The organism is Nonomuraea jabiensis (assembly GCF_014204795.1).
Lineage (GTDB): Bacteria > Actinomycetota > Actinomycetes > Streptosporangiales > Streptosporangiaceae > Nonomuraea > Nonomuraea jabiensis.
The window spans coordinates 4,585,008-5,277,500 of the sequence record NZ_JACHMB010000001.1; the positions used below are offsets into that span (position 1 = coordinate 4,585,008).

Here is a 692,493-nt window from a genome sequence, read left to right on the forward strand (position 1 = left end):
GTGGTGCCGAGCGACGCCGTCGTGACCGCGGTGGCCTCGGTGGTCCCCGCGGAGCTGGTGCAGAAGGCGCTCCTGCTGGGGGTGTTCGCGCTGGGCTGCGCGGGGGCGGGGCTGCTGGTCCCGTCGGCCGCGCTGGGGCCGCGGCTGGTCGCGGGGGCGTTCTACGTGTGGAACCCGTACGTCGCCGAGCGGCTGCTCATGGGGCAGTGGGCGCTGCTGCTGGGGTACGCCGGGCTGCCGTGGGTGGTGCGGGCGGCGTGCGCGGGCCGCCGCGGGGCCCCGGCGATGGTGCCGGCGATGGTGCCGGCCGCGGTGGGCGGGTTCGCCGCGATGGCCGTCACCGCGATCACCGTCCTCCCCGCCGCCTGGTACGCCCCGGGCAGGAGGGTTCTGCCGGCCGCGGGCGTCGTCCTGGCGTTCAGCCTGCCCTGGCTGGTGCCCGCGCTGGCCCGGCCGGAGGCGCTGAACGGGGACGGCGTGGGCGTGGACGCGTTCGCCGCCCGGGCGGACGGCCCCTTCGGCACGGTGGTGGGCCTGCTGTCGCTCGGCGGGATCTGGAACGCCGGCGCGGTGCCCGCCGGGTACGACGCCCCGGTGGCCGCCCTGGCCAGGCTGGTGCTGGTGCTCGCCGGGATCGCGGCGGTGGCGCGCGCCCGGGACCTGCCCGGCCGCGCGGGGCTCGCCGTGGCGGCCGCCGCCGGGTTCGCGATCGCCTGCCTCGGCGTCACCGCCGCCGGCCGGACGGCGCTCAGGCGGCTGGTGGAGCTGTGGGGCGGCTTCGGGGTGCTGCGTGACGCGCAGCAGTTCGTGGCGCCGCTCGCCCTGCTGGTCGCCGTGGGGCTCGGCCTGCTCGCCGCGCGGGCCGCCGCCGAGGGCGGGCGCCTGATGCCGTACGGGGTGTCGCTCCTGGTGCTGGCGCCGGTCGCGGTGCTGCCGACGCTGGCCTGGGGGGCGTTCGGCCGGCTGGAGGCGGTGGAATATCCGCGAAGCTGGTACGAGGCCAGAGCGGCGATCCTGGCGGACGGGGCGCCGGGGGACGTCCTGGTGCTACCGTTCGAGTCCTATCGCAGGTTCCCGTGGAACGGCGGGCGGGCGGTGCTCGACCCGGCCCAGCGCTTCTTCGCCGCGCCGGGGCGCGAGGTGGTGGCCAACGACTCCGTGCGGGTCGGCAGCATGGTCGTCGCGGCCGAGGACCGCCGGGTGCGCGAGGTGGAACGCGTACTAGATGGATCTTCACCGGACCTGGCCGCGGCGGGCTTCCGGTACGTCGTGGTGGACGCGGGGACGGTCGAGGAGCGTGCCCGGTTCGACCGGTGGACCCAGGGGGCCCGCCTGGTGGTCGATCGGCCTGAGCTGCGGTTGTACAGATTTCAAGCGCTTGCCGACCCCATTTGATCGGCGACTTTGTGAAAATTCAGTCTAGCTACTAGCGAGTAAGGAGAATTGGTTCTAAGTTGGGTGCGCCCGGGTCATTGCCGCCTCAAAGGAGGGATTCCCGGTGATAAAGATCCTCTTAGCAGCGATCATTGGCGTCGCCCTGGCCGCACTGGTGGCGACCGTCACGACCGTGTCACTGACCGGTGCCACGGCGACACCGGTCAACCAGCCGCTCTACAACTACGGCGACCGGTAACACGTGCCATGCCGCCCTCCCGTCGAGGGAACGAGAGGACGAGCCGACCGACACTGCTTGAGATCATCGTTCCCGCGTACAACGAGGAACGGCGACTTCCTGGGGGGCTCCTGCAGCTGTGCGCGAAGCTTGCCCGCCTTCCGTTCCCGACAGCTGTCATCGTCGTGGACAACGCCAGCACCGACCGCACCGCGGAGATCGTGAGAACCTGGCCGCAGGAGCCGGTGCCGGTACACCTCGCGCAGTGCCCCACGCCCGGCAAGGGCGCGGCGGTGCGCGCCGGCCTGCTGGAGACCACCGCGCCGTTCGTGGGCTTCTGTGACGCCGACATGGCCACCGACCTGCGGGCCGTCGAGCGCGCCTTCGGGCTGCTGCTCTCCGGCGAGCGCATCGTCATCGGCTCGCGCGCGCATCCCCTGGCCGAGGTGGAGCACCGGCACAGCCCGATCCGCGAGCTGGGCGCGTTCGGATTCCGCGCGCTGGCCAGAGTGCTCGTGCCCGGGGTGAGCGACACCCAGTGCGGGTTCAAGTTCTTCGACGGGCTGCTCGCCCGCGAGATGGCGGCCCGGCTGCGGACCGACGGCTTCGCCTTCGACGTCGAGCTGCTCGCGCGCTGCGTCGCGGACGGCGCCTCGGTCCTGGAGATCCCGGTGACATGGCATGACATGCCCGGCTCGCGGTTCTCCCCGGCCCGGCACAGCCTGGGCATCGTGCTGGAGCTCTGCCGGATCTGGGCGCAGCTGCGCGCGGAGTCGCGCGGCGCGGTCAGGGTGAAGCAGCCGCTGGACTCCCTCGGATATCCGTGAACATCGCCATCGTCAACTGGCGCGACCCGTGGCATCCCGCCGCGGGGGGCGCCGAGGTCTACGCCTGGGAGCTGGCCCGGCGCTTCGCGGCCGGCGGGGACCGGGTGTGGTTCGTCACGGCCCGCGCCCCCGGGCAGGCCCGTGCGGAGAGCGTCGAAGGGGTGCGGCTGGTCCGCATGGGCGGGTCGTTCACCGTCTACCCCCTGGTGCTGCTCTGGATGCTGGTCCGGCGCAACCGCTTCGACGTCGTCCTCGACTGCCAGAACGGCATCCCGTTCTTCACGCCGCTGGTCGTGTCGCGGCGCACCAGGGTGTTGTGCGTGGTGCACCACGTGCACGACCGGCAGTTCGACGTGCACCTGGCGTGGTGGCTGGCCGCGCTCGGCCGCTTCCTGGAGGGGCCGGTGTCGCGGTGGGCGTACCGGGGGCGCGAGTGCGTGGCCGTCTCGCCGTCCACCGTGCGTGCCATGCGGGAGCGGCTCGGCTGGCGCGGGCCCATCCACCTCGTCCCGAACGGGGTGCCCGGCCGGCTGCGCGCGCCGCGCGCGAGCGCCGCGCCGAGCCGGCGGCCGCGGCTGGTGTGCGTCGGCAGGCTCGTCGCGCACAAGCGGGTGGAGCTGCTGCTGGAGGCCGTGCCCGAGCTCAGGAAGCGCTGGCCGGACCTGGTCGTGGACGTCGTCGGCAGGGGGCCGGAGGAGGCGCGGCTGCGCGCCGCGGCGCCCGAGGGCGTCGTCCTGCACGGCTACCTGACCGAGGAGGACAAGGAGCGGCTGGTCTCCGCCGCCTGGCTGCAGGTCAACACCTCGCAGGGCGAGGGGTGGGGGCTGTGCGTGCTGGAGGCGGCCGCGTTGGGGGTGCCGACGGTGGCGTACGACGTGGACGGGCTGCGCGACGCGGTGCGGCCCGGCGAGACCGGCTGGCTGCTGCCCGAGGGCGGGGACCTGGCCAAGGGCCTCACTGCGGCCATCGACGAGCTTACGGCGGCCCCCGACACCTATAGCGTGAAATGTCGGGAATGGGCGGCTCAGTTCTCCTGGGACCGCAGCGCCGCGCGGCTCTCCGCCCTCATCCGCCGTCCCCCCGACGCCCCCGCCGCACCTGCCGTTCTTGAGTGGGAGGAATGGTGACCGAGCGGGCCAGGCATCGGCTCTGGCTGGCGATCTGCTGCCTCGGCTTCGCCGTGCTGGCGTTCACCACCAAGCCCGGCAGCATCATCTCCGACACCAAGCTCGACCTCGCGCTCAACCCGATCGGCTGGCTGCAGCGCGTCGCCCACCTGTGGGACCTGCAGCACTTCGGGCAGCTCCAGAACCAGGCCGCCGGCTACGTGTTCCCGATGGGGCCGTTCTTCGCGCTCGGCGAGCTGGCCGGGCTGGACGCCTGGGTGATCCAGCGGCTCTGGCTGACGGCGCTGCTCTGCCTGGCCTTCCTCGGCGTGGAGCGGCTGGCCAGGCAGCTCGGCATCGGCGGGCCCGGCACCGCGATCGCCGCGGCCCTGGCGTACGCGCTGGCGCCGCGCACGCTGTCGATCCTCGGCGAGATCTCGATCGAGTGGCTGCCCGCGGCGATGCTGCCGTGGATCCTCATCCCGCTGCTCACCGCCGCGGAGACGGGCCAGCGCGCCCGCGGCGCGATCCGGTCCGGGCTGGCCGTGGCGCTGTGCGGCGGCGTGAACGCGGTGGCGGTGCTGGCCGTGCTGGTCGCCCCCGTCGTCTACATCCTCACCCGGCCGCGCCCGGTGCCCCGCTGGCGGCTGCTGGCCTGGTGGACCGGCACCGTGTCGGTGGCCACGCTGTTCTGGTGGCTGCCGCTGCTCCTGGTGGGCCGCTACGCGTTCTCCTTCCTGCCGTACACCGAGACCGCCTCCACCACCACGCAGGTCACCTCCCTGACGAACGTGCTGCGCGGCGCCTCCGACTGGGTGCGCTACCTGACCGTCAACGGCGTCGCCACGCAGCCGCCCGGGTACGAGATCGCCACCTCGGCCGCCATGGTCGTGGTCACGGGCCTGCTCGCCGCGCTCGGCCTGGGCGGGCTGGCCCGGCGTGACCTGCCCGCCAAGGGGTTCGTCGTCACCCTGTTCCTGATCGGTACGGCGGCGCTGGTCGCCGGGCACATGAGCGCGCTGGAGCCGGTCGTCGCCGAGCCCGTGCGCTGGCTGCTCGACGGGCCGCTCGCGCCGCTGCGCAACCTGCGCAAGTTCGATCCCCTGGTCCGGCTGCCGCTGGCGCTCGGCCTGGCCCACCTGCTGGCCCACGTGACGGCCCGGGCGCGGCTGCCAATCAGGTCGGTGGCCGTGGCGGCGCTCGCCGCGCTGGTGCTGCCGGTCTTCAACCAGGGCCTGGCCCCGCCCGGCGACTTCAAGGAGGTGCCGCTCTACTGGCGGCAGGCCGCGACGTGGCTCAACCAGAACGCCGGCGACGACGGGGTGCTCGTCGTGCCCGGCGCCAAGTTCGGCGAGTACCTGTGGGGCCGGCCCATGGACGACCCCCTGCAGCCGCTGTCCGCCGTCCGCTGGACCGCCCGGCAGGTCACGGCGGCCGGCTCCGTGGGCATGACCAGGCTGCTCGACGTCATCGACCAGCGGCTCACCGCGGGCCACGGCTCGGCGGGGCTGACCGAGGTGCTGCGCAGGATGGGCGTGCACTACCTGCTCGTCAGGAACGACCTGATGCGGGCCAACCTGCAGGGAGCCTGGCCGTCACGCGTCTACGAGGCGCTGCGCGAGTCGCCCGGCATCACCAGGGTCACCTCGTTCGGCGGCGAGGTGGGCGATACCGCCACCGACGACGCCATCGACTCGGTGGACTGGCCCTTCCCGGCGCTGGAGCTGTACGAGGTGTCGGAGAGCACCGACATGGTCACCGTGGAGCCCGCCGCGGACGCGCTGGAGGTGCGCGGCGGCCCCGACTCGCTGCTGACGATGGGCGACCTCGGCCTGCTCGGCGACGGCCCGGCGCTGGTGAACGGCGACGGGGCCGACTCCGGCCTGCCCACCGTGGTCAGCGACGGGCTGCGGCTGCGCGAGCGGCAGTTCGGCGAGATCAGGTCCAACTGGTCGCCCACCCTGACCGCCGACCGGCGCGACGACTTCACCGGCGTCAAGGAGCTCGACCTGCTGGAGGACGGCTGGCTGGAGGAGACGGCCACCGCCGAGTACGACGGCATCGCCGACGTCACGGCCTCCTCCTCGGTCGCCGACGCGGACGCCGTGCCCGGCCTCAGCACCCCCGGCCGCGGCCCCTGGGCCGCGCTGGACGGCGACCTGGACACCGGCTGGGAGAGCGGCGGCTGGAAGCGGCCGGAGAACGAATGGCTCCGGATCGACCTGCGCCAGTCCCGGGAGATCCCCCGGCTGCGGGTGACCTTCACCAACAACCTGCTGATCAGCCAGTCGGTCCGCAAGGTGGCCGTGGAGACCGAGAACGGCCGGCTGGTGCAGGACGTCGCCAGGACCAACGACGCCCAGACGCTCGGCGTCCCCGCCGGGCCGACGAGCTGGGTGCGGATCAGGGTGCTGGGCACGTACAACGCGGAGTGGAGCTTCGTGCAGCGGGTCGGCATCACCGAGATCGCGATCCCGGGGGTCCTGCCCGGCCGCAGCATCAGGATGCCGGGCCGGGACGGGGACGTCTTCGTCATGGACCGCGGGCTGGACGAGCGGCCGCGCTGCATGCGCAACTGGGCCCGCTGGGTGTGCAACCCGCTGCTGGTCAGGTCGGGGGAGGAGGGCGCCGGGTTCGACCGGACGTTCACCTCGGAGTCCGGCCGGAAGACCACCCTGCGGGGCTCGGCGGTGCTGCGGGACGTGGCGCTCGTCGACCGGTTCACCCGGCTGAGCGGCGACCTGACCACGGTGACCGGGTCATCGGCGATGAGCAAGGACGCGGTGATCGCGCCGAGGTCGGCGTTCGACGCCGACTCCGCCACCACGTGGGTGCCCTCGCCGGAGGACGCCGCGCCGACGCTCACGCTGGGCTGGAAGGGCAAGCGGACCGTCTCCCAGATCCAGGTCGCCCGCCCCGGCGGCGACCGGCAGGCGCTCGACGTGGTCGTGACCGGCGCCAAGGGCGAGGTCCGCGGCGGCCGGGTGGACGCCGCCGGGACGCTGCGGTTCAAACCCCTCACCACGACGCGGCTGAAGCTGCGCTTCTACCCGGCCTCGCGCCGGCTCCAGGTCACCGAGCTGGTGATCCCCGGCGTCAGCCCGGCGAGCCGGCCGGCCGGGCCGCAGTTCCGGCTGGCCTGCGGGCTGGGCCCGACCCTCCAGGTGAACGGCGCGGCCGTGCGGACCAGGGTCACCGGCGTCTACGCCGACCTGCTGGAGGGGCGGCCCGTGCAGATCACCGCGTGCGGCCGGGTCACCCTGCGGGCGGGGGACAACCGGGTGCGGGCGGCCGGCTGGGAGCCGTTCGCCGTGGAGAACCTCGCGATCGGCGCGTTCCCGGCCCGCCGCAAGGCCGTGGAGAGCTCCGCCGCCCGCGGCGCCTGGTCCTCCGTCGAGCGCGAGGTACGGGTGAGCGCGCCGGAGGACTCCTTCCTCGTGGTCAACGAGAACTTCAACGCCGGCTGGCGGGCGGAGCTGGACGGCCGGCAGCTGCGCCCGATCCGGATCGACGGGTGGAAGCAGGGCTGGCAGCTGCCCGCGGGCACCGCGGGGACGGTGCGGCTGACGTACGAGCCCGATCAGCCCTACCGGCTCGCGCTCGGGCTGGGCCTGGCCGGGATCGCGCTGCTCGCGCTCCTCTCCCTGGTGCTGCACGGCCCCCGCCCCGAGCACGTCAAGGAGACCGCCGCCGCGGCCGAGTCGCGGCTGTCGCGCTGGCGCGTGCCCTACGTCGTGGTGCTGGGCCTGGCGTTCGGCGGCTGGGTGGCGAACTGGCCCGGCATGCTCCTGGCGCTGGCCGCCGTCGTGGCCACCCTCTGGCTGCGCGTACGCCGGCCGCACACGCACTGGGTGGCGGCCGGCCTGTCCGGCGCGGCGACGCTGGCGCTGGCCGCCGGGGTGTTCCTGCGCAACCGGGGCGTCGACGTCGATCCGCTGCTCGACCAGGTGCCGCAGCTCCTGTCGTGCGCGGCGATGGGGTCGCTGTTCGGCCAGCTCGTCACGGCGCCGGAGCCGACACCGGAGCCTGAGGTTCCGGCCGAGCAGGAGGTGCTGACCGCCACCGGCGGCTGAGCCGCAGCGCGTTCTCCTCGACGAGGTGGTAGCTCACGGCGCTCACCAGCAGCGAGCCGACGAGCGTGGGCACCGCCACGCCCACGAAGTCGCCGCTGAACACCCGCTTGCCGGTGATCTTGTAGAAGAGCGTGATCACCGGCGCGTGCCACAGGAAGAAGCTGTACGAGATGCGCCCCAGATAGGCTGCCACGGGGTTGCCCAGCAGCCGGTGCGGCAGCGTGTCGCGCCGGGAGGCCAGCGCGAACGGGGCCACCAGCAGCACCGCCACCGACGTCTCCAGGACCATCCGCCACAGCGACTGCGACAGGCTGGGCAGGGTGAGGGTGCGCGGCCCGGCCAGTTCCGTGCTCAGCACCGCGAACGCCAGCAGCGCCAGCACCAGGAGCTGCGGCGCCAGCGCGTCCACCACCTCGCGCCGCTTGATCCACACCGACAGCACGGCCATCGCCATGCCGGCGGCGAAGAAGATCAGGTGGTTCGGCAGCCACAGCGCCAGCTCCGGCTGGTCGAGCACGTGCGAGACGACCACGCCGGCCAGCGAGATCACCGGGAGCACCGCGATGCCGCCGAGCAGCCGCAGGGGCCGGTTGCCGCCGCGCGCCCACCGGTGCAGGAGCCAGGCGAGCCCCGGCAGGACCAGGTAGAAGGCCATCTCGATGGGCATCGTCCACATCTGGTAGAGCCCGTCGGGCGCCCGCCCCTGCTCGAAGTAGTTCTGCAGCAGGAACAGCCACTTGAGCCAGCCTGTCCAGTCGAGCTGCCCCCAGGCCCAGAGCGCCACCGCCGTGACCAGCCAGTAGGCGGGCAGCACGCGCATCGCCCGCCGCCACAGGTAGCGGCCCACCCGCGGCGACGGCGCGTCCTCCAGCACCGCACGGGCCCACGGCCGGTAGAGCAGCAGCCCGGACAGCAGGAAGAAGATCGGCACGGCGATGCCGAGCCGGGACGTCATCCAGGCGAACATGCCCTCCTGGTAGATCATCCCGGTGTTGCCGCCCACGTGCAGGACCCAGACGCCGAGCGCGGCCAGGGCGCGGATGCCGTCGAGCGCGGCGTCCCGCCCGGTGGCGGGGCCTTCCGCGGCGGCGGTCACCCGAGTTTCCTGAGTACCAGGACGAGGTTCCACGTGACGAACTCCCGGACGACGGGGACCTTGACCAGCGGACGGCACCACCACGGCAGGTAGCGCGGGAAGGCGTCGACGAGCTCGACGTCCCGCGCGGACCTCGCCCAGCGCAGGCCGTGCGCGACGGAGACGGGGAAGAGCGAGCGCCCGTAGCGGTTCTTGGGCTGCCTGCCGTGTACCCGCGCGTAGCGGCGGGCGGCGCGCTCGCCGCCCAGATAGTGCCAGGGCGAGGTCTCGTGCCCGCCCCACGGGGAGAGCCAGTTCGTGTACGCGAGGAAGATCAGCCCGCCCTCGCGGGTGACCCGGGCCATCTCGTCCGCCATCCGCCACGGGTCCGGAACGTGCTCCAGCACGTTGGACGAGAAGCACACGTCGACCGACCCGTCGGCGAGCGGCAGCTCCAGGGCGCTGCCCAGCACGCCGGTGCCCGGCGCGCCCTGGCCGGTCAGCTCTCCGGCGTCGACGTCCACGCACACGCACCGGGCGCCGGCCCGCCTGAAGGCGTCGGCGAAGTACCCGGGGCCGCCGCCCACGTCGAGCACGGTGGCGCCGGCCAGGGACACGCGGTCCAGGAGCTGGGCGGCGGTGTCGGCGGCGAGGGTGGTGTAGTAGGCGTCCGGCTTGGCCTGCTCTGTCCTGAACGCGCGGAACAGCCGGATGGACCTGGCCAGATCGGCACGCATGCCCGCGACTCCGTCCCGTCGAGAAGACACCCAGAATAGAACGCGTTCCGATGCCTGGGTACCGGCAATCGGCGGATGACGTCAAGAGAGAGTCGGGTAACCGGCGGAACGTTGCCGTCCGTAGAACATGTTCCGATTTGTTACCCCGATGTGGCTGTGAAGACGTCTCGCCAGATGCTACTTTCCAGTAACGATCATGTTACGTACATCACACGCGCGACTTGATGTCGGGGGGCGGTGCGCTGAGTATGTAACCGGTTCTCGCACCTTCGACGCCAGGAGGATCTTGAATGCAGCGCACACCTGTACTCGTTCTCGTCGCCGTTGGTGCGTTTCTGGTGGTCCTCGCGGGAATGGTCAGATTCTGGGCGGCGGACAGGATCATCTCCGCGCCCGCGGGCCAGTACAGCACCGTCGAACTCGAGGCCCCATCGGCCCAGTACTTCTCCGTCGCCGACGGCAAGGTGCTGACCGCGAACCTCAGGATGCTGGTCACCACCCGCGGCGACGTCTCGCAGGCCACCGACTCGCGCGTCGTCTGGGACGAGTTCACCGTGGTGGACGACGTCACCAACAACAAGCCGCAGATCAACATCTCCGAGCGGCGCAGCGCCTTCGACCGGCACACCGGAGTGGGCATCAACTGCTGCGGGGTGAGCGTCAACAAGGAGCCCGTGACCCTGGAGGGGCAGATCTACCTGTTCCCCTTCGGCGTGGAGAAGAAGACCTACAAGTACTTCAACCAGACGGCCAAGCACGCCTTCGACGCGACGTTCGTCGGCGAGGACACCGTGGACGGGCTGCCCGTCTACAAGTTCCAGCTGAAGGTGCCGCCGACCAAGATCGCGACGCTGAGCGCCCCCGCCTCGATGATGGGCATGACCGGGACCGGTGACGTCCAGGTCGACCGCTGGTACGAGGGCGTGGACACCTTGTGGGTCGAGCCCACCAGCGGCGCGCCGGTCAAGCAGGAAGTGAGCAGGAACGAGACGCTCAAGAGCCAGGACGGGGTCGAGCGGGCCAAGGCCCTGGTCGCCACCGCCTCGTTCACCCCGAAGACCGTCTCCAACCTGGTGGCCACGGCCAGGGACGCCAAGAACCAGATCACCCTGGTGAAGACCACGATCCCCATCACGTTGCTGGCGGCGGGGCTGCTCGCGTTCGCGGTCGCGCTGGCGTTCGCCCGCCGCCGCGAGCCGCGCCCCGTCGTCAAGGAGCCGGTCGACGCGTAACGGCGTGGAACAGGTTGCAGTTCGGCCCGGCGTGCGCGAGCAGCCGGGCTGAACTGGTGACTAGAGCAAAGGTTCTAGGGTAGAACGCGTTGCAGTTCGCTGGATCCGCGGCTTATCGTCGGCTCATGCGGACACGTGTCACGGACATGTTCGGAATCGAGCTCCCGATCTTCGCCTTCAGCCACTGCCGAGACGTGGTCGCGGCCGTGAGCCGCGCCGGCGGCATGGGTGTGCTCGGCGCGCTCTACTTCACACCCGAGGAGCTCGAGACCGAGCTCAAGTGGATCGACGACCACGTGGACGGCAAGCCGTACGGCGTGGACGTCGTCATGCCCGCCTCCTACGAGGGCGCCGACTTCGCGCCCGAGGAACTGGTGGGCCGCCTGCAGGCGATGATCCCCGACGGCCACCGGGGGTTCGTCGAGAACCTCCTGGCCAAGCACGGGGTCCCGCCGCTGTCGTCGGACGCCGACCCCGGCAAGGTGCTGCTCGGCTGGACGGATGCCACCGCGCGTCCCCAGGTCGAGACGGCCCTGCGGCACCCCATCGCGCTGCTGGCCAACGCGCTCGGCCCGCCGCCCGCCGACGTGGTGGACCTCGCCCACGCGCACGGGGTCAAGGTCGCCGCCCTGGCCTCCACGCCCCGGCACGCGCTCAAGCAGGTGGAGGTCGGCGTGGACGTCGTGGTCGCCCAGGGCACCGAGGCCGGCGGTCACACCGGCGAGATCTCCACCATGGTGCTGATCCCGCAGGTGGTGGACGCGGTGGACGTGCCCGTCCTGGCCGCCGGCGGCATCGGCAACGGCCGCCAGATGGCGGCGGGGATGGCGCTGGGCGCCGAGGGCGTCTGGACCGGCTCGCTCTGGCTCACGGTCGAGGAGGCCGACACCCCCGAGATGGCCAAGCGCCGGATCCTGGAGGCCACCTCCCGCGACACGGTCCGCTCGCGCAGCTGGACCGGCAAGCCCGCGCGGCTGCTCAAGAACGCCTGGACGGAGGCGTGGGAGTCGGAGGAGTCGCCCGGCACGCTGCCGATGCCCCTGCAGTTCATGCTGGTGTCGGACGCCCTGCGGCGCATCGGCCGCTCCGACGTGTCGGACCTGGCCACCTTCCCGGCCGGCCAGGTCATCGGCATCACCAACCAGGTCCGCTCGACCAAGGACGTCATGTTCGCCCTGGTGGAGGAGTACGGCGAGGCGCTCGAACGCCTGGAGCGCCTCACCGGGGACTAGCGGGCGTGGTAGGTCGGGGGGCGCTTCTCGCGGAAGGCCCGGGTGCCTTCCTTGGCGTCCTCCGACCCGATCACCGGCCAGCCGATCTCGTCCGACACCTTCAGCGCCTCCGGCTCCGGCATGCCCAGGGTGTCCCGGTACGTACGCAGGATCGCCTGCACGGAGAGCGGCCCCGAGGCGGCGACGTCCTCGGCCAGCTCCCGGGCCGAGGCCAGCGCCTGGCCGTCGGGCACCACGCGGTTGACCAGCCCCATGGACAGCGCCTCCGCCGCCGTGACCGGGCGGCCGGTCAGGAGCAGGTCCATGGCGTGGCAGTACGGGATCTGCCGGGGCAGGCGTACGGCGCTGCCGCCCATGGGGAAGAGCGCGCGCTTGGCCTCGAACAGTCCCAGCGTGGCCGACTCCGCTACCACCCGCAGGTCCGTCCCCACCAGCAGCTCCGTGCCGCCCGCCACCGCGTAGCCCTCGACCGCGCTGATGATCGGCTTGGTGGGCAGGTCCTCCCTGAGCAGGCCCTTCCAGTGGAAGTTGGGGATCTGCGCGGCCCTGGCCTGGACCTCCGGGTCCGTGGACGGCTGGCCCATGGCCTTGAGGTCGGCCCCGGCGCAGAACGTGCCCTCCGCGCCCGTCAGGATCGCCACCCTGATCCCGGCCTCGGCCGACGCGTACGCCCATGCCGAGGCCAGGCCGATCAGCATGTCCGAGGAGAGCGCGTTGCGCGCCTCCGGCCGGTTCATGGTGACGATCAGGACATGGCCGTCTCGTTCGATCCGGCAGTGGGGAGTGCTGATCGGCAGGAGCTCCACGTACGCCTCCGAAGTGTCTAATCAAGCGCTTGCTACGAACTTCGGCCCCAGGATACGCTCCCAGCAGCAAACGAGAACAGGTTCCTGTTTTGCTCGGGCCGCGAGGGAGCGCCGTCGTCTGGAGGAGCGGCGGGAGCGGAGCGACCAGAGCGGGGGAAGGCGACGGCATCGAGGGCGACCGAGCCCGCTTCACGGAGTGAAGCCATGAGAAGGAGTGCGGATGGGCACGCTCGGTTTCTGGAGGCTCGCGCAGGCGGATCCCGAGTGGATCGCGGCGGTGGACCCCGACGGCACGGAGCATCGAGCGGGCGATCTGCTCGCCCGGGCCAACCGCCTCGTCCACGGCTTACGCGGGCTCGGGCTCCAGCCCGGCGACGGCATCTGCGGCCTGGTGCCGAACGGCGCGGACGGGCTCGTGCTGTATCTCGCCGCCATGCAGGCCGGCTGGTACTACACCCCGGTCAACTGGCATCTGACCGGCCCCGAGATCGCGTACATCGTCTCCGACAGCGAGGCCAAGGCGTTCTTCGTGCACCCCCGCTACCTCAAGGAGGGCGCCAGGGCGGCCGAGGCCATCGAGCCGCACCGCCGCTTCCTCCTCGGAGAGGACGAGACCGACGGCTTCCGCCGGGCGAGCGAGCTGACCGACGGGCAGCCGGACACCGCGCCCGAGGACCGCACCGCGGGCGCCACCATGCACTACACCTCGGGCACGACCGGCAAGCCCAAAGGCGTCAGGCGCCGGCTGAACGGCCTCGATCCGGACGACTCCGCAGAGCTCATGACGTTCCTGCTCGGACTGTTCGGCATCACCCCGGGCCGCCCCAACGCCCACCTGATCACCTCCCCGAACTACCACACCGCGGTGACCCAGTTCGGGGGCACCGCGCTGCACATGGGACACACGCTCGTCTACATGGACAAGTGGGACGCCGAGGAGATGCTCCGGCTCTGCGAGCGCCACGGCGTCACGAACTCCCACCTCGTCCCGACCCACTTCAAGCGGCTGCTCGCGCTGCCGGAGGAGACCCGGACCAGGTACGACCTGTCCTCGCTCAGGTGGATGATCCACGCCGCCGCCCCCTGTCCGGTCCCGGTCAAGTGGGCGATGCTCGAGTGGTGGGGCGACTGCGTGTACGAGTACTACGCGGCCACCGAGGGCGGCGGCACCCTGGCCACGCCCGAGGACTGGAAGGCGCACCCGGGCACGGTCGGCAAGGCCTGGCCCATCAGCGAGCTGCTGATCGCGGACGACCAGGGCGAGCCCGTGCCGACCGGCACCGCCGGGACGATCTACATGAAGATGATGGGCGTCCCGTTCGAGTACAAGGGCGACCCCGCCAAGACCGCCGCGAACCGGCTCAAGGAGTACTTCACCGTCGGGGACATCGGATACCTGGACGAGGACGGTTTCCTCTACCTCTGCGACCGCAAGGCCGACATGATCATCTCCGGCGGGGCGAACATCTACCCGGCCGAGATCGAGAACGAGCTCATGATCCACCCGAAGGTGGCGGACGTGGCCGTGTTCGGCATCCCGGACGAGGAGTGGGGCGAGCAGATCAAGGCCGTGGTCGAGCCCGCGCCGGGCGTCGAACCCGGCCCCGAGCTGGCCCGCGAGCTGCTGGCCTCGCTGGAGGGCCGCCTGTCCAGGATGAAGTGGCCCAAGAGCGTCGACTTCATCGCCGAGATGCCCCGAGAGCCCAACGGCAAGCTGCTCAAACGCAAGCTCCGCGCCCCGTACTGGGAGGGACGAGACCGTGCCATCTGATCCGCTGGTCGCCCAGCACGTCCTGGAGTTCCCGGGCGGCTACACGAGAACGACAGGCCCCGTGATCGGCCGGTTCCTGAGCGAGTTGCGCGGCCGGCGCATCGTCGGGGTGCGGACGAACGAGGGCAAGGTGCTCGTGCCGCCCCTGGAGTACGACCCCGCGACCGGCGAGCCGGTCACCGCCGAGTACGTCGAGGTCGGCCCGGCCGGCACGGTCACCACCTGGGCGTGGGTGGACGAGCCGCTCGAAGGCCACCCGCTCGACCGCCCCTTCGCCTGGGCACTGATCAAGCTGGACGGCGCCGACACCGCGCTGCTCCACGCCGTGGACGCGGGCAACGCCAAGGCGCTGGCCGTGGGAGCGCGCGTCTGGCCGGTCTGGAGCGAAAGGCCCACCGGCCACATCCGCGACATCTCCCATTTCGCTCCCGAGGTCACGAAGATCGTCTCCAGCGTGCGCGCCGAATACCGCCTGCAGGCGGGCGGCGCGCTCCGCGTCTTCCTGGAGGGCATCCGGCGCGGCGTCTTCCTCGGCGGGCGGTGCGAGAGCTGCGACAAGGTGTACGTGCCCTACCGGGCGTCCTGCCCCGAATGCGGAAGCGGCATCGCGGAGACGCTCGAACTGCCCGACACCGGCACGATCACCACGTTCGCCATCAACAACCTGCCCGATCCCCGGGCCCCGCAGGTGCCGTTCGTGTCGGCGTACATCCTGCTCGACAACGCCGACATCCCCATGATCGCGCTCATCGGGGACGTACCCGCTCACGAGGTGCGCCAGGGCATGCGGGTCAAGGCGGTCTGGGTGCCGGAGAGCGAGCGTACGGCGTCAATGTCGAACATCCGCTGGTTCGCCCCCACCGGCGAGCCCGACGTGGAGCTGTCATGAGAGATGTCGCGATCGTCGCGTTCGCCCAGACCCGGCACACCGACCACGACGCCGGGCAGACCGAGCCCGAGCTGATCCTGCCCGTGATCGACGAGGTCAAGGAGCGCACCGGGCTCAAGAGGTTCGGCTTCACCTGCTCCGGTAGCTGCGACTACCTCGCGGGTGCCCCGTTCTCGTTCGTGTCGGCCCTCGACGCGCTGGGCGCCTGGCCGCCCATCTCGGAGAGCCACGTGGAGATGGACGGCGCCTGGGCCCTGTACGAGGCGTGGGTCCGGCTCCAGCACGGCGACATCGACTCGGCCCTGGTCTACGGGTTCGGCAAGTCGTCGCTCGGCGACCTGAACACGATCATGACGATCCAGCTCGACCCGTACTATCTGGCGCCGCTCGGCCTCGACCTGCTCTCCTACGCCGCGCTCCAGGCCGGCGCGGTCGGCGCGGACCGCAAGGAGCTCGACGAGATCGTCCGCAGGAGCCGGGCGGACGGGCGGGCCAACCCGTACGCGCTCGATCTGCCCGATCCGGACGGCGAGGACTTCGCGGTGCAACCGCTCAAGAAGACGGACGTGCCGCCCATCACGGACGGCGCGGCGGCCATCGTGCTCGCGGCCGGCGACCTGGCCGGGGAGCTGTGCCCGAACCCCGCCTACATCAGGGGCATCGCCCACCGCATCGAGCCCCACTACCTGGGCATGCGCGATCTGTCCATCTCGGCCTCCGCGGCCGACGCCGCCCGGGCGGCGGGGGTCGGCAAGGGGCCCGTCGAAGTGGCCGAGCTGCACGCCCAGTTCCCGCACGAGGAGATCATCCTGCGCCGCGCGCTGGAGCTGCCCGGCGAGACCGTGATCAACCCGTCCGGCGGCCCGCTGGCCGCCAACCCCGTCATGGCCACGGGCCTCATCCGCATCGGCGAGGCCGCGCGGCGCATCCTCGACGGCGACGCGAGCCGCACCGTCGGACACGCCGCGGGCGGGCCCTGCCTGCAGCACAACCTCGTCACCGTATTGGAGGCGTGACATGGGCAACCGCTGTGCGGTCATCGGCGTCGGGCAGACGCACTACACGACCAAGCGCAGGGACGTGTCGATCGCCGGGCTGGTGCGCGAGGCGGCGCTGCGGGCGCTGCAGGACGCCGGGCTGTCGTTCAAGGACATCGACGCCGTGGTCATCGGCAAGGCGCCGGACCTGTTCGAGGGCGTGATGATGCCGGAGTCGTACCTGGCGGACGCCCTCGGCGCGGCGGGCAAGCCGATGATGCGGGTGCACACGGCGGGCAGCGTGGGCGGCTCCACGGCGCTGGTCGGCGCCAGCCTCATCCAGGGCGGCGTGCACGACCGGGTGCTCGTGGTGGCGTTCGAGAAGCAGTCGGAGTCGAACGCCACCTGGGCGCTGTCCACGCACCTGCCGTTCAACGCGTCGCTGGTCGTGGGGGCGGGCGGCTACTTCGCGCCGCACATCCGCGAGTACATGCGCAGATCGGGCGCACCCGATCACATCGGGACACTCGTGGCGGTCAAGGACCGGCTCAACGCGCTCAAGAACCCGTACGCGCACCTCAAGATCCCCGGCATCGACCAGAAGATGGTCGAGTCCACGCCGATGTTGTGGGAGCCGATCCGCTACCTGGAGACCTGCCCGTCCAGCGACGGCGCCTGCGCGATGGTGCTGTCGTCCGAGTCGAAGGTCACCGGCACCCCGGCCTGGGTGCACGGCACCGCCATGCGCTCCGAGCCGATCTTCCGCGCCGGGCGCGACACGGTCAGCCCGCAGGCGGGCAAGGACTGCGCGGCCGACGTCTACCGCCAGGCCGGCATCACCGACCCGCGACGGCAGATCGACGTGGCCGAGACGTACGTGCCGTTCTCCTGGTACGAGCCGATGTGGCTGGAGAACCTGGGGTTCGCGGCGGACGGGGAGGGATGGAAGCTCACCGAGTCGGGCGCGACGGCGCTCGACGGCGACACCCCGTGGAACGCCTCGGGCGGGGTGCTGTCGAGCAACCCGATCGGGGCGTCGGGACTGATCAGGTTCGCCGAGGCCGCGCTGCAGGTGCGCGGGATGGCGGGCGAGCACCAGGTGGACGGCGCCCGCACGGCGCTCGGCCACGCCTATGGCGGGGGAGCCCAGTTCTTCGCGATGTGGATCGTCGGACGGGAGAGACCCTGATGGAGTTCAACCACGCTGACCTGTTCGAAGGGCTCGCGGACGCGATCGGGGACAGGACCGCCGTCGTGTGCGGCGCGGACCGGCGCACCTACGCCGAGCTGGACGCCGAGGCGAACCGGCTCGCCCACTACCTCATGGACCTGGGCATCCAGCCCGGCCAGCACGTCGGCCTCCACCTCTACAACGGCATCGAGTACGTGGCCGGCCTGCTGGCCGCGCTGAAGATCCGGGCCGTGCCGATCAACGTCAACTACCGCTATGTCGAGTCCGAGCTGCTCTACCTCTACCGCGACGCCGACCTGCGGGCGCTGGTCTACGACGTGGAGTTCGACGCGCGGGTGGCCGCCGTGGCGGACCGGGCGCCGCTGCTGGAGCACCTGATCTCGGTGGGCGGGCCGTCGGCGATCGGCGCGGCGGTGCCGTACGAGACCGCGCTGGAGCGCGGCCGGCCGGAACGCGGCTTCCCGGCGCGCTCGGGCAACGACGTCTACATCATCTACACCGGCGGCACCACGGGCATGCCCAAGGGCGCGATGTGGCGCGTCGAGGACCTGTTCATGGCCTTCGGCGGCGGCAACCCGTACGGCGAGCCGCGCGCCACCCCGCGCGAGGTGATCGACGAGGCCGTCAAGGCCGGCCCGCTGGTCATGATGGCCGCGGCGCCGCTGATGCACGGGGCCGCGCAGATGGCCACGTTCATCGCCTGGTGGATGGGCGCGACCATGGTGTACGTGCGCAAGTTCGACGCCGAGGACGTGTGGCGGGCGGTCGAGCGCGAGCGCGTGGTCACCATGAACATCACCGGCGACGCCATGGCCAGGCCCCTGGCCGAGGCGCTGGAGAAGGGGCGTTACGACGTCTCGTCGCTGTTCGTGATCAGCTCGACCGGGGCGATCCTGTCGGGCGCGGTACGCGACCGGCTCCAGAAGGCACTGCCGAACATCGGGATCCTGGACAACTTCGGCTCCACCGAGTCCGGCTTCACCGCCTCCGGCGTGGCCGGATCCTCGCCGGAGAAGGGCCTGCGCTACCAGCCGAACTCCACGCTCAAGCTGGCCGTCCTCGACGAGCGGCACCGGCCCGTCGAGCCCGGCTCCGGCCAGCTCGGGACCGTGGCCAGGGCCGGGCGGGTGGCGTTCGGCTACTACAACGACCCCGACAAGACGGCCCGCACGTTCGTCACCGACGCGGAGGGCACCCGCTGGCTGCTGACCGGCGACCTGGCGACCGTGGACACCGACGGGACCGTGAACGTGTTCGGCCGCGGCTCGCAGTGCATCAACACCGGCGGGGAGAAGGTGTTCCCCGAGGAGGTCGAGGCGGTGCTCAAGGGGCATCCGTCGGTGTTCGACGCGGTGGTGACCGGGGTGCCGGACCAGCGGTGGGGGAGCAGGGTCGCGGCCGTGGTGGAGCCGCGGCCGGGCGTGGAGGTCACGGGCGAGGAGCTGGACGCGCACTGCAGGACGCTGCTGTCGGGGTACAAGGTGCCTCGTACGTACGCGTTCGTGGAGCAGATGGTGCGCTCACCGGCGGGCAAGGCCGACTACCGGTGGGCCCGCGAGACGGTCCAGGCAAGCGACGCCCGCAGCTCCTCCTAGAGCCGCCGCAGCTCCACTTCGATCGCCCTAGAGCTGCCGCAGCTTCGCCTCGATCGCCTCGATCGTCTTAGAGCTGCTGCAGCTCCGCTTCGATCGCCGCCGTCTCGTCGCGCCTGCCCGCCTTCTCCAGCAGCTTCAGCCTGCCCCGCAGCACGTCGCGGAGCAGGTCGGCGACGCCGTCGTGGGCCGTAAGGTCCCGCAGCAGCCCCGCGGAGACCCGCAGCGCCGCGTCGGCGGCGTCGTCCCTGCCCAGCTCCTGCTGGCACAGGCCGAGCCGGGCGTGCGCCACGGCCCGGGACAGCTCGTCCCGGGTCACCTGCGTGGCGCGGTGGAAGACGAGCCCCGCCTCCAGCGCCCGGCCCGCCTCCATGAGTGCGTCGCCCAGCATGAGCATCGCCCTGGACAGCAGCTCGCGCTGCGCCGGATTCCCCTGGCCGACGCGCTGCTCCACGGCGCTCCCCGACCCGAACCGCTCCAGCGCCGCCACCGCCTCCCGCAGCGGCTGGATCGCCTCGGCGGCCAGGTCCCGCATCCTGAGCGCGGAGGCCAGCGTGAGGCAGGCGCCCGCCCGGCTGGTGTGCAGCGCCTGCGCGTTCATGCCGGTGGTCAGCAGCTCGTCGTAGATGCCGATGGCCTCCCTGGCCCTGGCCTCGGCCTCGGTCCCCTCGTCCAGCCCGAGCAGGGGCAGCAGCTCGGAGCTCTGCGCCAGGGAGTCGGCGAGCACGGCCCGGTACGTGAGTTCGTCCGGCGACCGCCTGGCCCACGGGATCAGCTCCTCGACGAGCGCGTTCGCCTCGGCGAGCTCGCCGCGCATCATGTGGCAGCGGACGAGCCGCTGGGTGGCCAGGGCGTGCTTGAGCGTGCCCGGTGGCTGTCCGGCGGCGGCGATCCCGGCGTACTCGGCGGCCTCCTCCGGCCGCCCGGCGGCCAGCAGATCGTCGGCGATCACCGCAGCAGTCTCGGCCGCCTCCCGCTGCACCGACAGGTCCGTGTAGAGCCGCAACGCCTCCATGAGGTCGGCCAGCGCCTCCTGCTGCCTGCCGGACGCCCGCAGCGCCTGCCCGCGCACCTGGATCGCCTGAGCCCGCACGCGACGCAGCTCCGGCCCGGCTTCCGGGGCCCGGTCCAGCTCGGCCAGGGACCAGGTGACCGCCTCCAGGGCGGCCTGGGGACGTTCGAGCATGGCCAGGGCGGCGCCGAGCCGGGTGTACGTGACGGCGGCCACGGCCGGGTCGTCCAGCTCGTCGCAGAGGTCGGCGGCCCGCTCGCAGTGCGCCAGCGCCTCCACGGGGCGGCCCTGTTCGAGCAGGACGACGGCGTAGCGGTTGAGGACGTCCGCCAGCACGCCGCCCGGCTCCCCGGCCAGGAGATAGACGGCCTGCTCCAGAACGGCGGGCTCGGCCTGGCCATGCCGGGCGAGCCCGGCCAGCGCCAGGCCGAGCCGTCCGCGGTGCTCGCCGGAAAGGGCAGCCAGCCCTCGGTAGACCCGAACAACCAGCTCCGCACCCAGCTCCGCACCCAGCACCGCCGCGTCTTCCCGCGCTGCGACTTCCTGCCCGGCGTCTTCCGGCGCAGTGCCTTCCTGCGCGGCGCCTTCCCACCCCGCGACTTCCCGCGCCGTGTCCTCCTTCGCTGTGCCTTCCCTCCCCGCTGCGCCGAGCCGCGTCAGGCAGCGCCCGTACCGGTCGTGCACCTCGGCACCGTCACGGCTGCTCAGCGGCACCTCCCGCTCCAGCGCGTCCGTGAACGACGCGAGCGACGCAAGCAGCTCGGACGGGTCGCCCGGGAAGCCGGAGATCTCCTCGATGAGCGTTCGGAGCACATCCGTCCCGGGAAGCGGCCGCGTGTCGAGCATCCGGCGGTAGAGAGGGATGCCCGCGGCCGGTCCTTCCTCCTCGACCCGCATCCTGGCCAGCCGCGCGAGGGCCCGCAGGTGCACGCCGCCCAGCTCCGGCGGTGGGTCGGCCATCAGCTCGATGCCCTGAGCCAGCTTCGGCCCGGCCGCACCGGTTTCGTGCAGCTCGGCCAGGCACAGGCCGGCGAGCTCCAGGCAGGCGGCGGTGATCAGCCGGTCGCCCGCCGCGTCCGCCGACGGCAGGAGGTCGAGAGCCCGGGTGGTCGATCGGAGCGCGCCTTCGACGTCCTGCCCGGCGAACCGGACGCCGCCCTGCATGCACAGCGCCCCGGCGAGGGCGGACGCGGCCGCGAGCCCTTCCGACACGAGCCCGTCGTACAGCTCAACCAGCCGATCGACAGCCGCCTCCGCACCGGCCCGGGACAGCGCAGCCGCCTCCGCACCGGCCCGGGACAGCGCAGCCGCCTCCGCGCCGGCCCGGGACAGCGCGGCCGTCTCCAGGATCAGCAGCTCGGCCAGCTCCGTACGGAACACGACGCTCGTCTCGGCCATCGGCTCGTAGGACTCGATGGCGGTGCGCAGGTGCGGCCTGGCCTCCTCGACCCGCCCCAGCCCCACGAGCGCCCTGCCGAGCGCCGCCGCCACCATCCCCACGGCGATCGCGTGCGGCCGCTCCGGCCCGGGCTCGCGCTGCGGTGCGTCCGGTACGGGGTGGCGGCGCAGCAGCTCGGCGGCCTGCGTCGCGAGCACGAGCCCATCCCTGGCCCGCCCCGCGTCCGTCCAGGCCCGGGCGAGCACGGCCTGCGCGGAGATGTAGGCATGGATCTCCGGCGTGCCGCCCGCCTCGGCGGCCTGCCGGCACTCCACCAGCCGCCGCTCCGCGCTGACCACGGCCTCCTCCGGCCGCGAGGTAACCAGCTCCAACAACCACGGCAGCCTGCCCGCGCGGCCAGCCGCCGGCTCCGGCAGCGCGCCCGCACGTTCGGCCGTCGCCTCCGGCAGCCATGGCCGGAGACCTATGCGGCCCGTCTCCGGCGCCGGCCGCCGCGCCCGTGCTCGCGCCTCGGACGCGTGCTGCGCGGGGGAGCCGTCCTCGGTCGTCAGGTCCTCGGGGCTCAGCCGGTCGTACAGCTCGGCGGCGAGCTCCAGCTGCGCCGGGCCGTCGGCGCGCCGCCCGAGCTCGTCCAGGCAGAGGCCGAGCAGCCGCCTGGCCCGCGCCTCCGTGGCCGGGCGGCGGCCGGCCGCCACGCTCATGGCCTCCTGCAACGGCCCCAGCGCCGCCTCGGGCCGGTCGTCGACCAGCAGCAGCTCGCCCAGCTCCAGCAGCTGCCCGGTCAGGGCGTGACAGTACTCGTCGGGCTCCAGGGCGACCAGGGCGCGCAGGTTGCGTACGGCTTCGGCGGCGGACCGCGCGGCGGCGTCCAGGTCGTCCAGCCGGGCATGGAGCCCGGCCAGCAGCCCGGCGGCGTCGGCGAGCATGGACCGCAGGCCGGGCTCCTGGGCGGCGAGGCCGCGCAGCCGTACAACGGCCTCCGAGGCGGGGACGACCGCGTCGGCCGGCCTGCCCTGCCCTTCGAGCCAGGCGGCCAGGAGGTGGAGGTGGTGGGCCAGGTCGCTGTTCGTGGGGGCCACGCCCTTGACGGCCGCGGTGGCGGCGGCGGTGAGGCAGGCGGCCAGCTCGGGCAACGCGCCGCCATCCGCCTCCTCGAACGGCACCAGCGGCCCAGGCACCGGCACCGCCGTACCGGGCACCGGCACCGCAGTACCGGGCGGGGGCGCCACGGTGGGGACGGAGAGCACGCCGTGAGGCGGTGCGACGGTTGGGGCGGCGAACGCGCCGTGAGGTGGTGCGACGGGCGGGAGGGGGAGGGCGCCGTGAGGTGGTGCGACGGGCGGGAGGGGGAGGGCGCCGTGAGGTGGTGCGACGGGCGGGAGGGGGAGGGCGCCGTGGGGTGGCGCGGTGGTCGGGGCGGGGAGTGCGCCGTGAGGTGATGTGACAGACGGGGCGGCCTGCAACCTCAGCGGTGGCGTGTCGCCCGGTTGGAAGCCGCCTCCCGGTTGCGGCGGAAGGGGTGGCTGGTGGCGCACACCCGGTTGGGGCGGTTCGGGGCGCAGGCCTGGCTGTGTGGTCGGGGCGGGGCCGGGCCATGAGGTGACGGGCGGCGCCGGTTGGGGGATGGCGGGTGGGCGCGGGGTTGCGGAGGCGAGGGCCGCCAGGTGGGCCGCAGCGCCGGGGTCGCCGCCCGCCGCCTCGAACGCCGCCACGGCCTCGTCCAGCCGCCCGAGCTCCAGCAGCGCGCACGCGACATTGTGGTGTGCCCGCGCCGCCTCCGCCGCGTACCCCGGGTCCTCCTCGGCCAGGATGCGGAACCTGGCCGCCGCCTCCTGCGCGGGCTTGAGCGCCGAACCGGCCTCGCCTGCCAGCAGCAGGCACGCCCCCAGGCTGAACAGCGCCTCCGCCCGCCCGGCCGCCGCCTCGTACGGGGGAGCGGCCGCGTAGATCTCGACGGCCTCCGCCGCCGCCACGACCGCCTCGCCGGCCCGCCCGACGGCCACGAGCCGCCCGGACAGCCAGGACAACCCCTCGGCCAGCGCGATCCGGTCGCCGCTCGCCCGGCGGTGCCGTACGGCCAGCTCGCCGAGGGTGACGTGCAACGCCCGCAGTCCCAGCGCCGCGCCCCGCCCGCTCTCCAGCAGGCCGGACGCGGCCTCGGCGAGGTCACGGTCGGCGGGGAACAGCGTGAGCGCGGTGTTGAGCAGGTCCCCGAGCCGGGTGGCGGGGTTCGCGGCGGCCTCGGTGACCATCGCGCCGATCCTGGCCTCGACCAGGGAGCGCAGCGCCGACCCGACCCGTGCCCGGTCGGCGGACAGGCGCAGGACGTGCAGCAGGTGGACGAGGTGGTGGACCGTGCGGCCCTCGTGATCGTGGAGGGCGAGTACGAGCTCGTCCAGGCCCTCCGTCTCGGCCAGGAGCTCCTCGGCCACCAGATCCGGGCCCAGCTCGCCGCTCGGGAAGACGGCGCCCAGCCAGCGGGCCGCGTTCGTGGTGTGCCCGTGGAGGCCGGTCCCGCCCCGCAGCCCGGGTACGGCGGTCAGCAGGCCCGGCAGCTCGGCCGGCGTCGGCGCCGTGAGCGTGAGCACCGCCACGGCCTGGCGCGCCGTCACGTCGTCCACGCGTTCGTGCTCGGCGGGCCAGACCCGCGCCCACTGGTCGCTCTCCCGCGCCAGGAACCGGTGGAGCAGGCCGCCGCCGTGCGGCCGCATCGGCTGCGGGCGTACGTCGGTGTCGCGGGCGTGCGCGGGCGGTTCGCCGTCGCGGGAGGGTGCGGGGCGCTCGTCGTCGCACAGCCGGAGCAGGGCCGCCAGGTGGACGTGGAGCGGGAGGCCGTACTCCGGCTCGTCGAGGCGCGGCGGGGCGGGCAGCGCGGCCCGGCTGGGGGCGAACGCCTTCATGGCGGCGAGCGCGTGGTCCGTGCGCTCCGCCAGGGTGAGCGGGTGGGCGTTGAGCTGGACCGTCGTGGAGGTGAGCCGTCTCAGCCAGCCGCCGGACGCCGTGTCGAGCCGCCGCCACCAGTCCGCCTCGCCGAGCTCGCGGGCCAGCAGCAGGAGCCGTACGCGAGGGTTGCGCCCGTGCTTGGCCAGGCGCCGTACCAGCTCGCCCACGAGGGGAGGGGACGGGTCAGGATGGTCCACCACGAGCAGGGTCGGGCGTAACGCCTCCAGGGTGCGGCTGGTCAGCGGGCCGGCGGCGGAGTCCAGCGGCAGGAATCCGGTGTCCCATCCGGCCTCGGCCAGCTCCACGCAGAGCTCGCCCGCCAGCCTCGTCTTGCCCGTGCCGCTCCGGCCGGTCAGCACCGCGATCGACAGGGCGGCCGGTTCGGCGGCCCAGGCCCGCAGGTCCGCCAGCTGCTCGTCCCTTCCCAGGAACGGCACCACCGCGTGCCGCGCCATCAGCAGCGTCCAGTCCGAGCAGTCCTGGGGCAGCCTCTCGCGGGCGGGGGTCAGGAGGTCGGCGAGGATCACCGAGGGGTCGTCCTCCGCCACGGTCTCCAGCCGGCCGGGCACCACGCCCGCCAGCTCGCAGAACCGTTCGTCGCTCAGCAGGGCGGTCGCGGGCACCGCGTCCAGGTGATGCGGCCCGATCCCGGGTGGCGCGGTGTCGGGCGAGGCGGCGGTGACCACGCCGATGATCTGCCCGGCCGGTTCGGCGAGCAGGACGGCGCCCGCCAGGCCGCGCGTGAGCAAGCCGGGCGGCGACTCGGGCTCCGGGCTCAGCATGCTGACCGCCAGGACCTTCGACACCGCGCCGGTGGGAGCGTCGACCAGGCCCGTCACGGTCTCCGCATCCCGGACCCCGGCCCGCCGCCCCAGCCACGGGAACCCTCTGGCCACGCAGCGCACCCTGAAGCCCGATGCCGCGCCGGAGGAGGCGGCCACCCTGGCCCAGCGGACGTGTTCGATGCCGGGGACGCCGGCCCAGGGCGCTCCGGCGACCCGCAGGAGCACCGCGCCCGCCCCGCCGCGTCCGCGCCACACCTGCTCGGCCTCGGCCCAGTGGCCCGAATCGGCCGCGCGTACCTGGCACGGCAGGCCGGGGGCCACCACCAGGCCGGAGGTCAGCACCAGATCGGCACCGATCGCATAGCCGGAGCCGGTCACGCCGACGAGGTCGTCGTGACCCGAGTAGACCTCGACGACCCGTTCGAGCCCGAGGCGATGCGGTGGCGTGTCCATGAGGTCCGCCTCTTAGCTACGTCCCGACGTGCCGTCCCCTTGATCTGATCTCACTATCGCACTCTGAGCCAGAAATTTCCTGGCTTGTCAGGCCTTCTCGGTTGTGAGCCAGGCCGCCAGCCCAAGATAGACGAGCCCGCTGCCCACGTTCATGCGGCGGCGCGCACGGGCGGACGTGCGCAGCCGGCCCGCCAGCGCCGACGAGAGCATCGCGTACGCGCCGTCGGACGCCATCCCCAGCAGCAGCCACAGCATCCCGAACAGCAGGATCTGCGGGCCGACGGGCCCCGCGTCCGGGTCGGTGAACAGCGGCAGGAACGTCAGGAAGAACAGGGCCGTCTTGGGGTTGAGCACGTTCACCACGAAGCCCTCCCAGAACAGCCGCCGCTTCGACTGCACCCGCAGCTCCAGCGCCTGCTCGCCCTCTTCGCGCTGCATCAGCTTGCGTACGCCGAGCCAGAGCAGGTAGGCCACGCCCACATACTTCACGATGGTGAACGCCGTGGCGGAGGCCGCCAGCAGCGCGCTGAGGCCCAGCGCCGCCGCCGCGATGTGGACGAGCGAGCCCGTGTGCACGCCGAGCACCGAGACCACGCCCGCGGCCCGGCCCTGGGAGACGCTCCGGGTGACGATGTAGAGGACCGCCGGTCCGGGGACCACGAGCAGGACGAGAGTCGCCGCGCAGAAGGCCGCGAGAGTCGAAATTTCCGGCATGGGGTCATCGTAGAGGCGGCGTCAAAAGACTTTCCCGCAGCGCCGCCAGCAACGCCTCCGTGGCCGGCGGGTGGGGCGGCTCGCCGTAGACGGCGGCGTACACGTGCCGGGTCGAGCCGGGCACCTCGGCCACCTGTACGTCCGGGTTGCGGTGGGCCCGCAGCGCCAGCCCCGGCAGCATGGTCAGGCCCAGCCCGGCCGCCACCAGGGCCTGCACGGCCACGATGTCGTCGCTGGTGAACGAGATCTGCGGGGTGAACCCTGCCTTGTCGCAGATGTCCAGCAAATGGCTCCTGCACCGGTCGCATCCCGCGATCCAGGCCGAGCCCGCGTGGTCGGCCAGCTCGCCCGCCGGCCCCCTGGCCACCAGGTAACTGGGGTCGTCGAGGAGGTGGACCATGCGGATGTCGTTGTCCTCGGGCGCGGTGTCGTCGTACCGGAAGATCACGGCCACGTCCACCCGCCCGGACCGCAGCAGCCTGAGCGCCTCCGGCGGCTCGATCTCGGTGAGCTGCAGGCGCAGCCCGGGGTGGGCGGCCGACAGCAGCCCCGCCGCCTTCGGGATGAACGTGCCCAGCGCCGAGGGGAACGCGGCCAGCCGTACGCGCCCCGAACGCAGCCCCACGTGCGCGGCGAGCTCCTCGGCGGTGGCGTCGAGGCGGCCGATGATCTCGGCGGCCCGCTCGGCGAGCAGCCGGCCCGCCTCCGTGAGCCTGACGCCGCGCCCGACGCGCTGGACGAGCCGGGCCCCGGTCTCCGCCTCCAGCCGGGCCAGGTGGTGGCTGACCGAGGGCTGTGAGTAGTGGAGCTCCTTGGCGGCCGCGGTCAGCGAGCCCTTGCGGGCGACCGCGACGAGAACGCGAAGGCGCACGACATCCAGCATTCATCGATCGTATCTATGAATAGGCCAGAGAACTTCTGTTGGACCTATCGGTCGAGGTGTAGCACCGTAGAAGGGGAAGGATGACTGCCTGCTTTCCCTAGGGGGACACCATGAATATGGCCGCCACCACCGCCGCGAGGCCCGGGCTGGACGCGCTCGTGACTGGCGTCTCCGCGATCGTGGCCCGGCGGCTCGGGCTCGCCAGGACCGCGTTCGCCGTCGCGGACGTGCTGCGCAGCCGACTTCCCGGGCTCGACATCCTCACGCCCCGCGAGCGCGAGGGCTCGCCCGACGGCTACGTGTCCCGCCCGCTCCACTGCGAGGAGGACTTCTCCATCGTGAGCGTCGTGTGGCGTCCCGGCCAGGAGACGCAGATCCACGACCACGTGTCGTGGTGCGCGTTCGGCATCATCAGCGGGATCGAGCACGAGACCCTCTACCGCGACATGGGCGATCATCTGGTCGAGATCGGGCGGGCCGACAACCGGCCCGGCGAGGTGAGCGGGTTCGCGCCGCCCGGCGACATCCACAAGGTCCGCAACACCAGCGGCGAGGTGGGGCTGTCGATCCACGTGTACGGCGCCAACGTGGCCCGGCTCGGCAGCAGCGTGCGCCGCCTCTACGACCTGCCGGTGAGGTAACCCTCCAGGCGGTCGGCCAGCTCCTTCGGCCGGGCCAGCATGGGGGCGTGACCGCCGTCGATCTCGTCGGGCGTGATGCCGAGCCGGTCGCGGACGACCCCGCGCATGAAATCGGGCGTGAAGAACCGGTCGTCGCGGCACAGCAGGAACCGCGTCGGCACGTCGGGCCACGCCTCCAGCGGCCACGGCTCTCCCATGGCCTTGCCCGCGTGGTTCCGTGACCTGGTCAGCAGTTCCTCGGCCACGTCCTTGGGCACGTCGTGCAGGAACAGGCCGATCGGGTCGGACATGTCCTTCGAGCCGAACCCCGTGTTGCCCCACCAGCCGGACGGCGGCTCGCCGGGGGCTGGGATCATGGCCGTGACCAGCACCAGGAGGTCGGCCGGCGTGCGGGCGCAGACGAGCGGCCCGACGAAGCCGCCCCACGAGTGCGCCACGACGACCAGGTCACGCCGGCCCCCGACCGCCGCCACCACCGCGTCGGCGTAGTCGAGCAGGCCGGCGGACTCGTCCTCGACCGGCAGGCTCACCGCCACGGCGTCGTGCCCGCGGTCGCGCAGCTCGGGCTCCAGCAGATGCCAGTCCCACGCGGACCCGCCGCCGCCGTGGATCAGTGCGAACGTCGCCATGCCCCTCACCATACCCGTCGATACGAAAATTTATTTGCGCAAATTTTCTTTCGCTTCTATGGTGGTTCCATGGCCACCGAGGAGAACCGTCGCATCAAGGACCTCGACACGCTCAAGGCGTTGGCGCATCCGCTGCGCATGAAGCTCTACCGCGCGCTCAAGGTGGCGGACGCGGCGACCGCCTCCCAGCTCGCCGACCAGGTCGACGAGGCCGTCTCCCTGGTCAGCTACCACCTGCGCAAGCTGGCCACGCACGGCCTCATCGAGGAGGCGCCGGCGCGCGGCGACGCGCGCGAGCGCTGGTGGCAGCCGGCCGACGAGAGCATCAGCACCCGGGACGAGGACTTCCGTGACGCGCCGGAGCGCGCCGCCGTCCACTCCGCGGTGTCGCGCATGCACGTCCGCCAGCAGAACGAGATGTACGAGAGCTTCCTCGACACCCAGTCGGCCTGGCCCGGCGACTGGCGCAACGCGGCCTACAGCTCCGAGTTCCTGCTCTCGCTGACCGCCGAGGAGCTGCGCCGGTTGGGCGACGAGATCAACGAGGTCGTCACGAAGTGGCGGGTGCACGGGAAGGCCGCTCGCGAGGCGGGCGACGTCGAAGGCCGCGAGAACGTGGCCGTGCACACGTACGGCTTCCCGTTCCGGACCTGAGTGAGGAGAGTGCGATGTATCCGGATTTATATCTATACGTGGAGCAGGCGCGAGCCCGCGAGCTGAGAGCCGACGCGCGGCGGCACGCCCGCGCAGGCCAGGTGCGGGCCGAGACGCGGCGGCGAGCCCAGGTGGGCGAGCCGGGGGCCGGACTGGAGCGCCGCCACGCGGGCGGTTCGGTGGTCCGGGCGCTGGAGGTGCGGCTGGGGTGGGTGCTGGTGGAGGCGGGGCTGCGGCTGGTGCACCGGTATCACTGATCCAGGCCGAGCTGGTGGCGCATGGCCACCGAGTCCCTGATGGCCCAGTGCTCGACGATCCTGCCGTCCCTGACGCGGATCATGTCCATTCCCCGCACCTCGTACCGGCGCCCCGAGGCGGTGTGCGTGCCGCGGCTGAGGTAGACGTTGGTCGACAGGTCATCGGTGGAGATGTTCTGCTCCACTGTGACGGACATGTCATGAAAGCCCGTCCCGCCGGACAGGGCCCGCTTCCACTTCTCCCTCCATGCCGCCAGGCCGTGGTGGTCGCCGTCCGAGCCGCCCCGGTGGTCGATCACGCCGGGGTCGACGAGCGCCAGCCCCTCGTCGATCCGCCCGGCCCCGTAGAGCTCGATGATGCGCCGATGCACTTCGCCAGCCGTCGCTGCCATGCCTGCCTCCCGGTTAAATGGGGAACTCCCCGTTTAGTTGGCGTGACTAGACTAGATGGGGAGTTCCCCACTTAGCAAGGAGACGGATGGGATCGCGTCCTCGCCGGGCGGATGCGCAGCGCAACTACGACCGGCTGCTGGCCGCGGCCGCGCAGGTCTTCGCCGAACGCGGCACCGACGCGCCGCTCGACGACGTGGCCCGCCGGGCCGGGGTCGGCAACGCCACCATGTACCGGCATTTCCCCACCCGTACGGATCTGCTGGTCGCCGTCTACGCGGACGAGGTCGCCCAGCTGTGCGCCCGCGGCCAGACCCTGTCGGCCGCCGGGTCGCCGGCGCAGGCGCTGCACGAATGGCTGCGGCTCTTCATGGACCACATCGCCTCCAAGCGAGACCTGGCCCTGGCGGTCACCGGCGACAGCGGCGCCACCGCTCTGGTGGCGCAGTGGCACGCGTCCATGCTCGCCACGGCCTCGGGCCTGCTGGACGAGGCCAAGCGGGCGGGCGCCGTACGGGCGGATCTCGACGTACGCGACCTGCTGACCCTGGTCAGAGGCATCGCCCTGACCGCCGCCGACCGCACTCAGGCCGACCGCCTCCTGAGGCTGATCGACCGCTGAACCCGGCGCCCCCGATACGCCGGAACGATCCTTTTACTCGGCGGCGGCCGCCTGGGCGTCCTTCAGCTTCCGCATGGCCACCTTCGCCGCGCGCTTGCTCAGACCCGGGTCGAACGTCCCGAAGAAGCCGTCGCTCACCAGCAGCATGACGCTGTTCCCGGCACCGATGAGCACGACGTCCGCCGCGAAACTCGGCTTGGAGTTGAGGGCGGGGATCGTCTTGCGGTGCCTGATGCCGTAGGTCCAGGAGCCGAACTTGCCGATGGAGAGCTTGGTGGTGCCGGCCTTGGAGGAGCCGGAGTTCGCCTTGACCCCGGCGCAGTCCCGGACCATGACCTTGCCCGCGGACTCCCAGCGGGTCAGCTGCGCGGGAGTCCCGCTGATCAGGAACTGCTTGACGCCGGACGGCTTGCCCTCCTCGTCGATGAAGGCCGCCGCCTTGCTCCTGACGAGGGGCTTCAGCGCCTTGATGGCGCTGCGGCACTTCGGCGTGTGCGCGGCCTCGGAGTCCAGCGCCTCCCGGTAGCGCTTCTCGTTCTCGGTGTACTCCTCGCCCAGGTCACTGGGCGTGAGCAGGGCTTCGCTCAGCTGGTCCGGGGTCAGCGGCTTGGCGGGGGCGGCGGCCACGGCGGGAGCCGTGGCGGCCAGCAGGAAGGAGGCGGCGAGGCCGCCTAAGATCGCGGAACGCATGGAACGGATCTTAGGGGTCGCACGGGGCGAGCCCGCGCGACCCGTCCTTACACGCCGAGCGCGGAGGGCAGGCTGAGCTCGTGGAGGAACAGGGCCTCCGTCGTCGCCACCCGCCGCAGCTCCTCCAGGTCCACCCGCTCGTTGGGCGCGTGGATGGCCGCGTCCTCGTCCTCCGCCCCGAACAGCAGGATCTCCGCCGCCGGGAACTGCTTCAGCAGCGTGTTGACCAGCGGGATGGAGCCTCCGGCGCCGACGTCCCTGGGCGGGCGGCCGAAGGCGCGCTCCATGGCCCGGTTGAGGGCGGCGCGGGCCTTGCCGCCCGAGTCCGCCTGGAAGCCCGAGCCCACCGTCAGGTCCGTGAACGACAGCTCGACGCCCCACGGCGCCACCTTGCGCAGGAACTCGACCACGGCGTTCACCGTCGCCTTCGGGTCGCCCGCCGGGGGGACGCGGACGGTCACGCGGGCCCGCGCGGCGGGCTGGACCGCGTTCACCGCGCCCGAGACCGTCGGCACGTCCAGGCCCGTCACCGTGATCGCGTACGACGCCCAGAGCCGGTCGGCCAGCGAGCCCGAGCCCACCAGCGAGACGCCGTCGAGGACGCCGGCGGTCTTCCTGAACTCCTCCTCCGACGGCCCCTGCCCGAGGAAGGTGCCGCGGGGCAGGCCGGGCACGCGGATGTCGCCGTTGTCGTCGTGCAGCGAGGTCAGCATGCGCATGAGGGCCGCCAGCGCGTCGGGGGCCGCGCCGCCGAACGAGCCGCTGTGCAGCGGCTCCCGCAGCGTGCGCGCCTCGATGGTGAACGCCGCCATGCCGCGCAGGGAGGTCGTGACCGCCGGGTCGCCGATCCGCGGGTTGCCGGTGTCGGCCACCACGATGGCGTCGGCCCGCAGCAGGCCGGGGTTGCGCTCGACGAACGCCTCCAGGCGCTCGCCCGCGTACTCCTCCTGGCCCTCGATGATGACCTTGATGCCCACGGGGAAGCGGCCCTGGAAGGCGCGCAGGGCGGTGATGTGGGAGAGGATGCCGGACTTGTCGTCCGCGCAGCCCCGCCCGTACAGCTTGCCGTCGATCAGGGTCGGCTCGAACGGCGGGGTGCGCCAGGCGGCCGGGTCGCCCGCGGGCTGCACGTCGTAGTGCGCGTACAGCAGGACCGTGGGCATGCCGGGCGGCGCGGGGGCCTCGCCGAAGATCGCCGGGAAGCTGCCCTCGACCGGCACCTGCTGGACACGCGGCAGGCCCACGGAGCGCAGCAGCTCCTCCGTCATCGCGGCGGCGGCGAAGACCGGCTCCTCCGGGTGCCCGGGGAAGGCCACGGACGGTATGGCGGCCAGCCGTCGCAGCTCCTCGACGGCCTGGGGCATCGCGGCGGCGACGGCGCTCTCAATCTGTTCAGGAGTCACGGAAGGGTCCCCCGGGGGTCGTTATCAGAAGGTTCTGGCTGGTCTCGACATGTTGGTCTCATTGGATCACACAACGTTCCACGTGCGAGAACGCCGTGGGGACAGGCATGACCCGCGCGCCAATCTACATGCGGATTTCGTCGCCGTTACATAGGCGTTCTGCGGATACCGATTTTCTTGCATATTGCTACGACCGATTCGCTTGGCAAATCCGCAGGTGAGCATGCAGACTGTGGGGAGTTGAGACACGAGGGAAGATAACCATGACGCAGCCGGAAAACGACGTCCTGAAGGCCGCGCAGGACAACCTGTGGTTGCACTTCACCAGGCACAGCGCCTATCAGCAGTCCGAGATCCCGACCATCGTGCGCGGTGAGGGATCCTACGTCTACGACATCCACGGCAAGCGCTACCTCGACGGTCTGGCCGGGCTCTTCGTGGTCCAGGTCGGCCACGGCCGCCAGGAACTGGCCGAGGCCGCCGCCAAGCAGGCTCAGGAGCTGGCGTTCTTCCCGCTGTGGTCCTACGCCCACCCGAAGGCCGCCGAGCTGGCCCAGCGGCTGGCCGCGTACACGCCCGGCGAGCTCAACCGCGTCTTCTTCACCACCGGCGGCGGCGAGGCGGTCGAGACCGCCTGGAAGCTGGCCAAGCAGTACTACAAGCTCATCGGCAAGCCGCTCAAGCACAAGGTCATCAGCCGCCAGATCGCCTACCACGGCACCCCGCAGGGCGCGCTGTCGATCACCGGCATCCCCGCGTTCAAGCAGATGTTCGAGCCGCTGGTGCCCGGCTCGGTCCGGGTCCCCAACACCAACCACTACCGCGCCGACGAGATCACCGGCGTCAAGGGCATGACGCCCGAGGAGTACGGCTTCTGGGCGGCCGAGCGCGTGGCCCGCGCCATCGAGATGGAGGGCCCCGACACCGTCGCCGCCGTCTTCGCCGAGCCCGTGCAGAACGCCGGCGGCTGCTTCCCGCCCCCTCCCGGCTACTTCCAGCGCCTGCGCGAGATCTGCGACGAGTACGACGTGCTGCTCGTCTCCGACGAGGTCATCTGCGCCTTCGGCCGGCTCGGCACGATGTTCGGCGGCCAGAAGTTCGACTACGTGCCCGACATCATCACCTGCGCCAAGGGCATGACCAGCGGCTACTCGCCCATCGGCGCCATGATCGCGCACGAGCGGCTGTTCGAGCCGTTCAAGGGCGGCGACGCCATGTTCGCCCACGGTTACACCTTCGGCGGCCACCCGGTCTCCTCGGCCGTCGCGCTGGCCAACCTCGACATCTTCGAGCGCGAGGACCTGCTCGGCCACGTCACCAGGAACGAGCCGCTGTTCAAGGAGACCCTCGACGGCCTGCGCGACCTGCCGATCGTCGGCGACGTGCGCGGCTCGGGCTACTTCTGGGGCATCGAGCTGGTCAAGGACAAGGCCACCAAGGAGACGTTCACCGCCGACGAGTCGGAGCGGCTGCTGCGCGGCTTCCTGTCCAAGGCGCTGTTCGACGCGGGCCTCTACTGCCGCGCCGACGACCGCGGCGACCCTGTCATCCAGCTTGCGCCGCCGCTGATCGCGGGACCCGAGGAGTTCGCCGAGATCGGGTCTATTCTCCGCGGCGTGCTCACCGAGGCGTGGTCGCGCCTGTAACACCCCTCAGTCCGGTACGACGGCGTGCCGGTTCGCGAAAGGATCAACCATGAAGATCGGCGTTCCTGCCGAGGTCAAGAACCACGAATATCGCGTTGCCGCCACGCCCGCCGGAGTTCACGAGCTGGTGCGCAACGGTCACGACGTCCTGGTCCAGCGGGGTGCGGGCCTGGGCTCGCACATCACGGACGAGGAATACCTCTCGGCGGGGGCGAAGATCCTCGACAGTGCCGACGCCGTATGGGGCGAGGCGGACATGGTGCTCAAGGTCAAGGAGCCCATCGCCGAGGAGTACCACCGGCTGCGTGAGGGGCTCGTGCTCTTCACGTACCTGCACCTGGCCGCCTCGCGGCCCTGCACGGACGCGCTGCTGAGCGCCAGGACGACCGGCATCGCGTACGAGACCGTCCAGGTGGGCAACGCGCTGCCGCTGCTCGCCCCGATGTCCGAGGTCGCCGGCCGCCTCGCGCCGCAGGTGGGCGCCTACAACCTGATGCGCTTCAACGGTGGCCGCGGCATCCTGCCGGGCGGCGTGCCGGGCGTGGCCCCGGCCAAGGTGGTCGTGATCGGCGGCGGCGTCTCCGGCCTCAACGCCGCGCAGATCGCCGTCGGCATGGGCGCCGACGTCACCGTGCTCGACACCAACATCGACCGCCTGCGCTTCATCGACGCCATCTACCAGGGCCGGCTCAAGACGCTGGTCTCGACGTCGTACGCGATCGAGCAGGAGGTCCTGCAGGCCGACCTGGTCATCGGCGCGGTGCTGATCCCCGGCGCCAAGGCCCCGACGCTGGTCTCCAACGACCTGGTCTCGCGCATGAAGCCGGGCTCCGTGCTCGTCGACATCGCCATCGACCAGGGCGGCTGCTTCGAGGACTCGCGCCCGACCACGCACGCCGAGCCGACGTACAAGGTGCACGAGTCGGTCTTCTACTGCGTGGCCAACATGCCGGGCTCCGTGGCCAACACCTCCACGTACGCCCTGACGAACGCGACCCTCCCGTACGCGGTCAAGCTGGCCAACCTGGGCTGGCGCGAGGCGCTCAGGACCGACGCCGGCCTCGCGGGCGGGCTCAACACGCACGACGGCCGGCTCACCAACGGGCCGGTGGCCGAGGCGCTCGGCCTGCCGTTCACCCCGGTGTCCGAACTGGTGTGACGAGGAGCGCCCGGGCGTGCGCGATCAGCGCACGCCCAGGCGCTTGCGCAGGTCGCGGGCCGTGGCCAGCACGTGCTCGATCTCGCCGCGGCTCGGCCACGGAGCGCTCCCGGGGCGCAGCAGCGTGCCGCGCACCGACGCCAGGTGCTCGATCGCGCTCGGATGCAGGCCGCTGCGCGCCACCAGCCACCCGATCACGTCGGAGTGATCGTGCAGCGGCCGGGTCACCAGATCCCACGTGCCGAGCACCTCGGTCAGGTCGCCCACGTCCAGCCCGGCGCCGCCCCTGCGGCCGGTGGCCGCCGCGGCCAGCTCGGCCCTGGCGGCCAGCTCCGGCTCGGCGTGCCGTCCCCACGCGGGCGGCGGCGGATCGGACAGCCACTCCTGCGCCTCGCCCAGCTCCCCGGCCACCGACAGCAGCCCGCCCAGCTCGACGGCGGCCCCGCGGTGCCCGGCCAGCGCCGCCTGCCTGAACCAGTGCTGCCCGCCCGCCAGGTCGCCGAACTCGGCGATCAGCAGCAGGCCGTAGTTGAAGGCCGCCTCGGCGTCCCCGCCGGCCGCCGCCCGGCCGAACCAGTGGCCGGCCGCCGCGCAGTCCCTCAGCTCGACGCAGACGAACCCGGCCATCCGCTGGTCGTAGCCGCGCCCGGCACCGGCGGCCTGCTCGAACCAGGCGCGGGCGGTACGCAGGTCGCCCATGGACAGCGCGATCTCGCCGAGCTGGGAGGCGGCGCCCGGGTGCTCGCTCCTGGCGGCCAGCCGGTAGTAGGCCTCCGCGCCCTCGGGGTCGCGGCTGGCGTGCAGGTAGAGGCCCATGCAGTACGCCGAGTCCGGGTGGCCGCCCCTGGCCGCGCACTCCCACCAGCGCACGGTCTCCTCGTCGTCACCCGTCGCGTAGGCCAGGAAGCCCAGGTCGTGGGCCGAGGCCAGGTCGCCTTCCGCGGCCGCCGTGCGGTGCCACTCGCGGGCCGCCGCCAGCTCGCCCGCGTCCTCGCACATCAGCGCCAGCCTGCGGGCCGCGGTGCTGGAGCCGCCGTGGGCCGCGACCTCGTACCAGCGCCGGGCCCTGTCGGGGTCTCCGCGCTGCTCCAGCAGGAGCGTCGCCAGGTTGCTGGCGGCCTCGGCGTCGCCGGCGCCGGCCGCGAGCTCGTACCAGCTGACGGCATCCACCAGGCTGCCGTGCATCTCGTGCCAGACGCCCAGGTTGTACGCGCTGTCCAGGTTGCCGGCTTCGGCCGCCCGCTCCCACCAGTGCTTGGCGGCCGCGCGGTCGCCGTGCTGGGCGTAGAGCTTGCCGAGCCGGTGCGCGGCCTGCGCGTCGCCGGCCCCCGCGGCGGCCAGCAGCTCGGGCTCGTCTCCCACGCGCGGCGCCGGTACGGCCGGCGCCGCGACCTCTCCTTGCCAGGCCATGGCGACCAGGGTGGCACGTGATCGCGTGATTGCGGACCGTAATCGCCGACCTGGCGTCACGAGAAGTCGATGAAGCCCGCGTACATGCCCATCCCGCACACGTACCGCAGCGAGCCCTTCGGCTGCGGCGGCAGGCGTACGGTGGCCGGCAGCGCGACGTCGCGCCCGCCGATCGTGACCGTGCCGGTGCACCCCCGGTCGACCAGCTTGAACACCACCTCGACCGGCGCTCCGGCGCGGGCCGCCACGACGGCCGGCCGGTAGCCCTCGCGGGTCGCCCAGACCGTCACGATCTGCTCGCCGGAGCCCGGCGCGGCGGGCGAGGGCCTGGACGCGGCCGGCGGGGTGCCGCCGATCCAGCCGCCCAGGGTGAGCCCGGCGCCGGCGGTCCAGAGCCCGGCGGCGATGGCCACGACCCCGGCGAGCCGGGCCAGCCGGGTGCGGGAGACGCGCCGCAGCACGTACCCGAGGAGCGCGAACGCCGGAGCGGTGCCGAGCACGAACCCCGCCATGGCCGCCGCCCCCGCCACCGGGGAGCCGCTGGAGATCGCGATCATCTCCATGCCGAGGGTCACGCCGCAGGGCACCAGGATGGTGGCCGCGCCCAGCAGCGGCGCCTTGTAGCGGGAAGGGGCGCCGGCCTCGGGCGCCGCCGCGCAGTGACCGCGCCGCATCAGCCGGACGGCGAAGACGATCACCGTGAGGCCGGCCGCGACGAGCAGCACCGCGCGGGCCGCGGGCGGGAGGCTGACGGCCGAGCCGAGCAGCCCGAGCAGCGCTCCGGCCGTGGTGTACGAGGCCAGCCGCCCCGCCAGGAACCAGCCGACCAGCGCGGGATCGCGCCCGTGGCAGTGATCGACCAGGCCCATGAGCAGGCCGCCCTGGGCCGCGGTGCACGAGGCCGTCCCCGCCACCAGCCCGGCGGCGACTCCGCCGGCCAGCAGGGTGACGGCGCTCAGTGGACGAGCGCCAGACTGTCCAGAGACCCGCTCTTGGCGGCCTCGACGATCGAGCCGAACTGGTCGAGGCTCATCTCCACGCGCTGCCCGAAGTCGTCGGTGATGACCACCTGGCGCTCGACGGGCGCCGTTTCGTCCACGAACAGCTCGGGGCACCCACAGTTGCACTGGCCGCAGAACTTGGCGACGGATCGCATACCTGTCCCCGCTCTCTATGTATCCGGTACACGAACCGTAACGCCGGCCCCTGAATGCGGCCAGTGACAGTAATTGCACCCTTAGTGATGTTTAGGATGACCAGCCCTTGAGAACAGACACCTTTTCGAAGTACTCGTCCTCGCTCATCTCGCCGCGGGCGTACCGATCGGCGAGGATCCGCTCCGCCTCGGCGGTGGGTGACGCGGGAGCCGCGGCGTGCGCGTGGCGCGGCCCCCACCAGCCCTTGCGCCGGGCCGTGATGACCAGCGCGACGATGGCGACCCAGAACAGGCTCCAGAAGAACGGGATGATCGGCCAGAAGCTGTGCATGTCTCCTCCTTGACGTGGTGCTTTCAGCGTGCCGGTCGGAGGGGCGCGGCGAATCGCACGTCAGGCCCTGTTCGGAGTCAGCCCGGGGGAGTGTTCACGCGGGTCGCCCGTACGCCTGTGGGGGTAGCGCGCCGGTGCGTTTGACCGTCCGCAGGACGGGGGCGGTCTCCAACGTCTGGACGGCGTCCAGGGCGCTCACCCGTTCGGTGAGGTAGCGGTACAGGTCGGCGTTGTCGCGGCAGATGGCGGTGGCGAGGAGGTTCGTCGGACCGGTGGTGACGCTGGCGAAGGAGATCTCGGGGTGGCCCGCCAGGGTCCCGGCCACGTGGAGCAGCTCGGAGGGGCGCACGGTCATCCACAGCCGGGCCTCGGCGCGGTAGCCGAGCAGCCTGGGGGAGTAGTCGAGCTGGATGGTGAGCGCGCCGGACTCGCGCAACCGGTGCAGCCGGCGCTTGGCCGTGGCCTCCGACCAGCCGGTGGCCCGGGCCAGTTCCGCGTACCCGGCCCGGCCGTCCCTGGCCAGCACGTCCACGAGGCGGTGGTCCTTCTCCTGCAGGACGACGCCGTCCGATCCGGTACGCGGCTCGGGGCGCAGCCGGTCGGCCTGCTCCTCGGTGAGCCAGGCCAGCCCCTGCCAGCCGTCGGGCAGGGAGATGCCGTGCAGGAGCGAATGCGCGGTCATGGCCAGGACGCGGCCGGTCCGGGGCAGCTTCTCCAGCAGGACCGTGTCGGGCGACTGGGCGAAGCAGGAGATCTCGGTGCCGCCGGACAGCAGGTGCACCCAGTACGTGTCGGACCTTCTGGCCAGGGCCTCGGCGATGGCGGTGCCCGCGTCGGGCGTGCAGCGTACGCGGATGGTCCACGGCGTGTAGCCGAGGAGCGCGCCGTCGAGGCCGCCCACCACCCTGATCACGCCTGCCGCCGTGAGCCTGCGGTAGCGGCGGGCGACGGTCTGCTCGGAGACGCCGAGCACGTCGGCGATCCTGGCGAAGGGGGCGCGGCCGTCGAGCTGGAGCGCGTGCACCAGACCGCGGTCCACATCGTCGAGTTCGGCGGATTCCATCCGATCAGGCTAGTGCTCTGGAGGAAAACCACGGAATATCGCGAAAAATTGGGGTAGCTGCGGCCCGGGAGCCAACCTTGGACCCATGATTCTCGTAACAGGAGCCACCGGAAACGTCGGCCGCCAGGTCGTCCACCAGCTCGTCGAGGCGGGCCACCCCGTACGCGCCATGACCCGTGACCCCTCCCGGGCGGCCCTGCCGGAGGCCGTCGAGGTGGTCAAGGGCGACCACGAGACCATCGAGCAGTGCCTGGACGGCGTCGAGTCCGTCTTCCTCATCTGGCCCTTCCACACCGCGGACCTCGCCCCCGCCGTGGTCGGCGCGATCAGGCGGCACGCCCGCCGCGTCGTCCTGCTCTCCTCGGGAGCGGTACGCGACCAGCCCGACTCGTCCGTCGGCCTTTCGCATGGCGAGCTCGAACAGCGCGTCGAGCAGTCGGGCCTGGCCTGGACGATGCTCTGGCCCAGCACGTTCGCCGCGAACGCGTTCTGGTGGCGCGACCAGATCCGCGCGGGAGACGTGGTGCGCGGCGCGTTCGGCGCGGTGCCGATGGCGATGCTGCACGAGCGCGACATCGCCGCCGTGGCCGTACGGGCGCTGACCACGGACGGCCACGACGGGGCCCGTTACGCGCTGACGGGGCCGCAGGTGCTGACCCAGGTCGAGCAGGTGCGGATCCTCGGCGACGCGCTCGGGCGCCCGCTGCGCTGGCAGGAGCTCAGCCGGGAGGAGGAGCGGCGGCGGCTGCTGGCCGACGACTCCTTCCCCGACTCGTTCGTGGACCTGCTGCTCGACGGGTACGCCAAGATGCTCGACGGCCCGCCGCCTGCCCTGACGAACACGGTCGAGGAGGTGACGGGCCGGCCCGCGCGGTCCTTCGCCGAATGGGCGAAGGACCACGTGAGCGACTTCTAGGGCGCCACCACCAGCGCGCTGCCGCCGCCGCGGCGGGCGGGCTCGGCGACGGCCTGGACCCGGCCCCGGCCGACGAACTCCAGCGCCGTCGCCGCCCCGATCTCCGGGTTGAGCGCGAAGCTGTGCCCCTTGGCCTCCAGCTCGGCCCGGTACTTGTCCAGGAACGCCTGCTCGGCCTGGGTCTGCGCGGTGTTGCGCTGGGTGGCGCGCGGCGCGGCGAGCGCGTCCGGCAGGCTCATCCCGAACTCGTACCGGTTGACCAGGATCTGCAGCACGGTCGTGATGATGGTCGAGCCGCCCGGCGAGCCGACCGCCAGCACCGGCCTGCCGTGCTCGAACACCAGCGTCGGCGACATCGACGAGCGGGGACGCTTGCCGGGGCCGGGCAGGTTCGGGTCGCCGGGCGCCGGGCCGAACGTGAAGTCGGTCAGCTCGTTGTTGAGCAGCACGCCGCGTCCGGGCACCACGATGCCGTTGCCGCCGGTGGACTCGATGGTCAGGTTGTAGGCGATCACGTTGCCCCAGCGGTCGGCGACGACGAGATGGGTGGTCTCGGGGCCTTCGTCCGCGACGGGGGTGGCGGTGCCGGTGGGCTGGGCGCAGGGCTCGTACGAGCCGTCCGGGCTGCCCGGGGCCGCCGGGTGGGCCGTCGCCCGGTCGCCGATCAGGCAGGCCCGCTCCTTGGCGAAGCCGTCGGACAGCAGCTCCTTGAGGGGCACGCCGGGGATGTCGCCGACGTACTTGCCGCGGTCGGCGAAGGCCAGCCGGGACGCCTCCAGGTATTCGTGCAGGCCGACCTGGGGAAGGGCCTCAAGGACGTTGAGGGCCTCGCCGACGGTGGAGCCGCCGGAGGACGGGGGCGCCATGCCGTACACGTCCTTGCCCTTGTAGGAGATCTTGGTGGGCTCGCGCAGGAGCGCGCGGTAGGCGCGCAGGTCGGACAGCTCCATCAGGCCCGGCCGGACGTTGCGGGTGCTGCCGGGGGTGACCGGTGGCTGCTTGACGGTGGCCACGATCTCCTGGCCGAGCCGGCCGCCGTACAGCCAGCCGGGGCCGCGCCTGCCGAGCTCGCGGTACGTGGCCGCCAGCTCGGGGTTCCTGAACACCGAGCCGACGGGCGGCGGGGCGCCGTTGGGGAGGTAGAGCTTGGCCGTGGAGGTGATGTCCTTGAACCGGGCCGCGTTGTCGGCGGTCTGCTGGTGGAAGGTCTGGTCGACGACGAAGCCCTTGGAGGCCACGTCGATGGCGGGCTGGAGGGCCTCCTTGAGGGAGATCGTGCCGAACTTGCGCAGGGCCAGGTCCCAGTTCGCGACCGTGCCGGGGATGCCCGCCGACAGGCCGCTGGTGACGCCCTCCTCGAACGGGATGCCCTCTAACGTGGTCGAGGTCATGGCCTGCGGGGCGGTCTCACGGCCGTCGATCGTGAACACCTTGCGCTGCCTGGCGTCGTAGTACACCATGAAGCCGCCGCCGGCCAGGCCCGCGGAGTACGGCTCCGTGACGCCCAGCACCGCGCCCGCCGCGACGGCGGCGTCGACGGCGTTGCCTCCCCTCCTGAGCACGGCGATGGCGGCCTTGCTGGCGTCGAGGTCGACGGTGGCGACGGCGCCGCCGTACCCCTCCGCGACCGGGACCTTCTGCTGGTTCTGCTGGGGCCCGGCCAGCGCGGGCGGGGCCGACACGAGCGTGATGAGGACTGCTGCTGCTGCGGGGACGATCACTCGACGCATGGTCCTTACGATGGCCCACGTACGCCCGTGGCGGTAGGGCCCCCTCACACGCTGGGATGATGCGCAGGTCAGAGCACTGACCTAGCGTAGGGGTCGTGCGAGGGAAGTTCGGATTCGATCCTTATCTCGCCCTCATCGTGGCGGCCGCCCAGTTCGTCGTCGCGAAGGGGGCGTCCTGGGGGCAGCGGTTCTTCAGGGAGCCGCTCGACCCGTACGCCTACGGGCTGCTGCTGGTCGGGCCGCTGGCGATCCTGCTGCACCGCCGGTTCCCGCTGCTCACGACCGCCGCCGCGCTCGGCGCCTGCGACCTCTACCTGGCGGGCGGGTACGCCTACGGCCCCAGCTTCATCAGCCCCGCGATCCTGCTGTTCCTGCTGGTCACGCGGGGCAGGAGGGCGATGGCCTGGTTCATGGCGGGGATGACGGTGCTGTCGTTCCTCAGCTACGCCTGGCTGATCGGCAACCGCGACCTCTTCCACAGCGTGTGGATCCTCACGTTCATCATGCTGCTCATGGTCGTGGCCGAGCTGGTCAGGATCGTCAGGGAGCGGCGGGCCGAGCGTGAGCGCGTCGCCGAGGAGGAGGCCCGGCGGCAGGCCAGCGAGGAGCGGCTGACCATGGCGCAGGAGCTGCACGACGTGCTCGCGCACAACATCTCGCTCATCCACGTGCAGGCGTCCACCGCGCTGCACCTCATCGACGACAACCCCGACCATGCCAAGACCGCTCTGGCCACCATCAAGACGGCGTCCAAGGAGGTTCTGGGCGAGATGCGCTCGGTCCTGAACGTCCTTCGCGAAGGGGCGCCCCGTTCCCCCACGGCCGGGCTCGACCGCCTCGACGACCTGATCGAGCGTTCGGGCATGGACGTGACGCTCAAGCGCGCCGGCTCGCGGCCGCTGCCGCCGCAGGTGGAGCGGGCCGCGTACCGGATCGTGCAGGAGTCGCTGACCAACGCGGCCAGGTACGCGCCCGGCTCGTCGGTGAGCGTGCGCCTGGAGTACGGCGAGCGCGAGCTGGCCATCCACGTCTCGGACACCGGCGCGACGGCCGCCCCCGTGCTGTCCGAGGCGGGCAGCGGCAACGGCATCCCCGGCATGCGCGAGCGGGCCTCCGCGCTGGGCGGCACGCTGGTCGCCGGGCCGTCCGGCACGGGGTTCCAGGTCGAGGCCCGGCTGCCACTACCCGAGGAGACCTCATGATCAAGGTGCTGCTGGCCGACGACCAGGCGCTGGTCCGGGCGGGCTTCAAGGCGCTGCTCGACGCCCAGCCGGACATGACCGTGGTGGCCGAGGCCGCCGACGGCGCCGAGGCGGTCCGGCTGGCGGGCAAGCACCAGCCGGACGTGGTGCTGATGGACATCCGCATGCCCGGCACCGACGGCCTGACCGCCACCCGGCAGATGCCGCCGGGGCCGCACATCATCATCCTGACCACGTTCGAGCTGGACGAGTACGTCTTCGAGGCGCTGCGCGGCGGGGCCAGCGGCTTCCTGGTCAAGGACACCGAGCCGGCCGAGCTGATCCAGGCGGTCCGGGTGGTGGCGGCGGGGGAGGCGCTGCTGTCGCCGAGCGTGACGCGCCGCCTGATCGCCGAGTACGCCTCCCGGGCCAAGGAGCCGGTCGCCGCCGACGGGCTCGACCAGCTCACCGAGCGCGAACGCGAGGTGCTCGCCCTGGTCGGGACCGGCATGACGAACGACGAGATCGCGGCCAAGCTGTTCATGTCACCGGCGACGGCCAAGACGCACGTGAGCCGGGCCATGATGAAGCTGCACGCCCGCGACCGCGCCCAGCTCGTCGTGATCGCCTACGAGTCGGGCCTGGTCAAGCCGGGCTGGCTGTGAGGTTGAACCACTCCCTGGCCGCCTCCGCGAGCCCGTCGGTGCCCGCCCAGGCGACGTAGCCGTCGGGGCGGATCAGCAGCGCGTCGGCGGGCGGGTCGTCGGCGCGGGTCCTGACCACGTCGATCCAGTCGTCGTCGAGCGTCGCGCCGCCGCCCAGGTCGAGCAGCACGGGCCGGCCCTCGCGCATGAGCTCGGCCACCCGCCGCCCGCCGGCCAGCGCCAGGTCGGGGACGAACCGGCCCACCAGCGGGTGCGCCTCCGGGCCGTACCGTCCCGCCAGCGGGTGCGCCGGGCCGTACCGGACGCCGGAGTCGTGCAGCAGCCCGGCCACGTGCCGCAGCGGCTCCTCGAAGGCGAACACCTCGGTGAGCAGCTCCCGCAGCGCCGCACCGTCCTCGCCCTCCAGCCGGTCGAGCACCGCCTGTGCCCGCGTCTGCATGAGGGCGCGCTCGGCGACCGGCCGCCGTTCGGACTCGTACGTGTCCAGGAGCCCCTCGGAGGCCCGCCCCCGGAGCGCGGCGGCCAGCTTCCAGCCGAGGTTGGCCGCGTCCGTCATGCCGACGTTGAGCGCCGAGCCGCCCGCGGGGAACAGGTGCGCGGCGTCCCCGGCCAGGAACACCCTCCCCGCCCGGTACCGCTCGGCCAGCCGCGCCTGCGCCACCGTGCTGGAAAGCCAGAGGGGCTCCCCCAAGGGCAGGTCCCGGCCCAGCACGCGGCGCACGGCCGCCCGGAAGTCCTCCGGTGTCACGGGACCGTCGCCGGGAGCCCCCTTCTCGCGCACGCCGGCGATCAGCACGCCGTGCTGGAGCGAGGTGAGCAGCAGGCGGCCGTTCGGGGTGCGGTTCCAGCCCGGCGCCAGGCCGTCGGTCTCCAGCGCCTCGAAGATGCCCGTGTCCGCGCCGGTCGCGAAGTGCCCGAGCCGCAGCACCTCGTCGTCGGTCGTGCCGGGGAAGCCGATCCCGGCCTCCCGGCGCACGCCGCTGCGGCCGCCGTCGCAGCCCACCACGTAGCGGGCCCGCATCCGCCTGCGGTCGCCGAGCTCCAGCGTCACCCCCTCCTCGTCCTGGGCCAGCGAGAGCACCTCGCAGCCCCGCCTGATCTCGGCTCCGAGCTCCTCGGCGCGCTCGGCGAGCAGTCGCTCCATCCGGGGCTGCTGGATCATCAGCAGCCGTAACGGCAGGTCGGCCAGCCCCGCGAAGCGCAGCGGCACCGAGCCGAACGGGAACCCGGGCGGCCGCCCGGCGAACGGGCTGCCGGCGCTGAAGCGCTCCAGCAGGCCGCGGTGGTCGAGCAGGTCGACGATCTGCCCGCCCAGGCCGTTGGCCCTGGGCAGCTCGCTCGGCTCCGGTCTCTTGTCCAGCACGATCGGGCGGACTCCCGCCAGGGCCAGCTCGCACGCGAGCATGAGCCCCACGGGTCCCGCTCCCACGATCAACACGTCATCCATGCCTGTCAGGCTAGATTGACAAACGGAGGGCTGTCAATCTAGCCTGACAGGGTGGACGTAACAGAGCTCTCCGAACGGATCAGGTCGAACGACCCGGCCTTGGGCCTGCGGGCGGTGGGCGCGCTGCACCGGCTGGCCGAGCAGGTCGAGGCGGTGTCGGTGGCGCTGGCCAGGGAGCAGGGCTGGACCTGGGAGCAGATCGGCGACGCGCTCGGCATGTCACGGCAGTCGGTGCACGCCAAATACGGGAAGTGAGGGGTTGGCGATGTTCGGTTTTGAGAAGAGCCGCTTCGGCGTGATCGTCAAGGCCGCGTTCGACGAGGCCAGGCAGCGGGGCGACCGGCGGGTGGGCACCGAGCACCTGCTGCTCGGGGTCCTGCACGACGCGGACCTCGCCGACGCCGTAGGTTTGGACGTGGCGGGCGCGCGGGCGGCGCTCGACGAGCTCGACCGGGCGGCGCTGCGCATGCTCGGCCTGGAGGTCGGCGACCTGCCGCGGACGCCGCGCAAGCACCCGCCGGTGCCCGGCACCGCGCTCACGTCGAGCGCCCGCGCCACCATCAACCAGGCCATCAAGGCCACGACGATGAAGACCAGGTCGGCCGAGGCGCCCCGGCAGCTGGTGCTCGCCCTGCTGGCGCAGGGGCGGCCCGATCCGGTCGCGGGGCTGATCGACCACCTCGGCATCGACCGCGTGGCGGTACGCGGCCGCTGCGCGTGATGCCGAGCGCATGACGAAATTTGGTTGAACGTCCGGCCGGGCCGCTGACAAGGTCGAAGAATGAGCCGAACGTACGACGACCTCGTCCGGGAGGCCGCCACGGCCTCCGTGGACGGCTGGGACTTCTCCTGGCTCGACGGCCGGGCCAGCGAGGAGCGGCCCTCCTGGGGGTACGCCAGGCTGCTCGGCGAGCGGATGGCCGGGGCCGGGGCCGCGCTCGACCTCCAGACCGGCGGGGGCGAGATCCTGGCCGGCGTGCCCGAGCTGCCGCCGGTGACCGTGGCCACCGAGTCGTGGCCGCCGAACCTCAAGCTGGCGGCCTCCCGGCTGCGCCCGCGCGGTGCGTGGGTCGTGGCCGACGACGACGAGCCGCGCCTGCCGTTCCGGGACGGCGCCTTCGACCTGGTCACCAGCCGCCATCCGGTGGAGACCTGGTGGGAGGAGATCGCCCGCGTGCTGCGCCCCGGCGGCGCCTACTTCTCGCAGCAGGTCGGGCCGTGGAGCGTCGCGGAGCTGACGCACTACTTCCTGGGCCCGCACGACGGCTCGTCCCGCGACCCGGACCGGGCCAGGGCGGCGGCCGAGTCGGCCGGGCTGGAGGTCGTGGACCTGCGGTTCGAGCGGCTGCGGATGGAGTTCCGCGACGTGGGGGCGGTGATCTACTTCCTGCGGAAGGTGATCTGGATCGTGCCGGGCTTCTCGGTCGAGCGGTACGCGGACCGGCTGCGCGAGCTGCACGACCGGATCGAGGCGGAGGGTCCGTTCGTGGCGCATTCCTCCAGGTTCCTCATCGAGGCGAGGAAACCCGGTGGCCCGGCTGCGTGACGTGGTGGTGGACTGCCGCCACCCGGCGTCCCTGGCCAGGTTCTGGGCGGCGGCGCTCGACGGCTACGCCGTGGCGCCGTACGACGAGGCCGAGCTGACGCGGCTGCGCGGCGAGGGCGTCGAGGACCCCGAGGACGACCCCACGGTGCTGGTCGAGGGCGGGCCGCCGCGGCTGTGGTTCCAGCACGTGCCCGAGCGCAAGCTCGTCAAGAACCGGCTCCACCTCGACCTGTGCGCCGACGACCTCGACGCCGAGATCGGCCGGCTGGTGGCGCTGGGCGCCACGGTGCTGAACACGTACGACGACTGGGTGACGCTCGCCGACCCCGAGGGCAACGAATTCTGCCTGTTCCCTCAGTAGATGAGCTCGTACGCGCTGGGTTTGACCCTTCTGGTGCGCGCCCAGTACTCGAAGGTGAAGCCCGGCCAGATCGTCCGGTTCACGCCGTGCTCGTCCAGATACCACGAGTCGCAGCCGCCCGCGTTCCAGACGAGGGGGTCGAGCCGTTCGCGCAGGCGGCGGGCGAACTCCCGCTGCGCGCCCGGCTTGACGTCCACCGCCCTGGCCTGCGTCCTCGACAGCAGGCGCAGGCAGTCGATGACGTAGCGGACCTGCGACTCGATCATGAACACGACCGAGTTGTGCCCGAGGCCCGTGTTGGGGCCGAGCAGGAAGAACAGGTTCGGGAAGCCGGAGGTGGCGATGCCGTAGTAGGTCTCGATGCCGTCCTGCCAGGCGTCCTGGAGCTTGCGTCCGCCCTTGCCCACGATGTGCTGCTCCTGCAGCGCGTCCACGACCTTGAAGCCGGTGCCGTAGACGATCGCGTCGACCTCGTGCTCGGCGCCGGAGGAGTCCACGATCGAGCGCGGCCTGATCTCGGTGATGCCGTCGGTCACCAGCTCGACGTTGTCCCTGGTGAGGGCGGGATAGTAGTCGCTGGAGATGAGGATGCGCTTGCAGCCGATCAGGTAATCGGGCGTGAGCCTGCGGCGCAGGTCCGGGTCGGGGACCTGGGCTCGGAGATGCCTGAGTGCCAGCTTCTCGTGGGCCTTCATCAGGCGCGGGTCGACGGTGAAGCCGAGCGCCCGCGTCTCCAGGGTCCAGTAGATGGCGTTGCGCATGGTCCTGGCCAGGCCGGGCAGGCCGAGGATCCGGCGGGCGGTGGGGGTGATGGCGAAGTCCGGTTTGGGGTGGATCCACGGGGGAGTGCGCTGGAAGATCGTCAGGTGGCTCGCGGCGGGGGCGATCTGCGGGACGAACTGGATGGCGGAGGCGCCGGTGCCAATGACGGCGACGCGCTTGCCGGTCAGGTCGATCGAGTGGTCCCATTCGGCGGAGTGGAAGGCGGGGCCGGTGAAGGACTCGCGCCCCGAAATTTCGGGAAATTTCGGGATATGTAGGGCGCCGATGGCCGACACGACGGCGTTCACCCGCAACGTCGCCCCGTCGTCCGTGGTGACCGACCAGCCGCGCCTTTCGTCGTCGTACTCAAGGGCGACGACGCGCTTGCCGTACCGGATGTGCGGGGTCACGCCGTACTTGTCGGCGCACGAGCGCATGTAGTCCCAGATCTCCTCCTGCGGGGAGAACAGGCGGGACCAGCCCGGGTTCAGCTCGTACGAGTAGGAGTACATGTGCGAGGGGACGTCGCACGCGCACCCGGGGTAGGTGTTGTCCCGCCAGGTGCCGCCCAGGTCGGCGGCCTTCTCCAGGATGACGAAGTCGTGGTACCCCGCCTCTTTGAGCTTGATGGCCATGCCGATCCCGGCGAACCCGGACCCGATGATCGCTAACCCTGGCATGTGACCTCCCCGGGCGGCGCTTATTGGACGCTGAATCCAATGTAATGACTTTGTCGCACCGAGGTCCAGCGCCGTCCCCGCCGGGACGGCGCCGCTCCTGTCGCCGGACGGAGCAGGTCACCTACCCTGGCGGGCGGCCTTGCCACCGGCGCCGAAGAAGAAGATGGCCGCGGCCAGACCCAGCACGGCGACGAGCGCGTCGGCGACCAGCGTGAGGGTGGGCAGGGTGATGAACGGGCTCACCGCCTTGAACAGGACCGAGACGATGACGATGATGGTGGCGAAGATCCGGACGGCGCCGCCGCCGCGCAGCGCCAGCCAGGCGAGCAGGACGAGCACGAGCGACCAGAAGATCGTGCTGTAGGCGAGCCCGGAGTAGATCATCTGGAGGCTCTCGAACCGGTCGCTCTGGACGTCGACCTCGTCGGGGCTTATGGGGGCGGAGCCCATGTTCGAGTTCGCGGCGATCTGCTCTTTGATCGCGTCCGTGCCGGAGACGATGATTCCGATGGCGCTGATCACGTTGAGCGTCGCGGTGGCGATGGCCGCGTACACCGCCCGGGTTAAGTTCGCCGGCCTCTGGGGGGCGCCGGCGGTGCGCGGGTCTTCGAAGTGGGCGCGTGCCTGGGGTTCGTACATGGACATGCGGATCTCTTTTCTGAACGTTGTGCGTATCGACGACGCGGTGATTCGCCGACGCCGCGATCGTCAATGCCGCGTGCCTTTCTCGCGGCCCTGAGAGGTATAGCAGATTCGCCCGGACTGTGCGGGCGATGACGTAATTCCGGAGCCGCCCACGATGGCAATCCCCGCCTTTCAGTCCGGCTGGGGAAAGTGGCTTTCCAGGCGATGATCCCATCGCTCACCTGCGGCGGAAGGCGTGTGGAAGAAAAACGGAAGAGTGGCGCTCTAATGTCCTGCGACATCAGCCGGGCTCATGTCGCCGACCGCGAAAAAAGGCTCAAGGCGATTGATGTGCGTAATGGCGCGCAATAAATTCTCCCTGGCCGGCGCCGGCCTCATGAATTGATGCCTCGTATCGCACGCGACAGCATTGGCCGGTGCGTGTGGTGACCGCGTGGAGAGAGTCGAGGAAGCGTTCGACGGCGCCGGTCGCAGTGGCCTGGCCGGCGGATGGCCTCGCGGGGCCGGGCGCGCCGGGGAAGGCGGCCAGGGCGGGCGGCGAGGCGGGCGGACCTAGACCTGGGGTGACCTGTGCGGCAGGTAGGAGAAATTCACTGCCGAAGGCTGGCACGTCGTTGGGCCGGCCCAAGGGATGATTGCGTGAACGGCGAGAACCCGCCACGGCCCCCGCGGCGGGTCGATCAGATCTGGGGCTACTTCAGCAGGAGGAAGGCGGCGACGCCGACGATCACGATCGCGACGACGACCGCGATGATCGGCACGAGGGGGGACTTCTTGGGGGCGGCGGCGGCTTCCTGCTCGCGACGCTGCGCGAAAGCCTTGAACTGCTGGGTGCTGCCCGAAGGGTCGATATGCTGGTCAGACATGGCCAGCAGCCTAGCGCGAGCGCCTGTGTCGTTTGCACTGTTTGTTGGTATCCATAGGCATGGGCTGATTAGGGGACCACCCCACCCGGCGGATAGCTTTGAAGCATGTTGAGGACCCTGCTCTCGCCCCGTCTCATGGGGTTGCACCTGCTCACGATCGGGGTCCTCGTCGCGTTCATCCTGCTCGGGCGCTGGCAGCTCGGCGTTTTCCAGGATTCGGGCAAGCCGCACTCCGCCACCGATCCCGGCCCCGTCGCGGTCGGCACGCTCGCCCAGGTGGGCCCGCAGCTGAGCGGTGAGGCCGTGGGCCGCAGGGTCACGGCGGAGGGCGTCTACGAGGCCGGCCGCCAGCTCCTGGTCGCCGACCGGCAGGCCGACGTCGACGCCCCCGGCGGCAACGTCTCGCGCGACCGGGGCTACTGGGTGCTCACGCCGCTCCGGCTCGACGACGGCACGTTGATGCCCGTGGTGCGGGGCTGGACGGCCAAGGCGGACGACCCGGCGGTCTCGGCGGTGCCGCAGGGCAAGGTCACGGTGGCCGGGCGGCTGCGGCCGCAGCAGGGCACCGACAGCGTGCAGCGGCGTGCGGAGGGTCTGCCCGCCGGTCAGGTGCAGACGGTGTCCACGGGCGAGCTGGTCAACCTGTGGAGCGGCCAGCAGGTACGCACCGGTTTCGTCGTGGCGCAGCCGCCGTCCGGCTCGCTGGCGCAGGTCAAGGTCGAGCCGCCGGTGGTCGGTGGCACGCTGACCTGGCGTAACCTGGCATATGCCGCCAACTGGTGGATCTTCGCGGGATTCGCCGTATTCATGTGGTTCCACTTCGTACGCGATGCCGTACGAACCGATCGGGATCGTGCCAAGTCCCCTGAGATGGCTCTGGAAGGTTAATCGTGGAATCGGCTCTGAAGCCCTTCCGGGTGCTCGCGTACGTGGTCGGCTGCATGCTGCTCGTGCTCTGCGTGGCCATGGTGGTGCGTTACGGCTTCGGTGACCCGACGCTGTCGAAGGTCATCGCGCCCATCCACGGCGGGCTCTACATGCTCTACCTGGTCGCGGTCATGAACCTGGGCATGAAGGCGCGCTGGACGTGGCAGTACATGCTCGGCGTCATGGTCGGGGGCACGGTGCCGTTCCTGTCGTTCTACATCGAGCGCCGGGTGACTCAGCGCGTGCAGACGGAGCAGGCGGCGGCGACGGCGGACGCCTGAGCCCGCGGGGACGCCCGGGTCCCAGAGCCCGCGGCGGAGGCCGCCTCCCGGCCCCCGCCGCGCGGGGGTTCAGCGGCCGATGCCGCGCCTGCGGGCCCTCTTGAGCCGCTCGCGCTGCGACGGGTCGAGCATCAGGTAGCCGACCACAGGGGCGGCGATCACGCCGAGTACGACCAGCAGGGTGACCCATCCGGTCCCGAAAACGATCAGCGAGAGCAGAACCGCGGCGCCGGCGCCAATGGCGTACTTCTGGATTGGCGACATACTCAACTTCCTCCGCTTCCGAACACGGAGCGCGTGCCCCGCCTCTCCTACATTCTGCGTCGCCCGTCCAACGAGTGAGTCATCGCTTTGGTTCCAATCGCGATGTATCTCAATGGGTGCTCCGTACCGACTGGAGGTCGCGGCGGAGCTCGTCCGGAGTGGGACGTTCCAACGGATTACCTGACAAAAGCCGAAACAGTACGGGGGCCAGCGCCCCCGCTCTGGTCAGCGGCGCGCCGGGCGAGGGCGGCACGCCCTCGACGGCGGTGAAGAGCGTGGCGCCCAGGGACCACAGGTCGGCGGCCAGGGTGGCGGAGGCCTCCGGGGCCGTGTAGGCCGGGAGCGTTCCCGACCTCAGCAGCGGGGTCAGGTGGGCCCGGCCCCGGTCGTCGATGAGGACGTTGCCGGGCTGGATCCCGCCGTGGAACGCCTCCCGGGCCTGGAGCTGCTCGATCAGGGCGAGCCCCATCGCGGCCACCACGGGGATCGGCAGCGGCCCGAACAGCCCGATGATCACGTCCAGCGGGCGGCTCACGGCCAGGAGCTCCAGGGTCTCGCGGATCACGTCCGTCGCCGGGGGCCCGGCCGGGTGGAGCATGGCCCTGATCAGCGTCCTGAGCGGGTCCGCGCCCTGCGCGGGCACCTGGCCGGGCGGGCGGCCCTCCACCGCGAAGTGCAGCGTGGCGGCCAGGGCCCACAGGTCCGCTGAAGGAAGCATGCTGAGGCTCGGGAAGCCGAAACCGGTGAGCACCGCCCGGCCTGTCGGGGTGAGCAGGACGTTGCCGGGCTCCACGCGCCCGTGCACGATCCCGGCCTCGTGCGCCGTCGTCAGGGCGGACAGGACGCAGACGCCGACCCTGGCCGCCTGCGCGACCGGCAGCGGGCCGCGGGCGCGTACGGTCTGCTCCAGCGACGCTCCCGACACGAACTCCATGACCAGCCACGGCGTCTGGTCCTCGATCACCACGTCGAGCACCCGCACGATCGAGGCGTGCCGGAGCCCGGCGGCGCGGTGGGCCTCCTGCAGGGCGGCGTCGCGCAGCTCGGCCGGGACCCGCAGCTCCCTGACCGTGACATCGCGGTGCTCCGACTCGTCGAAGGCCAGCCGGACGGAGCCCGCGGCCAGGGGATTCAGCAGCCGGTAGCGACCGGCCAGCTTCCGGCTCTCACCCATGTCGAGGTGCACGATAGCGCAAGGGTGTCACGTCGCGTCACTGGCCAGCCAGGCCTCATGTGCCTCGTACAGTCTGCGCCAGAGCTTCTCCTTCTCCGGGCCGCTCACGTCGGTGAGCGGGAGCAGGAAGATGTCGGCCAGCGCCGCGTAGTAGTCGCGGGCGTTGTCCAGGGTGACCGAGAGCGTCCGGCCGCCGATGCGCTTCAGCAGGAGCCCGCGCAGGCTGTCCACGCCGTACGCGTCCCGCCGCTGGACGGTGGCGATGCGCACGAACCCGGACGTCGGCGACGTCGTCAAATGCCGGTGCATATCGACGAACGCCGACATGTCCGTCGGGGCCGGGCCGAAGTCCATGCCCTCGAACGAGCCGCTCGGATCGTGCTCGAACCGCCAGCCGCCCGGCGCGACCTCCGACGGGCGCAGGACGTACGTGAAGGGCCCCTGCTCGTAGGTGCCCTCGACCAGCGGCAGCGGCTCGTGGAAGCCGTCCCCGAGACCGAGGTCGACCAGCCACCCACCGCCCGGATTGTCGTGCGACGGCAGGCCGCGCACGGTGAGCACCAGGTGGTTGGCGGTGATCCCGGGCTCGTCGCCGCGGTTCTGGACCCCGCCGACGTGCCTGGTCACGTCGTACCCCAGCGACCTGATCAGCTCGGAGAACGCGCCGTTGAGGTGGTAGCAGTAGCCGCCGCGCCCCCCGATGATGCGCTCGGCGGACTCGACGGGATCGACGGTGGTGGGGCGATCGAGCCAGATCTCCAGCGCCTCGTACGTGACCTTCTCGAGGTGCGCGGCGTGGAGCGCCCGCAGGTTCTCTGCGCTGGTGGGGGCGTTGAGGAGGCTGGGCAGGCCGATGCGGCGGAGGTATCCGGCTGTGTTCACCAGCCAAGTCTGCACTGTATGTGCACAAATTTAGGAGTGTCGTCTGCACAGCGCGCTCCTAGGCTTTCGTACGTGGCAGAGCAGCGACGCATCCTCGTGGTCGAGGACGATCAGACGATCGCGCTGGCCGTACGGAACCGGCTGGCCGCCGAGGGCTTCGACGTCAGGGTGGCCGGCGACGGGCAGGACGCCCTGATCCAGTACGGCAAGGCGGAACCGGACCTGGTGATCCTCGACCGGCTGCTGCCGGGGCTCGACGGGTTGGAGGTGTGCCGCCGCATGCAGGCGGCCAGGCCGGTGCCCGTGCTCATGCTGACCGCGCTCGGCGAGGAGACCGACGTCCTGGTCGGGCTCGGCGTGGGGGCGGACGACTACCTGGCCAAGCCGTTCAGCATGCGCGAGCTCGTGGCCAGGATCCACGCGCTGCTGCGCAGGGTCGAGCGGGCGGCCCAGCTCGCGGCCGAGGACACCGTGATCAGGGTCGGCGAGGTGGAGATCGACACCGCGGCCCGCCGGGTGTTCGTCGGGGGCGCGGAGGCGCAGCTCACCAGGACGGAGTTCGACCTGCTGCGCCGGTTGGCGGAGCGCCCGGGGCAGGTGTTCGAGCGCGACCGGCTGCTGTCGGACGTGTGGGGCTTCTCGGAGGCGGCGGCGACCAGGACCGTCGACAGCCACGTCCGGGCGCTGCGCCGCAAACTGGGCTCCGACGTGGTGCGCACGGTGCACGGCGTCGGCTACGCCCTGGTGCGACGATGAGGCCGCTCGACTTCCTCGGCCGCATCAAGGTCAAGCTCGGCATCGTGATCGTGCTGGCCGTGGGGACCGCGTTCGTGGTGAACGAGGTCGGGATCAACTCCGGCCTGTCCCGCGAATTACGCATCGCGGTCGCCGTGGTCCTGGCGTTGATCATGGTGCAGCTGCTCGCCATGGGGATGACCAAGCCGCTGCGCCAGATGGCCAGCGCCGCCCAGACGATCGCCAAGGGCCTGTACGGACTGCGCGTGACCGCCACGTCGCGTGACGAGGTCGGGGAGCTGGCCAGGGCGTTCAACGCGATGGCCGCCGACCTCGGCGAGGTGGACCGGCAGCGGCGCGAGCTCATCGCGAACGTCAGCCACGAGCTCCGCACTCCCATCACCGGCCTGCGCGCGGTCCTGGAGAACGTCGTGGACGGCGTCTCCGCCCCCGACCCCGTCACCATGCGGACCGCCCTCGCCCAGACCGAGCGCCTCGGCCGCCTCGTGGCCCAGCTCCTGGACCTGTCGCGGCTGGACTCGGGCGTACGCCTGATCGAGCCCGAGGCCATCGAACTGGCGCCGCTGGTCGAACAGGCGGTGCGCGAGGGGGCGCTGGCCCGCGACGACGTCGTGATCCGGGCGTCGGTCCCCGCCGGCCTGGTGGTGCGCGCCGACCCCGACCTGCTGGCGCAGGTCCTGGCGAACCTCCTGGACAACGCGGTACGGCACAGCCCCTCGGACGGGGTCGTGACCGTGACCGTCGGGGCGGAGCGGGCCGGGGTGCGGCTGGCCGTCGCCGACCAGGGGCCGGGGATCCCGGTGGCGGCCAGGGGGCGCGTGTTCGAGCGCTTCTCCCGGCTCGACGCCGGGCGGGCGGCCGACTCCGGGGGTGCCGGGCTGGGGCTGGCCATCGTGAAGGAGATCGTCGAGCTGCACGGGGGCTCCATTCGCATCGACGACTGTGCGGGATGTCGCATGGTGGTCGATTTACCAGGGAGGACGACGATGGGGGATGTGCCGCTGGAGGGCGGCGAGCGGGGGACGGGGAGCGAGCAGCTGCCGGAGGCCATGGAGGTCGCGGCCTCGACGACGGCTGGTTCCGAGACCCGCGATCGCGTCGCAGAGGGGGAGCTGGTGGCTACGGCCTCGGCCGGTGACGGCCCCGAGACGGCCGGCCCCGCTGCCGGTCCGGCGGTCTCGGCGGTCCCGGCGATGGCTGGACCCGCTGCCGGTCCGGGGGTCCCAGTGATGGGCGGTGCGCCTGCCGGTGCCGCGGGGGGACGTGTCGCTGCCGATGACGGCGCCGCCGACGCTGGGGCCGTGGTGGCGGGGGGAACGTCGCGTGACGCCATCGTGGTGGCGGGGACGGCGGCCGACGCGGCCGGGGGCGGTGCGGCTTCCGGCGAAGTTTCCCGTGACGCCGCCGGACTCGCCGCGCTCGCAGCCCTGGCCACGGTCGGCACGCCCGGCCGCGACGCCGCCGAGAACGAGAAGGCGGGCGCCGTCGTCGCCCCTGGAGTCGCGGCAGGCGTGGGATGGCCCCTCACCGCTGGCGTGGGTGCGTCCGGTGGTGGCGTTGTCGCGGGGGGCGGTGGGCGGGGTGCTGGGGTGCCGGCGGGTCCGTCGCCGGGTAGCGCGTTCGTCAGGGTGATCGGGGGCGCGGTCGTCGGGGTGCTGGTCGGGTTCCTGGCCGGCCTGTTCGCCGCCGTGCTCGTCAGCCTGACCGTCAGCGACGGGATGGCCCTCGTCACGCTCGTCATGTGCACCGCCCTCATGGGCGCGGTGGGCGCGGGGATGGGGGCCGGGTCCGGACGCCGGGCGGCCGTGGCGGCCTACCAGTCGGCGCAGGTCGCGGCGTACGAGTCGGCGGCCCAGGCGGCGGGGCTCACGGCCACGGGGCAGACGGCGGGGATCACGTCCGCGGGGCAGACGGCGGGGAACACGGCCGCGGCCCAGGCGGCGGGGACCACAGCCGCGGGGCACGCGGGCGGAAACACGGCGGCGGGGCAGGCGGCGGGGATCACGACCGCGGGGAACACGGCGGTGGGGAGTCCGCAGGGGACGGCGCCGTACCGGAATCAGGGAGGGCCGCCACCCTACGTGCCACCGCCCCTCTTCCCCAGGCCCGAGCTGCCCGACTCGCCCCGCTGGCTGCTGCCCGCGGCCGCCGGGGCCGGGGTGTTCGCGGCGGTGGCGTTGCCCGAGGCGCAGGTCGGGCTGGGGATCGTGCTGGTCGCCGTGGTCCTGGGCGCGGCCGCGCTGCCCGCCGTGGTGCGGCGGATGACGCCGTGGACGGTGGCGTTCGGGCTGACGGCGTACTTCCTGATCTCGATGGCGGCGGTGCGCGACGCCGACTGGCTGGTCGGGATCCTGCTCGTGGCGGGGGCCGGTCTGGGCGCGCTGGCCGTGTCGGGAGCCGGGGCCGGGTGGCTCGGCGTGGTCAGGGGCGGCGTGTCCGTGCTGCTGGCGCTCGGCCCGGTGCCGTGGTTCCTGGCCCAGCCGCTGAAGAAGCTGTCCGCCAGGCGGCGCGTCATGCCGATGCTGGCCGCGCTGGGCATCACGGCGGTGCTGCTGCTGGTGTTCGGGCTGCTGTTCGCCTCGGCGGACGCGGTGTTCGCCTCCTTCCTGGAACGGCTGACGACCGCGCCGGACTGGGCGGAGTCGGCGCCGCAGCGGATCTTCCTGTTCGCGCTGTTCGCCGTGCTGCTGGCCGCCGTGGTGCTGGTCGCGCTCAGGCCGGTGGTCGACCCCGTGGGGCCGGAGACGAAGTTCAGTGTGAGCAGGAGTGTCTGGATCGTGCCGCTGACAGCGGTGAACCTGCTGTTCGCCTCGTTCGTGGCGGTGCAGATCACGGCGCTGTTCGGCGGCAACACCTGGGTGCTGAAGACGGCCGGGCTCACCTACGCCGAGTACGCCAGGCAGGGGTTCTTCCAGCTCGTGGTGGTCAGCGTGTTCGTGCTGGGCATCGTGGCGGTGGCCAGCGGGCTGCTCAAGGTCGAGCGGCGCGAACGCTGGCTGCTGGCCGTGCTGCTCGGCGTGCTGTGCGGGCTGACCATGGTGGTGCTGGCCTCCGCCCTGCACCGCATGAACCTCTACACCGAGGCGTACGGCCTGTCCCGGCTGCGCCTGTCCGTGCAGGCCACGGTGTGGTGGCTGGGCACGCTGTTCGCGCTGGTGCTGCTGGCGGGGGCGGCTCGGTTCCTGGGCCGCGGCTCCGGCTGGCTGCCGCGTACGGTCGTGCTGGTCACCGGGCTGGGCCTGGGCGCGTTCGCCATCGTGAACCCCGATCTCCAGGTCGCCCACACGCAGGTCGAGGTGCGCGGCGTGAGCAAGCTGGACTCCGACTACCTGGGCGATCTCGGCGCGGAAGCCGTACCGGCCCTGGACAAGCTGCCGGAGCCGCAGCGCAGCTGCGTGCTGGCCGACGTGGTCGCGGCCAACGGCCTGTCCCGCCCCGACCCCTGGAACGGCTGGAACCTCGACCGGGCCCGGGCCCGCGCCGTGCTGGCCGCCCGGCCGATCGACAAGTCCGTGCAATGCCCTCCGGCGTATTCGCGCGGCTCTGATTGAATCTTGGGGTGAGGTTCGACGTAGTCATCAGCGGCGGCCGGGTGCTCGACGGGACGGGCGCCCCGCCGTACCGGGCGGACGTCGCGGTCTCGGGCGGCAGGATCGCGGCGATCGGGAGGCTGGGCGGCGCCGAGGCGGAGGCCGTGATCGACGCGACGGGGCGGTTCGTCGCGCCCGGGTTCGTCGACTGTCACGCTCACGGCGACGCGGCCGTGTTCGACCCGGCGGTCCAGCGGGCGGCGCTCCGGCAGGGGGTGACCACGTTCGTGCTGGGGCAGGACGGCCTGTCCTTCGCCCCCGGCTCGGCCGCCACCGTCGCCTACGCCTCCCGCTACTTCGCCGCCGTCAACGGCCCGCTCGCCGTCAACGGCCGGCCCACCGCCGACGGGCAGCTCGCCGTCAACGGCCCGCTCGCCGATGGGCCGCTGCCGCTGACCGTCGGGGAGCTGCTCGGCGGCTACGACCGCGCCGTGGCGCTGAACACCGCGTACCTCCTCCCGCACGGCACCATCCGCTACGACGTCATGGGGCCCTCGCCCGAGCCGCCCTCCCGCGACCACCTGGCCGCCATGCTGCGGCACGTCGAGCGGGGCCTGTCGGAGGGGGCGGTGGGCCTGTCGACCGGCCTCGAATACCTCCCCGGCCGCTACGCCACCGCCGAGGAGCTGGCCGCCCTGTGCGCCCCGCTCGGCGGCCTCCCGTACGTCACCCACATGCGCGCGTACGGCACTCAGGCCGGCGTGGGCATGACCGAGGTCATGGAGATCGCCGAGCGCTCCGGCGCCGCCGTGCACGTCTCCCACCTGCACGGCCCCGCCGACGTGCTGCTCCCGCTGGTGGAAGAGGCGCTCGGCAAGGGCGTGGACCTCACCTTCGACACCTACCCCTACCTGCGCGGCAACACGATCCTGGCCATGGTCGTGCTGCCCGGCTCCGTGCCGGGCGCCGAGACCGACCGGGCGCTGGAGATGATCGCGTCCGACGAGCTGGACGGCTGGTGGCCGACGCTCGACGCCGTCTGGCCGCGGCTGACCGTCTCCCACGCCCCGGGGATGGAGTGGGCCGAGGGCCTGACCATCGTGGCGGCGGCCGAACGGGACGGCTCGGCGCCCGCCGAGTTCTGCCGCCGTCTCCTGACGGAGACGCGGCTGGAGGCGGGCGTCGTGTCCGCCCGCCCCGACGAGGGCCCGGAAGGGGAGGAGTCGGTACGCAGGATGCTCCGCCACCCCTCGCACACCGGTGGCTCCGACGGGATCTATGTGGGCGGCCATCCGCATCCGCGGGGGTTCGGGGCGTTCGCCAGGTTCCTCGGCCGGCACGTGCGGGAGCTGGCCGACTGGACCTGGGAGCAGGCCGTCGTGCACCTGGCCTCCCACCCGGCCAGGCGCTTCGGGCTGACGGACCGGGGGCTGGTGCGGAGCGGGTTCGCGGCCGACGTGGTGGTGTTCGACCCGGCGGCGGTGGGCGACCGGGCGACCTACGAGAATCCGCGCACGCTCGCGGCCGGGGTCGACGACGTGCTCGTGTCGGGGGTACGCGTGCTGGCCGGGGGAGAGCTGACCGGCGCCACTCCGGGGCGCGCGCTCCGTCCATGATTGCGGCAAAGGTCTGAGATAGGGTCGGACGCGGATGAAAGGGGCGTTGTGCTCGGGCAGCAGGTCTTCGCGGGTGGACTCGAACTCCCCCTCATGGTCGTGCACCGGGACGCGCTGGAGCACAACATCGAGACGATGGCGGCCTTCGTCCGCGATCACGGCATGGAGCTGGCGCCGCACGCCAAGACGCACATGTCCGCTGAGATCGCCGCGCTTCAGCTCGAAGCGGGCGCCTGGGGGCTCAGCGTCGCGACGCCGCGCCAGGCGCGGGTGGTCCGCGGGTTCGGGGTGGGCCGGATCCTGGTGGCCAACCAGGTCGTGGACCCGGCGGGGCTCGACTGGGCCGCGGGCGAGCTGGAGCGGGATCCCGCGTTCGAGCTGCTGAGCTTCGTGGACTCCGAGGCCGGGGTGGACATTCTCGCTCGGCATGCCGCGTCCCGGCCGTTCCGGGTGCTGGTGGAGCTGGGGCACGAAGGCGGACGAGCCGGGTGCCGGTCCCTGGACCAGCTGCTGAGCCTGGTGTCGTACGTGCAGGAGGTGCCCCACGTCGAGCTGGCCGGGGTCGCCGGCTACGAGGGCGCGTTGAAGACCGCCGACGATGTCCGGAAATATCTGGACTTGCTGCAGGAGGCCGTCGAGTACGTCCGCCTCAAGAACCCGATCCTGACCGTGGGCGGCAGCCAGTGGTTCGACGTGATCGGACGCGAGCTCGTCACCACCCAGGCCAGGATCCTGCTGCGCAGCGGCGCGTACGTCACCCACGACGACGGCTACTACCGCGAGCGCACCCCGTTCAACCGCATCGACGGGGAGCTGCGCCCGGCGCTGGAGGTCTGGGCGCACGTGCTGTCCACGCCCGAGCCCGGGGTGGCGGTCGTGGGCATGGGCAAGCGCGACGCGCCCTACGACGAGGGGCTGCCCGTCCCGCGGCGCGACGGCGTCACGATCGTGAAGATGCAGGACCAGCAGACGGTCGTGCACGCCGACGGGCTCAAGCCCGGTGACCTGCTGGCCTTCGGCATCTCCCATCCCTGCACCGCGTTCGACAAGTGGCGCGTGCTGCCCCTGGTGGACCAGGACTACCGTGTCGTTGGCCAGATAACCACCAATTTCTAGGGAGACGCGGTGAAAAAGGAGCTCAGGACCACCGAAGGCGCCGCCCCGATCGGCGCCTACTCTCAGGGTCTCGTGGTCGGTGACTTCGTCTACACCTCCGGCATGGGGCCGCTCGACCCGCAGACCGGTGAGATCGTCGGCGACGACGTGGCCACCCAGACGCACCAGGTCATGCGCAACCTCGGCGCCATCCTGGCCGCCCACGGCCTCGGCTTCGACGACGTGATCAAGTCCACGGTCCACCTGCAGCACCTCGAACGCGACTTCGCCGCCTACAACGAGGTCTACAAGTCCTATTTCAGCCAGCCGTTCCCCGTGCGCACCACCGTAGGATCGCAGCTGCTGGGCATCCTGGTGGAGATCGACTTCGTCGCTCACAAGAGCGCTTAAGGTCTGCTTGTGGACAGTTCGGTGTACGTCTTCGTCGAGGACCTGCGCGGCGAGGGCGTCGAGCGGGTGCTCGACAGGATCAGCGCGTACGGCGTGGGCGGCATCACCGTCGGCGCCGTCCACCACGCCTCCCGCGACGTGACCCCGCACGGGCTGTCCCGGCTGACCATCCGCCACGACGGGGCGCACTTCCCCCCGCCGTCCGATCTGTTCGCCGGGCTCCGCCTTTCTCCCGTGCCCGGCTATCTGAACGCCCTCGACGGGCTTCGCGAGGCCTGTGCGAAGCGGTCCATGAAGCTCCACGGATGGACGGTCTTCCTGCGCAACGCCACGCTCGGCACGAAACATCCGGACGTGACCGTACGCGACTGCTTCGGCGACCGCGGCTCGCTCACCGACCTGTGCCCCGCCCACCCCGACGTGCGCGAATACGCCGTCGCGCTGGCCAGGGCGGTGGCCAGGCAGGGGGTCGACAGCGTGGTGGCGGAGTCGCTGCACTTCAGGCCGCTCAAGCCGCAGCGCTCGTTCGTGCCGCTGGGGCCGATGGACGCGTACCTGTTCGGGCTCTGCTTCTGCGACTACTGCATGCGCCGCGCCACCGACCTGGGCGTGAACGCCGAGGTGGCGCGTGACGAGTGCGCCAGGATCGTGGGCGGCGTGTTCGACGGGGACCCGCCCGCGCAGGGGGAGGTGACCCGGGCCGCGCTCACCGCGTACGCGGGGCCCGAGGTCGTGGCCTACGCGCGGGCGCGGTCCGAGACGGTCACCACGCTGGTGTCCGAGGTGGCCTCGGCGGTGGCCGACGAGGACTCCAAGCTGGTGTTCATCGACTCGACCGGCGCGGTCAAGGGCTACACGGACGGGCTGCCCACGCCCGGGCTCGCGGCCCACGACGCCTGGCAGCTCGGGGTGGACCTGGTGGCGCTGGGTGACCTCGTCCCGGCCTTCGGGGTGCTCGCGTACGCGCGGGACGCGGCCCGCGTGGCCGACGACGTGGGCGCCTACCTGCGGTCCGTGGGCAAGGACCGGGAGGTGCGGGCGGTGCTGCGGCCCGGCTACCCGGACAGCGACTCGACGGACCGCCTGGTGGCCAAGGCTCGCGGCGCGAAGGCGGCGGGCGCGCTCGCGGTGGACTTCTACGCGTACGGGCTGGTGCCCCACCCGGTGCTGGACCGCATCCCAGCCGCCCTGTCAGAAGCGTTGTAGCCCGTCGAGCAGAGCCGAGACCGCCGCGGCAGGGAAGTCGTCGGCGACGGGCAGGCCCCGGAAGACCGCCCGCATCCACACGGCCCCGGCCAGCAGATCGACGATCAGCATAGGGTCCACCGACTCCTTGAGCTCGCCCCGCCGTACCGCACGCTCGAAGATCTCCCGCTCCCGCGCGAAGCGGTCGGCGAAGAAGCGGCGGGCGTCCAGCTCGGGATGGCGGACTGCGGCGGCCAGCGCGGCGACGGCGATGTCGCTGGACGGCGGCTCGGTGAGCAGCCGCCGTACCCCCTCGACCAGCGCGACCAGGTCACCGCGCAGGCTTCCCGTGTCCGGCGCCTCGAACCCCAGCGCGTCGGCCTCCACCAGCGCCGCCCCCAGCAGCGCGGCCTTGGACGGCCACCAGCGGTAGATCGTCGTCTTGTTGACGCCGGAGTGCTCGGCGACCCCCTCGACGGTCAGCCCGTCGTAGCCCTTCTCCGCCACCAGCCGCAACGTCGCATCGAAGATCTCCTGCTGTTTCCTCGGGGCCATGGGGTCATTTTCTCCCGGCGAACGCCGTGACCACTCCCAGTCCCAGGTAGACGAAGCCGCTGACGTACCGCAGGGTCCTGGCCCGGGCGGCGAGCCGGGTGCCGAGGGCGCCGGCGGTGCACGCGTACACGACGTCGGAGATCAGCCCCAGGAGCAGCAGCGTCAGGCCGAACAGCACCACCTGGAGCGCGGGCGAGCCCGCCTCCGGGCGCACGAACTGCGGCAGGAACGCCAGGAAGAACAGCGCCACCTTGGGGTTCAGCACGTTGACCAGCACGCCTTCGAGGAAGACCTTGCGCAGCGGCTGGGGCGGCGGCGCCACGCCCTCCGTCTCCTTGCCGGTGAACGCGCGGATGCCGAGATAGACGAGGTACGCGACGCCGGCCCACTTGACGACCGCGAACAGCGTCGCCGACTGCGAGATCACGTACGACAGGCCCGCGGCGGCGGCCGTGATGTGCACGCACGTGCCGGCCTCCACGCCGAACGCGCTGGCCAGGCCCGCCGCCCTGCCCTGGGCCAGTCCCCTGGCGGTGATGTAGAGGTGGTTCGGGCCGGGGATGAGCACCAGGGCGAGCGAGGCCGTGACGAAGAGGGCGAAAGTCGATGGCTGAATCACGAAACAGCAGCGTAAAATGCCTTTGGTATGAAGAAGAGGGCCAATCTTGCTTGAGTTTCCTGGACCAATAAGTTGTCGGCGCAGCGTGGCATAGTTTCTGGCGTGAACGGTCTTCTCGTCGGGCGCTCTGCAGAGTTGTCCGGACTTGTGCAAGTGCTGCAGTCGGCAGCCGAGGGCACGGCCGGGGTGGCGCTCGTCGGCGGAGACGCGGGCATCGGCAAGACCCGGCTGATCTCCGAGCTGGTGTCCGAGGCCCGCGAGCGCGGTTTCCACGTGCTGGTCGGCCAGTGCGCCGAGCTGGGCGACGCCCTGCCCTACCTGCCGCTGGCCGACGCGCTGCGCGGCGCGGAGCCGGCCGTGCGCGAGGCCGCCGCCGCCCATCCCATGCTGGGCCAGCTGCTGCCGGGCATGGAGAGCGCCCCGTCGGCGGGGCTCACGCAGCAGCGGCTGTTCGGCTCGCTGCTGGGGCTGCTGGCCGACGTGCAGCCGGTGCTGTTCGTGATCGAGGACCTGCACTGGGCCGACCGGTCCACCCGCGACCTGCTGGTCTTCCTCAGCCGCATGGTGCAGACCGAGCGGGTCTGCGTGGTCGGCACCTACCGCACCGACGACCTTCACCGCCGCCACCCGCTCCGGTCCGTGCTGGCCGAGCTGCGGCGGCTGCCCACGGTCATGGGCGTCGAGCTGGGGCCGCTGGGCTCCGGCGACATGTCCGACTATGTCGCCACTTTGGGGGAGGTGGGCGCTCAGGAGCTCGGCCTCATCGTGACCCGCGCCGACGGCAACCCGTTCTACGCCGAGGAGCTGTTCGCGGCGATGGCCGAGGGCGACAGCCTGCCCGACGGGCTGGCCAGCCTGCTGATGTCCAGGGTCGAGCTGCTGTCGGAGGCCGGGCAGCGGGTGCTGCGGGCCGCCGCCGTGGCGGGCCGGCGGGTGGAGGACGAGCTGCTGCGGGAGGTGTCGGGGCTGCCGCTGGCGGAGTTCGAGGAGGCGGTCAGGGAGATCGTCTCGCGCGGGCTGCTCAGGGTCGACGGCTACGGCTACACCTTCCGCCACGCCCTGCTGCAGGAGGCGGTCTACACCGATCTGCTGCCCGGAGAGCGCACACGGCTGCACGCCGCCTTCGCCAAGCTGCTGACCTCGCCCGCCGAGCTGGCCCACCACCACCTCGCCAGTCACGACCTGGCCGGGGCGCTGGCGGCCTCCGCCGAGGCGGGGCGCCTGGCCGAGCGGCTCGGGGCGCCCGCCGAGGCGCACAGCCACTACGACCAGGTGCTCGGCCTGTGGGACCGGGTCGAGGGCGCGGCGGAGCTGGCCGGGGAGAGCCGGTTCGCGCTGGCGCTCCGCAGCGCCGTGTCGGCGGCCGACAGCGGCGACAACCATCGCGCGGTCACCCAGCTCAAGGCCCTGCCGCCGACGTCGGAGGTCAGCGAACGCCTGGCCTACTACCTCTACGAAGCCGACGACCAGCCGGCCGCCATCGCGGCGGCGGAACGCGCGGTGGAGAGCGCCGAGGATCAGGCCGCGCTCGCCCGCGCCCTGGCCACGCATGCCCGCACCCTGCTGTGGAGCCCCCGCCACCGCGACATCGAGGCCCTGACCGCGCGGGCGCTGGAGACCGCGCGCGCGTCCGGCGCCAGGGACGCCGAGGTGGGCGCCCTGCTCACGCTGGCCGTCTACGTGGAGCACCAGGGCGACGTGGCCAGGGCCCACGAGCTGGTCGAGACGGCCTCCGCCGAGGGGTCCGGCGACCTGGCGATGGACCTGCGCGCCCACTTCCAGCACGCCCGCATCCACTACGAGCAGGGCCTGCTGGCCAAGGCCGCCGAGGTGGCCGACGCCGGCGTCCGCATGGCGTCCGAGACCGGGCTCAAGTGGAGCACGTACGGCACCGACCTGCGCTTCCTGCGGTTCATGATCCACTACGTGGCCGGCGAGTGGGACGAGGCCGAGGCGGTCGCGTCCGGCTTCGGGGCCCGGGTGGGCACGCTGCCGGAGGCGACGCTGTCGTCGTTCGCGCTGTTCATCGAGGTGGCGCGGGATCTGCCCGGGGTCGAGGCGCGGCTGAGCTGGGTGCGGCCGTTCTGGTACGACGAGCTGCCCGCGTACATGTCGCGCGGACTGGCCGCCGAGCACGCGCTCTGGCACGGCGACCCCGCGACGGCCCTCGACCACGTCCGGGCGCTCCTGGCGCCGATGGCCGACGGCTACGCCTGGGTGCTGCGGGTGGTCGCCATCGGGCTGTGGGCGCTGGCCGAGCTCGGCACCACCGAGGGGGCCGACGAGCTGTACGCCCGCGCCCGCCTGTCCGTCGACTCCGGTCCCACCGGCGAGCCCGGTCACCTGGGGCCCGAGGGGCTGGCCTGGGCGGCGCGGGTGGAGGCCGAGTGGCATCGCGTGCACGGGCGGCTCGATGTGGAGCTGTGGCGCCGGGTCGTGGAGGCGTTCGACTTCGGGTTCGTCTACGAGGTGGCGCGGGCCCGCTGGCGGCTGGCCGAGGCGCTGCTGGCGGCCGGCGAGCGGGAGGAGGCGCAGGCGGAGTGGGCCCTGGCGCTGGAGACGGCGGAGCGGCTGCGGGCCAGGCCGCTGGCCAACGCGCTGCTGGAGTTCGGGCGGCGGGCCCGGTTCGGGCCTGCCGGCGGGCCCGGTGGCAGGCACGGCGGCGGGCCCAGTGGCAGGCACGGTGGCAGGAACGGTGGCGGACACGGTGGCGGACACGGTGGCGGACACGGCGGCGGCCAGGGCGACGGCGGGCTGACGGCCCGCGAGGCGGAGGTGCTGCGGCTGGTCGCCGAGGGCCTGACCAACCGGGAGATCGCGGAACGGCTGTTCATCGCGCAGAAGACGGTCAGCGTGCACGTGTCCAACATCCTGGGGAAGTTGGAGGTCTCCACCCGCACGCAGGCGGCCGCGGCCGGACGGCGGCTGGGGCTGCTGGCGTAGCGCGCGGTCAGGTGGGCGGGGCGAGGGTGACGGCGTCGAAGGTGTGCAGCGCGGTCAGGTGGGGCCGGGTGAGGGTGACGGCGTCGAGGGCGTGCAGCGCGCCGAGCTCGTCGGCGGTCATCCAGACGTTGCTGATGCGGCCGTCCGTGATGGTGAGGATGTCCATGACGCGCAGGTCCAGCAGGCGGCCCGTGGGCGGGAGCAGCCCGGCCGAGGTCGCCAGCGGGCCGACCTGCTTGCCGCGCATCCTGAACGCCACCGCCACCTTGTCGCCCGTCTCGACGAGGTCGAGCACCTCGCGCTCGGGATCCTCGAAGGTGGCCTGCATGGCCCGGGCCCTGGCGACCAGGTCGGAGGCCGTGAGCAGGGCGCCGTTGACCCGTACGGGGTCGGTGTAATACACCCGGAACGCCGCCTCCACCTCGCCTGCCGGAGGCAGCGGGCTGGTCCACAGGCGGAGGAGACCGTCGACGTCGAATGCCATGCCGCCAGTGTGCGCCTCGCCGGCCGTCTCAGCCAGGGCGGGTGAGGTGGTCGATGAGGAGGTCGATCCTGAGCTCCTGGTGCTCGGCCGGGATCCGCCGGTCGTGGGCCAGGGTGGCCAGGCCGTGCAGGGCGGCCCACACCACCTCGGCGAAGACGCCGGGATGGTGCTCGCCGGCCACCGGCTCCAGCGCGAGCACGAACTCGCCGAACGCCGCCCGCAGCTCCTGCGGCGTCTCGTCGGTGGCGAAGGGGATGGCCACAGGCATGACGAACATGGCCTCGTACAGGGCGCGGCGGGTGCGGGCGAAGTCGAGGTAGGCCGTCGCCACCCGGCGCAGCACCGCCTGGGGGTCGCCGCCCGCCGTCCGCGCTGCCCGGAGCTCGTCCGCCAGCTCCACGAACCCCTCGATCGCCACCTCCCGGACGATGGCGTCCTTGCCCTTGAAGTGGCTGTAGAGCACCGGCTGGCTGTATTCGACCCGCTCCGACAGGCGCCGGGTCGTCACGGCCTCCCAGCCCTCGGACTCGGCCAGCTCGCGGGCGGCGGTGATGATCAGCTGGTGGCGCTGCGCGCGTTCGCGTGCTCGGCGGGCGGCTATCGACATACGTCCACGCTAGCATGACTAGCAGTTCTAGCGTTGATCCGTCAGCTGGTGATGGTCAGGTCGCGGAAGAGGAAGTAGCTCGCGATGTCGCTCTGCAGGTACTGGTGGTAGTAGGTGGCCATGGGCTTGGCGGCCTTGTCCGCGGTGAGGACCGTGATGACCACGTACTTCTTGGACGCGCCCGAGCGCATCTTGCCGTAGACGTAACTCTTGTGCGTCCTGTCCGTGTGCCACTTGACCGCGTCCGAGGTGAGCGACGCCAGGCGCGTGGCCGCCGTCTTCGCGGCGCCTTCGCTGGGGAAGGAGAGCACGAGCTGGACCGCCTTGATGTGCCCGCCGTACGCCGAGTACGCGAGCTGGACGGCCCGCAGGCAGTGGTTCTTGGCCAGCACGCCCTGGCCGTCCACCGGGTCGCAGCTGTCGTACGTCCACCCGGCCACCTTCTTGGCCTGGAGCTTCACGTCTCCCAGCTTGAAGTCCCAGTCCTCGAACTCGTCGTCGGTGAGCGGCGAGCCGGGATCCACCCGCTTCGAGGTGGCGGACTTGGTGTCGCTGGGGGCCGGGGTGGGCTGGGCGGGCTCGGAGGCGGGCGGGTCCGACGGGGTGGTCGATGGCGGGTCGGACTGCGGTGCCGTCGTGGTCGTGGGGACCGGGTCGGCGGTCGGCAGGGCGACGGGCGAGTTCTGGGCGGAGTCGCGCATGTAGAGGAACGCGACGACCCCGCCGCCGATCAGGAGGACCGAGAACAGGCCCACGACCAGGCCGATGACCAGGGCGTTGGCGCTCTTCCGCGGTGCAGCCGGGGCCGGCGGCGGCCCTGGGAGGGGGCCTGGGGCCGGGAGCAGCAGCGTCCCTTGGGGGCCGGTCTGGTTGCCGTACGGCGGCGCGCCCGATCCCGGCGGCTGCCCCTGCCCGGCCCCGTAGCCACCTTGCCCGGAGGCCGGGCCGTATCCGGGCTGCGGGGCTCCTTGCCCGGAGGCCGGGCCGTATCCGGGTGAAGGGACTCCCTGCCCAGCGGGTGGCCCGTATCCGGGTGGAGGGGCTCCCTGCGCAGGAGGTGGCCCGTATCCGGGCTGCGGGGCTCCTTGCCCGGAGGCCGGGCCGTATCCGGACGCGGGAGGACTCTGCCCAGGGGGTGGGCCGTATCCGGGTGGAGCGGGGTGTCCGGGTTGGCCGTATCCCGGTTGGCCCTGACCGTAGCCGGGCTGCGGAGGGCCGGCTTGGCCGGGTGGCGGGCCGTAGTGCTGCGGGCCGTACCCCTGCGGCGCTCCTTGCGCGCCCCACGGGCCTTCCGGCTGGGGCTGGGGCGGGGGAGGCTGCGGAGGGTATGCCATTGGTCCATTGTGGGGTAGCCGATCCCCATCTACCCCAGTCACCCCCCAAATCTCACGAGGCTGTACGCGCCTCTTCGCACACCTGGCGGCGGTACTTCCCGGGCGCCAGCCCGTACTGTCGCTTGAACGCGTTCCCGAACGCGAACTCCGACCCGTACCCGACCCGCTGCGCCACCTCCCCCACCGAGACGTCGGACTCGCGCAGGATGCGGGCCGCCGTGGCCAGGCGCCACCACGTGAGGTACGCCAGCGGCGGCTGCCCGACGAGGGAGGTGAAGCGGCGGGCGAAGCCGGCGCGCGAGAGCCCGGCGTGGGCGCCGAGCGACTCGACCGTCCAGCGGTGGGCGGGGGCGCGGTGGATGGCGTCCAGCGCGCGGCCGATGGCCGGGTCGGCCAGCGCGGCGGCCCAGCCCGACTCCCTGCACGCCTCGGACTCCAGGTCGAACCAGGCCCGCAGGATGTAGAGCTGGAGAACGTCGAGCAGGGACGTGACCACGGTGTCGGCGCCCGGCCGGGGGTTGTCGATCTCGCCGGCGAGCAGCTCGACGGCGGCCCGGAGCTCGGGGTGGTGGCCGAGCGTCGTCGGCAGGTGGATCACGTCGGGCAGCGCGTTCAGGATCGGGTGGGTCCTGGTGGGGTCGAGGTGGTAGCCGCAGCAGAGGGTGACCGTCTCGGCCCCGTCGCCGCCCTCGACGGTCGAGGCGAACAGCTCGGAGTCCAGGTACGGATTGCAGACCGGTGCGGCGAGCGGCGTACCGGGACTGTCGGCCAGGCCGTACCCGTCGCCGTGCGGGAAGAAGACCACGTCGCCTACGCTCAGCGGCATGGGGTCGCCGCCGGGCGGGATGAGCCAGCAGGACCCGCGCAGCACCATCTGGAAACCGGCGGACCCCGGCGCCTTCGGGAACTCCCTGCCCCAGGGGGCCCGCCAGGAGATGCGCACGGAGGTCGGGCGGCCGGTACGCATGAGGGCGACGACGTCGCTCAGCACATCCATGTCACCAGTCTAAGCCCAGAGACTCTGACGTATAAAAAGTAGCTTTTGAAGCATTGGATATCTCAAGATCGGCTCCTAGTGTGGGTCAGGCAATTCTTGACTCCCTGAGAGGACCGATTGACATGATCAAGGTTGGCATCATCGTGGGCAGCGTCCGTCCCGGCCGCAACGGCGAGGCGGTCGCGCAGTGGGTCCACGACCTGGCGGTCAAGCGCGGCGACGCCGAGTACGAGCTGGTGGACCTGAAGGACTACACCCTGGGCAACCTGGACGAGCCGCAGCACCCCGCCGCGGGGAACTACACGCACGAGCACACCAAGCAGTGGGGGGCGAAGATCGCATCCTTCGACGCGTTCGTCTTCGTGACGCCCGAGTACAACCACTCGATCCCGGGCTCGCTGAAGAACGCCGTCGACTTCCTGTACGCGGAGTGGACCAACAAGGCGGCCGGTTTCGTGGGTTACGGCGTGGGCGGCGCGGTCCAGGCCGTCGGGCACCTGCGCGACGTCCTGTCCAATGTCGGCGTGGCCACGGTGCAGCAGCAGGTCGCGCTCTCGGTCTTCACGGACTTCGAGAACATGACCACGTTCAAGCCCGCCGCCGTTCACGAGGACAAGCTCGGCGTCCTGCTCGACCAGGTCCTCGCCTGGGGAGGCGCCCTCCGCCCGCTGCGCGCGGCCTGACTGCGAACACGCGAGCCGGCCGGCTGCCGTCGGCGCTCGGCCCGTCGGTGCGGTGGTACGGCTGCGGCCCGGCGACCTCACCGACCACCGACGGGCCGAGCGCGGGGCCGGGGCGGGCACCCTGGCACACGCGGTTCAAGCGCACCCGGTTGGTGTCGCGGGATGGCGGGAGCGGCCGTCCGTGGGGGAGCGGGCGAGGACGCGTCCGGTTGGTGCCGTAGTGAGGCGGCGGGGGAACGCGGCCACCTGGCGGTGGAGGGGTGGCAGATCTTGGGGGCGTGCCGGGGGAACGGCTGATCGGGGGTGGAATGGCGGGACGGTCGGGTGGCGCAATCCGACCGTTATCCCTATTTCCCTATCGGATTGCTAGGTTGTGCTTGTCGGAGGCCGATTGAGGACCGCCGGGAGGCACAAGTGGGACCCACACGGCGCCGGGCCGACCATGCCCGGCAGGTGGCCGACCTGCTGCGCAGGCAGATCGTCCACGGGCATTTCCCGCGCGGCCAGTTGCCGCTGGAGGCGGCGCTGGCGCGCGAGTTCGGCGCCTCGCGCAACACCGTGCGCGAGGCGCTCGGGCTGCTGCGCGAGGAGGGCCTGGTCGAGCGGTGTCCGGGCGTGGGCACCACGGTGGCCAGGGAGAAGTACCCGCACGGCCTGCACCGGCTGCTCGGCCTGGCCGAGACCCTGCACGAGCACGGCGAGGTCACCAACCAGGTCAGGACCATGACCCTGATGGAGCCGCCCAGGGCGGTCAGCCACCGGCTCAACCTGCCCGCCGGCGAGCAGGTCGTCTACCTCGAACGGCTGCGCCGCCTCAACGGCCTGCCGCTCTCGCTGGACCTGACGTACCTGGTGCGGGACGTCGGAGAGCCGCTGTTCGACGCCGACCTGGAGCACAACGACATCTTCGTGCTGCTGGAGAGCATCACGGGCCAGCCGCTCGGCACGGCCGACCTCACCCTGGAGGCGGTCAACGCCGACGCGCACACCGCGGCCGTGCTCGACGCGCCGCCCGGCGCCGCGCTGCTCATGGTCGAACGGCTCACCCACCTGGCCGACAGCCGACCGGTCGACCTGGAGTTCATCCGCTTCAGGGGCGACCGGCTGACCATGCGCGGGCACCTGAACCGCGCCGCGGGCAAGGAGTGACGATGGCCCTGATCAACCAGCGGGTCGAGGTCCCCGTGACCATCGACGAGGCGCTCTGCATCGACGGCTGCACGCTCTGCGTCGAGGCGTGCCCGCTGGACTCGCTCGCGATCAGCGACGAGACCGGCAAGGCGTACATGCACGTGGACGAGTGCTGGTACTGCGGCCCCTGCGCCGCGCGGTGCCCCGTGGACGCGGTCACCATCAACATCCCCTACCTGCTGCGATGAGGGAGAGCACGATGCGCAAGGCCCTGGCGGCCGTCGCGCTGCTGGCGGCGGCCGGGTGCTCGGTCACCGGCGCGGCGGGCGGCGAAGGCAAGACGAAGATCGTCATCGGCTACCAGTCGAAGACCATCAACACGGTGACGGCGGGCACGCTGCTGCGCTCGCTCGGCTACCTGGAGAAGCGGCTCGGCGGCAAGTACTCCGTCGAGTGGCAGGACTACGACACCGGCGCCCCCATCACCGCGAAGATGGTGGCCGGGAAGATCGACATCGGCTCGATGGGCGACTACCCGCTGCTGATCAACGCCTCCCGCACCCAGGGGATCCCGGCCGCCCGTACGGAGCTGGTCTCGATCACCGGCTACAACCTGCGCGGCGGGCTCAACATGGTCGTCGTCCCGCCCGGCTCCGCGGCGAAGACCCTCGCGGACCTGAAGGGCGCGAAGATCTCCGCCAGCCTGGGCTCGGCCGGGCACGGCACGCTGGTCCAGGCCCTGGAGAAGGCCGGGGTCACGGGTGTCGAGGTGGTCAACCACCAGCCCGCGGTGGGCGCCTCCCAGCTCGAGTCGGGCGGGGTGCAGGCGTACGCGCAGTTCGTGGCCTGGCCGGGGCTGCTGGTCTTCCAGCACAAGGGGCGGCTGGTCTACGACGGCTCCGCGCTGGACGTGCCCACGTTCCACGGTGTGGTGGTGCGTCAGGCGTACGCGAAGGAGCACCCCGAGGTCGTGGACGCCTTCCTCAAGGCGCAGATCGACGCCACCCGCTATCTGCACGAGCACCCGCTGGAGGCCGCCGAGTCGGTGGCCGGGACCACGGGCCTGCCGGCCGAGGTGGTCTACCTCTACAACGGCCCCGGCGGCATCTCGACGTTCGACGTCACGTTGAAGCCGCAGCTCAAGGCGGCGCACGAGCACGACGTGCCGTTCCTCAAGCGCATCGGCACCGACTTCGCCGGGGTGGACGTCTCCTCCTTCGTCAACGACGCCTACCTGCGCAAGGCGTACGGGCCCGCGTACGACAAGGACCTGGCCTCCACCGCGAACCCCGCCAGGATCACCGGCACCGACCCCGTCTGCGGCGGCCAGGTCACCGACCCGGGGACGGCGTCCGAGCTGTGGGCGGCCGGGGCGGCGACGACGCGGCCCGCGGCCACGCCCACCTGCCTGCTGCGCCAGATCGCCAAGGCCGGTACGGCGGTGCGCGCCGCGTACGTGCCCGACACGACCACGGGCACCCGGTGGTTCGCCGACGGCTCGGTCTGGCTCCGGGACCCGGCGGCTCCCGAACGGTCGCGGTTCCTGCCGTTCACCACGCAGGACGGCGCCGACGCCTACCGGAAGGCGCACCCCGGGACCGAGCCCGTCTCCTACGAGGCCGCGCTGAAGGCGGCCGGGCGGGGCGGCGACGCATGACGAGCGCCGAGGTACTCCCGCGCGAGACGACCGGCTCCGGGAGAGCGCGGAAGGTCGCCGCGCCGCCCCGAGCCGGCAAGGGGCGGTGGGCCGTCAGGGCGGCGTCCGTGGCGGCGGCGGCCGGGCTGTGGCAGCTGCTCACCGTGACCGACGCCCGGCTGTGGCTCAGGTTCGACCGGTTGCCGACGCTCGACGAGATCGCCCGCGAGGCGGCCAGGCAGCTCGCCACCCAGGTCTACCTGCTCGACCTGCTCCAGAGCCTGATCCGGATCCTCACCGGCTTCGGCCTGGCCACGGTGGCGGGCATCGGGGTGGGCGTGCTCGTGGGCAGGTCGGGCCGCACGCGTGACGTGCTGCTGCCGCTGCTGGAAGCCGTCCGCCCGATCCCGGCCATCGCGCTGGTGCCGGTGGCGATCCTGCTGTTCCCGACGGACGAGCAGGGCATCGTGTTCATCACGTTCGTGGCGGCGTTCTTCCCGATCATGGTGAGCACGCGCCACGCCGTGCGGGCGCTGCCGACGCTCTGGGAGGACGCGGTCAGGACGCTCGGGGGCGGGCGCTGCCACGTGCTCCGGTACGTCGTGCTGCCCGGGATCCTGCCGGGCGTGTTCGGCGGGCTGTCGGTCGGCATGGGCGTGTCGTGGATCTGCGTGATCTCGGCCGAGATGATCTCCGGCGAGTTCGGGATCGGCTACCGGACCTGGCAGTCGTACACGCTCGTGGACTACCCCGCGGTGATCGTCGGGATGATCACCATCGGCCTGCTCGGCTGGCTCACCTCGGCCGTGGTCGAGCTGGTCGGCCGCCGGATCACCCGCTGGCTGCCCCGGGCGGAAGGGAGCGGGCGATGACGGCGGGGCTGGGGTTCGCCCTCGACGGGCTGTCCCTCGGCTACGGCGGCGGCCTGGTGCTGCGCGAGGTCGATCTGGAGATCGTGCCGGGCGAGGTGCTGGTCGTCGTCGGGGCCTCGGGCTCCGGCAAGTCCACGCTGCTGCGGGCGCTGGCCGGGCTGCTGCCGCCGTACCAGGGGCGGATCCTCGCGGACGGCGCCGAGGTCGCGGGCACCTCGGGAGAGCGCGCGATGGTCTTCCAGGACGACGGCCTGCTGCCGTGGCGGACGGTCCGGCGCAACGTCGAGCTCCCGTTGAAGATCCGGGGAGTGGCGCGGCGCGAGCGCGCGGCGCAGGCGCGCGAGTGGATCGAGCGCGTGGGCCTCGCGGGGGCGCAGGACAAGCTGCCCCGCGAGCTGTCCGGCGGCATGCGGCAGCGCGTCCAGCTCGCCCGCGCGCTCGCGGGGGCGCCCAGGGCCGTGCTGATGGACGAGCCGTTCGGCGCGCTGGACGCCCAGACCCGGGCGCAGATGCAGCGCTTGCTGCTCGACGTGCTGCGCGGCACCCGGGCCACCGTGATCTTCGTGACCCACGACGTGGACGAGGCGCTGCTGCTGGCCGACCGCGTGGTGGTGCTGGGCGGCCAGGACGTCCGCTCGGTGCTCGGCGTGGCCGGCGGCGACCGCGACGAACTGCGCGCCAGGATCCTGAAGGAGTTGTAGATGGAGATCCCCCCGATCGAGGACCGCCTGAGCCTGGAGTGCGAGGTGCTCGTCGTCGGCGGCGGCACCGCGGGCACGATGGCCGCGATCACCGCCGCCGAGCGCGGCGCCGACGTCCTGCTGCTGGAGAAGGCGCACGTACGGCACAGCGGCGCGCTGGCCATGGGCATGGACGGCGTCAACAACGCCGTCATCCCCGGCAAGGCCACCCCCGAGGACTACGTCGCCGAGATCACCAGGGCCAATGACGGCGTCGTCAACCAGAAGACGATCTACCAGACCGCCACGAGGGGCCACGCGATGGTCCGGCGCCTGGAGCGGTACGGCGTGAAGTTCGAGAAGGACGAGTACGGCGAGTACGCGGTGCGCAGGGTGCACCGCTCGGGCAGCTACGTCCTGCCGATGCCCGAGGGCAAGGACGTCAAGAAGGTCCTCTACCGGGTGCTGCGCCGCCGCGACATCAGGGAACGGGTCCGCATCGAGAACCGCGTCATGCCGGTCAGGGTTCTCACCTCGAACGGCCGGGCGGTCGGGGTCGCCGGGTTCGACACCAGGTCGGGGCGGTTCGTCACGGTGCGGGCCGGCGCCGTGATCCTGGCCACCGGCGCCAGCGGGCGGCTCGGGCTGCCGGCCAGCGGCTACCTCTACGGCACCTACGAGAACCCCACCAACGCCGGCGACGGCCACGCCATGGCCTATCACGCGGGCGCCGAGCTCAGCGGCATCGAGTGTTTCCAGATCAACCCGCTCATCAAGGACTACAACGGCCCGGCCTGCGCGTACGTGGCCAACCCGTTCGGCGGCTACCAGGTCAACAACCGGGGGGAGCGGTTCGTCGACTCCGACTACTGGTCGGGCCAGATGATGTCCGAGGTCGCCGCCGAGATCGCCTCGGCCCGCGGGCCGATCTACCTCAAGCTCACCCACCTGCCCGAGGAGACGATCTCCGCGGTGGAGGGCATCCTGCACACCACCGAGCGCCCCACCCGCGGCACCTTCCACGCCGGGCGCGGCCACGACTACCGCACCCACGACGTGGAGATGCACATCTCCGAGATCGGCCTGTGCGGCGGCCACTCCGCCTCGGGGGTCTGGGTGGACGAGCACGGCGCCACCACCGTGCCGGGCCTGTACGCGGCCGGCGACCTGGCCTGCGTGCCGCACAACTACATGATCGGCGCGTTCGTCTTCGGCGACCTGGCCGGGGCGCACGCGGCCGAGCACCACGTCCGGCCGGAGGCCCTGCCCGAGGACCAGATCGCGGAGGCGCACGCGCTGGTCTACCGCCCGCTGGCCAACCCCGACGGGCCGCCGCAGCAGCAGGTGGAGTACAAGCTGCGCCGCTTCGTCAACGACTACGTGGCCCCGCCGAAGACGGCCGCCAAGCTGGACATCGCGCTGGAGTCGTTCGAGCGGATGCGCGAGGAGATCGCGGCGATGGGCGCGCGCACCCCGCACGAGCTGATGCGCTGCGTGGAGGTCACGTTCATCCGCGACTGCGCCGAGATGGCCGCCCGGTCCTCGCTCACCCGTACCGAGAGCCGGTGGGGCCTCTACCACGAGCGCGCCGACCTGCCCGGCCGCGACGACGGCACGTGGCTGTACCACCTGAACCTCCGCAAGCGGGCCGACGGCGCGATGGAGTTCGTCAAGCGGCCGGTGGAGCCGTACCTGGTGCCCGTGCCGGAGTTCGAGCCGGTCGCGGGCGAGCCGGTGCTGCTGGGCGCGCAGTCGGCGGCCACCGTGCGGCGCGCGGACGGCGCGCGGAAGGAGCGGGCGGCCGTGGGGCGCTCGCCCCGGATCCTGGAGCTGCACCGGCTGGCCGAGGAGCAGCCCGACGTGCGGCGGCTCGCCCCCTACCTCGCCGACCCCGACCCCAAGGTGCGGCGGGCCGCCATCGCCACGCTCACCGAGACCGTCCCCGAGGGGGCGGGGGAGGCGCTGGTCGCCGCGCTCGGGGACGGCCACGGCACCGTGCGGCGGGCCGCGGCGACCGGGCTGAGGGAGCTGGTCGAAGTGCTGCCGGCCACCCCTTCGCTGGGCGCGGCCCTGGCGGGGTGCCTGACCGGCGCGGACGCGGTCGTCCGGGCCACCGCGCTCGACGTGCTGCGCGCGCTGCGGCTCGGCGACCGGGAGGCGTTCGCGGCGGGGATCGGCGACCCCGACCGCCGGGTGCGCATCGAGGCGATCCGCGGGCTGGTCTCGCTCGACGAGGCCGGCCTGGTGGCCACGGCCGCCGCCGACCCGTCCCGCGAGGTGCGCGTATGGGTGGCGAAGGGTCTCGGCCTCATCGGCAGATCGACAGAGTCGCTGGCGGCGCTCGCGGACGACGCCGACCCGCTGGTCAGGGCCGCCGCGCTGGAGGCGTCCGGCGCCGCGGGCGTCCCGCTGGAGTCGCGGGCCGTCAAGGGGCTGGCGGACCCCGACTGGCAGGTACGCGTGGGCGCGGCCCGCTGCCTGGCCGCCGCCGACCCGGCCACGGCGATCGAACCGCTGGTCGCGGCCCTCTCGGACGCCAACCAGGACGTGCGCAAGGCCGCCGTGCTCGCCCTCGCCCCCTGGGCGACCGCCTCCGAGGTGGCCGCCGGGCTGCGCACCGTCATCGACGATCCGGATGCCGACGTACGGGCCTACGCCCGCCGGGCGATCGAGAAGAGCTAGCCCCGTTTTCCGCATGTGAGGTTGTTTGAAGATCGCTGGGTTGCTGTGGTGATCGTTGTCGCGGTATGACCTGGCTGGTGAGACAGCGCGCGGAGTGGGGTCGGGCCAGTGTCGAGAAGATACTGGGAGCGTTACCGGTGGTGGCAGGGTTCTGCTCCCGGCTGCGGATCCGGGAGCTGGTGGATGCGGCCTGCCCCGTACGCGATACCGCAGAGCTGACTCATGGCCAGGTGATCGAGGTGCTGGTGGCCAACCGGCTGACCTCGCCCGCTCCGCTGGTGCACGTCCAGGCATGGGCCAGGCAGTGGGCGGTGGGTGAGGCGTTCGGCGTCGAGCCCGAGTTGCTGAACGATGACCGGATCGGGCGTGCTCTGGATGCCATCGCCCCGCATCTGGATCAGCTCGTCGGATCGGTCGGGCTGGCCGCGATCGAGGCGTTCGGTATCGACGTGACCCGCTTGCACTGGGACATGACCTCGATCTCGCTGCACGGCGACTACGACGATGCCGAGTCCGGCTTCGCACGACCCAGGTTCGGTCATCCCAAGGACCGGCGGCCGGATCTGAAGCAGATCCAAAGCGGGATCGCCGTCAGCTCCGACGGCGCGATCCCGGTCTTTCACCGTGCCTACGACGGCGCCGCAGGGGAAGTGGCCCAGGTCATCGGCGCTATGCAGGCCCTGCAACGGCTGGCCGGCCCGCAGCAGGTCCTCATGGTCGGCGATTCCAAGCTGATCTCTTACGCCAACCTGGCCGCGATGATCGCCGATGAGGTGGGTTTCATCGCCCCCGCCTCCAAGATGTTCATCAGCGCCCAGACGCTGGCCGGCCTCGATCTGGCCACGGCCCGGCCGGTGGATTACATCGCCGCCCGCGACGCCGGCAAGAGCGCCGACCGGCGCGGCGTCTGGCACGTGCACGAAGACACCATGACGCTGGCCGGGCCGCGCAAGAACGACCCGGTGCTGAGGCTGCGGCGCATCTTCGTGCATTCCTCGGCCCGCGCCCAGGCGGCCGCCAGCGCCCGGGCCAAGAAGCTGGATCGGGCTCGCGAAGATCTGGTCCGGCTGGAACGCGGCCTGGGCAGCCGCCACTATCCCGACGAGCAGGCGGTCACCGACCGGATCACCGCGATCGGCCGCGCCCGCCGGGTGAGCGCCTACCTGACCGCTGAGACCGGCACCGACCGGCTCACCGGCAAGCCCACCCTCGCCTGGCACTTCGACGCCCACGCCCTGGACGCTGAAGCCGCCACCGACGGCTGGTACGCCTTGCTGACCAACCTCGACCCACGTCAGGCCGATACCGAACAAGTGCTGCGCCACTACAAAGGCCAGGAAGCCGTCGAGCGCCGCTACCAGGCGTTCAAAGGCCCGCTGGCCGTCACCAACCTGTACCTCAAGAACAACCGCCGCATCAACGCGCTGATCACCGTCATCTGCCTGGCCCTGCTCATCTTCTGCCTGATCGAACGCCAAGTCCGCCTCGCACTGGCCGCCCGCGGAGCGACCAAGGTCGACGGGTTGTACGCCGGCAGGCCCGCCGTTCCCACCGGCAAGCTCGTCCTGGACGCGCTGACTGGCATCCGGCTGATCCCGGGCATCGGGCAGTCACCCCCGACCATCCCGCAACCCACCGATCTTCAACTCCATCTCCTGGACCTCCTCGACATCGATCCACGAGACCTCCGCTGAAGATCGCTCACATGCGGAAACGGGGCTAGCCGGAGGCGGGGTCCTTGGCCGCCGTGGTGACGACGTCAGCGAGCGTGACCTCGGTCAGCAGGGCGTGCTCGTGCTCGCGCATCGCCGTCCAGATGTCGGTGAGCGGGCCGGCCACGCCGGGAAAGCGCTCGATCTCGTCCTCGATCCCCTCCGTCACGCGGATGACGTCGGCGAGGGTGATCTCCTCGGCCGGCCGGGCCAGCCAGTAGCCTCCGTCAGGTCCCCGCTGGCTGCGCACGAGCCCGGCCCGGCGCAACTGCAGCAGGATGTTGTCACAGAACCGGCGCGGGATGTCCTGGCTGGCGGCGATCTTCTCGGCGGGCAGCGGGCCAGGTGGCGCCGCCGCGAGGGCGACGGCGGCGCGCAGGGCATAGTGGGTGCGGGCAGAGATCCTCATCAGGCCGTGGTCGTGCTCAGGGCGAGGGAGCGGGCGGCCGGGCTGGGCCACACGTGGATGACCTGGTCCGGACGCAGGTTCAGGCGCTCGGCGGTGCTCCGGGTGACCTGGGCCCAGGCCTCCTGGCCGTCGATGAGCAGCTCCACGCGCACCTCGAAGCCGAGCCGGACGATACGGGTGACCGTGGCAGGGATGCTGCCGTCCTCCGGGGTGGTGCCGATCTCGATGTCGTGCGGGCGCACCAGGTGGCCGTCCAGCTCGGTGACCGGGCCGAGGAAGCGCATCACGAACGGGTCGGCCGGGTTGTCGTAGACCTCCGTGGGGCTGCCGATCTGCTTCACCTGCCCGTCGGCCAGCACGACGATGGTGTCGGCGACCTCGATCGCCTCCTCCTGGTCGTGGGTGACGAACACGGTGGTGACGTGCACCTCGTCGTGCAGGCGGCGCAGCCACGTCCGCAGCTCCTTGCGTACCTGGGCGTCCAGGGCGCCGAAGGGCTCGTCGAGCAGCAGGACCTGCGGCTCGACCGCCAGCGCGCGAGCCAGCGCCATGCGCTGGCGCTGGCCGCCGGAGAGCTGGGCGGGGTAGCGGTCGGCGAAGTTCTCCAGGTGGACCAGCTCCAGCAGCTCCATCACGCGCTTGCGGATCTCGTCCTTGGGTCGTTTGCGGATCTCCAGGCCGAAGGCGACGTTCTTGAACACGCTCATGTGCTTGAACGCCGCGTAGTGCTGGAAGACGAAGCCGACATTGCGCCGCTGGGGCGACAGCCTGGTGGCGTCCACGCCGGAGATGAGCACGGTGCCCGTGTCAGGGGTCTCCAGCCCGGCGATGACGCGCAGCAGCGTCGACTTGCCGCCGCCGCTGGGGCCGAGCAGCGCGGTCAGGGATCCGGCGGCCACGTCGATGGAGACGTCGCTCAGCACCGGCGTTCCCCCGAACGCCTTGTTGACGCCGCTTACTTGGATGGCCATGAGGTTCAGCCCTTCGGGCGCAGGATCTTGGTGAGCAGGAGGGTGACGACCGCCACCAGCGCGAGCGCGGTCGCGGCGGCGAAGGCGGAGGCTTCGTCGAAGTTCTGGAAGCGTTCCTCCACGAACAGGGTCAGCGTCTGGGTCTTCTCGACCAGGCGGCCGGAGACGACGGCGACCGCGCCGTACTCGCCCAGCGCCCGGGCCAGGCAGAGCACGACCCCGTAGGCGAGGGCCCAGCGGATCCCGGGGATGGTGATGCGGCGGAAGGTCTGCCAAGGGCCGGCGCCGAGCGTGCGGGCCGCCTGCTCCTGCTCGTCTCCGAGCTCCTCCAGGACGGGGATCACCTCCCGGATGACCAGGGGCAGGGAGATGAAGACGGCCGCCATGACCATGCCGGGGATGGAGAAGATGACCTGGACGCCGAGGTTCTCCAGCCATCCGCCCACCGGGGCGAAGCGGCCGTAGACCAGGATCAGCGCCAGGCCCACCACGACCGGGGAGACGGCCATGGGCAGGTCGATGAGGGCGTTCAGCAGGCGCTTGCCGGGGAAGTCGTGCCGTACCAGGAGAATCGCCGTGCCGACCCCGAAGACGGTGTTGGCCAGCACGGCCCAGAACGCGACGATCAGGGTGACGCGGAACGCCGACTGGGCCTGGGGCGTGGTGAGCGCCTCCAGCACCGGGCCGAGACCGTTCTCGAAGGTGCGCCAGCCGATGAGCACGACCGGCAGCACGAGCAGGAACAGCAGGTAGACGAGAGCGAGCGCGCGGAGTCCGTATTTAGCCACGGCGGCTGCCCCATCGCTGCAGCAGGTCCAGCAGGACCAGCGTCACCAGGGCGACGACGAGCAGGACCGTGGAGACCGCCGCCGCGCCGATCGGGTTGTCGGTTTCGATCTGACCGAAGATTTGCACCGAGGCCACCTGGGTCTTGAACGGGAGGTTTCCCGAGATCAGCACGACGGAGCCGATCTCGGCCATCGATCGGGAGAACGCCAGCGCGGTGCCCGACAGCATGGCCGGCACCAGGTTGGGCAGGATGACGCGCCGGAAGATCTGCGCCGTGCTCGCGCCGAGCGAGGCCGCGGCCTGCTCCATGTCCCTGTCGAGCTCCAGCAGGACCGGCTGGACCGTGCGCACCACGAACGGGAGGGTGACGAACAGCAGCGCCAGCACCACGCCGGCGCGGCTGTAGGCCAGGTCGACGCCGAGCGGGCTCTGCGGGCCGTACAGCGCCAGCAGCACCAGCCCGGCCACGATGGTGGGCAGCGCGAACGGCAGGTCGATGAGCGTGTCGACCACGGCCTTGCCGGGGAAGCGGTCCCGCACCAGCACCCAGGCGATGACCGTGCCCATGACCAGGTTGATCACGGCCACGATCGCCGAGGCGCCGATCGTCAGCGAGAGTGCCGCCCAGGCGTCCGGCGTGGTGACCGCGTCCCAGAAGTAGGCGATCCCCCGCTCCTGAGAGCGCAGCACCACGGCGGCCAGGGGGATCAGCACGATCAGGCTCAGGTACAGGACGGCCGCGCCCAGCCCGAGCGCAGTGCCCCGCTTCTGGCTGAGCGCCGCCCTGGAGACGACAGTCTGTGTGGACACGTGGTCCCTACTTCTCGATCGAGACCCCGAGCTTGCGCTCGACGTCTGCCATGACGCTGCCCTTGGGGTCGAAGAACTCGGTGGTCACCTTCGGCCAGCCACCGAGGTCGGCGATGGTGAACAGCGCGGGCGGAGCCGGGAAGGAGACGCCTTGTACGCCCTTGACCACCGGCCGGTAGCCGTTGTCAGCGAAGATCTTCTGCGCGTCCGTGGTGTAGAGGAACTTCAGGAACGCCTTGGCCTCGTTCGGGTGGGCCGAGTTCTTGGTCACCGCGACCGGGTTCTCGATCAGGATCGTGGAGTCCGGGACCGTGTAGTCCAGCGGCTGGTTGTTCTGCTGGGCGAAGATCGCCTCGTTCTCGTAGGCGAGGATGGCGTCGCCCTTGCCGCTGGAGAAGGTCTGCAGCGACTTGCGGGCGCTGTCGTCCTGCACCGGGACGTTCGCGAACAGGGCGTTGAGGTAGTCCACGCCGGCCTGCTTGTCGGCGCCCTTGTTCGACTTGGCGCCGTAGCCGGCCATGACGTTCCAGCGGGCGCCGCCCGAGGTGAACGGGTTGGGGGTGATGACCTCGACGCCCGGCTTGGTCAGGTCGTCCCAGGTCTTGAGGTTCTTCGGGTTGCCCTTGCGGGTGGCGATGACCACGACCGAGTCGGTGATCATGCCCTTGTTCTCGCCGGCGCTCCAGTCCTCGGCGACCAGGCCCTTCTTGACCAGGCGGGTCATGTCCGGCTCGAGGGAGAACGCGACGATGTCGGCCTTCAGGCCGGCCTCCACGGCCCGGCTCTGGTCGCCCGACGCCCCGAAGGACTTGGTGAAGGTGACGTTCTTGCCCTCCGGCGTGGCCTGGAAGGCCTTGATGATCTTCTCGTAGGCCGCCTGTGGCGTCGAGTACGCCACCAGCGACAGCTGTACCTGACCGCCCGACCCGCCGTCGGCCCCGCCGCCCCCGCACGCGGCGAGAGTGGCGATCGACGCCATGACCGTAGTCGTCGCCAGAAGCCTGCGCACGTTCACCGATTCTCCTCATTCCCTACTTAACAAGTCGATATATGGATGTTAGAGCGGGCAGGTTCTCTTGGCAAGGGCGTGACCCTGGCTATTCCCGTCTTTGTAGGTAGGTTATAGTGGCTTTAGAGCCACTCGCCTCCGTTCATGAAGGGCAGATCCATGTCATCCTCCAGACTGCGCACCACAGCCGTGGCGGGCACCGCGATGCTCGCCGTCGTGGGGCTTCTCGGCGCCTGTGGCGGTGGCGGAGCTGCCCAGTCGGCCAGCAGCGGCGGGCAGCCGGTCTACGGCGGCACGCTCACCTACCTCGAACACCAGCCCCCGACCTGCCTCTACCTGCCGGCGGCCGGGTTCTATCCCAACGGCGGCATCCTCAACCAGATCACCGACAAGCTCACCTGGCAGAACCCGAAGACGCTCCAGATCGAGCCGTGGATCGCCACCAAGTGGGAGGTCAACCAGGACGCCACCGAGTACACCTTCCACCTGCGCGACGGCGTGACGTTCAGCGACGGCAGCCCGCTGGACGCCTCCGCCGTCGCGGCCAACTTCGACGTGTACGGCCTCGGCGACGAGAAGCTCAAGCTGCCCGTCGCCGAGTTCGTCAACAACTACGAGCGCAGCGAGGTCGTCGACCCGCTGACCGTGCGCTTCCACTTCGACAAGCCGTCGCCCGGCTTCCTCCAGGGCACCTCGGTCATCGGCGCCGGGCTGGTGTCCAAGAAGACGATCTCGCTGCCGTACGAGCAGCAGTGCCAGCTCAAGAACATCGTCGGCTCCGGCCCCTTCACGCTGAAGAACCAGGTCGTCGACAAGGAGGTGGACCTGGTCGCGCGCAAGGACTACAACTGGGCGCCGCCGTCGTCGAAGCACCAGGGCCGCGCGTACCTGGACGAGATCAAGATCATCGTGACGCCCGAGGACAACGTGCGCGTCGGCGCCCTCACCTCCGGCCAGGCCGACTTCGTCAGGTACGTCCAGGCGTACGACGAGAAGACCGTCAAGGACGCGGGCTTCCAGATCTACGCCGAGCCCACGCGAGGCGTCAACAACGGCCTCTACCTGCGGCCGCGCAACAGCATCCTGAAGGACGTCAAGGTCCGCAAGGCCCTGCAGGCCGGCACGAACGCCAAGGAGGTCGTCGACACCCTCTTCACCGGCAGCTACCCGCTGGCCACCTCGGTGCTCAGCCACCTGGCGCAGGGCTATGTGGACCTGTCGAAAGACCTCGCCTACGACCCCGACAAGGCCAACCGGCTCCTCGACGAGGCGGGCTGGGCCAGGGGCGCCGACGGCGTCCGGGCCAAGGGCGGCGTGCCGCTGCAACTCGGCGTGTTCGTCTCCGGCCCGCAGCCGCTGTCGAAGCAGACGCTCGAACTCGTCGGCCAGCAGTGGGCCAAGCTCGGCGTGAAGCTGGAGATCCGCCCCGCCGACGCGGGCACCCAGGCCGTGGACATCAAGAACGCCGAGAAGACCGCCATCCAGCACGGCATGGTCGGCCGCGCCGACCAGGACGTGATCAAGAGCCACTTCCACAGCAAGAACCGCGACGTCATCCTGTCCGACGACACCGAGCTGGACAAGCTGCTGGAGGAGGAGTCGGCCGAGCCCGACGTCGCCAAGCGCAACGCCAAGGTCGCCGAGATCCAGCGGTACGTGCTCGACCAGGGCTACGCGATCCCGCTCTTCGAGGAGCCGCAGGTCTACGGCGGGGCGCCCTACGTCCAGGGGGTGGCCTTCGAGGCGGTCGCCAGGCCGTGGTTCTACTCGGTGTGGAAGTCGCAGCAGTGACCAGGTACCTGCTCGGCCGGGTCGGGCAGGCGGCGCTCGTGCTCTGGATCGCCTTCACGGCGAGCTACGTGCTGCTGCAGCTGCTGCCCGGCGACTCGATCCTGATCAAGTTCCAGAACCCCGAGCTGGGCCTGTCGCCGCAGCAGATCGCCGAGATCCGGGCCTACTACGGCGCCGGCGACCCGCCGCTCCTCGACTACCTGAACACCCTGCTCGGCTTCCTGCGCGGCTCGTTCGGCTACTCGATCGACACCGGCACGCCGGTCGTCGAGCGGCTGGGCGAGGCGCTGCCGGAGACGGCGAAGCTGGCCTCGGCCGCGTTCGTGCTGGCGGTGCTGATCGCCGTGCTGATCGCGTTCGCGGCCGGCTACAGCAGGACCTCCTGGATCAGGAACGCGCTGCTGTCGGTGCCGTCGGTGTTCGTGTCGGTCCCGGCGTTCTGGCTGGGCATCCTGCTCATCCAGGTGTTCTCGTTCCGGCTCAAGCTGGTGCCCGTCATCGGCGGCGGGCCGGTGCAGCAGCTCGTCCTGCCGGTGCTCACGCTGGCCGTGCCCATCTCCGCGCCGATCGCCCAGGTGCTGGCGCGCAGCATGGACCAGGTCTCCACGCAGGCGTTCGTGCCCGTGGTGGCGGCCAAGGGCGCCTCGCGGTGGTGGATCCTGTGGCGGCACGTGGCCCGCAACGCCGTGCTGCCGACCCTGACCGTGGCGGGACTGACGCTGGGCGAGCTGATCGCCGGGTCGGTCGTGACCGAGACCGTCTTCGGGCGCGGCGGCATCGGGCGGCTGACCGAGCAGGCCGTCAACGCGCAGGACACGCCGGTGATGCTGGCCGTCGTGGTGCTCGCGGCGACCGTGTTCGTGCTGGTCAACCTGGTGGTGGACGTGCTGTTCCCGGTGCTCGACCCGCGGCTGAAGGCGGCCTCGTGAGGCGCCGGGGCGGGCTGGTGCTCGCGTGGGCGGTGATCGGCCTGGCCCTGTTCTGGGCCGTGGTGCCGGGCCTGTTCACCGGGTACGACCCGATCGCGGGCGTCCCGGCGGAGAAGCTGCAGGCGCCGAGCGCGTACCACCTGTTCGGCACCGACGCGGTCGGGCGCGACCTGTTCGCGCGGGTGGTGCACGGGTCCGTGCACTCGCTGTCGGGCGCGTTCGTGGCCGTGGCGGTGGGCCTGGTGCTGGGCACGCTGCTCGGGCTGCTGGCCGGATCCGTCGGCGGGGTGCCGGACGAGGCCGTCATGCGGATCGTGGACGTGCTGCTGTCGGTGCCCGGCCTGCTCCTCGCCCTGACCGTGATCATCCTGCTCGGGCCCGGCACCGTGAACGTGGCCATCGCGGTCGGCGTGGGCTCGGTCGCGGCCTTCGCCAGGCTGTCGCGCTCGGAGGTGGTCCGGGTGCGGCGCACCGACTACGTGGAGGCCGCGTTCGGCAGCGGCGGCCGGTTCCCGGCCGTGCTGTGGCGGCACATACTGCCCAACTCGCTCGGCCCGGTCATCGCGCTCGCGGCGCTGCAGTTCGGGATGGCCATCCTGGCCATCTCGACGCTCGGCTTCCTCGGGTACGGCGCCGAGCCGCCCACGCCCGAGTGGGGCCTGCTCATCTCCGAGGGGCGCAACTACCTGGCGACGTCATGGTGGCTGACCACGCTCCCGGGCGCCGTCGTGGTCGCTGTGGTGCTCGCCGCCGGCCGCATCAGCCGTTCGATCGGGAGGCACGAGTGAGCCTGCTGGAGGTCCGCGACCTGGCCGTCTCCTACGACGGCAGGCGCGCGGTCGAGGGCGTCTCCTTCACCGTGGAGCCCGGCGAGGTCGTCGCCGTCGTGGGCGAGTCGGGGTCGGGCAAGTCCACCACCGCGCACGCCGTCATCGGCCTGCTCCCCTCGAACGGCGCCGTGGACGCGGGCCGGATCCTGCTGGGCGACGCCGACCTGGCGTCCTGGTCGTCCAAGCGCATGGAGTCGGTACGCGGCGCGCAGATCGGCCTGATCCCCCAGGACCCGTCCAGCTCGCTGGACCCGGTCAAGACCGTCGGAGCGCAGATCGCCGAGGTGCTGCGCATCCACAAGCGCGGCGACCGGCGGGCGATCCGCAGCCGGGTCGTCGACCTGCTGGCCCGCGTCGGCCTGCCGGACCCCGAGGCGCGGGCCCGCCAGTACCCGCACGAGCTGTCCGGCGGCATGCGCCAGCGCGTGCTCATCGCCATCGCGATCGCGCTCGAACCCCGCCTGATCATCGCCGACGAGCCCACCAGCGCCCTGGACGTCACCGTGCAGCGGCGCATCCTGGACCTCATCGACGACCTGCGCGCGGAGTCCGGCACCGCGCTGCTGCTGGTGACCCACGACCTGGGCGTGGCCGCCGCCCGCTCCGACCGGCTGGTGGTCATGAAGGGCGGCCGGATCGAGGAGCAGGGCCGGACGGCGGAGGTGCTGGCGTCCCCGGCGGCCGACTACACCAAGCGCCTGCTGAACGACGCCCCGTCGCTGTCGGCCTCCCCGTTCCGCGACCCCCCTCCCGGGAGCGAGCCCGCGATCGTGGTGCGCGACCTGGTCAAGGAGTTCAAGGGGTTCAGGGCGGTGGACGGGGTCTCGTTCGAGGTGGCCCGCGGCACCACGCACGCGCTCGTGGGCGAGTCCGGCTCGGGCAAGACGACCACGGCCCGGATGGTGGTGCGGTTCGCCGAGCCCACCTCGGGAACGGTGACCATCGCCGGGGCAGGGGAGGGCCGGGGGTTCCGCCGGCACGTGCAGCTCGTCCATCAGAACCCGTACGGTTCGCTGGATCCCCGCCAGCCGATCGGTGACATCGTGGAGGAGCCGTTGCGCAACTTCCGGCTGGGGGACCGGGCCGAGCGGCGCGCCCGCGTGCTCGACCTGCTGGACCGGGTCGCGCTGCCGCGGGACGTGCTCACCCGCAGGCCGCGCGAGCTGTCCGGCGGGCAGCGGCAGCGGGTGGCCATCGCCCGCGCGCTGGCGGCCGGGCCCGAGGTCGTCGTGCTCGACGAGGCCGTCTCCGCCCTCGACGTCACCGTGCAGGCGCAGATCCTCGACCTGCTCGAACAGCTCCAGCGCGACCTGGGGCTGACCTACCTCTTCATCTCGCACGACCTGGCGGTGGTGCGGCAGATCTCGCACACCGTCTCCGTCATGAACAAGGGAACAATCGTGGAATCAGGAACGACCCGGCGGGTCTTCACCGACCCCCGGCACGAATACACCCGCGAGCTCCTGGCCGCCATCCCGGAGCCCGCGATATGAGGCTCGGCTTCTTCACCCGGCTGCTGGACGACGTGCCCGCGGGCGAGCGCTACCGGCTGGCCGCCCAGCAGATCGCCCACGCGGAGGCGTACGGGTTCGACACGGCCTGGGTCGCCCAGCACCACTTCGACGGCGCGGAGGGCGGCCTGCCCGCGCCGCTGGTGTTCCTCGCCCACGTGGCCGCCCGGACCAGCCGCATCAGGCTCGGCACCGGGATCATCACGCTCCCGCTGGAGCAGCCGGTGCGGGTGGCCGAGGACACCGCCGTGCTCGACCTGCTCACCGGCGGGCGGCTGGAGGTCGGCGTGGGCAGCGGCGGGACGCCCGCGTCTTTCAAGCCGTTCGGGCATGACAGCGCGCAGCGCTCGGCCGTCTACGCCGAGCACCTGGCGGTGCTGCTCAACGCCTGGTCCGGGGGCGACCTCGGCGGCGGCAACCGGCTCTACCCGCCCGCGCCGAGGCTGCTGGAGGCGGTCTGGCAGGCGACGTTCTCGGTCGGCGGCGGCGTACGCGCCGGGCAGGCCGGCCACGGGCTCATGCTCTCGCGCACGCAGCCCCGCCCGGCCGACGACCCGCAGGCCACGCTGGCCCAGATCCAGCGGCCCATCGTGGACGCCTACCTCGAACACCTGCCGGCCGGCGCGGCCCCGAGGATCATGGCCTCCAGGACCGCGTTCGTGGCCGACAGCCGGGCCGAGGCGCTGCGCTACGCCGAGCTCGGGCTCGGGCGGGGGCGGCTGCCGTTCGAGCTGCCGGACAGCGACCTCGACCGGCGCATCGCCGCGTTCGACGTGCACGTGGGCACGCCGCAGGACGTCATCGAGAGCCTCAAGGCCGACCCGACCCTCGAACGCGTCACCGACCTGGTCCTCCAGGTGCACTCGGTGGATCCACCGCACCCGCTCATCCTCCGCTCGATCGAGCTGCTGGCGACCGAGGTCGCGCCCGCGCTCGGCTGGGTTCCTTCCACAGAATTGAGCTCCACATGATCGCTGACGTCATCGACCACCTGGCGGGCATCCAGCCCGGCTCGCCGCTCGACCGGCTGCGCGCCCGCCGGCCCGCCGCCCGCGAGCACGCCCAGCGCAGCTACGACGCGCTGTTCACCCCCGAGACGGAGGAGGAGATCACGCTCGTCGAGCGGGACGCGGTCGCCGCCTTCGTGGCCGGGCTGCACGACGACCCCGGCATCGCCCGCTTCTACGCCGACCGGCTGGCCGAGCTCGCGCCCGGGCTGCTCGCGGCGGTCGAGTCGGAGGTGGCGGCCGGGGCCACGACCGGGCCGTACGGGGTCTACCCGGGCGAGGGCCCGCTGTCGGTGGAGAGCGACGAGGGGCTGCGCTACCGGGTACGGCGCCCGGGCGACCTCGGCGTACGGCTCGCCGCCGCGTTCGAGCACGCCCACCTGCTCGTGTTCCGCCCCAGGGAGGCCGGCCGGGAGTCCCTGGACGCGCTGGCCAGGGCCGGCTGGAGCACCACGGGCGTCGTGACGCTGTCGCAGCTCGTCGCCTTCCTCACTTTCCAGATCCGCGTGGTGGCCGGGCTGCGTCACCTGCAGAACGGAGCCACCTCATGACCCGGCTGGCGTTCACGCGGGACCAGCTCGGGTGGGAGCCCTGGCTGGCGCCCCTGGAGACGGACGAGCTGACCGACGAGCACTACGAGGCGCTGGTCGACAAGGCCCGCGCGAAGTCGCCGTACTTCCTGCTCCTGGCCAGGGACCCGGCGATCCTGCAGGCCAGGACGAGGACCGACAACGACATCTTCTACAACGCCGACGGCGGGCTGCCGCGGGCCGAGCGGGAGCTGGCCGCGACGGCGACCTCGCGCCGCAACGGGTGCGTGTTCTGCGCCTCGGTGCACGCCCGCTTCGCCGCCCACTACTCCAAGCGGGCCGACGACGTGCAGCGGCTGCTCGACGAGGGGGTCGGCGCGCCCCAGGACGGGGAGTGGCAGGCCATCATCGACGCCTCGGTGGCGCTGGCCGCCACCCCGGCCGAGTTCGGCGCGAACCACGTCGAGGCGCTGCGCGCCGCCGGGCTCGACGACCTGGCGATCAGCGACGTCATCCACGCGGCCGCGTTCTTCAACTGGGCCAACCGCCTCATGCTCTCGCTCGGCGAGCCCGTCGAGGAGCCGGCGTCATGACGGCCGAGCTCGACCACCTCGTCTACGCGGTGCCCGACCTGGCCGCGGGTGTCATCGCGTTCGCCGAGACGACCGGGGTGACCCCGGTGGCGGGCGGCAGCCACCCCGGCGGAACCGCCAACTACCTGGTCGGCCTGGGGTCGGCCGCGTACCTGGAGATCATCGGCCCGGACCCGGCGGTGCCGGGCGCGCGTCCGCGAGCGTTCGGCCTGCAGACCCTCGCCGCGCCCCGGCTCGCCGGGTGGGCGGTGCGGCCCGACGACATCGACGAGACGGTACGGCGGGCCCGCGCGCTGGGCGTCGACCCCGGCGAGGTCCAGCCGCTCTCGCGCCGCACGCCCGCGGGCACGCTGCTGGAGTGGCGCCTGACGAGGTGGGCCGACCCGGCGGCGATCAACCCGGTGCCGTTCCTCATCGACTGGGGCCGGACGGCGCACCCGGCCACCTCCGGGCTGCCGCAGCTCCGCCTGGCCTCCTTCACCGCCACCCACCCCGACCCCGACGCGTTGCGCCGCCGGCTGGCCGCGATCGACGCGGAGCTGGAGGTCTCGAAGGGGCCGGAAGCGGCGTTGCGGGCGGTGCTGGACACCCCCCGCGGCTCGGTGGCCCTGAGCTGACGACCGCCCGTGCCCGTCCCCGCGCGGACGGGCACGGGCGGCCGGGCACGGGCGTCCCGCGGCTCAGGGCGCCTTGTACTCGGCGGCCTTGCCGCAGTAGCTGATCCCGACCGGGGTGATGCTGAACCGGCACACCTGCACGACCACGCGGTCGATGGCCGCGGCCCCCGCCGGGTCGGACAGCGCGAGGGCGATCGCGAACTGGCTGTCGTCCGCCTTGACCGCCTCGGAGTCGACCAGGGTGGTGCCCTTGTAGGCGGAGAAGGTGGCCTGCGAATACATCTTGTCCGGGGCGCACGACGAGATCGGCGCGTCGTCGGCCAGGAAGCCGTCCACCCTGACGACGGGCTCGTCGGCCCATTCCAGGGTCCCCTCCGTGACCCCGCGCAGGCACCGGTCCCCGGAGTCGGCGTGGAAGGGGACCGCGGCCTGGGCCGCGAGCGCGGGTTGAGCCGTCAGCAGGCCGGCGGCGAGCACCGCCCCTGACGCGAGCCGAGCACGTAATCGCATGGCGTCGACCTTTCGGGTGATGGATGATCGTTGAGCCGGGTCACGCGCCCACGAGGGTGACCAGGACGCGCGAGGGGTCGTTCCCGGTGAGGGGGACGGCGAAGACCGCCGTCCGCTCGCGGGCCCCGAAGACGACGAACCGCAGGCCGTCCTCGTCCCAGGTGTCCTGGACGTCGGAGGTGATCTGCGCGGACGCCGAGCAGTACGCGGGGCTGCGGTAGAGCAGGTGCAGCGAGGCGCCCAGCGGGACGTGCTCCGACGGCGGCACGGCGAGCGGGCCGCGCAGCCGTACGCGTAGCTGCCGCAAGGGGGTCAGCCAGTAGCGGTCCAGCTCCGCCGAAAGGGCCATCAGGGCCACGGCCTCGGCCAGGCCGAGCGCCACCAGCGGCGGGCCCGCCTCCGCCAGGACGGCCAGCAGGCTCGCGGCCAGCAGGAGCCCGGCGCGGGCGAAGGCCCGCACGTCCACCGGCTTGGAGTGGGCGCCGAGGCAGCCGCACGACGCGGTGGGCGCGGCCACGTACGAATAGGTGAGGTACGCCAGGAACCCGGCGGAGAGCAGCGCGGCGACCGCACCCTCCCATGGCGAGACGGGCGGCAGCAGCAGGACGGCGGCCACCGCGAGCTCGGCCACTCCGACGATTCGGAGCGCCGGGACCGCGCGCGCCGCGCCGACCAGCCGGGCCAGGGCGGTCTGCCCCGCCTGTACCCGCATCCGCCGGCTGAACAGCTTCATCAGGCCTGCCCAGGCGAGGAACAGGGCGATCACGTACGGCTGCGTCGCGGCGATCCCGTTCATGCTCAGGCTCCTTGGCTAGTGCGGGGAGAAGACGGTGGCGATGTCGACCTCGTTGGTGTCAGGCCGCCAGGCGCCGAGGACCTGCACGTGCTGGGCGACCCTCAGCATCGACAGGTCCGAGGTGGCCGGCGACTCGGAGTGGATCGCGACCGACTTGCCGGCCACGACGTGGCACAGCACCTCTTTGCCGTTGTGGTCGAGGTGGATGGTCTTGTCGGTGATGTTCTTGATGTGGCCCTTGATGTTGACGATGTTGAGCCAGACCGACTCGGCGGCGAGGGTGCCGTCCGGCATCCGCACGCCGCGGGCGTACAGGCCGTCGCCGGGCTTGGCCGCGTCGAACGCCACGGGGCCGAGCTTCCACAGGCTCGTGCCGTCCACGACCTTGATGTTGTGGATGACCATGTTCGAGCCGAGGACGAGCAGCGTGTTGTCCTTGATCGAACGGATCCGGCCCTCGGCGAAGTTGGGGTCGGGAGCGCCCGGATCGACGTCGAGCGCGGTGTTGGCGAAGGCCGCCTCCGGGCCGAGCGAGCCCATCGCGCTCGCGGCCACGACCGTGGCGCCGCCGCCGAGCAGGGCGGACTTGAGCATGTCTCTTCTGCTGGTCATCGTCGCCCCCTCACGCCGCGTCGATCGAGCAGGGCCGCAGGCCGGTGGAGAGGCTGGCGATCCTGCTGTACGCCGCCGGCGTGAGGTCGATGATCCGGTCGGTGGCGCAGGTCGAGCCGCAGCAGCTGCGCTCGCCGCAGAACAGGTCGGTCTGCGGGCCGCAGTCGGCGATGGAGGTGACGACGCTGACGCCGCTGCACAGGTTGGTGGTGCGGTGCTGGAAACCGCAGGTCCGGCGGGAGAGGTTGAAGCCGCAGGTGTCGGGGTGGGTGATGGCCCAGCAGGCGTCGGAGGTGTTGGGCCAGGCGTGCTGGAGGCTGCCGGAGTTGCAGGTGCCACAGGCGCCCTTGCCTGTGGTGCTGCACGGGCCCCAGGCTGTGCCGCAGCAGAACCAGGAGACCTCTCCTTGGACGGCGGCGTATAAGTCGATGGGGGTCTCGGGGGGCTGGGTGCGCGCCATGCGCGTCCTCCTCGGGTGAGCTCTGGATGGTCTCGGTGGGGGGTCCTGAAACTTTCCGACTCGATCTATGAGTACCATGTAAGGATTTTTCGTCAATGCCCCTATTTTTCGGCCTTTATCGGGTCATGGGATCGTCCCATGATCTACTGAGGGCATGACGACGACAGGCGTGGCTCAGGTGGACGGAATCCGGTTGCACTACACGCGGGCCGGCGACGGGCCCTTGGTGGTGCTGCTGCACGGCTGGCCGCAGACCAGCCACTGCTGGCGGCACATCGTCGGGCCGCTGGCGGCCGAGTTCACAGTGGTGGCCCCCGACCTGCGGGGATACGGGCTGAGCGACAAGCCGGCCGGCGGCTACGACAAGCGGCGGATGGCCGCGGACATGGCCGAACTGGTGGACGCGCTCGGGTTCGAGCGGGCCGCGGTCGTCGGGCACGATCGCGGCGCGCGGGTCGCCCACCGCTGGGGGCTCGACCGTCCCGACCAGGTCGGCAAGGTCGCGGTGCTGGACATCGTCCCCACGCGCGAGATGTTCCGCCGCCTGGACGCGTCCGTGGCCGCGGGCTACTGGCACTGGCTCTTCCATCTCCAGCCCGACCTGCCCGAACGCCTGGTGGGGCACGACGTCCGGGGCTATCTGGAGTACTTCTTCGAGCGCTGGACGTACAACCGGCACGGACTGCCCGCGGAGGCGGTCGACTTCTACGTCCAGGCGTTCGGCCGCCCGGGGGCCCTGCGCGCCGGGTTCGACGACTACCGGGCGCACGAGCGCGACCTCGCGCTCGACGACGAGGACGCCGCCGCGGGGCGTCGCCTGACCATGCCCGTGCTGGCCCTGTGGGGGTCGGTGGGGCTGCCCGCGCGGTTGCCGTCGGAAGAGATCTGGCGGGAGTACGCCGACGACGTCACCGCCGCCGAGATCCCCGAGTGCGGGCACTTCATCGCCGAGGAGCGTCCGGAGGTCCTGCTCGCTCACCTGCGGGAGTTCCTGCGCCGCTGACCGGGACGCGCCTGCGCCGATAGATCGCTACCGCACCGGGGTTAGCAGTACGTGACCATCAAGACACTCTACGGATTGTGTCAGCCTGACTACGTTCAGTGGTGAATGCCTCACGGACATCTGCTGTCACAGGCGAGCGATTGCGAGGGAAAATGTCGACGGAGCCTCGGTTGAGCCTGGACACCCGGGCCGCGCGCAACCTGGCCACCACCACCAAGACGCGCCCGCAGATGCAGGCCATCACCTCCCGCTGGCTCCTGCGCAGGCTGCCGTGGGTGGACGTGCGCGGCGGCACCTATCGGGTCAACCGCCGGCTGACGCACCACATCGGGCGCGGGCGGGTGAGCGTGGTGCTCAACGGGGCCGACGACGTGCTCATCGTCCCGCAGACGCTCCAGGAGCTGCCCCTGCTGCGCGGGTTCGACGACCTCGACGCGCTGGCGGCGATCGCCTCGACGTTCGCGCCGCGCGAGTTCCAGGCGGGGGAGGTCATCGCCGAGGCCGGCACCCCGGTCACCGACACGTACGTGATCGCCCACGGCCGGCTCGAACGGCTGGCCACCGGCGCGTACGGCGACGCGCAGCTCCTCGGCGTCATCACCGACGGCGCGCACCTGGGCGACGACGCGCTCGTGCAGGAGAGCCCGCGGTGGCCGTTCACGGTCCGGGCGGCCACCTCCGGCACGATCCTGGTGGCGCCGCGCCACGAGATCCAGCAGCTGCTCGGCGACACCCCCGCCCTGCGCGAGCACGTCGTCCGCTACCTGGAGGAGACCCGCAAGCCGGTCAACCGCCGCGGCGAGGCGGCCGTCGCGCTCGCCTCGGGACACGTGGGCGAGCCGGTCATCGACGGCACGTTCGTCGACTACGACATCCGGCCCCGCGAGTACGAGCTGAGCGTCACGCAGACCATCCTGCGGGTCCACACCCGCGTGGCCGACCTCTTCAACGACCCCATGAGCCAGCTCGAACAGCAGCTGCGCCTGACCGTCCACGAGATCCGCGAGCGCCAGGAGTGGGAGCTGGTCAACAACCGCGAGTTCGGCCTGCTGCACAACACCGACTACGACCAGCGGATCAGCACCTGGTCGGGCCCGCCGACCCCCGACGACATGGACGACCTGATCAGCATGCGCCGCAAGACCAAGATGCTGCTCGCCCACCCCAAGGCGATCGCCGCGTTCTTCAGGGAGTGCAACAAGCGGGGGCTGGTGCCGGGCAGCGCCGACGTGGACGGCCACGAGATCCCGGCCTGGCGCGGCATCCCGATCTTCCCCTGCGGCAAGATCCCGATCTCCGGGCACCAGACCACCTCCATCCTGGCCCTGCGCACGGGGGAGGAGGACCAGGGGGTCGTCGGCCTCTACCAGACCGGCCTCCCGGAGGAGCACGAGCCGGGGCTCAACGCCCGCTTCATGGGCATCAACTCCCAGGCCGTGATGTCGTACCTGGTCAGCGCCTACTACTCGGCGGCGATCCTGGTGCCCGACGCCATCGGCATCCTCGAGAACGTCGACGTCTCGGCGCCGCGTTCCTGACCGCTCCACTCCGGCTCGACTCCAGGAAGGGGCGCGTCATGCCCGAGATCGCAGCAGGTCCCACTGGTCTGGGCACCTCCGCGCTGCGCTTCCCGCTCTTCGACCGCCATCCCGTGCCACGACCCGACGAGAGGGACGGGCACGAGCCGCCCAGGCCCGCTCCGATGGATCCCGCGCAGGCGGCGCGCGGCGCCGCCTACCGCCACAGTCTCGCCCCGCTGCCCTACCGGGAACGGCAGTGGGGCGACGGGTCCTACCCGCCGCTCTACTGCCCCGAGCTCGTCAGGAACGACCAGGAGCTGGGCGACGAGGTGGACCGGCGGCTCATGGCGTGGGCGGAGCGGATCGGCCTGCACGAGGGGCGCATGGAGGAGTTCGGCGCGACCGGCTACGGGCGGCTGGCCATGCTCACCCACCCCGACGCCGACGACCCCGACCTGCTGCTGATCGCGGCGCAGACGAACGCCGCCTGGTGGGCGGCCGACGACTACTACGCCGACGAGACCGAGCTGGGCGCCACCCCGACGGAGCTGCCGCCGCGGCTCGCCCTCGTGACCTCGGCCATGGACCCGCCGCCGCCCGCCGGCGACTACACGCGCCAGCTCGAGGAGGCAATCGAGGCCGACCCCGTCCTGGTCTCCCTGAGGTCGTCCGTCAGCCACATCACCCGCCACGCCACCCCGTCGCAGGTCATGCGGATCTGCAACATCACCTCCCAGATGTACGTGAGCTGGGCCGCCTACGCCGCCTGGCGCTACCTGGAGACGCCGCCGCCCGTGTGGCGCTACCTCGCGGCCCGGCAGCACGACAGCTTCTACACCTCCATGACGCTCATCGACATCGTGGGCGGCTACGAACTGCCCGCCAATCTCTTCGCCGACAGGAGGTTCCACACCGCGCTCATGCAGGCGGGCACCGCCAGCGTCCTCGTCAACGACCTGCACTCCGTCGCCAAGGAGGCGGCCGACGAGCTCCCCGACTCCAACGTGATCCTGCTGATCGCCGCCGAGGAGGGCTGCCCCATCCGCGAGGCGACCGAGCGCGCCGTGTCCATGCACAACGACTTCGTCAGAGGTTTCGAGGACAGCCGGCGCGCGCTCGACGCCGTACCGTCCGTCGAGCTGAAGCGGTTCCTGCGCGGGGCGCAGGGCTGGATGGCCGGCTGCGTCGAATGGCACGACACCACCAGCCGCTACAAGTCCTAGAGAAAGGAGCATTGCCGATGACGGCCAGTCCCGTACTCAGCACCTACTACCAGCACTCCGTCGCCGACTACTGGAACACCGAGAAGAACCCGGTCAACCTCCGCCTGGGTGAGGTCGACGGGATCTACCACCACCACTATGGCATCGGCGAGGTGGACTGGTCGGTCCTTGAAGGCCCGGAGGACACCCGCGAGAAACGCATCATCGAGGAGCTCCACCGGCTCGAGCACGCGCAGGCCGACCTCCTCATCGGCCAGCTCGGCGCCCTGCGGCCCGAGCACCGGGTCATGGACGCCGGCTGCGGCCGCGGCGGCTCCAGCCTCCTGGTCAACCTCAGGTACGGCTGCCAGGTCGACGGCGTGTCCATTTCCGAGTCCCAGGTGGCCTTCGCCAACGAGCAGGCGGCCAAGCGCGGTGTGTCCGACAAGGTGCGCTTCCATTTCCGCAACATGCTCGACACCGGCTTCGAGCCTGGATCGTTCCAGGCGATCTGGAACAACGAGAGCACGATGTACGTCGAGCTGTCGCTGCTGTTCGCCGCGCACGCCCGCCTCCTGGCCCGCGGCGGCCGGTACGTGTGCATCACCGGCTGCTACAACGACGCCTACGGCCTGCCCTCGCGTGCCGTCAGCCAGATCAACGCCCACTACATCTGCGACATCCACCCCCGCAGCACCTACTTCAAGGAGATGGCGGCCAACCGCCTCGTCCCCATCGACGTCATCGACCTGACCGCCGCGACCATCCCCTATTGGGAGCTGCGCGCCAAGACCCACCTCGCGACGGGGATCGAGCAGGCGTTCCTCGAGGCGTACAAGGACGGCAGCTTCCAGTACCTGCTCATCGCCGCCGACCGCATCTGACGGTTCCGTTCAACAAATCCAGCGCCTGGTCCGTCTGAGGGGAGACGGATCACGGAAAGGCGATGGTAAGTGGAAGACGACCCCCGGTTCGCGGAGTTCGTCGCCGAACGCGCCAACGCGCTGCTGCGCTACGGCTACGCCCTGAGCGGCAATCCGCACGACGCGGCGGACCTGACGCAGGAGGCGCTGGTCAGGCTGCACCGGGCGTGGGCGCGCGTGCGCAGGAAGGAGGACCCGGAGCGCTACACCAAGGCGATCATGGCCAGGCTGCACATCAGCGCCTGGCGACGCCGTCGCCGCGAGCAGCTCACCTGGGCCCTCCCGGAGACGCCGATCGAGGACGTGCTGCCCTCCGACGCCGACCAGGAGCTCTGGCAGGCGCTCGAAGGGCTGCCACGCAAGCAGCGCGCCGTCCTCGTCCTGCGCTTCTACGAGCAGCTCCACGACTCGGAGATCGCCGGCGTCCTCGGCATCTCCCAGGGGACCGTGCGCAGCCACGCGTCGCTCGGCCTGGCCAAGCTCCGTTCCGCGATCGCCCACCGTACGCCCGCGAGGAGGAGCGCCCCATGAGCACGGATCTGGAAGACGACCTGAGCCGGGTGCTCGCTCGCGCCGCCGAGGGGGCGCCGCAGGCCCCGCCCGGCTTCCCCGGCCGGATCGCGGCCCGCTCCCGCCGCCGCGGGACGCGGGCGCGGGCGCTGGTGGCGGCGCTCGCCATGGTGGTCGCCGGTGTGACGGTACGCGGCACCGTCGGGGCGGAGCCGGCGCCGGCCAAGCTGCCCGAACCCGTCGAGACGGTCTGGCCCGACGCGGTCTGGAAGATCCCGCGGCAGCTCCCTGACCTCCCGGAGTTCCGTCCGGTGAGCTTCATCGACGACCGCACGGTGCTCCTGTGGACGGAAAGGACCGACGCCATCCACGCCTACGATCTCGGCACCGGCCGGACCCGGAAGATCGCGGACGTCCCCTCCGCGTACGCCTTCACGGTCGGCGCGGGCCGGATCGTCTGGCAGACGGTCGACAGGAACGAGCGGACGCGGTTCTGGTCGGTGCCGATCTCCGGCGGGAAGCCCGCCGCCATCCACACCGTCGGCACGGTCAAGGGACGCGGCGAGAAGCTGACCGTGGCCGGCGACCGGGTGGCGTTCTCACTCGTCGAAGGCGGAGTCTTCACGTTCCCTTTGAGGGGCGGGCGCGTGACCCCCGTCGCGGGTGCGGAACGGCACCACATCCTGCGCTGGCCGTGGGTGGCGGCCCCGGGCGAGTACACGCAGGACCGCGAGCCCAGCTTCCGGGAGCTGCTCGACGCCGAGACCGGCCGGGCGAGCACGGCGGTCGTCCGGCCGGGGGAGAGGTACGTCCGGTGCGGCGTGACGACGTGCGTCGGCCTGAGGCCCGACGACACGCGCTTCTACCGGCTGCGCGACGGCTCGCGCGAACGCGATCTGCCCGTCTCCCCGGTGCTCGGGCTGGGCGACGACCGGTTCATGGCCGTTGACCCGCCCGGTTCCGCCGGCGGTCCGGCGCTGCTCGATCTGGCCACCGGCAAGCAGGGCGAGCTGGGCCTGCCATCGAGCGACGAGGGCCGCATGATCGGGGTCGAGCCGGGGATCCTTGATGGCGGCCTGGTGTCCTATGCGCTCAATGACCAGTACGTGCTCATCGACCTCGCCAGGATCCGATGAGCTCCCGGCTCGGGCCCCTCGCGGCTACTTCCCGTCGGCTCCGGGAAGGATCAGCGTGTCCATGCGCCCGGAGGCATAGTCGGCCACGTGCCGGGCCTTCCCGGTTTCGATGTCGACCGCGTAGGTGCCGGCCTTCTTGCCCTCGCTGAGGATCAGGACCTCGGACGGGCTCTGCCAGACGGAGGCGTCATGGAAGCCGCCGTCCTTCGGCAGGCCGCGGATCGGCACCTTCCGTACGATCCGCCCGGTCTTGGCGTCGAGGACGGTGAGCAGCTGCCTGCTGTTCCTGTAGTCCTTGTGGTCGGTCGCGACCAGCGTGCGGCCGTCCGGAGCGATCTCGCTGAAGCCGATGAACGCGCCGTCGAAGTGCACCCGCTTGCCTCCGCCGGTGACGGGCATCAGCCACATGTCGGTCCTGGCGTAGCGGACCAGCTCGGCGACGCCGCCCTTGATGCTGATGACCTCGAACTTGTCGGGGATCGGCACCGTCTTGCCGGTGCGCACGTCGATCAGCAGCCCGGTGTCCTTCTTGCTCCCCACGCGTGGATCGAAGCCCACGTACCGGCCGTCGTCCGAGACGACGAGCTGGCTGCCGATCTGGATCTGCTCCTCCTTCACCTTGAAGGGGGAGGTCGTCACGGCGCCGGTCACCAGGTCGCGGACCACGTGGGCCTGGGCCTCGCGGCTGTAGTAGGCGAGCATGCGCCCGTCCCGGCTGATCGCGATGGGGACGCGCTCGCCCTTGCGGGTGTTGACCAGCGCCTGCGGCACCCGGTACGTCGTGCCGGCGCGGGTGACCACCCGCCACTCCTGGACGCGGCAGTTGATGACCTGCTGGTCCGCGGACACGTCGCAGGGCGTCTTGTACCCGTACTGGACCGCCCCCACCTTGCCGTCGGGCAGGTCGGCCACCGTGTCCGTACTTTGCGGGGCGGCCGGGTAGGCCCTGCGGGGCCAGACCACCGTCGCGACCGCCGCCGACGCCACCAGCGCCGCGACCGTCGCGACGGTGGTCGCCGCCATCGTGGCGCGCCGCCTGCGCCGGTGACCGGCGATGGCCGCGTCGGCCAGGCTCACCAGCGGTGCCTCCTCCGCGAGACCGCTCAGCGCCTCGCGCAGCCTGGTCATCGAACTACCTCCTGCAGGTACGGGTCCGCCAGCTCGGGCGCGAGCGCGCGCAGGCGGGCCAGGGCATGATGGGTCTGGCTCTTGACGTTGCCGATCGAGCAGCCGAGCGCTTCGGCCGTCTGCGCCTCGGTGAGGTCCTCCCAGTAGCGCAGCACGATCACTGCCCGCTGCTTGCGGGTCAGCTTGGCCAGCGCCTGGCGCAGGATGATCCGGTCGAGCGTGGCGTTGTCATAGGAGGCGGCCCGCTCAGGTGGCGCGGCGCTCAGCACCTCGGGCCGGGGACGGCGCCGCCAGGCCAGGTACTGGTTGACCAGGGCCTTACGCGTGTATGCCTCGGGATTGCCCTCCTTGGCCAGCTTGGGCCAGTGCTTCACGATCTTGGTCAAGACGCTCTGCAACAGGTCCTCGGCGAGGTGGGCGTCCCCCACGAGCAGGTACGCGGTCCGCATCAGTGCTTGCTGGCGGGCAAGCACGAACTCGCGGAAGCCGTCGTGATGATCCAATGTGCTCTCCTCTCGCCTCTAACCAATGCGGCCAGGGGACGAAAGGTTGCACATCCGTCTCTGCTTTCACATGGTGAGGGGGCCCCGCTCTGGGGCCCCCTCGTATCTGACAAACGCGTTTACGCGGGTGCGTAGACGCGGTGGACGAACTCGGCGAGCTTGTTGTCCGGCAGCTCCTTCGCCAGATCGGCCTCGGAGACCATGCCCACGATCCGGTGGTTCTCGATCACGGGCAGCCGCTTGATCTGGTGCTGCTCCATCTTCTGCAGCGCCTCTTCGACGCTGCTGCGGGCCTCCACCCAGACCAGCCCGTGGGCGAGCTCGCTCGCCGTGGTCTGGTCGATGTCCTTGCCCTCGGCGCAGCACTTGATCACGATGTCGCGGTCAGTGATGATCCCTTTGAGCCGGTCGTCGTCCCCGCAGATCGGCAACGCGCCGACTGACAGATCACGCATCATCTGCGCGGCCGTGCGGAGGCTGTCGTGTTCGCCGACGCACTGCGCTCCGCGGTGCATCACGTCCTGGACTGTCTTTCCGACTCCCGATGTGCCCATTTCTACCTCCTCCGAGAGGGGTCGAAGGAATCTTCACTGTGAGCCCTACCCCGCCTGCGGGAGATCGCACGAGGTTTGGCGAAGGCCCTGGGCGGTATGCTCCCATCAGGGGACATATGAAAAAGATCGCCGCTGTCGCAGGACTCGTGGTCATGGCCACGTCCGGCGTTACCGCCGCCTTCGGAGACGGTACCGCCCAGCACGAAGTGAGTCAGCAGCAGTACGACACCCTCATCTCCCAATGCCGCTATGCCGACCAGGGCAAGGCGAAGTGCCGTGAGGCGGTCAAGGAGATGTACCGCATCGGCAAATACGACAAGACGCTCGACTGTCGCACGTATTCCGGCGTGACCGTATGCGGCACGCTCAAGCTCAGTAAGGCCGAACGCCAGTGCGTTCGCGAGTCCGTCTCCGCGGGGCTGACGTACCGCCGCGCCGAGGTGGAGTGTTACGCCTTCACCTGAGGAGCCAATCCCATGATCATCGTCGGCGTTGACGGTTCGAGGACCGGGCTGGACGCCGCCGGCTGGGCCGCCACGGAGGCGGCGCTGAGACAGGTGCCGCTTACCGTGGCGCACGCCGTTCCGAAGTGGGTGTGCGAGGAGGCCGACGGCCACTACGCCGAGGTCGGCCGGTGGCTGCGCGAGAGCGCGAAATCGGTGCTGATCTCCGCGCGGGACCGCGCCCTGCGGGAGCGGCCGGAGCTCACGGTGGAGACCGTCCTGCTGCCGGGCGACCCCCGCTCCGCCCTGGTCAAGATCTCGGAGAACGCCGAGCTGCTGGTCGCCGGCAGCCGGGGCGTCGGCGGCGTGCGCGGGCTGCTGGTGGGATCCGTCGCGTACGGCGTCGCCGCGCACGCCGTCACGGACGTCGTCCTGGTACGCGCCCGTCCCCCGACCCCGCGCGGCGAGATCGTGGTGGGGGTCGACGGCTCCCCCGGGGGCGTGCGGGCGCTCGGCTTCGCGTTCGCCGAGGCCGAATTGCGCGGTACGAAGCTGCGCGCCGTACACGCGTGGGCCTGGCCGCATCCGAGCGGGTTCGAGCCAGCCGACCGCGACAGCGAGCTGGACCGGTCGCGCGAGCTGAACGAGCTCCTGGCGGGGCACCGGGAGCGGCATCCGGGGGTGGAGGTGGTGCCGGAGATCGTGCACGGCCACCCCGTCGAGGTGCTGCGGGAGGCGGCGGCCGAGGCGGACCTGCTGGTGCTGGGCACGCACGGGCGCAGCCAGCTCGCCGGGATGCTCATGGGCTCCATCAGCCAGGCCATGCTCCACCACGCCCCCTGCCCGCTCGCCGTGATCCGCCGGGACCGAGCCTGAAGTCGTGGTCCGCCGGGACCGGGCCTGAAGTCGTGATCCGCGGGGCCGGGCCTGAGTCGTGATCCGCCGGGAGCGGGCCTGAAAGTTACACGCCGACCCCGGCGTTCGCGCAGGTCGCGGCCTCGCGCGCGGCTCGCCGCCTTCCCGCCGTACCGGCGCCGTCCTTACGATCTGCGCAGGCTACGACGGGAGAGCAGACGATGCGCAGGACCAGCACCTTGCTGGCGGCGATGCTGGCGTTCGCCGCGGCGGTGTTATTCGCGACGACCACGCAGGCCAGCGGTGCCGCCGCCACCCGGATCATGCCCCTGGGCGACTCGATCACCGGCTCCCCAGGCTGCTGGCGGGCCCTGCTCTGGAACCGGCTCCAGAGCACCGGCCACACCAACATCGACTTCGTCGGCACCCTCCCGCCGCAGGGCTGCGGCGTCTCGTACGACGGCGACAACGAGGGCCACGGCGGCTACCTGGCCACCAACATCGCCAGCCAGAACCAGCTGCCCGGCTGGCTCTCCGCGACCAAACCCGACATCGTGCTCATGCACCTCGGCACGAACGACGTGTGGAGCAACATCGCGCCGGCGACGATCCTCAGCGCGTTCACCACGCTCGTGAACCAGATGCGGGCCAGCAACCCCAACATGAAGATCCTCGTCGCGAAGATCATCCCCATGAACCCGTCCACCTGCGCCGACTGCGGCCAGCGCGCCGTGAACTTCAACAACGCCATCCCCGCCTGGGCGGCCGCGACCACCACGCAGCAGTCGCCGATCACGGTGGTGGACCAGTGGACGGGGTTCAGCACGAGCACGGACACCTACGACGGCGTGCACCCGAACTCGGCCGGCGACCAGAAGATGTCCGACAAGTGGTACCCGCCCCTGGTGACTGCCCTGTCGGGGATCACCCCCACCGCGACGCCCACCGTCACTCCCACCGTCACTCCCACCGTCACTCCCACTGTCACTCCCACCGTCACTCCCACTGTCACTCCCACCACGGGCGGCGGCTGCACGGCGACGTACAAGAACACCAACCAGTGGCAGGACGGCTTCCAGGGCGAGGTCACCGTCAAGAACACCGGCGCTTCGGCCATGAGCGCGTGGACGGTGCAGTGGACGTTCGCGAACGGGCAGCGGATCACCCAGCTCTGGAACGGCACGCTGAGCGCGAACGGCTCCGCGATGACCGTGCGCAACGTGGCCTGGAACGGCTCGCTCGCGCCGGGGGCCTCGACCACGTTCGGCTTCACCGCCTCGTGGAGCGGCACGAACACCGCCCCCACGCCCACCTGCACCTAGTACTCCAGTGACACTTCGGGATCTTGAGGGGTCGGGGTCACATGGCGACGGCCACAGCGTAGACCCTGATGGCTCCTGGAACACGTCGGCGGGGCCTGGTGAGTCACCACCGGATCCCGGCCGAGGTGCCCGGCCCGGCGGCCGGGCACCGGTCGTCGGGTCACTTGACGATGATCTGATGGGTGGCCTGGGCCGGTCCGGTCCCGCCGTCCCCCGCATAGCTCGCGAGGTAGCTGTACCTGCCGGCGTTGGCGGGCGTGTCGGTGAACGTGTACGTGCCGTCGGCGTTCACCCTCACCGGCGGGAGCTTGACGGTCTTACCGCTGGTGCCCTTGACGTACAGGGTGCGCTGCACGGTGAGCGTGGACCCCGGAGAGGGCGGCCTGTCGCCCGCCGTCAGGACGCCGCTCAGCTCCACGGCCGTGCCGGCGACGCCGGACTGCGGCCCTGTCAGGGTGAGCGTGGCTTCACGCTTGACCGTCACGGTGACGGAGGCGCTGCTGCGGCGGTGGCCGTCGTCGCCGTCCCAGAACACCCAGTAGATCACCTCGCCGATGTACGGCGGCAGCTCGAAGACGGGCGTGTCCTGGAAGGTGAACGTGCCGTCCTGCCGCGTCGTCACGCCGGTGATCGGCAGTTTCGTCCAGCCGGGCAGGTACTGGATCACCGTGAGCGGCTTGAGCCCGAGCGCCTCGCCGTCGGCGCGGGTGAGCCGCCCCTCGACAGTGATCGGCGAGCCGGCGTACGCGTCCGCGGGGGCCGTCACCGCGAGCTTGGTGGCCGGTAGCGCGACGCCCGTCACCCGCCACAGCAGCAGCCGGTCCGTGGAGCTGCGCAGCAGTGCGAAGACGTCCGTGCCGGAGAACGCGACGCCGTCCGGGAGCAGTTCGGCGTCCGGCTGGTCGGCCGCGAACAGCTCCGCGCCCGTCGCCGCGTCGTAGAGGGTGAGGTCGGTGCTGCCCCACTGGCGTCCGGCCGCGACGTACGCGCCGTCCGAGCCGAGCGCCACGGCGGACGGGTACCCGTCCCAGCCGTCGCCGTAGGTGCCGGTCGCCGCCAGGGTCCTGGTGTCGTACCTGGTGAAGTGACCGGGGGTGTCGGCCGCGCTGAACAGGGTGCCGCCGTCGGAGCTCAGGGTGAGGTCGCGCAGGGAGTCGATGCGCCACTTCTCGCCGTCGATCGTGCCGCGCAGCGCGGGGGCGCCGTCGCCGAGATCGTAGACCAGTATGTCGGCGTGGTGCAGGGCGGTCTGGCCGATCACGAGCGTGTCGCCGGCGGCCGCGAGCACGGGAGGCCGCAGGTGCTCGCCCCCGACCGCCACGGGCGCCGGGGCGCTCGCGCTGAGATCCAGGCCGACGACGCCGCCGGGGCCGTTGTCGCATCCGTGCCCCACCCACAACCGCTCGCCCAGCAACGCCAGGGTGGACGGGCAGGGGTGGGCCGACAGATCGATCCGGCGGGTGACGGCCAGGCTCGCGGTGTCGATCTCGGCGACCTCGTTCGAGCCGGTGAGAGCCGCGTACAGGCGGGTGCCGTCCGCGTTCACGGCCAGCTCTCGGACGCCGGGGAGGCCGGTGACGACACCGCCGGTGAGGTTTCCGTCAGTGCCGGCCACGATGATGCGGTCGCCGGCGGGAACGAACACCCGGCCGCCGCCGACGGCCAGGTCGGCGGTGTAGGAGTCGGTGACCCCGAGGTCGGTGGTGGTGCCGGCCGCCGAGGCGGCGGGGGCCGTGACGGTGAGCAGGCCGGTGATCAGGCCGGCGGCGCCGCAGTAAGCGGCTAATCGGCGAACCAGGGATGGGGGCACGAGAGCCTCCTGCCGGGATGGGAACATGTGTTCTAGTAACGTCTCATGGGTGCTCCCACGTCAAGATCATTCGATCGCGCGACGCCAAACCGTGATCAAGCACTCTCCGGGGTTCGAGACCGGGACGATTGTCGGTGCCCGCCGACATGGTCGTCGCCATGGCGATTCCCCTCACGTGAGTCCGCGCCGTCCGCGGCCACGAGCCGGCGCTGGACGGGATGACCCTGCGCTGCAGGAAGACCGGCGGCCAGCTGCTGGCGTCCGTGCCCAGGGCCGTGCGGTCCAGCCCGGTCGGTGAGCAGTTCGCGGCGCTGCTTGAGCATCTGGACGGGCACGAAAAGGAGTGCCGCGCCACCGTGGAGTCATGGATGCTGAACGGCCTGCCGGTGCCTGCCGGGCTCCTCGCCGGGGTGTGGCCCGACCCCTGGTGGCGGGCCTGCCTGCGGCACCTGGTGGTTCCGCGTGGAGGGGCGGGCCGGGCTGCTGGAGGAGGTGTCCGAGGACGGGCTGGTGAGCGTCAGGACGGCGGACGGTCGGCGGTTCAGGGGGCACCAGGCCCTCGGCCCGGCGAGCGGCGGGTCGGCCCGGACGGCCACAGGTTCCACGACGGCCGGGACTTCTGGTGGCACACCGGCACAACGACTGGGAGCCGCAGGGGCACCGCGTCGACCTGGCGACGGGGGAGCTCGCCGAGGAAGGGCTGCCGGAGTTCTTCGACCCGTCTCTGCTGGGCCAGGGCCGCCAGGAATACCCTGAGCTGGCAGTTCTCGACCCGGCCGCACGTCCTCGCGCACGGCGTCGGCGTCCCACCCGGCTACTGTCCGGCCAGCCCCTGCATGCTCGGCCAGGGTCCAGCAGTTCTTACGGTCGAGGTCGGCCAGCGGACCGCGCACGTACGCGGTCGCGGCCCGGCGGGGCTCGACGCGGCCGAACCGGCCGCCGATCCGGGTCATCAGCTCGTTGCAGGCGACCATCCAGCCATGAGGATCTACGCTGTGGCTCGCGGCCACCGCACGATCTTTTGTTGTCTTCACCAACCACGAATGATCACGCGGTGGCCGTCGCCATGTGACCTCGACCCCTCAAGATCCCGAAGTGTCACTGGAGTACTAGTTGAGGATGATGGAGGCCACTCTGGGCTCGGCCAGCCGCACGTAGTCGCCGGTGGCCAGCGCGACGGACCGGTCGAGCCTGGCGGCGTTGAAATACAGCTCGGGCTGGTCGAGCAGCGTCGGGTCCGCGACCAGCTCCAGCCGGGGGTCGTAGCTGAACGGCAGCACGGTCCCGCTCATGCTGCCGGCCAGCTCCTCGGCCTTGTCCTTGGCGGCGAAGGCCACGTACGTGCCGTCCAGCAGCGACTTGACCGCCTGCAGGTCGAGCCGGGCGTTACCGGGCACGACGGCCAGCACGTGCCGGGTCTGCTTCTTGCCGATCTTGACCATCACGACCAGGCACTTGGCGGCCTGCGCGACATCGTGCCCGCGCAGGGCGCTGACCTGGTCGGTGCGCCCCTCCGGCGCGTGCTCGATCACCCGGTAGCGGGCGCCGGCGGCGTCCATGTCGGCGATCAGCCGCTCGTACAGCTCACCAGCCACTGCTCAACAACTCCTTCGCCGCGGCGATCCGGTCCTCGTCGCGCTGATAGAACACCCACTGCTTGATCTTCTTGCCGCGGATCAGGCCCGCCTTGGCGAGCACCTTGAGGTGCTCGCCGCAGGTGGGCTGGCTCACGCCGAGCTTCTCGGCGATGAAGAGCGAGCAGACTCCGTCCCGTACGAGGTCGCCGTCGCGCTGCGGCGGGAAGTGGCGCTCGGGATCGCGCAGCCAATCGAGGATCAGCAGCCGCTTGTCATTGGCCAGCGCCTTGACCAGATCGACGTCCAGCACAAAGGAATTATGGCAATTAGCTAATTACCTGTCTAGTCGGCCGACTGGCCATGCCGCCTCCGCTCCGGCAGTCAGGACTGGGTGACGACGGGCGCCCCTTCGCTCGCCTGCACCAGCACGAACCCCTGCCCACTGAACGCCAGCTGCATGGCCTCCCCGCTGCCCCGCCCGATCAGCGCCCCCACCTTCACCGTCCGGTTGACGCCGACGTGCAGCCCCGTGCTCCAGCACACGGCGGACTGGCCGTCGGCGTACGTGGGCATGCGGGCGGCATCGAGCAGCACCGGCGTGCCGTGCGTGGTCACCGCCACCCACCCGGTCCCGGTGACCGTCGTGTTGAACAGCCCGCCCGCCGCGATCCCGGCCCCCTGCACGCGCTGGATGTCCCAGGTGAGCTGCGGCTGGAACGCCAGCAGGTTGCGCCCGTTCACGGTGATCCCCTCGTTCTCCAGGTAGAACAGGTGGATGTCGTCGGCGTTGTCGGCGAGGTAGAGCAGCCCTTCGCCGCGTACGCGCATGAGGGAGGCGCCCTCGCCCGTCACGGCCTTCTTGAACAGCTTGCCGAGCCCGCCACCCTCGTAGTCGAAGTCCATCTTCCCCTGGAAGGCGACCATGGAGCCCTGCTTGGCCAGAACCTCGTGCGGTAACTGCACGCGCAGCATCTTGCCGTTCTGGAGCGCGAAGCCGGGGGGCAGCTGCTGGGACTCGAGATTGCCGAAAATGGAGCTACGCACGGTTGGACCTTCCTAGGTTCAAGAGGGGACGCTACGGCCCACCGTACGCAAACTTTTCACAAAAGAAGCGACGGTCTAGAACTGCCCCCGGGCCTCCTCGACCCACCCCAGCACGGTTGCCGCTCCCTCGGCCTCGGCGATCTCCGCGGCCTCCTCCAGCACCGCCACCGCGTCCTCACGCCGCCCTTCCGCAGCAGCGATATAGGCCAGCCCCACCAGATTGGCCGCCACGCCGGTCATGAAGCCGATCTCCCTACGCAGCCGTACCGACTCCTCCAGCCGCTCGCGCGCCGCCGGCAGCCGTCCGGCCATGTGCTCGGCGATGCCCAGATGACGCAGGACGTACGAGAGCGTCAGCTTGTCACCGGTCCGCGTCGCCAGCTCATGGGCCCGCTCGAAAGCCGCCGCCGCGGGCGCCTCGTCCCCGCGGACGACCTGATGGAAGATCCCCACCCAGAGCAGCGCCTCACCCTCACCCCGGACATCCCCGACCGCCCGATAAAGCTCCGCCGCCCTCTCGAACAGCCCCAGCTCTTCGTCGCCCTGCCCGTCGCTCTGCCCATCGAGAAATCGGGCATGCAAGACCCGCCCCCGCGCCAACGCCAGATCAGCCTCCACGCCGTCCAGCTCGCGATCGGCGACCTCCAGCACGGCCACATCCCCGCCGAAAACGGCCCGGTCATAGAGCTCCCCGGCCCGCTCAAGCCGCCCGTCCACGCCCACCACTCCCATCATCGGATCCGGGGGAGCGAGGGCCTCGGGCCGCCCCTAACCCTTGCCGGCCGCCGTCGCCAGATCCCGTACGACCTGGATCAACTCGGCCGGATCGAACGGCTTGGTCAGATAAGCGTCGACCCCGATCCCCAACCCCCGCCGCTTATCATCGTCCTGCGCCCGCGCCGTGATCAACACCACCTTGATATGACTGGTGGCCTCCTCGGTCCGCAACCTCTGCGCCGTCGTCCACCCGTCCAGGCACGGCATCATCACGTCCAGCGTGATGACGTCCGGCATGACGTCGAGCACGCGATCAAGGCAGTCCTGCCCATCGGTGGCGGTCGCGACCTCGAACCCCTCCAGGTTCAGGTTGACCGCGATGAGCTGCCGGATGACCTCGTCATCGTCCACGACCAGTACTTTCCCAAGAACCTCGCCCACGGGCGCCAAGGTAACCTGTAGCGGGGTCGTCACGGGTGGTTTTCGCTGGATGTGTTCAAGGACCTTTATCGTGTGCCGAGTGGTGCCGGGATGCTGATAGCCTTATCACTCGTCGAGCCCCCTTAGCTCAGGGGATAGAGCACCGGCCTCCGGAGCCGGGTGCGCAGGTTCGAATCCTGCAGGGGGCACTCGAGATCTCCATCGAAAGATGGCAAGGACCTGCGGAAACGCAGGTCCTTCTGCGTTCCGGGGCGTGCCGCCCGCTGCCACCGGTGGCGAGCATGTGCCCAAGATCACGTATCGGAGGCGTGCCGATCTTGAGCGATTCCCAGAGCGGCTACCGCCGCTGAGGCGCTGAAGGCGCTTATCTCCGAAGATCTCGCCCTCGCATGATCCGGCGCCGGTACGTTCGTTCGGCTAGGACGCGCGTCAGGCTCGATCATGGTGACGGTCCAACGTACTTACTGCTCAGGGCCGACATCGTGGTGCCGGCCGATCGGTTCCCGCTGGTCTACAGCGGCAAGATGGGACGCGCCTCCGGCCCGGACAGCCATCGGTCGAGGAACATGCGTAACCTCGACTCGCCCAACATCCCTGTCTGGAAGCGGCGCACGGCATGTCATTCGTGTCGTCCGGTAGCTGGGCGCCTCGGCGGGGCTCAGGCGATGCCGTACTTCCGCCTGATCGCAGCGGCCTCGTCCTCGGATACCTCGCTCGGCGTGCGGCTCAACGTCTGACGCAGCTCGTCCATGATTGCTTGCCCGGAGGTGCGGGCTCGGGTGCTGTACTGGGTGAGCTGGGCGTCGAACTGCTTGGCGGTCGGCCCGGTCCAGACCTTGCCGGTGTGAAACATCCGGCAGGGCCGGTCGACGTCGGCGCCGACCTGCTCGATCATCGGGCCGATTGTGCGAATGGCCTGCTGGAGTGCCTCGTGCAGCGGATTGCGGACCATCGCGGCCATTCGGCTCAGCCCTTCGTCTTCTTCGGGGATGAAGTCACGTTGAGGATCAGCTTTGGCGCGACCAGCTTCATCAGGGCCACCACGTCGGCTGTGTTATCCCGTCCTTTGACGCCCCGCACCAGCTCGACGATCAGGAGGTCGTCCCCGCGCACGAGTGTCGCCGCGGCCTGGGTGTTGCCGGCGCTGCCGTCCTGACCGTAATAACCGATGGCGCCGGGAACGATCTCCGGTAGACGCCGAGCCCCCTGGCTGATCTGGAACTCGGCCTCTTTCTGAGACCCGCCGGGGGACAAGGTTATGTCCAGAACCTTCAGCTTGTTGCCGTTCGGTTGGTAGACGAAACACCCTCCGGAACCCAAGCCATCGTTCGCCGACATGTTGAAACGTCCCTTGACGATGGGATCATGCACGCCGGTCATCAACCGCACGGCGTCAAGCGGAACATAATCACAGATGTACGGTGGAGCTGCAACCGACGGGAGCAACGCTTTATTTACCGGGGCTTCTTCCGGTTGGCATGCGGTTAGCAGGGCAAGTGCGCTCAGCGCTGCGGCACACCATGCGAGACGTGATCTCATGACGGCTTGTACTCCGAGAACCCTCTTTCGAACCCCGCGTCCAAATCGCCGGCGATCTTCTCCCACGGATCCCCGGCGAGGCCGTCGTAGAGCCATCTTTGATAGGCCTGGAGCCGCGGGTGGATGTCACCCTGGTACGGAGCCATCTCATGCAGCGTCATCAACGAGTTCCCGTCGTCTTTCAAGAAGTTGTTGGATGACTTCCGAGGGTCTTCTCCCTTGCCCAGCCCTTCCAAGGAACTCCACGGATGTGTGGCGCTGGCAGACCCTGCCTTGCCGAACAGCTCGTGCTTGAGCATGGCGTCGACGGCCATTTGATCGAGCAGGAACTTCGCCTTCTCCTTCGCCGTGTTGGCGTCGTACGTCGCCTTGTTCATATTCTTTTCGGTCGTGACGGAGCCTTCGATCATGCTGTTCCACGAGCCCACCACTCCGGCTGTTATCGCCCAAGGGGCTGCCTGCGGAATCGCGAGCCCAGTGCTGACCACCGCCATGAATATCTGCATGTTCCGCTCCTGCGCCTCGTCCAATTCCTTGCCTTTCTGGATGGCGGCGAGCCCGCTTGCGTCGGTGATCAGCCCGAAGCCTGCTCCGGCTTCTTGCGCGTTGGCTTTCAGCGCTTTGCCGCCCGTGCCGTCTGCGGCCTGTGCGGCGCCGTAGTCCAGCAGTTTTCTCGACCAGGTGGTCTCGGCCGCCAGAACCGTGGCCAGGGCTTTTGGATCCTGCTTGAACGCGTCTTCCATGACCTTGCGCAGATCCTCTCTGCTGAACTGCGCGCCCCAGATCTGACCCTCTTTCGGCTGATAGACGCGGTCGGGTCCGTAGATTTTCGAATCACTGACATCGGCCATCTTGGCGGCGCGGTTGACGTCGTTGATGTAGGCGGCGAGGATGCGGGCCGTGGTGCCGGTGGTCGCGAAGGAAGGTCCTTCGGTGCCTGCCAGGACTCGCTGAGCCTCCCAGTGGATGAAGTCCCAGGCGATCGCGGCCGAGGTGAAGCCCGGCGATGGTTCCTGTGGTGAGCCGTCGCGGTCTCGGTAGGTCAGCGTCGCCGCCTCCAGCGCCTTCCCGAATGCCGCCCCGTCGTCGTACATGGGGCGTTCGGTCACATAGCGCTTCAGCACGCTGGGGTCGCCGGCGAAGAAATCCTGGGCCGCTTTCGGGTGGGTGGCCAGCGCCTTCATCACGCCGATCATCGGATCCTGCGGGATTCCTCCCGAGAGGTTGTCCTGCGCCGCCTTCCGGTCCAGAGCCTCCAGCGTCTTGGCCGTTGCCACCAGGAAGTCCCGGTTGAACGTGCCGTACGGGAGCAGCGTTGCGAGCGCGTGCTGATCCACCGGCACCCTGAGGTTCGTGAGCAGCTCTTTCCGCCATGACGTGCTCAGTCGCGAGCTGGCCGCGCCGAGCGCTTTACCCAGTGCCGCCTGCACACGCTGCTTCCTGGCGTCCTTCTGGTACACGAGCGCCGCCATGAGATGACGAAACCGCTCGGTCCCTAGCGCATACATCAGCGACGTGGCGAAATCTGCGTCACCCGCCGCTTCTCCAACTGGGCGACGGTTTTCTCGTCCACCTCGCTGGATGGGTCAAGCTCGCTCAACTTGGCCGCGGCCGCGTACACGTCGGCATCGCCAGAGGCGCCGTTGTACAGGACCTCGTCGAAGGGGCTCATTCCGCCAGGTGCCGCTGGGCCCCATTCTGTGCTCACGGCCTGGATCGTGTCGTTGCGGCGGCGTAATTCCGGACGGGTGGCACCGATCCAGTTGCCCAGTTCCCGCATTGCGGTCAACCGCGAGGTGTCCAAGTTGAGGTCCTGTAACGTGCGGCGGATCAGCGGTTCGTTCCTGCCGAGCGTGGCCTCCGCCCGCCCCAGGTCGCGTTCGAACTCGCCCATCAGCTTCGGGTCGATCCCCGAATATCCCCAGTCGGGCGGCTGCGCGACCACCGGCGGAGTCAAAGAGGGAGGCGCCGGGGTTGTGTCGGCGCGGGCCGGAGGATCTCCCGGAGGATGTACCCGCGGCTGTTCGGGAGACTGCTGGGGAACCGGCGAAGGCGTCGTCATGGCGGGTCTCCGGCATGCTCGACAACAGTCGGATCCTCCCACAACCCAAGACCCCTGGCGAAGGGCGCATAACGTAACAGCATGCTCATCCCCGGCTCCTGGAAACGCCCAGACAGCGGGATGTACGCAGAAGGCGCCCTACGGGTTCACCCTTGCCGACAATAGAGACGCCACCCACATGGGTCTGCCGGTCCAGGCTGAGGGCGTGCCGGCCGCTCGATGCGGCGCCGCCGAATAGTCGGAATAGTGTCCCTCTGGCCCTCCTCGGACAGTTCGAGCTACCGTAACGATCGCGCCTCGCCGAATGGAGGCCTCGCACTGGCGCTCCCAGAGGGCGGTTGGCGAGTTGACGTCCTTTCGTCGTTGGGGTTGGGTAAGTGGAGCTGGTCCGAGACTCGCTTTCGGGCTACGGGCGCGGCTGAGTGAACAATCCCGGCTCGGTCTCAACGAGGACGCCGCGACTGACCAGGCGTTTGACCGTGGAATGGATGTACTCGATGTTCTTCGACGCGATGGGCAGGTCCAGAGCTTCGCACGGGTCGCGGACGCCAGCTGCCAATCCGGTCTTCTCGCCGCCGCTTTATTTTTGTCATTATTGACGGCCGAGCATTAGTTTAGTGGAAATGGAATGACTGACCTCATAGAGCGTATCGAGGATACGATCAAAGTCGATGCTTATCAATTCATGCTCATGGATAACGATGGTTCGGCAAACAGGCCCGCGAGCGCGCTGGCCATAGAAGATCTCGGAGCGCAGCTGAAGAATCCAGATGTCTGGTTCGTCGCGACCGCCAACATAGCCATAGTCAAGAGCAATGTCGCAGACTGGCATGTTGCTGATGTGGCGCTCGAGCTATGGGACGGGCATCCGCCTGCCGATGACAAGGGCTGGATTAAAAGCGTCACTACTCAAATGTACTGCAGTTCAGGTCGCATGCTACTTGTCCAGACTCTTGGTCGCCCGTCCCGAAAATCTTTGAATCTGCGTGCGGCGGATAGAACGTGGTCGGTTCGATGCAGTCTGGGACCAGGGAAAGGTGAGCGTTATATCGAAGATGGCCCACCGCAAGGGCTGGAATCCTATCGGCTGCAGTTTTGGCCCTCACTCTAGCAGAGCCGCTGGGGAGCCCTGAAGGGAGCCTGCCTGCCGGGTAGATCGAACTTCCGGCAGGCGGGCTCTACTCCTAGTTGGTTGCTAGTTAATGTTCACTAGCTTGTCGTCGGAGTTGTAGAGACGGATGAAGAAGTCGTCCTCGTCCAAGATTCGGTCCACCATGTAGAAGCGCCCGAGCCCTCCGGTATCCCAATTGGCTCCCCACGCCAGGTTTTCCTGAGCGGGGATCAGGTCCACCGTTACGTTTGCCATGTTCGGATACGTACAGCATTGGTCGTCGGGCGGTGTTTTCTGCCATACCTCCCAGGAGCCTTCGTACGTGCTAGCGAAGGGGAACTCGTCGCACTGTACAACTGCGGGATTCCATGGCACGGGGTCGGCCCCACCCCATGAAGGGTAATTCTTATAGCCGCATATCCGCTGCGATCGCCATCTGTTTCTGTCTATACGGTTCTCGTCCCAGTAGAGGCGATGGATTCCGTTGTTTTTACTGAAGCCTGGGAACTGCTTTGGTGTTCCTAGCGGTACGCGTGTCTGCGGCGGCCACATTCTCACATCCGTCGTGGTTGTCTCCGGGATTGTGGTGTTCGGAGCGAGGAACGCCTTCGAGACATGAGCATAAGCGTTCGGGAACTGAGTCTGGCGAAGCTTAATAGATGGCACGAGATGAGCGAATATGCATCCCGATCTATACCATGTGATGTATTCGGCAGAGTCGCATCGGATCACCTGCTGAGCCGTTTTATTATTGTATTGGACGCCAGCAACATGCGGCGCTGTGAGAGTCAACTGTGTCACACAGGTGGCGATAACCTCCCTGTTGTTAGGGCCTGGGATCCAGCCTGTGTCGGGAGATTCGACCTTGAAGGTCACTTTTCGGCCCGCCCAGTATTCCACCGGCCCCGAGAACACGGCGGGATACTGCTCATTCACAACCTGCTTGCAGGCCGCGGGTGACGGGTCGGGTGTTATCTTCAGGCCAACCGTGAAGTTCTTATCCTTGAATGCAGTCCCTTCGACAGCGTCATTTACGCGTGGCATATAGACATCGAATTCTATTTCGCGGCTACCTTGGAACGTTCGACCGATGGTCACCAGCTCCGCTGCGGCGAGGTCTGTTGTCTCCCATTTCTTCTTGGCGTAGTCGTATACCTCAACAGCGAGCATCGGGATCTGCCGAGTGCACCAAGAGAAGTTGTTTTTGGTGTACCCTCGCGGGTTGATCGCCGGCTTGGTGCCACTCGCGGCCACATAGGCGCTGCGGACGGTATTAACACAGTCATTGTAATCAATACGATCGTACACGAAGTTGTTATTTGGCACCGCAGACAACTTGGTATTTTTTGTCGGCGAGGCCGCTTCTTGTGTACCCGTTGCACCATAAAGGGCTGCGATGTCGCTTGCATTCAGGGCCTTGGCATAGACCCAGACATCGTCGAGGGCGCCGCGCATGCTGGTGCCCAGTGTCATGGCGCTGTCGGTATTCCACGTGGGGAAACCGATCGACGCAGTTTTGATCGCAGTTCCGTTCAGGTACAGCGTTGCGGTCCTGCTTGTGGCGTCGTATACGCCGGCCAGGTGGAACCACTCGTCGGCAGGGGGTTCTACATCGGAGAACAACGTTTCGGTCGTTGCGTCCTGGGCATCCGCGCTTGTGAAAGCGAAGATCAGGCCTCGGTCCGGCGTATTGCCCAAGAGGAAGGGGGCCTGGTGGGCGCCCTTCTGTTCGACCACCCTATAAGTACCGTTCTTGTCGGCCCATCGCAGCCAGGCTGCGATGGTAAAGCTGCTATCCGTACGAATAACTGCCCCGGCGGTTCGAGCTAGCGGCTCCTCGCCGGACTGTGCGATCTTGATGGTGACGGATTGCCAGTCCGACCATTGAGAACTCGTGCTCCCGGCAACTGCGCGGGCGCGCCAGCGTACCTTCCACCCATCGGAGAGTTTGCCTGCCGGGATCGTCACACTGGCTTGAGCTCCGGAGACGAGCCCATCCACAGCTGCGGTCCAGATCTGCCCGCTTCCCTGCTCTGTAGCGGTAGGGTCGTGCTCGACCTCGTATTCAGCGCGGAGGTTGCCACCAGCGGTGTCGGTAACCTGAGCGAGAAATGCGGGCGTGAGGGTGGACGTCACGATCGTGCCGTCGATCAGCTGAGACGGGATAACTTGCAGGGCATGGACCTGCGGCTCAGGTTCCGGCGATGGCACGTTCACGGTAGCGAATTGCCATGCGGACCAAGCCGAGGTGGTTCCGGCGACGGCGTTGGCGGCACGGGCCCGCCAGCGGATCTTCCATCCGTTGGCAAGCTTGCCTGCGGGAACAGAGACCACAGCTTGTCCGCCTGAGGCCACAGCCGCAGAGGTCGCGGTCCATATCTGACCGGTGCCCTGTCCAGTCGCCGCGGGGTCGTGCTCAATTTCGAACTGGCCAGTCAAGTCGCCGTCTGCGGTGTCGGAGACGGTGGCGGCCAACTGTGGTGTGAGTGAGGTGGTCACGATCGTGCCGGACACGTCTTGTGCTGGTGTGATCATCGGCGCAGCGATCGCTGGCGCGGATGCGGGTCCGCTGGTTGTGATGGTTAGTGTGGGCGGCTGGTTAAAATCGGTGTCTTCCGAGGCTGTGAGGTAGCGCCAGTTGATCGCTGTGCTCTCGGTCGGCGACTGCACCACCAGACCGTGGTCGGCAGCTCCGGCAGCCCAGTCCTGGGCGATGCCAGTGACGTTCCACTCCAGAGGTTGGGCTCCGCCGGCGCAGGACATGTCGTAGCCGGCCTTGTTGATTGGCGCGTCCTCGGTGGTCGCGGTCGGCTTGTTCGACCAGTAGAGGTTGTTGACGTCCCAGGCGCCGGTTACCCGGCGGACCTGGAGGCCGTCACTGACCGACGCCCCGCAGGCTGAGCTGACGATGTTGTACAGCGACAGCTTTGCGTCGGTTACCGTCTGACCTTGCAGACTTCCAGTGGGGAAGCGCAGGTATGCGCGCATCTTCTGCCCCGTTTGCACACCCGTGACCATGGTCGAGCCGTCGGGGTACGCTGGCGAGTCCACCGTGTCGGTGCTGGCGAGCTGGACGTCCTCGCTACTCGTCGACGCCGCCAGAGGCTGCATCCGAACCGGGTAGGTGATGCCCGGGTCGGTCAGGAACTGATGGTCGGGCTTGAGCACCAGCTCGGTACGGCCACCCTTGGTGACCACGTCGGTGGCAACCTTGACGCTCTTGGCCAGAGGGCGACGCCCCTTGGCGCTGCCGTCCCACATGACCGGGTGCGGTGCTGAGGCAACGACCTTGTTGTCCTTGCTCTTGAGCAAAAGCCGTCCGGCCTTGCCTTTGGACAAGATCAGCCCGTCGTTGTCCACACCGATACGCAGCTCCAGCGGCGTGGACGGCCGCTGTCGCAGCACTACTTGATGCCGGAACCCAGTCGGCAGTACTGTCACCACGAGATCCGCGCCCTTGCCGGCCGCATCAGTGTAGGTGGCCACGTTCCCCTTAAGCGTCGGCTTAGGCAACGCAGTCGGCCACTGCAACACATATGTCCGTCCCCGGGGGGCGGTCATACGAACAAACGCACCCTCACCACCGTTGGATATCTCCACTGTGATGCCCGATGCGATCGCCTTAGGCTTTAACACCCCATCCACGTCGGCCAGGGCGGTGTCGATCGGAACCCACACATTATCCTGGCGGGTCTGCACGGGTCCGGAGGCAGTCTCTGTCTTGAACGTTTTTCCGTCCGGCTGAGCATAGGTGATGCTGGTCTCGGAGGTTTCGTCCACCACCTCCACCGGCTTGCCCAATTTCTCGGCTTCTGTGGCTGCGGCTGCACGAGCTTGTGCTGTCGAGGGGCTGGCCGAGCCCGGGTTCTCGGTGTTGGACAGAGCCATCCCGTTGTTCCCGGGAGTCCATGAGGCAGTGCTGCCTAGCGTCGCGTTGTTGCCTCCCCCTGAGGAGTCGGCCGCTACGCTACCTGTGCCTTCATCGAGACTCCAATGTCCCCTCACCGTTTCCTCGGTGGGGACTTCGACGGGCAATCGATCAGGATTCAGATCCCTTGCGATCTGATCGTCCGTGAGGCCCTCAGGTGGGGGCGGCATCGTGGCCGGATCAGACTCGGTGATGTCCTCCATGGCACGAGCGTCAGCGAGAGCCTTGTACCGGGTAACAGCTGTGGGTGCGAGGGGCTCGTCAGTGACGTTATTGCCCCTGTATTGCTCCAACAGTTCTGACGCGACGTCACCCTCGGGGAATTCAGGCATGCCGTCGTAGACGGTTTTCCGCGTCAGGGGCGGCCGCGGGGGTTCGAAGTCCACGGTGAGGATGGGCGGGTGGAGCTGGAACTTGCAGTCTTCCAGCGGCGTGGTCGTGCAGCCGCCGGCGTCCTCGGAGGTGTAGCGCCGCCAGTTGCGCAACTCGGATTCGTTGCCCGCGGTGAGCTGGATGCCGTAGTTGGTGGCGCCGTTGACCCACTCTTGGACGATCGTGTTGAGGGTGTGGGTCAGGTTCCAGGCATAGTTCATGGAGCCGGTGCAGTCTTCGCCGTAGGCGCCGTACTCGGTGTCCGCGCCCACGCTGGTGACGGACGGCTGACTGCTCCAGCGCAGCGTCGTCTCGTCCCAGGCGGAGGTGATCCGCCGCGCCGTGATGCCGGAGCCGACCGAGGTCCCGCACTCGTTGGACTGGTAGTTCCACAGGTGCAGGTCGGCGTTTTCCACCTTGCTGCCCGCGAACTCGGCGGGAATGGTGGGGAACTTGAGGTAGCCGCGCCAGCGCTTGGCGACGCTGCTAGCGTAGGACTTGCCGACCACGATCTGGGTCTGGGTGAAGGTATCCCAGCTTTCCTGGTAGTCAACGTCGTTGATCCAGGTGTCCATACCCCCTTTGCCCCACTGGCCGGTGTGGCCTTCGTACCAGTCTGACGCCGCAGCGGTCATGATTACTGGGTATGTCGTTGCTGGGTCGGCCAGGAACGCGGTGTCTGGCGTGAACACGAGGGTTTTGCCGTCCTCCGCGAGTGTGACGGCGGCCTTGCCGATCTTGCCCGCGTCGAGCGGGGCACCCGCGTCAGCGGCCTTGGCGTCCTGCAGCAGGGTCGGCCGCACCTCGGTAAGCGTCTTGCCGTCCTTGCCCACGATGGTGGGTCGGCCGGCGGCGTTCGTCTTGAACGACAGACCAGCGGGCAGGTCCACCGGTACCCGGAAGGAGACCGGGCCGGTGGGCCGTTCGGCGATGGTGATCTGCTGCCGGAAGCCGGTCGGGCTCGCGGTCACCACCAGGTCGCGGCCCTTGCCGTAGGCATTCGGGTAGGTGGCGGTGTTGCCCTTCAGCCGGGGCTCGGGCAGTGCCGACGGCGTGCTGATCTTCGCGGTGGCGTCGGTCGCCCGGCTCTTGAGCAGAGTGTTGTCCCCGCCAGCGGACAACACCAGGTCGCCGTGCGCGGCCTTGGGCTTGATGGCGCCGTCCGCCTCGACGAGGGTGGTGTCGATCGGCGTGAAGCCCTTGCCGTCTGCATTCTTGACCCGGTTCGGCTGGGTGCTGAGCTCCATCCGGACCGTCTTGCCGTCCGGGTTGGCGTAGAAGGTGGCGCTTTCCGAGCGCATCGACTCTATCTCGACGCGCCGGTTGTCCTTCTTGGCCTGAGCCAGCGCCTTGGCGGTCGGTGTGGTGGGGGCACTTGGCGGCGTCGTGGGGGTGGTGGTGGAGGGTGGCGTGGGGCCCTGAGCGGTCGCGGGTGCGCTCAACAGTGAGAGCGGCAGTGTCAGAGCCGCGATCAGGGCAGCACGGCGGCGCGTCCGGGCGGATAAGCCGGACGCTGTTGGCGATGTGTTCACCCGATCCTTTCGAACATATGTGGCAAAACGGAGTGATCATCACATATGCCGTAAATAAATGTAAAGATCCTTTTGGGTGACGGGAAGGGTGAGCTCCGTAAGCGCCAGACACCTGAACCAGGGCGCAGCTGCGATAGAGGGGGTGCAGCACGAGGTTGCGTGTTGCGAGTGAACTTGCAGAAGGAGGCCAGTCATGCGGGATGCGTAGTTCCTGTAAGCGTTCGAGATCAGTCCCGCCCCCGGAGGTGTGCTCGCAGGTCCCGCCTGCAGAGGTTGCCAAGCTCAGGGAAGACGCCCAAAGGCCCTGTTCCGTCCGGTGGAACAAGCAGGCAAGGGGAAGGCCGGACGGGTGAACGGAGTGCACCCTTCGATGAGGCCAGAGCATGGTCGTGGACCATGTGTGGACCGTCCATTGCCTTGATTGAGCGATGTCAATGCATAGTGCCTGGTCAAAGCATGTCTACGAGTAAACCCGCAACCCTCTCCGGAGCCGGGCGCGCGGGTTCGAATCCTGCAGGGGGCACTCGAGATCTCCATTGAAAGATGGCAAGGACCTGCGGAAACGCAGGTCCTTCTGTATTCCGGTTGTGTCACCCGCGGCCGCTGATGGCAGGCATGTGCCCATGATCACGTACCGATCATGGATCGTAGCCTTGTTTGCGCGCCAAGGTGTAGGCCGCCTGAGGGGGTATCGGCGCCTCCACTCTCTGCCATCGTGGCCCCAGCCGCGCCGCAGGGTGAGCAGTGCCAGTGGGAAGCATGCCTCAGCGTCGCCGTTAATGGACAGGCCGGGCGTGCGCCCATCTGGCCGTGGGTTTCGCGGGAGCACTGGATCGTCTCGCTGGCGCTGAGCCGCTCGGCGGGTGCGCGAACTCGGCACTCAGGGAGATTTGGAACGGAATCCGGTGTCAGCGGGGTCTCTCCTGGTCAGCTAGCCCAGCCTTTCCTTTCGGATGCGCGGGGGAAGACGATTCCGGCCTGCGGCGAAGGATGGGTGATCGTGACCGCCGACCGGAAGGCCGACCTTATGCCGGAGACAAGAGCGTGAGCGCCGAAGTGAGCGAACAAGTGACCGACGCCGAGCTCGTCGCCCGGTACCGGCGCGACCCCCACCTGTTCACCGCCGTCCACGACCGCTACTACCGCGACATCTACCTGTACGTCGCCGGCCGCCTGGACACGCAGATCGCCGAGGACCTCGCCGCCGAGACGTTCTTGCTGGCCTTCGACCGGCGCGACCGGTACGACCCGGAACGCGGAGACCTTCGGCCCTGGCTGTTCGGCATCGCCACTAATCTGATCGCCAGGCACCGCCGCAAGGAGACCCGCCACTACAAGGCGCTGGCCAAGCTGGGGCCCGAGCCCGTCGTGGAAGGCCACGAGGATCGGGTCGTCACTACTGTCGCCGCCGAGCGCATGCAGCCGTACCTGGCCAGGGCGCTCGCCGCCCTGTCCGGTGGCGAGCGCGACGTGCTGCTGCTCGTGGCCCTGGGCCAGCTCAGCTATGACGAAGTGGCTCAGGCGCTCGGCATCGCCGTCGGCACCGTGGGCTCCCGGCTCAGCCGGGCCCGCAGCAAGATCCTCGCCCTCGTTGACAAGGAGAACGCCCGTGGATGACGTGAACGCCGTCGCGAGCCTGCTGGCCAAGCCCGAACCGTCCGCCGAGGCGATCACCCGCAGCAGGGGACGTCTCCAGGACAGGATGACGCGGGGCCGTGCCCGCCGGCGCGGCGGTCGGCTCCTACCGGTGCTGGGCATGGCGGTCGCCTCCGCAGTGGCCGTCGCCGTGATCGTCACCAGCGTGTTTTCGCCCGCCGCCGCGCCGGTCTCGGGCAGGGACGTCCTGCTCATGGCAGCGGCCAGCGCCGAACACATCCCCCAGGGCACGGGGACCTATTGGCACATCACGCGTACGTGGCAGGGCCCGGACGGGCTCCAAGTGCAGGAGAGCTGGACCACCCGCGACGGCCACCGCTGGTCCAGGAACGAGCCGTACGCCACTGCCGGCTCCGTCGTCGAGGACCCGGCCCCGTTCAGGCTCATGGGCGCCGAGATCGGTTTCGAGGAGCTCGAAGGGCTTCCGGCGGATCCGGAGCAGCTGAAGGAGCGCATCGCAGGGCTTCCCCGGCGTGACAGCGCCATGCCCCTTGCCGACCGGCAAGGCGAGCTCGTCTCCCCGCTGATCACCTTGATCACGGAGCTGCCTACGCCCGCGCAGGTCCGTTCGGCGGCATTCGAGGCCCTCGCCGCGACGCCGGGGGTCAAGAACACCGGGCCGGTCGAGGGCGGGCAGGAGCTGCTGATCCCGCTCTCAGGGAGCATGGAGATCAGGATGGTCGTCGATCCCGAGGCCGCCCGGGTGGCGCGCGCCAACGTCTTGCTGACCGCCGAAGGGGGCTCGATGATAAGCAACTCGTATATCTCGGTGACCACCGAGTGGACGGACCAGCTGCCGCGGTGAAAACCCGTCGTAGCCGAGGCGGGCTCGGCCGCCGCCGACGCAGTGAGATAGCTCGTCTTCGGCGGCAGGTGGAGCCGTCAGCTCACGTCCTTTCTGACGACGCGCAGAACGCCGAGCCCGCCCGGGATGACGATCCAGGCCAGCACCACCGATGTGGCCAGGCGGGCCGCGGCTTCCCACGTCCAAGTTCCGCCCATGAGCGGGTTGGTCGTCGCGTTGAGGTCCAGCCATGCGGCTAGACGAGTAAGTCCTAAGTAGCTGCGGTACGGAGTGCGTACATAACGAAGGGTGTTGACGATCGGTTTGTGACAACAGACCTCAACACCCTTCTCACCGCACTGTACGTCAGCATCGACGACTGGCTCGGACATCAGCCACGACTGGGACGCAAGCCGAAACTCACCGACGCCGAACTGCTCACCCTGGCCGTCGCCCAGGTCCTGCTCGGCATCCACTCCGAGGCGCGCTGGCTGCGCTACGTCCCCAAGCACCTGCCCGGCGCCTTCCCCTACCTGCCCGGCCAGTCCGGCTACAACAAACGCCTGCACAAGGCCCTGCCGCTGCTCAAACGGGCCATCCGGGCGCTGGCATCCGACACCGACCTGTGGAGCGATGCGGTGTGGGTGGCCGACTCCACTCCGATCGAATGCGGCCGCTCCCGCCCCACCACCCAACGCTCGAACCTGGCCGGCTGGGCCGGCTACGGCTACTGCCGCTCCCACTCCCGCTACTTCTGGGGCCTGCGCCTGCACCTCATCTGCACCCCCGCCGGACTACCCATCACCTGGGCCCTGGCCACCCCCAACATCGACGAACGCCAGGTGTTGATGGCCATCTGCGAGCACGACCCGCACCTGCTCGCCGACCGGCCCGGCCTGCTCATCGTCGCTGACAAGGGCTACATCTCCGCCGAACTGGACACCTTCCTGGCCGAGCGCGGCGTGCGGCTGCTGCGCCCGTCCTACCGCAACCGCACCCCTCGCCCCGGCGAAGAGCTGCTCAAGCCGATCCGCCAGCTGATTGAGTCCGTCAACGACACGCTCAAGGGCCAGCTCGACCTGGAACTGCACGGCGGACGCACCGTCACCGGGGTCGGCGCCCGCATCGCCCAGCGCATCCTGGCCCTGACCGCCGCCATCTGGCACAACCGAGCCACCGGCCAGCCCATCACCCGATCCCTGATCGCCTACGACCACTGACCCGACTTAGGACTTACTCGTCTAGGGTCTCGCCCGTCTCGCCGAGTTGTGCGACGAAGCTCCACAGCGCCGTACCGGCCAGGCAGATCACGATGGCCGCGGGAGCGTTCAGGAGCAGCAGGCCCATTGCCAGGCCCTGCGCGGTCATCAGCACCATCACCGTGATCCATCCGAGGACGGTTTGCAGAGCGACGTTCCAGGATGCCTCCACGCCCCGTACGGCCGCTGCGACGGCTGTCGCCGGTACCGCCGCCGCCAGTGCGAACAGGCACGCCACCACGGCGGTGGCCAGTGCTGGGAGGCACTTGGCGGCCAGCACCCGCGCCCGGCGCGGTTCCAGCGCGAACGTCGTCAGCACCGTACGGCCGTGCCGGGCTCCAGGTCGGGGGTCATGTCAAGCTCCTGCTGGTGTCGGAGGTCAGGTCGAGTTCGTGCTGGCGTCGGGGTCCAGGTCGGGGGTCAGGTCGAGCTCCTGCCGGCGTTGGAGGTCAGATCGAGGAAGGTGCGTTCGAGGCCGTGGCCTCGTACATGCGGACGCTCACTCCCTCACCGGCGTCTGGTCCAGCAGGCGCTGGGCCAGGCGTCGGACGGCGGTTCGCAGGTCCAGTGGCGACAGGATCGTGAAGGGGAAGCCGAGTCCGGCGAGCATGGTGGCCATGCCGTCGAGGGACTCGGCGCGCGTCCGCAGGAGGACTCCGTCTTGTGTTTCGGTGAGTGTGGCCACCGAGGGCGGGATGCGGCGGGCCGCCTCGGCCAGGGGAACGTGCAGGGTGACCTCGACGATGTGTGCATACGGTACCTGGGCCAGCGATGCGGTGACCTGCCGTACAGGGTCGGACTCCTCGGGGATCTCATAGGTGGCCGTCCCTGGGGCGACGGAGGAGATCCGGTCGACGCGGAAGGTGCGGATCTCGCCGGAGTGGTGGTCGTGGCCGGTCACGTACCAGCGGCCGGAGTGGAAGACCAGGCCGTGGCCGTCCAGTTCGCGTTCGGTCTGGGAGCCTTTCCAGGAGTTGTAGTGCAGTGTGACCCGGCGGCGGTCGCGGATCGCGGCGGCCAGGGTCAGCACGGCCCGGCTCGCGGGCGTCGGCGCCGCGCGTTCGGCGAGAGTGAAGTCCAGGGTCTCCTCCAGTGCGCCGACCTGTTCTCGCAGCGTGGCCGGCAGTACCCGGCGGATCTTGGCCAGGGCGGCTTCGGTGGCTTCGGCGGCGAGGCCCAGGCGGCGTCCGGCGAGCAGGCCGAGAACCACGGCGGTGGCCTCGTCGTCGGTGAGCATCAGCGGTGGCAGCTTGTAGCCGGGCATCAGCTGGTAGCCGCCGTAGCGGCCGCGTTCGGCGGCGACCGGGATGCCCAGTTCGGCGAGCCGGGCGGCGTAGCGCCGGACGGTCCGCTCGTCCACACCGAGCCGCTGCGCCAGGTCGCGGCCGCCCAGCCTGTGGTGCGCCTGGAGAAGTTCGAGCATCGCCAGCATCCGGGTCGCCGGATATGACACAGGTCACCTCCTTAATCCGGGCGGATTCTGTCCGATATCGGCTTTAGCGTAGTGACATCGGCTCACTGGAAGGACGATGAGATGGCGAACTACGTGCTGGTTCCTGGTTTCTGGCTCGGTGCCTGGGCTTGGGACCAGGTGGTGGAGAGGCTGCGTGCCGCCGGACACCAGGTGCGGGCGGTCACTCTGACGGGGCTGGCGGAGCGGGCGGGGGAGCTGTCGCCGGAGGTCGGCGTGGAGACCCATGTCGCCGACATCCTCGCGGCGATGGACGGATGGGAGGAGGTTGTCCTGGTCGGGCACAGCGGGGCGAACGTCCCGGTGACCGCGGTCGCCGACCGGCATCCCGAGCGGCTCAGCCGGGTCGTCTACGTGGACACCGCGCCGCTGCCGTCGGGTGTGGCGGTGATCGACTTCAATGACGAGGACACCCAGAAGGCCTGGCGCGCTCAGGTCGGGGACGGTCATGCGCTCGACGTGCCCGCCTTCGAGCCGGGGGAGGGGCAGTTCGCGGGCCTGACCGAGGAGCATTGCGCGCAGATCCGCGCGAAGACGACGCCGCACCCGTGGGGGGCGGTCACCCAGTCGGTTCAGCGGCCGCAGCAGATCCCGGCGACGCCGAAGACCATGGTCGCCTCGACGATGCCGGTGGCGCTGATCCGCGAGCTGATCGCTTCGGGGAACCCGGCTTTCGCCGCGCTCGGCACCCCCGAATGGACCTTTGTCGAGCTGCCGACCGGCCACTGGCCGATGTTCTCGCGACCGGCGGATCTCGCCGCGTTGCTCTGACGACGGTAGAGCCGTCAGCTCACATCCTTCCTGACGACGCGCAGAATCCCGAGCCCGCCGGGGATGACGATCCAGGCCAGCACCGATGTGGCCAGGTGGGCGGCGGCTTCCCATGTCCACGCTCCGGCCATGAGCGGGCCGGTCGTCGTGTTGAGGTCTAGCCACGCGGCCAGGGTCTCGCCTGCCCCACCGAGTTGTGCGACGAAGCTCCACAGCGCCGTGCCGGCCAGGCAGATCACGATGGCCGCCCGGCGGTCGCACGGGGCCCGGGGGGGCGGCTGGGGTTGGTGGGGCTGGCGGAACGGACGCGGATGGCCGGCGGCACGCTCACACACGCCTTACGAGATGGGCGTTTTGTCCTGGACGCCCGGTTGCCGTGGGAGGCTTGAACCCGTGATCAGAGTGGTGATGGTGGACGACGACCCGATGGTGCGCACGGGGCTGCGCCTCATCCTGGGCGGCGAGCCCGATCTCGACCTGGTCGGCGAGGCCGGGGACGGCAAGCAGGCCATGGACGTGATCCGCGACCTGCGGCCCGACGTCGTGCTGATGGACATCCGCATGCCGGAGCAGGACGGCCTTGTCACCACCGAACTGCTCCTCAGCCGGCCGGCGCCGCCCCGGATCCTGGTACTGACGACGTTCGACGCCGACGACCTCGTGCTGCGCGCCCTGCGGCTCGGCGCGCACGGCTTCCTGCTGAAGGACGCGCCGCCGCCGAAGATGATCGAGGCCGTGCGGGCCGTGGCGCGCGGCGAGCCGGTGCTGTCGCCGAGCGTGGCGCGCCAGGTCATCGCGGCCGCCACCGGCGGCCGCGAGCCGCGCCGGCCGGGGGCGCTGGCGGAGCTGGCCGTGCTCACCGAGCGCGAGCGGGAGGTCGCGATCGAGGTGGCCAGGGGCGGCTCGAACGCCGAGATCGCCGCGAGCCTGTCGGTCAGCGTGGCGACCGTGAAGGCCAACATCACCCGCATCTTCGCCAAACTGGGCACCGACAACCGGGTCCACGTCGCCATGAAGGTCCGCGACGCCGGCCTCCTCTGACGTACGTGCGGCGCGACACGATGGCCAGAACGGGCCCGCGAACGGGACGGTCCGGCCGGTGCGCGGGTCGGTGGCGGCGCGACACGATGGCCGAGGCGGGCCTCCTCACTCGATGATCGCGGTGACCTCGGCCTCGATGAGAATGCCGGGTTCGAAGAGGACGTCGACCCCGATCAGCGCGAGCGGCGGCGTGGCGAGGTCGAACTCGCGGGCCGCCTGTTCGATTCCCGCGTTGAAGGCGTCGTACATCTCTCGCTTCCAGCCGGCGGCGTACCACGTGAAGCGGACGACGTCGTGGAACGTCGCTCCCGCCGCGTCGAGCGCCTTGGCGACGTTGCGGTAGACCTGGGCGACCTGTCCGGTGAGGTCGCCCGGTGCCACGAGCTCGCCGTTCTCGTCCCAGGCGACCTGTCCCGCGATGTGGACCTGCCTGCTGCCCGTCGCCACCGCGACGTGGTGGTAGATCGGGACTCGGACATGCTTGTCAGGGTTGATGAGCGAGACAGCCATGAGATTTCCCATCGAATACGTCGGGCAAGCCCGTAGTCTCTTGCGGTTACTGGGAAACCATAGGAGAGTGTTCGCTGACGTGGAAGAACGAACTTTTCAGTGACTGGGGAACCAGATGGTGACCAAGCAGTTCATGGGCTCCTCCGACGAAGCGGACCTGAGGCGCGCGGACTCCCTGGCGCGGGAGATCTTCTCGGATGTCGCCAACAAGTGGGCGTTGCTGATCATCGAGGCGCTCGGTGAGCGCACCCTGCGTTTCAGCGAGCTGCGGGACGAGGTCGAGGGCATCAGCCACAAGATGCTCACCCAGAACCTGCGCATGCTGGAGCGCAACGGCCTGGCCGAGCGGAAGGTGCACCCCACCGTGCCGCCACGGGTGGAGTACACCCTCACCGAGCCGGGCCAGGCCCTGCGGGCGACGGTCGACTTGATCTGCGGCTGGACCCACCAGTACTTCGGCCACATCGAGGCGGCCCGCCGCGGCTTCGACGCCTGACCTCAAAGCGCGAGACGGTGATCAGGACGACGGGCCGAGCACGAGTGTGGGGGAGACGTAATGTTCCCCTGGAGTGCGGTCGTCGGCGAGAACGTTCGCGGCGGCGAGTTGTCCCAGGGACCGGAGTTCGAGGTCAATTGTCGTCAGCCGCCGGACCCCTTGGTCGACGATGATTCCCTCCCAGTTGTCCACTCCGACAACTGCCAGATCTTGAGGTACGCGTAGCCCTTTGGCCTCGCAGACATCGAGTACGCCACGGGCGATGTGGTCATTACCGCAGAACACCGCGTCGACCTCCGCGCCGGATTCGAGCAATTCCTGCATGGCTTTGACCCCCGACCCCTCGGTCCAGGAGCCATGGCGCGTCGGAGCGGCAGGGCGGAGCCCGGCCTCCTTCAGCGCCGTGAGCATGCCGCGCTCCCGCAGGCGTACGGCGATACTCGACGGATCGCCGGTGAGATGGGCAATACGGGTGCGGCCGCGTTCGATCAAATGGCGGGTGGCGAGAGCTCCCGCACCCTCGTTGTCCGGCAGGTAGACGACGTCTTCGGGGTGGTCGGAGGCCGCGAAGGCGTACGTCACCGGCACCGTGAAATGGTGCGTGACCGACGGTGAACGGCGCTCGTGCCCGTCCCCGATGACGATGAGTCCATCAATTTGGCGGGCCTGGAACTGGCGGATGCTTTCGGTTATCTCGCGATGAACGAGAACGTCTTCGTCGAAGACGAGGGCGGCTTGCTGGAGCCTCCCGAGTTGCAGGACCGCGCCTATCACCACAGGTCCGGAAAACGTACTCGCGGCGCGGTGGGTGAGTACGCCGACCGTGCGGCTGCGGCCCAGCGCGAAGGAGCGCGCGAGCGCATTTGGCCTGAAGTCGAGGCGTTCGGCGACGGCGAGCACCCGGGCCCGCGTCGCCTCGGAAATCCGGTCCGTTCCGTTGAGCACTTTCGAGGCAGTCGAGAGTGAAACTCCTGCAATCGCAGCGACATCACTCAGCCGAACACTGCCCTTGCGGTTGGACGGCACCGGCCGATTGTACCGAAGGCGCGTCAATGACCCGCTCCGGCTGGCGGCGGGGCGAGGCCGGGCGGCGTCCCGCCGGCGCCCGAACGTGCGCGTCGTCCGGAAATTGCGCCTTGACAGTGACCTTGGCCGCCGCTCACACTGCGGCCAGTGCGAAATCGGTTTCGCAACCCTGGCCATGTCGTCGTCCAGCGAGGAGAGCGAGCATGTCGATGGGCCCCACCCCCGCCCGCCGATTGACAAGGAGTCCATTACGCCGAGCGATCGTCGCGCTCGCCGTCGCGGTTACGGCGCTGGTCTCACCGGCCACACCGGCCCAGGCCGCACCGGGTGACGTCGTACTCGGAGACTTCGAGAACGGCGTCACCCCCTGGTTCACGGCGACCGGCGGCGGCGCGAGCGTGTCGCTGACCGTGACCTCGGACGCGCCGGCGAGCGGCAGCGGCGCCGCCCGTCTCCAGGTGAACGCGCCCGCCGGGACCGCGGAGCTGGTGCGCGGCGTCCCCTCGATCGACGCTCGCTCGCTGACGTTCGCCCTGCGCAGCACCCAGCTGAAGGGCATCGTCGTCCGGATGGTCGACGGCACCGGGCAGGCGCACCAGCAGACCCGCCCGCTCACTCCCGGATCGCAGTGGCAGACCGTCACCGTGAGTGATTTCGCCCCGGCCGGTCAGGCGGAGTACATCCACTGGGGCGGCGCGAACGACGGTGTCTGGCACGGGCCGCTCAAGCAAATGTCGCTCCTGGTCGACGCGTTCCGCGTCGTCAACGGCCCGACCGCGACGATCGACGTGGACGACGTGACCGTGCAGGGCCCCGCGCCCGATCTCGCGATCGCTCCGACGGCGACCGGCAACGCGTTCACCACCGGGCAGGAGGTGTCGTTCGGCATCCGCACCGCGGCGAAGTCCGTGGAGTGGACCGTACGCGACATCGACAACGCCGTGGTGACCTCCGGCGCGAAGGAGGCCTCGGAGCTGGGGGGCACGCTGACGCTCGGCAAGCTGCCGACCGGCTGGTACGCGGTCGACCTCGTGGCGGTGCAGCCTGACGGCCGCCGCGTCGCGGGCGGCACCGACGTGTCGGTGCTCCCCGCGTCCGACGCCCGCGAGGAGCGCATCGGCGTCGCGACGCACTACGGGCAGGCCTGGTCCGCTGACACGATCCCGCTCATCGCCGCCGCGGGAGCCGGCTTCGCCCGGGACGAGGCGTACTGGGCCGAGGCGGAGAAGGTCAAGGGCACGATCGACTTCCCCGCGAAGGTGGACGCGTACACCGCCGCGCTGTCGAGGAACAACCTCGAATTCTTCGACATCCTCGCGTACGGCAACAGGCTCTACCACGAAGGCGAGGCGCCGGCCACGCAGGCCGGGCGTGACGCGTTCGCGAACTACGCCGACGTCTCGGTCGCCACGTTCGGGACGGACGACACCTTCTACGAGGTGTGGAACGAGTGGAATCTGCGCGACCGGACCGGGCCCGCCGGCGCGACCGCGGCGAACTACGCGGCGCTGCTGGCAACGACCGCCGACCGGGTCCGCGCGGCCCATCCCGGCGCGAAGCTGGCCGGCCCGGCACTGGCCCCGATGGACGAATGGTCCAAATGGGTGGACGACTTCATCGCCGCCGGCGGCCTCGACGACCTCGACGCGTTCACCACGCACCCTTACGACTTCGGCGCCGAGCCGGAGAAGTTCATGGACCACGTGGCGGTGATCCGCGCGAAACTCGACGCCGCGGGGCACCGCGACATGCCGATCTGGCTCAGCGAGCACGGATGGCACACCTCCGACACGCCGCTCGGGGCCGACGAGAAGGCGCAGGCCCGCAATCTGTCCCGTGCGCAGCTGCTGGCCCTCGGCAAGGGGATCGGCAAGTACACCGTCTACGACTTCAAGGACGACGGCACCGACCCGAAGAATCCCGAGCACCGCTTCGGCATCATCCGCAACGAGAACGACCCCCGAGGCGCGTACACCCCGAAGCCGGCCTTCGTCGCGCAGGGCATCCTGACGCGCCAGACCGACGACCGCCAGGTCCGGCAGGTGCTGGCCCTCGGCAGCGGCCGCTACGGCGTGGAGTTCGGCGCCCGCCCCGGCGAGCCCGCCGCCACGCGCATGCAGGCCCTGTGGGCGCTGAAGCCGGAGACCTGGAGCATCAAGGCGGCCGGCGAGGTCAAGGTCACCGACCTCTACGGCGCCGAGGTGACCCTGCGGCCGGACGCCGACGGCCGGGTCCACGTCGCCGTCGGCAAGGACCCGGTGTATCTCACCGGAGAAGTGGGAGAGGTGTCCGCGCAGTCGCCGTACTCCCTCACGGTCGATCAGGCCATCGAGGGTCTCGCGCCCGCGGCGAAGTGGACGGTCACCGCGGGGGACCGGGCGCTGGAGGTGTCCCTGCGGACCGGCTCCGGCACGACGTCGGCACAGGTGCCGGCGGGTGCGACCCGGTCGGTCACCGTCACGCTGCCGTCGGCGGGCGTGGGTACGCGCACCTGGACCGCCGAGGTCCGCGAAGGCGATCGCACGATCGGCCTGCTCGCGGCGACCGCCGAGGTGGTGGCTCGTCTCGGGCTCACCGGTACGCACGCGCTCAACGCCACCGGGGCCGACCTGCTGCGGCTCACCCTCGTGAACCGTGGCGCGGAACCTGTCGAACTCGACGGGATCGACTGGACCGTGGGCTCGTCGAGCGGCCGGGTTCTGCCCGGCACCACTGTCGCGGGCAAGGGCAGCGTCTCCGCCGACGTGCCGCTGTCCGAGCTCGGCGCCTGGTCGGCCACCGCCACCGGTGACGCGACCGCCACCGCGCGCGGGACCCTCGTCGACGCGGATCCGGTCGACGTGCCGTTCCGCCCGGTGCAGGTGGACGGCAAGGCCGACGATGCCGTAACGGTCCTTCCGGCGCGGACGCTCGGCGCGGCCGAGCAGGTGATCAGCGGCTGGGCCGGCGATGAGGACCACAGCGGCCGCCTCTGGCTCACCCACGACACCGGGCGCCTGTACCTGACCGCCGTGATCACCGACAACGCGCACGCCCAGCCCGCGCGGGCCACGAGCATCTGGCAGGGCGACAGCGTGCAGCTCGGTACGACGCCGGGATGGCCCGGCGAAGGCGCCGTACCCGTCAGCGAGATCGGCACGGCGCTCACCGGCGCCGGCCCGGTGGATCTCGCGCGCTGGTTGCCCGCGAACGCCACGACCGACGGGCTCGCGTCGGCGGTGACGCGTGACGAAGCCGCGAAGACGACCACGTACGAGCTGTCCGTCCCGTTCGGCGCGATCGGAGTGGACCCCGCCGACGGGATCTTCTCGGCGACCGTCGCCGTCAACGAGAACGACGGCACCGGCCGGCGCGGATGGAGCACGTGGGGCAAGGGCGTGGCGGAGTCGAAGGACCCCGCGAAGTTCCGGCCGTTGCGCCTGCTGGCAGCCCCCGCGGGCAACGTCAGGGTGACGGCCACGGCGCTGTCGTCCTGCTTGTCGTCCCCGCCGCGCCTCACCGTCGCCGCGGTGAACCAGGAGAAGGTGCCGGTCGACCTCCGCCTCGTGACCCCGATCGGCGAGAAGGCGTTCACGGGGGTCGCTCCGGGCCGCGCGGTCCTGCACACGTTCTCCGGCACGGGCAAGGAGCTCGCCGCAGGAACCGCGGTGGTTTCCGCGTCGTACCTGGGCGCCGGCGGGAACTTCGCCTATCAGGACCGCGAGCTCGACTACAGGCGGGTCACGTGCCGCAGGTGAAGGCCTGACCGGACAGCCGGTCCGGGTTCGCCCCAGAAAGGCGAACCCGGACCGGCGCGCGCCCGGAAAACCGCGAATCCAGTGGCCGATGCGTAATAACGCGGTGATTGACACGTTCCGCGATCTTATGGTCTGCTACGAAAGCGGTTTCGCAAACTGATTTCGCTGAGATCTTTAGGACTGCTCTTGACTGATTCCGCCCCGCCCGTGAAGCCCGCTCGCGTGCTGGTCACAGGTGCGGATGGCACCATCGGCCGGCCGGTTGTGCAGGCACTGCTGAGTGCGGGCAGCTCCGTGACGGCACTCTCGGCCGCCTGGTCAGGGCCGTCGCCGGCGGACCGGGTGTTCACCGGTGACGCCGCTGATGAGACTCTGGTCCGGCAGGCGCTCGAGGACGCCGACGCCGTCGTGCACCTCGCCGCCATACCGCACCCCGGCCTGGGAACCGCACGCGAGGTGTTCGTGGGCAACACCTCGGCCACCTTCACCGTGCTGAACGTCGCCGGCGAGGTCGGCGTGCGCCGCGCCGTCATCGCGAGCTCGATCAACGCGTTCGGCGTGCCCTTCAACCGGCACGATCTCACTCCCGCCTACTACCCGCTCGACGAGCTGTCGCCGGTCGCGCATGACGACGCGTACTCGCTGTCCAAGTGGGTCGATGAGCAGACCGGCGCCTGGGCGTACAGCCGCTGGGGGATCACGGTGGTGGCGCTGCGCTTCCCTCTGGTGAGAGATCTGCCCGAGCTGCGGGAGTTCGCCGCGCGATTGGGCCGGAACCCGGGCGAGCAGGCGCGTCTGGCCCGGGAAGGATGGGCGTACCTGGCCATGGCGGACGCGGTGGACGCGGTGCTGCGTGGGCTGACGCGCCCGATCTCCGGGATGCACACCTTGCTCCTGGCCGCGGAGGACACCCTCGTGGAGGAGCCGACAGACCTCCTGCTCGACCGCTTCGCCCCCACGAGCGAGCGCCGCCGCGACTTCCCGGGCCGTACCGCCCCGATCGACACCTCCGCCGCCCGCCGCGTCCTGGGATGGGTGCCGCGGCACCGGCTCGGCGACCCCAGCGGCCCGATCAGCACGACCTTCCAGGAGACGCCGGCATGAACGACGACACGACGGCATTCGCGCAGCCGTGGGACGCGCCCGACGACGTGCGCATCACCGGCGTCCGCGCGATCGCCACCGCCCCTGAAGGCATCCCGCTGCTGGTGGTGAAGGTGACCACCAGCGACGACGGTCTTTACGGGCTCGGCTGCGCCACGTACACGCAGCGGTGGCGGGCGGTCGCCTCGTACGTCGAGGATCACCTCGCCAGGCTCGTCATCGGGCGGTACCCCGGTGACATCGAAGACCTGGTGCGGCTGGCCCGCTTCTCCGGCTATTGGCGTGAGGGGCCGGTGGGCAACAACGCGATCTCCGGGCTCGACCAGGCCCTGTGGGACATCGCCGGCAAGCGAGCCGGAAGACCCGTTCACGAGCTGCTGGGAGGCAAGGTACGCGCCGCCGCCGACACGTACCTGCACGCGGGCGGGGCGTCGATCGAGGAGACCCTCGACCAGGCCGAGCGCCTGCGCGAAGCCGGGCTGCGGCACATCCGGCTCCAGGTCGGCCAGCCGGGTCGTGGCACCTACGGTGCTCCTCCGACGGCCGAGATCACCGAGGCGTCCGCGCCGTACCCGGGCGGATGGCGCGTGTCGGAGTACCTCAAGCGCACGCCGGAGCTGTTCGCCGCCGCCCGTGAGCGCCTCGGCGAGGAGATCGAGCTGCTCCACGACGTGCACTCCCGGCTGAGCCCGAAGCAGGCGATCGTGCTCGCCCGCGCGCTCGAGCCCTACCGGCTCTTCTTCCTCGAGGACGTCATAGCCCCCGAGCATTGGGATCGGCTGCCGGAGGTGCGCGCCGCCTCGCCCGTACCGATCGCGGTCGGCGAGCTGACCACCTCGGTGACGGATGCCGCACGCCTGGTCCTCGGGGGCGGCGTGGACTTCATCCGCTCACATGTGTCGGACCTCGGCGGGCTGACGGCCGCGCGCAAGATCGCCGCGGCCGCGGAGCTCGTCGGCGTCCGCACGGCCTGGCACGCTCCAGGCGACACCTCGCCGATCGGCGCCGCCGCCAACGTCGCGCTCGACGTGACGAGCCCGGCCTTCGGCATTCAGGAAGGGCACGTGTACGGCGAACCCGTGCACGACGTGTTCCCGGGTACATTGCGCATCGAGAACGGCTGGTTACGTCCGAACGAAGCTCCCGGCTGGGGCATCGATCTCGACGAGTCCGCCGCCGCCCGCCACCCCGCAGGGCTGGCGGGACACGATGCCTGGGCCGCCCGCGTCCGAGGCCTGGACGGAGGACTCATCGCCCCCTGACCCGCAGCACCGCGACAACACCAGCACAAAGTACTGAGGAGACCCATGCCCCCCACCCATGTCCGGAAGTTTGCTGCCGCCCTCAGTGCCAGTGCTGCAGCGTTCGCTCTCACTACGGGCTGTGCCGCCGAGAGCCCGTCGAAGCCCGGCTCCGTTTCCATCACCGTCGCCGGCCAGCCCACCCAGGAAAACCCCGATCAGCTCAAGGCGTTCAAGCGCAAGATCGCCGACTTCACCAAGGCCAACCCCGGCATCACGGTCACCGGGGACGAGTCCGTGTTCGACGTGAACACCTTCCAGGCGCTGGTCGCGGGCGGAAAACTGCCCACGGTGTCCTACGTGCCCTTCACGGAGATGCAGGGGGTCATCGCCCGGCAACAGGCCGCGGACCTCACCGGCTACGTCGGCGCGGACGCCACCGTCAGGCGGGTCAACCCGTCGATCCTGAAGGTCGCCACGAGCCCGGACAGCCGTATCTACGGCGTTCCCGTCCAGGCCTACAGCATGGGGCTGCTGTACAACCGCGCCCTGTTCACCAAGGCCGGGCTCGACCCCGACGCGCCGCCGAAGACATGGGACGAGGTGCGGGCCGCCGCCAAGGCCATCCATGCCAAGACCGGCGTGCAGGGCTTCGGCGCCATGACGAAGGACAACACCGGAGGCTGGGTGCTCACGACCATGAGCTACGCCTTCGGGAGCAAGATCCAGTCGGATGACGGCAAGCAGGCCAACGTCAACAACGCCGCCACTCGCAGCGCGCTCGAGTTCTACCGCGCCCTGCGCTGGGAGGACGACACCTTCGGGTCGGACTTCCTCATCGGGTACAAGGACATCACGAACGCCCTGGCCAGCGGCAAGGTCGGCATGATCGTGCAGGGCGCGGACACGTACACCCCGGTCGTCCAGTCCCTCGGGATGAAGCCGGACGACTTCGGCCTCGCCCCGCTGCCGCAGGCGCCCGGGGGCCTCGGCACTCTGGGCGGCGGCTCCGTGGCCATCATCAATCCGCGGGCCACCGCGGAGGAGATCAAGGCCGCGCTCAAGTGGATCGACTTCGCCGAGTTCAACAAGTACAACAACGAGCAGGCGGCCGTCACGGGCGCCAAGGCCGCCGCCGCCGACAAGCTGCCGGTGGGCGCGCCGGTGCTCCCGCTCTTCGACCAGGCCACCACCGACCGGTATCTGACCTGGGTGAAGGATTACGTCAACGTGCCGCGCGAGCACTTCGCGGCGTACTTCGACTCGGCCAAGACCCTGCCGCTCGTGCCCGAGCCGGCGGCGAAGGCGCAGGAGACGTACGGAATCCTCGACAACGTCGTGCAAGCGGTGTTGACCCGACGGGACGCCGACATCACCGCCCTGCTCGACGACGCTCAGAAGAAGGTCCAGTCCGCGATCGACGCGGGCTGAACCGTCGCCTTCCGTCGCGCCGGCCGCTCTCCGGCCGGTGCGACGGGGCCGACAGTGCAGAAAGGCGCCTCCGGAACGATGACGGACGCAACCATCCCTCCAACGACCGAGCGTTCGCGCGGTGTCGTGCGCTGGGTCCGCCGCGGCGGACTCTCGACATTGATCTTCTTTCTCCCCCTTCTCGCGTCATTCGGGCTGTTCTCCTGGTGGCCGGTGCTCCGCTCCCTGCTGCTCAGCCTGCAGCGCACGAACTTCCTCACCTCCGAGTGGGTCGGGCTCGACAACTTCGCCCGCGTTCTGCAGGACCCTCTCCTGCTGACGGCGACCTGGAACACCCTGTGGTTCTCGATCCTGGCCTTCGTGATCGGGTTCCCGGTCCCGGTGATCCTGGCGGTGTTCATCGGCGAGTTGCGGCGCGCGCGGAGAATCGCGTCCGCCCTCGTCTACCTGCCGGTGATCTTCCCGCCGGTCGTCGCCGTGCTGCTGTGGAAGGCGTTCTTCGACCCCAGCCCGCAGGGGGTGTTCAACACCGTCCTGGGCTGGTTCGGGCTCGGCCCTGTCCCGTGGCTGAACAACGGTGACATGGCCATGCCGTCGATCGTGCTGCAGGCGACATGGGCGTCGTTCGGCACCGCCACGATCATCTATCTGGCGACGCTGATGAGCATCCAGACCGAGTTGTACGACGCCGCCGAGGCCGACGGATCAGGAGTGGCGCGCCGGTTCTGGCACATCACGCTGCCCCAGATGCGCGGCGTCCTGCTGGTGATGTTCCTTCTCCAGGTCATCGGCACGTTCCAGGTCTTCACCGAGCCGTACATCATGACGAACGGCGGGCCGGAGAACCGGACCGTCACGATCCTGATGCTCATCTACCGTTACGCCTTCATCTCCGGCGACTACGGCCGAGCCACCGCGTTGAGCGTTCTGCTGGCGATCGTCCTGTCGGCCCTGTCCGCCGTGTACCTCTGGGCGACCAGACGCTGGAGTGCCTCATGACCACCGAAACCGGCACGTCCGAACGTGGCATCCTCTCGTTCCTCGACCGTCGCAGACCCGTCGTGCGCGTCTCGGTCGCGGCGATCGGCACGCTCGTCATCGGCGGCCTCGTGATCCTCTGCGCCGGCCCGCTCTTCTGGCTCTTCAAGGCCGCCACGTCGACCACCACCGAGACGCTGTCGGCGCCGTTCTCCCTGTGGCCCAGCGGCATCCACTGGGACTCGTTCGTCCAGGTGTGGACCCGCGTCGACTTCGGCAGATATTTCTGGAACACGCTCGCGCTCATGGCCGGGTCGCTGTTCCTGGGGCTCCTCGTCGCGACGACCGGCGGCTACGGCCTGGCGGTTCTGAGGCCGAAGTACGCCAAGGCCGTGTTCGCGGCGCTCCTCGCCACCCTGTTCATCCCCGGCGTGATCTCCCTTGTCGCGCTCTACCTGACGGTCATCGACCTCCCGCTCGTCCATGTCAGCCTGCTGGGCTCGATGTGGGCGGTGTGGCTCCCGTCCTCGGCCAACGCCGTCAACGTGCTGCTCATGCAGCGATTCTTCGCCAACATCCCCAGGGAGCTCTTCAACGCGGCCCGCATCGACGGCGCAGGACCTTTCCGGATGTTCTTCTCCATCGTCCTGCCGATGTCCCGCCCGATTCTCGGCGTCGTCAGCCTCCTCACGCTCGTCGGCTCCTACAAGGAGTTCCTCTGGCCGCTGCTCGTCCTGCCGAACCCGCAGGACCAGCCGATCTCGGTCGCGCTGCCGCGGTTGCAGAGCTCGATCGACTTCTCGCAGTTCATGGCCGCGCTCTTCATCTCGGTCATCATCCCCGTCGGTCTCTTCCTCGTGCTCCAGCGCCAGTTCCTGCAGGCGGCAGGCAACGCCGGCGCGCTCAAGGGCTGAGCCGGCGCCGTCGTCCGCACCCGTTCCAAGGACCCCGATGCCCCACTTCGACCTGCCCATCGACCAGCTCCGCGCCTACCGGCCAGAGGTCCGGGTCCCCGCCGGCTTCGACACCTTCTGGCGGCAGACGCTCGCCGACGCCCGGAAGGCGGGCGGAGATCCCCGCTTCACCCCGGCCGAGACGCCGCTCGTCGGGTGCCACGTCCTCGACGTGCGTTTCCCGGGCTTCGCCGGCGACCCGATCGCCGGCTGGCTGCTCCTGCCACCCGGCGATGGCCCCCACCCCGCCGTCGTGCAGTTCCTGGGTTACGGGGCGGGCCGCGGGCTGCCGCACGAGTACCTTCCGTGGGTGGCCGCCGGATACGCGTGCTTCGTGATGGACTCGCGCGGCCAGGGCTCCACGTGGGGGGTCGGCGGGGCCACCCCGGACCCGCACGGGTCCGGACCGGCGGCGAACGGTGTCATGACCCGCGGCATCGAGGATCCCGAGACGTACTACTACCGGCGGCTGTTCACCGACGCCGTCCGCGCGGTCGACGCGGTGCGCCGGCACCCGTCCGTCGACGCCGCCCGCGTGGCGGTGTCCGGCGGGAGCCAGGGAGGCGGCATCGCGCTCGCCGCCGCGGGGTTGTCGGAGGACCTCATGGCCGTCTTCGTCGACGTGCCGTTCCTGTGCCATTTCGAGCGTGCCGTCGGCCTGACCGATCGCGAGCCGTACGCGGAGATCACGCGCTATCTCTCCGTGCACCGCGAGAGCGCCGAGCGGGTGTTCGACACGCTCTCGTATTTCGACGGCGTGAACCTGGCGGCTCTGGCCACCGCTCCCGCCCTGTTCTCGGTCGCGCTCATGGATCAGACCTGCCCGCCGTCCACCGTCTTCGCCGCGTTCAACGCCTACGCGGGCCCCAAGGAGATCACTGTGTACGCGTTCAACGGCCACGAAGGCGGAGCCGCCGCCCAATGGCCGCGGCAGGTCGCCCTCCTCGCAGGGGCGGCACGGGCATGAGCGTACGTTTCGGGGTCAACTACCTGCCGCGGGAGAACTGGTGGTACGCCTGGGCGGAAGACGACGACGACGCGTTCGCGGAGGATCTCCACCAGATCGCCTCGCTCGGGTTCGACCACGTGCGCGTGCAGTGCCTGTGGCCGCTCTTCCAGCCCAACCCGTCCTGGGTGTCGCCACGCGCGCTCCGCCGCCTCGTCCGCCTGCTCGATCGTGCCGCGGAGAGCGGGCTCGACGTCTGCGTGACCGTGCTGGACGGCTGGCTGAGCGGCTTCGACTTCCGGCCGTCCTGGTTGAAGGACGCCGATCCCTTCACCGACGCCGCGGCCGTCAGCGCCGCCGAACTGCTCGTCGGCGCCGTCTCGCGAGCGGTCGAAGGTCACCCGGCGCTCTGGTGCGTCGACGTCGCGAACGAGCCCAACGTCCTCATGCGTCACCTCAAGCCGGGTGAAGGCGAGGCGTGGGCCGAGAGGATGCTCCGCGCCGCGCGTGCGGCCCGCGTGCCGGTCACCGTGGGAGTCGACCATGTGCCGTGGATGAGCGATGACGCTCCGATCGGGCGGGCGTTCGTGGCCGGCGCGTGCGACCTCGTCCCGGTGCACGCGTGGCCGTACTTCACCGGCGCCCTCGCCCGGGTCGGGGAGGAGCGGGCCTGGGCCATCCCCGACTATCTCGCGCAGGTCGCCCGCGCGACTCCTGGCGCCGCGGGCAAGCCGGTGTGGATCCAGGAGCTCGGGGTCTCACCGCTCTGGCTCACGGACGCGGCCGTGGAGGACTTCGCCGAGCGGATGCTGCGGCGTGCCGCCGCGGTCCCCGGACTGGGCGCCGTCACCTGGTGGGCGTCCCACGACATCAGCCGCCGCTTCACCGGCTTCGACGAGCTCGAGTACGGCCTGGGTCTCATAGACGCCGAGGGGCGGGTGAAACCGATCGGATCGCGGGTGGCCGAGGTGGTCGCGGAGCTGCGTGACCGGCCGAGCGGGCAGGCGGCAGCCGAGTCGACGATCGTCCTGCCCGCCGGACGGGCACCGGACCTCGACTTCGCCGAAGACTGGTTCGCGCGCATGGAGACGACCACCGGGCCCGCGATCGTTCATGAAAGGGGTATGCGATGAGCGCGCGTACGCTCCACACGGACCTGCTGGTCGTCGGAGGCGGGCTCGGGGGCGTCGCCGCCGCGTTGACGGCGGCACGCCTCGGCATCCGGGTGGTGCTCGCCGAGCGGTCGGACTGGCTCGGCGGCCAGCTGACCACGCAGGCGGTTCCGCCGGACGAGCACCGGTGGATCGAGACCGAGCTCGGATCGTCCTCCTATCGCGAGCTCCGCGAGCTCATCCGCGCCCATTATCGCCGCCTCTATCCGCTGACGCCGGACGCGGCCGCGGACCCGCGGCTGAATCCGGGCCGAGGCAACGTCTCGCGGTTGTGCCACGAACCGCGAGTGGGCGCGCTGGCGATCGAGGAACTGCTGTCTCCGCACCTCGCCTCGGGGGCGATCACGGTGCTGCGGGAACACCACGTGGTGAACGTGGACCGCCGCGACCGGCAGATCGCCGGGGTACGGCTGCGCAGCCGGGAAGGCGACCTCGTCGAGGTGACCGCCCGCCTCGTGGCCGACGCCACCGAGGAAGGCGACCTCCTCGAGCAGGCCGGAATGCTCTTCACGATCGGGGCGGAGTCGCGCGACGACACCGGCGAACTCCACGCGCCACCGGAGCCGGATCCACGGGATCAGCAGGCGGTCACCTGGTGCGTGGCGCTTGAATATCGCCAGGGCGAAGACCACACCATCGACAGGCCCGGCGACTACGAGCACTGGCGCGACACGGTCGATCCCCGATGGCCCGGCCCGCAGCTGTCCTGGAAGGACATCGTGCCCGATACGGGTCAGGTGCGGTGGCGGCCGCTGTTCGCCCACTCGCCCGAGCAGGCCGTCCACACCGGCGCCGACGACCTGTGGCACTACCGTCGGATCCTGTCGCGGCAGAACCTCGACCCGGGCTTTCCCGGGGGCGAGATCACGCTGGTGAACTGGCCGCAGATCGACTACTGGGAGCGCCCGCTGCTCGGCGTGAGTCCGGAGGAGCGCGAGCGGGCGCTGGCGGAGGCGCGATCCCTCACCCGCAGCTTCGTCTACTGGATGCAGACCGAGGCCCCTCGCCACGACGGCGGCACCGGCTATCCCGAGCTGCGTCCCAGGGGCGACGTCATGGGCACCTCGGAGGGTTTGGCGAAGGAAGTGTACATTCGCGAGTCACGCCGGATCCGTCCCCTGTTCCGGGTGACCGAGGCGCACATCGGGGTGGAGATGCGGGGGGTCGGCGAGGGAAGCGCCCTTTTCCACGACAGCGTCGGCATCGGCCACTACCGCATCGACCTGCATCCCAGCACCTCCGGCAGGGGCTATGTCGACATCGACTGCTTCCCGTTCCAGATTCCGCTCGGAGCTCTCATCCCGGTCGACGCCGACAACCTCGTCGCCGCCAACAAGAACATCGGCACCACCCATGTCGCCAACGGCGCGTACAGGCTGCATCCGGTCGAATGGTCCATCGGCGAGGCGGTCGGCGCTCTGGCGGCCCAGGTCGCCGAGACGGCACAGACCCCGGCGCAACTCCGGGCCGATCCGGCGAGCCTGCGCCGCCTGCAGCGACGGCTTCGTGATGAGCTCGGCGTCACGCTCGAGTGGCCCGATGACATCCGCACCGGCCGATCCGCGAACTGAGCGACCCGGCGATGGGTTTCCCATGAGCGCCGGCCGTTTCTCACCCGGATTCCGGTGGGCTCCAGGCGATGATCTGGCCTCTCTCGGTGATGCGTTTGCGCAGCTGTTCGGGGTCGATGTCCTGAACGGCGACCTGGTTCCGGATCGACAACGTCGCCGCGACGGCGGCCGACTCCGCGAGAACGCAGAAGACCGGTTCCATGCGGGTGGCCGCGTACGCGATGTGCGTCGCCGACAGGCAGACGGGCACGAGCAGGTTCGCGCAGTCGCTCTTGTGCGGCGTGATGACCCGATAGGGAACGGGGTACGGCCGGCCCGTGCCCATGTGCCCGCCGATGAACATGTCCCCCTCGGTCGCCACCCCGAGCCGCCCTGTTCCGGGATCGCGGCGAGCGATGCGCCGGGCGGGGTACACGTCCACGCCGAAGAGGGCGAGCCCGATGGCATCGGCGGGATCGGTCTGGTTCAGTACATCCGCGTGGGTGAGGGTGTACCGGCCCTTGAGCCGCCGGGACACGCGTACATAGAGCTGGTGCGGCCAGCCGCCGGTCTCCGGGAAGACGCCGGCGTCCAGGCCGTACGCGGCCGTCTCCCGCCGGAACTCCTCGGGCACGTCCGGGTGGGTCGAGAGGAAGTGGTGCAGGCCGCGGAGATAGTCGATGTGGTGGCGCCAGATCCGCGACCGGACGTTCCAGTCGCCGTCCTGGTAGTCGCGGCTCACGCCGACGGGCGCATTCGTGACAAGGGAGGCGCGCTGGTAGTTGTACTCACCGGAGTTGAGCCATCCGGGAAACACGGCTCGGAGCCTGTCCAGTTGGTCGGCGGTGCTCGTGCTCACGGACTTGATGTGCTCGACGTAGCGGCGGACCAGCTCGAAGGTGTCAGGTGAGTAGTCGTCCGGCGCGGTGATCTCAGCTTTGTGACGCGTGTCCGCCGTCAGATAGAAACGGAAATTGTATGCCTGGGTGTAGCCGTCCGCCGAGCCGATCGGCAGTCCGTGGTCCTCGTCGATGAACGGGATGAGCCCGCTGGTCGTGTCGCCCGGGATGACATAGGGGTCGATCGGCGTCCAGTTCGTGATGTGACCGACGCCGGCCGGTGCCTCGCCGAATTCCTGGCGTGATTCGCGTCCGGTTCGATAAGGAACCTCCGCGAGAGCCATCAGGTCGCCTTCGTAAGAAGCGTCGATGAAAATCGACGCCGATATGCTCAAAGGCTCTCCGGATTCGGATTCCGGTGGGGGCACTCCCCATTTGTCCGGCGGTGAAGGCTCAAGCTGGATGGTGTCGATACGGTCGCCGTTTCGCGTCACCGAGCGGACGCGGTGCTCGAAGATCACCTTGATGCCGGCCTCGGCCAGCCACTCGTGGAACCTGCGCACGATGTCCGGGGGGTGGTTCCCGAAGTGGAAGACGACGTCGTTCGTCAGTCCGCCCACCGCCTCGGGAAGGGGGCAGTCCTGCAGCGGTTTGATTCCCGCGCCCAGCATTCCGCCGAGCCGGCGGCCTGGCTCGACGAGTATTACGGAGTTGCCTTCCTGGTGTGCCGTGATGGCGGCGACACAGCCTGCGGGCGTTCCTCCGTACACACAGATATCGGCCCTCGATGTCATCGATTCCGTCCTGTCCGGGATTTGTTCCTCATATTTTTTCGGGCTGGGCAGGACCGCGGAATGGCGATTTTGGTGGAGATCATGCACTTTTTGGATGGGTACCTTCTGGCGCCCCGGCGCCCGCAGTTCAGCCTCCGCTCCGACACGTACGAGGGGTGGTGCATGCTGCTGCCGAGGAGCGGGACGTTCTCCTACGAAGTCGAGGATGTGGCGGCGCGGGGAACCAGAGCGGTGGGTGCGGCCGGACTCCGTGGCGAGGCGTGTTTCGGCGATGTCGTCATCAGCCCGCCGGGCGGCACGCTGCGGCGGCAGATGAAAACGCCGACGTCGTTCTTCTTCGCGCGGTTCCTGACCGCCCTGGAGCCGCCGATCGGCTGCAGCCGATTGCGCGACGTCGACCGCCTGGGCGCTGATCTCGCCCTTCTCGAATCCGCGCAGTCCGCTTCCGATGAAGGTCGTCAAAGGCTGGATGCGGAGATGGTCGCGGCCCATGTGGTCGACGACGTACTCATCACCATGCTGTGGGAGCGGACGCGGGAAGACGTGCGTGAGGACGTCCTGGTGCGCAGGGCAGTCGCCGCCATCCTGGAGTCCTTCACCTCGCCGGATCTTTCACTCGGCGAGCTCGCGAGAACGCTGGGCGTCAGTTCTTCGCTGCTCTCGCGGCGCTTCCGGGATGTTCGAGGTGTCACGCCGGTCCAATACCTTCGTGGCGTCAGGTTGCGGAAGGCGCGGGAGCTGTTGACCGGGACGGACTTCACCCTGCAGACCATCGCCGAACAGTGCGGATATCGCAGCGCGTTCTACCTCAGCCGGGTCTTCAAGGCCGGCACTGGGCAGTCGCCTTCTGAATATCGGGCGGGGAGTCGCGTTTGAGCCGTCAGGGGGTGGGTCTGAAGCGTGAGTGCTGCGCCAGGACCCAGTCAGTGGCGATGTCGGTTTCCGTGATGCGTCCGATCAGCGCCAGGGCCGAGCTGATGCTCTCCGGATCCTCCACGGGATCGTCGAGGACGTCGTCATCGCTGATCTGGAAGCGCAGCCCGTCCATCAGGTGATCGAGCGCGTGCGGATCGTCGCCGGACCGTTTTTAGTTCTCGGGCGAGAGCGGGTCGAAGGAGACGACCGTGCGCCCGTCGCGGGCGTAATCGAAGTAGGCGTTGTAGTTGATGTCCATGGAGAGGCCGAGGGCCTGACGGCCGCCTTCGGAGACGGAGCGGGGGAACTCGCCGGGGCAGTGCGCCGGCACGATGCCGATCCAGCCGTTGACCTCGGCCACCCAGCGGGACTGGTCGTCGATGGCGTGGTCGAGGATCTCGCTCAGATGGCACGGGGTTCGGGTGGCGAGGTCCAGGTGGAAGGTGCGGGCGAGGGAGTCGAGGTCCGCGCCCTTGATCCACATGGCGCTGAATCCGAGCGCCCACAGGCTCATGTCGCCATCGAGCCCCTCGGTGAAGATGGTCGAGACCAGAAGGTCGTGCAGGTAGGTCGGTGACTGCATGGCCAGCCTCAACCCTGGGGCGGGGACAGGCGCGCGAGCTGCCGGTCGTGCAGGCGGGTCAGGAGCAGGAGGGACGTGACGGCGCCGATGAGGGCGCAGGCCATGTCCCACTGGGTGTCCCACTGGTCGCCCTGGACGGCGAGGAAGGCGTCGGCCGCCTCCCCGGCCGCGAGCGCCGCCCACCACTCCAGCAGCTCGAAGAAGGCGCTGAAGGCCAGGCAGACGCAGACGGTCAGCGGGGCCAGCCACGCGCTGCCGCGCAGGGGAGAGGTCCGCACCAGCACCTCACGGACCAGGATCGCAGGCACGAACCCCTGCACCAGATGGCCGACGCGGTCATAAGGGTTGCGCGACAGCGCCAGCACGTCCTGCAGCCAGTGCCCGAACGGAACCCGCGCATAGGTGTAGTGACCCCCGACGATCAGAACCAGCGCGTGTACGGCCAGCAGGCAGCACAGCAGCGTGGTGAGCGGGAAGCGCCGCCAGAGCACCACCAGGAGCGGCAGACCGCCGATCACCCAGAAGGTCTCCAGGAGCCAGGTGAGCCGGTCATAGGGGCGCAGACCCGACACGACCAGAGCCAGGAGCACCACGGCGGCCAGGACCATGGGCAGCCGCCGGGCGGCGGAAGCGGGAGTCATGCGATCAGCCTCGAAAGCGGTGGGGGGTGAGGTTCGGCCGCCCGAGGTCCGGATCCGTGGAACAGGCGTCCTCGTGGACATCCGTCGTGCGCCCACAGACTATCCAGGCGGCACCGGCGTTCAGTACATCTTCGTGGTGGTGCGCTGGACGGCGCCGGGGGTCAGGCGGACGTGGTTGGCGGTGACCCGGTGGCCGCGGGTGTCGGTGACCCGTACGGAGAAGGGGCCCTGGCCCGCGCCGGACTCGGCGACCCAGTAGTTGTAGTCGGCCCTGGCCAGCTTGCGCCACGCGCCGCCGGCGGTCTTCACCTCGACCGAGGCGAGCGGGTTGCCGTGGTCGATGACCAGCAGGGCCAGCCACCACTGCGACGACCCCTCCTTGACGCGGAAGGAGAGCGGTCTGCTGAGCTTCGGGTTGGCGGCCGGTCTGTAGGTGACCCCGACCATGCCCCTGCCGGGGGCCGCGACGCGGGCGAAGGCCTTGCGGCTGAGGTCGATGTGCCCGGCGGGGCACTCCGGGCACTGGTCGACGACCTTGACCTGCACGGAGCCCCTTGGCCCGGTGACGGTCAGGTAGCCGCCGCAGGCGCCCGCGGCGCGGTACTCGCGGCGGGAGAGCGCGACGTAGAGGCCGCCGGCGGGAGGCGACGGATAGGAGCAGTTGCCGCCCCCGGACCGGAGTTCGTAGAAGGTCGCCTTACCGCTGGTCGCCGCGGTGCTCTTCCCGCTCCGGTCGGGTTCGGCCAGGGCGGAGGCAGGCAGGAGCGAGGTCGCGGCGAGCGCGGCGGCGAGAACGGCCGGTAAGGGTCGCATTCAGGTGTTCCTCTCATATGTGATGGATGCGACAGTAGCGAAATCGGTATATCTCAGTACGGTAAAGCGGCAGATCTTCCGTGATATGTCCGGGAAATAGCCGGTTATTGCCCTGGATGTTGGGGCAGCGCCAATCGACACTCGCGTCATGAAATCGATGACGAAAGCACTGCTCGCCGGATCGGCGCTGGCCTGCCTGACGGTGGCGGGCACGACGGGCACGACGGGCACGGCGTACGCGGCCACCGGACGGCTGACGTTGTTCAGCGGGACCGCCGGCGTCAGCTTCATCTACGAGACCTGCCAGCCGCCCCGGGATCACCCGGTAGAGCTGTACCTGGCCGACACGTTCGACAACCAGCCGGCTCCCGGCTGCCAGGTCGTGCTCACCAGCCGTACGGGGGCGAGCCAGGTGCTCTGCGTAGGGCGCGGAAGCCTGCCGCCCGAGCTCCGCCAGGTGCTTCGCGTCCGGATCCAGCCGGGCACGGCCCCGCCGTGCGCCTACGGGCCGGCCGCGGGCAGCTGATGCGAATCGGCTGATGCCAGGTGGGCGCTGATGCTCTCGATGTCCACCCCGGTCTCCTCGGTCCGGTCGATGCCGAGGGCCGACAGGATGGTCAGGGCCTCGGCCCAGTGGCGCCGGGCGCGGTCGGGCCGGCCGAGCGCGGCGTGGGCGTGGGCGAGGCCGTCGTGGGCGCGGGCCTGGTCGCTCGGCTGGCGCAGGTCCGAGGCCAGGAGCAGCGCCTGGCGGTGGCAGTCGAGCGCCTGGTCGGCCTCGCCGAGGGCGTGCTGCAGCCGGCCCATGCCGTGCAGGGCCTCGAACTGCCAGTTGCTGTTGCCGATCTCGCAGGCCAGGCGGAGGGCCTGCTCGTAGCAGTCGTACGCCTCCGCGTACCGCCCCTGGAAGCGGTGCAGGTGGCCCAGGCCGTTGAGGCTGTCGAGCTCGCCGAGCCGGTGCCCGGTGCCGCGGGCCAGGCCCAGGGCCCGCGTGAAGTAGTCGGTGGCCGGGCCGTGCGCGTCCTGCCCGAGGTGGATGAAGCCGATGCCGAGCAGCGCCCGTAACTCGCCGGTGCGGTGGCCGATCGAGCGGGCGAGGACGAGCGCCCGCGCCAGCTCGTCGGCGCTGCGCTCGTACCACCCCATGATCCGGTGGACGTTGCCGGCGGCGATCAACGCGTCCAGCTCACCCGTACGGTGACCGATCGCGCGGGCGATGTCCAGCGCCTGCGCGAAGTGCTCGGCGGCCCGCGCGTACTCTCCCTGGAAGCCGCGGACCATGCCGATGCCGTTCAGCGCCCGTAACTCGCCCGCCCGATGGCCGATGGCGCAGGCGATGGCCAGCGCGCGGGAGGAGTCCTCCAGAGCCGCTTCGTACCGGCACTGCATCTGACGGATCTCGCCGAGCCCGAGAAGGGCCTCCAGCTCGCCCGTACGGTATTCGGCGGCCCTGGCCGCCGACAGCGCCCGCTCCAGGAGCGTCTCGGCCTCGGCATAGCGGCCGCGGGTGCGCAGGCACCGGTGCAGGGTGGCCGACAGGTGCCGGACGTGTTCGGAGAAGCCGTGCTCGGCGGCCAGCTGCGCGAGGCTGAGCAGGTTGGACAGCTCGGCCTCGAGCCACGCGGCGGCGTCGGCCACCGCGGGCGGCGCCACCTCGCCCGGCGCCAGACGCGGCCGCATGTCCGCCTCGTAGGGATAGAGCAGGTCCATCGCCGCCGAGGCCGCGCGGCTGTAGTGGTTCAGCAGCCGCGCCGACGCGGCGCGCCGGTCGGGCTCGGGCTCCTCGTCGGCGGCCCGTTCGGCGGCGTGTGACCTGATCAGGTCGTGGAACCGGTAGCGGCCGGGGACCGGCTCCTGCAGCAGGTGAACCTCCAGCAGCCGGTCCAGCAGCGTCGAGGCCCGCTTGGCGGTGGTGGCCAGCAGCGCGGCGGCCGCGTCGGGCGCGAGGTCCACGCCGGGGTGCAGCCCCAGCAGCCGGTACGCCCGCCGCTCGGCGGCGGTGAGCTCCTGGTAGGACAGGTCGAGCGCGGCGGTGACGCTGTGCTGCCCGGCCCGCAGCTCGCTCAGCAGGTGCTGGTGCTCCTCCAGCCGCTGCAGCAGATGCCGCACGCTCCAGGCCGGATGGGCCTTCAGCCGGGCCGCGGCCAGGCGGATGGCCAGCGGCAACAGCCCGCACCGCCGTACGACCGCGGCCAGCACCTCCCGCGGCACGTCCGCGACCCGCTCCTCGCCGGCGGTGCGGGTGAACAGGGCGATCGCGTCCGCGAGCGGCAGCACGTCGACCGACACCGTACGCGCGTCGTCCAGCCCCACCAGCCGCCGCCGGCTCGTCACCAGCACCAGGCAGCCGCCCGCCCCCGGCAGCAGCGGCCGCACCTGGGCCTCGTCGGCGGCGTTGTCCAGGACGATCAGCATCTTCCGGTCGGCCAGCACGCTGCGATAGAGCGCGGCCCGGTCGTCGAGGTGCTGCGGAATCGACTCCCCGGGCACGCCCAGCACCCCCAGCACGCGGGCGAGCGCGTCGGCCGGGTCCGCCGCGGCCATGCCCCGCGTGTAGCCGTGCAGGTCGACGAACAGATCACCGTCGGGAAAGCGAGGAGCGAGCCGGTGGGCGGCGTGCACGGCCAGCGCGGTCTTGCCCACCCCCGCCATGCCGTCGATGGCGGTGACCACCACCGTGGCCGCGTCACCGACGTGGTCGAGAGCGGCCAGCTCCCGTGCCCGGCCGACGAACGCCGCCGCGTCGGCGGGCAGCTGCCGCGGTGTCGGCCGCGCGCTCTCCTGCAGGCCGTTCGCGGCGCGGGTCAGCACGGACACCTCCGCGGCGTTCAGGCCCAGCGCCTCGGCCAGCGACCGCACCGACGCGCTGCGCGGCCGCCGCAGCTCGTCGGCCTCCAACCGGCGGACGGTACGGACGTTGAGCCCCGCCCGCGCCGCCACCTGCTCCTGAGTCAGCAGCGCCCGCTCACGCCAGCTCCGTAACAACTCGCCCAGGCCCGCGCCCACCGGACGCCCGTCGCCTGCTCCTGACGGCATGAACCCATCTCCCCGTGGTCAGCTGTCCGGATCACGAATGAGCCTATGCCATTCTCCACCGGCCCGCTGGCCCCGGCGCAGGCGCTACAGGAGGTTGTCGCGGGCGTAGGCGGCGGCCTCCGTGCGGTTGCGGACGCCGATCTTGGCGAACGCGTTGTTGATGTGCGTCTTGACCGTCGTCTCCGCGATGAAGAGCGCCGAGCCGATCTCCGCGTTGCTCAGACCTCCGGCGACGAGCCTCAGCACCTCGACCTCCCGTACGGTCAGCCCGTCGGGACACGCCGAGACCGGCGGCGGCGCGGCGCGGGACAGCGCGTCCACCAGCCGGCGGGACACCGCGGCCGAGAACGTCGACTGCCCGGCGGCGGCCGAGCGCAGGGCGGCGGCGATCTCCGCGCGCCCGGCGTCCTTGGTGAGGTAGCCGCAGGCCCCGGCCAGCAGGGCGGAGTCCACGGACCGGTCGTCGTCGTACGTCGTCAGCACCACGACGGCCACCTCCGGATGCGCGCGGGAGATCCGCCGCGTGGCCTCGACGCCGTCCATCACGGGCATGCGCAGGTCCATGAGCACGACGTCGGGGCGCAGCTCGGCCACCAGGCGCAGGGCCTGTTCGCCGTCCCCGGCGTCGCCCACCACCTCCACGTCGTCGACCAGGTCCAGCAGCGCCACCAGGCCCTCGCGCATGAGCTGCTGGTCGTCCACGACCAGGACCTTCATTCCGGCACCTCCGCGCGTACCTCCCACAGGCCGCCCGACGGTCCCGCGCTCAGGGTCCCGCCCGCGAGCGCCAGCCGCTCGCGCATGCCCTGCAGCCCGTGGCCGGACGACGCGCCCGCGCCCGCGTACGGATTGCGCACCACCAGCCGGACGGCGCCCTCACCGTAGCCGATCTCGACCGTGACCGGCTCGCCCGGCGCGTGCTTGGCGGCGTTGGTCAGCGCCTCGCGTGCCGTGCGCAGCAGGCAGACCTCCGCCGCCGGGGTGATCGGCCGCCGCGTGCCGGTCGTACGCAGCTCGGCCGGCACCTCGTGGTCCCTGCGGTGCTCGGTGACCAGCAGGCTCAGCGCGTCGGGCAGCGGCGGCACGTCCTCGCGCAGCGCCGCCACCGCCGAGCGGGCCTCGACCAGCCCTTCCCTGGCCAGCGCCCGCGCTCTGCGGACGCGTGCCACCGCCCCCTCCACGTCGCCCCGCTCGGTGAGCATGACCTCGGCGACCTCCAGCTGCACCCCCAGGGCGCCGAGGGAGTGCGCGAGCACGTCGTGGAGCTCCCTGGCGATGCGGGTCCGCTCGTCGAGCGCCATGGCCCTGGCCCGGTCGTGCTGGGCCTGCCGGTACTGGCGCCGCTGCAGCGCGAAGAGCACGGTGAGCATCACGACCGTCCCGCGGACCACCATCGCCGATCGCGGCTGCTCCCACCACAGCAGGCTGCCGATCATGAGCACCAGGTCGGTCACGGTGACCGCGGCGATCGCCGCCATGCTCGGCGTCATGTGCGCCGCGAACAGCAGCAACATCGCGAACACGAACACCGTGGGCGCCGGCTCGGCCGACCCCGACACCGCCGCCGCGACCGCGGAACCCGCGGCCAGCGCGGCCACGGCCACGCGCGGGAACCGGCCGTCGAGCAGGACGAAGGCCAGCCAGCACGCCATCGAGACGCCGAGCGCGGACCACAGCAGCGCGGGGACGCGATCGGGCTCGGCGGCCACCAGCGACCAGGCGAGGACCAGGCTCAGCAGCAGCCTGACCAGGCGGCCGGTCTCGGGGTCGTCGGCCGCCAGGAGCCGTACGGCCCGCCCCCACACCTCCCGCATCGCCTAGCGCGAGTCCTTCAAGGTCAGAATCATGTCCACCAAGATAAGCCGGAAGGCCACGAATCCGACGACCACCAGCAGCGCCACGACCACGATCGCGAGCAGGAACTTGCCGTTCATCTTTCCCCCGTTGGCGTCCAGGAGCCGGTGCAGCAGTTCGAGCCAGAGGCTGCCCGGCCGTCCAGAGTGCTTGTCCATACCCGGGACGGTAGGGACGGGGCGGGGTGGAGCGGCACCTCCGAAGGGTGGAGAGCGGGGTGGAGGCGCTCTGCCATGATGGGCCGATGCCCCCACGGACTGCTTACCACGGCGCGCTCGGAGACCAGTTCGCCGAGCACGCCACCACGAGCCCGTACAACGCCTACGTCGACCGGCCGGCGATGCTGGAGCTCGCCGGTGACGTCGCCGGAGCGAGGGTGCTCGACGTCGGGTGCGGAGCCGGGCACTACGCGGCCGAGCTGCTGGCCCGCGGGGCCGAGGTGGTCGGCGTCGACGGCAGCGCCACGCTGCTGGGCCACGCGCGGGCGCGGGTGGGCGAGCGGGCCGAGCTCCTGCTGCACGACCTGGAGGAGCCGCTGGGCTTCGCCGATGACGGGTCGTTCGACGGGGCCGTGTGCGCGCTGGTGTTTCCCCACGTCACCCGTCGCGCGCAGTTGCTGGGCGAGCTGCGCCGGGTGCTGCGGCCCGGGGGGTGGCTCGTGGTCTCGACCGGCCATCCGACCGCCGACTGGCAGCACTTCGGGGGCTCGTACCATGCCGATGACTGGGTCGAGCTGCCCGTGGGCGACGGCCCGTTCTCCATCCGCTTCCAGCGGATGTCGCTGGAGGTCTTCCTGGGGGAGCTGCTGGCCGCCGGGTTCGTCCTGGAGCGGGTCGTCGAGCCGCGCCCGGTGTCCGCCCTGCGGGAGATCGACGAGGCCGCCTACGACAAGCTGAACGAGCGGCCGTCCTTCCTCGCCGTCAGGCTCGTACGCCCCTGACCGCGGCCTCGCCGTCCTGAGGGGTCCGCCACAGGCCGGCCGCTGTCCCGGCGGAGCCGGCCGTGAGCAGGGCCGCGCCGAGCAGCGCCACCGGGCCGAGGTCCACGCCGGTGACCAGGAGGAGCGCGGCCTTCACCACACCCAGCCCGATGAGGAGGAAACGCAGCCATCGCGTGCTCATCATGGGGTCTTGGTCGCGGTCAGACGGTTGCGGGGGCGAGCCTGCGCGACGGGGTGAGCCGGTTGCGGACCCATGAGGCGGCGGCCGCGGCCGGCCAGAACCGGCTCGCCAGGTTGCGCGCGGCGATCCCGGCGCGGGTGGCGGGGACCATCATGGCCGCGGCCGTCGCGACGTTCCCCTGGCGCGGGTCCACCAGGGTGCGGTGCCCGGCCTCGTACCGGGCGAAGGCCGACTGCGGGTCGGCGGGGGTGGCGGCCAGTTCCTCGGCGAGGGTGTAGGCGCCGGCCATGGCCAGGGTGGAGCCGTCGCCGAACAGCGACACCGACGAGGCGGCGTCGCCCAGCAGCGCGACGCGCCCCTTGGCCCAGGAGCCGAGGCGCACCTGGCTGACGGAGTCGAACCAGAGGTCGTCGGCGGCGCGGACCTGGTCCAGCAGCTCGGGCACGCGCCATCCGTCGCCGGCGTAGGCGTCGGTCAGGATCCGCTTGTGCTGCGCGAGGTCGCGGTGGTTGAAGCCTCGCACCTCCGGGTGGCGGAAGATGAAGGCCGCCAGCGCGCGGCCGTGGACGGGGTGGACGGAGGCCAGCCGGCCGGGGGCGTTGTGCAGGACGACGTCCTGCTGGTTGTCGGCCGGGCCGTCGAGCTGCATCGTCGCGACGTAGAGGCCCATGTGGCGGACGAACTCGGACTCGGGGCCGAAGGCCAGCCGCCGGGTCGTCGAGTGGAGCCCGTCGGCCCCGATGACGAGGTCGAACCGGCGCGGCGCGGCCTTGTCGAAGGTGACGTCCACGCCGTCGCCGTCCTGGCTCAGCGCGGTCATCGTGTCGCCGAACAGGACCTCGGCCGAGTCGCGGCTCGCCTCGTACAGGATCGCCGCCAGGTCGGTACGCGTCACCTCCACCTCCCGGCTGCCGGACGCCTGCTGCAGCGCCCGCATGTTGACCCGCCCGACCTGGCGGCCGGAGGCGTTGACGAAGCTCATCGCCGTCACCTGGGTGGCCGCCTCGCGCAGCCGCGGCATCACGCCCATGCGGTCGGCCACGGTCACGGCGGGGCCGCGTACGTCCACGGGGTTGCCGCTGGAGCGCAGGCCCGCGGCGCGTTCGACGACGGTGGGCCGGAAGCCGTGCCGCGCCAGCCAGTACGCCAGCGTGGTGCCGCCGATGCCGGCTCCGGAGATCAGGACTGTCGGGTTGGCCTTCATGACTCACTCCTCGGGTTGCCGTGGTTTCGACGTGACCATATGACGAAATTCGAAAGTTAGTCAATCGATAGTTAGTGAGTTGACCAGATTTCGTATTTGGTCATATGGTCTGCGGGTGAGCGCCGAACGACTCCGGGACCCGCGGCAGCGCGCCGAACGGGCCGCGCGCATCCTCGACGTGGCGGCGGACCTGCTGCTGCGCCACGGCTACCGGCGGGTGACCATCGACGACGTGGCCGCCGGGGCCGGCATCGGCAAGGGGACCGTCTACCTGCACTGGAAGACCCGGGAGCAGCTGTTCGGCGCGGTTTTCGCGCGTGAGGTGCTCCGGGCGATGGACGAGCTGCGCCAGGCGCTCCGGGAGGATCCGGGGGCATGCCTGCTGCACCGGTTCGCGCGTGCCTACTTCCTGGCCATCGCTGACCGGCCGCTGCTGCTCAGCTTCCTCCTGGCCGACCCCGACCTGGTCGGCAAGCTGACCAGCTCCCCTGACCCTGCCCGCGACGAGCGGCACGGCACCATGGCCCGCGACTATCTGGGGCTGCTCGCCGAGCACGGGCTGCTCCGCGACGACATGAGCGTCGACGAGCTCGGGTACGCCTACCAGGCGACGTTCGAGGGGTTCCTGCGGGCCGGGGGTGCCTCGGACGGGCGGGAGCAGCGGGCGGACCTGCTCGCGCGTACCGTGCGGCGGGCGTTCGAGACCGAGTCGGCGGTCCCCGAGGCCACGTTGCGGGACGTTGCCGCGGCCGTGGTGGCCCTGCTCAGCGACCTGATCGACGCCGACCGCGCCGAGTCCGGCATCCCCGAGGGGTAGACCGCCAGCACGCCGGTCACGGAGATCTCAGTCCTGGCGCGGCCGAGTGCCTGGAGCGTGGTCCGGCCGGGTGCCTGGAGCCTGGCGCGGCTGAGCGCCTCAAGCCTGGTCGGGCCCAGTGCCTGGCGCGGCCCGGTGCCGGGGGCCTGGCGCGGCCGAGTGCCTCAAGCCTGGTCGGGCCCAGTGCCTGGCGCGGCCGAGTGCCTCAAGCATGGTGCGGCCCGGGGTCTGAGGTGACGCCGAGTTGGTCGAAGGCCGCGCCGACGCTCGGCCACAGCGCCGCCGGGTCGCCCGCCGCGACCTCGTGCCCAGCCTGGAAGCAGGCCAGCGCCACCTGCGAGGCCAGCGCGGCGGTCTCCGCCGGGGCGCCCTGCTGCCGCAGGAGCTCGCCGGCCAGCTCGACGAGGCGTCGTTCGGCCACGGTCAGCGGCTTCTGGCTGATGAACGCCCTGGCCTATCCGGAGGTTCTCGGCAAGGCGTACGCGGAGATGGCCGGGCAGGTCGCGGCGGGTGAGCTGCGCGTGGTCCGCGGCGGCGACTATCCGATGTCGGACGTACGGCGCGCGCACGCCGACCTGCGTGGCCGCCGGACCGTCAGCAAGCTCGTCCTCGGCCCGGCAAGATAGAACCGATCGGTTCGATCTCTGTTAGGATCCGGACTTGTGGCGACATTTGTCTTGATCCCCGGTATGTGTCATGGCGGCTGGTGCTTCGACGAGCTCGCCGCGCAGTTGCGGAGCCGGGGGCATCGCGCGTACGCGCTGACCCTGACCGGCATCGCCGAGCGCGCCCACCTGCTGACCGGCGGGGTGAACCTCGACACGCACATCCAGGACGTGACCGGCGTCCTGGATGCCGAGAACATCACCGAAGCGATCCTCGTCGGCCACAGCTACGGCGGGATGGTGATCACCGGGGCCGCCGACCGCGCGCCCGGGCGGGTGCGCGACCTGGTCTACCTCGACGCCGTCGTGCCCGGCCACGGGGACTCCTGCTGGAGCCTCGTCACCGAGCAGGAGCGGCGCTGGTACGTGGACGTGGTGGACAGCGGTTACGCGACCCGGCCCATGCCGTTCTTCGACCCGCGCGCCACGGCCCATCCGATCGCCTCGCTGCTCCAGCCGCTCCGGCTCACCGGAGACCTCGCGCACGTGCGCCGCAGGGAGTACGTGTACGCGGCGGCGTGGGAGGGGGAGTCGCCGTTCACGCCCGTCTACGAGCGGCTGCGCCGCGACCCCTCGTGGACGACGCACGCGGTGGCCAGTGCGCACAACCTCATGCGCGACGCGCCGCGGGACCTGCTGGAGATCCTGCTCGACGTCGCCTAGCACGGCCACCGGGCGGCTACCGAACGGCCACCAGGCGGCCATCGGGCGGACGGCGGACGACCGGCGCGGCCATCGGGCGGCCGGCGGGCGGACGGCGGACGGACGGCGGACGGACGGCGGACGGACGGCGGACGGACGGCGGACGGACGGCGTGGCCTCGCCGAACGTGCGAGCACCGAGCATCCCGGTCAGCAGGTGAGCCTCCGCGCGACCGGCGCTCCCTCAGGGAGTCGAGGTCAGGGAGTCCACGAAGCGTGACATTCCGGCCAGCCACCGGTCGGGGTCCTCGGCCTTGCGGTGGACGAAGTCGGCCACCTCCGGGTGCGGGAAGATGTGGAAGCGCTCGGCTTCGAGGCCCTCGACGACCGCGGCGGCCACGTCCGGCGGATCGAGGATGGTGCCCGAGGCGGCCACGGCCCTCGCAGTCAGATGTTCCTCCTCCAGGCCCTGCTCCAGCATGCCGGTACGCACGCCCTGCGGGCACAGGACGCTGACCTTGATGCCCCGCGAGGCGTAGTGGATGGCCACCCACTCGGCGAACGCGATCGCGGCCGCCTTCGTCACCGCGTACGGGGCGTCGCCGGGGCAGCTGATCAGGCCCGCGGCGGAGCAGGTGTTCAGCAGGTAGCCGCCGCCTCGGGCGACCATGGAGGGTATGACGGCCCGGGCGGCGTACACGTGGGCCAGCACGTTCACCGCGTACAGCCGGCTCCACTCCTGGTCGGGGGCGTCCAGGCCGTGGCCGCCGATGATGCCGGCGTTGGAGCAGAACAGGTCGACCGGCCCGAACGGGGTCTCGGCCAGGGCGGCCACCTCCGGCTCCGAGGACACGTCGACGCGTACCGCGGTGGCGCGCTCACCGATCTCCTTGGCCACCGCGACCGCCCCGGCCTCGTCGAGGTCCGCGACGACGACTCCGGCCGCCCCTTCGGCGGCGAACCTGAGTGCCATCGCCCTCCCGATCCCGGCGGCCGCACCAGTGACGACGACGACCTTGTCCCGTACCCGCATCTGCACTCCTTCCGATCCCGAGCGCGTCCGCCCGCCCCGGGCCGGCACCATCTGGGGGGCGACTTCTCGCCCGCCTGGCCGATCCCTGCTGAAGCCCTCGCAGGTCCCCGCAGGCAGAAGCGGTGAACCCACCCTGAACGCCTCCCGTCGGGAACCCCCGCCCGAGAAGGGGCGGTATGGGCGGCGAACCTCATTAAGTAGAACGAGATTCTACTGCGGCCCAGCGTGATCAGATGAGAGGTTTCTCATCTGGGCTTCAGCGTGGTCTCCTCGAAGGGCGTCAAGGTCAAGGTCATGAAGCATCGGGGAACGTTGGTCCTGTTCGCCTTGGCCGCGGCGATGGCGGGGTTCATGTCGGTGGGGCTGGTGCGCGCGGCCGGCAGCGAGCCCGATCTGGGCGAGGCCGTCGTGGTGTCACACACGCCCGCGCCGGGCGAGGCCGGCACGTCGGCACCCGCGGGGAGCGGCGCCCCAGGGCCGGGCTTGAGCCCGCCGACCCCGGGCCCCACCCCTGGTGCGAATCCGGAGCTCACCCCCGGCGTGAAACAGTCCACCCCGGGCACGGCGCCACCGCCCGGCACGGACGCGGCGGCACAGCCCGCCGCTGACGCCGGGTCCCGGCCTGCCCCTGATCCCAGGGCCCGGCCCGCCGCCGACACCGGATCCCGGCCTGCCGCCGATGCCGGGTCCTGGCCGGCCGCCGATGCCGGCTCCCGGCCTGCCCCTGATGTCGGATCCCGGCCTGCCGTGAATGCCGGATCCCGGCCCGCTGCCGGTGCGAGGCCCCAGCCCACCGCAGGCGTGAAACCGAGGCCCACCGCGAGCGCCAAGCCGAAGGCCGGCACGAGCACCGGCCCGCGCCCCGCCGGCGGCGCCGGGTCGCGCGACGGCGACGAGTCCGCGGCGCGCGGGACCGTCGTGCGGCCCGCCCCGCCCCAGACCAGGGCCGAGCCGGTCAGGCCGCCGGCGCCGAGACCGGGTGGCGGTGACGATGACGACGGTGGCGGTGGCGGTGGCGGTGGGGACGACGATGACGCCGACGACTGACCGGGTGATCGAATGCGGGTGAGCGCCCGTGCCCGGATCGTGGGCTGGATGCTCGCCGTCGTCGGCCTCGCCCTCGCGGTCTCGATCTTCGCGACCTGGACCATCCTGCTGGCCCGTCTCGACGACCGTACGAACCTGGAGCTCAGCAACGAGGCGGAGAAGCTGCGCCGGTACGCCGCGACCGCGCGCGACCCGCGGACCGGCCGCACGGTCAGCGACGTGGGCGAGCTGCTCACGGGATACCTGGCGCTCAACGCGCCCGACAGATGGGAGACGTTCTTCAGCATCGTCGACGGCAAGGCGCACAAGATCACCGCGATCCCGCCACCCGTACGCCTCGACATCGACGACACGCTGGTCGCGCGGCTGGCCACGGCCACCACGCCCGGCGGCGGCGAGATCGAGAGCCCGAAAGGAACGGTCCATTATGCGGTGATCCCGGTGACGGTGAAGGCCGACCCCCGCCCGGGCCACTTCGTCGTGGCGATCCTCTACGATCGCCACCGCGACGAGATCGTGGACGCGATGCGGGTCCTCGGGCTGTCCGCGCTGGCGGCGCTGGGGTTAGCGGGGGCGGCCGGGTGGTTCGTGGCGGGGCGGGTGCTGGCGCCGGTCCGGCTGATCGGCCAGACGGCCGAGCAGATCAGCGACTCCACCGACCTCACGCGCAGGCTCGACGTGCCGGGCGACGACGACGTGGCCGCGCTGGCCGCGACGTTCAACCACATGCTCGACCGGCTGGAGAACGCCTTCGTCGTGCAGCGGCACTTCATGGACGACGCCGGCCACGAGCTGCGCACGCCGATCACCGTCATCCGCGGCCACCTGGAGCTCATGGGCGACGATCCGCGCGAGCGCGCGGAGACGCTCGCCCTGGTCACCGACGAGCTCGACCGGATGAACCGCATCGTCGAAGACCTCCTCACCCTCGCCCGGGCGGAGCAGCCGGGCTTTCTCGACATACACGACGTCGAGGTGGCCGACCTCACGGTCAGCGTCGTCGCCAAGGCCCGCGCGCTCGGCACCCGGCGCTGGCGGGTCGACGAGGTGGCCGAGGCCCGCGTGCCCGCCGACCGCCAGCGGCTCACGCAGGCGCTCATGCAGCTCGTGGCCAACGCCGTCCGCCACACCACCGACGACGACCTGATCGCCGTCGGCTCCGCCGTCCGCGACGGGTGGGTCGAGCTCTGGGTACGCGACAGCGGCCCCGGGGTGGCGCCCGCGGAGCGCGAGCGGATCTTCGGACGGTTCGTGCGCGGCGCGGGCCGCGCCGTGAACTACGAAGGCGCCGGTCTGGGCCTGGCCATCGTCAGATCGATCGCCGAGGCCCACGGCGGCAACGTCAAGGTGACGGAGGCCCAGGGCGGCGGAGCCCGTTTCGTCATGTCCATCCCGCTGTGGGAGCTCTGGAGACTCGGATGAACCGGATACTGATCGCCGAGGACGAGGCCAGGATCGCGTCGTTCGTGGAGAAGGGGCTGCGGGCCAACGGCTTCGTGACCGCCGTGGTGGCGGACGGGGTGGCGGCGTACGACCTGGCCGGCGCGGGCGGGTTCGACCTGCTCATTCTGGACATCGGGCTGCCGTTGAGCGACGGGTTCACGGTGTTGCGGAGGTTGCGGCAGTCCAGGGTGACCCTGCCGGTGATCATCCTGACCGCCCGCGACAGCGTGAGCGACACCGTGGCGGGGCTCGAGGGCGGCGCGGACGACTACATCGCCAAGCCCTTCGCCTTCGAGGAGCTCCTGGCCAGGGTGCGGCTGCGGCTGCGCCTGCGCGCCGACCGCGCGCCGGAGGTGACCGTGCTGCGGGTGTCGGATCTGTCGCTGGACCTGCGTACGCGACGGGCATACGTCGGGGCTCGGGCGGTGGACCTGTCGACCAGGGAGTTCGCGCTGGCGGAGATCTTCTGCCGGCACCCCGACCAGGTCCTGACGCGCGAGCAGCTCCTCAGCCACGTGTGGGGCTTCGACTTCGACCCCGGCTCCAACGTGGTGGACGTCTACGTACGCTACCTGCGCCGCAAGATCGGCGCCGACCGCATCGAGACCGTCCGCGGCACCGGCTACCGCATGAGAGCCGCCTAATCATCACCTCACCCTCGCCTCACCCCGCCCCGGCAAGCTGTTCTCAGCAGCACCGACGGAGGGAGCGCCGTGACAGCCGGACTGGTAATGGATCTCGCGTCGATCATCGCCCTGGCCTACGGCCTCTACTACCGGCGACATCACCGGCGCGACCTGCTCTTCGCCTATGTGGCACTCAACGTGGGCATCTTCGCGGTGGTCTCGCTCCTGCTCGTCCAGCGCGTCGACGTCGCCGTCGGCTTCGGCCTGTTCGGCGTGCTGTCGATCATCCGCCTCCGGTCCAGCGAGATCACCCAGCAGGAGATCGCCTACTACTTCATCGCCATCGTGCTGGGCCTGGTCAACGGCATCGCGGGGCCGCTGACCGCCCTCCTGCTGGACGGCGTCCTGCTGGCGGTGATGTACGCCGCCGACCACCCGGCCCTGCTCGGCCGCACCCGCCACCAGGTCATCACCCTGGACGTCGTCCACTCCGACCCGGATCTGCTCCGGGTCGACCTGGAGAGCCGCCTGCGGGCACACGTCCTCCACTGCGTGGTCACCCAGATCGACTACGTCCGCGACACCACGGTGGTCGACGTCCGCTACGTGGCCCCTCCCCAACGGGCCGGCGTCCGCTGAGCCCCGTGAGCCGGAGTCATGCAGAAGGTGGTGGAGGTGCGGTGATGGGTGAGCTGGACGCGGACGTGCTGCTGGCCGGGGTCGCGGCCGGGGTGGCGCCGATCGGGCTCGAGGACGTGCCGGAGCTGATGAGCCGGGTCGATCGCAAATACATCGTGACGGCCGCCACCATGGCGGCACTCGCGGCCGAGCTGGGGGACCGGCTGGCCGTGCTGCGCATCGGGGCAAGACGCCAGTTCCGCTACACGTCGACCTACTTCGACACGCCTGACCTGCTCACCTTCCACCAGCACCGGCAGGACCGGCGGCGCAGGTTCAAGCTTCGCACCCGCACCTACCTGGACGGGGGCGGCCGGTGGCTGGAGCTCAAGCTCAACGGCGCCCGGGGCAGCACCGACAAGCACCGCATCCCGTACGACGACGCGCCGAGCCGGACGCTCACCCGGGAGGCGTTCGACTTCGTGCGCGACACCCTTCTCACCGAGCTGCACCTCGTCGCCCCGGAGACGCTGGGGCCGGTGCTGTCCACCGACTACAGGCGGGTGACCTTCATCGACCCCTCGGGCGCGGCCAGGCTCACCTGCGACACGGGCCTGCTCTGCCACGACGGGCGCTCCAGCGCATCGGCGCGCCGCGACCTGGTGCTGCTGGAGTCGAAGTCCGACGGGGGGAAGGCGCTGGTGGACAAGGTCCTGCGTGGGCTGGGGGTGCGGCCGGTCACCGTGAGCAAGTACTGCCTGGCGGTCGCGGCGCTCCGGCACCTGCCCGCCAACCGCTGGCATCCGGTGCTGCGGCGCTATCTCCTCCACCGTCCCGAATCGGGCGCCCAACGCCTGGTGTCGAGGGGCTCGGCAGGGTGCTGGGGCCAGGCGGGCGCGCGGGGAGGCCGGTGGACGACGCCTCGGGGGGCGCATGCCGGGGGGAGGAACGGCGGCCTTGGTATCGGCATTCTGGGATGATTCGGCGTCCGGGCGGCGCCATCGGTGAATTGACGCCCTCGGTGGTGGGGCGTCGGGTGCGGCGTCCTCGGTGGTGCGGGGTCGGGGTGCGGCGTGCTCGGCGGTGCCGCGTCGGGGGTAGCGCCCTCGGTGGTGCGGTGTTCGGGGTGGCGTCCTTGGTGGTGCGGTGTTCGGGTTCGCTTTGGTGGAGGGGGGAGGCGCTGGTCGGGAGCCGGTTTGCTGTTCGGGTCGCGCTGGCGGGAGCACGGGTGATCGTTGTGGCTCCCGCCGTTGTGACAGCGGCTCATCGAGAGTGGCGCGCGTTACGGGGTCCAGGCCGGGTCTCGGCCGATGATGCCGAGGAGCCGGTCGAACTGCGGGGCGCTGTCCGGCACTTCTACCGGTGGGCCGAAGGCGCCGCGCTGCCGGCCCATCTCCACCATCTGGTCGGTGAAGTGGAGCGCCCGCGAGACCGCCTCAGCGTCCGGCTCGTAGTCCTGGCCGGTGGCTCTGGCCAGGTCCCAGCCGTGTACGACCATGTCGACGAGGTACATGTGGGCCAGCGTCGTCATCGGGAGGCCCATGGCGGGGCTGGTGCCCTCCCACGCCTCGGGGCGCGCCCAGACGGCCAGCGTGCGCTTCGCCCGCTCGGGGAAGTCGCCCGCGTACGGTCCCTGCTCGATCCGCTCCCCCTGGCGGCCCAGCGACTCGAACAGGTCCGCCACCCACTCGAGGTGGTTGATCAGGTCCTTGACGTCGAACTTTTCGCAGGGCGTCGAGCACCCGAGCTGCTCCGGCCGCACCGCGCGGACCAGTCCCGCGGTCCGTTCGGTGGCATGCGTCATCAGCGGCATCATGTCGTCCATGGCAGCAATGATGCCTCGCCCGCCCCAGGCAAGGCTTGTAGAAACGCGACAGCGCGGCTGGGTCAACCCGTACGCGGGCCTCGACGCCTTCGATTTCTTCAGACAGGCGCCATCTGCGGAAATCGCGGCGTTCGTGGAGCATTTCTGGGTTGTCACGTGGACCGGCCTCGCCGAGCCGTACGAGCAGCGCATCGTCTCGCACCCCACCGTGAACATGACGATCACCGAGGACTTCCACCGGTTCGCCGGGGTGATCAGGGGCGGGTTCTCGTACACGATGCGGGGCAGCGGCCGCGTGCTCGGCACGCGCTTCCGCCCGGGCGGCTTCCGGCCGTTCCTCGGCGGTCCGGTGTCGCAGTTGACCGACCGTTTCGTGGAGATCGGCGAGATGTACGGCGCGGCGGGCGCCTCCCTGGTCGAGCAGGTGCTGGCCGAGCCCGATGCCCGGGCCGCCATCGGGCTCGTCGAGAGGTTCCTGGCGAGTCTGGGGCCGGAGCGGGATCCGCTGGCCGAAGAGGTCGCGGCGCTGGTGGCGATGGCCGAGAACGAGGTCTCCGTGACCAGGGTCGATGAGCTGGCCGCCAGATCGGGCAGGTCGGTGCGCTCGCTGCAGCGGCTGTTCCGGGACTATGTCGGCATCGGCCCCAAGTGGGTGATCCGCCGCTTCCGGCTGCACGAGGCGGCGGAGCGGGTCTACGAGGGGCTCGACCTCGCGACGCTGGCCGTCGAACTCGGCTATACGGACCAGGCGCACTTGACCCGCGACTTCACCGCCGCGGTCGGAATGCCACCCGCGGCCTACGCCCGCCTCAGAGGATAGAAGCCATTAGTCGATGAGATGATTTGCCGGGGTTCGAGTGGATTTCTGGTAATTGCGGGTTTCTGTGCGTTCGAGCGTTTCGGATAGCAGCCGCCGTACCGTTTCCTCGAGCGAGCTGTGCTGATCGATGATGGTTTCGTAGCCGCCGGGCAGCAGGTCCCGCTCGATGTACCACTCGCGCATCATGTCCGGGCCGAACTCGGCGCTCTGCGGGCGGGTGGCGTGGCGGCGGAGCGTTTCCTCGAAGGGGACGTCGAGGTAGAAGAAGCGGCTGCGGCCGGGGAAGTCCTCGCGCAGCGCCTGGAGCATGGGGGCGTACCTGCAGGCCGTGAGGATGCCCTCCAGGATGACGTGGTGGCCGTGGTCGAGCGCGTAGCGGGTGACGGTGTCGATGAGGCCGATGTTGACGCCGTCCGGCACGTCGAGTTCGCGCAGGATGTCGCGGCGCAGCACGTCCTGGCCCACCACCGCGAGGCCGCGCTTGCCGTACGCCTTGCGGAGGGCTCGGGCGACGCTCGTCTTTCCCGAGCCGGAGTTGCCGCGCAGGACGATCAGTTGGGTGAGCATCGCGGCCAGCGTAGCCGCTGCTCGCGGGTTCGTGCCGCGAATCTGCTGGGTACGGTCGTCATATGCTTGAGCGCATTCACGAGATATCGGGAGTCTTGCTAAGTGCGGACGGATATCTTGACGATTTCTGGCCGAATTTCCGGAACATTGATGACGTGTTCTGGAAACTCCAGCGCATTCAGCGTTTCGAGGCCGGGGAGCCGAGCTGGCTGGCGATGATGGACGGCGACTGGGAACGCTCGCTCAAGCTGGTCGACGACACGGGTGACGAGGGCCGGAGCAGGGCCTACCCCTGCCGGCGGATCCGGATCGTCGAGCAACCCGTCACGCCGTACCTGCAATGGGAGATGCACGTGCTGGCGCTGCGGGTGGAGGTGGCCGAGCAGGTGCGGGTGCTCGACGCGGGGGAGGTGTCCGACCTCGAGATCGACCGCCGCCTGCCGGAGCTCGTCGTGCTGGGCTCGTCCGTCATGTACGAGGTGACGTACGACGCCTGCGGGACCCACAGCGGCGCGCGGCGGATCGACGACCCTGATGTGATCGCGGCGTGCCGGGGCGAGCTCGACAAGCTGTTCGCGGCCGGGGAGGACTTCCGGGCCTATTACGAGCGGGAGATCGTGCCGATGCCGGCTCCCCGGGTGACGACCGTCTGAAGCCGTAACACCGGCGGCGGTGTCACAGGGGGAGGCCGCCGGTGGCGGAGCTGGTGGAGCCGGTGGCCCGGTAGGCGGCGATGGTGCGTTCGGCGATGCGCATCTGGTGGATCTCGTCGGCGCCGTCGGCGAAGCGGGCCCAGCGGGCGTGCTGGAACATGCCGGCCAGCGGCGTGTCCGTCGAGTAGCCGAGCGCCCCGTGCACCTGGATCGCCCGGTCCACGATTCGGTTGAGGCTGCCCGCCACGAAGTGCTTGGCCATGGAGACCTCCGTACGGAAGTCCTCACCCTTGTCGATCTTGGATGCGGCGTGCAGGACCATCAGCTTGCACTGGTACAGCTCCATGACCGAGTCGGCGATCATCCACTGGATGCCCTGCTTCTCGGCCAGCAGCGAGCCGTGGCTGTAACGGTTGAGCGCGCGGTCGACCATCATGTCCAGGGCCGTCTCCGCCTGCGAGATCCAGCGCATGCAGTGGGCGAGCCGGGCCGGGCCCAGGCGGTACTGGCCGAGGCGGTGGCCGTTGCCGCGACCTCCCAGGATCTGGCTGTCGGGCACGCGGAGATCGGTGATGACGATCTCGCTGTGACCCGTGGAGCCGTGCATCGTCTCGACCTCGCGTACGTCGTTCCAGCCCGGGTCGGGAAGGTCGACGAGGAAGGCGGTGTTGGCGCCGCGCGAGCCCTCCGGCACGTCCGGCTCCGTCCGCGCGATGAGGATCGCGAAGTTGGCCCGGCGCGCGTTGGAGATGAACCATTTGTGGCCGTTGATCAGCCACTCGTCCCCGTCCCGGACGGCCGTGGTGCGGATCAGGGTCGGGTCGGAGCCCGCCACCTCCGGCTCCGTCATGGCGAAGCAGGACATCTGCGTGCCCGCCAGCAGCGGCCGCAGGTACTTCTCCTTCTGCTCGTCCGTCGCCCAGTGCAGGAGGGTGTGCATGTTGCCCTCGTCCGGGGCCATGCAGTTGAGCACCCACGGCCCGACGCGGGTCTTGGCCGCCTCCGACTGCACCATGGCCAGCTCGACGTGGCCCAGCCCCATGCCGCCCCACTCCTTCGGCATGTGGGGCAGCCACAGCCCCTCGGCCTTGGCCTGGGAGCGGAGCCGGAAGATCGTACGGAGGTAGGCGTCCCGGTCGGACTCCTTCACCTCCTCCACGGCGGGAATGACGGTCCCCTGGATGAAGGCGCGGACCCGCTTGCGGATCTCCTCGTGCTCGGGAGCGAGGGTGAAGTCGATGGCCATACCCGCCACCGTGTCACGGCCGGCGGAGCGGCGTGAAGGCCCAGGACATGCGCGGCTCCACGGCCCAGTGGAAGAGCCTGCGCACCGGCGGCGTGCAGAGCAGGGTGGCGGCGGCCACGCCGAGCAGGATCGACAGCGGCACGCCCAGCTCGAACCGCTCGGCGACCTTGACCACGAATCCGTGGAGCAGGTACGCGTACATGGTGGCCGAGCCCAGTCCGCTGAACCACGTGTGCCGCGCCGGGGTCACCGCGAGAAACGCCGCCACCAGCACCGCCCCGGCCAGCAGCAGCCCCAGCCGCACGGCCGTGCCGGTGAGGTCGTCCACGTGCAGCGCCGAGTTGGGCAGCCGCCATCGGATCCACTCCGTCGGCACCTGCTCGTGCACGAGCAGCGCCGCCGCCAGCCCCAGCCCCAGCGTCAGGAAGCCGGCCAGCCGCATGTACGGCCTGCGCAGCCACGCGAAGTGCTCCGGCTTGAGCATCAGCCCGAGCACGTAGAACGGCAGCAGCGCGAACGTCCGGTTCATGGCCAGCTCGCCGGGCAGCGCGCTCATCCCGGTCAGCAACGACAGCACGACCGCGATCGCCAGCGGCCACCTGAGCTGCTGCCACACCGGCGTCGACAGCCGCCACAGGAACAACGACAGCAGGAACCAGGTCAGGTAGTACGGATCCAGCAGGCTCAGCTCGAACTTCCCGTACAGGATCAGACGCGGCAACGAGTACGCCACCTCGAAGATCAGGTACGGCACCGCCAGCGTGGAGATGAGCTTGCGCGCCTTCCCCGCCGAGAACGTGAACCGGCGCGACAGATAGCCGCTCAACACGATGAACAGCGGCATGTGGAAGACGTAGACGTAGAAGTAGAGCGCGTGGGCGATGGGGTGGTCCCGCTGGTCCTCGATGAGGTGACCGCACACCACGAGCAGGATCGCCAGGTATTTGGCGTTGTCGAAGAACGGGTCCCTGGCGGTCACGGACCGGCTGTCAACGGTGGCGGGAACAGTCACAGGCCCTCCTCCGTCGGACCTGTGACTGCAGCAGTGCTGTGTTCATGGGTTCGTTCGCTGCGCTCACTCACAGACCCCGCACCCTAGCCACCGAACGCGTAACCGCCAGGAAACGCCGAGTGAGGGCTTACCGAAGGGCCGGTGTCGCTTCGCGTACCGTGTCCGCCAGCGCGGACGCGGCGGCGGCGTCGAGCCTGCCGTCCACCACCGCCGTCACGACCCGCCTGGTCAGCGTGTCCTCGACGACGAGCGGCCGGTCCCAGGCCAGCGCCTGCCCGACCCCCGGATAGTGCTCGACGCGCACGAACCACGGGTCGCCGTCCGACTGCACGAAGACGAGCGTCCAGTCCCGCCCCTCCGGCGTGGTGCCGGCCAGGGCGACCCAGGGGTCGCGGCTGCCGTGCACGGCCTCCTCGTCCCCGGGGAGCGCGATCCGGCCGGTGGAGGTGCCGGGGGCGCGCCAGAAGAAGCCGCCGTACCCCGCGCCCACCCGCCCCTTGGTGGCCGAGCTGCGGACCTCCAGCGGCGCGCCGGTGAGGTTGGTGAGCGTGAACGCGAAGTCCAGCGCCCAGAAGTCCCCGAACGGCCGGGCCGTCACGGTCCGCTCCTCGCGCGCCACCAGCCGCCCGCCGGGCCCCACCCACTCCAGGTGCTCGACGAAGCCGGAGTCGTCCAGCCGGGAGAACGACAGGTGCCGCTGCATGCCGTGATCGTCCAGCCAGGCGGGCCCCTGGTCCTTGACGTACGTGCGGCCGCCCCAGAAGTTCGCCCCGCCCAGGTCGGAGATGGCCACCCCGACCCCGAGGTGGTGCACGTGGTCCTCGGGACGCACCTCGGTGACCTCGACGCCGCCCAGCGTCCGCACCCCGTGGAGGTAGGGGCGCGGGGAGTCGGTGGCCGGCAGGTCGGGCCGCAGCTCGTACGAGGCCACCGCCTGCCCGGCGGCCAGCAGCTCCACCCGGGTCCAGGGGACGTCCAGCTCCGAGTAGAGCGACAGCGTCTCGGCGCTGCGGGCCGTCAGGTCGGCGACACCTGGCAGGAACCGGTGCGTGACCTCGCCCGAGGCGGCGTCCCGCTCGACGTCCTGGTAGCGCTCCGGGATCGGCAGCGGCTCGGGAGCCAGCCGCACCGCGTCCAGCACCTGCGTGAACGCCTCCGTGGCCGACAGCGGCACCATCAGCTCGGCGCCCGTGCGGACATGGTCGATGAGGTTCTCCAGCAGGTCGGTGCGCTCGTACACGGTCGTCGTGACCGTGCCGTCCGGCAGCTCGACCTTGAGCTGGTCCTGCGTGTAGACCAGCGTGGCGCGGCCCGCGTCGCCGTGCACGACCAGGTACGGCTCGCTCCGGCCGGTCGCGCAGAGCGTCACCGCGATCGTGATGACGAAGCCGTCGTCGAAGCGGATCCGCAGGCAGGACGTGTCGTCCGACTCGATCGGATGGGCGTGGTAGAGCTCGGTCTCGATGCCCGCGACGGGGCCGTCCACCAGGGCGAGGGCGGTCGCGACGGCGTGCGCGAACGGGTTGGTCAGCGCGCCGTCCACCACGTCCACGCCGTTGAGCCGGCGCCTGCCCGACCAGGCCGACCGGGTGAAGTAGGTCGAGGGCCGCTCCCAGGCGCCCGCGCCGCCGATGCCGCGCACGCGCCCGATGGTGCCGTCGGCGATCAGCGAGCGCAGCGCGGGGACCGCCGCCGAGCCCAGCGACTGGAAGCCGACCTGGCAGGCCAGCCCCGTCTCCGCCACCGCCGCGGCGATCCGGGCGTGCGCGGCCGGGCTCGCCGCGGGCGGCTTCTCCAGCAGCACGTGGGATCCCGCGTGCAGGGCCGTCACCGCGAGGTCGGCGTGCGTGTGGATCGGCGTGCAGACGACCGTGATCTCCGCGCCGGTCTTGGCGAGGAGCTCGCCCAGGTCGGGCGACTGCAGCGGCGAGCCGAAGTCCACCTCGACGGGCACCACGTCGCAGATCCCGGCCAGCTCGATCAGCCCCTGGCCGGCCAGCCTGCGCAGATTGCCCAGATGGTGGCGCCCATGACCGTGCGCACCGGCGAGTACCACCTTCATCGCGACCACCTCAGTCCGAGCCCCGCGTGCGCGCCCGCCCGCAGGACCCCGTCGGAAATCTGCACCGGGTACGGCTCCGCCAGCAGCCCGAGGGCCGCGAAAGAGGCGTCCTCCACGTCCTCCGCCATGACCGGCAGCGGCAGGGCCAGCGCGAGCTGCCCGGACACCTCGCTCAGCAGGTGCGGATAGACCGGCACGTCGTACGTCCTGGCCAGCTCCGCGATCCGCAGGAACGGCGTGATCCCGCCGACCCGCACCACGTTCGGCTGGACGACGTCGCACGCCCCGGCCGCGAGCAGGTCACGGAAGCCGTAGGTGGTGTAGACGTTCTCCCCGACCGCCACCGGCACGTCGATGGAGCGCCGCAGCTCCACGTGCGCGGCCACGTCGTCGGCGGGCAGCGGCTCCTCGATCCAGTGCAGCCCGAACTCCCGCAACGCGGATATAGCCCGCCTGGCCCGGTGCAGGTCCCACCGCTGGTTGGCGTCGATCATCAGCAGCCGGTCGGGCCCGATCACGTCGCGGACGGCGGCCACCCTGGCCACGTCCTCCGCCAGGTCGGGCCGCCCCACCTTGATCTTGACGCCCCGGTACCCGGCGGCCACCCAGCGCCGCGCCTGCTCCACCAGCTCCTCCAGCGGGTAGTGCAGGTTGACGCCGCTGCCGTAGACCGGGACCTCCTCGCGCCGCCGGCCCAGCACGTCGGCCAGGCCGCTGTCGCCGCAGCGCAGGTCCCACAGCGCCAGGTCGATCCCGGCCAGCGCGATCGTGGTGATCCCGCCCGGACCCGCCTCGCGCAGGTGCCGCCACAGCCGGTCCCACACCACCTCGGGGTGCGCGGGCAGCCCGATCAGCGCCTCGCGCAGGTCGTGGTCGAGCAGCGCCTGTACGGCGTGCGCCCCGATCTGCGGCGTCCACGAGAACCCGGTGCCGGTCCGCCCGTCCTTCAGCGTGATCTCGCACACGACCACGTGGTTGGCCGGCACGTCCGCGCCCCAGGGCCGCGGCAGCGGCGCCGTCCGCAGCGAGGTACGCAGGTCGGCGATCGTCATGACGCGGCCAGCTCCAGCCCCGTCTTGATCAGCGCCTCCAGCTCCTCCAGGTGATCGTCGGTCACGTCCACCAGCGGCGGGCGGACGGCGCCCACGTCCAGGCCGCGCAGCCGTACCCCGGCCTTGACCAGGGCGACCGGGTAGCCGGGCACCTTGCCGCGCAGCCGTACGAGCGGGGCGTAGAACCCGGTGAGCAGCCGCTCGTCACCGTTCAGATAGGCCAGCGCGATCTCCGGCGCGAACGCGAACACCGCGCTGGAGTACAGCTCCACGCCGATGCCCCGGTAGGCGGGCATGGTCAGCTCGGCCGTCGGCAGCCCGTTGAAGAACAGGAAGTCCGGGTACGCCTCCCGCACCGCCAGCACGGTCCGCTGCATCCGGTCGATGTCGCCGACGCCGTCCTTGAGCCCGATCACCCCGGGGATCCCGGCCAGCTCCACCACGGCCTCCGGCTCCAGCACCACGGAGCCCCGCTGGTAGACGATCACCGGCAGCTCCGCGGCCACCGCCGCCACGTAGGCGGCGAAGCCGTGCCCGGGCCCCTGAGCCAGGTACGGCGGCATGAGCAGCAGCCCGTCGGCGCCCGCCTCGCGGGCGGCCCGCGCCTGGTTCAGCGCCGTGCCGAGCGGGCCGCCCGCGCCCGCGAACACCGGCACCCGCCCGCCCACGACCTCGGCCGCCACCCGCACCGCCCGCGCGTGCTCGGACTCCGACAGCGCGGAGAACTCGCCGGTGCCGCACGCCACGAACACGCCGCCGGGACCGTGCTCCATGCCCTGCCGGATGTGCTCGGCCAGCACCTCCTCGGCGAGCCGGCCGTCGGCGTCGAAGGGGGTCACGGGGAAGAACAGCACACCGCTCAGGTTCATACAGCTTCCTTCAGTTCGGTGCGCCAGCTCCGCTTGGGCTGCCAGCCGAGCAGGCGCTCTGCCTTGGTGATCGAGAAGGCGGGGGTGGTGCCGGTGAGACCGGCGGCGAACGGCTCGGTGCCGGGGACGACCTGGGGCAGCAGGTCGGCGAGCGGCTTGCGGGCCAGCGCGTCCGCGGCCCCGGCGAAGAACACCTCGCCGTTGGGCAGCTCGGGCAGCGCCTCGGCCAGCACCGCGATCATGTCGGCGCAGTCGCGGGCGTCGATGTAGTTGAACAGCGAGACCCCGCCGATCTCCGGCCGGTCGAGGCGTTCGCGCACCGTGTGGCCCGACTGGGTGGGCGCGCCGGCCCACTCCTCGGGCGGGATGACGAAACACGGCCTGATCGCGGCCATCCTGGCCGTCCCGGCCAGCGCGAATGCCTTCATGGTCTGCTCGGCCACGACCTTGGACAGGTTGTACGCGTTCCACGGGCGCACCGGGTGGTCCTCGTCGATCGGCAGGTACGCGGGCGCCCAGCCGCCGGGGGCGCCGTACCCGATCACGGTGGGGCTGCTGGCCACCACGACGCCGCGCACGCCGAGCGCGACGGACGCCTCGCAGACGTTGAACGCGAGCTGGGTGTTGACCTTGAAGATCACCGATTCCGGGAGGCTGAACGGGGTCGCGATCGCGGCCAAATGGATCACGGTCTCGGGCCGGAACCTGGCGATGACCTCGAAGGTCTCGCCCGTGTCCGTGAGGTCGGCCGGTAAGGCGACCGCGGCCTCGGACGGCGTGCCGGGCGTTCTGTCGACGCCGATGACCTCGTGCCCGGCCGCCGCGAGCGTGGTGACCACGCTCCGGCCGAGGCGTCCTGCGCTTCCGGTGACGAGGACTCTGCTCACCGTGGGGGCTCCTTCAAGACTGCAAACAGTTGCACTAAACCTTTGTGTCCTCGGGGCGAGGTCGTCAAGAGGCGATTTCGACCCCCGCACTGGAGCAGGGGTTTCCTGAGGCAGCGGGGCGGCAAGCGCTTTCATGGTACTCAGGGTTTCTGCAAGCGGTTGCGTTAGGGTGGGCGACTGTGACAGTGACGATTCGTGATGTGGCCCGGGCTTCCGGTGTGCATGTATCGACCGTGTCGCGGACGTTCTCCGCGCCGCACATGGTGAACGCGGCCACCCGTACCAGGGTGCTCACGGTGGCCGAGGAGCTGGGATACCGCCCCAACCGGGCGGCCAGGGCGCTCACGACCGGCCGCACCCACAACCTCGGCCTGATCGTGGCCGACATCGCCAATCCGTTCTTCCCTCCGCTGATCAAGGCGGCCCACTCGGCGGCCAGGCAGCGCGACTACCACCTGTTCGTGGCCGACACCGACGAGGAGGCGGCCACCGAGGAGGAGCTGGTGCAGGCGTTCTCCAAGCAGGTGGACGGCCTGGTGCTGTGCAGCCCGCGCTCGTCCAACAAGGCGCTGGAGCGGCTGGCCGCGCGGGTGCCGTTCGTGGTGATCAACCGGCGGCTGCGCGGCGCCGCCACGGTGCTGATGGACGTCGGCCACGGGGCCAGGCTGGCGGTCGAGCACCTGACCGGGCTCGGCCACCGCCGCGTGGCGCTGGTGGCGGGCCCGGCCGGCTCGTGGACCAGCGCGGAGATCCGTACGGCCGCCGAGCAGGTGGAGGGCGTCGAACTGGTCGTCATCGGCCCCAACGCGCCCACCGAGCGGGGCGGGCTCGCCGCCGCGCGGCGGGTGCGGGACTCCGGCGCGACCGGCGTGCTCGCCTACAACGACCTGGTGGCGATCGGGCTCATCGAAGGGCTCGGTGACCTGGGGCTGGGCGTGCCGCGGGACGTCAGCGTGATCGGGATCGACGACATCGTCTCCGGACGGCTGAACCGCCCCAGGCTCACCACTGTCGCCATGCCCACCGCCGCGGCCGGCCGGCTCGCCGTGGATCTGCTCATCCAGGAGGTCACGGCCACCACGTCGCTGGAGACGCGCCTGGTCATCAGGGACTCCACCGCGCCGCCACGATAGCGAGCCTGCTGCAAACGGTTGTACTAACTGAGCAGCCAATTCATCTGACTTCTCCGGCAGGCAGGCCATCTAGCTGGGGAAACACGGTAACGATATATCGGTAACGGCTATGTAACGTCTGCAAAGGGTTGACGTAACTTTCCCGCCAGCTATAGGAAAGCGCTATCCATTCACATCTCGCCGGAAGGTCCGTGAATGACGAATGAGTTCCGTCATGGCTGACGCGGTGGCGGTGAAGACCCGAGCCCCGCGCGAACCGGCCACGCAGGCCGGCGGAGGCGGGCCCCGCTCCCTGCGTGCCCGTCGCGAGGCCAGGGCCGCCTACCTGTTCCTGGCGCCCTGGTTCGTCGGCCTGGTTGTCATCACGGTCGGCCCGATCGTCGCCTCGCTCTACCTGTCCTTCACCGACTACAGCCTCCTCAAGGAGGCCAAGTGGGTCGGGCTGGACAACTACATCAAGATGTTCACTGAGGACGAGAGGTTCCTCGCCTCGCTGAAGGTGACCACGATCTACGTGGTCGTCTCGGTCCCGCTGCAGCTGGCCTTCGCACTGGCGCTGGCCCTGGTGCTCGACCGGGGACTGCGCGGGCTGTCGTTCTACCGCTCGATCTTCTACCTGCCCTCGCTGCTGGGCGGCAGCGTCGCCATCGCGATCCTGTGGCGCAAGGTCTTCGGCGCCGACGGCCTGGTCAACGCGGTGCTGGCGATCTTCGGCATCCAGGGGCCCGGCTGGGTCGGCGACCCCGACACGGCGCTGGGCACGCTGATCCTCCTGCACGTGTGGACGTTCGGCGCCCCGATGATCATCTTCCTCGCCGGGTTGCGCCAGATCCCCGGCAGCTACTACGAGGCGGCGGCGGTGGACGGGGCCGGGACCCTGCGCCAGTTCCGCTCGATCACGCTGCCGCTGCTGACGCCGATCATCTTCTTCAACCTCGTGCTCGAGGTGATCAAGTCGTTCCAGTCGTTCACGCAGGCGTTCATCGTCAGCAACGGCAAGGGCGGCCCGGCCGACTCCACCCTCTTCTACACGCTCTACCTCTACCTGAAGGGGTTCAAGAGCTACGACATGGGCTACGCCGCGGCGATGGCGTGGGTCCTGCTGGTCATCATCGCCGCCCTGACCGGAGTGAACTTCCTCGCGTCTAAGTATTGGGTCTTCTATGGCGACACCAAGTAGGCCGGTCCCGGTGCTGTTCCGCCCCTTCAGGGGCGGGCCGGTGGTCAAGCACATCCTGCTGATCGGCTTCGGCCTGGTCATGCTCTATCCGCTGCTCTGGATGATCTCCAGCTCGCTCAAGCCGGAGGAGCTGATCTTCCGCGAGCCGGGGCTGTGGCCCAGCCAGGTCACGTTCGAGAACTACACCGCGGGCTGGACGGCGCTGAAGCACCCCTTCGGCTACTACCTGTGGAACTCCGCGGTCGTCACCGCGCTGTCGGTGGTGGCCAACCTGGTGGCCTGCTCGCTGGCGGCCTACGCCTTCGCCCGGCTGAACTTCCCGCTGAAGAAGCTCTGGTTCGCCATCATGCTGGGCACGATCATGCTGCCGCACCACGTCGTGATCGTGCCGCAGTACATCATGTTCTCGAAGCTCGACCTGATCAACACGATCTGGCCGCTGGTGATGCCCAAGGTGCTGGCGACGGACGCGTTCTTCATCTTCCTCATGGTGCAGTTCATCCGTACGCTGCCGAGGGAGCTGGACGAGGCGGCCGAGATCGACGGAGCGGGCTATTGGCGCATCTTCATCAGGGTGGTCATGCCGCTCTGCCTGCCCGCGCTGGCCACGACCGCGATCTTCACGTTCATCTGGACGTGGAACGACTTCCTCAGCCAGCTCCTTTACCTCAACAACCCGGACAACTTCACTGTCCCGGTCGCGCTGCGCACGTTCCTGGACGCCAGCAGCGACTCGCAATGGGGACCCATGTTCGCCATGTCGATCATCGCGCTCGGTCCCATCTTCGGCTTCTTCCTGGCCGGACAGAAGTACCTGATCCGTGGCGTGGCCACGACGGGACTGAAGTAGTCCCATCCACCCCCCAACAAGAAGAAACCCCCTAGGAGGTAGAGCCGTGAGCTCTGGCAAAAAGGTGTGGTCGGCGGCATTGCTCGCCACCGCGATGCTGGCGGTCACCGCGGCCTGCGGCAGCGGCAGCGGCGGCGAAAGCGCCGATGGCAAGATCAAGCTGCGCTTCTCCTACTGGGGTAGCGCCGCGCGGCAGCAGATGACCGAAGAGGCGATCAAGAAGTTCGAGGCCAAGAACCCGAACATCGACGTCGAGGGCGAGTTCTCCGACTTCGCGGCGTACTACGAGTCGCTGTCCACGAAGGTGGCGGCCAGCGACGCGCCCGACGTCATCACCCTCGAGATCCGCGGCCTGCGCGAGTACGCCGACCGCGGCACGCTGGCCGACCTGGCCAGCTCGGTCAACACCGGCGACATCGACCCCAAGGTGCTGGCCACCGGCGCCATCGACGGCAAGCAGTTCGCCATCCCCACCGGCGTCAACGCCTTCTCCCTGGTCGTCAGCCCGACCGAGCTGGAGGCCGCGGGGCAGAAGCTCCCCGACGACACCAAGTGGACGTGGGACGACTACGTCAACCTGGCGTCGAAGATCAGCGAGAAGAGCGGCGGGAAGATCTACGGCACGCAGCAGAGCTTCAACCCGGCCTACCTCCAGATCTTCGCCGCGCAGAAGGGCGAGCCCTTCTACAACGGCAACAAGATTGGCGTCTCGCCCGAGACGATCAAGGAATGGTGGACCACCCACCAGAACCTGATCAAGACCAAGGGCTCGCCCGACGCCGCCAAGACCGCCGAGATCGGCGCCCAGAGCGTGGACCAGTCGCTGCTGGCCACCGGCACCGGCGCGATGGGCATGTGGTGGAGCAACCAGCTCGGCGGCATCGCCAAGAAGTCCGGCAAGGACGTGGACCTGCTCCGGATGCCGAAGCTGCCGGGCGCCACGACCGGCGGCATGTTCCTGCAGCCGGCGATGTTCTACACCGCCTCGTCGAAGTCCGAGCACGCGGCCGAGGCCGCCAAGTTCATCGACTTCATGATCAACGACCCGGAGGTGGGCGGGATCATCCTCAGCGACCGCGGCCTGCCGGCCAGCTCCAAGGTGCTGGCGGCGGTCAAGGACAAGCTGCCCCCCACGGACAAGAAGGTGCTGGACTTCCTCGACAAGGTCAAGGGTGAGCTGGCGGACCCGCCGGCCGCTCCGCCGAAGGGCGCCAGCGCCATGGAAGACATCCTCACGCGCTACTCCGAGGAGGTCCTTTTCGGCAAGATGACCCCCGACGACGCCGCGCAGAAGTTCATCACCGAGGCCAACGCCTCGATCGCAGGCTAAGGAGAGACATGAAGTACGCGTTCGTCGGGCTCGGGCACCGCGCGCAGATGTACGTCGACGCGCTGCTCGGGGAGTGGCGCGACGCCGGCACCATCGTCGCCCTGTGCGACACGAACCGGACCCGCATGGACTACTACGCCGAGCGGATCGGTCACGAGGTGCCGCGTTTCGCGCCCGATGAGTTCGACAAGGTGCTCGAGCTCGCCGACGCGGTCATCGTCACCACCGTCGACGCCACCCACGCCACGTACGTGTGCGCGGCGCTCGACGCCGGGCGCGACGTCATCGTGGAGAAGCCGCTGACCATCGACGCCGAGGGCTGCGCGGCCATCGCCGAGGCGGCCGAGCGCAGCAGCGGCAAGCTGATCGTCACCTTCAACTACCGCTACTCGCCGCGCAACTCGGCCGTGCGCCGCCTCCTGCAGGAGGGCGCGATCGGCCGGGTGACGTCCGTGCACTTCGAGTGGACGCTCGACACCATCCACGGCGCCGACTACTTCCGCCGCTGGCACCGCGAGCGGGCCAACTCGGGCGGGCTGCTCGTCCACAAGTCCACCCACCACTTCGACCTGGTCAACTGGTGGCTGGCGGCCGCCCCGCAGAGCGTCTTCGCCCAGGCCGACCTGCGCTTCTACGGCTCGGACAACGCCCGCGAGCGCGGCGTGACCGACCGTCCGGTGCGGGGCCAGGGCGCCCCGGGTCTCGGTACGGACCCGTTCATCCTGGACATCTCCAAGGACCCCCGGCTCAAGCGGCTCTACCTGGACGCCGAGCACGAGGACGGCTACCTCCGCGACCAGGACGTCTTCGGCGACGGGATCACCATCGACGACACCATGTCGGTGATGGTCCGCTACACCAACGGCGCCGTGCTCACCTACGCCCTGAACGCCTACGCGCCCGCCGAGGGCTACCGGGTGGCGTTCAACGGCACCGGCGGGCGGCTGGAGCTGGAGGTCGTCGAGCGGGCGTGGACGCCGCCGCACGCGGCCATCGACCCGAGCGCCGCCTCCAAGAAGCACAAGGCCGACTCCTGGGAGAGGCTCACCCTGCACCGCCACTGGAGCGAGGCGGAGGAGGTGCCGATCGAGAGCGGCGCCGGCGGGCACGGCGGCGGCGACCGGCTGCTGCTGAACGACGTCTTCCGCGGCCCCGGCGACGACCCGCTGGCCCGGCAGGCCGGCTACCGCGACGGCATCCGCAGCGTGCTGACCGGCCACGCGGCCAACGTGTCGGCCGCTACCGGCGAGCCGGTGCACCTGGTGGACGACGGCACGCGTGTTCGCTGAGCTGGCCGGGGTCGCCGCCGCGCAGCTCGGGCCGTACCCGTCTCTGCCGGGGCCCGAGCTGCGGCAGGCTGCGCGGGCCGCGATGGGGGTGCTCGACCTGACCGCCGGTGACGTGCGGGTCGAGCGCTCGTGGACGGACGGCGACCTCGCCGGGGAGGAGCTCTCCTGGTCGGTGGGGTTCGGGCCGCGCACCCGCGCGTTCCTCCTGCGCCCCCGGGACGCGGCCGGGCCGCTGCCCGGGGTGGTGGCGCTGCACTGCCACGGCGGGATGAAGTGGGTGGGCAAGGAGAAGATCGCCGACGGTCCCGCCGCGCCTTCCCCCGAGGTGCGGCAGGTCAGGGAGCTCCTGTACGGCGGTCGCGCGTACGCGAACGAGCTGGCCCGGCGCGGGTTCGTGGTGCTGGCGCCCGACGTGCTCACCTGGGGCAGCCGCCGTTTCCCGCTCGGCGTCGACGAGCCCGGCCCTTACGACGCGGCGGCCAGGGATCACGAGCACGTGGTGGCCAAGTACTGTGCCGCGCTCGGCACGTCCTTCGCGGGCGTGGTGGCGGGCGAGGACCTGGCCGCGGCGGCGTATCTGCGGTCGAGGCCCGACGTGAGCGCCGTCGGCTGCGTCGGGCTCTCCGGAGGCGGCCTGCGGGCCGCGCTGCTCGGCGCGTTCGACCCCGGCATGCGGGCCGTCGTGGTCGCCGCGATGGTCTCGTCCTACCGCGACATGATCGACGGGTACGTCGAGAAGCACACGTGGCTGCTCTGGCCGCCGGGGCTGCCGCGCCTGGGCGACTGGCCCGACCTGGTGGCCGCCCGCGCGCCCGAGCCACTCATGGTCCAGTACGCCCTGCGCGACCGGCTGTTCCCCGAGCCGGGTATGCGCCGGGCGCACACCATGATCGAGGAACGTTACCGCGAAGCTCCTGACGCCTACGAGGCGGTGTGGGCAGACGTGCCCCACAGCTTCGACGTGACCAGGCAGGAGCAGGCCTTCGACTGGCTGGCTCAGCGGTTGAAGGCCTAGGAGACTGCCGCCGCCCGGGACCTGCCCCCGGGCGGCGGCGCTCCTGAACGGAAGCTAGTTGCCCGACTTCCAGGTGGCGATGAGCTTGTCGTAGTCGAGCGTCTCCGGCTTGCCCCGCTCGTCGGCCAGTTTCGGCGCGGGCGCGCCCGGCTGGTCGAGCCAGTACTGGGCGGGCCGCTCCGGGTTCAGCTTCGGCGCGCAGTTGCCGCCGTAGCCGCGCCGCTCCAGCCGGGCCAGGATCTCGTCCTGCTGCTTGGCCAGGTTGTCCATCGACTGCTGGGCGGTCGTCTCACCGGTCACCGCGGTGGCCACGTTCTGCCACCAGAGCTGGGCGAGCTTGGGATAGTCGGGGACGTTCGTCCCGGTCGGGGTCCACTGCTTGCGGGCCGGCGAGGCGTAGAACTCGATGAGCCCGCCGTACTTCTTGGAGTTGTCGGAGAAGAAGTCGCTGCGGATGTCGGAGTCGCGGATGAACGTCAGGCCCTTGATCGACTTCTTCAGCGACACCGACTTCGAGGTGACGAACTGCGCGTACAGCCAGGCCGCGGCCCGGCGGTCCTGCGGGGTGTTCCTGAGCAGCGTCCACGAGCCGGCGTCCTGGTAGCCGAGCTTGTTGCCCTGCTTCCAGTAGGCGCCGTGCGGGCTCGGCGCGATGCGCCACTTGGGCGTGCCGTCGCTGTTGACGACCGGCAGGCCCGGCTTGGTCATGTCGGCGGTGAACGAGGTGTACCAGAAGATCTGCTGGGCGATGTTGCCCTGCGCCGGGACCGGGCCCGCCTCGCTGAAGTTCATGCCCGCGGCCTCCCGGGGCGCGTACTTCTTCAGCCAGTCCACGTACTTGGTGAGCGCGTAGACCGCCGCGGGGCCGTTGACGTCGCCGCCACGGGTGACCGACGAGCCGACCGGGCGGCAGTTCTCGACTCTGATGCCCCATTCGTCCACCGGCAGGCCGTTGGGGATGCCGGGGTCGCCGTTGCCCGCCATGGACAGCCAGGCGTCGGTGAAGCGCCAGCCCAGCGACGGGTCCTTCCGGCCGTAGTCCATGTGGCCGTAGACCTTCTTGCCGTCGATGGTCCCGTTGCCGTTGACCTTGTTGGTGAAGAAGTCGGCGATGTCCTCGTAGGCCGCCCAGTTGACCGGGACGCCCAGGTCGTAGCCGTACGCGGCCTTGAACTGCTTCTTGATCTCCGGGTCGGTGAACCAGTCGTAGCGGAACCAGTACAGGTTCGCGAACTGCTGGTCGGGGAGCTGGTAGATCTTCTTGTCCGGGCCGGTGGTGAAGCTGATGCCGATGAAGTCGTCCAGGTCGAGCGTGGGCGAGGTGACGTTCTTGCCCTCGCCCGCCATGTAGTCGGACAGCGGGAAGACGTAGTCGCCGCGCGAGTGGGTGCCGATGAGGTCGGAGTCGTTGACGTACGCGTCGTAGATGTTCTGGTTGCCCTGGATCTGGGTTTGCAGCTTCTCGATGACGTCACCCTCCTGGATCAGATCGTGCTTGATCTTGATCCCGGTGATCTCGGTGAACGCCTTGGCCAGCGTCTGCGACTCGTACTCGTGGGTGGTGATCGTCTCGGAGACCACGTTGATCTGCATGCCCCGGTACGGCGCCGCGGCCTTGATGAACCAGTCCATCTCCGCCAGCTGCTGGTCCTTGGACAGGGTGCTCGGCGTGAACTCCTCCGTCACCCACCGCTGCGCCGCGGCCTTGCCGTCGGACTCCTTGAAATCGCTCGTGGGCTTGTTCGCGCCCTGCGTGCAGCCGGCCACTACCAGGACGAGCGCGGCCAGACCTACCGCCGCGGACCTGCCTGCCCGATGCCTCATCGCTCGGCTCCTCCTCTGTTAGCCCCATATCCCGATCACGACCGCCACCAGCAGCGCGCAACCGAGTGCGAGCCACATGGACAGGTCGGTGACAGCCATCCAGCCGGCCAGCACGACGGCCGCGCTGATCAGGCCGATGTAGAGCCGGTCGCTACGGTCGGTCTCGATGCGCAGGAAGCCGCGCCTGGCCACGGGAGGGGAGATGCGGGCCCAGACCGCCATGACGACCAGCAGCAGGGCGAGCCCGGCGAACACCAGGGCCGTGGGGACGGTCCAGACCATCCACTCCAGCATCCCTAGACCCTCCCCATGGTGAATCCCTTGGCTATGTAGTTGCGGACGAACCAGATGACGATCGCGCCGGGGACGATGGTGAGCACGCCCGCCGCCGCCAGCAGGCCCCAGTCCACGCCTGCCGCGCTCACCGTCCGCGTCATCGTGGCGGCGATCGGTTTGGCGTTCACCGAGGTGATCGTCCTGGCGATCAGCAGCTCGACCCAGCTGAACATGAAGCAGAAGAACAGCGTCACGCCGATCGCGGACCGGATCATCGGCAGGAATATCCGGACGAAGAAACGCGGCAGCGAATAGCCGTCGATCGCCGCGGTCTCGTCTATTTCCCGGGGAATTCCCGACATGAAGCCCTCGAGTATCCACACGGCGAGCGGCACGTTGAAGAGCATGTGCGCGATGGCGACGCCGAGGTGCGTGTCGAAGAGCCCGACGCTCTGGTAAATCTGGAAGAACGGCAGCAGGAACACCGCCGGCGGCGCCATGCGGTTCGTCAGGAGCCAGAAGAACAGGTGCTTGTCCCCGGCGAAACGGAACCGCGAGAACGCGTACGCCGCCGGCAGCGCCACGACGAGCGACATCACCGCGTTCAGCGAGGTGTAGATGATGGAGTTCAGATAGCTCGAATACCAGGAGGAGTCGGCGAAGAAAGTGGCGTAGTTGTCGAACGTCACGCGCTGCGGGACGAGCGAGAAACTGCCGAGGATGTCCTCGTTCGGCCGGATCGACATGCCGAACATCCACAGCAGCGGCAGCATCAGCGTGGCCACGTACAGCCAGAAGACCGTCCGTGCCCAGGGCAGTCGCCGTTCGGTGCGCCTGGCCATCGGGTCACCTCCCCGACCTGGTCAGCACGGTGAAGAAGACGTAGCAGAGGATCTGCACGATCAGGAAGTAGAGCAGCGAGAACGCGCCCGCCGGGCCCAGGTCGAACTGCCCGACCGCGATCTTCGACAGCAGGATGCTGAGGAACGAGGTGGCGTTCCCCGGGCCGCCGCCCGTCACCACGAACGGCTCGGTGTAGATCATGAAGCTGTCCATGAACCTGAGCAGGATCGCGATCGTCAGCACCCCGCGCAGCCTGGGCAGCTGGATGTGCCGGAACGTGGCCCACGCCGACGCGGCGTCGATCTGCGCGGCCTGGAAGTACGGCTCCGGGATCGAGCGCAGGCCCGCGTAGGCCAGCAGCGCCACCAGCGGCGTCCAGTGCCAGATGTCCATGACCAGGACCGTGATCCAGGCGTCCGTGGAGTCCAGCGTGTAGTTGAAGTTGATCCCGAGGACGTTGTTGATCGTCCAGCCGCCCAGCCCGATGTCGCCGCGGGCGAAGATCTGCCAGATCGTGCCCACCACGTTCCACGGGATGAGCAGCGGCAGCGCGACCAGCACCAGCGCCACCGACACCCAGACGCCGCGGCGCGGCATCACCACCGCGAGCGCGACCCCGAGCGGGATCTCCAGCAGCAGCACCTGCGCCGAGAACAGCAGGGTCCGCACGAACGCCGAGCGCACCTCCGGGTCGCGCGAGATCTCGCGGAACCAGTCCAGGCCCACGAAGATCCGGTCATTGGGGTTGAAGACGTCCTGCACGGAGAAGTTGACCACGGTCATCAGCGGGATCACGGCGGTGAACGCCACCGACACGACCACCGGCAGCACCAGCCACCAGGCCCGGTTGTCCTTCCGCTTCAGGTCCGCGGCCCGCGGCTCCTCCTGGACCTCGCTCACGCCGTACCCCTTCCGTTCAAGGGCGCGAGGGAGCCGCACCTGACCTCGTCCCGGAACAGGAACGTCCGGTCCGCGGGGAAGTGGAGGAACTCGACCGCGCCGGGCCGGCAGGGCGAGCCCGCCCCGGTCCTGGCGATCACCGGGTGCTCGCCGACCCGGGCGTGGACCAGGTCGTACGCGCCCATCCGGTCGATCCCGGTCACCGTGGCCGCCACGCCCGGCGACCGGCCCGCGCCGGTGATCTCGACGAACTCGGGGCGCACCCCGATCCTGACCGGCCCCGGCGGCAGCTCGCCGGCGACCAGGCCGGCGACCAGGCCGACGTCCGCCTGGCCGACGCGTACGACGTCGCCGACGATCTCGGCCGGGAGCATGTTCATGCCGGGCGAGCCGATGAAGTGCCCCACGAACTCGTGCGCCGGCGACAGGAACAGCTCGGCCGGCTCGCCCGCCTGCACGATCGCCCCGTCGTTGAGCACCACGACCTCGTCGGCGAACGTCAGCGCCTCCGTCTGGTCGTGCGTCACGTAGACGAGCGTGTGGCCGGTGTCGCGGTGGATCTCCTTGAGCTTGCTGCGCAGCGTCCACTTCAGCGCCGGGTCGACCACGGTGAGCGGTTCGTCCAGCAGCACCGCCGCCACCTGGGAGCGCACCAGGCCGCGGCCCAGGCTGACGATCTGCTGGCGGCCCGCGTCCAGGCGGCGCGACCTGCGGCCGAGCAGCTGGTCGAGGCCGAGGAGCCGGGAGACCTGGCGGACCCGCTCGTCGATCTCCTTCTTCGGATATTTCCGGTTCCGGAGGGGGAAGGCGAGGTTGTCGTAGACCGACATCTCCTCGTACAGGACCGGGAACTGGAAGACCTGCGCGATGTTGCGGCCCGAGGTGGGCACGTCGGTGACGTCGCGGTCGTCGAAGAAGATGCGGCCCACCGTGGGGGTGAGCAGGCCGGAGATGATGTTCAGGAGTGTGGTCTTGCCGCAGCCGCTCGGGCCGAGCAGCGCGTACGCCCTGGCGCTCTGCCAGGTCCAGGTCATCGGCTTGAGCGCCCACGTCTGGCCGCCGTCGTAGCTGTGGCCCACGCCTTCCAGGCGGATGTCAGCCATGCAGGTCGACCTCCGCGGCGCTGGTGGCGAGCAGGCGGCCGCCGTCCTCGTCGAAGACGAAGACGTGGGCCGGGTCCACGTACGCGACCGCGGGCTCGCCGGGCGTGAACAGCCGGGTGCCCGGCAGGTGCGCGACCAGGTGGACGTTGTCCCGCAGGAGCAGGTGTACGAACGTGGCGCTGCCGGTCACCTCGGCCAGCCTGATCTCGGCGGGCAGCTCCAGCGCCCCTGGGCCGGCGCGCTCGATGCTCACCTGGTGGGGGCGGATGCCGAGCATGACCTCCCGGCCCGAGGCGTGCGCGCGGGGCGCGGGGAACGAGGTGCCCAGGACCTCGATCCGGCCGTCGCGTACGACGCCGGGCAGCAGGTTGAGCGGGGGGTCGCTGAGCGTGGCGGCCACGGCCAGCGTCGGCGGGTGCGCGTACATCTCGGCCACGTCGCCGACGTGCTGGATCCTGCCCTCGCCCAGGACCACGGTCGGGGCGGCGAACGTCAGCGCCTCGTTCGGGTCGGCCGTGGAGTAGAGGACCACGCCGGGGGAGTCGGCGAACATGGTCTTCAGGTCGGCGCGTAACTGCTCGCGGAGCTTGAAGTCCAGGTTGGCCAGGGGCTCGTCGAGCAGCAGCAGGTCCACGGGGCGGGCCAGCGCGCGGGCGATGGCGGTGCGCTGCTGCTGGCCGCCCGACAGCTCGGCGGGACGGCGGTCGAGCAGCCCCGCGATGCCCATGAGCTCGGCGACCTCGCGCACCCGGCGGTCGATCCCCGCGCCCCGGAACCTCGGGTCGAGGCGGAGGGGGGAGGCGATGTTCTCGCGGACGGTCAGGGACGGGTAATTGATGAATTGCTGATAGACGAAGGCGACCGAGCGTTTCCGCACCGAAATCGCGGTGACGTCTTTTCCGTCGACCACGACGCGGCCCGAATCCGGCGGTAACAGTCCGGCGGCGACGCGCATCAATGTCGTTTTTCCCGCGGTCATCGGGCCGACGAGGGTGGTCATTCCGTTGGATAATTCCAGGCGCACGTCGTCAAGCCAGGTCTCCCCGCGCTGCCTTACGAAGACGCCATCGAGAATCAGCGTCACTGTGCCGGTCCTCTCTGCTCGCCTCCATCTAACATGATCTGTAACTGTGTGCAAAGAGGGCATGTGGTGTGGCTGTGCAGAATGTGACGGCTGAGTAATCACGATTCGATGTCGGGGCAGCAGTGAACGGCCGGGCCTATCACCCCGGCGGCTTTTCCCCTGCTCATCGGCCGTTATTTGAAGATTTTCGTGACGAGTTCGTGGAGCCGCTCCCGCTCGTCGGCCGTCAGCGGTGCCAGCGTCTCCCGTTCCACGAGCTCCACCAGGGCCTGCCCTCGCTCCAGCGCGTCGCGGCCCGCGGGCGTCAGCGAGACCCGGTAGCGCCGCCGGTCGGCCGGGTCGCGGTCGCGTTCGGCCAGCCCCGCGCCGATCAGCTCGTCCATCAGGCGCACCATGTCGCTCGGATCGAGCCCCAGCCGGGCGCCGATCTCGCGCTGGGCGGCGGGCCCGGAGTCCGACAGCGCGGCCAGCACGGCGAACTGCCACAGGCTCAGCCCGGCCTCGTCCGCCAGCCGGGCCGCCACGGCGCGGCGGCTTCCCGCCCCGACCTTGTGCAGGACGAAGGTCGTGATCGCGAGCAGGGTGGGCGGCAGGTCCATGCCCCTTAGTGTAGGTTGTCACCAATAATTGGTAGTTACCCACTATTTCTCGCTGGAGGCCCCCGATGGACGCGCTCTACCCCCGCCTGCTGGTGCGTGACTTCCCGGTCAGCGCCGCCTTCTACCAGGCCGTGCTGCGCGAGCTGCTCGGCGTCGAGCCGGTGAAGGTGCTGCCCGGATACGCCAACTGGGACATCGAGGGGCAGGCTGGGCTGGTCCTGTTCAGCCGGGACCGGCTCGCGGCCGCCGTCGGCACCGCGGACCTGCCCCAGGCCGCTCAGGACACGGCTCAGGACACGGCTATGTTGGTCATGAAGGTGGACGACGTCGACGCGGCCGCCGACGTCCTGGCCCGCCACGGCGCCACGGTCGCCGCCCCGCCCCAGGACCGCCCCGACTGGGCGCCCACCCTGCGGACCGCGCACCTGCGCGACCCGGAGGGCAACCTCATCGAGCTCCAGTCGTACTGACGCAGGGCTTTCAGGGGAGGATCGAGTCCACGTAGCCGCCGTCCACCCGCACCGCGCCGCCCGTGGTCGCGGAGGCGAAGGACGAGCTGAGGTAGACGACCATGTTCGCGATCTCCTCGGGCTCGATCAGGCGCTGCAGCAGCGACTGCGGCCGGTGCTCCCGCATGAACGCCCGCTGCGCCTCCTCCCACGGCAGGTCCTTGTCCACGAGCTGGTAGACGAAGTCCTCCACGCCCCCGGTGTGCGTCGGCCCGGCGAGCACCGAGTTGACCGTCACCCCCGTGCCCGCCGCCGCCTTGGCGAAGCCCCGGGAGACGGCCAGCAGCGCGGTCTTCGTCATGCCGTAGTGGATCATCTCGACGGGGACGGCCACGGCGGAGTCGCTGGCGATGTACTGGACCCGGCCCCAGCCACGCTCGATCATGCCCGGCAGGTACGTACGGGTGAGCCGGACCGCGGCCAGCACGTTGACCTCGAAATAGCGCCGCCACTCGGCGTCGTCGATCTCGAGCGCGGGCCTGGCCCCGAAGATCCCCAGGTTGTTGACCAGGATGTCCACCCGCGGCAGCGCGTCCAGCACCGCCGCGCAGCCCTCGTCCGTGGTCACGTCGCCGGGCGCCTCGATCAGGTCGCCGACGCCGATCTGCTCCATCGCCATCGCGACGGAGTTGGCGGTGCGGCCGTTGATCCCGACGCGGGCCCCCGCCATCACCAGCCCTTCGGCGATGGCCGCCCCGATGCCCTGGGTCGAGCCGGTGACCAGCGCGGTCCTGCCGCTGAGATCGATGCGCACGATGTCATTGTCCGTGATCAGGTGCCGGAGGTCACGCCGGGACACGTGCACGGCGCGCCGGATGCGTAGGCTGGGAGTGGCGTGGAAGGGGCGTGGGTGCACCGGATCATCCTGTGGCTGGTCGTGGCGGTCGCCTTCGCGGTGAGTCTGGTCGTGCCCGGCGACTCCTCCAGGCAGGAGGAGTGCCAGTCCCGCGACACCCGGGTCGTCGCCCCGTACGCCGTCACCGGCTACTGGGTCATCCCGCGCGCCGATCCGTGCGTGACGCGGCGCATGGTCGAGGCCACCCACGCGATCGGCGGCGACACGCTCATCACGTTCGGGCCGAGGTTCAGCGCGCGTGAGGATCCCGCCTTCGCCGACTGCCTCGTGGACGGGCGGCCGTGCGCCGAGGTGCCCGGGGTCCGCCACGTCTACACGTACGTGACCAGCGAGGAGTTCGGGAAGGCGCTGCTGCGCTGCCCGGGGCTGGACCGGCGGATCGAGAGCCGGGGCCGGATCTTCTACCGGGTCTCGCTGGCCGGGTCCTGCGCGGACCCCGTCCGGGATCTCGTGCTCATCTCCACGGACGGCGACGGGCTCGGCAACCTGATGACCGAGGCGGCCGCGTACGGGATGACGGTGTTCCCCGGGCTGCCCGCCGCGCCCCAGCAGGAGGGCAAGCCATGGGAGCCCGACAGCGCGCACATCCCCGCGCTGAACGCCTTCACCGCGCGGGTGCTGGCCGACTACCGGGAGCGGTTCGGGAGGTCGGCGGCGTTCGGCGGGGTCTACCAGTCGTTCGAGCTGGCCATGCGGGGGCGGGGGCCGAAGGATCCGATCATCGAGCTGTACGCGGCCCAGCACGCGGTCGTCGCCGCGGCCCTGCCCGGGAAGAAGATCGTGGTCAGCCCGTACATCGACGCCCGGAGGGGGCGCGGGTTCCCGCCCGGTCAGGTGGAGAAGGGGCTGGCGGACATCGCCGCCACCCGGGCCGGGGCGCCCATGGCCGTCGCCGTGCAGGACGGGCGGGGGACGGGGAAGGTGCCGGTGTACGGGGTTCATGAGGGGGAGGCGCTCGTCGCACCGCGATTGGTGCCGGTGGTCGGGGAGGTGAGCAATGTGCGGGCGTACTACGGGTCCACGCGCGACTACATCGAGGCCGCGGCGCGGCGGGTGCCGTCCGGGGTGGAGCTGTGGGTGAACGTGGAGGGGTTCGAGCCGACGCCGGTGGAGGGGGAGTGCGGGCGGGTCGATCCGCTGCCGTTGCGCGGGCGTACCACGAAGAGCCGGATCGACGCGCAGGTGATGGCGGCGGGGACCCATGTCGGAAAAATCATCTCTTACGGGTGGGACCCGTTCTTCACCTGCCAGGCCCGCTACGACACGCCCTCGCTGGCCGACGACATCGTGAACGGCTGGCGCCAGCCGATCATCGTCGGCGCCACCCGCAAGGAGATGAACGGGCGGCCCGGCATCCTCGTCGAGGGCTACAACCTGCGCGGCGGCACGCTCCGCTTCGACCCGGAGGGGGTGGTGGTCAGGCAGGAGTGGTACGGGCGGGGGCGGCTGGAGTCGGCGTGGGCCCCGTACGTACCCACGGGCCCCTGGACCTCGATCACCGCCACGAACGAGACCGGCCACACCAGCACGACCGGCTACGCGATCCGTTAAGCCGGACATCCGTCAGGCGGGACATCCGTCGGGCGGTGCGACCGTCAGGTCAGTGCCGCCACAAGGATGTCCGCCAGCAGGGCGGCCTGGCTGCCGTCCTCGTCCAGGTCGGGATCGAGGATCGTCACCTCCAGGCCGGCGGCTCCCGGCAGCCGCACCAGGCCGCGGATCAGCTCGGTGAGCTGCGCGGCGTCGAGCCCGCCCGGGGTGGGGGAGTCCACGGCGGACAGCACGGACGGGTCGAGGACGTCGGCGTCCACGTGGATCCAGAACCCGTCGAGCTCGTCCCGCACCAGCACCTTGCTCGCGTCGTCGAGGGAGATGTCGGTGCCCGGGAGGTGCGCGATGCCGGTGTCCGCGATGTCCCGCAGGTCCTCCTCGTCCCGGACCCCGATCACGATCACGTCCTCGTCCCTGACGTACGGCCGCAGCCCGTCGATGTCCGTCAGGTAGTCGTCGCCGCGCCCGGTGATCAGCGCCAGGTCCTCCCCGGCCGCCGCCCCGACGTGCGGGCTGTTGCCCAGGTGCCGGAAATCGGCGTGCGCGTCCAGGTACGCCACCCCGTACCGCCCGCTCCTGCGCAGGGCGAGGGCGGGGCCGAGCATGATCGAGCAGTCCCCGCCGAGCAGCACCGGGAACCCTCCCGCCGCCCGGATGCCACTCACCTTGTCGGCGAGCCTGCGGGCGTAGGCGGCGATGGCGGGGCCGTTGCGCACGCCGCTCCCGGGCTCCCACGTGGCGACGTAACGGGGCGGGACCAGCGTCCCCGCGTCGGCGGCGCCGAGCCGCTGCACGAGGCCCGCGTTCCGCAGCGCCCAGGGGGCCTTGTAGCAGCCGGGGATGGTGTCGGGGGCAAGCGGGCGCAGGCCGAGATTGGACGGGGCGTCGAGGACCGTCAGATGCCTGTCAGGGGTTATTCTGTTCATAGTCGTGACGGTAACAGAGGGGGGATGGATGCGCCAGTTCGCTGAAACGGGTCTGGTGGCGCTGGATCTGGCCAACACGTGGGACGAGTACCTGGACGACCCGGAGCGCCTGCCCGACGCGGCGGCCCTGCACCGCTTCTGCCACGAACTGGACCTCCCGCCGGCCCCCGCCCCCACCGACGCTCCACCCCCACCCACGCAGCCAGGACCGCCGACGGGGGCGCGGCCGGAGCGGTCAGGGGAGGCCCAGCTGGCGGCGTCACCGGATGCGGGGCGGGCGGCGGGACCGGAGTCGCAACCAGTGGGAGAGCCGTTCGGAGGCGCGCCGAGCCAGGGCCCGGCGGGACCAGCGGGGGAGCCGTTCCGAGGCGCGCCGAGCGAGCATCCTGCGGGGCCAGAGGCGGGGCCAGCGGGGGAGCCGTTCGGAGGCGCGCCGAGCGAGGGCCTGGCGGGAACGGGCGGGCCGGGAGAGGGCCCGACGGAAACGGGCGGGCCGGACGCGGAGGACCTGCGAGCGGTGCGGGCGGTCCGGGAGCGGCTGCGCGCCGTTCTGTCCTGCGACCCTCCCTCTCGGACACGCGCCCTGGCACAGTGGGCGGACGAGCTGCCCCTCCGGGTGGTGGTGGAGGACTCGGACGGCGCACCACGACAGCGCCTCACCGCCCCGGAGGGAGCCGACCTCGCCGAACGGCTCGCCGTCCGATCCGTCGCCGAACTGCTCGACCTCGCCGCCTCGGGCGACTGGGAACGCCTGCGTCTCTGCGCGGCCGACCCCTGCCAGGACGCCTTCGTGGACCACAGCCGCCCGGGCAAGCGCCAGTTCTGCTCGACCCGCTGCGCCAACCGCGCCCACGCCGCCGCCTCCCGCGCCCGCCGCCGCTGACACTCCCCGCCACCGCGGCTGCCCCGCCCGACGCCGCTCCCTGCCACCGCGACTGCCCCGCCCGACGCCCTCCCCGCCACCGCGGCTGCCCGCTGCCCGATGTCCGCCGCTTCTGCACCGACGTGCCCGCGGTCGCCCGCGCTCCCCGCCGCTTCCCGTGGCATCCGGGCGGAGGGAATTGTCGGTCGGGGTCGATAACTTTCGATCATCCCCCCGACGATGGAGGTTGGTCGATGTATCGACAGGGCGACATCCTGATCATGCCCGTGCCGGAGGAGTCCGCCCCGCGCACGCTGCGGCCGGAGCCGCGGGACGCTCGCGGGCGGCTGGTTCTGGCCCATGGCGAGGCCACCGGACACTGCCATGCGATCCCCGGCCCCGGCACCCTCTCCGGCGGCTTCCTGCACCTGCCCGAAGGCGGGCGGCTCGTGCACGAGGAGCACGCCGCGATCTCGTTGCCCAAGGGCTGGTACAGGGTGATCAGGCAGCGTGAATACGTGCCCGGCTCCCACCGGGTGGTGGCCGACTGATGACGACCTTGACGTGGGAGCGGGTGGCCATGGCCACCGGGCCGGGCGAGGATCCGGAGACGGCCGTGCGGCAGGCGTACCGCGAGGCCGGGCTGGCCGAGCCCGAACACGTGCTCGTGCTGCCCTCGCCCGCGGCCGGGGCCGTCGCGGCGGCCTGGCTGACGGGCGGCGACGCGGTGCGCCGCGCCCTGGAGCAGGCCGGGCTGGGCGCACTGCCGGACCGTTCACCGAGCCACGGCGGCTCACCGACCGGGTCACCGCGCCATGGCGACTCACCGACCGGGTCACCGAGCGGGGACGGCTCACCGACCGGCTCGGCGAGCGGCAGCGGTTCCGAAGCTCAGGAGCCCGGTGACCGGGGCGTGCCAGAGCTGCGTCGGGCGGTGGGTGAGGCGCTCAGGTCATGGGAGTCGTACGGGGATCCCGGCCGGTCGGTGCGGGACGCGGTCCGTACGGTGCCCTGGGAGCGGGCCAGGACGGCGGCCTACGCCGAGCTGGGTCCCGTCGGCTGGGCGGCGTTGTGGGACGAGACCGGCGGGCGGCTCTGGCCGCAGGTCAACCGGCTGGTCAACGACATCCGCCGGGGCATCGCCGACCTCGGCGGCGATGCCGGTGAGGCGGTCAAGGTCGGCGAGGTCGGCAAGGTGGGTGAGGCCGGCAAGGTGGCCGAGGCCAGCGAGGCCAGCGAGGCCAGCGAGGTCGGTGAGGTCGGCGAGGTGCTGCGGCGCGCGACGCTCGATGCCGTGCTGGGCCAGCACGACGCCCCCTGGCTGTCGGCGTTCGACGGGCTCGACGGGCTCAAGCGGACGGCCGAGCGCACCGGCTGGTGGTGGCCGTTCGAGCGCTTGGCGATCGTCACGGAGCGGCCCGCCGAGCTGCACCTCGACGAGGTGGGGCGGTTGCATCGGGCGGTCGGTCCGGCTCTGGCCTACTCCGACGGGTTCGCGCTGCACGCCTGGCACGGCATGCCCGTCCCCGCCGGCTTCGGCGCCGCGATGCGCGAGCTGACCGTCGAGCGGATCCGCGAAGAGGAGAACGCCGAGCTGCGCCGGGCCATGCTGGAGCACTTCGGCCTCGACCGCTACCTGGCCGAGTCGGGGGCCAAGCCGGTGCACTCCGACGAGACGGGTGTCCTGTGGCGGGTGGACCTCTCCGACGACGAACCGCTGGTCATGGTGGAGGTCGTCAACTCCACGCCCGAGCCCGACGGCACCAGCCGCACCTACTTCCTGCGGGTGCCGCCGTGGGTGGAGCGGGCCCGGGAGGGGGTCGCGTGGACGTTCGGGGTCGCGGAGGAGGACTACCGGCCCGAGCGCGAGACCTGAGGTCAGGGCCAGACCGCGGGGATGCGTTCGAGGATGCCGCCGGTGAAGACGTCGTAGAGGCCGAGCGGCTCCAGATGCACGTAGCCGATGTGGCAGTCGCAGGCCGCGGCGGGGCAGGGCCGGGGTCGCAGCGCCGCGCGGTAGGAGCCGTCGTACAGGTTGCCCAGCACCTCCGGGATGAAGTGGCAGCGGCGCACGGTGCCGTCGCCGTTCACCGAGATCACGCTGTCTCCCGTCCGGCACGGCAGCCCGGCGCTCCGGTGCGGGAAGCGGCTGACGTGGAAGAGCGGGTCGATCGCCGACCACTCGGCCGCCTCCTCGTCGGTGTAGAGGCGGCCCTCCTCGGCGTTCACCCACAGGTACGTCCGCGCGGGCAGGTCTGACCGCAGCCGCCGCGCGTCCGGCAGGTGCGCGGGGTCGCCGACGATGCCGACGCTGTGGCGCACGGGCAGCGAGCGGACCTTGCCCAGGAAACGGTCGTACGCGACCTGCGTCGGGTGGTAGGTCACCCACAGCGCGGCCCGGTCCGACGCCTCGGAGAGCCAGTCGGTACGGCAGCTCAGGTTCGTCTGGATCGCGACCTTGGCGACGTTCGGCAGCCAGGAGAGCTCCACGAGGGCCCGGCGGTACCACGACCTGACCAGGCCCTCACCCCACGGCGTGAACAGCACCGACACCTCGAACGGCTGCTCGCCCACCCAGCCCGCGAACCGCTCCAGCGCCTCCCGGTCGGCCCGCAACTGCTCGGGGCTGTCGCGCCGCTTGGCGAACGGGCAGTAGGCGCAGTCGTAGTCGCAGCTCGCGAGGGGCCCGCGGTAGAGGATGGTCAGCATGCCGCGTACTCCTCCATGAGCCGCCTGACCTGGGGCGAGAAGAGGGCGGGCCCGATCGCGTCGGAGTACGCCAGCCCCTCCGCCGTCAGCCGGACCGTCGCCGGGTCCGCCAGCAGCCACTCGCCGAACTCGTCCAGGGCGAAGTCGGCCAGCACGTCGCCGCCGAACCGCTCCGCGTACAGCCGCCGCGAGAGCCCGTCGCCCTGCAGCAGTGACTGGATGAGGTGGCGCCGCTTGCGTTCCTCGAGCGACAGCGAGAAGCCCACGTTGGCCACGTCGAACTCGTCCTGCCGCACGTAGTCGTCGATGATCGAGCGCACGTGCCGCGCCCCCACGGCGTACTCGAAGGAGTAGTGGAGCTCGCTCGTGTACGAGCGCGCCCCGCACCCCAGCCCCACCATCCCGTCGGTCTGGCAGCAGTATCCGGTGGTCGAACCCGTGCCGGGCAGCCGGAACATCCGCATCGAAACCTGCTCGTACCCGGCGGCCAGCAGGTGGTCGCGGCCGGCCCAGTAGAGTTCGAGCCGCTGGTCGTCCCACGCCCGGCCCTGCTTGCCGAGCCCCGTCAGCGGCCGGACGTAGAGCGGGTACAGGTACAGCTCCTCGGGCCGCCACCCGAGCGCGGTGTCCAGCGAGTACAGCCACGACTCCGGCGTCTGCCCGTCGATGCCGTAGATCAGGTCGATGTTGAGCACCGGCACGCCCGAGGCCCTGATCGCGTTGAGGGCCGCGTCCACCTCGGCCCGCTTCTGCGGGCGTACGGCGGAGCGGGCCTCGGCGTCGACGAAGCTCTGCACGCCGATCGAGACGCGGGACGTGCCGCGCTCGGCCAGGACGGACAGGCGGTCGGGCGTGGCGGTGGCGGGGGAGGTCTCCACCGACAGCGGGATCCGGGCGAGATCCACCCCCATCGTGCGTTCGGTCAGGTCGAACAGCCGGGCCAGCTCGCGCGCGCTGAGGTACGTCGGCGTCCCGCCGCCGAACGCGGCCGTGGTGAACGCGGTCTCCTCCAGCGCGTCCCGCACCTGGACGGCCTGCCGCTCCAGGGCGTCGAGGTAGGCCGCGACCAGCTCCTCCGGGGCGCCGGTGCGGGTGAAGAGGTTGCAGAAGCCGCAGCGCATCTCGCAGAACGGGATGTGTACGTACAACGCGCCCGGCCGTTCCCCGGCCCACACGTCCTTGAGCCGCGGTCGCGGATGGAGCGGCCGGTAGGCGGTCTTGTGCGGATAGGCGTAGACGTAACCCTCATAAGGCCGCATTACTCTCCAGAACGAACTCGGTGTAGGGGACCGTCCAGACCACCTCGTGGCCGATCCGGTGGCCGACGTGGCCGTCCTCGCCGTACGCCGTGCCGTGGTCGGAACAGACGATCACCAGGCAGGGACGGCGGCGGCGCATCAGCGCGTAGAGGCGTGCGATGTGCCGGTCGACGTACCGCAGCGCCGCCGCGTGGCTCTCCAGCGAGTCGCCGGCGGCTCCCGGCAGGTAGAAGTGGTTCGGCTGGTGCAGGGCCGACACGTTGACGAACAGGAAGACCGGTTCGCGCCGGTCGGCCAGCACCTCCTCGGCGCGGTCGATCTGGCGCTCCAGCGACGACGGGTTCGTCACGCCGAACGCCGGCTCCCAGTGGCTCTCGGCGAACAGGCTCGGCAGTGCGGACCCGAGGGGGGTCAGCTTGTTGAAGAAGCCGACGCCGCCGACGCACACCGTGTGGTATCCGGCCCGTGCGAGCCCGGCGGGCAGGTCGGGCGCGTCGAACACCCACGTGCGGCTTCCGGTGGTCTCGCTGCCCGGGAACGTGGCCGCGAACAGCCGGGGATGCGGCCCCGGGGTCACCGGAGTGGGCAGGAACCCGGCGAACATGGCGGCGTGGGCGGCGTACGTGAAGCTGCCCGGGCTGTGCCGCCGCTCCCAGGACGCGCCGGGCGGCAGGAGGTTCGGCAGCGACCCGGCGGCTTCGAGCGCGACCGCGACGTCGTAGCGGAGGGTGTCGAGCGTGACGAGGAGGATGTCGTGGCTCCCCACGATCCCGTTCATGTCGAACGGCGGCTTGCCTGCGCTCACCACGCCCCCGCCAGGACCGCGCGTACCTGCTCGGCATAGGTGTCCCGCCCGTGCCCCGCGAGATCCCCCAGCCCCGGCAGCAGATCCCCGAACGCGTTCACCTCGGCCACCGCCACCGACCGCCAATCCGCCCCCACCATGACGTCCACCCCCGTGGTGAGGCTCCGCGGAAAGCAGGCCGCGGCCCGCGAGCACACCTCCAGCACCCGCTCCCACAGGTCCGGCCGCGACCGTACGGCGTCCAGATCGCCCCGCGACCCGCCGAGGTGCAGGTTCGTCATCGGGCTGCGGCCGGCCCGCAGCACCGCGTGCGTCGGGACCCCGGCCACGGTCACCACCCGCAGGTCGAACACCCTCCCGCCGGTGGACGCCTTCGGAAACCACCGCTCGACGTGCAGCCCGTCGCCGGCGAGGAAGTCGACGATCCGCCGCACGTCACCGTCGGAGGTGTAGGTGCGCACCCGCAGCGAGTTGCACAGCACCCCCTCGATCCAGGCCGCCGACGTGACGGCCCGCACCCGGTCGCCGTGCGCCTGGAACGCGATCACCCCGGACGCCGACGAGCCGTGCGCGGGCTTGACGAACACCCGGGACCAGCCCCGGCGCTCCATCTCCGCCCGCAGCCCGTCGTACGAACGGGCCTCGAACGCGGGCGGCACCGGCACCCCCGCCCCGGCCAGCACGGCGTGGCAGCGCCGCTTGTCGAACATCACCGAGATCTCCCCGACGTCGCCGAGCAGCCGCACACCCGGGATGGCGGCCACCCGCGACAGCCCCGCCGTGAACGCCTTGAACCAGGCCGCCCCGCCGCCGACCCGCGCGGGATCCCCGGGCCCGCGCAGCAGCTCGTCGGCCCCGGAGTCCTCGCCCGGCGAGTCCACGCGCACCGACGAACCCTCGGGCGCGCCGATCTCCCGCCCGGCCAGCACGTCCCGCCACGGGATCACGTACGGCTCCACCAGCCCGGCGGCCACCGCGGCGTCCCGGAACATCGTCACCCGCCGGTCCCCGGGCGTACCGACCACGGCGAACCGCACGTCACTCACTCCGTCACGGCCACGTAGCCCGTGTCCGGGCTGGACAGATCGACGTCGACGCCCGGCAGCGCCGCGGTCAGGCGGGCCCTCATCTCGGGGCCGATGGCGTGGTGAGAGAGGTCCAGCCGGCGCAGGTGGGTGAGCGGCTGGCCGCTGAGCAGCGCCTCCGCCCCGGCGTCGGTGAGCGTGCCCATCGCCAGGCTCAGCGTCTCGAGCCTGGCCACGATCGGCGCGGACGCCACGGCGGCGGCGAGCTCGTCCTGGATCTGGCTGTTCTGCAGCCCCAGGTGGCGCAGCCGGGGCAACCGCTCCCCGCCCAGGATCCCGGCGACGTCGCCGACCGTGGCGTCACCGCCGTACGTGTCGACCCCGAACCACATGTCGAGGTGCTCCAGCGCGGGCAGGTCGCACCCGCCGACCCCGCGAACCGCCTCTCCCGGCAGCCCTCCCGTCTCGAACCGCAGCACCTTCAGCGACTCGTGCCGCACCGGCGAGAACCGCAGGGAGGTGCCGCCGCGCACCTCCAGCCGCTCCAGCTTCGGGTACGCCTCCAGCAGCGGCGCGACGTCCGACTGCGTGATCCAGGAGATCTCGCACTCCTCCGGAGACATCGCGCCCAGGAAGAGCGAGCGCAGCTCGGGCAGCCGGCCGGCCTCGTCGGCCAGGCGGCGGACGATGTGACCGCTGTCGCCGTCGTAGGGCTCCTCCCAACTGCCGATCACGACGGCGGTGACCTGCGAGGTGTCGACGTGCTCGAAGAACCAGTCAAAGGACTCGGCGATGAGGTCGGGGAGGTTATCGTCGTAGGTGTGGGCGCTGAGCCGCCAGGCCGCGGACCCGGCCTCGGGCGGCTTCTCGTCGTCGCCCTGCCAGGGGACCTCGGCCACCGGCAGGCCGACGTAGCTCTGGTCGTAGGTCTCGTAGTGGCTGGGCTGCTCGTCGAACTCCCGCATCACTCGTCCACCGCCACGTAACGCCACGTCTCGCCGTCCTCTTCGTCCACGTCCGGCTCCTCGTTCTCGGACACGTCGACCTCCACCCCGGGCAGGGCCTCGGTCACCCGCCGCATCATCTCGTCGGACATGTAGTGGTGGTGCAGGTCGAGCACGCGCAGATGGGTCAGCGGCTGGCCGCTGAGCAGCGCCTCCGCCCCGGCGTCGGTGAGCACGCCCATCGACAGGCTCAGCGTCTCGAGCCTGGCCACGACCGGCGCGGACGCCACTGCGGCGGCGAGCTCGTCCTGGATCTCGCTGTCCTGCAGGCCCAGATGACGCAGCGCCGGCAGCCGCTCGCCCCTGAGGATGGGCTCGACGTCGGAGACGTTGCTGTCGCCGCCGTACTCCGGCACGCCCAGCCAGAGCTCCAGGTGCTCCAGCACGGGCAACTCGCTGGCGGCCACGGCGCGAACGGCTTCTCCCGGCAGCCCTCCGGTCTCGAACCGCAGCACTTTCAGCGCCTCGTGCCGCACCGGCCGCAGCCGCAGACCGGAGCCACCGCGCACCTCCAACCGCTCCAGCTTCGGGTACGCCTCCAGCAGCGGCGTGATGTCGGACTGCTGGATCCAGGAGATCTCGGACTCCTCCGACGAGATCGCGCCCAGGAAGAGCGAGCGCAGCTCGGGCAGCCGGCCGGCCTCGTCGGCCAGGCGGCGGACGATGGGGGCGCTGCTGTCGGTGTAGCAGTCTTCCCATGCGCCGATCACGATGGCCGTGACCTTCGCGGTGTCGACGTGCTCGAAGAACCGGTCGAAGCACTCGGCGATGCGGCCGCCGTCCCAGCTGCGCGCGCTGAGCCGCCACGCCACGGAACCGGCATCGGGCCACGGCCCGTCCCCGTCCATGGGCACCTCGGCCACGGGCAGGCCGGCGTAGGTCCCGTTGTAGCGGTTCCAGGGGCTCGGATAGTCGTCGTCGGTCACGGATGATCCTCGTGTCGGGGGGGCCTGACGCGTCCTGTCCTACCAGAACCTGCCGACACTTCCGCCCGAGCTATGGTGCGCCGTGACCCGATTTGATCGAGGAGCGTGCGTCGATGAACGGCAGGGAGCCCGACTGGGCGTACGTGGCCCGGTCTCTGGTCAAGGTCCTGGTCGTCACCGCGGCGCTGTACCTGGCCTTCATCGTGACTGACCGGGTTCTGTGGTTGATCGTCGGTTCCGGCGACGAGCGGACGGCCTTGGTGTACGGCACGGCCGCCCGTGTCGCGAACCCGGACAAGCGCCTGGTGGACGGTCACGGCGACGCCGGATGGCTGCTGAACACCACCTACACCCTGCAGGGCGAGCCGCGCCGGGCCGGTCCCAGCGAGGGCTGGAAGGAGTACGAGATCGTGCCGAGCCTGTTCGGCACCGTCCGGGCCCCCTCCCTCGACGGGCCGTCCGGCAGCCTGGGCGACGCAATCTCTTCCGTGCAGGCGGACACCGTCATCGACTCGGGAGATGTTCGGCAGGCCATCGACGATCTTCCCCAGACGCTCGACGCCGTCGCGGTCGTCTGGAACCGCGACATGACCGAGGACTACATTCGGGCAGACTTCGCCTATCAGTGCGAGACCGAGCCGGAGGCGGCGTTGGCGGGGTTACGCAGGTGGGTGGGGCAGCTTGATGAGGGGGACGACCTCAGCGCCTTCATGCTGGACTACGAATGGCTCGACAGGGCGGCCAAGGAGGGCCTCGTGTACGGGCTCGTCGTAGACCGCTGGAAACTCGCCGACCTACGCAAGCTCCTGGACGACCCGGAGGTGCGGACGGTCCGGCTCGCTGACGTCGCCTTCGACCTCGACGGGGACGAGTAGCGTGAAGCCGTACGTGCTTCGGCGCGCTGACCAGCCCGGCTATTCCCCCTCGGTCGTGTTGCCGAACGTCCACAAGGACGCCATGGGTAGTGCGCGGAGCCTCTCGCCGAAAGGCAGGACCTGTTCGCCGGTATAGAGGACGAACCCAGCGCGAAATCTTGCTCCGAGCCTGTCGGCCAGGTGGCGCAGTCCACGGAAGTCGTCGCCTCGGACGGTTTCGGCGGCCTTGATCTCAATGCCGATCACTTCGCCGGACGCGTGCTCCAGGACGACGTCCACCTCCACCTTGTCGCGGTCTCGGTAGTGGAACAGCTGAACGGGTTCGTTGGCCCAGGTGAGCTGACGCGCCACCTCGCCGATCGCGAAATTCTCAAGCAGTGGGCCGATGGGGGCGGTGACGTCTCTGGCGCGTTCGGGTGACATGCCGATGAGCCGGCCGCCGAGTCCGCTGTCTGTGACGAGCAGCTTGGGTGTGGAGATGGCGCGGCGAGTGAGATTCGATGACCAGGCCGGTATGCGTTTGATCACGAAGACCAGTTCCAGGAGGTCCAAATAGCGGGAGAGCGTCACCCGAGGGAGCCCCACGTCGCCGGCGATCGACTGGACCACCGCCAGTCCTCCCATCCGGGCCGCTATGACGCTGAGAAGCCTGCGCATTTCTGCTGGACGCTCGATGTCCGAGATCTGCCGGACGTCTCTGGTGATCAGATCGGTTATGTAGGAGTCGAAGAACCTGTTGCGCCTGCGTCCCGGGTCTCTCCGGACCGCCTCCGGGTAGCCGCCGCGCAGCGCCCTGTCCACGTAGTCAGGCTTACGGAGCGAGCAGGGACGCATGGAAACGTCGACGCCATGTGTGAAGACGTAATCCACGAATCCGTCCGGAGCGCTGTCGATCTCACCCTGGGACAGTGGCCACAACTCGATGGTCTCCGTCCTGCCGGGCAGGGCGTCCGGCAGATCGCGTAGGTCCAGTAGGCGTGCGGAACCGGTGAGGAGATAACGGCCTGCACGCGGATCCCGATCGACCTCGTGCTTGATCGGCAGGAGTAGTTGCGGGGCACGCTGGATCTCATCGATCAGCAGAAGCGCGTCGTGCCGGACAAAGGCGACGGGATCCTCTTCGGCTGCGGCCAGGATCGCGGGGTCATCCAGGTAGAGCTGGCGGGCGTCGTCCACCCGGCCGGCGATCAAACTCGCCAGCGTGCTCTTTCCCACTTGCCGAGCGCCATTGACGACGACCACCCGCGTGTCCGCCAGTGCTTCCAGCGTCATGGCTTGGGCGCGGCGAGAGAACAAAACTGGCTGTGTCACACTGACGCAGATTACAGCAGCTCAACCGCTCGTGTGGGCAGTTTGCCGCAGTCGGCGTGGGCGTTCTGCCGAGCATTACGTGGGCGTTCTGCCGAAGGATGTGTGGGCGCTTTGCCGAAGAGTGTCCCAGCGAAGTGTTCGGGTCACCCGCCCACTGCGGCCCTCAGAAAAGGCGAGGTCGGGGCGCTGTCGCCGGTTCCGGATGAGTCCAGGAGGTGCCTGCCGACCTACGCAAGCTCCTGGACGACCCGGAGGTGCAGACGGTCCGGCTCGCCGACGTCGCCTTCGACCTCGACGGGGATGAGTAGCGTGAAGGGGTACGCCCTGTGGCATGTTCCACCATGGCGCGATAGATAAAGCCGGAAACGAGGATTTAGGAGACGACGTCAAACTGCTGGATGTCTACTCGACGCCGGGTCGTGTCGAACAGCGCAACAGCGTGGCACGAAATCTCCCCGATTTCGAGATGAGCCTGCCTTCGGATCACCTGTGGACCCATGGCCAAGAAGCGTGGACTGCCTGCCAACGACGCCGCGATGAGCACTCGTGAAGAATCGCCCATGTCACCGATACTTCCGAGGAGCGGTTCATGCAGCAGTCGGTATGGCAAGCCCGCACGGCCACCCTGGGCGCGGTCGCGCTCGCATTCGTCGGTTCACTGGCCTTGACGGCTCCCACGGCCGAGGCGAGCGCGTCGTCCGGAACGGCGGCAGCGAAAACGGCCCAGGAGAGCGCACTGGCGATCTGCCCGGTAAAGGTCCTCAAGACCACCCAGCGCTGGTACCTGCAGGCCAACGGCACTTTCGCCTTCCACAATTACTTCCGGCAGGGCAGCCTGCTCAACATCTACCAGGGCGAGACCCGAAAGCACGGCAGCATCGTGGTCGTGAAGACGACGACGGTGGTGGGCGACTATCGCTTCTGGGTGAACCAGGCCCACATCGCCGGGACCGGCGGGTCCTGCCGCTCATAGCCGCTCTTCACCCGCCGAGGGAGCCGACCTACCGCCGTCATGGGCAGGGAGACGACGTTCCGCGTCCCAACCCCTGGCGTGTTCTATTCGCGCCTGCGCATATTGGCTGCCGGTATGAGCCCACTCACCACGGTGAGGCGTTGCAGGGCTGGATGCCGCGACTCGTGCCGGCCGCCAGTCGCTGCTCGCCTACCGTTACGTCGCCGATGCCACACTCAGTGAGGAATCACCTCGGCGCGCACACCGGAGATCATCGAACACTGCCGATGAGTCCATCGTGATCACCGTTCTCGCGGTGGCCGCGGCCGTCGCTGCGATCAGAAGATCGTACGCTGGTTGTCGGGCGCTGAGGGTGATCTGTGGGTCAGTGAGGTCAGGGCCCTTGGTGGAGGGTGGCGTACTCGGCGCGGGCCTGTTCGGCGGCGTCGGAGTAGCGCCGGGCCTTCTCGTGTTCTGCGAGGGCGCGGTAGACGCCGGCGAGGGAGGGGCTGTGGCCCTTGCGCTTGCCGGTGGGGATGATCAGATCCATCGGATCTTCTTGATGGGTTGGCCGGCCGCGCGGCGCCGCAGCACGGTAGATATCCGGCCACCAACCGCAGATGATCGCTGCGGGCCTGCTCCCGCCGACCGTACTCGGCAAGAACGTCAGGGTCCACGCTCAGCCGCTCGGCCAGATCGTCATCCATTGGAAATTCCCCGGGGACTGCAGCCAGGCCCCTCAGCCCAGGTCGGACATGTCGAGCACGAAGCGGTAGCGGACGTCGTTGCGCCGGAGGCGGTCGAGTGCCGTGTGCACCTGTGAGGAGGGGAGCACTTCGACGTCGGCGGCGATGCCGTTGTCGGCGCAGAACCGGAGCATCTCGGCTGTCGCGGGGCGGCCTCCGCTGCCCGCGGAGCCGAGCTTCTTGCGGCCCACGAGCAGGTCCATGGCCTCGACGGTGACCGGGCCCAGGTGTCCGAGGAGGCTGAGGGTGCCGTCCATCGCCACCAACCGCAGGTACGGGGCGAGGTCGTGGGGTGCGGAGATGGTGTCGATGACGACGTCGAAGGTGTCGCGTGCCGCGGCCATCTGCTGGGTGTCGGTGGAGGCGATGAGGTCGTGAGCGCCGAGCCGGCGGGCGTCCTCGTGCTTGTCCCGCGTGCGGCTGATGACGGTCGTGGCGGCGCCGAGCGCCACGGCCGTCTTGACGGCCAGGTGACCCAGGCCGCCGAGCCCGGCCACGGCGACGCGGCTGCCGGGGCCCACGCCGAGGGAGCGCAGGGGTTCCCAGACGGTGACGCCGGCGCACAGCAGCGGGGCGGCTGCGGCAGGGTCGAGACCGGAGGGGAGCGGGTAGGCAAATGCATCGCGTACGACGTACTCGCGGGAGTAGCCGCCCAGGGTGGTCGACCCGTCCTTCCGGTCGATGCCGCCGTAGGTCAGGGTCGGGAAGGAGTGGCAGAAATTCTCCTGTCCGGCTCGGCACATGGCGCACACGCCGCAGGAGTCGATGATGTTGCCCACCGCGACGCGGTCGCCGACCGAGAAGGCGGTCACCTCGGGGCCGGTCTCGGTCACGACGCCGGTGAGTTCGTGACCGGGCACCAGGGGCGCTTTCGCGTGCTGGCCGTAGTTTTGCAGGGCGTGCAGATCGGTGTGGCACACGCCGCAGTAGTCGACCTGTACCGCGATGTCATCTGGGCGCAGGTCACGGCGCTCCAGCGACGTGCGCCGCAACGCCATCGGGCCGGTCGCCTGCCATCCGGCGGTCGTTCGCACAGCTGAGCTCCTTAAACAGACTGTTCGGTCTATTGCAGACTAAGGGCGCCCGCGCACCAAAGCAAACCGACTGTTCTGTTTAGTAGGATGGACACATGCCGGAACATCCCCAGACCTCGCGAGGTGCCGCGACCTACCAGCGCATCCTGGACGCCGCCACCGAGGAGTTCGCTCGGCACGGCATCGCCGGGGCGCGCATCGAACGCATCGTGACGGCAGCGCGCACCAACAAGGCGCAGCTCTACGCCTACTTCGGCGACAAGGAACGACTCTTCGACGCGATCTTTCTCAGCTCGCTGGAGCGCATCACCGACGTCGTACCCATCGACGCCGACGACCTCGCGGACTGGGCCGTGCGCCTCTACGACGAATACCTGCGTCGCCCCGACCTCATCCGGCTGGCGACCTGGACCCGGCTGGAGCGCCGGCCTGCCGGGCACCTCGTCGAGACCCATCAGCACTACGACGACCGCAAGCTCACGGCCATCGCTAAGGCCCAGGCCGCCGGGCGGGTCCGCGCCGGTGACCCGTTCGACATCATGGCCATGGTCATCGCCATGTCCATGGCCTGGTCCCCGGTCAGCAACGTATATGCGGCGAGCAGTCAAGAGCCCAAGGACATACATGACCAGCGCCGCGCTCTGCTCCGCGACTGCGTCCGAAGGGCCACCGCGACCGGCGGCGGCGACGCATCCCCCTCATGACAGCGGTTCGTCGAGGACGTCGCGACCCTGGGTGCTAAGCTCACCGATCGCCTTGCCGGACGATGGTGCCCTGCTGGGCGTGGTGCAGATCGCAGAAACCGGCACCGCTCGGTCGGCAGCATCGACAGATCCAGCTGGTGGTGTCCATCCCGCGCAGATACCAACCTCCACGACCGCACCGAAACCAGTACGAACCGTAGTAGCAAAGATCGACAGGCGTCGCCCAGCCCGAATAACACCAGGTCAGCGTCTTCCATGTCTTCGCCGTGCTGGCGGAGTTCATTCGCGAACTCATCGTGGAAGGCACGCACGAGGGCCTGGCCGCCGCCCGCGCCCGCGGCCAGCGCCTGGGACGGCCGCCGGCGATGACTGCCGAGCAGATCCGGCACGCCCGCGACCTGCTCACCCGGCCGGAGAACACCGTCTCCTCGATCGCCCGGCTACTCGGCGTCAGCCGTTCCACGATCTACAAGTACGTTCCTGATCTCGCGACAGGCCGCGCCGCCGTCGAACCGCCGACGGCGCGAGCCGAACTGGAAGCGGAAGCTGATTTCGCAGTTCAGGCTCTGTTCGGCGGCTGGTGTCACGTTGGTTGACGGCACCCCGGCACGCCCATGCGCATCCCTTTCCCAGGGTTCGGAAGACGCGCACTGCCAGGACGAGCGTACGCCGCAGGGCCCGGCGGCCGGCTGGTCCCGTGGCACGCCAGCCGCACCGTGGTACGAGGCGTGGGAGCCACGGATCGCCGGCCGGGGTCGGCGTGGCGGCTAGCGGCTGATCCGGCGTGGGGCCGCCAGCGCGAGGAGCTTGTCCGGGTTGCGGATGGCGTAGAAGTGGGTGATCTTCCCGTCGACGACGTCGGCCAGGAACACCCCCTCCAGGTGCTCGCCGCTGTAGGCGGCGAGCGCGGGCGTGTGGTTGCAGTTCACGAGCTCGATCCGCAGGTCCGGCTGGAAGATGCCCAGCACGAGCGCGGCCACCTTCTCCGCGCCCACCACAGGCCGGCGTACCGCGATCACCTTGCCGCCACCGTCGGCGGTCCAGGTGACGTCCGGCGCGAGCAGCGACAGCAGCCCCTCCATGTCGCCGGTGGTCACCGCGGCCATGAACCGCTCGGTGACCCGCGCGGTCCTGGCGGAGCCCGCGGGTTGGAAGCGCCTGCGCCGCGCCCGCACGTGCTCACGGGCGCGGTGCGCCACCTGGCGCACCGTCACGACCGACTTGCCCACCGCCGGCGCGATCTCGTCGTAGTCGAAGCCGAACACCTCGCGCAGGACGAACACCGCGCGCTCATCGGGAGTGAGCGTTTCGAGCACCACCAGCATCGCCATCGACACCGACTCGGCGAGCACCAGGTCCGCCGACGCGTCGTGCTCGTCGAGCAGCAGCGGCTCCGGCAGCCACACGCCGACGTAGTCCTCGCGGCGGCGTGCGCCGGCCCGCAACGCGTTGAGCGCCTGACGGGTCACCAGCCGCGCCAGGTACGACTTGGTGTCACGGACCGTCGCCAAGTCCACCTCCGCCCACCGCAGATAGCTGTCCTGGAGCACGTCGTCGGATTCCGTCGCCGACCCGAGGATCTCGTAGACGATCGCGAACAGCAGCGGCCGCAGCAGGGTGAACCGTTCGGCATGCTCGTCGGTGCTCATACGGACGCCGCCATCCGCGCGGCCCGCGGCCCGCTCTTCTGCCAGACGACGGTACCCGGGCTCCGGGCCTCCAAGCCGATCCCCGTCACCGCCTTCTTGCAGAACTCCTCCTTGATCTCGGCGGCCTGCTGCCCGTCGATGCAGGTGTCCAGGGGGGTGTCGTCCGCGCGGGCGGGCTGCATCGTGGCGGCGTGCCGGCCCAGGCTGATGATAGATCCCTTGAAGGCCTGGTCGATCGCCGCCGGCGCGGTTCCCGCGATGCGGCTCAGCACGGTGTCGGCGGCCTGCACCCCGAGTGGTACGGCGGCCTGGCAACTCATCCGCAGCGGCCGGCCCGACGGCGAGGCGGCGTCACCCGCCGCGACGATGCGGTCGTCGTCGACGCTGAGGAGCGTCTCGTCGGTGAGGAGCCGGCCGAGCGCGTCGACGCGCAGCCCGCTGGCCGCCGCCAGGCCGGGCACGCCGAAGCCGGCCGTCCAGATGGTGAGGCCGCTCCGCCGTACCGTTGCGTCGGTGAGGACGACCGCGTCCTGCCGGACCTCGGCCACCGCGGTGCCCTCCAGCACGGTGACGCCGTGCTCGGACAGCCACGTCATGACGGATCGGCGGCCGGCCGTGCTGAGTGACGGAGCCAGGGCCGCGCCGCAGACCAGGGTGACCGTACGTCCTTGCTCGGCGAGTTCCGCCGCGGTCTCGATGCCGGTCAGCCCGCCGCCGACCACGGTGACTTCGGCATCGGCCGGCAGCTCCGCCAGCCTGGCGCGCAGCCGCTGGGCGGCCTCGAACTCGGCGAGGGAGTAGGTGAACTCGCCCGCGCCCGGCACCGAGGAGGGGGTGGCGCCGGTGCTGCCGACCGCGTAGATGACGTAGTCGTAGTCCAGCGCCCGGCCCGAGGCCAGCTCCACCGTGCGGGAGGCGGTGTCGATGCGGGTGGCGTCGTCGACCACCAGCCGGATGCCGTCGCCGAGCAGCGTGCCGTAGTCGACCGAGGCGTCGTAGCCGCCGGCCACGAACTGGTGCAGCCGGATCCGTTCGACGAACTTCGGGCGGGAGTTGACCAGGGTGATGTCGACGTCGGTGCGCAAACGGAGGTGGTTGGCCGCGACCGTTCCCGCGTAGCCGCCGCCAATGACCACGATCTTGTGAAGGGTGCCGTGTTCAGTCATGCCCTCAAGACACCGCGCGTCCATGCGGAGTGACACGACGTGGCGCACATCACACATGGATGGCTTTGCTGGTGACTAGCAGCAGCGTTTGCTGGTCGGTTCCGACAGCACTCGGGGGCTGGGTCAGCCTGGGACACCCATCACCTCTGTGACGGTGACATTCTCCGGGCCTTGACCCGCTGGTAGTGTCTGGCCGCCTTGGCCCGGTTGCCGCAGCCTTCCTTTGTGCACCAGCGGCGCAGATGACGGCGGTCAAGGAAGAGCCAGCCACAGTTGTCGGCCTGGCAGATGGACACCGACCGCAAATCGGGCGAGGCGAGCAGTTCGGCGCCCTGCCGGGCGATCGTCCACAGCACCAGGTCAGGAGAGCTCTGATCATCCCAGCCCCATGCCAGGTCGACGGTCAGCCGCAGATGACTCATCGCCGCTCGCAGGTGCGCATTGATCTTGTCCACGTCGCCGAGGTCAGGCGGATGCTCGTCGCGCGATCAGGAGCATGGAGGCTCGTCGCTCGGGGGAAGTGGCAGCAGGCAGGTCAGTATGGTGGTCAACGCTCGTTCGACAGTCTCGGCGTCGACCGCCTCGGGATCGGCGATGTGCTCGTTGACCAGGCCGTTGGTCAGACAGTGCAAGATGAGCGCGGCCTGGTCCAGATCGATGGTGGGGCGGACGCCGGTACGCTCAGCGACTTCGGCGATCGAGCGGGCGGCTCCTTCGCGCTGGGCCCGGCGCATCGGGGTGAGAACCTCCCTGGTCTGCTCGTCGCGGGCCGCGCGGGCCGCGAACTCCAGGCCGAGGTGCCCGTGGCCGCTGTCTTGCACGATGTGCCGGGTGACCAGCGACGCCACTCGGCCGATCACTGCGGGCAGGTCGTCGAGATCGCGGATCTCCTCCCGTACGGCGGCCAGTTCGGCCGCGGCGCCGTCGCCGAGGATGGCGCCGAACAGTTCCTGCTTGCCGCCGAAGTTCGAGTAGACGGCCCCCTTGGTGAAGCCGGCGCCTGCCGCGATGTCCTCGATGCGGGCGTCGGCGTAGCCGCGTTCGGCGAACACCCGCGCCGCCTCGGCCAGCAGCCGGCGGCGCACCTCCTCGCGCGGCAGGCGGCGGCTGGGGCTCCTCTGCTGATCGCCGTTCACGACACTCAGCATACCGAAAGTACTCAATACTTTCGGTATCGTGTGGCGTAACTTGATCACCTTTCGGTAGCGGAGGACCCTTTGACGACAGCGACAACGACGACGATGTCCAGACGAGGCGGTGGGCGCCAGAACTACATCGACTGGTTGCGCAACCTGGGCATCCTGTTCCTGTTCCCGTACCACACGGCGCGGGTGTTCAACGATGATGCCTCGTTCTACGTCAAGGGCGAGGTGAACACCTTCTCCACCGTGCTGGTGCAGCTGTCCTACTGGTTCATGCCGCTGCTGTTCCTCCTGGCCGGCTCGGCCAGCTTCCACGCGCTCAAACGCAGGTCGGCGGGTCGCTACGTCAGCGAGCGGGTGTCCAGGCTGCTGGTACCGCTGCTGTTCGGCATGCTGGTGGTGGTGCCGCCGCAGGCGTACTACGCCCTGCGGTTCCACCGCGGCTACGAGGGCTCCTACGCCGACTTTCTGTGGAGGTACTTCACCGACTTCTCTGACTGGTCGGAATACGCAGGCGGAATCTCGCCGGCGCACCTGTGGTTCATCCTGTTCCTCTTCCTCATCTCGGCCGCGCTCGTCCAGCCGATGCTGTTTCTGGCCAGGCGGGGATACACACCGAGGTGGTTGCGGCGGCCCCTGCCCGCCTTGCTGCCCGTCGCGCTGCTGACCGCGCTGTCGTACCTGCCTGAGGTGGGCGGGAAGAACATCTTCGTCTTCGCGGCCTACTTCATGCTGGGCTTCCTTATTGCCACCGACGACTCGATCATGGACATGGTCGAGCGGTGGCGGCCGCTGTTCCTGGCGCTGGCGGTATGCGGGGCCGCGGGGGTTCTTCTGCTCGGCGGCCAGGAGAGCTTGCCTGCCACGGCCGTGCGCGACCTTGCCTGCTGGACGGCGTTGCTGGCCATGCTTGGGTACGGCAGGCGGTACCTCAATGGCGGGTCGAAGGCGGTGGCGTACTGCAATGAGGCGGCCTTCCCCCTGTACGTCCTGCATCAGACTTTCCTGGTCGCCGCGGGCTTCTACGTTCTACGGCGCGACGACGCCGGGCCCCTGCCGTACGTGCTGATCATGACCGTGTCGTTCGCGCTGAGCCTGATCACCTACGAGATCGTGCGGCGGTGGGGCCTCACCAGATTCGTCCTCGGCCTCGGCCGCCGGAAGCCGTCGACCGTCGTCGGGTCCGGCTCAGCAGGCGGCGCGGCCCGCCCAAGCTAGATCGCGTTCCGCACACCTCCGGACCTCAGCCGTTCGCCAGCAGTGCTTGGCGGACGGCGGCCGGGCTAGCGTTCCCTCAGGCGGCGCGCAGTGCAGAAGCTTGCTTGCGCGTCCATGAGGGCGGCCTTGTCCTGGTGAGTCGCGGCAGGCCGAGAAGACGACGTTCCATGCCCCGACACATTGACCAGCAACTCGGCGACAGTGATCGACGCGATCGCCACATCATCGGCGTCTCCTATCATCCTGTCCACTGTCGCCTTGCCTCGCTCGGCGGCACAGTCGCGAAGCTTCGAGACGCTTCGGTGGCCGCCATCACCTTCATGGAATCAGATTCTGATCCAGCCGCACGCTCCAGTCAGCCATGGGTCCTCACAGATCGCGACTGTGAGCGCTGCCACCGTCGAGAACACCTCCGCTGAGATCGACGGGTCAGCAAGCGTGTCAGCCACGATCTGTCAGCTTCTCGGTCGTTTACGGCCGAGAAGCTGACATCGGATGAGCCCGGAAAGTTTCTAGAAGAAATCCGGGAGTCGTGTCGGATCGGGGCGGTGGTGTTCGTAGCAGGGGTGAGGCCGCCACACGGCGCGGCGCGACCAACGTCCCGCAAGGAGACACCATGACCGCCACGTACACCTTCGACATCTTCTCCACGCTCGACGGCTTCGCCAACCACAACGGCGACTGGGGCGGCTACTGGGGCAAGCAGGGCCCCGAATTCCTCGCCTATCGCGCCGCTGCCTACCGCGACCCGCTGCGCATGGTGCTCGGCGCCAAGACCTACTCGTCGAACGCGCCCTTCCTCAACGCGGACTTCGACCGCAGCCTGTTCGATGGGTGGATCACGCGGATGTTCGACTCCCCGGTCACGGTGCTCTCCAGCCGGCTGACCGAGCCGCTCGAGTGGCCGGACACGACCATAGAGTCCGGCGATCCCATCGAGGTGGTCACGCGCCTCAAGGCGGAATCCGAGGTGCCGCTGCGCTCCCACGGCAGCCTGACGCTCAACCGGGCGCTGCTGAACGCCGGCCTGATCGACACCATCGAGGTGACGATCTTCCCAGTGATCTCTGGAACGACCGGCGTGGACCGGATCTTCGACGGTGCGGACGACTTCGACCTCGAACTACTCGAGGCCCGGACCTTCGACGGCCACACGCAGGTACTGACCTATCGGCCGACCCGGCACAGTTGACCGGCGACGCGGTGTCGTTGAGCCATTCAGCGCTCGATCGTTGCGTGACCAGCCTTTGAGTTTCTCGGCGAACGCCGGTGACACCGGCAACACTGTGGAGCACGTAGGACATGCCCGCACCCTAGATCGGGCGGCGCCACACAATCATCACATTTCATGGGCGGACGTCGACCACCTCCAAAGGGTGGGCAACTCGCACTGAGTCACTGCGTTCAAGCTGTGAGGGCGTGCTTCTCCTGGCAGTGGGTTTGGCGAACGCGGTGTACCTTTGCGAGCAGGGCGGGTCCACGGTGCCCGGGCCAAGGAGCCGGACGTCCTGTTCACGTCCGTTTGGCCGAAGGTCCGAATCGGAAATGGCCAACCACACGCGCAGGCGGAGCCTGCGCCTTGATAGAGCCACCCGAGCGATAGCGAGGACCGCTCGGGGCGGGCTCCAGCAGGCCCACCAGGTAACAGGGCAAGGGGTGGGTGCTGCCGCGTAACCTACTGCTAGCCGAAGAGGGTGCGGCCCCAGTAGTCGCCGGCGTCGCGGACCCCCGGTGGGCAGGCGAACAGGCCGCTGGAGACGTGTTTGATGTACTCGTTCAGGGCGTCCTTCTTGGCCAGGTTCATCTGGACCGGGACGAACTGCTTGCGCGGATCGCGCTGGTAGGCGATGAAGAACAGGCCCGCGTCCAGGCGGCCGAGGCCGTCGGAGCCGTCCACGAAGTTGTAGCCGCGGCGCAGCAGGTGCGCGTTGCCGTTGGCGGTCGGGTGGGCGAGCCGTACGTGGGCGTCGGCCTTGATGTACGGCTGCCCGTCCGCCCCCTTGGCCGCGAAGTCCACCGGGTCGAACTCGGCCTTCTTGCCCAGCGGCGCCCCCTCGCCCTTGTCCCGGCCGAAGATCTGCTCCTGCTCCACGAGCGACGTGCGGTCCCAGGTCTCGATCGCCATCCGGATCTTCCTGGTCACCATGTAGGAGCCGCCCGCCATCCAGTCGCTGCCGTCCTGCGCGGAGGCCCACAGCTGGTCGCGGAGCAGGTCGGCGTCCTCCAGCTTGAGGTTGTTGGTTCCGTCCTTGAAGCCCATCAGGTTGCGGGGGGTCGCCTGGGAGCGGGACGTGGACGACGTACGGCCGAAACCGAGTTGCGACCAGCGTACGGAGACCTTGCCGAAGCCGATCCTGGCCAGGTTGCGGATGGCGTGCACGGCGACCTGGGGGTCGTGGGCGCACGCCTGCACGCAGATGTCCCCACCGGAAATTTCCGGAATGAGCTGCTCTCCCGGGAATTTCGGCAAGTCGGCGAGAGCCGCGGGCCGCTTGTCCGCAAGCCCGAAACGTTCGTCGAACAGCGACGCCCCGAACCCGATCGTCAGCGTCAGCCCCGACGCGGGCAGCCCCAGCGCCTCGCCCGTGTCGTCGGGCGGGGCCTCCGGCGCGCCGCCCACCGCCCCGTACGACCCCGCCTCCTTGCCCTGCGTGAGCCGCGCGGCCGCCGCCGTCCACTCCTGCAGCAGCTCGACCAGCTCGGCCCGGTTCTTCGTGATGACGTCGAATGCCACGAAGTGCAGCCGGTCCTGCGCCGGCGTGACGATGCCCGACTGGTGCTCCCCGTAGAAGGGGAACGGGTCGGAGGTCGAGGAGGCGTGCGCGACGGGCGGCTCCTCGAAGAGCGTGTTCGAGGCCACGACACCGGCCCCGACCACGGCGGCGCCCGCGGCCCCCAGCCCGAACAGCCCCCTGCGGCTCACCCGCTGGCTCATTGCCGGATCCTCCCGCTACTTGGTGATGGCCGGCGCGATCTTGCTGATCGGCTCGGCCAGCGCGTTGATCGCGTCCGACAAGGTCTTCAGCTCAGCCTTGGACAGCTCGTTGTGCAGCTTCCAGCCGTCGCCCTTCTGGTGCGCGTCGAGCGCCGCCTCGGCCGCGGCGAACTTCTCGTCCAGCGTCTTGACCAGGTCGGGAGCCCGATCCTCCAGCACCGGCCTGAGCGACTGCACGGCCGCCTTGGAGCCTTCGAGGTTCGCGTCGAAGTCCCACAGGTCGGTGTGCGACCAGATGTCCTCCTCGCCGGTGATCTTGCCGGTGGCCACCTCGTCGAGCAGTTCCTTGGCGCCGTTGGCCAGGTTCAGGGGGGTCAGCTGGGCGGCGTTCGACTTGCTCACGATCGTCTTGACGTCGGCGATCAGCTTGTCCGCGACGGGGCCGTCCTTGCTGATGTCCTTCTTGATCCACAGGTCCTTCTCGATCCTGTGGAAGCCGGTCCACTCCTCGCCGTCGGCCAGGTCCGCCTCGCGGGCGTCGATGGCCGGGTCGAGGTCGCCGAAGATCTCGGCCACCGGTTCGATGCGCTCCCAGTACGTACGCGAGACCGGGTACAGCTCCTTGGCCTTGTCGATCTTCCCGGCCTTGACCGCGTCCACGAACTCCTGCGTCTTGACCAGCAGCGTGTCGCTCTGCGACTTGATGTAGCGCTTGTAGCTGGCGACCGCGTCGGCGAGCTTGGCGTCCTCGGTGAGCGCCTTGTGCTCGCCGGTCACCTTGAACGCGTTGCGGATGCCCTTGCCGACCATGCCGGGCTTGCACACGGTCTCGTACGCGCCCGCCGGCAGCTCGGCGATGAGCTCTCTGGTCAGTCCGGGAACGATGTTCTCCACCTCGGCCATGACCCGGTCACCGGGGGCGTACACGTAGAACTCGGTCACCTTGGTGCCGCCGTTCGTGATCGTGAACGTCGTGGTACCGGCCGCGACCTCGGCGGCGCCGACCTTGCACTCGGTGTCGGACGCCGCCACGGTGATCTTGCCCGGCTGGGCCGGGGCGGAGCCGGAGGAGGCGGCGGGGGTGTTCCCCGAGCCGCAGGCGGCCAGCGTCGCCAGGGCGATCGCCCCGAAGGACAGGCGGATGGGGGTGCGCATGATGCTCCTGTTCAGGCCGCGGAGGAAGCGGGCGACGGCGTGGACTTCACCCGCGTGTTGCGCAGGAAGAAGAAGAGGGTGGGGACCAGGTAGCAGGCCCAGGCGATGACCTCGGCGACGCTGGGCTGGGGCGTGATGTTCAACATGCCCGACAGCAGGGTGCCGTACCAGGAGTCGGCGGGGATGACGCCGCTGATGTCGAAGGCGTACGCGCTCAGGCCGGGCAGGAGGTTGGCCTCCTGCAGGTCGTGCACGCCGTACTTGAAGATGCCCGCGGCCACGAGGATCAGCAGCAGCCCCGTCCAGGTGAAGAACTTGGTGAGGTTGATCTTCACGGCGCTGCGGTAGAGGCCCCAGCCGATGAGTACGGACGTGAGCAGCCCCAGGCTGATGCCGATGAGCGGCTCCGGCGTGGTGACGGCCCCCTGCACGGAGGCGAAGAACAGGATCGCCGTCTCCAGCCCCTCGCGGGCGACGGCGAGGAACGCCATCACGACCACCGCGATCGAGCCCAGCTCCAGGGCATCGGAGAGCTTGCCCCGCAGCTCGCCGGAGAGCGCGCGGGCCGCCCGCCGCATCCAGAAGATCATCCAGGTGACGAACACGACGGCGAGCAGCGAGGTGATCGCGTCGAACAGCTCCTGCCCCGTGTGCCCCAGGTGGGCGGCGGTGAACGTCAGGAGTGCCCCGAACCCCACGGACAGCGCGACGGCCGCGCCGACTCCCGTCCACACGTGCGGGAGCTTGTCCTTGCGGTCACTTTTGACCAGGAAAGCGACCAGGACTGAGACGACGAGTGCCGCCTCGAGACCTTCGCGCAGTCCGATGAGGTAACTGGCGAGCACCGTTACTCCCGTTTGCTGAGGTTTTGCTTGGCTTTCCCTGAGGAAAGGCTTACCTAAATTAGGGCAGGCGAAGCATACCTAGCGCAAGAGCCGGAAGCGACAGTGTGCGGCGAGTCACGTTCGCAGGTGGAAGGTGATCACCCCTTCGTCGCGCCCGCGGTGAGACCGCCGACCAGGTGACGTTCCGCGACGGCGTAGAACCCGAGCGCGGGCACCATGGCCAGGACGAGATAGGCCAGGATGCGGGCGGTGTCGGAGGCGTACTGGCCCTGGAACTGCTGGATGCCCAGCGGCAGCGTCCAGCTCGACTCCTCGTTGAAGACCACGAGCGGCAGCATGAAGTTGTTCCAGCTCCCCACGATGGCCAGCACCGAGACGGTGGCGATGGCGGGCCTGGCCATCGGCAGCAGGATCCGCCAGAAGAACCCGAACGGGCTGCAGCCGTCGATGATCGCCGCCTCCTCGATCTCGCCCGGGATGCCGCGGAAGAAGCCGCGCAGGATGATGATCGTCAGCGGCAGGCCGAAGGCCGCCTGCGTCAGGATCACGCCGAGCGGGTTGCCCAGCAGCCCGAACGTGCGCAGCAGCACGAAGATCGGCAGGATGGCCACCGCGAACGGGAACATCAGCCCGGCCGTGAACAGCGTGAAGAACAGCTCCCTGCCGCGGAAGGCGAACCTGGCGAAGACGAACCCCGCCAGCGCCGACACCCCGACGGTCAGCACGGTCGTCACGACCGCGATGAACGTGCTGTTCCACAGCTGCAGCCAGAACGAGCCGGAGCCGATCACGTCCGTGTAGTTCTCCGTGGCCCAGGTGTCGGGCAGCCCGAGCGGGTTGGTGGACAGCTCGCTGGTGGACTTGAAGCCGCCGATCAGCGCGTACACCACCGGGATGATGATGAACAGGCCGACGATCCACGCGATCAGATGCAGCGGCAGGGTGTTGCGCCGCGGCGAGGACTTCTTCCGGTGGATCATCGGCGCTCTCCCATCGAGGTGGTCGCGCCCTCCAGGTCGCGGCGCATCACGAACCGCTGGTAGGCGAGGGCGAAGACGAGGCTGAGCGCGAACATCACGACGCTGATCGCGCTGGCGTAGCCGACCTGGGAGCGCTTGAAGCCCCAGTCCATCATCGTGACGGCCATCGTCTCGGACGAGTGCGACGGCCCGCCCTGGGTGAGGATCCACACCAGGTCGAAGAGCTGGATCGTGTAGATGACGGACAGGAAGACGCTGATCCGGATCGTCGGCCCGAGCAGCGGCAGCGTGATGTGCCGGAACGTCTTCCAGCTCGTGGCGCCGTCGATCTGGGCGGCCTCGATGAGCTCGTTCGGGATGCTCTGCCGCCCCGCGAGATAGATCATCATGTGGAAGCCGAAATATTTCCACATCATCACCAGGAAGAGCGACGGCATCACGGTGTCGGGATCGGCCAGCCACTCCGAGTCGAGCCCGAACACCGACAGGACCTGGTTCGCCAGGCCCGACTCGGGCGAGAGGATCAGCGAGAACAGCACGCCGGTGATGACCTCGGAGAGCACGTACGGCGCGAAGAACACCACCCGGTACAGCGCCCGCCCGCGGATGCGCTGGTTCAGCAGCATCGCGATGGCCAGCGAGAACGGGAGCTGGACGCACACCGACAGCACCACGAGGACCAGCAGGTGCCACAGGTCCTGGCCGAAAATTTCGGTGCCGAAAAGCCGGGTGAAGTTGTCGAGCCCGATGAAGTTGGTCGGCAGGCCGCCGAAGCCGTTCCATCTGAACACGCTGGCGTAGAACGCCACGAGGATGGGTGCGACGACCAGCAGCAGGAAGAGGACCAGGGCGGGCAGCAGGAACAGGGCGATGGTCACCCAGCGGCCACGCCGCCTGGCGGCAGGGGCGGGGGCCGGACGCGTGACCGCCTCCGGCCCCTTGACGAGGGTCGTCATCCTTCGCTCTTGGCCACTTCGGTGATGGCCTTGCCGACTTCCTCCGGTGTCTTCGTACCGGCGATGAGCTCGGCCACGCTGTCGTTGACCTGCTGGCCGACGGCGGGCGGGTAGGCCTGGTCGAGGTAGAGCTGGTAGCCGCCGGCCGCGGCCAGCGCGGTCGCCACCTGCTTGAGGTTGGGGTCCTTGACCGCGTTCTCCTCGCCCTTGAGCACCGGCAGCACGCCGCCGGCCGCCACGGCCTTGGAGTGGTTGTCCATCTCGGTCATGAACTTCACGAACTGCACGGCCTCCGCGGGGGCGTCCGCGCCCACGGCCAGGCCGCCGCCACCGCCGAACGCGTCGGAGATCGAGCCCTTGCCGCCCTCGACCGCGGGGAAGGGGAAGAAGCCCAGGTCGTCGCCGAGGCCCTTGCCGGCGTCCTTCTGCACGGAAGGCGCCCACTGGCCCATCAGCTCCATGGCGGCCTTGCCGTTCGCCACCGTGGCCGCCTGGCCGTCCGGGGTGCCGTACCCCGCGCCGAGGAAGCCCTTCTGGAACGGCTGCAGGTCCGCCAGCGCCTTGACCTGCTGTCCGGCGGCGACGAAGTCGGGCTTGGTGAAGTCGTGGTCGACGGCCGCCTGCTTGAGCGCGTCGAGGCCGGCGATGCGCATGGCGAGGTAGGCCCAGTAGTAGTGGCCCGGCCACTTCTCCTTGCCGGCCAGGGCGATCGGGGTGACGCCCGCCGCCTTGAGCTTCTTGACGTCCTCGAGGAACGCCGACCACGTGGCGGGCGGCTGGGTGATGCCGGCCTTGGCGAAGAGTTTCTTGTTGTACCAGAAGCCGACCAGGCCGATGTCGGTCGGGAGCCCGTACGTCTTGCCGTCGATCTGGTACGCGCTCAGCGCGGCCGGCGTGAAGTTGGGCAGGACGTCGGCGACGTCGGAGGAGATGTCCTTGACCAGCCCGGCGTCGACCTGCTGCTTGAGCACGCCGCCGCCCCACGTGGCGAACAGGTCGGGGGCCTTGCCCGACTGCGTGATCGTGGTCAGCTTGGCCTTGTACGCGTCGTTCTCCAGAACCGTCGCCTTGATGGTGACGTTGGGATTCTTGGCCTCGAACTCCTTGGCCCGCTGCGCCCAGAGGGACTTGAGCGGCTCCGTGGTCGACAGGTGCCACCATTCAAGAGTGACCTTGGCGGCCGAGCCGCTCTGCTGAGGGGCCGTGCTGCCGCCCCCACCGCCCCCACCGCCGCAGCCGGTTATGAGCACTGCGGTCGCGATCAACACCAGACAGCGTTTCATCAGGGGTCCCTTTCCTCAGACTGGGCTCGGCCTGCCGTACGGACCCCTGCACGTGATTTGCGGGACTCAGCGTGACTCATGGGGCACGGTACGACACACCGTGCGAAAGTTTCGTTATCTCCCCGATAGTTTCGCCTTCTGGATCGTAGGTAAACGCTGCGTAAAGCGTCAACACCTTGAGTGGGAGCGATCCCAAACCGAAACTTTCGGATACACTCCCGAACGTGTCAGCGAAGCGGCGGGTGACGATCGCACTGATCGCGGAAGAGGCCGGGGTCTCCATTCCGACGGTGTCCAAGGTCATCAACGGACGTCCAGAGGTCGCTCCGGCGACCCGCCATCGAGTCGAACGACTCCTGCAGGAACACGGCTACCAGCGGCGCATCAGCCAGGACGACACCCCGGCCGGCCTGGTCGACCTGGTCTTCGCCGAGATCGAGTCGCCGTGGGCCATGGAGATCGTGCGCGGTGCGGAGGGGGCGGCCCACGAGGCCGGGGCCAGCGTGGTCATCTCCGTCCTGCACACCCATGCAGGACCGGGCCGCGACTGGCTCGAACGCCTGGCCGCCCGCCGTACCGACGGCGTGGTCATCGTCGCCTCGCGCCTGTCCACCGGCATCCAGGCCCAGCTCAGCGCGCGCTCGCTGCCGTTCGCGGTGGTCGACCCGGAGGGCGAGCCCGCCCCCGGCGTCGTCTCGGTCGGGGCCACCAACTGGAACGGCGGCCTGGCCGCCACCCGCCACCTGCTCGAACTCGGCCACCGGCGCATCGCCATGATCAGCGGCCCCACGGACATGCTGTGCAGCCAGGCCCGCGTGGACGGCTACCGTGCGGCCCTGGAGACGGCCGGGGTGCCGATCGAGCCCGAGCTGATCCGCCGCGGCACGTTCCTGGTGGAGTCCGGCCACGACGAGGGCCACGCGCTGCTCTCCCTGGACGCGCCCCCGACGGCGATCTTCGCCGGGAGCGACCTGATGGCCTTCGGCGTGTTCGAGGCGGCCCGCCAGCGCGGGCTCCGCGTCCCCGAGGACCTGAGCGTGGTGGGCTTCGACGACCTGCCCCTGTCCAAGTCGGCCTGGCCACCGTTGACCACGGTACGCCAGCCGCTGCAGGAGATGGCCGCCCTGGCCACCCGCACGGTGCTGGCCATGGGCCGCGGCGAGGTGCCGGAGACCAAGCGGGTCGAACTGGCAACAGAACTCATCGTCCGAGACAGCACAGCCCGATACGAGTAGGCCTCCGGGTAGGTGGGCCAGGCTCACCCACCCCTTGCCCATCTGGGTGCCGGGCCTGCTGGACCCCACCCCGAGGCCAAAGGTCTTCGCAGGGGGCGCTTCGCGCCGAAGGGCTCAGGCGCTTCTATTAAGGCGCCTTACGGCGCACCCCCCGCGCCTGCGGCGCCATCGCCCACCCCTGACCTGGTTACCGGTCTGGCCTGCTGGAGCCCGCCCCGAGCGGGCCTCGCTTCGCTCGGCCTCAGGGGGCGCGACTTGCTCAGCGCCTGGCGCTGCCGCAGACCGTCGCAGTATCCCGGAGCAAGAAGCGGTCGTACCGCTGGGCGCCAGCCCCATGCAGTATTCGGGTGGCCCTGGTTGATGATTTGGACGCTGCGGAGAGGTGACGCCCCATCCGCTGGCAGCATCCGGATGCGGTAAGCATGCCATCGGTGCAACGGGAGCCCCGCGAGTAACCTGCCTCGCCGTACTCTGCGTAGCGTGAAAGGCGTGTCATGAGCGCTCACCCCCTTCACAGCGGCATGACGACCTATGGCCGGGATGCTTGCTGATCCGTAGCTGTCAGCTGAAGTGTTTCGACGGTAGCCGCACTTACGGTGGCGATCCGCGAAGATCCATGACTCGCCGGAAGCGATCAAGTCGGAGCCTGTTCTGACGGCATTTACCTGGCGCCATCGCCCGGGCAGCGATCTTCGAGGTGCGTGGTACAGGCCCACGGAGCACCCCATAGGCTCTGCCTGTGCTCACCATCGCCTTCGACGTCGGAGAAACGATAGTCCGAGACGACCGTTATTGGGCCTCGTGGGCCGACTGGCTCGACGTCCCTCGCCACACCCTCTCTGCGCTGGTCGGCGCCGTTGTCGCCCAGGGCCGAGACAACGCCGACGCCCTCCGTCTGCTCCAGCCCGACATCGACCTTGACGCCGAGTACGCCGCCCGAGAGGCCGCTGGCCGTGGCGAGCGGATAGAGGAGGACGACCTCTATCCCGACGTTCGCCCAGCCCTCATCGCGCTACGCGCAGCGGGCCACCGCCTCGTGATCGCCGGGAACCAGACGGAGCGGGCCGCCGAGCTGCTGCGGGCGCTGCGTCTCCCGGTGGATGCGGTCGCCACGTCCGGCGAGTGGGGCGTCGCCAAGCCCGACCCTGGTTTCTTCGCCCGCCTGATCGAGTTCACCCAGGCCCCACCGGACCACATCGTGTACGTGGGCGACCACCCGGCCAACGACGTCGGCCCGGCCAAGGCGGCAGGCTTGCGCACCGCCCACATCCGCCGCGGGCCATGGGGCCACCTCTGGGCGGGCACGCCGGACGCCGCGGCGGCTGACTGGCAGATCTCCACGCTGACAGAGCTGGCGGCCATTGTCACTTAACCGTGGGTAGTCCTGTCACGAGGCCGCTACAGTCCGGAATGAAGCCTCGCACTGGAGCTCCCAATGCCTTCAGCCCCCCACGGCGGGATCGGCAAGCGCATCGCCTATCACCGAAGCGTTGCCCGCCTTACCCAGCAGCAACTGGCCGACGCGGCGACGATCCATATAGGCACCCTGCGGAAGATTGAGCGTGGGGCGCGCGGCGTCGGCGATGGGATCGTGGAAGCGATCGCGGCCGCGCTGGGCATCGCCCCGTCCCTGATCCTGGCCGACCGGGCGCAGGCCAGCTCCCGCATCCGGGCGGCGATCCCTGCCCTGTCGGCCGCCATCGCGGCTTACGATCTGCCCGACGACGGGCCCGTCCGGCCGCTCCCTCAGCTGCGCGATGCTGTTGGCGAGGCGGCGGCATGGAGGCTCGCCGCCCAGTACGTGCAGATCACTCGCAGCCTGCCGGATCTGCTGGCCGAGCTCTTTCGTGCCCTCCAGTCCGCGCCGGCTGACGAGCGGGCCGACATCGCAGCATTGGTCGCGTCCGCCTGCCGGTCAGCCGACGCCGTCGCCTACAAGTTCGGCGCCTACGACCTGTCCGCACGGCTCATCGAGCTCACGCGCTGGGCCGCGCCACAGGCGGGCGACCCTATACTCACCGCGGCGATCGCCTACGTCCGCACAGAGACGTTCTTTGCCGCCGACGCTCACCATCAGGGCCTGCGCGCGTTGGAACGGGCCCTCGATGCTGCTACGCACCCAGATACCGTGCCCAGCATCGCAGCCCGCGGCGCCCTTCACATGCGGGCGGCGGTCGTCGCGGGCCGCGCTGGCAACGTCGACGCAGCAGACACTCACCTTGCCGAGGCTCGGCGGCTGGGTGACCAAGTGCCGGAGGCGATCTATGCTGGGACGGCGTTCGGGCCGTCCTCGGTGCGGATCCATGAGGTGTCCGTGGCCGTGAGCCTCGGCAGTGAGCACGTTCACCGAGCCCTGAACGTGGCCAGGAAGTGGGCGCCACCGGCAGACCTCCCCGCCGAGCGACGGTCCGGGTTCTACATCGAGCTCGCCCGCGCACAACTATGGTCGGGCCTGCCCGATGACGCGTTCGAGTCGCTGAAGGACGCGCGGAAGATCGCTCCCCAGCACACGCGCGACCACAGATGGGTACGCGAGGACGCCGCCACTCTGCGCAGGCTGAAGCGCGCCGACGCCGAGAGCCTCACCAGCTTCGCAGAGTGGTGTCGCGCAACCTGATAGCAAGGTGACCCAAGCTGGGTCACTTACGCACGGGCAGGGATCCCAATATCTGACTGTCAAGACGACGGTCACAGACGGGGTCGCATCATGACGAAGCCAGCGCTACCGCTGGTCGCTGCGCCGATCATTGCGCCCGACACGATCAGAACGGCTTGCCTGCATGGCCTGACCTGCATCGATTGCGGCGCAGTCAACAAGCCCCTACGACCCGTGGGCAGCCTCTCGCACCAGGGTGTCTGAGGCCACGTCCCCCAATAGGAGGAACGTCACATGCGGCACGGACAGAGAAACGCGTGGAATCGGTGCGCCTGCTGCCCCGAGCCCCGTCAACCGGTCGGTCCCGACCCCGTCCGACCCTTGTCGGCGCCGGGAACCGCTGACGAACTCCGTGCGGCTTTGGCGCGCATGGGGATCTCCGCCGATGTCCACGAAGGGCGCGGCCTCGCGCTGGTGTCGGTGTGGACCGGGCTCGTGGTGTGGACGGACGGCCTCTGGTACCGATGGTGGACGGGGCGCCGCTCCCAGACGGGCCGCTGGCTCTACGCACATCATCCCGCGTTCGAGCCAGAGCGGGCCGCACGCAGGATCGCTGCTCGATACACCGAGCTCCGTGAAGCGCCGAGCAGCGTGGTCGCAGGTGTGTCGTGACGGTCGGCACAGGCTGCCTGAGTCCGCACGTACCCATGGCCCAACGTGGTCACGTCCGGCTCACGTGGCTGGAACCATTTGGTGCCTTGGATCGCGTCCGCGTCGTGGCGTGGACCTGCACATGCCGAGCCGTGTTCTACGAGCTACGCGAGGGCGGCGGTCAGACTCTTATCCGCCGTACCGTGCAGGCCGAAGCCGCAGACGTGGTTCACGAGACCCACCAGTGCTCCGTCGTTGAAGCTCGCGCGATCTGGACGGCACTGCTGTCAGGTCGGGCTCGGTAGCGGGCATGGTCGGGATCGCTCCAGATATCGTCCCGTCGCCGTGCCGTACCCTGCGGCCTTCCCATCCCACGGCCGCTATTCCCCCACCTCCAGGTGCAGGACCTTGGGAAGGCCGTACAGGCATCGGTCCCTCGCCATCCAGTTCGAGGCCGGGCACCGCAGGGCAGCGCTGGCGCCCGCTTTGTCGCGGCCATGAACAACGGTGACCCCCAGGCGATCGACCACGTCTACGAGGACGACGCCGGTCCTCGTCCCGGTGTCCGGCCCCCGTCGCCGCCCCCCGGGTCTCGCCGCCAACCAGCACCTGCAGAGCTTCGGGCTGCCGATCGAGGCGCGTCCGAGACACGTGTACGTGGCCGGTAACATCGCCCTGCTCATCGTGGACCGGTCGATGCGCGGCACGGCACGCGACGGCTCCGAGCTCGACATGAGCGGCACCGCCACCGACGTTGTCCGCCGCGGCCCCGACGGCCAGTGGCGCTACGTCATCGACAACCCCCACGGCACTGCCTGACCGGCTCAGCGGGCGAACTCGGCCGCATGGTTCCGCGCCCGTCGCCTGTCGGCGCGCGGGGCTACCGGTCACCTCCTCGACCGTGTCCATGTCGGCACCGGCTCTCCGACCGAAATGATCTCGTCGCCTCCGATGAGCACCGTAGTGTCCGGCACGGGCTGGTCGCGAAAGGGGGTGATCACCGCCATAGGCACTAAGGATTGGGCGCAGGGAATCTGTCGAACAACGACAAAAAGCGCATGGCACCATAACCATGGAGTTATCGAGGGGGCTGATCGCTCAAGGCCGTGACCAGCCGGGCGACCAGCACGCGCGTCTCCTCGAAGGAGGCCTCGCTCAGGGCGGGGCTGCCGAGGATCGAGCGCATCACCCCCATGCCGAGCAGGAGCGCGCCCACCATTTCGGCCCGCAGGGCGGGGTTCTCGCCGCCCATCCGCTCGGCGAAGCCGGGCAGGTAGCCCTCGCAGAGCTGCGTACGCAACTGGTCGCGGACGGCCGGGTGGCCCGCGGAGCGCAGCATCCCCAGAAGCGGGTGCTCGCCGGCGAACCGCTCGGCGAAGACGACTTCGCGCAGCAGCGTGTCGGTGATGTGGGGGAGCGGACGCGCCGGATCGTCCGTGAGGCCGGCCGGGATCTCCACGCGTACGGCCTCCTCGTGGAGTCGCTCCTTCGAGCCGAAGTAGCGGAAGACGAGCGCCGGGTCGACACCCACGTCGGCCGCGATTTCACGTACGCCCGTGCCGTCGTAGCCCTGGCGGGCGAAGCGCAGGCGTGCGGCGTCGAGCAACTTGGCGCGGGTGGCGGCTTTGTCGCGGCGTTTCGGCTGGTTCATGCAGGTCATCATAAGTCATCGATCGTTGACTTAGCAGGTCGCCGGCCCTAGCATTCTTGTCACCGATCGATGACTTGAGGGGGTTCGGAATGCGTACCTACGTGATCACCGGCGGCACCGACGGCATGGGCAAGGGCTTGGCGCTGCGTTTCCTGCGGCGCGGGGACCGCGTGATCGCCGTGGCCAGCGGGGAGGACAAGGGGCGTGCCTTACTCGCCGAGGCGCGCGGGCTCGGCGCCGAGGGCAGGGCCGTGTTCCTCCGGGCCGACCTGAGCACCGTCGCGGGGATGCGGCAGGTGGTCGAGGAGGTGGCGGCGACCGGCGAGGCCGTGGACGGGTTGGTGTTCGCGGCCCAGCGGTTCCGCCCCAAGCGCGAAGAGACGGCGGACGGGCTGGAATTCACGTTCGCGCTCGCCTACCTGAGCCGGTTCGTCATCGGCCACGGCCTGATGGAGCACCTGGAACGCGCGCAGGCGCCCGTCGTGATGAACATCGCCGGACCCGGTGGACTGCCGGGCCGGATCAACTGGGACGACCTCCAATGGCGCGAGGGTTACACGGGGATGCGCGCGGCGATGCAGTCCTCTCGCTGCAACGACCTGCTGGGAGCCGGTTTCCCGGCCCGCTACCCGGCCGCCCGTACGCGTTATGTCCTCTACAACCCCGGCTTCGTGAACACGAGCATGGCCGATCCGCTGCCGCAACCCAAGCGTGCCGTCGCCAAGGCGCTCGCCCGGTTCTTCGCGATGCCGGTCGGCAAGGCGATCGAGCCGATCGCCGCACTGCTGGACGCCGCGCCCGGACCCGCCGTCACCGCCTACCTGCGCGGCAAGCCGTTGCCGCTGACCGGCAAGGACTTCGACCCGGCCGCCGCGGCCCGCCTCGACCGCGTGACGACGGACCTGCTCGGACAGATCGCCGCGACTCGGTGACGCACGTGGCGGTTCCGCGGCAGGCGGCCGGTCGGTGACGCACGTGGCGGTCGCGCGGCAAGCGCTGGTCGGTGACGCACGTAGCGACCCCGCGGCAAGCGCCGGGAGCGAGTGGAACTCCACCAGCGCTCGCACCATCGGCGGGTCGCCCGCCCGCGCCGCCATGTGCAACGCCGCCGACCGGAGGTGCGCGCGCGAACGAGTGATGCCTTTTGTGATAGCTTCGGCGGCGCCGTGCATCGCTGCGAACTCGAGGAGGTGAGACCGATCAACGCTGTGACAGGTCGGGGCTCCCTCCCGTGCATGGTCTAGGGAGCGCCCGCACAAGGCCTCCCGAAAGGCTGAAACGCCATGCGCTTCAACCCCCGGACGTCGTCGGACGGCGTCACCGAACAGCTCTTCACCCTCGACGAGATCCCCGGCGTGCTGTGGACGCCGGAAGACGCCGCAGGCCCTCGTCCCCTGATCCTGATGGGACACGGCGGCGGGCAGCACAAGAAGGCGCCCGGCATCGTGGCCCGCGCGCACCACTTCGTCGCCGAGAGCGGGTTCGCGGTCGCCGCGATCGACGCGCCCAACCACGGCGAGCGGCCGAAGGGCGAGGAGTTCGCCCGGATCGTGACCGAGATGCGGGGCCGCGCGGCCGCCGGTGAGGACGCGACCGCGCTGGTCCTCGCCATGCACAGCCTCTTGGCCGGGCAGGCCGTCGCGGAGTGGCAGGCGGTCCTGACCGTGCTCCAGCAACTCGACCACGTCGGCGCGGGTCCGGTGGGTTATTGGGGCATGTCGATGGGCTGCGGGCTCGGTGTCCCGTTCGTCGCCGCGGAACCCCGGGTCGGCGCCGCGGTGCTGGGCCTGCTCGGGGCGACCACGCTGGCCGAGACCGCGGCGCGGATCACCGTGCCGGTGCAGTTCCTGCTCCAGTGGGACGACGAGTTGGTGCCGCGGGCCGAGGGGCTGGCGTTGTTCGACGCCTTCGCCTCGGCCGAGAAGACGCTGCACGCCAACCCCGGCAAGCACGGGGATCTGCCACGGTTCGAGATCGACAGCTCGCTGCGGTTCTTCGCCCGGCACCTGGGCTGACGGGCTGACACCCGTCCGCAGTCCTCGACGCGCAGGCGGGCCCCGGCCGGCTACGGGCTGGGGCTCGTCCTGGTGTCGGCCCGCTTCCTGCTCACCCGCCGGGCGGCGTCGGCAGCCTTCGACGAGAAGGCGCAGGTGCGGGTCGGGGGGTGGCCGTGTCGATCACGGGGTGACCGCCGCCGGGCTGCTCCGGCTCGACGCCGGCCGCAGGAAGAAGGCACCCCCGCGGAACAGGTGACAGTTCAGCGGAAGTCGTCCGCGTGGTCGGCGGCCCATTCGGCGAACGTGTGCGCCGGGCGGCCGGTCACCTTCTCCACCACGTTCGAGGTCGGCGCGGGTATGCCGTCGCGGGCCGCCCACTGCTTCATGATCACCTCGACGCCGACCGCCGGCACCGTCCGGCCCATCTCCTCCCGGGCCTGCGCCTCCGACACCACCTCGATGTCGATCGGACGCCCGATCGCCTCCCCGATGTGCTCGACCTGCCGCCGCAACGTGAGCGACTCCACCCCGTACACGGTGTAGGCCTGCCGCTCGTGCCCGGGCTCCGTCAACGCCGTCACCGCGAGCGCCGCCAGGTCCTTCTCGTGGACGGGAGCGGTCTCGGACTCCGGGTACGGCAGGCGCACCACGCCCCCGCTCCGGATCGTCGCCTGCCACCACCACCGCGTGTTCGTCGCGAACATCCCCGGCCGGATGAACGTCCAGTCCAGTCCCGAGCCCTCGACGGCAGTCTCGACGATCCGGTGCTGCACGGCGATCGGGTTGCGTTCGGAGCCCTCCATCACGATGGCCGCCGACGACAGCAGCACCACCTGCCGCACCTCGGCCGACCGGGCCGCCTCGACGAAGCCCTCGACACCGTCCGGTACGGCGTACACGAACACCTTCGTGGCGCCCTCCAGCGCGGCGGGCAACGTCTCGGGAAGCTCCAGATCGGCCGCCACGACCTCCGCGGAAGCGGGCAAGCCGCCCTTTTCCGGGTCCCTGCTCGTCACCCGCACCCGTTCGCCGGCCGCCAGCAGACCGGCGGCGACATGGCGCCCCACACTGCCCCGAGCCCCGAAAACCACCATCACCATTGCCGCGGAACCTCCTTAATTCTCGGCCTCGCCGAGAAGCCTGATCAGCTCACCGTGCAGGCGGCGGCGCACCTCGGGCGAGAGCGGATCGTCGCCGAAGATGTCCCGGACGAACTGCGGCATCGTGATCGGCGCGAACACCACCGCATAGGCGACCAGCAGCGCGAACGCCGGATCGACCCGCCCGGTGACCTCCCCGGCCTCCTGCCGCCCGCGCATCCGCTCCAGCGACTCGGCCATCCGGGCGCGTTGCGCCTGCGCGTACCGCTGTCCCTCCTCGGCGTCGGCGAACGGGCAGTCGCCCAGCGCCTGCCACACCACCAGCCGCGCCCATTCCGGGTCGTCGAGCGTGCGCTCCAGCTGGGCCGCGACCGACTCCGCGAACGAGGCGGACGCGGCGTCGAACGAGGCCTCCTCCGCCTGCCGGCGCCGCCGCAGCTCCTCCAGCAGCCCCTGCTTGCCGCCGAAGTAGTAGGAGATCAGCTGCTGGTTGACGCCGGCGCGGGCGGCGATCCCGGCGGTGCGCGCGCCGGAATATCCCTTCTCGCCGAACTCGCTCACGGCGGCCCGCAGGATCCGCTCCCGCGTCAGCTCCGCCGCCTTGCCGCGCTCCTCAGGGCGCGGCGCCCTCCGTGCCGCCATAGGAGAGAAGGTAGAGCATCAATCATTTGGTTGACAAGTGTCACTCAGATGATTGAGATTCCGCTTCACGGGGTCAGGCGGCGGGTCAACCAGGCGAGGGCGAGCGGGTAGCGGTACTCGATGCCGCCGTGGCCGGCGTCGAAGAGCTCGAAATAGACGTTCTCGTCCTTGACGCCCGCCGCCTCCAGCGCCCGCCGGAACGCCACCGCCCCGAAGTCCAGGAAGAACTCGTCCTTGTTCCCGGCGTCCACCCAGATCGCCCGCATCGACTGCAGGGCCTCGGCGTGCCGCGGGGCCATCAGCACGGGATCCCAGGACAGCCAGCGCTCCCACACCTCCGGCACGACGGCGCCCGTGTCGTCGAAGGGCACGCGTACGGTCCCGTCGGGGTCCGCGGAGTAGGCGGCCGAGTACGCGTACATCTCCAGCAGCTCCAGGTCCCCCTCCCGGGTCCCGGCCAGGCGGCCGCGGAAGTCGGCGAGGAAGGTGTCGTACGAGCCGTCGTACATGTCCCGCAGCCTGCGCGCCAGCTCGGGGAACGACCTGCGCGAGCACACCTCGAACAGCGCGTCACCGGCGTGCGTGGCCAGCGCGCCGAACACGTCCGGCGCCAGCATCGCGGTGACCATGGCCCCGTAGCCGCCGCTCGACTTGCCGGTGACCGCCCGGTGGTCGCGGTCGGCGATCGTGCGGTAGCGGGCGTCCACCCACGGTACGACCTCGTCCCGCAGGTAGGAGTGGTAGCGCCCGGTGCCGGGGGAGTCGAGGAACTGGCTGCCGCCGAGCGCGGTCCACGCGTCCACGTACACGACGATGGCGGGCAGGGCCTCCCCGGAGGCGAAGACGGCGTCCGCGAGCTCCGGGTACGGCTGGCGGAACGGAGCCCGGTTCAGCCACATGGCGACGTGACCGGTGTAGCCGAGCAGCACGTAGATCGAGGGGTAGCGACGGGCGGGATCGTCGTCGTACCCGGGCGGGACGTACACCATGATCGGGCGCTCGTGCGGGTCGCCCAGCGGGTTGCCGCGCAGCAGGGCGCTGTCGATGACGTCGTGGTCGAGACGGCCGGCCAGCTCGGCGGACCAGGGCAGCATGAACAATCCTCTCAGCCGACGGACGAGGTCACCGTGTCGATGCCCGTCTGCGTGACGGATCGACCGGAGACCAGGACGAGTGTGAGATTGCGCAGGTCGGCCAGGCGTACGAGCGGATCGCCCTTGACCGCGATCAGGTCGGCCCGCTTGCCCGCCTCCAGGCTGCCGGTCACCCCGCCCACCCCGCAGGCGTCGGCGGCGCGCACGGTGGCCATCTCGATGATCTCCGCGTGGCCGAACCCGGCCTCCGCGAACACCTCCAGGCCGCCGACGTACCCGTCCGTCTCGTTGGGGATGCCGCCGTTGGTGAACCCGGCGTCGGTGCCCGCGATGAGCCGGATCCCGGCCTCCCGCATGGCGGCCACGCCGCTCAGCCAGGCGTCGATCATCTCGGGCCCGTACGCCTCCCGCATCCGCCAGAACACCCCATGCACCGTCGGGCACACGTACGTGCCGCTCGCCGCCACGAGGTCGGCCAGCTCGGCGTCGTACTCGTGCCCCGACGGGCCGAAGAACGTGCAGTGCTCGACGGTCGTGACGCCCGCCTCGATGGAGCTGCGGATCGAGGCGTGCGCATGGGCGTGGGCGGCGACGCCCTTGCCGCGCGAGGCGGCCTCCTCCACGACGACCCTGAGCTGCTCGGTGCCGTACTGCGGGACCCAGCTCGGCGGCGCGCCCGGCGTCATCAGGCCGCCGGAGGCCATCACCTTCAGGCAGTCGGCGCCCGCCCGGAGGTTCTCCCTGGCGACGCGGCGGATGGCGGGCTCGTCGTCGGCCTCGCCGCCCATGTACCAGCAGTGGCCGCCGGTGATCGTGATGGGCCTGGTGGCGGCCACGATGTGCGGGCCGACGGCCAGGCCCTCCTCGATCGCGTCGCGCAGGGCCAGGTCGAGGAAGCCGCGCGCGCCCAGGTCGCGGGCGGTGGTGACGCCGGCGGAGACGAGCTTGCGCGCGTTCTCGGCCATGCGTAACAGCAGGTGGTGGTCGCTCTCGGAGCTGCGCCGCGTCACCGGGTCGACCTTCGCGTCGAACCCCAGGTGCACGTGCGCGTCGATCAGCCCGGGCAGCACCGTGTGGCCCGGCAGGTCGAGGACCTCGGCGGCCGCGCCCCCACTGCCGCGCGGCCCCACGGAGACGATCCGGCCGCCGTCGAGGAGGACCTCGCCGTCGGCGATCACCTCTCCGGGCCGGCCGGTGAGCACTCTGGCGGCGCGAATGATCCTCATACGGCCAGCCTGCCACGCGCCTTAAGGCGACGAGAAGGAGATCTGAAGCGCGCCCTGCGACCTTGGAGCCATCGAACGAACGAGAAAGGACACGACGATGACCCAGACCGCCGAGTACGAGATCAACTGCCTCTTCGACGCCCCCCGCGAGCAGGTGTGGGCCGCCTGGACCGAGCCGGAGCGCTTCGCGCGGTGGTTCGGGCCGCGGATGCTCAGCACGCCGGTCGGCCGGATCACCCTGGACACCCGCCCCGGCGGCGTCTGGCGGGCCACGCTGGTGGGCGAGGAGGGGTTCGAGGCGACGCTGGACGGCACCTACCGCGAGGTGACGGAGCCGGAGCGGCTGGTGTTCACCACGGGCGACCCGGACAACCCGGGCGACGGGCCGGCGTCGGTGGTCACGATCGACTTCACCGAGGTGGACGGCAAGACGGGGATGCGCTTCCACCAGTACGGCGTCAACACCGACTCCGCGCACGCCGAGCAGGCCAAGGCGGGCTGGATCGAGTTCTTCGACCGGCTGGCCGAGCACCTTGCCTAGCCCTCACAGCAGGTCGGCCGCCTCCTCGAGCTTGCGGGTGGCGCCCTCCCGGTACGCGGCCGCGAAGGCCTCCTCGCCGAGCGCCTGGCGTACCCTGGTCGCCGCCCGCTCGACGTCGGACCGTTCGGCCGCCCCCGCCGGGGTCTGGTTCCGCTCCCTGGCCGCGGCCGCCAGCCCCAGCAGCACGGCCGCCTTCTCGGTCGGCCCCGCGGCCGAGGCCGCGCCCTCCACGGCGAACGCCATCGTCCTGACGTCGCCCATCCTGCGGGCCGCGGCCAGCGCCTCCACGTGCAGCTCCATGGCCGCGGCCGGGTCCCCGCGCAGCTCCGTGAGGTAGCCCAGCTCGATCAGCGTGTCCGGCACGTACAAGGGGGGCTCGACGTCCGGGCCGCGCGGCACCCCTTCGAGCAGCCGGCGCAGGTGCGTCTCGGCCAGGTCGAGGTGCCCGGCCCGGCGGGCGGCGAAGGCGAGGCCCATCTCGCCCATGGTCACGCCCTCCAGGTAGCCCTGGCTCTGCGCCAGCTTCATGGCCCGCTCGCAGAACTCCATGGAGCGCTCGTAGTCGCCGGTCTGCATCGCGATCCAGCCCAGCCAGGCGATGCGCGTGGAGACCTCCGGCCACAGCCCCAGGTCCTCGGCCATCCGCAGCCCTTCGCCGAACAGCTGGGTGGCCCGCTCCGCGTCGGTCGCCATCTCGGCCAGCGACGCCAGCCAGGCGGTGGCCTGCAGCAGCCCCCACCGGTCGCCCAGCTCGGTGAACAGCCGGGCGCTCTCCTCGCCGGTCCGTTCGAGCGCCTCGATGTCCCGCGTCGTGAACGCGTCCCTGGCCTGCCTGGCCAGCGCCGCCGCGACGCCCCACCGGTCGCCGGTCTCCCTGAACGTGGGCAGCGCCCGGCCCACCAGCTCCTGCCCCGTTGGCATGTCCTTGACGTGCATGCTCACGAACAGCTCGGCCCTGGCCCGTTCGCCCGGGTCCTCCACCGCCGCCAGCACGGGCTTCCAGTCGACCTCCTCGCCCAGCATGAGCGCGAACCCGGCCTCCCAGGCCGCCGCCCTCGCCCGGACAGGGGAAGCGGCCCCGCTCGCGGAAAGGGCCGTCGCGAGCGACCGCCGGCCCTCGGCCAGCCGGCCGCGCAGGAACCAGTACCAGGCCAGCGCGTTCACCAGCCGGGCCGCGCTGTCGGCGTCCTTCCTGGCGACCGCCGTGTCGAGCGCCGCCCGCATGTTGGCGGCCTCCGCGTCCAGGCGCAGCAGCCAGTCCCGCTGGTCGTGCCCGTACAGCTCCGGCTCGGCCTGTACGGCCAGCGCCAGGTAGTGGCGCAGGTGGGCGAGGCGTACCCGGTCGAGCTCGCCCGCGTCGGACAGCTTGGCCCGGCAGTACTCCGACACCGACTCCAGCAGCCGGTACCGGACGCCCGCGGGGGTCTCGACCACGACCACGAGCGAGCGGTCGACCAGGCGGGCCAGCAGGTCGAGCACATCGAGTTCCGGGGCGTCGCAGACGGATTCGGCGGCCTCCAGCGTGCAGCCGTCGGCGTGCACCGCGAGGCGGCGCAGGACGCGGCGCTCGTCGTCGGACAGCAGATCCCAGCTCCAGTCGATCACCGCGGTGAGCGTCTGCTGGCGGGCCGGCGCGCCCCGCTGCCCCGAGGCCAGCAGCTTGAACCGGTCGTCCAGCCTGGACACCACGCCCTGGACGCCCAGCGCCCGCACCCGGGTCGCGGCCAGCTCCAGCGCCAGCGGGATGCCGTCGAGCCGCCGGCAGAGCTGCGCCACGGCCGCCGCGTTGCGCGCGTCGAGCGCGAAGCCGCGGGCGGAGGCCGCGGCCCTGGTCACGAACAGCCTGACCGCGTCCGAACGCGCCATGACCGCCGGATCGGCGCTGTCCGGCACGTCGAGCGGCGGCACGCTCCACAGCACCTCGCCGGCCACGGCCAGCGGCTCCCTGCTCGTGGCCAGGATCCGCAGGTCGGGGCAGGCCCGCAGGAGCGCCTCGGCCAGCTCGGCGACCTGCTCGACCACGTGCTCGCAGTTGTCCAGGACCAGCAGCATCCGCCTGGTCCTGAGCGCGGCGGCCAGCGGCCCCAGCGGGTCGGCGGCGGCCGCGTCCTCCCTGATGTCCAGCGCCGCCGTGACGGCCTCGACGGGGGAGCGGGACGCCTGGTCGAGCGCGACCAGCCAGGCCCCGTCGGCGAACCCGTCCACCAGCCGGTTCGCGGCCTCCAGCGCCAGCCGGGTCTTGCCCACCCCGCCGCTGCCGGTGAGCGTCACCAGCCGTTCGTCGCCCACCAGCGCGCACACCTCGGCCAGCGCCTCGTCCCGGCCGATGAGCTTGCTGACGGAGGCGGGCAGGTTCGTGACGGGGCGGTCGGCGGGCACGCTCAGGGCCGGGTCCTGCCCGAGTATCGCCTGGTGCAGGGCGACCAGCTCGGGTCCCGGGTCCAGGCCGAGCTCGTCGGCCAGCCGGTCCCGCAGCTCGCCGTACGAGGCCAGCGCCTCGCTCTGGCGTCCCGCGCGGTACAGGGCCCGCATGTGGACGGCGCGCAGGCGCTCCCTGAGCGGATGCCTGGCCACCAGGTCGCCCAGCTCGCCCACCAGCAGGCCGTGCTCGCCCAGCTCCAGCCGCGCCTCGGCGTGCTGCTCCAGCGCGGACAGCCGCTGCTCCTCCAGGCGCAGGATGGCCGACCTGGTGTACTCCTCGTCGGCGAAGTCGGCGTACGCGGGCCCCCGCCACAGCGCCAGCGCGTCGGCCAGCAGCCCCGCCCTGGTCCGCGGGCTGTCGCTGGCCTCCGCCTGGGCCAGCAGGCCGGCGAAGCGCGCCGCGTCCAGGGCGCCGTCCTCGTGGCGCAGCAGGTAGCCGGGGGCGCGGGAGACGACGAGGTTCTTGCCGCCGGGCTCGGCGTCCTCGAACGCCTTGCGCAGCTGCGAGACGCGCACCTGCAGCGCCCCGGCCGGATTGCCCGGCGGCTCGGCGCCCCACAGGTCGTCGACCAGCCGGTCCACGGACACGGGATGGCCCTCGTGGACGAGCAGGTCCACGAGCAGCGCCCGTACCTTGAGCCCGGGAACCGTGACGCTCTCGCCGGAGTCCGTCCACACGGCCAGCGGACCCAGCACCCCAAAACGCATGCACGTCACCTTATGCGCGGCCTTAAGCCCACGAAAAGAACATCGGAAGCCCCTTGCAGCACGGTGAAGACAACTGAAAGGGGAACGAGATGAACACCACCACCACTGAGGGCGCCCGCGCGGGTCGCCGGGAATGGACCGGGCTGGCCGTCCTGGCCTCCGTGGCCCTGCTGCTCTCGGTCGACGTCAGCGTGCTCTACCTGGCGCTTCCGCACCTCAGCGCCGACCTCGGGGCCGGCGCGCCGCAGCAGCTCTGGATCATGGACATCTACAGCTTCATGCTGGCCGGGTTCCTGGTCACGATGGGGACGCTGGGGGACCGGATCGGGCGGCGCCGGCTGCTGATGATCGGGGCGACGGCGTTCGGCGCGGCCTCGGTGGTGGCCGCGTACTCGGTGAGCGCCGAGATGCTGATCGTGGCCCGGGCGCTGCTCGGCATCGCCGGGGCGACGCTGATGCCGTCGTCGATGGCGCTGATCAGGAACATGTTCCAGGACGCCAAGCAGATGGGGACCGCGATCGGGCTCTGGTTCGGCTGCTTCATGCTGGGCATGGCGGCCGGGCCGATCGTGGGCGGGCTGCTGCTCGAGCACTTCTGGTGGGGCGCGGCCTTCCTGATGGGGGTGCCGTTCATGGTGGCGCTGCTGGTGGCCGGGCGGACGCTGCTGCCCGAGTACCGCGACCCGAACGCGGGCCGGCTCGACCTCGCCAGCGTCGCGCTGTCGCTCGCGACCATCCTGCCGGTCGTGTACGGGCTCAAGGAGATCGCCAGGGGCGGCTGGCACCCGGTGCCCGTGGCGGCGGTCGTGGCCGGGGCGGCGTTCGCCGTGGTGTTCGTACGGCGGCAGCGCCGGCTCGCCGACCCCCTGCTCGACCTGCGCCTGTTCGGCAACCGGGCCTTCGCGACCACGCTCGGGACCATGCTCCTCGGCGGCGTCGTGATGGCCGGCACGACGCTGATGACCACCCAGTACCTGCAGACCGTCGAGGCCATGTCCCCGCTGGAGGCGGGTCTCTGGCTCGTGCCACAGAACCTCGCCATGATCGTCGCCCTGGGGCTGGCCCCCGCCCTCGCCCGCCGCGTCGGCACCGCGTACGTGATGGCCGGCGGGTTCGCCGTGGGCGCGGTCGGGCTGTTCCTGCACACGCAGGTGCCGAGCGCCGGCGGCACCGGGCTGGTCGTGGCCGGGCTCGTCCTGGCCTCCGCGGGCATCGCGCTGCCGATGGGCGTGGGCAACGGCGTCATCATGACGGCCGCGCCCGCGGAGAAGGCCGGCTCCGCGGCCTCGCTGTCGGAGACGGGCGGCGAGTTCGGCGTCGCGGTGGGCGTGGCCGCGCTGGGCAGCCTCGGCAGCGCCGTCTACCGCGGGCAGCTCCCCGAGCACCTGCCGGTGGAGGCGGTCCGGGAGAGCATCACCGCCGCGGTGATCGCCGCCAAGGACCGGCCCGACCTGCTGGACCTGGCGCGGGCGGCGTTCACCACGGGGCTCAACACGGTGGCGGTGGTCAGCGCGATCACCTTCGTCGGCCTGGCCGCCCTCACCCTCGTGGTCCTCCGGCGCCACGCGGCATGACCCTCGCGCGCCGCGACTCACGCCGGACCGGCCCCCGAGGCCTGTCCGGCGTCATCGCGTTCCACGACCTCCCGGCGATGGGCGACCAGCAGCAGCACGGCCGGCACCACCGCGAGCACGAACGGCGACGGCTCGAACAGCGCGGCACCACCCAGCGCCCACACCCCTACCCCGATCCCGAGATAGGCCGGCGGCACCTGCCCCCGTCGCCCGAACCCCACCACCAGCGCCCCGATCAGCCCCAGCGGCACCGCGAAGCTCCCCCAGACCAGCCAGAACGCCCCCACGTCCGGCGCGAGCCGCGACAGGTCCTCCGGCCCCGGCGGGAAGAACCACATGCCCCCGCCGAACCAGCTCGGAATGTGCGCCGCACTCAGTGCGGCGGTGGCGACCAGGTGCACGCAGGCCAGGAACACCAGCATCCCGCCCGCTCGCCCGCCACGCCACCAAGCAGGCCATGATCTTCGCGGCCGTCATGCACGACCTGGAGCTGGAGACACCCCCCGACACCGGCTCCCTCACCGCCGACCTGGCCGCCCTCACCCACCTCATCGCCACCACCCTGAGCGCGCCGCCGCCCGGAGTCGTGCCGGGGCTGCTGGCGGACGTGCACGCGGACGAGGCGATGGCCGCCGCGTTCGCGGGCACGTTCGTCAGGGCCGAGCGCGAGTGCGTGACCGAGGTGCTGGACCGGGCTGTGGCGCGCCGCGAGCTGCCGTCCCGGCCGGATCCCGCGAGGGTCCACGCCATGCTCCTGGGGCCGATCTTCGCCTGGCTCTTCCTCCTGCTGGAAGACCCCTGCCGGCTGGACGCCCTGGCGGACACCCTGGCCGCCGACGTGGCCCGCCTCCTGACCGGCGACACCACCTGACGCCCGCCGCGCCTATGGGGCCGCATCCACCTCAGGCGGTCCGTCCCCCGGAGGACCGCACCGCCATCTCCGCGTTTCTGGGCACGTCCTGCGCCGTGCAAACTCGTGCACATTCGTTGCCCCTGGGAAACGCCCACCTCTAACATCGTGGCGACCGACGTCCCTCCGCCTTGCACGTGCAGATACGCCAAGTAGTCATCAGTCGCACTCGGTACTTGGGGAGCCGTGAATTAGCGCGTATGTGCGAGCTGCTTCCTTTTGGTCCCTCTCGGGAGGGGATTTTTCATCCTCGGAAGGAAAATCCATACATGCACATGCATTTGCACCTGCGCCACTGCAGATGAACCGCCATAATCTCGGGCAGCGATGCACGAGCGTCGCGTATGACCTCAGACCAACCTCTCGATCTTGATCCGTCGGACCGAAGTGAGAAGAAGTTGACCAGCACGCTGCGCATCGCGCTCTGCTTAGCCATCGACCTGCTCTTCTCGCTGGTGATCGCGCTCATCGCGCTCATCGTGGCGAGAGAGAACAGCGTCCCGATGGCCGGTGCTCTTGTATGGGGCGGCGGTACGTTCATCGCCACGGCCACACTGGTTACGTCGATCATGAACCATGCAGGTGCATTTGACCGGGGGCAGGAGGCTCCCTAGTGGCGGGTGGTCTCTTGATCTCGGTCTGCTTCGAATCCGGGCGCCTCTCGGGCAAGGTGCATGTCTCCGAGTCGCCCCTGGGCCCTGCACCCGAGGGACGAGACCGTTCGCCCGACGGCAGCCCAAGGTGATCCTCGGCTCAGCCGGAGCCCGCTGAGGCGGCTCTGGCTCGCAGCCGGACGGGCCTGCCGCCCGCGGTACCCCATCATGCCTTTCAGGGCCTCAGCTGGAAGGCGGGGCTTTCCTGGCCGAGCCGCGGTAGCGGTCGGCGTCGTAGCGGCGGTCGTTGTCGTCCAGTTTGGCCTGGGCCACCTCCACCAGGTCCACCCCCAGCACGTCGGCCAGCCGGATGAGGTAGAGGGTGACGTCCCCCAGCTCGGTACGTATCCGGGCGAGCGCCTCGGGATCCGGCTTCGCGGACTCCTCGGCCGTGAGCCACTGGAACTCCGCCACCAGCTCCCCGACCTCACCGGCCAGCGCCATCGTCAGGTTCTTGGGCGTGTGAAACTGCTCCCAGTCCCTGACCCTGGCGAACTCGCGCAGGCGTTCGGCGAGGCGTTCCAAGTCCGTCGTCACGTCGCACGACCCTACCCATCCCCGGCGGTATGTTGCTGCTCGTGAATGGGGTCGAGCTGTTCCTGTTGGGCCGGACGCTGATGAAGATCGGCGAGGAGGCCATGCCGACCGAGGGCATCGGTGAGCACTCCACGAGCGTGCGCACGGTTCTGATCGTGGTGAGCGACCTGCGCGGACATCCCGACACCACCGTGGGTGAGATCGCCGCGCGTACCGGGCTGCCGCAGAGTGCCGTGTCGGCGGCCATCGCGCGGCTGCGCTCCGTGGGCGCGGTGATCGCCGAGACGGATCCCGCGGACCGGCGGCGCACGATCATCCGGGAGGCGCCCGAGGTGTCCGAGCGGGTGACGCAGGTCAGGGACACCCCGATCGACGCCGCGCTGGGGGTGGCGCTGGGCACGGACGACCCGCGGCGCGTGGCGGAGACCGTGGCGCTCCTGGAGGAGCTGGCCGCCGCACTGATCCCGGGAGTAATCCATCAAACTTGATGTATCAAATTTGATGAATTAGCCTTGGGGGCATGAACGCAGACATCTTGCGCATGCCGGGCGTCGACCTCTACTACGAGGTGCGCGGCAGCGGTCCGCTCCTGCTGATCTCGCAGAGCGGCGAGGGTGACGCCGGCCGCACCGTTGACCTGGTCGATCGGCTGGTGGACGCGTACACGGTGATCACGTACGACCGGCGCGGGCTCAGCCGCAGCACGGTCCCCGGCACCGGCGTGAGCGTGCGCGAGCACGCCGACGACGTGCACCGGCTGCTGGCCCACCTCACCGACCAGCCCGTGATCATGCTGGGGCAGAGCCTGGGCGCCTCCATCGGGCTGCACCTGGCCGTCGAGCACCCCGAACAGCTCGGCCTGCTCATCGCGCACGAGCCCGTCTCGCCGTGGCTGCTGCCCGAGGCCGAACGGGCCGAGCATCGCAAGGAGCTGGCCGAGCTCCAGTCGCTCTACCGCGAAGGCGGCCTGCCCGCCGCGATCGGCCAGGTGAAGCGGGTGCTCGGCATCACCGAGGACGCCGAGACCGACCTGACCCCGCAGCCCATGACGCCGCAACGGCAGGCGAACTTCGACTTCTTCATCCGCCACGACTTCACCGCCGTCGTCGAGGACGAGCTCGACCTGAGCGGGTGCCGTACCCGCATCCTGCCCGCGGCCGGGCACACCACGCCGCACCACGTCTTCGACCGCCGGTGCGCGGTCGAGCTGGCGGGGCTGCTGGGCACCGAGCTGGTGGAGTTCCCGGGCGGGCACAACGGCAACACCAGCCACCCCCGGGCGTACGCGGCCCGGCTCCGCGAGGTCCTCCACAGCGTCGGCTGAACCAGTGGGTGTCACCCCGAACCTGTACGCTTCCGCGCGTGTCCGAATTATCGGTTCCTGGCTATGAGATCAAGGGCGTTCTCGGCCAGGGCGGCTTCGGTGTCGTCTACCTCGCCCTGCAGTCGGCCGTGGGCCGCGAGGTCGCGCTCAAGGTCGACAACCGGGTGCTGCTGTCCGACCGTGACCGGCGCCGGTTCCTGCGCGAGGTCACGGCCGCCGGGGCCCTGTCCGGCCACCCGCACGTCGTGGCCGTCTACGACGCGGGGCTGCTGCCCGACGGGCGGCCGTACATGGTGCTCGAGCTGTGCCCGGGCGGGTCGCTGTCCGGACGCAGGCTCTCGCCGGTCGAGGCGCGTGACGTGGGCGTACGGATCGCCGACGCGCTGGCCGCCGCGCACGCGCAGGGCGTGCTGCACCGGGACGTGAAGCCGGGCAACATCCTGGTCGACCGGTACGGCCAGGTGGCGCTGTCCGACTTCGGGCTGGCCACCATGCCCGCGTCGGGCCCCGAGGCGTCGGTGACGCGCGAGTCCCTGACGCCGTCGTACGCCCCGCCCGAGGCGTTCGAGCTGGCCGAGCCGACCCCGGCCGGTGACGTGTACGCGCTGGCCGCCACCGTCTACGCGCTGCTGAACGGCCGACCGCCGCGCTTCCCGGAGAGCGGCGTGCCGAACCTGGCGATGATCCTGGCCCTGCACCGCCTGCCCGTTCCGGACATTCCCGGCGTGCCGCCCCAGTTGACCGCCGTGCTGCGCCAGGCGCTGGCCAGCGACCCGCGCGAGCGCACGCCCACCGCGCAGGCGTTCCGCGACGCCCTCGCCGCCGTCCCGCTCGGGCCCGCTCCCGCCCCCACCGGCGGACGGCACGCCGCGCCGCTGACCCCCTCCCAGCCGATGATGCAGCAGCTGAGCCGGCCGGGGCCGCCGCCGATGATGGGCTCGCCGGTCACCGGCCCGCCGCCGGGCGGCCACGCGGACACCGTGCCACCCGCCCGGCGCGGCACGTCGCGGGCGCTGGTCTCGATCGCCGCCGCGCTGGCCCTGGTGATCTCGATAGGCGTCGGCGTGGTCGTCTACACGTACGTCACCAGGGATCCGGGCGGCACGCAGGCGTTGTCCCCCAGCGCCTCGGCCTCCGCGTCCACGGCTGAAGAGCCGGAGAAGACCGTGTTCAAGGGGCTGAAGACGTACACGGACAACTGCCCGGCGAGCAAGATACGCGGTGGTGAGGCGGCGTGCGTGCAGGAGTCGGAGTGCTGGGGCGGCCTGGTCATCATCTCGGGCGACACGAGGGCCAGGCGGGTCGGGTGCGAGGAACGGCACTCGTGGGAGACGTTCGCGGTCGTCCCGATCCCGTCGGACGCCGAGACGTACGTGCAGCAGGACCTCGCCAAGCACCCCACGATCAAGCGGATCTGCAGCCGGGCGGTGCTCCTGGCCAGCAGGGTCGGCACGGCCAGGAACATCGGCGCGGCCGGCTGGATGGCGGACGTGATGCCGCCGTCGCAGGCGCAGTTCGAGAACGGCACGCGCTTCCTGCGCTGCATCGGCAGCCTGACCGGTCAGGAGCCGCGCCGGTCCCACTTCCACCGAGGTGCCTGACGGCTGTTCGGGACGGCTAGGCTGCCCGAATGGACTTGAAGGATCGGGTACGCGAGCTGCGCGCCGAGGGCCGCTCCCCGAAGGAGATCGCCAAGGCGCTGAAAGTGTCGCCGTCCGTCGTGGCGCCGCTGGTGCGGGCCATCGCCGCGGAGGCCACCGCCGCCGAGCCCGAGGTGGTCGGGTGCTGGATCAACACCGGCTGGAGCGAGGGGCTCACCGTCGACCCGGCCCGCGGATGGGTGGACGAGGCCCCCGGCGCGGGCGTGGGCGGCCTGGTGTCCGTGCTGGTCGCGCGGCGGCACACCTGGGACAGGATGGCGGTGGCCGGCTACCTCGCTGACGTCTACTGCCTCGGGGCGAAGAACGCGATCGGCCCCGACGTGCTCGACGACCTCGAGCTGAGCCGCTTCCGCCAGTACTTCTTCGGCGAGTACGCGGGTTTCCAGGAGGCGCCGATCGAGCTGGCCCGGCACCTGGTGTTCGGGTCGGTCGACTACGCGCGCACGCTCGGGTTCGAGCCGCACGACGACTTCGCTCCGGCGGCCGACCTGCTGGGCAAGTGGGAGGGGGAGGCGGCGATCACGTTCGGCCGTGACGGCAGGCCCTTCTACGCGCAGGGGCCGGGCGACGACCCGGCGAAGGTGCTGCGGACGCTGCGGCGCACGCTCTCCGACGAGGACTTCGACTACGTCACCGCAGGCCGGTGACGCGCATCGTGATGTTGAGGCGGCCGGAGGCCAGGCCGGTGGCGGGATCGCCGGTGCCCGGATGGACCTTCGGCACGCCGTGGTAGGCGAAGCGCGACGGCCCGCCGAACACGAACAGGTCGCCTGAGGCGAGCTCGACATCCGTGTACGGGCGGCCGCGCGTCTCGGTGTTGCCGAAGCGGAACAGGCACCGGTCGCCGATGCTCAGCGACACCACCGGGGCGTCGGACTTCTCGTCCTTGTCCTGGTGCATGCCCATTTTGGCCTGGCCGTCGTAGAAGTTGATCAGAGCGGTGTCGGGTTCGTAGGTGTCGCTGGGGCGACCGTACGCGTCGGCCAGAGCGCGCCGCCCCAGCTCGCCGAGCCACGCGGGGAACTCGGCCACCTGCCGGCCGTTCACGTCGTGGGCGATGCGCGTGTACCGGTACGGCTGCCAGTGCCAGCCCACGCACACCGTCCGGACCGACATCACGCCGCCCCGGGGCAGCACGGTGTGCCGGATCGGCACGGGCCCCATGGCCCATGCGCGGCACGCCTCGACCAGGTGGCGCTGCTCGTCCAGCGTCAGCCAGCCGGGCACGTGTACCGCGCCCGGCGCGATCTCCCGCTTCACGCTGTCTCCCGGCCCTTCCATGCCTGGTACGCCTCCGGCAAGCACCTCGAACACGGCCGGTACCCGGCCGCCACCGCGTCACCGGCGTCCGCGAAGAAGACACGATGCCGGATATATCCCCCGCGAGCGATGGCGCGCCGTGCCGAGGGGCAGTCCAGCCGCCCGTACAGCCGAGCCCCCCGATGCCCGCCCAGCGTGCCGGGCACCGGACTCGAATACGCGCGGCCGTCGGCCCCCACCAGCGTGTACGTCATTTCGCGTCGTGGAAGACGAGCCCCAGCGTATGCCGCAGCCCCGACCGTACGGTGCTCACTCCGTGCCGCACGGGGGAGGCCGACCAGCCCCGCGAGGAGCGCACGGGCCGGTCGCGCGTGGTGAAGATCAGCCCGTGCCCCTGCGGCAACAGCGTCACCGTCCCCCGCGACTGGGCCCGCGGCCGCTGCTCCACCAGCAGGAACTCGCCGCCGGTGTAGTCCTCGCCCGGCCGGTCCAGCCCGATCACGACCTGCAACGGGAACACCAGGTCGCCGTAGAGGTCGCGGTGCAGCGCGTTCCAGTCGTCCTGCTTGTAGCGCAGCAGGATGGGCGTCGGCCTGGTCTGCCCCGCTCTGTGGCACATGTCCAGCCACTCGTCGAGGTCGTCCGGCCAGGGCGCCGGCTGGCCCAGCTTGGCCGCCCAGTCGCGGGCGATCGGCAGCAGCCGCGGGTAGAACTCCGCCCGCAACTTCTCCACCAGGGGCGGGAACGGCCGGCTGAAGTAGCGGTACTGCCCGGCGCCGAACCGGTGCCGCTCCATGTCGATCGTGGACCGGAACAGCCCGACCTCGTCGTACAGGCCGGCGATCTCCTCGCACTCCGCGGGGGTGAGCACCGGCGGCGTCAGCGCGCACCCGTACGAGTTGACCTCTTCCGTCAGTTTCGCCCAGTCCATCTTGACCTCCTCCGTCAGCTTCGCCGCGTTCATCCGACGGCGCTCCAGAGCTGCGGCTGCAGGGCGCCTTCGAGCGTGAGCAGCTCGTGCTTGCGCTCGATGCCGCCCGCGTACCCGGTCAGCGTGCCGTCGGCCCCGACGACGCGGTGGCAGGGACGGACGACGAGCAGCGGGTTCGCGCCGACGGCCGCGCCGACGGCACGGATCCGGTCACGTGGCGCGCCCACCCGCGCGGCGAGCGCGCCATAGGTCGTCGTGGTCCCGTACGGCAGCTCCGCCAAGGCCGCCCACACCCGCTCCTGGAACGGGGTGCCGCGGGTGGCGAGTGGCAGGTCGAACGAGATCCGCTCGCCCGCGAAGTACTCGGCGAACTGCCGCTCGACCTCTTCGAACGCGGCCGGCTCCCACCGCAGCCCAGCCCCTCCACGCACGTCGAACGACACGCGCGTCAGCGCGGAGCCGTCACCGACGAGCAGGATCTTGCCCAACGGGCTTTCGATGATGCTGTGGATGTCCATACCTTCTTCAACACCGCCGGGCCTTCAAAAGTCAGCGATTTTCGGACATCGCAGCCCCCTCCCCAACTCCGCACCCTCCCCAACCCGCACCCCGACCTCCTCCGCCGCCCCCGGCCTCCGATCACAGCAGTCCCCGTCCTCAGCCCCCAGCGCCCTCAGCCCCCAGCGCCCTCAGCCCCCAGCGCCCTCACCCCCAGGTCCCCAGCGCCTCCACCCCCCAGGTCCCCAGCGCCCGCGCCTCCGGCCGCAGCAGCCCCCGTCCTGTGCGCCCCCGCTCCCGGTCGCGGCAGTCCTCGCCCCGAGTGCCCCCTCCGCCGAAGGAGCGCGGCCTGCGCCCGGTGGACGATCAATCGATCACGGGCGTACGCTCGGTGACCATGGCCGAGTCGCGCGAACACACCTTCACCGGCACCACGGGCCTCAACACAATCCGCGTGTGGCCCCACAGCCGGCCGCGCTACGTGGCCATCCTGATCCACGGGTACGGCGAGCACATCGGCCGCTACGAGTACGTGGCGGACCGGCTCGTCCGCCACGGCGCCGCCGTCTACGGCCTCGACCACATGGGCCACGGCAAGTCGGCGGGCGACCGCGTGCACATCGCGGACTTCGAGGACGTGGTCACCGACGTCTACTCCGTCGAGGAGCAGGCCAGGGACGACCACCCCGGCGTCCCGGTCGTGGTGATCGGCCACTCGATGGGCGGCATGATCGCGGCCCGCTACGCCCAGCGCTACGGCGACGGCCTGGCGGCGCTCGTGCTGTCAGGCCCGGTGATCGGCGAATGGGCGATCGTCCCGATCCTCCTGGCCCACGAGGAGCCCCCGGACGTCCCGATCGACCCGGCGACCCTCTCCCGCGACCTCTCGGTGGGCGCCGCGTACGCCGCCGACCCGCTGGTGTGGCACGGCCCGTTCAAGCGCGCCACGCTGGAGGCGTTCGCCACGACGCTGGCCACGATCGCCAAGGGCGGCCGGCTCGGCCCCCTGCCCACGCTGTGGGTCCACGGGGCCGACGACGAACTCGTCCCGCTGAACGGGAGCCGTCCGGGGGTCGAGGCGATCAAGGGTACGAACCTGACCGAACGGATCTACGAGGGCGCCAGGCACGAGGTCTTCAACGAGATCAACAAGGACGAAGTGCTGGACGACGTGACGGCGTTCATCGACCGGGCTATTTGACTGGCAGCCATACGTACCCCGAGCCCCGCGTACGGGTGAGCTCGATCTTCCAGCACCCCCGCTTCGGGAACACGAACCCCGTGCCCCACTCCTCGCCGGGTTTATGCCAGTTCGACCCACCGTGCTCCTCGGGACCCCAGGCGAGCTTGGCAGGCGTACCGTCAGGAAGCGTCGCCTTCACCCGCAGCGGCCCCTCACCCGTCATCCGCCACACGATCTTGACCTCTTCGCCCCGCGCCAGCGGCGGACCCGCCGCGAACAGCAGCCCCCACAACTCCGCCCCCTGCCCCACCCCGCGCACCTCGGGAAACCCTCCGGTGAAGAACACCGAAGTCCCGCCACACGCAGCCCTGGTAGCCGTCGGACTCGGGCTTACGGCGCTCGGGCTTACCGGGCCGGGACTCGCGGAGCCGGCACCTTGGGAACTCGGGACGGCCGACCCCGCCACACCACCAGGAACCTCGGCCGAACACCCGGTGACCACCACCAGCGTCACCATCATCAACCACTTCATACAACCTGTACTCCCGGCGATACCAGGAGGTTCCGGCTAGGAAGCACCGAGCACCGGCAGCATGAGCCACGAACCATCCAGGAAGATCTCGAACCGCGTGGGCCGGGTCCGCACGGCCTGCCCCACCGGCTCACCAGTGCCGTGGTTACGTGCGAACCGAGGGAACGCCCCGCCCGCCACCTGCACCCGCAGCCGGTGCCCCCGCATGAACCGGTACCCCGTCGGATGCAGCTCGATCTCGGCCGCGACCACCCCCTCGCTTCCCGGGGGCAGCCGCAGGATCCCGTCCGTGACATTGCGGGAGACACCGGCCGCGTCGACGTCGCAGAGCCGTACGAAGAGATCGGCATGGCCGGTGTCGGTACGGACGCGCACGGTCGCGGAGACGGGGCCGACCAGGTCGAGATGGCGGGAGAGCGGCGCCCCGGTGTAGACGAGCACGTCGGGCCGGGCCTCGATGTCCCGGTTGTCGCGCTGCCTCGCCTCCTTCATGTCGAGCAGCGGCCCACCGACCGACCGCGTGGGACGAGCGGGATCGTACGTGAACGTACCGTGACCACGTCCCGGCCACCGCTCTCGTCGGTCGCTCCCGGGGCCACGTCGCCACCACCAACCTCCCCCCTCGCCCCGGTGAACCTCCCCAAATCGACGTCGGCCCCTTGCAACGCCACGAAGTCACGCAGTTGCGCGGGCAGGAACAGATCCCACCAGCCGGTGACCATGCTGATCGGAGCGGTCATCTTGGCCACCGCCGCACCGTTCTCGGTGTCGCTCCAGAACCCGTCTCCCGGCCCGGCATGCGAGGCCACCTCACGCAGGAACGGAACCGCCTTCCCGATCGCGGCCAGGTCGGACGTACCGATCGGCACGTGCGCCATGGCTCGCCGCAACCGGCGGGCCCGGCGCGGGTTGGGCAGCAAGCCGCCCAACCAGGCCTCCTCCTGGGTGCCGATCAGCGCGGACCAGGTCAGCAGGTTGTGCAGGGACAGCACCCCGCCTGGATAGAACGTCGTGGTGAACTCGCTAGCCGTAACCCCCAGGCACATCGCCTCCAGCGGCGGATCGAGGTACGGCCCGACCGCCCACTGCGTGTATCCCAGGTAGCTGGACCCCGCCGTCGCCAGCCGTCCGTCGCACCACGCCTGCTCGCGCAACCAGGCGGCCGTGGCCAGCCCGTCCTCCCTCTCCTGGTGGAAGGCCGCGAACCGCCCACCGGACCCGAACGTGCCGCGCACGTTCTGCACCACGACCTGCATGCCGCGCCTGGCCAGCAGGCGGCCGGTGCCCTTGACGTCGAGCTTGTGCTTGCCGTACGGAGTCCGTACGAGCACCACGGGCAGCGGTCCCGCACCGCGCGGCCGGTAGCGGTCGGCGAGCAGCACCACACCATCGGGCATCGGAACGCGCAGGTCGTGGGTGACCTCGATGTCGGGCGTCGTCGCCTCGGGCAATCCCAGGACACGGTCGAGCAGTCCGCTGAGCAGGCCCATGGCAGATCTCCCCTTCGGCTCCGGCCCTCAAGCGTACGCGGGGCCGATGATTTTTCCCCGGTACGCGGGTCTGCATGAGAGAGAGGAGGCGATATGTGCGATCAAGACAAGGCACTGGCGGCGGGGGTTGCGCTGCTGGAACGGGCGATCGACTACGCGCTGGGCAGCCTCCGAGTCATCACCCCGGCCGCCCTGTGCCGTCCCACTCCCTGCACGGGCTGGAACCTCCAGCACCTGCTCGACCACATGGCCGACTCACTCCAAACCCTGAACGACGCCGCCTCCGGCCACATCCCCCCGCCACCGAGGCAAACCCCCTTCATCCCCATCCCCACCCCAAGACCCCCATCACCACGCAACCCACCCACACCGATCGCCCAGAGCCAGACCATCCCCACACCGACCGACGGCAGCGGCGCCCCTCCCCGCCGCACCCTCCTCGGGCCAGTCGCCCCCTTATCCGGCGCTACAGCCAGCTCCCCACCCTGCTCCAGCACGCGCAGTTCGGCCGCATCGGCGTCGGATGGAGGGGACGGCGGCTCAGGTCTTTGCAGGTCGGCGGCACTCGCGTCCGGTGGTGTGGGTGGCCTGTCTTCGTGCTCCGATATCCACCGGTCAGCCGTATCGGCGCTCCTTCTCAGGGACCGTGCCACAGAGGTGCTGGGTGTGTGGGTGGGCGCGGTGAACCATCCCGGGATGGTCTCCATAGCCGATCGTCACCTGACCGCCCCCATGGTGGCCGCCGCGGGAGCGATCGAGATCGCCGTGCACGGCTGGGACGTGGCCAGAGCGTGCGGTGAGCAGCACCCGATCCCGGCCCTCATGGCCGAGGAACTGCTGGACCTGGCCCATCTTTTCGTCACGGACGTTGACCGGCCGCACAGGTTCGCCCAGCCGAGGACCGTGCCCTTGCGCAGCTCAGCCCAGGACTACCTGCTGGCCTATCTCGGCCGTGACCCGAATTGGCCAACAGCCTTCTGACCAGCTCAACAATCCCCACCTCAAAGACAGAACAATCCACCCCATCCAGCATTTCCCGCTCACACGCCGTACGATCACCCTGTACCGGAACTACGTCGGGGATACCGACCACGGAGCCCAGCACACGTCCGGCCGGTCGTCAGCGGGGCGGCGACACCTGGTCGCCGTGACCCGGCCGACCAACGTGGTGGCGACGACCGTTCTTCGTGCGGCCGTCGCCACCACCACGCCTCGCGATTCCTGCCCAACGTGAACGCACGCCTGAGGTTGCATCCGGGGCCGGGCGTCGGGCGTCAGGGGCAGGAAGCCGGGGCAGAAGCCGGGGGGATCAGGCGGCAGGGGTGGGGTGGGGCTTCAGGTGTCGTTCTGGAGGACTTCCAGGAGTGACTCGCCGTACTTTGCCAGCTTGTTTTCTCCGACCCCGTTGATCCTGCTCAGCTCCGACAGTGAGGACGGTCGGGTGGTGGCGATCTCTCTGAGGGTCGCGTCGTGGAAGATGACGTACGCGGGCACGCCCTGCTCCTTCGCGGTGGCGCCCCGCCACGATCGGAGCCGCTCGAAGAGTGGGGCTGCTTCGGCGGGGAGCTCGGCCGCCGCCTGGGCTTTCGATGAGGCGGCCACCTTGGCGCGGGTGGGGCGTAGGGTGTCGCGGCGCAGCAGCACCTCCCGCTGTCCTCGTAGCACCGAAGCGCTGTCGTCCGTCAGCACCAGCGCTCCGTAGTCGGACTCGACGGCCAGCAGGCCCTGCGCCAGCAGTTGCCGTGCCACCCCGTGCCACTCCGCGTTGCCCAGGTCGGCGCCCACTCCGAACACGGTGAGGGTCTCGTGGCCGTGTTGCAGCACCTTGGCGGTCTTCTTGCCGAGCAGGATGTCGACCACCTGCCCCACCCCGAACTTCTGCCGCCGCTCCCGCGCCAGCCGCAGCACCGTCGACAGCATCTTCTGGGCGGGGACGGTGCCGTCCCAGGACTCGGGCGGACTCTGGCAGGTGTCGCAGTTGCCGCATGGTTCGGCGCCCTTCTGGCCGAAGTAGTCGAGCAGCATCACCCGGCGGCACCCCACGGTCTCGCACAGCGCCAGCATGGAGTCGAGGTGGACCGCCTGGCGGCGGCGGTGGGCCTCGTCGCCTTCCATGGCCATCCGCCGGTGCTGGACGACGTCCTGGAGGCCGTACGCCATCCACACCGTGGCCGGGAGGCCGTCACGGCCCGCGCGCCCGGTCTCCTGGTAGTAGCCCTCGACCGACTTGGGCAGGTCGAGATGGGCGACGAAGCGTACGTCGGGCTTGTCGATGCCCATGCCGAACGCGATCGTGGCCACCACGATCAGCCCGTCTTCGCGCAGGAAGCGGGACTGGTGGGCGGCGCGGGTGCGGGCGTCGAGACCCGCGTGGTACGGCACGGCGGCGATGCCGTTGTCGACCAGGAACTCGGCGATCTTCTCGACCGAGGAGCGCGACAGGCAGTAGACGATGCCGGAATCGCCGGGGTGCTCGGTGCGCAGGAACTCCAGGAGCTGCCGTTTGGGCTCGCTCTTGGGCGTGATGCGGTAGTGGATGTTGGGCCGGTCGAAGCTGGCGACGAAGTGGCGGGCCTCGCTCAGGCCGAGCCTGGAGGAGATCTCGGCGTGCGTGGCCGGGGTGGCCGTGGCGGTCAGCGCGATGCGCGGCACGTCGGGCCAGCGCTCGTGCAGCGTGGACAGCTCGAGGTAGTCGGGCCGGAAGTCGTGACCCCACTGCGCCACACAGTGGGCCTCGTCGATGGCGAACACCGAGATCTCGCCCTTGGCCAGCAGGCGCAGCGTGGCGTCCAGGCGCAGGCGCTCGGGGGCGAGGTAGAGGAGGTCGAGCTCGCCGGCCAGGAACTCCGACTCGACCAGCTGCCGCTCGTCGAAGTCCTGCGTCGAGTTGAGGAACCCCGCGCGTACGCCGAGCGCCCGCAGCGCGTCGACCTGGTCCTGCATCAACGCGATCAGGGGTGAGATGACGACCCCCACGCCTCGGCGGACCAGGGCGGGGATCTGGTAGCAGAGTGATTTGCCGCCGCCGGTGGGCATGAGCACGAGCGCGTCGCCGCCGGCCACGACGTGTTCGATGATCTCCTGCTGCCCCGCCCTGAACGAGTCGTAGCCGAATACGCGGTGCAGAACGTCGGTGGGGGTATCCATGTGGCTACCTTACGTGTTCGCGGGTGAGCGTTTCGTGAGTTCCGCCGACGGCGATCGGGGGCTCCAACGCGCTCGGCTTCGCATCCTCAGTTTGCCCGACGGTGATCGGTCCGTAAGCCGCCCTTGTTCTATGCTCTCCGCTCTGCGCCGTTCGTGATCCGGCCCATGGTGAGGGCTGGGGCCCTCAAGGGTCTCATCGAGGGAGGAGGCGGCGGTCCTTCAAGGGGCCTTGAGGGGTCCTTCAAGGGGGTTGGTGGCGGGTCGCGGGATGGCCGCTGGGTGTGCCTTGGGCATGGTGAGGGGTTGGTGAAGTTCACGGGGTGGCCGCTGGCTGTGGCCTGGGCGTGGTGAGGTGGCGTGGGGTGAGGTCGCCAGTTGGGCATGGCTGCGCGCTGGGCGTGGCCGGGCTTGATGGCGGGCGCGGGTTGGCGTGGCGCGGTAGGTGATGGGGCGCGGCGTGGCCGCTGAGTTGGCGGGTGGGCATGGCCGGGCTTGACGGCGGGACACATCTGGCCGTGGTGAGGGTTGGTGTGGGGCGCGGAGGTGCGTGTGGCTTGGGCGTGGTGAGGCTGTGAGAGGGGCCGGGGGAGAGCGCTGGGGTGAAGGACGCGTGGTGGGTTAGGCGGCGGCGGGGGTGGGGTGGGCGTTGCGGTGGTAGGCGATCAGGGAGAGGGCGCCGAGGGCGCAGGCGGCCGCCACTGCTCCCATCACCGCCGGATACCCCGCGACCTGCGCGATCCCCGCCGCCAGCAGCGGTGCGACGGCCTTGGCGGCTGTGATGGGGAGCGCGAGTGCTCCGCTCAGGGACGCGTACGCTCCCGTGCCGTACCGGTCGGCCAGCAGCGCCGGGCGGGCGATCGTGCCCACGCCGAACCCCAGCCCGAACAGCACCACCCCCGCCACCGCCCCCGCCGTGCTCCTCCCGACCAGCGGCAGCAGTACGGCCGCCAGCCCCTGCACCCCGAACATCACCGCCGTGATCAACGCCACCGACCAGCGGCCCTGCAGGCCGGTGGTGACGAGCCGGCCGGTGACCGACAGCACCCCGAGCAGGCCCGCGACGCTGGCGGCGAAGACGGGGGCGTGGCCGAGGGCGATCAGGTACGTGACCAGCAGGACGCCCATGACCGACACCGCGCCGGTCTGGGTCAGGAAGGCCGCCGCCAGCAGCCAGAAGGGACGTTCGCGCAGGGCCGCCCCGACGACCTCGCGCCGGTTCACGTGCGGGGGCGCGGACCGGCTCCGTACGGCCAGGGCGTGCAACGGCACGGAGGTCAGGGCGTATCCGGCGGCCAGGATGACCAGGGCCTGGCGCCACCCGTACAGGTCCACGAGGAAGCCCGTCAGCGGCAGGAAGATGCTGGACGCGAAGCCTGCCACGACGGTCACCGCGAGTAACGCCCGCGCCCGCCGGGTCGCGTCGAACCAGGCCACGATCACGGCGAAGGCCGCCTCGTACAGCACCATCGCCGACGCCACGCCCAGCACCCCGCAGACCAGGTACAACTGCGCCACAGAGCGCACCTGCGACCACGCCAGCACCGCAAGCCCGCCCAGCACCGAGCCGAGGGTCATGAGCCCGCGCCCGCCGTGCCGGTCGAGCCAGCGGCCGATGAGCGGGGCCGCGACCCCGGACACCAGTACGGCCAGGGTGATCGCTCCGGTGAGCTGCGCGATCCCGGCGTGGAGGTCACGGGACATTGGCGGGATGAACACCGAGAAAGCGTAATAAAGCACGCCATATCCGGCGGTTTGCGTGATCGAGAGAGCGCCGATCATCCACATGGGGGACTTCGGCACGGTGGCGTCGATCACTCCAGGATCGTTCCCGTTCACCGGTCAGAAATACGGTGATAAATGTCACTTCGCCCAGTCAGGAATAGCGCAGCGTGAAAACGGAATAGCGTCGAGTCATGACCTTTTCCTATGTGGTGACCGGCGGCGGGCGTGGCATCGGAAAGGCCGTGGTCGAACGGCTCCTCGGCGAGAAGGACACCGTGGTGGCCGTCGAACGCGACCCCGACGCCCTCGCCTGGGCCGGCCCCCGAGTCATCCCGCTGATCGGCGACGCGGCCGACGAGGAGGTCGCCGCCTGGGCCGCCGACCTGGCCCAGGAGGCGGGCATTCTGCGCGGCTGGGTCAACAACGCCGCGGTGTTCCGCGACGCCTCCGTCCACACGTCCCCGATCGCCGAGGTCAGAGCGCTGATCGCGGCCAATCTGGACCTCGCCGTGGTGGGCTGCGCCACCGCCGTACGCCACTTCCTCGCAGCCGGTACGCCCGGCGCCATCGTCAACGTCACCTCCCACCAGGCCACCAGGGCGGTGCCCGGCAGCCTCCCCTACTCGACCGCCAAGGCCGCCACCGAGGGCCTGACCAGGGCCCTGGCCGTGGAGTACGGCAGGCACGGGATCAGGGTCAACGCCGTGGCCCCGGGCTCGGTGGCCACCGAACGGTACGAGGCGTTCCTGGAGTCGCAGACCCCGCAGGCGCGGCAGGCCGTCGAAGAGCAACTGGCCAGGCTGCATCCCCTCGGCCGGGTCGCGACCCCCGCCGAGGTGGCCTCCGTCGTGGCGCACCTCCTGTCGGACGAGGCGGCGTTCGTCAACGGCGCCACCATCCCCGTGGACGGGGGCCGTACGGTGCTGGGACTCGATCCGGAAGCGCGGGAATGAAAACCGTTGCCACTTGGTTGTGCAGGCCATGAAGAAGAACCTGCACCCCGCGTACGGCCCCGTCGTCTTCCGTGACCCGAGCGTCGGGTTCGCCTTCCTCACCCGCTCGACCCTCACCAGCGACAGGACGGTCGAGTGGGAGGACGGCAGGACCTACCCGGTCGTCGACGTGGACGTCTCGTCCGCCAGCCACCCCTTCTACACCGGCCGCGGCCGCATCCTCGACACCGCCGGCCGCGTCGAGCGCTTCAATCAGCGCTACGCGAACCGCCGCAAGTGACGGCCGGCCCCCGCGGGCACGAGTGTGCCCGCGGGGTGAGCCACGCTGGTCCGCCGGAGGGGGCATGCCTGCGCTACTGCTGGGTAAAAGGTGGTCACCGGCATCGGAGCAGTGGTGATGGCGATGAGTCTCTCTGGAAAGGAACGCCGCATTCTCGCTGAGATCGAGCAGGCCCTTGAGCGAGAGGACCCCGAGCTGGCCAGGCGCGTCGCGGCGATCAACAAGATCGAATCGGACGGGGACTTCCCCCGGGCGTACGGTGATCGCCTGCGCAGATGGGTGCTGGCACACGTCTGGATGATCTTCACGGCCGGCGCACTGGTGATCGTCCTGCTACTGCTCGCCGTACTGACCACCTGACAGTCAGCGCCGCCGGCGCAGTAGTGCCAGGTCGGTGGCCGCCACGACGGCCACCGCGGCGGCGATCGCCGCCTCCCAGCGCCACACCTCAGCCCCCGTGCTCGCGGCAAGCACCGCGAAGACCACCGCCGCCGCCATCCCCAGCACCAGCGCGACCAGGGACAGGATCCGCCGGGCGCGCAGCGGGCTGCGTGCGGTCAGTGGCTCCGTGCCCGCCCGGTTACGCAGCCACATGGTCCATCCCCTCTCCGAACGGTCAGGCGAGGCACCTCAGGGCCGCGACCACGCGCGGGTCGATCCCGTGCGAGGCGGGCAGCCGCCCCACCGTGGCCTCCACGAACTCGGGGTACGACAGCGAGGCCGTGACCCCTCCCACGGCGGCCCAGATCTCGTCGGCCGTCTGCTCCACCTGCACCTTGGCCTCCTGCTCGGCCAGCACGAACCGCCCCACCGCCACCCGCCACAGCGTCCGGTCGTCGGCCTCGGCGTCGGAGACGGGCGCGCCGACGTCGTCGGCGTGGGTGGCGTACTCGGAGTCGTAGTGGAAGGCCTGCCGGCCGCACGGGTAGGGCCCGGCCATGGTGTCGATCAGCCCGCCGGGGCCGAGCTCGCGCATGCGGCGGCGCGTCTCGCCGTTCTGGACCCGCCACTCCTCCAGCACTTCCGCCACGGGCAGGTTGCGCCGCTGCCGCACCGACCACTCGTTGAAGTCGTTGTAGCCGGACACGCCGGCCTTGGACAGCCGGGTCAGCAGGTCCTGCACGGTCCCGTCGAGGCAGGCGTGGTTGTACAGCTCCTCGCCCGCCAGGTGGCCCAGCACGTCGCGCACCGACCATCCCTCGCACCGCGACGGCCGCTGCCAGCCGGCCTCGTCGAGCCCGCTGAAGAACCGGTCGAGCCGGGCGGCCTCCGCGTCGAAGATGTCGAACGGGTTGAAGTCTTTGAGCAGCTCGTCGGCCATACTCCCGACGCTACCCGCTACGTGCCCGCTTTCACGGCCATCGAGCCGAGGGCGGACCTGACGCGTTCGTACTCGCCGGCGCAGGAAGGCACCCGCTCGGGCGGGACCCAGCCGCCCTGGGCGATCCGGTCGTATTTGCCGGGGTCCGAGCCGTACAGGAGACAGGAGAACGTGGCCGACTCCGGCGGCCCCGACAGGTGGTCGATGCCGGAGTGGTCCGCGAGCAGGTGGCGGGCCTCGGCGGCGGCCACCACGCGCTTGGGCGCGTCGGACGCGAGCGTCAGCGCCGCGAACTGATCGGCCTGCTCCTCGCTGTCGGCCAGGCCGTTCAGCGTGGTCAGGGCGTGGCCGAGCTGGTGGTGGAAGAGCACGGACAGCGCGCCGTCCATGCGCGCGGAGCCGGTACGGGCGTCGGTCTCCTCGGTCTCGGAGATGCCGTCCATCGCGCGGCGCACCTTGTCCACGAGCTGGTAGCAGATGGTGATCCGGCGCTCCTCGTGGTCCCAGGCGGCCTCCGCCGCGTCGCAGTCACGGACGACGACCTTGACCGGCGCGGGCAGCCGGATCCGGGTCCTGAGCGCGTCGCCGTCCTTGAGGAGCTTCCTGGCCTGCTCGGCGCGGGGCGAGCCCGGCTGCTCGTAGCGTACGGACAGGTCCGATGAAGGCGCCGTCCCCAGCGTGCTCGTCATGCTCAGGACGAGGGCGATGAGGGGATGCGGCATACGAGGCTCCTTCGGGGGTCGGTAGATCCACGCAATGCGACTGTCCATGCACGCAAAGCGTGATCCCTAAACCTGAGGACCCCCGAAAAGCCGGAAGGCCCGGCCCCTGGGAAGGGACCGGGCCTCCGTCTTATGGATTAACGACGCCACCAGCTGCCGTAGACCCGCACGGAGTCCGTGCGGCTCTTGGAGCCGTCGAGCTCGTCGTTGCCGTCGAACACGGCGCGGAAGGTGCCGCTCTTGTAGGCGCGGGTCTCGGCGTAGAACTTGCCGCCCCACTTGGTCTTGGCGGAGGCGACCCACTTCCAGCCGCTGGAGCCGTTGGCGCGGAAGTAGACGTTCACCTTCTCGCCGCGGACGCCCTCCCAGCCGTCGTCATCCACCTGGAGACGGCCGGAGAACTCGATCGTGCGACCCTTGCGGACCTTGTACGGGTCGGCGGAGAAGCGCGAGATACGAGTCTCGGACTTGCTCTTCTCGAGCTCGACCGAGAAGAACGCCGTGTCCGTCGCGATCTGCTTGCCGGCAGAGTCGAAGGCTACAGCGGTGGCCTGCCACTTGCCCTGCGGGTCGCCCTCGGTGAAGCCGACGGCGAAGCGCCAGCCCTCGAGGTCCTTGACGTCCTTGGCGCGGAGCGTGCGAGCGCCCTCGGGCGCCACGCTGAGCTCGACCTTCTTGACGTCGGAGCTGGCCCCGATGTCGAAGTACGCGGTCGTCTCGGAGCCGGGCTCCACCACGACCGGGTTAGGGTCGATGTCGCGGATCTTGAGCTGGGTGTCCACCTTGGTGGCCGCCGAAGCAGTGCTCGCGCCCGACATCAGCATGGCCCCGCCCACAAGGGCGGAAACGATACCAAGTGCGATCTTTCTCATGAGGGTGCTGATTCCTCTCCCCGTATTGACTTGGAGCCGGCTCGGGGTGGCCGACCCCTTTACTACTTTGAGCCATGAGAAGGGGAAAAGGTTGGCTAAAGTTACAGAAAATATTTGATCACATCGGCAACCAGGGCTTATGCGGGAAAAGTACTTGACCGGCTACAGTCTGGCGCATGACCGACGTCTACACGCTCGGCGAGCCCTTGGGGGTCGTCTCCAGCGGCCGGGTTCGCCACGAGAGCGAAGCCCGGCTGGACGTGTGCGGGCCCGAGTTCACCCTGGCGATCGCGCTGGCCAGGCTCGGGCACCGCAGCGCGTACCTGGGCAAGGTGGGCGATGACGAGCTGGGCGCGAGGGCGCTCACCGCGCTCAGGGGTGAGGGCGTGGACGTCTCGGACATGCGCGTGTCCGAGGGGTTGCGCACGGGGCTGATCCTCAGGGAGACCCGCGTCGGCCGCGCACAGAGAGTGACGCAGTACCGCGCGGGCTCGGCGGGCTCGCGGCTCACTCCGGGCAACGTGCCGATCGACCGGATCGGGGCGTCGAAGATGCTCCACGTGACCGGTCTGACGGCGGGCCTCGGCCGGGACGCGCTCGAGGCGGTGCGCACCGCCGTGAGCGCCGCGAAGAACGCCGAGGTGATGATCTCCTTCTCCGTCGACTACGTGCCCGAGCTGTGGCCGTCGGTACGCGAGGCCGAGGAGGTGCTGGGCGAGCTGGCCTGCGACTCCCACCTGCTCTTCCTCCGCCAGGACGAGCTCGACCTGGTCAAGCCCGCGCTCACGCCGGAGCGCGAGGTCGTGGTGGACCGCGGCGCCAAGGGCGCGAGCGTGCGCGCCGACCGGATGCGCTACGACGTGCCGGGCTGGCAGGTGCCCATCGTGGACACGGCGGGCGCGGGGGAGGCGTTCGCCGCCGGTTACATCAGCGCCGCGCTCGACGGCCTCACCCCCCAGGAACGCCTGCACCGCGGGGCGCTGTTGAGCGCCGCCGCGGTGACCAGCGTCAGCGACTGGCAGGGGCTGCCCACCAGGTCAGACCTCTAATTGGTGGTCAGGGTGAAGGTCGAGGTCGTGTTCCTGATGTTCTGGTAGTTGTTCGCGAACCTCAGGTTGTTGATCGTGGCCGACCCGACGGCCGGGCCCTGGCCGGGCTCGGGCATCTCGTTCACCCAGATGCCGAACCCGGACTTGGCGTCGAAGGCGTCGCCGCTCTTCTGCGCGCCGCTGATCGACACGTTCGTGAGGATCGTGTCCTTGACCGGGTTCAGGGGCGCGCTGCCGGAGTAGCCGGTCTGGAACATGATCCCGCTGTACGTCGGGTCCACGATGTCCAGGTTGTTGACGCGGATGCCCTGGAACACCTTGGAGGAGGAGAACAGCCACAGCGCCGGGAACGTCTGCTGCCCCCAGAAGTGCCCGCCGGCCCGGACCAGCGAGATGTTGTCGAACGTCGTGGGCGGGCTGGCGCCGAACCCGTTCATCGGGATCCCGAAGTCCAGCGAGCTGATCGTGACGCCCGGGTAGGTCAGCGTGTCCGCGACGTAGATGTTCCTGAACGTGTTGTCGTAGCCGCCGTACACGGCCACGCCCGCGGCCCGCCAGGTGAGCAGCGAGGTCAGGTTCTCGAAGACGTTGCCGGTCTGCTCGCCGGGGTTGTTGTCGGTGGCCGAGAACAGCGCGAAGCTGTCGTCGCCCGTGGCCCTGGCCTCGACGTTGGTGACGTGGTTGCCGGTGCTGCCGTTGGTCATGTTCAGGCCGTCGGCGAACAGGTCGCGGATCCGCGAGTTCTTGATCGTGATGTTGTCGGTGTTCGTGCCCCAGTAGAGGCAGATCTGGTGCTCGGCCCAGACGTTGTCGATCGTCATGTTCGCCACGTTCGAGAAGTCGAAGACCTTGCCGGGGCCGTCGATGCGCGAGGTGTAGTTGCCGAAGTAGGCGAAGTTCGCGAACGTCGAGCCGTTGGCCGAGGCTTCGGTGCGGAAGCCCACGTCGGTGTTGTCCTGCCCGGCGGGGGAGTAGAACCTGGTGAACCAGGGGCCCGCGCCGACGATCTTGACCGGCTTGCCGTACACCTGGAACTTGCCCGAGGTCTGGTAGTCGCCCTGCGGCAGGTAGACGCCGGTCAGGCCGGCGTCCATGCGGGCCTTGTCGAGCGCGTTCTGCACGTCCTGGTGGGTGAAACCGGTCGGTACGGCGTACTTCGCCGGGTCCGGGTTCGCGACCGGGGTCGCCTGCTCGAAGTCCACGAAGTCGATCGCGTACGTCTGGGTGTTGGCCGCGTCCTTCTGCAGCCTGATCGTGCTGCCCTTGGGCACGGTGGCGCCGAGGAGCACGTTCGCCTCGTCGTAAATGTGCCTGGGCGGTCCCGAGCCGGGGGAGTTGTTCGGGCTGGCCTCGGCGCCGTAGAGCCAGGCGTAGCGGGAGGTCAGGCTGATGGCCTTGAGGAACGAGCCGTTGACGTAGACGTTCAGGGTCGAGTTCAGGCCGCCGCCGCCCGCCGCGTCGGGCATGGAGAAGCGGGTGACCAGGGTGTTCGTGTCCGCCCTGGTGGTGAACTCGACGTACGCGCCGGTCTGGTTGAGCGTCACCGCGCGCCGCCCGGACGCCTCGCCGGCGATCGTGCCGATCTCCCTGCTCGGGCCCACGCGCGTGGCCCCGCCGCCGATCACGGCGTCCTCGGCCTCGTACGTGTCGTACGGCATGTTCGCGCCGCGGCCCACGAACAGCGGCAGCTCGCTGGTGTTGTTGGCGCGCTTGACGGGCAGCTCGTTGGGGTCGTCGGCGAGCACCGTCCTGACCGTGTACCTGCCGTTGGCCGCGGTCCACGTGCCCAGGCTCACCGGGCTCGTCGTCGCGCCCGCCGCGATGGCGCCGCCGGTCGAGCCGGTCAGGGTCTTGACGACGGTGCCGGAGGCGTTCGTGACGGTGAGCGTGATGCCGTGGGAGCCGCCGCTGGAGGCCACCGTGCCCTGGTTCTTGATCGCCACCGAGAACGTCACCGTGTTGCCGGCGGCCGGGTTGCCCGGCGTCCAGGCGACGGGGGAGGCGACCAGGTCGGCCGTGTCGACCGGCTTCACGGTCAGGGTGCCGGTGGCGGTGTTGTTGGCCTCGTTCAGCTCGACGACCTTGCCGTCCTCGTCCACCTTGGCGGACAGCTGGTAGGTCCCGGCGTCCCTGGCGCCGATGTTCGCGGACACGGTGGTCGACGCCCCCGCGGCCAGCGCGCCCACGTTCGCGCTGCCGACCTTGGTGGCGCCCGCGTAGAAGTTCACGGATGTCGCGGCGGCGGCCGCGGTGCCCGCGTTCCTGACCGTGGCCGACAGCGTGACCGCGTCGGTCTCGACCGGCGCGGCCGGGGACGAGGACAGGCCGCTCACGGTCAGGTCCGGATTGGCCGACGGGGTGCCGAAGATCTGGAACTCGGCCACCTGCCCGCCCGGCGCGCCCGAGTTGGCGGTGATCTGCAGCCGGACGTCGGCGGCCTTACCGGTTACGGGGATGGTGACGGAGTTGCCGGTGGCCGGGTCGAAGGTGTAGACGGCCTGCGCGACCAGGGTGCTGAAGGCGCTTGCGCTCTGCTCCCGGCCCAGCACCTGGATGGTCTGGGTCCGCCTGGCCCAGGCGGGGTCGGGGTTGAGCTTGAGCGTGATCGAGGTCAGGTCGGCGTTGGCGCCGAGCTGCACGGTCAGCGTGTTGGGGTAGGCCGCGCCCTCCCAGTACGTCTGGAGGTTGTCGTCGTTGGCGTTGGCGGCCACGTACGTGTGGGTGTGCGAGGACTCGGTGATCGCCTTGCCGAGGGCCAGGTTGGCGCCGCCCGGCGGGTTGTCCGGCGCGCTGCCCCACACCTCGAACTCGGAGAGCTGGCCCGCCGGCCAGCCGGTGTTCGCGGTGATCTGCAGCCGGACGTAGCGGGCGGTCGTGGCGGCGAAGGTGATCGTCGCGGCCGGGTTGAAGGTGTACGTCGCCGAGGCGGCGATCGTGCTGAAGGCGGAGCCGTTCGTGCTGCCCTGGACGGTCAGCGTCTGGGTACGGCTGGGCCAGCCGGACGGCAGCCTCAGCACGAGCCTGTTGACGCTCGCGCTGACGCCGAGGTCGACCTGGACCCATTGCGGGAAGGCGTTGTTGGCCGACTCCCAGTAGGTGGCCTGGTTGCCGTCGGTCACGTTGGGGGCGGCGTAGACGTCGGTGGAGCTGCTCGCGGTGGCGGTCCTGCCCGCCGCGAGGTTGGTGTCGGCCGCCGCGTGGGCGGGTGCGGCCAGGAATCCGAGGGCTAACGTAAGGGCGGCTAAGACTGCTCTCATGGGGGTGGCCCTTCCGGGTAAGACGGATGGCCGAACCATAGGATGCCGAACAGATGACCGCAATATTTCGACGAGATTTCGCAAAGCATTGACTGACAAGAATCATGGCGTGCGGCCTTCCCTCCCTGGTCAGGAACGTCGCGGGACTGGGGAGACGGCGGTCGCGGCGGTGCAAAGCCTGACGTAAGCCGTTGCAAGCGCTTGCGCTGAAGGCCGTATAGTTTGCGCATGACGCGACGACTCGCAGAGGTGGCCAAGAAAGTCGGAGTCAGCGAGGCGACGGTGAGCCGCGTGCTCAACGGCAAGCCCGGGGTCTCCGACGCGACCCGCGAGGCCGTGCTGACCGCTCTCGACGTGCTCGGCTACGAGCGCCCCACCCAGCTGCGCGGCGACCGCGCCCGGCTGGTCGGCCTCGTGCTCCCCGAGCTGCAGAACCCGATCTTCCCGGCCTTCGCGGAGGTGGTCGGCGGCGCGCTGGCCCAGCAGGGGTTCACCTCCGTGCTGTGCACCCGCACGGTCGGCGGCGTCTCCGAGGCCGACTACGTGGACCTGCTGCTCCAGCAGCAGGTCAGCGGGGTCGTCTTCGCCGGCGGGTTCTACGCCCAGGCCGACGCCGCGCACGGGCACTACGAGCTGCTGCACGAGCGCAAGCTGCCGACCGTGCTGGTGAACGCGGCCGTCCAGCACCTCGACTTCCCGCAGGTGTCGTGCGACGACGCGGTGGCCGCCGAGATGGCCCTGGCCCACCTGCGCGCGCTCGGCCACGAGCGGGTCGGCATGGTGCTCGGGCCGAAGGACCACATGCCGTCGCGGCGCAAGCTGGAGACCTTCCAGGCTCAGGGCGGGGATCCCGGGCTGGTCGAGCACACGATGTTCTCGCTGGAGGGCGGGCACGCGGCCGCCGCCCGGCTGGTCAGGCGCGGGGTGACCGGCGTGATCTGCGCCAGCGACCTGCTCGCGCTGGGCACGGTCCGGGCGGCCCGCCGGGCGGGGCTGGCCGTGCCGGGGGACATCTCGGTCATCGGCTTCGATGACTCCGCCCTGATGAACTGCACCGACCCCCCGCTGACCACGGTCCGCCAGCCGATCGACGCCATGGGCCGGGCCGCCGTGGACCTGCTGGTCGCGCAGATCGACAAGGCGGTGGTGCCGGCGGACGAGCTGCTGTTCGAGCCCGAGCTCGTGGTCCGCGCCTCCACCGCCCGCGCCCGCGCGGCGGCCCAGGACTGAGACCAGCCTCTTCCGTCTCCCCTTAAAGGGGCCTCGACCCGTGCGCTGGGCCAGGGCTGAGACCAGCCCCTTCCCTCTCCTCTCCAAGGGACCTCAGCCCGGGCGGTGGGTCAGGGCCGTCGCGACATCGGCTTAACCCAGTCGTTATCTTGCAATATCCAGTCGAAATATTGCGAACATCCGTCCCCGATCCTATGGTGTGGGCACCTCGCATCAGAAGGGTCAGACCATGCGGAGATCCACTGGGCTCTTGCTCGTATCCGTGCTCGGCCTCTCAGCCACAGCCTGCGGCTCCGGCAACCCCGCCACCCCGTCAGCCGGCGCGGGCGGCGCCAAGGCCGTGACGATCACGGTGGCCTGCCAGCCCGCCAAGTCCGCGCCGAAGGAGCGCCAGGCCTGGGACGACGACGTGGCCACGTTCATGAAGGCGCACCCGGGCGTGACGGTCAAGAGCACGGACCAGCAGCCCTGCTTCGACCCCAAGACGTTCGGCCCCAAGCTGGCCGGCGGCCAGATGGAGACCGTCTTCGTGGTCCCGGTGACGAACTACGACGACGTCATCAGCCAGGGCCAGGCGCTCGACATCACGCAGTACACCGGCACCATCAAGAACTGGAACGACCTGCGCCCCGACGTGCGCGAGCTGGTCACCAAGGACGGCAAGGTGTACGGCGTGCCGAACGTCCACTACGGCGTCGGCCTGGTCTACAACCGCGCCCTGTTCACCAAGGCCGGCCTCGACCCTGACACCCCGCCCAAGACGTGGGCCGAGGTGCGCGAGGCGGCCAAGAAGATCGCCGCGCTCGGCCCCGGCTACGTCGGCTACGGCGAGTACTCCGGCGGCAACACCGGCGGCTGGCACTTCACCCAGGCCATCTACGGCCGCGGCGGCAGCATCCTGACCCCCGACAACAAGAAGGCCGCGTTCAACTCGCCCGAGGGCAAGGCCGTGCTGCAGAACCTGCACGACATGCGCTGGGTCGACAACAGCATGGGCAACAAGCTCCTGGTCGGCTGGGAGTCGCTCATGATGGCCATGGGCAGCGGCAAGGTCGGCATGATGCTGGGCGCGCCCGACGTGGTCACCGACGTGGTCAACAAGTTCAAGGGCAACGTCGCCGACTACGGCATCACCGGCTTCCCCGAGGCCAAGGCGTCGCTGAGCGGCGGCGAAGCGTTCATGATCAACCCGAAGGCCACCCCCGAGGAGGCCAAGGCGGGCCTGGAGTGGATCGACTTCCGCTACAACACCGTCGGCAAGGGCCGCTTCGACTTCGCCCGCGGCAAGGCCATCGGCAACCCGGTCGGCGTGCCCGACAACGCCGTCTACGGCGACTCGGCGACGGGCAAGGCCATCCAGGCCGACCGCGAGAAGAACGCCTCGCTGCCGGTCACGAACTACGCGCCGTACGTGCAGGCCGCCGCGACGATCCCGCCGAAGGCCGAGCCGGTGCACGCGCAGGAGCTGTACGCCATCCTCGACGTGGTCATGTCGGGCGTGCTGAGCCGTAAGGACGCCAGTGTCGACCAGCTCCTGGCGGACGCCGAGACCAAGGCGAACTCCATGCTGGCGGCCAAGGGCTGACCTCGATGGGAATCTTGAGGCGCAACCTGACGGCCTACGGGTTCCTCTGCGCGGCCCTGTTCTGTTTCGCGGTGTTCGCCTGGTATCCGATGGTCAGGGAGTTCATTCTGAGCTTCCAGAAGACCGACCTGATCAACCCGCCCACCTGGGTGGGGCTGGACAACTTCAAGGCGGCGGTCCAGGACCCGGCCTTCGGCGAGGCCTGGCTGAACACCGTGGAGTTCACGCTGCTCGCGCTGCTGTGCGGCTACGCCGTGCCGTTCGTCGTCGCGCTCGTCCTCAACGAGCTGCGCCACGCCCGGGCCTACCTGCGGTTCGTCGTCTACCTGCCGGTCATGCTGCCGCCGATCGTGGCGGTGCTGCTGTTCCGGTGGTTCTACGATCCGGGGCCCGGGCTGTTCAACCAGGTCCTGGACTTCTTCCACCTGCCGCCGCTGGCCTGGCTGGACTCGTCGTCGACCGCCCTGATCTCCCTGGTCCTCGTCTCGACCTGGATGAACATGGGCAGCGCGACGCTGATCTACCTGGCGGCGCTGCAGAACATCCCGCCCGAGCTGTACGAGGCCGCCGAGCTCGACGGGGCCGGGATCTTCAAGCGGATCAGGCACGTCACGATCCCGCAGACCCGGCTGATCCTGCTGCTCATGCTGATGCTGCAGATCGTGGCGACCATGCAGGTGTTCATCGAGCCGTACATGCTGACCGGCGGCGGCCCGGAGAACGCGACCGTGAGCGTCGCGTACCTGATGTACCAGTTCGCGTTCTCGCAGATGAACTACGGCCAGGCGGGCGCGCTGGGCATGCTGCTCATGCTCGTGCTCCTCGTCTTCGCGGCCTTCCAGCTCAGGACGACCCGTGAGGACAAAGCATGATCGCCCGTGAGGGAGCGCCGTCGCCTGGACTGAGGAGCGGCGGGAGCGAAGCGACCAGAGTGACGAGGGAAGGCGACGGCTCCACGGCGACCGAGCCGCCTCCACGGAGTGGAGGCGACAAGCAGAGCGCGCGTACCACTACCGGACGGCGACGCGGTACGAAGAGAGCACCCAAGCCGATCCAGGTGCAGTTCCGCACGATCGTCTCGCCGCACCAGCTCAACAGCAGGTGGGGCCGGCGGATCTACTGGCTGGTCCTGATCGCCGTCGTCGTGGTCTTCACGCTGGCCTTCGTCTTCCCGCTCTACTGGATGATCACCGGCGCCATGAAGACGCCGGAGGAGATCGCCCAGATGCCGCCGTCGCTCGTCCCGGCCGACCCGACGCTGGAGGCGTTCTTCGAGGCGTGGGACCTGTTCGACATCGGCACGCTGCTGGCCAACACCGCGTACTACGCGCTGGGCGCGTGGCTGTTCTCCATGGCGGTGGACGTCACGGCGGCGTACGCGCTGTCGAAGCTGCGGCCGATGTTCGGCAACGTGATCCTCGGGGCGATGCTGGCCACGCTGATGATCCCGCCCATGGTCATCCTCATCCCGCTCTACGTCACGATCGTGGACCTGGGGCTGCTCAACAACGCCTGGGGCCTGTGGTTCCCGGCGGCGGCGAACGGCTTCAACATCTTCCTGCTCAAGCGGTTCTTCGACTCGATCCCGCGGGAGCTGATCGAGGCGGCGCAGATCGACGGCGCGGGCCCGCTGCGGGTGCTCTGGTCGGTCGTGCTGCCGGTCTCCAGGCCGATCCTGGGCGTGGTCTCCATCTTCACGATCGTCACCGCGTTCAAGGACTTCGTCCTGCCGCTGCTGGTCATGACCGACAGCGAGAAGATGACGATCAGCGTGGGCCTGTCGCAGACGGCGGGCGCGGTGACCCAGAACCAGATCATGGGCGGTCTGGTCATCGCGAGCATTCCCATGATCATCGTCTTCTTCGTCTTCCAACGACACATCATGGCGGGGCTCACCGCCGGAAGCATCAAGGGATAAGCGCATGTCGCAAACGTGGTGGCGGGGGGCCGCGATCTACCAGGTCTACCTGCGTAGCTTCGCCGACGGGAACGGTGACGGGATCGGCGATCTGGCCGGCCTGCGCTCCCGCCTGCCGTACCTGAAGGATCTCGGGATCGACGCCGTCTGGCTGAACCCGTGGTACCCGTCGCCGATGGCCGACGGGGGCTACGACGTGGCCGACTACCGCGACATCGAGCCGGTCTTCGGCACGCTGTCCGAGGCCGAGCGGTTCATCGAGGAGGCGCACGAGCTCGACATCAAGGTCATCATCGACGTGGTGCCGAACCACAGCTCCACGCAGAGCGCCTGGTTCAAGGAGGCTCTGGAGAACCCCGCGGCGCGGGACCGCTTCTGGTTCGCCGACGAGCCGCTGAACGACTGGCAGTCCATCTTCGGCGGCTCGGCCTGGACCCAGGTCCCCGACGGCCAGTGGTACCTGCACCTGTTCGCCCCGGAGCAGCCGGACTTCAACTGGACCAATCCCGAGGTCCACCAGGAGTTCGAGGACGTGCTGCGGTTCTGGTTCGACCGCGGTGTGGACGGCGTGCGCATCGACTCCGCCGCCCTGCTGATCAAGTCGGACACGAAGTACGAAGACCTCGACGAGGTCCACGACGTCTACCGCCGGTGGCGCGAGGTGGCCGACGAGTACGGCGAGCGCATCCTGATCGGGGAGGTCTGGCTCCCCGACCAGGAGCGTTTCGCGCGCTACCTGCGGCCCGACGAGCTCCACACGGCCTTCAACTTCGACTTCCTGTCCTGCCCGTGGGACCCGGCCGAGCTGCGCAGGGTCATCGACCTGACCCTCACCACCCACACGCCCATCGGCGCCCCGCCGACGTGGGTGCTGTCGAACCACGACGTGACGCGCCCGGTCACCCGGTACGGCCGGGCCGACACCACGTTCGCGCACGGGGGCCGCCTCCACGGCACCCCGTCCGACCTGGAGCTGGGCTACCGGCGGGCCAGGGCGGCGGCCCTGCTGGCCATGGCGCTCCCCGGCTCCGTGTACGTCTACCAGGGCGAGGAGCTGGGCCTGCCCGAGGTCGAGGATCTCGCCGACGAGCTCCGCCAGGACCCGATGTACGCCAGGTCCGGCGGCACGAACCCGGGCCGGGACGGCTGCCGCGTGCCGCTGCCGTGGTCGGGGGAGGAGCCCCCGTTCGGCTTCGGCGCGGGCACGCCGTGGTTGCCGCAGCCGGAGGGCTGGCGCAAGCTGACCGCCGAGGCCCAGCGTACGGACCTGGGCTCGATGCTCAACCTCTACCGGACGGCCCTGGGCCTGCGCCGCGACCTGCTGGGGGACGGCACGCTGACCTGGCTCCCGGCGGAGGGCGACGTCCTGGCCTTCACCAGGGACTCGGGCCTGACGAGCGTCACCAACCTGGGCCCCGGCCCGGTGCCGCTACCCGCGGGCCGGCTCCTCCTGGCCAGCGGCGCCCTGGAGGACGGCGCCCTGCCCTCCGACACCACGGCCTGGCTGGCGAGGGACTGACCGGAGCGCGACCAGCCCGGCGGCGGCCAGCGCGAGGCACAGCCACGCGAACCAGTCGCCGAACCGGGCGTACACGGTGGGCCCGGGGCCCGAGGGCACGTCGGCGAAGGCCATGACGAACGGCTTCCGCGTGCCCTCGGTGTCCCGCTCGGCCAGCACCCGGCCCCACGGGTCCGAGATCGTCGGGGTGCCCCACTGCGCCGCCCAGGCCACCGAGAGCCCGGTCTCCACCCCGCGCAGCAGCCCCATCCGGCTGTGCTGCCGCCCGTTGCCGAACTCGTCGGCGGCCGGCACCGCCATCAGGCGCGCCCCGGCGCGGGCGTAGTCGCGGATCGGCGCGGGGAAGTTGAGGTCCATGCAGTTGGCCAGGCCGACGTGGTCGCCCGCGAAGACGAGCTCGTCGCCGTGCCGGAACGGCTCCCCGGGCGCGAAGTGCCACTTCGCGTAGTAGACCGGCGCGGATCCGTCGGCCGGGAGGTCCACCGAGTAGTTGTACTTGGTCCGCGGGGTCGTGTGGACGACCCCGATCACCACGTCCACGTTCCGATCGCGGGCGACCTCGCGAAGCGGCGCGAGCGCCGGGCCCAGGCTCGCCTCGTCGGTGCCCAGCGTGCCCTCGGGCAGCACCACCGTGCCGGTGCCCGGGGGCAGCCCGGCGATCTCCTTCACATACTCCTGGACCAGTGCCTTTCCGCCGGGGCTCGCCGCGTCGGGCGCCCACTGGTAGCGGGTGGCCGACAGCACCGCCACCTGCCGCCAGGCGGTCGAGTCCGCGCCGGCCAGCCGCACGGCCCCGAAGACGAGCACGAGCAGGCACGCCGCCGCCCCCACCACGCCGGTACGCAGCCACGCCGCCGCGGCCGCCCCCGGCCACAGCATCGCCGCCAGGGTGGCCGGCGCCAGCATCACCACGTACTCCACGCCCCAGGCGCCGGTCACCGAGGCGATCTGGATCACGGCGGGCACGTCGGCCACCGAGGTGGCGAGGGGCCAGATGATGCCCGTCGGGTTGGCCAGCACGGTCAGGTACATGGACCCCACCCACAGGGCAGGCGGCGCGCAGGCGGCGAGCAGCAGCAGCCCGCGCCGGGCGAGCGCCCTGAAGAGGCAGACCGCCAGCCCGAACAGCAGCGAGCAGCCGACGATGATGCCGATCCCGATGGGCCGCGGCACCGACGGGGTGCGCAGGAAGAATTCGAGCTGGTTCGTCATTCCCAGCAGGAACGCCAGGAACGCGGCGAGGAACGTCGCCCGGCCGCTCGCCCGCGGCGCCAGGAGCAGCATCGGCAGCGGTGCGAGCCAGGTCAGCGCCGGGATCGGCGCGAAACCCGTACCGAAATAGAAAAGCACAGCGGATAAGAGCGGCGCGGCGATCCTGAGCAGCATGTTTACACCGTAAACAGGAAGGTATACGGCGTCAACATAAGCCGATCAGGTGGGGCACATGCACGTGACGAACATGTTCACCAGCGTCCGCACGGCCTCCCGCCGGTCGTCGCGCCGCCAGACGACGGCCAGCCTGCTCGGCGGCAGCCCCGCCACGGGCCGGCTGACCACGTCGTCGCGCCGGTAGAGCTCGGCGTTCCCGGCCGAGACCAGCACCACGGCCCGCCCGGACGCGACCAGCTCCAACGCCTCCTCGGCCGTCTCCGCCTCCGCCCCCACCACGGCGGGCGCCGGACGCTGGTCGTTGGCCAGCCAGAAGTCCCGCATGGGACCGGCGGAGACCGGCATCGCCACGAACGTCTCCCCGGCCAGGTCGGCGAGCGTGACCTCGGAGCGGGCGGCCAGCGGATGGGCGGCGGGCAGCGCGACCCAGCGCTCCTCCGTGCTGACCACCGTCCAGTCGTAGTCGTGGCCGGGCATGGGCAGCCACGCGACGGCCACGTCGACCTGGCCGTCGCCCAGTCCCACGGTGGGGTCGCTCCACGGCACCTGCCGGAAGCGCAGGCGCCAGCAGGGCAGCGCGCCCGAGATGGACGGCACGAGCCCGCGCCCGATCCGCGTCTGGAACCCGACGACCAGCGTCCGCTCCGCACGCGCGGCGGCCACCGCCCGCTGCGCTCCCTCCCACTGCTCGATGATCCGCCGGGCCTCGGGCAGCAGCGCCGCCCCCGCCGCCGTCAACGCCACGGTACGGCGGTCGCGCTCGAACAGCTTGGCCCGCAGCGACAGCTCCAGCTGCCTGATCTGCCTGCTCAGCGAGGGCTGCGAGATGAAGAGCCGCTCGGCCGCCGCCCGCGTGAAGCTCAGCTCTTCGGCGACCGCCACGAAATACCTGAGATCCCGAATGTGGGTATCCATAGCAAAAAGCTATAACAGCCGGTCTTGGACGGGCAGGGAAACCGGCCTCCACGATGGAGTGCATGAGAGATTTGTCAGGAAAGACGGCATTGGTTACCGGAGCTTCGCGGGGAATCGGGCGGGCCATCGCCGAGCGCCTGGCCGCCGACGGGGCCCGGGTGATCGTCCACTACGCCAGCAACGACGACCTGGCCAAGGAGACGGTGGCCGCAATCGAGGGCGCGGGCGGGCAGGCGTACGCGGTGAAGGCGGCCTTCGAGGACGGCGTGGACGCGCTGTTCGAGGGCATCCAGGGGGAGCGGCTGGACATCCTGGTCAACAACGCCGCCATCCTCGCCGGGGTGCTGGGCACGGTGAGCGAGGAGCAGTTCGACCGGGTCTTCGCCGTGAACGTGCGGGCGCCGTACTTCATCATCGAACGCGCCCTCCCGCTCCTGAACGACGGCGGCCGGATCATCAACATCTCCTCGGCCGTCGTCCGCATCGCCCTCCCGGACCTCGTCTACTCGATGACCAAGGGCGCCCTGGACACGCTGGGCTTCAGCCTGGCGCCCCTGCTCGGCGACCGGAACATCACCGTGAACACCGTCTCCCCGGGCGTCACGGAGACGGACATGAACGCCTGGCTCCGCGCGGACGACGGCACCGCCGAGCGCGCGGTCACCGAGGTGACCGCGCTGGGCCGCATCGGCCGCCCGCAGGACATCGCGGACGCCGTGGCGCTGCTCGCCAGCGAGGAGGCCCGGTGGATCACCGGGCACGTCCTGGACGTCACCGGCGGCTACTTCCTCGGCCCGCGCGGCGGCGTGGGGCAGGTCCCGGCAGAGGCGGTCTAGCGGGGCGGTCTAGCGGGGCGGTCTAGCGGGGCGGTCTAGCGGGGCGGTCTAGCGGGTGGCGCCGCTGGGGCGTTCCAGAGCAGCCCGGCGGGGGCGGCGAGCAGGTTGCCGGGATGCGCGTCCCCGTGGACGGCCTGCGCCGTGCGGCCGGCCAGCCGTTCGGCCAGGTCCGCGTGCGCGTCCCGCAGCCGCGCCAGCACGCCGGGCGGGACCTCTCCGTCGAGCAGCTCCAGCAGCCGCAGCGGCTCGTCGAGCACCGGCCCGAGATAGGGCAGCTCGCCGGGGAACCCCCGCATCGCCTCGTGCAGCTCGGCGAGCGCCCGCCCGGCGGTCATGAGCGCCGGGCACAGGTGGACCCGGAGGTTGAACGAGTCGTTGAGGACCACCGGATCCACGACCCGGATGCCGTGCTCCCCGGCCAGGCAGACGGCGGCCACGGCGGGGGTCATTCAGGCGGACTCCCTGATCACCAGCTCCGTGGGCATGATCAGCGGCTCGGCCGGCCCGCCCTCGAACAGCCCGAGGAGGAGCTGGACCATGGCCGTCGCCTGGTCGGCCACCGGGTGCCTGAGCGTCGTCAGCGGCGGCTCGGTGTATTTGGCCGCCTCGATGTCGTCGAAGCCCACCACGGCCACGTCGTCCGGCACCCGGCGCCCGGACTGCCGGAGCGACTGCAGGGCGCCGACGGCCATCAGGTCGTTGGCCACGAAGACGGCGTCCAGGCCGGGGTCGTCGCGCAGGAGCTGCCGCATCGCGACCGCGCCCGACTCCCGGGTGAAGTCGCCGATCGCCACGATCGACCTGAGGTCGGAGTCGCGCAGCACGTTGCGGTAGCCGGCCAGCCGGTCCTGGCCGCCGATCATGTCCTGCGGGCCCGCGATCGTGGCGATCCTGCGCCGTCCCGTCTCCACCAGGTGCCGCACCCCCATCTCCGCTCCGCCGACGTTGTCGTTGTCGACGTACGGGATGTCCACGGGGACGGCGGGCCGCCCGTAGGAGACCACGGGGACGCGCAGGCGCGACAGCGCGGCCGGCAGCGGGTCGGCGCCGTGCATGGAGATCAGCATGACCCCGTCGACGTGCCCGCCCGCGATGTAACGCTCCACCCGGGCGTGGCTCTTGGCGGAGGAGGCCAGCATGAGCACGACCTGTTTGTTCACCGCTTCGAGCGCCACGGACGCCGACCTGATCGCCGTGGAGAACATCGGGTCCTCGGAGAAGACCCGGGTGCCCGGCTCGCTGACGACCAGCGCGATCGAGTCGGTGCGCTGGGTGACCAGGCTGCGCGCGGCCGAGTTGGGCACGTAGCCCAGCTCGTCGATCGCGCGCTGCACGGCGTCGCGGATGTGGGGCGCCACCGTCGTCTGGCCGTTGACGACCCGGGAGGCGGTGGCGCGCGAGACCCCCGCCCGGGCGGCGACCGCCTCGAGCGTCGGGCGCCTCATGGATGCACCAAGTGGGAGAGCACGAAGAAAATCTACAGGCCGTTCCTGGCGATGACGTCTCTGTACCAGAGAGCGCTGTCCTTGAGGACCCTGGCCTGTGTCGCGTAGTCGACGTGCACGATGCCGAACCGGCGCCGGTAGCCCTCGGCCCACTCGAAGTTGTCGAGCAGCGACCAGACCAGATATCCGCGCAGGTCCGCGCCCGCCCCGATGGCCCGGTGCACCTCGCGCAGGTGGCCCTCCAGGTAGGCCACCCGCTCGTCGTCGTGCACGCGGCCGCCCTCCACGACGTCGTCGAAGGCCGCGCCGTTCTCCGTGACCATGAGGCCGACCTGCGGATAGTCCTGCGAGAGCCGTACGAGGAGCCGTGACAGGCCGTCCGGCACGATCGGCCAGCCCATCGCGGTCGTCGGCGCATCCGCCGCCGCGAACCGGACGCCCTCCGAGCCCGGCCACGCCGCGTCGGCCGGCAGCCCCGGGCCCGACTCGACCACGCACGGGTTGTAGTAGTTGACGCCGACCAGGTCGATCGGCGCGTTGATCAGCGCGAGGTCGCCGTCGAGGACATGGTCCGTCCCGCCGTTGCGCGCCGCCGCCTCCAGGACCTCCGCCGGGTACGTGCCGTGCACCGCCGGGTCGAGGAACTGCCTGGTCAGCAGCGCGTGGACGCGGTCCACGACGGCCGCGTCCGCCTCGCCGGCCACCGCCGAAGGGTCGTTGACCTGGGCGGGGGTGAGCACGGGGGAGGAGTTGACCACCAGCATGAGGCTGCGGGCGCCGGACGCGCGCAGCCGGCGCGCGGCCAGCCCGTGGCCGAGCAGCAGGTGGTGCGCCGAGCGCAGGGCGCCGGCCGGGTCGCGGCGGCCCGGCGCGTGCACGCCGTTGCCGTAGCCGAGGAAGGCCGACACCCACGGCTCGTTGAGCGTGGTCCAGTCGCCCACCCGGTCGCCGAGCCGGTCGTGGACGGCCTGGGCGTAGTCGGCAAACCGGTACGCCGTATCGCGATTTGTCCACCCACCACGGTCTTCGAGTGCTTGGGGAAGATCCCAGTGATAAAGGGTGACATAAGGCGAAATTTCGGCGGCGAGTAGTTCGTCCACGAGCCGGTCGTAGAACGCCAGCCCGCGCGGGTTGACCGGGCCCGCGCCGTCCGGCTGGACCCGCGGCCACGCGACCGAGAACCGGTAGGCCGCCAGCCGCAGCTCCCGCATCAGCCTGACGTCCTCGCGGTAGCGGTGGTAGTGGTCGCAGGCCACGTCGCCGGTGTCGCCGTCCACCACGTTCCCGGGGGTGTGGGAGAAGGTGTCCCAGATCGACTGGCCCCGCCCGTCCTCCTTGACCGCCCCCTCGATCTGGTACGAGGCCGTCGCGGCACCCCAGACGAACTCCTCGGGAAAGATCATCCCTTAACAGCTCCTTGCATGATTCCACCGATGATTTGCCTGCCGAACAGGGCGAAGACGGCCACGAGCGGGAGCGTGCCGATCGCCGTCCCGGCCAGCCCGAGCACGTAATCGTTGACGTAGCCGCTGGCCAGCGTGGACAGCGCCACCTGGACGGTCGGGTTGTCCGGGTTCAGCACGACCAGCGGCCAGAAGTAGTCGTTCCAGGCCGACATGAACGTCAGCATGCCGAGCACCGCCGCCGCCGGACGGGCGGCGGGCAGCACGACGTGCCAGAACAGCCCCCACGTCGAGCACCCGTCCACCCGGCCGGCCTCCAGCAGCTCGGTGGGCAGGGCCCGCGACAGGTACTGGGTCATGAAGAACACGCCGAACGCGTTGACCAGCGCCGGGACGATCAGCGCGTAGTTGGTGCCGGTCCACTCCAGCTTCACCATGAGCATGTAGAGCGGGATGATGCCGAGCTGCGCCGGGACCATCATGGTGGCCACGGTGATCACGAGCATGATGTTCCTGCCCCTGAACTTCAGCTTGGCGAAGGCGAACCCGGCCAGCGTCGAGAAGAACATCACCGCGATCGAGATCGACCCCGCCACGATGACGGAGTTGACCAGCGCGAGCCCGAAGGGGACGGTGTCGAAGACCCGGGAGACGTTGGCGAAGAAGTTGCCGCCGGGGATCAGCGGCGGCGGCACCTGGGCCAGCGCCGAGTTGTGCCGGGAGGCCACCACGACGCTGTAGTAGAGCGGGAAGGCCGAGAAGAAGGCCACGGCGGTCAGGGTCAGGTAACGCAGCCTCATATCAGGCCCCCTCTCACTCTGCGGGTGATCAGGAAGTTGACCAGCGCGACGATCACCACGGCCAGGAACATCAGCCAGGAGGCGGCCGAGGCGTAGCCGAAGTCGAACGTCGAGTTCGCGAAGCCCTGCTCGTAGACGAACAGCGCCAGGGTCTGGAACTGCCGGTCCGGCCCGCCGGTGGCGATGCCGCCCCCGCCGCCGCTGCTCTGCCCGAACAGCAGGGGCTCGGCGATGATCTGCATGGCGCCGATCGTCGAGACGATGACCACGAAGACGATCGTCGGCCGGATCATCGGGATCGTGATCCTGCGCAGCTGCGTGAAGCCGCTCGCGCCGTCGAGGGTGGCGGCCTCGTACAGCTCGCGCGGCACGGCCTGCATGGCGGCCAGGAAGATCAGCGCGTTGTAGCCGGTCCAGCGCCACATGATCATCACGGAGAGGGCGAGGTGCGAGGTCGCGGTGCCGGCCGCCCAGTCGATGCTGCCGACGCCGAACCACGAGAGCACCCAGTTGATCAGCCCGAAGTCCCGGCCGAAGAGCTGGCTGAAGATGACCACGACCGCCACCACGCTCGTGACGTTCGGCAGCAGAAGCGCGACCCGGAACAGCGTCTGGAACCGCAGCCGCCGGTTGAGCAGGTGCGCCAGCCAGATGGCCAGCAGGAGCTGCGGCACGGTCGAGAGCACGCCGATGGACAGGGTGTTGAACGTGGCGTTCCAGAAGTACCCGTCGCCCAGCAGCGTCGAGTAGTTGTCCAGCCCGATGAACGTCTGCGTCTCCGACAGCAGCGACCACTCGTGCAGGCTCACCCAGGCCGTGTAGACCAGCGGGAACAGCCCGAAGGCGCAGAAGAGCAGGAAGAACGGCGCCACGTAGGCGTACGGCGACACCCTCAGGTCGAGGGTGTGCCGCATGCCGCGCCTACGCCGTCGCGAGACCGCGAGGGGAAGAGTGCTCATTTGATCTTCTTGACGTCCTCGAGCACCTGGGTCCACGCCTCGTCAGGCGTCTGCTTGCCCTGCTCCACGCGGCCGAGGCCGTTGCCGATGGCCGTGCGCACGTCGGCCTCCTTGGGGCCGAGGTGCTGCGGCTTGAGCGCCTTGGCGGCGTCGGAGTAGATCTTGCCGATGGGGGCGTCGCCGAAGAACGGCTTGGTGAAGTTCTGGATCGACGGGTCGTCGTACAGGGCCGGGATCGACGGGAATGTCCCCTCCTCCTTGAACACCTTGGCCTGGTTGTCCTTCGAGGTCAGGAAGTCGATCAGCTCGGCCGCCTCCTTCGGGTGCTTGCTCTGCCTGGGCACCATGAGGTGGGAGCCGCCGCTGTTGCCGGAGCCGCCCGGGACGGTCGCGATGTCCCACTTGCCGGCCGAGTCCTTGGCCTGCTCCTGGATGAAGCCGGTCATCCAGGCCGGGCAGATGATCGTGGCGAACGAGCCCTTGGCGAAGCCGGTGTTCCACGGCGGCGTGAAGGCCGCCAGCTTGGCGGTCAGGCCCTCCTGGGTGAGCTGGTTGGACAGGTCCCAGGCCTTCTTCACGTCCGGGTTCGAGGCCACGATGATGTTGTCCTGGGCGTCGTACAGGCCGGTGGGCGCCTGGTTGACCATGGCGCGGAAGATCTCGCCGGGGGAGTCGACGAACTTGGCCCCCGCCACGTTCGCCCCGGCGAACTTCTTGCCGGTCGCGATGTACTGCTCCCACGTCGGCCAGAGCGCCGCCACCTCGCTCCGGTCTGTCGGCAGCCCGGCCTTTTTGAACAGGTCCTTGCGGTAGCACATGGCCAGCCCGCCCACGTCGGTGCCGAGGCCGAGCACCTGCGTGCCGTCCTTGCTGAGGCCCTGCTGCCACTTCCAGTCGAGGTAGTCGGGCTGCCGTTTGTCCAGCCCGTACTGCTTGAGATCGACGAACTTGCCCGGCTGGGCGGTGAACGTGCTGATGTAGCCGACCTCGACCGCCTCGATGTCGCCCGCGCCGGCGTTGGTGGCCAGCCGCTTGACGAGGTTGCTGTGGTGGTCGTTGAACTGCGTGACGTTCTCGACGATCTCGATGTCGGGGTGGGTCTTCTTGTACTCCTCGTAGAGCGGTTTGAAGCCGAAGTCGCCGAAGAGGCCGACGGTGAGCTTGATCTTCTCTCCCGGCTTGGCGCTCTCCGCGGCGGTGGTGCTCCCGCCGCCTCCCCCACCGCAGGCCGTCGCCAGGGCGAGCAGGGACGCGGTGATCAAGGGCATGGCGAATCGCCGGACGCGAGGGGTCATGGAACCCTCCATGGTCGGTGCTTGCGAGGTAAGTGAGAGAGCGCTCTCTCAAGAGATTCGCGGCGCTCACACCAGGCTGTCAACGGGGGTTAAATAACGATCCGGCCTAGCGAGAGAGCGCGTTCACGCGTTGAGCGCGCGGCCGGCCATGCGGGCGTACATGCGGCCGGGGCTGGGGGCCTCGGTGAGGAAGCCGGGCAGCACGGGCAACTCGACGGCGAACGGGTCGAGCCGCTCGTACAGCTCGTTGGCGTCGGCGGGCCGGTCGTCCGGCAGCTTCTCCAGCAGCTGCGACAGCAGCGCGCCGAGCTCGCGGGGCAGGCCGGGGATGGCCGGCGGGCGCTCCTTGACCTGCTTCTCGAAGACCATGTAGTCGGTGGGCCCGGTGAACAGCTGGCGCCCGGTCAGCATCTCGTGCAGCACGCAGCCGAGCGAGTAGAGGTCGCTGCGCGGCTCGGCGACGCCGTGCTGGATCTGCTCGGGAGCCATGTACGCCGGCGTGCCCAGGATCTGCCCGATCCTCGTGAACGTGGTGACGTCGGTGTCCCGCAGCATGGCCAGCCCGAAGTCGAGCACCTTCACGCTGCCGTCGGGGCAGAGCATGAGGTTCGTGGGCTTGAGGTCGCGGTGGCAGATCGCCAGGGCGTGGGCCGCCGACAACACGGCACACGCCTGGGCCGCGATCGCGGCGGCCCAGGCGACGGGCAGCGGGCCGTGCTCGCTGACCACGTCGGCCACCGTGACGCCCTCGATGAACTGCATCACCTGGTAGAGCCGCTGCTCGTGGGTGCCGAAGTCGTAGAGCACCGGCGCGCCGGGATGTTCGAGCCGGGCCAGGATGCGGGCCTCGCGGATGAACCTGCGCTCCAGCTCGTGATCGTGCCCGCTGGGCAGCCTGAGCAGCTTCACCGCCACCCGGCGGTCCAGGTGGCGGTCGTGGCCCGCGTACACGGCGCCCATGCCACCTTGCCCGAGAGGGAGGTCGTCGAGCACATAGCGGTCACCGATGACCATTCGCCCCTCCCCGCAGCCTTCCGGGAAAAAACTACACCGTCAGGCGAGGGAGTGCCGTCTGGTCAAGGGGTGAGGCCATGGGCGCCGGGGTGGAGGTGGCCGTCCGCCAGGCCGTCGAGGCCGAGCCTGATCAGCGCCTGTCCCAGCGTCGAGGTCTCGCGGATGGCGTCCTCGAGCACGGCGAGCTGCCGGAAGGCGTCGCCGTACGCCTTCTGCTCCTTCAGCGACAGGCGCGGCAGCCGGGTGCGGCGCACGTCGAATCTGCTGGAGCCGGTGGTCGCCCGGCCGCCGGCGGCCCGCAGGAAGCCCGCCAGGAAGTCGGGGTCGAGCCGGCGCGCGTCCACCCGGTAGAGCGTCAGATGGGGCCCCAGCACCGCCCCACCGTCGGCCATCACGCGCACGCTGGAGTAGGAGGCCACCACGTCGCCCGGGCGGATCGCGATCAGCCCCTGCTGCATGGTGGTGCCACCGGACGGCGGCGTGCCGTTGAGCACGTCGTCGGAGGTCAGCACGGGCACCTCGCCGCCGTCCGCGGCCATCTTGGGCGGGGCCTGCGACGTGGCCACCAGACCTTCCTTGATCAGGTCGCCCAGCGTGGTCGCGGGCTGGTCGAGCGGCTGCTCCAGGACCTTCAGGTCGGGCGGCGCCGAGGTGGCGGCCATGAAGCGGTCGCGGGCCTCGGCGTACGCCTTGCCGACGTCGTCGCGCCGCTGGTGGCGGGCCGGGGTCATGTCGACCTCGTCGGCCAGCAGGTCGATGATGCGCACGGTCTGGTCGGAACGGTCCTCCAGGTACGCCTCCCAGGCCGGCTCGACGATCGCCAGGTCGGCCGTGGCGTCGAGGATCAGCACCTCGGACGGCGGCCGCTCGCCCGGCGCGGGCCTGCGCAGCAGCCAGAGGTCCGATCCCGGCAGCGCGATCACGGCCCGCAGGGCGCCCGCGCGCAGCAGGTTGGCCCGGATGCGGCGGCCCGCCTTGCGGCTGGCGGCGGCCGGCGGCATGAGGATGGCGACCAGGCCGCGCGACTTGACGTGGGTGAGGCAGTGCTGCACCCAGGCCAGCTCCGGCTCGCCGCGCGGCGGCAGGCCGTACTCCCAGCGCGGGTCGCCGGTCAGCTCCTCGTAGCCCCAGGCCCGCTCGTTGAACGGCGGATCGCACACCACGGCGTCGGCCCGCTCGCCGGCGAACCCGTCGTGGCGCATCGAGTCACCGGACACGACCTCGGCGTCGATGCCGCGCAGCCGGAGCCTGGCGGCGGTGATGGCCGCCGAGGTCTCGCTGAGCTCCTGCCCGAGCATCCTGACCGCCCCCGGCTCCGCCTGGGCGTGCCGGTCGTGGGTGGGGGCGAGGAGCAGCGTGCCGACGCCGCAGGCCGGGTCGAGGATCGTCGAGCCGGTCGGCCGTACCAGCCTGACCATGAGCCCGGCCACGTCCTCGCGGGTCACCGAGAGCTGCCGCGAGTGCGCCTCCAGGTAGCGCTCGCAGAGGAACTCGTACGCCGTCAGCGCGCCGAGCTGCTCGGCCAGCTCCAGTACGAGCTCCGCCAGCTCCGGCTCCAGCCCGCCCTCGACGGGCGATCCGGGATCCGGGGCGGGGCGGGTCAGCAGGGCGCCGGCCTGGGCCACCAGCTCGCCCAGACGCAAATCTCCCGCTGCTTTCAGGCGTTGCCACACCCGATCTCCCAGGGAGACCTGGTAGGACTTCCCATAGCGACGTAGCCAGGACTCGACCTGCCGGAGCGAGAAGAGCGGCTGGTTGGCCGTGCCGCCGATGGGATCGGGGAAGTCGTCGTGGCGGCGGCGCCAGTTGCTCACCGCGGCACGCCCGACACCGGCGAGCCGGGCGATGTCCCCGGCGTTGACGGTCGGGTCGTGGCTCATGGTGCCCACAGTAGTTCACAAGAGTCTTCAGCGCATCTGCTTGTGAAGTCTTTCAACCAATGATTTACTGCTGGGTATGAAGCACAACATCCGCTATGCCGCCGGATCAGACGTGGGCCGCCGCAGGGAGCAGAACGAGGACTCCGGCTATGCGAGTGGCCGGCTGCTCGTTGTGGCCGACGGGATGGGTGGGCACGCGGCCGGCGAGCTGGCGAGCTCGGCGGCGATCGCCGTCATGCGCGAGCTGGATGCCACGCTTCCCGAGACGGGCTCGGACCTCGAGGCGGCCCTGGAGGGCGCCGTGCACGAGGCGGCACGCAGGCTGGTCGAGCTGGCCGACATCGACCCCGCGCGCAGGGGGATGGGGACCACGGTGACCGCCATGCTGTGGGACGGCTACCGGTTCGCCCTGGCTCATCTCGGTGACTCCCGCGGATATTTGCTTCGCGACGGTGCTCTCTACCAGATGACCAAGGATCACACACTTGTGCAGTCGATGGTGGACGAAGGGCGGATAACCGAGGACCAGGCCGCCGTGCACCCCCGGCGTTCGATGGTGCTGCGGGTGCTGGGCAGCGAGGGCAGGGCGGAGCCCGACATGGCGCTGCGCGAGGCCGAGCCTGATGACCGCTACCTCCTCTGCTCCGACGGCCTCACGACCGTACTCGGTCCCGAGGTTCTGCACGAGGTCCTGACCACGGTGGCAGACCCGGGCTCGGCCGTCCAGCGGCTCATCGATCTGGCCAACGAGGGCGGCTCGCCGGACAACGTGACCGTGATCGTGGCCGACGTGGTCGCGCCGGGCGCGGGCGAGGCGGCCGTCTATCGCGTGGGGGCCGGCGCTTAACAGGAGTGGTCACCAGTCTCAGCTGCCTCACCAGTCACAAAACCGAAATATTGGCTAATAGCACGACACTTTCCGAGTGATTCGCGCAATTTCCCGATGGCGCTACTACAGTCCATCGTGATTTATCGGTTTTCTGGGAGGAGTCACCCTGGACCCGATCGCGGACGAGCTGCTGAAGACGGTGCGGCAGGAACTCGGCTACAAGGAGAAAAACGGCCAGTTCACGAAGTTCGGCCAGTGGTATGCGGATCGCGTCCAAGACACCCAGTACCGCAACGGGCCGTGGTGTGACATGTTCATCGCCTGGGCCGCGGACAGAGCCGACCTCAGCCAATACGTGGGCGAGTTCGCCTGGACGCCCTCCCATGCCGCCTGGTTCATGAAACAGGGGGCATGGACGCAGAAGCCCGAGCCGGGTGCGCTCGTCTTCTTCGACTGGAAGGGCGGCAAGAGCTACAAGGGCATCGACCACGTGGGGATCGTGGAGAAGGTCAGCGGCAAGAAGATCCACACGATCGAGGCGAACGTGGACCGGATCTGGCTCAAGCGCAAGACGCGGGAGACGGACAAGGTCGTCGGCTATGGCATTCCGCGCCTGGTCAAGGCCAGCGCCGACAAGCTCGGGGAGATCCGCTCGACCGAGCGGCCCTTCGTGCCCTTGCCGCGCGTGGACAGCGGGCAGGGGTCGCCTCTGGACGTCCTGGGCACGCCGCCCGCGCTGCTGACCGCGATGGTGCTGATGACCGTCGTCCTCTCCCTCCGCGTCACCGGCCGCCGCCGCGGCACCCACCGCCGCCTCGCCTGGCCCTGGAACGCACCAACCACCGAGCAGGAAGCCACTCCTGCACCCGAACGGGTGACGATCCGCGCCAAGGCCCCGGAGAAGACCTCACATCCCCGTCCCGCGCCGCCCGCCCGCCCCGAAAGGACGCGCGTCCCGGCTGCCGCGGGCACCAGGCCCCCGACCTCGACGAGACGCAAGCCCTACGAGCCCGGCTAGCCCGCGTTCCGGCCCGCGAGGGGCTAGGCCGTGAGGTCGATGACCACCTTGACGTCGTGGCCGCGTTCGAAGGCGTCCAGGGCGCGCGACAGCGGGACCCGGCGCGTGATCAGCCGTTCGAGCCACCCGATGTCGGCCTTGACCAGCGCGTCGGCGGCGTCCCTGTAGTGCCGCAGGTTCGCGTTCACGGAGCCGAAGACCACGTCGTTCTCCAGGACGATGTCCCGGTTGATGAGCCCGGCGTCCACCCGGTGCGCGCGGCCTCCGGGTGAGAGCCCGGCCAGGCAGACGATCCCCGCGGCGGCCGTGCCGACCATGGCGTCGATGACGAGCGTCCCGGCCCCCGTGCACTCGATGATGACGTCGGGCCTGACCGTGGTGAGCTCCTTCAGCGACGTGCCGGAATGGTAGGTCCCGTCCAGGTTCTCCACGAGCCGCGACTTGAGCCCGGCGGGCGAGCGGTCGAGCACGTGCACCTCCAGCCCCCGCTGCCGCCCCATCAGCGCCGCCAGCAGCCCGATGGGCCCGGCCCCCGTGACCAGCAGCGTGTGGGGCTCGAACCAGGCCCGCGACCCGATCCGCTCGATCTGCTCCCACGCCTTGGCGACCACCGACGCGGGCTCGACCAGCATGCCGACGCTCTCCAGCGACGGATCCAGGCGCACGGCGTAGGCGCCCTCGACCGTCCAGCGTTCGGAGGCGTACCCGTCGATCTCCTTGATGCCCCGCTCGGTGTACTGGCCGTTGCGGCACATGTCGAACTCGCCCCGCCTGCAGGCTCCGCAGGGCACCGGGTCGGGCCGCCGGACCACTCCGACCACCAGGTCGCCGGGGGAGTACGCGGACCCTTCGGGCACCTCCAGCACCCGGCCCAGCGACTCGTGCCCGAGCACCATGCGCTCCTTGCCGGGCGGCGGCCAGCCGTACTCGGCGGTGATCAACTCCCTGTCGGTCCCGCAGACCCCCAGCGCCAGCCCCTGGACCAGCAGTTCGCCCGTGCCCGGGGCGGGATCAGGGACCTCTTCGACGGCCAGCGTCCCTTGCTTGCCCGGTGTGAACGTCAGTGCGCGCATGCGGTTCACCCCCTCGGGCCCCCTACCCGGATGCCGGGGAGAAATAGTAGGACGTCCAAGTACCAATTAATAGGACGTCCTAGTATCTTCGGAAGGGAGAGCCCTCACGAAGGAGTGAACAGGCGTGCACGTCCCGGTACACCCAGTCCGTTTCGTGACCGCCGCGGCCTTGTTCGACGGCCACGACGCGGCGATCAACATCATGCGGCGCATCCTCCAGTCGCAGGGGGCCGAGGTCATCCATCTCGGGCACAACCGCTCGGTGGACGAGATCGTCACGGCCGCCGTCCAGGAGGACGTCCAGGGCGTGGCGATCAGCTCGTACCAGGGCGGCCACGTGGAGTTCTTCACCTACCTCGTGGAGCTGCTGCGCGAGCGCGGGGCCGGGCACGTCAAGGTGTACGGCGGGGGCGGGGGCGTGATCGTCCCCGAGGAGATCGAGCTGCTGCACTCGCGCGGCGTCACCCGCATCTTCTCGCCCGAGGACGGCCAGCGGTACGGGCTGCCCGGGATGATCAACCGGCTCATCGAGGACTGCGACGTCGAGCTGGACGGCTGCCCGCCGGTCGAGGCCGTGGTCTCGGGCGACCAGGCGGCGCTGGCCCGCGCGATCACGCTCATCGAGTCGGGGCGCGCCCCGGAGGGGCTGGTCGAGGGCCTGAAGGCCGCCGCGACGGGGAGGAGCGCCCCCGTGCTCGGCATCACCGGTACGGGCGGCTCCGGCAAGTCCTCGCTCACCGACGAGCTGGTCCGCAGGTTCCGCGTGGACAACGACGACAAGCTACGCATCGCGGTCATCGCCATCGACCCCACCCGCCGGCGCGGCGGCGGCGCCCTGCTCGGCGACCGCATCAGGATGAACAGCCTGAGCCCCCAGACCTACTTCCGCTCCCTGGCCACCAGGGGCGCCGCCAACGAGGTGCCCGCCTGCCTCGACGAGGTGATCACCGCCTGCCGGGCCGCGGGCCACGACCTGGTGATCGTGGAGACGCCCGGCATCGGCCAGGGCGACGCCGGGATCGTCCCCCACGTGGACGTGCCGATCTACGTGATGACGCCCGAGTTCGGGGCGGCCTCGCAGCTCGAGAAGATCGACATGCTGGACTTCGCCGAGGCCGTGGTGATCAACAAGTACGAGCGGCGCGGCGCGGAGGACGCCCTGCGCGACGTGCGCCGCCAGCTCGTACGCAACCGCGAGGCGTTCGGCGCCAGGCCGGAGGACATGCCGGTCTTCGGCACCATCGCGGCCCGCTACAACGACGCCGGGGTCACGGCCCTCTACCAGCACCTCAAGCCCCTCCTGCTGGGCGAGCCGGGGCCGGGGCTGCTGCCGAAGGTGTCCGGGCGCACCTCGCGGGCGTCGGCCGCCATCGTGCCGCCGGCCCGGGTCCGCTACCTGGCCGACATCGCCGAGACCGTGCGCGCGTACCACGCCGAGACGCTCGCCCAGGCCGAGGTCGCCCGCCGCCGCCAGCAGCTGGCCGCCGTGCGCTCCCTCCTGGAGGACCCCCGCCTGGAGGAGCTGGAGGCGCAGGCGGAGCGGGAGCTGAGCGAGGAGAGCCGGGCCCTGCTGGATGCCTGGCCCGCCGTCAGGGAGCGCTACACCGCCGACGAGCTGGTGGTGAAGGTGCGCGACCGCGAGATCCACACCCCGCTCTGGCGCGAGACCCTGTCCGGCAACCGGATCCCGCGCGTGGCGCTGCCCCGCTACAGCGACCACGGCGACCTGCTGAGGTTCCTGCGCGGGGAGAACCTGCCCGGGTCGTTCCCCTTCACCGCCGGGGTGTTCCCGTTCAAGCGCGACGACGAGGACCCGACCAGGATGTTCGCCGGTGAGGGCGACCCGTTCCGCACCAACAGGCGCTTCAAGCTGCTGTCCGAGGGCCAGCCCGCGACCAGGCTGTCCACGGCGTTCGACTCGGTGACCCTCTACGGCCACGACCCGGACCTGAGGCCCGACATCTACGGCAAGGTGGGCACCTCGGGCGTGTCGATCGCGACGCTCGACGACATGAAGGTGCTCTACGACGGGTTCGACCTGGCGGCGCCGAACACGTCCGTGTCCATGACGATCAACGGCCCGGCGCCCACGATCCTGGCCTTCTACCTCAACACCGCCATCGACCAGGCCCTCGACCGCTTCCAGGCCGAGCAGGGGCGCCCGCCGTCGGCCGAGGAGGCCGCCGCCCTGCGCGCCCGTACGCTGGCCACGGTCAGGGGCACCGTGCAGGCCGACATCCTCAAGGAGGACCAGGGCCAGAACACCTGCATCTTCTCCACCGAGTTCTCGCTCCGGATGATGGCCGACATCCAGGAGTGGTTCATCAAGAACGGCGTGCGCAACTTCTACTCGGTCTCGATCTCCGGCTACCACATCGCCGAGGCCGGGGCCAACCCCATCAGCCAGCTCGCCTTCACGCTGGCCAACGGCTTCACGTACGTGGAGGCGTACCTGGCCAGGGGCATGAAGATCGACGACTTCGCCCCGAACCTGTCGTTCTTCTTCTCCAACGGCATGGACCCCGAGTACAGCGTGCTCGGGCGGGTGGCCCGCCGCATCTGGGCGGTGGCCATGAGGGAGCGCTACGGCGCCGGGGAGCGGTCGCAGAAGCTGAAGTACCACATCCAGACCTCGGGCCGGTCGCTGCACGCCCAGGAGATGAACTTCAACGACATCCGTACCACCCTCCAGGCCCTGATCGCCGTCTACGACAACTGCAACAGCCTGCACACCAACGCCTTCGACGAGGCGGTGACGACCCCGTCGGCCGACTCGGTGCGCAGGGCCATGGCCATCCAGCTCATCATCAACCGCGAGTGGGGCCTGGCCAGGAACGAGAACCCGCTGCAGGGCTCGTTCATCGTCGAGGAGCTGACGGACCTGGTGGAGGAGGCCGTGCTCGCCGAGTTCGAGCGGCTGTCCGACCGGGGCGGCGTGCTGGGCGCGATGGAGACCGGCTACCAGCGCGGCAAGATCCAGGACGAGTCCATGCTGTACGAGATGCGCAAGCACGACGGCTCGCTGCCGATCGTCGGGGTGAACACGTTCCGCAACGGCACGGAGGAGCCGCCGGCGCACAAGCTGGAGCTGGCCAGGGGCACCGAGGAGGAGAAGCGCTCGCAGCTCGACCGGCTGCGCGCCTTCCACGAGCGCAACCGCTCGGAGGCCCCGGCGCAGCTCGCCCGGCTGCGCGAGGTGGCGATGTCGGACGGGAACGCGTTCGAGGTGCTGATGGACGCGGCCCGCGTCTGCTCGCTCGGCCAGATCACGGAGGCGCTGTTCGAGGCGGGCGGCCAGTACCGCCGCAACGTCTGACCACGCGCGTGGGTGATGAGGGGGCTCGGGAGCCGCGCGGATAGGATCACGGATCGGGGAACATCGCTATCCAGGAGGCTTTCATGTCCGACGTCACTTTCAAGGGCACGCCCGTCACCGTGGGCGGCACCTTCCCGCAGCCCGGCGACAGCGCGCCCGCGTTCAAGCTGGTGGGCGGCGACCTGGCCGAGCACTCGCTGGAGGAGTACGGGCAGAAGACCAAGGTGCTCAACATCTTCCCGAGCCTCGACACCGGCGTCTGCGCGGCCTCGGTGCGGCGCTTCAACGAGGTGGCCGCCGAGCACCCCGAGGTGGCCGTGCTCTGCGTCTCCGCCGACCTGCCCTTCGCCCAGAAGCGGTTCTGCGGCGCCGAGGGGCTCGACAACGTGATCACGCTCTCGCTCATGCGGGGCCGCGAGTTCCTGACCGACTACGGCGTGGCGCAGGAGTCGGGTCCGCTGGCCGGGCTGGCCGCGCGCGCGGTGGTCGTGCTCGACGGTGACAACCGGGTGGTCTACTCCCAGCTGGTGCCGGAGATCACCCAGGAGCCCGACTACGACGCCGCGCTGGCGGCGCTCAAGTAGCGGTCCGGGGGTCCACACCGTGGACCCCCGGCCTCAGCCCCTCCTGGCCACGCCGCACAGGATCAGCGACGACTCGGGCCCGTCGACGAAGTCGATCATGTCGGCCTGGTCGGGCCGCCACTCCGGCAGCCACACGAGGCCCGGGTCGACCAGCTCGAACCCCTCGAACAGCGCCGCGATCCGTTCCCGGCTCCGGAACCTGATCGGGGCGTTGGTGCCCCGGTAGACCTCGGTGATCGCCTCCACGGCCGCGGCGCGGGCGTCGGTGGTGCCGTGGGACATGACCAGGCAACTGCCGGGGGCCATGGCGTCGCGCAGGCCCGCCACGATCTCCCGAGGGCGGTCGGAGTCGGCGACGTAGTGCATGATCGCCGTCAGCAGCACGCCGACCGGGCGGCTGAAGTCGATCGCCGCCATCACCTCGGGATTGCGCAGGATGCCCTCGGGCTTGCGCAGATCGCCCTCCACCGCCGTCGTGTCGCCCTGACCGGCCAGCAGCGCCCTGGCGTGCACCAGCACCACGGGATCCCGGTCCACGTAGACCACCCGGGCCCCCGGGGTGATCTTCCTGGCCACCTCGTGCACGTTGTCCGGGCCGGGCAGCCCCGTCCCGATGTCGAGGAACTGCGTGATGCCGGACTCGGCGAGGTACCGAACGGCACGCCCCAGGAACGCGCGATTCGCCCGGACCGCCGCCCGTAACTCCGGAGCCGCCTCGAGCAGCTTCTCCGCCGCCGCCCGGTCGGCAGGGAAGTGGTCCTTGCCACCCAGGAAGTAGTCGTAGAGCCGGGCGATGTTGGGAGTGTGCGGATCGAAGGCTGGCGACTCTCGTTCCAACCGTCATTCCCCCGATCAAGAGTTAACGATCTTCGACCTGGATTCTACGGATCTATACCGACATTCACCGCCGAATACCCGTCGATCTAGGCTGATGTTGTGGATGACACCGGCGTGCCCGTGAAGATCCCCGAGACCGTGCGGCGGATCGTGTCCCTGGTGCCGTCGCTGACCGAGTCGGTGGCGGCGACCGTGCCGGAGGCGCTGGTGGGGGCGACCGACTGGTGCTCGCACCCGGCCGACCTGGACGTGGCCAGGGTCAGGGGCACCAAGAACCCCGACCTCGACGCGATCAGGCGGCTCCGGCCTGACGTGGTCCTCGCCAACGCCGAGGAGAACCGCGCGCCCGACATCGAGGCCCTGCGCGAATCGGGCATCGCGGTCTGGGTGACGAAGATCGAGACGCTGGACCAGGCTTTCCGGTCGCTGGAGCGCATGTTCCGGGAGGCGTGCCGTACCGGACGTCCCGGGTGGCTGGACGCGGCGGAGGAGGCGTGGCGCGCGCCCGCGGAAGGGGCGCGGCGCACGGCCGTCGTCCCGATCTGGCGGCGGCCCTGGATGGTGGTGGGGCGCGACACGTTCACCGGGGACGTGCTCAGGCGCCTCGGCGTGGTCAACCTCTACGCCGGCCACGAGGAGCGCTATCCCAAGATCCCCCTGGCCGAGCTGGTCGAGCGGCGGCCCGACCTGGTGGTGCTGCCGGACGAGCCGTACGCGTTCTCGGAGACGGACGGCCCCGAGTGCTTCCCGGGGCTCGCCTGCGCGCTGGTCAGCGGGCGGCTGCTCACCTGGTACGGCCCCTCGCTCGTGGAGGCGCCCGCCCTGCTGCGGAGCGCCCTGGGCTGACCGGGCTCAGCGCGCCCGTACGCGTCCGGCGGCCAGGGCGGCGTCCACGGAGGCGGCGGAGAGCACGTGCTCCATGACGATCACCGCCATCCCCACGATCCCGGCCCGGTCCTCGAGCGAGGTGGGCACGATCTCCAGGTGCCTGGTCGTGTACGGCAGGCTGTGCCGATAGACGATCTCCCTGATCCCCGTCAGATAGTGCTCCCTGGTCTCCGCCATGTCCCCGGCCAGCACCAGCACGCCCGGATTGAGCAGGCTGACCGCGGTGGCCAGCACGAGGCCCAGCGTGCGCCCCGCCTCCTGGGTGCGGGCGATGGCCGCCGGATCGCCCGCCTGCACCAGGCGTACGACGTCGCGGCTGGACTCCTGGCCCAGGTCGGTGGCCAGGGCGTGGCCGCTGGCCAGCGAGGCCACGCAGCCGCGCGAGCCGCACGTGCAGACCCGGTCGTCGTGCTCGTTCAGCCGCACGTGCCCGATGTTCCCGGCGGCCTCCTCGACGCCCCGGTAGATCTGCCCGTCGATGATGATCCCGGTGCCGATCCCGGTCGACACCTTGATGAGGATGAGGGAGTCCGTGTCGCGCCACGACGACCACCACTCGCCCAGCGCCATCGCGTTGGCGTCGTTCTCGACCAGCACGGGCACGTCGTAGGTCTCCGCGATCGCCTCGCCCACCGGATAGCCGTCCCACCCGGGCATCAGGAACGACCTGATCATCCGCCCGGTGGTGTGGTCCACGGAGCCGGGCAGGTCGAGCCCGATGCCGTACACGTCGCTCGCCGGCCGCCCGGCCCGGTCGAGCAGCCGCTGGAACGCCTCCCGCACCCACGACAGGACCGCCTCGGGGCCGAGCTCGATGCGCATCTCGGCGCGCTCCTCGGCCAGGGTGCGGGCGGCCAGGTCGGTGAGCGCCACGCGGGCGTGGCTGGCGCCCAGGTCGGCCACCAGCATCAGGCGCCGGCCGGCGTCCACGTCGAGCACCGAGGGCGGTCGCCCGCCCCCGGAGGCCGCGACGCCGGACTCGTGGATGTATCCGGCGTCGATGAGCCGGTCGACCCGGTCGGTGATCGTCGACCGGGACAGGCCGGTGTACTCGATCAGTTCCTTGCGCGTACGGCAGGTGCCATGGCGGATGAGCTGGAGGATCTGCCCTGCCGTCAGCATGGTCTATCCCTTCTCCGCCCCTGCCGTGAGGCCCTCCGTCAGCAGTCGCTCACTGGCGAAGAACACGATCACGATGGGCAGTGTCAGCACCACCGAACCTGCCATCAGGACCGTCGTGGGAATCTCTATGCTCCCCGCCAGCTGCGAGAGGCCCAGGGACACCGTCCAGCTCTCCCGCTTCTCCACGAGGAAGAGCAGGGCGAACAGGAACTCGTTCCACGCGATCATGAACGCGTAGAGGCCGGTCGCCATCAGCGCGGGCTTGGAGAGGGGCAGCACCACGCGCCAGATGGTCGAAAGCCTCGTGCACCCGTCGATCGCGGCCGCTTCCTCCACGCTTTGCGGCACGGTCTCGAAGTAGTTGCGGAGCATGTATACCGTGACGGGCACGGTTTGCGCGATATACACGAGGATCAGTCCGAAAAGGGATCCGCGTAGCCCCAGCATCGTGAAGAGCACGAAGAGGGGGATGGCCAGCACGATCGCCGGAAACAGGTACACCGCCAGGAAGAGGAAGTGGACCTGCCGCCGGCCGAAGAAGCGCAGCCGCGCGACCGCGTACGCGCCCGGGATCGAGATCAGCAGCGTGACCGCCACCGAGGCGAGCGCCACGATCGCGCTGTTCCTCAGGAAGCTCAGGAAGCCCTGCCTGGTCAGCACGTCCACGTACGTGTCCAGGGTGAAGGCGCGCGGCCAGAGCGAGCCCGGCTCCAGGATCAGCTCCTGGATGTCGCGCACGGACAGCAGCACCATGTAGAGGAACGGGAACGCGGTCATCAGGAAGAGCACCCCGATGACCAGCGGCTTCAGCACCCGGAGGAGGGCCCGCTCGAACCTATCTCTGCTCACCTTCACCCCCGCCGAAGAACCGCAGGTAGATGGCCAGGAACACGACCAGGAAGACCGCCAGCACGATCGCCTGCGCGGCCGAGGCGCCGATGTCGTCGCGGGCGGTCAGGAAGTTGTAGACCCGCACGCTGACCACCTCGGTCCCGGCCCCGCCGCCGGTCAGCAGGTAGACGTCGTCGAACTTGGTGAACGTGAACACGAACCGCAGCACCGACAGCAGCGCGATGATCCGCCAGAGCTGCGGCATGATCACGTATCGGAACCGCTGGGTAGGCGTGGCCCCGTCCACGACCGCGGCCTCGTCCAGCTCCGCGGGCAGCGCCTGGAGCCTGGCCAGGATGAACAGGAACGCGAACGGGAAATACCGCCACGCCTCGAACGCGATCACCGTGAACAGCGCCACCGGCACCCGCACGCCCAGGAACTCGCCCCTGGCCTGGGTGAGGAACGCGATCGGCTCCTGGAGCCAGGTGTTGACGATGCCGTACTGGGGGTTGAGCATCGTCTCCCACAGGAACGCCACGGCCACGACCGGCGCCACGTACGGGATCAGGATCGAGGCCCTGACCAGGGTCCGCCCCCTGAACCTGTCACGCAGCGCCAGCGCCGCCACCAGCCCGATCGCGATCGACAGCACGGTCCCCGCGACGGTGTAGACGAGCGTGTTGACCAGGGACGACCAGAAGCCGGGCTCGGAGACCACGTAGGAGAAGTTCTCCAGCGTGTAGTGGCCGAAGATGCCGACCCGGCGGATGTTGATCAGCCGGGCGTCCTGGAACGCCAGCATGATCGCCCACAGCAGTGGCAGCACCACCACGACCAGCGTGATGACGAGCGTCGGCGAGATGAGCGCCAGCCCCGCCCGCCCTTCCCGCTGCCGCAGAGTGGGGGTCACTGGCGGATCCCGCGCTTGATGGTCTCCACGTCGGCCTTGGCCTGGGCGGCGGCGGCCTGCGGGGTCAGGGAGCCGTCCACGACCGAGCTGAGCGCCTTGGGCACCGGCAGCTCGCCCATGGTGGCGCCGACCAGCTTGCCCTGCCCCTGCGGGATCCCCCAGCGGGCGAAGGTGTCCGGGCTCTTGCGCAGGGCGTCCAGCACGTCGGCCGGGTAGATGTCGGCCAGCGGCTTCTTGGAGTCGACCCCGGCGGGCAGCTTGTTCCACTTGTCCTCGAAGCCCTTGCGGGTCGGGAACTTGCCCTCGGGCGCCATGCCGATCCAGCGCTCGTAGCCCTCGTTCATCATGTAGGCGACGAACTTCGCGGCGGGGTCCTTGGCGGCGTCACGGGTGATCGCCCAGGAGACGATCTCGCCGTACTGCGCGGGCGCGCTCCCGTCGGGCCCCTTCAGCGCCGTGACCACGCCGGTGTTCTTGGCCAGCCACTCGGGTTCGGCGCGGCACTCCTGGCAGCTCGGCAGCGCGTCCTTACGGAGCCCGGCCAGCTCGTCGAGGATGAACGACGACCAGATCGTCATGGCCGCCTTGCCGGAGAAGTAGGTGGCCCGGGTGGAGTCGACGTCCTGCTTGCCCTTGACCGAGTAGTCCTTGGCGAGCTTGCCGTAGAACTCGAACGCCTTTACGCACTGCGGCGAGTCAAGGGCGACATTTCCGGAATTGTCGACGAGCTGGCACCCGTTCGCCAGCGCGACGTGCTCGAAGCTCTGCGCGGTGAACGAGTCCTTCGGCGCGATCGCCAGCGTGATGCCCGCGACCCCGCCCGTGTTCAGCTTGGCGGCCGCCGCCTCCAGCCGCTCGTACGTGTCGGGCGGCTGCAGCCCGGCCTTGTCGAACAGATCCTTGCGGTAGAGGATCAGCTGCGCCCACCCGTCGCTCGGCACCGCGAGCAGCTTCCCGCCCGAGCTGTCGAGCTCCAGGGCCCGCGGCGAGAAGGAGTCCCGGCCGAGCTGGTCGACGACCTTGCCGGGGGTCTCGGTGTCGAGCAGGTCGTTGGCCTCCAGTTCGCGCACCGCCGCCAGCGGCAGCGCGCCGATCACGTCCGGCAGGTCGCCGGCCGCGGCGGCGGCCGTCACGGCCTGGCTGAACTGGTCCTCGGCCATGGCGACCAGCTTGACCTGGATCCCGGTCTTCTTGGTGAAGTCGGCGGCGATCTGGTTCTGTACGGCCATCCGGTCGTTGAGGTTCTCTTCGGTCCAGACGGTGATCTGGTTGCCGGCGGACGACTCGCCACCGTCGCCGCACGCCGCCAGTGAGGCGGCGGCCAGCAGGGCGACGGAGAGGACGGCGGTTACCTTCTTCGGCATGGCACGCTCCTCCGGTTCGGGGATATGCCGCCCTTACCCTCGTCATGACCTCGGCAACGTTCGGTAGCCGATAACGAGACCGGTCTGTACCCACTCCGTGCCTCCCCCGCCACAAGTGGATCTTTGCCGGAAAGATCTACTTTGGGGTATTTCGGTCATCCGGAGGTCACCGCACTAGCTAGAAAGCCCAGGTGTGCGACCTGGTCGGCGATGTCGGTAAGGTCACTTTCCGGAAGACACGCTGTGAGAAACCCCAATTTCACCAGCCGCCCCCGGCGGAAGTCGTAGACTTAAGAGTGTTACCAGCGCAACTATCGTATGCAAACAAGTACTAAAGCTTTGACTTTTGTTTGATCATTAAGCCTAAGTGTGGGGAATGCGCGTCATCACGTTCGAGCAGCCAGGCCGTGTCCGCGTCAGCCTGGAATCGCCAGCCGACCTCGCGCCGGGATCCGTACGAGTCCGTACGATCTACTCCGGCGTTTCGGCAGGCACGGAGCTCACCGCCTATCGCGGCACAAATCCATATCTCAACCGCCATTGGGACACCGAGCGCCGGCTCTTCGTCGATGGCCAGACGCACGCGTACCCGCTGAGCGGCTGGGGCTACCAGGAGGTCGGCGAGGTCGTCGAGGCCGCGCCCGACGTCGCCGACCCGCCGGTGGGCAGCATCGTGTGGGGCATCTGGGGCCACCGCGCCGAGGCGGTCGTGCCGGCCGAGAAGCTGGTGGGGCACGTGATGCCGCCCGGCGCCGACCCGCTGACCGGAGTGTTCGCCCGGGTCGGGGCCATCGCGCTCAACGCGGTGCACGCCTCCGACGTGCACCTCGGCGACCAGATCGCGATCTTCGGCCAGGGCGTCATCGGGCTGCTCGCCACCCGCCTGGCCGTGCTGAGCGGCGCCCGGGTGGTCGCGGCCGACGCCATCCCCGACCGGCTGGAGCTGGCCAGGAGGTTCGGCGCGGCCGAGGTGTTCGACGTGCGCTCCGGGTCGGTGGCCGAGTTCATGCGCAAGCGCATCGAGGGCGCCGACACCGTCATCGAGCTGAGCGGCACCCACCAGGGCCTGCACGAGGCCATCAGGACCGTGCGCAAGGGCGGCAGGGTCGTGGCGGCCGGCTTCTACCAGGGTGACGGCGTGGGGCTGCGGCTGGGCGAGGAGTTCCACCACAACCAGGTCCAGCTCGTCTCCTCCCAGATCGGCGGCGTGGCCTCGTGGCTGGCGCACCGGTGGGACGTCGAGCGGCTGCAGCGCACGTTCATGGCGCTCGTCCACGAGGGCCAGATCGAGGTCGGCGACCTGATCAGCCACGTGGTCCCCGTCGAGAGGGCCGCGGAGGCCTTCGACCTGATCGACAAGCACCAGTCCGAGGTGCTCCAGCTCGTCTTCACCTTCGAGGAGTGACAGTGAAGCTCGCCGTACAGGAGCAGCTTCTGCCCGGCCGCACGTTGCAGGAGAAGTTCGCGTTCGCGCTCGATGCCGGGTTCGACGCCATCGAGCTGCGCGGCAAGGGCGATTTCCACTTCGCGGGCCGCCTGACGGAGCTCAAGCGGGCGCGGGCCGACGGCGTGGTCATGCCGACGGTGTGCGTGGACATGCCGCACTTCATCGGCGACTTCGACCCGGCCAAGCGCAAGGACGCCATCCAGCAGCTCAGGTCGCAGCTCACGGTGATCGCCGAGCTGGGCGGCATCGGCGTCATGACGCCCGCCTCCTGGGGGCAGTTCTCGCTGCGGCTGCCGCCGTTCGAGCCGCCGCGCAGCGCGGAGCAGGACCGCGAGGTGCTGACCGAGGCGCTGGGCATCCTGGGCGAGCACGCGCAGCGCAACGGCGTGCTGATCATGCTCGAACCCCTCAACCGGTACGAGAACCACATGGTCAACACCCTGGCCGACGCCGTCTCCTACTGCTCGATGGACTCGATCAGGATCGTCGGCGACACGTACCACATGAACATCGAGGAGGACGACCCCTGCCGCTCGCTGGCCGAGGCCGCCCCCTACCTCGCGCACATGCAGATCAGCGAGTCCAACCGCAACCAGCCGGGCACCGGTCACATCGACTGGGGCGCGCAGCTGGCCACGCTCGACGCCGTCGGCTACGACGGCTACCTCGCCCTGGAATGCCGCCTTCGGGGCGAACCCGAGATCGTCCTCCCCCAGACCGCGGCCTTCGTCAGGAAATACCTATGATCCTTCGCGACGCTGTGCGCGTCCTGGTGGCCAACTGGGACGGCAGCTACACGGTCCCCTCCCGGCGCCTGTACCCGCACCAATGGAGCTGGGACTCCGCCTTCATCGCGATCGGCAACGCCCGGTGGTCGCCGCGACGGGCCAGGATCGAGCTGCTCTCCCTGTTCGGCGCGCAGTGGCGCGACGGCAGGGTGCCGCACATCGTCTTCAACCCCGCGGTGCCCGAAGGGGCCTACTTCCCCGGGCCCGAGTTCTGGCAGGCGTACGCGCCGGGAGGCTCCGCGACCTCCGGGATCGTCCAGCCGCCGGTCCACGCGCTGGCCGCGTGGAAGACGCACCTGGCCGAGCCCGACCCGGCGTTCCTGCGCCGGATCTACCCCCGGCTCGTGGCGCAGCAGGAGTTCCTGCGCGCGGCCAGGCGCTCCCCTGAGGGGCTGATCTCGATCGTGCACCCCTGGGAGTCGGGCATGGACAACAGCCCGGCCTGGGACCTGCCGCTGCGGGCCGTGCGGCCCGACACCGTGGGCTTCGTCCGCCGCGACCTCGCCACGGTCAGCGCCGACGAGCGGCCCACCGACCGCGACTACGAGCGTTACGTCTCCCTCGCCCGTGCCTACCGCGACTCCGCCTACCGCAGTCCGGGGGAGTTCCAGGTCGAGTGCCCCCTGTTCAACGCCGCGTACGGCGTGGCCGAGTCGACGCTGGCCCGGATCGCGCAGGTGTGCGGCCTCGACCCCGAGCCGCACGAGCGGGAGGCGGCCGCGATCACCGGCGCCATGGTCGAGCACCTCTTCGACGGCGGCCTCTTCCAGGCCCGCGACGTGCGCACGGGCCGGCTGCTCTGCTCCAGCAGCACTGCCGGGCTGACCCCGCTCATGCTCCCGCACCTGCCGGACGAGGTCGCCGAGGCGGTGATCGGCACCGCGCTCGACCGGTTCGCTTTCAAGGACGGGGCGCTGCCCAGCTACTCTCCCGCGGCGCTCGACTTCGACCCGGCCCGCTACTGGCGCGGCCCGAGCTGGATCAACCTCACCTGGCTCGTCTGGCAGGGGCTCAAGGACCGCCGCCCCGACCTGGCCGCCCTGGTCGCCGAAGGGATGGTCAACTCGGTCGCGCGATCGGGCTTCCGCGAGTACTTCGACCCCTTCACCCTGCACGGCCACGGCAGCCACGACTTCAGCTGGTCAGCCGCCCTCCTCCTCGACGTGGTCGCTGAGCACGGCCTGGACGGTCTGCCGGCGTCTGGCCGCGAGGTCGGACAGGAACTCGGGGGCCTCGGCGAAGCCGACGACGTCGGTGATCACGTGCTGGCGTAGCCGCCGTCCGTACCGCCTGAGCAGGGCGATCGTCTCGTGCGAGAGCCGCTCCCGGTCCCAGGAATGCGCCAGGCCGCGCGGCACCCGGCCGATCTGGGCGCAGCGCAGCGTCAGCCCGTTGTGGTGGAACTCCTCGCCCAGCCGCACCTCCTGCGCGCCCTGGGTGTAGAAGGCGAGGTCCACCAGCGTGCCCTGGGGGCGCAGCATCCTGAGCCCGAGGGCCAGCGCCCTGGTCTGGCCGCGGCACTGGAACACCACGTCGGCGCCCCGGTCGTCGCGGCCGTGCCGCCAGCGGCGCTTCAGGTCCACGGCGGGATCCTCGTCGGCGGCCAGGACGTTCGCGCCGAGCGCCGCGGCGATCGCCAGCCTGGCCGGGGTCTCGTCCACGACCACGACCTCGGCCGCGTCGCAGGCCATGGCGAAGCACGCCGTCAGCAGCCCCACCACGCCCGCTCCCACGACCGCGACCCGCCGCCCGCGCACGCCGTCACCGAGCCGCTGCACGGCCGGGCCGTACAGGTCGTGCGCGGCGTGCAGGAGGCCGTTGGCGCAGATCGGGCCCATGTGGGCGACGTAGACGCCGAGCATGGGGTCGAGGTCGTCCGGCAGCTCGACGAACCGGTCGGCCATCGGGTCCGCCACGTACGCCGTGCGATGTCCGTAACACATCGCCACCAGCGCACCCTCGCTCACGGCCCGTGTCCGCGTCTCGACCACCAGGCCGACCTGCATGTAGCCGATGCCGCGCACCGGGTAGGCGATCGACGGCGTGCCCTCGGAGAACAGCCCGAGCGCCGGGTCCCAGGTCGAGGACAGGTACGGGTTGGTGCCCTTGACGTAGGTCAGCTCGGTCCCGGCCGAGACCCCGCTGTGGGTGGTGGCCAGCATGAACCCACCCTCGGGGATGCCCGGCAACTTCTCCTCCACCAGGCGAACCTCACCCGGTGCCTCGATACTGAGCACAGTGCCCATGGCCTCACTCCGTTCGGCGGCTCGGTCGCTGGGGTCCGTCGCCTTCCCTCGTCGCTCTGGTCGCTGCGCTCCCGTCGCTCCTCAGTCCAGGCGACGGCGCTCTCTCGCTCTCATCAAGCACCACCGGCCTCCGTTCCGCCGCGGACTGTGCGAGGGCCAGCGCCAGGCGATGAGTGCGTAGCGCCTCCCCGTACGGTACGCGTACGTCGGCGTCCTTACCCTGCACCGCGTTGATGAACTCCCGGTCGACGCGCGTCTTCGCCCGGCCGTCGTCCTCGATCACGCGCTGGCCGTCCACCAGCAGCCGCGTCTCGCTGAGCTCCAGCGCCAGGCCGTCGGCGCACACCTCCAGGCCCACCCGGTGCTTCTGGGCCAGCAGGCAGGAGGTGGCCAGCAGCCCGGCCGCGCCGTCGGCGAAGCGCAGGACCGCCGCCGTGGCCCGATCCACCTCGCCGTCGCTGTGGTTGGCGGCGGGGACGGCGTGCACCATCGACACCTCGCCCACCAGGACGCGGGCGAGGTCCAGCACGTGGACCGCCTGCTCGACGATCTGGCCGCCCGACATGCTCGGGTTCAGCCACCAGGCGACCGGCGGCACCTTGTCCAGCCAGTGGCCCAGGGCGAGCCGTACGGGGCGCTCCGCGAGCAGGTCACGGGCGTGTCCGAGGATGTCGAGATAACGCCAGTGATGGCCGACCGCGGTCGGCAGCGATCTTCGCTCGATTTCGGACGCGATGATTTCTGCGGTTTGGAGGTCGAGCGAAAGGGGTTTTTCCACAAAAAACGGTAGATTACACGACAGAACATCATGTTCGGGGGTGCCGTGCGCGAAAGGAGGCACACAGACGTAAACAGCATCGAGACCGCCGGCGCTGAGTAGGTCGGCATGGTCACCATAGGCGGGGGCGCCGTGCCGGGAGGCCAGAGCCTCGGCCCTGTGGAGATCAATGTCGGCGATTCCCGCGATCGTGACATCTGGGAAGCCGGACAGTACATCTGCGTGGCGAGCGGCGACATTTCCGGCACCGATGATGCCGACGCGGGTCATTGGGGACACATTCCGGCATATGCCACATCTGATCGCCATCAAACAAAGAGGTTCAGAGGCGCATAGATCGGGCAGAAGTCGTGACCTCGTGAGATCGGGGCTTACTGCATGGAGAGAAACCTGCGCGCCTTGGCCAGAATCCAGGAATGGTACGGTCCGCACTCGAGCACGGCAGCCGAGTGGCCGGTCGACGCCCTGATGCTGGCCAAGGGATCCACCACGGTAAGTGTCATCCTACCTGCTCGTAACGAAGAAAGCACAGTGGGTGACATCGTCCGTGTGATCCGCCGTGACCTCGTCGAACGGGTTCCACTCGTAGACGAGATCCTCGTCGTCGACTCCAACTCGACCGACGCCACCGCCGAACGCGCCCGCGAGGCGGGCGCCCGCGTGGTGGCGCAGAACCAGGTGCTCTCCCACCTGCCGCCCTTGACGGGCAAGGGGGAGGCGCTGTGGAAGGGGCTGGCCGCCTCAAGGGGCGACATCGTCGTGTTCGTGGACGCCGACCTGCTCGACTTCGGCGCCCATTTCGTGTCCGGCCTGGTGGGGCCGCTGCTGGTGGACAGTGACATCAGCTTCGTCAAGGCGACCTACGAACGTCCGTTCACGGGCGAGGACGGCGTGGTTCGCCGCGCCGCGGGTGGCCGGGTGACCGAGCTGGTCGCCCGACCCTTGATCAACATGTTCTGGCCCGAGCTGGCCGGGTTCGCCCAGCCGCTCGGCGGCGAGTACGCGGCCAGGCGCGAGGTCCTGGAGCAGGTGCCGTTCGTCACCGAGTACGGCGTGGAGTTCGGCCTCCTCGTCGACCTGCTCCAGCTCGTCGGCCTGGACGCGATGGCCCAGGTGGACCTGGGCAGCCGTACGCACACGCACCAGTCGATGAGCGCGCTCGGCCGGATGGCCGGGCAGATCATGCTCACCGCCTGGTCCCGCCTGGAGCGCCAGGGGCGCGTACTGGCGGCTCAGCGGCCCGCGCACACGATGCTGCAGTTCGGCATCGACGGGGCGGACCTGGTGGACGTGGCCGTGGCGGAGCGACCTCCGCTCGCCTCCCTCGTACAAGAGGAGGATGTGGCATGAAAGTCCTGGTCAACGCGGGGCCGTGGCTCGCGGTCCCGCCCCCCGGCTACGGCGGGATCGAGAACGTCGTGGCCACGCTGGTGCCCGCGCTGCGCGAGCGCGGCGTGGAGGTCGTCCTGGCCTCCGTCGGGTCCAGCGCGCTGGAGGTGGACGAGCTGATCAGCGTGTACGACGACGGCCAGTTCACCGAGTTGCAGAAGCCGTACAACCAGGTCATGGGCATCGCGCACGCCCACCAGGCCAGGGTGGCGGCCGAGCTGCGCGCCCGCGACGACATCGACCTCGTCCACGACCACGTCGAGGTGGTCGGGCCGGCGGTCCTGTCGGCGTTCGGCGGGCCGCCCGTCCTGCACACCCTGCACTGGGACCTGCGCAAGCATCCCGCGTTCTACGGCGCCTTCCCGCCGTCGATCGCGGTCAACGGCGTCTCGGAGTCGCAGCTCGCCCGCGCCCCCGACGCCCTGCGGGCGGCCTCGCTCGGGGCCGTCTACCTGGCCAGCCCGCTCGCCGACCGCGACCTGCGGGTCGATCGCGGCGAGTACCTGATGGTCATGGGCCGGATCTGCGGGCTCAAGGGCCAGCACGTGGCGGCCAGGATCTGCCAGAAGCTGGGGCTCCCGCTGATCCTGGCGGGGCCGGTCAGCGGCCGGAACACCCCCGCCGAGCTGGACGAAGTGGTCCAGAACCCGTACCACCCGCTGCACAGCCATCCGGACGTCCGCTACCACCTCGACCAGGTGTCCCGTTACCTCGACGGGGACCTGGTCAGGTGGGTCGGCGCCGTGGGCGGCGAGGCCAGGGACCAGCTCTACGCCAAGGCCAAGGCCGCGCTCTTCCCCATCCAGTGGGACGAGCCCGGCGGCACGGCCGTCGTCGAGGCGCTCGCGCTCGGGGTGCCGCCGGTCGGGCTGCGCCGCGGCTGCCTGCCCGAGATCATCGACCACGGCCGCACCGGCTTCCTGGCCGACTCCGAGGAGGAGCTGGCGGAGTGGGTGCTGCGGGTGGACGAGATCGACCCGGAGGAGTGCCGCAGAGAGGCCCGCCGCCGGTTCTCGCCGTCCGTCATGGCGGAGCGCTACCTGGAGCTGTACGAGGCCGCCACGGCCCGCTGACCTCGTGCCGCCCTGAAGGGGCGCCCGAGCCGGATGGGGTGCCGGCTCGGGCGTCTCGGCGCGCCACGTGTCGGTCGCGGTGTCAGGCGAAGCCGCGGGGGAGCACGATGACCGGGCAGGGCGAGGCCCGCAGCGCCTTCATGGCCAGCTCGCCCAGGAACACCCGGTGCGGCTGCGCGTCCTCGCTGGCCGCGCAGACCAGCAGCTCGCCCGGCAGCCACTCCACATCCGCCAGCGCGGCGGCCACGTCGTGGCCCTCGGCCACCTCCGACTCCGCCTCGATCCCGGTGGTCTCCCAGGCCAGCCGCACGGCCAGGGCGAGATCGTCCCTGAGCTTGCCCGGATCGTCCGTGCGCAGGTCGAGGGTGATCAGCCGGAGCGGGATGCCCAGCGCCAGCGCCGCCTGCGCCATCCGTTCGACCGCCTCGTCGCACTGCGGCCGGTGCACGTACGCCAGCGTCAGGCGGCCGGGCCCGTCGACCGGGACGTACTGGGCGGGCACCAGCATGACCGCCTCGGACGACAGGTGGAGCAGGTGGTTGGAGGTGGCGCCGATGGTGATGCGGCCGTGCCGGCCGCCCTCGGCCGAGCCGACCACGATCAGGTCGGCCCTGATGCGGCTGGCCAGCACCGACAGCCCGCGTCCCGTGCCCCGGCTCTCGTACGTGAGGTAGCCGGCGGGGATCGAGCCCAGCTCCTCCGCCGCGTGCGCCAGGTTGGCCTGCGCCTCGACCGCCAGCCCGGGGCTGCCCGGCGGGTAGATCGTGGCGACCGTGAGCTCGCCGCCGGTGACCCGGGTGATCGCGGCGGCCAGGGCCAGGGCGTCGCGCCCGCCGGGGGCGTTCGTGTAGCCGACGATCACGTGCTCTCCGATCACGAATGCCCTCCTACCCGCTCTGAGCTGCGAATACGCGGCCTTGATCCGAACGTTGTAAACCATCGGAGGCGCAAAGAAGTGGACACCGTGGAGCATCGCCAGGGCCGGTTTGGAGCTGCGGCGCCCACTTCTTTCTTAGGACATTTCCTGACATTCGACCTAATGGTCGAGGCATTTGACGGCGGGAGTTCGTAAGGTCATGTCCATTGCCCATTCACGGATTGGACACACGTGTACCGCGACATCGTCGACTTCGCCCTGACCACGCCCGGGTGGCTGCACACCCTCGCCGAAGTCGGGACGGATGCCGGGTTATTCCTGTTCGTGGCGCTGTACGCGGCGGCCGCGCTGCGGGCGTGGCGGGCTCCGGCGCGCGACCTGGCACTGGTGATCGCGGGTCCGGCCGGGGTGGTGTTCGCGTACGTCGTCAGCGAGGTCGCCAAGATCATGATCAGGGAGGACCGGCCGTGCCGGGGCGGGATCACGACGATCTCCGCCTGCCCGCCCTCGGGCGACTGGTCCTTCCCCAGCAACCACTCCGTGATCGCGGCCGGGGCCGCCGCCACCCTCGTGCTCGCCTGGCGGGCGCTCGCGTGGGTGGTGCTGCCGCTGGCCGCGGTCATGGCATTCTCCCGCGTCTTCGTGGGCGTGCACTATCCGCACGACGTGGCCGCGGGGTTCCTGCTCGGCCTGGCGCTGGCGCCGCTGTTCGCGCTGCTCGTGGTGGGGGCGGTCACCCCCGCGGTACGGCTTGCGAGAACCCGTCTGTCGCCTCAATGAGCCGGTCGAGGATGCCCGGCTCGGTGAAGGCGTGCCCGGCGTCGTGGATCATGTGGAAGTCGGCCTCGGGCCAGGCCCTGTGCAGGTCCCAGGCGGTGGCCGCGGGCGTGCAGGCGTCGTAGCGGCCCTGCACGATCACGGCGGGGATGTGCCTGATCTTGTCGACGTCCCTGATGAGCTGCTCCGGCTCGAACCAGCCGCCGTGGTGGAAGTAGTGGTTCTCGATGCGGGCGAAGGAGACGGCCAGCTTGTCCTCGCCGAACGACGCGACGAGCTCCGGGTCGGGCAGCAGCGTGATCGCGCCCGCCTCCCACTGCGCCCACGCCTTGGCCGCCGCCAGCCTGGCCTCCCCGTCCTGCCCTTCGAGCCGCCTGCGGTAGGCGGCCATGAGATCCCCGCGCTCCTCGGCGGGGATGGGCGCCAGGAACGACTCCCACCGGTCGGGGAACAGGTAGCAGGCGCCGTCCTGGTAGAACCAGTGCAGCTCCTGGGGCCGCAGCGTGAAGATCCCCCGCAGGATCAGCTCGGTCGTGCGGTCGGGGTGGCGCTGCGCGTACGCCAGGGCCAGCGCGCTGCCCCACGAGCCGCCGAAGACCTGCCACCTGTCGATGCCGAGGTGCTCGCGCAGCTTCTCCATGTCGGCGACGAGGTGCCAGGTGGTGTTGGTGGCCAGGTCGGTGGCGGGGTCGCTGGCGTGGGGCAGGCTGCGGCCGCAGTTGCGCTGGTCGAACAGGACGATCCGGTAGCGCTCCGGGTCCCATTGGCGCCGGTGCTTGGCCGAGCACCCGGCGCCGGGGCCGCCGTGCAGCATGACGGCGGGTTTTCCCTCGGGATTGCCGCAGACCTCCCAGTGGATCTGGTTGCCGTCTCCCACGTCCAGCAGGCCAGAGTCGTAGGGTTCGATGGGCGGGTACAGCGTTCTCATGGTCTCCGATCCTGCCTCATCCGGCGACCCGTAGGGTGATCGCATGGAGCTGGTGACGATCGACGACATCCGGGCGGCGGCCGGGCGGATCAAGGGCGTGGCGGTGCGGACGCCGCTCGTGCGGATGGGCGAGGCGTGGGTGAAGCCCGAGAGCCTGCAGCCCGTCGGGGCGTTCAAGCTCCGGGGCGCGTACAACGCCGTGGCCTCGCTGCGGCCGGGCGGGGTGGTCACGCACTCGTCCGGCAACCACGGACAGGCCCTAGCCTTCGCGGCCAGGGAGTTCGGGGTGCCGTGCGTGGTCGTCGTGCCCGAGGGGACGCCCCGGGTGAAGACGGCGGCCATCGAGGGATGGGGCGCCCAGGTCGTCGTCGTGCCGCCCGAGCAGCGGGAGATCGTGGCCGGGAAGCTGGCGGCGGAGCGAGGGCTGACGCTGGTGCCGCCCTACGACCACCGGGCGGTGATCGCGGGGCAGGGCACCGTCGGGCTGGAGATCGTCGAGGACCTGCCCGACGTCGAGGTGGTGCTGGTGCCGGTGGGCGGCGGAGGGCTCGCGTCCGGGGTCGGCACGGCCGTCAAGGCGCTGCGGCCCGACGTCCGGGTGATCGGGGTGGAGCCGGAGCTGGCCGCCGACGCCGCCGAGAGCCTGGCCGCCGGCCACCCCGTGGAGTGGGGGACGGCCCGGACGTTCCGGACCATCGCCGACGGGCTGCGTACGGCGCTGTCCGACCTGACCTTCGCGCACATCAGCCGCCGGCTCGACGAGATCGTCACCGTGTCGGACGACGAGATCAGGGCCGCCATGGGGCACCTGGCGCGCTCGGCCCGGCTGGTGGCCGAGCCGAGCGGGGCGGTCACCACGGCGGCGCTGCTGTCCGGCCGGGTCGCGGCCGGGCGCACGGTGGTCGTGCTGTCCGGGGGGAACGTGGACCCCGAGCTGTTCAGGCAGGTGATCTAGGCCCACTCGTGGCGCGCCAGGAACGAGCGGTCGCCCGTGGCGTACTCGTTGAAGGCGGCCTGCACCTCCGCCAGCTCGGGCACCATGGTCCGGATCAGCGTGCCCTCCTTGTACTCCAGCTCGTAGCCGGGTGACACCTGCAGGAAGTGCCGCCCGAAGTTGACCAGGGCCACGAACGGGTTCTGCGCCGACAGCGTGGCGAGGACGTCGTGGACCAGGCCGAGGTCCGGGTCGTGGACGACCATGCCGTCGCCCGTGTGGAGCTGCATGCCCTCGTAGACCCCCAGGGGCGCCACGTTGTGCACCAGGTCGCGCTGAGGGTCGTAGCAGACCAGCCCGTGCGCCCGCGCGATCGTGAACACCTGTGCGGACGTCTCGTCCATCGTGTCCAGGTCCATCGTCACCAGCACGTGGCCCGGGTAGGTCGTGACCTCCCCGGGCAGCTCCTTGGCGACGTCGGGCGCCTCCCCCGTCACAGGGGAGTCCCGCTTGACCGCCAGATAGGTGGCGCGGGCCTGGTCCCTGCTGATGGGCACCGGCTCGTCCCACACCATCAACTCAACGCTCATCGGTCCATCTTGACGGACGGGCACCGTACTCGCGCGACATGGCACCCATGTGCCGGAAAGCCGTGCGGGACAAAGTTACGCGGGCTTCTCCGAATCCGGCACCAGCTCGACCGTGCAGGCGGCGCATCGCCGGGCCTCGGCGGGGATATCGGTGAGGCATTCGGGGCACTGCTTGGTCGTGGCCTCCTTGTGCCGGTCGAGCAGACCGACCAGCCGCGTCATCGGGGCCACGACCAGCCAGTACACGACAGCGGAGACCATCAGGAAGGTGACGAGGTGGTTGAGGAAGTCGCCGTACTTGAACCGGCTGCCATTGATGGTGAAGGAGTATTCGGCGAAGTTCGGCTGCCTGCCGCCGGTGACGGCGCCGATCAGCGGGGTGATCAGGTCGGCGACGAGCGCCTGCACCAGGCCGCTGAAGGTGGCGCCGACGATCACCGCAACGGCGAGTTCGACGATGTTGCCGCGGAGTAAGAACTTCTTGAAGCCACCCATGGCACCACCACGTAGCCAGGATCGGCCCCGGCAAACCATGCTTCGAGCCCTGGCACCGTTCAACTGGAATAACGACCTGGTGAGGGTGGGAAGGAACAAAGCGGCTTGTCCGGGTGAGCGGGGGAACGGAACATGGGGAGAGACCGCAAGGGAGCCTCGATGATCGAGATCTGGCCGGGAGACCCCTATCCGCTCGGGGCGACCTACGACGGCGCGGGCACGAACTTCTCGCTCTACACGGAGGTCGCGGACGCCGTCGAGCTGTGCCTGTTCGACGAGGACAACGTCGAGTCGAGGGTGCCGCTGACCGAGGTCGACGGGTTCATCTGGCACGGCTACCTGCCGGGGATCGGGCCGGGCCAGCGCTACGGCTACCGCGTCCACGGTCCGTACGAGCCGGCGCGCGGGCTGCGCTGCAACCCGGCCAAGCTGCTGCTCGACCCGTACGCCATGGCCATCGAGGGCGGCGTGACCTGGAACGAGGCGGTCTACGGCTACCGGTTCGGCCAGCCCGACACGCGCAACGACGCCGACTCGGCCCCGTACGTGCCGCGGTCCATCGTGATCAACCCGTTCTTCGGATGGGGGCACGACCGGCCGCCCGCGACGCCGTACCACGACACCGTGATCTACGAGGCCCACGTGCGGGGGCTGACGGTCAGCCACCCCAAGATCCCCAGGCACCTGCGCGGCACGTACGCGGCGCTCGGCCACCCCGAGATCCTCGACCACCTCACCAAGCTCGGCGTCACGGCGCTGGAGCTCATGCCGGTGCACCAGTTCGTCACCGACCACATCCTGGAGCAGCGCGGCCTGTCCAACTACTGGGGCTACAACTCGATCGGGTTCTTCGCGCCGCACAACCGCTACTCCAGCCAGGGGCAGCGCGGCGGGCAGGTGCTGGAGTTCAAGGCCATGGTCAGGGCGCTGCACGAGGCGGGCATCGAGGTCATCCTCGACGTCGTCTACAACCACACCGCCGAGGGCAACCACCTCGGGCCCACGCTGGGGCTCAAGGGGATCGACAATTTCAACTACTACCGCCTGGCCGACAACGACCCGCGCTACTACGTGGACACCACGGGCACGGGCAACAGCCTGCTCATGCGCTCGCCGCATGTCCTGCAGATGATCATGGACTCGCTGCGCTACTGGGTCATCGAGATGCACGTCGACGGGTTCCGCTTCGACCTCGCCTCGACGCTGGCCCGGGAGCTGCACGAGGTCGACCGGCTGAGCTCGTTCTTCGACCTGGTGCAGCAGGACCCGGTGCTGTCGCAGGTCAAGCTGATCGCCGAGCCGTGGGACGTGGGCCCGGGCGGCTACCAGGTCGGCAACTTCCCGTCGCGGTGGACGGAGTGGAACGGCCGCTACCGCGACACGATCCGCGACCTGTGGCGCGGGCAGCCGGCCACGCTGCCCGAGTTCGGGTCCAGGTTCACCGGGTCGAGCGACCTCTACCAGGACGACAGCCGCCGCCCCGCGGCCTCGATCAACTTCGTCACCTGCCACGACGGCTTCACCCTGCAGGACCTCGTCTCGTACAACGTCAAGCACAACGAGGCCAACAAGGAGGGCAACCGCGACGGCACCGACGACAACCGGTCCTGGAACTGCGGCGAGGAGGGGCCGGCGGGCGACGCCGTCGAGGCGCTGCGCGAGCAGCAGAAACGCAACTTCCTCACCACGCTCTTCCTGTCGCAGGGCGTGCCGATGCTCTCCCACGGCGACGAGCTCGGCCGCACGCAGAAGGGCAACAACAACGGCTACTGCCAGGACAACGAGCTGACCTGGGTCGACTGGTCCGACGTGCGGGAGAACTGGCTGCTGCTGGAGTTCACCCAGCGCCTGGCCGCGCTGCGGAAGCGGCATCCGGTCTTCCGCCGCAGGCGCTTCTTCTACGGCAAGCCGGTGCGCGGGCTCAACGACATCGCCTGGCTCACGCCGTCCGGGGAGGAGATGACGGACGGCGACTGGAACGTCGGATACGCCAAGTCGCTGGCCGTGTTCCTCAACGGCGACGCCATCACCGAGCCCGACCGGCGGGGCCGCCCGATCAGGGATGACTCGTTCCTGCTGCTGTTCAACGCGCACCACGACACCATCAAGTTCACGATCCCCAAGGACTACGGCGAGATGTGGCACACGGAGATCGACACCGCCATGCCGATCATGATCGACGCGCCGATGTGCCGCGGCGGAGAGGCCATCGAGGTGCCAGGACGGAGTGTGCGGGTGTTGCGCCGTGTCTAGGCCGGCCTCCACCTACCGGGTGCAGCTGACCCCCGACTTCGGCTTCGCCCAGGTGGCCGAGATCGCCGGCTACCTGCGCGACCTCGGCGTGAGCCACGTCTACCTGTCGCCGATCCTGCAGGCCACGCCGGAGTCGCGGCACGGCTACGACGTCACCGACCACTCCAGGATCAGGGAGGAGTTCGGCGGGGCGTCGGGGTTCAGGGAGATGGCGCAGCAGCTCGCCGCCCATGACCTGGGCATCGTGGTGGACATCGTGCCCAACCACATGAACACGGTCAACGCGCAGTTCTGGTCCGTGCTCAAGGACGGGCCCGCCTCGCCGTACGCGAGCTGGTTCGACATCGACTGGCAGGACGGGAAGGTCGCGCTGCCCGTGCTCGGCGACGACACCGAGCCGTACGTGCACGGCGACGTGGTGCGCTACCACGGGCACACCTACCCCTATCCCGGCCACTACCGGCTGGTCGACTGGCGCGAGGGGCCCGGCTACCGGCGCTTCTTCGACGTGTCCTCCTTAATCGGCCTGCGGGTGGAGGATCCGTCGGTGTTTTTCGCCACGCACGAGGTGATCTTCTGGCTGCTCGACGAGGGGCTGGTGGACGGGCTGCGGGTCGACCACCCCGACGGGCTGGCCGACCCGCGGGGCTACCTGGAACGGCTGCGCGCCAGGGCGGGCGAGACCTGGACCGTGGTCGAGAAGATCCTCATCGGGCCCGAGCGGCTGCCGAGCGACTGGCCCTGCGACGGCACCAGTGGCTACGACGTGCTCAACCGGGTGAACGGGCTCTTCGTCGATCCCGACGGCAAGGCTCCACTCGTCCAGCTTTTTGCCGACATGACCGGGCAACCTTCCGAGTACCGGCCCGTGATGGCGCAGTCCAAGCGCGAGGTGATCGACCTGTTCTTCGGCGCCGAGGTCGCCCGCCTGGCCAGGGCCGCCGCGCAGGACCCCGCCGCCGTGCGCGAGCTGCTCGCCGCGATGCCGGTCTACCGCGCCTACGTGGTGCCCGGCGAGCCGCCGCCGCCCGAGTCCGTCGAGATCGTCGAGCTGGCCGCCGAGGCGTGCTCGCCCGCCGTGCTGCCGCTGGCCCGCGAGGTCCTGTACGGCTCGGACGAGGCGATCGTACGGTTCCAGCAGGCGTGCGGGCCCGTCATGGCCAAGGGCGTGGAGGACACGGCGCTCTACCGGTGGTATCCGCTGGCGTGTCTCAACGAGGTGGGCGGGGAGCCGGACGCGTTCGGGGTGACGGTGGAGGACTTCCACGACTTCTGCGCCGAGCTGCGGCCGTACACGATGACCACGCTGTCCACGCACGACACGAAGCGGTCGGAGGACGTGCGGGCGCGGCTGTCGGTGCTGTCGGAGCTGCCCGAGGAGTGGGCCGCCGCGGTGGCGTCGTGGTCGGCCTCGGTGCGCTTCGATCCCCATCTGGACTATCTGGGCTGGCAGAACCTCATGGCGGCCTGGCCGATCTCGGTCGAGCGGTTCACGGAGTACCTGCTCAAGGCGGCTCGGGAGGCCAAGACCGCCATTTCCTGGATAAATCCGGATCCGTCCTATGAGCGTGGATTGCGGGAGTTCGCGGCGGCGGCGGTGCGGCAGCCGGTCGGCGAGTTCACCGCGCGGATCGAGCCCTATGCCATGTCCAACTCGCTCGGGGCCAAGCTCGTGCAGCTCATGATGCCGGGAGTGCCCGATGTGTACCAGGGCAACGAGACGACCGACTTCTCGCTGGTCGATCCGGACAACCGGCGGCCGGTGACGTACCCCCGCAAACCCGAGACCGCGTGGGACGCGGCCAAGCTGCTGGTGACGACGCAGGCGCTGCGGCTGCGCCGCCGTCTCGGGGGAGCGGCGCCGTACCGGCCGCTGTGGGCGGAGGGGCCGGCGGCGTCGCACGTGATCGCCTTCGCCCGCGGGGAACGGCCGCAGGCCGTCGCGGTCGCCACCCGGCTTCCCGTGCGCCTGGCCCGGTGCGGATGGGGCTCCACGTCCCTGACGCTCCCCGGCGGGACCTGGCGGGACCTGCTCACCGGCGGCCTGTACACGGGGCGGATCCCGCTCGCGCACCTGCTCGGTCAGTATCCGGTCTCACTGCTGGAGCGACATGATCTTTGAGGTCTGGGCACCGAGGGCCACGGCTGTCGAACTGCTCGCCGCGGGCGGGCTCCACGCGATGTCGCGCGGGGAGGGGGGCTGGTGGTCGGTCGAGGTGGCGGGGGCCTCGCACGGCACGCGGTACGCGTACCAGGTGGACGGCGGCGGGCCGTACCCGGACCCGCGGTCGCGGCGGCAGCCGGAGGGGATCTTCGGGCCGAGCGCCGTGTACGAGCACGCTCGCTTCACCTGGTCCGACCACGAGTGGAAGGGCCGCGACCTGCGCGGGGCGGTGATCTACGAGCTGCACGTGGGGACGTTCACGCCGGAGGGGACGTTCTCGGCGGCCATCGAGAAGCTGCCGCACCTGGTGGAGCTGTCGGTCGACTTCGTCGAGGTCATGCCGGTCGCGCCGGTGCCCGGGGGGCGGAACTGGGGTTATGACGGGGTGGATCTGTACGCCGTCAACGAGACGTACGGGGGGCCTGACGGGCTCAAGTCGTTCGTGGACGCGTGCCATCGGGCCGGGATCGGGGTCATCCTGGACGTCGTCTACAACCATCTCGGCCCGTCGGGGAACTTCCTGCACCCCTTCGCCCCCTATTTTTCCGGATTTAAGGGCAGTTATTGGGGCGATGCGGTCAATCTGGACGGGCCGGGCTCCGACGAGGTGCGGCGGTACTTCATCGGCAACGCGGTGCAGTGGCTGCGCGACTACCACATCGACGGGCTGCGGCTGGACGCCGTGCACGCGCTGCACGACCGCCGCGCCGAGCACCTGCTGGCGGAGCTGTCGGCGGAGGTGGACGCGCTGGCCTGCTCCCTCGGCCGCCCGCTGTCCCTGATCGCCGAGTCCGACCTGAACGACCCGCGCATGGTGCGCTCGCTCGACGCCGGCGGCCTGGGCATGACCGCCCAGTGGTGCGACGACATCCACCACGCCCTGCACTGCGCGGTGAGCGGGGAGTCCCACGGCTACTACGCCGACTTCGCCGCCCTGCCGGCGCTGGCCAAGGTGCTGACCTCGGGCGTGCTCCACGACGGCACCTACTCCTCCTTCCGCGACCGCGCCCACGGCCGTCCCTTCACGGGCGTACCCGGCCACCGGCTGGTCGCCTGCCTCCAGAACCACGACCAGATCGGCAACCGCCCCGGCGGCGACCGCCTGCCCCTCCCCGCACTCAAGCTGGGCGCGGGCCTCCTGCTGACCTCGCCGTTCACGCCCATGCTGTTCATGGGGGAGGAGTGGGGGGCGCGCTCGCCGTTCCTGTTCTTCTCCGACCACGTGGAGCCCGAGCTGCGGGAGAGCGAGGCGGCGCGCCGGGAGCGGGAGTTCGAGGGGTTCGGGTACGCCTGGGACGCGCCCGACCCGTCGGACGAGGACACGTTCCTGCGCTCGAAACTGGACTGGAGCGAGGTGAAGGAGGAGGAGAACTGGTCGCTGCTGTGCTGGTACCGCGACCTGATCGCCCTGCGCAAGGCGTTGCCCGAGCTGTCGGACCCGCGTATGGAGCGGGTCAGGGTGGAGGTGGATCCGCTGGGGAAGTGGCTGGTGATGTGGCGGGGGTCGCTGGCGGTGGCGGTGAACTTCGCCCAGGAGTCGGCCACGGTGCCGGTGCCCTCGGGGACGGTGCTGCTGGCCTCGGACGACCCGGTCATGGCGGACGGCGAGTCCCTGCGCCTCCCGGCCCAATCCATGGCCATCTGCAAGCCCCACCCATAGACGGGCGGTCCCCCTGTCGGGTCGGCCGAGTCGGGTATGGCGCGCGCCCACCCGACTCGGCCCGACACGGACCAACAGGTCAGGGATGACGACGCTTCTCGTAGTCGTCGATGACCTTGCCCAGCTTGGCGAGCTTCTCGGTGAACCAGACGTTCTCGGCGCCCGTCGGCGGCCGGTTGGAGTCCACGTACTGGTAGCCGAGGTTGGAGAACATGGTGACGATGTAGGTGCGGCCGCCCTTGCCGGGCAGGGCCTTCACGATGCCCGCGTCAGCGCCGGAGTTGTTCACCCAGCCGTTCTTGTGGGCGTACGTCACCTCGGCCGCGTCGTTGCACGGCCGTACGTCGTGGCCGTACGCGATGCCCTGGCCGGGGATGGTCACGGTGCCGTCGGCGCCGATCCAACGCGAGGGCGTGAGCTGCGGGATGCCCGGAGCGGGGTAGGCGGCGCCACACCAGTTGGTGGTCGACAGGGTGACGTTCATGCCCTGGTCGCCGAGCTTGCCCTTGAAGAACGCGCGGGAGGCGTCGCTGAGGACCGCGGCGGTGACGCCGGTGCCGTTGGGAGCCGTCCACAGGGTGCCCAGCCCGCCGTTGACCAGCATCAGCAGCTTGGCCGTGTCGAGCGAGCTCATGGTGACGGGGTTGCCCCAGCGTCCGCCGGTGTTCGGGTTGGTGTTCTTCAGTTGCAGGGTCTCCAGGCCCAGGTCCTGGAAGGTCTGGTTGAGGCCGTCGACCGCGCCGCGGTCGTGCAGCAGTTTGACCATGGCACAGGCGGCGTTGTTGGACGACCAGGTGAGCGCGGCGTCCAGGTAGCCGCGGATCGTGTTGCTGCTGCCCGGCCCGCACAGCGAGCTGATCGGCGCCACAGGCTCGTAGTTGTAGGTGTCGTCGAGCGAGATCTGGCCCTGGTCCACCAGGCGCAGCACCCCGAAGGCCACCATCAGCTTCAGCACCGACGCGGGGTACGGGCTCATGAAGTCGATGGAGGCGTTCTCGCGGCCCGGCACGATGTCGATGCTGCCCTGGCCGTGGTTGGCGTACCAGCCGGCGTCGTCCCACTGCCGCCAGCGGACGTCGGTGGTGTGCAGGTTGCGGTCGACCGGCACGACCTTCCCGTCCGGATACTGCGGGCTCATCAGCACGGTGCCCGAGGAGACGGGGCGGCCCAACCGGTTCAGCTCGATGACGGTCAGGTCGATCTGCGGCTGCTGCGAGATCGGCTCGGCCGCCGCGACGGCCGCGAGCAGGTCGGCCTTCTTCGGCGGCTTCCGCGCCTCCTTGTCGACGCTCTCCTGCCGCAGCGCGTTCAACTCAGCGGCGCCGGTCGGCGGATTGGTGTCCAGGACCTGCTCGAACTGTAACTGGTCAAGAGCCCGGCGCAACTGATGCGCCAGCACGCTCGCGGAGCCGTCCTCCGCCGCGGCGGCCGGAGGCGGCGCTACCAAACCGCCCAGCAGTACGGCTGCGGTGGCGAGCCCGGCGAGACCTCGACGTCGATTTCTGGATCTTGAGAGGTTCACCGCGCCACTCTAGCCAGCGAGCGAGCCGGCGGCGCGAAATATCCTGAACTACTTGATCTACGGACAGACGGGCAGCGGCCGTCGCGGCGTGCGGAGCTCAGGTGCTCCGGCCCCGGGGTGATGGCGTACGCGCCGCGCCCGCCGGCAGCCGTGGTCGGCCTCTAAGTGAGGCCGACGACGGTGGTGCCGCCGTTGTAGGCGACCACGACCGCGCCCGAGACCGGCAGCAGGTTCGGCGCCTGAGCCTGGTAGTAGCTGATCCGGCGGTAGCCCATGTCGAAGGAGATGCTCCTCGGCTGGGTCGTGCCCCAGCCGGCCACGCGGGTCTCGATGGTCACGGTGTCCACCTCGACCTTCGCCTGCGCCACGAGCAGGCCGTCCTTGAGCGGGAGGTGCCGTACCCGCCAGGGGTCGCCTCCCAGCGCCGGCAGCTCGGCCGTCTTCGGCTCGCCGCCGCCGTACCAGCGGTACTTCTCCCGCTCGCTCTCGTACGACTTGGTCAGGTATCCGTTGGCGGTGAACACCTGGAACACGTTCGCGGACGAGTCGGCGGGCCCCACGTCCTCCCCGTGCTCCTGAGCCAGGACCACCTCCTTGTTCACCATCCTGTCGCCGTCCCTGACGGTCAGCCACAGGGCGCTGCCGTCCTGCGCGCGTTCGGCATAGATGTCGGGTGTGCTGTAGGGCCACGGCCGCTCATAGCGCCACACCTCGTCCCCGTTCCGCGGGTCCAGGGCGATCACCGCGATGTTCTGGCCGCAGAACGCCGGCAGGGCGATCACGTCACGGAGGTTCACGTGCCAGGGCTCTGACCGGGTGGCCCGCCAGAAGTCGGTATGGCATCCCCTGGGCAGGCGATACGACCAGGCGGGCTCCTCGGCGTCCGGCAGGCCCCATCCGACCACCGTTCCGTCGTGGGCTGAGGCCGTGACGAAGCCGTACGAGGTCAAGGCGGCGGCCGGGCGGAAGCCGCGGGCCTGCTCGGAGAGGACCTCGCCGGTGTAGGCGTCCAGCAGCACCGTCCGGGCCCTGACCTCCTGCGCGTTCCTCACCCTGCTGAACTCCACCGCCACCATGCCGCCGTCCGGGGTGGCCAGGACCTCCACGGTGACCGCTCCAGGACGGCGGTAGTGCCAGCGTTCGCGGCCCGTGACGGAGTCCACCGCCACCACACCGTCCGACACGCGCACGACCACGTGCCCGCCCGCGGCCACCACCTGCCGGACGGGCTCGCCGCTCGGCGGGCTCCACTGCCAGGCGACCTTGCTCACCGAGACGGGACCGGGGTCCGGCATGGCAGACCCTGGACCCACCCCGGAGGGGCGTGGACCCACCCCGGAGGGGCGGGGGGTCGCTCCGGAGGGGCCCGGGGGCGCCGCGACGGGCGCCGCGACGGGCGCCGCGGCGGGCGCCGCGATGGTGGCCTCGACCGGCAGTGTCTCGGCGGCCAGCAGGCCGGCCTGCGCCGCGGCCGCCACGGTGAGCAGCCCCGCGCACAGGCTCGTCAGCGACCGGTTGGTCAGGCCGGGCGGGACCCTGCCCAGCAGGGCGAGCCCGGCCGCGGTGAACGTCATGCCGAGGCCGAACAGGACGTCACCGGGCTCGGGCAGCCCGCCCATGAAGCCGCGTTGCAGGCGGACCAGGCCGTACAGGGCGAACGGGCTCACGACCAGCATCGCCATGGCGACCCGCGCCCGTACGCTGTCCACCGCGTCCGAGACGGGACTCAGGCTCTCCTCGGGACGGGCGGCTCTGCGAGCGAGCCTGACCAGCGCGATCATCAGCATCAGCAGCAGCCCTGCCGCCAGGAGGAGCCCGGCGTTGGTCCCCATCGACGGCTTCTCGACCAACGACCAGCGCAGGGTGTGACCCCACCCGGCCGCCGCCACGCCGGCGATCACGAGCCCCGCGCCGAACCAACCCCAGCGCATGCCCGCCGCGCGGCGCTCCGGGAGTTGCCCCGAAGGGGTCTCGTCGCGATCAGTGTCGGGATGCGTCATGAAGCTCCCACCTCATTTGGCGGCGTCGCACTGCCGCTTCCGCCGCGGATCGGCGTCGCATGCGGGGATCCTGTCTCCGCCGCGGACGACCAGCCGCCGGTCGCCGAGCGGTTTGTCGAGATGGACGACCTGGTCTTGGGGAAGGGCCCGGTAGCTGTCGCGATCCGCGCACTTCCCGTCGAGGCGTCCACCGGCGTCACGCTCCGACTCCTCGAAGACGCCGACCACCACCTCACGGGCGTTCTCCTCGACCGCGTGGTCACTGCGGCGAGCGCACGGCGACACCGTGTAGATGACCGTCACCTTGCTGTCGTCGACGTTGCCGTAACGGTCGACGTAATCCCTGTAGCCGATGATGTGCCCAGAGAGCCGATCCGACTTGGGCTTCAGCCCGAGCTCGCGAACCTGGCCCCTCTTGACCCTCGAAGCGCGCTCCAGTGCCAGCACGTCGCAGGCTTTCACGCGCTCCGGGTCGGCCTCGCAGCTGGGGATCTCGGCGCCGTCCCAGGCGATGACCCGCCGGCCGTCGAGCGGTGCGTTGAGCGCGAGAGTGCTGATCCTGGGCACGGATGCGTCGGGCAGGTCGTCCACGCACCGGAGGTCCTCGACGATGCGCACCCTGATCTGGGTCTCTTTCTCGTCGAACATGTTCCGCTCGAGATGCGGGCACATCGAGACCTTGTAGATGATGCGCACGGACTCGGTTTCGCTGCCTTCGCTGTAGCCGATGATCTGGCCGGTGTGCTCGTCCGAGCCCGGTGCGACGCCGAGGTCCCGCGCGTCACCGCTCTTGATCAGCTTCGCGGTCTCCTGCTCGATCTTCGCCAGCTCCGCGGCATTCTTCTGCCGCCGCTCCTCGATCAGGCTCTGCAAGGGGTCGTACGTGACCGCGTCCCTGTACAGGAACATCCCGGCGGCCAGGACGACCAGCGCCGTGATCGACCACCAGCGCGCGGAGTCAAGGGGAAGCCGCCTCCAGACGAACACCCTCTGGCCCAGCTCGGGGTTGATCGCGGACATGATAAGGGCGACCACCAGGACGATGATGATCAGCCATAACAGAACCATGAAACCTACGCCTTGTCGAAGCCGCCGCCGAAAGCAGGGACTCTAGCGTCGGGCGCTGAAACGGCACTGAAACGGCAGGCAGACCCACCTGGCGACGCCACGCAGCCGATCCCACGCCGCCCTCTCCCCGCAGATGGCAGGGATCACCGTGGACCGGAGCCGATTGAACGGACCTCAGACCGCAGCGTTATCCACAGGGTCGAGCACAACCCCAGGCGTATCCCCAGAACCCCGCTCCACTCCGCCCAAGCCCCCTGCGATCGCCGATGATCCTGAGTGCCTCACCAACCCCAACAACGGGACACCTGAACCCTCAGCACCCCAACAGACAGACGCCTTAAAGCATCCCGACAGCCCGACCCCCGGAGCACCTCAACCCAACGCCTCCACCGACAGCACTTCAACACCTAAAGCACCGCCACCGCCGCAGCAGTCCACCGCCACAGCAGTCCACCGCCACAGCAGTCCACCGCAGCAGCAGTCCAGCACCGCAGCACTCCAGCACCGCAGCACTCCAGCACCGCAGCACTCCAGCACCGCAGCACTCCAGCACCGCAGCACTCCAGCACCTCACCACCGCAGCACCTCAGCACTGCAACATCCCGCCTCCACCCCCTGGTTTGCGCGGGCCCTAAAGACAACCCGGAGCGCATTCACCATGAAGATCATCCTTCCTTTGCCCGCCACGTTGACCACCCTCTTCATCGTGGCCACGGATCACCTGCCGTTCGACGTCGACTCGTTCGTGCCCTGGCGCATAGCCGGCCCGTACAGAAGAGCCGCGATCACCGCATCAGGCAGCGGCTCCCTGACGGTGACCCACCACCAGACCCCCTGGAAGCCAACCGCGACCAACCTCACAGACGAGGAAAGACGCCGCCTACGCCGCACCGGCCAACACCTGGTGGTGTCCACGACCGCACCCCCGCACAAGCTGCCGACCAGCATCCAGACGGCGAGAGCGACGGCCCGCGCCCTCGCGAGGGAGTGCGACGGCCTCCTGATCGACCCACTGACCGGCACTTCCATCCTCACCTGCGGAAGATGCGCGGGCGAACCCACGGACTTCCGCCTCACCGACGACTGGCTGTCCTGGGACGTCCAGGTTCACGACGCCGCGACCTGCCCGCCCTGGGACCCGTCCGACATGGGCGGGTGTGACTGCCTACGCGTCACATCCCGAGGCCTGCGCCGCTTCGCCCTCCCCGAGATCACTCTCGACGGCGCCGCCTGCGCCCACAACCTGTGCGCGACCAACCTCCTGCGCACAGTGGCCCACCGCCTGGTCACAGACCACCTGGCCTACGTAACCACTCACCCGGAGGCCACCGACCGCAAAATCGACGACTTCCTCCAGATAAGCCCCGCGGACCAGCCAGACGGCGGCCTCCCTTTCGGCGTCCAGCTAACGCCCTACGACGCGGACCAGGGCGACCTGGGCCGCACAGGCACCATTCGCCGCCTCAAGATCGGCCCACCACCAGGCGCCGGCCAGATCACCTGCCTGAAGGTCGGCCCGCCATCAGGCTTCCCCGGCTCCCTGAACGACTGGCTATGCGCCACCCAGAAGCCCGCCCACCCCCCACTCGCCTTGATCAACTGCCACACCACGACCCCACCCACCGCTACCTCCCCACCAGCCCCTTTCCCCCAAACACCCCTGCCCCCGCCCTACCCCCTGGCGCCAACCAGAGCCACGCAACCGACTCCCTCCACTGACCCGACCCCAACTACCGCCCTGACCGTGGCACCCACCCAGCCCCCGCGAGTGGAAGCCGAACGTGCAGCAGCCTGAGCCCGACGCTGAGCCCGAGCCTGAGCCCGAGCCTGAGTCCGACCCTGAGCCCGGCGCTGAGCCCGAGCCTGAGTCCGGCGCTGAGCCCGGCGCTGAGCCCGAGCCTGAGTCCGACGCTGAGCCCGAGCCTGAGTCCGACCCTGAGCCTCAGCGACCTCGGTGCGGCCCCTGGCGCGATCCCTGCGCGACTGCTCGGCTGAGCCCGGTACTCATGGCGGCAGATTCCTGGAGGTACTGGTTCTGGTGAACGGCTGCCTGCGGACGGTGGCGGGGGGCGGCGGCGGGCTGTGGCCGGGCGGCGGTCGAGCCGCGGTTGGGCTGTGGTGGGGGCGGCCGGTGGGCTGTGGTGCGGCTGTAGGTGGGGGGCGGGGCGGCGGTGGGCTGTGGCCCGGCGGCGGTCCGGTGCCGGTGGGCGGCGGTCCGGTGCCGGTGGGCGGCGGTGGGGGGATGGTTCGGGACCGGGGCGGTTCGGGACCGGGGTGGTTCGGACCGGGGTGGTTCGGGACCGGGGTGGTTCAGGACCGGGGTGGTTCGGGACCGGCTCCGGATGGTCGGTGGGTTTGTTAGCGGCTGAGAAGCTGGGTCATGATCTGATCGAGGGTGGCTGACGGGTTCGGGACTGGGCCGGGGGAGCGCCAGGCTACGTAGCCGTCCGGTCGGACCAGGACGGCGCCGCCCCCGCTGACGCCGTACCGCTCCCGGAAGTGCCCCTCCACGTCCTTCAGCTCCTCGTCCACCACCAACCGCGTGAGCTGGACGCCGAGGCGTTCCTTGACCAGACGTCCGGCGTCCATCCAGGCCTGGCCGCCCTGTCTGTCGGCCAGCAGTACGAAGCCGGAGCCGAAGAGGTCGATGGTCGAGATGCGCTGGCCTTCCCAGTCGAGCACCACGTGTGGGGCGCGGCTGCCGGGACGGCCGGTGGGTACGCGTGGGTTCTCCAGGATGGAGCCGTCGTCGCCGGGTTCGTCCAGGATGGCTGTGGAGTGGTAGCGGTATCCGATGAGGACGCTCATGAAGTCCTCGAGGGGCTCCGGGTAGCCGACGCGGTCCGTTGGAGGCATGCGTACGCCGAGGTTGGCGAGCTGGGCGTCGGCCGTCAGAGTGCCGATCGGGCGACGTTCGGCGTCGTACGTGTCGAGGAAGTCGGGCCCGGCCTGGCCTGTGACGACGAGCCAGAGCCGCCAGGCGAGGTCGCAGCCGTCCTGGAGCGCGGTGCTGCCGCCCTGCCCGCCGGTGGGCGGCATGGTGTGGGCCGCGTCCCCGGCGAAGAACACCCGGCCGGCGCGGTAGGTGTCGGCCACCACGTGCGCCAGGGCGAACGACGTTTTGTCCAGTAACTGAACCTCCAGGTCGGGTTGGTCGGCCGCGATGCGTACCAGCTCCCGGCAGCGCTCCTCGGTGAAGTCGGCTTCGCTCTGGCCATCGGCGTAGTTGACGCCCAGCACGTGCGCCCCGACGCCGGTGCCTGTCACGATCACGCCGGTGAAGGCGTCATTCTGCAGGTACCAGAGCGTGACCTCGCGTTCGCGGACCAGCCCGCTCAGGTCCGCGTCGAACATGATCGAGCACATCCGGCCCAGCTCGCCCTTGCCCGAGGTGGGGACGTTCAGGAGGCGGCGGAGCGGGCTCCGGTAGCCGTCCGCGGCCACCACGTAGTCGGCTCGTACGAGGCGGTCGCCGTCGGCGTCGCGGATCAGCGCGGTCACGCCGTCCTCGTCCTGTTCCAGCGAGACCAGCTCGGTGGAGAAGCGCAGGTCGGCGCCCAGCTCCTCGGCCGTGAACCGCAGCAGCCGCTCGACCGCGGCCTGGGGCGCCCCCACCTGCGCCGCCGGGGTGATGTCGGCCAGGAAGGCCATCTCCTCCTGCTCATCGTTGATGATCATGTGAGGGTTCGGGTCGGCCAGGCTCTTGGCGATCGCCATGCGCATGCTGTCCCCGATGCCTGCCCAGGTCTCGCGGAGCTCCTGCTCGATGCCGGGTACGGGACGCAGCAGCTCGATGGCTCGCGGGCCGACACCGAACGCCTTGGGCTGGATCGAGGTGCTCGGATGCTTCTCCACCAGCATGACGGGTACGTCGCGCCAGGCCAGGAGTGTCGCCGTGCTCAGGCCTGCGTACCCACCGCCCACCACCAGGACGGGCACCCGCTCTTGTTCCATGCTTGTCCACCTCCGGGAACGCGTAGTATCGCGTCTAGGGTCGAGGACACGATATGTCGCGTCCAAGGAGGCGGTCAAGACATATCGCGTTTGCGGCGGCGGGCCGCGGGCAGGTGGAATTGATCAGCGTCCGGTGGCTGTTCGTCGCATGCCTCAGTCCGTGCTCGCCGACCGCGGTCGCATGCCTCAGTCCGTGCTCGCCGACCGCGGTGGCTCTGGCCGTCTCCGTTCCTCATTGGTCGGATCGTGACGTTTCGGATGTTTCTCGACTGCGTTAATGATCTACATCCAAGCAGCGGCAAAGATCAGTGCCCTAAGGCCGGGTCTTGGAGGGCGCTGAGGCTCGGGTGGTGGGTGGCGGGCTGGTTGCCGGCAGGGAGCCGCCTCCGCTGGCGGGTGAACCCCTCACGATGATGGGCCCACTTGTCCTCATCCGTCTTTCAGGTGTTCTCGTCGTCCTTGGCGGTCAGGGGCGAGTTCTTCGCCCATTCGGCCCAGTCGGCGAGCGCCTGGTGGAGGCGGACACCTGCTTCGGCTGCGATCCGCAGCGACCGCGTCTGCGGCCCGTCGCCGAACTCGCCGCGGTCCTTCGCCTCCGCGTATGCGCGGTATCGAGCGGCCTCCCTGGCGAAGAACGCCGCCTCCTCGTCCAGGTGCCTGCGTAGCTCCGCGGGCTCCATCAGCCAGAAGAACGCCGAGCGCAGCAGCGACTGGATCCGCAGCGTGTGATCGACCTCGCCGGATGTCAGCCACTCCCGGACCGCTTCTAGCCCCTTGTCGTTGATCCGGTACGCCTTGCGCCGCCGCGGCCCCTCGCTCTCGATCTCGATGAGCCCCTCGTCGGCCAGTCGGTTGAGCTCGCCGTAGATCTTCGGTGGCTGAGTGGGCCACACCGAGCCGAGCATCTGCTCGAACCGGCGCGCCAGGTCGTAGCCGCTGGCCGGCCCCTCAGAGAGCAGGCCGAGCAGGCCATAGCGCAACGACATTCGTACTGTCCTCCGTTCCGCGTCCATCTCGGCAGAACCTCGGGGACCGGTGCAGTCTGCACATGTACCTAAGTACATGTTCCAAGGTATCTATGGAAGGCTCTGAAATGTCCCAGGCGGTTCTCATTACCGGCGCTTCGGGAGGCATCGGCCAGGCACTGGTCAAGGCCATCGCAGGCAAGGGCTACACCGTTTACGCCGGGGTGCGGGGCGAGGCGGAGGTGCTGGCGGGGATGCCGGGCGTGCGTACGGTGACGCTCGACGTGACCGATTCCGACAGCGTCGCCGCGGCTGCCGAGCAAGTCGGGCGCGACCTACGCGACCAGGGGTTACGCGCCGTGATCAACAACGCAGGAGTGATCGTCCAGGGGCCGCTCGAAATCGTGCCGCCCGCCGAGCTGCGCCGCCAGTTCGAGGTCAACACGTACGGGCCGGTCTTCGTCACGCAGGCGTTCCTGCCGCTCCTCAGGACGGGCGGCGGCCGAGTGATCAACATCAGCGCGGCGACGGCCAGGCAGCCCGTGCCGTTCCTGGCACCTCTGGCGGGCAGCAAGGCGGCCCTGGCCTCGATGTCCACCGCCCTGCGCATGGAGCTGGCGGCGTGGGACATCCCGGTCGTACTCATCGAGCCGGGCAGCACCGCGACCGCGATCTTCGACAAGGCCGCCACGGCGGCCGAGGCCGCGCTCGCCCTGGCCGACCCCGGGAGGGCCGCGCTCTACGCCGAGCACTTGGCCGCCGTCGCCAAGGCGACGGCCCGGCGACGCCACGCTTCCACCGAGCCCGTGGTCCGCACGGTGACCACCGCACTGGAGGCCCGCAAGCCCAAGCGCGTGTATGTGGTTCCCGGCGACGCGCGCCTGTTGGGCCTCCTCTCCCGCCTGCCCGCACCGCTCAGGGAGCGCCTGATCTCCGGCACCCTCGGCCTCACGGGCGTCCAGGCGGGCAAGTCCACCCCCTCGAACGGATCGTTGTCCACGACACGGGACCGTTCGCGGTAGCGGTGCAACTCTTCGGCGCAGACAGTCTGCGGTGCCGGGTCTCGTTCGAGTGGTCCGCATTCCGCAGCGCTGCGGAAAGGGGCCCGATGCGGTCGATGTCGGTCAGGCGTGGATCGTGGGTACGGAGCAGCACAACGTGTGCGGCGTGCGGAGACGATCTACCAGGGCACCGGTGACCGGGTACGCCGTCCGCATCGGCGATCGCCGGCGGGTTCGTACGGACTCAAGGTTCTGCGGCGGCGGCTATGCGGAGAGGTGTCGCTCCAGGGATTCGAGCTTGCTGGTCATCCCGTCGGTGACCCCCTGCCGGAGGTCGGCCTTGAGCACCAGGCTGACCCGGGGCGCGACCTCCGCCACCGCGTCCACCGCGCGCTTCACCACGTCCATGACCTCGTCCCACTCGCCCTCGATCGTGGTGAACATGGCGTCCGTCCGGTTGGGCAGGCCGCTGTCGCGGACCACCTTGACGGCGCGGGCGACGGGCTCGGCGACTCCTTCGCCGACGCCCAGCGGGGTGATGGAGAATGCGACGATCACTGCGTGCCTCCTTGCGGCGGGCCGGAGGCTTTCGATCTTAACGAAGCGAAAAGCCACGACGCCTCCCAGAACGCCGTGGCCACCGCCGTACTTCACTCACGCGTCACGCGTGGTCGTGCTCCTCTTCGTCCTCGTCCTCGCTGGGCCCCTCGGAGGGCTCCACCCCGAGGACGGCCTCGCGCGGCTCGATCTCGTTGATGTGGTCGACGAGCTGCAGCACGTGGTCGGGCTCGATGAGCCACTGCAGTGCCGAGGCGCCCGTCTCGTCGGAGCTGACCAGCTCGGCCTGCTCGGTGCGCTCCTCGGCGGTGAGGTCGGCGTCCGGGTGCCTGATCTCGGCCAGCGCCGCCGCCTGCAAAGCGTCCACGTCGAGCACCTCGACGGTCAGCTCGACCGTGAGGCGCAGGAACTTCGGTTCATCACTCATGGCGACGACTCTAGGGCAGCTTCCACTCCACAGGTGCCGCGCCTTGCTGTTCCAGCAGCTCATTGGCCCGGCTGAAGGGGCGCGAGCCGAAGAAGCCGCTGCGCGCGGAGAGGGGGGAGGGATGGGCGGACTCGATGCGGGGCACGTCGCCGAGCATCGGGGCCAGGTTGCGGGCGTCGCGGCCCCAGAGGATGGCGACCATCGGCTTGTTGCGCGCCACGAGGGCGTGGATGGCCTGCTCGGTGACCTGCTCCCAGCCCTTGCCCCGGTGGGAGGCGGGCTTGCCGGGCATCACGGTGAGGACCCTGTTGAGGAGCAGGACGCCCTGCTCGGCCCACGGCGTCAGGTCGCCGTTGGAAGGGCGGGGGAGGCCGAGGTCGGTCTCCATCTCCTTGTAGATGTTGACCAGGCTGCCGGGCAGCGGCCGCACGTCGGGCGCCACCGAGAACGACAGCCCGACCGGGTGGCCGGGCGTGGGGTAGGGGTCCTGGCCCACGATCAGCACCTTGACGTCGTCGAAGGGCTGGTTGAAGGCACGCAGCACGTGCGGGCCCGCGGGCAGGTACTGCCTGCCCTCGGCGATTTCCTTGCGCAGGAACTCGCCCATCAGGGAGATCTGCTCGGAGACGGGCTCGAGCGCGCGAGCCCATCCGGCTTCGACGACTTCGTTCAGTGGACGACCGGCCATGGCCGATGAGCCTATCCAGCTCTGGTTCGGCTTGCCGCCGAAACGTCGGGTCCAGCCGTACCAGAATGATCACAAGGTGCCCGCGCGGACCGCGCGGGCACCTTGATCACTTCACGGAGCCGGCCATCATGCCCTGGACGAAGTACCGCTGGAAGGCGAAGAACAGGACCAGCGGGATGATCAGTGACAGGAACGCGCCGGACGAGAGGATGTCCACGTTCGATCCGAACTGCCGCATCTGAGACTGCAGGGCCTTGGTCATCGGCTGGTTGTCGGTGTCGGCGAAGACCAGCGCGATGAGCATGTCGTTCCACACCCACAGGAACTGGAAGATGCCCAGCGAGGCGATGGCGGGCTTGCCCAGCGGGAACACCACCGACACGAAGATCTTCCACTCCGGCGCACCGTCCATCCGCGCCGCCTCCAGCAGCGAGGAGGGGATGCCGACGAAGAAGTTACGCAGCAGGAAGATGGCGAACGGCAGGCCGAACGCCGTGTGGAACAGCACCACGCCCGGGATCGAGCCGAAGATCCCGATGCCTCCGTAGAAGGACGCGACGGGGATCAGCGCGATCTGGATGGGCACGATCAGCAGCCCCACCACGACGAGGAACGCCCCGTCACGCCCCGGGAACTCCATCCACGCGAACGCGTAGGCGGCCATGGCCGCGATGCCGATCACCAGGACCGTGGTCGGCACCGTGATCAGCACGGTGTTCCAGAAGGACGCGGTGAAGCCGCTGGCCAGCAGGTCCCGGTAGTTCGCGAGGGTCAGCTCGGCAGGCTTGGTGAAGATCGTCCACCAGCCCTCGGAGTTGTTGACGTCCGTCGTGCGCATCGAGACGACCAGCAGGCCCAGCGTCGGCACCAGCCAGAACAGGCCCAGCACGATCATGACCACCTGGACGGCGCCGCCGCCGATCCGGTCCACGATCTTGCTCACTACGCCCCTGCGCGGCGCGCCCGTCTCCAGCCCCGGAGAGGCGGTAGCCGTGGCTGTCGTCATGATTCGTCCCTCCTGAACCGGCGGATGTTCATGATCATGAAGGGAAGAACCAGAATGAGCAGGAAGACGGCCAGCGCGCTGCCCAGACCCTGGTTGTTCCCGCCGCCGAACGACACGCGCCACATCTCCAGCGCGACCACGTTCGCCTGGGGCTGGACCGAGGCCGGCGCGATGATGAAGACCAGGTCGAACACCTTCAGCGTATTGATGATCATCGTCACGAAGACGACGAGCAGCACCGGCGACAGCAGCGGCACGGTGATCTTGCGGAACACCTGCCACTCCGTGGCGCCGTCGATGCGGGCCGCCTCCAGCGCGTCCCGCGGGATCGCCGCGAGCCCCGCCGCGATCAGCACCATGGCGAACCCGGCCCACACCCAGACGAACGCGCCGATGATCGCCGGGGTGATGAGTGTCGGGCCGAGCCAGCTCAGGCCTCCATAGGCGGCCTGGAAGTTCGACTGCGGGAGCCGTACGACATAGGAGCCGGCGGGCAGGCCCTCGAAGCGGAACGAGCCGTCGTCGGCCGTCGTGGCGGTCGCGGCGACCTTGCCGTTCTGCACCGCCTCGACGGTCATGCCCGGCAGGCCCTTCTCCGAGGCGTCCACCTCGCCGTTCTTGCCGCCGCCGCCCGGCGTGAAGTCGAACCACACGGTCCCCGACAGGCCGTCGCCGGCCGCGGGGGCCTTGGCGGCCTGGGCGTTGCTCGGCAGGGCGTTCGGCTTGACGCCCACGATCGGGATCAGCACCGGCTGGCCCGCCTGGGCGGGCTGCTTGGTGACGACCGCGCCGCCGTCGGCGGTGACCGGCGACTGGTCGCCCTCGCGCGGGCGCGCCTCCGGGTAGCCCTGCGAGGAGGAGAACGTGTCGTGCACGGTGGTGAGCACGGCGTTGGCCACGCCCTTGGCGGGGTCCTGCTCGTAGACGAGGCGGAAGATCACGCCCGCCGCCATCAGGGAGACCGCCATGGGCATGAACACGATCAGCTTGAACGCCGTCGACCACCTGATCCGCTCGGTCAGGACCGCGAAGATCAGGCCCAGCGTGGTCACCACGATCGGCGCGACGACAACCCAGATGAGGTTGTTGCGGATCGTGGTGAGCATGCCGGAGTCGGTGAAGATCGAGGCGTAGTTGCCCAGTCCCACGAATCCGGTGCCCGCCGAGTCGAACAGGCTCCGGAAGATGGAGTAGACGATCGGGTAGATCACCCAGATCCCCAGCAGCAGCGCCGCTGGGAGGAGGAAGGCGATGGCGACCGCCGGCGAGGGGCCGAGGCGTCTTTGCGTACGGGGGGTTTCAGCCGGTCCGGTGGAGGTCTCGTCCGCGGTGTCCGCGGACGAGACCTGCGGGCCGTCCAACCGTTCGGTCACGGCCTTACCTCTTTACTTCTTCCAGGCCTTCTTGGCCTCGGCTTCGAGTGTGGTCTGAGTGCCCTTGATGTCGCTCGGGTTGCGCAGGAAGTCCTGCAGCGCCTTCCACTCACCCTTGCCGTCGGTGCCGCCGAACGCGCTCGGCGCCAGGTCGGACATGTCGTAGCGGACGGCGTCGCCGGCCGAGACGATCGTCTGGCCGAGCTGCTTGGTCAGCTCGTCGGGGTAGTTGTCGGGGGAGACGTTCTTGTTGGGCGACAGGTAGCCGGGCAGCTTGGCCCAGATCTCGCCGCCCTCCTTGGAGGCCAGGAACTGCAGCAGCGCCATCGCGCCGGGGGAGTCCTTCATCGCGACCGCGACGTCGCCGCCCAGGACGACGGGAGCCGTGTCACCGACCTTGGGGAACGGGAAGTACTTGGCCTCCTCGCCCACCTTGGCCTTCGACTGCACCGCGGAGACGGCCACGAAGTCGGCCTCGATCACCATGGCGGCCTTCTTGTCGCCGTAGACCTTGGTCACGCAGCCGGGGAAGTCGGTCTGCAGGGCGCCGGCGTTGCCGTCGGCCACGAACTCCTTCTTGCCCGTGATCTGCGCGATCTTCTCCAGCGCGGTGGCCACGGTCGGGTCCGTCCACGGGATCTCGTGCTTGGAGAGCTTGTCGTAGTTCTCCGGCCCGGCGGTGGACAGGTAGACGTTCTCGAAGAGGTCGGTCAGCGTCCAGCCGGACGCGCCGCAGAACGAGAACGGCGCGGTGCCGGAGTCGGCGATGGTCTGCGCGTTCTTGACCAGTTCGTCCCAGGTGGTGGCCGGCTGCACGCCCGCGTCGTCGTACGCCTGCGCCCGGTACCAGACCAGCGACTTGTGCGCCGCCTTGATGAGCACGCCGTACACCTTGCCGCTGGCGGAGCCGAGCTCCTTCCAGTACGGGGTGTAGTTGGTGTCCACCTCCTTGACGACGTCGTCGGTCAGCGGGATGAGCGCGTTCTGGTCGGCGTACTGCTGCACCAGGCCCGGCTGCGGCAGGATCGCGACGTCCGGCGGGTTCTTGCCCTGGATGCGCGGGCCGAGGTAGGCGCCGGTGTCCTCACCGGTGGAGGCGTACGTGACCTTCGCCCCGGTCTTCTCGGTGAAGGCCTTGAGCACCTGCTCGAAGTTCTTCTGCTCGTCGCCGGTCCACTTGGCGGCGACCTCGAGCTTCACGCCCTCCAGCGGCTTGGCGCCGGCGGCGGGGGCCGACGCGGAGCCGGAGGCGTCGGTGGACGGCGAGGTGGTTGTCGGGGCGTTGCCGCAGGCGGCGACGGCTACCGCGAGCCCGGCCAGGATTGCTGCTGCTCTGGCGTTTCGCATGGCTGCCTCACTGGGTTCTGATGATCTCTTCGATTTCGGACTTCATGGAGACCGCGACGTCGTCCGCGGACTCGGTGGAGGGGTTGCCGAGCGCCTTGGCGACCGAACTGGCGATCACCAGGCTCAGCTGGTTGTAGTTGGCGCTCACCGGCCGTGTCTTGGCGGCGAGGATGCTCTCCTTGAGCACGGGCAGGTAGGGGAAGCGCTTGATCAGAGCGGGATCGTCGTAGAGCTCGGTCCACACGGGCGGGAAGGAGCCCTCGGTGAGGACGCGGCGCTCGTTCTCCAGACTCGTGAAGTAGCGGATGAACTCCTGCGCCGTGTGCTGATGCTTGGAGTACGCGCTGATGGCGAGGTTGGCGCCGCCCAGCGCGCTGGACCCGGGGCCGTTGAGCCCCGGCAGCCGGGTCACCCCCAGCTTGTCGCCCAGCTTCGCCCTGGCCGGGCCGTAGCCGTGCGGCCAGTTGCGGGCGAAAGCGAGCCGGCCCTCCTGGAAGGCCAGGCGGGTCTCCTCCTCCTTGTAGCTCAGCGACTCCTTGGGGATCCAGCCTTCGCGCAGGCCCTGGAGCAGGAAGTCGAGCGCGATGCGCGTCTTGGCCGGATCGAGGGTCACCTCGGTGCCGTCCTTGCTGACGATCTGCCCGCCGGCGGACTGCAGCGCCTCGGAGAAGTTGACGGTGAGCCCTTCATACGCCAGGAACTGCCCGGCATAGCCTCCAATATCGTGCTTTTTCGTGATCTGTCGTGATTGATCGCGAAGCTCGGCCCACGTCCGCGGCGGCTTCTTGACCAGGTCGGTCCGGTAGTAGAGCAACCCTGCGTTGCTCGTGTACGGGACGGCCCAGAGCTTGTTCTTGTAGACCGCCGTCTCCACGACAGGCGGCAGGAACCTGTCGAGCGGGAACAACCCGCGCTCCAGGGGGATGATCCAGCCGTTCTCCGCGAACTCGGCGGTCCACACCACGTCGAGCCCCAGTACGTCGTACCGGCTGCTCTTGGCCTGAAGGTTGGCCACCATCTGAGCGCGCTGCTCGTCGGCGGCCTCGGGCAGCTCCAGCAGCGTCACCTTCTCGGCCGGGTGGGCCTGGTTCCAGCGGTCCAGCAAGGGTTGCAGGTACGCCGTGGTGTCGCGACCGGTGGCGAAGGTGATGGGGCCTGTGCCGCCCGTCCCCGTCTCGCCGCCGCCCTCATTGCTCGCTGACGCGCAACCGGCCGCCGCCAGGAGGACGACCAGGGGGAGCGTGAGCGAGCGCACTCCGTTTCCTCCACGTTCAGAGTGAATTACATACGTGTTAGGTAGATGCATTCATGTTATGCACACCTGTAATCTGTAGGTCAACGGCTAGCTGAGTAACGCGTTCGTAACACGGCGGGGAGGTGGGGCGGTGCGGCTTCACCTGCTGGCGCTCCTGGCTAAAGAGCCGGCCCATGGGTACGAGCTCAAACAGGCGCTGGAGCAGACGTTCGGCAGTGCCTATCCGTCCCCCAACATCGGCCAGATCTACGTCACGCTCGGCAGGCTGGAGAAGGACGGCCTCATCCGGGCGGTGGACGTGGAGCAGTCCAACCGGCCCAACAAGAAGGTCTACTACCTCACCGCCAAGGGCCGGGACGTGCTCACCCTCTGGGTGGATGAGCCCACCGAGGGCCCCAGGGTGCGCGACGAGTTCTTCATGAAGCTCGTGCTGGCCCCGCTCACCGGCATCGCCGACCGGATGGCGCTGATCAATCGTCAGCGCCGCCACTACCTGTCGCTCATGGGTGATCTCAACGACCTCCTGGCCCGCACCGCGCCGACCGATCGGGTGGCCATACTCCTCATCGAGGGCGCCATGCTCCACCTGCAGGCGGACCTTGACTGGCTTGAGCGTTGCCAGGAGGATCTGGCATGAGCGCGGTTGTGAAAACGGTCAATCTGGTCAAAATCTACCAGGATGGCGCGGTGCCCGTGCCTGCCGTACGCGGCGTGGACCTGCAGGTCGAGCCGGGTGAGTTCGTCGCGATCATGGGTCCGTCCGGCTCCGGGAAGTCCACGCTCGTCCACATGCTGGGCGGGCTCGACACCAGGACGAGCGGCGAGATCTGGCTCGACGGCAAGCGCGTCGACACGCTCTCGGAGAGCGCCTGGGCGCTGCTGCGGCGCAAGAAGGTCGGGTTCGTCTTCCAGTTCTTCAACCTCGTCGCCAACATGACCGTGGGCGACAACGTCGAGCTGCCCGCGCTGCTGGCCGGGGCCTCGCCCAAGGTGGCCCGCGAGCGCAGGGAGAGCCTGCTCGGCGCGCTCAACCTCACCGACCGCGCCGACGCCTCGCCCGCCCAGCTCTCCGGGGGCGAGCAGCAGCGGGTGGCGCTGGCCAGGGCGCTGGCCAACCAGCCCAGCGTGCTGCTGGCCGACGAGCCCACCGGCAACCTCGACAGCCGCAACACCCGCGACGTGCTCCGCCTGCTCGGCGACGTCCACAAGAAGGGCCAGACGATCGTGATGGTCACCCACGACGCGCGTGTGGCGAGCCTGGCAGACCGGCTGGTGTCGCTGTTCGACGGGGAGATCGTGGACGACGGCCGCATCGCGCGCCGCCGCACCCGCACGGCCGGCGAGGTGATCGACCTCAGGTGAGCGAGCGAACAATCGGACACAGCAGTGCTGCACTCACAGGTCCGACGAAGGAGGACCTGTGAGTGCCACGCTGGCGGGGAGCCGGTGGATCAAGGCGGACCTGCGGGCCCGGAAGGGCCAGGCGGTGCTGACGGTGCTGACCGTGGCCGGGATCGTGGCCGCGCTGATCACCGCGGCGACCCTGCTGGAAGAGGGCACCAACCCGTGGCGCAGCCTGTTCGCCCAGACCGACGGCGCCCACGTCTGGCTCTACACCGACGACAGCCCCCAGGCCGACCTGAGCGGCATCGACGGCGTGACGCAGATCGCGGGCCCGTACCGCTCGGCGCCCGTGACCGTGGCGCAGGAGGGCAAGAAGGAGCCCGCGGCGCTGCGCGCGATGCCCGCCACACCGCCGCTGGTGGCGCACCCGGTGGTGGCCGAGGGCAGGTGGCTGGATCCGTCCCAGCCGGACGGCGTGGTGGTCGAGCGCTCGTTCGCGACCTCGCTGCGGCTCAGGATCGGCGCCCCCTTCACGATCATCGCGCTCAGCGGCAAGCGCCACACCCTGTACGTACGCGGCATCGCCGACTCCGCCGAGCAGGGCTTCTACCCGCAGTGGACGCCCGGCCTGGCCTACGTGCTGCCCGTCATGCTCGACCGCATCGAGCCCATGCTGGGCCGCAGCGAGTGGGTGACCGGGCTGCGCGTGGCCGACCCCGACGCCACGCAGGTCGTCTCGCAGCGCGTGGTCGTCATGCTGGAGGACAAGCTCCAGCGGGTCTACACCTGGCGCGAGGTCAGGGCCGCCATGGAGCTGGACAACCGGCTGCTGGGCACGCTGCTGGCGCTGTTCGGGGTGGTCGGGCTGGTGGCCGCCGCGCTCGCCCTGGCCAACGCGGCCGGCGGCCGGGTGCTGGCCCAGCTCCGCGACCTGGCCACGCTCAAGTCGATGGGCTTCACCAGGGGCCAGATCGCGCTGCTGCTCCTGGTCGAGCACGGCGCGCTGGGCCTGCTCGGCGTCGCGATCGGCGCCGTGGTGGGCTGGGGCGTGATGGCGGCGATGCTCGGCGCGACCTCCGTGGCGCCGATCCCCGTGCTGGCCATCGTCGCGGGCACGGCCCTGGTGGTGCTGGCCGCCGTGGGGCTGCCCGCGTGGCGCGGCGGCCGCACGCCGCCGATCCCCGCAGCGCCCGCCCTGCCGCCGCGCGGCCGCCTGTCCAGGCTGGCCCGGCTGGCCCTCCTCGTACGCCTCCCGCCCGCCCTCGTCCTCGGCACCAGGGACGCCTTCACCAGGCGCGTGCCGGCGTTCCTGACGGCGTTCGGCCTGGCCGTGCCGATGATGATGGTCACGATCGGGCTCGGCGTCTGGGCCACGCTCGACAACTTCGCCGACCACCCCGAGCAGGTCGGCCAGCACGCGAGCCTGTACGTCCGGCCGGGCAAGGCCGAGCCGGCCGAGGCCGAGCGCGTCGCCAAGCTGGACGAGGACGTCGAGACGGTCTATCCGGGCACCGACGTGGACGCCCTGGCGCCCGGCATGGCCCGTTCGGTCCGCGTGCGGGCCATCGGCAGCTCGACGGAGCCGTACCCGTTCCCGGTGGTCGAGGGGCGCATGTACGGCCGGCAGGGGGAGGCGGTGGCCGGGCAGGGCCTGCTCGACCTGCTGGGCATCAAGATCGGCGACCGGGTGCGGCTGACCGTGGGCGGCACGCCGCTGATCGTCAGGATCGTCGGCAGGACCGTCGAGCCCGACCTCGACGGCGAGGTGATCTCCGTGGGGCTCGACAGCCTGGCGGCCAAGGACTCGGTGCCGCCGGAGTTCTACGCGCTGGCCCTCAAGAAGGGCGCGGACCCCGCCGAGGTGCGCGGGCGGCTGCTGGCGGAGTCGGCCGAGAGCCTCGACGTGCAGGCGGCGGTCAACCCGGCGGACCGGTTGTCGATCATCCGGGTGGTGATCGTGGCCCTGATCGCCGTGCTGATGCTGATCGGCCTGGCCAACCTGCTCACCGCCAGCGCGCTGGGGCTGCGCGACCACGCGTTCGACCTGGCCGTGCTCAAGGCCATGGGGCTGACGCCGCGCCAGGTCATGGCCACGCTGGTGACGGGCACCGGGCTGCTGGTCGTGCTCGGCGTCGGCGCGGGCGCCGCGGCGGGCATGTCCGTGGTGACGGGGCTGATCGACCTGCAGGGCCACACGAGCGGCGTCGGCGCGGGCATCGGGCGCGCGCCCTCTGCCCTGACGCTGGCCGTCGCCGTCGTGGGCGCCGTGGGCACGGCCCTCGCGGTGGCGCTCATTCCCGCCCGCCGCGCGGCCCGTGCCCAGGTGCCGGTCACGTCGCGCTGAGAGCGGCCTTCTCCTTCTTCTTCAGCGCGAACCAGTAGAAGCCGTGCCCCGGCAGCGTCAGCAGGTACGGCAGCTCGCCGATCGGCGGGAACTCCACCCCGCCCCGCGCCTCGACCGGGACCATCCCCTCGAACCTGCGCAGGTCCAGCTCGACCGGCTGCGGGAACTTCGACAGGTTGTTCACGCAGAGCATGATGTCGTCGCGGTCCTCGCGGACGAAGGTCAGCACGCAGGGGTTCGAGGACCACATTTCCGTGTACGCCCCCACGCCGAACACCGGGTGGTTGCGCCGGATCTCCAGCATCTTGCGGGTGAAGTGGAGCAGCGAGCCCTCATGGCGCTGCTGGGCCTCCACGTTGACCGCCTGGTAGCCGTAGATCGGGTCCATGACCGCGGGCAGGTAGAGCCGCCCGGGGTCGGCCGAGGAGAACCCGGCGTTGCGGTCGGGGCTCCACTGCATCGGCGTGCGGACCGAGTCGCGGTCCTCCAGCCAGATGTTGTCGCCCATGCCGATCTCGTCGCCGTAGTACATGACCGGCGAACCCGGCAGGCTCAGCAGCAGGGCCGTGAACAGCTCGATCCGGTCCCTGTCGTTGTCGAGCAGCGGGGCCAGGCGCCGGCGGATGCCGAGGTAGGCCCGCATGCGCGGGTCCTTGGCGTACTCCTTGTGCATGTAGTCGCGCTCTTCCTCGCTCACCGTCTCGAGCGTGAGCTCGTCGTGGTTGCGGAGGAAGATGCCCCACTGCGCGTTGTCGGGCAGCTTGGGCGTGCGCGACATGATCTCGGAGATCGGCTCGCGGGTCTCCTTCTTGACCGCCATGTAGATGCGCGGCATGAGCGGGAAGTGGAAGGCCATGTGGCACTCGTCGCCCCCGGTGGTGGGGTCGCCGAAGTATTCGACCACGTCCTCGGGCCAGCCGTTGGCCTCGGCCAGCAGCACCCGGTCGGGGTAGAGGCGGTCCACCTCGGCCCTGATCTTCTTCAGGTACGCGTGCGTCTCCGGCAGTCCCGAGCACGCGGTGCCCTCACGCTCGAACAGGTACGGCACCGCGTCCAGCCGGAACCCGTCGATGCCGAGGTCCAGCCAGAACCGCAGCACCTCCAGCATGGCCTCCTGCACCGCCGGGTTGTCATAGTTGAGGTCCGGCTGGTGGTGGAAGAAGCGGTGCCAGTAGTACTGCTTGCGCACCGGGTCGTAGGTCCAGTTGGACTCCTCGGCGCCGATGAAGATGATCGGGGCGTCGGGATAGCCGCCCGGGTGGTCCGACCACACGTAGAAGTCGCCGTACGGACCCTCGGGGTCGTGCCGGGACGCCTGGAACCAGGGGTGGCGATCGCTGGTGTGGTTCATCACGAGGTCGGTGATGATCCGCAGGCCACGTTCGTGAGCCTTCTCGATCAGCTGCACGAAGTCTCCCAGGTCCCCAAAGTCCGGGAGGATCTTCATGTAGTCCGAGATGTCATATCCGCCGTCGCGCAGGGGCGACTCGTACAGCGGCAGCAACCACAGGCAGTCCACGCCGAGCCACTCGAGGTAGCCCAGCTTCTCGATGAGACCGCGAAGGTCGCCGGTGCCGTCGCCGTTGGAGTCCTTGAACCCCCGGACGAGGATCTCGTAGAACACCGCCCGCTTGTACCAGGCTGGATCCTCAGAGACGAACGCCTCGGAGATCGGCTCCGGCAATGGGGATGCGTTGATCATATGTCGCTCACAGGAAGAGATGTGGGCAGGACGAAGTCACCGGTTGCCCCGGCGTTGTTATCTGGTGACCGCGCCGCGTGGAGTCGTCATCCCTGCGAACTCCACTGCCCTAGAACGAGACCGGATTTGTGATCTGGTGCCCGTTTGTGCGGCGCTTACGGGCCGAACACTACCAGCCCGTTGGCTTTCCGGAACCCGCTTCTGCTGTGCAGGGGTTAATACCCGTGAGATCCGTACGTAATCGCCCTGTTACCGAGAGTTCACTAAAAAGGTGGCGCAAGGTCCGAGAGGTCGTTCTCGAAGTCGCTCAGCCACAGCCCGAAGAGCACCAACCCCCGCACCCAGAAACGATCGTTCCAGCCGTTGAACCTGGTCAAAGCGTCGGGACCGCCTGAGACCACCTCGTGCAGCTCGTCCGACAGCAGTCCCGGCACTCTCCTCACCACAGTCTCCAGCATGCGGTGCGAATAATTTCGGGCGGGGGCGGCCGTGGAACGCAGCGGCACCCTTTGGAGTGGCTGCTTGACCACATTCGTCGAGGGGAGTGCGGCCACCCGTGGATTGGCCGCGTGGAGCACTTCGCGGTAGAAACGGCCCTTGTCCTTGCGGGCCACGCCGACCGACAGCGCGGCGTCGAAGAAGCGCGGGTCGATGAACGGCGCCGCGAACGACGCCTCGGGCCCCACCAGGTTGACCGCGGAGCGCGCGATGCCGCGCACGGTCCTGGTGTGCAGCACCGACAGCGGCAGCTCGGCGCGGTGCCCGTGGAGCATGGAGGTGGCGGCCAGGAACTGCTCGCGCACGGTCTCCTCCATCCACTGCGCGGCGGCCTTGGACAGGAACGGCTGCGAGGGCGCCCCCAGCGACAGCGAGCCGAGCACGGCCGCCGAGCGTTCGGCCTGCGTCGTGGCCTCCAGCGCGGCCCCGCTGACCATGAAGTTCTTCAGCAGCGGCCCGCCGGCCAGGCCGTCGACCAGGATCCGGCCCGCCTTGTGCACCTCCTTGGCGAAGGGCGCGTACCAGGCGTGGTGCGGCGTCAGGTATTCGAGCCGGCGGGCCACCTCGACGGCGTCGTCGGGGTAGTCGGCGGCGTCCTGGGTGATCACCCGGTGGGGGATGCCCAGCTCCCTGGTGATCGACCTGGCGAACGCGATGTCGGTGTCGGTGCCGTCGTCAGGGCTGGTCGTCCACGACTCGACGTCCATCCCGCGGGCCTTGGCCACGCTGGCCAGCAGCCGCGAGTCGTAGCCGCCGCTGACCGGCACGAGCAGCTTGCGGCCCGCGTAGTCCTGGTAGACCTCGTCCAGCAGCTCGACGATCTCGCGCGGGCTGATCCACCGCTCGTACGGCTCCGAACGCAGCCAGCGCGGCAGCCTGCGCTCGGTCGCGAGCCGGCCGTGCCGCCACACCAGGGCGCTGGAGCCGGGCAGCCGCTTGACGTCCGCGTACGGCGTCGCCTCGCCCAGCGGGAACGTCACCTGCAGGATCGACGCCCACGCCGACCAGTCGATCTGGACGGGCACCAGGCTGAGCAGCGGCTTGATCTGCGACGAGAAGTAGACCGCCTCGCCGAGGCGGACGTAGTAGACGTCCACGAGGCCCAGGGCGCCCGTGTGGAGCGTGACACTGTCGCCGTCGCCGATCAGCCCGGGGGTCTCGTACGTCTCCGCGACCGTCATCCAGTCGTCGTCGCCCGACGGCTTGCGCTCGCCCCAGGAGAACGCGTACGCGGGCCCCCAGCGGTGGTAGGGCGGCAGCGGCGCCGAGCTGAACAGCGCCGCGTCGGCCGACTGGAGCGCGGGCAGGAGCCTCGGCCCCGCCGCCGTCAGCTTGCCGAGTACGGCGGGATCGATCCGGCCGAGAGCGCCGCAGACGTAGGGCCGCACGTTGAACTGCACCGGATCTCATCCCTTCGAGACGCTTCAGGCAAAAAGAGTATCCTTTGCCGGGCTGAGGGAGCGGAGGGTCAATTGTCGACGGAGCTTGAGAGCACTCGCCGGGCGTTGCGGGATGCTGTCGCGCAGGCCGAGCGCGCCGCCGAGCTGGCCAGGCTGCTGGACGCCGCCGAGGCCAAACTGGCCGCCGCCGAGCAGAGCGCCGCGGAGGCCAGATCGCTGGCCGAGCGGCTGAGCGAGGCCGAGGAGCGGCTGGAGGCCGAGCAGGCGGCCGCCGACAAACTGCGCAGGGAGCTGGCCGAGCAGCGCTTCCAGGCCGAGGTGGCCAACTGGAAGCTGTCCTCGATCAAGGTCGCCCGCTGGAACCGCCTCGGCGACGCGATCAAGAGCGGCAAGAGCAACCCGGTCCGGCTGGCCAAGGGGCTCAGGGGCGCGGCCAAGCCCGTCAAGCGGCCCGTCGCGCCCAAGCGCAAGCCCCCCACGGCCGCCAAGGCCAAGGACGAGCGCCCCGGGGCGGCGTTCCAGGCCACCAGCACGACCAGGACGCTCGGCGGCGCCTCCTTCAAGCTCAAGCCCTTCCGGGTGCCGACGGGACCCAACACCAGGCCGCACCTGACGGCCGCGGTCATCGCCGACCCGCACGCCGAGGCGCTGCTGCGGTACGAGTGGCGGCAGACGACCGGCTTCACGCCGCGCGACTTCGCCAGGGTGCTCCCGCTGGAGGTGCCCCACCTGCTGGTGGTCGAGTCGGTCGAGCACGGGCCGTGGGCCGAGGAGATCACCGGCGAGCCGGGCGAGGGGCTCAAGGCGCTGCTGGCCTGGTGCGCCGAGCGCGGCATCCGCACGGTCTTCTGGCACACGCGGGGCGACGTGGCCGCGTACGCGGCGGCGGCCGAGCTGTTCGAGCACCGGTTCACGACCGATCTCACGGTGGCCTGGCCGCGGCTGCAGTTCGGGGTGCAGCCGAGGGTGCACAACCCGCTGCCGCTCTCCGGCGGGCGCATCGACCGGGTCCTCACGCTGGACCAGCTCCTGCCCGGGCACCTGACGTACCCCGACGTGCTGACCTCCTACCGCTGGCCGGCCGCGGTGGACTGCCCGCCGGGCACGCCCCAGTGGCGGCTGGCCGAGCTCGCCGCCTGCGGCACGCCCATCGGCACCGAGGCCGACACGCGGCGGGCGCACGTGGCGCTGCGGCGGGCGTACCAGATGGGCACGATGACCGAGCGGATCGACGAGCTCCTCGACGCGATCGGCCTGCCCAGCGCCCGCGCCACGCTCAACACCTCGGTGCTGCTGCCGATCATGGACCCGTACCTGATGGAGCACGCGCTGGCGCAGGTCGCCAAGCAGTCGGGGGTCGACCAGCTCATCGTCATCGGGCCGCCGGAGTCGGAGCTGCGGGCCCGCGACGTGCTGCCGGACGTGGAGATCGTCTACCGCCGCCCGCACCCGGCGATGACCGAGGGCGCGATGCTCGACGCCGGCATCGACCTGTGCGAGGCCGACCTGGTCGCGGTCATGGACCCGCGCGACGTCTACGGCCCGCACTACCTGTCGGACCTGCGGCGGGCGTTCCTGTTCAGCACCGCCGACATCGTCGGCAAGGCGGCCTTCTACGCCCACCTCCGCAAGCCGCAGGCCACGCTGCTCAAGCAGCCCGAGGCCGAGTACACCTACCTCCCCGAGATCGCCGGGGCGACCCTCCTGGCCCGCCGCAACACCCTGCGCGAGATCGGCTTCGCGGACCTCACGGACGGATGGGACGAGGTGCTCATGCGGCAGTGCCGGACGGACGGGATCAAGGTGTTCTCGGCCGACCGGTTCGGCTACGTGCGGGTGCGCGACGAGGACCGCTGGCTGCTCGGGGCGGCCCACCTGGTCGAGTACGGCTCCGCCGAGCCGCACGCGCTCATCTGAGCCCCGGGGCTAGGGTTCGGCCATGACACCCGCGGAACTGGCCGACGTGCTGGGGGAGCCGCCGGCGCCCGAGGGGACGTGGGAGGACGAGGCCGTCTACGTCTCCGCCGCGGCGCTGCGCGGGAAGGTCCCCGCCGAGTCGCTCGCCGGGCGGGTGCGGGAGCTGGACGGGGTGTCCTCGGTGGAGGTCCGGCGGGACGGGTTCCTGCGGATCGTGGTCAGCGAGCCGGGGGAGCTGGTGACGCGCGTCGCGCCGCTCGACCTCCCGGAGCCCCCGTGGCCGGACTTCCCGCGGACCTGGGACAACCCCGGGTTCGTGGTGCGGTACGGCCACGTGCGGGCCCGCGCGGTGCTCCGGTGGGCGCGGGAGCTGGGGGTGCCGTCGGAGGGGTTCCGGGCGGAGCTGCTCGACGGCCCGTACGACCGGCGGGTGCTGCGGGTGCTGGCCGAGCTGCCCGGGCGGACGGTGAGCAGGCAGCCCGGGTGGGAGACGTACCTCGTACGGCTGGCCCTGGCCTATCACGACGCGCACGAGCACGCGCCCGCCGTCCCGGTCGGCGACGAGGCGCCGACGCCGGTGCACACGGCGCGGGTGCGGCTGGCCGAGGCCGTGACGGGTGTGCTTCCTGGGCCGGAACGGATGTAACGAGTCGCAAAATATCCGGCCAAACGGCGAAAAATCGTAAAAATATCCCTTGCTGGGCTTGATCGCGTCTCGATACGTGGGCAGAAGGTCATGGCTTGGTTGCGGTTCCGATAGCCTCGATCAGGTGAGTCGATTCGTCCATCCCGCCGGGGACCGGCACGCCGAGATGCTGCCCCACGAGCGCCCTCCACTGGCGCCCGCCGACCTCAACCGGATCAACCCGGCGATCTGGCCGCGAACGTCGACCCGGACCGATGGCACGCTCACTGTCGGCGGCGTCGACGTGCGCGAGCTGGCGCGCGAGCACGGCACGCCGCTCTACGTCCTCGACGAGGACGACGTGCGCTCGCGCATGCGCGACTACGCCACGGCCTTCGCCGGCTCCGAGGTCCACTACGCGGGCAAGGCGTTCCTGTGCAAGGAGATCGTGCGCTGGCTCCACGACGAGGGCCTCGGGCTCGACGTGGCCAGCGGCGGCGAGCTGGCGGTGGCCCTCAGCGTCGGGTTCCCGCCCGAGCGCATCACGATGCACGGCAACAACAAGTCCGTCGCCGAGCTGACCAGGGCGCTGGAGGTCGGGGTCGGCCACGTCGTGGTCGACTCCTACGAGGAGATCGCCAGGCTCGGCCACCTCGCCCAGGAGCTGGGCAAGCGGCCCAACGTGATGATCCGGGTGACCACCGGGGTCGAGGCGCACACGCACGAGTTCATCGCGACGGCGCACGACGACCAGAAGTTCGGGCTGTCGCTCAACACCGGGGCGGCCGCGGAGGCCGTACGCCGGATCCTCGCCCTGCCGCAGCTCGAGCTCGTCGGGCTCCACTCCCACATCGGCTCCCAGATCGTCGACACGGCCGGGTTCGAGGTGGCCGCCAGGCGCCTGACCGCGCTGCTCGTGCAGATCAAGGAAGAGCACGGCGTCGTGCTGCCCGAGCTCGACCTGGGCGGCGGCTACGGCATCGCCTACGTCGAGGGCGACGAGGCGCCCGACATCAAGGAGCTGGCCGACGGGCTGCGCGAGATCGTCACCAAGGTGTGCACGGACGCCGGCCTGCCCGTGCCCAGGCTGACCGTGGAGCCGGGGCGCACCATCGTCGGGCCCGGCGGCATCACCCTCTACTCGGTCGGCACCGTCAAGGACGTCGAGGGCCTGCGCACGTACGTGAGCATCGACGGCGGCATGAGCGACAACGTGCGCACCGCGCTCTACGGCGCCGAATACACCGCGGCGCTGGTCAGCCGCGAGAGCACCGCCGAGCCCATGCTCAGCCGCCTGGTCGGCAAGCACTGCGAGAGCGGCGACATCATCGTGCGCGACTTCCACCTGCCCGCCGACCTCGTCCCCGGCGACCTGATCGCGGTGGCGGCCACCGGCGCCTACTGCCGGTCGCTGGCCAGCAACTACAACTACCTGCCCAGGCCCGCCGTGGTCGCCGTCTCCGGCGGCAGGTCGCGCGTGATCGTGCAGGGCGAGACCGAGGACGACCTGTTGAGGGGGCAGCTGTGAAACCGCTGAAAGTGGCGCTGCTGGGCTGCGGCGTCGTCGGCTCGCAGGTCATCAGGCTCATGCACGAGCAGGCCGCCGACCTGGCCGCGCGCATCGGCGCCCCGCTGGAGCTGGCCGGGGTCGCCGTACGCCGGCTCGGCCGCAAGCGTGACGTCGAGGTGGATCCCGCGCTGCTCACCACCGACGCCGAGGCGCTGGTCACGCGCGACGACGTCGACATCGTCATCGAGGTCATCGGCGGCATCGAGCCCGCCCGCTCGCTGATCGTCGCGGCCCTGTCCAAGGGCAAGTCCGTGGTCACCGCCAACAAGGCGCTGCTGGCCGAGGACGGCGCCACCCTGCACGAGGCCGCCAGGCAGGGCAACGGCGACCTCTACTTCGAGGCCAGCGTGGCCGGCGCCATCCCGCTGCTGCGCCCGCTGCGCGAGTCGCTGGCGGGCGACCGCGTCAAGCGCGTGCTCGGCATCGTCAACGGCACCACCAACTACATCCTCGACAAGATGGACACCACGGGCGCGTCCTTCACCGACGCCCTGGAGGAGGCCCAGACGCTCGGCTACGCGGAGGCCGACCCGACGGCCGACGTCGAGGGCTTCGACGCCGCCGCCAAGGCCGCCATCCTGGCCGGGCTCGCCTTCCACAGCCGCGTCACGGCCGCCGACGTGCACCGCGAGGGCATCACCGAGATCACCGCCACCGACGTGGCCTCGGCCAAGGCCATGGGCTACGTCATCAAGCTGCTGGCCATCTGCGCCCGCTCCGAGGACGGCCGCTCGTTCGGGGTGCGGGTGCACCCCGCGATGATCCCGCGGTCGCATCCGCTGGCCGGGGTGCGGGAGGCGTACAACGCGGTGTTCGTGGAGGCGGAGTCGGCGGGGCAGCTGATGTTCTACGGCAAGGGGGCCGGCGGGGCGCCGACGGCCTCCGCGGTCCTCGGCGACCTGGTGGCCGTCGCCCGCAACCGCCTGGCGGGCACGCACGGGCCGGAGGAGTCGACGTACGCGGACCTGGCGGCCCATCCCATGGGCGACACGGTCACGCGCTGCCACGTGGCGCTCGACGTGGCCGACAAGCCGGGCGTGCTGGCGCGGGTGGCGGAGCTGTTCGCCAAGCACGACGTGTCGATCCAGACCGTACGCCAGGAGGGGCACGGCGACGACGCCCAGCTCGTCATCGTCACCCACCGCGCCACGGACGCCGCGCTGTCGGCGACCATGGAGGGGCTGCGCGAGCTGGACATCGTCCGCGCCGTGGCGAGCGTGATGCGCGTGGAGGGCGACGACTAGCCTTCGCGCGTGGGGGAGTCGTCGGGGAAGGCCAGGGCGCGGACCTTGCGGACGGCTCGCTTGAGGACCGTGCGGTTCTGGGCGCGGGCGAGGCGGACCGCCTCCCTGCGCCAGGTCTCGGCCTTCTCGCGCCAGCGCGCCGCGTCCCTGGCGTTCTTGCCCGCCTCCCGCCGCAGCTGCGCGAGCTCCGCGCGGAGGGCGGCGGTGCGCTTGCGGTAGAGGGCGATCTTCTTCTCGTGCTCGGCGGCGAGCCGGACGAGCTCCGGGACGGGCCTCTTGCGCGGCGGATAGACTGCCGGGCGGCGCTTGAAGCCCCAGCTCTGCCCGTCCAGCCACTCCAAGCCGAAGAGGGCGTCGATCAGGTCGTCCCACTCGTCGTCCGGGGCGGCCACCAGGGCGGCTCTGGACTGGGCGGCCGTGCGGTCCAGCCTGGCCATCGTGACGCCCTGCGCCGTCTCCTCCAGGGCCAGGCAGAGGGCGCCCAGGTCGTGCTGCTCCATGTGGTCCAGCAGGCGTTCCAGCGTGTCCTTCGACGGGACCCAGCCGGGCGGCACCGAGAGCCGGAACGGGGCCGTCCCCTCCAGAGGGCCGGTCAGGTGGACGCGGGGGTCGCCGGCGAAGTTGGCCTGGATGAGGCGCAGGTCGAGGTGCGGGTCGGCGAGCGGGGAGCGGCGTTCGGCGGTCAGGGATTCCCAGGGGCCGGGGACGGTGACCCTGACGTCCGGGATCGTGCCGGCCAGCAGGCCGTCCACCGTCGCCCGGACGTCCTCGTACGGGCCCGCCGGCACGGTCGCGTCCACGTACGGCACCAGCCACTGCCGCCCCGGGTCCGTGCGGAGGTAGCGGCGGTAGGGGACCCGGTCGGCGACGAAAGGGTCGTTGTAGCGCTTGAGCGCCTGGAAGTCGCGCATCGCCGTCGGCAGCCCGACGTGCCAGGCCCGCGACTCCGGGTCCGGGACGAACACCACGCCCGCCTGGGTGAGCCGGTAGCCCAGCTCGGTGTCCTCTGCCAGCACCAGGGACGTGTCCAGGCCGCCGATCGAGCGCAGGAGCTCGGCCGGGTACGACGCCGTGGCGCCCACGTGGATGCGGGTGGCCAGGGAGCTGGGGGCGCTACGCAGGCCGTCGTGGTCGCGGATGATCTGCTCGGCCCAGTCGTGGCGGTGCGGTGACAGGGGGAAGAGCTCGCCCTCCTCCTCCGACTCCAGCGCCTGGCGTACCCGCTCCTGCGTCGGGAGTTCGGTCGCGGCGGTGAAGTCGATCCAGCCCAGGACCACCACGTACGGGGCCAGGTGGTGCCAGCGCAGCTGGGCCTCCACGTGGCGCCGGTGCGGGACCATGTCGGCGTCCAGCACGAGGACGACCTCGCCGGTCGCGGCGTCCAGGCCCGCCTGGACGGCCCAGGCCCGGCCCCAGCCGCCCGGCGGGCTGGGGATCAGCTTGGTCCTGGCCGGGACGAGCTCCGGGAGGCGGATCGGGGTGGCGCTGCCGTCGTCCACCACGATGACGTCGAGCAGGTGATCGGGGTAGCTCTGGGCGGACAGGGCCGCCAGGGTGAGGTCCAGGGTCTCCTGGCGGTCGTGGGCCGGGATGACGACGGTGACGGTGAGCGTGGGCTCCCAGGCGCCCAGGGCGGGCGGCGCGAGCACGCCGAAGTCGTTGCGGCGGATGCGGGGGATGCCGGTCATGGCAGGGGGCTCCCGTCCAGGGCCATGAGGGCGTTCGGGCGGAAGCCGCGCCACTGCTGCCTGTTGCGCTGCAGGAACGTCCCGATCGGCTCCTGCCAGGTGTGGTTGGCCGCCGGGCCCCTGCGCAGGATGTAGCCGAGCCCGTGCGTACGGTAGATCTGGCCGCCCGCCGCCTGCAGGGCCTCCTGGAACTGGGTGTCCACCGAGCGCCGCAACGGCCGGAACCCGCCCACCGCCTGGAACGCCGAGCGCTCCACCAGGATCGTCCCACCGGCGACGAAGCTGGTGATCTGCTCGGTCACCTGCCTGCGGTGCACGGTGACGTCGATGGACGTCAGGTACACGAACTCCGGCACCGTGCCCACCACCTGGGCGCCCGAGTACGAATGCGCCAGCAGCAGGTCGGACAGGAAGTCGGGACCGTACCAGTCGTCGTCGTCCATCTTCAGCAGGAACGAGCCCGAGGCCCTGGCGGCGGCGTGGTTCAGCACCTCACCGAACACGTCCTGGCGATCGGCCTCGAACACCGTCAGCGGGCCCTGGAACGCCTCGATCGCCCTGGCCACGTCCGGGTGGCCCTTGGGGACGCCGTGCAGGGCGAGGATCACCTCCAGCTCGGCGCCGCGCTGGCGGGCCACCTGGTCGAGGGCGAACGACACCATGTCGGTGCGGCGCGTGGCCAGCAGGACCGAGGTGAGCGGCGGCGCGGGGGCGGGCGCGCCGAGCTGCTCCCACCTCGCGGCGACGCCGTGCGTGCGGAGCGCGGCGCGGCGCAGGCGGATGCTGTGCTCCTCGCGCCGCAGGTCGTCGGAGAGGTCCGGGCAGTGCTCGACGAGCTCGATGATCTCGGTGCCGAGCGCGCCCGCCCAGCGCGGCACGGCCTGCGCGCGCAGCGGCACCCCGGCGGCGGCCAGGCCGGTCAGCACGCGTACGGCGGCCAGGGGACCGCTGTGCGCGTGCCGCCAGTCCACCTCGACGCCGCGGATCTGGCGGAGCCTGGCCACGTCGGCGTCGGTGACCCCGCCGGACTCGGCGAACGACGTCACGACCTTGCCGTCCAGCACCACCGACCAGCGGCCGTCCCGTTCCGCCAGGCAGGCCATGCCGCGGGAGGGGGTGGTGACGAAACCCTGGGGGTTCACGAGGCGTTCGTCCACGGGCGGGACCATGGAGGGCTCGCCGAGCACGTCCGGATCGGCCAGCGGGGAGTCGGCCATGCCCGGCCTTCCCAGGTGCTCCCAGGACACCGCCCGCAGCGTCGGCCGCTCGATGGGCGTCTCGTCCCCGGCCCACTCCACGTTCTCCGCCTCGTCGTCGGCCGGTGCGGCATCCGGGACGGGGGAGGCGCCCTCCATCGACGGGTGGCCCAGGGTGCGCAGGACCACGTCGCTGCCCGGCGCGCCGACCCGCTCCGGCACCGGCCCCGTCACCTCGGCGGGGGTCGCGTTGGGGTCGCCGGGGCGCCAGTCGGCCGCTCCGACGCCCGCGATCGCCGCCGCCGGGGCCGCGATCACGTCGAGGCGGTGGCCCGCGAACGCCCGCGCCGTCGCGGTCACGGTACGGCCCGCGGGCGTGGCGGCGGAGAAGCGGGCGTCGACCACCCAGACCCGGTTCCTGGGCTGGTAGACCCGCAGATCCGTCAAGGACCGCCACCGGTGCGCGGGGGTGGGGGTGGGGACCGGCGCGGGGTGTGCGGCGGGCGTGTCGAGCACGGCCACGACCACCCGCTCGGCCTGCGGCAGCAGCTTGTGCAGCGTCGCGATCCTGCGCAGGTCGGCCGGTGTCCTGGCGAGCACGAGGACCTCGCCCACCTGCTCGGCCTCGGTGGGCGGCTCCAGCAGGTCCCGATCGAGGTCCACGGCCTGCCGGGCCTCCTGCGCCGCGGACTGGTGGCGGGTCGCCGCGGAGACCCCGGCAGTCGCGGGAGCGGTGTAGAGGGGGGCGACGTCGTCGATTCCGGCGAAGAAGACCCGCGCATCGGGCAGCTCCGCCAGCAGCTGACGGATCATCCGGCGCTCCGCAGGTGCCTGATCAGCGAGCTCAGCCCGCCACGCGCGGCGGACTCGTCGTCGGGCGGCGTGGCGGACAGCCGTTCGACCTCGGCCGCGAGCCGCTCCACCTCCGCCCGCAGCTCCTTGATCTCGCGCAGCCGCTCCCCGGCCAGCCCTCGCCATTTCGCGGGCTCGCCGGCCAGGGGCTCGGCCTCCTCCTCCGGCATGAACCCGAACTCGCGCCCGCTGACCCACTCCGACCCGAACATCTCGTCCACCAGGTCGTCGGCCCGGCCCTCGTGGAGCGCGGCGCGGGAGAAGGCGGCCGTGCGCTCCAGGCGGGCGGCCACGACCCCGGAGGCGTCCTCCGACAGCGCGACGCTGACCAGGCCGAGCAGGTCGCCGTCCGCGTGGCGTACCAGCCTGGAAAGCGTGTCGGCGCCCAGCGTCCACCCGGTGGGAAGGCGGAGCAGGAAGGGGGCGGGCGCGGCGGAGGCGGGTACGCTCTCCGCGAACACGACCCGGGGCTCGTACGCGTAGAGATTGTGCAGCAGGCGCAGGTCGAGGAGGGGGTCGTCGAGGCTGGAGCGGCGCTCGCCGGTCAGCTTGCCCCAGGGGCCGACGATGGTGACGGCCGCGTCGGCGAGGGTGCCCGCCAGGGCCGAGTCGACGCTCGCCCGCGTCTGCTCGTAGGTGGTCGCCGTCACGACGACCCGCACGTACGGCACCCGCCAGTGACGCCGGGGGTGGCTGCGCAGCCAGCGCAGGTCGGGGATGAGATCGCCCAGGTAGGACCAGTTGTGCCGGTGCACCTCCTTCTCCCGCAGCATCACGGTGGAGGCCCCGACGTGCCATGCCCTGGCCTGCGCGTCGGGGACGAACACCGCCCCCGCCTGCGCCAGCCGGTATCCGAGCTCGGTGTCCTCGGCCATGTTCAGGGAGGTGTCCACGCCGCCCGCCGCGCGCAGCAGATCGGCCCGTACGGACGTGGAGGCGCCCGTGTGCAGCAGGTACGCGCTCGCGCCCGCGTCCTTGAGCCACCTGGTCGACTCCAGGGTCTTCCTCGTGTACGCGGACTGGACGCCCTCCTCGCCCGGCTCCTCGACGAACCGGACGTCCCCGATCACCACCGCGTGGTCGATCAGGTGGTGCCAGCGCATGTGCGCCTCGATGTGGTCGTCCGCGAGGAGCATGTCGGAGTCGAGCCAGTGGATCACGTCGCCGGTGGCCGCGAGCTGGCCGGCCTGCCGGGCCGCGCCGCGTCCCCACCCGTCGGCCACGCGTACGACCCGCGCGCCCGCCACCTCCAGCGGCGGCCGGCTGCCGTCGTCCGCGACCACGATCTCGACCAGCTCGGCCGGGTACGTCTGCCGCGCCAGCGCCGGGACCGTGCGCTCCAGCGCCTCCGCGCAGTCGTAGGCCGGGATGACCACGGAGACCCGCAGCGAGGGCTCCCACGCCCCCAGCGCCGGCGGCCGCAGCGTCCCGTAGTCGTTGTGCCGGACCCGCGTCATACGGAGTCCCTGGCCAGCGCGCGAACCTCCGCGCGCAGCTCCTCCACCTCTCGCGCCCGCGCCATGGCGTTGACCCGGTCCTCTCCGAGCGAGGCCAGGATGGCGCCGAGGTCGTCGGCGCGCCGCGCGGCGGAGTCCTCGACGGCCTGCACCAGCAGGTCCAGCCTGGTCTCGATGTTCTTGAGCGCTGTGGTGGTCCTCGCCAGCTCGGCCTCGTACTTCTTGATCCGCAGATCGATGCGGTGCGCCTTGCCGTCGAGGCGGCGCACGATGAGCACGAGGAAGGCGAGGGCCGCCAGGGTGACCAGGAAGGCCACCGTGACCGCTGCCGCGCCGAAAGTGATCAGGCCGGCGGTGACGAGCAGGGCGAGCACACCGGCGGTGAGAGCTGCGAGGAGTGCGGCGGTCGCTGCCAGTCGGCGGGGCGAGAGCATCCGCGCATACCTTTCGTTTGGAACATCAGAGGCGTCGAGGACATCACTGGATTATTGACACCTTAATAAACACCGGCACCTACCGTGCCATAGCTTCCTGGAGGAAAACTGAGAATCGCCTCCACTCCACCTGCGGCGTAGGGCCTGCCGAATGTGGCGGACGCGTCTACCCGTCAGTAAAACGGGCGTAAGGTAGGCGCCGACCAAGTCCCAAGGAGGCCCATGTCCATCACCCCTTGTGGCTTCGCGCGTACGCCGGAGAAGGGGCTGGCCCGCCTGCACTGGGCGCACGACGGCTGGGCGGTGGAGGGCGGGCGACCCGACGTGCCCGCGCTGCGCCCGCTGCGCGGGCTGGAGATCGAGTGGCCCGCCGCCGAGGTGCCCTTGGAGGGGTTGCTGCGGCTGGCCGCCGCCGGGGTACCGCTGACCGCCGGCCGCGCCGTGCCCTGGGTGCCCGGCGACCTCGCCGCGCTGCTCACCGACCGCGACTGGCTCGGCCACGCGGCCGACGGGACCGCGCGCTCGCTGGCCGACCTGCGGCGGGAGGAGCACAGCGTACGGCTGCGCCGCCTGGCGCACCGGGTCTCCAGGTCCACGGTCAGCATTGTGATGTCCAGCAAGCGGCCCGCGATGGTGGGGTCGGCGCTGGCCCAGATGGGGCGGCAGCGGGACGTCGAGGCCGAGGTGCTGCTCGGGCTGCACGGGGTGAGCCTCGGGGAGGTGCGGGAGGCGGTCGAGTCGTGTTCGCTGCCCGTGAAATGGATCGAGGTCCCGCGCGACGTGCCGTTCGGAGAGGTGCTCAACCGGCTGGCGGCCCTGGCGCGCGGCGACTACCTGGTGAAATGGGACGACGACGACTGGTACGGGCCGCGTCACCTGGGAGATCTGCTCATGGCGCTGGCGTACTCGGGGGCCGACGTGGTGGGGACGACGGCCGAGTTCTTCTATCTGGAGCCGCTGCGGGCCACGGTGCGGCGGACGACTTTCGCGAGCGGGGCCGGGTATCCGAGCGAGGTGTGGGCGGATCATGTGGCCGGAGGGACGATCTTGATTTCCCGGGCGAAATTTCAAGAAATTGGGGGATTTCCTAGGCTGTCTCGGGCAGTTGATCGCGAGTTTCTCAAAGCAGCACAAAAGGCCGGTGCGCGCGTCTACCGTACCCACGGGCTGGGCTACGTCCTGCGACGGGGGCTCAGCGACGAGCACACCTGGCAGCTGCCCCTGGCCCACTTCCTCAAGGTGGCCGCCAACCAGTGGCGCGGCTTCCGCCCGAGCCTGCTGATGGAAGCCGCATGACCACGGATGTCGCCGGCGCGCCCAGGGTGCGCGGCAACGACTACCGGATCCTCCAGCCCCTCCCGGAGGACCTCACCCCGGAGCTCACGGTCAGCGTGGTCATCCCGGCCTACGGCGGGCAGGACAAGCTCGACCTGGTGCTCGCCGGGCTGGCCAGGCAGACGTACCCGGCGGAGCTGACCGAGGTCATCGTCGTCGACAACGGCAGCGCGCCCCCGCTGCGCCTGCCCGCCGTCCGCCCCGAGCGGACCCGTCTGATCGTCTGCGCGCAGCCGGGCCGGGCCAGCGCCCGCAACGCCGGGCTGGCCGAGGCGACCGGCGACGTGATCCACTGGCTCGACTCCGACGTGGTGCTCACCCCGGGCGCGATCGAGGCCCACATGCGCTGGCACCACGCCGCCCCCTACCTGGTCGTCACCGGCTACATCCGCTTCACCGAGGCCGAGGTGCCCCGCGAGCTCCCCGACGACCTGGAGAGGCACTTCGAACCCGCCGAGCCGCACGCCTGGATCGTCGATCTCGTCGAGCGCACCGACGGCCTCACCGACAACCCGCAGCGCCCGTTCAGCCTGCACGTCGGCGGCGCGACCTCGGTCAACGCCCGGCTGATCGAGGCCGCCGGGCCGATGGACGACGAGCTGATCCTGGGCCAGGACACCGAGATGGGCTACCGGCTCGGCCAGGCGGGCGCCGTCTTCGTGCCGGAGCCGTCGGCCCGCGCCTACCACCTCGGCCCCACCATGCGGATGCGCGGCAAACAGCCGATCGACCGGGTGAGCCACGCGTTCGTGGCCGACCGCATCCCGGCCTACCGGTGGCTGCGGGGGCATCCCGGGCGGCAGTGGAAGGTGCCGTACGTCACCGTGGTGGTGGACGGCACGGCGGGCTACGACTCGGTGCGGGCGACGGTGGACGCGCTGCTCGCGGGCACGTTACCCGACCTGTCCGTGCTCGTCCTCGGACCCTGGGACACCCTCGACCGCGACCGCCGCTCCCCCCTCAAGGACCCCCACCTCGACCTGGTGCTGGTCCAGGGCCACTATCGCCATGAAGGCCGGGTACGCCTGTCCGCCACGGAGTCCGTCGACCCGGCCGTGCCCTTCGTGCTGCGCCTGCCGCCCGGCTGGGTCCCCGGCGAGGACTCGCTCGCCCGCCTGCTCGACCTGGCCCGCGACGAGGGGCTCGGCCTGGTGAACGTGCTGCTCCACGAGTCGGCCCAGGGCGTCGTCGCGGCCCGCCTGGAACGCGCGTCCGCCTTCGCCCGGGCCCGCATCGTGATGGCGGCGGGGGAGGACCTGGACGACGCGGTGGACTCGGTGTCGGGCGTCACCTGGGTGGAGGCGGAGACGTACGGCTTCACGACCGAGGCGGCGGCGATCCTCGGGCGGCGGGGAGCGTACCGGGCCCGCCTGGAGGCGCAGGCCGAGGCGGCCCGGCTGGCCAAGGAGGCGGAGCGGCTGCGGGCGCAGGTGGCCAAGTGGCGGGACGAGGCGGGACGCTGGCGCAAGTCGACCGTGGAGCTGCGGCGCGAGGTCGGCACGCTGCGCCGCCAGCTTGCCGCCGCCGGCCGCGCCCAGCAGAGCCTGCGGGTCCTGGTCTCGACGACCATGAAACGCGCCCTGCGCAAACGCCTGCGCGGCTGACCCCACCCGCCCCTCCCGGCGAAGGGGGTCAGTTGGGGCGCAGGGCGGACTTGAGACGGCGCAGCAGCTTGTTCTCCGGCGGCGCCGTGTTGTCCGGCACGGGGACGGTCACCGGAGCGGCGGCGGCGGCCGGGGCCGGGGCGGAGATGGCGACCGGCTCGGGTCGCGCGGGAGCGGGCGCGGGCCAGTAGCGGTCCGGCGGCTCGTGGCGTACCCCGTGGGTGACGGCGATGAGGTCGTCCACGTCGGCGGTCCCCGGCTCGGCGAGCAGGACGGCGCGGCCGAGGGCGGAGGTGCGCTCCAGCCGGGCCGTGCGCCCGTCGGGCAGGTCGACGATCAGCACGCCGGCGAGATCCTTCTGCACCGACTCGATCATGCGCTCCAGCGTCGCCCGGTGCAGCGGCACGTCGACCGGGCCCCGGTAGCGGAACGGCGTGGGCGCGGGCGTGGGGGCGGCCTCGTCGATCAGGCGGACGCGTTCGTCGTGCGCGAACAGGTCACGCATCAGCCGCAGCTCGAAACACGGGTCCGACAGGACGGAACGGCGCCCGGAGGCCAGCCGCGACCACGGCCCCACCAGCGTCACCACCACGTCCTGCAGCTTGCCGTCCAGCGCCGCCGCCACCGCCTGCCGCACCACCGACTCGGAGGTGTCCGTGACGTCGAGCACGATCTCCACGTACGGCACCAGCCACCGCCGCCCCCGGTCCTTGCGCAGGTCCCTGCGCAGCGGGATCCGGTGCGCCAGGTACGGCTCCACGGCCCGCACGGCGCGTTCCCTGTCGCGGTGCTGCGCGGGCAGCCCCAGGTGCACGGCCTGCGCGTCCATGTCGGGGACGAACACCACGCCGTGCATGGCCAGCCGGTAGGAGAACTCGGTGTCCTCGCCCCGCGCCACGTTCGGGTCGAGCCCGCCCACGGCGTGGAAGATCTCCCGGGGCAGGGCGAAGGTCGGCCCCGTGCACACGTGGTACGGGTTGCGGCTCTTGCGCAGCCCGTCGGTCTTGGCGATCGTCACCTCGGTGGAGCTGGACACGGCCCCGGCCAGGTCGAACACCTCTCCCAGGTGCCCCGCCCGGAAGACCTGGGACGGCGTGACCGGCGGCGTGTCCACGAACTTCTTCATCCCGATCGTGACGAGATAGTCCGTCACGTGGTGCCAGCGGGCCAGGGCCTCGATGTGCTCGCGGCAGGCCACCATGTCGGCGTCGAGACGCTGGATGATCTCGCCGTCGGCGGCCTTCGCGCCGGTGTTGACGGCGTTGGAGATGCCCCAGCCGTCGCGCACCCGTACGACGCGGGTGTTGGCGGGGCGGATCTCGGGCAGCCGGATGGGAGGCTCGCTGCCGTCGTCGACGACGACGACCTCCATGAGATGGTCCGGGTACGTCTGCGCCGCCAGCGCCGCGAGTGTCAGGTCGAGCCGGTCCTGCCCGCCGTGAGCGGGTATCACCACGCTCACGGAAAGGGCGGGTGACCAGGTGCCGAGCTCCGGCACGGCGAGCGGTGAATAGTCGTTCTGCGTCAAAGCAGGACGCGCGTCCATGGTGGTGACCCCCTGGCCCGAGACCTTATCGGGAGATGCTGAGAATTTCCTGAATAGCGCCCCTGTCCAATGGATGTGTCCGGGGGATGGACGCGGATCCGCGCCGGGCTGCCGCACCCCGTACACTCTGTGCCCAACACCGCAGGTAGGGAGTCATCATGAGCAGGTCGTGGCGTGGCCTCATCGAGGAATACCGCGAGCGTCTTCCTGTCACTCCGAAGACGCCTGTCATCACGCTGCTCGAAGGCGGCACGCCGCTGGTCCCCGCGAACCGCCTGTCCGCGCTGACCGGGTGCGACGTCTACCTGAAGGTCGAGGGAGCCAACCCGACGGGCAGCTTCAAGGACCGCGGCATGACCATGGCCATCAGCAAGGCGGTCGAGGAGGGGGCCAAGGCGGTCATCTGCGCCTCCACCGGCAACACCTCGGCGTCGGCGGCGGCCTACGCCGTGCGCGCCGGGCTGACCTGCGCCGTGCTGGTGCCACGGGGGAAGATCGCCATGGGCAAGCTGGCCCAGGCGCTCGTGCACGGCGCCACGCTGCTGCAGGTCGAGGGGTCGTTCGACGACTGTCTCGAGATGACCCGCAAGCTGTCGTCCAGCTACCCGATCGCGCTGGTCAACTCGGTCAACCCGTTCCGGCTGCAGGGCCAGAAGACGGCGGCGTTCGAGATCGTCGACACGCTGGGTGACGCCCCGGACATCCACTGCATCCCGGTGGGCAACGCGGGCAACATCTCGGCGTACTGGATGGGCTACCAGGAGTACGCGGCCGACGGCGTGTCGGCCAAGCGGCCGCGCATGTTCGGCTTCCAGGCCAGCGGGGCGGCGCCGATCGTCCAGGGCGCGCCCGTGTCGCATCCGCACACGATCGCCACCGCCATCCGCATCGGCAACCCGGCCTCCTGGTCGCTGGCCACCGCGGCGCGCGACGAGTCGGGCGGCGTCATCCAGGCGGTGACCGACCGGCAGATCGCGGCGGCGTACAAGCTGCTGGCGCAGGAGGAGGGCGTGTTCGTGGAGCTGGCCTCGGCCGCCAGCGTCGCGGGGCTCCTGCAGGCCCACTCGCAGGGGCTCGTCGACCCGGGTCAGCGCATCGTCTGCACGGTCACCGGCAACGGGCTGAAGGACCCCGACTGGGCGATCTCGGGCGCGCCCGCGCCCGTCGTCATCCCGATCGACGTCCACGCCGCCGCGGCGGCGCTCAACCTCGCCTGACAGGGAGTTCATGTGCGGACCGTTGAGATTCGCGTGCCCGCCACCTCGGCGAACCTGGGTCCCGGGTTCGACGCGCTCGGGCTGGCGCTGAGCCTGTACGACGACGTCGAGGCCGCGCTCACCGACGAGGCCGGGGTTCGCGTCACCGTCGAGGGCGAGGGCGCGGGTGAGCTGGATCTCGGAGAGGGTCACCTGATCGTCAGGGCGATGCGGGTCACGTTCGACCGCATGGGGATCACGCAGCCCAGCGGGATCCGCCTGCACTGCCGTAACAGGATTCCGCACGCGCGCGGGCTGGGATCCTCCTCGGCCGCCCTTTGCGCGGGCATCCTGGCGGCCCGCGCTTTGGCTGAGGGCGAACAACTTTCCGAGCGCGGGCGATTTTCCGACGACGACGTTTTCGCGCTGGCCACGGAGATGGAGGGGCATCCCGACAACGTCGCCCCCTGCCTGGCCGGCGGGCTGACCGTGGCCTGGTACGACCACTCCGGGGCGCCGCATATGGTGAAAGTAGCTCCTGATGAGCGCATCCGCCCGGTCGTGGTCGTTCCTGCCACCCGGCTGGCCACGGAGACCGCGCGGGGGCTGCTGCCGAAGGACGTGCCCCACAAGGACGCATCGTTCAACGCAGGCAGGGCTGCGCTGCTGATCGCGGCGCTGACCCAGCGACCGGAGCCCGCGCTCCTGCTCGCCGCCACAGAAGATCGACTCCATCAGCATTACCGCGCGCCTGCGATGCGGGCCACCGCGAATCTGGTAGAACGTCTCCGTGCAGTGGGCGTGCCCGCGGTCGTTTCGGGAGCGGGTCCCACGGTTCTTGCGTTTTCGACATCGGATACGCAGGATTTGATCGCGCCAGAAGTGGGTAATGACTGGCACATCCAGCAAATGGACGTCGACCCGGTTGGTGCGAACGTTCAGTTCCCCGAGACACGCTGATGCCTCTTTAGACCTTCAGGGAATAGCCGTGTGCGCTGGTGATGTTAGGCTGATAGCCGCACCAGATGCCCCCTTGGTGGGTGCGTGCTTGTCAGCCACACATCGCTGCATCATGCTTCACGTCGCGAGGCGTGAGCAGCGCGGCTGTCTCCCCGGACTCCGTTGCCTCCGGTTGGCCCACACCCGGTTGGCTCGAAACGAGGCGGCGACGACGGGGATCTGCGCGTTCGAATCACATCGACATCTGGTTGGCGACAGCAACCTGGGGGGTGTCTGCCACGCGCCACGGCCCTGTGGCCGCTTGGACGAGCCCCTCCCCAAGAGTGGCGGCCGTCCACAGCGACAGCCGAAGATCGCAGAGTGCACCCCGACCCGGTCTGTCCCGCCGGATCGCAAGCACCTCCGGGACGCCCGGCAGAACGAAACCGGCGCCCGACCCCTGGGAAGGACCTTTTAGTTGAGCGACACCACCGAACTCCTCTCCGACGCATCAGGCGCTGAGCCGGCGTCCGGCGACACCCCCACCCGCGCACCGGCGAAGACCACCCGTGCGCGTCGCTCCGGCACCGGCCTGTCCGCCAAGGTGCTGCCCGAGCTGCAGAAGATGGCAGCTGAGCTGGGCATCAGCGGGACCGGGCGCATGCGGAAGAGCCAGCTCATCGCGGCCATCCAGGAGAAGCAGGGTGGCGGCTCCGGCGAGGGCGCACCTGCTCCCGCCCCGGTGGCCGAGGCGCCCGCCGTCGCCACGGCCGACGCGGTCGCGGCCGCCGAGCGGCCCACCCGTACGCGCAGGGAACGTTCCCGCGCCAAGACCGCCGAGGAGCCCGCGGCCCAGCCCGTCGCGCAGCCGGCGGAGCCCGTCGCCGCGGCCCCCGAGCCCGTCGCGGCCGCCGCGCCGGTCGAGCCGGTCGCGGAGCCGCAGGCCCAGGCCGTGGAGAGCGGCCAGAGCGAGACGCGCGCCGAGCGCGGCGAGAGCCGTCGCGAGCGCCGCAGCCGCGGTGAGCGCCGCGAGCGGGGCGACCGCTCCGGCGGCGACCGCGGTGAGGGCGGCCGCGCGGAGAGCAGCCGTGACGGCGGGCGCGACAGCAGCCGTGACAGCGGGCGCGACCTCGGTCGTGACGGCGGCCGCGACAGTGGCCGTGACAGCCGTGACAGCCGTGACAGCCGTGACAGCCGCGACAGCGGCCGTGACCTCGGTCGTGACGGTGGCCGTGACGGGGGTCGTGACGGGGGCCGCGGCGAGCAGCGCGAGCGCGCCGCCGACGCGGGCCGGAGCGACCAGCGCGGCGACCAGCGCGGCGGCGCCGGCGACGACGACGACCGCGGCGGGCGCGGGCGCCGGGGCCGCTTCAGGGAGCGCAACCGCGGCCGCGGCCGTGACCGCTTCGAGAGCGGCGAGCCCGTCATCGGCGACGACGACGTGCTCATCCCGATCGCCGGCATCCTCGACATCCTCGACAACTACGCGTTCGTCAGGACCAGCGGCTACCTGCCGGGCAGCAACGACGTCTACGTCTCGCTCGCCCAGATCCGCCGCAACGGCCTGCGCAAGGGCGACGTCATCACCGGCGCCGTCAGGCAGCCCCGCGACGGCGAGCGGCGCGAGAAGTTCAACGCCCTGGTCCGCCTCGACACCGTCAACGGCATGGACCCGGACCAGGCCCGCAACCGGCCTGACTTCAACAAGCTGACGCCGCTCTACCCGCAGGAGCGCCTGCGCCTGGAGACCGAGCCGAACATCCTCACCACGCGGATCATCGACCTCGTCTCGCCGATCGGCAAGGGCCAGCGCGGCCTCATCGTCTCGCCGCCCAAGGCCGGTAAGACGATGGTGCTGCAGTCCATCGCCAACGCGATCACCCGCAACAACCCCGAGTGCCACCTGATGGTCGTGCTCGTGGACGAGCGGCCCGAAGAGGTCACCGACATGCAGCGGTCGGTCAAGGGCGAGGTCATCCACTCGACCTTCGACCGTCCGGCCGAAGACCACACCACGGTCGCCGAGCTCGCCATCGAGCGGGCCAAGCGCCTGGTGGAGCTGGGCCACGACGTGGTCGTCCTGCTCGACTCGATCACCCGCCTCGGCCGCGCCTACAACCTGGCGGCCCCGGCGTCCGGGCGCATCCTGTCGGGTGGTGTCGACTCCACGGCGCTCTACCCGCCCAAGCGCTTCTTCGGCGCCGCCCGCAACATCGAGAACGGCGGCTCGCTGACGATCCTCGCCACGGCCCTGGTCGAGACCGGGTCCAAGATGGACGAGGTCATCTTCGAGGAGTTCAAGGGCACCGGCAACATGGAGCTCAAGCTCAACCGCTCCCTGGCCGACAAGCGCATCTTCCCCGCGGTGGACGTGGACGCGTCCGGCACGCGTAAGGAAGAGATCCTCATGGCCAAGGAAGAGCTCCAGATCGTCTGGAAGCTGCGCCGGGTGCTGCACGCGCTCGACATGCAGCAGGCGCTCGAGCTGCTCCTGGAGAAGATGAAGGAGACCAAGTCCAACGCGGAGTTCCTCCTGCAGGTCCAGAAGACCACGGTGAGCAACGACCGCGACTAGCGGCTCCTGGGAGAGGCGGCATGGGGTTTCCCCCGTGCCGCCTCTTTCCGTCTGTACGGGGGCCCGTGCGAGCGCGGGACGGGGGATAGCCCCACCCCGGCGACGGCCGCCTCCCGGATTCACGCCGGCGCGTTCCGAGTGCACTCTTGGGGCATGCCATCAGTCGCGTTGAAGGACCGCGTGCCGTTCGGGGCCAGGGGTCCGCTGGGGATCGTGGTCGACCCGATGACGTGGCGGGCGGCGCCGTACCTGCTGATCACGGGGGCGACCGGGATCGGCTGGTTCGTCGTGCTGTCCCTCGCCCTGCCCGCGTCGCTCACGCTGACCGTCGTCTGGGTCGGCGTGCCGCTGATGATGGCCACGGTGCTGATGTGGCGCGGCGGGGCGATGCTGGAGAGACGGCTGATGCACGCGGCGTTCGGGGTGAAGATCGCCGACCCGTACCAGAGCAGGCCGGAACGCGGGGTGGGCGCGCACCTGCGCTGGCTGCTGGGGGACGCGGCCACCTGGCAGGACCTCGGTTACCTGCTGATGCTGCTGCCGCTCGGCCTGGTCGAGACCGCCGTGTCGGTCGTGCTGTGGTTCACGGCGGTGACGCTGATCATCCAGCCCCTCCTGATGTCGCTGTGGGTGGCGGCGGGCGTCTACACGGAGCTGACCATCGACAGCTGGCCGGGCGCCCTCGTCGCCATGGTCTTCGGGACGCTGGTGTTCGTGCTCGCGGCGTACCTCGTACGCGGGATGGCCTGGCTGCACGGGACGCTGGCGACGGTGCTGCTCGGCGGCAGCCAGGAGGAGCGGCTGAGGGCCAGCAGGGCCAGGGGGATCGACGCGGCCGAGGCGGAGCGGCGCCGGATCGAGCGCGACCTGCACGACGGCGCGCAGCAGCGGCTGCTGTCGGTGGCGGTGGACCTGGGGCGGGCGCAGTCGAAGTTCGACAGCGAGCCCGAGGAGGCCAGGATGCTCATCGCGCAGGCCCATGCGGGCACCAAGGCCGCCATCGCCGAGTTGCGCAACCTGGCCAGGGGCATCCACCCGGCCATCCTGAGCGACCGTGGCCTGGACGCGGCGCTGTCGGGGCTGGCCGCGCGGGCGCCCGTCCGCGTGGACGTCTCCGTCGAACTGCGCGAGCGGCCGCCCGCCGCCGTCGAGAGCATCGCGTACTTCATCGTGGCCGAGAGCCTGACCAACATGGCCAAGCACTCCGGCGCCACCGAGGCGTCGGTGACAGTGCTCAGGGACCATCGAGGCGTGGTCGTGGACGTGTGGGACAACGGCATCGGCGGGGCCGTCGTCTGCCCGGGCGGCGGCCTGTCGGGGCTGGCCGACCGGGCGGCCACCATCGACGGCGTGCTCGTCCTGCACAGCCCCGTGGGCGGGCCCACTCTCGTGCGGGCGGAGCTGCCTTGCGAGTGGTAGGCGCGCGCCGCGGCCCGCGGTGGACAGCCGGACGCCGACCCCTGTAGTCATGTGGCCATGCGCGTGGTCATCGCCGAGGACTCCGTACTCCTGCGCGAGGGGCTCGCGCGCCTGCTCGCCGACGGCGGCATCGAGACCGTCGCGGCCGTCTCCGACGGGCCCGCGCTGGTGTCGGCCGTCCTGGAGCACGAGCCCGACCTGGCCATCGTCGACGTACGCATGCCGCCGACCCACACCGACGAGGGCCTGCGGGCGGCGCTGCAGGTGCGCGTGGCCAGGCCGGACTTCCCGATCCTGGTCCTGTCGCAGTACGTCGAGGAGCGCTATGCCGGCGACCTCATCGGCAGGGCCGTCGGCTACCTGCTGAAGGAGCGGGTGGCGGACGTGGCCGAGTTCCTGGAGACGGTGCGGCAGGTGGCGGCGGGCGGCACGGTCATCGATCCCGAGGTCGTCGTGCAGCTGCTGAGCCGCCAGCGCCGGGGCGCCCCGCTCGACTCGCTGTCCCCCCGCGAGCGCGAGGTGCTGGCCCTGATGGCCGAGGGCCGCTCCAACACCGCCATCGCCGCCCGGCTGGTCGTCACGGAAGGCGCGGTGGAGAAGCATATTTCCGGCATCTTCGCCAAGCTGGCCCTGGGGCCGGCGCCCGAGGATCATCGTCGTGTGCTGGCCGTACTCACCTATCTGGGCCGCTGACGGGAATGCGCGATGGCCTGGGATGGTTGGACGATCTGGCACACTGGTAGCTGACCATTTAGCGGTTCCGGTTCACGCCGTGCGTGAAGGCGACCCGGCGGCCGCACCCCGAAAGGACAGCGATGAAGCGCGACATCCACCCTGACTACAACGTGACGCAGGTGAGCTGCTCCTGCGGCAACACGTTCACCACCCGTAGCACCGCCAAGAACGGCGTCATCCACGCCGACGTCTGCTCTGCCTGCCACCCGTTCTACACCGGCAAGCAGAAGATCCTCGACACCGGCGGCCGGGTGGCCCGCTTCGAGAAGCGCTTCGGCAAGAAGGCCACGGGCAAGTAGCTTCACCGACGCCGGCCCGACGCACGCCCGTGCGCTGGGCCGGCGTTGCTGGTGTAAGCCCCACGACTAAGGACACACGGTGAACCTCGACGAGTTGCTCAAGGAGTATTCCGAGCTGGAGCTGCAGCTCGCCGATCCCGCCGTGCACGCCGACCAGAACAAGGCCCGCACCCTCGGCAGGCGTTACTCGCAGCTCACGCCGATCGTCACGACGTACCGCGAGCTCGACGCGGCGCGCGACGACCTGACCGCCGCCAAGGAGCTGGCCGGTGAGGACGAGGCGTTCGCGGCCGAGGCGGCCGAGCTGGAGGAGCGCATCCCCCAGCTCGAGGAGAAGCTCAGGCACCTGCTCATCCCGCGCGATCCCAACGATGACAAGGACATCATCATGGAGATCAAGGCGGGCGAGGGCGGCGAGGAGTCCGCGCTGTTCGCGGGCGACCTGCTGCGGATGTACCTGAGATACGCCGAGCGGCTCGGCTGGAAGACCGAGGTCATCGACAGCCAGCCCTCCGACCTGGGCGGCTACAAAGATGTCACCGTCGGCATCAAGGCCAAGGGCGACGAGGGCGTGTGGTCCAGGCTCAAGTACGAAGGCGGCGTCCACCGCGTGCAGCGGGTGCCCGTCACCGAGTCGCAGGGCCGCATCCACACCAGCGCCGCGGGCGTGCTCGTCTACCCCGAGGCCGAGGACGTCGACGTCCAGATCGACCCCAACGACCTGCGCATCGACGTCTACCGCTCCAGCGGCCCCGGCGGCCAGAGCGTCAACACCACCGACTCGGCGGTCCGCATCACCCACCTGCCCACCGGCGTGGTCGTCTCGTGCCAGAACGAGAAGAGCCAGCTCCAGAACAAGGAGTCGGCCCTGCGCATCCTGCGTGCCCGGCTGCTGGCCATCGCGCAGGAGGAGGCCGAGGCCGCCGCGCAGGCCGAGCGCAAGTCGCAGGTCCGCACGGTCGACCGCTCCGAGCGCGTACGCACCTACAACTTCCCGGAAAACCGCATCTCCGACCACCGGGTCGGCTTCAAGGCGTATAACCTCGACCAGGTTCTCGACGGTGAGCTCAACGCCGTCACCCAGGCCCTCATCGACGCCGAGATGGCGGAGAAGCTCGCACAACACTCATGACATTTCTGCTGGACGAGATCGCCCTCGCCACCGCCCGGCTGGCCGAGGCAGGTGTTCCCTCACCGCGCACCGACGCTGAGGAGATCGCGGCGTTCGTCCACGGCGTGCGCAGGAGCGAGCTCCACACGGTCAAGGACTCCGACTTCGACGCGCTTTTCTGGGAGGGCGTGGCCAGGCGCGAGGCCCGCGAGCCGCTGCAGCACATCACCGGCCACGCCTACTTCCGCTACCTCGAACTGTCGGTCGGGCCCGGCGTCTTCGTGCCCCGGCCCGAGACCGAGGTGGTGGCGGGCTGGGCCATCGAGACGCTGCGCGCCATGGACGTGACCGCCCCGCTCGTCGTCGATCTCGGCACCGGCTCGGGCGCGATCGCGCTGTCGATCGCCCAGGAGGTGGCCCTGGCCGAGGTCCACGCCGTGGAGGTCGACCCCGGGGCGTACACGTGGGCCAAGCGCAACATCTCCGAGCTCGGCCAGGGCCGCACCCACCTGCACCCCGAAGACCTGGCCGAGGCGCTGCCCGAGCTCAACGGCAAGGTCGACCTGGTCATCTCCAACCCGCCCTACATCCCGCCCGGCGCGATCCCACGCGACCCCGAGGTGCGCGACTACGATCCCACCAGGGCGCTGTACGGCTCCGGCGAGGACGGGCTGGGCGAGGTGCGGGCGGTCGAGCGCACGGCCCGCCGCCTGCTGCGGCCCGGCGGCTGGGTGGTCGTCGAGCACGCCGACCAGCAGGGCAGGGCGGTCTATCTGACGTTCCCCGAGGACAACGGCTGGCGCGACGTGCGCCTTCGCCAGGACCTCACCAGGAGGGACCGCTTCGTCACGGCCCGGCTGGGCCAGGACTAGGATCCATTCGAGCGAGGTGACAGGACCGATGGCCAGACGCTTTGACTGCTCCGACCTGGAGCAGCGGACCGTGGGCGTGATGGAGGCCGCCGCCGCGGTGCGGCGGGGCGAGCTCGTGGTGCTGCCGACCGACACCGTCTACGGCATCGGCGCCGACGCGTTCACGCCGGCGGCGGTCACGGCACTGCTCGACGCCAAGGGCCGGGGCCGCGAGATGCCGCCGCCCGTGCTCGTGGGCACCGTCAGAGCCGCCACAGCGCTCATAGACGACCTCGGACCGTACGGGCAGGACCTGATAGACGCCTTCTGGCCCGGGCCGCTCACGCTCGTCTGCAAGGCCAACAGGGCCCTTTCCTGGGACCTGGGGGAGACCAAGGGCACGGTGGCCGTGCGCATGCCGCTCCACCCGGTCGCGCTCGACCTGCTCAAGGAGACCGGCCCCATGGCCGTCTCCAGCGCCAACCGCTCCGGCGCCCCCGCCGCCACCACGGCGGAGGAGGCCCAGGAGCAGCTCGGCGACTCGGTCGAGGTCTACCTCGACGGCGGCAAGACCACCGACAACACGCCCTCCACCATCCTCGACCTCACTACCGCCGTGCCCCGGCTGCTGCGGCGCGGGGCCATCCCGGTGGAGAAGCTGCGGGGCATCATCGGTTACGTCGCCACCGAGGACTGACGTATACCGTCTGCTTATCCCGGCTGCGATCGCGCTCCGGCCGACATTACGGTGAGGCCCGGAGCGGCGATTACGTCCGGGAGTGGCCCATGGGCAAGTTCGACGGCATGGATCCCAAGCTGGTCCGTGACCTGCTGACCGAGGTGAAACACGCGGCCACGCAGATGCGTACGGTCGAGGACCAGGTCAGGGCCGCCATGCGCCGCGCCGGGCTGTCCACCCAGACCACCCACCGCCCGGCGCAGGTCGCGGAGGCCGTCGACGCGATGGTCAAGGACGTCAACGTGCGGCTCGGGGTGCTGGAGAAGCGGGAGGAACCGCCTCGGATGGGGGCGGGGGCTACTGAGGATGATGATCCCAAGCAGGTGCGGGGGGATCGGGACAAGTACGACAACCCACGGGCCGCCGAGCCACCGTCGAAGGACGACGACACGAAGCCGGACTCGGACGGGAAGACCGGGGCTGATGGGAAGTCGGATTCCGACGGCAAGACGGGCGCTGACGGGAAGTCGGATTCCGACGGTAAGTCGGACTCGGACGGCAAGACGGGTGGCGACGGGAAGACGGATTCGGACGGTAAGTCGGGCTCGGACGGTAAGTCGGACTCGGACGGCAAGACGGGCGCTGACGGCAAGACCGACTCGGACGGTAAGTCGGACTCGGACGGCAAGACGGGTGGCGACGGGAAGACGGATTCCGACGGGAAGACGGGCTCGGACGGTAAGTCGGACTCGGACGGGAAATCGGGCTCCGATGCCGACGGGAAGACCTGCGACGGTGACAAGGACACTGGGACCGGCCAGGACACCGGAGGCGATGGCAAGACCGGCGATCAGCCCGTCGACCAGCCCAAGGACGACGATGTGGGCAGCAGGCGCGATCGCGGTGCCGAGGCGGACGGCGGCGCGGTCAACACCCCGGCCAACGACCAACAGGACCCGACCAAGCCGCACATCGTCGAAGTAGACGGCGTAAAGGTCCTCCAGATCCCCATCGACCCGCCCACGGCCGAACAACTGGAAGACCTCCTCGAGAACACCGACAAGGTGCAACCGGCGGAAATGCCGAAGGTCCCCGCCGACAGCACCACCGCCGCGAACGTCAACGCCTGGGCGAACGACGGCAGCGACGTGGTCTCCGTCGACACCAACCCGCCCAGCCCGGACGCGCTGAAGACGGTGGTGGGCCATCATCGGGAGATCCCGCCGCTGGACATGCCGGGATTAGCGGACACTTCCGGCTACGACACCACCCCCACGGACGGCACCGCTCCCACGGACGGCAGCGCCCCCACGGACGGCAATGCTCCCACCGCAGGCGCGAACGACGCCTGCACGGACACCACACCCGGCGGCACCCCACGGGGCACGGACACCACACCCGGCGGTACGGACACCAGGCACGGCGGCACGGATACGACGCCTGGAGGCACGGACAACCGGCACGGCGGTTCGCACACCACGCCTGGAGGCACGGACACCACGCCGGGCGCCAAGGAAACGACTCCGGACCAGCCCTCCGGCGGCGACGCAGGCCAACGCACGGGCGGGGACCAGCCGACGGGTGACCGAGGGACCGGCGACCAGGGCCGAGGAACGGGGGAGCGAGGGACCGGCGACCAGGGCCGAGGAACGGGCGACCAGGGAACCTATGGCCAGGGGGGCCAGGGCGATCAGGGCTCCCGTGGTCAGGGTGGCCAAGGGGCGCCCGTTGCGATTCCGCCGACCAACCCCTCGGTCCAGGTGCAGATCGCGTACGGGACAGAAGCCGCCTACCCCGCCGGATCGGACATCAATGCCTGGGCGAACGACGGCAGTGACGTCGTCTCCGTGGACGCCTCCCCACCCAACCTGGACGCCCTCCGGACAGTCGTGGAGCACCACCGCGAGATCCAGCCCCTCGACATGCCCTCCGTAGAGGTTCCGCCCGGCGAGTACGGCAAGGGCGAGTGGGCGCCCAGGGACATCCGGCCCGATGGCCCGGCCGGCGACATCGACCCCGGTACGCCGGAAAGGAGCGCGTGATGTACGTCGACCCGCCGGCGCCCAGGCCCAGAGAGCGCGACGAGACCCCGCCCGCCGCCCCCTCAGGGCCCCTGGACAGCCCTCAGAGGGCCTGGGAGTTCAACCCCGACTACCAGCGCCTCGTGCTGGCCTGGAACACCGTCCTGCCCCAGCTGGAGACGCTCAGGACGGCACTGGACAAGGCGTACGGCCTGGCCAAGAGCCCTCAGACGTGGGACGCGCCGGTGGGGGAGCGCTATGTCGAGGACATCCGCGAATGGCGCACCAGGCTGGCCGTCTACCGCCACTCCGTGCTGACCGCCATCAGCGACGAGGCGGCGGACACGCCCAGGTGGATCCCCACGACGGCCAACGCGCCGCATGCGTTCCAGTAGCCCGGCTGAGGTCTCTTGAGGGAAGTTGCGGGGACCCTTTCAAAGCAGGGCGGCCCGAGGGCAGTGGGCCAAGGGGGCTGGTCAGCGAGCTAACGCAGCATGGCTGGTGTCGCGGGCTGATGGGGAGCTTTGGGACGGGTGCTGAAGGCGCGGCTGAGGTAGGGCTGGGGACAGAGGCCCGCGGAAGCCTGGGACATCGGGCGGCGGCGGGGGTGCTGGTGAGGGCGCGGGCTCCGGGTACGGGGTGAGGGAACGGCTTGAGCGGGCGGCTCGAGCGGGCGACCTGAGGGGGCGGCTTGAGCGGGCGGGCTGAGCGGGCGGGCCTGGGGGGGCGGTTAGAGCGGGCGGGCCTGAGGGGGCGGTTTGAGCGGGCGGCGTTGAGGGTGGTTTGTTGGGTTGGCGGTGGGGAGGCGCGTAAGGAGCTGGTTGGGGCGGGGTGGGGGCGTGGCTGGGAGAAACGGACATTAGGTCGTACAGTGGGGAAATGGGTGGGGAACCCTACTACGGTCCCGACTTCGGGTTGCTGCAGAGGCAGGACCCGGAGCTCGCACAGGTGCTGCTCGACGAACTCGAGCGGGTGCGCGGCGGGATCCAGCTGATCGCGAGTGAGAACTTCACCTCGCCCGCCGTCCTGGCCGCCCTCGGTTCCACCCTCACCAACAAGTACGCCGAGGGCTACCCCGGACGCCGCTACTACGGCGGTTGCGAGGTGGTGGACCGGGCCGAGCGGCTGGCGATCGAGCGGGCGCGCCAGCTGTTCGGGGCGGAGCACGCCAACGTGCAGCCCCACTCCGGCGCCTCCGCGAACCTGGCCGCCTACGCCGCCCTCCTGCAGCCCGGCGACACCATGCTGGCCATGGCGCTGCCGCACGGCGGCCATCTCACCCACGGCTCCAAGGTGAATTTCTCGGGAAGATGGTTCGACGTCGTGTCATACGGCGTGCGGCGCGACACCGAACTCATCGACTACGACGAGGTCCGGGATCTGGCCCTGCGGCATCAGCCGAAGCTCATCGTGTGCGGCGCCACGGCGTACCCCAGGCTCATCGACTTCTCGGTCTTCCGCGGCATCGCGGACGAGGTGGGCGCGTGGCTGATGGCCGACGTGGCGCACCCGATCGGGTTGATGGCCGGCGGCGCGATCCCGTCGGCGGTGCCGTACGCGGACGTCGTGACATTCACCACTCACAAGGCGCTGCGCGGGCCGCGCGGCGGGGCCATCCTGTGCACGGAGGAGCTGGCGGGGAAGATCGACCGGGCGGTGTTCCCGTTCATCCAGGGCGGGCCGTTGATGCACGTGGTGGCGGCCAAGGCGGTGGCGTTCGCGGAGGCGATGCGCCCGGAGTTCGCCGATTACACCAGGCAGGTGGTCGCGAACGCGCGGGCGCTGACGGAGGCGCTGGCCGGGCAGGGGATGCGGCCCGTGTCCGGCGGTACGGACACCCATCTGGCGCTGATCGACCTGCGGGATCTCAGCGTGTCGGGCGCCGAGGCCGAGCGCAGGTGCGCGGCGGCCGGCATCACGCTCAACCGCAACGTCATCCCGTACGATCCCGAGCCCCCGTCGATCACGTCGGGGATCCGCGTCGGCACGCCGTGCGTGACGACCCAGGGCATGGGGCCCCAGGAATTGAAGGAGGTCGGGACGTTGGTGACCCGGGCGGTGCGACATCCGGCCGGCGCTGGGGAGGTCCGGGAGAGAGTTTCGGCCCTTCTGGCCATCCATCAGCCATATCTCAGCGAATATTAAGCTGGTCTGTGTCGTTTTCCGGTCCCAGTGGGCCGGAGGATCCGGGAAACTAGGTCCGTGCGCGAATACCTGTTCATGGCGCTCATCGCCGCGGCGGTGACCTATCTGCTGGTCCCGCTGGTGCGCCGCTTCGCCATCCGCATCGGCGCCATGCCGGAGATTCGCGAGCGCGACGTGCACACCACGCCGACGCCCAGGCTGGGCGGCCTGGCGATGTACGGCGGCCTGGTGGTGGGGCTGCTGCTGGCCGGCCAGATGACCCACTCCGGCGACGCCCTGGCCGGTACGGGCGCCAATCCGGTGCCCGCGCTGATCATCGCGGGCGGGCTCATCACGTTCACCGGCTTCCTCGACGACTGGTGGGGCATGGACGCCCTCATCAAGCTCGCCGGCCAGATCGCGGCGGCCGGGGTGCTGGTCTTCTTCGACATGCGGCTGACCTCGATCCCGCTGCCGGAGAGCTGGGGCGGCTCGACCAGCCTCGACTACACGCTCAGCACGATCATCACCATCCTGGTCGTGGTCGTGACCATCAACGCGGTCAACTTCGTCGACGGGCTCGACGGCCTCGCCGCCGGGATCGTGTGCATCGCGGGCATGGCCACCTGGGCCTACTCGATCATCATCAGCCAGGACATCACCGGCAGCAACATCACCGCGACGGCCGCCATCGCCGCCGTCCTCATCGGCGCCTGCCTGGGCTTCCTGCCGCACAACTTCCACCCGGCGAAGATCTTCATGGGCGACACGGGCGCCATGCTGATCGGGCTCGTGCTCGCATCCTCCATCGTCACGGTTACGCCGGTGGACACCTCGGCCATCGTGGAGATGAACAAGTTCCCCGTGCTGCTGCCGCTGCTCGTCCCCGCGGCGGTGCTGGTGCTGCCGCTCATCGACCTGATCACCGCCGTCGTGCGGCGCACGTCGCAGGGCCTGTCGCCGTTCGCGCCCGACCGCGGTCACCTGCACCACCGGCTGATGGACATCGGCCACTCGCACCGGCGTTCGGTGCTCATCATGTACGCCTGGACGTTCCTGTTCTCGTTCGGCATCGTCGGCATGTCCCGGGTCGGCGTGCCCGTCCTGCTCTTCCCAGCGGTCATCGTGCTCGCCCTGGCCGTGCTGGTGCTGATGGCCCTGCCGCGCTGGCGGGGCAGGGGCGGGGCGCACGCGGCGTCACGCGACGACAGCCCCGACGACGACGGGCCGCCCACCGGGCCGATGCCGCCGATCCTGCCCGAAGATCCCCAGGTCAGGAGACAGGCGCCGCCGTCGGACGGCGCCCGCGCGAGCGCCGAGGGCAAACCGGTCATTCCCGCCTTTCCGAGCCGTTCTTGATCGCGAACTAGAAACGGCAGGTAAAAGCGGTCTTCCGTGAGCTTGTGATATCTTTCACGAGCAGGGACTCCAGACCTACCGGTTCTGGAGGTAGCAAACGCTCGCTTGATAACTTGTTGATGGAGCACCGATGCAGGCCAACGACGTGCGCGTACTCAAGAGCGCCGCGATTCCGACCTTCGCGGTTGGGGTGGTCGCCGTGGCTGTGTCGCTCCTGGCGGTTGGCGGCAAGGGAGCGCTGGGCGCCGCGATCGGCACTTTGCTCGTCGGGGTTTTCTTCAGCATCAGCGTGGTAGCGGTGTCCTATGCCGCTCGGGTCTCCCCCCAGATGATGGCGATCGCGGCGATGGTCAGCTACCTCGTCAAAGTCGTCGCCATCATGGTCGTGCTGGCCTCGTTCCGCGACACCACGGCCTGGAACACCCAGGCGTTCGCCTGGACCGTCGTGGTCTGCACCCTCGTCTGGACCGGCTTCGAAGTACGTGCCTTCATGAAGACCAAGCTCCTCTATGTCGACCCCGAAGCCGGGGTCCCCGGGAAGGGCGATTCATGACGGCAGGTAAAACGGGCGGGGTCCGATATGACTAGTCCTCTACTTGCCTGCTATCGTCAAGGCCGCGATGAGCGCACAGGAACGCCGACCCGAAGAGGACGGTCGCGACTTCGCCGACGCCATGTGGTCAGTCCCGAGCTACTTGATCGCCGGGATGGCTTTCTATGGAGGCGCCGGCTGGTTGCTGGACCGGTGGTTGGACATGTCCGCGTTCTTCCCCATAGGCATCGTCCTGGGGCTGGTGCTCGGTGGCTACCTGGCATACCGGAAGTTCGGTCGCTAGCCCGTACGGCAGTAGATCGCTTCGCTGAGGAAAACCCTTGTGATCCACACTACGACGTTGAAGGGAACGCCGCGTGATTGCGCTGACGGTCCTCGCTCCTCCTGAAGACCAGTTCCGGGCCCCATCGCCTGACGAGCTGTTCAACTCCTTTACCCCGATCATTCCCGGGGTCGACTGGTTCACCAAGCCGGTTCTCCTCGCCATCCTCAGCGCGATCCTGGTGATCGGCTTCTGCTGGGCGGGCTTCGCCAATCCCAAGGTCGTCCCCAAGGGTGTGCAGAACGTCGCCGAGTACGGCTACATGTTCGTCCGCGACCAGGTCGCCCGGCCCTTCCTGGGCAAGGACGCCGACCGGTGGATGGGCCTGCTGCTGACGCTGTTCTTCCTGGTCTTCATCTGGAACATCATGGGCGTCATCCCGGTGCTGCAGTTCCCGGTGGCCTCGCACATCGCCTTCCCGGCCGTCCTGGCGGGCTCGATCTACGTGCTCAAGGTCTACCTCGGCATGAAGCACCAGGGCCCGATCGGCTACTTCAAGAACATGATGTTCCCGCCGGGACTGCCCAAGCCGATCTACCTGCTGCTGTCGCCGATCGAGTTCCTGTCGAACCTGATCATCGCGCCGTTCACGCACGCGGTCCGACTCTTCGCGAACATGTTCGCCGGTCACATGCTGCTGGCGTTCTTCAGCATGGTCGGCTTCTGGTTCCTGTTCGAGAAGCTGACGCCGCTCGGCGCCGGGGTGGGCGTGATCGGCGTGGTCATGACCATCATCTTCACGGCCTTCGAGATGTTCATCCAGTTCCTGCAGGCGTTCCTCTTCGCGATGCTGGCCTCGATGTACATCGGCGGCTCCCTGCACGCAGAGCACTGAGATCCACGTACCGGAATATCCATGACCGGTGAGACTCCGCTTCACCGGCCGTCCAGTAAAGGAATACAGCAATGAGCGTTCTCGCTGAGGTCTCCGGCAACGTCACCGCCATCGGTTACGGTCTCGCCGCCATCGGCCCCGGCATCGGCGTCGGCATCATCTTCGGTCAGGGCGTGCAGGCCATCGCGCGCCAGCCCGAGGCTTACGGCCTGATCCGCCAGAACATGCTCCTCGGCTTCGTTCTCACCGAGGCCCTCGCCCTGCTCGGTCTGGTCGCGCCGTTCATCTTCCAGGCCCTCTAAGACCAGAAGAATTCCCTGACGAAAGGCTGCAACCATGACTAAGGCAGCTACGCTCCTCGCGGCGGAGGAAGGCGCTAACCCGCTCCTTCCGCACACTTTCGAGCTCGTCGTCGGTATCTTCTCGTTCCTCGTCGTCCTCGTCGTCGTCGGCAAGATCCTCGTCCCGCGCATCCAGAAGACGCTGGCCGAGCGGACCGACGCCATCGAGGGTGGCATCAAGAGGGCCGAGGAGGCCCAGGCCGAGGCGCAGGCCCTGCAGCAGCAGTACCGCGACCAGCTGGCCGAGGCCAGGCACGAGGCGGCCCGGCTGCGCGAGGAGGCTCGCGAGCAGGCCGCACAGATCAAGGCCGAGCTCCGTGAGGAGGCTCAGGCCGAGGCCCGCCGTCTCGTCGAGGCGGCGCACGCGCAGATCGAGGCCGACCGCCAGGCGGCCTTCTCCCAGCTCCGCACCGAGATCGGTCGCCTGTCGACCGAGCTGGCCGGCCGCATCGTCGGCGAGTCCCTGGAGGACGAGGTCCGCCAGAGCCGCATCGTCGACCGGTTCCTCGACGAGCTCGAGTCGACGCCGCAGGCGGTGCGCTAATGAGAGGTCTGAGCAGGACGTCGCTGGCAGAGGTCGAGGAGCGGTTCAACGCGGTCGCCGGTAGTGCCGACCTCGGTGCGCTCTCCGACGAGCTGTTCGCGATCGCCGATCTGCTCGACCGCGAACACGGCCTGCGCCGGGCGCTGTCCGACCCGGCCAGGCCCGGCGAGCAGAAGGCGGCCACCGTGCGCGCGCTGCTCGCGGGCAAGGTCAGCGAGGCCGCGATCGCCACGACCGAGGCCGCTGCCTCGGTCCGGTGGTCGCGGGGCGGTGACCTGGCCGACGCGATCGAGCGGCTCGGCGTCGTCGCCGCGGCCGCTGAGGCGGAGAGCCAGTCCAGGCTCGACGACGTGGAGGACGAGCTCTTCCGCTTCGGCCGCATCGTCGCCGCCAACCCCGACCTGCGCCGCGCGCTCGCCGACCAGGCCGCGCCGGAGGCGGGCAAGGAGCAGCTGCTCGGCGACCTGCTCGGCAGGAAGGTCGCGCCGACCAGCCTGCGCCTGCTCAAGCAGGTCGCAGTGCACCCGCGTGGGCGTAGCCTGGAGTCGGGCCTGGAGGAGTTCATCCAGCTCGTGGCCCAGCAGCGCCAGCGCCTCGTGGCGGTGGTACGTAGCGCGGTCGAGCTGACCGAGACGCAGAAGCAGCGCCTCACGGCGTGGTTGAGCGCCTCCTACGGCCGTGACGTGCACCTGAACGTCGAGGTGGACAAGCGAGTGCTCGGTGGGTTCTCGGTCCGCATCGGCGACGAGATCATCGACACCACCATTGTGGGACGAATCGAAGAAGTCCGCCGCCGGTTGGCCGGCTAGGCGAATAGGGAGACAGAGTAGAGATGGCGGAGCTTACGATCCGGCCGGACGAGATCCGGGACGCGCTTGAGCGCTTCGTCCAGGCGTACGAACCGGAAGGCGCCGCGCGCGAGGAGATCGGGACCGTCGTCGACGCCGGCGACGGCATTGCCCATGTCTCCGGCCTTCCCTCGGCGATGGCGAACGAACTGCTCGAGTTCGAGGACGGCACGCGCGGCCTGGCGCTTAACCTCGACACCCGCGAGATCGGTGTCGTTATCCTGGGCGACTTCAGCAAGATCGAGGAAGGCCAGACGGTCCGCCGGACGGGCGAGGTCCTGTCCGTGCCCGTCGGCGACAACTTCCTCGGCCGCGTGGTCGACCCCCTGGGCAACCCGCTCGACGGCAAGGGCGCCATCGAGGCCGAGGCCGTTCGCGCCCTCGAGCTTCAGGCCCCCACCGTCGTCCAGCGGCAGCCCGTCAAGGAGTCGCTGGCGACCGGCATCAAGGCGATCGACGCCATGACCGCGATCGGCCGTGGTCAGCGCCAGCTGATCATCGGTGACCGTGGCACCGGCAAGACCGCGATCGCCGTCGACACCATCCTCAACCAGCGCGAGAACTGGGCCTCCGGCGACCCCGCCAAGCAGGTCCGCTGCGTCTACGTCGCGGTCGGCCAGAAGGGCTCGACCATCGCGCAGGTGCGCGCCCGGCTGGAGGAGGCCGGCGCGATGGAGTACACCACCATCGTCGCCGCTCCGGCCTCCGACCCGGCCGGTTACAAGTACATCGCGCCCTACGCCGGCTCGGCGATCGGTCAGCACTGGATGTACCAGGGCAAGCACGTCCTGATCGTCTTCGACGACCTGACCAAGCAGGCGGACGCGTACCGCGCCGTCTCCCTGCTGCTGCGCCGCCCGCCGGGCCGTGAGGCCTTCCCCGGCGACGTCTTCTACCTCCACTCCCGTCTGCTGGAGCGCTGCGCCAAGCTCTCCGACGACATGGGCGGCGGCTCGATGACCGGTCTGCCGGTCATCGAGACCAAGGGCAACGACGTCTCGGCGTTCATCCCGACCAACGTCATCTCCATCACCGACGGCCAGGTCTTCCTCGAGACCGACCTGTTCAACGCCGGTGTGCGGCCCGCCATCAACGTCGGCGTCTCGGTGTCCCGAGTCGGTGGCTCCGCGCAGGCCAAGGCCATGCGCAAGGTCGCGGGCACGCTGCGTCTGTCGCTGTCGCAGTACCGTGACCTGGAGGCCTTCGCGGCCTTCGCCTCCGACCTGGACGCCGCGTCCAAGGCTCAGCTGGAGCGCGGTCAGCGGCTGGTCGAGCTGCTCAAGCAGCCCCAGTACAGCCCGTTCTCGCTGGAGCGCGAGGTGGCCTCGATCTGGGCGGGCACCACGGGCGAGCTGGACGACGTGCCGATCGAGGACGTCCGCCGCTTCGAGCAGGAGTTCCTGGACTACATCCAGTCCTCGCACAAGGGCATCTTCGACACCATCCGCGAGACCAGGGACCTGTCCGACGACACGGTGACCGCTCTGAAGGACGCTGTCACGGACTTCAAGAAGGGCTTCACCACCTCGTCGGGCGAGCTGCTGGTCAAGGACGAGCCGGTGGCGCCGCTGGGCGCCGAAGAGGTCGGCCAGGAGAAGATCAAGAAGGTCGTCCGTCCGGCGGAGAAGAAGTAGGACATGGGTGCCCAGCTAAGGCTGCTGCGGCGGCGGATCAGCTCGGTCAAGTCGACCGCGAAGATCACGCGTGCCCAGGAGCTCATCGCCTCCTCGCGGATCGTGAAGGCGCAGTTGCGGATGCAGGCGGCGCTGCCGTACGAGCGCGAGATCACTCGCGCCGTCACCGGCGTCGTCAGCAACGCGGCCAGCGTCGACCATCCGCTGACCGTGGCGAAGGAGAACCCCACCAAGGCGGGCGTCCTCATCGTCACCAGCGACAGCGGGTTCTGCGGCGGCTTCAACGCCAACGTGCTGCGCGAGGCCGAGGCCCTGCGCGGGCTCCTGGAGACGCGCGGTCTGACCGTGGTCCCGTTCGTCACCGGGCGCAAGGGTGTCACCTGGCACTCCTTCCGCGGCCGTGACATGGGCGGCGAGTGGGTCGGCTTCTCCAGGAACCCGGCCTACGCCGACGCCAAGGAGATCGCGCAGACGCTGATCGACTCGTTCAAGGACGAGAACGGGATCGACGAGATCCACATCGTCTCGACCGAGTTCGTCTCGATGCTGACCCAGAACGTCGTGGTCAAGCGCATTCTGCCGCTGGAGGTCGAGGAGACCGAGGCGACGGAGTCGACCGCGATCCCGCCGTACTTCGAATTCGAGCCGACCGCTGCCGACGTGCTGGAGTCGCTCCTGCCGCGTTACGTGGAGTCGCGCATCTTCACGGCGCTGCTGCAGTCCGCGGCCTCCGAGGAGGCCGCGCGGCGGCGCGCGATGAAGTCCGCGACAGACAACGCCAACGAGCTGATGCGGGTGCTCACCCAGCAGATGAACCAGGCTCGCCAGGCCGAGATCACCCAGGAAATCAGCGAGATCGTCGGTGGCGCCAACGCGCTCGCTGACGCCGCAGCGGGGAAAGAGTGAAATGACTGCAGAGGCTGTTGAAACTGTAGAGGCCGCGGCGGCCGGCACAGGCCGCGTGGCACGTGTCACCGGCGCCGTCGTCGACGTGGAGTTCCCCGTCGAGGCGATGCCCGAGATCTATAACGCTCTCAAGGTCGAGGTGACCCTCGGCGGGGAGACCAAGACCCTGACCCTGGAGGTCGCCCAGCACCTGGGTGACAACCTGGTCCGGACCATCTCGATGCAGCCCACCGACGGCCTGGTCCGCGGCCAGGCGGTCCAGGACACCGGCGCCCCGATCTCGGTGCCGGTCGGCGACGTCGTCAAGGGCCACGTGTGGAACGCGCTGGGCGAGACGCTCGACGTGCCGACCGCGTCGCTCAAGATCGAGGAGCGGTGGGGCATCCACCGCCCGTCGCCGGCGTTCGACCAGCTCGAGTCCCGTACCGAGCTGCTCGTCACCGGCATCAAGGTCATCGACCTGCTCACCCCGTACGTGCAGGGTGGGAAGATCGGTCTGTTCGGCGGCGCCGGCGTGGGCAAGACCGTTCTGATCCAGGAGATGATCCGCCGCGTCGCCCGTAACTTCGGCGGCACCTCGTGCTTCGCCGGTGTCGGCGAGCGCACCCGTGAGGGCAACGACCTCTGGCTGGAGATGGAGGAGGCGGACGTCCTCAAGGACACCGCGCTCGTCTTCGGTCAGATGGACGAGCCGCCGGGCACCCGTCTGCGGGTCGCCCTGTCGGCGCTGACCATGGCGGAGTACTTCCGCGACGTGCAGAAGCAGGACGTGCTGCTCTTCATCGACAACATCTTCCGCTTCACGCAGGCCGGTTCCGAGGTCTCCACGCTGCTCGGCCGTATGCCGTCCGCCGTGGGTTACCAGCCCACGCTGGCCGACGAGATGGGTGTGCTCCAGGAGCGCATCACCTCGACGCGCGGTCACTCGATCACCTCCATGCAGGCGATCTACGTGCCCGCGGACGACATCACCGACCCGGCCCCGCACAACGCGTTCGCGCACCTCGACGCGCAGACCGTTCTGTCGCGGCCGATCTCGGAGAAGGGCATCTACCCCGCGGTGGACCCGCTCGACTCCACCTCCCGGATCCTCGACCCGCAGATCGTGGGCGAGGAGCACTACCGGGTGGCCCAGGAGACCAAGCGGATCCTGCAGAAGTACCGCGAGCTCCAGGACATCATCGCGATTCTCGGTATCGACGAGCTGTCCGAGGAGGACAAGGTCACCGTCCAGCGGGCCCGCCGCATCGAGCGCTTCCTGTCGCACCCGATGTACGCGGCCGAGGCCTTCACCGGCCAGCCGGGCGAGACCGTCCCGCTGGACGAGACCATCGCCTCCTTCAAGGGCCTGTGCGCGGGTGAGTACGACCACCTGCCCGAGCAGGCGTTCTTCATGGTCGGCGGCATCGAGCAGGCCGTGGCCAAGGCCAAGGAACTCGAGCGTAGTTAATCGCCCTGCAGCGGGTCGTCTCCGGCGGCCCGCTGCACCTACGGTGGTGCTTTGGGGTATGAACGGGGCACCACCACCAGGTCGGAAAGGAGCCTACATAAGTGGCGAAGCTACGCGTAGGGGTTGTCTCACCCGAGCGTGAGATCTGGTCGGGCGAGGCCGACATGGTGATTGCCAAGACCGTGGACGGCGAGATCGGTATTATGCCGCAACACGCACCTGTGCTCGGCGTCCTCGTCGAGGGCGGCGTGCTTCGCGTCAAGCGGGAGGGCGAAGGCGACCTCGTGGCGGCCGTGCACGGCGGTTTCATCTCCGTGGCCGACGACGAGGTGTCGGTGCTCGCCGAGGTGGCCGAGCTCGGTTCCGAGGTCGACGTCGCGGCTGCCCGTGACGCTCTCGACCGGGCCCAGGCCTCGATCGAGGCCAACCAGGAAGACGCCGACGCGGCGATCGAGGCCAAGCGTGCCAGGGCCCGGCTCCGCGCGGCGGGCGAAGAGGTTTAACAGATCCAGGCTTTGGGGGCGGCATGGTTACGACGGTTCTGATTCTCGTATTGTTTGCCGCCCTCATCGTCCTGCGCGGGGTCACGCTGGCCCGTTCCAGGGGAAGTGTGCCCTGTCGGCTGCGGGTGGGCGACCGGGGCTGGCAGAGCGGGGTAGCCCGCTACGCCGACGGGGAGCTCCACTGGATCCCGCTCCTGGGTGTGCGACTGAGGCCGCGCCACGCGATCGCGAGGCGCGGCCTCGTCGTTTCCGCCCGTCGTGAGATCGACGGCGGGCTTTACGCGGTCGACTGCGGCGGCACCACGCGCGGGATCTCGCTCGCGATGAGCGCCGACGCGATGACGGGCTTCCTCGCGTGGCTGGAGTCCGCTCCGCCCAGCGCCTATCTGGACGTCGCCTAGCCCCTTCCACCGGAAGGGATCAGCGGGTGCCGCCGGGCTTCCAGAGGATCTCCTCGCCCGCGTGGGCGACCCGGCAGGCGATGAAGAGCAGGTCCGACAGGCGGTTGAGGTATTTCGCGGTCAGCGCGTTCATGTCGTCGTGCGCCTGCAGCGCCGCCCAGGTCGACCGCTCCGCCCTGCGGACGGTGACCCTGGCCACGTGCAGCGCGGCCGTCGCGGGGTCGCCGCCGGGCAGCACGAAGCTGCGCAGGGGCTTGAGGTCGGCGTTGAAGCGGTCACACTGCTCTTCCAGCCAGTCGACGTACGACTGCTCCACCCGCAGCGGCGGGAACTCCGGCTCCTCCACCACCGGCGTGGCCAGGTCCGCCCCCACGTCGAACAGCTCGTTCTGGACGCGGGCGAGCACCTCGACGAGGTCCGCGGGCAGCGTGCGGAACGAGAGCGCGAGCCCCAGGTGGGCGTTGGCCTCCTCCACGTCGGCGTAGGCGGCCAGCCGCGGATCGGTCTTGGACGCCCGGCTCATGTCGCTCAGCGCGGTGGTGCCGTCGTCGCCGGCCCGGGTGTAGATGCGGGAGAGAACGACCGGCTTGTCCTTGTCGGCGCGCGTCATGGCTTCGAGGGTACTGGCACCCCGGTTAATGACAAATGTCATCGGCGAGGGACGCAGGATCCATGTCGGGCCCGTGATTTCAGCGACTAGCAGGGCGAACGCCTCCAAAGCCACGATTTACCCATGACGAAGGAGATGACCTGATGCTCGAGATCAGCGAGCTGCGCAAGCGCTTCGCGGGCGGCTCCGAGGCCCCCGGCGGGAAGGTCGCCCTGGACGGCATCAGCTTCGCCGTACGGCCGGGCGAGATGTTCGGGTTCGTGGGCGCGAACGGCGCCGGCAAGACCACGACCATGCGGATCGTGATGGGCGTGCTCCAGGCCGACTCGGGCTCGGTCAGCTGGCAGGGCAGGCCGCTCGGCTCCGACGACCGGCGGCGCTTCGGCTACATGCCGGAGGAGCGGGGGCTCTACCAGAAGATGCGGGTCGCCGAGCAGATCGAGTATTTCGGCCGGCTGCACGGTCTGAGCGCGGCGGCCGCGAAGCGGGCCACCGACGACCTGCTGGAGCGGCTCGGGCTCACCGAGCGCAGGGGCGACGCGGTGCAGGCGCTCTCGCTGGGCAACCAGCAGCGCGTGCAGCTCGCGGTGGCGCTGGTGCACGACCCCGAGGTGCTGGTGCTGGACGAGCCGTTCTCGGGCCTCGACCCGATCGCGGTGGACGCGCTGGCCATGGCGCTGCAGGAGCGCTCCAGGGGCGGCGTGCCGGTGATCTTCTCCAGCCACCAGCTGGAGCTGGTCGAGCGGCTGTGCGACTCGGTGGGCATCGTCTCGGGCGGCCGCATGGTGGCCACCGGCACGGTCTCCGACCTGCGGGCGGCCGAAAGCGACACGCTGCGCGTGGTCGTACGCGACCCGGCCCCCGGCTGGGCGGACGGCCTGCCGGGCACGGTCACCGTGAACGGCGACAGGCACGTCCTGCACATCGCGGACGGCGACGACCAGGAGATCCTGCGCCGCGCGATGAAGGCGGGACACGTCGAGCACTTCGGGGTCCAGCAGCCGACCCTCACCGAGATCTTCAAGGAGGCCGTGGCGTGAACGAACTGATGCTGGTCGCCCGGCGGGAGATCACCACGCAGGTGCGGACCAAGGCGTTCGCGATCGGCCTGGTCATCACCGCCGTGCTGGTGGCCGCGGTGACCTTCGCACCCAAGATCCTCGGCGGACCGGACGAGTACACGCTCGGCACCGTCAACTCCCAGCAGCTGCCGCTGAAGGCCGCCGCGCCGGACGCGGAGATCGAGTGGCGCAGCTTCCCCGACGAGGCCACCGCCAAGCAGGCCGTGCTCGACGGGGACGTGGACGCGGTGCTGGTCGACGGGACCCGGGTGCTCACGGACGGCGAGATCGACAGCCAGCTCGGCGTGCTCCTGCAGAGCGTCAACCGCGAGGTGAAGCTGGGCGCCGCGGCCCTGTCGATCCCGCCGCTGAAGATGGAGTCGGTGGGCGCCGACACCCGCTACGAGGCCGCCCGCGCCGGGATCGCCGTGGTCCTCGTCCTCGTGCTCTTCATGCTGCTCATGGGTCAGGTCATGATGGTGGCCATGGGCGTGGTGGAGGAGAAGGGCAGCAGGATCGTGGAGATCCTGCTCTCCGCGATCCGGCCGTGGCAGCTGCTCGGCGGCAAGATCATCGGGCTGGGCGTGCTCGGCCTGATCAACCTGGTCACGATCCTGGCCGTCGGCCTGGCCGCGTCCGCGGCCTCCGGGATCGCCTCCGACTTCCCGCCCGGGCTCCCGGGGCTGGTGACGGGCGTGCTGGTGTGGTTCGTGCTCGGGTACGCCTTCTTCGCCACGCTGGCGGCCGCCCTCGCCTCGCTGGTCTCGCGCCAGGAGGAGGTGGGCAGCGTGATGACGCCGCTCACCATGGTCATCATGGTCACGTACTTCGTGGCCTTCTACGCCACCAATGACCCGACGGGCACGCTTTCCACGGTCCTGTCGTACGTGCCGCCGTTCTCCGCCATGATCATGCCGGTGCGGATGGCGGCGACCGAGGTGCCGATGTGGCAGGTCGGGCTGTCGATGGGGGCCATGGCGCTGGCCGTGCTCGCGGTCCTGAGCTTCGGCGCCAAGATCTACGAGCGCGCCGTGCTCCGGACGGGCGCCCGGCTCAAACTCGCCGACGTGCTGCGCGCCGGCTAGATGGACGCGATCACGCGGGCGCGGCGCCTCACCTGGAAAGTGCTCCTCTCGAACTTCGTCGCGGTGTGGCTGCTGGTCATCATGGCCTCGGTGGTCGCCTTCGGGGAGGGGAGGCTCCAGTGGTGGCGGGCCGCGCCCGCTCTGATCGCCCTGATCTGTTTCACCTGGCTCTGCCCGCGCATCATCAGCGCGGCGCTGGACCGCCGCTACCCCACCCGGGAGGTGGTGCTGGCGGGGGTCTTCGCGGTGGTCGCGGCGGTGCTGGGCGGGGGCGAGCCGTTCGGCTGGGGCTTCGTGCTCGTCTGCTGGCTGGGCCTGGCCACGCTCCAGGTCCCCAGGCGCACGGTCTACCTGCTGGCCGTCGGTACGTGGGCGGTGGGCGTCGGGATCGGCGTGCCGGCCGTGGCGCTCGGGGCGGCCATCTTGGGCTCGGACCTGACCGTCGGTCAGGCGCTGATCTTCTACATGATCACCTACGCTGTCTGGTGCGCGATCATGCCGCCGTCCAACCGGATGTGGATGTGGATCTGGTCGCTCGCCGTACAGGCGCACGAGGGCCGCGAGGCGCACACGCGGCTGGCGCTGGCCGAGGAGCGGCTGCGCTTCGCCAGGGACCTGCACGACCTGGTCGGCCACCAGCTGTCCGCCATCGCCGTCAAGACCGAGCTGGCCGTACGGCTGTCGGACGTGGACGACGGCGCCGCCAAGGCCGAGATGGCCGAGGTCAACGCGCTGACCAGGAAGGCGCTCAGGGAGCTGCGGCAGGCGGTGCGCGGCTACCGCGAGCTCGACCTGGCCGCCGAGCTCAACAGCGTGAAAGGCGTGCTCGAGGCGGCCGGGGTCCGCTGCGAGGTGCGCCTGCCCTACCGGGAGCTGCCCGAGGGAGTGGCGCCGGTGTTCGCCTACGCGGTCCGCGAGGCGGTGACCAACGTGCTCAAGCACAGCACCGCGACGTTCTGCGACATCTCGATCCGCTTCACCGCGCAGGAGGCGGAGCTGAGCGTCCGCAACGACGGGGTGCAGCGGCGGCGGGCCGCCGACCTCGGGAGCGGGCTGGCGGGCATGGGGGAGCGCCTGGCCGCCGTGGGCGGGAAGCTGAGCGCCCATCCGACGGAAGACGGAGAGTTCATCCTCAACGCGGTCGTGTCACTTCCGCTGGGTGGGTAGGGGAGAGGCACGGGTCTACTCTCGCTGAACGCTCCGCGTGGCGGAGGTGACCGTGAGTGATTGAGGAGGTGGCATGCGCGTCCGGGGCAATCCGAGTGCCCAGGTGGTGCGGATCGGCGCCAGGCTCGACGCCGGCACGTCGGCCGGCGTACGGGAGCGCCTGCATGAGGCTCTCGATTCTGGTGAAGGTGACCTGATCCTGGATCTCTCCCAGCTGGAGATGATCGACGCGACCGGCCTCGGAGTGCTGGTGGGCTCGCATCGGCGCGCGCTCAGCGTGCAGCGCCGCCTCGTTCTTCGGGGGGTGCCCCCGCGGATCATGCGGATTCTGGCGGTGACCCGGCTGAATCGGGTGCTGCACATGGAGGTTCCCGCGGCCGCGGTGGCCTGATGTGACATATCGAGAGCGGGCAACGATCAGCCGTTGCCCGCCCTTTTATTGAGTGTGACGAAATGACGATTCCGGGCCGTCCATTATGAATGGCCGGTGAATGGTCACGGGGTGCCGAGGCTGCGGATGAAGATGTGCACGGCCACGTCGGCGAGTTCGTCGATCGGCGGTTGCTCGTCCGAGTGCAGCCACTCGATGAGTAACTCTTGTAGCGCTCCAATTACTCCCAGTGCCACCAGCCGCCGATTCAGCCCCGCGGCCTGGGGGAAATCGGCCGATGCCTCCTCGACCAGCCGCGCGAACGCGTCCACCGCGCGTTGACGGGACAGTGTCAGGACATCTCCTGATCGGCGAACCTCAACATGCATGATGCGGGCCCGCCGCCAGTCCGCCGTGGTGAAGTCGATATAGGCGCGAATCCCCGCCTTGACTCGATCGTCAAGTGTCTTCGGCGCCTCCTGGACCGCTTTGGCCACCACGGCGAGGCTTTCTTCCACGCAGCGCTCGTGCAGCGCCTGGAGGAGTTCCTCGCGCCCACCGAAACATTCGTAGAAGGCGCGGTTGGAGATCCGCGCCTCCGAGCACAGCCTTTCGATGGTCGTCGCCGTGAACCCCGGCTTCGCGTATAGCGTGTAGGCGGCCGTCATCAGCCGCTCCCGTCTGTCTGCCAGCCTTTGCTCAGCCGACATTCCCCGGTAAGACCGGTTCACATTCCACCCGTCCAACATGATCGTGGCCCCCAGAGCACACAATTATGGACGGATGATCCGTTTTGGGAAAGGGTAAGAAGATTATCTTTTACGTCGCCCATGCAAGAAGGTCACGAGCCTGATCAGCCGCTCAAGCTCGGAGGGCCCTCGGGTGAACGACGTCAGGTTCATCCCCGGCATCGGGAAGCGCTGGCGGGAGATCGCTTTGGGCCTGGCGAACTCGCGGAGACCGTCGGCCCCGTGGATCCGTCCGAACCCCGAGTCTCCCACTCCGCCGAAGGGCAGCGCAGGCACTCCGGCGAACGAGATGACCGAGTTGATGGCGGTCATCCCGGTACGCATCCTGCGGGCCAGCTCCATCGCCCTGCGCGTGTTCCGGGAGAAAACCGTCCCACCCAGGCCGTACGCGGAGGCGTTGGCCAGCTCCAGGGCCTCCTGGGCGTCGCGGGTGCGGCGGACGGTGATCGTCGGGCCGAACGTCTCCTCGCGCACCGCGGGGGAGTCCTCCGGCACGTCCTCGACGATCACGGGCTCCACGTAGGGGGCGCGCACGGAGCCGGGGCCACCAGTCACGATTTTTCCGGACTTGGTGGCGTCGTCGATGTGGCGCTTGATGATGTCCACCTGGCCCGGCATCGTGATCGGGCCGTAGTCCTCGCCGGCCCTCACCTTTGTCACCCGGCCGGACAGCTCGCGCATGAAACTTTCATAGACGGCGTCGACGACGTAGACGCGTTCGACGCCCACGCAGGTCTGGCCGGCGTTGGACATCGCGCCCCACAGGCAGGCGTCGGCGGCCCTGGCGAGGTCGGCGTCGGCGTCCACGATGAACGCGTCCTTGCCGCCGCACTCGGCCACGATGGGCGTCAGGTTCTCGGCGCAGGCGGCCATGACCCGCTTGGCGGTGGCGGTCGAGCCGGTGAACGCCACCTTCCCGATGCGCGGATCGGCGGCCAGCGCCGCCCCGGTCTCGCCCAGCCCGGTCACGGCCTGGAACACGGGCTGTTCGGGCACCGACTCGGCGAACAGCTCGGCCAGCCGCACCCCGATGCCCGGGGTGAGCTCGCTGGGCTTGAACACCACGGCGTTGCCGGCGGCGAGGGCGTAGGCGATGGAGCCCATGGGGGTGAAGACCGGGTAGTTCCACGGGCCGATCACCCCGACCACGCCGAGAGGGAGGTATTCGAGCGTGGCGGCCAGGTTGAGGCCGACCATGCCGGTGCCGACCCGGCGGCGGCCCAGCACCTTGCGGGCGTGGCGGGCGGCCCAGTCGAGGTGGGTGATCGCCAGCACGATCTCCAGCGTCGCGTCGCCCACCGGCTTGCCCGTCTCCTCGTGCACGAGCCGGCTCAGCTCTCTCAGGTGCCGGGTGAGGACGGCCTTGTAGTCGAGCAGCCGCTGCCTGCGCGCGGGGTGGCCGAGCCCGCCCCACCAGGCCGCCGCCTCCGCCGCGCGGCCCACGGCCTCGCGCACGGCGTCGGGGCCCTGCCGGGGATGGGTGCCGACGACCTCGCCGGTCGCCGGGTTGAGCGAGTCGAACGTGAGCGTCGTCATGACGTCACGATAGTCCGGTAAGCCATCGCTTACTAGGGAACGGTGCCCCGGGCTCGCGGCGCTAGAAGAGGGTCGGATTCTCCGGCTCGATGCCGCGCAGCGCGTCGTAGTCGAGGGTGACGCAGTCGATGCCGCGGTCGGTGGCGAGCACGCGGGCCTGCGGCTTGATCTCCTGCGCCGCGAAGATGCCCCGCACGGGCGCCAGCAGCGGGTCGCGGTTGAGCAGCTCCAGATAGCGCGTGAGCTGCTCGACCCCGTCGATCTCTCCGCGCCGCTTGATCTCCACCGCCACGGTCGCCCCCAGGGCGTCCCGGCACAGGATGTCCACCGGCCCGATCGCCGTCATGTACTCGCGCCGGATCAGCGAGTAGCCGTCCCCCAGCGTCGTGATGTGCTCGGCGAGCAGCTCCTGCAGGTGGGCCTCCACGCCGTCCTTGATGAGCCCGGGATCGACGCCCAGCTCGTGGCTGGAGTCGTGGAGGATCTCCTCCATCGTCAGCACCAGCTTCTCGCCGGTCTTGCCGTGGGTGACGGTCCAGGTGCCGCCGTCCTCCTTGAGCTTGCACGGCGGGTTCATCCAGTTGAGCGGCTTGAAGGCGCGGTCGTCGGCGTGGATGCTCACGCTCCCGTCCGCCTTGATCAACAAGAGCCTGGGCGCCATGGGGAGGTGCGCCGTGAGCCGTCCGATGTAATCCACGCTGCATCGCGCGATGACCAGCCGCATGACGCCCCACCTTAGCGGCTCTGGAAAACTGGACGCATGGCGTTCGAACGGGTGGGAGTGGTCGGGCTCGGCACGATGGGAGCCGGGATCGCCGAGGTGTTCGCGCGGGCCGGCCTGCGCGTGATCGGCGTCGAGGCCGACGCCGAGGCGCTGGCCAGGGGGCGCGGGCATCTCGAGCGCTCCACCGGCAGGGCCGTCGACAAGGGCAGGCTGGCCCCCGGGCAGCGCGACGAGATCCTCGGCCGCATCACGCTGACCACCTCGCGCGAGGACCTGCGGGACGTCGATCTGGTCGTGGAGGCGATCCCCGAGATCCTCGACTACAAGATCGCGCTGTTCAAGGACCTCGACCGGATCTGCGAGCCCGGGACCGTCCTGGCCACCAACTCCTCCTCGCTGTCGGTCACCGCCATCGCCGCCGCCACCGGCCGCCCCGGGCAGGTCGTGGGGATGCACTTCTTCAACCCGGCGCCGGTGATGAAGCTGGTCGAGGTCGTGGGGACGGTGGTGACCGCGCCCGGCGTGGTGGCGGACATCGCGGCGCTGGCGGGCAGGCTGGGCAAGACGGCCGTGGCGGTGGGCGACCGGGCCGGGTTCGTGGTCAACCGGCTGCTCCTGCCCTACCTCAACCAGGCGGCCGGGCTCATGGAGCTGGGCGTGGCCGGGCGCGACGACATCGACGCCGCGATGAAGCTGGGCGTGGGGCTGCCGATGGGGCCGTTCACGCTGCTCGACCTGATCGGCCTCGACACCGCGTACGAGGTGATGGGGGTGCTGTTCGACGAGACGCGCGACCGGCGGCACGCGCCCGCGCCGCTGCTGCGCGAGCTGGTCACGGCCGGGCTGCTGGGCCGCAAGTCCGGCCGGGGCTTCTACGGCGACTCGCCGCGGGAGGAGCCGGCGAAGTCGAGGCTGGGCACGTTCGGCGTGGCCGGGGCCGGCGGCGACGGGCTGGCGGAGCGGCTGCGGGCGGCCGGGTTCAAGGAGTCCGAGGACCCCGACGTCGTGCTGCGCCTGGCCGACCGTCCCGTGATCGAGCACGCCGTACGCCTGCCCGACCCCGCCAGGATGGTCGGCGTGCACCTCGTCGGCGACCAGGTGGCCGAGCTCGCCTCCACGGTGCTGACCTCCGAGGAGGCCGCGAGCGCCGCCAGGGACCTGGTGAAGATCGCCGGGCTGACGCCGGTGCCGTGCAAGGACCGGGCGGGGTTCGTGGTCGACGCCCTGCTCTTCCCCTACCTCAACGACGCCGTGCGGATGCACGACTCCGGCTACGCCTCGATCGACGACATCGACGCGGCCATGCGCCTGGGCTGCGGCTATCCCGCCGGGCCGTTCGAGATGCTGGAGTCGCTGGGCCTGGCGAAGGTCCGCGACGGGCTGAGAGCCCTCTACGCCGAATACCGCGAGCCGGCCTTCGCGCCCGCCCCCCTGCTCGACCAGCTCGTCACCGCCGGCGTCACCCGATTCCCGCGTCCATGAGCCCCCGCCGCGCCCGCCGCAGGGAGTCCTCCCGTCCCTTCGGCTTCCCGACCGGGCTGGACAAGGTGGAGGAATGGCCCGACGGCGAGTGGAAGGTACGCATGCTCACCGGCGCCTCCTCGACCAAGGACTACCGATGTCCGGGCTGCGACCAGGAGATCCGCAGCGGCCAGTCGCACCTCGTCGCCTGGCCCAACTGGCCGGGAGGCGACGAGGAGCGCCGCCACTGGCACACCGCCTGCTGGCGCAAGAGACTCGACCGCGGCCCCGGCCGCAGCCGCTATTGAAGGGAACCCCCGAAGTGGAGATTCGCGCGGCCACCGTGCTGCCCGCCCGGCGCGAGCCGATCGAGCTGGAGACGGGCGACGGCCTGACCCTGGTCGGGGAGCTGGCCCTGCCCCTCGACCGTCCCCCCGTCGCGACGCTGGTGACGCTGCACCCGCTGCCCACCCACGGCGGGTTCATGGACAGCCACGTCTACAAGAAGGCCGCCAACCGGCTGCCCGCCCTCGCCGACCTGGCCGTGCTGCGCTTCAACACCCGGGGCACGTCCTCCGAGCGCGGCACCTCGGAGGGGACGTTCGACGGGGGAGAGGGCGAGCGGTTCGACGTGGCGGCGGCGCTGGAGTACGCCGAGTTCCACGACCTGCCCAAGGTGTGGGTGGTCGGCTGGTCGTTCGGCACGGAGCTGACGCTGAAGTGGGCGCACGACCCGCTGGTGGAGGGCGCGATCCTGCTCTCGCCCCCGCTGCACCGGGCCACCGACCACGATCTGGACGCCTGGGCGCGGTTCGGCCGGCCGCTGGTGGTGCTGGTGCCCGAGTTCGACGACTACCTGCGGCCCGACGAGGCCCGCGAGAGGTTCGCGCGGGTGCCGCAGGCCGAGGTGATCGGGGTGGAGGGGGCCAAGCACCTGTGGGTGGGGGAACCGTACGTCCGCATCGTGCTGGACGAGATCGTCAAGCGGGTCAACCCGGCCGCCTGGCCGCTGCCCACGGACGTCTGAGAGACATGACGGAAATTTCCGGACAAATCAGGTTTATGAAGGAAATTTGAGCAGAATGAGCAAAACTCTAGACCTCTCGTGTGGTCAGAGTGAAAATCCGATCGTCAACCGAAGATCGTGGAGACGCCGGGCGGGCGTGCCTTCCCGCGCGTAACCCCTGCTCACCCTGGGTGAGGACGTATGCGGGCAGTTCGTGGGTTGGTTACGGCGGCGTTAGCTATCACGATCTTGGCGGTGCCTGATCCCCTGCCCGCCGCAGCGGCGAAGACGGTGGCACCACCACCGCAGACCGTCCAACCGTCCGAGGACTCCGCGCTCGCCCTCGCCCGCAGCGCGGGCAAGCCGGTCGAGGTGGAGTCGCAGCGCAGCGAGACCCGCCAGGTCTGGGCCAAGCCCGACGGCACGTTCACCCTGGAGCAGTACGTCCGCCCCGTGCGCGTGCGCAAGGCCGACGGCTGGGTCCCCGTGGACACCACGCTCCGCCTGCGCCCGGACGGCGCGGTCGAGACGGTCGCCACGGCGGCCGACCTGACGTTCTCCGGCGGCGGCACCGGGCCGCTGGCCCGCCTGGCGCGCGGGGCCAAGACCCTGGAGCTGGGCTGGCAGGGCACGCTCCCCAAGCCCACGCTGAACGGCGACACCGCCACCTACCCCGAGGTCATGCCGGGCGTGGACCTGCAGGTCACCGCGGACGTGGACGGCTTCTCCCACGTGCTGGTGGTCAAGTCGCGGGCCGCCGCGGCGGGCCTCACCGAGCTCTCCTATCCTCTCTCGGTCAACGGCCTGTCGTTGAAGTCGGACAAGGCGGGCAACCTGGAGGCCGTGGACGAGGGCGGCGGCACGATCTTCATCGCGCCCACCCCGAAGATGTGGGACTCCCAGGGGATCACGAGCCCGCAGGCGCTCAAGGAGGGCCGCTCGCCGGAGGCGCGCGAGGCGACGATGGGCGTGGCGCTGTCGGGCAGGAAGCTGCTGCTGCGGCCGGACCGGAAGATGCTGGAGGACGAGAAGACCCGGTTCCCCGTCTACCTGGACCCGTACTTCTCGGCCGCCCGCGGCTCGTGGACGGCGGTCTGGAAGAACTGGCCCAGCTCCAACTACCTCAACTCCAGCGACGTCGCCCGCGTCGGCAAGATCAGCTCCACCCAGACGAACCGCTCGTTCTTCCAGATGGCCACCGGCGCCACCATCCACGGCAAGCAGATCATCAAGGCGACGCTGCGCACCTACGAGACGTGGTCGTACTCCTGCAGCGCCCGCAAGGTCGAGGCGTGGGGGACCGGCGCGATCAGCAAGAGCACCACCTGGAGCAACCAGCCGGCGAAGACCAGGTTGCTCTCCACGGTGAACGTGGCCAAGGGCTATGGCACGGGGTCCTGCGCGCCCGGCGGCGTCGAGTTCGACGTCACGTCGTGGGCCGCCGACGCCGCCGCCAAGAAGTGGAACAGCATGACCATCGGTCTCTATGCCACCAGCGAGACCGACCTGTACGCCTGGAAGAAGTTCAAGAACAACCCGGTCGCCGTCATCGAGTACAACTCGATCCCGTCCGACCCGGTGGCCGCCGACGCCTGGTCGGACCCGGGCGGTCCCTGCGTCTCCGGTGACGGGCGGCCGGTCATCAGCACGGCCAGTCCCAAGCTGTGGGCCAAGCTCAAGGACGCCGACAACTCGGTCAAGGGCCGTTTCGAGTGGTACAACGCCGCCGGGACGAAGACCGGCGAGTACGTCACCGCGACGGGTTCGTCCGGCTCCGCCTACTACGCGACGGTTCCGGTCAGCCTGTACGCGGACGGCGCGCTGATCCGCTGGCGGGTGCGGGCCGAGGACGGCAAGGCCACCAGCGCGTGGAGCCCCTGGTGCGAGGCCACGGTGGACGCCACCGCGCCCGGCAGGGAGCCGGTCGTGACCTCTCCCCAGTACGCCGAGGAGGGCTGGAACGACGGCGTCGGCCTGGCGGGCACCTTCAGATTCGAGCCCAACGGCGTCACGGACGTGGCCGCCTACGTCTACGGGCTGGACACCACGCCCAAGTCGGAGGTGGCGCCCGCCGCTGACGGCACGGCCACGATCGCGCTCACCCCGCGCCACGACGGCCCGAACGTCCTGTCGGTACGCAGCAAGGACCGCGCCGGCCAGCTCGGCCCGATCCGCACGTACGTCTTCAACGTCAACGGCGGCAAGGGCCCGGACGGCCACTGGGCCATGAACGAGGGCCAGGGCACCGTGACCGCCGACGCCGCGAACGCCCACCCGGCGACGCTGTACGGGGCCACGTGGACGACCGGGAAGACCGGCATGGGGCTGCGCCTGGCCAACACGTACGCGCAGACCTCCGGCCCCATCGCCGACACCAGCCGCAACTTCACCGTCACCGCCTGGGCCCGCCTGACCGGCAACGCGGCCACCGCCACCGTCGTCACCCAGGAAGGCACCAGGACCGGCGGCTTCGCGCTCCAGTACTCCAAGCCCGACGACCGCTGGGCCCTGATCCGCCCGGGCTCCGACGCCGACGGCGCCGCGACGGTCAAGGCCCTGTCGGCCGCCGCCCCCAGGCTGAACGAGTGGACCCACCTGGCCGGCGTCTACGACTCGGCCGCGGGCCAGATCTCCCTCTACGTCAACGGCAAGCTGGAGTCCACGGTCGCCGCCACCTCGCCGTGGAACGCCACCGGGCCGCTCACCATCGGCCGCGGCAAGGTCAACGGCGCCGCGGCGGAGTCCTGGCCGGGCGACGTGGACGAGGTCCGCGTCTACGGCCGGGCCATGTTCGCCGACGAGGTCGCCGACCTGGTCAACAGCGCCGCCGCGCTGGTCGGCCACTGGCAGCTGGACGAGGAGTCGGGCACGTCCGCCGCGGAGTCCTCCGGCCGCTCCACGGCCGCCACGCTGGGCGGGGGCGCCTCGTGGACGGCCGGCTGGCTGGACGGCGCGCTCGCGCTCGACGGCGTCAACGGCTACGCCCAGACCGCCGGCCCCGCCGTCGGCACCAGGTCGAGCTTCACCGTGGCCGCCTGGGTCCAGCTCGACTACCTGCCCACCGTCGACACCGCCGCCGTGGCCCAGCCGGGCAGCCGGGCGGCCGGGTTCCAGCTCGGCTTCGACAAGGAACAGCAGCGGTGGACCCTCGGCATGAGGGCCGCCGACACCGACACCGCCGCTCTCGTACGCACCCGCTCCGACGCCATCCCCAACCCGCTGGAGTGGACGCACGTCGCCGGCGTCTACGACGCGCTGGCCGGCGAGCTGCGCATCTACGTCAACGGCCAGCTCTCGACCACCACCATCACCTCCCACGCGAGCGCGTGGAACGCCACCGGCCCGCTGCAGCTGGGCCGCACCAAGACCGCGGGCGCCTTCACCGGCTACTGGCCAGGAGCCGTGGACGACGTCCGCACGTATGACGGCGTGCTGAGCGCCGAGCAGATCGCTCAGCTGGCCGCCCAGTAAATCCACCCACCCCAGTAAGTCCGATCTGCACCCCGACTGGGAGAGGTTCATGGACCTGCCGAGTGAGTTAGACCTGCCCGAATCCCGCTGGAATCGACCTAACGAACCCGACGAACCCGACTATCACGACCCTTACTGGAACCGTTTCGTCAAGCCCAAGCCCGAGTCTCCCTGGCCTCGCAGACTCGCGGGTGTGCTCACCATCGCCCTCGTCGTCCCCCTCACGTACGCCATGCCCGCGCAGGCCGCGCCCCGGCCGGCCCCCTCGGTGCAGAACGAGAAGCCGGTCAAGGGCAAGAGCGTCCCGGTCCTGCCCCCGCTGGCCGATCCCGTCGAGAAACAGGCGTGGAAGGCGCCACCAGGCGTGACCTGGCCCAAACCCCAGGCGGCGGAGCTGGGCGGCACCGGGGCGAGCACCCTGGCGGCGACCGGCTTCCCCGTGAAGCTGGCCCCGCAGAAGGGCGCCGCCGCCGCCAAGGCCGAGACCGCCGACCCCGTACGCGTCGAGCTCGTCGACTCCAAGCTGCTCGGCCTCGCGATGCGCGTATCGCCCGGCCAGGGAGCGAGCCTCAAGGCCGCGTCCGGCAAGAAGACCCGCCTGCAGATCGACTACTCGGGCTTCCGCTACGCCTACGGCGGCGACTACGGCGCCCGGCTCCGCGTGGTCAAGCTGGAGGAGTGCGCCCTGACCGAGGCGGACGGCTGCGCCGCCCCCCAGCCGGTCAAGAGCGAGAACGACCCGAAGGCGGGCACGCTGACCGCCGAGTTCGAGCCGGCCGGCCTGTACGCGGTCACGGCCGCCGCCTCGGGCCAGTCCGGCGACCACTCCGCCACCTCGCTCGCGCCGTCGGCGAGCTGGGGCGTCGGCCCCCAGACCGGTGACTTCAACTGGGACTACGACCTGCGCACCCCTCCCGCGCTGGGCGGCGACGAGCCGGAGCTGTCGATCGACTACTCCTCCCAGAGCGTGGACGGCCGCACCGCCTCCACCAACAACCAGGCCTCCTGGGTCGGTGAGGGCTTCGAGCTGAACCCCAGCGGCTACATCGAGCGCCGCTACAAGTCCTGCATGGTCGACGGCAAGAAGACCGGCGACCTGTGCTGGGACGGGGAGAACGTCACCCTGTCGCTCGGCAACTCGGCCGTCGAGCTGGTCAAGGACGCCACGTCCAAGCAGTGGCGGCCCAAGCGCGACGACGGCACCCGGATCGAGTACCTGACCGGGGCCACCAACGGCGACAACAACGGCGAGTACTGGCGGGTCACCGGCGCCGACGGCACCCAGTACACCTTCGGCCTGAACCGGCTGCCCGGCTGGGTCACCGGCAAGCCGGAGACGAAGTCGGTCCAGACGGTGCCGGTGTTCGGCAACAACAGCGGCGAGCCCTGCTACAACAGCACCCCGGCCAACGCCTGGTGCCAGCAGGCGTACCGGTGGAACCTCGACTACGCGGTGGACACCCACGGCAACGCCACCACCTACTGGTACGCGCAGGAGAAGAACTACTACGGCCGCAACATGAAGCCCGAGCTGGGCACCGTGTACGACCGCGCGGGCTACCTCACCCGCATCGACTACGGCTACCTGCAGAACGAGCTGTTCACCAAGGCTCCCGCCGCCCGCGTCGTCTTCGACGTGGCCGAGCGCTGCCTGCCCAGCGGCACCATTACCTGCGCCGCCGACCAGCTCAAGAAGGAGACCGCCAGCAGCTGGCCGGACGTCCCGTTCGACCAGATCTGCGACTCCGGCGTGAAGTGCACCGACCGCCTGGCGCCGACGTTCTTCACCCGTAAGCGCCTGGTCAAGGTCACCACGCAGATCGTCAACACCTCGGGCCAGTACACCCCGGTGGACTCCTGGACGCTGGCTCACCAGTTCCCCGCCTCGGGCGACGGCATGAGCCCGGCGCTGTGGCTGGCCTCGATCCAGCAGTCCGGTCACGTGGGCGGCACGATCACGCTGCCCAAGGTCACGTTCACCGGCGTCCAGCTGCCCAACCGGGTGGACGCCAACGAGGGCCGCGCCCCGCTGGTCAAGTGGCGCGTTCAGGCCGTGAACAACGAGTCCGGCGGTGAGCTGCGCGTCAACTACTCCGCGGCCGACTGCAAGCCCGGCGACGTGCCCACGGCGGACAAGAACGCCAGGCGCTGCTTCCCGCAGCGCTGGTCACCGCCGAACGAGGCCGAGGTGACCGACTGGTTCCACAAGTACGTGGTCACCCAGACGATGGAGGTGGACCGCGTCGGCGGCGCGCCCAACGTCGTCACCGACTACGAGTACCTCGACGGGACGGCCTGGCACTACGCCGAGAACGTCCTGGTCAAGCCCGAGCACCGTACGTGGTCCGAGTTCCGGGGCTACGGCCGGGTCCGGGTGCGCCAGGGCGACGGCCAGGACACCAAGCGCACGCTGACGGAGTTCCGCTACTTCCGCGGCATGCACGGTGACAAGCAGGCCGACGGCTCCAAGCGCAGCGCGCAGGTCACGGACTCCGAGGGCGTCAAGCTGGACGACCTCGACCAGTTCGCGGGCTTCGAGCGCGAGGAGATCGTCTACGACGGCGACGGCGGGGCCATCCTGAGCGCGACGCTCGAGGAGCCCTGGTCCGTCAAGACCGCCGAGTCCACGCAGAGCGGCGTCACCAAGGCCGCGTACGTGGTCGAGCCCAAGTCCATGGTCACCCGCACCGCGCTGGAGGGAGGCAAGTGGCGTCGTACCGGCGAGGAGCGCGAGTACGACACCAAGGGCCTGCTCCTCCAGGTGGAGGAGAAGGGCGACCTGGCCACGACCGACGACGACCAGTGCACCCGCTACACCTACGCCCGCAACGACACCAGCTGGATGCTCGACTACACGAGCCGGATCCAGAAGGTCGCCGCCGGCTGCGGCACCGCCGTGTCCAAGCTGGCCGCCGGTGAGATCATCTCCGACCAGAAGGTCCAGTACGACAACAAGGCGTACGGCCAGGCGCCGACCAAGGGTGACGTGACCACCGTCGAGAACACCGTCTCCGGGGACGGCGCGACGATCGTCGAGAGCACCCACACCTACGACGCCTACGGCCGCGAGACCAGCGAGACCGACGCGCTGGGCACCAAGTCCACCACCACCTACACCCCGACGGCGGGCGCGCCCCCGACCGAGATCAAGGAGACCAACCAGCTCGGCCACGTCGAGCGCACCCTGCTCGACCCGGCCTGGGGCGAGCCCATCGCCGAGATCGACGCGAACAACCGCCGCATCGACATGGAGTACGACGCGCTCGGCCGCCTGATCAAGGTCTGGCAGCCCGACCGGAGCAAGGCGGCCAACCAGTCGCCCAGCACCGAGTACTCCTACACGATGCGCACCGACGGTCCCAGCTTCGTCACCACGAAGACGCTGAACGCGGACGGCACCTACAGCGCGAGCCACGAGCTGTACGACGGCCTGATGCGCAAGCGCCAGACCCAGGAGCCCGCGCCCCGCGACGAGCAGACGCAGGACCCGGCGCTGCGTGACGGGCGCACGATCACCGACACCATCTACAACTCGCTCGGCGAGGCGGCCAAGTCGAACACCGGCTACTTCGCCACCGGGACGCCCTCCACCGACCTGTTCGGCGTGGCCGACGCGGACGTGCCCAACCAGGTCGTGGTGACCTTCGACGGCAGCGGTGACGCCAACGCGCAGATCCTCAAGGCGAAGGGCCAGGAGAAGTACCGGGTCAGCACCACGCAGCAGGGCGACCGGGTCCACATCACGCCGCCGCCCGGAGGCACCGCCACGACCCGCATCGGCGACGCCGATGACCGGCTCATCGAGTTGCGCCAGTACAAGGGCGCGACCCCGACCGGCGAGTACGAGTCCACCAAGTACACCTACGACCACGCCGGACGCCTGTCCACGGTGACCGACGCGGCGGGCAACGTGTGGCGCCACCACTACGACATGCGCGGCCGCGAGATCAAGATGGAGGACCCCGACAAGGGCGTCACCACGATGACGTACAACGACGCCGACGAGCTGGTCACCACGACCGACTCGCGCGGCAAGACGTTGTACTACGTCTACGACGCGCTGGGCCGCAAGAAGGAGCTGCGCGACGGCTCCGCGACCGGTCCGCTCCTCGCCGAGTGGCAGTACGACGCGCTGGCCAAGGGCCACATGAACGCCAGCATCCGCTACACGGGCGGGCAGGCGTACAAGGCCGAGATCAACGCCATCGACTCGGACTACCGCACGCTGCGCGAGACCGTCACCATCCCCGAGCGGGAGGGCAAGCTGGCGGGCTCCTACCAGCTCAACACCCGCTACACGGCCGACGACCAGGTCCAGTCCGTCAGCTTCCCGGCCGCGGGCGGCCTGGCGGAGGAGCAGGTCGTCTACACCTACGACGAGCTCAGCCAGCCGACCAAGGTCAGCGGCCTGTCGACGTACGTGACCGCGACCCGCTACTCCAAGCTGGGCGAGACCCTGCAGACGGAGCTGAGCACCGGGGGCAAGAAGACCTGGCTCACCTACACCCATGACGAGGCCACCCGCAGGATGTCCAGGCTGCAGGTGGACAGGGAGGGCGCCCCGGCGACCGACCTGGACCTCAACTACACCTACGACGCGGTCGGCAACATCACCAAGATCGCCGACAAGGGCGCGAGCGGCCAGGACACGCAGTGCTTCAAGTACGACCATCTGCGCCGGATGACCTCGGCGTGGACGGCCACCGACGACTGCGCCAGCGGCAGCCCGCAGTCCGACAAGATCGGCGGCGTGGCCCCGTACGCGGTCAGCTACGAGTACGACGCCACCGGCAACCGGCTCAAGGAGATCAAGCACGCCTGGGGCGGCGCGGGTGAGACCACCCGTACCTCCACCTACCCGGCGGCGGGCGGCAAGCAGCCGCACGCGCTGCAGACCGTCGGGTCGGACCTGTTCGAGTACGACGCTGCGGGCAACACCACCAGGCGCAAGGTCGGCAACTCCGACCAGAGCCTGGTCTGGGACGCCGAGGGCAACCTGGAGTCGGTGACGGAGGCGGGCAAGACGACGTCCTTCGTGTACAACGCGGAGGGCGACCGGCTGATCCGCAAGACGCCGACCGACTCCACGCTCTACATCGACGACATCGAGTTGCGGTTCGACTTCGCCAAGGACGCCGTCGAGCAGACCCGCTACTACACCATCGGCGGCGAGCCCATCGCGGTGCGCACGCCGGACAACCAGGTCTACTTCCTGATCAACGACCACCAGGGCACCGCTCAGGCGGCGGTGAACGCCGGCACCGGGGAGCTGGCCGTACGGAGGACGACTCCGTTCGGCGAGAACCGGGGATCGCCACCGGCGTTCTGGCCGGGGCAGCGCGGGTTCGTGGGAGGCACGCAGGACTCCACGACCGGGCTCGTCCACCTCGGCGCCCGCGAGTACGACCCCAAGAACGGGCGCTTCCTGTCGGTCGACCCCGTCATGGAGGAGCAGAACCCGCAGCAGCTCAACGCCTACGCCTACGCCAACAACAGCCCCGTCACCATGAGCGACCCCGACGGCCAGCTGTTCTGGTTCGTCGCGGCGGTCGTGGTGCGGGTCTCGGCGCAGATCATCGCCAGGAGGCTGGCGATGGCCGCCGCCAGGCGGGCCGCCATCGCGGCGGCGCGTGCGGCGGCCAGGCGGGCCGCCCTCGCGGCGGCGCGGCGCCGGGCACTGGCGGAGGCCAGGCGGAGAGCCGCGGCCGAGGCCAAGAAGCGGGCCCTGGAGGCGGCGCGGAAGAAGGCCGCGGCCGCGGCCAGGAAGAAACTCCAGGAACAGGCCAAGAAGAGGGCGGCCGAGCGGGCCAGGAAGGCGGCGACGGCACGGGCGCAGCGGCGGGCCGCGGCGGCGGCGAGAAGAGAGGCGAGGAGAAAGGCCGCCGAGGCGGCGGCGAAGCGCCGGGCCGCGGCGGCGGCCAGGACGCGCAACAGGCGGGCCGGCCGGGTCCCCAGCGGGATCCAGCGGGCACGGCAGCGTCCGGCGCAGCGGCCGACCAGCCACAGGGCGCAGCAGCGGCAGGCGCCGCCCAGAGACAGCCGGCAGCCGATGCAGCCACGGCCGAGTCAGATCTACCGCAACGACGGCTCGACTCAGCCGACGCAGTCCTACACCGTCTACCGAGACGGCCGGATGTATCCGGACGGACCGCCGCCCGCGGCCCGGCCCGGTGGCTCCGGCCAGGGTGAACGTCAGATCTTCAGGCCGGAGAAGATCGAGCCCGAGAACACGAGGACGGGCACGATCGCCGAAACCGGCTTCAAGGTCACCCAGTATCTCGACAAGAGCGGACTGGCCGACGCGCTCGACATCATCATCTGGGGCTTGGGAGGTTAGCCCCAACTGATCGGACACCGGCGCGGGACCCTCACGGGGTTCCGCGCCGGTGGCGTTTTCGGGCGAGATATCACTAGAATCTTGTTCGGTAATGACTCTAGGAGGCAGCGTGGGCGCGTTCGATCTCAGTGGGAAGCAGGCTCTGGTCACGGGGGCGTCGAAGGGGATCGGGCGGGGCATCGCGCTCGCCTACGCCGAGGCGGGGGCCGACGTGGCGCTCGTGTCCCGGTCGGCCGAGAGCCTGGCCGAGGTGGCCAAGGAGGTCGAGGCGCTGGGCAGGCGCGCGGTCGTCCTCCCCGCCGACCTCACCGACCGCGACGCCGCCGCGGGGGCCGTCACGGCGGCCATCGACGGGCTCGGGCACCTCGACATCGTGGTCAACAACGCGGGCGGGTCGAACTTCCTCGTCGAGTTCAAGGACCTGCGGCTGTCGGGGTGGGACAAGCTGATGCGGCTCAACCTCGACTCGGCCATGACCGTCTGCCACACCGTCGCGCCCCACCTGCTGGAGCGGGGTGGCGGCACGGTCATCAACGTGGCGTCGGTGGCGGCGCTCGGCGCGCCCTTCCTCGCCCCGTACGCCGCCGCCAAGGCCGGGCTGGTGGCGCTGACCAAGACGCTGGCCGTGGAGTGGGCGCAGGCGGGGGTGCGGGTCAACGCGCTGTGCCCCGGCTGGACGGCCACCGACCTCAACCGGAACCTCTGGGAGGACGAGACCTCCGGCGCCGCCACGGTCGCCACCGTGCCCATGCGACGCTGGGGGACGGTGGCGGAGATGGCCCAGCCGGCCGTGTTCCTGGCCAGCTCGGCTTCCGCGTACATGACGGGCCAGGTGCTGTTCGTGGACGGCGGCGCCACCGCCATCTAATTGTGTACGCGATTATTCGCCGGGCCAATGCCAGCTTTATAGCCGACATTGGCGAAATGCCGCCTTTATGGTGGACTTTTAGCGAAGCACTCTCGGTTTTCAGCACATATAGGCATACGACATTGAGTGCTTGCGGCCGTGAACCGGGCTACCGTGTGGTCCGTGCAGCTCTACACGAGATCGGCCGGAACCGGGCTCCCGGTTGTGCTGCTTCACGCGTTCCCGCTCTCGTCGGCCATGTGGCTGGCCCAGCGCGAAGGACTGGCCAAGGCCTGCAGGGTCGTCACCCCCGACCTGCGCGGCTTCGGCGGGTCCCGGCTGGGCGACGAGGAGCCCTCGCTCGACCTGATGGCCGACGACGTCGCCAGGCTGCTCGATGACGAGGGCATCGAGCGGGCGGTGGTCGGCGGGCTGTCGATGGGTGGCTACGTGACCATGGCGTTCTGCCGTCGGCACCCTGACCGGGTGCTCGGCGTGATCCTGGCCGACACCAAGGCCGGCGCCGACCCGCCCCCGGCGCGGGAGAACAGGGAGCGCATCGCGCGGGCCGTGCTCTCCGACGGCAGCGAGGTGCTGGTCAGCGAGGTGCTCCCGGCGCTCATCGGGCCGACCACCAAGGAGCGGCGGGCCATGGTGTTCGGGCGGGTCAAGGGGCTCGTGCAGTCGGCGCCGCCGGGCGCGGTCGCCTGGGCGCAACGGGCGATGGCCGCGCGGCCCGACTCCTTCGACACGCTGAGCGCGCTGAAGGTGCCGGTGCTGGTCGTGGTGGGGGAGGAGGACGAGCTGTCGCCACCCGCCGAGGCAGAGGCGATGGCGCGCGCCGTGCCCGACGGGCGACTGGAGATCATCCCGAAGGCCGGCCATCTGAGCGCGGTGGAGCAGCCCGAGGCCTTCAACGCGGCCGTCACCGAATTCCTCCGCACCGACCTGGCCACCCCCCACCCCTGACCCCCTCACCCGGCGGCCGGGTTGCCCGCCGCCGCCCTTCCCCGCCCAAGGACCGCGCCCTTCCTCCCGAGGAGACCTCAACCCTCCCTCTCCCAAGGGAACCTCAGCGCTCCCTTCCCCGAAGGGCCTCCCCAAGGGACCTCAGCCGTCCCTCTCCTCGGGGGACCTCAGCCCTCCCTCTCCCTCTCCCGAAGGACCTCAGCCGGAGTGAGGCGGGCGACGGGGGCGCGGTGGGCAACCGGGGCTCGACCCTCCTACGAGAGGCCCTCAGGCGTGGTCCTGGCGCGGCAGCACCACCTCGCGCACGATCAACGCGATGGCCGCCGCCACCGGAATGGCCAGCAGCGCCCCGACGATCCCCAGCAGCGCCCCGCCGAACAGCGCGGCGATCACCGTCACCGCCGGCGCCACGTCCACCGACCGCTTCATCACCCTCGGATAGATGAAGTAGTTCTCCACCTGCTGGTACACCACGAAGAAGACCGCGCACGCGATCCCCGCCGGCACCGACTGCAGCAGCGCGACCCCGGTCACGAGCACCGCGCCGATCGTGGCGCCCACCAGCGGGATCAGGTCCGTCAGCGCCACGACCAGGGCGAGCGCGAGCGCGTACTGCACCCCGGCGACCGACAGGAAGATCCACGTCAGGAAGCCCGCGATGACCGAGATGAGCACGTTGCCCGCCACGTACCCGCCGATGCCGGAGAGGATCTGCTCGCTGATCGCCCTCGTACGGGTCCTGCGGGAGGCCGGTACGAGCTTGAGCAGGTAGTCCTTGATCGTCTGCAGCGAGCCGAGGAAGTAGAGCATGAGCACCAGCAGCGTCACCGTGGTGTAGACGCCGTTCAGCACCACCAGCCCCGCGCCCATGATGCCGCTGGCCAGCGACGGCCCCAGCGTGCTCGTCACGAACGTCTTGAGCTGCGCCAGGATCTGGTATTCGGAGTCGAGCTGGTGCAGCGTCGGATTCTTGCCGAGCTCGGTGACGTACGTGGGCACCGCCGCCACGAACTCCGACAGCTGCTGGCTCACCGGCGGCACCACGGCCAGCCCGAACAGCGCGAACGCCACGATGACCCCGGCGAACACGATCGAGATCGCCCCCCGCCGGGCCAGGCCGCGGCGCTGCAGGGCCTCGACGGCCGGGTTGAGGCCGACGGCCAGGAACATCGCCACGACGACCAGGATGATCGTGCTCAACGAGGCGACGACCATCTGGGCGATCGCGATCGCCGTCAGCACCCCCAGCCCGCCGACCAGCCCGAACAGGAAGGGGCCGCGGGCGAGCGGCTTGCCGGGCAGCCCGTACGGCTGCGGGCCGCCGTCGCCCTCCTGGGCCCGGGCGGCTCTTCCCCCGGTCGTGGGCTCTGCGGACCCCGTGGGCTCTGCGGACTCCGTGGACTCTGCGGCCTGCGTGGGCTCCGGGGCGGCGGGTTCGACATTCGCGGACAAGGTGGCACTCCCGAGATTGTCGGCAAATAGCAAAGAGAGAGCCTAGCGACCATTGGATCGCCAGGCTCTCTCCAGCCTGCTCTTCAGCCCCCGTGTGCAGTCCCGACCTGTGGGCCGGTGGTTACTCCTGCCACCATTCGGCGTCGTCCTCGGACTTCTCGACCTTCGCCGCGGGCGTCGTGGCCGGGGCCTCGGCCGCGGGAGCGGCGAGCGCGGGCTTGGCCGGGGCCGCGGTGACCGCGGGCTCCGGCTCCATGCCGGGCAGGGCCGCGCCGCCGAGCAGCTGGCGCAGCTGGGCGAGGTGGCTGGTGATGCTGTCGCGCTGGCGGGTGAGCTCGTCGACCTGGCGCTGCATCGTCGTGCGGGTGCGCTCGGCCTCGTTCTTCGCCTCGGTGACGATCGTGTCGGCGCTCGACTTGGCCTCGGCGACGATCGTCTCGGCGCTCTTGCGGGCGTTGGCGACCAGCTGCTTGGCGTGCAGGTCGGCCTCGCGGCGGGTCTGCTCGGCCTGCTGGGTGGCCTTCGTGGCCCGCGACTCGGCCGTGGCCGCGCGCTGCTCGGCCTCGGCGACCATGCGCTGGGTGTTGGCCTGCGCGGTGGCGTGGCGCTCGGCCTCCTGGCGCTCGGCCTCCTCGCGGCGGGAGGCGAGCTGGATCTCGAACTCCGCCTCGTCCTGCGCCCGCTTGGCCTCCGACTCCTCCAGCACCCGCTGAGCCTGCGCGCGCATCTCGTCGGCCTGCCGCTTGGCGGTGGTCAGCACCTCGTCGCGCTCGCGCTTGGTCGAGGCCCGCAGCTGGGCGACCTCGCGCTCGGCGGTGGTGCGCAGCTTGGCGATCTCCCGCTCGGCGTCGGCCCGCTTCTCCGCCACCTCGTGGTCTGCGGTGGCCCGCAGCTTGGCGACCTCGCGCTCGGTGGTGTTGGTCAGCTCGTCGGCCTCGCGGCGGGCGGTCGAGCGGGTCTCCTCGGCGTCGCGGTCGGCGGCCGAGCGCATCTCGTCGCTCTCCCGCGTGGCCACGGCGCGCTTCTCGGCGGCCTCGGCCTCGGCGGCGGCCCGCAGGTCGGCGGCCTCGACCTTGGCCGCGGCCTTGATCTCGTTGGCCTCGGACCTGGCGGCCTGGACGAGCTCGGTGGCCTGCTCCTCGGCCAGGCGCAGCAGCTGCTCGATGCGGGCGCCGAGACCGGAGTAGGTGGGACGCTCCTGCTCCTGCAGCTGGCGCTGGGAGTCGGACAGATCGCGCTGCAGGCTCGCCAGCTGCTCGCGGGACTGCCGTAGCTCTTGGTCGAGCTGCTTCAGATGATCGTGGACCTGATGCCGGTCGTAACCGCGGAGCACCACGTCGAACTCGCGTGCGGGGGCGTCCTCGAAGAAATTGTTGAGCTGGGCGTCGATGTCGGACTGCATGGAGGCTCAATCCTGGGTTGTCGAGACGGCTACACGGGCCGGACGGGGGGTTCGGGGCATCCGATCCAGGAGCCTGTGCCTAAGGGCAGGCTCCATGTCCGGTGGAAGGTCAAGCGTACTCCGCTGGTGCCACCTGCGAAGCCCCGTCCAACTTTCTGCGTGACTAGTTACATATGAACGTTTTTTAACATTTGTCAGGGTCGTGTTTAGGGCCTGGCCGCCTGCACCAACTCCGTCAGCATTCCTCCCACGTCCTTGGGGTGCAGGAACGCGATCTCGGAGCCCATCGACCCGTGCCTGGGACGCTCGTCCAGGAGCCTCACGCCCTTCTCGTTGATCTTAGCCATCGCCTGGGCGACATCGGGAACCCCGAATGCCACATGGTGGACTCCCTCGCCCCGCTTAGCGAGGAATTTTCCCACAGGGGAGTCCTCAGAGAGAGGCTCCAGGAGCTGAATGTAGGAGCCCCCACCTTCGCCGTCGGCGATGTGCAGCATGGCCTCCTTCACGCCCTGCTCCTCGTTGACCTCCCTGGCGACCACCGTCAGCTCGAACGTCTCGGAGAAGAACGCGATCTTCTCCTCGATGTCCTTGCAGGCGATTCCGATGTGGTCGATCCGCATGAACATATGTGGCCCACCTCCATAGCGAGCGTCCGGCTACTCGTGGGTATGGTGTCAAAGAACCCGACGTGAGCGTAGGAGGCCCCTGTCATGTCCAGTTCCGTCATCGTGGCCGGAGCTCGCACGCCCATCGGCAAGCTCCTGGGATCCCTGTCCGGGCTGGCCGCCGTGGAGCTCGGGGGCATCGCCATCAAGGCCGCGCTGGAGCGTGCCAGGGTCGCGCCGGAGGCCGTCGAGTACGTCATCATGGGCCAGGTCCTGCAGGCCGGCGCGGGCCAGATCCCCTCCCGCCAGGCCGCCGTCAAGGCCGGCATCCCGATGACCGTCCCCTCCATCACCATCAACAAGGTCTGCCTGTCGGGTCTCGACGCCATCGCGCTGGCCGACCAGCTCATCCGCGCGGGCGAGTTCGACATCGTGGTGGCCGGCGGCATGGAGTCCATGACCAACGCCCCCCACCTCCTGCCGGGGCTGCGCAAGGGCGTCAAGTACGGCGGTTCGCAGGTCGTCGACTCGATGGCGCACGACGGCCTGTTCTGCGCGTTCGACCAGCGCGCGATGGGCGAGTCGACGGAGCACTACAACGCCCGGCTCGGCATCGGCCGCGAGGAGCAGGACGCGCTGTCGGCCCGCTCCCACCAGCTGGCCGCCGCCGCCATCAAGAACGGCCTCTTCGACGAGGAGATCGTCCCGGTGCAGATCCCGCAGCGCCGCGGCGAGCCGCTGATCGTCAAGGACGACGAGGGCGTGCGCGGCGACACCACCCCGGAGACCCTGGCCAAGCTCCGCCCGGCCTTCGCCGCCGACGGCACGATCACGGCCGGCTCGGCCTCGCAGATCTCGGACGGGGCCTGCGCCGTCGTGGTCATGTCGAAGTCGAAGGCCGAGGAGCTGGGCCTGGAGTGGCTGGCGGAGATCGGCCGGCACGGCAACGTCGCCGGCCCGGACGCGTCCCTGCAGTCCCAGCCGGCCAACGCCATCAAGCACGCGCTGTCGAAGCAGGGCGCGACGGCCGGCGACCTGGACCTGGTGGAGATCAACGAGGCTTTCGCCAGCGTGGTCCTGCAGTCGGCCAAGGAGCTGGGCGTGCCGCTGGACAAGGTCAACGTCAACGGGGGCGGCATCGCCCTGGGCCACCCGATCGGGGCCTCGGGCGCGCGGATCGTGCTGACGCTGGCGTACGAGCTGAAGCGCCGGGGCGGCGGCCTGGGCGCCGCCGGGCTCTGCGGCGGCGGCGGCCAGGGTGACGCCCTGATCATTTCGGTCCCCAAGCGGTAGAAGCCTCTCGCGGGCCCCGGGGAGAGCCCCGGGGCCCTTCTTGTGCTCGGTCATGTAAAGAATTCTAGACATCAAGTCCGGGATGTTTTACATTCGAGGCATGGCATCCGAAGAGAGACGCGCATGGATCATGGCCGTGGTCTCGGTCTGCGCGTACGGCACGTACGTCGCGATCATCCTCGGCCGGGCGGGCGGCACCTCCATCACGGAGGTGCCCTACGCGGCGGCGCTGCTGTGGAGCATCGGGGGTGCGATCGCGGCGACGATCGTCCTCGACATAGCGCTCTCGGCGGTCTTCCGCCGGGGCGCCGGGATGAAGGACCAGCGTGACCGCGAGATCTGGCGCTACGGCCACTTCACCGGCCAGTGGTGCCTCGTCCTGGGCGGGCTGGCGGCGTTGTGGATGGCCCTGGCCGAGGCCGACTACTTCTGGATCGCGAACGTGATCTACCTGGCGTTCGTGCTGTCGTCGGTGCTGGGGTCCGCGCTGAAGATCGTCGCCTACCGCCGGGGCCTGCCGGCATGGTGAAGTCCACCAAGGTCACGAACTCGATCCGGGCCCTGCGCTTCGCCCGCGGGGAGATGACGCAGGCGGAGCTGGCCGAACGGGTCGGCGTGACCAGGCAGACCATCATCGCCATCGAGCAGGGCCGCTACTCGCCCTCCTTGGAGATGGCGTTCCAGATCGCGCGGGTGTTCGGGGTCCCGCTCGATGACGTGTTCCAGTATCCAGAGGGAGAGTGACCATGAAGGCGATCGTTCAGGACGAGTACGGGCCCGCCGATGTCTTGAAATTTCGGGACATTGAGAAGCCCTCGCCCGGTGAGGCCGACGTGCTGTTACGCGTGCGCGCGGCCGGGCTCGACATGGGCGTCTGGCACATGATGACCGGCATCCCCTACCTGATGCGCCCGGCGATCGGGCTGCGCGCGCCCAAGAGCAGGCCCGGCACCGACGTCGCCGGGGTGGTCGAGGAGGTCGGCGCGGGCGTGACCCGGTTCCGGCCCGGCGACCGGGTGTTCGGCACGTGCGGCGGCGGGGCCTTCGCCGAGTACGCGTGCGCCCGCGAGGACCGGCTCCAGCCGATCCCCGGCGACCTCGCGTTCGAGCCGGCGGCGGCCGTCCCGACCTCGGCCATGACCGCCCTCCAGGCGCTGCGCGACCAGGCGCGGGTGCGGGCGGGGCAGCGGGTGCTGGTCATCGGCGCGGGCGGGGGAGTGGGGACGTACGCGGTGCAGCTCGCCAGGGCGTCCGGGGCGGAGGTCACGGGCGTGTGCAGCGCCGCCAAGGCGGACCTCGTACGGTCGATCGGCGCGGCCGAGGTCGTCGACTACGCGCGGGAGGACTTCGCTGACCAGGGGAGCCGTTACGACGTCATCATCGACACGGCGGGCAACCGCCCGCTGCGCCACCTGCGCCGGGCCCTCACACCCCGCGGAACGGTGGTCATCGTCGGGGGCGAGCGCGGCGGGCGGTGGCTGGCCGGCACCGACCGCCAGGTGCGGACCGTGCTGCTGGACCCGTTCGCCCGCCAGCGGCTCCGCGTGGTCTTCATGTCGTTCCGGGAGGCCGACCTGCGAGCGGTGGCCGAGCTCGTCGGCTCCGGCCAGGTCACGCCGGTCGTCGACCGGACGTACCCGCTCAGCGAGGTCCCCGAGGCCGTCCGCAGCCTGGAACGGGGCCAGGTGCGCGGCAAGGCCGTCATCACCGTCTGAGCCCCCCGGCCCGGACAGCGCGATGCCCCGGTCCGACCAGGAATGGACCGGGGCTCCGCGATGCGGGGACCCACCAGGATTCGGGTCCCTGACGTCGCCCCCTACGGGGGCTGTTCAGCCCGGCCGCGAGGGAGGGTGCGGCCGGGCTGCTTGTGGACGGTCATGAGGCGAGGAACTTGGCGAAGAGCGAGCGGTTGCGGCGCTCCGACCGCAGGCCCTTCTGCGCCTCGCGCACCCGCCGCTGCTCGGCCGCGGCGCGGCGGAGCTCGGAGGCGTGGTGCTGCATCACGGTGTACTCGAGTTCGGCGTTCATGGAAGCCCCTTTGTGGCTCGTGCTTCTTCCTGCACTCTTAAGACTCCTCCTAAGGCCCTCCCGGACACATCGGGCGGATGCCTTATCTCCGGACGTAAGGCCAGATAGGGAGGTACTTAGGCAGGCGCACCGGGCGACTAAGGCGCCCGTGAGCCATCCCTAGGGTTCGTCCGTGAACTTCACCGTGACCTTCGTGAAGCCGAGCGACTTCAGCAGGCCGGTCATCATGGCCTTGGTGTTGGCGTCCGCCCTGGCCCGCAGGTCGCTGGCCACCGCCGCCTCGGTGATCTTCTTCTCCGCCAGCAGGTAGAGCTCCCGCTGGTCCCCCGGCGACCCGGACAGGAAGTCCTGCACCCGGTCGAACAGCCCGCGCTGCTGCGCGAACACGTACGAGCGGCTGTTGTCCAGGTTGGGCTTTTCCAGCTGGGCGCGGGGCAGGCGCACGGTCGCCTGGGTGCGGTCCTGCGAGACCGTCACGGCGTCCCCGGCCAGGCCGGAGAAGTCCACGTACGCGTCCACCCCGCCCGCCCCCACGAACAGCGTGCGGGTGCCCTTGATCGCGTCGGGCAGGAAGTTGGCGTCCTTCTCCAGGTCCACGACCACCTGGAAGTTCCCGGTGGCGGCCTCGAAGCGGCTCAGGTCCTTGATGGACTGCAGGAGCACCGGCTGGCTGCGGTCGATGACCTGCTCGCCGAGCGGGTTGAGCCAGGTCCAGGCCAGGCGGCCGCCCACCACGAGCAGGACCGCCAGGACCAGGAACCCCGCCGCGTATCGCCACCTGCGGCGCCGCGCGGACGTCACCTCGCGCGGCGTCGTACGGGAAGTCGTCATGCGTGCATGACTACCCTTCGAGCGATCATCATTGCCAGCCGTTTGGTGACATCTTCCGATCCCGCCCCCGCCGGCCGCCTAGCTCAGCCCGGCCATGGACGTGCTCGGGGCCGCGTTCGGCGTGCCCTCGCCCTCCGGGTACACCGGGTAGACGTGGCTCGACTCCGGCGTCGGGCGGGCCGACGGCGCCACCTGCACCCGCGCCGCGCCCCCGCCGCCGAAGTACATGCTCGACAGCCCGCAGTTCTGGAAGTCGCTGTAGAACATCCGCAGCCACTCCCTGCGCTGGTGCTCGCTCAGCCACGAGAACCACGACGCCGCGTACTGGTGCTCGGGCAGCGGCCCGCCGGGCAGGGGCTCCCCGCGCAGCCACGCCATCACGATCTCCCGGTAACCGTCGGCGACCGTGCCGGGGCAGCGGGCGGCCAGGGACTCGATGTACTCGTACGCCGCCTCCTCCGCGAACCCCGCGGACAGGTCGGGCACGTGGATGGGCGCCAGGCCGTTCGAGGGCTTGAGCTCCTCCTCCAGCGGCCGCTGCTCCACCCGCGTGAACGCGGCGGGCGTCCCCGCCAGCCGGGAGGCGATCTGCGTGAACGCCGCCCCCAGCTCGGTCAGCCCCGCCCGCATCCCCGGGTGCACGCACACCGTGATCGGCCAGTCCTGGCAGCTGTAGGCGATGTCCACGGCCGCGGCCGGCTTCGGCTGGGCCAGCACCCGCGACACGCCCATCCCGGCCGCCAGCACGGACAGCAGCGCGCACGCCAGCACCAGCGCCTGCCTGGTCACCAGCGCCGCCCAGCCGAGCAGCAGCGCCGCCGTGATGCCGAGCAGCCAGATCGTCTGGTCGAAGAACGGCGCCCCGCTCAACCCCTGGAACAGGTCGTACGGCTCGCCGGTGCCGGGCGCCAGCTTGTCCGCCCAGCCCCGGTCGTCGGCCAGCCACGAGAACAATCCATAGCAGGCCAGCCCCGCCAGCGGCGGCGTGAACGCCTTGGGCACCACCCAGCCGGCCACCCAGCCGATCACCGAGTAGAGCGCCAGCCCCGCCATGCCCATGCCCAGGCCGGACAGGCTCAGCCGCCCCGACTGGTCGGTGAGCACCGTCTTGACCGCCAACACCAGCACCGTCGCACCGAACGACCCGAGCACCACCACCACGATCGCCAGCGGCGCCTTGAGCGCCCGCCACGTCGTCAGCGAGCGCCCGCGCAGCGCCCTGCGCTTGCGCAGCGCCACCCACGCCGCGAACGCGGCGGCCACCGGCCCGGTCATCCGCAACGAGCCGATGACCGCGGCCACGATGTTCTCCCACGCGTCCACGCCAGGTATCAGGACGTTCCACGCCGCCAGCAGCCCGAGTGCCAGGAGCACGGCCACCGTGACGGCCGCGCTCTGCTTCAGCTCCTCTCGTGAAACGCCCGCGTGCTCACGCACCCTTTTCCCCGTTGACCTTCATCAAGCACCCCCCGTGCCCCTCGGCAAGGCCGAAGCGAATGAGTCCGGCCTGTCCCCACAGGCCGATGGACTTGGCTTCTGCGTCACCATACGTAGGAGAACCATAACTGAGCGTGATGATTGACGTCCGGATTCTTGGTCAAGCGGGGAAGCCTGTCGCTCCAGGTCACCAGACGAACCGGGACGAGGGGCGCGCTACCGTATGCGCTGTGTCGCACCCGAAGCCGCTCAACCTGCCGTTCGACCCCATCGACCGGGCCGCGGAGAGCTGGCGTGCCCACTTCGGGCCCTCCTCCGCCATGGCCGCCGTGACCTCGATCATGAGAGCCCACCAGATCCTGCTGTCGCAGCTCGACTCGCTCCTGAAGCCCTACGACCTGACCTTCGCCCGGTACGAGGCGCTGGTCCTGCTGACGTTCAGCAAGACAGGCGCGCTCCCGCTGTCGAAGATCGGCGAACGGCTCATGGTCCACCCCACCAGCGTCACGAACACGGTGGACAGGCTGGAGAAGTCCGGGTTCGTCCGCCGGCTGCCCAACCCGCGGGACGGGCGCGGCGTGCTCGCCGAGATCACCAAGGCCGGCCGGGACGTCGTGGAGCGGGCCACCCGCGACCTGATGGGCGCCGAGTTCGGCCTGACCATGTACGCCGAGGACGAACTCGACCGGATGTTCACCCAGTTGCGCACCCTCCGGGTGGCGGCGGGCGACTTCCAACAGGGCGGCGGGTGACTGCGCCGCCCCGGTGATGCGGCAAGATGAGGAGCATGGCGGACTTCTCTAGGCCCGGGTCGCTCTACGGAGCGATTGACCTGGGCGCGCGCAAGCAGGCCCTCGAGGCGCAGGCCCGGCGTGAGGCGGCGGGTCCCCAGGCGGCCGCGTCGGCCTCGATCGTGGACGTGACCGAGGAGACGTTCACGACCGAGGTGATCGACCGCTCGATGACCATGCCCGTGGTCCTCGACCTGTGGTCGCCGCGGGCGCCGGGCAGCGCCCAGCTCAGCCCGGTGCTGGAGAAGGTCGTCGGCGATCTCGGCGGCCGGGCCGTGCTGGCCAAGGTCAACGTGGACGCCAGCCCGCAGATCGCCCAGGCGCTGCGCGTGCAGGCCGTGCCGACCGTGCTGGCCATCTTCCAGGGGCAGGCCGTCACCGGCTTCCAGCAGGTGCTGCCCGAGCAGGAGGTGCGCCGCTGGCTCGACGAGCTGATGGGCGCGGTCGAGCAGTTCTACCAGGCCAACCCCGACGCCCGGCCCCAGGCGGCGCCCGGCGAGCAGGAGGCGCCCGCGGGGCCGCCCGCCGACCCCGACCTGGTGGCCGCCGAGCAGGCCATCGACAGCGGTGACCTCGACGCGGCCGCGGCGGCGTACGAGCGGCTGCTGGCCCGCGCGCCGGGCAACGAGGACGCCAAGATGGGCCTGGCCGGCGTCAACCTCATCAAGCGCACCGAGAGCGCCGACCCCGCCGACGTCCAGCGGCGCCTGCAGGACCCCGCCGACATCGAGGCGCAGCTGCTCGCGGCCGACCTGGAGATGCTGTCCGGCTCGGTCGACGAGGCGTTCAGCCGCGTCATCGCCGTGGTCAAGCGCACCTCGGGAGACGAGCGCGACAAGGCCAGGCGCCACCTGCTCGGCCTGTTCGACGCGTTGCCGGCCGACGATCCGTCTTTGGCGAAAGCACGTAGAGCTTTGGCGAGCGCACTGTTCTAACCTGGGTGTATGCGGGTCGTCACGATATCCGCGACATACGGCACGGCCGGTAGCCAGATCGGCCCGGCCGTCGCCGAGCGCCTCGGCGTGCCCTTCGTCGACCGCGCCATTCCCAGCGCGGTCGCCCAGGAGCTGGGCTGCACGCTGGAGGAGGCGCTCGCCCACGACGACCGGGCCGAGCACGGCCTCGGGCGGCTGCTGTCGGGGGCGATGCGGCTGCCGACCGTCACGTTCGGCGGGGTCGACATGTACGTGCCCGGCGCGATGCCGCACGCGCCGGAGGAGTTCGTCCGCCGTACCGAGCGCATGCTCAAGGACATGGCCCGCGACCAGGGCGGGGTGTTCCTCGGCCGGGCGGGGGCCGTGGTGCTGGCCGACCATCCGGGGGCGCTCCACGTCCGGCTCGACGCCCCGCTCCAGCGCAGGGTCCGGCAGACGGCCACGCTGTCGGGGATGAGCGAGCGCGAGGCCCGCCGGCTCATCGAGGACAACGACCGCGCGCGGATGGCCTACGTACGGCACTTCTATCGGGCCGATCCGACGGATTCCTGTCAATATCATCTGGTCGTCGACAGCACCACAATCCCCGTTCCGACCTGCGTCGAGCTCATCGTCACAGCGGCCGAGGCACTGGATTGACCTGGCGCCCCCTATCATGGGGGAATTCTTGGTCAGTCCCGAAGGAGCGATTGACGTGGCGACCGTCCCGAGTGTGTCGTACTCCATCACCGTGCGTCTCGAGGTGCCGGCCGGCGGCAAGGCCGTCAGCCAGCTCACCCACGCCGTAGAGTCGGCCGGGGGCGTGGTCACGGCCCTCGACGTCACCAACGCGGGCCATGAGAAGCTCCGCATCGACGTGACCTGCGCGGCCAGGGACACCGACCACGCCCAGGCCATCGTCGACCAGCTCGAGGCGGTCGACGGCGTCGTCATCCACAAGGTGTCCGACCGCACGTTCCTCATGCATCTCGGCGGCAAGATCGAGATGAAGTCCAAGGTGCCGCTGCGCAACCGCGACGAGCTGTCCATGGCCTACACCCCGGGTGTGGCGCGCGTGTCGATGGCCATAGCGCGCAACAAGGAGGACGCCCGGCGCCTGACCATCAAGCGCAACACCGTGGCCGTCGTCACCGACGGCTCGGCCGTGCTGGGCCTGGGCAACATCGGCCCCGAGGCCGCGCTGCCGGTCATGGAGGGCAAGGCGGCGCTGTTCAAACGCTTCGCGGGCATCGACGCCTGGCCGATCTGCCTCGACACGCAGGACGTCGACGAGATCGTCCGCACGGTGCAGGTGATCGCGCCCGGGTTCGGCGGGATCAACCTGGAGGACATCGGCGCGCCGCGCTGCTTCGAGGTGGAGCGGCGGCTGCGCGAGCTGCTCGACATCCCCGTCTTCCACGACGACCAGCACGGCACGGCGATCTGCGTGCTCGCGGCGCTCACCAACGCGCTGCGGGTCGTCGACAAGGACATCGAGTCCGTCAAGATCACCATGGCGGGCGCGGGCGCGGCCGGCAACGCGGTGCTGCGCCTGCTGCTGGCCGCCGGGGCGCGCAACGTGATCGTCTGCGACTACCTGGGCGCCGTCCACCGCGGCCGCGACGACCTCGACGAGTCGCTGCAGTGGATCGCCGACCACACCAACGCCGAGGGCTACGCGGGCGACCTGCGAGGGGCGGTCAAGGACGCCGACGTCTTCGTCGGCGTCTCGGCGCCGGGCATCCTGACGGGTGACGACATCGCGACGATGGCCAAGGACGCGGTGGTGTTCGCGCTGGCCAACCCGGAGCCCGAGGTGTCGCCGGACGACGCCCGCGAGCACGCGGCCGTGGTGGCCACGGGGCGCTCCGACTACCCCAACCAGATCAACAACGTGCTGGCCTTCCCGGGCGTCTTCCGGGGGCTGCTGGACGCGCAGGCCAACGGGGTGACGCAGGAGATGCTGCTGGCCGCGGCCGGCGCCCTCGCGGCGGTCGTCACGCCGGAGGAGCTGGGGCCCAACTACATCATCCCCAGCGTCTTCCACCCCGACGTGGCGGGGGCCGTTGCGGCGGCGGTGCGCGAGTCGGCGGGCGGCCGTGCGCGAGGCTTCACCGAAGCATAAAAACCATCGGTTTTTACGGCGGAGCACGGGCGACGCCACCCGCCGCCGTGGTTGAGGGCCTCCAGGGAGACGCCCGCTGACCCGCACGTGGCCGGCCGCCGCTACGGCGATCCTTTGACCGGCTCCGTGGCACCCGCCCGTCCCGCCGTCCGTGCGGGCCCCCGGATCCGCTGCCGTTCGTGCCGCCACCCGCTCCACCGCCGTCCGCGTCGCCTGGCCTCCGCTGCACGGCTTACGGCCGGGTCCTACCCGCCCGTCCTGCCGTGCGCCCCTTCCGCAGCCCGTGTGCCCGTGCGGTGGTCGCGCTCGTCCGAGGGGGTGTTCGTTTGGAGGGGTGGGGTTAGGCGGGTTGGGTGGTTATGGCTGGGATGAGGTGGTAGCTCTCCTGGAAGACGAGGTTGTGGGCGTCGGCGGCGGCGATCGTGCGGAGCGTGTCGAGTTGGGCCTCGGCGTCCGCCGGGGCGAAGACATTCAGTGGCCAGTCCCCGACCGTGTTGCCCCGCAGGTGCGGGTGGTGGAAGTCGCAGCCGTAGTGGGCGACGATCGCGATCGGCTGGTTGTGGGTGGCGCGCTGTTCCGGCCAGGTCAGCGACCACATCGCGTTGAGCCCGCCCTCGCGCGACCGGGTGACCCCGCTGGCCACCACCTCGCCGGTGCCGAGCAGCAGGTCGGCGTTGAGCTCGTCGAGGGCTCTGCGTGCCACCGGGTCGAGCAGCTCGGCCGCCGTGGCGAAAACGTGTTCCTTGTCCTCCCGCGTGACGGCCCCTCCGTGGTCGCCGTCACGCAGGTCGCGGAAGTGCCTGAGCAGGGCTTCGTTCATCGGAGTGCACATGACTACCCCCTGCCCAGATCCTGGTCAGGTGAGCAGGGCGGCGATGCGGTCGCGTACGTCAGGCGTGTCCAGCCCGCGCACCGTCAGGGTCGTGCGGCGGCGTACGACGTCGTCCACCGTGGCCGCCCACTCGCGGTCGCGCGCGTAGACCGCCTGGGCCCAGATGTCGGGGCCGTCCGGGTGGATGCGCTCGCCGAGGGCCGGGTCCTCGCGGATGAGCCGGGCCAGGTCGAACGCGATCGAGCCGTAGTGCGTGGCCAGGTGCCTGGCCACCAGCGGATCCATGCGCGCGCCCGGGTCGCGGTCGGTCCACAGTCGCAGGGCCACCGCGTCGGGGCTGGCCAGGCCCGGCAGGGGCACGGCGGGCAGGATGTCGGCCAGGTCGTCGCCCAGGGGCCGGCCGGGCAGGTGGGCGAGCGTGTCGAGGACGTGCCTGCCGATGTGGCGGTAGGTGGTCCACTTGCCGCCCGCCACCGAGAGCATGCCGCCCGAGCCCCGGGTCACCACGGTCTCCCGCTTGGCGGCCGTCACCTGGCCGGGGCCGCCGGGCAGGACGCGCAGCCCGGCGAAGGCGTAGGTGATGTCCTCGCGACTGAGCTGGGCGTCGTGTACGGCGTGGCCGGCCTCGTCGAGGATCTGCGCGATGTCGGCCTCGGTGGCGCGCACCTCGCCCGGATCGCCCTCGTACGCCTCGTCCGTGGTGCCGAGCAGCAGGTGGTCCTCCCACGGGATGGCGAACGACACCCGGTACTTGTCGATCGGCGTGGTCAGCGCCGCCTTCCACGGTTCGTGGCGGCGCAGCACCAGGTGGGCGCCCTTGGACAGCCGGATGCTCGGCGCGGCGTCCGGGTCCTCCATGCGCCGCAGGTGGTCCACCCAGGGCCCGGTGGCGTTCAGGACGAGCCGGGCGGAGACCCCGAACTCGGCCCCGTCGAGCCGGTCGCGCAGGTCGGCCCCCGTGACCGTGCCGCCCGTCTTGCGCAGCCCGACGACCTCGGCGTGGTTGAGCACGACCGCGCCGGCATCCACGGCGGCCCGTACGGTCATGACGGCGACGCGGCTGTCGTTCATCTGGTGGTCGCCGTAGACGGCGGCGGCCCGCAGCCCCTCGGTACGCAGGGCGGGCACCTTGGCCAGCGCCTGGTGGGGCGTGATCACCTTGCCCATGCCGTCGCCGAACACCGACAGCGCCGAGTACAGGAACACCCCGGCGCCCAGCTTGGCCGCCCCGTGCGGCCCGCCCTTGTAGATCGGCACCAGGAACGTCAGCGGCTTGACCAGATGCGGCGCGATGTCGGCGGCCAGGGCGCGGCGCTCGCGGTGGTTCTCGGCGACCAGCCGGACGTTGCCGGTCTGCAGGTAACGCAGCCCCCCGTGGACCAGCTTGGAGGAGGCGCTGGAGGTCGCGCCGGCGAAGTCGCCGGCGTCGACCATCGCCACCCGCAGCCCGGCCTGCGCGGCCATCCAGGTCACGGAGGTGCCGAGGATGCCGCCGCCGATCACGAGCAGATCGTAGGCGGCGCGCGAGAGCTCCTCCCGGGTCTGCGCGCGGTCGGCGGCGGTCGTCGTCGTCATTGCCATACTCCCTACTATCGACCTACTGCTCGACCAGCTACTGCTCGACCCGGTTACTGCTCGACCCAGTCAAGGGTCCGGGCCACGGCCTTCTTCCAGTTGCGGTATTCGTGCTCGCGCGCGGCCTCGTCGATGGCCGGGCGCCACTCGGCGGCCTTGTGCCAGTTGGCGCGCAGGCTGTCGAGGTCGGGCCAGTAGCCGGTCGCCAGCCCGGCGGCGTAGGCGGCGCCCAGGGCGGTCGTCTCGGCCACCATGGGCCGGATCACGGGCACCGCGAGGACGTCGGCGAGGGTCTGCATGAGCAGGTTGTTCGCGGTCATGCCGCCGTCGGCGCGCAGCGTGGTCAGGTCGAGGCCGGAGTCGGCGTTCATCGCGTCGACCACCTCCCGGGTCTGCCACGCCGTGGCCTCCAGCACGGCCCGCGCGATGTGCCCCTTGGTGACGAACCCGGTCAGCCCCGCGATCACGCCCCGCGCGTCCGAGCGCCAGTGCGGCGCGAACAGCCCCGAGAAGGCCGGTACGAAGTAGCAGCCGCCGTTGTCGTCGACCGTCTTGGCCAGCGTCTCGATCTCGGCCGCGCTGGAGATCAGGCCCAGGTTGTCGCGCAGCCACTGCACCAGCGACCCGGTGACCGCGATCGCGCCCTCCAGCGCGTAGGTGGCCGGGCCCGCGCCGATCTGGTAGCCGACCGTGGTCAGCAGGCCGTGCTTGGAGACGACGGGCTCGTGGCCGGTGTTCATCAGCAGGAAGCTGCCGGAGCCGTAGGTGCTCTTGGTCTCGCCGGGCGCGAAGCACGTCTGGCCGAACAGCGCCGCCTGCTGGTCGCCGAGCGCCGAGGCGACGGGGACGCCCGCCACGGTGCGGCCGTAGACCTCGGCGGACGGGCGGATCTCCGGCAGCATCGCGCGGGGCACGCCCAGCGCGTCGAGCAGCTCGTCGTCCCAGGCCAGCGTGTGGATGTTCATCAGCATCGTACGGCTGGCGTTGGTCACGTCGGTGACGTGGCGGCCGGTGAGGTTCCACAGCAGCCAGCTGTCCATCGTGCCGAACAGCACCTCGCCGCGCTCGGCCCGCTCCCGCAGCCCATGGGCGTCCAGCAGCCAGCGGATCTTCGGCCCGGAGAAGTACGTCGTCAGCGGCAGCCCCGCCTTCTCCTTGAACAGCCCCTCGTGCTCGGCCAGCGCCCGGGTCAGCTGGTCGGTGCGGGTGTCCTGCCAGACGATCGCGGGGCAGACGGGGCGACCGGTCGCCCGCTCCCACAGCACGGTGGTCTCGCGCTGGTTGGTGATGCCCAGCGCGGCGATCTGGCCGTCCTCGATGCCGGCGCCGCTGACGGCCTCGGCCAGCACGCCCTGCACGGCCTGCCAGATCTCGGCCGCGTCGTGCTCGACCCAGCCGGGCTTGGGGAAGATCTGGCGGTGCTCGCGCTGGGCGACGGAGATGATGTTGCCGGCCTCGTCGAAGACGATGCAGCGGCTGGAGGTGGTGCCCTGATCGATGGCTGCGACGTATTGAGGTCGAGGCACGGGGTTCCTCGCTTGGTTCTGGTTCGGCAATGCCGAACGAATGCTATTTCGTGGCCTTAGGGATGTTCAAGTGAGCGGGTGATCGCGCGGGCGGCGTCCCGTACGTACGAGACGAACTCCATGTGCAGGGCGCCGTCGGGGGCCAGCCGCTCGACGGCGCCGCGGATGCCGATGGCGCCCACCGCCAGGCCGCGCGGGTCCTTGATGGGCGCGGCGATGGCCACCTCGCCCTCGGTGAGCTCCTCCGTCTCGGCGGCCCAGCCGCGCGTCCTGACCAGGTCGAGCTCCTTCTCCAGCGCCGCGGGGTCGACGATCGTGTTCTTCGTGTACGGCTGCAGCGGCGGCGCGGGCGGCTCGCCGTACGGGTCGTGGGCGAGCAGGACCTTGCCGAGCGCGCTGGCGTGGGTCGGCAGGTAGGTGCCCACCTGGAGGGTCTGCAGGCTGTCGTCGGGCCGGAACACGTGGTGGATCACCAGCACGTGGCCCTCGTGGAGGGTGCCGATCCAGGCGCTCTCCCTGCTGCGCCCCGCGAGGGCGTCGGCCCAGTTGATGGCGCGGGTGCGCAGCTCGTTGACGTCGAGATAGCTGCTGCCCAGATGGAGCAGCGTGGCGCCGAGCCGGTATTTCCCGCTCGCCGGGTCCTGCTCGACGAACCCGACGTGGACCAGCGTGCGCAGGATGCCGTGCAGCGTGCCCTTGGGCAGGCCCAGCGCCCTGGCCAGCTCGGCCACCCCGAGATGGCGCGGCCCCGAGGCGAGCAGCCTCAGGATCGCGGCCGCCCGCTCGACCGACTGAATCGTCTCTCCCACGGCTCGCACACTAGCGCAGATTTGTTCGGTATTGCCGAACGGCCGAAGAGATGGAACCGATCTTCGCATGGTTGCGTCCAGGAGGTGGGGGAAATGCGCCGTCAATCCTTAATGGGATGACAGTTCCGTTAAAATGGAACGTTGCGACAAGGAGACTAGATGGACCAACCTTCCCGTTCGGCGGGAACCGTGCGGCCAGGGGGCCGCACGGCGCGGGTGCGCGCGGCCGTCATGGAGGCCACCCAGGACGAGCTGGTCGAGCACGGCTTCCACGGCCTGACCATGGACCAGGTGGCGGCCAGGGCGGGCGTCGGCAAGACCACGGTCTACCGGCGCTGGGGGAGCAGGGCGGGCCTGGTCACCGATCTCATGACCGAGCTGGCCAACCAGTCCACTCCCCATGCCGACACGGGTGGCGTCGAGGCCGACCTGCGGGCCAACGCGCTGTCCGTCCTGGGGGCGATCAACGACGGGCGGCTCGGTGCCACGTTCCAGGCGGTGATCGCCGCCGCCACGAGCGACGAGCAGGCCGCCGGCGCGCTGCGCGCCTTCTACCTGCGCAGGATCGCGGAGTGGGCCAACGTCGTGGACCTGGCCGTCAAGCGGGGCGAGCTGCCCGCGGGCACCGACGGCGCGGAGGTGATCCGCGCCATCTCCGCCCCGCTCTACTACCGGCTGGTGGTCACCAGGGAGCCGGTGACCGAGAAGGACGCGGAGCGGTCCGTGGCGCGCACGCTGGCCGCCGCCAGGGCCGGCGCGTTCGTCGTGGAAGAGCTCTAGCTCACGGGGTCGAACGCGGCCAGATGGAGCCGTACCACCACAGGATGCCGCCCACCACGATCAGGCCGCCCGCCGTCGCCAGCTTGCCCATGAGGTCGGCGGGTGGGCCCGTGAAGGGCAGGTTGTCCAGGTGGTGGCCCCACGGGCAGTCGTTCTTGACGCGGGTGGAGTCGACGAGCGTGGTCCGCTGCGGGTCGCCCAGCGAGTACGCCTCCACGTCCGCGGTGCTGCCCTTGGCCACCGGCACCTGCCTGACGATCGTCTTGTGGGCCGGGATGGAGCCGTTCGCCACGCTCACCCCGTCGGCCTGGACGTCGAAGCGTGCGGGCTGCTGGGTCAGGTTGTGCAGGCTGACGTTCGCGCGCCCCGAGCGGCAGTGCACGTCGTCCACCGTCATCGTGAACGGGTCGCCGTGATCCTCGTGCCAGGGCCACGCCTGCGCGCTCTGGGGGAGGAACAGGACCGCGCACACCGGGAGTGCGGCCAGCATGAGACGTGTCCTGATATGCATGAGCTCCCCCCAACGAGTGATCTTTGCTACAGAAGGTGCCCAAGTGACCACGAAAAGTAACATCGGCACACTGGGGGAGCGCGAGCCTTCTGAACCCTTCATGATGGAGGTATGGCGGAAGCGATCTACGTCGGCGGGTTGTTGGTGGCGACGCCACTTCTCGACGACCCCAACTTCCGGCGTAGCGTCGTGCTGATCCTCGAACACGACCACGACGGCGGCACCCTGGGAGTGGTGCTCAACCGGCCGAGCGACATCTCCGTGACCCAGGTGCTGCCCGTGTGGGATCCCCTGGTGACCGGCCCCTCCGTGCTCTTCGAGGGCGGGCCCGTGCAGACGGACAGCGCGCTCGCGCTGGCGGCGGTCCCCAGCGGCGAGGAGCCGCTCGGCTGGCGCAGGCTGCATGCGGGCACCCCGGCCGTCTCCAGGCTGGGGACGGTGGATCTGGACGCGCCGCCCGAGATCCTGCAGGGGGAGATCGCGCAGATGCGGATCTTCGCGGGGTACGCGGGCTGGTCGTCGGGCCAGCTGGAGAGCGAGATCGCCGAAGGCGCCTGGTACGTGGTCGACTCGGAGGCCGGCGACACCTTCCACGCCGATCCCCGCGCGCTCTGGCGGCACGTGCTGCGGCGGCAGCCCGGCGAGCTGGCCTTCGTGGCGACCTGCCCGGACGACCCGACGATGAACTGACTAGCGGTCCCAGCCGGGCCGCAGCGAGCGCTCGGCCAGCTCGATGGTCTCCGCCATCCGCTGCGTGATCTCCGGCAGGCCGCTGTCGCGCCGCGGGCACTCGAAGCCGACGCGCAGGGTGCAGGCGGCGAACGCCACGATCAAGGGTGTGAGCAGGTCCTCGTCGGGGTCCACGCCCCTGCGCGTGGCGATCACCTCGATGAGGCGGCGCTCGGTCGCCGCGCCCCTGGCCACCGACATGCCCACCAGTCTCGGGTGGTCCTCCATGAGCCGCCGCAGCTTGAGGAACCTCGTCCTTTCCTCGGGCGTTGAACCCTCCAGGTCGCCCACGACCGCGCGCATGGCCTGCATGAGCGCCGTGAAGGGCGACTCATCCGCCGGGCGGGACGCCAGCGTCTCGAGCATGATCTCCTCGCCGTGGTCGTGGTGCCACAGCGCCAGGTGGTCCTTGCTGTTGAAGTAGCGGAAGAAGGTGCGCGGGGAGATTTCGACCGCCCCCGCGATCTGCTCGACCGTGGTCGACTCGTATCCTTGTTCGAGGAAAAGGTCGAGCGCGGCGTCGAGGATCGCCAGGCGCGTCTTCTCCTTCTTGCGTTCCCGTAGACCCACAGCCGTCACTCCCTCGAAACCTTTCTGTCACAGTGTGCCATAAGTCATAGGACGACGAATAAAACTCGTTTGTCATTAGTCAGCGACTGTCATAGATTACCTGAGGCTTACGAGATCTATGCCCCGGTGTGGGGCGGTTCGTGTACTTAGGGGGACTTCATGGCTCACGCGAAGGCGGTGGATGCGCCGTCATCGCACGGCCCGGTGAAAACGGGGACCGGCGGCAATCCTTGGCTCGTGCTGCTGGCGGTCAGCTTGGGCGTCATCATGGTCATGCTCGACGGCACGGTCGTCGGCATCGCCAACCCGTCGATCCAGGCCGACCTCAAGGCCTCGCTGTCCGACCTGCAGTGGGTGACCAGCGGTTACCTGCTGGCGCTGGCGGTGTTCCTGATCACCGCCGGCAAGCTCGGCGACCTGTTCGGGCACAAGCGGGTCTTCCTGATCGGCGTGGCCGGGTTCGCCATCTCCTCGGTGGGCATCGGACTCAGCGCCGAGCTGGCCGACATCATTCCCGGTCTTTCCCCCGTGGGCGCGCTGATCGCCCTGCGGGTGCTGCAGGGCCTGTTCGGCGCGTTGCTCCAGCCGGCCGCCCTGGCGCTGCTGCGTGGAGCGTTCCCGGGTGAGAAGCTCAACCAGGCCATGGGCGCCTGGGGTGCGATCATCGGCCTGTCCAGCGCCGCCGGCCCGATCGTGGGCGGCCTGCTGGTCGAGAACGCGAGCTGGGAGACGGTCTTCTTCATCAACGCCCCCGTCGGCCTCGCCGCCCTCGTCCTCGGCACCATCCTGATCAAGGACAACCGCGCGCAGACGATGGCGCGGATCGACTGGCTCGGCGTGCTGCTGCTGTCCGGCGCGATGTTCTCGCTCGTCTGGACGATCATCAAGGCTCCCGAGTGGGGCTGGGGCGACAGCACGACGCTGACCTTCGCGGGCCTGTTCGCGGTGCTGATCGGCGCGTTCATCTTCTGGCAGAGCAGGGCGAGCCAGCCGCTGGTGCCGCTGTCGCTGTTCAAGAACGCCTCGATCTCCATCGGCACCGTGCTGATGATGATGGTCGCGTTCGCCATGTTCGGCGCGATGTTCTTCCTCGGCTTCTTCTTCCAGGGCGTGCACGGCCTGTCCCCGCTGGAGGCCGGCCTGCGCATGCTGCCGATGAGCGCCGGCATGATCGTCGCCTCGCCGCTGGCGGGCATGGCGATCGGCCGGCTGGGGCCGAAGATCACGATGGCCGCCGGCCTGCTGATCACCGCCTTCTCCATGTTCCTCATGTCGCAGCTCAGCATCGACGCGTCGTTCATCGAGAGCGGCATCCCGTTCCTGCTGCTGGCCTTCGGCATGTCGCCGGTGTTCGTGGGCGCCACGGAGATCATCGTGGGCAACGCCCCGGTCAACCTGACCGGCGTCGCGGGTGGCGTGCAGCAGTCGGCCATGCAGGTCGGGGGCGCGCTCGGCACCGCGATCCTGGGCGCCGTGATGGCCGGTGAGATCTCCGACAAGCTGCCCGGCTACCTCGGCGCGGCGGCCCAGGCCATCCCGCCCGCCCAGCTGACGGGGCTGGAGAAGGCCGCCGCGTTCGGCACCGTCCCGCCCGGCGTGCCGCAGGAGATCGGCGCCGCCGTGCACAGCGCCTTCATGGACGGCATGCACGTGGCCTTCCTGGTCAGCACCGGCATCGCGGTGCTGACGGCCGTGCTGACGCTGTTCGTCAAGGCCGGCAGGAAGACCGAGGGCGCGCCCGTCCACATGGGCTGAGCCTGATTTCGGATACGGCCCCCGCCACGCGGTGGGGGTCGTATCGCTATATGGGGGACCTGGTCGCGCTCGGGCATAAACTCTGTGGGGTGAGCACCACGAAGATCCTCCCAGAGCAGGAGACCACGCCCCGGACGTCGCACGGCGACGGCGATCACGAGCGGTTCGCCCACTACGCGGACAAGCACAAGATCACGGAGAGCATGGTCACGGGCACGCCCATCCGGGCCCTGTGCGGCAAGGTCTGGGTGCCCAGCCGCGACCCGAAGAAATATCCGGTCTGCCCGGAGTGCAAGGAGATCTACGACGGCCTGCCCCCGGGTGGCGGCGACGGCGGAGACAACAAGCAGTGAGTGTTGCTGACCGGTAATCTCCCCAGGTCGAGCTACGGTCGGTAGCCAGACCGGCTCGATACGTAATGGGGGATTGCATGGTCCGGCGCGTGACCGCCGTCTCGTTGGCATGTCTGCTCGCGGTCGGGTTCACGCCGCCGCTGCGCACGGAGGCGGCGCAGGTGTCGCGCTGCGCGGGCCACGTCCCCCGCAGGACGGGGCCACGCTCCCCCAAGCCGGAAGACGTGGCCAAGGTCCTGGTCGAGCTGGGCAAGCGGCTGTCCGGCGTCACGACGCCCACCCAGGTCACCGTGCCCACGCGCGTGCACGTCATCACGCGGGGTGAACGCAAGGTGACCGACGAGGACGTCAAGGCCCAGATCGACGTGCTCAACTCCGCGTACGGCGGCACCTACGGCGGCGTCGACACCGGCGTGCGCTTCCGCCTGGACGGCATCTCGGTCACCGACAACGCCTTGTGGTTCAACGACCCCGTCGGCAACGAGCGGTTGATGAAGGTGGCGCTGCACCAGGGCGGCGCCGACACGCTCAACCTCTACATCGCCCAGCTCAGCGAGCAGATGCTGGGCTTCGCCAGCTATCCGTACTGGTATCACGAGGCGCCCAGGCTGGACGGCGTCGTGATCGACTGGCGCAGCCTGCCCGGTGGCGCGATGACCAACTACAATCGCGGCTTCACCGGCGTGCACGAGATCGGGCACTGGCTCGGCCTCTTCCACACCTTCGAGAACGGCTGCGAGCTGCCCGGCGACGGCATCGCCGACACCCCGATGGAGGCCCGGCCGACCGAGGCCTGCCCGGCGGACAAGGACAGCTGCGCGCAGCACCCCGGCATCGACCCGGCGCACAACTTCATGGACTACGCGCACGACAAGTGCATGTCGGAGTTCACCCCGGGCCAGGCGGAGCGCATGCACCAGATGTGGGCGGTGTACCGGAACACCACCCCATCAGCCTAGATTTCCGGCAATTACGATGTGTAGGTGACAGGTCCAAAGGCGCTCGACACTCCCTACCCATCCACCCGCATCCTCAGCCCCGAATACCGCACCGCGACAGTCGGCATCGTGCTGACGATCACCTTGGTCGCCTTCGAGGGCATGTCGGTCGGCGTCGTCATGCCGGCGGTGGCCCACGAGCTGAACGCCCTCGACCTGTACGGGATCAGCTTCTCGGCCTTCCTCATCGCCAGCCTCTTCGCGAACGTGGTGGCGGGCCTGTGGTCGGACCGCCGGGGCTACCAGCTGCCGTTCCTGTCGGGGGTGGTGCTGTTCGTGGCGGGGATGGCGCTGGCCGGGGCGGCGCACTCGGCGGGGCTGTTCCTCGTGGCGCGGGCCGTCCAGGGGCTGGGGGCGGGCGCTTCGATCGTGGCGCTGCTCGTGATGATCGCGCGGGTCTATCCCGAGGCGCTGCGGCCCAAGGTCTTCGCGGCCGTCTCCGCGGCCTGGGTGGTGCCCGCCATGGTGGGGCCGGCCGTGGCCGGGTTCGTGGCCGTGCAGTGGGGCTGGCGGTACGTCTTCTACGGGATCATCCCGCTGGTCGTGCCCGCGCTGGTGATGCTCGTGCCCGCGCTGCGCATGCCGACCTCGCCCCACGAGCCGTCGACCGGCCCGCGCTCCAGGCCGGTCGCGATGACGCTGGCCGCCACCGCCACGGCGGGCGGGGCCGGGGCGCTGCTGCAGGGCGTGGACCTCCTGCACGAACGCCCCGTGACCGGGGCCCTGGAGACCGTCGCGGGCCTGGCGTTCCTGGTCTACGGGCTGTACCGGCTGCTGCCTCCCAAGGCGCTGCGGTTCGCGCGCGGGCTGCCCACGACCGTGCTGATGCGGGGCCTGTTCTCGGCCGCCTTCTTCGGGGTGAACTCCTTCATCCCGCTGGCGCTGCAGGAGGTGAAGTCCTTCGACCTCAAGCTCGCGGGGATCGCGCTGACGACGGGGGCGCTGGGGTGGTCGGCGGGGTCGTTCCTGCAGAGCAGGCGGGAGGGGGAGGCGTACAAGCGGATCCGGCTGGGGGCCGGGTGCGTCACCGTCTCGATCCTGATCTGCGTGCTCTGCGTCGTACCCGGCGTGACGGGGTGGGTCGCGGTGCCCGCATGGATCGTGGCCGGGTTCGGGATGGGGTTCGGCATGACCACGGTCAGCGTCACCGCGCTGCGGCAGTCCCCGGTCAACGAGCAGGGGGCGAACTCCGCCGCCCTGTCGGTCACGGACATGCTCGGGTCCGCCCTGGCGATCGGGGTCGGCGGCGCGCTGGTCAACCTGATCGGGCACGCCCCGGACGAGATCGCCACCGGGTTCGTCGTGATCTCGTTCCTCATGGCCGCCATCGCCCTCGCCGCCACGCTGCTCGCCGGACGCACCCGCTGATTTCCGCCCCTCCTGTCACACCGATCACGGTTCTCCTGACCTTCGCCGCGCGGGGTGATAGGACAGCGGTCAGGGAGGTGCCATGGAGGATGACACCGAGGATGACCGCCGGGTCTGGCCGCCTCAGCCCGCTCCCAGGCATCGCCGTACTCCTCCGCGGTACGCGTGGGGCGCGCCCTACGCGGAGGAGCCGCGGCGGGGGCGCACGAGCCCTCTGGAGGCCGTGCCGGACGCCGACCCGGAGCCGGTACGGCGGCATGCCCGCTCCAGCGGCCTCGAACCGGTCCGCGGCGAGCCCGACCCGCTGGACCTCGAGCCCGAGGAGCCGTGGAACCCGCAGATCCGCAGGACCGCCGCCTACGGCGTGGATCGCGAGTTCGAGCCCTGGGAGTCGCTTCCCCCCTCCGCGCGCCTCTACGGCTCCCCGGCGGACCCCGGGCGGCGCACGGGCGTGTCCGGGCGGGCGCTGCGGCGGTGGGCGATAGGGTCGGTGGCCCTGCTGGCGGGCGTGGGCCTGGTGGCGGGGGCGACCGTCGTGGTGCTGCGGGTCACCGCGCCTTCGGCGGACAGCGGGCGGCTGAGCGACTCCCTGGCCAAGGTGTCGGTGGCGCTGCCGCAGGGGTGGAGCCAGCAGGCGGTGCCGCCCGTGACGGGCTTCACCTCCGTGGCCAGGGACGGCGGGGGCGGGCTCGTCATGGCCCGGCCGGTCCCCGGGGCCGTGGCGGACGCCAAGAAGGCCACGGCGGAGGCGGCGGAGCTCTACTCCCGGCTGCTGCTCAAAGGAGACCGGGTGACCGTCGTCGAGGACAAGGAGCTCCCTGGAGGCCACACCCGGGCGCTGCGGGCGGAATATCAGGATGTGGCCAACCGGCCGGCGTTCCTGAGAGTGACGCTGCTCACTCGCGGAGGCTCCGGCGTCATGCTCCTCGGGCTGCTCCAACCCGAGGAAACCGCACGCAGACAGGCCCTGGACACGGTCATGACGAAGATCCAATAAGCCACATAGCACGTGAGGAAGACCTTGGCCAGAATCCTCGGCTCACGGCACGTCTTGTCGGTCGGCCCGATTACTATCGGGTCACTGTGAGAGAGCGAAGCACACCAACCCCAGAGGTGATGCGGTGAGCACCTTCGCCGCGTCCCACCTTTCGCCTTCCTATCCCGACCGAGCCGCATGGGGCACCGCCCCCAAGCTCCGTGCGTGGCAGCAGGAGGCGTTCGACCTCTACTTCAGGCGCGAGCCGCGTGACTTCCTCACCGTGGCGACCCCGGGGGCGGGCAAGACGACCTACGCCCTGCGCATCGCCAGCGAGCTGATCGCCAACGGCGTGATCAGGTCGATCACGATCGTCACGCCCACCGAGCACCTCAAGCGGCAGTGGGCCGACGCCGCCGCGCGGGTCGGCATCGGCATCGACCCCGAGTTCAAGAACAGCCAGGGCACGACCTCGCGCGACTACACCGGGGTGGCGGTGACGTACGCGCAGGTCGCCATGCACCCCGCGCTGCACCGGGCGCGCACGGAGGCGCGCAAGACGCTGGTGATCTTCGACGAGATCCACCACGCGGGCGACGCCAAGTCCTGGGGCGACGGCGTGCGCGAGGCGTTCGAGCCCGCCACGCGCCGCCTCCAGCTCACCGGCACGCCGTTCAGGTCCGACGACAACCCGATCCCGTTCGTCGCCTACGAGGAGGACGGCGAGGGCCTCAAGCGCAGCGTCGCCGACTACTCCTACGGCTACGGCCCCGCGCTCGACGACGGCGTCGTGCGGCCGGTCATCTTCCTGGCCTACTCCGGCGAGATGAAGTGGCGCACCCGGGCGGGCGACGAGATCGCCGCGACGCTCGGCACGCCGCTCACCAAGGACCAGCTCTCGCAGGCGTGGCGGGCCGCGCTCGACCCGAAGGGCGACTGGATCCGCCAGGTCATGCAGGCCGCCGACCGGCGGCTCACCGAGGTGCGCAGGGGCGTGCCCGACGCGGGCGGCCTGGTCATCGCCACCGACCACGAGACGGCCCGGGCCTACGCCCGCCACCTGCGCAACATCACCGGCGAGGGGGCCACCGTGGTCCTCTCCGACGACCCCGGCGCGTCGAAGAAGATCAAGGAGTTCGCGGCCTCACCGGACCGCTGGCTGGTGGCCGTGCGCATGGTGTCGGAAGGCGTCGACATCCCCCGCCTGTGCGTGGGCGTCTACGCCACCTCCACCTCGACCCCGCTCTTCTTCGCCCAGGCCGTGGGCCGCTTCGTGCGTGCCCGCAAGCGCGGCGAGACCGCCTCGGTCTTCCTCCCCTCGGTGCCCACGCTCATGGGGCTGGCCAACGAGATGGAGGTCGAGCGCGACCACGTGCTCAACAAGCGGCCTCCCGAGGACGGGCTCGACGACAGCCTCCTGGAGCAGGCCAACCGCCAGAAGGACAATCCCGACGTCTTGGGCGACGAGCTCCCGTTCGAGACGATGGAGACGTCGGCCACGTTCGACCGGGTGCTGTTCGACGGCGGCGAGTTCGGCACGGGCGCGGAGGTCGGCTCGGCGGAGGAAGAGGACTTCCTCGGCCTGCCGGGGCTGCTGGAGCCCGACCAGGTGGCGACGCTGCTGCGCAAGCGGCAGTCCGACCAGCAGGCGGCCAGGCGTAAGCAGGCGGAGGAGCAGCCGCGCGAGACGCTGGCGCCGCACGAGCAGATCGCGGAGCTGCGGCGCGAGCTCAACGGCCTGGTGGGCGCCTGGAACCACCGCACGGGCCAGCCGCACGGGGTCATCCACTCGGAGCTGCGCCGCTCGTGCGGCGGGCCCCCGATCGCGCAGGCGACGGCGGAGCAGATCCAGGAGCGGATCGCCACCATCCGCCGCTGGGCCACCCAGCGCCGCTAGCCGGCGCGCTCAGCCGAGCTTCCTGACGAGGATGCGGCACAGCTCGGGCCGGAGCTCCAGCCCGCCGTTCGGGTGGTAGACGACGTCGGTGGTGGCCACCTCGCCGTGCGGCCATTCGGCGTAGCCGCGGCGCTGGTACAACCTCAGGGCGTCGGGGTTGTCCAGGCCCACGCCGAGGGCGACCTGGTCGTGGCCGTCGGCCAGGAGCCGCTCCTCGGCGGCCCAGAGCAGCGCGGTGCCGATGCCCCGGTTGCGCATCCAGGGCACGACCTCCAGGTGCGTGAGCAGCGCCACGCCCGGTAAGTGGGTGCGCAGCTCGGGCTCCTCCGCGGGCGCCAGCCACACGTAGACGTCGCCGACCGCCACCCCGCTCTCCCAGGCGACGAGCAGGATCCCGTGACCGGAGTCCTGCCGGTCGAGCCGGTCGGTGAAGTAGCCCTCCTGCCCGAGCGTGCCGACCATGGCAGGGAGGTCCGTATGGACGGCCTGGCGGATATCACGTGGCCCCACGGACGACAGATTCCCGGTTCGCCCTCTTATGAATCAAATGAGGTCCACTGGCGCAATTGTTGTGCACCAGGTCTGACCAGCCATTTCATGGCATCGGCCACGCTCGGCCCGAGGTGCGGGATCTTGGCGAAGTGGTCGGCCCACTGGTCGCGGTCCGCCGCCCACGCCTCCAGGTACCTGACGCAGAACTGCGGCGTGATGCGGTTGAGGCGGCCCAGCGCGGCCAGCAGGGACTCCTCCATGGCCCGGCGGTCCGCCGCGCCCGGCGGGAGCTCCCTGACGCGGCGCAGCACGTCCTTGACGAAGTCGCCGCGCCTGGCGAGGGCGCCCACCCAGTACGCCGGGTCGGCGGCGGCCTGCCAGCCCGTGCCCTCGCCCCCGTCCAGCAGCCAGTAGACGCCCTCGGCCAGCACGTCGCCGAGCTCCTGGTCCCGCGCGCGCACGGGACGGTCGAAGGGGTCGTACGGGCGCTGCTTGACCATTCCCGTGACCGCGAGCGGGCGCACCGACTTCTCGCCCAGCAGGTAGAACCAGTCCTCGTTGTAGATGTTCGGGAAGAACGAGGGGCTGCGGGTCGTCTCGACGGCCAGGGCGCCGCCGCCCACGAACGACTCCTGATGCCCGCCGGTCAGCCGGTGGGCGTGGCACACCACCGAGTTGTCCGGATAGCCGCCGATGTGCATCCCGACGGCGTCGTAGGAGTCGAGCAGGGCGGCCGCGTGCGCGACCTCCTCGTGCCCGCCGACCTCGATGTCGTCGTCCAGGAAGACGATGCGCCGCCAGCCCATCAGGCGGGCCAGGAGCAGCCCCGTGTTGCGCTTGGCGCTGAGATCGGTCGCGCGGGCGAACGGCGTGCCCCTCAGCAGGGCCGTCGTCGCGAAGTCCGGCAGGTTGAGGCGGGCCACGTTGCCGATGTCGACGGAGATGAACTGCAGGCCGGCCGGCATCAGGAGCAGGTCCGGCTTGCTCCACTTGCTGTGCAGGGTCACGAGGGGGCAGTCGAGGGCGATCGCCAGCCGGATCGCGTGGCTCAGCCAGACCGGATGCCTGATGGTCGGCACGATGATGGCGTCGACGCGGCCGGACTTCGCGACCCGCGGGTAGACCTCGATGAGATCCCGGTGGGAGCCGTGGTGGTGCTCCGATCCGGCCTCAGTCCCCACGAGAGGGCTCCGACCACTCATGCAGCCGGAACGTCTCCAAGGTCCAATCAGGCGTGACGACCACGCGGTCCCTGATCCTTACCCGCGTGAGAATGCTGTAGGCCGCGGCGGTGCCGAAACGGGCCCGCAGATAGACGGCGTTGCGGTCGCGGAATCGCTCGTCGGTCAGGGCCCGCACCGCACCGTAGACGCCTCTGCCGTACATCCCATTGCAAATGGTCAACGTGCGCTCGACATTGTCGGGATTGACGCCGCGGTAGAAGAACCCGACGTCCTCAAGGAGTTGCAGATTATCGCCGGACCCGGCGGTGACGGTGTAGTGCCGGCGCGTGTCGCCCCCCTCGATGACCTCGAAATACGGCCCCTTTTCCCCTTCCCAGTCGGGCACCTGCCGTACCGGGAGTTCGGCCTGCGCGAGCACCGCTCCGGTCACCGCGTTGTAGTCGACGCCGCCCAGGAGCACCACGTGCGTCGTCAGGTCGTCGGAACGCAGATCCTCGGTGGAGACCAGCTTCACCGGGCTGCGCGGATTCGCGGCCCGCAGATGGCCCCACAATTCGAAGAGCGAGTCGAGGTCGGAGTACTTGTACAGCTCGATGTAGTCGGGGCTCGACGGATCCGCGTACGGGATCCTGGCCCGGTCCTCCTCCGGCACCTGCGAGCAGATGACCGTGATCGGCTCCCCGTCGCGGAAGTGCCAGGGGCCGGCCTGGAGCGCGTCCCGCGCCGCCGGCTCGGCGTTCTCGCCCGACGCCTGGGACTTCAGCGCGGCCTGGCGCAGCCGTTCCAGCTCGGCGAGCAGGTGGCGATGGGCCTCCAGCTCGCCCGGTGTCAGGTCGGACACGGGGAGCACGCGTGCCGTCCCGTTGGAGATCGATCGCTTGGTCGCGAAGAACGCGGCGTACTTCTCCAGCCGGTGTAAGGGCGGGATCTTGCTCGCATGAGCCGACTCCCACGACGAGATCAGCGCGACGCTGACCTGGAACGCCTCGCGCAGCTGTGCCTGGGTGACGCGCCGGTCAGGCCAGTGGCTCTCGCGCAGCTCGCGCAATCGGCGCGCCAGCGCGGAATTGACGCCGCTCATGCCAGCCCCATTGGTGTGAACTTCAGTAATCTCTAGTGAACATCAACCTGGCGGCGGAATCGATGAAGAATCCGCAGCTAAGGCCTAACAGAACAGCCAACGTGCGCAAACGAGTGAGCACAAGAGCCACCAGTCTAACCATTCAGCTGTCACCGCCGTGTACGAATAGGGCGGTTCAGTCGGGGTAAACCTCTAATTGGAGAAGATTCACTGAAGTTAGCTGAATATGGGTGGAGGTGGTTCGTGGCGAGGGTCCGATGAGCCACACCCGGCAGGAGCGGCATCCCCACGCAGAAAGACCGCGGAACACCCCCGCGACGAGCCCAATCATCGGCGGAGGTGCCCGCGAGCGAGGTTTCTGTCAGAGCGCGTCTCCGCACCAGGGAAAACCTTCATGACCACACTAGTCCTCCACCTCTCGGTGGCAATACCAACATCAACCGATACCAGAGCCTTGACCCTCTTCCTCCTGACGACCTTGATCACACTGGCAGCGGCGGCCATCCGCTGGATGGTGCGGCGGACGAACGTCGTCCTGGTGATCAGCGGCACGGGGGTCCTGGTGATCGTCCTGTCCCTGCTGCTCGCCGCCTATGTGATCACCTTCGGGACAGCCTGAGCGAGCCGTCGCGCGCGGCGCTCCGCCCCCCGGCGCTGCGCGCGTGCCGGTCGCCTGTGACGATGGGTGACTCTGTGCGTTTGGCCACAGAGCGGTGCCCATCTGTTAGAAACTCGGCAAAGAGGCAACAACCACTCTTGGCTTGTCTCGGGATACGCAGAAGGACTTTGCCCATGTCGTCTGAGGTCACCAGAAAGCCGCTGCTGACCGTGACTTCCGGCCTCTCGCGAAACGCCGTCATCCTCAAGCTCGAGGGCGAACTCGACGTCAACGTCCTGCAGGTGCTGCGCGAGCACCTCGAGCCCGTCTGGGCCCTGCCCCCCAAACCCTTCCTGATCCTGGACCTGGGCGAGCTCTCGTTCTGCGACTCCATGGGGATGAACGAGCTCGTCGGCGTCATGCAGCGGTGCGAGTCGAGAGGGACCCGGCTGCTGCTCGGAGGGGTTCAGGGGGTCATGGCCAGAGTGCTGTCGATCACCGGGCTGCGGCACGCGTTCGAGGTCTTCGCCCGGCTCGACGACGCCCTGCGGCTCGCCGTGGCCAAGCCCTGACTACGTCTGGGGGATGCGCCGCCCGGTGCGGCCATCGGTCAGCACGTAATCCGGCTTCTCCCGCATGGGAAGCTTCAGCGCGGCCCGGCCGCTCTCGACCCGTACCGGCAGCGTGAACACGCGCTGGTGGTGGCTCGTGAGCGTGGCCGGGCGGGTGGCGACGCCGGGCCCCTCGTACAGCCACAGGCGCAGCCTGCGCCCCTCGGCCCGGACCACGACCTCGGCCGCGCCGCACTCCTGCGGCGCCGCCGCCCAGGTCAGCACGATCTCGTGGGCCACCTTCGCCGAACGGGGGACCGGGGCGCGCTCCTGGCAGGAGGCCACGACGTTGGCCACGATCGCCGGAGCGGCGGGGGCGGGCCGCTCTTCGGCGCCCATCGCGATCGTCCCGCCTTCGAGCAGCATCAGCGTCACGACCGCGGCGACCCGCTCGCCGGTGCTCCCCCGGACGAGCAGCCACAGGCAGAGAGGGCCGAGGACGAGCCAGGCCGCACCCAGGGAGATGGCCAGCATGTATCTACCTCCCGCGAAAAGGAGTTTGTGACTCTCCGTATTACTACGGCTCCGGAGGGGGTTCGTCCTCTTGGATATCACATCAACGAAGCGTTGCCTATCGCATACGCTTCGCGATCAATGGTGATGCCGGTCACCCCAGGACAGGCGCTCCCCGGAGGGTGGCGCCCGCGTCCTTCAGCTCCGCCAGCGCCACCTCCGTGGTCGTCGGGGCGACGCCGGCCGTCAGGTCCAGCAGCACCCGCACCGCCAGGCCGTGCTTGACCGCGTCGAGCGCCGTCGCGCGCACGCAGTGGTCCGTGGCGATGCCGACCACGTCCACCTCGTGCACCCCGCGCTGCCCGAGCCACTCGGCCAGCGGGACCCCGTCGCTCGACAGGCCCTCGAAACCGCTGTACGCGGCGGCGTAGGCGCCCTTGCTGAACACCTCCTCCACCTCCGACACGTCGAACGACGGGTGGAAGTCGGCTCCCGGGGTCCCGGCCACGCAGTGCGCCGGCCACCTGGAGACGTAGTCGGGCGATTCGGCGAAGTGGTCGCCGGGGGAGATGTGGTAGTCGCGGGTCGCCACCACGTGGTCATAGCCGTGTTCGGCCATGTGGCGAGTGATCGCCGCCGCCACCTCCGAGCCGCCGGCCACGGGCAGGCTGCCGCCCTCGCAGAAGTCGTTCTGCACATCGACGATGATCAGTGCGGTCCCCATATTCAGCACTCTAATAACAGGACCCGCCCTTCGACCCGTCGCCCCACTGCCGCGGGATGCGTCAGGCGAACTCCGTGGGGACGGCCGCGTACCCCCTGCCGAGGTGCAGGGCCTCCTGGGGGAGGCTGGCGACGGCGGCGGCGTGGCGCTCGCGGGCGGCGGACAGGGGCTCCCGGCCCACGACCTGCCCGTCGCGCACCAGCTCGTGCAGCAAGGGGATGCCGCCTTCCGGGGCCAGGCCGCCGGTGGTGATCAGCTCGGTCTCCACGTTGCCCGCGTCGTCCAGGATCCGGTACGCCTGCTTGCGGCCCCCGCGCGACGGCTTGCCCACCGAGCGCTTGGCCACGGCCTCCAGCTTGCCCGTGGCCGTCTCCCGCGCCACCAGCTTGTACACCAGGGCCGCCGTGGGCACGCCGGACCCGGTCACCAGGGACGTGCCCACGCCGTAACCGTCGACGGGGGCGGCGGCGAGCGCGGCGATGGCGTACTCGTCCAGGTCGGAGGTGACCAGGATGCGGGTGTCGAAGGCCCCGAGCGCGTCGAGCTGCTCGCGCACCTCCTGCGCGGCGGCGGCCAGGTCGCCGGAGTCGATGCGGACCGCGCCCAGCTCCGGCCCCGCCAGCTCCACGGCCGTGCGCACCGCCTCGGCCACGTCGTACGTGTCCACCAGCAGCGTCGTCTTGCGGCCGAGCGAGGCGATCTGGGCCTCGAACGCGTCCTTCTCCGAGTCGTGCAGCAACGTGAACGCGTGCGCCGCCGTGCCAGCCGTGGGCACGCCGTAGGCGTACCCGGCCATGAGGTTGGAGGTGGAGGCGAAACCGGCGATGTACGCGGCCCGGGCGGCGGCCACGGCGGCGCCCTCGTGGGTGCGGCGCGAGCCCATCTCGATGATCGGCCGCTTGCCCGCGGCGTTGGTCATGCGGGAGGCTGCCGAGGCGATGGCGCAGTCGTGGTTCAGGATCGACAGGGTGAGGGTCTCGAGCAGCACGGCCTCCGCGAAGGTGCCCTCGACGATCATGATGGGGGAGGCGGGGAAGTAGAGGTCGCCCTCGCGGTAACCGTAGACGTTCCCGGAAAACCGGTAATCGGCGAGAAACGCCAGAGTGTCGTCGTCGACGACGTGCCTCTCCCGCAAATAGGTGAGTTCTTCCTCACTGAAACGGAAGCGTTCTAGCTCGTCCAGGACACGTCCCGTACCGGCGACGACGCCGTAGCGCCTGCCACCCGGCAGATGTCTGGCGAACACCTCGAAAACGGCGCGCCTGTGCGCCGCCCCGCTCCGGAGCGCCGCCTGCAGCATCGTCAGCTCATAGTGATCTGTGAGCAACGCAGTGCTCATGGTCAATGTCACGACTCGAAGACTACGGCCCAGATAGGGCAGACTCGGGGATGTGGGTAGCACCGCTCCAATCGCCGTTGAGCGTCCGTCATCGGACGTCCGGCCCGATCTGCCATGGGTGACCATCGTCTGGAACGACCCGGTCAACCTCATGTCCTACGTGACCTATGTCTTCCAATCGGTCTTCGGCTACACGAGGGAGAAGGCCGAAAAACTCATGCTGGACGTACACCACAAGGGCAAGGCCGTCGTGTCCAGTGGCACGCGGGAAGAGATGGAACGCGATGTGCAGATTCTCCACTCCTACGGCCTGTGGGCGACGGTCCAGCCGGACTCGGTCAAGTGAGCGACATGAGGTCAGTAAGGCGGGACGAGTGACATCGGGGTTTTCGTCGGGCAAGGGCGGCGTCGTCGTCGCGGAGTTCGAGGCCGCGGAGGTCTCGCTCCTGCGGTCGCTGGTGTCGATGATGCTGGGCATCGTGGAGCCGGGGCGGACCAGCGACGACCCGCTGGAGCGGGCGCTGGGCATCGGCGGGGGAGAGGCGCCGACCGACCCGGTGCTGGCCAGGCTGTTCCCGTCGGCGTACGAGGACGAGAAGGATTCGGCGGAGTTCCGCCGCTACACCGAGGCCACCCTGCGCGACGGCAAGCGGGCCGACGCGCAGACCGTCTTCGACACCGCCAGGTCGGGCCGCGCGGAGCTGACGCCCGAGCAGGCCCAGGCCTGGCTGCGCTCGCTCAACGACGTGCGCCTGACGCTCGGCACCAAGCTCGACGTGACCGAGGAGGTCCACGACGAGATCGCCGTGATGTCCGAGGACGACCCTCGCTACCCGGCCTACCTCACCTACGACTGGCTGACCTACCTCCAGGACAGCCTGGTCCGGGCGCTCTGGTAGCTTCCGGGCATGCTGTCGATCTCGCAGGAACTGGTGGACAAGATCGTCGCCCATGCCCGTGCCGACCACCCCGACGAGGCGTGCGGAGTGATCGCGGGCAGGAACGGTGTCCCCGAGCGGTTCGTCCCGATGGAGAACGCCGAACGCTCGCCCACTTTCTACCGCTTCGACTCCATGGAGCAGCTGCGCGTCTGGCGTGAGATGGACGACCGCGACGAGGAGCCCGTCGTGATCTACCACTCCCACACGGCCACCGAGGCGTACCCGTCGCGCACCGACGTCTCCTACGCCTCCGAGCCGAACGCCCACTACGTCCTGGTCTCCACGCGGGACGAGGACGAGGTGGAGTTTCGCTCGTACCGGATCCTCGACGGAGTGATTACGGAGGAAGAGGTAAGGTTTCTCCCATGATGGCCAGGCCGGTGCAGAGCTTCCTCTTCGCGCATACGCCGGCTGTCGTTGTCTACGACTGTCCCGCGAGGAATCTGCCGCTCCACTGCCACTGAGCGTGACAGCAGGGCGGCCCGCGGAATCCGCGTACAGCCATCGGTGTTGCTGCCGATGGGACGACGACCTGATCTGAGGAGACTGAGCGCGATGGCCATCGAGGTTCGCATTCCGACCATCCTGCGTAATTACACCGGCGGCGCCAAGGCCGTCGACGCCGAGGGCGCCACCCTCGAAGAGCTGATCAGCAATCTGGAGTCGCGCCACCCCGGCATCAAGGAGCGCCTGGTCGACGCCGGCAGCCTGCGCCGCTTCGTCAACGTCTACCTGAACGACGAGGACGTGCGCTTCCTGGGCGGCCTGGGCACGCCGCTGTCCGACGGCGACACGGTGACCGTGCTGCCTGCCGTCGCCGGCGGGTGACATGCGGTTCGACTCGCTGATCGACTCGGTCGGCCGCACGCCCCTCGTGGGGCTGCCGAGGTTGTCGCCCTCCGCCGACGTGCGGATCTGGGCCAAGCTCGAAGACCGCAACCCGACCGGGTCGATCAAGGACAGGCCCGCCCTGTGGATGATCCAGGAGGCCGAGAAGGACGGCCGGCTCACGCCCGGCTGCACGATCCTGGAGCCCACCAGCGGCAACACGGGCATCTCGCTCGCCATGTCGGCCAAGCTCAAGGGCTACAAGCTGATCTGCGTGATGCCCGAGAATACCTCGGAGGAGCGCCGTCAGCTCCTGCGCATGTGGGGCGCGGAGATCATCTCCTCGCCCGCGGCGGGCGGCTCCAACGAGGCCGTGCGCGTGGCCAAGGAGCTGGCGGCCCAGAATCCCACCTGGGTGATGCTCTACCAGTACGGAAACCCGGCCAACTGGCGCTCGCACTACGAGACCACCGGCCCGGAGATCCTCGAGGACCTGCCCACCGTCACCCACTTCGTGGCCGGCCTCGGCACCACGGGCACGCTGATGGGCGTCGGGCGGTTCCTGCGCGAGCGGGTGCCGGGCGTGCAGATCGTCGCCGCCGAGCCGCGGTACGGCGAGCTGGTCTACGGGCTGCGCAACGTGGACGAGGGCTTCATCCCCGAGCTCTACGACGAGTCCGTGCTGACCACCCGCTTCTCCGTGGGCTCGGCCGACGCGCTGCGGCGCACGCGCGAGCTGCTGGCCTCCGAGGGCATCTTCGCCGGCGTCTCGACCGGCGCGGCGCTGCACGCGGCGCTGGGCGTGGCCACGAAGGCGGTCAAGGCGGGCGAGCGCGCCGACGTCGTGTTCGTGGTGGCCGACGGCGGCTGGAAATACCTGTCCACGGGCGCCTACGAGGGCACCCTGGAGGAGGCGGAAGACCGCCTCGAAGGCCAGCTCTGGGCCTGAGACAGCCTGAAACAGGCGGCCGGTCCACAACGGACCGGCCGCCTGTTCCGTTTCCGGCTCAGTTGAACAGCACCCGCAGCGAGAACGTCGCCTCGGTGTCGGTCTGCGTGCCGCTCATCCCGACGGCCCGCAGTACCTGGAGGTTGGCCTTGTCGTCGCCCTCCATGGACTTGAGGTACAGGCTCTCCACCTTGTCCAGGTCCACGAAGACGGCGTAGTTGGCGTCGTCCGCGTTGGGGATCGCCGTCTGGAACGTCTCCGAGTCGCCCAGCGTGCCCTCACCGGCCAGTTGCTTGGCGTACTCGTCCGTCGTCGCCACGGTGAAGACGCCGTCGCCGGCGACCTTGGCGATCTGCGGCGCGCCCTGACCCTGCGAGGTCAGCGCCTGCTGCACCTTGTCGACGATGGCCTGCGCCTTGGCCGGGTCGGTGGTGATGCGCACGCCGCCCTTGATCTGGTCGCCGCCCAGGCCCTGGCTGTCCACGGCGAGCGTGAAGTTCTTGCCGAAGATCGTGGCCAGGTCGCCGGGCAGCTGCAGCCCGAGCTGGCTCTGCGCCTGCTCCAGCATCTGCTTGACCTCGGCGCCGCCGCTCGCCGCGGCCTGCTTCTGGATCTGGTCCCACTGCTTGGTGACCATCTGGTCGAGGCCGGAGATGGACACGGCGGCCGCCGTGGTGGCGGGCAGCGTGCCCAGGTTGGCCTTGGGCAGGTCGCCCTCGGGGGTCATGCCCTTGGCGCCGCGCACGAGGCCGGCGAGCTCGACGTACGCGCTGTCGAAGCGCAGCGCGCCGGCGAACCTGGCGTCCTTGACCTGGTCGACGAGGGCGGCCTGCTCGGCCGGGACCTCCTTCTTGGCCACCTCCATGAGCCCGCCCATGTCGGCCCAGAACGACAGCACGCCCTGCTCGCCGACCGCGCTCATGTCGTCGTTGAACTCGGCGTTGTCGGCCAGGCTGCCCTCGGACTTCGCGAACTTGTCGGCCAGCGCCTGGGTCGAGCTCAGCAGCGCGTAGTCCTCGCGGAAGGCGATGCCGTACTTCTCGCCCTTCATCAGCTTGGCAATGCCGGCCTTGGCCTGCGCCTCGTCCTTGATCTGGACGGCCACCGCGAAGTCGGGCTCCTCCTTGCCCGACGGCACGGCGGCGAAGCCGACCCGGCTGCCCAGCCAGGGGTCGACGTCCTTGGCGAAGTCGACCTTGGAGTCGGAGTCGTTGATCGTGTCGAAGAGCGCCTTGCGCGGGTCCTCGCCGGTGAAGGAGTCCTTGGTGACCGTGAACTTCCTGGCGATCTGGAACAGCGCCAGCTTCTGGTTCGCGGCCGGGTCCAGGTCGAGCCGGGCGTAGGCGATCGAGTTGGCGGGCAGGACCTCGTTCGGCTGCGTGCCGCCGCCGCCGATGGCGTTCATGGCCCACACGGCGCCGCCGCCGAGCAGGATCACCGCGAGCGCGGCGGCCGCGGCGACGATCCAGGTCTTGCGGCCCTTCTTGGCCGGCTGCGCCGGGCCGAACCCCTCGGGTCCCTGCTGCTGCCAGCCGCCCTGGGCGTACTGGTCGTTCTGCCAACCCTGCTGCTGCTGTTCCTGCTGCCAGCCCTGGCCCTGCTGCTGCCAGCCCTGCTGCTCCTGCTGCCAGCCCTGCTGTGGTTGCTGCTGCTGCTGCCAGCCGCCCTGGGCCTGCTGCTGGCCCTGCTGCCAGTTCTGCTGCTGGCCGTAGGAGCCCTGCTGGCCGTAGCCGGCGTCATAGGCGGGCTGCTGCTGCCCGTACCCCTGCTGGGGGTTGTACGGCTGCTGCTGCCCGTAGGACGCCTGCTGGCCGTAACCCCCCTGCTGGTAGGGCTGCTGCGGCGGGTAAGGCTGTCCCGATGACTGAGGCATCGTCGGCGGGTTCTCCGGCTGCTGCCCCTGGTTCCAGTTGTACGCCGTGGTCCGGTCAGGATCCTGGCCGTAGGGGGGATTATTCGCAGACATCACTCAACTCACAATGTGGACTTTTGACCACAGAGAAGTTAGCTGATGTTGCTAGACGGGCGCTTGCAATGTGCTGAAGTGAGATTCAGACCCTGGTGAGCTCCTTTCTGAGCGCATTGATGTGGACCTCGCCGCTTCCGTAGTCGGCGACGCACGACCACGGCACGAACGTGCAGCCCACATAGACGAGGCGGGACAGCGAGCGGGAGAACCAGGACGCCCGGCCCTGGTTCTCCCGGGTGAGGCCGAGCAGCAGCGGCGCGCGGCGGCTGGAGACGACCAGCCCGTAGACGGTGTGGCTCTTCTGGAGTTCGCCCCTGTGCTTGATCACGCGGATGTCGACCACGTGGCCGACCCATATCCCGTCGGAGTCCCAAACGGACTGACCGAGGAGTTCGGTGACACTTGCCATGATCGAACTTTCTCAACCGGATCACGTTTTCGCAGGTAGGCACGCTGACGGGGGGATGTCATAGACTGTGCGGGCGCTAGAACATAATTCCGGAGTTGAGGCAGGCGCGGATGACCAAGTTCGACGAGGCGACCCAGGCGATCAGGATCGACGAGGGCACGTACGACGTGTGCCTCGACCCCGGATACGCGATCGGCGGCCCCCTCAACGGCGGCTACCTCATGGCCGTGATCCTGCGCGCGGCGGTGGACGCCTCGCCGTTCGAGCATCCGGTGAGCACGACGGCGCAGTTCCTGAAGGCGCCGGTCGCCGGTCCCGCGCAGGTCAGGATCGAGCCGCTCAAGGCGGGCAGGACGGCCGCGTTCGCCAGGGCCACGCTCGTGCAGGACGACGTGGCGCACATCGAGGGGCTGATCACGACGGCCACGTTGAACGAGGTCGAGCCGATTTATGCCGAAAAACCGGCATACGACATGCCCCGCATCGAGGACTGCGCCAAGCTCCCCGACCCCAAGCCCGAGTCGGGCATGAACCTCAACGCCCGGATGGAGCTGCTCTTCGACCCGCCCACGATCGGCTGGCTGAAGGGCGAGCCCTCCGGCAGGCCGGAGTCGCGGGCGTACTTCAGGATGGCCGAGCCGCAGGACCCGGACCCGTACGTGCTGGCGCTGGCCGTGGACGCGCTGCCGCCGGTGGTGTTCTCGGCGGGCGCGCGGGGCTGGGCGCCGACCGTGGACCTCACCTGGCACCTGCGGGCGCTGCCCGCCCCCGGCTGGCTCACGCTGCTCGGCAGCGGCCGGCTGGTCTCGGACGGCTGGTTCGACGAGGAGGTCGAGGTACGCGACTCCACGGGCCGCCTCGTGGCCCAGTCGCGCCAGCTCGCCCGGGTCGGACGCGGCTGACCGGCCCAGATGATCGGCCCAGATGATCGGCCCAGATGATCGGCCCAGATGATCGGCGCGGATGTGACCAAGACGACACCGCCGCACGCCCACGTGTCGTACCTGTGAGCATTCTTACGCAGAGTTGATCGTGCAGGTCGCCTACCCTCTAGAACGTGCCGGACGCGAGTATTGGGATCTTCGACAGCGGGGTCGGCGGCCTGACGGTCGCCCGCGCGATCATCGACCAGTTGCCCCATGAGTCCATTACGTACGTGGCCGACACGGCCCGCCAGCCGTACGGGCCCAAACGCATCGCGGAGGTCCGCGCCTACGCCCTGGAGGTGATGGACCACCTCGTCGAGCACGGCGTGAAGATGCTCGTGATCGCCTGCAACAGCGCCAGCGCCGCCGTGCTGCGCGACGCCCGCGAGCGTTACGACGTGCCGGTCGTCGAGGTGATCCAGCCCGCCACCAGGCGGGCGGTGCGCGCCACCCGTACGGGCAGGGTCGGCGTGATCGCCACCAGGGCCACGATCGAGTCCATGGCCTACCACGACGCCTTCACCGCGGCGCCCGACGTGCAGCTCACCGGCGTGGCCGCCCCACGCCTGGTGGAGTACGTCGAGCGCGGCGAGACGATGAGCGACGAGCTCATCGAGGTCCTGGGCGAGTACCTGGAGCCCATCAGGGCCGCCGGGTGCGACACCCTCATCCTGGGCTGCACCCACTACCCGCTGCTCACCGGCGCCATCTCCTATGTCGTCGGCGACGGTGTCACGCTGGTCTCCAGCGCCGAGGAGACGGCCAAGGACGTCTATCGGATCCTGCACGACCGCGATCTGGCGGCAGGAGGCGAGGCCACCCCCCGGCACCGCTTCCGCGCCACCGGCGACTCCCTGCTCTTCGCCCGGCTCGGGCGACGTTTCCTGGGGCCGGAGATCGACGCGGTCGAAGTCGCACCAGTGGGGGGTACTACCTCTAACGGCCACTCGGCCGCGCCGGTGTCGGGGCTGACGAGCGACGACACCGGGTTCCAGCGGCCGGGTCGCGACGCGGAGCGTCGCATCGGGAAGGAGCCCACATGAAGGTGACCATCGTCGGGTGTTCGGGCAGCTTCCCCGGACCCGACAGCCCCGCGTCCTGCTACCTCGTCGAGGCGGACGGGTTCAAGCTGCTGCTCGACCTCGGCAACGGGTCGCTCGGCGCGCTCCAACGCCACATCAGCCCGTACGACGTGGACGCGATCTGCCTGTCGCACCTGCATGCCGACCACTGTCTCGACCTGTGCTCCTACCACGTGGTCCGCACGTACGGGCCCGGCGCGCCGTACCCCACCCTGCCCGTCTACGCGCCGGCCGACGCGCCCGCCCGGCTGTCGGCCGCGTACGGGATGCCGGACGAACCGGGCCTGGAGACCGCGTTCGAGTTCGTGCCGCTGGCGCCGGGCTCGTTCGAGATCGGGCCGTTCACGCTGACCGCCGGGCTGGTCAACCACCCGGTCGAGGCGTACGGCTTCCGCGTGACCGGCGGCGGCCGGTGCGTGGCCTACTCCGGCGACACCGGCGAGTCGAGCGAGCTGGTGAAGCTCGCCACGGGCGCCGACCTGCTGCTGTGCGAGGCGTCGTTCGTGGAGGGCCCCGATCTGCCCGCCGACCTGCACCTGACCGGCCGCCAGGCGGCCCGGCACGCGGCCGAGGCCGGCGTCGGCCGGCTCGTGCTCACCCACCTCGTCCCGTGGAACGACCAGGCCACCGTGCTCGAAGAGGCGATGGGAGGCGGTTTCGACGGCCCGATCGAGCTGGCCCGCAGCGGCGCGGTCTACGACCTGGCCTGAGCCTGGGTGAAGTCCCGCATGCGGGGCAACGGGGAGAACAGCAGCGGCACGAACGTCAGCAGCCGTGCCCCCATGATCACCCACAGGGCCTCGCGCACCCCCATCTGCTGGGCGAGGATTCCGCCGAGCACCGCGCCCAGCGGCATGATGCCCCAGGTCATGAACCTCACCGACGCGTTGACCCGGCCGAGCAGGTGCTCGGGGGTCACGGTCTGGCGGTAGGTGATCTGGCCCACGTTCAACAATGTCGCGCTCCAAGTGAGCGCGATCGAAGTGACCGCGAAGCACACCACCCGCCAGTCGGCCTGCGTCATCGGCAGCAGCAGGCCGAAGGGCGAGCCCAGGGCGACCGCCAGCCAGGTCATCCGGGCGGTGCCGTACCGCCTGGACAGCCAGGAGCCGGTGAAGCCGCCGATCAGGCCGCCGATGCCGCCCGACATGAGCAGCAGGCCGATGGTGCCGGGGGGCAGCTTGACCACCTGGGCCAGGAACAGCACCGACAGGCCGAGCACGGCGCTGGTGCACAGGTTTCCGGCCACCGTCGAGATGGCTAACATGCGCAGCAGCCGGTCGCGCCACAGGTACGCCAGGCCCTCGCCGATGCCGCGCAGCAGCGGGGTGCGCTCGGTGACGGCGGGCGACTTGTCGGGGGCCTTGATCGTGCCCAGGAAGAACACCGAGGCGAGCGCGCCGAGCGCGGTGGCGAACAGCGTGCGCGGCGCCCCCAGCAGCTGCACCAGCGCGCCCCCCACGGCCGGGCCGGACAGGAACGAGCCCGACCGCACGATCTCCAGCTTGGAGTTGCCGTCGGTGAGCTGCCCGGTGCCGACCAGCTCCGGCAGGTACGTCTGGTCGGCCACGTCGTTGAAGACCTGGGCCACGCCGGCCAGCAGCGCGATGGCGAACATCAGGCCGATCGACAGCAGCCCCACCTCCGCGGCCAGCGGGATGCAGGCGAGCAGCAGGAACCTGGCCAGGTCGGAGACCAGCATCACGCGCCGCCGGCGCATCCGGTCGACCCACACCCCCGCGGGCAGGCCGATCAGCAGGAACGCCGCCATCTGCAGTGCTGACAGGACCCCGACCTCCACGGGACCGGCATTCAGCGCCAGCACGGCCGCCAGCGGGAGCGCAACACGGGAGATATTCGCGCCTAGTTCACTGGCAACGTGCGAACTGAGGAACCGGAGGAAGTCAGGGTTACGCAACACCCCCGTTGTCATTGCGTAAGGATCCATGTGGCGGACACATTTGGTCAAGAGTGTCGTGGCGCGGAGATAGGGTGATCTGCATGTCCCGACAGGATGGCCGCAACCCTGACCAGCTCCGTCCCATATCCATCACCAGGCGTTGGCTCGCCCACGCCGAGGGGTCGGTGCTGGTCGAATTCGGCAACACGCGGGTGCTGTGCGCGGCCTCGGTCCAGGACAGCGTGCCCCGGTGGCGAAGGGGCAGTGGCCAGGGGTGGGTTACGGCCGAATACGCCATGCTGCCCCGGGCGACCAATACTCGCAACGATCGCGAATCGGTCCGCGGCAAAATCGGCGGCCGGACCCACGAGATTTCCCGGCTGATCGGGCGTTCCCTGCGCGCTTGCGTCGATTACAAGGCGTTGGGGGAAAACTCCATCCTGCTCGACTGCGACGTGCTCGACGCCGACGGCGGCACCAGGACCGCCGCGATCACCGGTGCCTATGTCGCGCTCGCCGACGCGATCGCCTGGATGCGCGAGCGCCGGATGTGCCCGGGCGAGCCGCTGATCGGCTCGGTCGCGGCCGTGTCCGTCGGGGTGGTCGGCTCGGTGCCGATGCTCGACCTCTGCTACACCGAGGACGTGGCCGCCGAGACCGACATGAACGTCGTGATGACCGGCGAGGGCAGCTTCGTCGAGGTGCAGGGCACCGCCGAGGGCGCGCCCTTCGACCGCGCGGCGCTCGACCAGCTCCTCGACCTGGCGGTGGGCGGCTGCGAGGAGCTCACGCTGATCCAGCAGGAGGCCCTGGGCTCATGAGGATCGTGCTGGCCACCCGCAACGCGGGCAAGATCGCCGAGCTGCGCCGGATCCTGTCCGGGTTCGACATCGTCGGGCTCGAAGAGTTCCCCTCGATCGGCGAGATCGCCGAGACCGGCGTCACGTTCGAGGAGAACGCGCTGCTCAAGGCGCACGCCGTCGCTCAGGGGTCGGGGCTGCCCGCGGTGGCCGACGACTCGGGGCTCTGCGTCGACGTGCTGGGCGGCATGCCGGGTGTCTTCTCCGCCCGCTGGTCGGGGCGGCACGGCGACGACCAGGCCAACCTCGACCTGCTGCTCGCGCAGGTCTCCGACGTGCCCGCCGGCAAGCTGACCGCCCACTTCGCCTGCGCCGCGGCGCTGGCGCTGCCTTCGGGGGAGTCCCGGGTGGTGGAGGGCGCGCTCCAGGGCCACCTGATCTCCGCCCGCCGAGGGTCCAACGGGTTCGGCTACGACCCGATCTTCGTGCCCGACGGCGAGGAGCGCACGACGGCCGAGCTGTCGCCGGAGGAGAAGGACGCGATCAGCCACCGGGGCCGGGCCTTCCGGGCGCTGGCGCCCCTCGTGCGCGAGCTGCTCAGCTCGTAACCACCGTGTAAGAACCGCCCGGGGCCGGGCGGCGTAACGTCGAACCGTGCAGAGTAATTCGGTGGTGCCCGCCTGGGCGAGGGCCCTGATGGGGCTGGTGGCCGGGGGCGTGGCCCTCGGGATCGCGCAGCTCGTGGCCGCGTTCGCGGGGGCCAAGTCGTCGCCCGTGGTGGCGGTGGGCGACGCGGCGATCGATCTGACGCCCGCTCCGGTCAAGGATTTCGCGATCAGGGCGTTCGGCGAGAACGACAAGACGGTCCTCATCGCGGGTGTGCTGATCGTGGTGCTCGGGGGGATCGCGCCCCTCATCGGGACGCTGGCCGTCCGCAGGCTCGCCTACGGCTACGCCGGGCTGGCCGTTTTCGCGGCGATCGGGCTGGCGGCGGTGCTGACGCGGCCGGATGCCGGGATCCCGGACGTGCTGCCGACCGTGGTGGGGGTGGCGGCCGGCGCCTGGACGCTGGGATGGCTGGTACGGCGGGCAACAGCCATTCAACCCGCCAGCGCCACGCAACCCGCCAGCGCCAGGCAGCCCGGCAGCGGCACGGGGCCCGGCAGCGCCACGGAACCCCCCAGCGCCACCCAACCCCGCAGCGCCACCGAGTCCGGCGGTGCCGGTGAGGACGGCAACGGTGGGGGGCGCGACGGGGTGGAGCGGCCCGCGGTCATGCTGGCCGGGGCGGACCTGTGGACGTTCGACCGGCGGCGGCTGCTGACCGGAGCCGCCGGCGGGGCGGTGGTCGCGATCGGCGGCGCCGTGCTCGGGCAGGCGCTCGGCGGGCGGCGGGCCGTGGACGCCGCGCGGGTGAGGGTGGCGCTGCCCAGGCCCGCGACCCCCGCCAAACCCATTCCGGCAGGCGCGGACTTCCACATCAGAGGCTTGTCTCCATTTATTACGAATAACAGGGACTTCTATAGGGTCGACACGGCGCTGGTCGTCCCCCAGGTGGATCCCGACGCCTGGAAGCTGCGCATCCACGGCCTGGTCGACCGGCCGGTCGAGCTCACGTACCAGGAGCTTCTGGGCATGCCGCTCACCGAGGCCGACGTCACGCTCACCTGCGTCTCCAACGAGGTCGGCGGCGAGTACGTCGGCAACGCCCGCTGGCTCGGCGTCCGCATGGCCGAGGTGCTGCGCCGGGCCGGGCTGCGGTCCGGCGCCGACATGCTCCTGTCCACCTCGGCCGACGGCTTCACCTGCGGCACCCCGGTCGACGTGATCATGGACGGCCGCGACGCGCTGTTCGCGATCGCGATGAACGGCGAGGCCCTCCCCGTGGCCCACGGGTTCCCGGTGCGCCAGGTGGTGCCCGGTCTGTACGGGTACGTGTCGGCCACCAAGTGGGTCGTGGACATCAAGGTGACCAGGTTCGACCAGGACGAGGCGTACTGGACGCCGCGCGGCTGGGCGGCCAAGGGCCCCATCAAGACCCAGTCGCGGATCGACGTGCCCAAGTCGGGAGATTCGGTGAAGGCCGGACGGGCCACGATCGCCGGTGTGGCCTGGGCGCAGCACACCGGGGTGGACGCCGTGGAGGTCAGGGTCGATCAGGGGCAGTGGCGGCAGGCGAGGCTGGCCGAGGTGCCGGGGCCCGACACCTGGCGGCAGTGGTCGATCGACTGGGACGCCACGGCGGGACAGCACACGATCCAGGTGCGGGCGACCGACGCCGCCGGGCGTACCCAGACCGAGCAGGAGGCCCCGCCCGCGCCCGACGGCGCCACCGGCTGGCACACCATCACGGTGAACGTGACCTGAGTCCCGCTTGTCCCTGTTTCCGCAGGTACGGCCGGTGGTTCTGGCGGAGAATCTTGCCGACTTCCCCTCCCTGCCACGGCGACCCCTCTACGATCGGTCGTCGAGCATGACAGGAGGCAGGACGTGTTCCGCGAGCGCAAGCCGGGCGTCCGGTGGGTCCTTCCAGACGGACAGTACAACCCTGTGGTGGCGGAGGGGGTGCGGTGGCTCGACTACGAGCGCGCCGCCGGGCAGGACCCCCGGTCCGACCACGATCACCGGACGGGGGATCGCGAGCCTCGCTCCGGCCGCGATCAGCAGTCCGGTCCCGATGGGCGGACCGACCATGATCACCAGGCGGGGCACGATCGGCGGACCGCGCGTGATCGCCAGTCGGGACACGATCAATGGACCGACCATGATCTCCAGTCCGAGCGTCCCGACCTGGCCGACCTGGCCGACATGCCGGGTGACCTCCTCGACGCCGAGGAGGGCGACTGGTTCGAGCGGACGCGCCGGCCGTCCAGGCTCGCCGACTCCAGGCCGTACGGCGTGCCGGGCGGGCTCGCCCAGCCGGACCCGCAGGTGGAGCAGGACCTCGCCGAGGCGCTGCGGCCCGGCGACCGCTTCCCCGACCCGCGCGGCACCTGGGTGCGGCTGATCAACGGCGGCGGGCCCGCCGACGACCCGTTCCGGGCCTCCAACGCCGCCGACTGCGCGCTGGCCGTGCTGTCCACCTGGCACGGCGAGCCCGCCACGGCCGCGCCCCGATTCCCCGAGTACGACCGGATCGGCCGGCCCCTGCTGACCGGCGAGGAGGGAAGCCTGGCCAGGATCGAGCGGTGGGTCGGCCAGCGCTTCCAGTACGCGGGGCAGGGCCGGCACGCCTATCCGGCGATCGCGCGGCGGCTGCGCGACGCCGGGCACGGGGCCGCCGCCGTCATCGTGGTGCGCTGGCCCGGAGGCGGCTCCCACGCCTGGAACGCGGTCAACTACGACGGCGAGGTGATCTGGATCGACGCTCAGAGGGGGCACATGTCCGTCGAACCTGCCTACATGACGGTGACCGGGGTGTTCTGCGTGATACTCGACCGGCGGGGATGGCCCCGGTGAACCTCGACCAGGCCAGGGCGCTGGCCGAGGAGTACTTCAACGGCGTGCTGGCGCCCGGCGAGGCGGTGCCGGTGGGGGTGCACGGGTTCCGCGACGGATATGTGGCGTGGGTACGCGAGCTCGAACCCGACGACCCGGCCACGCTGCCGGAGACGATCGGGGGCGGGTGCATCGTGATCGACCGCGCCACGGGCGAGGTGGTGGCCCGGCCACTCCTCGACCCCGAGTCCGTCGCCGACCTCTGGCCCGGCCGCACGCCGCGCTGAGCCCGCCACCGGCCCCGCGCGACAGGGCTGGGCCATGAGGGCCGGGCGCCGCCTCCGCGTGGGGCGCCCGACCGCCTTCGCCGAGGTCAGCCGGCGGCGAGTGAGCCGACGATCGAGGCGCGTGCCGCGCGGCGGGCCGGGAGGACGGCGGCCAGCACGCCGGCCGCCCCGGACAGCAGCACGAACAGCGCGATCTGCCCGGTCGGCACCGACAGGACGGCCCCGTCCAGCATCGCCATCATCGCGGCCCAGCCGAAGATCCCGCCGAGCACCACCCCCACCAGCGCTCCGATCAGCCCCAGCACCAGCGCCTCGACGGACAGCATCCGGCGCAGCTGTGGCCGGGTCAGGCCGAGGGCGCGCAGCAGCGCCGACTCCCGGGTGCGCTCGTGGACCGACAGGGAGAGCGTGTTGGCGATGCCCAGGAGCGAGATCAGGATCGCCAGCCCCAGCAGCCCGGTGATGATCATGAGCAGCATGTCCAGCGTCTCGTCGAACTGGCCGCGTACCTCCGTCGAGCTCGACACCCGCACGGTCGGGTAGGCCGCGACGGCGGTGTCCACCACCTTGCGGGCCCGCTCGGGCGGCACGCCGTCCTTGATGTTGACCAGGACGCGGGAGTCGGGCAGGGCGCCGAAGTACGTGTCGAACGTCGCCTCCGCGACCATGACCGACGGCAGCGTCGACTGGGCCCCGTCGGTCAGCGCCACCACCTTCAGCGAGACGACCCCGGCCTTCTTGGTCTTCAGCGGAACCGAGTCGCCGAGCCGCACGCCCCGCTCCGTGGCCACGTTGTCGGCCACCGCCGCCTGCCCGGGGCCGAGGCCCTTCATGGATCCGGCGGTCACGGACGGGTCGATCGCCCCGCTGAACGTGCCGACCTCGAGCCGCCGGTCCGCGAACTCGGCCTCGGTGGTGCGTACCTGCGCCACCGAGGCCAGCTCCGGCCTGCCGCGCAGCTCCGTGGCCACGGACCTGGGGATGACCGCCTCGCGCTGCTGGCCGGCCAGCATGTAGTCGATCGGGAACTGGTCGTCCAGCTTGGCCGTCAGCGTCAGCCTGGTGGACGCGGTGACGACCGAGATCAGCGTCATGAGCGTCACGCCGATGGTCAGCGCGACCGTGGTGGTCGCGGCCCGCTTGGGGTTGCGGCCCGAGTTGTCCACCGCGAGCCGCCCCGGCACCCCGAAGAGCCTGCCGGGGATCCAGCCGACCAGCGTGCTCAGCGGCTTGATCAGCACCGGGCCCAGGATCAGCACGGCCAGGAACGTCAGCGCGCCCCCGGCCATGACGACGAAGAGCGAGACCTGCTGGCCGGGCGTGATCGCGAAGACGCCGACGGCCGTCGTGCCGAGGCCCGCCACCAGGAAGAGCGCGGCGAAGAGGCCACGTACGAGGCCCGCGCGGAACGTCTGCTCCTCGGTCTGGCTCCGCAGCGCCGCGATCGGCGCGACCCGGGTGGCCGACCTGGCGGGCAGCAGGGCCGCGCACACCGTGACCGCCAGGCCGACGGCCAGGCCGATGCCGATCGTGGCGGGGCTGAGGGTGACGGCCGTGTCGGTGGGCAGCGGGGCGTCGAACGCGGCCAGGACCATCAGCGTGAGCGAGGCCAGGCCGTACCCGATGACCAGGCCGAGCGCGGAGGCGATCAGCCCCACCACCGTGGACTCCAGCACGATCGAGCCGAACACCTGCCCGCGCGTGGCCCCGATGCACCGCAGCAGCGCCATCTCCCTGGTGCGCTGCGCGACGAGGATGTTGAAGGTGTTGTAGATGACCAGCGCGGCCACCATCATCGCCACGACGCCGAACATCAGCAGCCCCAGCGTGAACGTGCGGGTCTCCACCCCGGCCGCCCTGGCCAGGTCGTCGGCCAGCTCGGCGCCGGTCTTGACCACGTACGCGCCGCCCACGGCCGCCGCGACGGCCTGCTTCAGCCCGGGCGCCCGGCCCGCCACGTCGATCTCGCGGTAGCCCTCCGCGCCCGTCATCCACTGCGCGGTGGCGGTGGTGAAGCCGACCGCGCCGGTGTAGGAGAGCTCCTGGTCCACGCCGGGGTCGAGCAGTCCGACGAGCCTGAACTGGTGCTCGCGCTCTTTGGCGTCGAGGACCGTGATCGTGTCGCCGAGCTTGAAGCCCTGGGCCTCGGCGGTGTTCTCGTCGAGCACGGCGACCTGGTCGTCGGTGCCGGGGCCGGTGCCCGAGACGATGTCGGTGCGGTCGAGCGGCCCCTGGACGATGGACAGGGCCGTGGTGGGGGCGTTCCCGACGGTCTTGCCGTCCTTGCCGAGCACGGGCGCGGCGGCGCGGATCAGGCCCTGGGCCTCGGTGACGCCGTCCAGGGCGCGCACCTGTTCCAGGACGCGCTCCGGCAGCACGGCGCCGGGGCCCTTGGGCAGCACGGCCACGTCCACCTTGCCCGCGTCGGCCGTGACGCGCTGCGCGAACCCGGCCTGCACGGTGTCGTTCAGCACGAACGTGCCTGCGATGAACCCCACGCCCAGCGTGATCGCCAGCGAGGTGAGCAGCAGCCTGAGCTTGTGCGCGCGCAGCCCGGCCAGTGCCGTCTTCAGCACCTCCTCACGCCCTTTCCAGCCGCACGAGCGTGTCCAGGACGGACTGCGGCGTCGGCGCGCCGATCTCGGTGACCAGCTCGCCGTCGCGCAGGAACACCACGCGGTCGGCGTACGAGGCGGCGACCGGGTCGTGCGTGACCATGACGATGGTCTGGCCCAGCTCGCGTACGGAGGTGCGCAGGAAGGACAGGACCTCGGCGCCGCTGCGGGAGTCCAGGTTGCCCGTGGGCTCGTCGGCGAAGATCACCTGAGGCTTGCTGATCAGTGCCCTGGCCACGGCCACGCGCTGCTGCTGGCCGCCGGACAGCTCGCTCGGCCGGTGCCCGAGCCGGTCCTTGAGCCCGACGGTCTCGATCACCCGGTCGAACAGCTGCTGGTCCGCCTGGCGGGCGGCGATGTCCAGTGGCAGGCGGATGTTCTGCTCGGCGGTGAGCGTGGGCAGCAGGTTGAAGGCCTGGAAGACGAAGCCGATCCGCTCGCGGCGCAGCAGCGTGAGCTGCCGGTCGTTCAGCCCGGTCAGCTCCACGTCGCCGATGTGCACGGTGCCCGAGGTGGCGGCGTCGAGCCCGGCCAGGCAGTGCATCAGGGTGGACTTGCCGGAGCCCGACGGGCCCATGATGGCGGTGAAGGCCCCGGTGGCGAAGGACACGTTCACCGCGCGGAGGGCGTGCACCTGGGCGTCGCCTTCGCCGTACACCTTGGTCAGATCTCTGGCCACCACCGCGGGCGGTGCCTGGCGCCGGGTATCGGTGAGCGTCACTTTCACTCCTTGTCGCGGTTTTTCAACGTGAACCACGCTAGGAGTGGAAATTTCGGGATTGATGGGACCTGCGGATGGACTTCGTGTCGGACCTCAGATGACTCCCGTCAGACTTTCGGCCGATGCGACGGCACGATCAGCCCGGCCTCGTACGCGTACACCACGACCTGGGCCCGGTCCCGCAGCCCCAGCTTGGCCAGCACCCGCCCCAGGTGGGTCTTCACCGTCGCCTCCGCCACCTGCAGGCCGCCGGCGATCTCCATGTTGGACAGGCCGCGGGCCACCATGAGCAGCACCTCCCGCTCGCGCGGCGTCAGGTCGGCCGCCGCCACCGGCTCGTCCGTCGGGAGCTGCGCGGCGAACCTGTCCAGCATCCGCCGTAACGTGCTCGGCGACACCACCGAGTCGCCCGCGTGCACGATCTTGATCGCCTCGACCAGGTCGGCCGGCGGCACGTCCTTCAGCAGGAAACCGGCCGCGCCCGCCTTGACCGCGGCGAACGCGTACTCGTCGAGGTCGAACGTGGTCAGGATCAGCACCTTCGGGCCCTGGATGCGGCTGGTGGCCTCGACACCGTCCATGACCGGCATGCGCACGTCCATGAGCACGACGTCCACCTCGGTGGTCTCCAGCAGCTCCAGCGCCGCGGCGCCGTCGCCGGCCTCGGCCACCACCTCGATGTCCGGCTGGGCCGCGAGCACCATCCTGAACCCGGCGCGCAGCAACTCCTGATCGTCGACCAGCATCACGCGGATCACCCGGCCACCTCCTCTACGCCGCCTTGACCATGGGCAACCTGGCCAGCACCTCGAACCCGCCGCCCCGCAGGGGCTCCGCCGACACGGCGCCGCCGTACATGCCGACCCGTTCGCGCATGCCGATCAGGCCGTGACCGTCGGCGCTCCTGGGGGCCGCCGCTCCCCGGCCGTCGTCGGTCACGCGTACGACCAGCTCGGGGCCGCTGTAGTCGATCTCCACGAGCGCCCGGACGCCGGGACCGCCGTGCTTGAGAGCGTTCGTGAGGGCCTCCTGGACGATGCGGTAGACCGCGAGCTGCTGGCCCTCGGGCAGCTCGACGGGCGCGCCGCCGACCTGGAGCCGCGCGGGCACGGCCGAGCCGCGTACCAGGTCCTCCAGCTGGCCGAGCCCCGGCTGCGGCGTGTAGTCGGTGTCCGCCTGCTCGTCCTCGCGCAGGACGCCGACCAGCCTGCGCATCTCGGCGAGCGCGGCGCGGCCGGTCTTGGAGATGGCCCTGACGGCCTCGCGGGCCTGCTCGGGATCGGTGTCGAGAGCGTAGCCCGCGCCGTCGGCCTGCACCACCATCACGCTGACGTTGTGGGCCACGACGTCGTGCAGCTCCCTGGCGATCCTGGCGCGCTCGGCCGCGGCGGCCATCCTGGCCTGCTGGTCACGCTCGCGTTCGGCCCGTTCCGCGCGCTCTTCGAGCCCTTCCAGGTATCGCCGGCGGGTGCTGGCGTACAGGCCGGTCAGCCAGACCGTCACCGTGAAGATCGAGGCGCTGAAGAACATCCCCAAGGTGGGCGTTTCCCACCTGGACAGGGCCAGGAACACCCCCAGCTCCGTCACCAGGCCCGCGGCCAGACTCCAGCGGAACGAGCACCGGTACGCCACCGCCCAGAGTGCGACCAGCACGGCGAGGTTGGCGGGCAGCGGGTTGACGCCCGCCAACCACTGCCCGAAGCTGATCAGCGCGATCACGGCGAACGAGGCGACCGCGCGGTCGCGCCAGAGCAGCGGCCACAGCAGCGCGGCCGACAGGGCCACATATCCGGCCACGCCGAGGTACGGGCCGACGGTGGTCGCGGTCGGGGAGACGTTCGCGTACGGGACCACCAGGATCGCGCAGAGCGTGGCGAGCGGGGCGACCCGCAGGACGCCCGCCAGCTTCTCGTGGCGTCTCGACCACGCCCGCACCTTGCCGAACACACCCTCACGATATGTACCGCCGTGTGACCGTTGTTCCGCCTGTAGGTGGAAGTCCGTCTACGACCCAAGTCTTACGTGGCGGGGAACAGGCCGGGGTCTTACGCCGGGCTTACGGTGACTTGGGCATTCTTGTCTCTGGGAGCGCCCCTCTAGTGGGCGAGTAAAGGGAGATCGTGATGGCGGATCATGATCGCGACGCCGGGTCGCGCGGTGAAGAGGAAGCACCGCGCGACCCGACCCCTGGGGACGAGCCTGGAGAGCGGAGCAGGCTGAAGTACGGCGAGGCCCTTCCGGACCCCGGCTTCACGATGCCTCTCGCGCCGCCTCGGTCCCCTGACTCCTACCGCGAGTTCTTCCGGCAGAAGCAGGCCCAGGTCCTCGGCGCCGGCATCGTCGGCCTCCTGATCGGCGCCCTGCTGGGCGGCACCGCCGTGGCCGTGGTCAGCGGGTTCTCGCACGGGGACGAGGTGCACCGCGGGATGTACTGGCAGGAGCCGGACCCGATGCCCAGGCACTTCCAGATGCGTGAACGCCTCGACTCCGGCTGCGAGGAGGGCAAGGACGGCGGCGTCTGGTGCAGCTGGGTGGTGCCGAAGGCCCCACGCTCCGACGTCCCACCCGCCCCGATTCCCGTTCCCACCAGCAGCGGCTAGGTGTCCGATCGGCAAATGGTGATCGGTGAGCAGGGACGACATCGTTTTCTCGGAAGTGTCGGTCCCCAGCCGTAGTCTGCCTCCATGTCGAATGCCGATCCGACCCCCGAAGAGCTGGCCGGATTCGTGCGCCGGGCTCGGTCGATCACCGAGGTCCTGTCCTTGCTGGGGCTGAGAGACTCCGGCGGCCGACGGGCGAGCTTGAGCCGGAAAATAGCCGAACTCGGCATCGACACCAGCCATTTCCGGCGCAGGTCGCGAAGTAAATACACTCTCCAGGTCTTGACCGAGGCCGTTGCGGCGTCGACGAGTGTTTACGAAGTGCTCGATCGCCTCCAAATTCCACGTAGTGGTGGGGCGCATTCGCATATCAGCCGTCGGATCAGAGCCATGCGCATTGATGTGTCACATTTCAATCGCTTTCCCGGGCATCGGGAGAGCGCGCGGCCCGAGGCGTTCGAGCGCGACGCTCTCGAAGAGGCGGCCAAGGGTGCGAAGAGCATGCGGGAAATTCTGCGGCGCCTTGGCGTGGCTGAGAGCGGGAGATCCCGGGAGGAGGTTCGTCGTCAGCTCCGGTCTTTCGGCATCGCCGAACCCGCCGGCTTCCAGCGTCTCCGGCTGAACGAGAACGATGTCAGATCTGCGGCGAAAGAGTCCCGATCGGTGGCGTCGATGATGCGCCGACTTGGCCTGCCCGTCAGCGAAACGAATCGGCGGCGACTCCTTCGGCACATCGCACGCTATGGCATCGACACGGCCCACTTCGAACGCAAGATCACCAGTTCGGTGATGAGCAAGCCACGCAGAGACCCTGCCGCCGTTCTCGCGGAGCGCCCTTCTCGGACGAGCCGCACTCCGGGTGCGGTGCTGCGACGTGCTCTGGGCGAGATCGGCGTGCCCGCACGTTGCGTCATGTGCGGGACCGGAGATACCTGGCAAGGGAAACCACTGATCCTTGAAGTGGACCACATCAATGGCAATCCGCTGGACAATCGGCGAGAGAACCTGAGGCTGTTGTGCCCGAACTGCCACTCGCAGACGGCGACTTTTGCCGGGCGAAACAGAGGCCGATCAAATGCACAGGTGTGCGGGCGGGGGGACTCGAACCCCCACGGTGTCTCCACCAACAGGACCTAAACCTGCCGCGTATGCCATTTCGCCACGCCCGCGCAGCCCCCGCCAATGCGGGCCTGACACAGTTTAGCGCTCTCAGTGGGGAAGAGGAGCGCATGTGTAGACGGGTACGGGCCCTCCTGGAGGGCCCGCCGGGGTGGTCAGCTCAGGCCGAGCTTCTTCTTGAGCCCGGCCACGTGGCCCGTGGCCTTCACGTTGTAGAGCGCCTGCTCCACCTTTCCGTCCGCGTCGATGACGAACGTCGAGCGGATGACCCCCACGATCTCCTTGCCGTACAGCTTCTTCGGGCCGTACGCGCCGTAGGCCTGGTGCACGGTCAGGTCGGGGTCGGACAACAAGGGGAAGGTCAGGGCGTCACGTTCGGCGAATTTGGCAAGTTTTTCCGGTTTGTCCTTAGACACGCCGAGAACGACGAAACCCTCGGCCGTCAACTGGCCGAGGTTGTCGCGGAAGTCGCAGGCCTGCTTGGTGCAGCCGGGCGTCATCGCGGCAGGGTAGAAATAGAGGATCACCCGCTTGCCGCGGTAGGCGTCAAGTGAGACGGCCTCGCCGTCGGCGGCGGGTAGCGTGAACTCGGGCGCGGCGTCGCCGGGCGCGAGCTTGGTTTCGGTCAATGGGCCCTCCTGAGTTCCTTCCCGCCAACCTACCGGCCCGGCCGCCGTGCCGTACGGCGTGCCGACCTGACAGACTGATCAGCACCAAGAACGACGGAGCTCGCACGGCACGCGGAGCGGGCGCGGCCACGCGTGAGACCGAGAGGAGAGCCATGGCTGACACCGATCCGGACGAGCTGGAGCGGCGGATCGCGCGGACGCGCGCGGAGTTGGCGCAGACGGTCGACGCCATAGCCGACCGGGTGAGCCCCAAGCGGGTCGCCGAGCGCACGGTGTCCGACGTCAAGAGCAGGGCCACCCACTTCGTGGCGTCCGTGGGCGACGCGCTGGGGGTGACGCCGCGGCCGGTCGAAGCCGGCGAGCATCCCGATGAGATGTGGGAGGAGGAGCGGCCCGAGCTGGCGCCGGTGCTGATCGGGATCGGCGCGGTGCTGGTCGTGGGGGCGGCCATCGTGCTCTGGCGCCGCCGCAGGCGCCGCTGACCCTGCGAGGGCTCGCCGGGGCCGGTCAGAGGAAGGTCCGGCCCTCGCCCCGGTACGTGGGCACCGACTCCACCAGCGTGTCGCCGTCGACGAGGTGGAGCGCGTCGAAGCGCTCGCACATCTCGCCCGCCTTGGCGTGCCTGAACCACACCCGGTCCCCGATCCGCAGGTCCCCGGCCGCCTGGCCGAGCAGCGGGGTCTGCACCTCGCCCGCCCCCTCGTCCCGGGCGTAGCGCAGCCCGGCCGGCAGGTACGGCTGCGGCAGGCGGCTCGGGTCCGCCGTGCCCGAGGCCAGATAGCCGCCGCCGAGCACGGTCACGGTGTCCACGCCCGGGCGGCGCACCACCGGCAGGGCGAAGAGCGCGGCCGGACGCCCGGTGAAGCGGCGGTAGAAGTCGAACAGCCTCGGGTGGAAGAAGCCGGATCCGGCCGCCACCTCCGTGATGGCCTTCTCGCGTACGGTGCGCTCGACGGACCCGGTGCCGCCGCCGTTGACGAACTCCAGGTCGGTGATCTGGCGGACGGCGTTCACGATGCGGCCGCGCCTGACGATGAGGTCCCTGGCGGAGCGGGCCTGCATGAGGCGGAGGGCGCGGGTGTAGGCGGCGTTCGCGGGCGGGGCGTCGCCGAGCCCGGCGATCTGGGCCTCGTACGCCATCAGCCCGGCGACCCGGAACCCGGGGCGCTTGGCGACGGCGGCGGCCAGGTCGGCGGCCTCTTCCGGCTCGCGGATCGGCGAGCGGAGCACCCCAGCCCGAAATTTCCCGCCCAAGGCGATATATCCGGCGTCGATGTCGATGCAGGTCCGGATCTCGGCGCGGGGGCTCACCCCGGCCACGGCCGCCTCGGTGAAGTCCAGGTGGGCGGTCGAGTCGATGGTCACGGTGATGTGCCTGGCCGCGTTCTCGTCCCCGGCCAGCTCGGCCAGCGCGTGCCGGTCGGCCGTCGGATAGGCCACCAGGATGTCCGTGAACCCGTGGGAAGCCAGCCACAGGGCCTCGGGGAGCGTGAAGGCCATGATGCCCCGGAAGCCGTCCATGGCCAGGATGCGTTCGAGCACGGGACGGCTGCGGACCGACTTGCTGGCCACCCGGATCGGCTTGCCCGCCGCCCGCCGTACGAGGTCCGCCGCGTTGGCCCGCATGGCCGCCAGGTCGAGGATCGCGAACGGCGGCTCGAGGACCGCTGTGGCGCGGTCGTAGCGCTGGCGGTCGTCCATATGGGCAGCGTAACGGCATATCGGGCAAATGAATATGAGTGTTGTTCACCTTGTTGGCCGCCCCGTAATGTTCGGGCAAACGGGCGGCGGGGGCGCGGTTCCGGCCGCGCGGGAGCCGTGTACGTGTGTCGTTGTGATGACCACGCTTCAGCAGACAGTCCCCGGCGCCGCCGTCCCCGCGCGGCACACCGGGCTGCGCCGGGCGAGCAGGGCGCTCAGGCCGGCGCGAACCCTCCCTGGAGCCCTCGTCGCGCTCACGCTGGCCGCCGGGCTGGGGGCGACGGCGGCCGAGATCGTGTCAGGGCTGCTCGGCCACCGGCTCGGCTGGGTCCCCGTGAACAGGCTGGTCGAGCTCGCGGGCAGGACCACCTGGCCCGAGCTGGCCACCGCCGCCGTGGCCATGGTGGGCACGGGCACGCTGATGCTGCTGCTGGCGATCGTGCCCGGCCAGTCGATGCTGGTGCCGGTGGAGACGTCCGACCCGCGGATCGTCATCGGCATCACCCGCTCGGGCCTGCGCCGCACGCTCCGCGCGGCCGCCCAGCAGGTGCCGGGGGTGGACCGGGCCCGGGTACGGCTGCGCAAGAGCACCATCGAGGTCACGGTCATGACGGGGACGGAGAGCTCCGGCGCGATGCTCAGGCAGGTCGGCACGGCGGTGGGGGACCGCCTGGCGGGCGTGGGCACGCTGGGCACGGGCGAGGTCGTGGTCCGGCTGCGCAGAAAGGGGGCATGATGCCCGGACGCACCGATACGGTCCGGCCGCCCAGAAGGGCGGCGTGATGCCCGAACGTACGGACGCGCAACGGGCGGCCCCTCGGGGCAAGGGCCCCGCAATGCGGCAGTACGCGGGCAACCGCGTCGGCCTGGCCATCGTCGGCGGCACGCTGCTGGGCCTGGGCATGTACGCCTGGCTCCGCGGCCACGGCCGCTTCTTCGACCTGCCCGCCACCGCCAAGGTCCTCCCGGCCCAGACCCGCCGGGTGCTCGCCGACGAGCCCTGGCCCCTGTGGGTGCTGGCCCTGAGCTTCCTGCTCCTGTCGCTGGTCTCGCTCCGCTGGCTCCTGCTCAGCCTCGGCTGGGGCCGCCGCGGCGCCCGCAACGGCACGGGCACCGCGATGCTCTTCGTCGGGCTGAAGGGCGTGGAAGGGCTGGGCCGGTCGGCCGTACGGGTCACCGAGAACGGCCTGCGCGTCACCCTGACGTGCCCCTCCACCGCGGACGTGGGCGCGGTGGTGAGCAAACTGGACCACGACATCGTCGGCAGGATCCGCCGCGAGGTCAGCGACGACGACGCCGGCGCCGTCGTCCGCCTGCACGTCCGCCGCTGACCAGGCACATTCGAATTATCCGGAAATTCGGGCGGGAATTATCGGTGGCGCATAAAGCATTCGCCAATGATCTCCGGCCGCGTGTCAGACCGGGCGGCCGGTAATCGGCGGAGACTACCTTTCATTCTGTTGGTGCGGACGCACAAAAAACAGGAGATTCGCATGAACATAATGGGAAAGCTCGTCGCGGCTCTCGCCATTTCGGCCGGTACCGCCGTTGCCGGCGCCACCTCACCGGCCCTGGCCGACAACCCTCCACTCATAGACGTCATCGACGATGTCGTACCGAACGCGAGCGTGCTCTCGGACATACTCCCGAACGTGAGCGTGTCACCCTCGGTGCTGTGCATCCCCACGGCGCAGAACAGCAACAGCGCCCACGGCGACCGCAATCGGCTGGACAACAACCAGACCATCAACTGCACGCAGACCGCGCAGCAGACGTCGTCGCCGGCGAATGCGCTCAGAGATTACGAGAAAGTCATGGGGCCCTCTCAGACGCTCCCCATGGGTCTGTCGGCCGTCATCGTCGTCATGTGCCCCGCCGGCAAAGTGGCACTGGGCGGCGGTTATGCCATCACCGGCAACTTCCCGCCGAACACCAACATCGACGAGGTCATAGATGCTCCCACCCCCGCGAATGACGGCTGGCAACTGCAGTTCCTGACCACTGGCAGCACGCAATTCCAGGTTGTTCCGTTCGTTACCTGCGCCAGGCCGTCCTAGCCAGGTCAGCACTCGATCACGTTGACGGCCAGGCCGCCGCGCGAGGTCTCCTTGTACTTGTCCAGCATGTCCCGCCCGGTGTCCCGCATCGTCTTGATGGCACGATCCAGCGGCACGAAGTGGCGACCGTCGCCGCGCAGGGCGATCCGGGCGGCCGTGATGGCCTTGTTGGAGGCCACCGCGTTGCGCTCGATGCACGGGATCTGGACCAGGCCGCCGATCGGGTCGCAGGTCAGGCCCAGATTGTGTTCGATGCCGATCTCGGCCGCGTTCTCGACCTGCTCGGGCGTGCCCCCCAGGGCCTCCGTGAGCCCGGCCGAGGCCATCGAGCAGGCGGAGCCGACCTCGCCCTGGCAGCCCACCTCGGCGCCCGAGATCGAGGCGTTCTCCTTGAACAGCACGCCGATCGCGCCCGCCGTCAGCAGGAAGCGGACCACGCCCTCCTCGTCCGCGTGCGGGACGAAGCGGGTGTAATACGTCAGGACGGCCGGGATGATGCCGGCGGCGCCGTTCGTGGGCGCGGTGACGATGCGGCCCCCGGCGGCGTTCTCCTCGTTGACCGCCAGCGCGAACAGCGCGACCCAGTCCATGGCCTGCAGCGGGTCCTTCTCCGCCGGCTCCGACTGCAGGCGCCGGTGGAGCTGGTTGGCGCGGCGCTTGACCTTGAGGCCGCCGGGCAGGACGCCCTCCTTGGAGATGCCCCGGCGCACGCACTCCGACATGACCGCCCAGAGCCGCAGCAGGCCCGAGCGGATCTCCTCCTCGGTGCGGCCGAACGCCTTCTCGTTCTCCAGCATCAGCGCCGAGATCGACAGGCCCGTGTTGGAGCAGTGCTTGAGCAGCTCCTCACCCGTGGTGAAGGGGAAGGGCAGGACGGTGTCGTCCGGCTTGATGCGGTCGGCGCCCGTGGCCTTCTCGTCCACGACGAAGCCGCCGCCCACCGAGAAGTAGACCTTCTCCCTCAGCCGCTCGCCGTCGGCGTCGTACGCGGTGAAGCGCATGCCGTTCGGGTGCTCGGGCAGCGAGATCTTGCGTTCGAAGACGAGGTGCTCGCCCACGACGAAGCGGATCTCGTGCGTCCCGTAGAGCTTGACCGTGCCCGACTCGCGCATCTCGGCCAGGCGGCCGTCAATGGAGTCGACGTCGACCAGCTCGGGCTTCTCGCCGGACAGGCCGAGCAGGACCGCCTTGTCGCTGCCGTGGCCCTTGCCGGTCAGGCCGAGCGAGCCGTACAGGATGGCCTCGACCCGCGCGACCCGGGAGAGCAGGCCGTCGTCGTGCAGCCCGCGGGCGAACTTGTGCGCGGCCGCCATCGGGCCTCCCGTGTGGGAGCTCGACGGGCCGATGCCGATCTTGAAAAGGTCGAAGACGCTGATCGCCATTGATGTGGCGCCCTTCATGCTGGGGCCGGGGCCCGCGCGGGGCCCCGGCAAAAAGGTCAGGAATCGCCTGAGGTGAGCGCCTTGTACTCCTCGGCGGTGAGCACGTCCTCGGCGTCGCCCTCGACGCGCACCCGGAACATCCAACCGTCGCCGTACGGGTCACTGTTGACCAGGCTCGGGTCGTCGACCACGGCCTGGTTCACCTCGACGATCTCGCCCCCGACGGGGGTGTAGATGTCGCTCACCGACTTGGTCGACTCCACCTCGCCGACGGATTCGCCCGGCTCGACGGTCGAGCCGACGTCCGGGAGCTGCACGAAGACGACGTCACCAAGAGATTCGGCGGCGAAGGCCGTGACGCCGATGGTCACGGTCAGGCCGTCGTCGAGGCCGGCCACCCACTCGTGCTCCTTGGTGTAGCTCAGCTCGTCAGGGATGTTGCTCACTTGTTCCTCCTGTAGAAGGGCAGCTCAACCAGGTCCATAGGTTCATGGCTGCCCCGGATGTCCACGGCCAGGCCTGACTCGGCGCCGGTGTCCACGTAGGCCATCGCGATGGGCCTGCCCAGGCTCTGGGAGGGCGCACCGCTGGTGACCTCGCCGACGACGGCGCCGTCTTTGGTGACCGGGTAGCCGTGGCGCGGCACCCGGCGTCCCCGCGCGACCAGGCCGACGAGCCGGCGCCGGGGCGGGTCGTCCTTGACCGCCTCGAGCGCCGACCGGCCGACGAAGTCGCCCGGCTTGTCGAATTTCACCACTCTGCCCAGCCCCGCGTCGAACGGGGTCAGCTCGACGCTCAGCTCGTTGCCGTAGAGGGGCATGCCGGCCTCGAGCCTGAGGGTGTCGCGGCTGGACAGGCCGGCGGGCTTGAGGCCGTGCGGCTCGCCCGCCGCCATGAGCGCGTGCCAGAGCGGCACCGCGTCCTGGTTGGCGACGAACAGCTCGAACCCGTCCTCGCCGGTGTAGCCGGTGCGGGCGATCAGGGCCTGCCGCCCGTCGACCAGGTCGGGCAGGCCCGCGTAGTACTTGAGCCCGTCGAGGTCGGCGTCGGTGAGGGTGGCGAGGATCTCCTGGGATCGGGGTCCCTGAACGGCGATCAGCGCATACTGGTCCGACCGGTCCTCGACGAGCACGTCATACGCCTTCGACCGCTCAATCAGCTCTTTTGCCACTTTTTCGTAGTTCGAGGCGTTTGCCACGACCATGAACTCGTCGTCGTCGAGTCGGTAGACGATGAGGTCGTCGAGTACCCCGCCCCGCTCGTTGACGATCATGGTGTACCTGGCCCGCCCGGTCGCCAGCGCCGACAGATGGCCGACCAGCGCGTAGTCGAGCGCCTGCCCGGCCTGCGGTCCGGTCAGGAAGATCTCGCCCATGTGGGAGAGGTCGAACAGCCCGGCCGCCTGGCGAACGGCGTTGTGTTCCGCGGACTCGCTCCCGTATCGGAGCGGCATGAGCCACCCGGCGAAGTCGGTGAGCGTGGCGCCGAGGCTCTCGTGAACGTCTCGTAGCGGTGTTGGTCGGGACATTTGTCGCACCTCTGGACAGGGTTGGATGCCAGCATCCTCCCCCTCTGTCATCGATGCCTGAGAGCTTCGCCCGAGTTTTGCCGGACTTTCACCTTCGGCGAGGCCCCGCGGGCCTGCTTTCCAGAGGTCACCATAGGCCGCGCGGTCCTTTGCCTTGAGAGGTTTGCGGGGAGGGCTTGCTCCTTCAGGGACCCTGACCGGCTGTCAGGGTGCTCTCCCGCACGGTTTCGCCGGTGATGCCCGCCAGCCTAGTGCCGCGATGGGGTCGTTGTCGCGTTCTGCTCGCTCATGAACCACTCCGGGGGGTGGTGACGTCGTAAGGATATGAATCGGCGAACGGCGGCTTTCGGCCTGCTGACCACCCTGGCCCTGGCGGGCTGCGGCGCATCGGAGGCGGCGGGCACGGTGTCCCCGACCCGTTACGAGGCGAACGGGACGGTGCTCGAAGGCGGCGGGCACGGGCCGCAGCTGTGCATGATGGTCATGGAGTCGTCGCCACCCCAGTGCGGCGGTCCGGACGTCGCCGGCTGGGACTGGAACAAGGTGGACCACGAGTCGCAGGGCGGCGTGAAGTGGGGCGAGTACCGCGTCGTGGGCACCTGGGACGGCACCAGGCTGACGCTCACCGAGCCGCCGGGCGCCAAGGCGGCGGCCCCCGCCCACGAGGAGGACTTCACCAGCCCGTGCCCGGCGCCGGAGGGTGGCTGGCGGCCGGTCGATCCCGCCAAGGCCACGCAGCGGGCGCTGGAGGAGGCGATGGCGCGGGCCGGCACGGCCGAGGAGTTCGCGGGCGCCTGGCTGGACCAGAGCTACATGAAGGGGCTCCCCGCCGAGTCGCCGGAGGCCAACGACCCGCGGCGGCTGGTGCTCAACCTGAAGTTCACCGGCGACCTGTCCGGCCGCGAGGCGTGGATCCGTGAGGTGTGGGGCGGCGCGCTGTGCGTCAGCGGCGCGGCGCGCAGCCAGCGCGAGCTGGAGACGATCCAGCGGGAGGTCGAGGCCGAGCTGGGCGACCGTCTCGTCTCGGCCTCCTCCAGCGTGCGGGGCAACCAGGTGACCGCGCAGGTCTGGGTGGCCACCGACGAGCAGCGTCGCGACCTCGACGCCAGGCACGGTGCCGGAGCCGTGGTGCTGGACGGCGTGCTCAGACCAGTGGGATGAGAGCGGTCAGCAGGCTGACACGAGCGCCTCGAAGAGGGCGCCGTCCTCGGCCGCCTCGGGGTGCCACTGCACGGCCACGGCGAAGGGGGCCGAGTCCAGCTCGACCGCCTCGATCGTGCCGTCATCGGCGGTGGCGGTGACCTTGAGACCGGGCGCGAGCCGGTCGATGGCCTGGTGGTGGTAGTGGGGGACGGTCACGGGCTCGGTGCCCAGCGCCTTGGCCAGGCGGCTGCCGGGGACGGGCGTGACGGGCAGCGGGCCGAACCGGCCGGGGGCGGGGGAGTGGCCGGTGTGCCCCACGACGTCGGGGAGGTGCTGGTGGAGGCTGCCGCCGAGGGCGACGTTGAGCACCTGGAGGCCGCGGCAGATGCCGAGGTACGGCAGGCCGGCGTCGAGGGCCGCCGCCATCAGCCCAAACTCCGCCTCATCCCGAAATTTCCGGACGTAGCCGATTTGATCCCCCGGTTCCTGCCCGTACCGGGCCGGATCGACGTCCCCGCCACCGGCCAGGATCAGGCCGTCCAGCCGGCCGACGACCTGCGCGGGCTCGCCGGCCGGCGGCAGCACGATCGGCTGCCCGCCGGCGCGTACGACCTGCTCCACGTACATGTACGGCAGGAGCGCCACGGTCATGTCCCAGACCGTGAACTTCGCCGGCTCCACGTACGACGTGATGCCGATGACGGGACGCTGCACGATGACCCCCGAGAGACCGGACCAGAGCTAGAGCGGCGTGACGTAGGCGCCGGAGATGCCCCCGTCCACCAGGAACTCGCTACCCGTGATGAACGACGCGTCGTCGCTGGCCAGGAACGCCACCGCCGCGGCGATCTCCGACGCCTCGGCGAAGCGCCCGACGGGGATGTGCACCAGCCGCCGCTGCGCCCGCTCCGGGTCCTTGGCGAACAGCTCCTGCAGCAACGGCGTGTTCACCGGCCCGGGGCACAGCGCGTTCACCCTGATGCCCTCCCGGGCGAACTGCACGCCCAGCTCGCGCGACATCGCCAGCACGCCGCCCTTGGAGGCCGTGTACGAGATCTGCGAGGTCGCCGACCCCATGACGGCCACGAACGACGCGGTGTTGATGATCGAGCCCTTGCCCTGCCGCTGCATGTACGGGATGGCGTGCTTGCAGCAGAGGTAGACGCTGGTCAGGTTCACCTCCTGCACCCGGCGCCAGGCGTCGATGCCGGTCTCCAGGATCGAGTCGTCGTCGGGCGGCGAGATGCCCGCGTTGTTGAAGGCGATGTCCACGCTGCCGTAGGTGTCGAAGGCGGTCCGGAACATCCTGGCGACGTCGTCCTCGTCGGTGACGTCCGCCTTGACGAAGAGGCCGCCGACCTCGTTCGCGGCCTTGACGCCCGCCTCCTCGTCGACGTCCGCGCAGACGACCCTGGCGCCCTCCTCGGCGAACCTGCGGGCCGTGGCCAGCCCGATGCCGCTGCCCGCGCCGGTGATGACGGCCACCCGATCCTGCAAACGCTGCACTTTCACTCCCACGAGATGAAGACGTTCTTGGTCTCGGTGAACGCCGCCAGGGCGTCAGGGCCGAGCTCCCTGCCGAGACCGGACTGCTTGAAGCCGCCGAACGGGGTCCAGTAGCGGACCGACGAGTGCGAGTTGACCGAGAGCGCGCCCGACTCGACGGCCCTGGCCACGCGGAGCGCCCGCCCGACGTCGCGGGTCCAGATGGAGCCGCTCAGGCCGTACGGGGTGTCGTTCGCGACGCGTACGGCCTCCGCCTCGTCCTCGAAGCGCACCACGGACACGACGGGCCCGAAGATCTCCTCGGTGAAGGCCGGGTCGGTGGGCTCCGGCGTCAGCACGGTCGGCGGGAACCAGTAGCCCCTGCCTTCGGGGCAGGATCCCTGCAGGTAGGGGGTGCCCTGGACGAAGCCGCGCACCCGGTCGAGGTGTTCGGCGCTGATCAGCGGGCCCATCTCGGTGCCCTCGTCGAGCGGGTCGCCGACCTTGACGCCGCGCACGGCCGCCGCCAGGCGCTCCATGAACTCGTCGTACACCTCGGCCTGGACGAGCAGGCGGGAGCGGGCGCAGCAGTCCTGGCCCGAGTTGTCGAAGACCGCGTACGGCGCCGTCCTCGCCGCCTTGTCGAGATCCGCGTCGGCGAAGACGATGTTGGCGGACTTGCCGCCCAGCTCCAGCGTGACCCGCTTGACCTGCCGTGCCGCCTTGGCGGCGATCTCCTTGCCCACCTCGGTCGAGCCGGTGAACACGATCTTCGCCACGCCGGGATGCTCGACGAGCCGGGCCCCCGCGACCTCCCCTGCCCCAGGCAGCACCTGGAGCACCCCCTCGGGGAGGCCCGCGGCGAGGGCCAGCTCAGCCAGCCTCAGCGCGGTCAGCGGGGTCCATTCGGCCGGCTTGACGATCACCGTGTTGCCGGCGGCGAGCGCCGGGGCGACGCCCCAGGTCATGATCACCATGGGGAAGTTCCACGGCACGATGACGCCGACGACGCCCAGCGGCTCCTGGAACGTGAGGTCCACGCCGCCCGGCACCGGGATCTGCTTGCCGTGGTTGCGCTCGGGGGCACCGGCGTAGAAGTGCAGCACGTCGCGTACGTTGCCGGCCTCCCACCGGGCGTTGCCGATCGGGTGCCCGGCGTTGGCCAGCTCCAGCCGCGCCAGCTCCTCGCCGTGCTCGTCCACCAGGTCGGCGAACCTGCGCAGCAGCCGCGCCCGGTCCCCGGGCGACACCTCGCGCCAGGTCGCGTACGCGTGCCTGGCACGCTCCACCGCCCGGTCCACCTCGGCGGCGTCGGCCAGTTCGACGTCGGCGAGGACGTCCTCCGTCGCCGGATTAACGATCTTCATGTGCTTCTTTCACATCCGCTCGAAACCACGGAACAGCTCCCAATCCGTCACCGCCGCGTCGAACGCGGCCAGCTCCACGCGCGCGTTGTTCGCATAGTGCTCGACCACGTCCTCGCCGAACGTCTCGCGGGCCAGCTTCGACCCCTCGAACAGCGCCAGCGCGTCCCGCAGCGTGTGGGGCACGCTCTCGGCGCCGGAGTCGTAGGCGTTGCCCTCGAACGCGCTCTCCAGCGGCAGCTCGTTGTCGATGCCGTGCAGCCCGGCCGCGACCAGCGCGGCCACCGCGAGGTAGGGGTTGACGTCGCCGCCCGGCACCCGGTTCTCCACGCGCAGCGACGGCCCGTGGCCGACGAGCCGGAGCGAGCAGGTGCGGTTGTCCACGCCCCACTTGACGGCCGTGGGCGCGAAGCTGCCGGGGACGTAGCGCTTGTAGGAGTTGATGTTGGGGGCGTACAGGAGGGTGAGCTCGCGCAGGCAGGCGAGCTGCCCGGCGATGAAGTGGGCGCCGAGCGGGGAGAGCCCGTGGGGCCCGTCGCCCGCCATCACCGGATCCCCGTCGCCGCCGCGCAGCGAGATGTGGATGTGGCAGGAGTTGCCCTCGCGCTGGTTGGGCTTGGCCATGAAGGTGATCGACTTGCCCTCCTGGGCGGCGATCTCCTTCGCGCCGTTCTTGTAGATGACGTGGTGGTCGCAGGTCGTGAGCGCCTCGTCGTAGCGGAAGGCGATCTCGTGCTGGCCCAGGTTGCACTCGCCCTTGGCGGACTCGACGTACAGGCCGGCGCCTTCCATGTTCCGGCGGATCCGGCGCAGCAGCGGCTCGATGCGGGCGGTGCCGAGCAGCGAATAGTCCACGTTGTAGAGGTTGGACGGTGTCATGTCCCGGTAGCCGCGCTTCCAGGCGTCCTCGTAGCTGTCCTCGTAGACGCAGAACTCCAGCTCGGTGCCCACGTACGCGGTCAGCCCCCGCTCGGCGAGGCGGGCGAGCTGCCTGCGCAGGATCTGGCGGGGCGAGGCGGTCACGTCGCCGCCGCCCTCCCAGGCGAGGTCGGCCATCAGCATGGCCGTCCCCTCGTGCCACGGCACCCTGCGCAGGGTCGCGAGGTCCGGCTTCATCACGAAGTCGCCGTAGCCCCGCTCCCAGGACGACATCGCGTAGCCGCCGACGGTGTTCATGTCCACGTCGACGGCGAGCAGGTAGTTGCACCCCTCGGAGCCGTGGTGCAGCACCTCTTCGAGGAAATAGCGGGCGGACAGTCGCTTGCCCTGCAGCCTGCCCTGCATGTCGGCGATCGCGAGGAGCACGGTGTCGATGCGGCCGAGCGCCACCTCGTCGCGCAGCTCGCTGACGGAAAGGAATCCGGCGCTCGATCTCTCGCTCACGCTGTCCCCGCTCCGATCTGGCCAGAGGCGCTTTCCCGTTGATTGGGCTAGTCTTAGACCATTGATGTGTATGGCGGGATCCGTTGTCAAGACCTGAGGACACGTTGGACGAGTCGGCGCGGTTGATGACGGTGTTGCGCCCGGTGCGGGCCGGCAACGCCTTCGAGGAGACGGTGGAACGGCTGCTCCAGGCCATCAAGCTCGGCGTGGTCCCGCCCGGCGACAAGCTCCCGCCGGAGCGCGAGCTGGCCGTGCGGCTCGGCATCAGCCGGGTCACCCTGCGCGAGGCGATCCGCGCGCTGTCGGAGGCGGGCTACCTCGACGTGCGCAGGGGCCGGTACGGGGGCGCCTTCGTCACGTACGTTCCTCCCCAGCCGGACGCGGGCGACCTGCGGCAGGTCGTGGCGGAGATGGGCAGCGACGACCTGTCGGACGCGCTCACGTTCCGCCTGGCGGTGGAGTGCGGGGCGGCCCAGGTGCTGGCCGCCTCCCGCCTCGCGGAGGACAGGCGGCAGGTGCTCCTGCAGCGGCTGTCGGAGCTGAACGAGGCCCCGATCGAGGACTACCGCCGCCTCGACACGGCCTTCCACCTGTCGATCGCCGAGCTGACCGGCTCGACCCTGCTCGCCACGGCGTGCGCGGACGCCCGCTCGCGGGTGAGCGACCTGCTGAACGCGATCCCCATGCTCCAGGTCAACCTGGATCACGCCGCCGTCCAGCACCGGGCCATCGTGGACGCCATCCTGGCCGGCGACCCGGACGGGGCCCGCCGGGCGGTCACCGAGCACCTGGAGGGCACAGCAGCCCTTTTGCGGGCCTTCCTCGCTTGAAGGTCTAGAAGGTGCAGGGGCCCTCGTACCATCTCTTTCTAGAGTCATGGAGAACTGGTTCGCGCACAACATCGTCGCTACGGGACGGCTGCCGCTGTTCTGTTACTTCGTCACGCTCATCGTGGCGTTCATCGCCACGCGCATCAACGTCCGCCTGATCAGGGCGAAGGTCGGTTGGTTCCGCAACGTGAACGTGGGCGAGATGCACATCCACCACATCGTGTTCGGCGTGGTGCTGATGCTGGTCGGCGGGGTCAGCGGGCTCATCGTGTCCTCCGCCTCGCAGGTCGGCTACGCCGTCGCGGCCTCCATCTTCGGCATCGGGTCGGCGCTCGTGCTGGACGAGTTCGCGCTGATCCTGCACCTGCACGACGTGTACTGGGAGGAGGAGGGGCGCACCTCGGTGGACGCGGTCTTCATCGCGATCGCCGTCACGGGCCTGCTCCTCATCGGCCTGCGCCCCCTGACCTGGGACTACGGCACCCTGGTCAACCCCGGCGCGCTCATCGTGGCCAACCTGGCGCTCGCCGTCGTCACCCTGCTCAAGGGCAAGATCTGGACGGGGATGGCCGGCCTGTTCGTGCCGCCGATGCTGGTGGTGGGCGCGATACGGCTGGCCCGCCCCGGCTCCCCGTGGGCCCGCTGGTTCTTCGCCCAGCGCTCGCCGCGCAAGATGGCCAAGGCCATCCACCGGGAGGAGCGGTGGCGGCGGCCGGCGATCAGGGCCAAGATCGCCTTCCAGGAGTTCCTCTCAGGGCATCACGATCTCCCTTCCACGCGGCGCGACCGTTGGCATACTTGAGCCATGGCACTTCCTTCGATCTACGAAGGGCTCGAAGAGAAGGTCCCTGACTCTTTGGGTGACCTTCACGGCCCGGCCGACGGCGTGGTCGCCCTGCCGCCCCATCTGGCGTGGTCGGGGCTGACGAAATTCGACCTGTCCAATTTCAGGCTGCGCCTGTCGATGTACAAAATCGTGATCACCGCCGGTCAGCGAGCCGATTACGAGACGTACCTCAACGCCGATCATCTCGTCGCCGACTGGCCGTTGCTGCGGAAGGGGCTCGGGCGCGGTTACCGGCGCGCTTTGGAGCAGAAGCTCGCGTTGCCGCGCGAGATTCTCGCCTGATGTACTTCCCGCCCTTTCAGGAGCGGCTGCTCCATGCCGTCATGCCCGTCTGCGATCGCTACGGCCTGGTGCTCGCGGGTGGCTATGCGATCAAGGCACACGGCTTCACGGACCGGCCGAGCAAGGACCTCGACTTCGCCACAGCAGAGGAAACGCCGCTGCCTGACGTGGCCGACGGTGTTCTTGGAGCGTTCCAGAGAGCTGGACTCAACGCGTGGATCATCGAAGTCACGCCTCGGATGGGCCGCTTGATGATCGAGGACACGATCACCGGTGAGACCTGTGAATTCGACCTTCTACGCGAGGCGTTACAGGAACGGCCGATCATCTGCGGCATGTTGAAGGTGCTTGGCTTGGAAGACGCGATCGGACTCAAGATGCGAGCGCTGCACGAGCGCAGCTATGCGCGCGACATCATCGACATCGCCTCGGTGGGCCACCTGTACACCTTCCGCGCACTCGAACGCCTCGCCAAGGTGCACCACGACGAGTTCTCGCTTTATGAGCTGGCTTCGCGGCTGGAGGCCGTCGATTTCATAGACGACGAGGAGTTCGAGCGCTACGGCATCGGCGAGGCGCGGATCAAGGAGATCCGCTGCTTCGCGCTGGACTGGCTGGAGGACATCAAGCTGCGGCGGGCGGATGACGGGGACATCGACTACGACGACCCGGATTTGCCGGACATCGACTGATTCCCGGTGATCACCGGGGTGAGCAGCGGGCGCTTGGCGGTGCGGCCGGCGCCGGAGGACTGGCCGAGGAGGCGGCGGCCGATCCACGGGCCGGCGAAGGTGGCCAGCCAGCGCACCTCCGCCGACGCCGCGCGCCAGGCGCGCAGGGCGGGCAGCGGCGTCAGGGGTGTCGCCCAGGTGTCGTCGCTGCCGGGCAGGTCCAGGGCGTGGGCGACGGCGGCGGCGAAGCGGGCGTGCCCGGCCGGGCTCGCGTGCAGCCGGTCGGCGCTCCACATCCGGGCATCGGTGAAGTCGAGCGGGAACGTGTCCACCAGCGTGACCCCCGGGCGGGCGGCGGCCACGCGGACGCGGGCGTTGAACTCGATCAGCCTGGGCCGGAGCGGGCGGGCCATCGGCGCGATCCTGGCGATGTCGGGGAAGGTCATGGTCACCACGTGCACGCCCGCGGCGGTCAGGCGGACGATCATGTCCTCCACGATGCCCGCCACCCTGGCGGCGTCGAAGCCGGGGCGGATGATGTCGTTCATGCCCGCCATGACCGTGACCAGGTCGGGCCGGAGCGCCAGGGCGGCGGGCAGTTGCTCGGCCCGGATCTCGGCCGCCTGGCGGCCGCGGACCGCGAGGTTGGCGTAGAGCAGCTCCGGGTTGGCGGCGGCCAGGTGCTCGGCGAGGCGGTCGGCCCAGCCGCGGTGGCCGGTGACGTCGTCGCCGTCCCCGAGGCCCTCGGTCTGGCTGTCGCCGATGGCGACGTAACGCGCGTAGGTCATGGCTTCGTCCTCTCCGCGCGGGCCGCGCGTTCGGTCAGGGTCCGGGCGGTCTCCAGGCACCAGTCGCGCATCTCGCGCTCCAGGCGGCAGCCGGCCAGGCAGGACAGGTAGGGGCCGACGTGCTCGCCCCGGCGCAGGAACGTCTCCTCGTCCTGGTCGCCGCGCAGGCGCAGGAGGGTCTGCTCGAAGAAGGCGAGCTTGACCGCGGCCTCCTCGGCCCGCTCCCGGAGCTGCTCGATCACGGGCCCCGGGTCGACGTGGTCCACGGCGTGCACCTTGACGGCGAGGTCGTCGCGGAGGAGCAGGGGCTTGGGCGGGGTCGCGGCGAAGGCCGCCAGCTCGGCGGCGCCGGCCTCGGTGACCGTGAACACCCGCTTGTTGGGCCGGCCCGTCTGGACGACCTCCCGGCCCGCGATCAGCCCGTGGGCCTCCAGCTTGGTCAGCTCCGCGTAGAGCTGCTGGGGGGCGGCGTACCAGAAGTTGGAGACGCCGACGTCGAAGATCTTGGTGAGTTGGTAGCCGCTGTACTCGCCGCCGAGCAGGGCCGCCAGCACGGCGTGCCTCAGAGCCATGGATAGTCATGTCCATGAGTAGTCATGGACATGACTATAGAGGCGCGGGCGTACGGACGCTAGAGGGTGGCCACCGAGCGGAGGGCCAGGCCCGCGCCGAGCAGCACCACCATCGCGGCCGTGCCCACCGGGGCCAGGCCCGAGAGCCGGGCGGCCAGGCGGCGGCCCGCCGTGGCGCGCTGTTCCAGGCGGTCCACCAGCTTGACCAGCAGGAGGCCGGTGGCGGTGAGGGTGGCGGCCATGCCGATGCCGTACGCGGTCACCAGCGCCACGCCGAACCAGGTGCGGCCGAGCGCGATGGCGCCGAGGAGCACCACGAGGGCCGACGGGCTGGGGACGAGCCCGCCCGCGATGCCGAGACCCACCAGCCCTGCCCGCTTTGTCGCCTCCTCGCCGCCATGTCCGTGGCCATGCCCGTGCCCGTGGCCATGTCCGTGCCCGTGGCCGTGCCCGTGACCATGCCCGTGGCCGTGCAGGGAGGTGCCGCGGCGGGCGTTCAGGAGGAGGCGGAAGCCGATGACGGCGATCAGCGCGCCGCTGGCCACCCCCAGCCACGCCAGCACGGACTCGCCCGCCAGCGCCGTGAACGCGCTCAGCAGCAGCCCCACCACCAGCACCCCGACCGTGTGCGTGGCCGTCACCGTCGCGCCCACCACGAGCGCGTCGCGCGGGCGCCCGCGCCGCCCCGCCAGGTACGCGGCCATGATGGTCTTGCCGTGCCCGGGGATCAGCGCGTGCCCGGCGCCCAGCACCACCGCCAGCCCGACCGCCAGCAGCCCGAGCGGGAGCGTCAGCGAGTCGGCGCCGACCAGCCCGGCGAACGTCCGGTCCAGGGCGGCCAGCGCGTCCCCGACCGGCCCGCCGACGCCGATCCCGCCGGACCCGATCCCGCCGGACCCGGGGCCGCCGGGCGCGCCGGAGCCGCCCTGGCCGGGCAGGCCCGCGCCGGGCGCGACGGTCATCGTCGCGGTGCGCTGGTCGAGCGGATCGGCCAGCAGGTCCTCCGGGTAGGCGTGCAGCTCCTCGCTCGCGCTCACCGACGGCACCGACGAGCGGACCAGGCGCACCCCGTCGCCCACCGCCGTGATCTCCCGCCAGCCGATCCTGTCCTGCTCGAACCCGTCGGCGAACTCCACGGCCCCCGAGGCGCGCACTCCGGCCACGAGCCGGCAGGTCAGGCGGCTGGTCTGGAGGCCCCCTTGGCCGGGGGCGTAGGCGAAGGCGGAGCCGGCCACCCGCCACGGCACCGTCCTGCCCGCCACCGTGAGCCGCTGGGCGGCGGCCAGCGCGCCGCAGCGGCGGGCCGCGTACGAGGCGTCCACCTGCGGCTTGGCCTGCAGCGTGGGCAGCTCGGCGGCGTCCACGACGGCGAGGTTGCGCACGTCGGTGGGCGAGATCCGCAGCCCGTTGTAGTGGTTGACGGTGAAGTTGCCCAGCGGGTGCATCGCCACGGGCGCCGCCTTGGCCGCGGTGACCAGGACGACGCTCAGGCACAGCGACAGCACCAGGCCCGTCGCGACGGACAGCAGGCCGAGCCGGATGACTCTCATGAGAACCTCGCCAGTGCGGACAGTGTCGGGTCGAAGCCGGCGTCCACCTTGACGGACCGGCCCAGCGCCTGCTCGATCCTGGCGCGGTGATACTTCAGCAGCGGGTTCCGCCAGCCGGTCGCCGTGGCCTTCTTGGCGTACGGCAGCGCCTCGGCCGGCTTGCCCGCCTTGAACAGGGCCCAGGCGAGGGCGTCGGTGGCGACGAGGTTCGGGTTGCGGGCGTACTCGGCCCTGGCGTGCTCGACCGCCAGCGCCGGGTCCCCGTGGTCGGCCTCGAACTCGGCCCAGGTCAGGTCGTCACGCACGCCCGCCGCCTGGAACAGCCTGCGCTGCGCCTTCAGCAGGGTCCAGTCGGCGGGCCGGCCCGCCTTGATCTGGGTCTCGCCCTGCTCGATCAGGTATTGGGGGAGCGGGAGGCGTTCGACGACGCTCCGGTAGAGGTCGAGCGCCTCGCTCAGGCGGCCGCTCAGCGCGGCGGTCCTGGCCTGGCCCGCGAGCGCCGGGGTGTAGCCGGGGTGGGCCTGCAGGGCCTGGGCGTACCAGCCGGCCGCCGCGGCCAGGTCGCCGGAGTGGAGGGCCAGCTCGCCCAGGTAGTAGCGGGCGTAGGCGAGGTCGGCCGGCTGCCAGGCGTCGTTCTGCGCCATTTCGAGGTACTCGCGGGCCTTGGCCGTGTCGCCGCGCAGCTCGGCCGCGTACGAGGCGCGGGCGAAGGCCGCCACTCCCGGGCGCAGGCCCAGCATCTCGTCCACGGCCCGCTGCGCCCCGCGCAGGTCCCCGAGCTGCGTCCGCGCGTCGGCCAGCACGCCGTAGGCCGGGGCGCCGTACGGGTTGATGTCGATCGCGCGCTCGGCCAGCCGTACCGCCTCGGCGAACTCGTGGCGCCCGGCGGCCAGCGCCGCCTGGCCGGTGAGCACCGCGTCGTCCCCGGCCCTCAGCCTGGCGGCGGTGGCGATCGCGCCCTCCGCCTTCGTGTAGTACGACGGGTCGCCGGTGATCCTGGCCTGGTCGACGTACTGGGAGGCGAGCTGGGCCCAGCCGCGGTAGTCGCCCGGCAGGCGCTTGAGCCGATCCTGCAGCGTCTCGGTGGACGGCTGGTCCGCCACCGGCCCCGGCGCGGGCGCCGCCGGGAACGACAGGATCGTGAAGGTCATGGCCCCGATGAGGGCAAGCCCGGCGAAGATCACGAAGGCACGCATGTCCAAGGCTCCAGGGTGCTGGGGAGTCGGCCGGCCGGCCGTGACGGGGAGCACGGCCGGCCGGCCTCGTGTCGGCGGCAGACGGTGGGAGACGGGGTCTGCCGCCGGGGGGGCTGACCGGCCCGCTTGGAGAGGGAGCGGGCCGGTCGGGGAGTCAGCGCTGGTTCACCGCGACGTTGCTCGGCAGCGGGATGTACGGGAACGACTGGAGGATCGGCTTGTCGTTCCTGTCCACCTTGTCCGTCAGCCCGGGCACGAGCTTGCCGGTCACCGCGGCGCCGGCCACGGCCTGCAGCGCGATGTCCACGACATCGTCGGTGAGCCGGCGGCCGTTCGGGAACCCCTGCAGGTCACCGGCCAGCACGCCGAGGCGGTTCGGGTCCTTGGCGGGCGGGATCGCCATGTTCAGCCGCAGCATCTCGGCGGGGCGCAGCTTGCCGGCGTCCTTGTTGAGCACCTGCGAGTTCAGGTCCGCCTTGATCGGGCCGTTCTGCTTGGCGATGCCGGTCAGGAAGATCTCGACCAGGTCGTCGCGCGGGGTCGCGGGGGCCTTGATGCCGTAGATGGCCTCCAGCAGCCTGGCCACCTCGGGGTCGGTGACCCGCTTGACCAGCGGCGCCACGTCGGCGTCCCGCTCCGGGGGCAGGGCGTTGAAGGCGTCCTTGAGCCCGGCGGGCGAGACGACCTCGTTCACCAGCGGGTTGCACAGGCGCGAGACCTGCACGTACCTGCTGCCGTTGAACTTGTCGGTGGTCGAGCAGACGCCGATCACCGGGTTGCGCCTGACGTCGCCCCTGAGCGCCAGCTCGGAGGAGGGCACCTGGAGGGCCACGCTGTTCACGTTGTAGCCCCTGGTGGTGTCCTGGCCGACCTCGGACAGGTTGCCGCCGTAGAGCAGGTCGAACACGCGCAGGTCCAGGAAGAACGCCTCGTCCGCCTGGCCGGCGAACGTCTTGCCGCCGCCGGGCAGGCTCTTGATGGACTGGGCGCGCAGGGTGCCGTAGTCGGGCATCGAGGCCGGGCCGACGTTGCTCGGGGCGACGATGCCGTCGTGGACCAGCGTCCGGGTGCCGTGCGGAGTGATCTTCCTGAGCGTGTAGCGCTGGCGGAAGAACAGGTTCGGGTCGTCGAGCGAGGTGACGGGGCCGTTGTTGTAGAGGAACGTGGTGTTGCCGCGCTTGTCCTCGTTGCGGAACGTCCACTCGTACGTGATGTCGGGCCTGGCGTCGCCGTCGTTGTCGATCTTTATGTTGTAGCGGGACTTCGTGGCGAACGGGTAGAAGTTCGGGCCGCCGTGGGGCTCCTCGAACGGGATCCAGTTGGCCAGGAGGGTCACCGTGTCGGCCTTGTCGGGGCTCACGAACGCGTACACGTCCGTGTTGTCGTGCTGGGGGTCGCCCGCGATCATGGGAGCCTCGCGGTGCGAGGAAGCGATGCCGGAGTCGGTGCGGAGCACGGCCAACGACGACGCGGCGACAGCTGCGGCGAGGCCAAGTCCGACCAGAGCGCGCCGGTTGATCCGGAGCTCCATTTTCGGTCCTTTCGAAGGGCTGATCGTTTTGCTGCGAGGTTCCGGCCGGGTTCCTCGACGCCCTATTCGTCCGCCGGACGCTTCCGGATGTCGTCTCCTCCTCAAGAATGAGGGTCAACGAAAGTTGACATACTTAGGTCGTCAATTTAGGTTGACCCTGTCGAAGCGGTGCGGATCGCGCGGTCCCGTTCGTTGGAGCAAGTCGAGACATGTCGTGGAAGGAGATGTGGTGGTCAAGGAGTTGCTCTCCCATGTCCGCCCGCACCGGAAGACCCTGGTCCTGGGCGGGTTACTGGGCTTGATCGGCTCGGCGGCGGGTCTCGCCATGCCGTTGCTGGCCAAATACGTCGTGGACGCGTTCGGCAAGGCCGGCTCGATGGCCGGGCCGCTGCTGGGGTTGACCGCGGCGGTGCTGATCGGCGCGGTCGTGTCGGCCGCCGGCAGCTATCTGATGGAACGTACGGGCGAGGGCATCGTGCTCGGCGCCCGGCGCAAGCTCGTGGACCGGATGCTGCGGCTCAAGGTCGCCGACGTGGACCGGCTCAAGCCGGGCGACCTGCTGTCGCGGGTGACGGGTGACACGACCTTGCTGCGGGCCGTGCTGACCAACGGGATCGTCGAGTCCGTCAGCGCCACGTTCATGCTGGTCGGGGCGATCATCATGATGGCGACCATGGACGGCGTGCTGCTGCTGGTCACGCTGCTCGTGGTGGTGGTGATCGGCGGGCTCGTCGCGCTGATCATGCCGAGGATCCAGCGGGCGCAGACCCATGCCCAGGAGGCCGTGGGCGAGATGGGGGCCGTGCTGGACCGGGCGCTGCAGGCGTACCGGACCGTGAAGGCCAGCGGCGCGGAGGAGCGGGAGATCGCGGTGGTGGGCGACGCGGCGGTGCGCGCCCGCGACCGGGGGCTGCAGGTCGCCGGGTGGACGTCGCTCGCGGGAGTGGCGACGTGGATGGCGGTGCAGATCGCGTTCCTCGCCGTGCTGGCCGTCGGCGGGGCCAGGGTCGCGTCGGGCACGCTGGAGGTGTCGTCGCTGATCGCGTTCCTGCTGTACCTGTTCTACCTGGTGCCGCCGATCGGGCAGCTCGTCCAGGGCGGCGTCCAGCTCCAGCAGGGGCTGGCCGCGATGAAGCGGATCAAGGAGATCGAGGACCTGCCCGCCGAGCCGGTCAGCGCCGCCGTCGCGGGGACCGGCGAGCCGGTCGGGGTGACGTTCCAGGACGTGGTCTTCAAGTACGGCGACGACCGGCCGACCGTGCACGACGGGGTCACCTTCGAGGTGCCGCCCGGCGGGCTGACCGCGCTGGTGGGGCCGTCGGGGGCGGGCAAGTCGACGGTGTTCGCGCTGATCGAGCGCTTCTACGACCACCAGAAGGGGCTCATCACCGTCGGCGGGCGCGACATCCGCGACTGGCCGCTGGGCGAGCTGCGGGCCGCCCTCGGGTACGTCGAGCAGGACGCCCCCGTGCTGGCCGGCACCCTCCGGGAGAACCTGCTCTTCGCCGCCCGGGACGCCACCGAGGACGAGCTGCTCCGGGCCGTCGCCCGTACCAGGCTCGACGACCTGGTGGACAGGCTGCCCGAAGGGCTGGAGACGCCGGTCGGGCACCGCGGCGTGCTGCTGTCGGGCGGCGAGCGCCAGCGGGTCGCCATCGCCAGGGCGCTGCTGCGCAAGCCGAGGCTGCTGCTGCTCGACGAGGCCACCTCCCAGCTCGACGCGGTCAACGAGCTGCGGCTGCGCGAGGTCATCGCCGAGGTGGCCGCGGAGACGACCGTGCTGGTGATCGCCCACCGGCTGTCCACCGTCACGAACGCGGACCGGATCGTGGTCATGGAAGGGGGCGGCGTACGGGCGGTCGGGACGCACGAGTCGCTGGTCGGGGAGGACGAGCTCTACCGGGAGCTGGCCGCCACCCAGTTCCTCGTCGGCTGATCCATGCAGGCGCGAGCTCCGCTGCCTGCAACGGCCCGCTGCGACGCGGTCCCGTTGTACTCTGCGGGTGACATATGTGAATGTTTTCATTCAGGAGGGTCACGATGAGCCGCAGCGTGCGCGCGCCGCGAGGCACGACGATCACCGCCAAGGGGTGGCCGCAGGAGGCGGCGCTCCGCATGCTCCAGAACAACCTGGACCCGGAGGTCGCCGAGCACCCCGAGCAGCTGGTCGTCTACGGCGGCTCGGGCAAGGCCGCGCGTGACTGGGCGTCGTTCGACGCGCTGGTCAGGACGCTGACGACGCTCGAGGGCGACGAGACCCTCCTGGTCCAGTCGGGGCGCCCGGTGGGCGTGTTCCGCACCCATGAGTGGGCGCCCCGGGTGCTCATCGCCAACTCCAACCTCGTGCCCGACTGGGCCAACTGGGAGGAGTTCCGGCGGCTGGAGGCGGCCGGGCTCACCATGTACGGGCAGATGACCGCCGGGTCGTGGATCTACATCGGCACGCAGGGCATCCTGCAGGGGACGTACGAGACGTTCGCGGCCGTGGCCGCCAAGCGCTTCGGTGGGTCGCTGGCCGGGACGATCACGCTGACGGCCGGCCTAGGCGGGATGGGCGGCGCCCAGCCCCTGGCCGTCACCATGAACGGCGGCGTGGCGATCTGCGTCGACTGCGACCCGCGCTCGGTCACGCGGCGGATCGAGCACCGCTACCTCGACGTGGAGGCGTCGTCGCTGGACGAGGCGCTGCGGCTGGCGTACGCGGCGCGCGACGAGCGCCGCCCCCTTTCCATCGGGGTCGTCGCGAACGCCGCGGAGGCCGTGCCCGACCTGCTCGCCCGCGGGGCCGAGATCGACATCGTCACCGACCAGACCTCGGCGCACGACCCCCTGATGTACCTGCCGCTGGGGGTCGCCTTCGAGGACATGGCCTCGGAGCGGGACAAGGACCCCGCCGGCTTCACCGAGCGGGCCCGGACCTCGATGGCACGGCACGTGGAGGCGATGGTCGGGTTCAAGGACGCCGGGGCGGAGGTGTTCGACTACGGCAACTCCATCCGGGGCGAGGCGCAGCTCGCCGGGTACGGGCGGGCCTTCGACTTCCCTGGGTTCGTGCCCGCGTACATCAGGCCGCTGTTCTGCGAGGGCAAGGGCCCGTTCCGGTGGGCGGCCCTGAGCGGGGACCCCGCCGACATCGCCGCGACCGACCGGGCCATCCTGGAGCTCTTCCCCGAGAACGAGCCACTCGCCCGGTGGATCAGGAAGGCCGGGGAGAAGGTCCACTTCCAGGGGCTGCCCGCGCGGATCTGCTGGCTCGGGTACGGCGAGCGGAACGTCGCGGGGGAGCGCTTCAACGACATGGTGGCCTCGGGCGAGCTGCAGGCGCCCATCGTGATCGGGCGGGACCATCTCGACAGCGGCTCCGTGGCCTCGCCGTACCGCGAGACGGAGGCCATGGCGGACGGGTCGGACGCGATCGCGGACTGGCCGCTGCTGAACGCCATGCTCAACACGGCCTCGGGGGCCGCCTGGGTGTCCATCCACCACGGGGGCGGGGTCGGGATCGGGCGGTCCATCCACGCCGGCCAGGTGACGGTGGCCGACGGGACCGCGCTGGCGGGGGAGAAGCTGAACCGCGTGCTGACCAACGACCCTGGGACGGGGGTCATGCGGCATGTGGACGCGGGGTACGAGGAGGCCGCCGACGTGGCCGCGGCCCGCGGCGTCCGCATCCCGATGCGCGACTCCTGACCCACCGCCCGCGCGCCGGCCCGCCACCCCCGCCCACCGCGCCCCCCGGCCGGCCGCTGTGCGCGTTGCGCCGAGCTCCGCCGCACGCCGTCTCGCCGACCCGGCGCTTGGTTCCGGGGGTGCGCGGGAGTCGCCGGCTGGCCGCCGTGCGCGTTGCGCCGAGCTGCACCGTACGCCGTCTCGCCGATGCGGCGCTCGGTCGGTGGCCCGCACAGGCGATGCCGGTCCCCAGTGCGCGCGCACGTGCTGGCCGCCGTGCGTGTGGCGCTGGGTGGCGCTGTGCGAAGGGTGCCGTGCACGTGGTGCCGTGCGCGGGACGTCGTCGGTCGGCCGCCGTGGGCGTGGCGTCGTGCGCGGGGTGCAGTGCGTGGGGTGCTGTTCGACGCCTCGCCGGCCCCGCGCGGCCGGGGGGCGTTGGTGCAGCGTGGGGTGGGGGTTGTGGGGACTGTGGGATGAGAATGCGGGGCGGGAAGCGTTGGAGGTGGCGTGGCGGACGGATATCACGGTGGGCTGAGCGTGCTGCTGGATGGCCGGAGGCTGTCGCCCGTGCAGCGGAGGATCGCGCACTACCTCACCGAGCATCTCGATGAGGCGATCTTCCTGTCCAGCGTGGAGCTGGCCGAGCGGGCCGGGGTGAGCCAGCCGTCCGTGACCCGGTTCGCCATGGTGCTGGGGTTCGCCGGCTACCCCGAGCTGCGGCAGGCGTTGCGGCCGCTCGTGCTGGGCGGCGCGGAGGTGGCGCGGCCGCAGGAGAGCCTGCTGCGCGGCGCCATCGACTGCGAGATCCGCAACCTCGCGATCGTCAGGGAGCGGCTGCCGGCCTTCCCGCTCAAGGAACTCGGCGAGCAGCTGGCCGCCACCGAGCCGCTGCCCGTGGTGGGGCTGCGGGTCTCCTGCGGGCTGGCCACCACCTTCGCCTACTACGCCCGCCGCATCCACCCCGACGTGCGGCTGCTCACGCACGGCGGGTCGGAGCTGGTCGACGGGCTGCACGCGGCCCGCAGGGCGGGCGCGGAGTGGGTGGTGGCCGTGGTCCTGCCGAGGTATCCGGCGGAGGCCGTGCAGGCGCTGGAGTACGCGGAGAAGCTGGGGCTGCGCGTGGCGGCGATAACGGATAAGTCGGATTTCCCGGCGGAGGTCGTGCTGGACGCCCCCGTCGGCGACCGGCTCGTGTTCGACTCGCACGCCGCGCCGCTCGCCCTGGCCATGGCCCTGGTGGAGGCCATGGCCGACGCGGCGCCGCTGCGCACCCAGGCCCGGCTGGAGGAGTACGAGCGGATGACCGACGAGACCGGTACGTTCCTACCCGGCGATCCTGCGTAGCGAGCGCATCGACCAGACCGTGGTGAGCGCCGCCAGCACGATGAACACCGCGAACGCGATCGGGATCGACGAGTCCGACAACCGCCCGGCGAACAGCGCCCGCCCCGCTTCGACCGCGTGGTAGAGCGGGTTGATCGGGGCGAGCGTCTGCATCCAGCCGGGCGCGAACGAGATCGGGATGAACAGCCCGGCCAGCAGCATGACCGGCAGCATGAACAGGTTGAGCGTCTGCGACATGCCGTTCTCGTCGCGTACGGTCAGCGCCAGCCCCTGGGACAGCCCCGAGGCGAACAGCCCGGTGGCGGCCATGAGCAGCAGCACCAGCACCAGCTCGACGGCCCCGATGCGCACGCCCATCGCGATGGCCACGACGAGCACGAGGATCGCCTGGCACACCAGCACGATCATGTCCTTGGCCACCCGCCCGAGCACGATGGCCGGCCGCCAGGCGGGGCTGACGGCGTACCGTTCGAGCGAGCCGTTACGCAGGTCGGCGATCAGCCCGAACCCCGAGAACAGCGCCCCGAAGACCGCGATCATCATCATCGACGCCGGCGTGAACATCCGCAGCGCGTCCACCGTCGAGCCGCCCGGCGTCAGCGACTTCAGCAGCGGCGCGAACATGAGCAGGTACAGGACCGGCTGCATGATGCCGAACAGCGGCCAGATCGGGTTGCTGAACGCCTTCTTCAGCTCGTAGCCGGTGAACAGGGCGGTGTGGCGGATCATGAGGCGGCTCCGGTGTCGCGGAGGGAACGGCCGGTCTTGGCCAGGAAGACGTCGTCGAGCGTGGAACGGTCGAGCGCGATCGAGCTCAGCCCCAGCCCCTGCTCCTCAAGGACCCGCAGCAGCGCGGGCAGCGTGTGCTCGCCGTCGTCGACGTAGACGCGTAGCAGGTCCTCGTCGACGCGGGTCTCGCGGGCGTACGGCTTGAGCGTGTCCGCGGCCCGCTCAGGGTCGTCCACCCTGAGCGTGATCACGTCGCCGGAGACCTCCCGCTTGAGCTCCCCGGGCGTGCCCTCGGCCACGACCTCTCCGTGGTCGACGATCATGAGGCGGTCGCACAGCGCGTCGGCCTCGTCGAGGTAGTGGGTGCTGAGCAGCACGCTCGTGCCGGCCTCGCGCAGCTGCCTGATGCGGTCCCAGAGGTTGGCGCGGTTCTGCGGGTCGAGGCCGGTGGTGGGCTCGTCGAGGAAGAGCAGCGGCGGGTTGTGCACCAGCCCGATCGCGATGGCCACGCGCCGCTTCTGCCCGCCCGACAGGGTACGGCCGGGGCGGTCGGCCATCTCGGTCAGGTCGAAGCGCTCCAGCACCTCCGCGGTGGCCTGCTTCGGGTCGGCCACGGAGTGGATCTTGGCGGCCATCATGATCTGGGCCCTGGCGCTCGTGGTGTCCTCCACACCGCCGGCCTGGCTCACGTACCCGAGCTTGCGCCGGACGGCGGCGGGCTCCTTGAGCAGGTCGTGGCCCGCGATGGTGGCCCGGCCCGCGTCGGGGGCGATCAGCGTGGAGAGCATCCTGATCGTGGTGGTCTTGCCGGCCCCGTTGGGGCCGAGCACGCCGAAGATCTCGCCCTGCGCGACTTCGAGGTCCACCCCGCGGACGGCCTCCACGGTCTGCGTGCCCTTCCTGCTCCTGGTGGTGAACGTCTTCCGCAGGCCCTGCGCCTGGATGATCATTGGGGGGTCAGCTCCTTAGGGCAATTCGTCGGCCTCAACCCGTTCGATGCTTGGTGCCGAGGGCGTGTCCACGGATCTCGACGCTCAGTCTGAGCTGCTGCATCCTGCCATACAGCGCCTGCGGAATCTCCTGTTTTTCCAGCCGGTCCACGAACGTCAGCGCCACCAAATTTGAGTAGCTGTCAACATCAATAAGCTGACCTCCATGAACGAACGACCGACTGCGCTGGTCACAGGTGCTTCGCGCGGGATCGGCGCGGCTGTGGCCGAGGCGCTGGGCCCCACGCACCAGGTGATTCTCAACGGCCGCGACGAGGAGTCGCTGGCCGCCGTGGCGGCCGGGCTGCCCGACGCGCGGGTCTGGCCGGCGGAGCTGACGGCGCTCACGGAGGCGGACGTCGCCGGGATCGACCGGCTCGACGTGCTCGTCCACTCCGCCGGGATCAACCGGATGGGCCGGATCGCCGACCTGCCCGTGGCCGCGTGGCGCGAGACGCTGGAGGTGAACGTCGTCGCGGTCGCCGAGCTGACCCGGCTGCTGCTGCCCGCGCTGCGCACGGCCGAGGGACACGTGGTCTGCGTCAACTCGGGTTCGGGGCAGCGGGCCAACCCCGAGTGGGGCGCCTACGCGGCCAGCAAGTTCGCGCTGAAGGCGTTCGCTGATGCGCTGCGGCTGGAGGAGCCGCGGCTGCGGGTGACGACCGTCTACCCGGGCCGGACCGCCACCGACATGCAGCGCGAGCTGCGCCGCTACGAGGGCGGCGAGTTCGAGCCCGAGAAGTACCTCACGCCGCAGAGTGTGGCGCGGGCGGTGCTGGCCGCCGTCACCGCGGGCCCCGACGCCCACCTCACCGAGCTGACCCTCCGGCCCAGGGGAGGGCCTGTCAACTGAATGGATCCATTCACTACAGTGGGGCCATGCTTGAACCACTCGCGCACATAGGACGGGATCCGGCGACCGGAGGCTACGTCAGGGACGCCTGGTCGGCCGCTGACATGGAGCTACGCGAGTGGTTCGCGGGCGAGGCCGGGCGACGGGGGCTCGACCTGCGCGAAGACCGCAACGGCAACCTCTGGGCGTGGTGGGGCGACCCTTCCGGCCGCCCCGGCGTGGTGACCGGGAGCCACCTCGACTCCGTACGGCAGGGCGGCGCGTACGACGGTCCGCTCGGGGTCGTGTCGGCCTTCGCCGCCCTGGACCTGCTGAAGGAGCGCGGGATCACGCCCGCCAGGCCGGTCGGCGTGGTCTGCTTCACCGACGAGGAGGGCGCCAGGTTCGGGGTGCCGTGCATGGGGTCGAGGCTGCTCACGGGCGTGCTGGCGCCGGAGCGGGCCCTCGCGCTCACGGACGACTCCGGCGACACGCTGGCCGACGTCCTGACGAAGGCCGGGCGGGCGCCGTACGAGCTGGGGCGGGACGACGAGACGCTCGCCACGGTCGGCACGTTCGTGGAGCTCCACGTCGAGCAGGGGCAGGCGCTGGTCCACGAGGGACGGCCGGTGGGCGTGGCCGCGGCGATCTGGCCGCACGGACGCTGGCGCTTCGATTTCCACGGCCGGGCCGACCACGCGGGCACCACCCGGCTGGCCGACCGGGACGACCCGATGCTGCCGTTCGCCCGCATGGTGCTGGCCGCCCGCGCGGGCGCGGCGCGCCGCGACGTGGTGGCCACGGTCGGCAAGGTACGCGTCGCGCCGGGCAACGCCAACGCCATCCCCGGCCTGGTCTCGGCCTGGCTCGACGCCCGCGGGGCGGACGAGGCCGCCGTGCGCGCCCTCGTCGCCGAGCTGGCCGAGGAGGCGCCGGCCACGGTCCGGGAGGAGTCGTGGACGCCGGTCGTCGATTTCGCCGTGCCGCTCAGGGAACGCCTGGCCAGGGTCGCGGGAGGCGACACGCCCGCGCCCGTCCTGCCCACGGGGGCGGGCCACGACGCGGGGATCCTGGCCACGGCGGGCGTTCCGAGCGCGATGTTGTTCGTCAGGAACCCCACCGGCGTGTCCCATTCCCCCGACGAGCACGCCGAGCGGGCAGACTGCGAGGCGGGAGTCGTCGCACTCGCGGACGTGCTGGAGGACCTGTGCCGCTGACCTACTGGTGCGAGCAGGCCTGGCTGCCCGGCGGGGTCGCCGACGGCGTGCTCATCGAGGTCGAGGGCGAGAGGATCGCGAGCGTCGGGCAGGGCCCGCCGGGCACGGCCGAGCGCCTGCCGGGGATCACCGTTCCCGGCCTGGCCAACGCCCACTCCCACGCCTTCCACCGCGCGCTGCGCGGCACCGCCCAGGAGGGCAAGGGCGACTTCTGGACCTGGCGCGAGCGGATGTACGAGGTGGCGGCGGCGCTGGAACCCGACTCCTACCTGCAGCTGGCCAGGGCCGTCTACGCGGAGATGGCGCTGGCCGGGGTGACCTGCGTGGGCGAGTTCCACTACCTGCACCACGGGCCGGACGGCCGCCCGTACGACGACGCCAACGAGATGGGCCACGCCCTCGTCCGCGCGGCCCGCGAGGCGGGCCTGCGCATCGCGCTGCTCGACACCTGCTACCTGACCGGCGGCATCGGCGCCCCGCTCACCGGGGCGCAGCTGCGCTTCACCGACGGCGACGCCGAGCGCTGGGCGGTCAGGGCCGACGACCTGGCGGCGGCCTACGAGGGGCAGCCCGACGTGGAGATCGGCGCGGCCATCCACTCGGTGCGCGCGGTGCCGCCGGAGCAGATGCCGGTCGTGGCCGAGTTCTCCCACCGGCACGCGGGCCCCCTCCACATGCACGTGTCCGAGCAGCCGGCCGAGAACGCCGCCTGCGTGGAGATGTACGCGGCCACGCCGGTCCAGGTGCTGCACGAGCGGGGCGCCCTGGGGCCGCGTTCGACCGCCGTGCACGCCACCCACCTGACCGACGTGGACATCGAGCTGATCGCCCAGTCCCGCACGCACATCTGCATGTGCCCCACCACCGAACGCGACCTCGCCGACGGCATCGGCCCGGCCAGGGCGGCGGCCGACCGGGGCGCGCGGATCACGCTCGGCTCCGACAGCCACGCCGTGATCGACCTGTTCGAGGAGGCGCGCGGGGTCGAGCTGGACGAGCGGCTGCGCAGCGGCAAGCGCGGCAACTGGAGCGCCGCCGACCTGCTCGCCGCCGCGACCGTCGCGGGCCACGCCTCCCTCGGGTTCCCCGACGCGGGGCTGCTGTCGCCCGGCGCGTGGGCCGACCTGGTGTCGGTACGGCTCGACTCCGTACGGACGGCGGGCGCGAGCGGGCCGGAGGCCGTGGTGTTCGCGGCCACGGCGGCGGACGTGCACTCGGTGGTCTCCGGCGGCCGCCGCGTCGTCAAGGACGGGCGGCACCGGCTCGGCGACGCCGGATCCCTGCTGGCAGAGGCGATACGGAGGGTGCGATGAGCACGACGCTGATCGACGGGATCGGCTCGCTGTACACCGGCGACCCCGAGCGCGAGGAGATCCCCGATGCGGCGCTGGTCGTGGCCGACGGCCTGGTCGCCTGGGCCGGGCCCGCCGCCCAGGCCCCCGACGCCGACGAGCGGGTGGACGTCGAGGGCCGCGCCGTCATCCCCGGCTTCGTGGACAGCCACGCTCACCTGATCTTCGCCGGTGACCGGACGGCTGAGTTCCAGGCCCGCATGTCCGGCGAGCCGTACACCGGAGGCGGCATCCGGACCACGGTCGCCGCCACCCGGCAGGCCGGGGACGCCGAGCTGGCCGCCCACGCGCGTGCCCTGGTGGGCGAGATGCTCGCCCAGGGCACCACGACCGTCGAGATCAAGAGCGGTTACGGCCTGACCGTCGAGGACGAGCGGCGCTCGCTGGAGATCGCCGCCGGACTGACTGCTGAGACCACGTTCCTGGGGGCGCACGTCGTGCCCGCCGGCATGGACGCCGACTCCTACGTGCGGCTGGTCGCCGGGGAGATGCTCGACGCGTGCGCCCCGTACGCCAGGTGGGTCGACGTGTTCTGCGAGCGGGGGGCCTTCGACGGCGACCAGACGCGCGAGATCCTGGGCGCCGGGCTCAAGGCGGGGCTGGGGGTGCGGGTGCACGCCAACCAGCTCGGGGAGGGGCCGGGCGTGCGCATCGCCTGCGAGCTGGGCGCCGCCTCGGCCGACCACTGCACCCATCTGACGCCGGCCGACGTGGACGCGCTGGCCTCGTCGGACACGGTGGCGACGCTGCTGCCGGGGGCGGAGTTCTCGACGCGGTCGCCGTACCCGGACGCCCGGAGGCTGATCGACGCGGGGGCGACCGTGGCGCTGGCGACCGACTGCAACCCGGGGTCGTCGTTCACGTCGTCGATGGCGTTCTGCGTGGCGCTGGCCGTGCGTGAGATGCGGATGACGCCGCTGGAGGCCATCAGGGCGGCGACGTACGGCGGGGCGCGCGCGCTGCGCCGTACGGACGTAGGCTGGCTGCGGCCCGGAGCCCGCGCCGACCTCGTCGTGCTCGATGCCCCCTCCTACGTACACCTTGCTTACCGGCCCGGCGTCCCCCTCGTTCACCAGGTGTTTCGCGGCGGTCTCCTCCTTTAGGAGGACATCCAGAACCATCCCTGCGACGTACTGGTTTTGGGAATCTTTGCATTTGGCCGGACGTTGGCCGGGTATAGAACGCAGCTGCGGAACGAGGTGCCTGGGGATGGCAAGGCCTACGGGGAGTCGCACGCAGGAGCAGCACGTCGCCGAGCGCGATCTGCTGGGGACATACCTGGCTGAGATCGGCCGGGTCCCGCTGCTCACGGCGGAGGAAGAGGTGGAGCTCGCCAAGCGGATCGAGGCGGGTCTCTTCGCCGAGCAGCTGCTCGACAGCGGGGGCTCGGAGCCGCGGATCGGGGACGCGGCCGACGAGGAGCTGGAGCGCCTGGCCGTCTCCGGCCAGCGGGCGAAGGACGAGTTCATCCAGGCCAACCTGCGCCTGGTGGTGGCGGTGGCCAGGAAATACTCGGGGCGGGGGATGCCGCTGATCGACCTGGTGCAGGAAGGGAACCTGGGGCTGGTCAGGGCGGTGGAGAAGTTCGACTACCGGCGGGGGTACAAGTTCTCCACGTACGCGACGTGGTGGATCCGGCAGTCGGTGGGGCGCGCCATCCACGAGCAGGCCCGCCCGGTGCGCCTGCCCACGCACGCGGGGGAGCAGATGACGCGGCTCATGCGGGTGCGCCGCGACATGCTGGCGGAGTTCGACGCCGAGCCCACGGACGACGATCTCGCCGAGATCCTCGACCTGCCGATCGAGCGCGTACGCGAGCTGCGGCGCTGGGCCTCCGACCCGGTCTCGCTCCAGCTCGGAGTGGGCGACGAGGACGAGACGGAACTCGGCGACATGATCGCCGACGAGACGTGGGCCGATCCCGAGCAGCAGGCCATCGACATCCTGGAGCGCGAGCGGCTGGACCAGTGGCTGACGGGGCTCGAGGGCGACACCAGCGAGATGCTGCGGTGGCGGTACGGGCTGGTGGACGGGCGCGAGCACACGCTCACCGAGGTCGGGGAGCGCTACGGCATCGGCCGCGACCGCGCCCGCCGCATCGAACGCGACGCCCTGGCCCGCCTCCGCAAAATGGCCACCGCGGCCGCCTGACCGCGCCCACTTACGTCCGACCCTAGGCACTGCCTGGGGTTCGGGCGTTGTCGGGGTTGGGCGCTGTGATGGGCGCGGGTCTCCGCCGCACCACGTCCCGCCGACGCGGCGCTGCGGGGTGACGGGCGCGAGTGGTGTGGCGGGTCGTAGGACGCTCGGGTGTCGCGGCGGTGCGGGGGCGCGGCGGTGCGGCGTCCTAGGGTTGGAGGAGGCGGCGGAGGAATTCTTCGACGGCGGCCATCGCGGTGGTGGGGTCGCCGCCGCGGGCCACCATCAGGGCGCTCTCGTTGACGGCCGCCAGCAGCATGTGCGCGTGCAGGTCCAGGAACGCGGCCGGCACCGCCCCCGTCGCCCCCAGCGCCGCCTTCAGCATCCCGAACGAGTAGCGCTCCTCCATGGCCCGCCACCGCTCCCAACCCATGACGGCGGGCGCGTCGATGAGGACGATGCGCTGGATGACCGGGTCCCCGGCGAGTGAGATCCAGGCCAGCACGCCGGCGCGGAGGGCGGCCGCCGGGTCGGTGATGCCGCGGACGGCCTGCCGGATCTTGCCGCCGATGGCCGACTCCGTGGCCTCCAGCACCGCCTCGAAGAGGGCGTCCTTGCCGGCGTAGTGGTGGTACAGCGCCCCCCGGCTCAGCCCCGACTCCTGCAGCACCACCTCGATGGAGGTGTCGTCGTAGCCCCGGTCGGCGAACAGCCGCGTGGCGATCGACAGGACCCTGTCGCGGGTGGCCGCGCCGCGTTCCGCCTTGAGGTTCATGGATCCACCATAGACAAACCGACTATCAGTCGGTAATTTCATGAACCAACAGCAGACCGACAGTCGGTTTGTAATCCGCCCGAGGAGGGTCCCATGGAGGGCATCAGCTACGTCGACGTGGGGGAAGGGCCGGTCAGCCTGTTCGTGCACGGTGTCGGCACCAGCTCGTACCTGTGGCGCAACGTCATCGCCGCGTTCCGCGACGAGCGTCGCTGCGTGGCCATCGACCTGCCGCTGCACGGCGGCAGCGCCCCGCGCGACGACCTTTCGATCCCCGCGCTGGCCGAGGCCGTCGAGGAGCTGTGCGAGGGGCTCGGGCTCGCCGACGTGGATCTCGTCGCCAACGACACCGGCGGCGCCGTGGCCCAGGTCTTCGCCGTACGCCACCGCGAGCGCCTGCGTACGCTCACCCTCACCAACTGCGACGTGCACACCAACACCCCGCCCGAGGCGTTCAAGCCCACGGTCGACCTGGCCGCCAGGGGCGAGCTGGCCGCGCTCACCGCGCTCGTCCTGGACCGGCCGGAGCTCCTGGCCCAGACCGCGTACGGCGAGGGCTACGAGCGGATCGACGACCCGGCGGCGCTGGTGGAGGCGTACCTGCGGCCGGTCTTCGCCAAGCCCGGCGGCGGCCGGGCCTTCGAGCGCCTGCTGACCTCCATCGACGCCAAGGACCTGATCGCCATCGAGCCGCAGCTCACCGTGCTGACCGTGCCGACGCTCCTGGTCTGGGGCACGGGAGATGTGTTCTTCGACGTGAGCTGGGCCCGGTGGCTGCGGGACACGATCCCCGGCGTCAAGGAGATCGTCGAGATCGAGGGCGGGCGGCTGTTCTTCCCCGACGATCGGGCGGACGAGCTGGTGCCGCATCTGAGGCGGTTCTGGGCACAGCCGTAGGCTCGGGTCGCAGCCGTAAGATCGCCTCATGTACCTGGAGGCGCTGCGTCGCTACCCCGTCAAGTCGATGCTGGGGGAGGAGCTGACCGAGAGCGAGGTGACCGAGCGCGGGCTGGCCGGGGACCGGGTCCGGGCGGTGCTCGACGTCGCGACCGGCAAGATCGCCAGCGCCAAGAACCCCCGCCTCTGGCGCGGCCTGCTCACGGTCGAGGGCGCCGGAGCCCCCGGTGACGAGGAACTGTCGAGGCTGCTCGGGCGGGAGGTGCGGCTGATCGACGTGCCTCCGGAGGGCGCCGAGTTCGAGCGCTCGGTGCCGGAACGGGTGCTGGCCGAGGGCATCGAGGCGGAGGTCCCCCACACCGCCGGCACGCTCGGCGGCGCCTCACCCGCCGGGACGTTCTTCGACTTCGCCCCCATCCACCTCGTCACGACCTCGGCGATCGCGCGGATCGGCGCGCTCGGCCCGCGCGGCACCGTCGAGGCCCTCCGCTACCGGCCCAACCTGGTGATCGGCACGGAGGCGGAGGGATTCGTGGAGAACCACTGGGTGGGGCGTGAGCTGCGCATCGGTGACGAGGTGGTGCTGGCGGTGATCGTGGCCAGCCCGCGCTGCGCGGTGCCGACGCTCGAACACGGGAGCCTCGGGCGCGATGCCGACGCGCTGCGCACGGTGGCCAGGCACAACCGGGTACCGGTGTTCGACATGGGGCCGCAGCCCTGCGCGGGGGTGTACGCGCGAGTGGTGCGGCCCGGGAGGGTCAGGAAAGGCGACCGGGTACGCCTGGACGCGTAGCGCCGCCGACCCCGTGTGACCCCGTGACCTACGACGCCAGCGGCGTGAGGTACTTGTCCAGGTCGTCCAGGATCTTGCCGGCCGCCGTGACTCCGATGCCGGTCATCCAGATCTCGTCGTCCACGTTGTGCGCGTTGTTCGACTTGACCGCGCCGAGGTTCTTCCACAGCGGCCCGCCGGTGACCGTGGCCTGCGACTTGGCCGCCGCCTCCCCGTACGCGGTGTAGAAGATCGCGTCGCCGTCCGCCTGGGCGATGTTCTCCTGGCTCAGCTTGCCGAAGCGCTTGTCGGCCTGGCCGGCCAGCTTCTGCACCTCCGGCCGCTGGATGCCCGCGTCACCCACCACGATGCCGCTGAAGGACTCGGGCCCGTACATGCGGATCTCGGTGGGCATGAACCGCACGATGCTCACCTTCAGCTTCGAGAACTTCGCGCCCACCTCCTTGGCCCGCGTCTCGAAATCCGACAGCAGCTTCTGGGCCTGGTCCTTCTTGCCCAGCGCCTCGGCGTCGAGCAGGAAGTTGTCCTTCCAGGTGATGCCGACCTTCTCGGTGAACACGGTCGGCGCGATCTTGCTGAGCTTGTCGTAGAAGGCCGCCTGCCGGAACTTGCTGCCCAGGATGAGGTCCGGCTTGAGCGCCATGATGGCCTCGATGCTGGGGGCCTGGGTGGTGCCGACCGCCTTGGTGGCCGACAGGGCCGAGCCGAGGTAGGCGGGCCAGTTCTGGTTCTGGGACGCCTGCGCGGCGCCGACCGGGGCGAGGCCGAGCGAGACCATCGTGTCGAGCTTGTCCGTGTCGAGCACCACCACCCGCTTGGGGGTCATCGGCACCTTCGTCTCTCCCATCGCGTGCTTGACGGTCCGGGTCGGTCCTGCCTCCTGCGAGGACGTCGAGGTGCCGCAGGCGGCGAGGGCGAGGACGGGGAGCATGGCGGCGACGGCCAGGCGAAGACGCATCGGCATTCCTTGATCGAAGGTTAGGCAAACCTAAGTATCTCATGGCTGATATTGCTGAGCCGAAATGGGAGGTGTGAGAACACCGAAACGCGGCCGAAACACCAGTGTGGCGAGATTCACGAATGTGAAACACGCCTGGTCGAGTCATGAAACCCCGGACGAACACGCTGTGGCCACACGTCACATGTAAGGAGGGTCGCGTCGTGAAGATCGATAGCGGCACCACAGCCTGGATGCTCGCGGCCACCGCGCTGGTGTTGCTGATGACTCCGGGTCTCGCTTTCTTCTACGGGGGCATGACCAGGGCCAAGAGTGTCCTGAACATGATGATGATGTCGTTCGGCGCCATCATCACGGTGACCATCGCCTGGGTGCTGTTCGGGCACTCGCTGGCGTTCACCGACAACCCCAGCTCGGCGATCAACAACGTGGTCGGCGGCTTCGACGCACTCGGCCTGCAGAGTCTGGTGGACACGGCCACCAAGGACGACGGCACCGGCATGCCGAGCCTGGTCTTCTCCGCCTTCCAGCTGACCTTCGCCATCATCACCGTCGCGCTGATCAGTGGCGCGATCGCGGACCGGGCGAAGTTCGGGGCGTGGATCCTCTTCTCCATCCTCTGGGCGACGATCGTCTACTTCCCGATCGCCCACTGGGTGTGGGGCACCGGCTGGCTCAACACGATGGGCATCGAGGACTTCGCGGGCGGCACGGTCGTCCACATCAACGCCGGCGCCGCGGGCCTGGCCCTGTGTCTCGTGCTCGGCAAGCGCGCCGGCTGGCGCAAGGAGCCGATGCGGCCGCACAACCTGCCGTTCGTCCTGCTCGGCGCGGGCCTGCTGTGGTTCGGCTGGTTCGGCTTCAACGCCGGCTCCGAGCTGGCCGTCGACGGCACGGCCGGCCTGGCGTTCATGAACACCCAGATCGCCACCGCGGTCGCCGCGGGCGCCTGGCTCGTCGTGGAGAAGCTGCGCGACGGGCACGCCACCAGCCTCGGCGTCGCCTCCGGCGCGGTCGCCGGTCTGGTCGCCATCACCCCCGCCTGTGGTTTCGTGGACCCGTGGGCCGCGATGCTCATCGGCCTGCTCGCCGGTGTCCTGTGCGCGTACGCCGTCGGCCTGAAGTACAAGCTCGGCTTCGACGACTCCCTCGACGTGGTCGGCGTGCACCTGGTGGGTGGCGTCATCGGCGCCGTCTCGCTCGGCTTCCTGGCCGCGTACCCCTTCCTCGACCAGCAGAGCAAGGGTCTGTTCTACGGCGGCGGCTTCGGCCAGCTGGGCCTGCAGGTGCTCGGCCCGGTCGCGGTCGGCGGCTACTCCTTCGTCATCACCTGGGTTCTCGGGAAGATCATCGACAAGACGATGGGCTTCCGGATCTCCACCGAGGACGAGCGCACCGGTATCGACGTCACCGCGCACGCCGAGACGGGGTACGACCTCGGCACGGTCTACGCCTCCGGCGTGACCTCCCCCAACGGGCCCACCGCCCCGGCAGCTAAGAAGGTGGACGCATGAGGCTCATCACGGCGATCATCAAGCCTTTCAAGCTCGATGACGTGAAGGCCGCACTCGAACAGTTCGGCATCAAGGGCATGACGGTCAGCGAGGCGAGCGGCTACGGCCGCCAGCGCGGCCACACCGAGGTCTACCGCGGCGCCGAGTACCAGGTCGACCTGGTGCCGAAGGTCCGCCTGGAGGTCCTCGCCGAAGAGGATGACACCGAGGACGTGATCGACGTCATCGTCAAGGCGGCGCACACCGGCAAGATCGGCGACGGCAAGGTCTGGTCGGTCCCGGTGGACACCGTCGTCCGTGTTCGCACGGGAGAGCGGGGTCCTGAGGCCCTGTGACCCGGCGGGGCTCGGCCGAAACGACGGATCCACGGCGACGCCCGGACGACGGCGTCCGGGCGGAGCCCAGCAAGCGGCTCGGCAAGGGGGCAGAGCATTGAGGGGAGAGGCCCGTTCGTACGCCGCGGCCCGCAAGGAGCGGACCGCGGACACCGACCGCTGGCTCAAGGATCTCTTCCGCACGGCGAGCGACGGCGACCACGTCTCACTGGTCGCCGTCGGGAGCCTCGGGAGGGGCGAACTGGCACCAGGCAGCGACCTCGACCTGGTCCTGCTGCACAACGGCCGGCCCGACGTGGCCAGGATCGCGGACCGGATCTGGTATCCGGTCTGGGACTCCGCGGTCAACCTCGACCACTCCGTGCGGACGGTCGAGGAAGCGGTGAGCGTCGCCAGGCAGGACCTGAAGGCCGTGCTCGGCCTCATCCAGGCCCGGCACGTGGCCGGCGACGCCGAGCTGACCAGGAAGGCCAGGGAGGCGGTGCTGGCCGAGTGGCGGGCCGACTCCCGGCGCCGGCTCGGCGAGCTGCGTGACGCGGCCGACAAGCGGGCCCAGGTCAGCGGTGAGCTCGCCTTCCTGCTGGAACCCGATCTCAAGGACGGGCGCGGCGGGCTCCGTGACGTCCAGGCCATGCAGGCGGTGGCCGCCGCCTGGGTCGCCTCGGCGCCCGGGCCAAGGGCGCGCGAGGCGTACGAGTTCATCCTCGACGTGCGGCACGCGCTGCACGTCGTCACCGCCCGCGGCACCGACCGGCTGGTGCTGCAGGAGCAGGACGCCGTGGCGGGGGTGCTCGGCCTGCTCGACGCGGAGGCGCTCATGCGCAGGCTCGCCGAGGCGGGCCGTACCATCTCCCACGCCTTCGACGGCACCTGGCGCACCGTTGACAGGCTCCTGTCAGGCCCCGCTCCCCGAGGCCGCCGCCCGCTGGCGGACGGCGTGGTCGAGCACGCCGGCGAGGTGGTGCTCGCCAGAGGGGTCGACCCGCGCAAGGATCCCGTGCTGGTGCTGCGCGCCGCCGCCGCGGCGGCCGACTCCGGGCTGCCGCTCGCCCCCGCGACGGTGTCCGTGCTCGCAGCTCAGTCGCCTCCCATGCCGGTGCCGTGGCCGGAGGAGGCCCGCGACTCGCTGGTGTCGATCCTCGGCGCGGGCCGCGCCGCCGTGCCCGTGTGGGAGGAGCTCGACCAGGCGGGCATCCTTGTCAAGTTGCTTCCTGACTGGGAACGCGTACGCCACCGTCCCCAGCGCAACCCGATCCACCGCTTCACGGTGGACCGGCACCTGATCGAGGCCGCCGCGAACGCCGCCAGCCACACGCGCGAGGTCTCCCGTCCGGACCTCCTGCTGATCGGCGCGCTCCTGCACGACGTCGGCAAGGGCTGGCCCGGGGACCACTCGGCCACCGGCGAGGTCGTGGTCCGCGACATCGCCACCCGCATCGGCCTGCCCGCGCAGGACGTCGACACCCTCGCCACCGTCGTACGCCACCACCTGCTGCTGCCCGAGACGGCCACCCGCAGGGACCTCGACGACCCCGTCACGATCGAGAAGGTCGCCGCGACCGTGGGCACCCGGGAGGTCCTCGACCTGCTGGCCGCGCTCGCGGTCGCCGACGGCAACGCGACCGGGCCGGCCGCCTGGAACAGCTGGAAGGCCGGGCTCGTGGCCGACCTCGTGCGCCGGGTCAGGTCCGTGCTGGCCGGCTCGCCGCCGCCCAAGCCGCCGACCCTGTCGGCCGATCAGACCGCGCTCGCCCGGCACGGCGGCGGGGCCGTCCGCGTCAACGGGGGAGCCGTCACGGTCGTCGCCCCCGACCGGGTGGGGCTGCTCTGGAGCGCCGCCGGCGTGCTGTCCGCGCACCGGCTCATCGTGCGCTCCGCCTCGTCCGCCTCCGCGGGCTCCACCGCGGTGATCGAGTTCTCCGTCATCCCCGAGTACGGCTCCCCGCCGGACCCCGCGACGCTGGAGTCCGATCTCCGTCTCGTCCTTGCCGGCCGTCTTGACATCGAGCAGCGGCTGGCCCGCCGGGCGCGGGCCATGCGGCCGCCCCGCGTACCTGTGGCCCCACCTCGGGTGACACTGGTCGACGACGCTTCCGCGACCGCCACCGTGGTGGAAGTCAGGGCCCATGACAGGCCGGGACTTCTGTGGCGTATCGGACGGGCGTTCGGCGAGTGCGGTCTTGACGTGAGGGCCGCTCGCGTGGAGACTCTCGGCGCGGAGGCGGTGGACGTCTTCTATGTCGTGGATCGCGCCGGTCGCCCCCTCAGCGACGCCGTGCAGAGGGCGCAAGTCCGCGATCAGGTCCTGGCCGCACTGCGATAACCAACAGCACACGACTACCGGTCACATGTGTAACGATTGTGTCCGAAATGCCCGGTAAGTCAGAAGCTGCGGATACCTTGTGGACGGCTTGAAGGCCCGTCGGGGACGGGACGATTGAGGGGTAGCGGAAGCAGTGACGGGGAACTCCGACAGCGGCCCAGCCGTGAAGCGGGACCGCGCAAAGCGGCCGCTGCCACGCCTGGGCCTGAGAAACTGGCGCGTACGGTGGCGGCTCACCGCCCTGATCCTGGTGCCCACCATCGCCGGCGTCGTGCTCGGGGGAGCGCGAGTCGTCGGATCGGTCCAGAGCATCGGCGCCTACGACCGCACGGCGACCGGGGCGGAGCAGGCGGGCCATATCCGCGACCTCCTGCAGGCGATCGGGCTGGAGCGTGACACGGGCGGCTGGATCGGCGCCAACCGCGCCATGCGCAAGAAGCTCGCCCAGCCGCTCGCGCAGCGCAAGGCCGCGGTGGACGCGCTGGTCAAGACCGTCAGCGCCGACCTCGACACGATCGACGACTCGTACGGTCCCCGCATCGTCAAGGCCGCCCAGCAGGTGAGGTACGACCTGGGCCGGCTGCCGAGGATCCGCGCCGAGGGCCAGACCGCGACCATCCGGTACGACTTCCTCACCGACACCCTGCTCAAGCTGCACGACGAGCTGAGCCTGCTGTCCGACGACCCGCAGATCATCGGCCAGTTCCGCGCCCTGAGCGCGCTCGCCGCGGCCAAGGAGGAGATCTCCCGGCAGCGCGTCCAGCTGCTCCAGGCCTCCTACGACACCCAGCGCGTGGACGCCAAGGAGGTCGAGCAGTTCATCGCCTCCAACGCCCGCGAGCAGAGCGACATCTCCGAAGTCGGCGCGGAGGCCGGCGTCGAGGTCGGGCTCCAGCTGTCCAAGGCACTCACCTCCCAGCCCGAGTACGTCAACGTCCAGCTCACCAAGTCGCGCGCGGTCACGCTGGCCAGCGGCCGGGCGCCGGGCGCGCGGATCAGCGACAACCTGATCTCCGCCAACGGCAGCCGCGAGCAGTGGTTCAACGAGAACTCCGTCTCCATCGACGTGCTGCACGGCATCGAGAAGGAGCTGGCCGGGCAGGTGAGCCTGCGCAGCAAGGAGCTGCGCGAGTCGGAGATCCGCAACGCGATCGTCGCGGGGATCCTGATCCTGGCGCTGCTGCTGCTGGTCCTGCTGCTCACCGTGGCCATCGCCCGCTCCATGGTCACCCCGCTGCGCCGGCTGCGTACTGAGGCGCTGGAGGTGGCCGGCTTCCGGCTCCCCGACGTGGTGCACCGGCTGCGGGCCAGCGGCGACGCGTCCGTCGGCGAGGTACGGCCGATCGAGGTCGACGGCAACGACGAGATCGGCGAGGTCGCCAGGGCCTTCGACCAGGTGCACCAGCAGGCGGTGCGGCTGGCGGGCGAGGAGGCCGAGCTGCGCAGCAACATCAGCTCGATGTTCGTCAACCTCTCGCGCCGCACCCAGACGCTGGTCGAGCGGCAGATCTCGCTGATCGACGGCCTGGAGAAGGGCGAGCAGGACGGCGCCCGGCTGGCCGACCTGTTCAAGCTCGACCACCTGGCCACCCGCATGCGCCGCAACTCCGAGAACCTCCTGGTCCTGGCCGGCCACGAGGCCACCCGCCGGCGCAGCCAGCCGGCCAAGCTGGTCGACGTCGTACGCGCCGCGCTGTCGGAGGTCGAGGGCTACGAGCGCGTCCAGGTCAAGGTGCACCGGGCCACCTCCGTGCTCGGCAGCGCCGCGAACGACCTGGTCCACCTGGTCGCCGAGCTGGTCGAGAACGCCATCCAGTTCTCCCCGAGCAACTCCCAGGTCGTCGTCACCAGCAGCCTCATCGAGGGCGGCGGCGCGCTGCTGTCGGTGAGCGACACCGGCATCAGCATGACCGAGGAGGAGCTGGCCGAGGCCAACCGCCGCCTGGCCGAGCCGCCCGTTGTGGACGTGTCGGTCTCCCGGCGCATGGGCCTGTTCGTGGTCGGCCGCCTGGCGCTGCGCCACGGCATCCGGGTCCAGCTCAGGAAGGGCGAGGGCGCCGGTCTGATCGCGATGGTGCTGCTCCCGCCCACGCTGATCGTCGACGGCACGCAGCAGCAGCCGCTGCCGCAGCGACCCGCGTTCGGCGGCGGCACCGTGCCCACCCCGGCGAGCCCGCCCGTGCAGAACGGGACGTTCCGGTCGTTCGGCAGCTTCGACTCCTTCGACGGCGGCCGGCGCCCCGCCGGGCCCGCCCCCAGGCACGGTTTCCCGACTCCGGAGAGCACGCCGGGACCGCGCTCGTTCGACAGCTCGTTCGACAGCGGGCCGTACCACTCGGACCCCGGCAGGGCCGGCGTGAACGGATTCACCGCCGACACCGACGGCGGCTCCTACCGCAGGCAGACGCCCTCCCTCGACTCCGGCGTCTTTCCCTCGCTCCCCAGCGCGGGCTCCTACCCATCCGGAAATGGCGCGTTCCAGACGCCTCCGCCGCCCCCGTCGTACCCCACGAACGACGTGCGCAGGCCCGACCCGACGCCCTCGGTCGAGGTGTCGCCGATGGAGCCGGAGCAGGAGGAGTTCCTGCCGATCTTCGCGGCGGTGGAGTCCGCCTGGTTCCGCCGGCCGCCGGAGGAGGCGGCGCCGCAGGTGACCAGAGATGGTGAGGACAAGCCCTCGCAAGCCGTACCCTCTGGGGAGGAAGCGTGGCGAACGGCGGCCGACGCCGGTTGGCGCGCGGCGGCCGCTGCCGTCGAGCCCAGCCTCGGCGGCATCACCGCCGCCGGGCTACCGAAGCGCACCCCCAAGGCCAACCTGGTTCCCGGTACGGCGAACCAGCAGGCGCAGCCGCAGCAGCCGCAGCGGCCGGCTCCGATGCCGCCCGTGTCGGCGGATCGGATGCGCAGCCGGATGGCCAGCTACCAGCAGGGTGTGCGACGGGGCCGCCAGGAAGTACGTGGACAGGAGGAACAGAGTGAGTGAGCGTCCCGCCGGGGAGGATGCGTGACAACCCTTAGCCACGAGGCGAACAGATTCGACTGGCTGATCACCGACTTCGTGCGTAACACGCCCGGAGTCGCGCATGCCGTCGTCGTATCGGCCGACGGCCTGTGCCTGGCCGCCTCCGAAGGCTTCCCGCCGGACCGGGCCGACCAGCTCGCCGCGGTCTCCGCGGGCCTGCTGAGCCTGACCGTGGGAGCGTCCAGGGTGTTCGAGGGCGGCTCTGTGACGCAGACCGTCGTCGAGATGCAGCGCGGCCTGCTCATCGTCATGGCGATCAGCGACGGCTCCGTCCTGACCGTGCTGGCGGGCCCCGACTGTGACATGGGCCTGGTGGCGTACCAGATGACGCTGCTGGTGGACCGGGCCGGGCAGGCGCTCACGCCGGCCCTGCGGGCTGAGCTCCAGGCCGCCAGGACCCGGTGATGTGATGGAACTGATGGGAGAGGGCCGTGTACGGCGTTGACGGAGCCGGGGACGAAGAGCCCCTGTTCCGTCCTTACGCGGTGACGGGCGGCCGGTCCGAGCCGCGCTATCACCTCGCGATGGAGACGTTGATCTCGTCCATGTCGATCCCGGACGACGAGATGGCCATGCTCACCCCCGAGCAGGAGGCCATCATGCAGTTGTGCAGGTCGTTCCGGTCGGTTGCCGAGATCTCGGCCCTGCTCCGCGTCCCGCTGGGCGTGGCCAGGGTGCTCGTGGCGGACATGTCCGATGAAGGGCTCGTCCGCCTGCACCAGCCACGCCTCAGCCAGGGACAGCCAGACCTCAACATGCTCGAAAGGGTGCTCAGTGGACTACGCAGGCTCTAGCCCCGGGCTGACGTCGACGAAGATCGTCGTCGCCGGTGGGTTCGGCGTCGGTAAGACGACGTTCGTGGGGGCGGTGTCCGAGATCCTGCCGCTCACCACAGAAGCGGTGATGACGGACGCGTCCGCGGGCATCGACGACCTCGGTCTCACCCCCAACAAGCAGACCACCACGGTGGCCATGGACTTCGGCCGCCTCTCGCTCGACCGCGACCTGATCCTCTACCTGTTCGGTACGCCCGGGCAGCACCGGTTCTGGTTCATGTGGGACGACCTCGTACGCGGCGCCATCGGCGCGGTCGTGCTGCTCGACACCCGCCGGCTCGCCGACAGCTTCCCCGCCATCGACTACTTCGAAGAGGCGAAGCTGCCGTTCGTGATCGGCGTCAACGGCTGGGACGGGCAGTTCCCGCACGCCGAGCAGGAGGTCAGGGAGGCGCTCGCCCTGTCGCCGCACGTGCCGATCGTGCGTACCGACGCCCGCAACCGCGAGTCGGTCAAGGCGACGCTGATCTCGCTGGTGGAGCACGTCGTACGGCTGCGTGCCGCACCCGTGCGCTAGCTCCAGGGAACGCTCTCCAGCGCGTTGAGCACCGGCACCAGCTGCTGCTCCTCGTAGGCGAAGTGGGCCTCCATCTCGCCGGCGATGCGCTCCAGCGTCGCCGGCTCGGGGGCCTGCCGCAGCTCGGCGACCAGCCCGGCGATCACCGCGTGCTCGGCGCGCAGCCGGTCGAGCGGCTCCTTCAGCTCGGGGAAGAGCTTCTCCAGGTGCGGGAACGCCACCCGGTCCTCGCCGTTGTGGTGGAAGGTCATCGCGTCGCAGAAGGCCAGGCAGTGCGCCCGGAGATCGCCGGCGGGCGCCCCCTGGCGGACCTTGGCCAGCTCGCCCCTGAGGTGCTCGTGGATCCTGGCCAGCTCGTCCCCGAACGCCTCCAGCCGCTCGCGCTCCGGGTAGAGCGCGATGACCGGGATGACGCGCTCGGTGTTCTGCTGGTACGTGGCGAAGGCCGGATTGATCGCGGCCTGGCGGGCGTACAGGCGGTCGCGCTCCTCGCCTTCGAGCGGCACCGCGCGGGCCGCGAACCGGTCGGCTCCCAGCTCGACGATGACCCTCGGGTTGGCGAGCACGTTGTGGTACCAGGCCGGGTTGGCGGCGCCGCCCGCGTTGGAGGCGAACACCAGGACCCGCTCGCCGTCCCTCAGGTAGACGGCCGGGTTGGTGCGCCGCCGGCCCGTCCTGGCGCCCGTGGTGGTGAGCAGCACGAGGGGCGCGCCCTCGAACATGCCGCCCACCTTGCCGCCGTTCGCCCGGAACTCCTCGATCACCTGCTGATTGAAATCGGTCACGTCATATCCTTGGACGAGGCTTCGTATTTGCTTTGCAAGCAAAGCTAATTTAGACATCAAGGTGTTGGACATGTCAACAGACGGCTTGAGCGTGGACGACGGGATCAGGACGCTGCTGCTGCTGATGCCGCGGATGGTCGGGCGGGCCAAGCGGCTGGGAGTGCCCCCCGAGCTGCAGTCGTTGTCCCTGGCGCCCCGGCACCTGTCGCTGCTGGCCTACCTGCTGTTCGACGGGCCGATGACGGTGAACGAGCTGGCGGCCCGGCTGGAGGTGGCGCCCGCGACGGTCAGCCTGATGGTGGGGGACCTGAGCAGGAAGGGCGTCCTGGAGCGGCGCGAGGACGACGCGGACCGGCGCCGTACGATCGTGAGCATCGCGGACCGCCACCAGGAGTCGATCAACGAGTGGCTCGGCTACGGCGCCAAGGCCTGGCGCGAGGCCCTGGAGCCGCTCACGCCGGAGCAGCGGCGGATGTTCGTGGACACGCTGATGGCCTACGAAAAGGCCCTCTCGGGCTGAGCTGTCAGGCTGAGCGGCGGCTTATCAGGGCCTCGATGCCGTCGAGGACGCGCTGCAGGCCGAACTCGAAGGCGTGCTCCGGGCTGTAGGCGGCGTTGAGGGCCTCGCCCGCCGCCTGGCCGACGCGCGCGGCCGTGGGGTAGCGGGCGACGTCGGTGATCCGGCTGAGGAAGGGCGCGTGCGCGGCCCACCACTGCTCGTCGGTCATGCCCGTCAGGCTCTCGGCCTGCGCCGCCTCGACCGCGCCGCGCGCCGCCCCGTGCACGAACCCGGTGACCAGCGTGATCACCGAGTCCATCTCCAGGTCCGTCAGCCCGATGCCGTCCACGGCGCGCAGCTCGTAGTCGTACTTGGCCGTGACGTTGGGCCCGAGCACCGGGCGGCTGGCCGCCACCTGCAGCATCCACGGATGGCGCAGGTAGAGGGCCCAGTTCTCCCTGGCGATCTGCTCCAGCCGGCCCCGCCACCCGCCGGGCACGTCCTCCGGCCTGGCCGTCTCGCCGTAGACGGTGTCGAGCATGACGTCGAACAGCTCGGGCTTGCCCGGCACGTACGTGTAGAGCGACATCGTCCCGACGCCCAGCCGCTCGGCCACGCGGCGCATGGACAGCGCCTGCAGCCCCTCGGCATCGGCCACCTCGATGGCCGCGCGCACGATGCGGCCGACGCTCAGCTCGGGCTTGCCCTTGCGGCTGGCGCGCTCGCTGGTGCGCCAGAGCAGCGCCAGGCTGCGCGCGGGGTCGCCCTTTCCCGAGTACTCAACGGTCACATGCGTACGGTACACCGTACGGTTGCCGCCTTGAACCGTATGCTGTACGGTACGGCGTACGAAATCGAGGGAGGGGACACGCATGCCGGCGGTGCTCGCGCAGGACCTGCGCAAGAAGTACGGCGACAAGGCCGCGCTCGACGGGATCGACCTCGACGTGGGCCGGGGCACGGTCTGCGGCCTGCTCGGCCCCAACGGCGCGGGCAAGACCACGACCGTCCGCATCCTCACCACGCTCCTGCGCGCCTCGGGCGGCCGCGCGGAGGTGGCGGGGTTCGACGTGGCGACCCAGCCCCGGCAGGTACGCCGCAGCATCGGCCTGGTCGGCCAGCACGCCGCCGTGGACGAGATCCTGACCGGGCGGCAGAACCTGGAGCTGTTCGGCCGCCTCTACCACCTCGGCCCGGCGCAGGCCCGGGCCAGGGCGGACGAGCTGCTGGAGCGGTTCGGGCTGGACCACAAGGGGCCGGCCAAGGAGTATTCGGGCGGCATGCGGCGCAGGCTCGACCTGGCGGCCAGCCTGATCCTGGCGCCGCCCGTGCTGTTCCTCGACGAGCCGACGACGGGGCTGGACCCGCGCAGCCGCACGGAGATCTGGCGCGCGGTGCGCGACCTCGTCGCCGGCGGCACCACCGTGCTGCTGACCACGCAGTACCTGGAGGAGGCCGACCAGCTCGCGGACCGGATCGCGGTGATCGACGCCGGGCGGGTGGTGGCCGAGGGCACGCCGGACGAGCTCAAGTCCAAGCTCGGCGGCGACCGGCTCGACGTGGTGATCCACGACCCGGCGCGGCTCGACGAGGCCGCCGGGATCGTCGGCGGGGCGGCCTCGGGACCGGCCGAGGTCGACCGGGACACCCGGCACGTGAGCGCGCCGGTGAGCGACCGGGTGCGGGCGCTCACGGAGGCGCTCGCGGCCCTGGCGGCCGCCGGGATCGAGGCCGAGGACGTGGCGGTGCGCCGCCCCACGCTCGACGAAGTCTTCCTGAACCTCACCGACCGCCGAGGGGGCGCCGTATGAGATGGGCTCTGGCAGACGGCTGGACCGTCGCCCGCCGCGACCTGATCCACTGGGCGAACCAGCCGATGACGGTGGTGTTCGGGATCCTCTTCCCGGTGGTGATCACGTTGGCCTTCGGCTACCTGTTCGGCGGCGCGGTCAAGGTGCCCGCGGGGGCCGACTACTTCGCCTTCCTCATGCCCGGCATGTACGGCATGACGATGCTCTTCGGTCTCAGCGCCACGATGATCGCCGTCGCCACCGACGTCTCCAAGGGCGTCACCGACCGCTTCCGCTCGATGCCCATGGCGCCTTCGGCCGTGCTGATCGGCCGGGCCGTCGCCGACCTGCTCAACTCGGTCCTGATCCTGGCCGGGCTGCTGGTCTGCGGCCTGGCGGTGGGCTGGCGGCCGTCCTCCTTCCCGGGCGCGCTGGGCGCCGTGGGCCTGCTGCTCCTGCTGCGCTTCTCGCTGCTCTGGGCCGGCATGTACCTGGGGCTGCTGCTCAGGGACCCGGGCGGCGTGGTGGCGATCCAGGTGCTGGAGTTCCCGGTCGGCTTCCTGTCGAACGCCTTCGTCGCCCCCGACACGATGCCGGGCTGGCTGGGCGCGATCTCGGAGTGGAACCCGCTGTCGTCCACGGTGGCGGCGGCCAGGCAGCTCTTCGGGAACCCCGGCTGGGGCGGCGACTCCTGGGTGGCCCAGCACGCCGTCCTCATGGCGGTGCTCTGGCCGGTGGCGATCACCGCCGTCTTCTTCGTCCTGTCGGTACGCCTCTACCAGCGGCTCGACCGGTAGGCGTCACCTGACCTGGTGGGTGAGGAGGGCGATGGAGTGCTGGGCCGAGCGGATGCGCCGGGTCCGCTCCTCGTCCTCCCCGCCCAGCTCCAGCCCCTCCTCCGCGATCTCCCCGAACGCGGCGAAGGAGGCCAGCCGCTGCCGCACGACCTTCTCGAACGCGTCGTCCTCGATGCGGTAGTACGTGGTGCGCTCGCCCGGCCGGGTGTGGCGCCGGACGAGGCCGATGGAGGTCAGCAGGCGCAGGTTGGACGTCATGGACGCCCGGCTGGCCCCGATCGCGTCGGCGATCTCGCCGGCGGACTGCTCGGCGGGGGTGCAGATCAGCAGCCAGCCCAGCACGCGGCCGGTGATGGGCGCCAGGCCCCAGGCGTCGCCGCAGAAGGTCGCCACGCGCTCGACCCACTCGAGCGTCCGCTCGCGGTCGTCGGAAGGAGCCATGGGTTCAGCTTAGGCTGAAACGACTGTCACCCATGCCGCCCCTCGATCACCGGGCCTCAGCGCGGGATCCAGTCCTTCCACACGATCTTGTTGTCCCGCACCCACCGCTCGGCGGCCTGCTCGGCGCTCATCTTCTCGTTGATCATGTCGCTGGCCACGGAGTTCTGGTCGTCGTTGGTCCAGGTGAAGTTGCGGACCAGCTCGTACGCCTTGCCGCCGGTCTGCGCGAACTTCTTGCTGACGATCTTGTCGAGCAGGTACGGCGGGTAGTCGCAGGCGACCCGCTTGGCGTCGTCGTCGCAGCCCAGGGCGTAGGGCGGCAGCGCCACCTTGACCAGTTTGACCTTGGTGAACAGCCATTGCGGCTCGTAGAAATACATCAGCAGCGGTGTCCGATTCTTGGTGGCGAACTCGGCCGCTTTGATCAGCGCCTCCTCGCTGCCCGAGTAGACGACCTTGTAATTGAGTCCGAGGTTCTTGACGAGAGCCTCGTCATTCGTCACGAATGTCGGATCTCCGTCCAGAACCTGTCCGGCATTTCCGGTTTTTTCGGTCCGGAAAAGGTGCGCGTACTTATTGAGGTTTCGGTAGTCCGTAATGTCGGGATATTTCTTGACCATCCACTCGGGGACGTACCACCCGATGATGCCCTGGTTCCCCGTCAGCCCGGCCGACAGCGCGACCTTCTTCTGCTCGATGAACTTCTTTTTCAGGTCGTTGTGGCCCCAGTTCTCGACGATCACATCGACCTTGCCCTCCTCGAAATCCTCCCAGGAATCGCCCTCCTTCATGGTGCGCTTGCGCACCGAGTAACCCAGCTCGTGCTCGAGCAGGTACGCCAGCACGGCGGCCTGGGCCTCGTACCCGACCCAGCCGTGGATGTCGATGTTGACGACGCCCTTCGACCCCGTGGCGGAGCCAGGCTCCTCGCCGGAGCAGGCGGTCGTCAGCAGCAGGGCCGCGACCAGCGGCCCGACGAGCTTGTTCGTTCGCAACATGAGGTCTCCCGGTGACCGCGGCCCCGCTCGGGGCCGCGGTCAAGAGGGCGTCACTTGGGGATCCAGGCCTGCCACTTGGCGGTGTTGGCCTCGATCCACTTCTTGGCGGCCTGCTCGCCGGTCAGGCCGTTGTTGGTCATGTCGTTGGCGACCGCGTTCTGGTCCTCGTTGGTCCAGCTGAAGTTCTTGACCAGCTCGTACGCCTTGCCGCCGGTGTCCGCGAACTTCTTGCTGACGATCTTGTCGAGGTCCATCTCCGGGTAGTCGCACGCGACCTTCTTGGGGTCGGCGTCGCAGCCCTCGGTCCAGGCCGGCAGGTTGACGCGGACCAGGTCCACCTTGTCGAAGAGCCAGTGCGGCGTCCAGAAGTAGAACAGCAGTGCCTTCTGCTGCTCCTGCGCCTGCGTGGCGGACTTGAGCAGGGCCGCCTCGCTGCCGCCGGTGACGACCTTGTAGTTCAGCTTCAGGTTCTTGACCAGGGCCTCGTCGTTGGTGACGTAGCTGGGGTCACCGTCGAGGAGCTGGCCCTTGCCGCCGGACTCCGAGGTCTTGAACAGGGAGGCGTACTTGTTGAGGTTCTTGTAGTCGGTGATGTCCGGGTACTTGTCGGCCATCCACTTCGGCACGTACCAGCCGATGATGCCCTTGTTGCCGGTGGAGCCGGCCTCGACCGCGACCTTCTTCTCCTCGATGAACTTCTTCTTCAGGTCCGGGTGGCCCCAGTTCTCGATGATGACGTCGACGTCGCCGGTCTCGAAGCCCTCCCACGCGAGCTGCTCCTTGATCTCGGGCATCTCGACGTTGTAGTGGAGCTCGTTCTTCAGCAGGTACGCGACGACGTTCGCGCTGGCCTCGTAGCCCACCCACGGGTTGATCGCGATCTTCACGGTCCCGGTGGCGGCGCTCGATCCGGAGGCCGCCGGGGCGGCGGAGGAGCTGGGAGAGGTCTCGACCTTGGCCCCGCCGCAACCGACAGCGGCGAGCCCGAGGGCGAGGAGGCCTGCGAGCAGGCGAATCTTCATGTGGATTTCCTTCTTCGGGGGGAGGGGCGCCTGTCGGCGCCCTGCGTGATGCGGTCGAGCATGACGCCGAGCAGCACGGTCGCGATGCCGGCCACGAAGCCCATGCCGAAGTCCGGTCGCTGGGAGAATCCGACGACCACGTCGTAGCCGAGGGCCCCCGCCCCGACCAGACCGCCGACAACCACCATGGCCAGCGTCATCACGATGCCCTGGTTGGCCGCGAGCAGGATCGCCCGCCTGGCCATGGGCAGCTGCACCTTCCACAGGAGCTGGCCCGGGGTCGAGCCCGCCGAGGCGGCCGCCTCGACGACCGTGGCGGGCACGCCCTTGATGCCGTCCTCGACCAGCCGCACCACGGGCGGCACCGCGTAGATGACGGAGGCGAAGATCGCCGTGAACCGGGTGGTCTCGAACAGCGCCAGCGCCGGAAGCAGGTAGACGAACGCCGGCATGGTCTGCGCGGCGTCGAGTATGGGCCGCTGCACGGCCGAATACCGCGGCGAGCGGGCCGCGGCCACGCCGAGCACCAGGCCGGCGACCAGCGTGACGAACACCGCGACGACGACCGTGGTCAGCGTCTGCATGGTGTGCTCCCAGACGCCGAGCAGCGCGATGGCCAGCAGGCAGGCCAGGGCCGTCAGCGCCGGGCGTACCCCGCTCACCCGCCAGGCCACGGCCAGCACCGCCAGGGCGACCAGCCACCACGGGGCCGAGGTGAACAGCGCCTCCAGCGGGTTGAGCAGGACGCCGGTCGTGAGGTCCTTGATGGCCGTGGTCACCCCGTACCAGCTGGTCTCGGCCCAGCGGACGGCGTCGTTCACCTCGGCCACGAAGTTGACGGTGAGGCCGTCCGGCCAGGTCCTGGGCAGCGCGGGGATGAGCGCGATCCCGGCCACCGCCAGCACGCCGGCGGCGGCGAGATCGACCCGGCTCGTCCTCGTGTGCGGCTCGCGGTGGGCGATCGCCATCATGGTCCGGTCGAGCAGCACCGCCGTGATGACGATGGCCACGCCCGCCGGGAGCATGATGCCGACCTGCGCCCGCGACAGGCCGCGGATGATGTCGCCGCCCAGGCCGGGGGCGGAGATCAGGTTCGCGATGACGACCATGGACAGGGCCATCATGATCGTCTGGTTGACCGCCAGCGCCATCGTCGACCTGGCCAGCGGCAGGTAGACCTTGAACAGCGTCTGCCGGCGCGTGGCGCCCAGCGAGCTGGACGCCTCGACGGCCGTGGGGGAGACCTCGGAGATGGCCAGCGCGGTGATGCGGATGGCCGGCGGGATCGAGTAGATCATCGTCGCGATCGCCCCGGCCGGGGCGCCGATGTGGAAGAACAGCGCGAGCGGCGCCAGGTACGCGAACGTGGGCATGATCTGCATGACGTCCAGCACCGGCGTGATCACCCGCCGGACGCGGGCCGAGAGCCCGGCCCAGACGCCCAGCGGGATCCCGATCGCCAGCGACAGCAGCACCGAGACCGCGACCAGGGCCAGCGTGTCGACGCTCGACTGCCACAGCCCCAGGAGGCCGAACGCGCTCACGCCCGCCACCGCGGCCAGCCCGATCCGCCAGCCGCCCGCCAGCCAGGCCAGCGCGCCCATGACGCCGGTGATGCCGGGCCAGCCGAGCGCGTACAGGACGGACTGGAACAGGCCGTACAGCCAGCCCACGAAGAGCCGGATGTAGTTGAGGAAGTACAGGAAGAGCGGGTTGTCGTTGCGGTGGTCGTCGATCCACTCGCGCAGGTCGGTGACGGCCAGGAACTGCGGCGCCTCCTTGTCGTGCGGCAGCGTCGCCGTGCCGCGGAAGACCAGGTACGCCACCACGAACAGCACCGCCACCCCGGCGGGGGCCGCCCACTTCGGCAACCTCAGCCGCGAGGGCGTGCTGACCGCCGTGGTGCTCATGCCTGCACCGTGACGTCCGCGTCGGACAGGAAGGTCAGCAGGTCCACGCGGTCCACGACGCCCACGAGGTCGTCGCCGTCCACGACCCTGATGGGGCGGGAGGAGGCGGACGAGGCGCCGATGGCGTCCATGATCAGCGTGGTGGCCGGCAGGACGGGCCCGTCCAGCGGCTCGCCGGGCTCGGGCTCGCGGCAGATCCAGCGCAGCGTCAGCACGTGGCTCCTGGGCACGTCGCGTACGAAGTCGGCCACGTAGTCGTCGGCGGGCGCGCCCACCAGCTCCTCCGCGGTGCCGAGCTGCACGATCGAGCCCGCCCGCATGATCGCGATCCGCTCGCCCAGCTTCAGCGCCTCGGACAGGTCGTGCGTGATGAACACCATCGTCTTGCCGACTTCCCGGTGCAGGCGGATCACCTCGGCCTGCATGTCGCGCCTGATCAGCGGGTCGAGCGCGCTGAACGGCTCGTCGAACAGCATCACCTGCGGGTCCACGGCCAGCGCGCGGGCCAGCCCGACGCGCTGCTGCATGCCGCCGGAGAGCTGGTCGGGGTAGGCGTCGGCGTACCCGTCGAGGCCGACGAGGGAGAGGATCTCCGCGGCCCGCGCGTGCCTGGCCGCCTTGGCGGTGCCCTGGATCTCCAGCCCGTACGCCACGTTGTCGATCACCTTGCGGTGCGGCAGCAGGCCGAAGTGCTGGAAGACCATGCTGACCCGGTGGCGGCGGATCTCGCGGAGCCGGGCGGGGGAGGCACGGCCGATGTCCTCGCCGCCGATCCTGATCTCGCCGGCGCTGGGCTCGATCAGCCGGGTGAGGCAGCGTACGAGGGTGGACTTGCCGCTGCCGGACAGGCCCATGACCACGAAGACCTCGCCCGGACGCACCTCGAAGCTCACGTCCCTGACGGCGGCGGTGCAGCCGGTCTTCTCTCTCAGCGCGGCCTGGTCGAGATGCCTGTCCTCGCTGTCCAGGACTTTCTGCGCCCTGGATCCGAAGATCTTCCAAAGGCCCTCAACAGTGATGGCCGCGCTGTCGGGAGAATCCCCCACCCTCGCCTCCTTCTTTGACCGCCACAACATATGGGGCGATTAACGGAAATCACAACGCCGTGACACTCCAGAGACCTGCATGCTCCTGGGGTGTTATGAGGTTGGAACGTTCGAAAGCCCCACACCGGGACATTCAACTCTTTAAAGGCTTATTTCCCACTTTCCGATCATGAATCATGGAGCTCCAGGTTTTGGCACTTGAGTCACACGAGTCGCTTTTTGTAGCGTTATGTTCGGGTGGGCCAGACTGCTGTGGGATGTGTTCTAATTGGCCGGCACTTAGCTGATTTCCCCACGGGACACAGCCCCCTCAAATACGCCGATTCGGGCGAGGTGCGTTCGGTGACTACAGCGTTGGGTGAGAGGCAGGCCAGTAACGGCAACTGGCGGCTGAGCAATTGGCGCGTCCGCGCGCGCCTTGTCGCCCTCATCCTGATCCCGACGGCCGCCGCCGTCCTGCTCGGCGGCATCCAGGTGCTCGCCAGGACGTCCGCCGCCGGTGACTACGCGCGTACCAACCAGTTCGCCCGGCTCTCCGCCGAGCTGGGCGGGCTCACCCACCAGGTCGCGGCCGAGCGGGCCACGACCGCCTGGTACATCGCGCGCAACCGGCCGGCGGGCATGCTCTCCACGGTGCAGGCCCAGATGGACCAGTCCGACCTGGCCGTCAGGCAGGTCCGCGGCACCGCCGGGCAACTGCTGACCGAGGTCAGCGGCCGTAGCGCCGACCAGCTCGAGAACCTGCTCAGCCGCCTGGACGACCTGACCGCCCTGCGCAAGCAGGCGCTGGAGGCCAACCTGCTGCCGGGCCCCGCCGTCGAGCTCTACACGACCGTGATCGGCGACCTGCTCTCCGTCCACAACGAGCTGATCAAGGACAGCGTGGACGACGAGCTGTTCCGCCAGACCCGCATGCTGAACGCCCTGGCCAGGGCGAAGGAGAGCGTCTCCTACCAGCAGGCGCTGGTCACCGCGGTGCTCGTCGAGGGCGCGTTCGACGAGGACCAGCTCAAGCGCTTCCTCGGCGAGCAGTCCAAGGAGCTGAACGAGCGCAAGGCGTACTCGACCGAGGCCACCGCCGAGGAGCGCCGCTTCTTCGACGAGACCGTCAACGGCAGGTCCGCCGACCGCATGCTGTTCCTGCGCGAGCTGGTGCTGATCAGGAGCACGAAGGGGCTGCCGCTGCGCGGCCTCGACCTGAGCAAGCGCGACGACGCCAAGGAGTGGTTCGACGCGGCCAACGTGGTCGTCGACTCCATGCGCGAGGTGGAGGAGCGCCAGGCCCAGGGCATCGTGGCGCGCAGCGAGGCGCTCAGCGCGGACGAGCGGCAGCAGGCGTTCGTGACCGCGGGCGCCGTGCTCGCCCTGCTCGTGGCGGTCCTGCTGATCACCACCGGGGTGGCCAGGTCGCTCGTGCGCCCGCTGCGCCGCCTGCGCGGCGAGGCGCTGGAGATCGCGGGCCGGCGGCTGCCGGACTTCGTCCAGCACCTGCGCGAGTCCCGCGACGGTGCCGTCCAGGCCGAGGTCCCGCCCATCGGGATCTTCTCCAGGGACGAGGTCGGTGAGGTCGCCCGCGCGTTCGACGAGGTGCACCGCGAGGCCGTACGGCTGGCGGGCGACGAGGCCAAGCTGCGGGCGAACGTCAACGCCATGTTCGTCAACCTGTCCAGGCGCAGCCAGACGCTGGTCGAGCGGCAGCTCACGCTGATCGAGCGGCTGGAGCGCGGCGAGCGCGACGACAGCCGGCTCGGCGACCTGTTCAAGCTCGACCACCTGGCCACCCGCATGCGCCGCAACAGCGAGAACCTCCTGGTCCTGGCCGGCCAGGAGGCGGCGCGCAAGTGGAGCGAGCCGGTCGAGCTGATGGACATCGTGCGGGCCGCGCTCGGCGAGGTCGAGAGCTACGACCGGGTCAGCATCCAGGTCCAGTCGGACGTCGCCATCGCCGGCCAGGCCGTCACCGACGTGGTCCACCTGCTGGCCGAGCTGGTCGAGAACGCGGTCTCGTTCTCCTCGCGGGACACCAAGGTCATCATCTCCAGCAGCCGCATCGACACCGGCTCGCTGATGCTGTCGGTCACCGACCACGGCATCGGCATGAGCGCCGAGGAGCTGGCCGAGGCCAACTGGCGGCTGGCGAACCCGCCCGTCGTGGACGTGTCGGTGTCGCGGCGCATGGGCCTGTTCGTGGTCGGCCGGCTGGCGCTGCGGCACAGCATCCGCGTCCAGCTGCGCATGCAGGACATCGGCGGGCTGACCGCCATGGTGCTGATCCCGCCCGCGCTGCTCACGGCGGTGGCGGGCGCGGTGCCGGGCGCGGTGCCCGTGCCGGCGCGCATCCCGGTGCCCAGGCAGGCCCACCCGCCGACACCGGCCGCGCCCTTCCCGGGGCATCCCTCCTTCGGGACCCTGCCGCCCGCCGAGCACGTGGCCGGGCATCCGTCGCTGGACATGGTGCCCCCGGCGCCCGAGCCGTCGTCGTGGTTCAGCTCGTCGCAGGCGCACTCGGCCGAGCAACCACCGCCGGACCTGGCCGGGCCGGCGGACTCCTACCCGTCGTTCGCCACCCCGTCGGCGCCGTCCAAGGACGAGGAGTTCCTGCCCATCTACTCCGCCGTCGAGGAGAGCAGCTGGTTCACCAAGACCGCGCCCACGGCCGACCACCGGGACCCGGCCTGGACCTCACCCGCCGACCAGGGCTGGCAGGCGGCCGGCGCGGCCGCGGAACCGGCGCAGAACGGCATGACCAACTCCGGCCTGCCGAAGCGGACGCCGAGAGCGAATCTGGTGCCGGGCACCGCGAGTCCGAAGCCCCAGCCCGCCGCCGCTCCTCCGGTGTCGCCCGACCGGCTGCGCAACAGGCTGGCCAGCTACCAGCAGGGCGTGCGCAAGGGCCGCGCCGAGCTCGAGGAGGACTCATGAAGGAGCTCAGCCAGGCGGCCAGGGACATGAACTGGCTGGTCAGCAGCTTCGTCGACGAGGTCCCCGGCGTGGCGCACGCCGTGGTCGTGTCCGCCGACGGGCTGCCGATGGCGTACTCCAGGGGCTTTCCCAAAGACCGCGCCGACCAGCTGGCCGCGATCGCGGCCGGGCTCGTCAGCCTCACGCAGGGATCGGCGCGCGTGTTCGAGGGCGGAGGGGTCACCCAGACGCTCGTCGAGATGGACCGCGGCCTGCTGCTGGTCATGTCGATCAGCGACGGTTCCTGCCTGGCGGTGCTGGCCGCGCCGGACTGCGACATGGGCCTGGTGGCCTACCAGATGACGATCCTGGTCGAGCGCGCCGGGCAGGTGCTCACGCCTGCCGTGCGGGCGGAACTGTCGGCGGCGCGTCCGTGATGGACCCCGCCGGCGTCCCGGAGCACGGCCGGACAGACAGGGTGATGGGAGTGGACGTTGGCATCGTGGCACAACGATGAACCGGAGCCGGAGCGCAGCTCGCTCGTCCGGATGTACGCCGTCACCGGTGGCAGGACGACTCCTCGTACGGAGCTCGCCATGGAGGCCCTGGTATCGTCGGCCACCTCGGCCCGGCTCGGCATGACGTACACCCGTGAATACCGCGCGATCAGCGAGCTGTGCCGGCAGGTGCGCTCCGTGGCGGAGATCTCCGCGCTGCTGAGCGTTCCTCTCGGGGTGGCGAGGGTGCTGGTGGCCGACATGGAGGCGGACGGGCTGGTCAGGGTGTACCAGCCCCAGCTGGACGCGGGCCTCCCCGACAGGGGCCTGCTCGAAAGGGTATTGAGTGGACTTCGCAGGCTCTAGCCGGCTCACCTCCACGAAGATCGTCGTGGCGGGCGGGTTCGGCGTAGGGAAGACCACGTTCGTGGGCTCCGTGTCCGAGATCATGCCGCTGACCACGGAGGCGGTGATGACGGACGCGTCCGAGGGCATCGACGACCTCGGGCTCACGCCCGGCAAGAACACCACCACCGTGGCCATGGACTTCGGGCGGCTCTCGCTGGAGCACGACCTGATCCTCTATCTGTTCGGCACGCCGGGGCAGCACCGGTTCTGGTTCATGTGGGACGACCTCGTGCGCGGCGCCATCGGGGCCGTGGTGCTGGTGGACTCGCGGCGGCTGGCCGACAGCTTCCCCGCCATCGACTACTTCGAGGAGTCCGGCATGCCGTTCGTCATCGGGGTGAACGGCTGGGACGGGGTGTTCCCGCACAGCGAGAGCGAGGTGCGGGAGGCGCTCACGCTCTCCCCGCACATCCCGATCGTCCGCACCGACGCGCGGGCGCGGCCGGCGGTCAAGAACACCCTCATCACGCTCGTCGAGCACGCGCTCGCCGCGCGGGCTCATTGACCCCTACTGTGACTGATTACGGGGCCGCCCACCAATTCCCGGCGACCAGTTCGGCCACCAGCGTCTCGGTGAGCAGGGCGACGTCCGGGTCGTCGTCGTGCGCGTACCGGACGGCGGCCCTGGCGTCCTTGACCTCGGCGCCCACCGTGACCACCGTGGAGCCGCGCTCGCGCACCCAGTCCATGGCCTGCTCGGTGTAGCGGGAGCCGGGGTAGAGCAGCGCCCGGTAGTCGAGGGTCTTGGTGAGGTAGACGTCCACGTGTGACCAGTCGCCCGTCTCGCACGCGTCGGCGGGGCGGCGCGGGCCCTCGCGGAACATCAGCGCCGACTGCTCGGCCGACGACAGCCGCTCGGCGGGGGCGATGGTGTAGACGCCGCGGTCGCCGTCCAGCAGCTCCATGGTCATGGGGAGCCATGCGTCCCTCCTGTCCAGGAGGTCCGCCGTGGCCTCGGCGGCCCGCTCCAGCAGCTTCGGCAGGTCGCGGCCCGTCCCGGTGAGGTGGGCCTCCAGGGCCAGGAGCAGGGCCAGGGTGTGCTGGAACGTACGGCAGGCGACGCCGCCGCGCTCCTCGCCCGCGCGCATGTCGACCACCAGGTCGGCCCGCTCGGCGAGGGGCGAGCCCTGGGTGTTGGTGAGCGCCGCCAGGTAGGACGGGCCGCCCGTGTACCGTTCCACGGCGTCGAGGGTCTCCCGGCTCGAACCGGTGGCCGAGATCGGCACGACCAGGGTGTCCGCGGCGGCCGGGTAGGTGGCCTGCGCGGAGGCGTAGTCGGCGTAGGCGTCCACGCCCGCCCGGCGCAGGCGCAGCGCCGCCACGCCCGCGGCGTACCTGGAGCTGCCCATGCCGAGGAAGAGCACCCTGGTCAGGCCCGGGGGGAGCGCCGCGAACGGGTTCTCCTCCCTCAGGGCGGCGGCCAGGCCCCTGAGCGCCGCCGGCTTGGCCTCCAGGTCGGACAGGTAGAGCTCGGAATTCACGTGATGTTCTCCTCTTGGTACCAGGTGCGCAGGACGCCCATGGGGGCGTAGCGCCAGCGGGGCAGGTGGCGGGCGGCGTAGATGAGCTCGCGGCACTCCTGCTCCACCTCGAACGGACGGACCAGCCTCTCGTCGAGCAGGTCCGGCCGGTCCTTGCCGGCCAGGCGGTCCTTGTAGGCGGCCAGCAGCCCGGCGCGGGCCTGCGCCGCCCAGGCCGCCGCCGCGCCGGGGTCGGTGCCCCTCCGCTTGATCGCCACCTGGGCCACGTGCTCGATGCTCGTGGTGAGCTGGGCCACGTCCCTGGCGGCCGGCTGGCACGGGTCGGCGTCGGTGACGGTGGGGTTGCCGTCGAAGTCGATCACCGCGTAGCCGTCCCGCCATTTGAGGACCTGGCCCACGTGCAGGTCGCCGTGGATCCTGATGCGGGGGCCGGTGATCGGCGCCTGGAGGGCGGCCAGCTCGCGCCGGATCGCCGGGGCCCGCGTGGCCAGCCACGCGCCGTCCTCGCCGCCCGTGAGCGCGAGCGCCTCCGCGAGCGCGGCCTGCGCCCTGGCCGCCGGACCCGCGGCCCCGGGCTCCGGCGCGGGGGTGGGCAGCGTGGCGAGCGCGAGGTGCAGGTCGGCGGCGAGGCGGCCGAGCACGGGGGCGAAGTCCGTGGCGCCGGCCTCGGCCTCGTCGACGCACCACTCCCAGCCGTCGCGCGCCTGCGGAAGGTAGCCCGTGACCAGGGCCAGGAGCTGCTCGTTCCCCTCCACTTCGCGCGTCAGGGCCGCGTAAGGGGGCGCTGTGTCGTTGAACCCCGCCTCAACGAGGTGGGCGAAGACCTCTGGGGCGGGGTGGGGCAGGGGGACCGGTGGGGTGAGCCACTTGACGACGACCTTCTCGTCCACGACCACCGAGTAGTTCGTCTGGTCCACGTGCGGGCCGAACTCCCGCTCACCTGGGGCCCCAGTGTGGAGATCTCCAAGGCTGTACGAGAGGGTGGGCAGCGGGAGGAAGCGCCGCACCGCGAACGGCGGCGGCACCTCACCCTCCAGCAGCGGCAGGAGTGCGGCGCTGACGCCCCGGTCTCGGGCCGTGAGGGGCCTCTCACCGAGAGAGAGCAGCCGATCGGCTATTGAATCCCAATTCAACTCGTAGACCAAACTTCCAGGTAGCAATGTCATCAAAAGTCTTGCTCATGTTGATTTACCCTGCAACACTCCTGCTCTGGTCTGCTGTGTCCGGTAAGGTCGCGCGACCCCTCAAACTGCACAAATTTCAGAAGGAGTAGCGGCCGTGCCCCGTACCCGGTTCACCCGTCGTCTCCCGGCTGCCATCACGGCGGCCGGCCTCGCGCTCGCCGTCGCGGCGTGCGGCGGTGAGTCGTCGACCAGCTCAGAAGGCACGGCCCCGGCCGCGGCCGACCAGCTCAAGCCGAACGCGGACCTGTCGCAGCAGTCGCTCCAGATCACAGTCTGGGACGGTTACACGCCCAAGGAGCTGCCGGAGAAGGTCAAGGCGAAGCTCAAGGTCAAGGACATGAAGGTCGCCCTGCACGACACCAACGAGGTCGCGATGACCAAGCTCACCGCCCCCGGTGACAGCGGCATCGACGTGGCGTTCGTGTCGGGCCAGTACGCCCAGGCGCTCAACGCGGCGGGCCTGCTGGAGCCGATCCACCCCGAGCTGATCCCCAACCTGGCCAACCTCTACCCGGAGGCCACCCAGCTCTCCTACGACAAGGGCAACAAGTACTCGGTGCCCTACACCTGGGGCACGACCGGCATCTGCTACCGCTCCGACCTGGTGAAGTCCGAGCCGACGAGTTGGAACGATCTGCTCAAGCCCCCGGCGTGGGCCGACAAGAAGGTCACCATGATGACCACCGAGCGCTGGCTCGCGCTGCCCGCGCTCAAGGCGCTCGGCTACTCGGTCAACACCGACAAGGACGACGAGATCGCCAAGGTCAAGGAGCTCCTCCTCGCGCAGAAGCCCCACCTGCTCACCTACGACGACACCACGTTCGGCGACAAGCTGAAGTCCGGCGAGGCCGTCATGGTCGAGGCCTGGGACGGCTGGTGCCCGACCACGGACGCGAAGAACAACATCAAGTTCGTGGTGCCGAAGGAGGGCAGCGACCTCTGGGTGGACACCATGGTGATCATGAAGTCCTCCAAGAACAAGGAGGCCGCGCACGCCCTGATCAACTACATCCTCGACCCCGAGATCCACAGCTGGGCCGCCGAGAACATCAACTACAAGGTCCCGAACAAGGCCGCCATGGAGCGGGTGCGGGTCCCCAAGGGCTCGCTGCTCGACATCAAGCCCGCCGAGCTGCTCAACGGTGAGTCGATCATCGACCTGGGCCAGGCGTCGACCAAGTACACGCGTCTGTCGACCGAAATCACGGCACAGCAGTAAAAGTGAAGTCTGAGGTCAAGGCCCGGCCGGCGTCCAGGGGACGCCGGCTGGGCGCGTTCGTTTTCCTGTCACCCGGCGTCACCTATCTGATCGTGCTGCTGCTGGTGCCGCTCGCGCTGGTGCTCAGCAACACGGTGTTCCAGCGCGGCCGCTTCGGCGGCGTCGTCTACGAGTTCACCACCGAGAACTTCCAGCGCCTGGTCGACCCGCTCTACCTCGGCGTGGTGGGCACCTCGCTGAAGATCGCGACCCTGACGACGCTGATCGCGCTGCTCCTCGGCTACCCGACGGCCTACCTGATCGCCCAGCTGCCGCCGAAGTGGAAGACGGTCGCGCTGGTCGCCGTCGTGCTGCCGTTCTGGACGAACTTCATCATCCGCGTGTACGCCTGGATCATCCTGCTGAGCGGCCCCGGCGTGATCAACTCGCTGCTGGGCACGGACCTGGAGCTGCTCTACAAGCAGGGCACGATCGTCACCGGGCTGCTCTACTCGTACCTGCCGCTGATGGTGCTGCCGCTCTACTCCGCCATCGAGCGGCTCGACCCGCAGCTCCGGGAGGCCTCGGCCAACCTGGGGGCCTCGGCGTTCACCACCTTCAGGAAGGTCACGCTGCCGCTGACGGTCCCGGGCGTGATGACCGGGTGCCTGTTCGTGTTCGTGCCGAGCTTCGGCAACTTCGTCATCCCCGAGATCCTCGGCGGCAGCAAGTCGATCATGGTGGGCAACCTGATCCGCGACCAGTTCCTCAAGGCCCGCGACTGGCCGTTCGGCTCCACGCTCGCGCTGGCGCTCATCGCGGTGCTGATCGTGCTGCTCCTCGTGCAGGCCAGGGTGGCGCGCCGTGCGTAGGTCAAAGCTCCTGTACGTCCCGTTCTGGGCCACGTACGTCTTCCTCTACCTGCCTATCGTCGTGCTCGTCGTCATGTCGTTCAACTCCGGCAAGTCGGCGTACACGTACGAGGGCTTCAGCTTCAAGTGGTACGGCGAGCTGGCCCACGACGAGCGGGTCAGGGACGGCCTGGTCAACACGCTGATCGTGGCCACCGGCTCCACCGTGATCGCCACCGTGCTCGGGACGCTGCTGGCCGTCGGGCTGGCCCGGCACACCAGGTCCAAGACGCTGGACGCCGTCGCGCTCATGCCGGCGGTGCTGCCCGACCTGGTGCTCGCGATCGGCCTGCTGCTGTTCTACGGCCTGATCCAGCTCACGCTCGGCCTCTACTCGGTGATCCTCGCCCACGGCCTGTTCGCGATGGCGTTCGTGGCCGCGGTGGTGCGCACCAGGCTGACCAACTCCGACACCTCGCTGGAGGAGGCCTCGCGGGATCTGGGCGCGGGGCCGTTCACCACGTTCATGAAGATCACGCTTCCGCAGCTGACGCCGGGCATCGTGGCCGGCGCGCTGCTGGCGTTCACGCTGTCGCTGGACGAGTTCGTGATCGCGTTCTTCACGATCGGCAACAGCGACCAGACGCTGCCGATCGTGATCTATTCGATGATCCGTTTCGGGGTCACCCCGAAGATCAACGCGCTGGCCGCGATCCTGCTCCTCGTGAGCTTCACGGCGGTGATCGCCGGGCAGCGCATGACGAAGATCGGGGAGAGGGAGCCGAACCGGACACCTGGGGAACCACGCACGGACCTCAGGGTGCAAGGTGAGGCGGACTCGACCAATCAGGGGGAGAGACGTGCTCAGGATTGACGGGATCACCCGCAGCTTCGGGGAGGTCACGGCGCTCGACGACGTGTCGCTGGAGATCGGCCAGGGCGAGTTCTTCGCCCTGCTCGGCCCCTCGGGCTGCGGCAAGACCACGCTGCTGCGCATCATCGCCGGGTTCGAGACGCCCGACCGGGGCACGGTGACGCTGGACGGCGAGGACCTGCTGGCCAAGCAGCCGAACCGGCGGCCGATCAGCCTCATGTTCCAGTCGTACGCGCTGTTCCCCCACATGACCGTGGCCAAGAACGTGGCCTACGGCCTGGAGCGCGAGCGGCTGCCCCGCCAGGAGGTCAAGCAGCGCGTCGGCGAGGTGCTGGAGACCGTCGGGCTGTCGGCGCACGCGGACCGCAAGCCCGCCCAGCTCTCCGGCGGCCAGCGGCAGCGGGTCGCGCTGGCGCGTTCCATCGTCAAGCGGCCCCGCCTGCTGCTGCTCGACGAGCCGCTGTCGGCCCTGGACAAGAAGGTCCGCGCCGACATGCAGCTGGAGCTCAAGCGGCTGCAGCACGAGGTGGGCATCACGTTCGTGGTGGTCACGCACGACCAGGAGGAGGCCATGTCGCTGGCCGACCGCATCGCGGTCTTCGACAGCGGCAAGGTGCGGCAGGTGGACGAGCCGATCGCGCTCTACGAGCGGCCCCGCACGCCGTTCGTGGCCGACTTCGTCGGCGCCAACAACCTCTTCCACGGCACGGCCAGCGGCCTCGACGGCATCAAGACCGACGACTTCGGCATGCTGGCCGGCGTCCCACTCGAAGAGCTCGAGGCGGGCGCCAAGGCGCTGCTGGCGGTCCGGCCGGAGAACGTCGAGCTGGCCGGCGAGAGCGCCACCCGCGGCCTCAGGGGCAGCGTCCTGGACGTCAGCTTCTACGGGGGCGTCTCGCACATCTCCGTGGACGTGCCGGGCCACGTCAAGCCGGTGCTGGTCGCCGTGCAGGGCGCGAGCACGGTCAAGGCGGGCGAGAAGGTCAAGGTGCGCTGGAAGGCCGAGGACGCGGTCATCATGGCGGCCGACCGGTGAGCTCAGTGGGCCAGGTCGTTGCCCGTGGCAGCGCGGGCGTACGACAGGATCAGCTCGGCCGCCTCGGCCGGGCCGATCACCGGGTGCCTGGCCGTGATGCGGTAGCCGTAGGCGTCCTCCAGCGCCACCAGGTTGCGGGCGATCGTCAGCGAGTCGGCGCTCAGCCTGAACACCCCAAGCGCGGCGCCGGTGTCGAGGACCGCCTGGTACATCGAGACCTGGCGGTCGTAGAGGGAGGTGAGCAGCACGCCGTAGACCCGGTTGCGGCCCGCGGCGCCGCCCAGCTCGTTGAGCAGACGGACATCGGGGTCGAGCGGCCCGGTCGGCAGCCCGGACTTGATCGTGAGCACCAGCTTCTCGACCGGGTTGGTGAGGGTGGCGAGCTGCCGCACGCGCTGCTCGTAGAACCGCTCCATGCCCGCGTGCTGCGCCTCGACCAGCAGCTCGCTGAGGTCGGGGTAGTGGTAGAGCACCGCGCCGGAGGTCAGACCGGCCTCCTCGGCGACGTGCGAGAGCTGCACGCCGTCGATGCCGTGACGGATGATGGCCCTGCGCGCGGCCTCGATCAAGTCGATGCGCCGGTCACTACGGCTCTTACGCTGAGCCACCCCCACCGCCTTCACTCGTTTGGCTGCTGTTCAGTTAGCCGTGACCATAGTGCCCGTTACTTGACCTTCACGCTAGATGAGTTCTTGAATTCCTCTTCAAATTGATGAGTTTCCCCGGAGCCTCGATGTCTCTCACCATCCTGTTCATGCCTGAAAGCGCCTACGGACCCACCAACAACTCGATCGGCATCGGCGACATCCTCCGCCGCCGCGGCCACCGCGTCGTCTTCGCCGCGGAGGCGTCGTGGAAGGGCAAGCTCGAAGCGCTCGGCTTCGAGGAGGACCTCGTCGACCTCGCCCCGCCGCCCGAGGACACCGAGGAGGAGCAGGACCCGGGGCAGTTCTGGAAGGACTTCATCCGCGAGACCGCCCCCGAGTACCGCAAGAGCACCCTGGAGCAGCTCGACACCGTCACCAAGCCGATCTGGGAGTCGCTGATCGACGGCGTGAAGTACTGCGAGCCGCAGCTCAAGGCGATCATCGAGCGCGTGAACCCCGACGTGATCGTCGAGGACAACGTGATCACGTTCCCGGCGCTGCTCACCGCGGGCAAGAAGTTCGTCCGCATCGTCTCCTGCAACCCGCTGGAGGTGCGCGGCGAGAACGTCGCGCCGGTCTTCTCCGGCCTGCCGGCCGACGACCGCTCGGAGTGGGAGGCCTTCCGCGCCGAGTACGACCGCACCCACCGCGAGCTGTGGAGCGCCTTCAACGAGTGGTGCGTCGAGCAGGGCACCGAGCCGCTGCCCGACCTCGACTTCATCCACGAGGGCGACCTGAACCTCTACGTCTACCCCGAGATCCTCGACTACACCGACGCCCGCCCGCTCGGCGACTCCTGGCACCGCCTCGACTCCTCGGTCAGGGAGACGGACGAGGCGTTCACGCTGCCCTTCGAGCGCCGCGAGGGGGGCTCGCTGGTCTACTTCTCGCTCGGCTCGCTGGGCTCCTCCGACGTGGAGCTGATGCAGCGCGTCATCGACGTGCTGGCCACCACGCCGCACCAGTACATCGTCTCCAAGGGCCCGCTGCACGAGGAGATCAAGCTCGCCGACAACATGTGGGGCGCGGAGTTCCTCCCGCAGACCAAGATCATCCCGCTGTGTGACCTGGTCATCACGCACGGCGGCAACAACACGACCACGGAGGCGCTGCACTTCGGCAAGCCGATGATCCTGCTGCCGCTCTTCTGGGACCAGTACGACAACGCCCAGCGGGTGGACGAGCTGGGCTATGGTGTCAGGCTCTCCACCTACACCTTCACCGACGACGAACTGAAGGGGGCGGTCGAGCGGCTGCTCGGGGACACCGAGCTGCGCGCCCGGCTCGCCGCCGCGGGCGAGGAGATCAGGCGCCGCGACGGCCTGCGCAAGGCCGCCGACCTGATCGAGCAGCTCGGCCAGTAAGGACATGATTTTCCATGCGTGAACTGATCAACCCCGCCACCGGGCTGCCGTGCGCCGAGATTCCCGACACACCCGTGGAGGGCGTCGCGGCGGCCGTCGACCGGGCCCGCGCGGCCTTCGAGGAGTGGTCGCAGACCACCCCGGCCGACCGGGCACGGCTGCTGCTGCGGGTGGCCGACCTGGTGGAGGCCGACGCCGAGGAGCTGACCAGGCTCGAGGTGGAGGAGACGGGCAAGCCCGCGGCGGTGTTCAGGGACGGCGAGCTGCCGTTCGCCGCCGACAACCTGCGCTTCTTCGCCGGGGCCGCCCGTTCCCTCGAAGGCTCGGGCGCCGGTGTCTTCAGCCCCGGCTACACCTCGGTCCTGCTGCGCCGTCCCGTCGGGGTGGTGGGGTCGATCGCGCCGTGGAACTTCCCGTTCGTCATGGCCGTCTGGAAGGTCGGCCCGGCGGTGGCCGCGGGCAACGCCGTGGTGATCAAGCCGGCCCCCCAGACGCCGCGTACGACGCTGCGGCTGGCCGAGCTGTTCGCCAAGGCGGGCGCGCCCGACGGGCTCGTCCAGGTGGTCACCGGGGCCGCCGAGACCGGTCAGGCGCTGGTCACCCACCCGGGCGTGGACATGGTCAGCGTCACCGGCTCCACGGAGACGGGCCGGGCGGTCATGACCGGGGCCGCGGCCACGCTCAAGCGAGTGCACCTCGAGCTCGGCGGCAAGGCGCCCGCGCTGGTCTTCGAGGACGCCGACCTCGCGGAGATGGCCCGCGGGGTGGCGATGGGGGCGACGTACAACACAGGGCAGGACTGCACGGCCGCCACCCGGGTCTACGTCGCCCGCGAGGTGTACGCGGACGCGATCGAGGCACTGCGGGCAACTCTTGCCAAAATAACCGTCGGCGACCCCTGGGACCCGGCCACGGACATCGGCCCGCTGATCTCGGCCGCGCACCGTGACCGGGTGCACGGGTTCGTCTCCAGGGCCGGCGGGCGCGTGCTCCACGGCGGCGCCCCGGTCGAGGGCCCCGGATTCTTCTACCCGCCGACGCTCGTGACCGATGTCGCCCAGGACAGCGAGATCGTCCAAGGTGAACTTTTCGGACCCGTGCTCGTGGCGCTACCGTTCGACGGCGAGGACGAGGCGGTCAGACTGGCCAACGACACGCGGTACGGTCTGGCCTCGTCGGTGTGGTCGCGTGACGTCTCCAGGGCCATGCGCGTGTCACACCGGCTCGATGTGGGCGTGACCTGGGTGAACGACCACCTGCCCATCGCCAGCGAGGCGCCGCACGGCGGGGTGAAGGGCAGCGGCTTCGGCAAGGACATGAGCCAGGAGGCGGTGCAGGAGTACTCGGTGACGCGGCACCTGATGGTGAAGCACGCGGCACCGGTCGAGCGGGATTCGTTCCGGCCCGCCTAGAGACGCGTACGGCGATATGTTGCCCAAAGTGACCCTTTGGGCACGTGTGATGGGATATGTTCGGTTGGCCGATCTGGTACGGGTTGTGTTCCAATTACCCAGCCGGAACGAATCCCATGCGCCACACGCGTGTCTGATTTCTTTCGAGCACGTACCGGCGAGAGGTTGCGAGAGTCAGTGAGGACGAAAGACCCCAGGCACACGAGGTCAGGGGCGTACACAGGCGGACGTTTCCGGCTGGGGAACTGGCGTGTGCGCTCGAGGCTGGTCGCGCTGATCCTCATCCCCACGGTCGTGGGTGTGCTGCTCGCCGGCGTGCAGCTGGCCAACGCCATCGGCACCAGCGCCGAGTACCGCCGGCTCACCCAGGTGGCCGAGCTGGTGCAGCGCATCGGCGCGCTCAACCACGAGCTCGGCAAGGAACGCACGCTCACCGCGTGGTACGTCTCCGACCGCAGCAGAGGCCAGCGCCTCGTCCAGCTCAAGACGCAGCGGCAGGCCACGGACACGGCCAAGAAGCAGGTGCTGAGCGCCGCCAAGGCCATCGACGCCGCGCACTCCCTGCGTGTCATCGAGGGCGTCGACAACATGCGCCGGTGGCTCGACGGTCTCGACAGCCTCCGCGAGTCGATGGTCTCGAACGTGCCGCCGCGTGCCGCCATCAGCACGTACACCACCATGATCGGCATCTTCTCCGCGATCGAGGCCGACCTGGGCGACGGCGTCAACGACGACACCCTCCAGGGTGACGTGGCCGCGCTCGGCTCGCTGCAGCGGGTCAAGGAGGAGATCTCGCGCCAGCAGATCATCCTGATCGTGGCGCTCGTCCAGCGGAAGCTGGACAACGACGACCTGTCGGACTTCCTGGGCTCCTGGAACAGGCAGCAGGCCGAGCTGACCTCCTTCGAGCAGGAGGCCGACCCCAAGGACCTGGACGCGTACCGGAAGGGCGTCAAGGGCCTGCAGATCGACCTCGCCGACGCCATGCGCCAGCGCGCGCTCGCCCAGATGCGCGAGTACAACGAGATCCGCGACCTCGACGTCACCACCCGCCGCGACCTCGGCAACTGGTACGAGTCGACCACGCTGTCCGGCAACGCCATGCGCAAGGTCGAGGACGGCCTGGCCACCAGGATCGTGGCCAGGACCCGGGAGCTGAGCGACACCGAGCAGCGCAACGCGATCATCTCCGGTGCGGTGATCCTGGTCCTGCTGCTCCTCGTCCTGGTCTTCACCACCCGCGTGGCCGGTTCGCTGGTCCGCCCGCTGCGCCGGCTGCGCGCCGAGGCGCTCCAGGTCGCCACGACCCGGCTGCCCGAGACCGTCCGCGTGCTGCGCGAGTCCGGCGAGGGCGCGCAGGTGCCCGAGACGCCCTCGGTCGGCATCAACACCCGCGACGAGATCGGTGAGGTCGCGCAGGCGTTCGACGAGGTCCACCGCGAGGCGATCCGGCTGGCCGGCGACGAGGCCAAGCTGCGGGCGAACGTCAACGCCATGTTCGTCAACCTCTCCCGCCGCAGCCAGACGCTGGTCGAGCGGCAGCTGCAGCTCATCGAGGGCCTGGAGCAGGGCGAGGAGGACGAGCAGCGGCTCGCGAACCTGTTCCGCCTCGACCACCTGGCCACCCGCATGCGCCGCAACAGCGAGAACCTCCTGGTCCTCGCCGGCCAGGAGGCCGCGCGCAAGTGGAGCGAGCCGGTGCCGCTGGTCGACATCGCCCGCGCCTCGCTGTCCGAGGTCGAGAACTACGAGCGGGTCCAGATCCAGATCCCGTCCGGCACGCTGATCGTCGGCCCGGCCGTCACCGACGCCGTCCACCTGCTCGCCGAGCTCATCGAGAACGCGATCTCGTTCTCCCCCCGCGAGAGCAAGGTCCAGGTCACCAGTACCCCCGCCGAGGGCGGCGTGCTCGTGTCGATCAACGACCTGGGCATCGGCATGAACCAGGAGGAGCTCTCCGAGGCCAACTGGCGCCTGGCGAACCCGCCCGTCGTGGACGTGTCGGTGTCGCGGCGCATGGGCCTGTTCGTGGTCGGCCGCCTGGCCCTGCGCCACGGCATCCGCGTCCAGCTCAGCCCCCGGGAGACGGGCGGCCTGAGCGCGCTGGTCTTCATGCCGGACATGCTGATCAGCAACGGCCTGGGCGGGCCGCAGCAGGGCGGGCAGTACGAGGCGTTCACGGACTTCGACCCGAGCATGTTCGTGGAGCCCTCGCGGAACGGGGCCGCCTCCTACGGCGGGGCGCCCTCCGGCGACGGTCCCGAGCACGTGGTGGACACGCAGTGGCCGGGATCGCTGCCGGTGCCGGGGAGCGGCAACTGGGCTCCCTTCGGCGGCGACCAGCCGGCGCCGTTCAACGAGCAGCCCGCCGCGTACAACGAGCAGCCCGCCGCGTACAACGACCGGCCCGCCGGGGACCGCCCGTTCGGCGAGCAGCCCTTCGGGGACCAGCCTTTCGGTGAGCCGCAGCCCTTCGGCGAGCAGCCTTTCGGGGAGCGGCAGGCGCCCTACGCCGAGCAGCCGCAGAGCTCGCAGAACGGCGACCAGCCGCGCTGGCCGTCCTTCTCCGAGGAGCCCCCTCCGCCCGCGCAGCAGCCGTTCGGGGAGCAGCGCTGGCCGTCGTTCGCCGAGGAGACGCCGCCTCCCGCGCCGCAGCCCACGTCGTTCGCGGAGAACCGGTGGCCGTCCTTCGCGGAGCAGCCGCCGCCCCTGCAGGAGGAGGAGCCGCGCTGGCCGTCCTTCGCCACCGAGCCGCCGAAGCAGCCGCAGGAGGAGCCGCGCTGGTCGTCGTTCGCCGACCCGGTGCCGCGCAGGTCGCTGTTCGAGTCGGAGGACCGTCCGCAGCCGCAGTTCGGGGAGTCGTACCGCTCGCCGTTCGCGGACGACCCCAAGCCCGCCGACCCGTTCCAGCAGAACGGGCACTCCAACTACGACAGGTTCGGGCCCGGCGACTACTCCTCGCAGGACATGACCGGCCCGCTCCCCGTGGTGCGCAACTCGCCCATGGAGGAGCAGGGCGACGAGTTCCTGCCGATCTTCTCGTCGGTCGGGTCCGACTGGTTCCGCCGGCCGGACCCCGAGGTGCTGCAGCCGCACGAGCCCGCTCGCCACGAGGAGGAGCAGGAGACCACCGCCGTGCACCCGGCGGTGCCCGCCGACCCGGCCCCGGTCGCTCCCGCGCAGTCCCCGTCGGGGCTGCCGCGGCGCACGCCGGGCGCGTCGGGGGCGGGCGCGACGTGGTCCTCGCCCGCGGACTCCGGCTTCCAGGCCGCGCAGGCCGCCGCGCAGCCCGCGCAGGGCGGCACGACGTCCTCGGGCCTGCCACGTCGCGTGCCCAAGGCCAATCTGGTGCCCGGTACGGCCAGCCTCGCCGAGCCCCAGGCTTCGTCACCGGCACCGCAGATCTCACCCGAGCGGCTGCGCAGCCGGCTCTCCAGCTTCCAGCAGGGCGTCCGCCAGGGCCGAGCGTTCACCCGGGGCGAAGAGAATGAGGAGGACAAATGAGAGAAATGAGCCAGGGAGCGCGCGGCATCAGCTGGTTGATCACGGACTTCGTGAACAACGTGCCGGGCGTCGCCCACACGGTCGTGGTGTCGTCCGACGGTTTGCCGCTGGCCTTCTCCGAGGGTTTTCCCAAGGACCGGGCCGACCAGCTCGCCGCGGTGGCGTCCGGCGTCATCAGCCTCACCCAGGGTGCGGCGCGGGTCTTCGAGGGCGGTATGGTGACCCAGACCGTTATCGAGATGCAGCGTGGGCTCTTGATGATCATGTCCATCAGTGATGGGTCCTGTTTGGCGGTCCTGGCTGCTCCCGACTGTGACATGGGCCTGGTGGCTTACCAGATGACCCTGCTGGTCGAGCGGGCGGGCCAGGTGCTGACGCCGGCCGTACGCGCCGAGCTGCAAGCGGCCCGCCCCCGCTAGTGGGGCGGTGACAGGAGATCATGGTGTCAGGTCAGGGTTGGGCTGGTGATAGCACTCCGCCGCATCCGGCGGCTCCCCGTCCGCAGAAGCAGAGCTCCCTGGTACGGCCCTATGCCGTGACCGGGGGGCGCACCGCTCCACGGATGAAGTTCGCCATGGAGGCATTGGTGTCCTCCGTGACGTCGGAATACCAAGACATTTCCCTACTTAGTCCGGAGTATCAGGCGATTATTCAACTGACCCGGAACGTCCGGTCGGTTGCCGAGATCTCCGCCCTTTTACGCCAGCCCCTTGGCGTGGTCCGGGTGCTGATCGCCGACATGGCGTCCGAGGGCCTGATCCGCGTGCACCAGCCTGCGCTGGACGCCGGAAAGCCGGACCTCAACTTGCTCGAAAGGGTGCTCAGTGGACTTCGCAGGCTCTAGCCCCGGGCTGACCTCGACGAAGATCGTCGTGGCCGGGGGCTTCGGCGTGGGGAAGACGACGTTCGTGGGTGCGGTCTCGGAGATCCTGCCGCTCACCACCGAAGCGGTCATGACGGACGCCTCCGCGCACGTGGACGACGTCTCCCTCACGCCGAACAAGACCACCACGACCGTGGCCATGGACTTCGGCCGGGTCTCGCTCGATCGCGACCTGATCCTTTACCTGTTCGGCACGCCCGGACAGCACCGCTTCTGGTTCATGTGGGACGACCTGGTACGCGGCGCGATCGGCGCGGTCGTCCTCGTGGACACGCGCCGCCTGGCGGACAGCTTCCCCGCGATCGACTATTTCGAAGAGGCGAAGCTGCCGTTCGTGATCGGCATCAACGGCTGGGACGGGCAGTTCGCGCACGCGGAGGACGAACTCCGCGAGGCCCTGTCGATCGGCGGCCACATCCCGATCGTGCGCCTGGACGCCAGGCAGCGGGAGTCGGTGAAAGCCACCTTGATCACCCTGGTGGAACACGCCCTGACCCGCCACATGCACACCCCGGTGTAGGCGGACCGGCTCCACCATCTGGGTGGTGGGCCGCCTGACGCCCGCCCCGCACAAAGGCCTTCGCAATGGGGCGCTTCGCGCCGAAGGGCTCAGACGTTCTTGTTCTGGGCGCCTTCGGCGCACCCCACGCCTTCGGCGACTGGTGGCCCACCCCTTGACCTACGAGGCGGTGGGCCGCCTTCTGCCCACCCCGCCAACTGGATCCGGCAAGCTCCGTTGAGCGGTCGCGGTTGAAAACCCTACGGAACCCGGTTGGCGTGCTCAGGCCCTGGCGCGGCCCAGCATCCGCTCCGGAGAATCCAGCCAGATCCGCTGCCCCTCCTGCGTGATGGTCATGCCGAACCGCTCCCGGCCTGGCTCGCCCCAGGACACCCACTGTGCGTAAGCGTCGGTGATCTCATCCCACAGGGACCGATCGCCGAGCTGGTACGCGAGGTGATCGCCGTCCGGGTCGTGAACCGCCGCCGCCCAGTGGGCAGGGTCGGCAGGGTCGACCACGTACAGCACGAAACGGTCCCCCTCGTCGACCTCGCGGATGTGCAGCCCGGTGAGAGCCGACATGGCCAGCCCCGCCCCCGCCGGCGCGTGCGCGATCGTGCGCGGGTCTACCTGGGTCGTGGACCGACGGCCGCTGCCGTCGTCGTCGGCGACAGGGGATCCGTCCTGCGAGCGCATCATCATGTACGACGTGCACCCGGGGAACCGGCCGGCGGCGACCCCGCCGGGCATGACCACGAGCCGCACGGAGAGGTCGACGTCGAAGCCAGGCGAGAACGGCGCCACGATCACGCCGCCCGGCCGGGTCTGCTCGACCCACGCATACGGCACCGTGTGGACGGCACAGGTGACGTGGACCCGGTCGTACGGTGCTCCCTCGGCCCACCCGTCCGCCCCGTCACCGACGATCAGGCGCGGATGCACGCCGGCCGCGGCCAGCCTCTTCCCCGCTTGCTCGGCGACGGCCTGGTCGACCTCGATCGAGGTCACGATGCCGTGCTCGCCGACCAGGTGGGACAGCAGCGCGGCGGTCCAGCCCGTGCCCGTGCCGATCTCCAGCACCCGATCACCCGGCTCCGGATCGAGCAGGGTGAGCAGATCGACGACGGTCCCCGGGGCGGAGTTGGAGGAGGTGTAGCGCCCGTTCAACTCGCGGATGTCGGTTGCGCCGCCATCGAGCTGCGTCACGATGGCCTCAGGTCCGTACACGGTGGCCCACCAGGTGTCCGGGTCGTCGTGCCGGTCGATGAGGCGGGGGCCGCCTCCGGTGAGAACGACCCCGGTGGGGGGCACGAACCGATGCCGGGGCACGGCCCGCAGCGCCTTGCCGATGGCGCCGCTGACCGGGCGGCGCTCGCTGATGGCGTCGATCAGGCCATCAATGCGGGGGTCCAGGCCGAGGGTCACTTGCCGTCCTTCTTGTCCCCGTCACCGCTGCCACGCTTGCCCTGGCTTCCGTCTCCGTCGTTCTGGTTCTTCTTCTCCTTCGGGGGAGTGAACGGCTTCAGGCTGGGCTCCTCGCCCTTGTGCTTTCCCATGCCGGCCTCCTACGTCTAGACGAGTTGCTCATCGTGATCGTACGGCTACGATTCGAAGCGGGCAAGGGGGTGGTGTCGGTGTGCGCTGAGGCGGCGTCTCCCCGATCTCATCATGGAGGGCCGTCCAGTGATCGATGTTCACACGGGAACGACGGTGATCAAGCTTTCCAGCCCGACGAAGTCGTCGGTGTTGCGCGTGAAGAGCGGCAACCCTCGGCTGGAGGCGACTGCGGCGATCATGAGGTCCATTCGGCGAGGTCGCGGGTCACGCTTCGCCGCGAGCGTCAGCGCGACAAGGCTGCCGTAGCGGGCCGCCGCGTCGGCATCGAAGGGCAGAGGCTCGAAGTCGGCCACCGCAGCGCCCAGCTTCTCCATGCGCGCGGCTCGGGTGGCCTGATCCTTGGCCATGGCCACGCCTTGGTGAAGTTCGGCGATCGTGATGGCTGTGAGCTCGGGATAAGCCGGGAGATCAGCGGGAGAGATCTTGGCGAGATCGATGTAAACGCACGTGTCTATCACTCCGGCGCTGTGCCGCTCGGTCATTCGCGGCCCTGCCACGGGTCGTCCTCGATGCGGTCTTCGGAGCCGAAGAACTCGTCGGCCTCTCGACGCATCGCCGCGTAGTCCACGGCCGGAAATCTGCGATGCCTGGCGACGAGCTCTTCGGCGCTCATGCGCCGTCGGCGTGGAATCGGTCGCAACTCCGCGATCTCGACTCCGTTGCGGGTGATGTGAAAGACCTCGCCTGCCTCGACCTGGTCCATGACAGCGGCGGAGTTGTTGCGGAACTCCCGTTGGGTGATGGTCTTCATGATGCGTCTATCGTAGCCCGGCGTAGCCCCGGGTGCTACAGGCAGGCGGTCATGGCCGTCAGAGGGTCTTCACGGTGCCGCCGTCGATGACGTGGTCCGCGCCCGTGATGTTGCCCGCCACCTCCGACAGCAAAAACGCGATCAGCGCCGCCACCTCCCGCGGCTCGGTGATGCGGCCCGTGGTGATGCCGAACGCCGCCGGGATCCCCTCCAGGAACGCGGCGTGGTCCGCGCCCGCCAGGGCGGCCACCTTGCCGCCGAAGCCGTCCGGGTCGTCCCAGATCGCGGTACGGACGACGCCGGGCGAGACGGTGTTGACCCGGACGCCCCGGGGCCCGAACTCCTCGGCGAGGGACTTGCCGAGCGCGGCCAGGGCGGCCTTGGCGGCGCTGTAGGCGACGGGGCCGGCGGCGGGGAGCCGGGAGTTGATGGACGAGACGTTCACCACCGAGCCGCGCCGCTCGATCAGGCTGGGCAGGGCGGCCCTGGTGACGCGGACGGCGCTGAGCAGGTTGAGGTCGAAGATGGCGGCCCACTCCGCGTCGCCGGTGTCGAGGAAGCCGACCGGCTCCACGGCGTCTCCGGCGCCCACGTTGTTGACCAGCAGGTCGATGCCGCCCAGCTCGGCGAGGGCGGTGTCCATGAGGGTGGAGACCCCGCCGGAGGTGCTCAGGTCGGCCGCGACCGCGATGGCGCCCGACTTCTCCAGGTCGGGGGTGATGGTACGGGCGGCGCCGACCACCCGTACGCCCTCGTCGATCAGGGTCTGCACGGTGGCCAGGCCGGTGCCCCGGCTGGCACCGGTGACGACGGCGGTCTTGGAGTCGAGTCCGAGCTTCATGATCTCTCCATCTTTCTTGAACTCAAGGTACAAAATTAGGGTGCGGTAAACCCCGACAACGGGCGGGTAGGGTCAGAGGGAGTCGATGACCGCGTCGATCACCCTGGTGAGGCGGTCCGGGCCGTCGGCGACGCGCGCCAGCAGGCGCATGCCGACGACGGTGTTCAGCAGCAGGCTCCCGATCGCCCGGGCGTCCCGGTCGGCGGCGATCTCGCCCGTGCGCCGGCCCTCTTCGACCAGCGCGTGGAAGGCGTCCTCGGTGCGGTCGAGCATCCGCCGGACGAGCTGTGCCGCGCTCTCGTCCGACTGGCCGAGCTCGGCCGCGGTGTTCACGGCCATGCAGCCGCGCCGGTCGGGGTCGGCCAGGTCCATCTCGGACAGGCTGCGCAGTGCCCTGCGCAGCCTGTCCTTGACGGGGCCCGGCTCCTCCAGCATCTCGATCAGCGCCGCCGCCTGGCTGTCGCGGTAGCGGCTCAGCGCCGCCTCGAACAGCGCGTGCTTGCTGCCGAAGGTGTTGTAGAGGCTGCCCTTGCCGATGCCGAGCGCGTCCACCAGGTCCTGCGGCGTCGTGGACGCGTAGCCCTTGCGCCAGAACACCTGCATGGCCTGCTCGACGGCCACGTCCGGATCGAACTGCTTCGGCCTCCCCATGGCCACGACGCTAGCGGATTCTGGACCTGGAGGTCAAAATGGCATCTCCGGGGGCGCGCCGGTCGCCAGCCAGTGAGCGCGCCGCGTGATCGCGGCCGGCCAGCCGTCCGGCACCACGGTGAAGGCACCCGCCCGCACCGCCGCGAGGGCCTGCTCCGCGAGGTCCGCGGGGTCCTCGCCGTCGGGCGACATGCCGGTGCGGACCAGGGCCGGGCACAGCATCGTCACGCCGATCGGCGTGCCGGCCAGCGACAGCGCCGCCTGCTCCGCGACGGCGACGACGGCGTGCTTGGAGGCCGCATACGCGCCACCGGTGGGGAACGTGACGAGTCCCGCCAGCGAGGCCGTGATCAGGATGTGCGCCGGCCGGCCGGACGAGAGCAGCCGCGGGACGAACGCGCGCAGCCCGTTGACCACGCCGCCGACGTTCACCGCGAACACCCGGTCCCAGTCCTGCGGGCTCACCTCCCACGGCGCGCCCAGGTCCCGGCCGACGATGCCCGCGTTCAGGCAGACCAGATCGACGTCCGGGGCGGCGGCGGCCAGCGCGTCCATCTGTCCGGCGTCGGAGACGTCGGTCCGGACGGCCTCGGCGCCCAGCTCGGCCGCGGCCTCGGCGAGCGCCGCCTCGTTGACGTCGGCGAGCACGACCCGCGCCCCGTCGGAGCGGAGCCGGGCGGCCAGCGCCCTGCCGATCCCGCCGGCGGCGCCGGTGACGACGGCGTTGGTGATGTTCATGAAGCCGCTCCGAACATGGTCGATGCGTCCGCCGTGGCGGTGGGACTGCACACGACCGCGTCGAAGGCCTGGTGCAGCGGCGTGTCCACGGAGGCGCTCTGCGACCGGATGCGGTCCAGCGGCGGTCCCGAACGCAGGTCGGTCAGGGTGACGGCGCCGCCGAGCCCGGCGTCGACGAGGGCCGCTTCCACGCTCCCGGGAGCCGGGGCGTCGACGCCGACGACGTCGAGCGCGAATCCGACCGGAGAGCCCTCGGCGGGGACGATCATCTCCGGCACCTGGCCGGCGGTGTGGGTCAGCGCCACGGCGCGGTAGCGCGGACCGAGGTCACGTGCGAGGTAGTGGCCCATCGGCAGGGCGGCCAGGTGGCCGCCGAAGGTGACGGGGGTCTTCTGTATGTGGTTGTTGTGGGCCACCAGCACGACGCGCGCGCCGTCGCCGGCCCGCGCCAGGTGCCACCGTACGGCCGCGGCCATGTAGTGGTCGCGAGCCGACGTGTCGCCCGGCGAGCCCGCGCCGGAGAACAGGTCGTTCATCGCCCGGAGCATGTAGTCGGTGTGGCAGGCGGCCTCCAGGTGGCGGCGGGCCGTGTCGTAGCGGTGCTGGTCGCCGCGCGATACGTAGAGCGGTTCGAGCGCCCGCAGCCGCAGCGACAGCCGGGACAGGTCGGCCGTGAGGGAGTCCCGGAACGCCGGGTCGAGAGCGCCCCACGCGGGTGCCGACACGGCGGCCGAGCCGCCGGTGATCTCGCCGGCCGCGCGCAGGATGCCGGCCACGAAGTCGTCGAGGTCAGGGTCGACCTGCCGTAGGTACTCGGCGACCGGGTCGAGGTCCGGTCGCAGGGTGAGCGTGTTGGGCAGGTCGATCCCCACGATCCTGACGGGGCGCGGCCTGCTCCGGTTGTAGTGGCGCAACCAGCCCAGCAGTTCTCCGAACACGCCGCGGGTGAGGGGCCCGGCCAGGCGGGAGAGATCGGCCTCGTCGCCCTCGCCGGCGAGCCAGGCGTTGACTGCGGAGGCGTCCGCGGATCCGAGCTCGAACGCCACGTCGGTGAACCCGCAGCGTTCGAGGAGGAAGCGCAGCAGCCGTGCGCGGGCGAGGTTGAACTCGCGGACGAAATGGGCGCCCTCGCCGACGGCCACGACCTGGGCGTCGCCGACCACGCCGCGCAGCGGTTCGAGGTCGTCGAGGACGGGGTCGGCCGGATCGAGCGTGTTGAGGACAGTCGTGTGCCCTGACAGGGGACGGGAAGTCATGAAAATGCACTCGTTTCTCGGTGGATGCCGGGAGCCGGCGGTCAACGCGTCGAAGCACGCGGATCAGAGCGCTCGGCCGGACCCGTGCCGACGGGTCGCCGGAAGCGCTGCTGCGTCCGCTCACGGACGCGGATCAGAGAAACAAGGTGCCCGTAACCATGCGGCCGATCATAGCGGAGCGGAGGTACGCTCCGTCACCGCCGGTGCCGGTGCGTACGTTCGTACTCAACCTCTTGACCTTGTCAGAGGGGGTCGGTAATGATCAACCGCGACTCCCGCCGAAAGGTGCACACGTGCGATTCATCGCAGGCAAGACCGCGGCTTTAGCCGCCGTTCTGACAGCAGTCCTCGTCGTCCCCCAGCCCGCCTCAGCCGCCGCCCAGCTCATCGGGAACGGCACCTTCGACAGCTCCACCACCCCCTGGTCCGCGATCGGCCAGACGACCGTCGCGCTCGACGCCCAGCGGCTGCGGGTGGACGTGAAGGCCGTCGTCGCCAACCCCTGGGACGCCATGGTGGCCGCCCCCACCACCGCCGCCCTGAACCCGGGCAAGAGCTACACCCTCTCCTTCGACGCCTACTCCACCATCGCCTTCAAGGCCACCGCGACGGTGCAGTACAAGGCCACGCCCAGCAGCAACCAGTCGCTGGCGACGGGCGTGCAGCTCACCACGACGAGCAAGCGCTACAGCATCCCCTTCACGGCCGCGACCGCCACGGACACGGCGGCCGAGGTGACGTTCCAGCTCGGCGGGTCCGGCGGGACGCCCGTGGTGCGGTTCGACAACGTGTCGCTGATGGAGACGCAGACGACGCGGCCGACCGCCCTGTTCGTGTGGAACCAGTCCAACCCGGCCAAGTTCGTCACGGCCAATCCGAACGCGAGCCAGACTCCGGCGATCTCCGCGAACATCGCCAACAAGCCGATCTTCGAGTGGTTCGGCGGCTGGTTCAACGACATCACCCAGGCCGTGGACACCTACGTCGGCGCGGCACAGGCCCAGGACAAGCTGCCGATGCTGGTCGCGTACAACATCCCGAACCGGGACGCGTGCGCCGACCAGTCGGGCGGCGGCGCGGGTGACGCGGCCGGTTACCACACCTGGATCACCGAGTTCGCCAAGGCCATCGGCACCAGGCACGCGATCGTCGTGCTGGAGCCCGACGCGGTCGCCGCCGCCGGATGCGTGACCAAGATCGGCAAGAACCCCGAAGACCAGTACAAGATGCTGCTGGACGCCACGCAGGTGCTCAAGGCCCAGGCGCCCAACGCGTGGGTCTACCTGGACGCGGCCAACGCCACCTGGCTCAAGCCCGACGTCATCGCGCCGCTGCTGGTCAAGTCGGGCATCGCCAACACCCGCGGCTTCTCCGTGAACGTGTCGAACTACTTCTACACCGCCGACTCCGAGGCGTACGCCGTCGCGGTCAACGGTCAGCTGTCGGGCACCGTGGGCGCCAAGAAGTACGTGATCGACACCAGCCGTAACGGCAAGGGCCCCTACACGGACAGCACGCCCGAGGACAACTGGTGCAACCCGCCCGGGCGCAAGCTCGGCACGCCGCCGGTCAAGCAGTCGAGCGGCGCCGAGTACCTCTTCTGGGTCAAGGTGCCCGGTGACTCCGACGGCGTGTGCAACGCCTCCACCAAGCCGGCCGGGCAGTTCGACCCCGATCTGGCGGTTTCCCTGATCAACGGCTGATGCCGGTGGCCGGGCCTCTCGGCGAGGGGCCCGGCCGCTCTCTCAGACCCGCTGGAGCAGGAGCGTGACGAAGCCGAGCGCCTCCCGGTAGCCGTTGAGCCACAGCTCGCGGTGCTCCCGGGCGACGGCGAGGGCCTGGTCGCCGTCGGGGCCAGGGTTGGCGGCGGCCCAGCGGGCCAGGGTGCCGGTCCACGACCATTCGTACTCGTCCCACTCGGCGAGGGTGCTCACGTGGCCGTAGATGGCCAGCCAGCCCTCGGACTCGGCGGCGGCCACCGTGCCCGCCAGGTCGGGGTACGCGCCGAGGACCGCCACGACCTCGGGAGCCGGAGGCTTCTCCCAGAAGGCCTCTCCGACCAGCGCCAGCCCGCCCGGCCGGACGAACCTGGCGACCGCCTCCATGGTGCCCTTCAACCCCTGGAACGCGTGGGTCGAGCCCACGCAGAGCACCAGGTCGTACGGCTCCTGCGAGGAGAACTCGCCCGCGGGCATCTCGTGCAGCGCCAGCCGGTCGGACAGGCCACGGGCGGCCGCCGCCCGCTCCGCCGAGACCACGGCCTCGTGGGAGAGGTCCACGCCGTCGGCCGTCGCCGAGGGGAGGAGTTCGAGCGCGCGGAGCGACCATTCGCCATGGCCGCATCCCAGGTCGAGGATGCGGGCGCCCTCCGGCAAGGCCGCCCGGCGCAGCAACCGGTCGAGGTTGCCCGGCGTGATGGGCGTGGCGATCGGGTGGTCACGGTGGGCGATGGCGCTGATCAGTTCTCGTTCCATGCCGTTCAGTCTCGCGGCGCCCGCAACCGGTTTATGGGCCGTACCGGTCCAGGACGGCGCGTGCCGTGGCGGCCATGGCCTCGTCCACCATCTCGCCCTCGAACGTCACCGCGCCCGACCCGCCGGCCTGGGCCGCCTCCACCGCCGCGATCAGCCGGCCGTAGCGGGCCAGCTCGTCGGGGGAGGGGGAGAAGGCCGCGTTGATGACGGGGACGTGGGAGGGGTGGATGGCCATCATGCCCTCGTAGCCGAGCGAGCGGTTCTGCTCGGCGAAGGAGCGCAGCCCGTCCAGGTCGCCGACGCTCGTCCACAGGCCCGCGACCGGGTTGGGGATGCCGGCGGCGCGCACGTCGAGGAGCACGCGGGAGCGCAGGCCGAGGGTGCTCTCCGGGGTCCAGCGGTAGCCGACGGCGCGGGCGACGTCGCCGCCCGGCGCGGTGACGGCGCCGAGGTAGGCGATCCGGGAGGGGGCCGCCATGGCGACGTCGTACGCCGCGCGCAGCCCGGAGGCCGTCTCCAGCAGCGGCACCAGGGCGATGTGGCCCTCGGGCAGGCCGCGCTCGCGTTCGCACCAGGAGAGCAGCCGGTCGGCGAGGCGCACGTCCTCCGGGCCGCTCACCTTGGGCAGCACGACCCCGGTGAGCCGGTCGTGGGCGACGGCCCGCAGCTCCTCGGCCCCCGCCCAGCCGTTCAGCGGGTTGACGCGGACGAGCAGGGCCAGGTGGCCCGCGTAGCCGGCCACCGCCGCGGCCACGTCGCGGCGGGCCTGCGACTTGCCGCCGGCGGGGACCGCGTCCTCGAGGTCGAGGATGACCGCGTCGGCCCCCGCCGCCTCAGCCTTGGCGAGCCATTCCGTCCTGGTGCCGGGGACGAAGAGCAGGGAACGGAGCAGGGGGCGCTCAGATGACACCGTGCTGCTCCAGCTCCGCCAGCTCCTCCTCGGCGAGCCCCAGCCACTCGTGGTAGACGAGGTGGTTGTCCTGCCCGAGCGCGGGGCCGGTGCGCCAGACCTTCCCGGGCCGCCGGTGGAAGTGGGGGATCACGCCCTGCATGCGCACGGGGCCGAGGTCGGCGTCGTCGACGGTGATGATGTCGCCGCGCTCGGCGTAGACCGGGTCGGCGACGATGTCGGCGGCGGTGAACACGCGGGAGGCCACCACCTCGGCGCGGGCGAACTCCGCCAGGCACTCGTCCGTGGTCCGCGCGGCCACCCATTCCCGCAGGCCCTTGTCCAGGGTCTCCCGGCCCTCGTGCTGCTGCGCCGACGTGGCGTAGTCCTCCTCGGGCAGGCCGAGCAGGCGGGCCACGTTGCGTACCGAGCGGAGGGTCGCGGACGTCACGGTGATCCACTCGCCGTCGCCGGAGCGGTAGGTGTTGATCACCGCGGCGGGCGCGACGGCGAGCTGGTTGCCCGCCCGTTCGGGTACGGTGCCGAGCTGGTCGTACGTGATGATCTGCCACTCGATCAGCCGGTAGAGAGGCTCGAAGAGGGCCAGGTCGATCCACTCGCCGTCGAAGCCGGGGTCGTTCGCGCGGCGGTGGAGGGCGGCGAGCACGGCGTAGGCGCCCATCAGCCCCGTGACCGCGTCCCCGTGCGAGAACCCCGTGTGCACGGGCGGCCCGTCGGGGAACCCGGTCAGGTGCACCACCCCGCTCCTGGCCTCGCCCATCTTGCCGAAGCCGGGCTCGTTCGCCCGCGAGGACGTCGCCCCGAACCCGGAGATCTGCAGCAGGATCGCCTTCGGGTTGATCCGGTGCACGGCCTCCCAGTCCAGCTCCCAGTCGCGCAGCCGCCCGGCCCGCAGAGTGACGATCACGACGTCCGCCCAGGCGACCAGCCGGTGGGCGATCTCGCGTCCGGCGGCGTGGTGCAGGTCGAGGGTGACCGAGCGCTTGTTGCGGCCGGCGACCTTGAACCACAGGGGCACGCCGTCCCGTACCGGGCCCATCGCGCGGGCGGCGTCGCCGGCGCCGGGGGCCTCGACATGCACCACGTCCGCGCCCTGGTCGGCGAGCATGGAGCCGGCCATCGGCCCGGCCACCACGTGCGCGAACTCCACCACCTTCAGCCCGCGCAACTGCCCCTGGCCGCTCCCGCCCGTGTCCTGACCCGTGCCTGTCACCCGCGCTCCTTCGCCTCCCGATCGCGACTGCGGTCGTTTCATCCTGCCGAGGCGGTGAAATGCGTGTCCAGCACAAGAAAGCCATCATTCAATGCGCTTTGCGCATGAATTGCGGGGTGGCCTCAGTCGCGGTTCCAGGAGACGCCCGCGGGCAGGTCCCGCAGCTCGCGGCGGAACCCGTCCAGCAGGTCCAGGAACGCGCCCGTCGCCAGCGGCAGCGTGCGGCGGGCCCGGACCACGACGTCCAGCCGGCGGTCCACGACGGGCTCGGCGAGCGGCCGGTAGACCAGCCGTCCCGCCCCCATCAGCGGCAGCACCAGGGCGGGCATCGCCGAGACCCCCAGCCCGGCCGTCACCAGCCCGCCCACCGTCGCCACGCTGCCCGCCTCGGCCGCCAGCGTCGGGACCGCCCCGGCCTGCGCGAACGCCGCGTCCGTGAGCCGCCGCACGCTCGACTCCGGCCCGATCGCGAGGAACGGCTCCCGGGCCAGCTCCTCCCAGGTGATCTCCGGGAGCTCGGTGAGCGGGTGGTCCTCGGGCAGCACGGCGTGGAAGCGGTCCTTGATGAGCGGGCGGTGTTCGAGCTGCTCGGGGGCGGCGCCGACGGTGGAGATCGCGAAGTCGGCGTCCCCCGAGAGCACCCGGCCGAGCACCACCTGCTCCAGGCCGTCCATGATCCGCAACCCGGCCATCGGCCGCCGCAGCCGGAACTCGGAGATCACCCGGGGCAGCAGCACCGCGGCCACCGACGGCAGCGTGGCCACGGCCACCACCCCCGACTCGCCGAGCAGGTAGCGCTCCAGCTCCTTCATGCCCGACCGGTGCGCGGACACGATCTGCTCGGCGACCCGCAGCGTCTCCACCCCGGCCGCCGTCAGCTGCACGTTGCGGGTGTCGCGCTCCAGCAACTGGGCGCCGAGCAGCCGTTCCAGCTCGGCCACCGCGCGGCTGAGCGACGACTGCGACACGTGCATCTCGGCCGCCGCCGCCGTGAAGCTCGCCGCTCTGGCCACGGCGGCGTACGCGGCCAGCAGCCGCAGATTCGCCTCCATGGCGTGAGCATAGACCGAACTTTTGCGCAGAATGCATGGATAAATGTTGCTTTGATGCTGGACCTGCGATTTCCTCGCTCGGAAACTCTTCCGTAACACTCCGGCACGTCACCCCCCGCGAGCCGGGCGAGGAAGAAGGCGAACACCGATGCTGGCAGCCCTGGGATTCACCACGATCGTTCTGTTCCTGCTGCTCACCATGACCAAGCGCGTATCGGTCCTGATCGCGCTGGTGCTGATCCCGGTCCTGGCGGCGCTGGCCGGGGGCTTCGGCGGCGAGCTGGGGAAGATGATCCTCGACGGGCTGACCAAGGTCGCGCCGACCGGCATCATGATCGCGTTCGCGGTCCTGTACTTCAGCCTGATGATCGACGCCGGTCTCTTCGATCCGCTCATCCGCGGCATCCTGCGCCTGGCCAAGGGCGATCCGCTGCGCATCGCCGTCGGCACCGCCGTACTGACCATGTGCGTGGCCCTCGACGGCGACGGCGCCTCGACGTTCCTCATCACGGTCTCGGCGCTGCTGCCGGTCTACCGGCGGCTCGGCATGAGCCCGCTCGTCCTGTCGGGCGTCGTCTGCCTGGGCGCCGGCGTCATGAACCTCATCCCCTGGGGCGGGCCCACCGCCCGCGCGATGGCGGCGCTCAAGCTGGACAGCTCACAGGTGTTCACGCCGGTCCTGCCCGCGATGGCGGCGGGCATCGCGTGGGTGCTGGTGGCGTCGTACCTGATCGGGCTCAGGGAGCGCCGCCGCCTCGGCACGATCTCCGCCCCTGAGGTGGCCGAGGAGCAGCGGCTGGCCGGCGAGGGGCCCGGCACCCAGCGGGCGCCCGTCCACCCCGCTCTGACCGTCTTCAACCTGGTCCTCACGGTCGCCCTGCTGGTCGGGCTCGTGCTGCAGGTGATGCCGCTGCCGGTGCTGTTCGTGGTCGGGTTCGCGATCGCGCTGCTGGTCAACCACCCGACCTGGGAACGCCAGCAGGAGCTCCTGGAGAAGCACGGCAAGAGCGTCGTCCTGGTCACCACGATGATCTTCGCGGCCGGCGTGTTCACCGGCGTCCTCACCGGCACCAAGATGATCAGCAGCATGGCGTCGGCGTTCGTGAGCGTCATCCCCGACTCCCTCGGCGGGCACCTGCCCGTGCTCGTGGCCGTCACCGGCATGCCGCTCAGCCTGGTCTTCACCCCCGACGCCTACTACTTCGGCGTTCTGCCCGTGCTCGCCGAGACCGTCAGCGGCTTCGGCGGCGCTCCGGCCGAGGTGGCCAGGGCGGCCATCCTCGGCCAGATGACCACCGGTTTCCCGCTGAGCCCGCTCACCGCCTCGACGTTCATCCTGGTCGGGATGAGCGGCGTGCAACTGGGCGAGCACCAGCGCTTCATCTTCAAGTGGGCCTTCGCCACCACCCTCGTGATGACCGTGGTCGCGCTGCTCACGGGCGCGTTCTCCCTCTGACCCCCCGGAGAGTGACATGAGCTGGCGCGAGCTTGCCCTCATACCGGCGCTTGTGGCGCTGCCGCTGTCCCCGCCGCAGCCGGATCTCGACATCCACGTGCTCTCGAACCGCGCCGACCTGGTCTCGGGAGGTGACGCGCTGGTCAGGGTCACCGGCCCCGCCCGGGTACGGATCGAGCTCAACGGCGCCGACGTCACCTCCCGCTTCGCACCCGGACCGGACGGCGCCCTGACCGGGCTGGTCGACGGCCTCTCGCCCGGCGAGAACGTCCTGACCGCCCGCCCGCCGCGAGGACGGGCCGAGCGGCTGACCATCACCGACCACCCGTCCGGCGGACCGGTGTTCTCGGGGCCGCAGGTGCGGCCGTGGCAGTGCCAGACGGCCGAGAACGGCCTCGGCCCCGCCCTGAACGACCGGTGCGACGCCGCGCCGGTCCGCAGCGAGATCACCCTCGGCAACGGCGTCAAGGCCACCCTTGAACGCGGCACCGTCAACCGCGGGATCTACGACGTGCTCGTGCCGGCGAACTGGAACCACAAGCTGGTGTGGGTGTTCGGGGCGGGCACGGGCCAGCAGTACCGGCAGGGCGTCTCCCGCGGGCTGGCCATGCCGGAGGCGCAGGAGGCGGCCGCCAAGGGGTTCGCGGTGGCGTCGTCCACGATGACCGACAACTCCCTGCACAGCAACGACGTCACCTCCGCCGAGACCGTCATGATGGTCAAGGAGCACGTCGTCGAGACGTACGGCGAGATCCGCTACACCATCGGCCGCGGCGGCTCGGGCGGGGCGCTCCAGCAGTACCTCGTCGCCGACGCCTACCCGGGCCTGCTGGACGGCCTCCTGCCGACCCAGGACTGGCCGGACCAGATCGTCGGGGCCTACCGCGAGTTCGGCGACTGCGCCGCGCTGGTCCGCGCCATGGACGCCTCCCCGCTGTGGGCCGACCCCGGCGACCGGACCGCCGTCTTCGGGCACGGCGGCACCGGCGTCTGCGCCACCTCCGCGGGCCGCGCCCCCGACTACATGAAGCCCGACGACGGCACGTCCTGCGCGGGCGCGGCGAGCTACGACCCGGTACGCAACCCCGGCGGCGTCCGCTGCACCCTCCAGGACTTCATGGTCTCCATTTACGGCGCCCGCCCGCAGGGGTGCGCCGGCGTGCCGTGCGCCCGGCGGCCGTGGGACAACGTCGGCGTCCAGTACGGCCTGAACGCGCTGCGCGACGGCCGCATCAGCGCCGAACAGTTCGTCGACCTCAACCAGCGGGTCGGCGGCTTCGACATCGACATGACCTGGACCCCCTCGCGGAGCGAGGCCGACGCCGAAGCCGTCAGGATCGCGCACCGCACCGGACGCGTCGTCTTCGGCCGGGGGCTGGCCCAGGTGCCGATCCTCGTCGCCCGCGGCACCGACAACAACGACTACCACTACCCGTGGCGCAGCCTCGTGCTCCGCAACCGGCTCGACCGGGCCAACGGCCACCACCGCAACCAGGTGCTCTGGACGAACGGCAGCGACGGCTCGCCCCTGGACGTCATGGACCGCTGGCTCGCCGCCGTCGAGGCCGACCACCGGCCGATCCCGCTGCCCGCCAAGGTCGTACGCCACCGGCCGGCCGAGGCCGTGGACGCCTGCTGGATCTCCGGCGCCAAGGTCACCGACCAGGCCGCCTGCGACCAGGCGTACCCGCACAAGGCCGACACCCGGGTCGCGGCCGGCGAAGGGCCGACCAGCGACCTGCTGAAATGCCGCCTCAAGCCGCTGCGGCGGGGGGACTACGGCGGCGTCGCGTTCACGGGGGAGCAGTGGGCGCGGCTGCGCTCGGCCTTCCCCACGGGCGTGTGCGACTACTCCCGCCCCGGCGTCGGCCAGACGGACCCGGCCACGGGCCGCCTCCGCCCGCCGCAGCCCTGGCTGACCTTCACCACGGGCCCCGGCGGCACCCCCCTCGGCCCCCCTCCGTCCTCCCGCCCCCTCTAACCCTCCACTTCAGAGGACCGGAAGATGAACCCCCTCAAGATCATGGCCGCACTGTCCACTGCCCTGGGCCTGACCTGCGGCTCCGCTCTCCCCGCGGCCGCCGAACCGGCCCCGGAGGCCGCGACCGCCGCCAGGTCCCTCCCTGCCGACCCGTTCTTCGCCTACGACCGCCCCGCCGAGTACGGCGTCCACCGGGAACGCGTCACCGTACCCCTGCGCGACGGCAGCCACCTGGCCTGCGACCTGCACCGTCCCGCCGCCCCCGACGGCACCCCCGCCCCCGGCCGCTTCCCCGGCATCGTCTACGACTACAACGCCTACGACCAGCTCGGCCCCCAGGGCCAGGCCGCCGCGTACTTCGTCACCCGTGGCTACGTCGCGGCCGTGTGCAACGTCCGCGGCTCCGGCGACTCGCCCGGCTACCTCGACCCCTTCAGCGGCCAGGAGCAGCGCGACAATTACGACCTCATCGAGTGGCTGGCCGCCCAGCCCTGGTCCACCGGCAAGATCGGGCAGACGGGCGTCAGCTACGGCGGGCACTCGTCCCTCCTCGTCGCCGTCAACAAGCCACCCCACCTGGCCGCCATCATCCCCGTGGACGGCATCAGCGACTGGTACGAGAACACCATCTACCGGGGCGGCATCTACTCGGCCAGGATCCGCGACTGGCAGCGCTCCGTCGCCCCCGACACCCTCGTCACGTACGCCCAGCACCCCCTCTACGACGACTTCTGGCGCGAGCGCAGCGTCAAGTCCCGCTGGAAGAACCTCGACGTCCCCGTCCTGGAGATCGCCGGCTGGTACGACCGCTACCGCCAGGGCATGGTGGAGAACCTCCAGGCGCGCGGGCGCAACGTCTGGCTGGTGTCCGGCCCCTGGGTGCACGGCTGGCCGGCCGGGCAGCCCGCCGACATCGGCAACGGCGCCTACCTCGCCTGGTGGGACCGCTGGCTGGCCCGCCGCCCCGGCACCCCGCTGCCCGCCGCCAGGGTGACCTCGTACGAGGTGCCCGGCACGGGCTGGCAGCAGTTCGACAGCTGGCCGCCGGCGGGGACGCGGCCGGTGCGGCTCGGCCTCGGAGCCGGCGGCACCCTGGCCGCCGACCCCGGCAGGCCCGCCACCCGCACCTTCGAGGTCAACACCGAGCCGGCCGCGGGCGGGCCGGGACAGCGGCTGTCGTTCGCGACCGGGCCGCTCCAGCGCGACCTCGTCCTCGCGGGGGAAATCCAGGCCAGGGTACGGGCCTCGTTCACGGCGGCCGACGGCAACATCGCGGTCGTGGTGCAGGACCTCGCGCCCGACGGCACGGCCACCCGCATCACCCAGGGCTGGCTGAAGGCGAGCCACCGCTCCGGCCACGAGCGCGCCGTCCCGGTACGCCCCGGCAAGACGTACGACCTGGACATCCGCACCTGGCCCACGCACTACCGCGTCGCCGCCGGGCACAGCATCGCCGTGACGGTGTCCAGCGACGACTACCCGGAGATCGACTCGGACGCGCCGGCGGGCCGGGTGTCGGTGAGGCTCGGCCACGGCGGCTCGAACATCCGCCTGACCACCCTCTGACCTGTCGCCCGTCCTCGGCCGGGCTCACATGCGGGACAGCAGCTCGGTCTTCTTCGCCTGGAACTCCTCCTCGGAGAGCAGCCCGGCGTCCCGCAGGTCGCCCAGCTTGGCGATCAGCTCGGCCACCTCGGCACCCGACGGGGCCCGGCGCACCTCCGGGGCCGCCGGGGCCGGGATCGACGCGAGGACGGCGGCCGCGAAGGGCAGGGACTTGTGCGTCGCCCCCCAACCGAGCCCGAAGACGACAGAGGCCGGATCCTTGTTCGGATCGGGATCCGGCCGGCCCCCGCGAACCCTCAACCGGAGACAGCCGCTCGCCCCCTCCGGCGCGTGCCACTCGACGTTCTCCAGATCCGCGACCGAGAACCGCTGGTCACCCGCGGAGTATTTGGCGGTCGACGCCCCCGACCAGAACCACGTGAACGTGATGGCCTCGCCGTCGAACGTCGCCGCCCCGTCCCACCCCTTGAAGGAACGGGGCACCGAAGGCGCCTCGACCATGAACCTCGTCACGGGCCCGGACTCGCCGATGGCCGCCCGCAACTCATCCGCGTAATAGTCCGCGAGCGTCTCCCGCCCGGCCGGCAGCACGAGCCGGTAGGGATCGGCCGCCTCCCTGAGCTGCCCGGCCGCCGCGCTCATGACCGGATCGGCACCCCGCCTGGGCACCACGCGCAGCACCACGGTGCCCCTCCTACCGGCCGCCACCGTCACCTCGGCGATCGCCGCATGGGGGATGACGCGTTCACCGAGCTCGGAGACGAGTTTGGGGACCTTGGCGCCTTCGGGCCTTATCCGCAGCGCATCCGCCTCGAACACCCAAGCGCAACCCTGGCCCGCCAGGACATCATCCACGAAGCCAGGCTAGGCGATCCATCCAGAAATGTGGTCATCGTGGCCCCTTCCCGGGCCTCGAAGACGCCTTCTCAGCGGGCTCGGTCGTAGACCATGGCGATCTCGCCCAGTTCGCCGGTTTGCTGGTGGGTGAGCCTCCACTTCGAAGCCGGCAGGCCATCGTCGAACAGCCGCTGCCCGCCCCCGGCGATCTCGGGGAAGATCATGAGATACAGCCGGTCGAGCAGGTCCGCCGCCAGGAGCGGTTTGATGATGCTCGCGCTGCTGTTGACGAGAATGTCGCCCTCACCGGTGGCCTTGAGTTCGGTGACGACGTCGGCGGCGGGGGCGTTCACCACGCGGGTGCGTTCCCACGGGGCCTCGGTCAAGGTGGTGGACAGGACCACCTTTTCCGTGTTGACCAGCCACTTGGCGTATCCGCGATCACGTGGGTCGGCGTTGTCGTCCTCGGCGACCGAGGGCCAGTAGCCCATGAAACCCTCGGCGTTGAGCCGGCCGAGCAGCGCCGTCGTCGCGCTCTCCCAGATGCGGTTCATGTGGTTTCGCGCGACCTCGCTGGTCACGTAGGGGGCGAACGCGGCGAAATCGCCGGGTCCGCCGGGGCCGTTGTAACGCCCGTCGAGGGTGAGGCTCAGGTTCGCGGTCACCCTGCGGCCGGTCGAGTTCGTCATTTCGTGCTCCTCGCATTGGTGTCGTGCTCGGTGTTGTGCGTGCTCGCGGCGAGGGTCGCCGCGAGCTTGTCGAGGCTCTGGCCGAAGCCGATCTCGATGCCCGCGATGAAGTCCGCGGAGTCGACCGTGCTGTCGGTGACCTGGAAGTGGACGTCGAGTTCTGTGCCCGTGCCGGTGGGCCGGAGGTCCAGGCCGAGGTGGGCGGTGAAGGCGAGGCTGCCGTCGGCGAGCAGCGGGGAGAGCCGGTAGGCCAGGCGCTCGCCGGGGCGTACGTCCTCGACGACGCCCAGCGCGCGCCCGGCGACCAGGTCGGAGCCGTCGGCATCTTCGGCATCGCGGTACTCATGGACGATCCGCCCGCCCGGTCTCGCCTCGAAGACCAGCTCGGAGACGCGCAGGTCATCCGGCGTCCACCAGCGGGCGAGCAGGGAAGCCTCGGTCAGGTGGCGCCAGACCTCCTCCGGGCCCGCCGCCAGCGACCGGTGGAACCTGAACGAGCGGCCGTCGGCCCACCCCGGCTCCTTGGCGGCGAGCCGCTCGGCGTGGAGGCTGCGCTCGTAGCGGTCGTAGGTCTCGCGCGAGCCACCGGCCTGCTCCGCAGTGTCGGCCAGCCGAGCGAGCGCAGCCGCCAGTTCCCGCAGGGGCGCGGCCCGGAGCGCGTAAATGCGGCGCTGGCCGGAGCGCTGGGAGGTGACGACGCCGGCCCGCTCAAGGGCCTGCAGGTGCTTGGTCGTCTGCGGCTGGCGTGCCTCGGCGAGCTGAGCGAGAACACCGACCGGCCGCGGCCGCTCGGCCAGCAGACCCACGAGCCGCCAGCGGGCCGGATCGGCCAGTGCGGCGAGGATTGCGTCCATGCCGAGAAGTATTCGCTATAGAGAATATTCGTGTCAAGGAATATCTTTGGTGCTGATCGATGGCAGTCGGACATGGCCAGGGGTGGCGTGCGACCGTGAAGATGCGTCTGACCACGATCGGGTCAGGGGCTCACTGCCCCTTCTGGAGATCGGTGTTGGCGAGCAGGGTCAGGCTGGAGACCAGGTCGGCGACCTCGGCGGAGGCAAGCCGGTAGCGGATGATGCGTCCGAAACGGTGGGCGCTCACCAGCCCGGCCGAACGCAGTACGGCCAGATGATTGGACATGTTCGGCTGGGTGACGCCCATGCGGTCGGTCAGCTCGCCCACGGACGCCTCCGCCTCGGCGAGCGCCTGCAACACGGCGAGCCGGACCGTGCAGCCCAACGCACGCCCGATCGCGGAGAGCCGGTCGTTGCTATCCATCAGTGGTCGATGATACCTTCCCTGACATATCAGCGATTAGTGATGTATCGGTGTGGGGAGGGCGGATCGTGGTCAGGAACGCCGTCGTCACGGGTGCCGGCAAGGGCATCGGACTGGCCATCGTCACCGCGTTACGCCAGGAGGGGTACCAGGTCGTGGCAGGAGCGCGGACGATCAGCTCCGAGCTCGCGCGGCTCACCCCGTACGCCGTCCCCGTGAACCTCGCCACCCCTGACGGCCCCCGTCGCCTCATCGACACGGCCATGGCCGACCTCGGCGGCATCGACCTGCTGGTCAACAACGTCGCCGGCACCACCGGCCCCCACGTGGGCGGGTTCCTGTCCGTCACCGACGAGGACTGGCGGCACGCTCTCGACCTGACCCTGCTCAGCGCCGTACGAACCAGCCGGGCCGCACTGCCCAGCATCGTCGAACGCAACGGCCACATCATCAACATCGGCTCCGTCAACGCGCGACGCCCCGCGCCCCATCTGGTGGACATCGCCGCCGCCAAAGCGGCCCTGAGCAGCCTGGGCAAGGCCCTCGCCGAGGAGTTCGGCCCCCAAGGCGTGAGGGTCAACACCATCTCGCCCGGACCAGTGCGTACCGCGGTGTGGACCGAACCGGGCAGCACCGGGGACGCGCTCGCGACAAGAGCCGGCATCTCGCGCGAAGAGCTGCTCGACTCCCTGCCCGCCACCCTCGGGATGTCCACCGGGCGTATCACCGAACCGGAGGAGATCGCCGCCCTGGTCGTTTTCCTGGCCTCCGGGAAGGCGCCCAACATCAACGGCTCCGACCTCGTCATCGACGGCGGCCTGCGCAAAGAGTGGTAGGAAGCTGGTGATCCGGGTGGGTGTGGCCCGAAAATCCTGCCTTGGCCAGGCAGGCGGCAGCGGGACCCTGGCTGGGTCCGTGGTGGTGGGATGTCGGTCAGCTGTCAGAGGTGCCTGACGAGTGCCTTGCCGGCGTGGATCATGATCCGCTGCGGACCCTCGCGGAGATACCGCCACCGGCGACCCGCCGTTCGCTCAGGGGCGGGCACGAGGCGATCCGGGGCCGCCGGGCGATGATCATGTTGGCATCGACGCCCAGGCCGGCCGATAGGGTGATCCGGTGAGACTGACGCATTTCGGGCACGCCTGTGTGCGCGTCCAGGACGGCGATCGGGTGCTGGTGATCGATCCGGGCACCTTCTCCGACGCGGAGACGGCGCTGTCCGGAGCCACGGCCGTGCTCCTGTCCCACGAGCACCCCGACCACGTCGACGTTGAGGCTCTCAAGGCCGCCCGGGCAAGCAACCCCGCGCTGACCGTCCACACCCATGCGGCGCCGGCCGCCGAGCTCGGCGAGGGAGCGGTCGCGGTCGCCGCAGGCGAGACCTTCACCGCCGCCGGCTTCACCGTGAAGGCCGTGGGCGGCGTGCACGCCGAGGTCATCGACGGACTGCCCGGCTGCCCGAATCTCGGGTTCATCGTGAACGGCCTCTACCACCCGGGAGACTCCCTGTTCGTCCCCACGGACGAGGTCGACACCCTGCTGGTTCCGGCAGCCGGCCCCTGGGTGAAGATCGGCGAGGCCATCGCCTTCGTCCGAGACGTCCGGCCGGCCCGCGCGTTCCCGATCCACGACATCCAGCTCAGCAAGGTCGGCCTCCAGTACTTCGACGAGTGGCTTGAGGAGGAGACCGACTACGCCCGCATCCCGGTGGGCGATTCAGTCGATCTCTAGACCGACGCGCTGACCACCATTGGTCGGGGCAGGTGGTCCGGCGGCGCGTCAACGAGGGCGAGCGCCCCTGGAGCGCCTTGTGGTAACGCGGTTCAGGCGAGGAAGTCGAGCAGATACCGCGCTGTCTCGTCGGGTGCCTCCTCGGGGAGGAAGTGCCCGGACCTGATCGGGCCGCCGCGCACGTCGCGGGCCCACGTCTGCCAGACCTTGAGCGGTTCGTACCACTCGGCGACCGGTCCGGCCGCGCTCCACAGCGCGAGGGTCGGGCAGGTGATGCGCTGCTTGCCGCGGTCGGCCTGGTCATGCTCGTAGTCGAGCGTTGCGGCGGCGCGGTACTCCTCGCAGATGGCATGCACGGTGGCGGGATCGGCGAACTGCGCGGTGTAGGCGGCCCGCACCTCGGGCGGAAAGGCATCCGGCGTGTGCGACCAGGAGTCGAGCATGTGGTCCACGAGGAGGGAGGGCGCTGCCGCGATCAGCCGCTCGGGCAGCGGCTCCGGCGCCGCCAGGAAGGACCACACCCAGTAGCCGAGGGCGAAGTTCATGTCCGCGCGGTCGAAGACTTCCCCGGTGGGCACGATGTCGAGCACGGCCAGCCGGGTGACGGCCTCGGGGTGGTCGAGCGCCATCCGGTACGCGCAGCGCGCGCCACGATCGTGCCCCGCCACGGCGAACTGTTCGTACCCCAGTGCGCGCATGACCTCGACCTGGTCGCGGGCGATCGCGCGCATGCTGTAGGGGGCGTGGTCGGGCGCGCTCGGCGGCGTGCCGCTGGCGCCGAAGCCACGCAGGTCGGTGGCGATCACGGTGAAGCGCTCGGCCAGCCGCGGCGCCACCCGGTGCCACATGAGGTGCGTCTCGGGGATGCCGTGCAGCAGGAGGACGGGTGGCCCCGCCCCACCGCGGCGACCGTGAATGGTCGTATCGGACGTGGCGATGTCGAACTCGTCGAAATCTCCGAACCCTTCCAACACGCCGGTGAGTCTTCCACACGGGTACGACGATTCCGCACGACGAGGCTTCGGGGCGTTCTGTCCCGGCCGATCCGGATCGCCACCGGCACGCTGGTCGCAGAGCCCCATGAGCGAGACGGAGCGCGCGCGGTACCCGCCGGACGGACCCTTATGAGCGCGTCTGCCCATGACACTCGGAAGTCGGGACATCTGACGACGGCTACGACTCACCGAGCCGCCGACCCGGCTGGTACGGACCCGCCCCAAGCGCTCGGCGTAACCCTGGATACCCAGCGGCCCGGCGGCCGCGACCCGCGCCGCCCCCGCCGTGCTGACCGGACGGACGCCAGAGGCAGGTCGTCCGCCTCCTCGCCCAGGTCCTGACCAATGCCGAGATCGCCGACCGGCTCTTCCGGTCCGGTCCGCACGGTGGACAGCCAGGTGGCGGCGCTGGACAAGTTGAGCGGCCCGGGGGTGGCGGTCGCGGCGTGCACGTCGCCGTGGTCGTCGGCTGGCGGCGCAGTATCCTCGCGACCGGCGTCCCGGAAAATTCTTCAAAGAAATCCCGGAGGCGGTGTCGGATCGGGCCGGTGGTGTTCGTAGCAGGGGTGAGACGTCCACAAGGGGGCGGCACCGGGGTGAAGGAACCGCGATCATGGAGCTGACGACCCTGACTCAGGTCACGATCGATGGAGTGATGCGGGGAAACGGCGGCACGTCGGACGAGGACCGCCGAAACGGATCCGAGCGCGACGGATGGGCCCGGGGGAGGGGCGACAACGAGACCATGACGTTCATCAACCAGACCCGCGAGTCGACGCGAAGGGCGTGACGATCCAGGTCCACCGGCCGGCCGGGTGCCCGCAGCACGCGCCGGCCGAAGCACCTGACCGGCACACCACACACCGTCTTGACACCACAGGAGATGATCCTCAGATGCAGTACCTGCTTTCCGTGATCCACGACCAGGCCACCCTCTCCACCCCGGAAGAGGACGCTGCGATCGACGTGTTCAATGACCGGCTCCAGGCCGAGGGCAACTGGGTCTTCGCCGGTGGCCTCGCCTTCCCCGACACCGCCACCGTCATCGACAACCGGGGTGGGGCGTCGATGATCACCGACGGGCCCTTTGTGGAGTCCAAGGAGTACCTCGCCGGCTTCTGGATCATCGAGGCCCCCGACCTCGACGTGGCGCTCAAGCTGGCAGCCGAGGGGTCGAAGGCCTGCAATCGGAAGGTCGAGGTGCGGCCGTTCCTGTGAACAGGATCGACGTTCGCGAGGCGATCACCCAGGCGCACCATGAGGAATGGGCCCGGGTGGTCGCCTCCCTGACCAGGCGCTTCGGTGACCTCGACATCGCCGAGGAGGCGGCCGCCGAGGCGTTCGCGACCGCCGTCCAGCGGTGGCCGGCCGACGGCGTGCCCCCCAACCCGGGCGCCTGGCTGACCACCACCGCCAACCGCAAGGCCATCGACCGGATCCGGCGCGAGAACAAGCGGGACGACAAGCAGAAGGAGGCTCAGATGGTCTACGACGATGACCCGCCCGAGCCGGTTGGCGTCATCGAGGACGATCGGCTCCGGCTGATCTTCACCTGCTGCCACCCGGCGCTGGCGATGGAGACCCGCGTGGCGCTGACGCTGCGCATGGTCGCCGGCCTGACGATGCCCGAGATCGCCCGCGCCTTCCTGGTGGCCGAGAGCGCCATGGGGCAGCGGATCACCCGCGCGAAGGCCAAGATCAAGGCGGCGCGCATCCCCTATCGGGTGCCGTCCGCCGAGGATCTCCCGGGGCGCGTCTCCGGTGTCCTCGCCGTCCTCTACCTCGTCTTCAACGAGGGCTACCTGGCCACCGGCCCCGACACCGATCCCGTACGGCACGAGCTGACCGCCGAGGCGATCCGGCTCACCCGCCTGATCCGGGTCCTCCTGCCGGACGACGGTGAGGTGGCCGGCCTGCTGGCGCTGATGCTCCTGACCGAGGCCCGCCGCCCCGCCCGGGTCTCGGCTGGCGGCGAACTGGTCGCTCTCGACGAGCAGGACCGTGGGGCCTGGGACGCGGCGCTGATCGCCGAGGGCCACCGGCTGGTGCGCGAGCGCCTCGCCGCTGCCGCCGCCGGGGTGGCTCCGGGTCGCTACCAGATTCTCGCGGCGATCAACGCCGTGCACACCTCCGCCCGCGACATGCGCGACACCGACTGGTCACAGGTCCTCGCCCTCTACGACCAGCTCGTCCGCCTCGACCCCTCGCCCATCATCGCCCTCAACCGGGCCATCGCGGTCGCCGAGCTCGACGGCCCGGAGGTGGCACTGGCGGCCGTCGACCGCCTTGAGCCCAGGTTGGCCGGCTATCACGCCTACCACGCCACCCGCGCCGACCTGCTGCGCCGCCTGGGCTGCGGCCGGGAATCGCGCGCGGCCTACGACAAGGCCATCGACCTGGCGGGCAACACCGCCGAGACCGCCTCCCTGACCCGCCGCCGCGACCAACTGCGGTAGCACCCACGGACGCATCCCGCACGGGAGATCCGGCGGTGTTCCGCAAGGCGATCCCCAACCGGGCCAGCAGCCGCCCCAGGTCGGGGTGTTCCGCGAACTGCACCCCAAACTGCCCGGCGCTTTATGTGCCGCAGATGCGCCGAGGACGAGGTGTCCTTGGCCGTCCTGGCCACCGAGTACAGCGTCGGACGCTTCACCATTCACGGGCCAGAACCTTTAGGTAAAGGGAAGTCGCGCGTCCTGGATTGGCTGACAAGCCGCCCTGATCCAGACGGCAGGCGTGGGCATCAGCCGGCCCACCTCCTCGCCGGTCAACGGGTGGGCCCGATGCCGCGCGCACCGGGGGTCAGCGCTTACTGGCCTCCTGCTGGATTCGCTCGATCGACAGCCCGGTACAGGCCACCTTGGCGCCATTGAACACGGGGTACGCCCGGTCGAGGAGCTCCGGTCATGTACGTCGCTGAGGGATGCTCGGCTAACTAAGCCTTGCGTTTGCTTCGATTATTTCGGATACTGCGATTAGGAGGTGTCGTGATGGCCGATGTCCAAGCCAAGCGTGTTCAACCTGGGATCATCGACGCTGAGGTGGCTGGTCGCGCGGTGCGGAGGATCAAGGACTACCTCATGAGGTATCCCGACCAGACGACCATTCGCGTCGCAGGTGAGCATGGTGACGAGGGTCCACTGATCCTGCCTCGTGAGGCTGTGAGCCTGCTCGCCTTCATCCTCGCTCAGGCGGCCGAAGGGCGGGGAGTAACGGTCATCCCGTCTCATGCCGAACTGACGACGCAGCAAGCCGCAGACATGCTGAACGTCTCACGCCCTTATCTGATCAAGCTTCTTGAGACGGGGGAAATTCCCTTCCGATTGATCGGCAAGCACCGGCGCATCACGTATGAGGATCTTCAGGAGTACAAACGTCGTGATGATGTCAAGCGCCGTACGGCTGCCGATCAACTCGCCGCACTCGGCCAAGAGTTGGGTATCTGAAGCATGGCCTTCGTAGTTGTCTACGACGCGAACGTGCTCTACGGCAATACACTTCGCGACCTGCTCATTCGTCTCGCCATGACGGGGCGTATGCAGGCCAAATGGACCAATGGGATCCTCGACGAGATGCAGCGTAATCTTGCTGCCAACCGTCCCGACATCCCGGAAGAGAGGCTGAGCAAGCTTCGCCACCTCATGAACTCGGCCGTACGGGACTGCCTGGTCGAAGGATATGAGCCCTTGATAAAGGGCTGAAGCTTCCCGACACGGACGATCGACATGTACTCGCTGCGGCGATCAAGGCCGGGGCGCAGATCATCGTGACGTCGAACCTCAAGGACTTTCTGCAGAGGACTTGGCTGCATGGGATATTGAGGTCAAATCTCCCGATGACTTCGTGCTGGACCAAATCGACCTCGATGGAAGGGTCGTATGGGCCTGTGTGCAGCAGATCGCGGACTCGCGCGTCAGTCCGCCAGAAACGGTCGACGACGTGCTCGACGCATTGGAGACTGCTGGCCTCGTCGAGTCGGTTGCCGCGCTTCGAGCAGGATAGACGCCCCGCAAGAGGCAGAATTGACGATCAGCGTTAACGTATTTTCGGACACAGCCCCCCGGCCGATGTGAGGCGCGGCTGTACTCCATCAAGCTGTGAGTCCTGATTGTTCCGCTACGACGACTGCATTCGGGTCAACCGGCCCACACATGGTGAGCCGGCCGCTACGAGCCCCTGTTGGCCCGGCGCTGTCGCGTTGCGGCTGGCGGCGTTGGCGTCGGTGTTGGATTGGCTGAACGGTCAACAAGCAGTGCTGATCCAGGCGGCAGGGTGGGCTTCAGCAGGCCCACCACCTAGACGGGCAAGGGGTGGGCGCGATGGCGCCGAAGGCGCGTGGGGTTGCGCCGGAGGCGCCCCGGTGAAGACAGCCCGAGCGGAGCGAGGTCCTTTGGCTCGGGGTGGGTGTCAGCAGGCCCACCACCCAGATGGGCAACGGGTGGGGGAGCCGGGCCGACCTACACCGTGGCGTGGCTGCCGCGGACCAGGCGGCCGACCTCGGCGCGGAGGTGGACGAAGTCCGGGTGTTCGCGGGTCGTGATCTGGTCGCGCGGCGCGGGCAGCTCCACCTTGAGGTCGCCGACCACGTGGGCCGGGGCCTTGGACAGGACGACCACGCGGTCGCCCACGTAGACGCTCTCGTCGATGTCGTGCGTGATGAGCACGATCGTCATCTGGTGGTGGCCGCGTACCTTGAGGACGAGGTCCTCCAGGTCCTCGCGGGTCTGCGCGTCGACCGAGCCGAAGGGCTCGTCCATGAGCATCAGCGACGGACGGTAGGCCAGGGCCCGCGCGATCGCCACCCGCTGCTGCATGCCGCCCGACAGCTGGAACGGGTATTTGCGTTCCGCGCCCGCCAGGCCGACCGACTCCAGGGCCTCGTGGGCGGCCTCGCGGCGCTGGCGCTTGTCCATGTTCTTGCGGCGCAGCGGCAGCGCCACGTTGTCGACCACCGACATCCACGGGAACAGGGAGCGGCTGTAGTCCTGGAAGACCACGGCCAGGTTGTCCGGCGTCTGGCGTACGAGGTTGCCCTCGATCTTGATCTGCCCGCCCGTCGGCGTGATCAGCCCGGCGATCGACCGCAGCAGGGTCGACTTGCCCGCTCCGGAGGGGCCGACGATGCACAGCAGCTCACCCTCGGCGACGCTCAGGTTGAGGCCCTCGATCGCGTGGTGCGCATTGGGGGTACCGCCGCCGTAGACGTGGGAGAGGTTGTCTATCTCGAGCAATGGAATTCCTCAGGGGGCGAGACCATGGACAACACGGAGCCGGAAATACTCTATCCGAGCAGGAATCGGCATACTTGTAAACGGTGCGATCTTACTCTTACGTGCTGGAAAGTTGCTGGGCGGCGTGGTGCCAGGCCAGCACCCGGCGCTCGACCACCAGGAAGAGCTCGTTGAGGGCGTAGCCCAGCACTCCGAGCAGGACGATCCCGCCCCACATGGCGGGCAGGTCGAAGGTCTGGTACGCGGCCGTGAGCTGGAACCCGATGCCGTTCACGGTGCCCGGCAGCAGCTCGGAGAAGACCATGACGATCAAGGAGAGCGACAGCGCGAGCCGCAGCCCCGCGAACATCTTGGGCAGCGCCGACGGCAGGATCACCCGGAACAGCCGCTCGGCCCTGGACAGCCGGAACGCCCGGGCGGTCTGCAGGTGCAGCGGTTCGACCGAGCGGGCGCCGTCGGCGGTGTTGAGCAGCACCGGCCAGACGATGCTGAAGACGATGAACGTCAGCTGCATCCGCAGCCCGAACCCGAACACCACCACGAAGACCGTGACCAGCGCGGGCGGCGGGATGGCCCGCAGGAACTGCAGCACCCCGTCGAGATAGTCGTACGCCTGCGCGGACAGCCCCAGCGCGAGCCCGAGCACGAGCCCGGCCAGCGCGCCCCCCGCGAAGCCGGCGGCCATCCGGCCCAGGCTCGGCAGGATGTTGCCGATGGCGTCCTCGGTCAGGAACAGCGTGCCCGGCGGGCCCGAGAACCACATCGCGTGCATCCTGACCACGATCGTGCTGGGCGGCGGGAAGAACGTGCTGCCCGCCAGCCGCGTGGCGACCTCCCAGGCGAGGATCAGCCCGGCCAGCACCAGCGACCGGAACGCCGCCCCGCGCATGCCCCTGGTCCTCATGCCGTCTCTCCCAGGCGCGCGTGGTGCCAGCGGAACGCCCGCCGTTCGGCGGCCACCAGCACCGCGTTCACCAGCACCCCGAACAGCCCGACCCAGAACACCGCGGCCAGGATGTCGGTCATCCGTGCGGGTACGGCGATGCCGGCGAAGAAGATGAACACGCCGATGCCCTCGCCCCGCCCGGCCACGATCTCGGTGCTGACGATCAGGATGAGCGCCACCCCGGCGGCCAGCCGGAATCCGGTGGTGATGAAGGGCGCCGAGGACGGCAGCGACACGCGCAGCAGCACCGCCAGGGGCCCGAAGCCGTACGACCGCAGCGACTCCTTGGCGAGCGGGTCGACGCCGCGCAGGCCGTACATCGTGTTGTAGAGGATCGGCCACAACGAGGCGTAGACCGCGAGCGTGACGCGTACCTGCAGGCCCGTGCCGATCAGGAGGGACACCAGGGGGATCAGCGCCACCGACGGGATCGGCCGCAGGAACTCCACGACCGAGCGCGTGGCGGCGTCGACGATCGGGACGCTGCCGAGCAGCAGCCCGAGCGGCACCGCGATCACCGCCGCGAGGCCGAGGCCGACGGCCCAGGCGAGCAGGCTCGTCAGGGCGTGGTCGCGGAAGGCGGGGTCGGCCATCAGCGTCAGCGCCCGCCCGAGTATCGCCGTCGCGGGCGGCAGGGTCTCCGGGTCCACCAGCCCGGTCCGGCTGAGCAGTTCGATCAGGGCGGCGAAGGCGAGGGCTCCGCCCGCCCGGCGTGACCAGCGTGTCGCGGCGGACGCCGGGCGGGCGGGTGCCAGGGTCTGAACGCTCACCCGGACGTGGTCGGCGACATCAGCGACTTGACGTCGATCGCCTTCGTGAGCCACTTGGCCTCCAGCATCCAGTCGGCCACCCGCTGGAGGCGGACCGGGTTGTCGTTGCTGGAGAAGTACGGGAACGTGACGGTGGCCGCGGTGGCCGCGTCGATCTGGGTGAAGTTCGGCAGCACCTTGGCCACCACTTCGCGGTTGTTCTCCATGAGCTTGGCCGCGTTGTGGATGGCCCGCTGGAAGGCGGCCGCCGTCTTCGGGTTCTTGTCGTACCAGTCCTGCGTGCTGACGTAACCGGAGATCGGGAACTCGGCGGCGGGACCCGACGCCGGGTCGAGGATCTTGCGGGCGCCCATCGAGGACGTGGCCGCCGTGACCATGGGCTCGCCCAGGTACGCGGCGTCGATCTGGCCGCCCTTCCATGAGGGCATGATGTTCTGGAACGTCACCTGGACGTACTTGATCTTGGCCGGGTCGACGTTGTTGGCCTTGAGCACCTGCGTCAGCGCCAGTTCCTGGAAGTTGTGCAGGACGTTCACGTTGATCGTCTTGCCTTCGAGGTCCTTGGCGGTCTTGATGGGGGAGTTCGGCAGGGCCATGATGCTGAGCGAGTCGGGGGCCGCGCGAGAGCCCTCGGCCAGGATGCGCAGCTTCAGTGCCTGCTTGTCGTGCGCCTGGAACATTGACACGTAGTTGCCGAACATGGCGTCGATCTCGCCCTTGACCAGCATGGGGATGGCCTCCGGCGCGGCCTGGACCACTTGCGGGGTGACCTCCAGCCCTTCCTTCTCGAAGAGCTTCTGGTCGATGGCGACGTAGATGGCGGCACTGTCGATGGCGGGCAGGGTGGCGACCTTGATCTTCGTCTTCTCCAGGCCGCCGGCAGATGCGGACGGTGCCGCGCTGGGTGTCGTGGAGCCGCCCGTGCTGCACGCAACGGCGCCGAGTGTCAAAGCTAACCCGATGATGGCGGCCCTGGCGGGACGGCCAAGCCTCATGTCAGGGACTCCCTTCAGATGGAGCCAGGCGGGGGGACCGGGTGGCTTCTGCTCCCGGCGGCTGTGTGCCTGACGCACAACAACAGGGATAGACCGTAACACCAAATCTGTAGTCATTATCGCGAAAACGACGCCTGTGGTTGCAATGTCGGGTTGGCGTTCTATCGTGAAAATTTGATGAGCGGTAAGAGATCGGTGTTTGTCCGGTTTGTGAAAGGAGGGGATTGGCGGGACGACTGTTACTGATGGGGCCGGTCAGTCGAATACTCCACGAGTCCGAAGGAGGCTCGCTGGGCACCCTTCTGTTGCCTGTTTCACCAGTTAGAGGGCAGCCTTACCGATTCTGCCGAAATATTTGGACAATCGGGGATAAACGCCTCAATAGGGCACTAGTGGTGGTTGGCCCGCGCCAACTGCTGTGCTCAAATGACGCCTATCTAGACGTAGATATTGCCCCACGTGCATTTACCTGCATGGTCACCGAGAATTCCCCTCCAGGGGCGAGAGGTTGCGAAGGCAAGTGAGAACGCAGAGCGCTGAAGCTTCCGCCGACCGCGAGCCGCACGGGCATCAGAAGCGACGGTTGCCCAACCCTCCTTCACGCAGGTTCGGGCTGGGCAACTGGCACGTGCGATCGCGCCTTATCGCGCTGATCGTCGTCCCCACGGCGGTGGCCGTGGGTCTGGGCGGGCTGAACGTGTTCACCTCGCTCAGGGACGCCAACACCTATCAGACCCTCAGAGAGGTGGCCGAGCTGAGCGAGCAGCTCGGCGCCGTCACCCATGAGCTGTCCTTCGAACGCGACCAGACCGCCCTCTACATCGCCCAGGGCCGCCCGGGCAACCGCGAGGCCCAGCTCCGTACGACCTACAGCGGGGTGAACAACCTCATCGACGAGGCCAAGCGGCGGGCGCAGGCGCTCTCGGACACCCATTCCGACGCCGTACGGCCCGTGCTCCGGCGCCTGGACGAGATCCCGACGCTGCGGGAGACGGCCGTCAAGGGGAAGATCCAGCCCCTCCCGATGATCCAGAAGTACTCGCAGATCATCGCGGCCCTGCTGCAGTTCCACGACCAGGTCGGCCAGGTGGCGGTGGACGACGAGGTCTCGCACAGCGCCAGCGCGATGGCCGCCATCGCCCGCGGCAAGGAGCAGGCCTCCAAGCAGCGCGGCGTCCTGGCCAGCGCGCTGGACAAGAAGGGTTTCGACAGCGGCGAGCTCGACGCCCTCACCGACGCCAAGTCGCGTGAGGAGAGCGAGGAGACGCTGTTCGCGACCCTGGCCACTCTCGATCAGCTGGAGCTCTACCGCAACACGGTCGTGGGCAGGGACGTCGACCAGACCGACCTGTTCAGGCTGCGAGCCATGGCGCAGTCCGCCGAGGGCAAGGAGCTGAGCATCGGCGTACGGCCGGACAAGGACGTCGCCACCTGGTTCGAGGTCAGCACCGGCAAGATCGACGCGCTGCGCAGCGTGGAGAAGGACCTGTCCTCCTCCGTCATCCTGCGCGCCCGCGCCCTGGAGGAAGCCGCCAACCGCTCGGCCCTGATCTCCGGCGGCCTCATCCTGCTCCTGCTGGTCGTGGTCACCGCGATCATCTCGCTCATCGCGCGCTCGCTCATCAGGCCGCTGCGCAAGCTGCGCGGCGAGGCCCTCGACATCGCCGGGCACCGCCTGCCGGAGACCGTGCAGCAGCTGCGCGAGAGCGGCGAGGGCGCGGCCGGCCCCGTCATCCCCATCGGCGTGGACACCCACGACGAGATCGGCGAGGTCGCGCGGGCGTTCGACGAGGTGCACCGCGAGGCGGTCCGGCTGGCGGGTGAGGAGGCGCGCCTGCGGAGCAACGTCAACGCGATGTTCGTGAACCTGTCGCGCCGCAGCCAGACGCTGGTGGAGCGGCAGATCACCCTGATCGACGGCCTGGAGCAGGGCGAGCAGGACGAGCAGCGGCTCGGGAACCTGTTCAAGCTGGACCACCTGGCCACCCGCATGCGGCGCAACAGCGAGAACCTGCTGGTGCTGGCCGGCCAGGACCCGCCGCGCCGCTGGAGCCAGCCCGTCAAGCTGGTGGACGTGGCCCGTGCCTCCCTGTCGGAGGTGGAGAACTACGAGCGGGTCGTGCTCCAGGTCCCGGACGGTGTCTCGGTGGCCGGCCAGGCCGTCAACGACGTCATTCACCTGCTGGCCGAACTCGTCGAGAACGCCCTGTCGTTCTCCCCGCGCGAGACCAGGGTGACCGTCTCCGGCAGCCGGATCGACGGCGGCGGCGTCATGCTGTCGATCACCGACGCCGGCATCGGCATGACCCAGGAGGAGCTGGTCCAGGCCAACGACCGCCTCACGGACGCGCCCAGCGTGGACGTGTCGGTGTCGCGCCGCATGGGCCTGTTCGTGGTCGCGCGTCTGGCGCACCGGCACGGCATCCGGGTGCAGCTGCGCCCGCACGCCTCGGGCGGCCTGACCGCGATGGTGCTCATCCCGGAGAACATGCTCGGCTCCCAGGCCCCCAACTTCTCCGGCATGCCGTCCTTCTCGGGCAACCAGCCGCCCGCCCTCGCGGGCGCGGCGAGCGGCGGCGGCCCCGGCGACCAGCCGTACTCGGGGCCGCATCCCGCCCCGCCGGCCACGGACTGGCCGCAGCCCACGTACCAGATGGGCCCCGGCCAGATGGGGCCCGGCCACCCGTCCTTCCCGTCGCACCCGGAGATGAGCGGCAACTGGCCGCCGACGCAGCAGTGGCAGCCGGACGCGAACGCGTGGCCGTCGGAGCCGCGCATCGGCAGCGGCTACGACAGCTCCGACGTGTGGACCCCGCCCCGCAGCCCGTCCTGGAACGGCGACCGCGCACTGCCCAGAAGGCCCGTGCCCGAGCCCCCGCCGGGCGGCTGGGGCCGCGACACCATGCCGCCGCAGCGGCCGGGGTTCGACTTCCCCGAGACCGAGTCGGCCAACCCGGGCTCCATCCCGGCCGCCCCGCCCGCCTCGGCGGGAGACGACTACTTACCCATCTTCGCCGCGGTGGAGTCGGCCTGGTTCGGCCGCAACAACGGGGCGAGCTGGGGTTCGAGCAAGGCGGACGAGGGATGGAGCGCGGCGGAGGCAGTGGTGGAACCGGTACGTGACGGCCAGACGGCGGCGGGGCTGCCGAAGCGGGTGCCCAAGGCCAACCTGGTGCCCGGCTCGGCCGACACCTCGACCCCGAAGGGCGTGACACCGATGCCGTCGGTGTCACCGGACCGCATACGCAACCGGCTCTCGAGCTTCCAGCAGGGCTTCCGGGCGGCGCGTGACGACATCACCGAGGGCAGGGCGTTCCCCTCTGGCCCCAGGAACGATGACAGGGAGGAGGGAGCATGAGGGATCTGAGTCATGCGGCACGTGGTGTCGACTGGCTGATCACTGACTTCGTCAGCACGGTCCCGGGCGTCGCGCACGCGGTGGTCGTCTCTTCCGACGGGCTGCCGTTGGCGGCCTCGTCGGGGTTTCCGGCTGACCGGGCCGACCAGCTGGCCGCCATCGCGTCGGGCCTGGTGAGCCTGACGCAGGGTGCGGCCAGGGTGTTCGAGGGCGGTGCGGTCAACCAGACGATCGTGGAGATGCAGCGCGGGTTGATGCTGATCATGTCGATCAGTGACGGTTCGTGTCTGGCGGTGCTGGCGGCTCCGGACTGTGACATGGGTCTGGTGGCGTACCAGATGACGCTGATGGTTGATCGCGCCGGTCAGGTGCTGACCCCGGCTGTGCGCGCCGAGCTGCGCGCCAGCCAGACCAGGTGATGTAGGTGTCAGACCCGAGATGGAACAGCGGCGGTTGGGCGCCCCCGCCTGTGCCCCAGTCCCAGTCGCAGCTGAACCCCGACCCCGCGTCGCCCGTCCGTCCTTACGCCGTGACAGGTGGACGGACGGCGCCGCGGGTCAAGCTGGCGATGGAGGCCCTGGTGTCCTCGGCGACCGCCGAGCACCGGGAGTTCTCGCATATCACGCCGGAGTACCAGGCGATCAGCCAACTGTGCCGGCAGGTGCGGTCCGTGGCAGAGGTGTCGGCCCTGCTGCGGATCCCCCTCGGCGTGGTGCGCGTGCTGATCGCTGACATGGCTGCCGAAGGTCTCGTCCGCGTGCATCAGCCACAGCTGGACGAGGGCAGGCCGGACGTCAATCTGCTCGAAAGGGTGCTCAGTGGACTTCGCAGGCTCTAGCCCCGGTCTCACCTCGACGAAGATCGTGGTGGCTGGAGGTTTCGGGGTGGGGAAGACGACCTTCGTCGGCGCGGTGTCGGAGATCATGCCGTTGACCACGGAGGCCGTCATGACCGACGCCTCCGTGGGGATCGACGATCTGGGCATGACGCCGCTGAAGTCGACCACCACCGTCGCCATGGACTTCGGCCGGGTCTCCCTGGACCGTGACCTGATCCTCTACCTGTTCGGCACGCCCGGGCAGCACCGGTTCTGGTTCATGTGGGACGACCTGGTACGCGGCGCCATCGGCGCAGTCGTGCTCGTGGACACGCGCCGACTCTCCGACAGCTTCCCGGCGATCGACTACTTCGAGGAGGCGCAACTGCCGTTCGTGGTGGGCGTCAACGGGTGGGACGGTCAGTATCCGCACAGTGACGCCGAGGTGCGTGACGCGCTGACGCTGGCGCCGCACATCCCGTTGGTGCGGCTCGACGCCAGGTCCAAGGACTCGGTCAAGGCCGCGCTGATCAACCTGGTCGAACACGCGCTCTCGGTCCGCATGGCCGTACCGGGCTGGGGTGGTTAGCTCCACTTTCGAGCCGCTTGCGCCCGCGTGGGCGCGTTGACAGCCGCGGCACTCTCCTGATCACAATGGCTCCCGCCGAGCATCGCAGGAGCATCATGTCCCGTGGCCGCACCACATGAACGTGAGGAACCCGATCACCGGGCAGGCCGACAGGCCACTCGCCCCTGTCCCGCCCGACCGGCTCGCCGCCCTGGCGGCCGGTCTGCGCGAAAGGCAGCGGAGCTGGCAGGCCGCCGACCGCGGCGAGGTCCTCTCCGGGTTCGCCGCCGCGCTGGCCGCTGACGAGGACCTGCTCGCCGCGCTGGTGGCCGACACCGGCAGGGTGGGGGAGTCGGTCCTGGAGCGGCAGATCGTCGCCGGTCTCATCGACCGGTGGGTACGCCAGGCGCCCGCCCTCCTAGCACCCCCGCCCGAGACCCCCGCCTCCCTGCCCGGCGTCTTCGTCGGCGGCGACGTGGTGCCGTACGAGCTGGTCGGGGTGATCAGCCCGTGGAACTTCCCGCTGCTGCTGGGCCTCATCGACGCCGTGCCCGCGCTGGCCGCGGGATGCGCGGTGCTGGTCAAGCCGAGCGAGGTGACGCCCAGGTTCATCGAGCCGCTGATGCGGCTGGTCCCGGACGGGCTGCCGCTGGAGGTCGTCGAGGGCGACGGCGAGACCGGCGCGGCCCTGGTCGACCTGGTGGACGCCGTGGTCTTCACCGGCAGCGTGGAGACGGGACAGCTGGTCGCCGAGGCGGCCGCCCGCGCGTTCGTGCCCGCGTTCCTGGAGCTGGGCGGCAAGGACCCGGCGATCGTGCTGGCCGGAGCCGACCTGGAGCGGGCCGCGTCGGCCGTCCTGTGGGGCGGCACCGCCAACGCGGGGCAGTCGTGCCAGTCGATCGAGCGGGTCTACGTGGCCCGCGAGGTCCACGACGAGTTCCTGGCGCTGCTGGTGGACCGGGCCGCCAAGGTGGGGCTGACCTGCGAGGGCGGCCCGATCGGCCCGATCATCGGCCCGGGCCAGGAGGACGTCATCGCCGCGCACCTGGCCGACGCCGTCTTCAAGGGCGCGACCGTGCACACGGGCGGCGAGATCGAGCGGCACGGCGGCGGCCACTGGTGCCGCCCGACCGTGCTGTCCGGCGTCGACCACGGCATGCTGGTGATGACGGAGGAGACGTTCGGCCCGGTCCTGCCGGTCATGGCGGTGGAGGGGCCCGACGAGGCGGTCGCGATGGCCAACGACTCGGTCTACGGGCTGTCGGCCGCGGTCTTCGCCGCCACGGAGGAGCAGGCCATGGCCGTGGCGGCGCGGCTGAGGGCCGGCGCGATCAGCGTCAACGACGCCTCGCTGACCGCGCTCGTGCACGAGGGCGAGAAGCACTCCTTCCGCCTGTCGGGGCTCGGCGGCTCGCGGATGGGCGCCGCCTCCATCCGCCGGTTCGTACGCCGCCGCGCCTTCCTGGTCAACCGTTCCGACGCCGCCGACCCCTGGTGGCACACGACGAAGGAGTAGCCGCCGATGGGACTTCGCGCGGACATGCCGTTGCTGGCCCGCCACGAGGGCGAGTGGGAGGGCGAGTACCTCCACCTCGACCGGGAGGGAAACCCGATCGACCGGCACCGCGTCCAGATGACCTGCGCGATCCTGGACGACAGCGTCTACCACCAGACCAACCGCTACGTCTGGGACGACGGGCGCACCGAGGTGCACGAGTTCCCGGGCACGTACCTCGGCGGCGGGCGCTGCGGATTCGACACCGAGCGGATCAAGGGAGAGTTCCGGGAGCTGGACGGCAGCACCATCTACCTCAGCTGGCAGTACAAGGCCGAGGGCGAGGACCTGCGCCTCTACGAGATGATCGTGCTCAGCGAGGACGGCAAGTCCCGCAGCCGCGTCTGGCAGTGGATCAAGGACGGCGTGTGCGTGAAGCGCACCCTGATCAACGAGCGCCGCGTGGGCTGACTCAGCCTCGCGCCCCTCGGTGCCACGACAGCACCACGCGCTCGAACCCCACGAACGCGGCGTTGAGCACGATGCCCAGCAGCCCGAGCAGGACGATCCCCGCCCACATGGCCGGGATGTCGAACTGGCTCTGTGCCTCCAGCATCCGGTGCCCGACGCCCTCGGTGCTGCCCACCAGCTCGGAGATGATCATCATGATCAGGGCCAGCGACACGCTCAGCCGCAGCCCGGCGAAGATCTTGGGCGAGGCGCCGGGCAGGATGATCCGGGTCAGCCGCTGCCAGGGGCCGAGCCGGTAGACGACCCCGGTTTCGATGTACTGCCGGTCCACGTGGCGGGCGCCGTCCATGGAGTTGATCAGTACGGGCCAGACGACGCCGTACACGATCGCGGCCAGCTGCATCGGCGTGCCGATCTTGAACAGCGCCAGGAAGACCGGCACCAGCGTGGTGGGCGGCACCGAGCGGCCGAGGTGCAGCAGCGGCTCCACCAGGGCCGCCAGCCAGCGCGACCGGCCGAGCGCGACCCCGATCGCCATCCCGGCCACGCAGGCCACCGCCCAGCCCGCGAACAGCCTGGCCAGGCTGGGCAGCAGGTCGGCGACGGCCTCGTCGGTCAGGAACGCCCGCGTCCACGGCCCCGAGAACCACAGCTCGTGCAGCCTGGCCACGATCCGTGACGGCGGCGGGAAGTACGCGGCCTGCGCGGACCGCGTGGCCAGCTCCCAGCAGAGCACGGCGACGGGCAGCAGCCAGTACCACACGATCCTTTTCACGAGGCGTCCCCCGTCCGTTCGCGGTGCCAGCGGAACACGCGCCGTTCGGCGGCCGTGAACAGCAGGTTGGCGGCCAGCCCGATCAGCCCCGCCCACAGCGGCGCCGCCAGCATGCGGTCGAGCCGGTTCGCGCTGCCCGCCAGCGACAGGAACGCGCCGATCCCGCCCCCGCCCGGCGCCAGCAGCTCCGCGCTGACGGCCACGATCAGGGTGACCGACACCGCGATCCGCACGCCGGTCGCGATGAAGGGCGCCGCGCTCGGCAGGCTCACCCGCAGCGCCACGGCGACCGGCCCGAAGCCGAAGCTCCGCAGCGTGTCCTTGGCCAGCGGGTCGACGTCGGTCAGGCCGTACAGCGTGTTGATCAGCACCGGCCACGTGCAGGTGTAGACGACCAGCGCCGTCTTGGCGTCCTGGCTCTCGGTCCACAGGAACATCGCGATCGGGATCAGCGACACCGACGGGATCGGCCGCAGGAACTCCACCAGCGGCCGCACCGACCGCTCCACGAACGGGACCGTGCCCAGCAGCAGCCCCGCGGGCACGGCGACCGCGACCGCGATCACCAGCCCGCTCGCGCACGCGCCCAGCGTGGCCAGCACGTCGGCCCTGAACTGCGGCTCCAGCGGCAGCTCCGCCGCCGTGGCGAGCACGGACGACACGTACGGCCATCCGGCCGGAGCCAGCCCGAGCCGCCCGGCCAGCTCGACGAGGGCGATGAACGCGGCGATCCCGAGCGCCCCGAGCACCGCCCGCCCGATCCGGTGTTCGATCATCCGCTCACAGGCGCGAACAGCTGCGCCACGTCCACCTTGGCCTTGAGGTAGCCATAGCCGTGCAGCAGGTCGGCCAGCTTCTGGACGCTGGCCTTGTCGGCCTCCATCGAGAACTTGCCGAGCGTCATCGCCGCCGCCGCGTCCGCCGGGATCTGCGTGTACGTCGGCACCACCTCGTCGATCGCCTTCCGGTCGGAGCCCGCGATCTGCTGGGCCTTGGCCAGGGCGCGGTGGAAGGCGGCGGCCGTCTTCGGGTTCTTGGCCAGCCAGTCCTCCGTGACGCCCCACCCGTCGATCGGCACGCCGGCCGTCACGCCGTCGGTGGTGTCGATGATCTGCGTGGCGCCGCCCTTCTTCGCCGCCGTCAGGAACGGCTCGACCAGCCAGGCCGCGTCCACCTGGCCCGAGCCCAGCGCGGAGATCTGGTCGGCGAACTGCACCGGGACGTACTTGACGTCCTCGGGCTTGAGCCCGGCCTCCTGCAGGTGGGCGTTGGTCAGCGTCTGGCCGAGCGCCTTGAGCACGTTGACCGCGATGGTCTTGCCCTTGAGGTCGGCGGGCGCCTTGATGGGGGAGCCCTTGGCCACGACGACGCCGGCGACGTTGGGGGCGGCCTCCTGGCTGTGCTGGAAGAGCTTGAGCTTGGCGGCGCCCGAGTCGTTGATGGCCATCAGCGACACGTAGCTCGTGAGGAACGCGTCCATGCTGCCGTTGAGGATCTTCGGCATGACCGCCTGCGGCGCCTGGATGATCTCCGTCTTGACGGTCAGGCCCTCCTCCTTGAAGAAGCCGCGCTTCTCCGCGATGAACAGCGGCGCCGACGACGGGACCGGCACCACGCCGACCAGCAGCTGGGTCTTCTCCAGCCCACCCGCGGACGAGGTGCTGCTCGTGCCCGTCTGGCTCCCTCCTCCGCCGCCGCACGCGCTGATCGTCAGCGCCATCGCCATACCCGCGACTACGAACCTGGCCAGCTTCATCGCCAATGCCTTTCTCGGTCCTGAGAGTTCACGAATTACCGGTGGCCTGCCTGTGCCAGACGAGCATCCGGCGCTCGGCCAGCACGAACAGGGAGTTGACGCCGTAGCCGAGGACGCCCAGCAGGGCGATCGCCGCCCACACCCCGGCGCCGTCGAAGCTGCGCATGGCTGTCAGCAACTGGTAGCCGATGCCGTCCGTGCCGCCGACGAGCTCGGAGATCACCATGAGGATCAACGCCAGCGACAGGCTCAGCCGCAGCCCGGCGAAGATCTTGGGTGCGGCGGCCGGGAGGACGACCAGGGCCAGGCGCTGCGGCCTCGACAGGTTGAAGACCGTGGCCGTGTCGGTGTAGGTGGGATCGACGGACCTGACACCGTCGATCGTGTTGAGCAGCACCGGCCAGATCACTCCGAACACGATAGTGGCCAGCTGAGTGGTCAGTCCCGCCTTGAACAACACCAGGAACACCGGCAGCAGCAGGGGAGGCGGGATGGCCCGGCCGAACTCGATCAGCGGGTCCACGTAGTCGGTCGCCGAGCGCGAACGCCCGAGCAGCAGGCCCGCCACGATCCCGATCAGCGCGGCCAGCACCCAGCCGCCGAACATGCGGCCGAGGCTGGGCAGGATGTTCGCGATCGCGTCGTCTGTCAGGAACGCACAAGCGGGCGGGCCGGAGAACCACAGCTCGCGCATGCGCGCCGCGATCGTCGTGGGCGGCGGGAAGTCGGTGTCGCCGACCGCGCGTCCGGCGAGCTCCCAGACGGCCAGCACCACGGGGACCACCCAGAGCCGGGCGAGCGCCTTCACGAAACCGCCCCGGTCCGCGCGTGGTGCCAGCGGAACAGGCGGCGCTCGCCGGCGAGCAGCACCATGTTCGCGAGCACGCCGAAGAGACCGGCCCAGAACGTCGCCGCCATCATGAGGTCGGTCCGGTTGCCGTTGCCGGCCACGGTCACGTAGACGCCGATCCCGTTCACGCCGCCGGCGACCAGCTCGGCGCTGACGGCCAGGACCAGCGCGATCCCGGCGGCGATCCGGACGCCGGTCGCGACGAACGGGGCCGCGCTGGGCAGGCTCACCCTGACGAGCACGGCCGGCGGGCCGAAGCCGAAGCTGCGCAGGGACTCCTTGGCCAGCGGGTCCACCTCGCGCATGCCGTACAACGTGTTGATGAGGATCGGCCAGACGGACGCGTACACGATGACGGAGACCTTCATCAGCTCGTCCACCGGGACCAGCAGGATCGCGAGCGGGATGATGGCCACCGAGGGGATCGGGCGCATGAACTCGAGCACGGGCCTGATCGCCCGCTCCACCGGCGCCAGCGCGCCGAGCAGCACGCCCGCGGGCACGGCCACCGCGACGGCGGTCAGCAGGCCGAGCGCCCAGTTCGCGAGAGTGGCGCCCACCCCGGCCAGGAACTTGGCGTCGGCCGGGAGGCGCGCGGCTTCGTACAGGACTGTCGAGGGCGGCGGAAAGAGGAGGTCCTTCCCCAGGCCGAAGCGGATGACCAGCTCTCCGGCCAGGAGGAACGCCGCGGCGCCGGCGGCGCCGCGGAGCAGGCGGGCACCCGTCATCCGCCCGGGCTCGCCGCGATGAGCGACTTCACGTCGATCGGGCCGCTGATGTACTTGTACTCGAGCATGAGGTCGGCCACCTTCTGCAGCCGGTCCGCCTCCAGGGTGCTCGGGTAGGCGCCCAGGGTGATCGCCGCGGCGGTCTTGGCGTCGATCTTCGTGTACGTCGGCAGCGCCGCCTCGATCTCCTTGCGGTCACCGGAGGCGAGCTGCTGCGCCTTGGAGATCGCCCGCTGGAAGGCGGCCAGCGTCTTCGGGTTCTGCCGCACCCATGCGTCGGTGGCCATCCAGCCCGCGATGGGCAGGTCGGCGGTCCGGCCCGTCATGGTGTCGGCGATCGTGCGGAAGCCGAGCGCGTTCTTGTTGGCCGTGATGAACGGCTCGGTGATCCAGCCCGCGTCGCCCTGCCCCGCGGTGATCGCGTTGCCCATCTCCGGGAACGGCTTCTCGGCGAACTTGACGTCCGTCTCGCTGAGCCCGGCCGCCTTGAGCTGGGTCGTGACCGCCAGCGTGGCGATGTTCCTGAGGTTGTTGACCAGGACCGTCTTGCCCTTCAGGTCCGCGACCTGCTGGATCGGCGAGTCCTTCGGAACCATGATCTCGAAGGTGTTGGGGGCCGCCCGGTACATGTCGGCCACCAGCTTGATCTTCTTGCCCTGGCTGGCGGCCAGGATCGAGGACACGTAGTTGGTCTGCGTGATGTCCAGGGCGCCGCTCTCGATCTGCGGCAGCGCGGCGGCGCCGCCGGTGATCGTGACCGGCTCGACCGTCAGGCCCTCTTCCTTGAAGAAGCCCTTGGCCTGGGCGATGTAGAGCGCGACCGGGTCGGGGATCGGCAGCGCCCCGACCTTGATGGTGGCCTTCTCCAGGCCGTTGGGTCCCGTCGAGGCCGGGGACGCGCCGCCCCCGCCGCAGGCGGTGAGTGCGAGGACGGCGACGGAGCCGAGCGCGAGTACGTGACAGCGCAGAGTGCGTGCCATGGGGGGTCTCCTACGTGGATGTTGGGAGAGCGAGACACGTTACTTTGCGTGAGCGTACCCGAGGAATGATCGACTTTGCAGGCGCACGCGCTTTCAGGCGGGGCGGGACACGTAACGGCCCACCGGCCGGCCCACGATCTTGCCGGCGTCGAGCACGTGGTTGCCGCGGACGAACGTGTCGGTGACCTTGGCGGTCAGCTCGAACCCCTCGAACGGCGTGTACTCCTGCGTCGACTCCGAGTCCTGGGCGCGAACCGTCCAGGTCTGCCCGGGATCGACCAGGCAGATGTCGGCGTCGAAACCGGGGGCGATGGTGCCCTTGGTGCGCAGGCCGTAGCGCTTGGCGGGGTTCCACGAGGTCAGCGCGGCGATCCTGCCGTACGGCAGCCCCCTGCGGCGGCCCTCGGTGATCAGGCCCGGCAGCAGGTACTCGGCGCCGCCGAACCCGGCCTTGGCCACGAAGACGTTGTCGCTCGGTTCGCCGAACTTGAGCTCCTCGCGGCAGCAGGCGTGGTCGCTGACCACCCAGTCCACGGTGCCTTCGAGCACGTGTCCCCACAGCGCCTCGACGTCCTCGCGGGGCCTGATCGGCGGGTTGACCTTGGCCCCGATGCCGCTGGCCGTGTCGATGTCGGCGAGCAGGTGACCGATCGTGACCTCGCGGCGGAAGTCGATGTGGGGGAACGTCGCCGCCATGCGGACGGCGGCGTCCAGGGCCTTGGCGGAGGACAGGTGCAGCAGGTTGATGTTGGCCAGGCCCGTCTCGTGGGCGAGGTAGGAGGCGATGAAGACGGCCAGCCCCTCGGAGTGCGGCGGGCGCGAGGCGCTGTAGGCGGCCAGGCCGCTCAGGTCCCCGGCCTCCTCCACGAGCTTCGTGTACGCGGTCATGATCTCGGCCGTCTCGCAGTGCAGCGACAGCGAGATCTCGCCCGCCAGCTCGGGCAGCCGCTCCCTGGCCGCCTGCACGCCGCGCATCACGAACTCGAAGTGCGCGTAGTCGTAGCGCTCGCCCTCCGGCAGCATGAGGAACGCCCGCTGGTCGTCGGAACGACCGTGCAGCCCGTGCCCGCCGTAGAACATGAAGATCTTGAACGACGGCACCCCGAACCGCTCGACCAGGTCGGGCAGCTCGCCGATGTGCCCGCTCGACATGGGCGCCAGGTGGAAGCCGTAGTCGACGTAGGCCCGGCCCTCGGCCTGCTTGAGCACCTCGGGGAAGAACTCGGCGTAGGGGCCGCCCCTGTTGAGGTAGTACTGGCCGGTCCGCATGTAGGTGAGCGCCGTCGTCACGCCGCCCTGGGCGCTGGCCCGGCTCTCCGACTCGGTGTCCTCGGGCAGCGGGTTGTAGATGCCCCAGTGCTGGTGGGCGTCGACGACGCCGGGGAAGGCCAGCTTGCCGCCGCCGTCGATCACCTCACCGGCGGCGGACTGGCCGGGCTCCACCCGTACGATGCGGCCGTCCGCGATGGCGATGTCCGCCTCCACGGGGTCGTCGTGCTCGTGGGTGACAACCTTCACGTTCTTCAACAACAGGTCGGTCACAGCAGTGGTCTTTCCTAAGCGAGGCGGTAGGCGTGGCGGTGCCAGGAGAGCACGCGCCGCTCCACCGTGAGGAACAGTGAGTTGAATGCGAAGCCCAGCACGCCGAGCAGCACCACGTTGGCCCAGATGGCGGGCATGTCGGCGGCGCTGACGGCCATGTTGAGGAGATAGCCGAATCCCTCGGTGCTGGCCTTCAGCTCGGAGATGACCATGAGGATCAGCGCCAGGGAGACGCTCAGGCGCAGGCCCGCGAAGATCTTCGGTGCCGCGGCGGGCAGGATGATGCGCAGGAACCGCAGGTGGGCGGGCACGCCGAAGACGGCCGCGGTCTCGACCTTCAGCATGTCGAGGTTGCGCGCGCCGTCGATGGAGTTGAGCAGGATCGGCCAGACGATGCCGAACACGATGGTCGCGATCTGCACCTGCGGGCCGATCTGGAAGAGCACGAGGAAGATCGGCAGCATCACGGGAGGCGGCACGGCCCGGCCGAACTCGATCAGCGGCTCGACGATGTCGGCCAGCCAGGGGGTCCTGCCGATCGCCACGCCGAGGCCCACGCCCACGACCACGGCGATGGCCCACGACCCGACCACCCTGATCAGGCTGGGCAGGAAGTGGTGGACCGCCTCTTCGGTGAAGATGAAAGGCCCGGAGAACCACATCTCGTACATCCTGGACAGGATCAGGGTCGGTCCGGGAAGGAACGGAGTGGCGAGCGCCCCCGCGAGCAGTTCCCAGCCGACGAACATGACGGGGATCAGCCACAGGCGTTTGACCAGAGTGAGAATCATGTGTTCCGCCACCTGAACAGCCGTCGCTCGGCACGCGCGAGCAGGATGTTGACGACGAGCCCGATCACGCCGGCCCAGATCAGGACCGCGACGACGTCGATCAGCGCGTCCACGCCGATGCCGGTGCTCGCCTCGATGAGGAAGCCTCCGACGCCGACCGAACCGCCCACGATGTACTCCACGCTGATGGCCAGGATGAGCGTGATGGAGGCGGCCAGCCGGACGCCCGTCGCGATGAAGGGCGCCGCGCTCGGCAGGGCGACCCGCCAGATCACCGCGCCGGGGCCGAACCCGAAGGAGCGCAGCGTCTCCTTGCTCAGCGGGTCCACGTCACGCACGCCGTACATGGTGTTGATCAGGATCGGCCAGGAGGCGGCGAACACGATGAGCGCCACCTTGGCGTTGATCTCCGGCTGGAAGAAGAACAGCGCCAGCGGGATCAGCGCCACCGAGGGGATGGGCCGCAGGAACTCCACGAACACCCGGGTCATCTCCTCGACCACCGGGACCGTTCCCAGCAGCAGCCCGATGGGGACGGCGATCAGGACGGCCAGCGGCAGCCCGATGACCGCCGCCGTGAGGGTGCCCGCGATGTCCCCGAGGAATTCCGGGTCCACGGCCAGGGAGAACGTCCTGGCCAGGGTGTCCGCGGCCGGAGGCATCCACTTGAACAGGCCCGACATGCCGAGAAGCTGCCAGGCAAGCAGAAAACCCGCCACGCCGATGGCGTGGCGGGTGTATTTGGCCAGCTTGGCGCGGGCGAGCGGGTGCTGCCCGCGCCGCGCCGGGTTGATCGTGGTCATCATCCCTGAGGTGCTGTGTAGATCATCGAGCTGACGTCCATCTTCTGCTTGAGCATCTGGGCGTCGAACATGAGGTCCGCCACCCGCTGGATGCGCTGGGCGTTCAGCGAGGTCGGGTAGGCGCCGAGGTTGATCGTCGCGGCGGTCTCAGCCGGGATCTTGGTGAAGGTCGGCAGGACCTTGGTGACCGCGCTGCGGTCGGTGGCGGCGATCTGCTGCGCCTTGGCCATGGCCCGCTGGAAGGCGGCCAGGGTCTTGGGGTTGTTCTGCGTCCACTTCTCCGTGGCCGCCCAGCCGGTGATGGGCAGACCGTCGGTCGGGCCGGACATGGTGTCCAGCAGCATGGTGGCGCCGATCTCCTTCTTCGCCTGGCTGACGTACGGGTCCGTCATCCATACGGCGTCGACGCTGCCCTTGTCCAGCGAGGAGATCCATTCCGTCGTCGGGATCACGACGTAGGTGATGTCCTTGGTGGCGTCGAGACCGGCGATCTTGAAGTGCGGGCTCATCGTGAGCGTGCCCAGACCACCGACGATGTTGACGCCGATCTTCTTGCCCTTCAGGTCGGCGACCTGCTTGATCGGGGAGTCCTTCTTGACCATGATGCCGAAGGCCCCGGGCGCGCCCTGGTAGGAGTCCGCGATGTACTTGAACTTCTCGGAGCCCGACTGCTGGATGGTCAGGATGGTCGCGTAGCTGCCCAGCACGACGTCCATCTGGCCGTTGGAAAGCTTGGGAAGCACCGCCTGCGGAGCCTGAATGGGCTCCTGCTTGACGTTCAGGCCCTCTTCCTTGAAGAAGCCGCGCTCCATGGCGATGAACAGTGGCGCAGAGTCCGCACCCGGATACTGTCCGACCAACAGGTCGGTTTTCATGCCGCCGGCCGCAGAACTCGAGCTTTCTGGTTTGTCGCCAGAACTTGAACACCCGGTGATGACGAGGGTGCTCACAAGCCCAATCAGGGCACTACGCCCTAATGCACCGAACCGCATTACGCGTCTCCTTTGGAACCCATGGGGGTGGGGGTGTTGGTAACTGAGGGTGTCAGCGACGGTCGAACCCTAGCGCAGGCCGTAGTTCCGGATGCACCGGGAACTCCTAAAATTAACAAGATATATCACCATATGTAGCGATATATCCCTTTTGTCCGTTTATTATCTGGGACCCCGCTTGACTTGGAGGGCCTGTGGCAGGTGTTGTGATTTGCGTAAAATGTGCAGCTGTGTGTCGACCGTGATCTTTGCGCTATTGGCCGATCTCGTGTTGATGTGCTCCAATAAGCTCTCGCCCCAAGGGTGCGTCGGCGTCACACCGCAAACACCTGCATAACGTGATCTTCGTGCACCAGACCGTCAGAGGAGAGGTTGCGGAGGCAAGTGAAGAGTGTTGTCCCCTCTGTGGGCGGGGATCCGGGCTTAATAGAGGAAGCCCCCCGACACGCGTCTGGCGGACCGCAGCCGGCCGCGCCGGGCGTTGCGGGTGAAGCCGTGAAGGCTCGGACAGGATCGCGTTTCTCCCTGCGTAACTGGCGTGTGCGCTCCAAGCTGCTCGTCCTGGTCGTCATCCCGACCCTCGCCGCGCTCATTCTCGGTGGCCTGCGCGTCACCACGTCGATCGCGAGCGCCGGCGACTACGCACAGGTCAACGAGGTCGCCGTGCTGGCGAGCCGGCTGACCGCCCTCGCGCACGAGGTCGAGGTGGAGCGCGACTACACCGCGCGCTTCGTCGCCCTCGGACGCAAGGCCGGCCGGGACGAAGTGACCGATCAGTACGAGCCGGTCAACAAGCTCGTCACCGAGGTCAAGGGCAGCGTCGACGCGCTGGCGACCTCCGACAGCCCTCAGGCCCCCGAGGCCCTGCGCATCAAGAACCGTCTCAACGAGCTCGACACCGCGCGTAAGAACGCGATGGACTCCCAGCTCGACGTCAACTCCGTCATCGAGCTCTACGACCGGTTCATCACAGACCTCCTCTCCCTGAACGACACCATCGACCAAGGCGCGGTCGACAAGGAGCTCTCGGCGAGCGTCTCCGGCTTCGCCGCCCTCGCCCGGGCCAAGCAGTACGTCTCCACGCAGCGCGCGCTGCTCGTGGCGGCGCTGGCCACCAGGGAATTCGGCCGGGTCGAACTCGACGCCTTCATCGCCGCCCGCGCCCAGAAGAACAGCGAGCTGGCCACCTTCCGGGCGCAGGTCCCCCTTGAGCTGCGCCAGGCGTACGACGACACCGTCAGCGGCAAGGCCAACGACCGCGCGGAGATCCTGGCCTCCCGAGCCCTGTTCCTGCAGAGCCTGGGGCAACCACGGAACGTGTCGGACCCGAAGCTCGGGCTCACCCGTGACGGCAAGGACTGGTTCGCCGCCATCAGCGAGACCATCGACGGGATGCGCAAGGTCGAGCAGCGCGTGGCCGACTCGATCGTGCTCCGCAGCCGCACCCTGGAAGGGTCCGAGCAGCAGAGCGCCGTCATCGTGGCGGTCGGCATCCTGATCCTGCTCATCCTCGTGCTGCTGGTCACCGTCTTCATGGCGCGCTCGCTGAGCGGCCCCCTGCGCAGGCTGCGCAGGGAGGCGCTGTTCATCGCCGGTCGCCGCCTGCCGGACACCGTCCGCCAGCTCCGTGAGTCCGATTCGGTGGAGAACGTCGAGGTCCAGCCCATCGGCGTCGCCTCTCAGGACGAGATCGGTGAAGTCGCGCGGGCGTTCGACGAGATCCACCGCGAAGCGGTCCGGCTGGCGGGCGAGGAGGCCCGCCTGCGGAGCAACGTCAACGCGATGTTCGTGAACCTGTCGCGCCGCAGCCAGACGCTGGTGGAACGGCAGATCACCCTGATCGACGGCCTGGAGCAGGGCGAGCAGGACGAGCAGCGGCTCGGCAACCTGTTCAAGCTGGACCACCTGGCCACCCGCATGCGGCGTAACAGCGAGAACCTCCTGGTCCTCGCCGGCCAGGAACCGCCCCGCCGCTGGAGCAAGCCCGTCAAGCTGGTCGATGTCGCCCGCGCCTCGCTGTCGGAGGTCGAGAACTACGAGCGGGTCGTCCTCCAGGTGCCCGACGGCGTCGCCGTGGCCGGCCAGGCCGTCAACGACGTCATCCACCTGCTCGCCGAGCTGATCGAGAACGCCCTGTCGTTCTCGCCCCGCGAGACCAGGGTGACCGTCTCCGGCAGCCGGATCGACGGCGGCGGCGTCATGCTGTCGATCAGCGACTCCGGCATCGGCATGACCCCGGACGAGCTCACCATCGCCAACGACCGCCTCATGGACGCCCCCACCGTGGACGTGTCCGTGTCGCGCCGCATGGGCCTGTTCGTGGTCGCGCGTCTGGCGCACCGGCACGGCATCCGGGTGCAGCTGCGCCCCCACGGCACCGGCGGTCTGACCGCCATGGTCCTGATGCCGGAGGCGCTGCTCGGCTCGCAGTCCCCCGCCTACGCGACCCCCGGCGGCAACAGCATGGGGACGCTGGACTCGTTCGACGAGGGCTTCGGCGCCCGTACGGCCATGCCTGCCATGCCTCCCATGCAGCCCCCGATGCCTCCCGTGCCGCCGCCGCCCGCCCCGCAGTGGGGTCCGGGAGGCTACCAGCCGGGGCCGGGCCACCCGTCCTTCCCCTCACAGCCGTCCTTCTCGGCCCAGCCGAGCGTGGACGTGGGCTGGCCGTCCGACCCGCGCAGCAGCAGCGGCGGCTACGACACCTCTGACGTCTGGGTGCCGGCGCGCAACTCCAACAGCCGGCCGGGCGAATGGGGCCAGGACAACAACTCCCTGCCGAGACGGCCCTTCGGCGGCGACCAGATGGACATGGGCCAGCCGAAGTACGACTTCCCCGAGACGGAGGCGGCGGCCACCGGTCCCATCCCGGCCGTGAAGCCCGCCTCCTCGGGCGACGAATACCTGCCGATCTTCGCCTCGGTCGAGTCGGCGTGGTTCGAGCACGGCAACGAGGGCGCCGCCACCTGGGGCTCCGCCAAGGCCGACGCGGGCTGGAGCGCCGCGGAGGCGGTCGTCGAGCCGGTACGCGACGGCGCGACCGCCGCGGGGCTGCCCAAGCGGGTGCCCAAGGCCAACCTGGTGCCCGGCTCGGCCGACACCGTCTCGGCGCCCAAGGGCGTCGCTCCCATGCCGGCGGTCTCGCCGGAGCGGGTGCGCAGCCGCCTTTCGAGCTTCCAGCAGGGGTTCAGGGCGGCACGTGACGACATCAGCGAGGGCAGGACGTACCCCTCCGGTCCGAGAAGTGTTGAAAGCAGGGATGAGCGCGCATGAATGACTTGAGCCAGTCGGCACGTGGGGTGGACTGGTTAATCACCGATTTCGTCAGCACCGTTCCTGGCGTCGCGCACGCGGTGGTCGTCTCCTCTGACGGGCTGCCGCTCGCGGCCTCCGCGGGATTCCCGGCTGACCGGGCCGACCAGCTGGCCGCCATCGCGTCGGGCCTGGTGAGCCTGACGCAGGGCGCGGCCAGGGTGTTCGAAGGCGGGCCGGTCAACCAGACGATCGTGGAGATGCAGCGCGGCCTGATGCTGATCATGTCGATCAGCGACGGCTCGTGCTTGGCGGTGCTGGCGGCTCCGGACTGCGACATGGGTCTGGTGGCGTACCAGATGACGCTGATGGTTGATCGCGCCGGTCAGGTGCTGACCCCGGCTGTGCGCGCCGAGCTGCGCGCCAGCCAGACCAGGTGATGTAGGTGACAGACCCGAGATGGAACAGCGGCGGCTGGGACTCCCATAACAGCGGTGCGTGGGATTCCCAGAACAGTGGGAGCTGGCAGCCTCCCCCTCCTCCGCCGCCCAGCAACGACCCCGCCTCGCCGGTGCGGCCCTATGCCGTGACCGGCGGGCGTACCGCGCCCAAGGTCAAGCTGGCCATGGAGGCCCTGGTGTCCTCGGCGACCGCCGAGCACCGGGAGTTCTCGCACATCACCCCCGAATACAAGGCGATCAGCCAGCTGTGCCTGCAGGTCAGGTCGGTGGCTGAGGTCTCGGCGCTGCTGCGGATCCCGCTCGGTGTGGTGCGTGTTCTGATCGCGGATATGGCGGCAGAGGGCCTGGTTCGGGTGCATCAGCCGCAGCTGGAAGCGGGTAGGCCGGACGTCAACCTGCTGGAAAGGGTGCTCAGTGGACTTCGCAGGCTCTAGCCCCGGTTTGACCTCGACGAAGATCGTGGTCGCCGGTGGGTTCGGGGTGGGCAAGACGACCTTCGTCGGCGCGGTGTCGGAGATCATGCCGTTGACCACGGAGGCCGTCATGACCGACGCCTCCAAGGGCATCGACGATCTGGGCATGACGCCGCTGAAGTCGACCACCACCGTCGCCATGGACTTCGGTCGCGTCTCGCTCGATCGCGACCTGATCCTGTACCTGTTCGGCACGCCCGGACAGCACCGGTTCTGGTTCATGTGGGACGACCTCGTCCGCGGCGCCATCGGCGCGGTGGTGCTCGTGGACACGCGCCGCCTGGCGGACAGCTTCCCCGCGATCGACTACTTCGAAGAGGCGCAGCTGCCGTTCATCGTGGGGGTGAACGGCTGGGACGGCCAGTACGCCCACAGCGACGCCGAAGTGCGTGACGCCCTGACCCTGGCGCCGCACATCCCGATGGTGCGCCTCGACGCCCGCTCCAAGGACTCGGTCAAGGCCGCGCTGATCAACCTGGTCGAGCACGCGCTCTCAGTCCGCATGGCCGTGCCAGGCTGGAGCGGCTAGCGGAGCGGATAGGCTGGAGTCTTAGACGTTCATTCGCTTCGAGGACTGGCCAACCACGTGTTCGAGACGCTATCCGACCGGTTGACATCGGTCTTCTCCTCCCTCCGGTCCAAAGGCCGGCTGTCCGATGCCGACATCGACGCCACCACCCGCGAGATCCGCATCGCCCTGCTGGAGGCCGATGTCGCGCTCCCGGTGGTCAAGGCGTTCGTCGCCCAGGTCAAGGAGCGCGCCCGCGGGGCCGAGGTCTCCCAGGCGCTCAACCCGGCGCAGCAGGTCGTCAAGATCGTCAATGACGAGCTGATCGCGATCCTCGGCGGCGAGACGCGCAGGCTCCGCTTCGCCAAGACGCCGCCGACCGTGGTCATGCTGGCGGGTCTGCAGGGCGCCGGTAAGACCACCCTGGCCGGCAAGCTGGCCAGGTGGCTGCGCGAGCAGGGCCACACGCCCCTGCTGGTGGCCGCCGACCTGCAGCGCCCCAACGCCGTCCAGCAGCTCCAGGTCGTGGGCGAGCGCGCCGGGGTCGCGGTCTACGCCCCCGAGCCGGGCAACGGCACCGGCGACCCGATCGCGGTCGCCCGCACGTCGATCGACGAGGCCAAGCGCCTGCTGCACGACATCGTCATCATCGACACCGCCGGCCGCCTGGGCATCGACCAGGAGATGATGAAGCAGGCCGCCGACATCCGCGACGCGGTCTCGCCCGACGAGGTCCTGTTCGTGGTCGACGCCATGATCGGCCAGGACGCCGTCACGACGGCGCAGGCGTTCATGGAGGGCGTCGGCTTCGACGGGGTCGTGCTGACCAAGCTCGACGGCGACGCCCGCGGTGGCGCCGCCCTGTCGGTGCGGCACATCACGGGCCGGCCGATCATGTTCGCCTCCACGGGCGAGAAGCTCGAGGACTTCGACGCCTTCCACCCCGACCGGATGGCCTCCCGCATCCTCGACATGGGTGACATCCTCACCCTGATCGAGCAGGCCCAGAAGACGTTCGACGAGGAGCAGGCCGCCAAGATGGCGGGCAAGCTCACCTCGGGCGAAAACTTCACGCTCGAGGACTTCCTCGAGCAGATGATGATGGTCCAGAAGATGGGGCCCATCAAAAACCTGCTGGGCATGATGCCCGGCATGGGGCAGATGCGCGACCAGCTCAACTCCATCGACGACCGCGACCTCGACCGCATCGCCGCGATCATCCGCTCGATGACGCCCGGGGAGCGCCAGGACCCCAAGATCATCAACGGGTCGCGGCGGGCCCGCATCGCGGCCGGCTCCGGCGTCTCGGTCACCGCCGTCAGCAACCTCGTCACCCGCTTCTTCGAGGCGCAGAAGATGATGAAGCGGATGGCGGGCGGCATGGGCATCCCCGGCATGCCGGGTGGTCGCGGCAAGGCGGCCAAGGCGCAGAAGAAGGCCAAGAAGGGGCGGCGCGTCAGCGGCGACCCGCGCAAGGCGGCCCTCGGCAAGGCCTCCGCCGCCGAGGCTCCGGAGGCGGCCGAGCCCAAGGGCGGCGGGTTGCTGGGCAACCTCGGGGGCAAGCTGCCTCCGGGCGTGGAGCTGCCGCCGGGCTTCGACCCCTCCAAGTTCCGCCTGCCCGGCCAGAAGTAGCCCCCGCCGGGACCTCGCGTTCCCGGCGGCCCGGGTTTTCCGACTGGCCCGGGCTTGCGATCGGGCCGGGCTTTTCCGGTCGGCCCGCGCTCCGGCCTTCGGGCGGTGCCGCGCCGGGTTCTGGCAGTGGCGCCTGCCCGGCTCTCGGCGGCCTTCGCCTCTGCCGTCAGGGGGCCGCGCCGGGCGTCACCACGGCCGCGGCCTCCGCCTTCCCGCTGGTGGACTCCGGCCTTCCCGCTTGCTCGGCCCGCCGCCTTGAGCGCCTGCGCCCTCGAACGGCTGCCCGCACCGGCCGCACCGCCCTGCGGAGGCGCCACTCGAAAACCGGTCGCTCCCCAGTCGCGCGGCCGGAGATCATGCGCCGGCGGGATACCATGAGCGGGTCGCTCACCGTACATGCAGCCAGGTCGCAGCCGGTGCCGCACCTTCGGGAGCCGTTCGCGAGCGGCCGCGAGGCGGCGCGCCGTGACGGAACGTCGTTGGCAGTGCCGTCGATCTGGCACAATGGCATGTTGGAACATCGTGACCAGGCGGGTGCCCTCTCACCTCCCGCCGGACGCGCCTGTCCCTGGAGCGTCGTCCCGTCGTGCCCCACTCGGCGAGATGCCGTTCACCCACGCTCGAATGCAGGAGAGACCACACCCGTGGCAGTCAAGATCAAGCTCAAGCGGCTCGGCATGATCCGCAACGCTCAATACCGCATCGTCGTCGCCGACAGCCGCACCAAGCGTGACGGCCGGGCGATCGAGGAGATCGGCCTGTACCACCCGAAGGACAACCCTTCGCGCATCGAGGTCAACGCCGAGCGTGCGGCCTACTGGCTGGGGGTCGGCGCGCAGCCGACCGAGCCCGTCCTCAAGCTGCTCAAGCTCACCGGCGACTGGCAGAAGTTCAAGGGCGAGGCCGCCCCTGCGCCGCTGAAGGTCGCCGAGCCCGCGCCTGACCGTCACGCGCTCTACGAGGCCGCGGCCAAGGAGGCGCTGTCCGGTGGCGACACCGGCACGGCCGCCACCACGCCGAAGAAGGCCAAGAAGAAGGAAGAGGCCGAGGCCCCCGTCGAGACCCAGACCGAGGGCGAGGCCTGACGTGCTCGAGGAGGCTCTCGAGCACCTCGTGAAGGGCATCGTCGAACATCCAGACGATGTCCGGGTCCGCGCACGCCGCATTCGCAGCGGGCGCGTCCTGGAGGTCCGGGTGCACCCCGAGGACCTGGGCAAGGTCATCGGACGCGGCGGGCGCACCGCCAAGGCGCTGCGCACCGTTGTGAACGCCCTGGCCGACGGGAAGTACGTACGGGTCGACCTGCTCGACCTGCACGAAGCAGTCCGTTAGCGTCAGGTTTGCGCGCCCTCATCGGCTTTGCCGGCCGATGGGGGCGCTTGCGTTAGGAGTTCATGTTGCAGCTGGTCGTCGGCCGGATCGGCCGTCCGCACGGGGTGCGCGGTGAAGTGACCGTGGAGGTACGCACCGACGATCCCGAGCTGCGTTTCGCCGTGGGCACGTCCATCGCCACGGACCCCGCCGGCAGGGGGCCGCTCGTCGTCGCGGGCCGCCGCTGGCACAAGGGCTTCCTGCTGCTGACCTTCGAGGGGATCACCGACCGCGACGTGGCGGACGAGCTGCGGGGCACCATGCTGGTCATCGACTCGGCCGAGGTGGCGCCGTCCGACGACCCCGACGAGTTCCACGATTCCCAGCTCATCGGCCTGACGGTGGAGACCGCCGCGGGGGAGCCCGTGGGCGAGATCACCGACGTCCTCCACCACGGCCAGGACCTCCTGGTGGTACGCAGGGCCGGGGCGGACGAGGCGCTCATCCCGTTCGTCAAGGCGCTGGTGCCCGAGATCGACCTGGAAGGCGGTCGGCTGGTCGTCGACCCGCCAGAGGGCCTGCTGTGATGCGGCTCGACATCATCTCGATCTTCCCCGAGTACTTCGCGCCGCTCGACGTCTCGCTGATCGGCAAGGCCCGCGAGCGCGGCACGCTGGACGTACGCGTGCACCAGCTCCGTGACTGGACCCACGACGTCCACAAGACCGTGGACGACACCCCCTACGGCGGGGGGCCGGGCATGGTCATGAAGCCCGAGGTGTGGGGCGAGGCCATCGACGCCGTGGTCGGGGACGGCGCGCCGCGGCTGATCGTGCCGACGCCGAGCGGGCGGCCGTTCACCCAGGAGCTGGCGCAGGAGCTGGCGGGGGAGCCGTGGCTGCTGTTCGCGTGCGGGCGATACGAGGGCATCGACTCGCGGGTCATGGAGGAGTACGGCTCCCGGCTGCGGGTCGACGAGGTCGGCATCGGCGACTATGTGCTGGCCGGGGGCGAGGTGGCGGTGCTGGTCATGGTGGAGGCCATCGGGCGGCTGCTGCCCGGTGTCCTGGGCAATGCCCAGTCGGCCGTGGACGACTCCTTCGCGCCCGGATCCATGCAGAACCTGGTCGAGGGCCCCGTCTACACCAAGCCGCCTGTCTGGCGGGGGCATGAAGTGCCTGAGGTGCTGCTGTCCGGGCATCACGGAAAGATCGCCAGATGGCGGCGTGACCAGGCGCTGCGCCGTACCGTACGGAACAGGCCGGATCTGGCGGCGGCGCTCGACCCCGACACGCTGGACAAGCACGACAGGAAGCTCCTCGAGGAGCTGTCGTTTCGCGTCGAGCGCGAAGATATGGCAAACTGAGTCGATGCCAACCACCATTTGGTTGGTTCGTCATGCCCGGGCGTAGTGACCCCGGGCCAGGAGACAGCAAGCGCGTCCGCCACGAGCTTCGGCCGGGTGGACCTCCGCGTGCTCACGAGAACTTGAGGACAGCTCTCATGCACACGAAGATCCAGGAGCTCGAGAAGGCGACGCTGCGCAGCGACGTGCCGAGCTTCCGTCCCGGTGACACGCTCGAGGTACACGTACGAGTCGTCGAAGGAAACCGCTCCCGTATCCAGGTCTTCAAGGGCTTCGTGCTGCGCAGGCAGGGCAGCGGCGCCCGCGAGACCTTCACGGTCCGCAAGGTCAGCTACGGCGTCGGCGTCGAGCGCACCTTCCCCGTGCACAGCCCGGTCATCGAGAAGATCGTGCTCGTGACCCGCGGCGACGTGCGCCGGGCCAAGCTCTACTACATGCGCGACCTGCGCGGCAAGGCCGCCCGTATCCGCGAGAAGCGCGAGACGACGGCCGCCAAGTAGCCCGGTCTTTTCCGTGGCCCGCGCACTCGCGCGGGCCATTCGGCTTTACAGGGCCGTTTCCTTTATGTGGAGCGACTCGTGCATGGGTGTAACGTCGGTCGAGGCTTGTCGAGCCGAAGCATCATCTAGGCTCGTCAGCGATGACTAGCGAGAGCCAGGAGCACGGCGCGGCGCGCCGCCCTGTCGAGGACGAGGTGGACGTGGTCGCCGAAGAGACTCAGAAGCCAGCAAAAGGCGAGAAAAAGGAGAAGAAGGGGTCGTTCTGGAAAGAGCTGCCCGTTCTTGTCGTCGTAGCCTTGGTGCTGGCCCTGATCATCAAGACGTTTGTGGTCCAGGCCTTCTACATTCCGTCGGAGTCGATGGAGAACACCCTGTTGAAAAACGACAGGGTGCTGGTCAACAAGCTCGTCTACCACACGCGCGACATCGAGCGCGGCGACGTGGTGGTCTTCTCGGGAGTCGACTCCTGGGACGGTGAGTTCGAGATGGAGGAGCCGTCCAACCCGGTCGCGGCCTTCTTCCGCTGGGTCGGCACGGCGTTCGGCATCGTGCCCGGCGAGAGGGACTACATCAAGCGGGTCATCGGCGTCGGCGGCGACCACGTGAAGTGCTGCGACTCCAAGAACCGCATCACGGTCAACGGCACGCCCATCGACGAGGAGAGCTACCTCTATCCGGGCAACGTGCCGTCCGACAAGTTCTTCGACATCACGGTGCCGGAGGGGCGGCTGTGGGTGATGGGCGACCACCGGTCGGTCTCGCTCGACTCCCGATCCCACACCGGTGACCCGGGCGGCGGCTCCATTCCCGTGAGCCAGGTCATCGGCCGGGCCTTCGTGATCGTCTGGCCGTTCAACCGGGCGTCCTCGATCGACATTCCGGACACATTCTCGCAACCCGCACTTCAGGCGCTCGGTGGCTCCGTACCGCTGGTCGCCGGGTTCGGGCTGGCCGTACCCTTGGTCCTGGTCCGTCGCCGCTGGAGGGGGAAGAGGCGCTGATGGCCGTCACCAAGAAGGCGGAGGGTGTGGGGAAAGAGAAGAAGAAGGGCGGCTTCCGCGAGACGGTGCTGCTGCTGGTCCTGGGCGTGGGCATCGCGCTGCTGCTGCAGGCGTTCGTGGTCGGCTCGTTCTACATCCCGTCCATCTCGATGGAGAACACCCTGCTGGTCAACGACCGGGTGTTCGTCAACAAGCTGGCGGGCAAGCCCGAACGCGGCGACATCGTGGTCTTCAAGGGCTGGAGCAACGGCGAGGACACCATCAAGCGGGTCATCGGCGTCGGCGGCGACAAGGTGGTGTGCTGCGACGCCAAGAAGCGCATCACGGTCAACGGCACGCCGCTGGAGGAGACCTCCTACCTCTACCCCGGTGATTACGCTTCCAGCGATGAGTTCAACGTCACCGTGCCGTCCGGAAAGCTCTGGCTGATGGGCGACCACCGCAGCGCCTCGGCCGACTCGCGGGCCCACATGGACGAGGCCGGAGGCGGGTTCATCTCGGAGAACGACGTGATCGGCAAGGCCGTGGTGCGCTACTGGCCGCTGTCCCGGGGGTATCTCTTCTCCCGTCCTGACACTTTCGACAAGGTCAAATAGCGGTCGCTTTCGGTCGCGGTTCGCGGCGTTTGGGGCGTACGCTGCCTGTGTCATGACAGTTGCGTTCCGCCCTCGGCCAAGCGTCGTCCGGCGCGATTCCGGACTCTACGCCTACGAGCGGGCGCTCGCCCGCCGCGGCCTCACCCCCATCGCGGGCGTCGACGAGGCCGGCCGCGGCGCCTGCGCGGGGCCCCTCGTCGTCGCGGCCGTGATCCTGCGCAGGCAGATCGACGGCCTCGGCGACTCGAAGCTGCTGTCCCCGGCGGTGCGCGAACGTCTGTACGACCAGATCGTCCGCGTCGCCCACATCGGCATGGTGATCATCCCGCCGGGGGAGATCGACGCTAAAGGTCTTCACAAGTGCAACGTTTCAGGAATGCGGCGGGCTGTCGCACAGTTGCCTTGTGACCCGGAGTACATCCTGACGGACGGCTTCCCGGTGCCGGGCCTCCCGGCGCCGTCGCTGGCCGTGTGGAAGGGGGATCAGGTGGCCGCATGCGTGGCGGCGGCGTCGATCGTGGCCAAGGTGACGCGAGACCGTCTCATGGTCACGCTCGACGAGCGCTACCCGCAGTACGGTTTCGCCGAGCACAAGGGGTATGTCACACCAGGACACCGGCTGGCGCTGGAAACGCACGGGCCGTGTCCTGATCACCGATACTCCTTCGTCACGGTGGCGAGGGGGATGGGTGAAAATGAAATGGGGGCCGGGGTTGCCTGACCAGGCGAACCGGGGGACCGGTACGACAGGAGGACCGCGATGAGCGCAGAAGATCTCGAAAAGTACGAAACCGAGATGGAGCTGCAGCTTTACCGCGAATACCGGGATGTCGTCGGTTTGTTCACGTACGTGGTCGAGACTGAGCGTCGGTTCTATCTGACCAACTCGGTCGACCTCGACGTCCGTACCGCGGAGAACGGCGACGTCTTCTTCGATGTGAAGATGCAGGACGCCTGGGTGTGGGACATGTACCGGCCGGCGCGGTTCGTGAAGAACGTACGGGTGGTCACGTTCAAAGATGTGAACGTGGAAGAACTGGCCAAGGCGGACCTCGAGATGCCCAAGGAGGGGTTCTCGGGGTAACGGGGCTGGGGCTCCGTACGCTCCCTCAGCTTTGACCAGCCGCCGGCAGCACACCTCCGGCAGGCTCAGCCGGCACGCGCCCCCCAACACCACTACAGACACCCTCTGGCAGGCGCCACACGCGCTTCCCACCGGCGAAACCGCCACCATGCACCGCCACGGCGACTCGCCCCCGTACACCGCCCGACAGCCCCCACCGGCAGCGGCCGCGCAGGAGGCGGACGGCGGGGCCCGGACGTCGGCGTGTACGAAGTGGCGCCCCAGCACCGCATCCGGTCGGCCGTCACCGTGGACCGCATCCGGCCAGGACCGCACCGGGCCGCCATCGTGGGCCGCGCCGGGTGGCCGTGGACCACTCCCGGTCAGCCGTCACCGTGGACCGCATCCGGCCAGGACCGCACCGGGCCGCCATCGTGGGCCGCGCCGGGTGGCCGTGGACCACTCCCGGTCAGCCGTCACCGTGGACCACATCCGGCCAGGACCGCACCGGGCCGCCATCGTGGGCCGCGCCGGATGGCCGTGGACCACTCCCGGTCAGCCGTCACCGTGGATCGCGTCCGGTCGGCCGTCACCGTGGATCGCGTCCGGTCGGCCGTCACCATGGACCGCATCCGGCCAGCCGCCACCATGCGCTGTGCAGGGCGGCCAGGATCGCTTACCCACTCTCCTGAGCTCCCACCGCGCCTAACCGGTGCTGTGGCGCCCGGATGGCTCAGCGTGGCACACAGCCGCGGCAACCCCTCATGCCCGCAGGCCTGCCCACACCGCCCCATGGCACCGCGCCGAGCCGCGGCATCGTGCCCACAGCCGCGCAACCCACGCCCAGATGCGACCAACCGGCCGGAACGCCACACACCATAGTCCTCGGCACTACAAACCCTCACCCGCGAACCCGGGACCCACGGCCCCAGTCCGCCAGTCCCCAGGCCACTGGCTCCCGCCTGACCAGAGCTCCGTCCCAGACCGCCGGCCCCTGCTGACCCGAGCCCTGTCCCAGACCTGCGCTCGCGCTATCCACAACCGACCCCTGACCCGCCCCCACCATCCCCAGAACCCCGTTCGGCCCCACCCCCACCACCCCTCATCCACGAAAGTCGGTGCCCGGACCAGCACCGGACCGACGACGGAGGTGGCATATGGCCGCAAAACACGACCAAGACCTCGGCAAACAAGGCGAACAGGTAGCCGTGACCTACCTCGAAGCCGAGGGCATGAAGATAATCGCCCGCAACTGGCGCTGCCGCCACGGCGAGATCGACATCATCGCCGAAGAGGGTCCCACCCTGGTCGTCGTCGAGGTCAAAACCCGATCGGGCAGATCCCACGGCACAGCCCTGGAGTCCGTAAGCCCGGCCAAGCTGGCCAGGCTCAGGATGCTCGCGGCCAAGTGGCTGGCCGCACAGCCGCGCACGTTCCGCACCGTACGGGTGGACGTGATCGCCCTTGAGCGTTTCGCCGGTGACTTCGCCCTGAGCCACGTACGGGGGGCGATCTAGATGGCCGTGGCCCGCACGCGCAGCGTGGCCGTGATCGGAGTCACGGGCCGCACCGTCGAGGTCGAGGCCGACGTGGGCAACGGCCTGGCCGGCATCCACCTCATCGGCCTCCCCGACACGGCGCTCAGCGAGGCCCGAGACCGGGTCAGGTCCGCGATGGTCAACAGCACCTATCCCTGGCCCGACGCCCGCATCATCGTCAGCCTCTTCCCGGCCAGCCTCCCCAAGCGCGGCTCCCAGTTCGACCTTGCCATAGCCATGGCCATCCTGAGCGCCGCAGGCGTGATCCCGGCCGAGCGCATCGCGGAGCCGTTCTTCCTGGGCGAGCTCGGCCTCGACGGCCGCATCAGACCTGTACGCGGCGTGCTGCCCTCCATCATCGGCGCGGCCAAACACGGTGACGTCACAGTCGTCGTCCCCGCCGCGAACTCAGCCGAGGCCGCCCTGGTCCCCAACGTCAAAGTGATCCCGGTTTCGCACCTCCGCCAGCTCGTGGAGTGGCTGCGCAGGGGAGACGACGAGCCCGAGCCTCGGGTCGAGGAGTGCGCCGAGTTGCCCAAGTCCACCGACGGCCCGGCGGTAGATCTTGCGGACGTCGTGGGCCAGCCGGTCGCCCGACGGGCTCTGGAGGTGTGCGCGGCAGGCGGCCACAACCTCTGGATGCTCGGCCCGCCGGGCACCGGCAAGACCATGCTGGCCGAACGCCTCCCCACCCTCCTGCCGGACCTGGAGCTCGACCACGCCCTGGAGGTCACGGCCATCCACTCCGTCGCGGGCGCCCTGCCGCCGAACGCTCCCATGATGAGCAGACCCCCGTTCGTCAGCCCACACCACACGGCGACGTCCGCTGCGATCATCGGCGGAGGCAGCGCGATCGTACGCCCCGGAGCCGTCTCCCTCGCCCACAGAGGCGTCCTCTTCCTGGACGAGGCCCCCGAGTTCCCCCGCCACGTGCTCGACGCCCTCCGGCAGCCTCTGGAATCCGGCCGCGTGACGGTGTCGAGGTCCGCGGGCTCGGTCACGTTCCCAGCCAGGTTCATGCTCGTCCTGGCCGCCAACCCCTGCCCCTGCGCCCAGGCCGAGGACCAGAGCGAGACCTGCAAGTGCACCCCCACGATCAAGCGCCGTTACCTGGGCAGGCTCTCCGGCCCGCTCCTCGACCGCATAGACATGAAGGTCACCGTGGTCCGCTCATCCAGACGCGAACTCCTGGCCGACCGCCAGTTCGTAGAAACGAGCAAGACAGTGGCCGAACGCGTCCTCCTAGCCCGCGAACGCGCCGCAAAACGCCTGACCGGCACGCCCTGGCGCACGAACGCCGAAATCCCCTCATCCCTGCTCCACTCCGACTACCGCCCATCCAACGAGGCCATGAAACCCATGACGTCCTGCCTCGACTCCGGCACCCTCACCGCCCGTGGCCTGGACCGCGTCGTACGCGTCGCATGGACCCTCGCCGACCTCGCCGACAAGGACACCCCGGAGGAAGACGAAACAAACGCCGCCCTCAGCTTCTGGCTAGGAGTGAAGTCCTAACACCCACTCCGATGCACCCCACGCGTCACCCCGCCTCACGGGTCACCGCGCCTCACGCAGCACTGGGACTCACGCAGGTCCAGGACTCATGCAGCACCGGAACCCACCCAGCACCGCGATTTAGGAAGGCCCGGGATCTATGTAGCCCGGGATCTGTGTAGGTCCGGGGATCTATGCAGGACTGGGAGCTATGTAGCCCAGGATCTATGTACCCCCGGACCTATGCAGGACCGGGTCCTACGCAGGTCTGTGAACTGCGCAGCCCCGGGACCCATGCAGCACCCGAGCAGCACCGCGACCCACCCAGGACTGGGACCTGCTCAGGTACGCCGCGACCGCTCAGGCATGCCCCGACCTGCTCAGGCACCGCGACGTGCTCCCGCACCTTGACCTGCTCCTGCACTACGGCCGGTCCTCATCCGTTCAGCTCTCACCACCGTCCGCCCCCATCCCTTCAGGAGCCCTCATGTCCAGCTCAATCACGGAAGCTGACACACCCCTTACACCGCCACCAGCCGCTGACCCAGGCCTACCGCGGGCAGACGTTCGACCAAGCCCCCATCCGGACTACGGCATGTCCCACACGCCGGCCAAAACGGCCACGACCAGCACCCTTCCAGCGGCCGCCGCGACCGCTCCGGCCCCCAACACGGGCACCTCCACTGCCACTATCACCGGCACAAGCCCCGATACGGTCGGCGACGTGCGCACCACCGCTGTCGCCTGCACGAGCATCCCCACCTCTGCCGAAACGGGTGCCGCTCCCGCCATCAGCCCAGGCAACGGCACCGCCACACCCGCCTGCACAAGCCACGCCAGCGCTGGCACCACCACAGACACCGCCACCAGCATGAGCCAGAGCGTCGCCGTCGGCGCCAGCATCACCCCCATCGATCAACTGCGGGAAACGCCCGAGCCAACCGACACCACCCCAATGACCAGCACTACGCAGCGTGAGCCCGCACCCAAGCCCGAAAGTGAAACCACGCATCAGCCCAGGCCTCAGACTGGGGCCACCACCCAGACCACGTTCACAACCTCGCCCCGACCTTCGACCACGCCGTCACCCACGACCACTTCCTTGGCCACGGCTGCCACCTCGCCCACAATGGCCACCTCGCTCACAATGGCCACCTCGCTCACAATGGCCACCTCGCCCACGACGGCCACCGCCTCCACGACCGCCTCCCCCATGGTCGCCACCTCGGCCACGGCCAGTGCCCCTGCCACTACATCAACCTCGATCACGCCCTCGATCACGCCCTCGACCTCGGCCTCGACCTCGGCTCAGAGCGAAACTGAGGCCAGAGCCGCGCTCATGAGAGCGGCCGACGTGGGCGACCCCATCATGGGCCGTCTGGTGATGCAGTACGGGGCCATACGTGCAGTGGAGGCGATCCGCGCCCGCACCCTGCCGCCAGAGTTCGTAGCCCAGGAGATCAAGCGAGCTCAGGAAGCCCACCAGAATCGTCCCCCCGACCTCACCGCCCGTGTCAACGCCTGGCACGCCCGCCTGGCAGCGGCCAACCCAGCGGCAGACCTCGAAAACGGACAAGGATCCGGAGCCCGATTGGTCATCCCGGGCAGCCCGGAATGGCCCACCCAACTGGACCAGCTAGGCGCTGGCCGCCCTCTCGGTCTGTGGCTCCATGGCACAGCCGACTTGCGCTTTTCCTGCCTCAAATCAGTGGCGGTCGTAGGGGCACGAGCCGCCACGTCGTACGGCACCCACATCGCTGCCGAGTTCGGCGTCGGTCTCGGTGAGTCGGGCTGGACCGTCGTGTCAGGCGGCGCCCATGGTGTGGACGGCGCGGCTCACCGAGGCGCCTTGGCCGCCGACGCACCAACGGTGGTAGTCCTGGCCTGCGGTGTGGACATCTGCTACCCGGCGAGCCACGAAGTCCTGTTTGCCGCTGTTAGAGATCGGGGCGTCGTGGTCAGCGAATGCCCTCCCGGCGTCCACCCCACCCGAGCCCGCTTCCTCATCAGAAACCGCCTGATAGCCGCCCTGTCGAGGGGGACGGTAGTGGTAGAGGCAGCCCTACGCAGCGGCGCCCTCAACACAGCCGCCCACGCCCTGTCCCTCAACAGACACCTGGCGGCAGTCCCCGGCCCAGTTACCTCAGGCATGTCGGCCGGCTGCCACAAACTCCTCCGCGACCGCAAAGCCGTATGCGTAACCTCACCGGAGGAGATGATCGACCTGGTCGGCGTAATAGGCGACGACCTGGCCTCTCAATCCCGAGCTCCTGCAGTCCCCAGGGACAAACTCAACGAACCCACCCGAAAGGTCCTCGACGCGATCCCCACCCGAGGCGGCGCAGGTCCTGCGTCCATAGCGGTCGCCGCGGGACTAAGCCTGGACGCCACCTTGAGCGCCTTGGGCGGCCTAGCGGCCGCAGGCTACATAGAACGAACCACAAACGGCTGGCGTCTCCGCAAACAACTTGCCTCCTACCCCAAAGCCCCCGACTCCGCCGCCCTAGAACCCCCACCCTCCCCCGAGTCCGACGCATCCGACGACCCCCCGTTCCCAGACGACGACTTCCCCCACGGGCCCGAACAGCACGGTTGGCACTGAGGCACAAACAATCCACTTCTGAAGGCGACCGGACCGAACGACCCGATGTGATGGCTGCTACGCCCGAAAATCCCTGCCCGCTCAATGCACGGCCCTCAGGCTGGGAACAGCCCGCCAGGCCGCACAGCCACGTACAGACAGCCAGTCGTTAGATACGGGGATGACGTCCGACGCGACAAAGCCTTGGGAACCGGGCAACGGTTATCACGTGGGTAGCGGTCCGTCATGGTCGGCGGTCGGTGGGCGGCATGCGGGGATTGGCGGACGGTGGTTGGCGGTCGACGGTCGGTGGGCACGGTGGGCACGGTGGCGCGGTGGGCACGGTGGCGCGGTGGGCACGGTGGCGCGGTGGGCACGGTGGCGCGGTGGGCACGGTGGCGCGGTGGGCACGGTGGCGCGGTGGGCACGGTGGCGCGGTGGGCACGGTGGCGCGGTGGGCACGGTGGCGCGGTGGGCACGGTGGCGCGGTGGGCACGGTGGCGCGGTGGGCACGGTGGCGCGGTGGGCACGGTGGCGCGGTGGGCACGGTGGCGCGGTGGGCACGGTGGCGCGGTGGGCACGGTGGCGCGGTGGGCACGGTGGCGCGGTGGGCACGGTGGCGCGGTGGGCACGGTGGCGCGGTGGGCACGGTGGCGCGGTGGGCACGGTGGCGCGGTGGGCACGGTGGCGCGGTGGGCACGGTGGCGCGGTGGGCACGGTGGCGCGGTGGGCACGGTGGCGCGGTGGGCACGGTGGCGCGGTGGGCACGGTGGCGCGGTGGGCACGGTGGCGCGGTGGGCACGGTGGCGCGGTGGGCACGGTGGCGCGGTGGGCACGGTGGCGCGGTGGGCACGGTGGCGCGGTGGGCACGGTGGCGCGGTGGGCACGGTGGCGCGGTGGGCACGGTGGCGCGGTGGGCACGGTGGCGCGGTGGGCACGGTGGCGCGGTGGGCACGGTGGCGCGGTGGGCACGGTGGGCACGGTGGGCAGGCGGGTCGGCGGGCGGGCGTCGGTGGGGCGGTGGTGGGTGAGCGGTGGCGGTGGGCGGCGGTCGGTGGTCAGCGGCAGATGCTCGGTGAGCGGCGGTCGGCGGACGGCGGTCGACGCCCGATGGGCGGTGGGCGACGGTCGGTGGGCGATAGGCGGCAGGCTGGGGTGGCGGGCGGTGATGAGCGGGCGACGGTCGGTGGGCGACGATCGGTGGTCAGCGGAGACGTTCGGTGAGCGGCGGTCGGCGGGCGTGCGGGGACAGTTGTCTGACCTGCCAGGACTGTTTGGGACGAGGCGAGGGCGTCGGCTCGGGCGATGCCATAGGTCACCGCTCCTGAGATGTGGAGGCAGGCGAACATGCTCCCGTAAGCGTGCCTCCGCAGGGACGGAACCCCGCGCCCCTGGGCCGCCGCCGCGCCTTGCGCCCCGCGCGCCGTCTGTTCGAGAAGCGTGCGGGCGCTCCAGAGCCCGTGTTTATGCACCGCTCTCAGCCTTTGGCGCCACCCACCGCAGCGTGCTGTCAAGGGCGCAACCACAACCCCAAGACCGTGGGGCCCGTTGGTCGGCCTGACGTGCGGTGCTAAACAGAGACACTGTGAGAGGGGCAGCAATGGACCATGGCACCCGCGGCGAGCTCATCAGTCGGCTGGCCGAGGCGATCAGATCCGTCACGGCCGCGCACCCGCTGCGGGTCGCCATCGACGGGCCGCCCGCCGCCGGCAAGACCACGCTGGCCGACGAGCTCGCCGTCGTCCTGCGCGCGCAGGAACGCGACGTCATCCGCGCGACCATCGACGACTTCCTCTTCCCCCGTGCACAGCGCTACCGACGCGGCCAGTACTCGGCCGAAGGCTGCTACTTCGACGCCCACGACCACGCCTCGCTGTGCCGGGTCCTGCTCGATCCGCTGGGCCCCGGCGGAGACCGAAGGTTCCAGCACACGGTCTACGACAGAGACACCGACACCCCATCGTCCCCGCCGACCACGACCGCCCCCGCAGACGCCGTACTGCTCTTCGACGGCGTCTTCCTCCTACGCCCAGAACTTATCGATCGGTGGGACCTGCGCATCTTCGTGTCCGTCCCATTCGAGCAGACGGTAGATCGCGCCCGGGACCGAGGCACAGCGCTGGCCGGATCCACCGCGGACACCGCTGAAATCGAACGGTCCTGGCGCAACCGCTATATCCCCTCCCAACAGCTCTACTTCGCCACAGCCCGCCCAACGGATCACGCCGACATCATCGTGTACAACGATCAGCTCCAACGGCCAACTTGGGAAGTCCGACCACACTCATCGATACACAGGATTTGACAATTGCTCTGATGTGAGGGGCTTTGTCTGTGCTGGTCAGAGCATTGATCATGGGCTGCCACAAAGTCGGAGTCACCGATTGCAGATCCCCTTCGCGAACCACCGCTCCCGGGGCAGACTGATGTCTGCGGCCATCGCTCTGCTCTCCTTCGGTCTCGACTTAGGCCCTCGAAGGATCAAGCGATGGCCGTCACCATTTCCCAGCTTCTCGATCTTGAACTTTCCACCCACACTCGTCAGCGGTTGTCCGAGTTCGCTCGGTCTTATGACGCAATTCCATGATCATGTTGGGGTGGCACTGCGCCTGCTGTTGTCATGGCCGAAAGGGCCCAAGATGGGAATGAGCGGCCAGGCGATGTGACTCTCCTTCATAGTGGTGACCGGCTCAACGGGGAAGCCAACGGCCGAGGGTATCCATGCTGAAGCGGGGAGGCTCGGGACCGCTCCTCAACACGGCACCAACGAGAACCTGTAAGTGGGCCGACTTCGAACGGGTCCCCGAAGGGCCGTTAGCCGGGCGGGCCGACAATCTGCGGCGCCCAGTCGCGGGCTTGGCCTGAACCGGAAATCGGGCCCTGGATACCTCCGGGCTGGCGCAGCTGACGCGAATTCGCCTGAGGCGGGGCAAACCGGGTACTGGCTGACTTGGGGCGGGGACTGGCGCAGTTCGATTCCGTGGCGGGGAGAACTCAGGGCGCCAGTTTGAGGGCAGATGGGCCCAGGGCGTGGTCCTCCGAGATGGTGTCCAAGGCGTAGTCAAGCCAGGGTCTGATGGACTGGCATGCAGGGGTCCCAAGACGGTGGGAGGTCGTGCTGGCCTCGGATCCGGTGGGGTTCGGTGTGCTGCACGTCTCAAGGCGAATGGGTCAAGGCCTGGTTCTGGACTGAGAGGTGGGGTGATGTTCTGGCTTTGGTGGTTATGGGGTTTGTTCTGGGATGGGGTTGGGCTTGAGTGGTGGCAGTGAAGTTTTTTACTGCTTGCTGTGACATGACAGTCAGTGGGAGGGATCCGGAGATGGGGATTCTGGGATGAGTGAAGTTGTCGGTCGTGAAGAGGTGGTGGGGGAGTTCGGGCGGCATCTGCGGATTGAGCGGGATCTTTCGCAGCACACGGTGCGGGCCTATCTGGCTGACGTGAACTCCTTGCTTGATCATGTGGATGGGCGGCTGGAAGGCCTTGATATCGGGGTGCTTCGTGAGTGGCTGGCTGGGCAGTATCGGGCCGGCAAGGCTCGGGCCACGCTGGCGCGGCGGACCGCTTGCGTTCGTACCTTTACCGCCTACTGCTTCCGGCGCGGCTGGCTTGCGGCCGATCCGGGGTTGTTGCTGGGCAGCGCGAAGGCGGCTCGGCCGTTGCCCGCTGTTCTCGCTCAGGAGCAGGCGCAGGCCGTCCTGGAGGTGCCCTCGGCTGGGGAGCCCAAGGAACTTCGAGATCAAGCCCTTCTTGAGTTGCTGTACGCCACCGGTGTGCGGGTGAGTGAGTTGTGTGCGCTCGACGTCGACGATGTGGATCGGGAGCGGCACGTCATCCGGGTCCTGGGCAAAGGGCGTAAGGAACGGTCTGTGCCGTTTGGGCTGCCTGCTCTTCGGGCGGTGGACAGGTGGTGCATTCACGGGCGGCCGTTGTGGGTTCGGGCGCGGTCGGGGGCTGCGCTCTTCCTTGGGGTACGGGGTGGTCGCATCGATGCGGGGACCGTTCGGCGGGTCGTACATGCGCGGCTGGCTCAGGTGGACGGGGCTCCGGACATGGGGCCGCACGGGTTGCGGCACAGTGCGGCGACTCACTTGCTTGAGGGCGGTGCGGATCTACGGAGTGTTCAGGAACTGCTTGGGCATGCGTCGCTGAACACGACGCAGATCTATACGCATGTCTCGATCGAGCGACTGCGGGCGGCTTACCGTCAGGCGCATCCGAGGGCCTGATGCGCGATAGCGGTAAGCATGTGCGCGAGTACGTCGATGGTTGGCTGGGCGATGCCGGTGGCTGGGTGTGGCGCTGGATGATCTTCTAATTTCTGTGGTTCGCGGCTTTGCGGTGCCGGCCGGGCTTTGCGTTGGTGGTTGTGGGGCGGTTGGGCGTTGGGTGCTTCTCGCCACGGTGCCGGGTGTTGGTGGCCTCGTTCCCTCGCTCTTCTCCCGTGGTGGTGCGGTGCTGGCCCCTCCTTCGGGGGCGGTGGTCTGTTCGAGTACGTCTGTGGCTGCGCAGGGCTGTGACCAGGAGGCCTATCCCTAGCAGCGTGCCGAGGCCGAGCGCGGATGTCGTGGTGGTCGAGGCCGAGCGGGTCAGGAAGTCGAGAGTTGTGGTGGGGGAGTGTGCTTGGTGCCTCCCGCGTGAGGCGGCGGGAGTGAGGGAGTTGGCGGCTGCTAGGCGGTGGCGCTGGTTTGGCGTGTTGTTGTGACGGCCTGGCGATGAGGTGTTCGGGGGCAGGCTGTGGGTGGCGTGTGTGATCAAGGTGAGGGCGGGTGGGGTGGCGTTAAGGGCTTGTGGCGTTGCCTGTGGTGCGCGGCTGAGGGCGGGTACGGCGGCGTTAAGGGCCTGTGGGGTTGCCGGTGGTGCCGGGGTGAGGGTGGGTGGGTGGCGATCAGGGCCTTTGGGGTTGCCGGTGGTGCGGGGCTGAGGGCGGCTGGGGATCTTCGTGGCTGTGTGGTGGGCGGTCTGGTGATCTCTCCGACTGGTGGTTGGAGGGGGTGCTCGTGATCGTCGTCATCCCGTAGAGAGTGCTCATTCGCGGGCGGAAGCAGGTTCTCGCCTTCGTGCCAGAAGGGGAGGAGGCGGATAGTCGCCTGGCCCAGGAGCAGGAGGGGATCGAGGTAATGGGTGCCGCGTCGCAGGCCCCAGTGCAGGCACGATTCCCGACAGTGGTCTTCTGAGGTTTCTACGACGCCGAGCCTGGATCCCGGGGCGACGGGTTGGCCTCGCCGTACGGACGCTTTGACAGGGAGGTACGTCGTACGGAGGCCGCCCTCGTGCTCGACGGTGACCACACCTTTTCCGCCTACGGGGCCGGCGAAGCGGACTGTGCCGGAGCCCGCCGCCAGAACTGGGGTCGATGGAGGAGCGGCCAGGTCGATGCCGCGGTGTCCGGCAAGCCAGGGCTCGGGCGGTGGAGTGAAGCGGCGGAGTACGCGGGGATGTCCGTCCAGTGGCCAGCGCCATGTGGGCGGGGATGCTTTTGCCAGGGGAGTGGGGAGAAGCAGGATCGCGGCGGCAGCGAAGAGGAGTGTTGTCAGCGCGCTTTGGGCTGCCTTGAGGGCATGGCGAGGGCGGGGTGGTACGGCTTCTTGCCCGGGTGTGGGGGCTTGGGCAGTGGGGGGTGCTGCGGGTCCTTGGCTGGGCGTGGGGGTTTGGAGTGTGCGGGGCGGTGTGATTTCTTGCCCGGGGGTGAGGGCTTGAGCAGTGCTGGGTGACGTGGGTTTTTGGGTGGGTGCGGGGGGTTGGTGAGGGTGAAGTGGTGGGTCTTCTCGGGGCGGATTGAGGAGATCAGGGGCTGGAGGAGATGCGGAATTTTGGGCCGCTTTGGGGAACTGGTGGGCGGGCGGTGAGGGGGTGCCCTGTCTTGCGCTGCGGGGGTTAGGCGTTGTTTTGGGGCGGGGGGTTTTGTGGAAGCTGCCCAGGGGGTGGGCGCCGATGGGGTGGCGGGTGTCGGGATCTGTGGAGGGGGCGGGCGGCCCTTGGACTGTGAGGCGGAGTGTTGGTGCTGGTGGCTGGGTTGCTGGGGTGGGAGGGAGAGGGGGCATGCGGCGAGTTTGGTTGAGCGGGGGTGGGTGATTGGGAGGCGAACGGGATTCTGGGGATGGAGTGGGTGAGGAGTTTGTGGGCTGTGGATAACTGGTGGGATGGCGGCTTGGGGCGGGACGAAGAGTTGCGATGATGAGGCTGCCGGGTCTGGCCTGCGACCGCGACAGCCGGCGCCCGTGCCCGTGCCCGTGCCCGTGACAGCCGGCGCCCGTGCCCGTGCCCGTGCCCGTGCCCGCGACAGCTGGCGCCCGCGCCCGTGCCCGCGACAGCCGGCGAACTGCGACCGCCCGCGACTGCGACATCGGACTTGGTGTGGTGATCCGCCAGCGCAAGGAGCGCGACGCTCGCTGAGATGAGGGTGCAGGTCCGGCGGGAGTGGGCACGTGCGGGGTGGTTTTGGTCGGGGCGCGTGCATGGGAAAACGGCGGGGCTTGTGCCGGGGTGGCGGTTGTTGGGGGGATCGCATGTGGGGAATCGTTGCTGGATTGCGGAAGGAAATGTGCCGCATTGGCTCCTAGCGTGGCTAACACTCAAGCCGACAAGGAGCGTCAAATGGAGATTCGGCCGTTCACCATCGCTGTCCCTCAGCCCGACGTCGACGACCTGAAAGTTCGGTTGGCCCGGACTCGGTGGCCGGACGAGCTACCCGGGATCGGGTGGAGTCGCGGGGTGTCGCTGGAGTTTCTGAAGGAGCTGGTTGCGTATTGGGCCGGGAGTTATGACTGGCGCGCTGCGGAGGCGCGGCTCAACGAGTACCCGCAGTTCACCACTGAGATCGATGGGCAGCGGATCCACTTCTTGCACGTTCGATCCGGCAATCCCGATGCTTTGCCGCTGGTGCTCACCCACGGTTATCCCAGTGCGTTCGCCGAGTTCACCACGCTGATCGAGCACCTGCGGCAGGACTTTCATGTGGTGGTCCCGTCGCTGCCCGGCTTTGCCTTCTCGACGCCGGTGGGCGAGGCTGGCTGGGCGATGGGCCGTACCGCTCGGGCCTGGATAGAGCTGATGCGGCGGCTCGGCTACGCCCGATACGGCGTCCACGGCGGCGACATCGGCGCCGGCGTCTCCGGTGCGGTGGCCGGTCTTGATGGTGAGCATGTCGTGGGCGTTCATGCGGTGACCGATCCGAACACGGCGGCGGCCACGGCCACGTTCCTGCCCGGCATGGCCGACAGGCTCGACCCGGCGGATCCGGTCGACCAGCTGGCCCTGGAACGGATGGCCCAGTTCCGCGCCGACGGCTCCGGTTACCTGGCGATCCAGAACACGCGGCCCCAAACCATCGGCTATCTGCTCAATGACTCGCCCGCCGGGCAGCTCGGTTGGATCGCAGAGAGCTTCGAGCGGTGGACGGATCTGCCCTACGACCGGGAGCAGCTTCTCACGATCGCCAGCCTCTACTGGTTCACCGGTTCCGGTATCTCCGCTGCTCGTTTCCTGTACGAGCAGGCTCACTCCTCCGAGTGGGGAGCGCCGCCGGCCGTGCCGCAGGGTTTCGCGGTGTTCAGTGCTGATGCCACCGTCCGCAAGCTCATCAATCCGCCGGCAGAGGTCCACTGGACCGAGTATGGGCGGGGCGGACACTTCCCGGCCATGGAGGCACCGGAGATGCTGGCGGCGGATTTGCGGGTTTTCTTCGGGGGGTTGAAGTGATCGAACGGCTCTGGTTCGCCCGCTATGTATTGGGCTCGCGGTGAGGGGGAGGTGGTTTAGCGAGGAGTGTGGCGTTTGAGAGCGGTCAAGGAATTCATGGCGTGGGAGGGTGGCGGGGATGAGGCGCTGCTGGGTTTCGCTGGGTGGGTGGGGTGTCGGTTGCGGTGAGGGCGTAGAGGGGATGTCCAGATCCAGACGGCGCTCAGGGCTATGCCTGCTGCGCAAATGAGGATGACCGGGCGTAGGCCGATGAATTCGGCGAGGATGCCGCCGGTTATGCCGCCGAGGGCCAGGACACCTTGCACGGCGAAAGTCATGGTGGCGTTCACCCTGCCGCGGAGCTCTGGGGAGGTTTCGCGCAGGGTGATGGCGCCCATGCAGGTGGCGAACGCTACGACGATGCCGCCGGTGATCGTTCCGGTTAGGGCGAGCAGCGAGAGTTTCCACCAAAGGGGGCCGGTCAGCAGGCCTACGGCGAGGATTTCGATGGGGAAGAAGAGCACCGAGACGAGCAGGATGCGGTTCTCGCCGTAACGCTTGGACAGGCGGGCCGTGACCCAGGCGCCCAGTATGCCGCCGATGCCGCTCAGGGCGATGAGGGCGCCTATCAGGGGTTTGGGGATATTGAGCGTGTTGACCATGTAGAGCATGTAGATGGCCGTGTACGCCATGGCGAAGAAGTTGATCGTGACGCCTGCGCCCAGGAGAGCGCGGAGTGCGGGATGGGTGACGCTGGTTCGCAGGCCCTCCATGACGTCGTTCCACATGCCTCGGGACGTTGCCGGCTCGTTCTTCTCCGGGGTGCGGATGGCGCGGAGCAAGAGGGCTGAGGTCAGGAACGACAGTGCCTCCGCCAGAACGGCCAGCGGGGCTGTGAAGAGTTGAACCAGGAGACCGGCCAGGCTGGGGCCGCTGACCGACGCCACCGAGTAGGAGGCGTTCAGGCCGGCCATCGCCTCGGTTCGCTGGGAGGGGGCGGCGACTGCTGCCACGTAGGGGAAGTTCGCTGCTCTGAAGAGTACGCCGGCTGTGCCGATCACCAGGGCCACGGTGATCAGCCATGCGACGTTGAGGAGGCCGAGGAGCCAGGCCATGGGGACTGTGGCGGCGGCTGCGCACGAGACGAGTTCGCAGGCGATCATGAGGGGGCGGTGCCGGGTGAGCCGGTCCGCGATGGCGCCTGACTGGAGGCCGAACACGAGGGCGGGCACCGAGGCGGCGGCCGTCAGCAATCCCATCTGGGAGGGGGAGGCGGCCAGCAGGGTTACCGCGGTCAGGGGGATGGCCAGCTTGGACACCTCCGAGCCGGTGATGGAGATCGTCCGGGCGGCCCAGAGGAAGCGGTAGTCGCGCTGTTTTCTGAGGGGGATGGGTGTGGCTGAGCTGGCGTCATCGTGGCTGGGGTGGTCTGGGCGGGGGTGGGGGTCGTTGGGGGTGGCGTCAGGAGCTGCGTGGTTGGGGTGGCCCGGGCTGGGGTCGGGGTCGTCAGGGGCTGCGTGGTTGCGGTGGTCCGGGCTGGAGTTGGGGTCGTTGGAGGGGGCGTCAGGAGTCGCGTGGTTGGGGTCGCTCGAACCAGCGCTGGGGTCGTTGGAGGGGCCGTCCTGAGCCGGATGCTTGGGGCTGGGGGTGTGGCGTTGGGGGATGTGGCCCGCAGTGGAGGCGTGGCCGTGGTCGGGGACGCGGTTTTCGTCAGTGAGGTTGCGGTCAGGCATTCGATCCTCGGTCAATGGCGCTGCGGTCTCGGTCATTGGTCATGCGGCCTCGGACATGGCCGGCTGGAGGGGGACTGAGCTGATTGGAGTCAGGCTGGGCTGCTGGCCTCGTGGCTGGTGCTGGGAGGCGCGGTGGCAACGGCTTGGGCGGAGGCAACGGCTGGGTGGGTGGTTTGTTGGGGCCGGAGGTCGATCGCCGGGGGTGGGACTGGCTTGGGGCGGGTGTTGTGGGGTGGGGGCGGGCTGATGGACGCAGTGGTGGCCGTGAGCGGGTGTGGGGTGGCTGTGGCTTGGACTGGTTGACAAGCGTTCTGGGTGGTGCGGGGCGGGGGACGAGTTGTGAAGGGAAGCCTTCATAACTGTGAAGATAATCCTTCACAGTTATGAAGGCAATGCTTCATAGCTTGGGACGGGTAATCTTGGCGGCATGAGTGAGGGGCTCAGTGATCCCAGGGCGATGCGGGCGCTGGCCCACCCGGCGCGCCTGATGATCCTCAATCGGCTGGGTCTCGAGGGCAGTGCCACTGCCACTGAAGTGGCAGAGATCGCGGGGATCACGCCCAGTGCCGCGAGCTATCACCTGCGCATGCTGGCCAAGTACGGGTTCGTGGAGGACGCGCCCCCGCGTGGCGATGGCAGGGAGCGGCTGTGGAAGAGCGTGAACAAGCCGATCAGCGTCGGAGTCAAGCCTGGCGATCAGCCGGACGTACGGGATGCCAAAGTGACGCTGATGCTGGCGTTCCGCCGGGAGGCGCACGAAGAGGCGGATCGCGCGCTGGCTGCCATAGAAGCTGAGCCTGACGAATGGCGGGATGTCACCCGGTTCAACCGAATGCGGGTCAGGGTCGATCCGGAGGAGATGGCTCAGCTGAACGAGTCGATCGAGAAGCTGGTCGAGCCGTACCTCATTGCCAATCGCGACGACAAGGCCGCGCCGGTTGGGGCGAGGGTCGCCGAAGTGCAGCTGAACCTCTTCCCAGTCGCGAAGAGGCCGACGCCGGGGCTGCCTACCGAGGATCACGATGCGGCCGGGTGAGGTGGAACTGCGGGTGGGGTCTCCGGCGCGGGCAGACGGAGAGGCTGGCTGAGGTGGGGGTTGACGTGCGGGGTCGTCGTGCTGTGGTCCTCGGATGAGGTGCGGGTTCGGCCAGGCGGTTCGTGGTGTGAAGTGGGTTGCGTTGGCCGTGTTAGAGGAAGCGACTGGCGTTGGCGGGGGACATGTCAGGTGTTGATGGTGCTTGGTGCCTAGATGACTGAGTGATCACGTTGGGGGTGGGTGTGGGGGTAGAGAGCTGGATGTCTGATTGACGGTTGACGGTCAGGCTGGGCTGGTGTGGGAGGTAGACTTTTCGGGGCCTGTGACCACAGGCCGACTTCGCATGCCCCACTGCGGACCGCGCCATCGGTCCGGGCCATGTGCCCGGCTGGCGGGGTTTCGGGGCATCAGGGCGGCAGACGACGCGCTGCTGCGGCACAACCGAGAACCGCGCCCTTCGCAGGGCGCCAAGACCTGGAGGACCAGCACATGGCCCCCGTCGTCACCATGCGACAGCTGCTTGAGAGCGGCGTTCACTTCGGTCACCAGACCCGGCGCTGGAACCCGAAGATGAAGCGGTTCATCTTCACCGAGCGCAACGGCATCTACATCATCGACCTGCAGAAGTCGCTCTCGTACATCGACCGTGCGTACGACTTCGTCAAGGAGACCGTCGCCCACGGCGGCACCATCCTGTTCATCGGCACCAAGAAGCAGGCTCAGGAGGCCATCTCCGAGCAGGCTGCCCGGGTCGGGATGCCGTACGTCAACCAGCGCTGGCTGGGTGGCATGCTCACCAACTTCTCCACCGTGCACAAGAGGCTTCAGCGGCTGAAGGAGCTCGAGGAGCTCGACTTCGACAACGTCGCGGGCTCGGGGCTCACCAAGAAGGAGCTCCTCATGCGCCGTCGCGAGAAGGACAAGCTCGAGCGCACGCTCGGCGGTATCCGTGACATGGGCCGCGTGCCCAGCGCGGTGTGGGTCGTCGACACCAAGAAGGAGCACATCGCGATCAGCGAGGCCAAGAAGCTTGGCATCCCTGTGGTCGCGATCCTCGACACCAACTGCGACCCCGACGAGGTCGACTACCCGATCCCGGGCAACGACGACGCCATTCGCGCCGTCGGTCTGCTGACCAGGGTCGTGGCCGACGGTGTCGCGGCCGGTCTGATGGCTCGCTCCGGCGCCGCCCGCGGTGACGAGAAGCCCGCCGCCGCCGAGCCGCTGGCCGAGTGGGAGCGCGAGCTCATCGAGCAGGGCACCGGCGAGGCAGGGGCCGAGCCGCAGGCCGAGGCTGAGGCGCCCGCCCCCGCGGCTGAGGCTGCTCCTGAGGTCGCGCCTGAGGCCGCCGCCGAGGCCGCGCCTGAGGCGCCCGCCGCCGAGGCTGAGGCCGAGCCGCAGGCCTGACCTCAGGGCTCACGTACCCGGGGTTTCCCGGGTACGGGCCCGTCCCGGTCGGGTGGGTGAAAGTCCACCAGGCAGGGTGCGCGCCTTGTTCCGGCGAACGGAACGGCAGGACGAGGGATGTTCCTGGTCCTTGGTCCTGCCGTGATCGGGCAGGGAACGGGCCACGAAGACAGACAAGTGAACAGTTAAAGCGAGGGGTCGCGGCCTCGCCGGGTGAGTGATCGCCAGGCGAGGACGCTTCCCAGTCAGTCAGGCAAGGACCAAGAGCCGGGCTCAGGCTCGGGGCTGAGGTCTGGGCTGGGGTCTGGTTCTCGGGCTGAGGTCTGATTCCGGGGCTGAGGCGAGGTTCGGGTCGCGGGCCGGGGCCTGAGGTCTGGGTTGAGGGCTGAGGTTGTGAGCTGAGGCTGGGGCCTGAGGTCTGGGTTGAGGGCTGGGCTGGGAGCTGAGGTCTGGGTTGCGATCCAGGGTTGGGTCGCGGGCCGGGCCGGTGGTGAGCCGGGCCGTTCCGGGTGACCGGGCCGGGTTGGACCGGGTAGTTCAGCTGGCCGGGATGGTCGGCCGGGCCGGGGAGGGCGGGTGTCCGAGCCGGGCGCGGCAGGCTGGCCGGGTGGCGTTGGTGCTGGCCGGTGATGGTCCAGGATGGTAAGCCAGGGCGAGGCTGGGCAGTATGCCAGGCGAGCCGGGCCCCGAACGCAAGACAGATGCTGACGCAAGACAAAGGCTTCCGTACGGCAAGCGCCCGCCGTACGAACCAAGGGTGAGCAGGCGTGCCGTTGCCCACCTGATCCACGACGACGACGAAATCCCACAAGGAAAAGCAATGGCTTCCGTGAACATGGCCGATGTCAAGCGGCTTCGCGAAATCACCGCCGCCGGCATGATGGACTGCAAGAAGGCGCTCGAGGAGTCCGAGGGCGACTTCGACCGCGCTATCGAGCTCCTGCGCCTCAAGGGCGCCAAGGACGTGGGCAAGCGCGAGGCCCGCACCGCCTCCAACGGCCTGGTCGCGCTCAAGCAGGACGGCGACTCCGCCGCCGCGCTGCTCGAGCTCAACTGCGAGACCGACTTCGTGGCCAAGGGCGAGCGCTTCCAGGAGCTGGCCAACCAGGTTGTCGAGCACATCCTCGCGACCAAGCCCGCCGACGTGGCGGCGCTGCTCGAGTCGTCCTTCGGCGGCCAGACCGTCAAGGAGCACCTGGACACCGCCAACGCCGCGCTCGGTGAGAAGATCGAGATCCGCCGGTTCGCGGTGCTCGAGGGCGGCTACATCGGTGCTTACATGCACAAGACCGACCCGGCGCTGCCGCCGGCCGTCGGCGTGCTGATCCAGCTCGACAAGCCGAACGCCGAGGTCGCCAAGGACATCGCGCAGCACGCCGCCGCGATGGCCCCGCAGTACCTCAAGGCCGCCTCCGTCCCGGCCGACGTGGTCGAGAAGGAGCGCAAGCTCTTCGAGGAGATGACCCGCGAGGAGGGCAAGCCCGAGGCTGCCATCGCCAAGATCGTCGAGGGCCGCGTGAACGGCTGGTACAAGGACTTCACCCTCCTCCAGCAGGCCTTCGTCAAGGACAACAAGAAGAGCGTGGGCAAGTACGCCGAGGAGAACGGCGTCGAGGTCCAGGCCTTTGTCCGCTTCAAGGTCGGTCAGGCTTAGGCTTAGGCAAGCGACAGGCCAGGCAGGCCCGCCGATCAGGGCGGGCCGCCCGGCCAAGGCGAGAAACAAGCCGACAGCCTGAACTTGATTCACCGAACGAAGGAGGCCGCCGCCGTGCAGGACCACCGGGAGCCAGCCCACGAATCCACACGGACGGCGGCTTCCTCATCTCAAAATCCGCACAACCCGCTCCGATGGAAGCGGGTGATGCTGAAGTTGTCAGGAGAGGCGTTCGCCGGTGGCGAGCCGCTGGGCATCGACCCGGTGGTCGTCGATCATCTGGCCGATTCGATCGCCGAGGCCGTCAAGGAAGGCGTACAGGTCGCGGTCGTAGTAGGCGGCGGCAACATGTTCCGCGGCGCCGCCCTGTCGCAAGGAGGCATCGACCGCGCCAGAGCCGACTACATGGGCATGCTCGGCACGGTCATCAACTGCCTGGCCCTACAGGACTTCCTCGAGCGGCGGGGCGTCGAGACGCGCGTCCAGACCGCCATCACCATGCAGCAGGTGGCCGAGCCGTTCCTGCCGCGCCGCGCGATCAGGCACCTCGAGAAGGGGCGCGTGGTCATCTTCGGCGCGGGACTCGGCTCGCCGTACTTCTCCACCGACACCGCGGCGTCCCAGCGGGCCCTGGAGATCGGCGCGGAGGCGCTGCTCAAGGGAACGCAGGTGGACGGGATCTACGACTCCGATCCACGCAAAAATCCGGATGCGGTCAGGTTCGACCACCTTGACTACGGCGAGGTGCTGCTCCGCGACCTCGCGGTCATGGACGCCACCGCGATCAGCCTGTGCAAGGACAACGACCTGCCGATCGTGGTCTTCGACCTCATGGGCGAGGGCAACATCCTGCGAGCGGTACGCGGTGAGAAAATCGGCACGCTGGTGAGTCCCGCAGGCAAATGAGGGAGCGAGCCCGACACCGCCAGCTAGAAGACAGGGAGCCGCTGTGATCGACGAAACCCTCCTCGAAGCCGAGGAAAAAATGGACAAGGCCGTCACGGTCGCGAAGGAGGACTTCGCGACCATCCGTACGGGCCGCGTCACCCCCTCGATGTTCAACAAGATCAACGCCGAGTACTACGGCACGCCGACGCCGATCCAGCAGCTGGCGTCGTTCCATGTGCCGGAGGCACGCATGGTTCTCATCCAGCCTTTCGACAAGAGTTCGATGGGCGCCATCGAGAAGGCCATCCGCGACTCCGACCTCGGCGTCAACCCCACCGACGACGGCCAGGTGATCCGCGTGACGTTCCCGGAGCTCTCCGAGGAACGGCGCAAGGAGTACATCAAGGTCGCCAGGAACAAGGGCGAGCACGCCAAGGTGTCGGTGCGCAACATCCGCCGCTCCGCCAAGGAAGTCCTCGACAAGATGATCAAGGATGGCGAGGCGGGGGAGGACGAGGTCAGGCGGGCCGAGAAGGAGCTCGACGACCTCACCCAGAAGCACGTCGCGAAGATCGACGAGCTGCTCAAGCACAAGGAAGCCGAGCTGCTCGAAGTCTGAGCGGCACGCCGCACGCCGCACGGCGGACTGCGTTCGACGCGACACCGCAGGCAGCGGGTCGAGCCTACGGTGGTTGCCGTTGATGGGTCGCCGCAGGCAATGGTCCGCACCTTCGGCGGGTCGTCGCGGGTGGTGGTTCGTGCCTTCGGCGGGTTGTCCCAGGTGGCGGTTGGCGCCTTTGGCAGGTCGTCGTAGGTGGTGGTTCGTGCCTGCGGCAGGTCGTCGCAGGTAGCGGTTCGTGCCTACGGTGGGTCGTCGTGGGTAGCGGCTTGGGTCTACGGTGGTCGTGTTCGGCGGGCCGCCGCAGGCAGCGGGTCTTGAACGGCCCTCGCCCCGAGTGGCGGGGGCCGTGGCTCTTGGAGAAACTCTGTGGAAGAACGTACGGCTGACACCAGCTCGAGCGGCGGCGGCCGTACCGGAAGGAACCTGCCCGCCGCGATCGCGGTCGGTGTGGTGCTGGGCGCGCTGGTCATCGGCACGATCTACACGATCAAGGAGCTGTTCCTCCTGGTGGTCGCCGGTGCCGTGGGCGTCGGCGCGATGGAGCTGATCAAGGCCTTCGCCACCCGCGAGATCAAGGTGCCCGCCGTGCCGGTGCTCGCGGGCATCGTGGCGATGCAGGCGGGCGCGTACTGGGGCGGGCCGGTGTGGCTGCTGGCCACGTTCGCGGTGTTCGCGCTGGCGCTCCTGATCTGGCGCATGTTCAGCGACGGGACCGACGGTTACGTACGGGACGCGTCGGCCTCGGTGTTCATCCTGTTCTATCCCGCCATGCTCGCGGCGTTCGTGCCCATGCTGCTGCGTCTCCACGACGGCGACCACCGGGTGCTGATCTTCATCGCGGTGACCGTGGCCAGCGACATCGGCGGCTACGTCGCGGGCGTGCTGTTCGGCCGGCACAAGATGACGGCGATCAGCCCGAAGAAGACCTGGGAGGGGCTCGCCGGGTCGGTGATCGCCTGCACCGTGGTCGGGGCGTGGCTGGTGGTCTGGCTGATGCACGGCGCCATCTGGCAGGGCGCGCTGATCGGCGCGCTGGCGGCGCTGCTGGCCACCGTGGGCGACCTGATCGAGTCGATGATCAAGCGGGATCTCGGCATCAAGGACCTCGGCACGATCCTGCCCGGCCATGGCGGCCTGATGGACCGGCTCGACTCGCTGGTGACGACGCTGGTGCCGGTCTGGCTGCTGATGACGCTGTTCTTCTAGCTACCGCTGCTGCGCCTCCAGCGTCTCGCTGGTGACCGGTGAGAGCCAGAGCCACCGTACGGCCTCACCCCCGAACGCGAATCCCGACATGTCTGGCATGTGGGGTGCGTTGGCCAGCATCAGGACCCCCGAATACTGCGGCCCCAACGGGAACGTCGAAGGCTCGTGATACCACTTCGCCGTGTGCCCGTGGCCGAGCCACGTGACCGAGTGCCACGGATACTGCGACAGCCACACCAGCAGCAGCGCCGCGTCGCGCGGGTCCTCGCGGGTGGCCACGGCCAGCTCGATCCTGGCGTACGCGCCCGGCTTGTCGATCCACTGCTCGACCGTGGGCATGCGCTGGCAGCTCATCCCCACCGTGGACAGCACGGTGTAGGCGCGGCCCTGATGCGGCGGCCGTTCGGTGATGCCGACGGTCGGCAGCCGATCGCCGCTGGCGTCCCAATAGCGCCCCGCCGGACCGAGCGCCCCGTCCAGGTGGCCCATCACGAACTGCTGGAACGACGGCCACGACCCCTCGCTGTGCCGCCAGCCCCAGTAGGACCTGGCGTTGGAGATGCGGGGCTGCAGCCCTTCGAGCGCCTCCGACAGCGCCCACGCGAACGGCGACTCGCCCACCGCGTCGCGGGCGTAGCCGGGCATGCCCCTGCTCATGTCGGCCCAGCCCGGGATGACCGCCAGCAGCTCCTCGTCCTCGTACAGGGCGACTCCGTCCCCCTCCTCGAACCACAGCGCGGTCAGCTGCCCGAGCGGCCTGCGGCCGTCCGGGTGGAGGGTGTTGGCCCTGGGCATCAGCGGCGGCAGGCCGGCGTTGATGCGGGCCAGGTCGACCACCGCCGGGGCGGGGCGATGGTTGGCCAGCCAGACGGCGCCGTGCACGGTGCCCTCGGGCGAGCACAGGTAAGCTACCGAGGAGTCCTCGTCACGCTCGACCACGAGCGTCCGGCTGCCGTACGGGTTACCGGCGGCGAGAACGACCTCGGCGCCACCCTCGCCAGATGCCGACCGAAAAATCGCCATACGAGATGACTGTAGATCGGGTGGCAGCCACGATGCGAGCCGTACCGTAACCAGGAATGCCACCTCCGATCCGAACGTTCATTACCCTGATTGAAAGTCACTCAAAGCAAAGGCAGGAACGTGTCCCAGCCCCCAGGCCAGCTCACCTTCGTCGCGCCCCGGCGGGCCAAGCCCGCACGGCACCTGGCCGACCTGTCGATGGCCGACCGGCGGGCCGCGGTCACCGAGCTGGGCGAGAAGGCGTTCCGCGCCGACCAGCTCTCCCGCCACTACTTCGAGCGGCTCACCACCGACGTCGGCGCGATGACCGACCTGCCGGCGGCCTCCCGCGAGAAGCTGGCCGCGCTCCTGCCCGACCTGCTGACCTCGGTCAGGGAGCTGACCACCGACGGAGGCACCACGCGTAAGACGCTGTGGCGGCTGTTCGACGGGGCGCTGGTCGAGTCGGTGCTCATGCGCTATCCCGACCGGGTCACGATGTGCGTGTCCTCGCAGGCCGGCTGCGGCATGAACTGCCCCTTCTGCGCCACCGGCCAGGCCGGGCTCACGCGCAACATGTCCACCGCCGAGATCGTCGAGCAGGTGGTCGCCGGAGCTCGGGCGCTGGCGGCCGGCGAGGTGCCCGGCGGGCCCGGCCGGGTGAACAACGTCGTGTTCATGGGCATGGGAGAGCCGCTGGCCAACTACAAGCAGGTCATCGGGGCGGTGCGGCGGCTGGTGGAGCCCGCGCCGCACGGGCTGGGCATCTCGGCCCGGGGCATCACCGTCTCCACCGTCGGGCTGGTGCCCGCGATCGGCAAGCTCGCCGACGAGGGGCTGCCCGTCACGCTGGCGCTGTCGCTGCACGCGCCCGACGACGAGCTGCGTGACACGCTGGTGCCGATCAACACGCGGTGGAAGGTGGCCGAGGTCCTCGACGCGGCGTGGGCGTACGCGGCGAAGACCAAGCGGCGGGTCTCCATCGAGTACGCGCTGATCAAGGACGTCAACGACCAGGAGTGGCGGGCCGACCTGCTGGGCAAGCTGGTCCGGGGCAAGCTCGTACACGTCAACCTGATCCCGCTCAACCCGACCCCGGGCTCGAAGTGGACGGCTTCCCGGCCGGAGGACGAGCGGGCGTTCGTGCGGCGGCTGGAGTTCCACGGCGTGCCGGTGACGGTCCGTGACACGCGCGGCCGCGAGATCGACGGCGCCTGCGGCCAGCTCGCGGCCGCCGAATAACCCACCCGCCGAGAGTTCCCGGGCGGCGGCGTTCGAAGGGACGCGGCCGGCCTGGGGCGCGCAATGGCGCGGGCCGGCCCCGGGGCGGAGAACCGCAACGGCCGGTGGACGCTGCGGCGGGCCGGCCTGGGGTGTGGGACGGCGCCTGGGCTGGCGGGATGGCGCCTGGGGCGTGGGATCGCGCCTGGGGCGTGCGGGCGGCGGGCTAGTGGGGTGCGATCGAGCGGGCGGTGAAGCCCTCGATCAGGTCGGCGATCATGGCGGCGCCCCGGCTGTTCAAGTGGATGTTGTCCGTGGTGAGCTGGAGGCCGCGCCCCCTGGAGATGGCGTCCAGGCTGCGGCCGAGCAGGAAGTGCTGCATCGCGGCGGTCTGCGCCAGCCGCCCCTCCGCCCGGTAGCGGGTGCCGGGAGCCCGGCCCTGCTCCTCCAGGTAAGCCGTCATCCGCTCGTTGAGCGGCAGGTACGTGACCCCCTCGGCCGCCGCGACCCGCCGGACGATCTCGCTGTACTCGGCGGCCCGCCGCACCGGGACGGAGCCGAGCTCCTCGCCGATGACGGGCAGGGAGAGCATCGCCACGCGGGCCATCGTCTCGTCCTGGAGGCGGCGGGCGATGGTGGTGAGGTTGGCCGCGTAGGCCTCCGGGGTGGGGTCCGCGGAGAGCTTCCAGCGCTTGCGCAGGGCCTTGGCGAGCGTCCCGCTGAGCGTGGAGTTCGCGTCGTTCGTGCCGATCAGTACGGTCACCACGTCGGGGTCCTGGCCCACGACGTCGTCGAGCCGCTTGACCGTCTCCGACGACGGCTCGTAGTTGACCCCGGCGTTGATCACGGTCGCCTCGGGCAGCCGGGAGCGGAGCAGGGCCACGTAGTCGGCGCTCACCTGTGCGCGGGTGATGCTGTCACCCAGGCAGATCATTTTCACCGTCGTCTCCTCTAGGGTGAGTGAGTGCTCACTAACCTACCCTACGCCGGAGCCACACGTTCGCCCCCAGGCCGATCAGGCACCAGGCCAGGGAGATGGCGCCGAGTTCGGGGAGCTGGTCGAGGAGGTGACCCCCGTTCGCCGCCTTCATCCAGGCGATGAGTGGGACGGTGAGCCAGTGCAGGGGCGAGGAGCTGAGCAGCAGCATCGCCAGGAACCCGAGCAGCAGCCCCATGATCGAAAGTGCGGGGGAGCGGATGACCGCGCGGCTGGTGAGGGCGCCCAGCGCGGTGCCGGTGAGCGCGGCCAGCGCGTTCAGGACGAGGGCGCCGGCCAGCACGCCGCGCGACGGAGTCTGGCTCACGCCGAGCAGGAGCGCCGCCCCCATGCCGAGCGCCGCGAACGCCACGCAGGTCACGAAAGCCGCCATCAGCCCCGCCGCCACCTCCTTGCCCCGGCCGCCCACCTGGATCGCCGACAGCTCGCGCTGCTGGTCGGGCTCGGTGTCGAGGAGGCTCCTGGTGGCCCAGGCCAGGATGGGAATGATCAGCACGGCGCCGTCCGTGAGGGCCGCGGCCTCGCCACCGCGCGGCGCCCGGCTGCCGTAGAGGATCGCCAGCATGGCGAGGGCCAGGAGGAGCGCCTGGAACATGCGGTGCGAACGGATGTAGGCGGCCAGGCGGAACGTGGCCAGGGCGATCAACCGGACTCCTCGATCTCGCGGGCCAGATAACCCTCGCCGCGCATCCTGGCGAGGAAGTCGTGAACCTCGGACGCGGGCACCGTGACGGCCACGACCGTCCCCCTGTCCTCGACCGGTTCGAGGCCGGGGGCCGTCGTGCTCTCCTTGAGGCGGCCGTCCACCAGCGACCAATGGCGCATCGCGGGCAGGGAGCGCAGGCCGCCCTGGTGGTCGCTGACGATGACGATGCCGCCGCGCCCCGCCACCTCGCCGGTGATCGACGGGAGCGCTTCACGGGTGTCCACGTCGAGCCCGGCGAACGGCTCGTCCAGGATCAGCAGCCCCGGCTCCGCCATCAGCGCCTGGACGAGCCCGACCTTGTGCGCGCTGCCCTTCGACAGCTCGCCCAGGGAGACGGTGAGGAGGTGGCCCATGTTCAGGCGCTCGGCCCACGGCTCCCAGCGGGCGCCCCCGCGTACCCGGGACATGTGGCGCAGGTAGGCCGTGACCGTGAACGGCTGGGCGGTCGGGAAGCGGTCGGGAGCGAAGCCGACCACCTCGGGACGCTCGGCGATCGTGCCGGTCGTGGGCCGGGTGAGGCCCGCGAGGAGGCGGAGCAGAGTCGACTTGCCTGCCCCGTTCACGCCGGTCAGCTCGATCACGTCGCCGGGGGCGAGCTGGGCGTCGACGTCTTCGATGACGAAAGGTTCACGTCTTCGGTAGCGGAAAGAGACCTTGGACAGCCGCATGGTCCTGTCACGCTATATGTCGGGTCGCATCGCCGGCATAAAGAGCCTCACAGTGACTCCCCCGATCCCCGAAGGGAGCGGTTTCTCGCTAGGCCGCCTTCGCAGCGTTGCGAAGGGCAAGCCCTGCCCTCAATATGTTGATCGCCGCGTTCACGTCGGCGTGTGCCTCATGCCCGCACGCCGCGCATCGGAACTCGGCTTGGCTGATGCGGTTCTCCTTGGCACAGTGCCCGCAACGCGAGCAGGTGCGGGAGGTGTTGGTGGGATTCACTGCGATCAGCTCTCGACCGGCGCTTTCAGCCTTGTGCGCGAGAATCGTCAGCAACACCCCCCAGCCCGCGTCCAGGATGCTTCGGTTAAGTCCGGACTTCTGGGCCACGCCGGTGCCGGGCGTCTCCATAGTGCCGGATGCCGAGCGGGTCATGTTGGCGATCTTCAGAGCCTCGTGCACGATCACGTCATAGCCGCGGACCAGGGCAAGCGCGGTCTTGTGCGCATCGTCGACGCGCTGACGGCGGATTTTGGCGTGCAGGTGGGAAATCCTGGCGACGGCCCTACGCCGCCGCATGCTTCCTTGTGTCTTTCTGGCGAGATCTCGCTGAGCGGTCGCAAGCCGGTCGGCCATCGCGGAGAGGCGGCGGGGGTTGGCTACCTGCCTGCCATCACTGGTGGTGATGAGCGACGCCACGCCCAGATCGATCCCGACGACCGCGCCAGTGCCGGCCAGATGCTCGGTGGGCACGTCAGTACACAACAGTACGACGTACCAGCGCTGACCCTTCCGCTTCACGCTGATCGTCTTCACCTGGCCCTTGACGGGGCGGTGCTGATGCACACGGACATGGCCGATGCCCTGCAGACGAACGAACGTGGCGGTCGGGTGCTCGGATTGGGAGTCCCATCGGCAGCCGTCCCCGTCCTTGGGCCACTCCACCGTGTCGAACCAGCCGCGTCCCTTGAAACGCGGAAACCCGGGCGCACGGCCCTCGCGAACTCGCTTGAAGAACGCCACGAATGCCTTGTCCAGGCGGCGCAACGTGGCCTGCTGGGAGGAGAACGACCACCGGCCCTGCCCGCTCGGGTCCTCGGCACGGATATGCTCAGATCCCTGGACTGGTCTCCGTACCGGATCGTGACGCTCACCCTGCGGTAGGCGGTGCGACGATGCTCCAACGCTGCGTTGTACAACTCTCTATGATCTTCAAGGCACGCGGCGAGCGCGATCTCCTGGTGTCGAGTGGGACGCAACAGGAACGTGAACGACCTGCGCACACCCACCTCCCTGACATCAGCCTGTTTGATCACAGCACATCGATCAGCAGCGACAATAACCCAGGAGGAAGCGCGAATTCCTCCCGTCGGCTAGAACGGGCGGTCCCCTCCGCGTCAAAATTGCTGGAGGCACCCCCGGCACGTTCTCAAGAGGAGTGGGCTTGAATCGCTTTCCGCGCGTCATGGGTATGCGTTCAGGCTATGACCCCGCCGAAGTCGACGCCCTGATCGGGCGGATCGAGTCGACCCTGGGCAGGGGCATGCCCACTGTGGAGCCCGTCACCGCCGACGACGTGCGACGGGCCACGTTCCGCGCCAAGCGCGGCGGCTATGTCGAGACCGCGGTCGACTTCGCCCTGGAGGCGTTCGTGGTGGCGCTGGAGACCCAGGCCAAGCGGCCGGTACGCCTGGCCATGGCCGAGCCGACCGGCGAGATGCTGCGCGAGGAGTGGTTCGAGACCCAGGCGGCCCGCGTCGAACGGGTGGCCTTCCGCCCGGGTCGCATGGGCACCGGCTACAACGAGGACGAGATCGACGCCTTCCTCGACCGCATCGTGGCCACCCTGCGCGGGACGACCGACTTCCCGGTGACGGCCAAGGAGGTGCGGGCGGCGAAATTCTCGACCGTGCTGTTCCGCTCCGGCTACCTCATCGCGGACGTGGACTCGTTCCTGGCCGGCATCGCGGACGTGCTGGAGCAGCGCCGTTAGGCGTTCTCGACCACGGACAGCAGCCCGCCGAGGTCGGGCAGCTCCTGCTGGATGACCTTCTCGTCGGCGGGCCGCCCGCCCTGGCGGTTGATCCACACGCGCGGGATGCCGAGGCGGTGCGCGGGGCCCATGTCGTGGAAGTAGCTCTGCGCCACATGAACCCATCGCGCCGGCTCGTACGAGCGCCTGAACGTCTCGAAGTGTGCGTCGGCCGGCTTGTACGCGCCCACGTCCTCCGACGTCAGCACCGCGTCGAACGCCACGGGCAGCCGCCGCCGCGTCTCGGCGATGAGGTCGCGGTCGCAGTTGGTGAGCAGCGCCAGACGCCAGCCCGCGGCGCGCAGCGCCGACAGCTCGGCGCCCACCTCCGGGAACACCGGCCAGTACGGGAGCGTCGTGCCCAGCACCGCGGCGTCGTCCCCGTTCAGCTCCACGTTCTCGTCGGCGCAGGCCCGGCGGAGCGCCTCGGCCAGCACGTGGCGGTAGCGGAGCGTCGGGGACTCGGCCTGCACGACGTGCTCGTGCCGGTTGTACGCCTCCAGCAGCCGTGCCCCCTGACCCGGCGCGACCAGCTCGGCGCTGGTGCGGATGCCGTGCCGCCAGTCAACAAGTGTCCCGAAGCAGTCGAACGTTACCCATCGCATAGATCTCATAATGAGGGACATGGCGATATCCGTGCGTCCCATCGAGCCGCAAGATCTCGCGAACGTGACCCGGGTGCTGACCGAGAGCTGGGGCGGCTCGACCGTGGTGGCCCTGGGCCGTGGGGAGCTGGTCGACGCCGCCGCGCAGCCGGGCTTCATCGCCGAGATCGGCGGTGAGCTGGCCGGGATCATCACGTACGCCCGGCGTGGCGACTCCGTGGAGATCATCACGATCGACGCGGTGCTGCCTGGCCAGGGGGTGGGGGCGGCGCTGCTGGACGCGGTGCGCGCCGCCGCCGTCGAGGGCGGGGCGGCCAGGCTCTGGCTGATCACCACCAACGACAACACGCACGCCCTGCGGTTCTACCAGCGGTACGGTTTCGACCTGATCGCCCTGCACCGCAACGGCGTGGACCGGGCGCGGGACCTCAAGCCGGGCATTCCCGCCGAGGCGGACGGCATCCCGATCCGGCACGAGCTGGAGCTGGAGCTCCTTCTCTGACCCTTCCGCTCCCCGTCAGTGGAGGATCTGGTGGAGGGCGGTCGCCAGGCGGGTCGCCGGGGCGCCCTCGCCCGCCGGGTCGTCCGAACGCCAGGCCACGTAGCCGTCCGGGCGCACCAGGACGGCGTCACAGCCGTACCGCGCCTCCCAGTGCCCCTCGACGTCGACCAGCTCCGGCCCCACCCGGTGGACCCGCACGCCCTCGACGGCCGCCCGCGCCCACTCCTCGGAGGCCCCGCCGGGCCCGCACAGCAGCACGAACGAGTCGTGGAACAGGTCGTGCACGCCGATCCGCCGCCCGTCCAGGGAGAGCCAGAGGTGCGGGGCCCGGGTGCCGGGACGGGCGTGTCGTGACACCCCGTCGCCGAACACCGACTCCGGCGGGGTCCCGGCCATCGCCGTGGACGCGTACCGCTGCCCGAGGACGCACGTGACCGGATCCACCGGGTCGTCCTCCGGGCTGGAACCGAACCTGGCGGCCTGGCTGCGCACGGTCAGGTCGGCCAGCGCCAGCGCCACCGGGCGGCGCTCGGCCTCGTACGTGTCGAGCAGCGCGTCCGAGGCCCGCCCCGCGAGCACGGCGGCGAGCTTCCAGGCCAGGTTGTGCGCGTCCTGGACGGCCGAGTTGGCGCCCAGCCCCTGGGCCGGCGGCCACACGTGCGCGGCGTCCCCGACGAGGAAGACCCGGCCGGAGCGGTAGCTGTCGGCCACGCCGACCGCCTCGGTCCAGGATGCCTTGCTGACGACCTCGACCGGTACGTCACGCCCGATGACCGCCTTGGCCGCGGCGACGCAGCGTTCGTCGGTGAAGTCGTCAGGCGACTCCTTGTCCGGGTCGTACATCAGGGACAGGCCCCAGTGGTCGCGCAGCGCGTGGGAGACGAACGCCGCCGAGGCGGCGCCGCCGGGTTCGCCGACGATCCAGAACAGGGCCCGCTTGGTGATGATCTCCGACAGGTCCGCCCTGATGACGAAGGTCACGAAGTGCCGCATCGGGCCGAGGCCGGTGCGGGCGATGCCGAGCCGCTCCCTGGTGGCGCCGCCGTAGCCGTCGGCGCCGATCACGTACCGGGCCCTGATCGTGTGCCGCTCGCCGGTGGCGCGGTCCTCCACCACGGCCGTCACACCGTCGGCGTCGGGCTCGATCGACCGGCACTGCGTGTCGAACCACAGTTCCGCGCCCTTGGCGCGGGCGGCCTCGATCAGGATGGGCTCGACCGTGCTCTGGTCGGCCATGCAGTACTCGCCCGCGGTCAGGTCGGGCAGCCCGCGCGGGGACTCGTCCCCGAACAGCCACTGCCACTCGCCCGCCAGCGTCGCGCAGCGGGCCACGCCGGCCTCCTCGTCGAAGGGCCGGCCCGCCTCCTTCACGCGTTCGTCCAGGCCGAGCGGCCGGTAGATCTCCAGGGTGCGCGGGTTGATCCCCCGGGCCCGGCCCAGGAGCGACACGCCGGGGTGGCGGTCGACCAGCAGGCAGGGCACGCCCTGGTGGGAGAGGAAGAGAGCCGAGGCGAGGCCGGCGTAGCCGCCGCCGACGATCAGGACGGGGGTCTGCTTCATGACGCCTTCTCCAGGGTGCGCGCGGGGTCGTCGACGGTCGGGTAGGTGCCGTTCCGGTGGGCCTGGCGGACGTCGCGTACGTACTCGGGGGACAGCATCGCGGTGATGATCGCGACGCCGCCGCGGCGGACGCGGACCTCGCTCCCGGCGGCCCTGCCCACCAGGCGGATGCGCCGCGCGGATGCCTCGGCGGGCGCCTGGTGGTCCTTGACCTGGCCCCTGCCGCTCCAGCGCAGGTCCTGGTGCTCGATGGTGGCGTCCTCGGGGACCAGCAGCTTGACCACGCCGCGGTCGAGGTCGAGCCGCACCTCGATCTCGGCGGGCAGGCCGGGGGAGCGCAGGTCGAGGGTGGTCTGGCCGTAGCGGGTGCGGACCTCGAAGCGGCCCGCGGTGGTCCAGTTGCCCAGACGCCGGGTGACGGCGTGATCGGTGTGGATGCGTTCGGTGTCGCTCATGGAGTGATAGTTGCAGTGAAACTAGTCTCTCGTCAACTAGTAATGGCGAAGCTAGTATTGGCCCATGGCTCTCGACCGCGGCTCGCCGCTCGCCCTCACCGTGCTGGCCCTGCTGCGGCACCAGCCGCTGCACCCGTACGGGATCCAGCGCCTGCTCAAGCAGTGGGGCAAGGACCTGGTGGTCAACGTGGGCCAGCGGGCCGGCCTCTACCGGACCATCGACCGGCTGCTGGAGGCCGGCCTGATCAGCGTCCGGGAGACGGGGCGCGACCAGCAGTACCCCGAGCGCACGGTCTACGAGCTGACCGCCGACGGCGAGACGGCGCTGCTCAAGTGGCTGGACGAGATGCTGAGCACGCCCAAGCAGGAGTTCCCGCAGTTCCCGGCCGCGCTGGCGAACGCGCTCATGCTCGCCCCGGAAGACCTGGCGGCGGCGCTGGAGCGGCGCGAGCGGGCGGTCGCCGAGACGCTGGCCTGGCTGGAGGCGGGCCTGGCCGACGATGCCGGCCTGCCGCGCATCACCATGCTGGAGATCGAATACCTGCGCGAGGTGACGGCCGCGGAGATCCGGTGGCTGCGCGGGGTCATCGACGACCTGCGGGCCGGGCGGCTCACGTGGTCGCGGGAGTCGTTGGAGGAGGCCGCGGCGGAGCGAGAGTGACCGGGGCGGGCTCGGCCCGCGGCCTGTGCAGCAGGGCCACGATCACCGCGGTCACCGGGGCGGCCAGGAACGCGCCGACGATCCCCCAGAGCAGGCCGCCCACCGCGATCGCCACCAGGATGACCACCCCGGGCAGGTCGAGGGCCTTGCCGTAGATCTGCGGCGCCAGCACGTGCCCCTCGATCTGCTGCACCGCGACGGTCACCCCGACCACGATCAGCGCCACCAGCCAGCCCTTGGCCACGAGCGCCACCACCGCGGCCAGCAGCCCCGCCGTGAACGCCCCCACGACCGGCAGGAACGCCCCCACGAACGTCAGCACCGCCAGCGGCAGCGCGATGGGCACGCCCAGGATCCACAGCGCCAGGCCGATGAAGAACCCGTCCACCGCGCCCACGATCGCGATCCCGCGGATGTAGCGGCCGATCACGGAGAAGATCAGGACGCCGGTCTCGGTGATGCGTGCCCTGGCAGAAGCGGGCGCGAGGTCCACGAGCCAGTGGAAGAGCCGGTCGCCGCCGTGCACGAAGTACACCGACAGGACGAACGCCACCGCCGCCCCCACCACGATCTCACCCGCGGTCCTGACCCCGGCCAGCGCGCCCGTGGCGATCTGGCGGCCCTGGGCGGTCAGGTACTCCTTGGCCTGCGCGGCAAGCTTACGCGGGTCGATCCCGAACCTGGAGGTCAGGTCGTACAGGTTGTCGAGCACCCTGGTGACGCTGACCCGCAGCTGCGAGACGCTGTCGATGGTGGGCGGCACCAGGAGCGCGATCAGCCCTCCGGCCAGCACGATCCCGCCGACGAAGACGATCGCGGTGGCCAGGGCGCGGTTCACCCCGCGTGACCTGAGCCAGCGGGCCGGGGGCAGCAGCAGCGCCGTGATGAACACGCCGACGATGACCGAGATGACCACCGTGCCGATCTGGTTGAGGCAGAAGCCGGCCACCGCGATCAGCGCGACCCATCCGAGCAGCCGCCACGGCCCCATCCCCTGCCCCCTATCGTGCCTGGTCAGAGGCCTTCCCCGAGGCGGTGGAGGGCAACCCTGGTCAGTCGGGCGGCGTCAGGTGGAGGAGCTGGGAGCGCTTGTTCTCCTCGTACGCCTCCCGCGCCGCGCCGGTCGTGCCGCCGACCTCCGCGACCGGCACGTCCCACCACGCCTCGGAGGACGGGGCGTCGTCCGCCATCGGGTCGGTGCGTACGTAGATGACCGTGGTCCCGGTCCCCGAGCGGGCTTCCTCCAGCGCCTTGCGCAGGTCGGCGACCGACTCGGGGCGCAGCACCGAGGCGCCGAGGCTGGCCGCGTTGGCGGCCAGGTCGACGGGCAGCGGCCCGCCGTCGCGATGCCGGTAGGAGGTGCCGAGCCGCTGCGCGCCCACGCTCTCCGACAGGCGGCCGATGGAGGCGAAGCCGGAGTTGTCCACCAGGACGACCACCAGCTTGATGCCCTCGGAGATCGCGGTGATCAGCTCCTGGGCCATCATCAGGTACGAGCCATCGCCCACCAGGACGAACACCTCGCGCTCCGGCGCCGCCAGCTTGACGCCCAGCCCGCCGGCGATCTCGTAGCCCATGCAGGAGTAGCCGTACTCGACGTGGTAGTTGCCGGGCCCGCTCGGCCGCCAGAGCTTGTGCAGGTCGCCGGGCATCGAGCCGGCCGCGCACACCACCACGCCGTCCTCGGCCGCCGCCGCGTTGACCGCGCCGATCACCGCGGACTGCGGCAGCGGCGAGCCCTCCAGCGCGTAGGCGCGGTCCACCGCCGCGTCCCACTCCCTGGTCAGCTCGGCGGCCCGCGCACGGTAGTCCGCCGGCGTGCCCCTCCAGCCCGCGAACGCCTCGACCAGGTCCGCCAGCCCTTCGCGGGCGTCGCCGACCAGTTGCAGGCCCGACAGCTTGGCGGCGTCGAAGGCGGTGATGTTGAGGTTGAGGAAGCGGGCGTCGGGGGCGAAGATCGATCGGGAGGCGGTGGTGAAGTCGCTGTAGCGGGTGCCCACGCCGATGATCAGGTCGGCCTCGCGGGCCAGCGCGTTGGCGGCCGTGGTGCCGGTGGCGCCGATCGCGCCCATGGCGAGCGGGTGCCCGTACGGGAGCGCGCCCTTGCCGGCCTGCGTCTCGGCGACCGGGATGCCGTACGTCTCGGCGAAGATCCGCAGCTGCTCGGTGGCCTCGCTGTAGATCGTCCCGCCGCCGGCGACGATCAGCGGGCGCACGGCCGACTTGACCAGCTGGGCCGCCCGGAACACGGCGGCCCGCTCGGGCAGCGGCCTGGGGACGTGCCAGACGCGGCGCGCGAACAGCTCCTCCGGCCAGTCGTGGGCCTCCGCCTGCACGTCCTGCGGCAGCGCCAGCGTCACCGCGCCGGTCTCGGCCGGGTCGGTGAGCACGCGCATGGCGGCCAGCAGCGCCGACGGGAGCTGCTCGGGGCGGTTGATCCGGTCCCAGTAGCGGGAGACCGGCTTGAAGCAGTCGTTGACCGAGATGTCGTACGAGCGCTGGTCCTCCAGCTCCTGCAGCACCGGGCCGGCCACGCGGGTGGAGAAGATGTCGCCGGGCAGCAGCAGCACCGGCAGCCGGTTGATCGTCGCGCCCGCCGCACCCGTGATCATGTTGGTCGCGCCGGGGCCGATGGAGGTGGTGCAGGCCAGCGTGGCCAGGCGGTTGCTGGCCCGGGCGTAGGCGGCGGCCGTGTGGACCATGGCCTGCTCGTTGCGGCTCAGGTGGTAGGGGAGGTCCTCGGTGGAGGTGGCCAGAGCCTGGCCGAGCCCGGCCACGTTGCCGTGGCCGAAGATGCCGGAGCAGCCGCCGAAGAACCTGCGCTCCACGCCGTCGCGCTCGCTCCACTGCCGGGCCAGGAAGCGCACGACGGCCTGGGCGACGGTCAAGCGAGTCATGAGGTCCTCCCGAACGGCAGTCTCGGATCTGTGGGCTGGCTTTCCCAGGATGAGCGGATCCACGCGTGGCGGGGGTCGTCGCAGAAGGCCATCGAGCGTTCCTCCGCCGGGCCGGCCAGGACGTTCAGGTAGTAGAGGTCGTAGCCGGGAGCGGCCATGGCGGGGCCGTGGTAGCCGTACGGGACGAGGACGACGTCGCCCGAGGAGACCTCGGCCAGGGTGTCGATGTGGCCGCGTTCGGAGGAGTAGACGCGCTGGTAGGCGTTGCCCTGGCCGGCCACCTCGAAGTAGTAGATCTCCTCCAGCACCGCCTCGCCGGGGTTGTCGGTGTCGTGTTTGTGCGGCGGGTACGACGACCAGTTGCCGCCCGGGGTGATCACCTCCACGGCCATGAGCTTGTCGCAGTCGAAGGCGTCGGGAGAGCAGAAGTTGTTCACCTGGCGGGTGGCCTGGCCCGCGCCGCGGATCTCGACCGAGACCTGGCCGGCGGGCACGTAGCGGGGTTCGAGGGCGCGGGTGGCGAGGGCGGAGGGCAGGGCGACGCGCCCGGTGCCCCGGAGGGTGACGCGGGAGCCGATCGGGACGTAGGCGAAGTCGCTCGGCCCGCTGAAGACCGAAGGCCGTCCCGCCAGCTCGAACGTCGCGGCGGAGGTGGTGACCGTGCAGGATCCCGACAGCGGGAGGACCAGCGTCTCCTCCTCGCCGGTGTCGAACGAGACGGGCGTGTCCGCCAGGTCCACGATGCGCAGGCCCGAGTACGTCCAGCCCGCCAGCGACGGGGTGATCTCGACGGACCAGGGGCCGTTCGCGGCCTTGCCGAACGGAACGTATGTCATGCGCGGGTCTCCCGTACCAGTGCCGCGGCGTTGTCCACCGCTTTCGCTACGTCGTCATCCGGAGGGTAGAGCAGGGCGCGGCCCACGACGAGGCCGCGTACGCCGGGAAGGCTCAGGGCGCGGTCCCAGTCGGCGTAGGCCGCGTCGATGTCCGGCGGGTCGCCTCCGAGCAGCAGCGCCGGCAGCGTGGTGGCGGCCATCACGCGCTCCATCTCCGCCACCGCCGGGATCTTGAGCCAGGTGTAGGCGGAGGTGGTGCCGAGCGCCTGGGCGACGCTGATCGCGCGGATCACGGCCTCGGGGGACAGGTCGTTGCGCAGCGCCCCCGACTCGGAGCGCCGCGCCCAGAAGGGCTCCACCATGGCCGGCAGGCGGCGGCGGGCCAGGTCGGTGACGGCCCGGGCGCAGGACTCCAGGGTGGCCACCGTGGCGGGGTCGGCCGGGTCGATGCGGACCAGCATCTTGCCGCCGTCCAGGCGCATCTCGTCGATCGAGGCCGCGTCGAAGCCGGTGAAGCGGTCGTCCACCTCGAAGACCGAGCCCAGCAGGCCGCCCCGGTTCATGGAGCCGAAGGCCAGCTTGCCCTCCAGGGCGCCGAGCAGGAGCAGGTCCTCCATGACGTCGGGGGAGGCGAGGATGCCGTCCACGCCGGGGCGGGAGAGCGCCACCTGGAGGCGGTCGAGCAGGTCGGCGCGGCTGGCCATGGCCAGCGGCCGGTCGCGTACGCCCAGGGCGCCGCGGGCCGTGTGGTCGGCGGCGATGATCAGCAGCCGCTCGCCCTCGCCGGGCAGGCCGCGCCGCTGCCGCCGGGCCGCGGCCTCGGCGATCTCCTCCGGCCGGGTGGCCCGGATCTGGGTGAGCCGCTCGTAGCCGGAGGTCCTGGGCAGGGTGAGGTCGCTCAAGAGCCCGCTCCGTTCAGCAGGTCCTCCACCTCGGCGGTGGACGGCATGGCGTCGGCGCAGGCCAGCCGGGCGGCCACGAACGCGCCGGCCGCGTTGGCGAAGCGCACCGTCCGCTCCAGCGGCCAGCCGCGCAGCAGCCCGAGGCAGATCGCCCCGCCGAACGCGTCGCCCGCTCCGATGCCGTTGACCACCTTCACCTCCACCGGTTCCGCCACCACGCTCTCCTCGGAGGTACGCGCGAGAACCCCTTCGGGGCCCATTTTCACGATCGCGACCTTCACCCCGGCGTCCAGGAGCGCCTGCGCGGCCGCCTCCGGGTCGCGCACGCCGACCGCGTTCTCCACCTCGTCGAGGTTGCCGACCGCGACGTTCGCGTACGGGAGCATCCGCCGCACGGCCTCGGGGGCCGCCTCCGGCGACTTCCAGAGCGACGGCCGCCAGTCGAGGTCGAACACGGTCCAGCCGGACGTACGTGCCGACAGCGCGGCGGCGTGGGCGGCGGCGCTCGGCTCCTGGCTCAGCCCGGTCAGCGAGAACCAGAACAGGCTCGTCTCCGCGATGGCGCCGAGGTCGAGATGGGAAGGGGAGATCCACAGGTCCGGCGGGTGCTCGCCCCGGTAGAAGTAGAGCGGGAAGTGGTCGGGCGGGAAGATCTCGCAGAACGTCACAGGGGTGGGCGGGCCCTCGATGGTGCTCACGAAGGCGTCGTCCACGCCGAACCCGCGGATCGCCCTGCGGACGAACTCTCCGAAGGGGTCCGCTCCCACGCCGGTGATCACGGCGGAGCGCAGCCCGTGCCGCGCCGCGGCGACGGCGACGTTGGTGGGGCTGCCGCCGAGGAACTTGCCGAAGGACTCGACGTCGGCCAGGCCGACGCCCGTCTGCAGCGGGTAGACGTCGACGCCGGAGCGCCCGAACGTGATCAGGTCGTACAAAGCACCTCCAGGAATGGAGCTTACCTGCGACACTATGGCATATTGTCATGACATACGGATGTCCGCTATGTAACCTAATGTCCCTCTACTCAAACCCCTCCGTGACTCACAACACGCCGCGCCGGACGGTTAGCTCCCGGCCCGTTGAGCAAAAACACAGCGTGTGAGCACTCTCCGTAAATTTGGCCAAGCCTTTACGTCATATGGATGTCATGACATATTGGCCCATGGCGTTACCTCCTTACGGACCTGTCGGAGGGTTTGCATGGCATTGCGGAAACGGTCGATGGGTGTGGTCGCGGTCATCGCCGCGGCCGGGCTGGGGCTCGCGGCCTGCGGCCAGTCGTCCGGCGGCGGAGGCGGCGACGCCATCGAGCTGACGATCACCCAGAACGCCATCGCGGGCGGCAAGAACGCGGCCGGCGCGAACTTCATCGCCAACTGGGTGATCCCCAAGTTCGAGGCGGCGCAGAAGGCGAAGGGCAAGAACGTCAAGGTCAAGTTCGTCCCCAGCGGCGTCGACGACGAGCAGTACAAGACCAAGCTCTCCCTCGACCTCAAATCAGGCAAGGGCGCCGACGTGATCGACATCGACGGCATCTGGGCCGGCGAGTTCGCCGAGGCCGGCTACATCAAGCCGCTGGCGGACCTGGTCGGCACCGACGCCGACAACTGGGACGGCTGGTCGCAGATCCCCGAGGCCGTGCAGGGCCTGGCCACGTTCAACGGCAAGAAGTACGCGCTGCCCGTCGGCACCGACGGCCGGGTGCTCTACTTCAACAAGACGCTCTTCCAGAAGGCCGGGCTGCCGGCCGACTGGCAGCCGAAGAGCTGGCAGGAGATCCTCGACGCCGGGACGAAGCTGAAGTCCTCCGGCGTGCCCGTGCCGATCCAGATCAACGCAGGCACGGCGATGGGCGAGGCCACCTCCATGCAGGGCGTGCTGCCGCTGCTCGCGGGCGCGGGCGGCGAGGTGCAGAAGGACGGCAAGTGGGCGGGCGCCACACAGCCGCTGAAGGACGCGCTCGGCCTCTACCAGAAGATCTACGGCGGCGGCCTCGGCGACCCCAAGCTCCAGCAGGAGGCCAAGGGCCGCGACAAGTCGTTCCAGCAGTTCGCCGCGGGCAAGATCGGCATCCTCATGGAGGGCGACTACTTCTGGCGCGGCGTCGTCAACCCCGCGACCGGCGTGGCCAAGATGGCCGACCGCGACCAGGTCGTCGGCTACGCCATGATCCCCGCGATGGAGCCCGGCAAGGGCATCCGCGGCCAGGACTTCGTCAGCATGTCGGGCGGCGCGCTGCGTACGGTCAACCCCAACAGCAAGCACCCCAAGGAGGCCTTCGAGCTGGCGGCCTTCACGCTCTCGCCGGAGGGGCTCAAGGAGGAGACCAAGGGCGGCAACGTCCGCATCACGCCCCGCACCGACGTCAACAAGGAGATCCTCGCCGGTGAGCCGCTGCTGACCTACATCTCGGAGAAGGTGCTGCCGCTGACGGCCTACCGGCCGCCGGTGGCCGTCTACCCGCAGGTGTCGGTGGCGCTGCAGGAGGCCACGGCCGCGGTGGTCGGCGGCACGGCTCCCGACCAGGCGGCGGCCGACTACCAGAAGAAGCTCGAAGGAATCGTCGGTGGCCCTGGCAACATCGCCTCCTGAGGCCGGCGAAACCACCGAGGCCGCCGCGCCGGGCCGCTACAGCTCGGACGCGGCGGGCCTGGGCCGGCTGCGGGCCGGGGTCTTCGCGGCCCCCGCCCTGCTGCTCATCGCCGCGTTCCTGGTCTTCCCCGCGCTCTGGGTGCTCTACCTCGCCCTCACGAACTACCGCCTGACCGGCGCCGCCGCCGCGGAGCCCCAGTTCGTGGGGCTCGCCAACCTCCTTGACGCGGCCGCCAACCCCACGTTCTGGAGCTCCACCTGGCTGACCGTCGAGTTCGTGCTGGGCTCGGCGGTCATCGGGCAGGTCGGGCTCGGCTTCACCATCGCCTGGCTGCTGCGCGACCGGCGCGGGCCGCTGAAGCGGCTGGTCGAGGGCCTGGTCATCCTGGCCTGGATCCTGCCCGGCGCGATCGTGTCGTTCCTGTGGGTGGCGCTGCTCGACCGCGACAGCGGCACGCTCAACGCGCTGCTCGGCATCGAGGGCTTCGCCTGGCTGCTCGACCACCCCATGCTCTCGATCATCGTGTTCAACATCTGGCGCGGCACCGCGTTCTCGATGATGCTGTACGGCGCCGCGCTCGGGAACGTGCCGCCCTCGCACCTGGAGAGCGCCCGCCTGGCCGGGGCCTCCGGCTGGCAGCAGCTCAGAGACGTGGTGTTCCCACACATCAGAGGACACATCCTCACCAACCTGCTGCTGATCAGCCTGTGGACGTTCAACGACTTCACCCCGTTCCTGCTGACCGCGGGCGGCCCCGACGGCAAGTCCGAGGTGCTGGCCGTGCACGTGTACAAGGTCGCGCTGCAGAGCGGCGAGCTGGGTTACGGCGCCGCGGTCTCCGCGATCATTCTGCTGATCAACCTGGTCGTGGCCGTGTTCTACCTGCGGCTGCTCCGGAGTAGGAAATGACCCGTTTCGTGCTGGGCCGGATCGGCTTCTACACGCTGATCGCGGTGCTGCTGGCCTTCTTCACGATCCCGCTGCTGTGGCTGGTGACGGCGCCCTTCACCTCCGACCCGACCTACGAGGTCAAGGTCCCCGACTTCACCCTGGACAACTTCAGGGCGGTGGCCGAGCATCCGTACGCGCTGCCGTCCCTCTACAACTCCCTGGTGCTGTCCGTGGGCACGGCCGTGCTGGTGGTGGTCCTGGCGTCGCTGGCCGCGTACGCGCTGAGCCGGGTGCGGCTGCCCGGCCGGGACGCGCTGCTCTACGCGTTGCTGCTGCTGTCGTCGATCATCACGGGGACGGCGGCCATGGTGCCGCTGTTCCAGCTCGCGGTGGAACTCAACCTCATCGACTCGCAGCTCGGGCTGATCCTCATCCTGACCGGCGGGCTGCTGCCGGCGGCGATCTTCATGCTCAAGGACTTCATGGACTCCACGCCGAAGTCGTACGAGGAGTCGGCGCGGGTCTTCGGGGCCACGCCGCTGCAGATCGTGCGGCACGTGGTCGTGCCCCTGGTGCGGCCCGGCCTGGCGACGGTCGGGGTCTGGGCGGTGGCCAACGTGTGGGGGAACTTCCTCATGCCGTACCTGCTGCTGAGCGACGTCGAGAAGCAGCCGGCGGCGGTGATCACGTACACCCTCTACACCGAGGGCGGCCAGGCCAACCTCAGCATGTTGTCCACCTTCGGCCTGCTGTACTCGGTCCCCGTGGTGCTCATGTACCTGTTCGTCAGCAAGAAGTACGGCTTCCGCTTCCACGGAGGGATCAAGCGTTAATGGCCGGAATCGAACTACGCGGGCTGACCAAGGTCTATCCCGGCGGGGTGAAGGCGCTCGACTCGCTCGATCTGGTCATCCCCGACGGCGAGTTCTTCGCCCTGCTCGGCCCCTCCGGCTGCGGCAAGACCACGCTGCTGCGCACGATCGCCGGCCTGGAGACCGCCACCGGCGGGGCCGTGGTCATCGGCGAGCGGGACGTGACGGGCGTGCAGCCCGGCGCCCGGGACGTCGCCATGGTCTTCCAGGACTACGCGCTCTTCCCGCACATGGACGTCACGGACAACATCGCCTACCCGCTGCGCATCAAGAAGGTCGCCAAGGGCGCCCGCCGCGACAAGGCCGCCGAGGTGGGGGCGCGGCTCGGGCTCGAACAGCTCATGGACCGGCGGCCGGGCCAGCTCTCGGGCGGGCAGCAGCAGCGGGTGGCGCTGGCCAGGGTGATGGCCACGCAGGCGCAGGCGTTCCTGTTCGACGAGCCGCTGTCCAACCTGGACGCCCGGCTGCGGCTGGAGGCGCGTACGTTCCTGAAGAAGCTCCAGCGCGAGCTGGGCGTCACCACCGTCTTCGTCACCCACGACCAGGCGGAGGCGCTGGCCATGGCCGACCGGATGGCGGTCATGGAAGCCGGGCACATCCGGCAGATCGGCACGCCGGCCGAGGTCTTCCAACGGCCCGCGAACACGTTCGTGGCCGGATTCATCGGCTCGACACCCATGAACCTGCTGGACGGCGTCGTACGAGGTGACACGCTGGAGGTGGCAGGGTGCAAGGTGGCGGTCCCGGCCTCGGCCGAGGGGCGGCTGTCCGACGGGGAGAAGATCGTGTACGGCGTGCGACCCGAATACCTGGCCTACTCGCCCGAGCCCGGCGAGGGCGCGCTGGGCGGCAAGGTGGCCATCGTGGAGAACCTCGGCGCGTCCCACCTGGTGACCCTCGACGTCAACGACGTGACCGTGCAGGCCGTCGTGCCCGAGGGGAGCGAGCCCGGGATCGGCGACGACGGCTACGCGGCGCCCCGGCGCGACCGTGCCCTCGTCTACCGGGACGGGGAGCTCGTTTGAGAGGCCACTGGAGTCTGGACGACCGGCTGGAGCGGATCCTGCGCGAGGTGCCCTTCGAGGTGCCCCCGGGGACCGCGGCCGTGACCGTGCGGCTGGCGTACGACCGGTCGCAGGGCGTGATCGACCTCGGCTGCGGCGCGCCCGGCGGCTTCCGCGGCTGGTCCGGCGGCGCGCGCGACGAGTACACGATCGCCCCGGACTGGGCGACGCCCGGCTACCTGCCGGGCGAGCCGGAGGCGGGCACGTGGCACGTGTGGCTGCGGCTGCACCGCATCCCGCCGCAGGGCCTGGACTACTCGCTGGAGATCACCACCTCGGCCGTCGCCCCCGCCGAGCCGGTGGCCGAGGAGCCGCCGCACGGGGAGCGCCCGCCCCGGCGGGACGTGCCCTCCGTCGACGGCCTGCGGTGGTTCGCGGGCGACTTCCACGCCCACACCCTGCACAGCGACGGCGGCCTGACCATCGCCGAGCTGGCCGAGCTGGCCCACGGGCGCGGGCTCGACTTCCTGGCCGTCACCGACCACAACACCGTCAGCCACCACCCCCGGCTGGGCGAGATCGACCGGGGGATCACGCTCATCCCGGGCCAGGAGGTCACCACGGACCGGGGCCACGCGAACGTGTTCGGCGAGGTCGGCTGGGTGGACTTCCGGCAGCCGGCCGACTCCTGGGCCGAGCACGCCGAACGCGCGGGCGGGCTGATCTCGATCAACCACCCGCTCGGCGGCGACTGCGCCTGGCTGCTGCCCATCACGCGGCGCCCCCGGGTCGCCGAGGTCTGGAGCTCCGGCTGGTGGGACCGCCGCTGGGGCGCGCCGCTGGCCTGGGCCGACGCCTGGCGCGACGACGTGATCGCGATCGGCGGCAGCGACTTCCACCGCGATGGCTCCGACGGCCTGCCCGGCGCGCCGACGACGTGGGTGCTGGCCGAGGACACGAGCACGGTGCTGGACGGCGTACGCGCCGGGCGCACCGCCGTCTCGACCGGCCCCGACGGGCCGCTGCTGCTCAGGATGGGCGACGAGCTGCTCGCCCTGGACGCCGACGGCCTGGTCCTGGTCCGCCCCGACGGCACCCGCCAGGTCGTACGCGGGGAGCGCGCGCTGCTGCGGGCCATCGACGGACGCCACCGCCTGGAAACTTACGAGAACGAGGTGATCGCACTATGCGAGTGAAAGTCGCCAACGCGCCCGTGAGCTTCGGCGTGTTCGAGCTGGCCACGGAGCCGCCGCCGCTCAGTGCCGACGAGATGGTCCGGGCGCTGTCCGAGGCCGGGTACGAGGGCATCGACTCCGGGCCGATCGGCTACCTGGGCACCGGATCCGGGCTCGCCGACCGGCTGGCCGGGAACGGGCTGCTGCTCGCGGGTGGCTGGGTGGACCTGCCCTACAGCGAAGCGGCGGCCTACGAGTCCGGGCTGCCCGCGCTGGAGGCCGCGCTCGACGTGTTCGCCGCCGCGCCCCCGGCGCCCGAGGGGTTCGGGCCGCGGCCCACGCTGGCCTGCTCGGGATCGCCGGAGCGGTTCGCGCGCCCGGGTGGGAGCGTTCCAGGACTGGCGGCCTCCGAGTGGGCGGGGTACGCGGCCCGGGTGCAGGACGCGACCGACCGGTGCCGCGAGCGCGGGCTGGAGCCCGCGTTCCACCACCACCTCGGCACCTACGTCGAGACCCCCGACGACGTCGAGCGGCTGCTGGAGCTGACCGACGTGCAGCTCTGCCTCGACACCGGCCACCTGCTGCTGGCCGGGGGCGAGCCGGTGAGCGCGCTGCGCGACTGGTCGGACCGGGTCGGTCACGTGCACATCAAGGACGGCGACACCAAGATCCTCGCCCAGGCCCTGGCCGACGGCGTGGACCTGCGCGAGCTCATGGGACGCGGCGGGTTCGCCCCGCTCGGGGAGGGCGAGCTGGACCTGCCCGCCGTGGTGCGCGTCCTCGGCGAGATCGACTACGCGGGCTGGGTCGTCATCGAGCAGGACACCCTGCCCGGCCGCCGCACCGTCGCCCAGAACATCGCCGACCAGGCGGCCAACCGCCGCAGGCTGGAGGACTTGGGACTGTGAGGATCGCGCTGGTGGGATGCGGCGCCGTCACGCAGGCGGTCTACGTGCCGCTGCTGTCGAGGCGGCGCGACCTGTTCGAGGTGGTCGCGGTCTGCGACCTGTCGCGGACGCTCGCCGACGCGGTGGGTGACCGGCTGGGCGCCGCCGGGCGCTTCACGACGGTGGCCGAGCTGCTCTCGGCCGGGGGCTTCGAGGCCGTGCTCGTCCTCGCCTCGGGCTCCCACGGGGAGACGGTCGGCCGGGCGCTGGCCGGCGGGTACGCCGTGCTGTGCGAGAAGCCGCTGGCGCTGACCAGGGCCGAGGCGGCCACCCTCCCCGAGGGGCGGCTGATGGTGGGCTACATGAAGCAGTACGACCCGGCCGTGCGCCGGGCCGAGGAGCTGCTGGCCGAGCTGGGCGGCCCGGAGGCGATCAGGTCGGTCGAGGTGACCGTGCTGCACCCGAGCGGGGAGTCGCAGCTGGCGTTCGCGAACCTGACGCAGGCGCGGGACGTGGACCCGGGGCTGCTCGACTCGCTGCGGGCCGCCGAGCGCGACCTGGTCTCGCGGGCGCTGGGGGAGTCGGCGCCGGAGCAGGTACGGGCGCTGTACGGGGTGGCCTTGGGCTCGATATGCCACGATTTGTCGCTCTTGAGGCGCTTTACTGGGTCACCTGCTGAAATTTCGTACGTTGAGGCGTGGGGGCCCGCGCCGGGGTCCATCGAGATCACCGGGCCCCTGCCCGCCCGGGGCCGGTTCTCCATCCGCTGGCACTACCTGGAGGACTACCCGGCCTACCGCGAGACCGTGGCCATCCACCACGACAAGGGCTCGCTGGAGCTGGTCTTCCCCTCGCCCTACCTGATGAACGCGCCCACCACGCTCACCGTGGTCTCCGGCGCCGAGAGCCGCACCGAGTACCGCGACGTGACCGAGGCGTTCGAAGTACAGCTGGCCGCCTTTCATGCTTTCGTGAACGATGGCAAGCCGCCCCTCACCGACGCGGGCGGCGGGCTGGAGGACATCGTGACCGCCCAGCGGATCGCCGCTCGTTACGCCGTACAGCATGAACTGCCCATCGGAGGGGAGGCCGCGTGAGTGAAGAGATCGTCGTCGTACCGCACACGCACTGGGACCGGGAGTGGTACGAGCCGTTCCAGCGTTTCCGGCTGCGGCTGGTCGCGCTGCTCGACGAGGTGCTCGACACCATGGAACGCGAGCCCGCCTACCACTTCACCCTCGACGGCCAGCTGGCCTGCGTGGACGACTATCTGGAGGTGCGGCCGGAGAACCGCGACCGCATCGCCGCGCTCGTCGAGTCGGGGCGGCTGGCGGTGGGGCCGTGGCAGATCCTGCTCGACGAGTTCCTGTGCTCGGGCGAGAACATCGTGCGCAACCTCGAACTGGGCATGAGCCGGGCCGACAAGCTCGGCGGGGCGATGCCGGTGGGGTACCTGCCCGACATGTTCGGGCACACGGCGCAGATGCCGCAGATCCTGCGCAAGGCCGGGCTGCTGCACGCCTGCGTCTACCGCGGCGTGCCGTCCTCGGTGACCACGGACGCCTTCGCCTGGGTCGCGCCGGACGGTACGGCGCTGCGCACCCAGTACCTGCCCGCGGGCGGCTACGGGAACGGGGCGCACCTGTTCTCGGACTCCGCGGGGCTGACCGAGCGGGCGGCGGCGTTCGTCACGACCATGCGGGAGTGGCACGGGCCCGAGGGCGCGCTGCTGGCCATGTACGGCACGGACCACTCGGCGCCGGTGCGCGGGCTGCCGGAGATGGTGGCGGCGATCGGCGGCCGGATGGACACCTTGTCCGGATATATCGGGAAGTATTCCGGTGAGGTGGACGGGCTGCCGCGCGTCGAAGGCGAGCTGCGCTCCCACGCCCGCGCCAACATCCTGCCCGGCGTCATCTCGGTCCGGGCCCACGTCAAGCAGGCCATGGGCCGCGCCGAGCGGATGGTCGAGCGCTACGCCGAGCCGCTGGCCGCCCTCTGGGGCGCCGAGTGGCCGGGCCGCTTCCTCGACATGGCGTGGTGGCGGCTGGTCGACGCCAGCGGCCACGACTCGGTGACCGGCTGCGGCGTGGACGACACCGCCCAGCAGGTGGCCGCGCGCATCGCCGAGGCCGAGCATCTCGGTCAGGCCGTACGCGACATGGTGACCGCCCGGCTGGCCGGGTCGGTGCCGTCCGACGGGGTGCTCCTCGTCAACCCGACGCCCGCCGCGCGCAGGGGCGTCGTGGTCGTGGACGTGGCCGGCACCGACCCGCTGGTGGACCCCTCGGGCGCGCCGGTGCCGGTGCAGCCGCTGGAGTACGCGCCCACGCTGCTGCTGGACGAGGAGATGGACGCCGCCACGGCGCTGACCTTCGTCCACGGCACCGAGCTGTACGGGCAGCACATCACGGCGTGGTCGGTGGAGGGCGAGACGCTGACGTTCACGGTGGCGCGGGAGACGTCGGCCGTGTTCGACCTGGACGACCTGCGCGCGGCGACCGGCGGCGTGCGGCGGGTGCGCATACTCGCCGAGCCCAGGCGCACGGTCGCCGCCCTGGTGGAGGTCCCGCCGCTGGGCCACACGAGCATCCGGCCGGTGCCCCACGAGCAGGTGCGGGGGGCATCCGCCGGGGCGGGCCGGCCGGCTCCGGTGCGCGGCGACGAGGAGGTGCTGGACAACGGCCTGCTGCGGGTCACGATCGCCGGCGACGGCACGCTGACCCTGGTGGGCGCCGACGGCACGACGGTCACGGGAGCCGGGCGCATCGTGGACGGCGGCGACGTCGGCGACACCTACAACCACGCGCCCCCGGCCGGCGACCTGCTCGTGTCGGAGCCGTCGGCCGTCGAGACGGAGCTGGCCTGCTCGGGTCCGCTGGTGGCGGCGGTGGACGTGCGCCGTACGTACCGGTGGCCGGCATCGGGCGACGGGATCGACGGCGCGCCCGAGCTGCCCGCGCCCTCGCGCGCCCCGCGGACCGAGGAGATCGTCGTCACCACCCGCGTCGAGCTGCGGGCCGGCGAGCCGTACGTACGCCTGCGCGTCGAGTTCGACAACCGGTGTGATGATCACCGGGTTCGCCTGCACGTGCCGCTGCCCGCCCCGGCGACGGAGTCGCACGCCGAGGGCCAGTTCGCGGTGGTCACCCGCGGGCTCACCTCGGAGGGCGGCTGCGGCGAGACCCCGCTGCCCACCTTCCCCGCCTCCTCGTGGGTGGCGGCCGGAGGCGTGGCGGCGCTGCTGGAGCACGTGACGGAGTACGAGGTGGCGGACGGCGAGCTGGCCCTGACGCTCCTGCGCTCGGTCGCCTACCTGTCCCGCAACCGCAACGCCCTGCGCCCCGAGCCGGCCGGGCCGCAGCTGCCGACCCCGGCCGCCCAGTCGCGCGGGATCCGCTCGGTGAGCCTGGCGCTGATGCCGTACGCGCGGTCCTGGCAGGAGGTCGTGCCGCAGGCCGAGACCTTCCGCCACGACCTGCTCGTGGTCCCGGGGCAGGGCGAGCGCGCTTCGGCGCTGCCCGATCCCGCGCCCGGGCTGTCGGTGACGGGCGACGGCGTGGTGATGACCTCGCTGCGGATGCGTGACGACCGGCGAGAGCTCAGGGTCGTGGCCCTCACGCCGGTCGCCACGGAGGCCGTCATCGAGGGCGCCTTCACCCAGGCCCGCCACGCCGACCTGCGCGGCCGCCCCGGCGATCGGCTCCCGGTCGCCGACGGCGTGCTCCGCCTGGCGCTGAAGCCGTGGGAGATCGCGACGGTCCAGCTCTCCGGATAGCCGCCCGGTCGCTCCGTCGCGTGCTCGGCTCTCCGGTCAGCCGCCGAGCCGCTCCAGCGCCTGCTCGCGTGCCTGCCTGGCCAGGTCCTCCTCCGAGCGGGGCAGGCCGAGCGCCAGCGCCCGGTCCAGGTCCGCCAGCGCGCCGCGGAAGTCGCGCAGCGCGATCCGGACCTGGCCCCGGCCGTAGAGCGCCCGGGCGGCGTTGCGGTCCAGGTCGAGCGCGTCGTTGTAGGCGGCTTCCGCGTCCGCGGGCGAGCCGGCCCGCCACAGCGCGTGGGCCAGCAGCGTGCGGGCCGCCACGTCTCCCGGCATCCTGGCCACCGCCTGCCGGCCCAGGTCCACCGCCTCGTCCGGGCTGCCCATCGACAGGCAGACCTCGGCGAGCGCCGTCAGGACCCGCACGGTGGCCAGGGCGTCCTGCTGGCTCTCGAACTGCGAGCGCGCCGCGGTCAGCGTCTCCCTGGCGGCCTCCAGGTCGCCCTCGACCCTGGCGACCTCCGCCTTGAACGCCAGCAGGTTGGCGAACTGCCGCTCGTCGCCCTGCTCCAAGGAGCGGCTGGCCGCCACGTCGGCGAAGCGCCGGGCCGAGATGAAGTTGCCCTCACCGAGCGCGGCCTCGGCGGCCGCGCGGAAGTCGGCGGGCGTGTGCTCCTGCGGCCGGTCGCGGGCGGGCGCGGCGTGGTGGGCGGTGCGGATGGCCTCGACCAGGCGTTCCTGGCCGAGCTGGTACCACAGGCTCCTGGCGCGCTGCTCCTCGGTGAGGATGTGCCTGGCCACCAGGGCGTCCACCACGGCGTTGGGCATGTCGGCGGTCTGCGTCAGGCCGCGGTAGGCGGTGCCGCGCGTGCCCCGCTCGGTGATGAAGGTCGTCTCGATCCAGGCGCGCAGCTCCGGCTCGGGCACGCCGGTCTCCAGGCTGACGTCGCGTACCGCGCGGTCGAAGTAGGCGGCGAGGATCCCGGTGAGGTCGCCGAGCTGGGCGAGCAGCTCCGCGGTGATCGTGTCGGTGGAGCCGCCCAGGCCCGACCAGAGCGCCGCGCACGCGATCTGCAGCTCGAAGGGCGAGACTTGCTCGCTGACGATCTCGACGCTCTCGCCCAGCCGGTCGGTGTAGGTCGTCTTGCGCAGCCGCTCGACCAGCTGCTCGGCCACGCCGGGCGCGTAGCGGCGGCCGCTGTGGGAGGCCGGCCCGGTCACCGCGGCCACCGCCGACGCCTGCCCCAGACCGTCGAGGCGCACATAGGCGAACGGCTGCGGGCTCAGCAGTCCCTCGTAGCCGCTCAGCGTGGCGAGCTGGTCGTCGCGCACCAGGAGCAGCAGGTTGAGCGGCAGGTCCCGCAGGGCCTGGGCCAGCTCGCCGATGAGGCGGTCGCGCTCGGGCAGCCGGGCGGGGAAGGCCGTGAACAGCTCCTCCATGTGGTCGATCGCGGCCAGCACCCGGTGCGGGGCGGCGCCGGCGAGGATGCTCTCCAGCGCCGAGCTGACCGACTGCTCGGGGTCGGGGGTCTGGCGGGCGGGCGTCCAGCTGCTGATCAGGGTGAAGCGGTAGCCGCCCGGCCCGGACGCGTGCGCGAGCGGCCAGGTGGGCTGGTGGATCAGCCGCCCGACGGGCAGCGTCAGCGTGCGCGGCTCGTCGTCGAGCAGCGGGAGGACCCCGGCGTGCAGGAGGGACGTCTTGCCGACGGCGGCGGGGCCGTGGAGCACCACCACCCGCTCGGCCAGCCAGGCGTCCCGCAGGTGGCGGGCCTCCTGCGACCTGCCGTGGAACAGGGCCGACTCGGTGCGGCGGAAGGGGCGCGGGCCGACGTACGGCTCGGTGGGATTGCTGGTCATGGCGTCCCCCGGAGTCCGGCGGCAAGCTTGTCGTTGAGCGAGCGCGGGGTCTCCCACAGGATGCGGATGCTCTGGGCCTGGAAGTAGCGCTCGAGGTATTGGCGCTCCTCGGCGGAGTGGTCGTCCGGGTTGAGCTGGATGCTCGTGTGCTCCCTGCGCATGGTGCCCGGCAGGCCGTGCAGCAGGGTCCGGAACATGACGTGGAACGTCCAGTCGCGCAGGCCGTAGCCGATGAACAGCAGCGCCTTCGTCCGCAGCGCGGTGCGGACCGGGAAGGGCAGCAGCGTCATCGGGTGCCCGCCGCGCGGGGCAGCGGACGACGCGCTGGTGTGCCTCCCGTCCTGGGCCAGCCTGACCAGGAAGTCGAGGTAGTCGTCCTCGATGAGCACGATCGAGTGCGGCTCCTGGTGGTGGCCGTGCAGATGGAACACGAGTGGCCGCTCCACGCACGGGGTGAAGGCTGGTTCACGAAAAGGGCTCCCGGTCCAGTCGTCGGAGGACATCGCATACCACGGACACAAGTCCCAAATGGGCTGTTTTCTCGCCTGCTGCAGCGCCAGGAACATGAAGTCGTCGTAGTTCGTGGTGATGTACAGGGGGAGAGGGTAGCGGGCCAGCACGGCGTGCACCGGGAATTGATCTGTCCTGTCGGGCGGGGTCGCGTTGGCGAACTCGGCCCTCAGGAATTCGCGTTTCGTCCTGGTTGCGTCACGATAGACCATCGTGGTCGCGTATTGCATCACGCGTGCCAGGTTGTCGGAATCCGCGTACGGATAGTTGATCTTGTTGGCCCATTTCGTGGCGAGCTGACCACCGAGCGGGAGCCGCTCCGCGCTGGCTCCCGCGCCGAGAAAGGGGATGCAGTCACCATTGTTGAGATCCCCGATCAGCAGATCCCAGGCGGCCTCGTTGTCGCGGTCGATGCCACCGGCGTGCACGCGTCACCGCCTTCCGGGTCATGGCGGCGAGGTGCGGAACCCTTCAGAGGGTCCATGAAAGGGCCGCCGCAGTCAATAGCCGAGAATGGCCGCATAGTGGCGCCGTGCCATCTCCCGACATAACCCAATATATGTTAGTAATCCCGGCAAAGGGCGCTATATGTGACGGGGCAAATAGCCATTAAGGGCTGTCCGCTTCAGGGGGAAAGCGCTCTTTCCGCTGGGTGCGGACACGACCTGCGACGGGCAGATATCGCATTAGGATCGGTGGCGATAGTCGAATAACGACCAGTGGCGGTGATCGTGATGGAGGACGTCGCGCGGCAGGAGCGCCGCCCCACCCTCTGGGGGCGGGAGATCCCGTTCCGCAACCGCTGTTTCACCGGTCGCGAGCGCGAGCTCGCCGAGCTCCACAGCCGGCTGGCGCAGCACTCGACCGCGCTGGTCGGCCAGCCGCCCCAGCCGGTCTACGGCATGGGCGGCATCGGCAAGACCGAGATCGCCGCCGAGTACGCGCATCGCCACGCGGAGGAATACGACCTCGTCTGGTGGATCAGGGCCGAGCAGGAGGAGACCATCGTCAACTCGCTGATCGGGCTGGGCCGCAAGATGTCCCTCGACGGCTTCCGCCCCGACGATCGCGACTACTCCGCCAAGCTGGTCCTGTCCGCCCTCGCCAATCGCGAGCTCTACGAGCGATGGCTGCTGATCTACGACAACGTCGAGAGCGCCAACGCGGTCCAGCACTACCTGCCCAGCGGCGGCGGCCACGTCATCATCACCACGCGCGACCGCCACTGGCGGCGGGCGATGGACCTCGACGGGATCGAGGTAGGGGAGTTCCTTCCCGACGAAACGGTCAAGTTCTTTCATAGGCGGGTGACCGCCCTGGCCGACCCGGGTAGGTCCGGCTCCGTGGAAGCCGAGGCCGACGCGAAGGAGCTGGCCAACCAGCTCGGAAACCTCCCGCTGGCCGCCGAGCACGCCGCCGCGTACCTCAACGAGACCGGCACCAGCATCTCCGAATACCTGGAGCTGTTCCGCGACAACGCGCACGCGCTGCTGGCCAGCTCGGTCGACATCAAATACCCGCAGACCGTGGCCACGACCTGGAGCGTCTCGCGCAGCAAGATCTCGCCGGAGGCCGACGCGCTGTTCAAGCTGCTGGCCAGCCTCTCCGCCGAGCCGATCGCCGAGGAGCTGCTGGTGCAGCCGGCCGTGGCCTCCAAGCTGCCGCCGCCGCTGGACCGGGTGCTGAGCGGCGTGACCGAGTTCCGCAGGGCGGCCAGGGAGCTGGGCCGCTACTCCATGCTCAAGCTCGACGGCGTGCGCAACGTCGTGCAGCTGCACCGCGTCGTACAGGCCGTCACCAGGGACCGCATGGTGCGCGAGGACCCGGAGGCCGCGGCCCGCTTCCAGGAGGCCGCCCACCTCCTGCTGGCCGCCTCCGATCCCGGGGCGGTCGACCGCGAGGACAGCGAGCAGATCTACCAGCGCTCCCTGCAGCACCTGGTGCCCTCGCGGGCGGTCGAGTCCGGCGATCGCCTGGTCCGCAAGCTGATCATCAACCAGGTCGAGCAGCTCTACCGCCGCGGCGGCCACCAGGAGAGCCTGCGGATCGGCCTGCCGACGCTGGAGCTGTGGCGGCAGCGGTTCGGGCAGGACGACAAGCAGACCCTGGCCCTGGCGGTCCAGGTCGGCAACGCGCTGCGCACGGCCGGCCAGTGGGAGGAGAGCCTGCGCCTGCACGCCGACACCCTCCAGCGGCTGCGCGACAACTTCGGCGAGCTGGACGCCGTCTACCTGAGCTGCGCCCGCGTGCACGACGTCGGGCTGCGGCTGCTCGGCCGCTACGCCGACGCGCTGGACAACGACCTGCGGCTGCTGCCGCTCTTCGAGCAGCAGCTGCGGCCCGACCACCCCGACACGCTGCGGATCCGCAGCAACGTGGCGGTGAGCCTGCGCTGCCTGGGCCGCTTCGAGGAGGCCCTGCGCTACGACGACGAGACGCTGGCCGAGCGGCAGCGCATCTTCGGCCCGGTCGAGCACGCGACGCTGAGCTCGCAGTTCGGCCGCTCCCGCGACCTGCGCGGGCTGGGGCGCTACGAGGAGTCCCTCGACCTGATCCGGCGGATCAGCAACGCCATCGACCGCAAGAACCAGCCGTGGAACCAGTTCCGCCTCCTGGTCGCCATCGACTTCAGCGTGGCACTCAACCGGGTCGGCCTCTACGAGGACGCCTTCGTCCAGGGCGTGAAGGCCTGGGAGCGGCACAAGTCGACCCTCGGCGCGGAGCACCGCCAGACGCTGCAGTCGGCCACCAACCTCATCAACGACTACCGGCTCACCGAAGACCTGGCCGGCGCCCAGCGGCTGGGCGAGGAGACGGTGCTGAGCCTGGAGAAGGTGGCCGGCCCCGACCACCCCAACACGCTGGCGGCCTACAACAACCTGGCCATCGTGCTGCGGGTCAGGAACAATCCGGGCGGCGCCCGCCGGCTGAGCGAGCGGGCGGTCGAAGGGATGAAGGCCCTCCTGGGCGACACCCACCCCAACACCCTGATCGCCATGCACAATCTCGCCAGCGATCTGGCCGCACTGGGCGAGGTGGGGCAGGCCCGGAGGCTGGGCGAGACGGTGCTGGAGCGCAGCCTCACGACGCGCGGCGCCGACCACCCCAACACCCTGGCCGCCATGGCCAACCTGTCCCTCGACCGCAATGCCGACGGAGACAAGGACGGCGCCCAGAGCCTGCGGGAGCGGATGCTCGACGGCTACCAGCGCTCGATCATGCCCGACCACCCGCACGCCCGGCTGGCCGCCCAGTACGGCCGGGTCAACCTGGGCATCGAGCCCATGAACGACTGACGGCCTAGATCGAAAACCCGGGATTGGCGCTCAGCCAGCGCGCACGGTGCCGGGCCCGGAGGTCGGCCGCCCGCCGCTCGGCCGGGGCGGGCACCGGCTCGCGCAGCCACTCGCGGAGCCGGTCCAGCAGCCCGTTCACGAGCACCTCGCCCGGCCCGGTCAGGCTCCCCGAGCCGCTCGCGCGGGTCAGCGCCTCGAACGTGATGGCCCGGCGGTAGGCGAACTCCGCCTCCGCCCGCTCGACGGCCGGGCTCGCGTGCCGTTCGTCGCCCGGGCTCGCGTGCCGTTCGGCGCGCCAGAACGCGGTGATCGCGAAGTTCGCGAAGCAGCCCTGCAGCAGCGGGCCGAGCGGTCGCGGGTCGGAGCGCCAGGGCGCGTACCAGCGACGCCCGTCGTCGGGGCCGGTCAGCTCGACCACGTCCTCGACCGCGCCGAGCACCAGGTGCCACACCTCGTGGACCAGGCTCTCCGCGAACGCGACCGGGTCGGGCGGCGGCGAGAGCGCGATCGCCCCGTACGCCCAGCCGGACGTCGCGCTGGCGGGCCGCACCCGGCCACGGCCCTCCAGCGGCACCAGCGTGGTGAAGACCGCCGCGATCGTCCCGGCGGCGTGGTGATGCCGCTCGCACAGCACCTGCCAGGCGTGGCCGAGCTCGCGCTGCCACCACACCGGGTCCGCCTCGCCCCGCCTGCCGAAGCCCGCCAGGTACGGGTCGACCGCGTCGAGCTGGACCGCCAGCCCCAGCCCGTTCGCCCGTGCGTGCAGGGACGGGATCGGGACGAGACCGGACTCCGCGAACGTGCCGAGCCCCGGGACGAACGCGCCGGGGCGCAGCGGCGGCCGCCGCCCGGCCCGCAGCGCCGCGCCGGCGCTGAAGGAGACGAGATAGCCGAGGTCCGGATCCTCGCCGTCGCGCAGTCGCCGCAGGCAGTCGACCGCCCAGCAGCCCACCTGGGGGAGCACCAGCAGCTCCGCCATGAGGCGCGGATCGCTCTCCTGCAGCTCGGCCAGCGCGCGGAAGGCGGCATCGGCGTCCGTCCCGCGCACCTGCCGCCGCACGGCCTCCAGGAGCAGCTGGTTCCTGTGGAGCTGGATCTCCCGGAGCCGGGTCAGCAACTCGGAGGTGAGGTCGTCGTCGACCAGGCGGTGGCAGATCTCGTACGTCTCAGCGGCCGAACACTCCGTCAGCCATCGCACGGGACGGCACCGTTGTTGGCATCCTCCTGCCACAGTCGATCCCACGGCCCTCTTCGCCCGAGGATCCTGCTCACCAGCCCGTCGAGGGTGGCGTCGTCGAGTTCGGTCAGTTGGAGCAGCGTCATGTCAGTCAGCTCCGCAAGCCCGGTGCCAACCGCGTGAGCCGGTTCCCCCATAGAGAGTCCCTCCTAGGCTGCTGCCGAGATCATACGACGGCGCTTTGCCCGAATGAAATGCCGGTGAATACGGCTCGGGTTTCGGCCAGCGCCAAACCCGGGTGACGGCCTGCTTGTGGACAGCCACAACACACACCGCGTGACTTCGTTGGCCCTACAATTGCCGCAGGTCAGAGGCATGACGAACACTGGGCCGCATGAACCTTGGCCCTGTCGACTCCTCCCAGGTCCCGCGCTTCGCCGGGCTCGCCACCTTCGCCCGCCTGCCCAGGCTCGACCAGGTCGAGCGGGCGGACGTGGCCGTCGTGGGCGTGCCGTTCGACACCGGCGTGTCCTACCGGCCCGGCGCCAGGTTCGGCCCGGCCGCGGTCAGGGAGGCCTCCCGGCTGCTGCGGCCGTACCATCCGGGGCTGGACGTCTCGCCGTTCGAGCGGGTGCAGGTGGTCGACGCCGGTGACATCGCGGCCAATCCGTTCGACATCGGGGCGGCCATCGAGAGCATCGAGGGCGCGGCGGACTCGATCGACGCCAAGCTCGTCGCGATCGGCGGCGACCACACGATCGCGCTGCCGCTGCTGCGGTCCGTGGCCAGGAAGCACGGCCCGGTGGCGCTGCTGCACTTCGACGCGCACCTGGACACCTGGGACACCTACTTCGGCGCCGAGTACACGCACGGCACCCCGTTCCGCCGGGCGGTGGAGGAGGGCCTGCTGGACACCGAGGCCGTCAGCCACGTCGGGATCAGGGGCCCGCTGTACGGCAAGAAGGACCTCGAGGACGACCGGCGGCTCGGGTTCGGCATCCTGACGGCGGCCGACGTGCTGCGGCGCGGCCTCGACGAGGTGATCGACGTGCTGCGGCAGCGCATCGGCGACCGGCCCCTGTACGTGTCCGTCGACATCGACGTGCTGGACCCGGCCCACGCCCCGGGCACGGGGACGCCGGAGGCGGGCGGGCTCACCAGCCGTGAGCTGCTGGAGATCCTGCGCGGCCTGGCCGGGTGCGACCTGGTCGGGGCCGACGTCGTCGAGGTGGCCCCGGCGTACGACCATGCGGAGATCACCTCGGTCGCCGCCTCCCACGTGGCCTACGACCTCGTCAGCCTGCTGGCGTTGCAGGAGAAAGCATGAGCCTCACCGAGATCGAGACGTACGGGGTCGAGCGCATCCCCGACGCGGACCGCAACGCGCGCCCGATCGACCTGTTCCGGCTGGCGTTCGGGGGCGCGAACACGTTCGCCACCTGCGTGCTCGGCGCCTTCCCCATCCTGTTCGGCCTGTCGTTCTGGCAGGGGCTGGCCGCCACCGTGCTCGGGCTGGTGGTCGGCGCGCTGATCCTGGCGCCGCTGTCGCTGTTCGGGCCGCTCAACGGCACCAACAACGCCGTCTCCTCCTCCGCCCACCTGGGCGTGCACGGCCGGATCGTGGGCTCGTTCCTGTCGCTGCTGACCGCGATCGCGTTCTTCTCGATCTCGGTGTGGTCGTCGGGGGACGCGCTGGTCGGCGGCGCCCACCGGCTGGCCGGGCTGCCCGACACCGACCTGTCGTACGGCGTCGCGTACGCGCTCTTCGCCGTCCTCGTGCTCATCGTCTGCGTGTACGGCTTCCGCTTCATGCTGTTCGTCAACAAGATCGCGGTGGCGGCGGCGTCGCTGCTGTTCGTCCTGGGGGCCTTCGCCTTCGCCGGGGACTTCGACCCGTCCTACCCGGGCACGCTCCCGGCCGGCGACCCGCTGTTCTGGCCGTCGTTCATCGGCGCGGCGCTGATCGTGCTGTCGAACCCGGTGTCGTTCGGCGCCTTCCTGGGCGACTGGTCCAGGTACATCCCGGCCACGACGCCGAAGTCCCGGGTGATGGCCGCGGCCTTCCTGGCGCAGCTCGCCACCATCCTGCCGTTCCTGTTCGGCCTGACCACGGCCTCGATCATCGCGACCAAGGCCGCCGACTACCTGGACCCGGCCGCCCCCAACTACGTCGGCGGGCTGCTGGCCGTCTCGCCCGGCTGGTACTTCGTACCGGTCTGCCTGATCGCCCTGATCGGCGGCATGTCCACCGGAACGACCTCCCTCTACGGCACCGGGCTCGACTTCTCCAGCGTCTTCACCCGCTTCTCCCGGGTGCAGGCGACGGTGTTCATCGGCACGCTGTCGATCGTGTTCATCTTCATCGGCCGCTTCGCCGCGAACCTCACCCAGAGCATCTCCACGTTCGCCACGCTGATCATCACGTGCACGGCGCCGTGGATGGTGATCATGATGCTCGGCTACGTGACCCGCAGGGGCTGGTACGACCCCGAGGCGCTGCAGGTCTTCAACCGGCGCCAGCGCGGCGGCCGCTACTGGTTCGCGCACGGCTGGAACTGGCGCGGGCTGTCGGCCTGGCTCGTCTCCGCGGGCCTCGCGCTGCTGTTCGTGAACCTGCCGGGCCAGTTCGTCGGCCCCCTGGGTAACCTGGCCGGGGGAGTGGACATCTCGCTGCCGGTGGGGCTGGCCGTCGCGGGCGTGCTCTATCTGGCGCTGCTGACGGCGTTCCCGGAGCCCCGCGAGGTCTACGGCCCCGAGGGCCCGCGCCTGGTGCGCACGGCCGACACGCCGATCCTGCCCATCGTGGAGACGGTGGGCTAGCGAGTGCCCCAGGAGTAGGTCTGCTTACGCAGCTTGAGATAGACGAACGACTCCGTGGCCCGCACGGCGGGGATGGCGCGGATCTTGCTGAGGATCTCCAGCAGGTGCCCGTCGCCCTCGCAGACCACCTCGACGATCACGTCGAAGGAGCCGGCCGTGAGGACCACGTAGTCGATCTCGTCGATGGCCGCCAGCTCGTCGGCCACCGCCTCCAGGTCGCCCTCGCAGTTGATGCCGATCATGGCCTGCCGCGGGAATCCGAGCGTCAGCGGGTCGGTGACCGCGACGATCTGCATGACGCCCGCGTCCTGCAGCCGCTGGACGCGCTGGCGCACGGCGGCCTCCGACAGGCCCACCGCTTTCCCGATCGCCGCGTACGGCATGCGCCCGTCGGTCTGGAGCTGCTCGATGATCTGCTTGGACAGATCGTCGAGCACCACCGGCCCGGCATTGGCGTTGTTGCGGCGTACGCGGGGCGGCGTCGTCATCGACGGAATCCTCCTACTGGTCCGGCGTTACGGGTGCGTTCCCGCTGAGTTGCCGTCCTGGTGCGACATGTTGTCAGTTCCTGGCGGCCTGTCAAGCGAATTCGTAGCAATTTGGTATCTTCACCACGAAATCCCTTGTCGAGATGCACCTGCTCTGTAAGAGTCGCGGCATCTCAGCCACCCATTTGGAGGGCGCATGATCCGTCTGCAGAACTTCATCAATGGTGAGTTCGTGGACGCCAAGAGCGGCAAGTTCTCCGACATCATCGACCCGTGCACGGGCGAGGCCTACCTACAGGCCCCCGTCTCCGGGCCGGAGGACGTCGATGCCGCCTTCGCCGCCGCTGCCGCCGCGTTCGAGTCGTGGGGCAGGACCACGCCGGGTGAGCGGGCCAACCTCCTGCTCAAGGTCGCCGACGCCATCGACGCGCGGGCCGACGAGATCAACGAGGCGGAGTGCCTCAACACCGGCAAGCCGCGGGCCCGGATGGCCGAGGACGAGACCCCGGTGGCCGCCGACCACTTCCGCTTCTTCGCGGGCGCGGCGCGCACCCTGGAGGGTCCCACGGCCGGCGAGTTCCTCGCCGAGCACACCAGCGTCATCCGGCACGAGCCGATCGGCGTGATCGGCCAGGTCACGCCGTGGAACTACCCGATGATGATGGCGGTCTGGAAGATCGCCCCGGCCCTGGCGGCCGGCAACACGGTCGTGCTCAAGCCGTCCGACACCACCCCGGCCTCCACGCTCAAGCTGGCCGAGATCCTCGGCGAGGTGCTGCCCGCGGGCGTCTTCAACGTCGTCACCGGCGACCGCGAGACCGGCGCCCTCGTGGTGAGCCACCTCACCGCCTCCATGGTCGCCATCACCGGCTCGGTCGGCGCGGGCATGTCGGTCGCCAAGAGCGCCGCCGACGATCTCAAGCGCGTCCACCTGGAGCTCGGCGGCAAGGCCCCGGTCGTGGTGTTCGAGGACGTCAAGGACCTGCGCAAGGCCGCCTCCGACATCGCCACCGCCGGCCTCTACAACGCCGGCCAGGACTGCACCGCCGCCTGCCGCGTGCTGGTGCACGAGAGCGTGCACGACGAGTTCGTGGCCGCGCTCGCCGAGGCCGCCGCCGGCACCGTGACCGGCGACCTGGGCAACGAGGACGCGCTCTACGGGCCGCTCAACAACGAGAACCAGCTCGCCAGGGTTCAGGGCTTCATCGACCGGGTCCCGGCGCACGCCAAGGTCCTCACCGGCGGCCACCGGGTCGGCGAGAAGGGCTACTTCTTCGCGCCGACGATCGTCGACGGCCTCAAGCAGGACGACGAGATGGTGCAGAACGAGGTCTTCGGCCCCGTGATCACCGTCCAGACGTTCACCGACGAGGCCGACGCGCTGGCCAAGGCCAACGACGTCAAGTACGGCCTGAGCGGCTCGGTCTGGACCTCCGACCACGGCCGGGCCATGCGCATGTCCAACCGGCTCGACTTCGGCGTGGTCTGGGTCAACACGCACATCCCGTTCGTCTCGGAGATGCCGCACGGCGGCTTCAAGCACTCCGGGTACGGCAAGGACCTGTCGGTGTTCGGCCTGCACGACTACACCCGGGTCAAGCACGTCATGCACTACATCGGCGAATAGGACGACGGCTGGGATGACTGAGCTGAATGCGATAGAGCTTGAGGACGTCGTCAAGGAGTACCTCTCGCATGGCGAGGTCGTCCAGGCGGTCAAGGGCGTCACGCTGGGCATCGCCGAGGGGGAGTTCTTCTCCCTCCTCGGCCCGTCCGGGTGCGGCAAGACCACGACCATGAGGATGATCGCGGGGTTCGAACCGCCCTCGAAGGGGCTGGTGCGGCTGCACGGCAAGGACGTCACGGACGTCCCGCCCAACAAGCGCGACGTCAACATGGTCTTCCAGTCCTACGCCCTCTTCCCGCACATGAGCGTCTGGGACAACGTGGCCTTCGGGCTGAAACAGCGCAAGACGCCGCAGGAGGAGATCAAGCGGCGGGTCGGCGAGATGCTGGAGATCGTCGACCTCGCCGGCAGGGAGAAGCGCCGCCCGCGCGAGATGTCCGGCGGCCAGCAGCAGCGCGTGGCGCTGGCCCGCGCGCTGGTCAACCGGCCGCGGGCGCTCCTGCTCGACGAACCGCTCGGCGCGCTCGACCTCAAGCTGCGCCAGGCCATGCAGATCGAGCTCAAGCGCATCCAGCGCGAGGTCGGCATCACGTTCGTGTACGTGACCCACGACCAGAACGAGGCGCTGACCATGAGCGACCGGATCGCTGTCATGAACGACGGCCTGGTCGAGCAGCTCGCCGGGCCGCGGGAGATCTACGAGCGGCCCGCGACCGCGTTCGTGGCCGGCTTCATCGGCACCTCCAACCTGCTCACGGGCACCGCGAGCGGCGGCGAGCTGAAGATCGGCGGCGGCCGCGTGCTGGTGCCGGGGCACGACGGCGACGTGACGGTGACCGTGCGGCCCGAGAAGATCACCATCGACACGGTGGAGCCCGGCCAGGGCCTGAGCGCCGTGCGCGGCACCGTCGCCGAGGTGGTCTACCTGGGGACCTACAACAGTTACGCGGTGAGTCTCGCTGACGGGGCCGAGATCACGGTGTTCCAGCAGAACGCTCTTGACGCTTCGGCCACCGCGGAGCGGGGGGACTCCGTCTGGCTGTCGTGGCAGGCGCAGCACTCATATGTGATTGGAAGTCGATAGCACCTCATGAACCACCCCATGCTCCGCTCCCGTCGCGATTTCTTCCGCGTCGCCGGGTTCTCCGCCACCGGGCTCGCGCTGGCCGCCTGCGGCGTTCAAGGACAGAAGGCCGCGCCCCCGAAGGCCGACGCGGTCAAGGATTTCTGGGCCAAGCAGACCAAGCACGGCAAGGTCGTCTTCGCCAACTGGCCCGAGTACATGCCCGAGGACAAGGCCCCGCTGGAGAAGTTCAAGCAGGCCACCGGCATCTCGTACGAGTACAAAGAGGTCATCCAGGAGAACGCCGAGTTCTTCGGCAAGGCCGACCCCGTCCTGCGGGCGGGGCAGTCGCTGGGCTACGACATCGTCGTCATGACCAACGGCGTTCAGCTCCAGCACATGATCGAGCTGGGCTACGTGACGCCGCTCGACCACTCCCAGCTGCCGAACTTCGAGGCCAACGCCGGCCAGAAGTACAAGGAGCGGGCCTACGACCCCGGCAACAAGTACACGGTGCCGTACACGTCGGGGGTGACCGGGATCGCGTACAACACCAAGTACGTCGACGAGGACATCACCAGCATCGAGTCGCTGTTCGACCCCAAGTACAAGGGCCATGTCGGCATGATGGCCGACGCCCAGGAGATCGCGAACTTCGGCATGTTCGCGCTCGGCATCGCCCCGGAGAAGTCGACCGAGGCGGACTGGAAGAAGGCCGGGGAGAAGCTCAAGGCGCAGCGTGACGCCGGAATTGTCCGGAAATATTACGATCAAAACTACATCGACGCTGTGTCCAAGGGTGACGTCTGGCTCACCATGGCCTGGTCGGGCGACGTCTTCCAGCGCCAGCTCGCCGGCGAGCCCGTCAAGTTCGTGGTGCCCGAGGAGGGCGGCACGATCTGGACCGACAACATGCTCATCCCCAAGAACGCGGCCAACCCGGTGGACGCGCTCATGCTCATGGACTACCTCTACCAGCCGGCCGTGGCCGCCGAGCTGGACGAGTTCATCCAGTACGTCACCCCGGTCCCGGCCGTGCAGGACCTGCTGCGGGAGAAGGCCAAGACGGCCAAGGGCAAGGACAAGAAGGCCCTCGAGGACATGATCGACAGCCCGCTCATGTTCCCCACCGAGGCCGACTACGCCAAGCTGCACAACTACACCCCGCTGACCACCCAGCAGGAGCAGGTCTTCAACCCGATCTTCCAGTCCATCACCCAGGCATAGCGCATGAGGCGGCTCACCCCCTACCTGCTGGCGCTGCCGAGCTGGATGTGGCTGGCGATCTTCCTGGTCGTCCCCATGGCCGCGATGGCCTCGGTCTCCCTGCAGACCGGCAACGCCATCGACGGCTTCGCCATGACGTTCAGCTTCTCCAACTACACCGACGCGCTCGGCCGCTACAGCACCCAGCTGGTGCGCTCGCTGCTCTACGGCGGCCTGGCCACCCTGGCCATGCTGGTGATCGGCTACCCGGTGGCGTACTGGATCGCGTTCAAGGGCGGCACGCGCAAGTCCGTGTACCTGTTCCTGCTGCTGCTGCCGTTCTTCGTGTCGTTCGTGCTGCGCACGATCTCGTGGAACTTCCTGCTGTCGGACAACGGCATCCTGTTCGGCACGCTGAAGGGCTGGGGGCTGCTGCCCGAGGACTTCCACGTGCTGGCCACGACGGTCGCCGTGGTCGGCGGGCTGACGTACAACTTCCTGCCGTTCATGATCCTGCCGATCTACGTGTCGCTGGAGCGGGTGGACCCGCGGGTGATCGAGGCGGCCCAGGACCTGTACGCCACGCGGACGTCGGCCTTCCGGCGGGTGGTGCTGCCGCTGTCGCTGCCGGGGGTGTTCGCGGGGGTGCTGATGACGTTCGTGCCCGCCACGGCCGACCCGATCAACGCGCAGATCCTCGGCGGCACGGCCAACACGATGATCGGCAACATCATCCAGACCGAGTACCTGACGAACCTCAACTACCCGACCGCCTCGGCCCTGTCGTTCACGCTGATGGCGGTGCTGCTGGTGGGCATCTTCATCTACGCCAGGGCACTCGGGACGGAGAACGTGCTCGAGGCGGCGGCCCGATGAGGGGCACCCGGCTCGGAGACCGGCTTCTCCACATCTACACCTGGATCATCATCCTCTGGCTGTCCTCGCCGATCGCCGTGATGATCCTCTTCGGCTTCAACGACAAGAAGAGCAAGTCGAACACCTCCTGGCAGGGCTTCACGCTCCGCTGGTACGCCGAACTGTTCGACATCTCCGACCTGACCGTGGCGCTGCGAAACTCGCTGGTGATCGCCGCGGTCAGCACGATCATCACGGTCGTGATCGGCACCATGCTCGGGCTGGCGATCGGGCGGCACCGCTTCCGCGGCAAGGGGGTCACGAACTTCCTGGTCTTCGCCGCCATCTCCACGCCCGAGCTGGTCATGGGCGCGTCGCTGCTGTCGCTGTTCGTCTCGGGGAACGTGCCGCGCGACGCGAACACGATCATCGTCTCCCACGTGCTGTTCTCGCTGTCCTTCGTGGTGGTGACGGTACGTGCGCGCATCGTCACGCTGGACCCGTCGCTGGAGGAGGCGGCCAGGGATCTGGGGGCGACGGCCTGGGGGACATTCAGGCAGGTGACGCTGCCGTCGATCATGCCGGGCGTGATGGCGGGCGCGATGCTGTCGTTCGCTCTGTCCATCGACGACTACGTGGTCACCAGCTTCGTCAACGGCTCGACCGTCACCTTCCCCCTGTGGATCGTCGGTGCGGTCAAGACCGGTATCCCACCCCAGGTCAACGTCATGGGTACGCTGATCTTCGGCATCGGGGTGCTGATCGCGATCGGAAACGCGGTGGCGGCACGGCGCCGTACCTAAATAACCTCCACGAACTTCGTAGGGAAGTGGGATTTGTGGATCCGCTGAAGGCGCTTGCTGATGCGGAGCGCAAGCCGTACTGGCTGGACAGCCCGGCCAGACCCGAGCCGCGACCGCGGCTCGACCAGACAACGAGCGCCGACCTGGTCGTCGTCGGCGGAGGCTTCTCAGGGCTGTGGACGGCCCTGATGGCCAAGGAACGCGATCCGTCCCTGGACGTGGTCCTGCTCGAAGGACGCAGGATCGGCTGGGCCGCCACCGGCCGCAACGGCGGGTTCTGCATGGCGACCCTCACCCACGGCCTGGCCAACGGCCTGGAACGGTGGCCGGACGAGATCGGGCGCCTGGAGCGCATGGGCGTGGCCAACCTCGACGAGATCGAGCAGACCCTGGAGCGCTACGGCGTCGACTGCTCCTTCGAGCGCACCGGCGAGCTGCACGTGGCCACCGAGCCGTGGCAGCTCGACGGGCTGCGCGAGCACCTGGAGCTGATCTCCGAGCTGGGGCTCGACTACGTGCCGCTCGACCAGGAGCAGGTGCGGGCCGAGGTGAACTCGCCGACCTACCTGGGCGGGCTCTGGGAGCGCAGCGGATGCGCCATGCTCGACCCGGCGCGGCTGGCCTGGGGGCTGCGGGAGGCGTGCCTGCGGCTGGGGGTGCGCGTTCACGAACGCACCCCGGTCCGCTCGCTGCGCGACGACGGCACGACGATCACGCTGCGCACGCCGCACGGCGCGGTCGCGGCCCGGCAGGTGGCGCTGGGGACCGGGGTGTTCCCGCCGCTGCTGCGGCGGCTCAAGCACTTCGTGGTCCCCGTGTACGACTACGCCCTGATGACCGAGCCCCTGACCGACCTCCAGCTCGCCGAGGTCGGCTGGCGCAACCGGCAGGGCGTGGGCGACTCGGGCAACCAGTTCCACTACTACCGGCTGACCGACGACAACCGGATCCTGTGGGGCGGCTACGACGCCGTCTACTACAACGGGGGTCTGGTCAAACCCGAGTACGAGCAGCGCGACGAGACGTTCGTCAAGCTCGCCGAGCACTTCTACGAGACCTTCCCCCAGCTCGACGGGGTGCGGTTCACCCACCGGTGGGGCGGGGTGATCGACACCTGCAGCCGGTTCAGCGCCTTCTACGGGCAGGCGCACGGCGGGCGGCTGGCCTACGCCACCGGCTACACCGGGATGGGCGTGGGCGCCACCCGCTTCGGCGCGAACGTCATGCTCGACCTGCTGTCGGGCGAGTCCACCGAGCGGACCCGGCTGCGGATGGTCAAGGAGAAGCCGATGCCGTTCCCGCCGGAGCCGGTGCGGTCCGGGGTCATCCAGGTCACCCGGTGGTCGATCGCGCAGGCCGACCAGCACCAGGGCAAGCGCAACCTGTGGCTGCGCGCGCTCGACCGGATGGGGCTGGGGTTCGACTCGTGATCCTGACCACGCGAGTCGAGTTCGTGGTCGACGGCCTCACGCTCGCCGGGGACCTGCGCGTCCCCGGCGGCGCGGGGCCGCGGCCCGCGCTGGTGTTCACGGGGCCGTTCACCGGGGTGCGCTCCCAGGTCACGGGGCTGTACGCGGACCGGCTGGCCGAGCGGGGGTACGTGACGCTGGCCTTCGACCACCGGAACTGGGGGGAGTCCGAAGGGCTTCCGCGCCGGGACGAGGATCCGCAGGGCAAGCTGCGCGACCTGCGGGGGGCGGTGTCGTTCCTGCGGTCGCGGGCCGAGGTGGACCGGGACCGGATCGGGGCGGTGGGGGTGTGTCTTGGGGGTGGTTACGCGCTCAAGTTCGCCGCCTTCGACCCCCGAGTCCGGATATTTGTCGGTATCGCGGGCGCGTACAACAACCCGTACAGCATGCGCTCCGGCATGGACTACCAGGCGGCGCTGGCGGGCCTCACGGACGTCCTCGAACGCCAGGACCAGGGCGGCGCCGTGGAGTACATCCCGGTGGTCTCCTCCTCTCTTGAGGAGGGGGAGGCCGCCATGCCGGGCGACGAGCCGTACGCGTACTACGGCACCTCACGGGGCGCCTCGCCGCACTGGTCCAACTCGGTGACCAGGGCGAGCGTGCGGGAACTGGTCACGATGGACAACATGATGGGAGCGGACTTCCTGTCGCCCAAGCCGGCGCTGATCGTGCACGGGGTCGTCGACCGGTTCTGCTCGCCGGAGGGGGCCGAGGAGGCGTTCCGCCGCCTCGACCAGCCGAAACAGCTCGTCTGGGTGGACGCCAAGCAGCACATCGACCTGTACGACCGCGAACCGTACGTCACGCAGGCCGTGGACGCCACCGCCACCTTCCTCGCCGACCACCTGTGACGGGCAAGGTCGTGTGAAGACTTGACCAGAACGGCACCGAGCGCGATGGCCTGACCCGCTCGGCATGCCATCCTCGCATGCGCCCCCCGACGACCTTTCGGAGGTGGGCGCATGCGTACGAGCTGGCTGATTGCCTGGCCGGTGCTGCTGCTGCTGACGGCGGCATGCGGCGCCGACCAGGCGGCCCTCATCCCCGTGGCGGCCAAGCCCCCGCCCAAGGTGGCCCGCTGCATGCTGAGGATCGCGGCCCCGCGCGCCGGGGTCGCGGCCCGCATCCAGCTCGTACGCGACATCTCCGCCTACCTCGGCACCCGCCCGGGCCGCATCGTCTACGGCGCCCTGGACCTGGTGACCGGGATCCATTTCGGGCAGGGAGAGCACGACCACGACCTCATCACCGCCAGCGGCTCCAAGGTCGACATCCTGACCGCCCTCCTCCACCAGCGCACCGGCGACCTGAACGAGGAGGAACGCGACCTGGCCACCCTCATGATCACGGAAAGCGACAACCTCGCCGCCGACGCCCTGTGGTCCCGCGTCGGCGCCTCCTCCGCGATGAGCGCCTTCTACCAGAGCGTGGGCCTGACGGAGACCACCCCGGGCCCCGCCATCTTCTGGGGCGGCACCCTCACCAGCCCCACCGACCGCATCCGCCTCCTGAAACTCCTGGTCAAGGGCCGGAAGGGCGGGGAGGGCCACCTGACCGAGGCCGACCGCCGGCTGGTGCTCGGCCTGATGTCCCGCGTCCAGAAGGACCAGTCGTGGGGCGTCAGCGCCGCCGCCCGCCCGGGAGACCGGGTGGCCCTGAAGAACGGCTGGACACCCCGCCCGTTCATCTCCGGCACGTGGGCCATGACGAGCTACGGCCGCATCGTCGGCCCGGGCCGCGACCTGCTGCTGTCAGTCCAGACCGACCACCAGCCGGGCCCGGACCCGGGCATCGAGACCATCGAGGGCGTCGCCCGCCTCATCCGCAACCGCCTCGACTCCCTCTCCCCGACCATCACCCGCCCCTGCATCGGCAACCCCATCGCCTGATCATCCGCGCCCTACCGCCGTCACCCTCCCCGAGCAAAAGGTCTTCTCGGGGAGGCGCTTCGCGCCGAGGGGCTCAGGCGTTTCTCATTTGGGCGCCTGGCGGCGCACCCCCCGCTCGCTCCGCTCGCCAGATGCCCACCCGTTGACCGGCGAAGTGGTGGGCCGACTGACGCCCACCCCGGACCGGCGTGCCGCAGGGCTGTCGTTGACCGATGAGGCAAACGCGAACTCGCGCCCAATCACCGGGTCGGCCTGCTGGATCGGGCCCATCGCACCCGCTTCGCGGCACCGCGGGCCGTACTCCCGCCCCGATACCGCGTTGTTCGTGGCCTTCGGTCAGCGTCAACCCGGTCTGTGCGGCATGGGAGGTGGGCCGCGTGGAACGTCGACGGGCACGGCATCCGAAGGCGGACCTGACACCTCGGTCGGGACGGAGCGGCCCGAGCCGTCGTGCCCGTCTATCGGGCTTGGCCTGACAGCAGTGCCGTCCAGACCGCGCGAGCTTCAATGATGGAGCCCTGGTAGGTCTCGTGAACCACGTCCCCGGCTTCGGTCTGCAGGGTCCGGCGGATAAGAGTCTGACCGCCGCCCTCGCACAGCTCGTAGAACACGGCTCGGCAGGTGCAGGTCCACGCCACGACGCGGACGCGATCCAAGGCACCATGTGGTTCCAGCCACGTGAGCCGGACGTGACCACGCCGGGCCATGGGCACGTGCGGACTCAGGCAACCTTCGTCGGCCCTCATGACGCACCTGCAGCCATGTCGCTCGGCGCTTCGCGGAGTTCGGCGTATCGAGCAGCGAGCCTGCGTGCGGCCCGCTCCGGCTCGAACGCGGAATGATGTGCGTACAGCCAGCGGCCGGTCTGGGAGCGGCGTCCTGTCCACCATCGGTACCAGAAGCCGTCCGTCCACACCACGAGCCCGGTCCACACCGACACCAGCGCGAGGCCGCGCCCTTCGTGAACGTCGCCGGCGATCCCCATGCACGCCAAGGCCGCACGGAGTTCGTCAGCGGTTTCCAGCGCCGACAGCCGTCGTACGGGATCGAGACCGACCGGTTGACGCGGCTCGGGGCAGCAAGCGCACCGGTTCCACTCGTTCGACTGATCGTGCCGCATCTGACGTTCCCTCCTGTTGGGGGACGTGGCCTCTGATCACGCCACGCAGGAGGAACCGTAGGTGCGGGTCAACGGCGGAACCCGCACGGTGGTGAAGGTCAAGGAACCGCACAAAAGTGCGGGTCAGACGATGCCCGCCCGGTGAGCCAGCCCGCGAAGATGCGGAGTGCTGGCACGATGCTCCCGCTTGAGCAACTGAGTCAGCAGCTCGCGGGGACGGCCACCGTAGCGGACAAGCTCGGGTGAGAGCCGTTCGGCTTCGAGGAGCATGTTGACCGACGCGGCGTCCTTGCGTTGCATGGCGTAGGCACGGGCGAGGTCCAGGTGCACCTGGGCGCGGCGTCCGATCAGGCCGTCGGACAGGTGTGCCAGGTTGACGGTTTCGCCGCTGCCGATCGCCTGGCGGGTGGCGCCGAACTCGACGGCCGCCGAGATCTCGTGAATGGTCACGTTGGTCGTGCCGAAGGCGGTCCAGAAGTCGTTGCGGTCTTCGCCGAGAGTTTCGGCGATCTGCCGGGCCTGCGCGAGGAAGGCGCGCACCGCGGCTTGGTCGTACGCAGCGGCGGCGGCGGTGACGGCGACCAGGTAGAGGGCGCCCACGATGGGCAGAGCGCGCGGCGTGGGGCGCTTGGTGGCGCGCTGCAACGCGTCGGCCGCCTGGAGAACCAGGTGCAAGGCGCGATCCGTCTCGCGAAGCCGTATCAGGACGTAGCCGAGCCGGTAGGCACTCACGGCCGCGAGAAGGGGCTTGTCCGCTTCTTGCGCGGCGGCCAGCGAACGGTCGGCGGCCACCCAGGCGAGTTCCGCCTCTCCCACGCGGCGCAGCGTCGTTGTCGCGGAGTGGTAGGTCAGCGAGCGAAGGGTCTGGTACGCCCGGCGCTGAGCCGCAGGGGCATGGCGGCTCCCCAGTTCGGTGGCCACGATCAGTCGAGGCAACCGCCTGCCCACCTCGTCATAGTGCGTGGCCTGGTAGAGCCGGTTCACCCGGCGGACCTCGTGCCGCAGCCACACCAGGCTCTCAGGGGAGCCCTGAGCATGCCGGGGATCGATCAGCGAGGAAAGGCCGTCGTAGCCCATCATCGCCTGCCGGATGGCCGATGCTGCCTGGTAGCGCGTCATCGCGTTCGTCTTCTTCACGGTGAGTTCGTCCACGGGCAGGCCGAGGATGTCAGCGAGGGCGTTGATCACGGTGTGGTTGTCCACGGTGCGCTGCCCGCGCTCGACCTGGCTCAGCCAGCTCTCGGAACGACCGGCGAGACCGGACAGGACCGCCTGGGACAGTCCACGGCGACGGCGTGCCCGAGCGATCCGCTCGCCGATCTCCCTGCGGGCGTCCATGCCATCACCCCTGTGTCAGTCGTTCCCCGACAACGGTGTGTAGTTCCTGCATGATGCGTTCCCAGGATGGCATGCGGGACTGCGGCGGGGCGGCGGGATCGAACAGGATCCGCACGCCCATCTCTCGAAGTGCGTCGAGACTCCGCTGGAACGCGAGGTGCCGGGCGAGCGCGTCTTTCAGCAGTGGCACGGCCAGGATCGGGACGCCGAACCCCATCACCTCGCACAGCAACCCGACCGCGAAGGTGTCGGCGATGCCGTTCGCCCACTTGTTGATCGTGTTGAACGTCGCCGGAGCGACGATCACGGCGTCGGCGGGAGGGAGGCCCTTGGGGTCCTGCGGCATGCGGTACGTGCTGCGGACCAGGTCACCGGTCAGGCGTTCCAACTCGGGGACGTCGACAAAGCGTTCGCCCATCGGTGTGGTGACCACGTGCGCCTGCCATCCGGCCGCCTGAGCCATGGGGACCAGGTGATGGAGATCGGCGGCGGCGGGTGCGGCACAGGCGATCACGTAGAGGACACCGCGTGTGCCCTCGTGGGGTTCCATGCTGGTGATCCTAATGAGAGGCCGGTATCCGCTCTCGGAGACCGACTGTGAATTCGTGCAGGGGCACGTGAGCCGACCAGCGGGAATGATAGGGATGGTGGTGATGACCGACATTGCCGCGGTGCTCCGCCTCGATCTGGCGGGCAAGACAGGGTCCGACGGCTGGCGCGAGGCGCTCGATATGGTGCCGCGCGAGCGATTCCTGGGGGATGTGATATTCCAGCTCGATGAGGCGCGAGGCGACCTGTGGGCGCCTGCGCGGCGTGCTGACATGCCCCAGAGCGAATGGCTCGCACTGGTCTACGCTGACGTGACATTGGTGACCCAGGTCGATGGCGTCATGGCCGGCGATGCAACCGGAGCCGTAGCTGGTTCGCCTACGTCCTCGTCTACGCGGCCGAGTCTCGTCGTGCGGATGCTGGAGGCCGCCGAGATCCAAGAAGGTGACCAGGTCCTGGAAATCGGTACGGGCACCGGCTATTCGACGGCGCTGATGTGTCAGCGGCTCGGGAACAAGGCGGTCTGCTCCATCGAATATGACCCTGTGGTCGCCGGCCGCGCACGCGACGCGATCACTTCTGCGGGATACACACCCACCTTGGTGGAGGGTGATGGCCTGCTGGGGTACGCGGAGGAGGCGCCATACGATCGCCTCATCTCGACCTGCGCTGTGCGCACCATCCCCCAGGCGTGACTCCTCCGCTCCCTGAAGGGAGCGGCTTCTCGCTAAGCCGCTTGCGCAGCCTCACGAAGGGCAAGCCCTGCCCTCAAGATGTTGATCGCCGCGTTCACGTCGGCGTGCACGCAAAACCCGCACCCCGTACATCGGAAAACGGCCTGGGTGACACGGTTGTCCTTCGCGCAGTGCCCGCAGCGCGAGCACGTACGAGAGGTGTTGGCCGGATTCACCGCGATCAGCTGTCGACCGGCGCTTTCAGCCTTGTACGACAGGATCGTCAAGAACACGGACCAACCCGCGTCGAGAATGCTCTTGTTCAGCCCCGATTTAGCCGACTGGCCGTTAGGCAGGTAGCCGCCTTCGCCGTCCGGTTTCGGCGCGGCACGCCGGGTCATGCCCGCGACGTTCAGCGCTTCGTGCACGATCACGTCGTAGCCGCGGACCAGCGCGAGCGCGGCCTTGTGCGCCGAGTCGAGACGTTGCCGCCGCACCTTGGCATGCAGGGCCGCCACCCGCGCGACGGCCTTACCGCGCCGCCGGGATCCTCGCCTCTTACCGGCCAGTTCCCGCTGGGCTGCTGCCAGACGGCTCGCGCACGTGGCGAGGTGGCGCTGGTTGTCGAGGTGGTCGCCGTCGCTGGTCGTGGCCAGCCAGGCGACGCCCATGTCAACACCCGCGACCGCGCCCGTGGCGGGAAGGGTGTGTGCGGGCACGTCATCGCACGACAGCACGAGGAACCAGCGGCCGCCTTCCCGTTTGACGCTGATTGTCTTGACGGTGCCCAGCACCCGGCGGTGCTGGTGGACCCGGACATGCCCGATGCCCTGCAGGCGGACGAAACTCGCTGTCGGGTGCTCGGGTTGGGAGTGCCACCGGCAGCCGTCGCCGTCCTTGGGCCACTCGACGGTGTCGAACCGGCCCCGGCCCTTGAAACGCGGGAAGCCTGGGGCGCGCCCGGCCTTGACGCGGCCGAAGAACGCGCGGAACGCCTTGTCCAGCCTGCGCAGGGTGGCCTGCTGGGAGGAGAACGACCACCGGCCCTGACCGTCGGGGTCGTCGGCGCGGATGTGTTTCAGCTCCGCCGACTGCTCGCCGTAGCGCACCCTCACCCCGGCTTTGCGGTAGGCCGTACGGCGGTGTTCGAGAGCCGCGTTGTACAGCTGCCGGTGATCTTCCAGGCAATGTGCGAGCGCGGCGGCCTGCTTGCCGGTGGGACGCAGCAGGAACTTGAATGACCTGCGCACACCCACCCCCCACGCTCAGTAACGAGGCCACCACGATATCGCCCGGCACCGACAAACCCGGGAGAACATCTGTGACCCGCGGACCTGACAGGTCAAGGCACGCTCGGGCCCTGGCGCCCCTCCCGCTCCCGATTCCCCCGTCGCCTGAAGACGACGGTTCCCTCGGGAGACTCTGATGGAGGACGGCAGCGCGACCGGTCGTCTCCTAACCGATGATCTCTATTTCATGACCGCTCGGGCCCATGTGCCCCCTCCACGGCCTCCGTTGGTGAAGGGAATCGGAGACGCGCGCAAGACTAAAGTCGATCCGGCGATACTTGAGAGCGGGACGGCCCTGTGGGTTGCCCAACTCGCCGCTCCACAAGCGCAGATCGCCTGGGGCGAGAACGTCACGTTTCTGGTTGACGCCGGCACGGGCTCGCGGGCTGAGATTCGGCCGGACACCGCAGGCGGATGGACGGTTCTTCAGCACGGGCCGGTTCGCCTGTGGGACGCGGTGGAGGAAGCCATCGGGACCTGGCAGGCCGCGGGGAGCCCGCACCAATCGGGGTTCGGCCTCACGGTGACTCGGGAGAGTCAGCGTGTATGGCTCGGCGATCCCGATGGGCCGAGCTGGTACCTACCGGCCTGATGCAGAAGGCCCCTGTTCGATGGAGCGGAGCCTTGGACCTCTCCTCCTTCTGGCACGCCCTTAGGAGTCAAGATGGCTTGCGCCGTCAGAGGATGGGCCAGGCTCGTGGCGGGCTGGCCATCGAACGGGCGCAGGTTGGCTGGAGTGGCCGGGAACTGCCAGAGTGACGAGATGTCTCGACTTGTTCCTGAATTGATCTGCTCCGACATCCAGGCCAGCTTGGCCTTCTATCGCCTGCTGGGCTTCGAGATTCGCTACGAGCGGCCCCAGGAGCGATTCGCCTACCTGGAACGTGACGGGGCGGACCTGATGTTGGAGCAGCCGTTGAGCCGGGACCGTCTCTACCCGCGCGCCGAGCTGGACCACCCCTACGGGCGCGGGATCAACCTCACTGTCGACGTGGATGACGTAGATCAGATTCACGCCACGCTGCTTTCCGCCGGCTATGAGGTGTGGCTGCCGTTGGAAGAACGTTGGTACGAGCGCAGCGTCGACGCCGTGGGCGTGCGCCAGTTCGCGGTGCAGGACCCAGATGGCTACCTGCTACGGATCTCTCAGCAAGTGGGAACCCGCCCTTGATAACCACCGATGTCTTGCCATGGTTGATCGTTTCTGGCAGGTGCCAGCAGGTCAACGCCGATGAGCGGGCGGTAATCGGGGTCGCGTCCGAGGGGTGCGGGGACCGGCAGGGCCCCGCCTGGGGGTGTGGGGGCTCGCCCCCACAGGGCGCTGCCCGAGCGCTCCATCGCGCGTAGCGCGCCCCCATTGCGAGGACCGAGCCGTTGGGGGGTCGAAGGGGGGCTTCTGCCCCCCTGGGAGGCGCTGCCCGAGCCGTTGTTTGGCGCGTAGCGCCCCCCATTGCGAGGACCATGCTGTTTTCCGGGGTCAGGCGTGGGTCAGGACTTCTTCCGGGATGACCTTCGGGACGCCGCGCAACCCGATCAGGGCCAGCAGGGCCACTAGGGCCAGGAGGGCCGCGGTGACCAGGGCGGTTGTGTGCAGGCCCTCGATGAAGGCCGTCTGTGCTGCTCGCATGAGCTGGTCCGCCTGATCCGGCGGCAAGGTCGCGGCCGTGCTCACCGCGCCTGCGATCGACTCTCGTGCGGAGTCGGCGGAGGGGAGGTTGGCGGGGAGGCGCAGGTTGGTCTGGTAGGCGGAGTTCAGGACCGTGCCCAGGATGGCGATGCCCAGTGCGCCGCCCAGTTCGAAGGCCGTTTCCGAGACGGCGGCGGCCGCTCCGGCGCGTTCCCTGGGGGCCGTGGCGAGGACGTTGTCGTTGTTGACGGTGAAGGTGAAGCCGATTCCGACGCCGCCGATGATCATGATGGGGAGGAGTGCGAGGTAGTTGAGGGAGGGGCCGAGGGTGCTGTAGTAGAGGAACGCGCCGGCGTTCATGGCCAGGCCCAGCGCGACCACGCCGTTCCTGCCGATGAGGTGGATCAGTTTGGCGGCGAGGATGCCGCCCACCGCGCCGCTGAGGCCGCCCGGCAGCTGTGCGAGGCCCGCCTGGAGCGGCGACCAGCCCAGGACGAGCTGCAGGTACCAGCCGAACAGCAGCATCATGGCCGACATCGTGAAGATCGCCAGCAGGTTGGTGACGATGGACGCGCTGAACGCCCGCCGCCGGAAGAGCCGGACGTCGATCAGCGGCTCGGGCAGCCGCGTCTGGCGCCACACGAACAGGCCCAGCAGCAGAACCCCGGCCGCGCCCGCCGCCGGCACGTCGGCGTGCTCCAGGCCCTTGTGTGCCGCCTCCTTGACCGCGTAGACGGCGGTCACCACGCCGGCGAACGAGAGGACGACGCTGACCAGGTCGGGCCGGCCCGCCTGCGGGTTGCGGGACTCGGGCAGCACCAGGATCCCGCCGACCAGCACCAGCAGCATGATCGGTACGTTGATCAGGAAGACCGAGCCCCACCAGAAGTGGTCGAGCAGGAGACCGCCCACGACCGGGCCGATGGCGAACCCGGCGGCGCTCATCCCGCTCCAGATGCCGATGGCTGCGGTGCGCTCGCCCGGCTCGGTGAACACGTTCCGGACGATCGACAGGGTGGACGGCATGATCGTCGCCCCGGCCACGCCGAGCAGGGCCCTGGCCGCGATCAGCAGCTCGGGGTTGGGCGCGTACGCCGTCACCACCGAGGCGGCGCCGAACGCGGCCGCGCCGATCAGCAGCAGGCGCTTGCGGCCGATGCGGTCGCCGAGGTTGCCCATGGTGACGAGGAGGCCGGCCAGCGCGAAGCCGTACATGTCGCCGATCCAGAGCAGCTGGGTGGAGTTCGCGCCGAGGTCGGTCACCAGCCTGGGCAGGGCCAGGTGCAGGACCGTGAGGTCGAGCGAGAGGAGGAGGGTGGCCAGGCAGGCGATGGCCAGGCAGGACCATTTGTTCTTCATGCCGTCCACTGTCGGGAGGGCGGCTGACGGCCTGCCTACCGCTCGCTGACCGCCCCACTGGCGGGCCCGGCTGGCGGCTGGCCGGCCGCCTCGCGCGGAGGACCGGCCGACGGCTGGCCGGCCGCCTCGCATGAAGGCCCGGCCGACGGCTGGTTGGCCGCCCCGCGCGGAGCCCCGGCAGACGGATCGTCGGCGGCCCCGGGTGGCGGATCGTCGGCGGCCTCGGGCGGCGGGTCGTCGGCGGCCTCGGGCGGCGGGTCGTCGGCGGCGCTGGGTGGTGGGTCGGGGGCCGGTCCGGGCGGTGGGGGGCCGGCTGAGCGGGCGTTCACCTCGTCGAGGGCGGCGGCGATGCGGGCGCGGGTGTCCTCCGTGAAGTACCAGTCTGCCGGGACCTCGTCCCGCGCCTGGACGAGCAGCGCGCGGGCCTCGTCCAGGTCGCCCTGGAACAGCGCGACCTGGCCCAGCCCGAGGTGCGCCCACGCCATCGTCTCCGCCGAGCCGTTGCTGCGCGACATCTCGGCGGCGCGCAGGTAGTCGGCGCGCGCGCCCGTCGCGTCGGCCAGGTGGAGCCGGGCGTCGCCCCGCCGGCACAGGGTTTCAGCGATCTCCGTCTCGGCGCCCAGCTCGGTGGCCACCGCCAGCGCCTCGTCGGCGAGGGCGGACGCGGTCGTGAAGTCGCCCTGCGCCTGGTACAGGGAGCCCAGGCCGGACAGCGTCATCACCATGCCCCACCGCTCCCCGATGGCCCTGAACGCGGCCAGGCTCCGCTCGAAGTTGACCACCGCCTCGGCGTCCCGGCCGACCGACTGCAGCAGGAAGCCGACACCGCCGTAGGACAGCGCCTCCTGCCACGGTTGGAGGTCGTCGCCGCGCTCGATGAGCGCGGTGTGGACCTCGTCGTACTCGCCGGGCGGCCCCGTGTAGGCCGAGAGCAGCATCGGCAGGAACTCCAGCCGCCTCGGCAGGCTGTACGGCGGCAGCAGCTGCCGCGCCTCCTCGAGCAGCGCGCGCAGCTCCTCGTCGATGCCGCCGGTCCACGCCCTGATGAGTACGCACATGACGTACTCCTCCTCCATGCCCGGCGGATGCCGGAAGCCGAGCGCGGCCAGGAGGTCGGCGGCCAGGTGGGTGCTGGTGACGCGGTTGCCGCGCATCCACCAGTAGCAGGCGCAGTGGGCGAGCAGCCGCAGCCCCAGCTCCGGCCGGCCGGAGGCGGTCGCCCAGCGGATCGCGGCGTCGAGCTCGTCGCTCTCCTCGTCGAGCCGGACCAGCCACTCCAGCTGCTCGCGGGTGCGCAGCCGCGGGTCGGCCGTCATGACCAGGTCGAGGCAGTAGCGGGCGTGCGCCTCGGAGATCGACTCGGCCTCGCCCGACTCCGCCAGCCGTTCCGCGCAGAACGCCCTGATCGTCTCCAGCATCCGGAAACGGCCGCCTGCGAACTCCACCAGCGACTTTTCCGCCAGCGAGAAGAGCACGTCCTCGGGCAGCCCGCACACCTGCTCGGCCGCCTCCGGCCGGGCCCCGCCGACGAACACGCTCAGCCGCCTGGCCAGCCGCTGTTCGCTCTCGTCCAGCAGGTCCCAGCTCCACGCGACGACGGCGTGCAGCGTCTGGTGCCGGGGCAGCGCCGTACGGCTGCCCCTGGTCAGCAGCCCGAACCGGTCGTCGAGCCGGGCCGCCACGTCGGCCACCGGCAGGGTGCGCAGCCGCGCCGCGGCCAGCTCGATGGCCAGCGGCAGCCCGTCGAGCGCCCGGCAGATGCGTACGACCGCGGCGGCGTTGCCCGCGTCGACGGCGAAACCCGGCCGGACGGCGGCGGCGCGGTCGGCGAACAGCCGGACCGCCGGATAGTCCAGGGGCTGGCCGGCCTCGGGCGGCGGCAGCCGCAGCGGCGCCACGGGCAGGATCGACTCGCCGGTGATGCCGAGCGCCTCGCGCCCGGTCACCAGCACGCGCAGCTCGGGGCAGGAGGCCAGCAGCAGGTCGGCCAGGTCGGCGGTGGCCGCGACGACGTGTTCGCAGTTGTCCAGGACCAGGAGCAGCCGCCGGCCGGCCAGCGCGGTGACGAGCCTGGTGGCCGGGTCCACGGTGAGCCGGTCGGGGGTGGGCGGGGCGTCGCGGATGTCCAGGGCGGACAGGACGGCCCCCGGCACGCCGGCGTCCTCGGAGACCGGCGCGAGCCCCACGAAGCAGACGTCGCCGGGCTCCTGCGCGGCCGCCTCGGTCGCCAGCCGCGTCTTGCCCGCGCCGCCGGGCCCGATCAGCGTGACGAGCCGGTTGGCCCGTAGCCTGGCGGCCACCTCCTCGATCTCCTCGGCCCTGCCGACGAAGCTGGTGAGCTGGGCGCGCAGGCCCTGCCGCCGCCGGGCCGCGGGGGCGGCGTCGGGGGCGGCGGCGCCGAGCGCCGGGTCGGCCCTGAGCACGGCCAGGTGGGCGGCGGCCAGCTCGGCCCCCGGCTCGACGCCCAGCTCCTCGTCCAGGGTCTTCCTGGCCTCGTCGTAGACGGTCAGCGCCTCGGCCTGGCGGCCGCTGCCGTAGAGGGCGCGCATGAGCTGGGCGCGCAGCCGCTCGCGCAGCGGGTGGGCGGCGGTGAGCTGGCTCAGCTCGGCGACCAGCTCGCGATGTCGGCCCAGGTCGAGGTCGGCCTGCACGCGGTCCTCGGTGGCGGCCAGCCGCAGCTCGGCCAGCGCCGCCGCGGCGGCCTCGGCGTGCGGGGCGTCGGAGAGCGGCGCGCCCCGCCACATCTCCAGCGCCTCGCGCAGGAGCGCGGCCGCCCGGCCGGGGTCGCCGGAGGCCAGGGCCTGCCTGCCCTGCTGCGCCAGCAGCTCGAACCTGCGCGCGTCCACGTCCTGAGGGTCGGCCACCAGCCGGTATCCCGCCGGATGGAACTCCACCAGGTCCCTGCCCAGCGCCCGGCGCAGCCTTGAGACCTGCGACTGCAGCGCGTTGGCCACGCCCTCGGGCGGCCTCGGGCCGTACATGCCGGCCACGAGCTGCTCGCCGCCGACGATGCGGCCGGCGTGCAGGGCGAGCAGCGTCAGCAGCGCGCGCACCCGGGGACCGCCGAGCGCGACCGGCTCGCCGTCCTCGCCCAGCACGGTGGTGGGCCCGAGGATCTGGAAGCGCATGCGTCGATTATCGCGGTTGCGGCAGCAGCGCGGTGATCTCCGCGTAGGTCGGCAGCGCGGGGGCCTGCCTGCCCCGGGCGGCGGACAGCGCCGCGACCGCCCCGTGGAGCGCGGCCCGGTACAGCAGCGACCCGGTGCTCACCCTGGCCACGCCGGCCTCGGCGAGCTCGGCGAGCGTGGGGCCGTCCGGTTGGTAGAGGACGTTGAGGGGGAGCGGCGTGCTGGCGGCCACCTCGGCGATCTCGCGCGGATCGCTCATGCCGGGCACGAAGATCCCGTCGGCGTGGCCGTAGGCGGCCACCCGTTCGCGCGTGTCGCCGGTCTTCAGCCAGTACGTGTCCGTACGGGCGTTGACGAACACGCCGTGGCCCTTGGCCGCCTCGATGATCCGCTGGTGCAGCCCGATCGGGCGCAGCGTGCCGTCGGGGCGGCCGTCCTCCAGGTTCACCCCTGCCACTCCGAGCGCCGCGAGGCCCGCGACCAGGTCGGACACCTCGGCGGGGTCGTCGCTGAAGCCGCCCTCGATGTCGACGGTGACCATGACGCCCAGATCCTTGATCGATTCGGCCAGCTCGATGGTCTCCGCCCTGGTGGCGCCGGCCGCGTCCGGTCTGCCGTACGCGGCGGCCACGCCGAGGCTGGTCGTGCCGATCGCCGGGAAGCCCTCCCGGGCCAGGAGGGCGGCCGAGCCGTAGTCCCAGGCGTTCGGCAGCAGCAGGGGGTCGCCGGGGCGGTGCAGGTCGTGGAAGTTCATGAGCGGCTCGCGTCGAGAAGGGCTTCGAGCACGCCCGCGGCCAGCGCGAGCGCGTGGGCGGGCCCGGGGCAGGGGCGCACGCCGTGGCCGAAGGTCAGATGGGGGGTACGGCCGCGCGAGAGGTCGAACCGGTCGGGATCGGCGAACACGTCAGGGTCGCGGTTGGCCGACACCAGGTCGATGGTCACCTCGTCGCCGGTCCGCGTGTCGAGCCTGCGGGTGGCCTTGAGCGGCGGGTCCTGCCTGAGCGTCTCGTGCAGCAGCGCCTCGGGGTCGTCTCCGGGTACGGCGTGCCGGAGGGTGTTCTCGATGAGCGCCTCCGTGGCGGAGTGCCCCTGCAGCAGCAGGGTGATCTCCGGGATCGTGGCCTGTCCGAGCAGTTCGGCGACGGCGGCGTCGGCCTTCGGGCTCTCCTCGCCGGACAGGTAGCCGGTCGCGGCGGCGGCCACCGCGCTCGTGTCCTTCACGCCCAGCGCGGCGCCGAGCACGGCCGTGGGGACGCCCCGCCAGTCGCTGCCCCGCTCCAGCGTCATGGCCCTGGCCGCCGTTCTCAGCTCGGCGGGGTCGAGGGCGGCCAGCCGCTCCTCCAGCAGGCGGCGCCGCCCGGCGTGCGTCTCTCCGGTGCTGAACCTCGACACCTGGGCGCGCAGCCAGGCCAGCGTGCCCTCCTCGGCGTCCTGTCGTACGGGAGGCGGCACGTACCTCGGGTCGGCGAGCACCGCCTCAGCGGCCGCGTGGCGTGTGATGAGCATGGTTCCACGCTAGAACGGCGTCATTTCGTCGCGGGTCGAAGGGTGGGGGCATCAGGCCGCCAGGCGGTCGGACCGCTCGGGGCGTTCGGGCCGGGCCGGAACGGGCTGGGTGCGCACGGCGGGCCGCTTCGCGACCGCCGCCAGCGCCATGGCGACGAGCAGCGCCATCTCGGCCAGCACCACGCCCCGCTCCAGCGGGCCGTAGTAGCCGGCGCCGCCGATCAGCGGCGAGGTGATCGAGGCCGGGTGGGCCGCCAGGTAGAAGGCCAGCATGGCCGCGGAGGTCACGCTCAGGGCCCGGACCGCGTTCCACCGGGGCGCCGCCGCCCGGCCCCTGGCCAGGGTCCAGCCGGCGACCGGCAGCGAGGTGAACACGACGGCCGCCGCCCACCGGTGGATCTCGCCGGTCAGGGAGCCGATCTGCGAGTCGCCGGGGTCCGTGGGGAAGATGGCGCTCATCATCAGCCCCGCCGCCCCCGCCACCAGCAGCACCCTGGTGGCCGCGGTGCGCGCCGGGTCGCTCGCCGCCAGCCCGTACGCCAGACACAGGCACGCCCCGGCCAGTGCCAGCATCCCCACGAGGACGGGCACGAGCCCGCCGGAGACCAGCGCGTAGTCGCTGAGCAGCGGCTGCGTCGGCAGGGCGACCTGCGCGTACGCCAGCGCGCACGCGGACACCACCGTGCCGCAGACAGCGCCCCAGGCGCTTTGGAGTGGGGTCATCGGGCCACCTCATCGTAGATCTGCTCGAACCGGGCCAGCGACGACCGGTCGTCGTGGGTGAGCGCCAGCTCCCTGCTGCTCTTGCCGAACCGGGCCCGCAGGTCCTCGTCGGTGAGGATGCTCGTCAGGTGCCTGGCCAGGGAGATCACGTCGCCCGGCTGGAACAGGTAGCCGTTCTCGTCCACCAGGTGCGGCAGCGCCATCGCGTCGGCGGCCACCACGGGCAGCCCCATGGCCATGGCCTCCAGCGTGGCGATGCTCTGCAGCTCGGCGATGCCCGGCATGGCGAACACGTCGGCGGCGGCGAACGTCTGGGGCATGAGCTCGTCGGGCACGAAGCCGAGGAAGAAGACCCGCTCGCCGACGCCGATGCGGGCGGCCAGGCGCTCCAGCTCCGCCCGCTGGTTGCCGCGGCCGACGAACACCGCCTGGGCGTCGGTCTGGTTCAGCACGAGCGGCAGCGCGCGGACGATCTCGTCCAGACGCTTCTCCTCGTCCAGGCGGCCGACGAACAGGATGGTGGGCCGGTCGGGCAGGTCGAACAGCTTGCGCGCCCACGCCTTGGGCTCGGCGCGCGGGTGGAACCTGGTCAGGTCGATCCCGCAGGAGACCGCCTCGACCTCGCGGCCGAAGCCCTGGTCGGCCAGCAGCTTGGCGGCCAGCGGGGTCGGGGTGGTGACGCGGTCGGCGCGGTTGAAGATCCGGCTGAAGTCGCGCCACGCGAGCCGGCCGGCCTTGGCCCGCAGCCGCTCGGGGATGTGGCAGAACTGGAAGAGGTTGTCGGGCATGAAGTGGTTGGTGGCCACGATGGGCACGTTCGCGCGCCGGGCGGCGGCGATGGCGGCCCTGCCGACCACGAAGTGGCCCTGGGCGTGCAGCACGTCGGGACGGATGCCGGCGATCAGCCGGTCGAGCCTGGTCGGCACCGTGAACCGCATCGTGGGGTGGACCGGGATCGGTGCGGAGCGCAGGCGGTGCACGATCACGTCGTCCACGACGTCGGCGGTGGGCGGGCCCACCTCCGACTGGCAGACCACGTGCACCTCGTTGCCGCGCGCGGCCAGGCCGGTGGCCAGGCGGTGGGTGAAGTAGGCGGCGCCGTTGACGTCAGGCGGGTAGGTGTCGGTCGAGATCAGGATCCGGCGGGGCCGTTCGGGGGCGGGGGTGGGGGCGGTCTCGGCGATCTGGGGGAGAGAACGCAGGGGCATGGCCATGGAAATGACTCCGGTTTCACAAAGGGGAATGAGTCGGGGGATTGTTGCGGGACTCCAGCGGGCTGGTGCGGGCCAGCGCGACGGTCCCGGCCGCGGTCAGGAGCGCCGCCGCGACCGGCAGGACGCCGGTCGGCACCGGCTCGCCGAGCAGCAGCGCGCCGAACGCCACCGCGGTCAGCGGGTCGGCGATCTGGAGCGAGGCGAACGAGACGCCGAAGTGCCCGACCGCGTACGCCCGCTGGAGCATCACCAGCGCCAGCAGCAGGGGCACCGGCAGCGCCAGCACGTACCACCAGTTCCAGGTGCCGTCCAGCAGCACGCGCATGAGCGTGGCCGTCGCGCCGTAGAGCACGCCCGAGCTGGTGGCGAGCAGGGCGGCCCGGCCCGCCGGCGAGGCCACCCGCGAGGCGGCCCACAGCAGGACCGCCGCGACTCCGGCCACGCCGAGCAGCGTGAGCACCCCGTTCGGGCTGAGGTAGGTGGGACCTTCGGAATCGGGGACCAGCAGGACGAGCCCGACCAGTCCGCCCGCCACCACGCCCGCGGCCGCCAGCTCCTTGGGGGAGGGCTTGCGGCCGTGCAGCGTGGCGGTGATGGGCAGGGCGAACAGCAGGCTGGCCACGCCCATCGGCTGGACGATGGTCAGCGGCCCGAGTCCGAGTGCGACGATGTGCAGGCCACCACCTGTCAGAATGGACGCGCCGCCGAGTAGCCAGCGCGGCTTCCGCAGCAGGGCGAGCAGCCCGGGCTTGGCCGACCCGGCTGCCTCGAACTGCTGGAGAGCGGCTCCGAGCGCGAAGAACAGCGAACCGACCAGGGCGATCACCGCGGCCAGCACAGTCATTTCGCACTCCTTTCAGACGGATGGTTGCCAGACAGGGTCAAACGGACGTGTCCGCGGGAAGTCGTTCGGGGGAAGCCTGGATGGCGCGTCGCTTCCTGAGCCATCTCACGAGCTCGACGAGCCCGGTGATGGACACCGCGATGCCCAGGCCGAGGAGCAGGCCCTTGATCGGGTCGTTCTCGAAGGCCATGCCGCCGAAGAAGCCGATCAGCCCCGAGTACACCGCCCACGAGCTCGCCGCGATCGCGTCGAAGAACGTGAACGAGCGCAGCGGATGCCGTACGGCGCCCATGGTCAGCGTGGTCGCGGTGCGCCCGCCGGGGATGTACCTGGCCACCACGAGGACGAGGCCGCCCCGCTCGGCCAGCGTGTCGCGCGCCCAGACGAACGCCTTCTTCTCCCGCAGCCTGCCTGCCGACCTGTTGCCGATCAGGTAGGAGATGTGGTCACCGGCGAAGGCGCCCAGGGCGGCCGCCACGATGACCAGGGCCAGGTTCGTCTCGCCGGAGGCGGCGAACACCGCGGCGGTGATCACTGACGTCTCGGCCGGCACGATCGGGAAGAACCCGTCGAGCAGCGCGAGCCCGAACAGCGCCGCGTATAACCAAGGTGAGGTCATCACCTGCTGGACCAGGTCGAGAATGGCGTGCGACATGAGTGTTCACTCCGATCGTTAGGGCACCCACACAGCGTGGCTGCGTGGCACGGCCGGGGACATCGGGGATGCCCCGGGTCGGACGCGGACCCATCCCTTATGCGGATCAGGGCCGGTACCCCATGAAGGTAGAAACTCCGCAGGTCACGGCACATCGGACGATCGGCACGCACAGCCCCCTACTTTCGTCGGGGGCCCGGTTCCGACCTCCGGGTGACACCATCGATCAAACCGGTTTCCGCAGGCTGAAACAGGAGTGGAGGTATGTGCTTTCGGGGTGGGGCTAGCTCTACCGCGACAGGGGGCGCCGCCCTACCCTGACTTTCGTCAGGGTCGCCGGCTGACTTCCGGCGGCAGCCGCGGGCGCGGGAGGCGGCTACCGTCGGTGCGGTGAGACTTCTTCGCCGGGAGAGCCGCCGCCAGGTGGTCTACGACCTGCTGCTCTGGGCCGTGCTCGGCATCTTCGTGACGGCCATGGGCCCCGACCCGCTCGTGGATCCGGCCGCCTTCGCCATGGTGAGCCTGCCCAGGATCGGGCTGGCCACGGTCGCGGTGCTGGTGGGCCGCCGCTGGCCGCTGGCCGCGCTGGTGCTGCTGCTGCCGCTGGGGCCGTGGCAGTTCAGCGAGGGGTTCGCGACCGTGGACCTGAGCTGGCTGCTGCCCAGGCGCAACGTGAAGATCCTGCCGCTGCTGGCCAGCTCGCCGTTCATCATGTGGTACGCCTACCTCACCGGGCGGCGCCTGGCCCTGCTCTGGCCCGCGCCGCTGGCGTTCTGCCTGATCTCGGCCGTCGGCGTGGGCGTGGTGCTGGCCAAGGGCGGCGATCTCGCCCTGTGGGTGTCCATGGTGACCGCGCTGCTGGGCACGTACGTGGTGCCGTACCTGCTGGGGTTGCTCAGGCGCAGGCTGCTGCAGGGGCGCACGCAGGCGCGGCTGGCGGCCGAGGCGCAGGCGCGGCTGCGCGAGCGGGCCAGGATCGCGCGGCAGATGCACGACTCACTCGGCCACGACCTGGCCCTGATCGCGGTGCGGGCGGCCGGGCTGGAGATGGCCCCAGGGCTGGACGAGCCGCAGGTCAGGGCGGCGGGGGAGCTGCGGCTGGCGGCGGCCGACGCCACGGACCGGCTGCGCCAGATCATCGGGCTGCTGCGCGAGGACTCCGACGCGGCGCCGCTGTCACCCGTGAACGAGGACGTGACCGAGCTGGTGCGGCGGGCCAGGGACTCCGGCATGCCGATCACCCTGGACGTGGCGCCGGGGCCGGTGCCCGACCTGGCGCACGCGGTGGTCCAGGAAGGGCTCACGAACGCCGCCAAGCACGCCCCCGGCGCCCCGGTCGGGGTACGGGTCTCGCCGGAGCGGGTCACCGTGCGCAGCGGCCGGCCGCGCGCCCGGCCCCTCGCGCTGCCCGGCGGGCTGGGCCTGGCGGGCCTGCGCGAGCGCGTCCGGCTGGCCGGGGGCACCTTGACCGCCGGCCCGGTCGGCGACGGCTTCGAGCTGGACGTGAGTATCCCCCGCGCGGGGGAGCGGGATCCCCGCGGCTCGGGAGGGAATCGACGGCCCGCCGGGCGACGCTCGGAGCATGACTGAACGCAGACCGGGGATGGGCCGCGTCACCGCCGCGATCGTGGCGATCGCCGCGATGCTGCCGTACCTCACGCTGAAGACGCTCTGGCTGACGGGACACCCGGTCGGGGTCGCCGATCCGGCCTTCATGACCGACCCGGCGATGATCGGGCTCAACACGATGACGTTCGGCATGGAAGCCGTCGGGCTGGTGCTGGCGCTGGCGTTCACCATGCGGTGGGGACGGCGGCTGCCGGCCTGGCTCGTGCTCCTGCCGCTCTGGGTGGGCACCGGCCTGCTGGCGGTGGTGGTCGTCACGGCGCCGATCATGGTGCTGACCGGGGGGCCGGCGGTCTTCGAGACCGGCGGGCCCATCGCGCCGTGGATCTACATGATGGTCTACGGCGGGTTCGTCGTGCAGGGCGCAGGCCTGATGACGGCCTTCGTGCTCTACTCGCGCGACCGGTGGCCGGGCGTCTTCACCACCCGGATCGATCACGCCTTCGCCTCCCCGACCCGGTCGTTCCAGACGGTCGTGGCCTGGGGCGCCCTGCTGGTGGCCGGGCCGATCGGCGCGGTCAAGCTCGCCGGGGGCCTGCAGGACCGCGTCGAGGGTCTGCTGGCCGTCGCCGGTGCCGTCGCGCTCGTGCTGGTGGTCCGGCGGCGCGGGCGCGGCCCGTTCTGGGCGCCGCTGGTGGCGGCCTGGCTCGGCTCCGGCTCGCTGTTCAGCGGCGGGCTCTACGCGATGATCATCGCGTCCGTACGGGCGCCGCTCGGCGCGCCGGGGGCGGAGCTGGCCGAGCTGTTCGGCATGCTGGCGGGGCTGGTCATGGGGATGTGCGGGGCGTTCCTGCTGGCCGAACGGTCAGGTGTGGGCGACGTTCAGCCGGTGGAGCACCCGCTTGAAGGCGAAGATGGAGAACGCGATCGCCAGCCCGCTGATCACGGCCACCGCTGACGTCCGCAGCACCATGAACCCGCCGAGCGAGCCGGCCACGTACTCGTGGACGGCCAGGGCGATGCTGAGCGTCGAGTTCATGAGCAGCACGAACGCCCACAGCAGCGTGATCCTGGCGAAGAACCTGCGGACCCGCTCGTGCCTGAGCACCGCCGACGGCAGATGGATGTAGTCGAGCGTGAGCTTCTGCACGAGCGGCCTGTTGAGCCGGACGGAGGCGAGGAACGCGATGCTGATGCAGATCGTGCCCATCTCCGGCTGGATGAAGAACCACATCCACGTGCCGGTCCAGAACGCCACGAGGGCGCGGACCGTGATCGCGAACGCGGCCAGGAACATGGTGGCGGGCACCTTGACCCGCCTGATGAGCCGCCACGCCACCCCGATGTAGACCCAGGCGACGGTGGCGATGAGCGCCCCCTTGAACCCGAGGACCATCATGGCCAGGTAGAACACCGCCAGCGGCGCCACGACGCCTTCGAGCAGGCGGGGGGCCGCCTGCCGGGCGAGTGCGGTCAGGCGTGGAAGGTGGACCGGGGGATGGTTCAAGGCTGCTCCGCAGATAGGCCGACGATCAGCGTCTACCCGGGCTTCGGGGGCCAAGGCTTGCCAGATGGACCGCTCGCCGTTACCAGCACGGCATCACCCGCGTCCCGGGAAGCACGCCGGTGGCTTACCGTACCCGAGGAGAGGTGATGCGACTGCCTCTTTTGACGCGTTCCATCTGATTCCACGGAAACAGCGAGGTCTTACGGCAGGCTTTCAACTGAGTGACGAGGTGGCGAGCTTCGCGCCGAATCCGAGGAACAGGACGCCGACTCCGGAGGTCAGACCGGCGCTGAGCTTCCTGTGCCGGCGGAACTGGTTGGCCAGGAAGGTTCCGCCGAAGATCAGGGCCGTCAGGTAGAGGAAGCTGAAGACCTGGATGATCGCGCCCAGGATGAGGAACGACAGCGCGGGGGTCGCGTAGCCCGGGTCGACGAACGTGATGAAGAACGAGATGAAGAAGAGGATGGCCTTCGGGTTCAGCAGGCTGATCAGCAGGGCCCGGCGGAACGGGCGCGGCTGGCGCTCCATCCTGGCCTGCGGCTTCTCCTCCTTGGTCCCCTTCCTCGATCGCCAGGCGCCCCTGATCATCTGGAAGCCCATCCACGCCAGGTAGCCGGCGCCCGCGTACTTGACGATCGTGAAGAGCAGCGGGTTGGAGCGGAGCAGGGAGGCGGCGCCGGCGGCGGCCAGGAACATCAGCACGGTGTCGCCGATGAAGACGCCCGCCGCGGCCCGGTAGCCCTGGCGGACGCCGTTCTGGGCGGCGAAGCTGAGGACGTAGAGGGAGTTCGGGCCGGGCAGCAGAATGATCAGGAAGGCGCCGACGACGTAGGCCCAGAAATCAGTGATGCCGAAGAACATGCGTCTCACTCCAGGGGGAGGACCAACCGCACATCACGATATCTCGCCTGGTGCCTACCAAATCCCGCCGTATGCCTGCGAGCCGCCCATGCCCACGTGGCCGAGCGCGCCCTCCTGGTCGGCGGGCGGCCGGGCTTTACCGCCAATACCTATTTGTTTACTATGGAATGCAGGTGGGCTCCCCGACGCGCTGGGGCTGGCGGCGCTGCTGTCCGGTGGGTTCGCCGTTCGAGATGGGCGCGGTTCGCGCGGCTAGGGGTGGCCGCGTGGACCGCGCCCTTTGACTGCCCGCGTCAATTTGGGTCTTGTCCTCCGGTGGAGGTCCGATCTACGCTCCCCATACTCGTTAGTAAGGTTTCCTAATGAACGAGTGAGGAGCTCACCCCCATGCATCGATCCGTGCGGCTCGCCGCCATCGGCGCGATCGTCGCCGCCTCCTTGCAAGCAGCCCCAGCCCAGGCCGCGACCACGTACGAGGCCGAGAACGCCACCGTCTCCCAGGGCGTCGTCGAGTCGAACCACGCCGGCTACAGCGGCACCGGGTTCGTCAACTACGACAACACCACCGGCTCGTACGTCGAGTTCGCCGTCGACGCCGCCACCGCCGGCCCCGCCACCCTCACCCTGAGGTACGCCAACGGCACCACCACGAACCGCCCGATGGCCCTCGCCGTGAACGGCACCGCCACCACCAGGGACTTCCCCGGCACCGGCGCCTGGACCACCTGGCAGGAGTCCACGATCACCACCACCCTCAACGCCGGGACCAACACCGTCCGCGCCACCGCCACCACCGCCAACGGCGGCCCGAACCTCGACCGTCTGGTCCTCGGCACGCCCTCCAGCACCGGCACGCCGGTCCAGGCCAACGGGCAACTGCAGGTGTGCGGGGTCAGGCTCTGCAACCAGAACGGCAAGCAGATCCAGCTGCGCGGCATGAGCAGCCACGGCCTGCAGTGGTACTCCCAGTGCCTCAACACCGCCTCCCTGGACGCGCTGGCCAACGACTGGAAGGCCGACGTCCTGCGCATCTCCATGTACATCCAGGAGGACGGGTACGAGACCAACCCCCGGCTGTTCACCGACCGGGTGCACAACCTGATCGAGCAGGCCACCGCCCGCGGTATGTACGCCATCGTCGACTGGCACATGCTCGACCCGGGCGACCCCAACTACAACCTGTCGCGGGCCAAGACGTTCTTCACCGAGATCGCCCAGCGGCACAACGGCAAGAACAACCTGCTGTACGAGATCGCCAACGAGCCCAACGGCGTCTCCTGGTCCACCATCAGGAACTACGCCAACCAGCTCATCCCGGTGATCAGGCAGTACGACCCGGAGACCCCGATCCTGGTGGGCACCCGCGCCTGGTCGTCACTGGGCGTCTCCGACGGGGCGACCGAGTCCGAGATCGTCAACAACCCGGTCAACGCCACCAACATCATGTACACGTTCCACTTCTACGCGGCCTCTCATGGCAGCGACTACCTCAACACCCTGTCCAGGGCCGCCGACCGGATCCCGATCTTCGTCACGGAGTTCGGCACCCAGACGGCCTCCGGGGACGGATCGAACAACTTCACGCGGTCGCAGCAGTACCTCGACCTGCTGGCCCAGAAGAAGATCAGCTGGGTGAACTGGAACTACTCGGACGACTTCCGCTCGGGCGCCGTCTTCACCGAGGGCACCTGCCCGAACGGTCCCTTCGCCGGCACCTCCCGCCTCAAGCCGGCCGGCGTCTGGGTCCGCGACCGCATCCGCACCCCTGACGACTTCTGACCCCGCACCCGTTTCCGGGCCCATGAGGTGCCGCGCCCGCCCACCGCCGACGGCTGGGCGGTGGGCGGGCGCGGGGCAGTGGGGGGCAGGGCAGGATGTGACATGTGCGGATTTGCATTCTCGGGCCGCTGGAGGTCGAGGGCGACGGGGGACCGATCGCGGTCAGTGGCTTCCGGCTGCGGGCGCTCCTGGCCGTGCTGGCGCTCGAAGCCGGCCGTACCGTCACGGCCGAGCGGCTGATCGACGCCCTCTGGCCGGACGACCCGCCCGCCAACGCCGCCAACGCCCTCCAGACGCTGGTCAGGCGGCTACGGGCGGCGCTGCGCCCGTACGAGGTGCTGGAGAGCAGGCCGGGCGGTTACGCGCTGGCCGTGGCCCCGGACGACGTGGACGCCCTGCGGTTCAGGCGGACAGCCGCGAAAGGAGAGGGCCTGGAGCTCTGGCGGGGACCGGCGCTGGCCGACCTGACCGCCGTGCCGCTCCTGGCGAACGCGGCCGCCGCCCTGGAGCAGGACCGGCTCTCCGCCGTGGAGGCCCGTGCCGAGGCCCGGCTGGCGGCGGGCGCGCCGGTCGATCTGACCTCGGAGGTCGCCGCCCACCCGCTGCGCGAGCGGCTGGGCGCGCTGGCCATGCGGGCCCTGGCCGCGCAGGGGCGGCAGGCGGAGGCGCTGGAGCTGTTCGAGCGCACCCGCCGCACGCTCGCCGACGAGCTCGGCGTCGATCCCGGGCCCGAGCTGCGCGCCGCCCATCTGGCCGTCCTGTCGGGAGACGTCCCGGTACGCCCCGCGCCCCCGATGGTCCAGGCCAGGCAGCGGGGCAACGTACGGACCCCGCGGACCAGCTTCATCGGCCGTGAGGCCGAGCTGGACCAGCTGGCCACCCTCCTCGGCCGGGCCAGGATCGTCACGCTCGTCGGCCCCGGCGGCGCGGGCAAGACCAGGCTGGCCACGGAGGTGGCGCTCCGGGCGGCCGAGGCGGTCTGGATGGTCGAGCTGGCCCCGGTCAGCGACCCGGCCGACGTCCCCGGCGCCGTGCTCGACGCGCTCGGCCTGCGTGACGACCGCCCGCCGTACCGCCTGCCCACCGGCGGGAGCGGCCCGGTGGAGCAGCTGGCCGAGGCCCTCGCGGGCCGCCCCGCGCTGCTCGTCCTGGACAACTGCGAGCACCTCGTCGACGCCGCCGCCGCGCTGGCCGAGCGGCTGCTGACGGAGTGCCAGGAGCTGAGGGTGCTGGCCACCAGCAGGGAGCCGCTCAACGTGCCGGGCGAGCACCTGGCCCCCGTCCCGCCGCTGGAGCCGCCGCCCGTCGGGGCGAGCGCCGAGCAGGCGGGGGCGTACCCGTCGGTCCGGCTGCTGCTCGACCGGGCCGGGGCCGCGCGGCCGGGGTTCGCCGTCGACGGGGCGAACGTGGCCTCGGTGGTGGCGCTCTGCCGCAGGCTGGACGGCATGCCGCTGGCCATCGAGCTGGCCGCGGCCCGGCTGCGCACCATGACGCCGAGGCAGCTCGCCGACCGCATCGACGACCGGTTCAAGCTGCTCACCGGCGGCAGCAGGACCGCGCTGCCGCGCCAGCAGACGCTCAGAGCGGTCGTGGAGTGGAGCTGGGAGCTGCTGGGCGAGCAGGAGCGGGTGCTGGCCAGGCGGCTGGGCGTGTTCGCGGGCGGCGCGACGCTGGAGGCCGTCGAGGCGGTCTGCGGGGGAGCGGCGGACGTGCTGGGCGCGCTGGCCGACAAGTCGCTGGTGCAGGTCTCGGCCGAGGGCCGCTACTCGATGCTGGAGACCATCCGCGCCTACGCGCTCGAACGGCTGGCGGAGGCGGGCGAGGTCGGCGAGTACCGGCGGCGGCACGCGGCGTACCTGCTGGAGCTGGCCGAACGGGCGGTGCCCGAGCTGCGGACGGCCGGGCAGATCGCCTGGATCGAGCGGCTGTCCCGCGAGCGCGACGACTTCGCCGCGGCGCTGCGGTACGTCATCGACGAGCGGGACGCCGGGTCGGCGCTGCGGCTGTGCGCGGCGCTGAACTGGTACTGGTGGATGACCGGCTACCGGAAGGAGAGCGCGACCTGGGCCACGCAGGTGATGGAGCTGGTGGGTGACGATCCGCCCCCCGGGCTGGCCGAGGCGTACACGGCGTGCATGTTCGCGTACGGCGTGGACAAGTTCGGCACGATCGTCAACGACCGGCCCGCCATGATGGCGCTGTCGCAGCTGATGGACCGGCTGATCGAGCGGGCCGAGCAGGAGGGGTCGCTGCATCCGATGATCAGGCTCAGCCGGGCCGTCATGGCCGCCGCCGCGGGGGACGACGACCGCGCCGCCGAGCTGATCGAGGAGTACATCGAAAGCGACGATCTCTGGTTGTCCAGCTCCGCCCTCATGGTCGGCGGCCGGATGCGCAGCGAGGAGCGGCTGGAGCGGTCGGTGGCCGGGTTCAGGCGGCTCGGGGACCGGTGGGGGCTGAGCGAGGCGCTGCTGGGGCTGGCCGAGGTGCGGGCCGCCAGGGGCGCGCCGGCGGACGACCTGATCGCCGAGACCTGGTCGCTGACCAGCCGTTGGGTCGGGTCGGACGAGGCGATCTCGACGCTGCTCAGGCTGGCCGAGCTGCGGCTGCGGACCGGCGACCTGGACGGCGCCCGCGAGGACCTGGACAGGGCCAGGGCCAGCATCGACGGGGAGACGACGGCGTACACGCGGCTGCTGCTCGGCCTGGCCGAGGCCGCGCACGCCTGCCATCTCGGCGACCTGGACCGGGGACTGGAGATCTACCGTGGGCTGTTCCCCGTGCTCGCCGAGGTCCCGCCGATGGCGCAGCTGGCCGCCTGGCTCAGGACCGCGTACGGCCGGGCGCTGGCGCGCAGCGGAGACCTGGACGCCGGGCTCGAACAGCACCGCCTGGCCCTCGAGGTGCTCGGCACGACCAGCCCGGACCGGCCGCTGCTGTCGCAGGTGCTGGCCGGGTTCGCGCTGGCCGCGCAGGTCGAGGGCGACCAGGAGCGGGCGGCCGTGCTGTTCGGGGCGTCGGCGGCGATCGAGCCGCGCGACCTCTCGCCCGACACCATGGAGGGCGCGCGGACGGCCAGGGCCGCGCTCGGTGACGAGCACTACGACGAGTGCTTCGCCAAGGGCGCGGCCATGTCCAGGCAGGAGGTCTACGGGATGGTCGGCAGCACGACGTAGGAGGGGCCGTGCAGCGTGGTGGTGCCCTTGTCGAGATTGCGCCCGAACCGGGGGAAGTTCGAGCCCGCCACGTCGATCCTGATCCGGTGCCCGGGCAGGAAGGCGTTCGAGATCGCGCCCAGCCGTACCGTCACCTCGCGCACCTCTCCGGGCGCCAGGCCCGTCAGCCTGGCGACGCCGTCGGTCAGCAGCTCGGCCCGCCCGTCGGGGTGGACGTCGATGAGCTTGGCCGTCACGTCGGCGCTCGCGGCGGTCGAGGAGACCCGCGCGACGAGTTCGACCGGGCCGCTCACCTCCACCCGCTCGGTGAGGGGCGCCGTGTGGTGGCGCAGGACGTCGCCGCGCCCGTCGAGCGGCCGCTGGTCGAGCGGGCCGAACGCCTCGAACGTCATGACCGCCCCGCCGAGCGTCGGCACCGGGTCGCCGGGGTCGCTGACGAACTCCGCCGTCCCGCCCTCACCGGGTGTCGTGCTGAGCCCGCCGTCGAAGCCCAGGTGGTACGGCACGGGCCTGGCCCGCCGGATGGGCCAGCCGTCCTCCTCTCGCCACGCGTCGTCGCCCATCACGAAGATCTTCACCTTCGCCCGGTCGCGCAGGGGCGCCCCGCGCAGCCAGTGGCCGAACCAGTCGAGGTGCACCCCGGTCCAGTCGATGGCCTCCTGGCTCGCCTGGTCGCCGTAGTCGCGCCCGCAGATGTCGCGCTCGTGCGTGAAGTGCGTCCACGGGCCCACGATCAGCCGGGACTGGCCGCCCAGCCGCTCGTAGTGCTCGATGGAGCCGTCGCGGAAGTAGTCGTACCAGCCGGTGCTGACCAGCGCGGGCACCTCGATGTCGGCGTGCCGGACGGCCCCGCCCCGCCAGAGCGGGTCGAGGGGGTCGGGGGTTTCCATCCACGCCGAGTAGAAGGGCACCAGGTCGGCCAGCAGCGGCTGGTCGCTGAGCGGCAGCCGCTCCGCCAGCTCCCGCAGGCGCTCGTCGATCCCGTGAGGCAGGCCGATGGCCGCCAGGTACCGGCCCTTGTCCTCCTCCGTGGCCGTGCCGAGCGCGATGCGGCGATCCAGCTCGTCCACGGCCAGCGCCATCGCGCTGACGGTGAGGATGATGTTGAGGTTGGGGACGCCGCCGGGCTGGTAGACGCACTCGTACAGGCCGGCGGGGGAGACGTGCGGCGCGATGGCCTTCAGGCCCTCGGGGCGCTCCTGGGCCGCGAGGAGCTGCGTGATCGCCAGGTACGAGTCCCCATACATCCCGACATTTCCGTCGGACCAGGGTGCGGTCGCCGCCCACCGGACCGCGTCGTAGCCGTCGGCCGCCTCGCCGCTGACGAACCGGAACTCGCCCTGCGAGGCGCCGGTGCCGCGGACGTCCTGGATGGCCACCGCGTACCCGGCCGCCACCAGGCGGGGCACGTCGAGGTGGTACCCGGGGCCCGGGGCGCCCCGGCCGTACGGGGTGCGCGACAGCAGCACGGGGAAGCGCCCGCCCTCGGCCGGCCGCCACAGCGTCGCCACCAGCTCGGCGCCGTCCCGGGTGGTCATGGTCTCAGTGGTCTCGATCATCGGACTCTCCTGTTGTAAGCACGGAGGGCAAGGGGGGCGAAGAGGGCGAGCAGGGCGGCGGTCCAGCCGAGCGTGATCCACACGTCGGAGGCGTGCGGGCCGCCGGTCAGCAGCCCGCGCAGGGCCCCGGCCAGGTGGGAGACGGGGTTGACGCCCATCCACCAGCTCAGCCAGCCGGGCATGTCGGTGGCGGGGACGAAGGCACTGCTGCCGAACGTGAGCGGCAGCAGCACGGCCGTCGCCATCCCCTGCATGGACGTGACGGACTTGGCCACCAGCCCGATCCAGGCCGAGCCCCAGCTCAGCGCCATGGCCAGCAGCAGCACCAGCCCGAGCCCGGCCAGCGCGCTCAGCGGGCCGGTCGTGACGCGGAAGCCGACGGCGTACCCGACGACCATGGACATCACGATGGTGATCAGCAGCGTGAGCAGGTCCGCCAGGATGCGGCCCGCCAGCGGCGCGGACCTGGCGATCGGCATGGTCCTGAACCGGTCGAACACGCCGTTGCCGATGTCGGTGGCCAGGTTCATGCCGGTGGTGATCGTCGACATCAGCGCCACCTGGACGAGCACGCCGGGCAGCATGTACGCCACCGCGCCCGCCCGGTCGCCGCCCGCCGCCCCGCCGAACAGGTACACGAAGATGACGATCATGAAAACGGGCTGGAAGAGCAGTCCGAAGAGCTGGCCGGGATGGTTCTTCAGGGGGATCAGGCTGCGCCAGGCCAGCGTGAGGCCCTGGGAAAGCGCGGTGGTCATCGGTGGTCTCCGGTCAGGGTGAGGAAGACGTCGTCGAGGGAGGGCAGGCGCAGGGCGTGCTCGGCGAGCACGATGCCCGCGTCGTCCAGGTCCCGCAGCAGGGCGGGCGGCACCGAGAGGTCGTGCACCGGGACGCTGAGCACGCCGTCGGCGGCCTTCGCGCCGAGGATGGTCTCGGCCTTCTCCAGGTCGGCGGCGCGCAGCGGCCGTACGTCGAGCCGGTGCCCGCCCGCCAGCGCCTTGAGCTCCGCGGGCGTGCCGGACGCCGCGACCCGGCCCCGGTCGATGACCAGCAGGTCGTCGGCGAGCTGGTCGGCCTCCTCCAGGTACTGGGTGGTCAGCAGCACGGTCACGCCGTCGGCGGTCAGCTCCCTGACCACGTCCCACAGCTCGCCGCGGGCATGGGGGTCCAGGCCGGTGGTCGGCTCGTCGAGGAACAGGATCCGCGGGCGGCTCACCAGGCTGACGGCCAGGTCCAGGCGGCGGCGCATGCCGCCCGAGTAGCCGCTCGCCGCGCGGTCGGCCGCCTCCTCCAGGCCGAAGCGGGCCAGCAGCTCCTTGGCCCTGGCTCTGGCCGCCGGCCGTGACAGGCCGAGCAGGCGGCCCACCAGCAGCAGGTTCTGGGTGCCGGTCAGCTTCTCGTCCACCGAGGCGTACTGGCCGGTCAGGCCGATCAGCTCGCGGACCTTCGCGGCCTGGCGGGTGACGTCGTACCCGCCGACCAGGGCCCGGCCCGCGTCGGGGCGGGCCAGGGTGGCCAGGACGCGGACCGCCGTGGTCTTGCCCGCGCCGTTCGGGCCCAGGACGCCGAGCACGGAGCCGGTCCGCGCCGCCAGGTCGACGCCGTCGAGCGCGCTCTTGTCGCCGTATCTCTTGACGAGCCCCTCGGCTTCGATCGCGTACTTCATGTCTCCGAGGGTGTCCGGGCCCGCTGGCATCCCCCTGGCACCGACCTGTCAGGGGGATGGTGCATGTCCGTAACTTTGGGCCTTTCCTCCGTGGGACAACGTCTTCAATCTCGGGTCAGGCGCCGGACACATCCGATCCCGAGCGCCCGAGGAGGACAGGTGCGACACCGATTAGTCATCCTGCTGGCAGCCCTCAGCCTGATCAGCCTGACCGGCATGACAGGGGCGGGCGCCGCCGCGGAGCCCCCGCCCAACAAGCAGTACCGCGTGCAGGGCCCGGTGGACGCGCGGCAGCGCAGCGCCGTCGCGGCCACCGGCGCGGCCATCGAGGAGGTGGCCAAGGACTCGGTCCTGGTCACGGCCACGGAAGCCGAGGTCTCCGCCATCAGGCGGCTCGGCTACCGGGTGGCGGAGGTGCCCCGCCCGACACCCCCGTCCGGCGTCGGGACGCTTGACTTCCCGCCGGCGGACTCCGGCTACCACAACTTCGCGGAGATGACCGCCGACATCAACGCCCTGGTGGCGGCGCATCCGAACATCGTCAGCCAGACCACGTTCGGCACCTCGTACGAGGGCCGGGCCCTGCGCCTGATCAAGATCAGCGACAACGTGGGCACGGACGAGAGCGAGCCCGAGGTGCTCTTCACCGCCCACCAGCACGCCCGCGAGCACCTGACGGTCGAGATGGCGCTGTACATCATGCACCTGCTGGCCGACAACTACGGCACGGACGCCCGGATCACCAACCTGGTCAACACCAGAGAGATCTGGATCATGCCGGACCTCAACCCGGACGGCGGCGAGTACGACATCGCCACCGGCTCCTACCGCTCCTGGCGCAAGAACCGGCAGCCGAACTCCGGCTCGTCGGCCGTCGGCACCGACCTGAACCGCAACTGGGCCTACCAGTGGGGCTGCTGCGGCGGCTCGTCGGGCTCGACGTCCAGCGAGACGTACCGGGGCGCGAGCGCCGAATCGGCCCCCGAGGTCAAGGCGGCGGCCAACTGGGTGCGCAGCCGGGTCGTCGGCGGCGTGCAGCAGATCAAGACCAACCTCGACTGGCACACCTACAGCGAGCTGGTCCTGTGGCCCTACGGCTACACCCTCAGCGACACCGCGCCCGGCCTGACCCAGGACGACCGGGACGCGCACGCCACGCTCGGCCAGAACCTGGCCTCCACCAACGGCTACACCCCCGAGCAGGCCAGCGACCTCTACATCACGGACGGGACCATCGACGACTGGATGTGGGGCGCCTACAAGATCTTCAGCTTCACGTTCGAGATGTACCCGACCGGCTCGAACCCCGGCTTCTACCCGCCGGACGAGCAGATCGTCCCGCAGACCACCCGCAACAGGGAGGCCGTGCTCCGCTTCCTCGAATACTCCGACTGCGTCTACCGGATCATCGGCAAGGAGTCCCAGTACTGCGGCACCGGCAACCCGCCGCTGACCGTCTACTCCGACACCTTCGAGAGCGCCACGGGCTGGACGGCCAACCCGTCGAGCACCGACACCGCCACCAGCGGCCAGTGGGAGCGCGGCGACCCCGAGGCGACCACCTCCAGCGGCGCCAAGCAGCTCGGCACCACGGTCAGCGGCACGAACGACCTGGTCACGGGCCGCCTGGCAGGCGCGTCCGCCGGTGACCAGGACATCGACGGCGGCGTCACCTCGATCCAGTCGCCGCCCATCACGCTGCCGGCCACGGGCGCGCTGAACCTGTCGTTCTCGTGGTATCTGGCGCACGGCTCGAACGCCTCCAGCGCCGACTACTTCCGGGTGCGCGTGGTCGGCAACACGACCACCACGGTCCTGAACCAGGCGGGCGCCGCCGCCAACCGCAACGGCGCCTGGGCCACCGCGACGGCCAGCCTGAACGCGTTCGCGGGCCAGACGGTCCGCATCCTCATCGACGCCGCCGACGCGTCGGGCGCCTCCCTGGTGGAGGCGGGCGTGGACGACGTCAGGATCACCCAGCAGCCGTAGACCGCCTCACCGCTCCGCCGTACAAGATCTCCTGTCTTGTACGGCGGAGTCTTGTTTGGGTCTTGTAAGCATCCGGTGTCAAGGCTACGATCGCGCCAAATACTTAGGAAAGTTTCCTATAAGTAACCGGATCCGAGTCAGCACCTCCTTGCCCGTGCCGTACGGCTTGCGCTCTCACCCCCCGGTGCAAGCCGTACGGCACGCCACCCCTGAAGGAAGAACTCGTGAGACCTCGCGCGATCCTCCTGGCACTCTCCACCCTCGCACTGACCCTGTACGCCCTCCCGGCCCAGGCCGCCCCTCTCGCCTCCGCGGCCACCGCGACCTTCGTCAAGGTCTCCGACTGGGGCTCCGGATTCGAGGGCAAGGTCACCGTCACCAACGGCACGACCACGGCCATGAACGGCTGGAACGTCCAGTTCGACGTCCCGGCCGGCTACTCGATCCCCTCCGCGTGGGACGCGGTCATGTCCCGCAGCGGGCAGCACTACACGTTCACCAACCCGAGCTGGGCCTCCCCCCTCGCACCCGGGGCCAGCGCGAGCTTCGGCTTCAACGGCAGCCCCGGCAACTTCCCCGGCATCACCGGCTGCACGCTGAACGGGGCCTCGTGCGGCGGCTCGACGGCCGGGGCCCCGGGCCGGCCGGGCGCCGCCTCGGCCACCGCGACCGGCAGCGCCATCTCCCTCACATGGGGGGCGTCCTCGGGCGCGGTGACCGGCTACCGCGTCTACGAGGGCAGCGCTGTCAAGGCCACGGTCACGGGCACCTCGGCCACGATCGGCGGGCTCGGCTCCTGCGAGACCCACACCTACACCGTCAAGGCGTACAACTCGGTCGGGGAGTCGGACGCCGGCGACCCGGTCACCGCCACCACCACCGGCTGCACCGGGGGCGGCGGGACGCTGCCCAAGCACTTCCTCACCGGCTACTGGCACAATTTCGCCAACGCCGCGGCCGAGCTCAAGCTGTCGGCCGTGCCCAACGAGTACGACCTGATCGCCATCGCGTTCGGCGAGGCCACCGCCACCGCGGGCGAGGTCGCCTTCGGGATCGACCCCGGGCTGGCCTCGGCGGTCGGCGGCTACACCGACGCCCAGTTCAAGGCCGACGTGCAGGCCCTGCACCAGCGGGGCAAGAAGGTCATCCTGTCCGTGGGTGGCGAGGCCGGGCGCGTGCAGGTGGCCAGTGCCGCCGCCGCGACCAGGTTCGCCGACTCGGTGTACGCGCTGATGCAGTCCTACGGCTTCGACGGCGTGGACATCGACCTGGAGAACGGCCTCAACGCCACCTACATGGCCCAGGCGCTGCGGGCGCTGCGTGCGAAGGCCGGCTCCGGGCTGATCATCACGATGGCCCCGCAGACCATCGACATGCAGTCGACCGGGGCGGAGTACTTCAAGCTCGCCCTGAGCATCAAGGACATCCTCACGGTCGTCCACACGCAGTACTACAACTCCGGGTCCATGCTCGGCTGCGACCAGGCGCAGGCGTACGGGCAGGGCTCGGTGAACTTCATGACCGCCCTCGCCTGCATCCAGCTCGAGAACGGCCTGCGCCCCGACCAGGTGGCGCTGGGCCTGCCGGCCGGGCCGGGCGCGGCGGGCGGCGGCGTCGTCTCTCCCTCCCTCGTCAACCAGGCGCTCGACTGCCTGGCCAAGCGCACCAGCTGCGGGACCTTCGTGCCACCGCGCGCCTACCCCGACATCAGGGGCGCGATGACCTGGTCCATCAACTGGGACGCCAGCAACAACTGGTCCTTCTCCAAGACCGTCAAGCCCCACCTCCAGGGAATGCCATGAAATTTCGCAGCAGACTCCTCGCATTACTCGCCGGGATCGCCCTCGCGCTGACCGGCGCCGGATTCACGACCGCCGCCCCCGCCGCGTACGGGGCCGTGCAGCAGCTGGCTGCCGCCTGGGCCCCGTGGACCTCGTACGCCATCGGCGCGGTCGTCACCTACAACGGCGTCGACTACGTGTGCATCCAGGCCCACACCTCGCAGCCCGGCTGGGAGCCGCCCAACGTGCCGGCCCTCTGGAAGGTCGGCTCGGGCGGCGGCAACCCCGGCGCGCCCGGCCAGCCCGGCTCGGTCAGCACGTCCGTGACGAACTCCAGCATCTCGCTGAGCTGGGGCGCCTCGTCCGGCACCGTGACCGGCTACCGCGTGTACGAGGGCTCGACGCAGAAGGCCCAGGTCACCGGCACCAGCGCGACCGTCTCCGGGCTCGGCACGTGCACGACGCACACCTACACGGTGAAGGCGTACAACTCGGCGGGCGAGTCGGCCGGCCGTGACGCGACCGCCACCACCAGCGGCTGCACCGGCGGCGGCGGGACCAAGATGCCCGGCGCCCCCTACCTCTACATGGGCTGGGGCGACCCGCCGAACCCCGGCACCGTGATGGACGCGACCGGCGTCAAGTCGTTCACGATGGCGTTCATCCTGTCCGGCGGCGGCTGCAGCCCGGCGTGGGACGGCAACCGCCCGCTCACCGGCGGCGCCGACCAGCAGGCCATCAACACGATCAAGTCGAAGGGCGGCAGCGTCCAGATCTCCTTCGGCGGCTGGCAGGGCAACAAGCTCGGCCCCAACTGCTCCACGCCGCAGGCGTTCGCGAACGCGGTGCAGCAGGTCATCAACGCCGTCGGCCCCGCCGTCGTGGACTTCGACATCGAGAACACCGACGAGTTCGAGAACTACACCGTCCAGGACCGCATCCTGAACGGGATCAAGATCATCAAGCAGAACAACCCGAACGTCAAGGCCGTGGTCACCTTCGGCACCTCCAAGACCGGCCCCACCGCGCCCGGCGTGCGGCTCATCAACCAGGCCAAGGCGCTCGGCGTGCCGATCGACAACTACACGATCATGCCGTTCGACTTCGGCGGCTCGAACATGTACCAGGACACGGTCAACGCCTCCGAGGGCCTGAAGAACGCGTTGAAGAGCGCGTTCGGGTGGAGCGACGCCCAGGCGTACGCGCACATGGGCATTTCGGGCATGAACGGTCTGTCCGACCAGCAGGAGACGACCTCCCCGTCCACGTGGACGCAGATCCGCGACTGGGCCAAGTCGCACGGCCTGACCAGGCTCGCCTACTGGGCCGTCAACCGTGACCGCCCCTGCCCGGGCGGCGGCGTGGTCTCCAACTGCAGCGGCATCTCCCAGTCCAACTGGGAGTTCACCCGCATCACCGCCGGATTCTGACCCGCCGAGCGGCCCGCCCCCCGCGCCGGGGCGGGCCGCGCGTGGAGGTACCGCATGAATCTCCGAGGACCGGTCGCGCTCGCCCTGGCTCTCGTCGCGCTGCACGCCACCCCCGCCCACGCCGCGAACATCCTGGCCAACCCCGGCTTCGAGTCCGGGCTGAGCGGCTGGACGTGCGGCACCACGTCCGGCGCGCAGGCCGTGTCGTCACCCGTGCACGGCGGCGCCCGCGCGCTCCAGGCCACCCCGCAGGGCAGCGACTACGCCCGCTGCCAGCAGAGCGTCACCGTCAAGCCGAACACCGCCTACCAGCTCTCGGCCTGGGTCCAGGGCAACTACGTCTTCCTCGGCGCCACCGGCACCGGCGGCACCGACCCCCAGACGTGGGGCGCGCCGGGCGCGGCGTGGAGCCAGCTCAAGACCTCCTTCACCACCGGCCCCTCGACCACGTCGGTGACCGTCTACGTCAACGGCTGGTACGGCCAGGGCGCCTATCTGGCCGACGACGTGGTGCTCGACGGCCCCGGCGGCACCCCGGACACCCAGGCGCCGACGGTCCCCGGAACCGTGTCCGTCGGCGGCGCCACGAGCTCCAGCCTCACCGTGAGCTGGGGGGCGTCCACGGACAACGTCGGGGTGGCCCGCTACGAGGTCTCCCGCGACGGCGGGGCGCCGGTCGCCGTCACCGGGACGAGCCACCAGGCCACCGGGCTCGCCGCGGCCACCACGTACCGCTTCAAGGTCCGCGCCTGCGACGCCGCGGGCAACTGCTCGGCCTACACCCCTGAGGCGAGCGGCACCACGACGAGCGGTGGCGGGGGCGGCGGCGGGCTGCCGAAGCGGGTGATGGTGGGCTACCTGCACGCCTCATTCGCCAACGGATCCGGATATATCCGGATGAGTGAGGTGCCGAACGAGTGGGACATCATCAACCTCGCCTTCGGCGAGCCCACCTCGGTCACCTCGGGCGACATCAGGTTCCGGCAGTGCCCGGCGGCCGAGTGCCCCAACGTCGAGCCCGAGGCCGACTTCGTCGCCGCCATCAGGGCCAGGCAGGCACAGGGCAAGAAGGTGCTGATCTCGATCGGCGGCCAGAACGGCCAGGTCCAGCTCACGACCGCGGCGGCCCGCGACAAGTTCGTGGAGTCGGTGTCCGCGATCATCGACAGGTACGGCCTGGACGGCCTGGACATCGACTTCGAGGGCCACTCGCTCTACCTCAACCCCGGCGACACGAACCTCGCGAACCCGACCACCCCGGTCGTCGTCAACCTGATCTCGGCGCTGAGGTCGCTCAAGAGCCGGTACGGGGCCACGTTCGTGCTGACCATGGCGCCGGAGACGTTCTTCGTCCAGCTCGGCCACCAGTTCTACGGCCCGGGGCCGAACGGCGCGGCCGACAGCAGGAGCGCCTCCTACCTGCCCGTCATCCACGCCCTGCGGAACGACCTGACCCTGCTCCACGTGCAGGACTACAACTCGGGCCCGATCATGGGTCTCGACGGCCAGTACCACACGATGGGCGGGCACGACTTCCACGTGGCCATGACGGACATGCTGCTGGCCGGCTTCCCGATCATGGGCAACGCGGGCAACGTGTTCCCGCCGCTGCGCCAGGACCAGGTGGCCATCGGGCTGCCCGCCTCGCCGAACGCCGGCAACGGGTTCACCACGGTGGCGGAGGTGCAGAAGGCGTTCGACTGCCTCGCCAAAGGCGCGAACTGCGGCACCTACCGGCCGCGCGGCGTCTACCCGAACCTGCGCGGCCTCATGACCTGGTCGATCAACTGGGACAGGTACAACGGTTTCGAGTTCTCCCGGAGCCACCGGGCGTACCTGAACGGTCTCACCTGACGAGCTGCGTGGGCTTGAGCGGGATGCCGAGGCCGGGCGGCCGGTAGGTGGGCAGCGCCTCGCCGTACTCATGCATCCAGGCGTGGTCCACCAGCAGCCGCATCCGCCCGCCGCCGGGCGGGCCGCCCTCCTGCACCGGGGCGGCCCGCCCGGCCAGGCGCGCGACCGCCTCCGCGACCAGCCCGGCGTCGGGCGGTGACAGGTCGCAGTGGTCGTCCGGCCCGATGATCAGGTCCACGTCGGGCGGCAGCGGGTAGATCGGCCGCGGCAGGGCCAGGACGCGCGGCGGCGGCGCCATCGGCCAGCCGCCGGCCACCGCCTCCAGCAGCACCGAGCGCGCGGTCCGGCGCGCGAACAGCCCCTCGGCCAGCGCCCAGCTCAGCGCGCCCACGTCCGCGCGGTCCTCGCCGCAGGCATGCAGGCACAGGTACGGCACCAGCGGGATCCCGGTCCCGCTCGCCTGCGCCCACCCCCTGCCGCAGCCGGTCAGCACCAGCAGCGCCAGCATCGCCCGGTAGGCGGTGTCGGCGTGCGGCGTCTCGAGCCGCCCGGGCACGAGCAGGCAGCGCCCGCCGGTCTTCTCCGCCGTCACGCCCAGCTCGCGCGCGATCTTCAGCGTCCGCGACGCGGCCACGCCCGTGCACGCCTCCTGCCAGGCAGGCGTGTACGGCTCGCCCGGGTCGGCGTACCCGGACGGCCACACGCCGGGCAACCCGGGCCGGGCCACCCCGTAGACGGCCAGCAGCAGGTCGAACACCGTCGTCACCAGCTCGTCGCCGTCCCGCAGCACCGGCACGCCCCGGCGCAGCACGCCCGGCCCGTCGTCGAAGCGCGGCAGCAGCACCTCCACCGCCTCGCCGCCGTACACGCTCAGCCGGTCACTCCCGCGCCCCAGCAGCCCGCCCGGCACGTAGGCGTCCTCGCGCGCCCGCAGCCGCACCAGCGACGGCAGGTCCGTGCGCTCCATGGCGTGCGCGGCGAACGGCGTCCTGTCCAGGAAGAACTCCTTGAGCAGCACGTGCCCCATGGCCATCGCGAGCGCCCCGTCCGTGCCGGGGCGCACGACCAGCGTCTCGTCGGACAACCGCGTCGGATGCGTGCCGATCGCCACCACCTTCTGGCCCTTGTACCGGCCGGCGATCACCCAGGGGGTGTCCGGCGTGCGTACCACCCGGTTGTTCTCCCCCCACAGCAGCACGTACGCCGCTTGCGCCCAGTCGTCGGGCGCCGGGCCCGCGAACCGCGGCCCCAGCACCTGCTCCGGCGCGCACGGATGCTCGGTCAGCACCGCGCCGCCGAGAGCGGCGATCAGCCCCGCCAGCGGCGAGGTGGACAGCACCGCCACCCGGTCGGCCCCGTGGCACGCGGCGGTGTGCACCATCGCCGCCGCCGCCAGCTCCGCCGCCGAGGCGTCATCGAGCGGCACCCGCCGCTCTCCCCGGAACGGCCGATATTGCTGAGAATTCGCTGTGAGTTTCGCCCAGGCGGCAACCGGGTCACGAACCCCGTCCCGCACTTCGAAATAGAGCCTGACCAGTGCCTGGTTGACCTGCGATCCCCCCATGGAAAAAGTTCAACACAGACAGTGACGCTCTATCGCCATACGTATCGGCATGTCGGGGATAAGAATTGGAAGCCCTGGTGGCAACCACTGCCGCTGTTGCGGCAGGCTAGAGGCCGCCATGGATTACGCAGTTCTCACGGGGATAGTCCTCGTCGCCGGTGTCGTGCTCGCTCTAGTCGCCCAATGGCGGGATTGGCGTCCACCGCTCGTCGTCGCCATCGTCGTCGGCGTGGCCGTGCGCCTGCTGATCATGTACACGTCGGCCATCGATTCGTGGCAACCCGTCGACTTCATGGAGAGCTTCAAGCCCGCGGGCGAGGCCGTGCTGCGCGGCCAGGACCCGGTGCTGGCCAGCGAGGGCGGCTGGCACTTCCTGCCGACCATCCCGTACGTGTACGGCATCCTGCTGTGGCTCGGCATCCCGTGGGAGTACGCCGGGCGCCTGGTCACCGTGGTCGCCGACATCGCGCTCATCCCGCTGGTGGCCAAGCTGGCCGGCGGCCCCAAGGCGTCGCTGCGGGCCCTCCAGTACGCGCTCAACCCCCTCGCCCTGATGATCGCCGCCATCCATGGCCAGGTCGAGCCGGTCGCGCTCGTGTTCGGCGTGGCGGCGTTCGTGGTCGCCCGCGGCTCCGGCGCGCTGGAGCGTCCCGGCATCGCCACGGACGTGGTCGCCCGGGTACGCGCCGGCGTGGCCGCCTACGGCGTGCGCTCCTCGATCCCGCGCGTGGTCGGCAGGGGCGGCATGCTGCACCGCGCCCTGCTGCCCGGCCCCGACGACAGGGCCGACCTCAAGCGGGGCGCGCTGGCCGGCGTGCTGATGGGCCTGGCGCTGTGCGCCAAGAGCTGGCCGATCTGGCTGATCCCCGGCATGCTGCTGCTCCTGCCCAACCTGCGCTCCCGGGTCGCCGCGCTGTTCACCACCGGGATCGTGCCGCTGTTCTTCCTGGTCACGCTGCCGGTCTTCGCGGGCACGTCCCTCAGCCAGATCCCCGCCGTCATCAACACCATCCGGGACATCCGCCCCATCGTCGGCGAGTGGGGCTGGACCCCCTGGTACACCGGCGGCGACTGGGCGCTGCGGCCCGACCTGGCCTCGTTCGGCACGAACCTGATCTACCTGTGCGTCGTCGCGGCCGTCCTCTACTGGCGGCGCGCCGACCCGATCGACATGACGACGGCCATTCTGCTCGTCTTCATGGTCGTGACGCCCCGGCTCGGGGCCCAGTACCTGATGTGGTTCATGCCGTTCCTGGTCGCCAGGCCCACCAGGTTCGCCTGGCCGGCCATCGTGGGCGTGTCGCTCTGGTCCGGATACGGCTACCTCTACATGACGCAGTTCGACGTCAACAGCTGGTGGTACCTGCACCAGGACTGGTCGCGGGCGTCGATCGTGCTGCTGCCCATCCTGGCGCTGGCCATGCCCTGGGGCCGCCGCGTCGCGGCCACGGCCCCAGGACTGGCTCCCGTCGGCGGCCCGTCTCAGCAGGCCAAGGTCAGCTCACCCGCATAGGCGCCCCCACAGGATGATCCACTGGTCGGGGTGGACGTGGGCCACGACGGTGTCGCGGGCGACGCCCGCCGCCTTCAGCGCGGCGTCCACCCCCTCGTAACGGGTCTTCAGCGAGGCGCGCACCGAGCCGCCGACGCCGCCGAAACCCAGCTCGACCAGCTCCTGGTAGGAGCCGCGGTCAGAGACGAGCGGCTCGGGCCTGCGCTGGAGGCGCAGGATCGCCGAGTCGACGGACGGGACGGGGCGGAAGCTCTCCCTGCCGATCGTGTCGCCGAGCCGCCAGTGGAACCACGGCCACGACTCCACCGTGACCAGGCTCCAGCGGCCGTAGTCGCCCGACCGCTTGCGGGCGTACTCCCGCTGGGTGAGCAGCGTCGCCGAGGTCAGGGCCGGTGCCCGCAGGCACCAGTCCACGATCTTCGACGTGATCGAGTACGGAATGTTGCCCACGACCGCGAACGGCTCGTGCGGCGCCCGCGCGGCCGTGAAGTCGCCCCTGACCACGTCGATCCTGGGATCGCTGCGCGTACGGGCGGCCAGCCGCCCGGCGAGCAGCGGGTCGATCTCGTAGCCGACGACCCGCGCGCCCGCCTCGGCGAGCGCCAGGGTGAGCACGCCCTCCCCGGCGCCGGGCTCCAGCACGAGCCCTTCGGGAGCGGCGGCCTTCACCATCAGATCGACGGCATGCCGGTCGGCCAGGAAATTCTGCGAGAGCGTGCGCCGCGCCCGATCCTTGGGCGTGCGGCCGCCGCCGCCATTCCTGACTTTACGCTGAGTGTGCGAATAGTTTCCGTGCGCGAAATTCTGCGCCACAGCACTTGCCCTTTCGGGTCCTCGAGATTGACAGGTCTCGAAGGGCCCTGGGCACGCGTGCGGACGCTACAGCCTCAGGTTGTCGCGTCCGCTAGCGGGCCAGAGCCCGGCCGCGGCGGATGCGAATGAAAACCTGGCAGGAGAACATGCATGTCATGCCGGTCACAGTAGGCAGCGTTCCGCCGTCCGGGCAACGGAATTAAATCGGCGGCGTCGCGAGCGCTTTGAGCCCGCTTTGAAGTGGCTCGGGTAGACCTTTACCCATGGACCGACCGGCCAGGGTGCTCGTCGTGGACGACGAGCCGAACATCCGCGCCCTGCTCTCCCAGACGTTACGGCTGGTGTCGTTCGAGGTCAGGACCGCGGAGACGGGCGCGGAGGCGTTGACGGCCGCCAGGGAGTTCGACCCCGACATCGTGGTGCTCGACGTGATGCTGGAGGACTTCGACGGGTTCGAGGTCGCCAGGCGGCTGGGCGAGCGCGTCCCCGTGCTCTTCCTGACCGCCCGCGACCGGGTCGAGGACCGCGTCCAGGGCCTCACGCTGGGCGCCGACGACTACGTGGCCAAGCCGTTCAGCCTGGAGGAGGTGGTGCTGCGCATCCGCGCCATCCTGCGCCGCAGCCGCTCGACGCCCCGCAACGACGTGCTCCGCTACGCCGACCTGGAGCTCGACCCCGCGGCCCACCAGGTCTCCCGCGCCGGAGTGCCGGTGGAGCTGTCGCCCACCGAGTTCAACCTCCTCGAATACCTCCTCACCAACGCCGGCAGGGTGGTGAGCAAGGCGCAGATCCTCGACAGCGTCTGGCACTACGACTTCGACGGCGACTCCAGCATCGTCGAGTCGTACGTCTACTACCTGCGCAAGAAGATCGACAAATGGGAGCCGCAGCTCATCCACACCGTGCGCGGCGTCGGCTACACGCTGAGGACCCCGCGGTGAGGCCCGCCGCCTGGACCCTGCGCACCCGCCTGGTCATGGCCGTGCTCGGGGTCGCCACGCTCGGCCTGGTGCTCTCCACCGTGGCGGGCGTCGCGCTGCTGCGCGGCAACCTGATGGGCCGGGTGGACGAGCAGCTCGAACAGCTCAACCGCATCGTCACGATCAAGGGGGGCGACCTCTTCTCGCGGGCGCGGACGGTCACTCCGACCCCGGTGGACGACGTCGTCTCCGAGGTGCTCACCAAGCGGGTCGCCGCCATCCAGCAGGTCATGGTGTACGACACCGGCGGCGCGCTGCGGTTCAGGTTCGGCGACCCGAACCAGCCCGGCCCCGTCATCGACGAGGGCAGGATCGGCGAGAACTACACCGCGCCGGGCACCTCGGGGCCTTCCTGGCGCGTCCGCGCCACGAAGGCGTCCAACGGCAACACCGTGGTCTTCGCCCAGTCGCTCGCCGAGGTCGAGCAGACCCAGACCTCGGCCGTCGCCATCTTCGTCGCGGTGGGCGTGTTCGTGCTGCTCCTGCTCGGCCTGGCCGCCGACGCCCTCGTACGCCTCGGCCTGCGCCCGCTGACCAGGATGGAGGCCACGGCCGGACACATCGCCCGCGGCGACTTCGACCGCCGGGTGCCCGCCCACGACCCGCACACCGAGCCCGGCCGCCTGGCCCGCGCCATGAACGTCATGCTCGACCGCCTCCAGTCCGAGATCGCCGCCAGGACCGACTCCGAGGCCCGCATGCGCCGCTTCCTCGCCGACGCCTCCCACGAGCTGCGCACCCCGCTCACCTCCGTGCGCGGCTTCGCCGAACTGCACCGCAGGGGCGGCGACGCCGGCGAGGCGATGCGCAGGATCGAGGACGAGGCCGCCAGGATGGGCGTGCTGGTCAACGACCTGCTCGCGCTGGCCCAGCTCGACGAGGAGCGCCCGATCGAGCGGCGGCCCGTGGACCTGCTGGAGGTGGCCGCCGACACGATCCGCGACGCCCGCGTACGCGTGCCGGACCGGCAGGTCAGGCTCGCCGCTCTGGACGGCCCGCTCGCACCCGTGACGATCACGGGCGACGACGCCCGCCTGCGCCAGGTGGCCGCGAACCTCGTCGGCAACGCCCTCGCCCACACGCCCCCCGACGCGTCCGTCACCGTCAGGGTCGGCAGATCGGACGGCCTGGCCGTGCTGGAGGTGTCGGACACCGGGCCGGGCGTGCCGCCCGAGCACGTGCCGCACCTGTTCGACCGCCTCTACCGCGTCGGCCAGGGCAGATCCAGGGCCGACGGCGGCGCCGGGCTCGGCCTGGCCATCGTCTCCGCCATCGTCCGCGCCCACGGCGGCCGCGTCGAGGTGGACACCGCGCCCGGCGAGGGCGCGACGTTCCGCGTCCTCCTACCTGGCTCCGAGGCGGCTCCCAGCCCGCTTTGAACGGCGCTCGGCACATTCGGAGGCATGACGAAAACACTCATCGCGCCCCCGCTGCTGCTCGCGCTGCTGGCCGTGTTCGCCGTCGGCTGCGGCGGCCCGCAGGGCGGCACCGGAGTCGCCTCCGTGGCCGTGGCCTCCTCCGCGGCCTCCTCCGCCAAGCCCGCCCCGAGCGCGAGCCCCACCGGGACGGCGGACCCGCAGGAGCAGGGCAGGAAGTTCGCGCAGTGCATGCGCGACCACGGGATCCCCATGCAGGACCCGGACCCGAACGGCGGCGGCGGCCTCCAGGCCATCGGCGGGAACGCCGACAAGAAGAAGGTCACGGACGCCATCCAGGCCTGCCAGGCCTACGCCCCGTTCAAGGACCGCAAGAACCTCGACCCGGAGCAGGTCGACAAGCTCCGCGAGCTGGCCGCATGCATGCGCGAGAACGGCGTCGACTGGCCCGACCCCAACCCCGACGGCACCTTCACCAGCGACACCCCGCTGAAGCTGGACCGGAACGACCCCACGTTCAGGAAGGCCTTCGACCTCTGCGGCAAGAAGTTCCCGAAGATGGGGGAGCGGAAGTGACGCAGGTCCCCTCGCTGACCGCGCGGGGCCTGCCGCCCCGCCGCCGCAGCCCGGCGCGGGCGCTGGCCTGGACGGGCGGCGCCGCGCTGCTCGCCGCCGCCGTCGCGGCCGCCGCCGTGGGCTTCGGGGGGAACGGCACCGGTACGGCCGCCGCCACCCGTACGCCCCCCGCCACCGCCAAGGTCACCCGCACGACCCTCACCGAGACCAGGACCGTGGACGGCACCCTCGGCTACGGCGACACCCTGACCGTCACCGGCAAGTCCCAGGGCACGATCACCTGGCTCCCCGGCGAGGGCACCACGATCACCCGGGGACACGGCGTCTACAGCGTGGACGCCGACCGCCGCCCCCTCCTGTACGGGACCATGCCCCTCTACCGCACCCTGGAGGACGGCGTCGAGGGCAAGGACGTGGAGCTGCTCGAACGCAACCTCGACAAGCTCGGCTACACCGGCTTCGACGTGGACGGCGAGTTCACCTGGGCCACCAGGGAGGCGGTCGAGGACTGGCAGGACGACCTCGGGCTCGACGTCACCGGCAAGGTCCAGCCGGGCGACGTCGTGGTCGCCGACGGCCCCATCCGGGTCGCCGACCTGAAGAAGGCGCTCGGCGACAGCGCCAACGGCGCCGTGCTGACCGCCACCGGCACCACCCGCCAGGTGCTCGTCAACCTCGACGTGGCCGACGAGCACCTGGTCAGGAAGGGCATGAAGGCCACCGTCGAGCTGCCCGACGGCACCGAGGTGAACGGCAGGATCACCGGCGTGGGCAAGGTCGCCACCGAGACCGGGACCGGCAACGACACGTCCGCCACCGTGGAGGTCAAGGTGTCGGTGAGCGGGCTGAAGAAGTCGTACGACGCCGCCCCCGTGGACGTCACGATCGTCTCCGAGCAGCGCAAGGACGTCCTGGCCGTGCCCGTCGGCGCGCTGTTCGCCCTGGCCGAGGGCGGCTACGGCGTACAGGTCGTCGAGGGCTCGGCCACCCGCTACGCCGCGGTCGAGACCGGCATGTTCGCCGACGGCCGGGTCGAGGTCACCGGCGTCCAGGAGGGTACGACCGTGGCGGTGCCCAAGTGATCGTCGAACTGCACGACGTGAGCAAGGACTACGGCGACGTGGCCGCGCTGCGCGGAGTCTCCCTGAGCATCGAGCACGGCGAGCTCGTCGGCATCGTCGGCCCCTCCGGCTCGGGCAAGTCGACCATGCTCAACATGATCGGCACCCTCGACCGCCCGTCCCGCGGCGTGGTCCGCATCGCGGGGCACGACGTGGGCGCGCTCACCGACAAGCAGCTCTCCGCGCTGCGCGCGAACGTCATCGGCTTCGTCTTCCAGCAGTTCCACCTGGCCGCCGGGGTCAGCGCGCTGGACAACGTGGCCGACGGCCTCCTGTACGCGGGTCCGTCGCTGCGGGAGCGGCGGCTGCGCGCGTACGACGCGCTCGAACGTGTCGGCCTCGGGCACCGGCTCGGCCACCGCCCGCACGAGCTGTCCGGCGGCGAGCGCCAGCGCGTGGCCATCGCCCGCGCCGTGGTCGGCGAGCCGCGGCTGCTGCTGGCCGACGAGCCCACCGGCAACCTCGACTCCCGCTCGGGAGCGGGCGTGATGGAGCTGCTGCGCGAGCTGAACGCGGGCGGCACCACCGTGGTCGTCATCACCCACGACCGCGACATCGCCGCCTCGCTGCCCCGGCAGGTCGAGATGCTGGACGGCCTGGTCGTGCCGGAGGCGCGCGTTGGACGCGTGGACGGGGTACGGACATGACCACTCTTCTGGTCGCGGCCCGGATGCGGCCGCGCGACGTCATCAGGGTCGGCGGGGCGGGCCTGCGGGCCAGGCCGCTGCGGGTGTTCCTGTCGGCGCTCGGCATCGCCATCGGCATCGCGGCCATGCTCGGCGTCGTCGGCATCTCCGCCTCCAGCCAGGAGAACCTCAACCGGCAGCTCGAAGCGCTCGGCACCAACCTGCTCACCGTCTCGCCCGGCCAGACCCTCTTCGGCGAGGCGTCCCACCTGCCCGCCGAGTCGGAGGGCATGATCGGCCAGATCGGTCCCGTCACCGCGGTCACCGCCACCGGCACGACACCGGCCAAGGTCTACCGCAACGACCACATCCCCGAGGCCCAGACCGGCAGCGTCTCCGTCACCGCCGCCCGGCTCGACCTCGTCGAGGACGTCGGCGCCACCGTCGTCAGCGGCGCCTGGCTGAACGGGGCCACCCACCGCTACCCGGCCACCGTGCTCGGCGCCAAGGCGGCCGACCGGCTCGGCGTCGTCCAGGCCGGTCCCGACCAGCGGGTGTGGCTGGGCGGGCAGTGGTTCACCGTCGTGGGCGTCCTCGCGCCCGCGCCCCTGGCCCCCGAACTCGACACGGCCGCGCTGGTCGGCTGGCCGGTCGCGGAGGAGCGGCTCGGCTTCGACGGGTACGCGACCACCATCTACACCAGGGCGCAGGAGCAGTACGTCGCCGCCGTCCGCGACGTCCTGGCCGCCACCGCGAACCCGGAGAAGCCCAACGAGGTCGAGGTGTCGAGGCCGTCCGACGTGCTGGCCGCCAAACAGGCCACCGACGCCACGCTGAACGCGCTCCTGCTCGGCCTCGGCGGCGTCGCCCTGCTGGTCGGCGGCGTGGGCGTGGCCAACACGATGGTCATCTCGGTGCTGGAGCGGCGCGCCGAGATCGGCCTGCGCCGCTCGCTCGGGGCCACGCGCGGTCAGGTCCGGGTGCAGTTCCTCGCCGAGTCGCTGCTGCTGTCGGCCATCGGCGGCGTGGGCGGCGTGCTGCTCGGCATCGGCGTCACGGCGGCGTACGCGAGCCTGCAGGGCTGGCCCGCGATCGTGCCGGTCTGGGCCATGCTCGGCGGGGTCCTCGCCACGCTGGTCATCGGCGGCGTCGCGGGCTTCTACCCGGCCGTACGGGCCGCTCGGATGTCGCCGACGGAGGCGCTGGCCACTCCGTGAGCCTGTCCGATTTCGACAAGAGAACGGCCCAGGGGGAGGAGTAGCTTCGCCGTCATGGACGTGATCGACCGTGCGGAGACATATCTGCAGCTCCATGGCCGCCTGATCGACAGGTTGCGGTTCGCGGCGCTGTTCCGGGACGGGCCCCGTGAACGGGTGCTCGACGTGCTGCGCTGCTACCAGAACACCGACGGCGGCTTCGGCAACGCGCTCGAGCCCGACCTGCGCGGCGCGGGCAGCCAGCCGGAGCCGGTCGAGGTGGCGTTCTGGGTCCTGGACGAGCTGGACGCGTTCGACTCGCCGATGGTGGCCGCCGCCTGCGACTACCTGGCCGGGATCAGCGCACCGGACGGCGGCGTGCCGTTCGTGCTGCCGTCCGTCCGCGACACGCCGCGCGCCCCGTGGTGGGAGACCCCCGACGACCCGCCGGGCAACCTCATCCCCACCGCGTCGATCGCGGGGCTGCTGCACAAGCACGGCAGCACGCATCCCTGGCTCGCCGCCGCCACCGGCTTCTGCTGGTCGCGGATCGCCGCCCTCACCGAGACCAGCCCGTACGAGGCCCGCGCCGTCGTGACGTTCCTGGACCTGGTGCCGGACCGTCCGCGTGCGGAGGCGGAGTTCGCGCGGTTGCGTGACGCGCTGCTCGCGACCGTCTCCTTCGATCCGGACGCGCCCGGGGACGCGCACTTCCCCCTGGACTTCGCGCCGTCGCCGCTGCGGCTCCCGATGTTCACGGAGGACGTCCTGGACGCCCACCTCGACGCCCTGCTCCGCGCGCAGTCCGACGACGGGGGCTGGAGCGGGAACTGGCTGATGTGGACGCCGGTGGTGGAGCACGAGTGGGGCGGCTACCTCACCGTGCACCGGCTCGGGACGCTGCGGGCGTACGGGAGGCTGCCGGGGTTCTGTCAGTGAGGCCGAGTACGTTGGAGGCATGTATGTGGAACGGCCTCCGACCGCCGACCTCGCGGGCCGTGTCGCCTGCGTGTGGCATCAGGTCAGCGAGGCCGACGCCACGCAGCTCGTGGTGCCTGACGCCTGCGTCGACCTGATCTGGGGGCCGGAGGGGGTGTTCGTGGCCGGTCCGGACACCGGGCCCATGCCGACCCCCATGGCCTCGGGTGACACCTTCGTCGGGATCCGCTTCAGGCCGGGGGCGGTGGGCGGCTTCTTCGGCGTCCCCCTCCAGGAGCTGCGCGACCAGCGCG

654 protein-coding genes, 2 tRNA genes, 8 pseudogenes and 1 riboswitch (2 of these 665 running past the window's edge) are annotated in these 692,493 nt (G+C 70.4%); of the genes and pseudogenes, 359 read left to right on the plus strand and 305 right to left on the minus strand.

Annotation, left to right across the window (positions count from 1 at the left end):
* The 5 genes from HD596_RS21120 to HD596_RS21135 all read left to right on the plus strand — a co-directional run.
* Nucleotides 1-1,395, plus strand: the 3' portion of a protein-coding gene (locus tag HD596_RS21120; RefSeq protein WP_185071065.1) for an MmpA family trehalose lipid delivery protein. It extends 174 nt beyond the left edge of the window; the window shows 1,395 of its 1,569 coding nt (coding positions 175-1,569); its start codon lies beyond the left edge, outside the window; it ends in the stop codon at nucleotides 1,393-1,395.
* Between the two features lie 103 nt (nucleotides 1,396-1,498).
* A complete protein-coding gene (locus tag HD596_RS63815) occupies nucleotides 1,499-1,633 on the plus strand; it encodes a hypothetical protein (RefSeq protein WP_313044631.1) in 135 nt (44 codons plus the stop codon).
* A gap of 8 nt (nucleotides 1,634-1,641) precedes the next feature.
* The gene (locus HD596_RS21125) at nucleotides 1,642-2,439 is read left to right on the plus strand and encodes a glycosyltransferase (RefSeq protein WP_185071066.1); all 798 of its coding nucleotides are present in this window, start codon (nucleotides 1,642-1,644) and stop codon (nucleotides 2,437-2,439) included.
* The gene (locus HD596_RS21130; RefSeq protein ID WP_185071067.1) at nucleotides 2,436-3,566 is read left to right on the plus strand and encodes a glycosyltransferase family 4 protein; all 1,131 of its coding nucleotides are present in this window, start codon (nucleotides 2,436-2,438) and stop codon (nucleotides 3,564-3,566) included. The genes HD596_RS21125 and HD596_RS21130 overlap by 4 nt, the downstream gene beginning before the upstream one ends.
* A complete protein-coding gene (locus tag HD596_RS21135) occupies nucleotides 3,560-7,618 on the plus strand; it encodes an alpha-(1->3)-arabinofuranosyltransferase domain-containing protein (protein ID WP_246556477.1) in 4,059 nt (1,352 codons plus the stop codon). Before HD596_RS21130 ends, HD596_RS21135 begins: the two co-directional genes overlap by 7 nt.
* Here HD596_RS21135 and HD596_RS21140 read toward each other — a convergent pair.
* Complete coding sequence (locus tag HD596_RS21140) at nucleotides 7,545-8,714, minus strand: acyltransferase family protein (protein ID WP_185071069.1); 1,170 nt, start codon at nucleotides 8,712-8,714, stop codon at nucleotides 7,545-7,547. The two genes, HD596_RS21135 and HD596_RS21140, sit on opposite strands and share 74 nt — an antisense overlap.
* Nucleotides 8,711-9,430, minus strand: coding sequence for a class I SAM-dependent methyltransferase (locus HD596_RS21145; protein WP_185071070.1), 720 nt, complete (start codon nucleotides 9,428-9,430; stop codon nucleotides 8,711-8,713). The genes HD596_RS21140 and HD596_RS21145 overlap by 4 nt, the downstream gene beginning before the upstream one ends.
* Nucleotides 9,431-9,720: 290 nt before the next feature.
* Here HD596_RS21145 and pgfA point away from each other — a divergent pair, with 290 nt between their 5' ends.
* Both pgfA and HD596_RS21155 read left to right on the plus strand, forming a co-directional pair.
* Nucleotides 9,721-10,662 carry a cell envelope lipid trafficking protein PgfA gene (gene pgfA, locus HD596_RS21150; RefSeq protein WP_185071071.1) on the plus strand — a complete coding sequence of 314 codons (942 nt, stop codon included), beginning with the start codon at nucleotides 9,721-9,723 and terminating at the stop codon, nucleotides 10,660-10,662.
* 125 nt (nucleotides 10,663-10,787) lie between these two features.
* Nucleotides 10,788-11,894, plus strand: a complete 1,107-nt coding sequence (locus HD596_RS21155) for an NAD(P)H-dependent flavin oxidoreductase (RefSeq protein WP_185071072.1) — start codon at nucleotides 10,788-10,790, stop codon at nucleotides 11,892-11,894.
* Here HD596_RS21155 and HD596_RS21160 read toward each other — a convergent pair.
* Nucleotides 11,891-12,700, minus strand: a complete 810-nt coding sequence (locus tag HD596_RS21160; RefSeq protein WP_185071073.1) for a crotonase/enoyl-CoA hydratase family protein — start codon at nucleotides 12,698-12,700, stop codon at nucleotides 11,891-11,893. The genes HD596_RS21155 and HD596_RS21160 overlap by 4 nt on opposite strands.
* Nucleotides 12,701-12,920: 220 nt before the next feature.
* On the opposite strand from HD596_RS21160, the gene HD596_RS21165 reads away from it, so the two are divergent.
* From HD596_RS21165 to HD596_RS21185, 5 genes are read left to right on the plus strand one after another with little or no spacing between them, the layout of a single operon-like run.
* Nucleotides 12,921-14,471 carry an acyl-CoA synthetase gene (locus HD596_RS21165; protein ID WP_185071074.1) on the plus strand — a complete coding sequence of 517 codons (1,551 nt, stop codon included), beginning with the start codon at nucleotides 12,921-12,923 and terminating at the stop codon, nucleotides 14,469-14,471.
* On the plus strand, nucleotides 14,461-15,360 hold the full coding sequence (locus HD596_RS21170) for a Zn-ribbon domain-containing OB-fold protein (RefSeq protein ID WP_313044632.1): 900 nt from the start codon (nucleotides 14,461-14,463) through the stop codon (nucleotides 15,358-15,360). The genes HD596_RS21165 and HD596_RS21170 overlap by 11 nt, the downstream gene beginning before the upstream one ends.
* Nucleotides 15,357-16,376, plus strand: coding sequence for a thiolase family protein (locus HD596_RS21175; protein ID WP_185071075.1), 1,020 nt, complete (start codon nucleotides 15,357-15,359; stop codon nucleotides 16,374-16,376). Before HD596_RS21170 ends, HD596_RS21175 begins: the two co-directional genes overlap by 4 nt.
* 1 nt (nucleotide 16,377) lies before the next feature.
* Complete coding sequence (locus tag HD596_RS21180; protein WP_185071076.1) at nucleotides 16,378-17,526, plus strand: thiolase family protein; 1,149 nt, start codon at nucleotides 16,378-16,380, stop codon at nucleotides 17,524-17,526.
* Nucleotides 17,526-19,124 carry an acyl-CoA synthetase gene (locus HD596_RS21185; RefSeq protein ID WP_185071077.1) on the plus strand — a complete coding sequence of 533 codons (1,599 nt, stop codon included), beginning with the start codon at nucleotides 17,526-17,528 and terminating at the stop codon, nucleotides 19,122-19,124. The genes HD596_RS21180 and HD596_RS21185 overlap by 1 nt, the downstream gene beginning before the upstream one ends.
* 67 nt (nucleotides 19,125-19,191) lie before the next feature.
* On the opposite strand, the gene HD596_RS21190 is transcribed toward HD596_RS21185, so the two are convergent.
* The 3 genes from HD596_RS21190 to HD596_RS21200 form a co-directional block, all read right to left on the minus strand.
* A complete protein-coding gene (locus HD596_RS21190; protein WP_185071078.1) occupies nucleotides 19,192-25,713 on the minus strand; it encodes a tetratricopeptide repeat protein in 6,522 nt (2,173 codons plus the stop codon).
* A gap of 87 nt (nucleotides 25,714-25,800) precedes the next feature.
* Complete coding sequence (locus HD596_RS21195) at nucleotides 25,801-26,427, minus strand: LysE family translocator (protein WP_185071079.1); 627 nt, start codon at nucleotides 26,425-26,427, stop codon at nucleotides 25,801-25,803.
* Between the two features lie 4 nt (nucleotides 26,428-26,431).
* Nucleotides 26,432-27,310, minus strand: coding sequence for a LysR family transcriptional regulator (locus HD596_RS21200; protein WP_185071080.1), 879 nt, complete (start codon nucleotides 27,308-27,310; stop codon nucleotides 26,432-26,434).
* Nucleotides 27,311-27,420: 110 nt separating this feature from the next.
* Between HD596_RS21200 and HD596_RS21205 the strand changes: the two genes are divergently transcribed.
* On the plus strand, nucleotides 27,421-27,951 hold the full coding sequence (locus HD596_RS21205; RefSeq protein WP_185071081.1) for a cysteine dioxygenase family protein: 531 nt from the start codon (nucleotides 27,421-27,423) through the stop codon (nucleotides 27,949-27,951).
* Here HD596_RS21205 and HD596_RS21210 read toward each other — a convergent pair.
* Nucleotides 27,930-28,580, minus strand: a complete 651-nt coding sequence (locus HD596_RS21210; RefSeq protein WP_185071082.1) for an alpha/beta fold hydrolase — start codon at nucleotides 28,578-28,580, stop codon at nucleotides 27,930-27,932. The two genes, HD596_RS21205 and HD596_RS21210, sit on opposite strands and share 22 nt — an antisense overlap.
* A 69-nt stretch (nucleotides 28,581-28,649) precedes the next feature.
* Between HD596_RS21210 and HD596_RS21215 the strand changes: the two genes are divergently transcribed.
* Both HD596_RS21215 and HD596_RS21220 read left to right on the plus strand, forming a co-directional pair.
* Complete coding sequence (locus tag HD596_RS21215) at nucleotides 28,650-29,234, plus strand: winged helix-turn-helix domain-containing protein (RefSeq protein WP_185071083.1); 585 nt, start codon at nucleotides 28,650-28,652, stop codon at nucleotides 29,232-29,234.
* 14 nt (nucleotides 29,235-29,248) lie between these two features.
* Entirely contained in the window at nucleotides 29,249-29,491 is a 243-nt protein-coding gene (locus tag HD596_RS21220; RefSeq protein WP_221519429.1) for a hypothetical protein, read from the plus strand.
* Here HD596_RS21220 and HD596_RS21225 read toward each other — a convergent pair.
* Nucleotides 29,485-29,883 (minus strand): ester cyclase, encoded by a 399-nt coding sequence (locus tag HD596_RS21225; protein WP_185071084.1) that lies wholly within the window; start codon nucleotides 29,881-29,883, stop codon nucleotides 29,485-29,487. The two genes, HD596_RS21220 and HD596_RS21225, sit on opposite strands and share 7 nt — an antisense overlap.
* Before the next feature lie 86 nt (nucleotides 29,884-29,969).
* Here HD596_RS21225 and HD596_RS21230 point away from each other — a divergent pair, with 86 nt between their 5' ends.
* Nucleotides 29,970-30,503, plus strand: a complete 534-nt coding sequence (locus HD596_RS21230) for a TetR/AcrR family transcriptional regulator (RefSeq protein ID WP_185071085.1) — start codon at nucleotides 29,970-29,972, stop codon at nucleotides 30,501-30,503.
* A 33-nt stretch (nucleotides 30,504-30,536) separates the two neighbouring features.
* On the opposite strand, the gene HD596_RS21235 is transcribed toward HD596_RS21230, so the two are convergent.
* Nucleotides 30,537-31,193: a hypothetical protein gene (locus HD596_RS21235; protein WP_185071086.1), complete on the minus strand. Its 657-nt coding sequence runs from the start codon at nucleotides 31,191-31,193 to the stop codon at nucleotides 30,537-30,539.
* 47 nt (nucleotides 31,194-31,240) lie between these two features.
* Nucleotides 31,241-32,596 carry a dipeptidase gene (locus HD596_RS21240; protein ID WP_185071087.1) on the minus strand — a complete coding sequence of 452 codons (1,356 nt, stop codon included), beginning with the start codon at nucleotides 32,594-32,596 and terminating at the stop codon, nucleotides 31,241-31,243.
* Nucleotides 32,597-32,859: 263 nt separating this feature from the next.
* Between HD596_RS21240 and HD596_RS21245 the strand changes: the two genes are divergently transcribed.
* Entirely contained in the window at nucleotides 32,860-34,242 is a 1,383-nt protein-coding gene (locus tag HD596_RS21245) for an aspartate aminotransferase family protein (protein WP_185071088.1), read from the plus strand.
* Nucleotides 34,243-34,291: 49 nt separating this feature from the next.
* The gene (ald, locus tag HD596_RS21250) at nucleotides 34,292-35,401 is read left to right on the plus strand and encodes an alanine dehydrogenase (RefSeq protein WP_185071089.1); all 1,110 of its coding nucleotides are present in this window, start codon (nucleotides 34,292-34,294) and stop codon (nucleotides 35,399-35,401) included.
* Between the two features lie 24 nt (nucleotides 35,402-35,425).
* On the opposite strand, the gene HD596_RS21255 is transcribed toward ald, so the two are convergent.
* The 5 genes from HD596_RS21255 to HD596_RS21275 all read right to left on the minus strand — a co-directional run bounded on the left by HD596_RS21255 (nucleotide 35,426) and on the right by HD596_RS21275 (nucleotide 39,361).
* Nucleotides 35,426-36,811 carry a tetratricopeptide repeat protein gene (locus HD596_RS21255; RefSeq protein WP_185071090.1) on the minus strand — a complete coding sequence of 462 codons (1,386 nt, stop codon included), beginning with the start codon at nucleotides 36,809-36,811 and terminating at the stop codon, nucleotides 35,426-35,428.
* Between the two features lie 56 nt (nucleotides 36,812-36,867).
* Nucleotides 36,868-37,725, minus strand: coding sequence for an urease accessory protein UreH domain-containing protein (locus HD596_RS21260; RefSeq protein ID WP_221519430.1), 858 nt, complete (start codon nucleotides 37,723-37,725; stop codon nucleotides 36,868-36,870).
* A gap of 41 nt (nucleotides 37,726-37,766) precedes the next feature.
* A complete protein-coding gene (locus HD596_RS21265) occupies nucleotides 37,767-37,967 on the minus strand; it encodes a hypothetical protein (RefSeq protein ID WP_185071091.1) in 201 nt (66 codons plus the stop codon).
* Nucleotides 37,968-38,058: 91 nt separating this feature from the next.
* Complete coding sequence (locus tag HD596_RS21270; RefSeq protein ID WP_185071092.1) at nucleotides 38,059-38,298, minus strand: SHOCT domain-containing protein; 240 nt, start codon at nucleotides 38,296-38,298, stop codon at nucleotides 38,059-38,061.
* Between the two features lie 94 nt (nucleotides 38,299-38,392).
* Nucleotides 38,393-39,361: an Lrp/AsnC family transcriptional regulator gene (locus HD596_RS21275; RefSeq protein ID WP_185071093.1), complete on the minus strand. Its 969-nt coding sequence runs from the start codon at nucleotides 39,359-39,361 to the stop codon at nucleotides 38,393-38,395.
* 85 nt (nucleotides 39,362-39,446) lie between these two features.
* Here HD596_RS21275 and HD596_RS21280 point away from each other — a divergent pair, with 85 nt between their 5' ends.
* Nucleotides 39,447-40,277: an SDR family oxidoreductase gene (locus HD596_RS21280; protein ID WP_185071094.1), complete on the plus strand. Its 831-nt coding sequence runs from the start codon at nucleotides 39,447-39,449 to the stop codon at nucleotides 40,275-40,277.
* Here the strand turns inward: HD596_RS21280 and ggt are convergent.
* Nucleotides 40,274-42,007 (minus strand): gamma-glutamyltransferase, encoded by a 1,734-nt coding sequence (gene ggt, locus HD596_RS21285; protein ID WP_185071095.1) that lies wholly within the window; start codon nucleotides 42,005-42,007, stop codon nucleotides 40,274-40,276. The genes HD596_RS21280 and ggt overlap by 4 nt on opposite strands.
* Nucleotides 42,008-42,102: 95 nt before the next feature.
* Between ggt and HD596_RS64830 the strand changes: the two genes are divergently transcribed.
* Together HD596_RS64830 and HD596_RS21295 are read left to right on the plus strand one after the other, a co-directional pair.
* A complete protein-coding gene (locus HD596_RS64830) occupies nucleotides 42,103-43,209 on the plus strand; it encodes a sensor histidine kinase (RefSeq protein WP_185071096.1) in 1,107 nt (368 codons plus the stop codon).
* A complete protein-coding gene (locus HD596_RS21295) occupies nucleotides 43,206-43,853 on the plus strand; it encodes a response regulator transcription factor (protein WP_185071097.1) in 648 nt (215 codons plus the stop codon). The genes HD596_RS64830 and HD596_RS21295 overlap by 4 nt, the downstream gene beginning before the upstream one ends.
* On the opposite strand, the gene HD596_RS21300 is transcribed toward HD596_RS21295, so the two are convergent.
* Nucleotides 43,834-45,300 (minus strand): FAD-dependent monooxygenase, encoded by a 1,467-nt coding sequence (locus tag HD596_RS21300; RefSeq protein ID WP_185071098.1) that lies wholly within the window; start codon nucleotides 45,298-45,300, stop codon nucleotides 43,834-43,836. The genes HD596_RS21295 and HD596_RS21300 overlap by 20 nt on opposite strands.
* 51 nt (nucleotides 45,301-45,351) lie before the next feature.
* Between HD596_RS21300 and HD596_RS21305 the strand changes: the two genes are divergently transcribed.
* From HD596_RS21305 to HD596_RS21320, 4 genes are read left to right on the plus strand one after another with little or no spacing between them, the layout of a single operon-like run.
* Nucleotides 45,352-45,555, plus strand: a complete 204-nt coding sequence (locus tag HD596_RS21305; RefSeq protein WP_185071099.1) for a helix-turn-helix domain-containing protein — start codon at nucleotides 45,352-45,354, stop codon at nucleotides 45,553-45,555.
* A gap of 10 nt (nucleotides 45,556-45,565) precedes the next feature.
* Entirely contained in the window at nucleotides 45,566-46,021 is a 456-nt protein-coding gene (locus HD596_RS21310) for a Clp protease N-terminal domain-containing protein (protein WP_185071100.1), read from the plus strand.
* A 60-nt stretch (nucleotides 46,022-46,081) separates the two neighbouring features.
* Complete coding sequence (locus HD596_RS21315; RefSeq protein ID WP_185071101.1) at nucleotides 46,082-46,846, plus strand: class I SAM-dependent methyltransferase; 765 nt, start codon at nucleotides 46,082-46,084, stop codon at nucleotides 46,844-46,846.
* Complete coding sequence (locus tag HD596_RS21320; RefSeq protein WP_185071102.1) at nucleotides 46,830-47,207, plus strand: VOC family protein; 378 nt, start codon at nucleotides 46,830-46,832, stop codon at nucleotides 47,205-47,207. Before HD596_RS21315 ends, HD596_RS21320 begins: the two co-directional genes overlap by 17 nt.
* Here HD596_RS21320 and HD596_RS21325 read toward each other — a convergent pair.
* From HD596_RS21325 to HD596_RS21335, 3 genes are all read right to left on the minus strand, one after another.
* Nucleotides 47,201-48,649, minus strand: coding sequence for a flavin-containing monooxygenase (locus HD596_RS21325; RefSeq protein ID WP_185071103.1), 1,449 nt, complete (start codon nucleotides 48,647-48,649; stop codon nucleotides 47,201-47,203). The genes HD596_RS21320 and HD596_RS21325 overlap by 7 nt on opposite strands.
* Before the next feature lie 117 nt (nucleotides 48,650-48,766).
* The gene (locus HD596_RS21330; protein ID WP_185071104.1) at nucleotides 48,767-49,294 is read right to left on the minus strand and encodes a hypothetical protein; all 528 of its coding nucleotides are present in this window, start codon (nucleotides 49,292-49,294) and stop codon (nucleotides 48,767-48,769) included.
* A 692-nt stretch (nucleotides 49,295-49,986) separates the two neighbouring features.
* The gene (locus tag HD596_RS21335; RefSeq protein ID WP_185071105.1) at nucleotides 49,987-50,160 is read right to left on the minus strand and encodes a hypothetical protein; all 174 of its coding nucleotides are present in this window, start codon (nucleotides 50,158-50,160) and stop codon (nucleotides 49,987-49,989) included.
* Nucleotides 50,161-50,265: 105 nt separating this feature from the next.
* On the opposite strand from HD596_RS21335, the gene HD596_RS21340 reads away from it, so the two are divergent.
* Nucleotides 50,266-51,048: an SURF1 family protein gene (locus HD596_RS21340; protein ID WP_185071106.1), complete on the plus strand. Its 783-nt coding sequence runs from the start codon at nucleotides 50,266-50,268 to the stop codon at nucleotides 51,046-51,048.
* A 2-nt stretch (nucleotides 51,049-51,050) separates the two neighbouring features.
* Nucleotides 51,051-51,368, plus strand: coding sequence for a DUF3817 domain-containing protein (locus HD596_RS21345; RefSeq protein WP_185071107.1), 318 nt, complete (start codon nucleotides 51,051-51,053; stop codon nucleotides 51,366-51,368).
* A gap of 69 nt (nucleotides 51,369-51,437) precedes the next feature.
* Here the strand turns inward: HD596_RS21345 and HD596_RS21350 are convergent, their stop codons facing one another.
* From HD596_RS21350 to HD596_RS21360, 3 genes are all read right to left on the minus strand, one after another.
* Nucleotides 51,438-51,632 carry a tail-anchor membrane protein gene (locus tag HD596_RS21350; RefSeq protein ID WP_185071108.1) on the minus strand — a complete coding sequence of 65 codons (195 nt, stop codon included), beginning with the start codon at nucleotides 51,630-51,632 and terminating at the stop codon, nucleotides 51,438-51,440.
* 109 nt (nucleotides 51,633-51,741) lie between these two features.
* Nucleotides 51,742-52,806 carry a protein kinase domain-containing protein gene (locus tag HD596_RS63820; RefSeq protein ID WP_185071109.1) on the minus strand — a complete coding sequence of 355 codons (1,065 nt, stop codon included), beginning with the start codon at nucleotides 52,804-52,806 and terminating at the stop codon, nucleotides 51,742-51,744.
* Nucleotides 52,807-52,833: 27 nt separating this feature from the next.
* Nucleotides 52,834-53,688 (minus strand): arylamine N-acetyltransferase family protein, encoded by an 855-nt coding sequence (locus tag HD596_RS21360; protein WP_185071110.1) that lies wholly within the window; start codon nucleotides 53,686-53,688, stop codon nucleotides 52,834-52,836.
* A 72-nt stretch (nucleotides 53,689-53,760) separates the two neighbouring features.
* Between HD596_RS21360 and HD596_RS21365 the strand changes: the two genes are divergently transcribed.
* The 6 genes from HD596_RS21365 to HD596_RS21390 are packed head-to-tail and all read left to right on the plus strand — an operon-like array spanning nucleotide 53,761 to nucleotide 62,302.
* On the plus strand, nucleotides 53,761-54,444 hold the full coding sequence (locus HD596_RS21365) for a response regulator transcription factor (protein ID WP_313044633.1): 684 nt from the start codon (nucleotides 53,761-53,763) through the stop codon (nucleotides 54,442-54,444).
* Nucleotides 54,441-57,995 (plus strand): DUF4153 domain-containing protein, encoded by a 3,555-nt coding sequence (locus tag HD596_RS21370; RefSeq protein ID WP_185071112.1) that lies wholly within the window; start codon nucleotides 54,441-54,443, stop codon nucleotides 57,993-57,995. The genes HD596_RS21365 and HD596_RS21370 overlap by 4 nt, the downstream gene beginning before the upstream one ends.
* An 8-nt stretch (nucleotides 57,996-58,003) precedes the next feature.
* A complete protein-coding gene (locus HD596_RS21375) occupies nucleotides 58,004-59,590 on the plus strand; it encodes an N-acyl-D-amino-acid deacylase family protein (protein WP_185071113.1) in 1,587 nt (528 codons plus the stop codon).
* Between the two features lie 48 nt (nucleotides 59,591-59,638).
* On the plus strand, nucleotides 59,639-60,706 hold the full coding sequence (locus tag HD596_RS21380) for an alanine racemase (RefSeq protein WP_313044634.1): 1,068 nt from the start codon (nucleotides 59,639-59,641) through the stop codon (nucleotides 60,704-60,706).
* A 9-nt stretch (nucleotides 60,707-60,715) separates the two neighbouring features.
* Nucleotides 60,716-61,096 carry a RidA family protein gene (locus tag HD596_RS21385; RefSeq protein ID WP_185071114.1) on the plus strand — a complete coding sequence of 127 codons (381 nt, stop codon included), beginning with the start codon at nucleotides 60,716-60,718 and terminating at the stop codon, nucleotides 61,094-61,096.
* A 9-nt stretch (nucleotides 61,097-61,105) separates the two neighbouring features.
* The gene (locus HD596_RS21390; RefSeq protein ID WP_185071115.1) at nucleotides 61,106-62,302 is read left to right on the plus strand and encodes a hypothetical protein; all 1,197 of its coding nucleotides are present in this window, start codon (nucleotides 61,106-61,108) and stop codon (nucleotides 62,300-62,302) included.
* Here the strand turns inward: HD596_RS21390 and HD596_RS21395 are convergent.
* Both HD596_RS21395 and HD596_RS21400 read right to left on the minus strand, forming a co-directional pair.
* Nucleotides 62,288-62,836 (minus strand): TetR/AcrR family transcriptional regulator, encoded by a 549-nt coding sequence (locus tag HD596_RS21395; RefSeq protein ID WP_185071116.1) that lies wholly within the window; start codon nucleotides 62,834-62,836, stop codon nucleotides 62,288-62,290. The genes HD596_RS21390 and HD596_RS21395 overlap by 15 nt on opposite strands.
* Nucleotides 62,837-62,840: 4 nt before the next feature.
* Complete coding sequence (locus HD596_RS21400; protein ID WP_185071117.1) at nucleotides 62,841-63,455, minus strand: LysE family translocator; 615 nt, start codon at nucleotides 63,453-63,455, stop codon at nucleotides 62,841-62,843.
* A gap of 102 nt (nucleotides 63,456-63,557) precedes the next feature.
* Here HD596_RS21400 and HD596_RS63825 point away from each other — a divergent pair, with 102 nt between their 5' ends.
* Nucleotides 63,558-66,398, plus strand: a complete 2,841-nt coding sequence (locus tag HD596_RS63825; RefSeq protein ID WP_185071118.1) for a helix-turn-helix transcriptional regulator — start codon at nucleotides 63,558-63,560, stop codon at nucleotides 66,396-66,398.
* 7 nt (nucleotides 66,399-66,405) lie between these two features.
* On the opposite strand, the gene HD596_RS21410 is transcribed toward HD596_RS63825, so the two are convergent.
* The 4 genes from HD596_RS21410 to HD596_RS21425 form a co-directional block, all read right to left on the minus strand.
* A complete protein-coding gene (locus HD596_RS21410) occupies nucleotides 66,406-66,882 on the minus strand; it encodes an ester cyclase (protein WP_185071119.1) in 477 nt (158 codons plus the stop codon).
* Nucleotides 66,883-66,910: 28 nt separating this feature from the next.
* Nucleotides 66,911-67,489 carry a TetR/AcrR family transcriptional regulator gene (locus HD596_RS21415; protein ID WP_185071120.1) on the minus strand — a complete coding sequence of 193 codons (579 nt, stop codon included), beginning with the start codon at nucleotides 67,487-67,489 and terminating at the stop codon, nucleotides 66,911-66,913.
* A gap of 41 nt (nucleotides 67,490-67,530) precedes the next feature.
* Nucleotides 67,531-68,244, minus strand: coding sequence for a hypothetical protein (locus HD596_RS21420; RefSeq protein ID WP_185071121.1), 714 nt, complete (start codon nucleotides 68,242-68,244; stop codon nucleotides 67,531-67,533).
* A 631-nt stretch (nucleotides 68,245-68,875) separates the two neighbouring features.
* Complete coding sequence (locus HD596_RS21425; protein WP_185071122.1) at nucleotides 68,876-69,820, minus strand: AraC family transcriptional regulator; 945 nt, start codon at nucleotides 69,818-69,820, stop codon at nucleotides 68,876-68,878.
* 122 nt (nucleotides 69,821-69,942) lie between these two features.
* On the opposite strand from HD596_RS21425, the gene HD596_RS21430 reads away from it, so the two are divergent.
* The 8 genes from HD596_RS21430 to HD596_RS61900 all read left to right on the plus strand — a co-directional run bounded on the left by HD596_RS21430 (nucleotide 69,943) and on the right by HD596_RS61900 (nucleotide 79,198).
* Complete coding sequence (locus HD596_RS21430; protein ID WP_185071123.1) at nucleotides 69,943-70,503, plus strand: NADPH-dependent FMN reductase; 561 nt, start codon at nucleotides 69,943-69,945, stop codon at nucleotides 70,501-70,503.
* Nucleotides 70,504-70,917: 414 nt separating this feature from the next.
* Entirely contained in the window at nucleotides 70,918-71,652 is a 735-nt protein-coding gene (locus tag HD596_RS21435) for a GntR family transcriptional regulator (RefSeq protein WP_313044635.1), read from the plus strand.
* Nucleotides 71,653-71,654: 2 nt separating this feature from the next.
* On the plus strand, nucleotides 71,655-71,882 hold the full coding sequence (locus HD596_RS21440; RefSeq protein ID WP_185071124.1) for a 4Fe-4S dicluster domain-containing protein: 228 nt from the start codon (nucleotides 71,655-71,657) through the stop codon (nucleotides 71,880-71,882).
* 11 nt (nucleotides 71,883-71,893) lie between these two features.
* The gene (locus HD596_RS21445; protein WP_221519435.1) at nucleotides 71,894-73,291 is read left to right on the plus strand and encodes an ABC transporter substrate-binding protein; all 1,398 of its coding nucleotides are present in this window, start codon (nucleotides 71,894-71,896) and stop codon (nucleotides 73,289-73,291) included.
* A complete protein-coding gene (locus HD596_RS21450; RefSeq protein WP_185071126.1) occupies nucleotides 73,288-74,142 on the plus strand; it encodes an ABC transporter permease in 855 nt (284 codons plus the stop codon). The genes HD596_RS21445 and HD596_RS21450 overlap by 4 nt, the downstream gene beginning before the upstream one ends.
* Nucleotides 74,139-74,843: an ABC transporter ATP-binding protein gene (locus tag HD596_RS21455; protein WP_185071127.1), complete on the plus strand. Its 705-nt coding sequence runs from the start codon at nucleotides 74,139-74,141 to the stop codon at nucleotides 74,841-74,843. Before HD596_RS21450 ends, HD596_RS21455 begins: the two co-directional genes overlap by 4 nt.
* Entirely contained in the window at nucleotides 74,844-77,504 is a 2,661-nt protein-coding gene (locus HD596_RS21460) for a fumarate reductase/succinate dehydrogenase flavoprotein subunit (RefSeq protein WP_185071128.1), read from the plus strand.
* Between the two features lie 65 nt (nucleotides 77,505-77,569).
* On the plus strand, nucleotides 77,570-79,198 hold the full coding sequence (locus tag HD596_RS61900; RefSeq protein WP_185071129.1) for an IS1634 family transposase: 1,629 nt from the start codon (nucleotides 77,570-77,572) through the stop codon (nucleotides 79,196-79,198).
* 25 nt (nucleotides 79,199-79,223) lie between these two features.
* On the opposite strand, the gene HD596_RS21470 is transcribed toward HD596_RS61900, so the two are convergent.
* From HD596_RS21470 to HD596_RS21490, 5 genes are read right to left on the minus strand one after another with little or no spacing between them, the layout of a single operon-like run.
* Nucleotides 79,224-79,625, minus strand: a complete 402-nt coding sequence (locus HD596_RS21470) for an RrF2 family transcriptional regulator (protein WP_185071130.1) — start codon at nucleotides 79,623-79,625, stop codon at nucleotides 79,224-79,226.
* Complete coding sequence (locus HD596_RS21475; protein ID WP_185071131.1) at nucleotides 79,625-80,596, minus strand: sulfate/molybdate ABC transporter ATP-binding protein; 972 nt, start codon at nucleotides 80,594-80,596, stop codon at nucleotides 79,625-79,627. Before HD596_RS21475 ends, HD596_RS21470 begins: the two co-directional genes overlap by 1 nt.
* A gap of 5 nt (nucleotides 80,597-80,601) precedes the next feature.
* A complete protein-coding gene (locus HD596_RS21480; RefSeq protein ID WP_185071132.1) occupies nucleotides 80,602-81,384 on the minus strand; it encodes a sulfate ABC transporter permease in 783 nt (260 codons plus the stop codon).
* Nucleotides 81,377-82,195, minus strand: a complete 819-nt coding sequence (gene cysT, locus HD596_RS21485; RefSeq protein WP_185071133.1) for a sulfate ABC transporter permease subunit CysT — start codon at nucleotides 82,193-82,195, stop codon at nucleotides 81,377-81,379. Before cysT ends, HD596_RS21480 begins: the two co-directional genes overlap by 8 nt.
* 7 nt (nucleotides 82,196-82,202) lie before the next feature.
* Nucleotides 82,203-83,204 carry a sulfate ABC transporter substrate-binding protein gene (locus HD596_RS21490; protein ID WP_221519436.1) on the minus strand — a complete coding sequence of 334 codons (1,002 nt, stop codon included), beginning with the start codon at nucleotides 83,202-83,204 and terminating at the stop codon, nucleotides 82,203-82,205.
* A gap of 159 nt (nucleotides 83,205-83,363) precedes the next feature.
* Here HD596_RS21490 and HD596_RS21495 point away from each other — a divergent pair, with 159 nt between their 5' ends.
* From HD596_RS21495 to HD596_RS21530, 8 genes are read left to right on the plus strand one after another with little or no spacing between them, the layout of a single operon-like run.
* Complete coding sequence (locus HD596_RS21495) at nucleotides 83,364-84,995, plus strand: TIGR04028 family ABC transporter substrate-binding protein (protein ID WP_185071134.1); 1,632 nt, start codon at nucleotides 83,364-83,366, stop codon at nucleotides 84,993-84,995.
* Nucleotides 84,977-85,924 (plus strand): ABC transporter permease, encoded by a 948-nt coding sequence (locus HD596_RS21500; RefSeq protein ID WP_313044636.1) that lies wholly within the window; start codon nucleotides 84,977-84,979, stop codon nucleotides 85,922-85,924. The genes HD596_RS21495 and HD596_RS21500 overlap by 19 nt, the downstream gene beginning before the upstream one ends.
* A complete protein-coding gene (locus tag HD596_RS21505; protein WP_185071135.1) occupies nucleotides 85,921-86,712 on the plus strand; it encodes an ABC transporter permease in 792 nt (263 codons plus the stop codon). Before HD596_RS21500 ends, HD596_RS21505 begins: the two co-directional genes overlap by 4 nt.
* Nucleotides 86,709-88,247: a dipeptide ABC transporter ATP-binding protein gene (locus HD596_RS21510; RefSeq protein WP_313044637.1), complete on the plus strand. Its 1,539-nt coding sequence runs from the start codon at nucleotides 86,709-86,711 to the stop codon at nucleotides 88,245-88,247. The genes HD596_RS21505 and HD596_RS21510 overlap by 4 nt, the downstream gene beginning before the upstream one ends.
* Nucleotides 88,244-89,236: a putative FMN-dependent luciferase-like monooxygenase gene (locus HD596_RS21515; RefSeq protein ID WP_185071137.1), complete on the plus strand. Its 993-nt coding sequence runs from the start codon at nucleotides 88,244-88,246 to the stop codon at nucleotides 89,234-89,236. Before HD596_RS21510 ends, HD596_RS21515 begins: the two co-directional genes overlap by 4 nt.
* On the plus strand, nucleotides 89,233-89,823 hold the full coding sequence (locus HD596_RS61905) for a CMD domain protein (RefSeq protein ID WP_185071138.1): 591 nt from the start codon (nucleotides 89,233-89,235) through the stop codon (nucleotides 89,821-89,823). The genes HD596_RS21515 and HD596_RS61905 overlap by 4 nt, the downstream gene beginning before the upstream one ends.
* Nucleotides 89,820-90,395, plus strand: coding sequence for an alkylhydroperoxidase domain protein (locus HD596_RS61910; protein ID WP_185071139.1), 576 nt, complete (start codon nucleotides 89,820-89,822; stop codon nucleotides 90,393-90,395). The genes HD596_RS61905 and HD596_RS61910 overlap by 4 nt, the downstream gene beginning before the upstream one ends.
* Nucleotides 90,392-91,012 (plus strand): VOC family protein, encoded by a 621-nt coding sequence (locus HD596_RS21530; protein WP_185071140.1) that lies wholly within the window; start codon nucleotides 90,392-90,394, stop codon nucleotides 91,010-91,012. The genes HD596_RS61910 and HD596_RS21530 overlap by 4 nt, the downstream gene beginning before the upstream one ends.
* A gap of 63 nt (nucleotides 91,013-91,075) precedes the next feature.
* Here the strand turns inward: HD596_RS21530 and HD596_RS21535 are convergent, their stop codons facing one another.
* Genes HD596_RS21535 through HD596_RS21550 form a run of 4 tightly spaced genes read right to left on the minus strand, consistent with a single transcriptional unit; the run spans nucleotide 91,076 to nucleotide 93,390 of the window.
* Entirely contained in the window at nucleotides 91,076-91,522 is a 447-nt protein-coding gene (locus tag HD596_RS21535; protein WP_185071141.1) for a hypothetical protein, read from the minus strand.
* Nucleotides 91,523-91,562: 40 nt separating this feature from the next.
* Nucleotides 91,563-92,318, minus strand: coding sequence for a MauE/DoxX family redox-associated membrane protein (locus HD596_RS21540; RefSeq protein ID WP_185071142.1), 756 nt, complete (start codon nucleotides 92,316-92,318; stop codon nucleotides 91,563-91,565).
* Between the two features lie 15 nt (nucleotides 92,319-92,333).
* Nucleotides 92,334-92,930 carry a cell wall protein gene (locus tag HD596_RS21545; protein ID WP_246554682.1) on the minus strand — a complete coding sequence of 199 codons (597 nt, stop codon included), beginning with the start codon at nucleotides 92,928-92,930 and terminating at the stop codon, nucleotides 92,334-92,336.
* 10 nt (nucleotides 92,931-92,940) lie between these two features.
* On the minus strand, nucleotides 92,941-93,390 hold the full coding sequence (locus HD596_RS21550) for an RlpA-like double-psi beta-barrel domain-containing protein (RefSeq protein WP_185071143.1): 450 nt from the start codon (nucleotides 93,388-93,390) through the stop codon (nucleotides 92,941-92,943).
* Nucleotides 93,391-93,544: 154 nt separating this feature from the next.
* On the opposite strand from HD596_RS21550, the gene HD596_RS21555 reads away from it, so the two are divergent.
* From HD596_RS21555 to HD596_RS21580, 6 genes are all read left to right on the plus strand, one after another.
* Entirely contained in the window at nucleotides 93,545-94,393 is an 849-nt protein-coding gene (locus HD596_RS21555; protein WP_185071144.1) for an alpha/beta fold hydrolase, read from the plus strand.
* 152 nt (nucleotides 94,394-94,545) lie between these two features.
* A complete protein-coding gene (locus HD596_RS21560) occupies nucleotides 94,546-95,931 on the plus strand; it encodes a family 2B encapsulin nanocompartment shell protein (protein ID WP_185071145.1) in 1,386 nt (461 codons plus the stop codon).
* A gap of 38 nt (nucleotides 95,932-95,969) precedes the next feature.
* Nucleotides 95,970-97,136, plus strand: a complete 1,167-nt coding sequence (locus tag HD596_RS21565; RefSeq protein WP_185071146.1) for a family 2 encapsulin nanocompartment cargo protein terpene cyclase — start codon at nucleotides 95,970-95,972, stop codon at nucleotides 97,134-97,136.
* Between the two features lie 17 nt (nucleotides 97,137-97,153).
* Nucleotides 97,154-97,999 carry a geranyl diphosphate 2-C-methyltransferase gene (locus HD596_RS21570; protein ID WP_185071147.1) on the plus strand — a complete coding sequence of 282 codons (846 nt, stop codon included), beginning with the start codon at nucleotides 97,154-97,156 and terminating at the stop codon, nucleotides 97,997-97,999.
* A 69-nt stretch (nucleotides 98,000-98,068) separates the two neighbouring features.
* Nucleotides 98,069-98,569: a SigE family RNA polymerase sigma factor gene (locus HD596_RS21575; RefSeq protein WP_185071148.1), complete on the plus strand. Its 501-nt coding sequence runs from the start codon at nucleotides 98,069-98,071 to the stop codon at nucleotides 98,567-98,569.
* On the plus strand, nucleotides 98,566-99,684 hold the full coding sequence (locus tag HD596_RS21580) for a hypothetical protein (protein ID WP_185071149.1): 1,119 nt from the start codon (nucleotides 98,566-98,568) through the stop codon (nucleotides 99,682-99,684). Before HD596_RS21575 ends, HD596_RS21580 begins: the two co-directional genes overlap by 4 nt.
* Nucleotides 99,685-99,708: 24 nt before the next feature.
* Here the strand turns inward: HD596_RS21580 and HD596_RS21585 are convergent, their stop codons facing one another.
* From HD596_RS21585 to HD596_RS21595, 3 genes are all read right to left on the minus strand, one after another.
* Entirely contained in the window at nucleotides 99,709-100,812 is a 1,104-nt protein-coding gene (locus HD596_RS21585; RefSeq protein WP_185071150.1) for a hypothetical protein, read from the minus strand.
* The gene (locus HD596_RS21590; RefSeq protein WP_185071151.1) at nucleotides 100,809-101,315 is read right to left on the minus strand and encodes a SigE family RNA polymerase sigma factor; all 507 of its coding nucleotides are present in this window, start codon (nucleotides 101,313-101,315) and stop codon (nucleotides 100,809-100,811) included. Before HD596_RS21590 ends, HD596_RS21585 begins: the two co-directional genes overlap by 4 nt.
* Nucleotides 101,316-101,434: 119 nt before the next feature.
* A complete protein-coding gene (locus tag HD596_RS21595) occupies nucleotides 101,435-101,830 on the minus strand; it encodes a CBS domain-containing protein (protein ID WP_281398612.1) in 396 nt (131 codons plus the stop codon).
* A gap of 155 nt (nucleotides 101,831-101,985) precedes the next feature.
* Between HD596_RS21595 and HD596_RS21600 the strand changes: the two genes are divergently transcribed.
* The 3 genes from HD596_RS21600 to HD596_RS21610 all read left to right on the plus strand — a co-directional run bounded on the left by HD596_RS21600 (nucleotide 101,986) and on the right by HD596_RS21610 (nucleotide 104,489).
* The gene (locus tag HD596_RS21600; RefSeq protein ID WP_225963971.1) at nucleotides 101,986-102,333 is read left to right on the plus strand and encodes a hypothetical protein; all 348 of its coding nucleotides are present in this window, start codon (nucleotides 101,986-101,988) and stop codon (nucleotides 102,331-102,333) included.
* Nucleotides 102,334-102,345: 12 nt separating this feature from the next.
* Nucleotides 102,346-103,188, plus strand: coding sequence for a universal stress protein (locus tag HD596_RS21605; RefSeq protein WP_185071153.1), 843 nt, complete (start codon nucleotides 102,346-102,348; stop codon nucleotides 103,186-103,188).
* 200 nt (nucleotides 103,189-103,388) lie between these two features.
* A complete protein-coding gene (locus tag HD596_RS21610) occupies nucleotides 103,389-104,489 on the plus strand; it encodes a cellulose binding domain-containing protein (RefSeq protein WP_185071154.1) in 1,101 nt (366 codons plus the stop codon).
* Nucleotides 104,490-104,649: 160 nt separating this feature from the next.
* Here HD596_RS21610 and HD596_RS21615 read toward each other — a convergent pair whose 3' ends face one another.
* Nucleotides 104,650-106,299 carry a hypothetical protein gene (locus tag HD596_RS21615; protein WP_185071155.1) on the minus strand — a complete coding sequence of 550 codons (1,650 nt, stop codon included), beginning with the start codon at nucleotides 106,297-106,299 and terminating at the stop codon, nucleotides 104,650-104,652.
* A 218-nt stretch (nucleotides 106,300-106,517) separates the two neighbouring features.
* Between HD596_RS21615 and HD596_RS66245 the strand changes: the two are divergent.
* Nucleotides 106,518-106,745: pseudogene (locus tag HD596_RS66245) on the plus strand (DUF4132 domain-containing protein); the annotation flags it as partial.
* 330 nt (nucleotides 106,746-107,075) lie between these two features.
* Here the strand turns inward: HD596_RS66245 and HD596_RS66140 are convergent.
* From HD596_RS66140 to HD596_RS21640, 6 genes and pseudogenes are all read right to left on the minus strand, one after another.
* Nucleotides 107,076-107,252: pseudogene (locus HD596_RS66140) on the minus strand (IS701 family transposase); the annotation flags it as partial.
* Between the two features lie 156 nt (nucleotides 107,253-107,408).
* Complete coding sequence (locus tag HD596_RS21620; RefSeq protein ID WP_313044638.1) at nucleotides 107,409-107,894, minus strand: YbaK/prolyl-tRNA synthetase associated domain-containing protein; 486 nt, start codon at nucleotides 107,892-107,894, stop codon at nucleotides 107,409-107,411.
* Entirely contained in the window at nucleotides 107,884-108,186 is a 303-nt protein-coding gene (locus HD596_RS21625; RefSeq protein WP_185071156.1) for an ArsR/SmtB family transcription factor, read from the minus strand. Before HD596_RS21625 ends, HD596_RS21620 begins: the two co-directional genes overlap by 11 nt.
* 71 nt (nucleotides 108,187-108,257) lie before the next feature.
* The gene (locus HD596_RS21630) at nucleotides 108,258-108,920 is read right to left on the minus strand and encodes an AIM24 family protein (RefSeq protein WP_185071157.1); all 663 of its coding nucleotides are present in this window, start codon (nucleotides 108,918-108,920) and stop codon (nucleotides 108,258-108,260) included.
* 75 nt (nucleotides 108,921-108,995) lie between these two features.
* Nucleotides 108,996-109,637 carry a tetratricopeptide repeat protein gene (locus tag HD596_RS21635; protein ID WP_221519437.1) on the minus strand — a complete coding sequence of 214 codons (642 nt, stop codon included), beginning with the start codon at nucleotides 109,635-109,637 and terminating at the stop codon, nucleotides 108,996-108,998.
* Between the two features lie 51 nt (nucleotides 109,638-109,688).
* Nucleotides 109,689-110,078 (minus strand): response regulator transcription factor, encoded by a 390-nt coding sequence (locus HD596_RS21640; protein WP_185071158.1) that lies wholly within the window; start codon nucleotides 110,076-110,078, stop codon nucleotides 109,689-109,691.
* Between the two features lie 116 nt (nucleotides 110,079-110,194).
* On the opposite strand from HD596_RS21640, the gene HD596_RS21645 reads away from it, so the two are divergent.
* Nucleotides 110,195-110,266 (plus strand) — tRNA-Arg (locus HD596_RS21645).
* 470 nt (nucleotides 110,267-110,736) lie between these two features.
* On the opposite strand, the gene HD596_RS21650 is transcribed toward HD596_RS21645, so the two are convergent.
* The 4 genes from HD596_RS21650 to HD596_RS21665 all read right to left on the minus strand — a co-directional run bounded on the left by HD596_RS21650 (nucleotide 110,737) and on the right by HD596_RS21665 (nucleotide 113,562).
* Nucleotides 110,737-111,039, minus strand: coding sequence for a hypothetical protein (locus HD596_RS21650; RefSeq protein ID WP_185071159.1), 303 nt, complete (start codon nucleotides 111,037-111,039; stop codon nucleotides 110,737-110,739).
* Nucleotides 111,040-111,044: 5 nt separating this feature from the next.
* The gene (locus HD596_RS21655; protein ID WP_185071160.1) at nucleotides 111,045-111,458 is read right to left on the minus strand and encodes a hypothetical protein; all 414 of its coding nucleotides are present in this window, start codon (nucleotides 111,456-111,458) and stop codon (nucleotides 111,045-111,047) included.
* 155 nt (nucleotides 111,459-111,613) lie between these two features.
* Complete coding sequence (locus HD596_RS21660) at nucleotides 111,614-113,089, minus strand: DUF6571 family protein (protein ID WP_185071161.1); 1,476 nt, start codon at nucleotides 113,087-113,089, stop codon at nucleotides 111,614-111,616.
* A gap of 35 nt (nucleotides 113,090-113,124) precedes the next feature.
* Entirely contained in the window at nucleotides 113,125-113,562 is a 438-nt protein-coding gene (locus tag HD596_RS21665) for a hypothetical protein (protein ID WP_185071162.1), read from the minus strand.
* Between the two features lie 745 nt (nucleotides 113,563-114,307).
* Here HD596_RS21665 and HD596_RS21670 point away from each other — a divergent pair.
* Nucleotides 114,308-114,790 (plus strand): hypothetical protein, encoded by a 483-nt coding sequence (locus HD596_RS21670; protein ID WP_185071163.1) that lies wholly within the window; start codon nucleotides 114,308-114,310, stop codon nucleotides 114,788-114,790.
* Nucleotides 114,791-114,874: 84 nt separating this feature from the next.
* Here the strand turns inward: HD596_RS21670 and HD596_RS21675 are convergent, their stop codons facing one another.
* On the minus strand, nucleotides 114,875-120,622 hold the full coding sequence (locus HD596_RS21675) for a DNRLRE domain-containing protein (protein ID WP_185071164.1): 5,748 nt from the start codon (nucleotides 120,620-120,622) through the stop codon (nucleotides 114,875-114,877).
* Between the two features lie 1,044 nt (nucleotides 120,623-121,666).
* Between HD596_RS21675 and HD596_RS21680 the strand changes: the two genes are divergently transcribed.
* The 3 genes from HD596_RS21680 (at nucleotide 121,667) to HD596_RS21690 (ending at nucleotide 124,282) form a co-directional block, all read left to right on the plus strand.
* Entirely contained in the window at nucleotides 121,667-122,239 is a 573-nt protein-coding gene (locus HD596_RS21680) for an RNA polymerase sigma factor (RefSeq protein WP_185071165.1), read from the plus strand.
* Nucleotides 122,232-123,083, plus strand: a complete 852-nt coding sequence (locus HD596_RS21685) for a CU044_5270 family protein (protein ID WP_185071166.1) — start codon at nucleotides 122,232-122,234, stop codon at nucleotides 123,081-123,083. The genes HD596_RS21680 and HD596_RS21685 overlap by 8 nt, the downstream gene beginning before the upstream one ends.
* A 305-nt stretch (nucleotides 123,084-123,388) precedes the next feature.
* Nucleotides 123,389-124,282, plus strand: a complete 894-nt coding sequence (locus HD596_RS21690; RefSeq protein ID WP_185067915.1) for an IS982 family transposase — start codon at nucleotides 123,389-123,391, stop codon at nucleotides 124,280-124,282.
* A gap of 13 nt (nucleotides 124,283-124,295) precedes the next feature.
* Here HD596_RS21690 and HD596_RS21695 read toward each other — a convergent pair whose 3' ends face one another.
* Both HD596_RS21695 and HD596_RS21700 read right to left on the minus strand, forming a co-directional pair.
* Nucleotides 124,296-124,640, minus strand: coding sequence for a hypothetical protein (locus tag HD596_RS21695; RefSeq protein ID WP_185071167.1), 345 nt, complete (start codon nucleotides 124,638-124,640; stop codon nucleotides 124,296-124,298).
* A 180-nt stretch (nucleotides 124,641-124,820) separates the two neighbouring features.
* Nucleotides 124,821-125,774: a helix-turn-helix transcriptional regulator gene (locus HD596_RS21700; RefSeq protein WP_185071168.1), complete on the minus strand. Its 954-nt coding sequence runs from the start codon at nucleotides 125,772-125,774 to the stop codon at nucleotides 124,821-124,823.
* A gap of 81 nt (nucleotides 125,775-125,855) precedes the next feature.
* Here HD596_RS21700 and HD596_RS21705 point away from each other — a divergent pair, with 81 nt between their 5' ends.
* On the plus strand, nucleotides 125,856-126,563 hold the full coding sequence (locus tag HD596_RS21705; protein WP_185071169.1) for an alpha/beta fold hydrolase: 708 nt from the start codon (nucleotides 125,856-125,858) through the stop codon (nucleotides 126,561-126,563).
* Between the two features lie 14 nt (nucleotides 126,564-126,577).
* Here the strand turns inward: HD596_RS21705 and HD596_RS21710 are convergent, their stop codons facing one another.
* Nucleotides 126,578-126,802, minus strand: coding sequence for a hypothetical protein (locus HD596_RS21710; RefSeq protein WP_185071170.1), 225 nt, complete (start codon nucleotides 126,800-126,802; stop codon nucleotides 126,578-126,580).
* A gap of 154 nt (nucleotides 126,803-126,956) precedes the next feature.
* On the opposite strand from HD596_RS21710, the gene HD596_RS21715 reads away from it, so the two are divergent.
* Nucleotides 126,957-127,604, plus strand: coding sequence for a response regulator (locus HD596_RS21715; RefSeq protein ID WP_313044639.1), 648 nt, complete (start codon nucleotides 126,957-126,959; stop codon nucleotides 127,602-127,604).
* Between the two features lie 105 nt (nucleotides 127,605-127,709).
* Here the strand turns inward: HD596_RS21715 and HD596_RS21720 are convergent, their stop codons facing one another.
* Nucleotides 127,710-128,114 carry a RidA family protein gene (locus tag HD596_RS21720; RefSeq protein ID WP_185071172.1) on the minus strand — a complete coding sequence of 135 codons (405 nt, stop codon included), beginning with the start codon at nucleotides 128,112-128,114 and terminating at the stop codon, nucleotides 127,710-127,712.
* 115 nt (nucleotides 128,115-128,229) lie between these two features.
* On the opposite strand from HD596_RS21720, the gene HD596_RS21725 reads away from it, so the two are divergent.
* Entirely contained in the window at nucleotides 128,230-128,610 is a 381-nt protein-coding gene (locus HD596_RS21725) for a winged helix-turn-helix transcriptional regulator (protein ID WP_185071173.1), read from the plus strand.
* 21 nt (nucleotides 128,611-128,631) lie between these two features.
* Here HD596_RS21725 and HD596_RS21730 read toward each other — a convergent pair whose 3' ends face one another.
* On the minus strand, nucleotides 128,632-129,636 hold the full coding sequence (locus tag HD596_RS21730) for a LacI family DNA-binding transcriptional regulator (RefSeq protein ID WP_221519440.1): 1,005 nt from the start codon (nucleotides 129,634-129,636) through the stop codon (nucleotides 128,632-128,634).
* 203 nt (nucleotides 129,637-129,839) lie between these two features.
* On the opposite strand from HD596_RS21730, the gene HD596_RS21735 reads away from it, so the two are divergent.
* The 9 genes from HD596_RS21735 (at nucleotide 129,840) to HD596_RS21775 (ending at nucleotide 142,769) form a co-directional block, all read left to right on the plus strand.
* Entirely contained in the window at nucleotides 129,840-133,373 is a 3,534-nt protein-coding gene (locus tag HD596_RS21735) for a hypothetical protein (protein ID WP_185071175.1), read from the plus strand.
* A gap of 186 nt (nucleotides 133,374-133,559) precedes the next feature.
* Entirely contained in the window at nucleotides 133,560-134,477 is a 918-nt protein-coding gene (locus tag HD596_RS21740) for an NAD-dependent epimerase/dehydratase family protein (RefSeq protein ID WP_221519441.1), read from the plus strand.
* A complete protein-coding gene (locus HD596_RS21745; protein ID WP_185071176.1) occupies nucleotides 134,474-135,739 on the plus strand; it encodes an enolase C-terminal domain-like protein in 1,266 nt (421 codons plus the stop codon). The genes HD596_RS21740 and HD596_RS21745 overlap by 4 nt, the downstream gene beginning before the upstream one ends.
* 45 nt (nucleotides 135,740-135,784) lie before the next feature.
* Nucleotides 135,785-137,149, plus strand: a complete 1,365-nt coding sequence (locus tag HD596_RS21750; RefSeq protein WP_185071177.1) for an ABC transporter substrate-binding protein — start codon at nucleotides 135,785-135,787, stop codon at nucleotides 137,147-137,149.
* 159 nt (nucleotides 137,150-137,308) lie between these two features.
* Complete coding sequence (locus HD596_RS21755; protein ID WP_221519442.1) at nucleotides 137,309-138,148, plus strand: carbohydrate ABC transporter permease; 840 nt, start codon at nucleotides 137,309-137,311, stop codon at nucleotides 138,146-138,148.
* A complete protein-coding gene (locus HD596_RS21760) occupies nucleotides 138,145-139,041 on the plus strand; it encodes a carbohydrate ABC transporter permease (RefSeq protein ID WP_185071179.1) in 897 nt (298 codons plus the stop codon). The genes HD596_RS21755 and HD596_RS21760 overlap by 4 nt, the downstream gene beginning before the upstream one ends.
* A gap of 37 nt (nucleotides 139,042-139,078) precedes the next feature.
* Complete coding sequence (locus HD596_RS21765; RefSeq protein ID WP_185071180.1) at nucleotides 139,079-140,047, plus strand: acetylxylan esterase; 969 nt, start codon at nucleotides 139,079-139,081, stop codon at nucleotides 140,045-140,047.
* Nucleotides 140,044-141,159: a glycoside hydrolase 5 family protein gene (locus tag HD596_RS21770; protein ID WP_185071181.1), complete on the plus strand. Its 1,116-nt coding sequence runs from the start codon at nucleotides 140,044-140,046 to the stop codon at nucleotides 141,157-141,159. The genes HD596_RS21765 and HD596_RS21770 overlap by 4 nt, the downstream gene beginning before the upstream one ends.
* Nucleotides 141,156-142,769, plus strand: coding sequence for an FAD-dependent oxidoreductase (locus HD596_RS21775; protein ID WP_185071182.1), 1,614 nt, complete (start codon nucleotides 141,156-141,158; stop codon nucleotides 142,767-142,769). Before HD596_RS21770 ends, HD596_RS21775 begins: the two co-directional genes overlap by 4 nt.
* Before the next feature lie 40 nt (nucleotides 142,770-142,809).
* On the opposite strand, the gene HD596_RS21780 is transcribed toward HD596_RS21775, so the two are convergent.
* The gene (locus HD596_RS21780) at nucleotides 142,810-144,468 is read right to left on the minus strand and encodes an FAD-dependent oxidoreductase (RefSeq protein ID WP_185071183.1); all 1,659 of its coding nucleotides are present in this window, start codon (nucleotides 144,466-144,468) and stop codon (nucleotides 142,810-142,812) included.
* Between HD596_RS21780 and HD596_RS21785 the strand changes: the two genes are divergently transcribed.
* Nucleotides 144,442-145,257, plus strand: a complete 816-nt coding sequence (locus HD596_RS21785) for a helix-turn-helix transcriptional regulator (protein ID WP_185071184.1) — start codon at nucleotides 144,442-144,444, stop codon at nucleotides 145,255-145,257. The genes HD596_RS21780 and HD596_RS21785 overlap by 27 nt on opposite strands.
* 4 nt (nucleotides 145,258-145,261) lie before the next feature.
* Here the strand turns inward: HD596_RS21785 and HD596_RS21790 are convergent, their stop codons facing one another.
* From HD596_RS21790 to HD596_RS21805, 4 genes are all read right to left on the minus strand, one after another.
* A complete protein-coding gene (locus HD596_RS21790) occupies nucleotides 145,262-145,429 on the minus strand; it encodes a hypothetical protein (RefSeq protein WP_185071185.1) in 168 nt (55 codons plus the stop codon).
* Nucleotides 145,430-145,468: 39 nt separating this feature from the next.
* Nucleotides 145,469-145,879, minus strand: a complete 411-nt coding sequence (locus HD596_RS21795) for a hypothetical protein (protein ID WP_185071186.1) — start codon at nucleotides 145,877-145,879, stop codon at nucleotides 145,469-145,471.
* 8 nt (nucleotides 145,880-145,887) lie between these two features.
* Nucleotides 145,888-146,520: a DUF2238 domain-containing protein gene (locus HD596_RS21800; protein ID WP_185071187.1), complete on the minus strand. Its 633-nt coding sequence runs from the start codon at nucleotides 146,518-146,520 to the stop codon at nucleotides 145,888-145,890.
* A gap of 120 nt (nucleotides 146,521-146,640) precedes the next feature.
* The gene (locus HD596_RS21805; RefSeq protein ID WP_185071188.1) at nucleotides 146,641-147,333 is read right to left on the minus strand and encodes an expansin EXLX1 family cellulose-binding protein; all 693 of its coding nucleotides are present in this window, start codon (nucleotides 147,331-147,333) and stop codon (nucleotides 146,641-146,643) included.
* A gap of 148 nt (nucleotides 147,334-147,481) precedes the next feature.
* Between HD596_RS21805 and HD596_RS21810 the strand changes: the two genes are divergently transcribed.
* The gene (locus HD596_RS21810; protein WP_185071189.1) at nucleotides 147,482-147,859 is read left to right on the plus strand and encodes a hypothetical protein; all 378 of its coding nucleotides are present in this window, start codon (nucleotides 147,482-147,484) and stop codon (nucleotides 147,857-147,859) included.
* On the opposite strand, the gene HD596_RS21815 is transcribed toward HD596_RS21810, so the two are convergent.
* The 4 genes from HD596_RS21815 to HD596_RS21830 all read right to left on the minus strand — a co-directional run bounded on the left by HD596_RS21815 (nucleotide 147,835) and on the right by HD596_RS21830 (nucleotide 152,378).
* On the minus strand, nucleotides 147,835-150,366 hold the full coding sequence (locus HD596_RS21815; RefSeq protein WP_185071190.1) for an ATP-binding protein: 2,532 nt from the start codon (nucleotides 150,364-150,366) through the stop codon (nucleotides 147,835-147,837). The genes HD596_RS21810 and HD596_RS21815 overlap by 25 nt on opposite strands.
* A gap of 84 nt (nucleotides 150,367-150,450) precedes the next feature.
* The gene (locus tag HD596_RS21820) at nucleotides 150,451-151,083 is read right to left on the minus strand and encodes a response regulator (RefSeq protein ID WP_185071191.1); all 633 of its coding nucleotides are present in this window, start codon (nucleotides 151,081-151,083) and stop codon (nucleotides 150,451-150,453) included.
* Entirely contained in the window at nucleotides 151,080-152,180 is a 1,101-nt protein-coding gene (locus HD596_RS21825) for a sensor histidine kinase (RefSeq protein ID WP_185071192.1), read from the minus strand. Before HD596_RS21825 ends, HD596_RS21820 begins: the two co-directional genes overlap by 4 nt.
* Before the next feature lie 3 nt (nucleotides 152,181-152,183).
* Nucleotides 152,184-152,378: a hypothetical protein gene (locus tag HD596_RS21830; RefSeq protein WP_185079465.1), complete on the minus strand. Its 195-nt coding sequence runs from the start codon at nucleotides 152,376-152,378 to the stop codon at nucleotides 152,184-152,186.
* 86 nt (nucleotides 152,379-152,464) lie between these two features.
* On the opposite strand from HD596_RS21830, the gene HD596_RS21835 reads away from it, so the two are divergent.
* Nucleotides 152,465-153,160: a class I SAM-dependent methyltransferase gene (locus HD596_RS21835; RefSeq protein ID WP_185071193.1), complete on the plus strand. Its 696-nt coding sequence runs from the start codon at nucleotides 152,465-152,467 to the stop codon at nucleotides 153,158-153,160.
* Here the strand turns inward: HD596_RS21835 and HD596_RS21840 are convergent.
* Entirely contained in the window at nucleotides 153,141-153,344 is a 204-nt protein-coding gene (locus HD596_RS21840; RefSeq protein ID WP_185071194.1) for a hypothetical protein, read from the minus strand. The genes HD596_RS21835 and HD596_RS21840 overlap by 20 nt on opposite strands.
* Nucleotides 153,345-153,360: 16 nt before the next feature.
* Nucleotides 153,361-154,545: an FAD-dependent monooxygenase gene (locus tag HD596_RS21845; protein ID WP_185071195.1), complete on the minus strand. Its 1,185-nt coding sequence runs from the start codon at nucleotides 154,543-154,545 to the stop codon at nucleotides 153,361-153,363.
* 115 nt (nucleotides 154,546-154,660) lie between these two features.
* Here HD596_RS21845 and HD596_RS21850 point away from each other — a divergent pair, with 115 nt between their 5' ends.
* Nucleotides 154,661-155,362: a TetR/AcrR family transcriptional regulator gene (locus HD596_RS21850; RefSeq protein ID WP_185071196.1), complete on the plus strand. Its 702-nt coding sequence runs from the start codon at nucleotides 154,661-154,663 to the stop codon at nucleotides 155,360-155,362.
* Nucleotides 155,363-155,567: 205 nt separating this feature from the next.
* Here HD596_RS21850 and HD596_RS66250 read toward each other — a convergent pair whose 3' ends face one another.
* Entirely contained in the window at nucleotides 155,568-155,783 is a 216-nt protein-coding gene (locus tag HD596_RS66250; protein ID WP_512699288.1) for a hypothetical protein, read from the minus strand.
* 1 nt (nucleotide 155,784) lies between these two features.
* On the opposite strand from HD596_RS66250, the pseudogene HD596_RS66255 reads away from it, so the two are divergent.
* Both HD596_RS66255 and HD596_RS21860 read left to right on the plus strand, forming a co-directional pair.
* Nucleotides 155,785-155,988, plus strand: a pseudogene (locus HD596_RS66255) (zinc-binding dehydrogenase); the annotation flags it as partial.
* A 36-nt stretch (nucleotides 155,989-156,024) separates the two neighbouring features.
* Complete coding sequence (locus HD596_RS21860; RefSeq protein ID WP_185071198.1) at nucleotides 156,025-156,690, plus strand: alpha/beta fold hydrolase; 666 nt, start codon at nucleotides 156,025-156,027, stop codon at nucleotides 156,688-156,690.
* Between the two features lie 222 nt (nucleotides 156,691-156,912).
* Here the strand turns inward: HD596_RS21860 and HD596_RS21865 are convergent, their stop codons facing one another.
* Both HD596_RS21865 and HD596_RS21870 read right to left on the minus strand, forming a co-directional pair.
* The gene (locus HD596_RS21865; protein ID WP_185071199.1) at nucleotides 156,913-157,701 is read right to left on the minus strand and encodes an SDR family oxidoreductase; all 789 of its coding nucleotides are present in this window, start codon (nucleotides 157,699-157,701) and stop codon (nucleotides 156,913-156,915) included.
* 245 nt (nucleotides 157,702-157,946) lie between these two features.
* Nucleotides 157,947-158,234, minus strand: coding sequence for a hypothetical protein (locus HD596_RS21870; protein ID WP_185071200.1), 288 nt, complete (start codon nucleotides 158,232-158,234; stop codon nucleotides 157,947-157,949).
* A 268-nt stretch (nucleotides 158,235-158,502) separates the two neighbouring features.
* On the opposite strand from HD596_RS21870, the gene HD596_RS21875 reads away from it, so the two are divergent.
* From HD596_RS21875 to HD596_RS21895, 5 genes are all read left to right on the plus strand, one after another.
* On the plus strand, nucleotides 158,503-158,748 hold the full coding sequence (locus tag HD596_RS21875) for a hypothetical protein (RefSeq protein WP_185071201.1): 246 nt from the start codon (nucleotides 158,503-158,505) through the stop codon (nucleotides 158,746-158,748).
* Nucleotides 158,749-158,766: 18 nt separating this feature from the next.
* Nucleotides 158,767-160,170, plus strand: coding sequence for a sensor histidine kinase (locus HD596_RS64835; protein WP_221519443.1), 1,404 nt, complete (start codon nucleotides 158,767-158,769; stop codon nucleotides 160,168-160,170).
* Nucleotides 160,167-160,835, plus strand: coding sequence for a response regulator transcription factor (locus HD596_RS21885; RefSeq protein WP_185071203.1), 669 nt, complete (start codon nucleotides 160,167-160,169; stop codon nucleotides 160,833-160,835). The genes HD596_RS64835 and HD596_RS21885 overlap by 4 nt, the downstream gene beginning before the upstream one ends.
* Nucleotides 160,836-160,922: 87 nt before the next feature.
* Nucleotides 160,923-161,456: a DUF4956 domain-containing protein gene (locus tag HD596_RS21890; protein ID WP_185078625.1), complete on the plus strand. Its 534-nt coding sequence runs from the start codon at nucleotides 160,923-160,925 to the stop codon at nucleotides 161,454-161,456.
* A gap of 44 nt (nucleotides 161,457-161,500) precedes the next feature.
* Nucleotides 161,501-162,415 carry a polyphosphate polymerase domain-containing protein gene (locus HD596_RS21895; RefSeq protein ID WP_185071204.1) on the plus strand — a complete coding sequence of 305 codons (915 nt, stop codon included), beginning with the start codon at nucleotides 161,501-161,503 and terminating at the stop codon, nucleotides 162,413-162,415.
* A 302-nt stretch (nucleotides 162,416-162,717) separates the two neighbouring features.
* On the opposite strand, the gene HD596_RS21900 is transcribed toward HD596_RS21895, so the two are convergent.
* Nucleotides 162,718-163,260 (minus strand): TIGR03086 family metal-binding protein, encoded by a 543-nt coding sequence (locus HD596_RS21900; RefSeq protein ID WP_185071205.1) that lies wholly within the window; start codon nucleotides 163,258-163,260, stop codon nucleotides 162,718-162,720.
* Between the two features lie 10 nt (nucleotides 163,261-163,270).
* Here HD596_RS21900 and HD596_RS64840 point away from each other — a divergent pair, with 10 nt between their 5' ends.
* On the plus strand, nucleotides 163,271-164,080 hold the full coding sequence (locus HD596_RS64840; protein WP_313047564.1) for a DUF6597 domain-containing transcriptional factor: 810 nt from the start codon (nucleotides 163,271-163,273) through the stop codon (nucleotides 164,078-164,080).
* Nucleotides 164,081-164,086: 6 nt separating this feature from the next.
* On the opposite strand, the gene HD596_RS21910 is transcribed toward HD596_RS64840, so the two are convergent.
* Nucleotides 164,087-164,647, minus strand: coding sequence for a kinase (locus HD596_RS21910; protein ID WP_185071207.1), 561 nt, complete (start codon nucleotides 164,645-164,647; stop codon nucleotides 164,087-164,089).
* Between the two features lie 62 nt (nucleotides 164,648-164,709).
* Between HD596_RS21910 and HD596_RS21915 the strand changes: the two genes are divergently transcribed.
* The gene (locus HD596_RS21915) at nucleotides 164,710-165,300 is read left to right on the plus strand and encodes a DUF6879 family protein (protein ID WP_376775869.1); all 591 of its coding nucleotides are present in this window, start codon (nucleotides 164,710-164,712) and stop codon (nucleotides 165,298-165,300) included.
* A gap of 22 nt (nucleotides 165,301-165,322) precedes the next feature.
* Here HD596_RS21915 and HD596_RS21920 read toward each other — a convergent pair whose 3' ends face one another.
* The 6 genes from HD596_RS21920 to HD596_RS21945 form a co-directional block, all read right to left on the minus strand.
* Nucleotides 165,323-166,546: an acyl-CoA dehydrogenase family protein gene (locus tag HD596_RS21920; RefSeq protein ID WP_185071209.1), complete on the minus strand. Its 1,224-nt coding sequence runs from the start codon at nucleotides 166,544-166,546 to the stop codon at nucleotides 165,323-165,325.
* Between the two features lie 13 nt (nucleotides 166,547-166,559).
* Complete coding sequence (locus HD596_RS21925) at nucleotides 166,560-167,558, minus strand: acyltransferase family protein (protein WP_185071210.1); 999 nt, start codon at nucleotides 167,556-167,558, stop codon at nucleotides 166,560-166,562.
* A 127-nt stretch (nucleotides 167,559-167,685) separates the two neighbouring features.
* Nucleotides 167,686-169,620 carry a DUF6807 family protein gene (locus tag HD596_RS64845; protein WP_185071211.1) on the minus strand — a complete coding sequence of 645 codons (1,935 nt, stop codon included), beginning with the start codon at nucleotides 169,618-169,620 and terminating at the stop codon, nucleotides 167,686-167,688.
* Entirely contained in the window at nucleotides 169,617-170,672 is a 1,056-nt protein-coding gene (locus HD596_RS21935; protein ID WP_185071212.1) for a mandelate racemase/muconate lactonizing enzyme family protein, read from the minus strand. Before HD596_RS21935 ends, HD596_RS64845 begins: the two co-directional genes overlap by 4 nt.
* Nucleotides 170,669-171,541 carry a 5-dehydro-4-deoxyglucarate dehydratase gene (locus HD596_RS21940; protein ID WP_185071213.1) on the minus strand — a complete coding sequence of 291 codons (873 nt, stop codon included), beginning with the start codon at nucleotides 171,539-171,541 and terminating at the stop codon, nucleotides 170,669-170,671. The genes HD596_RS21935 and HD596_RS21940 overlap by 4 nt, the downstream gene beginning before the upstream one ends.
* Nucleotides 171,538-172,428 carry an NAD-dependent epimerase/dehydratase family protein gene (locus tag HD596_RS21945; RefSeq protein WP_185071214.1) on the minus strand — a complete coding sequence of 297 codons (891 nt, stop codon included), beginning with the start codon at nucleotides 172,426-172,428 and terminating at the stop codon, nucleotides 171,538-171,540. Before HD596_RS21945 ends, HD596_RS21940 begins: the two co-directional genes overlap by 4 nt.
* A gap of 179 nt (nucleotides 172,429-172,607) precedes the next feature.
* On the opposite strand from HD596_RS21945, the gene HD596_RS21950 reads away from it, so the two are divergent.
* From HD596_RS21950 to HD596_RS21975, 6 genes are all read left to right on the plus strand, one after another.
* Complete coding sequence (locus HD596_RS21950) at nucleotides 172,608-173,561, plus strand: LacI family DNA-binding transcriptional regulator (protein WP_185071215.1); 954 nt, start codon at nucleotides 172,608-172,610, stop codon at nucleotides 173,559-173,561.
* 214 nt (nucleotides 173,562-173,775) lie between these two features.
* Nucleotides 173,776-174,741 (plus strand): carbohydrate ABC transporter permease, encoded by a 966-nt coding sequence (locus HD596_RS21955; protein WP_185071216.1) that lies wholly within the window; start codon nucleotides 173,776-173,778, stop codon nucleotides 174,739-174,741.
* A complete protein-coding gene (locus HD596_RS21960) occupies nucleotides 174,725-175,591 on the plus strand; it encodes a carbohydrate ABC transporter permease (RefSeq protein ID WP_185071217.1) in 867 nt (288 codons plus the stop codon). Before HD596_RS21955 ends, HD596_RS21960 begins: the two co-directional genes overlap by 17 nt.
* A 46-nt stretch (nucleotides 175,592-175,637) precedes the next feature.
* A complete protein-coding gene (locus tag HD596_RS21965; RefSeq protein WP_185071218.1) occupies nucleotides 175,638-176,921 on the plus strand; it encodes an ABC transporter substrate-binding protein in 1,284 nt (427 codons plus the stop codon).
* An 8-nt stretch (nucleotides 176,922-176,929) separates the two neighbouring features.
* Nucleotides 176,930-178,210: a Gfo/Idh/MocA family protein gene (locus HD596_RS21970; protein WP_185071219.1), complete on the plus strand. Its 1,281-nt coding sequence runs from the start codon at nucleotides 176,930-176,932 to the stop codon at nucleotides 178,208-178,210.
* The gene (locus tag HD596_RS21975; protein ID WP_185071220.1) at nucleotides 178,200-179,225 is read left to right on the plus strand and encodes a dienelactone hydrolase family protein; all 1,026 of its coding nucleotides are present in this window, start codon (nucleotides 178,200-178,202) and stop codon (nucleotides 179,223-179,225) included. The genes HD596_RS21970 and HD596_RS21975 overlap by 11 nt, the downstream gene beginning before the upstream one ends.
* Nucleotides 179,226-179,279: 54 nt before the next feature.
* On the opposite strand, the gene HD596_RS21980 is transcribed toward HD596_RS21975, so the two are convergent.
* The 7 genes from HD596_RS21980 to HD596_RS22010 form a co-directional block, all read right to left on the minus strand.
* Nucleotides 179,280-181,049: an ABC transporter substrate-binding protein gene (locus HD596_RS21980; RefSeq protein WP_185071221.1), complete on the minus strand. Its 1,770-nt coding sequence runs from the start codon at nucleotides 181,047-181,049 to the stop codon at nucleotides 179,280-179,282.
* A gap of 18 nt (nucleotides 181,050-181,067) precedes the next feature.
* On the minus strand, nucleotides 181,068-181,343 hold the full coding sequence (locus HD596_RS21985; protein ID WP_221519445.1) for a DUF2160 domain-containing protein: 276 nt from the start codon (nucleotides 181,341-181,343) through the stop codon (nucleotides 181,068-181,070).
* Nucleotides 181,344-181,345: 2 nt separating this feature from the next.
* Nucleotides 181,346-182,167 (minus strand): carbohydrate ABC transporter permease, encoded by an 822-nt coding sequence (locus HD596_RS21990; RefSeq protein WP_185071222.1) that lies wholly within the window; start codon nucleotides 182,165-182,167, stop codon nucleotides 181,346-181,348.
* A gap of 4 nt (nucleotides 182,168-182,171) precedes the next feature.
* Nucleotides 182,172-183,068, minus strand: coding sequence for a carbohydrate ABC transporter permease (locus HD596_RS21995; RefSeq protein WP_221519446.1), 897 nt, complete (start codon nucleotides 183,066-183,068; stop codon nucleotides 182,172-182,174).
* Complete coding sequence (locus HD596_RS22000) at nucleotides 183,065-184,171, minus strand: ABC transporter ATP-binding protein (protein WP_185071223.1); 1,107 nt, start codon at nucleotides 184,169-184,171, stop codon at nucleotides 183,065-183,067. Before HD596_RS22000 ends, HD596_RS21995 begins: the two co-directional genes overlap by 4 nt.
* A complete protein-coding gene (locus HD596_RS22005; RefSeq protein ID WP_185071224.1) occupies nucleotides 184,164-185,318 on the minus strand; it encodes an ABC transporter ATP-binding protein in 1,155 nt (384 codons plus the stop codon). The genes HD596_RS22000 and HD596_RS22005 overlap by 8 nt, the downstream gene beginning before the upstream one ends.
* A gap of 110 nt (nucleotides 185,319-185,428) precedes the next feature.
* Nucleotides 185,429-185,854: a MarR family winged helix-turn-helix transcriptional regulator gene (locus tag HD596_RS22010; protein WP_185071225.1), complete on the minus strand. Its 426-nt coding sequence runs from the start codon at nucleotides 185,852-185,854 to the stop codon at nucleotides 185,429-185,431.
* A gap of 65 nt (nucleotides 185,855-185,919) precedes the next feature.
* Between HD596_RS22010 and HD596_RS22015 the strand changes: the two genes are divergently transcribed.
* The gene (locus tag HD596_RS22015; protein ID WP_185071226.1) at nucleotides 185,920-186,324 is read left to right on the plus strand and encodes a VOC family protein; all 405 of its coding nucleotides are present in this window, start codon (nucleotides 185,920-185,922) and stop codon (nucleotides 186,322-186,324) included.
* 10 nt (nucleotides 186,325-186,334) lie between these two features.
* Here the strand turns inward: HD596_RS22015 and HD596_RS61940 are convergent, their stop codons facing one another.
* Nucleotides 186,335-187,117: an SDR family NAD(P)-dependent oxidoreductase gene (locus HD596_RS61940; RefSeq protein WP_185071227.1), complete on the minus strand. Its 783-nt coding sequence runs from the start codon at nucleotides 187,115-187,117 to the stop codon at nucleotides 186,335-186,337.
* Between the two features lie 96 nt (nucleotides 187,118-187,213).
* Between HD596_RS61940 and HD596_RS61945 the strand changes: the two genes are divergently transcribed.
* Nucleotides 187,214-188,770 carry a DUF4434 domain-containing protein gene (locus HD596_RS61945; RefSeq protein WP_185071228.1) on the plus strand — a complete coding sequence of 519 codons (1,557 nt, stop codon included), beginning with the start codon at nucleotides 187,214-187,216 and terminating at the stop codon, nucleotides 188,768-188,770.
* A gap of 44 nt (nucleotides 188,771-188,814) precedes the next feature.
* Here HD596_RS61945 and HD596_RS22030 read toward each other — a convergent pair whose 3' ends face one another.
* Nucleotides 188,815-189,696, minus strand: a complete 882-nt coding sequence (locus tag HD596_RS22030; RefSeq protein WP_185071229.1) for an arginase family protein — start codon at nucleotides 189,694-189,696, stop codon at nucleotides 188,815-188,817.
* A gap of 28 nt (nucleotides 189,697-189,724) precedes the next feature.
* Between HD596_RS22030 and HD596_RS22035 the strand changes: the two genes are divergently transcribed.
* The 3 genes from HD596_RS22035 (at nucleotide 189,725) to HD596_RS22045 (ending at nucleotide 192,434) form a co-directional block, all read left to right on the plus strand.
* Nucleotides 189,725-190,579, plus strand: a complete 855-nt coding sequence (locus tag HD596_RS22035) for a CGNR zinc finger domain-containing protein (RefSeq protein ID WP_185071230.1) — start codon at nucleotides 189,725-189,727, stop codon at nucleotides 190,577-190,579.
* Between the two features lie 233 nt (nucleotides 190,580-190,812).
* A complete protein-coding gene (locus HD596_RS22040; RefSeq protein WP_185071231.1) occupies nucleotides 190,813-191,109 on the plus strand; it encodes a DUF8820 family protein in 297 nt (98 codons plus the stop codon).
* Nucleotides 191,109-192,434, plus strand: a complete 1,326-nt coding sequence (locus tag HD596_RS22045) for a DUF6745 domain-containing protein (protein WP_185071232.1) — start codon at nucleotides 191,109-191,111, stop codon at nucleotides 192,432-192,434. Before HD596_RS22040 ends, HD596_RS22045 begins: the two co-directional genes overlap by 1 nt.
* Nucleotides 192,435-192,436: 2 nt before the next feature.
* Here HD596_RS22045 and HD596_RS22050 read toward each other — a convergent pair whose 3' ends face one another.
* The 6 genes from HD596_RS22050 to HD596_RS22075 are packed head-to-tail and all read right to left on the minus strand — an operon-like array spanning nucleotide 192,437 to nucleotide 198,286.
* The gene (locus HD596_RS22050; protein ID WP_185071233.1) at nucleotides 192,437-193,267 is read right to left on the minus strand and encodes an STM4011 family radical SAM protein; all 831 of its coding nucleotides are present in this window, start codon (nucleotides 193,265-193,267) and stop codon (nucleotides 192,437-192,439) included.
* Nucleotides 193,261-194,526 carry an STM4012 family radical SAM protein gene (locus tag HD596_RS22055; protein ID WP_185071234.1) on the minus strand — a complete coding sequence of 422 codons (1,266 nt, stop codon included), beginning with the start codon at nucleotides 194,524-194,526 and terminating at the stop codon, nucleotides 193,261-193,263. Before HD596_RS22055 ends, HD596_RS22050 begins: the two co-directional genes overlap by 7 nt.
* Nucleotides 194,513-195,304, minus strand: coding sequence for an STM4013/SEN3800 family hydrolase (locus HD596_RS22060; RefSeq protein ID WP_185078630.1), 792 nt, complete (start codon nucleotides 195,302-195,304; stop codon nucleotides 194,513-194,515). Before HD596_RS22060 ends, HD596_RS22055 begins: the two co-directional genes overlap by 14 nt.
* Nucleotides 195,305-195,327: 23 nt before the next feature.
* Nucleotides 195,328-196,368 carry an STM4014 family protein gene (locus tag HD596_RS22065; protein ID WP_185071235.1) on the minus strand — a complete coding sequence of 347 codons (1,041 nt, stop codon included), beginning with the start codon at nucleotides 196,366-196,368 and terminating at the stop codon, nucleotides 195,328-195,330.
* A 5-nt stretch (nucleotides 196,369-196,373) separates the two neighbouring features.
* The gene (locus tag HD596_RS22070; RefSeq protein WP_185071236.1) at nucleotides 196,374-197,321 is read right to left on the minus strand and encodes an STM4015 family protein; all 948 of its coding nucleotides are present in this window, start codon (nucleotides 197,319-197,321) and stop codon (nucleotides 196,374-196,376) included.
* Nucleotides 197,321-198,286, minus strand: a complete 966-nt coding sequence (locus tag HD596_RS22075; RefSeq protein WP_313044640.1) for an STM4015 family protein — start codon at nucleotides 198,284-198,286, stop codon at nucleotides 197,321-197,323. Before HD596_RS22075 ends, HD596_RS22070 begins: the two co-directional genes overlap by 1 nt.
* Before the next feature lie 113 nt (nucleotides 198,287-198,399).
* Between HD596_RS22075 and HD596_RS22080 the strand changes: the two genes are divergently transcribed.
* Entirely contained in the window at nucleotides 198,400-199,161 is a 762-nt protein-coding gene (locus tag HD596_RS22080) for a hypothetical protein (protein ID WP_185071237.1), read from the plus strand.
* A 39-nt stretch (nucleotides 199,162-199,200) separates the two neighbouring features.
* On the opposite strand, the gene HD596_RS22085 is transcribed toward HD596_RS22080, so the two are convergent.
* Nucleotides 199,201-200,472 (minus strand): ATP-binding protein, encoded by a 1,272-nt coding sequence (locus HD596_RS22085; protein ID WP_221519450.1) that lies wholly within the window; start codon nucleotides 200,470-200,472, stop codon nucleotides 199,201-199,203.
* Between the two features lie 331 nt (nucleotides 200,473-200,803).
* Here HD596_RS22085 and HD596_RS22090 point away from each other — a divergent pair, with 331 nt between their 5' ends.
* Together HD596_RS22090 and HD596_RS22095 are read left to right on the plus strand one after the other, a co-directional pair.
* On the plus strand, nucleotides 200,804-201,022 hold the full coding sequence (locus HD596_RS22090) for a hypothetical protein (protein ID WP_185071238.1): 219 nt from the start codon (nucleotides 200,804-200,806) through the stop codon (nucleotides 201,020-201,022).
* Between the two features lie 39 nt (nucleotides 201,023-201,061).
* The gene (locus tag HD596_RS22095) at nucleotides 201,062-201,445 is read left to right on the plus strand and encodes a hypothetical protein (protein ID WP_185071239.1); all 384 of its coding nucleotides are present in this window, start codon (nucleotides 201,062-201,064) and stop codon (nucleotides 201,443-201,445) included.
* A 373-nt stretch (nucleotides 201,446-201,818) separates the two neighbouring features.
* Here the strand turns inward: HD596_RS22095 and HD596_RS22100 are convergent, their stop codons facing one another.
* On the minus strand, nucleotides 201,819-201,974 hold the full coding sequence (locus tag HD596_RS22100) for a hypothetical protein (RefSeq protein WP_185071240.1): 156 nt from the start codon (nucleotides 201,972-201,974) through the stop codon (nucleotides 201,819-201,821).
* A gap of 189 nt (nucleotides 201,975-202,163) precedes the next feature.
* Nucleotides 202,164-203,204: an NAD(P)-dependent alcohol dehydrogenase gene (locus tag HD596_RS22105; protein WP_185071241.1), complete on the minus strand. Its 1,041-nt coding sequence runs from the start codon at nucleotides 203,202-203,204 to the stop codon at nucleotides 202,164-202,166.
* Between the two features lie 95 nt (nucleotides 203,205-203,299).
* On the opposite strand from HD596_RS22105, the gene HD596_RS22110 reads away from it, so the two are divergent.
* Both HD596_RS22110 and HD596_RS22115 read left to right on the plus strand, forming a co-directional pair.
* Nucleotides 203,300-203,908: a TetR/AcrR family transcriptional regulator gene (locus tag HD596_RS22110; protein ID WP_185071242.1), complete on the plus strand. Its 609-nt coding sequence runs from the start codon at nucleotides 203,300-203,302 to the stop codon at nucleotides 203,906-203,908.
* Nucleotides 203,909-204,174: 266 nt separating this feature from the next.
* The gene (locus tag HD596_RS22115; protein WP_313044641.1) at nucleotides 204,175-204,504 is read left to right on the plus strand and encodes a helix-turn-helix domain-containing protein; all 330 of its coding nucleotides are present in this window, start codon (nucleotides 204,175-204,177) and stop codon (nucleotides 204,502-204,504) included.
* A gap of 171 nt (nucleotides 204,505-204,675) precedes the next feature.
* On the opposite strand, the gene sigJ is transcribed toward HD596_RS22115, so the two are convergent.
* The 5 genes and pseudogenes from sigJ to HD596_RS22135 form a co-directional block, all read right to left on the minus strand.
* Complete coding sequence (sigJ, locus tag HD596_RS22120; RefSeq protein WP_185071243.1) at nucleotides 204,676-205,557, minus strand: RNA polymerase sigma factor SigJ; 882 nt, start codon at nucleotides 205,555-205,557, stop codon at nucleotides 204,676-204,678.
* Nucleotides 205,554-206,723, minus strand: a complete 1,170-nt coding sequence (locus tag HD596_RS22125) for an NAD(P)/FAD-dependent oxidoreductase (protein ID WP_185071244.1) — start codon at nucleotides 206,721-206,723, stop codon at nucleotides 205,554-205,556. Before HD596_RS22125 ends, sigJ begins: the two co-directional genes overlap by 4 nt.
* 140 nt (nucleotides 206,724-206,863) lie before the next feature.
* Entirely contained in the window at nucleotides 206,864-207,019 is a 156-nt protein-coding gene (locus tag HD596_RS65685; protein WP_376776150.1) for a CGNR zinc finger domain-containing protein, read from the minus strand.
* A gap of 24 nt (nucleotides 207,020-207,043) precedes the next feature.
* Nucleotides 207,044-207,193 (minus strand): annotated as a pseudogene (locus HD596_RS65690) (hypothetical protein); the annotation flags it as partial.
* Nucleotides 207,194-207,211: 18 nt separating this feature from the next.
* On the minus strand, nucleotides 207,212-207,859 hold the full coding sequence (locus HD596_RS22135; RefSeq protein WP_221519452.1) for a TetR/AcrR family transcriptional regulator: 648 nt from the start codon (nucleotides 207,857-207,859) through the stop codon (nucleotides 207,212-207,214).
* A gap of 105 nt (nucleotides 207,860-207,964) precedes the next feature.
* Between HD596_RS22135 and HD596_RS22140 the strand changes: the two genes are divergently transcribed.
* Both HD596_RS22140 and HD596_RS22145 read left to right on the plus strand, forming a co-directional pair.
* Complete coding sequence (locus HD596_RS22140) at nucleotides 207,965-209,083, plus strand: acyltransferase family protein (RefSeq protein WP_185071246.1); 1,119 nt, start codon at nucleotides 207,965-207,967, stop codon at nucleotides 209,081-209,083.
* Between the two features lie 616 nt (nucleotides 209,084-209,699).
* The gene (locus tag HD596_RS22145) at nucleotides 209,700-210,275 is read left to right on the plus strand and encodes a dihydrofolate reductase family protein (protein ID WP_185071247.1); all 576 of its coding nucleotides are present in this window, start codon (nucleotides 209,700-209,702) and stop codon (nucleotides 210,273-210,275) included.
* 489 nt (nucleotides 210,276-210,764) lie between these two features.
* Here the strand turns inward: HD596_RS22145 and efeB are convergent, their stop codons facing one another.
* The 6 genes from efeB to HD596_RS22175 form a co-directional block, all read right to left on the minus strand.
* Nucleotides 210,765-212,018 (minus strand): iron uptake transporter deferrochelatase/peroxidase subunit, encoded by a 1,254-nt coding sequence (efeB, locus tag HD596_RS22150; RefSeq protein WP_185071248.1) that lies wholly within the window; start codon nucleotides 212,016-212,018, stop codon nucleotides 210,765-210,767.
* Nucleotides 212,019-212,033: 15 nt separating this feature from the next.
* Nucleotides 212,034-213,173 carry an iron uptake system protein EfeO gene (gene efeO, locus HD596_RS22155; protein WP_185071249.1) on the minus strand — a complete coding sequence of 380 codons (1,140 nt, stop codon included), beginning with the start codon at nucleotides 213,171-213,173 and terminating at the stop codon, nucleotides 212,034-212,036.
* Between the two features lie 11 nt (nucleotides 213,174-213,184).
* Nucleotides 213,185-214,018 carry an iron uptake transporter permease EfeU gene (gene efeU, locus HD596_RS22160; protein WP_185071250.1) on the minus strand — a complete coding sequence of 278 codons (834 nt, stop codon included), beginning with the start codon at nucleotides 214,016-214,018 and terminating at the stop codon, nucleotides 213,185-213,187.
* Between the two features lie 137 nt (nucleotides 214,019-214,155).
* Nucleotides 214,156-214,998, minus strand: coding sequence for a carbohydrate ABC transporter permease (locus HD596_RS22165; protein ID WP_185071251.1), 843 nt, complete (start codon nucleotides 214,996-214,998; stop codon nucleotides 214,156-214,158).
* Nucleotides 214,995-215,954 carry a carbohydrate ABC transporter permease gene (locus HD596_RS22170; RefSeq protein WP_185071252.1) on the minus strand — a complete coding sequence of 320 codons (960 nt, stop codon included), beginning with the start codon at nucleotides 215,952-215,954 and terminating at the stop codon, nucleotides 214,995-214,997. The genes HD596_RS22165 and HD596_RS22170 overlap by 4 nt, the downstream gene beginning before the upstream one ends.
* Nucleotides 215,951-217,237, minus strand: a complete 1,287-nt coding sequence (locus HD596_RS22175; protein ID WP_185071253.1) for an extracellular solute-binding protein — start codon at nucleotides 217,235-217,237, stop codon at nucleotides 215,951-215,953. The genes HD596_RS22170 and HD596_RS22175 overlap by 4 nt, the downstream gene beginning before the upstream one ends.
* Before the next feature lie 224 nt (nucleotides 217,238-217,461).
* Here HD596_RS22175 and HD596_RS22180 point away from each other — a divergent pair, with 224 nt between their 5' ends.
* From HD596_RS22180 to HD596_RS22195, 4 genes are all read left to right on the plus strand, one after another.
* Nucleotides 217,462-218,472, plus strand: a complete 1,011-nt coding sequence (locus tag HD596_RS22180) for a LacI family DNA-binding transcriptional regulator (RefSeq protein ID WP_185071254.1) — start codon at nucleotides 217,462-217,464, stop codon at nucleotides 218,470-218,472.
* A gap of 739 nt (nucleotides 218,473-219,211) precedes the next feature.
* Nucleotides 219,212-219,844 (plus strand): HAD family hydrolase, encoded by a 633-nt coding sequence (locus HD596_RS22185; protein WP_185071255.1) that lies wholly within the window; start codon nucleotides 219,212-219,214, stop codon nucleotides 219,842-219,844.
* Between the two features lie 63 nt (nucleotides 219,845-219,907).
* The gene (locus HD596_RS22190; RefSeq protein WP_185071256.1) at nucleotides 219,908-221,089 is read left to right on the plus strand and encodes a helix-turn-helix domain-containing protein; all 1,182 of its coding nucleotides are present in this window, start codon (nucleotides 219,908-219,910) and stop codon (nucleotides 221,087-221,089) included.
* Nucleotides 221,090-222,280: 1,191 nt separating this feature from the next.
* Entirely contained in the window at nucleotides 222,281-222,538 is a 258-nt protein-coding gene (locus HD596_RS22195; protein WP_221519454.1) for a YybH family protein, read from the plus strand.
* Nucleotides 222,539-222,797: 259 nt separating this feature from the next.
* On the opposite strand, the gene HD596_RS22200 is transcribed toward HD596_RS22195, so the two are convergent.
* Nucleotides 222,798-223,370, minus strand: a complete 573-nt coding sequence (locus HD596_RS22200) for a TetR/AcrR family transcriptional regulator (RefSeq protein WP_185071257.1) — start codon at nucleotides 223,368-223,370, stop codon at nucleotides 222,798-222,800.
* A gap of 89 nt (nucleotides 223,371-223,459) precedes the next feature.
* Between HD596_RS22200 and HD596_RS22205 the strand changes: the two genes are divergently transcribed.
* Both HD596_RS22205 and HD596_RS22210 read left to right on the plus strand, forming a co-directional pair.
* A complete protein-coding gene (locus HD596_RS22205; protein ID WP_185071258.1) occupies nucleotides 223,460-224,302 on the plus strand; it encodes an SDR family NAD(P)-dependent oxidoreductase in 843 nt (280 codons plus the stop codon).
* A gap of 351 nt (nucleotides 224,303-224,653) precedes the next feature.
* A complete protein-coding gene (locus HD596_RS22210) occupies nucleotides 224,654-225,385 on the plus strand; it encodes a dienelactone hydrolase family protein (protein WP_185071259.1) in 732 nt (243 codons plus the stop codon).
* Between the two features lie 242 nt (nucleotides 225,386-225,627).
* Here HD596_RS22210 and HD596_RS22215 read toward each other — a convergent pair whose 3' ends face one another.
* The 4 genes from HD596_RS22215 to HD596_RS22230 form a co-directional block, all read right to left on the minus strand.
* The gene (locus HD596_RS22215) at nucleotides 225,628-226,467 is read right to left on the minus strand and encodes an NAD(P)H-binding protein (protein WP_185071260.1); all 840 of its coding nucleotides are present in this window, start codon (nucleotides 226,465-226,467) and stop codon (nucleotides 225,628-225,630) included.
* A gap of 15 nt (nucleotides 226,468-226,482) precedes the next feature.
* Complete coding sequence (locus HD596_RS22220; RefSeq protein ID WP_221519455.1) at nucleotides 226,483-227,109, minus strand: TetR/AcrR family transcriptional regulator; 627 nt, start codon at nucleotides 227,107-227,109, stop codon at nucleotides 226,483-226,485.
* Nucleotides 227,110-227,174: 65 nt separating this feature from the next.
* Nucleotides 227,175-228,203 (minus strand): alpha/beta hydrolase, encoded by a 1,029-nt coding sequence (locus HD596_RS22225; RefSeq protein WP_185071261.1) that lies wholly within the window; start codon nucleotides 228,201-228,203, stop codon nucleotides 227,175-227,177.
* A gap of 11 nt (nucleotides 228,204-228,214) precedes the next feature.
* Nucleotides 228,215-229,429, minus strand: a complete 1,215-nt coding sequence (locus HD596_RS22230; protein ID WP_185071262.1) for an amidohydrolase family protein — start codon at nucleotides 229,427-229,429, stop codon at nucleotides 228,215-228,217.
* 97 nt (nucleotides 229,430-229,526) lie between these two features.
* On the opposite strand from HD596_RS22230, the gene HD596_RS22235 reads away from it, so the two are divergent.
* Nucleotides 229,527-229,970: an SRPBCC family protein gene (locus HD596_RS22235; RefSeq protein WP_185071263.1), complete on the plus strand. Its 444-nt coding sequence runs from the start codon at nucleotides 229,527-229,529 to the stop codon at nucleotides 229,968-229,970.
* Between the two features lie 3 nt (nucleotides 229,971-229,973).
* Here the strand turns inward: HD596_RS22235 and HD596_RS22240 are convergent, their stop codons facing one another.
* A complete protein-coding gene (locus HD596_RS22240) occupies nucleotides 229,974-233,099 on the minus strand; it encodes an AfsR/SARP family transcriptional regulator (protein ID WP_185071264.1) in 3,126 nt (1,041 codons plus the stop codon).
* Nucleotides 233,100-233,188: 89 nt separating this feature from the next.
* On the opposite strand from HD596_RS22240, the gene HD596_RS22245 reads away from it, so the two are divergent.
* Entirely contained in the window at nucleotides 233,189-234,673 is a 1,485-nt protein-coding gene (locus HD596_RS22245) for an MFS transporter (RefSeq protein ID WP_185071265.1), read from the plus strand.
* A gap of 17 nt (nucleotides 234,674-234,690) precedes the next feature.
* On the opposite strand, the gene HD596_RS22250 is transcribed toward HD596_RS22245, so the two are convergent.
* Nucleotides 234,691-235,095, minus strand: a complete 405-nt coding sequence (locus tag HD596_RS22250; protein WP_185071266.1) for a hypothetical protein — start codon at nucleotides 235,093-235,095, stop codon at nucleotides 234,691-234,693.
* A 35-nt stretch (nucleotides 235,096-235,130) separates the two neighbouring features.
* Between HD596_RS22250 and HD596_RS22255 the strand changes: the two genes are divergently transcribed.
* Entirely contained in the window at nucleotides 235,131-235,544 is a 414-nt protein-coding gene (locus tag HD596_RS22255) for a TetR-like C-terminal domain-containing protein (RefSeq protein WP_185071267.1), read from the plus strand.
* Nucleotides 235,545-235,981: 437 nt separating this feature from the next.
* Nucleotides 235,982-236,197, plus strand: a complete 216-nt coding sequence (locus HD596_RS22260) for a hypothetical protein (RefSeq protein WP_185071268.1) — start codon at nucleotides 235,982-235,984, stop codon at nucleotides 236,195-236,197.
* 222 nt (nucleotides 236,198-236,419) lie between these two features.
* On the opposite strand, the gene HD596_RS22265 is transcribed toward HD596_RS22260, so the two are convergent.
* Nucleotides 236,420-236,773, minus strand: coding sequence for a nucleotide pyrophosphohydrolase (locus HD596_RS22265; RefSeq protein ID WP_185071269.1), 354 nt, complete (start codon nucleotides 236,771-236,773; stop codon nucleotides 236,420-236,422).
* A 41-nt stretch (nucleotides 236,774-236,814) separates the two neighbouring features.
* Between HD596_RS22265 and HD596_RS22270 the strand changes: the two genes are divergently transcribed.
* From HD596_RS22270 to HD596_RS22285, 4 genes are read left to right on the plus strand one after another with little or no spacing between them, the layout of a single operon-like run.
* Complete coding sequence (locus HD596_RS22270; RefSeq protein ID WP_313044642.1) at nucleotides 236,815-237,261, plus strand: MarR family transcriptional regulator; 447 nt, start codon at nucleotides 236,815-236,817, stop codon at nucleotides 237,259-237,261.
* 32 nt (nucleotides 237,262-237,293) lie between these two features.
* The gene (locus HD596_RS22275; RefSeq protein WP_185071270.1) at nucleotides 237,294-238,097 is read left to right on the plus strand and encodes an alpha/beta fold hydrolase; all 804 of its coding nucleotides are present in this window, start codon (nucleotides 237,294-237,296) and stop codon (nucleotides 238,095-238,097) included.
* 38 nt (nucleotides 238,098-238,135) lie between these two features.
* Entirely contained in the window at nucleotides 238,136-239,698 is a 1,563-nt protein-coding gene (locus HD596_RS22280) for a serine/threonine-protein kinase (protein WP_221519457.1), read from the plus strand.
* Between the two features lie 29 nt (nucleotides 239,699-239,727).
* The gene (locus HD596_RS22285; protein ID WP_185071272.1) at nucleotides 239,728-240,405 is read left to right on the plus strand and encodes a helix-turn-helix domain-containing protein; all 678 of its coding nucleotides are present in this window, start codon (nucleotides 239,728-239,730) and stop codon (nucleotides 240,403-240,405) included.
* Here HD596_RS22285 and HD596_RS22290 read toward each other — a convergent pair.
* Genes HD596_RS22290 through HD596_RS22305 form a run of 4 tightly spaced genes read right to left on the minus strand, consistent with a single transcriptional unit; the run spans nucleotide 240,389 to nucleotide 242,467 of the window.
* Nucleotides 240,389-241,039, minus strand: coding sequence for an alpha-ketoglutarate-dependent dioxygenase AlkB family protein (locus tag HD596_RS22290; protein WP_185071273.1), 651 nt, complete (start codon nucleotides 241,037-241,039; stop codon nucleotides 240,389-240,391). The genes HD596_RS22285 and HD596_RS22290 overlap by 17 nt on opposite strands.
* Nucleotides 241,015-241,272, minus strand: coding sequence for an Ada metal-binding domain-containing protein (locus HD596_RS65695; protein WP_185071274.1), 258 nt, complete (start codon nucleotides 241,270-241,272; stop codon nucleotides 241,015-241,017). The genes HD596_RS22290 and HD596_RS65695 overlap by 25 nt, the downstream gene beginning before the upstream one ends.
* Nucleotides 241,269-241,982, minus strand: a complete 714-nt coding sequence (locus HD596_RS22300; RefSeq protein WP_221519458.1) for a 2OG-Fe(II) oxygenase — start codon at nucleotides 241,980-241,982, stop codon at nucleotides 241,269-241,271. The genes HD596_RS65695 and HD596_RS22300 overlap by 4 nt, the downstream gene beginning before the upstream one ends.
* Nucleotides 241,979-242,467: a methylated-DNA--[protein]-cysteine S-methyltransferase gene (locus tag HD596_RS22305; RefSeq protein WP_185071275.1), complete on the minus strand. Its 489-nt coding sequence runs from the start codon at nucleotides 242,465-242,467 to the stop codon at nucleotides 241,979-241,981. The genes HD596_RS22300 and HD596_RS22305 overlap by 4 nt, the downstream gene beginning before the upstream one ends.
* Nucleotides 242,468-242,844: 377 nt before the next feature.
* On the opposite strand from HD596_RS22305, the gene HD596_RS22310 reads away from it, so the two are divergent.
* A complete protein-coding gene (locus tag HD596_RS22310; protein WP_185078642.1) occupies nucleotides 242,845-243,648 on the plus strand; it encodes an alpha/beta hydrolase in 804 nt (267 codons plus the stop codon).
* Here the strand turns inward: HD596_RS22310 and HD596_RS22315 are convergent.
* The 3 genes and pseudogenes from HD596_RS22315 to HD596_RS22325 all read right to left on the minus strand — a co-directional run bounded on the left by HD596_RS22315 (nucleotide 243,641) and on the right by HD596_RS22325 (nucleotide 245,652).
* Complete coding sequence (locus tag HD596_RS22315; protein ID WP_185071276.1) at nucleotides 243,641-243,976, minus strand: hypothetical protein; 336 nt, start codon at nucleotides 243,974-243,976, stop codon at nucleotides 243,641-243,643. The genes HD596_RS22310 and HD596_RS22315 overlap by 8 nt on opposite strands.
* A gap of 222 nt (nucleotides 243,977-244,198) precedes the next feature.
* A pseudogene (locus HD596_RS22320) lies at nucleotides 244,199-244,666 on the minus strand (CocE/NonD family hydrolase); the annotation flags it as partial.
* A complete protein-coding gene (locus HD596_RS22325) occupies nucleotides 244,651-245,652 on the minus strand; it encodes a CocE/NonD family hydrolase (RefSeq protein WP_221519459.1) in 1,002 nt (333 codons plus the stop codon). The gene HD596_RS22325 and the pseudogene HD596_RS22320, both read right to left, overlap by 16 nt.
* A 93-nt stretch (nucleotides 245,653-245,745) precedes the next feature.
* Between HD596_RS22325 and HD596_RS66260 the strand changes: the two genes are divergently transcribed.
* Nucleotides 245,746-246,633, plus strand: coding sequence for a maleylpyruvate isomerase N-terminal domain-containing protein (locus tag HD596_RS66260; protein WP_185071277.1), 888 nt, complete (start codon nucleotides 245,746-245,748; stop codon nucleotides 246,631-246,633).
* Nucleotides 246,634-246,987: 354 nt separating this feature from the next.
* Here HD596_RS66260 and recQ read toward each other — a convergent pair whose 3' ends face one another.
* Nucleotides 246,988-248,799, minus strand: a complete 1,812-nt coding sequence (gene recQ / locus HD596_RS22335; RefSeq protein WP_185071278.1) for a DNA helicase RecQ — start codon at nucleotides 248,797-248,799, stop codon at nucleotides 246,988-246,990.
* 618 nt (nucleotides 248,800-249,417) lie between these two features.
* On the minus strand, nucleotides 249,418-250,584 hold the full coding sequence (locus HD596_RS22340) for an MFS transporter (protein ID WP_313047567.1): 1,167 nt from the start codon (nucleotides 250,582-250,584) through the stop codon (nucleotides 249,418-249,420).
* Between the two features lie 128 nt (nucleotides 250,585-250,712).
* Between HD596_RS22340 and HD596_RS22345 the strand changes: the two genes are divergently transcribed.
* From HD596_RS22345 to HD596_RS22355, 3 genes are all read left to right on the plus strand, one after another.
* Nucleotides 250,713-251,474 carry an SDR family NAD(P)-dependent oxidoreductase gene (locus tag HD596_RS22345; RefSeq protein WP_185071279.1) on the plus strand — a complete coding sequence of 254 codons (762 nt, stop codon included), beginning with the start codon at nucleotides 250,713-250,715 and terminating at the stop codon, nucleotides 251,472-251,474.
* Nucleotides 251,475-251,502: 28 nt separating this feature from the next.
* Nucleotides 251,503-251,754 carry a type B 50S ribosomal protein L31 gene (locus tag HD596_RS22350; RefSeq protein WP_185071280.1) on the plus strand — a complete coding sequence of 84 codons (252 nt, stop codon included), beginning with the start codon at nucleotides 251,503-251,505 and terminating at the stop codon, nucleotides 251,752-251,754.
* Nucleotides 251,755-251,877: 123 nt separating this feature from the next.
* Entirely contained in the window at nucleotides 251,878-252,114 is a 237-nt protein-coding gene (locus HD596_RS22355; protein ID WP_185071281.1) for a DUF3040 domain-containing protein, read from the plus strand.
* 3 nt (nucleotides 252,115-252,117) lie between these two features.
* Here the strand turns inward: HD596_RS22355 and HD596_RS22360 are convergent, their stop codons facing one another.
* From HD596_RS22360 to HD596_RS22375, 4 genes are all read right to left on the minus strand, one after another.
* Nucleotides 252,118-252,348 carry a DUF6343 family protein gene (locus tag HD596_RS22360; protein ID WP_185071282.1) on the minus strand — a complete coding sequence of 77 codons (231 nt, stop codon included), beginning with the start codon at nucleotides 252,346-252,348 and terminating at the stop codon, nucleotides 252,118-252,120.
* A gap of 22 nt (nucleotides 252,349-252,370) precedes the next feature.
* The gene (locus tag HD596_RS22365) at nucleotides 252,371-253,075 is read right to left on the minus strand and encodes a maleylpyruvate isomerase family mycothiol-dependent enzyme (RefSeq protein WP_185071283.1); all 705 of its coding nucleotides are present in this window, start codon (nucleotides 253,073-253,075) and stop codon (nucleotides 252,371-252,373) included.
* A 17-nt stretch (nucleotides 253,076-253,092) separates the two neighbouring features.
* On the minus strand, nucleotides 253,093-253,797 hold the full coding sequence (locus HD596_RS22370) for a DUF4344 domain-containing metallopeptidase (protein WP_185071284.1): 705 nt from the start codon (nucleotides 253,795-253,797) through the stop codon (nucleotides 253,093-253,095).
* 137 nt (nucleotides 253,798-253,934) lie between these two features.
* Nucleotides 253,935-254,669: a hypothetical protein gene (locus HD596_RS22375; protein WP_185071285.1), complete on the minus strand. Its 735-nt coding sequence runs from the start codon at nucleotides 254,667-254,669 to the stop codon at nucleotides 253,935-253,937.
* Nucleotides 254,670-254,845: 176 nt separating this feature from the next.
* On the opposite strand from HD596_RS22375, the gene HD596_RS22380 reads away from it, so the two are divergent.
* Nucleotides 254,846-255,718, plus strand: coding sequence for a sugar kinase (locus HD596_RS22380; protein ID WP_185071286.1), 873 nt, complete (start codon nucleotides 254,846-254,848; stop codon nucleotides 255,716-255,718).
* Here HD596_RS22380 and HD596_RS22385 read toward each other — a convergent pair.
* Nucleotides 255,715-258,975: a discoidin domain-containing protein gene (locus HD596_RS22385; protein WP_185071287.1), complete on the minus strand. Its 3,261-nt coding sequence runs from the start codon at nucleotides 258,973-258,975 to the stop codon at nucleotides 255,715-255,717. The two genes, HD596_RS22380 and HD596_RS22385, sit on opposite strands and share 4 nt — an antisense overlap.
* 228 nt (nucleotides 258,976-259,203) lie before the next feature.
* Between HD596_RS22385 and HD596_RS22390 the strand changes: the two genes are divergently transcribed.
* The 5 genes from HD596_RS22390 (at nucleotide 259,204) to HD596_RS22410 (ending at nucleotide 265,227) form a co-directional block, all read left to right on the plus strand.
* Nucleotides 259,204-260,205, plus strand: coding sequence for a LacI family DNA-binding transcriptional regulator (locus HD596_RS22390; RefSeq protein WP_185071288.1), 1,002 nt, complete (start codon nucleotides 259,204-259,206; stop codon nucleotides 260,203-260,205).
* 229 nt (nucleotides 260,206-260,434) lie between these two features.
* On the plus strand, nucleotides 260,435-261,790 hold the full coding sequence (locus HD596_RS22395; protein ID WP_185071289.1) for an ABC transporter substrate-binding protein: 1,356 nt from the start codon (nucleotides 260,435-260,437) through the stop codon (nucleotides 261,788-261,790).
* Nucleotides 261,791-261,795: 5 nt separating this feature from the next.
* Nucleotides 261,796-262,662, plus strand: a complete 867-nt coding sequence (locus HD596_RS22400) for a carbohydrate ABC transporter permease (protein WP_185071290.1) — start codon at nucleotides 261,796-261,798, stop codon at nucleotides 262,660-262,662.
* Between the two features lie 185 nt (nucleotides 262,663-262,847).
* Entirely contained in the window at nucleotides 262,848-263,708 is an 861-nt protein-coding gene (locus HD596_RS61960) for a carbohydrate ABC transporter permease (protein ID WP_185071291.1), read from the plus strand.
* 4 nt (nucleotides 263,709-263,712) lie between these two features.
* A complete protein-coding gene (locus tag HD596_RS22410) occupies nucleotides 263,713-265,227 on the plus strand; it encodes a glycoside hydrolase family 13 protein (protein WP_185071292.1) in 1,515 nt (504 codons plus the stop codon).
* On the opposite strand, the gene HD596_RS22415 is transcribed toward HD596_RS22410, so the two are convergent.
* Together HD596_RS22415 and HD596_RS22420 are read right to left on the minus strand one after the other, a co-directional pair.
* Entirely contained in the window at nucleotides 265,138-266,613 is a 1,476-nt protein-coding gene (locus HD596_RS22415) for a nitrilase-related carbon-nitrogen hydrolase (protein ID WP_185071293.1), read from the minus strand. The two genes, HD596_RS22410 and HD596_RS22415, sit on opposite strands and share 90 nt — an antisense overlap.
* Before the next feature lie 45 nt (nucleotides 266,614-266,658).
* The gene (locus tag HD596_RS22420) at nucleotides 266,659-267,531 is read right to left on the minus strand and encodes a LysR family transcriptional regulator (RefSeq protein WP_185071294.1); all 873 of its coding nucleotides are present in this window, start codon (nucleotides 267,529-267,531) and stop codon (nucleotides 266,659-266,661) included.
* A 62-nt stretch (nucleotides 267,532-267,593) separates the two neighbouring features.
* Here HD596_RS22420 and HD596_RS22425 point away from each other — a divergent pair, with 62 nt between their 5' ends.
* Entirely contained in the window at nucleotides 267,594-268,367 is a 774-nt protein-coding gene (locus tag HD596_RS22425; protein WP_221519461.1) for an SDR family oxidoreductase, read from the plus strand.
* 35 nt (nucleotides 268,368-268,402) lie between these two features.
* On the opposite strand, the gene HD596_RS22430 is transcribed toward HD596_RS22425, so the two are convergent.
* The 8 genes from HD596_RS22430 to HD596_RS22465 form a co-directional block, all read right to left on the minus strand.
* Nucleotides 268,403-268,816, minus strand: coding sequence for a phosphotransferase (locus tag HD596_RS22430; RefSeq protein ID WP_185071296.1), 414 nt, complete (start codon nucleotides 268,814-268,816; stop codon nucleotides 268,403-268,405).
* Nucleotides 268,817-269,812 (minus strand): LacI family DNA-binding transcriptional regulator, encoded by a 996-nt coding sequence (locus HD596_RS22435; RefSeq protein WP_185071297.1) that lies wholly within the window; start codon nucleotides 269,810-269,812, stop codon nucleotides 268,817-268,819.
* Between the two features lie 32 nt (nucleotides 269,813-269,844).
* Complete coding sequence (locus tag HD596_RS22440; RefSeq protein WP_185071298.1) at nucleotides 269,845-271,215, minus strand: GH1 family beta-glucosidase; 1,371 nt, start codon at nucleotides 271,213-271,215, stop codon at nucleotides 269,845-269,847.
* Nucleotides 271,212-272,015 (minus strand): carbohydrate ABC transporter permease, encoded by an 804-nt coding sequence (locus HD596_RS22445; RefSeq protein WP_185071299.1) that lies wholly within the window; start codon nucleotides 272,013-272,015, stop codon nucleotides 271,212-271,214. The genes HD596_RS22440 and HD596_RS22445 overlap by 4 nt, the downstream gene beginning before the upstream one ends.
* Entirely contained in the window at nucleotides 272,012-272,974 is a 963-nt protein-coding gene (locus HD596_RS22450; protein ID WP_185071300.1) for a carbohydrate ABC transporter permease, read from the minus strand. Before HD596_RS22450 ends, HD596_RS22445 begins: the two co-directional genes overlap by 4 nt.
* Nucleotides 272,971-274,269 (minus strand): ABC transporter substrate-binding protein, encoded by a 1,299-nt coding sequence (locus HD596_RS22455; protein ID WP_185071301.1) that lies wholly within the window; start codon nucleotides 274,267-274,269, stop codon nucleotides 272,971-272,973. Before HD596_RS22455 ends, HD596_RS22450 begins: the two co-directional genes overlap by 4 nt.
* A gap of 123 nt (nucleotides 274,270-274,392) precedes the next feature.
* A complete protein-coding gene (locus HD596_RS22460; protein ID WP_185071302.1) occupies nucleotides 274,393-275,283 on the minus strand; it encodes a serine/threonine-protein kinase in 891 nt (296 codons plus the stop codon).
* 62 nt (nucleotides 275,284-275,345) lie between these two features.
* Nucleotides 275,346-277,163 carry an HsdM family class I SAM-dependent methyltransferase gene (locus HD596_RS22465; RefSeq protein WP_185071303.1) on the minus strand — a complete coding sequence of 606 codons (1,818 nt, stop codon included), beginning with the start codon at nucleotides 277,161-277,163 and terminating at the stop codon, nucleotides 275,346-275,348.
* Between the two features lie 76 nt (nucleotides 277,164-277,239).
* Between HD596_RS22465 and HD596_RS22470 the strand changes: the two genes are divergently transcribed.
* Nucleotides 277,240-278,010, plus strand: coding sequence for a PP2C family protein-serine/threonine phosphatase (locus HD596_RS22470; protein WP_185071304.1), 771 nt, complete (start codon nucleotides 277,240-277,242; stop codon nucleotides 278,008-278,010).
* Between the two features lie 181 nt (nucleotides 278,011-278,191).
* Entirely contained in the window at nucleotides 278,192-279,010 is an 819-nt protein-coding gene (locus tag HD596_RS22475) for a CHAP domain-containing protein (RefSeq protein ID WP_185071305.1), read from the plus strand.
* 23 nt (nucleotides 279,011-279,033) lie between these two features.
* Here HD596_RS22475 and HD596_RS22480 read toward each other — a convergent pair whose 3' ends face one another.
* Nucleotides 279,034-280,083, minus strand: coding sequence for a glucose 1-dehydrogenase (locus tag HD596_RS22480; protein WP_185071306.1), 1,050 nt, complete (start codon nucleotides 280,081-280,083; stop codon nucleotides 279,034-279,036).
* Between the two features lie 124 nt (nucleotides 280,084-280,207).
* Here HD596_RS22480 and icmF point away from each other — a divergent pair, with 124 nt between their 5' ends.
* Both icmF and tpx read left to right on the plus strand, forming a co-directional pair.
* Complete coding sequence (gene icmF / locus HD596_RS22485) at nucleotides 280,208-283,399, plus strand: fused isobutyryl-CoA mutase/GTPase IcmF (protein WP_185071307.1); 3,192 nt, start codon at nucleotides 280,208-280,210, stop codon at nucleotides 283,397-283,399.
* 83 nt (nucleotides 283,400-283,482) lie between these two features.
* On the plus strand, nucleotides 283,483-283,983 hold the full coding sequence (tpx, locus tag HD596_RS22490) for a thiol peroxidase (protein WP_185071308.1): 501 nt from the start codon (nucleotides 283,483-283,485) through the stop codon (nucleotides 283,981-283,983).
* Nucleotides 283,984-284,016: 33 nt separating this feature from the next.
* On the opposite strand, the gene HD596_RS22495 is transcribed toward tpx, so the two are convergent.
* Entirely contained in the window at nucleotides 284,017-284,820 is an 804-nt protein-coding gene (locus HD596_RS22495) for an SAM-dependent methyltransferase (protein WP_185071309.1), read from the minus strand.
* 99 nt (nucleotides 284,821-284,919) lie between these two features.
* Here HD596_RS22495 and HD596_RS22500 point away from each other — a divergent pair, with 99 nt between their 5' ends.
* Complete coding sequence (locus HD596_RS22500; protein WP_185071310.1) at nucleotides 284,920-285,666, plus strand: helical backbone metal receptor; 747 nt, start codon at nucleotides 284,920-284,922, stop codon at nucleotides 285,664-285,666.
* A 6-nt stretch (nucleotides 285,667-285,672) separates the two neighbouring features.
* On the opposite strand, the gene HD596_RS22505 is transcribed toward HD596_RS22500, so the two are convergent.
* Genes HD596_RS22505 through HD596_RS22520 form a run of 4 tightly spaced genes read right to left on the minus strand, consistent with a single transcriptional unit; the run spans nucleotide 285,673 to nucleotide 289,938 of the window.
* Nucleotides 285,673-286,830, minus strand: a complete 1,158-nt coding sequence (locus HD596_RS22505) for an ROK family transcriptional regulator (protein WP_185071311.1) — start codon at nucleotides 286,828-286,830, stop codon at nucleotides 285,673-285,675.
* Between the two features lie 3 nt (nucleotides 286,831-286,833).
* Entirely contained in the window at nucleotides 286,834-287,679 is an 846-nt protein-coding gene (locus HD596_RS22510) for a carbohydrate ABC transporter permease (protein WP_313044645.1), read from the minus strand.
* On the minus strand, nucleotides 287,666-288,574 hold the full coding sequence (locus HD596_RS22515) for a carbohydrate ABC transporter permease (protein ID WP_185071312.1): 909 nt from the start codon (nucleotides 288,572-288,574) through the stop codon (nucleotides 287,666-287,668). Before HD596_RS22515 ends, HD596_RS22510 begins: the two co-directional genes overlap by 14 nt.
* Nucleotides 288,571-289,938, minus strand: coding sequence for an ABC transporter substrate-binding protein (locus HD596_RS22520; RefSeq protein ID WP_185071313.1), 1,368 nt, complete (start codon nucleotides 289,936-289,938; stop codon nucleotides 288,571-288,573). Before HD596_RS22520 ends, HD596_RS22515 begins: the two co-directional genes overlap by 4 nt.
* 376 nt (nucleotides 289,939-290,314) lie before the next feature.
* On the opposite strand from HD596_RS22520, the gene HD596_RS22525 reads away from it, so the two are divergent.
* The 3 genes and pseudogenes from HD596_RS22525 to HD596_RS65705 all read left to right on the plus strand — a co-directional run.
* Nucleotides 290,315-291,343 carry a zinc-dependent alcohol dehydrogenase gene (locus HD596_RS22525; protein WP_185071314.1) on the plus strand — a complete coding sequence of 343 codons (1,029 nt, stop codon included), beginning with the start codon at nucleotides 290,315-290,317 and terminating at the stop codon, nucleotides 291,341-291,343.
* Nucleotides 291,344-291,345: 2 nt separating this feature from the next.
* Nucleotides 291,346-292,131, plus strand: coding sequence for a sugar phosphate isomerase/epimerase family protein (locus tag HD596_RS22530; RefSeq protein WP_185071315.1), 786 nt, complete (start codon nucleotides 291,346-291,348; stop codon nucleotides 292,129-292,131).
* A pseudogene (locus HD596_RS65705) lies at nucleotides 292,128-293,306 on the plus strand (MGH1-like glycoside hydrolase domain-containing protein); the annotation flags it as partial. The gene HD596_RS22530 and the pseudogene HD596_RS65705, both read left to right, overlap by 4 nt.
* Nucleotides 293,307-293,315: 9 nt before the next feature.
* Here HD596_RS65705 and HD596_RS22540 read toward each other — a convergent pair.
* Entirely contained in the window at nucleotides 293,316-294,419 is a 1,104-nt protein-coding gene (locus HD596_RS22540; RefSeq protein WP_185071316.1) for a zinc-dependent alcohol dehydrogenase, read from the minus strand.
* 4 nt (nucleotides 294,420-294,423) lie between these two features.
* Nucleotides 294,424-295,410: a Gfo/Idh/MocA family protein gene (locus tag HD596_RS22545; protein WP_313047569.1), complete on the minus strand. Its 987-nt coding sequence runs from the start codon at nucleotides 295,408-295,410 to the stop codon at nucleotides 294,424-294,426.
* Between HD596_RS22545 and HD596_RS64850 the strand changes: the two genes are divergently transcribed.
* From HD596_RS64850 to HD596_RS22555, 3 genes are read left to right on the plus strand one after another with little or no spacing between them, the layout of a single operon-like run.
* Nucleotides 295,357-295,533, plus strand: a complete 177-nt coding sequence (locus HD596_RS64850; protein WP_313047713.1) for a hypothetical protein — start codon at nucleotides 295,357-295,359, stop codon at nucleotides 295,531-295,533. The genes HD596_RS22545 and HD596_RS64850 overlap by 54 nt on opposite strands.
* 42 nt (nucleotides 295,534-295,575) lie before the next feature.
* Nucleotides 295,576-296,547 (plus strand): glucosyl-3-phosphoglycerate synthase, encoded by a 972-nt coding sequence (locus HD596_RS22550; protein WP_185071318.1) that lies wholly within the window; start codon nucleotides 295,576-295,578, stop codon nucleotides 296,545-296,547.
* On the plus strand, nucleotides 296,544-297,659 hold the full coding sequence (locus HD596_RS22555) for a glycosyltransferase (protein ID WP_185071319.1): 1,116 nt from the start codon (nucleotides 296,544-296,546) through the stop codon (nucleotides 297,657-297,659). Before HD596_RS22550 ends, HD596_RS22555 begins: the two co-directional genes overlap by 4 nt.
* 82 nt (nucleotides 297,660-297,741) lie before the next feature.
* Here the strand turns inward: HD596_RS22555 and HD596_RS22560 are convergent, their stop codons facing one another.
* Nucleotides 297,742-298,536 carry a universal stress protein gene (locus HD596_RS22560; RefSeq protein WP_313044646.1) on the minus strand — a complete coding sequence of 265 codons (795 nt, stop codon included), beginning with the start codon at nucleotides 298,534-298,536 and terminating at the stop codon, nucleotides 297,742-297,744.
* Between the two features lie 231 nt (nucleotides 298,537-298,767).
* On the opposite strand from HD596_RS22560, the gene HD596_RS22565 reads away from it, so the two are divergent.
* A complete protein-coding gene (locus tag HD596_RS22565) occupies nucleotides 298,768-299,316 on the plus strand; it encodes a phosphatase PAP2 family protein (protein ID WP_185071320.1) in 549 nt (182 codons plus the stop codon).
* Here HD596_RS22565 and pip read toward each other — a convergent pair.
* Nucleotides 299,270-300,241: a prolyl aminopeptidase gene (gene pip, locus HD596_RS22570; RefSeq protein WP_185071321.1), complete on the minus strand. Its 972-nt coding sequence runs from the start codon at nucleotides 300,239-300,241 to the stop codon at nucleotides 299,270-299,272. The two genes, HD596_RS22565 and pip, sit on opposite strands and share 47 nt — an antisense overlap.
* A gap of 43 nt (nucleotides 300,242-300,284) precedes the next feature.
* Between pip and HD596_RS22575 the strand changes: the two genes are divergently transcribed.
* Nucleotides 300,285-301,196: a threonine ammonia-lyase gene (locus HD596_RS22575; RefSeq protein WP_185071322.1), complete on the plus strand. Its 912-nt coding sequence runs from the start codon at nucleotides 300,285-300,287 to the stop codon at nucleotides 301,194-301,196.
* On the opposite strand, the gene HD596_RS22580 is transcribed toward HD596_RS22575, so the two are convergent.
* Entirely contained in the window at nucleotides 301,193-301,765 is a 573-nt protein-coding gene (locus HD596_RS22580; RefSeq protein WP_246554706.1) for a hypothetical protein, read from the minus strand. The two genes, HD596_RS22575 and HD596_RS22580, sit on opposite strands and share 4 nt — an antisense overlap.
* A gap of 75 nt (nucleotides 301,766-301,840) precedes the next feature.
* Nucleotides 301,841-302,260 carry a large conductance mechanosensitive channel protein MscL gene (gene mscL, locus HD596_RS22585; protein WP_185071323.1) on the minus strand — a complete coding sequence of 140 codons (420 nt, stop codon included), beginning with the start codon at nucleotides 302,258-302,260 and terminating at the stop codon, nucleotides 301,841-301,843.
* Between the two features lie 159 nt (nucleotides 302,261-302,419).
* On the opposite strand from mscL, the gene glgX reads away from it, so the two are divergent.
* From glgX to treZ, 3 genes are read left to right on the plus strand one after another with little or no spacing between them, the layout of a single operon-like run.
* Nucleotides 302,420-304,513, plus strand: a complete 2,094-nt coding sequence (gene glgX, locus HD596_RS22590) for a glycogen debranching protein GlgX (RefSeq protein ID WP_185071324.1) — start codon at nucleotides 302,420-302,422, stop codon at nucleotides 304,511-304,513.
* Nucleotides 304,506-306,635 (plus strand): malto-oligosyltrehalose synthase, encoded by a 2,130-nt coding sequence (gene treY, locus HD596_RS22595; RefSeq protein WP_185071325.1) that lies wholly within the window; start codon nucleotides 304,506-304,508, stop codon nucleotides 306,633-306,635. Before glgX ends, treY begins: the two co-directional genes overlap by 8 nt.
* The gene (gene treZ / locus HD596_RS22600; protein ID WP_185071326.1) at nucleotides 306,625-308,337 is read left to right on the plus strand and encodes a malto-oligosyltrehalose trehalohydrolase; all 1,713 of its coding nucleotides are present in this window, start codon (nucleotides 306,625-306,627) and stop codon (nucleotides 308,335-308,337) included. The genes treY and treZ overlap by 11 nt, the downstream gene beginning before the upstream one ends.
* 79 nt (nucleotides 308,338-308,416) lie before the next feature.
* On the opposite strand, the gene HD596_RS64855 is transcribed toward treZ, so the two are convergent.
* The 3 genes from HD596_RS64855 to HD596_RS22615 all read right to left on the minus strand — a co-directional run bounded on the left by HD596_RS64855 (nucleotide 308,417) and on the right by HD596_RS22615 (nucleotide 312,927).
* The gene (locus HD596_RS64855) at nucleotides 308,417-309,859 is read right to left on the minus strand and encodes a serine hydrolase (RefSeq protein ID WP_185071327.1); all 1,443 of its coding nucleotides are present in this window, start codon (nucleotides 309,857-309,859) and stop codon (nucleotides 308,417-308,419) included.
* A gap of 161 nt (nucleotides 309,860-310,020) precedes the next feature.
* Nucleotides 310,021-311,859: a PQQ-binding-like beta-propeller repeat protein gene (locus HD596_RS22610; protein WP_185071328.1), complete on the minus strand. Its 1,839-nt coding sequence runs from the start codon at nucleotides 311,857-311,859 to the stop codon at nucleotides 310,021-310,023.
* 12 nt (nucleotides 311,860-311,871) lie between these two features.
* Nucleotides 311,872-312,927: a hypothetical protein gene (locus tag HD596_RS22615; RefSeq protein WP_185071329.1), complete on the minus strand. Its 1,056-nt coding sequence runs from the start codon at nucleotides 312,925-312,927 to the stop codon at nucleotides 311,872-311,874.
* A gap of 676 nt (nucleotides 312,928-313,603) precedes the next feature.
* Here HD596_RS22615 and HD596_RS22620 point away from each other — a divergent pair.
* A complete protein-coding gene (locus HD596_RS22620; RefSeq protein ID WP_185071330.1) occupies nucleotides 313,604-314,722 on the plus strand; it encodes a hypothetical protein in 1,119 nt (372 codons plus the stop codon).
* Between the two features lie 563 nt (nucleotides 314,723-315,285).
* Here the strand turns inward: HD596_RS22620 and HD596_RS22625 are convergent.
* Both HD596_RS22625 and HD596_RS22630 read right to left on the minus strand, forming a co-directional pair.
* A complete protein-coding gene (locus HD596_RS22625) occupies nucleotides 315,286-316,881 on the minus strand; it encodes an FAD-dependent monooxygenase (RefSeq protein ID WP_185071331.1) in 1,596 nt (531 codons plus the stop codon).
* A 440-nt stretch (nucleotides 316,882-317,321) separates the two neighbouring features.
* Nucleotides 317,322-317,867, minus strand: a complete 546-nt coding sequence (locus HD596_RS22630) for a PadR family transcriptional regulator (protein WP_185071332.1) — start codon at nucleotides 317,865-317,867, stop codon at nucleotides 317,322-317,324.
* A 107-nt stretch (nucleotides 317,868-317,974) separates the two neighbouring features.
* Here HD596_RS22630 and HD596_RS22635 point away from each other — a divergent pair, with 107 nt between their 5' ends.
* The gene (locus HD596_RS22635; protein ID WP_221519463.1) at nucleotides 317,975-318,868 is read left to right on the plus strand and encodes an SDR family NAD(P)-dependent oxidoreductase; all 894 of its coding nucleotides are present in this window, start codon (nucleotides 317,975-317,977) and stop codon (nucleotides 318,866-318,868) included.
* 243 nt (nucleotides 318,869-319,111) lie between these two features.
* Here HD596_RS22635 and HD596_RS22640 read toward each other — a convergent pair whose 3' ends face one another.
* The 7 genes from HD596_RS22640 to HD596_RS22670 form a co-directional block, all read right to left on the minus strand.
* The gene (locus tag HD596_RS22640) at nucleotides 319,112-319,405 is read right to left on the minus strand and encodes an MTH1187 family thiamine-binding protein (RefSeq protein WP_185071334.1); all 294 of its coding nucleotides are present in this window, start codon (nucleotides 319,403-319,405) and stop codon (nucleotides 319,112-319,114) included.
* Between the two features lie 103 nt (nucleotides 319,406-319,508).
* The gene (locus HD596_RS22645; RefSeq protein ID WP_185071335.1) at nucleotides 319,509-319,832 is read right to left on the minus strand and encodes a hypothetical protein; all 324 of its coding nucleotides are present in this window, start codon (nucleotides 319,830-319,832) and stop codon (nucleotides 319,509-319,511) included.
* A gap of 10 nt (nucleotides 319,833-319,842) precedes the next feature.
* Complete coding sequence (locus tag HD596_RS22650; protein WP_185071336.1) at nucleotides 319,843-320,520, minus strand: uracil-DNA glycosylase; 678 nt, start codon at nucleotides 320,518-320,520, stop codon at nucleotides 319,843-319,845.
* A gap of 106 nt (nucleotides 320,521-320,626) precedes the next feature.
* The gene (locus HD596_RS22655) at nucleotides 320,627-321,526 is read right to left on the minus strand and encodes a carbohydrate ABC transporter permease (RefSeq protein WP_185071337.1); all 900 of its coding nucleotides are present in this window, start codon (nucleotides 321,524-321,526) and stop codon (nucleotides 320,627-320,629) included.
* Nucleotides 321,523-322,899, minus strand: coding sequence for an ABC transporter permease (locus tag HD596_RS22660; RefSeq protein ID WP_185071338.1), 1,377 nt, complete (start codon nucleotides 322,897-322,899; stop codon nucleotides 321,523-321,525). The genes HD596_RS22655 and HD596_RS22660 overlap by 4 nt, the downstream gene beginning before the upstream one ends.
* A 12-nt stretch (nucleotides 322,900-322,911) precedes the next feature.
* A complete protein-coding gene (locus HD596_RS22665; RefSeq protein WP_185071339.1) occupies nucleotides 322,912-324,246 on the minus strand; it encodes an ABC transporter substrate-binding protein in 1,335 nt (444 codons plus the stop codon).
* A 7-nt stretch (nucleotides 324,247-324,253) separates the two neighbouring features.
* Nucleotides 324,254-325,501, minus strand: coding sequence for an ABC transporter substrate-binding protein (locus HD596_RS22670; protein WP_185071340.1), 1,248 nt, complete (start codon nucleotides 325,499-325,501; stop codon nucleotides 324,254-324,256).
* A 130-nt stretch (nucleotides 325,502-325,631) separates the two neighbouring features.
* On the opposite strand from HD596_RS22670, the gene HD596_RS22675 reads away from it, so the two are divergent.
* The 3 genes from HD596_RS22675 to HD596_RS22685 are packed head-to-tail and all read left to right on the plus strand — an operon-like array spanning nucleotide 325,632 to nucleotide 329,189.
* Entirely contained in the window at nucleotides 325,632-326,138 is a 507-nt protein-coding gene (locus HD596_RS22675) for a PadR family transcriptional regulator (protein ID WP_185071341.1), read from the plus strand.
* A complete protein-coding gene (locus HD596_RS22680) occupies nucleotides 326,135-326,863 on the plus strand; it encodes an ABC transporter ATP-binding protein (RefSeq protein WP_185071342.1) in 729 nt (242 codons plus the stop codon). The genes HD596_RS22675 and HD596_RS22680 overlap by 4 nt, the downstream gene beginning before the upstream one ends.
* Before the next feature lie 58 nt (nucleotides 326,864-326,921).
* Nucleotides 326,922-329,189 carry an ABC transporter permease gene (locus HD596_RS22685; RefSeq protein ID WP_185071343.1) on the plus strand — a complete coding sequence of 756 codons (2,268 nt, stop codon included), beginning with the start codon at nucleotides 326,922-326,924 and terminating at the stop codon, nucleotides 329,187-329,189.
* On the opposite strand, the gene treS is transcribed toward HD596_RS22685, so the two are convergent.
* Together treS and HD596_RS22695 are read right to left on the minus strand one after the other, a co-directional pair.
* A complete protein-coding gene (treS, locus tag HD596_RS22690; protein ID WP_185071344.1) occupies nucleotides 329,176-330,891 on the minus strand; it encodes a maltose alpha-D-glucosyltransferase in 1,716 nt (571 codons plus the stop codon). The two genes, HD596_RS22685 and treS, sit on opposite strands and share 14 nt — an antisense overlap.
* 263 nt (nucleotides 330,892-331,154) lie before the next feature.
* Complete coding sequence (locus HD596_RS22695; protein ID WP_185071345.1) at nucleotides 331,155-332,789, minus strand: asparagine synthetase B family protein; 1,635 nt, start codon at nucleotides 332,787-332,789, stop codon at nucleotides 331,155-331,157.
* Between the two features lie 72 nt (nucleotides 332,790-332,861).
* On the opposite strand from HD596_RS22695, the gene HD596_RS22700 reads away from it, so the two are divergent.
* The 4 genes from HD596_RS22700 (at nucleotide 332,862) to HD596_RS22715 (ending at nucleotide 338,145) form a co-directional block, all read left to right on the plus strand.
* On the plus strand, nucleotides 332,862-334,706 hold the full coding sequence (locus HD596_RS22700; RefSeq protein WP_185071346.1) for a hypothetical protein: 1,845 nt from the start codon (nucleotides 332,862-332,864) through the stop codon (nucleotides 334,704-334,706).
* Between the two features lie 22 nt (nucleotides 334,707-334,728).
* A complete protein-coding gene (locus HD596_RS22705) occupies nucleotides 334,729-335,352 on the plus strand; it encodes an anticodon-binding protein (protein ID WP_185071347.1) in 624 nt (207 codons plus the stop codon).
* 124 nt (nucleotides 335,353-335,476) lie between these two features.
* The gene (gene lysA, locus HD596_RS22710; RefSeq protein WP_185071348.1) at nucleotides 335,477-336,859 is read left to right on the plus strand and encodes a diaminopimelate decarboxylase; all 1,383 of its coding nucleotides are present in this window, start codon (nucleotides 335,477-335,479) and stop codon (nucleotides 336,857-336,859) included.
* Nucleotides 336,856-338,145, plus strand: a complete 1,290-nt coding sequence (locus tag HD596_RS22715) for a homoserine dehydrogenase (RefSeq protein ID WP_313044647.1) — start codon at nucleotides 336,856-336,858, stop codon at nucleotides 338,143-338,145. Before lysA ends, HD596_RS22715 begins: the two co-directional genes overlap by 4 nt.
* On the opposite strand, the gene HD596_RS22720 is transcribed toward HD596_RS22715, so the two are convergent.
* The 4 genes from HD596_RS22720 to HD596_RS22735 are packed head-to-tail and all read right to left on the minus strand — an operon-like array spanning nucleotide 338,142 to nucleotide 343,772.
* Nucleotides 338,142-339,833, minus strand: coding sequence for a glycosyltransferase family 2 protein (locus HD596_RS22720; protein WP_185071349.1), 1,692 nt, complete (start codon nucleotides 339,831-339,833; stop codon nucleotides 338,142-338,144). The two genes, HD596_RS22715 and HD596_RS22720, sit on opposite strands and share 4 nt — an antisense overlap.
* Nucleotides 339,830-341,842, minus strand: a complete 2,013-nt coding sequence (locus HD596_RS22725; RefSeq protein WP_185071350.1) for a glycosyltransferase — start codon at nucleotides 341,840-341,842, stop codon at nucleotides 339,830-339,832. The genes HD596_RS22720 and HD596_RS22725 overlap by 4 nt, the downstream gene beginning before the upstream one ends.
* Nucleotides 341,839-343,338 carry a glycosyltransferase family 2 protein gene (locus tag HD596_RS22730; RefSeq protein ID WP_185071351.1) on the minus strand — a complete coding sequence of 500 codons (1,500 nt, stop codon included), beginning with the start codon at nucleotides 343,336-343,338 and terminating at the stop codon, nucleotides 341,839-341,841. Before HD596_RS22730 ends, HD596_RS22725 begins: the two co-directional genes overlap by 4 nt.
* Nucleotides 343,335-343,772 carry a hypothetical protein gene (locus HD596_RS22735; RefSeq protein ID WP_185071352.1) on the minus strand — a complete coding sequence of 146 codons (438 nt, stop codon included), beginning with the start codon at nucleotides 343,770-343,772 and terminating at the stop codon, nucleotides 343,335-343,337. Before HD596_RS22735 ends, HD596_RS22730 begins: the two co-directional genes overlap by 4 nt.
* A 222-nt stretch (nucleotides 343,773-343,994) precedes the next feature.
* Between HD596_RS22735 and HD596_RS22740 the strand changes: the two genes are divergently transcribed.
* Both HD596_RS22740 and HD596_RS22745 read left to right on the plus strand, forming a co-directional pair.
* Nucleotides 343,995-345,068 carry a glycosyltransferase family 2 protein gene (locus HD596_RS22740; RefSeq protein ID WP_185071353.1) on the plus strand — a complete coding sequence of 358 codons (1,074 nt, stop codon included), beginning with the start codon at nucleotides 343,995-343,997 and terminating at the stop codon, nucleotides 345,066-345,068.
* Nucleotides 345,065-346,711 (plus strand): glycosyltransferase family 2 protein, encoded by a 1,647-nt coding sequence (locus tag HD596_RS22745; RefSeq protein WP_185071354.1) that lies wholly within the window; start codon nucleotides 345,065-345,067, stop codon nucleotides 346,709-346,711. The genes HD596_RS22740 and HD596_RS22745 overlap by 4 nt, the downstream gene beginning before the upstream one ends.
* Nucleotides 346,712-346,739: 28 nt before the next feature.
* Here the strand turns inward: HD596_RS22745 and HD596_RS22750 are convergent, their stop codons facing one another.
* A complete protein-coding gene (locus HD596_RS22750; protein ID WP_185071355.1) occupies nucleotides 346,740-348,257 on the minus strand; it encodes a glycosyltransferase family 2 protein in 1,518 nt (505 codons plus the stop codon).
* A 158-nt stretch (nucleotides 348,258-348,415) separates the two neighbouring features.
* Between HD596_RS22750 and thrC the strand changes: the two genes are divergently transcribed.
* The 24 genes from thrC to HD596_RS22870 all read left to right on the plus strand — a co-directional run bounded on the left by thrC (nucleotide 348,416) and on the right by HD596_RS22870 (nucleotide 371,902).
* Nucleotides 348,416-349,474 carry a threonine synthase gene (gene thrC, locus HD596_RS22755; RefSeq protein WP_185071356.1) on the plus strand — a complete coding sequence of 353 codons (1,059 nt, stop codon included), beginning with the start codon at nucleotides 348,416-348,418 and terminating at the stop codon, nucleotides 349,472-349,474.
* A 12-nt stretch (nucleotides 349,475-349,486) separates the two neighbouring features.
* Entirely contained in the window at nucleotides 349,487-350,413 is a 927-nt protein-coding gene (gene thrB / locus HD596_RS22760) for a homoserine kinase (RefSeq protein WP_185071357.1), read from the plus strand.
* A 457-nt stretch (nucleotides 350,414-350,870) separates the two neighbouring features.
* Nucleotides 350,871-352,967, plus strand: coding sequence for a transcription termination factor Rho (gene rho / locus HD596_RS22765; RefSeq protein ID WP_185071358.1), 2,097 nt, complete (start codon nucleotides 350,871-350,873; stop codon nucleotides 352,965-352,967).
* A gap of 153 nt (nucleotides 352,968-353,120) precedes the next feature.
* Nucleotides 353,121-354,386: a sensor histidine kinase gene (locus HD596_RS22770; RefSeq protein WP_221519464.1), complete on the plus strand. Its 1,266-nt coding sequence runs from the start codon at nucleotides 353,121-353,123 to the stop codon at nucleotides 354,384-354,386.
* Between the two features lie 57 nt (nucleotides 354,387-354,443).
* Nucleotides 354,444-355,079, plus strand: a complete 636-nt coding sequence (locus HD596_RS22775; RefSeq protein ID WP_185071359.1) for a response regulator — start codon at nucleotides 354,444-354,446, stop codon at nucleotides 355,077-355,079.
* A 122-nt stretch (nucleotides 355,080-355,201) separates the two neighbouring features.
* Nucleotides 355,202-355,420 carry a 50S ribosomal protein L31 gene (gene rpmE / locus HD596_RS22780; protein WP_106248153.1) on the plus strand — a complete coding sequence of 73 codons (219 nt, stop codon included), beginning with the start codon at nucleotides 355,202-355,204 and terminating at the stop codon, nucleotides 355,418-355,420.
* Nucleotides 355,421-355,499: 79 nt separating this feature from the next.
* The gene (gene prfA / locus HD596_RS22785; protein WP_185071360.1) at nucleotides 355,500-356,552 is read left to right on the plus strand and encodes a peptide chain release factor 1; all 1,053 of its coding nucleotides are present in this window, start codon (nucleotides 355,500-355,502) and stop codon (nucleotides 356,550-356,552) included.
* Complete coding sequence (gene prmC / locus HD596_RS22790; protein ID WP_185071361.1) at nucleotides 356,549-357,403, plus strand: peptide chain release factor N(5)-glutamine methyltransferase; 855 nt, start codon at nucleotides 356,549-356,551, stop codon at nucleotides 357,401-357,403. The genes prfA and prmC overlap by 4 nt, the downstream gene beginning before the upstream one ends.
* A 28-nt stretch (nucleotides 357,404-357,431) precedes the next feature.
* On the plus strand, nucleotides 357,432-358,079 hold the full coding sequence (locus HD596_RS22795) for an L-threonylcarbamoyladenylate synthase (RefSeq protein WP_185071362.1): 648 nt from the start codon (nucleotides 357,432-357,434) through the stop codon (nucleotides 358,077-358,079).
* 89 nt (nucleotides 358,080-358,168) lie between these two features.
* Nucleotides 358,169-360,103 carry a hypothetical protein gene (locus HD596_RS22800; protein WP_185071363.1) on the plus strand — a complete coding sequence of 645 codons (1,935 nt, stop codon included), beginning with the start codon at nucleotides 358,169-358,171 and terminating at the stop codon, nucleotides 360,101-360,103.
* On the plus strand, nucleotides 360,103-360,477 hold the full coding sequence (locus HD596_RS22805) for a hypothetical protein (protein WP_185071364.1): 375 nt from the start codon (nucleotides 360,103-360,105) through the stop codon (nucleotides 360,475-360,477). Before HD596_RS22800 ends, HD596_RS22805 begins: the two co-directional genes overlap by 1 nt.
* A gap of 484 nt (nucleotides 360,478-360,961) precedes the next feature.
* Nucleotides 360,962-362,227, plus strand: coding sequence for a serine hydroxymethyltransferase (gene glyA, locus HD596_RS22810; protein ID WP_185071365.1), 1,266 nt, complete (start codon nucleotides 360,962-360,964; stop codon nucleotides 362,225-362,227).
* Nucleotides 362,228-362,284: 57 nt separating this feature from the next.
* Nucleotides 362,285-363,565 (plus strand): glycosyltransferase family 4 protein, encoded by a 1,281-nt coding sequence (locus HD596_RS22815; RefSeq protein WP_185071366.1) that lies wholly within the window; start codon nucleotides 362,285-362,287, stop codon nucleotides 363,563-363,565.
* 130 nt (nucleotides 363,566-363,695) lie between these two features.
* Nucleotides 363,696-364,118: a Cg1360 family ATP-synthase-associated protein gene (locus HD596_RS22820; protein ID WP_185071367.1), complete on the plus strand. Its 423-nt coding sequence runs from the start codon at nucleotides 363,696-363,698 to the stop codon at nucleotides 364,116-364,118.
* Between the two features lie 67 nt (nucleotides 364,119-364,185).
* Nucleotides 364,186-364,401 (plus strand): AtpZ/AtpI family protein, encoded by a 216-nt coding sequence (locus HD596_RS22825; protein ID WP_225963995.1) that lies wholly within the window; start codon nucleotides 364,186-364,188, stop codon nucleotides 364,399-364,401.
* Between the two features lie 73 nt (nucleotides 364,402-364,474).
* On the plus strand, nucleotides 364,475-365,275 hold the full coding sequence (atpB, locus tag HD596_RS22830) for a F0F1 ATP synthase subunit A (protein ID WP_185071368.1): 801 nt from the start codon (nucleotides 364,475-364,477) through the stop codon (nucleotides 365,273-365,275).
* A 71-nt stretch (nucleotides 365,276-365,346) separates the two neighbouring features.
* Nucleotides 365,347-365,577, plus strand: a complete 231-nt coding sequence (gene atpE / locus HD596_RS22835) for an ATP synthase F0 subunit C (RefSeq protein ID WP_185071369.1) — start codon at nucleotides 365,347-365,349, stop codon at nucleotides 365,575-365,577.
* Nucleotides 365,578-365,611: 34 nt separating this feature from the next.
* Nucleotides 365,612-366,160, plus strand: coding sequence for a F0F1 ATP synthase subunit B (locus tag HD596_RS22840; RefSeq protein ID WP_185071370.1), 549 nt, complete (start codon nucleotides 365,612-365,614; stop codon nucleotides 366,158-366,160).
* Nucleotides 366,160-366,969 carry a F0F1 ATP synthase subunit delta gene (locus HD596_RS22845; protein ID WP_185071371.1) on the plus strand — a complete coding sequence of 270 codons (810 nt, stop codon included), beginning with the start codon at nucleotides 366,160-366,162 and terminating at the stop codon, nucleotides 366,967-366,969. The genes HD596_RS22840 and HD596_RS22845 overlap by 1 nt, the downstream gene beginning before the upstream one ends.
* 23 nt (nucleotides 366,970-366,992) lie before the next feature.
* Nucleotides 366,993-368,642, plus strand: a complete 1,650-nt coding sequence (gene atpA / locus HD596_RS22850) for a F0F1 ATP synthase subunit alpha (protein ID WP_185071372.1) — start codon at nucleotides 366,993-366,995, stop codon at nucleotides 368,640-368,642.
* A gap of 3 nt (nucleotides 368,643-368,645) precedes the next feature.
* Nucleotides 368,646-369,548 carry a F0F1 ATP synthase subunit gamma gene (locus HD596_RS22855; protein ID WP_185071373.1) on the plus strand — a complete coding sequence of 301 codons (903 nt, stop codon included), beginning with the start codon at nucleotides 368,646-368,648 and terminating at the stop codon, nucleotides 369,546-369,548.
* 1 nt (nucleotide 369,549) lies between these two features.
* Nucleotides 369,550-370,998, plus strand: coding sequence for a F0F1 ATP synthase subunit beta (gene atpD / locus HD596_RS22860; RefSeq protein ID WP_185071374.1), 1,449 nt, complete (start codon nucleotides 369,550-369,552; stop codon nucleotides 370,996-370,998).
* A 101-nt stretch (nucleotides 370,999-371,099) separates the two neighbouring features.
* Nucleotides 371,100-371,501: a F0F1 ATP synthase subunit epsilon gene (locus HD596_RS22865; protein ID WP_043616272.1), complete on the plus strand. Its 402-nt coding sequence runs from the start codon at nucleotides 371,100-371,102 to the stop codon at nucleotides 371,499-371,501.
* 23 nt (nucleotides 371,502-371,524) lie between these two features.
* Nucleotides 371,525-371,902 carry a DUF2550 domain-containing protein gene (locus HD596_RS22870; RefSeq protein WP_185071375.1) on the plus strand — a complete coding sequence of 126 codons (378 nt, stop codon included), beginning with the start codon at nucleotides 371,525-371,527 and terminating at the stop codon, nucleotides 371,900-371,902.
* A 19-nt stretch (nucleotides 371,903-371,921) separates the two neighbouring features.
* Here HD596_RS22870 and HD596_RS22875 read toward each other — a convergent pair whose 3' ends face one another.
* Entirely contained in the window at nucleotides 371,922-372,512 is a 591-nt protein-coding gene (locus HD596_RS22875) for a cob(I)yrinic acid a,c-diamide adenosyltransferase (RefSeq protein WP_185071376.1), read from the minus strand.
* Nucleotides 372,513-372,655: 143 nt separating this feature from the next.
* Between HD596_RS22875 and HD596_RS22880 the strand changes: the two genes are divergently transcribed.
* The 4 genes from HD596_RS22880 to HD596_RS22895 all read left to right on the plus strand — a co-directional run bounded on the left by HD596_RS22880 (nucleotide 372,656) and on the right by HD596_RS22895 (nucleotide 376,216).
* Nucleotides 372,656-373,552: an ABC transporter ATP-binding protein gene (locus HD596_RS22880; protein ID WP_185071377.1), complete on the plus strand. Its 897-nt coding sequence runs from the start codon at nucleotides 372,656-372,658 to the stop codon at nucleotides 373,550-373,552.
* Nucleotides 373,549-374,658 carry an ABC transporter permease gene (locus tag HD596_RS22885; protein ID WP_185071378.1) on the plus strand — a complete coding sequence of 370 codons (1,110 nt, stop codon included), beginning with the start codon at nucleotides 373,549-373,551 and terminating at the stop codon, nucleotides 374,656-374,658. The genes HD596_RS22880 and HD596_RS22885 overlap by 4 nt, the downstream gene beginning before the upstream one ends.
* Complete coding sequence (locus tag HD596_RS22890; protein ID WP_185071379.1) at nucleotides 374,659-375,825, plus strand: sensor histidine kinase; 1,167 nt, start codon at nucleotides 374,659-374,661, stop codon at nucleotides 375,823-375,825.
* A gap of 73 nt (nucleotides 375,826-375,898) precedes the next feature.
* Nucleotides 375,899-376,216 (plus strand): STAS domain-containing protein, encoded by a 318-nt coding sequence (locus HD596_RS22895; protein ID WP_185071380.1) that lies wholly within the window; start codon nucleotides 375,899-375,901, stop codon nucleotides 376,214-376,216.
* 104 nt (nucleotides 376,217-376,320) lie between these two features.
* Here the strand turns inward: HD596_RS22895 and HD596_RS22900 are convergent, their stop codons facing one another.
* From HD596_RS22900 to nucS, 3 genes are all read right to left on the minus strand, one after another.
* A complete protein-coding gene (locus tag HD596_RS22900) occupies nucleotides 376,321-376,863 on the minus strand; it encodes a TetR/AcrR family transcriptional regulator (protein WP_246554709.1) in 543 nt (180 codons plus the stop codon).
* A 144-nt stretch (nucleotides 376,864-377,007) separates the two neighbouring features.
* The gene (locus tag HD596_RS22905) at nucleotides 377,008-378,480 is read right to left on the minus strand and encodes an aldehyde dehydrogenase family protein (RefSeq protein WP_185071382.1); all 1,473 of its coding nucleotides are present in this window, start codon (nucleotides 378,478-378,480) and stop codon (nucleotides 377,008-377,010) included.
* A 61-nt stretch (nucleotides 378,481-378,541) separates the two neighbouring features.
* The gene (nucS, locus tag HD596_RS22910; RefSeq protein ID WP_185071383.1) at nucleotides 378,542-379,204 is read right to left on the minus strand and encodes an endonuclease NucS; all 663 of its coding nucleotides are present in this window, start codon (nucleotides 379,202-379,204) and stop codon (nucleotides 378,542-378,544) included.
* Between the two features lie 36 nt (nucleotides 379,205-379,240).
* Here nucS and HD596_RS22915 point away from each other — a divergent pair, with 36 nt between their 5' ends.
* The 7 genes from HD596_RS22915 (at nucleotide 379,241) to HD596_RS22945 (ending at nucleotide 393,295) form a co-directional block, all read left to right on the plus strand.
* The gene (locus HD596_RS22915) at nucleotides 379,241-380,686 is read left to right on the plus strand and encodes a 3-hydroxyacyl-CoA dehydrogenase family protein (RefSeq protein WP_185071384.1); all 1,446 of its coding nucleotides are present in this window, start codon (nucleotides 379,241-379,243) and stop codon (nucleotides 380,684-380,686) included.
* Nucleotides 380,683-380,973, plus strand: a complete 291-nt coding sequence (locus HD596_RS22920) for an Rv1322 family protein (protein WP_185071385.1) — start codon at nucleotides 380,683-380,685, stop codon at nucleotides 380,971-380,973. The genes HD596_RS22915 and HD596_RS22920 overlap by 4 nt, the downstream gene beginning before the upstream one ends.
* A 14-nt stretch (nucleotides 380,974-380,987) precedes the next feature.
* Entirely contained in the window at nucleotides 380,988-381,692 is a 705-nt protein-coding gene (locus HD596_RS22925; protein WP_185071386.1) for an alpha/beta hydrolase, read from the plus strand.
* A 234-nt stretch (nucleotides 381,693-381,926) separates the two neighbouring features.
* Entirely contained in the window at nucleotides 381,927-385,142 is a 3,216-nt protein-coding gene (locus HD596_RS22930) for a LamG-like jellyroll fold domain-containing protein (protein ID WP_313044648.1), read from the plus strand.
* Nucleotides 385,143-385,335: 193 nt separating this feature from the next.
* Nucleotides 385,336-391,479, plus strand: a complete 6,144-nt coding sequence (locus HD596_RS64860; protein ID WP_185071388.1) for an RHS repeat domain-containing protein — start codon at nucleotides 385,336-385,338, stop codon at nucleotides 391,477-391,479.
* A gap of 109 nt (nucleotides 391,480-391,588) precedes the next feature.
* Entirely contained in the window at nucleotides 391,589-392,347 is a 759-nt protein-coding gene (locus HD596_RS22940) for an SDR family NAD(P)-dependent oxidoreductase (protein ID WP_185071389.1), read from the plus strand.
* A gap of 162 nt (nucleotides 392,348-392,509) precedes the next feature.
* Nucleotides 392,510-393,295 (plus strand): alpha/beta fold hydrolase, encoded by a 786-nt coding sequence (locus HD596_RS22945; protein ID WP_185071390.1) that lies wholly within the window; start codon nucleotides 392,510-392,512, stop codon nucleotides 393,293-393,295.
* A 267-nt stretch (nucleotides 393,296-393,562) separates the two neighbouring features.
* Here the strand turns inward: HD596_RS22945 and HD596_RS22950 are convergent, their stop codons facing one another.
* The 3 genes from HD596_RS22950 to mce all read right to left on the minus strand — a co-directional run bounded on the left by HD596_RS22950 (nucleotide 393,563) and on the right by mce (nucleotide 396,778).
* Nucleotides 393,563-394,747, minus strand: a complete 1,185-nt coding sequence (locus HD596_RS22950) for an AI-2E family transporter (protein ID WP_185071391.1) — start codon at nucleotides 394,745-394,747, stop codon at nucleotides 393,563-393,565.
* A 121-nt stretch (nucleotides 394,748-394,868) separates the two neighbouring features.
* A complete protein-coding gene (locus HD596_RS22955; protein WP_185071392.1) occupies nucleotides 394,869-396,149 on the minus strand; it encodes a DivIVA domain-containing protein in 1,281 nt (426 codons plus the stop codon).
* A 206-nt stretch (nucleotides 396,150-396,355) separates the two neighbouring features.
* Nucleotides 396,356-396,778 (minus strand): methylmalonyl-CoA epimerase, encoded by a 423-nt coding sequence (mce, locus tag HD596_RS22960; protein ID WP_185071393.1) that lies wholly within the window; start codon nucleotides 396,776-396,778, stop codon nucleotides 396,356-396,358.
* Between the two features lie 84 nt (nucleotides 396,779-396,862).
* Here mce and HD596_RS22965 point away from each other — a divergent pair, with 84 nt between their 5' ends.
* The 4 genes from HD596_RS22965 (at nucleotide 396,863) to HD596_RS22980 (ending at nucleotide 399,765) form a co-directional block, all read left to right on the plus strand.
* Nucleotides 396,863-398,050, plus strand: a complete 1,188-nt coding sequence (locus HD596_RS22965; RefSeq protein WP_185071394.1) for an acetyl-CoA C-acetyltransferase — start codon at nucleotides 396,863-396,865, stop codon at nucleotides 398,048-398,050.
* A 100-nt stretch (nucleotides 398,051-398,150) separates the two neighbouring features.
* Complete coding sequence (locus HD596_RS22970; protein WP_185071395.1) at nucleotides 398,151-398,579, plus strand: hypothetical protein; 429 nt, start codon at nucleotides 398,151-398,153, stop codon at nucleotides 398,577-398,579.
* Nucleotides 398,573-398,794 carry a helix-turn-helix transcriptional regulator gene (locus tag HD596_RS22975; RefSeq protein ID WP_185071396.1) on the plus strand — a complete coding sequence of 74 codons (222 nt, stop codon included), beginning with the start codon at nucleotides 398,573-398,575 and terminating at the stop codon, nucleotides 398,792-398,794. Before HD596_RS22970 ends, HD596_RS22975 begins: the two co-directional genes overlap by 7 nt.
* 2 nt (nucleotides 398,795-398,796) lie before the next feature.
* On the plus strand, nucleotides 398,797-399,765 hold the full coding sequence (locus HD596_RS22980; protein ID WP_185071397.1) for an NAD(P)-dependent alcohol dehydrogenase: 969 nt from the start codon (nucleotides 398,797-398,799) through the stop codon (nucleotides 399,763-399,765).
* Between the two features lie 160 nt (nucleotides 399,766-399,925).
* Here the strand turns inward: HD596_RS22980 and HD596_RS22985 are convergent, their stop codons facing one another.
* The 3 genes from HD596_RS22985 to HD596_RS22995 all read right to left on the minus strand — a co-directional run bounded on the left by HD596_RS22985 (nucleotide 399,926) and on the right by HD596_RS22995 (nucleotide 402,346).
* Complete coding sequence (locus tag HD596_RS22985; protein ID WP_185071398.1) at nucleotides 399,926-400,078, minus strand: hypothetical protein; 153 nt, start codon at nucleotides 400,076-400,078, stop codon at nucleotides 399,926-399,928.
* A gap of 159 nt (nucleotides 400,079-400,237) precedes the next feature.
* Nucleotides 400,238-400,909, minus strand: coding sequence for a DUF4230 domain-containing protein (locus HD596_RS22990; RefSeq protein ID WP_185071399.1), 672 nt, complete (start codon nucleotides 400,907-400,909; stop codon nucleotides 400,238-400,240).
* Between the two features lie 78 nt (nucleotides 400,910-400,987).
* Entirely contained in the window at nucleotides 400,988-402,346 is a 1,359-nt protein-coding gene (locus HD596_RS22995) for a hypothetical protein (RefSeq protein WP_185071400.1), read from the minus strand.
* 230 nt (nucleotides 402,347-402,576) lie between these two features.
* On the opposite strand from HD596_RS22995, the gene HD596_RS23000 reads away from it, so the two are divergent.
* From HD596_RS23000 to HD596_RS23015, 4 genes are read left to right on the plus strand one after another with little or no spacing between them, the layout of a single operon-like run.
* Complete coding sequence (locus HD596_RS23000; RefSeq protein WP_185071401.1) at nucleotides 402,577-403,098, plus strand: MarR family winged helix-turn-helix transcriptional regulator; 522 nt, start codon at nucleotides 402,577-402,579, stop codon at nucleotides 403,096-403,098.
* A gap of 35 nt (nucleotides 403,099-403,133) precedes the next feature.
* Nucleotides 403,134-404,072: a tetratricopeptide repeat protein gene (locus tag HD596_RS23005; protein ID WP_185071402.1), complete on the plus strand. Its 939-nt coding sequence runs from the start codon at nucleotides 403,134-403,136 to the stop codon at nucleotides 404,070-404,072.
* Nucleotides 404,073-404,081: 9 nt separating this feature from the next.
* Nucleotides 404,082-404,711 carry a cytidylate kinase-like family protein gene (locus tag HD596_RS23010; protein ID WP_185071403.1) on the plus strand — a complete coding sequence of 210 codons (630 nt, stop codon included), beginning with the start codon at nucleotides 404,082-404,084 and terminating at the stop codon, nucleotides 404,709-404,711.
* Between the two features lie 55 nt (nucleotides 404,712-404,766).
* A complete protein-coding gene (locus HD596_RS23015) occupies nucleotides 404,767-406,176 on the plus strand; it encodes an NAD-dependent malic enzyme (RefSeq protein ID WP_185071404.1) in 1,410 nt (469 codons plus the stop codon).
* Between the two features lie 340 nt (nucleotides 406,177-406,516).
* Here the strand turns inward: HD596_RS23015 and HD596_RS23020 are convergent, their stop codons facing one another.
* From HD596_RS23020 to HD596_RS23035, 4 genes are read right to left on the minus strand one after another with little or no spacing between them, the layout of a single operon-like run.
* Entirely contained in the window at nucleotides 406,517-406,996 is a 480-nt protein-coding gene (locus tag HD596_RS23020) for a hypothetical protein (RefSeq protein WP_185071405.1), read from the minus strand.
* A gap of 36 nt (nucleotides 406,997-407,032) precedes the next feature.
* Nucleotides 407,033-408,589 (minus strand): glycerol-3-phosphate dehydrogenase/oxidase, encoded by a 1,557-nt coding sequence (locus HD596_RS23025; protein ID WP_221519468.1) that lies wholly within the window; start codon nucleotides 408,587-408,589, stop codon nucleotides 407,033-407,035.
* A 47-nt stretch (nucleotides 408,590-408,636) separates the two neighbouring features.
* Complete coding sequence (gene glpK, locus HD596_RS23030) at nucleotides 408,637-410,109, minus strand: glycerol kinase GlpK (RefSeq protein WP_185071407.1); 1,473 nt, start codon at nucleotides 410,107-410,109, stop codon at nucleotides 408,637-408,639.
* Nucleotides 410,110-410,165: 56 nt separating this feature from the next.
* Nucleotides 410,166-410,918, minus strand: a complete 753-nt coding sequence (locus HD596_RS23035) for an IclR family transcriptional regulator (protein WP_185071408.1) — start codon at nucleotides 410,916-410,918, stop codon at nucleotides 410,166-410,168.
* Between the two features lie 159 nt (nucleotides 410,919-411,077).
* Here HD596_RS23035 and HD596_RS23040 point away from each other — a divergent pair, with 159 nt between their 5' ends.
* Complete coding sequence (locus HD596_RS23040) at nucleotides 411,078-411,698, plus strand: TetR/AcrR family transcriptional regulator (protein WP_185071409.1); 621 nt, start codon at nucleotides 411,078-411,080, stop codon at nucleotides 411,696-411,698.
* A 1-nt stretch (nucleotide 411,699) separates the two neighbouring features.
* On the opposite strand, the gene HD596_RS23045 is transcribed toward HD596_RS23040, so the two are convergent.
* Nucleotides 411,700-412,188, minus strand: a complete 489-nt coding sequence (locus HD596_RS23045) for a hypothetical protein (protein ID WP_185071410.1) — start codon at nucleotides 412,186-412,188, stop codon at nucleotides 411,700-411,702.
* Between the two features lie 132 nt (nucleotides 412,189-412,320).
* Between HD596_RS23045 and HD596_RS23050 the strand changes: the two genes are divergently transcribed.
* Complete coding sequence (locus tag HD596_RS23050) at nucleotides 412,321-412,899, plus strand: YqgE/AlgH family protein (RefSeq protein WP_185071411.1); 579 nt, start codon at nucleotides 412,321-412,323, stop codon at nucleotides 412,897-412,899.
* Here HD596_RS23050 and HD596_RS23055 read toward each other — a convergent pair whose 3' ends face one another.
* Nucleotides 412,900-413,508 (minus strand): TetR family transcriptional regulator, encoded by a 609-nt coding sequence (locus tag HD596_RS23055; RefSeq protein ID WP_185071412.1) that lies wholly within the window; start codon nucleotides 413,506-413,508, stop codon nucleotides 412,900-412,902. It abuts the gene before it with no gap.
* Between the two features lie 159 nt (nucleotides 413,509-413,667).
* On the opposite strand from HD596_RS23055, the gene HD596_RS23060 reads away from it, so the two are divergent.
* From HD596_RS23060 to HD596_RS23085, 6 genes are all read left to right on the plus strand, one after another.
* Entirely contained in the window at nucleotides 413,668-415,263 is a 1,596-nt protein-coding gene (locus tag HD596_RS23060; protein WP_185071413.1) for a DHA2 family efflux MFS transporter permease subunit, read from the plus strand.
* Nucleotides 415,264-415,352: 89 nt separating this feature from the next.
* On the plus strand, nucleotides 415,353-415,616 hold the full coding sequence (locus HD596_RS23065) for a DUF3039 domain-containing protein (protein WP_376775871.1): 264 nt from the start codon (nucleotides 415,353-415,355) through the stop codon (nucleotides 415,614-415,616).
* Between the two features lie 89 nt (nucleotides 415,617-415,705).
* On the plus strand, nucleotides 415,706-416,575 hold the full coding sequence (locus HD596_RS23070) for a zinc metalloprotease (protein WP_313044649.1): 870 nt from the start codon (nucleotides 415,706-415,708) through the stop codon (nucleotides 416,573-416,575).
* A gap of 24 nt (nucleotides 416,576-416,599) precedes the next feature.
* Complete coding sequence (locus tag HD596_RS23075) at nucleotides 416,600-417,982, plus strand: MFS transporter (protein WP_185071416.1); 1,383 nt, start codon at nucleotides 416,600-416,602, stop codon at nucleotides 417,980-417,982.
* A gap of 82 nt (nucleotides 417,983-418,064) precedes the next feature.
* A complete protein-coding gene (locus HD596_RS23080; protein WP_185071417.1) occupies nucleotides 418,065-418,979 on the plus strand; it encodes a hypothetical protein in 915 nt (304 codons plus the stop codon).
* A gap of 124 nt (nucleotides 418,980-419,103) precedes the next feature.
* The gene (locus HD596_RS23085; protein ID WP_185071418.1) at nucleotides 419,104-420,855 is read left to right on the plus strand and encodes a DEAD/DEAH box helicase; all 1,752 of its coding nucleotides are present in this window, start codon (nucleotides 419,104-419,106) and stop codon (nucleotides 420,853-420,855) included.
* Between the two features lie 9 nt (nucleotides 420,856-420,864).
* On the opposite strand, the gene HD596_RS23090 is transcribed toward HD596_RS23085, so the two are convergent.
* Genes HD596_RS23090 through HD596_RS23100 form a run of 3 tightly spaced genes read right to left on the minus strand, consistent with a single transcriptional unit; the run spans nucleotide 420,865 to nucleotide 423,612 of the window.
* Complete coding sequence (locus tag HD596_RS23090; RefSeq protein WP_185071419.1) at nucleotides 420,865-421,365, minus strand: GNAT family N-acetyltransferase; 501 nt, start codon at nucleotides 421,363-421,365, stop codon at nucleotides 420,865-420,867.
* Nucleotides 421,366-421,391: 26 nt separating this feature from the next.
* Complete coding sequence (locus HD596_RS23095) at nucleotides 421,392-422,528, minus strand: hypothetical protein (protein ID WP_185071420.1); 1,137 nt, start codon at nucleotides 422,526-422,528, stop codon at nucleotides 421,392-421,394.
* Complete coding sequence (locus HD596_RS23100; RefSeq protein ID WP_185071421.1) at nucleotides 422,518-423,612, minus strand: helix-turn-helix domain-containing protein; 1,095 nt, start codon at nucleotides 423,610-423,612, stop codon at nucleotides 422,518-422,520. The genes HD596_RS23095 and HD596_RS23100 overlap by 11 nt, the downstream gene beginning before the upstream one ends.
* A 478-nt stretch (nucleotides 423,613-424,090) precedes the next feature.
* Here HD596_RS23100 and HD596_RS23105 point away from each other — a divergent pair, with 478 nt between their 5' ends.
* Together HD596_RS23105 and HD596_RS23110 are read left to right on the plus strand one after the other, a co-directional pair.
* Nucleotides 424,091-424,231, plus strand: a complete 141-nt coding sequence (locus HD596_RS23105; RefSeq protein ID WP_185071422.1) for a hypothetical protein — start codon at nucleotides 424,091-424,093, stop codon at nucleotides 424,229-424,231.
* A gap of 173 nt (nucleotides 424,232-424,404) precedes the next feature.
* Nucleotides 424,405-424,782: an STAS domain-containing protein gene (locus HD596_RS23110; protein ID WP_185071423.1), complete on the plus strand. Its 378-nt coding sequence runs from the start codon at nucleotides 424,405-424,407 to the stop codon at nucleotides 424,780-424,782.
* Here the strand turns inward: HD596_RS23110 and HD596_RS23115 are convergent, their stop codons facing one another.
* The 3 genes from HD596_RS23115 to HD596_RS23125 all read right to left on the minus strand — a co-directional run bounded on the left by HD596_RS23115 (nucleotide 424,783) and on the right by HD596_RS23125 (nucleotide 427,337).
* The gene (locus HD596_RS23115; RefSeq protein WP_185071424.1) at nucleotides 424,783-425,295 is read right to left on the minus strand and encodes a hypothetical protein; all 513 of its coding nucleotides are present in this window, start codon (nucleotides 425,293-425,295) and stop codon (nucleotides 424,783-424,785) included. It lies immediately after the preceding gene.
* A 133-nt stretch (nucleotides 425,296-425,428) separates the two neighbouring features.
* Complete coding sequence (locus HD596_RS23120) at nucleotides 425,429-425,998, minus strand: nicotinamidase (RefSeq protein ID WP_185071425.1); 570 nt, start codon at nucleotides 425,996-425,998, stop codon at nucleotides 425,429-425,431.
* Between the two features lie 61 nt (nucleotides 425,999-426,059).
* Nucleotides 426,060-427,337, minus strand: a complete 1,278-nt coding sequence (locus HD596_RS23125; protein WP_185071426.1) for a nicotinate phosphoribosyltransferase — start codon at nucleotides 427,335-427,337, stop codon at nucleotides 426,060-426,062.
* A 52-nt stretch (nucleotides 427,338-427,389) separates the two neighbouring features.
* Between HD596_RS23125 and clpS the strand changes: the two genes are divergently transcribed.
* From clpS to HD596_RS23150, 5 genes are all read left to right on the plus strand, one after another.
* A complete protein-coding gene (clpS, locus tag HD596_RS23130) occupies nucleotides 427,390-427,683 on the plus strand; it encodes an ATP-dependent Clp protease adapter ClpS (RefSeq protein ID WP_185071427.1) in 294 nt (97 codons plus the stop codon).
* A gap of 28 nt (nucleotides 427,684-427,711) precedes the next feature.
* Nucleotides 427,712-428,236, plus strand: coding sequence for a DUF2017 domain-containing protein (locus HD596_RS23135; RefSeq protein WP_185071428.1), 525 nt, complete (start codon nucleotides 427,712-427,714; stop codon nucleotides 428,234-428,236).
* A 9-nt stretch (nucleotides 428,237-428,245) separates the two neighbouring features.
* The gene (locus tag HD596_RS23140; RefSeq protein WP_185071429.1) at nucleotides 428,246-428,647 is read left to right on the plus strand and encodes a M67 family metallopeptidase; all 402 of its coding nucleotides are present in this window, start codon (nucleotides 428,246-428,248) and stop codon (nucleotides 428,645-428,647) included.
* A gap of 186 nt (nucleotides 428,648-428,833) precedes the next feature.
* A complete protein-coding gene (locus tag HD596_RS23145; protein WP_185071430.1) occupies nucleotides 428,834-429,106 on the plus strand; it encodes a MoaD/ThiS family protein in 273 nt (90 codons plus the stop codon).
* 1 nt (nucleotide 429,107) lies between these two features.
* Complete coding sequence (locus HD596_RS23150; protein ID WP_185071431.1) at nucleotides 429,108-430,055, plus strand: PLP-dependent cysteine synthase family protein; 948 nt, start codon at nucleotides 429,108-429,110, stop codon at nucleotides 430,053-430,055.
* A gap of 58 nt (nucleotides 430,056-430,113) precedes the next feature.
* On the opposite strand, the gene HD596_RS23155 is transcribed toward HD596_RS23150, so the two are convergent.
* Entirely contained in the window at nucleotides 430,114-432,021 is a 1,908-nt protein-coding gene (locus HD596_RS23155; protein WP_185078658.1) for a DUF3352 domain-containing protein, read from the minus strand.
* 85 nt (nucleotides 432,022-432,106) lie between these two features.
* On the minus strand, nucleotides 432,107-432,433 hold the full coding sequence (locus HD596_RS23160) for a hypothetical protein (RefSeq protein ID WP_185071432.1): 327 nt from the start codon (nucleotides 432,431-432,433) through the stop codon (nucleotides 432,107-432,109).
* Between the two features lie 110 nt (nucleotides 432,434-432,543).
* Between HD596_RS23160 and HD596_RS23165 the strand changes: the two genes are divergently transcribed.
* The 3 genes from HD596_RS23165 to HD596_RS23175 all read left to right on the plus strand — a co-directional run bounded on the left by HD596_RS23165 (nucleotide 432,544) and on the right by HD596_RS23175 (nucleotide 435,151).
* Nucleotides 432,544-433,335: a thioesterase family protein gene (locus HD596_RS23165; protein ID WP_185071433.1), complete on the plus strand. Its 792-nt coding sequence runs from the start codon at nucleotides 432,544-432,546 to the stop codon at nucleotides 433,333-433,335.
* A gap of 155 nt (nucleotides 433,336-433,490) precedes the next feature.
* Nucleotides 433,491-434,402, plus strand: coding sequence for a glutamate racemase (gene murI / locus HD596_RS23170; RefSeq protein WP_185071434.1), 912 nt, complete (start codon nucleotides 433,491-433,493; stop codon nucleotides 434,400-434,402).
* Nucleotides 434,399-435,151: an MBL fold metallo-hydrolase gene (locus HD596_RS23175; protein WP_185071435.1), complete on the plus strand. Its 753-nt coding sequence runs from the start codon at nucleotides 434,399-434,401 to the stop codon at nucleotides 435,149-435,151. Before murI ends, HD596_RS23175 begins: the two co-directional genes overlap by 4 nt.
* Here the strand turns inward: HD596_RS23175 and HD596_RS23180 are convergent.
* Nucleotides 435,136-436,389, minus strand: a complete 1,254-nt coding sequence (locus HD596_RS23180) for an MFS transporter (protein ID WP_313044650.1) — start codon at nucleotides 436,387-436,389, stop codon at nucleotides 435,136-435,138. The genes HD596_RS23175 and HD596_RS23180 overlap by 16 nt on opposite strands.
* 53 nt (nucleotides 436,390-436,442) lie before the next feature.
* Here HD596_RS23180 and rph point away from each other — a divergent pair, with 53 nt between their 5' ends.
* The 5 genes from rph (at nucleotide 436,443) to HD596_RS23205 (ending at nucleotide 440,866) form a co-directional block, all read left to right on the plus strand.
* Entirely contained in the window at nucleotides 436,443-437,162 is a 720-nt protein-coding gene (gene rph, locus HD596_RS23185) for a ribonuclease PH (RefSeq protein WP_185071437.1), read from the plus strand.
* Nucleotides 437,159-437,749 (plus strand): RdgB/HAM1 family non-canonical purine NTP pyrophosphatase, encoded by a 591-nt coding sequence (gene rdgB / locus HD596_RS23190; protein ID WP_185071438.1) that lies wholly within the window; start codon nucleotides 437,159-437,161, stop codon nucleotides 437,747-437,749. The genes rph and rdgB overlap by 4 nt, the downstream gene beginning before the upstream one ends.
* Before the next feature lie 46 nt (nucleotides 437,750-437,795).
* Nucleotides 437,796-439,508 carry a molybdopterin-dependent oxidoreductase gene (locus HD596_RS23195; RefSeq protein WP_313044651.1) on the plus strand — a complete coding sequence of 571 codons (1,713 nt, stop codon included), beginning with the start codon at nucleotides 437,796-437,798 and terminating at the stop codon, nucleotides 439,506-439,508.
* A 123-nt stretch (nucleotides 439,509-439,631) separates the two neighbouring features.
* Nucleotides 439,632-440,600, plus strand: a complete 969-nt coding sequence (locus HD596_RS23200) for a toxin glutamine deamidase domain-containing protein (RefSeq protein ID WP_185071439.1) — start codon at nucleotides 439,632-439,634, stop codon at nucleotides 440,598-440,600.
* Nucleotides 440,588-440,866 carry an SUKH-4 family immunity protein gene (locus HD596_RS23205; protein WP_221519472.1) on the plus strand — a complete coding sequence of 93 codons (279 nt, stop codon included), beginning with the start codon at nucleotides 440,588-440,590 and terminating at the stop codon, nucleotides 440,864-440,866. Before HD596_RS23200 ends, HD596_RS23205 begins: the two co-directional genes overlap by 13 nt.
* Nucleotides 440,867-440,952: 86 nt before the next feature.
* On the opposite strand, the gene HD596_RS23210 is transcribed toward HD596_RS23205, so the two are convergent.
* From HD596_RS23210 to HD596_RS23225, 4 genes are all read right to left on the minus strand, one after another.
* The gene (locus HD596_RS23210) at nucleotides 440,953-443,442 is read right to left on the minus strand and encodes an ABC transporter permease (RefSeq protein ID WP_185071441.1); all 2,490 of its coding nucleotides are present in this window, start codon (nucleotides 443,440-443,442) and stop codon (nucleotides 440,953-440,955) included.
* A gap of 4 nt (nucleotides 443,443-443,446) precedes the next feature.
* The gene (locus HD596_RS23215) at nucleotides 443,447-444,202 is read right to left on the minus strand and encodes an ABC transporter ATP-binding protein (protein ID WP_313044652.1); all 756 of its coding nucleotides are present in this window, start codon (nucleotides 444,200-444,202) and stop codon (nucleotides 443,447-443,449) included.
* A 107-nt stretch (nucleotides 444,203-444,309) separates the two neighbouring features.
* Nucleotides 444,310-444,960 carry a response regulator gene (locus HD596_RS23220; RefSeq protein ID WP_313044653.1) on the minus strand — a complete coding sequence of 217 codons (651 nt, stop codon included), beginning with the start codon at nucleotides 444,958-444,960 and terminating at the stop codon, nucleotides 444,310-444,312.
* Between the two features lie 13 nt (nucleotides 444,961-444,973).
* Entirely contained in the window at nucleotides 444,974-446,149 is a 1,176-nt protein-coding gene (locus tag HD596_RS23225; protein WP_185071443.1) for a sensor histidine kinase, read from the minus strand.
* Nucleotides 446,150-446,325: 176 nt separating this feature from the next.
* On the opposite strand from HD596_RS23225, the gene HD596_RS23230 reads away from it, so the two are divergent.
* On the plus strand, nucleotides 446,326-446,802 hold the full coding sequence (locus HD596_RS23230) for a hypothetical protein (protein ID WP_185071444.1): 477 nt from the start codon (nucleotides 446,326-446,328) through the stop codon (nucleotides 446,800-446,802).
* A gap of 405 nt (nucleotides 446,803-447,207) precedes the next feature.
* Here the strand turns inward: HD596_RS23230 and HD596_RS61975 are convergent, their stop codons facing one another.
* The gene (locus tag HD596_RS61975; protein WP_246554712.1) at nucleotides 447,208-447,534 is read right to left on the minus strand and encodes a hypothetical protein; all 327 of its coding nucleotides are present in this window, start codon (nucleotides 447,532-447,534) and stop codon (nucleotides 447,208-447,210) included.
* Nucleotides 447,535-447,714: 180 nt separating this feature from the next.
* Between HD596_RS61975 and HD596_RS65710 the strand changes: the two are divergent.
* Nucleotides 447,715-447,828, plus strand: a pseudogene (locus HD596_RS65710) (HNH endonuclease); the annotation flags it as partial.
* A 60-nt stretch (nucleotides 447,829-447,888) separates the two neighbouring features.
* Here HD596_RS65710 and HD596_RS23240 read toward each other — a convergent pair.
* Both HD596_RS23240 and bcp read right to left on the minus strand, forming a co-directional pair.
* Nucleotides 447,889-447,971, minus strand: a tRNA-Leu gene (locus HD596_RS23240).
* A gap of 105 nt (nucleotides 447,972-448,076) precedes the next feature.
* Nucleotides 448,077-448,550, minus strand: coding sequence for a thioredoxin-dependent thiol peroxidase (gene bcp, locus HD596_RS23245; protein ID WP_185071445.1), 474 nt, complete (start codon nucleotides 448,548-448,550; stop codon nucleotides 448,077-448,079).
* Nucleotides 448,551-448,702: 152 nt separating this feature from the next.
* On the opposite strand from bcp, the gene HD596_RS23250 reads away from it, so the two are divergent.
* Nucleotides 448,703-449,032 carry a DUF3618 domain-containing protein gene (locus HD596_RS23250; protein ID WP_185071446.1) on the plus strand — a complete coding sequence of 110 codons (330 nt, stop codon included), beginning with the start codon at nucleotides 448,703-448,705 and terminating at the stop codon, nucleotides 449,030-449,032.
* A 25-nt stretch (nucleotides 449,033-449,057) separates the two neighbouring features.
* Here HD596_RS23250 and HD596_RS23255 read toward each other — a convergent pair whose 3' ends face one another.
* On the minus strand, nucleotides 449,058-450,251 hold the full coding sequence (locus tag HD596_RS23255) for an amino acid deaminase/aldolase (protein WP_185071447.1): 1,194 nt from the start codon (nucleotides 450,249-450,251) through the stop codon (nucleotides 449,058-449,060).
* Nucleotides 450,252-450,387: 136 nt separating this feature from the next.
* Here HD596_RS23255 and HD596_RS23260 point away from each other — a divergent pair, with 136 nt between their 5' ends.
* The 3 genes from HD596_RS23260 to HD596_RS23270 all read left to right on the plus strand — a co-directional run bounded on the left by HD596_RS23260 (nucleotide 450,388) and on the right by HD596_RS23270 (nucleotide 452,308).
* On the plus strand, nucleotides 450,388-450,987 hold the full coding sequence (locus HD596_RS23260; RefSeq protein WP_185071448.1) for a DUF6286 domain-containing protein: 600 nt from the start codon (nucleotides 450,388-450,390) through the stop codon (nucleotides 450,985-450,987).
* Between the two features lie 46 nt (nucleotides 450,988-451,033).
* Complete coding sequence (locus HD596_RS23265; protein ID WP_185071449.1) at nucleotides 451,034-451,582, plus strand: hypothetical protein; 549 nt, start codon at nucleotides 451,034-451,036, stop codon at nucleotides 451,580-451,582.
* Nucleotides 451,583-451,753: 171 nt separating this feature from the next.
* Entirely contained in the window at nucleotides 451,754-452,308 is a 555-nt protein-coding gene (locus tag HD596_RS23270) for a hypothetical protein (RefSeq protein WP_185071450.1), read from the plus strand.
* 5 nt (nucleotides 452,309-452,313) lie between these two features.
* On the opposite strand, the gene HD596_RS23275 is transcribed toward HD596_RS23270, so the two are convergent.
* Genes HD596_RS23275 through gcvT form a run of 3 tightly spaced genes read right to left on the minus strand, consistent with a single transcriptional unit; the run spans nucleotide 452,314 to nucleotide 455,218 of the window.
* Nucleotides 452,314-453,690 (minus strand): L-serine ammonia-lyase, encoded by a 1,377-nt coding sequence (locus HD596_RS23275; RefSeq protein WP_185071451.1) that lies wholly within the window; start codon nucleotides 453,688-453,690, stop codon nucleotides 452,314-452,316.
* Nucleotides 453,691-453,746: 56 nt separating this feature from the next.
* A complete protein-coding gene (gcvH, locus tag HD596_RS23280; protein ID WP_185071452.1) occupies nucleotides 453,747-454,136 on the minus strand; it encodes a glycine cleavage system protein GcvH in 390 nt (129 codons plus the stop codon).
* Nucleotides 454,133-455,218, minus strand: a complete 1,086-nt coding sequence (gene gcvT, locus HD596_RS23285) for a glycine cleavage system aminomethyltransferase GcvT (protein WP_185071453.1) — start codon at nucleotides 455,216-455,218, stop codon at nucleotides 454,133-454,135. The genes gcvH and gcvT overlap by 4 nt, the downstream gene beginning before the upstream one ends.
* A gap of 132 nt (nucleotides 455,219-455,350) precedes the next feature.
* A riboswitch (glycine riboswitch) is annotated at nucleotides 455,351-455,448 on the minus strand.
* A 94-nt stretch (nucleotides 455,449-455,542) separates the two neighbouring features.
* On the opposite strand from gcvT, the gene HD596_RS23290 reads away from it, so the two are divergent.
* Nucleotides 455,543-456,379, plus strand: coding sequence for a hypothetical protein (locus HD596_RS23290; RefSeq protein WP_185071454.1), 837 nt, complete (start codon nucleotides 455,543-455,545; stop codon nucleotides 456,377-456,379).
* A 6-nt stretch (nucleotides 456,380-456,385) separates the two neighbouring features.
* On the opposite strand, the gene HD596_RS23295 is transcribed toward HD596_RS23290, so the two are convergent.
* Genes HD596_RS23295 through HD596_RS23310 form a run of 4 tightly spaced genes read right to left on the minus strand, consistent with a single transcriptional unit; the run spans nucleotide 456,386 to nucleotide 460,593 of the window.
* On the minus strand, nucleotides 456,386-457,075 hold the full coding sequence (locus tag HD596_RS23295) for a gamma-glutamyl-gamma-aminobutyrate hydrolase family protein (RefSeq protein WP_185071455.1): 690 nt from the start codon (nucleotides 457,073-457,075) through the stop codon (nucleotides 456,386-456,388).
* 27 nt (nucleotides 457,076-457,102) lie between these two features.
* On the minus strand, nucleotides 457,103-457,867 hold the full coding sequence (locus HD596_RS23300; RefSeq protein WP_313044654.1) for a 3-oxoacyl-ACP reductase: 765 nt from the start codon (nucleotides 457,865-457,867) through the stop codon (nucleotides 457,103-457,105).
* Between the two features lie 2 nt (nucleotides 457,868-457,869).
* Nucleotides 457,870-459,213: an aldehyde dehydrogenase family protein gene (locus HD596_RS23305; protein ID WP_185071457.1), complete on the minus strand. Its 1,344-nt coding sequence runs from the start codon at nucleotides 459,211-459,213 to the stop codon at nucleotides 457,870-457,872.
* Nucleotides 459,214-459,222: 9 nt separating this feature from the next.
* A complete protein-coding gene (locus HD596_RS23310; RefSeq protein WP_185071458.1) occupies nucleotides 459,223-460,593 on the minus strand; it encodes a glutamine synthetase family protein in 1,371 nt (456 codons plus the stop codon).
* A 125-nt stretch (nucleotides 460,594-460,718) separates the two neighbouring features.
* Here HD596_RS23310 and HD596_RS23315 point away from each other — a divergent pair, with 125 nt between their 5' ends.
* Genes HD596_RS23315 through HD596_RS23330 form a run of 4 tightly spaced genes read left to right on the plus strand, consistent with a single transcriptional unit; the run spans nucleotide 460,719 to nucleotide 463,244 of the window.
* Nucleotides 460,719-461,423: a FadR/GntR family transcriptional regulator gene (locus tag HD596_RS23315; RefSeq protein WP_185078663.1), complete on the plus strand. Its 705-nt coding sequence runs from the start codon at nucleotides 460,719-460,721 to the stop codon at nucleotides 461,421-461,423.
* Between the two features lie 46 nt (nucleotides 461,424-461,469).
* Nucleotides 461,470-462,225: a hypothetical protein gene (locus HD596_RS23320; RefSeq protein WP_185071459.1), complete on the plus strand. Its 756-nt coding sequence runs from the start codon at nucleotides 461,470-461,472 to the stop codon at nucleotides 462,223-462,225.
* Between the two features lie 3 nt (nucleotides 462,226-462,228).
* Entirely contained in the window at nucleotides 462,229-462,552 is a 324-nt protein-coding gene (locus HD596_RS23325) for a hypothetical protein (protein WP_185071460.1), read from the plus strand.
* Nucleotides 462,552-463,244 (plus strand): nucleotidyl transferase AbiEii/AbiGii toxin family protein, encoded by a 693-nt coding sequence (locus HD596_RS23330; RefSeq protein WP_185071461.1) that lies wholly within the window; start codon nucleotides 462,552-462,554, stop codon nucleotides 463,242-463,244. Before HD596_RS23325 ends, HD596_RS23330 begins: the two co-directional genes overlap by 1 nt.
* Here HD596_RS23330 and HD596_RS23335 read toward each other — a convergent pair.
* The 5 genes from HD596_RS23335 to HD596_RS23355 all read right to left on the minus strand — a co-directional run bounded on the left by HD596_RS23335 (nucleotide 463,211) and on the right by HD596_RS23355 (nucleotide 468,860).
* Nucleotides 463,211-464,011 (minus strand): SGNH/GDSL hydrolase family protein, encoded by an 801-nt coding sequence (locus tag HD596_RS23335; protein WP_185071462.1) that lies wholly within the window; start codon nucleotides 464,009-464,011, stop codon nucleotides 463,211-463,213. The two genes, HD596_RS23330 and HD596_RS23335, sit on opposite strands and share 34 nt — an antisense overlap.
* Entirely contained in the window at nucleotides 464,008-464,583 is a 576-nt protein-coding gene (locus HD596_RS23340) for a PadR family transcriptional regulator (RefSeq protein ID WP_185071463.1), read from the minus strand. Before HD596_RS23340 ends, HD596_RS23335 begins: the two co-directional genes overlap by 4 nt.
* A gap of 59 nt (nucleotides 464,584-464,642) precedes the next feature.
* Nucleotides 464,643-466,133 carry a nickel/cobalt transporter gene (locus HD596_RS23345; protein WP_221519474.1) on the minus strand — a complete coding sequence of 497 codons (1,491 nt, stop codon included), beginning with the start codon at nucleotides 466,131-466,133 and terminating at the stop codon, nucleotides 464,643-464,645.
* Nucleotides 466,130-467,329, minus strand: a complete 1,200-nt coding sequence (locus HD596_RS23350) for a tetratricopeptide repeat protein (protein WP_185071464.1) — start codon at nucleotides 467,327-467,329, stop codon at nucleotides 466,130-466,132. The genes HD596_RS23345 and HD596_RS23350 overlap by 4 nt, the downstream gene beginning before the upstream one ends.
* Nucleotides 467,330-467,483: 154 nt before the next feature.
* Nucleotides 467,484-468,860: a DUF4331 domain-containing protein gene (locus HD596_RS23355; RefSeq protein WP_185071465.1), complete on the minus strand. Its 1,377-nt coding sequence runs from the start codon at nucleotides 468,858-468,860 to the stop codon at nucleotides 467,484-467,486.
* Between the two features lie 229 nt (nucleotides 468,861-469,089).
* Here HD596_RS23355 and HD596_RS23360 point away from each other — a divergent pair, with 229 nt between their 5' ends.
* The 3 genes from HD596_RS23360 (at nucleotide 469,090) to HD596_RS23370 (ending at nucleotide 473,873) form a co-directional block, all read left to right on the plus strand.
* A complete protein-coding gene (locus HD596_RS23360) occupies nucleotides 469,090-470,796 on the plus strand; it encodes an ABC transporter ATP-binding protein (RefSeq protein ID WP_313044655.1) in 1,707 nt (568 codons plus the stop codon).
* Between the two features lie 104 nt (nucleotides 470,797-470,900).
* Nucleotides 470,901-472,550, plus strand: coding sequence for a urocanate hydratase (gene hutU / locus HD596_RS23365; RefSeq protein WP_221519475.1), 1,650 nt, complete (start codon nucleotides 470,901-470,903; stop codon nucleotides 472,548-472,550).
* A gap of 486 nt (nucleotides 472,551-473,036) precedes the next feature.
* A complete protein-coding gene (locus HD596_RS23370; RefSeq protein WP_185071468.1) occupies nucleotides 473,037-473,873 on the plus strand; it encodes a MurR/RpiR family transcriptional regulator in 837 nt (278 codons plus the stop codon).
* On the opposite strand, the gene HD596_RS23375 is transcribed toward HD596_RS23370, so the two are convergent.
* The 3 genes from HD596_RS23375 to HD596_RS63830 are packed head-to-tail and all read right to left on the minus strand — an operon-like array spanning nucleotide 473,853 to nucleotide 475,718.
* A complete protein-coding gene (locus HD596_RS23375; protein ID WP_185071469.1) occupies nucleotides 473,853-474,602 on the minus strand; it encodes an ABC transporter permease in 750 nt (249 codons plus the stop codon). The genes HD596_RS23370 and HD596_RS23375 overlap by 21 nt on opposite strands.
* The gene (locus tag HD596_RS23380) at nucleotides 474,599-475,552 is read right to left on the minus strand and encodes an ATP-binding cassette domain-containing protein (protein ID WP_221519476.1); all 954 of its coding nucleotides are present in this window, start codon (nucleotides 475,550-475,552) and stop codon (nucleotides 474,599-474,601) included. The genes HD596_RS23375 and HD596_RS23380 overlap by 4 nt, the downstream gene beginning before the upstream one ends.
* A gap of 34 nt (nucleotides 475,553-475,586) precedes the next feature.
* Entirely contained in the window at nucleotides 475,587-475,718 is a 132-nt protein-coding gene (locus HD596_RS63830) for a hypothetical protein (RefSeq protein ID WP_281398270.1), read from the minus strand.
* Between the two features lie 39 nt (nucleotides 475,719-475,757).
* Here HD596_RS63830 and HD596_RS23385 point away from each other — a divergent pair, with 39 nt between their 5' ends.
* The 5 genes from HD596_RS23385 to HD596_RS23405 all read left to right on the plus strand — a co-directional run bounded on the left by HD596_RS23385 (nucleotide 475,758) and on the right by HD596_RS23405 (nucleotide 481,143).
* Nucleotides 475,758-476,444: an SDR family oxidoreductase gene (locus HD596_RS23385; protein WP_185071470.1), complete on the plus strand. Its 687-nt coding sequence runs from the start codon at nucleotides 475,758-475,760 to the stop codon at nucleotides 476,442-476,444.
* A 26-nt stretch (nucleotides 476,445-476,470) separates the two neighbouring features.
* Nucleotides 476,471-477,640 carry an allantoate amidohydrolase gene (locus tag HD596_RS23390; RefSeq protein WP_185071471.1) on the plus strand — a complete coding sequence of 390 codons (1,170 nt, stop codon included), beginning with the start codon at nucleotides 476,471-476,473 and terminating at the stop codon, nucleotides 477,638-477,640.
* A complete protein-coding gene (locus HD596_RS23395; protein WP_185071472.1) occupies nucleotides 477,631-478,953 on the plus strand; it encodes a formimidoylglutamate deiminase in 1,323 nt (440 codons plus the stop codon). Before HD596_RS23390 ends, HD596_RS23395 begins: the two co-directional genes overlap by 10 nt.
* Entirely contained in the window at nucleotides 478,950-480,095 is a 1,146-nt protein-coding gene (gene hutI / locus HD596_RS23400) for an imidazolonepropionase (RefSeq protein WP_185071473.1), read from the plus strand. Before HD596_RS23395 ends, hutI begins: the two co-directional genes overlap by 4 nt.
* Nucleotides 480,096-480,201: 106 nt before the next feature.
* The gene (locus HD596_RS23405) at nucleotides 480,202-481,143 is read left to right on the plus strand and encodes a sigma-70 family RNA polymerase sigma factor (protein WP_185071474.1); all 942 of its coding nucleotides are present in this window, start codon (nucleotides 480,202-480,204) and stop codon (nucleotides 481,141-481,143) included.
* A 196-nt stretch (nucleotides 481,144-481,339) separates the two neighbouring features.
* On the opposite strand, the gene HD596_RS23410 is transcribed toward HD596_RS23405, so the two are convergent.
* Nucleotides 481,340-481,906 carry a TetR/AcrR family transcriptional regulator gene (locus tag HD596_RS23410; protein WP_185071475.1) on the minus strand — a complete coding sequence of 189 codons (567 nt, stop codon included), beginning with the start codon at nucleotides 481,904-481,906 and terminating at the stop codon, nucleotides 481,340-481,342.
* 93 nt (nucleotides 481,907-481,999) lie between these two features.
* Between HD596_RS23410 and HD596_RS23415 the strand changes: the two genes are divergently transcribed.
* Together HD596_RS23415 and HD596_RS23420 are read left to right on the plus strand one after the other, a co-directional pair.
* On the plus strand, nucleotides 482,000-482,803 hold the full coding sequence (locus tag HD596_RS23415) for an alpha/beta fold hydrolase (protein WP_185071476.1): 804 nt from the start codon (nucleotides 482,000-482,002) through the stop codon (nucleotides 482,801-482,803).
* Between the two features lie 28 nt (nucleotides 482,804-482,831).
* A complete protein-coding gene (locus HD596_RS23420; protein WP_185071477.1) occupies nucleotides 482,832-483,596 on the plus strand; it encodes an MOSC domain-containing protein in 765 nt (254 codons plus the stop codon).
* A gap of 28 nt (nucleotides 483,597-483,624) precedes the next feature.
* Here the strand turns inward: HD596_RS23420 and HD596_RS23425 are convergent, their stop codons facing one another.
* Nucleotides 483,625-484,554, minus strand: coding sequence for an ABC transporter substrate-binding protein (locus HD596_RS23425; RefSeq protein ID WP_246554715.1), 930 nt, complete (start codon nucleotides 484,552-484,554; stop codon nucleotides 483,625-483,627).
* A gap of 203 nt (nucleotides 484,555-484,757) precedes the next feature.
* Here HD596_RS23425 and HD596_RS23430 point away from each other — a divergent pair, with 203 nt between their 5' ends.
* The 7 genes from HD596_RS23430 (at nucleotide 484,758) to HD596_RS23460 (ending at nucleotide 493,101) form a co-directional block, all read left to right on the plus strand.
* Nucleotides 484,758-486,068, plus strand: a complete 1,311-nt coding sequence (locus HD596_RS23430; protein ID WP_185071479.1) for an ammonium transporter — start codon at nucleotides 484,758-484,760, stop codon at nucleotides 486,066-486,068.
* Nucleotides 486,065-486,403 carry a P-II family nitrogen regulator gene (locus HD596_RS23435; RefSeq protein WP_185071480.1) on the plus strand — a complete coding sequence of 113 codons (339 nt, stop codon included), beginning with the start codon at nucleotides 486,065-486,067 and terminating at the stop codon, nucleotides 486,401-486,403. Before HD596_RS23430 ends, HD596_RS23435 begins: the two co-directional genes overlap by 4 nt.
* Entirely contained in the window at nucleotides 486,390-488,726 is a 2,337-nt protein-coding gene (locus HD596_RS23440; RefSeq protein ID WP_281398628.1) for a [protein-PII] uridylyltransferase, read from the plus strand. Before HD596_RS23435 ends, HD596_RS23440 begins: the two co-directional genes overlap by 14 nt.
* Before the next feature lie 163 nt (nucleotides 488,727-488,889).
* Nucleotides 488,890-491,709 (plus strand): sensor histidine kinase, encoded by a 2,820-nt coding sequence (locus tag HD596_RS23445; protein WP_185071482.1) that lies wholly within the window; start codon nucleotides 488,890-488,892, stop codon nucleotides 491,707-491,709.
* A gap of 21 nt (nucleotides 491,710-491,730) precedes the next feature.
* Nucleotides 491,731-492,153: a roadblock/LC7 domain-containing protein gene (locus HD596_RS23450; RefSeq protein WP_185071483.1), complete on the plus strand. Its 423-nt coding sequence runs from the start codon at nucleotides 491,731-491,733 to the stop codon at nucleotides 492,151-492,153.
* 26 nt (nucleotides 492,154-492,179) lie between these two features.
* The gene (locus HD596_RS23455; RefSeq protein WP_185071484.1) at nucleotides 492,180-492,542 is read left to right on the plus strand and encodes a DUF742 domain-containing protein; all 363 of its coding nucleotides are present in this window, start codon (nucleotides 492,180-492,182) and stop codon (nucleotides 492,540-492,542) included.
* Nucleotides 492,523-493,101 (plus strand): GTP-binding protein, encoded by a 579-nt coding sequence (locus HD596_RS23460; protein WP_185071485.1) that lies wholly within the window; start codon nucleotides 492,523-492,525, stop codon nucleotides 493,099-493,101. Before HD596_RS23455 ends, HD596_RS23460 begins: the two co-directional genes overlap by 20 nt.
* Here the strand turns inward: HD596_RS23460 and HD596_RS23465 are convergent.
* Nucleotides 493,098-493,886, minus strand: a complete 789-nt coding sequence (locus tag HD596_RS23465; protein WP_313044657.1) for a nitroreductase/quinone reductase family protein — start codon at nucleotides 493,884-493,886, stop codon at nucleotides 493,098-493,100. The genes HD596_RS23460 and HD596_RS23465 overlap by 4 nt on opposite strands.
* Before the next feature lie 70 nt (nucleotides 493,887-493,956).
* Between HD596_RS23465 and HD596_RS23470 the strand changes: the two genes are divergently transcribed.
* Nucleotides 493,957-494,406 carry a MarR family transcriptional regulator gene (locus HD596_RS23470; RefSeq protein ID WP_185071487.1) on the plus strand — a complete coding sequence of 150 codons (450 nt, stop codon included), beginning with the start codon at nucleotides 493,957-493,959 and terminating at the stop codon, nucleotides 494,404-494,406.
* A gap of 4 nt (nucleotides 494,407-494,410) precedes the next feature.
* Here the strand turns inward: HD596_RS23470 and HD596_RS23475 are convergent, their stop codons facing one another.
* Nucleotides 494,411-495,175, minus strand: a complete 765-nt coding sequence (locus HD596_RS23475) for a TetR/AcrR family transcriptional regulator (RefSeq protein WP_185071488.1) — start codon at nucleotides 495,173-495,175, stop codon at nucleotides 494,411-494,413.
* Nucleotides 495,176-495,257: 82 nt separating this feature from the next.
* On the opposite strand from HD596_RS23475, the gene HD596_RS23480 reads away from it, so the two are divergent.
* Both HD596_RS23480 and HD596_RS23485 read left to right on the plus strand, forming a co-directional pair.
* Nucleotides 495,258-496,196, plus strand: coding sequence for an ATP-binding cassette domain-containing protein (locus tag HD596_RS23480; protein WP_185071489.1), 939 nt, complete (start codon nucleotides 495,258-495,260; stop codon nucleotides 496,194-496,196).
* On the plus strand, nucleotides 496,193-496,972 hold the full coding sequence (locus HD596_RS23485; protein ID WP_185071490.1) for an ABC transporter permease: 780 nt from the start codon (nucleotides 496,193-496,195) through the stop codon (nucleotides 496,970-496,972). Before HD596_RS23480 ends, HD596_RS23485 begins: the two co-directional genes overlap by 4 nt.
* 3 nt (nucleotides 496,973-496,975) lie before the next feature.
* Here the strand turns inward: HD596_RS23485 and HD596_RS23490 are convergent, their stop codons facing one another.
* From HD596_RS23490 to HD596_RS23510, 5 genes are read right to left on the minus strand one after another with little or no spacing between them, the layout of a single operon-like run.
* Nucleotides 496,976-497,413, minus strand: coding sequence for a GbsR/MarR family transcriptional regulator (locus tag HD596_RS23490; RefSeq protein WP_185071491.1), 438 nt, complete (start codon nucleotides 497,411-497,413; stop codon nucleotides 496,976-496,978).
* Between the two features lie 56 nt (nucleotides 497,414-497,469).
* Complete coding sequence (locus HD596_RS23495) at nucleotides 497,470-498,411, minus strand: ABC transporter substrate-binding protein (protein WP_185071492.1); 942 nt, start codon at nucleotides 498,409-498,411, stop codon at nucleotides 497,470-497,472.
* A gap of 50 nt (nucleotides 498,412-498,461) precedes the next feature.
* Entirely contained in the window at nucleotides 498,462-499,433 is a 972-nt protein-coding gene (locus tag HD596_RS23500; RefSeq protein ID WP_185071493.1) for an ABC transporter substrate-binding protein, read from the minus strand.
* The gene (locus HD596_RS23505; protein WP_185071494.1) at nucleotides 499,430-501,343 is read right to left on the minus strand and encodes an ABC transporter permease; all 1,914 of its coding nucleotides are present in this window, start codon (nucleotides 501,341-501,343) and stop codon (nucleotides 499,430-499,432) included. The genes HD596_RS23500 and HD596_RS23505 overlap by 4 nt, the downstream gene beginning before the upstream one ends.
* The gene (locus tag HD596_RS23510; protein ID WP_185071495.1) at nucleotides 501,340-502,419 is read right to left on the minus strand and encodes a quaternary amine ABC transporter ATP-binding protein; all 1,080 of its coding nucleotides are present in this window, start codon (nucleotides 502,417-502,419) and stop codon (nucleotides 501,340-501,342) included. The genes HD596_RS23505 and HD596_RS23510 overlap by 4 nt, the downstream gene beginning before the upstream one ends.
* A gap of 312 nt (nucleotides 502,420-502,731) precedes the next feature.
* Between HD596_RS23510 and HD596_RS23515 the strand changes: the two genes are divergently transcribed.
* The 4 genes from HD596_RS23515 (at nucleotide 502,732) to HD596_RS23530 (ending at nucleotide 506,700) form a co-directional block, all read left to right on the plus strand.
* The gene (locus HD596_RS23515; protein ID WP_185071496.1) at nucleotides 502,732-505,311 is read left to right on the plus strand and encodes a sensor histidine kinase; all 2,580 of its coding nucleotides are present in this window, start codon (nucleotides 502,732-502,734) and stop codon (nucleotides 505,309-505,311) included.
* Nucleotides 505,308-505,727 carry a roadblock/LC7 domain-containing protein gene (locus HD596_RS23520; RefSeq protein ID WP_185071497.1) on the plus strand — a complete coding sequence of 140 codons (420 nt, stop codon included), beginning with the start codon at nucleotides 505,308-505,310 and terminating at the stop codon, nucleotides 505,725-505,727. The genes HD596_RS23515 and HD596_RS23520 overlap by 4 nt, the downstream gene beginning before the upstream one ends.
* A gap of 111 nt (nucleotides 505,728-505,838) precedes the next feature.
* A complete protein-coding gene (locus HD596_RS23525; RefSeq protein WP_246556553.1) occupies nucleotides 505,839-506,153 on the plus strand; it encodes a DUF742 domain-containing protein in 315 nt (104 codons plus the stop codon).
* Nucleotides 506,134-506,700 (plus strand): GTP-binding protein, encoded by a 567-nt coding sequence (locus HD596_RS23530; protein WP_185071499.1) that lies wholly within the window; start codon nucleotides 506,134-506,136, stop codon nucleotides 506,698-506,700. The genes HD596_RS23525 and HD596_RS23530 overlap by 20 nt, the downstream gene beginning before the upstream one ends.
* A 16-nt stretch (nucleotides 506,701-506,716) precedes the next feature.
* Here the strand turns inward: HD596_RS23530 and HD596_RS23535 are convergent, their stop codons facing one another.
* Complete coding sequence (locus tag HD596_RS23535; RefSeq protein WP_185071500.1) at nucleotides 506,717-507,676, minus strand: SIS domain-containing protein; 960 nt, start codon at nucleotides 507,674-507,676, stop codon at nucleotides 506,717-506,719.
* The gene (locus tag HD596_RS23540; protein ID WP_185071501.1) at nucleotides 507,673-508,701 is read right to left on the minus strand and encodes an aminoglycoside phosphotransferase; all 1,029 of its coding nucleotides are present in this window, start codon (nucleotides 508,699-508,701) and stop codon (nucleotides 507,673-507,675) included. The genes HD596_RS23535 and HD596_RS23540 overlap by 4 nt, the downstream gene beginning before the upstream one ends.
* Nucleotides 508,702-508,954: 253 nt before the next feature.
* Between HD596_RS23540 and HD596_RS23545 the strand changes: the two genes are divergently transcribed.
* Genes HD596_RS23545 through HD596_RS23560 form a run of 4 tightly spaced genes read left to right on the plus strand, consistent with a single transcriptional unit; the run spans nucleotide 508,955 to nucleotide 512,819 of the window.
* On the plus strand, nucleotides 508,955-510,079 hold the full coding sequence (locus HD596_RS23545) for a polyamine ABC transporter substrate-binding protein (protein ID WP_185071502.1): 1,125 nt from the start codon (nucleotides 508,955-508,957) through the stop codon (nucleotides 510,077-510,079).
* A 2-nt stretch (nucleotides 510,080-510,081) separates the two neighbouring features.
* Nucleotides 510,082-510,930, plus strand: coding sequence for an ABC transporter permease (locus tag HD596_RS23550; RefSeq protein ID WP_313044659.1), 849 nt, complete (start codon nucleotides 510,082-510,084; stop codon nucleotides 510,928-510,930).
* The gene (locus HD596_RS23555) at nucleotides 510,923-511,783 is read left to right on the plus strand and encodes an ABC transporter permease (protein ID WP_185071503.1); all 861 of its coding nucleotides are present in this window, start codon (nucleotides 510,923-510,925) and stop codon (nucleotides 511,781-511,783) included. Before HD596_RS23550 ends, HD596_RS23555 begins: the two co-directional genes overlap by 8 nt.
* Entirely contained in the window at nucleotides 511,770-512,819 is a 1,050-nt protein-coding gene (locus HD596_RS23560) for an ABC transporter ATP-binding protein (protein WP_185071504.1), read from the plus strand. The genes HD596_RS23555 and HD596_RS23560 overlap by 14 nt, the downstream gene beginning before the upstream one ends.
* A 2-nt stretch (nucleotides 512,820-512,821) precedes the next feature.
* Here HD596_RS23560 and HD596_RS23565 read toward each other — a convergent pair whose 3' ends face one another.
* Complete coding sequence (locus HD596_RS23565) at nucleotides 512,822-513,427, minus strand: TetR/AcrR family transcriptional regulator (RefSeq protein ID WP_313044660.1); 606 nt, start codon at nucleotides 513,425-513,427, stop codon at nucleotides 512,822-512,824.
* A 125-nt stretch (nucleotides 513,428-513,552) separates the two neighbouring features.
* Between HD596_RS23565 and HD596_RS23570 the strand changes: the two genes are divergently transcribed.
* The 6 genes from HD596_RS23570 (at nucleotide 513,553) to HD596_RS23595 (ending at nucleotide 521,149) form a co-directional block, all read left to right on the plus strand.
* Nucleotides 513,553-514,830, plus strand: coding sequence for a glycosyltransferase (locus HD596_RS23570; RefSeq protein ID WP_185071505.1), 1,278 nt, complete (start codon nucleotides 513,553-513,555; stop codon nucleotides 514,828-514,830).
* Between the two features lie 14 nt (nucleotides 514,831-514,844).
* Complete coding sequence (locus tag HD596_RS23575) at nucleotides 514,845-516,242, plus strand: aminobutyraldehyde dehydrogenase (RefSeq protein ID WP_185071506.1); 1,398 nt, start codon at nucleotides 514,845-514,847, stop codon at nucleotides 516,240-516,242.
* Between the two features lie 252 nt (nucleotides 516,243-516,494).
* The gene (locus HD596_RS23580; protein WP_185071507.1) at nucleotides 516,495-519,746 is read left to right on the plus strand and encodes a nitrate- and nitrite sensing domain-containing protein; all 3,252 of its coding nucleotides are present in this window, start codon (nucleotides 516,495-516,497) and stop codon (nucleotides 519,744-519,746) included.
* A complete protein-coding gene (locus HD596_RS23585; protein WP_090935862.1) occupies nucleotides 519,743-520,165 on the plus strand; it encodes a roadblock/LC7 domain-containing protein in 423 nt (140 codons plus the stop codon). The genes HD596_RS23580 and HD596_RS23585 overlap by 4 nt, the downstream gene beginning before the upstream one ends.
* A gap of 20 nt (nucleotides 520,166-520,185) precedes the next feature.
* Complete coding sequence (locus HD596_RS23590) at nucleotides 520,186-520,590, plus strand: DUF742 domain-containing protein (protein WP_225964010.1); 405 nt, start codon at nucleotides 520,186-520,188, stop codon at nucleotides 520,588-520,590.
* Entirely contained in the window at nucleotides 520,571-521,149 is a 579-nt protein-coding gene (locus HD596_RS23595; protein WP_185071508.1) for a GTP-binding protein, read from the plus strand. Before HD596_RS23590 ends, HD596_RS23595 begins: the two co-directional genes overlap by 20 nt.
* Nucleotides 521,150-521,410: 261 nt before the next feature.
* On the opposite strand, the gene HD596_RS23600 is transcribed toward HD596_RS23595, so the two are convergent.
* From HD596_RS23600 to HD596_RS23630, 8 genes are all read right to left on the minus strand, one after another.
* Complete coding sequence (locus HD596_RS23600) at nucleotides 521,411-522,553, minus strand: methyltransferase domain-containing protein (protein WP_313044661.1); 1,143 nt, start codon at nucleotides 522,551-522,553, stop codon at nucleotides 521,411-521,413.
* On the minus strand, nucleotides 522,550-522,684 hold the full coding sequence (locus HD596_RS63835) for a hypothetical protein (RefSeq protein WP_281398271.1): 135 nt from the start codon (nucleotides 522,682-522,684) through the stop codon (nucleotides 522,550-522,552). The genes HD596_RS23600 and HD596_RS63835 overlap by 4 nt, the downstream gene beginning before the upstream one ends.
* Nucleotides 522,685-522,822: 138 nt before the next feature.
* The gene (locus HD596_RS23605; RefSeq protein WP_185071509.1) at nucleotides 522,823-523,227 is read right to left on the minus strand and encodes a type II toxin-antitoxin system VapC family toxin; all 405 of its coding nucleotides are present in this window, start codon (nucleotides 523,225-523,227) and stop codon (nucleotides 522,823-522,825) included.
* Nucleotides 523,224-523,496, minus strand: coding sequence for a type II toxin-antitoxin system Phd/YefM family antitoxin (locus tag HD596_RS23610; RefSeq protein WP_185071510.1), 273 nt, complete (start codon nucleotides 523,494-523,496; stop codon nucleotides 523,224-523,226). The genes HD596_RS23605 and HD596_RS23610 overlap by 4 nt, the downstream gene beginning before the upstream one ends.
* 58 nt (nucleotides 523,497-523,554) lie before the next feature.
* Complete coding sequence (locus HD596_RS23615) at nucleotides 523,555-524,337, minus strand: oxidoreductase (RefSeq protein ID WP_185071511.1); 783 nt, start codon at nucleotides 524,335-524,337, stop codon at nucleotides 523,555-523,557.
* Nucleotides 524,338-524,409: 72 nt separating this feature from the next.
* Nucleotides 524,410-524,988 (minus strand): TetR/AcrR family transcriptional regulator, encoded by a 579-nt coding sequence (locus HD596_RS23620; protein WP_185071512.1) that lies wholly within the window; start codon nucleotides 524,986-524,988, stop codon nucleotides 524,410-524,412.
* Between the two features lie 33 nt (nucleotides 524,989-525,021).
* Nucleotides 525,022-525,726, minus strand: a complete 705-nt coding sequence (locus HD596_RS23625) for an SDR family NAD(P)-dependent oxidoreductase (RefSeq protein ID WP_185071513.1) — start codon at nucleotides 525,724-525,726, stop codon at nucleotides 525,022-525,024.
* A complete protein-coding gene (locus HD596_RS23630) occupies nucleotides 525,723-526,982 on the minus strand; it encodes an erythromycin esterase family protein (protein WP_185071514.1) in 1,260 nt (419 codons plus the stop codon). Before HD596_RS23630 ends, HD596_RS23625 begins: the two co-directional genes overlap by 4 nt.
* Nucleotides 526,983-527,275: 293 nt before the next feature.
* Between HD596_RS23630 and HD596_RS23635 the strand changes: the two genes are divergently transcribed.
* On the plus strand, nucleotides 527,276-528,685 hold the full coding sequence (locus HD596_RS23635) for a glycoside hydrolase family 6 protein (RefSeq protein WP_313044662.1): 1,410 nt from the start codon (nucleotides 527,276-527,278) through the stop codon (nucleotides 528,683-528,685).
* A gap of 42 nt (nucleotides 528,686-528,727) precedes the next feature.
* Here the strand turns inward: HD596_RS23635 and HD596_RS23640 are convergent, their stop codons facing one another.
* From HD596_RS23640 to HD596_RS23655, 4 genes are all read right to left on the minus strand, one after another.
* Nucleotides 528,728-529,456: an SAM-dependent methyltransferase gene (locus HD596_RS23640; protein ID WP_185071516.1), complete on the minus strand. Its 729-nt coding sequence runs from the start codon at nucleotides 529,454-529,456 to the stop codon at nucleotides 528,728-528,730.
* A 31-nt stretch (nucleotides 529,457-529,487) separates the two neighbouring features.
* Nucleotides 529,488-530,366 (minus strand): HpcH/HpaI aldolase/citrate lyase family protein, encoded by an 879-nt coding sequence (locus HD596_RS23645; protein ID WP_185071517.1) that lies wholly within the window; start codon nucleotides 530,364-530,366, stop codon nucleotides 529,488-529,490.
* The gene (locus HD596_RS23650; RefSeq protein ID WP_221519478.1) at nucleotides 530,356-531,579 is read right to left on the minus strand and encodes a CaiB/BaiF CoA transferase family protein; all 1,224 of its coding nucleotides are present in this window, start codon (nucleotides 531,577-531,579) and stop codon (nucleotides 530,356-530,358) included. Before HD596_RS23650 ends, HD596_RS23645 begins: the two co-directional genes overlap by 11 nt.
* 122 nt (nucleotides 531,580-531,701) lie before the next feature.
* Nucleotides 531,702-532,631, minus strand: a complete 930-nt coding sequence (locus HD596_RS23655; protein WP_185071519.1) for a LysR family transcriptional regulator — start codon at nucleotides 532,629-532,631, stop codon at nucleotides 531,702-531,704.
* 148 nt (nucleotides 532,632-532,779) lie between these two features.
* Here HD596_RS23655 and HD596_RS23660 point away from each other — a divergent pair, with 148 nt between their 5' ends.
* From HD596_RS23660 to HD596_RS23670, 3 genes are read left to right on the plus strand one after another with little or no spacing between them, the layout of a single operon-like run.
* Entirely contained in the window at nucleotides 532,780-534,087 is a 1,308-nt protein-coding gene (locus HD596_RS23660; protein ID WP_185071520.1) for a CitMHS family transporter, read from the plus strand.
* A gap of 16 nt (nucleotides 534,088-534,103) precedes the next feature.
* Nucleotides 534,104-536,068: a DUF6351 family protein gene (locus tag HD596_RS23665; RefSeq protein ID WP_221519479.1), complete on the plus strand. Its 1,965-nt coding sequence runs from the start codon at nucleotides 534,104-534,106 to the stop codon at nucleotides 536,066-536,068.
* A gap of 24 nt (nucleotides 536,069-536,092) precedes the next feature.
* Complete coding sequence (locus tag HD596_RS23670; protein WP_185071521.1) at nucleotides 536,093-537,634, plus strand: CocE/NonD family hydrolase; 1,542 nt, start codon at nucleotides 536,093-536,095, stop codon at nucleotides 537,632-537,634.
* Between the two features lie 24 nt (nucleotides 537,635-537,658).
* Here HD596_RS23670 and HD596_RS23675 read toward each other — a convergent pair whose 3' ends face one another.
* The 4 genes from HD596_RS23675 to HD596_RS23690 all read right to left on the minus strand — a co-directional run bounded on the left by HD596_RS23675 (nucleotide 537,659) and on the right by HD596_RS23690 (nucleotide 540,438).
* A complete protein-coding gene (locus HD596_RS23675) occupies nucleotides 537,659-538,489 on the minus strand; it encodes a DUF4429 domain-containing protein (RefSeq protein WP_185071522.1) in 831 nt (276 codons plus the stop codon).
* 71 nt (nucleotides 538,490-538,560) lie between these two features.
* The gene (locus tag HD596_RS23680; protein WP_185071523.1) at nucleotides 538,561-539,160 is read right to left on the minus strand and encodes a dihydrofolate reductase family protein; all 600 of its coding nucleotides are present in this window, start codon (nucleotides 539,158-539,160) and stop codon (nucleotides 538,561-538,563) included.
* The gene (locus HD596_RS23685) at nucleotides 539,157-540,014 is read right to left on the minus strand and encodes a metalloregulator ArsR/SmtB family transcription factor (RefSeq protein WP_185071524.1); all 858 of its coding nucleotides are present in this window, start codon (nucleotides 540,012-540,014) and stop codon (nucleotides 539,157-539,159) included. Before HD596_RS23685 ends, HD596_RS23680 begins: the two co-directional genes overlap by 4 nt.
* 130 nt (nucleotides 540,015-540,144) lie before the next feature.
* Nucleotides 540,145-540,438 (minus strand): ArsR/SmtB family transcription factor, encoded by a 294-nt coding sequence (locus tag HD596_RS23690; protein ID WP_185071525.1) that lies wholly within the window; start codon nucleotides 540,436-540,438, stop codon nucleotides 540,145-540,147.
* A gap of 68 nt (nucleotides 540,439-540,506) precedes the next feature.
* On the opposite strand from HD596_RS23690, the gene HD596_RS23695 reads away from it, so the two are divergent.
* Together HD596_RS23695 and HD596_RS23700 are read left to right on the plus strand one after the other, a co-directional pair.
* Nucleotides 540,507-541,274 carry an SDR family NAD(P)-dependent oxidoreductase gene (locus HD596_RS23695; protein WP_313044663.1) on the plus strand — a complete coding sequence of 256 codons (768 nt, stop codon included), beginning with the start codon at nucleotides 540,507-540,509 and terminating at the stop codon, nucleotides 541,272-541,274.
* 280 nt (nucleotides 541,275-541,554) lie between these two features.
* The gene (locus tag HD596_RS23700) at nucleotides 541,555-542,169 is read left to right on the plus strand and encodes an MBL fold metallo-hydrolase (protein WP_185071526.1); all 615 of its coding nucleotides are present in this window, start codon (nucleotides 541,555-541,557) and stop codon (nucleotides 542,167-542,169) included.
* 92 nt (nucleotides 542,170-542,261) lie between these two features.
* Here HD596_RS23700 and HD596_RS23705 read toward each other — a convergent pair whose 3' ends face one another.
* Nucleotides 542,262-543,143: an alpha/beta fold hydrolase gene (locus tag HD596_RS23705; protein ID WP_313044664.1), complete on the minus strand. Its 882-nt coding sequence runs from the start codon at nucleotides 543,141-543,143 to the stop codon at nucleotides 542,262-542,264.
* Between the two features lie 634 nt (nucleotides 543,144-543,777).
* Here HD596_RS23705 and HD596_RS23710 point away from each other — a divergent pair.
* The 6 genes from HD596_RS23710 to HD596_RS61985 all read left to right on the plus strand — a co-directional run bounded on the left by HD596_RS23710 (nucleotide 543,778) and on the right by HD596_RS61985 (nucleotide 547,166).
* Nucleotides 543,778-543,954 carry a hypothetical protein gene (locus HD596_RS23710; RefSeq protein WP_185071528.1) on the plus strand — a complete coding sequence of 59 codons (177 nt, stop codon included), beginning with the start codon at nucleotides 543,778-543,780 and terminating at the stop codon, nucleotides 543,952-543,954.
* Between the two features lie 104 nt (nucleotides 543,955-544,058).
* Nucleotides 544,059-544,382, plus strand: coding sequence for a YciI family protein (locus HD596_RS23715; protein WP_185071529.1), 324 nt, complete (start codon nucleotides 544,059-544,061; stop codon nucleotides 544,380-544,382).
* Nucleotides 544,379-545,620: an RNA polymerase sigma factor gene (locus tag HD596_RS23720; protein WP_185071530.1), complete on the plus strand. Its 1,242-nt coding sequence runs from the start codon at nucleotides 544,379-544,381 to the stop codon at nucleotides 545,618-545,620. Before HD596_RS23715 ends, HD596_RS23720 begins: the two co-directional genes overlap by 4 nt.
* A gap of 534 nt (nucleotides 545,621-546,154) precedes the next feature.
* Nucleotides 546,155-546,610 carry an excisionase family DNA-binding protein gene (locus tag HD596_RS23725; RefSeq protein WP_185078674.1) on the plus strand — a complete coding sequence of 152 codons (456 nt, stop codon included), beginning with the start codon at nucleotides 546,155-546,157 and terminating at the stop codon, nucleotides 546,608-546,610.
* A 3-nt stretch (nucleotides 546,611-546,613) separates the two neighbouring features.
* Nucleotides 546,614-546,865, plus strand: a complete 252-nt coding sequence (locus tag HD596_RS61980; RefSeq protein ID WP_246554722.1) for a PIN domain-containing protein — start codon at nucleotides 546,614-546,616, stop codon at nucleotides 546,863-546,865.
* A gap of 100 nt (nucleotides 546,866-546,965) precedes the next feature.
* Complete coding sequence (locus HD596_RS61985) at nucleotides 546,966-547,166, plus strand: VapC50 family PIN domain-containing toxin (protein WP_246554725.1); 201 nt, start codon at nucleotides 546,966-546,968, stop codon at nucleotides 547,164-547,166.
* 455 nt (nucleotides 547,167-547,621) lie between these two features.
* On the opposite strand, the gene HD596_RS23735 is transcribed toward HD596_RS61985, so the two are convergent.
* The 4 genes from HD596_RS23735 to HD596_RS23750 form a co-directional block, all read right to left on the minus strand.
* Complete coding sequence (locus tag HD596_RS23735) at nucleotides 547,622-548,395, minus strand: ABC transporter ATP-binding protein (RefSeq protein ID WP_185071531.1); 774 nt, start codon at nucleotides 548,393-548,395, stop codon at nucleotides 547,622-547,624.
* A 97-nt stretch (nucleotides 548,396-548,492) separates the two neighbouring features.
* Entirely contained in the window at nucleotides 548,493-549,299 is an 807-nt protein-coding gene (locus HD596_RS23740) for an ABC transporter permease (RefSeq protein ID WP_246554727.1), read from the minus strand.
* Nucleotides 549,296-550,111 carry an ABC transporter permease gene (locus HD596_RS23745; RefSeq protein ID WP_185071532.1) on the minus strand — a complete coding sequence of 272 codons (816 nt, stop codon included), beginning with the start codon at nucleotides 550,109-550,111 and terminating at the stop codon, nucleotides 549,296-549,298. The genes HD596_RS23740 and HD596_RS23745 overlap by 4 nt, the downstream gene beginning before the upstream one ends.
* Complete coding sequence (locus HD596_RS23750; protein ID WP_185071533.1) at nucleotides 550,108-551,106, minus strand: ABC transporter substrate-binding protein; 999 nt, start codon at nucleotides 551,104-551,106, stop codon at nucleotides 550,108-550,110. Before HD596_RS23750 ends, HD596_RS23745 begins: the two co-directional genes overlap by 4 nt.
* Nucleotides 551,107-551,734: 628 nt before the next feature.
* On the opposite strand from HD596_RS23750, the gene HD596_RS23755 reads away from it, so the two are divergent.
* The 6 genes from HD596_RS23755 to HD596_RS23780 all read left to right on the plus strand — a co-directional run bounded on the left by HD596_RS23755 (nucleotide 551,735) and on the right by HD596_RS23780 (nucleotide 557,815).
* Nucleotides 551,735-554,464 carry a sensor histidine kinase gene (locus tag HD596_RS23755; protein WP_185071534.1) on the plus strand — a complete coding sequence of 910 codons (2,730 nt, stop codon included), beginning with the start codon at nucleotides 551,735-551,737 and terminating at the stop codon, nucleotides 554,462-554,464.
* Nucleotides 554,461-554,883: a roadblock/LC7 domain-containing protein gene (locus tag HD596_RS23760; RefSeq protein ID WP_132509872.1), complete on the plus strand. Its 423-nt coding sequence runs from the start codon at nucleotides 554,461-554,463 to the stop codon at nucleotides 554,881-554,883. The genes HD596_RS23755 and HD596_RS23760 overlap by 4 nt, the downstream gene beginning before the upstream one ends.
* 50 nt (nucleotides 554,884-554,933) lie before the next feature.
* On the plus strand, nucleotides 554,934-555,302 hold the full coding sequence (locus HD596_RS23765) for a DUF742 domain-containing protein (RefSeq protein WP_185078676.1): 369 nt from the start codon (nucleotides 554,934-554,936) through the stop codon (nucleotides 555,300-555,302).
* The gene (locus tag HD596_RS23770) at nucleotides 555,283-555,870 is read left to right on the plus strand and encodes a GTP-binding protein (protein ID WP_185071535.1); all 588 of its coding nucleotides are present in this window, start codon (nucleotides 555,283-555,285) and stop codon (nucleotides 555,868-555,870) included. Before HD596_RS23765 ends, HD596_RS23770 begins: the two co-directional genes overlap by 20 nt.
* A gap of 121 nt (nucleotides 555,871-555,991) precedes the next feature.
* The gene (locus HD596_RS23775; protein ID WP_221519480.1) at nucleotides 555,992-557,365 is read left to right on the plus strand and encodes an aldehyde dehydrogenase family protein; all 1,374 of its coding nucleotides are present in this window, start codon (nucleotides 555,992-555,994) and stop codon (nucleotides 557,363-557,365) included.
* A 6-nt stretch (nucleotides 557,366-557,371) separates the two neighbouring features.
* Complete coding sequence (locus HD596_RS23780; protein WP_185071537.1) at nucleotides 557,372-557,815, plus strand: DUF3598 domain-containing protein; 444 nt, start codon at nucleotides 557,372-557,374, stop codon at nucleotides 557,813-557,815.
* A 1-nt stretch (nucleotide 557,816) separates the two neighbouring features.
* On the opposite strand, the gene HD596_RS23785 is transcribed toward HD596_RS23780, so the two are convergent.
* From HD596_RS23785 to HD596_RS23830, 10 genes are all read right to left on the minus strand, one after another.
* Nucleotides 557,817-558,590: an ABC transporter permease gene (locus HD596_RS23785; RefSeq protein ID WP_185071539.1), complete on the minus strand. Its 774-nt coding sequence runs from the start codon at nucleotides 558,588-558,590 to the stop codon at nucleotides 557,817-557,819.
* Nucleotides 558,587-559,366, minus strand: a complete 780-nt coding sequence (locus tag HD596_RS23790) for an ABC transporter permease (protein WP_185071541.1) — start codon at nucleotides 559,364-559,366, stop codon at nucleotides 558,587-558,589. Before HD596_RS23790 ends, HD596_RS23785 begins: the two co-directional genes overlap by 4 nt.
* Entirely contained in the window at nucleotides 559,363-560,346 is a 984-nt protein-coding gene (locus HD596_RS23795) for an ABC transporter substrate-binding protein (protein WP_221519481.1), read from the minus strand. The genes HD596_RS23790 and HD596_RS23795 overlap by 4 nt, the downstream gene beginning before the upstream one ends.
* 28 nt (nucleotides 560,347-560,374) lie before the next feature.
* Nucleotides 560,375-561,154 carry an ABC transporter permease gene (locus HD596_RS23800; RefSeq protein WP_185071544.1) on the minus strand — a complete coding sequence of 260 codons (780 nt, stop codon included), beginning with the start codon at nucleotides 561,152-561,154 and terminating at the stop codon, nucleotides 560,375-560,377.
* Nucleotides 561,151-561,924, minus strand: coding sequence for an ABC transporter permease (locus HD596_RS23805; protein WP_185071545.1), 774 nt, complete (start codon nucleotides 561,922-561,924; stop codon nucleotides 561,151-561,153). Before HD596_RS23805 ends, HD596_RS23800 begins: the two co-directional genes overlap by 4 nt.
* Nucleotides 561,921-562,904 (minus strand): ABC transporter substrate-binding protein, encoded by a 984-nt coding sequence (locus tag HD596_RS23810; RefSeq protein ID WP_246554740.1) that lies wholly within the window; start codon nucleotides 562,902-562,904, stop codon nucleotides 561,921-561,923. The genes HD596_RS23805 and HD596_RS23810 overlap by 4 nt, the downstream gene beginning before the upstream one ends.
* A 93-nt stretch (nucleotides 562,905-562,997) precedes the next feature.
* Complete coding sequence (locus tag HD596_RS23815; RefSeq protein ID WP_313044665.1) at nucleotides 562,998-564,446, minus strand: dihydroorotase; 1,449 nt, start codon at nucleotides 564,444-564,446, stop codon at nucleotides 562,998-563,000.
* A gap of 14 nt (nucleotides 564,447-564,460) precedes the next feature.
* Nucleotides 564,461-565,237, minus strand: a complete 777-nt coding sequence (locus HD596_RS23820; protein WP_185071546.1) for an ABC transporter permease — start codon at nucleotides 565,235-565,237, stop codon at nucleotides 564,461-564,463.
* A complete protein-coding gene (locus HD596_RS23825; protein WP_246554744.1) occupies nucleotides 565,234-566,043 on the minus strand; it encodes an ABC transporter permease in 810 nt (269 codons plus the stop codon). Before HD596_RS23825 ends, HD596_RS23820 begins: the two co-directional genes overlap by 4 nt.
* Nucleotides 566,040-567,032 (minus strand): ABC transporter substrate-binding protein, encoded by a 993-nt coding sequence (locus tag HD596_RS23830; RefSeq protein ID WP_313044666.1) that lies wholly within the window; start codon nucleotides 567,030-567,032, stop codon nucleotides 566,040-566,042. The genes HD596_RS23825 and HD596_RS23830 overlap by 4 nt, the downstream gene beginning before the upstream one ends.
* 495 nt (nucleotides 567,033-567,527) lie before the next feature.
* On the opposite strand from HD596_RS23830, the gene HD596_RS23835 reads away from it, so the two are divergent.
* The 16 genes from HD596_RS23835 (at nucleotide 567,528) to HD596_RS23910 (ending at nucleotide 582,248) form a co-directional block, all read left to right on the plus strand.
* Complete coding sequence (locus HD596_RS23835; protein WP_185071549.1) at nucleotides 567,528-570,305, plus strand: sensor histidine kinase; 2,778 nt, start codon at nucleotides 567,528-567,530, stop codon at nucleotides 570,303-570,305.
* On the plus strand, nucleotides 570,302-570,724 hold the full coding sequence (locus HD596_RS23840; protein WP_185071550.1) for a roadblock/LC7 domain-containing protein: 423 nt from the start codon (nucleotides 570,302-570,304) through the stop codon (nucleotides 570,722-570,724). Before HD596_RS23835 ends, HD596_RS23840 begins: the two co-directional genes overlap by 4 nt.
* A gap of 131 nt (nucleotides 570,725-570,855) precedes the next feature.
* Nucleotides 570,856-571,179 carry a DUF742 domain-containing protein gene (locus HD596_RS23845; protein WP_168022241.1) on the plus strand — a complete coding sequence of 108 codons (324 nt, stop codon included), beginning with the start codon at nucleotides 570,856-570,858 and terminating at the stop codon, nucleotides 571,177-571,179.
* A gap of 7 nt (nucleotides 571,180-571,186) precedes the next feature.
* Nucleotides 571,187-571,747, plus strand: a complete 561-nt coding sequence (locus tag HD596_RS23850; protein ID WP_185071552.1) for a GTP-binding protein — start codon at nucleotides 571,187-571,189, stop codon at nucleotides 571,745-571,747.
* 57 nt (nucleotides 571,748-571,804) lie between these two features.
* Nucleotides 571,805-573,358 (plus strand): signal recognition particle protein, encoded by a 1,554-nt coding sequence (gene ffh / locus HD596_RS23855; RefSeq protein ID WP_185071554.1) that lies wholly within the window; start codon nucleotides 571,805-571,807, stop codon nucleotides 573,356-573,358.
* A gap of 644 nt (nucleotides 573,359-574,002) precedes the next feature.
* Entirely contained in the window at nucleotides 574,003-574,443 is a 441-nt protein-coding gene (gene rpsP / locus HD596_RS23860) for a 30S ribosomal protein S16 (RefSeq protein ID WP_185071555.1), read from the plus strand.
* Between the two features lies 1 nt (nucleotide 574,444).
* Nucleotides 574,445-574,690: an RNA-binding protein gene (locus tag HD596_RS23865; RefSeq protein WP_043634919.1), complete on the plus strand. Its 246-nt coding sequence runs from the start codon at nucleotides 574,445-574,447 to the stop codon at nucleotides 574,688-574,690.
* Nucleotides 574,691-574,755: 65 nt separating this feature from the next.
* A complete protein-coding gene (gene rimM, locus HD596_RS23870) occupies nucleotides 574,756-575,256 on the plus strand; it encodes a ribosome maturation factor RimM (RefSeq protein WP_185078680.1) in 501 nt (166 codons plus the stop codon).
* A complete protein-coding gene (trmD, locus tag HD596_RS23875; RefSeq protein ID WP_185071557.1) occupies nucleotides 575,256-576,035 on the plus strand; it encodes a tRNA (guanosine(37)-N1)-methyltransferase TrmD in 780 nt (259 codons plus the stop codon). The genes rimM and trmD overlap by 1 nt, the downstream gene beginning before the upstream one ends.
* A gap of 137 nt (nucleotides 576,036-576,172) precedes the next feature.
* Nucleotides 576,173-576,535, plus strand: a complete 363-nt coding sequence (rplS, locus tag HD596_RS23880; RefSeq protein WP_185071559.1) for a 50S ribosomal protein L19 — start codon at nucleotides 576,173-576,175, stop codon at nucleotides 576,533-576,535.
* A 140-nt stretch (nucleotides 576,536-576,675) separates the two neighbouring features.
* Nucleotides 576,676-577,536, plus strand: coding sequence for a signal peptidase I (gene lepB / locus HD596_RS23885; protein ID WP_185071560.1), 861 nt, complete (start codon nucleotides 576,676-576,678; stop codon nucleotides 577,534-577,536).
* Nucleotides 577,536-578,132 carry a signal peptidase I gene (lepB, locus tag HD596_RS23890; RefSeq protein ID WP_185071562.1) on the plus strand — a complete coding sequence of 199 codons (597 nt, stop codon included), beginning with the start codon at nucleotides 577,536-577,538 and terminating at the stop codon, nucleotides 578,130-578,132. Before lepB (HD596_RS23885) ends, lepB (HD596_RS23890) begins: the two co-directional genes overlap by 1 nt.
* 52 nt (nucleotides 578,133-578,184) lie before the next feature.
* Nucleotides 578,185-578,853 carry a ribonuclease HII gene (locus HD596_RS23895; RefSeq protein ID WP_185071563.1) on the plus strand — a complete coding sequence of 223 codons (669 nt, stop codon included), beginning with the start codon at nucleotides 578,185-578,187 and terminating at the stop codon, nucleotides 578,851-578,853.
* A gap of 39 nt (nucleotides 578,854-578,892) precedes the next feature.
* Complete coding sequence (locus HD596_RS23900; RefSeq protein WP_026215037.1) at nucleotides 578,893-579,216, plus strand: DUF2469 domain-containing protein; 324 nt, start codon at nucleotides 578,893-578,895, stop codon at nucleotides 579,214-579,216.
* 1,136 nt (nucleotides 579,217-580,352) lie between these two features.
* Entirely contained in the window at nucleotides 580,353-580,712 is a 360-nt protein-coding gene (locus HD596_RS23905) for a YraN family protein (RefSeq protein WP_185071564.1), read from the plus strand.
* Nucleotides 580,713-582,248 carry a YifB family Mg chelatase-like AAA ATPase gene (locus tag HD596_RS23910; protein ID WP_185071565.1) on the plus strand — a complete coding sequence of 512 codons (1,536 nt, stop codon included), beginning with the start codon at nucleotides 580,713-580,715 and terminating at the stop codon, nucleotides 582,246-582,248.
* Nucleotides 582,249-582,815: 567 nt separating this feature from the next.
* Here the strand turns inward: HD596_RS23910 and HD596_RS23915 are convergent.
* Together HD596_RS23915 and HD596_RS23920 are read right to left on the minus strand one after the other, a co-directional pair.
* Nucleotides 582,816-583,139: a hypothetical protein gene (locus HD596_RS23915; RefSeq protein WP_185071566.1), complete on the minus strand. Its 324-nt coding sequence runs from the start codon at nucleotides 583,137-583,139 to the stop codon at nucleotides 582,816-582,818.
* Nucleotides 583,140-583,250: 111 nt separating this feature from the next.
* Nucleotides 583,251-583,508, minus strand: a complete 258-nt coding sequence (locus HD596_RS23920; protein WP_185071567.1) for a hypothetical protein — start codon at nucleotides 583,506-583,508, stop codon at nucleotides 583,251-583,253.
* A 58-nt stretch (nucleotides 583,509-583,566) separates the two neighbouring features.
* On the opposite strand from HD596_RS23920, the gene dprA reads away from it, so the two are divergent.
* From dprA to HD596_RS23935, 3 genes are all read left to right on the plus strand, one after another.
* Nucleotides 583,567-584,829 (plus strand): DNA-processing protein DprA, encoded by a 1,263-nt coding sequence (dprA, locus tag HD596_RS23925; RefSeq protein ID WP_185071568.1) that lies wholly within the window; start codon nucleotides 583,567-583,569, stop codon nucleotides 584,827-584,829.
* Between the two features lie 1,579 nt (nucleotides 584,830-586,408).
* Complete coding sequence (locus HD596_RS23930; protein WP_185071569.1) at nucleotides 586,409-587,113, plus strand: cytidylate kinase family protein; 705 nt, start codon at nucleotides 586,409-586,411, stop codon at nucleotides 587,111-587,113.
* Between the two features lie 1,029 nt (nucleotides 587,114-588,142).
* Complete coding sequence (locus HD596_RS23935; RefSeq protein ID WP_185071570.1) at nucleotides 588,143-589,036, plus strand: tyrosine recombinase XerC; 894 nt, start codon at nucleotides 588,143-588,145, stop codon at nucleotides 589,034-589,036.
* A 525-nt stretch (nucleotides 589,037-589,561) separates the two neighbouring features.
* On the opposite strand, the gene HD596_RS23940 is transcribed toward HD596_RS23935, so the two are convergent.
* Nucleotides 589,562-591,154, minus strand: a complete 1,593-nt coding sequence (locus HD596_RS23940) for a M23 family metallopeptidase (RefSeq protein ID WP_313047575.1) — start codon at nucleotides 591,152-591,154, stop codon at nucleotides 589,562-589,564.
* A gap of 250 nt (nucleotides 591,155-591,404) precedes the next feature.
* On the opposite strand from HD596_RS23940, the gene HD596_RS23945 reads away from it, so the two are divergent.
* Complete coding sequence (locus HD596_RS23945) at nucleotides 591,405-592,508, plus strand: epoxide hydrolase family protein (protein WP_185071571.1); 1,104 nt, start codon at nucleotides 591,405-591,407, stop codon at nucleotides 592,506-592,508.
* Nucleotides 592,509-592,564: 56 nt separating this feature from the next.
* Here the strand turns inward: HD596_RS23945 and HD596_RS23950 are convergent, their stop codons facing one another.
* Nucleotides 592,565-593,878 carry an MFS transporter gene (locus HD596_RS23950; protein WP_185078682.1) on the minus strand — a complete coding sequence of 438 codons (1,314 nt, stop codon included), beginning with the start codon at nucleotides 593,876-593,878 and terminating at the stop codon, nucleotides 592,565-592,567.
* A 769-nt stretch (nucleotides 593,879-594,647) separates the two neighbouring features.
* Between HD596_RS23950 and HD596_RS23955 the strand changes: the two genes are divergently transcribed.
* The 6 genes from HD596_RS23955 (at nucleotide 594,648) to HD596_RS23980 (ending at nucleotide 601,033) form a co-directional block, all read left to right on the plus strand.
* Nucleotides 594,648-595,256 (plus strand): helix-turn-helix domain-containing protein, encoded by a 609-nt coding sequence (locus tag HD596_RS23955; RefSeq protein WP_185071572.1) that lies wholly within the window; start codon nucleotides 594,648-594,650, stop codon nucleotides 595,254-595,256.
* 489 nt (nucleotides 595,257-595,745) lie between these two features.
* Entirely contained in the window at nucleotides 595,746-596,663 is a 918-nt protein-coding gene (gene rpsB, locus HD596_RS23960) for a 30S ribosomal protein S2 (protein ID WP_185071573.1), read from the plus strand.
* 820 nt (nucleotides 596,664-597,483) lie between these two features.
* A complete protein-coding gene (gene tsf / locus HD596_RS23965) occupies nucleotides 597,484-598,317 on the plus strand; it encodes a translation elongation factor Ts (protein ID WP_185071574.1) in 834 nt (277 codons plus the stop codon).
* Nucleotides 598,318-598,524: 207 nt separating this feature from the next.
* Nucleotides 598,525-599,223, plus strand: a complete 699-nt coding sequence (pyrH, locus tag HD596_RS23970; protein WP_221519484.1) for a UMP kinase — start codon at nucleotides 598,525-598,527, stop codon at nucleotides 599,221-599,223.
* 43 nt (nucleotides 599,224-599,266) lie between these two features.
* On the plus strand, nucleotides 599,267-599,824 hold the full coding sequence (frr, locus tag HD596_RS23975; RefSeq protein ID WP_185071575.1) for a ribosome recycling factor: 558 nt from the start codon (nucleotides 599,267-599,269) through the stop codon (nucleotides 599,822-599,824).
* A gap of 369 nt (nucleotides 599,825-600,193) precedes the next feature.
* Entirely contained in the window at nucleotides 600,194-601,033 is an 840-nt protein-coding gene (locus HD596_RS23980) for a phosphatidate cytidylyltransferase (protein ID WP_185071576.1), read from the plus strand.
* On the opposite strand, the gene HD596_RS23985 is transcribed toward HD596_RS23980, so the two are convergent.
* The gene (locus HD596_RS23985; RefSeq protein ID WP_185071577.1) at nucleotides 601,034-602,056 is read right to left on the minus strand and encodes a suppressor of fused domain protein; all 1,023 of its coding nucleotides are present in this window, start codon (nucleotides 602,054-602,056) and stop codon (nucleotides 601,034-601,036) included.
* Between the two features lie 120 nt (nucleotides 602,057-602,176).
* Between HD596_RS23985 and rlmN the strand changes: the two genes are divergently transcribed.
* Nucleotides 602,177-603,277: a dual-specificity RNA methyltransferase RlmN gene (gene rlmN, locus HD596_RS23990; protein WP_185071578.1), complete on the plus strand. Its 1,101-nt coding sequence runs from the start codon at nucleotides 602,177-602,179 to the stop codon at nucleotides 603,275-603,277.
* A 205-nt stretch (nucleotides 603,278-603,482) separates the two neighbouring features.
* Here the strand turns inward: rlmN and HD596_RS23995 are convergent, their stop codons facing one another.
* The 5 genes and pseudogenes from HD596_RS23995 to HD596_RS64865 form a co-directional block, all read right to left on the minus strand.
* Complete coding sequence (locus tag HD596_RS23995; RefSeq protein WP_246556600.1) at nucleotides 603,483-604,190, minus strand: SGNH/GDSL hydrolase family protein; 708 nt, start codon at nucleotides 604,188-604,190, stop codon at nucleotides 603,483-603,485.
* A 37-nt stretch (nucleotides 604,191-604,227) separates the two neighbouring features.
* Complete coding sequence (locus HD596_RS24000; protein ID WP_185071580.1) at nucleotides 604,228-604,899, minus strand: hypothetical protein; 672 nt, start codon at nucleotides 604,897-604,899, stop codon at nucleotides 604,228-604,230.
* Nucleotides 604,896-605,627: an ABC transporter ATP-binding protein gene (locus HD596_RS24005; RefSeq protein WP_185071581.1), complete on the minus strand. Its 732-nt coding sequence runs from the start codon at nucleotides 605,625-605,627 to the stop codon at nucleotides 604,896-604,898. The genes HD596_RS24000 and HD596_RS24005 overlap by 4 nt, the downstream gene beginning before the upstream one ends.
* An 88-nt stretch (nucleotides 605,628-605,715) precedes the next feature.
* Nucleotides 605,716-606,663, minus strand: coding sequence for an RNA-guided endonuclease InsQ/TnpB family protein (locus tag HD596_RS24010; protein ID WP_246554748.1), 948 nt, complete (start codon nucleotides 606,661-606,663; stop codon nucleotides 605,716-605,718).
* Nucleotides 606,664-606,830: 167 nt separating this feature from the next.
* A pseudogene (locus HD596_RS64865) lies at nucleotides 606,831-606,932 on the minus strand (hypothetical protein); the annotation flags it as partial.
* Between the two features lie 155 nt (nucleotides 606,933-607,087).
* On the opposite strand from HD596_RS64865, the gene HD596_RS24015 reads away from it, so the two are divergent.
* Nucleotides 607,088-607,609, plus strand: coding sequence for a DivIVA domain-containing protein (locus HD596_RS24015; RefSeq protein ID WP_185071582.1), 522 nt, complete (start codon nucleotides 607,088-607,090; stop codon nucleotides 607,607-607,609).
* Here HD596_RS24015 and HD596_RS24020 read toward each other — a convergent pair.
* Nucleotides 607,606-608,253 carry an HAD-IA family hydrolase gene (locus tag HD596_RS24020; protein ID WP_221519486.1) on the minus strand — a complete coding sequence of 216 codons (648 nt, stop codon included), beginning with the start codon at nucleotides 608,251-608,253 and terminating at the stop codon, nucleotides 607,606-607,608. The two genes, HD596_RS24015 and HD596_RS24020, sit on opposite strands and share 4 nt — an antisense overlap.
* A gap of 19 nt (nucleotides 608,254-608,272) precedes the next feature.
* Between HD596_RS24020 and HD596_RS24025 the strand changes: the two genes are divergently transcribed.
* Nucleotides 608,273-608,755, plus strand: coding sequence for a GNAT family N-acetyltransferase (locus HD596_RS24025; RefSeq protein WP_185071584.1), 483 nt, complete (start codon nucleotides 608,273-608,275; stop codon nucleotides 608,753-608,755).
* Nucleotides 608,756-608,770: 15 nt separating this feature from the next.
* Here HD596_RS24025 and HD596_RS24030 read toward each other — a convergent pair whose 3' ends face one another.
* On the minus strand, nucleotides 608,771-610,315 hold the full coding sequence (locus HD596_RS24030) for an FAD-dependent monooxygenase (RefSeq protein ID WP_185071585.1): 1,545 nt from the start codon (nucleotides 610,313-610,315) through the stop codon (nucleotides 608,771-608,773).
* Nucleotides 610,312-610,770, minus strand: a complete 459-nt coding sequence (locus HD596_RS24035; protein WP_185071586.1) for a hypothetical protein — start codon at nucleotides 610,768-610,770, stop codon at nucleotides 610,312-610,314. The genes HD596_RS24030 and HD596_RS24035 overlap by 4 nt, the downstream gene beginning before the upstream one ends.
* Before the next feature lie 64 nt (nucleotides 610,771-610,834).
* Here HD596_RS24035 and HD596_RS24040 point away from each other — a divergent pair, with 64 nt between their 5' ends.
* Entirely contained in the window at nucleotides 610,835-611,431 is a 597-nt protein-coding gene (locus HD596_RS24040) for a PadR family transcriptional regulator (RefSeq protein ID WP_185071587.1), read from the plus strand.
* On the opposite strand, the gene HD596_RS24045 is transcribed toward HD596_RS24040, so the two are convergent.
* From HD596_RS24045 to iolC, 5 genes are all read right to left on the minus strand, one after another.
* Nucleotides 611,382-612,422, minus strand: coding sequence for an AI-2E family transporter (locus tag HD596_RS24045; RefSeq protein WP_246554750.1), 1,041 nt, complete (start codon nucleotides 612,420-612,422; stop codon nucleotides 611,382-611,384). The genes HD596_RS24040 and HD596_RS24045 overlap by 50 nt on opposite strands.
* Nucleotides 612,423-612,483: 61 nt before the next feature.
* A complete protein-coding gene (gene iolD, locus HD596_RS24050) occupies nucleotides 612,484-614,328 on the minus strand; it encodes a 3D-(3,5/4)-trihydroxycyclohexane-1,2-dione acylhydrolase (decyclizing) (protein WP_185071588.1) in 1,845 nt (614 codons plus the stop codon).
* The gene (gene iolB, locus HD596_RS24055) at nucleotides 614,325-615,164 is read right to left on the minus strand and encodes a 5-deoxy-glucuronate isomerase (protein WP_185071589.1); all 840 of its coding nucleotides are present in this window, start codon (nucleotides 615,162-615,164) and stop codon (nucleotides 614,325-614,327) included. The genes iolD and iolB overlap by 4 nt, the downstream gene beginning before the upstream one ends.
* On the minus strand, nucleotides 615,161-616,066 hold the full coding sequence (locus HD596_RS24060) for a Cgl0159 family (beta/alpha)8-fold protein (protein WP_246554752.1): 906 nt from the start codon (nucleotides 616,064-616,066) through the stop codon (nucleotides 615,161-615,163). Before HD596_RS24060 ends, iolB begins: the two co-directional genes overlap by 4 nt.
* Nucleotides 616,063-617,001, minus strand: coding sequence for a 5-dehydro-2-deoxygluconokinase (gene iolC / locus HD596_RS24065; protein WP_185071590.1), 939 nt, complete (start codon nucleotides 616,999-617,001; stop codon nucleotides 616,063-616,065). The genes HD596_RS24060 and iolC overlap by 4 nt, the downstream gene beginning before the upstream one ends.
* A gap of 265 nt (nucleotides 617,002-617,266) precedes the next feature.
* Between iolC and HD596_RS24070 the strand changes: the two genes are divergently transcribed.
* From HD596_RS24070 to HD596_RS64870, 8 genes are read left to right on the plus strand one after another with little or no spacing between them, the layout of a single operon-like run.
* Entirely contained in the window at nucleotides 617,267-618,658 is a 1,392-nt protein-coding gene (locus tag HD596_RS24070) for an extracellular solute-binding protein (RefSeq protein ID WP_246554763.1), read from the plus strand.
* On the plus strand, nucleotides 618,633-619,568 hold the full coding sequence (locus HD596_RS24075; RefSeq protein ID WP_313044667.1) for a carbohydrate ABC transporter permease: 936 nt from the start codon (nucleotides 618,633-618,635) through the stop codon (nucleotides 619,566-619,568). Before HD596_RS24070 ends, HD596_RS24075 begins: the two co-directional genes overlap by 26 nt.
* Nucleotides 619,565-620,383 (plus strand): carbohydrate ABC transporter permease, encoded by an 819-nt coding sequence (locus HD596_RS24080; RefSeq protein ID WP_185071591.1) that lies wholly within the window; start codon nucleotides 619,565-619,567, stop codon nucleotides 620,381-620,383. The genes HD596_RS24075 and HD596_RS24080 overlap by 4 nt, the downstream gene beginning before the upstream one ends.
* Nucleotides 620,383-621,447, plus strand: coding sequence for an ABC transporter ATP-binding protein (locus tag HD596_RS24085; RefSeq protein ID WP_185071592.1), 1,065 nt, complete (start codon nucleotides 620,383-620,385; stop codon nucleotides 621,445-621,447). Before HD596_RS24080 ends, HD596_RS24085 begins: the two co-directional genes overlap by 1 nt.
* A complete protein-coding gene (locus HD596_RS24090) occupies nucleotides 621,444-622,622 on the plus strand; it encodes a CehA/McbA family metallohydrolase (RefSeq protein ID WP_185071593.1) in 1,179 nt (392 codons plus the stop codon). The genes HD596_RS24085 and HD596_RS24090 overlap by 4 nt, the downstream gene beginning before the upstream one ends.
* On the plus strand, nucleotides 622,613-623,509 hold the full coding sequence (locus HD596_RS24095) for a TIM barrel protein (RefSeq protein ID WP_221519487.1): 897 nt from the start codon (nucleotides 622,613-622,615) through the stop codon (nucleotides 623,507-623,509). Before HD596_RS24090 ends, HD596_RS24095 begins: the two co-directional genes overlap by 10 nt.
* Entirely contained in the window at nucleotides 623,506-624,585 is a 1,080-nt protein-coding gene (locus HD596_RS24100) for a Gfo/Idh/MocA family protein (RefSeq protein WP_185071594.1), read from the plus strand. Before HD596_RS24095 ends, HD596_RS24100 begins: the two co-directional genes overlap by 4 nt.
* Complete coding sequence (locus tag HD596_RS64870; RefSeq protein ID WP_185071595.1) at nucleotides 624,582-627,266, plus strand: glycoside hydrolase family 38 N-terminal domain-containing protein; 2,685 nt, start codon at nucleotides 624,582-624,584, stop codon at nucleotides 627,264-627,266. The genes HD596_RS24100 and HD596_RS64870 overlap by 4 nt, the downstream gene beginning before the upstream one ends.
* 36 nt (nucleotides 627,267-627,302) lie before the next feature.
* Here the strand turns inward: HD596_RS64870 and HD596_RS24110 are convergent, their stop codons facing one another.
* Nucleotides 627,303-629,099, minus strand: a complete 1,797-nt coding sequence (locus tag HD596_RS24110; protein ID WP_185071596.1) for a tetratricopeptide repeat protein — start codon at nucleotides 629,097-629,099, stop codon at nucleotides 627,303-627,305.
* Nucleotides 629,096-630,037: an SIR2 family NAD-dependent protein deacylase gene (locus HD596_RS62005; protein WP_185071597.1), complete on the minus strand. Its 942-nt coding sequence runs from the start codon at nucleotides 630,035-630,037 to the stop codon at nucleotides 629,096-629,098. The genes HD596_RS24110 and HD596_RS62005 overlap by 4 nt, the downstream gene beginning before the upstream one ends.
* Nucleotides 630,038-630,328: 291 nt before the next feature.
* Between HD596_RS62005 and fxsT the strand changes: the two genes are divergently transcribed.
* Nucleotides 630,329-632,905, plus strand: coding sequence for an FxSxx-COOH system tetratricopeptide repeat protein (fxsT, locus tag HD596_RS24120; protein ID WP_185071598.1), 2,577 nt, complete (start codon nucleotides 630,329-630,331; stop codon nucleotides 632,903-632,905).
* A gap of 4 nt (nucleotides 632,906-632,909) precedes the next feature.
* On the opposite strand, the gene HD596_RS24125 is transcribed toward fxsT, so the two are convergent.
* Nucleotides 632,910-634,103: an aKG-HExxH-type peptide beta-hydroxylase gene (locus HD596_RS24125; RefSeq protein ID WP_185071599.1), complete on the minus strand. Its 1,194-nt coding sequence runs from the start codon at nucleotides 634,101-634,103 to the stop codon at nucleotides 632,910-632,912.
* A complete protein-coding gene (locus HD596_RS24130; RefSeq protein ID WP_185071600.1) occupies nucleotides 634,091-634,228 on the minus strand; it encodes a hypothetical protein in 138 nt (45 codons plus the stop codon). The genes HD596_RS24125 and HD596_RS24130 overlap by 13 nt, the downstream gene beginning before the upstream one ends.
* Nucleotides 634,229-634,476: 248 nt before the next feature.
* On the opposite strand from HD596_RS24130, the gene speB reads away from it, so the two are divergent.
* Both speB and HD596_RS24140 read left to right on the plus strand, forming a co-directional pair.
* On the plus strand, nucleotides 634,477-635,409 hold the full coding sequence (gene speB / locus HD596_RS24135) for an agmatinase (protein WP_185071601.1): 933 nt from the start codon (nucleotides 634,477-634,479) through the stop codon (nucleotides 635,407-635,409).
* On the plus strand, nucleotides 635,406-636,902 hold the full coding sequence (locus HD596_RS24140) for a purine-cytosine permease family protein (protein WP_185071602.1): 1,497 nt from the start codon (nucleotides 635,406-635,408) through the stop codon (nucleotides 636,900-636,902). The genes speB and HD596_RS24140 overlap by 4 nt, the downstream gene beginning before the upstream one ends.
* On the opposite strand, the gene HD596_RS24145 is transcribed toward HD596_RS24140, so the two are convergent.
* Nucleotides 636,899-637,390: an Lrp/AsnC family transcriptional regulator gene (locus tag HD596_RS24145; RefSeq protein WP_185071603.1), complete on the minus strand. Its 492-nt coding sequence runs from the start codon at nucleotides 637,388-637,390 to the stop codon at nucleotides 636,899-636,901. The two genes, HD596_RS24140 and HD596_RS24145, sit on opposite strands and share 4 nt — an antisense overlap.
* Before the next feature lie 196 nt (nucleotides 637,391-637,586).
* Between HD596_RS24145 and HD596_RS24150 the strand changes: the two genes are divergently transcribed.
* The 8 genes from HD596_RS24150 (at nucleotide 637,587) to HD596_RS24185 (ending at nucleotide 646,302) form a co-directional block, all read left to right on the plus strand.
* Nucleotides 637,587-639,017, plus strand: coding sequence for a gamma-aminobutyraldehyde dehydrogenase (locus HD596_RS24150; protein WP_185071604.1), 1,431 nt, complete (start codon nucleotides 637,587-637,589; stop codon nucleotides 639,015-639,017).
* A gap of 13 nt (nucleotides 639,018-639,030) precedes the next feature.
* Nucleotides 639,031-640,101, plus strand: a complete 1,071-nt coding sequence (locus tag HD596_RS24155) for an ABC transporter ATP-binding protein (RefSeq protein WP_185071605.1) — start codon at nucleotides 639,031-639,033, stop codon at nucleotides 640,099-640,101.
* A gap of 18 nt (nucleotides 640,102-640,119) precedes the next feature.
* Entirely contained in the window at nucleotides 640,120-641,307 is a 1,188-nt protein-coding gene (locus tag HD596_RS24160; RefSeq protein ID WP_246554764.1) for an ABC transporter substrate-binding protein, read from the plus strand.
* Between the two features lie 3 nt (nucleotides 641,308-641,310).
* Nucleotides 641,311-642,162, plus strand: coding sequence for an ABC transporter permease (locus HD596_RS24165; protein WP_185071607.1), 852 nt, complete (start codon nucleotides 641,311-641,313; stop codon nucleotides 642,160-642,162).
* Nucleotides 642,159-642,944 carry an ABC transporter permease gene (locus HD596_RS24170; protein ID WP_185071608.1) on the plus strand — a complete coding sequence of 262 codons (786 nt, stop codon included), beginning with the start codon at nucleotides 642,159-642,161 and terminating at the stop codon, nucleotides 642,942-642,944. Before HD596_RS24165 ends, HD596_RS24170 begins: the two co-directional genes overlap by 4 nt.
* 35 nt (nucleotides 642,945-642,979) lie before the next feature.
* Nucleotides 642,980-644,374: an NAD(P)/FAD-dependent oxidoreductase gene (locus tag HD596_RS24175; RefSeq protein WP_185071609.1), complete on the plus strand. Its 1,395-nt coding sequence runs from the start codon at nucleotides 642,980-642,982 to the stop codon at nucleotides 644,372-644,374.
* The gene (locus HD596_RS24180; protein ID WP_185071610.1) at nucleotides 644,371-645,264 is read left to right on the plus strand and encodes an alpha/beta hydrolase; all 894 of its coding nucleotides are present in this window, start codon (nucleotides 644,371-644,373) and stop codon (nucleotides 645,262-645,264) included. The genes HD596_RS24175 and HD596_RS24180 overlap by 4 nt, the downstream gene beginning before the upstream one ends.
* Nucleotides 645,265-645,375: 111 nt before the next feature.
* A complete protein-coding gene (locus tag HD596_RS24185) occupies nucleotides 645,376-646,302 on the plus strand; it encodes a serine hydrolase (RefSeq protein ID WP_185071611.1) in 927 nt (308 codons plus the stop codon).
* A 742-nt stretch (nucleotides 646,303-647,044) separates the two neighbouring features.
* Here the strand turns inward: HD596_RS24185 and HD596_RS24190 are convergent.
* The 3 genes from HD596_RS24190 to HD596_RS24200 form a co-directional block, all read right to left on the minus strand.
* Nucleotides 647,045-647,422: a hypothetical protein gene (locus HD596_RS24190; protein ID WP_185071612.1), complete on the minus strand. Its 378-nt coding sequence runs from the start codon at nucleotides 647,420-647,422 to the stop codon at nucleotides 647,045-647,047.
* Between the two features lie 123 nt (nucleotides 647,423-647,545).
* Nucleotides 647,546-648,760, minus strand: a complete 1,215-nt coding sequence (locus HD596_RS24195; RefSeq protein WP_185071613.1) for a helix-turn-helix domain-containing protein — start codon at nucleotides 648,758-648,760, stop codon at nucleotides 647,546-647,548.
* Nucleotides 648,761-648,764: 4 nt separating this feature from the next.
* On the minus strand, nucleotides 648,765-649,310 hold the full coding sequence (locus HD596_RS24200; protein ID WP_185071614.1) for a flavoprotein: 546 nt from the start codon (nucleotides 649,308-649,310) through the stop codon (nucleotides 648,765-648,767).
* A 103-nt stretch (nucleotides 649,311-649,413) separates the two neighbouring features.
* Between HD596_RS24200 and HD596_RS24205 the strand changes: the two genes are divergently transcribed.
* Complete coding sequence (locus HD596_RS24205; RefSeq protein WP_246554766.1) at nucleotides 649,414-650,004, plus strand: rRNA adenine N-6-methyltransferase family protein; 591 nt, start codon at nucleotides 649,414-649,416, stop codon at nucleotides 650,002-650,004.
* 32 nt (nucleotides 650,005-650,036) lie between these two features.
* Here HD596_RS24205 and HD596_RS24210 read toward each other — a convergent pair whose 3' ends face one another.
* The gene (locus tag HD596_RS24210) at nucleotides 650,037-651,233 is read right to left on the minus strand and encodes an RNA-guided endonuclease InsQ/TnpB family protein (protein ID WP_313044668.1); all 1,197 of its coding nucleotides are present in this window, start codon (nucleotides 651,231-651,233) and stop codon (nucleotides 650,037-650,039) included.
* A 175-nt stretch (nucleotides 651,234-651,408) separates the two neighbouring features.
* On the opposite strand from HD596_RS24210, the gene HD596_RS24215 reads away from it, so the two are divergent.
* Nucleotides 651,409-651,864, plus strand: a complete 456-nt coding sequence (locus HD596_RS24215) for a methyltransferase domain-containing protein (protein WP_185071616.1) — start codon at nucleotides 651,409-651,411, stop codon at nucleotides 651,862-651,864.
* 171 nt (nucleotides 651,865-652,035) lie between these two features.
* Entirely contained in the window at nucleotides 652,036-652,443 is a 408-nt protein-coding gene (locus HD596_RS24220) for a bleomycin resistance protein (RefSeq protein WP_185071617.1), read from the plus strand.
* A 306-nt stretch (nucleotides 652,444-652,749) separates the two neighbouring features.
* On the opposite strand, the gene HD596_RS24225 is transcribed toward HD596_RS24220, so the two are convergent.
* From HD596_RS24225 to HD596_RS24260, 8 genes are read right to left on the minus strand one after another with little or no spacing between them, the layout of a single operon-like run.
* Nucleotides 652,750-654,258 (minus strand): DHA2 family efflux MFS transporter permease subunit, encoded by a 1,509-nt coding sequence (locus HD596_RS24225; RefSeq protein ID WP_185071618.1) that lies wholly within the window; start codon nucleotides 654,256-654,258, stop codon nucleotides 652,750-652,752.
* 35 nt (nucleotides 654,259-654,293) lie between these two features.
* Nucleotides 654,294-657,386: an ATP-binding protein gene (locus tag HD596_RS24230; RefSeq protein ID WP_185071619.1), complete on the minus strand. Its 3,093-nt coding sequence runs from the start codon at nucleotides 657,384-657,386 to the stop codon at nucleotides 654,294-654,296.
* 7 nt (nucleotides 657,387-657,393) lie between these two features.
* A complete protein-coding gene (locus HD596_RS24235) occupies nucleotides 657,394-658,140 on the minus strand; it encodes an isocitrate lyase/PEP mutase family protein (protein ID WP_185071620.1) in 747 nt (248 codons plus the stop codon).
* The gene (locus HD596_RS24240; RefSeq protein ID WP_185071621.1) at nucleotides 658,137-658,892 is read right to left on the minus strand and encodes a cytochrome P450; all 756 of its coding nucleotides are present in this window, start codon (nucleotides 658,890-658,892) and stop codon (nucleotides 658,137-658,139) included. The genes HD596_RS24235 and HD596_RS24240 overlap by 4 nt, the downstream gene beginning before the upstream one ends.
* Nucleotides 658,893-658,943: 51 nt before the next feature.
* The gene (locus HD596_RS24245) at nucleotides 658,944-659,615 is read right to left on the minus strand and encodes a DUF998 domain-containing protein (RefSeq protein ID WP_185071622.1); all 672 of its coding nucleotides are present in this window, start codon (nucleotides 659,613-659,615) and stop codon (nucleotides 658,944-658,946) included.
* Nucleotides 659,612-660,829 carry a glycosyltransferase gene (locus HD596_RS24250; RefSeq protein ID WP_185071623.1) on the minus strand — a complete coding sequence of 406 codons (1,218 nt, stop codon included), beginning with the start codon at nucleotides 660,827-660,829 and terminating at the stop codon, nucleotides 659,612-659,614. Before HD596_RS24250 ends, HD596_RS24245 begins: the two co-directional genes overlap by 4 nt.
* Nucleotides 660,830-660,845: 16 nt before the next feature.
* Nucleotides 660,846-661,673, minus strand: coding sequence for a DMT family transporter (locus HD596_RS24255; protein ID WP_221519488.1), 828 nt, complete (start codon nucleotides 661,671-661,673; stop codon nucleotides 660,846-660,848).
* A 37-nt stretch (nucleotides 661,674-661,710) separates the two neighbouring features.
* Complete coding sequence (locus HD596_RS24260; protein WP_185071624.1) at nucleotides 661,711-662,328, minus strand: DedA family protein; 618 nt, start codon at nucleotides 662,326-662,328, stop codon at nucleotides 661,711-661,713.
* Nucleotides 662,329-662,718: 390 nt separating this feature from the next.
* On the opposite strand from HD596_RS24260, the gene HD596_RS64875 reads away from it, so the two are divergent.
* Both HD596_RS64875 and HD596_RS24270 read left to right on the plus strand, forming a co-directional pair.
* The gene (locus HD596_RS64875; RefSeq protein WP_221519489.1) at nucleotides 662,719-663,918 is read left to right on the plus strand and encodes a sensor histidine kinase; all 1,200 of its coding nucleotides are present in this window, start codon (nucleotides 662,719-662,721) and stop codon (nucleotides 663,916-663,918) included.
* Nucleotides 663,911-664,852, plus strand: a complete 942-nt coding sequence (locus tag HD596_RS24270) for a hypothetical protein (RefSeq protein ID WP_185071625.1) — start codon at nucleotides 663,911-663,913, stop codon at nucleotides 664,850-664,852. The genes HD596_RS64875 and HD596_RS24270 overlap by 8 nt, the downstream gene beginning before the upstream one ends.
* On the opposite strand, the gene HD596_RS24275 is transcribed toward HD596_RS24270, so the two are convergent.
* Both HD596_RS24275 and leuE read right to left on the minus strand, forming a co-directional pair.
* Nucleotides 664,760-665,401, minus strand: coding sequence for a VC0807 family protein (locus tag HD596_RS24275; RefSeq protein WP_185071626.1), 642 nt, complete (start codon nucleotides 665,399-665,401; stop codon nucleotides 664,760-664,762). The genes HD596_RS24270 and HD596_RS24275 overlap by 93 nt on opposite strands.
* A 213-nt stretch (nucleotides 665,402-665,614) precedes the next feature.
* Nucleotides 665,615-666,262: a leucine efflux protein LeuE gene (gene leuE, locus HD596_RS24280; protein ID WP_185071627.1), complete on the minus strand. Its 648-nt coding sequence runs from the start codon at nucleotides 666,260-666,262 to the stop codon at nucleotides 665,615-665,617.
* A gap of 387 nt (nucleotides 666,263-666,649) precedes the next feature.
* Between leuE and HD596_RS24285 the strand changes: the two genes are divergently transcribed.
* Both HD596_RS24285 and HD596_RS24290 read left to right on the plus strand, forming a co-directional pair.
* Complete coding sequence (locus tag HD596_RS24285) at nucleotides 666,650-668,041, plus strand: cellulase family glycosylhydrolase (RefSeq protein WP_185071628.1); 1,392 nt, start codon at nucleotides 666,650-666,652, stop codon at nucleotides 668,039-668,041.
* 104 nt (nucleotides 668,042-668,145) lie between these two features.
* Nucleotides 668,146-671,217 (plus strand): AfsR/SARP family transcriptional regulator, encoded by a 3,072-nt coding sequence (locus HD596_RS24290; protein WP_185071629.1) that lies wholly within the window; start codon nucleotides 668,146-668,148, stop codon nucleotides 671,215-671,217.
* On the opposite strand, the gene HD596_RS24295 is transcribed toward HD596_RS24290, so the two are convergent.
* Genes HD596_RS24295 through HD596_RS24305 form a run of 3 tightly spaced genes read right to left on the minus strand, consistent with a single transcriptional unit; the run spans nucleotide 671,190 to nucleotide 674,442 of the window.
* Entirely contained in the window at nucleotides 671,190-672,776 is a 1,587-nt protein-coding gene (locus tag HD596_RS24295) for a CocE/NonD family hydrolase (protein ID WP_185071630.1), read from the minus strand. The two genes, HD596_RS24290 and HD596_RS24295, sit on opposite strands and share 28 nt — an antisense overlap.
* Nucleotides 672,773-673,534: an ABC transporter permease gene (locus tag HD596_RS24300; protein WP_185071631.1), complete on the minus strand. Its 762-nt coding sequence runs from the start codon at nucleotides 673,532-673,534 to the stop codon at nucleotides 672,773-672,775. Before HD596_RS24300 ends, HD596_RS24295 begins: the two co-directional genes overlap by 4 nt.
* Nucleotides 673,531-674,442 (minus strand): ATP-binding cassette domain-containing protein, encoded by a 912-nt coding sequence (locus HD596_RS24305; protein WP_185071632.1) that lies wholly within the window; start codon nucleotides 674,440-674,442, stop codon nucleotides 673,531-673,533. The genes HD596_RS24300 and HD596_RS24305 overlap by 4 nt, the downstream gene beginning before the upstream one ends.
* Nucleotides 674,443-674,601: 159 nt before the next feature.
* Between HD596_RS24305 and HD596_RS24310 the strand changes: the two genes are divergently transcribed.
* The 4 genes from HD596_RS24310 to HD596_RS24325 all read left to right on the plus strand — a co-directional run bounded on the left by HD596_RS24310 (nucleotide 674,602) and on the right by HD596_RS24325 (nucleotide 681,496).
* Nucleotides 674,602-676,431, plus strand: coding sequence for a M14 family metallopeptidase (locus HD596_RS24310; RefSeq protein WP_313044669.1), 1,830 nt, complete (start codon nucleotides 674,602-674,604; stop codon nucleotides 676,429-676,431).
* Nucleotides 676,432-676,655: 224 nt separating this feature from the next.
* Entirely contained in the window at nucleotides 676,656-678,233 is a 1,578-nt protein-coding gene (locus tag HD596_RS24315; RefSeq protein WP_185071633.1) for a chitinase, read from the plus strand.
* The gene (locus tag HD596_RS24320) at nucleotides 678,230-679,642 is read left to right on the plus strand and encodes a carbohydrate-binding protein (protein ID WP_185071634.1); all 1,413 of its coding nucleotides are present in this window, start codon (nucleotides 678,230-678,232) and stop codon (nucleotides 679,640-679,642) included. The genes HD596_RS24315 and HD596_RS24320 overlap by 4 nt, the downstream gene beginning before the upstream one ends.
* A 54-nt stretch (nucleotides 679,643-679,696) precedes the next feature.
* A complete protein-coding gene (locus HD596_RS24325; RefSeq protein WP_185071635.1) occupies nucleotides 679,697-681,496 on the plus strand; it encodes a chitinase in 1,800 nt (599 codons plus the stop codon).
* On the opposite strand, the gene HD596_RS24330 is transcribed toward HD596_RS24325, so the two are convergent.
* Nucleotides 681,489-682,922 carry a molybdopterin-dependent oxidoreductase gene (locus tag HD596_RS24330; RefSeq protein ID WP_185071636.1) on the minus strand — a complete coding sequence of 478 codons (1,434 nt, stop codon included), beginning with the start codon at nucleotides 682,920-682,922 and terminating at the stop codon, nucleotides 681,489-681,491. The two genes, HD596_RS24325 and HD596_RS24330, sit on opposite strands and share 8 nt — an antisense overlap.
* Nucleotides 682,923-683,178: 256 nt before the next feature.
* On the opposite strand from HD596_RS24330, the gene HD596_RS24335 reads away from it, so the two are divergent.
* The gene (locus HD596_RS24335; RefSeq protein ID WP_185071637.1) at nucleotides 683,179-684,573 is read left to right on the plus strand and encodes a putative hexosyltransferase; all 1,395 of its coding nucleotides are present in this window, start codon (nucleotides 683,179-683,181) and stop codon (nucleotides 684,571-684,573) included.
* Here HD596_RS24335 and erm read toward each other — a convergent pair.
* A complete protein-coding gene (gene erm / locus HD596_RS24340) occupies nucleotides 684,562-685,386 on the minus strand; it encodes an ErmE/ErmH/ErmO/ErmR family 23S rRNA (adenine(2058)-N(6))-methyltransferase (protein ID WP_185071638.1) in 825 nt (274 codons plus the stop codon). The genes HD596_RS24335 and erm overlap by 12 nt on opposite strands.
* Before the next feature lie 263 nt (nucleotides 685,387-685,649).
* Here erm and HD596_RS24345 point away from each other — a divergent pair, with 263 nt between their 5' ends.
* The 8 genes in view from HD596_RS24345 to HD596_RS24375 are tightly spaced (at most 54 nt apart) and all read left to right on the plus strand, a layout consistent with a single transcriptional unit that may run on beyond the window.
* On the plus strand, nucleotides 685,650-686,327 hold the full coding sequence (locus HD596_RS24345; RefSeq protein ID WP_185071639.1) for a response regulator transcription factor: 678 nt from the start codon (nucleotides 685,650-685,652) through the stop codon (nucleotides 686,325-686,327).
* A complete protein-coding gene (locus tag HD596_RS24350; RefSeq protein WP_313044670.1) occupies nucleotides 686,324-687,745 on the plus strand; it encodes a sensor histidine kinase in 1,422 nt (473 codons plus the stop codon). Before HD596_RS24345 ends, HD596_RS24350 begins: the two co-directional genes overlap by 4 nt.
* A gap of 24 nt (nucleotides 687,746-687,769) precedes the next feature.
* Nucleotides 687,770-688,318 (plus strand): hypothetical protein, encoded by a 549-nt coding sequence (locus HD596_RS60445; RefSeq protein WP_221519491.1) that lies wholly within the window; start codon nucleotides 687,770-687,772, stop codon nucleotides 688,316-688,318.
* A complete protein-coding gene (locus HD596_RS24355) occupies nucleotides 688,315-689,400 on the plus strand; it encodes a peptidoglycan-binding protein (RefSeq protein ID WP_221519492.1) in 1,086 nt (361 codons plus the stop codon). The genes HD596_RS60445 and HD596_RS24355 overlap by 4 nt, the downstream gene beginning before the upstream one ends.
* Nucleotides 689,400-690,086, plus strand: a complete 687-nt coding sequence (locus HD596_RS24360; protein WP_185078694.1) for an ABC transporter ATP-binding protein — start codon at nucleotides 689,400-689,402, stop codon at nucleotides 690,084-690,086. Before HD596_RS24355 ends, HD596_RS24360 begins: the two co-directional genes overlap by 1 nt.
* The gene (locus HD596_RS24365; protein ID WP_185071641.1) at nucleotides 690,083-691,282 is read left to right on the plus strand and encodes an ABC transporter permease; all 1,200 of its coding nucleotides are present in this window, start codon (nucleotides 690,083-690,085) and stop codon (nucleotides 691,280-691,282) included. The genes HD596_RS24360 and HD596_RS24365 overlap by 4 nt, the downstream gene beginning before the upstream one ends.
* 54 nt (nucleotides 691,283-691,336) lie before the next feature.
* Entirely contained in the window at nucleotides 691,337-692,200 is an 864-nt protein-coding gene (locus HD596_RS24370) for a prenyltransferase/squalene oxidase repeat-containing protein (protein WP_185071642.1), read from the plus strand.
* A gap of 19 nt (nucleotides 692,201-692,219) precedes the next feature.
* On the plus strand, nucleotides 692,220-692,493 hold the 5' end (the start) of the coding sequence (locus HD596_RS24375) for a helix-turn-helix transcriptional regulator (protein ID WP_185071643.1). The gene runs 452 nt beyond the window's last position; only the first 274 of its 726 coding nucleotides appear in the window; its start codon is at nucleotides 692,220-692,222; the stop codon falls past the right edge of the window.

Excerpts from the sequence above, each read along its gene's own strand:
- HD596_RS23725 (WP_185078674.1), top strand. The coding sequence starts at position 546,155 with ATGGCCGATGTCCAAGCCAAGCGTGTTCAACCTGGGATCATCGACGCT.
- HD596_RS21560 (WP_185071145.1), top strand. The coding sequence starts at position 94,546 with ATGTCGACGGAGCCTCGGTTGAGCCTGGACACCCGGGCCGCGCGCAAC.
- HD596_RS21530 (WP_185071140.1), top strand. The coding sequence starts at position 90,392 with ATGACGGCCGAGCTCGACCACCTCGTCTACGCGGTGCCCGACCTGGCC.
- HD596_RS23910 (WP_185071565.1), top strand. The coding sequence starts at position 580,713 with ATGGCCGTGGCCCGCACGCGCAGCGTGGCCGTGATCGGAGTCACGGGC.
- HD596_RS22385 (WP_185071287.1), bottom strand. The coding sequence starts at position 258,975 with ATGAGAGCAGTCTTAGCCGCCCTTACGTTAGCCCTCGGATTCCTGGCC.
- HD596_RS24295 (WP_185071630.1), bottom strand. The coding sequence starts at position 672,776 with ATGATCGAGACCACTGAGACCATGACCACCCGGGACGGCGCCGAGCTG.
- HD596_RS22890 (WP_185071379.1), top strand. The coding sequence starts at position 374,659 with ATGGACGCGATCACGCGGGCGCGGCGCCTCACCTGGAAAGTGCTCCTC.
- HD596_RS23270 (WP_185071450.1), top strand. The coding sequence starts at position 451,754 with ATGGGAAAGCTCGTCGCGGCTCTCGCCATTTCGGCCGGTACCGCCGTT.
- HD596_RS24035 (WP_185071586.1), bottom strand. The coding sequence starts at position 610,770 with ATGAGCGACACCGAACGCATCCACACCGATCACGCCGTCACCCGGCGT.
- HD596_RS24195 (WP_185071613.1), bottom strand. The coding sequence starts at position 648,760 with ATGGACGCCCGCAGGGAGATCGGCGAGCGGATCGCTCGGGCACGCCGT.
- HD596_RS22205 (WP_185071258.1), top strand. The coding sequence starts at position 223,460 with ATGCGTACCTACGTGATCACCGGCGGCACCGACGGCATGGGCAAGGGC.
- HD596_RS22580 (WP_246554706.1), bottom strand. The coding sequence starts at position 301,765 with ATGAGCGTTGAGTTGATGGTGTGGGACGAGCCGGTGCCCATCAGCAGG.
- HD596_RS23150 (WP_185071431.1), top strand. The coding sequence starts at position 429,108 with ATGCGGTTCGACTCGCTGATCGACTCGGTCGGCCGCACGCCCCTCGTG.
- HD596_RS24240 (WP_185071621.1), bottom strand. The coding sequence starts at position 658,892 with ATGCTCATCACACGCCACGCGGCCGCTGAGGCGGTGCTCGCCGACCCG.
- HD596_RS22980 (WP_185071397.1), top strand. The coding sequence starts at position 398,797 with ATGAAGGCGATCGTTCAGGACGAGTACGGGCCCGCCGATGTCTTGAAA.
- HD596_RS21310 (WP_185071100.1), top strand. The coding sequence starts at position 45,566 with ATGTTCGGTTTTGAGAAGAGCCGCTTCGGCGTGATCGTCAAGGCCGCG.
- HD596_RS21990 (WP_185071222.1), bottom strand. The coding sequence starts at position 182,167 with ATGGCCAGGCGCACCGAACGGCGACTGCCCTGGGCACGGACGGTCTTC.
- HD596_RS23610 (WP_185071510.1), bottom strand. The coding sequence starts at position 523,496 with ATGAAGACCATCACCCAACGGGAGTTCCGCAACAACTCCGCCGCTGTC.
- HD596_RS24320 (WP_185071634.1), top strand. The coding sequence starts at position 678,230 with ATGAAATTTCGCAGCAGACTCCTCGCATTACTCGCCGGGATCGCCCTC.
- HD596_RS21600 (WP_225963971.1), top strand. The coding sequence starts at position 101,986 with ATGAAAAAGATCGCCGCTGTCGCAGGACTCGTGGTCATGGCCACGTCC.
- HD596_RS21795 (WP_185071186.1), bottom strand. The coding sequence starts at position 145,879 with ATGCAGTCACCGACCTACCTGCACGACCTTCTGGTCTCGACCATCTTC.
- HD596_RS22520 (WP_185071313.1), bottom strand. The coding sequence starts at position 289,938 with ATGCCGAAGAAGGTAACCGCCGTCCTCTCCGTCGCCCTGCTGGCCGCC.
- HD596_RS22425 (WP_221519461.1), top strand. The coding sequence starts at position 267,594 with ATGAGAGATTTGTCAGGAAAGACGGCATTGGTTACCGGAGCTTCGCGG.
- HD596_RS21920 (WP_185071209.1), bottom strand. The coding sequence starts at position 166,546 with ATGGCCATCGACTTCACCCTCGCTCCCGAGCACGAGGAGATCCGCAAG.
- HD596_RS21985 (WP_221519445.1), bottom strand. The coding sequence starts at position 181,343 with ATGCTGGAGTGGATGGTCTGGACCGTCCCCACGGCCCTGGTGTTCGCC.
- HD596_RS23715 (WP_185071529.1), top strand. The coding sequence starts at position 544,059 with ATGCAGTACCTGCTTTCCGTGATCCACGACCAGGCCACCCTCTCCACC.
- HD596_RS21935 (WP_185071212.1), bottom strand. The coding sequence starts at position 170,672 with ATGACGATCGCCGACCTGCGTACCTCGCTGCGGACGGCGCCGCTGCCG.
- HD596_RS65695 (WP_185071274.1), bottom strand. The coding sequence starts at position 241,272 with ATGACGTACACGCTGGTGGGGGCCGACGGCCGCGCGTATTCGAGTCCG.
- HD596_RS21220 (WP_221519429.1), top strand. The coding sequence starts at position 29,249 with ATGTATCCGGATTTATATCTATACGTGGAGCAGGCGCGAGCCCGCGAG.
- HD596_RS23145 (WP_185071430.1), top strand. The coding sequence starts at position 428,834 with ATGGCCATCGAGGTTCGCATTCCGACCATCCTGCGTAATTACACCGGC.
- HD596_RS22525 (WP_185071314.1), top strand. The coding sequence starts at position 290,315 with ATGCGCGTCATCACGTTCGAGCAGCCAGGCCGTGTCCGCGTCAGCCTG.
- mscL (WP_185071323.1), bottom strand. The coding sequence starts at position 302,260 with ATGGGTGGCTTCAAGAAGTTCTTACTCCGCGGCAACATCGTCGAACTC.
- HD596_RS22215 (WP_185071260.1), bottom strand. The coding sequence starts at position 226,467 with ATGGTGATGGTGGTTTTCGGGGCTCGGGGCAGTGTGGGGCGCCATGTC.
- HD596_RS23350 (WP_185071464.1), bottom strand. The coding sequence starts at position 467,329 with ATGCGTGCCTTCGTGATCTTCGCCGGGCTTGCCCTCATCGGGGCCATG.
- HD596_RS21785 (WP_185071184.1), top strand. The coding sequence starts at position 144,442 with ATGGCGATTTTGGTGGAGATCATGCACTTTTTGGATGGGTACCTTCTG.
- HD596_RS24140 (WP_185071602.1), top strand. The coding sequence starts at position 635,406 with ATGAGCCTCACCGAGATCGAGACGTACGGGGTCGAGCGCATCCCCGAC.
- HD596_RS21890 (WP_185078625.1), top strand. The coding sequence starts at position 160,923 with ATGGATCTCGCGTCGATCATCGCCCTGGCCTACGGCCTCTACTACCGG.
- HD596_RS22400 (WP_185071290.1), top strand. The coding sequence starts at position 261,796 with ATGGGAATCTTGAGGCGCAACCTGACGGCCTACGGGTTCCTCTGCGCG.
- HD596_RS24215 (WP_185071616.1), top strand. The coding sequence starts at position 651,409 with ATGGAGGACGGCAGCGCGACCGGTCGTCTCCTAACCGATGATCTCTAT.
- HD596_RS22410 (WP_185071292.1), top strand. The coding sequence starts at position 263,713 with ATGTCGCAAACGTGGTGGCGGGGGGCCGCGATCTACCAGGTCTACCTG.
- HD596_RS22480 (WP_185071306.1), bottom strand. The coding sequence starts at position 280,083 with ATGCGCGCACTGACGTTCACACCGGGCAAGCAAGGGACGCTGGCCGTC.
- HD596_RS23325 (WP_185071460.1), top strand. The coding sequence starts at position 462,229 with ATGGCACTTCCTTCGATCTACGAAGGGCTCGAAGAGAAGGTCCCTGAC.
- pip (WP_185071321.1), bottom strand. The coding sequence starts at position 300,241 with ATGAGAACGCTGTACCCGCCCATCGAACCCTACGACTCTGGCCTGCTG.
- HD596_RS24040 (WP_185071587.1), top strand. The coding sequence starts at position 610,835 with ATGGCTCTCGACCGCGGCTCGCCGCTCGCCCTCACCGTGCTGGCCCTG.
- HD596_RS23830 (WP_313044666.1), bottom strand. The coding sequence starts at position 567,032 with ATGCGGTTCGGTGCATTAGGGCGTAGTGCCCTGATTGGGCTTGTGAGC.
- HD596_RS24020 (WP_221519486.1), bottom strand. The coding sequence starts at position 608,253 with ATGCGATGGGTAACGTTCGACTGCTTCGGGACACTTGTTGACTGGCGG.
- HD596_RS66260 (WP_185071277.1), top strand. The coding sequence starts at position 245,746 with ATGTGCGATCAAGACAAGGCACTGGCGGCGGGGGTTGCGCTGCTGGAA.
- HD596_RS23985 (WP_185071577.1), bottom strand. The coding sequence starts at position 602,056 with ATGGCGATTTTTCGGTCGGCATCTGGCGAGGGTGGCGCCGAGGTCGTT.
- HD596_RS21610 (WP_185071154.1), top strand. The coding sequence starts at position 103,389 with ATGCGCAGGACCAGCACCTTGCTGGCGGCGATGCTGGCGTTCGCCGCG.
- HD596_RS23955 (WP_185071572.1), top strand. The coding sequence starts at position 594,648 with ATGAGTGAGGGGCTCAGTGATCCCAGGGCGATGCGGGCGCTGGCCCAC.
- HD596_RS23410 (WP_185071475.1), bottom strand. The coding sequence starts at position 481,906 with ATGAACCTCAAGGCGGAACGCGGCGCGGCCACCCGCGACAGGGTCCTG.
- HD596_RS22355 (WP_185071281.1), top strand. The coding sequence starts at position 251,878 with ATGAGTCTCTCTGGAAAGGAACGCCGCATTCTCGCTGAGATCGAGCAG.
- dprA (WP_185071568.1), top strand. The coding sequence starts at position 583,567 with ATGAGAGCGGCCGACGTGGGCGACCCCATCATGGGCCGTCTGGTGATG.
- HD596_RS23740 (WP_246554727.1), bottom strand. The coding sequence starts at position 549,299 with ATGAGGACCAGGGGCATGCGCGGGGCGGCGTTCCGGTCGCTGGTGCTG.
- hutI (WP_185071473.1), top strand. The coding sequence starts at position 478,950 with ATGAGCACGACGCTGATCGACGGGATCGGCTCGCTGTACACCGGCGAC.
- HD596_RS23690 (WP_185071525.1), bottom strand. The coding sequence starts at position 540,438 with ATGGATAGCAACGACCGGCTCTCCGCGATCGGGCGTGCGTTGGGCTGC.
- HD596_RS21455 (WP_185071127.1), top strand. The coding sequence starts at position 74,139 with ATGACGGCGGGGCTGGGGTTCGCCCTCGACGGGCTGTCCCTCGGCTAC.
- HD596_RS21475 (WP_185071131.1), bottom strand. The coding sequence starts at position 80,596 with ATGGCCATCCAAGTAAGCGGCGTCAACAAGGCGTTCGGGGGAACGCCG.
- HD596_RS21340 (WP_185071106.1), top strand. The coding sequence starts at position 50,266 with ATGTTGAGGACCCTGCTCTCGCCCCGTCTCATGGGGTTGCACCTGCTC.
- HD596_RS23665 (WP_221519479.1), top strand. The coding sequence starts at position 534,104 with ATGAGCTGGCGCGAGCTTGCCCTCATACCGGCGCTTGTGGCGCTGCCG.
- HD596_RS22735 (WP_185071352.1), bottom strand. The coding sequence starts at position 343,772 with ATGCTCTCGCCCCGCCGACTGGCAGCGACCGCCGCACTCCTCGCAGCT.
- HD596_RS23525 (WP_246556553.1), top strand. The coding sequence starts at position 505,839 with ATGTACGCCGTCACCGGTGGCAGGACGACTCCTCGTACGGAGCTCGCC.
- HD596_RS22050 (WP_185071233.1), bottom strand. The coding sequence starts at position 193,267 with ATGCTGACCATCCTCTACCGCGGGCCCCTCGCGAGCTGCGACTACGAC.
- pgfA (WP_185071071.1), top strand. The coding sequence starts at position 9,721 with ATGCAGCGCACACCTGTACTCGTTCTCGTCGCCGTTGGTGCGTTTCTG.
- HD596_RS23895 (WP_185071563.1), top strand. The coding sequence starts at position 578,185 with ATGACAGTTGCGTTCCGCCCTCGGCCAAGCGTCGTCCGGCGCGATTCC.
- HD596_RS23995 (WP_246556600.1), bottom strand. The coding sequence starts at position 604,190 with ATGATCTGCCTGGGTGACAGCATCACCCGCGCACAGGTGAGCGCCGAC.
- atpD (WP_185071374.1), top strand. The coding sequence starts at position 369,550 with ATGACTGCAGAGGCTGTTGAAACTGTAGAGGCCGCGGCGGCCGGCACA.
- HD596_RS24260 (WP_185071624.1), bottom strand. The coding sequence starts at position 662,328 with ATGTCGCACGCCATTCTCGACCTGGTCCAGCAGGTGATGACCTCACCT.
- HD596_RS23685 (WP_185071524.1), bottom strand. The coding sequence starts at position 540,014 with ATGGACGCAATCCTCGCCGCACTGGCCGATCCGGCCCGCTGGCGGCTC.
- HD596_RS21540 (WP_185071142.1), bottom strand. The coding sequence starts at position 92,318 with ATGAACGGGATCGCCGCGACGCAGCCGTACGTGATCGCCCTGTTCCTC.
- HD596_RS24190 (WP_185071612.1), bottom strand. The coding sequence starts at position 647,422 with ATGCGGCACGATCAGTCGAACGAGTGGAACCGGTGCGCTTGCTGCCCC.
- HD596_RS24025 (WP_185071584.1), top strand. The coding sequence starts at position 608,273 with ATGGCGATATCCGTGCGTCCCATCGAGCCGCAAGATCTCGCGAACGTG.
- HD596_RS23125 (WP_185071426.1), bottom strand. The coding sequence starts at position 427,337 with ATGAGCACTGCGTTGCTCACAGATCACTATGAGCTGACGATGCTGCAG.
- HD596_RS22435 (WP_185071297.1), bottom strand. The coding sequence starts at position 269,812 with ATGAGGCGCCCGACGCTCGAGGCGGTCGCCGCCCGGGCGGGGGTCTCG.
- HD596_RS22770 (WP_221519464.1), top strand. The coding sequence starts at position 353,121 with ATGCCATCAGTCGCGTTGAAGGACCGCGTGCCGTTCGGGGCCAGGGGT.
- HD596_RS22325 (WP_221519459.1), bottom strand. The coding sequence starts at position 245,652 with ATGGGCCTGCTCAGCGGACTGCTCGACCGTGTCCTGGGATTGCCCGAG.
- HD596_RS22705 (WP_185071347.1), top strand. The coding sequence starts at position 334,729 with ATGACACCCGCGGAACTGGCCGACGTGCTGGGGGAGCCGCCGGCGCCC.
- HD596_RS22430 (WP_185071296.1), bottom strand. The coding sequence starts at position 268,816 with ATGACCCCCGCCGTGGCCGCCGTCTGCCTGGCCGGGGAGCACGGCATC.
- HD596_RS23585 (WP_090935862.1), top strand. The coding sequence starts at position 519,743 with ATGAGAGAAATGAGCCAGGGAGCGCGCGGCATCAGCTGGTTGATCACG.
- ggt (WP_185071095.1), bottom strand. The coding sequence starts at position 42,007 with ATGCGTCGAGTGATCGTCCCCGCAGCAGCAGCAGTCCTCATCACGCTC.
- HD596_RS22095 (WP_185071239.1), top strand. The coding sequence starts at position 201,062 with ATGCAGCAGTCGGTATGGCAAGCCCGCACGGCCACCCTGGGCGCGGTC.
- HD596_RS22145 (WP_185071247.1), top strand. The coding sequence starts at position 209,700 with ATGACCGCCACGTACACCTTCGACATCTTCTCCACGCTCGACGGCTTC.
- rdgB (WP_185071438.1), top strand. The coding sequence starts at position 437,159 with ATGAGGATCGTGCTGGCCACCCGCAACGCGGGCAAGATCGCCGAGCTG.
- treZ (WP_185071326.1), top strand. The coding sequence starts at position 306,625 with ATGATCTTTGAGGTCTGGGCACCGAGGGCCACGGCTGTCGAACTGCTC.
- HD596_RS21745 (WP_185071176.1), top strand. The coding sequence starts at position 134,474 with ATGAACGACGACACGACGGCATTCGCGCAGCCGTGGGACGCGCCCGAC.
- HD596_RS24365 (WP_185071641.1), top strand. The coding sequence starts at position 690,083 with ATGACCACTCTTCTGGTCGCGGCCCGGATGCGGCCGCGCGACGTCATC.
- HD596_RS23260 (WP_185071448.1), top strand. The coding sequence starts at position 450,388 with ATGACCACGCTTCAGCAGACAGTCCCCGGCGCCGCCGTCCCCGCGCGG.
- HD596_RS23660 (WP_185071520.1), top strand. The coding sequence starts at position 532,780 with ATGCTGGCAGCCCTGGGATTCACCACGATCGTTCTGTTCCTGCTGCTC.
- efeO (WP_185071249.1), bottom strand. The coding sequence starts at position 213,173 with ATGCGCACCCCCATCCGCCTGTCCTTCGGGGCGATCGCCCTGGCGACG.
- HD596_RS21185 (WP_185071077.1), top strand. The coding sequence starts at position 17,526 with ATGGAGTTCAACCACGCTGACCTGTTCGAAGGGCTCGCGGACGCGATC.
- HD596_RS24230 (WP_185071619.1), bottom strand. The coding sequence starts at position 657,386 with ATGCGCTTCCAGATCCTCGGGCCCACCACCGTGCTGGGCGAGGACGGC.
- HD596_RS21295 (WP_185071097.1), top strand. The coding sequence starts at position 43,206 with ATGATCAAGGTGCTGCTGGCCGACGACCAGGCGCTGGTCCGGGCGGGC.
- HD596_RS23805 (WP_185071545.1), bottom strand. The coding sequence starts at position 561,924 with ATGACGGGTGCCCGCCTGCTCCGCGGCGCCGCCGGCGCCGCGGCGTTC.
- HD596_RS22740 (WP_185071353.1), top strand. The coding sequence starts at position 343,995 with ATGTCCATCACCCCTTGTGGCTTCGCGCGTACGCCGGAGAAGGGGCTG.
- HD596_RS22230 (WP_185071262.1), bottom strand. The coding sequence starts at position 229,429 with ATGAGGATCATTCGCGCCGCCAGAGTGCTCACCGGCCGGCCCGGAGAG.
- HD596_RS23140 (WP_185071429.1), top strand. The coding sequence starts at position 428,246 with ATGCTGTCGATCTCGCAGGAACTGGTGGACAAGATCGTCGCCCATGCC.
- HD596_RS22820 (WP_185071367.1), top strand. The coding sequence starts at position 363,696 with ATGCAGGCCAACGACGTGCGCGTACTCAAGAGCGCCGCGATTCCGACC.
- HD596_RS22000 (WP_185071223.1), bottom strand. The coding sequence starts at position 184,171 with ATGGCTGACATCCGCCTGGAAGGCGTGGGCCACAGCTACGACGGCGGC.
- HD596_RS22505 (WP_185071311.1), bottom strand. The coding sequence starts at position 286,830 with ATGCTGACGGCAGGGCAGATCCTCCAGCTCATCCGCCATGGCACCTGC.
- HD596_RS22955 (WP_185071392.1), bottom strand. The coding sequence starts at position 396,149 with ATGCAGTCCGACATCGACGCCCAGCTCAACAATTTCTTCGAGGACGCC.
- HD596_RS22305 (WP_185071275.1), bottom strand. The coding sequence starts at position 242,467 with ATGGACATCCACAGCATCATCGAAAGCCCGTTGGGCAAGATCCTGCTC.
- HD596_RS23820 (WP_185071546.1), bottom strand. The coding sequence starts at position 565,237 with ATGATTCTCACTCTGGTCAAACGCCTGTGGCTGATCCCCGTCATGTTC.
- HD596_RS21765 (WP_185071180.1), top strand. The coding sequence starts at position 139,079 with ATGCCCCACTTCGACCTGCCCATCGACCAGCTCCGCGCCTACCGGCCA.
- HD596_RS21790 (WP_185071185.1), bottom strand. The coding sequence starts at position 145,429 with ATGGACGGGCTGCGCTTCCAGATCAGCGATGACGACGTCCTCGACGAT.
- HD596_RS21230 (WP_185071085.1), top strand. The coding sequence starts at position 29,970 with ATGGGATCGCGTCCTCGCCGGGCGGATGCGCAGCGCAACTACGACCGG.
- HD596_RS22175 (WP_185071253.1), bottom strand. The coding sequence starts at position 217,237 with ATGAAACGCTGTCTGGTGTTGATCGCGACCGCAGTGCTCATAACCGGC.
- HD596_RS22920 (WP_185071385.1), top strand. The coding sequence starts at position 380,683 with ATGAGCCCCCGCCGCGCCCGCCGCAGGGAGTCCTCCCGTCCCTTCGGC.
- HD596_RS23010 (WP_185071403.1), top strand. The coding sequence starts at position 404,082 with ATGCGGGTCGTCACGATATCCGCGACATACGGCACGGCCGGTAGCCAG.
- HD596_RS21315 (WP_185071101.1), top strand. The coding sequence starts at position 46,082 with ATGAGCCGAACGTACGACGACCTCGTCCGGGAGGCCGCCACGGCCTCC.
- HD596_RS24005 (WP_185071581.1), bottom strand. The coding sequence starts at position 605,627 with ATGCGGCTGTCCAAGGTCTCTTTCCGCTACCGAAGACGTGAACCTTTC.
- HD596_RS21720 (WP_185071172.1), bottom strand. The coding sequence starts at position 128,114 with ATGGCTGTCTCGCTCATCAACCCTGACAAGCATGTCCGAGTCCCGATC.
- HD596_RS21215 (WP_185071083.1), top strand. The coding sequence starts at position 28,650 with ATGGCCACCGAGGAGAACCGTCGCATCAAGGACCTCGACACGCTCAAG.
- HD596_RS23625 (WP_185071513.1), bottom strand. The coding sequence starts at position 525,726 with ATGAACATCACCAACGCCGTCGTCACCGGCGCCGCCGGCGGGATCGGC.
- HD596_RS22350 (WP_185071280.1), top strand. The coding sequence starts at position 251,503 with ATGAAGAAGAACCTGCACCCCGCGTACGGCCCCGTCGTCTTCCGTGAC.
- HD596_RS22625 (WP_185071331.1), bottom strand. The coding sequence starts at position 316,881 with ATGGAACAAGAGCGGGTGCCCGTCCTGGTGGTGGGCGGTGGGTACGCA.
- HD596_RS21450 (WP_185071126.1), top strand. The coding sequence starts at position 73,288 with ATGACGAGCGCCGAGGTACTCCCGCGCGAGACGACCGGCTCCGGGAGA.
- HD596_RS21545 (WP_246554682.1), bottom strand. The coding sequence starts at position 92,930 with ATGACCAGCAGAAGAGACATGCTCAAGTCCGCCCTGCTCGGCGGCGGC.
- HD596_RS22415 (WP_185071293.1), bottom strand. The coding sequence starts at position 266,613 with ATGCTGCTCAGGATCGCCGCGCCGCTCTTATCCGCTGTGCTTTTCTAT.
- HD596_RS21655 (WP_185071160.1), bottom strand. The coding sequence starts at position 111,458 with ATGACCGGCGTGCATGATCCCATCGTCAAGGGACGTTTCAACATGTCG.
- lepB (WP_185071560.1), top strand. The coding sequence starts at position 576,676 with ATGACTAGCGAGAGCCAGGAGCACGGCGCGGCGCGCCGCCCTGTCGAG.
- HD596_RS61980 (WP_246554722.1), top strand. The coding sequence starts at position 546,614 with ATGGCCTTCGTAGTTGTCTACGACGCGAACGTGCTCTACGGCAATACA.
- HD596_RS21155 (WP_185071072.1), top strand. The coding sequence starts at position 10,788 with ATGCGGACACGTGTCACGGACATGTTCGGAATCGAGCTCCCGATCTTC.
- HD596_RS22300 (WP_221519458.1), bottom strand. The coding sequence starts at position 241,982 with ATGAACGCGGCGAAGCTGACGGAGGAGGTCAAGATGGACTGGGCGAAA.
- HD596_RS22040 (WP_185071231.1), top strand. The coding sequence starts at position 190,813 with ATGTATCGACAGGGCGACATCCTGATCATGCCCGTGCCGGAGGAGTCC.
- HD596_RS23390 (WP_185071471.1), top strand. The coding sequence starts at position 476,471 with ATGCTTGAACCACTCGCGCACATAGGACGGGATCCGGCGACCGGAGGC.
- HD596_RS22045 (WP_185071232.1), top strand. The coding sequence starts at position 191,109 with ATGACGACCTTGACGTGGGAGCGGGTGGCCATGGCCACCGGGCCGGGC.
- HD596_RS21840 (WP_185071194.1), bottom strand. The coding sequence starts at position 153,344 with ATGATGAGCACGCGATGGCTGCGTTTCCTCCTCATCGGGCTGGGTGTG.
- HD596_RS21895 (WP_185071204.1), top strand. The coding sequence starts at position 161,501 with ATGGGTGAGCTGGACGCGGACGTGCTGCTGGCCGGGGTCGCGGCCGGG.
- HD596_RS21440 (WP_185071124.1), top strand. The coding sequence starts at position 71,655 with ATGGCCCTGATCAACCAGCGGGTCGAGGTCCCCGTGACCATCGACGAG.
- HD596_RS22540 (WP_185071316.1), bottom strand. The coding sequence starts at position 294,419 with ATGGGCACTGTGCTCAGTATCGAGGCACCGGGTGAGGTTCGCCTGGTG.
- HD596_RS21175 (WP_185071075.1), top strand. The coding sequence starts at position 15,357 with ATGAGAGATGTCGCGATCGTCGCGTTCGCCCAGACCCGGCACACCGAC.
- HD596_RS21830 (WP_185079465.1), bottom strand. The coding sequence starts at position 152,378 with ATGGACAAGCACTCTGGACGGCCGGGCAGCCTCTGGCTCGAACTGCTG.
- HD596_RS21325 (WP_185071103.1), bottom strand. The coding sequence starts at position 48,649 with ATGCCAGGGTTAGCGATCATCGGGTCCGGGTTCGCCGGGATCGGCATG.
- HD596_RS21410 (WP_185071119.1), bottom strand. The coding sequence starts at position 66,882 with ATGGCATTCGACGTCGACGGTCTCCTCCGCCTGTGGACCAGCCCGCTG.
- HD596_RS23945 (WP_185071571.1), top strand. The coding sequence starts at position 591,405 with ATGGAGATTCGGCCGTTCACCATCGCTGTCCCTCAGCCCGACGTCGAC.
- HD596_RS21885 (WP_185071203.1), top strand. The coding sequence starts at position 160,167 with ATGAACCGGATACTGATCGCCGAGGACGAGGCCAGGATCGCGTCGTTC.
- HD596_RS24345 (WP_185071639.1), top strand. The coding sequence starts at position 685,650 with ATGGACCGACCGGCCAGGGTGCTCGTCGTGGACGACGAGCCGAACATC.
- HD596_RS21915 (WP_376775869.1), top strand. The coding sequence starts at position 164,710 with ATGCTTGAGCGCATTCACGAGATATCGGGAGTCTTGCTAAGTGCGGAC.
- HD596_RS22880 (WP_185071377.1), top strand. The coding sequence starts at position 372,656 with ATGCTCGAGATCAGCGAGCTGCGCAAGCGCTTCGCGGGCGGCTCCGAG.
- HD596_RS22365 (WP_185071283.1), bottom strand. The coding sequence starts at position 253,075 with ATGGCCGACGAGCTGCTCAAAGACTTCAACCCGTTCGACATCTTCGAC.
- HD596_RS22630 (WP_185071332.1), bottom strand. The coding sequence starts at position 317,867 with ATGTCGTTGCGCTATGGCCTGCTCGGCCTGCTCTCTGAGGGGCCGGCC.
- HD596_RS22680 (WP_185071342.1), top strand. The coding sequence starts at position 326,135 with ATGAGCGCGGTTGTGAAAACGGTCAATCTGGTCAAAATCTACCAGGAT.
- HD596_RS24250 (WP_185071623.1), bottom strand. The coding sequence starts at position 660,829 with ATGGCCATGCCCCTGCGTTCTCTCCCCCAGATCGCCGAGACCGCCCCC.
- HD596_RS24155 (WP_185071605.1), top strand. The coding sequence starts at position 639,031 with ATGACTGAGCTGAATGCGATAGAGCTTGAGGACGTCGTCAAGGAGTAC.
- HD596_RS22990 (WP_185071399.1), bottom strand. The coding sequence starts at position 400,909 with ATGACGACTTCCCGTACGACGCCGCGCGAGGTGACGTCCGCGCGGCGC.
- HD596_RS21205 (WP_185071081.1), top strand. The coding sequence starts at position 27,421 with ATGAATATGGCCGCCACCACCGCCGCGAGGCCCGGGCTGGACGCGCTC.
- HD596_RS22550 (WP_185071318.1), top strand. The coding sequence starts at position 295,576 with ATGGAGAGAAACCTGCGCGCCTTGGCCAGAATCCAGGAATGGTACGGT.
- HD596_RS24225 (WP_185071618.1), bottom strand. The coding sequence starts at position 654,258 with ATGAAGAACAAATGGTCCTGCCTGGCCATCGCCTGCCTGGCCACCCTC.
- HD596_RS64840 (WP_313047564.1), top strand. The coding sequence starts at position 163,271 with ATGCCTCGCCCGCCCCAGGCAAGGCTTGTAGAAACGCGACAGCGCGGC.
- atpE (WP_185071369.1), top strand. The coding sequence starts at position 365,347 with ATGAGCGTTCTCGCTGAGGTCTCCGGCAACGTCACCGCCATCGGTTAC.
- HD596_RS22970 (WP_185071395.1), top strand. The coding sequence starts at position 398,151 with ATGGCATCCGAAGAGAGACGCGCATGGATCATGGCCGTGGTCTCGGTC.
- HD596_RS22370 (WP_185071284.1), bottom strand. The coding sequence starts at position 253,797 with ATGCCGCATCCCCTCATCGCCCTCGTCCTGAGCATGACGAGCACGCTG.
- glgX (WP_185071324.1), top strand. The coding sequence starts at position 302,420 with ATGATCGAGATCTGGCCGGGAGACCCCTATCCGCTCGGGGCGACCTAC.
- HD596_RS22170 (WP_185071252.1), bottom strand. The coding sequence starts at position 215,954 with ATGACGACCCTCGTCAAGGGGCCGGAGGCGGTCACGCGTCCGGCCCCC.
- HD596_RS24085 (WP_185071592.1), top strand. The coding sequence starts at position 620,383 with ATGGCCGGAATCGAACTACGCGGGCTGACCAAGGTCTATCCCGGCGGG.
- HD596_RS63820 (WP_185071109.1), bottom strand. The coding sequence starts at position 52,806 with ATGGGTGAGAGCCGGAAGCTGGCCGGTCGCTACCGGCTGCTGAATCCC.
- HD596_RS22720 (WP_185071349.1), bottom strand. The coding sequence starts at position 339,833 with ATGACCGGCATCCCCCGCATCCGCCGCAACGACTTCGGCGTGCTCGCG.
- HD596_RS23935 (WP_185071570.1), top strand. The coding sequence starts at position 588,143 with ATGAGTGAAGTTGTCGGTCGTGAAGAGGTGGTGGGGGAGTTCGGGCGG.
- HD596_RS21810 (WP_185071189.1), top strand. The coding sequence starts at position 147,482 with ATGAAATCGATGACGAAAGCACTGCTCGCCGGATCGGCGCTGGCCTGC.
- HD596_RS21960 (WP_185071217.1), top strand. The coding sequence starts at position 174,725 with ATGGCGACACCAAGTAGGCCGGTCCCGGTGCTGTTCCGCCCCTTCAGG.
- pyrH (WP_221519484.1), top strand. The coding sequence starts at position 598,525 with ATGCTGAAGTTGTCAGGAGAGGCGTTCGCCGGTGGCGAGCCGCTGGGC.
- HD596_RS23435 (WP_185071480.1), top strand. The coding sequence starts at position 486,065 with ATGAGGCTCATCACGGCGATCATCAAGCCTTTCAAGCTCGATGACGTG.
- HD596_RS21725 (WP_185071173.1), top strand. The coding sequence starts at position 128,230 with ATGGTGACCAAGCAGTTCATGGGCTCCTCCGACGAAGCGGACCTGAGG.
- HD596_RS23305 (WP_185071457.1), bottom strand. The coding sequence starts at position 459,213 with ATGAAGATCGTTAATCCGGCGACGGAGGACGTCCTCGCCGACGTCGAA.
- HD596_RS22125 (WP_185071244.1), bottom strand. The coding sequence starts at position 206,723 with ATGACTGAACACGGCACCCTTCACAAGATCGTGGTCATTGGCGGCGGC.
- HD596_RS24030 (WP_185071585.1), bottom strand. The coding sequence starts at position 610,315 with ATGAAGCAGACCCCCGTCCTGATCGTCGGCGGCGGCTACGCCGGCCTC.
- HD596_RS23005 (WP_185071402.1), top strand. The coding sequence starts at position 403,134 with ATGGCGGACTTCTCTAGGCCCGGGTCGCTCTACGGAGCGATTGACCTG.
- HD596_RS24325 (WP_185071635.1), top strand. The coding sequence starts at position 679,697 with ATGAATCTCCGAGGACCGGTCGCGCTCGCCCTGGCTCTCGTCGCGCTG.
- treS (WP_185071344.1), bottom strand. The coding sequence starts at position 330,891 with ATGATCAACGCATCCCCATTGCCGGAGCCGATCTCCGAGGCGTTCGTC.
- HD596_RS21415 (WP_185071120.1), bottom strand. The coding sequence starts at position 67,489 with ATGTCGATAGCCGCCCGCCGAGCACGCGAACGCGCGCAGCGCCACCAG.
- HD596_RS24245 (WP_185071622.1), bottom strand. The coding sequence starts at position 659,615 with ATGACCCCACTCCAAAGCGCCTGGGGCGCTGTCTGCGGCACGGTGGTG.
- HD596_RS21430 (WP_185071123.1), top strand. The coding sequence starts at position 69,943 with ATGATCAAGGTTGGCATCATCGTGGGCAGCGTCCGTCCCGGCCGCAAC.
- HD596_RS23330 (WP_185071461.1), top strand. The coding sequence starts at position 462,552 with ATGTACTTCCCGCCCTTTCAGGAGCGGCTGCTCCATGCCGTCATGCCC.
- HD596_RS22975 (WP_185071396.1), top strand. The coding sequence starts at position 398,573 with ATGGTGAAGTCCACCAAGGTCACGAACTCGATCCGGGCCCTGCGCTTC.
- HD596_RS22875 (WP_185071376.1), bottom strand. The coding sequence starts at position 372,512 with ATGACGCGCGCCGACAAGGACAAGCCGGTCGTTCTCTCCCGCATCTAC.
- HD596_RS23810 (WP_246554740.1), bottom strand. The coding sequence starts at position 562,904 with ATGGCACGCACTCTGCGCTGTCACGTACTCGCGCTCGGCTCCGTCGCC.
- HD596_RS23520 (WP_185071497.1), top strand. The coding sequence starts at position 505,308 with ATGAAGGAGCTCAGCCAGGCGGCCAGGGACATGAACTGGCTGGTCAGC.
- HD596_RS21825 (WP_185071192.1), bottom strand. The coding sequence starts at position 152,180 with ATGCGGGAGGTGTGGGGGCGGGCCGTACGGCTCCTGGCGGCCGACGAC.
- HD596_RS22005 (WP_185071224.1), bottom strand. The coding sequence starts at position 185,318 with ATGCCCTCTTTGCACACAGTTACAGATCATGTTAGATGGAGGCGAGCA.
- trmD (WP_185071557.1), top strand. The coding sequence starts at position 575,256 with ATGCGGCTCGACATCATCTCGATCTTCCCCGAGTACTTCGCGCCGCTC.
- HD596_RS21495 (WP_185071134.1), top strand. The coding sequence starts at position 83,364 with ATGTCATCCTCCAGACTGCGCACCACAGCCGTGGCGGGCACCGCGATG.
- HD596_RS24200 (WP_185071614.1), bottom strand. The coding sequence starts at position 649,310 with ATGGAACCCCACGAGGGCACACGCGGTGTCCTCTACGTGATCGCCTGT.
- HD596_RS23575 (WP_185071506.1), top strand. The coding sequence starts at position 514,845 with ATGCGTGAACTGATCAACCCCGCCACCGGGCTGCCGTGCGCCGAGATT.
- HD596_RS21955 (WP_185071216.1), top strand. The coding sequence starts at position 173,776 with ATGGCTGACGCGGTGGCGGTGAAGACCCGAGCCCCGCGCGAACCGGCC.
- recQ (WP_185071278.1), bottom strand. The coding sequence starts at position 248,799 with ATGGATACCCCCACCGACGTTCTGCACCGCGTATTCGGCTACGACTCG.
- HD596_RS23335 (WP_185071462.1), bottom strand. The coding sequence starts at position 464,011 with ATGACCTACGCGCGTTACGTCGCCATCGGCGACAGCCAGACCGAGGGC.
- HD596_RS23230 (WP_185071444.1), top strand. The coding sequence starts at position 446,326 with ATGGCGGATCATGATCGCGACGCCGGGTCGCGCGGTGAAGAGGAAGCA.
- hutU (WP_221519475.1), top strand. The coding sequence starts at position 470,901 with ATGAGCCGCAGCGTGCGCGCGCCGCGAGGCACGACGATCACCGCCAAG.
- HD596_RS21460 (WP_185071128.1), top strand. The coding sequence starts at position 74,844 with ATGGAGATCCCCCCGATCGAGGACCGCCTGAGCCTGGAGTGCGAGGTG.
- HD596_RS22870 (WP_185071375.1), top strand. The coding sequence starts at position 371,525 with ATGGTTACGACGGTTCTGATTCTCGTATTGTTTGCCGCCCTCATCGTC.
- HD596_RS22360 (WP_185071282.1), bottom strand. The coding sequence starts at position 252,348 with ATGTGGCTGCGTAACCGGGCGGGCACGGAGCCACTGACCGCACGCAGC.
- HD596_RS22905 (WP_185071382.1), bottom strand. The coding sequence starts at position 378,480 with ATGACGACGCTCACGTTCGACTCGCTCAACCCGGCGACCGGCGAGGTC.
- HD596_RS23480 (WP_185071489.1), top strand. The coding sequence starts at position 495,258 with ATGCCGGCGGTGCTCGCGCAGGACCTGCGCAAGAAGTACGGCGACAAG.
- HD596_RS24080 (WP_185071591.1), top strand. The coding sequence starts at position 619,565 with ATGACCCGTTTCGTGCTGGGCCGGATCGGCTTCTACACGCTGATCGCG.
- HD596_RS21940 (WP_185071213.1), bottom strand. The coding sequence starts at position 171,541 with ATGAACCTGAGCGGTGTGCTGTTCTTCCCCGTGACCCCCTTCGACGCC.
- HD596_RS22840 (WP_185071370.1), top strand. The coding sequence starts at position 365,612 with ATGACTAAGGCAGCTACGCTCCTCGCGGCGGAGGAAGGCGCTAACCCG.
- tpx (WP_185071308.1), top strand. The coding sequence starts at position 283,483 with ATGTCCGACGTCACTTTCAAGGGCACGCCCGTCACCGTGGGCGGCACC.
- HD596_RS22235 (WP_185071263.1), top strand. The coding sequence starts at position 229,527 with ATGACCCAGACCGCCGAGTACGAGATCAACTGCCTCTTCGACGCCCCC.
- HD596_RS23510 (WP_185071495.1), bottom strand. The coding sequence starts at position 502,419 with ATGTTGTGGCGGTCAAAGAAGGAGGCGAGGGTGGGGGATTCTCCCGAC.
- HD596_RS23045 (WP_185071410.1), bottom strand. The coding sequence starts at position 412,188 with ATGCTGGCCGCACTCCCGGTGTGCGCGGTCCTGTTCCTCCCCCAGAGC.
- HD596_RS24185 (WP_185071611.1), top strand. The coding sequence starts at position 645,376 with ATGCGTACGAGCTGGCTGATTGCCTGGCCGGTGCTGCTGCTGCTGACG.
- lepB (WP_185071562.1), top strand. The coding sequence starts at position 577,536 with ATGGCCGTCACCAAGAAGGCGGAGGGTGTGGGGAAAGAGAAGAAGAAG.
- HD596_RS22060 (WP_185078630.1), bottom strand. The coding sequence starts at position 195,304 with ATGAACGGGATCGTGGGGAGCCACGACATCCTCCTCGTCACGCTCGAC.
- HD596_RS23640 (WP_185071516.1), bottom strand. The coding sequence starts at position 529,456 with ATGGAACGAGAACTGATCAGCGCCATCGCCCACCGTGACCACCCGATC.
- HD596_RS21245 (WP_185071088.1), top strand. The coding sequence starts at position 32,860 with ATGACGCAGCCGGAAAACGACGTCCTGAAGGCCGCGCAGGACAACCTG.
- glyA (WP_185071365.1), top strand. The coding sequence starts at position 360,962 with ATGGGTGGGGAACCCTACTACGGTCCCGACTTCGGGTTGCTGCAGAGG.
- gcvT (WP_185071453.1), bottom strand. The coding sequence starts at position 455,218 with ATGTCCCGACCAACACCGCTACGAGACGTTCACGAGAGCCTCGGCGCC.
- HD596_RS23915 (WP_185071566.1), bottom strand. The coding sequence starts at position 583,139 with ATGGGGGTGATGCTGGCGCCGACGGCGACGCTCTGGCTCATGCTGGTG.
- HD596_RS23905 (WP_185071564.1), top strand. The coding sequence starts at position 580,353 with ATGGCCGCAAAACACGACCAAGACCTCGGCAAACAAGGCGAACAGGTA.
- HD596_RS22965 (WP_185071394.1), top strand. The coding sequence starts at position 396,863 with ATGTCCAGTTCCGTCATCGTGGCCGGAGCTCGCACGCCCATCGGCAAG.
- HD596_RS21750 (WP_185071177.1), top strand. The coding sequence starts at position 135,785 with ATGCCCCCCACCCATGTCCGGAAGTTTGCTGCCGCCCTCAGTGCCAGT.
- HD596_RS22775 (WP_185071359.1), top strand. The coding sequence starts at position 354,444 with ATGCGCGTGGTCATCGCCGAGGACTCCGTACTCCTGCGCGAGGGGCTC.
- ald (WP_185071089.1), top strand. The coding sequence starts at position 34,292 with ATGAAGATCGGCGTTCCTGCCGAGGTCAAGAACCACGAATATCGCGTT.
- nucS (WP_185071383.1), bottom strand. The coding sequence starts at position 379,204 with ATGCGGCTGGTCATCGCGCGATGCAGCGTGGATTACATCGGACGGCTC.
- HD596_RS21800 (WP_185071187.1), bottom strand. The coding sequence starts at position 146,520 with ATGACTCCCGCTTCCGCCGCCCGGCGGCTGCCCATGGTCCTGGCCGCC.
- speB (WP_185071601.1), top strand. The coding sequence starts at position 634,477 with ATGAACCTTGGCCCTGTCGACTCCTCCCAGGTCCCGCGCTTCGCCGGG.
- atpA (WP_185071372.1), top strand. The coding sequence starts at position 366,993 with ATGGCGGAGCTTACGATCCGGCCGGACGAGATCCGGGACGCGCTTGAG.
- HD596_RS24070 (WP_246554763.1), top strand. The coding sequence starts at position 617,267 with ATGGCATTGCGGAAACGGTCGATGGGTGTGGTCGCGGTCATCGCCGCG.
- HD596_RS23420 (WP_185071477.1), top strand. The coding sequence starts at position 482,832 with ATGTACCTGGAGGCGCTGCGTCGCTACCCCGTCAAGTCGATGCTGGGG.
- HD596_RS22080 (WP_185071237.1), top strand. The coding sequence starts at position 198,400 with ATGAACGGCAGGGAGCCCGACTGGGCGTACGTGGCCCGGTCTCTGGTC.
- HD596_RS21210 (WP_185071082.1), bottom strand. The coding sequence starts at position 28,580 with ATGGCGACGTTCGCACTGATCCACGGCGGCGGCGGGTCCGCGTGGGAC.
- HD596_RS64845 (WP_185071211.1), bottom strand. The coding sequence starts at position 169,620 with ATGAAGGTGGTACTCGCCGGTGCGCACGGTCATGGGCGCCACCATCTG.
- HD596_RS22855 (WP_185071373.1), top strand. The coding sequence starts at position 368,646 with ATGGGTGCCCAGCTAAGGCTGCTGCGGCGGCGGATCAGCTCGGTCAAG.
- HD596_RS23840 (WP_185071550.1), top strand. The coding sequence starts at position 570,302 with ATGAATGACTTGAGCCAGTCGGCACGTGGGGTGGACTGGTTAATCACC.
- HD596_RS23020 (WP_185071405.1), bottom strand. The coding sequence starts at position 406,996 with ATGAACGAAGCCCTGCTCAGGCACTTCCGCGACCTGCGTGACGGCGAC.
- thrC (WP_185071356.1), top strand. The coding sequence starts at position 348,416 with ATGAGCAGGTCGTGGCGTGGCCTCATCGAGGAATACCGCGAGCGTCTT.
- HD596_RS21225 (WP_185071084.1), bottom strand. The coding sequence starts at position 29,883 with ATGGCAGCGACGGCTGGCGAAGTGCATCGGCGCATCATCGAGCTCTAC.
- HD596_RS22380 (WP_185071286.1), top strand. The coding sequence starts at position 254,846 with ATGACCGACGTCTACACGCTCGGCGAGCCCTTGGGGGTCGTCTCCAGC.
- HD596_RS21910 (WP_185071207.1), bottom strand. The coding sequence starts at position 164,647 with ATGCTCACCCAACTGATCGTCCTGCGCGGCAACTCCGGCTCGGGAAAG.
- HD596_RS22915 (WP_185071384.1), top strand. The coding sequence starts at position 379,241 with ATGGCGTTCGAACGGGTGGGAGTGGTCGGGCTCGGCACGATGGGAGCC.
- HD596_RS22725 (WP_185071350.1), bottom strand. The coding sequence starts at position 341,842 with ATGATCCGTCAGCTGCTGGCGGAGCTGCCCGATGCGCGGGTCTTCTTC.
- HD596_RS24305 (WP_185071632.1), bottom strand. The coding sequence starts at position 674,442 with ATGAAGTACGCGATCGAAGCCGAGGGGCTCGTCAAGAGATACGGCGAC.
- HD596_RS21970 (WP_185071219.1), top strand. The coding sequence starts at position 176,930 with ATGAAGTACGCGTTCGTCGGGCTCGGGCACCGCGCGCAGATGTACGTC.
- HD596_RS24165 (WP_185071607.1), top strand. The coding sequence starts at position 641,311 with ATGAGGCGGCTCACCCCCTACCTGCTGGCGCTGCCGAGCTGGATGTGG.
- HD596_RS22165 (WP_185071251.1), bottom strand. The coding sequence starts at position 214,998 with ATGATCCACCGGAAGAAGTCCTCGCCGCGGCGCAACACCCTGCCGCTG.
- HD596_RS23115 (WP_185071424.1), bottom strand. The coding sequence starts at position 425,295 with ATGCTGGCCATCTCCCTGGGTGCGGCCTGGCTCGTCCTCGGCCCTCTC.
- HD596_RS22070 (WP_185071236.1), bottom strand. The coding sequence starts at position 197,321 with ATGCGGGAGTTCGACGAGCAGCCCAGCCACTACGAGACCTACGACCAG.
- HD596_RS22290 (WP_185071273.1), bottom strand. The coding sequence starts at position 241,039 with ATGGAAGGGCCGGGAGACAGCGTGAAGCGGGAGATCGCGCCGGGCGCG.
- HD596_RS22030 (WP_185071229.1), bottom strand. The coding sequence starts at position 189,696 with ATGAACAGAATAACCCCTGACAGGCATCTGACGGTCCTCGACGCCCCG.
- HD596_RS24150 (WP_185071604.1), top strand. The coding sequence starts at position 637,587 with ATGATCCGTCTGCAGAACTTCATCAATGGTGAGTTCGTGGACGCCAAG.
- HD596_RS24095 (WP_221519487.1), top strand. The coding sequence starts at position 622,613 with ATGCGAGTGAAAGTCGCCAACGCGCCCGTGAGCTTCGGCGTGTTCGAG.
- HD596_RS23275 (WP_185071451.1), bottom strand. The coding sequence starts at position 453,690 with ATGGCGATCAGCGTCTTCGACCTTTTCAAGATCGGCATCGGCCCGTCG.
- HD596_RS24335 (WP_185071637.1), top strand. The coding sequence starts at position 683,179 with ATGGATTACGCAGTTCTCACGGGGATAGTCCTCGTCGCCGGTGTCGTG.
- HD596_RS22240 (WP_185071264.1), bottom strand. The coding sequence starts at position 233,099 with ATGCGTTTTGGGGTGCTGGGTCCGCTGGCCGTGTGGACGGACTCCGGC.
- HD596_RS22245 (WP_185071265.1), top strand. The coding sequence starts at position 233,189 with ATGAACACCACCACCACTGAGGGCGCCCGCGCGGGTCGCCGGGAATGG.
- HD596_RS23385 (WP_185071470.1), top strand. The coding sequence starts at position 475,758 with ATGAACGAACGACCGACTGCGCTGGTCACAGGTGCTTCGCGCGGGATC.
- HD596_RS23930 (WP_185071569.1), top strand. The coding sequence starts at position 586,409 with ATGGACCATGGCACCCGCGGCGAGCTCATCAGTCGGCTGGCCGAGGCG.
- HD596_RS22745 (WP_185071354.1), top strand. The coding sequence starts at position 345,065 with ATGACCACGGATGTCGCCGGCGCGCCCAGGGTGCGCGGCAACGACTAC.
- HD596_RS23405 (WP_185071474.1), top strand. The coding sequence starts at position 480,202 with ATGGCAAGGCCTACGGGGAGTCGCACGCAGGAGCAGCACGTCGCCGAG.
- HD596_RS23655 (WP_185071519.1), bottom strand. The coding sequence starts at position 532,631 with ATGGAGGCGAATCTGCGGCTGCTGGCCGCGTACGCCGCCGTGGCCAGA.
- HD596_RS21125 (WP_185071066.1), top strand. The coding sequence starts at position 1,642 with ATGCCGCCCTCCCGTCGAGGGAACGAGAGGACGAGCCGACCGACACTG.
- HD596_RS23470 (WP_185071487.1), top strand. The coding sequence starts at position 493,957 with ATGTCAACAGACGGCTTGAGCGTGGACGACGGGATCAGGACGCTGCTG.
- HD596_RS24255 (WP_221519488.1), bottom strand. The coding sequence starts at position 661,673 with ATGACTGTGCTGGCCGCGGTGATCGCCCTGGTCGGTTCGCTGTTCTTC.
- HD596_RS22650 (WP_185071336.1), bottom strand. The coding sequence starts at position 320,520 with ATGGCCGGTCGTCCACTGAACGAAGTCGTCGAAGCCGGATGGGCTCGC.
- HD596_RS21270 (WP_185071092.1), bottom strand. The coding sequence starts at position 38,298 with ATGCACAGCTTCTGGCCGATCATCCCGTTCTTCTGGAGCCTGTTCTGG.
- HD596_RS63835 (WP_281398271.1), bottom strand. The coding sequence starts at position 522,684 with ATGGGAAAGCACAAGGGCGAGGAGCCCAGCCTGAAGCCGTTCACTCCC.
- HD596_RS22140 (WP_185071246.1), top strand. The coding sequence starts at position 207,965 with ATGTCCAGACGAGGCGGTGGGCGCCAGAACTACATCGACTGGTTGCGC.
- HD596_RS21535 (WP_185071141.1), bottom strand. The coding sequence starts at position 91,522 with ATGCGATTACGTGCTCGGCTCGCGTCAGGGGCGGTGCTCGCCGCCGGC.
- HD596_RS21350 (WP_185071108.1), bottom strand. The coding sequence starts at position 51,632 with ATGTCGCCAATCCAGAAGTACGCCATTGGCGCCGGCGCCGCGGTTCTG.
- HD596_RS22450 (WP_185071300.1), bottom strand. The coding sequence starts at position 272,974 with ATGAGCACTCTTCCCCTCGCGGTCTCGCGACGGCGTAGGCGCGGCATG.
- HD596_RS22035 (WP_185071230.1), top strand. The coding sequence starts at position 189,725 with ATGCGCCAGTTCGCTGAAACGGGTCTGGTGGCGCTGGATCTGGCCAAC.
- iolB (WP_185071589.1), bottom strand. The coding sequence starts at position 615,164 with ATGACATACGTTCCGTTCGGCAAGGCCGCGAACGGCCCCTGGTCCGTC.
- HD596_RS22465 (WP_185071303.1), bottom strand. The coding sequence starts at position 277,163 with ATGAGCCACGACCCGACCGTCAACGCCGGGGACATCGCCCGGCTCGCC.
- HD596_RS22900 (WP_246554709.1), bottom strand. The coding sequence starts at position 376,863 with ATGACGGCCGCCTACACGCTATACGCGAAGCCGGGGTTCACGGCGACG.
- HD596_RS24235 (WP_185071620.1), bottom strand. The coding sequence starts at position 658,140 with ATGAACTTCCACGACCTGCACCGCCCCGGCGACCCCCTGCTGCTGCCG.
- HD596_RS23120 (WP_185071425.1), bottom strand. The coding sequence starts at position 425,998 with ATGGGGACCGCACTGATCATCGTCGATGTGCAGAACGACTTCTGCGAG.
- HD596_RS23165 (WP_185071433.1), top strand. The coding sequence starts at position 432,544 with ATGACCAAGTTCGACGAGGCGACCCAGGCGATCAGGATCGACGAGGGC.
- HD596_RS21570 (WP_185071147.1), top strand. The coding sequence starts at position 97,154 with ATGACGGCCAGTCCCGTACTCAGCACCTACTACCAGCACTCCGTCGCC.
- rpmE (WP_106248153.1), top strand. The coding sequence starts at position 355,202 with ATGAAGCGCGACATCCACCCTGACTACAACGTGACGCAGGTGAGCTGC.
- HD596_RS23485 (WP_185071490.1), top strand. The coding sequence starts at position 496,193 with ATGAGATGGGCTCTGGCAGACGGCTGGACCGTCGCCCGCCGCGACCTG.
- HD596_RS21165 (WP_185071074.1), top strand. The coding sequence starts at position 12,921 with ATGGGCACGCTCGGTTTCTGGAGGCTCGCGCAGGCGGATCCCGAGTGG.
- HD596_RS21865 (WP_185071199.1), bottom strand. The coding sequence starts at position 157,701 with ATGCGGGTACGGGACAAGGTCGTCGTCGTCACTGGTGCGGCCGCCGGG.
- HD596_RS23315 (WP_185078663.1), top strand. The coding sequence starts at position 460,719 with ATGACGGTGTTGCGCCCGGTGCGGGCCGGCAACGCCTTCGAGGAGACG.
- HD596_RS22460 (WP_185071302.1), bottom strand. The coding sequence starts at position 275,283 with ATGGTCATCGGTGACCGCTATGTGCTCGACGACCTCCCTCTCGGGCAA.
- HD596_RS22440 (WP_185071298.1), bottom strand. The coding sequence starts at position 271,215 with ATGATCTTTCCCGAGGAGTTCGTCTGGGGTGCCGCGACGGCCTCGTAC.
- HD596_RS22555 (WP_185071319.1), top strand. The coding sequence starts at position 296,544 with ATGAAAGTCCTGGTCAACGCGGGGCCGTGGCTCGCGGTCCCGCCCCCC.
- HD596_RS21370 (WP_185071112.1), top strand. The coding sequence starts at position 54,441 with ATGAGGCCGCTCGACTTCCTCGGCCGCATCAAGGTCAAGCTCGGCATC.
- leuE (WP_185071627.1), bottom strand. The coding sequence starts at position 666,262 with ATGTTCTTCGGCATCACTGATTTCTGGGCCTACGTCGTCGGCGCCTTC.
- HD596_RS23255 (WP_185071447.1), bottom strand. The coding sequence starts at position 450,251 with ATGGACGACCGCCAGCGCTACGACCGCGCCACAGCGGTCCTCGAGCCG.
- HD596_RS21605 (WP_185071153.1), top strand. The coding sequence starts at position 102,346 with ATGATCATCGTCGGCGTTGACGGTTCGAGGACCGGGCTGGACGCCGCC.
- HD596_RS60445 (WP_221519491.1), top strand. The coding sequence starts at position 687,770 with ATGACGAAAACACTCATCGCGCCCCCGCTGCTGCTCGCGCTGCTGGCC.
- HD596_RS23100 (WP_185071421.1), bottom strand. The coding sequence starts at position 423,612 with ATGAGCGGCGTCAATTCCGCGCTGGCGCGCCGATTGCGCGAGCTGCGC.
- HD596_RS23110 (WP_185071423.1), top strand. The coding sequence starts at position 424,405 with ATGTCGTCTGAGGTCACCAGAAAGCCGCTGCTGACCGTGACTTCCGGC.
- rph (WP_185071437.1), top strand. The coding sequence starts at position 436,443 with ATGTCCCGACAGGATGGCCGCAACCCTGACCAGCTCCGTCCCATATCC.
- HD596_RS23155 (WP_185078658.1), bottom strand. The coding sequence starts at position 432,021 with ATGTCTGCGAATAATCCCCCCTACGGCCAGGATCCTGACCGGACCACG.
- HD596_RS21815 (WP_185071190.1), bottom strand. The coding sequence starts at position 150,366 with ATGCCGTCAGGAGCAGGCGACGGGCGTCCGGTGGGCGCGGGCCTGGGC.
- HD596_RS22655 (WP_185071337.1), bottom strand. The coding sequence starts at position 321,526 with ATGACGACAGCCACGGCTACCGCCTCTCCGGGGCTGGAGACGGGCGCG.
- sigJ (WP_185071243.1), bottom strand. The coding sequence starts at position 205,557 with ATGAGCACCGACGAGCATGCCGAACGGTTCACCCTGCTGCGGCCGCTG.
- HD596_RS61910 (WP_185071139.1), top strand. The coding sequence starts at position 89,820 with ATGACCCGGCTGGCGTTCACGCGGGACCAGCTCGGGTGGGAGCCCTGG.
- HD596_RS23505 (WP_185071494.1), bottom strand. The coding sequence starts at position 501,343 with ATGAGCACCACGGCGGTCAGCACGCCCTCGCGGCTGAGGTTGCCGAAG.
- HD596_RS21770 (WP_185071181.1), top strand. The coding sequence starts at position 140,044 with ATGAGCGTACGTTTCGGGGTCAACTACCTGCCGCGGGAGAACTGGTGG.
- HD596_RS23025 (WP_221519468.1), bottom strand. The coding sequence starts at position 408,589 with ATGGCAATGACGACGACGACCGCCGCCGACCGCGCGCAGACCCGGGAG.
- HD596_RS23680 (WP_185071523.1), bottom strand. The coding sequence starts at position 539,160 with ATGACGAACTCGACCGGCCGCAGGGTGACCGCGAACCTGAGCCTCACC.
- HD596_RS23175 (WP_185071435.1), top strand. The coding sequence starts at position 434,399 with ATGAAGGTGACCATCGTCGGGTGTTCGGGCAGCTTCCCCGGACCCGAC.
- HD596_RS22090 (WP_185071238.1), top strand. The coding sequence starts at position 200,804 with ATGTTCCACCATGGCGCGATAGATAAAGCCGGAAACGAGGATTTAGGA.
- HD596_RS21595 (WP_281398612.1), bottom strand. The coding sequence starts at position 101,830 with ATGCACCGCGGAGCGCAGTGCGTCGGCGAACACGACAGCCTCCGCACG.
- HD596_RS23900 (WP_026215037.1), top strand. The coding sequence starts at position 578,893 with ATGAGCGCAGAAGATCTCGAAAAGTACGAAACCGAGATGGAGCTGCAG.
- HD596_RS21650 (WP_185071159.1), bottom strand. The coding sequence starts at position 111,039 with ATGGCCGCGATGGTCCGCAATCCGCTGCACGAGGCACTCCAGCAGGCC.
- HD596_RS21550 (WP_185071143.1), bottom strand. The coding sequence starts at position 93,390 with ATGGCGCGCACCCAGCCCCCCGAGACCCCCATCGACTTATACGCCGCC.
- HD596_RS22985 (WP_185071398.1), bottom strand. The coding sequence starts at position 400,078 with ATGAACGCCGAACTCGAGTACACCGTGATGCAGCACCACGCCTCCGAG.
- HD596_RS24370 (WP_185071642.1), top strand. The coding sequence starts at position 691,337 with ATGGACGTGATCGACCGTGCGGAGACATATCTGCAGCTCCATGGCCGC.
- HD596_RS23250 (WP_185071446.1), top strand. The coding sequence starts at position 448,703 with ATGGCTGACACCGATCCGGACGAGCTGGAGCGGCGGATCGCGCGGACG.
- HD596_RS22225 (WP_185071261.1), bottom strand. The coding sequence starts at position 228,203 with ATGCTGCCCTGGTCCGCCGAGCTGGCCGGCCGTCTCGACCACGACGTC.
- HD596_RS22345 (WP_185071279.1), top strand. The coding sequence starts at position 250,713 with ATGACCTTTTCCTATGTGGTGACCGGCGGCGGGCGTGGCATCGGAAAG.
- HD596_RS21555 (WP_185071144.1), top strand. The coding sequence starts at position 93,545 with ATGACGACGACAGGCGTGGCTCAGGTGGACGGAATCCGGTTGCACTAC.
- HD596_RS21515 (WP_185071137.1), top strand. The coding sequence starts at position 88,244 with ATGAGGCTCGGCTTCTTCACCCGGCTGCTGGACGACGTGCCCGCGGGC.
- HD596_RS22895 (WP_185071380.1), top strand. The coding sequence starts at position 375,899 with ATGCGCGTCCGGGGCAATCCGAGTGCCCAGGTGGTGCGGATCGGCGCC.
- HD596_RS21180 (WP_185071076.1), top strand. The coding sequence starts at position 16,378 with ATGGGCAACCGCTGTGCGGTCATCGGCGTCGGGCAGACGCACTACACG.
- HD596_RS22220 (WP_221519455.1), bottom strand. The coding sequence starts at position 227,109 with ATGGCGGCACGGAGGGCGCCGCGCCCTGAGGAGCGCGGCAAGGCGGCG.
- HD596_RS23710 (WP_185071528.1), top strand. The coding sequence starts at position 543,778 with ATGGAGCTGACGACCCTGACTCAGGTCACGATCGATGGAGTGATGCGG.
- HD596_RS23825 (WP_246554744.1), bottom strand. The coding sequence starts at position 566,043 with ATGATGACCACGATCAACCCGGCGCGGCGCGGGCAGCACCCGCTCGCC.
- HD596_RS21445 (WP_221519435.1), top strand. The coding sequence starts at position 71,894 with ATGCGCAAGGCCCTGGCGGCCGTCGCGCTGCTGGCGGCGGCCGGGTGC.
- HD596_RS21820 (WP_185071191.1), bottom strand. The coding sequence starts at position 151,083 with ATGAAGGTCCTGGTCGTGGACGACCAGCAGCTCATGCGCGAGGGCCTG.
- HD596_RS22470 (WP_185071304.1), top strand. The coding sequence starts at position 277,240 with ATGAAGCACAACATCCGCTATGCCGCCGGATCAGACGTGGGCCGCCGC.
- HD596_RS61905 (WP_185071138.1), top strand. The coding sequence starts at position 89,233 with ATGATCGCTGACGTCATCGACCACCTGGCGGGCATCCAGCCCGGCTCG.
- HD596_RS21300 (WP_185071098.1), bottom strand. The coding sequence starts at position 45,300 with ATGGATGACGTGTTGATCGTGGGAGCGGGACCCGTGGGGCTCATGCTC.
- HD596_RS21335 (WP_185071105.1), bottom strand. The coding sequence starts at position 50,160 with ATGTCTGACCAGCATATCGACCCTTCGGGCAGCACCCAGCAGTTCAAG.
- HD596_RS22375 (WP_185071285.1), bottom strand. The coding sequence starts at position 254,669 with ATGAGAAAGATCGCACTTGGTATCGTTTCCGCCCTTGTGGGCGGGGCC.
- HD596_RS24110 (WP_185071596.1), bottom strand. The coding sequence starts at position 629,099 with ATGACCAGCAATCCCACCGAGCCGTACGTCGGCCCGCGCCCCTTCCGC.
- HD596_RS21565 (WP_185071146.1), top strand. The coding sequence starts at position 95,970 with ATGCCCGAGATCGCAGCAGGTCCCACTGGTCTGGGCACCTCCGCGCTG.
- HD596_RS22800 (WP_185071363.1), top strand. The coding sequence starts at position 358,169 with ATGGGCAAGTTCGACGGCATGGATCCCAAGCTGGTCCGTGACCTGCTG.
- HD596_RS23780 (WP_185071537.1), top strand. The coding sequence starts at position 557,372 with ATGGGACTTCGCGCGGACATGCCGTTGCTGGCCCGCCACGAGGGCGAG.
- rpsB (WP_185071573.1), top strand. The coding sequence starts at position 595,746 with ATGGCCCCCGTCGTCACCATGCGACAGCTGCTTGAGAGCGGCGTTCAC.
- HD596_RS21200 (WP_185071080.1), bottom strand. The coding sequence starts at position 27,310 with ATGCTGGATGTCGTGCGCCTTCGCGTTCTCGTCGCGGTCGCCCGCAAG.
- HD596_RS24145 (WP_185071603.1), bottom strand. The coding sequence starts at position 637,390 with ATGACGACGCCGCCCCGCGTACGCCGCAACAACGCCAATGCCGGGCCG.
- HD596_RS21585 (WP_185071150.1), bottom strand. The coding sequence starts at position 100,812 with ATGACCAGGCTGCGCGAGGCGCTGAGCGGTCTCGCGGAGGAGGCACCG.
- HD596_RS21330 (WP_185071104.1), bottom strand. The coding sequence starts at position 49,294 with ATGTCCATGTACGAACCCCAGGCACGCGCCCACTTCGAAGACCCGCGC.
- HD596_RS23605 (WP_185071509.1), bottom strand. The coding sequence starts at position 523,227 with ATGACCGAGCGGCACAGCGCCGGAGTGATAGACACGTGCGTTTACATC.
- HD596_RS22010 (WP_185071225.1), bottom strand. The coding sequence starts at position 185,854 with ATGGACCTGCCGCCCACCCTGCTCGCGATCACGACCTTCGTCCTGCAC.
- HD596_RS22200 (WP_185071257.1), bottom strand. The coding sequence starts at position 223,370 with ATGAACCAGCCGAAACGCCGCGACAAAGCCGCCACCCGCGCCAAGTTG.
- HD596_RS23790 (WP_185071541.1), bottom strand. The coding sequence starts at position 559,366 with ATGATCGAACACCGGATCGGGCGGGCGGTGCTCGGGGCGCTCGGGATC.
- HD596_RS21425 (WP_185071122.1), bottom strand. The coding sequence starts at position 69,820 with ATGGATGTGCTGAGCGACGTCGTCGCCCTCATGCGTACCGGCCGCCCG.
- HD596_RS21280 (WP_185071094.1), top strand. The coding sequence starts at position 39,447 with ATGATTCTCGTAACAGGAGCCACCGGAAACGTCGGCCGCCAGGTCGTC.
- HD596_RS23615 (WP_185071511.1), bottom strand. The coding sequence starts at position 524,337 with ATGAAGCTCGGACTCGACTCCAAGACCGCCGTCGTCACCGGTGCCAGC.
- HD596_RS22845 (WP_185071371.1), top strand. The coding sequence starts at position 366,160 with ATGAGAGGTCTGAGCAGGACGTCGCTGGCAGAGGTCGAGGAGCGGTTC.
- HD596_RS23750 (WP_185071533.1), bottom strand. The coding sequence starts at position 551,106 with ATGAGGCTTGGCCGTCCCGCCAGGGCCGCCATCATCGGGTTAGCTTTG.
- HD596_RS22420 (WP_185071294.1), bottom strand. The coding sequence starts at position 267,531 with ATGGATACCCACATTCGGGATCTCAGGTATTTCGTGGCGGTCGCCGAA.
- HD596_RS22100 (WP_185071240.1), bottom strand. The coding sequence starts at position 201,974 with ATGGATCTGATCATCCCCACCGGCAAGCGCAAGGGCCACAGCCCCTCC.
- HD596_RS23760 (WP_132509872.1), top strand. The coding sequence starts at position 554,461 with ATGAGGGATCTGAGTCATGCGGCACGTGGTGTCGACTGGCTGATCACT.
- HD596_RS21705 (WP_185071169.1), top strand. The coding sequence starts at position 125,856 with ATGGCGAACTACGTGCTGGTTCCTGGTTTCTGGCTCGGTGCCTGGGCT.
- HD596_RS22615 (WP_185071329.1), bottom strand. The coding sequence starts at position 312,927 with ATGGTTCTGTTATGGCTGATCATCATCGTCCTGGTGGTCGCCCTTATC.
- HD596_RS23415 (WP_185071476.1), top strand. The coding sequence starts at position 482,000 with ATGGAGGGCATCAGCTACGTCGACGTGGGGGAAGGGCCGGTCAGCCTG.
- HD596_RS24130 (WP_185071600.1), bottom strand. The coding sequence starts at position 634,228 with ATGACGCTGCTCCAACTGACCGAACTCGACGACGCCACCCTCGACGGG.
- HD596_RS21660 (WP_185071161.1), bottom strand. The coding sequence starts at position 113,089 with ATGGCGGCGCTCGTGTACCAGAAGGACGCCAGGAAGCAGCGTGTGCAG.
- HD596_RS22255 (WP_185071267.1), top strand. The coding sequence starts at position 235,131 with ATGATCTTCGCGGCCGTCATGCACGACCTGGAGCTGGAGACACCCCCC.
- HD596_RS22730 (WP_185071351.1), bottom strand. The coding sequence starts at position 343,338 with ATGACGCGGGTCCGGCACAACGACTACGGGACGCTGCGGCCGCCGGCG.
- HD596_RS23795 (WP_221519481.1), bottom strand. The coding sequence starts at position 560,346 with ATGAAGCTGGCCAGGTTCGTAGTCGCGGGTATGGCGATGGCGCTGACG.
- HD596_RS22285 (WP_185071272.1), top strand. The coding sequence starts at position 239,728 with ATGGACTTGAAGGATCGGGTACGCGAGCTGCGCGCCGAGGGCCGCTCC.
- HD596_RS22805 (WP_185071364.1), top strand. The coding sequence starts at position 360,103 with ATGTACGTCGACCCGCCGGCGCCCAGGCCCAGAGAGCGCGACGAGACC.
- HD596_RS22015 (WP_185071226.1), top strand. The coding sequence starts at position 185,920 with ATGGACGCGCTCTACCCCCGCCTGCTGGTGCGTGACTTCCCGGTCAGC.
- HD596_RS23180 (WP_313044650.1), bottom strand. The coding sequence starts at position 436,389 with ATGGATCCTTACGCAATGACAACGGGGGTGTTGCGTAACCCTGACTTC.
- HD596_RS22310 (WP_185078642.1), top strand. The coding sequence starts at position 242,845 with ATGGCCGAGTCGCGCGAACACACCTTCACCGGCACCACGGGCCTCAAC.
- HD596_RS23570 (WP_185071505.1), top strand. The coding sequence starts at position 513,553 with ATGTCTCTCACCATCCTGTTCATGCCTGAAAGCGCCTACGGACCCACC.
- HD596_RS21845 (WP_185071195.1), bottom strand. The coding sequence starts at position 154,545 with ATGAAGGCCAACCCGACAGTCCTGATCTCCGGAGCCGGCATCGGCGGC.
- HD596_RS22340 (WP_313047567.1), bottom strand. The coding sequence starts at position 250,584 with ATGTGGATGATCGGCGCTCTCTCGATCACGCAAACCGCCGGATATGGC.
- HD596_RS21775 (WP_185071182.1), top strand. The coding sequence starts at position 141,156 with ATGAGCGCGCGTACGCTCCACACGGACCTGCTGGTCGTCGGAGGCGGG.
- HD596_RS23080 (WP_185071417.1), top strand. The coding sequence starts at position 418,065 with ATGGAGGATGACACCGAGGATGACCGCCGGGTCTGGCCGCCTCAGCCC.
- HD596_RS24270 (WP_185071625.1), top strand. The coding sequence starts at position 663,911 with ATGACTGAACGCAGACCGGGGATGGGCCGCGTCACCGCCGCGATCGTG.
- HD596_RS22110 (WP_185071242.1), top strand. The coding sequence starts at position 203,300 with ATGCCGGAACATCCCCAGACCTCGCGAGGTGCCGCGACCTACCAGCGC.
- iolD (WP_185071588.1), bottom strand. The coding sequence starts at position 614,328 with ATGACTCGCTTGACCGTCGCCCAGGCCGTCGTGCGCTTCCTGGCCCGG.
- HD596_RS21760 (WP_185071179.1), top strand. The coding sequence starts at position 138,145 with ATGACCACCGAAACCGGCACGTCCGAACGTGGCATCCTCTCGTTCCTC.
- efeB (WP_185071248.1), bottom strand. The coding sequence starts at position 212,018 with ATGAGCCAGCGGGTGAGCCGCAGGGGGCTGTTCGGGCTGGGGGCCGCG.
- HD596_RS23345 (WP_221519474.1), bottom strand. The coding sequence starts at position 466,133 with ATGAGAGTCATCCGGCTCGGCCTGCTGTCCGTCGCGACGGGCCTGGTG.
- HD596_RS23265 (WP_185071449.1), top strand. The coding sequence starts at position 451,034 with ATGCCCGAACGTACGGACGCGCAACGGGCGGCCCCTCGGGGCAAGGGC.
- HD596_RS61900 (WP_185071129.1), top strand. The coding sequence starts at position 77,570 with ATGACCTGGCTGGTGAGACAGCGCGCGGAGTGGGGTCGGGCCAGTGTC.
- HD596_RS21145 (WP_185071070.1), bottom strand. The coding sequence starts at position 9,430 with ATGCGTGCCGATCTGGCCAGGTCCATCCGGCTGTTCCGCGCGTTCAGG.
- HD596_RS21395 (WP_185071116.1), bottom strand. The coding sequence starts at position 62,836 with ATGGCCCCGAGGAAACAGCAGGAGATCTTCGATGCGACGTTGCGGCTG.
- rplS (WP_185071559.1), top strand. The coding sequence starts at position 576,173 with ATGCACACGAAGATCCAGGAGCTCGAGAAGGCGACGCTGCGCAGCGAC.
- HD596_RS22825 (WP_225963995.1), top strand. The coding sequence starts at position 364,186 with ATGAGCGCACAGGAACGCCGACCCGAAGAGGACGGTCGCGACTTCGCC.
- HD596_RS24045 (WP_246554750.1), bottom strand. The coding sequence starts at position 612,422 with ATGGGGCCGTGGCGGCTGCTCGGATGGGTCGCGCTGATCGCGGTGGCC.
- HD596_RS22575 (WP_185071322.1), top strand. The coding sequence starts at position 300,285 with ATGGAGCTGGTGACGATCGACGACATCCGGGCGGCGGCCGGGCGGATC.
- HD596_RS23495 (WP_185071492.1), bottom strand. The coding sequence starts at position 498,411 with ATGTTGCGAACGAACAAGCTCGTCGGGCCGCTGGTCGCGGCCCTGCTG.
- HD596_RS23425 (WP_246554715.1), bottom strand. The coding sequence starts at position 484,554 with ATGCGTCTTCGCCTGGCCGTCGCCGCCATGCTCCCCGTCCTCGCCCTC.
- HD596_RS24170 (WP_185071608.1), top strand. The coding sequence starts at position 642,159 with ATGAGGGGCACCCGGCTCGGAGACCGGCTTCTCCACATCTACACCTGG.
- HD596_RS23940 (WP_313047575.1), bottom strand. The coding sequence starts at position 591,154 with ATGTCGCAGTCGCGGGCGGTCGCAGTTCGCCGGCTGTCGCGGGCACGG.
- HD596_RS22455 (WP_185071301.1), bottom strand. The coding sequence starts at position 274,269 with ATGACCCCTCGCGTCCGGCGATTCGCCATGCCCTTGATCACCGCGTCC.
- HD596_RS22750 (WP_185071355.1), bottom strand. The coding sequence starts at position 348,257 with ATGGACGCGCGTCCTGCTTTGACGCAGAACGACTATTCACCGCTCGCC.
- HD596_RS23060 (WP_185071413.1), top strand. The coding sequence starts at position 413,668 with ATGGCTCACGCGAAGGCGGTGGATGCGCCGTCATCGCACGGCCCGGTG.
- HD596_RS23160 (WP_185071432.1), bottom strand. The coding sequence starts at position 432,433 with ATGGCAAGTGTCACCGAACTCCTCGGTCAGTCCGTTTGGGACTCCGAC.
- HD596_RS23340 (WP_185071463.1), bottom strand. The coding sequence starts at position 464,583 with ATGGCTCTGAGGCACGCCGTGCTGGCGGCCCTGCTCGGCGGCGAGTAC.
- HD596_RS24015 (WP_185071582.1), top strand. The coding sequence starts at position 607,088 with ATGCGTTCAGGCTATGACCCCGCCGAAGTCGACGCCCTGATCGGGCGG.
- HD596_RS23290 (WP_185071454.1), top strand. The coding sequence starts at position 455,543 with ATGAATCGGCGAACGGCGGCTTTCGGCCTGCTGACCACCCTGGCCCTG.
- HD596_RS21470 (WP_185071130.1), bottom strand. The coding sequence starts at position 79,625 with ATGAGGATCTCTGCCCGCACCCACTATGCCCTGCGCGCCGCCGTCGCC.
- HD596_RS24205 (WP_246554766.1), top strand. The coding sequence starts at position 649,414 with ATGACCGACATTGCCGCGGTGCTCCGCCTCGATCTGGCGGGCAAGACA.
- HD596_RS24220 (WP_185071617.1), top strand. The coding sequence starts at position 652,036 with ATGTCTCGACTTGTTCCTGAATTGATCTGCTCCGACATCCAGGCCAGC.
- HD596_RS21835 (WP_185071193.1), top strand. The coding sequence starts at position 152,465 with ATGCCCCCACGGACTGCTTACCACGGCGCGCTCGGAGACCAGTTCGCC.
- HD596_RS21255 (WP_185071090.1), bottom strand. The coding sequence starts at position 36,811 with ATGGCCTGGCAAGGAGAGGTCGCGGCGCCGGCCGTACCGGCGCCGCGC.
- HD596_RS21275 (WP_185071093.1), bottom strand. The coding sequence starts at position 39,361 with ATGGAATCCGCCGAACTCGACGATGTGGACCGCGGTCTGGTGCACGCG.
- HD596_RS23500 (WP_185071493.1), bottom strand. The coding sequence starts at position 499,433 with ATGAAGATTCGCCTGCTCGCAGGCCTCCTCGCCCTCGGGCTCGCCGCT.
- HD596_RS23590 (WP_225964010.1), top strand. The coding sequence starts at position 520,186 with ATGGTGTCAGGTCAGGGTTGGGCTGGTGATAGCACTCCGCCGCATCCG.
- HD596_RS21805 (WP_185071188.1), bottom strand. The coding sequence starts at position 147,333 with ATGCGACCCTTACCGGCCGTTCTCGCCGCCGCGCTCGCCGCGACCTCG.
- HD596_RS21265 (WP_185071091.1), bottom strand. The coding sequence starts at position 37,967 with ATGCGATCCGTCGCCAAGTTCTGCGGCCAGTGCAACTGTGGGTGCCCC.
- HD596_RS23630 (WP_185071514.1), bottom strand. The coding sequence starts at position 526,982 with ATGACTTCCCGTCCCCTGTCAGGGCACACGACTGTCCTCAACACGCTC.
- HD596_RS23375 (WP_185071469.1), bottom strand. The coding sequence starts at position 474,602 with ATGATCCGCCACACCGCCCTGTTCACCGGCTACGAGCTGAAGAAGGCG.
- HD596_RS21235 (WP_185071086.1), bottom strand. The coding sequence starts at position 31,193 with ATGCGTTCCGCGATCTTAGGCGGCCTCGCCGCCTCCTTCCTGCTGGCC.
- HD596_RS23320 (WP_185071459.1), top strand. The coding sequence starts at position 461,470 with ATGGAGAACTGGTTCGCGCACAACATCGTCGCTACGGGACGGCTGCCG.
- HD596_RS22795 (WP_185071362.1), top strand. The coding sequence starts at position 357,432 with ATGGCCAGACGCTTTGACTGCTCCGACCTGGAGCAGCGGACCGTGGGC.
- HD596_RS23205 (WP_221519472.1), top strand. The coding sequence starts at position 440,588 with ATGGCCCCGGTGAACCTCGACCAGGCCAGGGCGCTGGCCGAGGAGTAC.
- HD596_RS23355 (WP_185071465.1), bottom strand. The coding sequence starts at position 468,860 with ATGGAGCTCCGGATCAACCGGCGCGCTCTGGTCGGACTTGGCCTCGCC.
- HD596_RS24285 (WP_185071628.1), top strand. The coding sequence starts at position 666,650 with ATGCATCGATCCGTGCGGCTCGCCGCCATCGGCGCGATCGTCGCCGCC.
- HD596_RS23050 (WP_185071411.1), top strand. The coding sequence starts at position 412,321 with ATGGCGGAAGCGATCTACGTCGGCGGGTTGTTGGTGGCGACGCCACTT.
- prmC (WP_185071361.1), top strand. The coding sequence starts at position 356,549 with ATGACATTTCTGCTGGACGAGATCGCCCTCGCCACCGCCCGGCTGGCC.
- HD596_RS22250 (WP_185071266.1), bottom strand. The coding sequence starts at position 235,095 with ATGCTGGTGTTCCTGGCCTGCGTGCACCTGGTCGCCACCGCCGCACTG.
- HD596_RS23620 (WP_185071512.1), bottom strand. The coding sequence starts at position 524,988 with ATGGGGAGGCCGAAGCAGTTCGATCCGGACGTGGCCGTCGAGCAGGCC.
- HD596_RS21670 (WP_185071163.1), top strand. The coding sequence starts at position 114,308 with ATGACTGACCTCATAGAGCGTATCGAGGATACGATCAAAGTCGATGCT.
- HD596_RS22275 (WP_185071270.1), top strand. The coding sequence starts at position 237,294 with ATGAACGCAGACATCTTGCGCATGCCGGGCGTCGACCTCTACTACGAG.
- HD596_RS21135 (WP_246556477.1), top strand. The coding sequence starts at position 3,560 with ATGGTGACCGAGCGGGCCAGGCATCGGCTCTGGCTGGCGATCTGCTGC.
- HD596_RS22395 (WP_185071289.1), top strand. The coding sequence starts at position 260,435 with ATGCGGAGATCCACTGGGCTCTTGCTCGTATCCGTGCTCGGCCTCTCA.
- HD596_RS23670 (WP_185071521.1), top strand. The coding sequence starts at position 536,093 with ATGAACCCCCTCAAGATCATGGCCGCACTGTCCACTGCCCTGGGCCTG.
- HD596_RS22645 (WP_185071335.1), bottom strand. The coding sequence starts at position 319,832 with ATGAGTGATGAACCGAAGTTCCTGCGCCTCACGGTCGAGCTGACCGTC.
- HD596_RS21190 (WP_185071078.1), bottom strand. The coding sequence starts at position 25,713 with ATGGACACGCCACCGCATCGCCTCGGGCTCGAACGGGTCGTCGAGGTC.
- HD596_RS24160 (WP_246554764.1), top strand. The coding sequence starts at position 640,120 with ATGCTCCGCTCCCGTCGCGATTTCTTCCGCGTCGCCGGGTTCTCCGCC.
- HD596_RS22390 (WP_185071288.1), top strand. The coding sequence starts at position 259,204 with ATGACGCGACGACTCGCAGAGGTGGCCAAGAAAGTCGGAGTCAGCGAG.
- HD596_RS24300 (WP_185071631.1), bottom strand. The coding sequence starts at position 673,534 with ATGACCACCGCGCTTTCCCAGGGCCTCACGCTGGCCTGGCGCAGCCTG.
- HD596_RS21900 (WP_185071205.1), bottom strand. The coding sequence starts at position 163,260 with ATGGACGACATGATGCCGCTGATGACGCATGCCACCGAACGGACCGCG.
- HD596_RS23490 (WP_185071491.1), bottom strand. The coding sequence starts at position 497,413 with ATGGCTCCTTCCGACGACCGCGAGCGGACGCTCGAGTGGGTCGAGCGC.
- HD596_RS21195 (WP_185071079.1), bottom strand. The coding sequence starts at position 26,427 with ATGCCGGAAATTTCGACTCTCGCGGCCTTCTGCGCGGCGACTCTCGTC.
- HD596_RS22635 (WP_221519463.1), top strand. The coding sequence starts at position 317,975 with ATGTCCCAGGCGGTTCTCATTACCGGCGCTTCGGGAGGCATCGGCCAG.
- HD596_RS22190 (WP_185071256.1), top strand. The coding sequence starts at position 219,908 with ATGCCTTCAGCCCCCCACGGCGGGATCGGCAAGCGCATCGCCTATCAC.
- HD596_RS22665 (WP_185071339.1), bottom strand. The coding sequence starts at position 324,246 with ATGCGAAACGCCAGAGCAGCAGCAATCCTGGCCGGGCTCGCGGTAGCC.
- mce (WP_185071393.1), bottom strand. The coding sequence starts at position 396,778 with ATGTTCATGCGGATCGACCACATCGGAATCGCCTGCAAGGACATCGAG.
- HD596_RS22055 (WP_185071234.1), bottom strand. The coding sequence starts at position 194,526 with ATGCGGCCTTATGAGGGTTACGTCTACGCCTATCCGCACAAGACCGCC.
- HD596_RS22610 (WP_185071328.1), bottom strand. The coding sequence starts at position 311,859 with ATGACGCATCCCGACACTGATCGCGACGAGACCCCTTCGGGGCAACTC.
- HD596_RS23380 (WP_221519476.1), bottom strand. The coding sequence starts at position 475,552 with ATGATCATCCAGGCGCAGGGCCTGCGGAAGACGTTCACCACCAGGAGC.
- HD596_RS21980 (WP_185071221.1), bottom strand. The coding sequence starts at position 181,049 with ATGAGGCATCGGGCAGGCAGGTCCGCGGCGGTAGGTCTGGCCGCGCTC.
- HD596_RS22210 (WP_185071259.1), top strand. The coding sequence starts at position 224,654 with ATGCGCTTCAACCCCCGGACGTCGTCGGACGGCGTCACCGAACAGCTC.
- HD596_RS21735 (WP_185071175.1), top strand. The coding sequence starts at position 129,840 with ATGTCGATGGGCCCCACCCCCGCCCGCCGATTGACAAGGAGTCCATTA.
- HD596_RS21580 (WP_185071149.1), top strand. The coding sequence starts at position 98,566 with ATGAGCACGGATCTGGAAGACGACCTGAGCCGGGTGCTCGCTCGCGCC.
- HD596_RS22445 (WP_185071299.1), bottom strand. The coding sequence starts at position 272,015 with ATGAGGCTGCGTTACCTGACCCTGACCGCCGTGGCCTTCTTCTCGGCC.
- tsf (WP_185071574.1), top strand. The coding sequence starts at position 597,484 with ATGGCTTCCGTGAACATGGCCGATGTCAAGCGGCTTCGCGAAATCACC.
- HD596_RS23040 (WP_185071409.1), top strand. The coding sequence starts at position 411,078 with ATGGACCAACCTTCCCGTTCGGCGGGAACCGTGCGGCCAGGGGGCCGC.